At 73.2% G+C, this 917,348-nt stretch carries 805 protein-coding genes, 8 tRNA genes, 1 other RNA gene, 8 pseudogenes and 1 riboswitch (2 of these 823 cut by a window edge); of the genes and pseudogenes, 513 read left to right on the forward strand and 309 right to left on the reverse strand.

All coding sequences use genetic code 11. From position 1 onward, the window contains the following. Positions 1 to 3,376, forward strand: partial view of a fibronectin type III domain-containing protein gene (locus ACTWM8_RS04135; protein WP_446212621.1) — the 3' portion only. It extends 56 nt beyond the left edge of the window; only the last 3,376 of its 3,432 coding nucleotides appear in the window; the start codon falls outside the window, past its left edge; the stop codon is at positions 3,374 to 3,376. Between the two features lie 7 nt (positions 3,377 to 3,383). Here ACTWM8_RS04135 and ACTWM8_RS04140 read toward each other — a convergent pair whose 3' ends face one another. The 3 genes from ACTWM8_RS04140 to deoC are packed head-to-tail and all read right to left on the reverse strand — an operon-like array spanning position 3,384 to position 6,596. After that, positions 3,384 to 4,208, reverse strand: a complete 825-nt coding sequence (locus ACTWM8_RS04140) for an aldehyde dehydrogenase family protein (RefSeq protein WP_446212622.1) — start codon at positions 4,206 to 4,208, stop codon at positions 3,384 to 3,386. Continuing rightward, the gene (locus tag ACTWM8_RS04145) at positions 4,201 to 5,631 is read right to left on the reverse strand and encodes an aldehyde dehydrogenase family protein (protein WP_446212623.1); all 1,431 of its coding nucleotides are present in this window, start codon (positions 5,629 to 5,631) and stop codon (positions 4,201 to 4,203) included. The genes ACTWM8_RS04140 and ACTWM8_RS04145 overlap by 8 nt, the downstream gene beginning before the upstream one ends. Before the next feature lie 5 nt (positions 5,632 to 5,636). Then, the gene (deoC, locus tag ACTWM8_RS04150; protein WP_446212624.1) at positions 5,637 to 6,596 is read right to left on the reverse strand and encodes a deoxyribose-phosphate aldolase; all 960 of its coding nucleotides are present in this window, start codon (positions 6,594 to 6,596) and stop codon (positions 5,637 to 5,639) included. Between the two features lie 136 nt (positions 6,597 to 6,732). Between deoC and upp the strand changes: the two genes are divergently transcribed. Both upp and ACTWM8_RS04160 read left to right on the forward strand, forming a co-directional pair. Then, a complete protein-coding gene (upp, locus tag ACTWM8_RS04155) occupies positions 6,733 to 7,365 on the forward strand; it encodes a uracil phosphoribosyltransferase (protein ID WP_446212625.1) in 633 nt (210 codons plus the stop codon). Between the two features lie 74 nt (positions 7,366 to 7,439). Then, entirely contained in the window at positions 7,440 to 8,117 is a 678-nt protein-coding gene (locus ACTWM8_RS04160; protein WP_446212626.1) for a GOLPH3/VPS74 family protein, read from the forward strand. 220 nt (positions 8,118 to 8,337) lie between these two features. Here the strand turns inward: ACTWM8_RS04160 and ACTWM8_RS04165 are convergent, their stop codons facing one another. Both ACTWM8_RS04165 and ACTWM8_RS04170 read right to left on the reverse strand, forming a co-directional pair. After that, entirely contained in the window at positions 8,338 to 10,005 is a 1,668-nt protein-coding gene (locus ACTWM8_RS04165; protein WP_446212627.1) for a phospho-sugar mutase, read from the reverse strand. Positions 10,006 to 10,054: 49 nt separating this feature from the next. Further along, complete coding sequence (locus tag ACTWM8_RS04170) at positions 10,055 to 12,127, reverse strand: protein kinase domain-containing protein (RefSeq protein WP_446212628.1); 2,073 nt, start codon at positions 12,125 to 12,127, stop codon at positions 10,055 to 10,057. A gap of 195 nt (positions 12,128 to 12,322) precedes the next feature. Between ACTWM8_RS04170 and ACTWM8_RS04175 the strand changes: the two genes are divergently transcribed. Together ACTWM8_RS04175 and ACTWM8_RS04180 are read left to right on the forward strand one after the other, a co-directional pair. Next, positions 12,323 to 13,906: an acyl-CoA mutase large subunit family protein gene (locus ACTWM8_RS04175; RefSeq protein WP_357996497.1), complete on the forward strand. Its 1,584-nt coding sequence runs from the start codon at positions 12,323 to 12,325 to the stop codon at positions 13,904 to 13,906. Positions 13,907 to 14,522: 616 nt separating this feature from the next. Continuing rightward, positions 14,523 to 15,782 (forward strand): amidohydrolase, encoded by a 1,260-nt coding sequence (locus ACTWM8_RS04180; protein WP_446212629.1) that lies wholly within the window; start codon positions 14,523 to 14,525, stop codon positions 15,780 to 15,782. Here ACTWM8_RS04180 and ACTWM8_RS04185 read toward each other — a convergent pair. Continuing rightward, entirely contained in the window at positions 15,739 to 16,701 is a 963-nt protein-coding gene (locus ACTWM8_RS04185) for a DUF4349 domain-containing protein (protein ID WP_446212630.1), read from the reverse strand. The genes ACTWM8_RS04180 and ACTWM8_RS04185 overlap by 44 nt on opposite strands. 120 nt (positions 16,702 to 16,821) lie before the next feature. On the opposite strand from ACTWM8_RS04185, the gene ACTWM8_RS04190 reads away from it, so the two are divergent. The 4 genes from ACTWM8_RS04190 (at position 16,822) to ACTWM8_RS04205 (ending at position 20,237) form a co-directional block, all read left to right on the forward strand. After that, positions 16,822 to 17,451, forward strand: coding sequence for an MBL fold metallo-hydrolase (locus ACTWM8_RS04190; protein ID WP_446212631.1), 630 nt, complete (start codon positions 16,822 to 16,824; stop codon positions 17,449 to 17,451). A 3-nt stretch (positions 17,452 to 17,454) separates the two neighbouring features. Further along, positions 17,455 to 18,396, forward strand: a complete 942-nt coding sequence (locus tag ACTWM8_RS04195) for a hypothetical protein (RefSeq protein WP_446212632.1) — start codon at positions 17,455 to 17,457, stop codon at positions 18,394 to 18,396. 31 nt (positions 18,397 to 18,427) lie between these two features. After that, positions 18,428 to 19,177, forward strand: coding sequence for an SCO6745 family protein (locus ACTWM8_RS04200; RefSeq protein WP_446212633.1), 750 nt, complete (start codon positions 18,428 to 18,430; stop codon positions 19,175 to 19,177). Positions 19,178 to 19,274: 97 nt separating this feature from the next. Then, on the forward strand, positions 19,275 to 20,237 hold the full coding sequence (locus ACTWM8_RS04205) for a GNAT family N-acetyltransferase (protein WP_446212634.1): 963 nt from the start codon (positions 19,275 to 19,277) through the stop codon (positions 20,235 to 20,237). Between the two features lie 72 nt (positions 20,238 to 20,309). Here the strand turns inward: ACTWM8_RS04205 and ACTWM8_RS04210 are convergent, their stop codons facing one another. Next, the gene (locus tag ACTWM8_RS04210) at positions 20,310 to 20,765 is read right to left on the reverse strand and encodes a gamma-glutamylcyclotransferase (RefSeq protein ID WP_154939618.1); all 456 of its coding nucleotides are present in this window, start codon (positions 20,763 to 20,765) and stop codon (positions 20,310 to 20,312) included. Positions 20,766 to 20,871: 106 nt separating this feature from the next. Between ACTWM8_RS04210 and ACTWM8_RS04215 the strand changes: the two genes are divergently transcribed. Next, positions 20,872 to 22,275, forward strand: coding sequence for an NAD(P)H-quinone dehydrogenase (locus ACTWM8_RS04215; RefSeq protein WP_446212635.1), 1,404 nt, complete (start codon positions 20,872 to 20,874; stop codon positions 22,273 to 22,275). On the opposite strand, the gene ACTWM8_RS04220 is transcribed toward ACTWM8_RS04215, so the two are convergent. Beyond that, on the reverse strand, positions 22,253 to 22,915 hold the full coding sequence (locus tag ACTWM8_RS04220) for a DUF998 domain-containing protein (protein ID WP_446212636.1): 663 nt from the start codon (positions 22,913 to 22,915) through the stop codon (positions 22,253 to 22,255). The genes ACTWM8_RS04215 and ACTWM8_RS04220 overlap by 23 nt on opposite strands. Positions 22,916 to 23,414: 499 nt before the next feature. Next, complete coding sequence (locus ACTWM8_RS04225; RefSeq protein ID WP_446212637.1) at positions 23,415 to 24,020, reverse strand: DedA family protein; 606 nt, start codon at positions 24,018 to 24,020, stop codon at positions 23,415 to 23,417. Between the two features lie 547 nt (positions 24,021 to 24,567). On the opposite strand from ACTWM8_RS04225, the gene thrS reads away from it, so the two are divergent. After that, on the forward strand, positions 24,568 to 25,788 hold the full coding sequence (gene thrS, locus ACTWM8_RS04230; protein ID WP_446212638.1) for a threonine--tRNA ligase: 1,221 nt from the start codon (positions 24,568 to 24,570) through the stop codon (positions 25,786 to 25,788). Positions 25,789 to 25,793: 5 nt separating this feature from the next. On the opposite strand, the gene ACTWM8_RS04235 is transcribed toward thrS, so the two are convergent. The 3 genes from ACTWM8_RS04235 to ACTWM8_RS04245 all read right to left on the reverse strand — a co-directional run bounded on the left by ACTWM8_RS04235 (position 25,794) and on the right by ACTWM8_RS04245 (position 30,111). After that, complete coding sequence (locus ACTWM8_RS04235) at positions 25,794 to 27,737, reverse strand: ABC transporter ATP-binding protein (RefSeq protein ID WP_446214463.1); 1,944 nt, start codon at positions 27,735 to 27,737, stop codon at positions 25,794 to 25,796. 125 nt (positions 27,738 to 27,862) lie between these two features. Beyond that, positions 27,863 to 29,596, reverse strand: coding sequence for an ABC transporter ATP-binding protein (locus ACTWM8_RS04240; protein WP_446212639.1), 1,734 nt, complete (start codon positions 29,594 to 29,596; stop codon positions 27,863 to 27,865). After that, entirely contained in the window at positions 29,590 to 30,111 is a 522-nt protein-coding gene (locus ACTWM8_RS04245) for a MarR family winged helix-turn-helix transcriptional regulator (RefSeq protein WP_446214464.1), read from the reverse strand. The genes ACTWM8_RS04240 and ACTWM8_RS04245 overlap by 7 nt, the downstream gene beginning before the upstream one ends. 91 nt (positions 30,112 to 30,202) lie before the next feature. On the opposite strand from ACTWM8_RS04245, the gene ACTWM8_RS04250 reads away from it, so the two are divergent. Further along, positions 30,203 to 30,748: a TetR/AcrR family transcriptional regulator gene (locus tag ACTWM8_RS04250; RefSeq protein ID WP_446212640.1), complete on the forward strand. Its 546-nt coding sequence runs from the start codon at positions 30,203 to 30,205 to the stop codon at positions 30,746 to 30,748. A gap of 115 nt (positions 30,749 to 30,863) precedes the next feature. Here ACTWM8_RS04250 and ACTWM8_RS04255 read toward each other — a convergent pair whose 3' ends face one another. Further along, positions 30,864 to 32,303 (reverse strand): GuaB1 family IMP dehydrogenase-related protein, encoded by a 1,440-nt coding sequence (locus tag ACTWM8_RS04255; RefSeq protein WP_446212641.1) that lies wholly within the window; start codon positions 32,301 to 32,303, stop codon positions 30,864 to 30,866. 157 nt (positions 32,304 to 32,460) lie between these two features. Further along, positions 32,461 to 34,212 (reverse strand): acetyl/propionyl/methylcrotonyl-CoA carboxylase subunit alpha, encoded by a 1,752-nt coding sequence (locus ACTWM8_RS04260; protein ID WP_446212642.1) that lies wholly within the window; start codon positions 34,210 to 34,212, stop codon positions 32,461 to 32,463. 148 nt (positions 34,213 to 34,360) lie between these two features. Between ACTWM8_RS04260 and ACTWM8_RS04265 the strand changes: the two genes are divergently transcribed. The 4 genes from ACTWM8_RS04265 to ACTWM8_RS04280 all read left to right on the forward strand — a co-directional run bounded on the left by ACTWM8_RS04265 (position 34,361) and on the right by ACTWM8_RS04280 (position 38,190). Further along, positions 34,361 to 34,972, forward strand: a complete 612-nt coding sequence (locus tag ACTWM8_RS04265) for a PadR family transcriptional regulator (RefSeq protein ID WP_446214465.1) — start codon at positions 34,361 to 34,363, stop codon at positions 34,970 to 34,972. A 122-nt stretch (positions 34,973 to 35,094) separates the two neighbouring features. Continuing rightward, positions 35,095 to 36,054, forward strand: a complete 960-nt coding sequence (locus tag ACTWM8_RS04270) for an ATP-binding cassette domain-containing protein (protein WP_446212643.1) — start codon at positions 35,095 to 35,097, stop codon at positions 36,052 to 36,054. A 23-nt stretch (positions 36,055 to 36,077) separates the two neighbouring features. Continuing rightward, a complete protein-coding gene (locus ACTWM8_RS04275) occupies positions 36,078 to 36,833 on the forward strand; it encodes an ABC transporter permease (RefSeq protein ID WP_210775783.1) in 756 nt (251 codons plus the stop codon). Positions 36,834 to 36,891: 58 nt separating this feature from the next. Next, entirely contained in the window at positions 36,892 to 38,190 is a 1,299-nt protein-coding gene (locus ACTWM8_RS04280; RefSeq protein WP_446212644.1) for an MFS transporter, read from the forward strand. A gap of 137 nt (positions 38,191 to 38,327) precedes the next feature. Here ACTWM8_RS04280 and ACTWM8_RS04285 read toward each other — a convergent pair whose 3' ends face one another. The 4 genes from ACTWM8_RS04285 to mycP form a co-directional block, all read right to left on the reverse strand. After that, positions 38,328 to 38,981, reverse strand: a complete 654-nt coding sequence (locus ACTWM8_RS04285) for an O-methyltransferase (RefSeq protein WP_446212645.1) — start codon at positions 38,979 to 38,981, stop codon at positions 38,328 to 38,330. A gap of 9 nt (positions 38,982 to 38,990) precedes the next feature. Beyond that, the gene (locus tag ACTWM8_RS04290; RefSeq protein WP_280840437.1) at positions 38,991 to 39,647 is read right to left on the reverse strand and encodes a Maf family protein; all 657 of its coding nucleotides are present in this window, start codon (positions 39,645 to 39,647) and stop codon (positions 38,991 to 38,993) included. Between the two features lie 128 nt (positions 39,648 to 39,775). After that, positions 39,776 to 39,943 (reverse strand): hypothetical protein, encoded by a 168-nt coding sequence (locus tag ACTWM8_RS04295; protein WP_446212646.1) that lies wholly within the window; start codon positions 39,941 to 39,943, stop codon positions 39,776 to 39,778. After that, complete coding sequence (gene mycP / locus ACTWM8_RS04300) at positions 39,940 to 41,073, reverse strand: type VII secretion-associated serine protease mycosin (protein ID WP_446214466.1); 1,134 nt, start codon at positions 41,071 to 41,073, stop codon at positions 39,940 to 39,942. The genes ACTWM8_RS04295 and mycP overlap by 4 nt, the downstream gene beginning before the upstream one ends. 924 nt (positions 41,074 to 41,997) lie before the next feature. Between mycP and ACTWM8_RS04305 the strand changes: the two genes are divergently transcribed. Beyond that, on the forward strand, positions 41,998 to 42,147 hold the full coding sequence (locus ACTWM8_RS04305) for a hypothetical protein (RefSeq protein ID WP_238450465.1): 150 nt from the start codon (positions 41,998 to 42,000) through the stop codon (positions 42,145 to 42,147). 355 nt (positions 42,148 to 42,502) lie between these two features. On the opposite strand, the gene ACTWM8_RS04310 is transcribed toward ACTWM8_RS04305, so the two are convergent. Together ACTWM8_RS04310 and ACTWM8_RS04315 are read right to left on the reverse strand one after the other, a co-directional pair. Continuing rightward, complete coding sequence (locus ACTWM8_RS04310) at positions 42,503 to 42,955, reverse strand: hypothetical protein (RefSeq protein ID WP_446212647.1); 453 nt, start codon at positions 42,953 to 42,955, stop codon at positions 42,503 to 42,505. A gap of 127 nt (positions 42,956 to 43,082) precedes the next feature. Beyond that, on the reverse strand, positions 43,083 to 43,295 hold the full coding sequence (locus tag ACTWM8_RS04315; RefSeq protein ID WP_154939586.1) for an acyl-CoA carboxylase subunit epsilon: 213 nt from the start codon (positions 43,293 to 43,295) through the stop codon (positions 43,083 to 43,085). 91 nt (positions 43,296 to 43,386) lie between these two features. On the opposite strand from ACTWM8_RS04315, the gene ACTWM8_RS04320 reads away from it, so the two are divergent. Further along, a complete protein-coding gene (locus ACTWM8_RS04320; protein WP_446212648.1) occupies positions 43,387 to 45,309 on the forward strand; it encodes a serine/threonine-protein kinase in 1,923 nt (640 codons plus the stop codon). Positions 45,310 to 45,400: 91 nt separating this feature from the next. Next, positions 45,401 to 45,631 carry a hypothetical protein gene (locus ACTWM8_RS04325; protein ID WP_179803086.1) on the forward strand — a complete coding sequence of 77 codons (231 nt, stop codon included), beginning with the start codon at positions 45,401 to 45,403 and terminating at the stop codon, positions 45,629 to 45,631. A 77-nt stretch (positions 45,632 to 45,708) separates the two neighbouring features. On the opposite strand, the gene ACTWM8_RS04330 is transcribed toward ACTWM8_RS04325, so the two are convergent. Further along, a complete protein-coding gene (locus tag ACTWM8_RS04330) occupies positions 45,709 to 46,461 on the reverse strand; it encodes a GH25 family lysozyme (protein WP_446212649.1) in 753 nt (250 codons plus the stop codon). Positions 46,462 to 46,616: 155 nt separating this feature from the next. Between ACTWM8_RS04330 and ACTWM8_RS04335 the strand changes: the two genes are divergently transcribed. From ACTWM8_RS04335 to ACTWM8_RS04350, 4 genes are all read left to right on the forward strand, one after another. Continuing rightward, the gene (locus tag ACTWM8_RS04335) at positions 46,617 to 47,360 is read left to right on the forward strand and encodes a M50 family metallopeptidase (protein WP_446212650.1); all 744 of its coding nucleotides are present in this window, start codon (positions 46,617 to 46,619) and stop codon (positions 47,358 to 47,360) included. Between the two features lie 25 nt (positions 47,361 to 47,385). After that, the gene (locus ACTWM8_RS04340) at positions 47,386 to 48,369 is read left to right on the forward strand and encodes a ketopantoate reductase family protein (RefSeq protein ID WP_446212651.1); all 984 of its coding nucleotides are present in this window, start codon (positions 47,386 to 47,388) and stop codon (positions 48,367 to 48,369) included. A gap of 61 nt (positions 48,370 to 48,430) precedes the next feature. Then, a complete protein-coding gene (locus ACTWM8_RS04345) occupies positions 48,431 to 48,922 on the forward strand; it encodes an RNA polymerase sigma factor (protein WP_446212652.1) in 492 nt (163 codons plus the stop codon). After that, positions 48,922 to 49,824, forward strand: coding sequence for a hypothetical protein (locus tag ACTWM8_RS04350; protein WP_446212653.1), 903 nt, complete (start codon positions 48,922 to 48,924; stop codon positions 49,822 to 49,824). Before ACTWM8_RS04345 ends, ACTWM8_RS04350 begins: the two co-directional genes overlap by 1 nt. Positions 49,825 to 49,876: 52 nt before the next feature. Here ACTWM8_RS04350 and ACTWM8_RS04355 read toward each other — a convergent pair whose 3' ends face one another. Continuing rightward, positions 49,877 to 51,460, reverse strand: a complete 1,584-nt coding sequence (locus ACTWM8_RS04355) for an acyl-CoA carboxylase subunit beta (protein WP_446212654.1) — start codon at positions 51,458 to 51,460, stop codon at positions 49,877 to 49,879. Between the two features lie 85 nt (positions 51,461 to 51,545). Between ACTWM8_RS04355 and ACTWM8_RS04360 the strand changes: the two genes are divergently transcribed. Continuing rightward, entirely contained in the window at positions 51,546 to 52,421 is an 876-nt protein-coding gene (locus ACTWM8_RS04360; protein WP_446212655.1) for a biotin--[acetyl-CoA-carboxylase] ligase, read from the forward strand. A 118-nt stretch (positions 52,422 to 52,539) separates the two neighbouring features. Then, positions 52,540 to 53,112, forward strand: coding sequence for a PH domain-containing protein (locus tag ACTWM8_RS04365; RefSeq protein ID WP_446212656.1), 573 nt, complete (start codon positions 52,540 to 52,542; stop codon positions 53,110 to 53,112). Between the two features lie 111 nt (positions 53,113 to 53,223). Here ACTWM8_RS04365 and ACTWM8_RS04370 read toward each other — a convergent pair whose 3' ends face one another. Both ACTWM8_RS04370 and ACTWM8_RS04375 read right to left on the reverse strand, forming a co-directional pair. After that, positions 53,224 to 53,940 carry a GtrA family protein gene (locus tag ACTWM8_RS04370; protein WP_446212657.1) on the reverse strand — a complete coding sequence of 239 codons (717 nt, stop codon included), beginning with the start codon at positions 53,938 to 53,940 and terminating at the stop codon, positions 53,224 to 53,226. Between the two features lie 63 nt (positions 53,941 to 54,003). Beyond that, positions 54,004 to 54,540 (reverse strand): GtrA family protein, encoded by a 537-nt coding sequence (locus ACTWM8_RS04375; protein WP_446214467.1) that lies wholly within the window; start codon positions 54,538 to 54,540, stop codon positions 54,004 to 54,006. Positions 54,541 to 55,000: 460 nt separating this feature from the next. On the opposite strand from ACTWM8_RS04375, the gene ACTWM8_RS04380 reads away from it, so the two are divergent. The 4 genes from ACTWM8_RS04380 (at position 55,001) to ACTWM8_RS04395 (ending at position 59,891) form a co-directional block, all read left to right on the forward strand. Beyond that, positions 55,001 to 56,845 (forward strand): phosphoenolpyruvate carboxykinase (GTP), encoded by a 1,845-nt coding sequence (locus ACTWM8_RS04380; protein ID WP_446212658.1) that lies wholly within the window; start codon positions 55,001 to 55,003, stop codon positions 56,843 to 56,845. A gap of 37 nt (positions 56,846 to 56,882) precedes the next feature. Continuing rightward, positions 56,883 to 57,746, forward strand: a complete 864-nt coding sequence (locus tag ACTWM8_RS04385) for a hypothetical protein (protein ID WP_446212659.1) — start codon at positions 56,883 to 56,885, stop codon at positions 57,744 to 57,746. A 200-nt stretch (positions 57,747 to 57,946) separates the two neighbouring features. Beyond that, the gene (locus tag ACTWM8_RS04390; protein WP_446212660.1) at positions 57,947 to 59,074 is read left to right on the forward strand and encodes a geranylgeranyl reductase family protein; all 1,128 of its coding nucleotides are present in this window, start codon (positions 57,947 to 57,949) and stop codon (positions 59,072 to 59,074) included. A 46-nt stretch (positions 59,075 to 59,120) separates the two neighbouring features. Continuing rightward, positions 59,121 to 59,891 carry an isoprenyl transferase gene (locus ACTWM8_RS04395; protein ID WP_154939557.1) on the forward strand — a complete coding sequence of 257 codons (771 nt, stop codon included), beginning with the start codon at positions 59,121 to 59,123 and terminating at the stop codon, positions 59,889 to 59,891. A 38-nt stretch (positions 59,892 to 59,929) separates the two neighbouring features. Here ACTWM8_RS04395 and otsB read toward each other — a convergent pair whose 3' ends face one another. From otsB to ACTWM8_RS04415, 4 genes are all read right to left on the reverse strand, one after another. Continuing rightward, the gene (gene otsB / locus ACTWM8_RS04400; protein ID WP_446212661.1) at positions 59,930 to 60,754 is read right to left on the reverse strand and encodes a trehalose-phosphatase; all 825 of its coding nucleotides are present in this window, start codon (positions 60,752 to 60,754) and stop codon (positions 59,930 to 59,932) included. 92 nt (positions 60,755 to 60,846) lie between these two features. Then, a complete protein-coding gene (locus ACTWM8_RS04405) occupies positions 60,847 to 61,200 on the reverse strand; it encodes a hypothetical protein (protein WP_446212662.1) in 354 nt (117 codons plus the stop codon). 162 nt (positions 61,201 to 61,362) lie between these two features. Further along, positions 61,363 to 62,802, reverse strand: a complete 1,440-nt coding sequence (locus ACTWM8_RS04410) for an RNA-guided endonuclease InsQ/TnpB family protein (protein WP_446212663.1) — start codon at positions 62,800 to 62,802, stop codon at positions 61,363 to 61,365. A gap of 74 nt (positions 62,803 to 62,876) precedes the next feature. Beyond that, positions 62,877 to 63,317 carry a helix-turn-helix domain-containing protein gene (locus ACTWM8_RS04415; RefSeq protein ID WP_446212664.1) on the reverse strand — a complete coding sequence of 147 codons (441 nt, stop codon included), beginning with the start codon at positions 63,315 to 63,317 and terminating at the stop codon, positions 62,877 to 62,879. A 264-nt stretch (positions 63,318 to 63,581) separates the two neighbouring features. Here ACTWM8_RS04415 and ACTWM8_RS04420 point away from each other — a divergent pair, with 264 nt between their 5' ends. The 6 genes from ACTWM8_RS04420 (at position 63,582) to ACTWM8_RS04445 (ending at position 68,897) form a co-directional block, all read left to right on the forward strand. Then, the gene (locus ACTWM8_RS04420) at positions 63,582 to 63,926 is read left to right on the forward strand and encodes a hypothetical protein (protein ID WP_238448852.1); all 345 of its coding nucleotides are present in this window, start codon (positions 63,582 to 63,584) and stop codon (positions 63,924 to 63,926) included. 31 nt (positions 63,927 to 63,957) lie between these two features. Further along, positions 63,958 to 64,311 (forward strand): hypothetical protein, encoded by a 354-nt coding sequence (locus ACTWM8_RS04425; protein WP_280840415.1) that lies wholly within the window; start codon positions 63,958 to 63,960, stop codon positions 64,309 to 64,311. 348 nt (positions 64,312 to 64,659) lie between these two features. Next, a complete protein-coding gene (locus ACTWM8_RS04430; RefSeq protein ID WP_446212665.1) occupies positions 64,660 to 66,075 on the forward strand; it encodes a PhoH family protein in 1,416 nt (471 codons plus the stop codon). Between the two features lie 286 nt (positions 66,076 to 66,361). Further along, complete coding sequence (locus tag ACTWM8_RS04435; protein WP_446212666.1) at positions 66,362 to 67,051, forward strand: aggregation-promoting factor C-terminal-like domain-containing protein; 690 nt, start codon at positions 66,362 to 66,364, stop codon at positions 67,049 to 67,051. 115 nt (positions 67,052 to 67,166) lie between these two features. Next, entirely contained in the window at positions 67,167 to 67,820 is a 654-nt protein-coding gene (locus ACTWM8_RS04440; RefSeq protein ID WP_446212667.1) for a rhomboid family intramembrane serine protease, read from the forward strand. Positions 67,821 to 67,928: 108 nt separating this feature from the next. Further along, positions 67,929 to 68,897, forward strand: a complete 969-nt coding sequence (locus ACTWM8_RS04445) for an NAD(P)/FAD-dependent oxidoreductase (RefSeq protein ID WP_377604497.1) — start codon at positions 67,929 to 67,931, stop codon at positions 68,895 to 68,897. Positions 68,898 to 68,905: 8 nt separating this feature from the next. Here ACTWM8_RS04445 and ACTWM8_RS04450 read toward each other — a convergent pair whose 3' ends face one another. Then, a complete protein-coding gene (locus ACTWM8_RS04450) occupies positions 68,906 to 69,595 on the reverse strand; it encodes a TetR/AcrR family transcriptional regulator (protein ID WP_446212668.1) in 690 nt (229 codons plus the stop codon). A gap of 141 nt (positions 69,596 to 69,736) precedes the next feature. On the opposite strand from ACTWM8_RS04450, the gene ACTWM8_RS04455 reads away from it, so the two are divergent. Then, the gene (locus ACTWM8_RS04455) at positions 69,737 to 70,654 is read left to right on the forward strand and encodes an NAD-dependent epimerase/dehydratase family protein (RefSeq protein WP_446212669.1); all 918 of its coding nucleotides are present in this window, start codon (positions 69,737 to 69,739) and stop codon (positions 70,652 to 70,654) included. 33 nt (positions 70,655 to 70,687) lie between these two features. On the opposite strand, the gene ACTWM8_RS04460 is transcribed toward ACTWM8_RS04455, so the two are convergent. Together ACTWM8_RS04460 and glpX are read right to left on the reverse strand one after the other, a co-directional pair. Then, positions 70,688 to 71,659 (reverse strand): DMT family transporter, encoded by a 972-nt coding sequence (locus ACTWM8_RS04460; protein ID WP_446212670.1) that lies wholly within the window; start codon positions 71,657 to 71,659, stop codon positions 70,688 to 70,690. Further along, the gene (gene glpX, locus ACTWM8_RS04465; protein ID WP_446212671.1) at positions 71,656 to 72,690 is read right to left on the reverse strand and encodes a class II fructose-bisphosphatase; all 1,035 of its coding nucleotides are present in this window, start codon (positions 72,688 to 72,690) and stop codon (positions 71,656 to 71,658) included. Before glpX ends, ACTWM8_RS04460 begins: the two co-directional genes overlap by 4 nt. Positions 72,691 to 72,848: 158 nt before the next feature. Between glpX and ACTWM8_RS04470 the strand changes: the two genes are divergently transcribed. The 3 genes from ACTWM8_RS04470 to ACTWM8_RS04480 all read left to right on the forward strand — a co-directional run bounded on the left by ACTWM8_RS04470 (position 72,849) and on the right by ACTWM8_RS04480 (position 75,648). Continuing rightward, positions 72,849 to 73,655: a DUF4245 domain-containing protein gene (locus tag ACTWM8_RS04470; RefSeq protein ID WP_446212672.1), complete on the forward strand. Its 807-nt coding sequence runs from the start codon at positions 72,849 to 72,851 to the stop codon at positions 73,653 to 73,655. 97 nt (positions 73,656 to 73,752) lie between these two features. Next, the gene (locus ACTWM8_RS04475) at positions 73,753 to 74,568 is read left to right on the forward strand and encodes a hypothetical protein (protein ID WP_446212673.1); all 816 of its coding nucleotides are present in this window, start codon (positions 73,753 to 73,755) and stop codon (positions 74,566 to 74,568) included. Positions 74,569 to 74,802: 234 nt separating this feature from the next. Beyond that, on the forward strand, positions 74,803 to 75,648 hold the full coding sequence (locus tag ACTWM8_RS04480) for a hypothetical protein (protein ID WP_446212674.1): 846 nt from the start codon (positions 74,803 to 74,805) through the stop codon (positions 75,646 to 75,648). Between the two features lie 66 nt (positions 75,649 to 75,714). Here the strand turns inward: ACTWM8_RS04480 and ACTWM8_RS04485 are convergent, their stop codons facing one another. The 3 genes and pseudogenes from ACTWM8_RS04485 to ACTWM8_RS04495 all read right to left on the reverse strand — a co-directional run. Beyond that, positions 75,715 to 75,927 carry an exodeoxyribonuclease VII small subunit gene (locus tag ACTWM8_RS04485; protein WP_357996633.1) on the reverse strand — a complete coding sequence of 71 codons (213 nt, stop codon included), beginning with the start codon at positions 75,925 to 75,927 and terminating at the stop codon, positions 75,715 to 75,717. A gap of 22 nt (positions 75,928 to 75,949) precedes the next feature. Then, on the reverse strand, positions 75,950 to 77,164 hold the full coding sequence (xseA, locus tag ACTWM8_RS04490) for an exodeoxyribonuclease VII large subunit (RefSeq protein WP_154939522.1): 1,215 nt from the start codon (positions 77,162 to 77,164) through the stop codon (positions 75,950 to 75,952). A gap of 84 nt (positions 77,165 to 77,248) precedes the next feature. Beyond that, positions 77,249 to 77,338 (reverse strand): annotated as a pseudogene (locus ACTWM8_RS04495) (type I methionyl aminopeptidase); the annotation flags it as partial. A 189-nt stretch (positions 77,339 to 77,527) separates the two neighbouring features. Between ACTWM8_RS04495 and ACTWM8_RS04500 the strand changes: the two are divergent. Both ACTWM8_RS04500 and ACTWM8_RS04505 read left to right on the forward strand, forming a co-directional pair. Continuing rightward, positions 77,528 to 78,514 carry a 4-hydroxy-3-methylbut-2-enyl diphosphate reductase gene (locus ACTWM8_RS04500; protein ID WP_446212675.1) on the forward strand — a complete coding sequence of 329 codons (987 nt, stop codon included), beginning with the start codon at positions 77,528 to 77,530 and terminating at the stop codon, positions 78,512 to 78,514. Positions 78,515 to 78,552: 38 nt separating this feature from the next. Continuing rightward, positions 78,553 to 79,005 carry a hypothetical protein gene (locus tag ACTWM8_RS04505; RefSeq protein WP_446212676.1) on the forward strand — a complete coding sequence of 151 codons (453 nt, stop codon included), beginning with the start codon at positions 78,553 to 78,555 and terminating at the stop codon, positions 79,003 to 79,005. Between the two features lie 201 nt (positions 79,006 to 79,206). On the opposite strand, the gene ACTWM8_RS04510 is transcribed toward ACTWM8_RS04505, so the two are convergent. Both ACTWM8_RS04510 and ACTWM8_RS04515 read right to left on the reverse strand, forming a co-directional pair. Then, entirely contained in the window at positions 79,207 to 82,506 is a 3,300-nt protein-coding gene (locus ACTWM8_RS04510; RefSeq protein WP_446212677.1) for a S8 family serine peptidase, read from the reverse strand. A 148-nt stretch (positions 82,507 to 82,654) separates the two neighbouring features. Beyond that, on the reverse strand, positions 82,655 to 83,818 hold the full coding sequence (locus ACTWM8_RS04515; protein ID WP_446212678.1) for a DNA recombination protein RmuC: 1,164 nt from the start codon (positions 83,816 to 83,818) through the stop codon (positions 82,655 to 82,657). Between the two features lie 150 nt (positions 83,819 to 83,968). Here ACTWM8_RS04515 and ACTWM8_RS04520 point away from each other — a divergent pair, with 150 nt between their 5' ends. Further along, positions 83,969 to 85,150 carry an RNA-guided endonuclease InsQ/TnpB family protein gene (locus tag ACTWM8_RS04520; RefSeq protein ID WP_446212679.1) on the forward strand — a complete coding sequence of 394 codons (1,182 nt, stop codon included), beginning with the start codon at positions 83,969 to 83,971 and terminating at the stop codon, positions 85,148 to 85,150. Between the two features lie 68 nt (positions 85,151 to 85,218). Continuing rightward, positions 85,219 to 86,061 carry a hypothetical protein gene (locus tag ACTWM8_RS04525; protein WP_446212680.1) on the forward strand — a complete coding sequence of 281 codons (843 nt, stop codon included), beginning with the start codon at positions 85,219 to 85,221 and terminating at the stop codon, positions 86,059 to 86,061. A gap of 69 nt (positions 86,062 to 86,130) precedes the next feature. Here the strand turns inward: ACTWM8_RS04525 and ppc are convergent, their stop codons facing one another. Next, positions 86,131 to 88,917 carry a phosphoenolpyruvate carboxylase gene (ppc, locus tag ACTWM8_RS04530; RefSeq protein WP_446212681.1) on the reverse strand — a complete coding sequence of 929 codons (2,787 nt, stop codon included), beginning with the start codon at positions 88,915 to 88,917 and terminating at the stop codon, positions 86,131 to 86,133. 120 nt (positions 88,918 to 89,037) lie between these two features. Continuing rightward, positions 89,038 to 90,075 carry a hypothetical protein gene (locus ACTWM8_RS04535; protein WP_446212682.1) on the reverse strand — a complete coding sequence of 346 codons (1,038 nt, stop codon included), beginning with the start codon at positions 90,073 to 90,075 and terminating at the stop codon, positions 89,038 to 89,040. Between the two features lie 131 nt (positions 90,076 to 90,206). On the opposite strand from ACTWM8_RS04535, the gene ACTWM8_RS04540 reads away from it, so the two are divergent. Then, the gene (locus ACTWM8_RS04540) at positions 90,207 to 91,247 is read left to right on the forward strand and encodes a S66 family peptidase (protein WP_446212683.1); all 1,041 of its coding nucleotides are present in this window, start codon (positions 90,207 to 90,209) and stop codon (positions 91,245 to 91,247) included. Continuing rightward, the gene (locus ACTWM8_RS04545; RefSeq protein WP_446212684.1) at positions 91,247 to 91,819 is read left to right on the forward strand and encodes a hypothetical protein; all 573 of its coding nucleotides are present in this window, start codon (positions 91,247 to 91,249) and stop codon (positions 91,817 to 91,819) included. The genes ACTWM8_RS04540 and ACTWM8_RS04545 overlap by 1 nt, the downstream gene beginning before the upstream one ends. Positions 91,820 to 91,885: 66 nt before the next feature. On the opposite strand, the gene ACTWM8_RS04550 is transcribed toward ACTWM8_RS04545, so the two are convergent. Beyond that, positions 91,886 to 92,797, reverse strand: a complete 912-nt coding sequence (locus ACTWM8_RS04550; RefSeq protein WP_446212685.1) for a cyclase family protein — start codon at positions 92,795 to 92,797, stop codon at positions 91,886 to 91,888. Positions 92,798 to 93,173: 376 nt separating this feature from the next. Next, the gene (locus tag ACTWM8_RS04555) at positions 93,174 to 93,701 is read right to left on the reverse strand and encodes a helix-turn-helix transcriptional regulator (RefSeq protein WP_446212686.1); all 528 of its coding nucleotides are present in this window, start codon (positions 93,699 to 93,701) and stop codon (positions 93,174 to 93,176) included. Positions 93,702 to 94,235: 534 nt separating this feature from the next. Between ACTWM8_RS04555 and mfd the strand changes: the two genes are divergently transcribed. The 4 genes from mfd (at position 94,236) to ACTWM8_RS04575 (ending at position 101,445) form a co-directional block, all read left to right on the forward strand. Then, complete coding sequence (gene mfd, locus ACTWM8_RS04560) at positions 94,236 to 97,880, forward strand: transcription-repair coupling factor (RefSeq protein ID WP_446212687.1); 3,645 nt, start codon at positions 94,236 to 94,238, stop codon at positions 97,878 to 97,880. 62 nt (positions 97,881 to 97,942) lie between these two features. After that, positions 97,943 to 98,728 carry a hypothetical protein gene (locus ACTWM8_RS04565; RefSeq protein ID WP_446212688.1) on the forward strand — a complete coding sequence of 262 codons (786 nt, stop codon included), beginning with the start codon at positions 97,943 to 97,945 and terminating at the stop codon, positions 98,726 to 98,728. A 2-nt stretch (positions 98,729 to 98,730) separates the two neighbouring features. After that, positions 98,731 to 99,711, forward strand: a complete 981-nt coding sequence (locus ACTWM8_RS04570; protein ID WP_446212689.1) for a nucleoside triphosphate pyrophosphohydrolase — start codon at positions 98,731 to 98,733, stop codon at positions 99,709 to 99,711. Positions 99,712 to 99,825: 114 nt separating this feature from the next. Beyond that, positions 99,826 to 101,445: a DUF885 domain-containing protein gene (locus tag ACTWM8_RS04575; RefSeq protein WP_446212690.1), complete on the forward strand. Its 1,620-nt coding sequence runs from the start codon at positions 99,826 to 99,828 to the stop codon at positions 101,443 to 101,445. A 6-nt stretch (positions 101,446 to 101,451) separates the two neighbouring features. Here ACTWM8_RS04575 and nudC read toward each other — a convergent pair whose 3' ends face one another. Beyond that, entirely contained in the window at positions 101,452 to 102,378 is a 927-nt protein-coding gene (gene nudC / locus ACTWM8_RS04580) for an NAD(+) diphosphatase (RefSeq protein WP_446212691.1), read from the reverse strand. After that, on the reverse strand, positions 102,375 to 103,067 hold the full coding sequence (locus tag ACTWM8_RS04585) for a hypothetical protein (RefSeq protein ID WP_446212692.1): 693 nt from the start codon (positions 103,065 to 103,067) through the stop codon (positions 102,375 to 102,377). Before ACTWM8_RS04585 ends, nudC begins: the two co-directional genes overlap by 4 nt. Positions 103,068 to 103,300: 233 nt before the next feature. Between ACTWM8_RS04585 and eno the strand changes: the two genes are divergently transcribed. The 5 genes from eno (at position 103,301) to ACTWM8_RS04610 (ending at position 107,474) form a co-directional block, all read left to right on the forward strand. Then, positions 103,301 to 104,584, forward strand: a complete 1,284-nt coding sequence (gene eno / locus ACTWM8_RS04590; RefSeq protein WP_088963944.1) for a phosphopyruvate hydratase — start codon at positions 103,301 to 103,303, stop codon at positions 104,582 to 104,584. Between the two features lie 30 nt (positions 104,585 to 104,614). Continuing rightward, entirely contained in the window at positions 104,615 to 105,238 is a 624-nt protein-coding gene (locus tag ACTWM8_RS04595) for an FtsB family cell division protein (RefSeq protein WP_446212693.1), read from the forward strand. Positions 105,239 to 105,272: 34 nt separating this feature from the next. Beyond that, entirely contained in the window at positions 105,273 to 105,830 is a 558-nt protein-coding gene (locus tag ACTWM8_RS04600; RefSeq protein ID WP_446212694.1) for a DUF501 domain-containing protein, read from the forward strand. Position 105,831: 1 nt separating this feature from the next. After that, positions 105,832 to 106,344 carry an amino-acid N-acetyltransferase gene (locus tag ACTWM8_RS04605; protein WP_446212695.1) on the forward strand — a complete coding sequence of 171 codons (513 nt, stop codon included), beginning with the start codon at positions 105,832 to 105,834 and terminating at the stop codon, positions 106,342 to 106,344. 182 nt (positions 106,345 to 106,526) lie between these two features. Next, complete coding sequence (locus tag ACTWM8_RS04610; protein ID WP_446214468.1) at positions 106,527 to 107,474, forward strand: Ppx/GppA phosphatase family protein; 948 nt, start codon at positions 106,527 to 106,529, stop codon at positions 107,472 to 107,474. A gap of 1 nt (position 107,475) precedes the next feature. Here ACTWM8_RS04610 and ACTWM8_RS04615 read toward each other — a convergent pair whose 3' ends face one another. Beyond that, a complete protein-coding gene (locus ACTWM8_RS04615; protein ID WP_446212696.1) occupies positions 107,476 to 108,147 on the reverse strand; it encodes a hypothetical protein in 672 nt (223 codons plus the stop codon). A gap of 139 nt (positions 108,148 to 108,286) precedes the next feature. Here ACTWM8_RS04615 and ACTWM8_RS04620 point away from each other — a divergent pair, with 139 nt between their 5' ends. From ACTWM8_RS04620 to ACTWM8_RS04670, 11 genes are all read left to right on the forward strand, one after another. Further along, positions 108,287 to 108,619, forward strand: coding sequence for a PadR family transcriptional regulator (locus tag ACTWM8_RS04620; protein ID WP_154939485.1), 333 nt, complete (start codon positions 108,287 to 108,289; stop codon positions 108,617 to 108,619). Next, the gene (locus tag ACTWM8_RS04625) at positions 108,616 to 109,659 is read left to right on the forward strand and encodes an HAAS signaling domain-containing protein (RefSeq protein WP_446212697.1); all 1,044 of its coding nucleotides are present in this window, start codon (positions 108,616 to 108,618) and stop codon (positions 109,657 to 109,659) included. Before ACTWM8_RS04620 ends, ACTWM8_RS04625 begins: the two co-directional genes overlap by 4 nt. 107 nt (positions 109,660 to 109,766) lie before the next feature. Next, positions 109,767 to 110,285 carry an LppU/SCO3897 family protein gene (locus tag ACTWM8_RS04630; protein WP_446212698.1) on the forward strand — a complete coding sequence of 173 codons (519 nt, stop codon included), beginning with the start codon at positions 109,767 to 109,769 and terminating at the stop codon, positions 110,283 to 110,285. 225 nt (positions 110,286 to 110,510) lie between these two features. After that, on the forward strand, positions 110,511 to 111,197 hold the full coding sequence (locus ACTWM8_RS04635) for a dienelactone hydrolase family protein (RefSeq protein WP_377604440.1): 687 nt from the start codon (positions 110,511 to 110,513) through the stop codon (positions 111,195 to 111,197). Between the two features lie 19 nt (positions 111,198 to 111,216). Further along, entirely contained in the window at positions 111,217 to 111,930 is a 714-nt protein-coding gene (locus ACTWM8_RS04640) for a uracil-DNA glycosylase (RefSeq protein ID WP_446214469.1), read from the forward strand. A 20-nt stretch (positions 111,931 to 111,950) separates the two neighbouring features. Further along, on the forward strand, positions 111,951 to 112,694 hold the full coding sequence (locus ACTWM8_RS04645) for a DUF4129 domain-containing protein (RefSeq protein WP_446214470.1): 744 nt from the start codon (positions 111,951 to 111,953) through the stop codon (positions 112,692 to 112,694). 34 nt (positions 112,695 to 112,728) lie between these two features. Further along, a complete protein-coding gene (locus tag ACTWM8_RS04650) occupies positions 112,729 to 113,316 on the forward strand; it encodes a hypothetical protein (protein ID WP_446212699.1) in 588 nt (195 codons plus the stop codon). Continuing rightward, positions 113,316 to 114,323 (forward strand): AAA family ATPase, encoded by a 1,008-nt coding sequence (locus tag ACTWM8_RS04655; protein WP_446212700.1) that lies wholly within the window; start codon positions 113,316 to 113,318, stop codon positions 114,321 to 114,323. The genes ACTWM8_RS04650 and ACTWM8_RS04655 overlap by 1 nt, the downstream gene beginning before the upstream one ends. Further along, positions 114,320 to 115,699 (forward strand): DUF58 domain-containing protein, encoded by a 1,380-nt coding sequence (locus ACTWM8_RS04660; protein WP_446214471.1) that lies wholly within the window; start codon positions 114,320 to 114,322, stop codon positions 115,697 to 115,699. The genes ACTWM8_RS04655 and ACTWM8_RS04660 overlap by 4 nt, the downstream gene beginning before the upstream one ends. 55 nt (positions 115,700 to 115,754) lie before the next feature. After that, positions 115,755 to 116,315, forward strand: coding sequence for a hypothetical protein (locus ACTWM8_RS04665; protein WP_446212701.1), 561 nt, complete (start codon positions 115,755 to 115,757; stop codon positions 116,313 to 116,315). A gap of 102 nt (positions 116,316 to 116,417) precedes the next feature. After that, the gene (locus tag ACTWM8_RS04670) at positions 116,418 to 117,752 is read left to right on the forward strand and encodes an NAD(P)/FAD-dependent oxidoreductase (protein WP_446212702.1); all 1,335 of its coding nucleotides are present in this window, start codon (positions 116,418 to 116,420) and stop codon (positions 117,750 to 117,752) included. A gap of 64 nt (positions 117,753 to 117,816) precedes the next feature. Here the strand turns inward: ACTWM8_RS04670 and ACTWM8_RS04675 are convergent, their stop codons facing one another. Beyond that, positions 117,817 to 119,652, reverse strand: a complete 1,836-nt coding sequence (locus tag ACTWM8_RS04675) for a hypothetical protein (RefSeq protein ID WP_446212703.1) — start codon at positions 119,650 to 119,652, stop codon at positions 117,817 to 117,819. 101 nt (positions 119,653 to 119,753) lie between these two features. Here ACTWM8_RS04675 and ACTWM8_RS04680 point away from each other — a divergent pair. The 4 genes from ACTWM8_RS04680 (at position 119,754) to ACTWM8_RS04695 (ending at position 122,043) form a co-directional block, all read left to right on the forward strand. Further along, positions 119,754 to 119,834: transfer RNA gene (locus tag ACTWM8_RS04680), tRNA-Leu, on the forward strand. A 108-nt stretch (positions 119,835 to 119,942) separates the two neighbouring features. Beyond that, the gene (locus ACTWM8_RS04685; protein ID WP_446212704.1) at positions 119,943 to 120,764 is read left to right on the forward strand and encodes a Bax inhibitor-1/YccA family protein; all 822 of its coding nucleotides are present in this window, start codon (positions 119,943 to 119,945) and stop codon (positions 120,762 to 120,764) included. A gap of 164 nt (positions 120,765 to 120,928) precedes the next feature. After that, positions 120,929 to 121,684 carry a Bax inhibitor-1/YccA family protein gene (locus ACTWM8_RS04690; protein ID WP_446212705.1) on the forward strand — a complete coding sequence of 252 codons (756 nt, stop codon included), beginning with the start codon at positions 120,929 to 120,931 and terminating at the stop codon, positions 121,682 to 121,684. A gap of 38 nt (positions 121,685 to 121,722) precedes the next feature. Next, positions 121,723 to 122,043, forward strand: coding sequence for a hypothetical protein (locus ACTWM8_RS04695; protein WP_446212706.1), 321 nt, complete (start codon positions 121,723 to 121,725; stop codon positions 122,041 to 122,043). A gap of 4 nt (positions 122,044 to 122,047) precedes the next feature. Here ACTWM8_RS04695 and ACTWM8_RS04700 read toward each other — a convergent pair whose 3' ends face one another. From ACTWM8_RS04700 to ACTWM8_RS04715, 4 genes are all read right to left on the reverse strand, one after another. Further along, complete coding sequence (locus ACTWM8_RS04700; protein WP_446212707.1) at positions 122,048 to 123,523, reverse strand: CYTH and CHAD domain-containing protein; 1,476 nt, start codon at positions 123,521 to 123,523, stop codon at positions 122,048 to 122,050. 40 nt (positions 123,524 to 123,563) lie between these two features. Next, positions 123,564 to 124,826, reverse strand: a complete 1,263-nt coding sequence (locus tag ACTWM8_RS04705; protein WP_446212708.1) for an acetyl-CoA C-acetyltransferase — start codon at positions 124,824 to 124,826, stop codon at positions 123,564 to 123,566. Positions 124,827 to 124,925: 99 nt separating this feature from the next. Continuing rightward, a complete protein-coding gene (locus ACTWM8_RS04710) occupies positions 124,926 to 125,729 on the reverse strand; it encodes an SGNH/GDSL hydrolase family protein (protein ID WP_446212709.1) in 804 nt (267 codons plus the stop codon). A 97-nt stretch (positions 125,730 to 125,826) separates the two neighbouring features. Beyond that, positions 125,827 to 126,876 carry an SGNH/GDSL hydrolase family protein gene (locus tag ACTWM8_RS04715; RefSeq protein ID WP_377604417.1) on the reverse strand — a complete coding sequence of 350 codons (1,050 nt, stop codon included), beginning with the start codon at positions 126,874 to 126,876 and terminating at the stop codon, positions 125,827 to 125,829. Between the two features lie 183 nt (positions 126,877 to 127,059). Here ACTWM8_RS04715 and ACTWM8_RS04720 point away from each other — a divergent pair, with 183 nt between their 5' ends. The 3 genes from ACTWM8_RS04720 (at position 127,060) to ACTWM8_RS04730 (ending at position 129,914) form a co-directional block, all read left to right on the forward strand. Continuing rightward, complete coding sequence (locus ACTWM8_RS04720) at positions 127,060 to 127,416, forward strand: YkvA family protein (RefSeq protein ID WP_446212710.1); 357 nt, start codon at positions 127,060 to 127,062, stop codon at positions 127,414 to 127,416. Between the two features lie 76 nt (positions 127,417 to 127,492). Further along, positions 127,493 to 128,863 (forward strand): cystathionine beta-synthase, encoded by a 1,371-nt coding sequence (locus tag ACTWM8_RS04725; protein WP_446212711.1) that lies wholly within the window; start codon positions 127,493 to 127,495, stop codon positions 128,861 to 128,863. A gap of 169 nt (positions 128,864 to 129,032) precedes the next feature. After that, positions 129,033 to 129,914 (forward strand): hypothetical protein, encoded by an 882-nt coding sequence (locus tag ACTWM8_RS04730; protein ID WP_446212712.1) that lies wholly within the window; start codon positions 129,033 to 129,035, stop codon positions 129,912 to 129,914. Positions 129,915 to 129,934: 20 nt separating this feature from the next. Here the strand turns inward: ACTWM8_RS04730 and ACTWM8_RS04735 are convergent, their stop codons facing one another. The 7 genes from ACTWM8_RS04735 to msrA form a co-directional block, all read right to left on the reverse strand. Beyond that, positions 129,935 to 130,885 (reverse strand): S1C family serine protease, encoded by a 951-nt coding sequence (locus tag ACTWM8_RS04735; RefSeq protein WP_446212713.1) that lies wholly within the window; start codon positions 130,883 to 130,885, stop codon positions 129,935 to 129,937. A gap of 63 nt (positions 130,886 to 130,948) precedes the next feature. Further along, positions 130,949 to 131,458, reverse strand: a complete 510-nt coding sequence (locus tag ACTWM8_RS04740) for an N-acetyltransferase family protein (RefSeq protein WP_446212714.1) — start codon at positions 131,456 to 131,458, stop codon at positions 130,949 to 130,951. Next, positions 131,455 to 132,384 (reverse strand): ribonuclease Z, encoded by a 930-nt coding sequence (locus ACTWM8_RS04745; protein ID WP_446212715.1) that lies wholly within the window; start codon positions 132,382 to 132,384, stop codon positions 131,455 to 131,457. The genes ACTWM8_RS04740 and ACTWM8_RS04745 overlap by 4 nt, the downstream gene beginning before the upstream one ends. 387 nt (positions 132,385 to 132,771) lie before the next feature. After that, entirely contained in the window at positions 132,772 to 133,956 is a 1,185-nt protein-coding gene (locus ACTWM8_RS04750; protein ID WP_446212716.1) for an osmoprotectant NAGGN system M42 family peptidase, read from the reverse strand. Continuing rightward, positions 133,953 to 135,782 (reverse strand): N-acetylglutaminylglutamine synthetase, encoded by a 1,830-nt coding sequence (gene ngg, locus ACTWM8_RS04755; RefSeq protein ID WP_446212717.1) that lies wholly within the window; start codon positions 135,780 to 135,782, stop codon positions 133,953 to 133,955. The genes ACTWM8_RS04750 and ngg overlap by 4 nt, the downstream gene beginning before the upstream one ends. 2 nt (positions 135,783 to 135,784) lie before the next feature. After that, positions 135,785 to 137,569 (reverse strand): N-acetylglutaminylglutamine amidotransferase, encoded by a 1,785-nt coding sequence (locus ACTWM8_RS04760; protein ID WP_446212718.1) that lies wholly within the window; start codon positions 137,567 to 137,569, stop codon positions 135,785 to 135,787. A 203-nt stretch (positions 137,570 to 137,772) separates the two neighbouring features. Continuing rightward, entirely contained in the window at positions 137,773 to 138,435 is a 663-nt protein-coding gene (msrA, locus tag ACTWM8_RS04765; protein WP_446212719.1) for a peptide-methionine (S)-S-oxide reductase MsrA, read from the reverse strand. A 259-nt stretch (positions 138,436 to 138,694) separates the two neighbouring features. Here msrA and ACTWM8_RS04770 point away from each other — a divergent pair, with 259 nt between their 5' ends. The 9 genes from ACTWM8_RS04770 to ACTWM8_RS04810 all read left to right on the forward strand — a co-directional run bounded on the left by ACTWM8_RS04770 (position 138,695) and on the right by ACTWM8_RS04810 (position 149,878). Continuing rightward, complete coding sequence (locus ACTWM8_RS04770; RefSeq protein WP_446212720.1) at positions 138,695 to 139,621, forward strand: spherulation-specific family 4 protein; 927 nt, start codon at positions 138,695 to 138,697, stop codon at positions 139,619 to 139,621. A gap of 226 nt (positions 139,622 to 139,847) precedes the next feature. After that, positions 139,848 to 142,073, forward strand: coding sequence for an Agd3-related carbohydrate deacetylase (locus ACTWM8_RS04775; RefSeq protein ID WP_446212721.1), 2,226 nt, complete (start codon positions 139,848 to 139,850; stop codon positions 142,071 to 142,073). A 38-nt stretch (positions 142,074 to 142,111) separates the two neighbouring features. Then, positions 142,112 to 143,542 (forward strand): GT4 family glycosyltransferase PelF, encoded by a 1,431-nt coding sequence (gene pelF / locus ACTWM8_RS04780; RefSeq protein ID WP_446212722.1) that lies wholly within the window; start codon positions 142,112 to 142,114, stop codon positions 143,540 to 143,542. Beyond that, positions 143,539 to 144,990, forward strand: a complete 1,452-nt coding sequence (locus tag ACTWM8_RS04785) for a hypothetical protein (protein WP_446212723.1) — start codon at positions 143,539 to 143,541, stop codon at positions 144,988 to 144,990. Before pelF ends, ACTWM8_RS04785 begins: the two co-directional genes overlap by 4 nt. A 23-nt stretch (positions 144,991 to 145,013) precedes the next feature. Next, positions 145,014 to 145,742: a nucleotidyltransferase family protein gene (locus ACTWM8_RS04790; protein WP_446212724.1), complete on the forward strand. Its 729-nt coding sequence runs from the start codon at positions 145,014 to 145,016 to the stop codon at positions 145,740 to 145,742. After that, positions 145,739 to 146,635, forward strand: coding sequence for an NAD-dependent epimerase/dehydratase family protein (locus ACTWM8_RS04795; protein ID WP_446212725.1), 897 nt, complete (start codon positions 145,739 to 145,741; stop codon positions 146,633 to 146,635). Before ACTWM8_RS04790 ends, ACTWM8_RS04795 begins: the two co-directional genes overlap by 4 nt. Positions 146,636 to 146,667: 32 nt before the next feature. Next, entirely contained in the window at positions 146,668 to 147,570 is a 903-nt protein-coding gene (locus tag ACTWM8_RS04800; RefSeq protein ID WP_446212726.1) for an endo alpha-1,4 polygalactosaminidase, read from the forward strand. A gap of 47 nt (positions 147,571 to 147,617) precedes the next feature. Next, complete coding sequence (locus ACTWM8_RS04805; RefSeq protein ID WP_446212727.1) at positions 147,618 to 148,916, forward strand: nucleotide sugar dehydrogenase; 1,299 nt, start codon at positions 147,618 to 147,620, stop codon at positions 148,914 to 148,916. Continuing rightward, positions 148,913 to 149,878 carry an NAD-dependent epimerase/dehydratase family protein gene (locus ACTWM8_RS04810; protein ID WP_446212728.1) on the forward strand — a complete coding sequence of 322 codons (966 nt, stop codon included), beginning with the start codon at positions 148,913 to 148,915 and terminating at the stop codon, positions 149,876 to 149,878. The genes ACTWM8_RS04805 and ACTWM8_RS04810 overlap by 4 nt, the downstream gene beginning before the upstream one ends. 90 nt (positions 149,879 to 149,968) lie before the next feature. On the opposite strand, the gene ACTWM8_RS04815 is transcribed toward ACTWM8_RS04810, so the two are convergent. Then, positions 149,969 to 150,388, reverse strand: a complete 420-nt coding sequence (locus ACTWM8_RS04815; RefSeq protein WP_446212729.1) for an HIT family protein — start codon at positions 150,386 to 150,388, stop codon at positions 149,969 to 149,971. A 125-nt stretch (positions 150,389 to 150,513) separates the two neighbouring features. Between ACTWM8_RS04815 and ACTWM8_RS04820 the strand changes: the two genes are divergently transcribed. Genes ACTWM8_RS04820 through ilvA form a run of 4 tightly spaced genes read left to right on the forward strand, consistent with a single transcriptional unit; the run spans position 150,514 to position 155,303 of the window. Further along, positions 150,514 to 151,653, forward strand: a complete 1,140-nt coding sequence (locus ACTWM8_RS04820) for a cystathionine gamma-synthase (protein ID WP_088963910.1) — start codon at positions 150,514 to 150,516, stop codon at positions 151,651 to 151,653. 16 nt (positions 151,654 to 151,669) lie between these two features. After that, the gene (locus tag ACTWM8_RS04825; RefSeq protein WP_446212730.1) at positions 151,670 to 153,079 is read left to right on the forward strand and encodes an amidase; all 1,410 of its coding nucleotides are present in this window, start codon (positions 151,670 to 151,672) and stop codon (positions 153,077 to 153,079) included. 11 nt (positions 153,080 to 153,090) lie between these two features. Further along, a complete protein-coding gene (locus ACTWM8_RS04830; protein WP_446212731.1) occupies positions 153,091 to 154,086 on the forward strand; it encodes a DUF4328 domain-containing protein in 996 nt (331 codons plus the stop codon). Then, positions 154,083 to 155,303 (forward strand): threonine ammonia-lyase, encoded by a 1,221-nt coding sequence (gene ilvA, locus ACTWM8_RS04835; protein WP_446212732.1) that lies wholly within the window; start codon positions 154,083 to 154,085, stop codon positions 155,301 to 155,303. The genes ACTWM8_RS04830 and ilvA overlap by 4 nt, the downstream gene beginning before the upstream one ends. A 91-nt stretch (positions 155,304 to 155,394) precedes the next feature. Here the strand turns inward: ilvA and ACTWM8_RS04840 are convergent, their stop codons facing one another. From ACTWM8_RS04840 to ACTWM8_RS04850, 3 genes are all read right to left on the reverse strand, one after another. Continuing rightward, entirely contained in the window at positions 155,395 to 156,714 is a 1,320-nt protein-coding gene (locus ACTWM8_RS04840; RefSeq protein WP_446212733.1) for an acyltransferase family protein, read from the reverse strand. Positions 156,715 to 156,870: 156 nt separating this feature from the next. Continuing rightward, positions 156,871 to 157,371, reverse strand: a complete 501-nt coding sequence (greA, locus tag ACTWM8_RS04845; protein WP_346536458.1) for a transcription elongation factor GreA — start codon at positions 157,369 to 157,371, stop codon at positions 156,871 to 156,873. Between the two features lie 140 nt (positions 157,372 to 157,511). Next, positions 157,512 to 157,946 (reverse strand): DUF4307 domain-containing protein, encoded by a 435-nt coding sequence (locus tag ACTWM8_RS04850; protein ID WP_446212734.1) that lies wholly within the window; start codon positions 157,944 to 157,946, stop codon positions 157,512 to 157,514. 189 nt (positions 157,947 to 158,135) lie between these two features. Here ACTWM8_RS04850 and mca point away from each other — a divergent pair, with 189 nt between their 5' ends. The 3 genes from mca to ACTWM8_RS04865 all read left to right on the forward strand — a co-directional run bounded on the left by mca (position 158,136) and on the right by ACTWM8_RS04865 (position 162,055). Next, positions 158,136 to 159,017, forward strand: coding sequence for a mycothiol conjugate amidase Mca (mca, locus tag ACTWM8_RS04855; RefSeq protein WP_154939417.1), 882 nt, complete (start codon positions 158,136 to 158,138; stop codon positions 159,015 to 159,017). Between the two features lie 48 nt (positions 159,018 to 159,065). Beyond that, positions 159,066 to 159,344, forward strand: a complete 279-nt coding sequence (locus ACTWM8_RS04860) for a hypothetical protein (RefSeq protein ID WP_154939415.1) — start codon at positions 159,066 to 159,068, stop codon at positions 159,342 to 159,344. 248 nt (positions 159,345 to 159,592) lie between these two features. Beyond that, positions 159,593 to 162,055: a putative bifunctional diguanylate cyclase/phosphodiesterase gene (locus ACTWM8_RS04865; RefSeq protein WP_446214472.1), complete on the forward strand. Its 2,463-nt coding sequence runs from the start codon at positions 159,593 to 159,595 to the stop codon at positions 162,053 to 162,055. 155 nt (positions 162,056 to 162,210) lie between these two features. Here ACTWM8_RS04865 and ACTWM8_RS04870 read toward each other — a convergent pair whose 3' ends face one another. Further along, positions 162,211 to 163,242 carry a phosphatidylinositol-specific phospholipase C domain-containing protein gene (locus tag ACTWM8_RS04870; RefSeq protein ID WP_446212735.1) on the reverse strand — a complete coding sequence of 344 codons (1,032 nt, stop codon included), beginning with the start codon at positions 163,240 to 163,242 and terminating at the stop codon, positions 162,211 to 162,213. 134 nt (positions 163,243 to 163,376) lie between these two features. Here ACTWM8_RS04870 and ACTWM8_RS04875 point away from each other — a divergent pair, with 134 nt between their 5' ends. From ACTWM8_RS04875 to purE, 3 genes are all read left to right on the forward strand, one after another. Next, complete coding sequence (locus ACTWM8_RS04875; RefSeq protein WP_446212736.1) at positions 163,377 to 165,413, forward strand: thioredoxin domain-containing protein; 2,037 nt, start codon at positions 163,377 to 163,379, stop codon at positions 165,411 to 165,413. 75 nt (positions 165,414 to 165,488) lie between these two features. After that, a complete protein-coding gene (locus ACTWM8_RS04880) occupies positions 165,489 to 166,649 on the forward strand; it encodes a 5-(carboxyamino)imidazole ribonucleotide synthase (RefSeq protein WP_446212737.1) in 1,161 nt (386 codons plus the stop codon). Then, complete coding sequence (gene purE, locus ACTWM8_RS04885) at positions 166,646 to 167,137, forward strand: 5-(carboxyamino)imidazole ribonucleotide mutase (RefSeq protein ID WP_088963898.1); 492 nt, start codon at positions 166,646 to 166,648, stop codon at positions 167,135 to 167,137. Before ACTWM8_RS04880 ends, purE begins: the two co-directional genes overlap by 4 nt. 469 nt (positions 167,138 to 167,606) lie before the next feature. Here the strand turns inward: purE and ACTWM8_RS04890 are convergent, their stop codons facing one another. Continuing rightward, positions 167,607 to 172,520 (reverse strand): SCO7613 C-terminal domain-containing membrane protein, encoded by a 4,914-nt coding sequence (locus ACTWM8_RS04890; protein ID WP_446212738.1) that lies wholly within the window; start codon positions 172,518 to 172,520, stop codon positions 167,607 to 167,609. A gap of 157 nt (positions 172,521 to 172,677) precedes the next feature. Further along, positions 172,678 to 174,105: a UDP-glucose dehydrogenase family protein gene (locus ACTWM8_RS04895; protein ID WP_446212739.1), complete on the reverse strand. Its 1,428-nt coding sequence runs from the start codon at positions 174,103 to 174,105 to the stop codon at positions 172,678 to 172,680. A gap of 249 nt (positions 174,106 to 174,354) precedes the next feature. Between ACTWM8_RS04895 and ACTWM8_RS04900 the strand changes: the two genes are divergently transcribed. Next, positions 174,355 to 175,518 (forward strand): acyl-CoA dehydrogenase family protein, encoded by a 1,164-nt coding sequence (locus ACTWM8_RS04900; protein WP_377604366.1) that lies wholly within the window; start codon positions 174,355 to 174,357, stop codon positions 175,516 to 175,518. 49 nt (positions 175,519 to 175,567) lie between these two features. On the opposite strand, the gene ACTWM8_RS04905 is transcribed toward ACTWM8_RS04900, so the two are convergent. Continuing rightward, positions 175,568 to 176,233 carry a hypothetical protein gene (locus tag ACTWM8_RS04905; protein ID WP_446212740.1) on the reverse strand — a complete coding sequence of 222 codons (666 nt, stop codon included), beginning with the start codon at positions 176,231 to 176,233 and terminating at the stop codon, positions 175,568 to 175,570. A 23-nt stretch (positions 176,234 to 176,256) separates the two neighbouring features. On the opposite strand from ACTWM8_RS04905, the gene ACTWM8_RS04910 reads away from it, so the two are divergent. Together ACTWM8_RS04910 and ACTWM8_RS04915 are read left to right on the forward strand one after the other, a co-directional pair. After that, positions 176,257 to 176,775 (forward strand): acyl-CoA thioesterase, encoded by a 519-nt coding sequence (locus ACTWM8_RS04910; protein WP_154939395.1) that lies wholly within the window; start codon positions 176,257 to 176,259, stop codon positions 176,773 to 176,775. Between the two features lie 199 nt (positions 176,776 to 176,974). Continuing rightward, positions 176,975 to 178,966, forward strand: coding sequence for an acetoacetate--CoA ligase (locus tag ACTWM8_RS04915; RefSeq protein WP_446212741.1), 1,992 nt, complete (start codon positions 176,975 to 176,977; stop codon positions 178,964 to 178,966). A gap of 43 nt (positions 178,967 to 179,009) precedes the next feature. On the opposite strand, the gene ACTWM8_RS04920 is transcribed toward ACTWM8_RS04915, so the two are convergent. Continuing rightward, entirely contained in the window at positions 179,010 to 179,699 is a 690-nt protein-coding gene (locus tag ACTWM8_RS04920) for a TIGR03089 family protein (protein WP_446212742.1), read from the reverse strand. A 151-nt stretch (positions 179,700 to 179,850) separates the two neighbouring features. On the opposite strand from ACTWM8_RS04920, the gene ACTWM8_RS04925 reads away from it, so the two are divergent. Further along, complete coding sequence (locus ACTWM8_RS04925; RefSeq protein ID WP_446212743.1) at positions 179,851 to 180,996, forward strand: glycosyltransferase family 4 protein; 1,146 nt, start codon at positions 179,851 to 179,853, stop codon at positions 180,994 to 180,996. 63 nt (positions 180,997 to 181,059) lie between these two features. After that, positions 181,060 to 182,151: a mannose-1-phosphate guanylyltransferase gene (locus ACTWM8_RS04930; protein ID WP_446212744.1), complete on the forward strand. Its 1,092-nt coding sequence runs from the start codon at positions 181,060 to 181,062 to the stop codon at positions 182,149 to 182,151. 24 nt (positions 182,152 to 182,175) lie between these two features. On the opposite strand, the gene ACTWM8_RS04935 is transcribed toward ACTWM8_RS04930, so the two are convergent. Continuing rightward, positions 182,176 to 182,715 (reverse strand): NUDIX hydrolase, encoded by a 540-nt coding sequence (locus ACTWM8_RS04935; protein WP_446214473.1) that lies wholly within the window; start codon positions 182,713 to 182,715, stop codon positions 182,176 to 182,178. Between the two features lie 105 nt (positions 182,716 to 182,820). On the opposite strand from ACTWM8_RS04935, the gene ACTWM8_RS04940 reads away from it, so the two are divergent. Next, positions 182,821 to 183,861, forward strand: coding sequence for a hypothetical protein (locus ACTWM8_RS04940; RefSeq protein WP_446212745.1), 1,041 nt, complete (start codon positions 182,821 to 182,823; stop codon positions 183,859 to 183,861). A 276-nt stretch (positions 183,862 to 184,137) separates the two neighbouring features. Then, a complete protein-coding gene (locus tag ACTWM8_RS04945) occupies positions 184,138 to 185,142 on the forward strand; it encodes an ArsR/SmtB family transcription factor (protein WP_446212746.1) in 1,005 nt (334 codons plus the stop codon). Positions 185,143 to 185,154: 12 nt separating this feature from the next. Here ACTWM8_RS04945 and ACTWM8_RS04950 read toward each other — a convergent pair whose 3' ends face one another. Then, positions 185,155 to 186,243 carry a coenzyme F420-0:L-glutamate ligase gene (locus ACTWM8_RS04950; RefSeq protein WP_446212747.1) on the reverse strand — a complete coding sequence of 363 codons (1,089 nt, stop codon included), beginning with the start codon at positions 186,241 to 186,243 and terminating at the stop codon, positions 185,155 to 185,157. Continuing rightward, a complete protein-coding gene (gene cofD / locus ACTWM8_RS04955; protein ID WP_446212748.1) occupies positions 186,240 to 187,187 on the reverse strand; it encodes a 2-phospho-L-lactate transferase in 948 nt (315 codons plus the stop codon). Before cofD ends, ACTWM8_RS04950 begins: the two co-directional genes overlap by 4 nt. A 97-nt stretch (positions 187,188 to 187,284) precedes the next feature. On the opposite strand from cofD, the gene ACTWM8_RS04960 reads away from it, so the two are divergent. The 6 genes from ACTWM8_RS04960 (at position 187,285) to ACTWM8_RS04985 (ending at position 194,183) form a co-directional block, all read left to right on the forward strand. Beyond that, the gene (locus ACTWM8_RS04960) at positions 187,285 to 188,247 is read left to right on the forward strand and encodes a hypothetical protein (RefSeq protein ID WP_446212749.1); all 963 of its coding nucleotides are present in this window, start codon (positions 187,285 to 187,287) and stop codon (positions 188,245 to 188,247) included. A 434-nt stretch (positions 188,248 to 188,681) separates the two neighbouring features. Then, the gene (locus tag ACTWM8_RS04965; protein WP_446212750.1) at positions 188,682 to 191,192 is read left to right on the forward strand and encodes a bifunctional FO biosynthesis protein CofGH; all 2,511 of its coding nucleotides are present in this window, start codon (positions 188,682 to 188,684) and stop codon (positions 191,190 to 191,192) included. A 126-nt stretch (positions 191,193 to 191,318) separates the two neighbouring features. Beyond that, on the forward strand, positions 191,319 to 191,600 hold the full coding sequence (locus ACTWM8_RS04970; protein WP_088963882.1) for a hypothetical protein: 282 nt from the start codon (positions 191,319 to 191,321) through the stop codon (positions 191,598 to 191,600). Between the two features lie 96 nt (positions 191,601 to 191,696). Continuing rightward, complete coding sequence (locus ACTWM8_RS04975; RefSeq protein ID WP_446212751.1) at positions 191,697 to 193,094, forward strand: DUF4331 domain-containing protein; 1,398 nt, start codon at positions 191,697 to 191,699, stop codon at positions 193,092 to 193,094. 16 nt (positions 193,095 to 193,110) lie between these two features. Then, a complete protein-coding gene (locus ACTWM8_RS04980) occupies positions 193,111 to 193,455 on the forward strand; it encodes a phospholipase (protein ID WP_446212752.1) in 345 nt (114 codons plus the stop codon). Between the two features lie 470 nt (positions 193,456 to 193,925). Then, positions 193,926 to 194,183, forward strand: coding sequence for a WhiB family transcriptional regulator (locus ACTWM8_RS04985; protein WP_007455784.1), 258 nt, complete (start codon positions 193,926 to 193,928; stop codon positions 194,181 to 194,183). An 82-nt stretch (positions 194,184 to 194,265) separates the two neighbouring features. On the opposite strand, the gene ACTWM8_RS04990 is transcribed toward ACTWM8_RS04985, so the two are convergent. Next, complete coding sequence (locus tag ACTWM8_RS04990; protein WP_154939366.1) at positions 194,266 to 194,715, reverse strand: metallopeptidase family protein; 450 nt, start codon at positions 194,713 to 194,715, stop codon at positions 194,266 to 194,268. A gap of 153 nt (positions 194,716 to 194,868) precedes the next feature. On the opposite strand from ACTWM8_RS04990, the gene ACTWM8_RS04995 reads away from it, so the two are divergent. After that, positions 194,869 to 195,234 (forward strand): DUF3499 domain-containing protein, encoded by a 366-nt coding sequence (locus ACTWM8_RS04995; RefSeq protein ID WP_446212753.1) that lies wholly within the window; start codon positions 194,869 to 194,871, stop codon positions 195,232 to 195,234. Positions 195,235 to 195,372: 138 nt separating this feature from the next. On the opposite strand, the gene ACTWM8_RS05000 is transcribed toward ACTWM8_RS04995, so the two are convergent. The 4 genes from ACTWM8_RS05000 to ACTWM8_RS05015 all read right to left on the reverse strand — a co-directional run bounded on the left by ACTWM8_RS05000 (position 195,373) and on the right by ACTWM8_RS05015 (position 199,498). Further along, a complete protein-coding gene (locus tag ACTWM8_RS05000; RefSeq protein ID WP_446212754.1) occupies positions 195,373 to 196,749 on the reverse strand; it encodes an NAD(P)/FAD-dependent oxidoreductase in 1,377 nt (458 codons plus the stop codon). After that, positions 196,749 to 197,468 carry a pyridoxamine 5'-phosphate oxidase family protein gene (locus ACTWM8_RS05005; protein WP_446212755.1) on the reverse strand — a complete coding sequence of 240 codons (720 nt, stop codon included), beginning with the start codon at positions 197,466 to 197,468 and terminating at the stop codon, positions 196,749 to 196,751. The genes ACTWM8_RS05000 and ACTWM8_RS05005 overlap by 1 nt, the downstream gene beginning before the upstream one ends. After that, a complete protein-coding gene (locus ACTWM8_RS05010) occupies positions 197,453 to 198,799 on the reverse strand; it encodes an aspartate aminotransferase family protein (protein ID WP_446212756.1) in 1,347 nt (448 codons plus the stop codon). Before ACTWM8_RS05010 ends, ACTWM8_RS05005 begins: the two co-directional genes overlap by 16 nt. Positions 198,800 to 198,985: 186 nt before the next feature. Further along, a complete protein-coding gene (locus ACTWM8_RS05015; RefSeq protein ID WP_154939355.1) occupies positions 198,986 to 199,498 on the reverse strand; it encodes an Lrp/AsnC family transcriptional regulator in 513 nt (170 codons plus the stop codon). A 209-nt stretch (positions 199,499 to 199,707) separates the two neighbouring features. On the opposite strand from ACTWM8_RS05015, the gene ACTWM8_RS05020 reads away from it, so the two are divergent. From ACTWM8_RS05020 to ACTWM8_RS05070, 11 genes are all read left to right on the forward strand, one after another. Continuing rightward, on the forward strand, positions 199,708 to 200,892 hold the full coding sequence (locus tag ACTWM8_RS05020; RefSeq protein ID WP_446212757.1) for a polyamine ABC transporter substrate-binding protein: 1,185 nt from the start codon (positions 199,708 to 199,710) through the stop codon (positions 200,890 to 200,892). 5 nt (positions 200,893 to 200,897) lie between these two features. Next, the gene (locus ACTWM8_RS05025; protein ID WP_446212758.1) at positions 200,898 to 202,049 is read left to right on the forward strand and encodes an ABC transporter ATP-binding protein; all 1,152 of its coding nucleotides are present in this window, start codon (positions 200,898 to 200,900) and stop codon (positions 202,047 to 202,049) included. Further along, entirely contained in the window at positions 202,046 to 202,960 is a 915-nt protein-coding gene (locus ACTWM8_RS05030) for an ABC transporter permease (RefSeq protein WP_446212759.1), read from the forward strand. The genes ACTWM8_RS05025 and ACTWM8_RS05030 overlap by 4 nt, the downstream gene beginning before the upstream one ends. After that, positions 202,960 to 203,802 (forward strand): ABC transporter permease, encoded by an 843-nt coding sequence (locus tag ACTWM8_RS05035; RefSeq protein ID WP_446212760.1) that lies wholly within the window; start codon positions 202,960 to 202,962, stop codon positions 203,800 to 203,802. Before ACTWM8_RS05030 ends, ACTWM8_RS05035 begins: the two co-directional genes overlap by 1 nt. After that, the gene (locus ACTWM8_RS05040) at positions 203,799 to 205,220 is read left to right on the forward strand and encodes an NAD(P)/FAD-dependent oxidoreductase (protein WP_446212761.1); all 1,422 of its coding nucleotides are present in this window, start codon (positions 203,799 to 203,801) and stop codon (positions 205,218 to 205,220) included. The genes ACTWM8_RS05035 and ACTWM8_RS05040 overlap by 4 nt, the downstream gene beginning before the upstream one ends. Beyond that, positions 205,220 to 206,422: a saccharopine dehydrogenase family protein gene (locus tag ACTWM8_RS05045; RefSeq protein ID WP_446212762.1), complete on the forward strand. Its 1,203-nt coding sequence runs from the start codon at positions 205,220 to 205,222 to the stop codon at positions 206,420 to 206,422. Before ACTWM8_RS05040 ends, ACTWM8_RS05045 begins: the two co-directional genes overlap by 1 nt. Next, entirely contained in the window at positions 206,419 to 207,432 is a 1,014-nt protein-coding gene (speB, locus tag ACTWM8_RS05050) for an agmatinase (protein ID WP_357610647.1), read from the forward strand. The genes ACTWM8_RS05045 and speB overlap by 4 nt, the downstream gene beginning before the upstream one ends. A 58-nt stretch (positions 207,433 to 207,490) precedes the next feature. Continuing rightward, positions 207,491 to 207,850, forward strand: a complete 360-nt coding sequence (locus ACTWM8_RS05055; protein WP_446212763.1) for a hypothetical protein — start codon at positions 207,491 to 207,493, stop codon at positions 207,848 to 207,850. A gap of 152 nt (positions 207,851 to 208,002) precedes the next feature. Further along, complete coding sequence (locus ACTWM8_RS05060; protein ID WP_446212764.1) at positions 208,003 to 208,734, forward strand: LamG-like jellyroll fold domain-containing protein; 732 nt, start codon at positions 208,003 to 208,005, stop codon at positions 208,732 to 208,734. A 127-nt stretch (positions 208,735 to 208,861) separates the two neighbouring features. After that, complete coding sequence (locus tag ACTWM8_RS05065) at positions 208,862 to 209,257, forward strand: type II toxin-antitoxin system RelE/ParE family toxin (protein ID WP_377604299.1); 396 nt, start codon at positions 208,862 to 208,864, stop codon at positions 209,255 to 209,257. Beyond that, a complete protein-coding gene (locus tag ACTWM8_RS05070) occupies positions 209,254 to 209,565 on the forward strand; it encodes a helix-turn-helix domain-containing protein (RefSeq protein WP_377604296.1) in 312 nt (103 codons plus the stop codon). Before ACTWM8_RS05065 ends, ACTWM8_RS05070 begins: the two co-directional genes overlap by 4 nt. A 42-nt stretch (positions 209,566 to 209,607) precedes the next feature. Here the strand turns inward: ACTWM8_RS05070 and ACTWM8_RS05075 are convergent, their stop codons facing one another. From ACTWM8_RS05075 to ACTWM8_RS05085, 3 genes are read right to left on the reverse strand one after another with little or no spacing between them, the layout of a single operon-like run. After that, complete coding sequence (locus ACTWM8_RS05075; protein WP_446212765.1) at positions 209,608 to 209,955, reverse strand: DUF779 domain-containing protein; 348 nt, start codon at positions 209,953 to 209,955, stop codon at positions 209,608 to 209,610. Then, positions 209,955 to 211,460 (reverse strand): aldehyde dehydrogenase, encoded by a 1,506-nt coding sequence (adh, locus tag ACTWM8_RS05080; protein WP_446212766.1) that lies wholly within the window; start codon positions 211,458 to 211,460, stop codon positions 209,955 to 209,957. Before adh ends, ACTWM8_RS05075 begins: the two co-directional genes overlap by 1 nt. A 37-nt stretch (positions 211,461 to 211,497) precedes the next feature. Then, a complete protein-coding gene (locus tag ACTWM8_RS05085; RefSeq protein ID WP_446212767.1) occupies positions 211,498 to 212,784 on the reverse strand; it encodes a GAF domain-containing protein in 1,287 nt (428 codons plus the stop codon). A 139-nt stretch (positions 212,785 to 212,923) separates the two neighbouring features. Between ACTWM8_RS05085 and ACTWM8_RS05090 the strand changes: the two genes are divergently transcribed. From ACTWM8_RS05090 to ACTWM8_RS05100, 3 genes are all read left to right on the forward strand, one after another. Next, positions 212,924 to 213,142, forward strand: coding sequence for a hypothetical protein (locus tag ACTWM8_RS05090; protein WP_446212768.1), 219 nt, complete (start codon positions 212,924 to 212,926; stop codon positions 213,140 to 213,142). Between the two features lie 125 nt (positions 213,143 to 213,267). Next, entirely contained in the window at positions 213,268 to 214,137 is an 870-nt protein-coding gene (locus ACTWM8_RS05095; protein WP_446212769.1) for an SCO6745 family protein, read from the forward strand. A gap of 138 nt (positions 214,138 to 214,275) precedes the next feature. Then, positions 214,276 to 214,956 (forward strand): hypothetical protein, encoded by a 681-nt coding sequence (locus ACTWM8_RS05100; RefSeq protein ID WP_446212770.1) that lies wholly within the window; start codon positions 214,276 to 214,278, stop codon positions 214,954 to 214,956. A gap of 105 nt (positions 214,957 to 215,061) precedes the next feature. On the opposite strand, the gene ACTWM8_RS05105 is transcribed toward ACTWM8_RS05100, so the two are convergent. From ACTWM8_RS05105 to ACTWM8_RS05125, 5 genes are all read right to left on the reverse strand, one after another. Next, positions 215,062 to 216,051 (reverse strand): transporter, encoded by a 990-nt coding sequence (locus ACTWM8_RS05105; RefSeq protein ID WP_446212771.1) that lies wholly within the window; start codon positions 216,049 to 216,051, stop codon positions 215,062 to 215,064. Further along, positions 216,048 to 216,938, reverse strand: a complete 891-nt coding sequence (locus ACTWM8_RS05110) for an ABC transporter ATP-binding protein (protein WP_446212772.1) — start codon at positions 216,936 to 216,938, stop codon at positions 216,048 to 216,050. Before ACTWM8_RS05110 ends, ACTWM8_RS05105 begins: the two co-directional genes overlap by 4 nt. 11 nt (positions 216,939 to 216,949) lie before the next feature. Beyond that, entirely contained in the window at positions 216,950 to 217,366 is a 417-nt protein-coding gene (locus ACTWM8_RS05115; protein ID WP_210774864.1) for a GntR family transcriptional regulator, read from the reverse strand. A 128-nt stretch (positions 217,367 to 217,494) separates the two neighbouring features. Continuing rightward, complete coding sequence (gabT, locus tag ACTWM8_RS05120) at positions 217,495 to 218,766, reverse strand: 4-aminobutyrate--2-oxoglutarate transaminase (protein WP_088963860.1); 1,272 nt, start codon at positions 218,764 to 218,766, stop codon at positions 217,495 to 217,497. A gap of 3 nt (positions 218,767 to 218,769) precedes the next feature. Beyond that, positions 218,770 to 220,206 (reverse strand): gamma-aminobutyraldehyde dehydrogenase, encoded by a 1,437-nt coding sequence (locus ACTWM8_RS05125; RefSeq protein ID WP_446212773.1) that lies wholly within the window; start codon positions 220,204 to 220,206, stop codon positions 218,770 to 218,772. Between the two features lie 140 nt (positions 220,207 to 220,346). On the opposite strand from ACTWM8_RS05125, the gene ACTWM8_RS05130 reads away from it, so the two are divergent. After that, the gene (locus tag ACTWM8_RS05130; RefSeq protein WP_446212774.1) at positions 220,347 to 221,786 is read left to right on the forward strand and encodes an aldehyde dehydrogenase family protein; all 1,440 of its coding nucleotides are present in this window, start codon (positions 220,347 to 220,349) and stop codon (positions 221,784 to 221,786) included. A gap of 133 nt (positions 221,787 to 221,919) precedes the next feature. Here the strand turns inward: ACTWM8_RS05130 and ACTWM8_RS05135 are convergent, their stop codons facing one another. Continuing rightward, complete coding sequence (locus ACTWM8_RS05135; RefSeq protein WP_446212775.1) at positions 221,920 to 223,143, reverse strand: SUKH-3 domain-containing protein; 1,224 nt, start codon at positions 223,141 to 223,143, stop codon at positions 221,920 to 221,922. Positions 223,144 to 223,237: 94 nt separating this feature from the next. Here ACTWM8_RS05135 and ACTWM8_RS05140 point away from each other — a divergent pair, with 94 nt between their 5' ends. The 13 genes from ACTWM8_RS05140 (at position 223,238) to ahcY (ending at position 239,197) form a co-directional block, all read left to right on the forward strand. Continuing rightward, entirely contained in the window at positions 223,238 to 223,651 is a 414-nt protein-coding gene (locus ACTWM8_RS05140) for a YbaB/EbfC family nucleoid-associated protein (RefSeq protein ID WP_446212776.1), read from the forward strand. Then, positions 223,644 to 223,988, forward strand: coding sequence for a hypothetical protein (locus ACTWM8_RS05145; protein WP_446212777.1), 345 nt, complete (start codon positions 223,644 to 223,646; stop codon positions 223,986 to 223,988). Before ACTWM8_RS05140 ends, ACTWM8_RS05145 begins: the two co-directional genes overlap by 8 nt. Positions 223,989 to 224,006: 18 nt before the next feature. Continuing rightward, positions 224,007 to 228,476, forward strand: a complete 4,470-nt coding sequence (locus tag ACTWM8_RS05150; protein ID WP_446212778.1) for a toxin glutamine deamidase domain-containing protein — start codon at positions 224,007 to 224,009, stop codon at positions 228,474 to 228,476. 53 nt (positions 228,477 to 228,529) lie between these two features. Next, positions 228,530 to 228,910 (forward strand): hypothetical protein, encoded by a 381-nt coding sequence (locus tag ACTWM8_RS05155; RefSeq protein WP_446212779.1) that lies wholly within the window; start codon positions 228,530 to 228,532, stop codon positions 228,908 to 228,910. Positions 228,911 to 228,988: 78 nt separating this feature from the next. Next, positions 228,989 to 229,573 carry a DinB family protein gene (locus tag ACTWM8_RS05160; RefSeq protein ID WP_446212780.1) on the forward strand — a complete coding sequence of 195 codons (585 nt, stop codon included), beginning with the start codon at positions 228,989 to 228,991 and terminating at the stop codon, positions 229,571 to 229,573. Positions 229,574 to 230,165: 592 nt separating this feature from the next. After that, positions 230,166 to 230,801 (forward strand): deoxyribonuclease V, encoded by a 636-nt coding sequence (nfi, locus tag ACTWM8_RS05165; protein WP_446214474.1) that lies wholly within the window; start codon positions 230,166 to 230,168, stop codon positions 230,799 to 230,801. A 388-nt stretch (positions 230,802 to 231,189) separates the two neighbouring features. After that, positions 231,190 to 232,269: a hypothetical protein gene (locus ACTWM8_RS05170; protein ID WP_446212781.1), complete on the forward strand. Its 1,080-nt coding sequence runs from the start codon at positions 231,190 to 231,192 to the stop codon at positions 232,267 to 232,269. Between the two features lie 70 nt (positions 232,270 to 232,339). Beyond that, complete coding sequence (locus ACTWM8_RS05175; RefSeq protein WP_446212782.1) at positions 232,340 to 233,722, forward strand: phosphomannomutase/phosphoglucomutase; 1,383 nt, start codon at positions 232,340 to 232,342, stop codon at positions 233,720 to 233,722. A 62-nt stretch (positions 233,723 to 233,784) separates the two neighbouring features. After that, entirely contained in the window at positions 233,785 to 233,970 is a 186-nt protein-coding gene (locus ACTWM8_RS05180; protein ID WP_088963849.1) for a Trm112 family protein, read from the forward strand. Next, positions 233,967 to 235,163, forward strand: coding sequence for an SIS domain-containing protein (locus ACTWM8_RS05185; protein WP_446212783.1), 1,197 nt, complete (start codon positions 233,967 to 233,969; stop codon positions 235,161 to 235,163). Before ACTWM8_RS05180 ends, ACTWM8_RS05185 begins: the two co-directional genes overlap by 4 nt. A gap of 73 nt (positions 235,164 to 235,236) precedes the next feature. After that, complete coding sequence (locus ACTWM8_RS05190) at positions 235,237 to 236,244, forward strand: cation diffusion facilitator family transporter (RefSeq protein WP_446212784.1); 1,008 nt, start codon at positions 235,237 to 235,239, stop codon at positions 236,242 to 236,244. A gap of 2 nt (positions 236,245 to 236,246) precedes the next feature. Further along, complete coding sequence (gene manA, locus ACTWM8_RS05195; RefSeq protein ID WP_446212785.1) at positions 236,247 to 237,410, forward strand: mannose-6-phosphate isomerase, class I; 1,164 nt, start codon at positions 236,247 to 236,249, stop codon at positions 237,408 to 237,410. Between the two features lie 299 nt (positions 237,411 to 237,709). Continuing rightward, positions 237,710 to 239,197 (forward strand): adenosylhomocysteinase, encoded by a 1,488-nt coding sequence (gene ahcY / locus ACTWM8_RS05200; RefSeq protein WP_446212786.1) that lies wholly within the window; start codon positions 237,710 to 237,712, stop codon positions 239,195 to 239,197. 220 nt (positions 239,198 to 239,417) lie between these two features. Here the strand turns inward: ahcY and ACTWM8_RS05205 are convergent, their stop codons facing one another. Beyond that, positions 239,418 to 239,570, reverse strand: coding sequence for a hypothetical protein (locus ACTWM8_RS05205; protein ID WP_172894484.1), 153 nt, complete (start codon positions 239,568 to 239,570; stop codon positions 239,418 to 239,420). Between the two features lie 283 nt (positions 239,571 to 239,853). Here ACTWM8_RS05205 and efeU point away from each other — a divergent pair, with 283 nt between their 5' ends. Genes efeU through efeB form a run of 3 tightly spaced genes read left to right on the forward strand, consistent with a single transcriptional unit; the run spans position 239,854 to position 243,328 of the window. Next, positions 239,854 to 240,825 (forward strand): iron uptake transporter permease EfeU, encoded by a 972-nt coding sequence (efeU, locus tag ACTWM8_RS05210; RefSeq protein ID WP_446212787.1) that lies wholly within the window; start codon positions 239,854 to 239,856, stop codon positions 240,823 to 240,825. Between the two features lie 29 nt (positions 240,826 to 240,854). After that, the gene (gene efeO, locus ACTWM8_RS05215; protein WP_446212788.1) at positions 240,855 to 241,988 is read left to right on the forward strand and encodes an iron uptake system protein EfeO; all 1,134 of its coding nucleotides are present in this window, start codon (positions 240,855 to 240,857) and stop codon (positions 241,986 to 241,988) included. 23 nt (positions 241,989 to 242,011) lie between these two features. Beyond that, positions 242,012 to 243,328 carry an iron uptake transporter deferrochelatase/peroxidase subunit gene (efeB, locus tag ACTWM8_RS05220; protein ID WP_446212789.1) on the forward strand — a complete coding sequence of 439 codons (1,317 nt, stop codon included), beginning with the start codon at positions 242,012 to 242,014 and terminating at the stop codon, positions 243,326 to 243,328. A 78-nt stretch (positions 243,329 to 243,406) separates the two neighbouring features. On the opposite strand, the gene ACTWM8_RS05225 is transcribed toward efeB, so the two are convergent. Further along, the gene (locus ACTWM8_RS05225; RefSeq protein ID WP_446212790.1) at positions 243,407 to 244,387 is read right to left on the reverse strand and encodes an RDD family protein; all 981 of its coding nucleotides are present in this window, start codon (positions 244,385 to 244,387) and stop codon (positions 243,407 to 243,409) included. Positions 244,388 to 244,428: 41 nt separating this feature from the next. Between ACTWM8_RS05225 and ACTWM8_RS05230 the strand changes: the two genes are divergently transcribed. Beyond that, entirely contained in the window at positions 244,429 to 245,481 is a 1,053-nt protein-coding gene (locus tag ACTWM8_RS05230; protein ID WP_446212791.1) for a stage II sporulation protein M, read from the forward strand. Between the two features lie 166 nt (positions 245,482 to 245,647). On the opposite strand, the gene ACTWM8_RS05235 is transcribed toward ACTWM8_RS05230, so the two are convergent. From ACTWM8_RS05235 to ACTWM8_RS05255, 5 genes are read right to left on the reverse strand one after another with little or no spacing between them, the layout of a single operon-like run. After that, the gene (locus tag ACTWM8_RS05235) at positions 245,648 to 246,958 is read right to left on the reverse strand and encodes a DUF58 domain-containing protein (protein WP_446212792.1); all 1,311 of its coding nucleotides are present in this window, start codon (positions 246,956 to 246,958) and stop codon (positions 245,648 to 245,650) included. Beyond that, positions 246,955 to 247,884, reverse strand: coding sequence for an AAA family ATPase (locus tag ACTWM8_RS05240; RefSeq protein ID WP_446214475.1), 930 nt, complete (start codon positions 247,882 to 247,884; stop codon positions 246,955 to 246,957). Before ACTWM8_RS05240 ends, ACTWM8_RS05235 begins: the two co-directional genes overlap by 4 nt. Before the next feature lie 59 nt (positions 247,885 to 247,943). Then, positions 247,944 to 249,362, reverse strand: a complete 1,419-nt coding sequence (locus ACTWM8_RS05245) for a DUF4350 domain-containing protein (RefSeq protein ID WP_446212793.1) — start codon at positions 249,360 to 249,362, stop codon at positions 247,944 to 247,946. Then, on the reverse strand, positions 249,359 to 250,024 hold the full coding sequence (locus ACTWM8_RS05250) for a DUF4129 domain-containing protein (protein ID WP_446212794.1): 666 nt from the start codon (positions 250,022 to 250,024) through the stop codon (positions 249,359 to 249,361). The genes ACTWM8_RS05245 and ACTWM8_RS05250 overlap by 4 nt, the downstream gene beginning before the upstream one ends. After that, complete coding sequence (locus ACTWM8_RS05255; protein ID WP_446212795.1) at positions 250,021 to 250,872, reverse strand: hypothetical protein; 852 nt, start codon at positions 250,870 to 250,872, stop codon at positions 250,021 to 250,023. Before ACTWM8_RS05255 ends, ACTWM8_RS05250 begins: the two co-directional genes overlap by 4 nt. A 224-nt stretch (positions 250,873 to 251,096) precedes the next feature. On the opposite strand from ACTWM8_RS05255, the gene mtrA reads away from it, so the two are divergent. The 5 genes from mtrA (at position 251,097) to hpf (ending at position 257,065) form a co-directional block, all read left to right on the forward strand. Then, positions 251,097 to 251,786: an MtrAB system response regulator MtrA gene (gene mtrA, locus ACTWM8_RS05260; protein ID WP_154939275.1), complete on the forward strand. Its 690-nt coding sequence runs from the start codon at positions 251,097 to 251,099 to the stop codon at positions 251,784 to 251,786. A 90-nt stretch (positions 251,787 to 251,876) separates the two neighbouring features. Beyond that, positions 251,877 to 253,541, forward strand: coding sequence for an MtrAB system histidine kinase MtrB (mtrB, locus tag ACTWM8_RS05265; RefSeq protein ID WP_446214476.1), 1,665 nt, complete (start codon positions 251,877 to 251,879; stop codon positions 253,539 to 253,541). A gap of 115 nt (positions 253,542 to 253,656) precedes the next feature. Continuing rightward, positions 253,657 to 255,477 carry an LpqB family beta-propeller domain-containing protein gene (locus ACTWM8_RS05270; protein ID WP_446212796.1) on the forward strand — a complete coding sequence of 607 codons (1,821 nt, stop codon included), beginning with the start codon at positions 253,657 to 253,659 and terminating at the stop codon, positions 255,475 to 255,477. Positions 255,478 to 255,484: 7 nt separating this feature from the next. Next, positions 255,485 to 256,192, forward strand: coding sequence for a ComF family protein (locus tag ACTWM8_RS05275; RefSeq protein WP_446212797.1), 708 nt, complete (start codon positions 255,485 to 255,487; stop codon positions 256,190 to 256,192). Between the two features lie 246 nt (positions 256,193 to 256,438). Further along, positions 256,439 to 257,065: a ribosome hibernation-promoting factor, HPF/YfiA family gene (hpf, locus tag ACTWM8_RS05280; protein ID WP_446212798.1), complete on the forward strand. Its 627-nt coding sequence runs from the start codon at positions 256,439 to 256,441 to the stop codon at positions 257,063 to 257,065. Positions 257,066 to 257,139: 74 nt separating this feature from the next. Here hpf and ACTWM8_RS05285 read toward each other — a convergent pair whose 3' ends face one another. Further along, complete coding sequence (locus ACTWM8_RS05285; protein ID WP_446212799.1) at positions 257,140 to 258,249, reverse strand: GNAT family N-acetyltransferase; 1,110 nt, start codon at positions 258,247 to 258,249, stop codon at positions 257,140 to 257,142. Then, positions 258,246 to 259,406 carry a GNAT family N-acetyltransferase gene (locus tag ACTWM8_RS05290; protein WP_446212800.1) on the reverse strand — a complete coding sequence of 387 codons (1,161 nt, stop codon included), beginning with the start codon at positions 259,404 to 259,406 and terminating at the stop codon, positions 258,246 to 258,248. The genes ACTWM8_RS05285 and ACTWM8_RS05290 overlap by 4 nt, the downstream gene beginning before the upstream one ends. Before the next feature lie 169 nt (positions 259,407 to 259,575). On the opposite strand from ACTWM8_RS05290, the gene secA reads away from it, so the two are divergent. Next, positions 259,576 to 262,503: a preprotein translocase subunit SecA gene (secA, locus tag ACTWM8_RS05295; RefSeq protein ID WP_446212801.1), complete on the forward strand. Its 2,928-nt coding sequence runs from the start codon at positions 259,576 to 259,578 to the stop codon at positions 262,501 to 262,503. Between the two features lie 293 nt (positions 262,504 to 262,796). Here the strand turns inward: secA and ACTWM8_RS05300 are convergent, their stop codons facing one another. Then, positions 262,797 to 263,381: an Rv3235 family protein gene (locus ACTWM8_RS05300; RefSeq protein ID WP_446212802.1), complete on the reverse strand. Its 585-nt coding sequence runs from the start codon at positions 263,379 to 263,381 to the stop codon at positions 262,797 to 262,799. A 104-nt stretch (positions 263,382 to 263,485) separates the two neighbouring features. Continuing rightward, positions 263,486 to 263,713, reverse strand: a complete 228-nt coding sequence (locus tag ACTWM8_RS05305; protein WP_154939259.1) for a helix-turn-helix transcriptional regulator — start codon at positions 263,711 to 263,713, stop codon at positions 263,486 to 263,488. Between the two features lie 197 nt (positions 263,714 to 263,910). On the opposite strand from ACTWM8_RS05305, the gene ACTWM8_RS05310 reads away from it, so the two are divergent. Then, positions 263,911 to 264,420 (forward strand): DUF6912 family protein, encoded by a 510-nt coding sequence (locus ACTWM8_RS05310; protein WP_446212803.1) that lies wholly within the window; start codon positions 263,911 to 263,913, stop codon positions 264,418 to 264,420. An 81-nt stretch (positions 264,421 to 264,501) separates the two neighbouring features. On the opposite strand, the gene ACTWM8_RS05315 is transcribed toward ACTWM8_RS05310, so the two are convergent. Next, on the reverse strand, positions 264,502 to 265,524 hold the full coding sequence (locus ACTWM8_RS05315) for a hypothetical protein (RefSeq protein WP_446212804.1): 1,023 nt from the start codon (positions 265,522 to 265,524) through the stop codon (positions 264,502 to 264,504). Positions 265,525 to 265,879: 355 nt separating this feature from the next. On the opposite strand from ACTWM8_RS05315, the gene pruA reads away from it, so the two are divergent. The 9 genes from pruA (at position 265,880) to ACTWM8_RS05360 (ending at position 273,937) form a co-directional block, all read left to right on the forward strand. Then, entirely contained in the window at positions 265,880 to 267,508 is a 1,629-nt protein-coding gene (gene pruA / locus ACTWM8_RS05320; RefSeq protein WP_446212805.1) for an L-glutamate gamma-semialdehyde dehydrogenase, read from the forward strand. 249 nt (positions 267,509 to 267,757) lie between these two features. Next, entirely contained in the window at positions 267,758 to 268,273 is a 516-nt protein-coding gene (locus ACTWM8_RS05325; RefSeq protein ID WP_088963825.1) for a PadR family transcriptional regulator, read from the forward strand. A gap of 64 nt (positions 268,274 to 268,337) precedes the next feature. Then, complete coding sequence (gene prfB / locus ACTWM8_RS05330; RefSeq protein ID WP_446212806.1) at positions 268,338 to 269,459, forward strand: peptide chain release factor 2; 1,122 nt, start codon at positions 268,338 to 268,340, stop codon at positions 269,457 to 269,459. Positions 269,460 to 269,577: 118 nt separating this feature from the next. Then, positions 269,578 to 270,258: a cell division ATP-binding protein FtsE gene (ftsE, locus tag ACTWM8_RS05335; protein WP_088969966.1), complete on the forward strand. Its 681-nt coding sequence runs from the start codon at positions 269,578 to 269,580 to the stop codon at positions 270,256 to 270,258. A 70-nt stretch (positions 270,259 to 270,328) separates the two neighbouring features. Continuing rightward, entirely contained in the window at positions 270,329 to 271,204 is an 876-nt protein-coding gene (gene ftsX, locus ACTWM8_RS05340) for a permease-like cell division protein FtsX (protein ID WP_446212807.1), read from the forward strand. A 136-nt stretch (positions 271,205 to 271,340) separates the two neighbouring features. After that, on the forward strand, positions 271,341 to 271,820 hold the full coding sequence (smpB, locus tag ACTWM8_RS05345) for an SsrA-binding protein SmpB (RefSeq protein WP_446212808.1): 480 nt from the start codon (positions 271,341 to 271,343) through the stop codon (positions 271,818 to 271,820). Positions 271,821 to 271,925: 105 nt separating this feature from the next. Continuing rightward, positions 271,926 to 272,301, forward strand: a transfer-messenger RNA (tmRNA) gene (gene ssrA, locus ACTWM8_RS05350). A 188-nt stretch (positions 272,302 to 272,489) separates the two neighbouring features. After that, positions 272,490 to 272,954 (forward strand): hypothetical protein, encoded by a 465-nt coding sequence (locus ACTWM8_RS05355; protein ID WP_446212809.1) that lies wholly within the window; start codon positions 272,490 to 272,492, stop codon positions 272,952 to 272,954. A gap of 41 nt (positions 272,955 to 272,995) precedes the next feature. After that, positions 272,996 to 273,937, forward strand: coding sequence for a hypothetical protein (locus ACTWM8_RS05360; RefSeq protein WP_446212810.1), 942 nt, complete (start codon positions 272,996 to 272,998; stop codon positions 273,935 to 273,937). 4 nt (positions 273,938 to 273,941) lie between these two features. Here the strand turns inward: ACTWM8_RS05360 and mdlC are convergent, their stop codons facing one another. Then, positions 273,942 to 275,537, reverse strand: a complete 1,596-nt coding sequence (gene mdlC, locus ACTWM8_RS05365; RefSeq protein WP_446212811.1) for a benzoylformate decarboxylase — start codon at positions 275,535 to 275,537, stop codon at positions 273,942 to 273,944. Positions 275,538 to 275,687: 150 nt separating this feature from the next. Next, entirely contained in the window at positions 275,688 to 276,491 is an 804-nt protein-coding gene (locus ACTWM8_RS05370; protein ID WP_238450733.1) for an S-methyl-5'-thioadenosine phosphorylase, read from the reverse strand. A gap of 151 nt (positions 276,492 to 276,642) precedes the next feature. Here ACTWM8_RS05370 and ACTWM8_RS05375 point away from each other — a divergent pair, with 151 nt between their 5' ends. Next, complete coding sequence (locus ACTWM8_RS05375) at positions 276,643 to 277,233, forward strand: YqgE/AlgH family protein (protein ID WP_446212812.1); 591 nt, start codon at positions 276,643 to 276,645, stop codon at positions 277,231 to 277,233. A 90-nt stretch (positions 277,234 to 277,323) separates the two neighbouring features. Next, a tRNA-Ala gene (locus tag ACTWM8_RS05380) sits at positions 277,324 to 277,396 on the forward strand. A gap of 358 nt (positions 277,397 to 277,754) precedes the next feature. Here ACTWM8_RS05380 and ACTWM8_RS05385 read toward each other — a convergent pair. Together ACTWM8_RS05385 and ACTWM8_RS05390 are read right to left on the reverse strand one after the other, a co-directional pair. Then, on the reverse strand, positions 277,755 to 278,390 hold the full coding sequence (locus ACTWM8_RS05385) for a DJ-1/PfpI family protein (RefSeq protein ID WP_446212813.1): 636 nt from the start codon (positions 278,388 to 278,390) through the stop codon (positions 277,755 to 277,757). A 29-nt stretch (positions 278,391 to 278,419) separates the two neighbouring features. Further along, positions 278,420 to 281,662, reverse strand: a complete 3,243-nt coding sequence (locus tag ACTWM8_RS05390; RefSeq protein WP_446212814.1) for a heavy metal translocating P-type ATPase — start codon at positions 281,660 to 281,662, stop codon at positions 278,420 to 278,422. A 215-nt stretch (positions 281,663 to 281,877) separates the two neighbouring features. On the opposite strand from ACTWM8_RS05390, the gene ACTWM8_RS05395 reads away from it, so the two are divergent. From ACTWM8_RS05395 to ACTWM8_RS05405, 3 genes are all read left to right on the forward strand, one after another. Next, positions 281,878 to 282,075 carry a heavy-metal-associated domain-containing protein gene (locus tag ACTWM8_RS05395; protein WP_446212815.1) on the forward strand — a complete coding sequence of 66 codons (198 nt, stop codon included), beginning with the start codon at positions 281,878 to 281,880 and terminating at the stop codon, positions 282,073 to 282,075. Between the two features lie 22 nt (positions 282,076 to 282,097). Beyond that, positions 282,098 to 283,174, forward strand: coding sequence for a flavin-containing monooxygenase (locus ACTWM8_RS05400; protein ID WP_446212816.1), 1,077 nt, complete (start codon positions 282,098 to 282,100; stop codon positions 283,172 to 283,174). Between the two features lie 129 nt (positions 283,175 to 283,303). Next, the gene (locus ACTWM8_RS05405; protein ID WP_446212817.1) at positions 283,304 to 286,315 is read left to right on the forward strand and encodes an AfsR/SARP family transcriptional regulator; all 3,012 of its coding nucleotides are present in this window, start codon (positions 283,304 to 283,306) and stop codon (positions 286,313 to 286,315) included. On the opposite strand, the gene ACTWM8_RS05410 is transcribed toward ACTWM8_RS05405, so the two are convergent. Continuing rightward, positions 286,312 to 286,563: a heavy-metal-associated domain-containing protein gene (locus ACTWM8_RS05410; protein ID WP_446212818.1), complete on the reverse strand. Its 252-nt coding sequence runs from the start codon at positions 286,561 to 286,563 to the stop codon at positions 286,312 to 286,314. The two genes, ACTWM8_RS05405 and ACTWM8_RS05410, sit on opposite strands and share 4 nt — an antisense overlap. 135 nt (positions 286,564 to 286,698) lie before the next feature. Here ACTWM8_RS05410 and ACTWM8_RS05415 point away from each other — a divergent pair, with 135 nt between their 5' ends. The 4 genes from ACTWM8_RS05415 (at position 286,699) to ACTWM8_RS05430 (ending at position 290,736) form a co-directional block, all read left to right on the forward strand. Then, the gene (locus ACTWM8_RS05415; protein WP_446212819.1) at positions 286,699 to 286,830 is read left to right on the forward strand and encodes a hypothetical protein; all 132 of its coding nucleotides are present in this window, start codon (positions 286,699 to 286,701) and stop codon (positions 286,828 to 286,830) included. 38 nt (positions 286,831 to 286,868) lie between these two features. Next, the gene (locus tag ACTWM8_RS05420) at positions 286,869 to 287,645 is read left to right on the forward strand and encodes an ABC transporter ATP-binding protein (RefSeq protein WP_446212820.1); all 777 of its coding nucleotides are present in this window, start codon (positions 286,869 to 286,871) and stop codon (positions 287,643 to 287,645) included. 1 nt (position 287,646) lies between these two features. After that, a complete protein-coding gene (locus ACTWM8_RS05425) occupies positions 287,647 to 290,175 on the forward strand; it encodes an FtsX-like permease family protein (RefSeq protein WP_446212821.1) in 2,529 nt (842 codons plus the stop codon). A gap of 90 nt (positions 290,176 to 290,265) precedes the next feature. Next, positions 290,266 to 290,736, forward strand: coding sequence for an N-acetyltransferase family protein (locus ACTWM8_RS05430; RefSeq protein ID WP_446212822.1), 471 nt, complete (start codon positions 290,266 to 290,268; stop codon positions 290,734 to 290,736). 448 nt (positions 290,737 to 291,184) lie between these two features. Here ACTWM8_RS05430 and ACTWM8_RS05435 read toward each other — a convergent pair whose 3' ends face one another. Further along, on the reverse strand, positions 291,185 to 291,424 hold the full coding sequence (locus ACTWM8_RS05435) for a tyrosine-type recombinase/integrase (protein WP_446212823.1): 240 nt from the start codon (positions 291,422 to 291,424) through the stop codon (positions 291,185 to 291,187). 198 nt (positions 291,425 to 291,622) lie between these two features. Between ACTWM8_RS05435 and ACTWM8_RS05440 the strand changes: the two are divergent. After that, a pseudogene (locus ACTWM8_RS05440) lies at positions 291,623 to 291,955 on the forward strand (FUSC family protein); the annotation flags it as partial. Positions 291,956 to 292,661: 706 nt separating this feature from the next. Here the strand turns inward: ACTWM8_RS05440 and ACTWM8_RS05445 are convergent. After that, positions 292,662 to 292,847, reverse strand: a complete 186-nt coding sequence (locus ACTWM8_RS05445) for a hypothetical protein (protein WP_446214734.1) — start codon at positions 292,845 to 292,847, stop codon at positions 292,662 to 292,664. 161 nt (positions 292,848 to 293,008) lie between these two features. Here ACTWM8_RS05445 and ACTWM8_RS05450 point away from each other — a divergent pair, with 161 nt between their 5' ends. Next, complete coding sequence (locus ACTWM8_RS05450) at positions 293,009 to 294,196, forward strand: low temperature requirement protein A (protein ID WP_446212824.1); 1,188 nt, start codon at positions 293,009 to 293,011, stop codon at positions 294,194 to 294,196. A 275-nt stretch (positions 294,197 to 294,471) separates the two neighbouring features. Here the strand turns inward: ACTWM8_RS05450 and ACTWM8_RS05455 are convergent, their stop codons facing one another. After that, positions 294,472 to 295,617: a CapA family protein gene (locus tag ACTWM8_RS05455; RefSeq protein WP_446212825.1), complete on the reverse strand. Its 1,146-nt coding sequence runs from the start codon at positions 295,615 to 295,617 to the stop codon at positions 294,472 to 294,474. A gap of 140 nt (positions 295,618 to 295,757) precedes the next feature. Between ACTWM8_RS05455 and ACTWM8_RS05460 the strand changes: the two genes are divergently transcribed. Then, complete coding sequence (locus ACTWM8_RS05460; protein WP_446212826.1) at positions 295,758 to 296,252, forward strand: N-acetyltransferase family protein; 495 nt, start codon at positions 295,758 to 295,760, stop codon at positions 296,250 to 296,252. 37 nt (positions 296,253 to 296,289) lie between these two features. On the opposite strand, the gene ACTWM8_RS05465 is transcribed toward ACTWM8_RS05460, so the two are convergent. Further along, complete coding sequence (locus ACTWM8_RS05465) at positions 296,290 to 296,751, reverse strand: hypothetical protein (protein WP_446212827.1); 462 nt, start codon at positions 296,749 to 296,751, stop codon at positions 296,290 to 296,292. 372 nt (positions 296,752 to 297,123) lie between these two features. On the opposite strand from ACTWM8_RS05465, the gene ACTWM8_RS05470 reads away from it, so the two are divergent. Further along, on the forward strand, positions 297,124 to 298,044 hold the full coding sequence (locus ACTWM8_RS05470; RefSeq protein ID WP_446212828.1) for a lytic polysaccharide monooxygenase auxiliary activity family 9 protein: 921 nt from the start codon (positions 297,124 to 297,126) through the stop codon (positions 298,042 to 298,044). Positions 298,045 to 298,109: 65 nt separating this feature from the next. On the opposite strand, the gene mgrA is transcribed toward ACTWM8_RS05470, so the two are convergent. Next, entirely contained in the window at positions 298,110 to 299,099 is a 990-nt protein-coding gene (gene mgrA, locus ACTWM8_RS05475) for an L-glyceraldehyde 3-phosphate reductase (RefSeq protein WP_446212829.1), read from the reverse strand. Between the two features lie 68 nt (positions 299,100 to 299,167). Between mgrA and ACTWM8_RS05480 the strand changes: the two genes are divergently transcribed. The 9 genes from ACTWM8_RS05480 (at position 299,168) to ACTWM8_RS05520 (ending at position 309,127) form a co-directional block, all read left to right on the forward strand. Continuing rightward, on the forward strand, positions 299,168 to 300,136 hold the full coding sequence (locus tag ACTWM8_RS05480) for an aldo/keto reductase (protein WP_446212830.1): 969 nt from the start codon (positions 299,168 to 299,170) through the stop codon (positions 300,134 to 300,136). 5 nt (positions 300,137 to 300,141) lie between these two features. Continuing rightward, on the forward strand, positions 300,142 to 300,639 hold the full coding sequence (locus tag ACTWM8_RS05485) for a hemerythrin domain-containing protein (RefSeq protein WP_446212831.1): 498 nt from the start codon (positions 300,142 to 300,144) through the stop codon (positions 300,637 to 300,639). Positions 300,640 to 300,740: 101 nt separating this feature from the next. Beyond that, complete coding sequence (locus ACTWM8_RS05490; RefSeq protein ID WP_446212832.1) at positions 300,741 to 302,042, forward strand: sensor histidine kinase; 1,302 nt, start codon at positions 300,741 to 300,743, stop codon at positions 302,040 to 302,042. After that, positions 302,039 to 302,689 (forward strand): response regulator transcription factor, encoded by a 651-nt coding sequence (locus ACTWM8_RS05495; RefSeq protein WP_446212833.1) that lies wholly within the window; start codon positions 302,039 to 302,041, stop codon positions 302,687 to 302,689. Before ACTWM8_RS05490 ends, ACTWM8_RS05495 begins: the two co-directional genes overlap by 4 nt. A 72-nt stretch (positions 302,690 to 302,761) precedes the next feature. After that, the gene (locus ACTWM8_RS05500) at positions 302,762 to 303,835 is read left to right on the forward strand and encodes a hypothetical protein (RefSeq protein ID WP_446212834.1); all 1,074 of its coding nucleotides are present in this window, start codon (positions 302,762 to 302,764) and stop codon (positions 303,833 to 303,835) included. A gap of 202 nt (positions 303,836 to 304,037) precedes the next feature. Next, positions 304,038 to 305,501, forward strand: coding sequence for a magnesium chelatase (locus ACTWM8_RS05505; RefSeq protein ID WP_446214477.1), 1,464 nt, complete (start codon positions 304,038 to 304,040; stop codon positions 305,499 to 305,501). A 2-nt stretch (positions 305,502 to 305,503) separates the two neighbouring features. Beyond that, a complete protein-coding gene (locus ACTWM8_RS05510; protein ID WP_446212835.1) occupies positions 305,504 to 307,456 on the forward strand; it encodes a vWA domain-containing protein in 1,953 nt (650 codons plus the stop codon). 95 nt (positions 307,457 to 307,551) lie between these two features. Next, on the forward strand, positions 307,552 to 308,067 hold the full coding sequence (locus ACTWM8_RS05515) for a hypothetical protein (protein ID WP_446212836.1): 516 nt from the start codon (positions 307,552 to 307,554) through the stop codon (positions 308,065 to 308,067). A gap of 88 nt (positions 308,068 to 308,155) precedes the next feature. Beyond that, on the forward strand, positions 308,156 to 309,127 hold the full coding sequence (locus ACTWM8_RS05520; protein WP_446212837.1) for an FUSC family protein: 972 nt from the start codon (positions 308,156 to 308,158) through the stop codon (positions 309,125 to 309,127). Positions 309,128 to 309,172: 45 nt separating this feature from the next. On the opposite strand, the gene ACTWM8_RS05525 is transcribed toward ACTWM8_RS05520, so the two are convergent. Continuing rightward, on the reverse strand, positions 309,173 to 310,165 hold the full coding sequence (locus ACTWM8_RS05525) for a GlxA family transcriptional regulator (RefSeq protein WP_446212838.1): 993 nt from the start codon (positions 310,163 to 310,165) through the stop codon (positions 309,173 to 309,175). A 1-nt stretch (position 310,166) separates the two neighbouring features. Here ACTWM8_RS05525 and ACTWM8_RS05530 point away from each other — a divergent pair, with 1 nt between their 5' ends. Then, complete coding sequence (locus ACTWM8_RS05530) at positions 310,167 to 311,516, forward strand: MFS transporter (protein ID WP_446212839.1); 1,350 nt, start codon at positions 310,167 to 310,169, stop codon at positions 311,514 to 311,516. A gap of 4 nt (positions 311,517 to 311,520) precedes the next feature. Here the strand turns inward: ACTWM8_RS05530 and ACTWM8_RS05535 are convergent, their stop codons facing one another. From ACTWM8_RS05535 to ACTWM8_RS05545, 3 genes are read right to left on the reverse strand one after another with little or no spacing between them, the layout of a single operon-like run. After that, positions 311,521 to 312,237 (reverse strand): RICIN domain-containing protein, encoded by a 717-nt coding sequence (locus tag ACTWM8_RS05535; RefSeq protein WP_446212840.1) that lies wholly within the window; start codon positions 312,235 to 312,237, stop codon positions 311,521 to 311,523. A 57-nt stretch (positions 312,238 to 312,294) separates the two neighbouring features. Then, on the reverse strand, positions 312,295 to 312,579 hold the full coding sequence (locus ACTWM8_RS05540; RefSeq protein ID WP_446212841.1) for a DUF427 domain-containing protein: 285 nt from the start codon (positions 312,577 to 312,579) through the stop codon (positions 312,295 to 312,297). A gap of 50 nt (positions 312,580 to 312,629) precedes the next feature. Beyond that, on the reverse strand, positions 312,630 to 313,157 hold the full coding sequence (locus tag ACTWM8_RS05545) for an aminoacyl-tRNA deacylase (RefSeq protein WP_446214478.1): 528 nt from the start codon (positions 313,155 to 313,157) through the stop codon (positions 312,630 to 312,632). Positions 313,158 to 313,193: 36 nt separating this feature from the next. On the opposite strand from ACTWM8_RS05545, the gene ACTWM8_RS05550 reads away from it, so the two are divergent. After that, positions 313,194 to 314,576 carry an FAD-binding oxidoreductase gene (locus tag ACTWM8_RS05550; RefSeq protein WP_446212842.1) on the forward strand — a complete coding sequence of 461 codons (1,383 nt, stop codon included), beginning with the start codon at positions 313,194 to 313,196 and terminating at the stop codon, positions 314,574 to 314,576. Here the strand turns inward: ACTWM8_RS05550 and ACTWM8_RS05555 are convergent. Continuing rightward, a complete protein-coding gene (locus ACTWM8_RS05555; RefSeq protein WP_446212843.1) occupies positions 314,539 to 315,807 on the reverse strand; it encodes an RNA-guided endonuclease InsQ/TnpB family protein in 1,269 nt (422 codons plus the stop codon). The genes ACTWM8_RS05550 and ACTWM8_RS05555 overlap by 38 nt on opposite strands. A 99-nt stretch (positions 315,808 to 315,906) precedes the next feature. On the opposite strand from ACTWM8_RS05555, the gene ACTWM8_RS05560 reads away from it, so the two are divergent. From ACTWM8_RS05560 to ACTWM8_RS05570, 3 genes are all read left to right on the forward strand, one after another. After that, positions 315,907 to 317,253 carry a class I SAM-dependent methyltransferase gene (locus ACTWM8_RS05560; protein WP_446214479.1) on the forward strand — a complete coding sequence of 449 codons (1,347 nt, stop codon included), beginning with the start codon at positions 315,907 to 315,909 and terminating at the stop codon, positions 317,251 to 317,253. Positions 317,254 to 317,347: 94 nt separating this feature from the next. After that, complete coding sequence (locus tag ACTWM8_RS05565) at positions 317,348 to 317,908, forward strand: winged helix-turn-helix domain-containing protein (RefSeq protein WP_154939192.1); 561 nt, start codon at positions 317,348 to 317,350, stop codon at positions 317,906 to 317,908. After that, positions 317,901 to 318,755: an SRPBCC domain-containing protein gene (locus ACTWM8_RS05570; RefSeq protein ID WP_446212844.1), complete on the forward strand. Its 855-nt coding sequence runs from the start codon at positions 317,901 to 317,903 to the stop codon at positions 318,753 to 318,755. The genes ACTWM8_RS05565 and ACTWM8_RS05570 overlap by 8 nt, the downstream gene beginning before the upstream one ends. Positions 318,756 to 319,307: 552 nt before the next feature. Here ACTWM8_RS05570 and ACTWM8_RS05575 read toward each other — a convergent pair. After that, a complete protein-coding gene (locus tag ACTWM8_RS05575; protein ID WP_446212845.1) occupies positions 319,308 to 320,513 on the reverse strand; it encodes an RNA polymerase sigma factor in 1,206 nt (401 codons plus the stop codon). Between the two features lie 5 nt (positions 320,514 to 320,518). Further along, positions 320,519 to 320,851 (reverse strand): YciI family protein, encoded by a 333-nt coding sequence (locus ACTWM8_RS05580; protein ID WP_446212846.1) that lies wholly within the window; start codon positions 320,849 to 320,851, stop codon positions 320,519 to 320,521. A 188-nt stretch (positions 320,852 to 321,039) separates the two neighbouring features. On the opposite strand from ACTWM8_RS05580, the gene ACTWM8_RS05585 reads away from it, so the two are divergent. The 7 genes from ACTWM8_RS05585 to ACTWM8_RS05615 all read left to right on the forward strand — a co-directional run bounded on the left by ACTWM8_RS05585 (position 321,040) and on the right by ACTWM8_RS05615 (position 328,979). Beyond that, entirely contained in the window at positions 321,040 to 321,333 is a 294-nt protein-coding gene (locus tag ACTWM8_RS05585) for a hypothetical protein (RefSeq protein WP_446212847.1), read from the forward strand. A gap of 41 nt (positions 321,334 to 321,374) precedes the next feature. Next, positions 321,375 to 321,608: a zinc-ribbon domain-containing protein gene (locus tag ACTWM8_RS05590; protein ID WP_154939182.1), complete on the forward strand. Its 234-nt coding sequence runs from the start codon at positions 321,375 to 321,377 to the stop codon at positions 321,606 to 321,608. A 268-nt stretch (positions 321,609 to 321,876) separates the two neighbouring features. Then, the gene (locus ACTWM8_RS05595) at positions 321,877 to 323,280 is read left to right on the forward strand and encodes an MFS transporter (RefSeq protein ID WP_446212848.1); all 1,404 of its coding nucleotides are present in this window, start codon (positions 321,877 to 321,879) and stop codon (positions 323,278 to 323,280) included. Further along, entirely contained in the window at positions 323,277 to 324,365 is a 1,089-nt protein-coding gene (locus ACTWM8_RS05600; protein ID WP_446212849.1) for a hypothetical protein, read from the forward strand. Before ACTWM8_RS05595 ends, ACTWM8_RS05600 begins: the two co-directional genes overlap by 4 nt. Before the next feature lie 49 nt (positions 324,366 to 324,414). Continuing rightward, positions 324,415 to 325,932, forward strand: a complete 1,518-nt coding sequence (locus ACTWM8_RS05605) for a hypothetical protein (protein WP_446212850.1) — start codon at positions 324,415 to 324,417, stop codon at positions 325,930 to 325,932. Positions 325,933 to 326,237: 305 nt separating this feature from the next. Continuing rightward, a complete protein-coding gene (locus tag ACTWM8_RS05610) occupies positions 326,238 to 328,517 on the forward strand; it encodes a putative bifunctional diguanylate cyclase/phosphodiesterase (protein WP_446212851.1) in 2,280 nt (759 codons plus the stop codon). Positions 328,518 to 328,616: 99 nt separating this feature from the next. Beyond that, on the forward strand, positions 328,617 to 328,979 hold the full coding sequence (locus ACTWM8_RS05615) for a hypothetical protein (RefSeq protein WP_446212852.1): 363 nt from the start codon (positions 328,617 to 328,619) through the stop codon (positions 328,977 to 328,979). A 13-nt stretch (positions 328,980 to 328,992) separates the two neighbouring features. Here ACTWM8_RS05615 and tnpA read toward each other — a convergent pair whose 3' ends face one another. Further along, positions 328,993 to 329,409, reverse strand: coding sequence for an IS200/IS605 family transposase (tnpA, locus tag ACTWM8_RS05620; protein WP_446212853.1), 417 nt, complete (start codon positions 329,407 to 329,409; stop codon positions 328,993 to 328,995). 23 nt (positions 329,410 to 329,432) lie between these two features. Between tnpA and ACTWM8_RS05625 the strand changes: the two genes are divergently transcribed. The 4 genes from ACTWM8_RS05625 (at position 329,433) to ACTWM8_RS05640 (ending at position 332,366) form a co-directional block, all read left to right on the forward strand. Beyond that, positions 329,433 to 330,710, forward strand: a complete 1,278-nt coding sequence (locus ACTWM8_RS05625) for an RNA-guided endonuclease InsQ/TnpB family protein (RefSeq protein WP_446212854.1) — start codon at positions 329,433 to 329,435, stop codon at positions 330,708 to 330,710. 65 nt (positions 330,711 to 330,775) lie between these two features. Further along, positions 330,776 to 331,072: a hypothetical protein gene (locus ACTWM8_RS05630; protein ID WP_446212855.1), complete on the forward strand. Its 297-nt coding sequence runs from the start codon at positions 330,776 to 330,778 to the stop codon at positions 331,070 to 331,072. A gap of 165 nt (positions 331,073 to 331,237) precedes the next feature. Further along, a complete protein-coding gene (locus ACTWM8_RS05635; RefSeq protein WP_446212856.1) occupies positions 331,238 to 331,996 on the forward strand; it encodes a MerR family transcriptional regulator in 759 nt (252 codons plus the stop codon). Positions 331,997 to 332,081: 85 nt separating this feature from the next. Then, complete coding sequence (locus tag ACTWM8_RS05640; protein WP_446212857.1) at positions 332,082 to 332,366, forward strand: putative quinol monooxygenase; 285 nt, start codon at positions 332,082 to 332,084, stop codon at positions 332,364 to 332,366. 109 nt (positions 332,367 to 332,475) lie between these two features. On the opposite strand, the gene ACTWM8_RS05645 is transcribed toward ACTWM8_RS05640, so the two are convergent. Both ACTWM8_RS05645 and ACTWM8_RS05650 read right to left on the reverse strand, forming a co-directional pair. Continuing rightward, complete coding sequence (locus tag ACTWM8_RS05645; RefSeq protein ID WP_446212858.1) at positions 332,476 to 333,999, reverse strand: GntP family permease; 1,524 nt, start codon at positions 333,997 to 333,999, stop codon at positions 332,476 to 332,478. 48 nt (positions 334,000 to 334,047) lie between these two features. Continuing rightward, complete coding sequence (locus tag ACTWM8_RS05650) at positions 334,048 to 335,586, reverse strand: gluconokinase (protein ID WP_446212859.1); 1,539 nt, start codon at positions 335,584 to 335,586, stop codon at positions 334,048 to 334,050. 288 nt (positions 335,587 to 335,874) lie between these two features. Here ACTWM8_RS05650 and ACTWM8_RS05655 point away from each other — a divergent pair, with 288 nt between their 5' ends. Beyond that, a complete protein-coding gene (locus tag ACTWM8_RS05655) occupies positions 335,875 to 337,002 on the forward strand; it encodes a hypothetical protein (protein WP_446212860.1) in 1,128 nt (375 codons plus the stop codon). Here ACTWM8_RS05655 and ACTWM8_RS05660 read toward each other — a convergent pair. Beyond that, on the reverse strand, positions 336,995 to 337,414 hold the full coding sequence (locus ACTWM8_RS05660; RefSeq protein WP_446212861.1) for a VOC family protein: 420 nt from the start codon (positions 337,412 to 337,414) through the stop codon (positions 336,995 to 336,997). The two genes, ACTWM8_RS05655 and ACTWM8_RS05660, sit on opposite strands and share 8 nt — an antisense overlap. Positions 337,415 to 337,473: 59 nt before the next feature. Here ACTWM8_RS05660 and ACTWM8_RS05665 point away from each other — a divergent pair, with 59 nt between their 5' ends. From ACTWM8_RS05665 to ACTWM8_RS05675, 3 genes are read left to right on the forward strand one after another with little or no spacing between them, the layout of a single operon-like run. Beyond that, entirely contained in the window at positions 337,474 to 338,253 is a 780-nt protein-coding gene (locus ACTWM8_RS05665) for a PPOX class F420-dependent oxidoreductase (protein ID WP_446212862.1), read from the forward strand. Positions 338,254 to 338,282: 29 nt separating this feature from the next. Then, positions 338,283 to 338,672 carry a membrane protein insertion efficiency factor YidD gene (yidD, locus tag ACTWM8_RS05670; protein WP_446212863.1) on the forward strand — a complete coding sequence of 130 codons (390 nt, stop codon included), beginning with the start codon at positions 338,283 to 338,285 and terminating at the stop codon, positions 338,670 to 338,672. A gap of 42 nt (positions 338,673 to 338,714) precedes the next feature. Next, complete coding sequence (locus ACTWM8_RS05675; RefSeq protein ID WP_446212864.1) at positions 338,715 to 339,875, forward strand: phosphotransferase family protein; 1,161 nt, start codon at positions 338,715 to 338,717, stop codon at positions 339,873 to 339,875. A 97-nt stretch (positions 339,876 to 339,972) separates the two neighbouring features. Here ACTWM8_RS05675 and ACTWM8_RS05680 read toward each other — a convergent pair whose 3' ends face one another. Continuing rightward, complete coding sequence (locus ACTWM8_RS05680; protein ID WP_446212865.1) at positions 339,973 to 340,341, reverse strand: VOC family protein; 369 nt, start codon at positions 340,339 to 340,341, stop codon at positions 339,973 to 339,975. Between the two features lie 171 nt (positions 340,342 to 340,512). On the opposite strand from ACTWM8_RS05680, the gene ACTWM8_RS05685 reads away from it, so the two are divergent. The 4 genes from ACTWM8_RS05685 to ACTWM8_RS05700 all read left to right on the forward strand — a co-directional run bounded on the left by ACTWM8_RS05685 (position 340,513) and on the right by ACTWM8_RS05700 (position 344,904). Beyond that, positions 340,513 to 341,397: a LysR family transcriptional regulator gene (locus ACTWM8_RS05685; protein WP_446212866.1), complete on the forward strand. Its 885-nt coding sequence runs from the start codon at positions 340,513 to 340,515 to the stop codon at positions 341,395 to 341,397. Continuing rightward, positions 341,394 to 342,272: a LysR family transcriptional regulator gene (locus ACTWM8_RS05690; protein ID WP_446212867.1), complete on the forward strand. Its 879-nt coding sequence runs from the start codon at positions 341,394 to 341,396 to the stop codon at positions 342,270 to 342,272. The genes ACTWM8_RS05685 and ACTWM8_RS05690 overlap by 4 nt, the downstream gene beginning before the upstream one ends. Before the next feature lie 168 nt (positions 342,273 to 342,440). After that, positions 342,441 to 343,967 (forward strand): long-chain-fatty-acid--CoA ligase, encoded by a 1,527-nt coding sequence (locus ACTWM8_RS05695; RefSeq protein WP_446212868.1) that lies wholly within the window; start codon positions 342,441 to 342,443, stop codon positions 343,965 to 343,967. Between the two features lie 52 nt (positions 343,968 to 344,019). Next, positions 344,020 to 344,904 carry an SCO6745 family protein gene (locus ACTWM8_RS05700; RefSeq protein WP_446212869.1) on the forward strand — a complete coding sequence of 295 codons (885 nt, stop codon included), beginning with the start codon at positions 344,020 to 344,022 and terminating at the stop codon, positions 344,902 to 344,904. 103 nt (positions 344,905 to 345,007) lie between these two features. Here ACTWM8_RS05700 and ACTWM8_RS05705 read toward each other — a convergent pair whose 3' ends face one another. The 9 genes from ACTWM8_RS05705 to ACTWM8_RS05745 all read right to left on the reverse strand — a co-directional run bounded on the left by ACTWM8_RS05705 (position 345,008) and on the right by ACTWM8_RS05745 (position 355,683). Further along, a complete protein-coding gene (locus ACTWM8_RS05705; protein WP_446212870.1) occupies positions 345,008 to 346,387 on the reverse strand; it encodes a hypothetical protein in 1,380 nt (459 codons plus the stop codon). A 3-nt stretch (positions 346,388 to 346,390) separates the two neighbouring features. Then, positions 346,391 to 347,632, reverse strand: coding sequence for an OmpA family protein (locus ACTWM8_RS05710; protein WP_446212871.1), 1,242 nt, complete (start codon positions 347,630 to 347,632; stop codon positions 346,391 to 346,393). Further along, positions 347,629 to 348,483 (reverse strand): hypothetical protein, encoded by an 855-nt coding sequence (locus tag ACTWM8_RS05715; protein ID WP_446212872.1) that lies wholly within the window; start codon positions 348,481 to 348,483, stop codon positions 347,629 to 347,631. The genes ACTWM8_RS05710 and ACTWM8_RS05715 overlap by 4 nt, the downstream gene beginning before the upstream one ends. After that, on the reverse strand, positions 348,480 to 350,672 hold the full coding sequence (locus ACTWM8_RS05720; RefSeq protein ID WP_446212873.1) for a hypothetical protein: 2,193 nt from the start codon (positions 350,670 to 350,672) through the stop codon (positions 348,480 to 348,482). Before ACTWM8_RS05720 ends, ACTWM8_RS05715 begins: the two co-directional genes overlap by 4 nt. 218 nt (positions 350,673 to 350,890) lie before the next feature. Further along, positions 350,891 to 351,697, reverse strand: a complete 807-nt coding sequence (locus ACTWM8_RS05725) for a hypothetical protein (protein ID WP_446212874.1) — start codon at positions 351,695 to 351,697, stop codon at positions 350,891 to 350,893. A gap of 77 nt (positions 351,698 to 351,774) precedes the next feature. After that, a complete protein-coding gene (locus ACTWM8_RS05730; protein WP_446212875.1) occupies positions 351,775 to 352,479 on the reverse strand; it encodes a Crp/Fnr family transcriptional regulator in 705 nt (234 codons plus the stop codon). A 29-nt stretch (positions 352,480 to 352,508) separates the two neighbouring features. After that, entirely contained in the window at positions 352,509 to 353,093 is a 585-nt protein-coding gene (locus ACTWM8_RS05735; RefSeq protein WP_446212876.1) for a Pycsar system effector family protein, read from the reverse strand. Between the two features lie 76 nt (positions 353,094 to 353,169). Next, positions 353,170 to 353,922 carry a Crp/Fnr family transcriptional regulator gene (locus ACTWM8_RS05740; RefSeq protein WP_446212877.1) on the reverse strand — a complete coding sequence of 251 codons (753 nt, stop codon included), beginning with the start codon at positions 353,920 to 353,922 and terminating at the stop codon, positions 353,170 to 353,172. 801 nt (positions 353,923 to 354,723) lie between these two features. Beyond that, a complete protein-coding gene (locus ACTWM8_RS05745) occupies positions 354,724 to 355,683 on the reverse strand; it encodes an endonuclease/exonuclease/phosphatase family protein (RefSeq protein ID WP_446212878.1) in 960 nt (319 codons plus the stop codon). Positions 355,684 to 356,179: 496 nt separating this feature from the next. On the opposite strand from ACTWM8_RS05745, the gene ACTWM8_RS05750 reads away from it, so the two are divergent. The 3 genes from ACTWM8_RS05750 to ACTWM8_RS05760 all read left to right on the forward strand — a co-directional run bounded on the left by ACTWM8_RS05750 (position 356,180) and on the right by ACTWM8_RS05760 (position 358,859). After that, positions 356,180 to 357,511, forward strand: a complete 1,332-nt coding sequence (locus ACTWM8_RS05750; protein WP_446212879.1) for a hypothetical protein — start codon at positions 356,180 to 356,182, stop codon at positions 357,509 to 357,511. A gap of 136 nt (positions 357,512 to 357,647) precedes the next feature. Continuing rightward, positions 357,648 to 357,818 (forward strand): hypothetical protein, encoded by a 171-nt coding sequence (locus ACTWM8_RS05755; RefSeq protein WP_446212880.1) that lies wholly within the window; start codon positions 357,648 to 357,650, stop codon positions 357,816 to 357,818. Between the two features lie 144 nt (positions 357,819 to 357,962). Next, positions 357,963 to 358,859 carry a hypothetical protein gene (locus tag ACTWM8_RS05760; protein WP_446212881.1) on the forward strand — a complete coding sequence of 299 codons (897 nt, stop codon included), beginning with the start codon at positions 357,963 to 357,965 and terminating at the stop codon, positions 358,857 to 358,859. Between the two features lie 9 nt (positions 358,860 to 358,868). Here the strand turns inward: ACTWM8_RS05760 and ACTWM8_RS05765 are convergent, their stop codons facing one another. Beyond that, complete coding sequence (locus ACTWM8_RS05765) at positions 358,869 to 359,222, reverse strand: nitroreductase/quinone reductase family protein (protein WP_446212882.1); 354 nt, start codon at positions 359,220 to 359,222, stop codon at positions 358,869 to 358,871. Between the two features lie 222 nt (positions 359,223 to 359,444). After that, on the reverse strand, positions 359,445 to 360,095 hold the full coding sequence (locus ACTWM8_RS05770) for a helix-turn-helix transcriptional regulator (RefSeq protein ID WP_446212883.1): 651 nt from the start codon (positions 360,093 to 360,095) through the stop codon (positions 359,445 to 359,447). Positions 360,096 to 360,239: 144 nt separating this feature from the next. On the opposite strand from ACTWM8_RS05770, the gene folE reads away from it, so the two are divergent. The 4 genes from folE (at position 360,240) to ACTWM8_RS05790 (ending at position 364,111) form a co-directional block, all read left to right on the forward strand. Then, positions 360,240 to 360,851, forward strand: a complete 612-nt coding sequence (folE, locus tag ACTWM8_RS05775) for a GTP cyclohydrolase I FolE (protein ID WP_446212884.1) — start codon at positions 360,240 to 360,242, stop codon at positions 360,849 to 360,851. 21 nt (positions 360,852 to 360,872) lie between these two features. Beyond that, complete coding sequence (locus tag ACTWM8_RS05780; RefSeq protein WP_446212885.1) at positions 360,873 to 362,108, forward strand: NAD(P)/FAD-dependent oxidoreductase; 1,236 nt, start codon at positions 360,873 to 360,875, stop codon at positions 362,106 to 362,108. Positions 362,109 to 362,198: 90 nt separating this feature from the next. Next, positions 362,199 to 362,705: a DUF2231 domain-containing protein gene (locus ACTWM8_RS05785; RefSeq protein WP_446212886.1), complete on the forward strand. Its 507-nt coding sequence runs from the start codon at positions 362,199 to 362,201 to the stop codon at positions 362,703 to 362,705. A 65-nt stretch (positions 362,706 to 362,770) separates the two neighbouring features. Further along, on the forward strand, positions 362,771 to 364,111 hold the full coding sequence (locus tag ACTWM8_RS05790) for a nicotinate phosphoribosyltransferase (protein ID WP_446212887.1): 1,341 nt from the start codon (positions 362,771 to 362,773) through the stop codon (positions 364,109 to 364,111). A gap of 289 nt (positions 364,112 to 364,400) precedes the next feature. On the opposite strand, the gene ACTWM8_RS05795 is transcribed toward ACTWM8_RS05790, so the two are convergent. Further along, positions 364,401 to 365,024 (reverse strand): hypothetical protein, encoded by a 624-nt coding sequence (locus ACTWM8_RS05795; RefSeq protein ID WP_446212888.1) that lies wholly within the window; start codon positions 365,022 to 365,024, stop codon positions 364,401 to 364,403. Between the two features lie 44 nt (positions 365,025 to 365,068). Then, positions 365,069 to 367,315, reverse strand: a complete 2,247-nt coding sequence (locus ACTWM8_RS05800; protein ID WP_446212889.1) for a hypothetical protein — start codon at positions 367,313 to 367,315, stop codon at positions 365,069 to 365,071. Positions 367,316 to 367,794: 479 nt separating this feature from the next. On the opposite strand from ACTWM8_RS05800, the gene ACTWM8_RS05805 reads away from it, so the two are divergent. Both ACTWM8_RS05805 and ACTWM8_RS05810 read left to right on the forward strand, forming a co-directional pair. Next, on the forward strand, positions 367,795 to 368,562 hold the full coding sequence (locus ACTWM8_RS05805) for a sterol desaturase family protein (protein ID WP_446212890.1): 768 nt from the start codon (positions 367,795 to 367,797) through the stop codon (positions 368,560 to 368,562). Positions 368,563 to 368,820: 258 nt separating this feature from the next. Beyond that, positions 368,821 to 370,974: an MMPL family transporter gene (locus tag ACTWM8_RS05810; protein WP_446212891.1), complete on the forward strand. Its 2,154-nt coding sequence runs from the start codon at positions 368,821 to 368,823 to the stop codon at positions 370,972 to 370,974. Positions 370,975 to 371,032: 58 nt separating this feature from the next. On the opposite strand, the gene ACTWM8_RS05815 is transcribed toward ACTWM8_RS05810, so the two are convergent. After that, positions 371,033 to 371,695: a FadR/GntR family transcriptional regulator gene (locus tag ACTWM8_RS05815; RefSeq protein WP_446212892.1), complete on the reverse strand. Its 663-nt coding sequence runs from the start codon at positions 371,693 to 371,695 to the stop codon at positions 371,033 to 371,035. Between the two features lie 92 nt (positions 371,696 to 371,787). Between ACTWM8_RS05815 and ACTWM8_RS05820 the strand changes: the two genes are divergently transcribed. The 4 genes from ACTWM8_RS05820 to ACTWM8_RS05835 all read left to right on the forward strand — a co-directional run bounded on the left by ACTWM8_RS05820 (position 371,788) and on the right by ACTWM8_RS05835 (position 375,370). Next, positions 371,788 to 372,729, forward strand: coding sequence for a fumarylacetoacetate hydrolase family protein (locus ACTWM8_RS05820; RefSeq protein WP_446212893.1), 942 nt, complete (start codon positions 371,788 to 371,790; stop codon positions 372,727 to 372,729). Positions 372,730 to 372,755: 26 nt separating this feature from the next. Next, a complete protein-coding gene (locus tag ACTWM8_RS05825) occupies positions 372,756 to 373,517 on the forward strand; it encodes an alpha/beta fold hydrolase (RefSeq protein ID WP_446212894.1) in 762 nt (253 codons plus the stop codon). A 96-nt stretch (positions 373,518 to 373,613) separates the two neighbouring features. Continuing rightward, the gene (locus ACTWM8_RS05830; RefSeq protein ID WP_446212895.1) at positions 373,614 to 374,918 is read left to right on the forward strand and encodes an amidohydrolase family protein; all 1,305 of its coding nucleotides are present in this window, start codon (positions 373,614 to 373,616) and stop codon (positions 374,916 to 374,918) included. A gap of 62 nt (positions 374,919 to 374,980) precedes the next feature. Continuing rightward, entirely contained in the window at positions 374,981 to 375,370 is a 390-nt protein-coding gene (locus ACTWM8_RS05835) for a DUF1636 family protein (RefSeq protein ID WP_446212896.1), read from the forward strand. Between the two features lie 221 nt (positions 375,371 to 375,591). On the opposite strand, the gene ACTWM8_RS05840 is transcribed toward ACTWM8_RS05835, so the two are convergent. Both ACTWM8_RS05840 and ACTWM8_RS05845 read right to left on the reverse strand, forming a co-directional pair. Next, positions 375,592 to 377,037, reverse strand: coding sequence for a SagB family peptide dehydrogenase (locus tag ACTWM8_RS05840; protein ID WP_446212897.1), 1,446 nt, complete (start codon positions 377,035 to 377,037; stop codon positions 375,592 to 375,594). A 505-nt stretch (positions 377,038 to 377,542) separates the two neighbouring features. Beyond that, a complete protein-coding gene (locus ACTWM8_RS05845; protein WP_446212898.1) occupies positions 377,543 to 378,979 on the reverse strand; it encodes a hypothetical protein in 1,437 nt (478 codons plus the stop codon). Positions 378,980 to 379,204: 225 nt separating this feature from the next. Here ACTWM8_RS05845 and ACTWM8_RS05850 point away from each other — a divergent pair, with 225 nt between their 5' ends. After that, entirely contained in the window at positions 379,205 to 379,591 is a 387-nt protein-coding gene (locus ACTWM8_RS05850) for a hypothetical protein (RefSeq protein WP_446212899.1), read from the forward strand. Between the two features lie 66 nt (positions 379,592 to 379,657). Here ACTWM8_RS05850 and ACTWM8_RS05855 read toward each other — a convergent pair whose 3' ends face one another. From ACTWM8_RS05855 to ACTWM8_RS05875, 5 genes are read right to left on the reverse strand one after another with little or no spacing between them, the layout of a single operon-like run. Beyond that, positions 379,658 to 380,248: a GIY-YIG nuclease family protein gene (locus ACTWM8_RS05855; protein ID WP_446212900.1), complete on the reverse strand. Its 591-nt coding sequence runs from the start codon at positions 380,246 to 380,248 to the stop codon at positions 379,658 to 379,660. After that, the gene (locus ACTWM8_RS05860) at positions 380,248 to 380,613 is read right to left on the reverse strand and encodes an HNH endonuclease (RefSeq protein WP_446212901.1); all 366 of its coding nucleotides are present in this window, start codon (positions 380,611 to 380,613) and stop codon (positions 380,248 to 380,250) included. The genes ACTWM8_RS05855 and ACTWM8_RS05860 overlap by 1 nt, the downstream gene beginning before the upstream one ends. Further along, a complete protein-coding gene (locus tag ACTWM8_RS05865) occupies positions 380,610 to 381,110 on the reverse strand; it encodes a YDG/SRA domain-containing protein (RefSeq protein WP_446212902.1) in 501 nt (166 codons plus the stop codon). Before ACTWM8_RS05865 ends, ACTWM8_RS05860 begins: the two co-directional genes overlap by 4 nt. Before the next feature lie 59 nt (positions 381,111 to 381,169). Next, positions 381,170 to 382,069: a phosphorothioated DNA-binding restriction endonuclease gene (locus ACTWM8_RS05870; protein WP_446212903.1), complete on the reverse strand. Its 900-nt coding sequence runs from the start codon at positions 382,067 to 382,069 to the stop codon at positions 381,170 to 381,172. Further along, entirely contained in the window at positions 382,066 to 385,140 is a 3,075-nt protein-coding gene (locus ACTWM8_RS05875) for a DUF3427 domain-containing protein (RefSeq protein WP_446212904.1), read from the reverse strand. Before ACTWM8_RS05875 ends, ACTWM8_RS05870 begins: the two co-directional genes overlap by 4 nt. A gap of 260 nt (positions 385,141 to 385,400) precedes the next feature. Between ACTWM8_RS05875 and ACTWM8_RS05880 the strand changes: the two genes are divergently transcribed. From ACTWM8_RS05880 to ACTWM8_RS05925, 10 genes are all read left to right on the forward strand, one after another. Further along, a complete protein-coding gene (locus ACTWM8_RS05880; protein WP_446212905.1) occupies positions 385,401 to 385,667 on the forward strand; it encodes a hypothetical protein in 267 nt (88 codons plus the stop codon). Positions 385,668 to 385,919: 252 nt separating this feature from the next. Next, positions 385,920 to 389,063, forward strand: a complete 3,144-nt coding sequence (locus ACTWM8_RS05885; protein ID WP_446212906.1) for a hypothetical protein — start codon at positions 385,920 to 385,922, stop codon at positions 389,061 to 389,063. Next, positions 389,060 to 394,006 (forward strand): DEAD/DEAH box helicase, encoded by a 4,947-nt coding sequence (locus ACTWM8_RS05890; RefSeq protein WP_446212907.1) that lies wholly within the window; start codon positions 389,060 to 389,062, stop codon positions 394,004 to 394,006. Before ACTWM8_RS05885 ends, ACTWM8_RS05890 begins: the two co-directional genes overlap by 4 nt. 189 nt (positions 394,007 to 394,195) lie before the next feature. Further along, positions 394,196 to 394,528, forward strand: coding sequence for an AAA domain-containing protein (locus tag ACTWM8_RS05895; protein WP_446212908.1), 333 nt, complete (start codon positions 394,196 to 394,198; stop codon positions 394,526 to 394,528). Beyond that, entirely contained in the window at positions 394,509 to 396,608 is a 2,100-nt protein-coding gene (locus ACTWM8_RS05900) for a GmrSD restriction endonuclease domain-containing protein (protein ID WP_446212909.1), read from the forward strand. Before ACTWM8_RS05895 ends, ACTWM8_RS05900 begins: the two co-directional genes overlap by 20 nt. A 188-nt stretch (positions 396,609 to 396,796) precedes the next feature. Beyond that, positions 396,797 to 400,930, forward strand: coding sequence for a BREX system serine/threonine kinase PglW (pglW, locus tag ACTWM8_RS05905; protein ID WP_446212910.1), 4,134 nt, complete (start codon positions 396,797 to 396,799; stop codon positions 400,928 to 400,930). An 82-nt stretch (positions 400,931 to 401,012) separates the two neighbouring features. Further along, positions 401,013 to 401,627 (forward strand): hypothetical protein, encoded by a 615-nt coding sequence (locus tag ACTWM8_RS05910; RefSeq protein WP_446212911.1) that lies wholly within the window; start codon positions 401,013 to 401,015, stop codon positions 401,625 to 401,627. Positions 401,628 to 401,651: 24 nt separating this feature from the next. Further along, the gene (locus ACTWM8_RS05915) at positions 401,652 to 401,858 is read left to right on the forward strand and encodes a hypothetical protein (protein ID WP_446212912.1); all 207 of its coding nucleotides are present in this window, start codon (positions 401,652 to 401,654) and stop codon (positions 401,856 to 401,858) included. A 64-nt stretch (positions 401,859 to 401,922) separates the two neighbouring features. Beyond that, on the forward strand, positions 401,923 to 405,453 hold the full coding sequence (gene pglX / locus ACTWM8_RS05920; protein WP_446212913.1) for a BREX-2 system adenine-specific DNA-methyltransferase PglX: 3,531 nt from the start codon (positions 401,923 to 401,925) through the stop codon (positions 405,451 to 405,453). A 300-nt stretch (positions 405,454 to 405,753) separates the two neighbouring features. Further along, positions 405,754 to 407,868, forward strand: a complete 2,115-nt coding sequence (locus ACTWM8_RS05925) for an RNA-binding domain-containing protein (protein WP_446212914.1) — start codon at positions 405,754 to 405,756, stop codon at positions 407,866 to 407,868. A gap of 51 nt (positions 407,869 to 407,919) precedes the next feature. Here the strand turns inward: ACTWM8_RS05925 and ACTWM8_RS05930 are convergent, their stop codons facing one another. Together ACTWM8_RS05930 and ACTWM8_RS05935 are read right to left on the reverse strand one after the other, a co-directional pair. Then, positions 407,920 to 408,126 carry a DUF397 domain-containing protein gene (locus ACTWM8_RS05930; protein WP_446212915.1) on the reverse strand — a complete coding sequence of 69 codons (207 nt, stop codon included), beginning with the start codon at positions 408,124 to 408,126 and terminating at the stop codon, positions 407,920 to 407,922. A gap of 13 nt (positions 408,127 to 408,139) precedes the next feature. Beyond that, positions 408,140 to 408,976: a helix-turn-helix domain-containing protein gene (locus ACTWM8_RS05935; protein ID WP_446212916.1), complete on the reverse strand. Its 837-nt coding sequence runs from the start codon at positions 408,974 to 408,976 to the stop codon at positions 408,140 to 408,142. Between the two features lie 277 nt (positions 408,977 to 409,253). Here ACTWM8_RS05935 and ACTWM8_RS05940 point away from each other — a divergent pair, with 277 nt between their 5' ends. From ACTWM8_RS05940 to ACTWM8_RS05965, 6 genes are all read left to right on the forward strand, one after another. After that, positions 409,254 to 409,568 carry a DivIVA domain-containing protein gene (locus ACTWM8_RS05940; protein ID WP_446212917.1) on the forward strand — a complete coding sequence of 105 codons (315 nt, stop codon included), beginning with the start codon at positions 409,254 to 409,256 and terminating at the stop codon, positions 409,566 to 409,568. Further along, positions 409,565 to 409,819, forward strand: a complete 255-nt coding sequence (locus ACTWM8_RS05945) for a hypothetical protein (protein ID WP_446212918.1) — start codon at positions 409,565 to 409,567, stop codon at positions 409,817 to 409,819. The genes ACTWM8_RS05940 and ACTWM8_RS05945 overlap by 4 nt, the downstream gene beginning before the upstream one ends. Before the next feature lie 126 nt (positions 409,820 to 409,945). Then, positions 409,946 to 413,794 carry a phage resistance protein gene (locus ACTWM8_RS05950; RefSeq protein ID WP_446212919.1) on the forward strand — a complete coding sequence of 1,283 codons (3,849 nt, stop codon included), beginning with the start codon at positions 409,946 to 409,948 and terminating at the stop codon, positions 413,792 to 413,794. A 52-nt stretch (positions 413,795 to 413,846) separates the two neighbouring features. Beyond that, positions 413,847 to 416,555, forward strand: coding sequence for a BREX-2 system phosphatase PglZ (gene pglZ, locus ACTWM8_RS05955; RefSeq protein WP_446212920.1), 2,709 nt, complete (start codon positions 413,847 to 413,849; stop codon positions 416,553 to 416,555). Continuing rightward, positions 416,552 to 417,856, forward strand: a complete 1,305-nt coding sequence (brxD, locus tag ACTWM8_RS05960; RefSeq protein ID WP_446212921.1) for a BREX system ATP-binding protein BrxD — start codon at positions 416,552 to 416,554, stop codon at positions 417,854 to 417,856. The genes pglZ and brxD overlap by 4 nt, the downstream gene beginning before the upstream one ends. A gap of 1 nt (position 417,857) precedes the next feature. After that, entirely contained in the window at positions 417,858 to 419,960 is a 2,103-nt protein-coding gene (locus ACTWM8_RS05965) for a DEAD/DEAH box helicase (protein ID WP_446212922.1), read from the forward strand. 51 nt (positions 419,961 to 420,011) lie between these two features. Here the strand turns inward: ACTWM8_RS05965 and ACTWM8_RS05970 are convergent, their stop codons facing one another. Beyond that, entirely contained in the window at positions 420,012 to 420,236 is a 225-nt protein-coding gene (locus ACTWM8_RS05970) for a winged helix-turn-helix domain-containing protein (RefSeq protein WP_446212923.1), read from the reverse strand. Between the two features lie 110 nt (positions 420,237 to 420,346). Here ACTWM8_RS05970 and ACTWM8_RS05975 point away from each other — a divergent pair, with 110 nt between their 5' ends. After that, the gene (locus ACTWM8_RS05975) at positions 420,347 to 420,673 is read left to right on the forward strand and encodes a hypothetical protein (protein ID WP_446212924.1); all 327 of its coding nucleotides are present in this window, start codon (positions 420,347 to 420,349) and stop codon (positions 420,671 to 420,673) included. Here ACTWM8_RS05975 and ACTWM8_RS05980 read toward each other — a convergent pair. Then, the gene (locus tag ACTWM8_RS05980; RefSeq protein WP_446212925.1) at positions 420,645 to 420,911 is read right to left on the reverse strand and encodes a hypothetical protein; all 267 of its coding nucleotides are present in this window, start codon (positions 420,909 to 420,911) and stop codon (positions 420,645 to 420,647) included. The two genes, ACTWM8_RS05975 and ACTWM8_RS05980, sit on opposite strands and share 29 nt — an antisense overlap. A gap of 78 nt (positions 420,912 to 420,989) precedes the next feature. Further along, positions 420,990 to 424,298, reverse strand: coding sequence for a BREX-2 system adenine-specific DNA-methyltransferase PglX (gene pglX / locus ACTWM8_RS05985; protein WP_446212926.1), 3,309 nt, complete (start codon positions 424,296 to 424,298; stop codon positions 420,990 to 420,992). Positions 424,299 to 424,465: 167 nt separating this feature from the next. On the opposite strand from pglX (ACTWM8_RS05985), the gene ACTWM8_RS05990 reads away from it, so the two are divergent. From ACTWM8_RS05990 to ACTWM8_RS06010, 5 genes are all read left to right on the forward strand, one after another. Continuing rightward, entirely contained in the window at positions 424,466 to 424,669 is a 204-nt protein-coding gene (locus ACTWM8_RS05990; protein WP_446212927.1) for a hypothetical protein, read from the forward strand. Between the two features lie 264 nt (positions 424,670 to 424,933). After that, positions 424,934 to 426,556 carry a hypothetical protein gene (locus ACTWM8_RS05995; protein ID WP_446212928.1) on the forward strand — a complete coding sequence of 541 codons (1,623 nt, stop codon included), beginning with the start codon at positions 424,934 to 424,936 and terminating at the stop codon, positions 426,554 to 426,556. 16 nt (positions 426,557 to 426,572) lie between these two features. Beyond that, entirely contained in the window at positions 426,573 to 427,019 is a 447-nt protein-coding gene (locus ACTWM8_RS06000) for a hypothetical protein (RefSeq protein ID WP_446212929.1), read from the forward strand. Between the two features lie 84 nt (positions 427,020 to 427,103). Next, on the forward strand, positions 427,104 to 428,414 hold the full coding sequence (locus ACTWM8_RS06005; RefSeq protein WP_446212930.1) for an AAA domain-containing protein: 1,311 nt from the start codon (positions 427,104 to 427,106) through the stop codon (positions 428,412 to 428,414). Between the two features lie 155 nt (positions 428,415 to 428,569). Next, entirely contained in the window at positions 428,570 to 428,977 is a 408-nt protein-coding gene (locus tag ACTWM8_RS06010) for a hypothetical protein (RefSeq protein WP_446212931.1), read from the forward strand. A gap of 87 nt (positions 428,978 to 429,064) precedes the next feature. Here the strand turns inward: ACTWM8_RS06010 and ACTWM8_RS06015 are convergent, their stop codons facing one another. Next, positions 429,065 to 429,730: a hypothetical protein gene (locus ACTWM8_RS06015; protein WP_446212932.1), complete on the reverse strand. Its 666-nt coding sequence runs from the start codon at positions 429,728 to 429,730 to the stop codon at positions 429,065 to 429,067. Positions 429,731 to 429,817: 87 nt separating this feature from the next. On the opposite strand from ACTWM8_RS06015, the gene ACTWM8_RS06020 reads away from it, so the two are divergent. Beyond that, positions 429,818 to 430,318, forward strand: a complete 501-nt coding sequence (locus ACTWM8_RS06020; protein ID WP_446212933.1) for a GNAT family N-acetyltransferase — start codon at positions 429,818 to 429,820, stop codon at positions 430,316 to 430,318. A gap of 9 nt (positions 430,319 to 430,327) precedes the next feature. Here the strand turns inward: ACTWM8_RS06020 and ACTWM8_RS06025 are convergent, their stop codons facing one another. Together ACTWM8_RS06025 and ACTWM8_RS06030 are read right to left on the reverse strand one after the other, a co-directional pair. Beyond that, positions 430,328 to 431,314 (reverse strand): aldo/keto reductase, encoded by a 987-nt coding sequence (locus ACTWM8_RS06025; RefSeq protein ID WP_446212934.1) that lies wholly within the window; start codon positions 431,312 to 431,314, stop codon positions 430,328 to 430,330. A gap of 92 nt (positions 431,315 to 431,406) precedes the next feature. Continuing rightward, positions 431,407 to 432,942 carry an NAD(P)/FAD-dependent oxidoreductase gene (locus tag ACTWM8_RS06030; RefSeq protein WP_446212935.1) on the reverse strand — a complete coding sequence of 512 codons (1,536 nt, stop codon included), beginning with the start codon at positions 432,940 to 432,942 and terminating at the stop codon, positions 431,407 to 431,409. A 224-nt stretch (positions 432,943 to 433,166) separates the two neighbouring features. Between ACTWM8_RS06030 and ACTWM8_RS06035 the strand changes: the two genes are divergently transcribed. Beyond that, positions 433,167 to 434,420: a hypothetical protein gene (locus tag ACTWM8_RS06035; protein WP_446212936.1), complete on the forward strand. Its 1,254-nt coding sequence runs from the start codon at positions 433,167 to 433,169 to the stop codon at positions 434,418 to 434,420. Positions 434,421 to 434,427: 7 nt separating this feature from the next. On the opposite strand, the gene ACTWM8_RS06040 is transcribed toward ACTWM8_RS06035, so the two are convergent. The 3 genes from ACTWM8_RS06040 to ACTWM8_RS06050 form a co-directional block, all read right to left on the reverse strand. Continuing rightward, on the reverse strand, positions 434,428 to 435,120 hold the full coding sequence (locus ACTWM8_RS06040) for a hypothetical protein (protein ID WP_446212937.1): 693 nt from the start codon (positions 435,118 to 435,120) through the stop codon (positions 434,428 to 434,430). Between the two features lie 92 nt (positions 435,121 to 435,212). Further along, positions 435,213 to 436,064, reverse strand: a complete 852-nt coding sequence (locus ACTWM8_RS06045) for an aldo/keto reductase (protein WP_446212938.1) — start codon at positions 436,062 to 436,064, stop codon at positions 435,213 to 435,215. A gap of 164 nt (positions 436,065 to 436,228) precedes the next feature. Next, a complete protein-coding gene (locus ACTWM8_RS06050) occupies positions 436,229 to 437,188 on the reverse strand; it encodes a LysR substrate-binding domain-containing protein (protein ID WP_346536232.1) in 960 nt (319 codons plus the stop codon). 38 nt (positions 437,189 to 437,226) lie between these two features. On the opposite strand from ACTWM8_RS06050, the gene ACTWM8_RS06055 reads away from it, so the two are divergent. Next, positions 437,227 to 438,114 carry a serine hydrolase gene (locus tag ACTWM8_RS06055; protein ID WP_446212939.1) on the forward strand — a complete coding sequence of 296 codons (888 nt, stop codon included), beginning with the start codon at positions 437,227 to 437,229 and terminating at the stop codon, positions 438,112 to 438,114. A 155-nt stretch (positions 438,115 to 438,269) separates the two neighbouring features. After that, a complete protein-coding gene (locus ACTWM8_RS06060; protein WP_446212940.1) occupies positions 438,270 to 439,235 on the forward strand; it encodes an MBL fold metallo-hydrolase in 966 nt (321 codons plus the stop codon). Between the two features lie 58 nt (positions 439,236 to 439,293). Here ACTWM8_RS06060 and ACTWM8_RS06065 read toward each other — a convergent pair whose 3' ends face one another. From ACTWM8_RS06065 to ACTWM8_RS06085, 5 genes are all read right to left on the reverse strand, one after another. Continuing rightward, positions 439,294 to 439,521: a TM2 domain-containing protein gene (locus tag ACTWM8_RS06065; RefSeq protein WP_446212941.1), complete on the reverse strand. Its 228-nt coding sequence runs from the start codon at positions 439,519 to 439,521 to the stop codon at positions 439,294 to 439,296. Between the two features lie 133 nt (positions 439,522 to 439,654). Continuing rightward, positions 439,655 to 440,194 carry a DUF1697 domain-containing protein gene (locus ACTWM8_RS06070; protein WP_446212942.1) on the reverse strand — a complete coding sequence of 180 codons (540 nt, stop codon included), beginning with the start codon at positions 440,192 to 440,194 and terminating at the stop codon, positions 439,655 to 439,657. After that, positions 440,191 to 440,919, reverse strand: coding sequence for a dienelactone hydrolase family protein (locus ACTWM8_RS06075; RefSeq protein WP_446212943.1), 729 nt, complete (start codon positions 440,917 to 440,919; stop codon positions 440,191 to 440,193). The genes ACTWM8_RS06070 and ACTWM8_RS06075 overlap by 4 nt, the downstream gene beginning before the upstream one ends. Positions 440,920 to 441,013: 94 nt before the next feature. Further along, entirely contained in the window at positions 441,014 to 441,397 is a 384-nt protein-coding gene (locus ACTWM8_RS06080) for a hypothetical protein (RefSeq protein WP_446212944.1), read from the reverse strand. Then, a complete protein-coding gene (locus ACTWM8_RS06085) occupies positions 441,394 to 442,326 on the reverse strand; it encodes a ParA family protein (protein WP_446212945.1) in 933 nt (310 codons plus the stop codon). The genes ACTWM8_RS06080 and ACTWM8_RS06085 overlap by 4 nt, the downstream gene beginning before the upstream one ends. 141 nt (positions 442,327 to 442,467) lie before the next feature. Here ACTWM8_RS06085 and ACTWM8_RS06090 point away from each other — a divergent pair, with 141 nt between their 5' ends. The 6 genes from ACTWM8_RS06090 to ACTWM8_RS06115 all read left to right on the forward strand — a co-directional run bounded on the left by ACTWM8_RS06090 (position 442,468) and on the right by ACTWM8_RS06115 (position 447,542). Then, positions 442,468 to 444,102, forward strand: coding sequence for an AAA family ATPase (locus ACTWM8_RS06090; protein ID WP_446212946.1), 1,635 nt, complete (start codon positions 442,468 to 442,470; stop codon positions 444,100 to 444,102). Positions 444,103 to 444,136: 34 nt separating this feature from the next. Then, positions 444,137 to 444,592 (forward strand): hypothetical protein, encoded by a 456-nt coding sequence (locus tag ACTWM8_RS06095; RefSeq protein ID WP_446212947.1) that lies wholly within the window; start codon positions 444,137 to 444,139, stop codon positions 444,590 to 444,592. Beyond that, positions 444,589 to 444,801 carry a DUF2997 domain-containing protein gene (locus ACTWM8_RS06100; protein ID WP_446212948.1) on the forward strand — a complete coding sequence of 71 codons (213 nt, stop codon included), beginning with the start codon at positions 444,589 to 444,591 and terminating at the stop codon, positions 444,799 to 444,801. Before ACTWM8_RS06095 ends, ACTWM8_RS06100 begins: the two co-directional genes overlap by 4 nt. Further along, a complete protein-coding gene (locus ACTWM8_RS06105) occupies positions 444,785 to 445,669 on the forward strand; it encodes a helix-hairpin-helix domain-containing protein (RefSeq protein WP_446212949.1) in 885 nt (294 codons plus the stop codon). Before ACTWM8_RS06100 ends, ACTWM8_RS06105 begins: the two co-directional genes overlap by 17 nt. Further along, positions 445,647 to 446,330 carry a 4Fe-4S single cluster domain-containing protein gene (locus ACTWM8_RS06110; RefSeq protein WP_446212950.1) on the forward strand — a complete coding sequence of 228 codons (684 nt, stop codon included), beginning with the start codon at positions 445,647 to 445,649 and terminating at the stop codon, positions 446,328 to 446,330. Before ACTWM8_RS06105 ends, ACTWM8_RS06110 begins: the two co-directional genes overlap by 23 nt. Positions 446,331 to 446,465: 135 nt before the next feature. Beyond that, a complete protein-coding gene (locus ACTWM8_RS06115) occupies positions 446,466 to 447,542 on the forward strand; it encodes a hypothetical protein (protein WP_446212951.1) in 1,077 nt (358 codons plus the stop codon). On the opposite strand, the gene ACTWM8_RS06120 is transcribed toward ACTWM8_RS06115, so the two are convergent. From ACTWM8_RS06120 to ACTWM8_RS06130, 3 genes are all read right to left on the reverse strand, one after another. Next, a complete protein-coding gene (locus ACTWM8_RS06120) occupies positions 447,458 to 448,912 on the reverse strand; it encodes an amino acid permease (RefSeq protein WP_446212952.1) in 1,455 nt (484 codons plus the stop codon). The two genes, ACTWM8_RS06115 and ACTWM8_RS06120, sit on opposite strands and share 85 nt — an antisense overlap. Positions 448,913 to 448,985: 73 nt before the next feature. Continuing rightward, positions 448,986 to 449,501 carry an SOUL family heme-binding protein gene (locus ACTWM8_RS06125; RefSeq protein ID WP_446212953.1) on the reverse strand — a complete coding sequence of 172 codons (516 nt, stop codon included), beginning with the start codon at positions 449,499 to 449,501 and terminating at the stop codon, positions 448,986 to 448,988. 40 nt (positions 449,502 to 449,541) lie between these two features. Next, positions 449,542 to 449,643 (reverse strand): CysS/YqeB C-terminal domain-containing protein, encoded by a 102-nt coding sequence (locus ACTWM8_RS06130; protein ID WP_446212954.1) that lies wholly within the window; start codon positions 449,641 to 449,643, stop codon positions 449,542 to 449,544. 48 nt (positions 449,644 to 449,691) lie between these two features. On the opposite strand from ACTWM8_RS06130, the gene ACTWM8_RS06135 reads away from it, so the two are divergent. Together ACTWM8_RS06135 and ACTWM8_RS06140 are read left to right on the forward strand one after the other, a co-directional pair. Then, complete coding sequence (locus ACTWM8_RS06135) at positions 449,692 to 451,116, forward strand: ATP-binding protein (protein WP_446212955.1); 1,425 nt, start codon at positions 449,692 to 449,694, stop codon at positions 451,114 to 451,116. An 87-nt stretch (positions 451,117 to 451,203) separates the two neighbouring features. Beyond that, the gene (locus ACTWM8_RS06140) at positions 451,204 to 451,704 is read left to right on the forward strand and encodes a hypothetical protein (RefSeq protein WP_446212956.1); all 501 of its coding nucleotides are present in this window, start codon (positions 451,204 to 451,206) and stop codon (positions 451,702 to 451,704) included. A 161-nt stretch (positions 451,705 to 451,865) separates the two neighbouring features. Here ACTWM8_RS06140 and ACTWM8_RS06145 read toward each other — a convergent pair whose 3' ends face one another. Beyond that, complete coding sequence (locus ACTWM8_RS06145; protein ID WP_446212957.1) at positions 451,866 to 452,651, reverse strand: D-Ala-D-Ala carboxypeptidase family metallohydrolase; 786 nt, start codon at positions 452,649 to 452,651, stop codon at positions 451,866 to 451,868. A gap of 325 nt (positions 452,652 to 452,976) precedes the next feature. Between ACTWM8_RS06145 and ACTWM8_RS06150 the strand changes: the two genes are divergently transcribed. Both ACTWM8_RS06150 and ACTWM8_RS06155 read left to right on the forward strand, forming a co-directional pair. Then, positions 452,977 to 453,618 (forward strand): DUF6642 family protein, encoded by a 642-nt coding sequence (locus ACTWM8_RS06150; RefSeq protein ID WP_179803364.1) that lies wholly within the window; start codon positions 452,977 to 452,979, stop codon positions 453,616 to 453,618. A gap of 54 nt (positions 453,619 to 453,672) precedes the next feature. Further along, the gene (locus ACTWM8_RS06155; protein WP_446212958.1) at positions 453,673 to 454,137 is read left to right on the forward strand and encodes a PPOX class F420-dependent oxidoreductase; all 465 of its coding nucleotides are present in this window, start codon (positions 453,673 to 453,675) and stop codon (positions 454,135 to 454,137) included. Between the two features lie 10 nt (positions 454,138 to 454,147). Here ACTWM8_RS06155 and ACTWM8_RS06160 read toward each other — a convergent pair whose 3' ends face one another. Both ACTWM8_RS06160 and ACTWM8_RS06165 read right to left on the reverse strand, forming a co-directional pair. Further along, complete coding sequence (locus tag ACTWM8_RS06160; protein WP_446212959.1) at positions 454,148 to 454,789, reverse strand: NAD(P)-dependent oxidoreductase; 642 nt, start codon at positions 454,787 to 454,789, stop codon at positions 454,148 to 454,150. Between the two features lie 93 nt (positions 454,790 to 454,882). After that, complete coding sequence (locus ACTWM8_RS06165) at positions 454,883 to 456,115, reverse strand: serine hydrolase domain-containing protein (RefSeq protein WP_446212960.1); 1,233 nt, start codon at positions 456,113 to 456,115, stop codon at positions 454,883 to 454,885. 78 nt (positions 456,116 to 456,193) lie between these two features. Here ACTWM8_RS06165 and ACTWM8_RS06170 point away from each other — a divergent pair, with 78 nt between their 5' ends. The 4 genes from ACTWM8_RS06170 (at position 456,194) to ACTWM8_RS06185 (ending at position 459,049) form a co-directional block, all read left to right on the forward strand. Beyond that, a complete protein-coding gene (locus tag ACTWM8_RS06170; protein WP_446212961.1) occupies positions 456,194 to 456,787 on the forward strand; it encodes a pentapeptide repeat-containing protein in 594 nt (197 codons plus the stop codon). A 404-nt stretch (positions 456,788 to 457,191) separates the two neighbouring features. Beyond that, a complete protein-coding gene (locus ACTWM8_RS06175) occupies positions 457,192 to 458,079 on the forward strand; it encodes a hypothetical protein (RefSeq protein WP_446212962.1) in 888 nt (295 codons plus the stop codon). A gap of 76 nt (positions 458,080 to 458,155) precedes the next feature. After that, on the forward strand, positions 458,156 to 458,593 hold the full coding sequence (locus ACTWM8_RS06180) for a nitroreductase family deazaflavin-dependent oxidoreductase (RefSeq protein ID WP_446212963.1): 438 nt from the start codon (positions 458,156 to 458,158) through the stop codon (positions 458,591 to 458,593). 105 nt (positions 458,594 to 458,698) lie between these two features. Beyond that, positions 458,699 to 459,049: a DUF1330 domain-containing protein gene (locus tag ACTWM8_RS06185; protein ID WP_446212964.1), complete on the forward strand. Its 351-nt coding sequence runs from the start codon at positions 458,699 to 458,701 to the stop codon at positions 459,047 to 459,049. Positions 459,050 to 459,092: 43 nt separating this feature from the next. Here the strand turns inward: ACTWM8_RS06185 and dacB are convergent, their stop codons facing one another. Then, entirely contained in the window at positions 459,093 to 460,676 is a 1,584-nt protein-coding gene (dacB, locus tag ACTWM8_RS06190; protein ID WP_446212965.1) for a D-alanyl-D-alanine carboxypeptidase/D-alanyl-D-alanine endopeptidase, read from the reverse strand. 333 nt (positions 460,677 to 461,009) lie between these two features. On the opposite strand from dacB, the gene ACTWM8_RS06195 reads away from it, so the two are divergent. Then, entirely contained in the window at positions 461,010 to 461,291 is a 282-nt protein-coding gene (locus tag ACTWM8_RS06195) for a HesB/IscA family protein (RefSeq protein WP_446212966.1), read from the forward strand. A 1-nt stretch (position 461,292) separates the two neighbouring features. Here ACTWM8_RS06195 and ACTWM8_RS06200 read toward each other — a convergent pair whose 3' ends face one another. Then, positions 461,293 to 462,387: a beta family protein gene (locus ACTWM8_RS06200; RefSeq protein WP_446212967.1), complete on the reverse strand. Its 1,095-nt coding sequence runs from the start codon at positions 462,385 to 462,387 to the stop codon at positions 461,293 to 461,295. A 164-nt stretch (positions 462,388 to 462,551) separates the two neighbouring features. Here ACTWM8_RS06200 and ACTWM8_RS06205 point away from each other — a divergent pair, with 164 nt between their 5' ends. Continuing rightward, positions 462,552 to 463,130, forward strand: a complete 579-nt coding sequence (locus ACTWM8_RS06205) for an NADPH-dependent FMN reductase (protein WP_446212968.1) — start codon at positions 462,552 to 462,554, stop codon at positions 463,128 to 463,130. Between the two features lie 35 nt (positions 463,131 to 463,165). Here the strand turns inward: ACTWM8_RS06205 and ACTWM8_RS06210 are convergent, their stop codons facing one another. From ACTWM8_RS06210 to ACTWM8_RS06220, 3 genes are all read right to left on the reverse strand, one after another. Then, positions 463,166 to 463,747, reverse strand: a complete 582-nt coding sequence (locus ACTWM8_RS06210) for a PepSY domain-containing protein (RefSeq protein ID WP_446212969.1) — start codon at positions 463,745 to 463,747, stop codon at positions 463,166 to 463,168. Positions 463,748 to 463,837: 90 nt separating this feature from the next. After that, positions 463,838 to 465,115 (reverse strand): ATP-binding protein, encoded by a 1,278-nt coding sequence (locus ACTWM8_RS06215; RefSeq protein ID WP_446212970.1) that lies wholly within the window; start codon positions 465,113 to 465,115, stop codon positions 463,838 to 463,840. Beyond that, positions 465,112 to 465,810, reverse strand: coding sequence for a response regulator transcription factor (locus tag ACTWM8_RS06220; RefSeq protein WP_446212971.1), 699 nt, complete (start codon positions 465,808 to 465,810; stop codon positions 465,112 to 465,114). Before ACTWM8_RS06220 ends, ACTWM8_RS06215 begins: the two co-directional genes overlap by 4 nt. Before the next feature lie 103 nt (positions 465,811 to 465,913). Here ACTWM8_RS06220 and ACTWM8_RS06225 point away from each other — a divergent pair, with 103 nt between their 5' ends. The 3 genes from ACTWM8_RS06225 to ACTWM8_RS06235 all read left to right on the forward strand — a co-directional run bounded on the left by ACTWM8_RS06225 (position 465,914) and on the right by ACTWM8_RS06235 (position 469,004). Continuing rightward, positions 465,914 to 466,375, forward strand: a complete 462-nt coding sequence (locus ACTWM8_RS06225) for a septum formation initiator (protein ID WP_446212972.1) — start codon at positions 465,914 to 465,916, stop codon at positions 466,373 to 466,375. A gap of 354 nt (positions 466,376 to 466,729) precedes the next feature. Further along, positions 466,730 to 467,122 (forward strand): cupin domain-containing protein, encoded by a 393-nt coding sequence (locus ACTWM8_RS06230; protein ID WP_446212973.1) that lies wholly within the window; start codon positions 466,730 to 466,732, stop codon positions 467,120 to 467,122. 97 nt (positions 467,123 to 467,219) lie between these two features. After that, entirely contained in the window at positions 467,220 to 469,004 is a 1,785-nt protein-coding gene (locus tag ACTWM8_RS06235) for a glycoside hydrolase family 15 protein (RefSeq protein ID WP_446212974.1), read from the forward strand. Between the two features lie 76 nt (positions 469,005 to 469,080). Here the strand turns inward: ACTWM8_RS06235 and ACTWM8_RS06240 are convergent, their stop codons facing one another. After that, the gene (locus ACTWM8_RS06240) at positions 469,081 to 470,274 is read right to left on the reverse strand and encodes a threonine synthase (RefSeq protein WP_446212975.1); all 1,194 of its coding nucleotides are present in this window, start codon (positions 470,272 to 470,274) and stop codon (positions 469,081 to 469,083) included. 14 nt (positions 470,275 to 470,288) lie between these two features. Continuing rightward, positions 470,289 to 471,335 carry a DNA polymerase ligase N-terminal domain-containing protein gene (locus tag ACTWM8_RS06245; RefSeq protein ID WP_446212976.1) on the reverse strand — a complete coding sequence of 349 codons (1,047 nt, stop codon included), beginning with the start codon at positions 471,333 to 471,335 and terminating at the stop codon, positions 470,289 to 470,291. A gap of 86 nt (positions 471,336 to 471,421) precedes the next feature. Between ACTWM8_RS06245 and ACTWM8_RS06250 the strand changes: the two genes are divergently transcribed. The 5 genes from ACTWM8_RS06250 to ACTWM8_RS06270 all read left to right on the forward strand — a co-directional run bounded on the left by ACTWM8_RS06250 (position 471,422) and on the right by ACTWM8_RS06270 (position 487,099). Further along, a complete protein-coding gene (locus ACTWM8_RS06250) occupies positions 471,422 to 472,210 on the forward strand; it encodes an aldo/keto reductase (RefSeq protein WP_446212977.1) in 789 nt (262 codons plus the stop codon). Positions 472,211 to 472,924: 714 nt separating this feature from the next. Then, positions 472,925 to 476,050: a DNRLRE domain-containing protein gene (locus ACTWM8_RS06255; RefSeq protein WP_446212978.1), complete on the forward strand. Its 3,126-nt coding sequence runs from the start codon at positions 472,925 to 472,927 to the stop codon at positions 476,048 to 476,050. 92 nt (positions 476,051 to 476,142) lie between these two features. After that, positions 476,143 to 479,688, forward strand: coding sequence for a LamG-like jellyroll fold domain-containing protein (locus tag ACTWM8_RS06260; protein ID WP_446212979.1), 3,546 nt, complete (start codon positions 476,143 to 476,145; stop codon positions 479,686 to 479,688). An 80-nt stretch (positions 479,689 to 479,768) separates the two neighbouring features. Further along, positions 479,769 to 486,617, forward strand: a complete 6,849-nt coding sequence (locus tag ACTWM8_RS06265; RefSeq protein WP_446212980.1) for a polymorphic toxin-type HINT domain-containing protein — start codon at positions 479,769 to 479,771, stop codon at positions 486,615 to 486,617. Beyond that, the gene (locus ACTWM8_RS06270) at positions 486,605 to 487,099 is read left to right on the forward strand and encodes a hypothetical protein (protein ID WP_446212981.1); all 495 of its coding nucleotides are present in this window, start codon (positions 486,605 to 486,607) and stop codon (positions 487,097 to 487,099) included. The genes ACTWM8_RS06265 and ACTWM8_RS06270 overlap by 13 nt, the downstream gene beginning before the upstream one ends. 138 nt (positions 487,100 to 487,237) lie before the next feature. On the opposite strand, the gene ACTWM8_RS06275 is transcribed toward ACTWM8_RS06270, so the two are convergent. After that, positions 487,238 to 488,368, reverse strand: coding sequence for a GH12 family glycosyl hydrolase domain-containing protein (locus ACTWM8_RS06275; RefSeq protein ID WP_446212982.1), 1,131 nt, complete (start codon positions 488,366 to 488,368; stop codon positions 487,238 to 487,240). 409 nt (positions 488,369 to 488,777) lie between these two features. Between ACTWM8_RS06275 and ACTWM8_RS06280 the strand changes: the two genes are divergently transcribed. Both ACTWM8_RS06280 and ctaD read left to right on the forward strand, forming a co-directional pair. Continuing rightward, the gene (locus ACTWM8_RS06280; protein ID WP_446214480.1) at positions 488,778 to 489,884 is read left to right on the forward strand and encodes an FAD-dependent monooxygenase; all 1,107 of its coding nucleotides are present in this window, start codon (positions 488,778 to 488,780) and stop codon (positions 489,882 to 489,884) included. Positions 489,885 to 490,014: 130 nt separating this feature from the next. Further along, a complete protein-coding gene (ctaD, locus tag ACTWM8_RS06285) occupies positions 490,015 to 491,769 on the forward strand; it encodes an aa3-type cytochrome oxidase subunit I (RefSeq protein ID WP_446212983.1) in 1,755 nt (584 codons plus the stop codon). Positions 491,770 to 492,613: 844 nt separating this feature from the next. Here the strand turns inward: ctaD and ACTWM8_RS06290 are convergent. The 4 genes from ACTWM8_RS06290 to ACTWM8_RS06305 all read right to left on the reverse strand — a co-directional run bounded on the left by ACTWM8_RS06290 (position 492,614) and on the right by ACTWM8_RS06305 (position 498,412). Continuing rightward, positions 492,614 to 493,828, reverse strand: a complete 1,215-nt coding sequence (locus ACTWM8_RS06290) for an MFS transporter (protein WP_446212984.1) — start codon at positions 493,826 to 493,828, stop codon at positions 492,614 to 492,616. A gap of 64 nt (positions 493,829 to 493,892) precedes the next feature. Further along, entirely contained in the window at positions 493,893 to 494,474 is a 582-nt protein-coding gene (locus ACTWM8_RS06295; protein WP_446212985.1) for an isochorismatase family protein, read from the reverse strand. A 16-nt stretch (positions 494,475 to 494,490) separates the two neighbouring features. Beyond that, the gene (locus ACTWM8_RS06300) at positions 494,491 to 495,777 is read right to left on the reverse strand and encodes a nicotinate phosphoribosyltransferase (RefSeq protein ID WP_446212986.1); all 1,287 of its coding nucleotides are present in this window, start codon (positions 495,775 to 495,777) and stop codon (positions 494,491 to 494,493) included. A gap of 16 nt (positions 495,778 to 495,793) precedes the next feature. Continuing rightward, positions 495,794 to 498,412 (reverse strand): LuxR C-terminal-related transcriptional regulator, encoded by a 2,619-nt coding sequence (locus ACTWM8_RS06305; RefSeq protein WP_446212987.1) that lies wholly within the window; start codon positions 498,410 to 498,412, stop codon positions 495,794 to 495,796. A 256-nt stretch (positions 498,413 to 498,668) separates the two neighbouring features. Here ACTWM8_RS06305 and ACTWM8_RS06310 point away from each other — a divergent pair, with 256 nt between their 5' ends. From ACTWM8_RS06310 to rdgB, 13 genes are all read left to right on the forward strand, one after another. Further along, on the forward strand, positions 498,669 to 500,231 hold the full coding sequence (locus tag ACTWM8_RS06310; protein ID WP_446212988.1) for a hypothetical protein: 1,563 nt from the start codon (positions 498,669 to 498,671) through the stop codon (positions 500,229 to 500,231). A 115-nt stretch (positions 500,232 to 500,346) separates the two neighbouring features. Then, positions 500,347 to 500,637, forward strand: a complete 291-nt coding sequence (gene clpS, locus ACTWM8_RS06315) for an ATP-dependent Clp protease adapter ClpS (protein WP_088963684.1) — start codon at positions 500,347 to 500,349, stop codon at positions 500,635 to 500,637. Positions 500,638 to 500,639: 2 nt separating this feature from the next. After that, complete coding sequence (locus tag ACTWM8_RS06320; RefSeq protein WP_446214481.1) at positions 500,640 to 501,134, forward strand: DUF2017 domain-containing protein; 495 nt, start codon at positions 500,640 to 500,642, stop codon at positions 501,132 to 501,134. Between the two features lie 54 nt (positions 501,135 to 501,188). Continuing rightward, the gene (locus tag ACTWM8_RS06325; RefSeq protein WP_446212989.1) at positions 501,189 to 501,677 is read left to right on the forward strand and encodes a Mov34/MPN/PAD-1 family protein; all 489 of its coding nucleotides are present in this window, start codon (positions 501,189 to 501,191) and stop codon (positions 501,675 to 501,677) included. A 62-nt stretch (positions 501,678 to 501,739) separates the two neighbouring features. Further along, positions 501,740 to 502,093: a MoaD/ThiS family protein gene (locus ACTWM8_RS06330; protein WP_446212990.1), complete on the forward strand. Its 354-nt coding sequence runs from the start codon at positions 501,740 to 501,742 to the stop codon at positions 502,091 to 502,093. Positions 502,094 to 502,105: 12 nt separating this feature from the next. Next, positions 502,106 to 503,071: a PLP-dependent cysteine synthase family protein gene (locus ACTWM8_RS06335; RefSeq protein WP_154943204.1), complete on the forward strand. Its 966-nt coding sequence runs from the start codon at positions 502,106 to 502,108 to the stop codon at positions 503,069 to 503,071. 192 nt (positions 503,072 to 503,263) lie between these two features. Beyond that, on the forward strand, positions 503,264 to 504,010 hold the full coding sequence (locus ACTWM8_RS06340; RefSeq protein WP_446212991.1) for an MBL fold metallo-hydrolase: 747 nt from the start codon (positions 503,264 to 503,266) through the stop codon (positions 504,008 to 504,010). Between the two features lie 149 nt (positions 504,011 to 504,159). Next, a complete protein-coding gene (locus tag ACTWM8_RS06345; protein WP_446212992.1) occupies positions 504,160 to 505,299 on the forward strand; it encodes a glycosyltransferase family 4 protein in 1,140 nt (379 codons plus the stop codon). Further along, entirely contained in the window at positions 505,299 to 506,495 is a 1,197-nt protein-coding gene (locus tag ACTWM8_RS06350) for a glycosyltransferase (RefSeq protein ID WP_446214482.1), read from the forward strand. The genes ACTWM8_RS06345 and ACTWM8_RS06350 overlap by 1 nt, the downstream gene beginning before the upstream one ends. A 398-nt stretch (positions 506,496 to 506,893) precedes the next feature. After that, positions 506,894 to 507,346: a hypothetical protein gene (locus tag ACTWM8_RS06355; RefSeq protein ID WP_446212993.1), complete on the forward strand. Its 453-nt coding sequence runs from the start codon at positions 506,894 to 506,896 to the stop codon at positions 507,344 to 507,346. A 585-nt stretch (positions 507,347 to 507,931) separates the two neighbouring features. Next, positions 507,932 to 508,393, forward strand: a complete 462-nt coding sequence (locus ACTWM8_RS06360) for a hypothetical protein (RefSeq protein ID WP_446212994.1) — start codon at positions 507,932 to 507,934, stop codon at positions 508,391 to 508,393. Between the two features lie 211 nt (positions 508,394 to 508,604). Next, positions 508,605 to 509,333 (forward strand): ribonuclease PH, encoded by a 729-nt coding sequence (gene rph / locus ACTWM8_RS06365; protein ID WP_446212995.1) that lies wholly within the window; start codon positions 508,605 to 508,607, stop codon positions 509,331 to 509,333. Beyond that, entirely contained in the window at positions 509,330 to 509,947 is a 618-nt protein-coding gene (rdgB, locus tag ACTWM8_RS06370) for an RdgB/HAM1 family non-canonical purine NTP pyrophosphatase (protein ID WP_446212996.1), read from the forward strand. Before rph ends, rdgB begins: the two co-directional genes overlap by 4 nt. An 84-nt stretch (positions 509,948 to 510,031) precedes the next feature. Here rdgB and hutH read toward each other — a convergent pair whose 3' ends face one another. From hutH to ACTWM8_RS06400, 6 genes are all read right to left on the reverse strand, one after another. After that, positions 510,032 to 511,567: a histidine ammonia-lyase gene (gene hutH, locus ACTWM8_RS06375; RefSeq protein ID WP_446212997.1), complete on the reverse strand. Its 1,536-nt coding sequence runs from the start codon at positions 511,565 to 511,567 to the stop codon at positions 510,032 to 510,034. Beyond that, entirely contained in the window at positions 511,564 to 512,733 is a 1,170-nt protein-coding gene (gene hutI / locus ACTWM8_RS06380; protein ID WP_446212998.1) for an imidazolonepropionase, read from the reverse strand. Before hutI ends, hutH begins: the two co-directional genes overlap by 4 nt. A gap of 63 nt (positions 512,734 to 512,796) precedes the next feature. After that, complete coding sequence (locus ACTWM8_RS06385) at positions 512,797 to 514,149, reverse strand: formimidoylglutamate deiminase (protein ID WP_446214483.1); 1,353 nt, start codon at positions 514,147 to 514,149, stop codon at positions 512,797 to 512,799. Next, on the reverse strand, positions 514,146 to 515,345 hold the full coding sequence (locus ACTWM8_RS06390) for an allantoate amidohydrolase (protein ID WP_446212999.1): 1,200 nt from the start codon (positions 515,343 to 515,345) through the stop codon (positions 514,146 to 514,148). Before ACTWM8_RS06390 ends, ACTWM8_RS06385 begins: the two co-directional genes overlap by 4 nt. Then, the gene (gene hutU / locus ACTWM8_RS06395) at positions 515,342 to 516,997 is read right to left on the reverse strand and encodes a urocanate hydratase (RefSeq protein ID WP_446213000.1); all 1,656 of its coding nucleotides are present in this window, start codon (positions 516,995 to 516,997) and stop codon (positions 515,342 to 515,344) included. Before hutU ends, ACTWM8_RS06390 begins: the two co-directional genes overlap by 4 nt. Positions 516,998 to 517,010: 13 nt before the next feature. After that, the gene (locus tag ACTWM8_RS06400) at positions 517,011 to 517,862 is read right to left on the reverse strand and encodes a MurR/RpiR family transcriptional regulator (RefSeq protein WP_446213001.1); all 852 of its coding nucleotides are present in this window, start codon (positions 517,860 to 517,862) and stop codon (positions 517,011 to 517,013) included. A 185-nt stretch (positions 517,863 to 518,047) separates the two neighbouring features. On the opposite strand from ACTWM8_RS06400, the gene ACTWM8_RS06405 reads away from it, so the two are divergent. Beyond that, positions 518,048 to 519,865, forward strand: coding sequence for a trypsin-like peptidase domain-containing protein (locus ACTWM8_RS06405; protein ID WP_446213002.1), 1,818 nt, complete (start codon positions 518,048 to 518,050; stop codon positions 519,863 to 519,865). A 34-nt stretch (positions 519,866 to 519,899) separates the two neighbouring features. On the opposite strand, the gene ACTWM8_RS06410 is transcribed toward ACTWM8_RS06405, so the two are convergent. From ACTWM8_RS06410 to ACTWM8_RS06460, 11 genes are all read right to left on the reverse strand, one after another. Next, positions 519,900 to 521,159, reverse strand: a complete 1,260-nt coding sequence (locus ACTWM8_RS06410; protein WP_446213003.1) for a DUF1501 domain-containing protein — start codon at positions 521,157 to 521,159, stop codon at positions 519,900 to 519,902. A gap of 1 nt (position 521,160) precedes the next feature. After that, complete coding sequence (locus ACTWM8_RS06415; RefSeq protein WP_446213004.1) at positions 521,161 to 522,432, reverse strand: DUF1800 domain-containing protein; 1,272 nt, start codon at positions 522,430 to 522,432, stop codon at positions 521,161 to 521,163. Between the two features lie 175 nt (positions 522,433 to 522,607). Then, a complete protein-coding gene (locus ACTWM8_RS06420; RefSeq protein ID WP_446213005.1) occupies positions 522,608 to 524,032 on the reverse strand; it encodes a Wzz/FepE/Etk N-terminal domain-containing protein in 1,425 nt (474 codons plus the stop codon). Between the two features lie 76 nt (positions 524,033 to 524,108). Then, on the reverse strand, positions 524,109 to 525,476 hold the full coding sequence (locus ACTWM8_RS06425; protein ID WP_446213006.1) for an O-antigen ligase family protein: 1,368 nt from the start codon (positions 525,474 to 525,476) through the stop codon (positions 524,109 to 524,111). Then, on the reverse strand, positions 525,473 to 526,609 hold the full coding sequence (locus tag ACTWM8_RS06430) for a glycosyltransferase family 4 protein (protein ID WP_446213007.1): 1,137 nt from the start codon (positions 526,607 to 526,609) through the stop codon (positions 525,473 to 525,475). Before ACTWM8_RS06430 ends, ACTWM8_RS06425 begins: the two co-directional genes overlap by 4 nt. Position 526,610: 1 nt before the next feature. Then, positions 526,611 to 527,486, reverse strand: coding sequence for a glycosyltransferase family 2 protein (locus tag ACTWM8_RS06435; protein ID WP_446213008.1), 876 nt, complete (start codon positions 527,484 to 527,486; stop codon positions 526,611 to 526,613). 13 nt (positions 527,487 to 527,499) lie between these two features. Continuing rightward, the gene (locus ACTWM8_RS06440) at positions 527,500 to 528,741 is read right to left on the reverse strand and encodes a hypothetical protein (protein WP_446213009.1); all 1,242 of its coding nucleotides are present in this window, start codon (positions 528,739 to 528,741) and stop codon (positions 527,500 to 527,502) included. Further along, positions 528,738 to 529,610, reverse strand: coding sequence for a glycosyltransferase family 2 protein (locus ACTWM8_RS06445; protein ID WP_446213010.1), 873 nt, complete (start codon positions 529,608 to 529,610; stop codon positions 528,738 to 528,740). The genes ACTWM8_RS06440 and ACTWM8_RS06445 overlap by 4 nt, the downstream gene beginning before the upstream one ends. A gap of 21 nt (positions 529,611 to 529,631) precedes the next feature. Then, a complete protein-coding gene (locus tag ACTWM8_RS06450) occupies positions 529,632 to 530,762 on the reverse strand; it encodes a glycosyltransferase (protein WP_446213011.1) in 1,131 nt (376 codons plus the stop codon). Positions 530,763 to 531,159: 397 nt separating this feature from the next. Continuing rightward, positions 531,160 to 532,644 (reverse strand): sugar transferase, encoded by a 1,485-nt coding sequence (locus tag ACTWM8_RS06455; RefSeq protein ID WP_446213012.1) that lies wholly within the window; start codon positions 532,642 to 532,644, stop codon positions 531,160 to 531,162. 181 nt (positions 532,645 to 532,825) lie between these two features. Continuing rightward, positions 532,826 to 533,902: an LCP family protein gene (locus tag ACTWM8_RS06460; protein WP_446213013.1), complete on the reverse strand. Its 1,077-nt coding sequence runs from the start codon at positions 533,900 to 533,902 to the stop codon at positions 532,826 to 532,828. Between the two features lie 127 nt (positions 533,903 to 534,029). Between ACTWM8_RS06460 and ACTWM8_RS06465 the strand changes: the two genes are divergently transcribed. Then, positions 534,030 to 534,863 (forward strand): class I SAM-dependent methyltransferase, encoded by an 834-nt coding sequence (locus ACTWM8_RS06465; protein ID WP_446213014.1) that lies wholly within the window; start codon positions 534,030 to 534,032, stop codon positions 534,861 to 534,863. A gap of 83 nt (positions 534,864 to 534,946) precedes the next feature. Then, positions 534,947 to 535,906: an expansin EXLX1 family cellulose-binding protein gene (locus tag ACTWM8_RS06470; protein WP_446213015.1), complete on the forward strand. Its 960-nt coding sequence runs from the start codon at positions 534,947 to 534,949 to the stop codon at positions 535,904 to 535,906. Between the two features lie 3 nt (positions 535,907 to 535,909). Here the strand turns inward: ACTWM8_RS06470 and ACTWM8_RS06475 are convergent, their stop codons facing one another. The 4 genes from ACTWM8_RS06475 to bcp all read right to left on the reverse strand — a co-directional run bounded on the left by ACTWM8_RS06475 (position 535,910) and on the right by bcp (position 537,990). Further along, on the reverse strand, positions 535,910 to 536,440 hold the full coding sequence (locus tag ACTWM8_RS06475) for an N-acetyltransferase family protein (RefSeq protein ID WP_446213016.1): 531 nt from the start codon (positions 536,438 to 536,440) through the stop codon (positions 535,910 to 535,912). A gap of 65 nt (positions 536,441 to 536,505) precedes the next feature. Further along, positions 536,506 to 536,591: transfer RNA gene (locus ACTWM8_RS06480), tRNA-Leu, on the reverse strand. After that, on the reverse strand, positions 536,577 to 537,482 hold the full coding sequence (locus ACTWM8_RS06485) for a hypothetical protein (protein ID WP_446213017.1): 906 nt from the start codon (positions 537,480 to 537,482) through the stop codon (positions 536,577 to 536,579). Before ACTWM8_RS06485 ends, ACTWM8_RS06480 begins: the two co-directional genes overlap by 15 nt. A 31-nt stretch (positions 537,483 to 537,513) precedes the next feature. Beyond that, entirely contained in the window at positions 537,514 to 537,990 is a 477-nt protein-coding gene (bcp, locus tag ACTWM8_RS06490; protein ID WP_179803413.1) for a thioredoxin-dependent thiol peroxidase, read from the reverse strand. Between the two features lie 123 nt (positions 537,991 to 538,113). Between bcp and ACTWM8_RS06495 the strand changes: the two genes are divergently transcribed. From ACTWM8_RS06495 to ACTWM8_RS06510, 4 genes are read left to right on the forward strand one after another with little or no spacing between them, the layout of a single operon-like run. Beyond that, on the forward strand, positions 538,114 to 538,830 hold the full coding sequence (locus ACTWM8_RS06495) for an energy-coupling factor ABC transporter permease (protein ID WP_446213018.1): 717 nt from the start codon (positions 538,114 to 538,116) through the stop codon (positions 538,828 to 538,830). Then, positions 538,827 to 539,228 (forward strand): PDGLE domain-containing protein, encoded by a 402-nt coding sequence (locus tag ACTWM8_RS06500; RefSeq protein WP_446213019.1) that lies wholly within the window; start codon positions 538,827 to 538,829, stop codon positions 539,226 to 539,228. Before ACTWM8_RS06495 ends, ACTWM8_RS06500 begins: the two co-directional genes overlap by 4 nt. Before the next feature lie 14 nt (positions 539,229 to 539,242). Continuing rightward, a complete protein-coding gene (gene cbiQ, locus ACTWM8_RS06505) occupies positions 539,243 to 540,013 on the forward strand; it encodes a cobalt ECF transporter T component CbiQ (protein ID WP_446213020.1) in 771 nt (256 codons plus the stop codon). Further along, positions 540,010 to 540,780: an energy-coupling factor ABC transporter ATP-binding protein gene (locus ACTWM8_RS06510; RefSeq protein WP_446213021.1), complete on the forward strand. Its 771-nt coding sequence runs from the start codon at positions 540,010 to 540,012 to the stop codon at positions 540,778 to 540,780. Before cbiQ ends, ACTWM8_RS06510 begins: the two co-directional genes overlap by 4 nt. Positions 540,781 to 540,856: 76 nt before the next feature. Here the strand turns inward: ACTWM8_RS06510 and ACTWM8_RS06515 are convergent, their stop codons facing one another. Genes ACTWM8_RS06515 through ACTWM8_RS06530 form a run of 4 tightly spaced genes read right to left on the reverse strand, consistent with a single transcriptional unit; the run spans position 540,857 to position 543,805 of the window. Next, on the reverse strand, positions 540,857 to 541,954 hold the full coding sequence (locus ACTWM8_RS06515) for a hypothetical protein (RefSeq protein WP_446213022.1): 1,098 nt from the start codon (positions 541,952 to 541,954) through the stop codon (positions 540,857 to 540,859). Further along, positions 541,951 to 542,667: a DsbA family protein gene (locus ACTWM8_RS06520; RefSeq protein WP_446213023.1), complete on the reverse strand. Its 717-nt coding sequence runs from the start codon at positions 542,665 to 542,667 to the stop codon at positions 541,951 to 541,953. Before ACTWM8_RS06520 ends, ACTWM8_RS06515 begins: the two co-directional genes overlap by 4 nt. Then, entirely contained in the window at positions 542,660 to 543,184 is a 525-nt protein-coding gene (locus ACTWM8_RS06525) for a MauE/DoxX family redox-associated membrane protein (RefSeq protein ID WP_446213024.1), read from the reverse strand. Before ACTWM8_RS06525 ends, ACTWM8_RS06520 begins: the two co-directional genes overlap by 8 nt. A 33-nt stretch (positions 543,185 to 543,217) precedes the next feature. Continuing rightward, positions 543,218 to 543,805, reverse strand: coding sequence for a sigma-70 family RNA polymerase sigma factor (locus ACTWM8_RS06530; protein ID WP_446213025.1), 588 nt, complete (start codon positions 543,803 to 543,805; stop codon positions 543,218 to 543,220). Positions 543,806 to 543,913: 108 nt separating this feature from the next. On the opposite strand from ACTWM8_RS06530, the gene ACTWM8_RS06535 reads away from it, so the two are divergent. The 4 genes and pseudogenes from ACTWM8_RS06535 to ACTWM8_RS06550 form a co-directional block, all read left to right on the forward strand. Then, a complete protein-coding gene (locus tag ACTWM8_RS06535; protein ID WP_088963654.1) occupies positions 543,914 to 544,558 on the forward strand; it encodes a zf-HC2 domain-containing protein in 645 nt (214 codons plus the stop codon). A 101-nt stretch (positions 544,559 to 544,659) separates the two neighbouring features. Beyond that, on the forward strand, positions 544,660 to 546,324 hold the full coding sequence (locus tag ACTWM8_RS06540; protein ID WP_446213026.1) for a copper resistance CopC/CopD family protein: 1,665 nt from the start codon (positions 544,660 to 544,662) through the stop codon (positions 546,322 to 546,324). Positions 546,325 to 546,344: 20 nt separating this feature from the next. Further along, positions 546,345 to 547,070, forward strand: coding sequence for a YcnI family copper-binding membrane protein (locus ACTWM8_RS06545; protein ID WP_446213027.1), 726 nt, complete (start codon positions 546,345 to 546,347; stop codon positions 547,068 to 547,070). Between the two features lie 665 nt (positions 547,071 to 547,735). Continuing rightward, positions 547,736 to 548,119, forward strand: a pseudogene (locus ACTWM8_RS06550) (hypothetical protein); the annotation flags it as partial. A gap of 168 nt (positions 548,120 to 548,287) precedes the next feature. Here ACTWM8_RS06550 and ACTWM8_RS06555 read toward each other — a convergent pair. After that, positions 548,288 to 549,538: a glycosyltransferase family 87 protein gene (locus ACTWM8_RS06555; RefSeq protein WP_446213028.1), complete on the reverse strand. Its 1,251-nt coding sequence runs from the start codon at positions 549,536 to 549,538 to the stop codon at positions 548,288 to 548,290. 105 nt (positions 549,539 to 549,643) lie between these two features. Between ACTWM8_RS06555 and orn the strand changes: the two genes are divergently transcribed. After that, entirely contained in the window at positions 549,644 to 550,201 is a 558-nt protein-coding gene (orn, locus tag ACTWM8_RS06560) for an oligoribonuclease (RefSeq protein WP_446214484.1), read from the forward strand. A gap of 111 nt (positions 550,202 to 550,312) precedes the next feature. After that, positions 550,313 to 550,388: transfer RNA gene (locus tag ACTWM8_RS06565), tRNA-His, on the forward strand. A 51-nt stretch (positions 550,389 to 550,439) separates the two neighbouring features. Here the strand turns inward: ACTWM8_RS06565 and ACTWM8_RS06570 are convergent. Continuing rightward, positions 550,440 to 551,726, reverse strand: coding sequence for an Ig-like domain-containing protein (locus ACTWM8_RS06570; protein WP_446213029.1), 1,287 nt, complete (start codon positions 551,724 to 551,726; stop codon positions 550,440 to 550,442). 235 nt (positions 551,727 to 551,961) lie between these two features. Beyond that, entirely contained in the window at positions 551,962 to 553,224 is a 1,263-nt protein-coding gene (locus ACTWM8_RS06575; protein ID WP_446213030.1) for an Ig-like domain-containing protein, read from the reverse strand. Positions 553,225 to 553,409: 185 nt separating this feature from the next. Here ACTWM8_RS06575 and ACTWM8_RS06580 point away from each other — a divergent pair. Next, positions 553,410 to 553,482 (forward strand) — tRNA-Lys (locus tag ACTWM8_RS06580). Between the two features lie 225 nt (positions 553,483 to 553,707). On the opposite strand, the gene ACTWM8_RS06585 is transcribed toward ACTWM8_RS06580, so the two are convergent. Both ACTWM8_RS06585 and ACTWM8_RS06590 read right to left on the reverse strand, forming a co-directional pair. Continuing rightward, positions 553,708 to 554,283 carry a flavoprotein gene (locus tag ACTWM8_RS06585; RefSeq protein ID WP_446213031.1) on the reverse strand — a complete coding sequence of 192 codons (576 nt, stop codon included), beginning with the start codon at positions 554,281 to 554,283 and terminating at the stop codon, positions 553,708 to 553,710. Next, positions 554,280 to 555,626 carry a hypothetical protein gene (locus ACTWM8_RS06590; RefSeq protein WP_446213032.1) on the reverse strand — a complete coding sequence of 449 codons (1,347 nt, stop codon included), beginning with the start codon at positions 555,624 to 555,626 and terminating at the stop codon, positions 554,280 to 554,282. Before ACTWM8_RS06590 ends, ACTWM8_RS06585 begins: the two co-directional genes overlap by 4 nt. A 417-nt stretch (positions 555,627 to 556,043) precedes the next feature. Between ACTWM8_RS06590 and amcA (ACTWM8_RS06595) the strand changes: the two genes are divergently transcribed. The 6 genes from amcA (ACTWM8_RS06595) (at position 556,044) to ACTWM8_RS06620 (ending at position 559,919) form a co-directional block, all read left to right on the forward strand. Continuing rightward, entirely contained in the window at positions 556,044 to 556,208 is a 165-nt protein-coding gene (gene amcA / locus ACTWM8_RS06595) for a multiple cyclophane-containing RiPP AmcA (protein ID WP_446213033.1), read from the forward strand. After that, positions 556,205 to 556,549 carry a hypothetical protein gene (locus ACTWM8_RS06600; protein ID WP_446213034.1) on the forward strand — a complete coding sequence of 115 codons (345 nt, stop codon included), beginning with the start codon at positions 556,205 to 556,207 and terminating at the stop codon, positions 556,547 to 556,549. The genes amcA (ACTWM8_RS06595) and ACTWM8_RS06600 overlap by 4 nt, the downstream gene beginning before the upstream one ends. Further along, complete coding sequence (gene amcB / locus ACTWM8_RS06605) at positions 556,546 to 557,682, forward strand: cyclophane-forming radical SAM peptide maturase AmcB (RefSeq protein ID WP_446213035.1); 1,137 nt, start codon at positions 556,546 to 556,548, stop codon at positions 557,680 to 557,682. The genes ACTWM8_RS06600 and amcB overlap by 4 nt, the downstream gene beginning before the upstream one ends. After that, positions 557,679 to 557,861 carry a multiple cyclophane-containing RiPP AmcA gene (amcA, locus tag ACTWM8_RS06610; protein WP_446213036.1) on the forward strand — a complete coding sequence of 61 codons (183 nt, stop codon included), beginning with the start codon at positions 557,679 to 557,681 and terminating at the stop codon, positions 557,859 to 557,861. The genes amcB and amcA (ACTWM8_RS06610) overlap by 4 nt, the downstream gene beginning before the upstream one ends. Positions 557,862 to 557,923: 62 nt before the next feature. Beyond that, entirely contained in the window at positions 557,924 to 558,616 is a 693-nt protein-coding gene (locus tag ACTWM8_RS06615; RefSeq protein ID WP_446213037.1) for a pentapeptide repeat-containing protein, read from the forward strand. Between the two features lie 280 nt (positions 558,617 to 558,896). Beyond that, positions 558,897 to 559,919, forward strand: a complete 1,023-nt coding sequence (locus ACTWM8_RS06620; protein WP_446213038.1) for a DUF4331 family protein — start codon at positions 558,897 to 558,899, stop codon at positions 559,917 to 559,919. Positions 559,920 to 559,985: 66 nt separating this feature from the next. Here ACTWM8_RS06620 and ACTWM8_RS06625 read toward each other — a convergent pair whose 3' ends face one another. Continuing rightward, positions 559,986 to 560,567 carry a TetR/AcrR family transcriptional regulator gene (locus tag ACTWM8_RS06625; RefSeq protein ID WP_446213039.1) on the reverse strand — a complete coding sequence of 194 codons (582 nt, stop codon included), beginning with the start codon at positions 560,565 to 560,567 and terminating at the stop codon, positions 559,986 to 559,988. Between the two features lie 215 nt (positions 560,568 to 560,782). On the opposite strand from ACTWM8_RS06625, the gene ACTWM8_RS06630 reads away from it, so the two are divergent. Continuing rightward, positions 560,783 to 562,225: an MFS transporter gene (locus ACTWM8_RS06630; RefSeq protein ID WP_446213040.1), complete on the forward strand. Its 1,443-nt coding sequence runs from the start codon at positions 560,783 to 560,785 to the stop codon at positions 562,223 to 562,225. A gap of 130 nt (positions 562,226 to 562,355) precedes the next feature. Then, entirely contained in the window at positions 562,356 to 563,075 is a 720-nt protein-coding gene (locus tag ACTWM8_RS06635; protein WP_446213041.1) for a Clp protease N-terminal domain-containing protein, read from the forward strand. A gap of 172 nt (positions 563,076 to 563,247) precedes the next feature. Here the strand turns inward: ACTWM8_RS06635 and ACTWM8_RS06640 are convergent, their stop codons facing one another. Together ACTWM8_RS06640 and ACTWM8_RS06645 are read right to left on the reverse strand one after the other, a co-directional pair. After that, positions 563,248 to 563,769, reverse strand: a complete 522-nt coding sequence (locus ACTWM8_RS06640; RefSeq protein ID WP_088963631.1) for a hypothetical protein — start codon at positions 563,767 to 563,769, stop codon at positions 563,248 to 563,250. 113 nt (positions 563,770 to 563,882) lie between these two features. Then, positions 563,883 to 564,083 (reverse strand): DNA repair protein, encoded by a 201-nt coding sequence (locus tag ACTWM8_RS06645; protein ID WP_154943277.1) that lies wholly within the window; start codon positions 564,081 to 564,083, stop codon positions 563,883 to 563,885. A 221-nt stretch (positions 564,084 to 564,304) separates the two neighbouring features. Here ACTWM8_RS06645 and ACTWM8_RS06650 point away from each other — a divergent pair, with 221 nt between their 5' ends. Next, entirely contained in the window at positions 564,305 to 564,967 is a 663-nt protein-coding gene (locus ACTWM8_RS06650; RefSeq protein WP_446213042.1) for a GNAT family N-acetyltransferase, read from the forward strand. A gap of 370 nt (positions 564,968 to 565,337) precedes the next feature. Continuing rightward, positions 565,338 to 565,694: an STAS domain-containing protein gene (locus tag ACTWM8_RS06655; RefSeq protein ID WP_446213043.1), complete on the forward strand. Its 357-nt coding sequence runs from the start codon at positions 565,338 to 565,340 to the stop codon at positions 565,692 to 565,694. A gap of 42 nt (positions 565,695 to 565,736) precedes the next feature. On the opposite strand, the gene ACTWM8_RS06660 is transcribed toward ACTWM8_RS06655, so the two are convergent. After that, a complete protein-coding gene (locus ACTWM8_RS06660; RefSeq protein WP_446213044.1) occupies positions 565,737 to 567,188 on the reverse strand; it encodes a glycoside hydrolase family 3 protein in 1,452 nt (483 codons plus the stop codon). 152 nt (positions 567,189 to 567,340) lie between these two features. On the opposite strand from ACTWM8_RS06660, the gene ACTWM8_RS06665 reads away from it, so the two are divergent. Then, complete coding sequence (locus tag ACTWM8_RS06665; RefSeq protein ID WP_446213045.1) at positions 567,341 to 568,516, forward strand: ROK family transcriptional regulator; 1,176 nt, start codon at positions 567,341 to 567,343, stop codon at positions 568,514 to 568,516. 127 nt (positions 568,517 to 568,643) lie between these two features. Here the strand turns inward: ACTWM8_RS06665 and ACTWM8_RS06670 are convergent, their stop codons facing one another. Together ACTWM8_RS06670 and ACTWM8_RS06675 are read right to left on the reverse strand one after the other, a co-directional pair. Continuing rightward, a complete protein-coding gene (locus tag ACTWM8_RS06670; RefSeq protein WP_446213046.1) occupies positions 568,644 to 569,657 on the reverse strand; it encodes an ABC transporter permease subunit in 1,014 nt (337 codons plus the stop codon). Then, positions 569,654 to 570,673, reverse strand: a complete 1,020-nt coding sequence (locus ACTWM8_RS06675; protein WP_446213047.1) for an ATP-binding cassette domain-containing protein — start codon at positions 570,671 to 570,673, stop codon at positions 569,654 to 569,656. The genes ACTWM8_RS06670 and ACTWM8_RS06675 overlap by 4 nt, the downstream gene beginning before the upstream one ends. A 75-nt stretch (positions 570,674 to 570,748) precedes the next feature. On the opposite strand from ACTWM8_RS06675, the gene ACTWM8_RS06680 reads away from it, so the two are divergent. Next, complete coding sequence (locus ACTWM8_RS06680; protein WP_446213048.1) at positions 570,749 to 571,648, forward strand: ABC transporter ATP-binding protein; 900 nt, start codon at positions 570,749 to 570,751, stop codon at positions 571,646 to 571,648. Positions 571,649 to 571,721: 73 nt separating this feature from the next. Continuing rightward, on the forward strand, positions 571,722 to 572,624 hold the full coding sequence (locus ACTWM8_RS06685; RefSeq protein WP_446213049.1) for a ribokinase: 903 nt from the start codon (positions 571,722 to 571,724) through the stop codon (positions 572,622 to 572,624). Between the two features lie 60 nt (positions 572,625 to 572,684). Here ACTWM8_RS06685 and ftrA read toward each other — a convergent pair whose 3' ends face one another. Continuing rightward, positions 572,685 to 573,644 (reverse strand): transcriptional regulator FtrA, encoded by a 960-nt coding sequence (gene ftrA, locus ACTWM8_RS06690; RefSeq protein WP_446213050.1) that lies wholly within the window; start codon positions 573,642 to 573,644, stop codon positions 572,685 to 572,687. Positions 573,645 to 573,716: 72 nt separating this feature from the next. Between ftrA and ACTWM8_RS06695 the strand changes: the two genes are divergently transcribed. Further along, positions 573,717 to 574,175 (forward strand): rhodanese-like domain-containing protein, encoded by a 459-nt coding sequence (locus ACTWM8_RS06695; RefSeq protein WP_446213051.1) that lies wholly within the window; start codon positions 573,717 to 573,719, stop codon positions 574,173 to 574,175. A 26-nt stretch (positions 574,176 to 574,201) separates the two neighbouring features. Here ACTWM8_RS06695 and ACTWM8_RS06700 read toward each other — a convergent pair whose 3' ends face one another. Continuing rightward, positions 574,202 to 574,972, reverse strand: a complete 771-nt coding sequence (locus ACTWM8_RS06700) for a hypothetical protein (protein WP_446213052.1) — start codon at positions 574,970 to 574,972, stop codon at positions 574,202 to 574,204. Positions 574,973 to 575,086: 114 nt separating this feature from the next. Between ACTWM8_RS06700 and ACTWM8_RS06705 the strand changes: the two genes are divergently transcribed. After that, positions 575,087 to 576,592, forward strand: coding sequence for a dienelactone hydrolase family protein (locus ACTWM8_RS06705; protein ID WP_446213053.1), 1,506 nt, complete (start codon positions 575,087 to 575,089; stop codon positions 576,590 to 576,592). Between the two features lie 54 nt (positions 576,593 to 576,646). Here ACTWM8_RS06705 and ACTWM8_RS06710 read toward each other — a convergent pair whose 3' ends face one another. After that, entirely contained in the window at positions 576,647 to 577,018 is a 372-nt protein-coding gene (locus ACTWM8_RS06710; protein WP_446213054.1) for a hypothetical protein, read from the reverse strand. Next, entirely contained in the window at positions 577,015 to 577,497 is a 483-nt protein-coding gene (locus ACTWM8_RS06715) for a DUF6232 family protein (RefSeq protein WP_446213055.1), read from the reverse strand. Before ACTWM8_RS06715 ends, ACTWM8_RS06710 begins: the two co-directional genes overlap by 4 nt. Before the next feature lie 330 nt (positions 577,498 to 577,827). Here ACTWM8_RS06715 and ACTWM8_RS06720 point away from each other — a divergent pair, with 330 nt between their 5' ends. Beyond that, positions 577,828 to 578,229 (forward strand): nuclear transport factor 2 family protein, encoded by a 402-nt coding sequence (locus tag ACTWM8_RS06720; protein ID WP_446213056.1) that lies wholly within the window; start codon positions 577,828 to 577,830, stop codon positions 578,227 to 578,229. Here ACTWM8_RS06720 and ACTWM8_RS06725 read toward each other — a convergent pair. Then, positions 578,175 to 578,696: a DUF6232 family protein gene (locus ACTWM8_RS06725; RefSeq protein ID WP_446213057.1), complete on the reverse strand. Its 522-nt coding sequence runs from the start codon at positions 578,694 to 578,696 to the stop codon at positions 578,175 to 578,177. The two genes, ACTWM8_RS06720 and ACTWM8_RS06725, sit on opposite strands and share 55 nt — an antisense overlap. Positions 578,697 to 578,793: 97 nt before the next feature. Between ACTWM8_RS06725 and ACTWM8_RS06730 the strand changes: the two genes are divergently transcribed. From ACTWM8_RS06730 to ACTWM8_RS06745, 4 genes are all read left to right on the forward strand, one after another. Then, entirely contained in the window at positions 578,794 to 579,567 is a 774-nt protein-coding gene (locus tag ACTWM8_RS06730) for an enoyl-CoA hydratase-related protein (protein WP_446213058.1), read from the forward strand. Positions 579,568 to 579,690: 123 nt separating this feature from the next. After that, on the forward strand, positions 579,691 to 581,313 hold the full coding sequence (locus tag ACTWM8_RS06735) for an acetolactate synthase (RefSeq protein WP_446213059.1): 1,623 nt from the start codon (positions 579,691 to 579,693) through the stop codon (positions 581,311 to 581,313). Positions 581,314 to 581,462: 149 nt separating this feature from the next. Further along, on the forward strand, positions 581,463 to 582,434 hold the full coding sequence (locus ACTWM8_RS06740) for an ATP-binding cassette domain-containing protein (protein ID WP_446213060.1): 972 nt from the start codon (positions 581,463 to 581,465) through the stop codon (positions 582,432 to 582,434). Next, positions 582,431 to 583,243, forward strand: coding sequence for an ABC transporter permease (locus ACTWM8_RS06745; protein WP_179803474.1), 813 nt, complete (start codon positions 582,431 to 582,433; stop codon positions 583,241 to 583,243). Before ACTWM8_RS06740 ends, ACTWM8_RS06745 begins: the two co-directional genes overlap by 4 nt. 123 nt (positions 583,244 to 583,366) lie before the next feature. Here the strand turns inward: ACTWM8_RS06745 and ACTWM8_RS06750 are convergent, their stop codons facing one another. Genes ACTWM8_RS06750 through ACTWM8_RS06760 form a run of 3 tightly spaced genes read right to left on the reverse strand, consistent with a single transcriptional unit; the run spans position 583,367 to position 584,523 of the window. Continuing rightward, the gene (locus ACTWM8_RS06750) at positions 583,367 to 583,777 is read right to left on the reverse strand and encodes a PLDc N-terminal domain-containing protein (RefSeq protein ID WP_446213061.1); all 411 of its coding nucleotides are present in this window, start codon (positions 583,775 to 583,777) and stop codon (positions 583,367 to 583,369) included. A gap of 27 nt (positions 583,778 to 583,804) precedes the next feature. Then, entirely contained in the window at positions 583,805 to 584,104 is a 300-nt protein-coding gene (locus tag ACTWM8_RS06755; protein ID WP_446213062.1) for a DUF202 domain-containing protein, read from the reverse strand. Further along, positions 584,101 to 584,523 carry a YidH family protein gene (locus tag ACTWM8_RS06760; protein WP_446213063.1) on the reverse strand — a complete coding sequence of 141 codons (423 nt, stop codon included), beginning with the start codon at positions 584,521 to 584,523 and terminating at the stop codon, positions 584,101 to 584,103. Before ACTWM8_RS06760 ends, ACTWM8_RS06755 begins: the two co-directional genes overlap by 4 nt. Positions 584,524 to 584,534: 11 nt before the next feature. On the opposite strand from ACTWM8_RS06760, the gene ACTWM8_RS06765 reads away from it, so the two are divergent. Then, the gene (locus ACTWM8_RS06765) at positions 584,535 to 585,332 is read left to right on the forward strand and encodes a GNAT family N-acetyltransferase (protein ID WP_377603750.1); all 798 of its coding nucleotides are present in this window, start codon (positions 584,535 to 584,537) and stop codon (positions 585,330 to 585,332) included. Between the two features lie 2 nt (positions 585,333 to 585,334). Beyond that, positions 585,335 to 585,742 (forward strand): hypothetical protein, encoded by a 408-nt coding sequence (locus tag ACTWM8_RS06770; protein WP_377603748.1) that lies wholly within the window; start codon positions 585,335 to 585,337, stop codon positions 585,740 to 585,742. A 3-nt stretch (positions 585,743 to 585,745) separates the two neighbouring features. On the opposite strand, the gene ACTWM8_RS06775 is transcribed toward ACTWM8_RS06770, so the two are convergent. Next, positions 585,746 to 585,952, reverse strand: coding sequence for a hypothetical protein (locus ACTWM8_RS06775; protein ID WP_446213064.1), 207 nt, complete (start codon positions 585,950 to 585,952; stop codon positions 585,746 to 585,748). Positions 585,953 to 586,170: 218 nt separating this feature from the next. Here ACTWM8_RS06775 and ACTWM8_RS06780 point away from each other — a divergent pair, with 218 nt between their 5' ends. Both ACTWM8_RS06780 and ACTWM8_RS06785 read left to right on the forward strand, forming a co-directional pair. After that, the gene (locus ACTWM8_RS06780; protein ID WP_357912716.1) at positions 586,171 to 586,950 is read left to right on the forward strand and encodes an electron transfer flavoprotein subunit beta/FixA family protein; all 780 of its coding nucleotides are present in this window, start codon (positions 586,171 to 586,173) and stop codon (positions 586,948 to 586,950) included. A gap of 11 nt (positions 586,951 to 586,961) precedes the next feature. Beyond that, the gene (locus ACTWM8_RS06785; RefSeq protein ID WP_446213065.1) at positions 586,962 to 587,921 is read left to right on the forward strand and encodes an electron transfer flavoprotein subunit alpha/FixB family protein; all 960 of its coding nucleotides are present in this window, start codon (positions 586,962 to 586,964) and stop codon (positions 587,919 to 587,921) included. Positions 587,922 to 588,084: 163 nt separating this feature from the next. On the opposite strand, the pseudogene ACTWM8_RS06790 reads toward ACTWM8_RS06785, so the two are convergent. Continuing rightward, a pseudogene (locus ACTWM8_RS06790) lies at positions 588,085 to 588,318 on the reverse strand (anti-sigma factor); the annotation flags it as partial. Between ACTWM8_RS06790 and ACTWM8_RS06795 the strand changes: the two are divergent. From ACTWM8_RS06795 to ACTWM8_RS06820, 6 genes and pseudogenes are all read left to right on the forward strand, one after another. Further along, positions 588,268 to 588,504 (forward strand): annotated as a pseudogene (locus ACTWM8_RS06795) (class F sortase); the annotation flags it as partial. The pseudogenes ACTWM8_RS06790 and ACTWM8_RS06795 sit on opposite strands and share 51 nt — an antisense overlap. 142 nt (positions 588,505 to 588,646) lie before the next feature. Continuing rightward, entirely contained in the window at positions 588,647 to 589,822 is a 1,176-nt protein-coding gene (locus ACTWM8_RS06800; protein ID WP_446213066.1) for a cysteine desulfurase family protein, read from the forward strand. 217 nt (positions 589,823 to 590,039) lie between these two features. Continuing rightward, positions 590,040 to 591,113, forward strand: coding sequence for a tRNA 2-thiouridine(34) synthase MnmA (mnmA, locus tag ACTWM8_RS06805; protein ID WP_446213067.1), 1,074 nt, complete (start codon positions 590,040 to 590,042; stop codon positions 591,111 to 591,113). A 50-nt stretch (positions 591,114 to 591,163) separates the two neighbouring features. After that, positions 591,164 to 592,168 carry a methionine synthase gene (locus ACTWM8_RS06810; protein WP_446213068.1) on the forward strand — a complete coding sequence of 335 codons (1,005 nt, stop codon included), beginning with the start codon at positions 591,164 to 591,166 and terminating at the stop codon, positions 592,166 to 592,168. 37 nt (positions 592,169 to 592,205) lie between these two features. Beyond that, the gene (locus ACTWM8_RS06815; protein WP_446213069.1) at positions 592,206 to 592,574 is read left to right on the forward strand and encodes a VOC family protein; all 369 of its coding nucleotides are present in this window, start codon (positions 592,206 to 592,208) and stop codon (positions 592,572 to 592,574) included. A 37-nt stretch (positions 592,575 to 592,611) separates the two neighbouring features. Continuing rightward, on the forward strand, positions 592,612 to 593,625 hold the full coding sequence (locus ACTWM8_RS06820) for an ADP-ribosylglycohydrolase family protein (protein ID WP_446213070.1): 1,014 nt from the start codon (positions 592,612 to 592,614) through the stop codon (positions 593,623 to 593,625). A gap of 56 nt (positions 593,626 to 593,681) precedes the next feature. On the opposite strand, the gene ACTWM8_RS06825 is transcribed toward ACTWM8_RS06820, so the two are convergent. Further along, positions 593,682 to 594,185, reverse strand: coding sequence for a type II toxin-antitoxin system PemK/MazF family toxin (locus ACTWM8_RS06825; RefSeq protein ID WP_446213071.1), 504 nt, complete (start codon positions 594,183 to 594,185; stop codon positions 593,682 to 593,684). Positions 594,186 to 594,360: 175 nt separating this feature from the next. Here ACTWM8_RS06825 and ligA point away from each other — a divergent pair, with 175 nt between their 5' ends. From ligA to ACTWM8_RS06855, 6 genes are all read left to right on the forward strand, one after another. Further along, on the forward strand, positions 594,361 to 596,496 hold the full coding sequence (ligA, locus tag ACTWM8_RS06830; RefSeq protein WP_446213072.1) for an NAD-dependent DNA ligase LigA: 2,136 nt from the start codon (positions 594,361 to 594,363) through the stop codon (positions 596,494 to 596,496). 157 nt (positions 596,497 to 596,653) lie between these two features. After that, a complete protein-coding gene (locus ACTWM8_RS06835; RefSeq protein WP_446213073.1) occupies positions 596,654 to 599,047 on the forward strand; it encodes a putative bifunctional diguanylate cyclase/phosphodiesterase in 2,394 nt (797 codons plus the stop codon). Positions 599,048 to 599,263: 216 nt separating this feature from the next. Then, the gene (gene gatC / locus ACTWM8_RS06840) at positions 599,264 to 599,569 is read left to right on the forward strand and encodes an Asp-tRNA(Asn)/Glu-tRNA(Gln) amidotransferase subunit GatC (protein ID WP_088963593.1); all 306 of its coding nucleotides are present in this window, start codon (positions 599,264 to 599,266) and stop codon (positions 599,567 to 599,569) included. Continuing rightward, a complete protein-coding gene (gene gatA / locus ACTWM8_RS06845; RefSeq protein ID WP_446213074.1) occupies positions 599,566 to 601,041 on the forward strand; it encodes an Asp-tRNA(Asn)/Glu-tRNA(Gln) amidotransferase subunit GatA in 1,476 nt (491 codons plus the stop codon). The genes gatC and gatA overlap by 4 nt, the downstream gene beginning before the upstream one ends. Positions 601,042 to 601,054: 13 nt before the next feature. Continuing rightward, complete coding sequence (gene gatB / locus ACTWM8_RS06850; protein ID WP_446213075.1) at positions 601,055 to 602,554, forward strand: Asp-tRNA(Asn)/Glu-tRNA(Gln) amidotransferase subunit GatB; 1,500 nt, start codon at positions 601,055 to 601,057, stop codon at positions 602,552 to 602,554. 121 nt (positions 602,555 to 602,675) lie between these two features. Next, a complete protein-coding gene (locus tag ACTWM8_RS06855; protein WP_446213076.1) occupies positions 602,676 to 605,033 on the forward strand; it encodes a transketolase-like TK C-terminal-containing protein in 2,358 nt (785 codons plus the stop codon). Positions 605,034 to 605,657: 624 nt separating this feature from the next. Here the strand turns inward: ACTWM8_RS06855 and ACTWM8_RS06860 are convergent. From ACTWM8_RS06860 to ACTWM8_RS06870, 3 genes are all read right to left on the reverse strand, one after another. Continuing rightward, positions 605,658 to 607,235, reverse strand: a complete 1,578-nt coding sequence (locus ACTWM8_RS06860; protein WP_446213077.1) for a metallophosphoesterase — start codon at positions 607,233 to 607,235, stop codon at positions 605,658 to 605,660. A gap of 123 nt (positions 607,236 to 607,358) precedes the next feature. Further along, a complete protein-coding gene (locus ACTWM8_RS06865) occupies positions 607,359 to 608,534 on the reverse strand; it encodes a PQQ-dependent sugar dehydrogenase (RefSeq protein WP_446213078.1) in 1,176 nt (391 codons plus the stop codon). A 70-nt stretch (positions 608,535 to 608,604) separates the two neighbouring features. Beyond that, positions 608,605 to 610,428: a GAF domain-containing SpoIIE family protein phosphatase gene (locus ACTWM8_RS06870; protein ID WP_446213079.1), complete on the reverse strand. Its 1,824-nt coding sequence runs from the start codon at positions 610,426 to 610,428 to the stop codon at positions 608,605 to 608,607. A 162-nt stretch (positions 610,429 to 610,590) separates the two neighbouring features. Between ACTWM8_RS06870 and ACTWM8_RS06875 the strand changes: the two genes are divergently transcribed. Further along, positions 610,591 to 611,517, forward strand: coding sequence for a 2-hydroxyacid dehydrogenase (locus ACTWM8_RS06875; protein ID WP_446213080.1), 927 nt, complete (start codon positions 610,591 to 610,593; stop codon positions 611,515 to 611,517). Positions 611,518 to 611,523: 6 nt separating this feature from the next. On the opposite strand, the gene ACTWM8_RS06880 is transcribed toward ACTWM8_RS06875, so the two are convergent. Continuing rightward, positions 611,524 to 611,898: a PH domain-containing protein gene (locus ACTWM8_RS06880; protein WP_446213081.1), complete on the reverse strand. Its 375-nt coding sequence runs from the start codon at positions 611,896 to 611,898 to the stop codon at positions 611,524 to 611,526. A 213-nt stretch (positions 611,899 to 612,111) separates the two neighbouring features. On the opposite strand from ACTWM8_RS06880, the gene ACTWM8_RS06885 reads away from it, so the two are divergent. Beyond that, positions 612,112 to 614,697: a putative bifunctional diguanylate cyclase/phosphodiesterase gene (locus tag ACTWM8_RS06885; RefSeq protein ID WP_446213082.1), complete on the forward strand. Its 2,586-nt coding sequence runs from the start codon at positions 612,112 to 612,114 to the stop codon at positions 614,695 to 614,697. Positions 614,698 to 614,722: 25 nt separating this feature from the next. Here ACTWM8_RS06885 and ACTWM8_RS06890 read toward each other — a convergent pair whose 3' ends face one another. Then, positions 614,723 to 615,742: a LacI family DNA-binding transcriptional regulator gene (locus tag ACTWM8_RS06890; protein WP_088963584.1), complete on the reverse strand. Its 1,020-nt coding sequence runs from the start codon at positions 615,740 to 615,742 to the stop codon at positions 614,723 to 614,725. 271 nt (positions 615,743 to 616,013) lie between these two features. Here ACTWM8_RS06890 and ACTWM8_RS06895 point away from each other — a divergent pair, with 271 nt between their 5' ends. Beyond that, the gene (locus ACTWM8_RS06895) at positions 616,014 to 618,506 is read left to right on the forward strand and encodes a glycoside hydrolase family 2 protein (RefSeq protein WP_446213083.1); all 2,493 of its coding nucleotides are present in this window, start codon (positions 616,014 to 616,016) and stop codon (positions 618,504 to 618,506) included. 389 nt (positions 618,507 to 618,895) lie between these two features. On the opposite strand, the gene ilvD is transcribed toward ACTWM8_RS06895, so the two are convergent. After that, a complete protein-coding gene (gene ilvD / locus ACTWM8_RS06900; protein WP_446213084.1) occupies positions 618,896 to 620,743 on the reverse strand; it encodes a dihydroxy-acid dehydratase in 1,848 nt (615 codons plus the stop codon). A 110-nt stretch (positions 620,744 to 620,853) separates the two neighbouring features. Between ilvD and ACTWM8_RS06905 the strand changes: the two genes are divergently transcribed. The 4 genes from ACTWM8_RS06905 to ilvC all read left to right on the forward strand — a co-directional run bounded on the left by ACTWM8_RS06905 (position 620,854) and on the right by ilvC (position 626,908). Further along, positions 620,854 to 623,205 (forward strand): putative bifunctional diguanylate cyclase/phosphodiesterase, encoded by a 2,352-nt coding sequence (locus ACTWM8_RS06905; RefSeq protein WP_446213085.1) that lies wholly within the window; start codon positions 620,854 to 620,856, stop codon positions 623,203 to 623,205. A 236-nt stretch (positions 623,206 to 623,441) separates the two neighbouring features. After that, on the forward strand, positions 623,442 to 625,325 hold the full coding sequence (locus tag ACTWM8_RS06910; protein WP_446213086.1) for an acetolactate synthase large subunit: 1,884 nt from the start codon (positions 623,442 to 623,444) through the stop codon (positions 625,323 to 625,325). Then, positions 625,325 to 625,840, forward strand: a complete 516-nt coding sequence (gene ilvN, locus ACTWM8_RS06915) for an acetolactate synthase small subunit (RefSeq protein WP_446213087.1) — start codon at positions 625,325 to 625,327, stop codon at positions 625,838 to 625,840. Before ACTWM8_RS06910 ends, ilvN begins: the two co-directional genes overlap by 1 nt. Before the next feature lie 54 nt (positions 625,841 to 625,894). Next, entirely contained in the window at positions 625,895 to 626,908 is a 1,014-nt protein-coding gene (gene ilvC, locus ACTWM8_RS06920; RefSeq protein WP_088963576.1) for a ketol-acid reductoisomerase, read from the forward strand. A gap of 268 nt (positions 626,909 to 627,176) precedes the next feature. On the opposite strand, the gene ACTWM8_RS06925 is transcribed toward ilvC, so the two are convergent. Then, positions 627,177 to 628,718 carry a hypothetical protein gene (locus tag ACTWM8_RS06925; protein WP_446213088.1) on the reverse strand — a complete coding sequence of 514 codons (1,542 nt, stop codon included), beginning with the start codon at positions 628,716 to 628,718 and terminating at the stop codon, positions 627,177 to 627,179. A gap of 269 nt (positions 628,719 to 628,987) precedes the next feature. On the opposite strand from ACTWM8_RS06925, the gene serA reads away from it, so the two are divergent. After that, positions 628,988 to 630,586, forward strand: coding sequence for a phosphoglycerate dehydrogenase (gene serA / locus ACTWM8_RS06930; RefSeq protein ID WP_154943335.1), 1,599 nt, complete (start codon positions 628,988 to 628,990; stop codon positions 630,584 to 630,586). 63 nt (positions 630,587 to 630,649) lie between these two features. Here the strand turns inward: serA and ACTWM8_RS06935 are convergent, their stop codons facing one another. Both ACTWM8_RS06935 and ACTWM8_RS06940 read right to left on the reverse strand, forming a co-directional pair. Next, the gene (locus tag ACTWM8_RS06935; RefSeq protein ID WP_446213089.1) at positions 630,650 to 631,006 is read right to left on the reverse strand and encodes a hypothetical protein; all 357 of its coding nucleotides are present in this window, start codon (positions 631,004 to 631,006) and stop codon (positions 630,650 to 630,652) included. Between the two features lie 359 nt (positions 631,007 to 631,365). Then, a complete protein-coding gene (locus tag ACTWM8_RS06940) occupies positions 631,366 to 632,241 on the reverse strand; it encodes an FAD:protein FMN transferase (RefSeq protein ID WP_446213090.1) in 876 nt (291 codons plus the stop codon). Between the two features lie 221 nt (positions 632,242 to 632,462). Here ACTWM8_RS06940 and ACTWM8_RS06945 point away from each other — a divergent pair, with 221 nt between their 5' ends. Both ACTWM8_RS06945 and ACTWM8_RS06950 read left to right on the forward strand, forming a co-directional pair. Continuing rightward, on the forward strand, positions 632,463 to 633,494 hold the full coding sequence (locus ACTWM8_RS06945) for a 3-isopropylmalate dehydrogenase (RefSeq protein WP_446213091.1): 1,032 nt from the start codon (positions 632,463 to 632,465) through the stop codon (positions 633,492 to 633,494). A gap of 231 nt (positions 633,495 to 633,725) precedes the next feature. Then, a complete protein-coding gene (locus ACTWM8_RS06950; protein ID WP_179803511.1) occupies positions 633,726 to 634,823 on the forward strand; it encodes a branched-chain amino acid aminotransferase in 1,098 nt (365 codons plus the stop codon). A gap of 82 nt (positions 634,824 to 634,905) precedes the next feature. On the opposite strand, the gene ACTWM8_RS06955 is transcribed toward ACTWM8_RS06950, so the two are convergent. The 4 genes from ACTWM8_RS06955 to ACTWM8_RS06970 all read right to left on the reverse strand — a co-directional run bounded on the left by ACTWM8_RS06955 (position 634,906) and on the right by ACTWM8_RS06970 (position 637,412). Next, positions 634,906 to 635,604, reverse strand: a complete 699-nt coding sequence (locus ACTWM8_RS06955) for a tyrosine-protein phosphatase (RefSeq protein ID WP_446214485.1) — start codon at positions 635,602 to 635,604, stop codon at positions 634,906 to 634,908. A gap of 98 nt (positions 635,605 to 635,702) precedes the next feature. Beyond that, on the reverse strand, positions 635,703 to 636,161 hold the full coding sequence (locus ACTWM8_RS06960; protein ID WP_446213092.1) for a PRC-barrel domain-containing protein: 459 nt from the start codon (positions 636,159 to 636,161) through the stop codon (positions 635,703 to 635,705). Positions 636,162 to 636,319: 158 nt separating this feature from the next. After that, complete coding sequence (locus ACTWM8_RS06965; protein WP_154943340.1) at positions 636,320 to 636,850, reverse strand: carboxymuconolactone decarboxylase family protein; 531 nt, start codon at positions 636,848 to 636,850, stop codon at positions 636,320 to 636,322. Between the two features lies 1 nt (position 636,851). Further along, positions 636,852 to 637,412, reverse strand: a complete 561-nt coding sequence (locus ACTWM8_RS06970) for a peroxiredoxin (protein WP_238450507.1) — start codon at positions 637,410 to 637,412, stop codon at positions 636,852 to 636,854. Positions 637,413 to 637,779: 367 nt separating this feature from the next. On the opposite strand from ACTWM8_RS06970, the gene cimA reads away from it, so the two are divergent. Beyond that, positions 637,780 to 639,363, forward strand: coding sequence for a citramalate synthase (cimA, locus tag ACTWM8_RS06975; RefSeq protein WP_446213093.1), 1,584 nt, complete (start codon positions 637,780 to 637,782; stop codon positions 639,361 to 639,363). Positions 639,364 to 639,407: 44 nt separating this feature from the next. On the opposite strand, the gene ACTWM8_RS06980 is transcribed toward cimA, so the two are convergent. Continuing rightward, the gene (locus tag ACTWM8_RS06980; protein ID WP_446213094.1) at positions 639,408 to 640,391 is read right to left on the reverse strand and encodes an endonuclease/exonuclease/phosphatase family protein; all 984 of its coding nucleotides are present in this window, start codon (positions 640,389 to 640,391) and stop codon (positions 639,408 to 639,410) included. 352 nt (positions 640,392 to 640,743) lie between these two features. On the opposite strand from ACTWM8_RS06980, the gene ACTWM8_RS06985 reads away from it, so the two are divergent. From ACTWM8_RS06985 to ACTWM8_RS07020, 8 genes are all read left to right on the forward strand, one after another. Continuing rightward, the gene (locus ACTWM8_RS06985; protein WP_446213095.1) at positions 640,744 to 641,274 is read left to right on the forward strand and encodes a hypothetical protein; all 531 of its coding nucleotides are present in this window, start codon (positions 640,744 to 640,746) and stop codon (positions 641,272 to 641,274) included. Positions 641,275 to 641,451: 177 nt separating this feature from the next. Continuing rightward, on the forward strand, positions 641,452 to 642,501 hold the full coding sequence (locus ACTWM8_RS06990) for an AAA family ATPase (protein ID WP_446213096.1): 1,050 nt from the start codon (positions 641,452 to 641,454) through the stop codon (positions 642,499 to 642,501). Then, positions 642,498 to 643,502 carry a DUF58 domain-containing protein gene (locus tag ACTWM8_RS06995; protein WP_446213097.1) on the forward strand — a complete coding sequence of 335 codons (1,005 nt, stop codon included), beginning with the start codon at positions 642,498 to 642,500 and terminating at the stop codon, positions 643,500 to 643,502. Before ACTWM8_RS06990 ends, ACTWM8_RS06995 begins: the two co-directional genes overlap by 4 nt. Further along, a complete protein-coding gene (locus tag ACTWM8_RS07000) occupies positions 643,499 to 644,458 on the forward strand; it encodes a VWA domain-containing protein (RefSeq protein WP_377611348.1) in 960 nt (319 codons plus the stop codon). Before ACTWM8_RS06995 ends, ACTWM8_RS07000 begins: the two co-directional genes overlap by 4 nt. A 31-nt stretch (positions 644,459 to 644,489) precedes the next feature. Then, on the forward strand, positions 644,490 to 645,353 hold the full coding sequence (locus ACTWM8_RS07005) for a S1C family serine protease (RefSeq protein ID WP_446213098.1): 864 nt from the start codon (positions 644,490 to 644,492) through the stop codon (positions 645,351 to 645,353). Between the two features lie 107 nt (positions 645,354 to 645,460). Continuing rightward, positions 645,461 to 645,769, forward strand: coding sequence for a hypothetical protein (locus tag ACTWM8_RS07010; protein ID WP_446213099.1), 309 nt, complete (start codon positions 645,461 to 645,463; stop codon positions 645,767 to 645,769). Between the two features lie 9 nt (positions 645,770 to 645,778). Beyond that, on the forward strand, positions 645,779 to 646,204 hold the full coding sequence (arfB, locus tag ACTWM8_RS07015; RefSeq protein ID WP_446213100.1) for an alternative ribosome rescue aminoacyl-tRNA hydrolase ArfB: 426 nt from the start codon (positions 645,779 to 645,781) through the stop codon (positions 646,202 to 646,204). A 48-nt stretch (positions 646,205 to 646,252) separates the two neighbouring features. Beyond that, a complete protein-coding gene (locus tag ACTWM8_RS07020) occupies positions 646,253 to 646,627 on the forward strand; it encodes a DUF4180 domain-containing protein (RefSeq protein ID WP_446213101.1) in 375 nt (124 codons plus the stop codon). A 63-nt stretch (positions 646,628 to 646,690) separates the two neighbouring features. Here the strand turns inward: ACTWM8_RS07020 and ACTWM8_RS07025 are convergent, their stop codons facing one another. From ACTWM8_RS07025 to ACTWM8_RS07035, 3 genes are all read right to left on the reverse strand, one after another. Next, a complete protein-coding gene (locus ACTWM8_RS07025; RefSeq protein WP_446213102.1) occupies positions 646,691 to 649,111 on the reverse strand; it encodes a low temperature requirement protein A in 2,421 nt (806 codons plus the stop codon). 101 nt (positions 649,112 to 649,212) lie between these two features. Continuing rightward, positions 649,213 to 650,085, reverse strand: coding sequence for a 3-methyladenine DNA glycosylase (locus ACTWM8_RS07030; protein ID WP_446213103.1), 873 nt, complete (start codon positions 650,083 to 650,085; stop codon positions 649,213 to 649,215). A 34-nt stretch (positions 650,086 to 650,119) separates the two neighbouring features. Then, entirely contained in the window at positions 650,120 to 651,604 is a 1,485-nt protein-coding gene (locus ACTWM8_RS07035; protein WP_446213104.1) for a hypothetical protein, read from the reverse strand. A 166-nt stretch (positions 651,605 to 651,770) separates the two neighbouring features. Here ACTWM8_RS07035 and ACTWM8_RS07040 point away from each other — a divergent pair, with 166 nt between their 5' ends. From ACTWM8_RS07040 to ACTWM8_RS07055, 4 genes are all read left to right on the forward strand, one after another. Continuing rightward, positions 651,771 to 652,574, forward strand: a complete 804-nt coding sequence (locus ACTWM8_RS07040; RefSeq protein ID WP_446213105.1) for a fumarylacetoacetate hydrolase family protein — start codon at positions 651,771 to 651,773, stop codon at positions 652,572 to 652,574. Between the two features lie 106 nt (positions 652,575 to 652,680). Then, a tRNA-Gln gene (locus tag ACTWM8_RS07045) sits at positions 652,681 to 652,752 on the forward strand. A 137-nt stretch (positions 652,753 to 652,889) separates the two neighbouring features. Further along, positions 652,890 to 652,962, forward strand: a tRNA-Glu gene (locus ACTWM8_RS07050). Positions 652,963 to 653,130: 168 nt separating this feature from the next. Further along, positions 653,131 to 653,203 (forward strand) — tRNA-Glu (locus ACTWM8_RS07055). A gap of 614 nt (positions 653,204 to 653,817) precedes the next feature. On the opposite strand, the gene ACTWM8_RS07060 is transcribed toward ACTWM8_RS07055, so the two are convergent. Further along, positions 653,818 to 654,504, reverse strand: a complete 687-nt coding sequence (locus ACTWM8_RS07060; protein WP_088963553.1) for an IclR family transcriptional regulator — start codon at positions 654,502 to 654,504, stop codon at positions 653,818 to 653,820. Between the two features lie 49 nt (positions 654,505 to 654,553). On the opposite strand from ACTWM8_RS07060, the gene leuC reads away from it, so the two are divergent. The 4 genes from leuC to ACTWM8_RS07080 all read left to right on the forward strand — a co-directional run bounded on the left by leuC (position 654,554) and on the right by ACTWM8_RS07080 (position 659,483). Further along, positions 654,554 to 655,996: a 3-isopropylmalate dehydratase large subunit gene (gene leuC, locus ACTWM8_RS07065; RefSeq protein ID WP_446213106.1), complete on the forward strand. Its 1,443-nt coding sequence runs from the start codon at positions 654,554 to 654,556 to the stop codon at positions 655,994 to 655,996. Positions 655,997 to 656,009: 13 nt separating this feature from the next. Beyond that, positions 656,010 to 656,597 (forward strand): 3-isopropylmalate dehydratase small subunit, encoded by a 588-nt coding sequence (gene leuD / locus ACTWM8_RS07070; RefSeq protein ID WP_446213107.1) that lies wholly within the window; start codon positions 656,010 to 656,012, stop codon positions 656,595 to 656,597. A gap of 172 nt (positions 656,598 to 656,769) precedes the next feature. After that, a complete protein-coding gene (locus ACTWM8_RS07075) occupies positions 656,770 to 657,402 on the forward strand; it encodes an HU family DNA-binding protein (RefSeq protein WP_446213108.1) in 633 nt (210 codons plus the stop codon). 131 nt (positions 657,403 to 657,533) lie between these two features. Beyond that, positions 657,534 to 659,483, forward strand: a complete 1,950-nt coding sequence (locus ACTWM8_RS07080; RefSeq protein WP_446213109.1) for an endonuclease/exonuclease/phosphatase family protein — start codon at positions 657,534 to 657,536, stop codon at positions 659,481 to 659,483. A gap of 23 nt (positions 659,484 to 659,506) precedes the next feature. Here the strand turns inward: ACTWM8_RS07080 and ACTWM8_RS07085 are convergent, their stop codons facing one another. The 3 genes and pseudogenes from ACTWM8_RS07085 to cofC all read right to left on the reverse strand — a co-directional run. Next, the gene (locus ACTWM8_RS07085; RefSeq protein ID WP_446213110.1) at positions 659,507 to 660,391 is read right to left on the reverse strand and encodes an NUDIX hydrolase; all 885 of its coding nucleotides are present in this window, start codon (positions 660,389 to 660,391) and stop codon (positions 659,507 to 659,509) included. Positions 660,392 to 660,504: 113 nt separating this feature from the next. Then, entirely contained in the window at positions 660,505 to 662,805 is a 2,301-nt protein-coding gene (locus ACTWM8_RS07090; protein ID WP_446213111.1) for an RNA degradosome polyphosphate kinase, read from the reverse strand. A gap of 294 nt (positions 662,806 to 663,099) precedes the next feature. After that, a pseudogene (cofC, locus tag ACTWM8_RS07095) lies at positions 663,100 to 663,711 on the reverse strand (2-phospho-L-lactate guanylyltransferase); the annotation flags it as partial. 126 nt (positions 663,712 to 663,837) lie between these two features. On the opposite strand from cofC, the gene ACTWM8_RS07100 reads away from it, so the two are divergent. From ACTWM8_RS07100 to ACTWM8_RS07120, 5 genes are all read left to right on the forward strand, one after another. Beyond that, positions 663,838 to 664,563, forward strand: a complete 726-nt coding sequence (locus ACTWM8_RS07100; RefSeq protein ID WP_446213112.1) for a lysophospholipid acyltransferase family protein — start codon at positions 663,838 to 663,840, stop codon at positions 664,561 to 664,563. A 64-nt stretch (positions 664,564 to 664,627) separates the two neighbouring features. After that, a complete protein-coding gene (locus ACTWM8_RS07105; protein ID WP_088963545.1) occupies positions 664,628 to 665,635 on the forward strand; it encodes an NAD(P)H-dependent glycerol-3-phosphate dehydrogenase in 1,008 nt (335 codons plus the stop codon). After that, positions 665,632 to 666,774: a cystathionine gamma-lyase gene (locus ACTWM8_RS07110; protein WP_446213113.1), complete on the forward strand. Its 1,143-nt coding sequence runs from the start codon at positions 665,632 to 665,634 to the stop codon at positions 666,772 to 666,774. The genes ACTWM8_RS07105 and ACTWM8_RS07110 overlap by 4 nt, the downstream gene beginning before the upstream one ends. Before the next feature lie 137 nt (positions 666,775 to 666,911). After that, complete coding sequence (locus ACTWM8_RS07115) at positions 666,912 to 667,703, forward strand: putative protein N(5)-glutamine methyltransferase (protein ID WP_446213114.1); 792 nt, start codon at positions 666,912 to 666,914, stop codon at positions 667,701 to 667,703. Between the two features lie 105 nt (positions 667,704 to 667,808). Then, positions 667,809 to 668,852, forward strand: coding sequence for an ROK family protein (locus ACTWM8_RS07120; RefSeq protein ID WP_446213115.1), 1,044 nt, complete (start codon positions 667,809 to 667,811; stop codon positions 668,850 to 668,852). A 101-nt stretch (positions 668,853 to 668,953) separates the two neighbouring features. On the opposite strand, the gene ACTWM8_RS07125 is transcribed toward ACTWM8_RS07120, so the two are convergent. Together ACTWM8_RS07125 and ACTWM8_RS07130 are read right to left on the reverse strand one after the other, a co-directional pair. After that, positions 668,954 to 669,154 carry a DUF397 domain-containing protein gene (locus tag ACTWM8_RS07125; RefSeq protein ID WP_357616672.1) on the reverse strand — a complete coding sequence of 67 codons (201 nt, stop codon included), beginning with the start codon at positions 669,152 to 669,154 and terminating at the stop codon, positions 668,954 to 668,956. A gap of 4 nt (positions 669,155 to 669,158) precedes the next feature. Further along, on the reverse strand, positions 669,159 to 670,004 hold the full coding sequence (locus ACTWM8_RS07130) for a helix-turn-helix domain-containing protein (protein WP_446213116.1): 846 nt from the start codon (positions 670,002 to 670,004) through the stop codon (positions 669,159 to 669,161). A gap of 262 nt (positions 670,005 to 670,266) precedes the next feature. Here ACTWM8_RS07130 and ACTWM8_RS07135 point away from each other — a divergent pair, with 262 nt between their 5' ends. Beyond that, complete coding sequence (locus tag ACTWM8_RS07135) at positions 670,267 to 670,500, forward strand: hypothetical protein (protein WP_446213117.1); 234 nt, start codon at positions 670,267 to 670,269, stop codon at positions 670,498 to 670,500. A gap of 151 nt (positions 670,501 to 670,651) precedes the next feature. After that, positions 670,652 to 671,752, forward strand: a complete 1,101-nt coding sequence (locus tag ACTWM8_RS07140) for a D-alanine--D-alanine ligase family protein (protein WP_446213118.1) — start codon at positions 670,652 to 670,654, stop codon at positions 671,750 to 671,752. 132 nt (positions 671,753 to 671,884) lie between these two features. On the opposite strand, the gene ACTWM8_RS07145 is transcribed toward ACTWM8_RS07140, so the two are convergent. Beyond that, positions 671,885 to 672,529, reverse strand: coding sequence for a DUF3515 family protein (locus ACTWM8_RS07145; protein WP_446213119.1), 645 nt, complete (start codon positions 672,527 to 672,529; stop codon positions 671,885 to 671,887). Between the two features lie 9 nt (positions 672,530 to 672,538). Beyond that, a complete protein-coding gene (locus ACTWM8_RS07150; RefSeq protein WP_013284547.1) occupies positions 672,539 to 672,772 on the reverse strand; it encodes an Lrp/AsnC ligand binding domain-containing protein in 234 nt (77 codons plus the stop codon). Between the two features lie 122 nt (positions 672,773 to 672,894). Here ACTWM8_RS07150 and ACTWM8_RS07155 point away from each other — a divergent pair, with 122 nt between their 5' ends. Beyond that, a complete protein-coding gene (locus ACTWM8_RS07155) occupies positions 672,895 to 673,833 on the forward strand; it encodes a thiamine-phosphate kinase (RefSeq protein WP_446213120.1) in 939 nt (312 codons plus the stop codon). A 22-nt stretch (positions 673,834 to 673,855) separates the two neighbouring features. Continuing rightward, complete coding sequence (locus ACTWM8_RS07160; RefSeq protein WP_446213121.1) at positions 673,856 to 674,317, forward strand: GNAT family N-acetyltransferase; 462 nt, start codon at positions 673,856 to 673,858, stop codon at positions 674,315 to 674,317. A 21-nt stretch (positions 674,318 to 674,338) separates the two neighbouring features. On the opposite strand, the gene ACTWM8_RS07165 is transcribed toward ACTWM8_RS07160, so the two are convergent. Beyond that, a complete protein-coding gene (locus ACTWM8_RS07165; RefSeq protein ID WP_446213122.1) occupies positions 674,339 to 675,595 on the reverse strand; it encodes an ATP-grasp domain-containing protein in 1,257 nt (418 codons plus the stop codon). A 211-nt stretch (positions 675,596 to 675,806) separates the two neighbouring features. Next, positions 675,807 to 675,998: a 50S ribosomal protein L28 gene (rpmB, locus tag ACTWM8_RS07170; protein ID WP_088963534.1), complete on the reverse strand. Its 192-nt coding sequence runs from the start codon at positions 675,996 to 675,998 to the stop codon at positions 675,807 to 675,809. 215 nt (positions 675,999 to 676,213) lie between these two features. On the opposite strand from rpmB, the gene ACTWM8_RS07175 reads away from it, so the two are divergent. Together ACTWM8_RS07175 and recG are read left to right on the forward strand one after the other, a co-directional pair. Continuing rightward, positions 676,214 to 677,839 carry a DAK2 domain-containing protein gene (locus ACTWM8_RS07175; protein WP_446213123.1) on the forward strand — a complete coding sequence of 542 codons (1,626 nt, stop codon included), beginning with the start codon at positions 676,214 to 676,216 and terminating at the stop codon, positions 677,837 to 677,839. Beyond that, the gene (recG, locus tag ACTWM8_RS07180) at positions 677,836 to 680,037 is read left to right on the forward strand and encodes an ATP-dependent DNA helicase RecG (protein ID WP_446213124.1); all 2,202 of its coding nucleotides are present in this window, start codon (positions 677,836 to 677,838) and stop codon (positions 680,035 to 680,037) included. Before ACTWM8_RS07175 ends, recG begins: the two co-directional genes overlap by 4 nt. Positions 680,038 to 680,797: 760 nt before the next feature. Here recG and ACTWM8_RS07185 read toward each other — a convergent pair. Together ACTWM8_RS07185 and ACTWM8_RS07190 are read right to left on the reverse strand one after the other, a co-directional pair. Then, a complete protein-coding gene (locus ACTWM8_RS07185) occupies positions 680,798 to 681,742 on the reverse strand; it encodes a cell wall anchor protein (protein ID WP_446213125.1) in 945 nt (314 codons plus the stop codon). Between the two features lie 303 nt (positions 681,743 to 682,045). Then, positions 682,046 to 683,299 carry a cell wall anchor protein gene (locus ACTWM8_RS07190; protein ID WP_446213126.1) on the reverse strand — a complete coding sequence of 418 codons (1,254 nt, stop codon included), beginning with the start codon at positions 683,297 to 683,299 and terminating at the stop codon, positions 682,046 to 682,048. A gap of 316 nt (positions 683,300 to 683,615) precedes the next feature. On the opposite strand from ACTWM8_RS07190, the gene rsmD reads away from it, so the two are divergent. The 9 genes from rsmD (at position 683,616) to ACTWM8_RS07235 (ending at position 691,414) form a co-directional block, all read left to right on the forward strand. Next, complete coding sequence (gene rsmD, locus ACTWM8_RS07195) at positions 683,616 to 684,179, forward strand: 16S rRNA (guanine(966)-N(2))-methyltransferase RsmD (RefSeq protein ID WP_446213127.1); 564 nt, start codon at positions 683,616 to 683,618, stop codon at positions 684,177 to 684,179. Then, complete coding sequence (gene coaD / locus ACTWM8_RS07200; RefSeq protein ID WP_088963528.1) at positions 684,176 to 684,664, forward strand: pantetheine-phosphate adenylyltransferase; 489 nt, start codon at positions 684,176 to 684,178, stop codon at positions 684,662 to 684,664. Before rsmD ends, coaD begins: the two co-directional genes overlap by 4 nt. Positions 684,665 to 684,798: 134 nt before the next feature. Continuing rightward, positions 684,799 to 685,296, forward strand: a complete 498-nt coding sequence (locus ACTWM8_RS07205; RefSeq protein WP_446213128.1) for a hypothetical protein — start codon at positions 684,799 to 684,801, stop codon at positions 685,294 to 685,296. Positions 685,297 to 685,405: 109 nt separating this feature from the next. Next, entirely contained in the window at positions 685,406 to 685,969 is a 564-nt protein-coding gene (locus tag ACTWM8_RS07210; protein WP_446213129.1) for a YceD family protein, read from the forward strand. 5 nt (positions 685,970 to 685,974) lie between these two features. Continuing rightward, the gene (gene rpmF / locus ACTWM8_RS07215) at positions 685,975 to 686,148 is read left to right on the forward strand and encodes a 50S ribosomal protein L32 (RefSeq protein ID WP_088646032.1); all 174 of its coding nucleotides are present in this window, start codon (positions 685,975 to 685,977) and stop codon (positions 686,146 to 686,148) included. A 116-nt stretch (positions 686,149 to 686,264) separates the two neighbouring features. Continuing rightward, a complete protein-coding gene (locus tag ACTWM8_RS07220; RefSeq protein ID WP_446213130.1) occupies positions 686,265 to 687,239 on the forward strand; it encodes a phosphate acyltransferase PlsX in 975 nt (324 codons plus the stop codon). Between the two features lie 52 nt (positions 687,240 to 687,291). Further along, the gene (gene rnc / locus ACTWM8_RS07225) at positions 687,292 to 688,131 is read left to right on the forward strand and encodes a ribonuclease III (protein WP_446213131.1); all 840 of its coding nucleotides are present in this window, start codon (positions 687,292 to 687,294) and stop codon (positions 688,129 to 688,131) included. After that, positions 688,124 to 688,981 (forward strand): bifunctional DNA-formamidopyrimidine glycosylase/DNA-(apurinic or apyrimidinic site) lyase, encoded by an 858-nt coding sequence (gene mutM / locus ACTWM8_RS07230; RefSeq protein WP_446213132.1) that lies wholly within the window; start codon positions 688,124 to 688,126, stop codon positions 688,979 to 688,981. Before rnc ends, mutM begins: the two co-directional genes overlap by 8 nt. 213 nt (positions 688,982 to 689,194) lie before the next feature. Beyond that, positions 689,195 to 691,414, forward strand: a complete 2,220-nt coding sequence (locus ACTWM8_RS07235) for an MMPL family transporter (protein WP_446213133.1) — start codon at positions 689,195 to 689,197, stop codon at positions 691,412 to 691,414. Positions 691,415 to 691,459: 45 nt separating this feature from the next. On the opposite strand, the gene ACTWM8_RS07240 is transcribed toward ACTWM8_RS07235, so the two are convergent. Both ACTWM8_RS07240 and ACTWM8_RS07245 read right to left on the reverse strand, forming a co-directional pair. After that, a complete protein-coding gene (locus tag ACTWM8_RS07240; protein ID WP_446213134.1) occupies positions 691,460 to 692,341 on the reverse strand; it encodes an endo alpha-1,4 polygalactosaminidase in 882 nt (293 codons plus the stop codon). Between the two features lie 131 nt (positions 692,342 to 692,472). Beyond that, positions 692,473 to 693,624: a CAP domain-containing protein gene (locus ACTWM8_RS07245; RefSeq protein ID WP_446213135.1), complete on the reverse strand. Its 1,152-nt coding sequence runs from the start codon at positions 693,622 to 693,624 to the stop codon at positions 692,473 to 692,475. Positions 693,625 to 693,980: 356 nt separating this feature from the next. Between ACTWM8_RS07245 and ACTWM8_RS07250 the strand changes: the two genes are divergently transcribed. From ACTWM8_RS07250 to ACTWM8_RS07260, 3 genes are all read left to right on the forward strand, one after another. Next, entirely contained in the window at positions 693,981 to 694,175 is a 195-nt protein-coding gene (locus tag ACTWM8_RS07250) for a hypothetical protein (protein ID WP_007456482.1), read from the forward strand. A gap of 274 nt (positions 694,176 to 694,449) precedes the next feature. Further along, positions 694,450 to 698,061 carry a chromosome segregation protein SMC gene (gene smc / locus ACTWM8_RS07255; RefSeq protein ID WP_446213136.1) on the forward strand — a complete coding sequence of 1,204 codons (3,612 nt, stop codon included), beginning with the start codon at positions 694,450 to 694,452 and terminating at the stop codon, positions 698,059 to 698,061. Next, positions 698,061 to 698,681, forward strand: coding sequence for an HAD family hydrolase (locus ACTWM8_RS07260; RefSeq protein WP_446213137.1), 621 nt, complete (start codon positions 698,061 to 698,063; stop codon positions 698,679 to 698,681). Before smc ends, ACTWM8_RS07260 begins: the two co-directional genes overlap by 1 nt. Before the next feature lie 84 nt (positions 698,682 to 698,765). On the opposite strand, the gene ACTWM8_RS07265 is transcribed toward ACTWM8_RS07260, so the two are convergent. From ACTWM8_RS07265 to ACTWM8_RS07290, 6 genes are all read right to left on the reverse strand, one after another. Further along, positions 698,766 to 699,296 (reverse strand): DinB family protein, encoded by a 531-nt coding sequence (locus tag ACTWM8_RS07265; protein ID WP_446213138.1) that lies wholly within the window; start codon positions 699,294 to 699,296, stop codon positions 698,766 to 698,768. Positions 699,297 to 699,355: 59 nt separating this feature from the next. Then, positions 699,356 to 701,650, reverse strand: a complete 2,295-nt coding sequence (locus ACTWM8_RS07270; RefSeq protein ID WP_446213139.1) for a tetratricopeptide repeat protein — start codon at positions 701,648 to 701,650, stop codon at positions 699,356 to 699,358. Positions 701,651 to 701,798: 148 nt separating this feature from the next. Then, positions 701,799 to 702,290 (reverse strand): universal stress protein, encoded by a 492-nt coding sequence (locus ACTWM8_RS07275; RefSeq protein ID WP_446213140.1) that lies wholly within the window; start codon positions 702,288 to 702,290, stop codon positions 701,799 to 701,801. A gap of 4 nt (positions 702,291 to 702,294) precedes the next feature. Then, the gene (locus tag ACTWM8_RS07280; protein WP_446213141.1) at positions 702,295 to 703,914 is read right to left on the reverse strand and encodes an MDR family MFS transporter; all 1,620 of its coding nucleotides are present in this window, start codon (positions 703,912 to 703,914) and stop codon (positions 702,295 to 702,297) included. 114 nt (positions 703,915 to 704,028) lie between these two features. Continuing rightward, entirely contained in the window at positions 704,029 to 704,466 is a 438-nt protein-coding gene (locus ACTWM8_RS07285; protein ID WP_238449354.1) for a MarR family winged helix-turn-helix transcriptional regulator, read from the reverse strand. Positions 704,467 to 704,489: 23 nt separating this feature from the next. After that, on the reverse strand, positions 704,490 to 706,202 hold the full coding sequence (locus ACTWM8_RS07290) for an alkaline phosphatase D family protein (RefSeq protein WP_446213142.1): 1,713 nt from the start codon (positions 706,200 to 706,202) through the stop codon (positions 704,490 to 704,492). A gap of 152 nt (positions 706,203 to 706,354) precedes the next feature. On the opposite strand from ACTWM8_RS07290, the gene ftsY reads away from it, so the two are divergent. The 8 genes from ftsY (at position 706,355) to ffh (ending at position 716,395) form a co-directional block, all read left to right on the forward strand. Beyond that, positions 706,355 to 707,536 carry a signal recognition particle-docking protein FtsY gene (gene ftsY, locus ACTWM8_RS07295; RefSeq protein WP_446213143.1) on the forward strand — a complete coding sequence of 394 codons (1,182 nt, stop codon included), beginning with the start codon at positions 706,355 to 706,357 and terminating at the stop codon, positions 707,534 to 707,536. Between the two features lie 7 nt (positions 707,537 to 707,543). Beyond that, on the forward strand, positions 707,544 to 708,407 hold the full coding sequence (locus ACTWM8_RS07300) for a phosphotransferase (RefSeq protein ID WP_446213144.1): 864 nt from the start codon (positions 707,544 to 707,546) through the stop codon (positions 708,405 to 708,407). A gap of 289 nt (positions 708,408 to 708,696) precedes the next feature. Next, positions 708,697 to 710,034, forward strand: a complete 1,338-nt coding sequence (locus ACTWM8_RS07305; protein WP_446214486.1) for an ammonium transporter — start codon at positions 708,697 to 708,699, stop codon at positions 710,032 to 710,034. Between the two features lie 25 nt (positions 710,035 to 710,059). Further along, positions 710,060 to 710,398, forward strand: coding sequence for a P-II family nitrogen regulator (locus tag ACTWM8_RS07310; RefSeq protein WP_170285500.1), 339 nt, complete (start codon positions 710,060 to 710,062; stop codon positions 710,396 to 710,398). A gap of 8 nt (positions 710,399 to 710,406) precedes the next feature. Continuing rightward, on the forward strand, positions 710,407 to 712,725 hold the full coding sequence (locus tag ACTWM8_RS07315; RefSeq protein ID WP_446213145.1) for a [protein-PII] uridylyltransferase: 2,319 nt from the start codon (positions 710,407 to 710,409) through the stop codon (positions 712,723 to 712,725). A gap of 95 nt (positions 712,726 to 712,820) precedes the next feature. Next, the gene (locus ACTWM8_RS07320; protein WP_446213146.1) at positions 712,821 to 713,945 is read left to right on the forward strand and encodes a sensor histidine kinase; all 1,125 of its coding nucleotides are present in this window, start codon (positions 712,821 to 712,823) and stop codon (positions 713,943 to 713,945) included. Further along, positions 713,942 to 714,598 carry a response regulator transcription factor gene (locus ACTWM8_RS07325; protein ID WP_350801037.1) on the forward strand — a complete coding sequence of 219 codons (657 nt, stop codon included), beginning with the start codon at positions 713,942 to 713,944 and terminating at the stop codon, positions 714,596 to 714,598. The genes ACTWM8_RS07320 and ACTWM8_RS07325 overlap by 4 nt, the downstream gene beginning before the upstream one ends. Positions 714,599 to 714,841: 243 nt before the next feature. Further along, entirely contained in the window at positions 714,842 to 716,395 is a 1,554-nt protein-coding gene (ffh, locus tag ACTWM8_RS07330; RefSeq protein ID WP_446213147.1) for a signal recognition particle protein, read from the forward strand. Between the two features lie 93 nt (positions 716,396 to 716,488). Here ffh and ACTWM8_RS07335 read toward each other — a convergent pair whose 3' ends face one another. After that, positions 716,489 to 716,650, reverse strand: coding sequence for a hypothetical protein (locus ACTWM8_RS07335; RefSeq protein ID WP_446213148.1), 162 nt, complete (start codon positions 716,648 to 716,650; stop codon positions 716,489 to 716,491). Beyond that, positions 716,647 to 717,258, reverse strand: coding sequence for a 30S ribosomal protein S4 (rpsD, locus tag ACTWM8_RS07340; RefSeq protein WP_446213149.1), 612 nt, complete (start codon positions 717,256 to 717,258; stop codon positions 716,647 to 716,649). The genes ACTWM8_RS07335 and rpsD overlap by 4 nt, the downstream gene beginning before the upstream one ends. A 150-nt stretch (positions 717,259 to 717,408) precedes the next feature. Here rpsD and ACTWM8_RS07345 point away from each other — a divergent pair, with 150 nt between their 5' ends. Next, positions 717,409 to 718,488: an amidohydrolase family protein gene (locus ACTWM8_RS07345; protein WP_446213150.1), complete on the forward strand. Its 1,080-nt coding sequence runs from the start codon at positions 717,409 to 717,411 to the stop codon at positions 718,486 to 718,488. Between the two features lie 110 nt (positions 718,489 to 718,598). Here ACTWM8_RS07345 and ACTWM8_RS07350 read toward each other — a convergent pair whose 3' ends face one another. Then, a complete protein-coding gene (locus ACTWM8_RS07350) occupies positions 718,599 to 719,195 on the reverse strand; it encodes a TetR family transcriptional regulator (protein ID WP_446213151.1) in 597 nt (198 codons plus the stop codon). Positions 719,196 to 719,351: 156 nt separating this feature from the next. Between ACTWM8_RS07350 and proS the strand changes: the two genes are divergently transcribed. The 12 genes from proS to ACTWM8_RS07410 all read left to right on the forward strand — a co-directional run bounded on the left by proS (position 719,352) and on the right by ACTWM8_RS07410 (position 727,588). After that, complete coding sequence (gene proS / locus ACTWM8_RS07355; protein WP_446213152.1) at positions 719,352 to 720,758, forward strand: proline--tRNA ligase; 1,407 nt, start codon at positions 719,352 to 719,354, stop codon at positions 720,756 to 720,758. Between the two features lie 49 nt (positions 720,759 to 720,807). Then, positions 720,808 to 721,428: a DUF402 domain-containing protein gene (locus ACTWM8_RS07360; RefSeq protein WP_446213153.1), complete on the forward strand. Its 621-nt coding sequence runs from the start codon at positions 720,808 to 720,810 to the stop codon at positions 721,426 to 721,428. Positions 721,429 to 721,666: 238 nt separating this feature from the next. Then, positions 721,667 to 722,125 carry a 30S ribosomal protein S16 gene (gene rpsP / locus ACTWM8_RS07365; protein WP_446213154.1) on the forward strand — a complete coding sequence of 153 codons (459 nt, stop codon included), beginning with the start codon at positions 721,667 to 721,669 and terminating at the stop codon, positions 722,123 to 722,125. After that, entirely contained in the window at positions 722,100 to 722,360 is a 261-nt protein-coding gene (locus tag ACTWM8_RS07370) for an RNA-binding protein (protein WP_172862164.1), read from the forward strand. The genes rpsP and ACTWM8_RS07370 overlap by 26 nt, the downstream gene beginning before the upstream one ends. A gap of 2 nt (positions 722,361 to 722,362) precedes the next feature. After that, positions 722,363 to 722,917, forward strand: coding sequence for a ribosome maturation factor RimM (gene rimM, locus ACTWM8_RS07375; RefSeq protein ID WP_446214487.1), 555 nt, complete (start codon positions 722,363 to 722,365; stop codon positions 722,915 to 722,917). 17 nt (positions 722,918 to 722,934) lie between these two features. Then, positions 722,935 to 723,723: a tRNA (guanosine(37)-N1)-methyltransferase TrmD gene (gene trmD / locus ACTWM8_RS07380; protein WP_446213155.1), complete on the forward strand. Its 789-nt coding sequence runs from the start codon at positions 722,935 to 722,937 to the stop codon at positions 723,721 to 723,723. 143 nt (positions 723,724 to 723,866) lie between these two features. Further along, positions 723,867 to 724,223: a 50S ribosomal protein L19 gene (gene rplS, locus ACTWM8_RS07385; protein ID WP_088991045.1), complete on the forward strand. Its 357-nt coding sequence runs from the start codon at positions 723,867 to 723,869 to the stop codon at positions 724,221 to 724,223. Positions 724,224 to 724,413: 190 nt separating this feature from the next. Next, positions 724,414 to 725,295 carry a signal peptidase I gene (gene lepB, locus ACTWM8_RS07390; protein WP_446213156.1) on the forward strand — a complete coding sequence of 294 codons (882 nt, stop codon included), beginning with the start codon at positions 724,414 to 724,416 and terminating at the stop codon, positions 725,293 to 725,295. Beyond that, positions 725,292 to 725,924, forward strand: coding sequence for a signal peptidase I (lepB, locus tag ACTWM8_RS07395; protein WP_446213157.1), 633 nt, complete (start codon positions 725,292 to 725,294; stop codon positions 725,922 to 725,924). The genes lepB (ACTWM8_RS07390) and lepB (ACTWM8_RS07395) overlap by 4 nt, the downstream gene beginning before the upstream one ends. 61 nt (positions 725,925 to 725,985) lie before the next feature. Then, positions 725,986 to 726,462, forward strand: coding sequence for an NUDIX hydrolase (locus tag ACTWM8_RS07400; protein ID WP_446213158.1), 477 nt, complete (start codon positions 725,986 to 725,988; stop codon positions 726,460 to 726,462). Next, positions 726,456 to 727,268 carry a ribonuclease HII gene (locus tag ACTWM8_RS07405; RefSeq protein WP_446213159.1) on the forward strand — a complete coding sequence of 271 codons (813 nt, stop codon included), beginning with the start codon at positions 726,456 to 726,458 and terminating at the stop codon, positions 727,266 to 727,268. Before ACTWM8_RS07400 ends, ACTWM8_RS07405 begins: the two co-directional genes overlap by 7 nt. After that, positions 727,265 to 727,588, forward strand: coding sequence for a DUF2469 domain-containing protein (locus tag ACTWM8_RS07410; RefSeq protein WP_007075222.1), 324 nt, complete (start codon positions 727,265 to 727,267; stop codon positions 727,586 to 727,588). The genes ACTWM8_RS07405 and ACTWM8_RS07410 overlap by 4 nt, the downstream gene beginning before the upstream one ends. Before the next feature lie 133 nt (positions 727,589 to 727,721). Here ACTWM8_RS07410 and ACTWM8_RS07415 read toward each other — a convergent pair whose 3' ends face one another. Then, positions 727,722 to 728,828, reverse strand: coding sequence for a sulfite oxidase (locus ACTWM8_RS07415; protein WP_446213160.1), 1,107 nt, complete (start codon positions 728,826 to 728,828; stop codon positions 727,722 to 727,724). A gap of 206 nt (positions 728,829 to 729,034) precedes the next feature. On the opposite strand from ACTWM8_RS07415, the pseudogene ACTWM8_RS07420 reads away from it, so the two are divergent. Further along, positions 729,035 to 729,688: pseudogene (locus tag ACTWM8_RS07420) on the forward strand (peptidoglycan DD-metalloendopeptidase family protein); the annotation flags it as partial. 99 nt (positions 729,689 to 729,787) lie between these two features. Here ACTWM8_RS07420 and ACTWM8_RS07425 read toward each other — a convergent pair. Together ACTWM8_RS07425 and ACTWM8_RS07430 are read right to left on the reverse strand one after the other, a co-directional pair. After that, positions 729,788 to 730,969 (reverse strand): aminotransferase class V-fold PLP-dependent enzyme, encoded by a 1,182-nt coding sequence (locus tag ACTWM8_RS07425; RefSeq protein WP_446213161.1) that lies wholly within the window; start codon positions 730,967 to 730,969, stop codon positions 729,788 to 729,790. Positions 730,970 to 731,102: 133 nt separating this feature from the next. Further along, positions 731,103 to 732,260, reverse strand: a complete 1,158-nt coding sequence (locus ACTWM8_RS07430; RefSeq protein WP_446213162.1) for a tyrosine-type recombinase/integrase — start codon at positions 732,258 to 732,260, stop codon at positions 731,103 to 731,105. A 327-nt stretch (positions 732,261 to 732,587) separates the two neighbouring features. On the opposite strand from ACTWM8_RS07430, the gene ACTWM8_RS07435 reads away from it, so the two are divergent. Beyond that, entirely contained in the window at positions 732,588 to 732,926 is a 339-nt protein-coding gene (locus ACTWM8_RS07435; protein WP_210778190.1) for a hypothetical protein, read from the forward strand. A gap of 6 nt (positions 732,927 to 732,932) precedes the next feature. On the opposite strand, the gene ACTWM8_RS07440 is transcribed toward ACTWM8_RS07435, so the two are convergent. From ACTWM8_RS07440 to ACTWM8_RS07450, 3 genes are read right to left on the reverse strand one after another with little or no spacing between them, the layout of a single operon-like run. Then, complete coding sequence (locus tag ACTWM8_RS07440; protein ID WP_446213163.1) at positions 732,933 to 734,147, reverse strand: DNA-processing protein DprA; 1,215 nt, start codon at positions 734,145 to 734,147, stop codon at positions 732,933 to 732,935. Beyond that, complete coding sequence (locus ACTWM8_RS07445) at positions 734,144 to 735,664, reverse strand: YifB family Mg chelatase-like AAA ATPase (protein ID WP_446213164.1); 1,521 nt, start codon at positions 735,662 to 735,664, stop codon at positions 734,144 to 734,146. Before ACTWM8_RS07445 ends, ACTWM8_RS07440 begins: the two co-directional genes overlap by 4 nt. A gap of 22 nt (positions 735,665 to 735,686) precedes the next feature. Beyond that, complete coding sequence (locus ACTWM8_RS07450; RefSeq protein ID WP_238450532.1) at positions 735,687 to 736,046, reverse strand: YraN family protein; 360 nt, start codon at positions 736,044 to 736,046, stop codon at positions 735,687 to 735,689. A gap of 218 nt (positions 736,047 to 736,264) precedes the next feature. Here ACTWM8_RS07450 and ACTWM8_RS07455 point away from each other — a divergent pair, with 218 nt between their 5' ends. The 8 genes from ACTWM8_RS07455 (at position 736,265) to ACTWM8_RS07490 (ending at position 745,189) form a co-directional block, all read left to right on the forward strand. Next, entirely contained in the window at positions 736,265 to 737,239 is a 975-nt protein-coding gene (locus ACTWM8_RS07455) for a hypothetical protein (RefSeq protein WP_446213165.1), read from the forward strand. A 420-nt stretch (positions 737,240 to 737,659) separates the two neighbouring features. Continuing rightward, the gene (gene rpsB, locus ACTWM8_RS07460) at positions 737,660 to 738,520 is read left to right on the forward strand and encodes a 30S ribosomal protein S2 (RefSeq protein WP_154943482.1); all 861 of its coding nucleotides are present in this window, start codon (positions 737,660 to 737,662) and stop codon (positions 738,518 to 738,520) included. 135 nt (positions 738,521 to 738,655) lie between these two features. Then, positions 738,656 to 739,483 (forward strand): translation elongation factor Ts, encoded by an 828-nt coding sequence (tsf, locus tag ACTWM8_RS07465; protein WP_446213166.1) that lies wholly within the window; start codon positions 738,656 to 738,658, stop codon positions 739,481 to 739,483. A gap of 163 nt (positions 739,484 to 739,646) precedes the next feature. Next, on the forward strand, positions 739,647 to 740,414 hold the full coding sequence (pyrH, locus tag ACTWM8_RS07470) for a UMP kinase (protein WP_088963482.1): 768 nt from the start codon (positions 739,647 to 739,649) through the stop codon (positions 740,412 to 740,414). Positions 740,415 to 740,497: 83 nt separating this feature from the next. After that, positions 740,498 to 741,055, forward strand: a complete 558-nt coding sequence (gene frr, locus ACTWM8_RS07475) for a ribosome recycling factor (protein ID WP_446213167.1) — start codon at positions 740,498 to 740,500, stop codon at positions 741,053 to 741,055. A 491-nt stretch (positions 741,056 to 741,546) separates the two neighbouring features. Beyond that, positions 741,547 to 742,845: a phosphatidate cytidylyltransferase gene (locus ACTWM8_RS07480; RefSeq protein WP_446213168.1), complete on the forward strand. Its 1,299-nt coding sequence runs from the start codon at positions 741,547 to 741,549 to the stop codon at positions 742,843 to 742,845. A gap of 104 nt (positions 742,846 to 742,949) precedes the next feature. Next, entirely contained in the window at positions 742,950 to 744,101 is a 1,152-nt protein-coding gene (rlmN, locus tag ACTWM8_RS07485; protein WP_446213169.1) for a 23S rRNA (adenine(2503)-C(2))-methyltransferase RlmN, read from the forward strand. Between the two features lie 20 nt (positions 744,102 to 744,121). Further along, complete coding sequence (locus ACTWM8_RS07490) at positions 744,122 to 745,189, forward strand: DivIVA domain-containing protein (RefSeq protein ID WP_446213170.1); 1,068 nt, start codon at positions 744,122 to 744,124, stop codon at positions 745,187 to 745,189. 131 nt (positions 745,190 to 745,320) lie between these two features. On the opposite strand, the gene ACTWM8_RS07495 is transcribed toward ACTWM8_RS07490, so the two are convergent. Then, positions 745,321 to 745,542: a DUF2631 domain-containing protein gene (locus tag ACTWM8_RS07495; RefSeq protein ID WP_154943497.1), complete on the reverse strand. Its 222-nt coding sequence runs from the start codon at positions 745,540 to 745,542 to the stop codon at positions 745,321 to 745,323. A gap of 167 nt (positions 745,543 to 745,709) precedes the next feature. On the opposite strand from ACTWM8_RS07495, the gene ACTWM8_RS07500 reads away from it, so the two are divergent. Together ACTWM8_RS07500 and ACTWM8_RS07505 are read left to right on the forward strand one after the other, a co-directional pair. Continuing rightward, positions 745,710 to 747,290 (forward strand): Rieske 2Fe-2S domain-containing protein, encoded by a 1,581-nt coding sequence (locus tag ACTWM8_RS07500; protein WP_446213171.1) that lies wholly within the window; start codon positions 745,710 to 745,712, stop codon positions 747,288 to 747,290. Positions 747,291 to 747,487: 197 nt separating this feature from the next. After that, on the forward strand, positions 747,488 to 748,147 hold the full coding sequence (locus ACTWM8_RS07505) for a TMEM175 family protein (protein WP_446214488.1): 660 nt from the start codon (positions 747,488 to 747,490) through the stop codon (positions 748,145 to 748,147). On the opposite strand, the gene ACTWM8_RS07510 is transcribed toward ACTWM8_RS07505, so the two are convergent. Together ACTWM8_RS07510 and ACTWM8_RS07515 are read right to left on the reverse strand one after the other, a co-directional pair. Continuing rightward, complete coding sequence (locus ACTWM8_RS07510; RefSeq protein ID WP_446213172.1) at positions 748,128 to 749,729, reverse strand: phytoene desaturase family protein; 1,602 nt, start codon at positions 749,727 to 749,729, stop codon at positions 748,128 to 748,130. The genes ACTWM8_RS07505 and ACTWM8_RS07510 overlap by 20 nt on opposite strands. Positions 749,730 to 749,804: 75 nt before the next feature. Further along, positions 749,805 to 750,635: a YhjD/YihY/BrkB family envelope integrity protein gene (locus ACTWM8_RS07515; protein ID WP_446213173.1), complete on the reverse strand. Its 831-nt coding sequence runs from the start codon at positions 750,633 to 750,635 to the stop codon at positions 749,805 to 749,807. 51 nt (positions 750,636 to 750,686) lie between these two features. Between ACTWM8_RS07515 and ACTWM8_RS07520 the strand changes: the two genes are divergently transcribed. From ACTWM8_RS07520 to ispG, 5 genes are all read left to right on the forward strand, one after another. Continuing rightward, the gene (locus ACTWM8_RS07520; protein WP_446213174.1) at positions 750,687 to 751,232 is read left to right on the forward strand and encodes a GNAT family N-acetyltransferase; all 546 of its coding nucleotides are present in this window, start codon (positions 750,687 to 750,689) and stop codon (positions 751,230 to 751,232) included. A 50-nt stretch (positions 751,233 to 751,282) separates the two neighbouring features. Beyond that, the gene (locus ACTWM8_RS07525; RefSeq protein WP_446213175.1) at positions 751,283 to 751,792 is read left to right on the forward strand and encodes a YcxB family protein; all 510 of its coding nucleotides are present in this window, start codon (positions 751,283 to 751,285) and stop codon (positions 751,790 to 751,792) included. A 238-nt stretch (positions 751,793 to 752,030) separates the two neighbouring features. Continuing rightward, on the forward strand, positions 752,031 to 753,242 hold the full coding sequence (gene dxr, locus ACTWM8_RS07530; protein WP_446213176.1) for a 1-deoxy-D-xylulose-5-phosphate reductoisomerase: 1,212 nt from the start codon (positions 752,031 to 752,033) through the stop codon (positions 753,240 to 753,242). Beyond that, positions 753,242 to 754,480 carry a M50 family metallopeptidase gene (locus ACTWM8_RS07535; protein ID WP_446213177.1) on the forward strand — a complete coding sequence of 413 codons (1,239 nt, stop codon included), beginning with the start codon at positions 753,242 to 753,244 and terminating at the stop codon, positions 754,478 to 754,480. The genes dxr and ACTWM8_RS07535 overlap by 1 nt, the downstream gene beginning before the upstream one ends. A gap of 9 nt (positions 754,481 to 754,489) precedes the next feature. Further along, positions 754,490 to 755,662, forward strand: a complete 1,173-nt coding sequence (ispG, locus tag ACTWM8_RS07540) for a flavodoxin-dependent (E)-4-hydroxy-3-methylbut-2-enyl-diphosphate synthase (protein WP_088963467.1) — start codon at positions 754,490 to 754,492, stop codon at positions 755,660 to 755,662. A 145-nt stretch (positions 755,663 to 755,807) separates the two neighbouring features. Here the strand turns inward: ispG and ACTWM8_RS07545 are convergent, their stop codons facing one another. Beyond that, positions 755,808 to 756,386, reverse strand: a complete 579-nt coding sequence (locus tag ACTWM8_RS07545) for a PadR family transcriptional regulator (RefSeq protein WP_446213178.1) — start codon at positions 756,384 to 756,386, stop codon at positions 755,808 to 755,810. A 119-nt stretch (positions 756,387 to 756,505) separates the two neighbouring features. Here ACTWM8_RS07545 and ACTWM8_RS07550 point away from each other — a divergent pair, with 119 nt between their 5' ends. The 6 genes from ACTWM8_RS07550 (at position 756,506) to ACTWM8_RS07575 (ending at position 766,092) form a co-directional block, all read left to right on the forward strand. Continuing rightward, a complete protein-coding gene (locus ACTWM8_RS07550; RefSeq protein ID WP_446213179.1) occupies positions 756,506 to 757,729 on the forward strand; it encodes an MFS transporter in 1,224 nt (407 codons plus the stop codon). A gap of 46 nt (positions 757,730 to 757,775) precedes the next feature. Further along, complete coding sequence (locus ACTWM8_RS07555; protein WP_154943514.1) at positions 757,776 to 758,615, forward strand: GNAT family N-acetyltransferase; 840 nt, start codon at positions 757,776 to 757,778, stop codon at positions 758,613 to 758,615. Positions 758,616 to 758,737: 122 nt separating this feature from the next. Next, entirely contained in the window at positions 758,738 to 759,631 is an 894-nt protein-coding gene (locus ACTWM8_RS07560) for an ATP-binding cassette domain-containing protein (protein ID WP_446213180.1), read from the forward strand. Continuing rightward, positions 759,628 to 761,778, forward strand: a complete 2,151-nt coding sequence (locus ACTWM8_RS07565) for a YhgE/Pip family protein (protein WP_446213181.1) — start codon at positions 759,628 to 759,630, stop codon at positions 761,776 to 761,778. Before ACTWM8_RS07560 ends, ACTWM8_RS07565 begins: the two co-directional genes overlap by 4 nt. Positions 761,779 to 761,870: 92 nt before the next feature. Further along, complete coding sequence (locus ACTWM8_RS07570; protein WP_446213182.1) at positions 761,871 to 762,464, forward strand: TetR/AcrR family transcriptional regulator; 594 nt, start codon at positions 761,871 to 761,873, stop codon at positions 762,462 to 762,464. Between the two features lie 124 nt (positions 762,465 to 762,588). Further along, positions 762,589 to 766,092 (forward strand): ATP-binding cassette domain-containing protein, encoded by a 3,504-nt coding sequence (locus ACTWM8_RS07575; protein ID WP_446213183.1) that lies wholly within the window; start codon positions 762,589 to 762,591, stop codon positions 766,090 to 766,092. Between the two features lie 105 nt (positions 766,093 to 766,197). On the opposite strand, the gene ACTWM8_RS07580 is transcribed toward ACTWM8_RS07575, so the two are convergent. From ACTWM8_RS07580 to ACTWM8_RS07595, 4 genes are all read right to left on the reverse strand, one after another. Beyond that, positions 766,198 to 767,262, reverse strand: coding sequence for an NADH:flavin oxidoreductase/NADH oxidase (locus ACTWM8_RS07580; RefSeq protein ID WP_446213184.1), 1,065 nt, complete (start codon positions 767,260 to 767,262; stop codon positions 766,198 to 766,200). A gap of 81 nt (positions 767,263 to 767,343) precedes the next feature. After that, positions 767,344 to 768,642 (reverse strand): dicarboxylate/amino acid:cation symporter, encoded by a 1,299-nt coding sequence (locus tag ACTWM8_RS07585; protein WP_446214489.1) that lies wholly within the window; start codon positions 768,640 to 768,642, stop codon positions 767,344 to 767,346. 205 nt (positions 768,643 to 768,847) lie between these two features. After that, positions 768,848 to 769,519: a DUF998 domain-containing protein gene (locus tag ACTWM8_RS07590; protein WP_446213185.1), complete on the reverse strand. Its 672-nt coding sequence runs from the start codon at positions 769,517 to 769,519 to the stop codon at positions 768,848 to 768,850. Continuing rightward, positions 769,512 to 770,477, reverse strand: coding sequence for a glutathione S-transferase family protein (locus ACTWM8_RS07595; RefSeq protein ID WP_446213186.1), 966 nt, complete (start codon positions 770,475 to 770,477; stop codon positions 769,512 to 769,514). Before ACTWM8_RS07595 ends, ACTWM8_RS07590 begins: the two co-directional genes overlap by 8 nt. 110 nt (positions 770,478 to 770,587) lie before the next feature. On the opposite strand from ACTWM8_RS07595, the gene pcaF reads away from it, so the two are divergent. The 13 genes from pcaF to ACTWM8_RS07660 all read left to right on the forward strand — a co-directional run bounded on the left by pcaF (position 770,588) and on the right by ACTWM8_RS07660 (position 788,039). Continuing rightward, positions 770,588 to 771,793, forward strand: a complete 1,206-nt coding sequence (gene pcaF, locus ACTWM8_RS07600; protein ID WP_446213187.1) for a 3-oxoadipyl-CoA thiolase — start codon at positions 770,588 to 770,590, stop codon at positions 771,791 to 771,793. 262 nt (positions 771,794 to 772,055) lie between these two features. Further along, on the forward strand, positions 772,056 to 772,874 hold the full coding sequence (locus ACTWM8_RS07605) for an SAM-dependent methyltransferase (RefSeq protein ID WP_446213188.1): 819 nt from the start codon (positions 772,056 to 772,058) through the stop codon (positions 772,872 to 772,874). A 7-nt stretch (positions 772,875 to 772,881) separates the two neighbouring features. Further along, positions 772,882 to 775,047 (forward strand): putative bifunctional diguanylate cyclase/phosphodiesterase, encoded by a 2,166-nt coding sequence (locus ACTWM8_RS07610; RefSeq protein ID WP_446213189.1) that lies wholly within the window; start codon positions 772,882 to 772,884, stop codon positions 775,045 to 775,047. A 76-nt stretch (positions 775,048 to 775,123) separates the two neighbouring features. Then, on the forward strand, positions 775,124 to 775,624 hold the full coding sequence (locus ACTWM8_RS07615; protein ID WP_154943530.1) for a DUF456 domain-containing protein: 501 nt from the start codon (positions 775,124 to 775,126) through the stop codon (positions 775,622 to 775,624). Between the two features lie 141 nt (positions 775,625 to 775,765). Next, positions 775,766 to 776,374 carry a class I SAM-dependent methyltransferase gene (locus ACTWM8_RS07620; RefSeq protein WP_446213190.1) on the forward strand — a complete coding sequence of 203 codons (609 nt, stop codon included), beginning with the start codon at positions 775,766 to 775,768 and terminating at the stop codon, positions 776,372 to 776,374. Positions 776,375 to 776,533: 159 nt separating this feature from the next. Beyond that, positions 776,534 to 777,217, forward strand: a complete 684-nt coding sequence (locus ACTWM8_RS07625) for a DUF1345 domain-containing protein (protein WP_446213191.1) — start codon at positions 776,534 to 776,536, stop codon at positions 777,215 to 777,217. 331 nt (positions 777,218 to 777,548) lie between these two features. Further along, positions 777,549 to 779,141: an amino acid permease gene (locus tag ACTWM8_RS07630; protein ID WP_446213192.1), complete on the forward strand. Its 1,593-nt coding sequence runs from the start codon at positions 777,549 to 777,551 to the stop codon at positions 779,139 to 779,141. A gap of 100 nt (positions 779,142 to 779,241) precedes the next feature. Beyond that, entirely contained in the window at positions 779,242 to 780,606 is a 1,365-nt protein-coding gene (locus ACTWM8_RS07635; RefSeq protein WP_446213193.1) for a glutamine synthetase family protein, read from the forward strand. A 108-nt stretch (positions 780,607 to 780,714) separates the two neighbouring features. Beyond that, the gene (locus tag ACTWM8_RS07640; protein ID WP_446214490.1) at positions 780,715 to 782,061 is read left to right on the forward strand and encodes an aldehyde dehydrogenase family protein; all 1,347 of its coding nucleotides are present in this window, start codon (positions 780,715 to 780,717) and stop codon (positions 782,059 to 782,061) included. 5 nt (positions 782,062 to 782,066) lie between these two features. After that, on the forward strand, positions 782,067 to 782,834 hold the full coding sequence (locus ACTWM8_RS07645; RefSeq protein ID WP_446213194.1) for a 3-oxoacyl-ACP reductase: 768 nt from the start codon (positions 782,067 to 782,069) through the stop codon (positions 782,832 to 782,834). Between the two features lie 55 nt (positions 782,835 to 782,889). Next, positions 782,890 to 783,582 (forward strand): gamma-glutamyl-gamma-aminobutyrate hydrolase family protein, encoded by a 693-nt coding sequence (locus ACTWM8_RS07650; RefSeq protein WP_446213195.1) that lies wholly within the window; start codon positions 782,890 to 782,892, stop codon positions 783,580 to 783,582. Between the two features lie 48 nt (positions 783,583 to 783,630). Further along, the gene (locus ACTWM8_RS07655) at positions 783,631 to 784,182 is read left to right on the forward strand and encodes a pyridoxamine 5'-phosphate oxidase family protein (RefSeq protein ID WP_446213196.1); all 552 of its coding nucleotides are present in this window, start codon (positions 783,631 to 783,633) and stop codon (positions 784,180 to 784,182) included. A 188-nt stretch (positions 784,183 to 784,370) separates the two neighbouring features. Next, complete coding sequence (locus ACTWM8_RS07660) at positions 784,371 to 788,039, forward strand: SpoIIE family protein phosphatase (RefSeq protein WP_446213197.1); 3,669 nt, start codon at positions 784,371 to 784,373, stop codon at positions 788,037 to 788,039. Positions 788,040 to 788,066: 27 nt separating this feature from the next. Here ACTWM8_RS07660 and ACTWM8_RS07665 read toward each other — a convergent pair whose 3' ends face one another. Further along, positions 788,067 to 788,381, reverse strand: coding sequence for an STAS domain-containing protein (locus ACTWM8_RS07665; RefSeq protein WP_446213198.1), 315 nt, complete (start codon positions 788,379 to 788,381; stop codon positions 788,067 to 788,069). 95 nt (positions 788,382 to 788,476) lie between these two features. Between ACTWM8_RS07665 and map the strand changes: the two genes are divergently transcribed. Both map and ACTWM8_RS07675 read left to right on the forward strand, forming a co-directional pair. After that, on the forward strand, positions 788,477 to 789,334 hold the full coding sequence (map, locus tag ACTWM8_RS07670) for a type I methionyl aminopeptidase (RefSeq protein WP_346535881.1): 858 nt from the start codon (positions 788,477 to 788,479) through the stop codon (positions 789,332 to 789,334). Beyond that, positions 789,331 to 790,047, forward strand: coding sequence for a VIT1/CCC1 transporter family protein (locus tag ACTWM8_RS07675; protein WP_446213199.1), 717 nt, complete (start codon positions 789,331 to 789,333; stop codon positions 790,045 to 790,047). Before map ends, ACTWM8_RS07675 begins: the two co-directional genes overlap by 4 nt. A 125-nt stretch (positions 790,048 to 790,172) precedes the next feature. Here ACTWM8_RS07675 and ACTWM8_RS07680 read toward each other — a convergent pair whose 3' ends face one another. The 7 genes from ACTWM8_RS07680 to ACTWM8_RS07710 form a co-directional block, all read right to left on the reverse strand. Next, positions 790,173 to 790,910 carry a nucleotidyltransferase domain-containing protein gene (locus ACTWM8_RS07680; protein ID WP_446213200.1) on the reverse strand — a complete coding sequence of 246 codons (738 nt, stop codon included), beginning with the start codon at positions 790,908 to 790,910 and terminating at the stop codon, positions 790,173 to 790,175. A gap of 88 nt (positions 790,911 to 790,998) precedes the next feature. Beyond that, complete coding sequence (locus ACTWM8_RS07685) at positions 790,999 to 791,490, reverse strand: nitroreductase family deazaflavin-dependent oxidoreductase (RefSeq protein ID WP_446213201.1); 492 nt, start codon at positions 791,488 to 791,490, stop codon at positions 790,999 to 791,001. 42 nt (positions 791,491 to 791,532) lie between these two features. Then, the gene (locus tag ACTWM8_RS07690; protein WP_446213202.1) at positions 791,533 to 794,277 is read right to left on the reverse strand and encodes an FtsX-like permease family protein; all 2,745 of its coding nucleotides are present in this window, start codon (positions 794,275 to 794,277) and stop codon (positions 791,533 to 791,535) included. After that, positions 794,274 to 795,008, reverse strand: a complete 735-nt coding sequence (locus tag ACTWM8_RS07695; protein WP_446213203.1) for an ABC transporter ATP-binding protein — start codon at positions 795,006 to 795,008, stop codon at positions 794,274 to 794,276. The genes ACTWM8_RS07690 and ACTWM8_RS07695 overlap by 4 nt, the downstream gene beginning before the upstream one ends. Before the next feature lie 31 nt (positions 795,009 to 795,039). Beyond that, positions 795,040 to 795,624: a PadR family transcriptional regulator gene (locus ACTWM8_RS07700; protein WP_446213204.1), complete on the reverse strand. Its 585-nt coding sequence runs from the start codon at positions 795,622 to 795,624 to the stop codon at positions 795,040 to 795,042. Between the two features lie 58 nt (positions 795,625 to 795,682). Then, positions 795,683 to 796,132, reverse strand: coding sequence for a ferritin-like domain-containing protein (locus ACTWM8_RS07705; protein ID WP_446213205.1), 450 nt, complete (start codon positions 796,130 to 796,132; stop codon positions 795,683 to 795,685). Next, positions 796,129 to 796,584 carry a hypothetical protein gene (locus tag ACTWM8_RS07710; RefSeq protein WP_446214491.1) on the reverse strand — a complete coding sequence of 152 codons (456 nt, stop codon included), beginning with the start codon at positions 796,582 to 796,584 and terminating at the stop codon, positions 796,129 to 796,131. The genes ACTWM8_RS07705 and ACTWM8_RS07710 overlap by 4 nt, the downstream gene beginning before the upstream one ends. Before the next feature lie 229 nt (positions 796,585 to 796,813). Between ACTWM8_RS07710 and rimP the strand changes: the two genes are divergently transcribed. The 11 genes from rimP to ACTWM8_RS07765 all read left to right on the forward strand — a co-directional run bounded on the left by rimP (position 796,814) and on the right by ACTWM8_RS07765 (position 807,507). Next, on the forward strand, positions 796,814 to 797,521 hold the full coding sequence (gene rimP / locus ACTWM8_RS07715; protein WP_446213206.1) for a ribosome maturation factor RimP: 708 nt from the start codon (positions 796,814 to 796,816) through the stop codon (positions 797,519 to 797,521). Then, positions 797,518 to 798,561 carry a transcription termination factor NusA gene (gene nusA / locus ACTWM8_RS07720; protein ID WP_446213207.1) on the forward strand — a complete coding sequence of 348 codons (1,044 nt, stop codon included), beginning with the start codon at positions 797,518 to 797,520 and terminating at the stop codon, positions 798,559 to 798,561. The genes rimP and nusA overlap by 4 nt, the downstream gene beginning before the upstream one ends. Positions 798,562 to 798,577: 16 nt before the next feature. Continuing rightward, entirely contained in the window at positions 798,578 to 798,910 is a 333-nt protein-coding gene (locus ACTWM8_RS07725; RefSeq protein ID WP_154942758.1) for a YlxR family protein, read from the forward strand. Positions 798,911 to 799,003: 93 nt separating this feature from the next. Next, a complete protein-coding gene (infB, locus tag ACTWM8_RS07730) occupies positions 799,004 to 802,003 on the forward strand; it encodes a translation initiation factor IF-2 (RefSeq protein ID WP_446213208.1) in 3,000 nt (999 codons plus the stop codon). Positions 802,004 to 802,091: 88 nt separating this feature from the next. Beyond that, complete coding sequence (locus ACTWM8_RS07735; RefSeq protein WP_088963418.1) at positions 802,092 to 802,385, forward strand: DUF503 domain-containing protein; 294 nt, start codon at positions 802,092 to 802,094, stop codon at positions 802,383 to 802,385. 142 nt (positions 802,386 to 802,527) lie between these two features. Beyond that, entirely contained in the window at positions 802,528 to 803,016 is a 489-nt protein-coding gene (gene rbfA / locus ACTWM8_RS07740) for a 30S ribosome-binding factor RbfA (RefSeq protein ID WP_446213209.1), read from the forward strand. Positions 803,017 to 803,042: 26 nt separating this feature from the next. Next, entirely contained in the window at positions 803,043 to 804,074 is a 1,032-nt protein-coding gene (locus ACTWM8_RS07745) for a DHH family phosphoesterase (protein WP_446214492.1), read from the forward strand. A gap of 63 nt (positions 804,075 to 804,137) precedes the next feature. Next, entirely contained in the window at positions 804,138 to 804,545 is a 408-nt protein-coding gene (locus tag ACTWM8_RS07750; protein WP_280836491.1) for a hypothetical protein, read from the forward strand. Beyond that, positions 804,545 to 804,754 carry a DUF6186 family protein gene (locus ACTWM8_RS07755; RefSeq protein ID WP_179806287.1) on the forward strand — a complete coding sequence of 70 codons (210 nt, stop codon included), beginning with the start codon at positions 804,545 to 804,547 and terminating at the stop codon, positions 804,752 to 804,754. Before ACTWM8_RS07750 ends, ACTWM8_RS07755 begins: the two co-directional genes overlap by 1 nt. Before the next feature lie 778 nt (positions 804,755 to 805,532). Then, positions 805,533 to 806,045 (forward strand): AAA family ATPase, encoded by a 513-nt coding sequence (locus ACTWM8_RS07760; protein ID WP_446213210.1) that lies wholly within the window; start codon positions 805,533 to 805,535, stop codon positions 806,043 to 806,045. A 139-nt stretch (positions 806,046 to 806,184) separates the two neighbouring features. Then, complete coding sequence (locus ACTWM8_RS07765) at positions 806,185 to 807,507, forward strand: MATE family efflux transporter (protein WP_377608237.1); 1,323 nt, start codon at positions 806,185 to 806,187, stop codon at positions 807,505 to 807,507. Positions 807,508 to 807,548: 41 nt separating this feature from the next. On the opposite strand, the gene ACTWM8_RS07770 is transcribed toward ACTWM8_RS07765, so the two are convergent. Together ACTWM8_RS07770 and ACTWM8_RS07775 are read right to left on the reverse strand one after the other, a co-directional pair. Next, positions 807,549 to 807,869, reverse strand: coding sequence for a hypothetical protein (locus ACTWM8_RS07770; RefSeq protein WP_446213211.1), 321 nt, complete (start codon positions 807,867 to 807,869; stop codon positions 807,549 to 807,551). Between the two features lie 123 nt (positions 807,870 to 807,992). Then, the gene (locus ACTWM8_RS07775) at positions 807,993 to 808,289 is read right to left on the reverse strand and encodes a hypothetical protein (protein ID WP_446213212.1); all 297 of its coding nucleotides are present in this window, start codon (positions 808,287 to 808,289) and stop codon (positions 807,993 to 807,995) included. A gap of 90 nt (positions 808,290 to 808,379) precedes the next feature. On the opposite strand from ACTWM8_RS07775, the gene truB reads away from it, so the two are divergent. From truB to ACTWM8_RS07815, 8 genes are all read left to right on the forward strand, one after another. Further along, entirely contained in the window at positions 808,380 to 809,264 is an 885-nt protein-coding gene (gene truB / locus ACTWM8_RS07780) for a tRNA pseudouridine(55) synthase TruB (protein ID WP_446213213.1), read from the forward strand. Positions 809,265 to 809,339: 75 nt separating this feature from the next. Beyond that, positions 809,340 to 810,269, forward strand: coding sequence for a bifunctional riboflavin kinase/FAD synthetase (locus ACTWM8_RS07785; protein WP_446213214.1), 930 nt, complete (start codon positions 809,340 to 809,342; stop codon positions 810,267 to 810,269). Positions 810,270 to 810,462: 193 nt separating this feature from the next. Beyond that, the gene (rpsO, locus tag ACTWM8_RS07790; protein WP_088963411.1) at positions 810,463 to 810,732 is read left to right on the forward strand and encodes a 30S ribosomal protein S15; all 270 of its coding nucleotides are present in this window, start codon (positions 810,463 to 810,465) and stop codon (positions 810,730 to 810,732) included. A 221-nt stretch (positions 810,733 to 810,953) separates the two neighbouring features. After that, positions 810,954 to 813,335 (forward strand): polyribonucleotide nucleotidyltransferase, encoded by a 2,382-nt coding sequence (locus ACTWM8_RS07795; protein WP_446214493.1) that lies wholly within the window; start codon positions 810,954 to 810,956, stop codon positions 813,333 to 813,335. A 96-nt stretch (positions 813,336 to 813,431) separates the two neighbouring features. After that, on the forward strand, positions 813,432 to 814,799 hold the full coding sequence (locus tag ACTWM8_RS07800; protein WP_446213215.1) for a M16 family metallopeptidase: 1,368 nt from the start codon (positions 813,432 to 813,434) through the stop codon (positions 814,797 to 814,799). A gap of 168 nt (positions 814,800 to 814,967) precedes the next feature. Beyond that, positions 814,968 to 815,741 carry a 4-hydroxy-tetrahydrodipicolinate reductase gene (dapB, locus tag ACTWM8_RS07805; protein ID WP_179803649.1) on the forward strand — a complete coding sequence of 258 codons (774 nt, stop codon included), beginning with the start codon at positions 814,968 to 814,970 and terminating at the stop codon, positions 815,739 to 815,741. Positions 815,742 to 815,841: 100 nt separating this feature from the next. Continuing rightward, entirely contained in the window at positions 815,842 to 816,765 is a 924-nt protein-coding gene (locus ACTWM8_RS07810) for a helix-turn-helix domain-containing protein (RefSeq protein WP_446213216.1), read from the forward strand. Positions 816,766 to 816,886: 121 nt separating this feature from the next. Then, positions 816,887 to 817,357 carry a GNAT family N-acetyltransferase gene (locus ACTWM8_RS07815; protein ID WP_334450651.1) on the forward strand — a complete coding sequence of 157 codons (471 nt, stop codon included), beginning with the start codon at positions 816,887 to 816,889 and terminating at the stop codon, positions 817,355 to 817,357. A 55-nt stretch (positions 817,358 to 817,412) separates the two neighbouring features. On the opposite strand, the gene ACTWM8_RS07820 is transcribed toward ACTWM8_RS07815, so the two are convergent. After that, positions 817,413 to 819,521: an amylo-alpha-1,6-glucosidase gene (locus ACTWM8_RS07820; RefSeq protein ID WP_446213217.1), complete on the reverse strand. Its 2,109-nt coding sequence runs from the start codon at positions 819,519 to 819,521 to the stop codon at positions 817,413 to 817,415. A 156-nt stretch (positions 819,522 to 819,677) separates the two neighbouring features. Here ACTWM8_RS07820 and ACTWM8_RS07825 point away from each other — a divergent pair, with 156 nt between their 5' ends. From ACTWM8_RS07825 to ACTWM8_RS07840, 4 genes are read left to right on the forward strand one after another with little or no spacing between them, the layout of a single operon-like run. Further along, positions 819,678 to 820,724, forward strand: coding sequence for a LacI family DNA-binding transcriptional regulator (locus ACTWM8_RS07825; protein WP_446213218.1), 1,047 nt, complete (start codon positions 819,678 to 819,680; stop codon positions 820,722 to 820,724). Positions 820,725 to 820,749: 25 nt separating this feature from the next. Next, a complete protein-coding gene (locus ACTWM8_RS07830) occupies positions 820,750 to 822,000 on the forward strand; it encodes a sugar ABC transporter substrate-binding protein (protein WP_446213219.1) in 1,251 nt (416 codons plus the stop codon). A 56-nt stretch (positions 822,001 to 822,056) separates the two neighbouring features. Beyond that, positions 822,057 to 823,187, forward strand: coding sequence for a carbohydrate ABC transporter permease (locus tag ACTWM8_RS07835; RefSeq protein ID WP_446213220.1), 1,131 nt, complete (start codon positions 822,057 to 822,059; stop codon positions 823,185 to 823,187). Then, the gene (locus ACTWM8_RS07840) at positions 823,184 to 824,077 is read left to right on the forward strand and encodes a carbohydrate ABC transporter permease (RefSeq protein ID WP_446213221.1); all 894 of its coding nucleotides are present in this window, start codon (positions 823,184 to 823,186) and stop codon (positions 824,075 to 824,077) included. Before ACTWM8_RS07835 ends, ACTWM8_RS07840 begins: the two co-directional genes overlap by 4 nt. 48 nt (positions 824,078 to 824,125) lie before the next feature. On the opposite strand, the gene ACTWM8_RS07845 is transcribed toward ACTWM8_RS07840, so the two are convergent. The 3 genes from ACTWM8_RS07845 to ACTWM8_RS07855 all read right to left on the reverse strand — a co-directional run bounded on the left by ACTWM8_RS07845 (position 824,126) and on the right by ACTWM8_RS07855 (position 826,315). Continuing rightward, positions 824,126 to 824,506 (reverse strand): VOC family protein, encoded by a 381-nt coding sequence (locus ACTWM8_RS07845; protein WP_446213222.1) that lies wholly within the window; start codon positions 824,504 to 824,506, stop codon positions 824,126 to 824,128. A 157-nt stretch (positions 824,507 to 824,663) separates the two neighbouring features. Next, positions 824,664 to 825,674, reverse strand: a complete 1,011-nt coding sequence (locus ACTWM8_RS07850; protein ID WP_446213223.1) for a sigma-70 family RNA polymerase sigma factor — start codon at positions 825,672 to 825,674, stop codon at positions 824,664 to 824,666. A gap of 59 nt (positions 825,675 to 825,733) precedes the next feature. Further along, on the reverse strand, positions 825,734 to 826,315 hold the full coding sequence (locus ACTWM8_RS07855) for an N-acetyltransferase family protein (RefSeq protein ID WP_446213224.1): 582 nt from the start codon (positions 826,313 to 826,315) through the stop codon (positions 825,734 to 825,736). A gap of 35 nt (positions 826,316 to 826,350) precedes the next feature. Between ACTWM8_RS07855 and ACTWM8_RS07860 the strand changes: the two genes are divergently transcribed. After that, complete coding sequence (locus ACTWM8_RS07860; protein WP_446214494.1) at positions 826,351 to 827,664, forward strand: glycosyltransferase 87 family protein; 1,314 nt, start codon at positions 826,351 to 826,353, stop codon at positions 827,662 to 827,664. Here ACTWM8_RS07860 and ACTWM8_RS07865 read toward each other — a convergent pair. Next, positions 827,563 to 828,114: an N-acetyltransferase family protein gene (locus ACTWM8_RS07865; RefSeq protein WP_446213225.1), complete on the reverse strand. Its 552-nt coding sequence runs from the start codon at positions 828,112 to 828,114 to the stop codon at positions 827,563 to 827,565. The two genes, ACTWM8_RS07860 and ACTWM8_RS07865, sit on opposite strands and share 102 nt — an antisense overlap. 78 nt (positions 828,115 to 828,192) lie before the next feature. On the opposite strand from ACTWM8_RS07865, the gene ACTWM8_RS07870 reads away from it, so the two are divergent. The 6 genes from ACTWM8_RS07870 to ACTWM8_RS07895 all read left to right on the forward strand — a co-directional run bounded on the left by ACTWM8_RS07870 (position 828,193) and on the right by ACTWM8_RS07895 (position 835,530). Continuing rightward, positions 828,193 to 829,422: a winged helix-turn-helix domain-containing protein gene (locus ACTWM8_RS07870; RefSeq protein WP_446213226.1), complete on the forward strand. Its 1,230-nt coding sequence runs from the start codon at positions 828,193 to 828,195 to the stop codon at positions 829,420 to 829,422. 4 nt (positions 829,423 to 829,426) lie between these two features. Then, positions 829,427 to 830,107, forward strand: a complete 681-nt coding sequence (locus tag ACTWM8_RS07875) for a DUF2752 domain-containing protein (protein WP_446213227.1) — start codon at positions 829,427 to 829,429, stop codon at positions 830,105 to 830,107. A gap of 205 nt (positions 830,108 to 830,312) precedes the next feature. After that, positions 830,313 to 831,056, forward strand: a complete 744-nt coding sequence (gene thyX / locus ACTWM8_RS07880) for an FAD-dependent thymidylate synthase (protein WP_446214495.1) — start codon at positions 830,313 to 830,315, stop codon at positions 831,054 to 831,056. Between the two features lie 46 nt (positions 831,057 to 831,102). After that, positions 831,103 to 832,029, forward strand: coding sequence for a 4-hydroxy-tetrahydrodipicolinate synthase (dapA, locus tag ACTWM8_RS07885; RefSeq protein WP_446213228.1), 927 nt, complete (start codon positions 831,103 to 831,105; stop codon positions 832,027 to 832,029). A gap of 52 nt (positions 832,030 to 832,081) precedes the next feature. After that, the gene (locus ACTWM8_RS07890) at positions 832,082 to 833,770 is read left to right on the forward strand and encodes a ribonuclease J (RefSeq protein ID WP_357607433.1); all 1,689 of its coding nucleotides are present in this window, start codon (positions 832,082 to 832,084) and stop codon (positions 833,768 to 833,770) included. A 188-nt stretch (positions 833,771 to 833,958) separates the two neighbouring features. After that, positions 833,959 to 835,530, forward strand: a complete 1,572-nt coding sequence (locus ACTWM8_RS07895) for a S1 family peptidase (RefSeq protein ID WP_446213229.1) — start codon at positions 833,959 to 833,961, stop codon at positions 835,528 to 835,530. A 422-nt stretch (positions 835,531 to 835,952) separates the two neighbouring features. Here the strand turns inward: ACTWM8_RS07895 and ACTWM8_RS07900 are convergent, their stop codons facing one another. Both ACTWM8_RS07900 and ACTWM8_RS07905 read right to left on the reverse strand, forming a co-directional pair. Then, a complete protein-coding gene (locus ACTWM8_RS07900; protein WP_446213230.1) occupies positions 835,953 to 837,557 on the reverse strand; it encodes a YbjN domain-containing protein in 1,605 nt (534 codons plus the stop codon). Beyond that, positions 837,554 to 838,033, reverse strand: coding sequence for a YbjN domain-containing protein (locus ACTWM8_RS07905; RefSeq protein WP_446213231.1), 480 nt, complete (start codon positions 838,031 to 838,033; stop codon positions 837,554 to 837,556). Before ACTWM8_RS07905 ends, ACTWM8_RS07900 begins: the two co-directional genes overlap by 4 nt. Before the next feature lie 114 nt (positions 838,034 to 838,147). Here ACTWM8_RS07905 and ACTWM8_RS07910 point away from each other — a divergent pair, with 114 nt between their 5' ends. After that, positions 838,148 to 840,604, forward strand: a complete 2,457-nt coding sequence (locus tag ACTWM8_RS07910; RefSeq protein ID WP_446213232.1) for a DNA translocase FtsK 4TM domain-containing protein — start codon at positions 838,148 to 838,150, stop codon at positions 840,602 to 840,604. Positions 840,605 to 840,740: 136 nt separating this feature from the next. Here ACTWM8_RS07910 and ACTWM8_RS07915 read toward each other — a convergent pair whose 3' ends face one another. Together ACTWM8_RS07915 and ACTWM8_RS07920 are read right to left on the reverse strand one after the other, a co-directional pair. Next, entirely contained in the window at positions 840,741 to 840,986 is a 246-nt protein-coding gene (locus ACTWM8_RS07915) for a hypothetical protein (RefSeq protein WP_154942785.1), read from the reverse strand. Between the two features lie 112 nt (positions 840,987 to 841,098). Beyond that, positions 841,099 to 841,413 carry a DMT family transporter gene (locus tag ACTWM8_RS07920; RefSeq protein WP_446213233.1) on the reverse strand — a complete coding sequence of 105 codons (315 nt, stop codon included), beginning with the start codon at positions 841,411 to 841,413 and terminating at the stop codon, positions 841,099 to 841,101. Positions 841,414 to 841,474: 61 nt separating this feature from the next. Next, positions 841,475 to 841,538, reverse strand: a riboswitch (guanidine-III (ykkC-III) riboswitch). A gap of 91 nt (positions 841,539 to 841,629) precedes the next feature. Here ACTWM8_RS07920 and ACTWM8_RS07925 point away from each other — a divergent pair. From ACTWM8_RS07925 to pspM, 7 genes are all read left to right on the forward strand, one after another. Further along, entirely contained in the window at positions 841,630 to 842,553 is a 924-nt protein-coding gene (locus ACTWM8_RS07925) for an ornithine cyclodeaminase family protein (RefSeq protein ID WP_446213234.1), read from the forward strand. A 75-nt stretch (positions 842,554 to 842,628) separates the two neighbouring features. Next, positions 842,629 to 844,131, forward strand: a complete 1,503-nt coding sequence (rimO, locus tag ACTWM8_RS07930) for a 30S ribosomal protein S12 methylthiotransferase RimO (RefSeq protein ID WP_446213235.1) — start codon at positions 842,629 to 842,631, stop codon at positions 844,129 to 844,131. A 77-nt stretch (positions 844,132 to 844,208) separates the two neighbouring features. Further along, a complete protein-coding gene (pgsA, locus tag ACTWM8_RS07935) occupies positions 844,209 to 844,796 on the forward strand; it encodes a CDP-diacylglycerol--glycerol-3-phosphate 3-phosphatidyltransferase (protein WP_377608210.1) in 588 nt (195 codons plus the stop codon). Positions 844,797 to 844,919: 123 nt separating this feature from the next. Continuing rightward, entirely contained in the window at positions 844,920 to 845,483 is a 564-nt protein-coding gene (locus tag ACTWM8_RS07940; RefSeq protein ID WP_446213236.1) for a CinA family protein, read from the forward strand. Positions 845,484 to 845,644: 161 nt separating this feature from the next. Further along, entirely contained in the window at positions 845,645 to 846,091 is a 447-nt protein-coding gene (locus ACTWM8_RS07945) for a helix-turn-helix domain-containing protein (RefSeq protein ID WP_446213237.1), read from the forward strand. 193 nt (positions 846,092 to 846,284) lie between these two features. Further along, positions 846,285 to 847,157: a PspA/IM30 family protein gene (locus ACTWM8_RS07950; protein WP_446213238.1), complete on the forward strand. Its 873-nt coding sequence runs from the start codon at positions 846,285 to 846,287 to the stop codon at positions 847,155 to 847,157. A 23-nt stretch (positions 847,158 to 847,180) separates the two neighbouring features. Then, a complete protein-coding gene (gene pspM / locus ACTWM8_RS07955) occupies positions 847,181 to 847,966 on the forward strand; it encodes a phage shock envelope stress response protein PspM (RefSeq protein ID WP_154942792.1) in 786 nt (261 codons plus the stop codon). Positions 847,967 to 847,998: 32 nt separating this feature from the next. Here the strand turns inward: pspM and ACTWM8_RS07960 are convergent, their stop codons facing one another. Then, positions 847,999 to 851,607: a hypothetical protein gene (locus ACTWM8_RS07960; RefSeq protein WP_446213239.1), complete on the reverse strand. Its 3,609-nt coding sequence runs from the start codon at positions 851,605 to 851,607 to the stop codon at positions 847,999 to 848,001. Positions 851,608 to 851,812: 205 nt separating this feature from the next. After that, positions 851,813 to 852,628 carry a zinc finger domain-containing protein gene (locus tag ACTWM8_RS07965; RefSeq protein WP_446213240.1) on the reverse strand — a complete coding sequence of 272 codons (816 nt, stop codon included), beginning with the start codon at positions 852,626 to 852,628 and terminating at the stop codon, positions 851,813 to 851,815. Positions 852,629 to 852,736: 108 nt separating this feature from the next. Here ACTWM8_RS07965 and ACTWM8_RS07970 point away from each other — a divergent pair, with 108 nt between their 5' ends. Further along, entirely contained in the window at positions 852,737 to 853,990 is a 1,254-nt protein-coding gene (locus ACTWM8_RS07970; RefSeq protein ID WP_446213241.1) for a hypothetical protein, read from the forward strand. Between the two features lie 123 nt (positions 853,991 to 854,113). Here ACTWM8_RS07970 and ACTWM8_RS07975 read toward each other — a convergent pair whose 3' ends face one another. Both ACTWM8_RS07975 and ACTWM8_RS07980 read right to left on the reverse strand, forming a co-directional pair. Further along, a complete protein-coding gene (locus ACTWM8_RS07975; protein ID WP_446213242.1) occupies positions 854,114 to 854,356 on the reverse strand; it encodes a CPCC family cysteine-rich protein in 243 nt (80 codons plus the stop codon). Positions 854,357 to 854,394: 38 nt separating this feature from the next. Further along, the gene (locus ACTWM8_RS07980) at positions 854,395 to 855,183 is read right to left on the reverse strand and encodes an SAM hydrolase/SAM-dependent halogenase family protein (protein WP_446213243.1); all 789 of its coding nucleotides are present in this window, start codon (positions 855,181 to 855,183) and stop codon (positions 854,395 to 854,397) included. Positions 855,184 to 855,283: 100 nt separating this feature from the next. Between ACTWM8_RS07980 and ACTWM8_RS07985 the strand changes: the two genes are divergently transcribed. Beyond that, complete coding sequence (locus tag ACTWM8_RS07985) at positions 855,284 to 855,829, forward strand: hypothetical protein (protein ID WP_446213244.1); 546 nt, start codon at positions 855,284 to 855,286, stop codon at positions 855,827 to 855,829. A gap of 505 nt (positions 855,830 to 856,334) precedes the next feature. Here ACTWM8_RS07985 and ACTWM8_RS07990 read toward each other — a convergent pair. Further along, positions 856,335 to 860,918, reverse strand: a complete 4,584-nt coding sequence (locus tag ACTWM8_RS07990; protein ID WP_446214496.1) for an ATP-dependent helicase — start codon at positions 860,916 to 860,918, stop codon at positions 856,335 to 856,337. Positions 860,919 to 861,137: 219 nt separating this feature from the next. Here ACTWM8_RS07990 and ACTWM8_RS07995 point away from each other — a divergent pair. The 10 genes and pseudogenes from ACTWM8_RS07995 to ACTWM8_RS08040 form a co-directional block, all read left to right on the forward strand. Next, a pseudogene (locus ACTWM8_RS07995) lies at positions 861,138 to 861,495 on the forward strand (hypothetical protein); the annotation flags it as partial. Positions 861,496 to 861,730: 235 nt separating this feature from the next. Further along, complete coding sequence (locus ACTWM8_RS08000) at positions 861,731 to 864,568, forward strand: Na+/H+ antiporter subunit A (RefSeq protein ID WP_446213245.1); 2,838 nt, start codon at positions 861,731 to 861,733, stop codon at positions 864,566 to 864,568. Then, positions 864,565 to 865,047, forward strand: coding sequence for a Na(+)/H(+) antiporter subunit C (locus ACTWM8_RS08005; protein ID WP_446213246.1), 483 nt, complete (start codon positions 864,565 to 864,567; stop codon positions 865,045 to 865,047). Before ACTWM8_RS08000 ends, ACTWM8_RS08005 begins: the two co-directional genes overlap by 4 nt. Beyond that, positions 865,044 to 866,549, forward strand: coding sequence for a Na+/H+ antiporter subunit D (locus tag ACTWM8_RS08010; protein WP_446213247.1), 1,506 nt, complete (start codon positions 865,044 to 865,046; stop codon positions 866,547 to 866,549). Before ACTWM8_RS08005 ends, ACTWM8_RS08010 begins: the two co-directional genes overlap by 4 nt. Continuing rightward, positions 866,546 to 867,133 carry a Na+/H+ antiporter subunit E gene (locus ACTWM8_RS08015; RefSeq protein WP_446213248.1) on the forward strand — a complete coding sequence of 196 codons (588 nt, stop codon included), beginning with the start codon at positions 866,546 to 866,548 and terminating at the stop codon, positions 867,131 to 867,133. Before ACTWM8_RS08010 ends, ACTWM8_RS08015 begins: the two co-directional genes overlap by 4 nt. Further along, positions 867,130 to 867,393, forward strand: coding sequence for a monovalent cation/H+ antiporter complex subunit F (locus ACTWM8_RS08020; protein ID WP_446213249.1), 264 nt, complete (start codon positions 867,130 to 867,132; stop codon positions 867,391 to 867,393). Before ACTWM8_RS08015 ends, ACTWM8_RS08020 begins: the two co-directional genes overlap by 4 nt. A 52-nt stretch (positions 867,394 to 867,445) precedes the next feature. Continuing rightward, on the forward strand, positions 867,446 to 867,787 hold the full coding sequence (gene mnhG, locus ACTWM8_RS08025) for a monovalent cation/H(+) antiporter subunit G (RefSeq protein ID WP_446213250.1): 342 nt from the start codon (positions 867,446 to 867,448) through the stop codon (positions 867,785 to 867,787). Between the two features lie 160 nt (positions 867,788 to 867,947). After that, positions 867,948 to 869,300, forward strand: a complete 1,353-nt coding sequence (locus tag ACTWM8_RS08030; RefSeq protein ID WP_446213251.1) for a hemolysin family protein — start codon at positions 867,948 to 867,950, stop codon at positions 869,298 to 869,300. Further along, on the forward strand, positions 869,297 to 870,361 hold the full coding sequence (locus tag ACTWM8_RS08035) for a hemolysin family protein (protein ID WP_446213252.1): 1,065 nt from the start codon (positions 869,297 to 869,299) through the stop codon (positions 870,359 to 870,361). The genes ACTWM8_RS08030 and ACTWM8_RS08035 overlap by 4 nt, the downstream gene beginning before the upstream one ends. A gap of 280 nt (positions 870,362 to 870,641) precedes the next feature. After that, positions 870,642 to 871,565, forward strand: coding sequence for a sporulation protein (locus tag ACTWM8_RS08040; RefSeq protein ID WP_446213253.1), 924 nt, complete (start codon positions 870,642 to 870,644; stop codon positions 871,563 to 871,565). A 63-nt stretch (positions 871,566 to 871,628) separates the two neighbouring features. Here ACTWM8_RS08040 and leuE read toward each other — a convergent pair whose 3' ends face one another. Together leuE and ACTWM8_RS08050 are read right to left on the reverse strand one after the other, a co-directional pair. Further along, complete coding sequence (gene leuE, locus ACTWM8_RS08045) at positions 871,629 to 872,297, reverse strand: leucine efflux protein LeuE (RefSeq protein ID WP_088963369.1); 669 nt, start codon at positions 872,295 to 872,297, stop codon at positions 871,629 to 871,631. Further along, positions 872,297 to 873,541, reverse strand: a complete 1,245-nt coding sequence (locus tag ACTWM8_RS08050; RefSeq protein ID WP_446213254.1) for a bifunctional pyridoxamine 5'-phosphate oxidase family protein/GNAT family N-acetyltransferase — start codon at positions 873,539 to 873,541, stop codon at positions 872,297 to 872,299. The genes leuE and ACTWM8_RS08050 overlap by 1 nt, the downstream gene beginning before the upstream one ends. Positions 873,542 to 873,579: 38 nt before the next feature. On the opposite strand from ACTWM8_RS08050, the gene ACTWM8_RS08055 reads away from it, so the two are divergent. From ACTWM8_RS08055 to rny, 9 genes are all read left to right on the forward strand, one after another. Next, positions 873,580 to 874,920 carry an aminotransferase class I/II-fold pyridoxal phosphate-dependent enzyme gene (locus ACTWM8_RS08055; RefSeq protein WP_446213255.1) on the forward strand — a complete coding sequence of 447 codons (1,341 nt, stop codon included), beginning with the start codon at positions 873,580 to 873,582 and terminating at the stop codon, positions 874,918 to 874,920. Positions 874,921 to 875,172: 252 nt separating this feature from the next. After that, positions 875,173 to 875,874, forward strand: a complete 702-nt coding sequence (locus ACTWM8_RS08060) for a UdgX family uracil-DNA binding protein (RefSeq protein ID WP_446213256.1) — start codon at positions 875,173 to 875,175, stop codon at positions 875,872 to 875,874. Between the two features lie 125 nt (positions 875,875 to 875,999). Continuing rightward, entirely contained in the window at positions 876,000 to 877,142 is a 1,143-nt protein-coding gene (locus ACTWM8_RS08065; protein WP_377608190.1) for an acyl-CoA dehydrogenase family protein, read from the forward strand. Between the two features lie 74 nt (positions 877,143 to 877,216). Further along, positions 877,217 to 878,560 (forward strand): MFS transporter, encoded by a 1,344-nt coding sequence (locus ACTWM8_RS08070; RefSeq protein WP_446213257.1) that lies wholly within the window; start codon positions 877,217 to 877,219, stop codon positions 878,558 to 878,560. 4 nt (positions 878,561 to 878,564) lie between these two features. Beyond that, positions 878,565 to 878,765 carry a DUF3046 domain-containing protein gene (locus ACTWM8_RS08075; protein ID WP_088963362.1) on the forward strand — a complete coding sequence of 67 codons (201 nt, stop codon included), beginning with the start codon at positions 878,565 to 878,567 and terminating at the stop codon, positions 878,763 to 878,765. Between the two features lie 185 nt (positions 878,766 to 878,950). Further along, on the forward strand, positions 878,951 to 879,997 hold the full coding sequence (gene recA, locus ACTWM8_RS08080; protein ID WP_088963361.1) for a recombinase RecA: 1,047 nt from the start codon (positions 878,951 to 878,953) through the stop codon (positions 879,995 to 879,997). A 15-nt stretch (positions 879,998 to 880,012) separates the two neighbouring features. Further along, a complete protein-coding gene (locus ACTWM8_RS08085) occupies positions 880,013 to 880,708 on the forward strand; it encodes a regulatory protein RecX (RefSeq protein WP_377608187.1) in 696 nt (231 codons plus the stop codon). A gap of 167 nt (positions 880,709 to 880,875) precedes the next feature. After that, positions 880,876 to 881,580, forward strand: a complete 705-nt coding sequence (locus tag ACTWM8_RS08090) for a 3-keto-5-aminohexanoate cleavage protein (RefSeq protein WP_446213258.1) — start codon at positions 880,876 to 880,878, stop codon at positions 881,578 to 881,580. 601 nt (positions 881,581 to 882,181) lie between these two features. After that, on the forward strand, positions 882,182 to 883,948 hold the full coding sequence (rny, locus tag ACTWM8_RS08095) for a ribonuclease Y (protein ID WP_446213259.1): 1,767 nt from the start codon (positions 882,182 to 882,184) through the stop codon (positions 883,946 to 883,948). Positions 883,949 to 884,008: 60 nt separating this feature from the next. Here the strand turns inward: rny and ACTWM8_RS08100 are convergent, their stop codons facing one another. From ACTWM8_RS08100 to ACTWM8_RS08115, 4 genes are read right to left on the reverse strand one after another with little or no spacing between them, the layout of a single operon-like run. Beyond that, positions 884,009 to 884,977, reverse strand: a complete 969-nt coding sequence (locus tag ACTWM8_RS08100; RefSeq protein WP_446213260.1) for an amino acid ABC transporter permease — start codon at positions 884,975 to 884,977, stop codon at positions 884,009 to 884,011. Next, positions 884,974 to 885,681 carry an amino acid ABC transporter permease gene (locus ACTWM8_RS08105; protein WP_446213261.1) on the reverse strand — a complete coding sequence of 236 codons (708 nt, stop codon included), beginning with the start codon at positions 885,679 to 885,681 and terminating at the stop codon, positions 884,974 to 884,976. The genes ACTWM8_RS08100 and ACTWM8_RS08105 overlap by 4 nt, the downstream gene beginning before the upstream one ends. Before the next feature lie 42 nt (positions 885,682 to 885,723). Next, a complete protein-coding gene (locus ACTWM8_RS08110) occupies positions 885,724 to 886,599 on the reverse strand; it encodes a glutamate ABC transporter substrate-binding protein (protein WP_446213262.1) in 876 nt (291 codons plus the stop codon). 58 nt (positions 886,600 to 886,657) lie between these two features. Beyond that, positions 886,658 to 887,413 (reverse strand): amino acid ABC transporter ATP-binding protein, encoded by a 756-nt coding sequence (locus ACTWM8_RS08115; protein ID WP_446213263.1) that lies wholly within the window; start codon positions 887,411 to 887,413, stop codon positions 886,658 to 886,660. Between the two features lie 191 nt (positions 887,414 to 887,604). On the opposite strand from ACTWM8_RS08115, the gene selD reads away from it, so the two are divergent. Together selD and ACTWM8_RS08125 are read left to right on the forward strand one after the other, a co-directional pair. Then, positions 887,605 to 888,600 (forward strand): selenide, water dikinase SelD, encoded by a 996-nt coding sequence (gene selD, locus ACTWM8_RS08120; RefSeq protein WP_446213264.1) that lies wholly within the window; start codon positions 887,605 to 887,607, stop codon positions 888,598 to 888,600. A 261-nt stretch (positions 888,601 to 888,861) separates the two neighbouring features. Beyond that, on the forward strand, positions 888,862 to 889,341 hold the full coding sequence (locus ACTWM8_RS08125) for a hypothetical protein (RefSeq protein WP_280836429.1): 480 nt from the start codon (positions 888,862 to 888,864) through the stop codon (positions 889,339 to 889,341). Positions 889,342 to 889,453: 112 nt separating this feature from the next. On the opposite strand, the gene ACTWM8_RS08130 is transcribed toward ACTWM8_RS08125, so the two are convergent. Then, positions 889,454 to 889,681, reverse strand: coding sequence for a DUF2277 domain-containing protein (locus ACTWM8_RS08130; protein ID WP_154942825.1), 228 nt, complete (start codon positions 889,679 to 889,681; stop codon positions 889,454 to 889,456). A 52-nt stretch (positions 889,682 to 889,733) separates the two neighbouring features. Here ACTWM8_RS08130 and miaB point away from each other — a divergent pair, with 52 nt between their 5' ends. Further along, positions 889,734 to 891,233, forward strand: coding sequence for a tRNA (N6-isopentenyl adenosine(37)-C2)-methylthiotransferase MiaB (miaB, locus tag ACTWM8_RS08135; protein ID WP_446213265.1), 1,500 nt, complete (start codon positions 889,734 to 889,736; stop codon positions 891,231 to 891,233). A gap of 62 nt (positions 891,234 to 891,295) precedes the next feature. Here miaB and ACTWM8_RS08140 read toward each other — a convergent pair whose 3' ends face one another. Together ACTWM8_RS08140 and ACTWM8_RS08145 are read right to left on the reverse strand one after the other, a co-directional pair. Then, positions 891,296 to 892,900 (reverse strand): cellulase family glycosylhydrolase, encoded by a 1,605-nt coding sequence (locus ACTWM8_RS08140; RefSeq protein WP_446213266.1) that lies wholly within the window; start codon positions 892,898 to 892,900, stop codon positions 891,296 to 891,298. A gap of 442 nt (positions 892,901 to 893,342) precedes the next feature. Beyond that, positions 893,343 to 894,551 carry a DUF349 domain-containing protein gene (locus tag ACTWM8_RS08145; protein ID WP_446213267.1) on the reverse strand — a complete coding sequence of 403 codons (1,209 nt, stop codon included), beginning with the start codon at positions 894,549 to 894,551 and terminating at the stop codon, positions 893,343 to 893,345. A gap of 152 nt (positions 894,552 to 894,703) precedes the next feature. Between ACTWM8_RS08145 and ACTWM8_RS08150 the strand changes: the two genes are divergently transcribed. The 3 genes from ACTWM8_RS08150 to dapF are packed head-to-tail and all read left to right on the forward strand — an operon-like array spanning position 894,704 to position 897,235. Further along, complete coding sequence (locus ACTWM8_RS08150) at positions 894,704 to 895,474, forward strand: hypothetical protein (protein WP_446213268.1); 771 nt, start codon at positions 894,704 to 894,706, stop codon at positions 895,472 to 895,474. Continuing rightward, positions 895,357 to 896,382, forward strand: a complete 1,026-nt coding sequence (gene miaA / locus ACTWM8_RS08155; protein ID WP_446214497.1) for a tRNA (adenosine(37)-N6)-dimethylallyltransferase MiaA — start codon at positions 895,357 to 895,359, stop codon at positions 896,380 to 896,382. Before ACTWM8_RS08150 ends, miaA begins: the two co-directional genes overlap by 118 nt. Before the next feature lie 7 nt (positions 896,383 to 896,389). After that, the gene (gene dapF, locus ACTWM8_RS08160; protein WP_446213269.1) at positions 896,390 to 897,235 is read left to right on the forward strand and encodes a diaminopimelate epimerase; all 846 of its coding nucleotides are present in this window, start codon (positions 896,390 to 896,392) and stop codon (positions 897,233 to 897,235) included. Positions 897,236 to 897,508: 273 nt separating this feature from the next. Here the strand turns inward: dapF and ACTWM8_RS08165 are convergent, their stop codons facing one another. Next, positions 897,509 to 898,981: a malic enzyme-like NAD(P)-binding protein gene (locus ACTWM8_RS08165; RefSeq protein ID WP_446213270.1), complete on the reverse strand. Its 1,473-nt coding sequence runs from the start codon at positions 898,979 to 898,981 to the stop codon at positions 897,509 to 897,511. A gap of 178 nt (positions 898,982 to 899,159) precedes the next feature. On the opposite strand from ACTWM8_RS08165, the gene hflX reads away from it, so the two are divergent. Together hflX and ACTWM8_RS08175 are read left to right on the forward strand one after the other, a co-directional pair. Then, positions 899,160 to 900,605: a GTPase HflX gene (gene hflX, locus ACTWM8_RS08170; protein WP_446213271.1), complete on the forward strand. Its 1,446-nt coding sequence runs from the start codon at positions 899,160 to 899,162 to the stop codon at positions 900,603 to 900,605. Between the two features lie 49 nt (positions 900,606 to 900,654). Further along, positions 900,655 to 902,358 carry a hypothetical protein gene (locus ACTWM8_RS08175; protein WP_446213272.1) on the forward strand — a complete coding sequence of 568 codons (1,704 nt, stop codon included), beginning with the start codon at positions 900,655 to 900,657 and terminating at the stop codon, positions 902,356 to 902,358. A gap of 106 nt (positions 902,359 to 902,464) precedes the next feature. On the opposite strand, the gene lexA is transcribed toward ACTWM8_RS08175, so the two are convergent. Next, on the reverse strand, positions 902,465 to 903,250 hold the full coding sequence (gene lexA, locus ACTWM8_RS08180) for a transcriptional repressor LexA (protein ID WP_154942833.1): 786 nt from the start codon (positions 903,248 to 903,250) through the stop codon (positions 902,465 to 902,467). A gap of 580 nt (positions 903,251 to 903,830) precedes the next feature. Between lexA and nrdR the strand changes: the two genes are divergently transcribed. The 3 genes from nrdR to ACTWM8_RS08195 all read left to right on the forward strand — a co-directional run bounded on the left by nrdR (position 903,831) and on the right by ACTWM8_RS08195 (position 908,372). Further along, on the forward strand, positions 903,831 to 904,325 hold the full coding sequence (nrdR, locus tag ACTWM8_RS08185; RefSeq protein ID WP_179803711.1) for a transcriptional regulator NrdR: 495 nt from the start codon (positions 903,831 to 903,833) through the stop codon (positions 904,323 to 904,325). A gap of 64 nt (positions 904,326 to 904,389) precedes the next feature. Continuing rightward, complete coding sequence (locus ACTWM8_RS08190) at positions 904,390 to 907,275, forward strand: vitamin B12-dependent ribonucleotide reductase (protein ID WP_446214498.1); 2,886 nt, start codon at positions 904,390 to 904,392, stop codon at positions 907,273 to 907,275. A gap of 161 nt (positions 907,276 to 907,436) precedes the next feature. Continuing rightward, the gene (locus ACTWM8_RS08195) at positions 907,437 to 908,372 is read left to right on the forward strand and encodes a DUF2332 domain-containing protein (protein ID WP_446213273.1); all 936 of its coding nucleotides are present in this window, start codon (positions 907,437 to 907,439) and stop codon (positions 908,370 to 908,372) included. 86 nt (positions 908,373 to 908,458) lie between these two features. Here the strand turns inward: ACTWM8_RS08195 and ACTWM8_RS08200 are convergent, their stop codons facing one another. Beyond that, complete coding sequence (locus tag ACTWM8_RS08200; RefSeq protein ID WP_446213274.1) at positions 908,459 to 908,776, reverse strand: TraR/DksA family transcriptional regulator; 318 nt, start codon at positions 908,774 to 908,776, stop codon at positions 908,459 to 908,461. A gap of 359 nt (positions 908,777 to 909,135) precedes the next feature. Continuing rightward, entirely contained in the window at positions 909,136 to 909,702 is a 567-nt protein-coding gene (locus ACTWM8_RS08205; RefSeq protein WP_446213275.1) for a dihydrofolate reductase family protein, read from the reverse strand. A 136-nt stretch (positions 909,703 to 909,838) separates the two neighbouring features. On the opposite strand from ACTWM8_RS08205, the gene ACTWM8_RS08210 reads away from it, so the two are divergent. The 3 genes from ACTWM8_RS08210 (at position 909,839) to ACTWM8_RS08220 (ending at position 912,173) form a co-directional block, all read left to right on the forward strand. Next, positions 909,839 to 910,081: a DUF5522 domain-containing protein gene (locus tag ACTWM8_RS08210; RefSeq protein ID WP_446213276.1), complete on the forward strand. Its 243-nt coding sequence runs from the start codon at positions 909,839 to 909,841 to the stop codon at positions 910,079 to 910,081. 121 nt (positions 910,082 to 910,202) lie between these two features. Next, a complete protein-coding gene (locus ACTWM8_RS08215; RefSeq protein WP_446213277.1) occupies positions 910,203 to 911,471 on the forward strand; it encodes an MFS transporter in 1,269 nt (422 codons plus the stop codon). A 153-nt stretch (positions 911,472 to 911,624) separates the two neighbouring features. Then, positions 911,625 to 912,173 carry a hypothetical protein gene (locus tag ACTWM8_RS08220; RefSeq protein ID WP_446213278.1) on the forward strand — a complete coding sequence of 183 codons (549 nt, stop codon included), beginning with the start codon at positions 911,625 to 911,627 and terminating at the stop codon, positions 912,171 to 912,173. 84 nt (positions 912,174 to 912,257) lie between these two features. On the opposite strand, the gene ACTWM8_RS08225 is transcribed toward ACTWM8_RS08220, so the two are convergent. Then, positions 912,258 to 912,911 (reverse strand): metal-dependent transcriptional regulator, encoded by a 654-nt coding sequence (locus ACTWM8_RS08225; protein WP_246158687.1) that lies wholly within the window; start codon positions 912,909 to 912,911, stop codon positions 912,258 to 912,260. A gap of 124 nt (positions 912,912 to 913,035) precedes the next feature. On the opposite strand from ACTWM8_RS08225, the gene ACTWM8_RS08230 reads away from it, so the two are divergent. The 3 genes in view from ACTWM8_RS08230 to ACTWM8_RS08240 are tightly spaced (at most 48 nt apart) and all read left to right on the forward strand, a layout consistent with a single transcriptional unit that may run on beyond the window. Next, positions 913,036 to 913,893 carry a sulfurtransferase gene (locus tag ACTWM8_RS08230; protein ID WP_446213279.1) on the forward strand — a complete coding sequence of 286 codons (858 nt, stop codon included), beginning with the start codon at positions 913,036 to 913,038 and terminating at the stop codon, positions 913,891 to 913,893. A 48-nt stretch (positions 913,894 to 913,941) separates the two neighbouring features. Further along, on the forward strand, positions 913,942 to 915,123 hold the full coding sequence (locus tag ACTWM8_RS08235) for an acetoin utilization protein AcuC (RefSeq protein WP_446213280.1): 1,182 nt from the start codon (positions 913,942 to 913,944) through the stop codon (positions 915,121 to 915,123). A gap of 28 nt (positions 915,124 to 915,151) precedes the next feature. Then, positions 915,152 to 917,348 carry the 5' portion of a bifunctional acetate--CoA ligase family protein/GNAT family N-acetyltransferase gene (locus ACTWM8_RS08240; RefSeq protein ID WP_446213281.1) on the forward strand. 359 nt of this gene lie beyond the right edge of the window, so only the first 2,197 of its 2,556 coding nucleotides appear in the window; its start codon is at positions 915,152 to 915,154; the stop codon falls past the right edge of the window.

Below are 917,348 nucleotides of genomic sequence, written 5' to 3' on the forward strand. Positions count from 1 at the left end.
GCTCGGCGCGACGCCGGCGGCCGCTGCCGAACCCGCCGCCCCCACCGGGGTGGCCGCCGCGGTCGACGGCCTCGCCATCCGGGTGAGCTGGACGCCCCCACCGGACACCACGGGTGTCACCGGCTACCGCGTCAGCACCATTCCCGTCGGGCTGTCCCTGGACGTCCCGGCCGGCGCGGACCAGGCGGTACTGGCCGGGATCCGTCCGAACACGGCGTACGTCGCGCAGGTCGCGGCCCTGGCCGGCACCGACGTGTCGCCCGCCACCCCGGCCGAACGCACCGTCACCGTCACCGCCCCGGGTGGCTCGCTCACCGCCGTCCCGCCGGCCCGGCTGCTCGACACCCGGTCCGGGATGGGCGCGCCCACGGGGGCCACCCGGCAGGTGACCCTCACCGTGACGGGCCGGGGCGGCATTCCCGCCACGAACGTGGCGGCCGTGGCGTTGAACGTCACCGTCACCGGGCCGGCGGGCAACGGCTTCGTCAGCGCGTACCCGGGCGGGACGGCCCGGCCGACGGCGTCCAACGTCAACTTCCTCAAGGGCCAGACGGTCTCGAACCTGGTCGTGGTGCCGGTGGGACAGGGCGGCACCGTCGTCCTGTACTCGTCCGTCACGACCCAGCTGGTGGCCGACGCCGCGGGCTGGTTCTCCACCGCCGCTTCCGCGTCACCCGCCGCCGGCCTGTTCCACGGCCTCAGTCCCGCCCGGCTCGCCGACACCCGGGTCGGCCTCGGGGGCGCCACTCCCGGCCCCGACGGCCGGCTCGACCTCCAGGTGACCGGCGCCGGCGGGGTGCCGGCCGCCGGTGTGTCGGCGGTGGTGCTCAACACCACCGTGGCGGGGTCGACCGCCGCCGGCTTCGTGACGGCCTTTCCGGCGGGGCAGCCGCGACCCACGGCGTCCACGGTCAACTTCGCGGGCGGGCAGGTCGTCGCGAACCGGGTGATCGTGCCGGTGGGCAGCGACGGCAGGGTGAGCTTCTACAACCGGGCCGGCTCGACTCCGCTCGTCATCGACGTGACCGGGTGGTTCAGCGACGGCTCGGACCCCTCCGCCGGCGGCGGCTACCTGGCCACCGTGCCACCCACCCGGATCGTCGACACGCGCGTCGGGCTGGGCGCCCCCAAGGCGCCGGTCGCCGCCGGCGCGGCACTGTCGGTCGCGGCGGCCGGACATGCCGGCCTGCCAGCCGCGACCGCACCGGTCCCGCCGACCGGGATCATCGCCAACGTCACGGCCGTCGGGCCGACCAGCGCCGGCTTCCTGACCGTCTACCCGTCGCTCACCGCCCGACCCGGTGCGTCCGACCTCAACTTCACGGCGGGTAGGACGGTGCCCAACCTCTCGGTGGCCCCGCTCGGTACCGATGGCCGGATGCTCGTCTACAACCGCGCCGGCGACACGCACGTCCTGGTCGACGTGGTCGGCTACTTCCTCGGCGACAGCGCGGCGCCCAGCAGCACCCAGCAGGCCCGGCCCGGCGACGTCGAGGCCGTGACCGGCGCGCCCGGGGGTACCCGCGAGGTCGTCCTGGCGCCGGAGGCGACCGTGCCGGAGGTCGGCGAAGTGCTCACGGCCGGCGTGGCCCCCGCCACCCCGGACGGGCTGCTGGTGAAGGTCACCGACACGGGCACCGATGAGCAGGGCCAACCGGTTCTCACCACCGAGCCGGCGACGCTCCAGGAGGCCTTCGGCGCCGGCCACTTCTCGGTGTCGGCGCCGCTCTCCGCCGAGGACGTCGTCCCCGCCGGCGCCGCGGTCGGGCCGGGTCAGGCGGCACTGACGCCGGACCGGATCCAGCGCCGCCTCGCCGGAGGTGAGTCGGTCAGTGCGGTGGGGCAGGCGATCAACAAGGCGGTGAGCTGCTCGGGCGGTGGCTCGGTCACCGTGGTCGGAAGCGTCAGCGTCAGCCCGTCCGTCGACCTCTCGGTCGAGTGGGGCTGGTTCTCCGTGAAGTCGGCGACCTTCACCGGCACCCTCACCCAGGACGCCTCGCTGACCGCCACCGCACAGGCGGCCAGCGGCTGCAAGCTCGGCCCGGTGGCACTGCTGCCCACCCCGATCCGGTTCACCCCGATCACCTTCAACGTCGGGCCGGTGCCGGTGGTGGTCACCCCGCAGCTGCAGTTCTACCTCTCCGCCAACGGCACCGTCAGCGCGCAGGTCACCACGGGTGCTTCCCAGCACGCCTCCGGCACCTTGGGGCTGTCCTGGTCCGACGCCGGTCTCCGCCCGATCGCCCAGACCAGCAGCAGCTTCAGCTACACGCCGCCCACCCTCTCCGGCGGAGCGTCGGTGACGGCGAGCGTCGGTCCGCGGCTCGAACTGTTCCTGTACGGGTTGGCCGGCCCGTACCTGACGGCCGGCATCGTCGTCGAGCTCTCGGCCAACCCGGCGGCCGAGCCGTGGTGGACGCTGACCGGTGGTCTGGACGCGGGGGCCGGGATCGCCCTGCCCTCGCTCAACTTCGACAAGAGCAACCCGTCGATCCTCCGCTACCGCAAGGTGCTCGCCCACGCCCCGTGGCCGCAGCACCTCTACGCCGTGGAGTGCCTGAGCACCGACTGCTACTCGTCTCTCCGGCTCGTGCAGACCGACGACCGGGGCGGCGCCAAGCGACAGATCGGCGCGACCTTCACCGGGACGCCGATCGGCATGGCGGTCAACCCGGCCGGCACCGAGATCGTCTACCAGCGTGTGGCGCCGGACGGCGCAATTCCGCTCTTCGTCCGCAACATCGCCACCGGGCAGGACCGCCAGCTCACCTTTCAGGACCGGCAATGCGGCAGTTTCACCTTCGACGAGTTCCCGGTGTGGTCCCCGAACGGCGCGACCATCAGCTTCAGCCGTAGCAGCACCTTCGGCTGGTCCACCTGTCCCACCGACGGCATCTACCTGGTGCCCGCCGGGGGCGGCACACCCACCCGGATCTCCACGCGACGCTCCGACGGGCCGCCGTCCTGGAACCCGTCGAACGACCGGTGGGCGATGACCACCGCGACCCAGCCGCCGACCCTGTACACGAGCGCGACCAACGGCAGCGGGAAGAAGACCCTCTACACCGGGTCCAGCGGCGACGGCTTCAGCCCCGCCGCGTGGTCACCCGACGGCTCGACGATCGCGCTCGGCACCCACTCCGGCCGGCTGTACGGGTACTCGCCGGCCGGCGCCAGGCTGTGGAGCCTGACGCCGGCCAACTACTGCACCGGCTACCCGGTCGCCTGGGCTCGGGACAGCGAGTCGGTGTTCTACCTCGGGTGCCAGTCGGGTGACCACTCCCGCACGATCTACCGGGTCAACGCGGCCTCCGGCTCGGCACCCTCGCCCATCACGTTCGACCACAAGATCGTGGCGTTGGCGGTGGGCCGCTGAGGAGGCCTCAGACGCCCTTGGGGTGCCAGACCGTCTTGGTCTCCAGCAGCGTGGTCATCCGGGTGATGCCCGGGTCGGCGGTCCAGTCGTGGCCCGCCGGGGCGGGACGCAGCACCCGCTTGAGGTTCTGCGCCGCCTTGACCTCCAGCTCCGCCGCCAGCTCGGCGTCGGTCACGCCGCTCAGGTCGAGGGCGTTGACGTCCATGTGCGCGGCCAGCGTCGGCGCCGTCTCGGTGATCTTCCCGGTGAGCAGGTTGACCACCCCGCCGGGCAGGTCGGACGTGGCCAGCACCTCGGCCAGGGTCACCGCCGCGAGGGGCTGCGTCGGCGAGGTCGCCACCACCACCGTGTTGCCGGTGACGATCGCCGGCGCGATCACGCTGACCAGGCCGAGCAGCGCCGGCGACTCGGGGGCCACCACGGCCACCACGCCGGTCGGCTCGGGCGCGGACAGGTTGAAGTACGGGCCGGCGACCGGGTTGGCCCCGCCGTACACCTGGGGGAGCTTGTCGGACCAGCCGGCGTACCAGACCCAGCGGTCGACCGCCGCGTCCACCTCGTCGCCCGGCACGCCCAGCGCGACGAACTGCTCGCGCCGGCCCTCCAGCATCTCGGCGACCCGGTAGAGGATCTGACCCCGGTTGTACGCGGTCGCCCCGGCCCACCCCTTCACGGCGGCGCGGGCGGCGAGCACCGCGTCCCGGGCGTCCTTGCGGGAGGCCAACGACACATTCGCGTCCTGCACGAGATACGACCGCCCCGACTCGCTGCGTGGGAACTTACCGCCGATGAAGAGCTTGTACGTTTTGCGTACCGCGACCCGCTCAGACATTGAGGTAGCCCTCCAGCCCGTGCCGGCCGCCCTCGCGACCGTAACCCGACTCCTTGTAGCCGCCGAACGGCGAGGTGGGGTCGAACTTGTTGAAGGTGTTGGCCCAGACCACGCCGGCGCGGAGCCGGTCGGCCATCCAGAGGATCCGGGAGCCCTTGTCGGTCCAGATCCCGGCCGACAGCCCGTACGGCGTGTTGTTGGCCTTCTCGACGGCCTCGGCCGGGGTGCGGAAGGTCAGCACGGACAGCACCGGGCCGAAGATCTCCTCGCGGGCGATCCGGTGCGCCTGGGTGACCCCGGTGAAGATGGTCGGCGCGAACCAGAAGCCCCGCTCGGGCAGCTCGCACGGCGGCGACCAGCGCTCGGCGCCCTCCGCCGACCCGGCGTCGGAGAGCTCGCGGATCCGCTCCAGCTGGGCGGCGGAGTTGATCGCGCCGATGTCGGTGTTCTTGTCCAGCGGGTCGCCGACGCGCAGCTGGGCCATCCGGCGCTTCAGCGACTCCAGCACCCGGTCGGCGACGTTCTCCTGCACGAGCAGCCGGGAACCGGCGCAGCAGACGTGCCCCTGGTTGAAGAAGATGCCGTTGACGATCCCCTCGACCGCCTGGTCGACCGGGGCGTCGTCGAAGACGATGTTGGCGGCCTTGCCGCCCAGCTCCAGGGTGAGCTTCTTGCGGGTACCGGCGACCGAGCGGGCGATCGCCCGGCCGACCTCGGTCGAGCCGGTGAAGGCCACCTTGTCCACGCCGGGGTGCTCGACCAGCGCGCGGCCGGTCTCGCCGGCGCCGGTGACGATGTTGACCACGCCGGCCGGCAGCTCGGCCTGCTGGCAGATCTCGGCGAAGAGCAGCGCCGTCAGCGGGGTGGTCTCGGCCGGCTTGAGCACCACCGTGTTGCCGGCGGCCAGCGCCGGGGCGATCTTCCAGGCCAGCATCAGCAGCGGGAAGTTCCACGGGATGACCTGCGCCGCGACGCCGACCGGCTGCGGGTCCGGCCCGAAGCCGGCGTACGGCAGCTTGTCGGCCCAGCCGGCGTAGTAGAAGAAGTGCGCGGCGACCAGGGGCAGGTCGACGTCGCGGGACTCCTTGATCGGCTTGCCGTTGTCCAGCGACTCCAGCACGGCCAGCTCGCGGGAGCGCTCCTGGATGATCCGGGCGATCCGGAACAGGTACTTGGCCCGGTCCCGGCCCGGCATCGGGCCCCAGACCTTCTCGTACGCGGCCCGGGCGGCGCGGACCGCACGGTCCACGTCCTGCGCGCCCGCCTCGGCGACCTCGGCGAGCACCTCCTCGGAGGCCGGGTTGATCGACTTGAAGGTGCCGCCGTCGGTCGGGTCGACGAACTCGCCGTCGACGAAGAGCCCGTAGGAGGCTTTCAGGTCCACCACCGAGCGGGACTCGGGGGCGGGAGCGTATTCGAACATCACTCTCAGTCCAGGGTGAAGTAGTCGGGACCGGAGTAGACGCCGGTCGTCAGCTTGGTGCGCTGCATGAGCAGGTCGTTCAGCAGGCTGGAGGCGCCGAAGCGGAACCAGTCCGGGTCCAGCCAGTCCGCGCCGACGGTCTCGTTGACCGAAACCAGGTACTTGATGGCGTCCTTGGTGGTCTTGATGCCGCCCGCCGGCTTCACGCCGACCTGCCGCCCGGTGGCGGCGCGGAAGTCGCGGACCGCCTCCAGCATCACCAGCGTCACCGGGAGGGTGGCCGCGACCGGGACCTTGCCGGTGGAGGTCTTGATGAAGTCGCCGCCGGCCAGCATGGCCAGCCAGGAGGCCCGCCGCACGTTGTCGTAGGTGGCCAGCTCGCCGGTCTCCAGGATGACCTTGAGGTGGGCGTCCCCGCAGGCTTCCTTGGTGGCCACGATCTCGTCGTAGACCTCCTTGTAGCGCCCGGCCAGGAACGCGCCCCGGTTGATCACCATGTCGATCTCGTCGGCGCCGGCCTCGACGGCCGCCCGGGTGTCGGCGAGCTTGATCTCCAGCGGCGCCTGACCCGAGGGGAAGGCCGTCGCCACGCTGGCCAGGTGCACCCCGGACCCGCGCAGCACCTCGGCCACGTACGGGACCATCGCCGGGTAGACGCAGACCGCGCCGACGTGCGGGCAGGTCGGGTCGGCCGGGTCGGGGCGCAGAGCCTTGGCCGCGAGCGCCCGCACCTTGCCGGGGGTGTCCGCGCCTTCCAGGGTGGTCAGGTCGACCATCCGGATGGCCAGGTCGATCGCCTGGGCCTTGGCGGTGGTCTTGATGGAGCGGGTGCCGAGCTGTGCCGCCCGCTGCTCCGCGCCGACCTGGTCCACGCCGGGCAGGCCGTGCAGGAAGGTCCGCAGAGCGGTCTCGGATCGTCCCAGCTCGGAGAGGTCCGACCGGGCCGACGTCGCTGTCGCCGTCATGCCCCGAATACTACGCATCCTGCGGCGCAGTGATCATGGTCACGCCGGGTCTGCCGGCGCCGCCGCACGTGAGCGGGGTCGCTGGTCACCCCGCACCTGCAGTGCGGGCGCGGGCGGACCGGTAGGTTGAGCGATCGTGGACGTACACGTCATTGACCACCCGCTCGCCCAGTCCCGGCTGACCGCCATGCGGGACGCCCGCACCGACTCGTCGTCGTTCCGGGCCGCGCTGCACGAACTCACCACCATGCTGGTGTACGAGGCCGCGCGCACCTTCCCGGTCGAGAAGTACCCGGTGCAGACCCCCGTCACCGGCACCGAGGGCACCCGACTGGCCAACCCGCCGCTGCTGGTGCCGGTGCTGCGGGCCGGCCTGGGCATGACCGACGCCGCGCTCGCCCTGCTGCCGGAGTCGTCGATGGGCTTCGTCGGCCTGGCCCGCGACGAGCAGACGTACGAGCCGCGCGCGTACATGGAGTCGCTGCCCCGCGACCTGACCGGCCTGCCGGTGCTGGTGCTCGACCCGATGCTGGCCACCGGCGGCTCGCTGGAGCACTGCTGTCGGCTGCTCGCCGACCGGGGCTGCACCGACATCACCGTGCTCTGCGTGCTCGCCGCGCCGGTCGGCATCGCCCGGCTGGAGCAGTCCGGCCTGCCGTTGCGCCTGGTCACCGCGTCGATCGACGAGGGGCTCAACGACAACATGTTCATCGTGCCGGGGCTCGGCGACGCCGGTGACCGGCAGTTCGGCGGCATGCCCCGGTTCTGAGCCGGTCACGGTCCCGGGACGGATCTCGGCGGGTCGGCGCGCGGGCGAGCGCCCAACCGCTACCGTCTCGGGCCATGACTGGTGTTGCGCTCGCCGAAGAGCTGCTGCTGCTCGCGTACGACGACGAGACGGGCCGGGCGACCATGCCCCGGATCAGCCTCGACCTGGGAATGGCCGCCGCCGTCCTGGTCGAGCTGGCCCTGGCCGGGCGGATCGCGTACGCCGACGGGTCCCTGACGGTGACCGACCCGACGCCGGTCGGCGAGCCGATCATCGACGGGGTGCTCGGCCGGATGGCGGCCGACACCCCGCACAGCCCGTCCTCCTGGGTGCAGCGGCTGCGGCACGGCCTACGCGACCGGATCCTCGGTGACCTGGTCGCCCGGGGCGTGGTCCGGGACGTCGAGGAGACCGAGCTGGACTTCATCGTGGTGCACCGCTACCCGGTGGCGGACGCCTCGGTGGAGGACGACAGCCGGCGGCGGCTGGCCGAGGCGCTCGCCGGCGGGCAGCTGCCCGACGAGCGGACCGCCGCGCTGGCCACCCTCGTCGCGGTGCTGCGGATGGAGCCGGCGCTCGGCCTGAGCGGCGACGCCGCCACCGACGCCCGCCGCCGCCTGGAGGAGATCGCCGGCGGCGCCGGCTTCTCCGGCAACGTCAGCCTCGACGACTCCGTCGTCCGCCCCTCCGTCGGCCTGGTGGTCGCCGCTCTCGCCCGAGCCGTCGACCAGGCCCTCGGCAAGCGCGCCTGACACCCGCCCCTGCGCCGCGCCCGCCCGGCCCGGCCGCTCGCCCCGCCCGGGAGCATGCTCTCCGGACGCTTTGCTCTGCTGCCCTCACCGCAACGGATCGGGGCACTGACTGTTGCCCCCGGGGCAGCAGAGCAAAGGGTGCGAAGGAGCAGGTCCCGTCCGGTCGACCGGGGTGGCCGGGGTGGCCGGTGGGCGCCCCGGCTCGGGGTCGGCCACCCCCTCAGAGGCCGAGGGCCGCCGCGATCTCGGTGCGCAGCGCGGTCACGGCGGCCTGCGCGCGGGTGCGGGCCGCGGCGACGTCGCCGTCGACGACCGCCTCCACCACCTCCAGGTACGCCTTGAGCTTCGGCTCGGTGCCCGAGGGGCGGATCACCACCCGGGCGGCTTCGGTCCGCAGGATCACCACGTCGGAGGCGGGGAGCAGGTCCTCCGCCTCGCCGACCGGCTGCCCGAGCAGGGTGGTCGGGGTGGCCGCCCGGATCCGGGCCATCGCGGTGGCGATCTCGCGCAGGTCGTCGACCCGTACCGAGAGCTGGTCGGTGTGGTGCACGCCGAACTCGGCGGCCAGCTCGTCCAGCCGGTCGGTCAGCGTCCGGCCCTGCGCCTTGAGGCCGGCGGCCAGCTCGGCGACGGTCAGCGCGGCGGTGATGCCGTCCTTGTCGCGGACGTGCTCCGGGGCGACGCAGTAGCCCAGCGCCTCCTCGTACCCGAACACCAGCGGGTGCGCCCCGCCACCGGCCCGGACGATCCACTTGAACCCGGTCAGCGTCTCGTCGTACGGCAGGTCCCGCGCCGCGCACATCGCCCGCAGCAGCGACGACGAGACGATCGTGGTGGCGTACAGGCCGGTGACGCCGCGCCGCATCAGGTGGTCGGCGAGCAGGGCGCCCACCTCGTCGCCGCGCAGCATCCGCCAGCCCGTCCCACCGTCGCGGACGACCACCGCGCACCGGTCCGCGTCCGGGTCGTTGGCGATCGCGATGTCGGCGCCGGTCGAGTCGGCGAGCGCGACCAGCCGGTCCACCGCGCCCGGCTCCTCCGGGTTGGGGAAGTTCACGGTCGGGAAGGCCGGGTCCGGCTCGGCCTGCTCCGGCACCACTCCGGGCACCGGGAAGCCGGCGCGGGCGAAGGCGGCGGTCAGCACCGCCGCGCCGACCCCGTGCAGCGGCGTGTACGCCACGGCCAGGTCGCGCGGGCCGTCCGGCGAGACGACCGCGGCGGCCCGCTGGACGTACGACGCCACCAGGTCGTCGCCGAGCACCTGACCGGCCGGGCCGAGCGGCACCTCCGTCAGCGGGCCCACCGCCCGGATGGCCGACTCGATCCCCGCGTCGGCCGGCGGCACGATCTGCGCCCCCGCGCCGAGCGCCCCACCGAGCTGGGCACCGAGGTAGACCTTGTAGCCGTTGTCCTGCGGCGGGTTGTGGCTGGCGGTGACCATCACCCCGGCGGCCGCGTCGAGGTGCCGGACCGCGTACGCCAGCACCGGGGTGGGCAGCGGCCGGGGCAGCAGCAGCGCCGGCCGGCCCGCGCCGGTGGCCACCTGGGCGGTGCGCTCGGCGAACTCCCGCGAACCGTGCCGGGCGTCGTACCCGATCACCAGCGGACCCTCGCCGCCCTGGGCGCCGAGCCAGCCGACCAGCCCGGCCGCGGCCTGGGTGACCACGGCGAGGTTCATGCCGTTGGGGCCGGCGCGCAGCGGGCCCCGCAGCCCGGCGGTGCCGAAGGTCAGCGGCCCGGCGAACCGGTCGGCCAGCTCCGGCGCGCTCGCCGGCAGCCGGTCGAGCACCGCGCGGAGCTCGTCCCGGCTGCCCGGGTCGGGATCGTCGTCGAGCCAACGCCGGGCCCGGTCGCGAATGTCGTCAAGGTCAGTGGTTTCCGCCGCCATTGCCTATGGATAGCACGGCGGCGGATCACCTCGTCCCGGTGGCCTCGACTCAGCCGGCCGCCGTGAGCTGGAACGACTTCACCATCTCGTCGAAGATCGGCCTGCTCTCGGCGAACTTGGCATCGGTGGCCGAGAGGTAGAACGAGTACATCTTCCCGTCGCTGAGCACGCCCCGCCACACGCCGTGGCGCTTGGCGTCGCCCTCGCCGCAGGTGTACTCGAACTGGACGCCCGGCTTGCCGGCGGTGTCCTGCTCGTCCATGGCGACCTGCTCGTACGGGTCGCCGCAGCTGGTGCTCCTGGTCTGCAGGAAGTTCTGGGCGCTCTCCGCCCACCGGGTCGGGGTGCCCTTCCACTTCTCGGCGAGGATGCGGACCTTGCGGCCGTCGTCCTGCGGGTCCACGTAGTCGACGTAGGAGCCGCCGGCCGCCTTCTTCCAGCCCTTGGGCACCATCACCCGCACGCCCCTGGCGTTGTGCTCCTGCATCTCGGGCAGCTCGCCGCCGGCCGCGGGCGCGCTCGGCTGGACCTGCACCGGTGTACCGGGCTTCTCGTCGCCGCCGCTGAACATCGCGATCATGCCGATCAGCAGCACCACCGCCAGGCCCCCGGCCGCCGCGAGCTGGAGCTTGCGGGGCCAGCCCTGCACCGTGGCGACCAGCTTGCCGCCGGTGCCTTTGGCCTTGTCGAGCGCGCCACCGCCGGTGGCCCCGCCCGGCGCGGTGGTCGGTGAGGTCCACGGCTGGCCGGTGCCCGGCACCGACCACTGGCCCCCGCCGTAGACCGGCTGGGTGGCCTCCGGCGCGCCGCCGTACACCGGCTGGGTCGCGTCGGGGTGGCCGCCGATCCGCTGGGTGGCGTCGGAGCGCCCGCCGCCGATGCGCTGGGTCGCGTCCGGGTGCCCGGTGCTGAACCGCTGGGTGACCTCCGGCGCCCCGCCGTACGTGGTGCCCGGCGGGCGGCCCGCCGAGGGCATCGCGCCGGTCGGGGTGTGCAGCGGGCCGGCCAGCGCGTCGGCGTTGGTGTCGTCGAGCCCGGCGGCGGACCCGGCCGGGCTCGGCCGCTCGCCCCGGCGCAGCGCGGCCAGCCGGTCGGTCAGCGACTCGCCGGGAGCCAGCATGGCCGGGCCGCCGATCTGCCCGCTGGGCTTCGGCTCCGGCTCGGCCGCCGGGGGCGGCGTCGACGGGCGCTGCACCGGCACCACCGCGTACGGGTCGGTGACCGAGTTGACCGCGGTGGCGGTGCTGGTCAGTGGCCCGGCGAGCAGTTCGCGGAGCATCGCCCGGGCGGTGTGCACGTCGAGGCGGCGGCCCGGGTCCTTCTCCAGCAGGCCCATCAGCACCCGGGTCAGCGGCCCGCTGCGCTGCGGCGTGGCCGGCGGGTCCTCGACCACGGCGTGCATGGTCTCGATCGGGTCGCCCTTGTCGAACGGCGGCCGGCCCTCCACGGCGGTGTAGAGGGTCACGCCGAGGGAGAACAGGTCGCTCGGTGGGCCGAACTCCTGGCCCATGGCCCGCTCGGGGGAGATGAAGTGCGGCGAGCCGAGCACCATCCCGGGGGTGGTGAGCTGGACGTCGGTGGGCATCCGGGCCACCCCGAAGTCGGTCAGCACGCAGCGGCCGTCGGTGCAGATCAGCACGTTGGCCGGCTTGACGTCGCGGTGCAGCACAGCGTTGGCGTGCGCCACCTCCAGCGCGCCGAGCAGCGCGATGCCGATCTTGGCGACCGCGCGGGGCGCGACCGGCCCGTCCTCGATCACCATGTCGGCGAGGCTGCGCGCGTCCAGCAGCTCCATCACGATCCACGGCCGGCCACCTTCGGTGACCACGTCGTACACCTGGACCACGGCCGGGTGCTGGATGGCCGCGGCGGCGCGGGCCTCGCGCAGGGTGCGCTCGTACATCGCGGCACGGTCGCTGGGGGCCAGCCCCGGGGGCAGGACGACCTCCTTGACCGCCACGTCGCGCCGCAGCAGCGTGTCGGTGGCACGCCAGACCGTGCCCATGCCGCCGTTGCCCACCGCGGACCGCAGCGAGTAGCGGCCGCCGATGATCGTGCCGGGTGCCGCGCGTCCGTTGGGAGGACTGACCGGTCCGCCGCTCCACGTCGGGATCTGAGTCACAGAAAAGCCACCGGGGGATATCGAGGGGGCTGGGACACAACCCCCCTATCTTGCTGGTTCCGACGCCCGATGCGAAACCCGACGCGGCGCACCTTTGCTTACCGGACCGTACGTGCCCGCGCGCTCACCTGCCGTCGACCGGGGTGTGCGCTATCCCTCACCCATCGACACGCTCGCGCGTCCTACCATCCGGTGATGAGCGAACGGCGGTCCAGCGAGTCCGGTTTCCCCATCAAGGGCGTCTACACGGCGGCCGACCTCCCCGAGGAGCTGGAGACCCGGCTGGGCGGCCCGGGGGAGTATCCGTACACCCGTGGGGTCTACCCCACCATGTACACGTCCCGCCCGTGGACCATGCGGCAGTACGCCGGCTTCGGCACCGCCACCGAGTCCAACGCCCGCTACCACCAGTTGCTGCGGGCCGGCACGATGGGGCTGTCGGTCGCCTTCGACCTGCCCACCCAGATGGGCTACGACTCCGACGACCCGATCGCGCACGGCGAGGTCGGCAAGGTCGGGGTGGCCATCGACTCGATCGACGACATGCGGATGCTCTTCGACGGCATCCCGCTGGACAAGGTCTCCACCTCGATGACCATCAACGCGCCGGGCTCGGTGCTGCTGCTGCTCTACCAGCTCGTCGCCGAGGAGACCGGGGTCGCCGGCTCCGCGCTCAACGGCACCATCCAGAACGACATCCTCAAGGAGTACATCGCCCGGGGGACGTACATCTTCCCGCCGAAGCCCTCGCTGCGGCTGGTGGCCGACACGTTCGGCTACTGCCGCAAGGAGGTGCCGAAGTGGAACACCATCTCCATCTCCGGCTACCACATGGCCGAGGCCGGCGCGACGCCCGCGCAGGAGATCGCGTTCACCCTGGCCAACGGCGTCGAGTACGTCCGCGCCGCGCTGGAGGCCGGGCTGGCCGTGGACGACTTCGCGCCCCGGCTGTCGTTCTTCTTCGTCGCCCGCACGACGCTGCTGGAGGAGGTGGCGAAGTTCCGCGCCGCCCGGCGGATCTGGGCCCGGCTGATGCGCGACGACTTCGGCGCCAAGGACCCGAAGTCGATGATGCTTCGCTTCCACACCCAGACCGCCGGCGTGCAGCTCACCGCCCAGCAGCCGGAGGTCAACCTGGTCCGGGTCGCGGTGCAGGGGCTGGGCGCGGTGCTCGGCGGCACCCAGTCGCTGCACACCAACAGCTTCGACGAGGCGATCGCGCTGCCCACCGAGAAGGCGGCCCGGCTGGCGCTGCGGACCCAGCAGGTGCTGGCGTACGAGACGGACCTGACCGCCACCGTGGACCCGTTCGCCGGGTCGTACGTGGTGGAGGCGATGACCGCCGAGATCGAGGCGGCGGCGGTGGAGCTGATGGACCGGGTGGCCGACCACGGTTCGGCGGTGGACGCCATCGAGGCGGGTTTCCAGAAGCGCGAGATCGAGCAGTCCGCGTACCGGATCGCCCAGGAGATCGACTCGGGCGAGCGGGTGGTGGTCGGCCTCAACCGGTTCACCGTCGACGAGGAGGAGCCGTACGAGCCGCTGCGGGTGGACCCGGCGATCGAGGCCGCCCAGGCGTCTCGGCTGGCCCGGCTGCGCGCCGAGCGGGACAACGGCGCGGTCGAGCGGGCCCTGGCGGAGCTGCGCGCCGCGGCCGAGGGCACCGAGAACGTGCTCTACCCGATGAAGGATGCGCTGCGGGCCCGGGCCACGGTCGGCGAGGTCTGCGGGACGCTGCGCCAGGTCTGGGGGACGTACCGGCCCAGCGACCGCTTCTGACCAGCGCGTGAACGGCGGCCTCCGCCGGTGCCCCCGGGTGCCGGCGGAGGCCGCCGTCGTGTGCGGTCGGGGTCGACAGGGGTCGTCAGGGGTGCCCCGCCGGAGCTACCGTCGGTGCAGGTATCCGGTGCGGCACGGAGCTCCTCGAGGCTCCCGTGGGCGCCCGGGCAGCGTGGCCTTCCGGGCGGGGCGTGTGCCGCGTGGGTTCCTGGGTAACCCGAACGGGTGAACGGGACGGACAGCGTGTCCGGCCGCGCGCGGGACGACCGTGTCACCGTCGGGAGTCGCCTGGTCGCCGGCTGTCGTCGGTTAATTGTCCGAGCGGCAGTTAATCGCGGCGACTAATGCGACAATTCGGAACGACGGCCCCGGATCGACGCCGATTTCGCGACCGCCGAATCGGTTACGCGTTGTAGGAGGTGTGGGGCAGATGACGGCGTTCGAACGCGATCTACCTGCTGTCCCGCAGATATTCGAGCCCTCTCACCAGGGCTTACGTGACGCTGTGCGGTCCGATCACTACCGTAACGAGGTTGCCCAGCGTCACCGTCGGAGGTCTAGGCTGTCTGCTGTCCTCCCCGATGATCCGTCCATTCCTAGTGATCGAGAATTCGACGTGACGAGTGCGTTGACGCTGCCGAACGGCAGCCAGCTGGCGTCGTCCTGGCCGGAGGCGCCATCCGGGTCCCAGCCCCTGCCCTACGAGCTCGACCATCTGCTCGCCCTGCGGGTACCCGGCCTCATCGCCACCCGTCGCCACATCCACTCCCACCCGGAGCTCTCCGGCGAGGAGTTCGAGACGGCGGCGCTGATCGCGCGGGAGCTCTCCCTGGCCGGCCTGCACCCGCGGCTGCTGCCCAAGGGCAACGGGGTCATCTGCGACATCGACGGCCGCCCGGACGGGCCGGTCATCGCGCTGCGCGCCGACATCGACGCGCTGCCGCTGACCGACGTCAAGGACGTGTCGTACCGGTCCACGGTGGAGGGCGTCTGCCACGCCTGCGGCCACGACGTGCACACTTCGGTGATGCTCGGCGTCGGCATGCTGCTGGCCCAGCTCGCCGACGCCGGCCAGCTCGACGGCCGGGTGCGGCTGATCTTCCAGCCGGCCGAGGAGATCCTGCCCTGCGGCTCGCTGGAGGTCATCGAGGCCGGCGGCCTGGAGGACGTGGTCCAGATCTTCGCCGTGCACTGCGACCCCAACCTGCCGGTGGGCAAGGTCGGCCTGCGGGTCGGCCCGATCACCGCCGCCGCCGACAACGTCACCGTCCGGCTCACCGGCCCGGGCGGGCACACCGCCCGGCCGCACCTGACGGTCGACCTGGTCGACGCGCTCGGCCGGCTGGTCACCGAGGTGCCGGCGCTGGTCAGTCGGCGGGTGCCGGCCAACAGCGGGCTGCTGCTGGTGTTCGGCCACGCCTCGGCCGGCACCCGGTACAACGTCATCCCGTCCGAGGCGTGCGCCTCGGGCACCCTGCGGGTGATGGATCGCGACACCTGGGAGCTGGCTCCCAAGATCGTTGCTCAGGTGGTCCGGGACGTCATCGCGCCCACCGGCGCCACGGTCGACCTGGAATACCTGCGCGGCCGTCCGCCGGTGAGCAACGACGCCCGCGCCATCGGGGTCCTCACCGCCGCCACCGCCGCGGCGCTCGGCCCCGAGGGGATCGCCGAGACGCCGCAGAGCATGGGCGGCGAGGACTTCTCCTGGTACCTGGAGTACGTCCCCGGCGCGTTGGCCCGCCTCGGCGTCGGCCGGTCCGGGCCCAACGTGGACCTGCACCGGGCGTCGTTCGACGTCGACGAGCGGGCCATCCCCGCCGGGGTGCGCCTCATGGTCCAGACCGCGCTGCGGGCACTGGCGGCGGTGCGGTAGGCGCCGGCGGACGCGGCGGGCCGACCGGCGTGGTGGGCGGCGCCGGTGGCGCGGGCCGCCCGCGACGCCGCCTGCGCAGCACCGCCAGGAACACCACCAGGGGTACGCCGAACGTCAGCAGCCAGGGCAGCACCGCCCCGAGCACGGTCAGCAGGATGGTCATCGAGGCCACGAAGACCTTCCAGCCGCCGCGCAGCCCCACCATGAAGCCGGTCTCGGTCTCCTCCTCGGCCGTCGAGGCGTCCTTCCCGACGAACGTCACGGTGATGGTGGAGAGCGCGGTCAGGTCGGACAGCCGGCGCTTCTTCGCCTCCAGCGAGGCGAGGTCGGCCTCCCGCCGGGACACCTCGTCCTCCAGCGACACCAGCTCGGGGATCGAGGTGGCCCGGGACAGCAGCTTGCGGGCACTTTCCACCCTGGCCCGCTGGGTGGCGATCCGAGCGTCCAGGTCGACCGTCTCTTCGGTGACGTCCTGCGTCTTCACCTCCCGGCGCTGCTGCTTGCCGTACGTCGCCAGCTCGTCGATGAGCGCGGTGAACTTCGCCGCCGGCACCCGCAGCTCCAGCTCCGCCTCGGCGTCGGCGGCCACGCTGCGCCGGTTGTCCCCACCGACGAACCCACCGGCCGCGCCCACCGCGGCGACCGCCCGACGGGCGGCGCCCTCGACGTCGTCCACCTGCACCCGCATCGTTCCGGTGTAGATGATCGACCGCTGGTCCACCCGCAGGTCCGGTGCGCCCGCGCCGGCCTTGCCCTGCTCGGCCGCCCCACCCACCGGCGCCCCGCCAGCCGGGGCCTCGGCCGCCGAGTCACCCGCCGAGTCCGAGCGGTCCGCCGCTCCGCAACCGGCCAGCAGCAACGCCGCCAGCCCCAGCGCCGCCAGGGCCCTGCCCCGGCGTCGTGTCATCTGTCTGTCCATCCCCGCTCCGTCCTCTGACTACCCCGGTCCCGGGGCGATAGCTCGGACGCGACGCGACACCGCGCCGGTTCCGGCAGACTGCGCTGAGGACGTCACGATTCGATAATCGAGGAGTCACGTATGCAACTCACCAAGTACGCCCACTCCTGCCTCCGGCTGGAGCACGACGGGGGAGTGCTCGTCGTCGACCCCGGAGTCCTCAGCGAGCCGGCGGCGCTGGACGGGGTGGACGCGGTGCTGATCACCCACGAGCACCCGGACCACGTGAACGTCGAGGCGCTGACCCGGGCGCTGGAGCGCCGCCCGTTCACCGTCAACGGCCCGGCCTCGCTAGCCGGCGTCCTGGGTGACGCCGAGGAGGCGCTGACCGTGGTCGCCCCCGGGGAGTCGTTCACCGCCGCCGGCGTGGCGGTCCGCGCCTACGGCGGCCGGCACGCCGTCATCCACCCCGACATCCCGGTCGTGGAGAACCTCGGGTACCTGTTCAACGACGTCGTCTACCACCCGGGGGACGCGCTGTTCGTGCCGGACGACGTCCAGGTCGACACCCTCTTCGCGCCGATCCATGCGCCCTGGTCGAAGTTCTCCGAGGTGGTCGACTTCATCCGGGCGGTCGCGCCGCGCCGCGCGTACGCCCTGCACGACGGGCTGCTCAACGGCAACGGGTTCGCCGTGCTCGACCGGCAGTACACGGCCCTGTCCGGGACCGACTACCGGCGGCTGGAACCGGGCAGCCGGATCGACGCCTGAGCCGTGCCCGCGCTCCCCTCCGACCTGGTCCAGCGGCTGTACCGCACGCCCCCGGACCGGTTCGTCGCCGCCCGGGACGCCGCCGTCGCCGAGGCCCGCCGCTCCGGTGACGCCGCCGGCGCCCGCCAGATCGCCCGGCTCAAGCGCCCCACCGTGGCGGCCTGGCTGGTCAACCTGCTCGCCCTCGAACGCCCCGAACTGGTCGCCGACCTGGCCCAGCTCGCCGACGCGCTGCGCACCGCCCAGCGCGACCTGAAGGGGCCGAAGCTGCGCGAGCTCTCCGCCCAGCGGCGCGCGGTCGTCGCCGCGCTGGTCGCCGAGGTGCGCCGGATCGCGGCCCGCAACCCGGACGCCCCGTCGGCCGGGAAGCTGCCGCTGGGCGAGGTGGAGGCCACCCTCAACGCGGCGCTCGCCGACGCCGAGGTGGCCGAGCAGGTCCGTGCCGGCACCCTGCTGCGGGCCGTCCACTACGCCGGCTTCGGCGAGGTGCCCCGGCCGCAGCTGCGGCTGGTCACCGGCGGGTTGGAGGAGCCGCCACGGGCACCGGACCGGGCGGCGGAACGGGCCGGGGAGCGCCGGGCGCGCGACGAGCGGGCGGCGGAGCGGGCCGCCCGGGCCGAGCGCGCGAAACGACGCCGGGCGCTGGAACGGGAGCTGGCGTCGGCGCGTACCGAACAGGGGCGGGCGGAGAAGGAGCTGGACGGCGCGGCGGCGGCCGAGCGGGACGGCGGCGCCGCGCTTGAAAAGATCGAGGCCGAACTGGCCGAACTGGAGCGTCGCCGGGCCGCCGCCGAGCAGGAGGTGAGCCGGTCCAAACTGGCCCGCCGGGCTGCCGAACGGTCGCTCACCGCCGCGCGCCGCCGGACCGGCGAGGTGGAGGCGGCGATCGAGGCGCTGGACGCCGAAGAGGAGGATGTCGCCACGGGCGACGGCGAGGCACACTGAGCGCGATGGATGCGTGCAGCGGGCGGTCAGGATGACGCCGGAACAGGTGGCAGCCGCCAGCAAGCCCGCCGTGCTCGAACTGGGCGAGCTGTTCAGCCGCTGCCCGGGGACGCTGCGCCGGGCACGGCTGCTGGGCATCTCCGGCTGGGCCTTCTACATCACCGGGCGGGCCGGTGCCCTCGGCGACGTCCGCGCGGAGACCGTCGCCGCCGCGGTCGGCTTCATCGCCCCGGACGCCGTCGCCGACGGTTGGGACGCCGCCGCCCGGGTGGTCCGTCCGCTGGAGGTGGCCAGCGCCAACCTCGCCGAGTGCTGCCGGTGGGGTGCCCAGCACCTGGACGACCTGCCCGGGATGCCCCGGCTGGCCGTGCTGCTGGAGCGGGTGGTCGCCGCGGCGGACGCCACCGGGATGCCGCTCTTCGCCGCCTGGCGGGCGATGCCGGTGCCGCAGCACGCCGCCGGCGCCCGCGCCGCGGTGGCGCTGCTGCTGCTCCGCGAGCACTTCACCGGGGCGTACCTGCTGGCGGTGCGGGCGGCCGGGATGACCCCGCTGGAGGCGGTGCTCGCCGGGCCGGAGGGGGAGGCGGGGGCGTCGGCCTGCGGCTGGTCGCCACCGTACCCGCCGGTCGGCCCGCTGGTGCGGCGGCGGCTCTGGGCCGAGGCGATGACCGACCGGTTGACCGCCACCGCCTTCCGCACCTTGCGCCCGGGGGAAGGTGCGGAGCTGGTGGAACTGCTCACCGCCACCCGGGCCCTGCTGTCCGGCACCCCCGCGCGCTGACCACCGCCCCGGTCGCGGTCTCTCGGGCCGGGCGGTCGACCTTGGGGCGGAAAAAAACCGGCGGCGCGGGACCCGCCCGCCCTGCCAGGATCGCGCCGTGACGCTTCCCGCTGGTTGGACCACGCGCCGCCCCACCCTCGACGACGTCCCCGCCATCCTCGCCGTGGTGCACGCCGCCGACACCTTCGCCGTCGGTTACCCGGACTTCGACGCCGAGGACGTCCGGGCCGCGCTGACCGCCCCCTTCTTCGACCCCGCCCGCGACTCCTGGCTGGTCACCGACCCCGACGGGACGGTCGTCGCCTGGACGGCGGTGGACAACCCGACCGGGGTGGGCCGCGACTTCGTCGAGGTCTACGTCGACCCGGAGCGCGGCGCGGACCTGCGCGCCCCGCTGCTGGCCCGGATGCTCGACCGGGTTGCCGAGCGGGCCGCCGAGCGGGACCTGCCCGCGCTGACCGTCCGGTCCACCGTCTTTCCGCCGGAGACCCGCTGGGCGGCGGAGCTGGCCGAGGCCGGCTTCACCCGGGTCAAGCGGTACGTGCGGATGACCCGCTCGCTGGCCGGGCTCCCCGCCGAGCCGCCGCCCCCGCCGGGGGTGACCGTGCGCCCGCTGCGCCCCGACGACGAGGCGGACCTGCGCCTGTTCCACCGGATCTTCGACACCGCGTTCCGGGACACCCCGGACTACGAGGCGGTCGGCTTCGACCGCTGGCGGGAGCAGATCCCGGCGTCCGGCAAGGTCTGGGACGAGTGGTTCGTGGCCGAGGTCGACGGCGAGCCGGCCGGCGCGCTGCAATCCTCCGACCAGGCGCTGGATCAGGACATGGGCTGGGTCCGCACGCTGTCGGTGCTGCCCGCGTACCGGCGGCGCGGGGTGGGCGCGGCGCTGCTGTGGCGGGCCCTCACCGGCTACGCCACCAAGGGCCGCGCCGCCGCCGGGCTCGGCGTGGACCTGACCAACCCGACCGCCCCGGTGACCCTCTACCGCTCGGTGGGGCTGGCCGAGGTGCGCTGGACCGACATGTACGAGCGGCTCGTCTCCGCCGCGGGTGTGTGATGGGCGACGCCGCCCGGGGCCGGCGGTGACGGTCCGTGGCGCCCGGAGCAGACTGGACGCGTGCGATACGCGCTACGCCGACGCGGTGCCGGTGGGGCGGGACCGCAGCTCGGTGACGTAGTCGTCCGGCGCGCCCGCCTTCTCGGCGGCGTTCGCGATCTCCGACAGGTACCAGGAGGTCGGCAGGCCGCCCTCGTACCCGTCGAAGACGTAGACCCACGCGGTGACGTCGCCGTCCAGGGTCGAGACGCGGACGTGCAGCTTGCGGTACGTGCCGGCGGTCACGCCCTCGATCTCGTCGAGCTGCGCGGCGTCGTACGGGTGGATGTCGTACAGCGCCACGAAGACCCGGTCGCCCGGGGACTCGACGACGGTGCTGACGGAGCCCTCCCAGCCGATCACGTCCTCGCCCGCGAAGGTCAGCCGCCAGCCCTCCAGCCAGCCGGTGCCCACCATCGGCGAATGCGGACAGTAGGCGCGCATCCGGGCGGGGTCCAGGTTTGAGCCGTAGGCGGCGTAGTGACGCACGGCGATGACGATAGCTCGGCGGGCGGGTGGGGGAGAATACGACGGTGCGTGTCGGACACGTTCGGGAGAAGAAAGTCACTGTGAACATCGACGAGGGGCGTGCGCTGTGAGCCGGATCGTGATCATCGGCGGGGGACCGGCCGGCTACGAGGCGGCGCTGGTCGCCGCGCAGCTGGACGCCGACGTCACCGTGGTGGAGGCCGAGGGGGCCGGCGGCGCCTGCGTGCTCTCCGACTGTGTGCCGTCGAAGACGTTCATCGCCAGCTCACAGGTGGTCACCGGCTACCGGGACACCGAGGAGTTCGGGGTGCACTCCGATGGGCTGGAGGCGGTCACCGTCGACGCCCGCGCGGTCCACGAGCGGGTGAAGCGGCTCGCCCTGGCCCAGTCCGACGACATCCACACCAAGCTGGTCAAGGCCGGGGTGACCTTCGTGGCCGGGACCGCCCGGCTGGGCGAGGACACGCTCGGTCACACCCACCGGGTGATCGTCACCCCGGCCGACGGCGGCCCCGAGCAGTCGATCGCCGCGTCGACCGTCCTGGTCGCCACCGGCGCCACCCCGCGCCAGCTGCCCACCGCCGTGCCCGACGGCGAGCGGATCCTGACCTGGCGGCAGGTGTACGACCTGCCCGAGCTGCCCGAGCACCTGATCGTGGTCGGCTCCGGCGTCACCGGCGCCGAGTTCGCCAGCGCCTACCTGGCGATGGGCGTCCAGGTCACGCTCGTCTCCAGCCGGGACCGGGTCATGCCGCACGAGGACGCCGACGCGGCGATGGCCATCGAGCGGGTGTTCCGCAACCGGGGCATGAGCATCCTCAACAACTCCCGGGCGGACGCGGTCCGCCGCACCGACGACGGCGTCGAGGTCCAGCTCTCCGACGGCCGGCTCGTGTCCGGCTCGCACGCGCTGATCGCCGTCGGCTCGATCCCCAACACCGCCGACCTGGGGCTGGCGGAGTACGGCGTCGAGCTGGCCCGGGGCGGTTACGTCACCGTCGACCGGGTCTCACGTACCAACGTCCCCGGCATCTACGCGGCCGGCGACTGCACCGGTGTGCTGCCGCTCGCCAGCGTCGCCGCGATGCAGGGCCGGATTGCGATGTGGCACGCGCTGGGCGAGGCGGTCCGGCCGCTGCGGCTGCGTACCGTGGCGGCGAACGTCTTCACCGACCCGGAGCTGGCCACGGTCGGCGTCTCCCAGGACGAGGTGGAGGCCGGCAAGGTGCCCGCCCGCCAGGTGATGCTGCCGCTGTCGGGCAACGCCCGGGCGAAGATGGACGACCTGGCCGACGGCTTCGTGAAGCTGTTCTGCCGCCCGGCCAGCGGCCAGGTGGTCGGCGGCGTGGTGGTGGCGCCCAAGGCGAGCGAGCTGATCCTGCCGATCACCATGGCGGTGGAGAACAACCTCACCGTCAACGAGCTGGCCCAGACCATCACGATCTACCCGTCGCTGTCCGGGTCGATCACCGAGGCGGCCCGCCAGCTCATGCTCCACGAGCTGGAGTGAGCCCCGGGGCGCCGGGCCGGCCCGCCGGCCCGGCGCTGCCCGGTCCCCGGCCACCCCGGCGGACCAGGGCGGTGGCGACGACCGCGAGCAGCCCCACCTCGGCCAGGATCAGCAGCCGCTCGGCGAGCCCGATCAGCAGCCGGTCGCCCGGGTAGGCCGACCAGATCATGGCCCCGGCGAGCGCGAGACTGACCAGCGCCAGGGCGCGCAGCCAGGGCGCGGTCCCGGGCAGCGCGTCCCGCCGGGCGAGCAGCCAGCCACCCACCGGCAGCGCCACGAAGGTCACCACGGAGGCGTACCGGTGCAGGTACGCGGCGGCGTCCATGGGCAGGCCGGGCTCGTTCGTGGGCACCACCGCGGCCAGCAACAACCCGCCGGCCGCGGCGGCGAGCGGCAGCTCGCCCACGGTCCGGGACCGGCGGACGCGGCGCAGGGCGGGGATCAGCACGGCGGCGGCGACCGCGAGCGCCACCATCGCCACGTCGATGACGCCGCCCCGGTCGGACACGGCGAAGTCGCTGACGGTCAGCGACCAGGGGTTCAGGTCGTCGTTCACCTCCAGGTGGCCGATCACGGTGAGCAACGCCGCCAGGGCGATCGCGCCGAGGGCCACCAGGCCAAGGTTCCGGGTCGTGGGCATGCCGCCAGCCTGTCGCCGGAGCGACCCGAAGCGGATCGGGGACGCCCACCGAGATCGCGGCCGGGGTCCACCCCTAGTGCGGTGCCGGTGGGGCGATGGTCCGCCGGTGGGGAGGGCCTCACCGCCGCTGGACGCTACCGACCTGACGACACCAACGACTCACGCCGACGGCGATCCGTTGACGTCATCAGGTTGGTAGCGCCGGAAGGGGTGCCCGCGTCGCGCCGGGTGGCGCGTCCTGACGGGCATTGGGTCGCGACGGGCCCGCCGGGTCGTGGCGGGCATCGCGCCGTGACGGGCGCCGGGCGGTAAGGGGCGTCGCGCCGTGGCAGGCGTCGCGCCGTGACGGGCGTCGCGCGGTAAGAGGCGTCGCGCCGTGACGGGCGTCGCGTCGTGACGGGCGCCTGGCGGTATGAGGCGTCGCATCGTGACGGGCATCGCGCCATGACGGGCGCCAGGTCGTGACGGGGCGCCGCGCCGAGACCGAGCGGGGCGGGCGTCAGTCGACGGGTACCTCGCTGCGGGTGCGGGCACTGACCAGCGTCATCGCCCAACCCGCCGCCGCGAACCCGGCCGCCGCCGCGGCCGCGATCAGCGCCAGCCGCCAGGCCGACTCGGTCAGCGCCGTGCCGCCGAGGTGGCCGACCAAACCGCCGTAGGCCGCCCAACCGGTCGCCGCGGCGCCCTCGTAGAAGAGGAAGAGCCGGTAGGGGTACCGGCTGCGGCCGGCGGAGAAGCAGGCCGCCATCCGGCCGCCGGGCACGAACCGGCAGAGCAGGATGACCAGCGGCCCCGGCTCGCGCAGCCCCCGGGTCACCCGGCCGGCCATCCGGCGGGCCCGGCTCGGCTCGGCGTGCCGGGGCGCGTGCCGGTCGGGGGCGCTGCGGCCGAGCAGGTAGCAGGCCAGGTCACCGGCGAAGACGCCGAGCGCGCCGACGCCGATGGTCAGCGGCAGGCTGAGCCCGCCGTAGACGGTCAGCGCGCCGCTGGTGATCATCACGATCTGGGTCGGGATGACCGGCACGAACGCGTCGGCGATCAGCAGGCCGAGCAGCACGACGTACGCCCACGTCGGCGAGGCGACGTCAGTGAGAAGTTCGAGCACGACTGCCACCTCGCCGGTCAAGGCCGATCAGATCCCCCGAGCCTGACGGCGTGTTCGCCGTCACCGGGGCCAGCCCCGGCCGGTGGTGACGGTGGACACGACAGGGCCACTTGGGTACAACGACGCAGTTCGGCCGGGGGTGATGGGCGGAACGGGTCGAATCCGGGCGGGATGCGGACGGCGGATCCGCGCTCCTCGGCGTACCGTTGTCGGCGCGCGGCCGTACGCGCGTCGGGCCCCCCGTTCCTGACGAGCCGGCCGCCGCGGGTCGCCGGCAGGTCCCGTGCCGGCGGCCCGCCCCTCCTCCCGGCTCGCTCCGACGCCCATCCGGGCGGCCGGCGGCGCGAGCCGGAAATGCGCTGGCACCGCCGCGCGCCGCGCCCGTACCGTCGAAGCATGCGCAGCGCGGTGGTGACCACGACGCCGGGAAACCCCGGCGCGCCGCACTGACGTTCGACGTCGACGAGGCCCCGGGGCGATCCGCCCCGGGGCCTCGCGGCGTCCGTGGCGAGGTCGCTCCCGGGTCATCACCCGTGAGGAGAGCGACATGATCGACCACCGCAGGCTCGGCCGGGAGCTGGACCTGTTCGTCTCCGACCCGCTCGCCGGCGCCGGGCTGCCGATCTGGCTGCCGGCCGGCGCCGCCGCCCGGCACGCGGTCGAGGAGTACGTCCGTGACCTGGAACGACAGGCCGGCTACCAGCACGTCTACTCGCCGCCGCTGGGCAAACGGGAGCTGTTCGCGCTCTCCGGGCACCTCGGCTACTTCGCCGACGACATGTTCCCGCCGCTGCGGCTCAGCGCCGACGACGAGTTCGTGCTGCGGCCGGCGCTCTGCCCGCACCACGCGCTGGTCTACCGGGCGCGCGGCCGCTCCTACCGGGAGCTGCCGCTGCGCATCGCCGAGCTGGGCGGGATGTACCGGGCGGAGCGGTCGGGCGTGCTGGGCGGCCTGTCCCGGGTCCGCGCCATCTCGCTCAACGACGCGCACAACTTCTGCGCACTGGACCAGGTCGGCGAGGAGGTGCGGGAGATCCTGCGGCTGATCCGCGAGGCGCACGCCGCGCTCGGCGTCCGCCCGGCCGGGTTCCGGCTGTCGCTGCGCGGGCCGGGGGAGAAGTACGTCGGCGACGACGCCCAGTGGGCGCGGGCCGAGGACCTGCTGCGCGCGGCGCTCGACGGGGTCGCCTTCACAGAGGCTCCGGGCGAGGCCGCCTTCTACGGCCCGAAGATCGACATTCAGATCGTCGACGCCGCCGGCCGGGAGTCCACCCTCTCCACCGTCCAGCTCGACTTCGACAAGCCGGAGCGGTTCGACCTGTCGTACACCGACGCGTCCGGGGCCCGGCGGCGGCCGGTGATGGTGCACCGCAGCCTGGTCGGCAGCATGGAACGGCTCTTCGCCTACCTGATCGAGGTGCACCAGGGCGCCTTCCCGGCCTGGTACGCCCCGGTGCAGCTGGTGCTGCTGCCGGTCGATGCCGGGCAGGCGGGGGCGGCCGCCGAACTCGCCCGCCGGGCCGTCGCCGCCGGGCTGCGGGCCGAGGTCGACGCCGGCGGCTCGCTGGGCGCCCGGATCCGCGACGCCGCCCACCGCCGGGTGCCGTACGTCGGGGTGGTGGGCGCCCGGGAGGCGGCCGACGGGTCGGTCTCGCTGCGCCTGCGCGACGGCCGGGGGTTGGAACCGATGCCCGTCGCGGACGCGTTGGGGCTGGTCGGGGCGGTGGTCGCCGCCCGCTCGGCCGACCTGCTGCCGGCGCCCGCCTGAGCCGGTCATGAGGAGAGCGCCCCCTGGACCGACGGGGTCCGGGGGGCCGCCCCGTCGTCCTCGTCGTCCACCAGCGCGCCGGCGAACTGCGACCGGTACAGCCGGTGGTACGCCCCCTTCGCGGCGAGCAACTGCTCGTGGGTGCCCTGCTCGACGATCCGGCCGTGCTCCATCATCAGGATCAGGTCGGCGTCGCGGATGGTGGAGAGCCGGTGCGCGATGACGAAGCTGGTCCGGTCCGAGCGCAGCGCCGCCATCGCCCGCTGGAGCAGCACCTCCGTGCGGGTGTCCACACTGCTGGTGGCCTCGTCGAGGATCAGCAGCGACGGCTCGGCCAGGAACGCCCGGGCGATCGTGATGAGCTGCTTCTCGCCGGCGCTGACGTTGCTGCCCTCCTCGTCGATGACGGTGTCGTACCCGTCCGGGAGGCTGCGCACGAAGCGGTCCACGAAGGTGGCCCGGGCGGCGGCCAGGATCTCCTCCTCGGTAGCGTCCGGCCGGCCGTAGGCGATGTTGTCCCGGATGGTGCCGCCGAAGAGCCAGGTGTCCTGGAGCACCATGCCGATCCGGCTGCGCAGCTCGTCCCGGGGCATGCTGGTGATGTCCACCCCGTCGAGGGTGATCCAGCCCGCGTCCAGCTCGTAGAAGCGCATGATCAGATTGACCAGGGTGGTCTTGCCGGCGCCGGTCGGGCCGACGATCGCCACGGTGTGACCCGGCTCGGCGACCAGCGACAGGTCGTCGATCAGCGGCTTTTCCGGGTCGTACCGGAAGGAGACGTGTGCGAACTCGACCCGGCCGGTGACCCGGGGCGGCGCAACCTTGTCCTGGCTCTGCTCCTGGGCGTCGAGCACCGCGAAGACCCGCTCGGCGGAGGCCACCCCGGACTGGAGCAGGTTCGCCATCGAGGCGACCTGGGTGAGCGGCTGGGTGAACTGCCGCGAGTACTGGATGAACGCCTGCACGTCGCCGAGGCTCATCGTCCCGGAGGCCACCCGCAGCCCGCCGACCACGGCGATCGCGACGTAGCTGAGGTTCCCGACGAACATCATCGCCGGCATGATGATCCCGGAGATGAACTGAGCCCCGAAGCTGGCTCGGAACAGCTCCTCGTTCTTCGCGTGGAAGGCGGCTTCCACCTCGCGCTGCCGACCGAAGACCTTGACCAGCTCGTGGCCGGTGTACGCCTCCTCGATCTGGCCGTTCAGCTCACCGGTGTGCCGCCACTGGGCGATGAACTTCTGCTGCGACCGCTTGGCGATCCGCTGGGTCACGATCACCGACAGCGGCACCGCGACCAGCGCCACCAACGCCAGCAGCGGCGAGATCCAGAACATCATCGCCAGCACGCCGACGACGGTCAGCAGCGAGGTGAGCAGCTGGCTGAGCGTCTGCGACAGGGTCTGCGAGATGTTGTCGATGTCGTTGGTGACCCGGCTGAGCAGTTCGCCCCGGGGCTGCCGATCGAAGTAGGGCAAAGGCAGCCGGTGGAGCTTCTCCTCCACCTCGGCGCGCAGCCGCAGCACGGTCCGCTGCACCACCCCGTTGAGCAGCCACCCCTGCCACCAGATCAGCACACTGGCCGCCAGGTAGAGCGCCAGGGCCAGGACGAGCACCCGGCCGAGGGCGGTGAAGTCGATCCCGGCGCCCGGCACCACGTCCATCCGGGCGAGCATGTCGGCGTAGTTGTCGTTGCCGGCGGCCCGGGCCGCCGCCGCGGCCTGCTCCGTGGTGGTCCCGGCGGGCAGTTGCCGACCGATCACCCCGCTGAAGATCAGGTCGGTGGCGTGGCCGAGGAGCTTCGGACCGATGACGCTGAGCCCGATGCTCGCCACGGCGAGCGTGATCACCGCGGCCAGCTGGAGCCGGTGCGGCCGCAGCCGGCCGAGCAGGCGCCGGGCCGACGGACCGAAGTTCATCGACTTCTCGGCCGGCATCGCGGCGCCCATCCACGGCGGACCGCCGCGCTGGCCGCCGGGGGGCAGCCGCTTCGGCGTCCGTGCCTCCGGGACCTTCTGCTCGGGTACGGGCGCCCGGCCGTCACCGGCCTGCGTGGTCCGCTCGTCGGGCTTGCTCACGCCGGCACCTCCGCCGTCTGCTGGGACGCGACGATCTCGGCGTACGTCGGGCAGCTCTTCAGCAGTTCCTCGTGTCGTCCCGTGCCGACGACGCCGCCGTCCTCGAGCACGATGATCTGGTCGGCGTCGACGATCGTGGAGACCCGCTGGGCCACGATCACCACGGCCGCGTCCGCGGTGACCGGCCGCAGCGCCGCCCGCAGCCGGGCGTCGGTGCCGAGGTCCAGCGCCGAGAACGAGTCGTCGAAGAGGTAGATCTCCGGCTGGCGGACCAGCGCCCGGGCGATCGCCAGCCGCTGCCGCTGACCGCCGGAGACGTTCGTGCCGCCCTGGGCGATCGGGGCGTCCAGCCCGCCCGGCATCTCGGCCACGAAGTCCCGCGCCTGGGCGATCTCCAGCGCCTGCCACAGCTCCTCGTCGGTGGCGTCCGGGTTGCCGTACCGGAGGTTGCTGGCGACCGTTCCGCTGAACAGGTACGGCCGCTGCGGCACCAGCCCGATCCGGCGCCACACCTCGTCCGGTTCCAGCAGCCGCACGTCCACGCCGTCGACCAGCACCGCGCCGGCGGTCGGGTCGACCAGCCGGGGGACCAGGGTGAGCAGGGTGGTCTTGCCGGCGCCGGTGGACCCGATGATGGCGGTGGTCCGGCCCGGCCCGGCCCGGAACGAGATGTCGTGCAGCACCGGAGCACTCGCCCCGGGGTACTGGAAGGCGACGCGGCGAAGCTCCAGCTCGGCGCGCCTGGTCATCGCGATCAACGGATCGGCCGGCGGCACCACCGACGACTCGGTGTCCAGCACCTCGACGATCCGCTCGGCGCAGACCGCCGCGCGCGGCACCATCATCAGCATGAAGGTGGCCATCATGACGGCCATCAGGATCTGCATCAGGTACTGCAGGAACGCGGTCAGCGCGCCGATCTGCATCTGATCGGCGTCGACCCGCTGCGCGCCGAACCAGAGCACCGCGACGCTGGAGACGTTGAGCACCAGCATGATCACCGGGAAGATCAGGGCCATCAGTCGGCCGACCCGCAGCGCCGTCGCGGTGAGGTCGGCGTTGGCGACGCCGAACCGGTCCGTCTCGTACGGCTCGCGGACGAACGCCCGGATCACCCGGATGCCGGTGATCTGCTCGCGCAGCACCCGGTTGACCGTGTCGATCCGGGTCTGCATCTCCCGGAATCCCGGCACCATCCGCCGGACGACCAGGCCCAGCGCGATCGCCAGCACCGGCACGCAGACCAGCATCAGCCGGGAGAGCGCGAGGTCCTCCCGCAGCGCCATCACCATCCCGCCGACGCACATGATCGGCGCGGCGACCAGCATGGTGCAGCTCATCAGCACGAGCATCTGCACCTGCTGCACGTCGTTCGTGTTGCGGGTGATCAGGGACGGCGCGCCGAACCGGGCGACCTCCCGGGCGGAGAAGCGGTTGACCTGCGCGAAGACGGCGGCCCGGGCGTCCCGGCCGAAGGCCATCGCGGTCCGCGCGCCGAGGTAGACGGCGGCCACCGAGCAGGCGATCTGGACCAGGCTGACCAGCAGCATCCACCCGCCGGTACGCATGATGTAGTCGGTGTCGCCCCGGGCCACGCCCTGGTCGATGATGTCGGCGTTGAGGCTCGGCAGGTAGAGCGAGGCCATCGTGCCGACGAACTGGAGCAGCACCACCCCGGCCAGTGGCCGGCGGTACGGGCGCAGATGATTCCGCAGTAGGCGGATCAGCACGGGCGGCCTCCCGGTCTCGCCTCGTCGGATTCCTGGTCTGCCGGGTTCAACCGGGTGTCCTCCCCGTCGGACATGGTCACAATCAACTCGGTCAGGAACTCGCGGATCACCGCCTTCTTCGCCGGGTCGGCGTCGACGGAGGTCAGCGGGGTGTCGCTGTGGATCAGGTCGAAGAGGGCCTGCACGTGCTCGCGTCCCTTGTCGGTCAGCGCGAGCTGCACCGTCCGGCGGTCGGCGCCCGCCCGGTGCCGCTCGACGAAGCCGTCGCGCTCCAGGGTGTCGACGATCCCGGTGAGGGTGGCGGGCCGGACGAAGGAGCGTTCGGCGACGTCCCGGTGGGTGGTCTCGCCGGTGCGGGACAGGATGAACAGCACCCGCATCCCGGCGGTCGTGAGGCCGTGGTGCTCGGACAGGTAGCGACCCCAGTGCTGGTCGACCAGGTGGCCGGCGACCGAGACCAGCCGCCCCATCGGCGCGTTACGCAGCAGGTCCGGGAATCGGGCCAGGGGTTCCATGTGCACGGCGCTGACGTTAGCCCCCGGATCGTCAGGGGCCAAACTAATATCCGACATTGCATCTTGTCGTTGGCAAGTTATGCTGCCCGGCATGACGACGCGCGGCTACCATCACGGCGACCTGCGGCGGGCCCTGCTCGACGCGGCGGTCCAGGCGATCGAGGAGTCCGGGCCGGCCGCGCTGAGCCTGCGTGACCTGGCCCGCCGCGCCGGCGTGTCGCACGCCGCTCCGGCCCACCACTTCGGCGACAAGGCCGGTCTGCTCACCGCGCTCGCCGTCGAGGGGTACGACCGCCTCGCCGACGAGCTGCGCGGGGCCGGCGACGACCTGCTGGAGGTCGGGGTGGCGTACGTCCGGTTCGCCGTCGACCACCGGGCCCACTTCGAGGTGATGTTCCAGCCGGACCTCTACCGGGGCGACGACGCCGAGGTGCGGGCCGCCCGGGACCGGGCCCGCGCGGTGCTGCGCGGCGGACTGGCCGCCCTGCCCGCCGCCGCCCCCGACCGGGACGCCCTGGCCGCCTGGTCGATCGTGCACGGGTTCGCCACCCTCTGGCTGGCCGGCGCCCTGCCGCCCGAGGCCGGCCGGGACCCCGAGCAGACCGCCCGCGCGGTCATCCGCCGCCTCTTCGAGTGACCCCGGCCCGCCGCCCGGGATGATCCACCCCGGATGCGGCGAGTCGCGGTGTCCCGTCACCCGGACACCGCGACACGCCGCAAATGAGGTCAACCGCCCGCGTCGGGCGGGGTGGTCACCAGCTGGTGGGCAGCGCCATGCCCTCGGTGTAGCCGGCGGTGCTCTGCACGCCGACCAGCGCGCGCTCGTGGAACTCGTCCAGGCTGCGGGCGCCCGCGTAGGTGAAGGCGCTGCGTACCCCGGCGATGATCTCGTCGATCAGGTCCTCGACACCGGGCCGGGTCGGGTCCAGGTACATCCGGGCCGAGGAGATGCCCTCCTCGAAGACCGCCTTGCGGGCCCGGTCGAAGGCGCTGTCCTCGGCGGTACGCGCGCTGACCGCCCGCGCCGAGGCCATGCCGAAGCTCTCCTTGTACCGCCGGCCGTCCGGCTCGGTGTAGAGGTCGCCGGGGGACTCGTAGGTGCCGGCGAACCACGACCCGATCATCACGTTGGACGCCCCGGCGGCGAGCGCCAGCGCCACGTCCCGGGGGTGCCGCACGCCGCCGTCCGCCCAGACGTGCCGGCCCAGCGCCCGGGCCGCCGCCGCGCAGTCGAGTACCGCGGAGAACTGCGGCCGGCCCACGCCGGTCATCATCCGGGTCGTGCACATGGCACCCGGACCGACACCGACCTTGACGATGTCGGCTCCCGCCTCCACCAGGTCGCGTACGCCCTCGGCGGTGACCACGTTGCCCGCCGCCACCGGCACCGCGGGGTCGAGCTTGCGTACCGCCCGCAGCGCGGAGATCATCCGCTCCTGGTGGCCGTGCGCGGTGTCCACCACCAGGGTGTCCACACCGGCGGCCAGCAGCGCCTCCGCCTTGCCGGTCACGTCGCCGTTGATGCCGACGGCGGCGGCGATGCGCAGCCGGCCGCGGTCGTCCACGGCCGGCCGGTAGAGGGTGGCGCGCAGCGCGCCCTGCCGGGTCAGCACCCCGATCAGCCGGCCGTCGGGGTCCACCACCGGGGCCAGCCGCCGCCGCCCGGCCGACAGCCGATCGAAGCCGGTACGCGGGTCCGCGTCCGCCGGCACGGTGTGCAGCTCGGTCGACATCACGTGCCGCAGCTGGGCGAAGCGGTCCACGCCGACGGTGTCCGCCTCGGTGACCACGCCGAGCGGGCGGCCCGCCTCGTCGACCACGATCACCGCGCCGTGCGACCGCTTCGGCAGCAGGTGGATGGCGTCGCCGACGGTGTCGGTCGGGCCGAGCGTGATGGGCGTGTCGTGCACCAGGTGCCGCTGCTTGACCCAGGCGACGACGTTGGCCACCACCTCGATCGGGATGTCCTGCGGGATGACCGCGATCGCGCCGCGCCGGGCGACGGTCTCCGCCATCCGGCGGCCGGACACCGCCGTCATGTTGGAGACCACCAGCGGGATGGTGGTGCCCGTGCCGTCGCCGGTGGCCAGGTCGACGTCGAGTCGCGAGCCCACCTCGGAGCGGGCCGGCGCCATGAAGACGTCGTTGTAGGTCAGGTCGTGCGCGGGGACCGCGCCATGAAGGAACCGCACCCGGCCATCATTCCTGCTCGGGGCCCGGTCCGCCGCCGCTGGTGTCCCAAACCACCCCCGCCGGGCCGCCGCCCCCCGCCGGCGGGCGACGGTACAGCCGGTGGGCAGGGGCGGGCCGATGCCCTCCCCGGGTGCCCGGGAAGCCGTGCCGACCGGGTCAGGCGATGGTGCAGATCGCCGCGCCGGCGGTGATCACCGCGCCGACCTCGGCCGACAGCCCGCTGACCGTACCGGCCTTGTGGGCGTGCAGCGGCTGCTCCATCTTCATCGCCTCCAGCACCACCACCAGGTCGCCCTCGGCGACGGTGTCCCCGTCCGCCACGGCGATCTTGACGATGGTGCCCTGCATCGGAGAGGCGAGCGCGTCGCCGCTGACCGCCGCGCCGGCCTTGGCGCCGCCGCCCCGGCGGGCCGGCTTGCGGGCGGCGGGCGCGGCGCTGGTCGTACCCGCGCCGAGGCCGGCGGGGAGGCTGACCTCGAGCCGCTTGCCCGCCACCTCGACCACGACGGTCTCGCGACCGGCCGGCGCCTCGGCGGCGCCGGCGACGGCGGTGAACGGCGGCACGGTGTTGTCGAACTCGGTCTCGATCCACCGGGTGTGCACGGTGAACGGCTCGGTGGTGAACGCCTCGTCCCGGACGACCAGCCGGTGGAACGGCAGCGCGGTGGCCATGCCCTCGACGACCATCTCGTCCAGCGCCCGGCGGGCCCGCTCGATCGCCTCGGCCCGGGTCTCGCCGGTGATGATGACCTTGGCGAGCAGCGAGTCGAAGTTGCCGCCGATCACGTCGCCGGCCGAGATGCCGGTGTCCACCCGCACGCCCGGCCCGGTGGGCAGGCGCAGGGCGGTGATGGTGCCCGGGGCGGGCAGGAAGTTGCGGCCCGGGTCCTCGCCGTTGATCCGGAACTCGATGGAGTGCCCGCGCGGGGTCGGGTCCTCGGAGAACCGCAGCTTCTCGCCGTCGGCGATCCGGAACTGCTCGCGGACCAGGTCGACGCCGGCGGTCTCCTCGGTGACCGGGTGCTCGACCTGGAGCCGGGTGTTGACCTCCAGGAAGGAGATGGTGCCGTCCACGCCGACCAGGTATTCCACGGTGCCGGCGCCGTGGTAGCCGGCCTCCCGGCAGATCGCCTTGGCGCTCTCGTGGATCTGGGTGCGCTGCGCGGCGGTGAGGAACGGCGCCGGGGCCTCCTCGACCAGCTTCTGGTGCCGGCGCTGCAGCGAGCAGTCCCGGGTGCCGACCACGATCACGTTGCCGTGCTGGTCGGCGAGGACCTGCGCCTCGACGTGCCGGGGCTTGTCCAGGTACCGCTCGACGAAGCACTCGCCCCGGCCGAACGCGGCGACCGCCTCGCGGGTGGCCGACTCGAACAGGTGCGGGATCTCCTCCATGGTGCGGGCCACCTTGAGGCCGCGCCCGCCGCCGCCGAAGGCCGCCTTGATGGCGACCGGCAGGCCGTGGTCGATGGCGAACGCCATCACCTCGTCGGCGTTGCCGACCGGGTCCGGGGTGCCGGGGACCAGGGGCGCGCCGGCCCGCTGGGCGATGTGCCGGGCGGTCACCTTGTCGCCGAGGTCGCGGATCGCCTGCGGGGTGGGGCCGATCCAGGTCAGCCCGGCGTCGATGACGGCCTGGGCGAAGTCGGCGTTCTCGGAGAGGAAGCCGTAGCCGGGGTGCACGGCGTCGGCACCGGACCGGGCGGCGACGTCGATCAGCTTGTCGATCCGCAGGTACGTCTCGGCCGCGGTGTCGCCGCCGAGGGCGTACGCCTCGTCCGCCAGCGTGGCGTGCAGGGCGTCCCGGTCGGAGTCCGCGTACACGGCGACGCTGCCCAGGCCGGCGTCGCGGCAGGCGCGGATGACGCGGACGGCGATCTCGCCGCGGTTGGCGATGAGTACCTTGCGCACCTTGAGGGCTCCTCCCGGGAGGTCGTTGACCGGGAGTGTATCGGTCACTCTGATGGCCCTAACGATCGCTCAGTGTGGGATGGCGCACTGTTCCGGCCGCGCCCTAGTCAAACTTGTTTATTACGCTTGTCCGGTGTCTGCGACTCGGATGATGATTCTCGGCCTGGTCCGGTGGATGCAACCGGTACACGGCTACGACGTGCGCCGCGAGCTGCTGAGCTGGAACGCCGACCGGTGGGCCAACGTGCAACCCGGATCGATCTACCACGCCCTGCGCAAGCTGACCGAGGAAGGGCTGCTGCGCGAGGTGGCGACCGAGCAGGTCGGCGCCCGTCCGGCCCGCACCACCTACGAGGTGACGCCGAAGGGGGAGGACGAGTTCGAGACGCTGCTGCGCGGCCTGTGGTGGCAGTTGCACGAGACGCCGGACCCGTTCGTCGCGGCCTTCTCCTTCCTGCCCGCGATGCCCCGCGAGGAGGCCGCCGCCGCGCTGCGGAACCGGGCGAACCTGCTGCGCGCCGGTGTCGAGTCGATGCGTGCCTCGTTGGACTCCGACTGGATGCGCAACACCAAGCCGGTGCACGTGGCCTGGATGTTCGAGCTCTGGGCGGCCCGCGCCGAGGCGGAGGTGGCCTGGTGCGATCGGATCGCCGAGCGGATCGAGTCCGGGGTGTCGTACCTGCCTGCTGGACTCGCCGGGGCGGAGGGCTGGTCGGGATGGACCGACGGCGCGCCGCCCCGCGACGTGAACGCGGAATAATCAACGTTGACCACAAGAGCTATATCGCGTTAGCCTTCTCGCGCACCACGGGGGAGCGCGCCGTCCGGCGGCCCCGGGGGACAGGCGGCCGGCGCGTCCGGCCCGGACGACCAGGAGCAGACATGATCGAGACCAGGGGGCTGCGGAAGTCGTTCCGCTCCCGTGCCGGTCGGGAGACGAAGACGGTCGACGCCGTACGGGGGGTGAACCTCCAGGTCGCCGAGGGCGAGATCTTCGGCTTCCTCGGCCCCAACGGCGCCGGCAAGACCACCACCCTGCGGATGCTCGCCACGCTCATCGAGCCCGACGGTGGCGAGGCCACCATCGCCGGCGCCGACCTGCGCAAGGACCCGGCCGAGGTGCGCCGCCGGATCGGCTACGTGGCCCAGGGCGGCAGCACCTGGGACGAGTCCACGGCCCGCGAGGAGCTGGTGCTGCACGCCCGCATGTACGGCATCGCCAAGGCCGAGGCGCACCGCCGCGCCGCCCGTGCCCTCGACGCCTTCCAGCTCACCGAGTACGCCGACCGCAAGTGCAAGACGTACTCCGGCGGCCAGCGGCGCCGGGTGGAGATCGCCCTCGGCATCATCCACGAGCCGAAGATCGTCTTCCTGGACGAGCCGACCACCGGCCTCGACCCGCAGAGCCGCGCGCACATGTGGGACGAGATCCGCCGGCTGCGCACTGAGGGCATGACCGTCTTCATCACCACGCACTACCTCGACGAGGCGGACGCGCTCTGCGACCGGATCGCGATCATGGATCACGGCGAGGTGGTCGCCGAGGGGACCCCGGCCGAGCTGAAGCGGGAGATCTCCGGCGACGTGGTGCTGGTCGGCCTGGACGTGGCCAGCACGCCGCAGGCCGTGCAGCTGCTCGACGGCGAGGAGTTCGTCAACAAGCTGGAGACCGCCGACGAGGGCGGCCTGCGCCTCTACGTCGACGAGGGGGCCACCGCCATCCCGCAGATCCTCCGCCGGCTCGACGCCGCCGGACTCACGCTCTCGTCGATCGAGCTGCACCGCCCCAGCCTCGACGACGTCTTCCTCACCAAGACCGGCCGCTCGCTGCGCGAGTCCTGAGCATCCACCACAGGAGAATCGTCATGAAACTCGCCCGCGACACCTGGCTCATCTTCCAGCGCCAGATCCAGCTGCTGCTGCGCAACCCGGTCTGGGTCTTCGTCGGCGTCTTCCAGCCGGTGATGTACCTGCTGCTCTTCGCCCCGCTGCTCAAGCCGGCCCTGAACGCGCCCACCCAGGCCGCCGCCTACAAGATCTTCGTACCCGGCCTGCTGGTGCTGCTGGCCATCTTCGGCGGCCTGTTCCAGGGCTTCGGCCTGATCGCCGAGCTGCGCGCCGGGGTCATCGAACGCTCCCGGGTCACCCCGGTCAGCCGGCTGGCCCTGCTGCTCGGCCGCTCCCTGCGGGACGTGGTCTCGCTGCTCGTGCAGGCGGTCATCATCACCCTGCTCGCGCTCCTGTTCGACCTGCGCGTCTTCATCGGTGACCTGCTGCTGGCGTACCTGATGCTCGCCCTGATCGCGCTGATGACCTCGGCCGTCTCCTACGGTGTCGCGCTCAAGGTCAAGAGCGAGGACGCGCTCGCCCCGCTGATGAACACCGTCGCCCAGCCGGTGCTGCTGCTCTCCGGCATCCTGCTGCCGCTCACCTTCGCTCCGGGCTGGCTCCAGGGCATCGCCGACTGGAACCCGTTCTCCTGGGCGGTCGACGGCACCCGGGCGCTCTTCGCCGGGGACCTGGGCAACGACAAGGTGTGGCAGGGGCTGACCATCACCGCGGTGCTCGCCGTCGCCGGCGTCATCTGGGCCGCCCGGCAGTTCGCCCGCAGCGTCCGCTGACGAGAGCTGCCTCTCACCTGAGGCGGGGCACCGGCCAGGCGCTTGTAGCGTAAGGCCAGTGCCCCGCCTCACCCATGACAGGACCACCTGGCTGACCTACGCCCAGCTGGGGCTGTGGGGCTTCTTCCTCTACGGGTTCGGCCCCGTCGTACCGCTGCTCCGCGACGAGCAGGGCACCAGCGCCGCCGTCGCCGGCCTGCACAGCACCGCCATCGCCGTCGGCGCGCTGCTCGGCGGGGCGCTCTTCGCCCCGCTGGCCCGGCGGATCGGCCGGGCCGCCGCGATCTGGGCCGGGCTGGCCGGGGTCGCCGCCGGCGTCACCGCGTTCGGCCTGCTCCGCCCGCTGCCCGCCACCCTCGCCGCGGTCGCCGCCGTGGCCACCGCCGGCATGATCGTGGTCAGCGGCGTCGCCGTCGTCCTCACCGCCCGGCACGGCCCCGCCGCGCCCGCCGCGCTCACCGAGGCCAACGCCGTCTGCGCCGGCATGGGCATCCTCGCCCCGCTGGTCATCGGCGCCAGCGTCGACGCGGGCTTCGGCTGGCGGCCGGTGATGGCCGTCGAGGTCGGGCTGATCGCGCTGGTCGCGCTCGCCGCCCGCCTCTCCCGGGTACGCCCGCCGCAGGCCGCCCCCGCTGCCGCGGCTGCCGCCGACCCCGTCGGCGCGACCGCCGCGGCGGCGGCGCCCGCCGATGCGACCCGGGCCGACGACGTCCCCGTACCCCTCAGCGGCCGTGCCGGCGCGGCCGACCGCGTGGCCGGACGGCTGCCCCGGGCGTACTGGATCGCCTGGGTGCTGATGTCGGTCACCGGCTCGATCGAGGTCTGCCTGTCGCTCTGGACCGCCGACGTGCTCCGCTCGCACGCCGGGATGACCGCCGCCTCCGCCTCGGCCGCCGTCGCCGCGATCGTCTGCGGCATGTTCCTCGGCCGGCTGGCCGGCGGCCGGATCGCCCTGCGCTGGCCGCCCGCCCCGCTGCTGCTCGGCGCGCTGACCGTGTCGCTGGCCGGGTTCGTCCTGTTCTGGCTCGCGCCCGTCGGCTGGCTCGCCGTCACCGGCCTGGTGGTGCTCGGGCTCGGCAACGCGCTGCACTACCCCCTCGCGATCTCGATCGCGCTGGCCGTCGCCGGGCCGGCCGCCGACAAGGCGGCCGGCTGGTCCGCGTACTCGATGGGGGTGGGCTTCGGGATCGCGCCGGTGGCGCTCGGCGCGGTGGCCGACGGGATCGGACCGCACCTGGCCTTCCTGCTGCTGCCCGGCTTCATCGCCGCCGCCCTGCTGCTGACCGTGCGACTCGGCCGCGCCCTGCGCGCCGCACCGACGGACGACGACCGCGCCCCGACCCTGGTCGGCGCCTGACCCTCCGCCGCCAGCCACCCCCGCCTCGGCGCGCGCCGCGCCCGCCCGTCCTCGGCGCGGCGCGGTTTGGTGCGGCGCGGTTTGCGGTGTGTTGCGGTGTCCGGGCGGCTCGACACCGCGACACGCCGCAAGGTGGGTCAGTGGACCCGGGCGAGGGTCACGCCGTCGGCGATGGGGAGCATGACCGCCTCGACGCGCACGTCGGCCAGCACCTCGTCGTTGAACGCGGCGATCGCCCGGTCGTCGGCGTTCTGCGGGGCGAGCACCCGACCCCCGCGCAGCGTGTTGTCCACCGCGATGACCGCACCCGGACGCATCCGGGGCACCAGCTCGTCCCAGTAGACCGGGTAGCCCGTCTTGTCCGCGTCGATGAAGGCGAAGTCCAGGTGCCGCTCCTGGGGCAGCTCGCGCAGCGTCTCCCCGGCCGGGCCGATGCGCAGCTCGATCCGGTCCGCGACGCCCGCGCGCTCCCAGTACCGCCGGGCGATGCCGGTGTACTCCTCAGAGATGTCGAAGCAGGTCAGCCGGCCGTCCTCGGGCAGCCCCCGGGCGATCGCCAGCGAGGAGAGCCCGGTGAAGGTGCCCACCTCCACCGCCTGTCGCACGCCGAGCAGCCGGGTGAGGAAGGTCAGGAACGCGGCCTGCTCCGGCGCCACCTGCATCATCGCCTCATCTGGAAGGGCGGCGAGCGTCTCCTCGGCCAGGTCGCGGATGATCTCGTCCGGCGGCGAGCCGTGAGCGACGAGGTAGGCGTGCAGTTCCGGAGTCAGCGGCAACGGCTTGGTGGTCATGAACGGACGCTAGCCGAGATGTTCGACCTCCTGGCCCCCCGGCGCGACCTTCGTCCACAGGTCCGTGATGCTCAGCTCCAACTCGCCGAGGAGCCGACGCAGCAGCGGCAGGGACAGCCCCACCACCGTGCCCGGGTCACCCTCGATGCCGGTGAGGAACGCCCCGCCCAACCCGTCGATGGTGAACGCCCCGGCCACCGCCAGCGGCTCGCCCGTCGCCACGTACGCGGCGATCTCCTCGTCGCTGATGTCGGCGAAGTGCACGACCGTCGACGCGACCGCCTCCGCTCGCGCCTCGTGCGTCACGTCGATCAGGCAGTGCCCGGTGTGCAGCACCCCGCTGCGCCCGCGCATCCGCCGCCAGCGGTCCGTGGCGTCGGCGGCGTCCGCCGGCTTGCCCAGGATCTCCCCGTCGAAGGCCAGCACCGAGTCGCAGCCGAGCACCAGCGTGCGCTCGTCCGGGGTGGCGCGCAGCCGGTCGAGCACCGCGAGCGCCTTGAGACGGGCAAGCTCCAGGCAGAGATCCTCCGCCCGATCGGCGACCACCTGGGACTCGTCGACGCCGCTCACCAGCACGTCGGGTTCGATCCCGGCGGCCTGGAGGAGCTTGCGACGGGCGGGACTCTGGCTGGCGAGCACGAGGCGCAGCGGCAGGGAGTTCGGCACGATTCCGACGCTACCGGCTGGGCTGCGGAGACGGACGGGCGACCGGCCGGGCATCAGGACCCGGAGACAACCTGCACTGCCCAGACCCGACCTGGTAGGCCAGCGATGCTGGCCGCTGCGTGGTGTCGTCAGGGTGGGAAGCCGATGACTCGGGCACGCGCGCCGGTGAGCTCGTCCACGGAGCTGAGCGCGCCGACCAGTGTGTTGTCGAGCGTGGTCCCGCGGGCGACGAGCCCGAGCCGGGCGGTCAGGTCGAACACCTCGTCCACCCGGAAGCGGCGTGCGCCGGTCGTCAACGGCTGATCCGTGGCGGCGGGTCGTCAGCATCGCGGCGTCGCCGCCAGAGCAGGTAGCCGCCTGCTGCTGCCACGATCACGCCCAAGGCAGCGAGTCCGCGTCTGGCTGCTCCGTCGTCGGCATCGCTGGCCGGCTCCGAACCGGCCGTTGCGGTCAGGCCGCCGTCGGGCCGTGCACTTGCCGTCAGCGACTCAAAGCCGAGCGGGGGTACGTCTGCTGAGAGGGCTGCTACCAGGTCGATAACCCCATAGCCGTACTCATCGTCACGGCCCGGCGCCCCCTTGTCGACCGCAGTCGCTGTCAGGCGGTGTACCACCTCTTCTGCCGGCAGATGCGGATACTTGGCTCGGATCAGAGCTGCGGCTCCTGCGACTATGGCGGTGGCGCTGGATGTTCCGCTGCCCTCCGAGTATTTCCCGTCGTAGCTGGTGCTATAGATGCTCACCGCCGGAGCTACGACGTCGATCTCTGATCCAGTTACGGCGACGGCCGCATGTGCGCCAGCCTGGTCGACGCCACCTACCGCAAGGACCCCCTCCTCCGACGCCGGATAGCCAACTCCTATGTCTTCGGGGCGATTACCGGCTGCCGCGACCACGACAATGTTTGCTTGCAGCGCCGTTCTTATCGCTCGCTGAAGCCGCACACTTGCCCCAGCTGCAGCGGAGATGCTAATCACATCGGCGCCGTTCGAGGTCGCCCACTCGACGCCGGCAGCAAGGTTCTCGGTGTCTCCCTCGAGATTGCGGACCCTTGCGCGAATTGGCAAGATCTTCGCCTTAGGTGCGATTCCCAACGCGCCGGTATTCGCGCCTTGCCCGTGCGCGGCTACAAGCCCGGCCATCGCGGTGCCGTGGCTGTCTCGATCTTGCTGGCCGTCCCCGCAGCCGCCAGGAACTATGTCGGTCCCTGGGAGAAGGTTTCCTCGCAGGTCAGGATGAGGATCGACTCCAGTGTCGGGTATTGCGACAGTAACTCCTTCGCCTCGACTAATTCGATGCGCCTCGGGAACGTTCAGAAAACGCAGATGCCACTGGTCACCTCGCACCCGCTCTGCCCCTGTCGGATTAGGGGCCGCCTGGGCCGGAGCAGTTGGCTGAAGACCCACCGCCGTTGATAGGAGCAGCACCGGCAAAAGAAGCGAGGTGGCGCGATCGCTCACCGGGCAAAGCCGATGGCCGGGCCTGGGTCAATGGGACCCTCGTCGTCTGGAGGGCGGACCACCGGGTCCACCCCCTCGTCCGTTTCCCATGGATGGTCAGGGTCCCAACGTCGGGACTCACCCTCAACTGTTTGCCGGCCCCACGGACCTCCGCTTGCCCCACTTATTCCGTGAGCACCGCCGCCCATACCAGGTGCCCCGCCGATGGGAGGCATTCCGTGTGATCCGTTGAGCTGGGCCCGACCTCCACCAGGGCGAGAGCCAGCTGCGCCGGTAGGAGCCGTTCCGGCTCCACCTCCCCCGATAACGCCACCCACCGGATTTACCCGGCGAGGTGAGGCACCTCCACCTGGCTGCCCGAGGGTCATGCCTGGAACGCCACCGATCAAGCCGCCCGGCGGCATAGGCCGTGGCGGAACGGAGCGTGCGCCATGCGGGGCTTGGTTCGCTCCGCCGCCCGCCGGACGGTTGACCGGTCCAGCCTGGCCCGATCTTCCACCCGCATTGGCAGGCCGACTGGAAGGAGCGCCGGTCACTGACGGCAGAGTGGGCGGTATCCCGATGGCAGTTGACGAGTTGATTGGGCCTGTCGGTGCCAGGCCAAGCGGTCCGGGGGCGCTCGGGGTTGAGGCAAGCCCGGTACCTGCCCCGCCGAGCACGGGGCCGACATTTGGTGAGGTTGGCGCGGGAACAGGCCCTATGACCTTGGGTCGGCTTACTGACGGCGTCCCAACCGAAGCTGCAACCGGCACGGGCACAACCGGAGGAATGATTGGAGCTGGGCCGACCCCATAGGCATCAGGGTTTTCATTTTGCCTACCAGGAGCGGGACGCGAAGGAGGCTGGCGGAGCATCACCTGGGCCTGCTGGAGTTCGCTGCTTAGCCCGTACATGATTCCCCGGGCCTTCGTGTTCAGCTGCTCCAACTCCACGTCCGTCACCGGCGGATCGACCACCCGGCTGCCCGCCGCCGCCTTCGGATCCGCCAGCGTCGCCTCGTACGACCGCTTCTGCTGGAGCTTCGTCGAGTACTGCTCGTAGAGGTTCTTCAGCTCGGGCCGGGCGCTGTCGATGGCGCGGGTGGCGGCGGCGAGCGCGTCGTGGTTGGCGGCGGCGGCGTCGTGGGTGTGCTGGACGCGGTCGATGAGCTGGTCGAGCTCGCCCAGGTACGCCCGCGCGGCCGCGTTGGTCTCCGGGGGCCACGCCTCGGCCAGGCCGCGCCGATATTCGTGCAGCCGCCGCAGGTGGTTCATCGCGAGGTCGCAGACCTTGCGCCAGCCGGCGACCTGCTTCCAGTGCCCCTGGGTCTCGTGGTCCTGGACGCAGGCCCACATGCTGAGCACGTCCATCAGTTGCCAGTCGGTGACGCCGGACGTCCGGCCGCTGCCCCTGTCGATCACGGCAGCACCACCGGCCCGCCGTTCGGGCCGGTGGGGTCGGGCAGCCGGGTCCGGCCACCGGACATGGTGGAGTACGGGTTGGCGAGCGCCGCCTCCACGTCGGCGACCCTGGCCGAGGCGAAGGCGTCGGCGCCCCGGTAGTCGGCCGCAATCCGGCCGGCCGCCGAGGCCAGGTGGCCGGTGGCTCCGCCCAGGTCGTGCACCATGTTCGCCGTGGCCTGCTGGGTCTCCCAGTGGGCGTGCAGGAACTGCACCAGCTCGACGAAGGCGTCGCAGGGGTTGGGTACGGGGGCTTTCATGTCGTCGGCGATGTACGACAGGTGTGGCGCGTAGTTGCGTTCGACCTCGGCCTGGAGCCGGTCGGCGAACTCGCTCATCTGGCGGATGTCGGCCTCGATGCCGCCGTAGTCGCGCAGCCAGGAAGCTGGGCGGTCGTCCTCAGGGATCATCGATCCTCCCTACCCGTCACGGCCCCGTTTCCCTGAGTGAGGTTAATGGGTGCGGAGCGATCTCGGCAGTCCTGAGGACATCACCGTGGCTACGCCCCAGCTCAGTCCGGTCGGATTGGCGGAAGGGTCAGCGGGGGAGGCCGGAGGCGCGCCACGCGCCGGGTCCGGCGGAGGGCGCCGCGACGGTCGGCCGGGCGCTGCGCGCCCAGGCGGACGTGGCCACCGGCGCGGGCGCGGCGGCCGGTCGGGACCGGACGACGATCGCACCCACCAGCGCGGCCAACTCGTCGGCGGTCGGGACGCCCCGGACGACGCGGAACAGCGGCTCTTCGGCAGACATGGCGTCAGCGTACGCGTCGCGAACTTGACCTTCACCGCACAGTGGCGTGCCGGCGGTGTGAGCATCGGTGACGCCGGGTACCGTCTCTCCGATGTCTGACGCGCTTCCCCAACTTGTCGCTGACCGGTACCGGCTCATCTCGCCGCTCGGTCAGGGCGGCATGGGCCGGGTCTGGAAGGCGCGTGACGAGGTGCTGCACCGGGACGTGGCCATCAAGGAGCTCGTCCCGCCACCCAGTCTCACCAACGACGAGCGCCGCGAGATGCGGGAACGCTCCCTGCGTGAGGCCCGGGCGATCGCCCGGCTGAACCACGTCAACGTGGTCCGCATCTTCGACGTGCTGCGTACCGACGGCGACCCGTGGATCGTCATGGAGTACGTCGCGTCGAAGTCGTTGCAGGACACTCTCGCCGAGGACGGCCCGGTGTCGCCGGCACGCGCGGTGGAGATCGGGCTCGGTGTGCTCGGCGCGCTGAAGGCGGCGCACAAGGCCGGCGTGATGCACCGCGACATCAAGCCCGGCAACGTCCTGCTCGGCAACGACGGCCGGGTGGTACTGACCGATTTCGGTCTGGCCACCATCCCCGGCGACCCGAACGTGACCCGCACCGGCATGGTGCTCGGCTCGCCCGCGTACATCGCGCCGGAACGGGCCAAGGACGGCACGGCCGGTCCGGAGGCGGACCTGTGGTCGCTGGGCGCGACGCTCTACGCCGCCGTGGAGGGCAAGTCGCCGTACGCTCGGCCGTCGGCGATCGCCACCCTGGCGGCGCTGGCCACCGAGCCGCTGCCGCCGCCGAAGAACGCCGGGCCGCTCAAGCCGGTGCTCCAGGGCCTGCTCCGCAAGGACCCGACCGAGCGGATCACCGCCGAGGTGGCCGAGCGCCTGCTGCGCCGGGCCGGCGGCAAGCGCGCCAAGGGGATCTCGCTGCTGGACGGCGTACGCCGGCCGGGGCCGAACGGTCCGCGCGAGCCGCACAAGCCGCTGGTGCCGGCCCCGCGTCCGGCCGAGCAGAGCGCCGAGTCGACCCCGAAGCCGCCCGCGCCGCGAGCCGAGCAGGCCGCGGCGGGTGCCGCCACGGCGGCCGGCGTCGCCGCCACCACCACTGAGGACGAGACGAGCAAGGCGCCGGCGAGCGTCGACGCCGGGCCGACCGCCAAGGTCGACCCGCCGCGGCCGGCCGCCGACGCGGAGCCGACGGCGAAGGTGGACCGGCCGAACAAGCCGAGCAGCCCCACGTCGGTCATGCCGGCTCCGGTGAGCCCGGCGCCCGCGCCGGCCGAGCGCATTCCCGGTGCCGTGTACGACGGGACGAAGCGCGGCCGGCAGAAGCGGAACCTGCTGATCGGCGCGCTGGTGCTCGCGCTGCTGGTCGGTCTCGCGGTGCTCGTGCCGCTGCTCGGCCGGGGCGAGGACGACCCGGAGCAGGGCGGGCAGCAGGCCGGCCCGACCGGCGCCGCCGCGACCTCGTCGGTCGCCGCTCCGACGTCCGCGCCGGGCGCTCCCGCGCAGCCCAGCGCCGCCCCGCCCAGCCCGACGCCCTCGGCCACCCCGTCGACCGACCCGAACGCGCTGCCGGCCGGCTGGACCCTGCACAAGGGGCCGACCTTCTCCGTGCCGCTGCCGCCGGGCTGGCGCGGTGGCCAGATCAACTCGAACACGGCGGTCTTCCGGCAGGACAACGGAGTGGGCGAGATGCTCATCCAGTGGGGCTCCTCGCCGAAGAGGGACGCGGTCGCCGACTGGCAGCAGCAGGAACCGAACCGGAAGCGACTGGTCAACAACTACCAGTACCTCAGCATCGAGCGCTGCGACTGGTACCGGACCTGCGCCGACTGGGAGTGGCTGGAGACCCGGGACAACACCCGCATCCATGTCCGCAACCGGGGCTTCGCCACGGCCAGTGACCGGGGCTACGCCATCCGGTGGGAGGTCGCCCAGAAGGACTGGACGGCGCAGCTCGCCACGTTCGACCAGATCGTCAAGGGGTTCAAGCCCGACCGTCAGGGCTGACGCGCACGGGAATCGCATCCGTGGGAATCGGATTCGCATGACCTTCCGTCGTCCGGGGTATCTCTCCCGCGACGACGGAAGGAGGCACGACATGGGTTACCGACGCAAGGACGCCCGCCCGCGGCTGGCACTGTGGATGCTCGTCGCCCTCGGCGACATCGTCCTGCTGCTGGTCAGTGCCGGTATGCCGGCGCTGGTCGCGCTGCTCGCCGTCGTGACGGTCACCGCCGCCGCAGTCGCCGCCTGGCGGCTGTCCCGGCGGTCCGCACTGGCCGGCGAGGAGGCCGTGCCCGTGTCGATGGCCACGCGACGGAGGGCCTGAACGCGAACGGACGACGGCGGCAGCCGGACCGGGTTGATCACCGGTCCCGCTGCCGCCGACGCGTGCGGGGCTGCGGATCAGGTGTTGTTGGCCAGCGCGATCAGCCGGGTCCGGTCGCCGTTCCAGTAGTTGCGGTCGACGTTGCCGCTGATCCCGGAGACGGAGCCGGTGCTGGTGTACTGCCAGAAGCTCCAGAACGGGGCGCCGGCCGGCAGGGTGCCGACGGTGCTCGACCAGCGGGCGATCCAGAGCGGGTGGTTCGCCCACGGCGCGCTCCAGCTGCCTGTGCACTGGTTCCACCAGCTCGTCGTGGTGTAGATGACCGCGTACCGGCCGGTGCGGGACCGGTAGGTGTTGAGGAAGTCCTGGACCCAGTTCCGCATGCCGGTCGTGCTCAGGCCGTAGCAGTAGCCGCCGGCGTACGGGTTGGCCTCGAGGTCCAGCGCCGCCGGGAGGGTCCGGCTGTCCGCCGACCAGGCGCCGCCGTTGGAGGCCAGGTAGTTGGCCTGGGTCGAGCCGGCGGAGATGTTCGGCCGGGCGAAGTGGTACGCCCCGCGGATCACCCCGGCGTTGTACGCGTTGACGTAGTTGCTGTTGAAGTTCGGGTCCTTGTAGCTCGTACCCTCGGTGGCCTTGATGAAGGCGAACTGGATTCCGGAGTTGCGGACGCTGGTCCAGTTGATGGCGCCCTGGTAGCGGGAGACGTCGATGCCGGGGGTGGTGGCCGCGGCCGCCGGTCCGGCGGTGGCGACGAGGGCGGCCGCCGCGGTGGCGACGACGGTGAGGCCGGCGGCGAGGAGCCGGCGCAGCGAAAACGTGGGACGGGTCATGGATGCCTCCGGGGTCGTCGATTGATTGACGCCAATCCTTGGAGGTAGTTGCCCTAGATCGCAAGAGGGGTTAAGGAAATTTTCATCGATGCCCGTATGTGGCTCGCCCCTGATCGGTATCGGTCAGCCGCGGCGTGCCGGTAGGCTCCCCGCCCATGGTGTCGATCGACGGGCTGGGCGACCTCTGGGACAGACTCCTCGGCGCGCAGCCCGACCCACCCCCGCTGCTCGTCCTGGTCACCGCCGTCGTCGCGCTGGTGGTGGTCGCCACCCGGCTGCCCTGGCGGGTCGCCCGCAACGCGGTGACCATCGCGCACGAGGGCGGCCACGCCCTCGCCGCCCTGCTCACCGGGCGCCGGCTGCACGGCATCCGACTGCACTCGGACACCTCCGGCCTGACCCTCTCCGCCGGCCGCCCCACCGGCCCCGGCATGATCCTCACCCTGCTGGCCGGATACGTCGCCCCGTCGCTGGTCGGCCTCGCCGGGGCCTGGCTGCTCGGCGGCAACCGGATCACCCTGCTGCTCTGGCTCGCGGTGGTGCTGCTGCTGGCCATGCTGGTGCTCATCCGCAACGTCTTCGGCGTGCTGTCGCTGCTGGTCACCGGCGGGGTGGTGCTCGCCGTCTCCTGGTACGCCTCGCCGCAGGTGCAGGCCGCCTTCGCCTGGACCGGCGTCTGGTTCCTGCTCCTCGGCGGGGTACGGCCGGTGGTGGAGCTGCAACGGTTGCGCAGCCGGGGCCGGATGCCGCAGTCCGACGCCGACCAGCTGGCCCGGCTGACCCCGTTCCCCGCGCTGTTCTGGGTGACCGTGTTCGCCCTGGTGAACCTGCTCGCCCTGGCCGTCGGCGCGGCGCTGCTCACCGGCCCGATCCTCACCGACGCCGGCCTGACCCTCTGACCGGTCGGGGGAGCAGAATGGCCGCATGCGGTACGTGATCATCGGGGCGGGCGCGGTCGGCGGCACCATCGGCGTACGGCTGGGGGAGGCCGGTCACGACGTGACGCTGGTGGCCCGCGGCGCGCACCTGGACGCGATCCGGCGGCACGGGCTGACCCTGCGCACCCCGGACCGCACGGCGACCTGGCGCGGGCCGGCCACCGACGCTCCCGGGGAGCGGCCGCTGCCCGCCGACACCGTCCTGGTGCTCACCGTCAAGTCGCAGGACAGCCCGGCCGCGCTGGCCGCCTGGGCGGACGCGCCGGTCGCCGGTGGCGGCACGGCGGGGGAGCGGCTGCCGCTGTTCACCGCCCAGAACGGGGTGGCCAACGAGCCGGCGGCGCTGCGGCTCTTCGCCCGGGTGCACGCGGTCTGCGTCTGGCTGCCCGCCACCCACCTGGAGCCGGGCGTGGTCGTCGCCAACGGGTACCCGCACCCGGGGATGTTGCACCTCGGGCGCTACCCGGCCGGCTCGGACCCGCTGGACCACGCGGTGGCCGCCGACCTCACCGACGCCGGCTTCGTCGCCCCGGTGCGCGACGACGTGATGCGGTGGAAGTACGGCAAGCTGCTGGCCAACCTCGGCAACGGGCTGCAGGCGCTGCTCGGCGGCGATGTCCCCACCGACCTGCGCGACCGGGTCCGCGTAGAGGGGCAGGCGGTGCTCGCCGCGGCGGGGATCGCGCACACCAGCACCGAGGAGGAGGCCGCCGAGCGGGGCGACCGGGTCGGGCACCGGCCGGTCGACGGGCAGGAGCGGTCCGGCAGCTCCACCTGGCAGAGCCTGGCCCGGGGCGTCGGCTCCACCGAGGTCGACCACCTCAACGGCGAGATCGTCCTGCTCGGTCGGCTGCACGGGGTGCCGACCCCGGCCAACGCCGCCGTCGCGTACGCGGTGCGCCGGGCGGCCCGGGAGCGGATCCCGGCCGGTGGCTTCCCGCCCGCGGAGCTGGCAGAGATGATCGGCTGATCCGGCAACCGGCGTGGTGCCGCCGCGCGTGTCTCCTCCGAACGCCACGGGAGGTGAGCACGTGCCCGACGTCGACGGGTTCGACGAGTTCTACCGGGGCAGCCGGCAACGGCTGCTCGGCTTCGTCTACGTGCTGACCGGAAACGTGACCGAGGCGCAGGATGCCGTCCAGGAGGCGTACATCCGGGCCTGGCAGCGCTGGCCGACGGTGAGCGGGTACGACGACCCGGAGGCGTGGGTACGGGTGGTGGCGTCGCGCATCGCGGTCAGCCGCTGGCGCAGCCTGCGCAGCCGCGCCCGGGCGTATCTGCGGCACGGAGTCGAGGAGAGCGTGCCCGGCCCCGGCGTCGACACGGTCGAGGTGGTCGCCGCGCTGCGTCGGCTCCCCGAGGAGCAGCGCACCGCGCTCGCCCTGTACTACCTGCTCGGCATGCCCGTGGCCGAGGTGGCCCGGCAGACCGAGGCCCCCGTCGGCACGGTGAAGGCCCGGCTCTCCCGGGGGCGCACCGCGCTGGCCGGGCTGCTCGCCGTCTCTGACCTGGAGGAGGCCTGATGCGTGAGGACCTGAGCTTCGTCGACCGGCTGCACCGGGACCTCGGTGGGGTCCGCTGGGCCGAGCCGGCGGAGATCCGCGCCCGGGCCCGGCGACGCAGCCGGCGTACGGCGACGCTGGCGGCGACCGCCGTACTCGCGGTGCTCTCCGGCTCCGGATACCTGGCGGCGGCCCGGTCAGGGACGCCGGCGCCTCCCGCGCCGCCGGTGGCGGCCGTCCCCGCGACGGCGGCCGCCGGGCCGGCCGAGATCCCGTGGGAGGCGATGCTCTCGGCGCGGGACGTGCGGCTCAAGACCGACGTGCAGATCAGTGAGGCCGGCCTGGGCGAGGCGGTGCGGGTCGACCCGGTGCTGGAGGCGTGCGGCCGCGAGCGGGGTGTGCCGTCGGCAACGGCAGCGACGTCTCGCTATTCGCGGTCGCAGACCCTGCTGCGGCCGGCGGTCGACGGGGTCGCGCCACCGGTGCTCACCCAGGACGTCTACCGCATCGACCCGACGCAGAGCCGGCTGCTCTTCGGCACCGTCGCCCTGTTGCTCGACGCCTGCGCGAAGTGGGAGATCAGGGGATCCGGGCAGTTGGGGGGCGGGACGGTGCCGACCGTGACCCAGCACCGCTGGGAGAGGCCGGTCAGCGGCTTCGCCGGCGACGAGTCCGTGCTGCTGCGCCACGTGTCGCTGGCGCCGGTCAGCGTCGCCGACGGCCGCACCCTGGCCAAGCTCCCGCCGGTCGAGGCCACCTTGGTGGTACGCGTCGGCGACCTGGTCACCGTGATCACCACCGGGCCGGACACCCTCCAGGCCGACGGCACCCGTCCCGGCCCCGGCCTGAGCCAGGCCGACCTGGAGGGGCTCGGTCGCACCGCCGCCGGTCGGCTCTGCGTCGCCGCCGACCCGCGTTGCTGAACTGGAAGATCCCCGCGACCACCAGGGACGCGGGGATCTCCGGTAACGCCCGCTACAGCGGGATGTTGCCGTGCTTCTTCGGCGGCAGGGTCTCCCGCTTGGTGCGCAGCACCCGCAGCGCGCGGACGATCTGGGCGCGGGTCTCGTGCGGCGGGATCACGCTGTCGACGTAGCCGCGCTCGGCGGCGATGTACGGGTTGGCCAGGGTGTCCTCGTACTCGGCGATCTTCTCGGCCCGGACCGCGGCCGGGTCCTCGGCGTTCGCCAGGTCCGAGCGGTAGAGGATGTTCACCGCGCCCTGCGCGCCCATCACCGCGATCTGCGCGGTCGGCCAGGCGAAGTTCAGGTCCGCGCCGAGGTGCTTGGAGCCCATCACGTCGTACGCGCCGCCGTAGGCCTTGCGGGTGATCACGGTGACCTTCGGGACGGTCGCTTCGGCGTACGCGTAGATCAGCTTCGCGCCGCGCCGGATGATGCCGTCCCACTCCTGGCCGGTGCCGGGGAGGAAGCCGGGAACGTCCACGAAGGTCAGCACCGGGATGTTGAACGCGTCGCAGGTACGCACGAACCGGGCGGCCTTCTCGCTGGCGGCGATGTCCAGGGTGCCGGCGAAGTGCATCGGCTGGTTGGCCACCACGCCGACCGGGCGCCCCTCGACCCGGCCGTAGCCGATCACGAGGTTCTGCGCGTAGAGCGGCTGCACCTCCAGGAACTCGCCGTCGTCGAGCACGTGCTCGATGACCCGGTGCATGTCGTACGGCTGGTTGGCCGAGTCCGGGATCAGCGTGTCCAACTCCCGGTCCTCCTCGGAGATGTCGAGGTCGGCCGGGGCCTCGTACACGACGGGCTCGTCGAGGTTGTTCGACGGCAGGTACGACAGCAGCGCCTTGACGTACTCGATCGCGTCCTCCTCGTCGGTGGCGAGGTAGTGCGCGTTGCCGCTGCGCGAGTTGTGGGTGCGGGCGCCGCCCAGCTCCTCCATCGCCACGTCCTCGCCGGTGACCGTCTTGATGACGTCCGGGCCGGTGATGAACATGTGCGAGGTCTGGTCGACCATCACGGTGAAGTCGGTGACCGCCGGGGAGTAGACCGCGCCGCCCGCGCACGGGCCCATGATCAGCGAGATCTGCGGGATGACGCCGCTGGCCCGGACGTTGCGGAAGAAGATCTCGCCGTAGAGCCCGAGGGAGGCGACCCCCTCCTGGATCCGGGCGCCGCCGGAGTCGTTGATGCCGACCACCGGGCAGCCGATCTTCATGGCCAGGTCCATCACCTTGACGATCTTCTCGCCGAAGACCTCGCCGAGGGAGCCGCCGAAGACGGTGAAGTCCTGGGCGAAGACGCAGACCTGCCGGCCGTCGACGGTGCCGTAGCCGGTGACCACGCCGTCGCCGTACGGGCGGTTCTTCTCCAGCCCGAAGGCCGTCGACCGGTGCCGGGCCAGCTCGTCCAGCTCGACGAAGGAGCCCTCGTCGAGCAGCAGCTCGATCCGCTCCCGGGCGGTCTTCTTACCCCGCGCGTGCTGCTTCTCGACCGCGCGCGCCGACCCGGCGTGCACCGCCTCGTCGACCCGTCGCTCCAGGTCCGCCAGCTTGCCCGCGGTGCTGTGGATGTTGATCCCGGTCTCGGTAGTCACCCAGGGAATATAACGATGGTTCAGGACGACGCCGCTGTGCAGTACGCCTCAATACCCTCCGTCGCCGGGCCCGTAGGCTGACGGGATGCCGGGCTCGCCGTACACGGATCTGGAGCGCCCGCCGCTGTCGGCGGCGCGGCTGGCCCGCGCGCTGACCGCGCCGCACGGGCCCTGGCGCCGGCTCGACCTGCGGGCCGAGACCGGTTCCACCAACGCCGACGCGGTGGCGGCCGCCCGGGCGGGCGAGCCGGAGGGCCTGGTGGTGGTCGCCGAGCGGCAGACCGCCGGGCGCGGCCGGCGCGGCCGGGTCTGGCAGTCGCCGGCCCGCGCCGGCATCGCGACCAGCGTGCTGCTCCGGCCCGGCGAGGCCGTCGCCGACCGCGGCTGGCCGCCGGCCCCCGTCACCGGGTACGGCTGGCTGCCGCTGCTCGCCGGCGTCGCGCTGGTCGAGGCGGTGGCCCGGCTGGCCGAGCTGGAGACCCGGCTGAAGTGGCCGAACGACCTGCTGGTCGACGACGCCAAGTGCGCCGGCATCCTGGCCGAGGCGGTGCCGGGCACGTCCCCGGCGGAGCCGCCGGCGATCGTGCTCGGGATCGGGCTCAACGTCACGCTCCGCGCCGACGAGCTGCCGGAGAACCCGACCGGCCTGCCGGCCACCTCGCTGCAACTGGCCGGCGCGACGGCCACCGACCGGGACCCGCTGCTGCGCTCGCTGCTCCGCTCGCTGGCCGACTGGTACGACCGCTGGCGCACCGCCGGCGGCGACGCGGTGGCCAGCGGGCTGCGGGAGGCCTACGTCGCCTCCTGCGCCACCGTCGGCCGCCGGGTGCGGGTGCTGCTGCCCGACGGCGCCGAGCTGACCGGCCTCGCCACCGGCGTGGACGCCGACGGCCAGTTGCTGGTCGACACGGGCGCCGGGGAGCGGCGGTTGGCGGCCGGGGACGTGCTGCACCTGCGCTGAGCGCTCGGGTGGCGGTCCGGTTCGGGCGCGGCGCCGCGATCGGGCCGCGCGGCTGATCCGGCGGATCGCGGTGACCGGTTACGGTCAGCGCGTCCGATCCGTGCCGAGGAGGTTCCCCGTGGCGTTTCCCGAAGACGTGCTCACCGAGGACGAGCACGTCGTCCTGCATCTGCACCCGCACTGGAAGGCGCTGCTGCGACCGATCCTGGTGCTGGTCCTCGGCGTCACCGCCGTGGTGGCGGGCTGGGTCCTGCTGCCCGACGGCGACGGCGCCACGATCGCGCTGTACGTGATCGCGGGGCTGGCCCTGGTGCTGGCGCTCTGGCTGGGCCTCTGGCCGTTCCTGGTCTGGCGCACCACGCACTACCTGTTCACCAACGAGCGGGTGCTGCTGCAGCAGGGCGTGCTCTCCCGGGACCGGCGGGACATCCCGCTCACCCGGATCAACGACCACGCGATGAGCCAGCGCTTCGTCGAGCGGCTGCTCGGCTGCGGCACGCTCACCATCGAGTCGGCGGGCGAGCGCGGCCAGTCCGTGCTGCGCGACGTCCCGTCCGTGGGCCAGGTGCAGACCAAGCTCTACGAGCTGGTCGAGGCCCACCACGACAAGCACTCGCTGGGCGACGGGGAGATGCGCGACATCCTGGCCGACATGCGCGACGGCAAGCCGCTGCGCGACCCCACCAGCTGACTCCTGGCCCGACCCCGGCCTGATCGACCCCGGTTCGCGGAAGTGGCGGTGTCCGTTCGGACACCGCCACATGGCGACATTCGGGTGCCCGGGTCGCCCCGGGCGGCGGGGTCAGCGGCGGGGGCGGCGGGTGCCGGCGTGCAGTTCCGCGGCCAGCTCGGCGTCGAGGTCGGCGCCGACCGTGCTGCCCAGCCCGGCTTCCAGCGGGGCGGGACGTCCGGTCGGCTGCGGGAAGACCGGTTCGGCCATCGCGCCGCCGGGGCGCTGCGCCGCCTGCTGCTGGGCCTCCTCCAGCTCGCTGACCGACTCGGCCAGCTCGGCCACCGGGTCCAGCTCGGCCATGGTGTCCCACTCGTCCCGGCGGATCGTGTGCCAGGTCTCCTCGGCGTGCGCGGGTACCGGCTGGAACACGAACGTCCGATACGACCAGAACCGGAACATGGTCGCCAGCAGCACGCCGCCGGTCTTAGCCACGTTGAGCGCGAGCAGGCTGTTCACGCCCAGGCCGTACTTGGCGGCGGCGAGGACGCCCAGCTCGATCAGCAGGCCGGTGGCGTTGAACAGGAAGAACAGGACGTATTCCCGCTTCAACGCGGATTTCGGTCGATCCCGGTACGTCCAGTGCCTATTCATCAGATACGACGTGATCGTCGCCACCACGGTGGCGATCACGGTCGCCTTCAGTTGACCGTTGACAAAAACGGTGAGTGCCAGGACATTGAACACCGCGTAATTGATGACGGTGTTGATGCCACCGACGACGCCGAATTTGAGCGCCTCGTGGATGAACTTCTGCCAGCGCTCGGGCAGCAGACGGACAAGACGCATGCGGAACACCTTAGGGCAGTGGTTGGGGCCGGCAGGTCCCGGCCGGACGAGGTGGGCGGCAGGTCACGCCCCCGGCGGCCGGTCGTGCGCCGCCTCCGGAACCGGGGGGATTCCCGCTTCCACGAAGACGAACCGTCGGTAGGACCAGAACCGGAACAGCGTCCCCAGGCCGGTGCCGACGATGAAGCTGGCGATGTTGTCGGCCAGCGGGGTCTGGAACACCCCCGGCCAGATGCTGCCCAGGCCGTAGCGGCTGATCGCCAGGCAGGCCACGGCGATGCCCAGGCCCACCCCGTTGAAGAAGAAGAACAGCGCGTACTCGCGGGCCGGGTTGGAGCGCTTGCGGTGGCGCCAGGTCCAGAACCGGTTGCCCACGAAGGCGACGCTGGCCGCGATGACGGTGGAGATCGTCTTGGCGGTCACCTGCTCGACGTCACGCACGGTCGTCAGGTAGTTGAAGAACGCGAAGTCGATGAGGAAGGCGATCCCGCCCACCGTGGCGAACTTGCTCAGCTCGCGGACGAGGTGACCGAAGCGGTCCAGCAGTGTGCGGACCAGACCCGGGCGGGTCTGCGGAGACCCTGGCTGGTCCCCGGTCATCGTCGCGGCCACCCGCCGAGCGTACCGGTCGGGAGCGAGCCGGACGCGCAGCAACGGCGAGCCGGCCCGGATCACTGTCGACGCGGGTCGTAACCAGCTCGTCCGGTGCCGCTGCAGGTGAGCAGAGCGTAACTCTTTGTGGACCGATCGCCGATCGGTTCGTCCAATCGACGTGCCCGTCACCGGAAGCCCGGTTCCGCTGTCCGTCATCGTCCGTTCCGGTGGCCGCCAACAGTTCGCCGCAGGATTTGCGTGAAACTGCGCGGGAAAGCGGGTATTAGCTCGTGATGCCGCAGCCGGGCCGTACCTTGTGCAGTTCTTCACAACCAGTCCCACTGACTCGCGGCCCGGCCCGGTTTACGCTGAGCGCAATCCCAGGTTTCCACGATGGCGACGCGGCTCGCGCCCGCCAGACTCGTGCACCCATAGAACGGTCAGCGTCGACCACAAGGAGATTGTCATGGTTGCTCCGGCTACTGTTCGGGGTATCGATCAGGCCCCGACTACCCACCCCAAGCTGCTCGCCTGGGTCAGAGAAGTCGCGGAACTGACCACCCCCGACCGCGTGGTGTGGGTGGACGGGTCCGATGAGGAGTGGCGGCGCCTCACCGACGAGCTGGTCGAGTCCGGCACCCTGATCCGGCTCAACCCGGAGAAGAAGCCCAACTCCTTCTACGCGCGCACGGACCCGACGGACGTCGCCCGGGTCGAGGAGCGCACCTACATCTGCTCCGTCGACGAGGCGGACGCCGGCCCCACCAACAACTGGATGGCGCCGGCCGAGATGAAGCGGACGATGACGGAGCTGTACCGCGGGAGCATGCGCGGGCGCACCATGTACGTCATCCCGTTCTGCATGGGCCCGGTGGAGGCCGAGAGCCCCATGTTCGGCGTCGAGATCACCGACAGCCCGTACGTGGTGGCCTCGATGCGGATCATGACCCGGATGGGCGCCAAGGTCCTCGAGGCGATGGGCGACGACGCCGACTTCGTGCACGCGCTGCACTCCATCGGTGCCCCGCTCGCTCCCGGCCAGCAGGACGTCGCCTGGCCGTGCAACGAGACGAAGTACATCTCGCACTTCCCGGAGACCCGGGAGATCTGGTCCTTCGGCTCCGGCTACGGCGGCAACTCGCTGCTCGGCAAGAAGTGCTACTCGCTGCGCATCGCCAGCGTGATGGGGCGCGACGAGGGCTGGCTCGCCGAGCACATGCTGATCCTCAAGATCACCTCGCCGGAGGGCAAGGTCTACCACGTCGCCGGCGCCTTCCCGTCGGCCTGCGGCAAGACCAACCTCGCCATGGTGGAGCCGACCATCCCGGGCTGGAAGGTCGAGACCATCGGCGACGACATCGCCTGGATGCGCTTCGGCTCCGACGGCCGCCTCTACGCGGTCAACCCGGAGTACGGCCTCTTCGGCGTCGCGCCGGGCACCGACTGGAAGACCAACGCCAACGCCATGCGGACGCTGGACCGCGGCAACTCCATCTTCACCAACGTGGCCCTGACCGACGACGGGGACATCTGGTGGGAGGGCATGGGTGAGCCGCCGGCGCACCTGATCGACTGGAAGGGCAACGACTGGACGCCGGAGAGCGACAGCCTCTCCTCGCACGCGAACAGCCGGTTCTGCACCCCGATCACCCAGTGCCCCATCCTCGCCGAGGACTACTACGACCCGAACGGCGTGCCGATCGACGCGATCCTCTTCGGTGGCCGTCGCCGGGACACCATCCCGCTGGTCACCGAGGCCCGCGACTGGGTGCACGGCGTCTACATGGGCGCCACGCTCTCCTCGGAGACCACCGCCGCCGCGTCCGGCGCGGTCGGCGTCGTCCGCCGCGACCCGATGGCGATGCTGCCGTTCATCGGCTACCACGCCGGCGACTACTTCCGGCACTGGATCGAGATGGGCAAGGGCGTCGACGGCGACGAGGCCAAGCTGCCCAAGATCTACTACGTCAACTGGTTCCGCAAGGACGCCGAGGGCAACTTCCTCTGGCCGGGCTTCGGCGAGAACTCCCGCGTGCTCAAGTGGGTCGTCGAGCGGATCGAGGGCACCGCCGACGCGGTGGAGACCCCGATCGGCATGGTCCCGGCCCAGGACGCCCTGGACGTCGAGGGTCTGGACATGACCTCGGAGGACGTCCGGATCGCCCTCAAGGTGGACCCGGAGGAGTGGCGCAACGAGCTCCCGCTGGTCACCGAGTGGTTCGAGAAGTTCGGTGACAAGCTGCCGGGTGTCCTCTGGGCCGAGCTGGACGCGCTGCGCGCCCGGCTCGACGCGGAGCAGCCGCAGAAGTAGGTGTGACGGTTGCCCGTACCGGGCAACATCGGATCCCATGAGGACGGCCGCCGAGACCACCGAGGTCCGGCGGCCGTCCGCCGTCCGGGCGCTGACCACGCTGCTCGCCGTCACGGCGGCGGCCACCGTCGTGGTCGAGCTGCTCAACTGGTGGTACGCCCCGGAGCAGGAGTTCGGCCTGGCCGTACGCACCGGCTGGGCGATGCTCCGCTCACTCGCCTTCCTGGTGCTGATCGGGCACGTCAACCGGGGTCGTACCGTGGCCCGGCCGTTCGGGCTGATCCTCGCGGTGACCACCATCTTCGCGGTGGGGCGGCTGGTGGTGCCCCGGCAGGGGGTGCCGCCGCTGCCCGGGCTGCTCGGCTTCGCCCTGCTCACCGCGCTCTGCGTGAGCGTGGTCGCGCTGCTCTACCGCTCCGAGGCGGTCGGCGGGTTCCTCGTCCGGCACCGCAAGACCCTGGTGGTCTCCGGCGGCACGATTTCCTGGCGGGAGGCCGCCCCGAAGCGGCCGCCGGTCACCGGGTGGCTGCTCACCAGCCGGGTCGCCGCCTTCACGTACAGCCCGTTGATGCTGGTGCCGGCGCTGGTGGCCGGGGGCGCGATCCTGGACGGCCGGCTGGCCGCCGCGCCCGCGGTGGTGTTCTGGTTCCTCGCCGGCATCGCGGTCAGCTACGCGGTGCTCTTCTGCACCGCGTTCCTGATGCGCGGCCGCCGCTGGGCCCGCACCCTGCTGGTGGCGATCACCCTGGGCGTGCTCGCCGTCGACCTGCCGCTCTGCTGGTGGCTGCTCGGCGTCGACGGCCTGGTCCGGGACGGCGGCCCGCTCGTCGCCGCCGCCGTCCTCGCCCTCTACGGCCTCTGGCGCGCCACCCGCGCCGAACCACCCCCACCCCCCACCTGACCCCCGCCACCGGCCCCCCGGCCGTGTTGATCAAGAAGTTTGCGTCGGGATGCGGCCGAATCCCGACGCAAACTTCTTGATCAACGGTGTCGGGCGGGCGGGGCGGGGGCGCGGGTGGGTGGGTCGGTGCGGCGGCGGGGTTCGGGGGCGTGGGGCGGGCAGGATGGGCCGGTGGGCGGCTGCGGGCGGGAGGCGACGCGGTGAGCGACGAATTCGACCTGATCGTGGTCGGGGCGGGGCCGGCCGGGGCGGCCGCCGCGCTGGCCGCCTGCCGGTCCGGTGCCCGGGTGCTGCTGCTGGACCGGTCCGACTTCCCCAGGGACAAGGCCTGCGGCGACGGCATCGCCGCGCACGCGCTGGACGTCCTCGCCGGGCTGGGCGTGACCGGCGCGGTGGCCGGGTACGCCCCGCTGCCCGCCCTGCGCCTGGTCGGCCCGGGCGGCCCGGCGGTGGCCCGGGCGCTGCCCCGGCCCGCGTACACGGTGCCCCGCGAGGTGTTCGACGCCCGGCTGGTCGCGGCGGCGGTGGCCGCCGGTGCGGTGCTGTGCCGGCACACCGTCCGCCGGGTCGAGCCGCGCCACGACCGGGTGGTGCTGGACGGGGAACTGGCCGCGCGGGCGGTGGTCGGCGCGGACGGGGCCGGGTCGATCGTCCGCCGCGCGCTCGGCCACCCGCCCAACCCGGACCGCCACCTCGCGCTCGCCATCCGGGGGTACGCCCCGGCGCTGCCCGGCCCGCCCGAACAGTTCATCGTCACCTCGGGGCCGCGCTGGCCGGCGTACGCGTGGTCCTTCCCGATCGGCGACGGTCGCGCGAACGTCGGGTACGGGGAGGTGCTGCGGGGCGAGCCGCTGAGCCGCGCGCACCTGCTGGACCGGCTCGCCGCATTGCTGCCGGCGACCGACCCGGCCACGGTCACCGGGCTGCGCGCCCACCACCTGCCGCTGTCGACGCACCGGCCGTCGCCCGGTCGGGGTCGGGTGGTGCTGGCCGGCGACGCGCTCTCCCTGATCAACCCGTTCACCGGCGAGGGGATCTTCTACGCGCTGCTCTCCGGGGCGCTGGCCGGCGCGGCCGCCGCGGCGGCACCGGACCGGGCGGCCGACCGGTACGCCCAGGCCCTGCGCCGGCGGCTCGGTACGCACCTGCGGCACAGCTCGGTCGCCGCCTGGCTGGCCCGGCACCGGCGGGTGGTCGACGCCGCCGTCCGGGCGGCCCGCCGCGACGACCGGGTCTACCGCAGCGTCGTCGAGTTGGGGCTCGGTGACGGCCGGCTGGACGCCCGCACCCTCGCCATGATCGGCACCGGTCTCTCGGCGCGTAGTTAACCTCCGAGGTCACCATCGGCCGGGCGGGTCGCTACCCTGCAAGGTGATGACTCTGCGGAACCTCCTCTACTCCGTTTACGAGCGCCGGCTGACGGCGTCGCTCGCGGGCAAGCCGGTGCCCCGGCACGTCGGCGTCATGTGCGACGGCAACCGCAGGTGGGCGCGGGAGATGGGCTTCGTCGACCCCAACGACGGGCACCGGATGGGCGCCGAGCGGATCAAGGAGCTGCTGCGCTGGTGCGACGCCGCCGGTGTGGGCCACGTCACGCTCTGGCTGCTCTCCACCGACAACCTCTCCCGGCCGGCGGAGGAGCTGGATCCGCTGCTCCAGATCATCGAGGACCTGACCACCGAGCTGGCTGAGGAGGGCAACCCCTGGCGGCTGCGGATGGTCGGCGCGCTCGATGTGCTGCCTTCACACCACGCGCAGGCCCTCAAGGCCGCCGAGGAGCGCACCCGGGACCGCGCCGGCGGCGCCCAGGTCAACATCGCCGTCGGGTACGGCGGCCGGCGCGAGATCGCCGACGCGGTGCGTTCCCTGCTGCTCGAGCACGCCGCCACCGGCGGCACCATCGAGGAGCTGGCCGGCGCGCTGGACGTCGACCACATCTCCGAGCACCTCTACACCAAGGGCCTGCCGGACCCGGATCTGATCATCCGGACCAGCGGCGAGCAGCGCCTCTCCGGCTTCATGCTCTGGCAGTCGGCCCACTCGGAGTTCTACTTCTGCGAACTCAACTGGCCCGACTTCCGCCGCGTCGACTTCCTCCGCGCCCTGCGCTCCTACGCCAACCGCCAGCGCCGCTTCGGCGCCTGACGGCTCGCCCCGCGCTCGTGGCGGCGGTCGGTCAGGTGTCAGGTCAGGTGAGGCAGCGCCTTGGTCAAAAAGTCGCCGAGGGCGGCCGGGGAGTCGAGGGTGAGGTCGGCGGCGTCGGCCACCTCGTGACCGGTCTCCGGGTTGGCCACGGCCACGCAGACGCCGAAGAAGTCCGGGTCGGCGGCGGCGCGGGCCCGCAGCGCGGCGAAGGCCTTGATGTCGGAGACGTCGTCGCCGAAGTACCAGGCGCCACCGGCGTCGCGAACGATCTCGCCGATGACCAGGCCCTTGTCCCGGTCGACCGGGGGCTTGAGCTCCAGCACCATCCGGCCGGCCTGCACCTTCAGCCCCAGCCGCTCGGCCTGCGCGCGACCCCACTGCTCGACCTGCGGCCCCAGCCCCGGCGCGGTACGCCAGTGCAGGGCGACGCTCAACCGCTTGAACTCGACCAGCGTGCCGGCCGGCAGCTCGGCCCGGGCCAGGTCGGCCAGCTCGGCCATGGTCGGCACCCAGGGCAGGGCGGCCGGCTCGGTCACCGTCTCGCCCCCGGAGTGGCTGTGCTCCAGCCCGTACAGGCCGTACAGGTCGATGCCGGCGAGGCCACCGAGGTGGTCGCGGAGGAAGTCGACCGGGCGGGCGGAGACGATCGCCACCCGCTGCACCACCGGGGCGAGCGCCTCCAGCGCGGCGAGCACCTTGGGCGCGGGCTGCACGGCGGTGGGGTCGTCGTCGACCGGCGCCAAGGTGCCGTCGAAGTCGAAGAAGAACACGGTGTGGGCCGCCCGCGCGGCAGTGGCCCGCCAGGCGTGCTCGGCGTCCAACGGAGTCTTCGGCTGCTGGTTGCCCAGATTCAACGGCGGCACGCGCGACAGCGTACCCCGGCGGCGGCGGCTCAATCGTGGCCGCGAGATGACGCCTTCTCGCCTCCGGCGGTGGGCGATTTCCGGGTGGTCGGTCAGCGTTCGGCGGCTCCCCGGCGCGGGCGCCCGAACGGCAGCACGTCGGCCTCCTGGCCGTGGCTGAGCAGGTAACCCTCGACGAATCCGGTGTTCCGGTCGCCGGCCCGCGACTCGATCTCGTTGAGCCGGGCGACCAGGAACTCGGTCAGTGCGCTGACCCGGTCGTTGAGCCGCTCGTGCAGCTCGGCGACCACGGCCAGCACCACCGCGGTGCCGGCGGTGGTGAGCGCGAGGAGGTTGACGACCATTGGCATCTGCTCGCCCTCGACCGCGACTATCGCGACGTTTGCGGTCACGAACGATGTCACCGACACCGCCGCGACCACGACTGCCCACCATTTCAGGGTCATGGACAGACCCCTCCTTCTGTCCCGCAGGGCTGGGTTCGGCCTTGTCCCGTCCCCCCGCCGACGACGAGCCCAAGCAGTACGAATACGGACGCTAGCGCGCCCGTTCCTGGCCCGTAGCGAAACGAAGAGGTCTGACCAGGCGTTCTTTCGCCATCTGAGGAACTAGTGCGGTGTCCACCGACGTTCGCCGGGTTTCCGGTTGGGCGTTGTGGATCCTCGCCGTGGGGCGAGCGACTCCTCACCGGGTGGTGGGGCGGGCCTCCGCGGGCCAACTGGACCCTCACGTCGCCGGTGGTGCGGTGGGCGGCGGGGGTCACGCCGGGACTGGCCGGCACCAGGGAGGTGTCGGCCGGCTCGACGGTGCGTGACCACCTGCGGCAGCACGGGCGCTGCGCTGGTGGTGGTTCCGCCACCCGGGGTGCGGGTGGCGATGCTGGCGGCCGCGACCAGGTCGCGGTGCCCGGAGAATGCGCAGTGTGGGCAGGACATGGTCCGTCCTCGGGGTTTGGGCACCCTCTTTCGGCAGGTTGGGCAGGTGGAGGAGGTGCCTCGTTCGTTGACCAGCCGCACGGTGATCCCGGCCAGAGTGGCCTTGTCGGTGAGGACCTGGATCAGCCGGCCGATCTGCCACTGCCGCAGCCGCAGGTTGTGCCGCCGCCCCGCAGGCAGGTCGAGCACGCCGCGGGGGTCACCGACGTGCAGCACGCCTACCCGCTGTCGTGCGGCCCAGGAGACCACTGTGCGGGCGGCTTCATGCTGGGCCTGGCGGACCCGCCGCCGATGCCGGCCCTCCACCCGCCGCGCCCGCCGACGGTACTGCCGCCACCGCCGCGACCCCCGCTCACCCGGCTTCGGGGCTCGCCTGGCGACGGCGCGGCGGCGGGCTTTCGTGTCGGCCAGGTGCATGCGATGCTCGGCACGGATCGCCCGTCCGGACACCAACAGCCCCTCCCCGTCAGGGCCGGCCACCGCGTACGGGTGAATGATCCCCAGATCCACCCCCGCCACCCTGCCGGGATCCGGTTCCTCGCCTGGCGGGTAGACCGCAACCGGCACCTCGGCGGTCACCTCCAGGAACAGCCGGCTACCGTCGCACAGCAGGGTGATCGACCGGACCTGCTCGGCCGGATAAGGCACCTCCCGGGCCAGGCGCACCCACAACGGCGCTGTGCCTCTGGCGGTGGGGATCCGCACTCGGCGCGCGTCGATGGTGAACGTGCCGTGATACCAGCGCACCGGCATCAACCCACGCCGGCGACGCGGGAACCGCGCCGACAGATCCCCGTCCTTGCGGCGTTTCGCCGCCGCGAACCACGCATCCGAGAACCGACGCAACACCGACCGCGCGCCCGTGGAGTCCAACTCGGCGAACGTGCCCGGCCCCGAGGTTGCCAACTCCCGGCACAACTCCTGATAGCCGACCAGGGCCGCGTCCCCGCGGCGGCGACGCCATGCGTTGACCTCCAACACACACGCCCACACATCCGCAGCCGACCGCAGCACTCCAAAACACCGCCGCCGCTGCCCCGACGTCACCCGCAACCCCACCCGCGCCGTCCGATGCACCACCCGAGGCGCAGACGGATCACGACGACGAGGCACAAACCGAAGCCAACACCACCCCTACGACACTTCCACGAACCAGCAACCCGGCAAGGGTCAAAGTGGACACCACGCTAGCCGGCCTGTTCGTCTCGTTTTCGGACGTCGGTCGGCAGAGTCGGGCGATAAGCGAGGTAACGAATGGTTTCTCGAATGTGGAACTTCTCCGCTTCCGAGACGGCGGGATCGACCAGCCGGCGCAGCAGGGCCTCCACGTCCGGGTCCATCGGGGGTGGCGTCGCCGCGGCGCGGGGCGCGGAGGCCCGGTCCCAGCCCAGCGCGGCGAAGGCGGCGGCGGGGTTGAGCCCGAGCCCTTCGCAGAAGGCGACCACCCGCTCCACCTCCGGGTCGCTGGCCCAGTCGCCGCGGACCCACCGGTTGATGGTCTGCCGGGAGACGCCGGTGCGTCGGGAGACCTCGGTGCCCGTCCAGGCCCGCATCGCCCGGGCGTCGTCGAGCGCCCGGCGGACGAAACTGGCGAAGGCGATCTTCCGGGCGGGGGCGGTCTCGGTCACCCCGTGACGGTACGGCCGGACGGCCGTGGTGGGGAGTCCGTGTGTACGGGTGTCACGCGAACGGGACGACTCTCTCCGGGCGCGTGTTAACGATCCAGGGGCCTTTCTGAGGGGTGTCACCTGGGCAGAATAGAAGGACTTAGGTGCGGCGGTAACCGGACGAAAAGCTGATACTGTCACGCTCGTGGGACAATCTACGGTGTGTCACGTGCATGAGACGATTAGTGCTCACATGCGTCACGCCCTGAGCGCGAGGGGGGTGCGGTGACCGAGCTCGCGACCCGTTCCCAGGCCTTCGGCCTGATCGCGGAGGGGGTGGCCGCGGGACTGAGCGCGCCCTGGCGCCTCTACCTCGCCCGGGGATGCCGCTACCTGTCCCTGAGCGTAGGGGACCGGGACGAGTGGAACGCCTGGCGTACCCATCTCGGTTGTCCGGAGCTGAGCGTCCGGGTCTACGACGCCGGCGGCGAGATCCGCCGCACCTCCGTCGCCGAGATCGTCCTGGACGGGTGCCGGATCAGCGTCGAGCTGGTGGAGGAGGTCAGCACCGACGACCTGGAGCGGCTCCTGGTCGTCGACCCCACCACGATCGAGCCGGAGGACCGGTGACCGGGCCGGCGCGGCGCGGCGGAGCCGCCGGATGAGCCCGTTCCTCGCGGTCTTCCTCGTCCTCGTCCTCGGCGCCACCAGCTACGCGGCGGGCCGACTGCACGGCCAGCTCAGCTACCGGATCGGCTATCGGTTCGGCTACCGGCAGGGCTACTTCGACGGCGACCGGGGGGCGTGGAACCGGCGACGCCGCGACGCCCAGGCCGCGATCGCCTCGGCCCTGGCCGGGCCGGTGAGCGGGCCACCGGTGGTGACCACCGCGACGGTCACCACCACCGCGGTCGCCCGCCAGGGCACCACGTACACCGGCTCGTCGTTCACCGCCCCGGTCCCGCCGGTCACCGGCCGGCACCCGACCGGGACCCTCGTCCGGCGGCAGGGCTGACGACCCACGCCGGCACCGACCCGGTGCGTCGTCCGCGGCGGGCACGCACCGTCGGGGCCACGTCAGACCGGTGACGGTGGCCCCACCGGCCGGGATGCGCGCAGGGGGCATGCATCCCGGCCGGTCCGCCGCCGGCGTTCACCTCACGGTCGAGGGAGATCCACCTCCACCACTAGCCGAGGTGGCCCGGCGCCGCTAGCGTCTAGGCATGGCACGGGGTTCTCCCGGGCCAGCCGGTCCGCCCGGAACTGCGACCTCGCGCACGGGGTTCCGCATCCGACCCCGTGTCCCCGGGCACCGGAGGAGGCGGAACACGGGTGGCGGGTGCCCATCCGTCGGAGCAGGCCTGTGACGACTCGCCGTACGCCCGCCGGTGCCGACCAGACCCCGGCCGCGACTGCCACGACCCGCCGAGCCACCCGGAGCCGCCGTACGACGGCCGCCGCCCCGGCCGGCACCGAGGAGCCCCGACCAGCCGGCCAGGCCTTCGTCCTGGACACCTCGGTGCTCCTGTCCGACCCGGCGGCGTTCCACCGCTTCGCCGAGCACGAGGTGGTCCTGCCCCTGGTGGTCATCTCCGAACTGGAGGGCAAGCGCCACCACCCCGAGCTGGGCTGGTTCGCCCGGCAGTCCCTGCGCATGCTGGACGAGCTGCGGGTGCGGCACGGGCGGCTGGACCGTCCGGTGCCCGCCAACGACGCCGGCGGCACGCTGCGGGTGGAGCTCAACCACTCGGACGACGGCGTGCTGCCGCCGGGCTTCCGCAACGAGTCCAACGACGCCCGGATCCTCTCCGTGGCGTTGAACCTGGCCGCCGAGGGCCGGGAGGTGACCCTGGTCAGCAAGGACATGCCGCTGCGGGTCAAGGCCGCCTCGGTCGGGCTGCGGGCCGACGAGTACCGGCACGGCCAGGCCAGCGATCCCACCTGGACGGGCATGGCCGAGCTGGAGCTGGGCGAGGAGGAGATCGGCCAGCTCTACGCCGGTGAGGCCCTCGACCTGGACGCCGCGGCGGGCCTGCCCTGCCACACCGGCCTGGTGCTGCACTCGGCCCGCGGCTCGGCCCTGGGCCGGGTGCTGCCCGACAAGACCGTCCGGCTGGTGCGGGGCGACCGGGAGGCGTTCGGCCTGCACGGTCGCTCGGCAGAGCAGCGCGTCGCGCTGGACCTGCTGCTGGACGAGTCGATCGGCATCGTCTCGATGGGCGGGCGGGCCGGCACCGGCAAGTCCGCGCTGGCGCTCTGCGCCGGCCTGGAGGCGGTGATGGAACGCCGCAAGCACAAGAAGGTGATCGTCTTCCGCCCGCTGTACGCCGTCGGTGGCCAGGAGCTGGGCTACCTGCCCGGCTCGGAGTCGGAGAAGATGTCGCCCTGGGCGCAGGCGGTCTTCGACACCCTCGGCGCGGTGGTGCACGAGAACGTGCTGGAGGAGGTCACCTCGCGGGGGATCCTGGAGGTCCTGCCGCTGACCCACATCCGGGGCCGGAGCCTGCACGACGCCTTCGTGATCGTCGACGAGGCGCAGTCGCTGGAGCGGGGCGTGCTGCTCACCGTGCTGTCCCGGATCGGTCAGGGGTCCCGGGTGGTGCTCACCCACGACGTCGCCCAGCGGGACAACCTGCGGGTGGGCCGGCACGACGGCGTGACGGCGGTGATCGAGGCGCTGAAGGGGCACCCGCTCTTCGCGCACGTCACGCTCAGCCGTTCGGAGCGGTCGCCGATCGCCGCGATGGTGACTGATCTGCTGGAGGACATCCCGCAGTAGTCGCCTCGGGCGTCTGTTGCGCCCACTTCCGTCCACATTCACCTTGTGGCGCAGGTCACAAATGTGTCTCTTGGTTTCCCATCAGTCTCACTGTGCGCGATGGTGTCCAACGAGCGCCCGCGCCCCGACAAGATCGCCGAGCATCGTTCGTCCCACCCCCGGACGAGCCCCGGCGAGGGTCGGTGCGTCGGATGCGACCGGCTCAGGTCGGGGCGCTCGCGGCACGACCGCGTCCGGAGACGGCCGGCCCGCGCCGCGTCCTTGCCCCCGACGAAGGGACCACTTCGTGAGTCGGCTGTGGAGCCGGTTCGGCGCCCGTACGGCCGCTGTCGCACTGCTCTCCGTGGGCGTTGCCGGCGGCTTCTATCTGGGCGAAGACCGGGAAACCCAGCAACAGGGCCTGACCGCGCAGGTCGGCCTCGAGGTCGACCAGGCCGAGTACGACTACCAGCGCGAGCGGCAGGCCGACCACCAGCGCAGCTCCGCCAAGCAGCGGGCCGCCGAGTACCAGGCGAAGCTGCGGGCCGCCGCGGCCGCCAAGGAGGCCGCCGAGCGGGCCCGCGAGGCCGAGGCCGCCGCGGCGTCCCGGAAGAAGGCGCGGGAGGCGGCGGCCAAGGAGGCCGAGGCCAAGACCCAGCCGTTCACCGGTCCGATCCCCGCGTCCTGCAACGAGTACAGCGGCAACCGCGAGATCGGCTGCGCGCTGCTGCTCGACGCCGGCTTCAAGATCGACCAGATGCCGTGCCTGGACAAGCTCTGGACCAAGGAGAGCGGCTGGAACCACAAGGCCAGCAACCCCTCCTCCGGGGCGTACGGCATCCCGCAGGCCCTGCCGGGCAGCAAGATGGGCACGGTCGCCGACGACTGGCGGACCAACCCGGCCACCCAGATCAAGTGGGGCCTGGGCTACATCGAGGGCCGGTACGACGACCCCTGCGGCGCGTGGGCGCACAGCCAGAGCGTCGGCTGGTACTGATCGTGGCGAACGAGGGCGGGGCGGGTGGGCGACCACCCGCCCCGCCCTCGTCGTGCTCCGGGCCGGCGGGCCGCCCAGGTGGCGGTCGGCCACGAATGCTGATACCCCTGTCAGGGTGACCCTGCACCCTCCGGGCGGCGACCCGGCCCGGTTCGGCACCGACGCGTTCTACGCCTCCCTCGGCCGGGCCTTCGTCGCCATGTGCGCGGTCGTGCCGTTCCTCTTCCTCATCGAGGCCCTCGACCAGGGGCTCGACTTCGGCCTCGACGTGGCCGCGGGGATCATCCCGCACCGCATTCAGGGCCTGGACGGGATCTTCTTCTCGCCGTTCCTGCACCACGGCTTCGAGCACCTCTACAGCAACAGCATCCCGCTGATCCTGCTCGGCACCTTCGTGCTCGCCGCCGGTACCCGGCGCTTCCTCTGGTCCACCCTGATCATCGTGCTGGTCAGCGGGCTCGGCGTCTGGTTCACCGGCGCGCCCAACTCGGTGGTCGTCGGCGCCAGCGGGGTGATCTTCGGCTACCTCGGCATCCTGCTCACCCGGGGCCTGGTGGAGCGCAGTTGGTGGAACCTGGCGGTGGTGCTGCTGGTCGGCCTGCTCTACGGCTGGCAGCTGCTCGGCATCCTCCCCACCGATGAGCGGATCTCCTGGCAGGGGCACCTGTTCGGGCTGCTCGGCGGGGTGGTCGCGGCGATCCTGTTCCGGCGCCGTCGGCCCGAGCCGGGCGGGCCGTACCACTCGGAGTCGACCCTGACGATGCCCTGAGTCGCCGCTGCGCGCCGAAGATCGGGACATGCTTGCCCGGCCGGTGCGGCGGGCCTACCGTCGGCATCAGCACGCGTTGATCCGCCAGCGGAAAGCGACGGTACGCCCATGCGCGAGGTCGATGTCGCGGTGATCGGGGCCGGCCCGACGGGCCTGTTCGCCGCGTACTACGCCGGGTTCCGCGGGCTGTCCGTGGCGGTCCTCGACGCGCTGCCCGAGCCGGGCGGGCAGATCACCGCGATGTACCCGGAGAAACTGATCCTGGACGTCGCCGGCTTCCCCGCCGTCAAGGGACGGGACCTGGTGGCGAACCTGGTCGCCCAGGCCGCGCCGTTCCACCCGGAGTACCTGCTCGGCACCCGGGCGGAGAAGCTCGCCCACGTCGACGGCCGGCCGGTGCTCGGGCTCGCCGGCGGTGACCAGCTGCGCTGCGGCGCGGTGGTGATCACCGGTGGGCTGGGCAGTTTCACCCCGCGCCCGCTGCCGGTGGCGGAGAGCTTCGTGGGCGGCGGGATCGTCTACTTCGTACCCGAGCCGACGGCGCTGGCCGACCGGGACGTGCTGATCGTCGGCGGCGGTGACTCGGCCTTCGACTGGGCGTTGACCCTGCAACCGCTGGCCCGCTCGGTGACGCTGGTGCACCGGCGGGAGAAGTTCCGGGCGCACGCGTCGACGGTCTCCCGGGTGCTGGCCCTGCCGGTGCGGGTGATCGTCAACGCCGAGCTGACCAGGCTGCACGGGGATGCGACGGTGACCGCCGCCGAGATCACCGTGCGCGGCGGCGACGCGGAGACGCTGCCGGTCGACACGGTGGTGGCGGCGCTGGGCTTCACCGCCGACCTCGGACCGCTGGCCGAGTGGGGGCTGCGGCTGGACCGCCGGCACATCGTGGTGGACAGCGCGATGGCGACCAACCTGCCGCGCGTCTTCGCGGCCGGGGACATCACCGAATACCCGGGCAAGGTGCGGCTGATCGCCACCGGCTTCGGCGAGGCGGCCACCGCGGTCAACAACGCCGCCGTGGCCATCGACCCGAGCGCCCACCTCTTCCCGGGCCACTCCTCCGACGCCGGCTGAGGCGAGGGTCAGCGGGGCAGGCCGATGAGGTCGGCCATCAGCCCGGTCTGGTGGTCGAAGTACGCGTCCCGGTGCGGGATCGTCCGGTTGAGCCGGCCGAACAGCTCGAAGCTGATCAGGCCGAACAGCTGGGTCCAGCCGGCCATGCCCCGGGCCAGCAGCGACTCCGGCAGGGCGGGGAAGAGCCCGGCGGCTATCTCGGCCAGGTCGGCGCGCACCGGTTCGGGCAGCTCGTCGTCGGGGGCGGCCAGCCGTCCGTCGACCAGTCCGTCGCGCAGGATGCCGACCAGGGTCACCGGCGGGCGCTGGGCCGGCAGGACGGTGTCGTCGGGTGCGGCGTATCCGGGCACCGGGCTGCCGTAGAGCAGGGCGTACTCGGCGGGGTGGGCGAGCGCCCAGGCCCGGGCCGCCCGGCACACCGCGTGCCAGCGGCCGCGCAGGTCCTGCCGGTCGGCGCCGGCGTCGGCCGACTCCACCGCGTCGCCGAGCGCGTCGTACGCCTCCAGGATCAGCGCGGTGAGCAGGTCGTCGCGGCTCGGGAAGTAGCGGTAGATGGCGGAGGAGACCATCCCCATGTCCCGGGCGACCGCCCGCAGCGAGAGGTTGGCGCCGTCGGTGGCGAGGTGGCGGCGGGCCACCGCCTTGATCTCGTCGAGCATCTCGGCGCGGACGCGGGCGCGGATCGAGGAAGCGGGCATGGGTCCACTCTGCCACGGAACGGAGCGGCAATCAAAAAAGAGAGCACTGCTCTTGACGACTCGGTGGGCGGGCGGTCATGCTGGTGTCGGCAAGTGAGAGCGGTGCTCTCGGTTCGTATCCCCGCTTCGAAAGGCGTTCCCATGTCGCTGCACGTGATCGTCGGCTCCGGTCCGGTCGGCACGGCCACCGCCCGTCTCCTCGCCGAGCGGGGTGAGCGCGTCCGGGTGGTGACCCGCCGGGGCAGCGGGCCGGAGCACCCCGCCGTCGAGCGGGTCGCCGCCGACGCCGCCGACGCCGACCGGCTCACCGCGCTGACCGAGGGCGCGGACGCGCTGTACAACTGCGCGAACCCGGCGTACCACCGGTGGCCGACCGACTGGCCGCCGCTGGCCGGCGCGCTGCTCACCGCCGCCGAGCGGACCGGCGCCGTGCTCGCCACGGTCGGCAACCTCTACGGGTACGGGCCGGTCGACGGCCCGATGACCGAGCAGACCCCGCTCGCCGCCACCGGCACCAAGGGCCGGGTGCGCAACCGGATGTGGGAAGACGCGCTCGCCGCCCACCGGGCCGGCCGGGCCCGAGTCACCGAGGTGCGCGGTTCCGACTACCTCGGCGCCGGCGGCACGTCCCTGCCGATGCTGGTGCTGCCCAGGGTGCGCGACGGGCGGCGGGTGTTCCTCCCGGTCGACTGGGACGCCCCGCACACCTGGACGTACATCCCGGACGTCGCCCGTACCCTCGTCGTCGCCGCCACCGACCCGCGGGCCTGGGGCCGGGCCTGGCACGTGCCCAGCGCACCCGCCGCCGGCATGCGGGAGCTGGCCACCCGCGCGGCGGCGCTGGTCGGCGCGCCCGCGCCGAAGCTGACCCGGATGCCCTACCCGGTGCTCTGGCTCGGCGGCCTGGCCAACCCGTTCGCGTGGGAGCTGCGCGAGACCGCCTACCAGTTCGACCGGCCGTATCTGATGGACTCCACCGCCGCCACCGCCACCCTCGGCATCGAGGCGACGCCGCTGGACCGCGCGATCGAGGAGACGGTCACGGCCCTGCGCCGCTGACCCGCCGGCACCCGCCGCGAGCCCGGCCCGGGCTCAGCGGCGGGGTGCCGGGCCGAGCGCGGCCACCAGCACCGCCACCAGGGTCAGCGCGGCGCCCGCCAGGGTCGTCGGCCCCGGGTGCGAGGCCGCGGTCGGCAGGACCAGGTCCAGCAGTACGGCCCCGACGATCTGCCCCGCGATGGTGGCCAGCCCGAGCAGCAGCACCCCGGTGAAGCGGACGATCGCCGCCGCGATCGCGATGAACACGATGCCGATCGGCCCGCCCAGATAGAGCCACGGCTCGGCGGGCAGGGCGCCGGTCGGCCAGCCCCGGACCGCGCCGTCGACGGCGAAGGTGACCAGCAGGGCGGCCGTACCGACGGTGAAGTTGACCAGCGTGGCCGCCAGGGCGCTGCCCGAGGCGACCCGGACCCGACCGTTGACGGCCTGCTGCCAGGCGATGCCGACCCCGGCCAGCAGCGGCAGCAGGGCCAGCACCAGGGCCCCCGGGTCGCCCAGCCGGTCGCCCACCGCCAGCAGGACGGCGAGCACGGTCAGCGCCGCACCGGCCAGCCGGCTCGGCGTCACCGGCTGCCGGCCGGTCGGGCCCACCCCGGCCCGGTCCACCGCCAGACTGCTCGCGGACTGGCCGGCGACCACCGCCACCGTGAAGACGGCCACCCCGAGCGTGCCGATGGTGAGTCCCTGGGTGGCGACCAGGAACGCCCCGCACAACCCGCCCAGGCACTGCCACGGGCGCAGCGAGCCGTCCCGCAGCGCCGCGCGCAGGTCGCGCAGTCCCCGCCGCCCACCCGGGGTGGCGGGGACCAGCACCAGCAGCACCAGCAGGCCCAGCCCGAACGAGACCACCGCGGCGGCGATCCCGTCGGCCAGGCGTACGCCCAGTTCGCCGTTGATCCGGGACTGCACGGCCACGGCGAACCCCGAGGCGGTCGCCAACCCGGTCGCGACGATCCGCCGGGACGCCGGGACGGTCGGACGGACCGCCGTCCCGGTCGCGCTCACTCCTGCTCGGCCAGCGGCCGGCCGTCGAAGTCGATCGCCGAGTAGAGGGCCAGCTTCTCCAGCCGGTGGTACGAGTCGATCACCCGGATCGTGCCGCTCTTGGAGCGCATCACGATCGACTGGGTGTACGCCCCGCCGGCCCGGTAGCGCACGCCGCGCAGCAGGTCACCGGAGGTGACGCCGGTGGCCACGAAGAAGCAGTTGTCGCCGGTGACCAGGTCGTCGGTGCTGAGCACCCGGTCCAGGTCGTGCCCGGCGGCCAGCGCCTTCTCCCGCTCCTCGGCGTCGCGCGGCCAGAGCTTGGCCTGCATCGCCCCGCCCATGCACTTGAGCGCGCAGGCCGAGATGATCCCCTCCGGCGTGCCGCCGATGCCCATCAGCACGTCGACGTCGGACTCGCCCCGGGCGGCCGCGATCGAGCCTGCGATGTCGCCGTCGGAGATGAACCGGATGCCCGCCCCGGTACGCCGGATCTGCTTGACCAGGTCGTCGTGGCGGGGGCGGTCCAGCACGCAGACCGTCACCTCGGAGACGTCGGTGCCCTTGACCTTGGCGATCCGGCGCAGGTTGTCGGCCACCCCGGCGTTGATGTCCACCACGTCGGCGTACATCGGACCGACGGCGAGCTTCTCCATGTAGAAGACCGCGCTCGGGTCGAACATCGCCCCCCGCTCGGAGACCGCGAGCACGGCCAGCGCGTTCGGCATGCCCTTGCTCATCAGCGTGGTGCCGTCGACCGGGTCCACCGCGACGTCCACCTCGGGACCGGTGCCGTCACCCACCTCTTCGCCGTTGAAGAGCATCGGCGCGTTGTCCTTCTCGCCCTCGCCGATCACCACGACCCCGCGCATCGGGATCGAGTTGATCAGCTTGCGCATCGCGTCGACGGCTGCCCCGTCGCCGCCCTCCTTGTCGCCCCGGCCGACCCACCGGCCGGCGGCCATCGCCGCTGCCTCGGTGACCCGGACCAGGTCGAGGGCAAGGTTGCGGTCGAGATCCTGGGGGATCCGCGTCCTGGTGTTCGTCGTCATGACGGCTTCCTCCTCGCGACGTTGCGGGGTGGACCGGCAGGGTGCTGCGGTCGCCGCTGCCGGCTTTGTCGCTGATCCTCACACGATGACAGGTCCGGAGCCTGGGCGGGGCGGTGGTGGGCGGGATCGGTCACTCACGCGGCTGCCAGAATGGACGGGTGGACCCCGCACAGCCTGCCGACCGCGTACCCGCCGACCAGACCCCGCCCGACGGCCAGCCGCCGGTGACCCCGACCGGGGCGACCGACGCGGTGGCCGGGTCCGGCCCGTCGAAGGGACCGGGCGGCCGCTCGGCGACCGAGGCCGGCACCGAGGCGGCGCTGGTCGAGACGACCGCCGGCGCCGGCGGCGGCGAGCCGGCACTGGTCGAGCCGGCGCCCGACGCCGCCGCAGTGGACGCCGACGTGCCGCCGGCGCGACCGGCCGCCGGCGGGCGGCCCGTCGGCAAGGAGAAGTCCCGCTCCGAGCGGTCGCCGAAGGACATGGCGCTCTCGCTGCTGGTGCTGCTCGTCCCGATCGCCCTGCTGGTCGCCTTCTACCGGGGTTTCCTCGGCGGCGAGCAGCCGACCGTGATCGACGCCGCGCCCGTCTACGAGCAGGCCCGCGCGGCGAACGCCTTCCCGGTCAGCGAGCCGGCCGGGCTGAGCTCCGGCTGGCGTACGGTCAGCGCCAGCTACCGCACCGTGGAGGGCGGCGCCAACCTGCGCGTCGGCTATCTCACTCCGGAGGGGCGGGGCGTGCAGCTGGTGCAGAGCAACGTGCCGCCGGAGAAGCTGCTGCCGGCCGAGCTGACTGCCGAGGGGCAGCCCCAGGGGCCCACCGACCTGGGCGGGCACAACTGGCAGCGGTACACCGGCCGGGGCAACGACCAGGCACTCGTGCTGCTCGAACCGAACCGCACGATTCTGGTGATCGGCGACGCCCGGGAGAACGAGCTGCGGCAGCTCGCCGGCTCGTTGCGCTGACGCCGCGGGGGCCGGACGGGCCGGCCCTCCGTTAGGCTGCCCCGGCTCGATTCCCGACCCGTCGCGGCCGGGTGCAGACTCGCGGAAAGAGAACAACGTGAACCTTCGACGGTGGAGCGCCGGTCTCCTCGCCGCCGCCCTCTTCGTTCCCGGCCTGGCCGCCTGCAAGTCGGAGTCCGCCGACTCCGACGGCACGGCCGCCGCCTCGCCGACCCCGGCCGACCCGAAGGCAGCCCTCCTCGCCTCCACCGAGGAGATCAGCAAGGGCAACTTCACCTTCACCATGACCGGTGGCCCGGAGGTGAACGGTGGCGGCACCGTGCACACCCCGTCCAAGAGCGCCGAGCTGAAGGTGGTCAACAGCGCGGCCTCCGCCGACGACATGTCGATGACGATGCACCTCGTCTTCATCGACACCGACAGCTGGGTCAAGCTGGAGATTGGCGGCGAGATGGCCGACGCCATCCCGGCCTTCAAGGCGATGAAGGGCAAGTACCAGCACATCGACCGCACCAAGGTCAAGGGCGTCAAGGACCTGGAGTTCGACTTCGCCGACGTCGACCCGGCCGGCAGTGACGCGCTGGTCAAGGCGGTCACCGACGTCAAGCAGACCGGTGCGGGGGCCTATGCCGGCACCCTCGACGCCACCAAGCTCACCGACTCGGACATGCTCGACGCCGACGACATCAAGAAGCTGGGCGAGAAGGCCGGAGCCCTGCCGTTCACCGCCAAGCTCGACGGGCAGGGCCGGCTGACCGAGTTCACCGTGCAGATGCCGGCCGTGGGTGACACCAAGGCCTACGACATGACCGTGCGGTACGCCGACTACGGCACCGCCACGCCGGTGCAGAAGCCCCCGGCGAAGCAGGTCGTCGAGGCGTCCGACCAGGTCTACGAGATGTTCAAGGACTGATCGCCCTCTCGGGGTGGGGTGCGGCGTGGTCCGCCGCCTCCCACCCGAGGAGTGGCGTTCCATCAGGTGGACCGGACAGGGATTGCCGAACGCGGCGTCAGGGAACAGAAGGTACGCGACCTCGCCGGCTCGTTCCGTCGGCCGGACGGGACTCGTGCGGCGGGGCAGGTGCAAGGCCTCGACGCCACGCCTCCGGCGCCCCCGCGGGCCGGACGACCCACTTGAGAGGTTCACGTGACCATTCGGCGCTTCAGCGCGGCGGTCTTCGCCGCGACGCTGCTCACTCCTGGGCTTGCCGCCTGCAACAGCACCGGGACCGGCGAGGCGGGGGCCTCCGCGTCCCCCACGGTCTCCGGCAGCGCCTCGCCGGGCGCCTCCGGCGCGATCAACGGCGACGCCAAGCAGGCCCTGCTCAACTCCACCAACGAGATCAGGAACGGTAACTTCCGGTTCACCATGTCCGGCGCCGGTTCGAACGCCGAGGGGCAGGTGCACGAGCCGAGCCAGAGCGCCGAGATGCGCGTCCTGATCGGTGACGCGTCCTCCGACCTGTCGATGAAGCTCGACCTGATCCACGCCAAGCCGGACAGCTGGGTGAAGCTGGAGCTGGGCGGCAAGTCCGCCGGCAGCATCCCGGGCGTGCAGAAGCTCAACCTCGGCAAGTACCAGCACCTCGACCAGACCCGGATCAAGGGCAACAAGGCGCTGGGCTTCGACTTCGACAAGATCGACCCGGCCGGCAGCGAGGTGCTGACCCAGGGCATCACCGAGGTACGGCAGACCGGCGAGGGCACCTACGCCGGCACCCTCGACGTGTCGAAGGCCGCCGAGGCCGGCTCGGTGGACCAGTCCGTGGTCACCGCGCTCGGCCCGCAGGCCAAGTCGGTGCCGTTCACGGCGAAGCTGGACCCGCAGGGCCGGCTCAGCGAGATGGTGATCCAGATTCCGGCCGCCGGCCAGAACGCCGCGCAGGACATCAAGGTCACCTACTCGGACTACGGCAACGCCGCCGCCGCGCAGAAGCCGCCGGCCGACCAGGTGGTCGAGGCGCCCAAGGAGTTCTACAACCTGTTCAACTGAGCCGTCGATCAGTGGCGGGGCGGCTGTCGGCCGCCCCGCCACTGCTGTCCGGACCCCGGGCGGGCGTCAGGAGTCGGCGGCCTGTCGGGCGGCGTCGATGCGGGCCCGGGCGCCGTCCAGCCAACGCTGGCAGATTTCCGCCAGCTTCTCGCCGCGCTCCCACAGTGCCAGCGACTCCTCCAGCGAGGTGCCGCCGGCCTCCAGCTTCTCGACCACCTGGGCCAGCTCGGCGCGAGCCTGCTCGTAGCTGAGCCGCTCGTCCTTCGTCTCGTCGGTCATCGCACCCATCCCACCACACTCCTCAGCCGTCGACGGTCGCGGTCAGCTCGCCGTCGGCGAGGCGTACCCGCAGGGGGTCGCCCTTGGCCACCTCGGCGGCGGCGCGGACGACGTGGCCGTCGGCGCGCTGCACGATCGCGTACCCGCGGTCGAGGGTGGCCGCGGGGGAGAGCGCGCGCAACCGGGCCAGGGTGTGCCGCAGGTCGTCGTCGGCGGCGCCGAGCCGGTGGTCCAGGCAGCGGCCCGTCCGGTCCCGCAGCGCGCTCACCTCGGCGGCCCGCTGGTCGACCATCACCTGCGGGCGGGCCAGCACCGGCCGGGAACGGAGCAGGTCGAGCCGGTGCGATTCCCGGTCGACCAGGTTGCGGACCGCGCGTTCCAGCCGGGACCGGGCCTGACCGATGAGGCGGACCTCCTCGGTGAGGTCGGGCACGACCCGCTTGGCCGCGTCGGTCGGCGTGGACGCGCGGACATCGGCGACGTAGTCGACCAGCGGTGCGTCCGTCTCGTGGCCGATCGCGCTGACCACCGGGGTGCGGCAGGCGAAGACCGCCCGGCACAGCGCCTCGTCTGAGAAGGGCAGCAGGTCCTCGATGCCCCCGCCGCCCCGGGCCAGGATGATCACGTCGATGCTCGGGTCGGCGTCGAGCACCTTCAACGCGTCGACGATCTGCGGCACCGCGCTCGGCCCCTGCACCGCCACGTTGACCGTGCGGAACTCCACCGCCGGCCAGCGCCGTCGGGCGTTGGTGAGCACGTCCCGCTCGGCGGCCGAGGCGCGCCCGGTGATCAGCCCGACCCGCTGCGGCAGGAACGGCGGGCGGCGCTTGCGGGACCGGTCGAAGAGCCCCTCCGCCGCGAGCAGCTTCTTGAGCTTCTCCAGCCGGGCCAGCAGCTCGCCAAGCCCCACCTGGCGGATCTCGTCGGCGCGCAGGCTCAGCGTGCCCCGGGCCGCGTAGAACTCCGGCTTGGCGTGCAGCACCACCCGGGCGCCCTCGCGCAGCTCCGGCGCGCCGGAGTCGAGGACGTCCCGGTTGGTGGTGACGGTCAGACTGAGATCGGCGGACGGGTCGCGCAGGGTGAGGAAGACGGTGCTGGCGCCGGGGCGCCGGCTGATCTGCGCCACCTGGCCGTCCACCCAGACCCAGCCGAGCTTGGCGATCCAGGCGCCGACCTTCTGGCTGACCACCCGGACCGGCCAGGGCTCCTCGGGGGTGCTGCGCGGGGCGTCGGTCACCCGCCCACCCTACGGTCAGCCCCCGACGACCTGCGGCAGCCCCGACAGCGCGTGCCGCTCGCCGGGGCGGGCGGTGAGCACCCGGGAGTCAAGCTCGGCGGTGCTGACACCGGGGGCGACCACCTCCCGGAGCACCTCGTGCACCTCGGCCAGGATGGCGCCGGCCCGGGCCATCAGCGCGATCTCGTCCGGGGTCTTCTGGATCACCACGGCGCGCGTCCTTTCGTACCCGAAATGTGGGTTTCGGATGGTGGCCGGTGGCCGTGCGCGCTGCCGGTCCGCCCATGCTGCCGATCTCCGACCCCGGCTGTGCTGAGGGTCGCAGCCGCTGCCGGCGGAAAACCCGGCACGTACGATGGTCGGGTGACCCAGGCTGAGACGACCCCCCGGACCGGCAAGCGCGTGCTCCTGGCCAAGCCCCGCGGCTACTGCGCGGGCGTCGACCGGGCGGTGCAGACCGTGGAGGAGGCGCTCAAGCTCTACGGCGCCCCGATCTACGTGCGCAAGCAGATCGTGCACAACAAGCACGTGGTGCGGACGTTGGAGGCCCAGGGCGCGATCTTCGTCGAGGAGAACGAGGAGGTGCCGGAGGGTGCCACCGTCATCTTCTCCGCGCACGGCGTCGCCCCGGAGGTCTACGAGCAGGCGAAGGCGCGCTCGCTGAAAGCGATCGACGCGACCTGCCCGCTGGTGACCAAGGTGCACCAGGAGGCGAAGCGGTTCGCCGCCGAGGACTACGACATCCTGCTGATCGGCCACGAGGGGCACGAGGAGGTCATCGGCACCGCCGGCGAGGCCCCCGCGCACATCCAGCTGGTGGACGGTCCCGAGGGCGTCGACAAGGTCACCGTGCGGGACCCGAACAAGGTCGTCTGGCTCTCCCAGACCACCCTGTCGGTGGACGAGACGCTGGAGACGGTCGCCCGGCTCAAGTCCCGGCTGCCGCTGCTCCAGTCGCCGCCCAGCGACGACATCTGCTACGCCACCTCCAACCGGCAGCACGTGGTCAAGGAGATCGCCCCCGAGTGCGACGTGGTGATCGTCGTCGGCTCGCGCAACTCCTCCAACTCGGTGCGCCTGGTCGAGGTCGCCCTGGACGCCGGCGCCCGTGCCGGGTACCTGGTCGACTTCGCGGACGAGATCGACGACGCCTGGCTGACCGGTGCCGGCACGGTCGGCGTCACCTCCGGCGCGAGTGTGCCGGACGAGCTGGTGCAGGACGTGCTGACCCACCTCGCCGCGCGGGGCTTCACCGACGTCGAGGAGATCACCACCGCCAACGAGCGGCTGACCTTCTCGCTGCCGCAGGAGCTCAAGCGCGACATGAAGGCCGCGGCCGCGCGGGCCTGACCGGGAACGGATCGCCCGCCGGGCACGTCCCAGTGGGCATGAAGACTCCTCGGATGGTCGTCGCCGCTCTGGTCGTCTGCGCGGCGCTGAGCGCCTGCGGCGGTCAGGACGGCGACGACCGGACGGGCACCCCCAGCCCCTCGGAAGGATCGCCGGTGACCAGCGCGCCCAGCAGCGGCCCGGCGCAGCCGGGCGACCCGACCGCCGTCCCGCCGACCGCCCTGCCCCCGACCGCGCTGCCGCCGACCAAGCGGCCGCCGGTCGGCCCCAGCGTTCCGCCCGGCCCGGGCGCCACCACCATCACCGGCACCGTTGAGGCCGGGGTGGAGCCGAACTGCCTGCTGGTCGAGGGCTACCAGCTCATCGGTGGCCCCCGGGACGTGCTCACCGTCGGCGCCCGGGTCACCGTCACCGGCCAGCCCAAGCCCGACATGATGACCACCTGCCAGCAGGGCACCCCCTTCGTCGTCGAGTCCGCCCGCCGCTCCTGAGACCAGCGCCGGCTGCCCGACGGTGGGGCCGCCCCTGTCCCGCCCCCTGCTCTGCTGCCCTTCCGGCAACGGTGAAGCGCTCCCAGTGTTGCCCCCGCCGCAGCAGAGCAAAGGGGCAGGCGAAGGGGGGAGCCCGCCCCCGGGGACCGGGGACGGGCTCCTGTGGTGCTCGGCGGTCCGGAGACCGCCGTCAGGCGGTGCTCAGTTCACCGCGCCGATCGCGACCGAGCCACGGCCGACGACCGCGCCCTCGGTGGTGGTGACGGCCAGGTCGCCGTAGAGCTCCCGGCCGGCGGCCGGGGCGGACAGGGCGGTCACCGTACCGGTCAGGGTGGCGGCGTCGCCGTTGTCCAGCGGCAGCGGGGTGGTCGGGGCGGCCAGCGTGCCCAGCGACGGGGCCGAGAACGAGTCCCGGTAGTCGTAGGCGGTGCTGGTGCCCGGGCCGTCGACGGCGTACCCGTCCACCACGACCCGGTAGGTGCCGGCGACCGGGTTGGTCAGGGTGACCGCCTCCTCCGAGTCACCGTCGGCCGAGATGCCCACCCGGGTGGCCCCCCGGAAGACCGACAGGTCCAGGTCGGCGCCGAGGTTGGCGGTGTTGCCGATCCGCGCGGTGAAGCTGCTCGCCCCGGCCGGCACCGTCACGGTGTACTCCTGCTGCGCGCCCTCGGCGATGGTCGGCCGCTCGGCGTGCACGCTGGACAGCGGGCCACCCTGGCCGGTCACCGCGACCGGGCCGAAGGTGTTGGTCAGGTCCCAGGTCACCTCGGTGGGGGTGCCGGCGGTGACCGACGGCAGCTCCACCACGGCCGGCTCGACCTTGACGCCCTGCACCCGCGCCTGGAGCTGGTACGGGTTGTTCAGCGCCGGCGAGGTGCGCCGGGCCTCGACCTCGATCTCCCAGATGCCCGGGATCGGGTTCTGGTAGTCCCGCTCCTGCGGCTTGCAGACCGCCGCGTCGGAGAAGTTGGTGTAGCAGGCGGTGCTGGCGGTGCTCTCCACCGGGACGCCGTACGGGTTGATGGCGATGAACCGCGTCTGCGAGCCGGTGGCGATGCCGGAGAGGTTGACCTGGAGCGTGCCCGCCCCGGCCGGCACCGTCACGAAGTACGAGGTGAAGCTGTTCCGCTCGACCGAGCCCTCGGCCGACCACGAGTACGCCGGCTGCTTCACGTCGTTGCCGACGACCACCACGGTGGAGACCTCGAAGTCGACCACCGAGGTGGCCGGGTCGTCGATGGTCATCAGCGCGCCGTGCGCCCCGTCGGTGCGGGGCTTGGCGACCACGTTGACGGTGACCGTCTTGTTCAGCGGCAGCACCACCGACCGCGGCGCGGTGAAGGTGCCGTCGTTGCCGCGCAGCGTGACGTCGTGCCGGATGCTGCCGGCCGGACCGCTGGTGCGGGTGATCTTGACCTTGTACGTCCGGGTCTGGTCGACCTTCTGGCCGCCCTGGCCGGCCGCGCACCGGTTGTAGACGCCGGTGCCCCGGTCCGGGTTCGGCACGAAGCGCCCGGTGCCCGCGTCGTAGCGGGTCAGGTTCTTCGACAGCTCCGTGCAGACCGGCGCGTCGGAGGCGTACGAGCGGGTCTCGACGCCGTCGGCGAGCAGGTCCCAGGCGCCGGGCACGTTGAGCATGCCGTAGCCCTGGGCGTACGTGGCGACACCGGCGATCGGCTGGGCCGAGGTGTAGATGGCCCGGCGCAGCGCGGCCGGGGTGACGCCCTGGTCGTTGGCCTTGGCGGCGGAGAGCAGCAGCGCGGCGGCGCCGGCGGCCTGCGGCGAGGCCATCGACGTGCCGTTGAGCATCTGGTAGCCCGGCGGCAGCGGGTAGCCGGCCTCGGGGACCGGGTTGCCGGCCTGCCAGGTCGGCGCGGTGGAGATCGCCGAGCCGGGGGCCGCGATGTTCGGCTTGAAGCCGCCGTCCTCACGCGGGCCGCGCGAGGAGAAGTTGAACAGCGCGTTGTCCTTGCGCACCACCGAGCCGTAGTTGGCCAGCCAGGTCTCCTTGCTGATGCTGGCCGCGACGCTGACCACGTTGGACGCCACCGACGGGTCGCCGATGGTGTTCAGGCCCGGACCGGAGTTGCCGGCCGAGATGAACAGCTGCACGCCGTAGGTGCTGATCAGGTCGTTGTAGAGCTGGGCGCGGGCGTTCGAGCCGTCGTTCAGCGCCGGCAGGCCGCCGATCGACATGTTGACCACGTCGACCTTGCGGTTGATCACCAGGTCGGCCATGCCGGTGGTGAGCGCCGCGGCGGTGCAGCCGCCGCCCCAGGAGCAGGCCCGGGCGGAGACCAGCTTGGCACCGGGCGCCGCGCCGTCGAGGGCGGTGTTGCCGAGCATGTCGTTGGCGGCGGTGATGCCGGCGACGTGCGTGCCGTGGGTGGCCTCGATGATGCCGATGTTGACGTAGTCGACCAGGCCGGGGCCGCCCACCGGCGCGGTGTCGACGTCCTCGCGGTACTCGACCACGAACGGGATCTGCTCGCGGACCGCGGTGGCCGGGTTGTCGGTGCCGAAGTGGCCGACCTGGAACTTCTCCTTGTACGGGCGCATCAGCTCGTCGTCGGTGAAGTTGCGGTTCTGGTTGACGTCCACCCAGATGTCGTGGCTGGTGGTGTCGTAGAGGACACCCCACGAGTCGGTGGTGTCGCCGTCGCGGTTGACGTCGCCGGCCGGGTCGCTGCCCACCGTGATCGACTCACGGAAGGTGGCGAACCGGTAGGTGCCGGCCGGGGCCGTCCAGGCGGTGGTGCCGATGGTGAAGGTCGGGCCGGTCACCTCGGTGATCATCGCCCGCCAGGTGGCGTCCTCCAGCGGGTCGGTCGCGGTGACCCAGTCGACGATCTTGCGCTCGCCGGTGGTGGTCTTCTGCAACGCCGGCTGGTCGAGGTCGACACCGGAGTCCATGATGCCGATGGTGACCCCGCGCCCGTCCCACTCGGGGTGGGCGGCCTTGAAGGCCTCCGCGCCGGTCTCGTTGGTCGGCATGTACGGGTTGACCGCGCCGGTGCCGGCACCCGGGCCGGCCAGGGTCTCGCCCTGCTCGGCGGCGGTCGCGCCGTTCGGCGCGGACTCCGGGGTCGGGTCCGGGAGCTGGATGGTCTCGTCGAGGTCGACCGCGGCGACGCCCGGCAGCGTGGCGGCCTTGAGCACCTTGGCGGTGGGCACCTTGGCCAGCACATAGCCGATCGAGTCGAAGCGCTGGCTGACCGTCCCGCCGAGGTCCTTCATCGCGGCGGCGACGTCCTTCGCCTCACCCTTCTCGGTGGCGACGATCAGGGTCACGGTCGGCGCGTGCTTCGCCTCGGCCTCGGCGAGCAGCTTGGCGTCGTGCGAGCCGAGCGCCTCGACGGCGTTGGTCGGGGCGTCCGGAGTGGTGGCGGGCGCGGCGCTCGCGGTGGCGGCGCCGCCCGCGCCGGCCATGGCGCCGGCGGCCACGACCGAGGCGAAGAGCCCGGCGGAGGTACGCCGGCTCAGGTTGCGGGGTTTGCTCACGTTCTCTTTCCTCCAGAGAACAGGGCCCTGAGATGACAGGGCACGCGTGAGCGAATCCTTTGTGCTGCCTTGTGGCGATGTCACTACCGAACGCTGCCTTGTGACCACTTCGTGACATGCGCAGGTGCGTACTGTCACATCCAGGACGCTAGCTGGACCGGTCCAGGGTGGACGTGCCGTCCACCAGCTCCGGGGCCTGCGGCTGCCGGGGCGCCACCTCCACCTGGGCCGGGGCCGTCAGCTCATGGTCGGAGACGCCCAGCTCGGCCAGCTTGCGGGCGCTGACCAGCACCCGCGCCTCCAGCGAGCCCACCGCGCGGTTGTACGCCGTGACCGCCCCACCGAGCGAGCTGCCGAGCTTGCCGACGTGGTCGCCCAGGGTGGACAGTCGCCCGTACAGCTCGCGGGCCAGCGAGTGGACGGCGACCGCGTTGCGGGCCAGCGCCTCCTGCCGCCATGAGTAGGCGACCGTGCGCAGCAGGGCCACCAGGGTGGCCGGCGTCGCCAGCACCACGTCGCGGGCGAAGGCGTGCTCCAGCAGCGTCGGGTCGCGCTGCAGCGCCACGTCGAGGAACGGGTCGGCCGGCACGAAGAGCACCACGAACTCCGGGCTCGAGTCGAACGCCGCCCAGTACGACTTCGCGGCCAGCGCGTCGACGTGCGCCCGCAGGTGCCGCGCGTGCGCGTCGAGGTGGGAGTCCCGCCCCCGCTCGTCGCGCGCCTCCATCGCGGTCAGGTAGGCGTCGAAGGGCGCCTTGGCGTCCACCACCACCGTCCGGCCGCCGTGCAGCCGGACCACCAGGTCGGGGCGGACCCCCTGATGGTCGGTGGCGGCGGTGACCTGCTCGTTGAAGTCGCAGTGCTCCAGCATGCCGGCGGCCTCGACGATCCGGCGCAGCTGATGCTCGCCCCAGCGGCCCCGGACCTGCGGCGCCCGCAGCGCCGCCACCAGCTGCTTGGTCTCGGTGCGCAGCTCGCCGGAGACCGTGCTCATGGCGCGGACCTGCTCGCGCAGCTCGGCGTAGGCGTCGACCCGGTCGCGTTCCAGCTCGCCCACCCGCTGCTCGTAGCGGCGCAGGGTGTCGTGAAGCGGGGCCACCGCCCGGGCCACCGCCTCCTGCGACTGGGCGGTCGCCTCGTAGCTCAGCGCCCGCATCGACTGCTCCAGCCGCCCCTCGCCCTCGCGGGTGGCCCCCAGGGTCGCCTCCAGCCGGGCGATCTCGGCGGCCGACCGGGCCCGGGCCGCGTACCAGCCCGCCGCGCCGCCCCCGGCCAGGCAGACGACCACCACGGCCAGCGTCGAGAAGTCCATCACCGAACTGCTGCCAGGATGTCCCGTCCTTCAGGGCGGGGAGGAATGGCGGCCATGTTTGCCTCAGCCATGATCGGCCTTTCTTGTAAGGTTGGTCCTGTGAGGACGGCGTACAAGTGTCGGGCGTACCCGACACCGGAGCAGGCCAGCGTGCTGAACCGCACGTTCGGCTGTGTCCGCGTGGTCTGGAACCGCACCCTCGCCGCCCGCCACGCCCGCTACCACGCGGAGGGCAAGTCGACCTCGTACGCGGAGACGGACCGGGCGCTGACCGAGATGAAGCGGCTGCCGGAGTTGACGTTCCTCAACGAAGTCAGCTCCGTGCCGTTGCAGCAGACGTTGCGGCACCAGCACACCGCCGTGACCGCGTTCTTCGCCAAGCGCGCCCGCTACCCCCGGTACAAGTCGCGGCACGGCCGCCAGTCCGCCTCGTACACCCGCTCGGCCTTCCGGATGCGTGACGGGCAACTGTCCCTCGGCAAAACCCCGGGAACGCTGCGGGTGGTGTGGTCGTGGCCGGATGTAGACGTGACCGCGCTGGACCCGTCGACGGTGACCGTGTCGCGTGATCCGGACGGCCGCTGGTACGTCACCTTCGCCGTCGCCGTCGCCGCCCCGGACGGCCCCGAACCGGCCGGTCAGGTTGTCGGCGTCGACCTCGGCCTCACGGACTTCGCGGTACTGTCCCAGCCGGTGCCGGGCCTGAGCGACGATGAGGGCAGGATCGCTCACCCGAAGCACATGGAGCGCCGCGAACGCCGGTTGAAGCGGTACCAGCGGATGATGGCCCGCAAGCGGAAAGGTTCCGCGAACCGGGCCAAGGCCAAGCAGAAGGTCGCCCGCGTGCACTCCCGGGTGCGGGATGCCCGCCGCGACTTCCTCCACAAGACCAGCACAGCCTTGGTGCGCCGGTTCGACGCCATCGCGGTTGAGGATCTGGCGGTGGCGAACATGGTCCATAACCGCAGCCTCGCCAAGGCGATCTCCCGCACCGGCTGGGCCGAGTTCCGGACCCTGCTGGCCTACAAGGCGCACCGCGACGGCCGGCACCTCGCCGTCGTGGACCGATGGTATCCGTCCAGCAAGACCTGCTCGGCGTGCGGGCATCTGCTCGCCACACTCTCGCTCGGCACACGTCACTGGACGTGTCCGAGTTGCGGCACCCGGCATGACCGGGACGTCAACGCCGCCAAGAATCTCGTTGTCGCCGCCGGGCTGGCGGAGACGAAAAACGCCTGCGGAGCGGACGTCAGACACGAAGGGCAACCTTCCGTGCAGTCTGCGATGAACCAGGAACCCTCCCGGGTGACCGGGGGAATCCCCCGCCTTTAGGCGGGGGAGGATGTCAACAGAGCTTGCCAAACGGGTACGACTCGACGCCTGCGGGTACGTTCAGCGGCATGGAACTTCTGCTCGTGGCGATTCTCGTGGCCCTCCTGGTCGGCGGGTTCGTCTGGTGGCGGCGGGAACAGGCCGCCCGCGAGGCGCGCAGTCTCGCCGACGTGCGCGCCGACGCCCAGCGCTGGTACGAACGCCTCGGCGGCCAGGTGATGAACCTGCACGGCGACGCCCCGGCCGTCCGCCAGGCGCTGGTCGACGCGGCGGAGCGCTACAACGCCGCCGGCAGCCAGCTGGAGCAGGCCGGGACGGTCCAGCAGTACCGGCTGGCCCGGGAGACCGCGCTGGAGGGGCTGGCGTACGCCCGGGCGGCGCGGGTGGCGCTCGGCCTGGACCCGGGGCCGGAACTGCCCCCGCTGGCCGCCGCCCAGGGCACCGGCGAGTTGACCAAGGAACGCCAGGTGCAGGTGCAGGGGCAGACGTTCAAGGCCGGCCCGCAGCCGGGCCAGGACACCCCCTACTACTACCCGGGCGGGCGCTACCAGGGGCGGCCGGTGCCGGCCGGCTGGTACTCCACCCCCTGGTGGAAGACCGCGCTCGGCGCCGGCGCCGGTGTGCTCGGCGGGCTGCTGATCGCCGACGCGCTCTTCTCGCCGGCCTTCGCCGACCCGGGCTACGGCTACGAGGCCGGCTACCAGGAGGGCTTCGGCGACGGCGCCGACCACGGCGACCAGGGCGACGCCGGGGACCAGGGCGCCGGGGACCAGGGCGCGGACTACGGCGACCAGGGTGACTTCGGCGGCGCCGATCAGGCGGCCGACTTCGGCGGCGGGGATTTCGGCGGCGGCGGCGACTTCGGGGGCGGGGATTTCGGCGGCGGGGATTTCGGCGGCGGCGACTGGTGACCGACCGCCGGCTGAACGGCACGCGAAAAGGCCCCGGTCGGAGTGACCGGGGCCTTTTCGTCGCGTCCGTCAGCCGGTGTTGCGCATCCCGGCGGCGATGCCGTTGACCGTCGTGAGCAGGGCCCGCTCCAACGCCGTACCGTCGCTCGGTGCGCGGCGGCCGCCCGGCGCGGTCGCCATCGCGCGCCCGGCGGCCCCGGAGTCCCGGTACTGCCGCAGCAGCGCCACCTGGAGGTGGTGCAGCGGCTCCAGGTAGGTGTCCCGGACCGCGAGGGTGCGCTGGAGCACCGGCGAGTTCTCCAGCAGGGCGGGTGCGGCGGTCACCGCCAGCACCTCCTGCTTGGTCAGCTCGTACTCCTGCTCGATCTTGTCGAAGATCGGGTGCAGCTTCTTCGGGACCAGGGTCTCCACGTAGCGGCGGGCGATGCTCAGGTCGGTCTTGGTGAGCATCATCTCGACGTTCGACAGGAACGTGCGGAAGAAGTGCCAGTTGCGATTCATCTCGGCGAGCACGTCCTCCAGCCCGGCCGCCCGGGCCGCCGCCAGCCCGGAGCCGACCCCGAACCAGCCCGGCACGATCTGCCGGGTCTGCGTCCAGCCGAACACCCACGGGATGGCCCGCAGCCCGCCCAGCCCGGCCCCGGTGTTCGGCCGCTTCGCCGGCCGGGAGCCGATGTTGAGCGCGCCGAGCAGTTCGGTGGGGGTGGAGGCCCAGAAGTACGCCGGCAGGTCCGGGTCCTCGACCAGCCCCCGGTAGGAGCGGAAGGCCGCCTCGGAGACCACGTCCATCGTCGCGTCCCAGCGCTCCAGCATCTCGGCCGGTTGGCGGGGCGCGGTGTGCAGCAGCGTCGCCTGGAGCACCGCGGCCACGGTCAGCTCCAGATTCTCCCGGGCCAGTGCCGGCAGCGTGTACTTGTCGGAGATGACCTCGCCCTGCTCGGTCACCTTGATCGCGCCGTCCAGGGTGCCGTACGGCTGGGCCAGGACCGCCTCGTGCGTCGGCCCGCCGCCGCGCCCGACCGTGCCGCCCCGGCCGTGGAAGAGCCGCAGGTGCACGCCGTGCCGGGCGGCCACGTCGCGCAGCGCCCGCTGCGCCCGGTGGATCGACCACTGGCTGGTGGTGATGCCGGCCTCCTTGTTGGAGTCGGAGTAGCCCAGCATCACCTCCTGCACGTCGCCGCGGGCCGCGACCAGCGCCCGGTACGCGGGCAGCGACAGCAGCTCGTCGAGCAGCTCGCCGCCGGCGTTCAGCTCCGACGGGGTCTCCAGCAGCGGCACGAAGCCGATCCGGGCCCGGCCGCTGTGCACGTCGATCAGCCCGGCCTCGCGCCCCAGCACCACGGCGGCGAGCACGTCGTCGACGCCGAGGGTCATCGAGATGATGTACGACTCGATCACCTCGGCGCCGAACCGGTCCTGCGCCTCGCGGATCGCCCCGAACACGTCGAACGTCTTCTGCGCGTTCTCGGTCAGCGGGGTGTCCAGCGTCGACAGCGGCCGGCGGCCGGCCAGCTCGTCGGCGAGGAGCTTGGTCCGCTCCAGCCGGGTCAGCGACGGGTAGTCCGACACCTCGCCGACCGCCGCGTAGAGCTGGGCCAGCACCGCGTGGTGCGCCTCGGCGTGCTCGCGCACGTCCATGGTGGCCAGGTGCAGGCCGAACGCGGAAACCGTACGGATGGTGGAGGCGAGCCGGCCGACGGCGGTGAGCTGCCCGGAGTTACGGGCCAGCGAGGCGCGCAGCAGCTCCAGGTCGGCGATCAGCTCGGCCGAGCCGCGGTAGTCCCGCCCCGGCACGTGCGGGGTGCCCCGGCGCAGCCGCTCCCGGGTGTTGGCCAGCTTCGCCTTCACGCACCGCGCCTTGAGCCGGTACGGCTCCTCGGCGTTGACCCGGCGGAACCGGGGCGCCACCTCGGGCAGCGCGTCCAGGTCGGCGGCGAGGCTGGCGGAGAGGTCCAACGACACCGCGCGCAGCCGCCGGGAGACCGAGACCTCGTTGATGAGCTGGTCCATCGCCTTCTCGGTGGCGCTGATGCCGTGCTCGTGCTGGATCTGGAGCACCTCGCGGGTGACCGTCGGGGTGACGAACGGGTTGCCGTCCCGATCGCCGCCGATCCAGGTGCCGAAGGTCAGCGGGCGGGCCGTGGGCGAGGTCTCCACGCCCAGGGTGCGCAGGGTGTCGGCGAGGTCGTCGAGCACCTGCGGGGCGGCCTCGGCGTACAGGTCGCGCAGGTAGTAGATGGCGTTGCGGGCCTCGTCGGTCGGGTCCGGCCGGTCCAGCCGCAGCTCGTCGGTCTGCCACATCAGGTCCAGCAGCTCGGCCAGGCGCCGGTTGGCCGGGCCCTCGTCGCTGGCGCCGTAGAGGATGGCGTTGGTGGTCTCGGTGTCCAGTTCGTCGGCGATGGCGCGCAGCTTGGACAGGATCGAGCGGCGGGCCGCCTCGGTGGGGTGGGCGGTGAAGACCGGGCGTACCGCGAGCCGGCGGGCCGCCGCGGCGATCTCCTCGGCCGGCACGCCGCGCTCGGCGATCATCTTGGCCGCCTGGTCCAGCCAGCCGCCGTGCGCCGCCCGGCGTCGGCGCAGGTCCCGGGCGCGGTGCACCTGCTCGGTGATGTTGGCCAGGTGGAAGTAGGTGGAGAAGGCGCGGGCCAGCTTCGTGCCGGTGGTGACGTCCAGCCCGCCGAGCCGCTGCGCGGCGGCGGGAGCGTCGGAGCGGACCTGGGCGCGGATCTCCTCGACCAGGTCGAGCAGGGGGCGGCCCTCCTGGCGGGCCAGGGTCTGGCCGAGCAGAGTGCCGAGGCGGCGGATGTCGGCTCGCAGGGCGGCGTCGGGGCCGTCGTGATCGTGCTGGTCGGTCACCATGCGCTCCTTACGTGAGTACGAAGGACAGCGCTGTCCGACTCCGTCGATCGTATCCATGGGGACCCGCCGGTAAGGAGGGGGCCCGCGATGTCACCTTCCCCACGATCTCCGCCGGCATCACGCGTCCGGCCTGGTGTCCGGCTGCCGGCTCGGCCGTCGGGCGGCCCGGCGACCCCGCACCAGGGTGGCGCTGAGCAGGCCGAGCAGCCCGAGCGCGACCCAGACCAGCAGCCCGGCCAGCGGCCACCGGGCGGCCCGCAGGTCGAAGTAGACCGCCGACTTGACCAGATCGGTGGCCAGCCCGGGGACGTTCCAGCGGTGCATGCCGCGCAGGAACGCGGGCAGGAACTCCGGGGCGTAGATGCCGCCGGAGCCGGGGTTGCCGAGCACCACCAGCAGCAGGATCACCAGTCCGGTGCCGAGCAGGCCCAGCCAGGCCTGGACGGCGGCGGCCACCATGGCGGCGGTGAAGGCGGTGAGCATGCCGACGGCGGCGAGCGTCGGCAGGTCGTGGTCCCAGACGTCGAGCACCGGCCCGACCAGCAGCGTGGCGATGACCGCCAGCAGCACGGCGTGCACCGCCAGCGAGGCGATCCGCAGGCCGGCCCGGCGGAGACTGCGCGGGGCGGTGCCGAGCGAGATGCCCAGCGCGGTCGACGCCAGGTAGCCGCCCAGCACCAGGCCGACCGCCAGGTAGAACGGCACCAGGCCGCGCGGGTCGTCGGCGGAGACCGGCACCTCTTCGGTGACCTCGATCGGGGTCTGCGCGCGCCCGGCCGCGGTGGTCAGCACCTGGGTGACGAGTTCCGTGGCGGCGGGCGCGGACGCGCTGGCGGTGGTCAGCAGGAGCTTTCCCTGGGGCGTCGAGCTGAGCACCGCGTACACCTCGCGGCCGTTCAGGCCGTCGTCGGCCGCAGCCGGGTCGTCGTACTCGATGGGTTCGATCGTGTCGGTCCGGTCGCGCACCCCGGCGAGCACGGCCTGGGCGCGCTGGTCGCCGAGGACCACGCCGACCGGAACGTCGCGCGGGGTCGGCCGGTGCAGCGCCCCCACGTAGGCCGCGATGAACGCCGTGGCCAGGGCCAGGGTGCCGACCAGCAGGGCCGCCGTGCGGGGCAGCCACTCGCGGGTCCGCAGCTCCGGCTCCTCGTCCACGTCGCCAGCCTAGGGCCCCGCTTGCCCGTGTTCGTGGCGTTTCGCCCGCCCCTGCCCGGCGGGGCCCGCCACGCTGGTCCGCCGGGCGGACGACCGGAAAACCCGTTGGCCGCGCTCGGTAGCGTCCGGACATGACCTTCCCGAACTACCCGCGCAAGCCCCGCCCCGGCGACCGGGTCGCGGTCGTCTCACCCTCCGCCGGCCTGCCGGGCCTCTTCCCCCACGTGTACGAACTGGGCCTGCGCCGGCTGCGCGAGGAGTTCGGCCTGGAGCCGGTGGAGTATCCGACGACCCGGACGATGGGCGCCGACCCGAGGGACCGGGCCCGGGACCTCACCGCCGCCTTCGCCGACCCGACGATCACCGCCGTGCTGGCCACCGTGGGCGGGGACGACCTGATCACGGTCACCCCGCACCTGGACGACGCCGTGCTGCGGACCAACCCGAAGCCCTACTTCGGCTACTCGGACAACACCAACGTCCTCAACCACCTCTACCGGCTCGGCATCGTGGCGTACCACGGCGGGTCGGTGCTGGTGCACCTCGGCCGGTCCGGCCGGCCGCACCCGCTCACCCTCGACTCGCTGCGCGCCGCCCTGTTCACCTCCGGCTGGTACGACCTCACGCCCGCGCCGGAGTGGGGCGACGAACCGCGCGACTGGCGCGACCCGGCCACCCTGACGCAGGAGCCAGTGATGTTCCCCGGCACCGGCTGGCACTGGCAGGGCCCGTCGACCGTGGTCCAGGGGCGCACCTGGGGCGGCAACCTGGAGATCCTGCACTGGCTGATGGCCGCCGACCGGGTCCCCGCCGCTGCGGAACTGGCCGGTTCGGTGCTGGTGCTCGAAACCTCGGAGGAGCTTCCGAGCGCCCAGGAGGTGTTCCGGATCGTGCGGAACATGGGGGAGCGGGGGCTGCTCGCGGCCTTCCCCGCCGTCGTCGTCGGCCGCCCCAAGGCGTGGGACTTCGACAACCCCCGGCCGGTCGCGGACCGGCTGGCGTGGGCCGAGGCGCAGCGGGAGGCGGTCAGCCGGGCGCTGGCCCCGTACCGCCCCGACGCGGTGGCGGTCTTCGACGTCGACCTCGGCCACACCGACCCGCAACTGATCATCCCGTACGGCGGGGAGATCCGGGTGGACGCCGTCGAGCGCCGGATCTCGGTCCGGTACTGATGGGCAACTCGCGGGCGTACCCGATCTTGCGTACGGGCGACGTCGACCGGGCGCTGCACGCCGTCGGACACCTGCTCGGCGTGGCCGACCTCGCGGGGACCGAGGTGGAACTGTGGGCGCAGACCGGGCGGAACTCCGGGCTGCCCCGCTACCTCGACGCGTACGGCCATTGGCTCGGGGCGACCGGCGAGGACCGGATGTTCGTCGACGGCGCCTGGGCCGAGGCGAAGCACGGGCCGCGGGACCCGGCCGATCCGCAGGTCGAGGTCGGGCTGACCGTGCACGGGTTGGGCCTGGTGGAGGGGCGGTTGGCGGAGACCGTCGGGCCCGACCGGGCCCGGGTGGACTGGTGGGTCAACGGGTGGCCTGCGGTGTGCTGCCTCGACCTGGGCGCGGAGTACAAGCACGCATACGTCCAACTGGTCCTCAACGCCGCCGACGTCTGGGCGACCGAGCCGGCCGACGGGCACACCGTCTTCGTCCACGTGCGCGACGGGGAGCCGGAACGGGCCGAATGGCTGGCCGGCCGCGCCGGTCTGACCGTGCTCGGCCCCTGCCAGTTCGGCTTCTGACCCGCCCGGTTCAGTTCGCCGGCCCGGCCGCTGTCCGCCGTCGCGGCCTGGCAACGCGGGAGCGGGTCAGCCGACGACGGCGAAGGCGCGCACCGGGAAGGTGCCCATGCCGGCCACCATGGGCGGGGCGGCGGTGAACCGGAACCCGTCCGGGGGCAGGGCGTCCAGGCCGGTCAGGTGCTCCACGATCGGGATGCCGGCGGCCAGCAGCGCGCTGTGCGCCCGGCGTTCGCCCCCGGACGCCGGGCTCATGTCGTCGATGTTGATCGAGTCGACGCCGACCAGCGCGGCGCCCGCCTCCACCAGGGCGCGGGCCCCGTCGCCGGTGAGGTACGGGGCGTCCGGCGCGCCGTACCGGTCGGTGCCGAAGTGCGCGGACCAGCCGGTGTGCAGCAGCACCGCGCGCCCGGCGACGTCGTACGGCGCCAGCAGCAGCCGGTCCACCGCGCGGGTGCCGGCCGGCACCCGGACCACCAGGCCGGGCAGGTCGGCGAGCCGGTCGAGCGGGACGCCGGTGAGGTCGACGCCCTCGGCCCAGCGGTGCGCGGGGGTGTCCAGGTACGTCCCGGTGTTGGCGATCATGTCGATCCGGCCCACCTGGAACTCGGTGCCCGGGGCGTAGTTCGCCCGGGACGCCTCGCGGGTCAGCCACTCGCTGATCCGGGGGGCCGGCCAGCCGGGCAGGGTGGTCATGCCATCGGTGATCACGTGACTCAGCTCGACCAGGCGTCGGCCCGTGTCGCCCGTTTCGGCGCTGACGCCCCGGCCGCCCTTGTGTGGCTCCTCGATGATCGTCCTGCCGGTGATCCGTACGTCGGCGACCATCAGCAGCCCGAGGTGCCGGACGAAGAGCGCGGCCAGCGCCGCGTCGTCGATCTCGGGCCCCGGAATGTCCAGCCGGAACCCGTCGGTCCGCAGCCCGCCCCCGTTGGCGAACGTGACCTCCGCGTCGAACTGCGCCCGATACTGCTTCCCCATCCACCCACCCGACCACGCCCACCCACCCCAGTCAAGATCCACCCGACCCGGCCGCCGGCGCAAGATCCGCGCACTTTCAGAGAATTCGTGGCCTCCGACGCGGAAATAGCCCCGCTTTCCGTGAATCTGCGCGGATGGAGCGGCGCGCGGGCGGGGGCGGAGGTGCCGCGCCTGGGGGGTTCGCGGCACCTCCACGTCGGCGGGTCCCCGCGGGGGCCGCCGTTCCCGGCGAGGGCTGCGGGCCTCCCCGAACAGGTCCGCGCACCACCTCCGGCCGCCTCGTCGGGCGGCTCGGTCCGGGCTGACGTGATCCATCCTCGGGGCGGGACAGGTCCGCGGTCTTGAAGATTCTTGCTCGAATGGCCGCCGGGGTCGGTCAGGCCGCCTCGGCGGCGGTGAGCAGCCGGCGCAGTCGGGCCGGCGGGTGGCCCACCTGTTCCCGGACCACCCGGGTCAGGTGCGCCTGGTCGGCGAAGCCGTGGTCGGCGGCGACCGTGCCCAGCGGCTGCCCGTCGTCGTCGGCCAGCACGTCGAGCACCGCGCGGACCCGCAGCCGGTTGCGGTACGCGGTGAGGCTCTGCCCGGTGACCCGCTGGAACACCCGGCTCAGGTGGTGCGGCGAGCAGCCCACGTGCTCGGCCACCTCGGTCAGCCCCATCCGGAAGTCGGAGCCGGCGAGCACCTCCCGGGCCCGGTCGGCCAGCCGGCGGTGCGCGGCCAGGGTGGCGGGACGCCGGCCGACGGCCCGTTCGATCTCCGCGCCGGGCTCGCCGGCACCGATCGGGCTGACGCTGAGCAACCGGCCGACGAAGCGGTGCATCCGCTCGGTGAACTCGAACCGGTCCACGCCGCGCGCGCAGCGGGCCACCAGCATCCGGTGCTCCAGGTCGAGGCGTTCGTCCACGCTGCCGTCCCAGCCGCGCCGGTCCAGCCACTGCGCGGCGTCCGGCCGGCCAGCAGCTCCGGTGACAGTTCCAGGCAGGTGTAGACGTCGCCGTCGCCGAGCGGGTGGCTGACGTGCATCTCGTCGCCGGGCCGGCTGAACAGCACCGAGGTGGCGTCGGCGAAGGTGAGCTGCCCGTTGAGTCGGCGCAGGGAGGCCCCGGAGCGGCCGAGGAAGACCCGGTGGCCCAGGTTGGGCAGCGGCCCGTGCCAGCCGGGATCGTCGACGAGGCAGCGCACCTGGTAGAGCAGGGCACCCTCGGTGGCGCCCAGCACCCGCCACCGACCCGAGGTGGTCCGTGCCCGGGGATCACCGCCGACCTGGTCCGGCATCGTTCCTCCCGTCGCCGAGGCCGCCGGCGGATCCGGTACCGGCCCGGCCGCCACGGCTCCAGCCCGGATTGTCTCCCGAGCGGGATAGTCTCGACAGGTGCACCCCCCGTCCGGCTGGACGCGGGGCCGTCGCCGTGCGTCGATTTCCTGGAAGTGATCACAGATGCTCACCGGACTCTTCTCCGCCGCCCTGGCCGATCCCGGGCTGGCCCGGGCGCGTGACCTGGCGCGCTCCGGTGCCGCCCAGGTCGACGGCCTCGACCTCACCGCCCCGGCGGCGCTGCGCCCGTTCGCGGTCGCCGCCGTCGCGGCCGATCCGGTCGACGCCGGTGGCGGTGCCGGCCGGCCCGTGCTCGCCGTGACCGCCACCACCCGCGAGGCCGACGACCTGGCCTCGGCGCTGGGCAGCCTGCTCCCGCCCGAGCAGGTGGCGGTCTTCCCGTCCTGGGAGACGCTGCCGCACGAGCGGCTCTCGCCCCGTTCCGACACCGTCGGCCGCCGGCTGGCCGTGCTGCGCCGGCTGGCGCACCCGCAGTCGGCCGACGCGCACGGCCGGACCGGCCCGCTGCGGGTGGTCGTCGCGCCGGTGCGGTCGCTGCTGCAACCGCAGCTCAAGGGGCTCGGCGATCTCGAACCGGTGCAGCTCACCGCCGGCGACGAGGCCGACCTGGAGGAGGTGGCCCGCCGGCTCACCGACATGGCGTACGCGCGGGTCGACCTGGTCACCAAGCGCGGCGAGTTCGCGGTGCGCGGCGGCATCCTGGACGTCTTCCCGCCCACCGACGAGCACCCCTCCCGGGTCGAGTTCTGGGGCGACGAGGTGGAGGAGATCCGCACCTTCGCCGTCGCCGACCAGCGCACGATCGAGCAGGTCCCGCAGCTCTGGGCGCCGCCCTGCCGGGAGCTGCTGCTCACCCCGTCGGTGCGGGAGCGGGCCGCCGCCCTGGCCCAGGAGCACCCGGAGCTGGCCGAGATCCTCGACAAGCTGGCCGAGGGCATCCCGGTCGAGGGGATGGAGTCGCTGGTCCCGGCGCTGCTCGGCAACGAGAGCCTGGAGCTGCTGCTGGACTGCATGCCGGCCGGCACCCACGTACTGCTCTGCGACCCGGAGCGGATCCGCACCCGGGCGCACGACCTGGTCCGTACCTCGGACGAGTTCCTCCAGGCCAGTTGGGCCGCGGCCGCCGTCGGCGGCCAGGCCCCGGTCGACCTCGGCGCCGCCGCCTTCCGGACCCTGGCCGAGGTACGCGCGGCGGCCCGCACGCTGGGCCAGCCCTGGTGGACCCTCGCCCCGTTCGGCCTGGTCGAGGCGGACGCCACCGCACCGGTCCGGCAAGCCTGGGAAGACGAGCCCACCGAGGTCGACGTCACGCCCGACGACGCGATCGCGGTGAGCCTGGCGGCGCAGCCCGCCCCGCTCTACCACGGCGAGACCTCCCGGGTGGTCGACGACCTCAAGCGCTGGGCCGGCGAGGGCTGGTCGATCGCGCTGGTCTTCGAGGGGCACGGCCCCGCCCAGCGGGCCGTCGAGGTGCTCCGCGACGCCGGTCTGGGTGCCCGGCTGGTCGAGGAGGTGCCGGCCGCGCCCGCCCCCGGCGAGGTGCTGGTCAGCTGTGGCTGTTTGACCGCCGGCTTCGTCGACGAGGCGTCCCGGTTCGTGCTGCTCACCGGCAACGACGTCACCGGCGGCCGGGGCACCTCCACCCGCGACATGCGCAAGATGCCGAGCCGCCGCCGCAACACCATCGACCCGCTGGAGCTCAAGGCCGGCGACCACGTGGTGCACGAGCAGCACGGCATCGGCCGGTACGTCGAACTGGTGCAGCGCACGGTCAACGGCGCCTCCCGCGAATACCTGGTCATCGAGTACGCGCCGAGCAAGCGCGGCCAGCCCGGCGACCGGCTCTTCGTCCCCACCGACCAGCTCGACCAGCTCAGCCGCTACGTCGGCGGCGAGCAGCCCACCCTGCACAAGATGGGCGGCTCGGACTGGCAGAAGTCCAAGGCCCGCGCCCGCAAGGCGGTCAAGGAGATCGCCGCGCAGCTGATCCAGCTCTACGCCGCCCGCAAGGCGTCCAAGGGGCACTCGTTCGCACCCGACACGCCGTGGCAGCGGGAGCTGGAGGACGCCTTCCCCTGGCAGGAGACGCCGGACCAGCTCGCCGCGATCGAAGAGGTCAAGCGGGACATGGAGCAGACCGTCCCGATGGACCGGCTGATCTGCGGCGACGTCGGCTACGGCAAGACCGAGATCGCCGTCCGGGCCGCCTTCAAGGCGGTGCAGGACGGCAAGCAGGTGGCCGTGCTGGTGCCCACCACGCTGCTGGTGCAGCAGCACTACAACACCTTCGCGGAGCGGATGGGCCAGTTCCCGGTGACCATCCGGCAGCTGTCCCGCTTCCAGACACCGAAGGAGTCCGAGCGGACGTTGGAGATGATCGCCGACGGCACCGTCGACATCGTCATCGGCACCCACCGACTGCTCCAGACCGCGACCCGGTTCAAGCAGCTCGGCATGGTGGTCATCGACGAGGAGCAGCGGTTCGGCGTCGAGCACAAGGAGCACCTGAAGACGCTGCGCGCCTCGGTGGACGTGCTGAGCATGTCGGCCACCCCGATCCCGCGGACGCTGGAGATGGCGATCACCGGCATCCGGGAGATGTCCACCATCGCCACCCCGCCGGAGGAGCGGCACCCGGTGCTCACCTTCGTCGGGGCGTACGACGACCGGCAGGTGGCCGCCTCCATCCACCGCGAGCTGCTCCGCGACGGGCAGGTCTTCTATCTGCACAACCGGGTCGAGTCGATCGACAAGGCGGCCCGGCGCATCCGCGAGCTGGTGCCCGAGGCGCGGGTCGCGGTGGCGCACGGCCAGATGGGCGAGGACGCGCTGGAGAAGGTGATGGTCGGCTTCTGGGAGAAGGAGTTCGACGTCCTGGTCTGCACCACGATCGTGGAGTCCGGCATCGACATCCCGAACGCCAACACCCTGATCGTGGAGCGGGCCGACCTGCTCGGCCTGGCCCAGCTGCACCAGATCCGCGGCCGGGTCGGCCGCGGTCGGGAGCGGGCGTACGCGTACTTCCTCTACCCGCCGGAGAAGCCGCTGACCGAGCACGCCCACGAGCGGCTGGCCACCATCGCCCAGCACACCGAGCTGGGCGCCGGCATGTACGTGGCGATGAAGGACCTGGAGATCCGGGGCGCCGGCAACCTGCTCGGCGGCGAGCAGTCCGGCCACATCGAGGGCGTCGGCTTCGACCTGTACGTCCGGATGGTCGGCGAGGCGGTGTCGGCGTTCAAGGGCGAGCGCCAGGAGGAGGAGGTCGACGTCAAGATCGACCTTCCGATCGACGCGCACCTGCCGCACGACTACGTCGGGGTGGAGCGGCTGCGGCTGGAGATGTACCGCAAGCTGGCCGAGGCCCGGGACGAGGAGCGGCTGCGCGAGGTGGTCGCTGAGATGACCGACCGGTACGGCGAGCCGCCCGCCCCGGTGCAGAACCTGGTCGCGGTGGCCCGGTTCCGCCTGCTGGCCCGCCGGTACGGCCTGACCGACGTGTCGATGCAGGGCAAGCACATCCGGTTCGGCCCGCTGCCGCTGCCGGACTCCAAGCAGCTGCGGCTCAAGCGCTACCACCCGGACTCGGTCTACAAGCAGGCCACCGACCAGGTCAGCGTGCCGCGGCCGAGCACCCGCCGGATCGGCGGCGAACCGCTGCGCGACCAGGCGCTGCTGGAGTGGTGCGCGCAGCTGCTCTCCGACGTGCTGGGCGAGCCGGCGGCGCTGGCCGGGGCGTCGGCGTGAGGCGCCCCCGCCCGCGGTGGGCGGCGTCACACCGCCGTACCGGGCATGAGAGAGTGACCGGCATGCGTGCACGCCGTCTCATCGCCGCCGCCAGCGTCGCGGCTCTCGGTGTCCTCTCCCTCGCCGCCTGCGGAAAGTCCTCGCCCGACGTGGCCGCGTACGTCGGTGACCGGACCTACTCGGTCGACCGGGTGGACGCGATCTACGACGACGCCCAGGCGAAGTACGCGGAGGCGATCCGCCAGAGCGCGACGCAGGCCGGCGTCACCCCCGACGCGGAGCAGCTCCGCTCCCGGGTGACCCGGCAGGACGTGGTGAACCTGCTGGTCAGCATCGACCTGGGCAAGCGGGTCGTGGCCGAGCAGGGCCTCCAGGTGCCGGACCAGGTCACCCCGGAGCAGCTCGCGCAGCAGCTCCAGATGCCGCCGCAGGCGGAGTTCGCCAAGCTCTGGGGCGAGTGGGCCGACATCTCCATGGTGCTCAGCCAGAAGCTGCCGCCGGCCGACCTCAGCGACGCCTCGGTGATGGCCGTCTACCACGCGATCGAGGAGACCGGCGGGATCCAGTCCGGGCTCTCGGTGGGCGAGGTGCGGCAGCTCTTCGGCGAGGGCGGCTTCGTCCGTACCGCCTCGGCGCTCAGCGCGGCGCTGGAGGAGCAGGCCGACAAGGTGGACCTGTCGGTCAACCCGCGCTTCCGGCCGCTGGGCGTCCCGTCCTGGGTCAACAAGGGCCAGGAGCTGGTCTTCTACGCCCTGCCGTACGTCGACGCCAGCGGCCCGGTGACCGACATCTCGACCCCCGAGCCGGTCGCCACCCCAGCCGAGCAGGCCGGGTCGGTGGCCCCCTGAGCATGTCCGCACGGATCGTCCTGCTGGTCACCTCGCCCCGGCTGCCGGCCGGCCTGCTGACCGCCGCCGCCTGGGACGTCGTACGCTCCGCGCCGGTGCTGGCCGGCGGGGAGAGCGCGCTGACCACGGCGGTGCGGGCGGTGGGCACCGAGGTCACGGTGATCGAGGCCGGCGCGACGCAGGCGCTGCTCGACGCGGTGGCGGCGCACGGCACGGCGGTCTGGTTGGCCGGTCCCGCCGGTGACGAGGCGCTCGCCCGGGAGCTGGGCCTGCGGCTGGCCCGCCAGCCGGGGCTGGCCGAGCTGGAGCTGATGTACGGCTCGTGGGATCCGCCCGGGGCGCGGCTGCTCGACGCGGTCGAGGTGATGGACCGGCTCGCCTCGCCCGGCGGTGACCCGTGGAAGCGCTCGCAGACCCACCGCAGCCTGGCCGGCTTCCTGCTGGAGGAGTGCTACGAGGCGTACGACGCGATCAGCGCCGACGACACCGACGCGCTCCGCGAGGAGCTGGGCGACGTGCTGCTCCAGGTGCTGCTGCACGCCCGGCTGGCCGAGGAGCTGCCCGAGGGCGAGCGGTGGAGCGTCGACGACGTGGCCGGCGGCCTGGTGGACAAGATGGTCCGCCGCAACCCGCACGTCTTCGCCGGGGCGGAGGCGGGCACGCTGGAGGAGATCGAGGCGAGCTGGGAGCGGATCAAGCAGGCTGAGAAGGCCCGCGCCTCGGTGCTGGACGGCATCGCGCTGAGCCAGCCCGCGCTCGCCCTGGCCGCAAAGATCCTGGACCGCGCCGGCCGGATCGGGCTCGCCGTTCCGCCCCCGCTGGCGGACACCCAGGTCGACCCGGAGGCGCGACTCGGTGCCAGCCTGCTGGCCACCGTCGCCGCCGCCCGGCAGGCCGGCATCGACCCCGAGGCCGCCCTGCGCCGCACCACCCTCGCCTACGCCGACGCGGTCCGCAGCGCGGAACAACCCCCCACCCCCTGACCCCCCGCCCGTCCCGTCGATCACGAGGTTGACGGGCCGGACTCCGCGGCAACCTCATGATCGACGAGAGTCGGTGGGCGGGTGCCGGGACGGGCCGGTCGGTAGGGTCGGGGAATGGAAGAGTTCGTGCCGCTGGCGGAACGGATCGTCGAGGCGTTGCTGGAGAGCCGCCCCGGGCTGGCCACCTCCGCCGGTGACCACCGGTACGACGATCGGCTGCCCGATCTCTCCCCAGAGGCCGTCAAGGCCGACCAGGCGATGCTGCGCGAGGCCGCCGACGCGCTCTCCGAACTCGACCCCGATGCGCTCGAGGTGGAGGAGCAGGTCGACCACGCGCTGCTCAGCGCCCTGGTCGACCGGGAGCTGTTCGAGCTGGGCGAGATCCGCGGGTACGAGTGGGACCCGCTGCGGCACAACCCCGGCCCGCTGCTGCACGCGGTGATGGCCCGCCCGTACGCCCCGGTCGAGGAGCGCCTCACCCACCTGGCCGGGCGGCTGTCGGCCGTACCCGATGCCCTGGCGACCGCGCGCGCGACGCTGCGCGACATGCCCCGGATCCACGCCGAGACGGCGGTGGGGCAGTTCACCGGCACGGCGGCGCTGATCCGCGACGAGGTGCCGCTGCTGCTGGCGCAGGCGCCCGCCATGTTCGACCGGGTGGAGCCGGCCGCCACCGCGGCGATCGCGGCGCTGGAGGAGTTCGTGGCGTGGCTGCGCATCGGTCTCGCGGCGGACGCCGGGCCGGGGCGCGACCCCCGGCTGGGGCGGCGGCGCTGGGAGGCGCGGCTGTGGCACACCCTCGACACCGAGCTGGGCGCGGCCGAGGTGCAGCGCCGCGCCTGGGCCAACCTGGACCGGGTCACCGAGGAGATCCGCGCCGCGGCCGTCGAGCTGGTCGGCGGGCCGGCCGACGACGAGACGGTACGCCGGGCGCTGGACCTGCTCGCCGCCGAGCACCCCGACAATCACTCCATCGTGGACCTCGCCTCGACCACCCTGGACGAGGCGGTCGACTTCGTCCGGGGCCGTGACCTCATCACCCTGGTCGACGATCCGTGCGTGATCCAGGAGATGCCCGAGTTCGCCCGGGGGGTGGCCGTCGCCTACTGCGACTCGCCGGGCCCGCTGGAAACGGCGGCCCTGCCCACCTTCTACTGCATCTCGCCCACCCCGGCGGACTGGCCCGCGCACCGGGTGGAGTCGTTCTACCGCGAGTACAACGACCACATGATCCGGAACCTGACCGTGCACGAGGCGATGCCCGGCCACTTCCTCCAGCTCGCCCACGCCCGCCGGTACGCCGGCCCGACCCGGGTCCGCCCGCTGACCGAGTCCGGGGTGTTCATCGAGGGCTGGGCGGTCTACACCGAGGAGCTGATGGCCGGCCTCGGCTTCGGTGGCCTGCCGGTGCGGTTGCAGCAGCTCAAGATGCAGCTGCGGATGACCATCAACGCGCTGCTGGACCAGCTGGTGCACTGCGAGGACCTGCCCGAGGCGGAGGCGATGGCGCTGATGACCGGGCGCGGCTTCCAGGAGGAGGGCGAGGCGGCCGGCAAGTGGCGGCGGGCGCTGCTCACCTCCACCCAACTCTCCACGTACTTCGTGGGCTACAGCGAGATGGCCGACATCGCCGCGGCGCGCCCCGACGGGGTGTCGGTGCGCGAGTGGCACGACGCGATGCTCGCGCACGACTGCCCGCCGCCGCGCCACCTGCGTACCCTGCTCGGCGTCTGACCCGGCTCAGCGCCGCCCGGCGGTCACCGCCGCGTCGATCAGCCAGCGCGAGATGGAGTACGCCGGCGGCAGCTCCGCCGGCAGCGCGTCCAGCGGGAACCAGCGCGCCTCGACCAGCTCCCGCTCGTCCACCACCGGCTCGGCGGACGGGTCGGCGGCGGTGGCGGTGAACCCGGTCAGCAGCGTCCCCGGCCCGGACATCGCCCACGGCTGGCTGCCGAAGTAGGCCACCCGGTCGACGGCCAGCCCGACCTCCTCGCCGACCTCCCGGCGTACCGCCGCCTCCAGCGTCTCGCCGGCCTCGACGAACCCGGCGACCAGCGCCCACAGCTCCGTCGGCCCGTACGCGTGCCGGACCAGCAGCAGCTCGTCGGGGCCGCCGGCCGGGCCGGGGCGGGTGATCGCGGTGAGCACGGCGGCGGAGAGCCGCATCGGCACGTACAGGTCGCAGCCGGGGCACCGCCGGGCCGTCTCGCCGGGCACGTCGGCCAGTTCGGCCCGGCACGCCCCGCACCACCGGTGGGTACGCCGCCAGGTGACCACGGCCAGCGCCCGCCCGGCCGCCGTGGCGTACGGCTCCGGCAGCTCGGCGGCGAGCGACCGCCAGCTGCGCCAGCGCCCCCGCGACTCCGCGGCCTCGGCGACGTCGGCCGCCCACGCCGGTACGCCGTCCAGCGTGCCGACCGGTACCCAGGCGGCGTCGGCGGGCAGCTCGCCGACGCGGGCGAACCGCCCGTCGGCGCGGGTGAGCACCCGGCGACCGCAGACGGGCAGGGCCAGGTCGTCCGGCGCCGGCGCGGCGGTGCGGTCCGCCCCGGGAAGGAACCCGGGCGTCGCCGGCCCGGACGCCACCGCCGCTGCGGCGGGTGGGGTCGGCGGCTGCCCGGCGGGCAGCCGGTGGCCGGCGGGAAGGTCCGGGGAGGAGGCGGTCACGAGGTGGCCGGTCGGCGGTCCACCACGCCCGCGCCCGGTGGCACGTCGAAGGTGGCCGGGTCGACCGTCTCGGTGTAGCGGGTCAGCGCCACCTCGGTCGACGTGCCGTCGAGGGTGCCGGTGAAGCTGCCCAGCAGCCCCTCGGTGGTGACGCAGGTGGTGAAGTCGCCGGCCGAGCGCCGCACGTCGACGCAGGTGGCGTGGTGGCCGGCGACGGTGGTGTCGCTCTGGGTGACCTGGGCGTCCGGGTCGAGGGCGGCTTCGGTGAGCAGCGCCATCACGGCCGGCGGGGTGACCAGGCCCCGCTTGTCCGCCTCGGTGTAGACGACCACCGACGGCTTGCCGGCGGTCAGCTCCGGCGGCAGCACGGTGCAGGCGGTCCGGCCGCCGGAGTTCTCGCACCGGGTGACCGCCTCCTGGGTCACCGTGATCTTGCCGTCCGGCCAGGTGTAGGCGGAGCGCAGCGGCTCCTGCGTCTGCGCGATCGAGGCCGTCCGTCCGCCGGCGAACCGATAGTCCGCGGCCCAGGTGCCGGTCAGCGCGCCGTCCATCCGGGCGGCCAGGTCGTTGACCAGGTCGGCCCGGCCCAGCGCCCGGCCGGCGTCGTCCAGGGTCTGGCATCCGGTCACCGTGAGCGACGCGGCGACCGACACGGCCAGCACGCGGAGGGTGGTCGATACGGCGGGCATGGCGACCAGCGTGGTCGATCGGGTCCACCCGACGCAAACCCGTTGCCGGTTGAGGCCCGAGAATCCGGGAATGTCCGTGTCACCCCGCGCGCCGGTGGGGATCCGGGGCGCGGTACGAACGGCGGGCGACGACGTGCGGCCGGCCGTCGCCCGATACGCTGCGTTCAACACCTGCCCCAGCCGCACCGTCGCGGCCCATACCGGATTCGCACACACGAACGAGGAGCGACTCAGTGGCAACCATCGAGGGAATCGTCGCCCGGGAGATTCTCGACTCGCGGGGCAACCCGACGGTCGAGGTCGAGGTCGGGCTCGACGACGGCACGATCGCCCGCGCCGCGGTGCCCTCCGGCGCCTCCACCGGCGCCTTCGAGGCGATCGAGCTGCGCGACGGTGACTCCGACCGCTACCAGGGCAAGGGCGTCGAGAACGCGGTCGCCAACATCGAGGACAAGATCGTCGACCAGCTCATCGGCTACGAGGCGAGCGAGCAGCGGCTGATCGACCAGAAGATGCTCGACCTCGACGGCACGGACAACAAGGCCGAGCTGGGCGCCAACGCCATCCTGGGCGTCTCCCTGGCGGTGGCGAAGGCCGCCGCCGGCAGCGCCGAGCTGAGCCTCTTCCGCTACCTGGGCGGCCCGAACGCGCACCTGCTGCCGGTGCCGATGATGAACATCCTCAACGGTGGGGCGCACGCCGACTCCAACGTCGACATCCAGGAGTTCATGATCGCGCCGATCGGCGCGCCCAGCTTCCGCGAGGCGCTGCGCTCCGGCGCGGAGGTCTACCACGCGCTGAAGTCGGTGCTGAAGAAGAAGGACCTCTCCACCGGCCTCGGCGACGAGGGCGGCTTCGCCCCGAACCTGCCGACCAACGCCGCCGCGCTGGACCTGATCGCCGAGGCGGTGGAGAAGGCCGGCTACCGGCTCGGCACCGACATCGTCTTCGCGCTCGACGTGGCCGCCACCGAGTTCTTCGACAACGGCACCTACACCTTCGAGGGCAGCGCGAAGTCCGCCGAGGAGATGAGCAACTACTACACCAAGCTCATCGGCGACTACCCGATCGTCTCCATCGAGGACCCGCTGTCCGAGGACGACTGGAGCGGCTGGGCGACCCTGACCGCGGCGGTCGGCGACCGGATCCAGATCGTCGGCGACGACCTCTTCGTGACCAACCCGCAGCGCATCGCCCGGGGCATCGCCGAGAACGCCGCCAACGCGGTGCTGGTCAAGGTCAACCAGATCGGTTCGCTGACCGAGACCCTGGACGCGGTGGACCTGGCCCACCGGGCCGGCTTCAAGTGCATGATGAGCCACCGGTCCGGCGAGACCGAGGACACCACCATCGCCGACCTGGCCGTCGCCACCGGCTGCGGCCAGATCAAGACCGGTGCCCCGGCCCGCTCCGACCGGGTGGCCAAGTACAACCAGCTCCTGCGGATCGAGGAGGAGCTGGCCGACGCGGCGCGGTACGCCGGCGCGGGCGCGTTCCCGCGTTACCGTTCGGCCTGACGCGCTAAGCCTCGGGGGAGGGGTGTGACGATGCAGCAGCGCCGCACACCGGGCGGTCAGCGCCCCGCCCGTCGACCGACCGGTCGGCCGGGCGGGGCCCGTGGCGCCCGGCCGACCGTGCGCGACGGCGGGGTCCGCGCCGAGCCGCGGGCGGCCGCCGGCCGGACGCGGGGCGCCGAGGGCGTACGCTCCGCGAACCGTCCCGCCGCCGCCCGTCGTACGGCGGCCGGCGGCACCATCAAGCGGCTCACCGCACCCCACCCCCGACGCTTCACCGGGCGGGCCACCGTGCTCTTCGCGGTGCTGATCGCGCTCGCCCTGGCGTACACCTATCCGGTCCGGGTCTACCTCGACCAGCAGGTGGACATCGAGCGGATGGAGGCGTCGCAGGCCGCCCAGCGGCAGCGCATCTCCAACCTGTCCGCCGAGGCGGCGAAGTGGCAGGACAAGGAGTACATCAAGATCCAGGCCCGGGAGCGGTTCTACATGGTCCCGCCGGGGGAGGTCCCGGTGATCGTGCTGAACGACCCGGAGGGCGCGGCCCGGGACGCCAACGCCGGCAAGCCGCCGGTCCCGCCGAAGACCCCCGACCCCTGGTACGACACGCTCTGGTCCAGCGTGCGGGCGGCGAACGGCGAGCGCCCCGAGAAGTGAGCACCACCCCAGCACCGAACGAGAGATGGGCACCGTGACTGTCGTACCACCGCAGGAGCCGGCGGCGGACTCCGTACCCCTGCCGCAGCGGGAACCGGCCACCGAGGCCGACCTGGCCGCGGTGGCCGCGCAGCTCGGACGCCCGCCGCGCGGCACCCGGGCGGTGGCCCATCGGTGCCCGTGCGGGCTGCCCGACGTGGTGGAGACGACGCCGCGGCTGGCCGACGGCACGCCCTTCCCGACGCTGTTCTACCTGACCTGCCCGCGCGCGACGGCGGCGTGCAGCCGGCTGGAGTCGGCCGGGCTGATGAAGGAGATGGCCGACCGGCTCGCCGAGGACCCGGAGCTGGCCGCCCGCTACCGCGCGGCGCACGAGGACTACCTCGCCCGGCGGGAGTCGATCGGCCAGGTGCCGGAGATCGCCGGCATCTCCGCCGGTGGGATGCCGGGCCGGGTCAAGTGCCTGCACGTGCACCTGGGGCACGCGCTCGGCGCCGGGCCGGGGGTCAACCCGTTCGGCGACGAGACGCTGGCGCTGGTGGAGAAGTGGTGGGCGGCCGGGCCGTGCGTGGACGTGCCGGCGGCGGAGTGACGTGAGCGCCGCCGACGAGATCGTCGTACGCCGGGCGCGCACCGGTGACGTGCGCGGCATCCGGCGGCTGGTCGACACGTACACCGACGACCGGCGGCTGTTGAGCAAGGCCACCGTCACCCTCTTCGAGGACGTGCAGGAGTTCCGGGTCGCGGTGACCGGCGACGGCACCGTGGTCGGCTGCGGCGCGCTGCACGTGATGTGGGAGGACCTGGCCGAGATCCGGACGGTGGCGGTGGACCCGGTGTGCCGGGGCCGCAAGATCGGTCACCGGATCGTGGGCGAGCTGATCGACGCCGCCCGGGAGTTGGGCGTCGCACGGATCTTCGTGCTCACCTTCGAGACCCGGTTCTTCGGCGCGTTCGGCTTCACCGAGATCGACGGGGCGCCGGTGCCGCAGCCGGTCTACGAGCAGCTGCTGCGCTCGTACGACGAGGGTGTCGCGGAGTTCCTGGACCTGGAGCGGGTCAAGCCGAACACGCTCGGCAACACCCGGATGCTGCTGCGGTTGTAGCCGGTACGCCCTCGGCGTGCTGCCCGGCCACGCCCTCCGGATGCGGCCACGCCGGCGAGCGTGATACCTCAGAGGCATCAAGATGACTCTCAGGTATCACCCTCGAAGGGGTGATGCCGCCGGCGGCGACCGACAGGTTGGGACGGCGGGGCTGCCGTAGGGTTGCTGCCGTGACGACGCGTGTGGCCGCCATCGACTGCGGGACCAACTCCATCCGCCTGCTGGTCGCCGACCTGCCCGACCCGTCCGCCGGGGCGCAGGCGCCGCTGGTCGACCTGACCCGCCGGATGGAGATCGTCCGGCTCGGCCAAGGCGTCGACCGGACGGGCCGGCTCGCCCCGGAGGCGATCGAGCGGACCCGGGTGGCACTGGCCGACTACGCCGCCGAGATCGAGAAGCTGGGCGCCGAGCGGGTGCGGATGTGCGCCACCTCCGCCTCCCGGGACGCCGCCAACGCCGGGGACTTCCGGGCCATGGTCGAGCAGACCCTCGGTGTCGCGCCCGAGGTGGTCACCGGCGACGAGGAGGCCCGGCTCTCCTTCACCGGCTCGGTCCGGGGGCTGCCCGCCGACGCGGAGCCGCCGTACCTGGTGGTCGACATCGGCGGCGGCTCGACGGAGTTCGTCGTCGGCACCCGGGAGGGCGGGGTGCAGGCGGCGATCTCGATGGACATCGGTTGCGTCCGGATGACCGAGCGGCACCTGCACGGCGACCCGCCCACGCTGGACGAGATCGCCGCCGCGCAGGCCGACATCGCGGTCGCGGTGGACCGCGCGCTCGAGGCCGTCCCCGGCCGCCAGGCCGCCACGCTGGTCGGCCTCGCCGGGTCGGTCACCACCGTCGTCGCCATCGCCCAGGGCCTCACGGAGTACGACCCGGAGCGCATCCACCACGCCCGGGTGTCGTACGACCGGGTGGCCGACGTGACCGCCGACCTGCTGGCGAAGACCCGCGACGAGCGGCTGGCCATCCCGGTCATGCACCCCGGGCGGGCCGACGTGATCGGCGCCGGTGCGCTGGTGCTTCGCGTGATCATGGAACGCGCCGGGATGCCGTCCGTGGTCGCCTCCGAACACGACATCCTCGACGGCATCGCCTGGAGCCTCGCCCCGCAGGACCAGCGTCGGTAGTTCATTGCGACGGCTGGCGCCGCCAGTCCGACCACTGCCCGCGCCCGTCCCCGGAGCCGCCCGACAGCAGGCCGGCCCGGTCCGAACGATCGGGCCGGTCCGCACCGCTGGTCCGAACCAGCTCCGGCTCCGGCGTCGTGGGTGGCGTGCCCAGGCCGAGACCGTCCACGCCCAGCGGGCGGTCCCGTCCCGTTGCGGGCGCGAGGATCTCGTCCGGTACCAGCGCAGCGGGTGCGTCCGCGGCGGGCTGCGGCCAGCGCTGCCAGCGGTGGATGCTCACGACCCCGACGAGCAACAGCGAGCCCACCAGCAGTGTCGTCCCGGTCCGTACGGGGGCCGCCAGGTCGACCTGGTGGCCGATCAAGGTCAGTTTGTGGTCGAGCAGTCTCATCAGCGCGGCCGGGCGGATCAGTAGGCCCAGGTAACTGGCCGAGTAGACCAGCCCGGTCAGCGCCGCGCCCAGCGGGGAGATCCGGAGCGTGGCGATGAGCCCGAGCAGGAGCCCGGCAGCCGCCAGCACCAGGGCGGGTCGAACGAAGTCACTGCTGTCCAGCGCGCCGCCGTCCTGCGCATTGGCGAACGCCTGTGCTGACCGGTCCTGGCCAAGGGCGAACAGGATCCAGGCCAGCGGACCCACGATGGCTGCGGTGATCACGGTTCGGATGTGTCGCATCCGGGCAAGGTACCGATCTTGCTCGTGGATCAGCAGGCCAGCTAAGCGAAACTTAATTCGAAGGCGGAGCCTGGGACACGGCACGTGCGGGGTGGAGTGTTCTTGACGGTACTACGCAATCCGCACTACTCTCGAATCCGTGGATACCACGCAGCTCCTGAAGGGCGTGCTCGATCTGGCCGTCCTCGCCGTGCTCAAGGACGAGGACGGCTACGGTTACGACATCCTGCGCCGGCTCCGCGAGGCCGGTCTCGACGAGGTCGGCGACGCCTCGGTCTACGGCACGCTGCGCCGGCTCTTCGGCGCCGGCCTGCTCACCACGTACGTGGTGCCCAGCGAGTCCGGGCCGCACCGCAAGTACTACGCGCTGAACGCCGCCGGTCGGGACCAGCTCACCCGCTCCGGCAAGACCTGGCGCTCGTTCGCCACCACCATGGACAGGTTGCTCGACGATCGGGGGATGGCGGCATGACCGTCACTGGGCAGGAGATCACGGACTACGTGGAGCGGGTGCGGGCCGCGCTGGCCGACCTGCCGCCGGCGGTCCGCGAGGAACTGACCGAGGACCTGCCGGAGCATCTCGCCGAGGTCGCCGCCGAGGACGGCGGCTCGCTGGTCGAGCGGCTGGGCGAGCCGGAGGCGTACGCGGCCGAGTTGCGCGCCGCAGCCGGCGCGGGCGAGCGGTCCGCCGGCCGACCCGGCCTGGAACAGCGGTTCGGCGCCGTCGCGGGCCGGGTCCGCGTCCGGCTCTCCGGCCTGGACACCCGGCTGGGCCCCCTGCTCGGGTACGCCTCGGCGAGCGAGTTCCTCCGCCTGCTCCGCCCGGCGTGGTGGGTGCTGCGCGGCTACCTGGCGGCGTCGCTGCTGGGCGCGATGACCGGGGCGCCGCTGGCCGTGGTGCCCCGGGTGGGCAGCAGCGCGATGGCCGGGCTGGTGCTGCTGGTCGGCTGCGTGCTGGCCTCGATCTGGCTGGGTCGCCGGGACGGCGAGCTGCGCCGCTGGCCGCGCTTCCTGCTGCGCGCCGGCACCCTGGTGCTCGTCGTGTTCGCCCTGACCGCCCTGGTGCAGGTGGACGAGCGGGCCCGCTGGCACGGCGACTACGGCTACGACCCGATCTCGGTGCGCAACCCGTACGACGAGGTGCAGGACGTCTACGTCTACGACCGCGAGGGGCGGCTGGTGGAGAACGCCCGGCTCTTCGACCAGAACGGCACCCCGATCCGGCTCGGCTGGCCATCCTGCACCGACCCGGCCCTGCCCGACGTCAACCCGGTGCAGCGCGGCTACCCGTACTGCCCGGAGCAGGCGCCGTTCCGGCCCCGTCCGCCGGCCCAGGTGCCGGTTCCGCCGGGCACCGCCCCGACGACCGCCGCACCCTCGGCCACCGCGACGCCGACCGGTGCCGCGCCGACGCCGACCGTGAGCGCACCGGCGCCGACCGGGGGCGCGCCGGCCCCGACGGTGACCGCGCCGGCCGGGCCGACCGCTCCGGCGCCCGTCCCGACGAGCTGAGGATCGACTCTGGGAAATAGCTGAACGGATGAGGGGAACGGGACAGCGCATCTCGATCTTGATGGCTACGGTGTCGTCTGCTCGTCCACCCCTCGGAAGGATCCTCAGTGTCAGAGCAGGTAGCACCGCCCTCCGCGCCGCAGGCCGCGCAGCCCGAGCAGCTCGCGCAGCCCGACCCGGCCCCGCAGGCCGACCCGGCCGCGCCGGCGGCGTCCCCGGTCGAGCCGGCGGCGAAGGGATCCGGCGGCCGCAAGGCGCTGGGCATCATCGGCGCGGTGGTCGTGTTCCTGGTCGTCGCCGGCCTCAAGTTCGGCCTCGGCACGGCCATCGGGAGCTTCCTGAACAAGGACGAGACCGCCGAGGCCAAGGCCGGTGACTGCATCGCCGAACTGCCCGCCGTCACCGGCACCGAGGAGCGCTCGGTCAGCAGCGCCGAGGTCGTGAAGTGCACCTCGACCGAGGCCGTCTACACCGTCGTCGGCCGGGTGGAGGACCAGACCGAGGCGCAGGCCAAGAGCGGCCAGGCGTGCGAGCAGTACATCAAGCCCGGCGAGGACGGCTACGTCTTCTACAACATCGCCCCGGGCGGCAAGGGCTACCTGCTCTGCCTCACCAAGAAGGCCTGACCGGCCGGGACCACGAAGGCCGGATCGGCCTCGGCACCACCGTCGGACGGCGGCGCGGGAAGCCCCCGCGCCGCCGTCGTCGTACGCCGGTTCGCCATGTGGTGAACGGGAGGTATATGCCACTGTTCTCGCGTCTTCCCGGCGCGCTCACGGCGTGGCAGGCTACCGGCACGTAGGACCACTGGGCGACCAGCCAACGATGACTGACCGCTAGGAGGACGGCCGATGGGCGAGATGGTGAGCTACGCCAGCAACGGTGGGACGAGCGAGGGGTATCTCGCGATACCCTCCGGCGGTGCGGCCAGCCCCGCGGTCATCGTCATCCAGGACTGGTGGGGTCTGGTGCCCCACATCCGGTCGGTCGCGGACCGCTTCGCCGAGGCGGGCTTCGTCGCCCTCGCCCCGGACTTCCGGCACGGTCAGCCGGCCAGCAAGCCGAGTGAGCCCCGGCAGATGCTGAACAGCGCGCAGATGGACGAGGCGGCGGCGGACATCGCCGTCGCGGCGGACTACCTGGCCGGTCGGCCCGAGGTCACCGGCAAGGTCGGCTGCGCGGGTTTCTGCGCCGGAGCCAGCCTGGCCCTCTGGGCGGCCACCCGCTCCGAGCGGATCGTCGCCACCGCCGCCTTCTACCCGCGGCTGCCGTGGGAGGCGATGCGCTCCGAGTGGACCGACTACGCCGGCAAGGCGGCGGTCATCCACTGCTCCGAAGCGGACGGTCTCTCCGCGGCGGACGGCGTACAGACCGTCCGCCGGGCCATCGAGACGGCCGGCGGCACCTGCCAGACCCACGACTACCCGGGCACCGCGCACGCGTTCTTCAACGAGGACCGGCCGGAGAACTTCGACCAGCGGGCCGCCGCCACCGCTTGGGCACGCACCCTGGAACTCTTCCGGGCCAAGCTTGGCTGAGCCCCGTACCCCCGTGGAGGTGGTCGCCCGCGCCGCGCGGGCGACCGACCTGGCCGACCTCGACGGCGCGGTCAGCAACTGCTTCGCCTGCCCGCGCCTGGTCTCCTGGCGGGAGGAGGTCGCCCGGACGAAGCGGGCGGCCTTCCGCGAGCAGCACTACTGGGGTCGCCCGGTGCCCGGCTTCGGCACGTCGGACGCCCGGATCGGCATCCTCGGGCTGGCCCCGGCCGCGCACGGCGGTAACCGCACCGGTCGGATCTTCACCGGCGACCGGTCGGGCGACGTGCTCTTCGCCGCCCTGCACCGCGCCGGGCTGGCCAACCAGCCGACCAGCGTGGCCGCCGACGACGGGCTCACGCTGCGCGACACCCGGATCTTCGCCGCGGTGCGGTGTGCGCCGCCGGACAACAAGCCCACCCCGGTCGAGCGGGACACCTGCGCGCCGTGGCTGCACCGCGAGGTCGGGCTGATCCGGCCCACCCTGCGCGTCGTGGTCGCGCTGGGCGCCTTCGCCTGGGCGGCGTGGTGGCCGGTGCTGCGCGACGTGTACGGCGTCCGCCCGCCCAGCCCGCGACCGGTCTTCGGGCATGGGGCACACTGGTCCGGGACGGCCGCCCCCGAGCTGCTCGGTTGCTACCACGTCAGCCAGCAGAACACCTTCACGGGACGGCTGACACCATTGATGCTGGACGACGTGTTCGCCCGGGCGAAGCAACTCGCCGGGGTGGACTGAGGCTGCGTGGGGCGGTGGCGATGGACCTCGGCGTGCTGCGCAGGTGGTGGCCCGTCCTCGCGGTGACCCTCCTGCTGGCCGCCGCGGCGCTCGCCGCCGGGCACTCCTCGATCGGCGCGAGCCGGATCCCGCCCGCCGCCAAGCAACTCCCGTACGTCCCGGACTATCCCTCCGCCGCGCCGGCCCCCTCCATCCCGGTCGAGCCGCGCGCCGGCGCCGAACGGACCCAGGCCGACATCCCGCAGTGGATCGCGACCGCGGCGATCGTCCTGCTGGGCCTGGCCATCCTGCTCGCCCTCGGCTACCTGGCCTGGACGCTGATCCGGGGCGCCCTGCGCCGCACCACCCGGGCCGTCCCGGCCGCCCGCGCCCGGCGCACCGCCGAGGGCACCGCCCGCGAGGTGGTCGCCGCCCTCGACGCCGGCCTGGTCGAGCTGGACGACGCCGATACCGACCCGCGCACCGCCGTGATCGCCTGTTGGGTACGCCTGGAGGAGGCCGCCACCGAGGCCGGCGTGCCACGGCGTACCGGGGACACCCCGACCGACCTGGTCACCCGGCTGCTGCGGGGCGACCCGGCCGCCGGGGTGCCCGCCATCGCCAGCGCCGACGTGCTGGACGGGTTCGCCCACGTCTACCGTGAGGCCCGGTACGCCACCCACACCGTGGACGCCCGGATGCGCGACCAGGCCCGGGCGGCGCTGCGCCGGCTGCGCGGCGAACTGACCGCCCTCGCCACCGCCGCCGAGGAGGTGCCGGCGTGAACGCGCGACCCGTCGAGCCCCGGGCGGTGCGGTCGTGACCGAGCGCACCGGCCTCGACGACCTGCTCACCTTCGAGGAGGAGCCGTCGCCGCGTGCCGGCCGGCAGCGCGGCGGACGGGGTCGGGCGGTGCTGCGTACCCTCGTGGTCGCCGCCGCCGTCACCGCGGTGGTCCTCGCCGTCCTGCGCGCGGTGGGCCTCCAGGTCTCGATCTGGATCGTGGTGGCGGGCGTGCTCGCGGTGCTCACCGTCCGCCGGGTCACCGCTGGCCTCGCCCCGCCGCCCCCGCCTCGCGCCGGCGGGCGCGCCCCCGCCGGTGAGGAGCCCGACGTCTGGAACTGGGGCGCCCGGGACGCCCTGCGGACCGCCATCAACGGGTGGGAACGGCCGCTGGACTGGTCCTCCGGCAACCGAAAGCGGTTCACCGAGCGGATCCTGCCGCGGCTGGGCGAGCTGGCCGACGAGCGGCTGCGCCAGCGCCACGGCCTGACCCGCGAGTCCGACCCGGCCCGCGCCCGCACCCTGCTCGGGGAGCCGCTGTGGACGTTCCTCAGCACCCCCTCCCGCCGCCCCCCGTCGCCGCGCGACCTCGCGGCGATCGTCGCCGAACTGGAGAAGATCTGATGAACGACGTGGACCGCAGCATCCCCGCCTCAGAGGTAGGCCACCTGGCCCGGGCGGTGCTGGACGCGGTCGGTCAGGTCGTGGTCGGCAAGCGGGAGGCCCTGGAGCTGGTCCTCGCCGGCATCCTGGCCGGCGGGCACGTGCTGCTGGAGGATTTGCCCGGCCTGGGCAAGACGCTGACCGCGCGGTGCTTCGCGCAGGCCCTCGGCCTGGACTTCCGCCGCCTCCAGTTCACCCCGGACCTGCTGCCGGCCGACGTCACCGGCTCCTTCCTCTACGACCAGCGCAGCGGTGACTTCTCCTTCCGCGCCGGCCCGCTCTTCACCAACCTGCTGCTCGCCGACGAGATCAACCGGACGCCGCCGAAGACCCAGTCGGCGCTGCTGGAGGCGATGCAGGAGAAGCAGGTCTCCGTCGAGGGCGTGACCTACCGGCTGGACGAGCCGTTCCACGTGCTCGCCACCGCCAACCCGATCGAGTACGAGGGGACGTACCCGCTGCCCGAGGCGCAGCTGGACCGGTTCCTGCTGCGGGTGTCGTTCGGCTACCCACAGCGCGAGGAGGAGTGGGACGTGCTGCGCCGGCGGATGGACCGCCGCCGCGAGGAGGCCGAGATCAAACCGGTGGTGGACGCCGCCACGCTGCGGGCCATGCAGGCCGCGCTGGAGGACGTGGTGGTGGAGGACTCCGTCGGCCGGTACATCGTGGACCTGACCGCGGCCACCCGTGAGCACCCGTCGGTGCTGGTCGGCGCCTCCCCGCGCGGCTCGCTGGCGCTGCTGCTGCTGGCCCGGGTCCGGGCGGTCTTCGCCGGCCGCGACTACGTGGTGCCGGAGGACGTCAAGGAGGTGGCCGCCCCGGCGCTCGCGCACCGGATCACGCTGCGCCCGGAGATGTGGCTGCGCCGGGTCAATCCGTCCTTCGTGGTCGGTGAGGTGCTGGAGCAGACGCCCGCCCCGGCCAGCGGCGCGCTGCCCAGCTACGCGGCCGGCCGGCCGGGGCGCTGACGACCGTGCCCACCGAGGAAGCGGCGGAACCGGCGGCGGGCTGGGCGCCCACCTGGGCGCTGGGCCGGGCGGTGCTGCTCACCGGGGTGCTGCTGATCGCCGCCGTGCTGCTCGGCCGGGTCGACCTGGTCGTGCTCGCCGCGCCGTTCGCGCTCGGCACCGCGTACGCGCTGCGCCGCCGGCCCACCGGCGCGCCGCAGCTGGAGATCCTCGCCGACGACGCGCACCTGGTCGAGGGCGGCGCGATGGCCGGCACGGTCAGCGTCAGCAACCCGGACACCGTGGCGTACGACGTGGCCGTGGTGCGGGCCCGCGTCTCGCCGTGGCTGCGCGTCGAGCGGGTCGGCTTCGGCGGGGCCGGCGTGGACGTGCGCCGCTCCGGCGGCGCGGACCGCCCCTTCGTCACCTCGATCCCCACCGGCCGGGCCGTCGACCTGGAGCTGTCCGGCACCGCGCTGCGCTGGGGGCGGCACCCGATCGGCCCGGCCGGCGCGCGGGTCGCCGCCGCCGACGGGCTGCTCGTCTCCCGCGCGGTGATCACCGATCCGGTGCGGATGCGGGTCTACCCGGAAACCGAGCAGTTCGAGGCGGTGGAGGCGATGCCCCGGGCCGCCGGGCTGGTCGGCGCGCACCACTCGCGCCGCCCCGGCGAGGGCGGCGAGCTGGCCGGCGTCCGCGTCTTCGGGCCCGGCGACCGGCTGCGCCGCATCGACTGGCGGGTCTCCCTGCGGGCCCGTCAGCTGCACGTGGCGGCCACCCTGTCGGACCGGGACGCCGAGGTGGTGGTCCTGCTCGACGTGCTCGCCGAGGCGGGCCGATCGGGCGGGGTGAAGGGCGCCGCGTCCGTGTTGGACACCACCGTCCGGGCCGCCGCCGCGATCGCCGAGCACTACCTGCACCGGGGTGACCGGGTGGCGATGCTGGAGTACGGGCCGGCGGCCCGCCGGCTGCGCCCGGCCACCGGCCGCCGGCAGTACCTGACGGTGCTGGAGTGGCTGCTCGACGTGCGCGCCGAGGCGTCCCCGCACGAGCCGTACGACCAGGTCTTCGGGCCGCAGGTGCTCTCCGCCGACGCGCTGGTGGTGGTGCTCACCCCGCTGCTGGACGAGCGGTCCGCGCAGATGCTGGCCCGGCTGGCGCGGGGCGGCCGGTTCGTGGTCGCGGTGGACACGCTCCCCACCGACCTCGCCCCGCCCGGCGAGCGGGGCTGGGCGCCGGTGGCGTTCCGGCTGTGGCGGCTGGACCGGGACACGATGATCGCCCAGCTGCGCGAGCACGGCGTGCCGGTGGTGCGCTGGGCCGGCGCGGGCAGCCTGGACCAGGTGCTGCGCGACGTGGCCCGGCTGGCCACCGCCCCGCGGGTGGGTGCCCGGTGAGCGCGAGGAACGCAGCGCAGCGGAGTCCCGCAGTCGCGAACGAAGGTCGGCACAGATGAACGCGGTCACGGAACGGGTGCGGGCGCTGCGCGCGGCGGCGAACCGGGTGAGCCTGGCGCCGCTGCTGGTGCGCGCCGGCATCTTCCTCACCGTGCTGGTCGGCCTGTTGCTGGCGTACCCGGTCGAGATGTTCTCCGCGCGGGCGCTGCTCGCCCTCACGGTGGTGGCGGTGCTGCCGGGGGTGGCCCCGCGCCGCGGGTGGCCGACCTTCGCCGCCCTGGTCACCGTGGGCGGCTGGGTGATCGCCTCCGCCGGGTACGACCGGCCGATCGCGCTCTGGCGGCTGCTCGCCGTGGCCGCCGCCCTCTACCTGGCGCACACCCTCTGCGCGCTCGCCGCGGTGCTGCCCTACGACGCCGTGGTCGACCCGGATCTGGTGCTCCGCTGGCTGAGCCGGGCCGGCGCCGTGATCCTCGCCACGGCCGTGGTCGGGGTGATCCTGGCCTGGCTGGGCGAGATCGGCGGGGGTGCCGGGTTTCAGGCGGCGACGGTGGCCGGACTGCTGGTGGCGGTGGGGTTGAGCGGGCTGCTGGGCTGGCTGCTGCGTCGCGAATAGCGGGACGGCCCGGGACGTTGCGCAGGTCACAGGGGTTGTGCTCCGTCACAGAAGGGGGTCTCGGACGGGATTACCCGAGCCCCCCGGGGAAAGATAGATGACGTGAATCCGAAGCGGATCCTTGTCGTGGGTGCCGGGCACGTCGGCCTGTACGCCGCTCTGCGCCTGTCCAAGAAGCTGAGCTCCCGTGAGGCCGAGGTCGTCGTCGTCGACCCGCAGCCGCACATGACCTACCAGCCGTTCCTCCCCGAGGCGGCGGCCGGCAACATCTCGCCCCGGCACTCCGTGGTGCCGCTGCGGCGGGAGTTGCGCCGGTGCAAGGTCGTGGCGGGTGCGGTGACGCGGATCGACCACGACCGGAAGACCGCGGTGGTGCAGCCGATCAGCGGCCCGACCCGGGAGATCCAGTACGACCACGTCGTGGTGGCCCCCGGCTCGGTCTCCCGGACGCTGCCGATCCCGGGCCTGCACGAGCACGGCATCGGGTTCAAGACCATCGGCGAGGCCATCTACCTGCGCAACCACGTGCTGGACCGGCTCGACGTGGCCGCCGCCACGCCGGACCCGGTGGTCCGCCGCTCGGCGCTGACCTTCACCTTCGTCGGTGGTGGTTACGCCGGCATCGAGGCGCTCGCCGAGATGGAGGACATGGCCCGGGACGCGCTGCGGTACTACCCGGAGCTCAAGCCCGAGGACATGCGCTGGGTGCTGGTCGAGGCGACCCAGCGGGTGCTGCCCGAGGTCGACCGGGACATGGGCGCCTACACCGTCCAGCAGCTGCTCAAGCGCAACATGGACATCCGCCTGGACACCCGGCTGGAGTCCTGCGTCGACGGCGTGGTCAAGCTCTCCGACGGTGACACCTTCCGCTCCGACACCATCGTGTGGACGGCCGGCGTGAAGCCCTCGCCGATGCTCGACGCGACCGACTTCCCGCGTGACGAGCGCCGGCGGGTCACCTGCCTGCCGACGCTGCAGATCGTCGACGGCGACCGGGTCGTCGAGGGCGCCTGGAGCGCCGGCGACTGCGCCGCCGTGCCGGACCTGACCAAGGAGCCGGGCAACTACTGCTCGCCGAGCGCCCAGCACGCGGTGCGTCAGGCGGCCCGGATGGCCGACAACATCGCGAACGTGATCCGCGGTCGCGAGCCGGTCAACTACAAGCACAAGCACGCGGGCAGCGTGGCCAGCCTCGGCCTGCACAAGGGCGTCGCCCAGGTGTACGGCGTGAAGATGACCGGCTGGCCGGCCTGGGCCATGCACCGGACGTACCACATGAGCCGGATCCCGTCGTTCAACCGCAAGGTCCGGGTCGTGGTCGACTGGTCGCTGGCGTTCTTCCTCAAGCGTGAGGTGGTGGCCCTCGGCCAGCTGCACGACCCGCGCGAGGAGTTCGCCGAGGCGTCCCAGCCGGTCGGCGCCGGCCGCCGGGTCTGATCCCGTTCGTGACGAAGGCCCCCTCCCGGCACGGGAGGGGGCCTTCGTCGTATCGGGGGCCGGGTCAGACCCGCCAGGTCCAGGCGTCGGCGATCCGGGTGCCCGGGCCGTAGAGCTGTACCAGGGTGCGGCGCAGGCTCTCCGCGTGCGGGGCGTCGTCGGTGACCGCCACGCAGGAGGCGCCCCAGAAGTCGGCGTCCGCCCGGGCCTGCCGGCGCTGCTCGTCGCCGATCACCGGCTCGTCGCCCCGCCGGGCCACGTCGGCCAGCAGCGCCGAGGTGGGCTGCTTGTAGGTGCCCATCGCGGCGGTCCCGTCCCGGCCGTACGGGCCGATGAAGAAGCCCTCCGGGATGCCGAACGCCCCGTCGGCCGCCGCCGCCCAGCGCATCGGCCAGGGATCCTTGGGGGTGGCGGCCGGCACCGGCACCAGCACCCCGCCGGGGCGTACGCACTCGCGCCAGTGGCCGCCGGTGATGAACTCGGGCAACGGCGGCCGGTCGGTCGTCGGCAGGGGAGCGGGGAAGACGCTGAGCAGGGCCGCCCCCACCGCGGCGGGGACCAGTCGCCGGCCCCGACCGGGCTTCCGCAGCGCCCGGTCCACCGCGAGCACCAGCAGCGTCGCGGCCAGCGGCAGCAGGGTCAGCCCGAACCGCATCGGCAGCGCGCCGTCGATCACCGGCAGGCCGGCGAGCAGCGCGTACGGCCCGGGCACCGCGGTGCGGGTGCCGTCGTCAACCACCTCGGGGCCGAGCGACAGCGCGCCCATCGCCAGCGCGCCGGCGACGCACGCGACCACCAGCGGCCGGCGCCCCAGCCAGAGCGCGCAGCCGGCGGTGACCAGCAGCAGCGGCAGGCCGAGGAAGGTGTTGTACTCGGCCGGGCCGGTGGTCAGCCGGGCCGACGAGTCGCTGCCGACCACCGACAGCGGGGAGATGGTCCACCAGCTGCGCAGGTCGGCGGAGAAGTAGTGCGGGCTGAACATGCCGTCGGCCACGCCCTGCGGCCCGGCGAACTGGAACCACAGCGGGTAGCCGAGGACGAGCAGGGCCAGCCCGGCGGCGAGCATCAGGCCGCCGGCGAAGCCGGGCAGCGCCCGGCGCAGCAGCTCGCGGTCGGTCATCGCGTACGCCACCGTCATCACCAGCAGGGTGACCGCGGTGAGGAAGAGCACCTCCTCGCCGATGAAGACCTGCGCGGTGACCGCGGCGGCCAGGCCCAGCGCCGAGGTGACCAGCCGCCGGCGGTCCGGCCCGCCCAGCGACGCCGGGCCGGGGTCGGCCGCGCGGAGCATCCGCACGACCAGCCAGACGATCACCGGCACCAGCCACTGGGCGGTCATGTGCAGGTGGCTGTTGGACTGGGACACCATGCCCGGCCCGAAGCCGCACAGCCCGGCGCCGAGCGCCGCGGCGAGCCGGTGGGCGCGCAGCGTACGGGTGAAGAGCAGGTACCAGGCGACGGCGGTGCCGGCGAGGTTCACCCCGGCCAGCAGGGCGAAGGTGACCGGCGCGCCGAAGAGCAGGGTGACCGGGGCGAGGAGCACGCCGAGCGCGATGACCGTGGTGTTGGTCATCAGGTTCACCCCGTCCGGGCTGTTGAGCCGGTCGGTGAGCAGGCCGAAGTCGCCGAGCACGGCCCGCGAGTCGACCGCCAGGAACCACTCGTAGAGGGTCTGGTCCGCCGGGTTGAGCGCCAGCACCCGGCCGGTCGGGTCGGGCCAGAGGCCCTGGGTGAGCCAGCCGGCGAGCAGCGCGAACGCGAGGCAGACGAGCAGGCCGATGCGGTGCCGGGCGACGGACGCCCGCCAGCGGGTGGCGCGGGATCCGGGCGCGGCGGGCTCGGCGAGGCCGACAGCCAGGTCGGGGTCGGCGTCGGACGCCGTACGGGCTGCGCTGGTCACGCGCTCGACCCTAGTGCGGCACCGGTGACGGGGTACGCCGGGTCGCCGGTGAACGGTTACGGTGACACTGCACCGCGCGTGTCGGCGCGCCGGTGCCGCCCGCCCGGGTGGTGGAACGGCAGACACGGCCGCCTTAAAAGCGGCTGCCGAAAGGCGTGCGGGTTCGACCCCCGCCCCGGGCACACTCTCAGCTTTCCCTCAGCCGGCTCACGGGCGCGCGGGTCGCCGTCTCCGTTTACCCTTGTAGGGCACGTCGTGCGTGCGATGACCCCCTGAGGGAGGCCTGAGAAGTGAAGACCTCGAACCCGGTGCTGGCCCGGCTCGGCCAGGCGGCCGAGCGGGAGCGTTCCGCCGGGTACGCCCCGCCCGGGCAGTACGGCTACGGCCAGCCCGGCATTCCCCAGCAGTATCCGGGCCAGCCCGGCTACCCGGTGGCCCCGGCCGCCGGCACCATGACCATCGACGACGTGGTCGTCAAGACCGTCGCGCTCCTGGGCATCCTCGGCGTCTCCGCCGCGGCCGCCTGGGTGCTGGTGCCGGACAGCCTTCTCTACACGGCCTGGATCGGCGCCGCGATCGTCGGCGTGGTCCTCGGCCTGATCATCTCCTTCTCCCGGATCGCGAACCCGGCGCTGGTCGTCGCGTACGCGGTGGTCGAGGGTGCCTTCGTCGGTCTGGTCAGCAAGGCGTACGAGACCGCCTACGAGGGCATCGTGCTCCAGGCCGTGGTGGCCACCTTCGGTGTCTTCTTCGTGATGGCCATGCTCTACAAGGCGAAGGTCATCCGGGCGACCCCGAAGTTCGTCAAGGGCATGATCGCCGTGATGGCCGGCCTCTTCGCCGTCATGCTGATCAACTTCGTGCTGGCGGTCGTCTTCGACGTCAACACCGGCCTGCGCGACGGCAGCCCGCTGGCCATCGGCTTCAGCCTGGTCTGCATCGTGGTCGCGTCGCTGAGCTTCGTGCTCAGCTTCAAGGAGGTCGAGGACGGCGTCCGGATGGGGCTGCCCCAGCGCTACTCCTGGACGGCCGCGTTCGGCATCGTGGTCAGCCTGGTCTGGCTCTACCTGGAGCTGCTCCGGCTGATCAGCTACTTCCAGGGCGACGACTGACCGTCGGCACCCTTCGGCGCCCGCCACCGCGACCCGCGGCGGCGGGCGCCGTCGTCTGTGCGGCCGGGCCGGGCCGCCGCATCTCGGCCCGGCCGTTTCCCCGCCACCGGCGGGCCGCCCGGGGGAGAGTGACACCAGGGATACCCCCGGCGAGGAGGTGGCGGGTGCGCAGCGCCAACCCGGTCCTGGACCGGCTGGACGACAGCAGCCGGGCGCACCGGCTGCCCGGTGCGGGCGGCGCGGAGGCGGTGACCGTCGACGACGTGGTGGTCCGTACCGTCGGGCTGCTGCTGCTCACCGGCGCCACCGCGGCGGTGGCCTGGGTGGTCGTGCCGCAGGCGGTGTGGGTCCCGGCGGCGCTGGCCGGCACCGCCCTGGCCGGCATCGCGCTGCTCCTGGTGATCTCGCTGCGCGGCATCACCCACCCGGCCCCGATCATCGGGTACGCCCTGCTCCAGGGGGCGCTGCTCGGGGTGGCCAGTCGGGCGTTCGAGCTGGTCTACCCGGGCATCGTCGCGCAGGCGGTGGTGGGCACCTTCGGGGTGTTCCTCGGGATGGCGGTGCTCTACCGGGCCCGGCTGGTCCGGGCCACCCCGCGGCTGGCCCGCCTGGTGGTCGGCACGCTGATCGGGCTGCTCGCGGTCAGCCTGGTCAACCTGGTCTTCCGGCTGTTCACCGGCCGGCAGGGCGTGGAGATCTACAGCATCTCCGGCCGGGTCGGCTGGCTGCCGTACGCCTTCTCGGCGGTGGCGATCATCGCCGGGGCGCTCAGCTTCATCCTCGACTTCGACCAGGTGGAGCGATCGGTCCGCACCGGCCTGCCCCGCCGGTACGCCTGGCTCTGCGCGTTCGGGCTGCTGGTCGGGCTGATCTTCCTCTACTGGCAGATCCTGCGGCTGCTGAGCTACCTGCGCCGCTGAGCGGGGTGCGGGGCGGGGCGGCCGTAGACTCGGCGGCGATGAGCGCAGCGGAGTTGGACCGGGCGGTGGAGCTGCTGGTCCGTCAGGTGGGGCACTGGCAGCAGCCGCGGTGGGCGGCGAAGGCCGAGGGGGGCAACGTGGCCCGTGCCGACCTGGTGCACCGGCTGGTGCAGGAGCTGGCCAACCTCGGCGCGGACGCCGAGGGAGAGCCGCGTCGGAACGTACCCCGGTTGGACAACGACCTGGCACTGGTCGACCAGCTCCGCGTGGTGGCGGCCGACCTGGTCGCGGCCGGGGCGTCGGACGCGACGCTGGCCCGGGCCGCCGCCGAGGTGGCGGCGACCCGCTCGGCGCTCTGACGCCTCAGCTCTTGAGCCAGCGTCGTACCTTCCGCCGGCGGGCCCGGTCCCGGGCGGCGGGGATCGCCCGCAGGTCCCGATCGGCCGCCGTGGCCTGCCGGGCGTGCAGCAGCCCGTAGGTGAAGGTGTTCTCCCCGTCGGCGTACGCGCGCAGCGCCTGGCGTCGCAGCACCTCCCGGGTGACCACCGAGTCGTGGTGCGTGCCGAGCAGGTCCTGGAGGTCCTTGAGCCGTTCCACCAGGGTGGCGGCGGGTTGCCCCGCGTCCGGCTCGCGGACCTCGACGGCGTACCGGGCGGCCTTGTACGCCTTCCGCGCCTCGTGCAGCGCGACGTCCCCCTCCTGCGTCCCGTCGAGGGCCCGGTCCAGCCGGTCGTCGGCGCGGGTCACCGCCCGGCGGACCCGGCGGGCGACCCACCGCGCGTCGACGGCACGGGCGGCCGGTGCCTCCAGCAGCCGGTCCAGTCCGGCCAGCAGCTCGGTGTAGCGGTCGGAGTCCAGCGTCCGGACCAGCTCGTCGAGGGCGGTGGCGAGGTCGGCGGCGAACCGCTCCGCGATCCGCGCCGCGACCGGGCCGAGAACCAGGTCGGCGGGCTCGGCACGGACGGCGTCGGTGAGCCGGGCGGCCATCACCTGCGCGTCGCGGACCGACCCGAGCTGGCCGCCCAGCCAGCGGAGCTCGGCGCGCAGGGCCTCGCTGCGCGGGCGGTCCCAGCGGCCACGGAAGGTGCGCAGCGTGGCCCGCAGCCGGCGGACGGCGACCCGCATGTCGTGCACCGCGTCCTCGTCACCGTGCCGGGCCCCGGGATGGTTCGCGATCAGCACGTCGCGCTGGGCGAGGGCGTAGTGGGCGACCGGGTCCGTCGGGGCCGCGTCGGTGACGGCGGCGAGCCGGCCGGCGAGAGCCCGGTGGGACTTGGAGACGGGAACCGGGCGGGCGCCCGCCTCGCGCAGCCGCGACTGCACCGCGTCGAGCAGCCGGTCGTCGCCGTCGACCAGCTCGACCTCGATCTCCCGCCACGCCTGCCGCTCGCCGGTGACCAGGTCCCGCCCGTCGACGGTGTCCTCGGCGACCTCGGCCAGCACCCGGCCCGCTGCGTCCAGCAGCCGTCGTTCCACCCGGTGGGTGGTGATCCGGGCCGCCGGTTCGACCGCCTGCCCGCGGGAGGCGGCCCGGAACAGCCCGACCAGCTCCGCCGGCGGGTCGAGGTCGTCCGCGCCGGCCGGGAACTGGTACTCGGTCCGGGCGCCCCCGGCCGCGCCGACCTTCAGGTGCCAGCCGGCGTCGTGACCGCCCGTCCGCCGACGCAACGCGAAGCCGCTCCGCGCCAGCCGCAGGTCCGGGGTGTCCGCATAGACCGCGTCCAGGTCGAAGGCGGTGGCGTCCGACATCGTCGCGACGCCACCGCACCCCGTCAGGTCCGGCAGCCGGAAACCCTCGTCGGCGGAGTACTTGCGTTCCCGCTCCACCACCCTCGCCATGCGGATCCGATACCCCCGCGGACGACCGGCGAACCGGGGTTCAGCTGAGCCGCTCCAGCACCATCGCCATGCCCTGGCCGCCACCGACGCACATGGTCTCCAGGCCGATGGTCTTGTCGTGCCACTCCAGGGAGTTGAGCAGCGTGCCGGTGATCCGGGCGCCGGTCATGCCGAACGGGTGGCCGACGGCGATCGCGCCACCCATCACGTTGACCTTCTCCTCCGGGATGCCGAGCTGCCGGTAGGAGGGGATCACCTGCGCGGCGAACGCCTCGTTGATCTCGACCAGGTCGACGTCGTCGACGGTCATGCCGGCCCGCTTGAGGGCCTGCCGGGACGCCTCGACCGGGCCGAGGCCCATGATCTCCGGCGACAGGGCGGTCACGCCGGTGGAGACGATCCGGGCCAGCGGGGTGAGCCCGAGGTCCTTCGCGCGCTGGGCGCTCATCACCACCACCGCGGCGGCGCCGTCGTTGAGCGGGCAGCAGTTGCCGGCGGTGATCCGGCCGTCGGGGCGGAAGACCGGCTTCAGGCCGGCGACGGCCTCCAGGGTGACCCCGGCGCGCGGGCCGTCGTCGGTGCTGACCACGGTGCCGTCCGGCGTGGTGACCGGGGTGATCTCGCGGGCCCAGAAGCCGTCGGCAATCGCCTTCTCGGCGAGGTTCTGGCTGCGCACGCCGAAGGCGTCCATGTCCTCGCGGGTGACGTCGTACACCTGGGCGAGGTTCTCGGCGGTCTGCCCCATCGTCAGGTAGATGTCGGGGAGCTGGCCCGCCTCGCGCGGGTCGGTCCACACCTGCGCGCCACCCGCCGCGCGGGCCTTGGAGCGCTCCTGCGCCTCGGCGAAGCGCGGGTTCTCCCAGCCGCCGCCGACCAGCGCCTGCGCCTCCGGCGGAAGGGTGTCGGAGTTGCCCCGGGCGTACCGGGAGACCGTCTCCACGCCGGCGGAGATGAAGACGTCACCCTCACCGGCGCGGATCGCGTGCATCGCCATCCGGGTGGTCTGCAGGGAAGAGGCGCAGTAGCGGGTGAGGGTGGCGCCGGGCAGGCCGTCCAGGCCCATCAGCGTGGCGACCACCCGGGCCATGTTGAAGCCCTGCTCGCCGCCGGGCAGGCCGCACCCGAGGTAGAGGTCCTCGACCTCGGTCGGGTCGAGCCCGGGGACCTTGTCCAGCGCGGCCTGGACGATGGTCGCGGCGAGGTCGTCGGGGCGGACCTCGCGCAGCGAGCCCTTGAACGCGCGACCGATGGGGGAGCGGGCGGTGGCGACGATGACGGCGTCGCGGGACGACTCAATCGGCATGAGCCAACGTTAACTCGCCGGTAACTTGGCGCGGAAGCTGCCGGGGCGGCGGGAAATGTCACCCTGCGGCGGGCTCCCGCCCGCCCGTCCGCCGCCCGCTCAGTGGCGGGAGGCGCTGGTGGCCGCGGCGGCCACCGCCGGCAGCAGGGCGTGCGCCCAGACCCGGTAGCCGTCGGCGGAGGGGTGGAAGCCGTCGGGGCAGAAGGTCCCGGCGTCGGCGCGGAACACCGGCCCGGTCTCGGTGCCCAGGTCGACCACGCTGCCGCCGGCGTCGAGCACGGCCGTCGTCTGCGCCCGGGCGGTCCGCCGCCCCGACCAGCCGAGCACCTGCCGCAGCGGCTGCGCGACGGCGCGGACCGCGCCCAGGTCCGGACAGGTGCCGACCACGACCTCGACCCGCGCGTCGCGCAGCCGGCGCACCGCCGCGCCGAGGTACGCCGCGGCCTCGCCCGGCCGGCGCATCGCGGTGGCGTCGTTGGCGCCGATCAGGATCACCGCCACGTCCGGGCGCTCGCCGAGCAGCGCCCGGGCCACCTGGGTGGCCAGGTCGGTGGAGCGGGAGCCGGAGACCCCCACGCTGGACAGGTGCACCTGCCGCCCGGTCGGCCCCTCGGCCAGCAGGTGGGCCAGTTGCCCGCCCACGGTCTCGTCGAAGCGTTCGACCCCCACGCCGAGCGCCGAGGAGTCGCCCAGCAGCACCAGCCGTAGCGGCGGGGCGCCGGCCCGGCCGACCGTGGCGCGCAGCGCCAGGCCGAGCTCCGGCTGGGCGTAGCTGCGGTTGCGGGCGGCGACGGCCTGCCCGGCGAGCACCGCCGCGCCGCCGATGGTGCCCGCGACCAGGGAGAAGGCCGCCGCCTTGCCGAGCCGGAGCGCCAGCTCCGCACCGATGCCGCGTTCGGTCATGACGACACCTCCCCGTGCGGGACGTCGCGCCGGCAGGCGCGCTCCTGGCGGCGGTCGGCACGGGGCTCCGCCGCGCGGGGCCCGGTGGTTCGCTCGCTCATGCCGATCCCTCCAGTGTGGGTGAGTCGGTGGCGGGACCGGGTTGCGGCACCGCGCCGACGCCGAAGAAGGCCCGCCGGCGCAGGTGGGCCCAACGGCCGGCCGGTCCGCGGTCGCGACCCCGGACCTGGGTGCCGCTGACCTCCGTCCCGGCGTGCCGGGCCGCCTCCTGGGCGGCCTCCGGCAGCGACCGTACCCCCTCGCCCCGGGTCGGAACCGGCCTGCGTTCCGCGCCGGCGCCCAGCGCCGAGATCACGGTGGGCAGCAGCGCGGCGGCGGCCACCGCGTACCCCTCCGCGGACGGGTGGAACCGGTCCCAGGCGAACATCCGGGTGGGTTCGGCGACGAACCGGGGACCGAGCATGTCGCCGAGGGAGACCGTCCAGCCACCCGCCTCCACCACCGCCACCGTCTGCGCGGCGGCCAGCTGCCGGCTCCACCGCCGGGCCAGCCAGCGCAGCGGCGGCTGGATCGGCTGGATCGCGCCGAGGTCGGGGCAGGTGCCGACGACCACCTCGCAACCGGCGGCCCGCAGCGCGCGGACCGCCTCGACCAGATAGCGCACCGCCAGCCCGGGTGGGGTGCGGTTGGTGACGTCGTTGCCGCCGATCAGGATCACCGCGACGTCCGGGTCGCACTCCAGCGCCGACTCGACCTGCGGCCGGAGCCCGGCGGAGAGCGATCCCACGACGGCGAAGCGGTGCACCCGCACCGGCCGGTGCAGCCGTCGGGACAGCCCGGTGGCGAGCAGCGCCCCCAGGGTCTCCCGGCGCCGGTGCACGCCGTAGCTGGCGGCCGACGAGTCGCCGAGCACCACCATGGTCAGCGGGCGGCCGGGGCACTTCGCGCCGTAGACGCCGTCGCAGCGCGGCGGGGGCGCCTCGGCCATCGGGATGGTGCGCCGGGCCTGGCGGGCCTGACCGAGCAGCACCCCGCCGGTCGCGACGAACGCCGCCGCGGTGGCGCCCGTGCCGATCGCCGCCATCCGGGCGATCTGGCGGGCGCGGTGCCAGCGCGGACCCGGTACGACGGAACCAGCCACCCCCATACCGCCACGTTATCGCGCCGGCCCGACACGCCGCTCTCCTCGGGCTGGCCGGTTCGTGCCTGGGAAGCGCCGCTTCTGGGTACCTGTCCGGTGACGGCGACGGGCGACGGGCGCCGGAGGAGCAGGTCGCGGCGGGCTTGCGCTCCCGCGTCACGCTGGTCGGGCGGAAAGGGGTCGGACGAGATGAGCAGGACGTTGAAGCGGAGCGCGGCGTTCACCGCGCTGTTCCGGGCACTGGCGGCGGGCACCCGGGGCGGGCCCTCGCTGGGCGCCCGGCTGGCGGCGCTGCCCCGGATGATCAGGGCGACCGCCCGGGGCGAGTACGACGGCGGCCTCCGGCTGGCCATGATGACGGCGGCGACCGCGTACGTGCTCTCGCCGGTGGACGTGGTGCCGGAGCTGTTCCTGACCATCTTCGGCCTGGTGGACGACGCGGTCATGGTCACCTGGCTGGCCGGCAGCGTGCTGGCGGAGACCGAGCGCTTCCTGGAGTGGGAGGCGCGTCGCAGCTCCGTCATCCCCGGGCAGATGATCCCCTGACGGCACGTACCCTGGGCGACGAACGAAACGTCTGCCCGGCCGCCGACGCCGGCGCCGCAACGAAGGGCACAACGAGGTGCAGTACTACGACAACGTCGTCGAGTTGATCGGCAACACCCCGCTGGTACGGCTGCGCAACGTCACCGAGGGCATCCAGGCCACCGTGCTGGCGAAGGTGGAGTACCTCAACCCGGGCGGTTCGGTGAAGGACCGGATCGCAATGCGGATGGTGGAGGACGCCGAGGCCGCGGGCATCCTCAAGCCGGGCGGCACGATCGTCGAGCCGACCAGCGGCAACACCGGCGTCGGGCTGGCCCTGGTGGCGCAGCTCAAGGGCTACAAGTGCGTCTTCGTCTGCCCGGACAAGGTCAGCCAGGACAAGCAGGACGTGCTGCGCGCGTACGGCGCCGAGGTGGTGGTCTGCCCGACCGCCGTCGCGCCGGAGGACCCGCGCTCCTACTACAACGTCTCCGACCGGCTGGCCCGGGAGATCCCCGGCGCCTGGAAGCCCAACCAGTACAGCAACCCGGCCAACCCGCGCTCGCACTACGAGACGACCGGCCCGGAGCTGTGGAAGCAGACCGAGGGCGGGCTGACCCACTTTGTGGCCGGCGTCGGCACCGGCGGCACCATCTCCGGCATCGGGCGCTACCTGAAGGAGGCCTCCGAGGGCCGGGTCAAGGTCATCGGGGCGGACCCGGAGGGTTCGGTCTACTCCGGCGGCACCGGCCGGCCGTACCTGGTCGAGGGCGTCGGTGAGGACTTCTGGCCGGAGACGTACGACCGGGGCGTCGCCGACGAGATCATCGAGGTCTCGGACAAGGCCTCGTTCGAGATGACCCGGCGGCTGGCCCGCGAGGAGGGGATGCTGGTCGGCGGCTCCTGCGGGATGGCCGTGGTGGCCGCCCTGGAGGTGGCCCGCAAGGCCGGCCCGGACGACGTCATCGTCGTGCTGCTGCCGGACAGCGGCAAGGGCTACCTGTCGAAGATCTTCAACGACAACTGGATGGCCCGGTACGGCTTCCTCGACAACTCGGGCACCGAGCCGACCGTCGCCGACGCGCTCGCCAGCAAGCCGGGCGGCCTGCCCGAGCTGGTGCACGTGCACCCCACCGAGACGGTCCGCGACGCGATCGACTACATGCGCGAGTACGGCGTCTCGCAGCTGCCGGTGCTCAAGGCCGAGCCGCCGGTGGTGACCGGCGAGGTGGCCGGCTCGATCGCCGAGAAGGACCTGCTCGACGCGCTCTTCACCGGGCAGGCGCACCTGCACGACACCATCGAGCGGCACATGGCCGAGCCGCTGCCGATGATCGGCGGCGGGCAGCCGGTGAGCGAGGCGGTCGGCCTGCTGGAGAAGTCCGACGCGGCGCTGGTGCTGGTCGACGGCAAGCCCAAGGGCGTGCTCACCCGGCAGGACCTGCTCGCCCACCTCGGCGCGCGCTGACCCGACGACGTACCGCGGGGCCTCCTCCTGTCGGGGGGAGGCCCCGCGTCGTCGTACCGGGCGTCGGAACGCACAGCGGCGGCACAACGAGGGCACAGCCGCGCCGGATGTCCGCTTCCTAGCGTCGGCGGTGGATCGAACGATCCGCCACCGAGGCCGGGAGGACCTGATGACGCAGCACGACCACCACGAGGGGCAGCGGGTCAGCCGGCGCCGGATCATCGCGGGCATCGGTTCGGTCGGGCTCGCCGGCCTGCTGGCCGCCTGTGGTCGGGACGGCGGCGGCACGGTCATCACGTCGACCGGGGCGACCGTCAGCCCGCAGGCCACCACGGCCAACGACCTGACCTCGCTCTTCTCCGGCGCGAACACCTGTGTGCTGACGGCGGACACCACCCAGGGGCCGTACTACTTCGACGCCGACAAGATCCGCAGTGACATCCGGGAGGACCGCGCGGGTACCCGGCTCCGGCTGGCGATCCGGGTGCAGGACAGTGAGCGGTGCGGCCCGCTGAAGGACGCCGTGGTGGAGATCTGGCACTGCGACGCGGCGGGCCTCTACTCGGGCGCGGAGGCCCAGTCCAGCGGCGCGGGCGGCGCCCCGGGCGGGAACGGCGCCCCGGGCAGTGCCCCGCTGGCCGGCGCCCCGGCCGGCGGTCCGGGCGGCGGCGGCCCCGGCGGCGGGCAGGCGGCCGACCTGACGCCGACCGACGACCAGCGCTACCTGCGCGGGGCGCAGGTCACCAACGCCGACGGGATCGTCGAGTTCACCACCGTCTGGCCCGGCTGGTATCGGGGCCGGACGGTGCACATCCACGCCATGGTGCACGTCGGCGACCAGCGGGTGCTCACCACCCAGCTGATGTTCGACGAGGCGCTCAACAGCAGGGTCTTCGCCGCCCAGCCGTACGCGGCGCACACCGGCCGGGACACCTTCAACGACAACGACTCGATCTACCGGGACAGCATGCTGCTGAAGGTGACCGAGGAGCAGGGCGGCTACCTCGGCGTGATCGTCTTCTCGGCGGACTCCGACCAGGACGGGACGTGACGGCTCAGCGGCTCAACGGGTCAGCGGCCCAGCTCGGTCGGCACCGCGACCACGTCGACGAGGGCGCCCCGGCGCAGCACGGTCACCGGCAGCCGGGTGCCGATCGCCGGGCCGAGCATGAGCCGTTGCAGGCCCTGGCCGTCCCGGACCGGCCGGCCGCCGGCGGAGAGGATCACGTCACCGAGGTAGATCCCGGCCAGTCCGGCGGGGCTGCCCGGCACCACCTCGACCACCCGCAGGCCACGGCGCTGGCCGATGCGCTCGGCGACCTCCGGCGGCAGCGGCACCGGGACGCCGGCCACCCCCAGCCAGGCCCGGCGCACCCGCCCGTTGGCGATGAGGTCGTCGACGATCTGCCGGGTGGTGGAGTTGATCGGCACGGCCAGCCCGAGGCCGTAGCCGGCGACGGCGGTGTTCACCCCGATCACCCGGCCGGCCGAGTCGGCCAGGGCACCGCCGGAGTTGCCGGGGTTGAGCGCGGCGTCGGTCTGGATGACGTCCTCGATGAGTCGGGTGACCCGGCCGTCCCGGGCCGGCAGCGATCGGCCCAGGCCGGACACCACCCCGGCGGTGACCGAGCCGGCCAGCCCCATCGGATTGCCGACCGCGACCACCAGCTGGCCGATCCGCAGGGTGTCCGCGTCGCCCAGCTCCACCGGCGGCACGGTCGCCTCGTCCACCCGCAGCACCGCCAAATCGGAGAGCGGGTCCGCCCCGACCACCCGGAACCGCGCCTCGGTGCCGTCACCGAAGGCGGCCGAGCCGTCCCGGGCGCCCTGCACCACGTGGGCGCTGGTCAGCAGCAGGCCGTCGGTGCCCACCGTGATCGCGGAGCCGGCGCCGGCCCCGCGCGCGGTCCGCACCGACAGGGCGGCCACGCTGGGCAGCACCCGGGCCGCCACGCCGGTGACCACCCGGGAGTACGCGTCGAGCGCGGCGTCCTCCGCCCGCTCGGTGTGATCGGTGTCCATGAACCCGGCAACGCGGCCGGATCGACGGGCATGCCCCGATCAGCTCAGAGCGAACGGGGCGGGTCAGAGCGGTCGGGCGTACCGGACCTGCGGGACGACGATCGGGCCGAAGTGCTCGTCGCGCCGGGTGCCCTCCGGCGTCCAGCCGCCGCGCTCGTAGAAGCGACGCGCGGTGAGGTTCTGCGCCAGCACCCACAGCACCGCCCGGGACCAGCCGCGCGACCGCATGGCGTCCAGCGCGTCGACCATCAGCTCGCGGCCGGTGCCCCGGCCCCGCTCGTCGGGGTCGAGGTGGATGGCGTTGAGCAGGCCGGTGGCCGGATCGGCCTCGTCGTCCGGGCCCAGGTAGCTGAAGCCGACCAACTGGCCGTCCCGCTCGGCCAGCGTCATCCGGTGGTCGTCACGCTCCCAGCCGAACCGCTCGACCCAGTACCGGCCCATCGCGTCGGCCGACGGGTCGGCCAGCGCCTCCGCCGGCAGGAACGAGGAGTACGCGGCCACCCGCGACGCCCGGTGCAGGGCCCCGACCGCCATCAGGTCGTCGACGGCGGCGGGGCGCAGCGTGATGGTCATCCGGCCGAGGCTACCCGGCGGGGCGGGACCGGCACGGTGGTCAGGTCCTCGGCGATGACCAGGTCCCCGGCGAAGTGCCTGCGGGCCTCGTCGGCGAAGCGGCGCAGGTCGCTGTACCGCTGGGAGAAGTGGGTGAGCACCAGCTTGCGTACCCCCGACTCGGCCGCCACCCGCGCGGCCTGAGCCGCGGTCAGGTGGCCGGCCTCGGCGGCCAGGGCGGTCTCCGACTCCAGGAAGGTCGACTCGATGACCAGCAGGTCGGCGTGTTCGGCGAGGGCGTACACCGCGTCGCAGAGCGCGGTGTCCATCACGAAGGCGAACCGCTGGCCCGGTCGGGTCACGCTCACCTCGTCCCGGGTGACGCGACGCCCGTTCAGGTCGAGGTGGCCGACGCGGAGCAGCTCCCCGACCGCCGGCCCGGTGATCCCGTACGCGGACAGCCGCTCCGGCAGCATCCGGCAGCCGTCCGGCTCCACCAGCCGGTAGCCGTACGCCTCGATGGAGTGCCGCAGCCGGCGGGTCTCCAGCGTGCCCCCGCGCACGGTGATCCGCTGCCCGTCCGCCTCGATCGGCTCGACGGCCAGCTCGGCGGTCTCGTGGAAGGAGGTGGCGTGCCGCAGCCGGGCGAAGTACTCGGCGCCGCCGGCCGGGAAGTGCACCGCCACCCGGTGCGGCACCCGGTCCAGGGAGAGCCGCTGGATGATGCCGGGCAGGCCGAGGCAGTGGTCGCCGTGGAAGTGGGTGACGCAGATCCGGGTCAGGTCGGTGGCGGTGACCCCGGTGTGCAGCAGTTGCCGCTGGGTGCCCTCGCCCGGGTCGAAGAGGATCACCTCGTCGTCCCAGCGCAGCACGTACCCGTTGTGGTTGCGCTGCCGGGTGGGGGCCTGACTGGCCGTCCCGAGCACCACCAGCTCGCGCATGGACAAGGCGGCCTCCCCGCTGAGCTGACCGGTCCGGCCGGGCCGGACATGAAGCGACCCCCGGGGCTTCCGCGCTCGCGCGCGGGCCGGCTGGACTGGGCCGGCACCCCGGGGGTCGGGTGGCTGTCGTGGTTTCGCCGCACCGCTGCCACACGGTCTCGACGATGGTGCAGATGCCCGCCTCGCGGCGGACGGGGTATCACTGTCGAGGACAGCGGCTAGCGGACAGCCACCTCACGAGTCCGATTGCTATACAAGTCTGGACCACCTCCTTTCCCGTGTACGGCCACGCTATCCAGTTCCGCGGGGCACCGGCAACGGATTTCGATCACAGCCCGGACGGAAATGCGTCGGGCCCGCCCCGTCCGCCGACGGGCAGCGGTCGGGGCGGGATCAGGAGGCGTCGGCGATGCCGATCGGGCCCTCCCGGGGCCCCTCCTCGTTGGCCGGCTGCACCGCCAGCGACGGGAAGTCGGCGAGGTCGCCCTCGGGCTCGGCGTCCCACTCCGGGAAGACCAGGTCGCTCTGGAGGTAGAGGCAGAGCAGTTGGGTGAGGTGGCGCAGCCCGTCCAGGTGGGTGCGCTCGTGGCCGTGGGTGGCGTCCACGCCGAAGCCGAGCAGGGCCACCCGGGCGTGCGCGCCGGCCTCGACCGCCGCCGCCACATCGGAGCGGTAGTAGTCGAATACGTCCCGGACCAGGTCGACGCCGTGCTCGCGGGCGATCGAGGCGAGGTTGCGGGTCAGGTGGTAGTCGAACGGGCCCACCCCGTCGCCCATCGCCAGGGTGGCCGCGTCCTCCCGGGACTGCTGGCCGGGGGCGACCACCGCCGCGTCCACCGAGACGATCTCGGCGACGTCCGGGTCGAGGCCGTGGCTGGCGCCGTGGCCGATCTCCTCGGTGACGGTGACCAGCAGGTGCGCGGTGACCGCCGGGGTGATCCCGGCGTCGACCATCGCCTTGAACGCGGTGAGTACGGCGGCCACGCCGGCCTTGTCGTCCAGGTGCCGCGACTTGACGTATCCGCTCGGGGTGATCGTCGGGTTGGGCAGGAACGCCACGAAGTCGCCCGCGTCGATGCCGAGCGCGCGCAGGCCGGCGACGTCGTCGACCGGCTCGTCGAGCCGTACCTCGACGTGCTCCCAGCCGACGCCCTGCACGTCGACGTCGTCGTTGTAGCGGTGCCCGCTGGCCTTCAGCGGCAGCACCTGACCGGTGATCAACCGGTCCAGGTCGTCGGTGAAGACCCGGACGTGCGCGCCCTCGGCGAACCGGGCGCTGTGCGTGCCGATGGTCTTCAGCTCCAGCCGGCCGTTCTCCTTGAGCCGCTTCACCATGCCGCCGATGGTGTCGGTGTGCACCACGATTGCCCGGTCGGCACCGGTCTGGCGGGGTCCGGGCAGGCTGGCGCTCAGCGCCCCGCGCCGGGTCAGCGTGGATGAGACGCCCAGCGCGGAGAGCCGCTCGCCGACGTACTGCTGCACGTGGTCGGTACGCCCCGACGGGCTGGGGATCTCCAACAGCTCCAGCAGCACCTGGCGCAGGTAGTCCAGGTCGATCTCCAGCGGCTTCGGGCTCACGCGGCGGCTCCCGGGCCGGCCGGGCTCCAGAGCCGCTGCGGGGCGCGGGTGCCGGGGAAGAGCAGGTCGACGAAGCGCTCGGCGGTCGGCTGCGGCTCGTGGTTGGCCAGCCCCGGCCGCTCGTTGGCCTCGATGAAGACGTGCTCCGGCCGGTCCGGCGCCGGCACCAGCAGGTCCAGCCCGGTCACCGGGATGTCCAGCGCCCGGCTCGCCGCCACGCAGGCCTCGGCGATCGCCGGGTGCAGCTCGGCGGTCACGTCGTGGATGGTGCCGCCGGTGTGCAGGTTGGCGGTCCGGCGGACGGCCAGCACCTCGCCCTCGGGCAGCACGTCGTCCATCCGGTACCCGGCCTCCCCGACCACCTCGCGGGTCATCTCGTCGACCGGGATGCGGGACTCGCCCCCGGTGGCGGCGGCCCGGCGGCGGCTCTGCCGGTCGATCAGCGCGGCGATGTCGTGCACCCCGTCGCCGGTCACCTGCGCCGGCCGGCGGACGGCGGCGGCCACCACCTCGTGGTCGATCACGATCACCCGCAGGTCCTCGCCGTCGCGCAGCTCCTCGATCAGCACGTCCGGGCAGAACCGCCGGGCCAGCTCGACCGCCGCGGTCAGCGCCTCGGCGGTGCGCACGCCGACGGTGATGCCGTTGCCCTGCTCGCCCCGCGCCGGCTTGACCACCACCGGCCCGACGTCGGCGAGGAAGGCGAGGTCGTCCGGCCCGCCGGTGGCGGTCCGGCCGCGCGGCACCGACAGCCCCGCCTCGCTGAGGATCCGCCGGGTGACCCGCTTGTCGTCGCAGCGGCTCATCGCCACCGCCGAGGTCAGCTCGGACAGCGACTCGCGGGTGTGGATGGTCCGGCCGCCGTTGGTCAGCCGCAGTTCCCCCCAGCGCGGGTCGGTGACCTCCACCCGGATGCCGCGCCGCATCGCCTCGTCGGCGACGATCTTCGCGTACGGGTTGAGGTCGTCGTACCCGGCCGGGGTGGCGGGCAGGAAGAGCCGCTCGTTGATCGGGTTCTTCCGCTTCACGCAGAGCGTGGCGGTGCGGTGGAAGCCCAGCCGCTCGTAGAGCCGGATCGCGCCGGAGTTCTCGGCGAGCACGGAGAGGTCGACGAAGGCCCGCCCCCGCTCGTCCAGCCGGTCGGCGAGCCCGGTCAGCAGTGCCTGGCCGGTGCCGGGCGGCGCGGTGTTGAAGTCGACGGTCAGGCACCAGAGGCTGGCGCCGTTCTCCGGGTCGGCGAAGACCGCCACGTGGTCGACGCCGGTGATGGTGCCGACGATCTCGCCGGTGGCGGCCTCGGCGACCAGGTGCAGGAAGCGGTCGGTGCCGGCGTTGTCGACCAACACGTCGACCGGCGCGGTGACCATGCCGTTGCGGGCGTAGATCCGGTTGACCGCGTCCGCGTCGTCGGCGTCGCGTAGCGGCCGGATCAGCAGGCCGGGGACCTCGCCGTCGCCGTCGGTGGCGGCCGGACGCCGCTCGCCCAGCGGCAGCCGGTAGGTCAGCGACGGGTCGATGAACAGCTCGTCCGGGAGCCGGGACACCAGCACGTGCGGGTCGCGCAGGTAGATGCAGATGTCCCGGGCGCCCGCGGCCTCGGACCGCAGCACCGCGGCGACGGCGGCCTGCTCGGTGAAGGTCTGGCCGAAGACCAGCCGACCCCAGCCGCAGTCCAGCACCACGCCGTCGGCGTCGTCGGACGTCGCCCTCGGTTCGGGCGCTCCCGGGGCCACCGGGTCGCCGCCGGGGCCGATGCGTTCCCGACGGCGGCCGAGCACCCGGTCCCGGTCGGTCCGCGCCGTGCCGGTCGCCAGCGTATCCGTCACGGTCAGTCGATTCCGTGGCTCTGGAGCCACATTTCCAGGAGTCCCAGCTGCCACAGCTTGTTTCCGTTCAACGGGGTCAGTTCGGCGTTCGGGTCGGCGAGCAGCGCGTCGACGTAGTCGGCGCGGAACAGGTCGCGGCGGCGGGCGGCCGGCGCGGAGAGCGCGTCGCGTACCCGGTCGAGCAGCTTGCCCTCCAGGTGGGTGAGGCCCGGCACCGGGAAGTAGCCCTTGGGCCGGTCGATCACCTCGTGCGGCAGGACCCGGCGGCCGATCTCCTTGAGCACGCCCTTGCCGCCCTGCGCCAGCTTCAGCTCGGGCGGGCAGCTCGCGGCCAGCTCCACGAACTCGTGGTCCAGGAACGGCACCCGGGCCTCCAGCCCGTGCGCCATGGTCATGTTGTCCACCCGCTTCACCGGGTCGTCGGTGAGCATGATCTGAGAGTCGATCCGCAGGCCGGCGTCGACCGCGGTCTGCGCGCCCGGCCGGGCCAGGTGCGCCGCCACGAACTCCCGGGCCGGGTCGCCGTCGGTCAGCCGGTCCGGGTTGAGCACCCGGGCCAGGCCGGCCGCGTCCCGGTCGAAGAACGCCTTGGCGTACGTCTGGAGCGCCTGCTCCCGGTCGACTCCAGCCAGCGGCGGGTACCAGTGGTAGCCGCCCAGGATCTCGTCGGCGCCCTGCCCGGACTGGACCACCTTGACGTGCCGCGACACCTCCTGGCTGAGCAGGTAGAAGGCGACGCAGTCGTGGCTGACCATCGGCTCGCTCATCGCCGCGACGGCCGCCTCCAGCGGCGGCACCAGGTCGCCGGCGGCCACCTTGAGCTGGTGGTGGTCGGTGTCGAAGGTCTTCGCGACCAGGTCGGAGTAGACGAACTCGTCGCCCTCCCGGCCGCCGACGGAGTCGAAGCCGATGGAGAAGGTGGAGAGCCCGGACTGCCCCTCGCCGGCCAGCAGCGCGACCACCAGGCTGGAGTCCAGCCCGCCGGAGAGCAGCACGCCGACCGGCACGTCGGCGACCATCCGGCGGCGCACGGCGGTGGTCAGCGACTCCAGCAGGGCGTCCTGCCAGTCCTGCTCGGACCAGTCGGCCCGCTCGGCGGCCTGGGTGAAGGACGGGTCCCAGTAGACCCGCTCGTGGGTGCGGCCGTCGGGCTCGTAGACCCGGACGGTGGCCGGGGGCAGCTTGGTGACGCCGCGCAGGATGGTCCGCGGCGGCGGCACGATGCTGTGGAAGCTCAGGTAGTGGGCGAGCGCCACCGGGTCGATGGCGGTGTCCACGCCGCCGCCGGCCAGCAGCGCCGGCAGGGTGCTGGCGAAGCGCACCACGCCCGGCGTCTCGGCCAGGTAGAGCGGCTTGATGCCGAGCCGGTCCCGGGCCAGCACCAGCCGGCCGGTGTCCCGCTCGCTGATCGCCACGGCGAACATGCCGATCAGGTGGTCGACGAAGTCGAGCCCCCACTCGGCGTACGCCTTGACGACGACCTCGCTGTCGCCCGAGGAGAAGAAGCTGTGCCCCTTGGCCTGCAACTCCTCGCGCAGCTCGCGGTAGTTGTAGACGCATCCGTTGAAGACGCCGGTGAGCCCCGCGTCGGGGTCGACCAGCGGCTGCCCGCTCGCCGCCGACAAGTCGATGATCTTGAGCCGCCGGTGCCCGAGGGCGATCGGCCCCTGCGACCAGACCCCGCTGTCGTCCGGGCCCCGGTCGCTCATCGTCGCCGCCATGCGCTCCACCGCCGCGACGTCGGCCCGTGAGCCGTCACGGCGGAACTCCCCAGCCAGTCCGCACATGCCAGGGAATGCTGCCAGAGGTTGTTGCAGCTCGCCTGTTGAGCCGATGTCGATGGCGTTACGTGTTTGCTAGGATGCGCGCCGCTCGTGTGCGGGCCCGAGGTCATCGCCGACTTTCCTGCCGGCGGCCGGGTGCGTGCCCGAATCGGGCCGGGCCCGCGGTGTGACAAACACCGCAGGCCCGGAACCGGACATCAGGTCGGTCAGCCCCCGGTACGGGCCACGCCGACCGGGCAGCTCAGCCCGTTGGGGCCGTGGTTGCAGTACCCGTTCGGGTTCTTGGTCGGGGCGAGGTACTGCTGGTGGTAGTCCTCGGCGAAGTAGTAGTCACCCAGCGGCGCGATCTCCGTGGTGATCTCGCCCTTGCCGGCCCGCGCCACGATCGGCGCGAACGCGTCCCGCGACGCCTCCGCGGTCGCCCGCTGCTCGTCGGTCGTCGTGTAGATCGCCGAGCGGTACTGGGTGCCCACGTCGTTGCCCTGGCGCATGCCCTGGGTCGGGTCGTGGTTCTCCCAGAAGACCTTGAGCAGGTCCTCGTAGGCGATCTTCGTGGGGTCGTAGACCACCTGGACGACCTCGGCGTGCCCGGTCATCCCGGAAGAGACCTCCTCGTACGTGGGGTTCCGGGTGTAGCCACCCGCGTAACCGGCCGACGTGGTGAGCACACCCGGGAGGGTCCAGAACAACCGCTCGGAACCCCAGAAGCAGCCCATGCCGAAGACCGCGACCTGCGCGCCCTCCGGGAACGGGCCCTTCAGCGAGGACGGCAGCACCTCGTGCCGGTCAGCAACCGGCATCGCGAGCGGCCGGCCCGGCGGGGCCTGGTCGGGGGTCGGCATTTCAGCCTTCATGCGGCGAAGGAACACGGTGGAACTCCTCTCGTACCTCTGCCCGCATGCAACACCCGCGGGTCCGACTTCCTTACCCGGCTTGCGTGTCCTCAGGCTCCGGCGGCAGCTGGCGCCGGTCCGAAAATCACCCGATCGTGAAAGAGCCCAGATAAACCGCCATTAATAGTCCATATGTCGTGAAGGATCCGCTACCTTGACTGAGCGTTCAGTCGGTTGGTCCGGCCCGACGCGCCGGTGCCCGGCACCGGAAGATCGAGATTCTTCGGATGGTGGCGTGACTCGTGCCGCGACGGTCGGATTGCTGGCGGTGTTCCTGATGCCTCCGGTGCTCACCGGCGCCTGTGGGCGGTCGGAGCCGGTCCCGCAGCGGGTCGGCGTGCCGGCCTACTGGTCGCCTGCGACGCCGGACGGCCGGGCGATGTTCGAGCGGCTGGCCCGGGGCGGCCCGGCCACCGGGATCGTCGTCGTGAACGGCTCGCGCAGCGCGCCCGAGCTGCCGTACGACCCGCACTGGGGCGAGGTGTTCACGGTGCTGCGGCGAGCCCAGGCGCGGCCGATCGCCTACGTGGACACGGGCTACTTCGGGCTGACCTTCGGCGGACCGGCGCTGGCGACCCGGGCGGACGGGCCCGGCCGGGGTCGTTCCGACGTCGACGCCTGGACGGCACAGATCATCCGTGACGTCGACGACTGGTACCGGGCCTACGGGGCGGCAGGGCTCCAGGGGATCTTCCTGGATCGGACGACCGCACTCTGCGGCCCGGGAAATCGGTACGTCGATCTCTACCGGGGGGTCGCCGCCCGCATCCGGGACCGCTACCCCGGCGCGTACCTGGCGATGAATCCCGGGCGTCCGACCGAGCGGTGCTACCGGGGCCTCGCCGACACGCTCGTCACATTCGAGGGGCCGTACCGCGACTACCTGGGCTGGCAGCCGTCCGGCTGGGAGAACGACCTGCCCGCCGAGCGGTTCTGGCACCTGGTCTACGCCGCCCCTGGCCGGCACGGTCTGCATCGTGCCGTCGCGCTCAGCAAGGAACGCAACGCCGGCTTCGTCCACGTCACCGACGGTGAGCACACCGTGGACGGCCTCGGCCATCCGTGGACTTCGATTCCGGACGAGGACTACTGGCGCGCCGAGCAGACGGCTGCGTTCGGCCGTGCGGTGACGCCCGCGGCCGACGTCGCGCCCTCCCACTGACCACTCCGGTCGATGCTCCACAGGGGACTAACTGACTGACCAGGCAAAACGTCCCCTCTTGAATCGTTTGACTCCAACGCCCGATTGCTCCTGTTAGGTTCCCCCGGTAACCCTTCGAGGTGAATTCATCTATGTCCTATGGCAGTTCATGCCTTCATGTGCTTTTGTGTCCGTTTTTTCCGGCTGGAGGTCGATAGTGGGTCGTTATGCAGGCGTCCGAACGGTGGTGGCCGCACTCACGGCGGTGATGGTCACGAGCGCGGTGCTCGTCGGTCCGGGCTCGGCGGCGCCGACCCGACCGGACCGGGTGCCGTCCTCGGCGGTGGGCCTGGCGCCGGTGACGGTGCGGCAACCGGTGGGCGAGCCGCAGCCGCTGCCGCGCATGCGCGGCACTGTGCCGCTGCGGCGCACGCACCTGTTCGACTCCGGTGCCGATGAGCGTGGCTCGGCCCGCTCGGCCCGCTCGGCCCGCTCGGCCCGCTCGGCCTCTCCCGGCCCGTCGTCCGCGCCCGGCACCGGTCCGTCCACGCTGGGCGCCGCCGCGGACGGCAGCGCGACCGCCACCGCGACCGGGACCGGGACCGGGACCGACAAGGTCGCGCTGCGCGCGCTCGTCGTCGCCGTCGACGACAGCGACTACGGCCTGCCCACCTGGAAGTCGACGCTGGACCGGGTCGGCGCCGCCTACGACGTCCTGCTGACCCGCAACACCTCGCTGACCGCGGACACGCTGGTCCGTCCGGACGGCGTCGGGCGCTACGACGCCATCCTGCTGACCAGCAGCGGCCTGCTGTACGAGGAGAACGGCGGGTACGTCAGCGGGCTCAGCGCCGACGAGTGGAACCTGCTCTGGGCGTACGAGCGGGGGTACGCGGTGCGCCAGGCGGTGCTCTACGGCAGCCACGGCGCCTGGCCCGAGGACTACTGCCTGCAGGCGGCGAGCGAGGGTTCGGTCGGTGCCACGCCGCTGAAGACGGCGCTCACGGCCGCCGGAGCCCAGGTCTTCGACTACCTCAAGCCCAGCGCCCAGATCCCCGTCGTCGAGTCGTACGTCTACCGCACCGCGGTGCGGTCGAACTGCTCGGCCACCCCCGTGTTGACCGCCGGCAGTGACACCGTCGGGGTGCTCAGCCCGTCCGCGGACGGCCGCGAGCGGATGATGCTGACCTTCACCTCCAACCAGTACCTGCTCCAGTCCGACCTGCTGGTGTACGGCCTGTTCCGGTGGGCCAGCCGGGGCCTCTTCCTGGGCGAGCAGCGGCACTACCTGCACGTCGACGTCGACGACTGGTTCAACTCGGCCGACCACTACCACCCGGACGGCCACATCGAGTCCGACCCGGGGTACCAGATGTCCGGGCACGACGCGTACAACGTCTCCCTTCGGCAGCAGGCGCTGCGCCAGAAGTATCCGCTGGCGAGCGGGTTGACCATGGGCATGGCGTACAACGGCGGCGACGCGAACCTGAACGCGGGCAACAGGTGCTACCCGAACGGGGGGATCAACAGGCTCACCCCCACCACCCGGTGTCTGGCGAAGGAGTTCCGCTGGATCAACCACACGCTCACCCACCCGGAGATGAACTTCACCGACTACGCCACGAGTCGCGCCGAGATCGCCGACAACCTCGCGGCGGCCGGCAAGCTCGGTCTGCCGGTGGACGGCAGCGTGCTCAAGACCGGCGAGTACTCCGGCCTCGGCGTCTACAACCCGGATCCGAACAACGACACCGACCCGCCGACGGACTTCGGCCTGACCGCGTCCAACCCTGAGCTGCTGCGGGCGGCGCGCGACCTCGGCGTGAAGTACCTGCACGGCAACATGTCATTCCCGAGCCACCGGCCGGCGTGCTTCAACTGCGGCACCACGCACCCGTTGGAACCGAGCGTCACCGTGGTGCCGGACTGGCCGACGAACATCGCGTACCACTGCACGACGCCGGCGGAGGAGACCGCCTTCTACAACTCCTTCTACGGGCCGAACGGCAAGTTCCCGTTCTGGCCGACGAACCGCACCTACAGCCAGGTGATCTCGGCGGAGACGGACGTGGCGCTGAGCCACATGACCAGCGGCTCGCTCTACACCCACACCTTCCACATCGCCAACCTGCGCGACTACGGCTCCGGCCGGACGCTGCTCACCGACTGGCTCGACAGCATCCTCGGCAAGTACAGCTCGTACTACGCGGTGCCGGTGCGCAGCCTGGACTGGCCGGCCCTGGCCCAGCGGACGGTCAGCCGCAACAGCCACTTCGCCCAGCTGGCGGCCGGGGTGGACGGGGTGTTCGACCGCGCGACCGGCACCGTCACCGTCAGCTCGCCCCAGGCCGGCACGGTCACGGTGAGCGGGGCGCGCACCGCTGACTCCACCACCTACGGCAGCGAGGTGTCCGCGCCGGTCACGCTGTCGACCGGGCAGCCGGTCACGATCACCGCGAGTCCGCTGCCGTGAGAGTGGCGCTGGTCTCCGAGGGGACTTACCCGTTCGCCATGGGCGGCGTGAGCATCTGGTGCGACCAGCTCATCCGGGGGCTGCCCGAGCACGACTGGGAGATGGTGGCGCTCACCGTGGACGGCACCGAACGTCCGCGGTGGGAGCCGCCGGCCAACCTCAGCCGGTTGCGCACCATCCCCCTGTGGGGGCCCCGGCCCGATCGCCGCCGGCCGGGGCGACGGTCGGGCCGCGAGTTCCGGGAGGCCCTTGCCGCGTTGCTGGGTGCCGTCCTGCGACCGGACGACCCCGAGCCGGGGCGGAAGGAGGTGAACCGGATCCGGTTCCTGCACGCACTGCGCATCATGCACGAGTACGCCGCCGAGGGCGGTGACCTCACCGGTGCCCTCACCTCGAACACCGCGCTGGCCATGACCAGGGACGCGTGGCGAGGCGTACGGGCGGACGAGCCGGAGCTCACCCTCGCCGACTGCGTCACCGCGCTTTCGCTGATCGAGCACATGCTCCGACCCCTCTCGGCCGAACCGGTCCGGGCCGATCTCGTGCATTCGTCCATGAACGGGCTGTGCATGCTGGTCGGGATGACCGCGAAGTGGCGGTACGGCACGCCCGTCGTCATGTCGGAGCACGGCATGTATCTGCGCGAGCGCTACCTGGACCTGCTCGGGTCCGACGAGCCGTACCCGGTCAGGGTGCTCGTCCTCGGCTTGCACCGGCAGCTCGCCCGGGCCGCGTACCTCGTCGTCGACGCCCTGGCTCCGCACGGCGGCTACAACCGGCGGTGGCAGCTGCGCAACGGCGCGGACCCCGAGCGGACGTGGACCGTCTACAACGGCGTCGATCCGGACGAGTTCCCGGCGGCGAGGGGAGAACCGGCGGAGCCGGTGATCGTCTACCTCGGCCGGATCGACCCGATCAAGGACCTGCACACCCTGATCCGCGCGTTCGCGCTGGTCCGGGCCGAGGTGCCTGGGGCTCGGCTCCGGATCTTCGGTGCTGCCCCGGCCGGGGGCGCCGAGTACCGCGACAGCTGCCAGAAACTGATCGCCGACCTGGGGCTCACCGGTGACGCCGTGCTCGAGGGTCGGGTGGGCATGCCCGTGGAGGCCTACCACCAGGCGCAGGTGGTGGTGCTGACCAGCATTTCGGAGGGTTTTCCGTACGCCGTGGTCGAGGCGATGGCGTGCGGCCGTCCGATGGTCTGCACCAACGTGGGCGGCGTGGCCGAGGCGGTGGGCGACGCCGGGTACGTGGTGCCGCCGCGCGACCACGTGGCGGTGGCGGCGGCCTGCGTACGGCTGCTCCAGGACGCGCCGCTGCGGGCCCGGCTGGGTGCCGCGGCGCGGGACCGCGTCCTGGCGCACTTCACCCTGGACCAGTCCATCGAGGCGTACCGGCGGATCTACCGGGACCTCGTGGGCAAGGGGACAACGGCGCCGCGCCCCGCCGGGCCGGTGATGGCGGTATGACCACAACCGCGGAAGCCCCGACGCTGGTGCTGCCCCGGGTCGTCGACGACCCGGTGGTCGGCCTGGTCGAGCGGATGCGGCCCCAGCTCGGACGGCCGGTCGACGCGCTGCAGATCGCCGCCGCGCTGGAGTCCGACGGCCTGACCGACCGCTCGGCCCGGGACGACTACGGCCACCCGGACGTCTTCGTGCTGGCCGAGGAGGTGTTCCGACGGCTGGACCCGGAGATCCGGCCGCCGGCGGTCCCTCGGGCCGCGCCGGCAGACCCCGTCCGCGCCGCCCGGGACCTCTCGCACGGTCTGCTGTACCTGATGCCCGGCGTGCTGCTCCCGGCCGTGCTGGCGATCCTCGCCGAACGGTCGGTGGTGCTGGCGCTGCTGATCGTGGGGCCCCTCGGTTGGGTCTGGTCGGGTGGGACCGCCTGGCTGGCCTACCGCCTCGTCGGTCGGAGCCAGGTCCGCGTCGCCGCCCGGCTGCTCCGGGGGTCGACGCTGCTCGGCCCGGCGGTCGGGGCCGCCGCCACTGCCGCCCTGGCCGGCAGTACCAGGGATGACCTGCCCCCGGTGCTGCTGGCCAGTGGCCTGCTGATGTATCAGGCCGCCGCGACCGCCGCACTCTTCTACCGGCGGGAGGGCTGGCTGCTCGCCGCGATGGCGCCCGCCGCCGCGGCCGGCGGTGCGTACCTGCTGACCGGGCGGCCCGATGCCCCGGTCGCCGTGATCGTGGCCGTCGGGTCGGTGGCCGTCGGGTTCGTGTTGGCGCTCGGGTGGACCACCCGGACCGATCTCCCCGCCTGGTACGCGAGGCCCGCGACGCCGCCCGCCGAGCTTCCCCTGCACCGTGCCGTCCGCCCGGAGCTGCCGCAGCTCTGCGCCGTCCTGGTCTACGCCGCGCTCTCGGCGGCGTACCTGCTGCACTCGGCCGCGCGTCACCTGTCCGGCCCGGTGGACCTGGCGGTCGCCGCGGCGCCGCTCGTGCTCGGCATGGGACTGGTGGAGTGGCGCGTCCGCCGGTTCCACGAACACGCCCGGGAACTGCTGCGCCGGGCGTGGTCTCCGCGCCGGTTCGCCACCGGCGTCTGGGCCCGGTTGGCCCTCGAGTTGGCGCTCGCCACGACCGCGGTGGCGGTCCTGGCGCTGCCGATGTTCGCACCCCTGCGCCAGGCCGGGCTGCTCAGTACGGCGGGAACCGTGCTGGTGGCCGCCCACGTCGCCGTCGCCGGCGCGTACTTCCTGGCTTTCGTCGTCGCCGGGCACGGCCGTTTCGGCCGGCTCAGCGCGGCACTCGCCGTCGCGCTCGCGGCACACCTGACGGTGCTGCTGCTGGTGCCGGGCGGATCCAGCCCACTGGTCGACGCCGCCGCCTACCTCGGCAGCGCCGTCCTGCTCCAGGCGATGCTCCTCGCCGCCCTGGCCGGGGTCCTCGGCCAGGCCTGGCGATACCGGTAGTGACACAACGACGGGAGACATAGATGCATGCGGTGATCCTGGCCGGCGGGAAGGGCGTCCGCCTGCGCCCCTACACGACGGCGCTACCCAAACCGTTGGTGCCGATCGGCGACGACCACGCGGTGCTGGAGGTGGTGCTGCACCAGTTGTCGGTGTGCGGCTTCACCCACGCCACGCTGGCGATCAACCACCTCGGCCCGCTGATCAAGGCGTTCGTCGGTGACGGGTCGTCCTGGGGCCTCCAGGTCGACTACGCCGAGGAGACGGCCCCGCTGTCCACGGTGGGACCGCTGTTCGCGCTCCGGGACCGACTACCCGAGCACTTCGTCGTGATGAACGGGGACGTGCTCACCGACCTCGACTTCGCGGATCTGCTGCACACCCACGTACTGTCCGACGCGCCGCTGACGGTGGCCACCGCGGTCCGCACCGTGCCGATCGACTTCGGCGTCCTCGACGTGCGTGACCGGCGGGTCGTCGGCTTCACCGAGAAACCGACGTTCCACTACCGGGTGAGCATGGGTGTGTACGGGATGTCCCGGCGGACGCTGGGCCCGTACCCGCAGGGCCTGGCCCTCGGTTTCGACCAGCTCGTGCTGGACCTGATCGATCGCGATGATCCCCCGGTGAGCTACGACTTCGAGGGCTACTGGGTTGACATCGGCCACCCGGAGGACTACGACGAGGTCAACCGAACCTTCGAGCAGCTCAAGCCCATGCTGCTGCGGCAGAAGGAGGTGGAGACGGTATGACCCGGGTACTGGTCTTCGGCGGTTCCGGCTTCATCGGCCGCCAGGTCTGCCGGCAGCTCGAGCAGGATCCGAGGGTCAGCAAGCTGACCACGCCCGGCCGCGCCGAGGTCGACCTGGTCCACGGTCGGGTGGACGACCTCGTGGCGCTGGTGCGGGCCGCCCGCCCGGACGTCGTGGCCAACTGCACCGGCTCGATGTCCGGCACCGGCCACGACCTGGTGGCGGCGAACACCGCGGTGACGGCGAAGCTGATCGACGCCATCGCCGCGGTCCGGCCGGCCATCCGCTTCGTCCGGCTGGGCTCGGCCGGCGAGTACGGACCCGTCCCGCCCGGACACTCGGTCCACGAGGACGACCCGGCCCGGCCGGTGAGCCAGTACGGCCTGAGCCACCTGGCCGCCACCGGGCTGGTGGAGCTGGCCGGCGGCGCCGGCCAGGTCGACGGCGTGACGCTGCGGGTGTTCAACCCGGTCGGCCCCGGCCTGCACGAGGACACGGTGCTCGGTCGGGCGAAGGCGCTCATCCGACACGCGCAGCGCACCGGCTCGGACGAGATCTCGATGGGACCGCTGTCGGCGCATCGCGACTTCGTGGACGTGCGGGACGTGGCGGCCGGCGTCGTGGCCGCCGCGTTCGCACCCCGCCTGGACGCCCGGGTGGTCAACCTCGCCAGCGGCCGGGCCGTGCCCACCCGACGGGTGGTGGAACTGCTCGCCGAGGCGGCCGGGTTCGGCGGCGACATCCGTGAGGAGGCAGCCGCTCCCACCCGGTCCGCCGCCGTCTCCTGGATGCGGGGCGACAACTCGCGGGCGGCGCGGCTGCTGGCCTGGGTCCCGGTGCACGAGCTCACGGAGTCGGTCAAGGCGGTGTGGGCCGGTGGGGACGGCCGGTGAGTCGGCGCGGGCCGGGATGCTGGCGGCGGCTCGTGGCGGCGACGCTGGGCGTCGGGCTCGCGGTGACCGGGGCGGCGTGCACGGACGACACCTCGCGCCCGTCCGCGACCCGGCCCACCCCCGGCCGACCGGTCAGCGACTGGCTCTACCAGTTGCAGGGCTACCCGGGGGGCCGGCTCGACGCGGTGGCCCGGGCCCCCCAGCCGCTCGCCGTGATCGACCTGGCCCGGAACGCCCACGCCGACTACTTCACCCGGGCCGAGATCGAGGCGGTGCGGGCGTCGGGGAAGGTCGTCCTGGCCTACTTCGAGATCGGCAGCATCGAGCAGTTCCGACCCGAGTATCCGGAGATCCGGCAGCACGGCGACCTGATCCTCAACCGATGGCCGGACTGGCCCGACGAGTTCTTCGTCCGGTTCTGGGACCAGCGGTGGTGGGACCTGGCCGTCCGGCCCCGGATCGACCAGGCCGTACGAGCCGGTTTCGACGGGATCTACCTGGACACGCCGCTGGCCTACGAGGAGCTGGAGCTGTCCCTGACTCCGGGCCGGACCCGCGCCGACCTGGCGCGGGCCATGGTCGACCTGATCGTCCGGATCAGCCGGTACGCCAAGTCGCACCGGCCGGGCCTGCTGGTGTTCCCGCAGAACTCCCCGGAACTGCGTGAGTACGACGGCTACACCGGGGCGATCGACGGGATCGGCATGGAGGACCTCTTCTACCGATCATCCGACGAACCATGCGCGGAAAGCTGGTGCGAGGAGAACCTCGGCAACGCGCGAGCGCTGCGCGCCGCGGGCAAGGTGGTCCTCGCCGTCGACTACGCCAGCCGTGCCGAGGACGTCCGGGCCGCCTGCGCCCGGTACCGGCAGGAGGGGTTCGGGGGTTATGTGACCTCCCGGGCGCTCGACCGCCTCAGCCCGCCCTGCCGCTGATCGCAGACCAGTCAACTGACCGAACGAATAGGAGAGCACGAGTGCCCATGACAATCGGAGTGGTGGGGATGGGCTACGTCGGCCTGACCCTGACCGCCGCCCTGGCCCGGAAGGGCTTCACCGTGCACGGCGCCGACGTCGCGCCGTCCGTGGTCGAGTCCCTGTCGAACGGCCGGCCGCACATCTACGAGCCCGGGGTCGAGGAGACCTTCGCCGAGTACGGCGGCCGGTCCATCTTCGTTGACGCCCGCTTGCCCTCGGACACTGTCGACGTGGCGGTGATCTGCGTGTCGACGCCGGTGGACGAGGAGACCCACGAGCCCGACCTGCGCAATCTCGCCTCGGCCGCCGCGGGGGTGGCCGAGTGGTGCGGGCCGGACACGCTCGTGGTGGTGCGGAGCACGGTCCCGGTGGGCACCAGCCGTGCGGTGGTGCTGCCGGCACTGCTCGCGGCCTGGGGTCGGGCCCGTCTGGTGATGGCCCCCGAGCGGACCATCCAGGGGCAGGCCCTCCGCGAGCTGGTCGAGCTGCCGCAGGTGGTCGGTGGCCTGGACGACGAGAGCCTCCGCGCGGGCCTGGACTTCTTCGGGGGCCTGACGGCCCAGCTGGTTCCCGTGTCCAGCCTGGAGGCGGCGGAGCTGGTGAAGCTCTCCAACAACTGCCACACCGACCTGATCTACGCCTTCGGCAACGAGATCGCCCTCATCGCCGAACGGCACGGGCTCGACCCGCTGGAGGTCATCCGCGCGGCCAACCTCGACTATCCGCGTCCCGACCTGGCCAAGCCCGGGTACGTCGGCGGCGGCTGCCTGTCCAAGGATCCGTACATCATGATCAACAGCTCGCCGGATCGGGAGCCGTTCCTGGTCGGCCGCGCTCGCGAACTCAACGAGTACCTGCCGGTCCATGTGGCCGAGCGGCTGGTCGGGATGATCCGCGAGCAGCGGGGGAGCAGCGAGGGCGCGCGCCTCGCCGTCCTCGGCTGGGCCTACAAGGGCTGGCCACCCACCGACGACATGCGCGGGACCCCGATCGCGACGATGATGCCGGTGTTCCGGGCCGCCGGGATCACCGTGCTCGGTCACGACCCGATGGTCGCGCCGGAGGTGATCCGGCGGTACGGCGGTGAGCCGATCAGCCTCGACAAGGCGTTCAGTGCGGCCGACGCGGTCCTGGTGATCAACGACCACCCGGACTACCGGGCGATGCGGATCGACTCGGTGCTCGGTGTGGACGGCCCGAAGCTGGTCTACGACTCCTGGCGGATCCTCGACGAGGCGGCCGTCACGGCGGCGGGCGTCCACTACGCCGGGCTCGGCTACGACGCGAAGCAGGTGGCCGCGTGAGGGCGCTCCTGCTGGGCGGGGCGGGCTTCATCGGCCTGCACCTGGCCCGTCGGCTGACCGCGGACGGGCACGCCGTGACCATCGTCGACGACTTCTCGCGGGGGCGCGACGATGCCGACCTCGCCGTGTTGCGGGACGCGCCGGGTGTGGAGATCCGCTCCGGGGACCTGACCGACCCGGCCACCTGGGCGGCCCTGCCGCACGGCTGGGACCAGATCTACCTGCTCGCCGCGGTGGTCGGGGTCCGCAACGTGGAGTCCGACCCGGCCCGGGTGGTCCGGGTCAACACCCTTGCGGCGCTGCACCTGCTCGACTGGATCGGCCCGGAGGAGAAGCTCTTCTTCGCCTCGACCAGCGAGGTGTACGCCGGTGGCGTCGATCTCGGTCTGGTGCCGGTGCCGACGGCCGAGGACGTACCGGTGGTGGTGGCCGACCCGACGGCACCCCGGTTCAGCTACGCGATCAGCAAGCTGCTCGGGGAGGCCGCCGTCCTGCACACCGCCCGGACGACGGGCTTCCCGGCCGTGGTCGGTCGCTTCCACAACGTCTACGGGCCGCGGATGGGCGCCGACCACGTCATCCCCGAGCTGTCCCTGCGCGCGCTGCGGGGGGAGGACCCCTATCGGGTCTACGGCACGGACCAGACCCGGGCGTTCTGCCACGTCGACGACGCGGTGGAGGCGATGCTGCGGCTGATGGACACCCCCGGCGCCGCCGGGCGGGTCGTGCACATCGGCAACGACGCGGAGGAGACCAACATCGGCGACCTCGCCAAGCTGGTGCTCCGGGTCGCCGAGTTCGACCCGAAGCTCGCGCCGGTCCCGGCCCCGCCGGGGGCGGTGGCCCGGCGCTGCCCGGACCTGTCGCAGCTCCGGGCCCTCACCGGCTATGAGCCGGTGGTTCCGCTGGAGGAGGGGGTGCGGCGCACCTTCGCCTGGTACCGGGACCGCTGGCCCCGGTAGCGGAACACCTCTCGAGCCAGGAGAGGCCGGCGGCGACCCCGGTTGCCGCCGGCCTCTCCCGCGGATCTCGACGACCGGTGGGGCGGATGGTCACGGCCGGGCCAGCGCGGCGGCGACGCGGTCGGCGTACCCCTGCGCCTCGGCGTCGTCGGCGTAGCGGGTGCGCGGCCAGAAGAAGCCGCGCAGGCCGTCACCCTTCGTCCGAGGCACCACGTGGGTGTGCAGGTGTGGGACGGACTGGGACACCTTGTTGTTCATCGCCACGAACGTCCCACCGGCTCCCAGACCGGACTCCACCGCCACCGCGAGCCGCTGGACCAGGCCGAAGTAGCCGGGCAGCGCCGTGGCCGGCAGGTCGGTCAGGGTGATCAGGTGGGTGCGGGGCACCACCAGCACGTGGCCCTTGAAGACCGGCCGGGTGTCCAGGAAGGCGACGCCGTCCGGCTCGTCGGCCACCCGGAACGCCGGCACTTCGCCCGCCACGATTCCGCAGAACACACACCCGCTCACCGGGGCAGCGTAGTGCGGTGTCCCGGCGTCCGCCCGGCGGCGCGAGCGGCGTCCGCCGGGGAGGACGGGGCGACCCGCGGCGGGTTCCGCCCGCTCCGGCGGACCGGCGGACTAACGTCTCGGGAATGAGTCACGGCTTCGAGACGCTCGCCATCCACGCCGGCCAGGACCCCGAGGCCCGCACCGGCGCGGTGATCCCACCGATCTACCAGACCAGCACCTACGCCCAGGACGCCGTCGGCGCGCCTCGGCACGGCTACGAGTACAGCCGTTCCGGCAACCCCACCCGGGACGCGCTCCAGGAGTGCCTCGCCGCCCTGGAGGGCGGCCCGGTCGCGCTCGCCTTCGCCAGCGGCCTGGCCGCCGAGGACACCCTGCTGCGCACCGTCTGCAAGCCGGGCGACCACGTGGTGATCCCGGACGACGCGTACGGCGGCACCTACCGGCTCTTCGCCCGGGTCGCCGAGCGCTGGGGGCTGGACTACACCCCGGCCAAGGTCTCCGACACCGACGCCGTGCGGGCCGCCATGCGCGCCACCACGAAGATCGTCTGGGTGGAGACGCCGACCAACCCGCTGCTCGGCATCGCCGACATCGCCACCCTGGCCGCCGTCGCGCACGACGCCGGGGCGCTGCTGGCGGTCGACAACACCTTCGCCTCGCCGTACCTGCAGCAGCCGATCGCGCACGGCGCGGACGTGGTGGTCCACTCGACCACCAAGTACATCGGCGGACACTCCGACGTGGTGGGTGGCGCGTTGATCGCCGCCGACGCCGGCCTCGGCGACGAGCTGCGCTACCACCAGAACGCGATGGGCGCGATCAACGGGCCCTTCGACGCCTGGCTGACCCTGCGCGGCATCAAGACCCTCGGGGTACGCATGGACCGGCACTGCGACAACGCCGAGCGGATCGCCGCGTACCTGGACGGGCACGCCAAGGTCGCTGAGGTGATCTACCCGGGCCTGCCCTCGCACGCCGGTCACGAGGTGGCCGCGAAGCAGATGCGCCGGTTCGGCGGCATGATTTCCTTCCGCGCCTCCGGTGGCGAGGAGCACGCCGTGGAGATCTGCAACCGGGCCAAGCTCTTCGTGCTCGCCGAGTCGCTCGGCGGCGTGGAGTCCCTGATCGAGCACCCGGGCCGGATGACACACGCAAGTGCTGCCGGCTCGCCGCTTGAAGTTCCCGGCGATCTCGTGCGACTGTCTGTCGGCATCGAGACGGTCGACGACCTGCTCGCCGATCTGGAGCAGGCGCTGGGCTGACCGCTGGCTGGGGAGGGTGGCCGTGCAGGACATCATGCCGACCTGGGTCGGAGCGACCGCCAAGCAGATCGCCCGCGGCGTACGCCGGGGCGACGTCTCGGCCACCCAGGTCGTCGCCGACCACCTGGACCACATCGCCCGGGTCGACGCCGACCTCGCCGCGTTCCGCACGGTACGCGGCGGGGAGGCGATCACCGAGGCGGAGAAGGTTGACGAGCAGGAGGACCTGGCCAACCTCCCGCTGGCCGGGGTGCCGGTGGCGGTCAAGGAGAACACCGCCGTCGCCGGCGTACCCACCTGGAACGGCTCGGCGGCCGTGCGTACCGGCGTCGCGGAGGCCGACCACGAGGTGGTTCGGCGGCTGCGCGGCGCCGGCGCGGTGATCCTCGGGCTGACCCGGATGCCGGAGCTGGGCCTCTGGGCCCTCACCGACGACGAGTCCGGGATCACCCGCAACCCGTGGGACACCCGCCGCACCCCCGGCGGCTCCTCCGGCGGCGCCGCCGCCGCGGTGGCCGCCGGGCTGGTGCCGATCGCGCACGGCAACGACGGGCTCGGCTCGATCCGGATCCCGGCGGCCTGCTGCGGCCTGGTCGGCCTGAAGCCGGGCCGGGGCGTGATCCCCACCCAGCTTGGCGCGGAGGACTGGTTCGGCCTCACCGAGCACGGCATGCTCACCACCACGGTGGCGGACGCCGCGGTCGGTTTCCAGGTGCTCGCCGGGCGCCGGGCCGACAAGCTGGTCCCGCCGCCGCGGCTGCGGGTCGGTGTCTCGCTGCGCTCCCCGGTGCGCGGCGTCTCGCCGGACGCCCCCAACCGGGACGCGGTGGCCGCCGCCGGCCGGCTGCTCGCCGCCGCCGGCCACGACACCGTCCCCGCCGACCCGGTCTACCCGACCGCGCTCGGCCTCCAGGGCATCGCGACCTGGTTCGCCGCGGCCGCCGCCGACGTGCGCGCCGCCGGGGTCGCCCGGCGGGACCTCCAGCGGCGCAGCCGCCGGCACGTCGCGCTCGGCGAGTGGGCGCAGCGACGGGGGTACGTCCGGGAGGCCGACCGCACCGCCTGGCGCGAACGCTCGATCAACTTCTTCACCGACCACTCGGTCGACCTGCTGCTCACCCCGGCGCTGGCCGGCCCGCCGCCGGAGGCCGCCGCCTGGTCCAGCCGGTCGTGGGTGGCCAACATGAAGGCCAACATCCGGTATGCCCCGTACGCGGCGCCCTGGAACATCGCCGGCCTGCCGGCCATCGTGGTGCCGGTCGGCCGGCGCCCGGACGGCCTGCCCGTCGCCGCGCAACTGGTCGGCCCGCCCGGCTCGGAGCTGCTGCTGCTCTCCGTCGCCGGGCAGTTCGAGATGCAGGCGCCGTGGGCCCGGCACGCCCCCGGCTATCCCCGGGTCGGAACGGGGTCGCCGGCCGCCGCATGATCGTCTAGCGTGTGCGCACCCCCCTCGCCGCACCTCCCTGGACGGTCCCCATGCTCTGCCAGACCTGCGGGGACGCCACGTCCCCGAGCTTCAACGAGTGCCAGAACTGCTACACCCCCCTCGGGCAGCCGGCCGTCACGCCGGGGCTGGAGACCCACGCCGTGCGCGGCATCGGGCTGGCCGCCTCGATCGCGGTCGGCGTGGCCGCCGCGTTCTACCTGCTCTCCGCGCTCGCCCCGGTGGCCGGGATGGTGCTGGCGCGACAGGCCGAGCGTGACGGCGACAGCGACGTGCTCCTCGGGGCCCTGCTCGTCGAGGGCGTGTTGACCCTGCCGTTCGTGGTGACCTACCTGGCCGCCGCCGTGCTCGTCATCATCTGGACCTGGCGGGCGCGCAAGAACATCGACGCCTTCCCCGGCGCGCTGCCCGTCCTCGGTCAGGGTTGGGCGATCGCCGGCTGGCTGGTGCCGTTCGCGAACTTCGTGGTGCCCGTCCGGGTGGTGGCCAACATCGCCCGGGACAGCCTCTGGCGCCGGAGCACCCCGTGGCTGGTCGCCGTCTGGTGGGCGGCGTGGCTGGTCTTCAGCGTCGGCGAGCGGCTGTTCACCCGCAAGAACGACCTCGAGTTCGCCCGGCTCCCCGAGACGGCCGTCGACCACGAGGACTTCCAGGCGTACGTGGACTACTACCAGGGCGCCCTCGGCCGCAACGCGATCCCGGCGATCGCCTGCGTGGTGGCCGCGGCGTCGTTCATCGTGCTGATCCGGAAGATCTCCGCCGCCCAGCAGGACCGGATCGCCCGCGCCACCCCGGCCTGGCCGTACGCCCCGGGAACCCCGGTGCCCGGCGGGTTCGCCCCCGGCATGCCGGTGCCGGCCGGCGCGCCCGGCACGTTCGCCCCGCCGCAGCCGCAGCCGCAGCCGGTGACCGCGCCGCAGGCCTCGGCCGACACGCCCCCGGCGTCGCCGCAGGTTCCCCCGGTGGCGGGTGGCACGATCGGGGCATGACGGAACTGGTCGGTCTCGCCGACGTACGGGCCGCGCGGGAACTGCTCGCCGGCATCACCCGCACCACCCCGCTGGAGCCCTCCCGGCCGCTGAGCGCCAAGCTGGGCGGTCCGGCGTGGCTGAAGTGCGAGAACGTGCAGCGCGCCGGGTCGTACAAGGTGCGCGGCGCGTACGTGCGGATCTCCCGGCTGAGCGAGGAGGAGCGCGCCCGGGGCGTGGTCGCGGCCAGCGCCGGCAACCACGCCCAGGGCGTCGCCCTCGCCGCCGGCCTGGTGGGCGCCCACGCCACCGTGTTCATGCCGGTGAACGCGCCGCTGCCGAAGGTGGCCGCCACCAAGGGGTACGGCGCGCAGATCGAACTGGTCGGCAACACCGTCGACGAGTCCCTGGTGGCGGCGCAGACCTACGCCGAGCGGACCGGCGCGGTGCTGATCCACCCGTTCGACCACCCCGACGTGATCGCCGGTCAGGGCACCGTGGCACTGGAGATCCTCGAACAGTGCCCCGACGTGAAGACGATCATCACCGGGGTCGGCGGCGGTGGCCTGATCTCGGGCATGGCGGTGGCGGCCAAGGCGCTGCGCCCCGACGTACGGGTGGTCGGGGTCCAGGCGGCCAGCGCGGCGGCCTTCCCGCCCTCGCTGATCGCCGGCGAGCCGGTACGCCTGCCGTCCTTCGCCACCATCGCCGACGGGATCGCGGTCGGCCGGCCGGGGGAGATCACCTTCACCCACGTCCGCAAGCTGGTCGACGAGATCGTCACGGTCTCCGAGGAGGACATCTCCCGGGCGCTGCTGATGCTGCTGGAGCGCGGCAAGCAGGTGGTCGAGCCGGCCGGCGCGGTGGGCGTGGCCGCGCTGCTGGCCGGGGTCGTCGAGGTGGAGGCGCCGGTGGTCGCGGTGCTCTCCGGCGGCAACATCGACCCGCTGCTGATGCTGCGGGTGATCGAGCACGGCCTGGCCGCGGCCGGGCGCTACCTGCGGTTCACGGTGCGCTGCTCGGACCGGCCCGGTCAGCTCGCCTCGCTGCTCACCGAGATCGCCGAGCACCGGGCGAACGTGGTCGACGTGGAGCACCAGCGGGCCAACCCGCACCTGCGCCTCGGCGAGGTGGAGGTGGCGCTGTCGGTGGAGACCCGGGGCGTCGAGCACTCCGACACGCTGATCAGCGCCCTGCGGGCCAGCGGCTACCAGGTGGTCTTCGCAGCCGAGGCGTGAGCGTCCGGCCCCGTGCCGCGGGCCTGGGTTCCCGGAACGCGCGGGCCCCTGGCCATGCCGGCCAGGGGCCCGCGCGACGTTGTGCCTGCGGTCAGGCGGCCTTACCCCGAGCGTCGGCGCCGTCCGTCCCGGCCGTTGTCATCGCTGCCTGGTCTGACTTCGGCCGGGGCGCCGGCAACCGCATCAGCGGCACGGTCGGCCCGTCGATGTCGGGACGCTCCACGGTCCGGCCGCGCCATCGCCGCGACCATTCACGAATTGGCAGGGTGCGGTCCTTGTGGCTCATGGCGGGGCGCTCGATCAGGTGCCAGGACGGCACCGCCAGCGCCAGCGTGCCGAGCGCCGAGAGCAGCAGGTAGACGGCCACTCCGTAGCGCGCGCCGCCGACCAGCGCGATCGCCTGCTGGACAGGGAAGCCGTAGATGTAGATGCCGTACGAGTAGTCGCGCTCGCGGCCGATGCGCCGCAGCGGACCCGGAAGGGCGACCGCCAGGTAGAGCAGGAGATAGGCGTACGCCGGCAGGCCGATGACGTAGAAACCGCCGAGCCACATGCTGAGGGCCAGGGCGACGCCCGCCAGAGCCGCCAGCGCCCCGTGCATCGGCATGCGGTGCCGGTACAGCCGCGCCGCCGCCCCGAGCAGGAACAGGAAGCCGAGATAGATCATGTGGCGGTTCACGAACGACCCCAGCAGGGGGAACGGTCCCAACGAGCCCCGCCCCGGCGGGTGGGACGTCCAGGTCGGCGCGTTGATCAGGTCGGCGACGATGAACGCGAAGCAGATCGCGGCGAGCAGCAGCACGGTCCGGGGCGCGTTGCGCAGGACCCGGGTGGCCATCAGTGCGGCGACCAGCACGTAGCACGCCAGTTCGTACTTGAGGCTCCACAGCGAGCCGTCGAAGGCGGTCGGCTTGCCTCCGAACGACTGGCCGTACGGCCCCTCGGCGAGCAGCCCGGAGATCTGGTACTGCTGCATGGAGGCGAACCAGTTGGCGGCGATGTAGTCGAACGGGCCCTCCGCGTGATTCCAGAAGCCCTGGAGGCTGCCCTTCTCGTACAGGGCGACGAGCGGCGCGATCGCCAGCGCGGTCACCACGAGGCACACCCAGAAACCGGGGAAGATGCGCAGGACCCGGTGCCACGCGTACCGGCCGACGCTGAATTTCAGGCCGCTGCCGGTGATGAGGAATCCCGAGAGGACGAAGAACCCGTAGACCGACATGACCCCGAGATCGGTCTGGCCGGAGGACTCCAGCCGGCCGGGCTCGGGCTGGCCGATCCCGAGGGGCCACGCATGGGCGACCAGCACGGCCGACGCCAGCACCAGGCGGATCAGGCCGAGGGCGTTGTGCCGTGAGGAGAACCGCTCCTCCAGGGTCGGCAGGCGACGGCCCGCCCAGGGCGTCCTCAAGTAGACCTCCGGGTTGTCACAGCCAGGTGTACCCGTGGCACCCTAGCCGGCAGCCTCCTGAGGGAAAAACCCTGCGACTTCGGGTTGAAAGTCGTAAATACGGACTTTAGGCCGAAAGTCGTTACATACGGGATGTGGGCGGGCCGCCCGCGGCGCTCAGCCGGAGAACGGCTCGAAGCTGACCACGGTCACCTTGATGTCGGCGCCGCTCGGCGCCGTGTAGGTGCAGGTCTGGCCGGGGCGACCGCCCAGGATCGCCTTGCCGAGCGCCGACTCCGGGCTGTAGACCGTCAGGTCGGTGGTGGAGGCGATCTCCCGCGAGCCGAGCAGGAACGTCTCGGTGTCGGCCTGGTCGTCGTCGAAGTAGATCGTCACGACCATGCCGGGCGACACCGAGTCGGCGGTCGGCGCCTCGCCGACCTTGGCGGTGCGCAGCAGCTCCTTGAGGTAGAGGATGCGCCCCTCGGCCTTGCCCTGCTCCTCGCGGGCGGCGTGGTAGCCACCGTTTTCCCGCAGGTCGCCCTCCTCGCGCCGGGCGTTGATCTCGGCGGCGATGACCGGCCGGTTGGCGATGTGCTGGTCGAGCTCGGCCTTCAGGCGGTCGTACGCGTCCTGGGACAGCCAGGTGGCGGGCGCCTCGTTGTCATTGGTGGACACAGGCGTACTCCTCGATCGTGCGGAACTGGCTGACAGGTGAGTTACCAAGTTACCAGTGCGGCACACCCGCGGGTGTCGTCGATCACCCCGGCGCCGGTACCCGACCGGTGGTCCCGGGGCGTCCGCGCGGGGCCGGCGGGTCAGCCGGCGGGCCGGCAGCGGACGACCTCGCCGATGAAGGGCCGCGCGGTGGAGGCGATCCGGTGCTGGGCGGTGGCGTGCCGCGCGCCGGGCCGCGCGCTCACCGCGACCTCGTCCCGACCCACCTCGGCGCCGTCGTGGGAGCGGGCCCGCAGCACGCACACCGCGGAGCCGCCCTCGGGCAGGGTGACCCGGAAGTCGACCCGCACCCCGGTGTCGGTGACGTCGGTGTAGGTGATCACCTCGGCGTCGTACGCCGGGTCGCCGTACCGGGCGTAGAGCTGCGTCGCGACCAGGGCCAGGCCGGCGACCAGGGCGGCCGCCAGCACCCAGGCCAGCAGCGGCCGGCGGCGGCCCGGCTCGCGCCGGCGGCCGTACCGTCCGGGCGGGAACGCGGGCGCGCCCGGGGTGATTGTGGCGTGCGTCTCGGTCACCGGCGGGTATCTCCTGGCGTTGTTGTCGGAAGCATCGGCAAGAATGGGAGAGTTCCACGCTCCCAGCCCGTCCTGCCGTCAAGGATGACAGGTCGGCGCCGGCAGGGTCCGGCACGGGGGAGGATTCCGGCAGGTCAGCCGGGCGGCCCGGGGTGGGCCGTCGGCCGGCACAGACGAGGAGCGCCCACAGTGGCAGAGCAACTGCGTCTCATGGCGGTGCACGCGCACCCCGACGACGAGTCGAGCAAGGGCGCCGCGACCATGGCGAAATACGTCGCGGAGGGTGTCGACGTCCTGGTCGTGACGTGCACCGGCGGCGAGCGCGGCAGCGTGCTCAACCCGAAGATGGACCGGCCCGACGTCTGGGCCAACATCGGCGAGATCCGCCGCGCCGAGATGGACGCCGCCCGGGCGATCCTCGGCGTCGAGCAGGCCTGGCTCGGCTTCGTCGACTCGGGGCTGCCCGAGGGCGACCCGCTGCCGCCGCTGCCCGAGGGCTGCTTCGCCCTGGAGGACGTCGAGGTCGCCGCGGGTCCGCTGGTGCGGCTGATGCGCGAGTTCCGTCCGCACGTCGTCACCACGTACGACGAGGAGGGCGGCTACCCGCACCCCGACCACATCATGACCCACAAGGTGAGCGTGGCCGCCTTCGAGGCGGCCGGCGACCCGGAGCGCTACCCGGAGCTCGGCGAGCCCTGGCAGCCGCTGAAGCTCTACTACGACATCGGCTTCTCCAAGGGCAAGATCATGGCGCTGCACGAGGGCATGCTCGCCGCCGGCCTGGCCTCCCCCTACGAGGAGTGGCTCAAGCGCTGGGACGACCGTCCCGACAAGGGCCCGCGAATCACCACCCGGGTGGAGTGCGCCGACTACTTCCCCGTCCGCGACGACGCGCTGCGCGCCCACGCCACCCAGATCGACCCGGACGGCTTCTGGTTCCACGTGCCGATGGAGCTGCAGCGGCACGCCTGGCCCACGGAGGACTTCCAGCTGGTCCGCTCGCTGGTCGACAGCCCGCTGCCCGAGTCGGACCTCTTCGCCGGGGTGCGCGAGACGGCCCATGCCCGCTGACCGGGTGGGGAGCTACGCTGAAACCCCACCGCACATCGGAGAAACACCATGCTGACCGCCGCTGCCCAGGTGCTCGCGGAGAACAACTTCGGTGACACCCGCACGGGTGGTCTGGCCGGGCCGATGGGCCTCTTCCTCATCCTGCTCCTGGCCGCCGCCACCATTCTGCTGATCCGCAACATGAACGCCCGGCTGCGCCGGCTGCCCGACCGGTTCCCCACCCAGGGGCAGGCCGACACGTCGGCCACCGATCCGGCGGGCGGGACCTCGACGCAGGAATCACGCACCGATACCCCCAACGGCCCCCAGCAGGACCGAAACGGCTAGTCGGAGCGTGAATCACGCCGATCCGGGTCGTCAGCCCCTGTTGCGACCACCCGGATTGGCTTAGCCTTCCGCCGGGGGGACCGAAAAGTCCCTGAGCCGTGCGCGGGAGGGGGCGCCATGACCGTCGCAGCAGCGTCCGTCCCGGGCATTCCCCGTGTGCCGGCGGACGGAGCGGGCCGGTGACGTCCAGCCGGGCCGGCGACGAAGTCGACCGGCCCGATCCGGGCGGCACACCGCCACGGGTGCTCCTGCTGATCACCGCCGTCACGCTGACCGCCTTCACGGCGGTCCTGATCGGCCTGACCGCCCCCGTGACGCTGCCGCCGGACGACTCTCTTCCCGCCGCCGCGCGGTTCGGCATCGCCCTCGCCGCGTTCGCGGTCGCCCAACTGGCCCGGCTGAGGTTCCGCACCGCCACCGGCATGGTCAGCATCACCTGGGGCGAGGCCGCGCTGATCGTCTGCCTCTACCTCGTACCGGCCGGGTGGCTGCCGGCCGCGGCGCTGCTCGGCACCGGCCTGGCCTGGACGGGGATGTCGCTGGCCGTCGACCGCCGGCCCCCGCTCGAGGTGCTGCGGATCGCCGCCTCGCTGACCGCCGCCACCGCGCTCGCCGTCGCGGTCGCCACCGCGCTCGGCGCGCCGCTGCTGGCCGCGCCCACCCCCGGGCTCGCGCTGGCCCTGATCGCCGGCTCGGTGACCTACCTGCTCGCCACCGCCTGCCTCGGCGGCGCCACCCTGGCGCTGCGACACGGCGTCGCCATCGGCCCGCCGGTGCTCGCCGCGCTCCGGGGCAAGCTGCTGATGTTCGTCGGCAACGTCGCGGTCGGCCTGGTCGTGGTCGCCCTGGTGGAGATCGACGCCCGCTGGCTGCTGCTGCTCCCGCCCCTGCTCTGGCTGCTCCAGCAGACCTACCGGCACCGGCTCCGCGCCGACCAGGAACGGCGGGACTGGCGGGCCTTCGCGGAGGCGACCGCCGCGCTCAACCAGCTCGACGAGCGCGGGGTGGCCACCGCCGCGGTGACCGGCGCGCTGACCCTCTTCGGCGCGGAGCTGGTCGACGTCGACGTGGCCCGGGGCGACGGCCGCTGGCGTCGGTACCGGGGGGACGCCTCCGGCCAGGTGCGCGACCGCGAGGTCGGGCCGCCCGCCCGGCCGTCCACCGCGGAGCACGAGCTGGCCCGCCCGCTGAGCGTCGGCGACGTCGAGGTCGGCGAGCTGCGGGTCCGCTTCCCCGCCACGGCGCCACCGAGTGCCCGCGAGCGGGACGCCGTGGCCGCCTTCTCCGACGCCCTCGCCGCCGCGCTGCACGACGCGGCCACCCACCGCGAGTTGCGGCTGGTCAGCGCGCGGTCGTCGTACGAGGCGGTGCACGACGCGCTGACCGGGCTGGTGAACCGGGCGGCCATGCTCAGCAAGGGCGACCAGGCGCTGCGGCAGCTCGCCCACGACCACCCGGTGGCGCTGCTGCTGCTGGACATCAACCAGTTCAAAGAGGTCAACGACACCCTCGGGCACGCGGCCGGCGACCAGCTGCTGCGGCTCACCGCCAACCGGCTGGGCACCCTCGCCCGCCCGGGCGACCTGCTGGGGCGCCTCGGCGGGGACGAGTTCGCCCTGCTGCTGACGTCGGTCCCGGTGGTCGGCGACCGGTCCGCCCCGATGGCGTATGCGCTGCGCCAGGCCCGGGAGATCGCCGAGCGGCTGGCCGCGCCGACCGAGGTGGCCGGGGTGCGGATGTCCGTCGAGGTGTCGGTGGGGGTGGTGGTGGCCGGGGCGGGCAACGCCGACCTGACCGAGCTGCTGCGCCGGGCCGACATCGCCATGTACCAGGCCAAGGAGGGCGGCGGCAGCGTCGCCGCGTACGACAGCGCCCGGGACGCCGCGAGCACCGACCAGCTGGCGCTGCTGGCGGAGCTGCGGGAGGCGTTGCAGGCGGACGACCAGTTGGTGCTGGCCCTGCAACCGGCGGTCGACCTGGCCACCGGCGCCCCGACCGGGGTGGAGGCGCTGATCCGCTGGCGGCACCCGCGCCGCGGCTGGCTCGGCCCGGTCGACTTCATCCGCCCGGTGGAGAACAGCGAGCAGCTCGGCGCCTTCACCCGGTACGTGCTGGACAAGGCGCTCGCGGTGGCGGCCGACTGGGCCCGGGAGGGCCTGGACGTGCCGATCTCGGTGAACCTGTCGGCCCGTAGCCTGCTCGACCCCCGGCTGCCGGCCGAGATCGCCGACGCGCTGCGCCGCCACCAGGTGCCGCCGCACCGGTTGGTCCTGGAGATCACCGAGACGGTGGTGATGAGCGAGCTGGAGGTGATCGACGAGGTGCTGGCCACGGTCCGCGCGATGGGCGTGCAGCTCGCCGTCGACGACTTCGGCACCGGCTTCTCGTCGCTGACCTTCCTGACCCGGATCGCGGTCGACGAGCTCAAGGTGGACCGCTCGTTCGTGATCCGGATGGCCGAGTCGCCGGAGGCCGCGGCGATCGTCCGGACCACCGTCGGGCTCGCCCACGAGCTGGGGCTGCGGGTGGTCGCCGAGGGGGTGGAGACCGCCGAGCAGCGGCTCGCCCTGGCCGAGCTGGGCTGCACCGCCGCCCAGGGCTACCACTTCTTCAAGCCGATGCCGGCCGACAAGATCGGCGCGGTGCTTGGCACGCTGCGCGAGTCGGCCGAGTCGAACGTCTTCCCGCTGCGCGCCGACGGCGCCTCCTGACCCACCGACGCGTCCGCACCCGGCGGCTGCGCAGCGGCATCCGCGCGGTAGGCGGCCCCGCGTGCCCGGACCGCCCGCTCGCGGGATGCGGCGTGTCGCGGTGTCCGGGCGGCGGGACACCGCGACACGCCGCAAACGGTTGCCCGGGCGGCGGGTCAGGCGCGGGGGAGGACCTCGCCGACGACGGTCGGCAGGGCCGCCCAGTCGGCGGAGACGATGCTGGCGTGCGCCGCCGCCAGTTGGGCGACCCGAGCCCGGGCGGCGTCCGGGTCGGTGTTCCCCACCTTCGGCGGCACGTTCTGCGCGTCGGTCATCACCAGCAGGTAGTGGTTGGTGGCGTACCAGGAGGTGTCGATGCCGCCGCCGACGTACGCGCTCGCGTCGCCGTCGAAGACGATGAACCACGGCCGCAGGCTCACCTCGGTGTAGCGGGTGCGCGGGTCGCCGGCCTGGGCGTTGTGCACGGCGGGGAACGCCTGGGCCCGGGCGAGGGTGCCGGCCGACGCGAGGCCGGTGAGGTGACGGGCGTACTCGACGTCGGTGCGGAGCGTGTCGGTGGGGTTGCCCTCCTCCACGGTGCCTGGGATCAGCTCCACGAGCACCTTGCCGGCGAGCTGCTGGCGGGTCGGCCAGGCGTCGGCCCGGGCGGCGGCGTCCAGCGAGGCGTACCCACCGCGCAGGTCGACCGGGCGGAAGACCCGGTCGCCGAGCCGGGCGGTGAGCAGTGCGTCGAGCTGGATCGGGCCCTGCCCGGTACGGGCGCTGAAGCCGGTCTTCAGCTCCAGCTTGAGCTGCACCGGCCCGGCGTCGGGGTGGGCGCCCAGCCAGAGCCGGATGTCGTCCAGGCAGTGTTCGAGGTTCTTGTTGCGGGTGCCGGTGTAGAGCTGCGCCGCGCTGGTGGCGGCGACGCAGTTGTTGTCGTTGCCGAGCGGGTTGGAGTGGCTGACCCGCCACTGGCGCGTGATCACGTCCGGCCAGACGTCCAGCTCGATCATCCCGGGCCGGGCGTCGAGCGCCTGCGCCAGGTAGGTGTAGGTGCCGCGCTCGTACGCGTTGTGGGTGCCGACGGCCGTGGTCCCGGAGATCCGGGTGGCGGGGTCCACGGCGGCGGCCGCGGGTTGTCCGGTGAGGACGACCGCGAGCACCGCGACCGAGGTGAGTACGGACAGACGACGGAATCCGCGCATGCGTGCCTCCTCGCGAGGCCGGCGACGATCGCCGGCATGCACAGATATAAATAGATGAAAGTGAACTACGGAAGGCCCCGTGATTGCCGTCGGTCCGACCGGCGCGGGCCCGTCCGGCTGGATATGGTCGTCGGGTGAACCGACTCGCCGACGCGACCTCGCCGTACCTGCTCCAGCACGCCGACAACCCGGTCGACTGGTGGCCCTGGTGCGCCGAGGCGTTCGCGGAGGCGAAGCGGCGGGACGTGCCGGTGCTGATCTCGGTGGGCTACGCGGCCTGCCACTGGTGTCACGTGATGGCGCACGAGTCGTTCGAGAACGAGCAGGTCGGCGCGCTGGTCAACGACGACTTCGTGGCGATCAAGGTGGACCGGGAGGAGCGGCCGGACGTCGACGCGGTCTACATGACCGCCACCCAGGCGATGACCGGGCAGGGCGGCTGGCCGATGACGGTCTTCGCCACCCCCGACGGCACCCCGTTCTTCTGCGGCACGTACTTTCCCCGGGCGAACTTCATCCGGCTGCTCCAGTCGGTCGCCACCGCGTGGCGCGACCAGCGCGAGGCGGTGCTGCGCCAGGGCGCCGCCGTGGTCGAGGCGATCGGCGGCGCCCAGGCCGTCGGCGGCCCGACCGCCCCGCTCACCGCCGAGCTGTTGGACTCCGCCGCCGACCAGCTCTCCCGCGAGTACGACGCGACGAACGGCGGCTTCGGCGGGGCGCCGAAGTTCCCGCCGCACATGAACCTGCTCTTCCTGCTCCGGCACCACCAGCGCACCGGCTCGCCGCGCAGCCTGGAGATCGCCCGGCACACCGCCGAGGCGATGGCCCGGGGCGGCATCCACGACCAGCTCGCCGGCGGCTTCGCCCGCTATTCGGTGGACGCGCACTGGACCGTGCCGCACTTCGAGAAGATGCTCTACGACAACGCCCTGCTGCTGCGGTGCTACGCCCAGCTCTGGCGGCTCACCGGCGACCGGATGGCCCGGCGGGTGGCCCGGGACACCGCCCGGTTCCTCGCCGACGAGCTGCACCGGCCGGGGGAGGGCTTCGCCTCCGCACTGGACGCCGACACCGAGGGCGTCGAGGGGCTGACCTACGCCTGGACTCCGGCCCAGCTCGTCGAGGCGCTCGGCGAGGAGGACGGCCGCTGGGCCGCCGACCTCTTCGAGGTCACCGAGGAGGGCACCTTCGAGCACGGCACGAGCGTGCTGCGGCTGGCCCGGGACGTCGACGACGTCGACCCGGCGATCCGGGCCCGCTGGCGGGACGTCGTCGGCCGGCTGCTGGTCGCCCGGGACACCCGCCCGCAGCCAACCCGCGACGACAAGGTGGTGGCCGCCTGGAACGGCCTGGCGATCACCGCGATCGCCGAGTTCCTCCGGGTCGCCGCCCTCTACGCCTCGCCCGACGACGAGGACGCCAACCTGATGGAGGGCGTCACCATCGTCGCCGACGGCGCGATGCGCGACGCCGCTGAGCACCTGGCCGCCGTGCACATCGTGGACGGGCGGCTGCGCCGGGCGTCCCGGGACAAGGTGGTGGGCGAGCCGGCCGGCGTGCTGGAGGACTACGGCTGCGTGGCCGAGGCGTTCTGCGCGATGCACCAGCTCACCGGCGAGGGGCGCTGGCTGGAGCTGGCCGGCGGGCTGCTCGACGTGGCCCTGGCCCGGTTCGCCGCCCCCGACGGCGGCTTCTACGACACCGCCGACGACGCCGAGCAGCTGGTCGCCCGGCCGGCCGACCCGACCGACAACGCCACCCCGTCGGGGCGCTCGGCGATCGTGGCGGCGCTGGTGGCGTACGCGGCGCTGACCGGGGAGAGCCGGTATCGGGAGGCGGCCGAGGCGGCGCTGGCCACCGTCGCGCCGATCGTGGCGCGGCACGCCCGCTTCACCGGCTACGCGGCGACGGTGGGGGAGGCGCTGCTGTCCGGGCCGTACGAGATCGCGGTGGCCACCGACGACGCGGTGGGTGATCCGCTGGTGGCCGCCGCTGTGCGGCACGCCCCGCCGGGCGCGGTGGTGGTGGCGGGTCGGCCCGACCAGCCGGGGGTGCCGCTGCTCGCGGACCGGCCGCTGGTCGACGGGCGGCCCACCGCGTACGTCTGCCGGGGTTTCGTCTGCCAGCGGCCGGTGACCTCCGTCGACGACCTGGTCGCCCAGCTCGGCTGATGCCCGGATTCGATCTGGCGGGCCGGCGCCCCTCGCGGCGGTGATCGCCGGCGGCCCGGATAGGCTGGCGGCGCTATGGATTCCCGTACCGGTCTGCCCGTCGTCGGCATGGTGGGCGGAGGCCAGCTGGCCCGGATGACCCACCAGGCCGCCATCGCCCTCGGCCAGTCACTGCGCGTGCTGGCGCTCGCCCCGGACGACGGCGCCGCCCTGGTCGCCTCCGACGTCCAGTACGGCGACCACACCGACCTCTCCGCGCTGCGCACCTTCGCCAAGGGCTGCGACGTGGTCACCTTCGACCACGAGCACGTGCCCACCGAGCACATCCGCGCCCTCGCCGCCGAGGGCGTGAAGCTCTTCCCGGCCGCCGACGCGCTGCTGCACGCGCAGGACAAGCGGATCATGCGGGAGCGCCTCGGTGCACTGGGCGCTCCGAACCCGGCCTGGCGGCCGGTCGCCGAGCCCGCTGACCTGGTCGCCTTCGGCGAGGAGAACGGCTGGCCGGTGGTGCTGAAGGCCGCCCGCGGCGGCTACGACGGCCGGGGCGTCTGGATGGTCGACGACCCGACCCGGGCCGTCGAACTGACCGCGACGCTGCTCGCCGGCGGCACCTCGCTGATCGTCGAGGAGCGGGTGGCGCTGCGTCGGGAACTGGCCGTGCAGGTGGCTCGCTCGCCGTTCGGGCAGGTGGCCGCGTACCCGGTGGTGGAGACCGTGCAGCGGGACGGGATCTGCGTCGAGGTGCTCGCCCCCGCGCCCGACCTGTCGGAGGAGCTGGCGCTCGCCGCCCAGCAGCTCGCCATCGACCTGGCCACGGCGCTCGGCGTGGTCGGCCTGCTGGCGGTGGAGCTGTTCCAGACCGACGCCGGCCTGGTCGTCAACGAGCTGGCCATGCGGCCGCACAACTCGGGGCACTGGACCATCGAGGGTGCCCGCACCTCGCAGTTCGAGCAGCACCTGCGGGCCGTGCTCGACTACCCGATGGGGGACACCTCGCTGACCGCGCCGGTGGTGGTGATGGCGAACGTGCTCGGCGGCGAGCCGGGCGGCATCTCCATCGACGAGCGGCTGCACCACCTCTTCGCCGCCGAGCCGGGCGCCAAGGTCCACCTGTACGGCAAGCAGGTGCGGCCGGGCCGCAAGATCGGGCACGTCACGGTGCTCGGCAACGACCTGGACGACGTACGGGCGCGGGCGGCGCGGGCCGCTTCCTGGCTGCGGGAGGGGCAGGCGTGAGCACCGTCGGGCTGATCATGGGCAGCGACTCGGACTGGCCGGTCATGAAGGCCGCCGCCGAGGCGCTGGACGAGTTCGGGGTGCCCTACGAGGTGGGCGTCGTCTCCGCCCACCGCACCCCGGTCAAGATGATCGAGTACGGCCGTTCCGCCGCCGACCGTGGCGTCAAGGTGATCATCGCCGGGGCGGGCGGCGCGGCCCACCTGCCCGGCATGGTCGCCTCGGTGACCCCACTGCCGGTGATCGGCGTGCCGGTGCCGTTGAAGCACCTCGACGGGATGGACTCCCTGCTCTCCATCGTGCAGATGCCGGCCGGGGTGCCGGTGGCCACCGTATCGATCGGCAACGCCCGCAACGCGGGCCTCCTCGCCGTTCGCATCCTGGCTGCCTCGGACCCGGCGCTGCTGAAGCGGATGACCGCCTTCCAGGCGAGCCTGGAGGAGATGGTGGCCGAGAAGGACGCCGCCCTCCGCGCCTCCCTCGCCTGACCGCTCCACACGACGACGGCGCTCACCGTCGGTGATCCCAGGCGTCATCACGCAACGTGTCGGCTGTGCCGCCCCCCGGATCCCAGGTTCGCTCCCTTTGCTCTGCTGCCCCACAAGCAACACCACCTTGAACAGCCGAAACGCGATACGCCCGCGGGCCAGCCGCTCGACGGGCCGTCACTCGGCGTGACTGTTGCGTGGAGCGCAGCAGAGCAAAGGCGCTGCGGGGTGTGGCTTGGGTCGGAGTTGACGTCACCGCTGGTAGCCGCGGCTCCTGATCACGCGGGGGATCGACCGAGCCGCCCGGCGGCGACCGGCGACCGGCACCGGCACCGGCACCGGCACCGGCACCGGCATCGTCCCGGCCGGGACAAGGCCCCCCGCACCAGGCTCGGCAACCAGTTCGTGACACGCGACCACCCGGCACGCTCTGCGCAACACGGCAGTCACGCCACAGGGACCCTCCGATTCACCTCATGCCGCGCAGCGCGGTCTGCAACCGCTCCTGGGCGCGGCGGCGGCGCTCGTTGCTCGCGCCGAGCACCAGCAGCACCACGCCGACCGGGATCAGCACCAGCCACGGGCCGAGGCTGAACAGCGCGTGCACCGCGGCGATCGCGGTGACGGTGGCGCCGACGATCACCGGTGCCTGCTGCCGGCTCGTGGTGCCGAAGATCAGCACCGCCACCGCGCCGAGCAGCAGCAGCACCTGCCGCAGCATGCTGGACTCGGTCGCCAGCACGATCGCCAGGGTCGGCACGAACGCGGTGACCAGCGCCGGCCCGTACGCCACCCAGCTCGACAGGTCCGACCGGTGTCGCAGCTCCAGCACCCCGACCAGCAGGGCGAGCGCCGCGAACGGCAGCGTGTACGCCTCCGGCAGCGCCACGTCGGCGACCCGCATCAGGATCCACCAGGCGGTGATCTCGCAGGCCACCACCGCCCAGAACAGGATCTGCCGTTCCAGCGGGCGGCGCCCCGGCCGGCTCGCGGCCACCCCGAGCACGGCGCCCCAGGCGGCCAGCAGGGCGGCGATGTGCCGGGGCGAGTCGTAGGCCAGCGCCAGGGCGATCAGCGCGGCCGCGTACCCGGTCCACTCCACGGTGGCCGCCTCGGGCTGCGCCTCGGGGCGGCGCAGCCTCGGCAGGGTCGCCCCGAGCACCTGCAACGCCGCGCCGACCGCCAGCACCCCGAACGCCGACCAGACGGCGGCGAGCCCGGCGACCAGCCCGGCGGTGAGCACGAAGAGCTGCGCCATCAGCGAGGCGAAGAGCCAGCCGAGGATGCGCGCCCGCTGGGTGGTGCCGTACAGCGCCGCGACGGCGCCGACGCCCACCGCGCCGCCCAGCGTGAACAGGGTCAGGCCCTGGGTGCCGAGGCTGCCGGCCAGCCCGGCGCCGCCGCCGGCCAGCCCGATCACGAAGACCAGCACCCGGGTCACCCGCAGCGACCGGGCCGGCTCGGCCAGCGGCGGGGGCGGGGTCAACGCGAGCCCGAGCATCGAGATGGTGAAGACCGCGAGTGCCGCCAGGGCGCTCTCCGGCCAGGCGTGGCCGAGCGCCACCGGGGTGATCAGCAGGGTCACCGCCAGCCCCGGCAGGACCACCGGCACGGCCCGCGCGCGGCGCCCGCCGCTGAGCCCGGTGGCCGCCAGCGCCGCGGTCGCGGTGAGCAGCAGCGCGGTCAGCACGTGGGTCGGGTCGACCGCCTCCGGGGGCGGGGTGAGCAGCTCCGGCGGCGGCCCCTGCCAGATCCGGGAGAGCATCCGGTGCGGCTCCACCAGGGCGATGTAGAGCAGCGGCGCGAGCGAGGCCAGGGCCAGCGCCGTCGGCAGCGCCGCCGCGGCGAAGGCGCCGACGGCCGGGCTGATGCGCCAGCGGCGTCGGGTGCCGTCGTCCGGCAGCCGGCGCAGCGCGCCGTCCAGCAGCACGGCCCACCGGCGTACCGGCTGGGCCGAGCCGACCGGCGGGACGGTGGCCGCCCGGACCAGCTCGGCGAGCACCCCGAGCAGCGCCGCCGCGGCGGCGTACACCCCGGAGGGGAGGTGGGCGAAGATGGCGGCCAGCGCGCTGACCGTCGCGCCGCCGACGATCGCCGCGCTCGCGTACGGCAGGTACTGCGGCACCTGGCGGCGGACCGCGGCGACCCCGGCCAGCCCGATGCTGGACGCCGCCAGCGCGCCGGTCAGCACCACCTGGGCCGAGTGACCGAACTCGGCGGCCAGCGCGGCGACCGCGCCCGGCAGCGCCAGCAGGGCCGCCCCGGCCGCCGCGCCGCCGATCCGCACCAGGTGCGGCGGCATCCCCTCGGTCTCCACGTCCTCCGCCAGCGACGGGGCGAGCCCCCGGGCCAGCGCCGCGACGACCAGGCCGATCAGCGCGATGGCGGCCAGCGCCAGCGCGGTGGTCCACGGTCGGACCAGCCCGGCCGCCGCCGCGTGCAGCGCCACCGCACCGGCCGCGACCGCCCGGGAGAGCCCCGCGCGCGGGTCGGCCGAGGCCACCGCCGCCATCCCGAGGACGGTGGCGACCATCGTCCCGACCAGCACCGGCGACCACCAGGGCAGGTCGAACGCGGCCGGCGCCCCGATGGTGGCGAGCACGACCGCCGCGCCGGCGATGTCGTACTTCCAGGGCGGCGGAAGCAGGATCCCGGCCGCCGTGCCGAGCATCGCCAGCGCCACCGGGGCCTGCCAGGTGGCGCCGCCGGTGGGCGCGGCCGGCCAGCCGGTGAGGTCACCGGCCCAGATCGGGCCGGGCGTGGCGAGCACGCCGACCCCGCCGCGCAGGGCCGACCAGCCGGCGAGCAGGCCGATCAGGGTGCCGCCGACGGCGATCCCGAGCACCGGCCCGCGGCGCCACTCCTCGGGCATCGCCCGGGCGGCGACGGCGACCAGCAGCACCAGCGCGGCGGCCACCGCGAGCTGCCCGCCGGCGGAGATCACCGCCGCGATCCGGGCCAGCGTGGCGATCAGCGCGGCGGTGACCGCCGCGGCGGCCAGGTCGGAGCCGTCGAGGGCGAGGTCGGACCGGCGACCCGCGTCGATCCGCGGGGCGAGCAGCAGCAGCACGGTGGCGACCAGCAGCAGCCCGCCCACCCAGGCGTCGGCGGCGGTGGTGCCGGGGGCGCCGAAGGCGGCGGCGACGACCGCGAGCGCGCCGAGCGCCGTGCCGGCCGCGTGCGGCAGGGCGATGTGTCGCTGGGAGACCTGCACCATGGCCGCGTAGCCCAGCGTGACGCAGACGGCGAGGAAGCCGGCGGCCAGGATCGGGACGGTGAGCTCGCGCAGCAGCGCCGGGGTGGGCGCCGGGACGGCCGGTTCGGTGGCGGCGACGAAGGCGGCCACCGCGCCCGGCAGCGCGAACGACGCCCCGCCGGCCGCCCAGCCGGAGAGCGTGTCGGCCGCCGCCGGGGTGATCCGCACCCGGGGCGCGAGCGCGACCAGCACCCCCGCCACGACGAGGGTGACCAACGCCGCCGCGGTCAGCGCGGGCCGGCTCAGCGCGGCCCCGGCGCCGATCACGCCCACCACCGTCGCGGTGACGGCGTGCACCAGCGCGGCGCGGGTGGTGCCGGCGGAGAGGCCGAGCACCCCGATGCCGACCGCGGCCAGCACCATCGGCCACGGCGCGGCCGCCCAGCCGAGCCCGAGGGAGGCCGGCACGGCGAGCGCCGTCAGCCCCGCGCCGACCACGGCGAACTCGCGGCGGATCTCGGGAGGCAGGGCGAGCACCGCCGCGACGGTCAGCAGCAGGGCGCTGGCGGCCAACTGCCAGGCCGCCGGGCCGACCGCCGCCGCCAGCTCGCCGGGGAACCGGGTCAGATCGGCGTTCCAGGCCGGCAGGGCCGCGCGGGCCGGGGCCAGGCCGGCGCGCAGGGCGCCGCCGGCGACGACCACCCCGCTGACCGTGAGCGCCGCCGCGGCGGCGAACTGCGGCCCGCGCCGGGCCGCCTCCGGTACGGCCCGCACGGCCAGCCCGGTGAGCGTGATGACGGCGGCAATCAGCAGCAGCGCCCGGCCGGGGTAGGCGACCGAGGCGATCCGGCCCAGCGCCCCGATGACGGCCAGCGTCATGATGCCGGCGGCCACGTCGGGCAGCGGCGGTCGCCGCAGCACCAGCGCGCCGGCCAGGCCCACCGCCGCGGCCAGCAGCAGCGCCGCGCCGGCCACCGTGGCCGCCGGTACGGTGGCCGCCCGCAGCAGCGCGGTGACCGCGTACGCCAGGGCGAGCGCCACCGCCGCGCCGTGCAGCAGCCAGGTCACCTGGGGCAGCCAGGGCACCGGCCGGACGACCTCGCCCGGCGTCGGGGCGGCCGCCCCGCCGAGCACCTCGCCGGCCTCCTCGGGCGCCGCCTCGGGCCGGCCCTCGGTGGCGGTGCGCTGCCGGGGCGCGGTCGGCGCGGTCGGCAGGTCGACCGGCAGGTCGCGGCGGACCGGGCGTTCCAGCAGCAGCGACGAGCGGGCCAGCCAGAGGTCGAGCACGGCGACGACGGTCAGCGCCAACGCCCACCCGCCGGGGCCGGTGATCCGGTCGTACGCCAGCAGCGGTACCACCGGTTGGGCGGCGAGCACGGCGGCGAAGCGGGGGGCGCGCAGGCCGGTGCCCCGGGCGTACCCGAGGGCGACGGCGGCGGTGACCGCGAAGATCACCCCGGAGAAGACCGCGCCGGAGGCGCCGCCGGCGCCGATCCGGTCCACCGCCCACAGTGCGTACCCGGCCAGTGGCACCAGCAGCAGGCCGACCGTGGAGATCGTCTCGGCGGTCGAGGTGAGCCCGCGCCGGGCGAGCACGGGCGGGGCGAGCAGCAGCAGCACGGTGGCGACGAGCAGGATGCCCAGCCGGGCGAGGGCGTCCATCGAGCTGGTCGCGACGGCGGCGAAGACCACCGCGGCCACGGCCAGCAGCAGCGCGCCGAGCCCGAGCGGGATGTTCTGCACCTCGCGGGAGGACGCCTCCGGCGGGTGCTCCGGATCGTCGGCGTCCAGCCAGGTGGCGGTGGCGCGCGGGGGTGGCGGCGGACCGTCGTCGGACCCGGGCGGTGCGGCGCCCTGCCGGGGCACCCGGGGCGGGGCGCCGGTGGCGGCGGTCGGGGGTCGGCGCCCCGGCTTGCGGCGCAGCACCCGGCGCGGGCGGGTGGCCTGCCTGGTCCGCTCCTCACCGGCGTGGGCGAGGATGTCGCGCTGGAAGAGGGCGGCCTGCATCTTGGCGGCGATCTGCCGCTGCTCGGCGAGGATGGCCGCCTCGCGCGCCTTCATCTCCGCGATGGACCGCTCGATCTCGGCCAGGTGGTCCCGCCACTGCGGCTGCTCGGCGCCGCAGTGCGGGCAACGGGCGGCCGGCTGTATCTGCCGCCCGCACGAGGAGCACTGAAAGCTCTCCACGACACCCCTCCACCCGGCCGGCCCGCACTGTGGACCTCCAGTGTCGAGCATGCCCTGCCCCGGCGCGGATTTCGACACCTGGCGCTGGCGATTCGGCACAACGACGAGCGTCGGCCGGGAAGCTATGCTTCCCGGCCGGCGCGTCGGCGCGTAGCCGTCAGGGGCGGCCCATGCCGCGGTATTCCCAGCCGGCCTGGGTCCACAGTGTGGAGTCGAGGCAGTTGCGCCCGTCGACCACCTTGCGTCCGGCGGCCAGCTCGCCGAGGACGACCGGGTCGGCGTTGCGGAAGTCGGCCCACTCGGTGAGCACGCAGACCAGGTCGGCGCCGGTCACCGCGTCGTTCATGCTGGCCTCGTAGGTCAGCTCGGGGGCCACCCGGCGGGCGTTCTCGGTGCCCTGCGGGTCGTACACGTGCACGTCCGCGCCGGACTTGGCCAGCAGGGCGGCGACGGCGAGCGCCGGGGCGTCGCGGACGTCGTCGGTGTTGGGCTTGAAGGTGGCGCCCAGCACGGCGATCCGGGTGCCGGAGAAGTCCGGGCCGGCCGGGCCGGAGCGGCGGCCGAGCAGGTCGGCGGCGAGCTGGAGGACCCGGGTACGGCGGCGGAGGTTGATCAGGTCCACCTCGTGCAGGAAGCGCAGCGCCTCGCCGGCGCCCAGCTCCTGCGCCCGGGCCTGGAAGGCGCGGATGTCCTTGGGCAGGCAGGCGCCGCCGAAGCCGAGCCCGGCCTGGAGGAACCGGTTGCCGATGCGCGGGTCGTACCCGATGGCCCGGGCCAGCTGGGTGACGTCGCCGCCGGCGGCCTCGCAGACCTCGGCCATCGCGTTGATGAAGGAGATCTTGGTGGCCAGGAAGGCGTTCGCGGCGACCTTGACCAGCTCTGCGGTGGCGAAGTCGGTGACCACCAGGGGCACCTCGCGGTCCTCGGTGGCGGCCAGGTCGAAGACGCCCTTGTGGGCGGCGTAGAGCATGCCGTTGGCCCACTCGGTCTTGACGCCGACCACGATCCGGTTGGGGCGCAGCACGTCGTCGACGGCGAAGCCCTCCTGGAGGAACTCGGGGCTCCAGGCCACCTCGACGCCCAGGTCGTTGGGGGTGTGCTTGCCGACGAGCTGCTCCACCCACTCGGCGGTGCCGACCGGGACGGTGGACTTGCCGACGATCAGCGCCTTGCGGGTCAGGTGCTGGGCCAGGCTGGTCACCGACGCCTCGACGTACGACAGGTCGGCGCCCATCCCGTCGGCGCGCTGCGGGGTGCCCACGCAGATGAAGTGCACGTCGCCGAAGTCGGCGACCTCGCCGATGTCGGTGCTGAACCGCAGCCGACCGGCGGCGAGGTTGCGCCGGAGCAGCTCGTCCAGGCCCGGCTCGTGGATCGGGACCTCGCCCGCGTTCAGCTTGGCGATCTTGTCCGCGTCGACGTCGAAGCCGAGGACCTCGTAACCCAGCTCGGCGTAGCAGATGGCGTACGTCGCGCCGAGGTAACCGGTCCCGAGGAAGGTCACCCGCGGTCGCGGGGCACCCGAGGGCGGCGTCACCGGGGTGATGGCCGGCACCGGCTGGATGTTCGGGTACGGGATCGTCACGCCTGTCTTCTCCGCTCGCACTGGCGGCGCGTCGCTGCGTCGCGTTCGGCTGGGGCGCCATGGCCGGCGCCGAGGGAACTTTGTCGTCTTGTGTGAGGGTAGTTGTGCCGTGTCGACGCCTGTCGTGCGCGAGCCTACCCGCCGGTAAGGTCCGGTCGGACCTGGTAGCTATCCTTCACTCTGCGGCAGTCGGCGGACCTTCAAAACGCCACAGACTGCGCATGATAGCGGTGAAAGGGGAGGGCCGACATGGCCGCAGAGCAGTCGTTCGACGTCTACCGGTTGCCGGAGGAGCACGAGGCGATCCGGGAGGCGGTCCGTGAGGTCTGTGCCGCGAAGGTGGCCCCCAACGCCGCCGAGGCGGACGAGACCGGTGAGTTCCCCAAGGCGTCCTACGACGCGCTGCGGGCCGCGGACTTCCACGCCCCGCACATCCCCGTCGAGTACGGCGGCGCCGGCGCGGACGCGCTGGCCACGGCCATCGTGATCGAGGAGGTGGCGCGGGCCTGCGCCTCGTCCTCGCTGATCCCGGCGGTGAACAAGCTCGGCACCATGCCGCTGATCCTGGCCGGTTCCGAGGAGCTCAAGCAGAAGTACCTGACCCGGGTCGCCTCGGGCGACGCGATGTTCTCGTACTGCCTCTCCGAGCCGGAGGCGGGCAGCGACGCCGCGTCGATGACCACCCGGGCGGTGCGCGACGGCGACCACTGGGTGCTCAACGGCGTGAAGCGGTGGATCACCAACGCGGGCGTGTCGGAGTACTACACCGTCTTCGCTGTGACCGATCCCACAGCCCGCTCCCGGGGCATCTCCGCCTTCGTGGTGGAGAAGGCCGACGCCGGGGTCAGCTTCGGCGCGCCGGAGAAGAAGCTCGGCATCAAGGGCTCCCCGACCCGCGAGGTCTACCTCGACAACGTCCGGATCCCGGCCGACCGCATGATCGGCGCCGAGGGCACCGGCTTCGCCACCGCGATGAAGACCCTGGACCACACCCGGGTCACCATCGCCGCGCAGGCCGTCGGCATCGCCCAGGGCGCGCTCGACTACGCCAAGGGATACGTCAGCGAGCGCAAGCAGTTCGGCAAGGCGATCGCGGAGTTCCAGGGCATCCAGTTCATGCTCGCCGACATGGGCATGAAGCTGGAGGCGGCCCGGCAGCTCACGTACGCCGCCGCCGGCAAGTCCGAGCGCGGCGACGCCGACCTGACCTACTTCGGCGCGGCGGCCAAGTGCTTCGCCTCCGACGCCGCCATGGAGATCACCACCGATGCGGTGCAGCTGCTCGGCGGCTACGGCTACACCCGCGACTACCCGGTCGAGCGGATGATGCGGGACGCCAAGATCACCCAGATCTACGAGGGCACCAACCAGGTGCAGCGCATCGTGATGGCCCGTCAGCTCCTCAAGGGCTGACGACGACCGGTCGGGCGGGCGGGCCGGTTCGCCGGCCCGCCCGCGGCCGTCAACGGTTGTCGGTGCTGTCGCTCGCGGCCCCGTAGCGGGGCGGCGCGGTCCACGGCGACTCCGTGCCGCTGCGCCGGGGCAGCGGCTCGGTGGGGGTGCCCAGGTCCGGGTAGCCGAGGGTGAGCGGGGCGGTGTCCTGCTCGCTCCGCGCCCCGGACGGCGGCCAGTCGCCGAGCGTGAAGGTGTTCTCCGGCGGTGTGCCGTCGGCCGGGGTCAGCTCCGCCCCGGTCGACGGCGCCGCCGGCCACTGTCGCCACCGCTGCACGCTGAAGGTCGCCATCAGCAGCAGCAGGCCGATCAGGAACAGCGTGCCGTTCCGCACCGGCTGGTCCAGCGGCAGCGGGTCCCCGAGTACCTTCCAGCCGTCCGGAATCTTGTCGAGCACGGTGAACGGGGCGATGAACATCCCCACGTACGGGATGACCAGCAGCAGCCCGGCGACGAGGGGGCCGAGCGGCGAGATGCGCAGGGTGCCGAGCAGACCGAGCAGGATGCCGGCGACGCCGAGGTAGACGGCCGGCTCGATCAGGTTGGGCGTGCTGTACGTACCGATCTCCACCCAGCGGTTCACGGTCCGACCCGACCCGTCCTGCCCGAGAGTGATCAGCACCCAGGTGATGGGCGCCACCACCAACCCGGCGAGGAAGCTCCAGAGATGTCGCATCCGCGCACCGTACCGTTTCCTCCATGACCGAGCACCCCTCCGCCGCCCCGCCGGGCAAGCCCACCTCGTACTCCCGGGTCACGTTGAGCCGCATCATGACCGCCGTCGACGTCAACCTCTACGGGACGGTGCATGGCGGGGTGCTGATGAAGTTCGTCGACGACGTGGCCGGGGCCGCCGCGGCGCGGCACAGCGGGGGCACCGCCGTGACCGCGGCCATCGACGAGATCGTCTTCTCCGAGGCGGTCCGGGTCGGCGACCTGGTGCACGCGCACGCCCAGGTGAACTGGACCGGGCAGACCTCGATGGAGGTGGGCGTCCGGGTGGTCGCCGAGCGCTGGGACTCGGCCGAGGACGAGCCGGTCCGGGTGGCCACCGCGTACCTGGTCTTCGTCGGCGTCGACGTGGGCGGCGCGCCCCGGGCGGTCCGGCCGGTGCTGCCGGAGACCCTGGAGGACGAGCGCCGGTTCCGGGAGGCGGAGATCCGCCGGGCGCACCGGCTGGCCCGGCGCCGGGCCATCCAGGCGCACCGGGCCGGCTGAGGCGTCCCGCCCGTCCCGCCCGTCCCGCCCGTCCCGCCCGTCCCGGTGCGGGGCGACCCACACAGGTGGCCGGTCCGGCGTGTGGGCCGGCCACGCCCCCTCACCGGCGCCGGGTGCGGAGAATGACGCTTCGAGGTAGGGCAAGATGGCGCCACGGCCCATTCACAGTGTGGTGCGGGGCCCGAGGGAGGGTGGAGCAGTGGGTGACGTGCTGTGGACGCCGCCGGCGGACGTACTCCAGCGGTCGCGGATCGGGAACTACCTGCGCTGGCTGCGTGAGCACCGCGGGCTGGACTTCGCCGACTACGACGAGCTGTGGCGCTGGTCGGTCGACGACCTGGCCGCGTTCTGGCGCTCGGTCTGGGACCACTTCGAGGTCGTCGCGCACACCCCGCCGACGGCGACCCTGACCGACCCGGCGATGCCGGGCACCCGCTGGTTTCCCGGAGCCACGCTCAACTACGCCGAGAACGTGCTGCGGATGCCGGGCCGCTCGGACGACGACCCGGTGGTGATCGCGCACGGCCAGACCCGCGCGCCGGTCACCCTCACCGCCGCGCAGCTGCGCGAGCAGGTCCGCCGGGTGGCGGCCGGGCTGCGCCGGCTCGGCGTGGTCGCCGGGGACCGGGTGGCCGCGTACGCCCCGAACATCCCCGAGACGTACGTGCTGCTGCTCGCCACCAGCAGCCTCGGCGCGATCTTCTCCTCCTGCGCGCCCGAGTTCGGCACCCGCAGCGTCACTGACCGCTGGCAGCAGATCGAGCCGAAGGTGCTGGTGGCCGTGGACGGCTACCGGTACGGCGACAAGCCGGTGGACCGGCGCGGCGAGGTGGCCGCCATCCGGGCCGCGCTGCCCTCGCTGGAGCACACCGTCGGCATCGCCTACCTCGACCCGGCGGGCGCCCCGCCGGTGGGGGCGCTGGCCTGGAACGAGCTGGCGGCGGAGACCGACGAGCCGCTGTCGTTCACCCCGGTGCCGTTCGACCACCCGCTCTACGTGCTCTACTCCTCCGGCACCACCGGCCTGCCCAAGCCGATCGTGCACGGGCACGGGGGCATCCTGCTGGAGCACCTGAAGATGCTCGCCCTGCATCACGACCTGGGCCCGGCCGACCGGTTCTTCTGGTTCACCACCACCGGCTGGATGATGTGGAACTTCCTGGTCTCCGCGCCGGCGGTGGGCGCGACGATCGTGCTCTTCGACGGCAACCCGGGCCACCCCGACCTGGGTGCGCTCTGGCGGCTGGCCGAGGAGACCGGCACGACGTACTTCGGCACCTCGGCGCCGTTCCTGCTGGCCTGCCGCAAGGCCGGCCTGGTGCCCCGGGAGATCGCCGACCTCTCCGCGCTGCGCGGGGTCGGTTCGACCGGCGCGCCGCTGCCCGCCGAGGGCTTCACCTGGGTGTACGAGACGGTCGGCGAGCGCCCCCAGCTCCAGTCCCTCTCCGGCGGCACGGACGTCTGCACCGGGTTCGTCGGCGGGGTGCCGCTGCTGCCGGTGCACGCCGGTGAGATCACCTGCCGGGCCCTCGGCGCGCGGGTGGAGGCCCGCTCCGCCGACGGCACCCCGGTCATCGGCGAGCTGGGCGAGCTGGTGATCACCGCGCCGATGCCGAGCATGCCGGTGGGCTTCTGGAACGACCCGGACGGCCGCCGCTACCGGGAGGCGTACTTCGAGGTCTACCCCGGGGTGTGGCGGCACGGCGACTGGATCACGATCAACGACCGGGGCGGCTGCGTCATCACCGGCCGCTCGGACGCCACCCTGAACCGGGGCGGCGTCCGGCTCGGCACCGCCGAGTTCTACTCGGTGGTCGAGGGGCTGGACGAGGTCGTCGACTCGGTGGTCGTGCACCTGGAGGACGACGAGGGCGGCGCCGGCGAGCTGCTGCTCTTCGTGGTCCTCGCCGAGGGTCTGGAGCTGGACGACGCGCTGCGCCGGAAGATCTGCCGCGAGCTGCGTACCGCCCTGTCGCCCCGGCACGTCCCGGACGAGATCCACCAGGTCCGCGCCGTGCCGCGCACGCTGTCAGCGAAGAAGCTGGAGGTGCCGGTCAAGAAGATCCTCACCGGCACCCCGGTGGACTCGGCCGCCGCCAAGGGCGCCCTGGCCAACCCCGAGTCGCTGACCGCCTTCGCCACCTTCGCCCAGCGCCGCGCCAGCGACCACGACACCCCCACCCCCGCCTGACCCGCCCCGCACCGCGCCCGCCGGCGCGGTCGCGGGGCCCGGCTCAGCCGACGATCCGGGTCACCTTCTCGGACGCCACCCGGCCGTCGAGCCGGGTGGCGTCGAGGTTGCCGCAGAGGACGACGCTGGCACCCCGCTCCAGCGGGGCGAGCAGCCAGTCGACCGGGTCGGGGTGCCGGGCGGCGTCGACCAGGAGGCGGTCGCCGGGGGCGATGCACAGCTCTGTCGCGCGGTCGGTCGCCCGGGCCAGCAGCGCCGCGTCGCCCGGGCCACCCTGCGAGTACGGCGTGAAGTGGTCGCCGTGGGTGCGTACCTCGACCACGTAGTCGGCGAAACCGGCCGGCACCGCGCGCAGCGGGGCGGCGAACGGAGCGAGCGCGAGGGCGTACCGGTCCCCGGCCGGCCAGGCGGTCGCCTCGGCGACCCGGTCGGCGGCGGCGAAGAGCACGTCCACGTCGCCCGGCGTGTCGGCCACCGTCACTCCCGCCGACCAGCAGCCCAGCAGCACCGCGGCGGTCTGCCAGTGTGGCGGGAGCAGCACCGCGGCGGCGTCGCCGGGGGAGAGGGCGAGCTCGTCGACGAGCAGGTTGGCGGTCTTGGCCACCCAGTTCGCCAGGGTCGCGCCGGACAGTTCGGTGCGTTCGCCGGTGGCGTCGTCGTACCAGGTCAGCAGGGGGCGGGCGGGGTCGGTCGCGATCGCGTCGGCGAAGACCCGGGCAATGTTCTCGGCCATCGGCGCGAACGATACGCCGCCGAGACCCGTACTCGATGACGATGACAAGTCGGCGTACCGTCGGGTCGCAGTCAGCGTCCGGACCGGGCTCCGGCGTAGGCTTGCCCGGAGTGTTGTTCCCCACAGACCCGCCAGTTCAAGGAGTCGCCCCGTGACCGCCGGTCGCCCGCCCCGCGTGCTCATCGACGCCACGAGTGTCCCCGCCGACCGTGGCGGCGTCGGTAGATACGTCGACGGCCTCCTCGGCGCCCTCGGCACCGTGTGCGGTACGGGGGTGGACCTGGTCGTGGTCAGCCTCCGCACCGATCTGGAGCGCTACACCCGGATGCTGCCGGGCGCGGAGGTCATCCCCGCCCCGGCGGCCGTCGCGCACCGGCCCGCCCGCCTCGCCTGGGAGCAGACCGGCCTGCCGCTGCTCGCCCAGCAGGTCGGCGCCGAGGTGCTGCACTCGCCCTTCTACACCTGCCCGCTGCGGGCCGGCTGCCCGGTCACCGTGACCGTGCACGACGCGACCTTCTTCACCGAGCCGGAGCACTACGACAAGTCCCGGCGGACGTTCTTCCGCAGCGCGATCAAGACCTCGCTGCGCCGGGCCGACCGGGTGATCGTGCCGAGCAAGGCCACCCGGGACGAGTTGATCCGGCTGCTCGACGCCGACCCCACCCGGATCGACGTCGCCTACCACGGCGTCGACCAGGCGGCCTTCCACGCGCCCAGCGAGGAGGAGAAGGCCCGGGTCCGGGCCCGGCTGGGGTTGGGCAACAACAGCTACGTCGCCTTCCTCGGCGCCAAGGAGCCGCGCAAGAACGTCCCCAACCTGATCCGCGGCTGGGCCCGCGCGGTGGGCGACCGGGACAACCCGCCGGCCCTGGTGGTCGCCGGCGGGCAGGGGCACGACGACGACATCGACCGCGCGGTGGCCGAGGTGCCGTCGCACCTGCGCCTGCTGCGCCCGGGCTACCTGCGCTACGCCGACCTGCCCGGCTTCCTCGGCGGCGCGCTGGTGGCCGCCTACCCGTCGTACGGCGAGGGGTTCGGGCTGCCGATCCTGGAGGCGATGGCGTGCGCCGCCCCGGTGCTCACCACCCCGCGCCTCTCGCTGCCCGAGGTGGGTGGCGACGCGGTCGCCTACACCAGCGAGGACCCGGACCAGATCGCCACCGACCTGGCCGCCCTCCTCGACGACGAGCAGCGCCGGCTCTCCCTGGCCAAGGCCGGTTTCGACCGGGCCAAGGAGTTCACCTGGGGGTCCAGCGCCGAGGTGCACATCGCGGCGTGGAGCCGGGCCCGGGCCTGAGCGTGCGACGACCCTGCGAACGACCCCGCGTCCGCCCCGAAACGGTTCGGGCATGATGTGCTGATGCTCTACGCCGTCATCCCGGCGGGTGGCAGCGGCACGAGACTGTGGCCGCTGTCCCGCGCGGGGCACCCCAAGTTCCTCCACCCGCTCACCGGCACCACCGCCTCGCTGCTCCAGGCGACCGTCAACCGGCTGGCGCCGCTGACCACACCGGAGCACATCCTGGTCGTCACCGGAGCGGCGCACGCGGCGGCGGTGGCCCGGCAGCTCACCGGCGTGCCCGAGGAGAACATCCTGGTGGAGCCCTCGCCGCGGGACTCCTGCGCGGCGATCGCGCTGGCCGCCGCGGTGATCGCGCAGCGGGACCCGGAGGCGGTGATGGGCTCCTTCGCGGCCGACCACCTGATCCGCGACGCCGACGCCTGGGTGGAGACGGTGCGCGCGGCGGTACGCGGCGCGGAGCGGGGTCTGCTGATGACGGTGGGCATCACCCCGACCCGTGCCGAGACCGGGTACGGCTACCTGGAGACCGGCGAGCCGACCGGCGACGGTCCACTGCGCCCGGTCACCGAGTTCAAGGAGAAGCCGGCCGCGCCGGTCGCCGAGGCGTACCTGCGCTCGGGGCGACACCTCTGGAACGCCAGCATGTTCGTCTGGCGGGTGGACGTCTTCCTCGCCGAACTGGCCCGCCAGCAGCCGGCCCTGCACGCCGGGGTGAGCGCCATCGCCGCCGCCTGGGGCACCCCCGAGCAGGACGACATCCTGGGCACGGTCTGGCCGACGCTGCCGAAGATCTCCGTCGACTACGCGGTGATGGAGGGCGCGGCGACCGCCGGTCGGGTCGCGACGGTGCCCGGCGACTTCGGCTGGAACGACGTCGGCGACTTCCACACCCTCGGTGACGTGCTCCCCGCCGACCCGGACGGCAACGTGGTGCTGGGCACCGACGCCAAGCCGGGCGTGCTGCTGCACGACTGCGCCGACCTGGTGGTGGTGCCGCAGTCCGGCCGGCTGGTCGCCGCGCTCGGGGTGCGGGACCTGATCGTGGTGGACACCCCGGACGCGGTGCTGGTCTGCCCGCGCGACCGCGCCCAGGACGTCAAGGTGCTGGTCGACGCGCTCAAGGAGCGCGGCGAGGAGGGCCTGATCTGACCCGCCTCGCCGCCGGTCGCCTGCTCAGGCGCGGCGGCGCAGCGCGGCCAGGGCCGGCGCGACGAGCTGGACCGTCCCGCCGGCCAGCGGCTCGGGCAGCCGGTCCGGCGGGAACCAGCCCAGTGCCTCGGACTCGTCGCTGACCCGTTCCACCGCGCCGGGCGGGGCGAAGACCGCGAAGCGTACGTCGTGGTGCAGCGAGCCGCCCTGGCAGGCGACCGGGTGGATGTCCACGTCGATCGGCACCGGGTCGACGACCAGGCCGGCGATCCCCGACTCCTCGGTCGCCTCGCGCAGCGCGGCCCCGGCGAGGGTGCGGTCGGCCGGCTCGCAGTGCCCGCCGAGCTGCACCCACCGGCGGAACTTGCCGTGCAGGCAGAGCAGCACCCGGTCGCCGGTGGCGTCCAGCACCAGCGCGCTGGCGGTGACGTGCCCGGGTCGGTGGCTGCGGCCCATCGCCACCGGTCCGGCGGTCAGCAGCTCCAGGGTGCGGTCCCGCGCCTCGGCGGCGGCGGGGCTGGTCGCCGTCCACCCACTCAGCAGCGCCACCGCGTCGGCGTGCAGCGCCGCCTCGCCGCCGGACGGGGACGGGCGGCCGGCGGGGTCGGTGGTGGCAAAGACGTCGGGCACCCCGACACTCTACGAGCGTCGGCTCCGTACCCTGGCCCAGTGACCCTGCGACTCGTCGAGTTCGTCGTGGCCGGCAACGAGGCCAGTGACCTGCTGCCGGTCCGTTCCCCGGCGCTGCTGCGCGCGTACGGCGCCCGGCGCGGGTTCTGGACGGTGCTGGACGAGGGCCCGGTCGAGCGCTGCCTGGCCCTGCTGCTGGAACGCTCCGACGGCGAGTGGATCGCCCGGCACGTGCCCGCCGACGCCGGCGTCGAGAACGGGCGCACCGAGGACGGCGAGGCGCTGGCCCACCATGACGGCTGGGTGTACGTCTTCGGCTCGCACTTCGGCTCGAAGGCCGGCCCGCTGCGCCCGCGCCGGGCGTTCGTGGCCCGGTTCCGCGAGGACGACGCGGCGGCGGGGACCCTGCCGGTGCGGGTGGTGCGCAACCGGTTCCGGGTGCACCGGGTGGTCAACGACGCGTTGGCGAAGGCACCCTTCACCCCGCTGCCGCCCGGCGACCAGGTCCGCCGCCGGTTCATCGTCGAGACGCTGGCCCGGGGCACCGCCCGGGCGAAGAGCTGGGTGAGCCGGCTCGCCGAGGACGACCTGCCGCTGAACGTGGAGGCCGCCACGTTCACCCCGGACGGCACCGTGCTGCTCGGCCTCCGGTTCCCGGTGACCGCCGCCGGTGAGCCGATCCTGGTCGAGCTGGCCGGGGTGCCGGAGATGTTCGCCGGGGACGGCGACTGGCCGGTGGCCGGCCGGGCGTACGCGCTGACCGGGGTGACGCCGCCAGGCGCGCTGGTCGGCTTCCGCGCGATCGCCCCGACCGCCGACGGCGACTACGCGGCGGTGGTCGGCTCGATCGACGCGCTGGGCAAGGGCTCGGTGCTGCTGGACGACCATCCGGCGGGAGGTGGGGTGACCTCCCGGCACGTCCGCTTCCGGTGGCGGCCGGACGCCGAGGAGCACCTGGTCACCGGGGAGCTGGTGGCCGATCTGGCGCCGTTCCACCACGTGGAGGGTCTGGCCGAGCTGGACGGGAGCTGCTTCTACGTCACCGACGAGGACCACCGGGTCGCGCTCTGGATCGGCTGACCGGCCCGCTCGGCGCGGAGCGCCCGGGGGACACCTCTGCGGACCAGGGCCGCAGACCCTCGTGGTGTCTCCCGGACGCGCCCACCGCCCCCGGGCGTCCCGGTCGGGTGGCTGGTGGACCCCTTCGCACGCCGGACCGGGCAGTAGGAGCATGCCAACCGGCGGTCGGGGCGTCGAGGTTTTTCAGCTCACGCTTAAAAGTGGAGGTAAGTGCCGGGCGGGTAGAGTGCAGAGGGTCGGTGGGCAATCCCCCTGCCCGCCCTCAGGAGCGCTTCCATGCTGACGATCCACTTCTCTCAGGAGGACATACTCCGGACCAGGGTGGCCCCCGCGGCCGACCCGATCTGGGAACTGGTGCTGAGTCTGCACCTGCTGCAGGGCCGCACCCGGGACCCGCTGATGGCGCACTGGCGCCGGGGCGTCGCCCGCGAGCTGCGCCGTGACGTCACCTCCAACCAGCTCCGGCTGCTCTTCGCGCTGAACCCGCCGCGCGGCTACTTCCCCGACTTCCTCACCCCGTACCAGAGCGTGGCGGGGTTCGAGGCGGGGCTGGACGCGGTCCGGGCCACCCCGATCGACCTGCTGAATCGGGACCTGACCGTGCTGGCGGGGGCGAACTCGCTGCCCTCCTCCGCCTCCGCGCTGGCCCGCGGCGAGCCGGAGGTGCTGCAACTGCTGACCGACTCGATGACGCAGTACCGGTCGGTGGCGCTCGAGCCGTACTGGGGGCGGATCCAGGCGGCGGTGGAGGCCGACCGCAACCGCCGCGCCCGCGCCCTGCTCGACGGCGGGGCGGAGGGGCTGCTGGCCAGCCTGCGCCCCACCATGCGCTGGGACTCCGGGCGGTTGGAGGTGCACGACTACCCGTACAGCCGGGAGCTGCACCTGGACGGGCGCGGGTTGCTGCTGGTGCCCTCGTTCTTCTGCGCGCGTACACCGGTGGCCCTGCTCGACCCGGCGCTGCCCCCGGTGCTGGTCTATCCGGTGGACCGGCTGGGCGGTCTGGTCCCGGCGCCCGGCGAGGGTGCCGGCCCGACCCGCGAGGGAGCCGGGCGGGAGGCGCTCGCCGCGCTGCTCGGCCGGACCCGGGCCGCGGTGCTGGAGGCCAGCGACGACGGCTGCACCACCGGCGAGGTGGCCCGGCGGTTGCACATCTCGCCGGCCGCCGCCAGCCAGCACACCGCCGTGCTGCGCAACGCCGGGCTGCTGGTCAGCCAGCGGGACCGCAACATGGTGCTGCACACCCTGACCCCGCTGGGCCGGGCCATGCTGGACGCCTGACCCGGCCCGGCGTCAGATCGCCAGGCAGGCGCTGGCGGTGCTGCCCGACGGGGGCGGCAGCAGCGCCGAGGGCACCCCCTCGGCGGCCAGCGCGGTGCGCAGCCGTTGCAGGTCCGCGCCGAAGCGCACCAGGTCCGGCCGGTCGACCGGGGTGGGCGCCGCGCCGAGGATCAGCCCGGTGGCCCCCGCCGGCCAGCCCGGGACGGTGGCGACCAGGCCGGCGCGTACCTCCTCGTCGGTGACGTGGGTGAAGGCGGTGCCGGGCGCGACCACGTCGGCGACCGCGGCGACGGCCCGCCGGACCGCCTCCGGGTCGGCCGGCGTCGGACCGGTGCCGTCGGCGAGGGTCGCGGCGGACCGGAGGCCGGCGGCCCGCGCCTCGGCGGTGCCGAGGGAGAAGAGGTCCATCGTCGCGTCCCGGACCAGGACGCTCGCGCCCGCGCCGTCGTCGGTGCGGCCGGCGCCCAGGTAGCCGCGCACCACCGCGACCGGGACCTGGTCGCACTTACCCTTGATCAACTCGCCGGCGCCGGCCAGTTCGTCCACCACGGCCATCTGGGTCAGCTGCAACTCGTTGCCGTACGGGTCGACCTCGCCCCGGTGGTCGCGGATGGCGGACATGCCGGCCACGCCGAGCGCCACGTCGGTGAGCCCGTTGCGCCAGGGCCGACCCATGGTGTCGCTGACGATCACCGCCACGTCGACGCCATACCGCTCGGCCAGGGCGGCGCGCAGCGCCCGGGCCGAGGCGTCCGGGTCCTTGGGCAGCAGCACCAGCCGGGTCTTGTCGACGTTGGAAGCGTCGATCCCGGCGGAGGCCATCACGAAGCCGTGGTGCGTCTGGACGATCCGGGTCGCGCCACGGGTCGCCACCACCCGGGCGGTCTCGGCGGCCAGCACCTCGTCGCGCGCGGCGAGCCGCTCCGGCCCGTCCGCCGGCACGTCGACCAGCCGGCCCTCCGCCTTCGAGACGATCTTGCTGGTGACCACCAGCACGTCCCCGTCGCGCAGCCACGGCGCGGCGGTCGCGATCAGCGCCGCCAGGTCGTCGCCCTCGGTCACGTCGCCGATGCCCAGCACCGGCAGGATCTCCAGTCTCACACCAGCTCCAACGCGGCCCGCACCATCTGCGCGGTCGCCGCCTCGTCGGTCATCCGCAGCGGCGCGGACCGGACCGCCACCCCCGGCACCGAGGTGCCCTCGTCCTCCGGCGCGACCAGCCAGCCGTCGAGCAGGCCGCCCTCGCTCCGCCCGCCGTAGAGCCGGCCCACCCCGGCGGCGCTGCACTCCACACCCAGCACCGACAGGCACCGGTCGGCCATGCCGCGCACCGGAGCGCCGCCGATGATCGGGGAGACCCCGACCACCCGGGCCGGACCCTGGGCGACCGCGTCGCGCAGCCCCGGCACGGCGAGCACCGGGGCGACGCTCACCACCGGGTTGCTCGGCGCGACCAGCACGGCGTCCGCGCCGGCGATCGCCTCCAGCACCCCCGACGCCGGCTTGGCGGTCTCCGCACCGACGAAGACGAACCGGTGGGTGGGGATGTCCGCCCGGTAGCGCACCCACCACTCCTGGAAGTGGATCGCCCGCTGCCCCTCCTCGCCGTCGACCACCACATGGGTCTCCAGCCTGTCGTCGGTGGCCGGCAGCAGGCGTACGCCGGGCTGCCAGCGGCTGGCCAGCGCCTCGGTCACCGCGGAGAGCGGGTACCCGGCGTTGAGCATGGTGGTCCGCACCAGGTGGGTGGCGATGTCCTTGTCGCCGAGCCCGAACCAGGTCGGCTCCGCGCCGTACGCGGCCAGCTCCGCCTTGACCGTCCAGGTCTCACCGACCCGTCCCCAGCCGCGTTCCGGGTCGGCCCCGCCGCCCAGGGTGTACATGACGCTGTCCAGGTCGGGGCACACCTTGAGCCCGTGCAGGAGCAGGTCGTCGCCGACGTTGACCACGGCGGTCACCTCGGCGCCCACCTCGCGGGCGTACGCCCGGACGCCGAGCAGGAACCGGGCGCCCCCGATCCCGCCGGTCAGAACCACAATGCGCATGACGTCCATCCTCGCGTACGCGACGCCTGCGGTCCGACGGTGGTCCGGGAGACTAGGCTCACGTCGGCATCTGTCCGTTTCGCCCGAGGGAGAACTCGTGACCAGCCCCGCCGAGCCGGCGCCGAAAGACGCGACGCAGGCCCGCCAGCTCACCGGTCCACTGCGCGAACTCGCCGCGTTCGTGCTGCTCGGCGCGAACGCCGTGCTGCTCTTCGTCGGACTGATCCGGCTGCTCGCGCCGGCCTCGGAGTACAGCACCTTCTCGAGCCGGGCCGGCAGCACCTTCTTCTCGTTCGTCGGCATCGAGGCGACCGTCCTGCCGCTGCTGGCCGTGCTGCTCGCCACGCACGTCTCGCCGGTGCTGCCGCGGGCGAAGCAGATCACCCAGGTCGCGGTCGGCGAGTACGCCTTCGGCGCGCTCTTCGGCACACTGACCTTCCTGATCTGGCTGGTCAACCGGCTGGCCGACGCGGAGCTGCTGGACGCCCTGCTCGGCCTGCTGACCCGGGCCGCCTGGTTCGCGTTCTTCGCCCTCGCCGCGTTCGTCGTCTACCGGGTCTGGCGGGCGTTCTACTTCGTCCCCCGCCCCAAGCCGCAGCCCGGCGTGTACGGCCAGCCGCAGCCCGGTTGGCCGCAGCAGTCCGGCCAGGGCGGCTACCCCTCCGCCGGTTACCCGCCCCCGGGCCAGCCCGGCGGCCACCCCGGCGCCGGCTACCCGCCCGCCGGCCAGCCGTCCGCCGGTTACCCGGCCGCCGGCCAGCCGTCCGCCGGTTACCCGGCCGCCGGCCAGTACGGCCAGTACGGCCAGCAGGGCCCGGCCTCGGCCCCGCCGTTCGGCGCCGCTCCGCAGTCGGCGCCGCCGTTCGGCACGCCGCAGTCCGCGCCGCCGTTCGCCGGCCCGAACACCGCTCCGCCGTTCGGCCAGCCGCCGTCGGCCGACCCGACCCAGACCATCCCGCGCCAGCCCGGCGAGGTGGGCGGGCCGGCCGTGCCGCCCGGTGGCGAGGACGTCGACCGGACCCAGCGCTTCCACCGCGACGACCCGAACTCCCCACGCTGAGCCGAGCCGCCCGTCCACTGTCGTCGTGTGGGCGGGCGGGTCAGCGAAGCAACAATGTGGTGAGCGTGATACCTCAGAGGTATCAAAATGACTCTGAGGTATCACGCTCGATGTGATGCGCCCGGACGACGGAGTGACGCTCCGTGGTCGGAGGATCCGCCTCCCACCGGGCAGCAGCCGGATTGAAGCCCGGCGGCTGCCACCTAGCCAGCCGGGCCGGAGCTGGTCGGATCCGAGCCGGTTCCCCTGAGCCGGCCGCACCTTGGACGGCCGCGCCCCGAACGCCGCATCTCAGCCGGCCCCGCCGGCCTGCCGACCGGCCCCGCCGGCAACGGGTCAAATCGATCAGCCGGGACGGGCCGGCGCGGCTCGGTTGATCTCACACCGTGTTCCGTGCCCGTCCGGCCGTCCGAGCCAGCGCATAGGCTGAGCGGATGGCTGACCGCACCGATCCCGCCCCGACCGAGGCGAGCGTGCAGCGCGCGCTGCGCCGGGCGGCCACCGGCCGCGCGCTGGACGTCGCGGAGGCGACCGCGCTGCTGGCGGCCCGGGGGGCCGAGCTCGACGAACTGCTCCGCGTCGCCGGGGAGATCCGCGACGCCGGGCTGCGCGACGCCGGCCGACCGGGCGTGGTGACGTACTCCAAGAAGGTCTTCATCCCGCTGACCCGGCTCTGCCGGGACCGCTGCCACTACTGCACCTTCGCCACCGTGCCGCACCGGCTGCCGGCCGCCTTCCTCGAGCAGGACGAGGTGTTGGCGATCGCCCGGCAGGGCGCGGCGCTGGGCTGCAAGGAGGCCCTGTTCACCCTCGGTGATCGGCCGGAGGAGCGCTGGCCGGCGGCCCGCGAGTGGCTGGACGAGCGCGGGTACGACTCCACCCTGGACTACCTGCGCGCCTGCGCGGTGGCGGTGCTGGAGGAGACCGGCCTGCTGCCCCACCTCAACCCGGGCGTGCTGTCCTGGTCGGAGCTGCAACGGCTCAAGCCGGTCGCGCCGAGCATGGGGATGATGCTGGAGACCACGGCGACCCGGCTCTGGTCCGAGCCGGGTGGTCCGCACTTCGGCTCGCCCGACAAGGAACCCGCGGTGCGGCTGCGGGTGCTCGACGACGCCGGCCGGGTCGGGGTGCCGTTCACCACCGGCATCCTGATCGGCATCGGGGAGACCCCGGCCGAGCGGGTCGACGCGATCTTCGCGATCCGCCGGAGCATGCGGGAGTACGGCCACCTCCAGGAGGTGATCGTGCAGAACTTCCGCGCCAAGCCGGACACGGCGATGCGCGGCATGCCCGACGCCGAGCTGCACGACCTGGCCGCCACGGTGGCGGTGGCCCGGCTGCTGCTCGGCCCCAAGGCCCGGATCCAGGCCCCGCCCAACCTGATCGAGGGCGAGTACGACCTGCTGCTGCGCGCCGGCATCGACGACTGGGGCGGGGTGTCGCCGCTGACCCCGGACCACGTCAACCCGGAGCGGCCCTGGCCGCAGCTCGACGAGCTGGCCCGGCACACCGAGAAGTCCGGCTTCACCCTGCGCGAGCGACTGACGGTCTACCCCGAGTACGTCCGGGCCGGTGACCCCTGGCTCGACCATCGGCTGCTGCCGCACGTCGGCGCGTTGGCCGACCCGGAGACGGGGCTCGCCGTCGAGTCCGCCCGGCCGGTGGGCCGGCCGTGGCAGGAGCCCGACGAGACGTACGGCGGGCGGACCGACCTGCACGCCACCATCGACACCACCGGGCGTACCGGGGACCGGCGGGGCGACTTCGACAGCGTCTACGGCGACTGGTCGGAGGTCGCGGGCAAGGTGACCGCGGGGGCCGCCCCCGGCGGCGGTGACGCCGACGTACGGGCCGGGCTGCGGCTGGCCGCCGACGACCCGGCGGCGCTGCTGGAGCCTCGCCACGCCGACCTGGCGCTGGCCCTCTTCGGCGCGGACGGCCCGGCGCTGGACGAGCTGTGCCGGCTCGCCGACGACGTCCGGCGCGACGCCGTCGGCGACGACGTCACCTACGTGGTCAACCGCAACATCAACTTCAGCAACGTCTGCTACGTGGGCTGCCGGTTCTGCGCCTTCGCCCAGCGGGAACGGGACGCCGACGCGTTCCGGCTCTCGGTGGAGCAGGTCGCCGACCGGGCCGAGGAGGCCTGGACGGCCGGGGCCACCGAGGTCTGCCTCCAGGGCGGGATCGACCCGAAGATGCCGGTGACCGGCTACGCCGACCTGGTCCGGGCGATCAAGGCACGGGTGCCGGGGATGCACGTGCACGCCTTCTCCCCGATGGAGATCGTCACCGCCGCCGCCAAGGCCGGCGTGCCGGTCCGGGAGTGGCTGACCCGGCTGCGCGAGGCCGGCCTGGACACCATCCCGGGCACCGCCGCGGAGATCCTCGACGACGACGTGCGCTGGGTGCTCACCAAGGGCAAGCTGCCGGCCGCCGCCTGGGTCGACGTGGTCAGCACGGCCCACGAGCTGGGCATCCGGTCCAGCTCCACGATGATGTACGGCCACGTGGACCACCCCGGGCAGTGGTTGGCGCACTTCCGGGTGCTGGCCGGGGTGCAGGACCGCACCGGCGGGTTCACCGAGTTCGTGGCGCTGCCGTTCGTGCACACCAACGCGCCGATCTACCTCGCCGGCATCGCCCGGCCGGGGCCCACCTGGCGGGAGAACCGGGCGGTGCACGCGATGGCCCGGCTGCTGCTGCACGGCCGGATCGACAACATCCAGTGCTCCTGGGTGAAGCTGGGCGACGCCGGCACGGTGGCGATGCTGCAGGGTGGCTGCAACGACCTGGGCGGCACGCTGATGGAGGAGACGATCTCCCGGATGGCCGGCTCCGGCAACGGTTCGGCGCGTACCGAGGAGCAGTTGCGGGCCATCGCGGCGGCCGCCGGACGACCGGCGCGCAAGCGGACGACCGCGTACGGTCACCACCCCGCGTAGCGTCGAACCTTTCCCCGGCACCGGCCGTACCACTGGTCGCCGGCGGCGGTTGAGGCGAGGGCCGCCGTCGGCAGCCCCTCGCGAGCCACCGCGGGCGCGTACGCGCCGCCGGAGGAAAGGTTCCCCATGACGAGTGACGAGCGGAAGCGGCCCTGGCCGCGACTGACCCGCCGGCAGACGTTGACCGCTGCGGCGAGCGCCACACTGGGCGCCGCCGCCCTCACCGTGCCGGGCCTGTCGGCCGCGCAGAACGCCCCGTCGGCCGCCGGCGCGAAGGACGACCCGATCGTGGTCCACCTGCGCGACGCCGCCACCGGGACGATGGACGTCTTCGTCGGCACGTCCCGGATCGAGGTACGCGACCGCGGGTTGGCGGACCGGTTGCGGCGCGCCGCCGGGCGGCGCTGACCCGCCGGCGTACCGCCCTCCCCGCACGGCCCGGCGCGGGCTCTCGGCGCCCGGCCACCCTCACCTCACTCCTGATCCCGCAAAGGTTGGTCCGCCATGTCCTCCCACCGCGAAGCACCGGAGATAAGCAAGGACCCGGTCGCCGACAGCTCCGACCTGTACGCGTTCGTCAGCCCCGATCGGCCCGACTCGGTCACGCTGATCGCCAACTACGTGCCGTTGCAGCTCCCCTCCGGCGGACCGAACTTCTTCGAGTTCGGCGACGACGTGCGGTACGAGATTCACATCGACAACGATGGTGACGGCCGTCCCGACGTGACCTACCGGTTCGAATTCAGCACCGAGATCACGAATCCGAACAGCTTTCTTTACAACACCGGCCCGATCGAGTCGTTGGACAGCGAGAACTGGAATCGGCGCCAGTTCTACAAGCTGACCCGGGTGGCCGACGGTCGGGAGCACGTGCTCGCGCACAAGCTGCCCTGCCCGCCGTGCAACGTCGGCCCGCTCTCCACCCCGAACTACGCCCAGCTGGCCCGCCAGGCGACGTACAGCCTCTCCACCGGGGAGCGGGTCTTCGCCGGGCAGCGCGCGGACGGCTTCTTCGTCGACCTCGGCGCCATCTTCGACCTGGGTACGCTGCGGCCGTTCCAGCAGTTGCACGTCGCCGGCAAGAAGCTCTTCAAGACCGAGGGCGAGCCGGTCAACGCCGTGGACCGGATGAACGTGCACAGCATCGCGGTGCAGGTGCCGTTGAGCAAGGTGCGCCGAAAGGCCAACCGGTACGGCCAGGCCGACCGTGCCTCGGTGATCGGCGTGTGGACGTCGGCCTCGCGGCAGCAGGTGCGGGTGCTCGGCGACCGGGTCGCCGCGGACACCGCCACCGGCCCGTGGACCCAGGTGTCCCGGCTGGGCAACCCGTTGTTCAACGAGGTCATCGTGCCGATGTCCCAAAAGGACCTCTGGAACACCCTGCCGCCGTCGGAGGACAAGCGGTTCGCCCGCTTCGTCGAGCAGCCGGAGCTGGCCGCCCTGCTGCCGGCCCTCTATCCGGGCGTCTTCCCCCGGCTGGACGCCCTGAACAAGGCCAAGAAGCCCCGGGCGGACCTGGCGGCGATCCTGCTCACCGGCATCCCGGCCGGACTGATCGACGGCTTCACCAACAACACCGGCGACGTGCAGGCCGACATGCTGCGGCTGAACACCGCGATCAAGCCGACCGCCAAGCCGGACCGGTTCGGCGTGCTCGGCGGCGACTTGGCCGGCTTCCCCAACGGCCGGCGGGTCGGCGACGATGTGGTGAGCATCGCGCTGCGGGCCATCGCCGGGGTCACCGTGCCGCTGGTGGACAAGGCCTTCACCCCCGACGCGGCGGCCGGCGCGGTCACCCCGGGGTTGAGCGCCGCCGACGTGACCGCACCCTTCCTGGCCGGCTTCCCCTTCCTGGGCACCCCGTACGACGGGTTCAACAACCCGCCGGTGGCGAAGTCCTGAGCGGAGGGAGGACGTCATGCACGGGCACGACCACCGGTACGGGCCGACGGAGAGCGGCACCGTCCTGCTCGACCTGGGCGCCGACACCGGCGCGCTGATCGTCCACACCGGCCGCCGGCTGCACGGGCGGGAGATCGAGATCAGCCGGGCCGACCAGCCCGGCGGGCCGCGTACCCATTCGGCCGTGCGGGAGCGCGTCGTCCGGGACGGGATGTTCCACAGTGCCGTGTACCCGGACCTGCCGGCCGGTCCCTATACCGTCTGGTGGGACGAGCGGACGCCCGCCGGCGCGATCTCCGTCACCGGCGGCGCCGTCGCCGAGTTCGTCTGGCCGAGCAGCGCTCCGCCGGGGGTGGGCTGATCACCGCACCGCGTCCGAACCGTCACGCCCCGTCCACATCGTGGACGGGGCGCTGTCGGCATTTCCCGCTCGACGGGCGGCTGTGGTCGAACCGCGTTAACCTGTGCCCCACCAAGAACTCGATCTTGATGGCTGGTCCACCGGAGCCTCCGCCGGCGTACCCCGGCGGCGTCCACGTTGGGCACGCCACGGCAGAAATCTCGGGCAACTCGCCGGAGAGGGCGTTACTCGGCCGGGGTCTGAATCGATAGGGCAGGTTGCGAGGCGGGCGACCGAAGTGGTCGCTCGAGCGGTGTCGGGAGGGCGACTCCATTATCAAGTTCAGCTTGACGGCGCACGCATTACACGCGTGTAATTTGAATGGGGTTGTTCGCACGGAACGCAACAAATGGGGACCGTACGGACAAGCACGCCTTTCGCGTGGGGGGTTGCAGCGGCGATGACGCCGGTGCGCGACAAGGAGGCATCTGATGGACGGCCAGCTTGAGGTGGCCGACCTGCTCGGAAACGCGCCGGAGTGGCAGGAGCGGGCGCTCTGCTCGCAGACCGATCCGGAAGCGTTCTTTCCCGAGAAGGGCGGCTCGACCCGCGAGGCGAAGCGGATCTGCTCGCGGTGCGAGGTCAAGACGGAATGCCTCGAATACGCTCTCGGTCACGACGAGCGGTTCGGGATCTGGGGCGGGCTCTCCGAGCGGGAGCGGCGCAAGCTCAAGCGGCGGGCCGCCTGAGCTGACGTGTGGGGCCGGGGCGGTGGGGGCCGCCCGGCTCACGCCCGGGTCGGTGCCGCGGGGGCGGCCCGACCGAGGGGGGTCAGGCCAGCTCGTCCGGGTCGACCCCGAGCAGGTTCGCCACCTGCTCGATGATCACGTCGTGCACCAGGTCGGCCAGGTCCTCGCGGTCCATCGCGCGGAACTCCAGCGGCCGGCGGTAGAGCACGATGCGGGGCGGCACCTCCTGCCGGCCGGGGCGCCCCGGCAGCAGGCGGGCCAGCGGCACCTCGCCGTCCTCCAGCACGTCCGAGTCGTAGACGTTCAGGTCCGGCGGGACGTCCTCGACGGCGAACTCGACGCCGGCCAGCTCCTTGGCGAAGCGGCGCTCCAGCGTCTCGACGGTGTCCAGCACCAGGTCGTCGAAGACCTCGGCCTTGGTGCGGGACAGCGGGACGGTCGCCGGCACCAGTCGCCCCCGCAGGCCACGACCGTGGCGGTCGCGGTGGGTGCGCCGGCCGGAGCCGGGGCGGCGGTGTTCCGGGCTCGTCATGAGGCACAGGGTAGCTCCCGCGCCGGCCTGGCCTGCGGCAGCGCCGCACTCCTGGCGCGGCGGGCCGAGCGGGCGCGAATTGTGATCACCGTGACGGGCGTGTCGCAACGCGAACCGGTGCGCCGGACCCGGTAATGGAGATACCCTGCCGCCGTGAGGTCACCACGGCGCTGCTCCCGTAACGGCTGCCCCCGGCAAGCGGTCGCCACATTGACCTATGTCTACAACGAGTCGACCGCGGTGGTGGGCCCGTTGGCGGCCTTCGCCGAGCCGCACACGTACGACCTCTGTGAGCCGCACGCCCGGAGCCTGACCGCTCCCCGGGGCTGGGACGTGGTCCGGCACGAGGGCGAGTTCGAGCCGCCGCCGCCCACCACCGACGATCTGGTGGCCCTGGCCGAGGCCGTCCGCGAGGCCGCCCGCCCGGTGACCCCCCGTCCCCCCGAGGACGACCAGAACCACCCCTCCCCCCACACCGGCCGCCGAGGCCACCTCCGCGTAATCCCCCCCAACCACTAACCCGCACCCCCTCCCGCCCTGGGACCCCGGCGCTGCCCGCTTGCCCCGGTGATCAAGAAGTTTGCGTCAGGACCAGGGCCCTGGATGACGCAAACCTCTTGATCACCGAGCCCTGGACGCGGGCCGGGAGCAGTGGGGTCAGTGGCCGAGGAGGCGGGAGAAGGCGGCGGCGCGGCGGGAAGGGCGACCCTTGCGGGCTTCGGCGGCGTCGGCCGAGAACATCACCTTCAGGCCGGCGTTGACCGCCAGCCAGCGCAGGGGCTCCGGCTCCCACTTCGGGGAGCGGTGGTTGACCCAGGGGAGCGCCGTCAGGTCGCTGTCCACGCCGCGGATCAGGTCGGCGAGGGTACGGCCCGCCAGGTTGCTGGTGCCCACCCCGTCGCCCACGTAGCCGCCCGCCCAGCCGAGACCCGTCGCGCGGTCCAGCCCGACGGAGGCCGACCAGTCCCGGGCCACCCCCAGCGGGCCACCCCAGGTGTGGGTGACCGGCACCTCGGGGCCGAGCACGGGGAAAAGTTCGCCCAGCACCCGGCGCAGCGCGCGGAAGACCGCCGGCTCCCGGTCGTACGCGGGGGAGACCCGGGAGCCGAAGTGGTAGGGCGCGCCCCGCCCGCCGAAGGCCAACCGGCCGTCGGCGGTGCGTTGGCCGTAGATGATGACGTGCCGGTGGTCGGAGAACGTCTCCCGCTCGGCCAGCCCGATCCGGTCCCAGGTCTGCGCGGGCAGCGGCTCGGTGGCCACCATCAGCGAGTAGACCGGGGCGATGGCGCGCCGCTGCCCGGGCAGCCCGGGCGTGTACCCCTCGGTGGCCCGGACCACCACGGGCGCCCGGACCGTGCCGTACGGGGTGACCGCGGCGCCGGCCCGGATCGCGGTGACCGGGGTGCGTTCGTGCAGGCGTACCCCGTGGCGCTCCACCGCCCGGGCCAGTCCACGGACCAGCTTGGCCGGGTGCACCACCGCGCAGTGCGGGGTGTACGTCGCGCCGAGCACCCCCTCGGCGGCGCACCGGGCGGACGCCTCGGCGGCGTCGAGCAGCACCAGGTCGTCGGGGTCGAGACCGTGCTCGCGGGCTGCGGCCACCTCGGCGCGGGCCCGGCCGAGCTGCGCCTGCGACCGGGCCAGCACCACCGTTCCGCCCTGGTGCCAGTCGCAGTCGATGCCCTCGGCGGCGACCACCCGGCCGACCTCGCGCACGGTCTCCTGCATGGCCCGCTGCATGGCCAGCGCCCGGTCCCGGCCGTGCCGGCGGGCCAGCGCGGGAAGCGAGGTGGGGAAGAGCGCGGAGCACCAGCCGCCGTTGCGCCCCGAGGCGCCGTACCCGGCGATCTCGGCCTCCAGCACGGTGATCCGCAGCGACGGGTCGGCGGTCGCGAGGTGGTACGCCGTCCACAGCCCGGTGTAGCCGGCGCCGACGATCACCACGTCGGCGTCGGTGTCGCCGGGCAGCGACGGGCGCGGGTCCAGCGGCTCGTCCACCATGGACAGCCAGTGGGACAGCTCCTGGTAGCGCATCACCACTCCGGTGGGGGCAGGTCGTGGCGCAGCCGTGGGTCGGGCTGCGGGGTGCCGAGCGATTCCACCACCGGCACCACCCCGGCCCAGACCGGCCGGTCGAGGTCGTCGTCGGGGTCGTCGGGCGGGCCGTCGCTGACCTTCACCGAGCACTCGTCCAGCGGCAGGGCGAGCACCAGCGTGGCGGCCAGCTCCTTCGCCGACGGCGGCCGGATCGCCGCCCAGCGGCCGGGCAGCAGGTGCTCGGAGAGGCGTTCCAGGGCGGCCAGCCTGTCGTCGCCGTCGACCACGCTCAGCTCGCCGAGCACCATCGCGCACCGGTAGTTCATCGAGGAGGCGAAGGCGCTGCGGGCCAGCACGAGACCGTCGAGCAGGGTCACCGTCAGGCAGGCCGGCGCGCCCGCCGCGAGGTGCCGGAACAGTCGGCTGCCGGTCGAGCCGTGCAGCAGCACCCGCTCGCCGTCGCGGGCGTAGGCCACCGGCAGCGCGTACGGCTGACGCCCGTCGGCGATGGCCAGGTGACCGACCCGGCCGGCGTCGAGGACGGCGTGCAGGGTGGCCCGGTCGTGGACGGCGAGCTCGGGCAGCCGGCGTACCCGGGTGCGGTCGGTGCCGCCGACGGCCTCGCTGCTCCCGGTCCCGCCGGTGCGGGGCCGGCTCCCGGTGTCCCGGGAACCGGCCCCGTCCAGCGCGGACCCGCCGCTCAGAGGCGGTTCCATGCCTCGGTCAGCACGGCGCGCAGGATCTGCTCGATCTCGTCGAACTGCTGCTGATCGGCGATCAGCGGCGGGGCGAGCTGCACCACGGGGTCGCCCCGGTCGTCGGCCCGGCAGTAGAGCCCGGCCTGGAAGAGTGCGGTGGAGAGGTAGCCGCGCAGTAGCCGCTCGGACTCGGCCTCGTCGAAGGTCTCCCGGGTCGCCTTGTCCTTGACCAGTTCGATGCCGTAGAAGTAGCCGTCGCCCCGGACGTCGCCCACGATGGGCAGGTCGTTGAGCTTCTCCAGGGTGGACCGGAAGGCGCCCTCGTTGGCCCGGACGTGCCCGATGAGGTCCTCGCGGGCGAAGACCTCCAGGTTGGCCAGGGCCACCGCGCAGGAGACCGGGTGGCCACCGAAGGTCACCCCGTGGGCGAACATGCCGGTCTCGGTGAGGAACGGCTCCATCAGCCGCTCGCTGGCGATCATCGCGCCGAGCGGGGCGTACCCGGAGGTGATGCCCTTGGCGGTGGTGATGATGTCGGGCTGGTAGCCGTACCGGACGCAGCCGAAGTACTCGCCGAGCCGGCCCCAGGAGCAGATCACCTCGTCGGAGACGAGCAGCACGTCGTACTCGTCGCAGATCTCCCGGACCCGCTCGAAGTAGCCGGGCGGCGGCGGGAAGCAGCCGCCGGAGTTCTGCACCGGCTCCAGGAAGACCGCGGCCACGGTGTCCGGCCCCTCGCGCTCAATGGCGCGGCGGATCTCCTCGGCAGCCCAGCGGCCGAACGCCTCGGGCGAGTCGCCGTGCTCGGGGGCGCGGTAGAAGTTGGTGTTCGGCACCTTGATGCCGCCGGGCACCAGCGGCTCGAAATCGCTCTTGATGCCGGGCAGGCCGGTGATCGACAGCGCGCCCATCGACGTGCCGTGGTAGGCGATGTACCGGCTGACCACCTTGTGCTTGTTCGGCTGGCCGGTGCGCTTGAAGTACGCCCGGGCCAGCTTCCACGCCGTCTCGACGGCCTCCGAGCCGCCGGTGGTGAAGAAGACCCGGTTCAGGTCGCCCGGGGTGAGCGAGGCGATCTTCTCCGCCAGCTCGACCGCCTTGGGATGGGCGTACGACCAGAGCGGGAAGAAGGCCAGCTCGGCGGCCTGCTTGGCGGCCGCCTCGGCCAGCTCGGTACGCCCGTGGCCGGCGTTGACGACGAAGAGCCCGGCGAGCCCGTCCAGGTAGCGGCGGCCCTGCGAGTCCCAGACGTACGCGCCCTCGCCGCGCACGATGGTCGGTACCTCGCCGGCGGAGTAGCTGGCCATCCGGGTGAAGTGCATCCAGAGGTGGTCGGTGGCGTTGGCCATGTCAGCCCCATCGGGTCTCGGGCCGGTCAGGGGGTGACACCGGCCGCTCTGCCCACGGTTATCGCACAGTCCGATGGCCCGAGGCAAGTGGGATCGGCAGTCAATCGTCGTTGAAGCAACGAATTCTGCGATCCACCACGGCTGGCGCTACGGAATCCGTACGGGTCGGCGAAGTCGGGCCGTTGATCAGGCCGTACCCCAGGTGTAGGTCTGCTTGCGCAGCTTGAGGTAGACGAACGCCTCGGTCGCCAGCACCCCGGGGACGGCGCGCAGCTTCTGCAGGATCTCCAGCAGGTGGGCGTCGTTGCGGCAGACCACCTCGGCCAGCAGGTCGAACGAGCCGGCGGTGATTACCACGTAGTCGATCTCCTCGAACTCGGCGAGCCGGTCGGCCACCGTCTCCAGGTCGCCGTCGGTACGCAGGCCGATCATGGCCTGGCGGGGGAACCCGAGCTGGAGCGGGTCGGTGACGGCGACGATCTGCATCACTCCGGCGTCGAGCAGCCGCTGCACCCGCTGCCGCACCGCCGCCTCGGAGAGTCCGACCGCCTTGCCGATGGTCGCGTACGGCCGGCGGCCGTCCTCCTGGAGCTGCTCGATGATCTGCTTCGCGACATCATCGAGCAGAGCGTGACTGGCACCCTCACGGACAGCTACCCGCCGCCCGCCGTTGCCGTTCTCCTGCTGCCGGTTCGTCATCGACCACTCCCCATGTCCGTTCCCCCGGGTGAGCCTAGTGCCATCGGGAAGTGTGGCGTATTTCGTCGTCCATGGCTAATCCCGCAACGGAATCCCTTGTGGGGGCGGTCACCTCATGTCAGGATCAGTCGTCCCAGGCACCTGACCCCTCCCGCCGGCGCGTCACCCCCGTCCCCGCCGCCGACGGACGACCCCCTAGGAGTCGTCACATGCGAACTCCCCTGAAGCCCTTCACCCGGCGTGGACTACTCACCGGCACCCTCTCCTCGGCCGCCCTGCTCGCCGCGGGCGGCGCGCTCGCCGGCTGCGGCACCAAGGCCGCGACCCAGACCGAGGAGGGCTGCAAGAGCGAGGACCTCTCCGCGACGGAGAAGAAGCTCGCCTTCTCCAACTGGCCGCAGTACATGGACACGGACGAGAAGGACGAATCCAAGCGCCCCAGCCTCGACGCGTTCGTCCAGAAGACCGGCATCCAGGTCACCTACACCGAGGACATCAACGACAACAACGAGTTCTTCGGCAAGGTGCAGAACCAGCTCGCCGCGTGCCAGGGCACCGGGCGGGACATGATGGCTCTCACCGACTGGATGGCCGCCCGAATGATCCGGCTCGGCTGGATCCAGAAGCTGGACAAGTCGAAGCTGCCGAACGTCGAGGCCAACCTGCTGCCGTCGCTGCGCAACCGCTCCTTCGACCCGGAGAACCAGCTCGCCATCCCGTGGCAGTCCGGCCTCGCTGGCCTCGCCTACAACGGCAAGGTCACCAAGGAGATCCGCACCGTCGACGAGCTGCTCACCCGCCCCGACCTCAAGGGCAAGGTGACCGCGCTGAGCGAGATGCGGGACACCATGGGCCTGCTGCTCCAGTCCAACGGCCACGACCCGGCCAACTTCACCGGCGCCCAGTTCGACGACGCCCTCAACAAGCTCAAGAAGGCCGTCGACTCCGGGCAGATCCGCAAGTTCACCGGCAACGACTACGCCCCCGACCTGGCCAAGGGGGACATCGCCGCATGCATCGGCTGGTCCGGCGACGTGATCCAGCTCGGCTTCGAGGACGAGAAGGTCAAGTTCGTCGTGCCGGACTCCGGCGTGATGCTCTGGTCGGACAACATGCTGGTGCCGAACAAGGCCACCCACAAGGCGAACGCCGAACAGCTGATCAATTACTACTACGAGCCCGCGGTCGCCGCGAAGCTCGCCGCCTACGTGAACTACATCTGCCCGGTCAAGGGTGCGCAGGCGGAGATGGAGAAGATCGACCCGGAGTTGGCCGCCAACCCGCTCATCTTCCCCGACGAGGCGATGCTGTCGAAGTCCAAGGTGTTCATGGCCCTGGACGAGAAGCAGGAGCGCGAGTACGAGGGCAAGTTCCAGCAGGTCATCGGGGCGTGAGGACGATGGGACACGAGTCACCGGCCGGCGACCTGAGGCTGGCCAACCTCACCAAGCGGTTCGGCGTCTTCACCGCGGTGGACGATCTCAGCCTGACCATCCCGCAGGGCTCGTTCTTCGCCCTGCTCGGGGCGTCCGGCTGCGGCAAGACCACCACCCTGCGGATGATCGCGGGACTGGAGGAACCGACCAGCGGGCAGGTGCTGCTCGGCGACCGGGACATCGCCCGGTTGCGGCCGTACAAGCGGCCGGTGAACACCGTGTTCCAGAGCTACGCGCTATTCCCGCACCTGAACATCTTCGAGAACGTGGCGTTCGGGCTGCGCCGGCGCGGCATCCGCTCGGTCGACGACGAGGTCATGCGGATGCTGTCGCTGGTGCAGCTCGACGACTACGGCAGCCGGCGCCCCGCGCAGCTCTCCGGTGGGCAGCAGCAGCGGGTCGCCCTGGCCCGCGCGCTGATCAACCGCCCGCAGGTGCTGCTGCTCGACGAGCCGCTGGGCGCGCTCGACCTGAAGCTGCGGCGGCAGATGCAGATCGAGCTGAAGCGGATCCAGACCGAGGTCGGGATCACCTTCGTGCACGTCACCCACGACCAGGAGGAGGCCATGACCATGGCCGACACGGTCGCGGTGATGAACGCCGGCCGGATCGAGCAGCTGGGCGCACCGGCCGACATCTACGAGTTCCCGGCCACCGCGTTCGTGGCGAACTTCCTCGGCCAGTCCAACCTGCTCGCCGCCGAGGCCGCGGGCACCGCCGGCACCGAGGTGCCGGTCACCGCCCACGGCGCCCGCTTCTCGGTGCCCGCCGACCGCGCCCGCGCCGACCGGGGCGCGGTCTACCTGGGGGTACGCCCGGAGAAGCTGCATCTGGTCGGCTCCGCCGACCAGATGCCCGGCGGACACCAGCACATCGAGGGTGTGGTCACCGACGCCTCCTACGTGGGCGTCAGCACCCAGTACCTGGTCCGCACCGGCTGGGGGAGCGAGATCTCCGCGTTCGCGGCGAACAGCGGCGCCGGCGGCCAGTTGCCGGTCGGCAGCCGGGTGGTGGCGCACTGGGACCCCCGGCACGCCTTCCTGCTGCCCCGGGAGCCGGGTCAGGACGACAGCACCACCCCGCTGCTCGACGAGCCGGTGGGTGCGGCCTCATGACTGCGCTGGCCCACGTACCGACCCCGTCGGGGCAGGCGGCCGCCGCGCCGCCACCGCCCCGGCAGGTACGGCACCGGCTGCTGCCGTACCTGCTGCTGCTGCCCGGCGCGGCCTGGCTGTTCGTCTTCTTCGGCCTGCCGCTGCTGCAACTGGCCGCAGCCAGCCTCTACGACCCCAGCGGCTCGCTCTCCACCGGGTACGCGCTGACCTGGGCGTTCGGCAACTATCCGGACGCGTTGCAGGCGTACTGGCCGCAGTTCGCCCGCTCCTTCCTCTACGCCGGGATCGCGCTGGTGCTGGCCCTGCTGATGGGCTACCCGCTGGCGTACGCCATCGCGCAGAAGGCCGGCCGGTGGAAGAACCTGCTGCTGGTCTGCGTGGTCGCCCCGATGTTCACCAGCTTCCTGGTGCGCACCCTCGCCTGGAAGACCATCCTGTCGGACAACGGCGCGCTGGTGGGGCTGCTGCGCGACCTGCACCTGCTCGCCCCCGACGGCCGGCTGCTCGCCACCCCGGTCGCGGTGATCCTCGGCCTGACCTACAACTTCCTGCCCTTCCTGGTGCTGCCGCTGTACGCGAGCCTGGAACGGCTGGACTACCGGCTGCTGGAGGCGGCGAGCGACCTGTACGCCAGCCCGGTGCAGGCGTTCCGCCGGGTCACCCTGCCGCTGTCGATGCCCGGCCTGATCGCCGGCACGCTGCTCTTCTTCATCCCGGCCACCGGCGACTACATCAACGCCGAACTGCTCGGCACCCCGAACGAATACATGATCGGTAACGTCATCGACTCGGCGTTCCTGGTCCGGCTGGACTACCCGCAGGGCGCGGCGCTGTCGTTCCTGCTGATGGCGGCGATCCTCGCGGTGGTCTTCGTCTACCTGCGCCGCGCCGGCACGGATGAGGTGGTCTGATGAGGGTCTCCCGTTGGCTGGCCGACCGCTGGGTGATGGGCGTGGCCCTGCTCGTGCTCGGCTACCTCTCCCTGCCGATCCTGGTGGTGGCCGGGCTGTCGTTCAACCGCCCGTCGAGCCGGCTGTCGTACGACTTCCACGAGTTCACCCTGGACAACTGGCGGCAGCCCTGCGCCACCTCCGACATGTGCGATGCGGTGGTCCGCAGCGTGCAGATCGGCTTCATCGCCACCGTCGTCGCCACCGTCATCGGCACCCTGATGGCCTTCGCCCTGGTCCGGCACCGGTTCCGCGGCCGTACCGGGATCAACGTGCTGATCTTCCTGCCGATGGCCACGCCGGAGCTGGTGATGGGCACCTCGCTGCTCGCCCTCTTCGTCGCCGCCGGGGTGCCGCAGGGCTTCTGGACCATCGTCATCGCGCACGTCATGTTCTGCGTGTCGTTCGTGGTGGTGACGGTGAAGGCGCGGCTGGCCGGGATGGACCGGCGGCTGGAGGAGGCCGCGATGGACCTCTACGCCAGCGAGTGGCAGACCTTCCGGCGGATCACCCTGCCGCTGGTGCTGCCCGGCATCGTGGCCGCCGCGCTGCTCGCCTTCTCGCTCAGCTTCGACGACTTCATCATCACGAACTTCAACGCCGGCACCACCGTCACCTTCCCGATGTACGTCTGGGGCGCCGCCCAGCGGGGCATCCCGCCGCAGGTCAACGTGATCGGCACGGCGATGTTCGTGATCGCGCTGCTGCTGGTCGGGGTCAGCTCACTGCGCGGACGGCGGGCCCGGCGCACCGACCTCGCGGTCGCACCGGCGGCCGGCGGGCGGGCGAAGAGCCCGTCATGAACCTCCCGCATACCGGCCGGGCGCTCGCCGACGCGGCGCCCGTGCCCTACTGGCTCGACCGCCCGGAACGGCCCGACCCGCTGCCGCCGCTACACGGTACGCACACGGCCGACCTGCTCGTCGTCGGCGGCGGCTACAGCGGCCTGTGGTCGGCGCTGCTCGCCAAGCGGGACCACCCCGGGCGGGACGTGCTGCTGGTCGAGGCGGGCACCTGCGGCTGGGCGGCGTCCGGGCGCAACGGCGGGTTCTGCGCCGCCTCGCTGACCCACGGGCTGGCCAACGGCGTGGACCGCTTCCCCGGCGAGATCGACGAGCTGGAGCGGCTCGGCCGGGAGAACCTGGCCGCGATCGCGGCGACCGTCGAGGCGTACGGGATCGACTGCGACTTCGCGCGCACCGGCGAGCTGGCGGTGGCGGTCGAGCCGTACCAGCTCGCCGGGTTGGCCGAGGACACCGAGATGGCCCGCCGGTACGGCCACGACGTCCGGCTGCTCGACCGCGACGAGGTGCGCGCCGAGGTGGACTCGCCGACGTACCTCGGTGGGATGTGGGACCGGGACCGGGTGGCCATGCTCGACCCGGCGAGGCTGGCCTGGGGCCTGCGGCGGGCCTGCCTGGAGCTCGGTGTGCGGATCCACGAACACACCCGGGTCACCGGCCTGCGCCGCGACGGCGCCGCTCTGCGGGCGGGGACGGCGGGCGGGCCGGACGGGGCGCCGGGGTCCGTGCGGGCCCGGCAGGTGGTGCTCGCCACCAACGCCTTCCCGCCGCTGCTGCGCCGGCTGCGCGCCTGGCTCGTGCCGGTCTACGACTACGCCCTGATGACCGAGCCGCTGACATCGGCGCAGCGGGACGCCATCGGCTGGCGCAACCGCCAGGGCCTCGCGGACACCGGCAACCAGTTCCACTACTACCGGATCACCGGCGACCAGCGGATCCTCTTCGGCGGCTACGACGCGGTCTACCACTACGGCAACCGGATCGCCCCCGAGCTGGAGCAGAGACCGGCTACCTTCACCGCCCTCGCCGACCACTTCTTCACCACGTTCCCGCAGCTGGAGGGCCTGCGCTTCAGCCACCGCTGGGGCGGGGTGATCGACACCTGCACGCGGTTCTGCCCGTTCTTCGGCACCGCCTACGACGGCCGGCTGGCGTACGCGGCCGGCTACACCGGGCTCGGCGTCGGCGCCACCCGGTTCGGCGCGCGGGTGATGCTCGACCTGCTGAGCGGCGAGGAAACCCCGCTGACCCGGCTCGACCTGGTCCGCAGCACGCCGCTGCCGTTCCCGCCGGAGCCCGTCCGGGCCGCCGGCATCAACCTCACCCGCTGGTCGCTCGCCCGCGCCGACGCGCGCGAGGGCCGGCGCAACGTCTGGCTCCGTACTCTCGATCGTCTTGGTTTGGGGTTTGATTCCTGATGCGCATCCTGCTCGTCGGCGCCGGTGGCGTCGGCTCCGCCGCTGTCGCCATCGCCGCCCGCCGCTCCTTCTTCGAGACCATGGTCGTCGCCGACTACGACCTCGGCCGCGCCGAGCGTGCCGTGGCCCGTCACGGTGACCGGTTCGTCGCCGCCAAGGTGGACGCCTCCTCGGCCGACGCGGTCGCCGCGCTCTGCCGGGAGCACCGGATCACCCACGTGCTCAACGCGGTCGACCCGCGCTTCGTCATGCCGATCTTCGACGGCGCCTTCGCCGCCGGGGCCGACTACCTCGACATGGCCATGTCGCTGTCCCACCCGCACCCGTCCCGCCCCTACGCCGAGACCGGGGTGAAGCTCGGCGACGACCAGTTCGCCGTCGCCGACCGGTGGGCGGCGGCCGGCCGGCTGGCGCTCTGCGGCATCGGCATCGAGCCGGGCCTGTCGGACGTCTTCGCCCGGTACGCCGCCGACGAGCTGTTCGACGAGATCGACGAGATCGGCGTCCGCGACGGCGCGAACCTCACCGTCGACGGCTACGACTTCGCGCCGTCGTTCTCCATCTGGACCACCATCGAGGAGTGCCTGAACCCGCCGGTGATCTGGGAGGCCGACCGGGGCTGGTACACCACCGAGCCGTTCAGCGAGCCGGAGGTCTTCGACTTCCCGGAGGGGATCGGTCCGGTCGAGTGCGTCAACGTCGAGCACGAGGAGGTGCTGCTGATCCCGCGCTGGGTGAAGGCGAAGCGGGTCACCTTCAAGTACGGCCTGGGCGACGAGTTCATCGAGGTGCTGAAGGCCCTGCACAAGGTCGGCCTCGACTCGACCGCTCCGGTCTCCGTCCGGGGCGTCGAGGTGTCGCCCCGGGACGTGGTGGCCGCCAGCCTGCCCGACCCGGCCACCCTGGGCGACCGGATGCGCGGCAAGACCTGCGCCGGCACCTGGGTCACCGGCACCGGCAAGGACGGGCGGCCGCGCGAGGTCTACCTCTACCACGTGGTCGACAACGAGTGGTCCATGCGGGAGTACGGCCACCAGGCCGTCGTCTGGCAGACCGCGGTCAACCCGGTGGTGGCCCTGGAACTGCTCGCCACCGGCGCCTGGTCGGGGACCGGGGTGGTCGGCCCGGAGGCGCTGCCGCCCCGCCCCTTCCTCGACCTGCTCACCGGGTACGGCTCGCCGTGGGGGATCCAGGAGCGATGAACCGCTACGGCCCGATGTACGGCCCCGACGTCACCTTCCTCGGGGTGGACCGCTGCACCCTGGACGACCCGGCGTCGTACGCGGACGCCGACGTCGTCATCGTCGGGGCGCCCTTCGACGGCGGCACCTCGCACCGGCCCGGCACCCGGTTCGGCCCGTCCGCCATCCGGCAGGCCTGCTACCTGCCGCACGACGGCTCCCGCCCGTCCCTGGCGATGCGCGTCGACGGGCTGCGCGACCTGCGCGTCTACGACGCCGGTGACGTGGAGATGTTCTCCGGCGACATCGAGCGGTCGCTGGCGTCGCTGGAGGCCGCCGTGTACGCCGTCGCCGCCGCCGGCGCGATCCCGATCGTCCTCGGCGGGGACCACTCCATCGCCCTGCCCGACGCCACCGGGGTCGCCCGGCAGCACGGGCTCGGTCGGGTGTCGCTGGTGCACTTCGACGCGCACGCCGACACCGGACACATCGAGTTCGGCTCGCTGCACGGGCACGGCCAGCCGATGCGCCGGCTCATCGAGTCCGGCGCGGTACGCGGCGACCGGTTCCTCCAGATCGGCCTGCGCGGCTACTGGCCCGACCCGCCCACCCTGGCGTGGATGGCCGCCCAGCGGATGCGCTCCTACGAGATGACCGAGCTGGTGTCGCGCGGCCTGGACACCTGCCTGTCGGAGGCCTTCACGATCGCGACCGACGAGTGCGAGGGGGTGTTCCTCTCCGTCGACGTGGACGTGGTCGACCCGGGCATGGCACCGGGCACCGGCACCCCCGAGCCGGGCGGCCTGACCTCGCGGCAGCTGCTCGACGCGGTCCGCCGGGTCTGCTACGAGCTGCCCGTGGTCGGGGTGGACGTGGTCGAGGTCGCCCCGCCGTACGACCACGCCGACATCACCGCGTACCTGGGCAACCGGGTGGTCCTGGAGGCGCTGTCGGCCATCGCCCGGCGGCGCCGGGACGCGGCCGGCGGGCCGCCGTGGGATCCGCGACAGCCGCTGCTGGACGGCCGCTGACCGGCGCCCGCACCGGTTCGGGGCACCGGATCCCGCCGGGTACGGCCATAATCGGCCGATGACCGAGACGCTCGCCGAACGGGCCGCACCCCGCCGACCTGACGTGCGGGCGGCCCTGCTGGTCACGCTCGCCTGGTACGGCGCGGTCGTCCTGGCGCTCCTCGGGGGCACGGCCCTGTTCTCCGGGGCCGTTCCGCCAGGGTGCGGCGACGAGTGCACCTCCGACCGGGACAGGTGGCTGCTCTTCGGGCTCTACACCCTGACCCCGGCGCTGTTCCTGGCGGTGCTGGTCAGCCTGGTACTGCTCTGGCTGACGGTCGCCCGTCGGCCGGTGCGGTCCGCCGCGGTGGCCGGCACGCTGTCCGCCGTACCCGTGCTGCTGTTGCTCGGCGGCCTCGTCCTGCTCGTCCTGCGGTAGCCGCCGGCGCTGTCCCGGCGCGCACCCGGGCCCTGAGAGCGATCGATCGGTCGGGCATTGACAGCGGTCGCACGCTTGGTGATCATGTTAGGACGCTGCGGCCGTACGGGGGCCCGCAGCCCAATCCCTGGAGGACCGTCATGGGTCGTGCCATGTCCGCATTCGCCCTGGGTGTCACCGCCCTCGCCGCCGCCGTGCTGGTGGACACCGCACCCGCGTACGCCGCCACCGAGCAGCTGCGGCTGGACTTCGACGCCACGCCGACCGGGCAGGTCGAGCCCGGCCCGTGGACGTCCGGCTGCTTCGCCGACGTCGCCACTCCCGGCGACTCCGGCTGCATCGCGGTGGGCGCCCCGGGCAGCATCTCGCGGGCGAGCCGCCCCAGCGGCACCGGCACCAGCCCGGCGATCGCCTTCCCCGCCTCGGGCAGCGCGGTGATCCAGGTGCCCGACGCCGCCCACCTCAACCCGGGTACCCAGGACTTCACCATCAGCACGCTGGTGAAGGTCACCTCGGGTCAGGTGACCAGCGGGGCGAACCTGATGCAGAAGGGCGTCTTCGCCGACCCGGCGCAGTGGAAGCTCCAGCTCGACAGCGGCAAGCCGGGCTGCCGGATCGCCGGCACGGGCGCCGACGGGGCCGCCTCGCTGCTGCTCACCGCCGACGCCTCCATCGCCGACCAGGGCTGGAAGTTCGTCCAGTGCAAGCGGCGCGGCGACGTGCTCAGCCTGATCGTCGGCGCCGAGACGGTGAAGACCGCGACCGGCGCCACGATGGACATCACCAACGCCGCGAAGGTGAACATCGGCGCCAAGGGCGCCGGGCTGACCAACAACGACCAGTTCCGCGGCGAAATGGACAACGCGGTCTTCAGCATCGGCTGACGGCGCTCGACCTGTGGGCGGGTGCGCGGCGCCCGCCCACAGGCGCGCTCGGGGACGTCGCGCATAGTCGGCCCGACACTGGCGCTATCGGTGACGGCGATTGTTTAGTTCAGGCTATAGTTGGGGGATGGCGGAGCAGACCAACCGGCGCTGGACGGTCCGCGTGACCGGCGAGGTGCGGCAGTGGTTGCGAGACCTGCGGCGTGCCGACCCCGACACGTACCGGCGGGTGAGCGTCGCCGTCGACATGTTGGCGGAGATCGGGCCGGGGCTGGGGCGCCCGCTCGTGGACACTCTCCGGGGGTCCAGCGTCAGCAACCTGAAGGAGCTGCGGCCTCGGTCCGGCCGCGACGTGGCCGTCCGGGTGCTCTTCGTCTTCGACCCGTGGTCCCAGGCGGTGCTGCTGGTGGCGGGCGACAAGGCACACAACTGGACCCGCTGGTACGAGGAGAACATCCCGCTGGCGGAGATCACCTACAAGGCATGGCTCGACCACGAGAGGCAGCGGAGGGGGGAGCAATGACAGAGTTCCATGACTGGAACGACGTCCGGAACGAACTCGGCGACGACGACGCTGAGTACGAGAGGGAGCGTGCCCGTACCGAAGCGTGGGTGAGCGCGTTCCATCTGGCGGAGGAGCGCAAGCGTCTCGGGCTCACCCAGCGTCAGGTGGCGGAGTTGATGGGTGTGACGCCGGGACGGGTCAGCCAGATCGAGAACGGCGACCTCGACGTGAACGAGGTGGCCACCTTGAGCCGTTATGCCAATGCGCTCGGGGCACGGCTGCGCATCATCTTCGACTACGGCAACGATCTGCGTCAGATTGCCTGACCAGCAGCGGTCCCGCCGTCCCCGGCGGGACCGCTGCTCGGCTCAGGTGGCGAGCCGGGAACGGATGAGGAAACGGACCCCGTCCGGCGCCTCCAGCGAGAACCCGCTGCCCCGCCCCGGCACCACGTCGACCGTCAACCTCGTGTGCTTCCACAACTCCCACTGCGCCGACGACATCCAGAACTCGACCGGCTCGGGCACCCCGTCGACAGCGAGCGACGCCAGCAGGACGTCCGACGATCCGGTGCGGAACTCGCCGGCCGGGTAGCACATCGGGGCGCTGCCGTCGCAGCAGCCGCCGGACTGGTGGAACATCAGCGGCCCGTGCCGCTCCCGCAGCGACCGGAGCACCTCGGCCGCCGCGGGGGTCACGGTCACGGTGGCGGCCATCAGAAGAAGCCGAGCTTCTTGGTGGAGTAGCTGACCAGCAGGTTCTTGGTCTGCTGGTAGTGCTCGAGCATCATCTTGTGGTTCTCCCGCCCGATGCCGGACTGCTTGTACCCGCCGAACGCGGCGTGCGCCGGGTACGCGTGGTAGCAGTTCGTCCAGACCCGCCCGGCCTGGATCGACCGCCCCGCCCGGTACGCGGTGTTCATGTCCCGGGTCCACACGCCCGCGCCCAGCCCGTACAGGGTGTCGTTGGCGATCTTCACGGCGTCGTCCAGGTCGGCGAAGGAGGTCACCGAGACCACCGGGCCGAAGATCTCCTCCTGGAAGATCCGCATCGAGTTGTCGCCCTCGAAGATGGTTGGTTCAACGTAGTATCCGCCCGACAAGTCGCCGCCCAAATCCGCCCGTGATCCTCCGGTCAGTACCCGAGCGCCCTCCTGGCGGCCGATGTCCAGGTAGGACAGGATCTTCTCCAGCTGGTCGTTGGAGGCCTGCGCGCCGACCATCGTGTCGGTGTCCAGCGGGTGACCCTGCACGATCCGGCCGGTCCGCTCCACCGCCGCGGCGAGGAAGTCCGAGTAGTGGCCCTGCTGGATCAGCGCCCGGGACGGGCAGGTGCAGACCTCGCCCTGGTTGAGGGCGAACATGGTGAAGCCTTCGAGCGCCTTGTCCAGGAAGTCGTCGGAGGCGGCGCTGACGTCGTCGAAGAAGATGTTCGGGCTCTTGCCGCCCAGCTCCAGGGTGACGGGTTTGATGTTCTCGCTGGCGTACTGCATGATCAGCCGCCCGGTGGTGGTCTCGCCGGTGAACGCCACCTTCGCCACCCGGGGTGACGAGGCCAGCGGCTTGCCCGCCTCGACGCCGAAGCCGTTGACGACGTTGACCACGCCCGGCGGGAGCAGGTCGGCGACGAGCGACAGCAGGTAGTGGATCGACGCCGGGGTCTGCTCGGCGGGCTTGAGCACCACCGCGTTGCCGGCGGCGAGCGCCGGGGCGAGCTTCCAGACCGCCATCAGGATCGGGAAGTTCCACGGGATGATCTGCCCGACCACGCCGAGCGGCTCGTGGAAGTGGTACGCCACGGTGTCGTCGTCGATCTCGCCGAGGCTGCCCTCCTGGGCCCGGATCGCGCCGGCGAAGTACCGGAAGTGGTCGATCGCCAGCGGGATGTCGGCGGCCAGCGTCTCCCGTACCGGCTTGCCGTTCTCCCAGGTCTCGGCGATGGCGAGGGATTCCAGGTTCTCCTGCATCCGGTCGGCGATCTTGTTGAGGATCAGCGACCGTTCGGCGACCGAGGTGCGTCCCCAGGCGTCGGCGGCGCCGTGCGCGGCGTCGAGCGCCTTCTCGACGTCCTCGGTGGTGCCCCGGGCCACCTCGCAGAAGGTCTGACCGGTCACCGGGGTGGGGTTCTCGAAGTACTGCCCGCCGTGCGGCTTGACGTACTCGCCGCCGATGAAGTGGTCGTAGCGGGACTGCCAGTGGGTGGGGGCGTCGTAGCGCGTCATGGGTACCTCCGCCGTCGTCAGGGGTGATGGCGGGACGTTAGTTTCCGCGACGTTGCAGCGACGTTGCGCGCGGAAGGTCGTACTCGGCGGAGAGCTGGCCGATGCGGGCCAGGGCGAGCGGCCGGCGTGGCGCGCCCGGCGGCAACGCCCGTGCCAGGGCCTGCCAGCCGGTGAGGTCGTCGGCGCCGGCGGGCGTCGCGGTCCAGGCCGCGAGCAGCGCCGGGTCGCCGGCGGCCAGCACGGCGGCGCGCAGCTGCCCGTCGACCAGCCGGCGCAGTCGGGCCACTCCCGGCGCGTCGGAGGCGGGCAGCAACGGCCCCGGGTACGCCCGGAGCGCGCCCGCCGCGTCGCCGCGTTCCAGCAGCTCGCCGACGGTACGGAAGTCGGCGCGCACGGTGCCGCGCAGCCGGTACGGGCGGGAGTCGAGCAGTTCGGGGCCGAGCGCGCGGCGCAGCCGGGACAGCTCGGCGCGCAGGGTGACCGGGTGCAGCCGGTCGTCGCCGTAGAGGTCGAGGCCGAGCTGTTCGCCGGTGCGTCCCTCGGGGTGGTCGAGCAGCAGCACCAGCAGTTCGCTGTGCCGGCGGCCGAGCCGGACGCGCCGCCCGCCGACGCGCAGCTCGGCCTCGTCCCGGCCGAGGGCGGCCACCGAGATGACGTCGGGTTCGGCCGGCGCGGCGCTGGCCAGGAACGCCTCGGCGGCCCGCGCGGTGGCCCGGACCAGGGCGAGGCTCTGTGGGGTGGCGAGGTGGTCGCCACCGGTGATGTCGATGGCGCCGAGCAGCCGGCCGGTGGGGTCGTGGATGGGTGCCGCGGCGCAGGTCCAGCGCTGCACCGGGCGGACGAAGTGCTCGGTGGCGAAGATCTGCACGCTGTGGTCGACGGCGAGGGCGGTGCCGGGGGCGTTGGTGCCGGCGTGGGCCTCGTCCCAGCGGGCGCCGGGGACGAAGTTCATCCGTTCGGCGTGCCGGAGCACCCCCGGATGCCCCTCCACCCAGAGCAGCCGCCCGCCGGCGTCGCAGACCGCCATCAGGTGCGCGCCGTCGTCGGCGATGCCGCCGAGCAGGTCGCGGAAGAGCGGCAGCACCCGGGCGAGGGGGTGGGCGGCGCGGTAGCTCTCCAGCGCGTCGTCGATGAGGTCGACCGGGGCGGTGGCCTCCGGGTCGAGCAGTGCGCCGGCCGACCGCCGCCAGGACGCGGCGACCACGTCGCGGACCCGGGGCGGCAGGTCGCCGGCGGTGAGGAACGCTTCGTGGGCGGCACCGACCTGCGCGATCCGCTCGGCCGGATCGGCACCGAATTCCAGGGCGAGCCACGGGTCGGCCATCGGCGACCTCCTCGCGCCCATCGTGACGCAGCCCACCCCTGATCGCCAATACCGGTTGCCGCGCCGATCGGCGCCGGCCATCCTGGTGCCTCGGTCGTCCCCGCAAGGGCGCGGCGTCGTGAGTGGAGAAGGGGCGGTCGTGATGGTCGGGACGAGGGAACGGATGCTGGTGCAGCTCCAGCTGGTCAGCGGCGACCGCCACCTGGTGGCCTGGGTGCGCGACGACCGCCGGGTACGCGTCGGCGTGGAGCTGTCGCTGCGCGACCACGCCGAGCCGGACCGGTTCTGGCGGGTGGTCGCCAAGGGCGAGCCGCGCGCGGCCGGCGAGATCCACCGCGGCTGGCACAACGACATCTGACCTTCCGCGTGGGCCCGGGTTCTCCCGGGCCCACGCCTTTCCGCAGAACTTGTCATTGACAAGTTGATGGGCCCGGGCGCAAACTTGACGACGACAAGATGAGCGGTCCGGTCGGGGAGGTCGGGATGGAACCCACGATGGTGCGGCGGTTGTGGCAGCTGGTCGAGCCCGTGCACGCGCTGGTCTACTACGCGCCGGAGCTCACCGAGGAGGCCGCGGCGCTCGGCCTGGCGACCGACGAGCGGTGGCCCGGCTACTTCGCGCTGCGCTCCGCCCCGCTGGGCGCGGCCGGCCCCGAACTGGTGACAGCCACCTACTACAGCTTCAGCCCCCGGATGGTCGCCGAGTACGTCCCGGCGATCTGGTCGGTCGCCGACCCGGCCAAGGTGCTCGACGCGCGACTGTCCGGCGTGGACCGCGCGCTGCGTGCCCTGCTCGGCGACCGGGTCAACTCGCCCGAGCTGGCCGAGGCGGCCGCGCTGGCCCGCCGGGCCGCCGAGGCCGCCGACCTGGCCGGGCGTCCGCTGGCCGCCGCCAACGCCGACCTGCCCTGGCCGGACGCCCCGCACCTGGCGCTCTGGCAGGCCGCCACCGTCCTGCGCGAGCACCGCGGCGACGGGCACGTGGCGGCACTGCTCACCGCCGGCCTCGACCCGACCGAGGCGCTGGTCTCCTTCGCCGCCGTGGGCGCCGCGCCGGTCGAGGTCTTCGCCAGCCGCCGCTGGTCGGCGCAGGAGTGGACCGCCGCCCGGGACCGGCTCGCCGGCCGCGGGCTGGTGGACGCCGACGGGCTGGCCACCGACGCCGGGCGCCGGCTGCGCGACGAGGTGGAGCGGCGTACGGACGAGCTGGCCGCCGCCCCGTGGCGGGCCCTCGGCCCGGCCGTCGGGCGGCTCGCCCAACTCCTCGCGCCGGTCACCCGGGCGGTGGTCGCCAGCGGGATGCTCCCGACGCAGAGCACACTCGGAATCCGCCGGGACGCGCCCGCTTCGTGACGATCGGTAGCGGCGTCGGCGTCTCCGCGTCACCAAATCGGCCTTCCGGAAGCTCTCCTGCCAGAACCGCTGAACCGCGCAGCGCTCCCACGCCGTACCAGGCGGCGTACGGAGATCACCGGACGACGGGAGACAAAGGTGCAGCGCAAGCACGTGTTGGCGGCAGGGGTGGCGGCGGTCGCCGCAGCGGTGGTGGCGGTCGGGACCGGGTTCGGCTTCGCCGACACCACCCCCGCCCGGCAGAGCGACTGCCAGGGCTCGGTGACGTTCTCGGCCGAGGGCGGAGCGCCCGCCGCGACCAGCGACCGGTTCCCGGTGGGCACCCGGCTGCGGGTGACCAACCTGGACAACAACCGGGCGGCGACCGTGACGGTGACCGGCCCGTCCGGGAGCTGCGTGCTGCTGAACGCGGCTGCGATGGAGCTGGTCCGGGAACCGGGCAAGAACGTGATCCGGCGCAACCTGGTCGAGCGCCTGGACGGTGCCGCCGCGCAGCCCGGGGGAGCGACCCAGCCGGGCGGTCAGACCCGGCCGGGCAACACGCAGCCACCGGCGCAGCCGGGTGGCGCGCCTGCGGCGAGCGTCTGCGCCGGTGCGATCACCTTCTCCGCCGAGGGCGGGGCGCCCGCCGCGACCAGCGGGCAGTTCCCGGTCGGTACCCGGCTGCGGGTGACCAACCTGGACAACAGCAAGGTGGTCACGGTGACGGTGACCGGCCCGTCGGGCAGTTGCGTGCTGCTCAACGCCGCCGCGATGGACGCGATCCGGGAGCCCGGCAAAAACCTGGTGCGCCGCAACACCGTCGAACTGCTCCGCTGACCCGCCGCCCGTCCGTCGGGCGGCGCCCGGCGACGGAGTGCAACACCATGGGTGTCACGGGCCTGCCGTGACACCCATGGTGATGTGCCCAGCCCGACCGCCGGGTCAGGCGAGGCGGCGGATGCGGCGGAGAGCCAGGTAGAGCAGGAGCGCGGCCAGGGCGACGAAGATGCCGGTCTCGATGCCCTGGAACAGCCAGAACCGGCTCCCCGGCTGGTACAGCTGCCAGTTGTAGGCGCCGGGGCCGAACTCGGTGACCGCCCGGCAGGCCTTGCCGCCGGGGCCGGTGGCGTCCGGGGGGCAGGCGGCCTGGGCGCCGGGCAGCACCAGTTCGCCGGCGGCGTTGCGGATGCCCCGGTCGACGATCCAGTCGCCGGGCGCCCCGCCCGGCTCGCCGGTGGTCCCCTCGATCGCGACGGTGCGGGTCCGCAGCGGCAGGTAGTGCGGCCGGGCCAGCACGGTCAGCGCGATCCGCAGACCGGCGAACCCGACGAGGGTGACCGTCATCGCGGTCAGCATCCGCGGCCAGAACACCCCGGCGAAGATGCCCAGCGCGACCGCGAAGAGCGTGTAGCCGATCGGGACGGCGCCCTGCATGTCGAAGAAGAAGACGTCGAAGCGGCTCTGCTGCCCGGCCCGGCTCAGCGGCTCGGCCCACCAGGACATGCCCAGCCCGTAGGCCACCGCCGCGACCGCGGTGAACCCGACGACGAACGCGAACTTCACCAGCGCCCACCGGCGGCGGCTGACGCCCTGGGTCCAGACGAACCGGTGGGTGCCCTGCTCGACCTCGCGGGCCACCAGCGGGGCACCCCAGAACAGGCCCACGAGCAGGGGCAGGACGAGGAACAGCACCCCCAGCACGGCCACCGAATCGAACTGGTTGGTGAACTCGTTGAAGGCCCGGTGGCACGGTTCGGCCCGCTCGGGCGGCGCTGCGGCGCTCAGCACCCGTACGCACTCGGCCAGGCCCTTGTCGGCGTACGCCGCGCGCATCGCCAGCCCGGTGGGGATCATCAGGGCGGCGAGGACGACCAGCCCCGCGCCGGTGAACAGCGCCTGCCGGCGGTGCTGGCGCCAGGTCAGCCAGATCATGCCGGCACCTCCCATGCGGTGTGGCTGGCCGGCGTCTCGCCGTCGGCGAGATAGGCCAGGATCAGGTCCTCCAGGGTGACGTCCTGCTCCGTCCAGTCCGGATCGTGGACGGGGCCGTCGGCGCGCACCAGCAGGGTGGACTGGCGCGCCGTGTGGCTGGCCCGCACGACCGCGGTGACGCCGGGGATCGGCGCGCCGTCGTGCCGGGGGCCCACCAGCCGGCGGTGCCCCTCGACCAGCTCGTCCACCGGGCCCACGAGTTGCACCCGGGCGGCGTTCAGCACCACCAGGTAGTCACAGACCCGTTCGAGGTCGGCCAGCAGGTGGGAGGAGAGCAGCACGGTGGTCTCCGACTCGGCGACGCTGCCCATCAGCGACTGGAGGAACTCGCGTCGGGCCAGCGGGTCGAGGCTGGCGACCGGCTCGTCGAGCAGCAGCAGTAGGGGCCGTTTCGCCAGTGCGAGCGCCAGTGCGACCTGCGCGCGTTGCCCGCCGGAGAGCTTGCCGACCCGCAGGTTGGGCGGGATGCCGAGCTGGGCCAGCCGGTTGCGGGCCAGCGCGCCGTCCCAGCGCCGGTTCAACCGGCCGCCGAGGGCTACCAGCTCGGCGGCGGTGAAGTCGCGGTAGAGCGGGGTGTCCTGGGCGACGAACCCGATCTCGGGCAGCAGCTCCGGGTTGTCGTACGGCGACTCGCCGAAGATCCGTACGGCGCCGGCGTCGGGTCGGAGCAGCCCCACCGCCAGGTGCAGCAGGGTGCTCTTGCCGGCGCCGTTGGGCCCGACTAGGGCGGCGATCCGCCCGGCCGGCAGGTGCAGCGAGCAGTCTCGCAGCGCCCAGGTCTTCCCGTAGCGTTTGCCCAGCCCCTGGGCCTCCAGGGCGATCTCCATCTGGTGTCCTCTCATCGTGCCGGGGCGGTCTTCGTGCCTTCGGTGTCAGCGGTGAGGGCGGCCCGCATGGTGGTCTCGACGAGGGCGGTGACGTCCTCGGGGGTCAGTCCGGCCGCGCGGGCGCGGTGCAGCCACGCCACCAGCTCCTCGCGCAGTTCGGCCTGGTTGGGCAGGGACGTGCCGGCGAGCGTGCGCCGGACGAAGGTGCCCACCCCCGGGCGACCCTCGACCAGGCCCTCGATTTCCAGCTCCCGGTACGCCTTCAACACCGTGTTCGGGTTGATGGCCAGGGACTGGGCGACGTCGCGGACCTTCGGCAGTTGGTCACCGGGCGTCAGCAGGCCCACCCGCAGGGACTGTTTGACCTGCTGGACCAGCTGCACGTACGTGTTCACCTTGGACCTGCCGTCCAGCACGAACTCGATCACCCAGTCGCCCTTCCATTGTCCTACGACAGTAGGACTATAGGACAGGATCGGGCGTCCGGTGGACCTGTGACACGAAAAAGCGCCACGGGTGTCGTCGACACCCGTGGCGCTCTCTGCCAGACGGTGGCTCAGCCGAAGGCGGCGTCCAGGATGTCCAGACCCCGGGCCAGCTCGTCGTCGGAGATGACCAGCGGCGGGAGGAAGCGCAACACGTTGCCGTACGTACCGCAGGTCAGGGTGAGCAGGCCGGCGGCGTGGCAGGCCGCCGAGATCGCCGCCGCGGCGGCCGGGTCCGGGACGAGGGTGCCCGGCTGCACCAGCTCCACGGCGAGCATCGCGCCCCGGCCGCGTACCTCGGCGATGCGCGGGTCACGCTCGGCGATGGTGCGCAGCCGCGCCGCCATCACCGTCTCGATCCGCTGCGCCGCGCAGGTCAGGTCCAGCTCCCGCATGGTCTCGATGCTGGCCAGCGCCGCCGCGCAGGCGATCGGGTTGCCGCCGTAGGTGCCGCCGAGGCCGCCGACGTGCACCGCGTCCATCAGCTCCGCCCGGCCGGTCACCGCCGCCAGCGGCAGCCCGCCGGCGATGCCCTTGGCCAGGGTGATCAGATCCGGCACGACCTCCTCGTGCTCGCAGGCGAACCACTGCCCCGTCCGGCAGAACCCGGTCTGGATCTCGTCGGCGACGAAGACCACCCCGGCCGCCGTCGCCCACTCCCGCAGCGCCGGCAGGAACCCCGCCGCGGGTACGACGAAACCGCCCTCGCCCTGGATCGGCTCGATCAGCAGCGCGGCGACGTTCTCCGCGCCGACCTGCTTCTCCACCATCTCGATGGCCCGGGCCGCCGCCTCGGCGCCGGACAGGCCCCCGTCGCGCAGCGGGTACGACATCGGCACCCGGTAGATCTCCCCGGCGAACGGCCCGAACCGGTGCTTGTACGGCATGTTCTTCGCGGTCAGCGCCATGGTCAGGTTGGTCCGACCGTGGTACGCGTGGTCGAAGACCACCACCGCCGGCCGCCCGGTCGCGTGCCGAGCGATCTTGACGGCGTTCTCCACCGCCTCGGCGCCGGAGTTGAACAGCGCCGAGCGCTTCTCGAAGTCCCCCGGGGTGATCGCGTTGAGCTGCTCGCAGACCGCCACGTACGACTCGTACGGGGCGACCATGAAGCAGGTGTGGGTGAAGCGCTCGACCTGCGCCTTCACCGCCTCGACCACGCGGGGCGCGGAGTTGCCCACGTTGGCGACCGCGATGCCCGCCGCGAAGTCGATCCACTGCCGGCCCTCGACGTCGGTGATGGTGCCGCCGCCGGCGTGATCCACGTAGGACGAGATGGTGCTGCCGACGCCCCGGGCCACCGCCGCGCCGCGCCGCTTGTGCAGTTCCTCTGACGACGTCACTGGTCAGCCCTCGATGTTGTGCATGACGTGCTTGATCCGGGTGTAGTCCTCCAGGCTGTAGACCGAGAGGTCCTTGCCGTGCCCGGAGTGCTTGAAGCCGCCGTGCGGCATCTCTGAGACGAACGGGATGTGGGTGTTCACCCAGACGCAGCCGAAGTCGAGCCGCCGGGTCATCCGCATCGCCCGGCCGTGGTCCTTGGTCCAGACCGAGGCGGACAGGCCGTAGTCGACGCCGTTGGCCCAGCGCACCGCCTCGTCCTCGTCGGAGAAGCGCTGCACGGTGATGACCGGCCCGAACACCTCGTCCTGGATGATCTCGTCGGCCTGCCGTACCCCGGAGACGACGGTCGGGGCGTAGAAGTAGCCGCGCTCCCCGAGCCGGGAGCCGCCGGTCTCCACGCTGGCGTGGTCCGGCAGCCGGTCGACGAAACCGCTGACCCGGGCCAGCTGGTTGGCGTTGTTCAGCGGGCCGTAGAGCACGTCCTCGTCGTCCGGCGCGCCGGTCTTCGTGTTGCGGGCCTGCTCGGCCAGCGCCGCCACGAAGTCGTCGTACACGCCGGGGCCGGCGAGCACCCGGGTGGCGGCGGTGCAGTCCTGGCCGGCGTTGAAGTAGCCGCCGACCGCGATCGCCTCGGCCGCCGCCGCGACGTCCGCGTCGTCGAAGAGCACCACCGGGGCCTTGCCGCCCAGCTCCAGGTGGGTCCGCTTGAGGTCCGGCGCGGCGGCGGAGGCGACCTCCATGCCCGCGCGGGTCGAGCCGGTGATCGACACCAGCTGCGGGGTCGGGTGCGAGACGAGGGTACGACCGGTGTCCCGGTCGCCGCAGACCACGTTGAACACGCCCGGCGGGAAGAACTCCGACGCGATCTCGGCCAGCAGCAGCGTCGACACCGGGGTGGTGTCGGACGGCTTGAGCACCACCGTGTTGCCGGCGGCGAGGGCCGGGGCGATCTTCCAGACCGCCATCATCAGCGGGTAGTTCCAGGGCGTCACCTGGGCGCAGACGCCGATCGGCTCGCGCCGCACGTACGAGGTGTGCCCGGCCATGTACTCGCCGGCCGAGCGGCCTTCGAGCAGCCGGGCGGCGCCGGCGAAGAAGCGGAACTGGTCCACCGCCGGCGGCAGCTCCTCGTCGGCGGTGAGCTGGCGCGGCTTGCCGGTGTTGCGCACCTCGGCGTCGACCAGCTCGGCGGCGCGTGCCTCGACGGCGTCGGCGAGCTTGAGCATCGCCTTCTGCCGCTCGCCGGGGGTGGTGTCCCGCCAGGTCTCGAAGGCGGTGGCGGCGGCCTTCATCGCCGCGTCCACGTCCGCCGCGCCGGAGACGGGGGCCTGGGCGAAGACCTCACCGGTGCACGGGTCGATCAGGTCGGCGTAGCCGCCGTCCGCCGGTTCGACGTACTGGCCGTTGACGAAGTTGCGCAGCTGCTGCTGGTCGCTCATGAGGATGTCTCCGAGGGGTGGCCGGGAGTCTGGTCGCGGAGGTATTCGGAATCTCGCTGCCATCTTCGCTACTGAATTCGCGGCAGACAAGGCCTGTGGCGACTGTTTCCGTGCGGGCGGTCGTCGTCTACGCTGCCGACGTGGAGCCGAGAGCCTTCTATGTCGCCGGTCGCCCCGTCCACGGTGAGGGCGAGCTGACCGTCACCCACCCGTACGACGGCCGGACGGTGGGGCGTACCACGCTCGCCACGGCCGACCAGGTCGAGGCCGCCGTCGCGGCGGCGGCCGGCGTGGCGGCGCAGGCCGCGGCCCTGCCCGCGCACGTACGGGCGGCGGCCCTGGACCACGTCTCCCGGCGGCTGGCGGAGCGGGCCGAGGAGGTCGCGGCGCTGATCACCGCCGAGAACGGCAAGCCGGTCAAGTGGGCGCGGGCCGAGGTGGGGCGCGCGGTGTCGACGTTCCGCTGGGCGGCGGAGGAGGCCCGGCGCTTCTCCGGCGAGTTGCAGCGCCTGGACACCGACCCGGCGGCGACCGGGCGGATCGCCCTGGTGCGCCGGGTGCCGCGTGGCCCCGTGCTGGGGATCGCGCCGTTCAACTTCCCGCTGAACCTGGTGGCGCACAAGGTCGCCCCGGCGATCGCGGTGGGCGCGCCGATCATCGTGAAGCCGGCCCCGGCGACGCCGCTGTCGGCGCTGCTGCTGGGGGAGATCCTGGCCGAGACCGAGCTGCCCGAGGGCATGTTCTCGGTGCTGCCGCTGCCCAACGAGCGGGCCGCCGAGCTGGTCGCCGACCCGCGGCTGCCGGTGGTGTCGTTCACCGGCTCCGGCCCGGTGGGCGCGGCGATCCGCCGTTCCGTGCCGGAGAAGCACGTGACGTTGGAGCTGGGCGGCAACGCGGCGGCGGTGATCTGCGAGGACTGGGCCGCCGACGAGGATCTGACCTTCGCCGCGCACCGGATCGCGATGTTCTCCAACTACCAGGCCGGGCAGTCGTGCATCGCCGTGCAGCGGGTCTTCGTGCACGAGTGGCTCTACGACGGCTTCCTGCCCCGGCTGGTCGCGTCGGTGCAGGAACTGCGGGTGGGCGACCCTGCCTCCGGGTTGACCGACGTCGGGCCGCTGGTGTCCGAGGAGGCGGCGCAGCGGGTGGAGGCGTGGGTGGACGAGGCGGTCGCCGCCGGCGCCACCATCGAGGTGGGCGGCCGGCGCGACGGTGCCACCTACCCGCCGACCGTGCTTTCCGGCGTGCCCGCCGACGCGAAGGTCTGCAACGAGGAGGTCTTCGGGCCGGTCCTGGTGGTCGCGCGGGTCACCGACGATCGCGCCGCGTTCGCCGCCGTCAACGATTCCGCGTACGGGTTGCAGGCGGGCGTGTTCACCCACCGCCTGGATGTGGCGTTCGAGGCGGCGCGGGTGCTGGAGGTCGGCGGGGTGATCGTCGGGGACGTGCCGTCGTATCGCGCGGACCAGATGCCCTACGGCGGGGTGAAGGGGAGTGGCGTGGGGCGCGAGGGGCTGCGCAGCGCGATGGAGGACTACACCGAGCCGCGGGTGATGGTGCTGACCGGGGTGGCGCTGTAGCCGGTGTCAGCCGGCGTGGCGCGGTGCCGGCCGGGCGTGTCGGCGTCGGGGGCGGTCACCTCGTTGAGCGGTATGCCTGTCAGGCATATTTATGCCTCTCAGGTATATCGCTCAGGCGGCATACGACCGCCGCTCACCAGGAGCCGTCGTCGCGGACCCGGGCCGGGGCCAGGCCGAGCAGGAGCGTGGTGAGCGCGGCGTCGATGTCGTCGCCGAGGAACCACTCGCCGGCCTGATCGAGGGCGAAGATCCGGCCGTGCTCGTCCACCGCGAGGATGCTGTCCTGCCGTTCGGAGCCGATCGGGAACAGTCGCGCGCCGAGGACGGCACCGAAGTCGGCGAGGGTGTCGGCGGTGTGCGCCGCATGGAGTGGATCGATGCCGAACCAGGAGATCCACACCTCCCGTCCCGGGCCGCGGCGGCCGGACGTCAGGCCCGGAAACCGCGTGAGCGCTTCCTGAGCAGCCGGAAGGTCCGGATGCATACTGACTCGCTCCTGCGTCTCCAGGATCGCGATCCGGGCGATGTCTGCGTCTCCGCGGCCGGGCCGCCAACCGCCATCCACGAGCGCACTCGCCACCTCAGCTGGGAAGCGGCCCGGCTCCGGTGAGGTGCGAGTCTCCGGTCGCAACTCCCGGGTGTACGCCAGATCCGACCACCCGATCACCGCGAAGTGCACCAGGAAGTTCAGGCAGGAATCGCATGCCCGATCCGCCAGACCGGCGGCCGGGTCTCCCGGTTCCCTTGCACGGAAAATCTGGAACGGGGATTCGAAGAGAAGCAGCTCCGCCTCCCGCATCGTCAGCGGAGCCTCGCCCGCGGCGGCGCGGCGGTGGTCGTACTCGTGGAGGACGTCGGAAACGACGATCAGCTCCGCGTGGCGGTCGCCGCCCCGCGCCAGGTGCCCGGCCGGCAGATCGTCCAGGTACGCGCGGACCAGCGGGTGGTGGTGCAGCTCGATGTCGCCCTTGGCGCCGTGGCCGAGGTACGTGCGGCCCTCGACGGTGAGGTGGGCGACCGTGGCGGGCGTCGGCAGGCGCCGGATCTCGCGGAGCAGCTGGCTGGCCGGGTCGACCGTGCGCGGCGCCGGGCCGTCGGCGGGGCGACTGCGGCGGTACATCTGCTCGACGGCGGCGACCGGCACCCGCGGCCAGGTGGAGACCTCGCCGGTCTCCTTATCCACCACCGTCGTGGGCAGGTCACCCGGCACGGTGTCGACGTCGGGTGCCACGACGGAACGGATCACGTACCCCAGGTCGAACTCGTCGATCCTCGGACGGCACTCGTAGCCCAGCCGCTGTGAGTCGCGGCGGGCCCACACCGTGGCGAGCTGCTCGGCCTGCTGGCGATCGATCACGAGCTGAAAACTACCGGACCCCCACGACTTCGTGGCACCCGGTATGGTTCGCCTGACTGAACGTGACCGGGGGAGGGTGGCGTTGGCCGAAAGTGTGGACCGGGAGGCCAATCGCGCGCTCCGGGCGCGGTTCGACGAGGTGTACGGGCAGTACCGGCGGCTCCGGTCCGGTTTGGACGAACTGCAGACCAAGCTGGCGGAGCTGCGGATCACCGAACGCTCGGAGGACGGTCAGGTCACCGCCACCGTGGGAGCTCGGGGCGAGTTGATCGCCGTGGAGCTCAGTCCGGCCGTCTACCACGCCCGGGACCCGAGAGATCTGAGCCGGAAGATCACCACGACGGTCCACCGGGCCACCGCTGCCGCCGTCGCTGCCACCCAGGAGCTGGTTGCCGGTTACCTACCGGCGGGCTCCGGCTCTGTGGAATTCCTCCGCAGCGGCGACTTCGGCGCGCTGCTCGGCCGGGCCGACGCGGCGCTTGAGGACGAAGGGGAACGGCGTGGCTGAGGGGCAGCTCTGGCTCGACCCGGACCGGGCCCGGCGCGGCGGTACCGACCTCCACCTCGCCGGCGAGGCGGTTGGCGCCCGATGTGAGCAGGTCGGCGGTCGCATCGCGGCGGCGAGCGCGCAGCAGCCGTGGGGTCGCGACGACATCGGCGCCGCGTTCGAAAAGAGCTACCGCGGCTACGAGGAGACGCTGCTGCGCGCCTGGGAGGGCGTCGGCCGGGCGTTGGCGGGCCTCGGGGTCGACGTCGTGTCGTCCGTCGAGGCCACAGTGGAGACCGACGCCGCGAGCGGCCGGCGACTCGACGGAGTGTCCGGCCAGCACGACTACCGGCGCTGACCTGCGGAGGACCGAGCCGTGAGCCTGCTGCCCAGCCCGATCCCGCACCCGCTCGACTACAGCCCCTGGGATCTGCCGGGCTGGGTCTACGAGGCACTCGACTGGGTCATCGGGGTGGAGTGGCCGGAGGGGGACGAACGCGCGGTCTGGGACCTCGCCGACCAGTGGCACGGCGTCGCTGCGGCGCTCGCCGGGCCGCGCGACGACGCGATCGCCGCCGCGGCCGAGGTGCGCAGCGGCTACGGCGGCATCGGCCTGGTGGCCGAGGCGTTCGACACGGCCTGGCGGCGGGTTGCCGAAGGCGACGAGGCGCCCCTGCCCGTCCTGCTCGCGATAAGCGGCGACCTCGGCCGGCTGGTCGAGGAGTGCGGCTGCGACATCGAGGGCGCCAAGCTCGAGGTCTGGATCGAGTTGGGCATCCTCGTCGTCGAGCTGCTGGCGATCGCCGTGGCCAGCGTGGTGACCGCCGGCGCGGCGTCACCCGCCGTCGGCGCGGCGACCACCGCCAGCCGGCTGGTGATCCAGCAGATCTTCAAGCGGCTGCTGGCCCAACTCGCGAAGAAGGAACTGAAGCGGGGCCTCAAGGAGGCCGGGGAGCGGGCCGCCAAGGAGGTGGCCCGGGGCGGCATGCGTGGGCTGGGCAAGCGCGCCGCCCGAGGCGGGCTGGAGGAGGCCGCGGAGGAGTCCGGGATCAGCCTCGCCACGCAGGCGTACCAGAACTCCACCGGACGTCGCCACGGCCTGGACCTGGCCGACCTGGGTGCGTCGGCGGTCGGTGGGCTCGCCGGCGGCGCGGTGGCGCCGCTGGCGGGGCTCGGCCGGCACGCCCACGGTCGCGGCACGCGGATCGTCGAACACTTCGGCCGGGAGATGACCGGCGAGACCCTCGCCGAGGGCGCCGCGGGCCTGGCCACCGGCCAGGGCGTCATGTCGCTCGAGGACGCCGCGCGGGCGGCCGTCTCCGGCGCCACCGGTTCGGCCACCGGCCAGGTCGACGCGGCGGTGCGCGCCCGCGTCGACGGGCAGTTGAGTGCGCTCGCCGCGCCGCTCCCGCCCATGGAGCTGCCCCTCGTGCCGCCGGGGGTGGCTGCGGGCGACCTCCCCTCGCCCCGGGACGGATCGTCTTCCGAGGCGGGCGCTTCGGCCTTGTCCGGCGGCTCGGGAATGGGAGCGACGCTTGGGGCCTCGCTCGCGGACGCCGCTCCGCCCGCACCGCAGCCGGACCGGGAGCCAGTGGCGGTCAGCCCGGGGGACACTGTTCCGGCTGGGGAGGCCGGGTCGGTGTCGGGTCGCGGGGCGTCAGCGGCCGTCACCGTGGATGCCGACGCCGCCGCATCGACTCAGGCGGGGCACGGACAGTCGTCGAGCAGCCCCACGCTCTCGTCGGTTACGGCCGAACGTCCGCCCTCGCCACAGGTTGGCGAGGTGCCTGCCACCGCGGCTCACTCCACCACCACGCCGACGGCTGCCAACCCGGCGGCGTCCGCCCCTGTGACTACCGGCACCGTGACCACCTCCGCCACCACGGCGACGCCCACCACGCTTACGTCGCCCGCCACCGTGACGTCGTCCGCCACCGCGCCGATGTCCGCGACCTTGACGACGTCCGCCACCGCGACCTCGTCCGGCACCATTACCTCGACCGGCGCCGGGGCGGTCGGCAGCGCGGCGACCAGCCTCCCTCCGGCCAATGCGAACGGGTCTGCGTCCGCGCACCCGCCGGTGGCCGTCGCGCACGGCAGTCCTCCGGCCGTCACCCCGCTACCGGTGCAGCGGCCCACCCCGGTGGGTGTGGAACCGCCGCCTCGGCAGGGCTCCGGGGCGCCGCAGCAGGTCGGTGACGTCGCCACCCCGAACCGGTTCCCGTCGCTGGAGGCGCTGGCCCCGACGACCTCACCACTTCCCGAGGCGCAACCCTCGCCCGTTCGACCGGGACCGGCCACCGAACTGCCGCGCCCGAGGACGCCCGAGTGGTACGCCGCGAAGTGGGCGGCCGAGCGGGAAGCCTTGGAGCGACGCCGCTACCAGGGCTACTTCGAGTCGCAGCGAGCCAGGTACGAGGACAAGCGGCGGTTCGACGCGGCCAGCCGCCGTAAGGATGTGGCTCGAACCCACGAGGAAAGGGCACGCCGGTCTGCCCGTCGCGCGATCGAGTTGCAGCGCGAGGGTCGCGTCGAAATGGCGGACTGGTTCCAGCGGCTTGCGAACCAGGACCAGCGTGACGCGTTCGACGAGCAGGATCTGGCCGATGACATCCTGGCCGGCAGGGTCGTGCCGGACCAGGTCTTCATCGACAACCCGGCCGACTTCCAGCGGATCAACGACGACGTCGCCGATCTGGCCCTCGGTGCGGTCGAGACGAGCGACCGGTCGGCGCTGACCGGTGCCGACGACCACCCGCCGCCAATCGACCGTTCCCGCCGGTACGGGCAGTGGGGTGGGCTGCGCCCGCCGCTGGCTCTGCACCAGACCGACCTTGAACGGCAGATGCCCCGCCACCCCGACGGCAGCGTCGTGCGTACCGCCGATCCCCGGTGGGGCGGGTGGTTCGCGCTCGCCAACGACGGCGGGCCACAGGCCGACCCCACCCGCGGCATCAACTGCCTCGACTGCACGCTGTCGCTTTTCGAGACCTGGGTACACGGCCGACCGCGGGTCTCTGCTCCGCGTACCTTCGACGGCTACGCCGCGGGTGACATCCGCTGTCCGATCATGGGCGAGAAGAACGGCCCGCGGCGGGTGGAGCAGGTCACCGGCGGGCGTTTCCAGAGGCTGGTGGGCCGTCGGGAAGGGGCGACGGACAGGTCGGCCGTGCGCGGCGCGGTCGACCGTGGCTTCGAGAACCTGCGCGTCCAGCTGAAGATCGGCGGCCACGGCAGCTACGCGTTCCTCATCACCGAGTGGGAGAACGGGGGGTCGCACGCCTGGGTCGCCCTCAACCAGAGCGGCACCATCCTCTACCTCGACCCCCAGAGCGGCGCGGTCTACGACCAGCCCCTATACCGCCACCGGGGCGTTGCCGACCCGGACAACGTGGTCAGCGTCGACGCCCTCGTGCTCGGCGGTGACGGCCGGCCGATGCCGCTGGGTGGGCTGGCCCGGGGACAGTTCAGTGTCCTCCCCGATCTGCCCGACTATCCGTCGATGCCGGAGGACGAGGCCGGGTACGGCGACCCGTACCTGAACCGCCTCCACCTGCTCGACGGCCCGGGCACCGCTTCCCCTGGAAACGGTCCTCCGGCGAACGGCGTGCCACCTGCCGCGCCCGACCTCCCGCCGGAGGCCGATGAGCCGCCCGGCGAAGCGGAAGAACTGCGGCGAGCGCGTCAACTGGCGTACCGGGAGCGCCAGACTGCCGAGCTGCCGGCCCGTGAGGTCGTCGTGGCGAGCGCCGATCTCGACGCGGTGTTCGAAGCAGGCCTCACCCCTGCCGAGGTGGCCGCCCAGCTCGACGGTCCGACGCTCAGGCGGCTCGCCCCGCACCTCGACCAGGCGGCGGCCTACGACGTGGCGCGGTTGCTCGCCGATCCGCGGGTTGCTCGCATGCTCGACGAAACGTGGCGGACGCCCCCATACGGCGAGCCTATGCTCGCCGAGACGCTGGTCAGTCAGTTCACGCAGCATCCCAATCTGGCACGGATTATCCTGGCCACGCCGGAACTCGCGAACTCGCTGACGGCGCGTCCGCTGACCCTGCACCACCTCGCGACCCATCAGCGGGCCATCGACGTCCTGGGATCAGTGCTCGACGACATCTCCGCGATGAGGCCGACACCTGGCGCCACAACTGCGTCGTCCGTACAAGCGACGCCACTCACTACTGAGCAGCGGCAGATTTCAGAAGCCATCAAGGCCCGTAAGCAACCGGTGTACCAGGCCAACTTCGATCTGTCGAGGCAGCACGATGAAGAATATCGGCTGGCGTACCTCACGAGCCTCTACCAGGCTGCCGAGGTGGCGCAGCGCGAGTTGAACCAGCTCGCCTCGTCGTTGGCGGCTGGGGGTGGCCGCCCTGGATGGCGGCGCCAACGCAAGGGCTATCGCCGTGTTCTGGACAAACTCGTCGAGTACGACAACGACGCATCCAAGTTGAAGGATCTGGCCGCTGCCAAGGTGCAATTTGAGCGCCTGGAAGACGTATACGCAGCGCTTGCTGCGTTGGGCCGGCGCAATGACGTCGTGGTGCTCAACATCAAGGATCGTTTCATCAAGCCCCTGACGAGCGGGTATCGCGATGTACTGCTCAGCTTGCGGATGTCCAACGGCCACGTCGCCGAACTGCGCCTGCATCTTGCTGCAATGGACGATGTTGCGGTGTGGGAGCATCCTCTTTACGAGGTTCGGCGAGACCTGGAGGCGATTGCCGAGGCTGAGGGCCGCGAGCTGACAGCCGCAGAAGGTCGGATCATGGACGGTTTGCTCTGTAGGGAACGGGAAGCCTTCTGGTCGGCACTGAACCAGGGCGAAAGTGAGAGTGGACGGCGTTGAGGCGGGCAGAGGGTCTTGAGCTCCCAGCATTCTTCAATTACTACGACACACCGGTGAAGGTCGTCGGTACTTCTGACGGCGGCATGCTCGCTTGGAAGTTGGTCAGAGAGACCGGCGGCTGGCAGTCGGCGGACCGGCTGATAGACAAGATTTTGTTGGTGGGCGGCGATGAGGTGGAGGCCCTGAGTCGCAATGAGTTCATAGAATTGACCGAGTACGAAAGGGGGCGTTATCTCAGGGGAAGCGGCCCGATCTTCGCACTCTATGAAACCGTCAGCGCTATTATCGACACGTTGACCCGAGAGCGGAGGTATCCGACTCCCGGGGAGACAGCCCTGATTCGCGGGATCCATCAGAAGACCTTCGTCATGTTCGAGGAAGAGCTCCAGCGCGCGGGCGAGGCAGGTGCCGATCCCTTGCTCGCGGACAGTTGATGAGGGTTGCGGAGACCGCGCCTCTCGTAGCTCCAGAATTCTCTTGCAACCCGCGCGCAGGTGGGTCAGGGTCGCGAGATGACGGACCCTCACGCCGACATCCCCGCTGACCTCCCCACCCGCTCCTTCGGCTGGTCGGACATGTTCCTCAAGCCGGAAGACGACCCCCGCTCCGACGGTGGCTTCGACGACGAGCGGAGCCTGCTGGTCGGCTACCTGCGTGACCATCGGCTGACCTTGGAACTCAAGTGCGCCGATCTCGACGCCGAGGCGCTGGCCCGGCGCAGCGTGCCGCCGTCGACGATGTCACTGCTCGGCCTGGTCCGGCACATGGCCGAGGTGGAGCGGGGCTGGTTCCGCCGCACCATGGCTGGCGAGGACGCGCCGCGGATCTGGTGCACCGAGGAGGAGCCCGACGCCGACTTCGATGGCGCGGTCGCCGATCCGAAGGTGGTCGAGGAGGCGTGGGCGGCCTGGCGCGCGGAGGTCGCGTACGCCGAGCGTTTCGTCGACGAGGCTGCCGACCTGGGCGTCAAGGGGCGCCGGGATGACCTGACAATCTCGCTGCGCGAACTGCTGGTGCACATGATCGAGGAGTACGCCCGCCACAACGGCCACGCCGACTTCCTCCGCGAGCGCATCGACGGCCGCGTCGGTCAGTGACCTGGGCGAGCGGTGCGGGCGGCCCGCCCAGCAGGCCCGGCAGCGGGGTGGCGAGATCCACATAGGCGCGGGTCATGACGAACTCCGGCATGTCCAAGCGGCAGTCGACGGCATGGGCGGGCGGCCTTCTGCTGGGCCTCGTCATCGGCCTGGCCATCTTCCGGGACACTGGCGGGGTGGCCTTCGGCGTCGCGATCGGGTGTCGCCTTCGCGGTCGCCTTCGGTGGCCCCCGCACGGATGAGCGGCCGGACAAGGCCGACAGCGGCGAATAGCGACGGCCACCAATCCCGTCACGCGGCGGGAGTCTGGATGATCCGCACCATGTGCGCGAAGTTGCGGTGCCCGTCGCTGGGGAACACCGCAACATCGCGTAAATGGAGTCGATCAAGCAGGACCGGGCCGGACGCGTCGGAGGCAGCTGGCGGCGGATCGAAGCGACACGGAGCCGAGCAGGCCGAGAGCGGAAGACGGCAGGGCCGGTCAGCGGCGACGACCGGCGGTGCGGTCTTCAACGCCGGCGACAGAGACGCGCTGCGGCCACGGAGAGGGGCGCCGGTGCAGGTGGACACGCCGAGGACGGTCGCGGAGGCGATGGCCGTACAGGATCGGTTGCGGCCGCTCGCGGACCTGGTCGGGCCCGGTCCGCGCCGGCCCGCGACGGTGGCCGGCCTCGACGTCGCGTACGCAGAGAGGGGTGACCTGCTCGCGGCGGCCGTCACGGTGCTGGACGCCGCGACCCTGACAGTGGTGGACCGGGCGGTGAGCGTGGGGCGACCGGCGTTCGAGTACGTGCCGGGGCTGTTCGCCTTCCGGGAGCTGCCGGCGTTGCTGGCCGCCCTCGACGGGCTGACGGTGCAGCCGGAGCTGCTGGTCTGCGACGGGCACGGGCTGGCCCACCCGCGCCGGTTCGGGCTGGCCTGTCACCTGGGGGTGGTGACCGGGCTGCCGGCGATCGGGGTGGGCAAGACGCGGCTGGTCGGCGAGTCGGCGGAGCCGGGGCCGCGGCGCGGTGACAGCACGCCGCTGGTCGACGGGGGCGAGACCGTTGGGCGGGTGCTGCGGACCCGGGACGGCGTCAAGCCGGTCTTCGTCAGCGTCGGGCACCGGATGAGCCTGGACAACGCCGTCGACCAGGTGCTCGCGCTCACCCCGCGCTACCGGCTGCCGGAGACCACCCGCACCGCCGACCGGCTCTGCCGCGACGCCCTGGCCGCCGCCCGCACCTGACTCATCGCTGTTCCTGAACGGCGAACCCCGCTGGATGCCCGCCGTCACCGCCATCGCCCCACCCGGCGACCCGCGGCGACTTCGACGGGCTACGCCCCGTCATCGCCATCGCTCCACCCACCGCAGCGGCGATCCTCGAGGCGACTCCGACAGTCTCCGCGCCGGCACCGCCATCGTCCGCACTCATCGCCGGGACCTGCCCCGACGCGGCCCGCCGTCATCGCGATCGCCCCACCCGCACCCCGACAGAAAGGGCGGCCGGCGTGATCCAGGACACGGCCGGCAGGGTAATGCGGCACACATCTGGAGCGCTCAATGGGGAGAGGACCCCCCGACCCGGTAGTAGCCTGACCGCCGGACTCCAGCGGGGAGAGACGGTGAGGTGGAGATGTCCGTGCGTCGGCAGGTCGTACGGCTGGTGACGGCTGCTGCGCTGCTCGGCGGCCTGCTCGTCGTCGGCGTCGCTCCCGCGTACGCCGATTCCGACCGGGTCGGGGTCCGCGCGGCGAGCAGCTTCAGCGCGGGCGGTTCCCCGGGCGGCGTCTCGATGGAGGTGCGCAAGCGCACGGAGGGCTGCGTGCTGCTGCGCAGTTCGCTCGGGTTGCGGCTCACCGGGTTGAATCCGGACCAGGTGCGGGTACAGGTGAACATCGGCGGCCGCTGGTTCCCGGTACCGGTTTCCGGCGGTGGTGGCAGCGTCGCCACCGGCCGTACCTCGCCGGCGAATGCCACGTTGTGCAAGGGGAAGAGCATCACCGTTCGCTACCGGGTCGCGTTCGTCGCGGGCGCGCCGGCGGGCAGGTTGGAGGTGGTCGGCGAGGCGACGACCGCCGTCGGCCGGTTGATCGGCCGGGGCGCCGACACCTCCCGGGTGGGTGGCCGCCTCGCCGCGTCGCCGACCCCGAGCCGCAAGCCCACCCCGACGCCCACCCCGAGCGCGACCGAGACCCCGGCCGCCGTCACGGACGAGCCGACCCAGGCCGCCCTCGCCGCCCCGAACACCGGCCAGGCCACCGCCGCTGCCGAAGAGTCCTCCGGAGGATCCATGATCATGTGGTTCGGCATCGCCCTGGTAGCCATCGGCGCCGGGCTGATCGCCCTGCTCATCCGCAACAACCGCACGGACCGCGGGCACGCCGACGAGCAGGCGTACCCGGCCGTCCCGCTGCCCCGCAACCCCGGTCCGACCACCTACCGCTCCGGCGGCGGGGTGCCGGGCGCGACCCCCGCGCCGACCCCCCAGGTGTACGGCCAGCAGCCCGCCCCCGCGCGCCCCAGCGGCCTGTACGGCGGCGCCGGCGCGTACCCGACCGTCCCGCCCGGCCCCCGCCCGTCCGGCGGGGTGTACGGCGCGCCGACCTCGGCCCCGCCGGCCGCCACGCCCCCGGCGCCGCAGCGCCCCGCCGCGCCGCCGGCCGCCCCGCCCGACGGTGAGGCGACCACCTTCATGCCCCGCCTCCCCGGCTAGGACGGGGCGGGCCCGGCCGCTCCGTTAGGCTCAGGTTCGTTGACGACCTGCTGTCGAGGAGTGAATCCCGGTGTCTGACCTGTCCCAGATCGTGAAGGCGTACGACGTCCGGGGGACGGTGCCGGACCAGTGGGACGAGCGCACCGCCGAGGCGCTCGGCGCCGCCTTCACGCAGGTGCTCAACGAGAGCGGCGAACCGGGCGACGCCGTGCTGATCGCGCACGACATGCGGGCCACCGGCCCCGCCCTGGCGAACGCCTTCGCCACCGGCGTGCGCGCCGAGGGCCGTACGGTGATCGAGCTGGGGCTGGCCTCCACCGACATGCTCTACTACGCCTCGGGCGCGCAGGGCCTGCCGGGCGCGATGTTCACCGCCAGCCACAACCCGGCGCAGTACAACGGCATCAAGATGTGCCGCTCCGGCGCCCGCCCGATCGGGCAGGACAGCGGCCTGGCCGACATCCGGGACCGGGCGCAGGCGCTGCTCGCCGCTGGTGAGCGCCTGGCCGGCGAGCTGCCCGCCCCGGCCCGGCGGCGCGACCTGCTGCCGGACTACGCCGCGCACCTGCGCAAGCTGGTCGACCTGTCGAGCATCCGGCCGCTGAAGGTGGTCGTCGACGCGGGCAACGGGATGGGCGGCTACACCGTGCCCACCGTGCTCGGCGAGGCCGCCCTGCCGGCCCTGCCGCTGGAGATCGTGCCGCTCTACTTCGAGCTGGACGGCACCTTCCCCAACCACGAGGCCAACCCGCTCGACCCGAAGAACCTGGTCGACCTTCAGCGCGCGGTGGTGGCGCACAGCGCCGACATCGGGCTCGCCTTCGACGGCGACGCCGACCGCTGCTTCGTGATCGACGAGCGCGGCGAGCCGGTCTCCCCGTCCGCGATCACCGCCCTGGTGGCGGCCCGGGAGCTGGCCAAGCACCCCGGCTCCACGGTGATCCACAACCTGATCACCTCCCGCGCGGTGCCGGAGATCATCCGGGAGCACGGCGGCCAGCCGGTGGTGGCCCGGGTCGGCCACTCGTTCATCAAGGCCGAGATGGCCCGCACCAACGCCGTCTTCGGCGGCGAGCACTCCGCGCACTACTACTTCCGGGACTTCTGGTTCGCCGACACCGGCATGCTCGCGGCCATGCACACCCTGGCCGCCCTCGGCGAGCAGTCCCAGCCGCTGTCGATCTTCGCCAGCATCTACGAGCGGTACGCCGCCTCCGGTGAGATCAACTCCACGGTTGCCGACCAGGCGGCGAAGGTCGCCGAGGTGCGCGCCGCGTACCCGGAGGCGGAGGTCGACGAGCTGGACGGCCTCACCCTGCGCTTCCCGGACGGGGCCTGGTTCAACCTGCGCCCCTCCAACACCGAGCCGCTGCTGCGGCTCAACGTGGAGGGCCCGACCGAGGAGCGGATGATCTCGCTGCGCGACGAGGTGCTGGAGCGCGTTCGCCGATAAGATCGCCTGCGCCGGTCGGCACCGCCGACCGGCGAGACCGCACACGTGGAAGGAGCCGCACCGTGGCCCTGGACCCGCAGTTGCTCGAGATCCTCGCCTGCCCGGACACACACCACGCCCCGCTGGACTACGACGCGCAGGCGCAGACCCTCACCTGCACCGAGTGCGGTCGCGTCTTCGAGGTACGCGACGACGTGCCGGTGCTGCTGCTGGACGAGGCGCGCGGCGGCCCGGAGGCGCAGCGGTGATGGACGGTTCGGCCGGGGTCAGCGGCCGGCGGGTGGCCGACGAGTCCGTCCTGGACGACCCGGACACCTTCGCCGAGCAGGACCCGGGCGGCATGCTCCGCTTCACCGCCTCGGCCGGCGCCCAGGTGCGCGAGTCGGCGAGCCTGGCCGCCGAGGCCAACCTGTCGCTGCTGGAGGACGACGGTCGCCCCCGGGCGGTCGTCATCGCCGGCATCGGCACCGCCGGGCGTACCGGTGACGTGCTCGCCACGGTGGCCGGGCCGCGCTGCCCGGTGCCGGTCATCCCGCACCGCAGCGCCGGCGTGCCCGGCTGGGTCGGCGCGGCCGACGTGGTGATCGCGGTCAGCGCCTCCGGTCGCAGCCCCGAGGCGCTCGGCGCCGCCGAGGCCGCGCACCGCCGGGGTGCCCGGCTGGTCGCCGTCGGGGCGCCCGACTCGCAGCTCCAGTCGGTCGCCGAGCGGGCCCGTGCCCCGTTCATCCCGGTGCCCCGGCGCGCCCCGGCCCGGGCCAGTCTCTGGGCGCTCACCGTGCCGGTTCTGCTCGCCGCCCGTACGCTCGGCCTGGTGAAGGTCAACGAGGCGGATCTGGCGGAGACCGCGGCCCGGCTGGACGCCGACGCCGACCGGTGCCGTCCCACCGCCGAGTCCTTCGTCAACCCGGCGAAGTCGCTGGCCCTCGGGCTGGCCGGGTCGATCCCGATCGTCTGGGGGTCGTCCCCGCTGGCCACCGTCGCGGCCCGGCGCTTCGGCGACACGCTGTCGGCCAACGCCCGCTACCCGGTGGTCACCGGGGCGCTCGGCGAGGCCGGCCGCGGGCGCGTCGGCCTGCTCGACGGCGTCTTCGGCGGCCTGGTCGAGTCGGCGCGGGACATCTTCGCCGACCGGGACGAGACCGAGGGCGACCCGACCCGGCTGCGGCTGGTGCTGCTGCGCGACGGCGGGCTCAACGCCGAGGACGACACCGACGAGCCGCTCGCCGTCGAGGAGCGTCGCGCCGAGGCGGTGCAGACCCTCGCCGAGCGGCGCGGGGTGCGCTGCGACGTGGTGACCGCCGAGGGCGGCTCCGCGCTGGAGCGGCTCGCCTCGCTCGTGGCCGTACCCGACTTCGCCTCGGTCTACCTGGCCCTGGCCCACGGCCTGGACCCGATGGCGGTCCCGGCGATCACGGAGATGAAGGAGCTGTCGAACCAGTGAGCGAACGCAAGGGGCGAACCGTCCTGCTCAGCGGCGTGGCGACCGATGCCGCGCGGCGGAACGGAGCGGGAGCGTGAGCGCGAACGGCGGGACCAAGGCGATCGTCGCCGCCCTGCTGGCCAACGTGGGCATCGCCGTCACCAAGTTCATTGCGTTCATCCTGACGGGTTCCTCGTCGATGCTGGCGGAGTCGATCCACTCCGTCGCCGACTCCGGCAACCAGGGCCTGCTGCTGCTCGGCGGCAAGCGGGCCAAGCGCGAGGCCACCCCGCAGCACCCCTTCGGGTACGGCCGGGAGCGCTACGTCTACGCGTTCATCGTCTCGATCGTGCTGTTCAGCGTCGGTGGTCTCTTCGCGCTCTACGAGGCGTACCACAAGTGGCACGACAAGGAGGGCATCCACGAGTACCAGTGGGTGCCGGTCGCCGTGCTGGTGATCGCGATCGTCATGGAGTCGTTCTCCTTCCGGACCGCCATCAAGGAGTCCAACCACATCCGGGGCAACCAGTCCTGGGTGAAGTTCGTCCGCCGGGCCAAGGCCCCCGAGCTGCCGGTGGTGCTGCTGGAGGACCTCGGCGCGCTGGTCGGTCTGGTCTTCGCGCTCTTCGGCGTCGGCATGACCCTGATCACCGGCAACGGCGAGTGGGACGCGGCCGGCACCGCGATGATCGGTGTGCTGCTGGTGACGATCGCGATCATCCTCGCCATCGAGACCAAGAGCCTGCTGCTCGGTGAGGGCGCCGAGGCACCGGATCTGGCGAAGATCGAGCAGGCGGTCACCGGTGGCCCCGAGGTCGAGCGGATCATCCACATGAAGACGCTCTACCTCGGCCCCGAGGAGCTGCTGGTCGCCGCGAAGATCGGCGTCTCGGCCTGCGACACCGCGGAGGAGCTGGCCCGCGGCATCAACGCCGTCGAGGCGCGGATCCGCGCAGCCGTGCCGATCGCCCGGGTGATCTACCTGGAGCCGGACGTCTACAGCGCCGCCGCCGACCGCGCCGGCACCGGTGCTGCCTCGCACACCGCCGTACCCGGGCCGGAGGCCGAGTCGGGCGGGGTGTCCGGGCGGGCCGGAGGCTGACCGTGGAGCTGCTGCACGGCCCGATCCGCGACTACGCCTGGGGGTCCCGCTCGGCCATCGCCGAGTTGCAGGGGCGCCCGGTGCCCAGCGACGGGCCGGAGGCGGAGCTGTGGCTGGGCGCCCACCCGGGCGCCCCGGCCACGGTCGACCGCGGCGGCGAGCGGGCGAGCCTGGTCGACCTGATCGCCGCCGAGCCGGGCCACTGGCTCGGCGCGCAGGTGGTCGACCGGTTCGGCACCCGGCTGCCGTTCCTGCTGAAGGTGCTCGCCGCCGACGCCCCGCTGAGTCTGCAGGCCCACCCGGACCCCGAGCAGGCCCGGGCCGGGTACATCGCCGACGGCGCGCGCGTCCAGGGGCGGCGCAACTACGTCGACCCGTACCACAAGCCGGAGCTGCTGGTCGCGCTCGCGCCGATGGAGGCGCTCTGCGGGTTCCGCGACCCGGCGGACTCGGCGGACGTGCTCGCCGCGTTCGGCGTACCCGCGCTGGAGCCGGTGGTGGCCGCGCTGCGCACCGGACCGACGGGCCTGCGGGACGCCGTGCGCCTGCTGTTGACCTGGCCGGCGGCGCAGCGCGCCGGGCTGGTCGACGCGGTGGTGGCGGCGCGCGTCGCCGGCCCGGACGCCGAGCTGGCCCGGTCGCTGGCGGCCGACTACCCGGGCGACCCGGGGGTGCTGGTGGCGTTGCTGCTCAACCACGTGCGGCTGGCGCCGGGGGAGGCGATCTGGATGCCGGCCGGCAACCTGCACGCCTACCTGCGCGGCACCGGGGTGGAGATCATGGCGGCCAGCGACAACGTGCTGCGCGGCGGGCTCACGCCGAAGCGCGTGGACGTCGACGAGCTGCTCCGGGTGCTCCGCTTCGAGGTGCTGGCCGAGCCGGTGGTGATGGCGCGGCCGGTGGCGCCGGGCGTGGTCTGCTGGCCGGTGCCGGTCGAGGACTTCGCGCTGCACCGGGTGACGGTGGACGCGGCCACGCCCGAGGTGCGGCTGCCGCTGCCCGGGCCCCGGGTGGTGCTCTGCCGGGCCGGCCGGGTCTCGGTGGACGACGGGACCGGCCCGGTCACCCTCGCTCCCGGCCAGGCCGCCGTCGGGCCGGCCGCCGCGGGCCCGCTGGTCTTCACCGGCACGGGTGAGGCGTTCGTCGCCACGGCCGGCCTCCGCTGACGCCTTGTCGAGCTGGCTCCCGGCCCTCGCGCCCACGACACGAGTCCGACTTTTCCGAAATAGCTTGACTCGCCTCTGGCGCAGTGTGACTCTATGGGTACGCAGCGTTGTCGCGACGAAGGTCCGGTAGCGCGCGGGGAACCAAACCGGGGGGATGCACGGGGCGGCCGGCTCGTGGACGGAAAAGTCTGTCCATCACCGACCGCCCCGTGCGCTGTCTCCGGCGGCCGCCCGTGCGGGGCTGGACCATGCGCGTAAGGTGGAAGGTCGCGCAGCACACCCGTTCGACAGGAGCTTCCATGACCAGCACCCTCCCGGCGTCCACCAGTGGCGCGCGGCCGAGCACCCTCGCCGAGGGCGACTACAAGGTGGCGGATCTGTCGCTCGCCGAGTTCGGGCGCAAGGAGATCCGGCTCGCCGAGCACGAGATGCCCGGCCTGATGGCGATCCGCCGCGAGTTCGCCGACGCCCAGCCGCTCGCCGGCGCCCGGATCACCGGCTCGCTGCACATGACCATCCAGACGGCCGTTCTGATCGAGACCCTGGTCGCGCTCGGCGCGCAGGTCCGCTGGGCGTCCTGCAACATCTTCTCCACCCAGGACCACGCCGCCGCCGCGATCGTCGTCGGCCCGAACGGCACCCCCGAGGCTCCGGCCGGCGTACCGGTCTACGCCTGGAAGGGCGAGAGCCTGGAGGAGTACTGGTGGTGCACCGAGCAGGTGCTCGCCTGGCCCGACGGCGCCGGCCCCAACATGATCCTCGACGACGGCGGTGACGCCACCCTGCTCGTGCACAAGGGCGTCGAGTTCGAGAAGGCCGGGGTCGTCCCGCCGGTCGAGTCCGCCGACTCCGAGGAGTACGCGGTCATCCTCGGGCTGCTGCACCGCTCGCTCGCCGAGGACGGCCAGCGCTGGACCCGGATCGCCTCCGCCATCAAGGGCGTGACCGAGGAGACCACCACCGGCGTGCACCGGCTCTACGAGATGCACCGCGCCGGCACCCTGCTCTTCCCGGCCATCAACGTCAACGACTCGGTGACCAAGAGCAAGTTCGACAACAAGTACGGCTGCCGCCACTCGCTCATCGACGGCATCAACCGGGCCACCGACGTGCTCATCGGCGGCAAGATGGCGGTCGTCATGGGCTACGGCGACGTGGGCAAGGGCTGCGCCGAGTCGCTGCGCGGCCAGGGCGCGCGGGTCGTGGTGACCGAGGTCGACCCGATCTGCGCGCTCCAGGCGGCGATGGACGGCTACCAGGTCGCCACCCTGGACGACGTGGTCGAGCGGGCCGACATCTTCATCACCGCGACCGGCTGCTTCGACGTCATCACCAACGAGCACATGGCCCGGATGAAGCACCAGGCCATCGTCGGCAACATCGGCCACTTCGACAACGAGATCGACATGGCCGGTCTGGCCAAGCGCTCGGACGTCACGCGGGAGAACATCAAGCCGCAGGTCGACCTCTGGAAGTTCGACGACGGCCACGCCATCATCGTGCTCTCCGAGGGCCGCCTGCTGAACCTGGGCAACGCCACCGGCCACCCGAGCTTCGTGATGTCGAACTCGTTCGCCAACCAGACGATCGCCCAGATCGAGCTGTTCACCAAGACCGACGAGTACCCGGTCGGCGTCTACGTGCTGCCGAAGCACCTGGACGAGAAGGTCGCCCGGCTGCACCTGGACGCGCTGGGCGCCAAGCTGACCCAGCTCACCAAGGAGCAGGCCTCCTACCTCGGTGTTGCCATCGAGGGCCCGTTCAAGCCGGAGCACTACCGCTACTGAGTTCCGCCTCGACGAGGACCGGGTCGGCCGCCGCGCGGCCGGCCCGGTCCTTTTCGCGTACGCCCACAGCCGGGCCCCCCGGCGCTCCGCGCCGGCTCCCGCCGGCCCCGCCCGCCGGCCCCGTTTGCGGCGTGTCGCGGTGTCCGGGCGGGGGGATACCGCGACCCGCCGCATCTCGCGCGCGATGGCACGTCGTGCCGCGCTGGGGCGTGGCGGGCGCTCAGTGTGGGGTGCGGCGGGTGGGTCGGATCCAGGTCCAGACGCACCAGGCCAGCCAGGCCAGTGACACGGCGGCGGCCAGCGGGCGCAGCCGCAGCTCGCTGAGCACCACGACCAGCGCCAGCACCGCCAGCCAGGGCAGCAGGCCCCTCATGGCCGGCGTCCGGTGGCGTGGGGCTGGTCGGTGGTGGACCGCCGCCGGAGCGCGGGGTCGGCGGTCGCCGGCGCGGGGGCGGAAGTCCCTGGTGGCGGCGGGTCGGCCGGCGTGCTGGTGGAAGTGATCAAGGGGCCTCGTCCCGTCCGTGAGCGTCCGGCCGATCCTGTCACGCGACGGACAGGTGAACTCGTGGCGATCGACTTGACGGCACCCCGGGAGCAGGAGGAAGGTAAGTCTGCCCTAAGTTAACTGAGGCAACCCTCATCAAACCGGAGTAACGATGTTCGCCACGTACCTGATCGGCCTGCGTGAGGGCCTGGAAGCGACCCTGGTGGTCAGCATCCTGGTCGCCTTCCTGGTGAAGTCGCAGCGCCGGGACCGGCTGCCCCAGGTGTGGGCCGGCGTCGGTCTGGCCGTGGTGCTGTCGGTGCTCTTCGGCTGGCTGATCGAGTACACCTCCACCTCGCTGCTCGCCCGCTCCGAGGACCGCGAGCTGTTCGAGGCGGTGACCTCCGTCGCGGCCGTGGTCTTCGTGACCTGGATGATCTTCTGGATGCGCAAGGCCGCCCGGACGATCGCCGGCGAGCTGCGGGGCAAGCTCACCGAGGCACTGGCGGTCGGCTCGCTCGCGGTCGCCGGCATGAGCTTCCTCGCGGTGATCCGGGAGGGGCTGGAGACCGCCCTGATCTTCTACTCCGCCGCCCAGGGCGCGGCCGGGGACAGCGGTCCGCTGCTGGCGCTGATCGGCGGCATCGTCACCTCCGTGGTGATCGGCTTCCTGCTCTACGCCAGCGCGCTGCGGATCAACCTGTCGAAGTTCTTCACCTGGACCGGCGCGCTGCTCATCCTCGTCGCCGCCGGCATCCTCAAGTACGGCGTGCACGACTTCCAGGAGGCCGCTGTCCTGCCCGGCCTGAACGACCTGGCCTTCGACATCACCTCGGTGCTCGACCCGAGCACCTGGTACGCCGCCCTGCTCGCCGGGATGTTCAACATCACCGCCACCCCGAGCGTGCTCGAGATGGTCGCCTGGGTCGCCTACGCCGTGCCGGTGCTGTTCCTCTTCCTCCGCAAGCCGTCGCCCGCCGGCAAGCCGACCGCCCCGGCCGCGACGCCGACTCCGCCCACGACCGCCCCGGCCGGCGAACTGGCCCCGGCCGGCGAAGCCGCCCCGGCTACCGACGCCGCCCCGGCCGGTGAGCCCGCCGGGTCCGACATCGACCGCCCGGCCTCCGCGCCGCAGCGCGCCTGAACCCACCTGCTCCGAGGAGACAGAAACTGATGCGTACCACCCGCTTCCTGGTGCTCGCCGCCGCCGGCGTGCTGGCCGTCACCGGTGTGACCGCCTGCAGTGACGGCAAGGAGCAGGACGGCGCGAAGGCCGCCAACGCGGTGAAGGTCAAGGCCAATGACACCGCCTGCGAGGTCGACGTCACCGCCCTCGACGCCGGCCAGGCGACCTTCACCATCACCAACTCCGGCAGCAAGGTCAACGAGTTCTACGTGTACGCCGCCGGTGACCGGGTGATGGGCGAGGTGGAGAACATCGCCCCGGGGCTCAGCCGCGAGCTGCGCGTCGAGCTGCCCGCCGGGACGTACGAGACCGCGTGCAAGCCCGGGATGAGCGGCCGGGGCATCCGGGGCGCGCTGAAGGTCAGCGGCACCGCCGCGACCGTCGCGCCGGACGCCGCGCTGGCCCAGGCCACCGCCAGCTACCAGCGGTACGTGAGCAGCCAGACCGGTGCCCTGCTGACCAAGACCGAGGAGTTCGTCACCGCGGTCAAGGCCGGCGACGTGGCCAAGGCCAAGGCGCTCTACCCGGTCGCCCGCACCTACTGGGAGCGGATCGAGCCGGTGGCGGAGATCTTCGGCGACCTCGACCCCAAGATCGACGGCCGCGAGGAGGTCATCGAGGAGGGCATGGAGTTCACCGGCTTCCACCGGATCGAGAAGGACCTCTGGCAGTCCGGCGACATCAGCAAGGACGGCCCGATCGCCGACCGGCTGCTGGTCGACGTCAAGGAGATCGTGGCCAAGGCCAACGCCGAGAAGCTCTCGCCGCTCCAGCTCGCCAACGGCGCCAAGGAGCTCCTCGACGAGGTGGCCAGCGGCAAGATCACCGGCGAGGAGGACCGCTACTCGCACACCGACCTCTGGGACTTCAGCGCCAACCTGGAGGGTTCGAAGGCCGCGATCGCCGCGCTGCGCCCGGCCCTGGAGCAGCGCTCGCCCGAACTGGTCACCCAGCTCGACACGGAGTTCGCCAACGTCGAGAAGGCGCTCGGCCAGCACCGGGCCGGTGACGGCTGGAAGCTGCACACCGAACTGAGCAAGGACCAGCTCAAGGAGCTGTCCGACAGCATCAACGCCCTCGCCGAGCCGATCAGCAAGGTCGCCGCCGTCGTCGCCCGATGACGGCCGGTCCCACAGGAGAACCGATGAGCGAGCAGAGCAGCGCGTCCACCCCGTCCGCAGAGGCTCCCCGGGGCCGGCTGTCCCGGCGGCGGGCCATCACCCTCGCCGGGGTCGGGGTTGCCGGGGTGGCCGGCGTCGCCGCCGGCGCCGGGGCGCTGCTGGTCCGGGACGCCGACCAGGCGGTGGCCGGCGACGTGGCGGCCGGCGCGGTGCCGTTCCACGGCGAGCACCAGGCCGGCATCACCACCCCCGCGCAGGACCGGCTGCACTTCGTCGCGTTCGACGTGATCACCAAGGACCGGGCCCGGCTGGTGGCGCTGCTGCAGGAGTGGACGGCCGCCGCCGCCCGGATGACCGCCGGCCGGGACGCCGGGGTGATCGGCGCGGTCGACGGCATGCCGGAGGCCCCGCCGGACGACACCGGTGAGGCGCTCGGCCTGCCGCCGTCGCAGCTCACCCTCACCATCGGCTTCGGGCCGACGCTGTTCCGGGACGCTCAGGGCAGGGACCGGTTCGGCATCGCCGACCGGCGCCCCGCCGCCCTGGCCGACCTGCCGCACTTCGCCGGGGACGCGCTGCGCCCGGAAATCTCCGGTGGCGACCTCTGCGTCCAGGCCTGCGCCAACGACCCGCAGGTGGCGGTGCACGCCATCCGCAACCTGGCCCGGATCGGCATGGGCGTGGTGAGCGTCCGCTGGTCGCAGCTGGGCTTCGGGCGTACCTCGTCGACCTCGCGGGGCCAGGCGACGCCGCGCAACCTCTTCGGCTTCAAGGACGGCACCGCCAACCTCAAGGCGGAGGACGCCGGGCTGCTGCGCGAGCAGCTCTGGGCCCAGCCCGGTGACGGGCCGGACTGGATGACCGGCGGGTCGTACCTGGTGACCCGGAAGATCCGGATGCAGGTCGAGACCTGGGACCGCACCTCGCTGGTCGAGCAGGAGCAGATCGTCGGGCGGACCAAGGGCGTCGGCGCGCCGCTGGGCCGCCGGGACGAGTTCGACGAGCCCGACTTCGCGGCCAAGGGCGACGACGGGGAGCCGGTGATCGCCGACACCGCGCACGTGCGGCTCGCCCACCCCAGCCGCAACAACGGCGCCCGGCTGCTGCGCCGGGGCTACAACTTCGTGGACGGGTCCGACGGGCTGGGCCGCCTCGACGCCGGGCTCTTCTTCATGGCGTACCAGCGGGACCCGCGCAAGCAGTTCGTGCCGATCCAGACCCAGCTCGCCCGCAACGACGCGATGAACGAGTACCTGCGGCACGTCTCCAGCGCGCACTTCGCCTGCCCGCCCGGCGTCCGCGACGCCGCCGACTGGTGGGGCCGCTCGCTCTTCAGCTGACCGTTTCCCGCCCGCCGTCCGGTCGAGCGGGCCAACGTGCCGGCAGCCGGTCCGCGCGACGACGTCGCGGGCCCGGCGTCAGGCCGGGGGCGCCGGCGGGCCCGACGCGGGGCGGGGGGCCGGGACCGCGGGCCGGAGGCCGTCCGCGGTCGCCCCGACGGGTACGGCGGGTGTGGCCGGGGTCGGTGACAGCTCGGGCCAGAGGCTGGCGGTGAGCGTGCGGGCCCGACGCAGCCGCAGCGCCCCACGGCGGTTGCGCTCGGCCAGCACGGCGGCCAGCAGCAGCGGCTCCGGTACGCGGGCCGGCGGTGGCGGCGTCGTCACCGCGGCCACCTCGCTCCACAGTGCCCGCGCCAGCAGGGTCCGCGACGGCTCGGCGAACCGGTGCGCCCGGGTCAGGTACTGCCGCAGGGCCAGGGCCAGCGGGTCGTCCAGCCGGGTCAGGTCCAGGCTGACCGCCCAGCCGGTCAGCGGCGGAATGATCATCGGTGCCGGCAGCCAGGGCTGCTGGGTACGGGTGTGCACCACCATCGTGCCGGCCACCAGGTCGCCCAGCCGCCGGCCGCGCCGGTCGGTGAGCATCACCGCCACGCCGGCGACCCAGCTCAGCAGCGGCAGCACCAGACCGGGCCACTCCACCGCGACCCCGACCAGCGCCCGGCTCAGCGACTGCCGTACCCCGACCGGGCCGCCGTCGGCGCTGACCACCCGCAGCCCGACGGCCATCTTGCCCGGCGTGCGGCCGTGGTTGAAGCGTTCGAAGAGCACCGGGTAGCCGACCAGCAGCAGCACCAGCAGGACGGTCGCCAGCGCGTTCAGCAGGGCGCCGTCCACGCCGGGCAGGGCGTTCAGCGACAGGCCCGCCAGCGCCATCGCGAGCAGCACCACCAGCACCAGCTGGACCGCGACGTCCAGCAGCAGCGCCAGCACCCGGGAGCCCAGCCGGGCCGCCCGCACGTCCAACTGGACGGCCTCGCCGCTGACCAGGCCGGCGTCGGCGCCCGTCGGGGAACGGTCGGCCGCGCCGGTCGCGGCGGGCACCGGTGGTTGCGCTCTCACCCGCACAGTGAACACTATGAGCGCCGGACGGGGGAGGACGAGTGGATCTCGACGCGTACGTCGCCGAGCACCAACACGAGTGGCGGCGACTGGAGCAGCTCTGCGACCGGCGCCGGCTGGACGCCGACGAGGTCGACGAGCTGGTGGCGCTCTACCAGCGCGCCGCCACCCACCTGTCCGCGCTGCGCAGCCGCTCACCCGACCCGGGTCTGGTCAGCCGGCTCTCCCAGCTGGTGCTGCGCGCCCGGGCCCGGGTGACCGGGCGGCGCGGCGCGTCCTGGTCCGCGGTGGCCCGGTTCCTCACCGTCGGCTTCCCGGGTGCCGTCTACCGCGCCTGGCCGTGGTGGTGCGCGGTGGCGACCGGGTTCAGCCTGCTCAGCGGCTTCCTCATCTGGTACGTCGCCGGCCACCCGGAAACCGCCGCGGCGTTCATCGGCCCGCAGGCGGCGGCCGACCTGGTCGAGTCGGGCTTCGCCGGCTACTACACCGAGTTCTCCGCGCCGACCTTCGCCTTCCACCTGTGGACCCACAACGCCTGGATCGCCGCCCAGTGCCTGGCGTCCGGCGTGCTGGTGGTGCCGGTGTTCTACCTGCTCTGGCAGAACGCGCTCAACGTCGGCGTGGTCGGCGGCGTGATGGTCTCCTACGGCCGGGCCGACGTCTTCTTCGGACTGATCACCCCGCACGGCCTGCTGGAGCTGACCGGGGTCTTCGTCGCCGCCGGGGTGGGCCTGCGGACGGCGTGGGCGTGGATCTCTCCGCCGGCGCACCTGACCCGGGGCCGGGCCGTCGCCGAGGCGGGCCGCTCGGCGATCCTGGTCGCCGTCGGCCTGGTCGGGCTCTTCGCGGTGTCCGCGCTGCTGGAGGCCTTCGTCACCCCGGCGCCGGTGCCGATCGCGCTGCGCGTGGCGCTCGGGGCCACGGTCTGGCTGGGCTTCCTCGGGTACGTGGTGGTCCTCGGCCGCCGGGCGGTCGCCGCCGAGTCGGTCGCCGCCGAGCGCACCGACCCCTGGCTGGCCGAACTTTGGCCCTCCACCGACCCCGCCCGCGCCTGGCACCCCCCGACCCGGACCGCCGACCCCACCCGCCGCTGACCCGCCCTCCCTGCCCCCACCCCGCCCGTTCCCGCCCCACCCGGCCGCTCCCGCCACTGCCTCCGCTGCGGTGATGAAGAAGATTTGGTCTGCCGGCATGGCGTGTCGTGACCGAAACTTCTTGATCACCGCTGCGGGCGGGAGCGGGGGGTGGGAGCCGGGGGGGTCAGAGTTGGCCGAGGGCCTTGAGGCGGAGGTAGGTGTCGGCGACCGTGGGGGCGAGGCGGTCCGCCGGGGCGTCCACCACGGTCACGCCGTACCGGGCGAGGGCGGCGCGCACCCGGTCCCGCTCGGCCAGCGCCCGCCAGCCCGCCGCCGCCGCGTAGGCGTCCTCGGGCCGGGTCGGCGCGGCGGTGGTCAGCCGGGTGAGTACCGGGTCGTGCACGGCGGCCACCACCACCCGGTGCCGGGCGGCCAGCCGGGGCAGCACCGGCAGCAGGCCCTCGCCCAGCGCGCCGGCCTCCAGGGCGGTGAAGAGCACCACCAGGCTGCGCTGCCGCTCCCGGCGGAGGATCTCCCCGACGATCAGCTCGAAGTCCGTCTCCACCAGCGCCGGTTGCAGCGGCGCCAGCGTGGTCACCAGCTTGCCGAGCAGGGCGGGGCGTCCGCTGCCGGTGACCGTGGCCCGGATCGCGGCGTCCGCGGCGATCAGGTCGACCCGGTCGCCGGCCCGGGCGGCGAGCGCGGTGAGCAGCAGCGCCGCGTCGATCGCGGTGTCCAGCCGGGGCTCGTCGCCGACGCGCACTGCCGAGGTGCGGCCGGTGTCCAGCACGCAGACCAGCCGGCGGTCCCGCTCCGGCCGCCAGGTGCGGACCAGCACGTCGGCCCGCCGGGCGCTGGCCCGCCAGTCGATCGAGCGGACGTCGTCGCCGACCACGTACTCGCGCAGGGTGTCGAACTCGGTGCCCTGGCCGCGTCCCCGGGTGACCTGCATGCCGTCGATCACCCGCAGCCGGGAGAGCTTCTCCGGCAGGTGCCGCCGGGAGTCGAAGCGCGGCAGCACCCGCAGGGTCCAGGCCGGGGTGACCGGCCGCCCGGCGCGCTGCCGGAAGGCCAGCCCCAGCGGGCCCAGCGAGCGCACCGCCAGGGCCACCGCGGGCCGGTCGCCGCGCCGGCTCGGGGTGAGCCGGCTGGGCAGCAGCGCGTCGCCGCCCGCCGCCACCGGCACGACCCGCCCCGGCGGTACGTCCGGCCGGGCCCCCGCCGAGGGCACCCAGGCGTCGCGGACCTGGGCGCGCAGCGTACGGCCGGAGGTGTTGGCCAGGCGCAGCGCCACGGTGGCGGTGCCGCCGAGCCGGACGGTCCGGTCGCCCTCACGGGTGGCGGTGACCGCGTGCAGCGGCGCGGCCAGCGCCCAGTCCAGGGCGCAGAGCAGCAGCACCGCGCCGGTCATCGCGACGACCCCGAGGAACGGGTCCGGCCACGCCGGCAGGGTCAGCGCGCCCCCCAGCAGCAGGACGGCCGCCCGCCAGGTCATCGCGGCGTCGGCACGGTGGCGAGCACCGTGTCCAGCACCGCGTCCACGCCGACGCCCTCCAGCTCCACCTCCGGGCGCAGCCGCAGCCGGTGCCGCAGCGTCGGCCGGGCGGTGGCCTTGACGTCGTCCGGGGTGACGTGGTCCCGCCCGGCCAGCCAGGCCCACGCCTTCGCCGTGTTGAGCAGGGCCGTCGCGCCCCGGGGCGAGGCGCCCAGCTCCAGCGCCGGGGTGGCCCGGGTGGCCCGGCACAGGTCCACGATGTAGCCGAGGACGGGCTCGGCGACGTACACCCGGCCGACCGCCTCCCGGGCGGCGGCCAGGTCGGCGGCGGTGGCGACCGGTCGTACGCCGGCGGCGGTCAGGTTCCGCGGGTCGAAGCCGGCGTGGTGGGCCCGCAGCACGCCCAGCTCCTCGTCCCGGGTGGGCAGCGGCACGGTGAGCTTGAGCAGGAACCGGTCCAGCTGCGCCTCCGGCAGCGGGTACGTGCCCTCGTACTCGATGGGGTTCTGGGTGGCGGCGACGATGAACGGGTCGGGCAGCGGCCGGCGGGCGCCCTCGACGGAGACCTGCCGCTCCTCCATGACCTCCAGTAGCGCCGACTGGGTCTTCGGCGGGGTCCGGTTGATCTCGTCGGCGAGCAGCAGGTTGGTGAAGACCGGCCCCTCCCGGAAGGTGAACGCGGCGGTGTGCGGGTCGAAGATCAGCGACCCGGTGACGTCGCCCGGCATCAGGTCGGGGGTGAACTGCACCCGCTTGGAATCCAGGTCCAGCGCCGCGGCGACCGTCCGGATCAGCAGCGTCTTGGCCACTCCCGGTACGCCCTCCAGCAGCACGTGCCCCCGGCACAGCAGTGCGATCACCAGCCCGGTGACCACGGCGTCCTGCCCGACGACCGCCTTGGCCACCTCGGCGCGCAGCCGGTGCAGGGCGGCACGGGCGTCGTCCGCGCCGGCGGTCGCGGTCGCGGCGGATGCGACGGGGTGGGTCACCGGAGGTCTCCTTCGGTCGGGTGGTCGGGGGGTGCCGCGACCGTACGGGTCACCCGGTCCAGCGACCGGGCCAGTGCGAGCAGTTCGGCGTCGGAGGACGGCTCCCCGCCGTACAGCAGCTCGTGCGCCTCGTCGGTGGTGCCGCCGGTCCGCGCGGCGACCAGCGCGGCCACCTCCGCGGGCGGGGTGGTGGCGGGCAGGTTGAGCCGGGCGGCGAGCCGGTCGAGCGCGGCGGCGCGCAGCGTGTCGGCGGCCGGGCCACGGGCGCGGGCGCGCTGGTAGAGCCGCGCCCGGCCGAGGACCGTCTCGGCGGAGCGCACCCGCACCGGCAGCGGCTCGGCGACCGGCGGGCCGAGTCGGCGGGCCCGCCAGAGCACCACCAGCAGCGCGGCCAGCGCGAGCTGCACCAGCAGCGCCCAGAACCAGGCGGGGAACGCCGCCCAGAGCGGGTTCTGCCGGTCCGGCGGTTGGCCCTGCCCCTGGTCCTGCTCGTCGCCGGCGGACGGGTCGTCGCCCTCCGACGGGTCGCCGGAGCCGCCCGGGTAGCCGTCGCCGGGCTGCCCGCCGTTGCCGTCACCGCTGCCGTAGGTGGTCGAGCCGCCGGGGGTGGGCGACCAGGCGGGTTCGCCGCTGGTGCCGGTGCCGAAGTGCGGGGGCGGGGCGGGTCCGTCCAGGTCGAGCCAGACCACCCGGCCGTGGCCGCCGAGCAGCCCGGTGGCCAGCGCCTGGTTGCCCCACTCGCCGATCCGGTCGTTGCGGAACGGGTCGCCGGCGCCGATCACCACCACGTCCGCCGCCCAGGCCAGGTGCACCAGCCCGCCGGAGTAGCAGGTGCGCAGGGTGGCCGCGAAGTCGGCCCGCGGGGCGTACCGCTGGAGCTGGGCGGCGGCGGTGCCGGCCCGGGCGGCCTCCGGCAGCGGGCAGGGCACCCCGTCGGCGTCCGGGGCGACGGCCCGGGTGGCCCAGCGCCGGTCGGCCCGCACCACCGGCAGGTCCACCGACTCCAGCACCCGCAGGGACGGGTCGACCAGAATGAGCCGGCGGCCGGCCGGCAGCTCGCCCAGCGCGCCGACGGTGTCCGGGTGCAGCAGCTCCGGCTGCGGTACGAAGAGCGTCGCCGGGCCGCTGTCGAGCGCCAGCAGGGCGCGCAGGGTGTCCGTCTCCCGCTGCACGGTGACGCCCTGCCCGCGCAGCGCCTCGGCCAGCCGGCTGCCGCCGTCGTCGCCGGTCGCCACCGGGGAGAGGTAACCCCGCTCGGTGGCGTCCGGCTGGTCGACCGCGTGGGTGACCACGGTGATCGTGAGCAGCACGGCGGCCAGCGCGAACGGGATCACCAGCCGGTGCCAGCGGCGTCGCCGCCGGGGCGGGGGCGGGGCGGTCGAGGTGGCGGCCGGCGGTGCGGCGGTGGCGGTCATCGCGGCTCCTCCGGACCGCCGGCCAGCACCCGGTCCAGTTCGTCGGCGAGCTCCCGCATCCGCCGGTCATGCTCGGCGGAGGCGGTACGCCGGGCGTACCAGAGCTCGGAGAAGATCGTGCCCGCCGCGCGGAGCGTCGGGTCGACCGGGGGCCGGTTGCGGGCCGCCGCCTCGGTCAGCTCGGTGACGGTCATGCCGGGGCGCTGCTCGACCGCCCCGGTGGCGACCAGCCGGCGGACCATGCCGCGCAGCCGTTCCCGTACCGCCTCGGCGAAGCGGCCCTCGGCGGCCAGCCGGTCGGCCAGGGAGAGCGCCGGCCCGGGGGTCGGTGCCGCGTCGCCCGCCCGGGGCCGGGGCAGCTCCGGGGTCTCGGCGACGGGCCGGGTCCGGCGGCGCCGCCGCCAGCGGGGCAGCCGGAAGCGGAGCCGGGGCAGCCGGAGCCGGGGTAGCCGGAAGCGGAATCGGGGCAGCCGGAGGCGGAGTCCGGGCAGCCGGAGGCGGCGGCGGAGCCGGGGCAGTCGGCGCGGCACCCAGGCCGGCCAGTGGTACCAGGCCAGCGCGGCCAGCCCGGCGGCCAGCACGAGCAGCAGCGCCGCGAGCGGCAGCGGCAGCAGGTCGCCGAGCGCGGCGGTGGCCTCGGTCCACCAGCGGCTGAAGCTCATCGGTCGGCCGCCAGCAGGACGGGCTCGGCGAGGCCGGCCGGGGAGCGGGCGAGCCGGATGTCGAGGCCCTCGGTGCGCATCCGGTTGTCCAGGTGGATCACCGCGTCCAGGCAGGCCAGCGCCGGGTAGGCGACGGTGTTCACGCCGGCCCAGACCGTGATGGCGGCGACCTGGGCCAGCGCCGGGTCGCCGAGATCGATCAGGTCGAGGGAGTCGAGCCCGGTGAGGACGCCCAGGCCGAGGCCGATCCGCAGGATCCACCAGCCGAGGTAGCCGAGCAGCCGGACGGCGCCGGCCTGCCCGCCGCCGCGCACGGCGAGCCGCGCCGCGCGGCCGACGGCCCGGTGCACCGGCAGCCGGTCCACCGCCAGCGCCGCCGCGACGGAGCCGAACAGGGCGTACGCGACGAACCAGAGGGGGCCCATCAGGCCGGCGAGCATGACGACGAGGCCGACCAGGAGCGCCAGGAGCAGGGTGGCGCCGTAGCGGGCATCCCGGGGGCGGAGCAGTTCGCGTACGCCGGCGCGGCGACCGAGCAGCGCGGCGCCGGCAGCCCGGGCGGCCGGGTTGCCGAGCAGCGTGACGATCGCCGCCTCGCTCGCCGCGCCCAGCGCCAGGAGGAACCACACCGGGGCGATCCCGTCGCCGCGCAGCAGCCAGGTCGGCGGCTCGACGCCGGCGGCCAGCCGCAGCGGGTAAAGGAGGAGTTGCTCGCCGACCGCGAACAGGGCGCCCAGCGGGAGCAGCAGCCGGCCCTGGGTACGCAGCAGCAGCACGGCCGAGTCGAGCAGCTCGCCGACGGTGAGCGGGCGCCTCGGGAGCACGGCGGTCGGGCCGACGTCGGGCACGCGTACTCCTGCTCCTGACGGGTGTCGGTGGCGGGCGCGGGGCACCCGGGGGATCATGGTGACACGGCCCGTCCGATCGGGTGGACCCGCACGCCGCGCGGCCCTCGCGGATGACCTTCGGCGGCGATCTTCCGCGTGGGACGTGCGGTGACACCACTCACGGCAGTACCGTGCCGGGTGACGCCGATCCCACCGAACTGAACGGGGATGGAAACATAAATCCCATGAGAGCCCGGGTACTGGTGGTCGACGACGACCCCGCGCTCGCCGAGATGCTCGGCATCGTCCTGCGCAGCGAGGGCTTCCTGCCCTCGTTCGTCGCCGACGGGGAACGGGCGTTGGCCGCGTTCCGGGACAATCGACCCGACATCGTGCTGCTCGACCTGATGTTGCCCGGTATGAGCGGTATCGACGTGGCCCGGGCGATTCGGACCGAATCCGGCGTGCCGATCGTGATGCTGACCGCCAAGAGCGACACCGTCGACGTGGTCCTCGGGCTGGAGTCCGGCGCCGACGACTACGTGGTCAAGCCGTTCAAGCCCAAGGAGCTGGTCGCCCGGATGCGGGCCCGGCTGCGGCGCGGCGAGGACGTCGCCCCGGAGATGTTGACGATCGGGCCGCCCGGCAACCAGATCACCATCGACGTGCCGGCGCACACGGTGAGCCGGGACGGCGAGGAGGTGAAGCTGACGCCGCTGGAGTTCGACCTGCTGGTCGCGCTCGCTCGCAAGCCGCGCCAGGTCTTCACCCGCGAGGTGCTGCTGGAGCAGGTCTGGGGCTATCGGCACGCGGCCGACACCCGGCTGGTGAACGTGCACGTGCAGCGGCTGCGCGCCAAGATCGAGCCGGATCCGGAGCGCCCGGAAATCATCCTCACCGTTCGGGGCGTGGGCTACAAGGCGGGTACCGGATAGCCTGGTCGCACCGTGACCAGTTCCCCGACCCCCCACTCCCGGACCCCCGCCGGCTGGCGACCCGCCGCGCGGGTGCTCTGCCGTGCCCTGGTGAGTCAGGGCCTCGGCCTGCACCAGACCTGGCGCCGGTCGCTGCAGGTGCGGGTGGTCACCATCACGCTGGTGGCCTCCAGCCTGCTGGTCGGCGGCTTCGCCTACCTGATCGCCGACAAGATCACCAACATCCTGGTGGAGAACGCCCAGACCGACGTGCTGCTGCGGCTGCGCAGCGGCAGCGACTACTCGGCGAAGCAGTTCAACCTCTACAGCCAGCCGCAGGAGGCCCAGCTCCAGGACACCATCGAGGGCACGGTCAACTACCTGGCCGGGGGCGACCCGCAGCAGACCAGCGGGGTGGTCGTGGCGATCACCGCCGACAGCTACGCGGGGATCATCGAGACCCGGACCTCCCCGGCGACCGATGTCCGGCCGCTGATCAGCCGGGAGCTGCGGGCCGCCGTCGCGGACGGCAAGGTCGCCCACCAGGTCCGCACCGGCCGGCTCGGCGGCGCGCGGACCAAGTACCTGGTGTACGGCTCGCCGGTGCCGACCCGGTTCGGCCAGCTGGAGCTCTACTACCTGGTGCCGCTGACCCGGCAGGACGCCACCGCCGCCGACGCCCGGGCCACCGTGCTCGCCACCGGGGTGGCCCTGGTGCTGCTGCTCGGCCTGCTCGCCGCCCTGGTCACCCGCCTGGTGGTGACCCCGGTCCGGGTGGCCGCCCGCACCGCCCAGCGGCTCTCCGCCGGCCTGCTCGACCAGCGGATGGTGGTCAACGGCGAGGACGACCTTGCCCTGCTGGCCGCCTCGTTCAACCAGATGGCGACCAACCTGCAACGGCAGATCCTCCGGCTGGAGGAGATGTCCCGGTTGCAGCGCCGGTTCACCTCGGACGTGTCGCACGAGCTGCGTACCCCGCTCACCACCGTCCGGATGGCCGCCGACCTGATCTTCGCCGAGCGCGACGAGTTCGACCCGGCCGTCGCCCGCAGCGCCGAGCTGCTCCAGGCCGAGCTGGACCGGTTCGAGGAGCTGCTCACCGACCTGCTGGAGATCAGCCGCTTCGACGCCGGCTTCGCCATGCTCGACGCCGAGCCGACCGACCTGGTGCCGGTCGTGCACCGGGTCGCCGACCGGCTGGCCGGCCTGGCCGAGCGGGTCGGCGTGCCGATCCACCTCGACGTGCCGACCACGCCGGTCATCGCCGAGGTCGACCCCCGCCGGGTCGAGCGGGTGCTGCGCAACCTGGTCGGCAACGCGGTCGAGCACGGCGAGGCGAAGCCGGTGCTGATCACCCTCGGCATGGACCAGACCGCCGTCGCGATCACCGTGCGCGACCACGGCGTCGGGCTCAAGCCGGGGGAGGAGAAGCTGGTCTTCAACCGCTTCTGGCGGGCCGACCCGTCCCGGGCCCGGCAGACCGGCGGGACGGGCCTGGGCCTGTCGATCAGCCTGGAGGACGCCCGGCTGCACGGCGGCTGGCTGGAGGCGTGGGGCGCGCCCGGGCAGGGTGCCCAGTTCCGGCTCACCCTGCCGGCCCGCGCCGGGGATCGGCTGACCACCTCGCCGCTGCGGCTGGTGCCGGCCGACGCCGCCTTGCCGTTCGGTGGCCCCCGCCCCGACGAGCTGCTGGCGATCGGCACCACCGGCGAGGGCGCGCTGGCCATCGGGCCGGCCCCGGCCGCCGACGACGACCGGGCGGAGGTGCACTCGTGAGCGCGCGGAGTGAGCCGGTGTGGCGAGCCGCGCAGTCGCGAACTCGGGCCGACGCCGTGAGCGCGCGGAGTGAGCCGGTGTGGCGAGCCGCGCAGTCGCGAACCGAGGGGACGCCGTGAGGGCGGCGCGCGGGCGGACGCTGGCCGGGGCGCTCTGCGCCGCGCTGCTGGCCGTGGCCGGCTGCGGCATCCCGGAGAACACCGAGGTGCAGGTGGACGGGTCCGGGCCGGCGGTGGCGGCGGGCTCGTCCAGCTTCCGCCGCAGCGAGCCGCCCGCCCGCGCGGCCGCCGGCACCGACCGGGAGACCTTCGTCCGCAACTTCCTCTCCGCCGCGGCGGGCGAGCCGGATCGGGCGTACGCGCGGGTCAAGCAGTTCATCGCGCCGGAGAACAAGAGCCGCCTCCAGGAGAAGCAGGGCAGCGAGGTCGCGGTCAACGTCATCCGGCTGACCGAGGCCCCGGTGATCACCGAGAACGCCAACGGGCTCTTCTCCGTGCTCCTGCGGGTGCAGCAGATCGGCGTGCTGCGGTCCAACGGCGTCCTGGCTCCCCCGCTGGCGACCGAGCGGGAGTACCGGTTCACCCTGCGCGGCGCCATCTCGCCCGGGCAGCAGGGCACCGAGGAGGCCGGCCTCTTCGTCACCGATCCGCCGAACGTGCTGCTGCTCAGCGAGGGGGCGCTGCAGGAGTACTACCAGACCCGGCCGGTCTACTTCTGGAACTCCGACCAGACCCGCCTGGTCGCCGACCAGCGGTACCTGCCGCTGGCGGTGCCGGACGAGCGGCGGGTCAGCGAGGCGGTCAAGTGGCTGCTCGCCGGCCCGTCGGAGTGGCTGCGGCCGGCTGCCCGGCCCCTGCCGGACCGCACCGCGCTGATCAACAACGCGATCGAGACGGACGGCCGCTGGGAGGTCACCCTCGAACTGCCGGGTGACGACAACCGCGAACTCGGCAGGATCGGCATCCAGCTCGCCTGGTCGCTGCCGGAGCTGGACGGCCAGCTCCAGCTCACCACCCGCAACCAGTCCCGGGTGGCGATCGCGGACCTCAAGCAGCACCGCCTGGCGCACCCGCTCTACCCGGTCGACGACACCCCGCAGCGGTTCACCGTCTACGACGGCGCGGTCCACGCGCTGAGCTTCCCGGGCGAGGCCAGCGGGCTGGTGCCGCTCCTGCCGGCCGACAACCGCAACATCGTCTCGGCCGGGCTCAGCCGGGTCGAGGACCGGACTTTCGCCGCCCTGGTGGTCAGCGCCCCGGGCGGCCGGCAGCGGTTGGCCGTCGGATCCGGCACCGCCACGGTGGAGGGCGTCCACCGGGGCACCCAGACCTTCGGCGCGATCGGGCGCCCGGTGTGGCTGCGCTCGCTCGACCCCGGCCAGCCGTACGGGCTGGTGGTCGCGGACGGCCAGCTCTACCGCTTCGACGACCGGGCCCGGACGGTCCCGGTGCCGTTGACCGCCTCCGGCCGGGTGACGGCGGTGGCCGGCTCGCTGGACGGGCACCGGCTCGCCCTGGTGATCGGCGGCCGGCTCCACCTGGCGGCGGTGAACCTGGCCGGCGGCCTGGTCTCGGTCGGCCCGGCCCGCGCGGTGGCCACCTCGCTGCGCGACCTGTCGGCGGTCGACTGGGCGGCGGAGAACACCCTGGTCGTGGCCGGCACGGCGGACCGGTCGGCGGTCTACTACGTGAGCACCGACGGCGCGTTGGAAACCGCGCTGGTGGCCGACGTGGGCGCCCGGGTGACGCACCTGGCCGCGTACCCGACGAACCCGGTGGTGCCGCTGCCCAGCGCGCTGATCATGTACGAGGCGAACGGGGTCGCCTACCGGTATCCCTCGCCGGACACCATCCGGCGCGACCAGGTGCTGGAGGTGACGCCGCCACCGGCCGGCGTCCGCCCGGGCAGCCCGACCGCCCCCTTCTTCCTGTACTGAGGCCGTCGTGCGGGCGGTCGGCGGGCTCTGGGCGGACCTGACCGACCTGGTGCTGCCGAGCGGGTGCGCGGGCTGCCGGCGGACCGGTTCGGCGAGTCGGCGGGGGTTCTGCCCGGCCTGCGCCGACGCTCTCCAGGCGCTGCGCCCCGCCCCGGTACGCCCCACCCCCGCCCCGCCCGACCTGCCGCCCTGCCACGCCCTCGGCCCATACGCCGGGCCGTTGCGGGAGGCGCTGCTGACGTACAAGGAACGGGGTCGGCACGGCCTGGCCGGGCCGTTGGGCGCGCTGCTGGCCGAGGTGGTGGCCGCCGCGGTGGGCCCGGTGCGACCGGTGCTGCTGGTGCCGGTGCCGGACACCGCCGCGGCGGCCCGGTCCCGCTACGGCGACCACCTGGGTCGGTTGGCCCGGCACGCGGCCCGGCGGCTGCGCGGGGCGGGGTGGGACGTGCGGACGGCCCGACCGCTGCGGGCGCTGCCCCGGCCCGACTCGGTGGCGCTGGACAGCGCCGGGCGGGCCGCCGCGGCGGCGTCGGCGTTCCGGGCCCGCGCGGGCCGGGGTGGGCGTGAAGCCGGCGGGCGGAGCGTGGTGGTGCTCGACGACATCCTCACCACCGGGGCGACCCTGGCCGCGGTGGCCCGCACATTGCGGGGCCTGGGAATAACGCCAAACGTCGCGGCGGTGCTCGCGGCAACGCAAAAACGACGCCATTGGTGACGCTTCGTGTTTCCGTTTCACCCCATGGTGTATGAGGTGTGAAATTCCAGAGCGTCTTCGACAACTGGGGGTGACTGCCGGCCGAACAGGAGTTAGCGTTTTCCTGTCGGGGGTAGGAGGTTCCAAACCCATCCCCGACGGTGGAAGGAGGCGTAGCCGTACCTGACCGGTCGACGCCGCAGGGATGCTCCCAGGGTCGGTCGACCGGATTGAAGATCAGACGACCATCCGAAAAAGGGAGGTCACGTGGACATCGTGGTCAAGGGCCGAAACGTCGAAGTGCCGGACCATTACCGGGTGCACGTAGCTGAGAAACTCGCAAAAATCGAACGCTACGACCACAAGCTCATCCGCGTAGACGTGGAGTTGTTCCACGAACGCAATCCCCGCCAGTCCGACACCTGCCAACGCGTGGAGATCACCTGTGTCTCCCGAGGGCCGGTGATCCGGGCGGAGGCCTGCACGAACGACTTCTACAGCGCGCTCGACGCGGCCATCGCCAAGCTGGACACCCGACTGCGCCGGGCGGCCGACCGCCGCCGCGTGCACCGGGGCCGGCACGCGCCGCTCTCCGTCGCCGCCGCCACCGCCGATCTGCCGGTGGCCGAGCTGGCCGCCCCGTCCGGCGGTACGGCCACCGCGGTGGCCGAACGGGTCGAGGAGGAGCCCGCCGACGAGTACGACGACCAGCCCTGGCACATCGCCCGGGCCAAGGTGCACCCCGCCGAGCCGATGACCGTGGACGACGCCCTGTTCCAGATGGAACTGGTGGGGCACGACTTCTACCTGTTCCACGACAAGGAAACCGGCCGGCCGAGCGTCGTCTACCGGCGGCACGCGTACGACTACGGCATCATCTCGCTCGACGTCTGACCTCTGTCCACCCCTCGCAGCCGGTCACGGAGCCGGGTGGTTCGCCCATCCCGGCTCCGGTGGCCGGCGCGCGTTCAGCGCGGGTCGTCGGCGAGCAGCGCGTAGAGCACGGCGTCCGCCCGGACGCCGTCCCGGCCGGGGAGCCGACCCCGCATCAGCCCCTCCCGCCGGAACCCGGCTCGCTCCAGCACCCGCTGGGAGCCGACGTTCTCCGGCGCGGTACCGGCCCAGAGCCGGGCCAGCCCGACCGGCCCGAAGGCCCAGTCGGCGAGGAGACGCACCGCCCGGGTGGCCAGCCCTCGGCCGCGCGCCTCGGGCAGCAGGCTGTAGCCGAGCATCGCCTGGCCGGTGGCCGGCTCGTCGTAGATCATCGCGCAGCCGCCGGCCAGTTCCCCGGTGCCCGCGTCGCAGAGCGCGAAGTCGGCCGAGCTGCCAACCAGCCATTCGCTCTCCGCGACGGCGCAGCGCCGCGCGATCGCCGCCCGGGTCGGCGGGACCTGCCGTACCCGGCTCGCCACCACCTCCGGCAGCGTGTGCAGCCGGTACAGCGCGTCGGTGTCCGCCGGGGTCAGCCGGCGCAGCGTCACCACGCCGTCGGTGAGCCGGCCGTCGGGCAGGTCCGGCAGTGCCCGGGGCGTCGGGCCGGCGGGGTCGTCGGTGAGGCGTACCCAGGCCCACAGGTCGTGCCGCCCGCCGCCGCGCGTCGGGTTCGCGGCCTGGCGGACCCCCTCGTACCGGAAGCCGGCGGCGAGCGCCACCCGCATGCTCGCCGCGTTCTCCTCGTGGGTGAGCAGCTCCAGCCGGGCCGCGCCGGCGGCGAAGGCGTGCCCGGCCAGCGCACGGGTGGCGGCGGTGGCCACGCCCCGGCCGCGGGCCCACGGCGCCACCCAGTAGCCGATCTCCGCCTGGCCCCGGGCCGGGACCGGCTGGCTCAGCCCGATCCCGCCGAGCAACCGGTCGGAGGCCGGGTCCGCGATCGCGTACGCGGCGCCGCCGGTGGCCCAGGCGGCCGGCGCGCCCTCGGTGATCCACCACCGGGCGCTCTGCTCGGTGTACGGATCGGGCATGCCGGAGATGAACCGTCGGGTGAGCGGGTCGGCGCAGGCGGTGGCGGTGTCCGTGACGTCGTCGAGCCGGAACGGGCGCAGCCGGACCTCGTCCGCCTCGATGGTCTCCGGGGTCACCGGGCCAGGTCCTCGGCGACCAGCGCGGCCACCCAGGCGTCGCCCCGGCCGCCGTCGCGGGCGGTCAGCCGGGCCCGGGCGGTGCCCTCGAACGAGAACCCCGCCTTCTCCGCCACCCGGCGGGAGGCGGTGTTGCCGACCAGCGCCAGCCACTCGATCCGGGCCAGGCCCAGGGTGGTGAAACCCCAGGCGGCCAGCGCACCCACCGCGGCGGGCATGTAGCCCCGGCCCCGGGCGTGCGCGGCGGTCATGAAGCCGACGTTGCCGCCGAGCGGGTCGGAGCCGATGCGCAGGTCGACCGAGGCCACGTACCGGTCGTCGGGGTCGGCCACGGTCCAGTACGCCCCGGTGCCCCGGGCCCAGGCCGCCTCGGCGAAGTCCCGCAGGAAGCCCTCGGCGTGCTCCCGCTGGTACGGGTGCGGCACGGTGGTCCAGCGGACCGTGTCGGGGTCGCGGCAGGCCTCGACGATGGCGTCGAGGTCGCCTTCCTCCATCGGGCGCAGCCGCAGCTCGGTGTCGCCCGCCGTGACGAAGAGGACGGGCTGCGGCCGACCGAAGACGGCGGCCCGGCGGGCGTCGAGGGTGTCCGGGCCGGCCGGCCCGGGTTCGCCCGGCGCGGGCACCTCGCCGGGGAGCAGCGAGCCGATCCAGCCGGCCGTCCGGCCGCCCTCGGCCGGGTGGGCCAGCCGCAGCTCGCCGGAGACCCGGAAGCCGGCGCGCAGCGCGACCAGCCGGGAGTAGTGGTTGCCGACCTCGGCCTGCCAGACCAGCCGGCGCAGCTTCAGCGCGTCGAACGCCCAGCGGGCGACCGCCCGGGTGGCTCGGACGGTGACGCCCCGGCCGCGCGCCCAGGGCGCGGTCCAGTAGCCCATCTCGGCGGAGTCCAAGCCGCGGTCGATCGAGACGAGGCCGCAGGAGCCGAGCAGCTCGCCGGTGCCGGCGTCGCAGACCGCGAACGGCGCCCCGGTGCTCTCGGCCCACGCCGTCCGGGCGATGCCGGTGACGAACCCGTGGGCGTGTTCCGGCAGGTACGGGCGCGGTACGGTGGTCCAGCGCTGGATGTCCGGGTCCTGGCAGGCGCGGTGCACGGCGTCCGCGTCGGTGGCCTGCCAGGGGCGTAGCAGCAGGCCGTCCTCGATGATCTCCACAGGCTCCATCCGAGCCATCGTGCCGGATCGTTCGCGGTGGGCGTAACCGGATAACCGCCGGTGGCGGCACCACCCGCGCGATATGTCGGGTTCGCCGGGCCGGACCGCCGCCACCAGTGACCATCGCGCCGACGGAGCGCCTACGATGGTTCGAGACTGTCTAGGGGAGCGTTGATCCGTGTCGATTCTGGAAAAGGTCCTTAGCGCGGGCGAGGGCCGTATGGTGCGCCGGCTCAAGGCCATCGCCGCCGCCGTCAACTCGATCGAGGACGACTACGTCAACCTCAGCGACGACGAGCTGCGCGGCCTGACCGAGCAGTACAGGGAGCGGCTCGCCGATGGTGAGACCCTCGACGACCTGCTGCCGGAGGCGTTCGCGACCGTACGGGAGGCGGCGGCCCGGGTGCTCGGCCAGCGCCCGTACGACGTCCAGGTGATGGGCGGCGCGGCGCTGCACTTCGGCAACATCGCCGAGATGAAGACCGGTGAGGGCAAGACCCTGACCTCGGTCATGGCGGTCTACCTCAACGCGCTCTCCGGCAAGGGCGTGCACGTGGTCACGGTCAACGACTACCTCGCCCAGCGCGACGCCGCCTGGATGGGCCGGGTGCACGAGTTCCTCGGCCTGACCGTCGGTGTGGTCCTGCCGAACCGGCCGGCCGCCGAGCACCGCGCGGCGTACGAGTGCGACATCACCTACGGCACGAACAACGAGTTCGGCTTCGACTACCTGCGCGACAACATGGCCTGGTCGCGGGACGAGCTGGTTCAGCGCGGCCACAACTTCGCGGTCGTCGACGAGGTCGACTCGATCCTGATCGACGAGGCCCGTACGCCGCTGATCATCTCCGGCCCGGCCGAGCACTCCGCCCGCTGGTACCAGGAGTTCGCCGGCGTGGTGGCCCGGCTCCAGCCCGGCACCGACGGCGAGGGCGACTACGAGGTCGACTACGCCAAGCGGACCATCGCCATCACCGAGCGCGGGGTGGCCAAGGTCGAGGACCGGCTCGGCATCGACAACCTCTACGAGTCGGTGAACACGCCCCTGGTCGGCTACCTGAACAACGCGATCAAGGCCAAGGAGCTCTACAAGCGCGACAAGGACTACATCCTCAGCGAGGGCGAGGTCCTGATCGTCGACGAGTTCACCGGCCGCATCCTGCACGGTCGCCGCTACAACGAGGGCATGCACCAGGCGATCGAGGCCAAGGAGGGGGTGGAGATCAAGCAGGAGAACCAGACCCTGGCCACCATCACCCTGCAGAACTACTTCCGCCTCTACGAGAAGCTCTCCGGCATGACCGGCACCGCCCAGACCGAGGCGAGCGAGTTCAACAAGGTCTACAAGGTCGGCGTCGTGACGATCCCGACGCACCGGCCGATGGTCCGGCTCGACCGGGCCGACGTGATCTACAAGACCGAGAAGGCCAAGTTCAACGCGGTGATCGAGGACATCGCCGAGCGGCACCAGATGGGTCAGCCGGTGCTGGTCGGCACGGTCTCGGTGGGGAATTCCGAGATCCTCTCCCAGTTGCTGCGCCGCCGCGGCATCCCACACTCGGTGCTGAACGCCAAGTTCCACGCGAAGGAAGCGGAGATCGTCGCCCAGGCCGGGCGCAAGGGCGCGGTCACCGTCGCCACTAACATGGCGGGCCGGGGTACCGACATCCTGCTCGGCGGCAACGCCGAGTTCCTGGCCGCGAACGAGCTGCACCAGCGCGGTCTGGACCCGGTCGAGCAGGCCGACGAGTACGCCAAGGCGATGGAGGAGGTCCTGCCCACCTGGAAGCAGGCCTGCGACGCCGAGGCGGAGGAGGTCGCCGCCGCCGGTGGGCTCTACGTGCTGGGCACCGAGCGGCACGAGTCCCGGCGGATCGACAACCAGCTGCGCGGTCGGGCCGGCCGGCAGGGCGACCCGGGCGAGTCCCGGTTCTACCTGTCGCTGCAGGACGAGCTGATGAAGCGCTTCCGGGCCGGCGCCGTCGAGGCGGTGATGGAGCGCTTCAACATCCCGGAGGACGTGCCGATCGAGTCGAAGATGGTCACCCGCCAGATCAAGAGCGCGCAGGCCCAGATCGAGGGTCAGAACGCCGAGATCCGGAAGAACGTCCTCAAGTACGACGAGGTGCTCAACAAGCAGCGCCAGGTGATCTACGCCGAGCGGCTGCGGGTGCTCAACGGCGAGGACCTCTCCGACCAGGTCCGCAACATGATCGACGACGTCGTCACCGCATACGTCACCGGCGCCACCGCCAACGGGTACGCCGAGGACTGGGACCTCGAGCAGCTCTGGTCCAGTCTCAAGCAGCTCTACCCGGTGGGCATCACCATCGAGGAGATGGAGGAGGAGGCCGGCGGCGCCCGCGCGAGCATCGACGCCGACTTCCTGCTGGCCCGCCTCAAGGAGGACGCGCACGCCGCGTACGACCGGCGCGAGGAGACGCTCGGCGAGGAGGCGGTACGCCAACTGGAGCGGATGGTGCTGCTCCAGGTGATCGACCGCAAGTGGCGCGAGCACCTCTACGAGATGGACTACCTCCAGGAGGGCATCAGCCTCCGGGCGTACGCCCAGCGCGACCCGGTCATCGAGTACCAGCGCGAGGGCTTCGACATGTTCGCCACCATGATGGACGGCATCAAGGAGGAGACGGTCGGCTTCCTCTACAACCTGGAGGTGCAGGTCCAGGAGCCGGAGCCGGAGGCCGAGGAGGTCCAGCTGCTGGAGAAGCCGGTCGAGATCCGGGCCAAGGGTCTCAACCGCGCGCCGCAGCAGCAGGGCCTGCAGTACTCCGCCCCCACCATCGACGGCGAGGCCGGCCAGGGTGCGGTGGCCGTGGAGCGGCCCGAGCAGCAGGCGCCCGCCCTGGGCGTCGGGCGTTCGGAGACTCCGGCCCGTCCGGCGGCGCCGGGGGCGTCCGGCGCGCCGCGTCGTCCGGCGGCCACCGGGGCGAGCGGTCAGGCCGTCGCGGCCAGCACCGCCCGGCGCGGGTCGGCGCCGGCGGAGCGTGCCGATGGCGGCAACGGCCCGTCCCGCAACGCGCCCTGCCCGTGCGGCTCCGGCCGCAAGTACAAGCGCTGCCACGGCGCGCCCAACGGCGGCGCCTGATCCTGACGCGGGGCCCCGCCCCGCCGAATCGGTACGACGAGAGCCGCAGCCCTTTGGGACTGCGGCTCTCGCCGTCCTGCCGCTCGCACCGGCCCGCCCCGAAGCGCCCGCGACCCCATCGCGCGGCTCGGGGCTTCAGCCCGCCACTGCGGAGATGTGGCGGTGTGGGCGCGGTCGGCTCCGCCGTTCCGGCGATGTAGCGGTGTCGGTGCCGTGCCGATACCAGCATGTCGGCGATCTGGAGTGGATCATGCCGCGCCCGGGCGGATCCTCGGCCGCAATGGGCGAGGTGGTCAGAGCACCTGGAGGGCGGTGCAGAGCCAGCCGCCCCGGCGGTGTTCGAGGCGTACCGCCAGGGCCCAGGTGCGGCCGGCGCCGGCGAGCACCGCGGCCGCCTCGACGGCCGCCGACCGTGGCTCGCACACCCGGAGCCGGCGCAGGTGCACCACCGGCCGGCTCGACCGACGGCGGTGCGGGCCGGTGCGGGCCGATGCCCGGGTGAGCTGCTCGGTGACCTCAGCGGCCCGTCCGGGCTCGACCAGGGACCGGAGCTGCCCGGGCGGGCGGTAGCCGTTGAGGATCTCCAGGAAGGTGGCGACGAACCGCTGGGCGGCGCGGCCGGCCTCGGGCGTGGCCGTGGCGAGGGCGCCGGGCGGCGGGCCGGAGCGGGGCCGGGGCGGCCCGGGGCGGGAGTCGTGCCGCCGGCCGGGCGGGCGCCCGGCGGGCTGGTGCGCGGCACCGAAGAGGTCGAGGGCGAGCTGCCCGCTGGGGCGGGGCCAGAGATCCGCCGACTCGTCGACGTAGGGCGGGTCGCTGACCGGGGCCGGGCGCAGCCGGACCGGGGGCCGGGAGGGCCCGGGACGGCGGGAGTCGATCATGCTGCTCACCTCTGATCGTTGCGTTTGCGTTCGTTTGCCTCCGGCACGCTTCGATACTCGGGCATGACAGTGTCCGCCGTCAATGGCGGTCAGCGTCGGGGTGGCTACTCGGTGTCGCGATCGGCGAGCGGGTTGCCGCGTACCCACTCGGCGGTTTCGGCGTACTTGCGCTGGATGTACTCCTCCAGCTGGGCGCGCTCGACGCGCCACTGGCCGCGCCCACCGATCTTGATCGCGGGCAGCTCTCCGCTGCGCACCATGTGGTAGACCTGCGAGTCCGAGACGTTCAACTCGGTGGCCACGTCGGAGAGCAGGAGAAACCTCGGCTCCACGGATAACCCCCGGTGTTGGCGTCGTTTGCCTCAGTTTGCCACCGCCGGCCGGACCCGCCCAGCACCCACCCGGCCGGCGGTGCGGTGCGGCAACTTCCGCCGGGCCGGTGCGGGGTGTATGACGGTCTCGGCGTCCGGCATGATCGGCGCCCGGACCGGCAGACCCGCCGGTCCGCGAACGATCGGGGGATACGACGGTGAGCAACGAGCTGGTCCGGGTGTACGTCCCGGCGACCGTGCCGATGCTGGCCCGGCTGCGGGAGCAGGGGCTGTCGGCCGACCAGGCGCACGCCGTCACCCCCGCCCTGCGCGAGTGGTACGCCGAGGGCGACGAGGAGGAACTGGAGTACGTCGCGTTCACCCGCGCCGCCCAGGACGCCCTCCAGCTGCTGCGGAAGGACCCGGCCGCGCCCCGGCGCCGGGTGGTGGTCTCGGTGGACCTGCCCCCGTCGGCGGTCGGCCGGGGCGACGGTGACCTCGGCTCCAGCACGGTGCGGCTCGACCAGCCGGTGCCGGTGCGGTCGGTGGCCGCGCTGCACGTGGACGGCGCGGACGCGGTGGACGACGTGGCCGCCGCCGTCGAGGTGGTCGCCGAGGCCCTGGCGGGCGACCCGGACGCCCAGTTCACCGTCGACAGCGCCGAGGACCACGAGCTGGAGTGGTACGACCCCTCCGAGCTGGACCTGCTGCTCCGCGCCGCCTCCTGATCCGACCCGCCGGCGGGCGCCCGGCCCGCTCCGGAACCGACCACGCCACCGGCGGAGCGGGACGCCCCGGGCGGAGCCGCCTCAGTCCTCGACCGGCTCCGGCTCGTCGTCGTGGGGCGCCGGGCCGAGGGTGCGGCCGAAGGCGACGAGCGCGGTCAGCGCGCCGACGAACAGCACCCAGATGCCGTTGTCGACCCGGGAGGTGCCGAGGCTGGTCTGGGCGACCGCGTCCGCCTCGCTCAGCGCACCGGCCAGGTCGAGCAGGGTCCGGCCACCGATCCGGATGATCACCTCGGCGAGCAGCAGGAGCAGGCCCGGGCCGGCCCCGGCGACCAGGTACGCCGGCCAGCGCAGCGCCGGCGTCGCCGGGTCGCGGCGCATTGCCCGGCGGCGGGCCCAGGTCAGGTAGCCGAAGGCGAGCAGGCCGGCGAGCAGGCCGGCGAGCAGCGACTCGGTGCGGGAGACCCACTTGGCGGCGCTCACCAGCGACGCCTGGGAGCCGTCGGCGCCGAAGAGGTCGAACAGCGGGTCGCGGGCCCGGCTGAACGCCACCACGAAGACCAGCGTGCCCAGGGCGGCGGCGACCACGGCGCCGACCGGGGCGGCGTCGCGGGCTCCGGCCAGTGCCCCGCCGATGATGGCCGCGGCGGCGCTGGTGCCGGCGATCGTGTTGGTGGTCGCGTTGTCGGCGTAGGTCAGGTTGATCGCGAGGGCGGCGGCGAGCCCGACCAGCAGGCCGGTGCCGACCGCCACCACGAAGCGCAGGGTGGCCCGGTCGACGCCCCGCCGGGCCAGCAGCCCGGTCACCGCCAGGGCGACGGCGGCCCCGGCCACCAGGGCGGCCGAGATGACCCCGGGCAGGGCGAAGGCGGAGAGGCTGATCGCGGTGAGGCCGGCCGCCGCCGAGCTGATCGCCTCGCGGGTCGACCAGAGCATCGCCGCCAGCCAACCCACCGCCAGCAGGGCCAGCACGGGTGCGCCCGGGGCACGCGCCGGGCGGGGGGCCTCGGCCACCGGCGCGACCTGGTCGGCCTGGTCGGCCGGGACGGTGGTGTCCGGCCGGTCCGACTCCGCGGCCGTCGAGCTGCCGGGCTGCTTGCTCATCGTGTCCCCTTCGACGGGCGCCCGACCGCAGCGGCGGGCCGGGGCAGGTCACCGGCCATCCAGCGTACGCGCCCGGCCCGGCCGGCTCCGCGCGCCCGCGCCCGCGCCGCCGGCCTGCTTTCCTTCGGCCGAAAGGGCCGTTCGGGTACGGATCACCGCCCGGCCCGCACCCCTACTTCTCGATCTATGGTTTCGGGGCGGGCGGGGCGCGATCGGCGGGGAGCGGGCGTGGGAGAATCGCCGGAGGTCCCGCCGCCGCGACGCCTCACCCGCGCGGTGCCCGGCGTCCGGCCGTCCGGTCGGTGCCCGCGGGTCCGATTTCGCCACCGCCGTCGAGATCGCACAGGAGCCTGTGATGGACGCCGTGTTCTCCGTACCCGAGCCGCGCAACGAGCCGGTACGCACCTACGAGCCGGGCAGCGCCGACCGGGAGCGGCTGCAGCGGCGGCTGACCGAACTCGCCGCCGAGCGGATCGACCTGCCGATGACGATCGCCGGCGAGCAGCGGATGGCGGGCGGTGAGTCGATCGACGTGGTCCAGCCGCACAAGCACGCCCACGTGCTCGGCGTCACCGGCCACGCCACCCACGACGACGCCCGCGCCGCCGTGAAGGCCGCCAAGGACGCCGCGCCGATGTGGCGCGCGCTGCCGTTCGAGGAGCGGGCGGCGATCTTCCTGCGCGCCGCCGAGCTGCTCGCCGGCCCCTGGCGCGACACGCTGAACGCCGCCACCATGCTCGGCCAGTCCAAGACCGCCGTCCAGGCGGAGATCGACTCGGCCTGCGAGTTCATCGACTTCCTCCGGTTCAACGTGCACTTCGCCCGGCGGCTGCTCGAGGAGCAGCCGATGTCGTCGCCGGGGGTGTGGAACCGCTTCGACCACCGCCCGCTGGAGGGCTTCGTCTACGCGGTCACCCCGTTCAACTTCACCGCGATCGCCGGCAACCTGCCCTCGGCGCCGGCCCTGCTCGGCAACACCGTGGTCTGGAAGCCGGGCCCGACCCAGCAGTTCGCCGCGCACTTCACCATGCGGCTGTTCGAGGCGGCCGGCCTGCCGCCCGGCGTGATCAACATGGTCACCGGGCGCGGCGAGGAGGTCTCCGACGTCGTGCTCGCCGACCCGGACCTGGCCGGCATCCACTTCACCGGTTCCACCAAGGTCTTCCAGCACCTGTGGCGGACCGTCGGCGAGAACCTCGCCGGCTACCGGGGCTACCCGCGACTGGTCGGCGAGACCGGCGGCAAGGACTTCGTGGTCGCGCACACCAGCGCCGACGTCGACGCCCTGCACACCGCGCTGATCCGGGGCGCCTACGAGTACCAGGGCCAGAAGTGCTCGGCCGCCTCGCGGGCGTACGTGCCGCGTTCGCTCTGGGAGGGCGGGCTGCGCGACCGGCTGGCCGCCACCACGGACTCGCTGACCTACGGCGACGTCACCGACTTCAGCAACTTCGGCGGCGCCGTGATCGACGAGAAGGCGTTCAGCCGGCACACCGCCGCGCTGGAGCTGATCTCCGGCGACGACACCTGCCGGATCCTCGCCGGCGGCACCGCCGACGACTCGGTCGGCTACTTCGTCCGGCCCACCCTCTTCGAGTGCAGCGACGCCGCGCACGAGAGCTTCACCACCGAGTACTTCGGTCCGATCCTCGGCGTGCACGTGTTCGACGACGCCCGCTTCGACGACGCGGTCGCCCAGGCCGAGTCGATCGCGCCGTACGCGCTGACCGGTTCGATCTTCGCCAACGACCGCCGGGTGGTCGAGGCGGTCGCCGAGCGGATGCGGTACGCGGCCGGCAACTTCTACATCAACGACAAGCCGACCGGCGCGGTGGTCGGGCAGCAGCCCTTCGGCGGCGCCCGGGCCAGCGGCACCAACGACAAGGCGGGCTCCTGGCTCAACCTGGTCCGCTGGCTGTCGCCGCGGACGATCAAGGAGACGTTCGTGCCGCCGACCGACCACACGTACCCGCACATGGGCTGAACCGGCGACGGCCGCCGGTGGGGCGCAGCGTCACCGGCGGCCGGGCCGGCCCGCGGCCGCGGGCGGGGCGCTGGCTGCGCGGCGGAGCCCGACCGGCCGTCCGGATGGGGCCCCGGACACCGTCCGGCCGGTAGGCATCGATAGTCCTGGCAGCACTGTCGTCGGCCGACAGTGCACATTGGAAATCCTCCCGGGTGGCAAATCCGGAAATCCTGGACGCTGCGACGGCAAAGTGGCAGCTTAGAGGGCATGGCGGAATCCGGAGTCAACCCCACCGCGGCAGCCCTGCTGGGGCTGCTGCACGAGGGCCCGATGACTGGCGGCCAGCTGATGGCCGCCGCTGAGCGCCGACTGGCGCCGTACTGGTCGATGACCCGCAGTCAGGTGTACCGCGAGTTGCCGGTGCTGGCCGAGCGGGGTTTCGTGCGGCTGGGCAAGCCCGGGCCGCGGATGAGCCAGCCGTACGCGATCACCGCCAGCGGGAAACGGACATTTTCCCGCTGGCTGGCGGAGAACCCGGGTCGGGACACCATCCGCAACCCGATCGCCCTGCGGATCGCCTTCGGCGACCTGCACTCGGCCAGCCAGCTGAAGAACCTCTACGCCTCGGCCAACGAATACCACACCGAGGCCCTGGCGCACGTGCGCGAGCAGGTGAAGAACGCCAAGAAGGAGGGCGACACCTACGACGCCAGCGCGCTGGAGTTCGCCGTCGCCTACCACAAGGCGGCACTTTCCTGGCTCAAGACCGCCCCGGTCGGCTGATCATCTGCCCGGGTCGGCGGTGTGACGTGAGCGGACCGCCGCACGCACAGTACGCTTGTCTGTCGTGACCGCTGCCGATTACGCCGAACAGCTCAAGGACCTCGACGCCACCCTACGCAACATCGAGGCGGTGCTCGACCTCGACCGCCTGCACGAGGAGAAGGCCCGGCTCGAGGAGCAGGCGTCCGCGCCCGACCTCTGGGACGACCAGGCGAAGGCGCAGCAGGTGACCTCGCAGCTCTCGTACGTCAACGGCGAGATCGGCAAGCTCGGCAGCCTCCGCTCCCGGCTCGACGACGCCGGTGTCCTGCTGGAGCTGGCCGAGGCCGAGGCCGACCCGGGGGTCCTCTCCGAGGTCGAGACGGAGATCGGCGGGCTGCGCAAGGCCATCGAGGAGATGGAGGTCCGCACCCTGCTCTCCGGCGAGTACGACTCCCGGGAGGCGCTGGTCGCCATCCGGGCCGGCGCCGGCGGGGTGGACGCCGCCGACTTCGCCGAGATGCTGCTGCGGATGTACCTGCGCTGGGCCGAGCGGCACGGCTACCCGACCGAGGTCTACGAGACCTCGTACGCGGAGGAGGCCGGCCTGAAGTCCGCCACCTTCACCGTCAAGGTCCCGTACGCCTACGGCACCCTCAGCGTCGAGTCGGGCACCCACCGGCTGGTCCGGATCAGCCCCTTCGACAACCAGGGCCGCCGGCAGACCAGCTTCGCCGGTGTCGAGGTGCTGCCCGTGGTGGAGCAGACCGACCACATCGACATCCCCGAGAACGAGATGCGGATCGACGTCTACCGGTCCTCCGGCCCGGGCGGGCAGAGCGTCAACACCACCGACTCGGCGGTCCGGATCACCCACATCCCCACCGGCATCGTGGTGACCTGCCAGAACGAGAAGTCCCAGCTGCAGAACAAGGCCTCCGCGCTGCGGGTGCTCCAGGCCCGGCTGCTGGAACGCAAGCGGCAGGAGGAGCAGGCCAAGCTCCAGGGCCTCAAGACGGACGCCGCCGGCTCGTGGGGCGACCAGATGCGCTCCTACGTCCTGCACCCGTATCAGATGGTGAAGGATCTCCGAACCGAGCAGGAGACCGGCAATCCGTCCTCGGTCTTCGACGGGGAACTGGACAGCTTCATCGAGGCCGGCATCCGCTGGCGCAAGCAGCAGCAGCTCGCCAACGACGCTGCGTGATCAAGCGGGGGCGGAGCGCGTCGTCGATCTCCTGGTGGGAGGGGTAATCGATGACGCGCCTCGCACAGGTGGGGCGTAGGACTTGGCTCAGCGGTTACACCGCGTAGACTCACCACCCGTGATTCAGCTTGAGCAAGTGACGAAGACGTACCCGAAGGCGTCCCGGCCTTCGCTCGACAACGTGTCCGTCTCGATCGAGAAGGGCGAGTTCGTCTTCTTCATCGGTCCATCGGGCTCCGGCAAGTCCACGATAATCAAAATGCTGCTGCACGAGGTCAGCCCCAACAAGGGCCGGGTCGTCGTGAACGGCAAAGACGTCACCACGATGCGCTCCTGGAAGCGACCCCACTTCCGGCGCTCGATCGGCTGCGTCTTCCAGGACTTCCGGTTGCTGCCCAACCGCACCGCCTACGAGAACGTGGCGTTCGCTCTCGAGGTGATCGGCAAGACCAAGGCGGTCGCCCGCCGGGTCGTGCCCGAGGTGCTGGAGCTGGTCGGGCTCGGTGGCAAGGAGCACCGCTACCCGCACGAGCTCTCCGGTGGTGAGCAGCAGCGCGTGGCCGTCGCCCGGGCGTTCGTGAACCGTCCGCTGATCCTGCTGGCGGACGAGCCGACAGGAAACCTGGACCCGGACACCTCGATCGAGATCATGCGCCTGCTGGACCGGATCAACCGCACCGGCACGACCGTCGTGATGGTCACGCACGACTCCAACATCGTGAACCAGATGCGCCGTCGCGTCGTCGAGATCGAGAGCGGCCGCATCGTGCGCGACCAGGCCCGCGGCGTCTACGGGTGAGCCGGCGCTCCACCCCTGCCGTACACCCTGACGACGAACACCTCATGCCGGAGAGCCGGAGGAACACCCGATGCGGATGAAATACGTCCTGTCCGAGGTACTGGTCGGATTGTGGCGCAACGTCACCATGACCATCGCCATGATCATCACCATGGCGGTGTCGCTGTTCATGCTGGGCGGAGCCGGCCTGCTGTACCAGAAGGTCGGCGACATGAAGGACCTCTACTACGAGAACGTCGAGGTCTCGATCTTCCTGGCGACCGACGTCAGCGAGCAGCAGCGCAACGACCTGCACGCCAAGCTCAAGAGCGACCCCCTCGTCAAGGAGGTCCTCTACGTCAACAAGGACGAGGCGTACAAGCGGTTCCAGGAGATGTACCAGGACGCCCCGGACCTGGTGAACGCCGTCAAGGCGGACCAGCTGCCCGAGTCGTTCCGGCTCAAGCTGGTGAACCCGGAGCAGTACAAGAACATCTACGACCAGTACAAGGACACCGAGGGGGTCGACGAGATCGTCGACCAGAGCCGGCTGCTGGACAAGGTCTTCGGCGTCCTCACCGGCATCCAGACCTTCGCGCTGGTCATCGCGGTGTTCATGGCCGCCGCCGCGCTGCTCCTGGTCGCGAACACCATCCAGGTCGCCGCGTACAGCAAGCGGCGTGAGGTCGCGGTCATGAAGCTCGTCGGCGCGTCAAACTGGTTCATCCAGGCGCCGTTCGTGCTGGAGGCGGTGGTCGCGGGTCTGATCGGTTCGATCCTCGCGCTGGTGTTCATGGCGCTCGGGAAGTACTTCGGCGGCAGCGGCTCGCTGTCCGCCCTGGAGGGCCTGATCACGCCGGTCTCGTGGGGCGACATCCTGCTGATGTTCCCGATCATGGCGGGCGTCGGCGCCCTGTTCAGTGCGGTCACCGGCTGGATCACGCTCCGCTTCTACCTGCGGGTCTAGTTACCCGACGGCTCCGCCAAGGGCCCTTCCGCGTCGGAATAAACGGCGCGGGAGGGTCCTTGTCATTCGGGTAGCATGATCTCCGCCCCGCGGCCGGTCGTACCGGTCGTGGATCACGGGAAAGGGGGTGGCGCCGATGCCACGGGAAAAGGGTCGCAAGGTGGTCGCCTCCAACAAGAAGGCGCGCCACGACTACGCCATCCTCGACACGTACGAGGCGGGCATGTCGCTGACCGGCACCGAGGTCAAGTCGCTGCGGGCTGGTCGGGCCTCCCTGGTCGACGCGTTCGCCCAGGAGCGCAACGGCGAGCTCTACCTGCACGGCATGCACATCCCGGAGTACACCCAGGGCACCTGGACCAACCACGAGCCCCGGCGTACCCGCAAGCTGCTGCTCAAGCGGCTGGAGATCGACCGGCTGATCGGCAAGACCCGCGAGGGCGGGTTGACCATGGTGCCGTTGCAGGTCTACTTCTCCGACGGCTGGGCGAAGGTGGAGATCGCCCTGGCCAAGGGTAAGAAGTCGTACGACAAGCGTCAGGACCTCGCCAAGCGGGACGCCGACCGGGAGATCGCCCGGGTGGCCGGCCGGCGTGGCAAGGGCATGGACGAGTGATCTGTCGTCTTTGTCCGAGTCGGTAAAGTCGGCCGGGGGCTCGGGATGAATCCCGTTGCGGCAGGCGTTAGTCTTGACAGAGCCGCCAGTAGGGCGGCCGACCGAGGGGGTGACTGGTTTCGACTTCGTACGTTGCGGCAGGGGAAGCGAGCCGAGGAAGCCGACGTCGTCTCGAGAATCGTTCGTCGGAAACCAATAAGCGCCAAGAACAATCGCGCTGACTTCGCTCTCGCCGCCTGAGGCGAGTAGTGAGTCTGTCGGCCTGGGAGCGCCTTCGACCCAGTTAGCCGGCATCAGCTAGAAGGCTGGCCAATCGGACCCGGTCGCGGGGTCCGTGCGGCGAGATCAATCAGCGACTGGGCCCGTCACACCAACTTGCTCGCGTGAGCGGTGGGGCCGAGTAGAGGCATAGCGAGCTGCGCTCGGAGAAGCCCTGACAAACCGGCGAAGGACCCGGGTTCGATTCCCGGCACCTCCACCACCTCATGTGCGCCCCGGTCCATCGGACCGGGGCGCACAGTCGTCTCCGGATACTTCTGGGGGTCGTCCGGATACTTCTGGGGCCACTGGGACCGATGGGGCCAATGAGGCGTTCCGGCCCCCTGGACAGCGCCCGAACAGGGGTTCACCATCGCTGTACGCGGTAGCACGCAAGCGCGGGAGGTGCCCATGGCCACCGGTCCGATCCAGCAGCCGTCCGTCGCCCCGCCGGCGGTCCGCCCGCCCGCCGCGCGCCGGCCCAGCCCGCCCGGCGACCTGCCCGCCCTGGCCCGGGCGCTCGCCGTACCGCCAGGGGAGCCGCGCTGGCGGGAACGGGTCATCGTCCACCTCACCCCGGTCCGCCGGGGCTTCGCCGAACACGTCCGGATCACCGAGGGCCCGGCCGGCCTCTACGCGGAGGTGCTCGCCCAGGCGCCCCGGCTGCACCGCGGCGTCCGGCTGCTCACCCGCGAGCACGCGGCCATCGTCGCGGCGCTGGCCGACCTCCAGCGGGCCGTCGAACGGCCCGGGGTCTGCGCCGAGGAGCTGCGCCGGCGCACCGACGACCTGCTGCGGGCGCTGTCCCGGCACCGGCAGCGCGGCGCGGACCTGCTCTGGCAGGCGTACCAGACGGACCTCGGCGGGGAGACCTGACCGGCGGGAACCGGCCCGTGCCGGGCGGCGTCCAAGTGCGTATGCGTCGACTCCTCGCCCTGCTGGGCCTGCCCCTGGTGGTCACCGCGGCCGGCTGCGCGCCGGCCGGCTCCGACCCGGCCGGGCCGTCCGCCGGCCCGGACCACCGCTGGGAGGCGTTCCACCAGCGGGCCGCGGAGGTCGCCGAGGACTGGCACCCCGCACCCGCCTGGCGGAGCGGGTACGTGCCGTTGCAGGACCCGACCGTGCTGGTCGGCGACCCCGGGTTCACCGCCGACACCGAGACCGCCTTCCGGGCCGGGTGGTACCGGGACCAGATCGAGCTGCCGGCCGCCCGCCCCGCCGACGGCACGATCCGGTTCCCCGACGGCACGATGACCGCGCCGCTGCTCAGCGCCGCCGAGGCGTACCGGCAGCTGGACCAGGGCGACCCACCGCCGTGCGAGGGGCGGCCGAAGGCGCCCGGCCCGACGATCGAGCCGGGGCCGGACGGCTCGGTCTCCAGCCCGGTCGCCACCGCCTGCGTCCCGCTCACCGTCACCGCCGTCCGGCTCGGCACCGCTGGAGTCCGCACCAGCCGCGGCGTGGCCGACGTACCGGCCTGGTTGTTCACCGTGGAGGGACTGGCCGCCCCGGTGGCCCGGGTGGCCGTCGCGCCGCAGTCGGTCACCCCGGTACCCGAACCGACGGCTCCCGCCCGGCCCGCCCCCGCCGACGTGGTCGGCGCCGAGCACACCGAACGGGTGGACGGCACGCGGCTGACCTACGTGCTCGGGGTGGGCGCCTGCGACACCGGGATCACCCCGCTGGTGCAGGAGCGCGAGGACGTGGTCGTGGTCGGCGGCGGGGTGGTCCGGGCCAGCGGCGTCTGCACCGACCAGCTGAAGCTGGAGCCGGTCACCGTCACCCTCTCCGCGCCGCTCGGCGGCCGGCCGGTGCTCGACGTGCTGACCGGGCGGGTGCTGACCCAGCGGGCCGGTTGACCGGTCAGAGGATCCTGGGCAGCTCGCCGCTGATCGGCGCCGGGAGCACCGTCGGGCCCTCGGCGCGCAGCGCGTCGGCCAGCGCGGCGGGCAGGTCGTCCGGCGTGCCGACGACCCTGGTGGCGCAGCCGTACCCCTCGGCGATCGCGGTGATGTCCAGGCCGGGCAGTTCCAGCCCCGGCACGCCGGGGGTGTGCTTGAGCTCGGCGAACGACTTGAGGATGGCGTACTGCTGGTTGACCGGCACCAGCACGACCACCGGCAGGCGCAGCCGGGCGGCGGTCCAGAGCGCCTGCACCGAGTAGTGGAACGAGCCGTCGCCGATCACGGCGACCACCGGCCGACCGCGACCGGTGTCCCGCTCGGCGAGGGCGATGCCGACCGCCGCCGGCAGGCCGTACCCGAGCCCGCCGCTGGCCATGGTGAAGTACGACGCCGGTCGGACCATCGGCAGCCGGCGGCGCAGCGCGGCCAGGTTGGACGGTGACTCCTGGACCAGCACCCCGTCGGTGGGCCAGCAGGCGGCCAGCGCGGCGAAGAGCGTGTCCGCGTCCGGCGGGTCGGCCGGCTCCGGCGGCTCCACGGCCGGCCGGGGCTCCGGCGCCGGTCGGTCGGCCGCCGGGAGCAGGTCCAGCAGCGCGGCGAGGGTCAGCCCGGCGTCGCCGAGCAGGCTGTCGCCGACCGGTGCCCGGGCGGCCTCGTCCGGGTCGTCGGTGACGTGCAGCAGCCGGGCGCCCTCGGGCAGGTGGGCGCCGGGGATGTGCGGGTAGTACCGGAACACCGGGGCGCCGACGACCAGCACCGTGTCGTGCCCGCGCAGCTTCTCCGCCAGCGGCGCGATGGCGAAGGGCAGCACCCCCCGGTAGTGCGGATGCTGCTCCGGGAACGCCGCCCGCTCCGGCGCCGGGGCGGACCAGACCGGGGCGGCCAGCCGCTCGGCCACCGCCACCGCCAGCGGCCAGGCCGCGGCCCGGTCCACCGCCGCGCCGAACACCAGCACCGGGGAGCGGCTGGCGGCCAGCAGCGCGGCGAACTCCCGCAGCCGCCGGGGGTCGGGCCCGAACCGGGTCGCCACGGTACGCACCTGGGGCGGCGGGTCCGCCGGCTGGTCCCAGTCGTCCAGCGGCAGGGAGAGGAAGACCGGCCCGGCCGGGGGCTGGGCGGCGGTCGCGTACGCCCGCATGAACGCCGCCGGGACGTCCTGCGCGCGGACCGGCTCGTAGCTCCACTTCACGTACGGCTGGGGCAGCTCGGCCGGTGCCCGGCTGGTCAGCCGGGGCTCCGTCAACAGCATCTCCCGGCTCTGCTGGCCGGCGGAGACGATCAGCGGCGTGCGGTTGTGCCAGGCGGTGACGAGGTTGCCCATGCCGTTGCCGGTGCCCGGCGCGGTGTGCAGGTTCACGTGCGCCGGACGGCCGGTGGCCTGCGCGTACCCGTCGGCCATCGCCACCGCGGACGCCTCGTGCAGGGCGTGCACGTAGCGGAAGTCCGCCGGGAAGTCCCGCAGGAACGGTTGCTCGGTGGAGCCGGGGTTGCCGAAGACGGTGGTCAGGCCGAGGGCGCGGAGCAGCTCATAGGTGGTGTCCCGGACGGTCGCCATCGCCCCCCGCCTCCCTGTTCCGGCGCGTGCCGGCGCCCGCCGGCGCCCACGCCGACAGAGAGCCCCCCGACCTGCCGAATCTATCGGGGGCAGGTGGACAAGTCGGGCGCTTTGCCGCTCACTGGGCTGGGCGCACCCGGCCGGGGACGGTCAGGGCAGCGGGAAGGGGGTCTTGATGCCGTCCAGGGCGTGCCCGCACGGGCAGTCCCGGTCGGTCGGCAGCGCGCCCACCGCGTCCAGCAGCACCCCGCGCAGCCGGTCGGTGTTCTCGGCGAAGACCCGGAACACCTCCTCCTGGGTGACCGACTCCCCGGCCTGCACGCCGGCGTCCAGGTCGGTGACGAGCGCGATCGAGGTGTAACAGAGGGCCAGCTCGCGGGCGAGCACCGCCTCCGGGTGGCCGGTCATGTTGACCACCGTGCCGCCCATCGAGGCGTACCAGCGGGACTCGGCGCGGGTGGAGAAGCGCGGACCCTCGACCACCACCACCGTGCCGCCGTCCACCGCCGCCACGTCCCGGCCGGCCGCGGCGGCCAGCAGCGTACGCCGCCCGACCGGGCAGTACGGGTCGCCGAACGGCACGTGCACCGCGCCCCGGTCGTAGTAGGTTTGGGCCCGGCCGCTGGTCCGGTCGATCAGCTGGTCGGGGACCACAAAGGTGCCCGGGCCCAGCTCCGGCCGCAGACCGCCCACCGCGCACGGGGCGACGACCTGGCGCACCCCGAGCGACCGCAGCGCCCACAGATTCGCCCGGTACGGGATCAGGTGCGGCGGGTACCGGTGGTCGCGGCCGTGCCGAGGGAGGAAGGCCACCGGCCGCCCGCCTACCTCCGCGACGGTGATCGGGTCCGAGGGCGCCCCGTACGGCGTCTCGACCACGTGCTCGGTGGCGCCGTCCAGGAGCGCGTAGAGCCCCGACCCGCCGATCACCGCGATGTCCGCCGTCGGACCCATTCGACCCTCCCTCGTTCCCGCTCGATCACCCGCCGGTCAGACCTTAGCCACCGCCCCGAGCGCAGGCTATGGTGCCAGGCATGGCGGTGACAGCGCGGATGGCCGACGGCAACCGGTTCCACGACCCGGCGCGCGGCTGACGGTGTCCGAGATGCAGGAGGAGGGACGGGCGATCGGCGGTCGAGCCATTGAGTCCATGACCGGGCGACTGCTGGTCGCCACCCCGGCCCTCAAGGATCCGAACTTCGATCGCACGGTGGTGCTGCTTGTCGCCCACGAAGCGGGCGGGGCGCTCGGCGTGGTGCTCAACCGGGCGACCGAGGTGCCGGTCGCCGACGTGCTGGGTGACTGGAGCGACCTGGCCCGTCACCCCGCGGTGCTCTTCGAGGGCGGCCCGGTGCAGCCGGACTCGGCGATCTGCCTCGCCCGGATGCGGCACCCGATGCGCCGGCTCAAGGGCTTCCAGCAGATCTCCGGCGCGGTCGGCACCGTCGACCTGTCGGCCGACCCGGAGAAGCTGCGCGACGGCATCGGCGGCATCCGGGTCTTCGCCGGCTACTCGGGGTGGGGTTCGGGTCAGTTGGAGCAGGAGGTCGAGGACGGCTCCTGGTTCGTCTTCGACGCGCTGCCGGGGGACGCCTTCGTCGACCGGCCGGACGACCTGTGGCCGATGGTGCTGCGGAGACAGGGCGGAATGATGGCGGCGGTCGCCCACTTCCCGCCCGACGTGGCGCTGAACTAGCCGCGGCGGGGTGGGGCCCCCGCGAGATGACCATGCCGGGCGGCGTGTGTATAGTTCTCTGCGTGCCCGGGACACCGGGGACGACAGCAAGGGGCCGTGGCGCAGCTGGTAGCGCACCACACTGGCAGTGTGGGGGTCAGGGGTTCGAGTCCCCTCGGCTCCACCTTGTTTTTGCAGGTCAGCGACATAGGTCATACACAATGATCTATGTCGCTGCACATGTCTTCTCACATGCCTCGGGACAAGGCTCGCCGAGGCCGCCTGGATCCGACTGGTGCGTCCGCTCCGGGTTCGGAGCAGATGCCCTGCTGAGTGCAGTCTCCGTGGGTCCCGCACCGCCTAGTAGCTACCTCGCCGGTATAGCCGAGGAGACACCGCACCAAAGCGGCAATGTGCGAGTCGAGGCGGGCTGCGCGAGAAGTCGCTTCATCGCCGCCGCGGGCTGTGGGCGTCGCGGCGTGCCCGGGTGTCTGGGGCGCCCCGACACCGACCCGGGTGGATCAGTGCCGGGGTGCGAACGGTCAGCCGAGCACCAGCGAGGGGTTCGCCCGCAGCGCGGCCACCGTTGCAGCGGGAGCGGTGGCGGGCGAGCCGGCATTGTACGGCGGCTGTGGGTCGTACTCGATGCCGAGCTGGACTGCCTGCGCGACTTCGTCGCCAGCGATCCGTCCGGTCAGGGCCAGGGCCATGTCGATGCCCGAGGAGACGCCGGCTGCGGTGACGTACTTGCCGTCGAAGACCACCCGCTCGCCGGTCGGCGCCGCGCCGAAAGCCTCCAGCTGATCCAACGCCAGCCAGTGTGCGGCGGCGCGGCGCCCGTGCAGCACTCCGGCCGCGGCCAGCAATAGGGATCCGGTGCATACGGAGGTGGTCCAGGTGCTGGTCGCGTCAACCGTGCGTAGCCAGTCGAGGATCCGGGAGTCGCCCATGCGGGCGATCTGCCCGGGGCCGCCGGGCACCACCACGACGTCGGGGCGGGTCACCTCGTCGAGGGTGGCGTCGGCCTGGAGGGTGAGGCTGCCGACGTCGGTGACGACCGGGCCGGTCCGGTCGGCGACGAAGACGGTACGGGCATCGGGGATCCGGCTGAGCACCTCGTAGGGGCCGACGGCGTCGAGGGCGGTGAACCGGTCGAAGAGAAGCACGGCGATCTGCACGACGTTTTCCAATCTGAGGTGAGAAACGGTCAGCGGGCGTCGACGGTGAACGGGACGGTGATCACGTGGCCGTCGGCGAGGCGGAACTGGCCCCAGAGCCGGTAGCGGCCCGGGCGGGGGAAGTCGGCATGCAGGTCTAGCTCCGGCCCGTAGGTCTGGCCGGGCAGGGCGAACACCGGCCGGCCGTCGGCGTCCTCGGTCTCGGCGTGCTCGTGGGCGAAGCTGTCGCCCGCCGCCGACATGATCACCACGTGCCCGGCGGCGGCGAGGTACGGCCGCAGCCCGGTCAGCGGCCGGTCGGTGGCCGCGTCGGCGAAGCGGTACGTGAAGCGGCTGCCGCCGACGTGGGCGGTCCCGTCCAGGGTCACCTGTATCCCGTCGACGACCTGCTGCCGCCCGGACACCGCCGGCAGTTGGTGGATGACCGCCGCGGGGTCGCCGACCGTCACCTCGTGCCGCTCCAGCACCTCGGTCAGCTCGCCCTTGCGCCGGAACTCGGTGTGGATGGTGTACCGGCCGGGCGTAGGGAAGGTCAGCTCGACGGCGAACTCGCCGGGCCGACCGGTCGGCTGCGGGTGGACGTGGGCGAAGGTGGCCAGGTCGTCGCGGACGGCGATCAGGTGCATCCACGCCTCGTGGCTGCGACTCACGTCGCGGATCGCCTGGCCGGTCACCGCATCGGTGACCCGGATCCGCAGCGTGGCGGGTTGGCCGGGCGCCACGGCGGCGGGCAGCCGGACGTCGACCCGGACCCCGGCGTCCTCGGCGTGCACCGGTTCGGTCTCGGCGGTCATCATGGTGCTCATCGCCGGCCGCATCGGCATGCCGGTGCCCTGGGTCCAGGCCAGCACCCCGTTCATGCCGCGCGCGGCGGCGTCGGTGCGGCTCAGCGCGGTGAAGCCGGCGCCCACGGCGAGCGCGAGCACGGCCACCCCGGTCAGGTACGCCCATTCGCCGAGCCGGGCGCCGAGGTGGGGCCGCAGCGCGGCGGCCGTCTCCGGGCGGCGGAAGCGACGCAGCCGCAGCGCGTTGGTGACCACGCTGACCGAACTCATCGCCATCGCGGCGGCCGCGAGGGACGGATCCAGCAGGATGCCCCAGGCCGGGTAGAGCAGCCCGGCGGCCACCGGGATGAGCAGGATGTTGTAGCCGAACGCCCACCCCAGGCTCTGTTTGATGGTGGTGACCGTACGCCGGGACAACGCGATGGCCGAGACGATGCCGCGCAGGTCCCCGCCGACCAGGGTGATGTCGGAGGCGGCGATCGCCACGTCCGTGCCGGTGCCGATGGCGATGCCCAGGTTCGCGCGGGCCAGCGCCGGAGCGTCGTTGATGCCGTCGCCGACCATCGCCACCACGGCACCGCGCTCCTGCAGGGCGGCGACCCGGGCGGCCTTCTCCTCGGGCCGGACGTCGGCGATCACGTTGTCGATGCCCACCTCGCGGGCAATCACCTCGGCGGTGACCGGGTTGTCGCCAGTCAGCATCCACACCTCCAGGCCCAGCGCCCGCAGCTGGGTCACCGCGTCCCGGGACTCGGGCCGCAGGGTGTCGGCGACCCCGACGACGCCGGCGAGCCGGCCGTCGAGGGCGACGTACACGGGGGTGCCACCGGCGGCGGCGACGGCGGTGACCTCGCTCGGCAGGGCGGCGACGTCGACGCCATGCCGACTCATCAGTGCGATGTTGCCGATGAGCACGCCGCGGCCGTCGACCCGCGCCTCGACGCCGTGCCCGGGCATCGCCGCGAAGGACTCCGCCGCCGGTACGGCGAGGCCGCGTTCGCGGGCGTGCCGGACGATCGCCTCGCCGAGCGGGTGTTCCGAGCCGGTCTCGGCCGCCGCCGCGTAGGCCAGCAGCTGGTCGGCGTCGACGCCGTCAACGGCGTGCACCGCGGTGACGTCGGGACGGCCGCGGGTGAGCGTGCCGGTCTTGTCCAGCACCACTGTGGTGATCCGCCGAGCCTGCTCCAGGGCGTCGCCGCCGGAGATGAGGATGCCCAGCTCGGCGGCCTTGCCGGTGCCGACCATGATCGCGGTCGGGGTGGCGAGGCCCAGGGCGCAGGGGCAGGCGATGATGAGCACCGCGATCGCGGTGCCGATGCCGAGGGTCAGCCGCCCGTCGGCCGGCCCGGCGACCGCCCAGACGGCGAAGGTGAGCAGGGCCAGCCCGATCACCGCCGGCACGAACCAGGCGGACACGGTGTCCACGAGCCGCTGCATCGGCGCCTTGGCACCCTGGGCCTCGCGGACCAGGCGGACGATCTGGGCGAGGGTGGTGTCCTGACCCACCGCGGTGACCCGGAACACCACCGAGCCGGTCCGGTTGACGGTCGAGCCGATGACCACGTCCCCGACCGTCTTCGTCACCGGCATGCTCTCGCCGGTCAGCATGCTCTCGTCCACGGTCGAGGCGCCCTCGGTGACCGTGCCGTCCACCGGCACCTTCTCGCCGGGGCGCACCCGGACCAGGTCGCCGGCCATCACCGCGTCCACCGGCACCTCGGTCTCGACGCCGTCGCGCAGCACCCGAGCGGTGCGCGGGCGCAGCCCGAGCAGCGCCCCGATCGCTGCGCCGGTCTGCCGGCGCGCCCGGGCCTCCATCCAGCGCCCGGTCAGCACCAGCGCGATGACCACCACGGAGATCTCGAAGTAGACGTGCAGCGGCAGGCCGAGCCGTTCGGCCACCGCCGGCCAGAGCGTGACGAAGGCGCTGTAGGCGTACGCGACGGTGGTGCCCAGGGCCACCAGGGTGTGCATGTTGACGCCGCCGTGCCGGGCCGCCGCCCAGGCCGCCCGGTAGAAGGGCCGGCCCGCCCCGAACTGCACCACGGTCGCGACGACCAGCAGCGCCGGCATCAGCCAGTCCATCGCGTCGATGGACAGCGGCAGGTACATCAGCACCATCATGGACAGGCCGGTGGCCAGGGTGAGCTGCCAGATCCGCTTGAGCCGGGTGACCTCCCGATCCTCGGCCCGGGCCCGCTCGGCGTCCTGGTCGGCGGCGCCGGGCGCCTGGGCTTCCGGAGCCGCGCCCGGCCGGTCGGCCGGGATCGTGGCCGTGTAGCCGGCCCGCTCGACCGCCGCGGTCAGCGCCGGCGGGCTCACCCGGGCCGGGTCGCAGACCACGCTCGCCGTCTCGCTGGCCAGGTTGACCTCGGCCTGTGCCACGCCCTCGACCCGGCTCAGCGCCCGCTCCACCCGCCGGACACAGGACGCACAGGTCATCCCGCCGATGTCCAGCGTGCCGGAGACGACCGTCGGTGTCGTCATCGCACTGCTCCTTCCGTACCGGGCGGCGCCGCCACCCGTCGCTGCCGCCCGCTGGCGCGGGTCGGTGTGGCCAACCTCCCGGCAGCCGCTGTCCGCCCGCTGTCCGCGGCCCGTCGGCCGCACCGAGGTACGCGACAGGGCGCGGACAGCGCGCCCCGGCACGGTTCGAGCAGCCGGGCCGCCACGGGGCGGCCCGCCGAACGAAGGAGTGCACCGTGAACCCGCTCGTCCTCTCCGTGCCGAACATCAGCTGCGGCCGCTGCGTCGAGGCGATCCAGGAGGAGGTCGGCCTGGTCGCCGGCGTCCGCGCTGTGGCAGTGGACCTGGCGACCCGTACGGTCCGGGTCGACGGCGACGCCGACGAGGCCGCCGTCCGGGCTGCCATCGGCGAAGCCGGCCACCAGGTCGCCTGACTGGACGAGGGGAGACGGACCGATGGACCTGGACACCGTGATCGTCGGGGGCGGTCAGGCCGGGCTGGCGCTCGGCCACCACCTGCGCCGCGCCGGCGTGCCCTTCGCGATCCTCGACGCGCATACCCGGGTGGGTGACGCCTGGCGGCACCGGTGGGACTCGCTGACCCTGTTCACCCCGCGCCGGTTCTCCGCCCTGCCGGGCCTGCCGTTCCCCGGCGACCCGGACGGGCACCCCGGCAAGGACGAGGTCGCCGACTACCTGGCCGGGTACGCCGCGCACTTCGACCTGCCGGTCCGGCTCGGCTGCCGGGTCACCTCGGTCCGCCCCGGCGCGGCGGGCGGCTTCACCGTCGACACGTCGACGGGGACGCTGCGCGCCCAGCGCGTGGTGGTCGCCGCCGGCGCGTTCCACACGCCCCGGATCCCCGACGTGGCCGGGAAGCTCGCGCCGCGGGTCGCGCAGCTGCGCAGCACCGCGTATCGGAATCCGGAGCAGCTGCCCGGCCCGGTCGTCGCGGTGGTCGGCGGCGGGAACACCGGGGTGCAGATCGCCGCCGAACTCGCCGACCACGGCCGGCGGGTGGTGCTCGCCGCCTCGGCGATCGGTCCGGTGCTGCCGCAGCGCTGGCTGGGCCGGGACATCTTCTGGTGGTTCTCCCGGCTGGGCAGCATGCGGCTGAGCGCCGAGAGCCGGCTGGGCCGCCGGATAGCTGCCCAGAACCCGGTCATCGGCACCGACGTCGCCGGGTTGCTGCGCCGGGTCGACCGGGTCGGCCGGGTGGTCAACGCCGCCGGTGACGAGCTGCTGCTGGCCGACGGCGGGCGACGCCGGGTGGACGCGGTGGTCTGGGCCACCGGCTTCCGCCCGCACTACGCGTGGCTGGAGGTGCCGGTGCTGGACGCGTCCGGCGCGCCGGTGCAGCGGGCGGGTGTGACGGACTGGCCCGGGCTGTACTTCCTCGGCCTGCCGTGGCAGCGCGCCCGCGGCTCGGCGGTGCTGGGCTGGGTGGGCCGGGACGCCGAGGTGCTGGCGGGCCGGCTGGCGCAGGAGCAGCTGGCCGCACCGGCCCGACCGGCGCCGGCCGTCCCGGCCTGATCGGAGCAGCTCACCGCCGTTTGGGTGATCGTTCCGAGCGCCCGCGGGACGTACCATGGGGCCCGCTCGGGCGGCCGCCCGGCGACCGGAGCGGGCTCCAGGGCAGACGCCGCAGCGGACGGGAGTGCGATGAGCCGGGACATCGGGCCCACCACGGTGAGCTTTGGGGTGCTCGGCACCGTCGAGCTCCAGGTGGCCGGTCGCCCCGCCACGCCCCTCGCCCCGGCGGTCCGCGCGCTGCTCGCCCGGCTGGTCCTCGCCGCGGGTCGGGTTGTCTCCGCGGACGCGCTGACCGACGCGCTCTGGGGCGACCAGCCTCCGGCCGACGTCACGAACGCGCTGCAGCTGCGGGTGTCCAAGCTGCGCCGGGCGCTGGTGGCCGCCGGGGCGGGCGGCGACCTGCTGGTCACCCGCGCCCCCGGCTACCAGCTCGCCGTCGCCTCGGACGCGGTGGACGCGTACCGCTTCGAACGGTTGCTGGAACAGGCCCGTGGCGCGACCACCGGCGACGGACCGGCCGCGGCGCTGGCCTGCTTCGACGAGGCGTTGCGGCTGTGGCGGGGACCGGCCCTGGCCGACGTCGGCGATGCCGAGTGGGCCCTCGCGGAGGTGGCCCGCCTGGCGGAACTGCGGCTGGGCGCGGTGGAGGACCGGCTGGAACTGCTGCTGGAGGCCGGCCGGCAGGCCGAGGCGGTCGCCGACCTGGAACGCCTGGTCGCCGCCCACCCGCTGCGCGAGCGACTGCACCGGCTGCTGATGTTGGCGCTCTATCGGGGCGGGCGGCAGGCGGACGCGATCACCGCGTACCACGCGCTGCGGCACCACCTCGCCGACGAGCTGGGCATCGACCCGGCACCCGAACTCCAGGCGCTCGCCGAGGCGATCCTGCGGCAGCAGGTGCCCGCCCCGGCACCGGCGACAGCGGCCGTCCCGCCCCCGGCTCGGCCGGCCGACCAGCCCCCCGCGGCACCGGCCCCGCACGCGCCGGCCCCCGCCCTCGGGGCGCCGCAGCGCGGCGACCTGCCGCGCCGGCTCGCCTCGGTCATCGGCCGCCAGGCCGACGTGCACCGCGTGCTCGACCGGCTGCGCGAGGCGCGGGTGGTGACGCTGACCGGACCGGGCGGCGTCGGCAAGACCACCCTCGCCCTGGAGGCGGCGCGCCACGCCGACGATGCCCTGGCCGACCGGGTGCACCTGGTCCGCCTGGCCGCCCTGCCGAGCGGCGCCGATCTTCCTGAGGCGGTCGCCGGCCAGCTCGGCGTGGCCGCTGGTGGGCCAGGCCCGGCGGCGACCGCCGCGTTGGTCGCCTGGCTCGGCGCCGACCGCGCGCTCCTGGTGGTCGACAACTGTGAGCACGTCATCGACGAGGCGGCGGAACTGGTCGAGCAACTCGTCGCCGCCTGCCCCGCGGTGACCGTGCTGACGACCAGTCGAGAGGCGCTGGCCGTACCCGGCGAGACGCAGCTCGCGGTGGCGCCGCTTGGCGTACCCGACGGGCCGGCTGATCTCGCGCGGCTCGGCGACAGCCCGGCGGTGGTTCTCTTCGTCGATCGGGCGCGGGCGGTGCGCCCCGGGTTCGTCCTCGACGAGACGACCGCGCCGGTTGTGGCGGACATCTGCCGCCAGCTCGACGGCATGCCGCTGGCCATCGAGCTGGCGGCCGCGCGGGTGAAGGCGCTGCCGCCCGGCGAGATCGCGGCACGGCTGCACGACCGGTTCGCGCTGCTCACCGCGGGAGCGCGGACCAGCGAGGCCCGGCACCGCACGCTGCGCGCCACCCTCGACTGGAGCCACGACCTGCTGTCCGAGGCCGAGCGGCGGCTGCTGCGCCGGCTGGCGGTGTTCCGCGGTGGCTGGGGCTTGGCGGCCGCCGAGCAGGTCTGCGCGTTCGACGGACTGGCCGCGGAAGAGGTCCTCGACCTGCTCTTCCGCCTGGTCGACCGGTCCCTGGTGGTGCCGGACCCGACCACCGGGCGGTTCCGGCTGCTGGTCACGATCCGGGAGTACGCCGCCACCCGGCTCGCCGAGGCGGGCGAGACGGAGACCGCCCGCGACCGGCACCTCACCCACTTCATTGAGCTGGCCGAGCGGTACGGTCCGCACGCCCGGACCGACGCGGACGCCTGGGCGCGCCTGACGGAGGAGCACGACAACTTCCGCGCCGCCGTCGACCGCTGCCTGGACCGGCGCGACGGGGTCGACGCCGGCCTGCGCCTGGCGGACGCGCTCTTCCTGTTCTGGAACTACGGCCCCCGGTACGAGGGGATCCGGGCCCTGACCGCGCTGCTCGCCGCCGGTGACATCGCGCCCGCCGCCCGGGCCGCCGCCCTGCAGCGGATCGGCTTGCTCGGCGTCTACTACCCCACCGCGCAGACCCGGGCCGCGGCCCGGGAGAGCCTGGTGGAGTTCGAGCGCCTGGGCGATCAAGTCAACACCGCGACCTCGCGGCTCGTCGTCGCGTGGGAGGGCCAGTACGACGGCGATCCGGACCGGTACCGGGCGATGGTCGCCCAGGCCCGTCGCGAGCGGGGCGACACCGACGACCCGTGGTGGCACGGGACGGTCCACTACGTCGAAGCGCTGCTGGATCTGCGGACGGGCGCCTTCGAGCGGTCCGCGGAGCAGTGGACCCGCAGCCTCGAGTGGACCCGGAAGGCCGGGGACCGGCTCCTGCCCGCCGGGATCCTGGCGCACCTCGGCATCGCGTTACGCGAGGCCGGCCGGCCCGACGAGGCGATCGCCACGCTCGAGGACGCGGCGGCGGAGGCCCGGCGAAATCCCTCCCCGCACGCGCTGGCCTTCACCCTCGTGCAGCTCGCACACGCCCGGCTGGACGGGGGCGATGCCGAGGGGGTGCCGGCGATGCTCGCCGAGGCGGACGAGACCGCCCGCCACAGCGGCAACCCGCGCTGCCAGGCCTGGGCCGCCTGGGGCCGGGCCCGGACCGCGTACGCCGACGGCGACGCGACCACCGCGGCGGACGAGTGCCGCCGCGCACTGGAGCTGCTCCAAGAGCGGGAGTTCCCGTGGGCGCGGTACCGGCTCTGGTCGCTGACCGCCGACGCGGCGGCCGCAGCGGGGCGGCCGCAGGAGGCGGATGCGATCCGGCAGGCCGCCGCGGACCTGGCGGCGGGCCGCTAACCGAGGCCGCAGTCCGGGCCGTCCGGACAGGGCGCCAGGCCGGCCCGGCGCAGGCTAGCCGGGTCCACCTCACCGCCCACGCGCAGCGTGCCGGCGGCCACGTCGAACTCCAGCGACATCACCCCGGACAGGTCACTCACCCGGCGGCTGACCGCGCGTACGCACCGCCGGCAGAGCCCGGGCGGCAGAGCCACCGTCACCACCCGCGTCGCGTCCGCGGGTGCGCTGGGGTCGTTCCGTTCCACCATGCCGGCCAGCCTGATCGCCGCCGCTGGCGGCGGCCTGTCCATTCGCTGTCCGCTCCCGCCCGGTCGACGGCCAGCGTCCGGACAGCACGGCCAGCGACTCTCCTCCTGTCACAGATCCCTGACCGAGGAGTTGCCATGAACCACCTGCTCACCGCCGAGCTGTTCCAGCTGGAGCACGCCGAGCTGGTCCGCCAACTGCGCCGGGACCGACACGACGCCACCGTTCGCGCGACCCGCACCCCGCTGCACCGCCGACCCGCCCGCTGAGCCACCCGCCCCCGGACGCACCAGCCAGGAGATCCCCAATGACCACGAGCACCGCCCCCGCACCCATCACCACCGTCGCCGTGCAGGCCCGGGACGTCGTGCGCACCTACGGCCGCGGCGACGCCGCCGTCCGCGCCCTGGACGGCGCCACCGTGTCCATCCCAGCCGGCCGGTTCACCGCGATCATGGGTCCGTCCGGCTCCGGCAAGTCGACGCTCATGCACGCGCTGGCCGGCCTCGACACCGTCGACGCCGGGCAGATCCTGCTCGGCGGGACGGACCTCGGCCAGCTGACCGAGCGGCAGCGCACCCTGCTGCGCCGCGACCGGATCGGCTTCGTGTTCCAGGCCTTCAACCTGGTGCCGACCATGACCGCGCGGGAGAACATCGTCCTGCCGCTCACCCTGGCCGGCCGCCGGCCCGACCCCGAGCGCCTGGCCCACCTGGTCGCCACCCTCGGCCTGACGGACCGGTTACGGCACCGGCCCGGGGAACTCTCCGGTGGCCAGCAGCAGCGGGTCGCGGTGGCCCGCGCGCTGGTCACCAGCCCGGAGATCGTCTTCGCCGACGAGCCGACCGGCAACCTCGACTCGCAGGCGGCCGAAGCGCTGCTCGGCTTCCTGCGACAGGCCGTCGACGAGCTCGCACAGACCATCGTGATGGTCACCCACGACCCGCACGCCGCCGCGTACGCCAACCGGGTGGTGTTCCTCGCCGACGGCCGGATCGACGGCGAACTCCACGCACCGACCGTGCCGGCCATCCTGTCCCACATGGCGCGCCTGACCGCGCCCGCCGCCACCGGAGGGAACTGACATGTGGCGCCTGACCCTGCGTACCACCCTCGCCCGCCGGACCCGGCTGGCGCTGACCCTGCTCGCGGTCGTGCTCGGCGTCACCTTCGCCACCGGCGGCCTGATCCTCACCGACACGTCCGGCCGGCTGCTGGACGGGCAGTTCCGCACCGCGACCGCCGGCGTCGACCTGACCGTGCGGGACGCGGTCGCCTTCGACTCCGCGATGGGTGTCGAGGTCGCCCGGGACCCGCTGCCGGCGGGCCTGCCGAAGCGGATCGGCTCGGTGCCCGGCGTGGCCGCCGCCCGGCCGCTGGCCCGCGGCCAGGGCCTGCTGGAGGTGGACGGCGAGCCGATCGTGCCGAGCGGCGCGTCCCTGCTGTCCTCCTGGCAGCCGGCGCCCGTGGGTGCGTTCACCGTCCGCAGCGGCCGGCCCCCGGCGGCCGACGACGAGGTGGTGATCGACGAGGACACCGCCCACGGTCACCGCATCCGGCTCGGCGACACCGTCACCGTCCGGGCGACGGACACCGCCCGGCTGCGGGTGGTCGGACTGGCCGGGTTCGGCGCCCGGGACGGCCTGCCGAACAGCACGGTCGCCCTGGTCACCCTCCCGTCGGCGCAGCGCCTCCTCCGGCTCGGCTCCAACGTCTCCGAGGTCGCGGTCGTCGCCGCGCCCGGCATCGCGCCGGAGGACCTGCGGGACCGGATCACCGCCGCGGTCGGCGGCGGTTACGAGGTCACCCCGAGCCGCGACATCGCGGCGGCCGGGGCGGCGGCCGCCCGGGACCAGCTCAGCTGGCTGCAGCTGGTGCTGCTCGCCCTGGCAGCGGCCGCCCTGCTGGTCGGCGCGTTCCTGATCGCCAACACGTTCTCCATCGTCATCACCCAGCGCACCCGGGAACTCGCCCTGCTGCGGGCGGCCGGCGCGACCGGCGGGCAGGTGCTGCGCTCCGTCCTCGGTGAGGCGCTGCTGGTCGGGCTCGCCGCCTCGACCGTCGGGCTCGGTCTCGGCCTCGCCGCCGCCACCGGCATCCGGAACCTGGCCGGGGCGTTCGGCGTACCGCTGCCGGAGGGCGGGCTGGTGCTGACCGCCCGTACCGTGCTGGTGGCGTTCGCGGTCGGCGTCCTCGTCACGGTCGGCTCGGCGGTCGGCCCCGCCCGGCGCGCGGCGGCGGTGACGCCAGTGGCGGCGCTGCGCGACACGGCCGCCGCCCGTACCGGACGGGTCCGGATGGTCGTCGGCGCGCTGGCCGCCGCGGCAGGCCTGGCCGCGACGGCCGCGGTGCTCGCCGCGGACGCGCCGATTGCGCTGCTCGGCGTGGCCGCGCTGGGCGCCGTCGGCGGGCTCGCGCTGCTCGGACCGGCCATTACCCCCGCCCTGGTACGCCTCGTCGGCCGGCCGCTGACCGCCGTCGGCGTGACCGGCCGGCTGGCCACCAACTCGGCGGCCCGCACGCCGCGGCGCACCGCGGCCACCGCCTTGGCGCTGGCCCTCGGGCTCGCGCTGATCAGCTTCATGGCCGTCCTCGGCACCTCGGTCAAGAGCTCGGTCCGGCAGTCGTACGCCGAGGTGATCACCGCCGACCACGTCGTGGAAAGCGCCCGCGACGAGATGCTCGGGGGCCTCTCTCCAGCCGTGTACGACCGGGTCAGCCGGCTGCCCGAGGTCGCGGTAGCGTCCCGGCTGCGTTATGGCCACTGGCGCGACGGGGACGGCACCCAGGCCCTCACCGCCGTGGACCCTGCGACGCTGCCGCGGGTGGCATCCCTGCACTTCACCGCCGGCAACCTGGCGGCGCTGGCCGGCGGGGGCATCGTGCTGGCCGAGCACGTGGCCCGGGACCGCGGCCTGGCCGTCGGGGACGAACTGCCGATGACCTTCTCCCGCACCGGCACCCGCGGGGTTCCCGTCGTCGGCCTGCTGCGGGACGGGGACGCCCGGGCACTGTCCACCGACTACCTCATCTCGCTCGACACCTTCGCCCGGCTCTACAGCGAGGAGATGGACGCGAGTGTGCTGATCCGGACCGCCGACGGGACGGACCGGGCCACCGCGGAGCGGGCGATCAAGGCTTCCTTGGCCGACACCCCTACCGCGCAACTGCGCGACCAGGCGGCCGCGGTCGCCGGCCGAACGCAGATGATCGACCAGGTGCTCGGCCTGGTGACAGTACTGCTGATGCTGGCCGTGCTGATCGCGCTGCTGGGCATCACCAACACCCTCGCCCTGTCGATCACCGAGCGCACCGCGGAGATCGGCCTGCTCCGGGCGGTCGGGATGACCCGTTGGCAGCTGGGCTGGATGATCCGGGGCGAGGCGGTGCTCGTCGCCGCGCTCGCGAGTGTGCTGGGGATCGCAGTGGGCGGCGGATTCGCCGTGGCCACGGTCCGCGCGCTCGGCCGGGACGCCCCGACCGTGCTGGCGGTACCGGCCGGCCGACTGCTGGTGCTGGTAGCCGTCGCCCTGGTCGCAGGCCTGCTGGCTGGTCTACTGCCCGCCCGCCGCGCCGCCCGGCTCGACGTGCTGTCCGCCATCGGCACTCCCTGACACCTCGACGGCGGCACCGGCCTCACCCGGCGCCGCCGGCCGTTGTTCTGAGCCGGCGCCGCCGGCCGTTGACCAGAGAAAGAGAGCATCATGAATGACACCGTTCACGTCCGTCCGGCCGAACCCGATGACGCGCCCGTCGTGCACACCCTGGTCCGGGAAATCGCCGCACACGAGGGGGACAGCGAACACGCCATCGTGACCGTGGACGAATGGCGTACGATACTCGGCCGCCCCGACGTCACCGTCCTGCTCGCCGAGCGTGCCGGCGAACCCCTCGGCTACGTGTCCGCGCAGCGCCGGCTGCACCTGTGGAGCGGCCGGGACATTCTTGCCCTGGACGACCTCTACGTGCGCCCGCACGCCCGGGACGCCGGTGTCGGACACTGGCTCATGGTCACGCTCGCCCGGTCGGCCGCCGCGGGCCGGCTCGCGATCCGGTGGGAGGTGAAGCCGGACAACGAGTCGGCGCAGCGGTTCTACCGCCGGCTCGGCGCGACGCTCTCCACCAAGGTGATCGCCGGCTGGCGTCCGGAGAGCTATCTTCCGCTGGTTGACTGACCGACCGATGCGGGACGCGGGTCCGTCCTGACGTGGCAGCGCTGCATAGGCCCGCCGCGGTGTGCCGCGGCGCCGTACCGAAGGTGACGCCCTGAGCATGATCCGCGACGCCGGTACCGGGCCTGCCCGGAGGGGTGCCGAGTTCCTCGGTCGGCACCCCTCCGGGAGGATCGGCCCGTCATGCTGTCTCACAGCCGTCTCACGGATGACCCGGGACGGGGCAGTACCAGCCATCATGGCTCGGACCGGGGGATGGCCGCTGAGCTGCGGATTGGACTTAGGCTGACACGCCTCGGGAAGCTTCGGCACACTGTCGGGCGCACTGGCAGTGTGGGGGTCAGGGGTTCGAGTCCCCTCGGCTCCACCCTTGAGACCAGGGCGTTCGTCAGAGATGACGGACGCCCTTTGTCGTTCCTGGCGGCGAAAGTAGCCAAGCAAGTAGCCACAGCTACTGCCCCTCGCCCCACAGCACGTTCTCCATCGCGTCGGCAGCCTGGACGAGCTGAGTGGGCATGACGTGGCGGTAGATGTTCATGGTGACGCCGATCTGGGAGTGACCGAGGAGCTCCATGAGCACCCTGGCTGGCACGCCCTGGGCGAGCAGGAGCGTGGCGGCGGTGTGCCGCAGGTCATGAAGACGGACCTTCCGCACCTGGCCCGCACACATGCCGCCCCGGCCACGCGCCATGCGGTGCCAGCTGCCTCCGACGCAACAGATTGCCGATCTCCAGCATCCAGGCTTCGCCGACACACGTTGATGTCGGAGAAGCGATGGGTTTCTCGGAGGTGAAATTTGGGGGGCACGGTCCGGGATGCCGCTCGGCAGAGTGCGCGGCGACGAGCCCGCGACGCGTACGACCGCCTTCGCACGTACGGGGTTGTAGCGGTGCAGGCGGGTCTGGCAGCCGGGCTGGCGTGGCTCATCGCGGACAATGTCCTGAACAATGCGCAGCCGTTGTTCGCCCCCGCCGTAGCCATCGGCGTGATAGCGGGAGCCATCGGCAATCGGGTCAGACGAGCGGGCGAGCTCGTCGCCGGGGTGGTCGTCGGGGCGTTCGTCGGACATTGGCTGATCCGGCTCATCGGCGTAGGGCCGGCACGAACGGGCCTTGTGGTGGCATTGGCCATATCGGTAGCAGTCCTGTTTCGGGGCGGCGGAGCAGCCATGGCGCAGGCGGGAAGCACGGCCTTGCTGCTGGGACTGGCGGCGGAAGGGCCGGATCTGGCGGTGCCGCGAACGGAGGGCGCTCTGGTCGGTGCCGTTGTCGCCATCGCCGTGGCGGTGCTGATCCTGCCGCTCAACCCGCTGCGTGTCGTACATCGGGCAGGCGGTCCAGCGACGGATCTCTTCGCCCGCGAACTCACCGCCGCCGGGCAGGCGCTGACCCGTCGTGACCTCAAGCAGGCCGAGGATGCCTTCCACCGCTTCACCACAGCGAAGCCGGAGGAACACAAGACGACCGAGATGGTCGCCGCAGCGCGAGAGGTTGCCATCCTCTCCCCATGGCGCAGGCGACGGCTGGGCATGATCCGCCGCTACCAGCACGCCGCCGAGCACCTCGACAACATCTACACCATCGGCAACGAGATGATGGGGTGGACCGTGGCGACCATACGCAAGGGCGAGCCGGTACCGGCTGGCCTACCAGCGTCGATCGAGCACCTGAGCCAAACGCTGCGGCTCCTGCATCGTGACTTCCTCGCCGGACAGGAGCCGGAGCCGGCGCGCGCGGGCGCTGCAGGCGATCAAACTAGCCAACGAGGCACACACAGAAGGTCTCGAGCTCTCCGGGAATGCTGTCGTCACGCAGCTGCGCGCTGCCGTCAGCGAGCTGCTCCAAGCATCCGGACTCCCAGCGGACCAGGCCAAAGCGCAGGCAGGTATGACACACCGCGTCTGACACGAGGCGCCCCGCTCCTGTACCTCAGTTTGCCCGCGGCTCCGCTTGCAGCTCGGGCACGTCCCGCTGGAGGACCGGGGCGATGGCGGTGTCCAGCGCCAGCGGGTGAAGGCGTCGGCTGCGGGCGACCTCGGCGGATGAGACGCCGGTGAACCCGGCCCGGTCGAGGGTCGCGTAGACCGTGACGGTCGGCCAGCGAGATCCGCCCAATGCGCCGTCATCGGCCGACCCTGCCCGCCTCACGGAACGAGATCCGGTGCCGGTTTCCCGATAAGGCCGGCCGGGACGACGGCTGGTGTTACGACTGCCTGATGGGCGCCATCGACGACGGGACCCGCTGAGACATGGCGGCCGGGGATGCGCGGCGCCTGATGCCCACCACGCAAGCTACGGGGCGGGCGACGTTCCTGGAGCTCTTCTTCGATCTGGTCTTCGCCTACGCGCTCAGCCGCATCTCCACCCGGGCGTTCGAGGCCCTGACCCTGGATCCGGGCGGCAGCGAGGGCTGGAGCCCGGTCACCGGCGGCGGGAAGCTCCTGCTGCTGTTCTTCGCGCTCTGGGGAGTCTGGCAGGGCATCGCCTGGACCACCAGCCGGTACGACCCGCACCACGGCTGGCTGCAACTGATCGTGATCATCGCGCTGGTGGCCAGCATGGTGATGGGCGTGGCGATCCCCCGGGCGTTCCGCGAGACCGGGCTGGCCTTCGCCGTGGCGTACGTGGTCGCGCAGCTGTCTCGGCCGGTGATCCTGCTGCTCGCGCTGGGCCCCCACCCGTACCGGCGGCTGAAGATACGGATGGCGATCATCTTCGGCTCCACCGGGGTGCTCTGGATCATCGGGGCGCTGCTGCCGGCCAACCCGCGGATCGTCCTTTGGACGTCGGCGCTCATCGTCCAGTACGCCGCCGCCCGGTCCGGCTGGCCCGTGCCGGGACTGGGCCGGTCCACCATCGCGCACTGGAACATCGCCGGCGAGCACCTGGCCGAGCGCTATCAGCAGTTCTTCCTGGTCGCGCTCGGCGAGACGGTCCTTGTGGCCGGCCTCGCCTACGACACGGGCCCCTACGGGCGCGGCCAGACCACCGCCTTCGCCCTGGCGCTGGCCACCTCGATCCTGCTCTGGAGGATCTACGTCCAGCGCGCCGGGCAGATCCTCGGCGAGGCGGTCGCCAAGGCCCGCCACCCGGCCACCATCGGCCGGTCCGCAGCCGAAACCCACCTGATCATGGTGATCGGCCTCACCACCACCGCGATCGGCTACGAGCTGACGATCAGGCATCCGCTGAGCAATCCGGAGGTCGCCTGGATCGGGGTGATCATCGGCGGTCCGGCCCTCTTCCTGGCCGGCCGCGCCCGCTTCGAGTACGAGGTGTTCAGCCGAGTGTCGCCATCCCGGTGGATCGCCACGCTGGTGCTGCTGGCCACGGTGCCCGTCCTGGTGCAACACCCGCCGCTGATATCGGCGGCTGTAGTCGTCGCAGTGCTGACCGCCGAGGCCGTCGCCGACGCTCGCAGGGCCCGCGGGCGCCCCCCGGAACCGGCCGCACCACCCTACTAGCGGCGATGCGCACGCAGCGGCCCGCGCCACTCTCCCCGCTTGACCTTCTCCCTAGTCGCCCGCTCTCGTAGCGCTCGGGACGGCGGTTGCGCAAATCCGAGGAAGGTGGGTCCATGTGCCAAACGTGTGCCAGGTCGACAGGTGATGTGGGGTCAGGGGTTCGAGTCCCCTCGGCTCCACCCTTGAGAACAGGGCGTTCGTCAGAAGTGACGAGCGCCCTTCGTCGTTCCCGAGGACGGTAATAGCCACGGTCGGAGCCCCTCCGCAGGCATGGCCTAGCGGGCAATCTGCAGGCCGTCGTCGATGCCCCCGCGGGCGTCGAGGTAGCCGCTGATCCGGTCCATGGCGGCCCGGTACGTCTCTCGCCGCCGGTCGGCGGTCGGGAGCCGGCTGAGATCGAGGACCCGGATGGTGGGCTTCAGGGAGAGCCAGATGGGGATCGCCTCCGCCCGGGTGACGGTCCATCGGCGGTCGGGCTGTTCGGTGAAGGTGAACTTGGCCAGGACGCCTTCGCGGTTGGCGTCCTCGGGGAAGTCGTGCCGGGCGAGGGTGTTGCCGACCCCGTAGGCGATCCACTTGCCGCCGACCTTCTCGAAGGGCTGCACGACGTGGGCGTGGTGTCCGATGATCAGGTCGATGTTCGGGTCGGCGATCAACTCGTTGGCCCAGCGCAGCTGGTTCCCGTCGGGGGTGTGTTCCATCTCGGTGCCCCAGTGGGCGGACAGGACGATGATCTGCGCGCCGGCCTTGCGGGTCGCTGCGGCGGCCTGCTTGATGGCGGGCACGTCGATGCGGTTGGCCAGCCACGGTTTGTCCGGTGGCGGCGGGTGGCCGTTGAAGTGCGTGGCCCAGGACAGGTGGCCGATCTTGACGCCCTTCACCTGGTAGATGGTGGGGGTGGCCTGTGCGGCGCTGCTGCGGAAGGTGCCGGTGTGCTGCAGTCCGGCGGCGTCGAGCGCGTCGAGGTTGGCGTAGACGCCCTGCTCGCCCTGGTCGAAGGAGTGGTTGCTGGCCGTCGAACAGGTGTCGTAGCCGGCGGTCCTGATGGCCGGTCCCAGGTCGGTGGGGGCGCGGAACCGGGGAAAGTCCGCCGGCGCGCCGGGACCCATGGGGGCCTCCAGGTGGCAGATGGCCAGGTCGGCGGACTCGACCGCGGGCCGGATGGGGGCGAACATCGGGTCGAAGTCGTAACCGGGCCGACCGGCCTTGATCGCGTCGGCGCCGGCCTGCTGCCAGGTGGGTGGGTGCACCAGGATGTCGCCGGAGCCCAGGATGGTGACCTGCCGAGCCCCCGCCGGGGCGGTCGACGTGACGGTGCCGGTCAGCCGGTCGCGGATCACTTCTGCACGGGCTGCCCCGACCGCGGGGGGTGGGGCCACCAGCGCGGCGACGAGCAGCATGCGGATGATGGAAAGGCGCACGCCCGGCTCTTCCCGATCGGAGGCGGATGATGCCGCGCCGCCGCTGACGGAGCTGGCCGTCGGCCGACAGGGCCCGGTCGGCACACCTCGTCACCGGATACCGGGTTGCCTGCTCCCCACCCCCACGGCATCCTCCCCGCATGATCGAGACGCGGGTGCTCAGCGAGGGCGACTGGAAGATGTGGCGGGAGTTGCGGCTCGCCGCGCTGGCGGCGGCGGCGTACGCGTTCGGTTCCCAGCTGGCGGACTGGCAGGGCGAGGGCGACCGCGAGGAACGCTGGCGCGGTCGGCTGGCCATCCCCGGCTCGTACAACATCATCGCGATGCTCGACGGGCAGCCCGTCGGGATGGCCAGCGGGGTGCCGACCGATCAGGACGGCGTCGTCGAGCTGATCTCGATGTATGTGGCGCCGGTAGGACGTGGCCGGAGCGTGGGCGACCACCTCGTCCGGGCGGTCGAGCAGTGGGCTCGGCTGGTGGGCGCGGAGACACTGCGCCTGGCCGTGGTGGAGGGCAACCGGAACGCCTGGGCGCTCTACCAGCGCAACGGCTTCCGTGACACGGGTGAGCTGGGCGACCTCATGCCCGACGGCGTGCGTCGGGAGCACATCATGGCCAAGATTCTCGCGGCCTGACCGTCGGCATCCCGGGCTGGCTGGTCCAGCCGGATGTTCACCCTGCGGTCTTGCGGGCCGTGCGCCGGTTGCCGAAGGACTCCATGGTGGTGGCCTTCTTCGCCGGCGCCCGGGTGGCCGTGGTCGTCCGCGCGCGGGCAGCCGCGGCCTTCTTCGCCGGCGACTTCTTCGTCGCCGCCCTCGTCCCGGGCGCCTTCTTGGCGGGGGCTGCCTTCTTGGCGGCGGGCGCCTTCTTGGCGGCGGCCGCCTTGGCGGTCGGGGTGCGGGTCGGGGCGGCCGTCGCGGTGGTCGCCTTCTTCCGGGCCACCCGCGCCGTCGTCGGGGTGGGCTTCTCACCCGGGGTCTTGGCCAGGCTCGCCCCGGTGGCCCGCTTCGTGGCGGCCGCGACCTTCTTCGCCGCCGCCTTGCGGTTCGTCGGGGCCTTGCGGGCCCCGACGGCCTTCCGGGCGCTGGTGGGCCTGGCGGCGGCCCCGGTCGTGCTCCGTCGAGCGTCGGCCATCGTCGCTCCTCCTCGGGGTGTCCTGCCGAGGCCCGCACCGACGGTGCCGCTGACGGGACGGGCCGGTCCAGCCGGGTCGAGCCGACCGGCCCGCTCGGCGCCCGTGTCTTCCCCCACCCCCGGCACCCAAACTCTCCCGACGGCGGGTACGCCTTCAGGGCGGCCCTGGACGGCCCGCAGGCGCCGAGCTATCGCCGATGAGTGAGCAGGTGGTCGAGGGGCGACAGGGCGTTCACGGCCTGCGGTGGCAGGTCGGTCGGCGACGAATACGCGGGAAGGCGAAGCACGCGGCCAAGCTACCGAGCCGGCCGGCACCACCGCCCGTCGAACTTTTGGCGGCTCCCGCCCGTACCAGTGCTCGGGAGGTCCATCATGACCGTACGCCGAGTGCTCGCCGTCCTCGCGGCCGTCGCCGCGAGCGTCCTGCCGACCGCGACCCCCGCCGCCGCGCACGGCGCGCCCACCAGCCCGCTGAGCCGGTCCGCGGCCTGCGGCCCGGAAGGCCCGCACGCCGCGACGCCGGCCTGCCAGGCGGCCGTGCGGGCCGGAGCGGCGGTACGCGAGTGGGACAACATCCGGGTCTTCGGCGTCAACGGCCGGGACCGGGAACGGATCCCGGACGGGGAGCTGTGCAGCGGCGGGCTGTCGGCGTACCGGGGGTTGGACCTGCCGCGCACCGACTGGCCGGCGACGGAGCTGACCGCCGGGGCGAAGTTCACCTTCCGCTACCGGGGGACCATCCCGCACAAGGGCACGTTCCGGCTCTACGCCACGCGCCCCGGCTACGACCCGCAGAGCCGGCTGACCTGGGCGGACCTCTCGTCGCGCCCGTTCCTGACGATGACCGACCCGCCGCTGCGCAACGGCTCGTACCAGCTGGCGGGCCGGCTGCCGGCCGGGTTGACCGGGCGGCACCTGATCTACACCGTGTGGCAGAACTCCGACACCCCGGACAGCTACTACTCCTGCTCCGACGTGGTGTTCCGCAAGCCCGGCCGGGCCACGCCCACCGCAGCGGCCAGCCCGGCCAACCCGGCCGTCGCGCCGCGCGCCGCCAGCACTGCCGTCCCCGGGTTGACCGCGGCGCCGGTGCCGGGCGATCCGGGCGTACCCGTGGCGTCGGTGACCCGCCTCGGCGGTGACAGCCTCCGGCTGGTGGTCGGCGCGGCGGCGGCGGTCACCGTGCTGCTCGCCGCGATGGTCGCCATGCGGCTGCGCCGGGCCGGCACCGTCCCGCCCGGCCGCGCCTGCGACGTGCGCAACCACCGCGCCGGCCGCCGCCGTATCTGGTGACCCCGGCGCCGCCGCGCCCCGGCCGCGCCACCTGAGGTGGGCGGCGGCCGGGACGCCCCGGCGGCTCAGCCGAGCAGGCCGTCGATCTCGGCCAGCTCCTCGGCGGTGAAGTCGAGGTTCTCCACCGCGGCGACGTTCCCCTCCAACTGGGCCACGCTGCTCGCGCCGATGATCAAGCTGGTCATCCGTGGGTCGCGCAGCGCCCAGGCGAGGGCGAGCTGAGCGAGGGTCTGCCCCCGCCGCTCGGCCACCCGGCCCAGGCCGCGGATGGTGGCCAGCTTCTCCTCGGTCAGGTCGCTCTCGTTGAGGAAGACGCTGGTGCGCACCCGCGAGTCCTCGGGAATGCCGGCGAGGTAGCGGTCGGTGAGCAGGCCCTGGGCCAGCGGGCTGTACGCGATGCAGCCCGCGCCGACCTCCGCCAGCGTGTCGAGCAGGCCGTCGTCCTCGGTCCACCGGTTCAACATCGAGTACGACGGCTGGTTGATCAGCAGCGGCGTGCCCAGGTCACGCAGGATCGCCGCCGCCCGGGCGGTCTGCTCCGAGTCGTAGTTGGAGATGCCGACGTAGAGCGCCTTGCCGGAGCGGACGACGGCGTCGAGCGCGCCCATCGTCTCCTCCAGCGGGGTGTCCGGGTCGAACCGGTGCGAGTAGAAGATGTCGACGTAGTCCAGCCCCATCCGGCGCAGTGACTGGTCCAGGGAGGAGACCAGGTACTTGCGGGAGCCCCACTCGCCGTACGGGCCGGGCCACATCAGGTAGCCGGCCTTGGTGGAGACGATCAGCTCGTCCCGGTAGGGCTTGAGGTCGGTCGCCAGCATCCGGCCGAAGGCCTCCTCCGCCGCGCCCGGCGGCGGGCCGTAGTTGTTGGCCAGGTCGAAGTGGGTGACCCCGAGGTCGAACGCGCGTCGGACGATGTCCCGCTGCCGCTCGAAGGGCCGGTCCGGCCCGAAGTTGTGCCACAGGCCGAGCGAGACGGCGGGCAGCCGCAGCCCGCTGCGTCCGGTCCGTCGGTAGGTCATCGAGTCGTAACGCTGATCAGCGGCGAGGTAGGTCACGACGCCGACCCTATCCGGCGTCCCGGAACGGGCGTGCCGTCCCGGTGTGCGGGGGTAGCTTCGAGCCCATGCGCTTCGTCCCGCTCGACACGCCCAAGCCCATCTCCAAGATCGGTCTCGGTACCTGGCAGTTCGGCTCGAAGGAGTGGGGTTACGGCCCCGACTACGAGCGTCGGGCGGCGGACATCGTGCGGCGGGCGCTCGACCTGGGGGTCACCCTCTTCGACACCGCCGAGATGTACGGCTTCGGCCGCAGCGAGCGGATCCTCGGGGCCGCCCTCGGCGCCGACCGGGAGAAGGTCGTGGTGGCCAGCAAGATCTTCCCGATCCTGCCGGTCGCCCCGGTGGTGCAGCAGCGGGCGGTCGCCTCGGCGGCCCGCCTCGGCGTGCAGGGCATCGACCTCTACCAGGTGCACCAGCCCAACCCGGTGGTCGCCGACACCACCACCATGCGCGGCATGCGCGCGTTGCAGGACGTCGGCCTGGTCGCCGAGGTCGGCGTCAGCAACTACAGCCTGCGCCGCTGGCGGTTCGCCGAGGCGGCGCTGGGCCGGCGGGTGCTGAGCAACCAGGTCCGCTACAGCATGATCGACCGGGGCCCGGAGGAGGACCTGATCCCGTACGCGGAGCAGGCCGGCCGGATCGTCATCGCGTACAGCCCGCTCGCGCAGGGCTTCCTCTCCGGGCGGTACGACGCGAAGCACCCGCCGAGCGGGGCGGTGCGCCGGGCCAACCCGTACTTCCTGCCGGAGAACCTGGAACGCGGCACCGCCCTGATCGCGACGCTGCGCGAGGTGGCCGACGCGCACGACGCCACCCCCAGCCAGATCGCGTTGGCCTATCTGCTGCACCACCCGAACGTGGTGGCCATCCCCGGCGCGTCCGGTGTGGAGCAGATGGAGCGCAACGCGGCCGCCGCCGAGATCGATCTCGGCGCCGACGAGTACGCCGCCCTGGCCACCGCCGCCCGGCAGTTCCGGCCGGTCACCGGCCTGGCCGCGGTGCCGAGGCTGATCCGCGCCCGAGTGGGGAAGTGAGCATCATGGACGACATCACCGCGCTGATCCTGGACGACCACGCCGCCTTCCGGCGCGGCTTCGCCCGGCTCGACGACGCCCGCGACGAGACCGAACTGCTGGCCGTCTGGGAGGCCCTCGCCCTGCACCTGGACATCCACGCCGAGGCGGAGGAGGCGATCCTCTATCCGCACCTGGTGCGGCACGGCGACGACGGCGAGGACGAGACCACCGACGCCATCGGCGACCACAACGAGATCCGCGACGCCATCGCCGAGTCCAAGCTGCACCCGGTGGGCTCCGACCAGTGGTGGGCGGCGGTGTGGAAGGCCCGCCGGGAGAACAGCGAGCACCTCGCCGAGGAGGAGGACGGGGCGCTGCCGGACTTCCGCCGACACGCCAGCGTCGAACTCCGCGCCGAGCTGGGCGCCCGCTGGCTGACCTTCTACGGCGAGCACAAGAACGGCCGCAACCTGACCTTCGACGACAAGGACCCGCGGAAGTACGTGCAGGAACACCGCTGAGCCGGCGGCGCCGCCCGAAGTGATCCGCGGGCGACGAGGCGGCGCCGGAATCCCCGACACGGGGGAGTCGGCACGGCGCGGCGGGGCGGGAGAATGGCCCGGTGACTCCCCGGGCGCTGATCGCGCCGCTCGTCCGTGCGAGCACCTGTCGCCGTGGCGTGTTCCTCCTGCTCGGCGGGGTGCTGGCCCTGCCGTACGCGCTGCTGGCCGGCACCTTCGTCCAGCTCCTCACCCGCGGCGAGGTGCCCCGGCTGCTGGTCTTCGCGCTGATGGTGGTCGCCGCCGTCATCGGCGCGGTGCCGTTCTTCCTCGACGGCAGCCGGACGCTGGAGATCGCCGCCGCCCGCGCCCTGCTCGGCGTGCCGCTGCCGGAACCCGCCGCCGGGCACCCGGCCGACCGGGAGACCCGGCTGCGCGCCGCGCTCTGGATCGCCCTGCACATGACCGTCGGCGGAACGGTGATGTTCGCGCTGATCAGCGCCCTGCCGATGGCGTTGTCGTTCATCGCCCAGCAGTTCGGCGTCGGCACCCAGCTGGTCGCCCAGGAGAGCTGGGGCCCGCTCGACGGGCGGGACACCGGCTGGCTCACCCTCACCGGGGTGCTGATGCTGCTCGGCCTCGGCTACGCGGTCGCCGGGCTGGGCACGCTCGCCGCCTCGATGGCACCGGCGCTGCTCGGCCCCTCGGCGTCCGAGCAACTCGCCGCCCTGGCGGCGCGGGCGGCCCGGCTCGCCGAGCGCAACCGGCTGGCCCGGGAACTGCACGACTCGGTGGGTCACGCGCTGACCGTGGCCACCCTCCAGGCCGGCGCGGCCCGCCAGCTCCTCGACGGCGACCCGGAGTTCGCCCGCCGGGCGCTCGCCGCGATCGAGGAGACCAGCCGGCACGCGATGGACGACCTGGACCACGTGCTGGGCCTGCTCCGGGAGACCGAGGACGCCGCCCGTGCCCCGGCCGGCACCGCCCCGCAGCGGACCCTGGCCCAGCTCGACCGGCTCGTCGCGGACACTCGGGCAACCGGGCTGCGGATCGACGCGCGGGTCGACGGGGAGCTGGCGGAGCTGCCCCCGGCGGTGTCCCGGGAGGGCTACCGGATCGTGCAGGAGGGGCTGACCAACGCCGCCCGGTACGGCCGCGGCCCAGTGCGCCTGCGGGTGGACGTACCCGGGGAGGCGACGGCGCCCGCTCCTCGCGGGCCGTCGGACGCGCCGAGCCGGCGGTGGTTGGAGATCGAGCTGGAGAACCTGCTGGGCGGCGCGGCGCGGCCGGCACGCGGCGGCCGGGGCCTGGACGGCATGCGGGAACGGGTGCTGCTGCTCGGCGGGCGGATCACCGCCGGCCCGGAGAATGATCACTGGCGGGTCCGGGTGCGGCTGCCGGTGCCGAGGGGGGAGACGCGGTGAGCACGGACGTGCTGATCGTCGACGACGACGAGCTGATCCGGGTCGGGCTGCGGGCGATCATCGACGCCCAGCCGGACCTGCGGGTGGTGGGGGAGGCCGCCGACGGCGCCGAGGTGCCCCCGCTGGTCGCGCGGCTGCGGCCCCGGGTGGTGCTGATGGACGTGCGGATGCCCGCCATCGACGGCATCCAGGCCACCCGGCTGCTGCTCGCCGCCTCCGCCGACCCGCCCCGCGTCCTCGTGGTCACCACCTTCGAGAACGACGAGTACGTCTACGAGGCGCTGCGCGCCGGGGCGAGCGGCTTCCTGCTCAAGCGGGCCCGCCCGGCGGAGGTGGTCACCGCCGTCCGGGCGGTCGCCGCCGGTGACTCGCTGCTCTTCCCGGCCGCGATCCGCCGCCTCGCCGGGGCGTACGGGGGGCGGGGCGGGGACCGGCTGCGCGCGGCCCGGCTGACCGAGCGGGAGGCGGAGGTGTTGCGGCTGATGACCACCGGCCTCTCCAACACCGAGATCGCCGGCCAGCTCGTGGTCGGGGTGGAGACGGTCAAGACGCACGTCGGCAACGTGCTGGCCAAGCTCGGCGTGCGGGACCGCACCCAGGCCGTGATCGCCGCGTACGAGTCGGGTTTCGTCGTCCCCACCGGCTGATCCCCTCGCCGGGGGAGCGGGTTCGCCACCGCTCGGGAGGGCGGTGGCGGCACCGCCGCCGAGGCTGGAGCCATGACGACGACCATCACCTCCACCCCGTCCCGCCGGCGGCTCCGGCTCGACCTGGCCCCGCCGCTCGCCGCCGCCTGGCTGGGCGGCTGGGGCCTGCTCGCCCTGGTCGGCACGCTCACCGGCGCCGGCTACCCGTTCGGCGCCAACGACCCGCACGGCGGCGGGGCCAACCTGCTGCGGCTGGTCCCGGTCGCGGTCGGCGCGCCGCTGCTCGCCGGGCTGCTGCTGGCCGGGGCGGTCACCGCCCTGGTCCTCGCCGACGCGGTACGCCCGCCCCGGCCGCTGCGGGCGCTGGTGCTCGGCTACGGCTGGGCGCTCGCCTTCGTCCTCGCCGTGGTGGTGCCCGACGCCCGGGTGCTGGTCGTGCTCGGCTACGCGCCGATGCTGATCCTCGGCGCCCCGTTCGGCTGGCCGCCGGTCGACTACGCCGACGTCTTCACCTGGGCGCTCTTCGCGCGCTGCGCGGCCCTGGTCGGTGGGGTGCTGCTCGCCGGGGCGCTGCTGGCCTGGCAACGCCGTACCGCCGGGGCCTGCCTGTCCTGTGGGCGCGGCGGCGGCGCGCGGGGCTGGACCGCGCCGGACGCGGCGGCCCGGTGGGGCCGCTGGGCGGCCGGGACGGCGGCGGTCATCCCGCTGACCTACGCGGTCACCCGGTTCGCCTGGGCGGCCGGCGTCCCGCTGGGCATCTCCCGGGACTTCCTCGCCGAGCTGCGCGAGACCGGGCTGGTCTGGGCCGGCGCCGGGCTGGGCGCGTTCGCCACCGTCGGCGCGCTGCTCACCCTCGGCCTGGTCCGCCCCTGGGGCGAGCGGTTCCCGCGCTGGATGCCCGGGCTGACCGGCCGGCGGGTGCCGGTCGGGCTGGCCGTCGTGCCGGCGACGCTGGTGGCGCTCTCGGTCACCGCGGCCTCGCTCGGGCTGGTCACCAGCCCGCAGTTCTGGGCCATCGATGGCGGGTTCAGCCTGACCACCGCGCCGATGCTGCTCTGGCCGCTGTGGGGCGTGTCACTCGGCGCGGCGGCGCTCGCCTATCACCTGCGGCGGCGGGGCGCCTGCCGGTCCTGCGGCCGAGGTTGACCAGTCCCACCGGCCGGCTGGCGCGGCTCGTGGGCCTCCCCACCCGGCGGGGGCGTGACCCACCCGGGCGGGAGCGGGTCGGCCGGGTCGGACCGGTGGTGCGGACCGGTGGTGGGGGCCGGTGGTGGGGGCCGGCGGTGGGGGCCGGCGGTGCGGGCCGGAGCGGACGGAAGGGGGCGGTGACGTGGCGGACCGCGCTAGCGTGGGTCGGGTGACTGCGCCAAACCAGGTTCTCCCGGTCCCGCCCGCCGACCTGCCCGGCACGCTCGGCGAGCTGCGCGCGGCCGGGCACCGGCACCGCACCGTCAAGCAGGAACTCCGCGACAACCTCCTCGCCCGGATGCGTTCCGGCTCCGATCGCTTCCCCGGCATCGTCGGCTACGACGACACCGTCCTGCCCGAGGTCGAGCGGGCCCTGCTCGCCGGCCACGACATGGTGCTGCTCGGCGAGCGCGGCCAGGGCAAGACCCGGCTGATCCGCTCGCTGGTGGCGCTGCTCGACGAGTGGACCCCGGTGATTCCCGGCTCCGTGCTCAACGAGCACCCGATGCACCCGCTCACCCCGGCCTCCCGCGCGCTGGTCGCCGAGGCCGGCGAAGACCTGGCCGTCGGCTGGCTGCACCGCTCGATGCGCTACGGCGAGAAGCTGGCCACCCCGGACACCAGCGTCGGCGACCTGATCGGCGACGTCGACCCGATCCGGCTGGCCCAGGGCCGCACCCTCGGCGACCCGGAGACCATCCACTTCGGACTGGTGCCGCGCACCAACCGGGGGATCTTCGCGGTGAACGAGCTGCCCGACCTGGCCGAGCGGATCCAGGTGGCGCTGCTCAACGTGCTGGAGGAGCGGGACATCCAGGTCCGCGGCTACCAGCTGCGGCTGCCGCTGGACCTGTTCCTGGTGGCCAGCGCCAACCCGGAGGACTACACCAACCGGGGGCGGATCATCACGCCGCTCAAGGACCGCTTCGGCGCGGAGGTCCGTACCCACTACCCGGTCGACCTGGAGCTGGAGCTGGCGCTGATCCGGCAGGAGGCCGAGTTGGTCGCCGAGGTGCCGGAGCACGTGCTGGAGGTGCTCGCCCGGTTCGCCCGCGCCGTGCGGGAGTCGCCGTCGGTGGACCCGCGCTCCGGCGTCTCCGCCCGCTTCGCGATCGCCGCCGCCGAGACGGTCGCCGCCGCCGCGCTGCGCCGATCCGGCCTGCTCGCCGCCGGTCCCGCCGCCCAGGGGGTACGCCCCGAGGCCCCGGTCGCGCGGGTCGGCGACGCGGTGTCGGTGACCTCGACCCTGCGCGGCAAGGTCGAGTTCGAGAGCGGCGAGGAGGGGCGCGAGATCGAGATCCTGGCCCACCTGCTCCGCACCGCCACCGCCGAGACGTTCCGGGCCCGGCTGGCCGGGCTGGACCTGTCCGGCTTCACCGGCCTGGTCGCCGAGGGCACCATGATCGAGACCGGTGAGCTGGTCTCGTCGGCCGAGCTGCTGCGCCAGGTCGGCACCGTGCCGGGGCTGGCCAAGGCGCTGGACCGGCTCGGGCTGGGCGACGCGCCCACCCCGGAGGAGGCCGCCGCCGGGATCGAGTTCGTCCTGGAGGGGCTGCACCTGACCCGCCGGCTCGGCAAGGACGTCACCGAGTCGGGCCGTACCGTCTACGGCGGCCGGGGCTGAGCGTGGCCGGCAACCGGTTCCGGTACGGCCAGTGGCGCGGCGGGCCCGACCCGCTCGCCCCGCCGTACGACGTCCGGGCCGCGGTGGACGCCGTCGGCGCGGAGGTGCTGGCCGGCGGCAGCCTGCGGGACGCGCTGCGCGACCTGCTGCGCCGGGGCCCGCAGGGGCGCGGCGGCCTGGACGATCTGGCGGCCCGGGCCCGCCGGCTGCGCCGGGAGGCGCTGCGCCGGGGCGACCTGGACGGGGCGGTGACCCGCTCCCGGGCGCTGCTCGACCAGGCGCTCGCGGCGGAACGCGACGAGCTGCGCGGGCGCGCCGACGACGACGCGCGGTTCGCCGAGGCGGTGCTGGACAACCTGCCCCGCTCCACCGCCCGCGCCGTGCAGGAGCTGGCCGGCTACGAGTGGGCCAGCGACGAGGCGCGGCAGACGTACCAGCGGATCCTCGACGGGCTGCGCGGCGAGGTGCTGGAGCAGCGCTTCGCCGGGCTGCGTGACGCGGCGCGGGCCGCCGCCGACCCGGCGGTGCAGCGGCAGCTGGCCGAGATGATGCGTGACCTCAACGACCTGCTGGCCCGGCACGCCCGCGCCGAGGACACCACCGATGCGTTCGCCGAGTTCATGCGCCGGCACGGCGAGTTCTTCCCGGAGCGGCCGAAGGACGTGGACGAGCTGGTCGACGTGCTCGCCCGCCGCTCCGCCGCCGGGGAGCGGCTGATGCGGTCGCTGTCGGACGGGCAGCGTGCGGAGCTGGCCGGGCTGATGCGGCAGTCCCTCGGCGACCGGCTGGCCGGCGAGCTGTCCGCGCTGGACGGGCACCTGCGGGCGCTGCGCCCCGACCTGAACTGGCAGCGCGGCGAGCGGGTCCGCGGTGACCAGCCGCTCGGCTACGGCGAGGCGGCCGGCGCGCTCGACGAGATCGGCGAGCTGGACGACCTGCTCGACTCCCTCGACCAGGGGCACCCCGGCGCGACCCTCGACGACGTGGACGTCGAGGCGGTGGCCCGGACGCTGGGCCGCGACGCCGCCGACGACGTCCGCCGGCTGCGGGAGCTGGAGCGGGAACTGCGCCGGCAGGGGTGGGTGAGCCGGGACGCCGACGGGCTCACCCTGAGCCCGAAGGCGCTGCGCCGGCTCGCCGGCACCGCGCTGCGGCGGGTCTTCGCCGACCTCACGGCCGGGCCGCGCGGCCAGCACGACCTGCGCTCGGCGGGTGCGGCCGGCGAGGTCAGCGGGGCGTCCCGGCCCTGGGAGTACGGCGACGAGCAGCCGCTGGACGTGGTCCGCACCCTCACCCGGGCGGTCCGCCGGGCCGGCCCCACGGTGCCGGTCCAGCTCGACGTCTCCGACTTCGAGGTGGTGGAGACCGAGCGCCGGGCCTCGGCGGCGGTGGCGCTCTGCGTCGACCTGTCGTACTCGATGATCTCGCAGGGGCGCTGGGGGCCGATGAAGCAGACGGCGCTGGCGCTGTCGCACCTGGTGGCGACCCGCTTCCCGCAGGACGCCCTGGAGATCGTCGGCTTCGGCCGGGAGGCGCTGACGCTGACCCAGCAGGAGTTGGCCGCGGTGGAGCCGGACATGCAGCAGGGCACCAACCTCCAGCACGCGCTGCGGCTGGCCGGGCGGCACCTGCGCCGGCACCCCGGCGCGGAGCCGGTGGTGCTGGTGGTCACCGACGGGGAGCCGACCGCCCACCTCGACCCGGACGACGGGGAGGCGCTGTTCCACTGGCCGCCGCTGCCGGAGACGATCGAGGCGACCATCCGCGAGGTGGACAAGCTGACCCGCTACGGCGCCACGCTCAACCTCTTCATGCTCGGCGACGATCCGGGGCTGCGCCGCTTCGTCGACGCGGTGGCCCGCCGCTCGAAGGGCCGGATGTTCACCCCCGACCTCGACGACCTCGGCGAGTACGTCGTCTCCGACTACCTGCGCGCCCGGCGGGGCCGGCGCTGAACCGCCCGGCGGGGGCGGGCGCTGAACCGCCCGTCCGGGTGATCCCGGTGCGGTAACGCCCCGGTCCGCGCCGGTCGGCGGGGTTGACTGGGGACGTGGAGAGCGCGGGGCTGCGGCGGATCTACGACGAACTGCTCGCCGAGGTGGAGGCGGGCGGCTTCGGCGAGCCGCCGCAGGGGCAGCAGAGCGCCGAGCAGATCGTGGCGCACCTGGCGGCCAACGACGAGCTGATGAGCGAGGCCACCGAGGCGGTCCTCGCCGGCTCGCCCTTCGCCTACTACGACCTGGAGACCATCCACCGCCCCCAGGTGGACGCGCTGGTCGCCGACTGCGGCGGCCTGGACGGCCTGGCCACCCTGCTGCGGGCCACCAGCCAGAAGCTCTGCGCCCTGGTGGACCGGCTCGGCACGGCGGCGGACACCCCGGTCGACACCCACCTGCGGGAGGGCTTCGACCTGGTCGTCGACGACACCCTGCCGTGGTCCCGCACCCTGGACCTGCACGCCCGCGTTCACCTGCCGAAACACCTCGCGCAGCTCCGGGTGCTGCGGACGCCGCCGGGGGTGCCCATCGTCGACCGGCCGACCGTCGACCGGTCGGTCGGGTCGTGAGCCAGCCGGTGCGGTGAGCCGGCGCGGGACGGGCCTGCGCAGAGCGGCCCGTTCGGTCGTCCCCGCGCTGTTGCGGCACCGGATCCGGATGGCGTTGCCGCTGATCGGCCAGTGCGCGCTGACGGCCGGCGTGGCCTGGTGGATCGCGGCGACCGTCTTTGGCCACCAGGCGCCGATCTTCGCCGCCACCGGCTCGTTGATCTGCCTGTCGGCGGGTCTGGGCGGGCGGGGCCGGCAGGCCGTCGACCTGTTCGTGGGGGTGCTGGCCGGCGTCGCGGTGGGGGAGGGCGTCCAGGCCCTCGACCTGGGCAGCGGATTCCTGGTGATGGTGCCGGCGCTCGCGCTGGCGATGTCGATCGCCGCCCTGGTCGACCCGCGGCCGCTGACCTACGTCCAGTCCGGTGCCGCCGTGCTGATCGTGGCCGCACTGGGGCCGGCGCAGTCGCCCGCCGGCTATCTGCTGGACGTGGCGGTCGGGGGCGCGCTGGGTCTGCTCGGCAGTCAGGTGCTGTTCAGCCCCGATCCGGTGAAGCTGGTCGCCGCGCCGGTCCCGGACATCCTGCGGGACACCGCGGTCGCGCTGCGGACGGCGGCCGAGGCGCTGCGCCGGGGCGGGCCGGGGCTGGCGGCCACCGCCTGCGAGCAGGCCCGGCACGCCAACGCCCGCCTCGGCCGGCTCACCGAGGCCCGGGTCGAGGCCCGCCGGGTCACCGGCCGCACCGTACGCGGGCGCCGGCGGGCCGCCCGGCTGCACGGGGCCGACCGCCCCCTCGACGACGTCCACGTGCTGGTCGCCGCCGCCCTGCTGCTCTGTGACGACGTGCACCGGCAGCTCACGTCCCACCCCACCGTGGCGTCGGGCCCGTTGCCGGACCGGTTGACCGAACTGGCCGACGGGCTGGGGGAGCTCTCCGCCGCCACCACCGACCGCTCCGGATCCCGGCCCGGGTCCACCGCACCGGTGCCGTCCGGCCCCGGCGACGACCGCCCGGTGATCGAGGTGCACCTGCGCGACGCCACCGCCGCCCTGCACCGGCTCCGCGCCGCCGCCCCACCCTGACCCCGGTGACCGAGCCCGTCCCCGCCCGCGGCGCGGGAACGCGGGTCAGGGGTGCCGGTGGAACGCCCGGCGGTACGCGCTCGGGGCGACGCCGATGCGCTGGCGGAGCTGCTGGCGCAGGGCGGCGGCGGTGCCGAAGCCGCAGCGGTGGGCCACCTGGTCGACGGTCAGGTCGGTGGTCTCCAGCAGCAGCCGGGCGTGGTCGGTGCGCTCCTGGAGCAGCCACTGGGCGGGGCTCAGCCCGGTCTCGGAGCGGAAGTGCCGGGTGAAGGTGCGCACGCTCATCCGCGCGTGCTCGGCCAGGTCGCGCAGGGTGACCGGCTCGTGCAGCCGTTGCCGGGCCCACTCCCGGGTGCCGGCGGTGCCGGTCCCCGCCCGGTGGGGCACCGGCCGCTCGATGTACTGGGCCTGGCCACCGTCGCGCCACGGCGGCACCACGCAGCGGCGGGCCGAGCGGTTGGCCACCTCGCTGCCGTGGTCGGTGCGGATGACGTGCAGGCACAGGTCGAGGCCGGCGGCCACCCCGGCCGAGGTGAGCACGTCGTCGGAGTCGATGAAGAGCACGTCGGGGTCCAGGTCGACCGCCGGGTGCAGCCGGCGGAACAGGTCCGCGTACGCCCAGTGGGTGGTGGCCCGCCGGCCGTCGAGCAGCCCGGCGGCGGCCAGCACGAACGCGCCGGTGCAGATCGACATGATCCGCGCGCCCCGCTCGTGGGCCGCCCGTAGCGCCGCCGCCACCTCCGGGTCGAGGATGCCGTCGGTCAGCGCCGGACCGCCGTGGATGCCCGGTACGACCACCGTGTCGGCGGCCTCGACCAGTTCGAGCCCGTGGTCGGGCAGCACCTGGTACCCGGCGGTGCTGCGCACCGGGCGGCCGCCCGGCGTGCAGGCGTCGACCGTGTAGAGCGGCTGCAGGTCCTTGGTGCGGGCGGTGCCGAAGACCTGGGAGGGGGTGCCGAGGTCGAGGCCGACCACCTGGTCGATGGCGAGCACCGTCACCCGGTGCGGGACGATCGTCATGGCCCGATTATTGCGCATGATGGCTTTCCGGCCACTCGTCGTCGGCGGGGCCGCCGCCGAGACTCGTATCGTGAACCGAACCCGCCGTCTCCACCCCGCCTGGCTGGTCGCCGCCGTCGCGTTCGTCGCGCTGGTCGGCGCCGCCGGCTTCCGGGCCACCCCCTCGGTCCTGCTGCACCCGCTGCACGCCGAGTTCGGCTGGCCGCTGGCCACCGTATCCGCCGCCGTCTCGGTCAACCTGCTGCTCTACGGGCTGACCGCGCCGTTCGCCGCCGCGTTGATGGACCGGTTCGGCGTCCGGCGCGTGGTGGCCGGCGCGCTGGCGTTGGTGGCGGCCGGCAGCGGCCTGACGGTGTTCATGACGGCCAGTTGGCAGCTGATCCTCTGCTGGGGGGTGCTCGTCGGGCTGGGCACCGGGTCGATGGCGCTCGCCTTCGTGGCCACGGTCACCGGGCGCTGGTTCGTCCGCCGTCGCGGGCTGGTCACCGGGGTGCTGACCGCCGGCGGGGCGGCCGGGCAACTGGTCTTCCTGCCGCTGCTCGCCGTGCTGGTCCGCGATCACGGGTGGCGCACGGCGGCGCTCGTCGTCGCCGGGGCGGCGCTGGCGGTCGTACCGCTGGTGGCCTGGCTGCTGCGGGAGCACCCGGCGGATCTCGGCCTGCCCGCCTACGGCGCGGCGGAGGTGGTGCCGCCCGCGCCGACGACGGGCGGCGCGGCCTCCCGGGCCGTCGGCGCGCTGGCCTCGGCCGCGCGGACCCGGCCGTTCTGGCTGCTCGCCGGCGGGTTCGCGATCTGCGGCGCGACCACCAACGGGCTGGTCGGCACGCACTTCGTGCCGGCCGCGCACGACCACGGGATGCCGGAGACCACCGCCGCGGGGCTGCTCGCCCTGGTCGGGCTCTTCGACATCGTCGGCACCATCGCCTCCGGCTGGCTCACCGACCGGGTGGACAGCCGGCTGCTGCTCGGCGCCTACTACGCGCTGCGCGGCGGGTCGCTGCTGGTGCTGCCCGGCCTCTTCGCCGGCACGGCCGAGCCGAGCATGCTGGTCTTCATCATCTTCTACGGCCTGGACTGGGTGGCCACCGTGCCGCCGACCGTCGCGCTGTGCCGGGAGTACTTTGGCGCGGCGGGCGCGGTGGTCTTCGGCTGGGTCTTCGCCGCCCACCAGTTCGGCGCGGCGATCGCGGCGACCGGAGCGGGCCTGGTCCGCGACCGACTCGGCGACTACGCCCTGGCCTGGTACGTCGCCGGGGCGCTGTCGATCGGCGCGGCCGGGCTCTCGCTGCTGCTGCGCCGCCGGGAACCGGTGCCGGTGCCGGTGCCCGTGGTGGCGCCGCCGGCCCGGGCCTGGAGCTACCGGGGCTGAGGCGTCAGCCCACCGTCCACTGCTGCTGGGCGGCGCCGGTGCACGGGACCTGACGGATCTCGTCGCCGGCCTCGGTGCCGCCGTCGTCGACCTCGCCGCACTTGCCGGAGTGCACCGCCACCAGCAGCACCGGGCCGGTGCCGACCGGGGTCAGCCGCCACTGCTGGTTGGCCTGCCCGTGGCACGGAAACTGCTGGAGCTTCGCGCCGTCGTCGGCGCTGCCGCCCTCGACGTCCAGGCACTGGGCGTGCGCCGCGTTGGTGAGGGTGACCAGGTCCGGGGCGACCGGGTTGGCGACCCACTGCTGTTCCGGCCCGCCGGTGCAGGCCGCCAGCTCGGCGACGGCCTTCTCGTCGTCGCCGTCGGTACCGAGGCAGAGGCCGGAGGCCACCGCCCGGAACACCTTCGGCCCGGCCACCGGGGCGGGCGGGGTGGTGGGCGCGGCGGTCGGCGAGGGCGCGGCGGGGGTGGTCGCGGCCGGCTCGGTGACCTCCGGCGACGGCGGCTGAGCCGGGGGCGCGGAGGCGGCCGACGCCGGCACCACCGGCTGGCCGCCGCCGCCGAGCACGCCGGTGGCGAAGAAGACCCCCACCAGTACGCCGACCAGCCCGGCGGCCAGCGCGAACCGCATCAGCGGGTCCCGGGGCAGCCCGGGGCGGGCGGCCCGGCGGGCGCCGTAGACGGTGCCGGCCGGGTCGTGGTGTTCGTCGGGGACGGACATGGGGGAATCCTGACCCACCGGACCGGTCGATGGCCACCCGGCCCGGCCGGCGGTGACTCAGTCGACGACCGTGACGTCCTTCCAGAACGCCACCCGGTCGCGCACCATCTCGGCGTCGGGTTTCGGGTCCGGGTAGTACCAGACGGCGTCGGCGCTGGTCCGGCCGTCGTGCTCGAGGCTGTAGTAGGAGGCGGTCCCCTTCCACGGGCAGAACGTGTGGGTCGCGGACTCCCGGATCAGGTCGTCGCGCAGGGCGGCGCGGGGAAAGTAGTGGTTGCCCTCCACCAGGACGGTGTCGTCGCTCTCGGCGATCACCAGGTCGTTCCAGACGGCTTTCGGCATGGGTCCACGCTATGCCGTCCGCCCCGGACCGACCACCGGTCGGCGGCAGATCAGCGCGTGGGCTCCGGGTCGGTCACGTCGGCGACCGTCGCCCCGAGCGTGGTGATCGCCGCGTCGGCGTCCAGCGCGACGGCGGCGCCGTGCTCGCCCGCGCCGAGGGTGATCTCCCGGCCGCGCAGCCGCTCGTCGGCGACGACCGGCCAGGCGGTGGTCGCGCCGAACGGGGTGATGGTCCCGCGTGCGTAGCCGGTGGCGTCGCGGGCCGCCGCCGCGTCGGGCATCGAGAGCCGGCTGACGCCGAGCAGCGCGCGCAGCTTGGGCCAGGAGATCACCCGGTCGCCCGGGGTGAGCACGAAGAGATGGTCGTCCGGGCCGCGGCGGACCACGATCGTCTTCACCACGTCCGGCACCGCGACGCCGCGGGCGGCGGCGGCCTCGGCGAGGCTGCGCACCGGCCCGTGCCGGATCACCCGGTACGGCAGACCGGCGGCGTCCAGGGCGGCGAGGGCGGGCGACGGCACGTCCGCCACGGTAACGCGACCGTCCGATAGTGGTGGCGAAAAGGCCACCGTGGACATCCCACGCGCGGGCCGTTCGGCGCGTAAGGTGATCTCATGCGCGCGCTGCGTGATCATGACCTGGCGGTGGACACGTTGCGGCGGTCGTACGCCGCGGTGCCCCTCGGGGAACCCGTCCGCCTCGCAAAACGCACCTCGAATCTGTTCCGCCCCCGGGCGGCCACCAGCTCACCGGGCCTGGACGTCTCCGGGCTGGACGGCGTGCTGTCGGTCGACCCCCGGGCCCGTACCGCCGACGTGCAGGGCATGTGCACGTACGAGGACCTGGTCGACGCCACCCTCCCGCACGGACTGATGCCGCTGGTCGTGCCGCAGTTGCGCACGATCACCCTGGGCGGCGCGGTCACCGGGCTGGGCATCGAGTCCACCTCGTTCCGCAACGGCCTGCCGCACGAGTCGGTGACCGAAATGGACGTGCTCACCGGCGCGGGCGAGATCCTCACCGCCCGCCCGGAGGGCGAGCACGCCGGCCTCTTCGCCGCCTTCCCCAACTCGCTGGGCAGCCTCGGCTACGCCACCCGGCTGCGCATCGAGCTCCAGCCCGTACGCCACGCCGTGGCGCTGCGCAACGTGCGCTTCAGCCGGCTGGAGGAGCTGACCGAGGCGATCGGCGACGTGATCGTCAAGGGCGAGTGGGAGGGGCAGCCCGTCGACGCGATGGACGGGGTGATGTTCAGCCCCGGCGAGGCGTACCTGACCCTGGGCGCCTTCACCGACGACGCGCCGCAGCTCAGCGACTACACCGGCCAGGAGATCTACTACCGGTCGCTGCGTCGGCGCACCCGCGACGCGCTGACCACCCACGACTACCTCTGGCGCTGGGACACCGACTGGTTCTGGTGCTCGGCGGCGTTCGGGGTGCAGCACCCGGTGGTCCGCCGGCTCTGGCCGGCCCGGTGGCGGCGCAGCGACTTCTACCACCGGCTCGTCCGGCTGGAACACCGGCACCAGATCGCCGCGCGGGTCGACCACTGGCGCGGGCGCCCGGCCCGCGAGCGGGTGGTGCAGGACGTCGAGATCCCGCTGGAGGCCACCGCCGACTTCCTCCGCTGGTTCGCCGCCAACGTCGGCATGAACCCGGTCTGGCTCTGCCCGCTGCGGTTGCGCGAGCCGGCCGGGCCGGGCTCGGCGCGGTCCTGGCCGCTGTATCCGCTCCGGCCGGGGCAGACCTACGTCAACATCGGTTTCTGGGGAAGTGTGCCGATCGCCGACGGAGCGGCCGACGGCGACGTGAACCGCTCGATCGAGCGGGCGGTGTCCGACATGGGTGGTCACAAGTCCCTCTACTCGGACGCGTACTACGACCGAGCGGCCTTCGACCGGCTTTACGGCGGGGAGACCTGGCGTGCCGTGAAGGACCGCTACGACCCGGATCACCGGCTCACCGGACTCTACGAGAAGGCGGTTGCACGAAATTGACATCGTCCTGGCCCTTGAGCCAAGGACTCCCACGGTCGCCCGTGGGCCTTCCTGTTTCATCGCCGGCCGCCTCGAAGGGGGGACTCCCATGAGGTCTTACGACAGCTCCGCAGGCGTTTTGCCTCTCCGCCTGCCCGGCGGCGAGGATGTTCTTCGCGGCGTTGACGTCCCGGTCGTGCAAGGTTGCACATTTCGGGCAGGTCCACGAACGGACGGCGAGCGGCATGGTCGGATTAATGCGGCCGCACGCCGAGCATTTCTTGGACGACGGGTACCACCGGTCGAGGACAATCACCGTCCGCCCGTACCAGGCGGCCTTGTATTCCAGCATGCTTCTCAGATGAGTCCAGGCCGCATCGGAGATCGCGCGCGCCAGGCGGTGGTTGCCGAGCATGTTACGAACGCTGAGATCCTCGATCACGATCGTTTGGTTCTCGCGAACGAGTCGAGTCGACAGCTTGTGCAGGTGATCGTGCCGCCGGTCGGCGATTCGGGCATGGATTCGAGCAACCTTCTTCCGGGCCCTCACCCGATTGTTGGATCCCTTGGCTTTTCGGTTCAGTTCACGCTGCGCAGCGGTCAGCTGCCGCCGATCAGCATGTTCATGGCGCGGGTTGGGGACTTTCTCGCCAGTGGACAGGGTGACCAGTCTGGTGAGACCGACGTCGAGTCCTACTTCTTGGTCGACGGCAGGCAGCGGCCTTACTGTCCGGGTCTCGACCAGAATCGACACGAACCAGCGACCGGCCGCGTCGCGCGAGACGGTCACGGTGGACGGCTCCGCGTCTTGCGGCAACGGTCGAGACCACACGATCGCCAGCGGCATCCCCATCTTGGCCAGCGTCAGCTGCCCCCCTCGCCATCGGAAGGCCGAGCGGGTGTACTCCGCCGACGCCCGAGACCTGCGCTTGGACTTGAACCGCGGATATCGGGAGCGCCGGTCCCAGAAGGCAACGAAGGCGGCCTGCAAGTGGCGCAAGGTCTGCTGCAACGGAACGGCGGACACCTGGTTGAGAAACGCCAGCTCCTCGGTGCGCTTCCACTGGGTCAGCCATGCCGACGTCTCTCCGTACGTCGTCCGTTGTCCATCGTCTGTCCACCTCCGGGCACGCGCCTCGAGTGCCCGGTTGTAAACCAGGCGGACACATCCGAACGTCCGCTCCAGATGCTCGGCCTGCTCCGGGGTGGGATAGAAGCGGTACCGAAATCCACGCCTTATCGACCCGCTCATGCTGCACATCTATCAGCTGCCTGTGACAGCCCTGTCTGAAAGGGGGGAGCGGTGCGTTCTCCCGGCCCCTGGCGGCCGGAAGCCCACGCCGCGCAACTCATGAGCCTGACCGACCGAGAACAGGGGGCGAGCAGTTCCCCCGGCACACCGCCGCCGGCCGGGGGCCGGCGCGCCGGCCCCACCGTCGCCGACGTCGTCCGGGCGCTGACCACCGGCGAGCTGCCGGTGCGGATCACCGGGTACGACGGCAGCGCGATCGGCCCGGCCGACAGCGGGATCACCCTGTCCATCTGCTCCGAGCGTGGTCTGACGTACCTGCTCACCGCCCCGGGTGACCTGGGCATGGCGCGGGCGTACGTCAGCGGCGACCTCCGGTTGCAGGGCGTGCACCCCGGCGACCCGTACGAGGCGTTGCGGGTGCTCAAGGACGAGCTGCGGGTGCGTACCCCGTCGCTGGCCGAGGGCCTGGCGCTGGTGCGCGGGCTCGGCTGGGAGCGGCTGCTGCCCCCGCCGCCCCCGCCGCAGGAGGCGCAGCCGCGCTGGCGGCGGGTGATGAACGGGCTGCGCCACTCCCGCCTGCGGGACAGCACCGCCATCTCGCACCACTACGACGTCTCAAACGCCTTCTACGAGAAGGTGCTCGGCCCGTCCATGACCTACACCTGCGCGGTGTTCCACAGCCCGGGCGACACGCTGGAGCAGGCCCAGGCGGCCAAGTACGACCTGGTCGCCGGCAAGCTGGCGCTGAAGCCGGGGATGCGGCTGCTCGACGTGGGCTGCGGCTGGGGCGGCATGGTCCGGCACGCCGCCCGGGAGTACGGCGTGAAGGCGCTCGGCGTCACGCTGTCCCGGGAGCAGGCGCGGTGGGCGCAGGCGGCGATCGAGCGGGAGGGGCTGACCGAGCTGGCCGAGGTGCGCCACCTGGACTACCGGGACGCCCCGCGGCAGCAGTTCGACGTGGTCTCCTCGATCGGGCTGACCGAGCACATCGGGGTGCGCAACTACCCGGCGTACTTCGGGGCGCTGCGCGACCGGCTGCGGCCGGACGGCCGGCTGCTCAACCACTGCATCACCCGGGCCGACAACCGGGCCCCGCACCGCTCCGGCGCCTTCATCGACCGGTACGTCTTCCCGGACGGCGAGCTGGCCGGGCCGGGCCGGCTGATCAGCGAGATCCACGACGTGGGGCTGGAGGTGCACCACGAGGAGAACCTGCGGCAGCACTACGCGCTGACCCTGGCCGCCTGGTGCCGCAACCTCGTCGAGAACTGGGACTTCTGCGTCTCGGAGGTGGGGCAGGGCACCGCGCGGGTGTGGGGCCTCTACATGGCCGGGTCCCGGCTGGCCTTCGAGACCAACGGCATCCAGCTGCACCAGGTGCTGGCCACCCGCAACGGACCGGCCGGGCAGACGTCGTACCCGCTGCGCCCCGACTGGACGCCCTGACCGCGAACCGCCCGAAGAGAGCCGCGCCGGGTCGGCGCGGCTTTCCTCGACCCTATTGACAAAGGAAGTTTTTACGTACAAGCTCATTTGTGCGATGAGAGACGTCATGTACCTGGAGCAGATCGAGCAGGCCGAGGTCCTGCTCAAGCCGCAGCGCGTCGAGGTGCTGCGGCAGTTGGCCGAGCCCCGCACCTGCACCGAGGTCGCCGCCCGGCTGGAGCAGACGCCGCAGCGCGTCTACTACCACGTCAAGCAGTTGGTGGCGGCCGGGCTGGTCGAGCAGGTGTCGAGCCGGAAGGTGCGCGGCATCAGCGAGGGCATCTACCAGGCCGCCGCCCGGTCGTACTGGCTCTCGCCCCGCCTGGTGGGGCGGGTCGGCGGGGTGCGCCGGGCCCGGGACGAGCTCAGCCTGGGCTACCTGCTCGACCTGATGGAGGAGGTCCAGGCGGACGTCGCCGCCCTCGACCGGTCCGCGCCGGAGCTGCCCTCCATCGGGGTGTCCGGCGAGATCCGGGTGCCGGCCGAGCGCCGGCAGGAGTTCCTGCACGACCTGCAGTCCACGCTGCGGGACCTGTTCACACGCTACGGCGGCGCCGAGGGAGACGCCTTCAAGCTCGCCGTGGCCTGCTACCCCAAGGGGGACGACCGTGAGTGATCTGTTGAAGCTGGGTGCCCGTCTCGCCGCGCCGGTCGAGGCCGTCCGGCGCGCCCTGACCGACCCGGCCGAGCTGCGCGTCTGGTTCGCCGAGCACGCCGAGGTGGAGCTGCCCCGACGGTACGAGTTCTGGGGCCGCTTCACGCCCGAGGGCGACGCTCCGCACCAGCGCCTGCTGCACGCCGACGAGGACGCGCTGCGCTTCGCCTGGCTGCTCGACGGGGTGGAGACCACCAGCGAGATAGCCCTGACGCCCGAGGGTCCGGACAGCACCCTGCTGACCCTCACCCAGAGCCACTTCAACTTCGCCGAGGCGCTGGACGGCAGCACCATCCGGGGAGTGCTCCAGACCTGGTGGAGCCTGTCGATCGCCAACCTCGCCGCGCACCTGGAGGGGCGACCGCAGCTGCCGAAGACCGACTTCACCTCCGCCGACCTGCGCGGCGAGCTGCTGATCGGTGCGCCGGTCGAGCGGGTCTGGCAGTCGCTGACCGACTCCGCCCAGGCCAGCGCCTGGTTCGGCTACCCGATCGGCATCGAGCCGTGGGTCGGCGGCCGGTACGCCATGGGCGGCTTCGAGGCCGGGTACGCGGCCAAGGTGGTCGACCTGGAGCCCGGCCACCGGATGTCCGTCGACTGGGGACCGACCGGCATCAGCACCTGGGAGCTGGCCGAGTCCGACGGGAAGACCAAGCTGACCTTCGTGCAGAGCGGCTTCGACGAGGGCAACCCGCCGTACGCGGCCTGGAGCGGGTCGGTGGCCGGCCTGTCCGAGCTGCGCCGCTACCACGAGATGGCCGACTGGCAGCCGATCTGGGTGCTGGAGGAGCTGCCCACCGGCGCCTGACCGTCGCGCCCTCTCCACCGGCGCGGGCCGCACCCCCCTTGTGGACTTGGTGCGGCCCGCGCGGTCCGTGCAGCCTGAGCCGGTTCCGGCGTGACCCCTGGCGCGTCGACCGGCGGTGGTTTGGCGGGGTGCCGCTCCGGGGTGCTCGTGCTTGTGCGGGGGTGCCCGCCCGAGCGCCTCAGGCGGGATGGGCTGATCGGGTGTGGCCGGGCGGCAAGGGCGCTGTCGGTGCCCTTTCGAGCTGATGACGCAAACGATTCATCCGCCACCGCCACCGCCACGGGTGCCGGGCGGCCCGCGGGTGGTCGCCTCGCTAGCCTGATTCGTTTGCGTCATCAGCTCGAAAGGGCTCGCACACCCCATGTCATGGTGACGGCGGCCTGGTGACGTCCGCCCCAGAGGTCGCCCAACTGGTGTGCCTGGGCAGATGCTGGTCGATCACCGACGGCCGCGCGGCCGGCAGGCGCCTCCGCGCTGGTCGGACCGCCGGCCGTCCCGCCGATGCCCACCGACCCCGAACCCGGTGGGTGTCGGCGGGACGGTCCCGCGCCGTCAGCGGTCCAGCTCGCCCGCCCGGCGCAGCAGCGCGCGGCGTTCCGGGTCGGAGCCGACCAGGTCGGCGGCGGCGCGGAACAGCGCGGCGGCGCTTACCGGGTCGCCGTGGCGGGCGGTCAGCTCGGCCTGCGCGGCGAGCGCCGGCGGGTAGCCGTCGAGCGCGCCGCCCGCGCGGGCCTCGGCGATCAGGGCCAGCCCCGCCGCCGGCCCGTGGGCGTAGCCGTGCGCCACCGCCCGGTTGAGCCGGACCACCGGGGTGGGCCGGATCCGGGCCAGCTCGTCGTAGCAGCCGGCGATGGCGGCCCAGTCGGTGTCGGCGGCGGTCGGGGCGGTGGCGTGCGCGGCGGCGATCCGGGACTGGAGCGCGTACGGGCCGTGGCCGGCGCGGTCCAGGGCGGCGAGTCCCTCGGTGATGGCGGCGTGGTCCCAGCGGGAGCGGTCCTGCTCATCGAGGGTGAGCAGGTCACCGGCCGGGTCGCGGCGGGCGGCGCGGCGCGAGTTCTGGAACAGGAACAGGGCCAGCAGCCCGGCGACCTCCGGCTGGTCGGGCATCAGCCGGTCGAGCAGGCGGGCCAGCCGGATCGCCTCGTCGGCGAAGGCGGGCTCGCCGTCGGCGTCGTACCCCCGGGTGAAGAGCAGGTAGAGAACGGCCAGCACGCCCGGCAGCCGCTCGACCAGCGCGGGCCCGGTCGGCACCCGGTAGGGGATGCCGGCGGTGGCGATCCTGGTCTTCGCCCGGGTGATCCGCCGGGTCATGGTGGACTCGCTGACCAGGAAGGCGCGCGCGATGTCGGCGGTGGGCACCCCGGCCACCGTGCGCAGGGTCAGGGCGACCCGTGCCTCCAGGGCCAGCGCCGGGTGGCAGCAGGTGAAGACGAGTCGCAGCCGGTCGTCCACCACGTCCCCCTCCGTCCCGGTCGGCGGTTCGGGATCGGTCAGCAGGGCCAGGTCCCGCAGCCTGCGCCGCTCCACCGCGGCCCGGCGCAGCACGTCCACGGCCCGGTTCCGGGCGGCCGTCATCAGCCAGCCGCCCGGATTGCCGGGCACGCCGTCGCGGGGCCACCGCTCCAGCGCCGAGGCCAGCGCCTCCTGGGCACAGTCCTCGGCGAGCGTCCAGTCGCCGGTGACCCGGATCAGCGCGGCGACGATCCGCGGGTACGCCTCGGCACCCGCGTCCGCCACCGCGTCCGCCGCGTCGACCACCCGCGTCAGTCCAGGCCGGCGAAGGGGCGCAGCTCGATCCGGCCGCCGTACGCCATCGGGTGGGCCCGGGCGACCTCGATCGCCTCGTCCAGGTCGGCGCACTCCAGGATGTCGAACCCGGCGATGACCTCCTTGGTCTCGGCGAACGGACCGTCGCTGAGCAGCAGTTCGCCGCCGCGTACCCGGACCGTGGTGGCCGCCGAGGGCGGCGCCAGCGCGTCGCCCACCAGGCGCTGGCCGCTGGCGTCCCGCTCGGCCACCCACTGGTCGATGTCGGGCGCGGCGTTCGGGTCGGTGTCCGGCTCGGTGTCGGTGCAGACGAACATCATGAACTTCATCGGTCGGGCTCCTCGGTGTCGTGGTCTCTCACCAGGGTGACGAACGCCGGACCCGGATCCGGACACCGACCGGCGGGAAATCTTCGCCGACGCACCGGTACGGCGGGTCCACCGGGTCGGGGCCGGACACGGGTGGATCATGTCATCGGCACCGCTCACCGGCGACGGAGTTACCGAGGAGGACCGCGATGCCCCGCGACGACTGGAAGGGTGTCGTCAACCAGATCCTCTACGGGTTGATCTTCACCGCGGAGCTGGACGCCGTGGCCGCCGCCCGGATGGCCGAGGCGATGGTCGAACGCCGGTCGTTCGGCGCCGGTCCGAGCGTCTACGCCGCGGCGATCGCCCGGGCCCGGCGGCACCGCGGCCCGCTGACCGACGAGCTGCCCACCCCGCACGACGAGGAGCGGTTCCGGGAATTCCTGGAGCTGCTCGCCGTCCAGCTCGACGCCCGTCGGCCGTGGCGACGAACCACTTCCTGAAAACGGGTGTGTGAGCGCCCTCCGGTGGGTACAGGCCGGCGATGTTCTTCATCTTCGGACTGCGCACGTCCGTCAACCGGTCCGGCGTGGTCACCGCGGTCTGCCGCAACTGCGGCAACCGGGCCGCGCAGGTGATCACCCGCCGGTCGACGAAGTTCACCCTCTTCTTCATTCCGCTGATCCCGGTCCGCACCCGCTACGTGCAGCAGTGCTCCTTCTGCGGGGCCGAGTACGGCATCTCCAAGGACGAGGCCCGCAGCCTCCCGGTCGGCTGACCCGGCGATGGCCCGCTTCCTCTGCTGGCTGATCGGCCGGCAACCGGTCGTGCCCGCCCCCGCGCCGGTGCACACCGTCTCCCGTCCGCCCTGCACCCCGGGCCGTCGCCGGCACCGCCGTCGCAGCCGGCCGCTGGCCGGGGCCCGTTCGCCCCGCTCACCCTGGAACCGATCCGCCGAGCGCTGACCATGTGATCTTCCGCCCGTACCGGATGCCTGCCCACCTCCGCGTCTTAGGCTGGGGCCGCCGTCCGAACGGGGAGAATCTTTGCGTAACCACCCGGCCGTCGTGCTGGTCGCCGTCCTGCTGTCCACCCTCTCGCTGCCGGTCTCGCTGACCGGCGCGTCGGTCGCGCTGCCGGACATCGGGCGGGACCTCGACTCCGGGCTGGCCGGCGTGCAGTGGGTGGTGAACGGCTACAACGCCACCTTCGCCAGCTTCATGCTGGCCACCGGGGCGCTGGCGGACCTGCTCGGCCGGCGTCGGGTCTTCGCCACCGGCGTCGCGATCTTCGCCGGCTCCGGGCTGCTCGCCTCGGTCGCCGGGAACATCGTGCTGCTCGACCTGCTGCGCGCGCTGGCTGGCGTCGGCGCGGCCGCCGCCGCGACCAGCGCCTCCGCCCTGCTGGCCCACGCCTTCCCGGGCCGGGCCCGCGCCCGGGTGTTCAGCATCTTCGGGACCACCATCGGCGTCGGCCTCGCCTTCGGACCCTCCATCGCCGGCCTGCTGATCTCCGCGTTCGGCTGGCGGGCGGTCTTCGCCGCGCCGGCGCTGGCCGCGGTGGCGGTGCTGGCGCTCACCCCGCTGCTGCCCGAGTCCCGCCAGCCGCACGCCGGGCGGATCGACTGGCCCGGAACGGTCACCTTCACCGCCGCGCTGCTGCTGCTCATCTTCGGTTTCGTGCAGGGCCCCGAGCTGGGCTGGTCCGCCCCGGTGATCGTGGCGGCCTTCGCCGCGGCGGTGGCCCTGCTGGTGGCCTTCGTCCGGGTGGAACGCCGGCGACCCGAGCCGATGTTCGACCTGGCCCTGCTCGCGAGCCCCCGCTTCCTCGGCATCTGCCTGGCGGCGGCCACCATCGTCGCGGTGCTGGTGCCGCTGCTGGTCTACCTGCCGTCGTACCTGACCACGGTCGTCGGGATGAGCCCCGGCGCGGCCGGCGCCACGCTCATCCTGCTCACCGCGCCGACGCTGGTGCTGCCGTTGCTCAGCGGTGCCCTGACCCGGCTGGTGCCGGCCCCGGCGGTGATCGTCACCTCGGTGGCGGTGGTCGCGGTGGGCGCCGCCTGGGCCACCGTGCTCGCCCCGGACAGCGGCACCGCCGCCCTGGCCGGCCCGCTGCTCACGATCGGCGTGGGGGTGGGGTTGTCGATCGGCCTGCTCGACGCCATGGCGATCGGCAGCGTCGCCGCGCACCGGGCGGCCACCGGCGCCGGGATGATCAACACGGCTCGGCTGGCCAGCGAGACCGTCGCCATCGCGGTGGTCGGCGCGGTGCTGGCCAGCACCACCGCCGGCCGGCTCGCCGACCCCGGCTTCACCGGCGGCCTGCACACCGTGCTCTGGGCGATGGCCGCCGTGGCCCTGCTCGCCGCGGTGGCGACCGCCGTGCTGGTCCGCCGGGCCCGCGTCCCGGCCGAACCGGCGCTGAGCGCCTATCCTGGCGGATCGTGACGAGCACCGCGCAGCGCCTGGCCGCGATCCGCGGCGACCTGCCCCCGAAGCGGCACAACGCCCGGACCATCGCCGCGCTCACCGGTAACCCGGGCTGCGCCCGGCGGGCGGTGCTGGACGGCGCCGGGGTGGACAAGCCGAGGCTGGCGAAGGTGATCGGCTTCCCGGCCCACTTCGGGCAGTCGCGCTTCGCCATCACCCGGGGCAACGCCTTCGAGGCGCAGGTGAAGGCCGACGGCGGGGCGGAGCTGCTGCGGCTGGTCGCCGAGCGGCTCGGCGTACCGGTGCCGGAGCGGGCCGGCTGGACGGACCTGGGCGGCGCGGACGACCTGCCGGACCGGCACGAACGGTCCCGCCGGGCGCTGACCAGCCAGGGGCCCGAGGCGGCGCTCTTCGACCACCCGCTGCTCGGTCTGGACGTCGCCGGCCAGCGGGTGCACCTGGAGCCCGACCTGGTCGCCGCCCGGCTCGGCGGCCGGTTCCACGTGGTGGAGATCAAGTCGTTCCCGGTGGTCGACGGGCAGGCCGACCCGGCGAAGGTGGCCGCCGCGGCCATCCAGTCCGCCGTCTACGTGCTGGCGCTGCGCGAGCTGCTCGCCGCCGAGGGGCACGACGAGGAGCTGGTCTCGCACGACGTGGTGCTGATCTGCCCGCGCGACTTCGGCAACCGGCCGGTGGCCAGCCTGCTCGACGTCCGCAAGCAGCTGCTGGTGCTGCGCCGGCAGCTCGACCGGATGGCGAAGCTGGACGCGCTGCTCGACACCGTGCCGGCGGACTTCACCGCCGACCCGACCGCCGACCCGGCGACGCTGGCCGCCGGCCTGCGCCGGGTGCCGGCCCGCTACGCGCCGGAGTGCCTGGCCAGCTGCGAGCTGGCCTACTTCTGCCGCAACGAGGCGGGCGGGCACACCGGGGCGCTGGGCCGGCCGGTCCGCGAGGCACTGGGCGGCATCGCCACCGTCGCCGAGGTGCTGGCGCTGGCGACCGGCGAGCGCGCCCCCGAGCCCGAGCAGGAGGAGGCCGCCGCGCTGCTGCGGGCCGCCGCCCAGTTGCGCGCCGACGCCCTCGCCGGAAACCCCGCATGAGTACGCCCCGCGCCCGCCGCGCCCCGGCCGCCCGGAACCGGCGGCCCGCGTGAGTACGCTCCGCGCTCTCGCCAGGGCGCAGGCGCTGACCGCCGGGGTGGCCCAGCCGGTGGCCACCGTCCGGCACCTGCACCTGTCCGAGCGTCCGCTGGTGGTGGTGCCGTTGGCCATGGCCGGCGAGGCGAACGCGCCACTGGCGACGCTGGTCGGCGCGGCCCCCGACGAGGCGCGGCTGCTGATCGTGCCGCAGCCCCGCAACCGGGACCAGCGCTTCCGCTTCGCCGCCGAGCTCGCCGCCACCGTGCTGCCCTACCTCGACGAGTTCCGCGACGTCACCGAGGCGGTGCCAATCGACCGGGGCCGCGACGTCCGGCACCGGTACGTCGACGCGCCGCAGCTGCTGGTGCCGAACCCGGCCGGGATCACCTTCCTGCGGCTGCTGGGCCGCTCCACCCGGTTCCGCCGCCCGGACGGCGACTACCCGGTGCACCCGTCGGTGCCGCTGCTCGGGCGGTGGCTGACCTTCTTCGCCGAGCGGGCTGAGCACCCCGGCTCGTCGGCGCTGGTGGCGATGACCGATGCGCTGAGCCTGCACTGGGCCACCGGCCAGAGCGTGGTGGAGGACCTGCACCTGCCGGCGCTGCTCGGCTGGATCGATCCGCCGGCCGGCATGACCGGGGCACAGGCGGCCGCCCGGGCCGAGGACCCGGCGGTCTGTCCGCCCGCCGGCCCGGCCACCGACCCCGAGTTCGACAACCGAGTGCTCGCCCCGGCCGTCGCCGCGTACGCCGACGCGGGGGACGACCCGGTGGCGCGCGGCGCGGCGTACGCGGAGCTGGAGCGGGTGCTGCGCAACCAGCTGGCGCCCACCTGGGAGCTGATGTGGCGCGGCGTCGGGCTGCTGCGGACCCTGCCGCCCGGCGCCCGGGTGGCCGGCCGCTGGGACGGCGACAAGGACGCCTTCACCGGCCACGCCGAGCACGTCGACGCCGGCGGCGGCCCGCAGCCGCGGCGCGACGGCGCGGTGGTGGCCGCCCGGCGGCTGCACCGGCTGGAACGCGCCCTGACCACGTACGCGGTGCAGCGCGCCTACGACGACCCGCTGGTGATGGCCGAGCACCGGCTGACCGGCGAGGCGTTCGTCGGGGACGTGACGCTGGCCGACCCGAAGCGGGTCGACGACACGGGGAAGCGGCCGGTGCTGCGCCCCCGGATCCAGCTCGTCACCACCGAGCCGGTGCTGGTGCCGGTCGGCACGACGCTCTACTCGCCGGCCCGGCCGACGCAGAAGGCCAGAGTGGTCTTCCTGACCCCGGCGGCGGACGGCAAGACCGAGGTGGTGCTGGAGCTCTCCGGCGCGATGGGCCGGGGGCTGACCGCGCCGCCGGGCAGCGTGCCGGAGGTGGGGGAGCGGCTCTGCTACACCACCCTGTCCGAGGCGTTCCTGCCCGCCGGGGCCTTCCCGACGCCGGAGGAGACGCCGTGGACGCACGGCGGCCCGCCGCCCACCCGCGCCGACGACGCGCCGGCCGCGAGCGACGCCGACCCCGCCGAGGACTGGGCCTGAGCAGCGGCGGCCCGGGCACCGCCACCGTCCACGCGCCCGGCCCGGGCACCGCCACCGTCCACGCGCCCGGCCCGGCCGATGCCGACGGCGGCGGCTGACCGCCGCGGCGCCCCCGCGCCCCTCCTGGCCGGACAGCTCGCCGCGCCCGCCGTCGCGCCGGTCCGGCCGTCCTGGACGGACGGTGCTGCCCGGTTCCATCGGCCCTGGCGGGCCGCTGCCGTGCTGGCTAGGCTGCGATGGTTCGCCGCCCGTGACCGGTCCTCACCATCGAGGTGCGCACAGGAGAGAGAGCCGGAGCGACCATCGTGCTGCCCGATGACGCCCCCCGAGAGGCCGTCGCGCCGCCCCGCCCGACCCGCGCCCGGCGGGTCGGCGCGGTTGCCGCGGCGCTGATCGTCCTCGTCGAGGCGGTCTGGCTGACGGCCGCGCTGCCCGGCGCCGCCCTGGCCGGCGACGTCGGCGCGATCACGGTGGCCGGGTGGTCGACCCTCGCCTGCGTCGGCGCGGCCCGCCGGCACCCCGCGACGCTGCGCCGGTTCTGGACGCTGCTGGCGGTCACCATGGCCCTCGCCGCCGCCGGCCGTACGCTGTGGACCGTCCAGCGCCTCGGCGGCGAGGCACTGCCGCACACCCCGCTGATCGGTGCCGTCTTCACCGCCGGCATCCTCACCGGCACCACGGCGCTGCTCTGCTCGCTCGCCGCCCCGCGCAGCGCGGTGGGCCGGGCCCGCACCCTGCTCGACGGGGTGATCGTCGCGCTGGCCCTGATCCCGATCGGCTGGGTGGTGGTGTTCCAGGACATCGCCGACGCCGACCTGGCCGATCCGCTGCGCACCTTCGGCCTGCTCTACCCGATGCTCGACCTGATGCAGCTGACCATCCTGGTGGGGGTGGCCGGCCCGTCCCGCCCGATCTGGCGGCCGCTGACCCTGATCGGCGCGAGCCTGGCCACCCGGGCCGGCGCCGACGCGGTCTACGTCTCGCTCGTCGCGCACGGCACCTACGCCCCCGGGCACGTGATCGACGTCTGCTGGCCGCTGAGCTACCTGCTGATCGGCGTGGCCACCACGTACCCGCCGCCGCCGGCCGGCGAGGGCGGCGACGAGGGCATCGAGTCGCCGCTGCCGCCCTGGTGGCGGGTCGCCCTGCCGTACCTGCCGGTGGGCGGGGCGATCATCGCGGTGGTGCTCGCCCGGCACCCCACCGGGCAGACCCCGCACCTGGTCTTCATCGGCATGATGGCGCTGCTCGGCGTCCTGGCGCTGCGGCAGGGGCTGGCCGCCAACGAGAACCTCCGCCTGGTGGCACGGCTGCGCCGGCTCGCCTACGACGACCAGCTCACCGGCCTGCCCAACCGGCTGATGTTCAACCGGCAGCTGCGCCGGGCGCTGCGCGACGGGCCGCCGGTCGCCGTCCTGCTGCTGGACCTGGACGGGTTCAAACAGGTCAACGACCGGTTCGGGCACGCCACCGGGGACACCCTGCTGACCAGCATCGCCGACCGGATGCGGGACGCGGTCGGCGACGACGGCACCATCGCGCGGCTCGGCGGGGACGAGTTCGCCGTGCTGGTCGACGGGGACCGCCCGGTCGCGCCGGAACGGCTCGCCGAGCGGCTGCTCGCCGCCCTGCAACCCTCCGCCGGCGAGGAGGACGTCGGCATCCACCCGTCGGCCAGCATCGGCATCGCCGAGTACGGCCCGCAGCACGCCTCCCACACCGACCTGCTGCGCGACGCCGACATCGCGATGTACGCGGCCAAGGCCGCCGGGAAGTCGGCGTACCGGACCTGCACGCCGGGGCTGCGCGAGTCGGCGGTGACCCGGGCGGAGCTGATCGCCGACCTGCGCCGGGCGGTCGACGAGCAGCAGCTGCACCTCGACTACCAGCCGATCGTCGACCTGGCCACCGGGGCGGTCCGCAGCGCCGAGGCGCTGGTCCGCTGGCGGCATCCCCGGTTGGGGCTGCTCGGGCCGGCCGCGTTCCTGCCGCTGGCCGAGGAGACCGGCCTGATCGTGCCGATCGACCGCTGGGTGATCCACGAGGCCTGCCGGGCCGCCGCGACCTGGCGGGAACGGGCGCCGGAGGCCACCGTGGCGGTGAACATCGCCGCCGCCCACCTGCGCCGCCCGGACCTGATCGCCACCGTCACCGCGGCCACCGCCAGCGCCGGGCTGGCGCCCCGCGCGCTGACCCTGGAGCTGACCGAGTCGGCGCTGATCGACGGCAGCGAGGCGGTGCTGGAGCGGCTGGGCCAGCTGCGCGAACTGGGCATCCGGATCGCCATCGACGACTTCGGCACCGGCTACTCGTCGCTGAGCTACCTGCACCGCATCCCGGCCACCGAGCTGAAGATCGACCGGTCGTTCGTCTCCCGGCTCGACACCGACACGCGCGCGTACGCGACCGTGGAGATGGTGACCCGGCTGGCCGGCGCGTTCGACCTGGCGGTGGTGGCCGAGGGGGTGGAGACCGAGGGGCAGCACGCGGCGGTCACCGCGATCGGCTGCGTGCACGGGCAGGGCTACCGCTACGGCCGGCCCGGCCATCTGGCCGACCTGCACCCGGTCTCCGCCCCGGTCTGACCGGTCGGCCCGGCCGGACGGCCCCCGACGGTGGGAGTCGAAGGTCCCGGAAGGGACAGGGGGTTCGGCCCTGACCGGGATCCCCCGAGCCGCCGCACGATGGGAGCCGACACCAACGACGCCCCCACCCACACCGGGAGATACGACATGAAGCGGCGCACCCTCGACCTGCTGTTCAGCATCGGCGGACTGGGCCTCACCGTCCTGCTGCTCATCGCCGGCATCGTCCTCACCTCGAACGCGAACTTCGCCAACGACTACGTACGCGACCAGCTCGGCGCGCAGCACATCAGCTTCAAGCCGGCCGACCAGCTGACCGACGAGGAGAAGAAGGCCGACTGCCTGGTCGAGCACGCCGGCCAGCGGCTAACCACCGGCAGGCAGGCGGAGTGCTACCGAGGTGCGGGCCAGTGCTCAGCCCTTCAGGGCGGGGGTGAGGGCCCGCGGGGGAGGGCCGTGTAGGCCCGAGTGTGCTCTAGCCTGGTCGGTTCTGCTGCTCGATGTATTGATGCAGGATGGTCGAGGGTGCGTCGGCGACGGAGCCGGCGAAGTATGAGGCTGACCACAGCCTGTTGGTCTGGTAGTAGTGGCGAACCAGGTCGGGGAACTCCTGCCGCATCCGGCGTGATGACACTCCCTTGAGGCTGTTGACCAGCTTCGACAGGGCGACCTTGGGGGGGAAGTTCACCAGCAGGTGAACGTGATTGTCCTCGCCGTTGAACTCGATCAGGTCGGTGTCGAAGTCGGTGCACACCGCCCGCATGATCTCCTCCATCCGCGTCAGGTGCCGGTCGCTGAACACCTTGTGGCGGAACTTGGTCACGAAGACCAAGTGGGCATACAGGGCGAACACACAGTGTCTGCCTGCCCGGATTCCATCGATATCGCTCATAGGCCAATGCTAGATTGTCCGATGTGCAGCTTCGGTACAACTTCCGCGTCTACCCGACGGGCGGGCAGCAGGAAGCGCTGGCGCGGGCGTTCGGGTGTGCGCGGGTGGTGTTCAACGACGGGCTGCGCGCACGGCAGGAAGCCCGGGAGCAAGGGCTGCCGTACGTGTCCGACGGGGACCTGTCCAAGCGGCTGATCACCCAGGCGAAGAAGACCGCGGCCCGCGCCTGGCTGGGCGAGGTGTCCGCGGTTGTGCTTCAGCAGGCTCTCGCGGATCTGAACATGGCGTACCGCAACTTCTTCGCCTCGATCACCGGTGCGCGCAAGGGTCGCAAGCTCGCCGCGCCGCGGTGTCGTTCGCGCAAGGACAACCGGCAGGTCATCCGATTCACCGCCAACGCCCGGTTCAAGGTCCTGGACAACGGCCGGTTGCGGCTGCCGAAGATCGGCGACCTGGCGGTGCGGTGGTCGCGGACGCTGCCCTCCGCACCGTCGAGTGTGACGATCATCAAGGACGCCGCCGGGCGGTACTTCGCCTCCTTCGTCGTGACCGCCCCCGACCAGCCGCTGCCCCCGGCCGGCACCGAGGTGGGCATCGACCTAGGGTTGACCCACTTCGCGGTCCTGTCCGACGGCACGAAGGTCACCGCCCCGAAGTTCCTGCGCCGGGCCGCCCGCAAGCTCAAGCGGTTGCAGCAGGACCTGTCCCGCAAGCAGCGGGGCAGCAACAACCGCAAGAAGGCCGTCGTGAAGGTCGCCAGGGCGCACGCCAGGGTGGCCGACACTCGGCGGGACTGGCAGCACAAGCTCTCGACCCGGATCATCCGCGACAACCAAGCGGTGTACGTCGAGGACCTGTGCGTGGCCGGTCTCGGCCGGACGCGGCTGGCCAAGGCCGTGCACGACGCCGGCTGGTCGCAGTTCGTCGCAATGCTGGAGTACAAGGCGACCCGACACGGGCGTACTTTCGCCCGAGTCGACCGGTTCTTCCCCTCCACCCGGATGTGCTCGGGCTGCGCACGGATCAACGACAAGATGGCACTCAACGTCCGATCGTGGACCTGCCCGTGCGGGGCGATCCACGACCGGGACGTCAACGCGGCCATCAACGTGCTCGCGGCGGGACGCGCCGAGAGCCTAAACGCCTGTGGAGCGCAGGTAAGACCGGCACCCGTGCCGGCACCGCGCCGGGAAGCAGGAATCCGCCCGAACGCCGCGTGTCCCACGCGCAGCGTGGAGGGAACCTCCGTCCTTAAGGGCGGAGAGATCGTCAAGCCAACGAGTTCATCGGGCTGCACCTGACCTCGATCGCCGGCGGCAAAACGTACGCCGACCTCGGTGAGCCGCGGACCGAGCTGCGCGCCAAGGTGGAGCAGGCCACCAGGACCAACGACCCGGCCCTGGCCGACCTGCAGAAGCAGCTCGCGGAGGTCAGCGGCCAGCGGGACACCGTGTTCAAGGGCGAGACCCTGCGCGGCCTGCTGCTCACCTCGTACGGCTTCAGCGAGTTCGGCCGCAAGGCCGAGCAGGCGGCGCTGGTGACCTTCGTCGGGGCGGGGCTGCTCCTGCTGCTGTCGATCGCCGGCCTCGTGCACGCCTTCCGCACCCCGGCCACCGAGGCCTTCGCCGCCCCGGAGCGGGCGAAGGACCGGGCCACCGCCTGATCCCGCCCCGGACGCCCCCGGCCTCTTCACCCCCTCTCCAGGCCGGGGGCGTTCGCGTGGGCCGCCGCGCCGATCCCCGGCGAGGGTGTGACGCGGCGCGCAGAATCGGGCTTGACCCTCACGCAACGGCAGGCGGGAGCCTTGGTCGCGGAAGGGAGGGAAACCATGGCGTACACGGTGGGTCAGGTGGCGAAGGCGGCCCGGGTGACGGTCCGGACGCTGCACCACTACGACGAGATCGGGCTGCTGTCGCCCAGCGGACGCACCGCGGCGGGCTACCGCCGCTACGACGACGCGGACCTGGAGCGCCTGCAGCACATCCGGTTCTACCGGGAGCTGGGGTTCCCGCTGGAGGAGATCGCGGCGATCCTCGACGACCCGACCGCCGACCCGGGGGCGCACCTGCGCCGGCAGCACGAACTGCTGAGCGGGCGGATCGGGAAGCTTCAGGAGATGGTCACCGCGATCGAACTCGCGATGGAGGCGAGAAGAATGAACATCAATCTGACCCCGGAGGAGCGGTTCGAGGTCTTCGGGGACTTCGACCCGGACGCGCACGCCGAGGAGGCGGAGCGGCGCTGGGGCGACACCGACGCGTACCGGGAGTCGAACCGGCGGGCGGCCCGTTACTCGAAGGAGGACTGGCTGCGCAACAAGGCGGAGAACGAGGACTGGGGGCGGCGGTTCGTCGAGGTGATGGCGTCCGGGGCGGCGGCGGACTCGCCGGAGGCGATGGCGCTGGCCGAGGAGCACCGGCAGCTGATCAGCCGCTGGTTCTACGACTGCTCCTACGAGATCCACACCGGGTTGGCCGACATGTACGTGGCGGACCCGAGGTTCACCGCGTACTACGAGGCGATCGCGCCGGGCATGGCCGCGTACCTGAACGAGGCGATCCACGCCAACGCGATCACGCGCGCCTGAGCCGGTGTGGGCGGTGCGGGACCCGCCTGGCAGGCATATTGGTGCCTGTCAGGCGGACCGCCCCACCACACCACCGGAGGTCACCGTGCTCATCGTCGCCGGCAGTCTCTACGTCGACCCGGCCGGGCGGGACGCCTACCTGGCGTCCTGCGCCGAGGTCGTCCGGCAGGCGCGTTCCGCGCCCGGCTGCATCGACTTCGCGATCAGCGCCGACCTGGTCGAGCCGGGCCGGATCAACGTCTACGAGCGCTGGGACACCGACGACCAACTGCTCGCCTTCCGCGGTTCCGGCCCGGCGGAGGAGCAGGTGGCGGCGATCCTCGGCGCCGAGGTGCACCGCTACCGCATCTCCGGCGTCGAGGCCCCCTGACCGCCGCCCGTCCGGGCGGTCCCGGCTCACCCTCGGTGATCAAGAGGTTTGCGTCGGGGAAGGGCATCTCCCCGACGCAAACCTCTTGATCACTTCGCGGCCGTGGGCCCTACAGCAGGAGGTCGAGGACGAGGACGCCGAGGAAGCCGACCACCGAGATGATCGTTTCCATCACCGACCAGCTCTTGATGGTCTGTCCGACCGTCAGTCCGAAGTACTCCTTCACCAGCCAGAAGCCCGCGTCGTTGACGTGCGAGAAGAACAGCGACCCGCAGCCGACGGCCAGCGCCAGCAGCGCCACCTCCGGTCCCTGGAGGGTCTCCGCCAGCGGCGCGACGATGCCGGCGGCGGTGATGGTGGCGACGGTGGCCGAGCCGGTCGCCACCCGGATGCCGACGGCCACCAGCCAGCCCAGCAGCAGCGGCGAGAGGTTCGCGCCCTCGGCCGCGTTCGCGACCAGGTTCCCCACGCCGGCGTCGACCAGCACCTGCTTGAAACCGCCGCCGGCGGCGACGATCAGCAGGATGCCGGCGATCGGCGGCAGTGACCCGCCGAGGAAGCCGGAGACCTGCGCGCGGCTGAAACCGGTCCGGTAGCCGAGGAAGATCATCGCGAAGATGACGCCGGCGAGCAGGGCGACGATCGGGGTGCCGACGATGTCCAGCGCCTTGCGGCCGGCGGTGCCCTCGTCGAGGGTCAGCTCGCCGATCGCCCGCAGCAGCATCAGCACCACCGGCAGCAGGACGGTGATGACCGCGGCCCACAGGGCCGGCGCGCGGCGCGCCCGTACCCGCTCGGTGGCGGCCTCGTCGATCGGCTCACCCGGGCGGCCGGCGCCGGGGTTGACCAGGTCGTCCTCGGTGACCAGGTCGCCGTCGGCGTCGAGCGGGCCGCGTCCGGTGGCCGCCGGACCCCGCCCGCCGGCGAGCGCGACCGGTCGCCGGGTGGGCAGCAACGCCTCCGGGGCGGTGGCGGGCACGTAGCGGGCGATGAAGTTGCCGAAGATCGGACCGGCGACGATCACCGTCGGGATGGCGACCAGCAGTCCCAGCGCGAGGGTCTGGCCGAGGTTGGCGCCCAGGGCGTCGATCGCGACCAGCGGGCCCGGGTGCGGCGGCACCAGGCCGTGCAGCACCGACAGGCCGGCCAGCGCCGGGATGCCGATCTTCATCAGCGGTACGTCGGTGCGCAACGAGACCAGCAGCACGATCGGCACCAGCAGCACGACGCCGACCTCGAAGAAGAGCGGCAGCCCGATGAGGGCGGCGACCCCGGCCATCGCCCAGGGCAGCGCCGTGCCGGAGACCCGGCCGACCACCCGTTCAACGATGCTGTCCGCGCCGCCGGATTCGGCGAGCAGGCCGCCGATCATGGCCCCGAGCGCGATCAGCAGGCCGACCCCGCCCACTGTGGAGCCGACGCCGCCGCTGAACGAGGTGACGATCTTGTCCGGGCTGACACCGGCGACCACGCCGAGCACCGCCGCGCCGAGGATCAGCGACAGGAACGGGTGGACCTTGCCCCAGGCGATCAGGAGCACCACCGCGGCGATGCCCAGCAGGGCCGCGGTGATCAGTTGGGCGTCACCGGCGTCGGTGAGCGGCTCGGCTGGTGCGGCGAGGAGAGTGGTCACGGTAATCACGACCTTCGGACGGCGTCCGGTCCCTTGCGGGACGGGCGATCACATGGGTGCGGGAGTGGGTGACGGTTCCGGCGGCAGGCTCGGAGCCAGCCGTCGCAGCGACGCGAAGGTCGGGACCAGCGCGTCGTACAGCTCGGAGAAGAGCGGGAGCAGCGCGGCGTAGGTGGCGGCGGCGGAAGGATCGGGGCGTACCGTCTCGTCGATCTCCACCAGGTCGGCGGCGACGTCGATGGACGGGATCAGCCCGAGCGCCTGCATGCCGAGCAGTGCCGCGCCGAAGCTGGAGCCCTCGTGCCCGGCGGGGAAACGCACCGGCATGCCGAGCGCGTCGGCGAGGATCTGCCGCCAGAGCGGGCTGCGCGCGAAGCCGCCGCTGGCCCGGATCTCGCGTACCTCGTTGCCGGCCGCCCGCACCGAGGCCAGCACCAGGGCGAGCTGCTGGCACACCCCCTCCAGCGCCGCCCGGATCAGATGCTCGCGGCGGTGGCCGTGGGTCAGCCCCACGTACGCCCCGCGCGGCAGCGCGCTCCAGTGCGGCGCCCGCTCGCTGAGCAGGTACGGCAGCATGATCAGCCCACCGGAGCCGACCGGCGCCCGCTCGGCCAGCGCCAGCAGCTCCTCTTCGGAGTCCTCGCCCAGCTCCGGAGCCAGCGCGTCGCCGGCCCACTGGAGCACGATGCCGCCGTTGTTGATCGCGCCGCCGACCACCCAGCGGTCCTCGGTCAGCGCGTAGCAGAACACCCCGCCGAGCGGGTCGACGGACGGCCGCTCCACGGCCACCCGCATCGCGCCGGAGGTGCCGATCGAACAGGCCACCACGCCCGGCCGGACCGCCCCCAGGCCGAGGTTGGCCAGCGGGCCGTCGCCCGCGCCGACCACCACCGGGGTGTCGGCGGGCAGCCCGGTCGCCACGGCCGCCTCGGCGGTGAGGCCGGGCAGCACCGTGGTGGTCGCGACGAGCTGCGGCAGCTGCTCCTCGACGATGCCGGCGATGCCCAGCGCCTGCGCGTCCCAGACCAGGTGGTGGATGTCCATCAGCCCGGTGGCCGAGGCCACCGAGTGGTCGGTCACCAGCGCGTCGGTCAGGCGCAGCAGCACGTAGTCCTTGATGCCGACCCAGTGCGCGACCCGCTCGAAGAGCTTCGGCTCCTGCTCGGCGAACCAGACCAGCTTCGGCAGCGGCGCCATCGGGTGCACCGGGGTGCCGGTACGCCGGTGCAGCGCCAGCCCCGGCGGGGCGGCCCGCAACCGCTCGGCCTGCGCGCTGGCCCGGGAATCCGCCCAGGTCACCGACGGGGTCAACGGGACGCCCTCGGCGTCCAGGCCGAGCAGGCTGTGCATGGCGGTGCTGAACGACAGGCCCGCCACCGGCCCGGGCAGTTCACCGGCCACGGTACGGACGCACTCGACGACCGCGTCGAAGATGGTCAACGGATCCTGTTCCGCCCAACCCGGGTGCGGCTCGTCCAGCGGATAGCCCACGGAATGGTGGGCGAGCTGCTCGCCTTCGGTGTCGTAGGCGACCACCTTGGTGCTGGTGGTGCCGATGTCGACGCCGAGCACGACCCTGTCGCTCACCGGCCCACCTCCGCGCCACCTGCCGAATGGCCCCGTCGCCGTCCGGCTGCGGCTGACGTTACCGAGGGTTCGGGTACCCCGCACGGCGCACGGGATGATCTCGCCTCGGCCGGCATCGCCGCCGGCCTTCCTCGCAGGCGGACATGAATCGACGCAGCGCATCCGCCAATCGTCCGGATTGATCCCCCGATCGGGTGGTTCGCGCGCATCGGCGTGTCCGCCGGACTCGCCGCCACCGTTGATCCGGATGACACCCCGGTTGGTGGCTCGCGCGGCGAAGGAGTCGGCGTGGCAGATACTGATTCGACGGGTTCCACCTGGCGTTACACCTGGGCGCGCAAGCAGAACGAGCGCCGGCAGCGGGCATACCGCGACGCCGAGCGGGCGTGGCGACAGCGCGACGACGAGCTGCGGCGACTGCGTACCCTCGCCGTCGACCTGCACGGCTCGGTCGCGGCCGGCCACGGCCTGCCCCTGGAACTCGCCCCCGGCGAGGTGGTCTTTTGGGCGCTGCCCGCCGCGCAACTGGTCGAGGTCCGGCACAGCACGGTGCTGCCCGCACCCGACCTGACCGTCGAGCCGCTGGCGGCGCCGCTGCGCCACCGGCTCCCGGACGGCGTCCGGGCCACCGATGCCGGCGTGGCCGTCATCACCAACCGCCGGCTGGTGCTGCTCGGCGGACGAGGCCGGCGCGACTGGGCGTACGGGAAGATGACCGGCCTGTCCCACGACCCGGCGGCCCCGGTCTCGCTGATCCAGGTCCTCGACCGGCGGCGCACCTGCGGCCTGCTGGTGCCGCCCACGGCGGCGGCCCAGTTCCGGTTCACCCTCACCCTGGCCTTCGCCGACGCCATCGAGCAGCGCGCGGCGGTGATCGCGCAGCTCGACGAGCTGATCGCCGAACACGAGCAGACCCGGCCGTTCCGGCCGGCGATCGCCACCCCCGGCCAGGCCCGGCTCGCCGGGCGCATCCCCGGCGGCCGGCGCACCGTCGCGGTCGCCGCCGCGCTCGCCCTGGTCGTGCCCGCGGTCCTCTTCGAGTCCGACCCGCCGGTCAGCCCCGGCTCCGACGTCGCCGTCGCCGCCACGCCGGTGCCCGCGCGGGTGGCCGCGCCCCGTGCCGCCGCGCCCGCGCCGTCCGCCGCACCGAAGCCCCGCCGCTCGCCGGCCGCGCCCGCGCCGTCGGCCGAGCGGCGCTGCGGCGCCCCGACGAACCCGATGGGGTACGACTTCTGCGGCGGTGAGCGCGTCCGCCGGCCCGACCACCGGATCTGCGACTTCTTCGACTGCGCGCAGGACTTCTGGGCGGGGCGCGGCTACCTGGTGCAGTGCCGCGACGGCGCGGTCAGCCTCACCGGCGGGCGGCGCGACGCCTGCGCCGGCCACCGGGGAGTTCGGCGCACCGTGTTCAGCTGAAGTCGGGCAGGGTGAGCGTGCCGTCGTCGGCGAGTGGGAAACCCGGATTCCAGGCGATCTCCCAGACGTGACCGTCGGGGTCGGTGAAGAAGCCGGCGTAGCCGCCGTAGAAGGTCTCCGCCGCCGGGCGGGTGACCCGCGCGCCGGCCCGCTCCGCCGTTGCCAGCACGGCGTCGACCTCGGCGCGGGAGCGGACGTTCTGCGCCAGCGTCAGGCAGCCCGGGCCGGTGTCCGGTACGCCCGCGTCGGAGGCCAGCTTCTCCCGGCCCCACAACACCAGGGCGAGACCACCGGCCTGGAAGAAGACGGTCTCCTCGACCTCCTGACCCCGCCAGCCGAGGCGCTCGTAGAACGCCCGGGCGCGGGGGAGGTCGGCGACGCCGAGGGTGATCAGGCTGATCCGCTGTTCCATGCCCCGGACCGTACCGCCGGGGACCGTCACGTTCCGGTAGGGCGTTACGTCAGGTGGGCATGAGGAGCTTCGTCCGGGCCGCCTGCGCCCTGCTCGGGTTGACCGCACTGCTGGTCGGAGGGTGGGCGCTGCGCCGACCGGACGGTTTCGCCGAGGCGGTCGACTTTCCCGGCAGCCACCACTTCGTCCACGACGTCGGCGCGTTCCAGCTGGGCATCGGGGTGACCCTGCTGCTCGCCGCGATCTGGGCCGACGCGCCGGCGGTCGCCCTGGCCGGATACCTCGCCGGGGCGCTCGCGCACACCGGCACCCACCTCGCCGACCGGCACCTCGGCGGCAGCGCCGGCCAGACCTGGCTGGTCGGGCTCTCCGCCGCGCTGGCGGCGGCGGCGCTGGTGGCCCGGTGGCGCGAACTCGGCGGCGTGCTCGGCGCGGTCGAGGTCGGCGCGGCACCGGGGTGGGCGCCGTTCACCCGGCAGAAGACCGTGCTGCTGACCAGCTTCCGCCGCGATGGCACCCCGGTAGGCACGGCGGTGAGCATCGCCGTCGACGGCGACCGGGCGTACGTGCGCAGCTTCGAGCGGGCCGGCAAGACCCGGCGCATCCGCAACGACTTCAGGGTCATCGTCGCCCCGTCCACCGCTCGCGGGCGACCGACCGGCACGGCCGTCGAGGCCACCGCACGTCGGCTCACCGGCGACGAGGACCGGCACGCCGCCCGGCTGCTGGTTCGCAAGTACCCCGTGCTGCACGGCGTGCTCGTCCCGGTGGCTCACCGCCTCGGGCGGCGGCGCACCGGCCGTACCGTCCACTTCGCCCTCACCACGCCGCCGGCCTGACCGCAGCCGGGTGGCGGGGCTGCCGCACCATGTACGGCGTGATCAACCTCAAGCGGAAGCGGCACAAGTCCAAGAAGAAGCGCGACTGGTGCGACGCCGACTGCTCCTTCTGCGACTGCGACGGCCCGGACTGCTGCGACTTCGGCCTCTTCTCCTTCCTGCTCACCCTCGGCGCGACCACCGCCCGGGTCAGCCGGGCTCCGGTGGTGGACCGGGCTGGCCGGGCGGCCATCCTCGGTTACCGGCGCTGGCTGTCGCACCGCTGGCCGGGCCAGTGCCGGTTCACCCCGACGTGCAGCGCGTACGGCCTCACCGCCGTCGAGCGGTACGGCCTGGCGGTCGGCGGGCGGATGGCGGCGGAGCGGCTGCGCCGCTGCCGGCCCGGCGTGCCGCGCGGCACCCACGACCCGGTGCGATAACCGCTCGCCGGCGACCCCGCGCCGGCGCTACGGTCGGCGACCGTGACCCGCACCGTGACCCTCGTCCTGGTCGACCCCGCCGGCCGGCTGCTCGGGGCACTGCCTCCGTACGAGGTGCCGACGCCCTGGTGGCAGGAGGTCGACGCGGTCGTCTGCGGCGCGCCCGTCGAGGTCGCGGTGCTGCGGCTGCTGTCCGGCGTCAGCGACCGACCAGGCGTCGGCGGCGCGGTGTCGTACCTGGCCGAGGTGGCCGCCCCACCCGCCGTACCGCTGCGACCGGTGGACCTGGAACTCGCGCCGCACCCGCTGCGCGCGCCCTACGCCGAGCCGGGCGGGCCGGCCGCCACCGTCGGGTGGGCCACCGCCGCCCTCGACCGCCTCGGCCGGCCGGCGAAGGAGGTGGCGCAGCGGCGCACCTGGAACCTGTCCGCGATCTGGCGGCTCGACGGTCCGCACGGCCCGGTCTGGCTCAAGCAGGTACCCGGCTTCTTCCGGCACGAGGCGGCGGTGCTGCGCCGGCTCGGCGCGGTCACGCCCGGCCTGGTGCCGCCGCTGCTCGCCGCGGACGACGACGGCCGGATGCTGCTCGACCACGTGCCGGGGGAGGACCGCTACGGGGCGGACCCCGCCGAACGCGACGCCATCGCCGCCGACCAGCACGCTCTCCAGGTACGCGCGCTGCCGCTGGCCGACGACCTGGTGGCGGCCGGGGTGCCCGACCTGCGCGGCGCCGCCCTGGCCCGCTGGATCCGCGTCGCGCTCGCCCCGCACCACGCCGACGCGGTGCTGGACGGGCTGGAGGAGCGGCTCGCGCAGGCCCGGCGGTGCGGCGTGCCGGACACCCTGGTGCACGGCGACCTGCATCCCGGCAACGTCCGGAGCGACGGTGACCGGCGAGTCATCATCGACTGGGGCGACTCGTTCGTCGGGCACCCGGCCTTCGACATCCTGGAACTGACCATCGGGCTTCCGGCCGACGCCTCGGACGCGCTGGTGGCCGCGTGGTGCGCCCGATGGCGGGCCGACGCGCCCGGCTGCGAGCCGGAACGGGCCGTGGAGCTGCTGCGGCCGGTCGCGGCGGTGCGGGCGGCGGCCGTGTACGCGACCTTCCTCGCCGCGATCGAGCCGAGCGAGCGGGTGTACCACGACGCCGACGTGCCGCACTGGCTGGCGCAGGCCGCCACCCTGCTCGGGCGGGGATGAGCCATGGAGATCCAATCGGACGACCGCGCGTGGCTGCGCCTCCGGCCGAGCGGCTAGCTGGGCGCGGCGGTGCGCGCCCGGCTGGCTCGCCGGTCCGTCACTCGGGGGCGTGGCAGACGGCCTCGACGTTGTTGCCGTCCGGGTCGCGGACGAACGCGCCGAAGTAGGTCGGGTGGTACTCCGGCCAGAGCCGGGGCGCGTGCAGCACCTCGGCGCCGGCGGCGACCGCGGCGTCGTGGAACGCCCGCACGGCGGCCCGGTCCGGCGCGGTGAACGCGATGTGCGCCTCGCGCGCCTCATCGCCGGTGTTCACCGGGCCGAGCCAGAAGTCGGGGCTGTCGGTGCCGTACCCGATGACCGGGCCGAACTCCATCACCCGGCGACCACCGAGCGGGGCCAGGACGGCGTCGTAGAAGGCGGCGCTGGCCGCCACGTCACGGACCTGGATGGACAGGTGGTCGAGCATGGGTGCCTCCTGCGGGCGTCGGGTCCGGGTCAGGCTAGAACTTCGCTACGACACTCCGCCCGCCACGACACGACCGCCTGAGTGATCTGCCCGCCACGCCCGGCGGCTCGGGCAGAACCTACCGGTAACATCCGTGCTGACCGGGCCCTACGCTGAGTCATCGGGAACGCATTGGACGTCAGGCAGGTCTCCTACTTCCTCGCGGTAGCCGAGCACGGTGGCTTCAGTCGGGCGGCCTCGGCGCTCGACGTCGCCCAGCCGACGCTGTCGCAGTCGGTGCGCGCGCTCGAGCGCGAACTCGGCACCGAGCTGTTCCACCGGGTCCCACACGGGTTGGTGCTCTCCTACGCGGGCAGGGCCTTCGTCGGCCCGGCCCGCCAGATGCTGCGCGGCATCACCGCCGCCCGCGCGGCGGTGGGGTCGCACGCCCGAGCCACGCCCGCCCTCGACCTGGTCGCCGTGCCCGTGCTGGCGGCCTACCCGGGAGCGTCCCTGGTCGGCTCCTTCCGGCGCGAGAAACCGCACATCGTCGTCCACATCGACGAGCCGGAGACCGACGACGGCCTGCACATCCTCGTCCGGGACGGGCACAGCGAGCTGGGCCTGACGCACCTGCCCCTGCCGCACCTCGGACTCCACGTCGTCGAACTCGGCGTACAGGAGCTGTGGTTGGCGTTTCCGCCCGGCACGGACGTCGGTCCGGGTGACGCCGTGCCGCTGGCCCGGCTGCACGGCGCCGACGTCCTCGGGGTGCCGCGCGGGAGCTGGGAACGGGACGACGTCGAGCGGGCGCTGCGCGATCAGGGCGTCCGCACCCGGCTCGTGGTCGAGGTGGCGCACCCGGAGGCGCTCGCGCCGCTCGTCCTCGGCGGTGCCGGCGCCGCCTTCCTGGTGCGGGAGACCGCGCACTCGGCCGCCTCGCTCGGTGCCGTCGTGCGCCCGGTCGACCCGCCGCTGCGGCAGGCGTACGGGCTGGTGCACCGGCCCGGTCCACTGTCGCCGGCCGCCCGCGCGTTCGTGGCACACGCCCGCGCCAGGTGCCGGGCGGGGCGATGACGGTCGACCTTCGCCAGCTGGAGTACTTCCTCGCCGTCGTCGAGCACGGCGGCGTCACCCGAGCGGCCGCGGCCATCCGCATCGCCCAGCCGTCCCTGTCACAGGCGATCCGGGGGCTGGAACGCGAACTCGGCATCGAGCTGTTCCACCGCACCGGGCGCGGCCTGGTCCTCACCGTCGGCGGCGAGGCGCTGGTCGCCCCGGCCCGGCAGGTCCTGGAGGACGCCACCGCCGCCCGGGCCGCCGTCGCCGACGTGGTGAACCTGCGCACCGGGCGGCTCGACATCGCCGCGCACGCCGCACTGACCGTCGACCCCCTCACCCCGGCGATCGCCACTCTGCGGCGACGCTTCCCCGGCATCGCGGTGCGCGTGCTCGAGCCTCGCGACGACGAGGACCTGGCCCGGCTCGTCCGCGACGGAAGCTGCGAGCTGGCCCTGACGTACCTGCCCATCCCCGACCTCCGGCTGCCCGTGCGGGAGTTGGGCGCACAGCAGGTCTGGGCGGTGCTGCCGCCCGGCACGCCCGCTCCCGACGGGCCGCTGCCGCTGCGGGCGCTCCAGGACACCCCGGTGATCGACATCCAGGGGCACAGCGCGCTGCGCGCGACGGTCCTGGCCGCGCTCGCCACGGCCGGTGTGCGGATGCGTCGCGCGGCGGTGACCCGGCACCGTGAGGCCGTCGTACCCATGGTGCTGGCCCAGGCCGGTGCCGCGTTCCTGACCCGGTGGTACGCCGACGAGGCGGCCCGCGGCGGGGCCGTCGTGCGGGCGCTGGACCCACCGGTGGTCTGCCGGTTCGCGCTGGTCCACCGGCCCGGGCGGCTGTCGCCGGCCGCCCAGGCCCTGCTGGAACTGCTGCCCGGGCCGGACTAGACCGGCCACGCCGTGACGCCGTGGGGTGCGCGCCGCCCCCCATAGCCGCCGCCTATGGGGCGGGTGACGGCTCGTCTTTGATTTCGCCGGCCCGCCGGTCTTCGATCAGTGGACCCCCACCCGCGTCCGGTCCGCGACGCCGCTCATCCCCTTCGACAGCGAGGAAAAATGGCCCAACTGTCGCTGGCTTCCGTCCTGGCCGAGTCCGCCCGCCGCCGACCCGCGCATCCCGCGATCGTCTGCGGCGACGAACGCGTCACGTATGCGGAGCTGTGGGCGCAGACCCGGGGCTACGCCGCGGCGCTGGCCGAGCGGGGGGTACGCCCCGGTGACCATGTCGCGCTCATGGCGGCGAACGTGCCGGACTTCCCGCGCGCCTACTACGCGATCCTCTCGCTCGGCGCGGTCGTGGTGCCGATCCACCTGCTGTTGACCGCGGAGGAGGTGGCGTTCGTCCTGCGCGACAGCCACGCCCGCGCCCTGGTGCACGGCGGCGGTGACCCGGCGACGGCCGTGAAGGCGGCGGAGCTGGCCGGAATACCGGCGGTCCCGCTGGACCCGGCCGATCCGGACTCGCTGGTCGCGGCGGCCGCCCGGCTGGCGCCGCGGCCCGGGCTGGTGCCGACCGCGCCGGACGACCCGGCCGTGGTGCTCTACACCAGCGGCACCACGGGTCGGCCGAAGGGCGCGGTGCTGACCCATTTCAACCTGACGATGAACGCCACCGTCAACGCCTTCGACGACCTCGGGGTACGCCGCGACGACGTGCTCCTCGGGTGCCTGCCGCTGTTCCACAGCTTCGGGCAGACCGCCGCGATGAACACCGCGTTCCGCGCCGTCGCCACGCTCGTGCTCCAGCCGCGCTTCGACCCGGTCCAGGCGTTGGAGCTGATGGTCGCGCACGGCGTGACCGCGTTCCTCGGCGTGCCCACCATGTACATCGCGCTGCTCGACGCGGCCCGCAGGGGCGCACCGCGCCCGTCGTTGCGGCTGTGCGTCTCCGGCGGCGCGTCGCTGCCGCTCAGCGTGCTGGACGAGGTCGCGGCGACGTTCACGACGACCGTCTACGAAGGCTACGGCCTGTCCGAGACCTCCCCCGTGGCCACCACCAACCAGCCGACCTTCGGCACACGGCCGGGCAGCGTCGGCTGTCCCATCTGGGGCGTCGACGTCGAGGTGGCCCGGGCCGACCGGGAGGACCGCGTCGAGCTGCTCCCGCCGGGCGAGATCGGCGAGATCGTCATCCGTGGGCACAACGTCTTCGCCGGCTACCTCGGCCAGCCACGGGCGACCGCGGAGGTCCTCCGGGACGGCTGGTTCCGCACGGGCGACCTCGGCATGCGGGACGAGGCCGGGTTCGTCACGATCGTCGACCGGAAGACGGACCTGATCATCCGGGGCGGCTTCAACGTCTACCCCCGGGAGGTCGAGGAGACGATGCTGCGCCACCCGGCGATCGGGCAGGTGGCGGTGGTCGGCGTACCCCATCCGACGCACGGCGAAGAGGTGTGCGCGGTGGTCATCCCGGCGGCGGAGGTGACCGCCGACGAGATCATCGAATGGGCGCGCGAGCAGGTGGGCCGCCACAAGTACCCGCGGCGGGTGGAGTTCGTCGACGAGTTCCCGTTGGGTCCGAGCATGAAGGTCCTCAAGCGGGAGCTACGGTGGCGCTTCGCGCAGGACCGGACGCCCTGACCCGTGCTGAAGACCCCGCACGTGACCGTCGTCGAACAGTGAAGGAGTTGCAGTGGCCCGATCCCCCCTCGACCCCGCGGTCGCCCGCGCCGCGTGGCGCCGCGCCGAACCGATCCACGCCATGATCTACTTCGCCCCCGAGGCGCGGCAACGGTACGACGCGCTGGGCCTGGACAGCCTGACGGGCTACTTCGCGTCCCGGTCGGCCGCGTTCGGTGCGGTGCCGGCCGAGCCGGTCATCGCGACGTTCTTCAACTTCAAGCCCGCACTGGTACGCGCGGCGCTGCCCGCCGCGTGGGAACGGGTAGACCCGCCGGCCGTGCTCCGCGCCCGCCTGGACGCCGCGGACGCGGCCCTGAGCCGGGCCTTCTCGCCTGTGGAGGACGCAGCGGCGGCCGTCGCCGAGGCGGCCGGGCTGGCGCGCCAGGCCGCCGAGTCGGCGTGCGAACAGCTGCCCGGGCGTCCGCTCTTCGCCGCGCACGCGGCGCTGCCGTGGCCGGACGAGCCGCACCTCGTGCTCTGGCACGCGCAGACGCTGCTGCGCGAGTTCCGCGGCGACGGGCACGTGAACGCCCTCGTCGTCGCCGGCATCACCGGCCTCGACGCGCTCGTGCTGCACGCCGCGACCGGTGACGTGCCGGTGCGGTTCCTGCTTCGCAGTCGTGGCTGGACCGGCGACGAGTGGGCCGCGGCGGTGGACGGCTTGCGATCCCGCGGCCTGCTGGCCGACGGTGGCGCCGACGACCTCGCGCTCACCGACGCCGGCCGGGAGCTGCGTCAGTCGGTCGAGGACCGGACCGACGCTCTCGCCGAACCGGCGTACCGGGTGCTCGGCGAGGACGGGTGTGCGCGGCTCGCGGAAGCGGCGCGGCCGCTCAGCCGCGCCGTCGTCGACGCCGGGCTGCTCAACCTGAAGGCCACGCCCACCGCGGGATGACCGGGCTCACCGGCGACGCACCGCCCGGCTGGCAGTCGGCTCCGGGGTTCGCGCGCAGGAGCCCACCGAGCGTCCGGCGGCCGTCGCCGGACGCTCGGGGCCGTCACCGCTGCCTCGTTGACGCGCCGTTGCCGACCCCCGGCCCGCCGCCGATCGCCAGTACCGGCCGCCACCCCGCAGCGAGTTGGGCGTCCAGTTGGCGCCGCAGCACATCCAGCTCCTCGGCGAGCGCCTCGGGCCGGTACCGGTTCAGCGTCTCCACCGCCTGGCGGAGCGCGGTCACCCGCAGTGCCGGGCCGGCCAGTCCCTCGAACATCCGGCTGTCGGAGAGATCGTCACTGCCGCTGGTGGGGAAACCGGGGGCGACCATGCCGGTCAGCCCGTGCCGGGCCCGCGCCTCGGCGACCTCCGTCCAGGCGTCGGTGAGGTGGCGCCGGACGACCACCGCTGCGTCCTCCACCGCCAGGTAGAACTCCTGCCACGTCTTGGCATGCGCGGCCAGGTGCTTCTCGGCGTCGGCCGCCAGCGCGGCGTACCGGTCGACGGCGTCCTGGCGCCGCTGCCTGATCCGTTCCTTCCGGTCCGCGTACGGGTTGTGCGAGCTGGCCTTGAAGGCGATCGCCGCGATGGTGAGCAACACCAGCAGGGCCACCAGGGGCCAGCGCAGCTCGGGCTGGGGTAGCCGGTCGCCGCGCAGCCAGGCCCACATGCCGAGCACCCCGACGACCAGGCTGGCGAAGCCCACCGGCAGCGGCCAGCTGGGCCAGGGCAGGTCGTCGCGTTCCCGTTCCTCGTCCTCGGGGCGCCAGGCCACGAAGACACGACGGAACAGGACCCGCCAGCCGAGCCGACGACGCCAGCGCCGCCGGTCCGCCCGGGACCGGTGCCGGAACAGCGGCACCGCCAGCCAGCTTCCGGAGAGGATCAGCGCCATGGCGATGCTGAAGCCCGGCACGTAGGAGATCCAGTACTCGAAGCTGAGCTTGTCGTCCGGGGCGTCGATGGCGTCCCGGAACGACGTGGCGAAGAAGACGGTGTCGTAGATCGCGCTGACCAGGATCACCGCCCAGATCACCCAGGGGCGCTGCCAGGCCGGCTGGGAACTGCGGTCCTCCGCGCCGTCGTCGGCGTGCTCCTGGTCGTTGCGGCGCTTCTCCCGCGCCGCGTCGTGGAGTTCCCGTTCGGCGACGAGCACCGCCAGGGGATGCAGCGCGGTCTTCGCCTGGTGCCAGGCGTCGATCAGGCGCTCCCCGGCCTCCCGCAGCGCGGGATGCGACGCGGCCAGTGCCTCCTCCGCCTCGCTCCGGGCCCGGATCAGCCGGGCCGCCTCGCGGTGGGAGAGCTGGTGGGCCTCGTACGGCTCGGGCTCGGCGACCGGTTCGTCGGCCGCGAGTCGGGTCGACCCCAGGGTGAGCTGTTGCGGGCAGGGGACGGGAAGGTAGCGGCGGCCGTTCGAACCGCCGACGTGGCGCACGTCGTCCATCGCTCATCCGCTCTCTGTGGTGATCACGATTTCCACCCTGCGGTTGCGTTGCAGGCACGCCTCGTCCCAGCTGCCGTCCGGCAGCTTCTCCTGCGGGCAGAGCCGCCCGGTCTCGCCGGCTCCCCGCGTCTTGGACACCGGCAGTCCCAGAGCGGTCAGCTCCCGACCCACGGCGGCCGCCCGGCGCTCGGACAGGGCCTGGTTGTGTCCGGGGCTGCTGCGGGAGTCGGTGTAACCGATCACCTCCAGGGCGGTGACGCTGGTGTCCTTGATCTGCTCGGTGATCTCGGCCAGCCGCTTCTTCCCGGCCTGGCCGACCTCGTCGGAGTCGGTGGGGAAGAGTGCCGCCGAGTCCACGTTGTAGGTCTTCCGCTCCACGGGCGGGGTGGGCGGTCCGGCGCCGGGCGTGAAGCGGACGACCGGGTCGGGGAGAGGCACGGTGCCGGCGGTAACGGTGTCGCCGCGCCGGACGACGGCGACCGGGGCGGTGGAGACCTCGCAGGAGGCCGCCCCGACGACCAGGCAGAGGCGCTCCCAGTACTGCTGCAGCCACGCCAGGTGGCCGGTCTCGAGCACGGGCTGGCCGTCGGCCGGATGCCCCACCCCGACCATGGTGAGGTGGACACCGGCCAGCGAGGTCGGCCAGTCGGGCCGCTTCGGGCAGTCGCTCGCGGCCGCGTCGATCAGCTGCGGCTTGCCGACGGTCCCACGGCTCAGATCGGCGCACCCGGCGGTGGAGAGTCCGTCCGTGGCGACCACCACCGTGCGTCGCTGGTCCCCGGCAAGCCGGGTGTGCGTGGCGGCCACGCCCAGCGCCCCGAGTACGTCGGTTCCGTTGGTCCGGGCCGGGGTGGTCGCGGCCTGACCGGCGGTGCGGCCGAGGCAACCCCTCGCCATCTCCCGGTCCCGCTTGCGGTTGCTGTCCCGTTTGCTCGTCGAGGCGGTGGGATAGTTCTCCACGGTCCAGGCGACCGTGGCGGCGGAGCCGTCGAAGGTGCCGATGGAGACCACGTCGCCGCGGTCGACCGCCCGGCCGAGCGCGTCCGCGATCGCGCCGGCGTAGTCGGGCGCCGGGCCGGCCGACCGGGTGGAGGCCGTGACGTCCAGGAGGACCGTGGTGTTGCCGACGCCGGTGACCGGCAGGTCCGCCGGACGCGTGCAGTCCGGCTCCTCCTCCTCGCAAGCGGTCGTGGCGCCGAGCATCGTGACGAGGGCGACGGCGAGCGCGAGCCGGGCCGCCTTCACGAGCCGGCCTTCGCCGCGGGCTCGCTGTCGATGACCGGCCAGCCGCCCTCGTCCAGTCCCATCTGCTTGCAGAACGCCTGTACGGCCTTGTCATAGGCGTTGGCGAACTCGTACATGCCGACGTGCTCGTGGTCCTTGCTGGCCTGCCGCAGCACCTCCGCCAGCTCCACCACCGAGGCGCGCCGGTGGTTGACGAACCGGGCGAAGACGGTGGCGAAGGCCGGGTCGGTGAGCTGGGTGGCGTACGCGACCATCGCGTCGTGACCGAGGCTGTCGAGCAACTCCCGCCAGCGCACGGTGACCTGCTCGAAACGGTCGGCCCGGAGCAGGCCGAGGGAGGCGTTGGCCTCCACGTCGAGTTCCTGGAGTGCGAACGGCAGCAGGTGCTCGTGGACCCGCGGGTCGGGCAGCACCCGCACCTTCGCGCGGCACCGCACCTTTCCGGCGTCTCCCGAGTAGCACCAGTCGGTGTCCAGCGCCTGCTGCATCGCCTTCTCCGCCGCCGCCGAGTGGTACGGCGAGAAGGTGCGGGCGACCTCCCAGATCCGTTCCCGGACGGCGTCCTGGGCGCTGCTGGTGAACTCGCCGGCCTGCTCGGTCAGCTCGTCGTAGTCCATCTCCCGGCTGGACCAGACCAGGTGGGTGTGCACCTGGAACTCGAAGACGTCACCGGCGCAGAGCGCGGTCACCACGGGGCCGTCACCGGAGGGCTGGTAGACCACGTCCTCCAGCCGCTGCCGGATCCGCTCGGTGGGCTTCGGCTCTTCCTTCCGGGTGCCGCGGAACCAGTCGACCAGCCGGCGCCAGAGGCTGCGCCGGGGCGCGTCGGTTTCGGATTTCTTGCTGCTCACGGGTGACCTCCCGGGTCAGGGGTGGGATGAGGAGGGCTGTCGCCGGCGGCTGGTTCGCCCCAACGCATGCCGGCCAGGCGACGGGCGGTGGGCGACGTCGTCCACCGGTGGCGCAGGTAGAACCGGCCACGGACGGCCACCGGGCCGACCAGCATTCGGCTGACCAGCGCGACGACCCGCTCGGCGAGTTCCGCGTCGTCGTCGGCGAGCCGGATCCAGGCGTGCAGCACGTTCCAGGCTTGGTACGCGGTGGAGCCGTCGGTGAGCGCGCCCTGCCAGAGCGCGACCAGTTCGGTGGCGTCCGGGGTGAAATCGGGGGTGCCGGCCAGCAGCAGCGGCCAGCCCTCGCGGGGAGACGGACCGCGGCGGCGGGCCAGCAGGGTGAGACCCCGGGCGGAGTGCACGCGCAGCCGGTGCAGGTCGTCGCGGTGCCAGTCCACCAGCGCCCGCCAGGTGGCCTCCGGCGCTCCGGGCGTGTCGGCGAGGTACGCCTCGGCCGGTTGGTAGAGGGTGACCAGCGACCGGGCGACCGACGCGCTGGCGTTCAGGTCGTCCCGGCTGGCCAGGGTACGCAGCTCTCGCAGCGCCTCCTCGGGGGCGAGCAGACCGATGCGGGTGCCGTAGGCGCGGGCGGCGGAGTCGTGCAGCAGCGCGTTGCCGCTGCGCACCCAGTCGCGTACCCGGCCCCGGATGCGTCCGAGGAGGCGGGTGTCGCCGGCGGCGATGTGCAGGGCCCACGCGGCTGCCTGTCGTACGGTGCCCCGGCCGTCGCCGGCCCACCGCCGGACCACCGCGCTCCACACCTCGTCGAAGTCGCAGGTGGCCAACCAGCCGGCCAGGTACGCGGCCCGTTGCCGGACCGCGTCGCGGCGGGTGAAGACCAGTTGCTCCAGCCAGAGCAGCAGGGGCAGCCGGGCGCCGTCGAAGTCGTTCCAGGTCACGTCCAGCACGTCGGTCAGCAGCCGGGGGTCGACCAGCCGGGCCCGCCGGGGCTGCTCGACGACGTCCGCGGCAGCGAGCGGGCCCTCCTCGGGCCCGGACCGGAGCATCTGCTCCACCCCACCGTCGAAGACGACCCGGGTCACCCGCTCCGCCCCGCTCTCCACCGCCTGGAAGATCGCCAGCAGCAGTTCCCCGGCGTCGAAGACGTCGGCCAGCGGGTGCCCGTCGAAGGCCGCGTACGCGATCTGGAAGGCCTGGCGGCGCGGCGCCGCCTGCGGATCCTCCTCGCCTTCGCCCGACCTGGCCGCCTTTCCGGCCTTGAGCAGCTTGGCGGCGAAGTCCCGGCGGCTGCGCCGCAGCCCCGCCAGTGCGGCCGTGAGTTCCGCCTCCACGCCTGTCCACCCGGCCAGCGCGGTGGCGAGTTCCACCGTCTGCGCCGGCCGAGGATGGGCGGCCAGCTCGTCGACCACCGTCTCCTGCTGAACGCACCGCTCCACGAAAGCCATCCGGCAGGCACCGCGGCAGGGATCGCAGTCGGCGGCGCACCGGCCCTGGCGGGTCAATGCCCGGAGCAGGTGTCGGCGCAGCACGTCCTGCGGTGACGGGGGCACATGGCCCACCGCGTACGGCGCGAGCGACGGGCCGGGCGCCTCGGCGCTGTCCTGGAGGATCACCACGTACGCCTTGCGGTCGCGGGCGAGCCGCTCGAAGGTACGCAGCGTGCCGGCGCCGACCGTGGCCCGCCCGGGCAGTTCGAGCACGGTGCCGTGGCCGCGTAGCAGCAGGTTCTCCTCGCCGGCCAGCTCCGCGGCGGTCACGTCGGAATGGGTGGGTTCGATGCCCGCCACCTTGTCGATGCCGGCGACCCGCCACAGCAGCATCTCCGCGGTGGTACGCCGGCCGGTGCCCACGCGGCCGTGGAGCAGGACCACGTGGTGGTCCTCGAGCCGGGCGACGGTCTGCGGAAAGTCGGCGACCTCGACGTAGGTGCGGGCCGTCTCGCGCACTCCCTCCGGGGTGCGCAGCGACCGCAGCACGCTGACCTGCCGCCCGTCGGCGCGGGCGATGTTGATCAACGCGTTGTTGCCGTTGACCTGTACGCCCTGCACAGTCTGACCTGGCCGCAGGCTGGACGGCAGCGTGTCGCCGGTGGTGGGTTCCTCGGTACCGCCGTCGCGCCAGCTGGTGTCCGACGAGTGCGACCTCTCGCCGGTCGTCCCCTCGTCGAGCGGGCGGAGCTGATCCATCTGCTCCCGGTAGCCGCCGGCGCGCTCCGTTGGGGCGGGGTCGCGGCCGCCCGCCGCCTGCTCGGGGGGTGACGGGGCTGGGGACGGACCCGCCGGCCCGTCCATTGCGTCCGGACCGGCAGGCTGCGGTCCGGCGGCCGAAGGCGCCTCGGCGACCGGGCGCGGCTCAGGCTCGCCGGCCGGCTCCGGCGGAGGCGCCGCGCCCGGCTCCTCGGCGCTCACGCCGAGCCTCCCCCGAAGTTCATGTCCCCCATGTCGACCCGCGCCTTGTTGCCCTTGATCGTGATGCCGGTGTTGGTGGTCGGACCCGGCTCCTCGCGCCGGCGGCTGTCCGCAGGCGAAGTCGCACGTCTCCGCCGGTCCGGTTCCGTGGCGGGTGCGGTGGCCTCGCGCGGCGCGCAGCCCCGGTCCGGCCCGTCGTCAGTGCCGGTCACGTACGGCGGGAAGTGCCCGGGCAGGTAGAGCCAGGAGACCGCCTCGTACCCCTTCTCCGGCACGGCGGCGCGGATCCGCCGGAACATCTCGGGCTGCAGTCCCAGCTCGCCGAAAGGCACGACCTGCTGGTAGACCGAATCGGAGACGACCGCGACGATCGGCGCCCCGGGCACCGCGGTCGTGGCCTCCCGGGCGGCGTCGGAGTCCCGCAGCCGCACGGAGCTGACGATCGCGTCTCCGCCGCGGGGAACGCCCTCGCCGTCCACCCTGACGGTGCCGAAGTCGACGCCGACCCGCAGCCGCAGCTGACTCGCGTCGTTCTTGTTGCGGTTCCAGGCCAGCACGCCGACCCGGAGTCGGTTGAGAAACTCGGCGATCAACCAGGCCAGGGGCACGTCGGCGGGGGCCAGGGTGAGTTCGCCGTCGCCCCGCTCGCGCCTGATCCAGGACCCGCGGTAGGGGCAGGACTTCTTGGCCTCGGCGATGATCTCCTCGGCCGCCAGGGCGAGGTCGGACTGACGGGGGTAGCCACCGGCGCTGGAATTGACGATGTCGGAGGAAATCGACGTCCACGGGCGTGGAAGTTCCACGGACAATCACCTGCTTCGAGGGAGGGGACGGTTGTCACTGTGCGGCGGAAATTGCGGGACCAGCCAGTTGATCTACATCAGCTGATGCAATTCGCGGTCCTGTCCGCGATTGCCCACAGCGCGGTCTCATCCCGAATGAGGATCGAACCGTGTCGGGTGCCGACCAGGCCCGCCCGGGAGAACCGGCGCAGAATCCGGTGCACCGAGACCTGTGAGGCGCCGACCAGGCGGGCCAGCTCCCGTTGGGTGGTGTGGGCGACGAGCAGGTGCCCGTCCGCGACCGCCAGCTCGTACAGCACGCCGGCCACCCTGGTGGCGGTGTCGTAGGACGCGGCGACTGTGCGCCGGTCGGCTGCCCGTAGTCGCGCGGCCAGGAGCTGCGCGAACCGCCGGTTGGCCACCGGATGGTGACGCAGGAAGTGGTCGAAGGCCGGGGTGGGAATGTGCCGGGCCACCACCGGTCCGACCGCGACCACCGAGGCGGACCGGGGCCGGTCGTCGAGGTAGGACAACTCGCCGACGAGGTCCCCGGACGAGCGCAGCGCTATGCCGAGCGGCTCCCGTCGGGCGCCGTCCACCTCCACCCGGGCCCGTCCACTGGTGAGCAGCAGGAGGTGGCGTCCCCGGTCGCCCTGTCGGAGCAGGCACCGGCTGTCGGCGAACTCCGCCCGCGCGCCCAGGCGTAGCAGGGCGTCCTGGTCGGCGGGGTGGAGGCGGCCGAGGAAGCTGGTCCTGGGCCACCGGGCCGGGGTGGTGGTACGTGGCGGATCGGAGTCGGACATCGGGTGCTCCTCTCGTTCCGACGCGTCGGTCACAGCAGGCTCACCGCGATCAGGGCGGCGGCGAGCATGGCGAAGACGGTCCCGGCCCGGGTCCACCGGTACTTCGTCATCGCCAGGCGGCTGATCCAGCAGAGCTGGGAGATGAGGCTGGGCATGGTGTCGTGGGCGGCCCGCTCCACGTAGCGGCGGACGAGCGCCGGGTCACGCAGCTTGTGCACGTGCCCGAAGTAGGCGACGAGCCGCAGTTCGGGGTCACCGCTGGTCCTCGGCAGCAGCGCCATGATCAGGGCGACGAGCGTCAGGGCCCCGAACAGGCAGCCCGCCCACCAGGTCCAGACGGCGGTCCCGGCCAGCCGGCTCGGTGACCAGGACGCTCCGACCAGCCCGGTCACCAGGGCGAGCAGCGCCCCGCCGAAGAGGCTGAGCCAGTGCGTCGCCTTGGCATCGGCCCGGCGCAGCTCGTCGCGGGCCTCGGCGAGCAGCCGCTCGGTGAGCCGCACTGCGGCGCCCGTGCCGGTGTCGGCGCGCCGCAGTCGGTGCGACCGGTCGGAGGCGGTGAGGGTGGAGCGGACCGTGCGACGCGGAGTGAGTCGGGATCGGGTGGGGTGGGCCATGAGGCTCCTTCGCGGACGGGTGGACACCGTCATCGACGAGGGTCCCGCGAAACGTCGGGCGGTACGTTGCCGATGGCTACGGGCGCTGTGTCGACATCGACACAGAACCTGCCAACGACCGCAGCAGCTCCGGTTCGACGACGACGATGCGGAGCCGCCGGGTCAGCACGATCCGCCGATCGCGCAGCACCCGCAGGGTGCGCGCCACCACCTCGCGCGAGGTGCCGACGGCGGCGGCGAGATCCTGCTGGCTCAGCGGAAGGTCGAGCAGTATCCCCTCGGGGGTGGCGACGCCATGCTTGTTGAGCAGCTCCACCAGCAGGACGACCAGCCGGTTGTCGCCGTTGCTGGAGCCGTATTCGACGCGCCGGCCGTCGGCCTCGCGGAGGCTGGCGGCCAGGTGGCGGAGCAGGGACAGGGCGATCTCCGGCCACTCGGTCAGGCAGATGTGCAGCCGCTCGGCGGTGAGCACGGTCGCCTCGACCGGGGACAGGCCGGTCACCGTGGCCAGCCTGGGTCGCCCGTCGACGGCGGACAGCTCACCGAGGATGTCGCCGGGACCCCGGATGGCCAGCAACGCTTCCCACCCGCGACGGGAGGTGGAGGTGACCTTCACCCAACCCTTCTCGATCAGCACCACGTGACGTGAGGGGTCTCCCTGGTGGAACAACGGGGTGCCGGCCGGGTACCGCTGGCGGGTACCGGCGCCGGTCAGGGCGGCGCGCGCGGCCGGCGAGAGGCTGGTGGCGAAACCGCCGGCCGGGGCCTGGCCCGTCGGTACCGGGTGGGTCGTGGCGCTGGAGTCGTCGCGGCGAGGACGGGGTGTCATCGGTGTCCACTCCTCTCGTCGGGCACTCGGCCTGCCGCGGCAGTCTCGTAGGCGGGACTGAGGGCGGTGGGGGTGAGAGGTGATCGAGTAACAGGATGGGTTCCTTTGTAGCGTTCGCCGCAATAGGTCGTGATCCGCCGAATGGACATGAGGGTGGCGCGGAAAGGCATTCAGTGGATGGCCCGGTGGCGGCACTTTCGCGCAGGCTTTTCAACCGTTCATTCACCGATTCGCGGTGCTGGCGGGGAGGGGTCACCCGCCGAATGGGGAAAGGACCAGCTCTTCGTTTCGTGAATTGTCAGCCGCTCGAAACGGCAAATGCCCCGGTCAGCGCGGTCGATCGGACCTAACCTGACCTTCCGCCCCACCGTCCGAACCCGGGCGCACCACCGTCCGGTCTCGTGGACGCTCCGCGGAGCGCCCTGTCGGATCTCGGACATCCAGCTTGCCCACCCGGATGTGCGACGGTGAGCCGTTTGCCAGCCGGATGACCTCACTGGACCGCATCGAACCGACAGTTCCTGTTGCCAGCGCCCGGTCGTGAACCCGGCGCCCTCGCGCTCTTTCACCCTCCATCCACAGGCGCTGAAGGCGATTCCGGGGATCACGCTCGTGGAGTGCGGCACGGGGCGCGCCGACAAGCAGTCGACCCGTGGCTGCATGACCGACCGGACGGGGCGCGGTTACGCCGCATTGGGTGGGCGCTCGTCGTCGCATGGCTGACGATCCGACGAGCGCTGGTTCACGCCGCGCGTCAACTCCGGGCTGGCGCGTCGGCGCCAGCCCGGAGCAACGATCGCCTTACTGCAGAGCCAGTACGGCCAGGTAGCCGAGGTGGTCCGAAGCCCACCGGCCGTCGGGGGTCTGCCGCTCGTTGCCGAAGATGAGGCTCGAGACGGGTACGACCTCCCCCCGGAACAGGACCATGTCGATGCGGTGTTCGACGGCGTCGGCGGGCTGGTTCAGGTCGTCGCCCAGACCCGCGGTGTAGCCGGGTTCACCCGGGTGCAGGATCTCCCACGTGTCCCGCATCCCGCCGGCCACCAGCGCGGCGTAGGCGAGCCGGTTCTCGGCGACGGGCAGGTTGGGACCCGTGTTGAGGTCACCGGCGAGGATGACGTCGCCCGGCGCGGTGGCCAGCGGCCCGGCCAGCAGTTCGCGCGCCTGCAGCACCCGGACACCGGGGTGGAAGGCCTCCAGGTGGGTGTTCACGAACCGGAACGGGCGCTGCCCGTGCACCACGTCCACCGCGGTCCAACCGCGGGTGCTGGTCACGGTCCCGCCCGTCGCCGCGAGCGTGAAGCTGAGGTTGTTGGCGAAGGTGCCGGACGAGGAGTCGGTCACCTTCACCCGGCCGCCGTGGCGCACCAGGATCACGTCGCGCATCGTGAGCCGTACGTCGAGGAAGTGCGGCCCGCCCGCCGGCGCCTCCAGATCGGCCTCGGCCTGTACGACCGCGACGTCGTACGCGTGACCGGAACGGCTCAGCTCGCCCATGAGCAGCGCCAGGTAGTCGTACCGGACCTCGGTGGCTGGTGCGGGGTCACCGAATGTGCCGGTGCGCCACAGGGCGACCTCCTGCAGGCCGACCAGATCCGGCTTGTTCTCGGTGATCTCCCGAGCGAGCAGCTTCGCCCGGGCCGGAAAGTCGACCAGGCCGACGTGGCTGAACAGCGCGGAGTTCGCGGCCAGGAACGCGCCCGGTGTCGGCGCGCCGATGGACGGCGTCAGATCGCCACCCAGATACAGGTTCCGGGTCATCACGGTGACTTTGGACTGTCCCTGGGCATGAACGGGCGCACCGAAAATGCCGAGGCTGACCAGTGCGATGGCGGCTGCGAGGGCAACTCTCGCCGCTCGCCAGCGGGAGGTGGTGGGTGTCGGGAGCATCCTCTTCGATCCTCTCTCCCGGCGACTACGCCGGCGTCGGACGTGAGATCGATCCGGTGGTGCGGATGGGGACGCGTAAGGCGGCGTCGCGACCTGTCGGCGGGGCGCGGCCCGAGGCGGTGCGTGCACCGTATCGCCGCGCGGCGGGCGGGGATAGCCGTGGATATCGGCGGTTCGGCCCCACCCGCCAACCGGTACGGGTACTCGACGATGACACCGGCCTCCGCGTCGAGCAGGGCACTGTGGATGTGGGGCGGCGGCACCTCCACGAATCGGCCCCACGGAACCAGCCGAACCGGTCGACGGCTGCGGCGTGTCCTGCGCCGCCGCGCGCGGTTGTACCGGGTGGACGCGGAACCCCTTCGCGATGAGAGGCGACCCGGTGGCGACGGACGGGACGACTGTGGGCTGGCGGGCCCGTTGGGTCATCCGAGAGAACGAGCGGCGGCGCACGGCGTACGAGGCTGCCGTCGAGGCGTGGCGGCGACGCGACATCGAGCTACGGGAGTTCTGCGCGCGGGCCGAGGAACCCGAGCAGCCGGCGGAGACGCCGGTGGGGCTGCCGGTGACCGTCGACGACGACGAGGTCGTGGCCAGCGTGCAGGCCGGGGCGGAACTCCTCGAGGTGACGGCTCGGCACACCGCCGGCCTGCCCGCGCCGGAGCTGGCCGTCGTTCCCGTGGGGGACCCGGCCCGGTCACCCGGGCGGACGCGGGGCATCGCGGTGGTCGACGCCGGCACGGCGGTGGTCACCGACCGGCGGTTGATCCTCATCGGGCGCCTCGGGGTCCAGGAGTGGCCGTACCCGCAGCTCACCGGGGTGGCACACCATCCGGAAGAGCCGTTCACCCTGCTGCACGAGCACGGCCCGGGCAGGATCCGGGGAGTACGGGTGCCGCCGACGGCCGCGTCCGCCTTCCGGCTGCGACTCACCGTCGCGTACGCCGACGCCGTCGGGGAGCGGGACGCGCTCCTGGACCGGCTCGACGAGGCGGTGGTGGCGCACTGGCGTACCCAACCGGCGGCACCGTCGCCGGCCACGCCCGCCGAGGCCCCGGCCGTCGCCCGCCTCGCGCGTCCGGCGCTGGTCGCCGCCGTCGCGGTGCTGGTGGCCCTGGCGGGGGTCGTGGGCACGGTCCGCTGGTCCGCGGCCGACCGGCCGGTGGTCGGGATGGACATCGGCGGCCGCCCCGGCGCGGCCTCGATCGACCCCGATGAACCCTCGCCGTCGACCGCCGTCGGCGCGCCGCTCAGCTCCACCGATCCCAGCGCGGCTCCGCGGCCGGACGCCACCACCGGGCCCGGCACGTCCGGTCCCGGTACGGCACCGGGGCCCAGTGTCGGGCCGGTCACCTCGCCCGGACCGGGCCCGAACGGTGGTGCCGCACCGACCAGCCCCTCGGGGCGGCCGTCGGCCAGCAGCACCGGTGGCCGCCCGAACCCCTCCACCGGCTCGCCGAGCCCGACCTCGGTCGACCTCTGCGGCGCACCGGAGAACCCGTACGGCTACAACTACTGCGGCGGCTCCTACATCTACGAGCCGGCCGCGGACGTCTGCGACTGGTTCGACTGCGTGGCCACCTTCTGGAACGGCAAGGGCTACGTGGTGCAGTGCGAGGACGGCCTGGTCAGCATGACCGGCGTACCAGGCGGGCCGTGCGCCGATCACGGGGGCACCCGACGCCCCGCGTATGTCTGACCGGGGCGGTGGCCCGGTCCATGGCTGCCAGGGAACAGGACGTGATGAACCGCACCACGACCCGGTGCGTTGACCCTCGTTGGGCTCTGGAGCGATGGCTGGCAGAGCGGCTGACCATGGTCGAGGGGAGCCGGTGATGGATGATCGGGCGGAGTGGGACGACCTGCGCGAGCGCCGGATGGCGGAGCCGGGCGCCGCCGAGGCGTACGAGGCCGCCCGGATCGCGTTCGAGCTGGGCCAGACCGCGCGGGAGTTGCGGAAGCACGCCGGCCGCATGGTTCTCCGCCGGCGGGCGGCCCGTTCGTGAGCACCTCGGTGCCGGAAGGCATGCTGGCTGTCCGCTCACCTGACCGGCCGCACCCCACGTCGAGCTGATCCCTGGGACACCGGTCGGACAGGCGGGAACCTCCACCGGGCCGGCGGCCGTCGAAGGGGGCGGAGGTGAGCGGGGATGGGCGGACGACGCTGGCTGGTATGGGTGACCGCGGTGGCCGTTCTGGGTGGCTGCGGCGCGACCGGCAGCGACGCGGGCGGGGATGACCTGGACCGGTTGCGCCAGCAGGCGCGCGACGCCCTGACCCGGTATGACCAGGCGGTCCTCGACGCCGGTGGGGCGCAAGCCTTCGTGCCGGTCGGGGAGCTGACCGGCCAGCTCGGCGACTGGGAGCAGCCGAACGGCGACAACAACAAGCAGGCGTTGCTGACCGGCCGTATCGAGGCCGCCACGGCGCTGCCCGCCCTCGGGCAACCGACGGGGAAGGTGGTCTGGGAGAACGGCAGGACGCAACCCGTTCCACTGACGTCGGCCGAGGAGGCACTCGCCCAGCTGAGAGCGGCGGGCGCCGGGGACTGCTCCGGGTGCGTACCCCTGGAGGTCACCGCCGCGCGCCTGACCACGGTGCGGATTTCCACCACGCGCGGCCCGGCGGCGGTCCCGGCCTGGGAGTTCACCCTCAAGGGCACGGCGGTGCGGCTGACCCGGATCGCGGTCGCCCGCTCGGCTGCCGTCGTGGTGACGCCACCGGCCTGGGGGCCCGAGTACCCGCACGGCGGGCTGGCGATCGAGTCGGCGACCGGGAGCACGACGAGCCGGCGGCTGACCGTGGCCTTCACCGGCTCCCCGGCCCCCGGAAGCCAGCCGTGCGGCGTCGACTACAGCGCGGAGGCCGTCGAGTCGGCCAACGCCGTCGTCGTGATCGTCATCGCGCATCCCCACGCCGACGGCGAGGCGTGCGGGGACATCGGAGCGCGGCGGATCGTCACCGTCGAGCTGGTCCGACCGCTGGGGGAGCGGGCGGTCCTCGAGGTGCAGCAGGGCCTGCCGGTCGCGCTGACGATCAACGGCTGACCCGACGGGCTAAGTGAGTGAGACCTGGACGGCGACGTCACGCTTGGGGTAGTGCTGGTCCACCTGATCCGAGCCGTACTTCTCGCGGAACATCTCCACCACGTGATCGACCCGGTCCGGTTCGGTGATCGGGGTCGCGGTCGAGCTCACCGCCGTCCCGTTGACGGCCAGCTGCACGAACGGTGTCTGCCGTACGTTCTTGTACCAGTCGCTGTCCGAGCCGGTTATCGGGACCAGGAACGCGCTTTCCTCCTCCTGGACGAACCAGACGGGGTGAGAGATCTGCCGTCCGGTCTTCCGGCCGGTCACGGTGAGCTCGATCTCGCTGGCGCCCTCAAGGGCGTCCCGGACGGCTTTGGTCACGGTGTCCTCCGTCAATCTTGCCGGCAGTGCTCCCGCTTCCCAGGCTATGGACGATCGCGGGCGCTCGCGGCGGGATCCGCGACACCGGCAGCAGCACCCGTCCCGGGCACCGCAGCGGGCGCAGGACGAACTGGTCCTGGCGTGCGACGGGCGATGTTCCTCGGCACCCCGCGCTGATCCCCGTCGAGCGGCCCTCCTGACAACCGGCCGGGAGGGCGCGGTTCATGACGGCAGATTCAGCTCCACGCAGCAGGCACCGGGGCGGGGGGCCAGCCGGGCCTCGACATCGGCGGCGCCGAGCCCTTCGAGCAGGCCGGTGAGGAAGGCTTGGTTCAGCCCGCACACCAGTGCGGTGTGCCGGGTGGCCAGGGCGTGGAACGGGCAGTTGTGCAGTAGGACCCGCCGCTGCGCGTCGGGCCGCGGCTCGAATCCGAGGCCGCCCAACGCCGACAGGATGTCGCACCCGTCCTCGGCCAGTCCGGTGCCCAGGCTGCGGCCGTGCTGCCCGGCGAGCCGACGCGAGGCGGCGTCGGCGTGGGCCGGGTCGTCGACGACCGCGTCGGCGAGGATCTCGGCGATCAGTTCGTAGCGGCGTTCCGGGACCGTGACGGCGAGACCGTCCCCCGCCAGCTCGTACACCTTGGGGCTGCGACCCCGGCCTCTCGGCTGGTCGGGTGGGGCCTGATAGCGGGCCCGCAGCAGGCCGGCGTCGACGAGCTTGTCGAGGTGGAAGGCGGCCAGTCCGCGGGAGATCCCGGCGGCGTCGGCGGCCTCCTCCCGGGTGACCGGGTGGTCCTGGTGGCGCACGTGGTCGTACAGCGCCCGCCGGGACGGATCGGCGAGCGCGGCGACGGCTGTCCATCGGTCCGGCATCCCACCGAGATTATCACCAGCGTCTGCTATTGAAATTCTGCTGCGCCGGGTACAGCATGAATAACAACAATGTTGGTTGGTGAAAACGGGTGGGTGGTCGACATGGAACTGATGGGCCGAGCGTCCACCATCCACCGTCTGTCGATGGGAGCCGATGTGTCCCTCAGCCCGCTTCAGGTCGACCGGCGGCTGGCTACCAAGGACCTGGTCGCCGCCGAACAGGCCGCGGCCGCGTTCCTGGCGGCACTCGGCGTGAACCTCGACGCCGACGGGCTGGCCGAAACGCCGGGCCGGATGGCCCGCGCCTACGCCGAACTGCTCACCCCGCGCGAGTTCCGGCTCACCACCTTCGACAACGACGAGGGCTACGACGAGCTCGTCGTAGCCCGGGCCATCCCGATCCGCTCGGTGTGCGAGCACCACCTGCTGCCGTTCATCGGCGTCGCCCACGTCGGGTACCTGCCCGGCGAACGGATCCTCGGGCTGTCCAAACTCGCCCGGGTGGCGGAACTCTTCGCCCACGGCCCGCAGGTCCAGGAACGGCTGACCAAGCAGATCGCCGACTGGCTCACCGCCCACCTGCGCCCGAGAGGCGTCGGGGTGGTCGTCGAGGCGCAACACCTGTGCATGACCCTGCGTGGAGTGCAGGCGGTCGGAGCCACCACCATCACCTCCACGCTGCTCGGCGCGCTACGCGACGACTCGCGCTCCCGCGCCGAGTTCTTCACCCTCACCGGAGTCGGCGCCCACGCCTGACACGTCCCGCTAGGAGAATCCGTGACCCAGCAGCGTCAGTTCGTGATCGTCGGGGCCGGGCTGGCCGGAGCCAGAGCCGCACAGACGCTTCGCGAGGAGGGCTTCGACGGCAAGATCGTCTTGTTCGGCGAGGAGACCGAGCGCCCGTACGAACGGCCGGCACTGTCCAAGGGCCTACTGCTGCGTACCACCGAGCGCGACAGCGTCTACGTGCACGACGCCGGCTGGTACGTCGACCACGACGTCGACCTGCGTACCGACACCCGCGTGACCGCCCTCGACCGCCGGTCCCGGCAGGTCACGGTGGCCGACGGGCAGCGCTTCCACTACGACAGGCTGCTGCTGGCCACCGGGTCACGGGCCCGGACCCTGCCGATTCCCGGCGCGCACCTCGACGGCGTGCTGCGGCTGCGTACCCTCGCCGACAGCGCCCGCATCTCCGAAGCCCTCGTCGACGGCGCGAACGTCGTCATCGTCGGCGCCGGCTGGATCGGCCTGGAAGTGGCGGCCGCCGCGCGCACCCGCGGCGCCGCCGTCACCGTCGTCGAGACCGCCGACCTGCCCCTGCAGCGCGTCCTCGGCGACCAGCTCGCCACCGTCTTCGCCGACCTGCACCGCGCCCACGGGGTCACCTTCCACTTCGGTGCCCAGGTCCACGAGTTCCAGGGGTCGCACCGGGTCACCGCAGTACTGCTCGCCGACGGCACGGTCCTGCCCGCCGACCTCGTCGTCGTCGGCGTCGGCGTCCAGCCCAACACCGAGCTCGCCGAACAGGCCGGCCTCGCTGTCGACAACGGCGTCGTCGTCGACGACACCCTGCGTACCAGCGACCCGGACATCTGGGCCGCCGGCGACCTGGCCAACGCCCGCCACCGGATGCTGGGCACCCGGGTGCGGGTCGAGCACTGGGCAAACGCCCTGCACTCGGGGCCCGCCGCCGCCCGCGGCATGCTCGGTCGGGTCGTCAGCTACGACCGGCTGCCCTACTTCTACACGGACCAGTACGAGCTGGGCATGGAGTACACCGGCCACGCCCCGCCCGGCTCCTACGACCGGGTCGTCGTCCGCGGTGAGCTCACCGGCGGCGAGTTCATCGCGTTCTGGACCGCGCAGGGGCGGGTGCTGGCGGGCATGAACGTCAACGTCTGGGAGGTGACCGGCCCGATCGGGCAGCTGATCCGCTCCCGGCAGCACGTCGACCTCGACCGTCTGGCCGATCCCACCGTCGCCCTCGACAGTCTGATCGGTCAGGAGTGAGCGGACCCCGGCGAGATGGTCGGCGAGACCGCCGGTAGGTGTACCAGCGACCCGAAGGGGTACCCGCGTCCAACACATCCCGCCAGACAGGTGGTCGCGGTGGAAAGTCGAGCCAAGGCGATGGGCCACGGGATCCATCCCATGATGATCGTGTTCCCGTTGGGGCTGTTCGCCACGGCGGTGATCTTCGACATCCTGTATCTGATCACGGACCGCGCTGGATTCCAGATCTCCGCCGGGTACATCATCGGCGCGGGCGTCATCGGCGGCCTCGTCGCCGCGGTCTTCGGGTTCATCGACTGGCGGGCCATCCCGTCCGGTACCCGCGCCAAGCGCGTCGGCGCGATCCACGGCATCGGCAACGTCGTCGTCGTGCTGCTGTTCGCGGTGAGCTGGTTGGTGCGGGCGTCCGCCGAGAACTGGGAGCCGAACGCCCTGGCCCTGATCTGCAGCTTCGCGGGCATCGTCCTGTCCGGGATGACTGCCTGGCTCGGCGGCGAACTGGTCGAGCGGCTGGGCATCAGTGTCAGCGACGGTGCCGGGGTCAACGCGCCGAGTTCCCTGTCCCACCGTCCCGCGCGCGGCGCCCGCTCCTGACCCGACGGGACGGCATCGCCGCGATGCCACCGGTCGTCGACCGTGCCCGTGCCGATGGAGGAACCATGAGCGGGTTGCGTACCGACCTGTACGAGCTGCGGATGGCGGCCAGCTACCTGCGCCGGGACATGGTGCAGCGCGCAACGTTCAGCCTGTTCGTCCGTCGCCTACCGCCGCAGCGTGGCTTCCTGGTGGCCGCCGGGCTGGCCGAGGCGCTGGCGTTCCTGGAAAGCTTCGCGTTCGACGAGGGCGAACTCGGCTATCTGCGCGACACCGTCGGGCTCGACCAGGCGACGCTGGCAGCGCTCGCGGGGCTGCGGTTCACCGGTGACGTCTGGGCCGTACCGGAGGGCCGCGTGGTGTTCGCCGACGAACCGCTGCTGGAGGTCACCGCGCCGATCGCCGAGGCCCAGCTGGTGGAGACCGGCGTGCTGAACCTGATCACCTTCCACACCACGGTGGCCAGCAAGGCCGCCCGATGCCGCCTCGCCGCCGGCGACGCGCAGTTGGTCGACTTCGCGTTCCGCCGCACGCACGGGATCGAGGCCGGGGCGGGCGTGGCGCGGGCGTCCGCGATCGCCGGCTTCGCCGCGACCAGCGACGTCGAGGCCGCTCGACGCTACGGACTGACGCCGTCCGGGACGATGGCCCACTCGTACGTCGAGGCGTTCCCCGACGAGCGTGCCGCGTTCCGCGCGTTCGCGACCGACTTCCCCACGAACCCGGTGTTCCTCGTCGACACCTACGACACGCCCGCCGGAGTGCGGGCCGCCGTCGACGTCATCGCGCAGCTGGGACTGTCTGGCCCGATGGGCGTGCGGCTCGACTCCGGGGATCTCGCCGCGCTGGCCGTGCAGACCCGCGCGATCCTCGACGACGCCGGGCTGACCCAGGCCCAGATCGTGGCCAGCGGCAGCCTCGACGAGGACGCCATCGCGGCGCTTGTCGCCGCGGGCGCACCGATCGACGCGTACGGCGTCGGCACCCGGATGGGCGTCTCCTTCGACGCGCCGTCCCTGGACAGCGCCTACAAGCTGGTGGCCGTCGGCGACCGGCCGGTGCTCAAGCTGTCGCCCGGCAAGGCCACCCTGCCCGGTCCCAAGCAGGTCTTCCGTGATCCCACCGGTGCCGGCGGCGACGTGGTGGGGCTGCGCGACGAACCCCCACCGGGCGACCGCGAGCCGCTGCTCGTGCCGGTCATGCGCGGCGGCCGTCGCCTGGCCGCCGCCGACCCGGCCGGTGAGGTACGCGCTGCGCGCGGCCGGTTCGACGCCGACCTCGCCTGGCTACCCGAGCCGGCGCGCCGGCTGGCGGACCCGGCGCCGCTCACCGCCACCGTCAGCCCGGCCCTCGCCGCGCTGCACGAGCGGGTGGCCGCGCAGGTGGCGCCGGGCGCGACCTACTGACAGCCGCGCCGGCCGGACTCGTCGACTACGCCGGCGTCGGACGTGAGATCGATCCCGTGGTGCGGATGGGACGGCTTCGGGCTGGCATGCCCGTGGGTCACCCGAGAGAAGGAGCGGCGGCACACGGCGTACGACCGGGCGGGCCCTGCGCCGACCACGGCGGCACCCGACGCCCGGCTATGTCCGACCGCGGCGGTGGCGCTGGTCGACGCCCGGCACGGCGGCGGGTGTCGGAGCGGAGCCGGGCCCGGTCGGGTGCCCGTCTGCGCCGGAGGGACCGCTCGGCTCGTCAGTCGGGCAGGCAGGTCCCGTCTGGCAGGAGGCCGACGATCTCCTCGCCGCCCGCACCGCCCGGCACCTGCTCGAGGTTGTCGACGACGCAGACGTCACCGAGGCGAGCCGCGTAGAGCAGCGCGCCCACCTGACCTGGATCGCCCGGACGAGCCAGCCGTGCCGTGCTCGCTGAGGTCTCCGTCCGGCTCAGCCACAGCCGAGCCGCATCGACATCGTGCTGCGTCGGTTCGTGTGACGCCCGCCGACGGGCGCATTCCGGCTGGGTGCCGGTCATGCACCAGCCGGCGTGCGACGCGGCGAGGCGAATGGCCCTGGCCCTGTCCCTGACCGCCGTCCGCTGCCCCTCGGTCACCGGTGCGCGGCGCGGGTCCAGGGCCGCGGGCGGTCCGCACTCCTGGGAAGGGCCCGGGTTCAAGCCGAACACGGGGCAGCCGTACCCGATCGACTGCTTCCCACCCGCCGGCCGTTCGGGTTCGCCGACGAACCACCGGACACTCGCGGTGGCGGCCACGACAGCGACGACCGCGCCACACAGGACCAGCCGGGTGTGGGCCAGCCACCGCCGACCCGAACCGCCTTGGCCGACGGGCAGCTCACCATCATCGCGCACGACGTGCATCTTAGAAGTCCATCGATCGCCGGGCGTTGAGCTGACGACGGCCCTCACGCCAGTACGATGTCGAGTTCTTCCGCCACCTCGGAGACAATCCCCGCGACGTCTCTGAGGAAGCGGTTCTGGTCGGGCGAGGCGCTGACGGTTGGTACCGGGGCGCCCTTGTCATAGACATCGGAGGCGATGATGCGTGCGCGGACAAACGTGGATCCGGTACCGCTCTGGCTGTAGGCCGTCTGCCAGCCGAGTCTGACTTCGTCCTGCATCCTTCGGCGGGTCAGATCCATCAGCCTCTTGGTCACGGCATTCGAGACATCGTCGATGACCGCCTGCTTTTCGTCGTCACTCGGCTCGCCCCGATCCCACCGCACCGGCCGCTGCAGCATGAGGTACACCTGTCGCTGCAGTTCGAAGCGGAGATCGGCGACCGGCTTGAGGTTGTCGTACTCGTCCGTCCAGCCCTCCGCCAGGCGGCGGCTCAACGCCTTTACGCGGGTCCAGTGCTCCTTCGGTGCATCCGGGTTCACATCGAGCCCTAGCAGGCCACGCCAGCGCAGGTGGAAGTTCTTCGCCGCCTCCGTCACCACGAGCGAGAGATTCATCCGGTCGTAGACGGGCCGGCTGGGGCCAGCCTCGACCGCGTGCTCTGGGTAAGACAAGGCATCGAGCAGCCGCTGGAACTCCTGGATTGACCGTCCGCCCATCTTTTTCTTCGCGTTGAGCGACTCGTGGATTCCGCCGACGAAGAACCGGGCGCAGTCCAGGCGGCGGCGCAGGACACGCTCTGCAGCGGGCCCGAGCTCGTCGCCGATCGCCTGCAGCACATTCTCCACCGACGCCAGGACGTGCTCCTCGCGTGCCGAGAATGTCGGCAGGTTGTCTCCCTTGACGTGGTCGAAGTGGGTAAACAGGAAGTGCAGCTTCATTGCGTTGCCCGAGACCGCAATGCCCTTCAGCGCCGCCACAGGAGCCGCCTGCATCGGCTGAGTCGCGTTGTCGACCAGCAGCACGGCATCGACCTTCTCGAGCTGAACGGCGACGCGGGTCGACAGCGTGGCAACCGACTTCGGGGTGTGGCCGAGACCCTCGCCATCTACCAAGACAAGCTTTGCCGACCGCGAGCCCCACTCCGGCACGAACGGACCGCTGACTCGGATCCCGTTCACTAGCGGCGTGAGCAGGCGGCCGAACAGTGGCGCGTAGTTGCTGGAGAACCTGGTGACGTACTTGATGAACGTCGTTCTGTCGTCGGTACTCCACGACCAGCTGACCGGCCAGCCCTGCCGGTTCCGCCGCAGGACGCCGACATCCAGCGTCGAGAAGCGCTTTTCGATCTCATCGACCAGAGAGTCCACGATGCTGTGAAACTCGTCGGACTGCCGCAACTCGGTATCGAGGTTTTCCTCGATGTACTCCGCAACGACCCGCTCGTCTTCCTCGCTGGCATCGAACTCCTCGCGGATCGCGCTGGCATGCCGTTCGACGATCACTCGGACCGAGCGCGCCGCTTTTTGGATCACCTGCCGGGTAACCTCGAGGTCAACCTGGCCGTACTCGGCAGGATCGATGTCCTCGTCCTCCTCGACGTCATCGTCCACGAGGTCCTCGGCGGTCGGCGCTGTGGCGCGGCCCAGCACATAGCTGAAGCGGAATCGCTGGTTGATGTGGTCGAGCAGCCGCCGAATCACCTCGGCGTCATCCTTGCCACTGAAGGCGGCCAGCGCGGCCGCAGAGACGTTCTCGGTGAGGTAGTCGATCACTTCGTCGCGAGGGGTGAACGTCACCGCGGCGCGGTAAGTCTCGTCTGCGCTGGTGATCAGCTCCGTGTCGGCAACAGTGGTCTTCGCCGTTGACGTCGATGGGAACCGCTCGGTATCCGGGTCGGTGCCGAGGATCTGCCGGACGACGGTTGTCTTGCCGGCCCCAGTGGTGCCGAGCATCATCACGGTTCGGTATCCGTCGGCCGCCGTCGGAAGAGGAAGCAGCTCTTCGCGTACGCCTGCGAAGTCGAGCTCCACAGCCTCCAAGCCCTCGTAGAAGATCTCCACGACCCGCGCGTCGAACCGAGCTTCGGCGCTCGCCCGAGCGGTCAGCTCCCAAAGACTTGGCGTTCGCAAGATCTCATTGAGCTGCTCGACCATGCGACCCGCCTCGGCATTATCGGCCGTTCCGAGTCCCCGACGAACCCGGCGGCCGGGCTTACCCGTACCGATGTCGAGCCTGCTTGGGTGCCGGAAGATGACCGACCAGCTCTCACGGCCCTGGTTGCGGCTCTTGGTGGCGGTGTAGAACTTCACGGAGCCTCCCGGTTGTTCCTACGGTGTACCGACCGACAGCATTGCACGACTGTCCACACACGTCAATGAAGCGGTACACCCATGGAACAACTGCTTCGGCTAACCACAGATCGGTGGTCAGATGGTGACGACCACTTCGCCGGTCGAGCGCATACTGTTGTGGATCACCGCTGCGGCACTGCTCGCCGGCTGCGGCGAGGAGCGGCCCAGCAGCCGACGAGGTGGAGGGCCTACGCTCACCTCCTCCTAGGCGAACCAGTCGGGGTGGGTGATCTGCCGTCCGGCCTTCCGGCCGGTCACGGTCAGCTCGATCTCCCTGACGCCCTCAAGTGCTTCCCTGACGGCCTTGGTCACGGTGTTGTCCGTCAACGTCTCGAAGTGCTCCCGCCTGCCAGGCTATGGACGTTCGCGCTGGCCTTTTGTGCGATCCGGAAATCAGGTCGGTCCCGAGCCTCTCCGACGGGCGCATACTGAAGGACGTGCATGGTGTGCTCGACTGGGCGTGGCGACTCGATGTCGGCCAGGTGGTCGGGCTCGCTCTGCTCGAGAACGTGATCCTCTTCCTGGCCGCCGTCGGCGCCGGCAACGCGATGCTCCGGCTGCCGACGGTGGTACGGCTGCTGCCGGACCCCGGCCGGATCAGCCAGCTGCAGGTGTGGCTCGCCGGTGGGGCGATCCTGATGAACTCCCTGGTCACGGTCGCCGGCTGGGGGTTGTGGAAGGCCGGGATCATCCACCCTAACGCGGACCTGGGCCTCCGCGCCCTGGCCGATTTCGTCCTGCTGCTCCTGGTGATGGACCTGCTGATGTACGCCGGCCACGCGGTGGCGCACCGGCCCCGGCTCTTCCCGCTGGCCCACGCGCTGCACCACCGCTTCGTCGACGCCCGGCCCGCGACGCTGTACGCGCTGCATCCGCTGGAGATCCTCGGATTCGGCGGGCTCTGGCTGGCGGCGCTCGCCACACATGCGTTCTCGGTCTGGGCGATCGTCGCCTACACCGCGGTGAACCTCGTCTTCGGGATCTTCGGGCACCTGGGCGTGGAGGTGCTCCCGCCGGTGGCCCGGCGCAGCCGGGTGTTCCGCTGGGTGGCCACCCCGACGCTGCACGCGGGACACCACGTCGAGCCGGCGGTCAACCTCGGCTTCTACACGTCGATCTGGGACCGGCTCTTCGGCACGCTCGCCCCTGACTACGACGAGCGTCGCCTGTCGGCCGAGCCCGAGCCGTACGCCCTGGTGGCCTGATCCGGTCCCGTCTTCTCCTGCCATGGTGGGCGGCAAGGCCGGTAGGTGTCCGGAGCGCGCCGGCAGGAAAGAGCCGGTGTACGGGTATCGACCAGCTACGGGCTAACACGCCCCGCGTCTTCACGCGTCCGAAAAGGATTGCCCGACGTAGGTAGGATGCACACGGGGTAGCGGAGGCTGCCCGGCAGAGTGACGGGCGGGCGCCCAGAGGCATCCCCGCCTCAGATGTCGGTTGTGCCGAACAAACGGGGGTAGACCATGTTCGAGCGGCTGGGCAGATTCGTGGTACGCAGGGCCTGGTGGGTGATCCTCGGCTGGGTGCTCGCGGCCGCCGCCATCGTCCTCACCACACCGTCGCTGAGCGACATCACCTCCGCCGATCAGGGCAGCTTCCTGCCCCGCTCGTACGAGTCCGTGCAGGCCATTGAACTCGGGAAGAAGGCGTTTCCGCAGCAGGCCACGGCGACAGCGACCGTTGTGGTCAAGCGCGCCGACGGGCAGGCGCTCACGCCGGCGGACGAGGCGAAGGTGGGCCAACTCGCCCAGTCGCTCAAGGCCAAGAACATCTCGCACACGTCCGGCTACCTGACCGGCCCGCAGGCCGTGGCGCCGGACAAGTCGGTGCAGGTGGTGAACGTCGGGCTCGATGCGGCCGCCCCGGACGACCCGGCGCTGCTCGATGCCGTACGCGATCTGCGGGCGGCCATCGGTCCGGAGCTGGCGGGCAGCGGACTGACCGCGGGCGTGGCCGGCGACGTAGCGAGCTTCGTCGACAACGAGGACACCTTCAACAAGGCCTTCGCCGTGGTCGGCGTCGCGACGATCATCCTGATCATCGGACTGATCCTGATCATCTTCCGCAGCCCTATCGCCGCGCTGCTGCCCGTGGTGGTCATCGGCGTTGTTATGGCCGTCACGAGCGGGCTGGTCGCCGCGGCGGGTAAGGCGTTCGACCTCAACGTGAGCCAGGATCTGCAGACGGTGCTGCTGATCGTGCTGTTCGGCATCGGCACCGACTACATCCTGTTCCTGCTCTTCCGCTATCGCGAGCGGCTGCGTGCCGGGGACGACAAGCGCACCGCGATGATGGTCTCCGTCGAGCGGGTCGGCGAGGTCATCACGTCGGCCGCGGGAGCCGTCATCGTCGCGTTCCTCGTGCTGCTCCTCGCTTCCCTGGGCTTCTTCGGCTCGCTCGGCCCGGCGCTCGCGATCGCCGTCGCCGTCATGCTGGTCACCTCGCTCACGCTCATCCCGGCGGTCGTCTCGTTGCTCGGCCGGTACGTCTTCTGGCCGTCCAAGGCGTGGCAGCGTGCCCCCAAGGCCACCATGGCGCGTCGCCTCGGGACCGCCATCGGTCGGCGGCCGGCGCTCGTCGCGGCGGCATCCGGCGCCCTGCTGGTCGCGCTCGCCGCAGGATCCTTGGCCTACAAGGCCGACTACGACTTCAGCTCCGGCTTCCCACAGGACACCGAGTCGGCGAAAGCCGCCGCAGACCTGCAGCGCGGGTTCGCCGCCGGCGCCCTCGCCCCGACCGAGGTCTACCTGACCACCGACACCGGGTCGCCACTGACCGAGCAACAGGTCAGCGACTTCGCGGCGGCCGCGGCCGGTGCCCCGGGAGTGGGCCGGGCGCAGCCCCCGGAGCGCAGCAACGACCCGAGTGTCGCCCGGGTCAACCTGTTGCTCGACGAAAACCCGGTCTCCAACGAGGCGATCACGCTCGTCCGCGACGACCTGCGCGACGCCCTGCACGCGGCAGCCCCGCCCGGCACCCGGGCGGTGGTCGGCGGACCCACCGCGATCTTCGCGGACATCAACTCGGCGAACAACCGCGACCTGTCGGTGATCCTGCCGGTGGCGGCCGGCCTGATCGCGCTCATCCTCGCGCTGCTGCTGCGCAGCCTGGTCGCGCCGATCTACCTCGTGATAGCGGTGCTGCTCAACTTCGCCGCCACGCTGGGCGCCACGGTCTACCTCTTCCAAGGGCTGCAGGACAAGCCCGGGATCACCTTCCAGCTGCCGATCATCCTCTACCTCTTCGTGGTGGCGATCGGGACCGACTACAACATCCTGATGATCGCCCGACTGCGCGAGGAGGCACGGGAGGGCAACGAGCCGCACGAGGCCGCCGCCATCGGAGTCGAACACGCCGGGCCGACGGTCGCGGCGGCGGGGCTGATCCTTGCCGGGACGTTCGGGGTGCTGATGCTCGCGCCGATCTCGTTCCTGCAGCAGATGGGCTTCGCGGTGGCGATCGGCATCGTGCTGTCGGCGTTCGTCATGTCGATGTTCTTCGTGCCGGCGCTGACCGCGCTGATCGGGCACAAGGCGTGGTGGCCGGGGCACGGCGACGAGCGGCCGGCCAGGGGGCGGCACGCGTCGCCGGAGCCGGCGAGCGTAGCGAAGGCGTAGCGGGGAGGCCGCAGCCAACACGGCTCGGATGGCTGGGGGCCGTTTTCCGTCGCAGAACTCAGTGTCGTCCGAGCAGGTTGTCCGCGACGTTCTCCAGGTGCCGGCGCATCGCGGCGTGCGCGCCTTCGGGGTCCCGGTCGTGAAGGGCGTCGACGATCGCGATGTGCTCGGTGTGGTAGCAGCGTCGCCGCTCAGCGGTTGAGGTGCGCCGCTTGAGGCTGCCCCAGACCGGCAGTTGGCGGGCGGTGTTCATAACCTCGAACATGTTCATCAGCAGGCCGTTGTGTGCGGCTGCGGCGACCGCGTGGTGAAGCTTGGCGTCCCAGAGCTCGAACGTCTCGAATTCGTTGCTGGCGGCGCCACGCTCCAGGCACCCGGCAATTCGGTCGAGGTCGGCCTGGGTGGCGACGCGGGCGGCCAGGGCGGCGACCGGTGGTTCGAGGACCAATCGGACCTGCATGATCTCGGCCGGGCTGGTATCGGAGGGCGCGACCCGAACGGCGTGGACCGCGGCCTTGGTGAGGAACGTCCCGCGCCCGACCTGCCGGACCACCACCCCCTCTCGCTCGAGGACCTCGAGGGCGCGCCGGATCGCGCCACGTGGCGCGGAGAGTTGTTCGACGAGGGTTCGTTCGGTGGGCAGCTTCGAGCCCGGCCCGAACCTTCCCTCCTCTGTTCCCTGGGCGAGCAGAGAGCGTAGGGACTGCTCCACGGACGTCACCGCATCAGCTTACTGGTCCGAGGGCGAACCAATCTAGACCAATGTGGTCCGGGTGCTCGGTTTCCGAGACGGCCTATGGACAGGGCTTGGGTGTGAGCGTACGTTTCTCGCCAAGCCCATTGGTTGCAATTGGTTCAGATTGGTTCCGCATGAAACTGGTGACCATGTCCACTGGATCAGGCCCGGCCGTCGGCGTCGTGGACACCGACGAAGGCACAGTCCGTGACGTGACCGAACTGCTCCCGGCAGGGGCCGGAATTATCGAGGTCATCGAGGGCTGGGCGGAGGTCGGCAGGGTTCTGCGAGAGCGCGTCAAGGAGCTTCCGGCACGGCCGTTGGACTTGGTCGACCTGCTGGCGCCGATCCCGATGCCACGGCGCAACATCTTCTGCGTCGGTAAGAACTACCGCGAACACGTGGTCGAGTTCGGCCGCAGCGGCTACGACAACCCCGACCGTTCCGAGGCTATGCCGGAGCATCCGGTGGTCTTCTCCAAGGCCACCACCGCCGTAACCGGCCCCTTCGCCGACATCGACCCGCACCACGGGGTCACGTCCGAGGTGGATTACGAGGCCGAGCTGGCAGTGATCATCGGCCGGGGTGGACGCGGCATCAGCCGCGAGCAGGCGTACGAGCACGTCTGGGGCTACACGATCGTCAACGACGTCACAGCCCGGGACCTGCAGCGGGCGCACAAGCAGTGGCTGATCGGCAAGTCACTGGACACCCACTGCCCGATGGGCCCGTACGCGGTCTCCGCCGACGAGATCCCGGACGTGACCGCGCTGCTGGTCGAGAGCTCCGTCAACGGAGAGCGCCGCCAGTCGGCACCGGTCAAAGACCTGATCTTCGACATTCCCGAGCTGATCGCCACCCTGTCGGCCGGGATCACCCTGCTGCCCGGCGACATCATCGCCACCGGCACACCCGCCGGCGTCGGCATCGGCTTCGACCCGCCGCGCTTCCTGACCAGCGGCGACATCGTCGAGGTCACAATCACCGGCTTGGGCGCCCAGCGCAGTCGCGTGGCCTGACCCCTCCGCAAACCACAAGGAGAATTGTGAAGATCAACGGCAAAGAACTCGCTGTCGAGGTCGACGGACAGGGCCCCGCGGTGCTGCTTGTGCACGGCCTCGGTGGGACGTCGAACTTCTACCAGGTGCAGGCGCAGGCGCTGGCCGAACGGTTCCAGGTCATCCGGGTCGACTCGGCGGGTGCCGGCCGCTCCGAGCTCGCCGAGGACATCAGCATCTCCGCGCACGCCGATGACCTGGCCGTCGTCCTCGACGCGCTCGAGGTTGACTCCGCCGCGGTCGTCGGCCACTCGATGGGCACGCTTGTGGTCCGCGACCTCGCCGCCCGCTACCCCGACAAGGTGTCCGCGCTGGCGCTGCTCGGCGCCGTACGCGAACCGGCCGAAGCCGGCCGGCAGGCCCAGCGCGACCGCGCCGCGACCCTGCGGGAGAAGGGCACCGCCGCCGTCGCCCCGGGTGTGGTCGCCAACGCGCTCTCCGAGACCACCCGGCGGGACAAGCCCGAGGTGGCCGCGTTCGTCCGGGAGCTGGTCATGCGCCAGGACCCCGAGGGGTACGCCCGCAACTGTGAGGCGCTGGCCGCTGCCACCGACCCCGGCCCCATCGCCGCCGCACTGCCGCTACTGCTCGTCACCGGCAGCGACGACAAGGTCGGACCGCCGGAGGCGAGCCAGGAACTCGCCGACGCCCACGGCTCCGCCACTGTCGAGATCCTCCCCGGCGTCGGGCACTGGACCGCGCTCGAAGCCGCGGCCCCGATCACCAACCTGCTGCTCAAGTTCCTGTAACCGCCCACCACCGTCCCACCTCACCGCGCCCCGGGCGGGGGCGTACCTGCGCCGGCCGACTGGACCGACGCCACCGCAGTGCAGAGGAGAAACGCCATGCCCGTCCCGTCCAGCAAGGTCCTGTTCCGCAACGTCAGCATCCTCGATTCGACCGGCGCCGACCCCTACCCGGGGGATGTCCTCGTCGAGAACGACCGTATCGCCGCCGTCGGTGCCGTCGACCCTTCCGAGGCCGAGGGGGCCCGCGTCATCGAGGGCCGCGGCCGCACCCTCATGTCGGGGCTGTGTGACGCGCACACCCACTTCTCCTGGAACAACTCCGCGGACCTCGACGGACTGGGCACCATGCCCGTCGAGGAGCATCTGCTCTTCTGCATCGAGTCCGCCCGCACCTACATCGACTCCGGCTACACCATGTGTCTGGGTGCGGCATCGGCCAAGGAACGCCTCGACGTCGTCTGCCGCGACGCCATCAACGCCGGGCGCATCCCCGGCCCGCGCTACCTCGCCAACGGCCCAGAGATCGCCGTCACCGGCGGGGCGCTCATCAAGAGCATCACCAAGTTCGCCGACGGGCCCGAGGGGATGCGCAAGGCCGTCCGCGAACTCATCGACATCGGCGTCGACCAGATCAAGCTGTCGATGACCGGCGAGGAGATCACCGGCACGCAGCGCGCCGAGGACACCTACTTCTCCGACGAGGAGACCGCCGCCGCCGTAACGGAGGCCCACCGGCGTGGCAAGCGTGTCTGCGCCCACGCCCGCTCGGCGGAGAGCGTGAAGATGTGCGTCCGCAACAAGGTCGACATCATCTACCACGCCAGCTTCACCGACGCCGAGGGCATGGACATGCTCGAGGCCAACAAGGACTGGGTGTTCGTCGCCCCCGGCATCAACTGGCTGGTCGCCACCCTCTACGAGGCCGAGTCGTTCGGCTTCCCGCAGGAGGCCGCGGAGGCCGTCGGCTACAAGAAAGAACTCGACCAGGCGATCGAGGGCCTGCGCGAGATGCACCGACGTGGCATCAAGATCCTGCCCGGCGGCGACTATGGCTTCGCCTGGACCCCGCACGGCACCTACGCCCGCGACCTCGAGCACTTCGTCGAGCTGCTCGGGTTCACCCCGATGGAGGCGATCATCTCGGCCACCGCGTGGGGCGGCGAGATCATGCTACGCCCCGACGAACTCGGCAAGGTCCAGCCCGGCTACCTCGCCGACCTGCTGCTGGTTGACGGCGACCCGCTCGCCGATATCACCATCCTGCAGGACCACGAGAAGCTGCACTACATCATGAAGGACGGCAGGTTCCACAAGGAGTCGGCGGCCGACGAGGCACCGACCCCGGACCCGGCGAACATGCCGAGCACCGGCACCGAACTCCTGGTCCAGCAGCGCCCCTGACCCACGTACCCGAGCGCCGGCGACCGACCCGGTCGCCGGCGCCGCACGCCGGGAGCCGGATGATGACCCTGCTGATCTGCCGCACCTGCCCCCGCTACGACACCCGTGCCAGCGGAGAGTTCGGCCGCCGGCTCACCGCCGCCATCAGTAACATCGCCGACGACGACGCCGGCACCACGGTGACTGTCCGCAACGTGCAGTGCCTGGGGGGATGCCCGGAAGACGGTGTCGTCGCCGTCGACGGACCGGGCAAGGCCCGCGTGCGCTTCACCGGGCTCACCGAGGCCGACGCCGAGGCCGTCCTCGCCGCAGCCGCGGCCCACGACGCCTGTCTCAGCGGCGCGCCCGCCGACTGGGAGATCCCCGCCGGGCTGGTCGACCGGGTCAGCTCCGTCACGTTCAAGCGCCTCCCACGCGCCGGTACCGACCGATCGCTCGCGATCGGGAACTGACAGGCACGCCGCCCACCCGATGACGATGACCAGCCGACGAACGTACGCGCTGTCCCGCCCGTCTCGTCACCCTGCCACGGGACCAAGGTCCCGGCACGCGGTCAGATCGTCCCCTGCCGGGGACGGTCGCGGCGGGGCAGGCTGAGGACGACCGAGCCGGTCCGGCATCCGCGAGCGGTACGCCGGCGGAAGCGCGGGAGGCCGGCCCGCAGCGGGACCCCTCAGCGGGTGATCCGCCGGGGCCGGCCGGGCGGCCCGCCCGGCTTCGGCCGGTAGGCGGGTAGCCCGATGGCGATGGCGAGCATGCAGGCCGCACTGGTGTCGAACGCATCCGAGACGTCCTGGTCGCAGAACGTCAGGCCGGTGCCGCCGTGACCGAGGGTGAAGGCGGCCAGTTGCAGGCGGCCGGCGGCCACCCCCGCCTCGAACTGGGCGACCCGGTACCCGCGCTCGCCGTACCCGTCCAGCACCAGGTCGAGATCGGCGCAGGCGAAGTCGGTGTACGCCGAGTCGCCGCCGAGCGGCTGGTCGACGCAGAGCCCCTGGCTCAACGTTCGTACCTCGGGCTCCGGCGCCGGCCGGCGCAGCTGCGGCGGGCCGTCGACCTGCTGGTACAGGCCGGGCTCCGTGCCGTGCACCGCGTGGACCGCGACCTCGTGGGAGAGCAGGGTGGTCCCGGTCGGGATCGCGTCGGCGGGGACCGCTCGGGTCGCCGCAGCCAACGCCCAGTGCAGCAGCTCGGCGGGGGCGACCTGGCGGCGCATGCGCCGGGTGGAGCCGCGGCGCAGGATGACCGACTCGATCGGCTCGCTGCCGGCCGCAACCGGTGCGTCGACGGTGTTGGTGGCGCGGGGCAGGCGCGCGACGGCGGCCGTCCGCCAGCCGGTCACGTCGTCGCCCGTGGTGAGCTCACCGGCCTGCTGCACCCGGATGACCAGCGGGAAGTCGACCGGCGCGGGGGAGAGCGGCGTCGGCGGGAACTGCGGCGCAGGTAGCTCGACCGGTTCGGCGGCGGTCGTCGCGGTGGGCCGGCCGCAGGTGATCACCGCCACCGGGAACTCCGTCACGCCGTCGACGCCGAGCAGGCGAGACACGGCGGCGTCGACGAAGCCCAGCCGCACCCGCACAGGTAGCCCGTGGCCTTCGGCGACGGCGAGCAGATTCGCCAGCATCGTCCCGGCGTCCCAGTAGACGTGCCGCCAGCCCCGTTCGGCGTACTTCCACGCGGTGCGCCACGGGAGGCCGGTGACGACGAGGGCGAGCGGGCCGGCCGCGACGTCCGGGTCGGCGGTGGCGGCGGCCAGCGCCCGGCGGTGGTCCCCGGCCACGAGTGCCTCCAGGCCGAACACCTCCGGCGCGAAGTGGTACAGCCCGGCGTCGAGCCCGGCCACCTCGCCGACCACCGCGTACATCTCGAGGGGGTGGAGATTGCCGGCGGAGGCGGCGGCCCGGAACCAGAGGTCGTCACCGGCGGTTCGGGTGACGCCGGCCGAGTAGAACAGCAGCCGGGCGAGGAGTTCGCCGTCGATGGTCGGGTCGCTCGGCGGTACCCGTCCGGACAGGGTCACCGCGGCCGGCGCCCCGGTCGGCGGCAGGTCGCGGGGGAGGGGGTGCACCGGCGCCCCGAGGTGGCGTTTGAAGGGCTGGGGACGGTTGCTCGGATCCATCGGGGCGAACCCCGGGACACCCGGCGGCCGGCCGCCGCGACACTGGTTCGTCTGGTGGTGGTAGAGCCGGGTCACCTCGCCGCCGCGCATACCCGCCGGCGCCCGGCGTATGCCCGAACGAGCGCGGTGCCGGGCGCGGCAGCCGTGCTCAGCCCGCACCCGCCGCGCAGCCGTCTCACTTCGGTGCTGCCGCCGGGCGCTACCAAGATGCGGGCCAGTGCTCCGCCCTTAAGGGCGGGGGTGAAGGCCCGCACGGGAGGGGCCGCCAGGCCCCGAGCGTGCCATTGACCGTGGTAAAATCTGGGCGGGCTCCAGCGATAACCAAGCTGGAGCCCGCCGCACCAGACGTCGCCGCAGGGCATGCGGAGACGGAAAACGCCTGTGGAGCGGACGTAAGACCGGAGCACGTTCCGGCTGATCGCGGTGAAGCAGGAACCCACCTGGGCGTTGCGCGTTCCGCGCGCAGCGCGGAGGGAATCCCCGCCATTCATGGCGGTGGAGGAAGTCAAGGCAGGTACACCTCCCAGCCGGAGGTGGTGAGGTTCGGCACCGGAATCCGGTGCCAGTCCTTGGCCCAGTCGGGCGGGGCGGAGTTCTTGACCAGCAGGGCGAAGCGTCCGGTCGCCGCGGCCTGCCTCAGCTGCGCGGTGCTCGCGTTGCGGTTGTATCCCCGGTCCTCCAGCGCCCGGCACCCCGCGTAGTAGGCGATCGGGATGGCCTCGTGGCCGGAGATCACGCACGGCGGTCGCACCCCGTGCGATCGCAGGGTCTGGACGAGGCGGGTCCAGTCGCCGCGGCTGCGGACCTGCTCCGCCACGACGTGGTGCAGGATGCCGGCCTGGATGGCGAGGTGGCCGGCGAAGCCCAACGCAAGCACGGCGGCGACGACCCGCCGCCGCTGACCGACGGCCGTGGAGAACAATGCGGCGAGCCCCGGGATGGCGCAGACCAGAGCAAGGGCGTAGGTCGGCAGCAGGAACCGGGGTGCGGAGTATCCGATCAGGAACAGGTAGGGGAAGGCCATGGCGGCGGCGATCACGAATGGCAGCCATGCCGTCCGTGCCATGCCCGCCCGGTGGGCCGCCCGGACAGCCAGTGGCACCAGCACCGCCAGCGCCAGCCACCACAGCACCGCCGGCCACCGCACGGGGCTGCCGCACGGTCGGCACAGGATCGGCCCGTCCAGGGTGCTGATCACGTGCCCGAGGGAGAACTGCAGCTTCGTGCCGCCCTGCACGTGACCGGCCTGGCGGATGCGCTCCAGGAGCCCGCCGTAGCGCAGCTCGGCCTCGACCGCCCACGGTGCGCCGCCGAGCACGAGACCCGCGACCACTGCCGCGGTCAGCCGCCACCGCCGGAACGCGGGCACCGCGACGGTGGCGGCGAGCAGCGGGAGCCCGAGCCAGAAGGCGTCGGCCGGACGCATCAGCGCGGCCACGGCGAGGGCGGCGACGAGCCCGAGGTACGCCCCGGGCCGGGCTGGCTCGGCCACGGCCAGCAGGAAACATCCGACCGCTGCCACCGCCGCCATCGCCGTGTAGTGGTTGGGCATTGCGGCGTTCGCGTAGAACAGGGCGGTCCAGAGGCTCGCGTACATCCCGGCGGCGATCGCGGCGGCGCCGGGCCGCCGGGACACCCGCGACCACACCCAGAACGCCAGCCCGAGCGACGCCGCCGCGGTGACGGTGAGGAACAGCCGGAGGACGACGGTGGAATCGAGCCAGGACGCTACGGGCCACACCAGCAGGGTCACGCCCCGGGCGCGCGGTGCGCTCATGAACGCCGGCGGCGCATGGTTGCCGTGCTGGCTCACATAGACGACCTCGTCCCAGCCGAGGTCGAGACTGGCCGGCACCGCGACCAGCGACGCCGCGGCGAAGATCACGCACACCGCGACCAGGGGTCGCGCGCCGGACCGGGGTGTCACGGATGAGGAGAGCACCAACACCTCGCTCGACGAGTCACGCCAGGCCGCGCCCAGCGAGGAGGGTGGGGATTGTCCGAGCAGTCCTCACCTTAGTGGGAAACGTGGCCTACTGGGTTGTTTCCACAAATCTTGGAGTCTTCTCCGCGAATCGACCATCGGTCAGACCTTGATCGGTCCGTAACCCGGTGATCTGCTCAGGAAAGCCGATGCCGAGCGGCGCACGGCGCTCTCGGGCGTCACGTGATCAAGGGCCGCAAACAGCCAGTACGTCCCCGACCGGAGACCGGCGACGCGCTGCGGGCCCGGCTCGGCGCCGGCCCGGTGACACTGTCGTGGACCGGCATCGCGAACAGCCCGTACGTCTACAACCTGGCGCTGACCAGCGACCACAAGGTGCCGAACGTGCTGGCCTTCGACGCCGCCGACTCGGACGTGGCCGCGCTCGACGAGCAGTGGTACGCGCAGCGCACCGCCGGCACGTTCGGTGATCTGATGACGGCCGGGGGTCCGTACGGCACCCGGGTCTTCCTCGGCAACCGGCAGGCACATCAACAACATCTTCAGCAAGCTGGGCATGCCCGTCCGATGGCGACAACCGCCGGGTGCTCGCGGTGCTCGCGTACCTGAATGGCTGAGATTCTGTGCCCGCGTTTGGGCGAATGGATCTTAGCTGGGTCGTCTATAAAGCTGCGGTCATCGTTCCACGGGTAGCAATCGGGCGTGTGCCCGTTGCGCGGCGCGGAGTGCGGAGAGCTGGCCGTGGAACGAGCTATGGCGGTTCTGGTCGAGGTTGAGCGGCAACACGCACGAACGGATCAGTTCGTCCTCAAGCTTCCACGGCTGCTCCGTCGCAGTCCACACGACCTGGGCGTGTTCGGCCATCCAGGCGGTGAGCCGTTCCTCGCCATCTCGGCCAAATGTGAGCCGATTGCCGCTACCGACCCGCCGTAGGCCAATCCCAAGCTCGCCGGCAAGGAGCGAGCCAAGCGTCAGGCGCAGCGTCGACCCGGCCGCGTTGCCCCGGTAGTGATAGCGGATCCGGCTGCGGATCGTCTGCCGGCTCGGAGGGCGTCCGTTGCCCGGTGGCGCCTTCGGCGAGATGCCCACGTAGAGCAGCACCGCCCCATCCTGCGTATGGCACCCGGCAACCGGCACCAGGGGTGGCGGTGACGTGAAGTACCAGGCGTAGACACCGGGAGCCGCAGGTATCGGGCAGTCCCGTCCGCGCACTTCCGCAGCCCGGTAGAGCCGGTAGGGGCGAAGCAATGCCTCCTCTGGACCCACTAGCGCTCCTCGTCTGTGCTGCTAGGAGTGCAGCGACGCGCGGTAGCCGAGGTGGCCCCAGGCCTTTCCGTGTTCCGCGGCCATTCGCACCGTGCCCACCTGCCGTCCTGTGGCTGGGCTTCAAGATGCTCGCCGATCCAGATGCCCCCTGCGTCGAAGAGGACGTAGTGGTTAGGGCAGAGGCAGAGGATGTTGTCGAACGAATCGGGACCGTTGTGAGGGCGGTCTAGGGGGCGGACGTGCGCGGCCTCCGCGTTGGGGCCGGCTGGGGTTTCTAGTCTGGTGTCGCAGAGCTGGCAGCGGTAGTCGTAGAGCTGCTTGACCTTGAGCGCGAGGGCGGTGCTGCGCACGAGACGCTGGATCACCGCCCGGACCTGGGGTGCTGTTCCCTGGCCGGTGGCCGATCGACGTTGTCGAGGCTGACGAGTCGGAACCTCCAGATGCGGAAGCCGTCTTTGCCGTCCGTGTGCCAGTGATCGACTACTCGGAAGAGTCCGTCATAGCGGAAGCCTGTCGATGGCGAGAAGGCTGGGTCCCCGCCGGCGCCGCGGATGACGCGTACGGGGTTGCCCTCAAGCTGGTTGCGGGCTAGGCCGGCGTTGCCGAGGGTGAGTTCCTGGTGAGCGACTTGCCGCTTGGTGGAGGGATCGTTGCCTCCTTGCCCGGTGTACACGATCTCGTCGCCGTAGTCTTCATCGTCGAAGTAGCCCCCTGACACGACGATGGACTCGGCGCCATCCTTGCCGCCGCAGATCCCACCCTGAAGCGGTCGGTGGACCTTTGAGGCGGCCAGTTGTGCTCGGTTGGGAAACGTCGACCCAACGGGATAGCCCGAGATCTCTCCGTACGTCCGCCCACTCATGCCGGCACCGTAAACCATACGGCCAACAAGATCGATAGGGCGGCAGGGACGCATCGCCCCTATGCATTCAGCGGCTCGCCCTTGAACACCTCTCGCCGGTGCCAGGAGACGTGGTCGGCTGCCGGGACAGGCGTGCCCGGACGCGGCCGCAGCATTCGACCATGCAGGTCGTACACCGTGCGCCCGACGTTCGTCCGAGCGGTGAAGGCGGTCGACACGTGAATCCGCAGATCTGAATCAAGAGCCAGGGCGCCAAAGTCGAACAGCTTGTGGTGCAGTACGCACAGCGCAAGACCGTTGTCGAGGGTGTCCGGGCCGTCGAAGGCCCACCACCGCACGTGCGCTGCCTCCACTCCCACGGAGGCGCTGAGGAGTTGGCCGTCGTACCCACAAAAGGCGCACTGCCGGTCCCATGCCTGCAGGACCGCAAGCCGCCACGTGGCGTCCCGTCGGCGGACGGCGGCCGGTGCCGCACCCGGGACATGCAGGATCTCGTCGGGATCCAGTCCTGCAGCAGTGAGGACATCCGGAGCGATCGTCGGCGGAAAGTGGCTCTCCACCAGGGCGCGAGCGGCCGCCCTCAGCAGGTCGGGATCGTGCCGCAAAGCGACCTCGATGGGACCAGCAAGCCGGCCCACCACGTCGTGCGCTGTCAAGGGGCCGACCGAATCCATCGGCACGTCATGGTCGAGCGTCCAGACGCCGTCGCTGCGCAGCCGCGTAAACGGATAGGCCGCACGCTGCACGTCAGGCGTCCTCGAGGCGGGGGCGAACTCCGCAATCAACTTGCTCAGCCGTGCCTCCGCCTCCGACCAGGGCAGCTCGCTTGACCCTGTGTCCGAGAGGCGCCCGAGAGCCAGCAGCACCAGGAGTGGCTTGTGCGGCGCGCGCCGCCCGTGGCGTTGATGGAGGCGGAGCGAGGCAAGTCGATCCAGCACCTCTTGACGGATTGACGTCATGCGGCGATCGTCCGGGCGGCAGCGTACATGTCGGCTGGGAGCGGGTGCTGCAGCCGCCAGAGGATCCGCATCGGCCGGTCGCTCGTGTGCTCCACGTACGTCATCGGCCCGGCGTACAGGTACGGCGGCGCGCCCAGGTCGCGGTCGGCCACCTTGCTCTCCCGAACGAAGAGGTGCACCGTCGACCCGCGCTCGGCGTGGTTGATGTAGCGCTGCCCGGTCCCCGACGCCGACGACGTGGTGCTCTGCGACTCCCACTGGAACAGGCTGTCGGTGATGGCCCGGTCGGCGTACATGGTCGTGGGGGAGTAGTGCTCCTCGGACTTGACCAGCGTGACGAAGAAGAGGTCCGCTTGCTCCGACTCAAGCCACTTCACCCCCTCGCGCAGCGACCCCGGGTTTGCCATCCCGAAGGCCGCGCACGCCTCGTTGCGGCTGTAGCGGGCGTGCACCCGCAGCGGCGCCCGCCCCGACTCCGGCGCCACCGTCACCCGGTGGATCCGGTCCCGCAGCACCTCGGCGACCTGGCGCAGCTCCGTGCAGCGCGCTGGCTCCGCCCAGAGCCGCTTCAGCCGGGCATCGCGCTCGGTCAGCGGCACCGACGGCCCCCATAGGCTGAAGTGCAGCATGTCCAGCAGCCGTCCGCCGCCGGGCTGCTCGCCACTCGCGACCCGAGCGAGGAGGTCCAGCCGGTCGACGTCGTCGATGTGCAGCATCCGCCCGATAGCCCGGCCGAGCTCCCGGTCGTCGGGCCCGCCGGACGAGGTGTTGATGCCCGCCAGGCGCCGCAGGCCGGCCCACCCGCCGATGCTCGCCGACCGGTAAATGTCCTCGATCTCCAGGCCGGTCTCCCGCAGGAACTCAGCCAGGGTCACCTCACCGAGCTGCCGCAGCTCAGCCACCAGGCCGTTCTTCGAGGTCGGCAAGGCCGACTTCAGGTTGGCGAGCACGACCTCCTTCGCCACCCGGTCCAGCTCGACGTGGCAGCCGCTCGGCAGGGACGGGAAGTCGTCCCGGACGGCCGCCTCGACGGCCCGACGGCTGACTCCGGCCAGCGCCCGCCAGCGCAGGTCGAACCGGAAGTTGGCGTTTTGCCCGCCGATGAAGTCGAGCACGGTCAGGCAGGGCTTGTCGTCGTCGAGGCGCAGACCACGGCCGAGCTGCTGCAGGAAGATCGTGGCGCTCTCGGTGGGGCGCAGCATGAGGATCGTGTCGACCATCGGCAGGTCGACGCCCTCGTTGAACAGGTCGACGGTGAAGAGCACCCGGAGCTCACGGTTGCGGAACGCCGTCAGCAGCGCCTGCCGCCCGGCGGCGTCGACCCGCGAGGTCACCGCGGCCGACGGTACGCCTTGCTGGGTGAACCAGTCCGCCATGAACTCGGCGTGCCCGATGCTCACGCAAAAGCCGAGGGCCCGCATCTGCCCGACGTCGGCGGTGTCGCGTACCGCCCGCAGGATCATCCGGGCCCGGGCGTGGTTGCCGGTGTAGACGCCGTCCAGCTCGGCCGGGTCGTACCCCTGCCCACGCTTCCACCGCAGCTGCGACAGGTCCACGTCGTCGTGCAGCCCGAAATATTGGAACGGGCACAGCAGTTGCCGCTCCAACGCCTCCCACAGGTGCAGCTCCGCGGAGGCGCGGCCGTCGAACCACCGGCGCACGTCGCCGCCGTCGCTTCGGTCGGGGGTTGCGGTCAGTCCCAGCAGTACGCGCGGCCGCAGCCGCTCCAACATTCGCGCGTACGTCGGCGCCTCGGCGTGGTGGAACTCGTCGACGATCACCATGTCGTACGCCTTGGGGTCGATCGCCTGCCGATGCAGCGACTGGATCGAGGCGAAGACGTACGTCCAGTCCTTCGGCTTGTCGCCGCCGACGAGGGTCTCGCCAAAGCTGCCGTCTCCCATCACCTGCCGGAACACCGAGCGGCTCTGCCGCAGGATCTGCTCCTGATGGGCGACGAAGAGCAGCGAGTCAACGTGGCCGGCCTTGCGCAGCCGGCGGTAGTCCAACGCCGCCACCACGGTCTTGCCGGTGCCGGTCGCCATCACTACCAGGTTCCGCCAGCGGCCGTGCACCAGCCGCTCGGCGTCGAGGTCGTCGAGGATCTCCTGCTGGTAGGGGAACGGGCGGACGTCCAGGTTCGCGATCTCGGTGGGCGCCTCGTCGGGGCGCTCGCCGCGCAGCGCGACGCGCAGCCGGTCGGCGTCCTTCGCCGGGTCGTAGGCCTCGAACGCTGAGTCGTTCCAGTAGTCGGTGAACGTCGCCTCGAAGGTGTCGATGACGTGCGGCTGCTCCAGGTTCGAGATCCGCACGTTCCACTCAACGCCGTCGACCAGCGCGGTCTTCGAGAGATTGGACGAGCCGACGTAGGCGGTGGTGGTGCCGTTGTTGCGGCGGAACAGCCACGCCTTGGCGTGCAGGCGGGTCGTCCTGGTCTCGTACGAAACCTTGATCTCGGCGCCTAGCTCGGCGAGCCGGTCCAGAGCCCGCTGGTCGGTCGCGCCCATGTACGTCGTGGTGATGACCCGCAGCCGACCACCGCGGGCGATCAGGTCGCGGACGGCGCCCTGCACCTGGAGCAGGCCGTGCCACTTGATGAACGCGCAGAGCAGGTCAACCTCGTCGGCGGAGGCCATCTCATGGGTGACCTCGTGGCCGATGCGCGGCTGGTGGCGGCCGTTGACCAGCAGCGCGCCGGTGGAGAGCGGGGTGGTGGGGCGCACCGGGAAGGTGGGTGCGATGGGCGGCGTCGGTGGGGGCGCGATGGCGTGCAGCAGGCGCTGCGCGTCGGCGACTTGGTCGTCGGTGCCGACCGCGCGCGGCTCGGCCTGGGCGATGCTCTCGGCGATCCGGTTGGCCAGCTCGACCTGGCGGGCGAGCTTGTCGTCGCCGCCGCCGACGGCGAGCAGCGCCCGGCGGGCCAGCGTCGCGATGTGCCGAGCGAGCAGGTCGTGCGCGTCGGCCGGGTCGAGTTTGGCCTGCTGGACCAGGGCGGGGTCGACATGCTGGAGGCGCTCGGCGAGCTGCTGGGTGATCAGGTGCTCGTACATACCCGGGCCAAGATCAGTCACGCCGGAAAGGCTAGCCAGCCGATGTTCAACGCGCTGCCCCGATGTGAGCGGCACGGGCGACGCGACCAGCATGCCTTGACGTCTGTGACCAGCCCAAATGGACCGAGCACGGTCGTAGTTGCCTCGGGGCAATATCAACATCCGGGACTATTGACTTGGCAATGAGGCCAGCCCGGTCCGGCTGAACGGATGACTGGTCAGGGGTCCCGCTGCTGGGACTCCCGGCGGTAGGGTCCGGGAACCGTCAGTGGGAAGTGGGGGTGACGGTGCTTACCGAATTGGCACTGCCGCCTGTGGTTGAGACGGAGCGCATTATCTCGGCGGTTGGGGCTGATCTGGGCTTCGGCGAGCCTTGGGGCGTGGTGGTCGACTCGCCGCTGGGGGCCGGCAAGTCGACGCTCGTCGTGCGCGCGGCCATCGAGCTGGCCGCCGGCGAGCCGATGATCGGCACCGCGGACCAACGAGTCCGCAATCCAGACGAGCGTGAGAACTCCCATCGAGCCTCGCTAGATCCTCCCAATTCTTAGTTGCCTCGCCGAGCCGAGGCTCCGATGGGCTGAGGGCCCGTCAAGAGAGGTGTTGCAGCGAGGATCGACCCGGAAGGAGCAGACTTGTCGCGGGCGGGCGAGGCACTAGCCGATCAGGAACGGGCGTGGAGGCCTCGGCTTCGAGTGGTGTCCCTGGCCTGTGAGCTGGACGTACCAGAGGAAGCAGTTCGTCCCACGCTGCAGAACCTCGGAAAGCTGTACAGGCACCTAAGCAACCCTGAGCGGCGAATTGTGCTGTTCGACCGCCTGCCGGCATGCGTGGTGGTCGGGCTATCCGGCATCGGCGCTATCGAATATAGCCACGGAACGTTCTGGCGCGCCGTCAGTCAGGAGATGGGTGTCCGGCTCGATGGCAGCGATCAGAGACTGCTCGGGGAAGCGTTCCGGCGGGCCCTTGACCGTTTCGACATGGCTCGTTTCACGAACTTTTCCCGAGTCAACGTCGACGAGATCCTCATGCACTCGGGTGTGCCCCTGTCTTGCCTCGCCGACTTTCTCAACGCACTGCTGCGTCAGCAGGCGCGGGACCCAGACGTTCTCACGCCCGCCGAGTTCATGGAGTGGGCAACCGGTCCCGGCTGGGAGTCCCGGTTGTATGACCTGGGGAAGCCGTTGCAGAACCTGCTCCGACACGGCGGCGCTTACGTCGAGGATCTGGTCGACCGGTGCCTGGAGCTCGTGGACCGGCTCCGGGAGCCGGTGTTCGTATCCGACGGCCTGCAGTTGCCGGAAAGCTTAGTCAGAGCGGCCGTAGGGCTGGCTGCGTCGGGAGTGCTCAATCTGTCGCAAACCCGGGAGACCGGTGCAGGAATGGGTACTCGTCCACGCCTCGCGCTGGATCCGTACGGGCGTGGGCTCACGCTGTGGTTGCCCCCGATACCCGACACCGAGAGCGGCGAGGTGACGTGGGACCTCGTCGTTGGTGCTGAGCCACAACGGGTACGGAGCCGCTCCGTTCATCCAGGAACCATGGACACCGCACCGGCTGTGAGCGTGCCTCTGCCACGGCCGGTCCGGCACGTTGACGTCAACCTGCGCGGATACGACCTGAGTCTCGTCCTTCCGGTCGTTGACCCGGACGACCCGCTGATGATCTTCACGGATGAAGGACGTCGAGTCCCCGCATCCGCTGCCCTGCCGCCCACATCCGTCTGGCTCATGTACCCCGCGGCCAGAGACGGATCTGAGCCGGTCGAGTTCGTTGGTTCTCCGATCTTCGGGGACGAGCCGCCCGCTCCGTATGGCTGGGAGCAGTGGCGGCTGCGTCAGATCAACCTGGCCGAGGTGACGCGGCTCCGGCTCGAGGACAAACCCTGGCGCAACGTCGAAGGCGGCAGGCGCCCGAAGCTCGAGGTTTCGCGTCCGCTCCCACACGTGCGCAGCTCGCTCGATGCCCCCATCTGGGCCGAGGCGCCGCACCTGCTCCTGCCCGGCGAACACGGCATGATCACGGGCTGGACCATCCGTGTCCGCCGCCCCGGCTCTGCTCAAGTCCTCTCGGTCAGAGACATCCAGGTGGGTGAGGACACACGAATCGACCCGTGGGCGGAGGTGAAACGTCCGCTCGTCGGGGCGTATGAAGTAACCGTTCGAGGACCGCTGGGCCGGGGCGTCTCGCACAAGTTCGAGTTCGCGGAAGGCCTGACTACGTCGTGGACGCCGGCGTGGCGAGAGCTGCGTTATACCGGCCTGCAACCTTGCACCGTCACGCCCAGCGCTGCTGACCCCGAACTCCACGTCACCCCTACCGCTGTTCGACTGACGTCCGATCAGCCATACGCCAACTTTCTCGTGAGTGCCCACGGCGAGGAGTGCGCCATCAAGGTCGCCCCGCCTCACCTGGCCGTTCAGGCCGCGGCTGGGGGCACCAGGGCCGACTGGTCGGTACGTCCAGCCCGCCTGGAGACCGAAACCATCGGCGAGACGCGACTCATGGTCCGCTTACCCGGGGAGATGCGAGCCGAGCTCGTTGTTTTCGATGGCGTCGTCCCGGTCCAGCGGATCGGCACCAGCGCTAAGGCCGCTCCCGGGATCGCCCGGTTCGAACTAGCACGCATCGCCGACACGATCCAGCGCCTCGGCACCGCGGAACTCAAGGTCGACCTCGAGGGCCTGCAGTTTCCGGTGGCGAGGTGCGTACCTCGTAGCCTCGCCAACGGCGTGAGCGTCGACGATGAGAGTGGCTGCCTTGTGGTGGAGGGCGGCGTCGTTGCCGAGGGCTTGATGGCTGGCATCTATCTGCCGTCCGCCCCCTGGCGGGAGCCCCACATTGTTGCGGTAGGCGACGACTTTCGTACGCCTCCGTTGCCGGACGTCGTCACATCGGCAGGGAATGTCGTTGTTCATCTGCGGATCGAGGACCCGTGGATCCCGCAGGAGTGGCCCCGGTGGCCCGAGGCGTCCAACACGTTCATCATTCGCGGCCGAGAGTGGCGGGACATCGGCGGCGACAGCGACGAGGCTGCGCTGTCGCGATACCTTGCGAGCGCTGGGCCGCTGCCTACCTCGTCGGGCGTTATCAAGCTGGCGTTCGACCTCTACCAACGCGCGGACGACGTCAAGGGAATCGGAATCCACGGAGACCTCCGCAGCGTTGCCGCAACGCTTCTCGCCGCAGATCCTCGTGCAGCCTTGGCCTCCATACTTCAAGAGCGGCTGTCACCGTCGATGACGGTGGCTCCGCTTGTGAGCTCCGGTCTCGTCATGCTCGCGCCCCAGCGCTACCTCTCTGACGACCATGAGATTGCGTTGTGGGGCCCTAGCCCGGTCGCGGCTGCCATCGCCTCCGCTCATCAGCTCGGGACGATGACGGTCCGCTCAGGGCTGTACGAGCGCATCGCAGCGGTGTGCGGCGCCCAAATGGTCGATACCTTGCTGATGGCCGACCAGGATCCGTACGCCGGCGTCGGCGCGTTCGGTGCCGAGGCCGAGCAGCTTGCTGCGATGGAACCGGAGCAGTTGGATGCGCTCTGGTCGGCCGCTCCGGTCGTGCCGGGTGGCCTTCTCGACGGTGACGAGCGCTGGAGTGCGGCGCGCGAGCTGTTCGACGCTCGACTTCGGCCCGGCCTGGTCAGCCTCGCAGGTAAGACGGAACGACACCTGCAGCTGCTCGTGCGCTCTCTCGAGCGCGTCGGCGGACCCGAACTCGCGGCGGCCGTGCGCGCTCGTGAACAGGGCCCGGGATGGCGTTCGCTGCCCGCGCTGTCGATCGCGCTGTGCCTCGCGTCGAGGCTTGCCGCGCGAGGGCACGAGCCGCTGGCGAGCGACATGTCGCGGCTAGTCAAGGGCCATGGCGTACTCGCCCGACGCGCGCCCCGGCTGACCACTGTCGATGTCGTACTGGCCGAACTCCTCGTGACGGGATTGGACCTATGAGCAAGCTCGACCCCATCGCGACGACCAAGGCGATGGTGGACGCGTACCAGCGGTACCTGCACACCCTGATCGAACCTCGCGACCCAAAGCTCGCCCGCGCGCTGGACGCGGCGATCGCCGCAGCGATCCAGGACGGCGTCACGAAAGGGCCGATCCTGGAGGTAACCCCGCCGTACGCCCAGGGACGGTCGCTCCGTGAGCTGATCGGGGAAGGGGTGCTCCACCCGGAGTTCGCCAGCTTGGCCGGGGGGCTTCCGCTGGACCGGCCGCTCTACGTTCACCAGGAGCAGGCCCTTCGGAAAGCGACCCAAGGCCGTAACCTCGTCGTGGCAACTGGTACCGGCTCGGGGAAGACCGAGAGCTTCCTGATCCCAATCCTCAATGAGCTCGTCGCTGAACGGGCAGCGGGCACCCTCGGGCCTGGAGTTCGCGCGCTGCTGCTCTACCCGATGAACGCCCTGGCGAATGACCAGATGAAGCGCCTCCGGGTGCTGCTCCGCGACATGCCCGACATCAACTTCGGCCGTTATACCGGGGACACGAAGCACACCATCCGGGCTGCCACCAGTGTCTTCGAGCAGCAAAACCCAGGAGAGCCACGGGTTCCGAACGAGTTGCTCAGCCGCGAAGAGATGCGGGCGACGCCGCCCCACATCCTGCTGACCAACTACGCGATGCTGGAGTACCTGCTGCTGCGTCCGCTGGACATGGACCTGTTTGAGGGGGACTTCGCCGGTAAGTGGCGGTTCATCGTTGTGGACGAAGCGCACGTATACGACGGTGCCCGGGGCGCCGAGCTCGCCATGCTGCTGCGCCGCGTTCGAGACCGCGTGGCACGAGGTGGCGTGATGCAATGCATCGCAACCAGCGCCACGGTCGGAGGCGATCCGGGTGCAGCTGCTCACTTCGCCTCGTCGCTGTTCAACGTCCCGTTTGAGTACGACGCCACGGACGCCTCTCGCCAGGACGTCGTCGGCGCCACCAGAATCGACCACCCTCGGGGCCAAGAGTGGGGGCCGATGCCAAGCGCTGCGTATGCACGCCTACTCGATGCCGACGATCCAGCGGCCGGGATTCTCGCCCATGCAGCCAAGGCCGGCTTCACTACCAGCGATGCTGGCGAAGCCCTGGCGCACGAGCAGCGGGTCATGCGCCTACGCAGCCTGTTGGCTCGAGGGCCGGTGCCGCTGCCTGACGTCGCCCGGGCACTGCTGCCCGGAGATGAGCAGGCCACCCCCGTGACGGCCGCCCTCGTCGCGCTAGCGAACTCAACACGGGACAAGACGGAGACGCCCGTGTTGTCCGCCCGGTACCACCTCTTTGCCCGTGCGACAGAAGGAGCATTCAGCTGCCTGGGGGGCAACGGCCCTCACGTCAGCTTGAACCGACGTGAACGCTGCGACTGCGGCGACGCGAGCTTTGAGTTTGGATGCTGCCGCCGCTGCGGCACGGTCTACCTCTCGGGAGCGCTGGAGCGGGTAGGCGCGAATAGGATCTTCAGGTCCCGACGGACTTTCGATGAGCGCCGGGTGTGGCTGGCCCTGGCTGACGTGCTGAGTGCGGGAGCTGACGAGGACGACCTCACCCTGAACCCGCTCAAGGCGGTCGCCGGAGACGAAGGCGGGCTTTGCCCACGATGCGGCACCTTCAAGGTGGGACCGGCGGGCAGCTGTCCGGCCGAGGGCTGCACCGGAGCCGAGATGCGGTCGGTGCGATTCATCAAGGACGGACAGGAAGAGCTGACGTCCTGCCTCACCTGCGGCGGCCGGGCCTCATCGCTGGTTCGGCTGTTCCAAACCGGCAACGAGGCTGCGGTCTCCGTCCTGGCCACCGCCCTTTACCAACTGTTGCCACCGGCACCCGAGATGGAACAGGCGAATCGGCCAGGTGGCGGTCGGAAGCTACTGCTGTTCAGCGACAGCCGGCAAGCGGCGGCGTACTTCGCGCCTTACCTCGACCAGTCGTACGGCCGCCTGCAACGACGGCGGCTGCTGTACCGCGGCATCCTCAAAAGCCTCGCCGTTGACGGCGACGTGCGGCTCACTGACGTGGTGACGCATGCCGCTGCTGAGGCCAACCAGTTCGGCGTCTTTGAGACGTACGACTCCAAGCAGGCTCGGGAACGGAAGGTTGCGCTCTGGGCCCAACAGGAGATCGTCGGCCTTGATGAGCGGCTGAGCCTTGAAGGGTCTGGTCTTGTCCGCTGGAGGATGTGGCGAGATCCTGCCTGGCAAGCCCCGCCACCTCTGCGGGCGCTTGGTTTGTCAGAGGACGAAGTCTGGGACTTGCTGAACGAGTTGGTGCGCTCCGTCCGCACGCAGGGCGTCGTGGGGCCCCTTGAAGGCGTAGATCCACGTGACGAGGCTTTCGACCCGCGGCGGGGACCTATCTACATCCGTGAGACGGGGGCGGAAGCCAAGCGGAAGGTGATCAGCTGGAGTCCGACCAGCGGCGTGAATAGGCGACTCAACTACCTGACCCGGCTGCTCGCCCGGCTTGGGTCACCCACCGACCCGGCCGCCCTGCTCCAGGGCACCTGGAGGTTCGCCACTCAAGGGCCTCCCAAGGCATGGTTCCGCACGACCAACGACGCCAAGCTTGGTGTGGTGCACCAACTAGAGCCGCGTTTGCTGATGTGTGAGTCGGCGGAGGGCGCAACCCTGTGGCAGTGCACGGTGTGCCGGAAACTCGTACCCGTCGGGGTGCGTGGGGTGTGCCCGACGATGAACTGCAACGGGGAGTTGCTGCCTTGGACGTTGCCGGCTGTCGAGGTGGACGGCGATCACTACCGGGCCATCTACCGGTCGATGAAGCCAATCCCGCTCGCAGTACGTGAGCACACCGCTCAGTGGAGGGGCGAGCAGGCGGCGGAGATCCAGCAGCAGTTTGTCCGTGGCGAGATCAACGCGCTGTCGTGTTCTACAACATTCGAGCTCGGCGTGGACGTCGGTGAGCTTCAGGCTGTCCTGCTCCGAAACGTCCCGCCCGCTACGGCCAACTACGTACAGCGTGCTGGGCGTGCTGGGCGACGGACCGACTCGGCCGCGCTGGTGGCCACCTACGCCCAGCGAAGGTCCCACGACCTGTCGAGGTTCGCGGAGCCGAGCCAGATGATCGCCGGGCAGGTGCGGGCTCCCTACATCCCCTCGGGGAACGTGCGCATCGACCGCCGGCACGCGCACTCAGTGGCTCTGGCGGCGTTCTTCCGGGACCAGTTCCGGGTGTTCGGGACCGTCTGGCGCCAGGTCGGGGAGTTCTTCCTACCCTCTGACGGGCAGCCTGCGCCGGTCGGCGTGGTCGCCGATTACCTACGACCAGTCCCTGATGCGGTGACCGAAGCACTCGCCAACGTCCTGCCGCTGACAGTGCAGCGGGAAATTGGCCTGGACTCCGGCGCGTGGGTTGACCACCTCGTGGACCTGCTCGAGACCGTCCGCGTCGAGGTCGAACATGACTTTGCGATTTACGCCGACAAGCGCGACGAGGCGGTCGAAGCCCGGAATTATCGTCAGGCAGATCTTTTCACGCGGCTGATGAACACGATCACCTCCCGTGAGCTCCTCGGCTTCCTCGGTAACCGGAACGTGCTACCGAAATACGGCTTCCCCGTCGACACGGTCGAGCTCAAGCTCGGCTTCGCCGATCCAGAGGAGGCCAAGAAACTTGAGTTGTCGAGAGACCTCAGCAGCGCGATCTACGAGTACGCGCCGGGTTCGGAGATTGTCGCCGGCGGCCGGCTCTGGCGCTCGGGAGGCATCTACCGCCTCCCAGAGCGGGAGCCCGAGCGCCGGTACTACGCGGTCTGTGGGAATTGCAACTACTACCGGGAAGACCTCGACCGACTCGACTCGGTGTGTCCCTCGTGTGGGGCCCAGCTGACCGGTGCACCCCGCCGCTACATGGTGCCGCTCTTCGGCTTTGTGGCAAGTCGCGAGGCGTCACGCGCCCCTGGTGGCAAGCCCCCGGTGCGTTCCTGGCACGGCGGCACCTATGTCGTCTCTCCAGGTGCGGAGGTCGAGGAGAGCATCCACGACTTGCCAGGAGGGAAGATTACTGCGCGAAGCGGCACCCGAGGTGAACTGATAGCCATCAGCGACGGCCGGGGTGGGAGCGGGTTCCTCATCTGCAGCTGGTGCGGCTTTGGCCTGCCGAACGGGAACAAGGCCCCGAGCAAGCACGAGAAGCCCGTCAATGGCAAGCCTTGCACGGGGCCATTTGAGAGTCTGTCGCTTGCCCACAAGTACCAGACCGACGTACTGGAGCTGAGCGTTGAGGGAGCCGCTGTTGTCGGACTAGACACAGACGCCTGGCGGTCGGTCCTGTACGCGATCGTGCAGGGCAGCAGCGAGGAGCTAGAGATCTCCCGGGATGACATCGACGGGACGGTCTTTGTGACTGACACCGGCGGCACCGCCCTGATGCTCTTCGACACCGTGCCCGGTGGCGCAGGCCACGTCCGCAAGATCGCGCAGAACCTCACGGCTGCTCTGGCGCGGGCGCTAAAGACCGTCAGTGACTGCGAGTGCGGACCCGAAACGAGTTGCTACCGGTGTCTTCGCGTGTTCCGCAACGAGAAGCACCACGAGCGGTTACGTCGCGGCGCCGCGGCCGATGTTCTCGCCCGGCTCATCGGCAGAGCCCCCACCGCCACAGCTGGCCTGCTGCGGCTGAGCCTGGCTGAGCTGCCCCAGGCCGGCGCCATCGAGACGCGGTTTCTGCTCGATGAGGCCCCGGGAGAGGTGTTCGAGCCCGTGGCCAACAACCATCTCGACCTCTACGACGGCCGAGTGGTTATCGCGTCCATCTCCGGGGTGCCAGACGTTGGCAGGCTGTGGCTCCGCTACGACGACGCTGGGATCGCTGAGGCGGGCATCCATCCTCAGATTGGCGAGGCGGTGCTTGCGGCAGCCGAGGAAGTGGAGGTGATGGCGGTCTCTGTGTGAGAAGCGCCTGTACAGCCGACCTGCGTGGCTATCCATGCGGTAGTCGCCCGTAGCAGTATCAACATCCGGGGCTATTGACAGCGTGGAGTAGTCGGTCCGATCTAACCAAAGGGATGACCGGCCTGGGGTCCCGCAGCCGGGACTCCCGGCGATAGGGTCCGAGGACCGTCAGTGGGAAGTGGGGTGACGGTGCTTACCGAGCTGGCACTGCGGCCTGCGGTTGAGGCCGAGCGCATGATCTCGGCGGTCGTTGCTGACCTCCGCTGCGGCGAACGCCGGGGCGTCGTGGTCGACTCGCCGCCCGGGGCCGGCAAGTCCAACCTTGTCGTGCGCGCAGCTGTCGAGCTGGCCGCCGCCGGTGAGCCGCTGATCGTCATCGCCCCCACCAACGAACAGGTCGACGACCTCGTCGACCGCCTGGCGCGCCAGACACCTGCAATAACTGCACGACGGCGAGGTCGTCCGTCGACAGCGACCGCCTATCTGGTCTGGGGGTATCGGCATGGCCGAGACGCTCTATAAGGACACGACCTACACCGTCTCCCTGCTGGTGCAGTCGATCGCGATGGGCAAGGTGGCGCTGCCCGACATCCAACGGCCGTTCGTGTGGCAGGCGGCCAAGGTCCGAGCGTTGTTCGACTCGATGTACAAGGGCTTTCCGGTTGGCTACTTGCTCTTCTGGGAGACAGGTGCCGACGCGGGGGCTCGGCAGATCGGCGTCGACACGGCAAAGGTGGTGCCGAACCACCTGATCGTTGACGGGCAGCAGAGGCTGACGTCGCTCTTCGCCGTCATGACTGGTACCAAGGTGCTGCGCGACGACTACTCCGAGGCGCGCATCCGGATCGCATTCCGACCGTCTGATGCGACCTTCGCGGTGACTGATGCCGCGATCGAAAAAGACCCGGAGTTCATTCCCGATATCAGTGTGCTATGGCAGCCGGGCGGCAAGAGGGCGACCACCAAGGGATATCTCAAGGCGGTGAGCGCACGCAGAGAGATCGACGATGCCGAGGAAGAGCGACTGGAGGAGGCGATCGACAGGCTCTATGACCTGCAGCACTACCCCTTCAAGGTGGTCGAACTCTCGGCCTCCGCCGATGAGGAGCAGGTCGCGGAGATCTTCGTCCGGATCAATAGCGAGGGCGTGGCCCTCATCCAGGCCGACTTCATCCTCACCCTGATGTCGGTGTTCTGGGAGAAGGGGCGTCGCGATCTGGAGGAGTTCTGTCGCGCTTGCCGGACTCCCTCGCTTAGCGGTGCCTCGCCGTTCAACTGGTACATTCAGCCCCAGCCGCCGCAACTGCTCCGCGCCACAGTGGCGGTCGCCTTCCGACGTGCGGTCCTGAAGCACATGTACACCTTGCTGCGCGGGAAGGACCTGGATACCGGGAAGCCTTCACCCGAGCAGCGGGATGCCCAGTTCGCCCGGTTGGCGGCAGCGCAGGAGCACGTACTCAACCTGACCCACTGGCACGAGTTCCTGCTATGTCTGGAGCGGGCTGGGTTCCGTGGGAAGAAGATGATCTCCAGCGAGAACGCGATCATCTTCTCGTACGCGATCTGGCTGATCGGTCGCGTTGACTTCGGCGTGCCTGTCACGCGGCTGCGCGAGGTGATCGCCCGTTGGTTCTTCATGGCCCACACCACGTCGCGGTACTCCGGTTCCTTTGAAACGCAGGTGGAGCGGGACCTCTCCCAGCTTTCGGGAGTAGCTGCCGGTGATGCCGACGGTTTCGTGCGGGTCCTCTCCAAGATTGTGGATGACACCCTGACCTCCGATTTCTGGGAGATCACGCTGCCGAACGAGCTGTCGAGCTCGGCATCGAAATCGCCGGCACTGCTGGCATATATCGCCGCGTTGAATATCGTGGATGCGGATGCCTTGCTTTCCACGGGCAAGGTCCGTGCTCGCCTGGACCCGGCTGTCACTGCAAAAAAGGGTATTGAGCGGCATCACCTGTTCCCGCGCGCCTATCTCCGCAAGCAGAAGATCACCGACACCAAGAGGATCAACCAGATCGCCAACATGGCACTCGTCGAGTGGCATGACAACATCGCAATCTCCGACCAGGCACCCGCCGAGTACTGGCCGGATCAGCTCACCAAGAAAAAGCTGCGCGAGCCGGATCTCGCCAAGCAGATCCGCTGGCATGCGTTGCCAGGTGACTGGACTAAGTTGTCCTACGACGAGTTCCTCGCCCAGCGGCGAAGGCTGATGGCCGGCGTGGTTCGGTCGGCGTTCGGACGGCTCACCGACCAGCATTATTCGCCCGTCTACCCTCCCGCCGGTCTACCTGTGGTTGAGGCGATCCCGTCGCGCACCCAATACGCCGTGCGGGTCGTCGATCTGCTGGACGCCGGGTTGCTGAGCGCCGGGGCGGTGCTGATCAATCCAACCGATGACGTGGAAGCGACCGTCCTCGCCGATGGCCGGATCGAGTTCGACGGCAATACCTACGACTCGCCGTCGGGCGCCGGAGACGCGGCGCACGGCCGGACCACCAACGGCTGGGCGTATTGGCTTGCAGACGTAGACGGCCTCCGGCCACTCGCCGCACTGCGTGATGAGTTGCTCAAGTCGGAGGAACCGAAGCCCTGACAACATCAAGGCTCGGGGCTGACTGTATGAACGCCGGAAGGAGGTCCCAGGGTGGGGGCCAGTTGTGCCCCGAAGCCTTGTGACTCGGCTCTTGATGGTGGGCGTAGAGGGTGTGCTGCTGTTCCAGGCAGCTGCCGGTGGAGCAGGTAAGGTGCCAGAGTTCGTCCGAGGGTCAAGGGAGCCAGTGCATGCGTGAGGATTCGCCGCGCTGGGAGCAGATCAACGCCAGCTCCTACACCTGGGAACAGGAGGGGCTGCGCGAGCTTGCCAGCTACCTGCCCGACGCCGACCCGTACCACGTCTGGGCGAACGTCGAGTTCGTCGGCGCCGACGGCTCCATCAACGAGGTCGACGCCCTGGTGCTCACCCCCAGCGGGCTCTACGTGCTAGAGCTGAAGCACTGGCAGGGCGAGATCCGTGGCGACGGGACCCAGTGGGTGCGCCGGGCGCCGAACTCCCGACTGATCCCCGAGGACAACCCGTACATCCTGGCCAACCGGAAGGCGAAGCGGCTGGCCAGCCTGATCCGCTACTACGCGCGGCAGCACGGGCGGGAAGGTCAGGCGCCGTACGTCGGCGCGGCGGTGTTCCTGCACGCCAGGGGAATGCGAGCGAGCCTGGACGCCATCGGCGGCCAGCACGTCTACGGCCTGGAGGGGCACGACTCCGGGCTGCCCGGCCTCAAGGATCTGCTGCTTACCCCGCCCCGCAACCCGGCGCACCGGGTGGACGAGGCGCGCGGGCGGCAGATCGTCGAGCTGGTCCGCGGCGCCAAGATCCGGCCGTCGGTGGCGGACCGGAAAATCGGCCAACTGCTGCTGCACCCCAAGCCGTTTGCGGAGGGTCTCGGCTGGCAGGACTTCCTCGCCGGGCACGCGCTGGACACCTCGCTGGTGCGTCGGGTGCGGTTCTACCTGACCAGCCGAGCCGCCGAGCATGAGGTGCCGGCGATCCGCAAGGCGGCGGAGCGGGAGTTCCGCCTGTTGCAGGGCATCCACCATCCCGGGGTGGCCCGGGCGCATGACCTGGTCGAACATTCCTGGGGCCCGGCGGTCGTCTTCGACCACCAGCAGGACTGGGTACGCCTCGACCAGTGGCTGCTGCGCCGCGGTGACTCGTTGACCCTGGTCCAGCGGCTGCAACTGGTGCAGGATCTCGCCGAGATCATTGACTACGCGCACTCCCGCCGGCTGGCTCACCGGGCGCTCTCGCCCCGGGCGATCTATGTCGGCGACCCGGAAGGGTCGCGCCCCACGCTGGTGGTGACCGACTGGCAGACCGGTGGGCGGTTGAGCGGCAGCACCCAGCTCACCCGACTGGGCCCGTCGAGCGACCCGGCCAGCCTGGAGCTGTTCTTCGACGACGAGGTCCGCCGCTACCAGGCGCCGGAAGCCGAGAACGCCACCCGACTGCCCGGCCATCAGCTCGACGTGTTCTCCCTCGGAGCGCTGGCGTACCGGATCTTCGCCGGAGCGGCCCCGGCCGCTACGCCGGAGGAACTGGTCAGCGCGGTCCGCGACAGCGGCCTGCACCTGGACGCCGCGGTCGACGGGATGCCGCACACGCTGGTCACCCTGGTCTACGACGCGACCCGGGGCGATCCCGCGCAGCGGCTCGCCGGAGTGTCGGCAATCCGTGGGGGCCTGGAGAAGGTGTGGGAGGAGCTGACCGCGCCGGAGCCGGAGCCGGTGGCCGATCCGCTCTCAGCCCACCGGGGCGACCTGCTCGACGGCGGCCTGGAGGTGAAGGACCGGCTCGGTTCCGGCGCCACCGCCGTCGCCCTGCTGGTCACCCGGGCCGGCGGGGACTCCCGCGAGCTGGTGTTGAAGGTGGCCCGCGACGAGCAGCACGAGGAGCGGCTGACCGCGGAGGCGCGTACCCTCGCGAGGTTGAAGCACCCCCAGGTGGCCGCGCTGGTCGACGGCCCGGTGCGGGTCGGCGGCCGGACCGCCCTGCTGATGGAGAGCGCCGGGCCGCGGACCCTCGCCGAGGAGCTGCGCGGCGGCCGGCTCGCGTTGGACCTGCTGGAGCGGTACGGGCGGGACCTGCTCGACATCGTCAACTACCTCGACGGCCAGGGTGTCTGGCACCGTGACCTGAAGCCGGCCAACCTGGCGGCCCGGCCGAGGCCGAAGGACAAGCAGCCGCACCTGTGCGTCTTCGACTTCTCGCTCTCCTCCGCTCCCGCGGACCAGCTCGGCGCGGGCACCGTCGGCTACCTCGACCCGTTCCTCGGGCCGCCGCGCCGGCTGCGCTACGACGCGGCGGCGGAGCGGTTCGCAGCGGCGGTCGTCCTCTACGAGATGGCGACGGGCATTTTGCCCCGGTGGGGCGACAACGCCAACCCGGCCGCCGTCAGCGATGAGGTGAGCCTCGACCCGGCGGTGTTCGACCCGGCGGTCGCCGACCGGCTGGTGGAGTTCTTCGGCCGGGCGCTTGCCCGGGATGCGGCGGCCCGGTTCGACACGGTCGACGAAATGACCGACGCCTGGCGGGCCATCTTCCAGCAGGTCCCGCAGCCGGCCGTGACTCCGGTCGGCCCGGTGCCGGCGGTGGTGGGGCTGACCCGCGAGTCGCCGTTGGAGGTCACCGAGCTGACCGCCCGGGCGCGCTCGGCGCTGGAGCGACTCGGCATGCACACCGTCGGCGAGCTGCTGGACGCGGAGCCGTCGGCGCTGACCCGGGCCAAGGGGGTGCCGGACGCCACCCGCAAGGAGATCCTCGCCCAGGCGCGAGCGTTGCGCGCCGTGCTGCCCGGCGGCAGCGAAGCGGTCGCTCTCGAGGAGCAGCCGCAGGCCCAGGGCGTGGAGGCGCTCTGCGCGACCCTGCTGCCCGCCTCGACCTCCCGCAACCACCGGACGCTGGCCGTCCTGCTCGGGCAGACACCCACCGACGACGGCACGTTCCTGTGCTGGCCGGCGCAGAGTGAGGCGGCCCGGGCCACCGGCCGGAGTCAGCCGCAGATCTCCAAGCTGATCAACGCACAGGCCAAGACGTGGCTGGGAGTGTCGGCGCTGGAGGCGGTGCGCAACGAGATCGTGGCGCTGCTCGACGCCCGTGGCGCGGTGATGTCCGCCGAGGAGCTGGCCCAGGCGCTGATCGCCGCGCGTGGCTCCTACACGCCCGCGCCGAAGCGGCTGCCGCAGGCGGTCGGGCTGGTCCGCGCCGCCGTCGAGGCTGAGCTGAGCACCGGCGGGGACGCCCGGGTGGCCATCCACCGGTTCCGCACCTCCGGCACCGTCCTGGTCGGCCGGGAGCCGGACGATCCGGCGTCCGACGTCACCGCCGCCGACTTCCTCGGGTACGTGGTGGAGCTGGGCGGCCGGGCCGCCGAGCTGGCCGCCGCCGACCCCCTGCCAACCCGGCAGCGAGCCGTCGAGGAGCTGCGCCGGCTGCCCGCGCCGGCCGGGATGTCAGCCGTGGCCGACCTGCGGCTGTTGCAGCTCGGGGCGATCGGGAGCAATGACCGGGTCGACGTCAACGCGCAGGGGCAGCTCTACCCGGTGGGGATGCCGGCGGAGCGCGCGCTGCGGTTGTCGGTGGGCAGCCTGATCGGCCAGCGGCTTAGCGAAGACCAGATCCGCGACCGGGTGCACAGCCGCTTCCCGCGGGCCGAGAGGGTGCCGAACCGGCCCAAGCTGAACGACCTGCTCGCGGCGGCCGAGGTGCCGCTGACCTGGCACCCGCTCGACCGGGTGTACGGGCCAGCGACCACGGCGGCGTCGGTGACCGGTACCCGGATGGCGAGCACCCATGCGCCGCTGCTCGGGCTCACCGCCGCCGACGAGGTGGGGGAGAAGCTCGCCTCGGCCATCGAGCGGCGGGCCTTCCTCGCGGTGCTGGCGCCGCTGCGCCGGCTCGGCCCGGCCCGGCGAGCGCTGCTGGCTCGGTTGCCGCTGACCGAAGTGGACGTCACGGCGATCCTGCTGGACCGGCTCCGCGCGGTGGGCTTCCCGTGGGAGGCGATCGTGGCGGCCGACAACGGCTCGCCGCTGGACGCCGACTTCCGCAGCCTGGTGGACCTGGTCCGGCACCAGGTGGTCCCGGCGGTCAGTGCGGCGATCGCCGCCGCCGACGGGCCGGTGCTGATCACCGAGTCGGCGCCGCTGGCCCGGTACGGGCAGCTCGGGCTGCTCCAGGAACTGGCCGATCCGACCCGGCCCCGGCCGGCGGCCCGGCTGCTGCTGGTGCCGGCGCGGCGTCCCGAGCCGGCGGTGCTGGACGGGGTGCAGTTGCCGCTGACCTCACCGGCCAGCCAGTCGCTGTGGCTGGCTGAAGACTGGCTCTACCCGGCTGGTGCCCCAAGCGCCACCGCCGGGTAGCCGGTATCGGGACACACATCGTGGCCGGCTCGCGCTCGTTCCGCCGGTGCCACTGTGGACCACCGAGCAGTAGTCTTCCGATGTGGAAGCCTTCGAGTCCTTCGTCGCCATCGCTCTGCAGGACGAGGGCTTCGTGGTGTCAGAGGCGGTGAAGTTCCCGGTGACGCAGCCGACCGCCAAATCCGCTTACGTGGAGATGCAGACGCATGGCTTCGAGGTGGATCTCGTTGCCGCTCGCGCTGATCGGCTTGTGCTGGCCACCGTCAAGTCGGCCTTCGGATCCCGAGGGGTCGTCGCCGAGCATGTCACGGGAACAACCGAAAACACGCGGGCGAGGAAGCTCTATGCCCTCCTGAACAACCAGACGGTACGCGATGCTGTCGTCCTCGGCGCGTCTCAGCGGTTCGGCTACTGCGTCGATCAGATTGAACTTCGCTTGTACGTCGGCCGGTTCGCGGCGCCGACCACAGGAGCGCACGAGGTCAAGATCCGGGACTGGTGCGGGGGACAGAACGTGGGAGCCGGTCCCATCCGAGTCTTCGGCGTCGGTGACGTCGTCGCGAAAGTCGTCCAAGCTGCCGCCAAGAAGCAGTACCGGAACAATCCGGTGCTTGTGACGATGAAGGCGCTCGAAGCGGCTGGCCTGCTGAAACTGGCCCTTCCGGATCACCCCGACGACGTTGGCACACTGACTTGAACGCTCAACGGCGAGAGGATTGTCATGCCACACATCACCGACCGCGTCATCCTGCGGGCCTGGCGGCAGCGAGGCGAGACGGGACGCATCCATTACGTCACCGCCAAGGCTGGCGGTGGCGAACGACGGCTGTACGTCGATGAGGGCAGCGCTCTCTACACGGTTCTCGAAGGTCACCTTCTTGCCGTTGGCTACACCGGCCCGGCGAGCGGCAAGGGCGACGAGGAGTAGGGAGGTGGCGCCGAAGGCGATTCGGGGTAGTGGCGGCCGGACCCGCTACCCGTAGAATCTGCCGGTGATCGAGCTGAAGGCGCTTCAGGCGCAGGTCAAGACCCTGGTAGAGGACCTGCGCGGGCAGGTCGCGGAGGCGCCGGCCCTGCGCGCGGAGCTGCGTCGAGAGCACGCCCAGGCCAAGGCCGCCGAGCGGGTCGGCGGCAGCTTCGAGACCTGGCTCGACGACGTGCTCGACCAGGCGGCGGTGGCCTGGGTGCTCGGCTGCGTGTTCGTCCGGTTCTGCGAGGACAACGAGCTGGTCGAGAAGCTGTGGATCGGCGGTGCCGACCCGGCCGCGCCCGCCGAGCGGGCGGTGCAGCACCGGCAGGCATACCTGATCGCCAGCCCCCGGGACAACGATCGGCACTGGTTGCGGGAGGCGTTCGGCTACCTGCGCGGACTCAAGGCCACCGGCAAGATCTTCGACCAGCACAACCCGGTGTGGCGGTTCGACATCTCCGGCCCGGCCGCGGAGGAGCTGAGCGACTTCTTCCGCCGGGGCGCCGGCCAGGAGTCGCTGCGCCGCGACGACCTGAACACCCGCTTCCTGGGCGACCTCTACCAGGACCTGTCGGCGCACGCGAAGAAGACATACGCGCTGTTGCAGACGCCGGAGTTCGTGGAGGAGTTCATCCTCGACCGCACCTTCGAGCCGGCGGTCAAGGAGTTCGGCCTCGCCGCGACCAGCGTGATCGACCCGACCTGCGGGTCCGGCCACTTCCTGCTCGGCGCGTTCCACCGTCTGGTTCGAAAGTGGCAGGACCGGGAGCCGGCCACCGACGTCAAGGTGCTCGCCGAGCGGGCGCTCGGGCAGGTGACCGGCGTCGACATCAACCCGTTCGCGGTGGCGATCGCCCGGTTCCGGCTGTTGATCGCCGCGATGAAGGTGTGCGGGCTGACCAAGTTGGAACGCACGCCGGAGTGGCCGATTCGGGTGGCAACCGGCGACTCCCTGCTGCCGTGGGACGGGTACCGCTCCCGGGCACAGGGCGATCTGCTCAAAGTGCTGGCGAGTCAGGCGGAGGAGAAAAACGAAGCCGAGGCAGGGAGAAAGCAAATTTTCGCATACGAGAGCGAGGACGCCGACCTTCTCAAGGACTACCTGGCTGAGAACCAGTACACGGTGGTGGTAGGCAACCCGCCCTACATCACCGTCTCCGACAGCGCCCGCAACCAGCTCTACCGCAGCATCTACCCGACGGTCTGCCACCGTCAGTACGCGCTGACCGTGCCCTTCGCCAAGCGCTTCTTCGATCTGGCTAAGTGGTCCGACGAGCACGGCGAGGGTTCCGGCCACGTCGGCCAGATTACGGGTAACGCTTTTATGAAGCGCGAGTTCGGCAAGCATCTGATTGAGAAGTATTTCGCACATGAAGTCGAGTTGACGGAAGTCATTGACACTTCCGGTGCCTTCATTCCCGGTCACGGCACGCCCACCGTAATCCTGGCCGGTCGCGCCAACAAGCGCCGCCGCTCGCCCAACCTTCGTGCGGTCCTCGGTGTCCGAGGGGAGCCAGCCACGCCGGACAACGCATCCGAAGGTTCGGTGTGGACGGCGATCACGACTCAAATCGACCATCCGGGTTCGAATTCTTCCTGGGTTACGGTGGTCGACCTGCCCCGCCAACAGTTAGCCACGCATCCGTGGAGCCTGTCGGGTGGAGGTGCGGTCGATCTGATGAAGCTCCTTAACAGCTCATCGGATCGACTTTCGACTAAAGCCGCCATGGGCTTTGCCGCAATCACCGGAGAGGACGATGCTTATCTCCTCGATGCCGCTAGCGTTCGGAGACACGCGGTTGAGGCAAGTCGACGCTCGGTAAGCGGCGAGGACGTCCGTGACTACATTTTGCGCGACGGGCCCGTCTGCATTTTTCCCTACGACGGGAAACTCGTGCGCACGGCAGCCCACCAGATTCCAGCCCTTATGCGAGTCCTATGGCCGAACCGGCGGGTGCTACAGGTGCGCAAGCGTTTCGGGCAGGCGGTCGAATCAATCGATCACCTGGAATGGTATGATATTCGAGAACTGTATCGGGACAAGTTGAAAACGCCACTCTCGATCGCTCTTGCAGAGGTGGCGACGCATAATCACTTCGTGTTGGACCGGGGCGGAAAGGTATTCAACAGGACCGCACCAGTTATTAAGTTGCCGGAGACCGCGACCGAGGACGACCATCTCCGATTGCTGGGAGTGCTAAATAGCTCGACCTCCTGCTTCTGGCTCAAGCAGTCTTGCTTCCCAAAGGGTGGCAGTGGAATCGGGCGGGGTATCCAGCCGGAGAGTTGGATGGAGCGCTATGCGTTCAACGCGATGAACGTTGAACGGTTCCCGCTTCCAGAAGCGTACCCGTTGGAGCGGGCGCGCGAGCTGGATGGGCTGGCGCAGCGGCTGTCTAGCCTGACCCCGGCGGCGGTTGCCGCCTCGGGGGTGCCTACCCGGCAGCGGCTCGCGGATGCTGAGGTCGAGTACCACTCGGTACGGGCGCGGATGGTCGCGCTCCAGGAGGAGTTGGACTGGGAGGTCTACCGGCTCTACGGGCTAATCGACGAGGACCTGACCTGCGCCAACCCGCCGGAGCTGGCGTTGGGCGAGCGGGCTTTCGAAATCGTCCTGCACACCGGTGGGGCGCAGACCGAGTGGTTCAATCGGCACGGGTCCAAGCCGATCGACCGACCGCAGCCGCACTGGCCGGCGGAGTACCGGTCCCTGGTCGAGCGGCGGATCGCTGTGATTGGGTCCAACCGGCACATCGGGTTGATTGAGCGGCCAGAGTGCAAGCGGCGCTGGTCCACCGACGGGTGGGAAAAGATGCAGTCGGCCGCGTTGCGGGACTGGCTGCTCGACCGGTTGGAGGCGCCGGAGCTGTGGGGCGGGCAGCCGACGCCGCTGTCGGTGGCGCAGCTCGCCGACCGGGTTGGCCATGGCCAGGATTTTCGGGCGGTGTTGGACCTGTGGGTCGGGCATGACAACTACGACCTGACCCGGACGCTGGGTCTGCTGATCGCCGACGAGCATGTGCCGTATCTGCCAGCGCAGCGTTACAAGCCGTCCGGGCTGCGCAAGCGGGCGCAGTGGGAGCGGACCTGGGCGTTGCAGCGCCGCGAGGACGCGGGGCAGAAGGTCGAGATCGAGGTGCCGCCGAAGTACTCCTCCGCGGACTTCATCCGGCCGTCGTACTGGAAGGCGCGCACGAAGCTCGACGTGCCGAAAGAGCGGTTCATCTCCTACCCCCAGGCGGGTCGGGACAGCGACGGCAGTGAACTGCTCGGCTGGGCCGGGTGGGACCACCTGGCGCAGGCGCAGGCGCTTGCCACGGTTTACCTCGACCGGAAGACGCAGGAGGCGTGGCCGGCGCACCGGCTGCTGCCGCTGCTCGCCGGGCTGGTGGAAATCGAGCCGTGGCTGCACCAGTGGCACTCGGGCGAGCAGCCAGGCTTCCCTGGGTCGCCCGCCGAGTTCTTCACCGACTTCATCAACGCCGAGCTGTCCCAGCTCAGCTCCGACCGCTCCGCGCTGGCGCTGCTTCGAGGTGTGCCAGAACTGTCTTGAGTCGCGTCAAGCGCCAGCAGTTACCCGACCAGAATGGGTCGGTCGGATGCTGGCATCCTGCACTGCTGGGTCTAATGGCGTTGAGATCCTGCAGAAGGTTAGGTCAGGCGTTGAAGCGATAGAGCCGGCAGTCGGAATGTTGACGCTTGATCAGGTGAATCAAACCAGCTTAGCAATGCAATGGACAGGAGCGTTTCGCGCTGATAAACACCATAAACCGGTGGGAAATCATACTTATGGCGCCGTTGACTGTGACGCCCGGGGGAGCTGGGACCGCGTCAGATGTCGTACCATCCGCTCATGCCTGCTAGCTTCGACAGATTTCGGCAGACCTTCTTCGCCAAGTTCCCGGAAGCCGCGCGACTCGAAAAGGCCCTCCGCACCCCACGGAACAGTAATCCGATGTTCTTTTTTCAGGAGTCGCGTGACCCTGACTTGAAGAAGTCGTGGCTTGTGCTTGGTCGACTTGGGCCAGAGATGGAGGCAAGTCTTTCTATTAACGGAGAGGTTCTATTTCTCTTCAGTCCTCATGAAGAGTTTCAGCGCCGATCATTCAACAAGTTGATAGATAAGGCGCGGCAGGAGATCATGGATGTGCAGCGGCAGCTTTTTGGCGTCGTTCGCTTTACGCCCGATTCCCACATCTCCCTCATCTACTCGACGGATCCTTCTCTCACCAAGAACCTGAAAGCATGGAATGCGGACGGGGCAGCGTCCTTGGTTGCCCGAGTTCCCCTGCTTAATGGTTCATTTGAGGGGATAACCTCCGAGTTGCGGAGCTCGATAGCAACCGTCCTGGCGTCACGGGATCTATACGGCGGCAAGAATCCGGTGACGGGCCGCGACTTCTTTGGTCGCCTCGAAACGATCCAGTCTGTATCGGCCGAACTACGTAACGGGCGGTCAATCGGCCTATTTGGGCTGCGTCGCTCCGGCAAGACATCGCTGCTGAAGGAGTTGCAACGACGAGAAGAGCCGTCGGGCCTCGCCCTCGTTCTTAGTGATCTGGAATCTACTGATGCTGTAGACGATATCCTGCGCCAGGTTTCCCAGGACTTGCTGAATGTTCTCCGCCGTATGAAGGAGACTCGAAGTGACATTTGGCTGGGCCCGGAGGCTGAACATGAGGCCAAAACCTTCGGAGAGTTGTCTGCCAGATTGATTCGTGTGGCAGAGCGCAACTCCTCGCTGAACTTTGTCATCGCGGTAGACGAAGTCGAGAACCTACGCAGACTTGCGCGAGTCTCGCCAGAGAAGGTGCGCCTTTTCCTCGGATCTATTAGGAGAGCGGCTCAAGCTACGAAGAATCTATCGCTATTCTTCACCGGCCTCACTACCGCCTTTTTCGACCAGAGCATGATCGTGGACGAGGTTGATAATCCACTTTTCGGATTTGTTGACTCTCACTTCCTTCCGCCATTTTCTCTGGCGGAATCAACAGGCCTTGTCAGGGATCTGGGCACCTTGATGATGCTGGAATGGGAGGAGGAGGCGCTTTCGGCGGTGCACAACCTGACTGGCGGTTTCCCATTTTTCGTGCGCGACCTTGCTTCCGCTGTCAGGCAAGTTGCACTCGCTGAGTTGACCGAGCTTCCTCAGATATCTTCTCAAGTCATGATCAGAAAACTTCATGTGGATGCAGCCTTTCAGCAATGGAAAGATCAGGCCGGGCGGACTTGGCGCGAGGTCATTCGGACGCTGGAGTCATATCACCCGGTAATGGCAGAGATGCTGCATGCGAACGCCGAGGAAGAGATTAGGGAGTGGCGAAGTATCGGAGTTGAGGGCGAGTTGTCCGCGCTGGCGCTGCAGCGCCTTGGCTTGCTGATTGCTGCCGATGGTGGAGGACTGAAACGCTCGGCAAGCCTGGTGGCGCTGGATGGGCTTGCAGGAAAGCCGACGGTTCTTGTCGTTGATATTCAAAAGAGGCGCGATCTTCGCAGCTTGTTGTCGCAACCAGAAAGCCTCCACCTAGAGTTCAAGTCCACCGCGCGATGGAACCTTCGTAGTGGTAAGAAGGATCAGGCCATCGAAGATGCTATTGTCAAAAGCGTTGCGGCATTTTTGAACACTGATGGAGGAACCCTGGTGATTGGGGTAAACGACGATGGTGAGCCGCGAGGATTGACGGAAGATCTAAGCACCTGCCGCGGTAGCTTCGATCAGTACGAGCGCTGGCTCATGGGAAGCCTTCTTGGCCAAAAAATCGGGGCCGAGATTGTCTCTCAATATGTTCAGTACGCCAAGCACTCGTTAGACGGGCATGATTTAGTGGTCTTGGGGGTCCGGAAGTTTCCTGGGATCGCGTGGGTCGCGTCCGGAGAGGATGATGATCTCTATGTCCGTAATGGAAACGAGACTCGGCAGTTGCGTGGACGGCGGGCTGCGGAGTTTGCTCGAAGTCGGCCAGCCTGAGGAAGGTAGGCGTCGAAGGTGCCGCTGATTAGGGTGAGCACCGGTTTGGGCTCAGGGAACGAGCGTTCCTTGCTTGACTCCTGCAATGAATGACGACCACGCTACCCGATTGAAGGTGAGGATCGGGGCGCTGCGGTCCTTGCTGTCGCGCAGCCCGATATTGCCCGCCAGGTTGTCCGCAACTTCGACGCAGTTGCCGGAGCCGTTGCTGCGGGTGCTCTTGCGCCAGGTCACCGTGGCCTGGTTGACCTCTTCCACCCGCGCCGTCCTCTCATAGCTCGTCGATCGCCCCCTGGATCAGGTCGCGCGACTCCCGAGCGCTGGCCGCCGTGGCTACCAGGTGCTCGAAGACCCGGCTGTACTCCCTGACCTGTTGGCCCTCGAGGTAGAGGCTACCCGCGCGGGTTTCGACGTAGACGACCCCCGGATCGGCCGGCTCGGGGAAAGTCAGCACGCTGAAGGCGCTGCCCATCGACCCGTATTCGCCCGCGCCAAAGGTCAGGATCTGGATCGTGCGTCCGGGCCGGTCCGCCTCTTCGGCCAGCCGCCGCAACTGCGCCTGGAACGACTCAGTCCCGCCGACCGGCCGCCGCAGGGTCGCCTCGTCCAGCACCACCCAGACCTTCGGGGGAGTGTCGGCGTTCTGCCGGCGCATCCGCAACTCCACCCGGCGGTCCACCTCGTCCCCGGGGGCGTCCGGGTGCTCGGCGCGGATGACCGCGCGGGCGTAGTCCGCTGTTTGGAGCAGGCCAGGGATCAGTTGCGGCTCGAAGGCGCGGATCTCCGACGCCTCGGCCTCCAGTCCGACGTAGACCTCGAACCAGTCCGGCAGGACGTCGTCATACGCCTGCCACCAGCCGCGCTTCCGGGCGTCGCGGGCAACCTGGACGAGTGCGTCCACCTCTTCGCCCTCGACGCCGTACAGCTCAAGGAGGCCACGGGCGACCGGTGGCATGACGGAGACCTGGGCGTTCTCGATGCGGCTGATCGCCGACTTCGAGATGCCCACCTCCTTGGCGGCCTGGTCTGCGGTCATGCCGGTCTGCTCGCGGAGGCGACGCAGCGCGGCAGCCAAACGTCGACGCCGGACGGTCGGACTTCCAGTCATGCCCGTCAGTGTGGCGGAACAGGACGCGCTTCGCAACGACACTCTCCCGAATCGGGAGTTGCATAAAGGGTGCAGTCCGCTGCACGATGGGTGAGCTGCCGGATCGTCTGAGCTACCAGAGCCGTCCAGAAGTCCGCGCTGCTCGGTGTGCCCTGCTGCCGTACTGCTGGTCGAAGGCTGCGGCGGCAGGTGCCGGGGTGGGTCCGCCGTTGCGGTGCGGGCCGGTGGGCCCACCCCATCCACAGGTGAAACTCGACGGTGAGAGGCAGGTCCTGTCATGCGCGTCTTCTTCCGGCGTGCCCGGCGTCGTCAGCGGTCGGTCAGCGGGCCGACCTGCTACCGCTCGGCGGCCTACCATCCGCTGCGCCCCTGGCAGGTGCGTGAGCGAGGCTTCCGGCCGACCCCGTTCGGGCGGCGTGGGCTCGACCCGCAGGAGGTGCGGGAGTTCCTCGACCGGGTCGCCGGTGACCTGGCCGTCGTCTACGACGCTCTCGCGCAGAGCCGGCGGGAGACCGACCGGGTCAAGGACGCGCTGCGCCGCTGGCAGTCGGCGCAGGCCCGGGTCCGCAACGAGCGGGGGTACGACCGGTGACCGAGCGTTGGGTCATCCACCTGCCCGTGGTCGCCGGCGACCTGGTCTCCGCCCAGCGGCTCGCCCGGGTGGTGGCGCATTGGACGCAGGTGCTGCCGCAGACCGAACCGGGCGGCACCACCGTGTCGACCGAGGACGACCAGAACGTACGCCACTGGGTCTTTTGCGACCGCCTCATGCCGGGCGGCCGGCGGTGTCTGCTCCGGCCAGACCATGACGGTGAGTGCTCCCGGCGGTTCCGGCGGCGGTGAGCGCGGCGGCAAGGATCTCCTGATCGCCAGGCCGGCGGGCTGGGACCTGCGGCGACCACACCTTAGGATCGGCGGGTCGCCGGTGACGCCGGCGTCACGGGGAGCTGGTGGGGGCGAGGAGCGGCGATGACCCTGTTGCGGGACGTGATCGAGATTCCGACCTCGGTCGGTGACGGCGACTTCGTCGTCCGCGCCGCCGAGGGCGCCGACCTGCGCCGGTACGTCGTCACGGACCAGCTCCGGGACAACTTCGCCGAGGCGCTGCGCCGGATTGGCCACGCGGTCACCACCGGCCGTTCCCAGGCGATGTTCCTGCACGGGTCGTTCGGCTCCGGCAAGTCGCACTTCATGGCGGTGCTGCGGGAGGTCCTCCAGCACAATCCGGAGGCCCGGCAGGTGCGCGGGCTGTCGGAGCCGGTGCTCGCCGCCGACCCATGGCTGCGCGACCGGAAGCTGCTCACCCTCACCTTCCACATGCTCGACGCGCGCTCGGTCGAGCAGGCGGTCCTGGAGGGCTACCTCAACCAGATCACCAAGCTGCACCCCGAGGCGCCCGTGCCCGCCGTACACCGGTCGGACGCGCTGCTCGACGACGCCGCGCGGCTGCGCGAGCGGATGGGCAACGACGCCTTCTTCGCCGCGTTGCACGACGGCGGTGGCGCCCCCGCGGCCGGTGGTGGCCTCGGGCTCGCCGCGCTGCGCGCCAAAGCCGACGGCTGGACCCCGCAGAGCTACGCCGCCGCCGCGGCGGCACCCCCCGGCACCGAGCAGCGGGACCGGCTGGTCAGCGCGTTGACCAGCACGTTCTTCACCGGCGCGGTCCGCAGCGGGGAATACCTCGACCTGGACACCGGCCTCGCTGTGATCACCCGGCACGCCAAGGCCCTCGGGTACGACGCGCTGGTGCTCTTCCTCGACGAGCTGATCCTGTGGCTCTCCACGAAGATCAGCGACCACACCTTCGTCAACACCGAGGGCGCCAAGCTCAACAAGCTCGTCGAGTCGGCCGACGCCACGCGGCCGCTGCCGCTGATCTCGTTCGTCGCCCGGCAGCGCAACCTGGAGGACTTCCTCGGCCCGCAGGTCGGCGGCACCGAACGGGAAGCCCTGGCGCACGTCATGCGCAGCGTCCAGGGCCGGTTCGGCGAGATCGTCCTCGAAGACACCAACCTGCCCGAGATCACCGAGAAGCGGTTGCTCAAGCCGATCGACGACACGGCCCGCGCGGTGATCGACAACGCCTTCGCCGCCGTGCGGGGCAATCGGGAGGTGTGGGACGCCCTGCTGCTCGGCGCCCAGTACGGCGACGCCGGCATCGGCTCCGACGCCGCCGCCTTCCGCAAGCTCTACCCGTTCTCGCCCGCGCTGGTGGCGACCCTGGTGGCTCTCTCCCAGGCGTTGCAGCGCGAGCGCACCGCGTTGAAGGTGATGACCGAGCTGCTCGTCGATCGCCGGGACTCCCTCAAGGTCAACGACCTGATCGGGGTGGCGGCGCTCTTCGACCCGCTGGTGCTGCACGGTGAGCTGCCCGACCGGCCCAAGCTCAAGCAGCTCTTCCAGTCCGCACGCACCCTCTACATCCAGAAGCTGCGCCCGATCCTGCTCAACCTCAACGGCATCGGGGAGGAGCAGGCGGCCGGGCATCAGCAGTTCCAGCTCGACGACAAGCTGATCAAGACGGTGCTGCTCGGCGCGCTGGTGCCCGAGGTACCGGCCCTGCACAACCTCACCGCCGCCAAGCTGCACGCGCTGAACTTCGGCTCGATCACCTCGCCGATCCCCGGCTACGAGCGGCAGATCGTGCTCAACCGGCTCGACCGGGTCGCCGACAGCGCCGGTGAGCTGCAACTGACCAAGACCCCCGACCCGGTGGTGTCGCTCAAGCTGCACACCGTTGACTACGACAAGCTGCTCGACCTGGTGCCCGAGCGCGAGGCCAACACCACCGGCGTCCGGCAGCAGCTCATCCGGGAGCTGGTCACCGCCGAGATGGGCATCGCCGGCAGCGAGGGGCAGCTCGGCGAGCTGCTGCACGCCCGGGCCTGGCGCGGTCGGTCCCACACCATCCAGGTGAAGTTCGGCAACGTCCGCGACCCCGACACCATGCCGGCCTCCGCCCTGATCGCCACCGGCGAGGCGTGGCGCGTCATCATTGACTACCCGTTCGACCCCGAGGGCTACGAGCGCAGCGCGGACCGCGCCCGGATCGAGAGCCTGGAACGCGGCTCGCGGACCGTCTTCTGGCTGCCCTTCTACCTCACAGACGAGCTGCTGGGGAAGGTTGGTCAGCTCCTGAAGATCAACTATCTGCTCGGCAACGGCACCGGGGACCGGCTCAACTCGCTCGCCGCCGACTGGCCGCTCGTCGACCGGCAGCAGGGCAAGGTCTACCTCCAGCAGCGCCAGACCCAACTGCGCGGCACGCTGATCAGCGCCCTCATGCAGGCGTACGGGTCGGCCACCTCGCGCGGCACCGACGTGCAGGAGGACAACATCGGGGTCTTCCACACCCTCGCCGACGGCCTGCACGTCGGCGACCCCCGCGGCGGCACCCTCGCCGAGGCGTTCACCAACCTCACCGGAGAACTCCTCGCCTGGTCCTACCCGGGTCGTCCGGCCATGCCCGACGACGAGAAGCCCGTCACCCGCGGCGAAATGAACAAGATCCTGGAGTACGCCAAGCTGGCCGCCGCCGACCCCGCCCGGGGCGTCAGCGTGCCCAACCCGGCCGACCAGCGCATCCTTCGGCGGGTCTGCAACAACCTGCGCCTCGGCGAGCTGATCGACGGCCGCTACGTACTCACTACCAGCACCAGCCGGTGGAGCCAGCACCTGCTCCAGGCCGCCGCCAACGAGAACTACACCGACCACTTTCCGGTGCACGTGCTGCGCGGGCTCATCGACGAGCCCGCCGCGTTCGGCTTCGACCGCGAGCTGCAAAATCTGATCATCGTCGTCTTCGGGCTGGAACAGCAGCTCGCCTGGTACCAGCACGGCGGCAAGGTCGACATGACCAACTTGGCTGCCGTGCGTGACGACCTGGAGCTGCGGCACCCGCCGATGCCCGACGAGAATGCCTGGGCAGATGCTGTGCGTCGGGGCTCGGCGATCTTCGGCGGGGCCCTGCCCGTCTGGCGTACGCCGGCCAACCTCGGCGAGCTCGCCGGCACGCTGCGCGAGGCAGCGCGCGCCCGGAAGAAGGGGGCCGGCGATCTCGTCGACGCACTGACCGCGCACGCCGACGTGCTTGGCCTGGACATTTCGGCCCCGACCGGTCGGCTCGCCACTGCGCGGCGGGCGGCCCGGTTCGTGACCGAACTGACCGCCGAGCGCGACGACGTGGTGCTGGTCGAGACGGTGGCCCGTGCCGATCTCGGCGAGGTCGACGACCAGGCCGTCGGCGAGGTGCTCAGCCAGGCGGGCAGGATCAGCGCCGAGTTGGCCCAGGCGCACCAGTGGCCCCTGCTCCAGGCGATCGCCGCCCGGGCCGCCCACGACGCGCGGGCAGCGGCGATCATTGGGCAGCTCCGGGACGTCGCCCGGCACGATCAGCACGGACAGGACCTGGTCGGCGCCCTCCAAACGGCGTCGGCGGCGTCGGCGGCACTGCTCGCCGCCGAGCAGCCGACGAAGCCCGTCCCGGTCGACCCGCTCGTGACGCCTCCGGTCGTCACGCCGCCTGTGGGGCACACGCCCCCGGCGAGTCCTCCGGTCGTCCCTCCGGCCAGGCCGCCGGGCGACTCCGATCCCGCTCTCGTGCCGGTCGGTGACGGCAAGGGTCCCGGGCCAGGTGGTGACGGGTCGGGCCCGCCTCGGGGTAGCGACGGCTCGGAGTCGGGGGGCGGCGGGGCGATCGCTGTCGTTTCACAGCGCCGTGAGGTCGCCGACGCGGCCAGCTGGGAGAAGGTCGCCGCCGAGATCGAGGCCGAGGTCACCGCCGGACGGCGGGTCACCGTCACCTGGGAGATCCGGTGACTGCCCGGGTCGCCAGGCCCCGGGCCAAGACCACTCCGAATCGGGCGGGCTCGTGAGCGCCCCGGTCAGCGCGGCGCAGCCGGACGCGGTCCGCCGCAAGGTCGAGGCGTGGCTGGCCGAGGACGACTCGGCCTACGCCATCGCGCTTGCGGCCCGCCCGGAGCCACTGGCCGAGCCGGTGCTCACCGTCGGCGGCACCAGTGTCCGGGTCGTCCCCTGCCCCACCCCGCTGGCCGCCCGCGCGGCCCTGCACGACCGGGCCGACGGCGAGCGGCTGGTGCTGCTGACCGAGCTGACCGACAGCGAGCTGGGCGACGGGCTCCTCGCCCACCTCAGCAAGCAGACCGTGCGCAAGATCGACCCGTGGGACCTGGTCCGCCAGATGTTCGGCGGGGTCAAGGATCTCGATCCCACCCTGGTCCGGGTCGGACGCTGGGTGGCCAACGCGCTCAGCGACCACGCCCCGTCGGACGGCTGGCCCGCCCCACCCGGTGCGATCCTCACCCGCGACCACGCGCTGCGCAGCCTCACCTCCGCACTGCTCGACCTGCCACCCGCCGAACTCGACGACAGCGGCCTGGTGCAGTGGAGCACCGATGCCAGCCGGCAACTGCGCTTCACCACCGTGCCCGACGTCATCGCCGAGGGCGTCACGGCGTACTTGACCGGGACCGCCGGCCGCGCCGCCATCCCGATCATGGCCGCCGTACGGGCCGGGCACGGGGTGGACGTAATCCCGTTGGGGCTGCTGGCCGGGCTCCTCTGGCCCGCCGGCAGCGAGCGGGCCGCCGAGGTGGAGGCCGCCGTCGGCCGGACCCGGCTGGAACCCCGGTTCGGCGGGTCCCGGCTCACCCCACAGCAGGCCGAGGCACTGCACCAGGCCGCCGAGGCGTGGGTCTACCGGACGGTCGACTCCGGTGACGACGGCCGAGCCGAGGCGATGCGGATGCTGCGTCGGGCCGAGGCCATCGCCGCCGAGATCGGCATTACCGCGCTGCTCGGCGCATCGACCGTCCTGCCCAGTGGATTCGTCCAGCGGCTACGGGCCTTTGCTGACGCCGTACGACTCGCGGTGCCGGCCGGCGCGTCGGCGCTGCCGGCCGCGGTGACCCGGGCGCAGTCGGCGCTCGCCACCGTGGAGGCGCACCGGGCCGCCGAGCCGCGCCGGGTGGAAACCGCCCGAATGGCCGTACGGCTCCTGCGCTGGCTCCACACCACCGACGGCCCACCGCCCGCCACCCTGCTCGACGCGCTGCACCGGCAGGTCCGTCAGGACGGGTGGGTCGACCGAGCCCGGCTCGACGTCTTCGCCGGCGATCCCGACCAGCAGGTCGCCGATGCGTACCGGCTGCTGCATCGCACCGTGGACGCCCGTCGGGCCCGGCACGACCAGCAGTTCGCCACGCTGCTCGCCGCCGCCACCAGCGCCGAGACCGAGCCCGGTGCACTGCTGCGCGTCGAGGACGTGCTCGACCGGGTGGTCCAGCCGATCGTCGACCAGGCCCGCCGCGTGCTGCTGCTCGTGATGGACGGGATGGGCGTCGCGGCGGCCACCGAGCTGGCCGAGTCGGTGACCCGCACCGGCGCCTGGGTGGAACTCACCCCCGACGGCGGACCCCGGACCGGCGTGCTGGCGGCCCTGCCCACCGTCACCGAGGCCAGCCGGTGCAGCCTGCTCAGCGGACGGATCACGGCCGGCGGTCAGCAGGCCGAGCGAAAGGCGTTCGGGGAACGCTTCCCGACCGGACGACTGCTGCACAAGGCGGCCCTGCGGGCCGGCGCCGGGACGGCCGTGGACCCGGAGGTGCTGGCCGCGCTCAACGACCCGTCGATTTCGGTGGTCGCCGCCGTCGTCAACACCATCGACGACGCCCTCGACCGCAGTGACCCGGGTACCACCGTCTGGGGCGAGGACACCATCACGGCCGTCGGCGACCTGCTGGCCTCCGCCGCTGACCGGGTGGTCGTCCTCGTCTCCGACCACGGCCATGTCGTCGACCGGGGACCCGAGTCAGTGACCCTGCCCAGTGCCAGCAGCGAGAACCGGTGGCGACCGGCGACCGGCCCGGCGGGCGACGCCGAGGTCAACGTGACCGGCAGCCGCGTGGCACTCGGCGGCGGCGCGGTCATCCTGCCCTGGCGCGAGGAGGTCCGGTACGGGCCGCGCAAGGCCGGCTACCACGGTGGCGCCGCACCGGCGGAGGCCGTGATCCCGCTCCTCGTGCTGACCGCCGGCGACGACCAGGCGGTCCCGGGATGGGCCGGTGCCCCGGTGGCCAGCCCGGACTGGTGGCGGGAACCGCTGACCGAAAGCTCGTCCGCGCCGGCCGACTTTGGCATGGCAAACCGACGTCGCCCGCGCCGGCCCCTCGAGCAGCAGCCCGAAGGCCTCTTCGACCTGGCACCGGTCGCTGCCGCGCCGGCCGCCGCCCCCCAGCCGGTCCCGACGGCTCCCGACCTGGTGACGGCCCTGCTCGCCAGCGACCGGTACGCCCAGAGGCGCGACCCCCGGATGCCGCTGGCCGACGAACGGGTCGCCGCGCTGCTGGGCACCCTGCTGGCTGGCGGTGGTCGGGCGACCCTCGACACCCTCGCCGCCCGGGCCGGGGTCCCGGCGCACCGGATCGCCGGCACCGTGGCCGCGCTGCGGCGGATGCTCCAGGTCGAGGGCTACCCCGTGATCACCCTCGACCCGGACGGCCGTACCGTCCACCTCAACCGGGCGTTGCTGATCGAGCAGTTCGAGCTGGAGCCACGGTGACCGTCGAGTTGTCCGCCCGCCGTCGTCGAGACATCGTCGACGCCCTGCGTCGCGGTGTCGTCCCGAGCAACGGACTCGATGCGCTCGCGGTCGGCCTGGACAGGTTCACCGCCGCCCTCGACGACGACCTCGACCGGGTCGCCGGTGGCGGCAGCGTCTTGAAGGCCGTACGGGGCGAGTACGGCGCCGGCAAGACCTTCTTCACCCGGTGGCTGGCCGAGCGAGCCAAGCGGCGGGGGTTCGCCGCCGCCGAGGTGCAGATCTCCGAACTGGAAACGCCCCTGCACCGGATGGAGACCGTCTACCGCCGGCTGGTCGAACACCTCAGCACCGAGCAGTTCTCCCCGAGCGCGTTCCGGCCCGTACTGGACGGTTGGATCTTCGCCCTGGAGGAGGACGTCCTCGCCGGCGGCACGATCGCCGAACACGACGCGGAAGCGCTCGACCGGGCGGTCAGCGACCTGCTGGAGCGGCGGCTGGGTGACATCTCGCGCAGCACGCCAGGTTTCGCGGCGGCCCTGCGAGGCTACCGGGCCGCCACCGCCACCGGCGACCACGCGACCGCAGACGGTCTCGCGGCTTGGCTGGCCGGTCAGCCACACGTCGCGGCGTCGGCGCGCCGGGCCGCCGGGGTCAAGGGCGACCTCGACCACTACGCCGCGTTGAGCTTCCTGCGGGGTCTGCTCACCGTCCTGCGCGACAGCGGGCACCAAGGGCTGCTACTGGTGCTCGACGAGGTGGAGACGCTGCAACGGGTGCGCTCCGACGCCCGGGACAAGGCGCTCAACTCGCTGCGGCAGCTCATCGACGAGGTGCACGCGGACCGCTTCCCCGGCCTCCTGGTGCTGATCACCGGGACGCCCGCCTTCTTCGACGGTCCGCAGGGGGTCCAGCGGCTCGCGCCGCTCGCCCAACGGCTCGCCACCGACTTCGGTCCCGAGCCACGCTGGGACAATCCGCGAGCCACCCAGTTGCGACTGCCCGGCTTCAGCCCGGACGCCCTCGTCGAACTCGGCCAGCGGGTACGGGAGATCTACGGCAGCGCGGCCGTCGACTCCCGGGTCGACGACGCGTACCTCGCCACGCTGGCCCGAGCCGTCACCGGAGCGCTCGGCGGTCAGGTCGGCGTGGCACCCCGCATCTATCTCAAGAAACTGGTCGCGGACGTCTTCGACCGGGTCGACCAGTTCGCGGACTGGGATCCACGGCAGCACTACGAGCTGACCCTGCGGGCCGACGAGCTGACCGAGGTCGAACGCAACGCCGCCGCCTCGGCCGACGACATCGAACTGCCGATCTGACATGCCGCCCGACCTGGACCCGGTCGTGCTGCATCACCTGGTCAACACCCTCGGCTGGCGCGATCTGCGCCCGATGCAGCGAGCCGCCGTCGCGCCGGTCCGCGGCGGCCTGGATGCCCTGCTCCTTGCCCCGACCGCCGGCGGCAAGACGGAGGCGGCGCTCTTTCCGCTTTTGAGCCGGATGGCGGAACAGCGGTGGACGGGCACTTCGGTGCTCTACCTCGCCCCGCTGAAGGCGTTGCTCAACAACCTCCAGCCCCGGATTCAGCGGTACGCCGGCTGGCTCGGACGACGGGCCGCCGTCTGGCACGGTGACGTCAGCACCTCCCGCCGTCGGGCTGTGCTCTTCGAACGGCCCGACATCCTGCTCACCACGCCCGAGTCGCTGGAATCCATGCTGGTCAGCACGAAGGTCGACCACCGGCTGTTCTTCGCGGACCTGCACGCCGTCGTCGTCGACGAGGTGCACGCCTTCGCCGGTGATGACCGAGGCTGGCATCTGCTGGCCGTGCTGGAACGACTGACCCGGGTGGCGGACCGACCCTTGCAGCGGATCGGACTATCCGCCACCGTCGGCAACCCCGGGGAACTGCTCAGCTGGCTGCAGGGATCGGGCGCGGGCAGCCGGTCAGCGCAGGTGGTGGCCCCCAACCCGGTCGAGGTGGTCGATCGGCCGCCACCGGGTGACATCGAGCTGGACTACGTGGGCTCGTTGGCCAATGCCGCGACGGTGATCGCCGGGTTGCATGGCGGCGAGAAGCGCCTTGTCTTCTGCGAGTCCCGACAGACCGTCGAAGAGCTCGGTCAACTGCTGCGGGAGAAGGGGGTGACCACCTTCCTCTCCCACGCGTCGCTGTCCGCCGACGAGCGCCGCCGGGCCGAGCAGGCCTTCAGCGAGGCCCGGGACTGCGTGATCGTCTCAACCAGTACCCTTGAGCTGGGCATTGATGTCGGCGACCTGGATCGGGTGATCCAGATTGACGCACCCGCCACGGTGGCCTCGTTCCTGCAACGGCTCGGGCGGACCGGGCGCCGGCCGGGAAGCCGCCGGAACTGTCTGTTCCTGACATTGAGCGGAGAGGCCCTGGTCGAGGCGGCTGCCCTTCTCCTGTTCTGGTCGAGGGGCTGGGTCGAATCGGTGACGGCACCGCCCGAGCCCCGGCACATCGTGGCCCAGCAGGTGCTCGCGCTCTGCCTGCAAGAGCACCGGATGGGCGATCAGCTGTTGGCTCAGGCGTGGAACGGGCTGCACCCCTTTGAGGAGAGCGCACGGCCAATCGTCCGCCACCTGATCGAGGATGGTTACCTCGACCAGGACGGGGGGATGCTGTTTATCGGCCCGGCTGCTGAGGAGCGCTTTGGGCGTCGTCACTTCATGGAGATGACGGCGGTGTTCGCCGGGCCACCGGAATTCACCGTCCTGCTCGGGCGCAACGAACTGGGGCGGATCGATCCCAGCCTCCTGACCGAAAAGGTTCGGGGCGAGCGTCGGCTCCTGCTGGGCGGCCGGAGCTGGAGGGTCACCTACATCGACTGGCGCCGTCGACGGTGTTTCGTCGAGCCCGCCGAGGGGGGCGGCCGGGCTCGCTGGCTGGGCACCGGTTGGGCGGGCCTCAGCTTTGACCTGGTCCGTGCCGTCCGAGAGGTGTTGCTTGGCGCTGACCCTCCGGTGAACTTGACGAGGCGAGCTATGAGCCGGCTGGGTCAGGAGCGGGATGAGAAGCTCCATCTGGTGCACCCTGGCGGCAACGTCATCGTGCGCGAGAAGAATGGCGACCTGCGGTGGTGGACTTGGGCGGGCTTCCGCGCCAACGCAACCTTGACCGCAACTCTCGGCCAGGCGGTCGACCCGGTGGAGCGCTTCGACGACTGCAGCATCCGGTTACGGGAGGACTTAACGCCAGATGCCTGGTTGTTGGCCGCCGCGGAGGCGAATGAGCGGCTCTGCCTACCCGAGATTGACGAAAAGGCCCTCAACGGTCTCAAGTTCTCCGCCGCCCTCCCGAAGCGGCTGGCCATGGCCACGCTCGCGGCTCGCTCAGCCGATCTCGAAGGTGCTGCCGCCATCCTTCGTCAACCCACCCGCTTCGTATCCATCAGCTGAGGGGCGAACAGGATCGCTGGTTGGGGCAAGTAGCTCAGGCTGCTGCCCCTACTACTCAGCGCCGCCCCGGACGCAAACGCTACGACCCTGGTGGCCGTCGACAAGGCCCTCCGCCCGCAGGGTCAGCATGGCTGACCGGATGACCTGGGTTGACACGCCGGACTGCCTGCACAGCTCTGAGATGGACGGCAGCTTGTCGCCCGGCTTCAGCTCGCCGGACCTGATCTGCGTCCGAATGTCATTGGCGATCCGCTCGTAAAACGGCGTTACTGGCATGGTGGTGCTCCCTCGTGGGCACCACCATCTGATCACCGCGGCCCTCGTCGGCAAACAGGGCAATCCGCCGAAGATCACTGGCCGCCTTCACGCTTCCCCAGCCCTACACGATGGAAGCCGCTGCCGGCGCTCCTCGCTCGCCGGGCCTGCACGTGGTCCTCGACCGCGGCACGGTCGTCTACGTCGGCTACACCGGGAACCTGCGCGACCGCCGTCGGCAGCGCCTGACGGGTAACCGGTACTCGTCGGTGCTGCGCGAGCAGATCGGCCAAGAGCTTGACGAGCTCGGACCGATGGCATCGGCCAGCGACATCGCCGGCTGGCTGGGCAAGCGCGAGGTCCGCTGGCAGGAGACCGACAACCCGGGGGGTACGAAGGAAGCCCGGGTCCTGGCTCTGAAGCCGCGCTTCAACCGGCAGGTGCCGAAACCCCGGTGACGGGCGGGGTCAGCCGCCGTAGAACCAGTGCGCGCAGCGCCAGCTCACAGTCCAGGCCGCCCGTCGCCACGGTTTTGCCGGCCTCGGTGGCGAGCGTGTACGCGTCCTCGATAGCCAGGCAGGCCCCCTGCGCCAGGCCCCGCAGCATCGGGTGGGCGGCGTCGCTGGTCAGCGCGACCGAGTCGAAACACAGGTCGGAGGTCCGCCTTCTGCCGATGTCGACGTCTGTACGTAGCACATCAGCATGAGATTCCACGGACGGGATCTACTCAGTCGGCGCGGACATTCCGGACCCCAAGGCCACGTCCCTCCGGGCTCACCTCTGTTTACGGGGTCGCCCGCGCTTGGACTTCGGTGGACGCCAGGAGTTCAGGTCATGTTCGGTGATATCCCACCGGTGCATCGAGTCGTCCAGGAACGTGCGGAACGTGTTGTACTCCTGCTCGGTGCACCATTGTTTAACCCACGGCAGCACTTCGAGCAGACCGGCGAGTAGCGGGACGATGTCGTCACGGTCCCGTCCGGCAGATGCGAGGTCGGCGAGCACCCGTGCGCGGTCCTCGACGGACCAACCGGCCCATCCGATGAGGGCGTCCCTAACGGTGCCACCCATCCGCGGGTACGAGATGAACCGTTCGCTCGGCACGTCGTACTTGCCGCGGTGTCGCCAGTAGCTGGCCTTCAGGAAGTCGCCGCTGCTGTACCTCGGTGGTTGTGGGATGGGCTCTCCGTTTGCGTTGAGCGGGTCGTTCCTGAGTAGCGCATCCTCCTCCCGTTGCAGCCGCCATGTCTGCTCCCATGCGGCGCGCTTCGCCATCCCCGAGTCGCGATATCGCATGGCGGCCAGGTACGGGACCATCTCGTCAGGGAGGAGGTCCCGGACGACATCGACGAGTGGTTTGCCTGGTGTGTACAGCTCGGCCGCCTGCCTAATCGTCCGGTCCGTGCCCAGTAGCTCGGCGAGCCGTGTGATCGTCAAGGGACGTGCGCGGCGCACCTCGTCTTCATCGTCGTACCAGAGGTCGGCCCTTTCGAACCGGTCGAGCAACCATGTCCGTAACGCTGCGGATTCCAGCAAGTCCCAGCTCAGTGAGATCCACCGTCTTTTGAATTCTGGCCGCTCAAGGGCCCGTAGCCGGGCGTCCCGTTGCACGGCGTCAATGCGTCTCAGCACTACCTCCCGGTAAGCGACTGGCCAGTGTGCTGGCAGGTCGGTCACTGGCTTAGTGCCATGCCGAGCAAACCAAGCGGTGTTCAGCTCGCCTGCGGCCACCTTCCGTGCCATGACGATTTCGAAGGCCCGCTCGCCGAGGCCCAGTAGCGGGATCGCGGAGGCGGGCGAGAGCAGATCTTCGTCCTGCATGACGCCGTACCGGAAGTAGACCTCCCAATCCAGTTCCTCCTGTAAGGCCACAAGGCGGGCACGGGCGGTCTCCCAGCGAGCACGAGCCGCTGCGAGCGCCGCGCGGGTCGGAGCTTGGTCAGCCAGGACCGCTTCAGGGGTGGCCGCGGCCAGTTCGCGGGCGAGTTGGTCCAGTTCTCCGGCGTATTTGGTGTGCAGTTCCTCGGGCAGTGGCAGGTCGCGCAGCCGGGTGGCGGTGAATTCGTAGAAGGCATCCCAGTGCTCACCCGTGCCGGTCTGATCGACATCCGGTCTGCCCTTGCTGTTGCTGCCATGCTTTAGCCAGAAGCAGACTGTGGAGCTGTTGAGCATCCCGACGAGGTCCGTGCGGCGTCGTGCCGTCGCGGCCGGCGGGAGTTCCATGACCGGCGCCGAGTGCAGTGGCACCTCGTCGCCGTGCAAAGCAGCAAAGTGGTTGTGTGTGGCGACCCAGGAGTAGGTGATCAACCGCTCCTGCGTGCCCCTCCGTCCGGCCAGCTGGTGCCAGCCGTACCACGGCCGTCCACTGCTCGCATACGAGTTGTCCTGGCTGTGCGGGCGGTTCCGTAGTACGGTCCGATGCGGCCACAGCCGTCGCTGGTGTCGGGGGTGCGCCCCGAGCGGAATGATCTGGCCTTCGGAGTCGTACGGGAAAAAGGCGTAGCGGTCGGCAACGGCGTTCCAGTCCCGGACCTCGGATCCCGAAATTACGCCCACCAAGGCCTCGTCGAAGGGTATCCCCGACCGCGCGAAGGTGTGACGGGGCGCGGTGAAGAGGTCATCCGACCCGGTGTTTGCGAAGTATCCGATTCTGACTACCTGGTCGCCCAGCCGGCGAGGCGCACGGGCGATCTCGTTCAGTACGTCGGTCGCCTCGTCGGTCGCAAGCAGGAGAGGAAACGCCGAGAGATTCTCACGGCTGACGTAGCGTGACGCCGTCCAGGTGTCCGCCTGACCAGGACGCGCCGTCTGTTGCATAAGAGATCGCCAGACATGCGCCTGAGCCGGATCGACCGGTACCGTGGGCTCGCCACGCAAACTGACGACGGTAAGCACTGGCTCCGTGTCCCGAGGCGGTTGATTCCGCCCGACGAGCACCACTGTGGGCGTCCCGTGACCTGGAATGAATGCACCCGCGGTGTCGATGATGTGGGTGAGCGTGACCCGGCGTGGGAAGAAGTCCTCCACGAGCTTCCGGCCGAACTCGCGTTTCATGAAGGAGTTGGACGTGATCTGACCAACGTAGCCGCCAGGCCGGGCCAGCTGGAAGAACCGCTGTGCGAAGGGGACGGTGAGCGCGTACTTGCCCGTGCAGGCGTCGTACCTGGCGCGGTAGATCTTGTCGACGGCCTTGTCCCGAACCGTGGTGTAGGGCGGGTTGCCTACCACCACGTCGTACTCGCCGGTGAAGGGGTCGTCGATCAGTGAATCCGCGACGGCAATGTTGAAACGCCAGTCAAGGTGAGTCACGTCGCGAAGATTCTTGGCGCCGCAGGCATGTACGGCGGCTATCAGTAGGCGGAACCGGGTGATGGCCACGGCGAAGGGGTTTAGATCGACGCCGTGCACGGTGCGCAGCGCACGACCGACCAGATCCTCGACAGCAGCTGTGGGCGCCGACCCCCGCCAGGCGGACAGCAGCCGCGCGAACGCCTCGAGCAGGAAGTTACCTGAGCCGCAGACGGGATCGATCAGGCGGATGGCCTCGTGCCCGCAATCCTCGATGGCCGGTTCGAGCGTGAGGTCCAGGATGAAGTCGGTGACGAAGACGGGGGTCTGCAGCAGGGCGTACTGCTTGCGAGCGCGTTCCGCCACGTCCTGGTACAAGTCGCCCAGAAGCCGTGTGTCTAGGTCGGGGTCGGCAAGGTCGTGAGCCGGCTCTCCCTGCCCACCGCGACGGTCCCAAAACGCGACCAGGTGGCCGGCCGCCTCCTCGGAGACCGGGTAGTCGAAAACTAGGTTCTGTCCGCGCTCGAACAACCCGGTTCCCGGATCGACCTCGGCGAAAGCCTCAAACCGAGACAACAGCCATGAATAGTTGCCGTCCATCGTAGGCGCCGCGGGCGGCCGACTGATTAGGCCATTGTCCTCAGCGAAGCGTACGAACAGGGTGCCTAGCACCCATGCGACCGCGGCTTGGCTGAGCTGCTCGTCAAGGCCGTTGCTGCGCTGTGCATCACGTAGATCCTGTTCAACCTGCCGTACCAGCCGAGACAGTTGGATGGTCAGGTCTCCGGTCGCCACGTCGATCTCGGCCTCCAGTATTTTTTGACTCGTGTTAGGACAGTCGCTACTCTACAACCACAGCTTCCTCCGTCGCACGCCGCCTACCCGCACCGCGCGGCCGTGCAACCGGTGCCCTACTCGCATCGGAGCTGCCGGAGGGCGTACCTAGAAGGGACGGATCGAAGTTGACCGGTTCTACCCGCGCCCTCTGGCTCGCGGTGATCATCGTGTTCAGCCTTATGGTCGGCGCCGCGGCGGGCGTGCTGATATGGATGAGCACACGCGACCCGATCAGGGGGATCTTCACCGGGGCTGCCAGTTTTGCGGGCACGGTGGTGCTCTTGCTGGCGATGGCCGCCTTCCTCTCGCCCGATCCCAAGCGACCCTGACGTTCAGACGTCGAGGTCGCATGAGGCGCACGGCCTCATCAGAGTTGCGCGCATTGGCGACTCGTACCGACGACCTGCAGCATCGCACGCTGGCCGCGATGCGGGCGTCAGCCTGGCTGCCGCTGGCAGGGTCACCGGCAGGGGGACGACGCAGCTGCTGGTCGAACTGCTCGCCGACTCGTCGGGTGCGGGGGCCTGCCTCCTGCGTCGGCTCGAGGTCGACCCGACCCGCTCCAGCCGCCTCGGCCGGTAGTGTCGGCCGTCATGCGGATGGTCTACACCTCGGCACCGGACCAGAGCTTCATCTCCGCCCGCGACCGGCTGGTGCGGCGGTTCGATCGTTGGGCGCGGCGGTACCGCCGGCCGGTCGACGCGTTCGTCGTCGAGGCGTTGCTCGACCACCGCTGGGCCGACGGTGACGGCCTGCTCGGGCGGTGGCAGCCCGAGGACCTAGAAGAGGCGCTGCTCGACTGGTTCCCCCGCCAGGTGACGTTGCCGCCGGACCAGTGGGCCGCTGTCACGCCGACCGTACGCGCCTTCGTCGACTTCCTCTTCGACCAGGACCTCGCCGACCGACGCTGCGCTGACCGGCACCTGCTGCACGTCGCCCTGGACAAGCTGGCCGCGCCGTTCGCCGACGCGATGGCGGACCAGAGCCGGTACGGGCTCGCGAAGTTCTGGACCAGCCGGATGCTGCACGAGGGCGTCGATCTCACTGATCAGGCGGCCGCCGAGCGGTTCATCGCGGATCTGCACGCCGGCCGCATCGCCGTCGACGAGGACCTGCTCCACCAGGTGATGGCCAACCACCTGCTCGGCGCGGATCCCGACCGGCACCCGCCGCTGCCGCTGGTGGCCGTGCCCGACGACGACACGCTCCGCAGGCTGGCCGCCGAGTCCGTTGTCGTACGCCGGCTGCGGGAGCTGGTGCGGTGGCTCGGTGACGGGCGGACCCTCACCACCACCGGCAGGCTGCGGCTGGCCGACGCGCGGGAACTCGTCGCGCTGCTCGACACCGGCGACATCCTCGACCCCGTGATCGGCGACCGGGTCTTCAAGACCCGCAGCAGCGACGAGCTGTACCAGCTCACCGTGCTGGTCGCCTGGGCCCGAGCGGCCCGCGTCGTGCGGGTGGTGAAGGGACGGCTGGTGCCGGTCAAGAGCGCGGCGAAGGTGCTGGCGGACCCGCTCGCGCTGTCCCGGCGGGCGTTCACCGGATTGTTCGAACTCGGCGAGGCGATCTGCGGCGGCGGGTGGGTTGAGTCGGTGCTGCGGTGGCGGTTCGACGAGGCGGTGTTCGCCGTGACCATGGCCCTGTACATCGCGCCGGAGCCTGTGGCGATCGACGAGTTGCGGCAGCTCGCCTACCAGGCGGCATGCGATGGACTGGGGCTCGACCCCGGAAGCGAGGAGCAGGAGCGGGACTGGCGCCAGCTCGCCGACATCGACACCGATCGGCTGCTCGACCAGCTGGCCATGCTCGGGGCGATCGACAAGGATGCGGCTGCTGCCCTACTGACGCCCTTGGGCGTCGGTCTGCTCGCCGGGCACCTGCGGGAGTTGGGCGTGACCGTGCCGACCCTCGACCAGATGTTGGAGGAGACAGCGGAGGTGGTGGTGGCCACCGCCACCGGGAGCCCGCCGGAAACCGCCGCCGCCCTCATGCACGCCTGGTGCGCGCACCACCCGGACACTGCCTCCGCCGAGTTGCGGGCCCTGGCCGAGCGCACCGACGACCCGAACATCGCAGGCTCGCCCTGGCGTACGCCTGAACCGGCGCCTGCGACGAGCATCGCCGCGGGTATGGACGCGCGGCACGGCCAGGGTCTTCTCGCCCTAGCCGTGTCCGTCGCTGGCAGTTCTACCTCATCGTCGAGCGGTACATGAGGATGCGTGGTGGGCAATGATCAGTCAGGGCGCCGAGTTGGTGCTGCCGTGTCCGGTATGCGGTACGGCGGTGCCCCAGGACGTCGCGGAGCGGCTGGTCCAGAACCGACTCCAGTGGACGGTGTCGGTCGAGTGCCCAGCCTGCGGGAGCGCCACCGAGGAAGTTGGGTGGGACGAATCGCCGGAAGTGATTCGTGAAGCCCTTCGTGACGCCCACGGTTGGTCCCGCATCAGGCTTCCGTCGTCGGCAGCGAGCCCAGCAGTGATCATGAAGGCAATACGGCAGGGACAGCAGCAGGTGACGCTCGCCGATGCGCGGGAGTGTGCTCGCAAACTGCTTGCCGGTGAGTTTTGTGGGACCAGAGGCGAGATGGAGTTGCTGGCCGAACGGTTACGTGACATGGGCGTTGCCGCCGATGTCAGCCGGCTGCCGGCCGCAGGTGCCCGTTGCAGCGCCGGCTAGTCATCGGCGGCGCCACGATCGGATGACGCTCAGGTGGGCGGAACAGTTGCCGGTAGTGTGCGGGGCGCCTGGGAGGAGGGGCCGATGCTGGGGCTGGAGGTGCCACCCGCGGTCGAAGCGGCGCGCGTCATCACCGCCGTACTCGCCGACCTGCGCTCCGGCACCCACCGCGGCGTGGTGGTCGACTCGCCGCCCGGCGCCGGCAAGTCCACCCTCGTCGTCCGCGCTGCCGTCGAACTCGCCACCGCCGGCGAGCCGCTGATCGTCATCGCCCAGACCAACGAGCAGGTCGACGACCTCATCGACCGCCTCGCCCGCAAGGCCCCCGAGCTGCGCATCGGCCGCCTCTCCGCCGCCGACTACCGGCCGTCCGACCGGGTGAAGGGCCACGAGACGGTCAAGGTCGCCGCGAAGGTTGCCGACCTCGGCGGGCCGGCGGTCATCGTCGGTACGGCTGCCAAGTGGGCCACCGTCACCGAGGGATCCTGGCCCTGGGCGATCGTCGACGAGGCGTACCAGATGCGGTCGGACGCCCTGCTGCGCGTGGCCGGCCGGTTCGAGCGGGCGCTGTTCGTGGGTGATCCGGGCCAGCTCGACCCGTTCTCCACCGTCGAGACCGCGCGTTGGACCGGCCTGACCTGGGATCCGATGCAGTCGGCGGTGGCGGTGCTGCTGCGGCACAACCCCGAGCTGCCCGTCCACCGCCTGCCCGTGTCGTGGCGGCTGCCGGCGTCGGCGGCGCCGGTGGTCGCGGCGGCGTTCTACCCGTTCACCGGGTTCCGCGCGGGCACCGGTCCCGACGACCGGGCGCTGTCGTTCACCGAGCCCGGACCGGGGGACGCGCTCGACGCGGCGGTCGAGTTGGCCGCCACCACCGGATGGGCGCTGCACGAACTGCCGGCCCGGCATACCCTGCGCACCGACGCGGAGGCGGCCTCGGCGTGCGCCGCGCTGGCGCTGCGGGTGTTGCGGCGGGGAGCCGTCGCCGTCTCCGAGCACGCGCCGGCCGGCGCGCCGGTCACCGCCGACCGGATCGCCGTCGGGGCCGCGCACCGCGACCAGGTCGCGGCCATCCGCGCCCACTTCGGCGAGGCCGGGGCGGGCGTCACCGTCGACACCGCCAACCGGCTCCAGGGCCGCGAGTACGACGTCACGATTGTGCTGCACCCGCTCTCCGGGCGGCGGGACGCCACGGCCTTCCACCTGGAGTCGGGGCGGCTCTGCGTGCTGACGTCCCGGCACCGGCACGCCTGCATCGTGGTGGCGAGGGCGGGTATCGGCGAGCTGCTGGACGCCCACCCCTCGACCGAGTCCGTGCACCTCGACGTGCCCGTCAAGTTCCCCGACGGCTGGGCCGCGAACCAGACGATGCTCGCGCACCTGGGAGCGTCGTAGTCCGCCAGGGGCGACGATGCTCGCGTCGGAGGCCGCCGACCGGATCGCCCGGCGGAGGACAAGGGAACGGAACTGGGCCGGACTCGGTGGAAGACCAGCCCTGAAGGCAGGCGACGGGGCTGCCGGACGGCACGCTTCCTCGCTACCGTCCGAGGATGACCGAGATCGCGTACGGCGACCTGCTCGCCGGCTTCACGCCTGCCCTGCCGTACACGATGGACACGGCGGAGAGCGCACCCCGCGCGGCCGGTGTCCACGTGGTGCTCGCGGGCGACACCGTCATCTACGTCGGCCGCACCGGGAACCTGCGGGACCGGCTGCGTCAGCACCTGACCGGCAACCGGGGTTCGTCGGTGCTGCACGACCAGATCGGCCAGGAACTCGACCGGACCGGGCCGGTGGCGACGGCCAGCGACATCGCCCACTGGCTGAACCGGTGCGTCGTCCGCTGGAAGGAGACTGAGAATCCGGAGGCTGAGAAGGAGGCCCTGGTGCTCGCCCTCACGCCGCGCTTCAACCGGCAGGTGCCCCGGCCCCGCCCGGTTGTCGACCAGAACGGCTGACTCCTGTTGCGGCGGCGATGCTGAATCGTTTACGTCATCAGCTCTGTAGCGACCGACCAGCCACCGCCGCCGGCCGCGGGGGCGCTATCAGACGAAGCCTTCCTCGACCAGGATGACCTCATTCGCGGTGATCTCGTGCCGCTGACCGGAACCGCCGACCACCCGCATCCAGCTCTCGGTCGTCAGCTTCGCCCGATCGTCCTCGACGGCGAGGGTGAAGTTGAAGCCGCCGTACATGCCGGGGACGGAGAAAAGCGCTCCGCCGCGGGGCGTCTCCAGCAGCACCTCCAGCTCCGGCAGGCGCAGCCGGTGCTCGTCGACCAGGTCGCCGACGCGAGCGCGGATCAGCCCGTGGAAGTGCTCCTGGACCGCGCGCAGCTCGTGGTCGGGTACGTCGATGAGGCGGGGCGGGGTCAGGACCTGCCGCAGATGCTCATGGCCCAGGCGGACGGCGATGTCCAACGGGCGTTCCCGGTCGGCGGTGCGCAGTGCCCGCCAGGCGCCCAGCTCGACCAGGCGTCGCACGACCTCGACGGGCGCGCCGGCGTTGGCGGCCTGGTGCAGCGGGGCGTACCAGGAGGTGCCGTCGAGGCGGGCGGCGTTGATCCAGTCGGCGTTACGGGGCTCGGCGAGCACTGCGGAGACGCCGTCCCAGTCGTACGCGCGGGCCCGGTCGGCCAGCTCGTGCCGGGCCTTCACCGCCCACGCCGACAGGGACGTGCTGCGGGTGATTCCGTCCCACCGATGCGTCATGAAGATCATTGTGTCGTAGTGGCTCGTGACCCCGAACCGTCGGTGGGGGTTGCTTCAATGGGCGCCCACGACGGACGGGGGAGACGGATGACCGAGGTGCGCATCGCGCGATGGGACGAGGACGACCTGGACCTGCTGCGTCGCCTCAACGCGCCGGAGGTCCGGCACCACACCGGCGGCCCGGAGACCGACGAGCAGGTGCTCGCCCGGCACGAGCGGTATCTGCAGGGGCACGGTCCCCGCAGCGGCTGGATGTTCACCGTAATGCTGCCCGACGGGGTGAAGGTCGGCAGCGTCGGCTACTGGGAACGCGTCTGGCACGACGAGCCGGTCTACGAGATGGGCTGGGCGATCCTCCCCGAGCACCAGGGGCGGGGCCTGGCCACCGCCGCCGTACGCGCCGTGGTGGCCGAGGCCCGCGCCCACGGCCGGCACCGGTGGGCGCACGCGTACCCGTCGGTGGACCACCCGGCCTCGAACGCGGTCTGCCGCAAGGTCGGGTTCACGCTGCTGGGCGAGACCGAGTTCGAGTATCCGCCCGGGCACCTGATGCGCTCCAACGACTGGCGGCTCGACCTGAAGGCCTGACGGGGTCGGTCAGCGCGCGGCGTCCAGGCGTTCCCGCTGCGCGGCGGTCAGCTCCAGCTCCACCGCTTCGAGGCTCTCGTCGAGCTGGGCCACCGACGAGGCGCCGACCAGCGGGATCGACGGCGTCTCGCCGCCCATCAGCCAGGCCAGCACCACCTGGTTGACCGTCGCGCCCGTCTCGGCGGCCACCTCCCGCAGCGCGGCCAGCCGGCCGGGCGCGCTCGGCAGGTCGTACTCCCGGCCCAGCGGCTTGTCCGGCCGGGTGTAGCCGCCCCTCACCAGCGGCGAGTACGCCACCAGCGTCAGCGCCGGCTCCGCCCGCAGGTAGCTGGCCAGGTCACCACCGACCGAGCCGGGGTCGCCGTCCGGGTCCAGCGCGCTGGGCAGGTCGGTGCGCCGCTGGAGGTAGGTGTGGTGGTACTGGAGCACCTCGTACCCGGGCAGGCCGGCGGCGGCGGCCAGCGCGCGGGCCCGCTCCACCCGCCACGCCCGGTGGTTGCTCGCCCCCAGCAGCCCCACGGCGCCCTCGGCGACCAGCTCGCCGAAGGCGGCCACGGTCTCCTCCAGCGGCACCGTCCGGTCCTCGATGTGCGCGTACAGCAGGTCCAGCTTCGCCATGCCGAGCCGTTCCCGGCTGCGCTCCGCCGACTCCCGGATCACCTTGGCCGACAGCCCCTCGGCGTTGTCGGTGTAGCTGGTGCCGGGGGCGAGCGGACGCGCCCCCAGCTTGGTGGCGACGACGATCTCGTCCCCGACGCCCCGGCTGCGCCGCCAGCGGCCGAGCAGTTCCTCGCTCTCGCCGCCCTGCCCGCCGTTCATCCAGAACGCGTAGTTGTCCGAGGTGTCGACGAAGGTGCCACCGGCCTCGACGTACCGGTCGAGGATGGCGTACGAGGTGGCCTCGTCGGTGGCGGTGCCGAAGAGCATCGCGCCGAGGCTGAGCACGCTCACCTCGCGCCGGGTGCGCGGGTCCGTGCCGATCGTGCGGTACCGCATGAGGTCTCCCATTCGACGTGGAGCCTCCACCCTGGACGTTCGAGCGTGCTCGAAGTCAAGGGTTCACCGGCGGACCGCCCGCAGCGCGAGGATCAGTTGACCCCGGTCGGTCGGCGCTCCGCCGCGTGGGCGGCGGCCGTCGTGCCGACGGTGCGTGCCGGCACGGTCGGCGCGTCCCGGCCGGTGCCCCGCCGCCCGTCGCCGCCCTTGTCGTTGTTCTGCTCGTGGTAGTCCTGCTCGACGTTGACCGTCCAGACGTCGTGGCCGGCGCCGTGGGCGATGTTCTCGGCGGTCAGCATGGCGGTCAGCATGGAGTGGTCCTGGTTGTTGTAGCGGTGCATCCCGTTGCGCCCGACGGGGTGCACGTTGGGCAGCTCCCGCGCCAGCCACGCCCGGATGGTGTCGACGTTGTGCTGGTAGCGGTCGTCGTACACCGGGTAGGCCTTCGGCATCCGCACCACGTACCCGCTCTCCACCGCGCCGGGCCGCACCAGGCCGAGCTGCTCCAGCTCGGCGGTGGCCCGCGCGACGAGGTCGGCGTCGGAGGTCCGCCAGGTCTCGTCGTCCTCGAACACGAAGTACTCCAGCCCCAGGCAGGTGCGGCCGTCCTTGACCAGGTACGGCGACCAGGAGCCGAAGTTCTGGATCCGGCCCACGTTCACCGCCGGGTCGTGTACGTAGATCCAGTTGTCCGGGAAGGAGAACTCCTCCGGCACCACCAGCGCCACGGTCAGGAAGTCCCGGTAGCGCAGGTCGGCGGCGCATTCGAGCACCTCGGGCGGGGCGGCCGGGCGCACCGCGGCCACCAGCTCGGAGATGGGCATGGACGAGATGACGTGGTCGGCGGGGAGGCGGCGTTCCCCGCCCGGCCCGTCGACGGTGACCGCCACCGCCCGCCTGCCCTCGCGGTGCACGGCCTTCACCCAGGTGCCGGTGGTCACCTCGCCGCCGCGCTTGCGGACCTCCTCGGTGCAGCGCTCCCACATCATTCCGGGGCCGAACTTCGGGTACTGGAACTCCTCGATCAGGCTGGTCACGTCCTTGCGGTTGCGGCGGGGCAGCAGCGCGTTGAGCACCGCGCGGGCCAGCGACAGGTTCTTGATCCGCTGGGCGGCCCAGTCGGCCTGCAACTGGTCGGCCGGCATCCCCCAGACCTTCTCCGTGTAGGTCTTGAAGAAGATCGAGTAGAGCCGCCAGCCGAAGCGCGCCGACACCCAGCCCTCGAAGTGCGACTGGTCCTTCGGCGGGCGCAGTCGCGCCCGGGCGTACGAGCCCATGCAGCGGGCCGCCTCCCGTACCCCGAGGTTGCGCAGGGCGTTGCCGGCGTTGAGCGGGTAGTCGTAGAGCGCACCCCGGTAGAAGATGCGGCTCATCCGGGGCCGGAGCAGGAACTCCTCGTCGGGCAGGATCTCGTGCCAGAACTCCTCGACCCGGCCGACCTTGGTGAAGAACCGGTGCCCGCCGATGTCGAAGCGCCAGCCGTCGCGCTCGACGGTACGGCTGATCCCGCCGACCACGTCGTCGGCCTCGAACACCCGTACCGACGCGCCGTGCCTGAGCAACTCGTACGCGGCGGTCAGGCCCGCCGGGCCCGCGCCGATGACCACCGTGCCGTGACGCTCGTCCATCCTCACGCCGCTCCCTGCCCTCGGGTCCTGTCGGACAGGCGCGGTTACCCGTTCTCTGCGCTGTCTCACATCCGTCGGCCCGGAACTCCTGATCATGCCGCTCGGGGTCGGGCGGTGGGGGGCGGAGAGGTGTCAGCAGGCGTAGGCGGGGGATGCCCGGCCGGCAGGTTCGCGGCCGCCGTGGGTGGGTCGCGGGTCGGACCGACTCCGTGAGGAAGCGCCAGATGACCGACGGCCCGCGGGACACCGCAGCGGACGGCCGCGCACCCGCCACCGGTCTCCCGGCACGCTGGGACCGCCTGCTCGGCCACGCCGGCGACCTCGTCGTCCGGGTGCCCGAGCGCTGGCGGTACGTGCTGGCCCTGTTCGTCGGCGCGAAGGTCGTCCTCAGCCTCGTCGGGGTGATCGCCCTGGCCGCCTGGGACGGGGCGCCCGCCGCACCACCGGCGGACGAGGCCGGCGTGCGCGCCGACCAGGCGGCGATCTCGCCGCACCGCTGGATCGGAATGTGGTTCGCCTGGGACGCGCTGATCTACGACGGCCTGAGCCGGCAGCCGCTCACCGGCGAGTGGAAGGGGGGCTTCGGCTTCCCGCTGCTCTACCCGTTCCTGGCCCGGGTGGTGGCGGTCCCGCTGGGCGGCGACACCGCCATGGCGCTGCTGCTGATCAGCAACGTCGCGTTCCTGCTGCTGCTCTACTACGCCCTGCGGCTGGGCGAGACGCTGCTCGGCGACGACGCCGCGGCGCGCCGGTTCACCCGCTACCTGGTGCTGCTGCCCACCGCGTTCCTGTTCCAGGCCGCGCTGACCGAGTCGCTGTTCCTCTGCCTGGCGCTGGCCACCTTTTACTACGCCGAGCGGGGGCGGTGGGTGACGGTGGGGGTGCTGGGCTACTTCCTCGGGCTCAGCCGCTCGGTGGGGTTCCTGGTGGCCGTCCCGCTGGCCCTGGTGCTGCTGCGCCGGCATCGCTACCGGCTCGACCCGCGCAGCCTCTGGACGTACGTCCGCACCGGCTGGCCGTTGCTGCTGATCCCGGCCGGCTGGTTCACCTTCATGGCGTTCTGCCGGTGGAAGGGCGGGGACTGGTTCGCCTACAAGCACGCCCAGGAGAAGGGCTGGGGCATCGTCGTGCAGAATCCGCTGCCGGTGATCCGGAACGGCCTCACCGGCGACCACCGGGACGCCGTACGGGTCTGGTTCGCCGTGGCCGTGCTGGCGGTGGTGGTCGCCGGCTTCCGCCGGCTCGGGCTGCCCTACTTCGTCTACGCGGTGCTGATGGTGCTCGCGCCGCTGTCGATGGGGCCGCCGGTGTACAAGAGCCTGCTGCGCTACCTGATCGCCGCGTTCCCGGTCGGCCTGGTCCTGGCCAGGTGGGCCAGGAACGCCACGGCCGACGCCTGGCTGAGCGCCGCGCTGGGCCTGGTGCAGGGCGCGCTGTTCGTTGTCTGGCTGGCCTACTGGACGCACTTCATCATCTGAAGCGGCGCTACGTCGCCTCGCGGAACGGGTCGACGGCGACCCGGTGCAGCCGGGTCAGCAGCTTCGCGGACTTCTCCAGGTCGCCGGCCTCACCGGCGTTGAGTTCCAGCACGTAGCTGCCGCGCGCCACCAGCACGGTGCAGAGGTAGGAGGTGTCGTCGTTGACCAGCCGCTCGCACCAGGAGACGGTGTCGGCGTCCGCGGGCACCAGCGGCGCCTTGGGGCGTACGACGGTGGTGGTCGTCCGGCCGTCCGGTTCCTGATACGTCCGGCACTTCGCCAGGGCCGACTTCAGCTCGCCGACCAGCTTGCGCCCCGGCACCGTGAGGTAGCCGACGACGTACTGCCGGATCCAGACCTGCTCGCCCTTCCACTGCCGCTCCCGGTTCGCGGTCCGCTTGCGGTCCGACGGGAGGTTGTCGCGGCACGGGTGGGCCAGCTTGAACGCCTCGGCGGTCTCCGAGGTGACGTCCGCGATGGCCGGGTGGAAGTCGGTCAGGTCCACCAGCGCGGCCTTGACCTGACCGCGCACCTCGGCGGTCGACGTCGGGGTGGGCCGGGGCGGTGGCGGCGGGGTCGGTGCGGCGGAGACCGGCGCCGACCAGCGTGGCGGGGGCGCCTCCTCGGCGGGGCCGCAGGCCGCCGCGCCGAGGGCGACCAGCATCGACAACAGCAGTGCGGGGGTACGGCGGTGCGACATCGCGCGGACGCGGTCCTCTCGTACGCGAAGAAGGGGCCCCGGTTCAGGGCCCCTTCTTACGTGCGCCGTGCCGCCGCGCCGCGTTACACCCGTCAGCTCGGCAGGTAGTCGAACTCGTCCGGGTTGGGGCCCTGCCGGCCGGCCTCGCCCCGGTCCAGCCCGCTGATCCGCTCCATCGCCGCGTCGTCCAGCGCGAAGTCGAAGATGTGGAAGTTCTCCTCGATCCGGCTCGGGGTGGTCGACTTGGGGAAGACGATGTCGCCGCGCTGCACGTGCCAGCGCAGCACCACCTGGGCCGGGGTGCGGCCGACCTCCTCGGCGACGTCGACCACGGTCGGGTCGTCGAGCACCTTGCCCTGGGCGATCGGCGACCACGCCTCGGTGATGATGTTGTGCTGCCGGTCGTACGCGCGCACCTCCTCGTTGCCGAAGTACGGGTGCACCTCGATCTGGTTGACCGCGGGCACCACGTCCGCCTCGGCGGCGAGCCGCTCCAGGTGCGGCACCTGGAAGTTCGACACGCCGATCGACTTCGCCCGGCCGTCGCGCTGGAACTCCTCCAGCGTCTTCCAGGTGGAGACGAAGTCGCCGTCGTAGAGGGTGGGCAGCGGCCAGTGGATCAGGAACAGGTCGATGTAGTCCATCTTCAGCGCGGACAGCGTCGACTCGAACGCCCGGCGGGCGTCCTCCGGCCGGTGGAACGCGTTGTTGAGCTTGCTGGTCACGAAGACCTCGGCGCGGTCCAGGCCGGAGGTGCGGACCGCCTCGCCGACCTCGGCCTCGTTGCCGTACATCTCGGCGGTGTCGATGTGCCGATAGCCGATCTCCAGCGCCCGGCCCACGGCCTCGACGGTGTCCTTCGGCTCGATCTGGAAGACCCCGAAGCCGAGCTGCGGGATCGTGTTGCCGTCGTTGAGGGGGATGTCGGGAATCGTGTTCGCCATCCGGCTCTCTCTCCCATCGTCAGGGGCACCCGGCCGGGCGCCGGAAGCGCTTCCACGGCGTCCGCCGCAGTGGTGCCACCAGCCTGTCCTACCCGGTCGGGCCGCTCCCTCACTCCGCCCGTCCGGGTGATCTGCGACAACCCCGGCCACGGAGCCCACACCGCTCAGTCGGCCGTGGCGTCGAACAGCACCGGCCAGGGCCGGGCCGACGGCGCCACCGCGGCCGGCGGCGCGGGCTCGACAGTGGCCAGCACCTCGGCCGCGAACTGGCCGAACATCGGTGCCGCGGGGTGCGGCGCGCGGTCCGGCCAGGCCGCCGCGGTCCGCTTCACCAGTGGTCGCCCGGCCAGCGGGCGCCAGGCGATCCGGGGCTCCCGGCGGGCCAGCGACTCCGGCTCCAGCGCCACCGCGCCGCCCGCCAGCAGCAGACCGAAGACGAACTCCGGATTACGGGCCGGCCGCACCCGGCCCGGCGTGAAGCCGTGCCGGCGGCAGACGTCCAGGACGTGGTCGTACCAGCCGGGGGCGGTGGACCGGGGCGCGGCGACGAGGTCCAGCCCGGCCAGGTCGGCCAGGGCCACCTCGCGCGGCCGGGCCAGCGGCGACGCCCGGGGCAGCAGCACCCCCACCGGTACGGTCACCGGCGGGCCGAAGCGCAACCCGGCCGGCTCCTCCGGATACTGCAGCAGCCCGGCGTCCAGCCGCCGCTCGGCGAGCATCCGCACCTGCTCGGCGCTGGTCAGCTCGTGCAGGTCGACGTCGAGCCCCGGCGCGGCGGCGGCCAGCCGGTCCAGCAGGGCGCGCAGCGTCACCGCCGGCGTCTCCGGCGGCACGCCGGCCCGGAACACGCCCAGCGCGCCGTCGCGGACCTGACGCATCAGGTGGCGTACCCGAAGCTCGCCGGCCAGCAGCTCCTCGGCCTCGCCGAGCAGCAGTTGCCCGGCGGTGGTCAGCCGCACCTGCCGCCGGGACCGGTCGAACAGTTCCACCGCCAGCTCGCGTTCCAGGCGCTGGATCGACTGGCTCAGCGGCGGCTGCGCCATGCCCAGCGCCTCGGCCGCCCGGCCGAAGTGCAGCTCGCGGGCGACCACCACGAAGTGCCGCAGGTGGCGGAGCAGATCCACGCCCGGACCCTACGGCAGCCACCGGTTACCGTGCCGGGGTGGCAGCGGAGCAGCGCATCGAGGAGATCCTCGCCCGGGCCGGCATCACCGGCAGCCTGCACGTCGTACCCGTGGACGGTCCGGCCGGGCCGGAGGTCGCCGTGCGGGCGGACGAGCAGACCCCGATCGCCTCCGTGTTCAAGATCCTGCTGGTGCTGGAGTTCGCCCGGCAGGTCGCCGCCGGGCAGCTCGACGCGAGCGAGCGGGTGCTGGTCCGGGCCGGCGACCGGCTCGGCGGGTGGGGTGTGGCCGGCTGCGCCGACGACGTCGAGGTGTCCCTGCGTGACCTGGCGTACTTCGCCATGTCGGTCAGCGACAACACCGCCGCCGACCTGCTGCTGCGCCGGGTCGGCGCGGACGTGCTGCCGATGCTCGCCGCCGAGCTGGACCTGCCGCGTACCCGGATCCTCGGCGGACCGAGGCAGCTGGTGGAGCTGATGCTCGCGGACGTGGGCGCCCGCACCGAGGCGGACTTCGCCCGGATCTTCCCGACCCTGCCCGAGGAGCGGGTCCGGGCGATGCGGGTCTTCGACCCCGCGCACACCACGTCGAGCACGGCCCGGGAGATCACCCGGCTGCTCGGCCTGATCTGGCGGGACGAGGCGGGCCCCGCCGCGGCCTGCGCCACCGTCCGGGAGCTGATGTCGCGGCAGCTCTTCTGGACCCGGCTGGCCTCCGGCTTCCCGGCGGGGGTACGCGTCGCCGCGAAGACCGGCACCCTGCCCGGGCTGCACCTGGAGGCCGGGGTGGCCGAGTACCCGGACGGCAGCCGGTACGCGATCGCGGTCTTCGCCCGCACCGACCGTCTCGCCACCCGGCGGATCGACGTCGACCTGGCCATGGGGGAGGCCGCCCGGACGGCGGTGGAGGCGGTGCGGGCGGCCTGACTTTTCCGCACACCGACCCGCCACTTCGGCGGCGCTGAGCTGGACCGATATCGCTCCGGATATCGCCCCCGCCGGCCTTTGATCTTGGACGTGGCGGCGGGCGCGGTGGTGGGGTGGGAACCGACCGCGCACACCGCAGACGGGGAGGATCCACCATGTCCGCACGCCCACTAGACCGCCGCCGATTCCTGCGCACCACCGCCGCCGGGGCCGCCGTGGTGACCGCCGGCGGACTCGCCACCGGGACGCCGGCGCAGGCCGCGCCGACCGCCGCCGGCCGTACCCGGCAGGGTGCGGTGAGCTTCCGCTGGTGGGGCACCTCCGGCTGGCGGATCGACATCGGCGACCGCACCGTCCTGGTCGACCCGTACCTGAGCCGCTACGACACCGGGCTGTTCCGCGGCGCCTTCGACCCGGCCACCCCGCTGACCGTCGACACCGCCGTCGTCGACTCCCTGGTGGACCGGGCCACCACCGTGCTGGTCACCCACACCCACTGGGACCACTACAACGACGTGCCGCACATCGCCGCGAAGACCGGCGCCCGGGTCTTCGGCACGCTGACCGCGTACCACCTCGGGCTGGCGTACGGGCTGCCGGCGAGCCAGCTCAGCCCGGTCAAGGGCGGGGAGGTGCTCGACTTCGGCGACCACACCGTCGAGGTGGTCAGCTCCCTGCACAGTCGCAACGCCGGCTGGTCGATGGCCTTCCCCGGGGTACGGGTCAGCCAGCCCACCCGGCCCGCCACCATCGCCGACCTGCCGGAGGGGGACACGCTGGCGTACCAGGTGCGCGTCGACGGCGGTCCGTCGGTGTTCTTGATGGGTGCCAGCGACTTCGCCGAGCGCAACCTCACCGGGCTGGCCCCGGACGTGGCGATGGTGGCGTTGCAGTCCACCACCGCGACCGCCGACTACGTGCCCCGGCTGCTGGCCGCCCTGGACCACCCGAAGGTCGTGGTCCCGGTGCACTGGGACAACTTCGAGACCCCGCTGGCCAACCCGCCGGTCGTCGGCCCCGCCGACCGGCGGCGCCTGGACGACCTGGTCGCCGCAGTCCGCCGGGCCTCGCCCCGCACCCGCGTGCTGGTGCCGGAGTACGGGACGGCGTACCACTTCTGAGCGGGGACGCGGCGGGGCCGGGATCGCGAGATCCCGGCCCCGCCGGCGTACGCCCGCGTCACTTGGCGAGCGGCTGGCCCTGCTTGTCCTTGAAGGAGCCGACCAGGATCATGATGAAGTCGATGAAGCTCCAGATCCCGAGGCCACCGATGGTGACCAGCTGGAGGATGCCGGTGCCGACCTTGCCGACGTAGAACCGGTGCACGCCGAGCACACCGACGAAGAAGCAGAGCAGCAGGGCGACGACCCAGGACTTCTGGGTGCCGACGGTAACGGGAGCAGTCACTGCGGTCCTTTCTCAGGTGAGATAGCCGCGGGAGCGTATCGAGCGGCACCGACCCGAGGCAAGATCGTTAAACCGCCGATCGCCCGGACGGGCGAGCAGGTCCGGACCGATCTGGTGGCCCCGGCCGCTCCGGTCAGGACGCGGTCAGGTCCCGCAGGGCCCGCACCGACTTCCAGTTGCGGGTCGTGGCCGCCACACCGAGCTGCTTCTCCAGGTAGGCGTTGGTGAACTTCGACCGGCCGTACCCGCCGTCGGGGAAGTGCAGGTGGACCTCCCGACCGGCCACGGTGAACTCGACGTTCTCGTTGCCGGGCACGGTCAGCGCCGCGACCTTCGCCTTCGTCGGGGCCGCGGCCAGGAAGGCGACCAGCAACCGGGTCGGGTCGTCCTGCCGACCGGTGTACGGGCTGCCGTCGACCACCGCCGCCAGCTCCGCGCCGCTGCGGACCAGCACCGGCACGGTCAACCCCAGCTCGCCGGCGAGCGCCTGCTCGATGCCCTTCGCCAGCCGGGCGGCGTCGGCGGAGGTGCTGCCGAACACGACGTTGCCCGACTGGAGGTAGGTCTTTACGTCGGCGTGCCCCAGGTCGGCGACCAGGCGGCGCAGGTCGGCCATGGCCAGCCGGGTGGTGCCGACGTTGACGCCGCGCAGCAGTCCCACGTACCGGTTCATGCCGGCTCCCCGGCGGTGCTCAGGTGCCGGTCGAAGAAGGCGACGATGCGGCGCCGGGCCTGGGTCGCCGACGGCTCGTGCGGCCCGCCACCGACCCGGGCCACCACCTGCTGCATCCGGGGCAGCTCGCCCGGCCGGTGGTGGTTGAGGAAGCCGTGCCGCGCCGGCGGGTAGACGGTGACCTCGTGCGGGACCTCATTGGTGGTCAGCGCCGACTCCAGTCTGGCCGGGGCCGACCGGAGGCTGACGTCCTTCCCGCCGAAGCTGCCGATCACCGGGCACGCCTCGGCCAGCAGCCGTTCGGCGTCCTTCGGTACCTGCCCGTAGTTGATGCTCGCGGCGGCGAACCCGTGCCCGGGCGCGAGTTGCAAGGCGAAGCCGCCGCCCATGCAGAAGCCGATGACCCCGATCCGGCCGGTGCAGTCCGGCCGCCCGGCGAGCCAGGCGCGGGTCGCGTCCAGCTCGTCGAACGCGCGGCCGGTGCCGCTGAGCAGCGCGCGGAAGGTCGCGCGCACGCAGCGGCCCCGCTTGTCCCACGAGTAGAGGTCGGGGGCCACCGCCAGGAAACCCGCGCCCGCCAGCCAGTCCGCCTGACGGCGGACATCCGGCGTCATGCCGAAGGCGTCGTGGACGACGACCACGCCGGGCCGCGGCCGGTCACCCTCCGGTTCGCTCAGGTACGCGGGCAGCGTCCCCTGAGCGATCGGGATCTCCACGTCGGCCACGGAGCCTCCTCACCTGTCGACGTCCGGTACCGCCCAGCCTAGGCAGACTCTCCACTCACGGGAAGGCGCGAAGCTCCCTGGCGCCGGTTCTCCTTCAGAGTCGGCGGATGGCGGCGGAGTCCAGCCGGAAGCCGACGGTCCGGTCGACCAGCCGGTCCACCAGGTCGGCCTTGCGCAGCCCGGCCACCCCACGCAGCCCGAGTCGGGCGGCCAGCGCCCGCAGGTCCTTCGCCGGCCAGGGCGTCAGGTACGCCGTACCCTCCGCCCGGCTGGTCATCGCGGTCAGCGCCGGCACCGCCGCCTCCAGGCCGGCGGTCGGCGGGGGTGCCGACGGTCGGACGGCGGCGGTCGGCGCGACGGGCACCACGGCCAGCCGGGCGCGGCCCTCGGCCAACGCCGCGACGTCGGCGGCCGGCAGGTCGGCCAGCAGGTCGGTGACCCGGGCCAGCAGCGCGGCGGCGCGGGCGCCCTCGGTCACGCCGCCACCTCGGCCGGTTGCAGGTGCGCGATGAACTCGGTGGTGATCTGGCGCAGCTCCTCCTGCACGGCCGCCGAGGTCACCCGGTGCCGCAGCACCGCCGGTACGCCGCGCGGGGTGTTGGCGGCGAAGAGGGTGACGTTCTCCCGCAACACGGTGGGGAAGACGGGCAGGCCGAGCGCGCGCACCTGGTCCATGTAGCCCTGGTGGGCGGCGATCGGCCGCTGCGCCATCAACTGGATCATCGTGAAGACCACCCCGGCGATGCCGGGGGCGACCTTGTGGTGCCGGCGGATGGTGGCGAAGCGCCGCGAGTCCGCGTTGTAGCGGTCGACCAGCTCCCGGACGTTGCCGCAGAGGTAGTCGATGCCGAGGGTCGACAGGTAGTCGGCCTTCGCGGGGATGAGCAGGTGGTCGCTGGCGATGATGGCGGACTGGGTGACCACGTTGAAGTTCGGCGGGCAGTCGATCAGCACCAGGTCGTAGCCGCCCAGCGCCTCGTCGTGCAGCCCCTCGGCGAGCGAGCCACGCACCCGGAACAGCTCCGCGTCGTACTCGTCGCCGTCGGCCACGCCCCGGGCCAGCGCCAGGTCGATGTCGGTGAGGCCGAGGTGCGAGGCGATCAGGTCGAGCCGCCCGGCGCCGGTGAGGTGGGCGTTGGCCGGGCCGGGGGAGACGACCAGCTCGCCCAGGGTCACCGCCGGGGTGTCGCCGCGCAGCCCGTCGTACCAGCGCTTGACGGTGCGCCCGTCGCGCAGCCGCTCCCGCCAGTCGTCCGGGTCGTAGAAGCTGAAGGTCAGGCTGGTCTGCGGATCGAGGTCGATCAGCAGCACCTTCATCCCCCGGTTGGCCAGCTCCGCCCCGAGGTTGGCGGTCAGGGTGGTCTTGCCCACCCCGCCCTTGTAATTGATCACGGACACCACGTACACCGACGGCACCTCCCCAGTGGAGGGAACCGTAGCGGGGTCCGCGGATCTCGGACACCCGGCCACCGTGGCGAAGCGCCCACCGATCCGTGCGGTGCTACAGTCTGCGCTGCTCAGCGGCGCTTCTCGGGGGAGGGTGGGACCATGGCCGGGGCGTTCCGCGACACCCTGTCGAAGCTGCTCAAGGCGCGCGTCCCGGTGCTGCACGTCGAGTCGTACGAGGAACAGCGGGTGATCGGCGAGATCAGCGCGGTCGCCCACGACGCCGCCCGCGTACGAACGCCGCGCGGGGTCTGGACCTGGTCGGCGACCCGCGGACTGGTTCCGCCCGACGGCAGTCGCCGCCAGGGCACCACCGACCCGGAAGCCGCACTCGACGCGGCGATCCGGGTCGACGAGCCCGCCGTACTCGTCTTCGCCGATCTGCACCCCGCGTTCGGCGGCGCCGGCCGTCCCGCCGACCCCGGCGTGGTCCGCCGGCTGCGGGATCTGGCGGCGGCGTTCCGGTCCGGGCCGGTGCCGCGCACCCTCGTCCTCGTCTCGCCGCTGCCGCACCTTCCGGTCGAGCTGGCGAAGGACGTGACCGTCCTCGATTTTCCGCTTCCCACCGAGGCGGAGATCCGCGCCGTCCTCGACGGGATGATCGCCGCGAACGCGGCCGGCGGCCGGATCCGGATCGAACTCGACGAGGAGGGTCGGGAGCGGCTGGCCCAGGCGGCCCTCGGGCTGACCCTGCACGAGGCGGAGAACGCGTTCGCCCGGGCGATGGTGGACGACGGGGTGCTTGACGAGCGTGACCTGAGCGTGGTGCACGAGGAGAAGCGACAGGCCGTCCGCCGCTCCGGAGTGCTGGAGTTCGTCGAGGGCGCGGTCGAACTGTCCGACGTGGGCGGCCTGGAGAACCTCAAGCGCTGGCTGGCCAAGCGGAACGGCTCCTGGCTGGCCGAAGCCGGCGCGTACGGCCTGCCCGCGCCACGCGGCGTACTCATCACCGGGGTCCCCGGCTGCGGCAAGTCGCTGACCGCCAAGGCGGTCGCCGCCGCGTGGCGACTGCCGCTGCTGCGACTGGACATCGGCCGGGTCTTCGCCGGCCTGGTGGGCTCCAGCGAACAGAACATGCGCTCGGCGATCCGGGCCGCCGAGGCCACTTCGCCCTGTGTGCTCTGGCTCGACGAGATCGAGAAGGGCTTCGCCGGCGGTACGGGCGGCGACTCCGGCACCTCCGCCCGCGTCTTCGGCTCCTTCCTGACCTGGATGCAGGAGAAGACCCTGCCGGTGTTCGTCATCGCCACCGCCAACGACTTCGAGGGTCTGCCCCCGGAACTGCTGCGCAAGGGACGCTTCGACGAGATCTTCTTCGTGGACCTGCCGACCCGGGCCGAACGTGCCTCGATCTGGGCGCTGCACGTCCACCGCCGGCTGCGCCACCCCGCGGTGGCCGGCGAACTGACCGTCGACCACGCCCTGCTCGCCGAGTTGGCCGAGCTCAGTGACGGCTACTCCGGCGCGGAGATCGAACAGGCCGTCGTCGGCGGACTCTTCGACGCGTTCTCCGAACGGCGTCCGCTGCGCCGCGACGACCTGGTGCGCGCCCTGGTCAGCATGGTCCCGCTCAGCGTCACCCAGGCCGAGCGCCTCACCGCCGTCCGCAGTTGGGCGCAGAGTCGCGCGGTCACCGCCACCGCGGCCGAGGACTGGGACCTCGGCGCCCGCGCCGCCGGTCCGTCCACCGGGCCGCAGGGAGGCCCTGGCCACGGCGGCCGGGCGGTGGAGTTCTGATGCCGTGTCCCACCATGACGACAGGAGAGCGCCGGTGAGCATTTCACTGCTACTCGTACCGCTGGCGGTGGCCACCGTGGCCGCCGTGCACGCGAGCAGCGCGGACCGCGACGACGACGGCCGGCTGGTGTGCCAGGTGCAGACCCGAATGCGGGACGCGAACCTGCTCGCCGCCGCGCTGCGCGACACCGACGCCGTGGTCACCGTCCACGGGGACGAGCTGACGGCCACCTGGGCCGGGGTGAGCGCCGACTTCCGGCGGGGCGCCGACGGCATCTGGACGGCCCACCTCACCGGCCAGGTCGACGAGGAGCGGGCGGTCGGCATCGTGCGGGCGGTCGACGCCGCGTACGGGCGGCAGGTGCAGCGGGCGGTGCTCGACCGGCTGCGCGCCCAGGCCCCCGCCGCCGGGCTGCGCCTGGAATCCGAGCAGATCACCGAGGACGCCGCGGTCCGGCTGGTGTTCGCCGTCGAGGGCAGGTCGGCATGAGCCGCCCGCCCCAGATCGTGGTGACCGTGCACCCGGACGGTTCGGTCAGCGCCGAGACCCACGGCGTGCTCGGCGAGCGCTGCCTCGACTACGTGGCCGTACTGGAGGACCTGCTCGCGGCGCGCGCGGTCGACAGCACATACACCGCCGACCTTCACCGCGCCAGCGTGCCCACCCTGCAGGAGAACACCCATGTCGACCATGCCTGACCCCACCTGGCCGCCCCCGCCGCCCGGCCCCGGCCCGGGACCCGCGCCGTTCGGCGCCGGCGTGCCGGCGACGGCCGGCAATCCGGCCGCCGACCGCGGCTGGCGCCTGCGGCACAGCTGGTGGCTGCTGATGCCCATCCTCGGCTGCGGCTGCATCGGCGGCTTCGGCTTCATCTACGTGGGCCTGCGGGCCCGGCGTCCGCACTGGTGGATCGCCGGCATCGGGTACGCCTTGCTCGGCTGGGCCGCCTTCGCCACCGTCGGCGGGACGGACAAGGACAACCCGGTGTCTGACGTGGCCACCGCGATGACGCTGGCCGTCTGGATCGCCGGCATCGTGCACGCCATGCTGATCAACCCTGCGTGGCTACGCTGGCAGGCCCAGCACCGCCCCTGGTACACGCAGCCGGCGCCCCCTGCGGCCGGCGCCCCGTACCCGCCGGCACCGTTCGCGCCGCCCGGCCCGGCCTGGCCGGTGGGCCCGCAGCCGGTGCACCCGGCCGGTCCGCCGTCGGCGTACTGGGGCACCGGCCCGGTCGCCGCGCCCGTGCCGGCGCAGCCCGTGCCGCCGGTGCCGCCGGTCGCGCCGGCCGGGGCGTCGGTCGCGCCGACGGGTCCAATGGTGGACGTCAACTCCGCCAATCACGACCAGCTTGTCGCCCTGCCCGGCTTCGACCCGGCCCGGGCCCGGCAGGTGCTCGCCACCCGCGACGCCCGTCGTGGGTTCGGCAGCCTGGCGGAATTCGCCGCCGCCGCCAACCTTGCGCCGCACGAATACGCCCGGCTGCGCGACACGCTGGTCTGCCTGCCGCCGGCCGGCCCCGCAACCCACCCCGGACAGTCGCATGGACGCGTACTCGATTTCTGAGGCCGGTCCGGTCCGGCGGCCGGCGTCCGGGTCGGAGCTGGTCGTCCCGGTGGGCCGGTTCGTCGCCTCGACGAGGGCGGAGGGCCCGGGCGACCGGACCGCCGTCTGGGTCCAGGGCTGCGCGATCCGCTGCCCCGGTTGCTTCAATCCCCAGCTGTGGAGCTTCCGGGGCGGGGAGCCGGTGGCGCCGGCCGACCTGGTCCGCCGGATCCTCGACACCGGCACCGACGGCCTGACCCTGCTCGGCGGCGAGCCGTTCGACCACGCCGCCGCGTTGTCAGAGGTGGCGGCCGAGGTGCGGCGGGCCGGACTGTCGGTGATGACCTTCACCGGCTACACCCGCGACGGCCTCCGGCGTGCCACCGACAGCGGTCGCAAGGACGTGGCGGCACTGCTGGCCGAGACCGATCTGCTCGTGGCCGGCCCGTTCCTGGCCGACCGGATCGACACCCACCGGCCGTGGGTCGGCTCCACGAACCAGGAGTTCGTGCTGCTCACCGACCGCTTTCCGGGGATGCTCGACGGCCTGCCCGAGACCACCGACCGGGTGGAGATCACGGTCGACGCCGCCGGCCGGGTGGCGGTCAACGGCTGGGCGGAGCTGGACGCCCTGGACGAGTTGTTCGCCGCCGCTCAGCTCCGCCGGGCCGGGCGGCGGTAGCCGTAGGTCGCCGGGGCGCATCGTGGACGGCGGCTGACCTCGGAGCGTCGCCGCCGTGGTCGGCACGGTGCCGGCGATGGCCGTGCTGCTGAACGGGACGGCGATCGCGGGCGGTGCGGGTCTACCGTTGCCGGCATGCGCGCCCTACGCCCCGCCGCCGGCTTGCTCCTCGCGGCCGCCGCCGTGGTGCTCTGGGCGGTCGGCATGACCGTTCTGCAACCGCTGACCGAGCCGATCGGGCCGTGGCCGGAACGGTTGGCGAGCAACAACACCTACGGGGCCCGGGACATCCGCTTCCTCGCCATTGTCCTGGTCGCCGTCGGGCTGGTGCTGGCCGGCGGGGGCGACCGCCGGTGGACCCACCCGGCGCTGGTGCTCGGCGCCGGTGCGGTGGTGGCGGACGTGCTGCTCGACCGGGCCGACGTCACCGGCGTCCCGGCGACCGTGCTGCTGGTGGCCGGCGGTTGGGCGGCGGTCGGCCTGCTCGCCGCCTTCCTGGTCCGCCGGCACGGGCGACCCGGCCGGCCGGTCCACTGGCAGCACCGCCGCGCCCTGGGCATGGCGGCGGCCGTCGCCGCGACGCTGGTCGTGGTGGCCGGCGCGCTGCAGTCGCCCACCGACCGGGAGCCCGAGCTCACCCCGGCCTGCCTCGCCGCCGCGGCGCTGTCGCTCGCCGCGTCGCTGGGCTGCGCACTCGCCGCCGCCTCCGCGCCCGGCCGGGAGCGCCGGTGGTGGGCGCTCGGCCTCGCGCTGGCCGGCGCGGTCGGCCTGGCCGTCGGCCGGCTTCTCCCACCCGGTCACCGGTGGTGGCCGGCCCTCGCCCTCGGGGTGGTCCTGCTGACCGGTACGACGCTGCTGTCCTGGGACCGCCCGGGTGGCCGTCCGCCGTGGCGGCGGCACGCCATGGCCGGCGCCGCGATGCTCCTCGGCCTGCCGGCCGTGGGCGTGCTGGCGCTGCTGGCCCAGGCCGCCCTGCCGGTGGGCGCCGTGCTCACTGACGGGGCGGGCAACATCGCGGTCGACGCCATGGACACCGACGCGCTCTGGTCGCTGGCCGGCCTGCTCACCGGCCTGCTGCTGGGGCTGCTGCTGGCCTGGCCCAACGCCCTCGGGCACCCGGCCGGGGGTCAGCCCCGGCCGGAGGGACCGCCCGGGCCGGAGGCACCACCGGGACCGGACGGGCCGCGCCGGGCCAGCGCCGAGCGGCGGTAGCCGTACAGGGCGTAGACGACCGCGCCGATCACGAACCAGACCGCGAACCGCAGCCAGGTCACCGGGGCCAGGAAGGTGATCAGCCAGACCGAGAAGAGCGCGCCGACCGCCGGCACCACCGGCATGCCCGGCAGCCGGAACGTGCGCGGCGCGTCGGGGCGGCGGTAACGCAGCACGATCACCGCGATGCAGACCACCACGAAGGCCAGCAGGATGCCGATGTTGGTCAGCTCCGCCGCCTGCCGGATCGGCAGGAAGCCCGCGATCAGCGCGGAGCCCACCCCGACGATCCAGGTGACCCGGATCGGCACCCGGCGCACCGGGTGCACCTTGGCGAACCAGGCCGGCAGCAGCCCGTCCCGGCTCATCGAGAACCACACCCGGGTCACCCCGAGCATGAAGGTGAACATCACGGTCAGGATGCCGATGATCGCGCCGACCGCGATCACGCTGGCCAGGCCGGAGAGGCCGACCGAGGCGAACGCGGAGGAGAAGCCGCTCTCCGGGTCGATCTCCCGGTAGTTCTGCATGCCGGTGAGCACCAGCGTGGCCAGCACATACAGCACCATCGAGATGAGCAGCGAGTAGATGATCGCCTTGGGCATGTGCCGTCGGGCGTCCCGGGACTCCTCGGCGGCGGTGCTCATCGCGTCGTAGCCGAAGACGGCGAAGAAGACGGTGGCCGCGCCGGTCAACGCGCCGCTGAGGCCGAACGGGAAGAACGGCGAGTAGTTCGCTGTCCGGATGTGGAAGAAGCCGACCACGATGACCAGCAGCACCACGGCGACCTTCAGCCCGACCACGAGCGTCTCGACGCGGGCCGCCGTCTTGATGCCCAGGGTGAGCAGGAACGCGATGAACAGGCAGAGCACCACGGCGAACAGGTCGACCACGTGCCCGTCGCCGGTGCCCGGCGCGCCGAGCATCCAGGCCGGCAGGTCGAGGCCCAGCTCGCCGAGGAGGAAGGCGAAGTAGCCGGAGATGCCGATCGCGACCACCGCCACGATCGCGGTGTACTCCAGCAGCAGGTCCCAGCCGATGAACCAGCCGACCGCCTCGCCGAGCACCACGTAGCCGTAGGTGTAGGCCGAGCCGGCCTTCGGGATCATGCCGGCGAACTCCGCGTACGACAGTGCGGCCGCCGCGCTGGCCAGGCCGGCGACCAGGAACGACACCAGCACGGCCGGGCCGGCGGTCTCGCTGGCGACCGCCCCGGCCAGGGCGAAGATCCCGGCGCCGATGATGCCGCCGATGCCGATCGCGGTGAGCTGCCACAGCCCCAGCGCGCGGGACAGCTGCTCGACCTCGTCGGCGATCTCCTCGACCGGCTTGCGGCGGAAGATGCCGGTGCCGTTGCCTGCGGAGGTCATCGTCGTCCCCTTCACCCTCGGTGTCGAGTCCCGCCGGGGTACGTACGCCCCAACGACGCGACCGGGGCCCCGGTCACTCGACGACCGGGAGCACGACCTCGTTGCGGCGCAGGAACCAGGGCTTCCACGGTGGGTCGAAGCGGGCGTACCGGATCGCGCCGGTGGGGCTCAGCCCCGCCGCGGTGACCGCCCGGCCCAGCGCGGTGGCCCGCTGTTCGAACGCCTTCTGGCTCCACCGGCCGGAGAACCGCATCGCGGCGGCGAGCTGTGCGGGGATCTCCCGGACGGTGATCCGGGGATCCTCCGGTTCGGGCACGGTGGCGGCGGTGAGCGCGGCCGGCAGCACGAAGCGCACCACCCAGCAGCCGGGTCGCTCGCCCTCCTCCTGCACCACCGGGGCGGTCATGCCGACGTTCCGCCGGGACCGGTTCGCCCCCGAGATGTAAGCGGCCAGCGGCTGGAACCCGGCGTTGCCCGCCTCGAGGAACGACCCGTCGACCCGTAGCTCGGCGACCAGGTGGGCGGGGTACCGGCGCAGCTCGAAGCCGGGGTGCCTGGCCACCACCCGGTACGGCTGCTGCTCGGTCATGGGCCACGCTCCCGGCCGTCAGGGCTCCTCGACAGCCACGCTACCGTCCGTCACCATTTCCCTCCCGGTGAAGCGGAAGCCGGACCAGCCGCCAGTACTGCCGCCCGTCGGAGTCGCGTACCACCACCCCGAGCCGGAGCATACAATCATTTTTGGTTGTATCACCGATGAGAGTATCGGAGCTGAGTGCATGGACGGTTTCGTCGGACGTACCCGAGAGTTGGCCGTGCTCGACGGGATGCTCGACAAGGTCCGTCGGGGGGGCCGGGCCGGCCGGCCGGGGCGTGCCCTGCTGATGCGCGGGCGGCGCCGGGTCGGCAAGTCGCGACTGGTGGAGGAGTTCGTCGAGCGCGCCGAGGTGCCGCACCTGTTCTTCACCGCCTCCGCCCAGCCCACCGTCACCGCGGACCTCGCCCTGTTCGTGGCGGCGGCCGCCGACTCCTCGCTGCCCGGGGCCCACCTTTTCGTGGCCCAGCGGCCGACGACCTGGGACGCTGCGCTCACCCTGCTCGCCGCCGCGTTACCGACCGACCGGCCGAGCGTCGTCGTCCTCGACGAGATGCCCTATCTGATCGCCACCGATCCCGGCTTCGAGGGCACCCTGCAGAAGGTCTTCGACCGGGAGTTCTCCCGGCGTCCCGTGCTGCTCGTCTGCGTCGGTTCGGACCTGGCGATGATGGAGGCGCTCAACGACTACGGACGGCCGTTCCACCAGCGGGCGACCGAGATGGTGATCCCGCCGCTGAGCCCGGCTGACGTCCGCGACATGCTCGGCCTCACCCCGGCCGAGGCCTTCGACGCGTACCTGGTTTCCGGTGGGCTGCCGCTGATCCTCGACGAGTGGCCCGGTGGCGCTTCGTTGAGCGACTACCTCGCCGACGCGGTGACCGATCCGACCTCGGCGCTGCTGGTCAGCGCGGAGCGGGCGTTGGCCGCCGAGTTTCCGACGCAGTCGCAGGCGGGCCTGGTGCTGCGAGCCATCGGCTCCGGTGAGCGGACCTTCTCCCTCATCGCCCGGGCCGCGGGCGATCTGCCGCAGGCGTCGCTCAACCGGGCGCTGCGTCTGCTGACCGACAAGCGCATCGTCGACGTGGCGGTTCCGCTGTCCACCCGGCCCTCTCGGGAGACCCGCTACACGGTCACCGACCCCTACCTCCGCTTCTGGTTGTCGTTCCTCGGCCCCCACCTGCCGGAGATCGAGCGCGGCCGGGGCGACCTGACCCTGGAGCGGATCAGGACGTCGTGGACGTCGTGGCGGGGCCGTGCGATCGAGCCGGTCGTCCGGGAGTCGCTGCGCCGACTACCCGCGGGCCACCTGCCGGACGGCACCGCGGTGGTTGGCGGCTACTGGACGCGTACGAACGACCCTGAGATCGATCTGGTCGGTGCCGACCGGGGGCCGGTCGCTCGCCGGATCACCTTCGTCGGTTCCGTCAAGTGGCTGGAGAACCGGCCCTTCGACACCCATGACCTGGGGCGGCTGCTTGCGCACCGGGCCCGGATGCCCGGGGCCGACGAACGCGTCGAGCCGGTCGTGGTGTCCCGCGGTGGGACGGCCGTGGAGGGCGTACGGGTCCTGTCGGCGGAGGACCTCCTCACCGCGTGGCGCGATTGAACTTTCGTCCGGTTCGGGCCGTACCACTGGCCGAGGATGCGCTGCGGCGATCAGCCGCAATCGCTGCCGAGCTGCGGGAGGCCTGCCGTGCGAGTTGGTGAGCAGTCGACGGATCCCATCGATCAGATCCTGGGCGAGGTGCCGGTGCCGGCGTCGCTGACACCGGAGGACGTCCGGCTCGCGGTCCGGGCGGTGGTGGTGCACGCCGCCGAGGAGTGGCCCAACGGGCCGCTGTGCCGCAACGACGGCGCGTCGTACCCGTGCCGCCTGCACCGCTGGGGCCGCCGCGTGCTGGAGACGCACGGGCTCAACGAGCGTCAGATCGACGCGCTGATCCGGCACGGCAACCCCTTCGTGCACGTGCCGTTCCCGTTCACCTTCACCGGTCCCGCCACCGCCCGGGCCGACCGGCCGGCCCCGGTCCACCCGGGCCGTACCCCGACCGACCGGCCGGCCCACGGCCATCCGACGCGCGGCCAGACCGGCCGGGTCACCGCACCGGGAGTCCGGCCCGCCGTCCGGTCCGGTGGGCCCGGCCGGCCGGTGGCACCCCCCGCCACCGCGCCGCGCTGGCCCCGGGCGAGCTGAGCGGAGGTACGACCGCCCGCATCGCCCGGGCGCCACCTCGCCGGCCGGCCCGATGGTCCCCTACCCCCGGGCCGGCCGGCGACGTCCTCGCCGACCGGCGTGCGCGCGACGTGGCGGCGTCCCACGGAGGGGACACCGCCACGTCGGGTGGATCGTTCGGCTCAGTTGCCGCTGCCCACCCCGCAGTTCGGGGCGGACCAGGTGGTCCTGTTCGTCGTTCGGTCGCTGTTGTTCTCGCGCCGCGAGTCCACGTGCACGTGGGTGCTGTGGCCGGGGTACCCGGGGCCGAGGATCCCGCTGAACCCGTGGTTGCGCGAGGCCCGGGCGAGCTCGCACAGCGACCTGTTCCGCGAGGTCACGTCGGCGGCGTTGCCGTAGAGGTGCTGGCTGTCCGACGCGCCGCCGACCTGGTTGTTGCAGGCGGTGCTGCGGAAGCCGCCGTTGACGTTGATCGGGTGGTCGCCCAGCCCTCGGCGCAGCGCCTCCAGCTTCCACATGGTCCGCACCGCGTTGGCCCGGGTCTGGTCCGCCGACAGCGGGCCCCCGCTCCACCCGCCGCGGCCGCATCCGTCGTCCAGCTCGGAGTAGCTGAAGTGCGCCGGGGTGCAGTCGTTGTCCTGCAACTGGTAGAGCTTGTTGAAGGTCTGCGGTCCGGCGATGCCGTCGCTGCGCAGCCCGTACGCCGTCTGGAACCGCTTGACCGCGGCGGCGGTCTCCGGTCCGTAGCGGCCGTCGATGCGGACGATCCCGCCGGCGCCGGCCCAACCGGCGACCCGGATCTGCAACTGGCGCACGTCGTTGCCGGAGCTTCCGGCGGAGAGGGTGCGTTGCCAGGTGTAACAGCCGTCGGCGTGGGCCGCTGGAGCCGCGACCACCGAGGCGATCGCGGCTCCCGGCAGCGCCAGGGCGAACGCGACGGCAGCCCGCTTCAAGGTGTTCACGCGCACAGAAGTCCTCCCGATAGGAGAGCGATTGAGGTGACCCGTCAGGACATCGACCGGAACGTCCCGCGCTTTCCACCCTGACAGCTCGGCTGCCGGTTGGTGGCGATTAACGAGAATTGTCCTCACGATCGACCGTGCCTGGGCATTGCCTGTGAATTGCGGTGAATTGCGAAACACCCATTCGGAGCACACGTTGCGGGACCGGAATGGACGACCCGACAGGTCGGCAAGGTGACACGGGGGAGTCCGTCGGCACACTCCGGGTGATGTCGCCGCCCCGTCCCGGCCCGGTAACGTCAGGCGCGGTGGTGTGACGGGGGAGGTGGACGTGGCACGCGGTGGCGTCTTCTGCGTCGAGGGGCAGTGGCACCGGGACCTCAACGAGCGCGGCTCCGTGCTGCCCACCCTGGAGCTGCTGGAACGGCTCGGCCGGATCCGCTTCATCCACAAGGACGCCGCCACCCGGGACGAGCTCTTCTACTTCCTCGACCGCTGGCTGCTCAAGCAGTACGCCGACTACCGGGTCGGTTTCTTCGCCATGCACGGCGAGCCGAGCCGGCTCTGCCTCACCGACTGGGATTCCGTGGAGCTGACCGACGTGGCGCAGCGGATGGCCGGCCGGTGCGAGGGACGCCGGCTCTATTTCGGCAGCTGTTCGGTGCTGCGGGCCTCCGATGCCGTGCTGCGCGACTTCCTGGAGGTCACCGGAGCGGCCCTGATCTGCGGTTTCACCCGCGACGTCGACTGGGTCGAATCGGCCGCCTTCGAAACCGTGCTGCTCGACGTGCTCGCCAACGGCCAGCGGCACAACGCCGCCGAGCTGCGGATGGGCTCGGCGCACTGGGCGCCGCTCGCGGCGTACCTCGGTTTCCGGGTGATCTACGCCAACGGCCGCGCCTGGCGCCCGACGGCCCGGCCCCGGGTCCCCACCCAGGCCGCTCCCGGCGGCGTCGCCGGCCGGGCCCGCTGACCCGGCCCGGCCCGCGGCCGGAGCACGCCGGCCCGGGCCTGGTAGAACCGACACATGGCACGCACCATCGCGAGCAACACCCGGGTCGACCGGGACGCCCTGATCGAGTTCATCCGCCCCCGACACCGGGTCCTGCTGATGGCCACCCGGTCCGACGGCCGGCCGCAGTCCTCGCCGGTCTCCTGCGGGGTCGACGCCGAGGGCCGGCTGGTCATCTCCACCTACCCGGAGCGGGCGAAGGTGGCTAACATCCGCCGCGACCCGCGCGTCTCCGCGTGCGTGCTCTCGGACGACTGGAACGGGCCCTGGGTGCAGGTCGACGGCACCGCCGAGGTGCTCGACCTGCCGGACGCCCTGGAGCCGCTGGTGGAGTACTTCCGCAGCATCTCCGGCGAGCACCCGGACTGGGACGAGTACCGGCAGGCGATGGTCCGCCAGGGCAAGTCCCTGATCCGGGTCACCATCGAGAGCTGGGGGCCGATCGCCACCGGCGGCTTCCCGGCCCGGCTGGCCGACTAGGTCCTAAGCCTCAGTACGCGGCGGTGAACCGCATGTTCTCGAAGCGCGGGTTCTCGATCTCGTCGACGATGGCGACCGCCAGGTCCTCGTAGGTCAGCACCGAACGGCCGCCCTCGTCGACCACCGGGTGCTCGGTGCCGGTGCGGTAGCGGCCGGTCCGCTCGCCCGGGTGGAACTCCACCGGCGGCGGGGACAGATAAGTCCAGGTCAGCCCGTCGGCCGAGGCCCGGTAGAGGGCGAGGGCGTCTGCCTGGCCCAGCGCCGCGTCCCGATACTCGTCGGGGAAGTCCGGCTCGTCGAGGAGCGGCGTGTCGTTCGGCGTCAGCAGGGTCGCCCCGCCGCCGACGTGGATGAGCCGGGGCGGGTTCGGTACGTCCCGCAGGACGGTGACCAGGTTCTCCGCCGCGTCGCGCCAGAGCGCCCGCTCCCCGCCGCCGATCGCCACCACGATGACGTCGGCGTCGGTGGCCAGTTCCCGGACGCTCTGCGCCGAGGTGGCGTCCCCGGTCGCCACCTTCACCCCGGCGGGTAGCCAGGTGAGCGCCTCCGGGCGGCGGACCGCCGCCGTGACCCGGTGTCCCCGACCGGCCGCCTCGGTGACGATCCGCGAGCCCGCGGTGCCACCGGCGCCGTACACCACGACGTTGCTCATGCCGGCACTCCGCTGCGGCTGACGGCTCGCTCGCTGCGCTCGCTCATGCCGTCCAGGCTATGGACCGGTCCGGCCGCCCGTCGGCGGAACGGCTCAGTCGACCAGGGCGGAGTAGACCAGCTGGCGCAGCTGCGAGCGCAGCGGGTAGGTGCTCGACGGCATCAGCTGGGTGAACAGCAGCGCGGTGATCTCCTCCACCGGGTCGACCCAGAAGGCCGTGCTGGCCAGGCCGCCCCAGTAGTACTCGCCGACGCTGCTGGGCACCCGGGCGGGCACCGGGTCCTGCACCACGGCGAAGCCCAGGCCGAAGCCGATGCCGTCCAGCACCGTCTCGGCGAACCCCTCGGGCTCGAACGACGCCAGGTCGCCGCCACCGGGCAGGTGGTTGCGGGTCATGTAGCGGACCGTGCGGGGCGCGAGCAGGCGTACGCCGCCCAGCTCGCCGCCGCGCAGCAGTAGCTGGGTGAACCGGTGGTAGTCGGCGGCCGTGGAGACCAGCCCGCCGCCGCCGGAGAGGCAGTCGGGGCGGTTCAGCGCGGCGGCCCCGATCCGGTCGACGCGGACCGCCTGCCCGGTGCCGGGATGCGGGGTGTAGAGGGCGGCGAGCCGTTTGGCGTCCGGCTCGTCGACCCACCAGCGGGTGTCGGTCATGCCCAGCGGGGTGAGGATCCGCTCGGTGAAGAACGCGTCCAGGCTCTGTCCGGAGACCACCTCGACCAGCCGGCCCAGCACGTCGGTGGAGACGCCGTAGTTCCAGCCGGTGCCGGGCTGGAACATCAGCGGCAGCCGGGCCATCCCGGCCGAGGCGCCGGCCAGGTCCAGCCCGGCCGGCACGCCCAGGTCGTAGCCAGCGGCGCGGTAGAGGGCGTCGACCACCGAGGTCTGCGCGAAGCCGTACGTCAGGCCGGAGGTGTGGGTGAGCAGGTGCCAGACCCGGATCGGCTCGATCGCCGGCACCGTGTACGGCTTGAGCGCCGAACCCTTGTCGAAGACCCGGGCGTCGGCGAACTCCGGCAGCCAGCGGCTGATCGGGTCGTTCAGCTCGAAGTGGCCCTCCTCCCAGAGCATCATCGCCGCGACGGAGGTGATCGGCTTGGTCATCGAGTAGATGCGCCAGAGGGTGTCCCGCTCCACCGGCGCGCCGGCCTCCACGTCCCGCATGCCGTACGTCGAGGAGTGCGCGATCTCGCCGCGGCGGGTGACCACGATCTGCCAGCCGGCGAGCCGGCCGTCGTCGACGTACCGGCCGAAGTGTTGGTCGATGCGCGCGAGTCGCGCCGGGTCGAAGCCGATGAGGTCCGGGTCGGTAGTACGTGCCACGCTCACGTCGCCGAACCTACTAGTCGGTACGCCGGCGGCGGAAGGCCCACCGCCGCTGTCGGTGCCGCCGCATAGGGTGGTGCGATGCCCGAGCCGACCGAGGACGTCACCTTCCGCCAGCAGGACTGGTACGCCGAGGAGCTGGTCGACCGGCATTTCGTCAACTGTGTCTTCCACGACGTCGACCTCACCCAGGCGGTGAGCCGGAACGCCTCGTTCACCGGGTGCACCTTCGGCAACGTGCGGTTCAACTCCTCCCGGCACGTCGACTCGGCCTTCACCCGCTGCGTGTTCCGGCGGTGCAACTTCTTCGAGGCGGAGTTCACCGGCTGCAAGCTGGTGGGCAGCACCTTCGACCAGTGCGACCTGCGGCCGTTGCGGGTCGCCGGCGGCGACTGGTCGTTCGTCGCGCTGCCCGGGGCGGACCTGCGCGGGGTGAGCGTCACCGACGTGCGGATGCGGGAGGCCGACCTGACCGGGGCCAACCTGACCGGGGCGACGGTGACCGGCGTCGACCTCTCCGCCGCGCAGCTGCACGCCGTGCGGCTGGGCCGGGCGGACCTGCGCGGCAGCGACCTCACCGCGCTGGACCCGACGGCGGTCGAGCGGGCCGGCGCGCTGATCGACCCGGAGCAGGCGCTGGTGCTGGCCCAAGCGCTGGGCTTCGAGATCCGCTGACCCCGGGCAGCCGCCAGCCAGCAGCCGGGCAGCCGGGCGGGCACCGCAGTGCGCTTCGTGCGCCTCGCCGGCTTCGAGGCGGTGACGACCCTGAAGTACCGTCGCGTCGGGCGTCGGTGCGGATGCCCGGTTCGGTGGGGTCTGCCACCTCCTGCCGGGCACCCGGGGAAATCGGCGCTGACCTGGTTGATCTTCGCCGAGGCGCGGCGCGGCGCGGCGGTCTACCGCCCGGACGGCATCACTGATAGGAAAGTTTCCGTCACTACCGCTTGGTAACGAACTGGAAACGCCCCTGCCCCCGCAGGTGGCGCAAGAGGCCGTTCGGATGAAAACGTGAGGCGGCTCACGCAGCGACCCGCGACCGCCGCGCGGGCGCGACCGTGGATGTGGAGAGCGGAGAAGCGGTGACGGACGACGAGCCGAGACGGACGGGGTTCGACCGGGGCCTGAACACGGCACGCCGGATCGCCCGGCACCGGCAACGTCGTCGGTGGACCGTCGAGGCGCTCACCGCCGTCGTCTGCCTCGCCGCGCTGGTGGCGTACCTCAGCATCGACCCGGAGCCCGAGCCCCGCGGCGAGGGCGCGGCACTGCCCGGCGTGGCCTCGACGCCGGCCGGCCGCCCGACCGGCCTGCCCGGCCAGGTGACCGGGGCCGGGGTCGCGTCGCCGGGGTTGCGGCCCCGGCAGCGCCCGCCGACGCCCCCACCGTCGCCCTCGCTGACCCCGACGCCGGCGCCGCAGCCGACGACGCCGCTGCTCAGCGTGTCCCGGGCCGACGTGCCGGCCATCGTGGACCTGACCCACCTCGGCACCCGGGACTGGGTGCACTGGGGGCTGCGCGGCCCGGACTCCGTGGTCCGCAAGCGCGGGGGCTCGGGCGAGATCCGCGACGAGGGCGGGCCGGGCGCCCGCAGCAGCTACGACACCGACCCGGAGCTGTTCGGCTGGCGCGACGGCGCCCCGGTGCAGGGCGAGGGGGGCACCTCGACCGGCATCCACACCTGCGACGTCGGCAACGGCTTCCGCCTCGCCGTGCTCGGCAGCGGCGAGCTGCGCACCGTCCACCTCTTCGCCGGGCTCTGGATGGCCCGCGGCCGGCTCGACGTGCGGCTCTCCACCGGCGGCCCGACCAGCACCCTGCGCCTGGAGGACCCGCACACCAACCACAGCGCCCAGTTCGTCGTCCGGTTCCGGGTCGCCGCAGGGCAGAAGCTGCTGATCTCCTGGACCACCGAGGAGACCTTCAACGACTGCGGCAACGTCGCCCTGCGCGCGGTCGCCCTGCGCTGACCCGGTTCGCCCGCTCCGCGCGGCGGGGCGGAGTAGCGTGGGCGCGACGACGACGACAAAGCGCGGGAGGCAGGCCGTGACGGCGGGCGAGCAGGTGCTGGACAGCCCCGAGGGCTGGGTGGCCGACCACATCCGACGGTACGTCGAGACCGGCGGCGAGCAGGGGCACGAGTGGCGGCCGGGCGTCTTCACCCTGCTGCTGACCACCCGTGGTCGCCGCAGCGGCAAGCTGCGCCGGACCGCGCTGATCTACGGCCGCGACGGCGACGACTACCTGGTCGTGGCCTCGCAGGGCGGCGCGCCGCAGCATCCGGCCTGGTACCTGAACCTGCTCGCCGATCCCGAGGCCGAGGTTCAGGTGGGCGCCGAGACGTTCGCGGTGCGGGCGCGGACCGCCGGGCCCGAGGAGAAGCCCCGGATGTGGCGGACGATGGTCGACATCTGGCCGGCGTACGACGGCTACCAGACCAGGACCGACCGGGAGATCCCGGTGGTGGTGCTGGAGCGGGTGTGACCCTTACCCGCCCCTTACCCGCGAGGTAATCGACGGGCCGGGGTGACCGGCGCAGAATCGTCCCCAGTGGCCCGGCGGCACGGGCCGATCCCACGGGGAGGGACGATGCCCGCCTTCGCGCTGGCCCACCTGCGCACGCCGCAGATCAACGAGGACGTCCTCGAGTACATCGAGAAGATCCAGTCCACTCTCGACCCGTACCAGGGCCGGTTCCGGGTGCACGGCGCCGAGGTGGAGGTGCTCGAGGGAGACTGGCCCGGGACGGTGGTGATCGTCGAGTTCCCGGACGTCGAGCAGGCCCGGGCCTGGTACCGGTCGCCGGCGTACCAGGAGATCCTGCCGCTGCGCACCCGGCACATCGAGGGTTCGACGCTGATCGTCCAAGGGGTCGGGCCGGACTACGACCCGCGCCGCACCGCCGCCCGACTGCGCGAGGCCGCCGCGGCGGCCGGCTGAGCCGACGGGTGCGGGGGCCCCGGCGGGGCCCCCGCACCCGTTCTCAGCAGGCGATCGGCTTCACCCAGGAGCACTCCAGCCCCTCGGGCGCGCGCGGCGCGTCGGGCGCCACCGGCGGCGCCACCCGCGCGGTGGTCACGCTCTTCTCGGTGTACGACGCCAGCGCGATGGCGATCTGGTCCTCCAGCCCCTTCACCGACGAGGCCAGGTAGTTGTTGAGCACCACGGAGAAGGCCAGCACCCGGCCGTCGGCGTCGGTGACGTAGCCGGAGAGGCCGGAGACCCCGGTCAGGCTGCCGGTCTTGGCGTGCACGTTGTTCGCCGCCGGCGTGTTGCGCATCCGGCTGCGCAGCGTCCCGCCGACGAAACGCTCGGCGTTGCCGGCGATCGGCAGGGCGGCGTACCAGTCGGCGAACCAGGGCTCGGCGCGGACCGCGGCGAGCAGGGCGACGAACTCGGCCGGCGGGATGAGGTTGCGCCGGGACAGCCCGGAGCCGTCGCGCTGGCGCAGGGTGCCGGTGTCCATGCCGGTGTCGGCGACGTACTCGCTGATCGCGGTCAGCCCCGCCGACCAGGTGCCCGAGCCGGAGATGACCCGCCCGACCTCCTTGGTGAGCACCTCGGCGTGCCCGTTGTTGGACAGCTTCAGGAACGGCACCATCAGCTCGGCGAGGGTCATCGAGTCGTGCCGGGCCACCGGTGCCGCGTCGTCCGGGGTGGCCCGGCCGAGCACGGTACGCCCGAGCACCCGCACGCCGTGGCGGCGCAGCGCGGCCCGGAAGACGTCGGCGGCGTACCCGGTCGGCTCCCAGACGGTCATCCAGTCGCTGGCCGCCGCGTCGCCGACGGCGATCTGGCCGGTGACCACCACGGTGTTGGTGCCGTGCTCCCGTTCGAAGGTGATCGTGGTCTCGCCCTCGGCGACCGTCTCGGCCCGGTTGTCGATCCGCACGTAGCCGTTGGGCGGCGTCATGGTGACCGTCGGCGGCGCGCCCGCGCTAGCGGCCGGGGCGGCGTGCACGATCACGTTGCCGGCGTCGTAGTCGGTGTCCGGGGCGACGGTCAGCGCCGAGACCTGCGCCGCGTAGTAGTACGACTCGTCGTCCCAGGTCCAGTCCGGACCGAGCCGGGTGCGGTCGTAGCGGGTGTCGTCGGCGACCAGGTTGCCGGTCACCACCCGTACGCCGTCCGCGGCCACCTCGGCGGCGAGCGCGTCGTAGTCGGCGGCGAGCATCGTCGGGTCGCCGCCGCCGCGCAGGTACAGGTCGCCGGAGACCAGCCCGGCCCGGCGCTGCCCGGTGCTGTGCACGTCGGTGGTGAACCGGTGCCCCGGGCCGAGCAGTTCCAGCGCCGCGGTCGAGGTGAGCAGCTTGGTGTTGGAGGCGGGGATCAGTCGGCGGTCACCGTTGCGGTCGTACAGGGTCTGCCCGGTGGCGGTGTCCACCACGACCACGCCCGCCTGCGCTCCGGTGAGCCGGGCGTCGGCGAGGATCGCGTCGATGGTGGCGTGCAGCCGGGTGGCCGCCGGGGTCGGCGACTCGGCGGTGGCGGGGAGGGCGCCGGCGGCGGCCACGGTGGCGGCGAGCGTCGCCAGCGCCAGACTCCGGGTAAAGAGACGACGATGCATGCGTCGACGCTGTCACGGAGATTTCCGCCAGGCAAGACTCCTCGCCGAAAGTTTTTTCCGGATCTCGGTCCGGGCGCGGCGGGGCGGCGGCTGACCGGCCCCGGCCACCTCGCTCCCAGCGTACGGCGACAGCGGCGCTGAGGAGCGGAAACGCCGCAGGCGCGGGGGCGCTCCCACAGAGCGCGCTCTATTTGACGGACGCCCGCTGAGGGGGCACGGTGGGTGAGGGGGCCGCGCGATGCGCCCCGATTCGCCGGGCGACGACCGATTCGCCGTCAGGTGCGCGCTCCGCAACTCCGCGCGACGTCCCGAGAACCCACGAGGAGTTCCGCCATGCTCACCATGACCGACAACGCCGTGCTCGTGATCCGCGACCTCGCCCTCCAACAGGACGTCGCCCAGGACGGCGGGCTGCGCATCGCCGCGGACACCGACGCCGGCTCCCTCACCATCGAGCTGGTGCCGGAACCGGCGCAGGGCGACAAGGTGGTCGACAACCAGGGCGCCCGCATCTTCCTCGACCCGGACGCCGCCGAGCTGCTCGAAGACACCTCGGTCGACGCCGTCGTCGACGACGAGGGCATCGTGCAGTTCGGCTTCACCGAGAGGGAGTGACTCAGCCGGCCCGGCGCGCCTCGCCGCCCCGGTGCGGCCGGGTGGGACGGCCGCGTTCCTCCTCGCCGCGCCACGGGCCGGGGCGCTGGTCCCGGGCCGGCCGGGTCAGCGTGGCCAGCACGTGCGCCAGGTGGTGCGACGTGCTCCACGCCGTCCAGTTGGTCGGCGAGCCCGCACCGGCCACCCGCCGGGCGCGGCGCACCAGCTCGTGGTCGCCCCAGGAGAAGCCGGCCCCGGCCGGCGGCCAGTGCGGCGCCGCCACCAGCGTGCGGCACAGGTCCGCGAAGCGCTCGTCGCCCCGGCCGCCCCGCCGCGACCAGCGGTAGACCCACCAGGCGCCGTCCGCCGTGTACCGCACCGTGGGGAACCGGTCACCCGGCCCCTCCGCGGCGGGCGACGCGGCGGCGACGCCGTAGTCGCCGTACCCGACGCCGAGGTCGGCGAGGCGCTGCCAGAGCAGCCAGTCCCAGCGGTCCAGGCGTACCGGCTCGTCGGTGGGGAGACGGGACAGCGTCGGCGGCATCCCGCCGGCCGCCACGGTCACCGTGCGCCAGGTGTGCCGGCGCGCCCAGTCCACCAACCGCCGCACCCGTGGCTCGGTCACCCGCAGGTCGGCCGGGCAGCAGACGTCGCCGGCGTCGATGAGCAGGTCGCACTGCTCCGGCACCAGCCGGCCGTACCGCCAGATCCGCTCCGCCGCGGCGGTGCTCGCGTCCGGCCCGGCCCGGTCCTGCCCGGCCCGCAGCCGGACCACGGCGCGCCGGGCGTACTCCTGCGCCGCGACCCCGTGCGCCACCAGCCGGCGGTCGCTGTCGGCCAGCCCGATCACCGGCACCACCGGTACGCCCCAGCGGACCAGCTCGGTCTCCGGCACCTCGGGCAGGGCGGAGACGTCGACCGCCGGGACGAGCCCGACCGGCAGTCGGCCGAGCAGGTCGAGGGTGATCGGGTCGACTGTGGAGAGTTCGAGAACCGGAGCGAGCAGTGGAACCACGGCGCCATCCAGATGGGACAGCGCCTCCAGCTCGCCCCGCCGGCTGGCGAGGATGGGGCGGTAGACCGGATCCGCCACCCGACCCCGGTGGGCGGGCACCATACCTCAGCCTAGCCAGACATTCGCCTGCGTCACAGGGGCGAACGGCCCGTGGTGACCGGAAACCGTTGCGGCCGACCGCCGATCGGCCCGGCCGAAGTCAGGGGTGGGCCGGCCGTTCGGGCCGTGCTTGACTGGCCGGTGCCGCCGACGGTGAGGAGCAGCCGATGCCGCAGGACGCTTGGATCCTGCTCGTCCCGGGGAGCACCCGGGCCGGGTCCACCAACACCGCCGCCCTGCGTACCGCGCACGCCCTGGCTGTGCCGGGGGTGAGCACCATGCTGTACGACGCGCTGCGGGAGCTGCCCGCCTTCGACCCGGACCAGGTCGACGCGCCGCCCGCGCCGGTGGTGGCGCTGCGTGCCGCGCTCGCCGACGCCGACGCGGTGCTCTTCTGCACCCCCGAGTACGCCGGCACCCTGCCGGGCAGCTTCAAGAACCTGCTCGACTGGACGGTCGGCAACGGCGACCTGTACGGCAAGCCGGTGGCCTGGGTGACCGTGGCCGCGCCCGGCCGCGGCGCCGGGGCGGAGCAGACCCTGCGGATGGTGCTGGGCTACCTCGGCGCCGACATCGTCGAGCCCGCCTGCGTACGCCTGCCGGTGCCCCGCGACGGCGTCGGCGCGGACGGGTTGCTGGCCGACGCGGAGCTGCGGACCGGCCTGGCCGACGTGCTGGGCCGCCTCGGCGCGCACGTCGACCGGGCCGCCGCCGTGCCGGCCTCCGGTCCGCCCGCCCGCCCCTGACCGGGCGCCGGCGGGCGGTCCGGCTGCGCGCCGGCTCAGTCGTCGTCCCCGTGCCGGTCGCCGCCGTGGTCGTCGCCGCCCCGGTCGTCCCCGCCGTGCCGCCGGTCGTCGTCTCCGTCGTCGCTGTCGTCCGCGCCGTCCCGGCGGTCGCCGCCCCGATCGTCCGAGCCGGCCGCGTCGTCGCCGTGCCGGTCGTCCGCGCCGGCCCGCCGACCGTCCCGGGCCGTCCGGTCGTCGCCGCTCTCCGGCCGGACGCGCAGCACCGCACCGGTGTCCCGGTCGACGTGGACGTCCCAGCCGGCGGCGCCGGACACTACCTCGACGCTCCACACCGGACGGCCGTGCTCCCGCTCGGCCTCGACGTCGACGACCCAGCCGCCGCCCACCGCGGCGAGGGCGATCGCCCCGGCCCGGTCCCGGTCGACCCCGCCCGGCGTCGCCCCGGCCGTGGACGGGCTGTCGTCGGGCGTGGGGGTGTCGTCGACGCTCGCGGCGGCGAGGGCGGCGCGCGGGGCGTCGGCCTGCCGGTCGGCGGCGGTGACGCCGAGGGCCGCGCCGGTCACCGCCAGCACCGCCACGCCACCGGCCGAGGCCAGGATCAGAGAGGTACGTCGCATGATGTCCACCTTCCGTCGGTCCCGTTCGCTGTCCTGCCGAGCATCGACCGGAGGCGGATAGCGGCGCGCTGTCCCGACGCTAAGCGGTGGTTATCCCGGCGGTCGGCCCAACCACAGGCGCACCACGGCCCCGCCGCCCGGCCCGGTGCCGAGTTCGAGGTGACCGCCGCCGGCCCGGGCTGCCCGGTCGGCGATGTCCAGGCCGAGGCCGGTCGACCCCGCCCCGCTGGACCCCCGCCGGGCCGCCCCGGCGGGCAGCCCGGGCCCCTCGTCGGCGACGGTCAGCAGCACCCCGTCGGCGTCCGCCGCCAGCCGCACGGCGAACGGGGTGCCGTCCGGGGTGTGCGCGAAGACGTTGCCCAGCAGGGCGTCCACCACCGCCGCCAGCTCGTCGGCGGCCACCCCGACGGGCAGCGGCCCCGGCGCCAGATCCAGAGTCACCCGCCGACCGGTGTCCTCGGCCAGCACCGACCAGAACGCCACCCGCTCGCCGACCACCGCCGCCGCGTCGCTGACCGCGCGGCCGGCGGCGGGCGAGCTGCGCCAGCGGGCCTCGCGGATCAGCCCGCTGACCGCCCGTTCCAGCCCGTCGACGGCGGCGGTGACCCGGGCCGCGTCGTCCGGGTCGCGCAGCGACTCCGCCTCCAGCCGCAGCGCGGTCAGCGGGGTGCGCAGCCGGTGCGACAGGTCCGCCACCTGCTCCCGCTCCTCCCGCAGCAGCACCTGGATCCGGCCGGCCAGGTGGTTGAGCGCGCCGGCCACCTCGCGCAGCTCCGCCGGCCCGGCCGGCTCGACCCGGGCGTCCAGCTCGGCGTTGGCCAGCCGGTGAGACACCGTGGACAGCTCGGTGATCGGGCGGGTGAGCGAGCCGGCGAGCCGGTCGGCGACCACCAGACCCACCACCACCAGGAGCGCGCCGAGCAGCGCCAGCACCGTCCACGCCCGGGTCACCCCGGCGGTCAGCTCGGCCCGGGGCACCACCGTGCGGATCACCGCCGCCCCCTCCGGCCGGCCCTGGACGGCGATGACCACCTCCCGGCCGCCGTCGGACTCCGCGGTCAGGCTCTGCCCCCGCGCGGCCAGCGCCACCGCCGGCGTACGCGGCGCGGGCGCGCCCAGCACCGTGCCGTCGGGCAGGAAGACGGTGACCGGCCGCCCCGACTCGGCGACGAGCTGCTCGACGGTGATCCGGACGGTGTCGAGCTCGGCGGTGCCGACCACCGGCACCAGGCTCTGCGCGTCGGCCGTCGCGCGCACGGTCGCCCGGTCCTCGGCGACGGTGCGGACCAGCAGCGCCAGCGGCACCAGAAAGGCGATCAGGGTGAGCACGCTGACCGACGCGACCAGCAGGGCCAGCCGTCGTCTCACCCGACGGTCCCGGGCGGTGGCGCCAGCCGCACGCCGACGCCCCGGACGGTGTGCAGGTAGCGGGGCTGCTGGGCGTTCTCGCCGAGCTTGCGGCGCAGCCAGGACAGGTGCACGTCGACGGTCTTGTCGGCGCCGCCGTACGGGATCCGCCACACCTCGGTCAGCAGCTCCCGCTTGGTCACCACCTGCCCGGGCCGGCCGGCAAGGTGGTGCAGCAGGTCGAACTCGCGCGGGGTCAGCTCCACCGGAACCCCGTCCAGGCTGACCTGGCGGGTACGCGGGTCGATCCGCAGTCCGCCGACCACCAGCGCCGGATCGGCGTCCCGGTCATCCGGGGCGGCTCGGCGCAGCACCGCGCGGGCCCGGGCGTCCAACTGCGCCGCGGTGAACGGCTTGACCACGTAGTCGTCCGCCCCGGCGTCGAGGATCCGGACGATCTCCCGCTCGTCGTCGCGCGCGGTGGCCACGATGACCGGCACGGAGCTGACCGCCCGGAGCATCCGCAGCAGCTCGGCACCGTCCAGGTCGGGCAGTCCCAGATCGAGCACGACCAGGTCCGGCCGGTCCTCGAGCGCGTCCCGCAGGCCGGTCAGGGCGGTGGAGGCGGCGGCCACGGCGTGCCCGCGGTCGCGCAGCGCGCGAATCAGCGGCGTACGGATGGTGAGATCGTCCTCGATCAGCAGCAGGCGGGCCACACCTGGCAGGCTAATCCGCGGCGCCGCTGCCGGCCGCCCGCCGCAACCCTCCCTTAACCCTGCCCTGGGCGCGCCGCAACCCGGCGTCGGGCAGACTCGGGGAATGCCCGGTCGCCCCCTGCTCGCCGTGCTCGGTTGGCTCGCCACCGCGGTCGCCGCGCTGCTCATCGGCCTGGCGGCGATCCGGCTGGTGGGGGAGAGCATCAGCGGCACCCCGGGTGGCGTCCGCAGCCAGGAGGAGGTGCGGCGGGCGCTCGCGACGGCGCCGCCGTCCCCCGCCGGGGTCACCCCGCCGGCCGTCGGCCCGACACCCTCCGGCGTCGCCGTCACCTCGGCCGCGGGCGCGCGTCGGGTGCTGGCCACCACCGGCGGGACGGCGGTGGCCGAGTGCGGGCCGTCGGGGGTGCGGCTGATCTCCTGGGCGCCGGCGCAGGGCTACCGGGTCCGCGACGTCGACCGGGGCCCGGACGAGCACGTCGAGGTCCGCTTCGCCGGCCCGGAGGGCGAGGACGAGCTGAAGGTGGTCTGCGTCGGCTCCCCGCCCGTGCCCCAACGCCGCCACTGAGGCATAACCGCAGGTCAGAGAGGGCATCGCGCACGGGTCTTCGTGCGCACGTTCGCCGGGGACGGCAGCGCCGCCGACCAGCCGTTCCACCTGGCGGTGCTGACCTGAAAGCCCGGACACGGGCGCACGGCGCCGCACGACCCCTGGGTCGTCACGTCGCCGCGCTCCGGCCGTCTCCCACCACCGCAGCCCTTCGGCGGTACGCCAGCGGGGACCTGGCTCGACAGCTGCGCGTACGCAGCCGTCAGTGTGGTCGATGCCCGTTGCGCGGGGCGGCAAACCTCCGGCGGGTGGGGAATTCCACCATCTGCCAGTCCCGGCGTGACGGAGGCCCGGGCCGGGTATGAGCGCGCCATGGAGCATTTCACGATCGCGACCGTCGCCCAGAAGAGCCCGGACTTCCGCCGGGTGCTCTGGACCGGTGAGAAGACCCAGCTTGTGATCATGACCATCCCGCCGGGCGGCGAGATCGGTGAGGAGGTGCACGACGGGATCGACCAGATCCTGACCTTCGTCAGCGGTACCGGCGAGGCGCGGGTGGCGGGGGAGACCAGGGAGGTCGTCCAGGGCGACCTGGTGGTGGTGCCGGCCGGCACCAAGCACAACTTCGTCAACACCGGGCCGAACCCGCTGGTGCTCTACACCGTCTACGGCCCGCCGGAGCACGCCGACCAGGTGGTGCACCGGACGAAGGAGGCGGCCGACGCGGCGGAGGCGGCCGGCGAGGACGAGCCGCCGACGTCCTGACCGCCCCGGTGGCAGCGGTCCACCGGCCCCGCCGACCGGCCCGCCCGGCCGGCCCGTTGACCGGCCTGAACGCGGTCGGTCCGGGTACCCGGGGCGGGTGGACCAGCCGCCGATCTCCGACTACGGGTTCCTCTCCGACTGTCGCTCCGGTGCGCTGGTCGGCCGGGACGGCTCGGTCGACTGGTGGTGCCCCGACCGGTTCGACTCGCCGTCGGTCTTCGGCCGGCTGCTCGACCCGGAGGCCGGGTACTGGCGGCTGGCGCCGCTCGGGCCGTCCCGGGTGGAGCGGTCGTACCAGCCGGACACGCTGGTGCTGCGGACGGTCCACCACACCCCCGAGGGGAGCGTCGCGGTCACCGACGCGCTCGCCGCCGAGTTGGGCGCCCGCGGTCACCAACTGGGCATGAACTCCCCGGCGGTGCTGCTGCGGGTGGTCGAGGGGCTCGCTGGGCGGGTCCGGATGGGGCTGGACTTCGCGCCCCGCCCCGAGTACGGCCTGCTCACCCCGTACCTGCACGAGCAGGCCGACGGCGCGGTGCTGGCCGTCGCCGGCCCGGTGGCGCTGACCCTGCGCGGCAACGGGCCGGCGCTGCGCGCCGGGCGGGACCGGGTCCGCCAGGAGTTCGAGGTCACCGCCGGGCAGTGCGTCGGCTTCGACCTGGCGTATGCGCCGGTGCACGGCGACCCGCCGGCCCGAATGGACCCGTTGACCGCGCTCGCCGAGACGGTGCAGGCGTGGCAGGCGTACCGGGGGCCGCACCACTACGACGGTCCGTACGCCGAGCAGGTGCGCCTGAGCACGACGGTGCTCACCGGTCTGACCTACACCCGCAGCGGCGCGGTCGCCGCGGCGCTGACCACGGCGCTGCCGGAGCGGTACGGCGGCGAACGCAACTACGACTACCGCTACTCCTGGCTGCGCGACTTCTCGATGACGATGCGCGCGTTCTGGGTGGCCGCCTGCCCGACCGAGACGAACCGGCTCTTCGCCTGGGCGACCCGCGCGATCGGCCGGATCGGCGACGAGCCGGTCCCGGTGCTCTTCGGCTTGGAGGGGGAACGGGACATCTCCGAGCGCGAGCTGGAGCACCCGCGCGGCTACGCGGGCAGCCGCCCGGTGCGGGTCGGCAACGACGCCTGGCGACAGCGGCAGCTGGACGTGCCCGGTGAGGTGATCTCGGCGGTCTGGCGGCTGCACGAGTATCTCGGCGAGACCTTCGAAGAGGAGTTGCGCGAGATGGTGGTCGGGCTGGCCGAGCAGGTCGCCGCGACCTGGCGGTTGCCGGATCACGGGATGTGGGAGACCCGGGACGCCGAGCGGCACCACCTGTCGTCCAAGGTGCTCTGCTGGAGCGCCCTGCACCGGGCCGTCGAGTTGGCGCCCCGGCTGGGTGAGCGGGCTGACCCGCGGCGGTGGGCCGCGATCCGCGACGAGATCCGGGACACGGTGCTGCGCGACGGCTGGAACGACCGGATCGGGGCGTTCACCGGGGCCTTCGGGTCGGCGGAGCTGGACGCCTCGGCGCTGCTGCTGCCGATGTTGCAGTTTCTGCCCGCCACCGACCCCCGGATGCGCGCCACCATCGAGGCGATCGAGCGGGAGCTGGGCACCGACGACGGCCTGGTACGACGGTGGGGCACCGACCCGGCCGGCTTCGTGCTCTGCTCGTTCTGGCTGGTCGAGTGCCTGCTGTTGGCGGGCGAGGAGGGCCGGGCCCGGCGGCTGTTCGAGCAGATGCTCGGGCACGCCAACGACCTCGGGCTCCTCGCCGAGCAGGTGGACCTGCGGACCGGCGCGCAGCTCGGCAACACGCCGCAGGCGCTGTCGCACATCGGGCTGATCAACGCGGCCTGGCGGTTCGCGGATCTGAGCTCCGGCTGAGCGCCGCGACGAGATCCCGCAACACTCCTGCAATCGCCAGGCACTGACGCGGCCGGTCGCCGCATCCCACCATCGGTCAGGCCGCCACCACGGGTACGCCGGAGACGTCCACCGTCTCCGGATACTTCAGCCCCGCCCCGGTGTTCAGCACCACCACCCGCTCGCCGGCCCGGATCCAGCCGCCGGCGCGCAGGTGCCGGGCGGCGGTCAGGCAGGCCGCCCCCTCCGGGCAGAGCAGCAGCCCCTCCCGGCGGGCGAAGTCCCGCAGGTCGGCCAGGATCTCCGCGTCGTCGACCGCGAGCGCCGTGCCGCTGCTCTCCCGCAGCGCGGCCAGGATCAGCTCGTCGCCCAGCGGGGCGGGGACGGTGATGCCGAAGGCGACGGTGTGCGCGTCCGCCCAGGGCTCCGCCCGGTCCTGTCCGGCGGCGAACGCCCGCACCACCGGGGCGCACCCGGTGGACTGCACCGCGACCAGGCGGGGCAGCTTGTCCTCCACCCAGCCCAGCTCACGCAGCTCGTGCATCGCCTTGTGGATGCCGATCAACCCGACCCCGCCGCCGGTCGGATAGATGATCACGTCGGGCACCTGCCAGCCGAGCTGCTCGACGATCTCGTACCCCATGGTCTTCTTGCCCTCCAGCCGGTACGGCTCGCGCAGCGTGCCCGCGTCGAAGACCGTCCCGCCCGAGTCGGCGACCAGCTTCGCCACCCACCGGCCGGCGTCGCTGATCAGCCCGTCCACCAGGCGCAGGTCCGCGCCCGCGGCCAGGCACTCCCGCCGGCAGATGGTCGGCGCGTCCAGCGGCATGGCGATGGTCGCGCCCATGCCGGCCCGGGCCGCGTAGGTGGCCCAGGCCGCCCCCGCGTTGCCGTTGGTCGGCATGGCGATCCGCTCGACGCCCAGCTCCCGGGCCCGGCTCACCCCCACCGCCGCGCCGCGCGCCTTGAACGACCCGGTCGGCGTCAGCCCCTCGTCCTTGACGATCAGATCCGGAATGCCGATCTCCGCCCCGTACGCCGGCGCGCGCAACAGCGGCGTCCAGCCCTCGCCCAACGTGGTGACGTGCCGCTCGTCGGCCACCGGCAGCACCTCGCGGTAGCGCCACAGGTCGGCCGGGCGCAGGCCGAACCGCTCCGGCGTCACCGCCTCGGCCACCGCCGCGAGGTCGTAGCGGGCCAGCAGCGGCGAGCCGCACCCACACAGGTTGGCCGGTCGGTCGGCGTCGTGCTCCCGTCCGCAGCGCGGGCACTCCAGGTGGGTCAGGTACACGATGCTCCTCGCCGTCAGCCTGCCTCGATGCTCAGCCAGCGGCGGCTGCGTCGGCCCGGCTCGTAGACCGAGTCCAGCCGCTTGGCCACCACACCGGGCAGCCCCTGCCCGCGGGCCGTGTCCAGCGCCTCGGCGCCGGTGCCGGGGAACCACGGCGGAGTCTGCCAGTGCGGCCCGGCCAGCGCCAGACCGTCGAGCAGCTCCCGGCGCTGTGCGTACGGCACATCGAGGCTGGCCACGCCCTCCAGCCAGAGCAGATCGAAGAGCAGGAACTGCGCGTCGGGGCCGGCCCGACCCGTCCGCGCCGGACGGACCCGCCCGGCGGGATCGATCCGGACCAGGACGCCGTCCAGCACGGCCTCCGTCGGGGCCAGCGCCTCGGCCATGTCCCGCAACCAGGGGTACGCCCCGGTGACGTCCTCGTCGGTCTCCGACAGCAGCCGCAGCCGGCCGCCGGAGACGTACGCCATCGCCCGCACGCCGTCCCAGCGCAGCTCGTAACCCCACTCCGAGCTGTCGCCCGGCAACCGGCCGGACGGGGTGGGGTGCATCGGGCGGACCAGCTCCGGCATGCTCGTCCAGCCGGGCGGGGGCGGGTCGGTACGGCGGACCATCCAGTCCCGCCCGTCGCGGCCGCCGGTGGCGAAGAGGACGTACCGGCCGCTGGTACGCGCGCCGTGCAGCACCACGATCACCTCGTCGTCGCGCCACTTCTCGCACTGGTAGGTGCCCCGGTCGTGCACGGTCATCGTCCCGCCGCCGTACTCGCCGGCCGGGATCTCGCCGTGGAAGTCGAGGTACTCCATCGGGTGGTCCTCGGTGTGCACGGCCAGGTGGTTGCGCCCGGTGTCCCGGGGCAGGCCGCGCGGCACCGCCCAGGAGGCGAGCACCCCGTCGTGCTCCAGCCGTAGGTCCCAGTGCAGCGCGCGGGCGTGGTGCTGCTGGATGACGAACCGGGCCTCGCCGGCCTTTCGCCGCCGGCGCGGCCGCTCCGGCGGCACCGGTTCCGGGGTACGCGCCGCGTCCCGCTTGCGCCGATACTCCTCCAGACGGTCCGCCACACCGGCATTCTCCGGCAAACCGCCCGGCTCCGCCGGTTGCCCGGTTCCGGGGCATGTCACCGGCGATCGCGGGTAGAACGGTCGGTATGGACCAGCACCTCGACCAGCCCACCGCGCTGCTCCCCGGCGACGTCCGGATGCCGCTGCTCGGCTTCGGCACCTGGCAGGCCAGCGGCCAGGCCGGTTACGACGCCGTGCTGGCCGCCCTCGACGCCGGCTACCGGCACATCGACACCGCCACCATGTACGGCAACGAGGAGGAGGTCGGCCGGGCGATCAAGGAGAGCGGGCTGCGCCGGGAGGACATCTTCATCACCACCAAGCTGCCGCCGGACCGGGTGGGGCGGGAGCGGGAGACCATCGAGGCGAGCCTGCGCGCGCTCGACACCGATCACGTCGACCTCTGGCTGATCCACTGGCCGCCGTCCTCGCCGGCCGACAGCATCCCGGTGTGGCGGGAGCTGCTGGCGGCCCGGGACGAGAACCTGACCCGGGCGGTCGGGGTGAGCAACTACAGCACCGCCCAGATCGACGAGCTGATCCAGGCCACCGAGGAGAACCCGGCGGTCAACCAGATCCGCTGGAGCCCGTCGCTGTACGACCGGCAGCGCCACGTCGAGCACCGCGACCGGGGCGTCGTGCTGGAGGGCTACAGCCCCTTCAAGACCAGCGACCTCTCCGATCCGGTGCTGACCCGCATCGCCGCCGCGCACGACGTGTCGCCTGCCCAGGTCGTGCTGCGCTGGCACATCGACCACGAGATCGTGGTTATCCCCAAGTCGGTCACCCCGGAGCGGATCAGGGCCAACGCCGATATCTTCGATTTCTCGCTGACGGCCGAGGAGATGCGCGACATCGACGCGCTCGGGGGCTGAAGGACCAGCGGCTTTACCACTCTGGTTGTGCTTCCGCCAGGTGTCGAAGAGTGGAATGCTCCGGCGGTTCGGTCGAGGGCGCCGAATCGTTCAGATGAACCGGTGCGCATTCATTCGTACTGGTGTACGAATCCGGTGCTGAGCGTGCCCCAGTAGGCCGCTCACCTGCGTCGATGGGCTGCTCGGGGAGTGTCGACGGGACGGTGATCGATGTTTTCGTACCGACCCGGCTCGACACAACTGCCCGACTTGCCGGGTGTCGCTGAGGGTGCAACGGCGGACTGCCGTGGGGATGGCGGTCCCACGGGTGCGGATGGCGGTTCAGCACATCTCCACCGTGCTGTACTCGCGGCATTTCCGTGTCCGAGGCGCGCCCTCGACGGTGTGCTGGGCGGAATGGCGTTTCTTGCCCTTCGCATTGACGTGACTGCATTCCATTGACACTTTTCCGCGTTCGGGCCGGCCCTGTTCATGGCCGCCCGACACGCCCGAGCTGAAGCCCTAAGAACGGCCAAGACTCCGTTCAGTGACGAGAGTCGGCGATAAGTCCGGATCGCCACCTTCATCCTCACAGTTCGTGACCATGCTTGTGCGGCGTGCTCCGCGATCCCTACAGTCCCGGTGCACACACAACTGGACACTCACGGGGGAGGATTTGTGGCACGTCGGAAGACTGCCACCGTCCGTTCATGTCTTGCGGCAGGCGTTGCGGTGATGACGGCGGTCGCATTGTTCGGCATTTCGGGAGAACCGGCGGCGTACCTTGCCGCCGGCCCCGATGGCGTGACGGGTGGCGTGGAGAACAGGTCCGACGAGGCGGTGTCCCTGCGGACCGCCCGCGAGACCGGCAAGCCGGTGCAGGTCAAGAGCCTCACGTCGGAGACGACGGAGGTCTTCGCGCTACCGGACGGACAGTTCCGGGCGGACATCGCCACGGGCATGCAGCGGTTCCGCCGGGGCGGTGACTGGATCCCGGTGGACCTCACCCTCAAGGCGGCGGCGGACGGATCCGTCGCCCCCGTGGCGCACCCCAACGACCTGCGGATCTCGGGCCCGGCCGGCACCGGCCAGCACGAGTTGGCCGCGGTCGGCACCGGGGCGGACCGGGTGGCGATGGGCTGGTCGGGCGCGCTGCCCGCGCCGGTCCTGCACGGCAACCGGGCGACCTACGTGGACGCCCGCCCCGGCGTGGACCTCGTCGTCGAGGCGACCCGGACGGGCTTCGAGCAGTTCCTGGTCGTGAAGGCCCGCGGCGCCGCCGCCCAGGTCGAGTCGGTCACGTTCCCGTTCACCGGCCCCGGCGTCGCCGGCGCCAACCGGGGCAAAGACGGCTCGATCGCGATCACCGACCGGTCCGGCAAGCAGACCGCGCACATCCCCGCCCCGCTGATGTGGGACGCGAAGAAGAACATCACCGGTGCGCCCGCGGTGGAGAAGTCCATCCGCGCCGAGCTGGCCAAGCGCGGCGATGCCGTCGAGCTGACCCTGGCCCCGGACCGCGCCTGGCTGCGCGACCCGGCCACCGCGTACCCGGTGACCATCGACCCGACGGTCAACCCGCTCGGCACGACGTTCGACACGTACGTCCGGGAGACCGTGGGCACCGACAAGAACCAGGAGCCCGACCTCCAGATCGGCCTGCTGGCCACCACCCCCGCCACCCTCACCCGGTCGTTCCTCACCTGGGACACCACGGTCCTGGCCGGCAAGCAGATCAACTCGTCCACGGTCTCGTTCTGGAACTTCTGGTCGCACACCTGCACCGCGACCGCCTGGGAGATCTGGACCACCGGCACGTCGACCTACACCACGACGTTCACCAACCAGCCCACCTGGGAAGCCTTCGACGCCAAGTCGACGGCCACGCTCGGCTCGACGAGCTGCGCCGACGGCTGGGCGACGATCGACGGCAAGAGCTTCTTCCAGCGCGCCGCCACCGCGAACAAGACCCGGGCCGGCATGGGCGTACGGGCCACCGACGAGACGGCCACCGCCGGCTTCAAGCAGTTCCGGTCCCGCGAGGGCGCCAACGCCGCCGAGGACCCGAAGGCGACGGTCACCTACAACTCCTGGCCGACCGTCACCTCCCGGGCCACCGTGCCGACCACGAGCTGTGTCACCGGCTCCGGCCGGCCGGCGGTCAACACGCTGACGCCGCAGCTCAAGGCCACCGTCTCCGACGGTGACGGCACCGCGATGACCGTCACCTTCGAGTGGTGGGCGATGAACGCGGACAAGGCGATCGGCTCGGCGTCCTTCACCGGCGTCGCCTCCGGCGCCACCGCCGCGGCGACCGTTCCGGTCGGCGCCTTCGTCGACGGCGGCATCTACCGCTGGCGGGTCAAGGCGGCCGACGGCGTCTCCGGCAGCGACGTCTGGTCGTCGTTCTGCGAGATGCAGGTCTACACCACGGTCGCGCCGGTCACCGGCTGCACCGGCGGCACGGACAGCGACTTCAACGGCGACGGCGTCGCCGACGTCGCGATCGCCGATCCGGAGGCCACCGTGATCGGCTGGGCCCGGGCCGGCCGGATCCACGTCACCTACGGCGGCAGCACCACGGTGCACACGCTGTCCGAAGGTATGGCCAAGGTGGGCGGTGAACCCGAGGCCGGTGACCGCTTCGGCACCTCGATCTCCAGCTACGACGCGAACAACGACGGCTGCACCGATCTGGCGGTCGGCGTGCCGAACCAGAGCATCACCGGCCAGCCCCAGGCGGGCGCCGTCTACGTGCTGCTCGGTTCGCCGGCGGGTCTCGCCCAGGGACCGGCCGCGCTGGTCTACCACCAGGACGTCACCAACGTCCCGGACGCGGCCGAGGCGTACGACAAGTTCGGCTACTCCGTGGCGGGGAGCCGGACCGCCAGCGGCGAGCCGTACCTGGTCATCGGCGTACCGGGCGAGGGCCTGACCGGCGGCGCGTACGCGGGCATCGTCCACTACATCCGGGGCAACCTGAACGTCGCGCTCAGCCAGAGCGCCGGCCTCCCCGGCGGACCGGAGATCGACGACCGCACGGGCTTCGCGGTGGCGGCCTCCAAGTACCACTGGGCGGTCAGCTCGCCGGGTGAGGCGATCGGCACCGAGACGTTCGCGGGAGCGGTGAACGTCTTCAACCAGACGTTCGTCAACGGCCTGCCCACCCTCGCCGCCGAGCTGAACCAGAACCAGACCCCCGTCTCCAACGTCGCCGAGGCCAACGACAACTTCGGCAAGTCGATCTCCATCGCCCCGTACCGGCCGGTCGGCTCGCCCGCCGGAACCGCGGACTCGCTGGTGGTCGTCGGCGTGCCGGGGGAGGACATCACCGTCGCGGCGACGAACACCCCGGCGCCCGACGCCGGCCTGGTGCACCGTTTCCACGTCACCGCCGCCAACACCTACACCGAGCTACCGGAGATCACCTACAACTCGGAGGACGGTGACTACCTCGGCGAGCAGGTCGTCGTGGTGAACACCGCGCCGGCGAGCGAGGGCACGAACTCCACGATGTTCATCGCGATCGGTGTCCCGGGTGAGGACGCCGGGGACACGACGATCGACTCCGGCCGGGTGCGGGTCTTCCCCGCACTGGCCAACCCGATCGGCACGCCGGTGACGATCGAGCGCAACGGGTCGAGCCTGCCGGGCAGCGTCCGCGGTCAGGAGCTCGTCGGCGCCTCGCTCGGTGCCACCTCCAAGCAGCTCTACGTCGGCACCCCCTATGGCGACGACGCCGTCTACGGCTTCGCCTGGTCGAGTCTGGCCGGCGGTTCGACGGTGCCGACGCAGACCTGGCGGCCGGGCCAGGGTGGTCTGCCGCTCGACCAGAAGGTCTTCGGGGCGGCGGTCAGCTGATGAAACTCATGAATGTGCACAGTTCAACGGGGGAGGACCGTAGGGTGGCCCGTCGCACGAGAAAGCGAGGCCGGCTCTTCACGATCGGTCTCATGGTCGGACTCGCCGGCCTGCTGTCGAGCACGGCGTACGTCGAGCAGCGCGCGACGGGTCCGGTGCCGGCACCGGTCGCCGCGGTGGAGGAGAGCCCGGTCCGGGACACCGAGGCCGAGGCGATCCTCGCGGCCGCGTCGCTCAACCAGCCGGTCGAGGTGCTCGCGTTCCGTACCGAGTACCGGGACGTCTTCGCCCAGCCGGACGGCACGTTGATCGCCAATGAGCACAACCAGCCGGTGCGGGTCATCCAGGGCGAGACGTGGGTGCCCACCGACGCCACCCTGGTGCAGAACGTCGACGGGACGATCACCCCGAGGGCGGCGCTCATCGACATGCGGATCTCCGTCGGCGGCACGGATCCGCTGCTGGTGGTCCGCAAGGACGAGCAGGTGATGACCCTCACCTGGCCGTACGCGCTGCCCGCGCCGGTGCTCAACGGCGACCAGGCCGTCTATCCCGAGGTCTTCCCGGACGTCGACCTCGTGATGAACATGACGGTGGAGGGCTTCTCGCACGTCATCGTGCTGAAGACCCCCGAGGCGGCGAACACTCCCGAACTTCAGGGCCTGAAGCTCGGGGTCACCGGCCAGAACCTCACCATCCAGGAGACGGAAGACGGCGGCGTCGTCGCTCTCGACCCCGCGACCGGCAACCCGGTCCTGGAAGCCGACGCCCCGACCATGTGGGACAACGGGACGCCCACCGGTGAGGAGAGCACCCCCCCGGCCACCACCGCCTCCGCCAAGACGGCTTCCGGAACGCTGGCCGCCGAGTCGACCGCCGACACCGTCGCTGGCGGTGAGACCGACCTGGAGACGGCGCGCGGCCCGGAGGACACCTCGACGGTCGCGCCGATGGGCCTGGACTACGCCAACGGCGCGCTGACTCTCACCCCCGACGCCGCGATGCTGGCCGACCCGGACACCAACTGGCCGGTCTACCTCGACCCGGTGTGGCAGGCGACCACCAACAGCTCGTGGGCGATGGTCGACAGCGGTTACCCCAACGAGGAGTACTGGAAGTTCGACGGCAAGCGGCACGAGCGGATCGGCCTGTGCCCCGAGTCGTGCAACAGCTCGAAGGTCAAGAGGGTCATCTACACGTTGTCCACGCCGTACTCCGGTAAGACCATCCTCAGTGCCGAGTTCCGGGTCACCCTGCAGCACGCCTGGAACTCCACCCCGCAGGACGCCCAGCTCTACCTCCTGCCGAAGACCATCAGCTCGTCGACGAACTGGAGCAACCAGCCGGGTGGGTCCAGCTGGAGCACGGGTGCCAACTGGCTGGACACGAAGGCGCCGAGCAGCACCCAGTCGACCTGCACCTCGACCAACCAGAACGCGAGCTGGAACGCCAAGGAGGCGGTGCAGATCGCCGCCACCAACGGCTGGGGCAACGTCACCCTCGGCCTGAAGGCCGAGAACGAGGGCAATTACCAGCACAGCAAGCGGTTCTGTGACAACGCCGTGCTGTCGGTGCGTTACAACCGGGCGCCGCTGATCGCCAACCAGTCGGAACTGACCATGAACCCCGGTGGTGCCTGCGTCTACGGCTCCGGTGCTCCGGTCATCCCGTCGATCCCGACGCTCTCGGCGGTGCTCCGTGACCCCGACCACTCGTCGGCCCACACCGAGCAGATCAAGGCCGAGTTCCGGGTGACCTGGCGACCGACGGGTGCCACGGTCGACACCGTGCGGACCTATCAGACGTTGCTGAAGGCCAGCGGATCGATCTTCAGTTACAAGGTGCCGTCCGACATCCCGCAGGAGGGCATTCCGATCTTTTGGGACGTCCGGGCGAGCGACAACACCAGTTGGGGACCGTGGAGCTCCGACGGAACCCGTAACACCTGTCAGTTCAGCTACGACACGAAGGCGCCTGCTCCGCCGGACGTGGACTCGCCGGACTTCCTGCCGCTCGACGCCACCGACGGCGGTTCGACCGAGTGCAAGACGGACGAGGAGTGGCACGAGAAGCTGGGCATGCAGACCAGTTTCACCTTCGACTCCGCCGCCACCGACGTGGTCGAGTACCGCTGGGGCTTCAACACCAACCCGTCGCCCACCAACAGCATCAAGCCGGCGGTCGCCGGCGGTGCGTCGACGATCCAGTGGACGCCGACCAAGGAAGGGGTCTGGACGCTGCAGGTCATGGCCGTCGACAAGGCCGGCCTGGGCAGCGCCCCCGCCTCCTGCATCTTCCGGGTCGGCAAGCGGCCGCCGGTGGCCCAGTGGTCGTTCTCCGAGGTCGACGGATCGAACTACGCGGAGGACTCCCTCGGCGGGCACAAGGCCTACCCCGGTAGTGGTGTCATGTTCGGTTTCTACGGCCCGGGCGGGCAGTTCGACACCGCGGCGATGTTCGACGGCGACGGGAACGCCTACCTCGCCACCACCGACACCGGAATCCTGGACACCTCCGGCAGCTTCACGGTGTCGGCGTGGTTGAAGACCCGGGACCCCGCCCTGCGGCAGGTCGCGGTCAGCCAGGACGGCACGGGTGAGCCGGGCTTCAGCCTGGGCGTCGACTCGGGGCGCTGGTTCTTCAGCATGGCCAGCAACGACGTGGTGTCGCTGCACGAATGGAAGGTCACCTCGACAGTCTTCGCGACGGCGAACTGGACCTACCTGACGGCGTCCTACGACGCGGCCACCAAGAAGATGTCGCTGCTGGTGAACGGGGGTGACCTGGTCACCGGGGACCGTCGCTCGGTGGTGAAGGCACGCGGTGCGTTGCAGTTCGGCCGGCGCGTGGTCAAGGGCGGTTACACCGACAACTTTGCCGGGGAAATGGCCGACGTCGCCCTGTTCGACCGGCCCATCCTCGCCTCGGAGGTGACCGGGCTCAAGCAGACGGCCATCAACCGCACCGCGTACTGGCAGCTGAACGGCGAATCGGGTCTGGTCAGCCCCGAGTACGACAACAAGGCGGCGATGACCCTCTCCTCCGGCGCGGCGATCTACAAGAGCACCTTCCCGCCGACCGCTCCGCTGCTCGGTGCCGGTCACCTGCGGCTCACGGGCCAGTCGGGCAGCTACGCCAGCACCACGACCAACGCCGACATGGCGGGGAGCTTCACCATCACCGCCCGTGCCCGGATGACCAGCAACTGCAAGGGCACCCCGATGACCCTCTTCTCCCAGAAGGGTGCCCACCACAGCTCGGTCATCGTCCGCTGCAACGTGGACGGTGTGTGGGAGCTCGCCGTGCCGGCGAGTGACGCGCCGGGCGCGACCGTCGAGACGTACCCGACGCAGCAGGCGCCGAAGACCGTCACCAAGGGTGACCTGGTCGCCCTGGTCTACAACGGCTACACGCGAGAGTTCCTGCTCTACGTGAACGCCACCGTGGTCAGTTCCGCTCAGCTGTCCGTGCCGTTCAACGCGACCGGCGGTCTGCAGCTCGGCCGCGCCTTCATCGACGACCAGCCCCGGGAGCACTTCTCCGGAGCCATCGACGATGTCCGCGTCTACAACGGTGTGGCCGACAAGATCCTGCTCCAGCGGCTCAACATCACCGTCAAGGAACAGCCCAACCTCTGATCGCACGGGCCGTCGGGCCGCCCTGTCGAGGGCGGCCCGGCGGCTCCTGCCCACTTTCCCCGACCACCCGTGGAGGGTTGATGTTCTCCCGACAATTGGTCGCGTCCGGCGTGTTCCAACGCCGGATCAAGCGACCGGTGTCCTGGGCGATGGCCGGCGTGCTGAGCCTGAGCTTCGTCCAGGTGACCTCCGCTCCCGCCGCCGCGGCCCAGGGGCGCACCCGTCCGACCGCCACCGACTCGAACAAGGTCCTGCCCAAGCGGGACCCGCTTCCGGCCAAGCCGGTCAAGCCCGACGCCGCCGAGGCGGCGGCCACCACCAAGCCGGCGACGGTCACCTGGCCGGCCGCCGGCGCCACCGAGATCAGCGTGCCGCCGTCCTCGTCCGCACCCGCCTCCGCCGCCGGTCGGGCCGTCGCCCCGGCGGCCGGCCCAGCCGCCACCGCCAAGGCGGGTGGCCTGACGGTGTCGGTGGCGGCTCCGACCGCCCCGGCGAAGGCGGCAACCGCGTCCCGGAAGGTCGCGGAGCCGCCGGCACCGGGCAAGGTCCGGGTCGAGGTCCTGGACCGCAAGGCCGCCGAGCGGGCAAAGGTCGACGGCCCGGTCGTGCGGGTGGCCCGTGCCGACGGCCAGCAGGCGGCCGGTGACGTCCAGCTCGCCCTCGGGTACGACGGCCTGGCCGGAGCCTTCGGCGGTGACTTCGGCAGCCGGCTCCGGCTCGTCCGGCTGCCCGAGTGCGCCCTGACCACGCCGGAGAAGCAGAGCTGCGCCGGCGAGGCGCTGCCTACCGTCAACAACGGTGAGGCGCGGACCGCCTCGGCCCGGGTGACCGCCACGGCGGGCACCGGCAGCATCTACGCGTTGACCGCCGGCGACTCCTCCTCCCAGGGCAACTACGGCGCGACGAAGCTCGCTCCCTCGTCGAAGTGGTCGGTCGCCCCGTCCACCGGCGGGTTCTCCTGGTCGTACCCGCTGCGGACGCCGCCGGTTCCCGGTGGCGGCGGGCCGGGCGTCACCCTGGCCTACTCGTCCCAGTCGGTGGACGGCCGGACCTCGACCACCAACAACCAGGGCTCCTGGATCGGTGAGGGCTTCAGCTACGAGCCGGGTCACATCGAGCGCCGCTACAAGGCCTGCGCCGACGACGGCCACAACGAGGTCGCCGACCAGTGCTGGGCGTACGAGAACGCCACCATCCTGCTGAACGGCAAGTCGACCGAGCTGATCAAGACCGCCAGCGGCTGGAAGTTCAGCTCGGACGACGGTTCGAAGGTCGAGAAGCTCGCCGGTGCCAGCAACGACGACAACGACGGCGAGTACTGGCGGGTCACCACCACCGGCGGCACGGAGTACTACTTCGGTCTCAACCGCCTGCCCGGGTGGACCACCGGCAAGGAGGAGACCGGATCGACCTGGACCGTCCCGGTCTACGGCGACGACGTCAACGAGCCGTGCAACAAGACGGCGTTCGCCGACTCCCACTGCAACCAGGCGTGGCGGTGGAGCCTCGACTACGTCAAGGACCGCTACGGCAACGTCACGTCCTACTTCTACGGGCGGGAGAGCAACTGGTACGCCCGCGGCAACCGCACCGACCTCAACGGGATCGAGTACCACCGCGCCGGCTGGCTGAAGCGGATCGACTACGGCCAGAAGGACGGCCAGGTCTACTCCACCAACGCCCCGGCCCGGGTGCGCTTCGACACCGCGGAGCGCTGCCTGCCCAGCGGGACCATCGACTGCGACCCGCAGGACCTGACCACCACCACCGCGCCGTACTGGCCGGACGTCCCGTGGGACCGCAACTGCGCCAAGGACACCAAGTGCAAGACCGACCAGATCACCCCGACCTTCTGGACCCGGAAGCGCCTGGTCGGCATCACCTCGGAGATCCGGGGTGCCAGCGGCTGGACCGGGGTCGACAACTGGAAGCTCGACCACCTGCTCACCGACAACGGTGACGGCAGCCGCACCCTCTGGCTCAACAAGATCACCCACACCGGCCTGGTCGGCGGCAGCGCCGCCATGCCGAGCGTGGAACTCGCCGGCCTCCAGTTGCCCAACCGGATCGACAAGACCGGCGACTTCATCGCGCCGCTGATCCGGTTCCGGCTGGCCACCGTCTACACCGACACGGGCGCGCAGATCGACGTCAACTACGCGACGCCCGACTGCGCCGAGGGCAACCTGCCGACCGAGGGCAAAAGCACCCGCCGCTGCTACCCGGTCAAGTGGAACCCGCTCGGCAGCGGGGACCCGATCACCGACTGGTTCCACAAGTACGTGGTCAGCGCCGTCATCGAGACGGACCGGACGGCCCGCTCTCCCGACATGGTGACCAAGTACGACTACCTCGACGGCGCAGCCTGGCGGCACGCCGACGAGGACGGCATCACCGACCCGAAGGACCTCACCTGGAGCGACTGGCGCGGCTACGGCCGGGTGCAGGTGACCCAGGGCAGCGGGCAGACGCAGACCACCAAGGCCGAGTACCGCTACCTGCGGGGCATGCACGGGGACAAGGACCCGGACGGCGGGACCCGGACGGTGACGATCACCGACTCGACGGGCGGCACCTACACCGACCACGACGAGGTCTCCGGCTTCCAGTACGAGAGCAAGACGTTCGACGGCACCAACGAGATCAGCAAGACGATCACCACGCCGTGGCGGTACAGCACGGGCAGCGAGACCCACACCTGGGGCACCCGGGGCGCGTACTTCGTCAACACCGCCTCCACCCGGGACTACACGGCGCTCGCGGCCGGCGGCTGGCGGCAGACGAAGACCACCACGAGCTACGACACCACCTACGGGCAGGCGTACCAGACCGAGAACGAGGGTGACGTCGACCTCACCGGCGACGAGGCGTGCACGCGCACCAGCTACGTCACCGACGCCACCACCTACAGCGACAACAAGCCGTTCTTCCTGAAGAACCTGGTGTCCCGGGTCGAGTCGGTCTCGGTGAAGTGCTCGGCGACGCCGAGTCGGGCCACGCAGGTGATCACCGACGACCGCACGTACTACGACGGGCAGGCCCTCGGGAAGTCGAAGAGCTCCGGCAACCCGACGCGCACCGAGCGGCTGTCCAAGCACGACGGCACCACTGCCACCTACGTCCGGGTCGCGGAGGGCACCTTCGACGGCTACGGCCGGCCGCTGACGGCGACCGACGCGGCGGGTTCGGTCACCACGAGCAGCTACGTCGAGACCAACGGCCTCACCACGCAGGTCAAGGAGAAGAGCCCGCTCCAGCACGAGACGGTCACCAACTACGCCCCGGCCTGGGGCAGCCCGATCCAGCAGGTCGACCCCAACGGGATGAAGAGCATCCTGGAGTACGACCCGCTGGGCCGGCTGTCGAAGGTGTGGCTGCCGGACAACACCGGGACCACCGGCCTGCCGCCGAGCATCAAGTACACGTACCTGATCCGTACCGACAAGCCGGTCGCGGTCAAGACCGAGAAGCGGCAGAACGACGGCAACTACAGCGTCGAGTACCAGCTCTACGACAGCCTGCTGCGCCCTCGCCAGATCCAGACCGAGGGCCCGGACGGCACCAGGATCATCGCCGACACCTTCTACACCCCGACCGGGCAGCTCGACCGGACGTACGAGACGTACCAGGCGGCGGGGTCTCCCACGGACGTGATCTACCCTGCCCGTCCCGCCGACACCAACGCCCAGACGCTCTACGTCTACGACGGTGCGGATCGGGTGATTGCTGAGGTATTCGCGGACGCCGGCGTCGAGAAGTGGCGGACCACCACCACCTACGGCGGTGACCGGGTTTCTGTCGACCCACCGCAGGGTGACACCCCCGAGACGTCGGTCATGAATGCTCTGGGGCAGGTCACCGAGATGCTCCAGTACAAGGGCGGCAGTCCCACCGGGGCTTTCGACAAGACCGAGTACACGTACACCCGGGACGGCCAGCTCGCGACGGTCAAGGACCCCCTGGGCAATCTCTGGGAGAACAAGTACGACCAGCGCGGCCGCAAGGTTGAGACGATCGACCCCGATGCGGGCCGCTCGTACTTCAAGTACGACGACTTGGACCAGCTCACGGTCAGCACCAACGGCGTTGGCGAATCAGTCAGCTACCGGTATGACGCCATCGGCCGGAAGACTGCGGTGTACAAGGGTGCTGATCCCGGCACTGGTCAGTTGCTGAGTTCCTGGACCTACGACCTGGAGATGCTGGGCGAGATCTCCTCGACGACCAGGCACACAGCGGACGGCGACTACGTCACGTACTACGGCACCTACGACGAGTTCTACCGGCCGCATGCCAGCTACTACCAGGTTCCGGACGGCGCGGGTGCCGAGCTGGCGGGCATGTACACCTTCGGCACGGAGTACAACTTCGACGGAACCGTGCAGACGGTGGCTATGTCGGACGGTGGCGGCTTGCCGTTCGAGTCGATCGCATACACGTACGACAGCTTGGAGCGGCTGAAGGGCACCACGGGCGACGCCGCCTACGTCACCGACGTCGCCTACGCGGCCACCGGTGAGGTGCTCCAGTCGGAGGTGCAGCTCGGCGCGAAGAAGGCCTGGTCGACGTATGAATACGAGCGGGGCTCCAAGCGGCTGAGCCACGTGCGGCTCGACCGCAGCGGCGCCCCGGTCATCGACATCGACGCCCGCTACACCTACGACGATGCGGGCAACATCACGCAGATCGCGGACACCCCGTCCGGGGCGCAGGACGTGCAGTGCTTCACGTACGACTACCTGCGTCGGCTGGAGCGGGCCTGGACCTCGGCCAGCGCCACCACCGACCCGTGCGCCGGTGGCCCGTCCACGACCGGAGTGGGGGGAGTTGCCCCCTACCACCACTACTACCAGTACGACGCGGTCGGCAACCGCAAGAGCGAGACCCAATACGCGTCGGACGGCGCGTCGCTCCTCGAGCGGAGCTACGAGTACCCGCTTGCGGGTCAGGCAAAGCCGCACACGGTCAGCAAGATGACGGAGAAGACTCCGTCCGGAGAGCGTCTCCACAGCTACGAGTACGACGACGCCGGCAACACCAAGAAGCGCAGCAAGGTGGGCGAGGATCAGAGCCTCGTCTGGGACGCCGAGGGCAACCTGGAGTCCGTTACCGCCAACAGCAAGACGACCAGCTTCGTGTACGACGTCGATGGCTCCCGGATGCTCCGCAAGGAGCCAGGTACCACAACCCTCTATCTGCCGGGCATGGAAATTCGGCTCAACACCGCCACCCACTCGACCGATGCAACCCGCTATTACCCGGTTCCAGGCGGTGGCACGCTCGTTCGGAAGTTGAACGGCCTCCACTATGTCGCGCCGGACCACCACGGAACCGGCCAAGCGGTGGTCGACGAGACGGGCGCCATCGTCCACCGGCGGAGTACGCCGTTCGGCGAATCGCGCGGCAACCCCTTGACACCAGGGCAGTGGCCGACAGAGAAGGGATTCGTCAACGGTAACCAGGACGCCAGCACGGGGCTCGTGAACATCGGAGCCCGCGAGTACGACCCGGCGATCGGTCGGTTCATCTCGCTGGACCCGGTCATCGATGTCAAAGATCCGCAGCAGATGCACGGGTATGCCTACGCCAACAACAACCCGGTAGCGTTCTCCGACCCTGATGGCCTGCGCGCATGCTCCGATGACGCCTGTGGCCCCGGCGCCGACTACGTCGACCTCCAGGGCAACTACCACGATGTTCCTGGTCACAACGATGGCTGCCATGGGTGCTCGGGTGCCTACGACCCGCACGCGCCGAACGAGAACCACCCCCGTGCAACGGGGGGTGGCGGGGATGATGACGCGGCAGCTGCCGCGGCAGCCGCCGAACGCGCACGGCAGGCACGGATCGCCAAGGCCAAGGCGATCATGCTCGAAGCGGCGAAGATGCTGGCCAAGGTCGCCATGGACGAGCTGGGTATCACCGATGCGCTCAACTGCTTCACCAAGGGCGACCTCGGCGGGTGCATCGAGACGGCGATCAACGTCGCGACGTCGTTCGTCGGCGGCATGGTGGCGAAGTTCGCTCGCAAGTACGCGGCGCCCTGGAAGTGGGCCAAGGCAAAGGAACTTGGCCAAAAAGTTTGGGGGTTGCTCGGCAAGCTTGTAGACGGCGTCAAGGAACTCCGTGCCGCTAGCAAGTGCGAACTGCACAGTTTCGCCCCGGGCACCCTGGTGCTGCTCGCTGATGGTTCGAAGCGGCCGATTGAGGAGATCGACACCGGCGACAGGGTGTTGGCGAAGGATCCCGAGACCGGCCAAGTCTCGACGCAAGACGTCGTCGCCACACACATAAATCAAGACTCCGACCTGACTGACCTTGTCGTGTCGGCCGGGGGTGGTCCTGCTCGGGTATACAAGACCACTCAACACCACCCGTTCTGGAGTCAGGACAGGCGTGAATGGGTGGACGCAGCCGACTTGACCGTCGGTGAGCGGCTCATTGATGCGACCGGTGCTGCCGTCTCCGTGATGACCGTTAAATCGTATGTCGGTCTGAAGACGATGTACGACCTAACGGTCGACTCGATCCACTCCTACTTTGTGGCCGTCGAGTCTGACGCCCCCTCGGTCCTGGTCCACAACTGCAATATCACTCTTTACCACTACACCACGAAGGAGAATTACAACAAGATCCGTGCCGGGGGCCAGAACCTGACCTTCAAGGCGGGAAATGCCAAGAACGGCACCGGCTCATACTTCACGCCGCAGAGTCCTAGGGCGGTGGCTGCCAGAGGTCCCAACGGCTTCAAGAAGTTGGGGCTCACGAAGGCGAAGTCGGAGTACGTCTTCGAGATCACCGTCCCCAAATCGAAGGTGAAGAAACTCACGGGTGGGCGCGGCGAGTACGTGTACTATTCGCCGCAGGACCTGACGGTGCCCCGGAGTGCCGTGCAGTATGCAGGCAAGACTGCCGATTGGCCGGGCTGATGGATCTAACAGGCGTTGACACCCTCATGATCGTCTCTCGCGACGCGCGCGACGGCCTCGCGCAGTTCACGCGGGACATGCGTGAGATGTGGCCCTCTGCGCTGATTACCTTAATGGATTCGAAGAGTTGCGCCCAAATTGCTTCCTTCGGAAATGCCGCCGACTTCCCAATGAAGGGGGAGATGACCTTCGCGAGAGACGCTCGCATGGATGATCACTGGGAGCTTGAGGGGTATTCAGCCATGTCTGACGGAGCTGGGCCCTTCGCGATCTTCTACGAGTGCCGGAAGAACCTCTCGTTGGGGGTCAATGTCGTCCGGACCTCTGGTGAGGCGACGGAAGGGTTTTCGAGCTGGGAGGACACTGATCTGCTTCTGCTGGAAGCGACAGCGGTCACTTTGGTCTCTCATGGGGCACCAGATCAGGACAGCTTCAGCTCAAGTATTTGGAACATGCTAAGAAATCGCATGGCCGGCGGCTGAGGCCCGAGGGCGACGGAGTCGGGAAGGGGCGCGACGAATGGTCGCGTCCCTTCCCATTCTCCGACAAGTCGGCTGAGTAGCGCAGAAATGAGGGGGCGACCGCGCGGTCGCCTCCCCTTCATCCCTACCCAGAAGACGTCAGCCCCGTGAGCAGGTGACCCCGTTGAGCGAGAAACTCGTCGGCGACGAGTACGCCCCACTCAACGTCCCCTGATACCCGAAGTTCGCGGTACCCCCGGGCGCGATGGACCCGTTGAAGCCGACGTTCCGCGCGCTCACCGTGGACCCGCTCTGCGTGACGGTCGCGTTCCAGGCGTTGGTGACCTGCTGCCCCGCCGGCAGGTTGTAGGTCAGGTTCCACCCGTTGATGGTGCTGGAGCCGGTGTTGGTGATCGTCACATCGGCGGTGAAGCCGTTGTTCCACGCGTTTGGCGTGTACTTCACCGCGCACCCGCTACCCGTCGGCGGAGTGGTGGTCGGCGGCGGCGTGGTGGGCGGGGTGGTGGAGCCACCGCCGTTGACGCTGGCGGCGAAGGAGGTCACCCCGAGCCCGGCACCGCCCTGCCACGGCTCGAAGCCTGCCTGGATGCTCGTCAGGTACCAGCTGCTGGTGATCGCGCCGCGGTTCTTCACGTCGTTGATGAAGTCGAGGACGCTGAAGTTCATGCTCGTGATCGGCGACGGCGCGACGTACGAGATGACGTTGTTGGAGCCGTTGCTGCCCCGCCAGACCTCCCAGGTTCGGCCGACCAGTGTGGTCGTCTCGACCGGCGAGCCGATCGGCTGGATCGAGCCCTGGCGGTTGAGCCAGATCATGATTTCCATCTGGTTCACCCCGTCCTTCTTCGGCGTGGGGTCGAGCCAGATGTCGTACGAGGCGTTGTAGCTGGCCCCGCTGACGTACTTGTAGGTGATGCTGCTGGTGGCGCTGCTGATCTGGCTGACCTGGATCGGCAGGTTGGTGCCGGGGGAGCAGTTGGTGTAGTGGCAGCCGAAGAAGACCGACGGGTACGCGGTGGGGGCGCCGTTGGTGGGGTTGCTGCCGTTCTGGGTGGTGATCTCGAAGCCGGTGCTGGTGACGTTGATGCACTGCTGGGCGGTGGTGCCCCAGCGGTTGTTCTGCACGACGTACCGGTTCTGGATCACGGTCGAGCCGAACTGCTCGCAGATCTGGGTGTCGGCTGAGGCCGTGCCGCCGAGCGCGACGGCGACCAGCGATCCGGCGGCCAGCAGGCCGGCGGCGGCGATGGCGCGGAGTGGACGTTTCATCATGCTCCTCGGGATGCCGGCGTGGGGGCGCCGGACCGGACGGGGAGGGGCGCGGGAGCGCTCCCACATTCATTCGACACATTTACATATCTGCAACACGAGTGCAAACGGACCCTCCCCGAACCCGCCCCCGGACGGCGGAGGGGGATGCGGTGGAACCTCCACGCCGCTTCCGCATCGCGCCCTGGCAAAGCGGGCGAAGCCGCAGCTCAGCCGGGGGTTGGAAGGCGTCGGCGTGCCGGGGGATGGCGGGTCGGCCGGGCGGTGACGTGAATCCCTTACACGAATGGGAGCGTGGGTCCGAGGAGCGGGACCGCCAGGGCCGATCAGGCCTACCGTGTGTCGATCGCGCGGAGTAGTGTCTTGCCTCCAACGCGTGCCGATCCCCCCTCCGGAGGCGTACACCACCATGGGTGGCTCCCCCCTGCGCATCCTCGTCGTCGGCGCGGGCATCGCCGGTCTGGCCGTCGCCCGGGCGCTGCGGATGGCGGGTTTCCGGCCGGACGTCACCGAGAAGCTGCCCCCGAACGAGCTGGTCGACACCGGTCTCTATCTCCCCGGCAACGCCGACCGCGCGCTGCGCCGGCTCGACCTGGACGGCCCGGTCCGCCGGCTCGGCCAGGTGATCCACCGCCAGCGCTTCCTGGACGCGGCGGGCGAGCCGCTCTGTGAGGTGGATCTCGACGCGCTCTGGTCCGGCGTCGGCGAGTGCCGGGCGCTGCTCCGGCGCGACCTCTACCAGGTGCTGCTCAGCGGCGCCGGCGGCGCGGTGCGGCACGGCGCCGAGGTCAGCGCCGTCGAGCTGCTGCCGGCCGGCGTCGGGGTCACCTTCACCGACGGCACCGGCGGCGAGTACGACCTGGTGATAGGCGCCGACGGGCCCCGTTCGGCGGTGCGTTCCCTGGCCGCGCTCGGCGGGCCGCCCCGCCCTGCCGGTCAGGTGGTCTACCGGGGCGTGGTGCGCGACGGTCCGGAGGTCACCGACTGGACGGCCCTGCTCGGGCAGCGGGCCGGCTTCCTGGTGGTGCCGATCGGCGCGGGCCGGCTGTACTGCTACGCCGACGAGGCCGGCACGGTCGCCCCGGCCGATCCGGGCGCGCGGCTGCGCGAGCTCTTCGGGGAGTACGGCGGGCCGGTGCCCGCGGTGCTGGACGCGCTGCGCGACGTCCAGGTGGGGCTCACCGACGAGGTCGAGCTGGGCCGCTGGCACCGCGGGCGGGTGCTGCTCGTCGGCGACGCCGCCCACGCCACCGCGCCGACCCTGAGCCAGGGCGCGGCGATGGCGCTGGAGGACGCGGTGGTGCTCGCCGAGTCGCTGACCGCGGCCGGCAGCGTCGAGGCGGCGCTGGTGGCGTACGAGAGTCGCCGCCGCCCGCGTACCCGATGGGTGCGGGACCGGACCCGCGACCGCAACCGGACCCGGGACGTGCCGCCGGCGCTGCGCGACCCGCTGCTGCGCGGGCGCGGCGGTCGAATCTTCCGCGAGCACTACCGGCTGCTGGTCGACCCGCTGTAGAACGGCCCTCCATCCTGCCGCACCACCCCGAGCGGCGCACCCACCTGCCGGGGACTATCCTCCTTGCGGATGACGGCTCGCAGATGACATGCGCGTGCCGAGCGGGACAACCGAGAACCGGAGGCCATTCGTGACCACCGTCGCACCCAAGCCGGTCGTGACCCGGCCATGGCCGGTCCGAGAGCCGGTCAAGGGGTCGGCCATCGCGCGGCTGCTGCGCACCACGGACGCGAAGCAGATCGGGATCATGTACATGGTCACCGCGTTCGTGTTCTTCATGATCGGCGGCCTGATGGCCCTGATCATGCGTGCCGAGCTGGCGCGGCCGGGCCTGCAGTTCCTGTCGCCCGAGCAGTACAACCAGCTGTTCACGATGCACGGCACGATCATGCTGCTGTTCTTCGCGACGCCGATCGTGTTCGCCTTCGCGAACTACGTCGTGCCGCTGCAGATCGGCGCCCCTGACGTCTCCTTCCCCCGGCTCAACGCCTTCGCCTACTGGCTCTACCTCTTCGGTGGCACCATGGCGACGGCCGGCTTCATCAGCCCGGGTGGCGCCGCCGACTTCGGCTGGACCGCCTACACCCCGCTGAGCACCGTCGAGCACTCGCCGGGCGTCGGCGCCAACATGTGGGTCGTCGGCCTGGCCATCTCCGGTCTGGGCACGATCCTCGGCGCGGTCAACCTGATCACCACGATCCTGACCCTGCGGGCCCCGGGCATGACCATGTTCCGGATGCCGATCTTCACCTGGAACATGCTGGTCACCAGCCTGCTGGCGATCCTGGTCTTCCCGCTGCTGGCCGCCGCGCTCTTCGCGCTCGCCGCCGACCGGCTGATGGGCGCCCACGTGTACGACCCGGCCACCGGCGGGCCGATGCTCTGGCAGCACCTGTTCTGGTTCTTCGGCCACCCAGAGGTGTACATCATCGCGCTGCCGTTCTTCGGCATCATCAGCGAGGTCATCCCGGTCTTCTCCCGTAAGCCGATCTTCGGCTACAAGGGTCTGGTCGCCGCGACCATCGCCATCGCCGCGCTGTCGATGAGCGTCTGGGCGCACCACATGTTCGGCACCGGCCAGGTCCTGCTGCCGTTCTTCAGCTTCCTGAGCTACCTGATCGCCGTGCCCACCGGTATGAAGTTCTTCAACTGGATCGGCACCATGTGGCGGGGCCAGATCACCTTCGAGACGCCGATGCTCTTCTCGATCGGCTTCCTGGTGACCTTCCTCTTCGGTGGTCTCACCGGTGTGCTGCTGGCCAGCCCGCCGCTCGACTTCCACCTGCATGACTCGTACTTCGTGGTGGCGCACTTCCACTACGTGCTCTTCGGCACGATCGTGTTCGCCGTCTTCGCCGGCATCTACTTCTGGTTCCCGAAGATGTTCGGCCGGATGCTCGACGAGCGGCTCGGCAAGATTCACTTCTGGCTGACGATGATCGGCTTCCACACCACGTTCCTGGTGCAGCACTGGCTGGGCAACGAGGGCATGCCGCGTCGGTACGCCGACTACCTGCCCAGCGACGGCTTCACCACGCTGAACACGATCTCCACGATCGGCGCGTTCATCACCGGTATCTCGACCCTGCCGTTCATCTGGAACTGCTGGAAGTCGTACAAGACCGGCCCGGTGGTCGAGGTCGAGGACCCGTGGGGCCACGGCAACTCGCTGGAGTGGGCGACCACCTCCCCGCCGCCCCTGCGCAACTTCGACCGGATGCCGCGGATCCGCTCCGAGCGGCCGGCCTTCGACTACAAGTTCCCGGAGCTGGCCGCCGGCCACAGCCTGGCCGGTCCGCCGGAGGGCGGCTCCAAGCCGCTCACCAGCGAGTCCGACGGTGGTGCCAGCTATCGCGAGGACACCGCGAGCAACGTCGACCGCTGACGCGCCGCACGCGACACGACGACGGGCGCCGCACCCCACCAGGGGTACGGCGCTCGTCGCCGTTTCGGGCGGACCGGGGTCGGTCGTGGCGTCTTCCGGTCTGGGCGGCGCTCGGTTGCCTCTCCGGGTCGTGCCGGCGTCGGTCGTGGCGTTTCGGTCTGGGCGGCGCCCGTCGCCGTTCCGGCTCCGACCGGCTCGGCCGTGGCGTTCCGATCTGGCGGCGCTCGGTTGCCGGTCCGGCCTGAGTGGCGCTCGGTTTGGCCGGTCCGGTCTGGGCGGCGGCGTCCGCCTCGGTTCCGGGTCCGGCTCTCCTGGCGCGCCGGCCGCCGCGTCGCGAACCGTTCGTCCGGCTCGACCCCGGCGCGCTGGCGACGGCGACATCGGTGGATCGCGGACCGTCACGCCCGCCGGGAAGCGGATGCGCTCGTGAGCGATATACCTGAGAGGCATAAATATGCCTCTCAGGTATATCGCTCATCGGCTATGTGTCCGACCGCCGCGACACGCCGACCCGGGGCCACCGCGACACGCTCGACCCCCGACCCCCGACCCCCGACCGCCCGACCCGCCCGACCGCCGGGCTGCGGGGCTGCCGGGCTGCGGGGCCACCCGATCGCCGGGCTGCCCGCCCCCCCCAACCGCCGGACTGCCAGGCTGCCCGACCGCCCGACCGCCCGACCGCCCGACCGCCCGGCCGCGCTGGGCCGCCGGGCCGCCAGGCTGCCCGACCGCCGGGTCGCCGGACCGCCGAGCCGCCGGACCGCCGGGCTGCCAGGGCGCCGAGCCGCCGAGCCGCGGAGCCGGGCACGAGAGCGTGCACCAGACCGCCCGGCGGACGGCGGGGTCAGGTGGTGGCGGGGGCCAGGTCGGCGGCGTCGGACATGGCGGCGGTCTCCCGTCGGTGGCGCAGCTCGACGGGGAGCACGGCCAGCGTCACCGCCAGCCCGATCGCGCCGGTGAGCGCGAAGCCCCACAGCGGCAGCGAGGCGTCGATCACCGCGCCGGCGAGCGGCGCGCCGAGCGCGATGCCGACGGTGACGGCGGAGCCGTGCAGCCCCATCGCCTCGCCGCGTACGCCCGCCGGGGCGAGCCGGCTGACCGCGTCGGAGGTCGCCGCGATGGTCGGGGCGCAGAGCGCGCCGGCCGGGATGAGGGCCAGGCAGAGCAGCCACCAGTGGCCGCCGCCGAGCCCGACCGGGATGGTGCAGAGGCTCAGCGCGGCGGTGAGCGCCAGCGGCGAGAACGAGCGGCGGACCGCCCCGTACGCGAAGCCACCGACCAGCGAGGCGACCGCCCACATGGTGAGCACGGCGCCGGTCCAGCCGACCTCGCCGCTGGCCCGCAGCACGGCGACCACCGCGACGTCGGTGCCGCCGAGCACCAGGGTCGCCGCGCCGCTGACCGCGAGCACGGCCAGCATCCGGGGGGTGAGCCACTCCCGGCGGGAGGTGCGGGGCTGCGGACCGGCCGGCTCGTCCGCGCTGCGGGTGGGCGGGTTGAGCAGCCAGAACGCGACGCCCGAGGCGACCACGCCGGCACCGACCGCCCAGAGGGTGGTGCGCGCCGAGACGGTGGTGGCCAGCGCGACGGCGAGCGCGGGCCCGACCATGAACGACAGCTCGACGGACATCGAGTCCAGCGCGTACGCGGGGCGTCGCCGGTCCTCGGGGGCGAGCGCGGCGATGGACTGCCGGATCACCGAGAAGATCGGCAGGGCGAGCAGGCCGGCGAGGAACGCGGCCGGCAGCAGCACGGGCAGCGAGAGCGTCGGCGCGCTCGCCCAGAACACCGCCTCGGCGACGGTGGTGAGGGCGACCACCGGGCGCAGGCCGCGCCGGTCGACCAGGCGGCCGAGCAGCGGCGAGCCGAGCGCCGCCCCGACGGTCATCGCGGCCCCGACCAGGCCGGCGGCGCCGTAGCCGCGGCCGAGGTCGAGCACCACGAAGAAGGTGAGCGTCACCCCGGTCGCGGTGAGCGGGATGCGGGCCAGCACGGACACCAGCAGCAACGACCGGAGCCCGGGCAGGGCGAGCGCTTGCCGGTAAGGCGTCAAGTTCATGATGGTCCGTACCTCCGGCGGCCATCCTTGACCGGAGGTACGACATCGGCAAGCGATTACCGGCTCAAGCGTCCCTGATCACAGGCTCGCCCCGCAGGGTGACGCCGGCGCCGTCCATCGCCCGCAGCGCCACGTCGAGGGTGGTCCGCGCGACGGCGGCGGTGAGGTCGAGCAGCACGGTGGTGGCGAAGCCCTCCTCGGCGGCGTCCAGCGCGGTGGCCCGGATGCAGTGGTCGGTGGCGATCCCGACCAGGTCGACCCGGTCCACGTCGTGCCGCCGCAGCCAGTCGGCCAGGCACTCGCCGTCGTCGGCGTGCCCCTCGAAGCCGGAGTACGCCGCGGCGTGCTCGCCCTTGTGGAAGATCATCTCGACCCGGTCGGTCTCCAGGTCCGGGTGGAACTCGGAACCGGCGGTGCCGACGACGCAGTGCCGGGGCCACGAGTCGACGTAGTCCGGCGGATCGCCGAAGTGCGCGCCCGGGTCGACGTGGTAGTCCTTGGTGGCGACCACGTGGTCCCAGCGGTCCGGCTCGGCGGCGAGCAGCCGGGAGACGCCGGCCGCGACCCCCGCGCCACCGGCGACGGCGAGGGAGCCGCCCTCGCAGAAGTCGTTCTGCACGTCCACGATGATCAAGGCGTTGGCCATCGGAGTGACTCCTTCGTCAGCTTGCCGGGACGACGGTGACCGGCACCGCCGGGTCACCGCCGGAGAGCTTGAGCCCTTCCCACGGGATGGAGATCAGGCACTGCCGCAGGTGCTCTCGCGACTCGTCGAGCGAGGGCAGCGCGACCGGCTCCCCGTCGACGATGAAGGAGCGCTGGAGTAGCCGGTCGTTGGGCTGCCGGTCCGGCACGCCCTGCGGCACGATGATCTCCTCGGTGGCGGTGCCGGTGGGCTTGTGCCGGCGTACTGCGACCTTCCGGCCGCCGATGGTGGCCTTGTGCTCGGAGCGCTTGACCACCGGCCGCCCCTCCACCTCGACCAGCTTGTAGACCAGCCCGACGGTGGGCGCGCCGGAGCCGGTGACCACGGCGGTGCCGGCGCCGTACATGTCCACCGGCTCGGCGGCGAGGGCGGCGATGGCGTACTCGTCGAGATCGCCCGAGACGATGATCTTCGTTTCGGTGGCGCCGAGCGAGTCGAGCAGTTCCCGGGACTGCTGGGCGATCACCGCCAGGTCGCCCGAGTCGATCCGGATCGCCCGCAGCTCCGGCCCGGCCACCTCGATCGCGTTGCGGATGCCCTGGCTGATGTCGTACGTGTCGACCAGCAGCGTGGTGTCCTTGCCCAGCGTGGCGACCTGCGAGGCGAACGCCGTCTTCTCGTCGTCGTGCAGCAGGGTGAACGCGTGCGCGGCGGTACCGGCGGTGGGGATGCCGTAGCGCCGGCCGGCGGCGAGGTTGGAGGTGAACCGGAACCCGGCCAGGTACGCCGCCCGCGCCGCGGCCACCGCCGCCTCCTCGTGGGCTCGCCGGGAGCCCATCTCGATCAGGGTGCGACCACGGGCCGCGGTGACCATCCGGGCCGCGGCGGCGGCCACCGCGCTGTCGTGGTTGAGCACCGACAGCACCAGCGTCTCCAGCACCACGCACTCGGCGAAGCCGCCGGAGACGGTGAGGATCGGTGAGCCCGGGAAGAAGAGCTCGCCCTCGGCGTACCCGTCGACGTCGCCGGTGAAGCGGTAGCCGGCCAGCCACTCGGCGGCCCGGTCGTCCACCACCCCGGTGCGGCGCAGGAAGTCCACCTCGTCGGCGTCGAAGCGGAAGTCGCGGATCAGGTCGACCAGCCGGCCCGTCCCGGCGACCACCCCGTAGCGGCGCCCGGCGGGCAGCCGCCGGCTGAACACCTCGAAGGCGCAGCGGCGTTCGGCGGTGCCGTCCCGGAGGGCGGCACTGACCATGGTCAGCTCGTAGTGGTCGGTCAGCAGCGCGGGGCGAAGGGAGCTCACCGCCCCAGCCTAGAGTTCACGCCGATTCCGTGCCGTCGTGGCCCGTGAGCGACCGCAGCGCCGCCGGCAGCTCCGCCCGCCCGGTGATGCCCAGCTTGCTGTAGACCCGCTGGAGGTGGTTCTCCACCGTGCGGGTGGAGAGGAACAGTCGCTCGGCGATGGCCCGGCTGGTCACGCCGGCGGCGGCCAGCGTGGCGATCTGGCGTTCCCGGTCGGACAGTGACGGTCGCAGCGCCTCCAGCGCCGGTGTGCGGATCTGGTCGCAGCCGCCGAGCAGGCCCGCGAGCCGCTGATGGGCGGCGCCGGCCGAGGCGGCGCGTTCCCGGCGCAGCTCGCGCAGCGCGGTGGCGGTCGCCTCGGCGGCCCAGACCGGCAGGTCGAGCGCGGCGAAGCCGTCGGCCACCGCCAGCAGCTCGGCGCCGTCACCGGCGACGGTGGCCCGGGCGTACCGGGCCAGCAGCGGCGGCAGCACCCCGTCGACCTGCTCGGAGAGCTCACCCAGCCGCTGCGCCACGGTACGCCGGCTGCCGTCGGTGCAGGTCGGGCCGACCGGGGCCGCCGCCTGCCCGAGCCGGACCAGGTCGTGCAGGACCAGCACCTCGTGCCCGGCGAAGCCGTCGGCGCGGAGCCGGTCGGCCAGGTCGCCCAGGTGCTTGGTGGCTCCCGGCAGGTCACCCCCGGCCGCCAGCACCGCCCCGCGGGCCTGCTCCAGCCAGGGGTAGAGCACCACCATGCCGGGCGCGTGCGTCCGGTCGGCCTCGGCCATCGCCTCGGCGGCGTGCTCGGCCTCGCCGCGCAGCGCCGCCGCCTGGGCCCGTTCGGCCTGCGCCAGCCCGGCGTAGACCCGGCTGGTGGCCAGCACCGCGCAGGCGCCGAGGCTGACCTTGAGCGCCTCGCCGCTGCGGCCGCGCAGCCGGGCCGCGTACGCCCGGAGGATCGCCAGGTAGCCGGTGCCGAGCCGGAAGTCGCCGGCCCCGGCCAGGTCGGCGAACTCGTCGGCGACGATCGCGTCGATGCCGGCGAGGTCGCCGGCGAGGGCCAGCCGGGTGCCCCGGGCCAGTTCCATCGCGAGTTGGAGGTAGGGCATGTCGCTGCGCCAGTGCGGCGCCTCCGCCGCCACCCGGGCGATCGCGGTCGCGCTGCACCGGAACCGCCCCCGCGCCGCGTCCAGGTGGGCGATGGTGCAGCGGGCCAGCTCCCGCGCTGCCACGCTGGCGGCCGGGCGGTCCAGCACCGACCGGGCGAGCCGGAGCGCGTCCTCCGCGTCCAGGCGGTGCAGCCGCATGATCGCCTCGAAGGCGCGGACCCGCGCCTGGTCGCCCGGGTCGGTCAGGGCCGCACCCGCCTGGGCGATCTCCTCCACGGTGGACTCCCGGCTGAGCCCCCAGTAGCTGACCATGCCGCGGACGGTCAGCCAGCGGCTGCGCCGCTGGTCGCCGTCGATCTCGCCGGCCACCGCGTCGAGCACCCGGATCGCCTCGTCGGGCCGGTCGCCGAACATCAGGATGGTGGCGAGCAGCTCCGCGGCGTCGAAGCCGCCGCCGGCGTCGAGCGCCGCGCGGGCCAGCCGGGTCGCCAGGGGTACGTCGTACCGGGCGAACGCCTGGGCGGCCGCGCCGAGCAGCAGCGTGGCGTCCTGGGCGGTGCCGGAGTCCAGCCGCCACACCGCGACCCGGAGCAGGTCGCCCCGGCGCCGCGCGCCGACCAGCTCCAGCAGCTCCGCCAGGCGGGCCTGCAGCCGCCGGGTACGGGTGACCGGACAGCGGCGGCGCATCATCTCGCCGTAGAGGGGGTGGGCCAGCCGGACGTCGAGCCGCCGGTCGTCGCGGACCATGGTGATCAGGCCACGCTCCTCGGCCAGCTCCACGTCGGCCTGCTCGGCGGCCTGGTAGAGCAGGTGCAGGCCGAGCGGTTCACCGAAGGCGACCAGCTCCACCACGGCGCGCACCCCCGGCTCCAGCCGCCCGATCCGGGTGTCGATCAGGTCGGTGAGGCTGGGGGCCAGCTCCAGTCGGCCGGTCCAGCGCCAGACGCCGTACCGGCGGTCCAGCTCACCGCCGGCGGCGGCCAGCACCAGCTCGCGCAGCAGCAGCGGGTTGCCGGCGGAGAGCCGGAACAGCCGGTCCGCCGAGCCGGCGTCGACCGGACCGTCCAGGATGGCCGCGAGCAGGTCGGCCGTCTCGGCCGGACCGAGCGGGGCGAGCTCGAAGTGCTCGACCAGGTCGTCGGTCCACAGCGCCCGGATCGGCAGCGGCACCTGCTCGCCGTTGCGCAGGGTCCCCAGGATGGTGGTGTTCTCCTGGCGGGCGAGCAGGTGCACCAGCGCGGCCGACGGCGGGTCGAGCAGGTGGGCGTCGTCGATGGCGAGCACGATCCGCCGCCCGGCGGCCTGCTCCTGCAACACCTCGACGCCCCAGCGCAGCACGCCGGCGGGGGAGAGCCCCTGTGGCTGCTCAGCGGGGAGCACCTGGGCCAGCCCGCCGAACGGCAGCGCCGCGGTGGCGGTGCTGGCCGCCACGTACCAGATCGCGTAGCGGTCGGCGGGCAGCACGCTGACCCCCTCGCGCAGCAGCCGGCTCTTGCCGATGCCGGCGTGACCGCTGAGGATGAGCCCGCGCCCCTCGGCTCCGTCCACGGCCGAATGCAGACGGTCAAGTTCATCCGTTCGGCCGACGAAGCCCCACCGACTCATCGGTGCAGCATATCGACGGAAATCCGTCCGCGCGCACACCGTCACGCTGCGAAGTTGAGTAATGTCGTGGTTACCGGTGAGTATCCGCGGTTTTCGGTGCTGGAGGGTGTCGGAACGTACCCTTCCGGAATCCGGGTGCCACCGCACCGGATGTCCATGCGGGCTGCTCACCGCCGCCCGCCCGCCACGGGAGCCGCCGATGAAGCCCGGTCCACTCCCCGGGGTCGACGTGCCCGGCGGTCCCGGCGGGGCGGCCGAGCTGCCCCGCTGCGGTCCGCTCCCCGCCCGCCTGGGGGTCACCGAGCCCGGCGCCGACGAGCCGCTCGCGGTGGTCGCCGCCGGTCCGGCCGCCGCGGCCCGCCGCGAGGTGCTCGCCGCCCTGCTCGGCGTCGCCTCCGGCATGCTCGACGTGCCGGCGGGCAGTTGCCTACTGGTCCGGCACGCCCGGGTCGCCACTCGCGCGGCGTACGTGCCGGGCTACCGGCTGCCCCACGCCTACGGCGCCGACCAGGCGGCCGCCGGCCCGGCGCTGGCCCGTCCGCCGCGCCGGGTCGAGCTGAGCCTGCCCGAGCCGCTGCTGCGCCACTTCGCGGTGCTCGACACGCCGGACACCGACGCCCTCGGGGTCGCCGGCGGCCGGGTGCTCCTCGACGCGGTGGGCCGCGGCGGCGCGCTGCTCTACGTCATCGGCGCCGACCAGGCCTTCACCGGCGCGGAGCTGCACCTGCTGGCCGAGGTGGCCCGAGCCCCGGTCGAGGTCTTCTTCGTGGTCACCCCCGGCGCGGGCGGCTGGGCGCCGGCCGAGGCGGCGGGCGGGACGGACGACACGGAGGCGCCCGTCCCGTCGCCCGGCGACGCGGCGTCCGAGGCACCGGCCCTGCTGGACCCGGCGGAGGTCAGCGTCGAGGCGCACCGGGCGGCCCTGCTCGCCGCCGTGCCCGCCCTCGCCGGCGCCCGCTGGTTTCCGGTGCACCGGGCCGAGCATCCCGGCCTGCGCCGGGCCCTGGTCGGCTGGGCCGCCGACGAGGGGCTGCGCCGCGCCAGTCTCCAACCGCCCGTGCTGCCCGGCGCCCACGGCCGGGTGGCCGTCGTGCCCGACGCCGACGCGGGGGACTGGTCGGAGCGGCTGGAGCGGCAGACGCGCACCTGCGCCCGCAGCATCCGCCAGCACCTCGCGCTGGAACTGGCCAACATCCACCTGCGCGCGGTCCACGAGATCGTCTTCGGGGTGGGCTGCGCGGGCCTGCCGCAACTGCTCGACCGGGAGATGGAGGCGCTGTCCCTGCTCGCCACCGTCCAGTGCGACCAGGCCGTGCGCGCGGTCATCGACGACGCCGCCGCGCGGGTCCTCGGCGCGCCGCTGGCCGAGGGGGTCCGGCAGCGGATCGCCGCGGCCGTGCGGTGGGGCCTGGCCGACCAGCCGCAGGGCCGGGACCTGGATCGGGTGCTCCTGGTCACCAGCACCGCCGGGGTGGGTGACCTGGTCGGCACCGGCGCGATCGACGCGCTGGCCGGCCATCCCGGTGCGGCCCGTTCCGAGGTGCTGCCGCCGGTGGCGGTGGCGCTCTCCGGCGGGTGCTGGCAGCACTGGCGCACCCCGGGCAACAACGACCCGATGGCCGCCCGGTCCTGGGCCCAGCGCGCCCTGCGCGAGGTGGAGCTGGAGCTGTCCCGCGAGGTGTCCCGGCGCTTCGAGGCGGTCCGTCTCTCCCTCGGCGCGGTGCTCTCCGATGCCCTCGACCACGGCATCCTGCTCGCCTGAGCGCGGCGTCGTCGCGTCGCCGCCCCGCCCGGTCCGCGCTGCCCGGGAGGGTGATCCGGGCCGCCCCGGCGTTCCGGTTCATCGGTTCGCCGAATCCGGTGGCACGATGGGGGGCATGGCGGCTCCACAGGTTGCACCGGTCGAGACGCCGGACACCGACGAGGTGCCGGTCTCGGACCGGCCGTGGGTGACGATCGTCTGGGACGACCCGGTCAACCTCATGACGTACGTAACCTGGGTCTTCCAGAAGCTGTTCGGGTACAGCCGGGAGAAGGCCGAGAAGTTGATGCTGGACGTGCACCACAAGGGCCGGGCCGTGGTGTCCAGCGGCGCCCGGGAGCGGATGGAGCACGACGCGTCGCAGCTGCACGCGTACGGGCTGTGGGCGACGGTGGACCGCTCGTGAGCATGTTCCGCCGCCAGGGCGGCCGCTACGTCGCCACCTTCGCCGTCGACGAGGTGCGGGTGCTGCGCAAGGTCGCCTCCGAGGTGGTCGGGCTGCTCACCGACGGGTTCGACCACACCGACCCGGTGGTCGGGCGACTCTTCCCCGACGCGTACCCGGACGACCCGGCGAGCACGGCGGAGTTCCGCCGGTACACCGAGGGCGACCTCAAGACCGCCAAGATCGACCAGGCCGGCGCGATCCTGGCCGCGCTGCCGGACGAGGCGGGCGGCGAGGTGCGGCTGGACGCCGAGGCGGCCGAGGCGTGGCTGCGGGCGCTCAACGACGCCCGGCTGGCGATGGGCGTCCGGCTGGAGATCAAGGACGGCACCGACCTGGGCGAGGAGCTCGACGACGCGGTCGCCGAGGACCCGACCTCCTCGCGGGTGTTCCAACTGTCGGTCTACGCCTACCTGGGATATCTCCAGGAGTCCCTGCTCAACGCCCTGATCGACTGAGTGTGACGGTCACCGCCTCGCAGTCGGCGGCCGGTGGGCGCTAGGCTGGGCGGCGTGCTGAGCATCGACCGGTCGATCGTCGAGGCGATCGTGGCGCACGCGCGCCGGGACCACCCGGACGAGGCGTGCGGCGTGGTCGCCGGTCCCGCCGGCAGCGACACCGCCACCCGGCACATCCCGATGGACAACGCCGCGCGCTCGATGACGTTCTACGAGTTCGACTCGATGGAGCAGCTGCGGGTGTGGCGGGAGATGGACGACCGCGACGAGGAACCGGTCGTCATCTACCACTCGCACACCGCGACGGAGGCGTACCCGTCCCGGACGGACATCTCCTTCGCCGGCGAGCCCGGGGCCCACTACCTGCTGGTCTCCACCCGTGAGCCGGACAGCGAGGAGATCCGCTCCTTCCGGATCGTCGACGGCGTGGTGACCGAGGAGCCGGTGCGGATCGTGGACGCGGCGGTGGACCCGCACGCCGTCCAGTCCTACATGTTCGGGCAGAGCCCGGCGACGGTCGACTACGAGTGTTCCGGCCGCTGACCTTCAGCGCCGTTCACTTCTCGTCCGTCACCGAGGCACACCCGATCAAGGAGCACGACACCATGGCCATCGAGGTTCGCATCCCCACCATCCTGCGCAGCTACACCGGCGGCGCGAAGGTCGTCGAGGGCGCCGGGGACACCCTGGGCGACCTGCTCACCGACCTGGACTCCCGGCACGCCGGCCTGCGGGGCCGGCTGGTCACCGACACCGGCACGCTGCACCGCTTCGTCAACGTGTACGTCAACGACGAGGACGTCCGCTTCCTCGGCGCGCTGGACGCCAAGCTCACCGACGGCGACAGCGTGACCATCCTGCCGGCCGTCGCCGGTGGCGCGTTCGGCTTCGCGGCGGCAGCCGCGATCAGCCAGCACCGCGCCGCCGCGGCCGCCATCGCGTCGCCCGTCGCTCGCTGACCGGCGGGCGTCATGGCGCGGTACGACAGCCTGCTCGACGCCTGCGGCGGCACCCCCCTGGTGGGGTTGCCCCGGCTCTCGCCGACGGTGCCCGAGGGGGCACCGCCGGTGCGGCTCTGGGCCAAGCTGGAGGACCGGAACCCGACCGGCAGCATCAAGGACCGGGCGGCCCTGTTCATGGTCCGCGCGGCCGAGGAGTCCGGCCGGCTCCGGCCGGGTGACACCATCCTCGAGCCGACCAGCGGCAACACCGGCATCTCGCTGGCCATGGTGGCCAAGCTCCGCGGCTACCGGCTGGTCTGCGTGATGCCGGAGAACGTCTCCACCGAGCGGGTCCAGCTGCTCCGGATGTACGGCGCGGAGATCATCTTCTCGCCGGCCGCCGGCGGCTCGAACCAGGCCGTCGCCACCGCCAAGCAGATCTCGGCGGAGCACCCCGACTGGGTGATGCTCTACCAGTACGGCAACGAGGCCAACGCCCGGGCGCACTACGAGACGACCGGGCCGGAGCTGCTGCACGACCTGCCCACCATCACCCACTTCGTGGCGGGCCTGGGCACCACCGGCACCCTGATGGGCACCGGCCGCTACCTGCGGGAGAAGGTCGACGGCATCCAGGTCGTCGCGGCGGAGCCGCGCTACGGCGAGCTGGTCTACGGCCTGCGCAACATCGACGAGGGGTACGTCCCGGAGCTCTACGACGCCACCGTACTGTCCCGGCGTTTCTCCGTGGGCACCCGGGATGCGGTGCTGCGGACCCGGCAGCTGGTGGAGGTCGAGGGGATCTTCGCGGGCTTCTCCACCGGCGCGATCCTGCACGCCGCCCTCGCGGTGGCCCACGAGGCGGTGCGGGACGGTCGCCGCGCCGACGTCGCCTTCGTGGTCTGTGACGGCGGCTGGAAGTACCTCTCCACCGGCGCCTACGGCGGCACGCTCGCCGACGCCGAGGACGCCCTGGAGGGGCAGCTCTGGGCGTGAGGCCCGACCCCGGGCCGGCCGGTCCACGCCGGCCGGCCCGCGGGTGTCACGTTGATGACAACTTCCAGTAGATGATTCTTGCCCCGCCGTCGCTGCGCGTAGGCTGCGCAGCGTGGCGTACGCGTCGGTAGAGATCATCGGCGAGGCTCGCACCGGCGTGTCGACTACGGTGAGTAGCGACAGGGCGACGGGATGAGGCTGACCGTTCTCGGCTGCGCGGGCAGCTTTCCCGGCCCCGAGTCCCCCTGCTCCGCCTACCTCGTCGAGGCGGACGGCTTCCGGCTCCTGATCGATTTCGGCTCCGGGTCGCTCTCCACCCTCCAGCGCTACGCGGGGCTGCACGCCCCGGACGCCATCCTCCTGACCCACCTGCACTGCGACCACATCCTCGACGCCGCCTCGTACGTGGTGGTCCGCCGGTACGCCCCCGACGGGCCGTACCCGCCCCTGCCGGTGTACGCCCCGTCCGGCGCGCCGGACCGGCTGGCCGCGGTCTACGACCAGGGCGACAGCACGGTCGAGGACGTCTACCAGTTCTACGGCCTGCAGCCCGGCACCTTCCCGATCGGCCCGTTCACGGTCACCGTCGACCGGATGAACCACCCGGTCGAGACGTACGGGGTGCGCCTGGAGCACGGCGGGCGGGTGCTCTGCTACTCCTCGGACACCGCGCCCTGCGACGCGCTGCTCCGGCTGGCCCAGGACGCCGACGTCTTCCTCTGCGAGGCGAGCTACCTCGACGGCATGGAGAACCCGCCGGATCTGCACCTGACCGGCCGGGAGGCCGGCGAGGCAGCGACCAAGGCGGGAGTCGGGCGGCTGCTGCTGACCCATCTCGTGATGGCCTGGGGCAGCGAGTCGCACACCATCGAGTCCGCCGCCGGCGCGTACGCCGGGCCGCTGGAAGTGGTCCGGGCCGGCGCCGCGTACGACATCTGAGCGGGACCACCCGGCGCGGGGCTTCAGGGGGTTCTGACCAGGAACGTCCAGCCGAGGGCGATCCACCGACCCGGATTCGTGCCGGACTGTTCGCCGCCGTGTCAGCGGCTCGTTGGCTCGCGCACCGCTGCGGCCGGCACGGTGGCCGTATGCGGATCGCCATCGTGACCGAGTCGTTCCCGCCCGACGTCAACGGTGTGGCGCACTCGGTCGTCCGAACGGCGGAACATCTCGTGCTCCGCGGGCATCAGCCGCTGGTCATCGCCCCCGCCCCGCCGGGCGGCCGGCGCGGCGCCGACGACCGGCACGACTACGAGGTGGTGCGCATCCCGAGCGTGCCGCTGCCGCGCTACCAGGGATTCCGGCTCGGTGTGCCGAGCACCCGGCTGAGCGAGGCGCTGCTCGCGCACGCGCCCGACGTGGTGCACCTGGCCAGCCCGTTCGTGCTCGGCGCGCGGGCCGCGACGCTGGCCCGGCGGCACGAGCTGCCGACCGTCGCGGTCTACCAGACCGACGTGGCGTCGTACGCCCGGGCGTACCGGGTCGGTTGGGGTGAGGCGGCAGCCTGGCGCCGGCTACGGGAGATCCACAACTTGGCCCACCGCACCCTGGCCCCCTCCACCAGGGCCGCCGCCGACTTGCTCGCCCACGGCGTAGGGCGGATCTGGCTCTGGCGCCGCGGGGTCGACGCCCTGCGGTTCACGCCGGACAAGCGCTGCGACGCGTTGCGCCGCGACCTGGCGCGGCATGGTGAGGTGGTGGTCGGCTACGTGGGCCGCCTCGCGCCGGAGAAGCGGGTGGACCTGTTGGAGGCGACCTCCCGGCTGCCCGGGGTGCGGGTCGTGGTGGTCGGTGACGGACCGGCCCGGCAGCACCTGGAGCGGGCCCTGCCCCGGGTGCGGTTTCTCGGCGTGCGGCACGGCGATGACCTGGCCCGTATCTACGCCAGCCTCGACGTGTTCGTCCATACCGGACCGCACGAGACGTTCGGTCAGACCGTGCAGGAGGCGTCGGCCAGTGGGGTGCCGGTGGTCGCGCCGGCCAGTGGCGGCCCAGTCGATCTGGTGGAGCCCGGCGTCACCGGGCTGCTGGTCCCGCCCGGCGACGCCGCCGCCCTCGCCGACGCGGTGGCCGGGCTGGTCGCCGACGCGAGCCGGCGGACGGCGTACGGGGCCGCCGGGCGGGCCGCGGTCAGCCGGCGCAGCTGGGGACGGGTGGGAGACGAACTGGTCGGGCACTACCGTGCGGTCCTGGACGGCGCACCGGCCGCCCGGCTGCCCGCCGCGTGATGGCCGCGCGGGGGCTGCGGATCGTCCGGCTGGCGAACTTCGTCTCCGGTCGCTCCGGCGGGTTGCGTACCGCGCTGCGCCACCTCGGCGAGGGCTACCGGGACGCCGGTCACGAGCCGGTGCTGGTGATCCCCGGCGACCGGGCGGGCGTGACCGGGCACCCCTGGGGGCTGGAGATCACCCTGCCCGGGCCGACACTGCCCGGCAGCGGCGGCTACCGGGTGCTGACCGACCGGGTGGCGGTGCGGCGGCTGCTCACCCGGCTGGCGCCGGATCGCCTGGAGGTCTCCGACCGCAGCACCCTGCGCTGGACCGGTGGCTGGGCGCGGGCCTACGGGGTGCCGGCGCTGATGGTGTCCCACGAGTGCCTGACCGGACTGCTGGGCCAGTGGGGGATCGGCGGATCCGCCGCCGGGCGCGTCGCGGACCGGCTCAACCGGCGGACCGTCGAGACGTACGACCGGGTCGTCTGCACCACCCGGTGGGCCGCGGAGGAGTTCGTCCGGGTCGGGGCGCCCGCCGTCGACCTGGTGCCGCTCGGCGTGGACCTCGCCACGTTCCGCCCGGACCGGTCCGATCTCGCCCTGCGCGAGCGGTACGCCGACGACACCGAGGTGCTGCTGGTGCACTGCGCGCGGCTGTCCACCGAGAAGCGGCCGGGCCTGGCGATCGACGCCCTCGTGGCGCTGCGCCGGGCCGGTGTGCCCGCGGTGCTGGTGATGGCGGGCGACGGACCGCTGCGCGGCGCGCTGGCCCGGCGAGCGGCCCGGCTGCCGGTGCATTTCACCGGGTTTCTGCCCGACCGGTCGGCCGTCGCCGCGCTGCTTGCCACCGCCGACGTGGTGCTGGCGCCCGGCCCGGTGGAGACCTTCGGCCTGGCCGGCCTGGAGGCACTGGCCGCCGGCACGCCGGTGGTGGTCAACGCTGCCAGCGCGCTGCCGGAGGTGATCGGTGGGGCCGGCGTCGCCGCGTACGGCACGCCTGCCGCGCTGGCCGACGCGGTGTGCCGGCTGCTCGACCGGCCGGTCGCCGCGCGGCGGGCCGCCGCCCGCGCCCGAGCCGAGGAGTTCGGCTGGCCCGCCGCGGTCGCCGGCTTCCTGCGGGCGCATAGCGAGTCGCACACCGTCGAGTCCGCCGCCGGCGCGTACGCCGGGCCGCTGGAAGTGGTCCGGGCCGGCGCCGCGTACGACATCTGAGCCAGCGGGACGGCCGCCCGCCGGCCCGCGGCCGGGGCGGCGGGCACGGCCCCCGCGCACCTATGATCACCGCCGTGACGGACCCCTCCTTCGGCGTGGACGGGCCCGGCCGGCCTCCGGCCCCCGGTCCGGTGTGGCCCCCGGCCACCCCCGGCCACCCCGCCTCGCACCCGCAGCCCGGTCCGCAGCCGCCGTGGTCGCCCCCGGTCCACCCGGCCGCCGCCGCGCCACAGGCACCCGTGCCGCCGTCGGCCGGATGGCCGGCTGCGGTGCCCGGCGCCGTCCCGCCCGGGTCCGTGCCGCGCGCGCACGCGCCCGGCGCCGTCCCGCCCGGGCCGATGCCGCCGCCGAACGCGCCGCAGCGCAGGTCCAGAGTGTGGTGGATCGTGCTACCCCTCGTGCTTCTGCTCGCCCTCTGCTGCTGCGGCGGGGCGGGCTGGTTCGCCTACGACGAGTGGGGCGAGGACTGGTACGACATGCGGCAGCGCCGGGAACTCCAGGAGCGCCTCGGCGCGCCGGAGGGGTTCCGGCTGGCCGGGGTCCACGAGCAGGGGGGCAGCATCGACACCCTGACCGCGTCCTACCACGTCAGCTGCGACCAGGGGCAGAACTGCCAGAGCGACGCGACGGCGCGCCTGCACCGGTGGCTGCTCACCGCGGGGGTGCGGGACCTCACGATCGACGTGGTCCGGCAGTGCCTGCGCGACCGCGGCCGCCCCGACGGGCCGGGCTGCCGGTGGGACGGCGAGCGCGACGGCTGGCTGGTGACGGCCGCCACGACGGGCTGGGCGCGGGACACCACGGGCGGAGCCGGCCTGACGCTGGAGCTGGCCATCGCGGGACGCGCCTGACCAGGCGGGACGTGGGTGGCCCGCCACGGTCGGGTCGTCGGGGCGGCCCGGTGGGGTGGCTCTCGGCGTCGGCGCGGCAGTTCCGTCCGCTGTGGACCGGGGCCTCGAAGGCGGCGTCGTCGGCCTAGGATCTCGCCGGTGAGCCACTCTCCCTCCGATGCGACCGGCTGGCAGCCCCACCCGTCGGCCCCTCCGGCGGGTCCGCCCGGCCCGCCCGGCCAGCCGTACCAGCCCGGCCCGTCCGGCCCGTCCGAGCCGGCTGGGCCGTGGCCGGGCCACCCGGGCCAGCCGCAGCACCCGCCGTCGACGGCCGCCGGACCGTACCCGCCGGCGCCCCCGGCGGGCGGCCACCCGCACCCGCCGGCAGGCACGCCGTACCCGCCGGCACCGCAGCCGGGGGGCGCGCCGTACCCGCCGGTCGCCACGCCGTACCCGCCGTCGCCGGGCGCCGCTCCGGTTCCCGGGCCCGGGTTCGCCGCCGGACCGTACCCGCCGGCCGGTCAGCCGGTCGGGTACCCGGCGCCGGCCTCACTCCCGCCGACCGGAACCGGCCCGGCGCCGGCGCGCGGGTCCACCGGGCTGCGGGTGTTCTTCGTCGTGCTGGCCGGGTTGCTCACCGTCGGGCTCTGCGTCGGCGGCGGCCTCGCCGGGTACGTCGGTTGGTTCGTGCCCCGGCAGGAGATGGCCCAGCGGAAGACGATGCTCACGGACTGGGGGCGCCCCGCCGGCTTCACCTCCGACCGCCTCGTCGAGGGTGACGACGCGTCGCAGCAGGTGTACCGGTTCACCTGCCCCGAGGGCCGGTGCCCGGTGGACCTCGCCGAACGGGTGCACGACTGGCTCACCGCGGCCGGCGCGCGGGACGCGAAGATCGAGGACGTGACGCGCTGCGTGGAGCACGGCTTCCAGTACGGCGGCCCCACCTGCACCTGGGCGTGGCGGGTGGACGGCTGCCGGGCGTCCGCCACCACCACCGGGTTGGACCGGGTACCGCGTGGCTGGGACCGGCCGCTCGTCCTCAACGTCCGCGTCGAGGAGTGCGACTAAGCGGAGGTGGAGCCGTCCTGCCACGGACGACCGGTCCGCCGTCCTGCGGGACGCGGGTCCCAGGTCCGGGGGTGGCCCGCTGGGCCCGTGGGCCCGTGTCCGGTCCGGCGGAGCGGGTCCGGTACCCGATCGGCGGACCGCCGACGCGTCGTGGACCGCTCTGCTGGACACCCCGGGGCGGTTCGATCAACCGACCGCATAAGGTGCAGGGATGGCGCGACCTGACGGGCGGCTGCCCGACCAACTCCGACCGGTGACCCTGACCCGCGGCTGGAGCACCCATCCGGAGGGCTCCGTGCTCGTCGAGTTCGGTGGCACGCGGGTGCTCTGCACCGCCAGCGTCACCGAGGGGGTGCCCCGCTGGCGCAAGGGCTCCGGGCTCGGCTGGGTGACCGCCGAGTACGCGATGCTGCCGCGGGCCACCAACACCCGCTCGGACCGGGAGAGCCTCAAGGGCCGGGTCGGTGGCCGTACCCACGAGATCTCCCGGCTGATCGGGCGGAGCCTGCGGGCGTCCATCGACCTCAAGGCGCTGGGCGAGAACTCGATCGTGCTCGACTGCGACGTGCTCCAGGCCGACGGCGGCACCCGGACGGCGGCGATCACCGGCGCGTACGTGGCGCTGCACGACGCGGTGACCTGGCTGGCCGGGCGCAAGGCGCTGGCCGGCAAGCCGGAGAAGGTGATGCACCGGTCGGTGGCGGCGGTCAGCGTCGGCATCATCGCCGGCGAGCCCCGGCTGGACCTCGACTACTCCGAGGACGTCGCCGCCGAGGTCGACATGAACGTGGTGTGCACCGGCGAGGGTGACTTCGTCGAGGTGCAGGGGACCGGCGAGGCCGGCATCTTCTCCCGTGCGCAGCTCGACTCGCTGCTCGACCTGGGGCTGTTGGGCTGCGTGGAACTGGCCGACGCTCAGCGGAAGGCACTCGCATCATGAACAAGGTCCTGCTCGCCACCCGCAACCGCAAGAAGCTGATCGAGCTGCAGCGGATCCTCGACGGCGCGCTCGGCGCGCACCGGATCGCCCTGATCGGGCTGGACGACGTCGAGGAGTACCCGGAGCTGCCGGAAACCGGCCTGACCTTCGGCGAGAACGCGCTGATCAAGGCCCGGGAGGGTTGCCGGCGCACGGGCCTGCCCACCATCGCCGACGACTCGGGGCTCGCGGTCGACGCCCTCAACGGCATGCCGGGCGTGTTCAGCGCCCGCTGGGCCGGCCGGCACGGCGACGACCGGACCAACCTCCAGCTGGTGCTGGACCAGATCGCCGACCTCCCCGACGAGCACCGCGCCGCCTCGTTCGTCTGCACCGTCGCGCTGGTGCTGCCCGGCGGCAAGGAGCACCTGGTCGACGGCCGCCAGGCCGGCCGGCTGCTGCGCGCGCCGCGCGGTGACGGCGGTTTCGGGTACGACCCGATCTTCCTGGGTGACGGTCAGGACCGCACCAACGCCGAGCTGACGCCGGAGGAGAAGGACGCGATCAGCCACCGCGGCAAGGCCCTGCGCGAACTCGCCAAGCTCGCCGCCAAGGTCCTCCCGCCCACCACCTGACCCCCTCATCCCGCGCACTTACACGGAAAGAGTGGCTATCCGACGCGGAATAGCCACTCTTTCTGTGTAATTGCGGCAAGAGGGTCAGGCGAGCGGGCCGACCTCGCGTTCGATGGCGGCCCGCAGGTCCGGGCCGGCCAGGACGGCGCGGGCGGCCTCCATCACCGGGGCGAGGAAGACGTCCGGGCCGGGCTCGCCGGCGACCGGGGTCAGCGCCTCGACGGCGGCCCGGCCGGCGGGCGACGGGGTGAGCGGTGCGCGCAGCTGGAGCCCGCGTACGGCGGCCAGCAGCTCCACCGCGAGCAGGCTGGTCAGGTTGTCCAGCACCGTGCGCAGCTTCTTGGCCGCCGCCCAGCCCATCGAGACGTGGTCCTCCTGCATCCCGCTGGTGGGCAGCGAGTCCACCGAGGCGGGGGCGGCGAGCCGGCGGTTCTCCGCCACGATCCCGGCGGCCGTGTACTGGGCGATCATCAGGCCGGAGTTGACCCCGGCATCGGGGGAGAGGAACGCCGGCAGCTCCCGGTTGCGGGCCACGTCGAGCAGCCGGTCGACCCGGCGCTCGGCGATCGCGCCCACCTCGGCGGCGGCGATGGCCAGGTAGTCGGCGGCGAAACCGAGCGGCGCGCCGTGGAAGTTGCCGGTGGACTCCACCCGGCCGTCGGGCAGCACCACCGGGTTGTCCACCACCGAGAGCAGCTCCCGCGCGGCCACCGTCGTGGCGAAGTCCAGGGTGTCCCGCGCGGCGCCGGCCACCTGCGGGGCGCAGCGCATCGAGTACGCGTCCTGCACCGCGTGCGCCAGGTCGTCGCGGTGCGAGTCCATCACCCGCGAGTCCTGGAGCAGCCGGTGGATGTTCGCCGCCGACGCCGCCTGGCCGGGGTGCGGCCGGATGGCGTGCAGCTCGGGCAGGAACGGCCGCTCCGAGCCGAGCATCGCCTCGATGGCCAGGGCGGCGGTCACGTCGGCCATGGTGAACAGGTGCCGGGCGTCGTGGATCGCCAGCAGCAGCATGCCCAGCATGCCGTCGGTGCCGTTGATCAGCGCCAGCCCCTCCTTGGCGGCCAGCGCGATCGGCTTCAGCCCGACCCGGCTCAGCGCGTCGGCGGCGTCCATCCGCTCGCCGGCCGGGCCGAGCACCCAGCCCTCACCGAGCAGCACCAGCGCGCAGTGCGCCAGCGGCGCCAGGTCGCCGGAGGCGCCGAGCGAGCCGTGCTCCGGCACCCACGGGGTGATCTCGTGGTTGAGCAGGTCGACCAGGGCCTCGGCGACCAGCGGGCGGACCCCGGAGTGGCCCAGCGCCAGCGAGCGGACCCGCAGCAGCATCATCGCCCGGACCACCTCGCGGGGCATGGGCGCGCCGACCCCGGCGGCGTGCGAGCGGATCAGCGCGTGCTGCAGCTCGGCCCGCCGCTCGGGTGCGACGAAGGTGTTCGCCAGCGCGCCGAAGCCGGTGGAGACGCCGTAGACGGGTCGGCCGGCGGCCTCGATGCCGTCCACGATGGACCGGCTGGTGCTCATCGCCTCCACGGCGGCCGGGTCGAGGACGACCTTGGCGGTGCCGCGGGCCACCGCGAGCACGTCGGCGGGGGTGATCCCGGTGGGCAGGATGGTCACGGTCATTGCGGGACTCCGTTGTGCAGAACCTGGCGGATCAGTGGTACACCCGGCCGGTAGGCCAGGTGCAGGTGGGACGGGGCGTCGAGGATCACGAGGTCGGCCCGGGCGCCCGGGGTGAGCACCCCGACGTCGTCGCGGCGCAGCGCCCGCGCGCCCCCGGCGGTCGCGGCCCAGACGGCCTCCGCCGGGGTCATCCGCATCTCGCGTACGGCGAGCGCGATACAGAACGGCATCGACGAGGTGTACGACGAGCCGGGGTTGCAGTCGGTGGCGAGCGCCACGGTCACGCCCGCGTCGAGCAGCCGACGGGCGTCCGGGTACGGCGAGCGGGTGGAGAACTCCGCCCCGGGCAGCAGGGTGGCGACGGTCGGCGAGCCGGCCAGCGCGTCGACGTCGGCGTCGCTCAGGTGGGTGCAGTGGTCGACGCTGGCCGCGCCCAGCTCCACCCCGAGGCGTACCCCCGGCCCGGGGCCGAGCTGGTTGGCGTGCACCCGCACGCCCAACCCGGCCGCCTGCCCGCAGGTGAGGATCGCCCGGGTGTGGTCGGCGTCGAAGGCGCCCCGCTCGCAGAAGACGTCCACCCAGCGCGCGTACGGGGCGGCGGCGGCGAGCATCGGCCCGCAGACCAGCCCGACGTAGTCGTCGGGGCGGTCGGCGTACTCGGCGGGGACGACGTGCGCGCCGAGGAAGGTCGTCTCCGCGCTGACCTCGGCGGCGATCCGCAGCGAGCGGGCCTCGTCGGCGACGGTGAGGCCATACCCGCTCTTGATCTCCATGGTGGTGCTGCCCTGCCGCATGGCCTCCGCGCGCAGCCGGCGCACGGTGGCCCGCAGCTCCTCGTCCGAGGCGGCCCGGGTCGCGCCGACCGTGGTGCGGATGCCGCCGCCGGTGTACGGCTGCCCGGCCATCCGGGCCGCGAACTCGGCGGCCCGGTCCCCGGCGAACACCAGGTGGGCGTGGCTGTCCACGAAGCCCGGCAGCACCGCGGCGCCGCCGGCGTCGATCCGCCGGTCGGCGGCCGGGGCGTCCCGGGACGGGCCGATCCAGGCCACCCGGCCCTCCTCGACCAGCAGCGCCACCCGGCGGCGGATGCCGAGCGGGCCGCCCTCGCCCGCGCCGGCGATGTTGGTGACCAGTTCGCCGATGTCGTCGACCAGCAGGCTGCTCACGGCGTCCCTCCGCTCTGTGACCCGGTGGCCCGGCGTGCACCGCGCACCGGCCGGCCCGCGGGGCTACGCACCGGACACCGCCGCGGTCGCGGCGCGCAGCTCCGCCGGCACGTCCACGGTCAGGTGCACGCCGTCGCGCACCACCTGCCGCCCGTCGACCACCACCGAGCTGACGTCGGCGGCGGTCGCCGCGAAGAACGCCCCCACCGGCGGCACCCCGGCCGTGCGGGCGGTGTCGAGCCGTACCGTGACCAGGTCGGCGCGGTCACCGACGGCGAGCCGGCCGGCGTCGGCCCAGCCCAGCGCGGCGTGCCCGCCGGTGGTCGCGGCGGCCAGCAGGTCGACGGCGCTGAAGTGCCCCCGCCGGCGGGTGCGCAGCCGCTCGTCCAGCTCGACCGCGCGGGCCTCCTCGAACAGGTCGATCACGGCGTGGCTGTCACTGCCCAGGCTGAGCGGGCTGCCGGCCTCGACCATCCGCCGAGCCGGCCCGATCCCGTCGGCCAGGTCCCGCTCGGTGGTGGGGCAGAGGCAGACCCCGGTGCGGCTCTCCCCGAGCAGCGCAACGTCCGCGCCGGTCGGGTGGGTGGCGTGCACGGCGGTGACGGCCGGCCCGAGCACCCCGTGGTCGGCGAGCAGCCGGGTGGGGGTGCGGCCGTGTACGGCCCGGCAGGCGTCGTTCTCGGCGGGCTGCTCCGACAGGTGCACGTGCAGCGGCGCGCCGCGCCGGTCCGCCCAGCCGGCGACGGTGGCGAGCTGTTCCGCCGGCACCGCGCGGACCGAGTGGATGGCCGCGCCGACCCGGGCGTGCCCGGCCTCGGGAGCGAACGCGCTGACCCGGTCCGCCCAGCGCAGCGCGTCGCCGTCGCCGAACCGCTGCTGCGGCCCGGCCAGCGGGGCGCCGTCGACCGTGGCGGTCAGGTAGCAGGTGTCCAGCAGGGTGATCCGGATGCCGGCCTGCGCGGCGGCCTCGACCAGCGCCGCCGACATCTCGTTCGGGTCGTCGTACGGGGTGCCGTTCGGGCCGTGGTGCAGGTAGTGGAACTCGCCGACGCAGGTCACCCCGGCCAGCGCCATCTCCGCGTACGCGGCCCGGGCCAGGGCCAGGTACGAGTCCGGGTCGAGCCGCTGCGCGACCGCGTACATCCCGTCCCGCCAGGTCCAGAAGTTGCCCCGCCCGGCGTGGGTGCGCCCGCGCAGCGCCCGGTGAAAGGCGTGCGAGTGGGCATTGGCCAGGCCGGGCAGCGTCAGCCCGGGCAGCCGGACGGCGTCACCGAGCACCTCCACCCCGGCGGCGGGCCGGCCGGCGGTCAGCGGGGCGACCGCGGTGATCCGCCCGTCGACCGCCTCGATCAGCACGTCCGGGGTGGGCTCGGCGTGATCGGGCAGCCAGGCGTACTCGGCCAGCCAGCGGGTCATCGGCATGCCAGCTCCCGGAGCACCCGGGCCAGGGCGGTGACCCCGGCGGCGCAGTCGGCGTCGGCGGCCGACTCGGCGGGGGAGTGCGACACCCCGGTCGGGTTGCGCACGAAGAGCATCGCGGTGGGCAGGTGCGCGGCGAGCACCCCCGCGTCGTGGCCCGCCCCGGTGGGCAGCACCGGCGCGTCGAGCAGCTCGGCCAGCCGGTCGGCCAGCCCGCCGTCGAAGGCGACCAGCGGGGTGGCCGACTCCTCCGTGCAGGTCAGCTCCGTGCCGTCCCGCTTCGCCCGCTCGGCCGCCTTGGCGTGCACCGCCCCGACCAGCCCACGCAGCGTCTCCGGTTCGGCCGCCCGGGCGTCCAGCCAGCCGGTCACCCGCGACGGGATCGCGTTGGTGGCGTTCGGCTCCACCGACACCCGGCCCACGGTGGCGTGCGCGTCGCGCAGCCGGGCCTCCTTGTTCGCCGCCAGCACCGTGAACGCGTACGTCAGCATCGGGTCGCGGCGGTCGGCCATCCGGGTCGTACCCGCGTGGTTGCCCTCGCCGTGGAAGTCGAAGCGCCAGCGGCCGTGCGGCCAGATCGCGCTGGCGACCGCGACGGGCGCGTCGGCCTCGACCAGCGCGCGGCCCTGCTCGACATGCAGCTCCACGAAGGCGGCGAAGCGGCCGAGCAGCGCCGGGTCGGCGCCCCCGGGCCGGTCACCGAGCGCCTCGGCGAAGCTCACCCCGGCCGCGTCGCGCAGGCCGGCCGCGCGCTCCACCGCGATCTCCCCGGTGAGCAGCCGCGACCCCAGGCACGGTACGCCGAACCGCGCCCCCTCCTCCTCCACGAACGCCGCCACCGCGATCGGTCGGCCCGGCACCACGCCCGCGCCGCGCAACTCGTCGACGGCGAGGAACGCGCTGACGATGCCGAGCGGCCCGTCGTACGCCCCGCCGTGCGGCACCGAGTCGAAGTGGCTGCCGGTCAGCAGCGCGCCGCCGGCCTGCGGGTCACCCCACCACGCGAAGAGGTTGCCGTTGCCGTCGGCGGTGACCGGCATGCCCCGGTGCTCGGCCTGCTCGCGGAACCACTCCCGCAGCCGCAGCTCCGGCTCGGTCAGCGCGTAGCGCAGGTAGCCGCCGCTGCCGGCGTCCCGCCCGACCGGCGCGATCTCGTCCCACAGCGCCCGGAACCGGGCGGTCAGGTCGGTCACGCCGGTCCCTCGGCCATCGGCACCCGCACGCCGGTACGCTCGGCGACCTCGCGGGCGGCCTCGTACCCGGCGTCCACGTGCCGGATCACGCCCATCGCCGGGTCGTTGGTGAGCACCCGCTCGATCTTCTGCCCGGCCAGCGCCGTGCCGTCGGCGACGCAGACCTGCCCGGCGTGGATGGACCGCCCGATGCCCACCCCACCGCCGTGGTGGATGGAGACCCAGGACGCCCCGCTGGCGGTGTTGACCAGCGCGTTGAGCAGCGGCCAGTCGGCGATCGCGTCGGAGCCGTCGGCCATCGCCTCGGTCTCCCGGTAGGGGCTGGCCACGCTGCCGCAGTCCAGGTGGTCCCGGCCGATCACCACCGGCGCGGACAGCTCACCGGAGGCGACCATCTCGTTGAACCGCACCCCGGCCTTGTCCCGCTCGCCGTAGCCGAGCCAGCAGATCCGCGCCGGCAGGCCCTGGAAGGCGACCCGCTCGCCGGCCATCCGCATCCACCGGGCCAGCGACTCGTTCTCCGGGAACAGCTCCAGGATGGCCCGGTCGGTGGCGGCGATGTCCTTCGGGTCGCCGGAGAGCGCCGCCCAGCGGAACGGGCCCTTGCCCTCGCAGAACAGCGGCCGGATGTACGCCGGCACGAAGCCGGGGAAGTCGAACGCCCGCTCGTAGCCGGCGAGCTGGGCCTCACCGCGGATCGAGTTGCCGTAGTCGAAGACCTCCGCGCCCGCGTCGAGGAAGCCCACCATCGCCTCGACGTGCTTCGCCATCGAGGCGCGGGCCCGGTCGGTGAACTCGGCCGGCTTCGCCGCCGCGTAGTCGCGGGCGTCGGCCAGCTCCACCCCCTCCGGCACGTACGACAGCGGGTCGTGCGCGCTGGTCTGGTCGGTGACGATGTCGATCTCCACGCCCCGCCGCAGCAGCTCCGGGAAGACCGTCGCGGCGTTGCCGACCACGCCGACGCTCAGCGCCCGGCGCTCCCGCTTCGCGGCCAGCACCCGCTCCACGGCGTCGTCGAGGGAGTCGGCGACCTCGTCCAGGTAGCGGTCGTGCACCCGGCGGTCCAGCCGGGTCCGGTCCACGTCCACGATCAGGCAGGCGCCGCCGTTCATGGTGACCGCGAGGGGCTGCGCCCCGCCCATCCCGCCGCAGCCGGCGGTCAGCGTCAGCGTCCCGGCCAGCGTGCCGGCGAAGCGCTTCGCGGCGACGGCGGCGAACGTCTCGTAGGTGCCCTGGAGGATGCCCTGGGTGCCGATGTAGATCCACGAGCCGGCGGTCATCTGCCCGTACATGGTCAGGCCGAGCTGCTCCAGACGGCGGAACTCCGGCCAGGTGGCCCAGTCGCCGACCAGGTTCGAGTTCGCCAGCAGCACCCGGGGCGCCCACTCGTGCGTGCGCATGACCCCCACCGGGCGGCCGGACTGCACCAGCATCGTCTCGTCGTCGCGCAGCTCGGTGAGCGTACGCACCAGCGCGTGGTACGACCGCCAGTCCCGGGCGGCCTTTCCGGTGCCGCCGTAGACGACCAGGTCGTCCGGGCGCTCGGCCACCTCCGGGTCGAGGTTGTTCATCAGCATCCGCAGGGCGGCCTCCTGCGGCCACCCCTGGGCGGTGCGTGCGGTGCCGCGAGCGGCGCGGACGGGCTGGTGCATCTCGGAACTCCTCTCAGCCGAGGAACAACTGGCGACGGGCGGCGGACGACTCGAACGCCTCCAGGCGGGCCTGCGTGTCCGCCGGGGAGGCGTCGCAGATCGCCTGGAGGACCACCATGGCCAGGGTCATCGGGGCGGTGTGCAGGTCGAAGACGAGGTCGGTGCCGACCGTGGCGGGCAGCACCAGTTCGGCGTACTCGGTCGCCGGGCTGACCGGCGAGTCGGTGATCGCGACCACGGTCAGCCCGGCGTCGCGGGCCTCCCGCAGCGCCTCGAAGGTCTCCCGGGGGTAGCGGGGCAGGACGAAGGCGAGCAGGGCGCTCGCCCCGGACGCTGCCGCCTGCTCCATCCGGTCCGTGAGCAGGCTGCCGCCGTCGTCGAGCACCCGGACGTCCGGGTGCACCTTCGCGGCGAAGTAGGCGAAGTACGCGGCCAGCGGCGCCGCCGCGCGCAGCCCGAGCACCGGCAGCGGGCGGCTGGCCGCCAGCAGGTGCCCGGCGGCCGCGATCCGGTCCCGGTCGGCGAGCTCGCCGGCGAGCCGCTCCAGGTTCGCGATCTCGGCGCGGACCGCCCGCTGGAGCTCGTTGCCGTCGCCGGCGCCGCCACCGGCGGTGCCGGAGGTCAGCTCGCGCAGCCGCCGGCGCAGCGCCGGGTAGCCGTCGTGGCCGAGCGCGACGGCGAACCGGGTCACCGACGGCTGGCTCACGCCGGCCAGCTCGGCCACCTCGGCCGCCGACAGGTACGACGCGGCGGCGGCGTGCTGCACCAGGCAGTGCGCGATGCGGCGCTGGGTGGGCGTGAGCCGGACGCCGTGGAACAGGTCGAGCACCCGGTCGGGGGGCGCGGCGACGGCTCCGTCATTCATGGCGTGACTGTATGCATGAAAACTTTCAGACGCAACCGTCGTCCGTTCGGTCACACCCGTCCGACCGTCGGTGGTCCACACGGGAGGAGCCCCTGGTGGGGCGGGTTCGGCCGGGACTGCCGGCGGCCGCCGCGCTCGCGACGTTTCTGTACTATCCGCACGGCGGGTGAGCAGAGGAGTGAGGCATGCAGCCGGACGGTCCGTACAGGTTCACCGAGGTGATGGGCGTCTGCCAGGTCGGCAGAGCCTGGTGGGCCGTCGACGGGCAGGACCGGCTGGTGACCGTCGCGGTGCTCGAACCCGTGGTGGCCGAGGATCCGGCCTGGCGTCGGGCCTTCTCCGGCATGGCCGACGCGCTGGCCGCCCCGGGCGGTGGCGGCGGGCCGTACCTGGCCGCCGACTTCACCGCGGCCGCGCCCTGGGTGGCGTACGCGGCCGACGGCGGGCCCGGTGCCGACCGGCTCTTCCTCGCCCTGGGCCACGAGATCCACAGCGAGGAGGCGGGCGAGGACAGCACCGTGGCGATGCTCCAGGTGCCCCCGACGCAGCAGTCGCAGCCGGCCCCGTGGGCGGTGCAGGGCGACCCGACGCAGGTCTCCGCCCCGCCGCAGCCCGTGTCGACGCCGCCGGTGTCGACGCCGCCGCACCAGGTCGCCCCGCCGCACCAGGGCACCCCGCCGCCGGTCTCCGCCCCGCCGCAGCCGGTCGCCACGCCTCCCGTGTCGGCCCCGCCGCAGCCGTTCTCGACGCCTCCGTACCCGGTCTCCACGCCTCCGCACCAGGTGTCCGGGCCGCCGGTGTCGCCGGCCTACCCGCACCCGACCAGCGTGCCGCCGTACGACCCGCTCGCCTCCACCGCGCGCCGGATCCAGCCCTCCGAGCCGCGTCGACGCCGTACCGGGCTCTGGCTCGGCATCGTGGCGCTGGTGCTGGTGGTCCTCGCCGCCGCCGGTGGCGTGGCGGTCTGGGCCGGATCGGACGACGGCGAGGGCTCCCCGCCGCCGTACACGCTCGAGGAACGGGCCGTGGCGGTGGCCTCGCCGTCCCTGGTCTACGTGGAGGTCGTGTTCACCGGATACCTCCGGGACAAGCGGACCGGAGCGCCCCTGCGGGCGGCGCCGATCACCTTCAACCGCCGGTGCAGCGGGTTCGTGGTGAGTCCGGCCGGCCACGTGCTCACCAACGGCTTCTGCGTGCGCCCCACGGGCGACACCCCGCGGCAGAACGCGCTCTACGCGCTGGGCCGGGTGCTGATCCAGGAGAAGAAGCTCGAACCTGGCAAGCTCGACGACTACGTGGCGCAGCAGCTCAAGACCACCGTTCTCACCGGCGTCGACGCCGCAAAGGAACCGGAGGTCCGGCTGTTCGGGCAGGTCAACGTGGCCAAGGGCAATGTCACCGACGCTCCGGCGATTCCGGGCGAGATCGTCAGGACGTGGGAGCCCCAGGCGGGCAACGTGGCCCTGGTCAAGCTCGCCCAGGGCGATCTCCCCGTCGCCGAGCTGAACCCGGCTGCCGACCTCAAGGAGGGAACGACACTGCTCTCCATCGGGTACGGCACCACGGACAAGGACCCGCTCACCGCCACCTTCACCGTCCAGTCGAAGCGGGTGACCGTGACCGGCTCCGGCACGTCGGGAACGATGCCGGTGTCCCGGGTCAACGACGACGTGGGCCTCTACTCCCGCGGCGGGCTCGTCGTCGACACCAACGGCCGGGTCGTCGGCATCCTCGACAACGACGAGGAACTGCCCACCAAGGCGAACCGCATCGTCGTACCGGCGTCCACTCTCGACGCGATGCTGACCGAGGCCGGTGTCACCGACGAGCTTGGCGACACCGACAAGCTGTATCGAAGTGGGCTCGACGACTACTTCGCCGGCCGGTACTCCGACGCCATCACCCGGCTCGAAGCCGTCACGGCCAAGTCGCCCGCCAACCTGGTGGCGCAGACGTACCGGCAGAACGCGGTCGACCGCCAGAAGATCGGGGCAGGCGACTGACGCCTGCCCCGGCGTGGCCGGTCGTCCGTCGCCGCTACCGGCTGTTGCGGACGAGCGGGAGCAACCGGGCCTGGTAGCCGTTGAGGTACCGGTCCGGGTCGGCCTGGAGCACGGAGCCGAGGAGCGTGCCGAGGACGTCGCGGAAGTCCACCGTGGCCTTGAGGTCGCCGTTGTCCAGATCGACCAGGCTCGGTTGCTCGCCGTGCAGTCCGCCCGCGACCCCGGGGCCCAGCACGAAGAGCGGGCCGGCCGTGCCGTGGTCGGTGCCGTCCGACGCGTTGGCCCGGACCCTGCGGCCGAACTCGCTGTACACGGCCACGGTCACCCGCCGGCCGGCCCTCGTCTTCGCCAGCCGGTTCAGGAACGCGGACAACGCCTCGTCGAGCTGCTTGAGCAACCACTCCTGCCCGACCCGCTCGTTGGCGTGCGTGTCGAATCCGCCCAGGCTCACCGAGTAGACCCGGGTGGGTACACCCGCCTCGACACACCGGGTGACCAGAGCGAGCTGTGCCGCGAGGGAACTGCCACCGCCGGTCGCGGTCGAGGGCAGGGGCGGCAGGTCGCCCGTCCCCGACGGGATGGTGGCCTTCTGCGCCTGGTGCACGAGCTTGTTCACCTGGAGGAAGTCCTGGTACGCCTCGGCCGCGCGCGCCTGCAGGTCCGACTCGCCGGCCTGGGGTTGCCCGAGGGCGGCCAGCAGTTCGGCGTCGATCCCGCCCGGTAGTTCGAGCCCGCCGACCGCTACGCACGCGCCCACGCGCGTCCCACCGACGAGAAGCGGCGGGAGTACGGGCTCGAAGCTGACCGCCGCCTCGGCGGGTGCGTTGGTGCCGTCGAGCCAGCGGCCCACCCAGCCGGTGGCGACGGGCACCTCCGGTGATGCCGTCTGCCAGATGTCCATGGACCGGAAGTGGCTCCGATCGGGCCGGGGATAGCCGACCCCGAGCACCACGGCCAGCTGCTTGTCGTCCCAGAGTCGTTTCAGCCCGGTCAGCACCGGATTCAGCCCGAGCGCGTCGTCGAGATGCAGTACCTGCTCAGGGGCGTACGCCAGCTCGGGGCGGGCGGAGTGGTACGCCGGATCCGCGTACGGAATGACGGTGTTCAGGCCGTCGTTGCCGCCGTACAGGGTGAGGAGGACCAGCTTGTCGATGCCGTCGTCCGGGTCCGGTCCGTGGTCGCGGGTCGCCGTGGCGAGCAGTTCGGCCAGTCCCATCCCGCCGGCCGCCAGCGCGGCGGCGCCGCCGGCGGCCGCCGAGGCGAGGAGGAACCTGCGTCGGGTCAACGAATCCATGTCAGATCACCAGGTACTCCGGGCTCACCAGACCGAGGGTCAGGAGCTGTCGGGGGTTCTTCGCCTGTTTCAGGGCCAGGTAGGTCCGGTTGGTCCACGTGTCGATCGCGAGGATGTTCGCCAACTGTTCGGCGGTCATCCGGTCGATGCCGGCCAGCCCGGCGAGCAGGTCGGCCAGACCGAGGCGCACCTGCGCCGCCGCCGAGTTCAGCCACGCGGTTCCGCTCGGCCAGCCGCCCACACTCTGTGGGGCGAAGGGAACCTGACCCAGGCCGGTCAGTCCCGCCACGACCCGGTGCAGCGTCTCGTCGGGGAACCGGGCGGGCCTGATCTCCAACTGCCGCATCGCGCCGACGAGCCATTCCACCGGCTGCTTCACGAGCCGGTAGCGACCCGACCGAAACTCCTCGTCCTCGAAGAGGACCCGCAGCATGCGCATGCCGACCGGGAATGCCGCCCGCATCCGCTGCTCGGTGGAGCTGACGATCGGCTCGGAGGAGGAGCCGTACCGGAACCACAGGCGGGAGGCGATGAAACGGGCGCAGGCCGGCTGCTCCGCGAGGAAGTCGACCAGCGTGTGGGCGTCGAAGTTGGCCCTGGCGCCGAGGATCGTCTTGGGCCCGGCGTCGTGGCTGTCCGGGAAGAAGATGGCCGTCTCCGGCACACCGAGGTCGGTCCGCCACCCGGTCAGCGCGCGCCCTGCCTCCTTCACGTCCTGCTCGGTGTAGTTCCCGATACCCAACAGGAACAGTTCCATCAGCTCGCGGGCGAGGTTCTCGTTCGGCGCGTCCTTCGTGTTGAGCTGCCCGTCGAGCCAGTACACCAGTGCGGGATCGGACACCAGCTTGCGTGCCATCACCCCGATGGTCGGCGAGCTGCGGATCTTCCGCTGCTGCGCCAGCATGAACTGGGGGCTGCCGACCTTGCGGATCGAGGTGGCCCAGTGTCCGTGCCAGAAGAACGTCAGCTTCTCGTTGGCCTGGTGGTCCGCGACCGTCAGCCGGTCCAGCCACCACCGCACGATCGCATCGGTGTGCTCCCGTCGGGTCGCTTCCGCCGCGGCCCGCTGCTCGGTGGTCGGATTCGGGAGATCGTCGAAGGGATCGCGGCCGAGGTTCGGCATCGGTGAAGCGGCGGCACCCCGGTCCGGCCCGGCGGGCGCCGTCAGCCTCGACACGGTTGCCGCGTAACCTGCTTTCCGCGCTGCCGTCAGCTCGGACGCCGTCGGACCGAAGCCCGCCCGCCGCAACAGCATTGCGACGTCATCGCTCATCGTTGTCAACCTACGTCGAGGTCGCGGGATCCTGGAACCCGGTCTCCGCCGTCCACTGTCCTCGCTGGACCAGGCACGAGCCAGTCTAACGGATCTTGTTGCGGAGAGTGACCCCCGGGACCGGGCGGAGGACGCGGGCCGGGACCGCCCCCGGCGACCCCGGTCCCCGCGCGTCCTACCTGGACCGGACCGCGATCAGGCCGAGCAGGTTCGCGCGCATCTTCCGCAGCACGCCCACCGCGGTCGCGAGCTGGTCGACGTGCGTGGAGCCGACCCGAGCCACCACCACGGTCGCGTCCGTGGCGGTCACCAGGACCTTCGCTTCGGCGTCCGACAACAGCGGCGGAGCACTCACGATGACGAGGACCTCGTCCAGCCGACACGACTCCAGCACGGCGGCCAGCCGGTCCGGCTGGAACAGCATCTCCGCCGGCCCCGGTTCGACCTGACCGGTGGGAAGGACGAAGAGCGGAAGATCCGGGTGCCAGTGGACCGCCACGTCGTTGACCGACGCCTCGCCCCGGAGAACGTTCGCCAGCCCGACGTCGTTGGCGGTGACGAACAGCTCATGGACCTCGGGGTTCCGGAGATTCCCGTCCACCAGCACCACCGTCTCGCCGGCCCGGGCGAACGCGATCGCCAGGTTCCCGGCGGTGGTGGCCCCTCCGTCACCGGCGGCAGCACTGATGACCGTGAGGCTGGTCAGGCGGTCTCCGACCGCCTGGAGCCGGAGGTTCGTCCGCAGCTGCCGGAAGACCTCGGCACGGTCGGAACCTTCGTCGTGGGCCATCAGGCCGGCCGCCGCCGGCTCGGCCTCGACCACCCCCACCAGGGGCAGCTCCGCCACCTCGGCTGCGTGGCTCTCGTCCCGGACAGCACGCTCCCGCGCGTACGCCGTCAGCGCCGTTGCCGTCCCCACCAGCAGACCACCGGCGAGACCGAGGCCGAGGTTGGTCAGCGGCCGGGGTGAGTCCGGGGACGGCGGCGTGATCGCCGGGCGGACGACGGACACCTTGACCGGAGGGGTGTCGATCCCGGTCGGCTTCTCCAGCCTGCCGATGAAGTCGGGAAACTCGTCCGCGATCGCGTTGGCGATGTCCCGGGCGCGTTCCGGATCCTCGTCGCCGACCTCGACGGTCAGGACCGCCGTGCTGGCCTTGCCCGTCACGCTGACCTGCGACATCAGCTCCTCGGGCGAGTAGGGCAGACCCAACCGGCCGATCACCGCCGCGGCGACCTCAGGGCTGTTGGCGATCTCGGCGTACGACCGGACACGTTGCAGGATGTAGTTGCCGCCCGTGTCGAGTTGACGGATGTCCCTCGTCGGGAAGTTCGGCGAAAAGAACAGCTGCGCGTCGGCCTTGTAGACCGGGGTCTGCACCAGGGATGCCAGTCCGCCGCCCAGCCCGCCGAGCAGGGTGAGCACGAGGACCGCCCACCGGTACCTGCGTACCGCGTGCAGGTGGTGTCGGGGCGTCAGTCGGCTCCACTGTCCGAGCGCCGAACGTGATCTGCCGACGATCCCACGGATGCCGGATGGCGAGATGTCCGCCGGCGGGGTGGACGCGCCGGCTGGCCGCAATCCGTCCGAAAGCCTCACTCTTGATCCTCACTCGTGTCGGCCAGCCGCCCACCGGCGGCCGAATTCGACTCGTACGAAAACGCGGCCGTGCTGCTCATGGCGACCCGGCAAGCAGGACGTCGGCGGCCCCGGGCGTGTCCTGGACAGGGTCCTCCTCGGCGGAGTCCCGGGAGAACGCCAGACCGGCCGCCAGAATCAGCACGGCGACAGCGCACGGCCACAGATAGAAGTCGAAGAAGAAGATCTGCACCGCGATCCCCACGACCAGCATCCGGGCGACCAACGAGCTCGACCTGACCAGCAGGCTCACCAGTAGGGCGACGAAGGGCAGCAGGGTGAGCAGTCCCAGGTCGTACCAGAGGGTGAGGTAGCTGTTGTCGAAGGTCTGCGCCAGGTAGTCACCGATGCCCACCTGCTGGAAGAATCGGACGTGCGCCTCCGGCCCCAGACCGAACAGCACGGTGTCGTAGCTCTCCCGCAGGCCGGACCACGCCGCGTCGTAGCGGCTGTACCGTGCGGTGGCCGAACTCGACCCCGTCATGTTGGAGAGCCGGGAACGCACCATCTCGATCGCGCCCTGCACCGGGCCGGGACCGACCACGACGAGTGCCGAGCCGGCGGCGACGGCAGCCGCGACGAGGCCGACACCGCGTAGGGTCACCTTCCGCTCCTGGGCGAGGTACCAGACGACGGCGGCGCCGGCGATGCCGAACCACGCGCTACGTGAGCCGGACAGCAGCAGTCCCACCGCGCCGGCGGCGAACGGCACCTGCCAGAGGCGCCCGCGCAGGGCGATCGCGACGCACATCGACATCATGCAGTAGGTGCCGTAGACGATCGGGTGCCCGATCGTGCCCACCGATCTGCCCCCGCCCGCAGACGAGGTGAACGCGTTGCTGATCGCCAACTCGTCGAGGATCGGCCACGTCCCGGTGAGGCGCTGGTGGATCGCGAGCAGCGCCACCGGCACTCCGACCCAGGCGAACGCGCGGGCCAGTCCCTTCATCGCCTGCGGATCCCGGCGGGCCTCCTCCACCACGTGCCAGGCGATGACGGCGTAGCAGACGAACGGCGCGAGCGCGAAGACCAGGTCCTTCGGTCCCCGCCAGTGCGCCAGGGCGGCGAGGAAACCCGCAACCGGCACGGCGAACGCGGACATCCCGACGAACGTCAGCGGTGCGTCCGGGTCAAAGCGCTGGAGGCGCCCGAAAAGGGCGATGACCGTCGCCGCCAGCAGGACGACCCACACGGGTTTGGTGGGATAGCCCGGATCCGCGGTCACCGGCACGAGGAGCAGAACCGCGAACAGCGTGTGGTTCAGCCGGGACGGCGTCCAGACTCCCCAGACGAGCAGCGCGACCAGCCCCAGGATGCCCAGCAGAACGGGCTGCCAGCCCGCCAGCACGCCGACCGTGACCGCCAGCACGGCGGGCAGGCCGAACATCCGCACCGACCTGGTCACGGGTGCAGTTCTTCGAGGTAGGCGACGAACCGCCGCGCCGAGGAGGGGGCGGAGTTCAGGTCGCGCGCCCGCCGCCCCGCCGCCGACGTCAGCCGGTCGACGCTCTCGTCGTCCTCCGCCAGGCTCAGCAGGGTCCGCGTCAACGCCTCGACATCCGGTTCCACCAGCACTCCGCCGCCGTCGGCGAGGATCTCCGTGGTGGCCCCCGCACGGAAGCCGATCACCGGCGTCCCCGCCATGAGCGACTCCACGGTCACCCGACCGTAGGCCTCGTTGCGGGACAACATCAGGGTCGCGTCCGCTTCCGCGTAGAGCGCGTGGGGATCGTCGGTCCACTCGGACATCTCGACGAGGTGACCGACCCCGTGCTCCTCGGCGAGCGCCCGAAGTGCTCGCTGCGCGGCCAGGTCGCCGACCCCGGCCAGCTTCAGTGCCAGCGGGCGCCCCGCTCTGGCGCATCGCCCCAGCGCCTCGATGGCGTCCGCCTGCCCCTTCTCCGGCGTGTAGCGCCCGAGCAGGACGAGTCTCTCCAGCGTGGGCGAGCCACGGCGCCCGTCCGCCGTCGGATCCCCGGCCCGGGGCGCGACCGACGGCGGGATCACCCGCAGCTTGTCGCGGACGGCGGGGGCCGCGGTGAGCAGTTGACCGGCGACGTACTGCGAGATCGCGACGACGCCGTCCGCCAGGCCGGCGATGGTCCGCGCGATCGCCTTCCGGGGTACGGCCGACCGCAGGCTCGGGTTGGTGAGCAGGCTCTCCCTGATCGTCCAGACGTGCCGGATGCCAGCCAGCCGGGCGGCGATCGCGCCGGCCGGGACGACGGCCGAGTTGGTGACGACGAGGTCGGGTCTCGCCCGCCGCAGGTAGCGCAGGTACCGGGGAACCGAGACCGCCGCCTGACCGGAGCGGACCAGGCCGACCAGGGCCGTGTGGCGCCGTCCCATCCACAGCCTGGTCGGCAGGACCACCACCTCCGCGCCCGCTCGTACGAGTTCGGCCCGCAGTGGCCCCTCGGCCGGCATTGTGACGGTGACGCGGTGGCCACGGACCTCGACAGCCTCCCGCACCAGGGTGATCAGGGAACGCTCCGCGCCCATCAGGTCCGAGGAGTGGCTCACGAACAGGATGTGCACGCTAGAACCTTCCGGTGGGGCCGTGAACGCCCCGCAGACCGTCCCAGTATCCGGCCAGGACAGCGAGTGCGGCACGTCTGCGCTCCCGGCTGCCGTCGGCGAGCTGGAACACGGACCTCGCCACGTTCCGGTAGTGGATCGGCTCGCCGATCAGCAGCCGCCGCAGCGGACGCGGGTAGTGCTTCCGCACGTAGAGGATCTCGTTGCGGTGGTGGTAGTACCGGGCCCGGGGGCTCGATCCGCTGAGGCTGCCGCCCCGCTTGTGCCACACCTCGGAACCGCAGACGAACCCGATCCGGCCACCCGCGTCGCCGATCCGGCGGACGAGATCGAATTCCTCCTTGTAGTGGAAGAACCGCTCGTCGAACAGGCCGACCTCGATGACCCGGGCCAGACGCAGCAGGAGCGCGGCGCCGGTGACCATGTCCACCTCGTGGGCCCCTTCCGCGCAGCCTGCGCAGCGGACCGGACGGACCTTGCCCTTCGGCAGCATGGCGGCCACGACGTACGGTTCGACGTCCGGGTCGCCGGGGTCGGCGGAGGTGGTCTGCAACGACGTCGACACCTCGAAGCGGTCCGCGTGCCGCAGCAGGGTCGACAGGGCGTGCGGCCGGGGCACCGAGTCCGCGTTCAACAGCCACACCCAGTCGGCGCCGCGGGCCTGGGCTTCCCGGATGCCCGCGTTCATGCCGCCCGCGTAGCCCAGATTCCGGTCGAGCCGCAGCAGGGTGACGGGCCCGTCCAGCCGCTCGAGCTTCTCGACGGAGTCGTCGGTCGAACCGTTGTCGACGATGACGACGTCCGGCACGGTGCTGCCGCCGGCGACCGCCCGGAGGCAGCGGACGGTGTCGTCCGCGCAGTTCCAGTTGAGGATCACTGCAACGACTCTGTCAGGCAACGGTGCCAACCTCACTGTTCACGGGACTGGTCGCTGAAGTCGGCGCGAACCGCGGTCCGGACCACTTCCTGAGGGCAACGGCGGTGACCGAGCTGTGCAGCGCGAACAGCACGACGGAGAGGAGGGCGACGCCCACGGCGCCGAACTCGGCGGCGGTGAGCGAGTAGCCGACGATCGCGACCACGGCGGTACCGGCGGCGATCGCCGCGGTCGCGCGTTCGCCGCCGAGGTTGACCAGCCGGGCGCTGAGGATCTTGCCGACGGTCACCGCGATGCTGCGCGCCACCAGTACGAGGCCGAGCAGCAGTGCCGCCTCGTAGCCGCTGGTGATCACGCCGATTCCCGCCAGCCCGATCAGGACCAGCACCCCCATGCCGACGGCGAGGTACAAGGCCCGGCGTAGCACCTCGTTCAGCCGCTGGGCCGAGCCGTCCGCATGGTCGCCGAGGGTCCGCTGGGCCGCCACGACCGCGCCGGCCTGGGTGAACTCGATCGCCGCCACCGCCAGCGAGTACACGGCGAGCACGTCCGGTCCCTGATAGCGGGCCAGGGCAAGCTGGTCGAAGCGGTACGTGAAGACCTGGGCCACGGCGCCCGCGTGGGTGAGGCCCAGCCGGGCGACGCGTTCCTCGGGAGGCGATGCCCGTCGCGCCATGCGGGTCAGCGACAGCCCGTGCTTCGTCCACAGCGCCACCGCCATCAGCGCCTGGCACCCCAGCCAGGCCAGCAACCACAGTTGCGCGTCCTCGACGGAGGCGAGGATCAGCAGGACGTACAGCGCCGGCGCGGTGGCGGCGAACGCGGCGCGGTACCGGTAGACACTGAGGAACCGGCCCAGGGTGAGCCCGGCCGCGGCGGGAATGTTGCTCGCCGCGATGCACGCCGCGCCGGCGGCGGCGATGGCGGGGGTGGCCTCCTCCGAGTACCGCGCGAAGATCCAGGCCAGCGCCGCCGTCAGGGGCACGGTGGCCGTGTAGATGGCCAGGCTGCGCCGCCCGGCCGACTCGTCCAGCCACTGACGGCCCTGGGCCAGCAGGAACGTCTCCAACGACAATCCGCCGACCGCGACGCCGGTGGCGGCACTGGTCGTCGTCGCCACCAGCAGGCCGCGTTCGGTTGGCGGAAGCGCGACGCTGAGCAGGATGGCGATGCCGGACATCGCCAGGGCCGAGACGTACATCAGGGTTGCGCTGCCCGTCGCCCGCCGGACCGAACCACGCAGCTGCCGGGTCATGCCAGCAACCCCGCGACCGTGCCTCGGAGGACCGCGGTCGCCGCCTTCGGGCCGGCCACCACCAGCGCCTTGGCCGCGTAGAGGAGCCGGGCGAGGGCGGCCAGGGGAAGCCGTCTGCCGTAGTGCCTCCGGAAGAAGATCATGCAGCTGCGGCTGGCGTGGAAGTACGTGACGAGCGACTTGGCCTTCATGTCCCGGGTCGCGCCGGTCGCGCCGCCGCCGGAGTGCTCGACCGCGAGACCGTCGACGACCGTGACCGGGATGCCGAGGCGCGCGGAACGGACGGCGATGTCCGCCTCCTCGTAGAAGAGGAAGAAGTCCTCGGTGAAGCCACCCAACTTCTCGAACGCCTCGCGGGTGAGGAGGATCGAATGGCCGGCGACGTACGTCAGGGTGCGCGACGCCGCGGATCCCGCCGCCGGCTGGCCGCTACGGCCGGTCAGCAGGTCGAGCGCGCCCAGGTCGGGGTGGGTGCCGCCGTCGGCGCCGACGCTCGTCGTCGCACCGATCGCGCAGTCGCCCGCCCGGCGCACGTCCAGCGCCGACGCGAGGACGCCGCTGGTGATCCGGGTGTCCGGGTTGAGGACCCAGATCACGTCGGCGCCCATCTCGAGGAGCCAGCGCGCGCCGCGGTTGTTCCCCGCGGCGTAGCCGACGTTGCCGTGGCCGTGGATCACGCGGACCACCAGGCCGTGTCCGCGCGCGAACTCGGCGACCGCCTCGAGTTCCCGCTGTTGGTCACTGTTGTCGACGAGCGCGACGGCGACCCGGGGCTCCGCACCGGCGTGGTGGGCCACCAGCGAGCGGACGAGTCCGGCGCAGTCGTCCGCGGACAGGTAGTTGACGATAGCGATGCCGAGGGTGCTCATCGGGACGTCACCGTCGCTCCCCTACGCGACCGCATCTGCCACCCACGCCGAGAACGTCGCGGCGAAGGCCGCTTCGGAGAACCTCGCGGCATTCGCCTGGATGCGATCGGTTCGCAGTTCGCCGACGCGGGCCGCCAGGGCGGCGAAGCCGCGTGCCTCGGTGGACCCGACGAGGAAGCCCGTCTCGCCGTCGACCACCGTCTCCAGCAACCCGCCGCGGTCGATGCCGATGACCGGCGTACCGCAGGCCTGTGCCTCGACCGGGATGATGCCGAAGTCCTCGTGGACCGGGAAGAGCAGTGCCTTCGCGCCCCAGTAGAGCTGGCGCAGTCGTTCCTTGCTCGGCATGACCTCGAAGGTGACGGGGACGCTGACCCGCTCCGCGAGACGTCGGAGGTTGACCTCCTCGGGCCCGGAGCCGGCGATGACCACCGGGAGTCCGGCGGCCTCCGCGATCGCGATGATCAGGTCGAACCGCTTGTACGGAATCCACCGCCCGACGCCGAGCAGATAGTCCCTCGGCTGGGCCCGGTCCGCCGGGGGAGCGTCCGCGAAGAAGGGGACGTCCACCGGCGGGTTGACCACGACCGCGTCACGTCGCCAGTAGTGCCGGATCCGGGCCTGCACCTCACGCGAGTTCGCCGCGTAGCTGTGTACGTGTCGACTGAACCGGACGTCGACGGCCTGGAGCGCGCGGCGTGGCAGGGCGAGCAGCGGGCTCGACCCCCGGCCGTCGAAGGCGGGACTCCAGATGTACCGGGCCGGGGCATGGACGTAGCTCAGGTGCCGCGTCGTCTCGGGCGGCCCCAGTTTCACGGTGTGCGCGAAAGCGTGGCTGGACGAGATGACCACGTCGAACCGCTGACGGGTGAGGGTCCGCCAGGTCATCGGCATGAGGGGAAGGGCCATCGCCTTGCTGCGCCGGACCGGGGTCCGGGCGAGCCAGGACTCCCGCAGGTCCGGGTCCTCGACGCCGTGGTCCTTCCAGAGCACGAACCGCTCCGCGTGCGGGACGAGTTGGGTGATGTTCCGGAAGACCTTCTCCGAGCCGCCGGTCGCGCCGAACCACTCGTGGACGAGCGCGACGGACGAGCCGGACAGCGCGGGGAGCGCAGGGTGCTGCCCGGACAGGTGGCCGGCGGTCGTGCTCACCGGCTCTCGCCTCCGTCGGGGCGCCGCCCTGGCGCGTGCGGGATCCTGGGCGTGACACCCTCGCGTACCACGTGAACTCCCTGTCGTCCGAAATGCGGTGTGGGGTAGCAGCGGTCTGAGCCGGGACGGTGGAACCTCACCCGTCAGTTCTCGGCCTGCTGGTGGTCAGGGCTGGAGCGGCGCGACCGGCCGATGGGCGCAGTCGAACGACGTAGCGCCGGCTGGCGTGACATGGTGCGTCCTCCCCGTGACAGCCCTGGCGACGGACGTCGAGCCGGCGGGCGAACGCAGGATATGGGTTGGCCAGCGGTGCCGCCAGAGCCGGCGAGCCAACTCACGTCCTCCCGTCCGTAGGCCGCGACCTCCCGGCCTGCGGCCGGGAAATCGGCGGTGGGGGTCAACGACCACCACCGCGGAACACCTCCGCCACCGTGCGCAGCAGGATCTTGATGTCGAGCCAGAGCGACCAGTTCTCGATGAAGTAGTTGTCGAACCTCGTCCGATCGGAGATCGGCGTGTCTCCTCGAAGGCCGCTGACCTGTGCGAGACCGGTGAGCCCGACGGGTGCCCGGTGACGCATCGCGTAGTTGGGGTACTCGGCGGAGAACTTCTGCACGAAGTACGGCCGCTCCGGCCGCGGCCCCACCACGCTCATCTCCCCGCGCACGATGTTCCAGAGCTGGGGCAGCTCGTCCAGCGACGTCCGACGCATGAACCGTCCGACCGGACCGACCCGCCGGTCGTGCGCGATGGACCAGTTGGTCTGCGACTCGTGCTCGTCGACCGGTCGCATGGACCGGAACTTGACCACCTTGAACGGCCTGCCGTACCGGCCGATCCGCTCCTGGTAAAAGAAGATCCCCCGCCCGCCCTCGAGAAACGTCGCGATCGCGCAGAGCAGCAGCAGCGGACTCAACACGACCAGCGCCGCGGTGGCGAGGACCACGTCGGAGGCGCGCTTGATGGCCCACCGCGGACCGGACAGGGTCGTGTCACCGATCTGGACGATCGGGATCGCACCGACGTGGTCGGGGTAGCCGCCCTGGGAGCCGGACCCCCACAGCCGGGGGACCGCCCAGAGGTTGCAGGCCGCGCTCGCCGGGCGGAGCAGCGAGTCCATCAGGGACGCCTCCGGACAGTCCGGGTCGGCGATGACCAGGACGTCGCAGTCCAGCAACGGAATGAGCGCCTCGAGCTCGTCGAGCGTGCCTATCAGCGGAATGCCCCCGACCTGCTGCCGCGACGGAGCGTCGACACAGCCGACGAAGCGCAGGCCGTACTGGGGGTAGCGGCGCAGCAGCCGGGCCAGTTCCAGCCCGATCGGCCCACCACCGACGATGATGGCGTTGTGCTCCAGCCAACGCCGCCGGCGCGCGACGATGGTCAGCTTCCGGGTGAGCGCCCGGCCGATGATGACCAGCCCGGCCGACAGCGCGACGTCGTGCATGAAGCCGCTGACGTACGGCACCGAGTCGTGGCGTTCGGCCGCGATGATGGCCACCGCCGCGCCACAGGCGAGCAGGCGCCCGCAGAGGCTCGGCAGCTCGTCCAGGATGCTCAGGTGGCGGCGGGCCCGGTAGAGCCCGCCGAAGGCGAAGACGGTCACCGTGAGCACGCCGTTGGCCAGCGTCCCGCGCCAGTAGTTCTGGCTCAGCAGCAGCGGGGTGAGCAGTGCGGCGACGTCGACCGGGACCGTCAGCATCCAGGCCCGCAGCCAGCGGGTGCGCTTGGAGGCCCGGGAACTGGCGTACGGCAGCACCGCCGTGGTGTCCAGCCCGGCCCGCGGCGGGGCGGTGACCGCGGGCTCCGCGGCATTCCGGGCGGTGGGGGCGACCGGGCGCATCCCCTCGCCGCCGGCCTGCCCGGGCGGTGGTCCGGTCACCCGCCACGACGTGTCGTCGTGGCCCGGCCTGGTCGCAGCCGGATCTCTTGTGGCAGATTGCCCTGACATGGTCGATCCTCCCCCGTGACAGCCCACGGCACGCGTGACACGGGCCCCGGGCGCCCGCAGGATACGAGCGGGGCCACATCCGCCACCAGGACTGGCAAGGCGGAGCTGTCTCCTACTTTCCGGCGGCCACGATCTCGGAGACCGAGTCCCGGCGGACCGCGTCGAACATCTGCTTGGTCCTCGTGTTGTCCGGGAACACCACGCTCTCGCTGCCCACCTGGCCGGTTCCCTTCACCGGGCAGGTGTAGAACCCGAGGTTGCCGCTGCGCAGGTGGCGCATCTCCATCGCCAGGTCCACCAGCGACATCGACTTGTCGACCGCGACGGAGTTGGCCGTGGCCTTCACGAACGAGTTCAGCTTGGTGGGGCTGCTCAGCGTCCCACCCGAGGCCGCCTTGTCGAGGATCGCCTTGATGACCTGCTGCTGGTGCTTGATCCGGGTGAAGTCGCCGTTGGCGAACGCGTAGCGCTCGCGGGCGTAGTCCAGCGCGGCCGCCCCGTCCATCGTCTGCCGACCCGCGACGAACTCGCGCTTGCCGCCCGGGTTGAGCGAGTGGGTCGAGGTGAAAGCCTGCTCCACGTCGATCTCGATCCCGCCCAGGGCGTCGACGATCTCCTTGAAGCCGGCGAAGTCGACCATCGCCACGTGGTCGATGCGGACCCCGGTGAACTTCTCCACCGTCTGCACCATGAGCGGCACACCGCCCCACGCGTAGGCTGCGTTGATCTTGGCGTCGCGGCCGCCCCGGCCCTGGTCCGAGCGTGGGACGTGCGTCCAGGTGTCCCGCGGGATCGAGATGAGCTGGGCGCTCGACCGGTCCTTCGGCAGGTGGGCCAGGATGATGGTGTCGCTCCGGGAACCCCCGGTGTTCTCCGGGTCGCGCGAGTCGCTGCCCAGGATCATGATGTTCATCGCGCCCTTGGCGACCACCTGCGGCCGGGACTCCTCGGGCACCCCGGTGAACGCGTCGACCCGGTCGATGGAGGAGTTGACCGAGCGGTAGTACAACCCGCCCGCCAGGACACCCCCGCCGGCCAGCAGCGCCAGCACCAGCAGCACGATCAGGGCGATACGCCGGCCGCGACGGCGACGCGGAGCCGGAGCGGACGGCTGGCCCGTAGCGTCGACATCCTCTTCGGACGCGGGGAGGCGCGGTTCGGAGTCGGCGAGCTGCTGGCGATCTGACATGGTCGCGATGCTACTGATTCGCCCTTGCCTCCGGGGACCCTCGTCCGGACGGTCAGCCCCGGCCACCCGGACGGTGAATCCAAAACTTTCTTCGCCACTCTTCACCTTCACCTGGTACAACCTCGGCGTGGACGCAACGACGCTTCGCCGGGCCATCGCCCGCACCCGCCTCGCGCCGGTCGCCGCCTTCCCGAAGCGGCTCGGCCGCGTCGCCCGGCACGACGCCAGGGTCATCCGCACCTCCGCCCGCTGGCTGTTCACCTCCCGCGAGCACCACAACTACACCTACGAGCTGACCAAGCTGAGCCGCCAGCACCTGACCTGGTTCGTCAGCGTCGTCTGCGACACCCCCGTCAAGCAGGTCCGCGCGTACGTCGAGGAAATCGAGTCCGACGACACGCTGCGCGGCCACATCGAGCGGGCCACCGCCGGCGCCGCCCGCCGTGGCCTGGCCGACAAGCAGGTCCGGTACGCCCGGCGCGTCGGCTGGTACGCCATCGTCCGCGCCACCCGACCCGGCCACGTCGTCGAGACCGGCGTCGACAAGGGGCTGGGCAGCTGCGTGCTCGCCGCCGCCCTGCTGCGCAACGCCGCCGACGGGCACCCCGGGCGGCTCACCTCGCTGGACATCAACCCCGAGGCCGGCTACCTCGCCCGCACCGCACCCTGGTCCGACGTGGTCGATCTGGTCATCGGCGACTCCATCGCCTCCATCGCCGCGCTGGACCGGCCCGTCGACCTGTTCCTGCACGACAGCGACCACAGCCGGGCCCACGAGAAGCGCGAGTTCGAGGCGGTCGAGCCGAAGCTCGCCCCCGGCGCGATGCTGCTCACCGACAACGTCACCCACACCGACGTGCTCGCCGCTCACGCCGAACGCACCGGCCGGCGCTTCCTCGCCTACCGGGAGACCCCGCGCGACCACTGGTACCCCGGCGACGGCATCGGCGTGGCCTGGTGAAAGCTCGTCTGGTGAGGTGCGTGGCTTAGCTTTCGCTTAGCCGGCTTGTCGCCCGGCGTACCGGTCCGGCAACATCGACCGGCGTGACCGACGGCAGCGCTCCCAGCGACCCCGCCCCCCGCCCCGCCCGTACCCGTTGGCTGGCCGCCGGCGGTGTGGCGGCGCTCGCCACCGTGCTGGGGCTCAGCCTCGCCCTGCGCTCCGGCGCCGCACCCGCCTGCGCCGCACCCCGGGCGTTCGCCGCGCCGCCCGCCGGAGGCACCGTCCACAAGGGAAAAGCGACCTTCTACGACTCGAAAGGCGCGGGCGGCAACTGCTCCTACCCGTCCGCGCCGGCCAACCGCCGCTACGTCGCCCTCGGCCCGTCCGAGTACGCGGCCGGCGCCGCCTGCGGCGGCTTCCTCGACGTCACCGGCCCGCGCGGAACCGTCCGGGTGCTGGTCATGGACCAGTGCCCGGAGTGCGAACCCGGCCACCTCGACCTGTCCCGGGAGGCGTTCGCCGAGATCGCCGACCCGGTCCAGGGCATCGTCGGGATCAGCTACCACGCGGTGGTCGACCCGCCGCTGCCCGGCCCGCTGACCTTCCGGATCAAGGAGGGCGCCTCGCAGTGGTGGTTCGCCGTGCTCGTCGGCCAGCACGGCAACCCGCTGCGCTCGGTCGAGGTGCGGCAGGGCAGCTCCGGCGCCTGGCGCGACGCCGCGCGGCAGGACTACAACTACTGGCTGATCGAATCCGGCGCCGGCCCCGGGCCGTACGCCATCCGGGTCACCGACGTGTACGGCCACCGCGCCACCGCCACCGGCATTCGGATGGCGCCGGGCCAGGTGCAGCGCAGCACGGTCAGGATGTACGGCGGTGCCGCTCCCGCCAGGGCCACCACGCCAACGCGGTCGCCGTCGGCGCGCCCCAGCCGGTCGACCTCGGCATCCCCGTCGGTGTCGGCGTCTCCCGCCCTCGCGGCGGCCGCCTCTCCGCCGGCCGTGCTCGACGCGGCGGTGGCGCCGGTGCACCCCACCCGTGCGGCCGGTTGCGGCGGCTGACCGTCAGCCCGCCGGCTCGTCCAGGTCCCGCCACATGAGGATCTCGTCGCGGTCGTCGCCCGGCGCCACCCGCAGCGCGCCCGGCAGCCGCCCGATCTCCCGGTAGCCGAGCCGGGCGTAGAACTTCTCCAGGCCGAGCCCGCCCCGCACCGTCACGTGCAGCGCCCGCCAGCCCAGCTCCGGGGCACGGCGCGCCGCCTCCCGCATCAGGTCGAGGCCGTAGCCCCGGCCCTGGGTGTCCGGGTGGACCATCACCCGCTTGAGGATGCCCCAGTGCGTCTTCAGGTGGAACCGGTTGTCCGCGAAGATCAGCACCGCGACGAGGCGATCGCCCTCGTACCCGACGAGTAGCCGGTCCGGCCCGTCGGTGATGTCGCCGAGGGTCCGCTCGGCGACCGGACGGACCTCGGCGGCGCTGACCGGGGCGACGAAGCCGACCGCGCCGCCGGCGTTGGTGACGTCGACCCAGAGGTCGACGATCCGCTCGCGCAGGTCAGGGGTGAGATCGGGGTCGAGGACGAAGCGCAGACTCACGCCGGCAATCCTGACGAACAGGCGCGGCGTGAGCCCGCAATGGTGACGCGCCTGACAGTGCCGCCTGGTGCGGGAGAGGGGATTCGAACCCCCACGTCCTCTCGGACACGGGCTCCTAAGGCCCGCGCGGCTGCCGTTACGCCACTCCCGCCGACCCGCTGAGTCTAGAGCGTCGCGCCGAAACGGTGTGCAGTCCCGCTCGCCGGAGGATGTTCGACACCGTGCCATGGCTGACCACGCATTCGCCGCCGGACGACTCCCGGATGAGATCGGCCAGCTTTCGCGGGCCGAGTGCGGGGTTCGCGAGGGCGTACCGCACGACCGTCTCGTGGTGAGTGGACCGTGGTGCTGGTCCGGAAGCCTGTCGGGGTGTGGGAGTGACCGTGCCGGTGGTGGCGAGTCGTCGGCGAAGGCGCGGGAGGTGGTTGCGGTGACAGCCGATGCTTCTCGCCGCGTCGATCGGGCGGAGGACGCCGGCTTCCACCTGTCTGATCAGATCCGCCACGGCGTCCGGCGCGAGTGGTGCCGACAGCCGGGGTGGCCTCGCCGGAACGCCGGTGGGCGGCGGTGCGGGGCCCCGATTCCGGCCGGCGTAGGTGGCTGTCTGACTGTGGCAGTTCGGGCAGAGCAGCCGCAGATTCGGCGGGCGGTTGTCGAGGAAGTCGCCGTCGATGTGGTCGACGTGCAGGATCAGCGGGCGACCCCGCCACGTCGGCCCGATAGCGCACTCCTCGCACTCCTCGGGGACGCCGATGTCCCGTAGCGCCCACTTCAACCGGCTGCCAGGTGTGCGGCGGGCACCCTGCGGCAAGCGCACCAGCAGTTGCGAGGAGGTGGTCCGCCGTTCGCCCCGGCGACCCTTGTTGTGTGCGTTGCCCGTGAAGTGCGACGTGTCGACGCCGAACCGCTTCAACTGGCGGCTGATGTGCGCGTGCGACCCACCGCTGATGCGGACGCCGAGCAGCCGCATCACCCCGGCGATGGAGTGCGCGGCGGCGGCCGCCTCGGCGAGCGCCTCGGGCGTGTACCGGTATCGGACCACGCACGGACCGTAGCGGCCGGGTGTGACAGCCTCAGTCGAGGCCGAGGTCCCGCCGCAGCTTCGCCACGTGCCCGGTGGCCTTGACGTTGTAGAGCGCCCGCTCGATCTTCCCGTCCGGGTCGATGACGAACGTGGAGCGGATCACCCCGGTCACCGTCCGGCCGTACATCTGCTTCTCGCCGTACGCGCCGTACGCGGTGAGCACCGCCTTGTCGGCGTCGCCGACCAGCGGGAAGGTGATGGCGTCCCGCTCGCGGAACTTCGCCAGCTTCTCCGGCTTGTCCGGCGAGATGCCGACGACCTCGTAGCCGGCGGCCTGGAGCGAGGCGAGCGAGTCGCGGAAGTCGCAGGCCTGCTTGGTGCAGCCGGGGGTCATCGCGGCCGGGTAGGCGTACAGGATGACCCGGCGGCCGCGCAGGTCGGCCAGGGAGAGCGTCTCGCCGGTGTCGGTCGGCAGGGTGAAGTCGGGAGCGGGGTCGCCGGGGTTGAGGCGGTCGGGCGCGGTCATGGCAGCGACCTTACCGCCGTCCGGGACGGCGTCGGGCGACCCGCGCCGGCCGCGTCGTGATCAAGACCATGGCTTGTTGCCAAGTGTTGGCAACAACATGGTCTGCCAAATAGGCTGCGCGGTGTGGACACCCTGGCGATGCACATCTCGAACGGGATCATCAACGGTCCCGTGGCGGGGATCTTCGCGGCTGTAGCGCTCGCCGCGCTGACCTTCTGCGTGCTGCGCGGCCGGCGCGACCTGGACGACCGGCTGGCCCCGATGGCCGGCCTGGTCGCCGCCTTCATCTTCGCCGTGCAGATGCTCAACTTCCCGATCTTCACCGCCGGGGTGAGCGGCCACCTGCTCGGTGGCGCGCTCGCCGCGCTGCTGGTCGGCCCCTGGGTGGGCGCGCTCTGCGTGGCGGTGGTGCTGGTCGTGCAGGCGCTGGTCTTCGGTGACGGTGGCGTCGCGATGCTCGGCCTGAACATCACCAACATGGCGATCCTCGGCACCGCCGCGGCGTACCTGCTGATCGCCGGGCTGCTGCGGGTGCTGCCCCGCACGCCGGCCGGGCTCGGGGTGACCGCGTTCGTCTCCGCGCTGCTCAGCGTGGTGGTGGCGGCCCAGGGCTTCGTCCTCCAGTACTGGCTGGGCGGCACCACCGACCTGGGCGGCAACATCACCGGCCTGGCCGGCACGATGGCCGGCGTCCACCTGCTGATCGGCATCGGCGAGGGCCTGATCACCGCGACCACCGTGGTCACCGTCGCCAAGGTCCGGCCCGATCTGGTGTACGCGCTGCGCGCCCTGAAGCCGGCGACGCCGGCGCCCGTCCCGGCCGTCGGAGGTGTCCGGTGAGGAAGCGTTCCTGGGGTTTCGTGGCCGTCGGCCTGCTGGTGGCGCTGCTGCTCGCCGGCGTGGTCAGCAACTACGCCTCGGCGCACCCGGACGGGCTGGACTCGTCCCTGCTCAAGGGCTGCACGGTCGACGCCGACGGCGAGATCACCGGTGGCTCCTGCCCGGCCCAGCAGGCGAAGGACCACGAGTTGGCCGACAGCCCGCTGGCCGACTACGGCATCCGGGGAGTGGACAACGGTTTCCTCTCCACCGGCCTGTCCGGGGTGCTCGGCGTGCTGCTCACCTTCGCTATCGGCGGTGGCGTCTTCTGGCTGCTGCGTCGGCGCGGCCCGGCCCGCCCCGACGACGCCGACGACGCCCCGCGCGAGGACCGGCAGCCGGCCGGCACCGCCGGCTGAGCAGGGGTACGCGGATGGGCGCGGGACACGCGCACGTGCTCTACCGGGACGCGGCGTCACCGGTGCACCGGCTGGCCCCCGAGGTCAAGATCGCGGCGATGGTGCTCTTCACGCTCGCCGTGGTGGCCACCCCGCGCGAGGCGTTCTGGGCCTTCGGCGGGTACGCCCTGCTGGTCACCGGGGTCGCCGTGCTGGCCCGGGTCGGGCTGCGCTGGCTGCTGCTGCGCGCCACGGTCGAGCTGCCGTTCGTGCTGTTCGCCTTCGTGCTGCCGTTCCTGGGCGCGGGGGAGCGGGTGCAGCTCGTCGGGCTCAGCCTCTCCGTCGACGGCCTCTACGGCGGCTGGAACATCCTCGCCAAGGGCACCCTGGGCGTACTCGCGTCGCTCCTGCTGGCCGGGACCACGACGACCCGTGACCTGATCCTCGGCCTGGACCGGCTGCGCTGCCCGCAGATCCTCACCCAGATCGCCACGTTCATGCTGCGCTACCTGGACGTGCTGGTCGGCGAGGCCCGCCGGATGCGGGTGGCCCGGGTGTCCCGGGGTGACGACCCGCGCTTCCTGTGGCAGCTGCGCGGCTACGCCGCCGGGGTGGGGGCGCTGTTCCTGCGCGCCTTCGAGCGCGGCGAGCGGGTCTACCTGGCGATGGTGTCGCGGGGCTACTCCGGGCGGATGCCGGCGGTCTGGCAGGGCGCGGGCGCGGCGAGCGCCGGGCAGTGGCTGGCCGCGGCGACCGTGCCGCTGGCGGCCGTCTTCATCGCCGCCACCGCCGTCGTCCTGACATGATCGGGTACGTGCAGACCGCTGTCTCCCTGGACGTCCGCGGCGTCCGGTACGCGTACCCGGACGGTCACCTCGCCCTGGCCGGGGTGGACCTGAGGGTGCCGCGCGGCGAGCGGGTGGCGCTGCTCGGCCCGAACGGCGCCGGCAAGACCACCCTGGTGCTGCACCTCAACGGCATCCTCACCCCGACCGAGGGGACGGTCAGCGTCGGCGGGCTCACGGTCAGCCGGGACCGGGCCGAGCTGGCCGAGGTCCGGCGCCGGGTGGGCATCGTCTTCCAGGACCCGGACGACCAGCTCTTCCTGCCCACGGTGGCCGAGGACGTGGCGTTCGGCCCGGCGAACCTGGGGCTGCGCGGGGCGGAGCTGGCCGAGCGGGTGGACGAGGCGCTGGCGGCGGTGAAGATGAGCGAGCACCGCGACCGGGCCCCGCACCACCTCTCCTTCGGCCAGCGGCGTCGGGTGGCGGTGGCCACTGTGCTGGCCATGCGCCCGGAGATCCTGGTGCTCGACGAGCCCTCGTCCAACCTCGACCCGGCCGCCCGGCGGGAGCTGGCCGAGATCCTGCGCGGCCTGCCGGTGACCCTGCTGATGGTGACCCACGACCTGCCGTACGCGGCGGAGCTCTGCGAGCGCGCGTTCATCCTGGACGCGGGCCGCATCGTCGCCGACGCCCCCACCCCGGAGATCCTCGGCGACGCCGACCTCCTGGCCCGGCACCGCCTCGAACTGCCCTACGGCTTCACCCCGCACTCCCTGCCCCGCCCCTGACGCCCCCCCGCCCCGATTCCGACCGGCGGACCGGACCAGGCCGGGCGAGGGCAGGGACCGGAAGGACGGGGGCGGGTCAGGCGGGGACTTCGGTGTGGGCCGTCGCCGTCGGGGCGGTGCGGGAGGCGGCGTGCAGGCGGAGGATCCCCGCGCCGACCGCGCCGGCCCCGCCGACCAGGACCGCCACGAGCAGCAGCCGGGCGTACTGGCCCGGCCAGGGGACGGGGGCGACCGCGCGGGACAGGACGCCGAGGTTGGCGACGCCGGCGAAGAGCGCCAGGCAGGCACCGGAGAGCGCCAGCGCGAAGTCGGCCGCGGCCGGCCGGCGGGCCAGCGCGTAGCCGCCCGCGGCGATCGCCCCGAGCCCGGTGAGCAGTGGCCAGATCTGCCCGCTGAGCAGCCCGCCCAGCACCCCGCCGACGCCCTCCGCGCCGGCGTCCAGCTCCCGCCCGACCACCAGGACCACCGCCGCCGCGCCGCCGAGCGCCAGCAGCGCCCCGACCGCGCGCAGCGCGCGGTCCCCGGCGACCGAGCCGGCCGGCAGCAGCCCCGCCGCCGCGACGGCCAGGAAGCCGAGCGTGGCGGCCACCCACCAGGGGTACGGGTCCGGCGGCGGCACCCAGTCCAGGGTGCCCTGGATCTCCACCTGCTCCGCGCCGTCGCGGACCGGCACGGCCCAGTCGCGTACCCGGTGCGTCCGGTTCGGGTCGGCGACGGCCTGGGCCGGCGGCCCGGATTCCCGCCACTGGGTCCGCTGGTCGTGCCAGCGCACCCTCGGCTCGTCGGCGATCCGCCGCCACTGCGGCGGCGCGGCCGGGTCCGCCTCGGGCGGCAGCGCGGTGTCGCCGGCCAGCGTCCGGTTCAGGTACGTCGCCGGGGAGCGGCTGTTCTCGTACGCGCCACCCGGCCCCACCCGCAGGTACGGCTCACCCGAGTAGCCGATCACCTCGACGTCCCGGCCGGTGCGGTTGACCAGCTCCAGCCGGGCGCCCGCCTCGACGGCCCGTACCGTCAGCCCGGGCCGGGCCGGGGTGAGGCCGGTCGCCTCGGTGCGGTAGTCGGTGCCGTCGGGCGCGTCCGCGCCGTGCGCGGCGGCCGGCGTGGCGAGGGCGAGCAGGCTGAGCAGCGCGGCCGTGGCGACCAGGCCGGCCCGGCGGAGCAGGGCGAGGATCACTTGCCGGCCGCCTCCACGGCCGCGGTGATCCCGGCCGGGCTGCGGTCGGCGACCTCCCTGCCGTTGACCTTGATGGTCGGCGTGCTGGTGACGCCGGACCTGCTGGCGTCGTCGGTCACCTTCTCGGTCCACGGCTTGTACGTCCCGTCCTTCACGCAGGAGCCGAACTCGTCCCGGTTCAGGCCGACGCCCGCGCCGATGTCGATCAGCTCGTCGTTGCTGAGCCCGGCGCTGCCCTCCGGCGGCTGCCGCGCGAAGAGCGCGTCGGTGAACTCCTTGAACTTGCCGCCCTGGGCGGCGCAGCCGGAGGCGGCCGACGAGCGGGTGGAGTATTCCGTGGTGGAGAAGCGGTTCAGGTAGGCCACCGGGTGGAAGATCACCCGGGCCTTGCCGTCCTTGACCAGCTGGTCGATGGTGGCGCCGCTGACCTGCTGGAACTGCTTGCAGGCCGGGCAGAGGTAGTCCTCGTAGAGGTCGATGGTGACCGGGCCGCCGCCGATCACGATGCCGGTGCCGGCGTCGCTGGCGCCGCGCGGCGCGGTGAACTCGTCGGCGCGCTGGCTGGACCAGACGCTCCAGCCGATCAGGCCGGCGATCACCAGTACGACGACCGCGGCGACGGACGCCCAGAGCGTGCGCCTGCGCCGGCTTTCCCGGGCCAGTTGCTCGCGGACCACCCGGGCGGCGTCCCGCTGCCCCTTGCGACTACTCATCGTCGTCCTCCACGGCGGGTTCGCCCGTCAGCCAGCCGTCCACCGAGACGGGGGTGCGGGGCCAGATCAGCAGGAACCCGGCCAGCGCCAGGAATCCCAGGTCCCGGAGGATCTCCGGGAGGTAGCTCGGGGCCTGCCCGGCGGCGAGCTGACCGCCGCTGCCGAAGCAGCCGCAGTCGATGGCCAGCCCGCGGCTCCAGGCCGAGACGATGCCGGTGATGAAGACCACCAGCAGCGCGGCGGAGACGCCGGCGGCGAGCCGGGTGGCCAGGCCGACCAGCAGGATCGCGCCGAGCGCCAGCTCCACGAAGGGCAGCGCCGCGCCGACCACCGTGGCCACGTCGTACGGCAGCAGCTGGTAGGCGTTGACCGCGCGCCCGGAGGCGGCGAGGTCACCGACCTTGGCGGCGCCGGCGACGAGCCAGACGGTGGCCAGGCCGAGCCGGGCGGCCAGCCCGATCCAGGGGCGGACGGCGGGCCAGCGGGCGGCCCGGGTGCGAGGTGCGGTCACGATCATTGGTCGTCGCGTCCGGCCGATTGGTTCCACCGGTCAGCCGGCCAGCGCATCGCCGACGGCGTCGACCAGGTCGTGCCGGGCGCGGGCCACCCGGGAGCGGATGGTGCCGACGGGCACCCCGGCCACGGCGGCCGCCTCGGCGTACGAGAGGCCGAGCAGCTGGGTCAGCACGAACGCCTCGCGGCGCTCGGTCGGCAGCCGGCGGACCAGGTCGGCGGCGCCGAGGTGCCCGGCCGGGTCCGGGTACGGGCGGCCGGTGTGGGCGTCGGCGGCGAGCCGCTCGTCGAGCCGGCGCCGCCGGACGACGATGCGCAGGTGGTCGGCGCAGGCTCGCCGGGCGATGCCGAGCAGCCAGGTACGCGCGCTGGCGCGCCCCTCGAAGCCGGCCAGCGCCCGGAACGCCCGCAGGTAGGTCTCCTGGGTGAGGTCGTCGGCGGTGTCCGGGTCGACCAGCGCGGCGGTGAACCGCCACACCTCGGCCTGGGTGGCCCGGACGAAGGCGGCCTGGGCGAGGGGATCACCGTCGCGGGCGCTCAGCGCCCAGTGCGTCGCCGTGTCGCGCGCAGCGCCGGGTGCCGCGTCGGGGCGGCCGGCGGTGGTGTCGCGCGGGGCGGGGATCACGTCACCCGAGGTTACGCGGCGTACCCGGGGCGAGCAGGGCCGTTCGGCCCTTTCTATGGCCCGGCCCACGTCGGGAACTTTCCCGCCCCACCACCCGACTACCTCCTCATGAAGTGCGACGACGTACGCGTGGCGCTGTCGGCGCGGCTGGACGGCGAGGACCCGCAGGCACCGGCGGCGGCGCTGGACGCGCACACCGCGTCCTGCCCCGACTGCCGGTCGTGGCTGGCCCGGGCCGAGCAGGTGACCCGGCTCACCCGGGTCCGCTCGGTGCAGGTGCCGGACCTGACCGCCCGGGTGCTGGCGGCGGTCGCCGCCGACCCGGTGCTGGCCGCGCGTTCGCCGGCGGCCGTCCGGGCCGCCCGTCGTCAGGTGCTGCGGGTCGCGGTGGCGGTGGCCGCGGTGGCCCAGCTCGCCATCGCGCTGCCGATCCTGCTGGCCGGGCTCGGCGTGGCCGCCGATCCGCACACCAGCCGGGAGATGGCCTCCTTCGACGTGGCCCTCGCGGTGGGTTTCGCGCTGGCCGCGTGGCGACCGGAGCGGGCCCGGGCGTTCCTGCCGGTGGCGCTGGTGCTGGCGCTCTGCCTGGCCGGCACCAGCGTGGTCGACATCGCCAACTCCACCACCGCCCTCGTGCACGAGGTCGGCCACCTGGCCGCCGTGGTGCAGGCCGGCCTGCTGTGGGCGCTCGGCCGGGTCAGCGGCGAGGCCGACCGGCCCTGGTCGCGCGCGGTCGTGGCGGGGCGCGGGTGAGGCCGACCGTTCCGGGGCCGCCGGCCGCCGCCCGGCCGGGGTCGGACCGGTCCGGCGCCGGTACGGGGTCGGGTCGGCGCAGGGGCGTCGCGTCGGCGAGCATGGCCGGCATGAACGTCGTCGATCGTCGTTGGTTCGCGCGGCTGGGTACCGCCGCCGGCCTGCTGGTCACCCTCGTCGCGCTGCTGCTCGCCCCGGCCGCTCCGGCCAGCGCCCACGCCGTGCTGGCCAGCAGCAGCCCGGTCGCCTCGGCCGTGGTGCCGAGCGCCCCGGCCGAGGTGGTGCTGACCTTCAGCGAGTCGGTGCGCAAGGTCACCGGCAAGATCCGGGTGATCGCCCCGGACGGCTCCCGGGCCGACCGGGGCGAGCCCACCTTCGAGGGTGCGCTGGTGACCGTGCCGGTGGACCCGTCCGGGCCGCGCGGCACCTACCTGGTGAGCTACCGGGTGATCTCCGCCGACAGCCACCCGGTGTCCGGCGCCTTCACCTACTCGGTCGGCGCTCCCTCGACGCCCCCCACCGACTCGGGGGCGGAGAGCCGGGCGAACCCGGTGGTGGAGAACGCGGTCAAGGTGGTCAAGTACCTGGGCTACGTGGGTCTGCTGCTGGTGGTGGGTCCGGCGCTGGTGCTCGCCGCCCTCTGGCCGCACCGGCTGTCCCGCCGGGGCCCGGCCCGGCTCGCCTGGGCGGGAGTCGGGCTGCTCGCGCTAGCCACTCTGGCCGAGCTGTGGTTGCAGGTGCCGTACACCGCCGGAGGTGGGCTGACCGACGTCACCGGGGCCGGCTTCAGCGAGATGCTCGGCAGCACGTACGGCACCGCGCACCTGGTCCGCCTGGGTCTGCTCGCGGCGGCGGCGTTCCTGCTGCGCCCGCTGACCCGGGGCCCGGTCGGTCGTACCGACGCGCTCATCCTGGCCGTGCTGGGCGGGGCGGGACTGTTCACCTGGCCGCTGGCCGGGCACCCGGCGGCCTCCCCGGCGCCGGCCGTGTCGGTGGCCGTCGACGCGGTGCACCTGGGCAGCATGGCGGTCTGGCTGGGCGGGCTGGTGATGCTGGCGGTCTTCCTGCTGCGCCGCGCCGACGAGCGGGAGCTGGGGGCGATCCTGCCGATCTGGTCCCGCTGGGCGGCGCTGGCGGTGGCGGCGCTGCTGCTCGCCGGGATCGTGCAGGGGCTGATCGAGGTGGGCGGCGTGCGGCCCCTCGTCGACACCACGTACGGCCGGCTGCTGCTGGCGAAGGTAGGGCTGTTCGTGCTGGTGGTGGCGGTGGCCGCGTACTCCCGGCAGCTGGTGCGGCGGCGGACCGCCGCGCAGCGCCCGGTACCGGTGCGGCGGGCCATCTGGGTCGAGCTGGCGATCACCGCGGTGGTGCTCGGCGTGTCGGCCACCCTGGTGCAGACCACCCCGGCCCGGGTCGCCGCCGATGAGGTGGCCGGCGCGCCCGCCGGCTACTTCTCCACCACGCTGACCAGCCCGATCTACTCGCTGCAGGTGGAGCTGGATCCGGCCGAGCGGGGCAACAACTCGCTGCACCTGTACGCGTACACCAAAGACAACCGGCCGCAGCCGGTGGCCGAGTGGAAGGTGACGGCCGCGCTGCCGTCGGCGGGCATCGAGCCGATCGACATCCCGCTGCTGCCGCTGACCGACAACCACGTGACCGGGGAGATCAGCTTCCCGAGCGCCGGCGAGTGGCAGCTGCGCGTCACCGTCCGCACCTCCGACATCGACCAGGCCACGGTGACCGCCACCGTGCCGATCAGGTAACGAGAAAGGCTCTCTCACAGATGATCCGTCTCCGGCGTCCCGCAACCGCCGCCGCTCTCGCGCTCGCCGCCGTCACCACGGCGGTGCTCGGCTTCGCCGGGCCCGCCTCGGCGCACGTCACCGTCAACCCGAAGGAGGCCGCGCAGGGTTCCTACGGCCGCTTCGCCTTCCGGGTGCCGAACGAGAGCGACACCGCCTCCACCACCAAGGTCGAGGTGGTGCTGCCGGAGAACGCGCCGGTCGGCTCGGTCTCCACCATGCCGGTGCCCGGCTGGACGGTGGCGGTGGAGAAGCGCAAGGTGGACCCGCCGATCGAGGTGCACGGCAGCCAGCTCACCGAGGCGGTGTCGAAGCTGACCTGGACGGCCACCGGCGACGCGGCGGTGAAGCCCGGCCAGTTCCAGGAGTTCCCGGTCTCGATGGGCCCGCTGCCGCAGGTCGACCGGATGGTCTTCAAGACGTTGCAGACGTACTCCGACGGCAACGTCGCGCGGTGGATCGAGGAGCCGACGCCGGGCGCCGAGGAGCCGGAGAACCCGGCGCCGGTGCTCACCCTGGCCCCGGCCTCGGCGTCGGCCACGCCGGGGGCGTCGCCGGCCGGGCAGGCCGCGGCCGATGACGACGAGGACTCCGACGGTACGGCGACCGGGCTGGCCATCGCCGGTCTGGTGGCCGGGCTGGCCGGTCTGCTCCTCGGTGGACTGGCCTTCGCCCGGACCCGCCGGGAGGCGACGCCGAAGGCCTGACCCGCTCCGCCCGCCGGCCCGTCGGAGTCGCTCCGGCGGGCCGGCGGCTGTCCGTCCCGCGCGATATGCACAGATCACGGCGGTCTCGTCGGTAAGGTCGGCCGGGTACCCGGTCACCGAAGGAGACGGAACGGATGCGGTTCGTGCGGTCGCTCGTCGGAATGCTGCTGTTGGTCGTCGGGATCCCCGCCCTGCTGGCGGGAAGCGGCCTCAGCCTGGTCGCCCAGCGCGCGAGTACCGACGGCACCTTCAGCGCCCGCTTCGAGCCAGTGCGCAGCGCGGGCCGGGCGGTCGTGGTGCAGGACGTCGACGCGCTGCTGCGCGCGGAGGCGCCGTTCACCCGGGTCGGCGGGGCGAGGCTGCGGCTGACGGCCCGTACCGCCGACGGGCCGGCCTTCGTCGGCCTGGCGCCCGCCGACGAGGTCCGCCGCTGGCTCGCCCCGGTCCCGCACGTCACGGTCGACCGGATCGCGTTGGCCCGCGGGCCGTTGCCGGTCCGGTTGACCGACGCCGGCGCCGCGCCCACCGCCGGGCCCGCCGGCGTGGTCCAGGCCAGCCCGCTCGACGCGCCCTTCTGGGTACGCGAGGGAATCGGCGCGGTCGAGTGGACCCCGGGGGAGCTGGCCGATCGCCGGTTGAGCCTGGTGGTGATGCGCCCCGACGGCGGCGCGGACCTCGCCCTGGACCTGCGGGCCGAGGTGCGGTCGGACTGGTTCCGCCCGGTGGCCTGGGGTGCGCTGGCCGGCGGGCTCCTGCTGATCGTGCTGGCGGTGCTGGTGCTGCTGCGCCCGGTACGCCCGCGCGAGGTGGTCTTCGTGGTCGAGCCGGACCAGGTCCCGGTGCTCGCCGGTCGGCTGGGCGTCAGCTCGCTCAGCGGCCTCGGCGCGGCACCCGAGCCGGAGCGGCAGCTGGTGTCGGTCGGGGCGCCCGAGCGGTCCCGGGCCGCCATCGGCGCGGTGCCGGCGCGGCGTCCGGCCACCCTCGCCGACCTGCCGCCGTGGCCGCCGGAGCGTCCGGAGGAGACGGCCGAACCGGTGCCCGGAAGCCCCCGGCCCGTCGGCACGGACTGACCCGGCACGGCGAACGGCCCGCCGCGCTGCCGACGCGGAGGGCCGTCCTCACCGGGGGATCGGTGCTACCCGACAGACGTCTGCGGTAGGTGTCGCCAGATTAGCGGCGAAAGTCGGCCACTGGAAGATCTGTCCATTTAGCGCAACTTATTCGTGGGTCGGCTCCGTCCGGCGGCGCACCGGGAGCGTCACCAGCAACAGCAGGGCCAGCAGCACATAGGCGTTGCGCACCAGGAACTCCGCCGGGGTGTCGGTACGCGCCGGGGCCACGCCCCAGTCGAAGAAGGACACCACCCCGTAGATGATCACGAACGCCGTGCCGACCGCGAGCGCGAGCAGGCGACGACGACTCCGCGTCCCCGCCACGGTGTCCCGGTCGGCGCGCAGCGCCGCGTCCACCAGCACCACCACCGCCGGGATGAACCAGTAGATGTGGTGGGTCCAGGTGATCGGGCTGACCAGGCCGCCGACCAGCCCGGTGAGGGTGAGCCCGGTCAGTTCGTCACCGGCCCGGGCGGCGCGGGCCGCCCGCCACAGGCCGTACCCGGCGACGACCGCGACCAGGGCCAGCCAGAGCAGCTGGTTCGGCCTGGCCGGTGCGTCGATCCGGCTGAGCAGCCCGAACAACGACTGGTTGCCGGTGTAGTCGGTGCGTCCGACCCGGTTGGTGGCCCACAGCTCGTGCGTCCAGAAGCGCCAGGAGTCCCGGGGCGCGAACGCCGCGGCCAGCAGCGTCGCCGCCGCCGCGGTGACGCCGGCCACCACGGCCGCCCGCCACCGCCGGCTCACCAGCAGGTAGGCGATGAAGATGCCCGGGAAGAGCTTGAGCGCCGTCGCCAGCCCCACGCCCACCCCGGCCCAGCGACGCCCCCGGGGTACGGCGAAGAGCAGGTCGGCCAGGATCAGCACCACCAGCAGCATGTTGATCTGCCCGAAGGTGATCGTCTCCCGGGTGCTCTCCACCGCGAACACCAGCAGCACCGCCACGGTGAGGGTGAAGGTCCGGGGCAGCCCGTGCCGTTCGATCACCGGGCGGACCAGCCAGCGGGTGGTCACGATCACGCCGATCGCGGTCAGGACGGTGAAGACGGCGATCGTCACGCCCAGCGGGAGCATCGCGAACGGCCGCAGCAGCAGCGCGCTGAACGGCGGATAGGTGAAGTACAGCTCGCCCTGGACCCGGTCCGGCTGCACGTAGTCGTAGAGCGGGTGCCCGGACGACCACCAGTCCATCGCCCGCATGTAGATCTTCAGGTCGAAGAAGTCGTGCACCATGCCGGGCAGGTAGAGGGCCGGCAGCACGGCGGCCAGCGCCAGCACCGCGACGACCCGACGGACCGTCCGGCCCCCCTGGTCGTCGGAGCTGACGGCGGGTGGCGCGACCGGTTCTGCTGGCACGGGGAAACCCTAGCGGTCCGCTCCGCCGCCGGTGCCGAGGCGCGACACCTGGGCTGCGGCTAGTCTGTCCCGGTGGCTGACCTTCTCGTCTGGATCGACTGTGAGATGACCGGGCTGGATCTCGCCAGCGACGCGCTGATCGAGGTCGCCGCGCTGGTCACCGATCCCGACCTCAACGTGTTGGGCGAGGGGGTCGACGTGGTCATCCACGCCGACGAGGCGGCCCTGGCGGCGATGCCGGAGATCGTGCGCACCATGCACGGCAAGTCCGGGCTGACCGAGGAGGTGCGGCGCTCCACCGTCACCCTGGCCGAGGCCGAGGACATGGTGCTGGAGTACATCACCAGCCATGTCAAGGACCCGCGGACCGCCCCGCTGTGCGGCAACTCGATCGCCACCGACCGGGGCTTCATCGCCCGGGACATGCGCCGCCTCGACGCCCACCTGCACTACCGCATGATCGACGTGTCCTCGATCAAGGAGCTGACCCGGCGCTGGTACCCCCGGGTGTACTTCGGCCAGCCGCAGAAGGGGCTCGCCCACCGGGCGCTGGCCGACATCCGGGAGAGCATCCGCGAGCTGGAGTACTACCGGCGGACGATCTTCGTACCCCTGCCCGGACCGGACGTGGAGACGGCCAAGGGGATCGCCGCCCAGCTGTAGACCGGGGCGTCGGCCCGCGCGGGCGGGCGGTGCGCAACCCGCTGGACGGGGGCGGCGGGGGTGTGGCTATTATTAGTCCGCACCGCCCGGGCGACCGGCGCGGAAGGCATGGTGGCTGTAGCTCAGTTGGCAGAGCACCGGGTTGTGGTCCCGGTTGTCGTGGGTTCAATTCCCATCAGTCACCCCAGACACGAAGGCCCCCTCCTCGCGGAGGGGGCCTTCGTCGTGTCCGGGCCGGTCAGGGGGTCGGGTCCACGCTGGGAGCCTCGTCGCCGGGGGTGGCCTCCGGGCTCGGGGTGGCCTCCGGCTCCTCGTACGGCAGGGCGCTGCCCTTGACGTAGTCGTCCCAGCTCATGTTCCAGTCGGTCCAGCCGTTGCCGTTCTGGAGCTTGCGCTCGGTGCCCTTGACCGTGATCGGGTCGCCGATGCGGGTGTTCTCGAAGAGCCACTTGCCGTCGGCCATCGAGACGTTCACGCAGCCGTGAGAGACGTTGACGCTGCCCTGCTTCCCCTCGGACCAGGGCGCGGCGTGGATGAACTCGCCGCCCCAGGTGAGCCGCTGGGCGTAGTCGATCTTCGTCCGGTAACCCTCCTCGGGGCCCAGCTCCTCCAGCGTGTCGAAGACCGTCTTGCGGAGCTTCTCGATCACCACCATGGTCCCGCTGGACGAGGGGGTGGTCTTCTTGCCGAGGCTGACCAGGATCGTCTTGACGACCTTGCCGTCCTTGGTGACGGTCATCCGCTTGGTCTTGTTGTCCACCTGCATCACCAGCGACGGGCCGATCTTGACGTCCACGGTCAGGTCGGAGCGGCCGTACCAGCCGTCGCCCATCGGCAGCCCGCCGGCCTGCACCCGGTACGACACGGTGGTGCCCGACTTCCAGAACTCCTTCGGGCGGTAGCGGACCTCGGTGGGGCTCGACCAGTGCCAGATCCCCGTTTGCGCCGGCGTGGAGGTGACGATCATCCGACGCTGGACGTCGTCGCGGTAGTCCTCGGGGATGGCCCGGCCGAACCGGACGATCAGCGGCATGCCCACCCCGACCACCTGGTTGTCGCCGAGGAAGCTGGTGATCCGTACCTGCTTGTCGGGCTTGGCCATCACGGTGAAGGCGCTGGTCGCGGTGGCCGGCTTGCCGTCGTCACCGGTCGCCGTGACGGTGGCGGTGTACTTCTCGCCGTACTCCAGGGCGCCCGCGGGGAGCCAGCTCTTGCCGTCCGCGGCGAGCTCGCCCTCGACGGCCTTGCCGCTGGCGTCCTTCAGCTCGACGCTGGTCTCCTCGGCGTCCTTCGTGGTGAAGGTGATGCCGGTGGAGGCCGGGACGTCGGTCGCGTCGGCCTTGGGCTCGCTGATGGTGGCCGCGGCCTTCGGGGCGCTCTCGCCGCTGCCCTGCCAGCTCGACGGCTTGTCGTCGCCGGAGCCCGTGCAGGCGGAGGTGAGCGCCAGCGTCGCGGCGAGAAGCCCCGCCGCGAGTGCGCGGCGCCGCCCGGCGTGCCGGGTCAGCCGGTGGTGGGTAGCTCGCATGATTCCCTCACAGTCGTGGTCCCCGATGCCCCATCCTCTCCCACTGACGCGAGAAAGCGCCGGTCGGTTGCCGGCCGTGAACTGAAACACGCCGATGGGGGAGTGCGAATTCCGGTAAAATGTGGGACTTTGGCGAGGGCTGCTCGGTTTCTTCCGGCCCCACGCTCCAGTGACCGGCGCGGGCCGGGCCCGCTCCGGTCGGGCCGGCGTGACCGCCGACCCGACCGGGTGGGTGCTACAGCAGCGGGCCGGAGCCGCCGTCCGGCACGGGCAGGGCGCTGCCCTTGACGAACTCCGACCAGCTCAGGCTCCAGGCCGTCCAGCCGTTGCCGGGGGCGACGCGGCGCTCGGTGCCCTTGATGGTGATCGGGTCGCCGATCTTCGTCTGATCGAAGAGCCAGCGGCCCATCGCCATCGAGACGTTGACGCAGCCGTGCGAGACGTTCTGCCGACCCTGCACCCCCTCGGACCAGGGCGCCGCGTGGATGTACTCGCCACCCCAGGTCAACCGTTGGGCGAAGTCGATCTCGGTGCGGTACCGGTTCTCCGGGTCGGGGTCGTCCATGGTGTCGAAGACCGTCTGCTCCTTCTTCTCCATCACCACGAGGGTGCCGCTGGAGGAGGGAGTGCTCTTCTTGCCCAGGCTGACCGGCAGGGTGCGGACCACCTCGCCGTCCTGGTACACCGTCATCTTCTTGGTGCTGTTGTCGACCTTCATCACGAAGGACCGGCCGATCTTGGCGGTCGCCGTACGGTCGACGTTGCCGTAGCGGCCGTTGCTCAACGGCATGCCGGCCAGCGCGATCCGGACGTCGAGGGTGGTGCCCGGCTTCCAGTACTCCGGGGCCCGGTAGTAGGCCTGGGTGCCGTTGTAGACCCAGTGCCAGGCGCCCGGCTGCGGCGGGTCGGTCTTGACGAACATCCGCTTCTGCACGTCCGCCCGGTCCTTCTTCGGGATGCCCGGGTGGAACTCGACGACCACCGGCATGCCCACGCCGTACGTCTTGTCGTCGAAGAGGTAGAGGCCGGAGCTGATCATCGACTTCGGCTTGGCCATGGTGGTGAAGGTGCTGGTGCCCTGCCGGGACTCGCCGCCGGCGCCGGTGCCGGTCACCGTGGCGGTGTAATCGGTGCCGTACTTCAGCGGGGCCGACGGCACCCAGGAGGAACCGTCCAGCCGCATCCTGCCCGCGACCTGCTTGCCGTCGGCGGAGGCGAGGGTGACCGAGGACACCGTGCCGCCGCCCGGCAGCTTCGCGCTGATCTCGGTGCTCACCGGCTTGTTCTTCGCCCCGTCGGCCGGGCTCACCGTCAGGCTCTGGGCCGGCGCGGAGGTCCCAGCCTCCGGTGAGGCGGTGGGCGCACCCGTACCCGGAACCGCGCCGCCGCCGACGAACTCGGCGGCCTTCTTCTTGTCGTCTCCGCACCCGGTCAGTGCCAACGACGCCACCAGGGCCAGGGCACCCACCATCGCCCCGGCCCGCGTGAACCTGCCCATTCCCACCCCAGTTCTCGCGTGCCTGGCGACATGGTGCCGTATCGACGCCGCCGCCCTGGTCCCGCCGAGCAGTCGGCCGAGCGGTTTGTTGGCTTTTGCCCGTTAAGCTCGGCCGAACAGGGGAGCCGGGTATCGGATTGGAACCCGGCTCAGGGACCTGCTAATGTTCTCTCCGTTGCCAACGAGCGCCGCTAGCTCAACTGGCAGAGCAGCGGACTCTTAATCCGCGGGTTCGGGGTTCGAGTCCCTGGCGGCGCACCGTGTAACACAGGCTCTGGCCTGGTGGTTCTCCACCAGGCCAGAGCCTTTTTCGTGTCTCTGTGAAGGTCAGGGTGCTCGAGAGCAGTGGGGCCGTTCCGGCCGGCGGTGGACGTGGTGCCGTGACCGTGGACGCGTGCACCGGCCTGCCTTACGCCAGCCACGTGTTCTGTCTTGCGTTGCTCCGCCTGCCGCGAGGGGGGTGTCGGTCGGGGCACGTTGGAGTCAGCTGCGATCAGCGCCGCCGGCCGGCACCTCAGCGGCCAACCGGATCGCTGCTTCGAATGCCGTCGCCCAAGGGAAGGCCTGCTGGCGGCTGTTGCCGCTGCCGAGTGGGTGTGGCTCCCATCCGTCGTCGGTCCCGAGAAGGATCCGGACGCGCTCATCGCGGAGGCACGCCACGGCGCGCTGAAAGGGTGCGCGGGCGGCCAGGGCGGCATTGACGAACGGGACGACCACGGTGGGCACCTGCCGGCCGATCAGCTCGGCGATTGTCGTCATCGCGTAGTTGTCGGCGATGCCGAGGGCGATCTTGTTGACGGAGTTGTAGGTGGCGGGGGCAATGACGAGCGCGTCAGCGGCGGGGAGAGATCGGCTGGCGCCGGGGGACGATCGGTAGGTGGACCGGACCGGATGCCCGGTCAGCCGCTCTATCGCTTCGGCGTCGATGAAGTCGAGGGCGCTGGGGGTGGCGGTGACCGCCGTTGTCCACGACTGTTGCGTCGCGGTGGTGACCAGTTGTGTCACGTCTGCGGCGGGGCCGGCAGCGCAGACGACGATCTGCAGGTGGCCGCTGGTCATACACGGATCCCGGCGTGCTGGGCGAAGTCGAAGACAGCGCTGCGAACGTGCCCCCGGGTTAGGACTGCCAGGTCGCTGGCGATGCGCTGAACCGTTGGCCGGCACCGGATCTCCTCCGGTGCCACCTCATACGCGCTGCGTAGCGCGTAAAGGCCGTGCTCGTAGCGTCCCCACTGGGTGTAGGCCCGAGCCACGTCGACGAGCAGCGAGGCCTTGCGTTCGGCGAGGCCGAGCTTGTCCAGCGGCACCTGGCGGGCGAGGGCGATGGCGGTGCCAGCGTCGCCCAGGGTCAGCGCGATGTTGACGCGGTGCAGAAGGACGTTGGTGGCACCGAAGCCGGTCCACCGCTCGTTGCCGTCGTAGCCGAGTCGATCGGCGGCATGGGAGGCCTCATCAAGCATGGCTTTTGCGTGGTCTCGGTTGTCGTCGCGGGCGGCGGCGATAGCACCGCGCAGCAGCAGGGCGCCATAGACGGCGACCGCGTCGGTCGAGGCGAGTCGGGTGCCGCGTCGGAGGGTCTCGGCCGCGGCTTCAGCGAGCTGCTGTGCCTGATTGCTGTGGCCGTTGCTCATGAGAGCGTGGGTCATGATCCGGGCGCTTGCACCCATCACCACCGGGTCCTGACTGCTCGAAGCGGCACGGGTGCTGCGTTCGGCGGCGATCAGCGCCATGCCTTTGTCACCGACCTTGAGCAGCACGCTGCCGACGACGTGGTACAGGTCGCTGGCCAGGGCATCGACCTGCGCCCGCTGCTCACCCTCGGCGTCCGCACGAGTTGGTTCCAGGGCAGGCAACAGGGCCACGAGCCCGGCGAAAACCTGCTCGTAACGGCACGCCTGATAGGCGATTTTCGCGGCGGCTACGTCCCGAGCGAACTGCCGGAGCGGTAGCGCAACTGGCTCGTCGTTGCGAGGTCGCGGTGCGACCAGTACTTGGAGCAGGGTTGCCGCGTTCGGCCGAGTGATGCCGCTGATCGTCATGCCCGTCAGGAGATCTCTGCGCCGCACGTCGCCGTCCGAGTCGAAGTCGTTAATGCCGCCTCCGCCAGTATGGGTGTGCGTGTTCCTGACGGGCAGCGTCGCGGGATCCGCAAGTGCATCGCTGGTACCCGCTCTCACCAGCGCTGCGAAGCGCTCGCGGACGTCCGGGGTGGTCCGCGCCAGCACCGTGTCCAGGGCGGCCTGCATGTCGGCACGCAGATGGACCTTATTGCCCTGGCTACTCCACTTGGCCACTGTTCGCCGTGCCGCGCCCAGGTGCTCAGCGAAGCCGGTAACGCTCATCCGCAACGCCTGACGCAGCGCGTTTGCTTCCCGGCCGGTCCAGGTCGGCACCGCGGCCATGGCACGTCCTCTCGATGGGGACAGTCGGCCAAACGATCGTAACGGCACTTGGCGTGCTGGCAGGTGCACCGTGAGTGCACCGCCAGGACATCCCCATTGCCGCGTTCACCGAGCGAACCTGATTGGGCTGGTGCGCCACTCTCGGCGAGTAGGCGGCCGGCACGCAATCGCAGCCTCACGCCAGGGAGCTCGGATGAACGACGGAATCGCCGGGAGGCAGGAGTTCGCCTTGTTGCTTCGGCCGGTGCCGCCCCAGCTCGCTCCCGCACGCGTGCGGATGACGCCCCGCCTGCGTACCGCCATGAGGGCTGCGTGGGTGGGTGATCGGCGGTCTGCTCCCAGCCGCTGTGGTGCGGCGGTGGGCTCGCCCTTCCCACGGCGGGCCCACCGCTCACGGTCTCGATCGGGGGTGCCGGCATGACGGTGTACGTCTCGCGTAACGCGGTGGCCGACCAGTCCTGGCGCCCCGAGCCCGGGTGGGCGTCGTCGCAGTGGTCGGTGCGGCCGGCTGATCCGCCGTTGCTCACCCACGTGTGGCGTCGGCTGTTCGAGCAGCAGGCCCGCGAGGGTGAGCGCCGGTGACCGGGCAGCGTCGTCTTGCGGCGTACCGAATCGCGCCAGCCGGGGTGGAGCATTTGCCGTTGCGTCCACTGTGGTTGTGCCGCCGGTGCGGGCAGCCGTGGCCCTGCGGGGCGGCGAAGCTCGCGCTCGTTGCCGAGTACCGGGACAACCCGGTGAGCCTGTTCCTCTACCTGGCCGCCTGTCTGCACGACGCGATCGACGACCTGCACCGGCTCAACCCGAGCGTGACGGGCAGCGCCGCTGACATGTTCGACCGGTTCCTCGGCTGGCCCGCCCGCCACACCCACGCCTACCGCGTCACGCTCCTCGAAGGCGCGGGGATTGAGGAGTCGTCACCGTGAACGGCATCGGCCTCATCACCGCGACCGGCCAGCCGGCGATCGCCGGTAGCTTCCATACCTTGGTGGTGCAGCCGACGAGCTTCTGCAACCTCGACTGCAGCTACTGCTACCTGCCCGACCGCAGATCCCGGCGCCTGATGAGCGATGCGGTCGCGCAGGCGTGCGCCGACTCGATCGCGCAGCAGTACAGCAGTCATCCGGTGAGCGTCGTGTGGCACGGGGGCGAACCCACCGCCACTCCCATTGGGTTGTTCCGGGAGCTGCTGGCCCCGTTCGAGGAGCTGCGGCGTGCGGGGATGGTGCGTCATGAGATCCAGACGAACGCGACGCTGATCAACCGGCGGTGGTGCGAGCTGTTCGCTGCCTACGAGTTCGAGGTCGGGGTCAGCATCGACGGACCGGGCGCGTTGAACCGTAACCGCCTCGACCGGGCCGGTAACCCGACGGACAGCCGAAGCCTGCGCGGCATCCTGGCCTTGGCCGACGCCGGTTTGGAGTATTCGGTGATCTGTGTCGTCACACCGGAAACCATCGACCAACCTGACACCCTCGTCGACTTCTTCACCGGCCTGCCCGGCTGCGGGTCGGTGGGCTTCAACATCGAAGAGCAGGAGGGCGCCGACCGGGCACCGGTGCCAGAGGACGCCGCTTACCGGTTCTGGCAGCACCTCATCAGGCGTCGCGTCGGCGGCAGCCCGCTGCGGATCCGCGACGTGGACCGCCTGGCCGACTACCTCGCCGCCACCCGCGCCGGACACGTCGACCACGCCCCGTACGAGCCGATCCCGACCGTCTCCTGGGATGGGCAGGTGGTGCTGCTGTCACCGGAACTCCTCGGCGTCACCGATCCGCGATACGGCGACTTCATCGCCGGCAACGTTCTCCGCCAGACGATCACCGGCATGCTCGCCCGCGCCGGCGACCTGCGCTATGTCAACGAGTTCATGACTGCCCTCAACGACTGCGCCAGCCACTGCGCCTTCTACGGCTTCTGCCGGGGCGCCCAGGCCGGCAACCGCTACTTCGAGCACGCGACGTTCACCGCCCGAGAAACGACCTACTGCCGAACCACCCGGCAAGCCCTCGTCCGCGCCGCCGCAGACCACCTCACCCCTCAAGGAGGACCACCATGACCAACGCTCTCGCGACCCTCGTCAACGCCGCGCCTGAGCAACTCGCCCGCCTCGGCGTCGGCCCAGACCGGTCGGTAGCGTCGATCGACGCAGCGAAGTTCGACAACCGGCCCACCTGGGACAACCGCGGGAAGTTTGACAGCCGACCCGGCTGGGACAACTGGAACAAGAAGAAGTAGCCCCCCACCGCTGGACGCGCGGGTTGGCGTGCCCACCCCGCACCCACACAGGTTGAGGACACATGCGCACCACCACGATCGGCGACGTGAAGGTCCTGCTGCCGGACCTCGACCCCGACGACCTCGACAAGGTGACCGAATTGTCGGATGCTCTCACCGAGGTCCTCGTCGAAGGCGCATCCTGCCACGGCGTGCAGCTCGAAGGAGCCAGTATCCGTAGCAGTCGGATCACCGGCGCGGACCTCAGCGAGAGCACCTGGGAAACCGGCAGCCTCTACGGATGCGAGATCATCCGCACCGACTTCTCCGGCGCGGCCATTACCGGTATCACCATCGAACGATGCGCGATCACCGGCTCTCGGTTCACCGGTACCCGGCTCACCGATGTACGCCTCAAGGACGTCCTGTTTGACGGCTGCCGCTTCGACTACGCCACCTTCCAACGCGTCATCGCCGCCGGCTCGGTCGCCTTCACCGACTGCACCCTCACTCACACCACCTGGTCCACCTGCCGCCTCCCCGGCATCGCGCTGCGGTCCTGCGACCTCAACGGCCTGGAACTGGACTCCTGTCACCTCGACGGCGCGGACCTGCGGCACAGTCGCCTCCAAGGACTCAAGACGTCCCTCGACAATCTGCACGGCCTCACCGTCGGTGAGGACCAACTTTCTGACCTCACCCAGCTGGCCATCAACGCCCTGCGCCTCACCGTGCGCAACGACCAACTTCGGGGAAGCCACCGTGGTGGCTGCTGATGCCGTCCGCACCGGCAGCCCCGAGCAAGGCTCTTATCTGCATCCGAACCTCCGGCTCGGGTAAGAGGCGCCCGCTACCACCTTGGCGTAGCTAAGCCGCTGAGTCGTTGTGCTTGCGCACCAGTTCGGGCAGCTCAGCCAGCGAGTCGAGCCGGAGCAGGCAGCGATCGCGCGATGACGTGCCCAGCAAGGCATGCAAAAGGGTTCATAAGTCCTAGAAACGGAGCAAACGCCACCTAGTGTCAGAGTGCCGTGCCCGGATCCCTCGAGGAGTCAGCCGATGTCGCACCATCTCGACACCCCGCTCGCCGCGCAGTCCGGTCAGCTCTACCTGGACGACCTGTACGTCTTCGACGGCGAGCGCGGCACGGTCTTCGTCATGGACGTCAACAGTTCGGTGACCCGGGCCGACATCAAGCGTGGCTTCCACCACGAGGCGCGGTACGAGTTCAAGATTCACTTCGATGGCGCCGATCTCGAGGACCTCACCTACCGGGTGGCCTTCGATGAACCGGACGCCGACGGGCGGCAGGCGGTGACGCTGCACACGCTGACCGGCACCGAAGCGCGCAGCGACGCGGCGACCGGCGAACTCCACGTCCAGGGGCGGACCGGCGAGGTGGTGAGCAGCGACATCCTGCGGCTCTGGGCCGGCCGGATCGCCGATCCCTTCTACATCGACCTGGACCAGCTCGCGACCGTCAACGACGCCTTCAAGAACGGCGCCAAGCTGGACCGCTCGAAGTGGCGACCGGAGAACGCGAAGAACAGCTTCGCCGGCACCACCGTCGAGTCCATCGTCCTCGAGGTGTCGCACGACGAGCCGCGGCTGCGCGACGGGGCGCAGATCGGCGTCTGGTGCACCACGAAGCTGGCGACGGACGCCGGCGGATGGCGGCCGATCAACCGGGCCGGCCACCCGATGATGTGGCCGATCTTCTGGCCGACCGACACCGACTTCTCCGACCCCGCCAACGTCCGGCACCCTTGCGACGACCTGAAGGCGGACGGCGAGAACATCGCCTCGACCGTCGCGCGGGTGGTCGCCGCGAACGGCACGGCTCCCGATCCGAAGGCGTACGGCAGGAGCGTGGCCCGGCAGGTCTACCCCGATCTGCTGTCGTACCGGGTCGGGACGCCGGCGAACTACGGCTTCGCCGTGCGGAACGGGCGCACGATGCTGGACAACGCCCCGGAGGTGATGTTCTCCCTGGTGCTGAACACGGGGATGACCTCGGGGCTGACCGCGGACGTGACCCGGGAGGCCCGCTCCGGCACGTTCCCCTACGTGGTCCCCGCCTGACGCGGTGGTCGCTCCGCACGACGGTGGCGATGCCGCTGGCCGTAGCGCCGCACGGGACCGACTGAGTCAGCGCGGCGTGGCCGGCGGGCGTAGTCCGTCGAGGGCGACGCCCAGCACCCGTTCGCGCTGCTCCGGCTCGGGGAACTGGGCCATGGTGAGGCCGCTGAGCAGCCGGACCACGTCGTCGAAGCTGATGTCGGCGCGGACCGCCCCGGAGGCCTGGGCGCGGCGCATCAGCGGCTCGCCCGCGGTGTAGATCTCCGTCCGGCAACTCCGGAAGACCTCGGAGTCGCGCAGCAGCTCCTCGGCCAGGGCCCGCTTGGTGGCGGCGTAGCCGACGAACCGGTGCAGCCAGGCGACGAGCGCGTCCCACGGGGGCAGGTCGGCCAGGTCGGCCGCGGAGCGACTCAGCGCCCGGACCTCCTCGACGTAGACGGCTTCGAACAGGGCCTGCCGGGTGGGGAAGTTCCGGTAGAGGGTGCCGATGCCCACCCCGGCGCGCCGGGCCACCTCTTCGAGCGAGGCGGACGCTCCGTTCTCGGCGAAGGCCTCGCGGGCGGCCGCGATCAGCGACTCGTAGTTGCGCCGGGCGTCGGCCCGCTTGGGTCGCTGTGCGAAGACGTCGGGCGTCTGTCCCGCGCTGGCCATGACGTGCGTCACCTCACCTCGGTTGCAACCGGAGGCACCCCTCCGCTAGCTTAATGGAGGCACCCCTCCGGAACTGTCCGGAGTCATGCCTCCGCTTAGCTTACCTCCCCGGGCGCTCCGCGCCGATCCCGCCGAACAGTGCGACGGGCGCCGCCCCGAAGCCCTGACGAGCCCAGCTGCCCGTCCCCTCCGTACGCGGAATTGGAGTTCCCCGCATGACAGAGACCGTCCGTCGCGGCTCCCGCCGGCTCACCTTCCTCGTCCTGGCGGCCGGCACCGGGTTCTTCGCGATGCTCCAGTCGCTGATCACCCCGGTGCTGCCGACCATCCAGCATGACCTGCACACGTCTCAGAACACCGTCACCTGGGTGCTGACGGCCTACCTGCTCTCCGCGTCCATCTTCACGCCGATCCTGGGCCGGGTCGGCGACATGGTGGGCAAGGAACGGATGCTCGTCGTCTCCCTCGGCGCGCTCGCCCTCGGCTGCCTGCTGGCCGCCGTCGCGCCGAGCATCGGCGTGCTCATCGTCGCCCGGGTCGTCCAGGGCGTCGGCGGCGCCGTCTTCCCGCTGTCGTTCGGGATCATCCGCGACGAGTTCCCCGCCGCGCGGGTTTCCTCCGCGGTGGCCGCCATCTCGGCGATCGTCGCGGCCGGCGGCGGCCTGGGGGTCGTGCTCGCCGGTCCGATCGTCGGCGCCCTCGACTACCGGTGGCTGTTCTGGATCCCGATGGTCGTCGTCGGGCTGACCGCCGTCGCCGCGTACTTCGTCGTGCCGGAGTCGCCGGTGCGTACCCCCGGCCGGATCGACTGGCGGGCCACCCTGCTGCTGTCCGGCTGGCTGGTCGCCCTGCTGCTGCCGATCAGCAAGGCCGCCGCCTGGGGCTGGACCTCGGCTCGGGTGGTGGGCCTGCTGGCGCTCGCCGCGGTGCTGCTGTCCGGTTGGCTGGTCGCCGAGATCCGCTCCAGCAACCCGCTGATCGACATGCGGATGATGCGTCTGCCCGGAGTCTGGACGACCAACCTGGTCGCCCTGCTCTACGGCGCGTCGATGTTCTCCGTCTACGCGTTCCTGCCGCAGTTCGTGCAGACCCCGACGGTGGCCGGTTACGGCTTCGGTGCGACCGTCACCCAGGCCGGCCTGCTGATGCTGCCCATGCTGGTCGGCATGTTCGTCGCCGGCCTCCTCGCCGGCCGGCTGGAGTCGCGCTTCAGCGCCAAGGCGCAGCTCGCCACCGGTGCGGCCTTCAACGTGCTCGCCTCCGCGATGCTGACGGTCGCGCACGACACCCGCTGGGAGATCGGGGTGGCCGGCGCCCTTGTCGGTCTCGGCATCGGGCTGGCCTTCGCCTCGATGGCCAACCTCATCGTGGGCAACGTCCCGGCCGGGCAGACCGGGGTGGCGACCGGCATGAACGCCAACATCCGCACCATCGGCGGCGCCGTCGGCGCGGCCGTGGTCAGCGGTGTGATCACCGCCCACCCGCAGGCGAACGGGCTGCCCCGGGAGGCCGGCTTCACCCTGGGCTTCCTGGTCCTCACCGGGCTGGCCCTGGCGGCCGCGGTGGCGGCGCTGGCCGTCCCGTCCGGGCGGCGCGCGTCGGCCGACCGCCGGCCGGCCCCCGTGCCGGAGCTGGTGACCGTCCCCGCGGGCCGCTGATCCGCCCGGCGCGAGTTCGGCCGCGCGCCCCCGCCCGGAACGGGGGCGCGCGGCCTCCCGTCCGATGGACGGGCGGTAGATCGTCAACTTGTCGTTGACGACGAGGGCCTCGTCAACCTATGGTTGACGCATGACGGATCCCATCCAGATGAGCAACCCGGTACGCCTCGACGACCTCATCCAGGCCATCAAGAAGGCCCATCCCGACGCGCTCGACCAGCTCAGCGACGCGGTCATCGCGGCGGATTACCTGGGCGAGCTGGCCGACCACCTGATCGGCCACTTCGTGGACCAGGCCCGGCGCTCCGGTGCCTCGTGGACCGAAATCGGCAAGAGCATGGGGGTCAGCAAGCAGGCCGCCCAGAAGCGCTCCGCCGCGAAGGTCGACGCGGCCGCCGCCCTCGACCCGAGCGCCGGCTTCGGCCGCTTCACCCCGCGGGCCCGCAACGTCGTGATGGCCTCGCAGAACGAGGCCCGGGCCACCGGGCACGCGGAGATCCGGGCCGAGCACCTGGTGCTGGGGCTGCTGGCCGAGCCGGAGGCGCTGGCCGCCAAGGCGATCATCGAGGAGGGCGTATCGCTGGACGACGTGCGGCAGGCGGCGACGGCGGCGCTCCCGCCCCCCGCCGAGCAGGTGCCCGACCTGATCCCCTACGACGCGCAGGGCAAGAAGGCCCTCGAACTGACCTTCCGGGAGGCGCTGCGCCTCGGGCACAACTACATCGGCACCGAGCACATCCTGCTCGCCCTGCTGGAGCTGGAGGACGGCTCGGGCGTGCTCTCCGGGCTGGGACTGGGCAAGGACGGTGTCGAGGAACGGATCATGGCCGCCCTGGCGCTGTACCGGTGACCCTCGCGGGGGACGCGATGTCCCCCGCGCCGGGGAGTTCCCGCCGCTTGGATGTCGGCAGAGTCCCAGGTGGACCGTCCCGCCGGCGCGCCCGGCCGGCGCGGGGCCGGGCGGTCCGTCGATGGCCGGGGCGCGGCACGGGGGGACGCCCCGGCCATCGACGGGTACGGGGTCAGGCGACGGCGACGGGGAAGCCGTAGCGGGCGGCGTGCTCCGGGTCGGTCGGGTCGACCTGCCGGATGCCGGCGTCGGCGAGGCGCTTGTTCACCTCGTCCAGCTGCTCGCGGACCAGTCGGGCCTCCTCCTCGGTGACCCGCCCGCGATGCGGTCGGCCGGCGTGCTCGATGGTGCCGTAGTCGATCTTTTCCGCGCTCTTGCGCGCCTTCGGCGGGCGTACCCGCTCGGCGGTGCGCAGCAGTTGGGCCATCGGAACGTCGGTGGCCATCGCGTCGAACTCGCTGGCGGTCAGCACCACCCGGCGCGGCTCGCCGCCGCCGTGCCGGTCGTGGATCTCCACCACCGCCACGTCCAGCGCCGCGTCGTCGATGCTCTCCACCTCGATCGGGGTGGCGTCCAGCTGCACGGGCCCGGCCACCAGGTCAGGGTGCTCCAGCACGACGACCTTGACCACCTCGTCGTCGGCCCGCAGTACCGTGCCACTGAAGTCGGAGACGTGGATCGTCTTCTTGCCCATGCGCGGAGCTTCTCCTGTCGTAGGCCGAGTTTCGGACCACAAGACGCTACCCGACAGGTGTGCGAAAGCCCCGGCTGGACGCCCCGGGTGTGTCGCCCCTTTCTCCGGCGCGGTCAGCGGGCGGTGAGGCCCCGGCGGGAGGAGACGCCCGCGGGAAGGCTGTTGAGGTCGCCCCAGGAGAGCGCGGCGTTCACCCCGCGCCCGGTCCGCGCCTCCCGGTACGGCGGTTGGGCCGGAAATCGCCCGGCGGCCTCGGCCGCCCGCCAGATCCTCGCGGTGTCCTGCTGGTACCGGTCATTCGGCTGATTCGGCATGACCATTACCGTCCCAAAAGAAGTTGTACATGTATGGAAATGAATATGACGCTCGATCGATGTCTCGGGTTCCCGGGCACCGGCCTTGCTCGGTACCTCTACCCGGGTGGCCTGGCCGTCAACCGGCCCGCGTCCAGCGCAACGGGAGGTCGGCCCCGCCGGCACGGCGTACGGTGATCACGACGAGGTGGTCGTACCCGAGCGGGCGAGGGAGGTGTCCGGTGCTCGACCGCCGGCTCTACCTGCACCTGGTCACCTGGCTGGGCCAGTGGCCGGCCGGCCCCGGCCTGCACGTCGTCGGCTCCCGCCGGCGCGGGCGACCGGCCTGGGACGGGCGGCTGCGACCGGCGATCGCCGTGCAGGCCGCCGGCAGCACCGTGCTCTCGGTGCCGCCCGAGCGGGTGGAGGCGATCCGCGCGCTGGCCCGCGGGCCGGAGGCCGAGCTGCTCGCGGCGCTGCCCGCCGCCGTCGGCCAACCGGACTGGATGCTCGCCGACGACGTCTTCCGGTGGTGCCTGGACCCGGCCCCGCTGCCCGAGGTGGGGCGCTGGGTCCCACCGACCGACCCGGCGTTCCCTCCCTGGCTGCGGCTGTTCGACCGGGAGGTGCTGGTGGTCCGGGACGCCGACGGCGGCTACCTCGCCGGTGTCGGGATCAAGCGACACGACCTGCACGGACACGAGCTGGCGGTGGGGACGACGCCGGCCGCGCGCGGCCGGGGACTGGCCCGCCGGCTGGTCGCCCAGGCCGCCCGGCGGGTGCTCGACGAGGGCGCCGTCCCGACGTACCGGCACGACCCGGCCAACGTCGCCTCGGCCCGGGTGGCGGACGCGGCCGGCTTCCCGGACCGGGGCTGGCGATCGTACGGCGTCTATCCCCGGTGACCGGCCGCGCGGGTGTGGCGCCGCGCTGACCGCGCCGGTGTGGCGTCGTGGTGGCAGGGCGCGGACCGTGGATTCCGGGCCGAATCCACGGTCCGCAGCCTTCCCCCAGGCCCTCCCGTGTGCCGGCGTACCCGCCGACCGGTCCCATTGATGGTGACGCTACGTACGGATCGGCTCGTGAGCAAGAGGTAACCGACCGTTTCGGCGTGTCCGGTAGTGGACTTGAGCTGCGGCAAGAGTCGTCGACCCGGTGGGCGGCAATGGTGACGGAGCGTGCGGGGTGGGCGGCGGCGGACCGCGACCCGGGCTGTCGCGCCGCCCGGCGGGTATCGTCGTGCCGCGACGGCGGCAGCTCGGCGAGGAGCGGGACATGCGGGTGGACAGGCGGCACGAGGACGGCGGGCGGGTCGTCCTGCGGCCCGTCGGCGACCTGGACATCGCCACCGCCGCCGTGGTGCAGGACGCCCTGGACGCCGCCCTCGACCTGCCGGACACGGTGGAGCTGGTCGTGGACCTCGCCGAGGTGCCCTTCCTGGACTCGACCGGCGTCGCCGCCCTGCTGCGCGGGGCCGCCGAGGCCGTCGGTCGGGGCGCCAGCCTGCGGGTGGTCGACCCGCAGCCGGTGGTGGCCCGGGTGCTGCGGATCACCGGCGTCGACAGCCTGGTCGGGCTTGCGCCCCGCCACCGGAACCCGCCCGCCGTCGACCCCGACGCCCCCGCCGCCTAGGACTCCGGCCCCTCCGGCCGGCGGCAGCGCCGCAACCAGGCCTCAGCCGATCAGCCCCAGCGCCTCCGCCGCCGCCCGGCCGTTGGCGTGGCTCGCCCCGTAGGTGGTGACGAAGGCGCGTACGCCGGTCGGCCGCCAGCGCCCCGGCCAGCCCATCTCGACCACGGTCACCGGGTACGCGGCGGCCAGCGCGTCGACCAGCTCGGCGCCGCCGGGCAGCCGGTGCAGGTGCCGCCCGACCAGCACGATCGGCCGGCCGTCGGCGAGCCGCCCCAGCGCGGCGGCATCCGTCTCGGTGGCGACGACGCGGACCTCCTCCAGGCCGTCCAGGTGCGGGCCCAGGCCCCACGGCACCCGCCCCTCGGCCATGGTGGCGGTGGCGTGCAGCTGCACCACCAGCGGCCGGGCCAGCCCGTCGACCTCGCCCTCGACGCGGACCGCCTGGCGCGCGGCGGCGTACCCGAGGTCGGTGGGGGTGACCGGCGGGATGCCGGCGGCCCGGGTCCAGGCGGCGAGCGCGGCGGTGCGGCCGGCCGCCTCCTCGACCCGGGCGCGGTCCAGTCGGCCGTCGCCGATCGCCGCGACGATCTCCCCGGCCACGTGCTCGACCAGCGCGGCGTCGACCTTCGCGCCGATGCAGAGCAGGTCCGCGCCGGCGGCCAGCGCGCGCACGGCGGCCGGCCCGACCCCGCCGGCGGCCAGCGCGGCGCCCTGCATCTCCAGCGCGTCGGTGATCACCGTGCCGGTGAAGCCGTACTCGCCGCGGAGCAGGTCGACCAGGACGGCCCGGCTGAACGTGGCCGGCCCGTCCCCGGTGAGCGCCGGCACCCGGATGTGGGCGGTCATCACGGCCCGGGCGCCCGCCTCGACGACCGCCGCGAACGGCGGCAGGTCGCGCTCGCGCAGCAGGGCCGGGGACACGTCCACGGTGGGCAGCTCGTGGTGCGAGTCGGCCACGGTGGCGCCGTGCCCGGGGAAGTGCTTGGCGCAGGCGGCGACCCCGACCGACTGGAGACCCTCGACGGCGGCGGCGGAGTGGGCGGCGACCCGGGCCGGGTCGGCGCCGAACGACCGGGTGCCGATCACCGGGTTCTCGTCGGCGGTGTTGACGTCGACGGTCGGGGCCAGGTTGACGGTGATGCCGAGGGCGGCCAGCTCGGCGCCGATGGCCGCGTAGACCCGGCCGGTGAGCGCGGTGTCGTCGACCGCGCCGAGCGCCGCGTTGCCCGGGTACGGGCTGCCGGTGGCGTGCGCCAGCCGGGTGACGTCGCCGCCCTCCTCGTCGATGGCGATCAGCACGTCCGGCCGGCCGGCGCGCAGCGCGAGCGTGCTCGCGGCCACCTGCGCGGGATCCTGGACGTTGGTGCCGAACAGGGTGTGCCCGGCCAGCCCCTCGGCGACCAGCTCGACGGCCCACTCCGGCGGCACCGGCCCCGGGTACGCGGCGAGCAGCGTGCCCAGCGCGAGCCGGCGCAGTCCTGGATCCAGCCCCACGTGTCTTTCCCCCTTCGGTGCCGGACGGCACGAGTGTCGCACCGGGAGCGGTCGGTCGTCCGAGTTCCCGGGTACGGGGTGGCCGATACGCTACGGGCACCGCCCGCAGGTCGATTCGGTTGGCGAAGTTTACGGAAACCAGAGGACGTGGCATGAGTGCGACCCGGCTGCCCGGCACACCCCGCCTGTTGCGGGCGCTCAACGACCGAGCGGCACTGGAACTGCTGCTCGAACGGGGCCCGCTGACCCGGGCCCGGCTCGGCGAGCTGACCGGCCTGTCCAAGGTCACCGCCTCGCAGCTGGTCGAGCGGCTGGAGGAGCGCGGGCTGGTCACCCGGGTCGGTGAGCAGGCCGGCGGGCGGGGCCCGAACGCCCAGCTCTACGCGGTACGCCCGGGCAGCGCGCACGTGGTCGGCGTGGACGTCGGCGCGGAGCGGGTGGTGGCGGTTTGCGCGGACATCACCGGAGCCGTCATCGGCCGGGTGGAGCAGTCGACCCGGGACACCGACGACCCGGTCGGCGTGGTGCACAACGCGGTGGTGCGGGCGGCGAGCAGCGCCGGCGCGGAGCTGTCCAGCGTGCGGCGGGTGGTGCTGGGCACCCCCGGCCTGGTGGACCCGGGCACCGGCGACATCACCTTCGCCTTCAACCTGCCGCGCTGGCACCGCGGCCTGCTCGCCGCGCTCCGCGAGGACCTGCACACCCCGGTGGTCTTCGAGAACGACGTCAACCTGGCCGCCGTCGCCGAGGCGCAGTCCGGCGCGGCCCAGGGGCTGGCGGACTTCGTGCTGGTCTGGGTGGGCGCCGGCGTCGGCCTGGCGATCATGCTGGGCGGGCGGCTGCACCACGGCAGCAGCGGCGCGGCCGGTGAGATCGGCTACCTGCCGGTGCCCGGGGTGCCGATCCCGCGCGACGTCTCCCGCCGGGCCAAGCCGGCGTTCCAGCAGCTCGCCGGGGCGGACGCGGTCCGCGCGGTGGCCCGTGAGCACGGCTTCGACGCCGGCTGCGCGGCCGACGCCGTGCGCGACGCCGTCGCCGCCGGTACGGCCGGCGCCCCGATGCTCGACGAGCTGGCCCGGCGGCTGGCCCTCGGCGTGGCCAGCACCTGTGTGGTGCTGGACCCGCCGCTGGTGGTGCTCGCCGGCGAGGTCGGGCAGGCCGGCGGGGCGGCGCTGGCCGAGCGGGTGCAGCAGGAGGTCGCCGCGATCACGCTGGTCCGGCCCCGGGTGGTGCCGACCGGGCTGACCGAGGAGCCGATCCTGCGCGGCGCGCTGCGCACGGCGCTGGACGCCGTCCGGGACGAGGTCTTCGGGTCGACGGTCGGCTGACGCCCGTCGCCGTACGCCACCCGTCATGTGAAGGAATTCTTCACCACCGGTCCGACCTCGGCAAGATCCTGCCGAGGTCGGACCGGTGGCGGCCGCCTGGTGCCGGGCGCCCCGGCCCGACGACCGGTCAGATCAGGTCGCGCCGGCGGAACACCGCGAACGCGGCCGCCGTCACCGCGCCGGCGAGGGCCAGCAGCACCAGCAGCGCCGGGAGCCAGGTGATCGTGTACGTGCCGTCGCAGAAGCCGAAGCCCGACGAGTTCCGGCAGGCATGGCCGTCGTAGAGCTCGATCCGGCCGGCGAGCCACGCCGCGATGTAGGTGGAGAGCATCAGCTGGTCCGGGCGGGCCACGTCGAGGATCTGGAACACCAGCCGCGCACCCAGCTCCCAGACCACCGCGTACGCGGCCACCGCGCCGAGCGCCGCCGAGGTGTGCCGGCCCAGCGTGGCGATGCCGAAGCCCAGCGCGGTGGCGAGCAGCACCAGCACCAGGCCGCGCCCGTAGCGGCCGCCCAGGTCCTGCCAGAACGCCGCGTCCAGCCGGCCCGGCAGCCCGGCGGTCTGGGCGATCGTCCAGAACGTGCCGAGGTAGACCACCGTCGCCACCACCGACAGCAGCGTCACCACCCCGAGCAGCGTGCCCAGCTTCGCGCCGAGCACGGTGAGCCGGCGCGGCCGCCACAGCAGCAGGTTCACCACCCCGCCGGAGTTCAGGTCGGCGCCGATGTACGAGGCCCCGACCAGGAAACCGAACAGCATCAGGAAGGCGATCAGGAAGTACAGCAGCGGACCCGCCTGTTGGCCGAAGACGAAGACGCCGCTGAGGAAGTCGGCGACCACCGGCAGTTGGTCCCGCAACACCGGGTCCACCTCGCTGCAGTCTGCCGGCAGGTACCTGTTCTCGTCGATCGGCAGCTCGCCCGCCTTGACCTTCAGGCAGTACTCATGGTCGGCCTCCATGCCGCGGATCACCTGGGCGAGCTGCGCCTCCGCCGCCGCGACCTCGCTCGCCGACGGTTGGTGCGACCCGACCAGGGTGGTGGCCGTGGTGATGGCGAAGGCCAGGGCCAGCAGCACCAGCATCAGCTGGACGAAACGGCGGGCGGCGAGCCGCTCCACCTCGGCACGGACGAGGTTCACGCCTGCACCCCCCGGCCGGCGGTGACGTCGAGGTCGATCATCGGTGCGTCAGGTCCCTCCCCGGGCAGGGCGGCCTCGCCCACCTGCCGCGGCAGTGTCGGATGTGGTGCGGTGCCGGTCAGTTCCAGGAAGACGCTCTCCAGGTCGGGGCGGATCGGGGTCAGCTCGCGTACCCAGAGCCCCTGCTCGCCCAGCGTGCGGGCGATCAGCTCGGGGTCCTCCGTGCCGGCGACCACCAGCAACCCGTCGTGGTCGGTGACCGACAGGCCGGCCGCCCCCAGCAGCTCGGCCGCCCGGGCCGGTTCGGCCACCCGTACCCGCCACTCGTGCTGGTCGTAGCCGGCCAGCACCTCCTCGACCCGGCCCGCCGCCACCCGGCGACCCCGGGAGATGATCGTGACGTGGTCGCAGATCAGCTGGATCTCGGCCAGGATGTGGCTGGAGACCAGCACCGTCACCCCCGCGTCGGCCAGCGACCGCATCAGGTCCCGCATCTCGCGGATGCCCGCCGGGTCCAGCCCGTTCGCCGGCTCGTCCAGGATCAGCAGCTCGGGATCCTTGAGCAGGGCGGAGGCCACGGCCAGCCGCTGCCGCATGCCCAGCGAGTAGCCCTTCACCCGGTCGTGGCCCCGGTCGCGCAGCCCGACCTGCTCCAGCACCTCGTCGACCCGGCCGGTCGGCACTCCGCCGGCCAGCGCCAGCAGCCGCAGCGTGCGGTGACCGGTGAAGTTGCCGAAGAACTGCGGGCTCTCCACGATCGCGCCGACCCGGCCGGTCACCCGGGCCAGCTGTTCCGGCGCGGGGGCGCCGAGCACGCTCATCCGGCCGCCGTCGGCGCTCACCAGGCCCAGCAGGGCGCGCAGGGTGGTGGTCTTGCCGGAGCCGTTCGGGCCGAGGAAGCCGTGCACCTGCCCGGCCTCCACCAGCATGTCGAAGCCGTCGACCGCGACCCGCCGCCCCTGCCGCAGGGTGTGGAACGTCTTGCGCAGCCCCTCGATCTCGATGACCGCGCTCATCGGCGCCGCTCCTGACCTCGATCGGGCATGGCACGTCCTCCGGCTGTGGTGACCAACGACACGGCGCCTCACCTTATGGCCAGGGCCTCGCCCGTGGGGGGCACCCCGCGGGCTGCGTGGTTGGATGGAGCGGTGACTGGTGACCTGATCCCCGGCGCCGCCGGCGCCCCCGCCGCCCCCGCCCCCGTGGACGCGGATCTGGTGGTCAGCCTCGACGGTGTCGGCGTCAAGCGCTCCGGCACCGCGCTGCTGCACGACGTGGACTGGCGGGTCGAGCTCGACGAGCGGTGGGTCGTCCTCGGCCCCAACGGCGCGGGCAAGACCACCCTGCTCAACCTGGCCGCCGGCCGGCTGCACCCGACCAGCGGCACCGCGCACGTGCTCGGCGAGCGGATCGGCCGCACCGACGTCAACGAGCTGCGGATGCGGATCGGCCTCTCCACCGCCGCGCTGGCCGAGCGGGTACCCGCCGAGGAGCGGGTCAGCGACGTGGTCGTCACCGCCGCCTGGTCGGTGGTCGGCCGGTGGCGGGAGAGCTACGACCGCACCGACGAGTCCCGGGCCCGCGCGCTGCTCGGGCAGTTGGGCGTCGGGCATCTCGCCGAGCGGGCGTACGGGACGCTCTCCGAGGGCGAGCGCAAGCGGGTGCAGATCGCCCGCGCCCTGATGACCGACCCCGAGCTGCTGCTCCTCGACGAGCCGGCCGCCGGGCTCGACCTGGGCGGGCGCGAGGACCTGGTGGCCCGGCTGGCCGAGCTGGCGTACGACCCGGACGCCCCCGCCCTCGTCCTGGTCACCCACCACGTCGAGGAGATCCCGCCGGGCTTCACCCACGCGCTGCTGCTGCGCGAGGGCGGGGTGGTCGCCCAGGGGCTGCTCGCCGAGACGCTCAGCGACGACAACCTCTCCAAGACCTTCGGCCTGCCGCTGGTGGTCGAGCGGCGCGGCGAGCGGTACACCGCCCGGGCCGCCTGAGCCGGCCGCCCGGCTCCCGGCCCGACGGCTGGTCCTAGACTCGCCGCAACGTGCAGGTCGGCAGGAGGTCGTGGTGCGGCAGACCCGGGTCGTCGTGGTGGGCAGCGCGAACATGGACCTCGTCGGCACCGGCCCGGCGCTGCCCCGGCCGGGGGAGACCGTGCTGGGCAGCGACTTCGTGACGGTGCCCGGCGGCAAGGGCGCCAACCAGGCGATCGCCGCGGTCCGGGCCGGAGCCTCCTGCGCCTTCCTCGGCGCGATCGGCTCCGACGCCTTCGGCGTCACGCTGCGCGCCCGGATCACCGCCGCCGGGGTGGACACCGGCCAGCTGCGGGTGGTCTACGGCGCGTCCGGGGTGGCGCTGGTCATGGTCAACGCCGTCGGGGAGAACGCCATCCTGGTGACCCCCGGCGCCAACACCGCCTTCACCGGCCTCACCGGTGGCGAGCTGGACGCCGTACGCGAGGCGGACGTGCTGGTCGCGCAGCTGGAGATCCCGGTCGAGACGGTGACCGCGGCGGCGCTGGCGGCCCGGGAGGCCGGCACCCGGGTCATCCTCAACGCCGCGCCGGCCCGGCAGGTGCCGGCCGAGCTGCTGGCCGCGGTGGACCTGCTCGTGGTCAACGAGCCGGAGGCGCAGGCACTCACCGGCCGGGGTCGGGACGAGCCGCGTGCGCTGCTGGAACTGGTGCCCCGCGCGGTGCTGACCCTGGGCGGTGAGGGCGCCTGGTACGGCGACCGGGACGGCGCGGACGTGCACGTGCCGGCGGTCGAGGTGGCCGTCGTCGACACCACCGCCGCGGGCGACGCGTTCACCGCCGCGCTGGCGGTGGCCTGGGGCGAGGGCCGGGAGGTGCTGGACGCGGTGCGCTGGGCCGCGGCGGCCGGCGCGGCCTGCGTACGCCGGCTCGGCGCCTCGGTGGCGCTGCCCCGGCGGGACGAGATCGACGCGCTCTACGCCCCGCCGGCCGGCTGACGCCACCCAGCCCGTGTCCCCGGCCGACCCCGGAGCGCCCGGTCACGCCCGCCCGCCAGGTCAGGCGGCGTCGCGCGGGAAGGCCCGGCGGTACGCCGACGGCGAGGTCCGCATCGCCCGACCGAAGTGGTGCCGGTAGGTGACCGCGCTGTCGAACCCGACCGACCGGGCCACCTCGGCGACCGGCAGCCCGGTCGACTCCAGCAGCACCAGACTGGCCCGCACCCGCTGGTCGATCAGCCAGCGGATCGGGCTGGTCCCGGCGGCCCGGGCGAACTGCCGCAGGTAGGTACGGGAGGACATGTGCGCCTGCCGGGCCAGCCGCTGTACGGTCAGTGGCTCGGCGAGGTGGGCCAGCGCCCAGTCCATGCTGCGGGCGATCCGGTCGTCGCCCGGGTCGGCCGGCACCGGCGCCTCGATGAACTGCGCCTGCCCGCCGTCGCGGTGCGGCGGGATCACCAGTCGCCGGGCCACCGCGTTGGCGATCGCCGCGCCGAAGTCCCGGCGGACGACGTGCACGCAGAGGTCCAGGCCGGCGGCGCTGCCCGCGCTGGTCAGCACGTCGCCGTCGTCCAGATAGAGCACGTCCGGGTCGACCTCGACGCGCGGGTACCGCCGGGCCAGCAGGTCGGCGTACCGCCAGTGGGTGGTGGCGCGCCGGCCATCGAGCAGGCCGGCGCCGGCGAGCGCGAACGCCCCGGAGCAGATCGACATGATCCGCGCGCCGGCCCCATGCGCCCGGCGCAACGCGGTGACCAGCTCCGGTGACGGCTCGGCGGTCACGTCGGGCACGCCGGGGACGATCACCGTCCCGGCCCGGGCCAGCACGTCGAGGCCGTACGGGGTGTGCAGGGCGGCGCCGCCGACCACCGGTACCGGGCCGGGGCGTTCGGCGCAGACGGTCAGCGCGTACCAGTTGACGTCGAACTCGGGGCGGGCCAGCCCGAACACCTCGGTGACGATGCCGGTCTCGAAGACCGACATCCCCGGGTACGCCAGCACGGCCACCGTACGGGTCATGGCGGGATGTTAGCGGAGGACGTCGTTCCCGCCACTCCCGCCGGTGGCGGTGGCCGGCCGAGGATCGGAGGCATGTCGTACACGCTTTCGGTGCCGCCGGCCGACCCCGCCGTCGCCGCCGCCCACTTCCTCGACCGGCTGACCTTCGAGACCGACGTCAGCGACGTGCACGCCGACCTGACCGCCCGGGTGCCGAACCTGGTGGTGGTCGACTCGCGGGGGCCGGACGCCTGGCGGCAGGGGCACCTGCCCGGCGCGGTGCACCTGCCGACGGCCGAGATCGCCACTCGTGCCGCCGAGCTGGTGCCGGCCGGTTCGCTGGTGGTCATCTACTGCTGGGGGCCGGGGTGCAACGGCGCCACCCGGGCGGCGCTGGAGTTCGCCCGCCTCGGCTACCGGGTCAAGGAGATGCTGGGCGGCTACGAGTACTGGGTCCGGGAGGGGCTGCCGGTGCGTACCCCGACCGGGGAGATCCGCCGGCCGGTCGACGACCTGACCGCCCCGCGCGCCACCGCCCGCTGCGACTGCTGACCGGCCCCGGCCCCGGCCCCGGTCGGTCAGTCGGTCGGGTCGTCGGTGAGGCGCTCGCCCCGGCGGCGCAGCATGCCGAGGCCGGGGATGCCGGCGACGGCGAGCTTGAGGTCGCGGGTGACGTCGAGCAGGTCGTGCAGGTCCGGGCCGACCCGGTCGAGGGTGGCCAGGATCGGCAGGATGTCGGCGGTCAGGTGCTCCTTGAGCTTGGGCAGCTCGTCCACCAGCCGGATCGCCGCGGTCACCTCCTCGTGGCTGAGCTGCTCCACGAAGCGGGTCGCCATCGGTGCGCCCCGGCGCAGCGCCGGCTCGTACGCCGCCATCAGCTCGCCCGCAGTGGCGGTGGCCTGCTCGGCGGCGGCGATGGTGCCCGCGGCCCGGCCGGCGACGGCGTCCGCCTCGGCGACCACCGTGCCGGCCGCCCGGGCCACCCGCTCGGCCTCCCCGACCACCACGGCCGCCGCGCCGGACACCTGCTCGGCCTCGCCGACCACCACCGCGGCCGCCGCGGCGACCTCGGTGGCGGTCTCGATCGCGGTGGTCGCCGCCGCGCTGATCACCGCGACCTCGCGGACCGCCGCCTCGGCGTCGGTGAGCACCCGGTCGGTCCGGTCCAGGGTGCCCTCGATCCGGTCCACCACCCCGTTGATCCGGGCCAGCAGCGCCTCCACGCCGTCGAGCACCGCGAACGCGCGGGCCGGCACGGCGGCGAACGAGGCGGCCGAGCCGAACGCCTGGTCGAGGGCGGAGCGGGTGAGGCCGACGACCGCGGTCGGCCGGGGGAGGGGGATAGCCATGTGACCAGTGTGCGTCGGCCCGGCCACCCGCGCCCGACGGCGCGGTCCCGGTCACTGCCCGGCCGGGCGTCGCGCGGGCACCGGCCCGCCCGCTCGGGCGATAGGGTGCCGGGCATGTCGGTCCGCCCCCTCGGCGCCACGCCGGCCGCCCGCCGGGTCGCGGTCCTCGCGGTCCTCGCCGCGCTCGCCCTGGCGTTCGGCGGGTACGGGCTGGCCCGGGCCGACGCGGGGCTGAGCACCCGACGGGCGACCATCGACGGGGTGCCGTTGACCGAGGTGCGGGCCACCGGCGTGGCGGGCCGCCGACCCGGTGTGGTGATCGCCCACGGGTTCGCCGGCTCGGCCCGGCTGATGCGCCCGATCGCCGACACGGTGGCCCGGCAGGGCGCGGTCGCGCTGCTGCTCGACGTCGCCGGGCACGGCGCCAACCCGGCCCGGCTGCCCGGCGCCGGGCGGGACGCCGCCGACTCCCGCGCCACCCTGGAGCATGACCTGTCCGTCGCCGTCGCGTACCTGCGTACCCGGCCGGACGTCGACCCGGCGCGGATCGTCCTGGTCGGACACTCGATGGGCGCCGGCGCGGTCACCCGCTACGCCGCCGGCCACCCGGACGTCGCCCGCACCGTCGCGATCTCGCTGCCCGACTCCGACGACCTGCCCGACGGTCGGCCGGACGGGCTGCTGCTCATCGTCGGCGGCGCGGAGTTCCCCGCCTTCCGCGACACCGCCGAGGCGACGTCCCGCCGAGGCGTCGGGCGGCGGCTGGTGGTCGTACCCGGCGTCGAGCACATCTCGGTGCTCTTCGCCGGTCGTACCCATGACGAGGTCGCGGCGTGGGTGGGTGGCGGCGGCGATCCGCCGCGACCCCTCGCGCGGCTGGCGCCGGCCGGGTTGCTGCTGCTCGGGTTCGGGCTCGGCTTCGTCCCGCTGGCGACCCTGCTGCTCGGCCGCCGGTCCCGGCCGTCCCGGCCGGCCGCCCCGACCCCCGCGGTGCTGGCGGTGGCGGCGTCCGCCGCCGGCCTGGGTGCGCTGGTCGGCGCGCTGGCGCCGACCACCCGGCTTCCGCTCGCGGTCGGCGGTCACGTCACCGGTTTCCTGCTGGTGACCGGCGTGCTGCTCGTCGCCGCCGCGCGGTGGTGGCCGCTGCCCGCCGCCACCTCGGCCCCGGTCCCGGCGACCGCGCCGGTCGCCCGCCGCGCGCCGGTGCGGTCCGCGGTCGCCGCCGTCCTGCTCACCGGGTACGCGGTGACCGCCGTCGCCGTGCCGATCCACCTCGGGTTCACCTCGGCGCTGCCGGTGGGCGACCGGTGGTGGCTGCTGCCCGTGGTGGCCGCCGCCTGCCTGGTCTTCCTCACCGGCGCGGAGTTGGCGACGGCCGGGCGGAGCTGGCGGTACGCGGCCGTCGGCGGGATCGCCGTGCTGGCCCTGACCGCCTCGGCCGTGGTGGGGCTGGCACCCGGGTTCGTGCTGCTGGTGGTGCCGCTCTTCGCGGTGCTGGTCGGCTGGCAGGCGGCCTGGGCGGCGGTGCTGCGCCGGGTCGGCGCGCCCCGGTGGCTGCCGGCCCTGGTCGGTGCGGCGCTGCTGGCCTGGCCGATGGCCACCACCCTGCCGCTGACCTGACCTTTGCCGGCTTGGGATCCGTCCCGTGCCGAGGGTGCAGCACGCGCCGGGTCGTCATGGCCGCCGGCGCGCCACCCGCAGCGCCCACCAGATCAGCGGCGCCTGCAACGGCAGCCGGCCGTAGGCGACCGCCCGCCGGGCCGGCCCTCTGTCCCGCCAGTCCGCCGCCATCTGCACGTTCGCCGGCAGCACCGCGGCGAAGAGCGCGGCGGCGGCCAGCCCACCGCGCCGCCGGGTCGCCGGGTGGGCGACCGCCGCCGCCACCGCCAGCTCGGCGGCCCCACTGGCGTAGGTCCAGAAGCGGGCCGGCCCGGGCAGCGCGCGCGGCACGATCGGGTCGTAGAACCGGGGCTTGAGGAAATGGATGACGCCGGCGGTGGCCAGCAGGCCGGCCAGGGCGGCAGCCTCGCCACGACGGGTGGTCAACGATGCTCTCCCTGGTGCTCGACGGCGCGCTGCACGGCCCGGTAGATCTGCCCGAACCGTAACGCGTCCGGGGTGCGCACCAGCATCATCTCCTGCCCGTGGTGCTGCACCCACAGCTCGTGCACCCGGTTGCCGCGCTCGTAGGAGCGGTCCAGCCAGCTCAGCGGCACCTCCAGGAACGGGGTCAGGGCCAGCGCGCCGACCGCGCAACCGGCGAGGATGACCAGCGCCAGCTTCCAGTTGCCCCGGTCCTGCGCCGACCAGGCCAGCGAGACCACGCAGACCAGCGCCACCAGTGGTGGCAGCGAGAGCAGCAGCACGAGGACGCCCCGGCCCAGCACCCGCCCCCGGACGGCCAGCGTCGTCGCACCCCGCGCGTGCCAGACGTACGTCACGTCGGCGATCCGGACCGCGTGCCCACCGGCCCGGATCGACTCCGAGGTCACCTGGACGGTGTCGTCCCGGTAATAGAGGGTCATCACTAGACCCTAACCATCCGTGGGCAAGACCCCGCCCCCGTCGCTCCGGCAGCCGGTCGCCTCTCCGGTCCGCGCGTCCGCTCGGGCTCCGGGCGTGGTGTTGGGACGCTGCAGAGCTGATGTCGTCGATGAATCATCCGGCTCGCTCAGGGGCAGGCCCGTCCCGCTGCGACTGAGTCGTTGACGACATCAGCTCCACAGCGTCCGGGGGCCACCCGCCACCACCCGGGACCCCACACAGGGCCGGTGGCCAAGGGAGCGCGGACCGGGGGACCGGCGGCGTCGCGGCGGGACGGCGCGGGACGGTCGGGCGGCGTACCGTCCGGGCGCATGGCCGACAGCGAGCGCAACGTCGAGGTGGTCCGCCGCTACCTGCGGACGTTCGTCACCCGGGACCTGGCCGAGCTGCGGGCGGTGGTCGCCGAGGACGTGGAGATCTACGGGTCCGGCCGGGCCGTCCGGGGCCGGCACTTCGTCGAAGGGGCCGTCGCCGCGCCGGGGTTGACCGTGCTCGACCAGGAGATCCGGGAGCTCTTCGCGGCGGGCGACCGGGTGGTCGTCTCGATGGCCCAGACCTACCGGCGGGACGCCACCGGCGCCACGGCGGTGCAGAGCGCCTGCAAGATGTACCGGCTGGCCGGCGGCCGGATCGTGCAGTTCTGGGGCGAGCAGGACCTCTACGGCCTGCTGCGGGGGCTGGAGATGTTGCCCGACGGGCCGATCGAGTTCTGAGCGCCGGGCACCGGGCGGCGGCTCTCCATCGCCCGCTGCACCGCCCGGTAGACCTGACCGAAGCGCAGCGCGTCACCGGTGCGCAGCAGCAGCACCGGCCGGCCCCGCCAGCGGGCCCACATCTCCCACTGCCGGCTGCCCCGGGCGTACGAGCGGTCGAGGTGTTCGAAGAGGAAGTCGGCGAGCGGGCCGACGGCGAGCCCGAGCAGCACCGAGGCGCCCACGATCGCGACGGTGACGGTGAGCGAGCGGTGCAGCCAGACGGCCAGCGCCACGCCCAGCACGGCGGCGACCAGGGGGCCGGCCAGCGCCACGCCCAGGGCGCCGCGCCCGGCGAGCACCCGCCACGAACGGCTGCCCCGCTGGTGCCAGACCATGCCGATCTCGGCGAGCGGGAAGGTCCGCCCGTCCACCCGGATCGCGGTGGAGGTGACCTGCACCGACCTGTCGTCGTAGTACGTGATCATGGCGGCACTCCCGGTGGCGGGGCTGACACCAGCCTACGTACTCCAACGACCGGGCCGTAAGGTTGGCACGCGACTTCGACGAGGAAGTGAGGGCAGCGTGAGCGGGTTCGTGCGGCTGGAGACCAAGGACGGCATCGGCACCATCCGGCTGGAGCGGCCGCCGATGAACGCGCTCAACACCCAGGTGCAGGAGGAGTTGCGCGCCGCGGCCGCGGCGGCCACCGCCGACCCCGGCGTCCGCGCCGTCATCGTGTACGGCGGGGAGAAGGTCTTCGCCGCCGGCGCGGACATCAAGGAGATGGCCGACATGTCCTACGTGGACATGGCGGAGCGGGCCGCGGACCTGTCCAGCGCCCTCGGCGCGATCGCCCGGATCCCCAAGCCGGTGGTCGCCGCGATCACCGGGTACGCCCTCGGCGGCGGCTGCGAGCTGGCCCTGGCCTGCGACTGGCGCGTGGTGGCCGAGGACGCCAAGCTCGGCCAGCCGGAGATCAAGCTCGGCATCATCCCCGGCGCCGGCGGCACCCAGCGGCTGGCCCGCCTGGTCGGCCCGGCCCGCGCCAAGGACCTGATCATGTCCGGCCGGATGGTGGACGCCCAGGAGGCGCTGCGGATCGGCCTGGTCGACCGGGTCGCCCCGGCCGCGCAGGTCTACGACACGGCCGTCGAGCTGGTGACGCCGTACCTGACCGGCCCGGTGCAGGCGCTGCGCGCGGCGAAGCTCGCCGTCGACGGCGGCCTGGACATGGACCTCAACTCCGGTCTGGCCTGGGAGAGCCAGCTCTTCGCGGCGCTCTTCGCCACCGACGACCGGCGCGAGGGCATGGCCGCCTTCGTGGCGAAGCGCAAGCCGGACTTCACCGGCCGCTGACCGTCGGCTCGGGCCGGCGACCCCGCGTGTGGTCGCCGGCCCGCCAGGTGAACCGAGAAGTGTTCACATCCTCCGTACCGGCCAGTAGCGTGTGACACCGGTCAGGTGACGAGGGGAGCGGCGATGACGGAACGGGTCGAGGGCCACGGCGGGGAGCTCGCGCTGGCGGCGCTGCGCGCCAACGGCGTACGGGAGATGTTCACCCTCTCCGGCGGGCACGTCTTCCCGCTCTACGACGCCGCCCACAAGCACGGGTTCCCGCTCTACGACGTGCGGCACGAGCAGTCGGCGGTCTTCGCCGCCGAGGCGGTGGCCAAGCTCAACCGCCGTCCCGGCCTGGCCGTGCTCACCGCCGGCCCCGGCGTCACCAACGGCGTCTCGGGGCTGACCAGCGCGTTCTTCAACGCCTCCCCGGTGCTGGTGCTGGGCGGGCGGGCGCCGCAGTTCCGCTGGGGCTCGGGCAGCCTCCAGGAGATGGACCACCTGCCGCTGGTCGCCCCGGTCACCAAGCACGCCGAGACGGTGTTCAGCACCGACGACATCCCGCGCGCCGTCACCGCCGCCCTGACCAGCGCGCTCACCCCGCACCGGGGTCCGGCCTTCCTGGACTTCCCGCTGGAGGCGGTCTTCAGCGTCGGCGACGCCGAGCTGCCCGCGCCGGTCGCCGTCGCGCCGGTCGAGCCGGACCCGGACGAGGTGGCCCGCGCCGGCCGGCTGATCGCGGGCGCGCAGCGCCCGGTGTTCATCGCCGGCTCCGACGTGTACGCCGGCGACGCGGTCGCCGCCCTCCGCGAGGCCGCCGAGGCGCTCGGGGTGCCGGTCTTCACCAACGGCATGGGGCGCGGGGCGCTGCCGCCGGAGCACCCGCTCGCCTTCGCCAAGGCCCGCCGGGTCGCCCTGAAGGGCGCCGACGTGGTCGTCGTCATCGGCACCCCGCTGGACTTCCGGCTCAGCTTCGGCGACTTCGGCGACGCGGCGGTGGTGCACATCGTCGACGCCCCCAGCCAGCGGGCCGGGCACGTCCAGCCCGCCGCCAGCCCCGCCGGCGACCTGCGGCTGATCCTCTCCGCGCTGGCCGGGCAGACCGGCGACCGGGTCGACCACGCCGACTGGATCGCCCAGCTGCGCACCGCCGAGGACGCCGCGAAGGCCCGCGACGCCGAGGAGATGGCCGCCGACACCGACCCGATCCGACCGGCCCGGGTCTACGGCGAGCTGCGCCGGGTGCTCGCCCCCGACGCGATCACCATCGGCGACGGCGGCGACTTCGTCTCGTACGCCGGCCGCTACCTGGAGCCGGCGCAGCCGGGCACCTGGCTCGACCCCGGCCCGTACGGGTGCCTGGGCACCGGCATGGGCTACGCGATGGGCGCCCGGGTCAGCCACCCGGACCGGCAGATCTGCGTGCTGATGGGCGACGGCGCCGCCGGTTTCTCGCTGATGGACGTGGAGTCCCTGGTCCGGCAGCGGCTGCCGGTGGTCATCGTGGTCGGCAACAACGGCATCTGGGGGCTGGAGAAGCACCCGATGCGGGCCATGTACGGCTACGACGTCGCCGCCGACCTCCAGCCGGAGCTGCGCTACGACAAGGTGGTCGAGGCGCTCGGCGGGGCCGGCGAGACGGTGGCCAAGGCCACCGACCTCGGGCCGGCCCTGGCCCGGGCCTTCGACGCCGGGGTGCCGTACCTGGTCAACGTGCTCACCGACCCGACCGACGCGTACCCGCGCTCGTCGAACCTGGCCTGACCACGACGCCGCGACCGCCGCAGCCGGGTGACCGGCGGCGGCGGTCGCGTTCTGTCAGCAGCTAAATCAGCGGAATGTCAGCGGCCGTCGCCGTAACGTCAGACCCCTCGCGCATCGTTGGGCGACCAGCGATAACGATCGGAGTTCTGATGACATACGCGATCCGCGCCGAGGGGCTGGTGCGCCGCTTCGGCGCCACCACCGCCCTTGCCGGGGTCGACCTGGAGGTTCCCACGGGGACGGTATTCGGGTTGCTCGGCCCCAACGGCGCCGGAAAGACCACCGCGGTACGGGTGCTCGCCACCCTGCTCGCCCCGGACGAGGGGCACGCCACGGTCGGCGGGTACGACGTCGGCCGCGACGCCCACCGGGTGCGCCAGCTGATCGGTCTGACCGGCCAGTACGCCTCCGTCGACGAGACCCTCACCGGCACCGAGAACCTGCTGCTCATCGGCCGGCTGCTCGGGCTCGGCCGGGCCCAGGCGCGGGCCCGCGCCGCCGAGCTGCTCGCCGACTTCCAGCTCACCGACGCCGCCGGCCGGGCGGCCAAGACCTACTCCGGTGGCATGCGCCGCCGGCTGGACCTGGCGGCCAGCCTGGTCGGGCGGCCGCAGGTGCTCTTCCTCGACGAGCCGACCACCGGGCTCGACCCGCGCAGCCGCAACGAGCTGTGGGACATCGTGCGCACCCTGGTCGCCGACGGGGTGACCGTGCTGCTCACCACCCAGTACCTGGAGGAGGCCGACCAGCTCGCCGGCCAGATCGCGGTGGTCGACCACGGGCGGGTGATCGCCCAGGGCACCCCCGAGGAGCTGAAGGCGAAGACCGGCGGGCAGGTGCTCACCGTGCGCCCGGTCGACCCGACCGACCTGCCGACCGTGCGGGCCATCGCCGGCGAGGTGGCTCGGGCGACGCCGGAGATCGCCCAGACCACCGTCACCGTGCCGGTGAACGACCCGGACGTGCTGCCCGCGGTGGTCCGCCGGCTCGACGCCGCCGAGATCCAGGTGGCGGAGCTGGCCCTGCGCGGTTCCAGCCTGGACGAGGTCTTCCTCTCCCTCACCGGCCACCGGGCCGAGCAGGACGCCTCCGCCGACGTACTCGAAGGGACCCCGGCATGACCGCCGTCACCGCGCCCGCGCCCGCGCTCGCCCCGGCCCGCCGGCTCGGCGTCGGCGCCGGCCTGCGGCACACCCTCACCCTGGCCTGGCGCAGCCTGGTGCAGATCAAGCACAACCCGATGGAGCTGCTCGACCTGAGCATCCAGCCGGTGATGTTCGTGCTGCTCTTCACCTACGTCTTCGGCACCGCGATCGCCGGCTCGTCCGGCGAGTACCTGACCTTCATGCTGCCCGGCATCATGGTGCAGAACGCGCTCTTCGCCACCATGACCACCGGGTTCGGGTTGAACAACGACCTGACCAAGGGGGTCTTCGACCGGCTCCGGGCGCTGCCGATCGCCCGCTGGGCGCCGCTGGCCGGCCGGATCCTCGCCGACACGGTCAAGCAGGCCTGGTCGATCGCGCTGCTGCTCGGCGTCGGGATGATCCTCGGCTTCCGGGTCGGCAACGGTGCGCTCGGCGTGCTGGCCGCGTTCGCCCTGCTGCTGGCGTTCACCCTGGCCGCGTCGTGGATCTCGGTGCTGGTCGGGGTGCTGGTCAGCGAGCCGGAGAAGGTGCAGATCTTCGGCTTCATGGTGATCTTCCCGCTCACCTTCACCAGCAACATCTTCGTGCCCACCGACCGGATGCCCGGCTGGTTGCAGAACTGGGTCGAGGTCAACCCGGTCACCGTCGTCGCCGACGCGTTGCGGGGGCTGCTGGTCAGCGGCCCGGTGGCCGGCCCGGTGCTGCAGACCCTGCTCTGGGGCGCGGGAATCGCGGTGCTCTTCGCGCCGCTGTCGCTGCGCGCGCTCAAGCGTCGGGTGTGAGCCGGACGGCCTCCCCGGCCGTCTTCACCACGCCTCGGCGAGGGCTTCCGCACCGAGCGCGGCGCAAGCCGCGTCCGGGCCGCTGCGGGTGCCCGTCACCGCGGCTGCGCGAGCGGGATCCGCCTAGACCTCCGGGCGGTCCTCCTCGCGCGGCGGGTCGCCCTCGCGGTGGCGCAGGTCGTCCTCCCGCCGGCGCAGGTCCTCCTCCCAGCGGCGGAACAGCTCCTCGTCGTCGCGACGGGAGTGTTCGGCGATGGAGTCGAGGAACTCCGGGTCGTCGTCGGGCGCGACCGGTCCGCGCCGGTCCCGTCCGGTGGGGGCGGGGCCGGCCGGGCCGGGCCGGGCGGGGGTGGCCTTGCGGCCGGCGAGGAACCAGGCAATCGAGCCGACCAGCGGGAAGAACAGGATGATCAGCACCCACGCGATGCGGGGCAGCGCGCGGATGTCCTCCTCGTCGGCGGAGAGACAGCTGATCAGCGCGCAGACGGCCAGGACGATCTGGACCGCGAAGAGCAGGAGAGACAACCGGGCCATGCCCCCATGATGGCGCACCGCGGCCCGTCACCACATCCCGCGCAGGACCAGCGGCACGGCGAGCAGCGCCAGCACGGCGGTGGCCAGGGCGACCGCGGGCAGGGCCGGCGGGCCGACCCGGATCGGCCCGCTGCCCGCGGCCCGGAGCCAGCAGGCCGCCACCGCCCCGGCCCAGACCAGCACCACGGCCGCGGCGAGCAGCGCGCCGGGCACGTCCCCGGTGAGGGCGAGCCGGACCGCCAGCACCGTCACCACGGTGAGCGCCAGGGCGGTGCGCCGCCAGGCCAGCCGGGTGCGCTCCGCTTGCAGCCCCGGGTCGCCGGTCACCGAACGCCGACCCCCCTCGCCAGCACCGCGCCCACCAGCAGCAGCGCGCCCAGCCCGACGATCAGGGCGAGCACGGCGGGGAATCGGGAGACCGGCAGCTCCTCGCCGAGCCGGATGGCCCGTTCGGTACGCGCCCAGTGGTCCACCGCCCGCACCGCCACGGTGCCGCCGAGCAGCAGCAGCGCGACCGCGATCGCCTCGCGCAGATGGCGCACCGGCGTCGGTGGCAGGAACTGGGCGGCGGCCAGCCCGCCGGCGATCAGCGCCAGCCCGGTGCGCAGCCAGGCCAGGAAGGTGCGTTCGTTGGCCAGCGAGAAGCGGTAGTCGGGGGCGGAGCCGACCGACCTGAGCTCCGACGGGTCGAACCACCGCCTGATCGCCTGCCACACGGCGCCGATTATCCGCTTTGTGTCGGGCATAGCCTGGACGGATGACCGATCTTGAGCCTGGCGCGCTGCGCGCCGCGTACGACAGCCAGATCCGCCCGGAGATCCCGGACCCGGTGCCGGCCGGGGTGACCGTCGAACGGGACGGCCCGCTGGTCCGGATCCTCGGCCTCGACCACGGCGGCTTCCTCACCTACCGGACGCTGGACGGGCTGGCCGGCGCGGAGCTGGACGCGCTGATCGCCCGGCAGGTCGAGCTGTTCCGGCAGCGGGGTGAGTCGGTGGAGTGGAAGCTGAACGCCCACGACGAGCCCGCCGACCTGGCCGACCGGCTGCGCGCCGCCGGGTTCGTGCCGGAGGACCGGGAGACCGTCCTGATCGGGCCGGTCGCGCCGCTGGCCGGCGCCGTCCCGGTGCTGCCCGAGGGGGTACGCCTGCGCGAGGTCACCTCCCGGGCGGACCTGGAGCGGATCGCCGCGATGGAGCAGGAGGTGTGGCAGGCCGACCGCAGCCACCTGGTGACCGGGCTGGAGAAGGAGATCGCCGCCGACCCGCAGTCGATCACCGTGGTGGTGGCCGAGGCGGGGGAGCGGGTGGTCAGCGCCGGCTGGGTCCGCTACCTGGCGAACACCGGCTTCGCCAGCCTGTGGGGCGGCTCGACGTTGGAGCAGTGGCGGCACCGGGGCATCTACCGGGCGCTGGTGGCGTACCGGGCGCGCCTGGCGGACCAGCGGGGCAAGGCGTTGCTCCAGGTGGACGCCTCGGAGGACAGCCGGCCGATCCTCCAGCGGCTCGGCTTCGTACCGGTTACCACGACCACCCCGTACGTCTACACTCCGTGATGATGGAGCAGCGGCTGACGGACGACGAGCGGCTCACCCTCAAGACCGGCGCGTTCGGGGCGGTCTTCCTGGTGTCGAACGCCGATCCGGGCATGCTCGCCATGATCCGGGAGAGCATCGCCGCGTCCGGGGCGCTCAACGGCGCCAGCGGGGTGGTGAAGGAGGCGCTCACCACCGGGCCGCTGCCCAGGTTGCCCCGGGACTCCGCGCTGGAGGTCGAGTCCGTGGTGCTGCCGGCGCTCGGCCGGGCGGTCGACATCCTGCGGGCGAAGTCGCCGCAGGACCTGGCCGCGTACCGGGACGTGGTGCTGGCGGCGGCCGACCGGGTGGCCCGGGCACACCGGGGGGTCGCACCGGCCGAGGCGGCCGTGATCGAACGGATCAGGGGAGCCCTCGCCGAGCCGGCGTGACCGCTACCCGCTCGCCGGGGGCGGCCCGCCCGCCGGGTCGCCGCCGGGCGCGGTCCAGACGGTGTGCACGGTGTCGCGGACGCAGAGGTCACGGACCCGGCCGCACGCGCACCGGTACGCCTCCGCCTCTGCCGGGCGGCCGCAGCGCTCCGGTGCGTGGTCGCCGCCGGCCGCCACGCCGACCGGACGCCCCGCATCCTGTCCCGACATGTCATGACACCTCCTGGTTTGTGAGTCTAGCCGGGCGCGCGGCCCCGGTGAGCTGTGTCACTCTGAGTGCCCAGGAAGCCGAAGCTACTGGCAGGTAACATTGCGCCGTGGGCAACTGCACAAGCGCCCGCGGTTGACCGGGCGTCAACGGACGCGCGAGGCTGCGCCCGTGACCGGGCGAGCGATCGCCACACCAACAGGAGGGTCGTCGAAACGCGATGAACATCGTCGTACTCGTCAAGCAGGTGCCCGATTCGGGCGCGGACCGCAACCTGCGTCCTGACGACAACACCGTCGACCGCGGTTCGGCGAGCAACGTCATCAACGAGATGGACGAGTACGCCATCGAAGAGGCGTTGAAGATCAAGGAGGCGCACGGCGGCGAGGTCACCATCCTGACCATGGGTCCGGACCGGGCGACCGAGTCGATCCGCAAGGCGCTCTCCATGGGCCCGGACAAGGCCGTGCACGTGGTGGACGACGCCCTGCACGGGTCCTGCGCCGTGGCCACCTCGAAGGTGCTCGCCGCCGCCCTCGGTCAGCTCAACGCCGACCTGGTCATCTGCGGTGCCGAGTCCACCGACGGTCGGGTCCAGGTCATGCCGCACATGATCGCCGAGCGGCTGGGCGTCGCGGCGCTGACCGGCGCCCGCAAGCTCACCGTCGACGGCGCCACGCTGACCGTCGAGCGGCAGACCGAGGAGGGCTACGAGGTGGTCACCGCCTCGACCCCGGCCGTGGTCTCCGTCTGGGACACCATCAACGAGCCGCGCTACCCGTCCTTCAAGGGCATCATGGCCGCCAAGAAGAAGCCGGTGCAGACGCTCTCCCTGGGTGACCTCGGCGTCGCCCCGACCGAGGTGGGCTTCGACGGCGCGACCAGCGCCGTGCTGGAGCACACCAAGCGCCCGCCGCGTTCCGGCGGCGCCAAGATCACCGACGAGGGCGAGGGCGGCGTCAAGCTGGTCGAGTTCCTCGCCACCGAGAAGTTCGTGTGAGAGGTCTGGACATGTCTGAGGTTCTCGTCGTCGTCGAAGCCACCCGGGAATTCGGCGTCAAGAAGGTCACCCTGGAGATGCTCACCCTCGCCCGCGAGCTGGGCACCCCGAGCGCGGTGGTGCTCGGTGGCGCCGGCGCCGCCGAGGCGCTGAGCGCCAAGCTGGGCGAGTACGGCGCGGAGAAGATCTACGCCGCCGAGAGCGAGGAGATCGACGGCTACCTGGTGGCCCCGAAGGCCACCGTGTTGGCCGAGCTGGTCAAGCGGGTGCAGCCGGCCGCCGTGCTGCTCGCCTCCGCGCAGGAGGGCAAGGAGATCGCCGCCCGCCTCGCCGTCAAGCTCGACAACGGCATCCTGACCGACGTGGTCGGCCTGGCCGCCGACGGCACCGCGACCCAGGTCGCCTTCGCCGGCTCCACCATCGTCAAGTCCAAGGTCACCAAGGGCCTGCCGCTGGTCACCGTCCGGCCGAACTCGGTCAACCCGGCCCCGGCGCCGGCCACCCCGGCCGTCGAGCAGCTCACGGTGGCGGTCACCGACACCGACAAGCTGGCCAAGGTCGTCGACCGGGTCGCCGAGCAGAAGGGCTCCCGCCCCGAGCTGACCGAGGCCGGCATCGTGGTCTCCGGTGGTCGTGGTGTCGGCAACGCCGACAACTTCAAGCTGGTCGAGGAGCTGGCCGACCTGCTCGGCGGCGCCGTCGGCGCGTCCCGCGCGGCGGTCGACTCCGGCTTCTACCCGCACCAGTTCCAGGTGGGTCAGACCGGCAAGACCGTCTCCCCGCAGCTCTACGTCGCGCTGGGCATCTCCGGTGCGATCCAGCACCGGGCCGGCATGCAGACCTCGAAGACGATCGTCGCCGTGAACAAGGACGGCGAGGCCCCGATCTTCGAGCTGGCCGACTTCGGCGTGGTGGGCGACCTGTTCAAGGTCGTGCCGCAGGCCGCCGAGGAGATCCGCAAGCGCAAGTGACCCCGCCCCGGGGCGCCGCGACTACCGGCGCCCCGGCCGGTCGCAGCTACGAAAAGAGTGGCCATCCTCGCGGATGGCCACTCTTTTCCGTCTGCGCCGCCGTTCCCGTGCGGTGGGAAAAGGGAGCTGATCGGCGGGCCGGGGAGCTGAGCCGGCCCGCCGATCAGCCCGTCAGGGCGCCCCTCAGCAAACTGTCGCCGGAGTGGGCGGGCTTGTTGTCGTACTGCTCGGCGGAGACGTCGACAACCGAGTATGCCTGAAGATCGACATTTGGTGGTAGCGGGAGCAGCGCATCCCCCGACGGATCGCGCAGCACACCGATTGAGAACATCTCCATGCTGGTCGGGTTGATCAGCCAGACCTCGTAATACCCGGGAACGTCCGGGAGATTCGCGACGACGGGAAGCAGCGGGCGTACCGGGTGGTCGCCCGCGAGGAGTACGCCAAGACGAAGATCCCGTTGGAGCGGTACGTCGCCCGGGACGGCAGACCGCGGCTGACGCTGATCACCTGCGGCGGCCCGTTCGACCCGAAGACCCGGCACTACCGGGACAACATCGTCGTCTCGGCCGTACCGGCCTGAGCCGTGACACCGGTGGACCCGTCACCCGCCGGCCCGGCCGCCCGGATGGCGCCCTCGTGCGGCGCCCCGCCCCGGCGCCGGCCCGGGCCCCCGGTGGTCCGGCGTCCGGCGGGACGGCTGCAGGCCGTTAGGCTGAACGGTGATGGCATACCTGGATCACGCGGCGACGACCCCGATGCTCGACGAGGCGTTGGAGGCGTACGTCGCCACCGCCCGCGAGGTCGGCAACGCGTCGTCGCTGCACGCGGCGGGCCGGCGCGCCCGGCGACGGGTGGAGGAGTCGCGGGAACGGGTCGCCGCCGCGCTGGGCGCCCGCCCCTCCGAGGTCGTCTTCACCGGCGGCGGCACGGAGAGCGACAACCTCGCCGTCAAGGGCGTCTTCTGGGCCCGCCGCGCCGCCGACCCGGGCCGGGTCCGGGTGGTCTCCAGCGCGGTCGAGCACCACGCGGTGCTCGACGCGGTGGACTGGCTGGCCGACCACGAGGGCGCCGAGGTGGGCTGGCTGCCGGTGGACGCGGCCGGCCGGCTGGACCCGGAACGGCTCCGCGCCGAGCTGGGCGCGCACGCCGACCAGGTCGCCGTGGTGACCGCGATGTGGGCCAACAACGAGGTCGGCACCGTCCAGCCGGTGGCCGAGCTGGCCGCGGTGGCCGCCGCGCACGGGGTGCCGTTCCACACCGACGCGATCCAGGCGGTCGGTCAGGTGCCGGTGGACTTCGCCGCCAGCGGCGTCTCGGCGCTCACCGTCACCGGGCACAAGCTCGGCGGCCCGACCGGGGCCGGTGCCCTGCTGCTGGCCCGCGACGTGCCGGCGACCCCGCTGCTGCACGGCGGCGGCCAGGAGCGCGACGTCCGCTCCGGCACGCTCGACACCGCCGGCATCGTGGCCTTCGCCGTCGCCGTCGAGGCCGCGGTGAAGGGCCAGCAGGAGTACGCCGTACGGGTGGCCGCGCTCCGCGACGACCTGGTCCGGCGGGTCCGCGAGGCGGTGCCCGAGGTGATCTTCAACGGCGACCCGACCGACCGGCTGCCCGGCAACGCGCACTTCTCCTTCCCCGGCTGCGAGGGGGACGCGCTGCTGCTCCTGCTCGACGCCCAGGGCATCGCCTGCTCCACCGGCTCGGCCTGCTCCGCCGGAGTGGCCCAGCCCTCGCACGTGCTGATCGCGATGGGCGCCGACGACGACCGGGCCCGCTCCTCGCTGCGCTTCACCCTCGGCCACACCAGCACCCCCGCCGACGTGGACGCCCTGATCGCCGCCCTCCCGGCGGCCGTCGACCGGGCCCGCCGCGCGGCCGCCCTGCGTACCCTCCGCTGACCCGCCGCCTCCCGCCCCGGCTCGGCGTTGTCCGCCGGGCCGCTGCCGGCGTCTGCCGCCGGCCCCGACGGTCGGCGGCGGTGACGCTTCGCCCGGTTCGTCCCGGCCGTGAGTGCCCGAACGCGCGGCTGGCGGTGACCGGCGGCGCAGCCGGGTGGCGGGGGTGGGGACGGCCGCGCGGGGGCGGATAGGGTCGTGGGGTGAGGGAGGTGTCACGGTGAGGGTTCTGGCGGCGATGTCGGGCGGGGTGGACTCCGCCGTCGCGGCGGCGCGCGCCGTGGAGGCGGGGCACGACGTGACCGGGGTGCACCTGGCGCTGGCCCGCAACCCGCAGACCTACCGCACCGGGGCGCGCGGCTGCTGCACCCTGGAGGACTCGCGGGACGCGCGGCGGGCTGCCGACGTCATCGGCATCCCGTTCTACGTCTGGGACATGGCCGAGCGGTTCCACGCCGACGTGGTGGACGACTTCGTCGCCGAGTACGCGGCCGGCCGTACCCCGAACCCCTGCCTGCGCTGCAACGAGAAGATCAAGTTCGCGGCGGTGCTGGACCGGGCGGTGGCCCTGGGCTTCGACGCGGTGGTCACCGGCCACCACGCCCGGCTCGGCGCGGACGGCCTGCTGCGCCGCAGCGTCGACCTCGCCAAGGACCAGTCGTACGTGCTCGCCGTGCTGACCCGGGAGCAGCTCGACCGGTCCCTCTTCCCGCTCGGCGACTCCACCAAGGCGCAGGTCCGCGAGGAGGCGGCCCGGCGCGGGCTGGCGGTGGCCGACAAGCCGGACTCGCACGACATCTGCTTCATCGCCGACGGCGACACCCGCGGCTTCCTCGCCGGCCGCCTCGGCGAGGCGCCCGGCGACGTGGTCGACGCCCTCACCGGCACGGTGGTGGGCAGCCACACCGGCGCCTACGCGTACACCGTCGGGCAGCGGCGCGGCCTGCACCTGGACCGGCCCGCCCCGGACGGCCGCCCCCGCTACGTGCTCTCCATCACCCCGAAGACCAACACGGTGACCGTCGGCCCGGCCGAGGCGCTGGACGTCTCCCGGGTGCAAGCCACCCGTCCCGTCTGGACCGGCGGCGAGCGACCGACCGCACCGGTCGAGTGCGAGGTGCAGCTGCGCGCCCACGGTGACGTGGTCCCCGCGACCGTCGAGCTGACCGGCGACGGGCTCCGCGCCGAGCTGCGCCGCCCGGTGCGCGGCGTGGCCGCCGGGCAGGCGATCGTCGCGTACCGGCCGGACCCGGCCGGCGACGTGGTGCTCGGCTCGGCCACCATCACCGACTGACCGCTGCCGTCCGCCTCCGGCCGGCCACGCCGAGCGGCTACCCTTCGGCCGTGACTGATCAGCCTTGGCCCTGGCCCGCGGGGGCAGCAACCGGCATCGGTTCGCTGCCCGGCACCGACATCGCCGAAGCGCAGCGGGTCGTCCTCGGCGAGCTGCCCGCCCTACCCCACCTGCCCGAACTGCCCGCCCGTGGACCGGGCGCCGACCTCATCGGCCGGACCGGCGGGTTGCTGGTGGAGCTACCGGTCGAGCTCTACGCGGCCCGTTGGCGGATCGCGCTGCGCCCCGGCCGGGACCTGCGCCGGGCCCGGGACCTGATGGAACGCGACCTCGACCAGCTCGCCGAGCAGGCTGAGGGGTACACCGGGCCGGTGAAGATCCAGGCGGCCGGACCGTTCACTCTGGCGGCCGCGCTGGAGCTGCCGATCGGCGGGCGGCTGCTGCGTGACCCGGGCGCGGTGCGCGACCTGGCCGGTTCCCTGGCCGAAGGGCTGCGGCTGCACGTCGAGGCGGTGGCCCGCCGGCTACCCGGGGCGTCGGTGCTGCTCCAGCTCGACGAGCCGTCCCTGCCAACGGTGCTCGCCGGGCGGGTGCCCACCGAGAGCGGCTTCGGCGCCCACCGGCCGGTCGAGTCCGAGGTGGCCCGCGCCCTGCTGCGCACCGTGATCGAGGCGGCCGGGGTGCCGACCGTGGTGCACTGCTGCGCGCCGGACGTGCCACTGGAGCTGATCCGGTCAACCGGGGCGGTCGCCGTGGCGCTGGACCTCGCGCTCGTCACCGACCTGGACCCGCTCGGCGAGGCGATCGACGCCGGGCTCGGGCTGTTCGCCGGCGCCGCGCTCACCCAGCCGCCGTCCGCCGGTCGCGCGCCGACCTCGGCCGAGGTCGCCGACCGGGTACGCACGCTCTGGGACCGCCTCGGCTTCCCGCGCCGCCAGCTCGCCGAGCAGGTGGTGGTCACCCCGGCCTGCGGCCTGGCCAACGCCACCCCGGGGTACGCCCGGGCCGTGCTGGCCGCCTGCCGGGACGCCGGCCGGCGACTGCACGAGGAGTGAGGGTTTTTCGTCGTACCCGGTGGGCAGGATGACCGACATGATTGGACAGCTGCGTTCCACGGTGATCGACTGCCCGGATCCCCGGGCCCTGGCCGGCTTCTACGCCGAGCTGCTCGGCCTGCCGCTGGTGGAGGAGAACTCCGACGGCGACGACTGGGTGGTGCTCGGCGGCTCGCCGGGGCACCAGCCCCGGCTCGCCTTCCAGAAGGCGCTCAACCTGCGGGCCCCGGCCTGGCCGGACCCGGAACGGCCCCAGCAGTTCCACCTCGACGTCACCGTCGACGACATCGAGGCGGCGGAGAAGGCGGTGCTCGCCCTCGGCGCGCGCCGGCTGCCGGGCGAGGGGGACGGCTGGCGGGTCTACGCCGACCCGGCCGGTCACCCGTTCTGCCTCTGCTGGGACTGAGCCGACCGCGGCCGGCCGGGGGTTGCGGCCGGGCGGCATGATCGCGGGCGTGATCGACTCCTCGCCCCGCCGTGCCTCCGGTTCGCTCTTCGGTCTCGCCTACGGCGACGCCCTCGGCAAGCCGACCGAGTTCCTGACCGTCGCCGAGATCACCCGTCGCTACGGCCCGGGCGGCCCGCGTGAGCTGGTCGGCGATCCGGCGCTGGTCACCGACGACACGCAGATGGCCCTGGCCGTGGCGTGGGCGCTGCACGACGCGTCCGCGTATACCCCTGAGGTGGTCGAGCCGCTGCTGCGGCAGCGCTTCGGAGCGTGGGCGGTCAGCCCGGACAACAACCGCGCCCCGGGGATGACCTGCCTGCGGGCCTGCGCCGAGCTGGGTCGTGGGCTGCGCTGGCAGGAGGCGACCGTGGTCGACTCGAAGGGCTGCGGCGCGAACATGCGGGTCACCCCTGTCGGGCTGCTCGACGTCGACCTCGACACTCTGGCCGGGCTGGCCCAGCTCCAGGCCGGTCTCACCCACGGTCATCCGACCGGCCTGGCGGCCAGCGAGCTGACCGCGTACGCGGTGCGGCTGCTGCGCGACGGTGCGGGCCTGGCCGAACTGCCCGACGTGCTGATCGCGCGGGCGGGGGAGCAGCGGCGGGTCTACCGCGCCGACTGGCTCGGCGACCTGTGGCAGCGGTCCGGCGCGACGTCCCCGGAGGAGTTCGTCGCCCGCGGCTGGGACGAGTGCCGGCAGGCGTTGGACCGGCTGGTCGCCGCGCTGGGCCGACCCGACGACGGCGGCGACCCGTGCCGCGACACCGGTGAGGCGTGGATCGCCGAGGAGGCGCTGGCCACCGCCCTGCTCTGCGCGCTGCGCCACCCCGACGACCCGGTCGCCGCGATCGCCCGGGGCGCGACCACCGCCGGCGACTCCGACTCGATCGCCGCCCTGGCCGGCGCCTTCGTCGGCGCCGCCCACGGCATGGCCGCCTGGCCGCAGGACTGGTCCACCCGCATCGAGTACGCCGACCAGCTCACCACCCTCGCCACCCGCTGGGACTGACCGGGCGGCCAGGATCGACCACCGCGGTCAACCTCACGGTCGACGCGGTGGGTGGGTCAGCTGGGGAGGTGGGGGAGGGACCGCAGGCGGTGCCAGAGGGACTGGTCGCAGGTGCCGGCGCGGTGGGTGAAGGCGCTGCTCGGGACGTGGACGGACTCGGCCAGGTCGAGCCAGCTGTCGTGGTCGGCGTCGGGGTCCCACTCGTGGGTCGGGATGCGGACGTGGTCGTCGCGGTTGCTCTTGTCCTGACTGGTGATCTTCAGGACGTCGGCGCCCCGGTCGTCGGCGCGGAGCACCAGGCAGGGGCGCACCTTCGAGCCGGTCCCGTCGTGGAACGGGACGTCGGCCCACCAGATCTCGCCCGGCCGGGGCGTACCCGTCGGGGTGCGCGGGCGGGGCGGCGCGGTGGGGCGGGCCCGGTCGCGCGGCGGCGTGCCCCGCTCGGGCGGGGTGCGTTCGCCCGCCGCCGGGCGGCCGCCGCGTCGTCGCCACTCGTTCCAGGCCCAACCGGCGGCCACGGCCAGCACGACCAGCACCGCCCACCACACCCACTCGGGCATTCCCACTCCTGCCTCTCCGGCGCCGACGCCGCCGACGTCCGGCGATCGTCGCACGGCCGACGGGTCGCCGCCCGTCGGGCGCGGCGGGGGTGGCGGGGGATTGTCCCACCGGCCCGATACGGTGCGGAGGTAGCGTGATCACGGGGAGATCCCACTGGTGTCCGGAGGCGGCAGGGTGTCCGAAGAAGCGATCCCTCAGCAGGTCAGCCCCGCGCAGGAGGCGGCGGCCGGCGGCGAGCCGACCCCCGAGGCGCGGGAACGGCACGCCACGCTGAGCCAGGAGCTCACCGAACACCAGTACCGCTACTACGTCCTCGACGCGCCGACCATCTCCGACGCCGAGTTCGACCGGCGGCTGCGCGAGATGGAGGCGCTGGAGGCCGAGTTCCCGGCGCTGCGCAGCCCCGAGTCGCCCACCCAGCGGGTCGGCGGCACCTTCTCCACCGACTTCACCCCGGTCACCCACGCCGAACGGATGCTCTCCCTCGACAACGCCTTCGCCGACGAGGAGCTGGCCGCCTGGGCCGAGCGGGTCGAGCGGGACGCCGGCGGCCCGGTGCCCTACCTGTGCGAGCTGAAGGTCGACGGCCTGGCCATCAACCTCACCTACGAGAAGGGCCGCCTGGTCCGCGCCGCCACCCGGGGGGACGGGCGGACCGGCGAGGACGTGACGGCCAACGTCCGCAGCATCCGCGACGTGCCCGGCCGGCTGACCCCGTCCGCCGAGTTCGGCGACCTGCCCGAGCTGCTGGAGGTGCGCGGCGAGATCTACTTCCCGGTGGCAGCCTTCGCCGACCTCAACGCCGGCCTGGTCGAGCAGGGCAAGGCCCCGTTCGCCAACCCGCGCAACGCCGCCGCCGGCAGCCTGCGGCAGAAGGATCCGCGGATCACCGCCTCCCGGCCGCTGCGCCTGGTGGTGCACGGCATCGGCGCCCGGCGCGGTTTCCGGCCCACCGCCCAGTCCGAGTCGTACGCGGCGCTGAAGGCGTGGGACCTGCCGACCAGCGACCGCTGGCGGGTGGTGCCCGACCTGGCCGGCGTCGCGGACTACATCGCCTACTACGCCGAGCACCGGCACGACGTCGAGCACGAGATCGACGGCGTGGTGGTGAAGGTCGACCCGGTCTCCATCCAGGGCCGGCTCGGCTCGACCAGCCGGGCGCCGCGCTGGGCGATCGCCTTCAAGTACCCGCCGGAGGAGGTGACCACCAAGCTGCTCGACATCGACGTCAACGTCGGGCGCACCGGACGGGTCACCCCGTTCGCCGTGCTCGAACCGGTGCGGGTGGCCGGCTCCACGGTCGCCCTGGCGACCCTGCACAACGCCCGCGAGGTCGAGCGCAAGGGGGTGCTGATCGGCGACACGGTGGTGCTGCGCAAGGCCGGCGACGTGATCCCCGAGGTGCTCGGCCCGGTGGTCGACCTGCGTCCCGCCGACGCCCGCCCGTTCGTCATGCCCACCAGCTGTCCGGCCTGCGGCACCCCGCTGGCGCCGGCCAAGGAGGGCGACGTCGACATCCGCTGCCCCAACAGCCGCAGTTGCCCGGCGCAGCTGCGCGAGCGGGTGTTCCACCTGGCCGGGCGGGGCGCCTTCGACATCGAGGTGCTCGGCTACAAGGGCGCCGCCGCGCTGCTCGACGCCGAGATCATCACCGACGAGGGTGACCTGTTCCAGCTCGACGCCGAGCAGCTCGGCCGCTCGCCGTTCTTCGTCAACAAGGACGGCACGCTCGGCAGCAACGCCACCAAGCTGCTGGACAACCTCGCCGTCGCCCGCGAGCGCGACCTGTGGCGGGTGCTGGTCGCGCTCTCCATCCGGCACGTCGGCCCCACCGCCGCGCAGGCCCTCGCCCGGCACTTCCGCTCGATCGAGGCGATCGACGCGGCGAGCGAGGAGGAACTCTCCTCGGTGGACGGTGTCGGCCCGACCATCGCCGCCAGCATCAAGGAATGGTTCGCCGTCGCCTGGCACCGCGAGGTCGTGCAGAAGTGGGCCCGGGCCGGCGTACGGATGGCCGAGGAGGCGGTCGACGAGGGGCCGCGCCCGCTGGAGGGGGTCACCGTGGTGGTAACCGGCACCCTCGCCGGGTTCAGCCGGGACCAGGCGTCCGAGGCGATCCAGAGCCTCGGCGGCAAGGTCAGCGGCTCCGTCTCCAAGAAGACCGGCTTCGTGGTGGTCGGCGACAACCCCGGTTCCAAGGCCGACAAGGCGGCCACCCTCAAGGTGCCGGTCCTCGACGAGGACGGTTTCCGGGTGCTGCTCGACCGGGGGCCGGACGCGGCCCGGGAGGTCGCCCGCGTCGAGGGGTGAACCGGCGGGCCGGCGGGGATCTTGGGGTCGTATACCAACTTAATTACGACTACGACCGATTCGTGACTGTCGCCTCGGGCTACGGCCACCCAGGGCGTTTCATTGGGGCACGGTGCGCGACCGGCGCGCGCCGTGGACCGCATGCCCGGGAGGTGCGATGGAGACAGCCGACCCCCGCAACTCCGTCCCGCCCGGGCGGGAGGCGCGGTTCGCCGGCTTCGTCGCCGCGGTGGTCGGGCTGGCGCTGCTGGTCTCCGCCCTGCCGCTGATCGGGCTCCCCGACCGCCTGCCCCGGCTGCCGGCGGCGTTCTGGGCGATGGCGGCGCTCGCCGTCGCCAGTGACGCGCGGCCCTTCGTCCCGCCGGGCCGGCGGCACACCTCGGCCGTCTTCCCGTCCACCTGCTTCACCTTCGCGATCCTGCTCGGCTGGGGGCTGGGGCCGGCCGTGGCGGTGCAGGCCGTCGCGGTCGCCGTCTCCGGCTGGCGGATGCGCCACGCCCTCTGGCGGACCACCTTCAACGCCGCCCAGTACGCCTGCGCGCTCGGCGCCGCGTACCTGGTACTCCGGCTCGGGCCGGGCGGACTCTTCGACGGCGGTCGGCTGGGCTGGACGGACGTGACCGCCGTCGGCGGCGCCACCCTCACCTGGTTCGCCGTCAACTTCGGCCTGGTCAGCAGCGCGCTGCGGCTGCGCTTCGGCGGCCGGTGGTGGCCGAGCGTCCGCCAGGCGCTGCCGTACGAGCTGCTCTCCACCGGTTCGCTGCTGCTGCTCGCCCCGGTGCTGGTCACCGCCGCCCGGGCCAGCGCCGCGCTGATCCCGCTGGTGCTGGTGCCGCTCTTCGCCGTCTACCGGATGTCCCGGCTCTCCACCGAGCAGGAACACCTCGCCGCGCTCGACCCGCTCACCGGCCTGCCCAACCGCAAGGCGCTGCTCGCCGAGGTGGCCGAGCAGGTGCACCTGCACGCCGAGCGGGTCGCCAAGGGCGACCGGGACGCCCACCTGGCCCTGCTCCTGATCGACCTGGACCGGTTCAAGAACGTCAACGACGCGCTCGGTCACGCCGTCGGCGACCGGCTGCTGGTCGAGGTGAGCGCCCGGCTGGTGGACGTCGTCGGCGGCCGGGACATGCTGGCCCGCCTCGGCGGGGACGAGTTCGCCATCGTCGCCGGCCGGCTCGACGGCGTCGACGAGGCCCGCGAGCTGGCCGACCGGGTCGTCGCGGCGCTCACCGAACCGGTGTCGCTGGACGGGCTGCCGCTGGACGTCGGCGCCTCGATCGGCATCGCGCTCTTCCCCGAGCACGGCGAGGACTTCGCCACCCTGATGCGCCACGCCGACGTGGCGATGTACGACGCCAAGCACCGCAACGACACCGTCGCCGTCTACGCCGCCGAGTCGGACCACAACTCGGCCGAGCGGCTGGGGCTCCTGGCCGACCTGCGCCGCGTACTCGAGGCGGGGCCGCCCGCCGGGCGGACCGTGCGGGGCGGCGACGGCGCCGCGCTGCCCTCCCGGCTCGCCGCCGGGACGGACGCCGCGGGACCGGACGGCGCCGGGACGAACGGCGCGGGCGGGCGCTGGTGGCCGCGGCGCCGGCGGGCGCGAATCGCGGTGGACGGCTCCGACGAACTGCTGAACCAGATCCTGACCGGCGCCGACCCGACCCGCCGCCGCGCCGGGCAGCCCGCCGCCGAGCCCGAGCGGCCCGAGCGGCCCGAGCTGCCGGCGGTTCCCGCCCCGCCGGAACGGGCCGAGGACGCGGCGGCCGACGTCGGCGTCATCACGATGTACTACCAACCGCAGATCGCCATCGCCACCGGCGAGGTCGTCGGGGTGGAGGCGCTGCTGCGCTGGCGGCACCCGCGCCGGGGCATGGTGGACCCGGAGGAGCTGATCCGGGTGGCCGAGCAGAGCGCGGTGATGCGGCTGCTCACCCAGCGGGTGGTCGACGACGTGGTGGAACAGCTGGCCAAGTGGTCGGCGGCCGGCGTCCACCTGCGGGCGGCGCTCAACGTCAGCGTCCGCGACCTGCACACCGGCGAGATCGCCGACCGGATCGCCGACCGGCTGGCCGCCTTCGGGGTGGCCCCCGAACGCCTGCAACTGGAGATCACCGAGGGCGCGCTGATGGCCGACCCCCGGCGGGTGCTCACCACCATCTCCCGGCTGCACCGGATCGGGGTGGCCATCTCCCTGGACGACTTCGGCACCGGGTACTCGTCCTTGCAGCACCTGCGCCGGCTGCCGCTGGCCGAGGTGAAGGTGGACCGCTCGTTCGTCCTCGGGATGGCCGACGACGCCGACGACGCCGCCATCGTCCGGTCGATGATCGAGCTGGCCGGCGCGCTCGGCCTGCGGGTGGTCGCCGAGGGCGTGGAGGACGAGCGGACCTGGCGGATGCTGCACGCGGCCGGCTGCGACGTGGCGCAGGGCTGGTTCCACGCCCGGCCGATGCCCGCCGACGAGCTGGTGACCTGGCTGACCCGGTACCGGCCGGTGCACCCGACCGGCGGCCCGGACGCCGAGGCGCCGCGCCGCCCCACCCGCTGACTTCGGCACGGTGGGCCGACCGGTGAGGTGGCCGTGGTGGGCCGACCGGCTGAGCCGGCGACGGCGACCGGACCGACCCGCCGGGCGGGCGCAGGGGGAGTCGGAGGCGTCGGCGTGACCGCAGGACAATAGACTCGCTCCGGTCACCGCGCGTCATCTCCGATCGCGCGGCCGGCACACCGCAGACGCAGCAGGACAGCCACGAAGGGGGCACCGATGGCCGCCATCTCCCGCGAGGAGGTCGCGCACCTGGCGCGACTGTCGCGGCTCGCCGTCACCGAGGAGGAGTTGGACGTCTTCGCCGGCCAGCTCGACGTGATCCTCCAGTCGGTGGCCCAGGTCGGCGAGGTCGCCGCGGCGGACATCCCGCCGACCTCCCACTCGGTGCCGCTGACCAACGTGCTCCGCGAGGACGTGGTGACGCCGTGCCTGACCCCGGAGGAGGCGCTGTCCGGCGCGCCCGACGCCGACCAGCAGCGGTTCCGCGTCCCGCGGATCCTGGACGAGGATGTGGCCTCATGAGCGACCTGACCAAGCTGACCGCCGTCGAGATCGCGGGTCTCGTCGCCAGCGGCGAGACTTCCGCCGTCGAGGTCACCCGGGCCCACCTGGACCGGATCGCCGCCGTCGACGACCGGGTGCACGCCTTCCTGCACGTCGACTCCGCGGGCGCGCTCGCCGCGGCCCGCCAGGTGGACGACCGCCGGGCCGCCGGCGACGAGCTGGGCCCGCTGGCCGGCGTGCCGGTCGCGGTCAAGGACGTGCTCACCACCAAGGGCGTGCCCACCACTGTCGGGTCGAAGATCCTGGAGGGCTGGCGTCCGCCGTACGACGCGACGATCGTGCAGCGGCTGCGCAACGCCGGCACGGTGATGCTCGGCAAGACCAACATGGACGAGTTCGCGATGGGCTCCTCCACCGAATACTCCGCGTACGGCCCGACCCACAACCCGTGGGACCTGGACCGGATCCCGGGCGGCTCCGGTGGCGGCAGCGCCGCCGCGCTGGCCGCGTACGAGGCGCCGCTGGCGATCGGCTCGGACACCGGCGGCTCGATCCGCCAGCCGGGCGCGGTCACCGGCACGGTCGGCGCGAAGCCCACCTACGGCGGCACCTCCCGGTACGGCCTGGTGGCGTTCTCCTCGTCGCTGGACACCCCCGGCCCGTGTGCCCGTACGGTGCTCGACGCCGCGCTGCTGCACCAGGTGATCGGCGGGCACGACCCGCGCGACTCGACCTCCATCCCGGCCCCGGTGCCGGACGTGGTGGCTGCCGCGAAGCTCGGCGCCACCGGCGACCTGACCGGCGTGAAGCTCGGCATCGTCACCGAGCTCACCGGCGAGGGCGCGGAGCCGGGCGTGATGGCCGCCTTCCGCGAGTCGGTCGACACCCTGGCCAAGCTGGGCGCCGAGATCGTCGAGGTGTCCTGCCCGCACTTCCGGTACGCCCTGCCGGCGTACTACCTGATCGCGCCCAGCGAGTGCTCCTCCAACCTGGCCCGGTTCGACGGCGTCCGGTTCGGCCTGCGGGTCGGCGACGACGGCAACCGGTCGCTGGAGGAGGTCATGTCGCTGACCCGGGAGGCCGGCTTCGGCGCCGAGGTCAAGCGGCGCATCATGATCGGCACGTACGCCCTCTCCTCGGGCTACTACGACGCCTACTACGGGCAGGCGCAGAAGGTCCGCACCCTGATCACCCGGGACTTCACCGCCGCCTTCGAGCGGGTCGACGCGCTGATCTCGCCGACCACGCCGTTCGTGGCGTTCCCGATCGGCGCGCGCACCGCGGACCCCTACCAGATGTATCTGGCGGACCTGTTCACCATCCCGACCAACCTGTACGGCGGCCCGGGCATCTCGGTGCCCTGCGGCCTCTCCGACGGACTTCCCGTCGGCCTGCAGGTGATGGCCCCGACGATGGCCGACGACCGGATGTACCGGGTCGCCGCCGCGCTGGAGTCCGTGGTCGGCACGTTCACCCCACCGGCGCTGTGAGGCAGGAGCTCAGATGACCACGACACTGCCCGCGTACGACGAGGTCGTCGCGCGCTACGAACCGGTGATCGGCCTGGAGACCCACGTCGAGCTGGGCACGAACACCAAGATGTTCTGCGGCTGCCCGACCGACTTCGGCGGCGAGCCGAACACCCGGGTCTGCCCGGTCTGCCTGGGCCTGCCCGGCTCGCTGCCGGTGGCCAACAAGGCGGCCATCGAGGCGACCATCCGGATCGGCCTGGCGCTCAACTGCTCCATCGCCGAGTGGTGCCGGTTCGCCCGGAAGAACTACTTCTACCCGGACATGCCGAAGGACTTCCAGATCAGCCAGTACGACGAGCCGCTGTGCTTCGACGGCTACCTGGACGTCGAGATCGGCGGCGAGCTGGTGCGGATCGGCATCGAGCGGGTGCACCTGGAGGAGGACACCGGCAAGACGCTGCACGTCGGTGGCGCCACCGGCCGCATCCACGGCGCGACCGAGTCGCTGGTCGACTACAACCGCGCCGGCATCCCGCTGGTGGAGATCGTCACCAAGCCGGTGCCGGGCACCGGCGCGCTGGCGCCGGAGGTGGCCCGGGCGTACGTCACCGAGCTGCGCGACGTGCTCCGCTCGCTGGACGTCTCCGACGTGCGGATGGAGGAGGGCTCGCTGCGCTGCGACGTGAACACCTCCCTCAACCTCCCCGGCGAGGAGTGGGGCACCCGCACCGAGACCAAGAACGTCAACTCGCTGCGCTCGGTGGAGCGGGCGGTGCGCTCGGAGATGCTGCGTCAGGCCGCCGTGCTCGACGCCGGCGGGAAGATCACCCAGGAGACCCGGCACTTCCACGAGGACACCGGCGACACCACGCCGGGCCGGTCCAAGGAGACCGCCACCGACTACCGGTACTTCCCGGAGCCGGACCTGGTGCCGCTCGCCCCGGACACCGCCTGGGTGGCCGAGCTGAAGGCCGCCCTGCCGGAGCTGCCCCGGCTGCACCGCCGCCGGCTGCAGCAGGAGTGGGGCCTGTCCGACCTGGACATGCAGTCGGTGCTCAACGCCGGCGCGGTCGAGCTGATCGAGGCCACCATCGCCGCCGGCGCGACCCCGGCCGCCGCCCGCAAGTGGTGGCTGGGTGAGCTGTCCCGGCGGGCCAACGAGGCCGGCATCGAGCTGGCCGACGTCGGCGCCACCCCGGCGCAGGTCGCCGAGCTCCAGGGGCTGGTCGACGCGGGCAAGCTCAACGACAAGCTGGCCCGTACCGTCCTGGAGGGCGTGGTGGGCGGCGAGGGCTCGCCGACCGAAATCATGGCCAACCGGAACCTGGAGGTCGTCTCCGACACCGGCGCGCTCACCGCCGCCGTGGACGAGGCCATCGCCGCCAACCCGGAGGTCGCGGACAAGATCCGCAGCGGCAAGGTCGCCGCGGCCGGCGCGCTGGTCGGCGCGGTCATGAAGACCACCCGCGGCCAGGCCGACGCCAAGACCGTCCGCGAGCTGATCCTGGAACGCCTCGGCGTCCAGGGCTGAGCCCGACACGTCGAAGGCCGCCGTCGCAACCCGGCGGCGGCCTTCCCGCTTCCCCCCGAGTACGCGCGATCCGCGCCACCCCTCGCGAGGGCGTCAACGGCGACGCCCGGATGGAGTCACCGTGAACCAGCACGACCTCGACGTCCTCGACGAGATCCAGCGGCGGGTGCTCTGGCTCGCCACCCGGATCGTGGACGCGGCCAACCACGACCGGGACACCGGCGACGGGGTGAAGGTCGGCGGCCACCAGGCCTCCAGCGCCTCCCTGGTCACCGCGATGACCGCGCTCTGGTTCGCCCACCTCGACGCCGAGGACCGGGTCGCGGTCAAGCCGCACGCCTCGCCGGTGTTCCACGCCATCCAGTACCTGCTGGGCAACCTGGACCGGTCGTACCTGCCGAAGCTGCGGGCGCGGGGCGGGCTCCAGTCGTACCCGTCGCGCACCAAGGACCCGGACGAGGTGGACTTCTCCACCGGCTCCGTCGGGCTCGGCGCCGCCGCGCCGCTGTTCGCCGCGGTCACCCGCCGCTACGTCGACGCGCACTTCGGGGCGCGTCCGCACTCCCGGTTCGTCGCCCTGATCGGCGACGCCGAGCTGGACGAGGGGAACATCTGGGAGGCCGTCGCCGACCCGGCCACCACCGGGCTGGGCAACGTGATGTGGCTGGTCGACTTCAACCGCCAGTCGCTGGACCGGGTCGTCCCCGGCATCCGGATCAACCAGTGGCGGGGCCAGTTCGAGGCCGCCGGCTGGCACGTCGTGGAGGTCAAGTACGGCCGCAAGCTCGCCGAGGCGTACGCCCGGCCGGGCGGCGAGGCGCTGCGCGACTGGATCGACCTGATGCCCAACGAGCAGTACCAGTCGCTGTTCGGGCTGGAGGGGCCGGCCCTGCGCAAGCAGTTCCTCGACGGCGCGCCGGCCGAGGTGGGCGCCTTCGTCGCGGACATCGGAGACGACGAGCTGGGCCCGCTGGTGACCGACCTGGGTGGGCACGACCTGCAGGCGCTGCTCGACGCGTACGCGCAGTGCGACGCGGTGACCGACCGGCCCAGTGTGGTCTTCGCGTACACCGTCAAGGGGTGGGGGCTGCCGATCGCCGGCAACCCGCGCAACCACTCCGCGCTGCTCAGCACCGAGCAGGTCGACGCGCTGCGCGCCGCCAACGGCCTGACCGCCGAGACCGAGTGGGACCGCCTCGACCCGGCGTCGCCGGCCGGCATCCGGGCCGGCGAGCGCCGGGAGGCGCTGTCCCGCGCGCCCCGCGAGCGGTCGCTGGGGGTCGCCGTCCCGGAAACCACCCGGGTACGCGCCAACAAGCCCGTCTCCACCCAGGAGGTCTTCGGTCGGGTGCTGGTCGACCTGGCCCGGGATCCCGCCGTCGCGCCGTACCTGGTGACCACCGCGCCGGACGTGGCCACCTCCACCAACCTCGCCGGGTTCATCAACAAGACCGGCGTCTTCGCCCCCACCGAGCAGCGCTCGTGGACCGAGGACCGGATGCTGCGCTGGACGGAGAGCCCCGCCGGCCAGCACATCGAGCTGGGCATCTCGGAGATGAACCTGTTCCTGCTGCTCGGGCAGCTCGGCCTGTCGTGGGACCTGTCGGGGCAGCCGCTGCTGCCGATCGGCACCGTCTACGACCCGTTCGTGCTGCGCGGGCTGGACGCGTTCCTCTACGGCACCTACTCCGGCTCCCGGTTCGTGGTCGCCGGCACCCCGTCGGGCATCACCCTCGCCCCCGAGGGCGGCGCCCACCAGTCGACCATCACCGCCTCCGTCGGCCTGGAACTGCCCGGCGTCACCTTCCTCGAGCCGGCGTACGCGGCCAGCCTGGACTGGCTGCTCTGCGACGCGCTCGGGCAGATCGCCGGCGGGTCGACGCCGGCGGCCACCGCCGCGCCGGCCGAGGACGGGGCGTACTACTTCCGGCTGAGCACCCGGCCGATCGACCAGGCGCCGTTCGAGGCGGCCCGGGCCCGGATCGGGGACGCGGTGCTGCGGCGGCAGGTGGTCGCCGGGGCGTACCGGCTGGTCGACGCGCACCAGGCGTACCCGCAGCTGGCGGACGCCCCGGTGGTCACCCTGGCCGGCTCCGGCGCGGTGCTGCCGGAGGTGCTCGCGGCCGCCGCGGAACTGGCGGAGGAGGGCATCGCCGCGCACGTGGTGGACGTGACGTCGCTGGACCGGCTCTACCGGGCCTGGCAGCGGACGCTGCGCCAGGGTGTGCGGACCGCGACCGTGCCGAGCGTGCCCGGCGCGCTGCGGGCGGCGTTCGGCGACCGGGCCCCGGTGGTGACCGTGCACGACGCCGCCTCGCACGCGATGGCCTGGCTGGGCTCGGCGCTCGGCGTGCCGGCGGTGCCGCTCGGGGTGGACGAGTTCGGCCAGTCCGGCAGCGTCCGCGAGCTGTACGAGCTGCACGACCTGCTGCCCGGCAGCATCGTCAACGCCGCCCTGGCCGCGCTGTCGCTGCGCTGAGCTGAGCCAGGGGCGCGGAGCCTGAGCCGAGCCCGCCCCGCCGCCATCCGCGGTGGCGGCGGCGGGACGGCCCGGTTCGCGTTGGGCACACCGACTCAGCGTTTCCGGCCCCCGTCGGTCCGTTGCGGAGGTCGGTGGCGGCGGCGGGACCGGCCATGTGCCCGTCGGGCACACCGACCGAGCGTCCCCGGCCCTGTCGGTCCGTTTCGGAGGCGCCTGCGATTCACCCGGCGTGAGGGTTGCGGAGGGTGACGGTCGGCGTGGGGCCGCGCACCTCCGGTCGCCCCTTTGCTCTGCTGCCCTCCCGGCAACACCGCTCCTGACCAGGGCATCGCCGACAACGATCTCCAGATGCTCGATCACCTTAGGTGACTGTTGTCTCCGCGGCAGCAGAGCAAAGCGCGCGAGGCGGTGTGCCGGTGATGGAGAGAAGCTTGCGTTGGGTGACGATCCCCGGAGCCGGAGCCGGAGCCGGAGCCGGAGCCGGAGCCGGAGCCGGAGCCGGAGCCGGAGCCGTGCTGCCGGTCCGGCGTCGGCTGGGCGGTCAGCGCTCGGCCGTGGGCCGCTGCCGGCAGCGAGCCGGTCGTGCGGCTCGCTGCCGTCGGAGCGCGCGGCCGGGGTGGGTCAGCGGGTCGGGGTGGGGGTGACGGGGACCGGGGCGCCCTGTGCCGGTTCCTTGACCACGTGGCGTTCCAGGTTGACCTGCGCCTGCCCGGTGCCGCCGACCGTGATGTCGTCGTAGGCCTGGAGCCGTTTCTGCTGGTCGAGGTAGAGCACGGTCATCGACAGCGGGGTCGGCTTCTCGCCCTCCAGACCGCGCAGCCCCGCCCCGCCGGTGGAGCCCTCCACCATCAACTGGGTGGACTGCTTGCCGAGCTGCTGCGGCAGCTTGGACACCTGGCGGGCGTGGGTGTGCCCGGCGAGCACCAGGGGGCAGGTGCCGGAGAGTGGGCCGGCGGAGGCCGGGTCGTGCACCAGTGCGATGTTCACCGGTCGGGGTGAGCGCTGCACGGTGGCCGCGAGCTGCTCACCGGCCCCGATCACCTGCTCGGCGACCTGCTTGGTCAGACCGCTGCCGGCCGGCGAGGTCTCCTTGTCGGGGGTGAACCGGGGGTCGCCGATCCCGGCGATGGTCAGCCCCGCGACGCTGGTGGTCGAGTTGTTGAGCACGATCGCGTTCGGCTGCCGGGCCACCGCCGCGGCGGTTCGCGAGGAGTCGTGGTTGCCCCGGATGTAGACGTATGGCTTCTTCAGCAGGCCGATCGAGCCCACGAAGGAGGCCTCCGGCTCGCTGCCCCAGTCGGTGATGTCGCCGGTGTCGATCACCACGTCGATGTCGAACTGCTCCACCACGGTGCGGATCAGCTGCCAGCCGGTCGGGTTGAGGTGCATGTCCGAGACGTGCAGCACCCGGGTGGTGCCGGGCGCCGGCTCGTACACCGGCAGCGCCGAGACCGTGGTGTAGAGCTGGCTCACGTTGCCGACGATGCGCTGCAGCTGCTCGGCGTAGCGCGAGTAGTCGTTGGCGATGCGGCGGGCGTCGCCGACGATTGCCGGGGCGTTGACCAGCAGCCCCTCGTACCGTGGCTCCTCGATCGCCTGGGGGCGCAGGGTGCCCGCGGCGAGTCCCAGGCTGCCGGCGGTGACCGCCAGCGCGAGCCCGGTGGACCACGCGGTGCGGCGGACGTCCCGGAAGACCAGCCCGGCCAGCAGCAGCGTGGCCAGCACGGCCGACCCGGCGGTACGCAGCCCGAGCCGCATCACACCGTCGCGGACGTCCTCGACCGCCGACAGGCTGGCCCGGTTGATGCTGGCCGGGTCGTCGATCAGCGCCTCGGTCTTGCGCTGGTCGAGCGCGCCCAGCCGGACGGTCAGGTGGGTCGGCCCGTCGTGGCTGTCGAGCTGGAGCGCGCCCAGCGGCGGGACGTCGACGGTAGTGCTGCCCTTGATCGCCGGGGCGAGGGTGAGGTTGGCCCGGAACGGGCCGATGTCGGTGTTCACCCGGCCGCCGGCCAGCACCCCGATCACGGCCCCGGCCAGCGCGACCGTCAGGACGGCGAGCACCACGCCCACCCGCCGGACCCACCCCGACCGGCCCGCCCGGCCGGCCCGGTCCCGCCGGGGCCGCCAGCGTCGCTCACGCCGGGCCGGGGGAGTGTCCTCGTCCCCGGGCCCGCGCTGCTCGTTCTCCCCACCGTCCATGCTGAGATTCTGACCTGCCCAATGATGGATCTTGCCAAACCCGACCGACGGCGGCGCGTTCCGCGCCGAAACTCCCGGTGTGTCGCGCCTCCCGGCCGCTCATGACAGCCGTTCGGCCGGTGCTCAGCTGCGCCCGGCACCACCGTCGGCGAAGACCAGCCGCAGCAGCCGGTCGTCCTCCGGCGCCGGCTCACCCCGCCCGTCGTGGTTGGACGTGGAGACCCAGAGCGAGCCGTCCGGGGCGGCGGCCGCCGCACGCAGCCGACCGTACCGGCCGGTCAGCAGCTGGCGGGGCTGCCCGAGCACGGTGCCGGTGTCGGTCAGCTCGAGCAGCCACAGCCGCTCGCCGCGCAGGCAGGCGGTGACCAGCAGCCGGCCCGTCGCGGCCAGCCCCGAGCAGGACGCCTCCGCGGTGCGCCACTGCACGATCGGGTCGACGTACCGCTTGTCGCCGGCCTGCCCCTCGACGGTGGGCCAGCCGTGGTTGGCGCCCTTGTCGATCCGGTTGATCTCGTCCCAGGTGTTCTGGCCGAACTCGGTGGCGTACATCCGCTTGCCGGCGTCCCAGGCCATGCCCTGCACGTTGCGGTGCCCGAGCGACCACACCGGCGAGCCGGGGAACGGGTTGCCGGGCGCCGGTCTGCCGTCCGCGGTGATCCGCAGGATCTTGCCGCCGAGGCTCTTCCGGTCCTGCGCGAAGTCCCGGTTGCCGGCGTCACCGGTGCTCACGTAGAGCTGCCCGTCCGGGCCGAAGGCCAGCCCGCCGCCGTCGTGGTTGCCCGCCTTCGGGATGCCGGTGAGGATCGGCGTCGGCGTGCCGCCGAGCTTCAGCCGGGCGACCCGGTTGTCCCGCTCGGTGGTGTAGTAGACGAAGACGGTCTCGTCCCTGGCGTACGCCGGGGAGACCGCGATGCCGAGCAGCCCCGCCTCGCCGCCGGCCGCCACGTCCGGCACGGTCTGCACCGGCGCGACCCGCAACCCCTCCGGGCCGGATTCCGGGCCGACCTTGAGGATCCGCCCGCTGTCCCGCTCGGTGACCAGGGCGCCGCCGTCCGGCAGGAACGCGATGCCCCACGGCACCCGCAACCCCTTGGCCAGGACCGTGGCGACCACCTCCTGACCGGCGCCGCCGGCGCTCGCCGACGCGGACGGGGTGGGCAGGTTGGGGGGCTCGCCGGCCGGGTCCGGCTCCGGCGGGCCGAAGCTGCACCCGGAGGTGGCCAGCAGCAGCGCCGCGCAGGACGCCGCCAGCGCCGCGCGACGGCGGCCGGTGCGGGGGTACGGGGGACGGGCGCTCACCCGGCCCAGCCTAGCCCGCGAATCCGGACTCCCCGGCCCACCGGCGACGGTCGAGGGCGTCGCGACCCGCTCAGCGGGCCCGGACGGCGAGCAGCGCGACGTCGTCCTCGCGCCGGTCCCCGGAGGCGAGCAGCAGGTCGCACAGCTCGGCGAGGGGGAGCGGGCCGGAGTCGGAGAGTCGGCTCAGCAGCTCGGCCAGCCCCTCGTCGATGGAGCGGTCCCGGCGCTCGATCAGGCCGTCGGTGTAGAGCAGCAGGGTGTCCCCCGCCGCCAGGGTGGTCTCCTGGCTGCTGCGGGGGATCGGCCGGGCGAAGCCGAGCAGCGGCTCGCGCCGGCCGCCGAGGACCCGGACCACGCCCTCGGCGTCGACCAGCAGCGGCGGTGGGTGCCCGGCGTTGCACCAGCTCACCGTCAGGCCCCCGGCCGCGCGGGGACGCAGCCGGGCCAGGGTGGCCGTGGCGGCGGCCGGGATGCGCAGCCCGGAGATGGCGCGGTCCAGCTGGGTCATCAGCTCGTCCACCGGGTCGGTCCGGCCGAAGGCGTTGCCCCGGACCAGGTTGCGCAGCTGGCCCATGGTCGCGGCGGCCTCGATGTCGTGGCCGGCGACGTCACCGATCGCCACGACCAGGTCGCCGTCGGGCTGGACGAAGGCGTCGTACCAGTCCCCGCCCACCTCGACCCGGTCCGCCACCGGCTGGTAGCGGGCGGCCAGCTGGACCCGGGGGCTCTCCGGCAGGACCGGCAGCATGCTGTGCTGGAGCACCTCGGCCACGCGCCGCTGCTCGTCGTACATCCAGCTGTTGCCGAGCGCCTGGCCGGCCCGCCGGCCGATCTCCAGGGCGGTGTGCAGGTCGCTGTCGTCGAAGGGCCGCCGCCCCGGGCCGTTGATCAGCGTCACGCAGCCGACCACCGCACCGCGCCCGGGCGCCGGCACCGGCACCGACAGGTGCGACGCGAAGCCGAGCCGGTCGGCGAGCGACACCATCTCCGGGTCGGTGGTGGCCCGCCGGACGTCGTCCAGGGTGGCCGCGCTGCCCAGCACGGGCTGGCCGGTGCGCAGCACCATACGGGTGATCGACTCCGGGCCGAGGCCGGTCGTCATCAGCTCGGCGAAGCGGTCGACCTGGGCGGCTTGGCCGGGGTCCCGGTGCAGGGCGGTGACCCGGCGTGGCGCGCCCGCCCGGTCGACCAGCGTCACCAGCGCCCAGTCGGCCAGCAGCGGCACCACCGCCGCGGTCAGCCGGTCCACCGCGGTGGCCACGTCGAGGGTGCCGGTCAGGGTCTCGCTCAGCGCGGAGAGCAGCTTGAGCCGCTCGTGCGCCTCCTCGACCCGCCGCCGGGCCTCCTCCGCGCCGTCGAGCGCGATCCGCAGCCGCAGCTCCGACGAGCAGGCGGCGGCGAGGTCGGCCAGGGTACGCAGCTGGTTGGCGGTCCAGGCGCGGGGCTTGCTGTCGATGGCGCAGAGCGAGCCGAGCACCCGGCCGTCCAGATCGGTCAGCGGCATCCCCGCGTACGCGACCACGCCCAGCTCCGCGATGGCCAGGTTGTTCCACACCCGGGGGTAGAGCCGGGCGTCGGGCAGCACCATCGGGATCTCGATGTCCACCACGTGCTGGCAGAACGAGTGGCTCAGCGGGGTCTGCCGACGGGCGGCCCACGGCTCCGGCAGGCCGACCGCGCCCGGGAAGAACTGCCGTTCGTCGGTGACCAGCGACACCAGCGCGACCGGCACCTCCAGCAGGTAGCTCACCAGCCGGGCGAAGCGGTCGAACGCCTCGTCGGGTTCGGCGTCCAGACCGGTCTCGGCGAGCGCGCGCAGCCGCGCCGGGTCCGTCAGCGCGGGAATGTCCACGGCGGGCAGCGGACCGCGACGGTGCGGGGAGCGCTCGGTCATCGGCCACCTGTCTGCGCACGTGCGGGGCACCGGGTTGCGCTCCGACCCTCGGTTATACCCGGCAGGCGGCGGTGACGCCCACGGGCGGTGACGCCCGCCGCTCGACCCCGATGAGCCGGTCCGCCGGACCGGGTCGGGTCGCGGTCGCTATCGTCGGCGGACGTGAAGGTATGGATTCCGCACGAGGCCGGGGTCGGGTTGCTCGGCGAGGCGCCCGCGGGCGTCACGGTCCAGGCGTGGACGGACCCGGGACGCCCGCCGTCGGACCCGGCCGGGGTCCGGTTCTGGGTGCCGCCGTTCCTGGCCGCCGGGGACACCGCCGCGATGCTGGCGCGGCTGCCGGACCTGGCGGTGGTCCAGCTTCTCTCCGCCGGGGCGGACGCCTGGGTCGGCCGGGTGCCGGACGGGGTGACCCTCTGCGACGCGCGGGGCGTGCATGACGCCGGCACCGCCGAGTGGGTGCTCACCGCGATCCTGGCCCAGCTGCGCGGCTTCCCCGCGATGGCCCGGGCCCAGGCCCGCCGGGAGTGGGCGTACGACGAGGTCGCGCCGACCGACGAGTTGACCGGCAAGCGGGTGCTGATCGTCGGCGCCGGCTCGATCGGCGCGGCGGTGCACGCCCGGCTGGCCCCGTTCGACGTCACCGTCACGCTGGTCGCCCGCACCGCCCGCCCGGCCGACGGCGTGCACGGGGTGGACGAGCTGCCCCGGCTGCTGCCGGAGGCGGAGGTGGTGGTGCTGCTGGTGCCGTTGACCGAGCAGACCAGGGGCATGGTGGACGCGGCCTTCCTCGCCGCGATGCCGGACGGCGCGTTGCTGGTGAACGCGGCCCGGGGCCCGGTGGCCCGGACGGAGGCGCTGGTGGCGGAGCTGTCCAGCGGCCGGCTGCGGGCCGCGCTGGACGTCACCGATCCCGAGCCGCTGCCCACCGATCATCCGCTGTGGGAGCTGCCCAACGTGCTGCTCACCCCGCACGTCGCCGGCTCGGTACGCGGCCTGCTGCCGCGGGCGTACCGGCTGGTGGGTGCGCAGCTGCGGCGGTTCGCCGCGGGGGAGCCGCTGGTCAACACGGTGACCGACGGCTACTGAACGGGCTCAGCGCTCACCGGGCAGGTGCTGCCCGGTGGCGGAGACCAGCCGGGGCAGGTCGGTGTCGCGCACCGCGGGCAGCATGACCTCCTGCCCGTCGTCGAGGCGGGCGACGGCGCGCCCGCGGGGGTCGGCGGTCAGCTCGACGACCCGGTCCCAGGCGATCCGGCGGCTGCCGGCCAGGGCCCGCAGCCGCAGCCCCCGCCGGTCGGCGTCGGTGCCCGCCCGCCACGCCCAGACCGCGACGGCCAGCGGGATCAGCAGCACCGGCAGCAGGTACCACTCGGCGGTGGCCAGCGGCAGGGCGCCGATGAAGGCGACGATCGCCGCGACCAGGATGGCCTGGTTGTACCGGAAGCGGATGGTGTCGGCGCTACTCACCCTCCGATGATCCCACCCCGGCACGGCCCCGCTCCGCCCGGGCGGTGGACGGTGACCGGCGCCATCCGGCAGTGACATGCGTCACTGCAGGGGGCCATAACCGACGTTCGGATCCGTCGTTGGCGGGGGTGGTGGGTGTCGGATATCTGTCCTGTGTCCCGTCCCGCCCGCATCGCCGCACCGCCCCGTGTCCCCCTCACGAAGGCGACCGTCGTGCCTCACGCGTACCTGGTCCACCGCCCCGCGCCCGCGGTGGCCGCCGTGCTGGCGGCGGCCGCACTGCTGGCCACCGCCGCCCTGGCCGGCGTGCTGCCACCGCTGGCCGCCGCGACGCTGGCCGGCGCGGCCGGCTGCGCCCTGGCCGGTGTCCGACTCTCCCGGGAGGCCGCCGCCGGTGGCGGCCGGGACCGGCGGGCACCGCGTCGCCGACGGGCCGCCGCGCTGCTCGACGCCGCCGTGCTGGTGGTCGGCCTGACCGTCGCCGTCCTGCCGCTGGCCGCCGGGGAGCAGCGCGCGAACGTCGCGGCCACCGGGCTGGCCGCCGCGACGCTGCTGTACGGCGGCGGCCTGCTCCTGCTCCCCGGCCAGTCCCGGCTGGCGCCCCGGGTCCGGCTGCGCCGGACCGTCGACGTGCTCGGGCTCGGCACCGCCCTGTTGTTCGCCGGTTGGGTGCTGTTGCCGCCGGGTGACGTCCCCTCGCTGGCCCGCGCCGTCACGGTGCTCGGTGCGGGCGGGCTCGCCGCGCTGCTGGTGAGCGCGCTGGCCGAGCGGCGGCGTCGGCCCGGCGCGGCGCTCTGTCGGGCCGGGGCGGCGACCGCCCTGCTCGGCCTGGCCGACCTGGTGGTGCTGCTGGCCTACCGGGCACCGGCCGTGACGACGCTGACCGCGGTCGCGCCGCTGCTGGCGGGTGCCCTGTTCACCGCGGCCGGGATGGCGCGAGTGTCGGCCGGGGATCCGGCCCTGGGCACCGGTCCGCCGCCGGCCTGGCCCCGGGTGACCGCGCCGGCCGCGGTGGCCACCCTCGCCGCCGGGTACCACCTCTGGGCGGTCGGCAGCTTCACGCCGACCGCCGTCCTGCTCGGGCTCGCGGTGATCCCGCCGCTGGTCGGGCGGGAGCTGATCACTGCCGCCGACAACCGGCACTGGGCCAGCCGGCTGGCCGCCCGGGAGGCGCACTTCCGGGCGCTGGTCTCCGGTGGCCGCGACCTGATCCTGCTGCTCGACGACGAGCTGCGGGTGCGCTGGCTCTCCGCGGCCGGCGCCCGGTGGTTCGGGCTGCGCGACGACGAGGTGCGCGGCCGGCGGCTGGTCGAGCTGCTGCACCCGGACGACGCGCCGGGCGCGCTCGGCCGGCTGGCCGCGCACCGGGGCGGCCAGGAGCCGCTGCTGCTGGTGGCCCAGATGGCCACCGGCGACGGGGGCTGGCGGGAGACCGAGTCGACCGTGAGCGACCTGCGCGGGGTGCCCGAGGTCGACGCGGTGGTGCTGCACGTGCGCGACATCGGCGAGCGGCGCCGGTTGGAACGCGAGCTGCACCGGCTGGCCGCCACCGACCAGCTCACCGGCCTGGCCAACCGGCGCGAGCTGATGCGGGCGCTCGGCGCGCGGGGCGACGGTTCGGGCGCGCTGCTGCTGCTGGAGGTGCACGGCCTCGGTGCGGTGACCGAGGGTGCGGGGCCGTCGGTGGCGGACGGCCTGCTGCTCACGGCCGCCCGCCGGCTGCGCGACGTGGTCGGCCCGCACGACCTGGTCGCCCGGGTGGCCGGCGAGGAGTTCGCCGTCCTCACCGCCGCCGGTCCGGTGCCGGCGTACGCGCTGGGTGGCCGCCTGGTCGCCGCGCTCGGCGAGCCCTGCCCGACGCCCGGGTCGATGGTGCGGCTGCGGGTGAGCGTCGGCCTGGCCGAGCTGGCCGGCACCGGGCCGGAGGACGCGCTGCGCCAGGCGGACCTGGCCCGGCGGCGCGCCGTCCAGCTCGGCCGCAACCGGGTCGAGTGGTACGACGCCTACCTGGAGGAGCAGCTGGTCCGCCGGCTGGACCTGGAGCGGGAGCTGCCCGGCGCGGCCACCCGCGGTGAGCTGGACCTGGTCTACCAGCCGGTGCTGGGGCTGGCCGACCGGCAGCCGGTCGGCACGGAGGCGTTGCTGCGCTGGCGCAGCCCGGTGCTGGGCACCGTGCTCCCGGCCGAGCTGCTGCCGGTGGCCGAGGACCTCGACCTCGTCGGCGAGCTGGGACGCTGGGTGCTGGACCGCGCCTGCCGGCAGCTCGCCAGCTGGTCGACCGGGGGCCGGGAGCTCTGGATGGCGGTCAACGTGACCCCCCGAGAGCTGCTGGCGCCGGATTTCCTGCCCGGGGTGGCGTCCACGCTGGCCGGGCACGGGGTGCCGGCGCACCGGCTGGTGGTCGAGGTGGCGGAGCCCCGGATCGGCCGGGACCTGCCCACCGTGGTGGCCCGGCTGGCCGGCCTGCGGTCGCTGGGGGTGCGTACCGCGTTGGACGACTTCCGCGCCGAGCACGCCTCCCTGGCCCAGCTGCGCCGGCTCCCGATCGACCTGCTCAAGGTCCGGCCGCAGCTGGTGGGGTCGGCGCACGACCCGCAGCGACCGCTGATCGACGTGGTGGTCAGCCTCGGCGAACGACTCGGCCTGTCGGTGGTGGTGGAGGAGCTGGAGTCCGACGCCGACGTCGACCGGGCGCAGCGGGCCGGCTGCCCGTACGGCCAGGGGTTCGCGCTGGCCCGGCCGGCCACGGCGGAGCGGGTGGAGGCGTACTTCGAGGAGTTCCCGTCCGCCTCCCGCTGAGCGGTTCAGGAAATGCTGAACCGGTTCATCTGACCCGAGGTGGTGCGGTGCTGCCGCGCGGGGTCAGGTGGGCGGTCTCGTCCTGCAGGCCGCTCACCGGCTCGCCGGCGATGACCGCCAGCAGCTGCCGCGCGGCGTGCGCGCCGTACGCCGGGATGTCCCGCCCCAGCGCGGTCAGCGGCGGGTGCACCAGCTGGCAGAGCGGCGAGTCGTCCCAGGCCACGATGGAGAGGTCGCCGGGGACGGCCAGCCCCATCTCCTGCGCCACCGAGAGCCCGGCGATCGCCATGACGTCGTTGTCGTAGATCACCGCGGTGGGGCGGTTGGCGGAGCTGAGCAGGCGGCGGGTGGCGCGGGCGCCCTCCTCGCCGGTGTAGTCGGACCAGACGGTGACGGCGTCGGCCAGCCCGAGCCGCCGGCACACCTCGGCGAAGGCGTCGGTACGGATCTCGGTGTGCAGCAGCGAGGGCAGGCCGCCCACCCGGGCGATCCGCCGGTGCCCGAGGGCGACCAGGTATTCGACCGTCTCCACCAGCGCCGCGGCGTCGTCCGACCAGACGCTCGCCAGGCTGCCGGTGTGGCCGGGTCCGCCGATCACCACGGCCGGCAGTTGCAGCTCCTCCAGGGCCGGCACCCGCCGGTCGTCGGTGCGCAGGTCGCAGACGAAGACCCCGTCGACGCGCCGCTCGGCCCACCAGCGGCGGTAGACCGCGATCTCCGCCTCCTGGTCGGCCACCACCTGGAGGGTGAGCGCGTACGACCGGGCGGAGAGTTCCGCCTCGACGCCGCTGATCAGCTCCATGAAGAACGGCTCGATGCCCAGTATCCGGGCGGGCCGGCACAGGGCCAGGCCGACGGCGTTGGCGGTGGCGCCGGAGAGCGCGCGGGCGGCGCTGCTCGGGCTGAACCCGATCTCGGTGGCGATGGCCAGGATCCGTTGACGGGTGGCCTCCGAGACGCCCGGCTGCCCGTTCAGCGCGTACGACACCGCGCCCTTGGACACCCCGGCACGTCGCGCGACGTCGGCGATGGTCGGCCGCTTCACCGGCGTGCTCCTCAATCCTCGCGGCCCCCCGGGCCGGTCCCACGGCGCCGGGATCACCGGCGGCCCTCACGCTACCCCGACCCGGTCGGGCGAACGCCCCGCCGGATCGGCGGACAGCGGACCTGCTGAAACGATCACTTGCGCGGTTAAGCACACCCGTTAACCGGCCGTTGACAGTGCTGGACCCGGCCCGTACGGTGTCCCCACTTATCCGGTTCAGTCAACGTCTCTCGATGTCGGGGAGCGGAGTCATGGAAGGCGCGGTGAAGTCGTGACCCGGCAGACGTTGCACGAGGGCTGGACGCTGCGGGCCGTACCGGGGCCGCAGGTGCCGGACGGGATCGCCGGGCGGGCGGTGCCCGCCACCGTGCCCGGCTGCGTGCACACCGACCTGCTGGCCGCCGGCCTGATCCCCGACCCGTTCGTCGACGACAACGAGACCACGCTGGCCTGGATCGGGCGCACCGACTGGGTCTACGAGACCAGCTTCGACCGGCGGCCCGGCGACGACGAGCGGGTCGACCTGGTCTGCGCCGGTCTCGACACGGTCGCCACGATCACCCTCAACGGGGTCGAGGTCGGCCGGACCGAGAACATGCACCGCGGCCACCGGTTCGACGTCGGCGCGCTGCTGCGCCCGGGGGCGAACACCCTGACCGTCCGGTTCGACTCGGCGTACCGCTACGCGGAGGGCCACCGGGACGCCCTCGGCGACCGGCCCAACGCCTACCCGGAGCCGTTCCAGTTCATCCGCAAGATGGCCTGCAACTTCGGCTGGGACTGGGGACCGACCCTGGTCACCGCCGGCATCTGGCAGGAGATCGGGCTGCACGCCTGGTCCACCGCCCGGCTCGCCACCGTCCGTCCGCTGGTCACCGTCGCCGGCGGGGTGGGACGGGTCGACCTGCACGTCGAGGTGGAGCGGGTCGCGGCCACCCCGTTGACCGTCCGGGCCGCCGTCGCCGGCGCGGCCGTCGAGGCCGTCGTCCCGGCGGGGGAGCGCACGGCGGTGGCGACCCTCACCGTCCGCGACCCCGAGCTCTGGTGGCCCCGGGGGTACGGCGAGCAGGCGCTGCACCGGCTCGACGTCACGCTCTGCGCGCCGGACGGCCGGACCCTGGACACGTGGTCCCGCCGGATCGGCTTCCGGTCGGTACGCCTGGACACCACCCCGGACGCCCACGGCACCCCCTTCGCCCTGTACGTCAACGACACCCCGGTCTTCGTCCGCGGGATCAACTGGATCCCCGACGACCCGTTTCCCAGCCGGATCACCCGGGACCGGCTGGCGCACCGGCTCGACCAGGCCGCCGGAGCCGGGGTGAACCTGCTGCGGGTCTGGGGCGGCGGCCGGTACGAGTCGGAGGACTTCTACGACCTCGCTGACGAGCGGGGGATCCTCGTGCAGCAGGACTTCCTCTTCGCCTGCGCGGCGTACCCGGAGGAGGAGCCGTTCGGCACCGAGGTGGCCGCCGAGGCGGCCGAGCAGGTCACCCGGTTGGCCAGCCACCCGTCGCTGGTGCTCTGGACGGGCAACAACGAGAACATCTGGGGCTGGTACGACTGGGATTGGCAGGAGCCGCTGGCCGGGCGCACCTGGGGTCGGGGCTACTACCTCGACCTGCTGCCCCGGATCGTCGGGGAGTTGGACCCGACCCGGCCGTACTGGCCGGGCAGCCCGTGGTCGGGCAGCGAGGAGATCCACCCCAACGACCCGGCGCACGGCACCATGCACATCTGGGACGTCTGGAACACCGACGACTACCCGAAGTACCGCGAGTACGTGCCCCGCTTCGTCGCCGAGTTCGGCTACCAGGCACCCGCGGCGTACGCGACGCTGCGCCGGGCGCTGACCGACGAGCCCCTCGCGCCCGACTCGCCCGGCATGGCGCACCACCAGAAGGCCACCGACGGCGACGCCAAGCTCCAGCGTGGACTCGACGCCCACCTGCCCGAGCCGGCCGACTTCGACGACTGGCACTTCCTCACCCAGCTCAACCAGGCGCGGGCCATCCAGCTCGGGGTGGAGCACTTCCGTTCGCACCGGGACGTCTGCGCCGGCACCATCGTCTGGCAGCTCAACGACTGCTGGCCGGTGACCTCGTGGTCGGCGATCGACGGCGACGGCCGCCGCAAGCCGCTCTGGTACGCGCTGCGCCGGGCATACGCTGACCGGCTGCTCACCGTCCAGCCCCGCGACGGCGGGCTGGCCCTGGTGGCGGTCAACGAGACCGGCGAGCCGTGGCGGGCCCCGGCGACGGTCACCCGGCTGACCCTGGCCGGTGAGCCGAGGGCGAAGACGGCGTACCCGCTGGACGTCCCGGCGTACTCGGCGGTGGTGCTGGCGCTGCCCGCGGACCTGGCCGGGCCGGAGGAGGCCCGCCGGGAGCTGCTGGTCGCCGAGGCCGGCGACACGGCCGAGCGGGCCCTCTGGTTCTTCGCCGAGGACCGGGAGATCGACTGGCCGGCCGCCCGCTTCGACGCGACGGTCGAGCGCGGGAAGGACGGCCAGCGGGTCCGGGTGACCGCCCGGACGGTGCTGCGCGACCTGACCCTCTTCCCGGACCGGTTGGACCCGTCCGCGGAGGTCGACCGGGCGCTGGTCACCCTGCTGCCGGGGGAGTCGGCGACCTTCACCGTGCGGGCCGACACGGCGCTGGACCCGGTGGCGCTGACCGCCCGCCCGGTGCTGCGCTGCGTCAACGACATCGACGGCGCGACGCGGGCGGTCCCGGCCGCCGCCACGGAAGGAGCCACGGCGTAAGGCGCGACGGGCGGCGGCTGGCCGGCGACCCCGACACGCACGACCTGGACAACCTTCGCGCCGAGTAGCGCTCCGCCCGCAGTGCGGCCGACCGTGGCCGGCCGACGCGTGGTCGGCCGGCCGCGGGGACGTCCTCCGACCAGCCACGGGCACCGAACGGTCGTGGCGCCTCGCACGGCACGGCCGACGGCCGCTACGCAGCGTGGCCCGCGCGGACCCGGACCCGGCGGTGAGCGATATACCGCTGAGTCATATTTATGCCTCTCAGGTATATCGCCCACCAGGCATACGCCCTCCCCGCCACGACACGCCTGCTGGCGTTCACCCGATCGCGGGCGTGGCGCGACTGCGGTCACCCGAAAGAGGTCACCGCCGCGCCGGGGCGCCGCTCACTCCGGCACCCGCCGGTACGCGCCGTCGCTGGCCGACGTCGCCATCGAGGCGTACGCGCGCAGCGCCGCCGACACCGGCCGCTGCCGGTCGACCGGGGTGTACGGCCGATCCCGCTTCTCCTCGGCGACCCGGCGCGCCTGGAGCACGTCGTCGGGAACGTTGAGCTCGATGGACCGGCCCGGGATGTCGATGACGATCTCGTCGCCCTCGGCGACCAGCGCGATCAGGCCGCCCGAGGCCGCCTCGGGGGAGACGTGCCCGATGGAGAGCCCGGAGGTGCCGCCGGAAAAGCGGCCGTCGGTGAGCAGCGCGCAGGCCCGACCCAGCCCCCGGCCCTTGAGGAACGAGGTGGGGTAGAGCATCTCCTGCATGCCGGGGCCGCCCTTCGGGCCCTCGTAGCGGATCACCACGACGTCCCCGGCGACGACCTGCTTGGCCAGGATCGCCGAGACCGCGTCGTCCTGCGACTCGTAGACCTTCGCCGGACCGCGGAAGGTCAGGCACTCCTCGGGCACCCCGGCGGTCTTCACCACGCAGCCCTCCGGGGCGAGGTTGCCGTACAGGATGGCCAGCCCACCGTCGGCCGAGTACGCGTGCTCCCGGTCCCGGACGCAGCCGCCGGCCGCGTCGGTGTCCAGCGACGACCAGCGGTTGGCGGTGGAGAACGGCTCGGTGGTGCGCACCCCGCCCGGGGCGGCGTGGAACAGCTCGACCGCCTCCGGCGTCGGCGAGCCGCCCCGCACGTCCCAGTCGGCCAGCCAGCGCTGCAGCGAGGGGGAGTGCACGGCGTGCACGTCCCGGTGGAGCAGGCCGGCGCGGTCCAGCTCGCCGAGGATGGCGGGGATGCCGCCGGCCCGGTGCACGTCCTCCATGTGGTACTGCGGCGAGTTCGGCGCGACCTTGGCCAGGCAGGGCACCCGGCGGGAGATCGCGTCGATGTCGGCCACCTGGAAGTCCAGCTCGGCCTCGCGGGCGGCGGCGAGCAGGTGCAGGATCGTGTTGGTCGACCCGCCCATCGCCACGTCCAGGGCGACCGCGTTCTCGAAGGCGGCCCGGCTGGCGACCGCGCGGGGCAGCACCGAGGCGTCGTCGCCGTCGTACCACCGCTTGGCGATCTCCACGGCGGTGCGGCCGGCCTCGACGAAGAGCGACCGGCGCGCGGCGTGGGTGGCCAGCGTCGAGCCGTTGCCCGGCAGCGCCAGACCGATCGCCTCGGTGAGACAGTTCATCGAGTTGGCGGTGAACATGCCGGAGCAGGAGCCGCAGGTCGGGCAGGCGGAGCGCTCGATCTCGCCGAGCTGGTCGTCGGTGACCGCCTCGTTGGACGAGGCGATCATGGCGTCGATCAGGTCGATCTTGGAGTGCACGATCCCCTCGATCGCCACCGTCTTGCCGGCCTCCATCGGCCCGCCGGAGACGAAGACGGTCGGGATGTTCAGCCGCAGCGCGGCCAGCAGCATCCCGGGGGTGATCTTGTCGCAGTTGGAGATGCAGACCAGGGCGTCCGCGCAGTGCGCGTTGACCATGTACTCGACCGCGTCGGCGATCAGCTCCCGGCTGGGCAGCGAGTAGAGCATGCCGCCGTGGCCCATGGCGATGCCGTCGTCGACGGCGATGGTGTTGAACTCGCGACCCACCCCGCCGGCCTCGGCCACCGCGTCGGCGACCAGGCCGCCGAGGTCCTTCAGGTGTACGTGACCCGGGACGAACTGGGTGAAGCTGTTGGCGATGGCGACGATCGGCTTGCCGAAGTCGTCGTCGGTCATCCCGGTGGCCCGCCAGAGGGCCCGGGCGCCGGCCATCGTCCGACCGTGGGTGGAGGTCCTCGACCGCAGCTCAGGCATGCATACCAGTCTGGCACCGTCCCGGCGGTGGCCCCCAGCGGTCCGAGCGTGTCCCAACAGATGCACACCCGGTGCTCCGCGCGGGGCACGGATCCGGCACAGTTGAGGACGTGCGTTTCCCCCCGGGCCTGGTCGCCGTCGCGCTCCCCAGCGCCCTGGTCGCCGTGACCGCCACCCTGCTGCTCGTCGGGTCGGTCCGGCGTCGCAGCGGCCCGGACCGCCGGCCGTACGCGCTGCTGGCCGCCGCCGGCGGGTTCGCCCTGGTCGGCCTGCTGGTCGGGGTGGGCCTGGTGCTCGGTGATCCGCACCACCCGCCGCACCCGGCCCGACTCACCGGGTGGCCCGTCCTGATCTCCGTCGCGGTGACGCTGAGCGGCCTGGCCGCCGCCGCCGGGCTGCTCCGCCTGCCGGGGGCGGTGGTGTCCCGGCCGGCGACCGCCCGGCTGCTGCTGGACGCGCTGATCGTCGCGACGGCCCTCTGGTTCGTCGGCTGGGTGCTCTTCTCCGCGCCGACCCGGCTGCTCGGGTCGGCCACCCCGGTGGCCTGCCCGGCGATCCTGCTGGCCACGGTCAACGCCGCGCTGACCGTCGGGGTGACCCTGACCGTGCTGCTGCGCGCCGCTCCGCCCCGGGGCCGGTTCGGGCTGCTCGGCGCCGGCATCACCGGCAACGCCGCCGGCGGGCTGGGCGTGGCCGGCGGGGTCTGCCAGGGCGGCCCGGGGATGACCCTGACCAGCGCCGCGCTGCTCGCCGTGGGCCTGCTGGCGGTCGCGCTGGCGGTGCACCGGGTCGAGGCGCCGGGGCAGGTCGACGTCGACCTGATCCGGCGGGACGGCGCGTACGCCTTCGTCCCGATGTTCGCGATGGCGGCCTCGGCGATGTACCACCTGGCCCAGGGCGGGCGCTTCGACGCGCTCGGCATCGTCGCCGGCAGCGTCGAGGGGTTCGCGCTGGTGGCCCGGCAGTACCTCACCCTCAACGACATGCGCGGGTACGCCGGCCGGCTGGCCGAGCGCGAGAAGCACTTCCGCGAGCTGGCCCACACCGACCCGCTGACCGGGCTGGCCAACCGGCGGGGCCTGCTGCGGGAGCTGCAACGCTGCGCCGACGAGGGCGTCGGGTGCGTGCTGCTCGGGCTCGACCTGGACGGCTTCAAGAACGTCAACGACATGCGCGGCCACGATGTGGGCGACATGGTGCTGGCCGAGGTGGGCCGGCGGCTGAGGGGCAACCTGCGCCCCGGCGACCTGGCCGCCCGGCTCGGCGGCGACGAGTTCGCCGTGCTGATGCGCGGCCGGTCGGCCGACGCCGACGTGGTCGCCGAGCGGCTGCTCGGGGTGCTCGGCCGGGCGTACGAGCAGTCGGGCGGGCCGGTCTTCCTCTCGGTGAGCATCGGGGTGGCCGGGCAGTGCGGCGATTCCGACTCGGTGACCCTGCTGCGCCACGCCGACCTGGCCCTGCGGTACGCCAAGCAGCGCGGCAAGAACCGCATCGAGCGCTACGACGGCACGCACGACCAGCTCCTGCTGCGGCGGACCCGGCTGGAGCACGAGATGCGCGGCGCGATCGAGCGCGACGAGCTGCGGCTGGTCTTCCAGCCGGTCGCCTCGCTGCCCTCGGTCCGCCCGGTCGGCGCCGAGGCGCTGCTGCGCTGGCACCACCCGGAGCTGGGCAACGTCCGCCCCGACGAGTTCATCCCGCTCGCCGAGGAGTGCGGGATGATCGCCAAGCTGGGCGCCTGGGTGCTCCACCAGGCCTGCTGGCAGCTCTCCCGCTGGCTGGCCGACGGCCACGACGTCTGGGTCTCGGTCAACGTCTCCCCGCGGGAGCTGCACGCCCCGGAGTACGTCGTCCAGGTGGCCGAGGCGCTGCGCGCCCACCACGTGCCGCCGCAGCGGCTGGTGCTGGAGGTCACCGAGCACGCCGTCGCCACCGACCTCGACGAGCTGATCCGGCGGCTGACCGCGCTGCGGCGCACCGGGGTGCGGATCGCGCTGGACGACTTCGGCGCGGGCTACTCGTCCCTCGGCCAGCTGCGCCGGCTGCCGATCGACATCCTGAAGATCGACCACAGCCTGGTCGCCGAGCACGAGCCGGTCCGCCCGGTGGACACCGACGGGCCGGCCTTCGCCCCGATGGTCGACATCGTCATGCGCCTCGGGCACCAGCTCGGGTTGGAGGTGATCGCCGAGGGCGTCACCACGCCGACGGAGCTGGCCGCGGTGGTCGCCGCCGGCTGCCGGTTCGGCCAGGGCGCGCTCTTCGGCTGGGGCGTGCCGGCCGAGCACCTGGAGGCGATGCTGGACGCCGCCACCTCGCCCGGCGCCCGGCCGGGGCCGCTGCCGGCCACGCCGCTCGCCGCTCGGCGGCCGGTGCCGGCGCCGCGCGTCGGTGGGACAGGATCCGCGCAGGTCGGACCGGTCGCCAAGCCCGGGGCAGGAGACGGTGTCCCCCGTTCGTGAACCAACATGTGGGATCAGTTGACTCATCGCGTGAGATGCGTCAGGCTGGTCCACATGTCGTCGATCCCGTCGCAGCGAGTACTTACCTGAGCGCACTCTCCCTCACCGAGAGTGCGCTGGCCCCGTGCATCTGCACGAGGGCCGTTTTTATTGCCGTCGGACTCCACCGGGCGGGCCCCGCCCGCGTCGCACGTGTCGAAAGAGCCTCCACCCTCCAGCCGAAGGCCTGAACCGCCATGACGAGACCCACGCCAGAGACACTCGCCCATTCCGCCCGGCGGGCGCGCACGGCCACCGAGCCGGCCGGCGACGCCGACCACACCCCCGCGCCGCGCGGGGCCGCCGCGGCCACCCCGGCCGTACAGCAGCCCGCCCCGGCCCAGGTCTCCGGGGCCGGCTCGCTCGTGCGGTCCCTCGAGGCGCTCGGCGTCGACGTCGTCTTCGGCATCCCCGGCGGGGCGATCCTGCCCGCGTACGACCCGCTCTACGACTCGACCGTGCGGCACATCCTGGTCCGCCACGAGCAGGGCGCCGGACACGCCGCCACCGGGTACGCGCAGGCCACCGGCCGGGTCGGCGTCTGCATCGCCACCTCCGGCCCGGGCGCGACCAACCTGGTCACCCCGATCGCCGACGCGTACATGGACTCGGTGCCGATGGTCGCGATCACCGGTCAGGTCGCGCGGCCCTCGATCGGCACGGACGCCTTCCAGGAGGCGGACATCCAGGGCATCACGCTGCCGATCACCAAGCACAACTTCCTGGTCCAGACCCCGGAGGAGATCCCGCAGGTGCTGGCCGAGGCCTTCCACCTGGCCTCCACCGGGCGGCCCGGGCCGGTGCTGGTCGACATCCCCAAGGACGTCCTCCAGGCGCCGACCACCTTCGCCTGGCCGCCCACCCTGGACCTGCCCGGCTACCGGCCGACCCTGCACCCGCACGGCAAGCAGATCCGCGAGGCGGCCCGGCTGATGGCCATGGCCCGCCGGCCGGTGCTCTACGTCGGCGGCGGCGTGCTCAAGGCCGGCGCCACCGAGGGCCTGCGCAAGCTCGCCGAGCTGACCGGCATCCCGGTGGTCACCACGCTGATGGCGCTGGGCGCGTTCCCCGACTCGCACCGCCAGCACCTGGGCATGCCCGGCATGCACGGCACCGTCGCCGCGGTGTACGGCCTGCAGAAGTCCGACCTGATCGTGGCGCTGGGCGCCCGGTTCGACGACCGGGTCACCGGCCAGCTGGACTCGTTCGCCCCGGACGCCACGGTGGTGCACGCCGACATCGACCCGGCCGAGATCGGCAAGAACCGGCACGCGGACGTGCCGATCGTCGGTGACGCCAAGCACGTCATCGACGAGCTGATCACGGCGGTCACTGCCGAGCGCAAGGCCGGCCACCGGTCCGACCTGGCCGACTGGTGGACCCAGCTGGACGACCTGCGCCAGCGTTACCCGCTGGGCTACGAGGAGCCGTCGGACGGCACCCTCTCCCCGCAGTTCGTGATCAAGCGGCTGGGCGAGATCGCCGGCCCGGACGCGATCTACGTGGCGGGCGTCGGCCAGCACCAGATGTGGGCCAGCCAGTTCATCTCGTACGAGAAGCCGGGCACCTGGCTCAACTCCGGCGGCCTCGGCACCATGGGGTACGCCGTGCCGGCGGCGATGGGCGCCAAGGTCGGCCGGCCGGACACGGTGGTCTGGGCGGTCGACGGCGACGGCTGCTTCCAGATGACCAACCAGGAGCTGGCCACCTGCGCGCTGGAGGGCATCCCGGTCAAGGTCGCCGTGATCAACAACGGCAACCTGGGGATGGTCCGGCAGTGGCAGACCCTCTTCTACGGTGAGCGGTACTCCAACACCGAGCTGGGCACCCACAAGCACCGCATCCCGGACTTCGTCAAGCTCGCCGAGGCGCTCGGCTGCGTCGGCCTGCGCTGCGAGACCGCCGAGGACGTCGACAAGACGATCGAGGCGGCGATGGCGATCACCGACGCGCCCGTCGTGATCGACTTCGTGGTCGGCAAGGACGCGATGGTCTGGCCGATGGTGGCCGCCGGCACCAGCAACGACGAGATCATGTTCGCCCGTGGCGTCCGCCCGGCCTTCGACGAGGACGAGATCTGATGACTCTGCACACCCTTTCGGTCCTGGTGGAGAACAAGCCGGGTGTCCTGGCCCGGGTCTCCGGCCTGTTCTCCCGGCGCGGGTTCAACATCGACAGCCTCGCCGTGGGCGAGACCGAGAACCCGGTCGTCTCCCGGATCACCATCGTGGTCAACGCCGAGTCGTCCCCGTTGGAGCAGGTCACCAAGCAGCTCAACAAGCTGGTCAACGTACTGAAGATCGTGGAGCTGGACCCGCAGGTCTCGGTGGCCCGGGAGCTGCTGCTGGTCAAGGTCCGCGCGGACCGCAACGCCCGGGCGCAGGTGCTGGAGACGGTCAACCTGTTCCGGGCCCGGGTGGTCGACGTCGCGCCGGACACGCTGACCATCGAGGCCACCGGCACCCCCGACAAGCTGGACGCGCTGCTGCGCGACCTCGAACCGTTCGGCATCAAGGAGATGGTCCAGTCCGGCACGGTGGCGATCGGGCGCGGCTCGCGCTCCATCACCGCCGGGCCCGCGCTGCGAGCCGCCTGACCACCGCACAAGTCCACGACGGGCCGCTCGGACCGCCGTACGAAAGGGAAGTCAATGAGCGTTGAGGTGTACTACGACGACGACGCCGACCTGGGCCTGATCCAGGGCCGCAAGGTCGCGGTGATCGGGTACGGCAGCCAGGGCCACGCCCACGCGCTGTCGCTGCGCGACTCCGGCGTCGACGTGGTGATCGGCCTGCCGGCGGGCTCGAAGAGCCGGCCGAAGGCCGAGGAGCAGGGCCTGCGGGTGCTCACGCCGGCCGAGGCGGCCGCCGAGGCGGACGTCATCATGATCCTGGCGCCGGACACCGCGCAGCGCGGCCTGTACGCCGAGGCGATCGCCCCCAACCTCGCCCCCGGCAAGGCGCTCTTCTTCGGCCACGGCTTCAACATCCGGTACGACCTGATCAAGCCGCCGGCCGACGTGGACGTGGCGATGGTCGCCCCGAAGGGCCCCGGTCACCTGGTCCGCCGCCAGTACGTCGACGGCAAGGGCGTGCCCTGCCTGGTCGCCGTCGAGCAGGACGCCAGCGGCACCGCGTTCCAGCTCGCCCTGTCGTACGCCAAGGGCATCGGCGGCACCCGGGCCGGCGCGATCCGGACCACCTTCACCGAGGAGACCGAGACCGACCTCTTCGGCGAGCAGGCGGTGCTCTGCGGCGGCGCGGCGGCGCTGGTGCAGACCGGTTTCGAGGTGCTCACCGAGGCCGGCTACGCCCCCGAGGTGGCCTACTTCGAGTGCCTGCACGAGCTGAAGCTGATCGTCGACCTGATGTACGAGGGCGGCATCGCCCGGATGCGCTACAGCGTCTCCGACACCGCCGAGTACGGCGATCTCTCCCGTGGCCCCCGGGTCATCGACTCCCGGGTCAAGGACGAGATGCGCAAGATCCTCGGTGAGATCCAGTCCGGCGAGTTCGCCCGCGAGTGGGTGGCCGAGGACGAGGCCGGCCGGCCGAACTTCGCCAAGTGGCGGGCCGAGGGCGCGGCCCACCCGATCGAGGAGACCGGCCAGAAGCTGCGCGCCATGATGAGCTGGGTCGACCGGCCCATCACCGAGACCGCCTGACGCGCGGCCCCGCCCCGGCGGGGCCACCGCGACGCGGCCCGCGCCCCGACGCTCTCCCCGGCGTCGGATCGCGGGCCGCGTTGGCGCTCGCGACCGTTGGCTCGCGACCGTCGGACCGACGGAAAGAAGCTGCGTCGCCGCCGAGCCGGCGGTCACCGCGGAAACTCCGATGCCCGTCGAGCCGGATGCCGCACCGTCATATTCATGCCGCTGAGGCATATCGCTCACAGTGTGTCCCGCGTCGGCGGCCGTCACGCTGCGTGCGATCTCAGGCGGAGGGATTCGGTCCGGGTCGGGCGGAGCGAACCGCCTCTGCCTCGGCGGCCGTCCGGTCCGCCCCGTGCTGGCGGCCGAGGCGGGCCAGGATCGCGGCGAGGTCGCCCAGCGCCCCGGCCAGCGGCAGCCGGTGGGCGTCGGGGTCCACGGCGAACAGGTCGCGGCGGACCGCCACGCCCTCCCGCAGCAGGTCGCTCGCCCCGAGCGGGTCCCCGGCGCCGTCGACCGCTCGGCCCAGCTCCACGAGGGTGTCGGCCATCAGGTCGCGGTAGCGGGGGTCGGCCCCGGCCAGCTTCCGGGCCAGCGCCACCGCCTCCCGGCCGGCGGCCAGGCCCGCCTCCGCCTCCGCCACCTCACGCGTCGCCGCCAGGGCGCGGACCAGCCGGGGCCACCACACCTCCGGCAGCTCCTCGGCGTACGCCCGGCAGACCGCGACCGCCTCCGCGACCGGCGCGCCGGCCGACGCCCGCTCGCCGGCGGCGATCCGCAGCTCCGCCAGGTCGAGCAGGGCCCGGACGAGCACGTCGTCGTCGACGTCGCGGGCCAGCTCGACCGCCTCGGCGAGCCGGTCGGCCGCCTCGTCCCGCCGTCCCGCCCGGGCGAGCAGCCCGGCGAGGGTGAGCAGAGCGTCGGCCAACCCACCCTGTCGGCCGCGCGGGCCGGCCGCCACCGTCACCCGCCAGCGGGCGACCGCCTCGTCGGCGCTCCGGTGGGCCTGTCCGGGGTCGCCCAGGGCGTCCTGACAGCAGGCCAGCATGCTCAGCACCCGGGCCAGTCGCGGCCGGGACGGTGGGTGCAGCCGGAGCCAGAGCGGCGCTGCCAGCTCGGTACGGACCTCGGTGACCAGCTCCGACGCCTCGGCGTGCCGTCCCGCCGCGACCAGCGACTCGGCCAACCCGATCGCCAGCTGGTGGCCGGCCGGGGCGTACCGGGCCCGGCGCAGCAGGGGCAGCGCCCGGTGCCGCGCCAGCGCCTCCCGCCGTACGGCCAGCGCCTCCTCCTGCCGGCCCAGCCTCGCCTGGCAGTCCCCGATCACGCCCAGCGTCAACGCCGAGCGCACCCGCTCGTCGGTGCCCCGGGGGCCGATCCGCCGCCAGATCGCCCGGGCGCCGAACGCCAGCGGCAGCGCCTCGCGTACCGCTCCGCAGGTGTGCAGGTGCACGGCCGCCAGCCGGCGGGCCTCGGCGAGCACGAGCAGCGCGGCGCGGTCGGTGGTGTCCTCGACGTACCCGATCGCCTCCCGGCACTGTGCGGCGGCCGACGCCGCGGTGCGGTCGTCCGGGACGGCGGCCTGCGCCACCAGGGCCCGGGCGAGGCTGGTGCGGTGCCGGCCGGGCTGCTGCCGGTCCAGCCGGCGGTAGAGCGCGACCGCCTCGTCGGCGGCGGCCGTGCGCCGGGCGGTGGCGGCGGCGCTGGGCCGGGTGCCCACGTGCTGGGACCGGGTGACCAACGCCTCGGCCAGCGGCGGGCCGAACCGGAGCGGCGCCCGCCGGGCCAGCCGGCGCAGCAGGGCGATGCGGACGGTGGGCGACACGGCCGGCTCCCTCCCCGTGAAGGTGCTGCGCTCCGTTGTAACCGGGCCGCGCCACCGGATGCGCCGGGTGAACGCGGGATGACGGGCGGGCTACGACGCTGTGTGAGGGCCCTCACCCCGCCGTCCGGGACACGTCGGGCATCGCGCCACCTACGATCCCTGGTAGGTGCGTAGCCGGCACCTGACCCGGCCATGGCACGGATCAGCGCAGGGCGCAGCGCGGCGTCCCGACGCCCCAGGCCGACCGCATACGACGTCTACGAGGACCGATGAATCCTGTCGTACTGATCGCCGAAGAACTCGCTCCCGCCGCCATCGAGGTGCTCGCCCACGACTTCGACGTACGCCACGTCGACGGCACCGATCGCCCGGCCCTGCTCTCCGCGCTCTCCGAGGCCGACGCGGTGATCGTGCGCAGCGCCACCCAGATCGACGCCGAGGCGATCGCGGCCGCGCCGCGGCTCAAGGTGGTCGCCCGGGCCGGCGTCGGGCTGGACAACGTCGAGGTGCCGGCCGCCACCGCGCGGGGCGTCATGGTCGTCAACGCTCCCACCTCCAACATCGTCTCCGCCGCCGAGCAGGCGGTCGCGCTGCTGCTCGCCGTCGCGCGCAACACCGCCGCGGCCAGCGCCGCGCTCAAGGCGGGGGAGTGGAAGCGGTCCAAGTACACCGGCGTCGAGCTGCAGGGCAAGACCGTCGGCGTGGTCGGCCTGGGCCGCATCGGCGTGCTCTTCGCCCAGCGCATCGCCGCCTTCGGCACCCGGCTCATCGCGTACGACCCCTACATCCAGCCGGCCCGGGCGGCCCAGCTCGGCGTCCGCCTGGTGGGCCTGGAGGAGCTGCTGCGGGAGAGCGACTTCATCTCCATCCACCTGCCGAAGACTCCGGAGACCGTGGGCCTGATCGGTGAGAAGGAGCTGGCCGTCGTCAAGCCCGGCGTCCGGATCGTCAACGCCGCCCGCGGCGGCCTGGTCGACGAGCAGGCCCTGGCCGACGCGATCGCCGAGGGCCGGGTCGCCGGCGCCGGCGTCGACGTGTACGCCAAGGAGCCCTGCACCTCCTCGCCGCTGTTCGCCTTCGACAACGTGGTGGCCACCCCGCACCTGGGCGCCTCCACCCACGAGGCGCAGGACAAGGCCGGGCTGGCCGTGGCGAAGAGCGTCAAGCTGGCGCTGCAGGGCGAGTTCGTGCCGGACGCGGTCAACGTGCAGGCCGGCGGCGTCGTCGCCGAGGACGTCCGCCCGCTGCTGCCGCTGGCCGAGAAGCTGGGCCGGGCCTTCACCGCCGTCGCCGGCGGGGTGGCCGCCAGCGTCACCGTCGAGGTGCGCGGCGAGATCGTCAACCACGACGTGTCGGTCCTCAAGCTCGCCGCCACCAAGGGGTTGTTCAGCTCGGTGGTGGAGGAGCAGGTCACCTACGTCAACGCGCCGCACCTGGCCGCCGAGCGGGGCGTCGAGGTGACCCTCGCGACGCAGGCCGAGACGGTCGACCACCCCAACCTGGTCACCGTCCGTGGGGCGTTGCCCGACGGCCGTACGGTCAGCGTCTCCGGCACCGTCACCAACACCGGCACCCGTGACGTCATCAAGCTGACCGAGGTGGACGGTTTCGACGTGGAGATCGGCGCGGAGGGCATCCTGCTCTTCCTGCGCTACGTCGACCGGCCGGGCGTGGTCGGCACCGTCGGCACCCTGCTCGGCGAGGCCGGCGTCAACATCGCCGCCATGCAGGTGGCCCGTCGGGAGGCCGGCGGCGAGACGCTGATGACCCTCACCGTCGACCAGGCGCTCGGGGCGGACCTGCTCACCTCGGCGGCCGACTCGATCGGCGCGACCTCGGCCAGCGCCGCCGACCTGCGCGACGAGTAGTACCCGCAGGCACGACGCAGAGGGGCCCGGCCGTCTCGGCCGGGCCCCTCGCCGTACGGCGGGTCAGCCCGCGACGCGGGACGGCGGCGGATAGACCGAGCCGTCCTGGGCGTCGAAGAGCATCAGGCCGTGCTGGCCGGCCAACCGCTCGATGTCGAGCAGCACCTGGTCCTCGCAGGTCGGCACGAGGTTCAGCTCGACGTGGTCGCCGGCCGCGTGCAGCGGTGCGACCTCCCACGGCGTACCCGGTCCGGCCGGCCGGTCGGGGTAGCTCGCGGTGATGGCCCGGTAGAAGGCGACGACCCGCGGGTCGGGGTGCCGGTCACCGTGGCGTCCCTCGCGGCACCGCCGCACCGCCGCCCGGACGTCCTCCGGCGTGGCCCCGTCAGGCAGGGCCCACACGCTCAGATCGAAACTCACGGCGGACAGCGTGCCATCCGCCGTTCACCGTTATGCAGCGGACCCGCCGACGACCGACTCCGAGGTGACGCGAGGTCCGTCCAAGACGGTCCGCTGTGGAGACTCTTGCGTCGAGTTGCGTCGATTCGCTAGCGTACCGGTGCGGTCGCCGGCCGAGTCGAGCGTTCGGCCCGTCTTCGGGTGACGAGGTCAGGCGTTCCGGCCGACCGGTCCGCACCCCTCGATTGCGCGAGCCACGCGCACTCGTCGCTGACCGGCCTCCACGGTCGTTGCCGAGACCGTGGGGGCCGATCGCGGGCCCGCCGACCGCGCCACCCGTGGACCCCCTCCACCGGTCGGCCGACGTGCCTCCGCCGCGCTCAGCGACGCCGGTGGGCGAAGAGCGCCTGATATCCCGAGCCGTTGCGGAACCAGGCCAGCCCGGTCGGGCCGGCCGCGTACAGCGCGGTGGCGTAGGCGTCCGCCACCGCCAGGTCGGGCCCGACGACGGTGGCGGCGACCAGCTGGTCGGCGGGTTCGCCGGTGTGCGGGTCGACCACGTGGTCCCGGCGGCCCGTCACCCCGGAGGTGCCGACCGCGCCGGCCGTCATCTCCAGCACCAGCGGCGGGCGACGCCCGTCGGTCGGGTGGTGCACCGCGACCCGCCAGGGCCCGCCGTGCGCGGCGTGACCCCGGACGGTGAGGTCCGCGCCGGAGAGCACGGCGTAGTCGTGGATGCCGGCGGCGCGCAGCCGGGCCGCCGCCCGCTCCACCGCCCAGCCGTTGAGCAGGCCGCCCGGATCGAAACCGCCGGGTACGGCCCAGGCGTCGAACCAGCCGTCGGTGGCGGCGCGCATCGCCGCGCAGCGGTCCACCAGGTCCGCCAGCGGCGGGTACGACTCGGGCGCGATCTCGCCCCGGCGCAGCCGGGAGACCAGGCTGTCGGGCCGGCCGGGGCCGTAGGTGAGGTCGATGGCGCGCAGTTCGGCGACGGCGTCGCGCAGCGCGTCCCCGACCAGCCGGCGCCCGACGTGCTCGGGGGCGTTGAGCAGCAGCGAGTACTCGGCGGTGCTGGTGCGTACGGTGTGCTGGACGGCGATCCGGTCGACGGCGGCGTCGCCGGCGCGGTCGACCCGGTGGCTGCTGGTGCCGAGCCGCAGGTCCGGCCGGCGCCGGCCGAACGCCGCCTGGTCCACCCACCGGGTGCGGGGCTGCTCGTTCGTCCCGGCCGGTCGGTACCGCTGGTCGATCCGCATGACACCGCTCCTTCGCCGACGGCGCCGCAGCACCGCGGCGAATCCCGTCACGGGCCCCCGTGACCCGTTCGTCATCGACCATAGGCAGCGGACATGACCGCACCATGAATGTCACCTGGAAGCCTCCTGAGCATCCGCATTTCCCGAATGTTGGACAACGCGTACCGGGAGGCGGGACGGCGACGTACCGTGCACGTGAACGACGAGGTGAGGAGCGCCAGGTGGCACGGATCGCGGTGGTGGCCGGGGACGGTATCGGACCCGAGGTGGTCGCGCAGGCCCTCAAGGTCCTCGACGCCGTGCACCCCGGGATCGAGACCACCCGCTACGACCTCGGCGCGGCGCGGTACCACCGCACCGGCGAGGTGCTGCCCGACGCGGTGCTGACCGAGCTGGCCGACCACGACGCCATCCTGCTCGGCGCCGTCGGCGACCCCTCGGTCCCGCCGGGTGTGCTGGAGCGCGGCCTGCTGCTCAAGCTCCGCTTCGCCTTCGACCAGTACGTCAACCTGCGCCCGTCGCGGCTCTGGCCCGGCGTGCCGGGCCCGCTGGCCAACGTCAAGCCCGGCGAGGTCGACCTGGTGGTCGTCCGGGAGGGCACCGAGGGGCTCTACGCGGGCGCCGGCGGCGTGCTGCACCGGGACACCCCGGCCGAGGTGGCCACCGAGGAGAGCCTGAACACCCGGCACGGGGTCGAGCGGGTCGTCCGGGACGCCTTCGCCCGGGCCGCCCGGCGCGAGCGCCGCAAGGTCACCCTGGTGCACAAGACCAACGTGCTGACCCACGCCGGTTCGCTGTGGGCGCGCGCCTTCGCGGCGGTGGCGGCCGAGCACCCGGACGTGACCACCGAGTACCAGCACGTCGACGCCGCCGCGATGTTCCTGGTGACCCAGCCCCAGCGCTACGACGTGGTGGTCACCGATAACCTCTTCGGCGACATCCTCACCGACATCGCCGCCGCCGTCACCGGCGGGATCGGGCTCGCCGCCAGCGGCAGCATCAACCCCGACGGGACGTACCCGTCGATGTTCGAGCCGGTACACGGCTCGGCGCCGGACATCGCCGGCAAGGGGCTCGCCGACCCGGTGGCCGCGGTGCTCTCCGCCGCGCTCCTGCTCGACCAGCTCGGCCACGCCGACGCCGCCGCGCGGGTGACCGCCGCCGTCGCCGTGGAGCTGGCCAACCGCACCCCGGGCGTACCGCTGCGCACCGAGGAGGTCGGCGACCGGCTCGCCGCCCACGCCGTGGCCTGACCGGCCGCCGGCACGCTTTACCGGTCCGCCTCCCCGGTCCGCCGGACCCGGGGCCGGGCCTTCTCGGCCCCGCCGTCGTCGCTGCTCCGCACACCCCCGCGGCGCCCCATCCGGGGCGTTCGATCCGCCGGGGCGGAGCTATCCGCTGAACGACCGTTCGGGGTAAGTTTCTGGCACCAGTGATTCGGTGTGCGGTCCCGCACGCCGTCGACCCGCAGGGAGGTCAGCGCGATGAGCGGTGGTGACAAGCTCGATTTCGAGATCCGTCCGAATCCCGCACCGGTATCCGCCGCCGACCGGGCCGCCCTGCTGGCCAACCCGGGCTTCGGCCGGGTCTTCACCGACCACATGGTCACCATCCGCTACGCCGAGGGCAAGGGCTGGTACGACGCCCGGGTCGAGGCGCGCGCGCCGATCCCGATGGATCCGGCCAGCGCCGTGCTGCACTACGCGCAGGAGATCTTCGAGGGGCTCAAGGCGTACCGGACGGCGGACGGCGCGGTCACCATGTTCCGCCCCGAGGCCAACGCCAACCGGTTCATCGCCTCCGCCCAGCGGCTGGCCATGCCGGAGCTGCCGGCGGAGACGTTCGTCGAGTCGCTGCGCCGGCTGGTCGAGATCGACCGGGAGTGGATCCCGGATGGGCCGGACGCCAGCCTCTACCTGCGGCCGTTCATGTTCGCCAGCGAGGTCTTCCTCGGCGTCCGCCCGGCCAACGAGTACCTCTACTGCGTGATCGCCTCGCCGGCCGGGGCGTACTTCGCCGGCGGGGTCAAGCCGGTCACCGTCTGGGTCTCCCCGGACTACACCCGTGCGGCGCCCGGTGGCACCGGCGCGGCGAAGTGCGGCGGCAACTACGCCGCCTCGCTGGCCGCCCAGGCCGAGGCGATCGAGGCCGGCTGCGACCAGGTGGTCTTCCTCGACGCGGTGGAGCGCCGGTTCGTCGACGAGCTGGGCGGCATGAACGTCTTCTTCGTCTACGACGACAACACCCTGGTCACCCCGCCGCTGACCGGCACGATCCTGCCCGGCATCACCCGCGACGCGGTGCTCACCCTGGCCGCCGCCGCCGGGCACCGGGTCGAGGAGCGGCCGGTCAGCTTCGCCGACTGGCAGGCCGACGCCGCCAGCGGCCGGCTGCGCGAGGTCTTCGCCTGCGGCACCGCCGCGGTGATCACCCCGATCGGCCGGGTGCGCTTCCCCGACGGGGAGTTCCTCATCGGCGGGGGCGAGCCGGGCCGGTCGACAATGGCGCTGCGCGAGCAGTTGGTGTCGATCCAGCGCGGCGAGGCCGAGGACCCGCACGGCTGGGTGCAGCGCGTCCTCTGACCACTCGTGCCGACCGCCGGCCCGCCGCCGTGTGCGGCGCGGCCGGCGATCGGGCATTGCGGGCGGCCGGGCGCGCCGCCGGCTAGTCGAGCAGGTGGTCGCGGAGAGCGGTGAGCTGGTCGTCCGTCACTCCGGCGTGGCGCAGGTAGCCCTCCACCGAGCCGTGCCCCTCCCGCAGCTCGGTCAGGAAGAGCGCCATCGCCTCGGCCGGCGAGGCCAGGAACGGCGGGGGCGGTTCCTCCGTGTGCGGGGCGGTGGCCGCCAGCCAGGCGCTGAACCGGGCCGACGCCTCGCTGCTCAGCGCGTAGTCCTCGGTGATGTCGGCGTCGCTCACGCCGAGCACCGAGAGGGTGAGCGCGCAGACGATACCGGTGCGGTCCTTGCCGGCGACGCAGTGCACGACCACCGGGGCGGTCGCGCTGTCGGCGATCAGCCCGACCGCCTCGGCCAGCCCGGCGGTGCCGGTCTGGGCGAGGTCGGCGTACCGGTCGGCGAGGTAGCGGGCCAGGTTGGACCCCGGCTCGTACCGGCGCTGCGCCCAGTCCGCGTGCTCGGGGTGGATGTGCCGGTAGGCGAGCCCGTCCAACTCCGGCACCCGGCCGTCCCGTTCCACCTCGGACGGTCGCCGCAGGTCGATCACGGTCCGGATGCCGAGGGCGACGAACGCGTCCCGGTCGGCCCCGTCGAGCCGGTGCGGTGAGTCGGAGCGGTAGAGCCGGCCCCAGCGGACGGTACGGCCGTCGTGGCCGGAGTAGCCGCCGACGTCGCGGAAGTTGAACATGGCGGAGAAGGGGATCCTGCGGTTGACCTCGATGGCGTCCACCCTGACACGGTAACGGCCGGTGGGGTCACCCCACCGGCCGTCACTGGCTGCCTCGGTCAGCGTGCGGTGCCCGGGGGCAGGTTGCCGTAGCTCTCGTCGTAGTAGCCGCCCAGCTTGTCCCGGTAGGCCGGGTCGCTGTGGCTGGTCTCGTCGTACTCCGGCGCGGCCTTGATCTCGTCCTTGCTGCGGTCGACGTAGACCTTGCGGTCGTCGTGGTCGACCTGGTTCACCATGCCGGCCGGCAGCATGACCTTCTTGCCGAAGATCCACGGCCCGGTGTCGACGACCAGGTAGCTGCCGCCGACCTCGTGACTCGCGCTGTCGATCTTGCCGATGCCGCCGTCGGTGGCCTCGACCTTGTAGCCGACCAGGTCGGCGTCGGCCACCCCGGCCTCGTCGCGGTAGCTCCACGGGTTGAAGGCGCCCGTGGGCGCACCCCCGGCGAAGGCTCCCTGACCGCCGTCGAGCACCGGCTCGGTGGTGCCGTGCGTGCTGTGCGGGTCGAGCCTGTCCATGGGTAACTCCTGTCCCGACTGTTTCCGTCGTTGTGGAGGGATCGTCTTCCGTGTCCACAAAACAGGTACCCCGACCGGACCCTTCTAACACCACGGGCCCCGCAACGCCGGTGGGCCGGCACCGCGATCGCGGCACCGGCCCACCGGGGCGTACCAGGTCAGGCCAGGGCGGCCTGCGCGTCGAGGGCCACCGCGGCGGCGTGCACGACGGCGGCGATGCGCAGCCCCTCGTGCACCTGCTCCCGGGTGAACCCGGCACCACGCAGCGCCTTCTCGTGCGACTCCAGGCAGACGCCGCAGCCGGTGATCGCCGAGACGGCGAGGCACCACAGCTCGAAGTCGCCCTTGTCGACGCCCGGCCGGGCGATGATCTGCATCCGCAGCCGGGCCGGCATCGAGGCGTACTGGTCGTCGCCGATCAGGTGCTTGGCGCGGTAGTAGACGTTGTTCATCGCCATGATGGTGGCGGCGCCCTTGGCGGCCTCGATCGCCTCCGGCGTGAGGTGGGCGGTCGCCTCGTCGGCGATCTCCTTCAGCACGACCGGGTTACGCGCCGCGACCGCGCAGGCCAGGGCGGTGCCCCAGGCCTGCTCCGGCTTGAGGGTCGAGGTGCCGACGGTCGAGCCGAGGTTGAGCTTGATGTCCTTGGCGTACTCGGGCAGAGCCGCCTTGACCGCGTCCAGACCCATCTCAGGCACCGGCGCCGGCGAGCAGCGCGTTGGCGTCCAGGGTCTCGCCGCCCTTGTTCCAGTTGCACGGGCAGAGCTCGTCGGTCTGCAGGGCGTCGAGCACCCGCAGCACCTCGGAGACGTTGCGGCCGACCGAGCCGGCGGTGACCATGGCGAACTGGATCTCGTTGTCCGGGTCGACGATGAAGGTGGCCCGCTGCGCCACGCCGTCCTCGCCGAGCACGCCGCAGTCGGCGGTCAGCTCGCGCTTGATGTCGCTGAGCATCGGGAAGGGCAGCTCGCGCAGGTCCGGGTGGTCCTTGCGCCAGGCGTAGTGGACGAACTCGTTGTCCACCGAGACGCCGAGCACCTGGGCGTCGCGGTCGGCGAACTCGCCGTTGAGGCGGCCGAACTCGGCGATCTCCGTCGGGCAGATGAAGGTGAAGTCCTTCGGCCAGAAGAAGACCACCCGCCACTTGCCCTCGTAGGACTTGTGGTTGATGGTCTCGAACGCCTTGTCGGCGTCCAGCGAGACGCAGGCGGTGAGTTCGTACTCAGGGAAGCGGTCACCGACAGTGAGCACGGGTCCTCCTTGGCAAGCGGTTGTCAACGGCGCGAGGCCGGTAACTGGATCGGTTCCAGATACTTCCGCAGCGTCGTTCGCGCCTGGTGGCGGCCGGGTGACTTGTGAAGTCAATCACGAGCGGCGGGTTCCGCCCCGATCGTGGTGATTGATCAGCCATCGGCCACCCTGAGTCACCGTCCCGAGATGTGGATTGTGCCTCCCAAAACCGGGGGTGGGGTGGCAGAGTGGCGATCGTGACCAGCACCGTCCTGATTATTGACAGCTAGCGCGCCGGCTTCCCCTCCGCCGAGCGCGCAGACCTCCCGCATCCGCGGGGGGTCTTTTTGTTGCTCCCCCGCCCGAGGTCCGTGAGGAAGGCACTCCCATGACGTTCCAGGTGTACGACACGACGCTGCGCGACGGTGCCCAGCGTGAGGGGCTCAGCTACTCGGTGGTCGACAAGCTGGCCGTGGCGCGGCTGCTCGACGAGTTCGGGGTGGGCTTCATCGAGGGCGGGTGGCCGGGCGCGGTGCCGAAGGACACCGAGTTCTTCCGCCGGGCGCGGACCGAGCTGGACCTGCGGCACGCCGTCCTGGTCGCCTTCGGCGCCACCCGCCGGGCCGGGGTGCCGGTGGCGGCCGACCCGCAGGTGCGCGGGCTGCTCGACGCCGAGACCCCGGCGGTCGCCCTGGTCGCCAAGGCCGACCTCCGCCACGTCGAGCGGGCGCTGCGCACCACCGGCCCGGAGAACCTGGCGATGATCCGCGACACCGTCGCCCACCTGGTCGCCGAGGGTCGCCGGGTCTTCGTCGACGGCGAGCACTTCTTCGACGGCTACCGGCACGACCCGGCGTACGGCACCGCGGTGGTGGAGACGGCGCTCGCCGCCGGCGCCGAGCGGTTCGTGCTCTGCGACACCAACGGCGGGATGCTGCCGTCCATGGTGACGGCCGCGATCGCCGACCTGACCGCGCGCACCGGCATCGCCCCGGAGCTGTTCGGCATGCACGCCCAGAACGACACCGCCTGCGCGGTGGCCAACACCGTCGCCGCCGTCGAGGCCGGGGTCCGCCACGTCCAGGGCACCGCCAACGGGTACGGCGAACGCCCCGGCAACGCCGACATCTTCGCGGTCGTCGCCAACCTCCAGCTCAAGCTCGGGCTGCCCGTCCTACCCGAGGGCTGCCTGGAGCAGATGGTGCGGGTCGCGCACGCCATCGCCGAGATCGCCAACATCGCCCCCGACACCCACCAGGCGTACGCCGGGGCCGCCGCCTTCGCCCACAAGGCCGGGCTGCACGCGAGCGCGATCAAGGTCGACCCGTTGCTCTACAACCACGTGGACCCGTCGGTGGTGGGCAACGACATGCGGATCCTGGTGACCGAGATGGCCGGCCGGGCCAGCGTCGAGCTCAAGAGCCGCGAGCTGGGCCTGGACCTGGCCGGCCATCCGGAGGCGCTGTCGAAGGTCACCAGCCGGGTCAAGGAGCTGGAGGCGGGCGGCTGGTCGTTCGAGGCGGCCGACGCCTCGTTCGAGCTGCTGGTCCGCTCGGAGTTGCCGGACGCCGCGCCGCCCCGGCCGTTCGCGCTGGAGTCCTACCGGGTGCTGGTCGAGCACCGCGAGGACGGCGCGGTGGTCTCCGAGGCGACCGTGAAGATCCGGGTACGCGGCGAGCGGGTGATCGCCACCGCCGAGGGGAACGGCCCGATCAACGCCCTCGACGAGGCGCTGCGGGTCGGCCTGTCCCGGCACTACCCGGAGCTGCGTGACTTCGAGCTGGCCGACTACAAGGTGCGCATCCTGGAGGGCAGCCACGGCACCGGCGCGGTGACCCGGGTGCTGGTGGAGACCGCCGACGGCCGCGGCCGCGACTGGACCACCGTCGGCGTGCACCCCAACGTGGTCGAGGCGAGCTGGCACGCCCTGGTCGACGCGCTCACCTACGGCCTGGACCGCGCCCGGGTCTGACCCGCCCGTCGGCGCGGTCGGGCCGGGGTCGGTGCCCGCCGGGGTCACGCCGTCGGCAGGCGCAGCTCGGCCAGCACCGCGCGGTGGTCGCTGCCGGGCACCGGGTGCACGGCGACGGACCGGACGGCGATCCGCCGGTCGACCAGCACGTGGTCGATGGTGACCGGTGGGATGAGGTCGCCGTCGTACGGGCCCCAGGTGCCGGCGAACCCCGCTCCGGCGGCGTCGGCCGCGTCGACGTACCCGGTGGCCAGCAGCGCGCGCAGCGGGGCGTGGTCGAGGGTGGCGTTGAAGTCGCCGGCGAGGATGCGCAGCGGCCCGTCCGGGGTGGCCGGGGGCTGCGCCCGCAGGTCGGTGAACCACTCGTCGACCACGCCGACCGCGTAGGGCGCGGCCGGGTGCGCCGACTCGACCCGCACCGGGGGCGCCCCCGGCACCGCCACGACGGCGTACGCCTGGCTGAACTGGAAGCCGGCGTTGCGCCGGAAGCCACCCTCGGCGAGCGGGAGCCGCGAGTAGAGGGCGGAGCCGGTGGTGCCCACCTCCGGGTTGAGCTGCCGGTGGGGCAGCAGCCCGGCCAGGCCCTGCCGGTCGAGCGCGGCGCGGGCCTCGGGGGTGAACTCCTGCACGGCCAGCAGGTCCACCCGGTGCCGGCGCACCAGGTCCACCACCGTCCGGGCGTCGGCACCGCCCTTGAGCAGGTTGGCGGTGAGCACCCGCAGCACCGGCCCGCCGGCCGCCGGCTGGTCGGCGGCGACCGCCCGGGGGACCACCGCGCCGAGCAGCGCCAGCGCCACCACCGCCGCGGCCACCGCCGGCCCGCGGCGCCGCAGGGCGAGCGCCAGCACCAGCGGGACCAGGCTCCAGGCCGCGACGTACGGGGTGAAGGCGACCGCCTGCACCAGCGGCCCGCGCTCCAGCCCGGCGAGGCGGACCAGCGCCCAGGCGGCACCGGGCACGACCGCCAGCCAGCAGAGCAGGGCGCGTAGCGGCGGCCGGGTTCGGGCTGGCAGCTCCGTGGTGATCATGAACGTCAGACTAGCGCTCGCGCTCGCGCCGCATGCCCCTCCAATCGTTTCATGAATGGTGCAGCCCTCGCCTCTCGCAATTAAGGAAACCATCCGGAGGGAATGCGGAGCGCCTTGATCGACTATTGACGCTCGGCTTTTTCCGGTGCTACCTTCCTCCTGGTTGTGGCGCGCCACAACACAGCGTAGTAATCCCAGCTCAAGCCGGGTAAGAACCGTTGAAGTGTCAACGTTTCAGGTGCGGTCGAAAGTGTATTGCTTTCGTCAACCCGGCTCGTCCGCAACAATCAATGGGCCCGCCTCAAATGCGGGTCGGCCGTATCACCACGGTCAGAAAAAGGGGAGACCTGTCATGACCACATTTTTCAGGCGCAAAGCGGCGCCGGTGGCGGTCGGCGTCCTGGCGCTCACCCTGGCCGGCGGGGGAATCGCCGCCGCCCAGCCGACGACCAAGGCCCCGGCCGAGGTCGGCCAGCCCGGCGTCCGGCAGCCCGGCGGCAACACCCAGCCGCCGGTCTCGGCCGCCGACGCGCGTGCGGCCAAGGCGGCGCTGCAGCAGGGCACCACCCTGGCCGCCCCGCCGGGAGCCGGTGCGGTCGCCTTCGCCGTCGTCGCCGCCAACGGGACGCTGCTCCACCACTCCGCCAACGTCGTCTCCACCACCAAGTACGGCCCGGGCCAGTACCAGGTGCTGCTCGACTACAACGTCGTGCTGAAGGCGCACTCGGCGACCATCGGCACGAACGACCCGGCCAACGTCCCACCCGGTGGCGAGGTTGCTGTCGCGCCGCGCTACCTGACGCCCAACGCGGTCTTCGTCCAGACCCGGACCTCCGGGGGCTCGGCGGCCGACCGCCCGTTCCACCTGGTCGTCGCCAACTGAGCGCCGCCCGCCACGGTGCCGGCCCTCACGTGGGGGTCGGCACCGTCTGGTGTGGAACGCGCCGTCGTCGCCCGCTAGCGAGGTAACGGGCGGCTCGTCCCGCTGCGGGTAGGAAAGGGCCTGCCAGGGGGTGATATTCCGACGTTTGCCCGCCCGGTACCCCGGGAAGCAAGCACCGTGACGGACATCTCGGACACCCTGGCCAGCCTGCCCAGCCCGGCCGATCCTGACGCGGCGGCCACCGAGCTGGAACAGATCCTCTTCGAGGTCAGGCGCGTGATCGTCGGGCAGGATCGGCTCGTCGAGCGCCTGCTCACCGCACTGATCGCCGACGGTCACTGCCTGCTGGAGGGCGTACCCGGCGTGGCGAAGACCCTCGCCGCGCAGACCCTCGCCACCGTCGTCGGCGGCACCTTCTCCCGGATCCAGTTCACCCCCGACCTGGTCCCCTCCGACATCGTCGGCACCCGCATCTACCGGGCGTCGAAGGAGAGCTTCGACGTCGAGCTGGGCCCGATCATGGCCAACCTGGTGCTGGCCGACGAGATCAACCGGGCCCCGGCCAAGGTGCAGTCCGCCCTGCTGGAGGCGATGGCCGAGCGCCAGGTCTCCATCGGTGGCCGGAGCTGGCCGGTGCCGGAGCCGTTCCTGGTGCTCGCGACCCAGAACCCGATCGAGTCCGAGGGGGTCTACCAGCTCCCCGAGGCGCAGCGCGACCGGTTCCTCATGAAGATCGTCGTGGGCTACCCGAGCGACGCCGACGAGCTGGCCATCCTCTACCGGATGAGCACCGACCGGCCCCGCGCCCACCGGGTGCTCGACCCGGGCCGGCTGCGCGGGCTGCAACAGCGCGCCGAGCACATCTTCGTGCACCACGCGCTCGCCGAGTACGTCGTCCGCCTCATCCTCGCCACCCGCGACCCGGGCCGCTTCGGGCTGCCGGAGATCGCCCCGATGCTGGCGTACGGGGCGAGCCCCCGGGCCACCCTCGGCCTGGTCGCCGCGGCCCGCGCCCAGGCGCTGCTGCGGGGCCGGGACTACGTGCTGCCGGAGGACGTCCGCGATCTCGCCGTGGACGTGCTGGCCCACCGGCTGGTGCTCTCCTTCGACGCGGTCGCCGACGGGGTCTCGCCCGAGTCGCTGGTGCACCGGCTGGTGCAGGCGGTGCCCCCGCCCGTGCTGGCCACCGGGCAGCCCGAGCACGTCGCCGACCTGGCTGCCGCATGAGGCGCCGCACCGCGCCGGCGCCCGCCGGACCGGGCCTGGCCGACCTCGCCGGCGATCAGCGGCTGCGCCGGTTGGAACTGACCGTCACCCGTCGGCTGGACGGGCTGCTCCAGGGCCAGCACCGGGGTCTGCTGCCGGGGCCGGGCAGCGAGATCGCCGGCAGCCGGGAGTACCGCCCCGGCGAGGACGAGGTGCGCCGGATGGACTGGGCGGTGACCGCCCGCACCACCGTGCCGCACGTCCGCGAGGTCGACGCCGACCGGGAACTGAGCACCTGGCTGCTGGTGGACGCCAGCCCCAGCATGGAGTTCGGCACCGCCGAACTGGACAAGCGGGAGCTGTCGGTGGCCGCCGTCGCGGCGATCGGCTTCCTCACCGCCGGCACCGGCAACCGGCTCGGCGCGCAGCTGCTCACCCCGACCGGGCTGCGCCGCTTCCCGGCCCGCAGCGGCCGTACCCATCTGCTGGGCGTGCTCCGCACGCTGCTGGCCGCGCCGCGTACCGGTGACCACGACGAGCGGACGGAACCGCCCGACCCACCCGACCTGGCGGAGGCACTCGCGGCCGTGCAGCGGGTCGCCACCCGGCGCGGCCTGGTCGTGGTGGTCTCCGACTTCCTCGACGGCCTGCCGGAGGACCACGACGAGCCCACCGGATGGGAGCCGGCGCTGCGCCGCCTCGCCGCCCGGCACCAGGTGCTCGCGGTCGAGATCACCGACCCGCGCGAGCTGGAACTGCCCGACGTCGGCCTGATCACGCTCGCGTGCCCGGAGACCGGCCGGCGGCGGGAGGTCTGGACCGGCGACGAGGCGCTGCGCCGGCGCTACGCCACCGCGGCGGCCGCCCAGCGCGAGCAGGTACGCCGGGCGCTGCGCCGGTCCGGCGCCACCCACCTGCCGCTGCGCACCGACCGGGACTGGACCGCCGACGTGGTACGGCACGTGCACGCGCAGCGCCGCCTGGCCGCCGCGCCGGCCGCCAGGCGGGGAGGTGTCGCGTGACCTGGCAGTCGCCCGCCCGGCTCCTGCTGCTGCTCGGCGTGTTCGCGCTGGCCGGCGGCTACCTGCTCGCCCAGCGCCGACGCAGCCGGTACGCGGTGCGCTTCACCAACCTCCGGCTGCTCGACCGGGTCGCGCCGACCCGGCCCGCCTGGCGGCGGCACGTGCCGGCCGGTCTCTTCCTGGCCATGCTGGCGCTGCTGGTGGTGGGCTTCGCCCGGCCGACGGCCGAGGTGCGGGTGCCCCGCGAACGGGCCACCGTCATGGTCGCCGTCGACGTCTCCACCTCGATGCTCGCCACCGACGTGGAACCGGACCGGCTCGCCGCCGCCAAGCACGCGGCCCGGCGGTTCGTCGACGGCCTGCCCGACGAGTTCAACGTCGGGCTGGTCGCGTTCGCCGGCAGCGCGGCGGTGGTGGTGCCGCCCGGCACCGACCGGGAGGCGTTGCACGAGGGGATCGACCGGCTCGCCGAGGGCATCACCGGGGTGCAGGGCACCGCGATCGGCGAGGCGATCAGCGCCTCGCTCGGCGCGGTCAAGAGCCTGGACGCGACGGCGGCGAAGCAGCCACCGCCGGCCCGGGTCATCCTGCTCTCCGACGGGGCGAACACCTCGGGCATGGACCCGATGGAGGCCGCCGCGGCGGCCGTGGCGGCCAAGGTGCCGGTCCACACCATCTCCTTCGGCACCCCGGGCGGGTTCGTCGACCGGGGCGGCCGACCGATCCAGGTGCCGGTCGACGGGCAGACCCTCAAGGCGGTGGCCGAGGACACCGGAGGTGGCTTCCACGCCGCCGGCAGCAGCGAGGAACTGCGCGACGTCTACGAGGACATCGGCTCGTCGGTCGGCTACCGCACCGAACGCCAGGACATCTCCGCCCGCTTCATCGGCCTCGGGCTGGTGTTCGCGATGGGTGCCGCGGCCGGATCGATGCGGTGGTTCTCCCGCCTGCCCTGAGCCCGCCGAAGCGACAGTGAGGAGCGCACGCATGGCAGTGCAGACCGGACTGGGCGAGCCCCGGGGACCGTGGTTCGTCTCGCCCGAGCTGGGGCCGGACGGGCGGCCCCGGTGGGACGTACCGGGGGCGGGGGAGGACCCGTCGCGGCGCCGCTGGCGCGGTCGGCTGCTGACGGCGGCGGCGGTGGTCGCGCTCTCCACCGTCTCCGGCGCGGCGGCCGGTGGCTGGGTGGCCGGCCGGGACGGCGGCGCGGGGCCCTCGGCGGCGTCCGCCGCGCCGGTGCCGGCCGAGCTGGTGACCGCGGCGCAGAAGACCGTGCCGGGCGTGGTGTCGGTGATGGTCGGCGGCGGCGCCGCCAGTTCGGCGTCCGGCTCCGGGTTCGCCATCGACAACCAGCAGCACATCATCACCAACGACCACATCCTGGCCAAGGGCGGTGGCGGCGAGGTGACCGTGGAGCTCTCCGACGGCCGGCGCTACGCCGCCGAGGTGGTCGGCCGGGAGCCGGGCAGCGACCTGGCGGTGCTCCGGGTGCCGGCGGTGGCCGGGCTGGCGCCGCTGCCGCTGGCCAAGCCGCGCTCCACCAAGGTCGGTGAGCCGGTACTGGCGGTCGGTTCGCCGCTCGGCCTGGCCGGAACGGTCACCGCCGGCATCGTCAGCGCCCTCGACCGCCAGGTACGCCTCGGCACCACCCGGCGCAGCGCGGTGCAGACCGACGCCTCGATCAACCCGGGCAACTCGGGAGGGCCGCTGGTCAACGCCCGGGGTGAGGTGGTCGGGGTGAACACCGCGATCGCCACCATCGACGGCAACGGCTCGATCGGCATCGGGTTCGCCATCCCGATCGAGCAGGTGCAGCAGACCGCCGACACCATCATCGGCAAAGGCGGCTGAGTCGGGCGTGCCCGGGACGCGGCGGTCGTAACGGTAAAACTGTCGGATTCCTGGCGAGGAACCATCGGGCCATAGAAATATCACGCTGAGTATGGATACTGGCGTGGGTGGAGCTTCCTCTCATAGCGGTCCTGCTGGCGGTGGGACTCTTCATCGGATGGGGCGTGGGCGTGCAGTACGCCCGGGCCAAGCGCGGCTGGACCGACTACAAGGCCGCCAAGAACGCGGTGCCGGGCGCCCGGAAGACAGCGTGGCTGCTGGTCCGGGCCGTCACCACCAAGGTCGGCGTCATCGCGCTGCTGCTCGTCGGGGCGGTCGCGTACGCCGCCGTCGGCTCTGACCACGAGCGGGCGGATCCGGCGCCCAGCCCGTCGCCGAGCTCGTCCGCCACCCACGGTGCCCCGAAGGGGCGCTAGCCTCGGGGCGTGGACGACGGACTGCGGGTGACCGACCGGTGGAGCGTGCCCGCCGCCGAACTGCGGGAACGGTTCTCCCGCTCGTCCGGGCCGGGCGGGCAGGGGGTCAACACCGCCGACTCCCGGGTGGAGCTGAGCTTCGACCTGGCCGCCTCGCCCAGCCTGCCGCCGGCGCTGCGGGCGCGGGCGCTGGAACGGCTGGCCGGCCGCCTGGTCGACGGGGTGGTGACCATCGCCGCCAGCGAGCACCGCGCCCAGCTCGCCAACCGGGAGGCGGCCCGGGAGCGGCTGATCGCGCTGCTGCGCGAGGCCGTCGCGCCGCCGCCACCGCCCCGACGGCCGACCCGCCCGTCGCGCGGTGCCAAGGAACGCCGGCTGGCGGAGAAGAAGCGCCAGTCGCAACGCAAGCGGGACCGCCGGGTCGACGGCGACTGAGCGGGAAATCCGGTGTGCTCGCGCGGGAGCGGTGCCTAGGCTGCCAGCATGTCCACCGACACCCTCGTCACGCTGCACGGTCGTTCGCTGCTCGCCTGCGCCCCCGACGGACCCCGGCTGTGCGGGGGCGGCGACGCGCTGGACGTGATCGGCGAGGCGCTCGGCCACGGGGCGGAGCTGGTGGTGCTGCCGGTACGGCGGCTCGCCGACGAGTTCTTCACGCTGCGCACCGGGGTGGCCGGTGAGCTGGTGCAGAAGTTCGTCAACTACCGGCTGCCGGTGGTGGTGGTCGGCGACATCTCCGCGCACGTCGCGCGCAGCACCGCCCTGCGGGACTTCGTCACCGAGTCCAACCGCGGTCGCCAGCTCTGGTTCGTCGAGACGATGGCGGAGCTGGAGGATCGGCTGCGCCCGGCGGCGTGAACCGGCCGGCGCCCGACTGAATGGCGGGAGGGCGTTGAGCCGCGCCCGGCCGGTGCCGGCGGGTCACTGCCGCACGGCCTCCCGCATCGGGGCGGCGCCGAGCGTCTCCGCCACGATCAGGGCCAGGCAGGCCGCCACCAGCAGCGCCAGGGCGAGCAGCGGCCCGACCCCGGCGGTCAGCGGGATCAGCGCCAGCAGCACCAGGGTGGCGGCCGCCCGGATCCGCCGCAGTCCACCGGTGAGCCGCCACCAGAAGAGCTGGTCGGCCAGGAGGAAGAGCACCACGCCGCCGAAGAGGGCGAGGTGCGCGGGCCACCGCAGGGGCGGGGTGGCCGTCAGCAGGCCGTGGGTGCCCAGCACCGACATGGTCGTGCGCAGCCCGAGGGAGACCAGCACGATGCCGGTGATCATCGGCAGGTGCAGGTAGCCGTAGCCGATCCGGGCCAGTGTCGTCCGCCGCGCTCCGTCGGCCCGCTCGAGGGCGTGCTCCCCGGCCGTCGAGTCGACGTTGAAGTACCACCACCAGAGCGCGGCCAGCAGCGCGGTGCCGAGCGCCGTGGCCACCACGATGCGCAGCGAGATCGGCGTGTACATCACCGCCGCGCCCATCGAGATGACCGCCTCGCCGAGCGCGATGATGACGATCAGGCTGTACCGGTCCGCGCAGTGTGACGCGGACGGGATCCGCCAGGGCGGGGGGAGCAGCGCCACCCCGGCGGACAGGTCGATCGCGATGGCGAGCAGCCAGAGGCCCGCGCGGACGGGGCTGAGCAGCCGGACGTCCCCGACCGGCTCGGGGATCAGCGCGGCGGCGATCAGGAGGGCCAGCGCGGTGAGGGTCGGCACGGCCATCGGCAGCACCCGGCCGCGCAGCGCCGGTTCGGCGCGGGTGACCGCCCAGAACGACCCGAGGTGCAACAGCCGGATCACCGTGTAGCAGCCGACGAAGAGCACCGGGCCGGAGAGACCGCCGACCGCGTCGTTGAACGCCTGCGGAATCGCGATCGTGATGACCGCGGTCACCGCGACGGCCAGCAGCATCACTCCCCGCACGGCGGGGGTCTCGGCCCGCACCGTGTTGGACAGCCAGGCGTACGCCGCCCAGGCCCACCACAGCACGATGAGCACCAGCAGCCCGTGCAGCAGTCCCCGCCACGTCGGGTCCTCCGCCATCACGGCGGCCACCTGGAGGAACGCGTACACGAAGACGAGGTCGAAGAAGAGCTCCTTCGGGGTGACCCCCGGCGGTTCCCGGCCGGCCGGCCCCAGCGCCGCGTGCAGGCGCCGGTGCTTGTGCCGGAAGACCGTCACGTCGCTGAGCGCCATCGCCGCGGTCGCGGCGGCGACCAGCGCCAGCTTGGCCAGCACCGGGGCGCCGGCCGCCAGGGGCGCGGCGGCCACCACCAGCGCGACGCCGAGGATCGGGGACCGGCCGAGCAGGCGCAGGGTACGCAGCTCGAACGCGATCAGCCCGGCCAGGTAGAGGAGCACGCCCCCGTAGAGGGCGGCCAGCCCGAGAATCGGCGACTTGTCCGACGGCACCCGCAGCTCGCCCAGCACGTACTTCAGGCCGAGCGACACCAGGATCAGGCCGCCGACCATCGGCAGGTGCAGATAGCTGTACGCGTCCCGGGCGAGCCGGGTCCGCCGGGGGCCCGTGACGTCGTGCAGTGCCTGTTCGGCGGCGAACCGGGCCACGTCGAAGTAGGTCCACCACAGGGTGCCGACCAGCATCACGCTCAGCAGCACGCCGGCGATCACCGGCCAGGTGAGCGGTTGGGCGATGGCGGCGCCCTGGCTCAGGCCCACCGACAGGATGGTCTCGCCGAATGCGATGAGGATGATCAGGCCGTGCCGCTCGGCCCAGTAGGTGATCGAACGGATCCGCCAGCTGCCCACGCCGACCAGCGCGAAGCCGACGTACTCGACCAGGACGGCGGCCCCCACCAGCGCGAATCGGATCCACTCCCGGGCGGTGTCGTCGGCCGTGCCGGTCGGCACCAGGGCCGCGGCCAGCAGCAGCACGATCCCGGCGCCGGCGGGCAGCCAGACCCGACGGAACTGCTGCCGCGACCCCGGGTCGGACCAGCGGGCCCAACTGCCCAGCGCCAGGCCGCCGCCCTGCACCAGGGCGTAGCCGACGGCGAAGACGAGCGGCCCGGACAGGCCGCCCGGCTGGTCGCCGAACGCCTCCCGCACGGTCAGGCTCATCACCAGCAGGGTCGCGCTGACCCCGAAGATCAACCCCGGCACGAAACCGCGGTCCAGCCGGACCGTGCTGCCGAGCCAGGCGTACCGGGCCCAGCACCACCAGAGCAGCACCAGGATGAGCAGGCCACGGGGCACGCCGGCGGGGTTGAACTGCTCGGAGATGACCCCGGTGACGTTCAGGAAGGCGTACACGAAGACCAGGTCGACGAAGAGCTCCAAGCGGCTGACGCCGTGACCCTCGCCCGCGAGCTCGATCCGCCCGAAGCCGCCCACCCCATCACTGTGTCAACCGGTGACGGTCCGTGCGGCCGATCCGCCGGCCGGTGGCCCGATCTGGTCGTGGCGATCCCGCGCAGCGGGCGGACCGGAGGCGGTCAGGCGACGGCGTCGAGGGCGGTCAGCAGACGGGAGCGCAGCACGGCGGCCCGCTCGGCGAAGCCGCGCTGGGCGGCGGCGTACTCGGCCCGGCCCTCCGGGGTCTCCACCCGCACCGGCGGATAGCCGAGCGCGGCCAGGTCGTACGGGCTGGCCCGCATGTCCAGCGTTCGGATCTCCCTGGCCAGCGCGAAGCAGTCCGCCACCAGTTCGGAGGCGACCAGCGGCGAGAGCTTGTACGACCACTTGTAGAGGTCCATGTTGGCGTGCAGGCAGCCGGGCTGCTCCAGCGCGTGCTGGCTCTCCCGGGTCGGGCTGAGCAGGTTCAGCGGCCGGGCCGGCGCGGTGAAGAACCGGTACGCGTCGAAGTGGCTGCACCGTACGCCCCGCTCCTCGACCACCGCGGCGGTGCGCTCCGGACTCAGCCGCAGCGGCCAGGAGTTGTGCCGGACCTCCTCCTGGGTCTGCCGGTAGACCATCGCCCACTCGTGCATGCCGAAGCAGCCGAGATGCGCCGGCCGGCCGGCGGTCGCGGCCAGCAGGTCGCGGATCCAGGCGATCGACTCGGCGCGCCGGGCGCGTACCCGATCGGTGTCGAGGGTGACCCCGGCGGCGTCGGCGCGGTAGTCCGGGCCGAACTCGGCCGGCCCCGCGTCGCGCAGCAGCACCCCCGCGCCAGGGTGCCAGCGGCGCAGCTGGGCCGGCCGGTGCGAGTAGTAGGTGAAGAGGAAGTCCTCGACCGGGTGCCGGCCGCCGCTGCGGCGGCGGGCCAGGTGCGGCGCCAGCCACGCGTCGACCCGGGCGACGTGCGCGGCCCGGCGGGCCTGCCACTCGGCCGCGTCGAGGGCGGCGGGTGCGAGGGCGGCGGTCACGGACCCAAGGGTACGACCGCCGCCCGGCCGCCGGTCAGGGCACGTCCACCCGGATCCCGGCGGAGAAGACCCCGCTGCGCAGCTCCAGCTGCTTCGGCTTCTGCGCCCCGTTGACCGTGAACACCAGCGGCAGCACCACCCGGTTGCCGGCCGCGACCGGCTGGGCGAAGACGTCCCGGCCCAGGTTCGCCAGCCGGGTGGCCGGCTCGTCGGTGCTGACCCAGTTGCCTCCGGGCAGGTAGGCGCGCTGGAGTTGGCCGTGCCACACCTGCTGCTCGGGCGTGAGGTTGCGCACCCCGACGGTCGCGTTGCACCGGCGGCCCGTCCCGCCGGCCGTCTCGCAGGCCACCCGGTAGACGGTGAACTCGAACGCGTTCTCACGCAGCGGCACGCCGACGCTGCCGGTGGCGCCGCGACCCATCCAGGCGCCGCTGGTCGGCTGCTTGGTGGTGTCGATCGCGGCGACCCGCTGGGTGGCCGTCCACGCGGCGGCGAAGACCACCCCGGCCAGGATCGCCGCGGCCACGCCGACGATCATCCAGACCGGTGGCTTCCGCCGTCGCCCCGACCCGCCCGGGGCGGCCGGGCGCGGGTAGACGGTGCCACCGCCGGGCGCGGCGGCGCCGCCCGCGTACGTGGGATTGCCGACGACCGCCGGGGCCGCGCCGGTCGGCTCGACGCCGCTGCGCCGCCGCCGGGCCCGCTGCCCCCACCAGAGGCCGCCGCCGGCGATCACCAGCAGCGCGGCCAGCGCCGCCGCCAGGATCGGCGGCCGCCGCCAGGCCGGGGCCGCCTCCTCCACCCGGGTCGTCGGTGGCGCCGCGGCCTGCCAGGTCGCGGTCGCGCAGTCGTACGGCCGGTTGCCGTCGCTGGTGAACGCGCAGGCCGGCGCGGTCACCGCGGTGCCCGGCGGGGTCGCCGCCAGGGCGGTGTCCAGCGTCGTCGTGCTGCGGGCGGGCAGCCGGAGCCGCCAGGTCACCTCCGCCGTGCCGTTCCCGGCGGACCGGATGGCCCGACCGCCCGCACTGACCGCGGTCGGCGACGCGCCGGCGGGCAGCTCCTGCCGCACCGTGGTGTCGAGCGGGAAGACGCTGTCGTTGCGCAGTTGGATCCGGTAGCCCGGCACCGGCGTCCCGGCCGGTGCCACCGTCACGGTGACCGGCTGGGCCGGTCGGGGTGAACCCGGATTGGCGGTGGTGGCCATCCCCGGCGCCGGCATCCCCGGGGGCACCGGGATCACGGCTCCGGTCGCCGCCGCCCCGGGCGCCGCCGGCGGCGGGTGCCCCGCCGGCTGAGGGGTGGCCATCGGCGTCGCCGGCCCCGTGGGCAGGGGTGTGGCGGCCGGGCCGGTGGGCGTGGCCGTGGCCGTGGCCGGCGGGCTGGCCGGCGTGGTGACCGCCGGTGCCGCTTCGGCCCTGGTCGTGGGCGTCGCCGTCGGCAGCGCCGGCACGGCGGCGAGGATGCCCAGGCCGTTCACAAACACGGCGAGGGCCCTGTGGTGTCGTCTCGATGCAGGCATACGAACGAACCTCCGGAGCCGACGGTAGGGGCGCGGACACTCCGCCCGGGTACGAAGTGCCGAAGCCCGCCCCGATCGCCGGCCGATCGCCTACCCTGCGCCGATGCCGCCGCGGCCTCCGGCGTCGACGGGGTGCCACCACGTGGGCGGGAGCTAGATTGGCCAGGTGCGTATCGCTCGTTTTGCTCATGCCAAGGGAATGTCGTTCGGGGTCGTCGAGGGCGAGCCGGGGGTGGGCCCGGAGGGCCTGACCATCGCCGAGATCGAGGGCCACCCGTTCGGTCAGGTCACCTTCTCCGGCGCCCGCTGGGCGCTCTCCGACGTCCGACTGCTCTCGCCGATCCTGCCCAGCAAGGTGGTCTGTGTCGGTCGCAACTACGCCGAGCACGCCGCCGAGCACGGCAGCGAGGTGCCGAAGGAGCCGCTGCTCTTCCTGAAGCCGTCCACGTCGGTGATCGGCCCGCGGGACGCCATCCGGCTGCCCATCTTCTCCAAGCAGGTCGAGCACGAGGCGGAGCTGGCCGTGGTGATCGGCGCCCCGGGCGCCCGCCGCGCCGACCGGGCCGCCGCGGCGAAGGCCATCTTCGGCTACACCTGCGCCAACGACGTGACGGCGCGGGACCTCCAGCGCTCGGACGGGCAGTGGACCCGGGCCAAGGGCTTCGACTCGTTCTGCCCCATCGGCCCCTGGATCACCACCGGACTGGACGTCTCCGACCTGGAGATCCGGTGCGAAGTGGGTCGTAACTCGGACGAGATGGAGGTACGCCAGCTCGGCCGGACGAAGGACATGGTCTTCGACGTACCGGCCCTGGTGTCCTACATCTCGCACGTGATGACGCTGCTGCCCGGCGACGTGGTGCTGACCGGCACGCCGGCGGGGGTTAGCCCGCTCACGGAGGGGGATACGGTCACCGTGCGGATCGAGGGGATCGGCGAGCTCACCAATCCGGTGGTGCCGGTCGCCTGACGCGTCCGACGCCCCGTTTTCGCAGCTCACAGGCGTTTCGGGGGGTTGGATTTGGCCTGCCGGCGCGGGGAGGGTAAAGTTCACTCCCGGCGCCGCAAGGGGCCAATGGGGTATGGGGTAATTGGCAGCCCGACTGATTCTGGTTCAGTTAGTCTAGGTTCGAGTCCTGGTACCCCAGCGCAACCGCGGATTCGCGAGAATCCCGGACGCTGGATTCTGGCGGAGTTCCGCTCCGTCCCTCCCGAGGGACGGCAGATGATCTCTGATAGAGTGCAGCTTCCCCACCCGCGCGGGTGGGGAAGCAGGTGAAGTTCTGGCCCCGTCGTCTAGCGGCCCAGGACGCCGCCCTCTCAAGGCGGTAGCGCCGGTTCGAATCCGGTCGGGGCTACAGTGCTGGCAGCCCGTTCCACCTCGGTGGGGCGGGCTGTTTCGTGTTCCCGGCTCCTCGTCTTTCCGGCTTTCCGGAGCCGCCGGACCCCGTCGTCGTCGGACGCTGGTGGTGCCGCTAGACTACAGCCGCACCGCCCACCAGGGCGGTGAAGCAGGAAAAGTGCCTGGCCCCGTCGTCTAGCGGCCCAGGACGCCGCCCTCTCAAGGCGGTAGCGCCGGTTCGAATCCGGTCGGGGCTACATCGCCGAACGGCCCGTCTCGCGACAGCGAGGCGGGCCGTTCGCCTTTCCCGGCAGCGGCCCCGGCCGGGTGCGTGCCTGCGGTGGACCGACGCTCGAAGCCGCCTTCAGGAAGCGTCGGCCGGGTGCCGGCGGGCGGAGGTCCGGTGAGTCAGGTGCCGGAGGCTGCGGCTCAGCGAGTGCCGGCCCGCCCGGTCGTGTCGCGGAGGCGGCGGCCCGGCGAGCGATTGGTTCCGTGGAGTCGGCCCGCCGACCGGGAGCCACAGGCGTGCCGCAGACGCTGTAGAGCTGATGTCGTAGCCGAATCACCGGTGGGGCGCCGGCGGCCCTCGGCAGTCCATCCCACCCGTGATTCGTTCACGACATCAGCTCCACAGCGAGCGACCCCTGCCCCGACCGGCCGACCAGATCGGTCGAGGTCGCCCCCCGCCGCCGACCTCGGTGATCAAGAGGTTTGCGTCCGCCGGAGCCGGCTGCGGACGCAAACCTCTTGGTCAACTTTCAGCCCAGGTGGGCCGGGGCGGGCCGGGCAGGGTGGGCCGGGGTGGGCCGGTCAAAGGCCGGGCCAGGTGCGGTGTGGCGAGGCCGGTGCGGGGTCGGGGGAGGGACGGGGGTCAGAGGCCGGAGAGGCGCTGGCCGGCTCGGACCACGGCCATGGCGTGGCGTTCGCCGGGGCGGCGGCCCAGGCGCTCGATGGGGCCGGAGATGCTGATCGCGGCGATCACCCGGCCGGTGCGGTCGCGGATCGGGGCCGAGACGCTCGCCACACCCGCCTCCCGCTCGGCGACGCTCTGCGCCCAGCCACGGCGGCGTACCTCGGCGAGGGTGCGGCCGGTGAACTTGGCGCGGGGCAGCAGCGGCATGACCGCCTCCGGGGGCTCCCAGGCGAGCAGGATCTGCGCCGCGGAACCGGCCGTCATCGGCAGCACCGAGCCGACCGGCACGGTGTCCCGCAGGCCGCTGGCCCGCTCGGCGGCGGCCACGCAGACCCGCTCGTCGGCGCGGCGCAGGTAGAGCTGGGCGCTCTCCCCGGTGGCGTCGCGCAGCGCGGCCAGCAGCGGCTCGGCGGCGGTCAGCAGCACGTCGGGGGCGGCGTTGGCCAGCTCGCCGAGCCGGGGCCCCGGACGCCAGCGCCCCTGGGTGTCCCGGACCAGCATGCGGTGGATCTCCAGCGCCTGCGCCAGCCGGTGCGCGGTGGCCCGGGGCAGCTTGGTGCGTTCAACGAGTTCGGCCAGGCTGGCGCCGTCGACACAGGCGGCCAGGATGACCACCGCCTTGTCGAGGACGCCGACACCGCTCATACTGTGTCCCACAAGCCGAAACTTACCTCCCAGAATTTAGGATGTCCAGATGGTGGGAGTCACTCGACCGAGGACCCTGGCCGAGAAGGTCTGGGACGCGCACGTGGTACGGACCGCCGAGGGTGAACCGGACCTGCTCTACATCGACCTGCACCTCTTGCACGAGGTGACCAGCCCGCAGGCGTTCGACGGGCTGCGCCTGGCCGGTCGTCCGGTTCGCCGTCCCGATCTCACGCTCGCGACCGAGGACCACAACACCCCGACCGGGTACGACGACCCGAGCTTCCGGTCCCGTCGCGGTGACCTGCTCACCATCGCGGACCCCACCTCGCGTACGCAGATCGAGACGTTGCGCCGCAACTGCGCCGAGTTCGGGGTGCGGCTGCACCCGCTCGGCGACGAGAACCAGGGCATCGTGCACGTGATCGGCCCCCAGCTGGGCGTCACCCAGCCCGGCATGACCATCGTCTGTGGCGACTCGCACACCGCCACCCACGGCGCCTTCGGTGCGCTCGCCTTCGGTATCGGCACCAGTGAGGTCGAGCACGTGCTGGCCACCCAGACGCTGCCGCAGGCCCGCCCGCGCACCATGGCGGTCACGGTGACCGGCCAGCTCGGCCCCGGCGTCACCGCCAAGGACCTGGTCCTCGCGCTGATCGCCCAGGTGGGCACCGGCGGCGGGCGCGGCCACATCGTGGAGTACCGGGGCGAGGCGATCCGCGCGCTGTCCATGGAGGGGCGGATGACCGTCGCCAACATGTCCATCGAGTGGGGCGCCAAGGCCGGCCTGATCGCGCCGGACGAGACCACGTTCGCGTACCTCAAGGGGCGGCCGCACGCCCCCGAGGGCGCCGACTGGGACGCGGCGGTGGCCTACTGGCGGACCCTGCCCACCGACGAGGGCGCGACCTTCGACGCCGAGGTGACCCTCGACGCCAGCCGGATCACCCCGTTCGTCACCTGGGGCACCAACCCGGGGCAGGGCGCGCCGCTCGGCTCGGCCGTGCCGGCCCCGGAGGACTTCGGCACCGACGCGGAGCGGACCGCCGCCCACCGGGCGCTGGAGTACATGGCGCTGACCCCGGGCACCCCGCTGCGCGACCTCGCGGTCGACGTGGTCTTCGTCGGCTCCTGCACCAACGGCCGGCTGGAGGACCTCCGCGCCGCCGCCGACGTGCTGCGCGGGCGCAAGGTCGCCGACGGCGTACGCATGCTCGTGGTGCCCGGTTCCGCGGCCGTGCGGGAGGCGGCCGAGGTGGAGGGGCTGGACAAGGTCTTTGCCGACGCGGGCGCCGAGTGGCGTTTCGCCGGCTGCTCCATGTGCCTCGGGATGAACCCCGACACCCTGAAGCCCGGCGAGCGCTCGGCCTCGACCTCCAACCGCAACTTCGAGGGCCGCCAGGGCCGGGGAGGGCGCACCCACCTGGTGTCCCCGCCGGTCGCCGCCGCCACCGCCGTGGTCGGCCGGCTCGCCGCCCCCGCCGACCTGTAGAAGGGCAGCCGAGATGGACAAGTTCACCACCCACACCGGCACCGCCGTGCCGTTGCGCCGGTCCAACGTGGACACCGATCAGATCATCCCGGCCGTGTACCTCAAGCGGGTGACCCGGACCGGTTTCGCGGACGGACTCTTCAGTGCGTGGCGGGAAGATCCGGCATTCGTGCTCAACGATCAAACCCATTCTGGAGCGTCGATTCTCGTGGCCGGTCCGGAGTTCGGCACCGGATCATCGCGCGAGCACGCCGTCTGGGCGCTGCGCGACTGGGGCTTCCGCGCGGTGATCTCGCCGCGATTCGGTGACATCTTCCGGGGCAACGCGCTCAAGGAAGGCCTCCTTCCGGTGGAGCTGGAATTGAAAGCCGTCGAGGAGATCTGGGACCGGGTCGAGTCCGATCCGACCACCGAGGTCACCGTCGACCTGGTCGCCCGTGAGGTCCGGGTCGGCCCGGCGAGCTGGTCGTTCCCGCTGGACGACCACAGCCGCTGGCGGCTGATGGAAGGCTTGGATGACATTGGACTCACCCTCCGGCACGCCGCCGAGATCAGCGCGTACGAGGCGTCCCGGCCGTCGTTCAAGCCCGCCGTGGCATAGCCGTACGCCCGACCGCTCATCGGTTTTCGCCCCCACCGGTCCGCCCGGTGGGGGCGAATCCGTTACGACACAAGGGCTTTTTTCCACCGAATGTTTGTGTCCCGGCAGCACAGGGCATACCGTGCGCGCAGAATGGCTCGCGTCGAGTCAGTTGCACAATCGGGAGGAAGTCGTGAACAAGGCCGAGCTCATCGAGGCGCTCGCCGCTCGCCTGGGGGACCGGAAGACGGCGACGGCGGCGCTCGACGCGGTCATCGCCGAGGTCCAGGGGGCGGTAACCAAGGGCGAGAAGGTGGCGATCACCGGATTCGGAGCTTTCGAAAAGCGCGTCCGTGGCGCCCGAACAGCGCGCAACCCGCGTACCGGTGAGGCGGTGAAGGTCAAGAAGACATCCGTGCCGACCTTCCGCGCCGGCGCCGGTTTCAAGGAGATGGTGGCCAGCGGCAAGGTGCCGAAGGCCGCCGCGCCGGCGAAGAAGACCACCGCGGCCGCCGCCAAGGCCGCCGGCGCGAAGGCGACGGGGGCCAAGGCGACCGGCGCCAAGGCCGCCGCCGCGAAGAAGACGACCGCCACGGCGGCCAAGAAGACCGCCGCGGCCAAGGCCGCCACCACCAAGAAGGCCGCACCGGCGAAGAAGGCCGCCGCGGTCACCAAGACCGCCGCGGCCAAGAAGGCCGCGCCGGCGAAGAAGGCTCCGGCGAAGAAGGCCGCGCCGGCGAAGAAGACCACCGCCGCCAAGAGCACGGCGGCCAAGAAGACCACGGCGAAGAAGGCTCCGGCGAAGAAGACCGCCGCCCGGCGCTGACCTGCGCACGTACGCCCGTGAGGGGCGCCCACCGCACGGTGGGCGCCCCGCACACTGTTTCCGGCCCGTTGACCCGGGGCCCGCCGGCTGCGCAGAATCGCCGCACCCCCACCGGTCGGCGAGGAGGCCTCGTGCGCTACCGCCACCGCACCACCGTCGTCATCGCCCTCGGCCTGGTCCTGCTGACCGACGTGCTGCGGGTCTTCCTGCCGTCGGTCATCACCATCTTCGGGCAGGCGGCGTCCACTCCGGCCGAGCTGCTCGGGGCGTTCGCGCTCGGCTGGTTCGTGCTCGCCCTGGCCGTGCCGCCGCTGCTGCGCCGGGTCGGTGCCCGGCCCGTGGCCCTCGTCGCCGCGGTCGTGCTGGCCGGTGCCCGGCTCGCCGTCACCGGCTTCCCCGGCGGGCGGGCGCAGCTCTGGCTCGCCACCGCCGGCCTGGTCGCCGGGCTCTGCTGGCTCACCGCCGAGGCCGCCGGGTCGAACCGGCCGGTACCCGGGCTGGCGCTCGGCCTGGCCGCCGCCGCGGTCCTGCACACCGTCTCCGACACCTACCGCTCGCCCTGGCTGGGCGGCGCGGAGGTCTGGGTGCTGGGCGTCGTGCTGGCCGCGCTCTTCCTGGCCGGACAGGCGCTGCCCGCCCCGCCCGCCGGCGCCGGCGGTGCCCGTGCCTGGCTGCTGGCCGGGCCGGCGCTGCTGCTCGCCGGCATGGTGGCGCTCTCCCCGGCGGTGGCCCGCACGGCGATGTCGTACCAGTTCGGCCTGCTGGGGTCGTCGCCCGCGCAGGGCTCGGGAGTGGCCGTCGCGCCGCTGTTCGGGCCGCTGCCGGTCGCGGTGGCGGTCGGTGGGTTCCTGCTCGCCGCGTTGACGCCGCCGCGCCGGCCGGCCGGGCGGTGGATCGGCCCGGTGGCCCTGCTCGCCGGGGCCGTGCTGGTGGCCCTGGGGCGGGGCGAGCTGCTGCTGCCGGCCGTCCTGCTCACCGCGGTCGGCCTCGGTGCCTGCCTGGCCCGCTGCGACACCGCCGAGGAGCAAGAACCCCTCGGCCCAGCTGGCGACGGCGAGGCGGGCGGATCCCACCGGGCGGCGGGCCGCCGGGGGTATGCCGTCGTCGGCGGGATGCTGGTCTTCGCCGTCGCGGCGGTGCTCTACTACGCCGCCTACGACCTCGGCTACCCCAACGGATGGGTGCCGGTGGCCGTGGCCGTCCTGACGGCTGCCGTCGCGCTGTCCGCCGGGCCTGTGCCGGCGCGTATCGCGCCTGTGCCGGCGCGTACCGTGCCGTCGCTGCCCCCGGTGCGGACCGCCGCGTGCGCCACGGCGCTGGCGCTGGTCGCCGCGCTGACCGCCGACCAGACGCTGGTGGCCGGCAACCGCGAGGGGCCGCCGGCGACGGTGCGGGTGGCGGCGTACAACATCCGGATGGGCTTCGGCATCGAGGGCCGGTTCGATCCGGACGCCCTGGCCCGGGCCGTCGGCCGGGCCGACGTGGTGGTGCTGAGCGAGGTGGACCGGGGTTGGCTGCTCAACGGCGGCCACGACACCCTCGACCTGCTGGCCGAGCGGCTGGACATGCCGTACGTCTTCGCGCCGGCGGCCGACCCGCTCTGGGGCGACGCGGTGCTGAGCCGGTGGCCGTTGGCGGCGGCGCGCACCCGCCGGCTGCCGGCGGTGGGCGCGCCGACCGGGGCGCAGGGGCTCGGCGTCACCGTCGACCTCGGTGCCGACGTACGCCTGGCGGTGGTGGCCACCCACCTGCAACCGCCGCCCGGGCGGGAGCCGGTGGTCCAGGCCCGCGCGGTGGCCTCGTTCGCCCTCGGGTACGCCGCCGGCCGCCCCCTGGTGGTGGCCGGCGACATGAACACCGAACCCGGCGCTCCCGGCTTCGCGGAGTTCACCCGCGCCGGCCTGGTGGACGCGCTGGCGGCGGCCCGGCCGTTGCCGACCAGCCCGGCCGACGAGCCGCGCGACCAGATCGACCACGTCCTCGTCTCGCCCGGCCTCACCGGCGCCGACGCCGTCGCGCCGCGCGGCACCGCCAGCGACCACCTGCCGGTCGCGGTGACCCTGACCCTGCCGCCCGCCTGACCGGGACAGAGCACCCGCCGGTCTCAGAGCCGGTCGGCGGCGACCAGCCGGTCGGCGGCGAAGGCGAGCAGCCAGCCGCCGCCCTTCGGGGTGGTGAAGTCGTCGGTCCGCCCGGTCAGCCGCTCCAGCGCGCCCGGGATCACCTTGCCCTGGCTGCACACCGCGACCGGTTCGCCGGCCGCGGCCAGCTCCGCCAGCCGGCCGGCGGTCGCCAGCGCGCACTCGTCGCCGAGCTGGCCCGGCTGCGGCTCGTCCAGGTCGCCGTCCACCTCGATCGGCAGGTCGAGCAGGGCGGCCGCCGGGTCGAGGGTCTGCACGCAGCGGCGCGCCGAGGCGGACAGCAGCCGGGTGGGGCGGATCAGCGCCACCAGCGGTGCCAGCCGCTCGGCCTGGGCCCGGCCGGTCACGTCCAGCGGGCGCCCGTCGTCCGGGCCGGACCAGGTGGCGCGCTTGCCGGCGCGGGCGTGCCGGACCAGCGCGATCGTGCCGGTGACCCGGGGCAGCGCGGCGAACGCGGCCAGCACCTCCGCGTCGTGCGGATAGCTGACCAGCCGGATCGCGTCGTCGGCGGCGAGCCAGCGCACGTCGTCGACCTCGGTGCCGGGCTGGAAGCCGCCCTCGCCCACCGCCCGCATCGACCAGTAGTCCACCGTCTTCGGCCGACCCTCGCTGCGGTAGCGCACGGTGGGGAGCCGGACCTGCGGCACGGCCTGTACGTCGGTTTCCTCGGCCACCTCGCGGACGGCGGCCAGCAGCGGGTGTTCGCCGGGCTCCAGCTTGCCCTTCGGCAGCGACCAGTCGCCGTAGCGGGGCCGGTGCACCAGGCAGACCTGGAGGCCACCGTCGGCGTCCGGCTGCCAGGCGACTCCACCGGCCGCCCGGATGTCGACCGGTTGCTCCTGCGCCATCTGATCACCCTACGTCCGGGCGACCCGCCGTACGGGCCGCTCAGCTTCGTCCAGCGGCACAGCGCCGCGGCGCCCGGACCTGTCACGACGGGCGATGGCGGTCGCCGTCCCGGTCAGCCGGCGGTGCCGCCCACCCGGCGCAGCAGCAGCTCCTGCAGGTCCGTCAGCGGCTCCTCCGGGGTGCCGGCGCGGCGGGTCCAGGCGCCGTCGCCGGCCAGCTCGAACGAGTCCACCTCGGGGCTGAACGCGGCGGTCAGCACGTGGTCGAGTTCCGCCCGGGCGACCGGGTCGCTGACCTGCACCAGGGCCTCCACCCGCCGGTCCAGGTTGCGGTGCATCAGGTCGGCCGAGCCCATCCAGAACTCGGCGTCGCCGTTGTTGCCGAACCGGAAGATCCGCGAGTGCTCCAGGAACCGGCCGAGGATCGAGCGGACCCGGATGTTGTCCGACAGCCCCGGCACCCCCGGCCGCAGCGTGCACATGCCCCGGATCAGCAGGTCGACGTGGACGCCGGCCCGGGACGCCCGGTAGAGCGCGTCGGTGATCTCCTCGTCGACCAGCGCGTTCACCTTGAACTGCACCAGCGCGGGCATGCCGAGGCGGACGTGGTCGATCTCCCGCTCGATCCGCTCGATCAGGCCGCTGCGGATGCCCTGCGGCGCCACCAGCAGCCGCCGGTACGCGGTCTGCCGGCTGTAGCCGGTGAGCACGTTGAACAGGTCGGTCAGGTCGGCGCCGATCTCCGGGTCGGCGGTGAGCACCCCGAAGTCCTCGTAGAGCCGGGCGGTCTTCGGGTGGTAGTTGCCGGTGCCGATGTGGCAGTAGCGGCGGATCTGGTTGCCCTCCTGGCGGACCACCAGGGCGGTCTTGCAGTGCGTCTTGAGCCCGACCAGGCCGTAGACGACGTGGCAGCCGGCCCGTTCCAGGGTGCGCGCCCAGCCGATGTTGGCCACCTCGTCGAAGCGCGCCTTCACCTCCACCAGCACCACCACCTGCTTGCCGGCGGCGGCCGCGTCGACCAGCGCGTCGACGATGGGGGAGTCGCCGCTGGTGCGGTAGAGGGTCTGCTTGATGGCGAGCACGTTCGGGTCGGCGGCGGCCTGCTCGATGAAGCGCTGCACGCTGGTGGCGAACGAGTGGTACGGGTGGTGCACCAGCACGTCCCCGTCCCGCAGCGTGGCGAAGACGCTGCGCGGCACCTCGCCCTCGGCGAGCCGGGGGTGGGTGGCCGGCACGAACGGCGGGTCCTTCAGGTCGGGGCGGTCGGCTTCGCCGTAGAGCTGCCAGAGCGCCGAGAGGTCCAGCAGCCCGGGTACCCGGAGCACGTCGTGCCCGTCCATGTCCAGTTCCCGGACGAGCAGCTCCAGCATGTGGTCGGAGATGCTGGCCGCGACCTCCAGGCGTACCGGCGGGCCGAAGCGGCGCCGGGCCAGCTCCCGCTCCAGCGCCTGGAGCAGGTCCTCGTCGCGGTCCTCGTCGACCTCCACCTCGGCGTTGCGGGTGACCCGGAACAGGTGGCACTCGACCACCTGCATGCCGGAGAAGAGCTGGCCCAGGTGCACCGAGATGAGTTCCTCGACCGGCAGCATCCGCAGCCCGGGCTGTTCCCGGGCGACCCGGACGAAGCGCGGCACGTTGTTGGGCACCTTCACCCGGGCGAACAGCTCGGAGCCGCCGTCCGGGTCGCGGACCGCCACCGCCAGGTTCAGCGACCGGCCGGAGATGTACGGGAACGGGTGCGCCGGGTCGACGGCGAGCGGGGTGAGCACCGGGAAGATGTGCTCGCGGAAGTAGGTGCGCAGCCGTTCCCGCTCGGGGTCGTCCAGCTCCGCCCAGCGCAGGATGCGGACGTCCTCGGCGGCCAGTTTGGGCAGCACGTCCTCGACGAAGCAGGAGGCGTGCCGGCCGACCAGTTCGGCGGTCTTCTCGGTGATCAGTTCCAGCTGGGCGCGCAGCGGCAGCCGGTCGCCGCCGCGTACCGGCAGGCCGGCGGAGAGGCGGCGCTTCAGCCCGGCCACCCGCACCATGAAGAACTCGTCGAGGTTGCTGGCGAAGATGGCCAGGAACTTGGCCCGCTCCAGCAGCGGGGTGCGCGGGTCCTCGGCGAGCGCCAGCACCCGGGCGTTGAAGTCCAGCCAGGAGAGCTCCCGGTTGAGGAACCGGTCCTCGGGCAGCGGCGCGACGGCCGGCGGCTCGCCGTCCGGACCGGTCGGCGGGGTGGGCCGGTCGCCCGGGTCGAGCACCTCGTCCAGCCCGGCGGAGGCCCCCGCGGCGCTGGCGCCGGGGGAGTCGGGCGTGGTGGCGACGGTCTCCTCGGGAGCGCGGGTGCCGCCGCGGCGGCGGGCGCCGTTGCGGGGGCCGGTCGGGTCGGCGGCGTGGGGCGGGCGGGCGGGGTGCTCGCGAGGGGTGCTCACCCGCTCATAATCACCCGATCCCGGTTAACGCAAAATGAACTCGGGCGGGTCGGCTCAGGCCATCGTCGGCAATGTCACCCGGACGACCTCGCCGTCCGGACCGAGGTCCACCCGCAGCCGCTGCCCGAGGCGGAGCAGCCGCAGCCCGGAGGCGTCGAAGGCGGGCGCCGGGAAGGCCAGCTCGGTGCCGTCGTCCAGGAGCAGCACGCCGGTGCGGGTCTGCGCGTCGAAGGTCGCCACCGTGCCCTGCATGCCAGCACCGTACCCCGACCCGCTCTCCCCTGGGCGCGCGGCGAGCGCGGCGGTGCGCGGCCCCAGCCCGAGGCGCCGCGCCGCCGCCAGGTCGGCGGCGGTGTCCACGTCGCGGCGCAGTGAGGGCCACGGCCCGGCCAGGGGCAGCGCCCCGCTCGCGGCGTGCGCCGCCGCCGAGCCGACCCCGAACCGGGGCGCCAGCGGCACGCCGGGCGGTGTGGTGAGCAGCACGGTGCCGCTGCCCGGGGCGTCGGCGACGAAGCGGCGTACCGCCGGGTCGTCGGCGGCGGCCCGCAGCGCCGCCGCCAGCTCCGCCGGACGCAGCGCCGGCAGGTCGGCGGTGAGCCCCGCCACCCAGGCGTCCGCGGCGGCGGCTGCGGCGCCGTGCCGGAACGCGGCGTTCAGCCCGGCCTCCGGCTCGTCCGGCACGATCCGGGTGCCGGCCGCGCCCAGCAGCGCCGCGGCCCGCTCGTCGCCGGTGACCACCAGGACCTCGGCGACCGCGGGGCAGGCCCGCACCGCGCGGACCGTGTCGGCCGCCAGGGCCAGTGCCAGCTCCTCGTGGGGTACGGCCGGCAGCGCGCCCCGCAGCCGGCTCTTCGCCGCGCCCAGGCGCTTCACCGGCACCACCACGGTCCACCTCGGCTGACCCACGCGACAATCCTGCCAGCGTCGACGGTGGTACCCGCACTGGCCGTACCCGGGGCGAGCAGGCATGATTTCCGCTGCGGGCCGCACCGGTGGGTGCGGCGCGCGGGGTTGGGGCGACGAGGAGGCAGGGTGACACGGCGCAGGCTGGGTTTCTGGCAACGTTTCGCCGTGGCGCTGGTCAAGCCCGTGATGCTGGTCTGGACCCGGCGTACCTGGCGCGGCGCTGAGCAGTTGGGCCGCGACGGCGGCATCATCATCGTGCCCAACCATCTGTCGCACGCCGACCCGCTGGTCTCGGCGCACTTCATCTACGACGCCGGGCGCTGGCCGCAGTACCTCGGCAAGGCCAGCGTCTTCCGGGTGCCGGTGATCGGGTGGATCCTGCACCGCTGCCGGCAGATCCCGGTGGAACGCGGCACCGCCGACGCGGTCAAGTCGCTGGACCAGCTGATCGCCGCGCTCGACGCCGGCGGCGCGGTGGTGATCTACCCGGAGGGCACCACCACCCGCGAGCCGGAGCTGTGGCCGATGAAGGGCAAGACCGGGGCGGCCCGGCTGGCGCTGGCCACCGGCGCGCCGGTGATCCCGCTGGCGATGTGGGGCCCGGAGAAGCTGTTCGACCCGCGGACCACCCGCTTCGGCCTGCGCCCCCGCACCCCGGTGACCGTGGTCGCCGGCGAGCCGGTCGACCTGAGCCGGTGGGCGGGCGCCACCCCGAGCCGGGTGGTGCTGGAAGAGATGACCGACGAGATCATGTTGAGCCTGCGCGACATGCTCGCCGACATCCGGGGTGGCACGCCGCCCCCGCTGTGGGAACGTCCCGCCCGTCCGCGTACTCCCGAGGTGACCGAATGAGCGAGCGGATCGACCAGCTCAGTGTGGTGGCGCCGCGCGCCGCCGATCGTGTGGAGGCGAGGGCATGAGCGGCCACGTGGCGGTGCTGGGGGCCGGGTCCTGGGGGACCGCCTTCGCCAAGATCCTCGCCGACGCCGGCCGGGACGTGACGATCTGGGCCCGGCGGGAGTCGGTCGCCGACGCGATCCGGGTCCACCGGCGCAACCCGGACTACCTGCCCGACCTGCGGCTGCCCGAGCGGGTCACCGCGACCGGCGAGGCGGCCAAGGCGATCTCCGGCGCCGAGCTGGTGGTGCTCTCGGTGCCGTCGCAGACGCTGCGCGGCAACCTCGCCGACTGGGCCGGCCACCTCGCCCCGGACTCGACCCTGGTTTCCCTGATGAAGGGCATCGAGCTGGGCACCACCCGGCGGATGAGCGAGGTGATCGTCGAGACCGCCGGGGTCAGCCCGGACCGGGTGGTGGTGGTCTCCGGCCCCAATCTGGCCCCCGAGATCGCCGCCGAGCAGCCCGCCGCGACCGTGGTCGCCGGCACCGACGCCCGCCGCGCCGCGCTGGTGCAGTCCTCCATCCGGACGCCGTACTTCCGCCCGTACACCAACGACGACGTGATCGGCTGCGAGCTGGGCGGGGCGGTCAAGAACGTGATCGCCCTGGCGTACGGAATCGCCACCGCGATGGGCTTCGGCGACAACACCCGGGCGATGCTGATGACCCGCGGGCTCGCCGAGACCGCCCGGCTGGGCGTCGCGCTCGGCGCCGACCCGATCACCTTCGCCGGCCTCGCCGGCATGGGTGACCTGGTCGCCTCCTGCTCCTCGCCGCTGGCTCGCAACCGCACCTTCGGCGAGCACCTCGGCCGGGGGGAGACGCTGGAGCAGGCGCAGGCGGCGACCCGGCAGACCGCCGAGGGCGTGAAGAGCTGCCTGGCCATCCGGGACCTGGCCCGGGCGCACGGGGTGGAGATGCCGATCACCGAGCAGATCGAGCGGATCTGCCACGAGGGCATGGACCCCCGGCTCGCCGTGGACGCCCTGATGAGCCGCACCGCCAAGCCCGAGTCGTACGAGTGAGCGCCGCCGAGCCGCAGTGGCGGGACGGCACCCGCTGCGTCCGGGCCGGGCTGCCGGAGCCGGTGCCCGGCGACCCCTTCCTGCCCGGGCCGGTCTTCGCCGCGCCGTACCACCTCGACCCGTGGGAGGGGCCGGCCGCCGCGGCGAACGGCTACGGCCGGCCGGACAACCCCACCCGACGGCTGCTGGAGTCGGCCATCGGCGAGTTGGAGGGGGGCGACTGCCGGGTCTTCGCCAGCGGTCAGGCCGCCATCACCGGGCTGCTGCTGGCCGTGCTGCGGCCCGGGGACACCGTGCTCCTCCCCGCCGACGGGTACTTCCCGGTGCGCGCCTTCGCCACCGCCACCCTGGAGGGGATGGGGGTACGGGTCCGGTTCGTGCCGACCGTCGGGCCGTACCCGTCGTTCGAGGGCGTCCGGCTGCTGATGCTGGAGACCCCGGCGAACCCCGGCCTGGACGTGGTCGACGTCGCCGCGCTCGCGCGGGAGGCGCACGCCGCCGGCACCCTGCTGGTGGTCGACAACACCACCGCCACCCCGCTCGGGCAGCGCCCGCTGGACCTCGGCGCCGACCTGGTGGTCGCCTCCGGCACGAAGGCGCTGACCGGGCACTCCGACCTGCTGCTGGGCTACGTGGCGACCCGCTCGGCGGAGCTGCTGGAGACGCTGACCGCCTGGCGCACCACCACCGGCGCGGTGCCCGGGGCCTTCGACGCCTGGCTGGCGCACCGGTCGCTGGGCACCCTCGACCTGCGGCTGGCCCGGCAGTCCGCCAACGCGGCGGCGGTGGCCGAGCTGCTCGCCGGGCGCGCCGACGTGACCGGCCTGCGCTGGCCCGGGCGGCCGGAGGACCCGGCGTACCCGGTGGCCTCGGCGCAGATGCGGCGGATGCCCGGCGTGGTCTCCTTCGACCTCGGCGACGCCGACCGGGTGAGCCGGTTCGTCGAGGCCGCCCGACTGGTCGCCGCCGCGACCTCCTTCGGCGGCCTGCACACCACCGCCGACCGGCGGGCGCAGTGGGGCGACGACACCGCGCCGGGCTTCGTCCGGCTCTCCTGCGGGGTGGAGGACACCGCCGACCTGGTCGCCGACATCGCCGCCGCGCTGGACGCCGCCGGGCCGGTCCGTCCGCTATCGTGATCCCGGCCCGCGTGGGCCCCGACCCGAGGAGGTGAGTCCGATCCGCCAGTCAGCAGGAACGGCGCTCCCCTCCGAGTCCCCGTCGCACCGCTAGGCGACGGCCGGGAGCGCCGACGAGCGTTCCCGAAAGGCATCCCATGGCACCGACCGCGTTTTTCGTCGACCGTCCCGCCCTCGTCTCGCGGCTGCGCGCCGCCGGCTGCGTCTACGCCGAGGACGAGGCGGAACTGCTCCTCGCCGCCGCCGACTCCGCCGAGACGCTGACCGCGCTCGCCGACCGCCGGGTCGCCGGCGTTCCCCTGGAACACCTGCTCGGCTGGGCCGAGTTCTGCGGGCTGCGGGTCGCCGTCGACCCCGGCGTCTTCGTGCCGCGCGGCCGTACCGCCCTGCTGGTGGAGGCCGCGGCCGCGGTCGTCGGGCCGGCGCCGGCGGTGGTCGACCTCTGCTGCGGCTCTGGCGGCACCACGCTCGCCCTCGCCGGGCGCCTCGCCCCGCGCTGGCTCGCCGCCGTCGACGTGGACCCGGCCGCGGTGGCCTGCGCCCGGCGCAACCTCGCCGGCCGCGACGTGCCGGTGCTCACCGGCGACCTGTACGACCCGCTCCCGCCGGCCTGGCGGGGGCGCCTCGACCTGGTGGTGGCCAACGCCCCGTACGTGCCGACGGAGGCGGTGGCGCTGCTGCCGGCCGAGGCGCGGCTGCACGAGGCGCCGGTGGCGCTGGACGGCGGGGCGGACGGGCTGGCCGTGCTGCGCCGGGTGGCCGCCGGGGCGGTGGACTGGCTGGCGCCCGGTGGTCACCTGGTGGTGGAGGTCAGCGAAACCCAGGCGGATGCCCTCTGCGCGGCGATGAGCGCGCTGGGGCTGGTGCCGACGGTGGTGCGGGAGCCGGAGTGGGACGCCACCGCGGTCACCGCCCGCCGGCCGGACTGACCGGCGGGCCGCCGGATCGGCGGGCGTGCTGGCCGTTCGCGGCATGGCGGGAGCGAAAGGCGGGAACTAGCCTCGTTCCAAGGTCGGGCGGGAGGCGGTGGCAGCGTGGACGTGCCGGTGGTGGTCGGTCTGGACAACGGTGGCACGAGCGACAACGCCACCGTGCTCACCCTGGACGGCCGGTTCCTGGTCGACGGGCTGCTGGAGATCCCCAGCGAGGTCCAGGCCGGCCCGGAGGCGGCGATCGAGGCGCTGGCCCGCGCGCTGGACGGCGTCCTGGCGCACACCGGCGTGCCCCGCGAGCTGGTGCGGGCGGTCGGGCTGGACACGCCGGGGCCGGCCAGCGCCACCGGCGTCATCTCCTCGCGCGGGTCGACCAACTTCGCCCAGCCGGCCTGGCACGGGTACGACGTGCGCGGCGCGCTGGAGCGGCGGCTCGGCCTGCCGGTGGTCTACCACAACGACGGCAACGCGGCCGCGCTCTACGCCCACCACGTCCACTTCGGAGCGGAGGCGATGGTCCGGTCCTCGGTGTCGGCGATCGTCGGCACCGGGCTCGGCGGCGGCGTGGTGGAGAACGGTCGGGTGGTCACCGGCGCGGCCGGGATGGCCGGCGAGTTCGGGCACGTGCACATCCCGCTGACCGGGCTGCTCGCTCCCGGCCAGCCGGAGCCGACCTGCGCCTGCGGCTTCGTCGGGGACGCCGAGAGCATCGCCTCGCTGACCGGGATCCGGCGCAGCCTGCTGCCGTTCTGGCTGGGGCGCCACCCCGACCACCCGCTCGCCGCCGAGCCGGCCGACCGGGCCGCCAAGCTGCTGCGGGGGTACGCCGAGCGCGGCGACGAACTGGCCCGGGAGGTCTTCGCCCAGCAGGCGGCGGCGCTCGGCCGGCTGTTCACCATCGCGGCCAACTTCACCGACCCGCACGCGTACTTCGTCGGGGGTGGGGTGGTGGAGGCGGCGCCGGAGTTCCGGGAGTGGTTCCTGGCCACCGTGCGGGAGAACACGGTGCTCCGCGCCGAGCAGGCGGCGGTGGCCATCTTCGCCCTGGTGCCCGACCGCGACATGGCCGGCGCGCGCGGCGTGGCCATCGCCGCGTTGGAGGCGCTGCGCGCCGTTCCCGCTCCCCAGCCCACCCTGGCCGCCTGACCCGCCCCGGCGGCCCACCGGGTTGGCCACGGAGTTCGCGTCCCGGATCGGGCCACCCGGGACGCGAACCTCGTGACCAACCCGATGGGTGGGGCCGGGGGTCAGGGGCGGGGTGGGGCGGTGGCGAAGGCGGCCCAGGCGGCCGGGGGGAAGAGCAGCACCGGGCCGGCCGGGTCCTTCGAGTCGCGGACCGCGACCAGGTCCGGCACGGTCGCCAGCTCCACGCAGGCGCCCTGGTCCCCGCTGTATGTGCTCTTGCGCCAGCTGGCCGTCGCCAGCGCCGCGCTGATCGTCGGTGTCATGGTCCTACCGTCCCTTCAACAGTTGCAGGAGCTGGTCGCGGCTGTCCGTCGGGCTGAGCGCGACGGTCCGCAGGTGTTCCATGATCTTGGTGCAGGTACGCAGGTCGCCCGGCCGGTCGAGGACCATCTGCCCGGCGACCGTCTCCACCGAGGCGATGATCGGGTCCTCGGGGTCGGCGAACTCGAGGATGTGCAGCGAGCCGCGGGTGCCCCGGTGGTAGCCCGCCGCCAGCGGGATGACCTGCACCGTGACGTTGGGCAGCTCGGCCATCTTGAGCAGGTGCTGCAGCTGCCGCTCCATCACCGAGCGGTCACCGACCGGGCGCAGCAGCGCGCCCTCGTCGATGATCGCGTCGAAGATGGGCGGGTCCTCGGCGGTGATCCGCTGCTGCCGGTCCAGCCGTAGCTGCACCCGCTGCTCGACCTGGTCGTCGCCGAGGGTGTGCGGCCCGCCGCGCATCACGCCCCGGATGTAGTCCGCGGTCTGCAACAGGCCGGGCACCACCGAGGGCTCGAAGTTGGCGATGCCGGTCGCCTCCGCCTCCAGGGCGATGAAGTCGATGGTGCGTTTGTCCAGCAGGTGCGAGTACGGCACCCACCAGCCGGGCTTGCGGGTGTCCTTGGCCAGCTGCACCGCCGCCGCGATGTCGTCGGACCCGACGCCGTAGAGGCTGAGCAGCGCGCGCACGGTGGCCGGGCTGACGAGCGTCTGGGCGTTCTCGTAGCGGGACAGGGTGCTGCGGGTGCTGTTGATCTCGTCGGCGGCGCCCTCGAGGGTCAGGCCGGCGGCCTCGCGGTGGGTGCGCAGGGCGATGCCCAGCCGGCGGGCTCGGGCGGTCTTCGGAGCCATACGTCGATGGTGACATATCTTTCCGGGAACGTGTGCATGAGAGAACGTCGATGAGAGTTGCATTCACGCGTGTCCACCTGTCAATCTGTGATGGCGTCCTCACCAACGGTTGTCGTGGCGACGGCGGTGGTGAGCGACCGGAGGGGATGGGGCGCGTGGCGATCGGGTTTACTCCCCCGTACCCGATCGCCACGTGCCACCGCCACCGTCCATCGGGGAGGGACCGCGGGATGAGGCTGACCGGATGGCAGGGCGAGCGGCGATGACCCGTTTCCTCGTGGTGCTCACGGACGTCCGCCCCGTCGAGGGCGAGGTCCGGGACGAGCGACGGGACCCCGAGCGGCGCCGCCAGGTGGTCGGCGCGAGCAGCCGGGAGGCCGCCGACCGGATCGCCGGGGCGTTCATGGCGCTGGGCATGGTGCGCGCCGGGCGGCAGCGGGTGAAGGTCATCGCCGTCGGCCGCCGGCACGGCGCCGTCAGCGTCGGAGGCGACTGAGCCGACTACGCACCGTATCGGTACGGGTGACCGTTTGCGAGGGAGGTACGCGTCCTCCTGGGTATCGCCTTCGGCGCGCCGCCACCCACAGTAAGGTCGACCGGGTGAGCGCCGCTGGCGGCTCCGCAGTCGCGTACCGAGAGGTGACCCAGTGACCACCCCAGGCAAGACCCGCGTGGCGATCGTCTTCGGCGGTCGCAGCCCCGAGCACGGCATCTCCTGCGTCAGCGCCGGCAGCGTGCTCGGCGCGCTGGACCCCGACGAGTTCGAGGTGGTGCCGGTCGGCATCACCCGCCAGGGGCAGTGGGTGCTGGCCAGCGGTGACCCGGCCCGGCTCGCCATCAGCGACCGCAAGTTGCCGGAGATCACCGCCGGCTCCGGTGCCGAGGTGGTGCTCCGCGCCGACCCGACCGCTGGTGGCCTGATGGTGCTCGACCCGACCGAGGGTCCCCGGGCGCTCGCCGACGTGGACGTGGTCTTCCCGGTGCTGCACGGCGCGTACGGCGAGGACGGCACCATCCAGGGCATGCTGGAGATGGCCGACATCCCGTACGTCGGGGCGAACGTCTTCGCCTCCGCCGCCGCGATGGACAAGGAGTTCACCAAGAAGCTCTGCGCCGCCGAGGGCATCCCGGTCGGCCCGTACGCGGTGCTGCGCAACGGGATGACGCTCAGCGAGCAGGACAAGCAGCGCCTCGGCCTGCCGGTCTTCGTCAAGCCGTCCCGGGCCGGTTCGTCGTTCGGCATCACCAAGGTCGACGACTGGGCGCAGCTCGACGCGGCGGTCGCCACCGCCCGCGAGATCGACACCAAGGTGCTGGTCGAGGGCGCGATCGCCGGCCGGGAGATCGAGTGCGGCGTGCTGGAGGGCGAGGCCGGCGGCGCGCCCGAGGCGTCCGTGCTGGCCGAGGTGCGGGTGGTCTCCGGCCACGACTGGTACGACTTCGAGGCCAAGTACATCGACGACGCCTGCGAGTACGACATCCCCGCCGGGCTGCCGGACGAGGTGACCCGGCAGGTGCGCGAGTACGCCACCCGGGCCTTCACCGCGCTGGACTGCTCCGGCCTGGCCCGGGTCGACTTCTTCGTCACCCCGGAACTGGACGTCTACCTCAACGAGATCAACACGATGCCGGGCTTCACCCCGACGTCGATGTTCCCCCGGATGTGGGCGGCCTCCGGCCTGGAGTACCCCAAGCTGGTCAACCGCCTCATCCGCACCGCCCTGCACCGCCACGCCGGCCCCCGCTGACCCGCGCATCCCGGTCAAGATCCGCCCACTTGCACGGAAAGAGTGGCCATCCGCGCCCGAATGGCCACTCTTTCGCAGAAAGTGCACCCGAGTCCGGGCGTGCGCCCGGGGCGCGGGGGATGGGGCAGGGGGTCAGCCGGTGCAGCCGGCGGGGGTGTCGCCGGCGGAGGGGACCGAGGCGACCACGGCGTCGGCGAGCGGAGCGATCCACTGCAACGGCTGCTCGTACGCGCGGGGGACGATCACCCGGACCGCGGTCTCCCGGTCGACGGTGGTGAGCACGGTCGCGTCGGCCTCCTCGGCCGCGTACCAGCAGACCTTGTTGATCCGCCAGACGTCGCCGGTGGCCGGGACGGCCGGCTCGGCGCCGCCGCAGGCCACGGTGAGCGCCGGGTCGCCGTACGCGGCGTTCTGCTCGGCGCCGGCGGTCACCGGTCGCTGGGCCAGGTCCCGCACCGACGGCGGGAGCTGCGACATCAGTGCCCGGCAGACGGTGGCCGGCCGGGTGGCCAGCGCCGGGGCGGCCATCTCGACCGGCGTGGTGGACTGCGGGCGGGCGCTGGTGGCGGTGGGGCTGGGCGCGGCGGCCGGGGTGTCCGGTGCCAGCTTGGCGAAGGTGAACCCGGCCACGGCGACCGTCACCGGCACCGCGATCAGGGTGGCGACCAGCGCCGCCCGGCGGGTCGACCGGTCCCAGCCCGGCTTGCGGGCGGCGGTCGGCGCGGCCGGCTTGCGGCTGGCGGTCTGCTCGGCGCCGGCGGTCGGGGAGGAAGTCATCTCGTCCACTTACAGGCGCACCACCGAACACGTGAGGGTGCGGGTGATGCCGGGCACCATCTGCACCTTGCTGACGATGAGTTTGCCGAGCTCGTCGACGGTGTTCGCCTCGGTGAGCACCACCACGTCGTACGGCCCGGTGACGGCGTCGACCCGCACCACGCCGGCAAGGTCCGCGATCAGCCCGGCCACGTCACGCGCCCGGCCGACCTCGGTCTGGATGAGGATGTACGCCTGTACCACGACTCGACCTCCGTCCGTCGCCGCCCGTGGGCGGCCCGAAGGGTGAAAGTACCTTACGGAGCAGGCGTGATCCCTATCGGTGGTCGAGGGGAAGCAGTGAGCGAGCGCGGCGAGGGAGTGGCATGAGTGTCGGAGGTGTCGGGGAGTTCGGCCTGATCGACCGGGTGACCGCGCGGCTGACGTACGGATCGGGCTGCCTGCTCGGTCCGGGCGACGACGGCGCGGTGGTGGCCGCCCCGGACGCGCGGGTGGTCGCGTCGACGGACGTGCTGGTCGAGGGGCGGCACTTCCGGCGGGACTGGTCCGGCGCGCGGGACGTCGGCCACCGGGCGGCGGCGGCCAACCTGGCCGACATCGCCGCCATGGGGGCCACCCCGACCGCGCTGCTGGTCGCGCTCTGCATGCCGGCGGACCTGGAGACGGCCTGGGCGGAGGAGTTGGCCGACGGGCTGGCCGCGGAGGCGGCCAAGGTGGGGGCGAGCGTGGTGGGCGGGGACATGTCCGCCAGCCCGACCCTGACCATCGCCGTCACCGCCCTCGGCGACCTGGGCGGCCGGGCGCCCGTGGTGCGCTCCGGGGCGCGGCCCGGGGACGTGGTGGCGGTGGCCGGGCGCAGCGGCTGGGCGGCGGCCGGGCTGACCGTGCTCTCCCGCGGGTTCCGCACGCCCCGGCTGCTGGTCGAGGCGTACCGGCGGCCGGAGGTGCCGTACACCGCCGGCCCGCACGCGGCCCGGCTCGGCGCCACCGCCATGATCGACATCTCGGACGGGCTGCTGGCCGACCTGGGGCACGTGGCGAAGGCCAGCGGGGTCGGCCTCGACGTGCACCGGGACGCCTTCGAGGTGCCCCGGCAGATGCGCGACGCCGCGCAGGCGCTCGGCGTCGACCCGTACTCGTGGATCCTCGGCGGGGGTGACGACCACGCGCTGGCCGCGACCTTCCCCCGCTCGGTGGCCCTGCCCGACGAGTGGCGGCCGGTCGGCCGGGTGGTGGAGGGCACCGGCGTCACCGTCGACGGTGAGAAGTACGACGGTCGGGGCGGCTGGGACCACTTCCGGTAAGGGGTGGTCGTACCCTTCACCCGTGAGTGAGATCGAGATTGGCGCGCTGGCCTTCGATTCGCCGGTGGCGCGGTCGCTGATCCGCGCGGCCCTGGCCGACCTGGGCCAGCGGTACGGCGGCAGCGGCGACGAGACGCCGGTCGACGCGGCCGAGTTCGTCCCACCGCAGGGCGCCTTCCTGGTCGCGTACCTCGACGGCGAACCGGTCGGCTGCGGCGGCTGGCGCAGCCACGGCGACGACACCGCCGAGCTGAAGCGGATGTACACCGCCCCGACCGCCCGGGGCCGCGGGGTGGCCCGCGCCGTGCTGGCCGCCGTCGAGGAGTCCGCGCGCTACCACGGGCGCAAGCGGATGGTCCTGGAGTGCGGCGACAAGCAGCCCGAGGCGATCGCCATGTACACCTCGGCCGGGTACGAGCGGATCCCCAACTTCGGCTTCTACGCCGACGCGCCGGGCTGCCTCTCCTTCGGCCGTACCCTCTGACCCGGCCCGGCCGGGTCGGTCTCAGCCGACGCTGATCTCCACCAGCCCCGCCGCGTGCCGGGCGGCCCGGGTCGCCTCGGCGGGGTCGTCGCCCCAGGTCAGCACCAGACCGCTGCGCCGGGCCGAGGAGACCACCTCGCCGAGGGTGTCGCCGACCGCGACGTCCACCTGTGCGCTGAGCACCCCGGGCGCCCGCAGCGCGGCGCGCACGCCCGTCACGGCGGTCACCGTCCCGGGCGGGGCGAGCAGGAACTCCACCGCCGCCGCGCCCGCCGGCCTCGCCGGCAGCGCGGGCCGTTCGCCGCGCAGCAGCCGCAGGTACGCGGGGATGAACCCGCAGTCGTACGCGACCGAGACCAGCGCGGCGATCATGTCACCGGGCAGTCGGGCGGCGCACTCCACCAGGGTCGGCACCCCGTCGGCGAGGATCCACTCGCTGTGCAGCACCCCGGTGCGGAACCCGGCCGCCGCCGCCAGCCGGGTGGCGACCTCGACCAGCTCGGCCCGGGCGGCCGCGGGCAGGGCGGACGGCACGGTGTGACCGGTCTCGACCGGTCGGGGGCCGGGCAGCACCCGCTTGTCGGTGACGTTGGCGAAGCACACCTCGCCGTCGGCGACCAGCAGCTCGACGCTGTGCTCCGGGCCGACGACCAGCTGCTCGACCAGCACCTCGGTGGGCAGGCCCCGGTCGGTGGCCTCGGGCGGCTCCTCCGGCTCGGCGGTGGTCGCCCAGGCCGAGGCGATCGCCGCCGGTTCGGTGATCAGCTGCACGCCCAGGCTGCCGGAGCGCCGGGTCGGCTTCAGCACGCACCGGCCGCCGAAGCGCTCCGCGAAGGCCGCCGCCCGCTCGGGCGTGTCGACCAGCTCGTACGCCGGGTTGGGCAGCCCGGCCCCGGCCGCGACCTGCCGCATCCGGTGCTTGTCGGCGAAGACCTCGGCGGCCTCCGGGCCGGCGCCGGGCAGGCCGAGCCGGTCGGCCAAACGGGCGGCGGCCGGGACGGCGTACTCGATGCCGGGGACCACCAGCCGCGCGGCGGCCAGCCCCGGTTCCCGGGCCAGCAGCGCGTCGACGTCCAGCCCGGTCTGGTACTCGGCGGGCACCACCCGCGAGACGACGGGCAGGTCGGCCGCGAGCGCCGCGACGTCCCGGCGGTGGATGACGTCGGGCTCCTCGACCAGCACGACGGCGCCGGGCGGGAGTTGCTCGTCGAGCCAGCGCAGCATGCCGAGCGCCGCGCCGATGAAGATCAGCTCGTCGCGGCCCAGGTCCAGGTCCACCGGTCGGTCCTCCGTACGGCGTCGGTGCGCCGAGGCCGGAGACCGGTCGGTCAGGCGGCGCAGGCAGACCGTAGCCGGGCGCCCGGGGCGGGTCGAGAGAGTCGTCGGGGACCGGTCACCGGTGCGGCGATCGACCCCGGACACGACAGAACCGGCGGACCGTCACGGCCCGCCGGTGCTGGCGAATGTTCGAGCTGGAGGCGTTACCGCGTCAGGCGCGGGTGACCTTGCCGGCCTTGATGCACGAGGTGCAGACCTGCATCTTCTTGGTGTTACCGCCACCGGCCGGGGTACGCACCGACTGGATGTTCGGGTTCCAGCGGCGGTTGGTCCGCCGGTGCGAGTGGGACACGTTGTGGCCGAAGCCCGGTCCCTTGCCACAGACGTCGCACACGCTAGCCACGGGATACTCCTGGGATTGATACGTTCATGAGGTCGCCGGCAGGCGCTGCCCGGGCAACCTGGCCAGGTTACCCGATGACCGGGGTGTCGGACCAACCGCCCCGGACGGACCGGCTGGGTGTGAAGCGGGCCACCGGCACGGCGGGCGGGAGAGACACGCCGTGGCGGGCCGTCCGGCCCGGGCGGGTGTCGGTGCGCGACAGTAGGCTTCTGGCCGTGCTTGACACCCTCGACGCCGCCGCGGTGCGCCGCTGGTGCGCGGGTGGGCTCACCGCGTTGCGGCGCCACCAGGGCGAGATCGACGAGCTCAACGTCTACCCCGTCCCCGACGGCGACACCGGCACCAACATGGTGCTCACCCTCACCTCCGCCCAGCAGGCGCTGGCGATGGACCTCGACACTCTCCCGGGGGACGGGCCCACCGCGCACGGGCACGCGCTGCGGCTGATGGCCCGCGGGGCGCTGCTCGGCGCCCGGGGCAACTCCGGGGTGATCGTTTCGCAGATCCTGCGCGGCCTGGCCGACGCGCTCGCCCCCGTCCCGGCCGTGGCCGGCCGGGAGCTGGCCGTCGCGCTGCGCGCCGCCGCCGACGCGGCCTACGCGGCCGTCGCCCGCCCGGTGGAGGGGACACTGCTCACCGTGGTGGCGGCCGCCGCGACGGCCGCCGAGCAGGCCGACAGCGACGACCTGCGCACGGTGGCCCGGGCGGCGGCGGGCGAGGCCGCCCGCGCCCTGGCCCGCACCCCGGAGCAGCTGCCCGAGCTGGCCCGGGCCGGCGTCGTCGACGCCGGCGGCCGGGGGCTCTGCCTGCTGCTCGACGCGCTGGTCGAGGTGGTCACCGGAGAGAGCCCACCCCGGCCGGCGCCGGTGACCCGGGCGGTCCGCCCGCCGCTCACCACCGTCCGCGAGGCCGGCTCCGACGAGTACGCGTACGAGGTGCAGTTCCTGCTCGACGCCGACCACGATGCGGTGGCCCGGATGCGCGCCGAGCTGGCCGGGCTGGGCGACTCGCTGGTGGTGGTCGGCGATGGCGCCTCACCGGCGGCCTCCACCACCTGGAACGTGCACGTGCACGTCAACGACGTCGGCGCCGCGGTCGAGGCGGGCGTGGTCGCCGGCCGGCCGTACCGGATCTCGGTGACCCGCTTCGCCGACCAGACCGCGCCGGCGCCCCGGCCCGGCCCGTCCGCCGACGGCCGGGCGGCCGTGGTGGTCGCGGCCGGCGCGGGCATCGCGGAGCTCTTCGCCGGCGAGGGCGCCACGGTCGTGCCGGGCAACCCGTCCACCGGCGAGCTGCTGGACGCGATCCGCGCCACCGACGCGGCCCGCGTGGTGGTGCTCCCCAACGACCCGAACACCCAGGCCGTGGCGAGCGCCGCCGCGAAGGAGGCGCACCGGCTGGGCATCAAGGTCAGCGTGGTGCCGACCCGCTCGCCGGTGCAGGCGCTGGCCGCGCTCGCGGTGCGCGACCCCCGGCGACGCTTCGAGGACGACGTGATCGCGATGGCCGAGGCCGCCGGCGCCTGCCGGTACGCCGAGGTCTGCCACGCCAGCCGGGAGGCGCTCACCGTGGCCGGCCCCTGCCGCCCCGGCGACGTGCTGGCGCTGGTGGAGGGGGAGGTGCACCTGATCGGCGCCGACCTGGTCGACACCTGCGCCGCGGTGGTCGACCGGATGCTGGGCGGCGGTGGTGAGCTGGTCACCCTGCTCACCGGCGCGGACGCCCCGGACGGTCTCGCCGACGCGGTGCGCGCGCACGTCGGCCGGCGCTGGCCGTTCGTCGAGGTGCAGGCGTACCCGGGCGGCCAGCCGCACTATCCGCTCCTGGTGGGGGTCGAATGACGTCCGAGCAGTCCACGGTGGACACGCCGCTGAAGAAGCTGGTCGGGGAGAAGACGGCCAAGGCCCTGGCCAGCCACCTCGACCTGCACACCGCAGGCGACCTGGTCTACCACTTCCCCCGCCGGTACGACGAGCGCGGCGAGCACACCGACATCCGCTCCCTCGACGTGGGTGAGCAGGTCACCGTGCTGGCCCAGGTGCAGCGCACGGCGGTGCGGCCGATGCGCCAGCGTCGGGGCAACCTGCTGGAGGTGACCGTCGGCGACGGCTCCGGCGGGGTGCTCACCCTGACCTTCTTCGGCAACCAGGCGTGGCGAGAGCGGGAGCTGCGCCCCGGGCGCTGGGGGCTCTTCGCCGGCAAGGTCACCGAGTTCCGGGGCAAGCGGCAGCTCAACGGCCCGGAATACCAGCTCCTCGGGGATTCGACCGACGGCGAGGCGGCGGCGAGCGAGGAGATCGAGGAGTTCGCCGGCGCGCTGATCCCGGTCTACCCGGCCGCCGCGGCCGTACCGACCTGGGTGATCGCCCGCTGCGTCCGGGTGGTGCTGGACACCTTCACCCCGCCGGAGGACCCGCTGCCGGCGACCGTGCGGGCCGGGCGCAACCTGGTCGGCATCGGCACCGCGCTGCGGGAGATCCACCGCCCCTCCAGCAAGGAGGAGCTGTACCGGGCACGCCGCCGGCTCAAGTGGGACGAGGCGTTCGCCGTCCAGCTCACCCTGGTGCAGCGCAAGCACCGGGCGGCGTCCTGGCCGGCCCGGCCCCGCCCGCCGAAGCCCGGCGGGCTGCTCGACGCGTTCGACGCCCGGCTGCCGTACGAGCTGACCCCCGGCCAGCGCGACGTCGGCGTCGAGATCACCGCCGACCTGGCCACCCCGCACCCCATGCACCGGCTGTTGCAGGGCGAGGTGGGTTCGGGCAAGACGGTAGTGGCGCTGCGGGCCATGCTCCAGGTGGTCGACGCCGGGGGGCAGGCGGCGCTGCTCGCCCCGACCGAGGTGCTCGCCGCGCAGCATTACCGGGGCATGCTCGACCTCCTCGGGCCGCTGGCCATGGCCGGTGAGCTGGGCGGGGCCGACGACGCCACCCGGGTGGAGCTGGTCACCGGTTCGCTCGGGGCGGCGGCCCGGCGGCGGGCGTTGACCGAGGTCGCCGAGGGGCGGGCCGGCATCGTGCTCGGCACCCACGCCCTGCTCTACGAGGGGGTGGACTTCGCCGACCTGGGCCTGGTGGTCGTCGACGAGCAGCACCGGTTCGGCGTCGAGCAGCGCGACGCGCTGCGGTCCAAGGCCGATCAGCCGCCGCACGTGCTGGTGATGACCGCGACCCCGATCCCGCGCACGGTGGCGATGACGGTCTACGGCGACCTGGAGACCTCCACCCTGTCCCAGCTGCCGCAGGGCCGCTCGCCGATCGCCTCGCACGTGGTGCCGGCGGCGGAGAAGCCGGCCTTCCTGGACCGGGCCTGGCGCCGGCTGCGCGAGGAGGTCACCGCCGGCCACCAGGCGTACGTGGTGTGCCCGCGCATCGGCGAAGGGCCGGCGAGCGAGGAAGAGCCGCCGCGGGAGGACGACAACGGGCGGCGGCCCCCGCTGGCCGTGACGGAGGTGGCGCCGCTGCTCGCCGAGGGACCGCTGCACGGGCTGCGGATCGGTGTCCTGCACGGGAAGCTGCCCGCCGACGAGAAGGACGCGGTGATGCGTTCCTTCGCCGACGGCAACCTGGACGTGCTGGTCGCCACCACCGTGGTGGAGGTCGGCGTCAACGTGCCGAACGCCACCGTGATGATCGTGCTGGACGCCGACCGGTTCGGCGTCTCCCAGCTGCACCAGCTGCGCGGCCGGGTGGGTCGGGGCACCGCCCCCGGGCTCTGCCTGCTGGTGTCCGAGGCCGCCGAGGGGTCCTCGGCCCGGGAACGCCTCGACGCGGTGGCCTCCACCACGGACGGTTTCAAGCTGGCCGAACTGGACCTGGAACAGCGCCGGGAGGGCGACGTGCTCGGCGCCACCCAGTCGGGGCGCCGCTCGCACCTGCGGCTGCTGTCGCTGCTGCGCGACACCGACCTGATCCGCGACGCCCGCGCCGAGGCGATCACCCTGGTCGAGGAGGACCCGGAGCTGGACCGCCACCCGGCGCTGGCCGCGTCGGTCGCCGCGCTGGTGGACGAGGAACGCGCCGAGTACCTGGAAAAGGGCTGACCGACCGGGCGTCGCGCGTCCCGTGCGGCTACGTCCCGGGCGGCTGCGTCCGGTGCGGCTGCGCGCCGCCCCGGGCGGCTGCGTCTCGTGTGGCTGCGCGCCGCCCCGGCGGGGTGGGCCCGGGCGTTGCCGAATCGTCGGGCTGTCGGTCCGCCCCCCGTGCGAGGCCATGTCACCCCCTGCGCGTCCTTTCGAGCTGATGACGTAGACGATTCACGGCGGCCTGCCTCGCCGCCGCTCCGCGCGCCTCTTGGCGGCCAGCTTCGACCACCCCTGCCGTGCCGTGGGGTTGCTGGTGGACCGGCGGGGTGAGCCGCGCCCCGTGCCATTCCCACGCCGGGCCGGGGGCATCGCCCGCACTCGCCCACGCTGAATCGTTCACGTCATCGGCTCCAAAGGACGCGCAGGGGGTGAGGTGGTCCCGCACGGGCGCGGCAGGCCGCGCGGACCGGGCACCGGTTGCACGCCGCCCGTGCCGTCCGTGCCGCCCGCGCTGTGCGTGCCGCCCGCGCTGTGCGTGCCGTCCGTGCCGCCCGCGCTGTGCGTGCCGTCCGTGCCGCCCGCGCTGTGCGTGCCGTCCGTGCCGCCCGCGCTGTCCGTGCCGACCGCGCTGTCCGTGCCGACCGCGCCGGCCGGCGTGGGCGCCGGTCGAGCTGAGCCTCCGGCCGGGCCTCCCGCAGGTCCAGCGGCGCGGGCGGGAACGGCGCGAGGGCGCGCCGACCGGTTGGTCGACGCGCCCTCGGCTTCAGGCAGGTGGTGCTCAGGCGGTGAAGCGCACCCGGCGGCGGCGGGCCACCACGAACAGGATCGCGCCCGCGGCCAGCAGCACGACGGCGCCGGCGGCGATGCCACCGGTGGCGGCGCCGGTGACCGGCAGGCCGCCACCCTCACCCTCGTCGCACTTCTTCGGCTGGGTGTACTCGATGGTCTCGGAGCCCTCGACCACGTCGTAGGAGACGGTGACCTTCAGGCCCTTGTACGCGTCGAAGGTGACCGAGCTGGTCTTGCCCGGGGTCGACTCGAGCTTCTTGGTGACGCCCTTCTCGGTGGTGAACGTGGCGGTGAAGGGGATGCCCTTCGCCGGGTTCTCCACGATGAAGGTCATCTCGTCGCAGGTCTCCTCGAGCCGGAACACCGGCTCCTCCGGCTCGCTCGGCGTGGTGGCCGTGCTCGACGGGGTCGCGGTCGGGCTGGTGCTCGACGGCGACGGGGTGGCCTCGGGGGACTTGGTCGGCTCCGGGGACTTCGTCGGCGTCGGCGCGCTCGGCGACGGCGACTCGGTTGCGGCGCAGTCGCCGGCCGGCTGCGCGGAGACGGTGCGCTCCTCGGTGATGATCCGGTCGCCCCGCTCCCACCGGGCCTCGACGGTCAGCTTGAGCTCCGGCAGGGCGCCGGTGAAGGTGTGGGCCTGGGTGCCGGTCAGCGGGCCGTCACCCTTCTTGGGCAGCACCGCGTTCAGCGCCAGCGCGCCGGTGAAGCCACCCGGCACGGTCGAGTCGAGCTTGGTGATGGTGCCCTCGAGGTCGCTCTCGCTGTTGCCGACGGTCCAGCTGACAACGATCTTGCCGTCGGGCGCGGCGCAGTAGGTGCCCGAGGGCTCGGGGTGGTGGGCCATCGCGGGTCCGGCGACCGTTGCGACGCCGGCGAGGCCGATCAGCGTGCCAGCGGCGATCGCCGCGACGCGCCGGAACTTCAGGCGGTTCACGTGTACTCCTGACGGGGGGAGATTCGCGGGGTGTGCGGCCGGGGAGGCGGGAGCCGGCGGGGCCGAGCGGTCGTGGCTCAGCGCGACCTCCCCGGGGTCGCGGCGCGTCCGCGCGAGCGCGAGCGTGCCGGGTGACTGTACCGACGGGTAGTGAACGCTCCCGCCGCCGGCGGGTGTTGTTGCCGTTTCGAGATCATCGATAGACCGAGCGTCACCGGACGACTGCGCCCTCCATGGTGGACGGCCGGCATGCGAAGGGCGCGCCGACCGGTCGGTCGGCGCGCCCCACGGGACCACAGTGGATCAGGCGGTGAAGCGGATCCGTCGGCGTCGGGCCACGACGAAGAGCACCGCGCCGGCCGCCAGCAGGGCGAGCGCGCCCGCGGCGATGCCGCCGGCCGCCGCGCCGGTCACCGGCAGGCCCTCACCGGGCTCGCCCCCGCCGGCGCCGCCCTCGGCGCAGTCCTTCGGCTGCTCCCAGGCCAGCGGCCCGCCGGAGTCCAGGTCGCCGGTCACCGTGACGGTGAGGCCCTTGCTGGCCGTGAAGCTGACGGAGCCGGTACGGCCCGGCTCGACGGTCAGCGTCTTCGCCTCGCCCTTGCTCGGGGTGAAGGTCGAGGTGACGGTCGCGCCGTCCTCCGGGTTGCTGATCCGGAAGGTCATCGCGTCGCAGGTCGACTCGTAGTCGGCGTCCGGCGCGCCCACCTCGGGCTGCTGGCAGTCCTCGGGCTTCTGCCAGCCGCCGGTGAAGTCCTTCATGCCCGCGGCCGTCACGGTGATCTCCTGCGCCTGCCCGGGGTTGAGCTTCCGGGTCTCGATCTTGCGCATGGGCACCGTGACGGTCTCGGTGAAGCCGCCGCTGCCGGTGATGGTGAAGGTCGCCGCGGCGTTGCCGGTCCGGTTGACCAGGGTCAGCTCGACGCTGCCCTCGCAGTCGGACTCGGCGATCACCTCGGGCGCCGCCGAGCAGCTGCCCGAGCCGCCGTTGTACCAGCCCCTCGGGCCGGTGGACCGGGCGCCGATGCCGGAGGAACTGCCGACCTTGCGGTCGCCGTACCGGTCGCTGGTGTCGGTCAGTGGGTCGATGATCGTGCTGCCGAAGAGGAAGTCGACCTGGGTGTGGCAGTTCGGCACCTCGACCCGGAAGTCCAGGGTGGCCACACCCAGCTCGCCGTCGGCCACGCCGACGAACTTCTTGATCGACTTGTCCAGCACGTACTGCGGCACGGCGAATGTCGCCGACGGCGTCACGTACGACACCAGGGCCAGTTCCTGCTGCTCGCCCGCGCAGAGCGGGCCGTTGGTCAGGGTGATCGAGGCCTCGCCCTTCGGGCCGTCGAAGGTGTGCGTGTACCTCGCGTCGCCGGCCTTGACGCAGTTGGGCGCCGGCGGCGTCGGTGTGCTCGGTGAGGCCGTCACGGTCGGGGAGGCCGACGGCGAGGGCGACGTGTTGGTGGCGTTCGCCGGTGCCGTGAAGGCGAAGGCCGTGGCGAGGCCGGCCAGCGCGGCGGCGGCCACGGCGAGCGGTCGCCGGAGCGACGGCTGGGGACGGATCACGCGTACTCCCGGGGTGAGGATGCGTCAGGGTGCGGCGTGGGGTGGCGGTGGCTCTGGTCCCGGTCGCCTTGCGGCACGTCCGGTGACGGCGCGCTCCCCGGCGCCGCGTGGCCGGCGGAGCGTCGCCGGCACCCGGCCGACCCTAAACGGATCGTCGTTGGGGTTACAGCGCTCAGGATGGGCTAAGGATCATGTTATGAATCTGAGATCATTGATATACCAGCAGTGATCATGAAGGCGCCGATCCGGGACGCACCGTGTCGGCCGGGCCGGCCCGGCCGTCGCGTAGCGTCATCGCCATGAGCAGGGGTAGACCGTGACCCGGATCGTCGCCGGCACGCTCGGCGGCCGGCGGATCGCCGCGCCGCCCGGCGCCGGCACCCGACCCACCTCCGACCGGGTCCGCGAGGCGTTGTTCAGCGCGGTGCAGACCGAGATCGACCTGGTCGGCGCCCGCTTCGCCGACCTGTACGCCGGCTCCGGCGCGGTCGGGCTGGAGGCGCTCTCCCGGGGCGCCGAGCATGTGCTGCTGGTCGAGTCCGACCCGCGCGCCGCGCGCGTGATCAGAGAGAACGTCGCCGCGCTCCGGGCCGCCCCCGCCGCCCGGCTGGTCACCGGCAAGGTGGCCGGCGTGCTCGCAGCGGGCCCGGGCGGCGAGCCGTACGACGTGGTCTTCGCCGACCCGCCGTACGCGGTGCCCGACGCCGACATCACCGCCCTGCTGGCCGCCCTGGTGGAACACGACTGGCTGGCCCCCGGAGCCCTGGTGGTGGTGGAGCGCTCCAGCCGCACCGGCCCGGTCGAGTGGGTGGAGGGCGTCACCGCGGAGCGCAGTCGCCGTTACGGCGAGACCACCCTTTGGTACGGTCGCCGATCATGAGACGTGCGGTGTGTCCCGGCTCGTTCGACCCGGTTACCAACGGACACCTCGACATCATCGGACGGGCCAGCCGGCTCTTCGACGAGGTGATCGTCGGCGTGCTGGTGAACCAGGCGAAGAGTGGCCTGTTCACCGTCGAGGAGCGGATCGACATGCTCCGCGAGGTGACCTCCTCGTACGAGAACGTGCGGGTCGAGTCCTTCCGTGGCCTGCTGGTCGACTTCTGCCGGGCGCAGGAGGCCAGCGTGCTGATCAAGGGCCTGCGGGCGGTCAGCGACTTCGACTACGAGTTGCAGATGGCGCAGATGAACATCGGCCTCGCCGGGGTCGAGACGCTGTTCATGCCGACCAACCCGCTCTACTCCTTCCTCTCCTCCAGCCTGGTCAAGGACGTGGCGAAGTGGGGTGGCGACATCTCCGCGCACGTGCCGGACCTGGTGCGCCACGAGCTGGTCGCCCGGCTCGGCCCGGAGCACCGGGGCTGACGTTCGTCGCGACGCGCCGCGCCGGGGTGGATCGGGCGGGGCTCGCCCGCGCAGGACATCATGTGTGGAGCGGGAACCCGGCCGTAACCCGCATCATGTAGGTCGGCCGACGAACGACAGGGAGTGAGGTACCGGTGGACCCGCTCGATCGCATCGACGAACTGATCGCCATGGTGGAGCAGGCCCGCTCCGTCCCGATGTCGCGGAACAACTGCATGGTCGACCGGGGCGAGATGATCGCGGTCCTGGACGAGATGCGCGCCGAACTCCCCGCCGACCTGCGCCGGGCCGCCGCCCTCCTCGAGGAGCGGGACAAGATCATGGAGGCCGGCAAGCGGGAGGCCGACCGGATCATCAGCGAGGGTGAGGCGGAACACGCCCGCCTGGTGTCGGTGAACGAGATCACCGTCTCGGCGGAGCACGAGGGGGCCCGGATCATCGCCGAGGCCCGGGCCGAGGCGCAGCGGCTGCGCGACGAGGTCGACGACTACGTCGACACGGCGCTGGCCAACTTCGAGCAGTTCCTGACCCGGGCGCTGGCCTCGATAGAGCGCGGCCGGGACAAGATGCACGCGCTGCGGGAGATCGGCACCTTCGGTGGGGACGAGGCCGAACGCCCGCTACCCTTCTGAGCGGCACCTCACCAGCCGACACGCGGGGCGGGCGTCGCCCCCGGTTCGACGCTGGGGTGGTCGCCCAGGTAACCTTTTTTGTCGGCCTCTCACCGGCCGGAGTCTGACTATGCCCAAACACTCGCCATCGACACTCAATCCCAGGTCGCCGCTGGTCCTCGACACGAGGGACCTGCCGCGTCGGCCTGGTGCGTTGCGTACGGTCAAGCGGGTCGCCCCGGCACCGGCGGACCTCGGCGTGGAGTTGATCGGCGTGCCGGAGGGCGCGGACCTCGACCTCGACCTGAGGTTGGAGTCGGTGTCCGAGGGCGTGCTCGTCTCCGGGACCATCAGCGGTCCCGTCCGGGGCGAGTGCGGCCGGTGCCTGCGCCAGATCAACGACTCGGTGGTCGTGAACGTCCAGGAGCTGTACGCGTACGAGAACAGCGCCACGGACGAGACGACCGACGAGGACGAGGTGGGCCGGATGCAGGGCGATCTGATCGACCTGGAGCCGGCGCTGCGGGACGCGGTGGTGCTGACGCTGCCGACCAACCCGCTCTGCCGGGAGGACTGCCCAGGACTGTGCCCCGAGTGCGGGGTGCACTGGGACGATCTGCCGGTCGACCACAGTCACCAGCAGATCGACCCGCGTTGGGCGGGCCTGTCGCAACTGAACCGTACAGAGGAGTAGGAACCGTGGCCGTCCCGAAGCGCAAGATGTCGCGCAGCAACACCCGGTCCCGCCGGGCGAACTGGAAGGCGGCCGTGGTCGCGACCGTGGCCTGCCCGCAGTGCAAGTCCCCCAAGCTGCCGCACGCCGCGTGCTCCGTCTGCGGCACGTACAACGGCCGCCAGGTCCTCGAGGTCTGAGACCTGGACGCCGAGTGACGCCCCCGACCACGGGTCGGGTGGCGCGCGCACCCTGGCGATCGCCCGGTGCCCCGGCTCCTTCCGACGCCGGCCGGCCTGCTCCGGCCGGCGTTCCGATGGAGCCGGGCACCGCGCGGATCGCCGTTGACCTCCTCGGCGGGGACGATGCCCCCGCCGTCGTGGTTGACGGCGCTCTGCGAGCCGTACGCGCCGATCCGGACCTGCACCTGCTGCTCGTCGGCCCGACCGAGGTCGCGGCCGCGGTGACCGACGCCCTCACCCCGGCGCAGCGCGCCCGGACGACGGTCCGCCCGGTGCGGGCCGCCGCCGGCCCGGCGCACCACGCGCCGCGCGCCGACAGCACCGTCCGAGCGGCCGTCGCCGCCATCCGCGACGGTGCCGCCGACGCGTTGGTCTCCGCCGGTTCGACCGGCGCCACCGTCTCCGCCGCCGCGCTCGGCTTCGGCCGCTGGGCCGACGTCCGCCGGCCGGCCCTGGTGGCCACCCTGCCGGCCGTCGCCGGCCCGGTGGTCCTGCTCGACGTCGGCGGCTCCCTGGAACCCCGCCCGCTCACCCTCGCCCGGCACGCCGTGCTCGGCGCCGCCTACGCCGCGGTCGCGCACGCCGTCGACCGGCCCCGGGTCGGCCTGCTCTCGGTCGGCACGGAGGCCGGCAAGGGCGACCGTCCCCGCAAGGCCGCCGACGCCCTGCTCACCGCCGCGTCGCTGCCCTGCGGGGCGCGCTACGTCGGCCTGGTCGAGGGGTACGACGTCGCGCTCGGCGCGCGCGCCGACGTGGTGGTCACCGACGGGTTCACCGGTAACGTGCTGCTCAAGGCGATCGAGGGCGCGTACGCGATGGCCGGCGGCCCGCCCGCCGGCGGCGGTGCCCCCCGCGCGGCGGCCCTGCTCGGGGTGGCCGGGACGGTGGTGGTGTGCCACGGCGCCGCCGGAGCCGAGGACGTGGCCTCCGGCATCGCCCTCGCCGCCCACCTGTGGCGGCGGGGCGCCAGCGACCGGGTCCGCGCGCTGCTCGACGGCGCCGCCGTCGGGTCGCCGGCCGTGGACCGCACCGACGAGGTACGCCCGTGAGCGCGAGAACGGGGTTCGCGCCCCCGGCAGTTCCGAACGAAGAGGTAGGCACATGACGAACGACAAGCGGCGGCGTGCTCCCGTCGGTCACCTCGAGGCGGCGTTCGGTGTGACGCTCGAGCCCGAACTGCTGGAGCGCGCGCTCACCCACCGCTCGTACGCGTACGAGAACGGTGGTCTGCCCACCAACGAGCGGCTGGAGTTCCTCGGTGACTCGGTGCTCGGGGTGGTGATCACCACCGCGCTCTTCCGCAACCACCCGGACCTGCCCGAGGGGCAGCTCGCCAAGCTGCGGGCCAGCGTGGTGAACATGCGCGCGCTGGCCGACGTGGCGCGCGGCCTGGGGCCGGACGGGCTCGGCGCGTACCTGCTGCTGGGCAAGGGCGAGGAGAGCACCGGCGGCCGGGACAAGGCGAGCATCCTCGCCGACACCCTGGAGGCGCTGCTCGGCGCGATCTACCTCCAGTACGGCCTGGAGACCGCCGCGATCGTCATCCACCGGCTCTTCGACCCGCTGATGGCGGAGTCGGCCGGCCGGGGCGCCGCGCTGGACTGGAAGACCAGCCTCCAGGAGCTCACCGCCGCGCTGGGGCTGGGCGTCCCGGAGTACCGCATCGAGGGCACCGGACCGGACCACCTCAAGACCTTCACGGCCTGGGTGGTGGTGGCCGGCAACCGCTACGGCGGGGCCGAGGGGCGCAGCAAGAAGGAGGCCGAGCAGCGGGCGGCCGAGGCGGCCTGGCGGGAGCTGACCGAGCAGGCCGAGAAGGAGCAGGCCGAGCGGGCCGAGCAGGAGCGGGCCGAGCGGGCCGAGCAGGAGCGGGCCGAGCGGGCGGCGGCGGAGGCCGGGGCGGCCACCGACCCGGCCGAGGCGGGGCTGGGCCGTGCCTGAGCTGCCCGAGGTCGAGACGGTCCGGCAGGGCCTGGCCCAGTGGGTCACCGGCCGCCGGATCACCTCGGTCGAGGTACGCCACCCGCGCGCCGTCCGGCGGCACGTCCCCGGCGCGGCCCACTTCGCCGACGTGCTGGCCGGTCGTACGGTCACCGACGTGCGCCGGCGTGGCAAGTACCTCTGGCTCCCGCTGGACAGCGGCGACGCCCTGATCGGCCACCTCGGGATGTCCGGCCAACTGCTGCTCCAGCCGATCGCGGCGGCCGACGAGCTGCACCTGCGGGTTCGGTTCCGGTTCGCCGACGACGGTCCGGAGCTGCGCTTCGTCGACCAGCGCACCTTCGGTGGCCTCTCGGTCAGCGAGGGCGGTGCCGAGCTGCCCGCGGAGATCGCGCACATCGCGCGGGACCCGATGGACGAGGAGTTCTCCGACGCCGGGTTCGTCGCGGCGCTGCGGCGACGGCGTACCGAGGTGAAGCGGGCGCTGCTGGACCAGACGCTGATCTCCGGGGTGGGCAACATCTACGCCGACGAGGCGCTCTGGCGGGCGAAGCTGCACGGCGCCCGCCCGACCGACGCGCTGACGGCGCCGGCGGCCACCCGGCTGCTCGGCCACGTCCGCGACGTCCTCGGCGAGGCGATCAAGCAGGGCGGCACCAGCTTCGACGAGCTCTACGTCAACGTCAACGGCGAGAGCGGCTACTTCGACCGGTCGCTCAACGCGTACGGCCGCGAGGGTGAGCCCTGCCGGCGGTGCGGTACGCCGATCCGGCGCGAGTCGTTCATGAACCGGTCGTCGTTCAGCTGCCCGCGGTGTCAGCCGCGGCCCCGGGGCGCCCTGAAGGGGTGACCCCGAGCCGGCTCGGGGTTGCGCCGGTGTGCCGTCCCCCGGCGTCCCGCAGATCCGCCCGGTTTGCCCGGCCGCCCGCTCCGATCACCCGCACGGCCGGCTTTCGCCGCGTCCGGGACGAGCCGGGGCCGATCCCCGATGTCCGCGCCCGCCGTTGTCCCTAGCGTCGACACGGTCGGCAGCGGGCCGACGCGTGGAGGGGGGGCCCGGGAGATGGGCAGGAGACCGGTGACGGTGCGGGTGGCGCGGTGGAGCGCCGAGCACCCGTGGCGCGCGATCGCGCTCTGGGTGGTGTTCGTGGCGGTGTGCTTCATCGGGGGCAACGCCGCGGGCATGAAGGAGGCGACGAGCGCCGACCAGGCGGTGGGGGAGTCCGGCCGCGCCGAGGCGATCGTCACCGAGGGGAACTTCGCCGACCCGGCGGTCGAGAACATCCTGATCACCTCCCGGGCCGGGGCGCTGGACCAGGCCGCGGCGAAGCGGGCGGCGGTCGACGCCGCCGACCGGCTCCGGCAGGTCACCGGGGTCGCGTCGGTGGGCACGCCGGTGCCGTCCCACGACGGCGACGCCCTGCTGCTGCCGATCACCATGTCCGGCGAGCGCGAGGACGCGGCCGACCGGGTGCAGCCGCTGCGCGACGCCACCGCCGAGGTCCAGGCGGCGCACCCGCAGCTGCGCGTCGAGGAGGTCGGCGGGCCGTCGATCAACCAGGCCCTCGACGAGACCCTGGGCAAGGACTTCAAGCGGGCCGAGCTGCTCAGCCTGCCGGTCACCCTGGCCATCCTGATCGTCGCGTTCGGCGCGCTGATCGCCGCCGGCGTGCCGGTGCTGCTGGCGCTCTCCTCGGTGGCCGCCGCGATGGGGCTGTCCACCCTGGCCTCGCACCTGGTGCCGGCCACCGACACCACGGCCAGCGTGATCCTGCTGATCGGCATGGCCGTCGGCGTCGACTACTCGCTGTTCTACGTCCGCCGGGAACGGGAGGAACGGGCCAAGGGACGCTCCGGGCTCGACGCGGTGGAGATCGCGGCGGAGACGTCCGGGCACGCGGTGGTGGTCTCCGGCTTCGCCGTGGTCATCTCGATGGCCGGGCTGCTGCTCGCCAACGACGCGGTCTTCTCCTCTCTCGCGGTCGGCTCGATCCTGGTGGTCGCGGTCGCGGTGACCGGCTCGCTGACCGTGCTGCCGGCGCTGCTGGCCAAGCTCGGCCGCTGGGTCGACCGGCCCCGGGTGCCGCTGCTCTGGCGGCTCACCGCCCCGCGTACCGGGCCCGACGGTCGACCGGCGACGCCGCGCTTCTGGCCGGCCGTGCTGCGCCCCGCGCTGCGGGCGCCGCTGGCCACCCTGGTCGTCTCGGTCGGGCTGCTGCTCGCCCTGGCCGCGCCCGCGCTCGGCATGAAGCTGAACTTCCCCGGCATGGAGGACCTGCCGCGCACCACGCCGGCGATGCAGGCGTACGACCGGCTCACCGCCGCCTTCCCGAGCACCGGCACCAGCCACCAGGTGGCCGTACGGGCGCCCGCCGAGCAGGCCGACCGGGTGCGCGCCGCGCTGACCGAGCTGGCCGGACGGGCCGGCGCCGACCCGCTGTTCGCCCCGGTCGAGGCGGACGGCCCGAAGATCGAGGTGTCGGCCGACCGGCGGGTGTCGGTGCTGGAGCTGGCCACCCCGTACGCCGGCCGGTCCGACGAGGCGGCGCGCTCGCTGGACGAGCTCCGCGACGACCTGCTGCCGGCGGCGCTCACGGGCATCCCCGGTGTCGAGTACGCGGTCGGCGGCGAGGTCGCCGGCAACCAGGACTACGCCCGGCACATCCAGGAGAAGCTGCCGATCGTGATGGCCTTCGTGCTGGCGCTGACCTTCGCGGTGATGGTGCTGACGTTCCGCTCGGTCGTGGTCGCGCTCACCTCGATCGTGCTCAACCTGCTCTCCGCCGGCGCCGCGTACGGCCTGCTGGTGCTGGTCTTCCAGGACACCTGGGCGGAAGGGCTGCTCGGGTTCACCTCGATGGGGGCGATCGTCTCCTGGCTGCCGCTCTTCCTCTTCGTGGTGCTCTTCGGGCTCTCCATGGACTACCACGTCTTCGTGGTCAGCCGGATCCGCGAGGGGGTCCGGGCCGGCATGTCGAACCGCGACGCGGTGGCGTACGGGATCACCTCGTCGGCGGGCGTGGTGACCAGCGCGGCCATCGTCATGGTCGGAGTGTTCGGGATCTTCGCCTCGCTCAGCACGATCGACATGAAGCAGCTCGGCATCGGGCTGGCCGCCGCGATCCTGCTGGACGCCACGATCATCCGGGCGGTGGTGCTGCCGTCGCTGATGACGCTGCTCGGCGACGCCAACTGGTGGGCTCCGCGCTTCCTGCGGCAGAAGCCGGCGGCCCCGCCGGCCGACCCGCCCGCCCCGACCCCGGAGCTGGTCGGCGCCCGCTGAATCCCCGCTGAGGGGCCCCTGCCGCAGCAGGGGCCCCTCGCGGCGTCAGGGGAGCTGGCAGGGGTCGCGCCAGGCGTCCAGTGATCGGTTCTTGCGGATGGAGGCGAAGCCGTACCCGAGGGTGGTGACGCAGAACGTCGCCGTCCGGCCGGTGTACTCGACGTGGAAGACCGGCTTGTCCGCGTCGACGAACGGCAGCAGCTTGGCGCAGACCTTCAGCCGGACGCACTCCTCGACGACCGCGAAGTCGAAGTCGGGCGCGAGCGCGGCGACCTGCCCGACGTCGTTCATCAGGCCGGGGGAGAGGTCGAGTGAGCGGGCCAGCACCGCCAGCCGCCGGTTGAACGTCAGTTGTTCGTCGTAGCCGAGCGGGAAGCCGGAGCGGTGGGCGTACCCGTCGGCGTCGGCCAGCGCCACCGCGCCGAAGCCCTTGCCCCGGCAGAGCCGGAACCGGTCGGCCAGCACCGACTCCAGCACGTCCCACCGGCGTACGTCGAGCCAGCGGCGCTCTGCCCGGCCGGTGGGGTTGCCCCGCACCGCAGGCGGGAAGCGGGTGGCGTCCGGGTCGGTGCCGGCGTACGAGCCGACGTGCACCTGGCAGACCAGCCGGCGGTCCCGCCCGCGCAGCGCGGAGGTCTCGGCGGCGGTGGTCCGTACCGGGTCGAGCAGGAAGACGTCCGCCGCGACGTCGGTGTCGACGGGCCCCTCGAGCTGCCATTGCCACTGCCACCGGTTTGCGTACGCGGTCGGCCACGGCGTCGGCGCGCCCGGCGGGACCAGCGGGGTGTGGCAGGCGGGGGTCAGCAGGGTGAGCGCGACGACGGCCGGCAGGGCCCGGCGGACGCCGCGCCGGGTCGCCGGTCGCCGGCGCGCGGCGCTCGGCAGCGGCCTGCTCCGCCGCGCGGACGCTGGCAGCCGGATCCGCATCGGCAGCTCCCGGGTCGTCGGGCGGCGCCACACCGCCCCGCGCCGTCCCGCACGGCGCACCTCACCCGGTCAAACGAGACGCCCCCGCCGACGACGCGGTCGCGTCGTGGACGGGGGCGTTCCGGTACGCCTCAGCGCGGGGTGGCGAAGACCTGGGTCCAGTACGGCCCGTTGCTGCTGGCCACGCCGACGCCGATCTCGGTGAACGTGCAGTTGAGAATGTTCTCCCGGTGACCTTGGCTGTTCATCCAGGCCCGCATGACCTCGGCCGGGGTCTGCTGGTTCCAGGCCACGTTCTCGCCGTAGGTGCGCCAGGTGTAGCCGACCCGCTCGATCCGGTCACCGGCGTCGCTGCCGTCGCTGCCGGTGTGCGACATGGTCCGGTGGTCGGCCTGGTCCTGGCTGTGCCGCTGGGCGGCCAGCATCAGCTTGTCGTCGATGCTCACCTTTCCGCAGCCGGCCTTGGCCCGTTCGGCGTTGACCAGGTCGACGACCTGCTGCGCCTTGCTGCTGACGCCGGGGCTGACGGAGTTGGGGGTCGACGCGCTGCTGGTCCGGGTGCTCTGCCGGGACGCGGCCGTGGTCCGCTTCGGCGCGGGTGTCGGCTTGACCGTCCGGCTCGGCGACGGGGTCGGGCGGGCGGTGGTCGGCGTGCCGGTGGGGGAGGCGGTGGCGGCGCCGGCCAGCGCGTCGGCGGGGGTCCCGGCGTCCGGCGCCAGCGGGGCGGCGGCGACGGTGTCGTCGACGGAGGTCGGGTCGGTTGCTCCGCCGTCGCCACCGGCCAGCGCCAGGGCGCCCACGCCGAGGCTCACCACCAGCGTGGCGGCCGCGGCGGCGCCGCCGAGGACCAGCGGGCGCGGGAACCGGCTCCGCTGCCGGTGCCGGCCCTGTCCCTCGGCCGACGGCTCGGCGTCCACGGCCCGCAGGCTGCCGGTGGTGTGCCGCCAGTCGGCGGGCGGGGCGAACTCGGGAGCGGGCGCGAAGGGGGCGCCGGGCGCGTCCGGGTACGCCGCCGGGTCGAGGTGACCGTTCGGCGGGGCGGCCGGGGTCCGGTCGGTCCACGCGTACGGCCGGTGGTCCGGTTCGGTACGCCACTGCGCGGTCGGGGCGTCCGCCAGGTCGTCGCCCGGCTGTTCCGGCTCGTCGCCGAAGAGGTACGCCGAGCGCGGCTCGGGACGGTCGGTCAGCCAGGCCGGCGGCTCGTCGGTGGGCGGTTGCGGGCGCCGCGGGGCGCCGTCCGGGTCGATCGGGTCGGTCCAGCCGTACACGCCTGTCGCCTCCACGGGGTCGGTTGTGGCCGCGCTGACGCTACGGGCGTGCCCTGAACTGCGGCAACGTGGCTAAGGAAGAGTTAAGGCGATGTCGACTCACGTGGTGACCGTACGCACATTTCCCGGCGTACAGTTAAGGAGTCCGGACAGAGCGTGTCCGAGCCTTGCGGCCCCCGGCAAGTGGACAGGGTAGACGTGGAGATGATCTACGGCCTGCGAGAACTTGACGAAGAGGGGGGTGTCGGCTCAATATATAGGTGTCGCCAGTCGCGCCCAGTCATGCCCGGATTATGCCGGGGTGGCAGTCGCGGACAGTTATTGGGCGCGCGTTGGCCGGCCTTTCCGGCAGCGCATATCAAGGAGTCAGCATGGCGAAAGCCCTCTACGGCCACGTAGGCGCAGCGCCCGACCGGCGTCTGCTCGACGAGGTCACCCGTCTGCGGGCCAGGGTTCAGGCACTCGAGTTCGAGATCACTCGGCTGCGTGCCGACAATGATCGGCTCGCTGCGGCCGCCGCGGAGGCCGACGACCTCCTCCGGCTGGCCGAGCCGGCCCTGACCTGATCCACGGGATCCGGAAAAACTGAATCGCACCACCGCGAAAACGCGCGCCGACACTTATGTGCCGGCGCGCAGCTCTGTCTCCCGTGGTTTTCCGCCCGCAATTTCCCGATCTTGTACGCGTCGACTCCGCCATTCGTCGTCCGGTCCGCGCGCGGTGGCCGTCCCGCGGGGCGGGTCGCGTGCCGACGGGTCGCCGCCGAGGGGTTAGTCTGCGGGTTCACCAGGCTCGCGCAGCCGGCGACGGTACGGCGGCCACCGGACGAGGATCGAGAAGGTGCATCTCAAGAGCCTGACGGTGAAGGGTTTCAAGTCCTTCGCCTCCGCCACGACGCTCAAGCTGGAGCCCGGGATCACCTGTGTGGTCGGCCCGAACGGCTCCGGCAAGTCCAACGTCGTCGACGCCATCGCCTGGGTGCTGGGCGAGCAGGGCGCCAAGGCGCTGCGTGGCGGCAAGATGGAGGACGTCATCTTCGCCGGCACCGCCGGGCGGGCGCCGCTGGGCCGGGCCGAGGTCACCCTCACCATCGACAACACCGACGGCGCCCTGCCGATCGAGTACACCGAGGTCTCCATCACCCGCCGGATGTTCCGCTCCGGCGAGAGCGAGTACGAGATCAACGGCGACTCCTGCCGCCTGCTCGACATCCAGGAACTGCTGTCGGACTCCGGCATCGGCCGGGAGATGCACATCATCGTCGGCCAGGGCCGGCTCGACGGCATGCTGCACGCCAAGCCGGAGGACCGGCGGGCGTTCATCGAGGAGGCGGCCGGCGTCCTCAAGCACCGCAAGCGCAAGGAAAAGGCGCTGCGGAAGCTCGACGCGATGCAAGTAAATCTCAACCGCGTGACCGACCTCACCGCCGAGCTGCGCCGCCAGCTCAAGCCGCTGGGCCGGCAGGCCGAGGTGGCCCGGCGGGCCGCCGCCATCCAGGCCAACCTGCGCGACGCCCGGCTGCGGCTGCTCGCCGACGACCTCGCCACCCTGCGCACCACCCTGGACCGGGAGATCGCCGACGAGACCGCGCTGCGCGAGCGGCGTGAGCAGGTCGAGGCCGAACACGGCGAGGTGCAGGCCCGCCTGGGCGAGCTGGAGGCGGCCCTGGCCGAGGACGCGCCGCTGCTCGCCGCCGCCCAGGACACCTGGTACAAGCTCTCCGCCCTGCAGGAACGGTTCCGCTCCATCGAGCAGCTCGCCCGGGAACGGCTGCGCCACCTCAGCGCCAGCACCGACGACGAGCGGCCCGGCCGCGACCCGGAGCAGCTGGAGGCCGAGTCGCAGCGGGTCCGCGAGCAGGAGGAGGAGCTGCGCGCGGCGCTCACCGACGACCAGATCCGGCTGGCCGAGGCGGTGGAGCACCGGCAGGAGCTCGAACGGCAACTGGCCGCCGCCGAGCGGGAGCTGGTCGCCGCCGCCAAGGCGATCGCCGACCGCCGGGAGGGCCTGGCCCGGCTCACCGGGCAGGTCAACTCGGCCCGGGCCCGCACCACCAGCGCGGGCGAGGAGATCGAGCGGCTCGCCGCCGCCCACGCCGACGCGCTGGCCCGCGCCGAGAAGGCCCAGGCCGACCTGGACGCGGTGGCCGAACAGTCCACCGAGGCGGACCGGGACAACGCCGAACTCGACGAGCGGCACGCCGAGGCGGTCGCCGTCCACGAGAAGGCCCAGGCCGCCGTGCGCTCCCTCGCCGACGCCGAGCGGGCCACCGAGAAGGACGCCGCCACCTGGAAGGCCCGCGAGGAGGCGCTCGCCCTCGGCCTGCGCCGCAAGGACGGCGCGGGCGCGCTGCTGGCGCGCGCCGGCGAGGTGCCCGGCCTGCTGGGCAGCCTGGCCGGCCTGCTCACCGTCGCCCCCGGCCACGAGGCGGCCCTCGCCGCCGCCCTCGGCGGGCTCGCCGACGCGGTTGCGGTCAGCGGGGTGGACGAGGCCGTCGAGTCGATGCGGCTGCTGAAGATCTCCGACGCCGGGCGGGCCGGGCTGCTGGTCGGCAGCCCCGCCGGCCCCGGCATGGACGGCCCGGCCGACGCCCTGCGTCCGAAGCTGCCGGACACCGCCCGCTGGGCGCCCGACCTGGTGGAGTGCGCCGCCGAGATCCGCCCGGCCGTGCACCGGGCGCTGCGCGACGTGGTGCTCGTCGCCGACCTCGCCGCCGCGGCCGAGCTGGTCGCCGGCAACCCGGAGCTGCGCGCGGTCACGCCGGACGGCGACGTGGTCGGGGCGTACGCGGCGGCCGGCGGGTCGGCCAAGGCGCCCAGCTACATCGAGGTGCAGGCCGCCGTCGAGGAGGCCCGCGCCAACCGGCTCACCGCCGAGCGGACCAGCGCCGAGCTGCGCGACCAGCTCGTCGACGCGCGGGCCGAGGTGGCCGCCGCCAAGGAGGCGGTGCAGCACGCCGCCGCCGCCAAGCGGGAGGCGGAGAGCCACCGCAACGCCGCGGCCCGCCGCCTCGCCGAGCTGGGCGCCGCCGCCCGCTCCGCGAAGGCGGAGACCGACCGGCTCGGCGAGTCCCGCTCCCGCGCCGAGGCGGCCCGCGAACGCGACCTGCTCGCCCTGGCCGAGCTGGAGGAGCGGCTGCGGCTGGCCGAGGACACCCCGATCGACGCCGAACCCTCCACCGAGGAGCGTGACCAGCTCGCCGCGATGGTGCCCCGGGCCCGGCAGAACGAGATGGAGGTCCGGCTGGCGGTGCGTACCGCCGAGGAGCGGGTCTCCTCGATCGCCGGCCGGGCCGACTCGCTGGCCCGGCAGGCCACCGCCGAGCGGGCGGCGCGCGAACGTGCCGCGGCCCGGCGGGCGGCGCGCACCCGCGGCGCGGCCATCGCCCGGGCGGTGGTGGGCGGCGCCCGCGAGGCGCTCACCCGGCTCACCGCCTCGATCGCCGCGGCCGAGGAGCACCGCGACGCGGTGGCGCGCGAACGCGCCGGCCGCGAGGCCGAACTCCAGGAGGTACGCGGAGCGGCCAAGCGCCTCGGCGCGGAGCTGGAACGGCTGACCAGCCAGGTGCACCGCGACGAGGTGGCCCGCGCCGAGCAGCGGCTGCGCATCGAGCAGCTGGAGGCGAAGGCCGCCGAGGACTTCGGCCTGGACGTGGAGACCCTGGTCGCCGAGTACGGTCCGGACCAGCTCGTCCCACCCACCCAGGTCGACGTGGCGACGGCCGAACGCGACGGTCTGCCGGTGCCCGAGCCGGTCCGCTACGAGCGGCCGGTGCAGGAGAAGCGGGCCGCCAAGGCGGAGCGGGAGCTGGCCCTGCTCGGCAAGGTCAACCCGCTCGCGCTGGAGGAGTTCGCCGCGCTGGAGGAGCGCTACAAGTTCCTCTCCGAGCAGCTGGAGGACCTGAAGGCCACCCGGCGGGACCTGCTCACCGTGGTCAAGGACGTCGACGACCGGATCCTGGAGGTCTTCGCCAGCGCCTTCGAAGACACCGCCCGGGAGTTCGAGCAGGTCTTCACCGTGCTCTTCCCCGGCGGCGAGGGCCGGCTGATCCTCACCGACCCGGAGGACCTGCTCACCACCGGCGTCGAGGTGGAGGCCCGCCCGCCGGGCAAGAAGATCAAGCGGCTGTCGCTGCTCTCCGGCGGCGAGCGGTCGCTGACCGCGGTGGCCATGCTGGTGGCGATCTTCCGCGCCCGGCCCAGCCCGTTCTACATCATGGACGAGGTGGAAGCGGCGCTGGACGACGTTAACCTCGGCAGACTGATCACGCTGCTGGCACAGTTGCGGGAGAAGAGCCAGCTGATCGTCATCACGCACCAGAAGCGGACGATGGAGATCGCCGACGCGCTCTACGGCGTGACCATGCGCAGCGGGGTCACCCAGGTGATCAGCCAACGGCTCAATCGGGCCGACGAGGACGAGCGGCCTGGCCGCGGCGAGGAGAACGGGTAGTGGCTCGGGAACGCGCGACGGCGCTCCTGCTGGACTTCGACGGCGTACTGCGTCGGTGGGACCCCGCGGTGGCCGCCGGTGTCGAGCGGGAGCACGGCCTCTCCGAGGGGGTGCTCGGCGAGATCGCCATGCAGTGGGGGCGGCTCCAGCCGGTGCTGACCGGACGGGTCAGCCACGCCGAGTGGGTGAGCAGCGTGGCGGACGCGTTGACCGATTCGGTGGGCAGCCCGGAACGGGCCCGCGCCGCCGTCGAGCAGTGGCAGCGCTACCGGGGCGAGGTCGACCCGGAGGTGCTGGCCTTCGTCCGGGAGGTCCGCGCGGCCGGCGTCCGGGTCGGGCTGGGCACCAACGCCACCGACCTGCTCGACGCCGACCTCGCCGCGCTCGGCCTGGTCGGCGAGCTCGACGTGGTGGTCAACTCCTCGGTGATCGGCGTGCACAAGCCGGCCAAGGAGTACTTCCAGGCGGCCTGCGAGGCGCTGCAGACCCCGCCGGCCCGGGTGCTCTTCGTTGACGACGAGGACTGGGCGGTCCGGGGCGCCCGCGCCGCCGGGCTGTCGGCGCACCGGTGGGGCGGCCCGGCCGACCTGCGCTACCTGCGGGCGGCGCTGGCGTACTGAGGCGCTGCACACGCTGACCCCGCTCGGGGAGCACCTCCTGCGGGCCGGGCGCGGCAGCTGACCGACGCCCGGCGGCGGGAGGGGTCAGTCGCCGGTCACCCCGTCGAGGCGCTCGCGGATCAGGTCGGCGTGGCCGTTGTGCCGGGCGTACTCCTCGATCATGTGGACGTACACCCAGCGGACGCTGAACTCGTCGGCGCTGCCGTCGCGGCGCGGGCGCGAGAAGGTCTGCTCCAGCGACAGGCCGGCGGCGGCCTTGCGGGCGGCCTCGACCTCGGCGGCGAAGGTGGCGAAGTCGGCCTCGGCGTCGGCGTCGGCGACGGCGTTGAAGTCGGCGTCCGGGTCCTCGTCCGTGCCGTAGATGCCGGGGATGTCCTGCCCGGCTGCCCGGATCCGGAACCACCAGCGCTCCACGTCCGCCATGTGCCGCACCAGCCCGAGCAGCGTCAGCCCGGACGGCTCCACGCTCGGCGTCCTGAGCTGCTCGGCGGTCAGCCCCGCGCACTTGAGCAGCAGCGTCTGCCGGTGGTAGTCGAGCCAGCCCTCCAGCATGGTGCGCTCGTCGCCGACGTACGGTTCGTTGGTCCGGTTGATCTCCGGTGCTCTCCAGGTCATCCGGACATCCTCGTCCTCGGGTCCGACACCGGCGAGTGGTTATCGCCCGCCGGCCCGCGCTACCCGGCGGCGGTCCGCCCGACCTGGCCCCGCCAGTGCGCCAGGCTCTCGACCACCGTGCCGGTCAGCGGGTGGTCCGGGCCCACCACCCGCAGGCAGTCGGTGACCAGTTCCGCCAGGGCGGCGGCCGCGCCGGCCGGGTCGCCGGCCTCGCCCCGCCACCAGGCGAGGTTGCGGCGGGTGTCCAGCGTTTCGGGGTGGTCGACGCCGAGCAGCCGGACGTAGTCGTCGAGCAGCGCCCGCGTCTCCGCGATGGCGGCGGCGTGCTCGCCGGCCGCGCCGAGCTGCCAGGCCAGCCCGTTGCGGGCGTTGAGCGTGGTGGTGTGCTCGGGCCCCAGCACCCGCTGGCAGTCGGCGAGCAGCGCACGCAGGGCGGTGACCGCGCCGGTCCGGTCGCCCGCCTTGCCCCGCAGCCAGGCGAGGCTGCCCCGGGTGTTCAGCGTGTCCGGGTGCTCCGGGCCGTGCAGCCGGAGGCGGTCGGTGAGGAGCTGGGCGGTGGTCTCGGCGGCCCCGGCGGCGTCGCCCGCCTCACCTCGCCAGTAGGCGACGTTGTGCCGGGTGGTGAGGGTGAGCGGGTCGTCCGGGCCGACCACCCGCAGGCAGTCGGTGAGCAGCTCGGCGAAGGCGTCCGCGGCCCCGGCGGCGTCCCCGGTCCGGCCCCGCCAGAAGTTGCGGTGGCCGCGGAAGCTCAGCGTCTGGGGGTGGTCCGGCCCGAGCAGCCGGAGGCAGTCGGCGATGACCTCGTCCAGACCGTCCACGGCGGCCCGGACGAGTCCGGACTCGCCGAGACTCTCGTAGAGGCGGAAGAGCACCTGGTGGGAGCCGGCGCGCAGCAGCAGGTCGCCGACGTGGTCGCGCAGGGCCGCGGCGTTGGCCCGGAAGGCCTGGCTGACCGGGGGCTCGACCTCGGTGGCCGGCCAGCGGTGCAGCAGCGCGGCGGCGGCGACCCGGACGGCGGCGACGAGCTGGGTGTCGGTGAGCCGGTCCCGGGTGGCCCGTTGCACCAGGGCGTGCACCCGCAGGCTGCCGCCGTGCGGGTCGTGGGTGACCAGGCTGAGCCGGTGCAGGTTGTGCAGCGCCCGGGCCACCTGCTCGACCTCCACCGGCGTCCCGTCCCCGGCCGCCCGGGCCGTGGCCAGGTGGGCCAACGCCGCCGGGGTGGCGAAGAGGCCGGTGGGTACGCCGTTCGGGTCCAGCAGCGCCGCCAGCTCCAGCAGCGGGCGGGCCAGGCCGACCGGCGCGGCCGCGTCGGCGGCGTCGATCGAGAGCGACCAGGTCGCCGCCACCGTCGACCGATGGTCGTCGGGGAGGGCGTCCGGCTGCGGCACCAGGTCGTCGAGCCGGCGCTTGCGGTCGGCGAGCATCCGGCGGTACCCGGCGCAGTCCAGGCCCCGGTCCCGGATGAACGCAGCGGCCTGGGCAACGGCCAGCGGCAGGTGGCCCAGGTCGGCGGCGAGCAGCCCGGCCTCGGCGAGCCGGGCCGGGTCGGCGACGGCCCGGGTCAGGTAGCCGACCGCCTCGTCGCCGGTGAAGAGCCCGACCTCGACCAGGGTGCGGTCGTCGGCGCCGAGGACGGCGTCGCGCCGCCTGGTGGTGACGATGGTGCGGCCGTTGCGGTTGGCCGGTGGCCACCAGCCGGCCGCGTCGGCCGGCGCGTCGAGGTTGTCCAGCACCACCAGCCAGCGCCGGTCGGTGTGTTCGCACCAGCTCAGCAGGGCAGCGGCGGCCTGTTCCGGGTCGGCCGTCGGGTCGGCCAGCCGCAGTTCCCGGGCCGCCTGGGCGTACGCGGCGACGATCGCGTCCCGGCTGATCGCGGTGGCCCAGACCAGCAGGTCCAGTTCGCCGCTGTCGACCAGGCGGCGGGCGAACTGGGCGGCGAGCTGGGTCTTGCCCACCCCGCCCATGCCGGAGAGGACCTGGGTGAGTACGGCGGTACGGCCGGCCCGGGCGGCGCGGGCCAGGTCCAGCCGGGCGCGCCGGTCCTGGAACCAGGACGCCGGTTGCGGGATCCGACCGACCCGTACCGTGCGGGTGCCGCCGGCCGCTGGGCGCTCGGCGGCGCGGGTGGTGCGCAGGGCCTGTACGGCGGCCACCGTGCCGACCAGGGAGAGCACCGCGCTGACGATGCCGGCGATCCACCCGGCCTGCTCGGTGCCGGCCCAGCCGGGCCGGGGCGCGAGCGCGGCCGGGGACCGCCGGAGCAGCAGGGCCGCCGCGACGGCGGTCAGCAGGGCCAGGGCGAGCAGCACCACGACCCGCCGCCGCGGGGGACGGCGGCCGAAGATCTCACCCACCCCACCATCATCACGGGCGGCCGCACCCCGGCCCCTCGGCGCTCCGGAGCGCATCGGCCGCCCCACGGACGGTGAGCGGATCCGAACAGGTGACCCGCCGGCGGGTCGTCCGGCCACAGTGGTGGCTCGGGGTGCCCCGCCGGGCGGGTCAGGGCACCACGACGACCGGCCAGCGGCCGGTGCGGACCAGCCGGGTGGCGACGGAGCCGACGAGGCGGTGCCCCGCCTGCTCCGACGCCCCGACCACGACCAGGTCCGCCCGGGTCTCGTCGGCCGCCGCGCACAGCTCGGTGTACGCGTCCCCGCGCCGGCAGAGCAGGGTGACCGGCACGCCGAACTCGTCCGCGCCCCGCCGGCACTCCCGGCGCAGCTCGGCGACCAGCTCGTCGTGGGTGCGCTGCAGCGCGCCGGCGTCCACGCCGGGGATCAGCGTGGCGAAGCCGGGCGGTGAGCTGACGAAGACGACGACCAGGGCGGAGCCCTGCCGGCGGGCCAGGCCGGCGGCGTACCAGCCGGCCCGCTCGGCGGTGCGGGTCCCGTCCACCCCGACGAGCACCACCCGGGGCCCGTCCGTGCCGCGCTCGTACGGCAGCGGACGGGTCTGCGGGCCGTACTCCTCGCGGTCCACCGGTGCGCTCACGGCGTCACTCCCTGATGCCGGTCCGTACCACGGCGGCCCCGCCGCCGGCGGCGACGGTCGACTCCCGCTCGACCTCGGCGGCGAGCGGGTCACCGGTGTGCCGGCGCAGCGGCACCTCCCGGATGAAGCAGACCGCGATCAGGGCGATCAGTCCGAACGGCGCGGCGACCAGGAAGATGTCCCCGGCGCCGTGGCCGTACGCGGACTCCACGACCAGGCGGATCGGGGCGGGCAGCGTGTGCACGTCGGGCAGGGTGCCGCCGCTGCCGGAGCCGGAGGCCGGGATGCCCAGGCCGGTCAGGCCCTCGGCGATGTAGTCCTTGACCCGGTGCCCGAGCACCGCGCCGAGCGCCGAGACGCCGATCGCGCCGCCGAGGCTGCGGAAGAAGGCGACGGTCGAGCTGGCCGCGCCGAGTTCGTGCGCGCCGACGGTGTTCTGCACGGCCAGCACGAGGTTCTGCATGGTCATGCCGAGCCCGATGCCGATCAGCGCCATGTAGCCGGCGAGCTGCCAGTACGGGGTGTCGTAGCGCAGCGTGCCCATCAGCGCGAAGCCGAGGGTGAGCAGCGCCGAGCCGGCCACCAGGTACCGCTTCCAACGACCGGTGTTGGTGATGATCCGGCCGGTGACCGTGGAGGAGACCAGCAGGCCGAGGATCATCGGCAGGGTCATCAGGCCGGACATGGTCGGGCTCTCGCCGCGACTGATCTGGAAGTACTGGCCCAGGAAGACCGACGCGCCGAACATGCCGACGCCGACCGCGATGCTGGCGATGACGGCGAGGGTGATGGTGCGGTTGCGGAACAGGTGCGGCGGGATCATCGGCTCGCTGGCCTGGTTCTCGACCCGGACGGCGAGCACCGCCAGCAGCAGCGCGCCGGCCACCAGGGCGGCGGTCTGCCAGGAGAGCCAGGCGTACCGGTCGCCGGCGAGGGTGACCCAGATCAGCAGCACCGAGACGGCGGCGGTGATCAGGGTGGCGCCCCACCAGTCGATCTTCGCCGCCCGCTTGACCACCGGCAGGTGCAGCGTCTTCTGGAGCACGACCAGGGCGAGGATTGCGAACGGCACGCCGACGTAGAAGCACCAGCGCCAGCCGAGCCAGGAGGTGTCGACGATCACGCCGCCGATCAGCGGGCCGCCGATGGTGCCGACGGCCATCACCGCGCCCAGGTAGCCGCTGTAGCGGCCCCGCTCGCGCGGCGAGATCATCGTCGCCATGATCACCTGCGCCAGCGCGGTGAGGCCGCCGGCGCCCACGCCCTGCAGCACCCGGCAGGCGATCAGCTGCCCGGTGGACTGCGAGAGCCCGGCCAGCACGGAGCCCAGCACGAAGATGGTCAGGGAGAGCTGGACCAGGATCTTCTTGCTGGTCAGGTCGGCGAGCTTGCCCCAGATCGGGGTGGTCGCGGTGGTCGCCAGCAGCGTCGAGGTGACGACCCACGTGTACGCGGACTGGCCACCCTTCAGCTCGGTGATGATCCGCGGCAGCGCGTTCGAGACGACCGTCGAGGAGAGGATGGCGACGAACATGCCCAGCAGCAGGCCGGAGAGGGCCTCCAGGATCTGCCGGTGGGTCATGTCGACGGCGGTCGCCCGGGTGGGCGCTGGCGCCTGGGTCATCGTGACTGCCTCCGTGGGAGTGGAGAGAAAGAGTTGCCTCAGGCAACCGTACGGCTTGGTTGCCTCAAGCAACAACTTGGCGGACCGGCAGGGTATTCCGCCCGGACGGTCGGGTCAGAAGGTCTCGTTGAACCGGTGCAGCAGCCGGGCGAACTCCGCCACGTCCCGCCTCGGCCAGCTCTCCATCGTCCGGCGGATCTGCCCCAGCCGGGCCGCCCGCGCCGCGTCGAAGCGCCGGGTGCCCTCCTCGGTGAGGCTGATCAGCGCCGCCCGCCGATCGTCCGGGTCCGGGTCGCGGCGTACCAGGCCGAGCCCCTCCAGGCCGTGGATCTGCCGGCTGAGCGTCCCCTTGCCGATGCCGAGCCGGACGGCCAGGTCGGTCAGCCGGATCGAACCGGAGCGCCGGAGCCAGAGCAGCAGCCCGTACGCGTTCGGCTCCAGGTTCGGGTGCACCTCCCGGGCGATCTCCCAGGACAGCGCGCGACCCCGGCGCAGCAACGCGGTCAGTTCGTCCTCCACCGCGCGCAGGGTCTCCGGCAGATGCTCTTCCACGGCACAGAGCGTACGGGGCCGGCTCAGGCCGCCGGGGTGAGCCGCTGCCGGGCGACCTCGCGCAGGTGGCCGTCGCTGGTGGTGCCCTCGATCAGCACCTCGGCCTGCCGGCCGGTGTGCGCCAGCGTGGCCACCGCGTTGCCGAAGTACGGCCCGGCCAGCTTCCGCCAGCGCACGCTCGGCCGGCGTACCCCGGCGGAGCGGGCCAGCGCCCGGGTGGCCGCGGCCGGCCCCGGCGACCAGCCCAGCTTCATCAGCGGGCGCATCCCGGCCGGCACCTGGTTGTGGATCGGGGAACAGGTCAACTGGTGCACCGGGGTACGCACCGCCGGGTCGGCGAACCGGGCCCGGGCCACGTACGAATGGTGCACGTCGCCGGAGAGCACGCTGATCGAGGCCGGCGGCGCGTACGCCGGGCCGGCGCCGACCCGCTCGCCCGGGCTGCCCGGGGCGCCGCTGCCGAGCCGGGCGAAGAGCGCGCCGAGCGCCTCGAAGGAGCGGCTGAACGCGGCCCAGTGCTCCAGGTCACAGGCCCGGCGGATCCGCTCGGAGAGCCTGGCCAGCCACGGCCGGCGGGAGTCGGCGAGCCGCTCGTTCCACGTCTCGACGTGGTGGATCCCCGGGGGCAGCAGCCAGGGCAGCGAGGCGCCGACCACCAGGTGGTCGTAGACCCCGTGCGCCCGGTCCAGGAACCAGGACCACTCGCCGGGCGGCAGCATGGCCCGGTTGCCCGGTTGCAGCACCCGGCTGCACCGGTTGTCCAGCATGACCAGCCGGGTCCGCCCCAGGTCGAGGGCGTAGCTCCACTGGTACTGCACGGCCCGCCAGCGCTCGGTGTCGTGCGCCTCGTCGGCCTCGGCGTCCACCCGCTCGCCGAACTCGCGCAGCACGGTGGTGGCGTCCTCGGCGGCGACCACCTTGGCGTAGAGCGGGTCGTCGGCGATCTCGTCGGGGGAGAGGTTGCCCAGGTGCTGGTAGACCCAGTAGGAGGCGAGGCCGCTGCGGATCCGCTCGGCCCACCAGGGCTGCCGGCGCATCTCCGCCCGCCAGGAGGCGGAGGTGTTCCAGTCGTCGATGACCTCGTGGTCGTCGAAGATCATGACGCTCGGCACGGTGGAGAGCAGCCAGCGGATCTCCGGGTCGCGCCACGACTCCAGGTAGAGCTTGGTGTACTCGTCGAAGCTCACCACCTGGTCGGTGGGGGCGTTCTTCGGGCGCCGACGGCGCCGCTTGAGCAGCCGCTTCACCGTGGGCGAGGTCACGTCGGCGTAGACCTGGTCGCCGAGCAGCACCAGCAGGTCGGGCAGGCCGGCCGGGTCCGGGTCGGCCATCAACCGCCGGGCGTACGCGTCGAGCGCGTCCGGGGGCAGCCGCCGGGTGGTGGCGTGCTGGGTGGTCTCCCGGCACGAGCCGAAGATCAGCCGCACCGGCTGGTCGAGGTCGTCGGCGGCCCGGGTACGGATCACGCTGGGCGGGAAGTCGTCGCGCGGCACCGGCCAGGCGACCTCGCCGTCGACCAGCACCTCGTAGCTGGTGGCGCTGTCCGGAGTGAGCCCCTCGACGACCACGAGCGCGTAGTGGTGGTCGTACGCGGAGAAGGTCGGCGCGGAGCCGACGGCCCCGTCGGCCGTGCGGACGGTGACCACGGCGGGCGCGCTGGTCTCGACCCAGACGGTGGCCCGCGTGCCGACCACCCGCCGCAGCAGGGGGCCGATGAGCAGGCATGGGGCGGGCATGGCGAGACCTCCGAGGTGAGCGGACTTCATCTTTACTACCCCGCCGGCGGTCGCACCACTGCTGGCTGTGGCCGAGCCTACCGCCGGAGCCGGCCGACGCCACGGGGTGCGGTCGATGAGACGCCGCCGCCGGCATCTGACAGGATTTCGGCATGACGGAATACCTCCTCGTCGCGCTCGCCCTGCTCGCGGTGCTGATCCTCGGCGGCCTCAGCCTGGTGGTGCCCCGGCTGCGCCGGCGCCCCGAGCCGCCGCTGCCGGAGACCGAGGTCGGCACCCGGGCCGAGGAGGACCTGGCGGGTCCGCCCGTCCAGGCGCCCGAGGCCGAACTCACCACCGGCATCCTGGTCGAGCCGCCGGTGATCGTGGCGCCCCCGCTGGAGGTGCCCGAGCCGACCGCCGGGCGGCTGGTCCGGCTGCGCTCCCGGCTGTCCCGCTCGCAGAACGCCTTCGGCAAGGGCCTGCTCGGCCTGCTCAGCCGCGACCACCTCGACGAGGACACCTGGGAGGAGATCCAGGACAGCCTGATCACCGCCGACGTCGGCGTCGACGCCACCCGGGAGATCGTCGACCGGCTCCGCGAGCGGACCCGGGTGCTCGGCACCCGCTCGGCCAACGAGCTGCGCGCGCTGCTCGCCGCCGAGCTGGTCAACGCCCTCGACCCGAGCCTGGACCGCGCCCTGCGGACCGCCCCCAAGGACGGCCGGCCGGCGGTGCTGATGGTGGTCGGCGTCAACGGCGCGGGCAAGACCACCACCTGCGGCAAGATCGCCCGGGTGCTGATCGCCGACGGCCGGACGGTCACCCTCGGCGCGGCCGACACCTTCCGGGCCGCCGCCGCCGACCAGCTGGAGACCTGGGGCAGTCGGGTGGGCGCCATCACGGTGCGCGGCGCGGAGCGCGCCGACCCGGCCAGTGTCGCCTTCGACGCCGTCCGCGAGGGCATCGAGGCCGGCACCGACACGGTCCTGATCGACACCGCCGGTCGCCTGCAGAACAAGGTCGGCCTGATGGACGAGCTGGGCAAGGTCAAGCGGGTGGTGGAGAAGCACGGCCCGATCGACGAGACACTGCTCGTCCTGGACGCCACCACCGGCCAGAACGGCCTGGAGCAGGCCCGGGTCTTCACCGAGGTGGTCAACGTGACCGGGGTGGTGCTGAGCAAGCTCGACGGCACCGCCAAGGGCGGCATCGTGATCGCCGTGCAGCGCAAGCTCGGCATCCCGGTCAAGCTGGTCGGGCTGGGCGAGGGGGCGGACGACCTGGCCCCGTTCGACCCGGCGCAGTTCGTCGACGCGCTGCTCGGCACCGAGCCGCTCGCCCGGGACGCGTAATCTCGCAGTGACGACTGACGATCGCGCGTTCGCCGGGTGGCGTGACCCACGCCACGCGCCGCCGGCCCTGGGGAGACCGTACGTGACCTCGCAGGAAATCCCGCTGCACGGCGGGAACGTGAGCACCGTGGTCCGGGTCGGCGACACCGTCCGGCGCAACGCCGGCCCGTGGACGCCCTCCGTGCACGCCCTGCTGCGCCACCTGGAGTACGTCGGGTTCACCGGCGCGCCCCGCGCGCTCGGCATGGACGAGCGCAACCGGGAGGTCTTGTCGTACCTGGAGGGGGAGTGCGGGGAATATCCGCTGGCCCCGCACTGGGTCACCGACGAGGCGCTGGTGACGGTGGCGACCATGCTGCGGATGTTCCACGACGCGCAGTACGGCTTCGCCCCGCCGCCCGGCGCGGTCTGGCGCTCGTTCGGCCCGCCCCCGCCGGACACCGAGGTCATCTGCCACCACGACGCCGCCCCGCACAACGTGATCTGGCGGCCGGACGGCACCCTCGGGCTGATCGACTTCGACCTCGCCTCGCCCGGCGCCCGGATCTACGACGTGGCGTACGCGGCCTGGACCTGGGTGCCGATCTTCTCCGACCGGGACTCGATCACCCTCGGCTGGAAGCACCCGGACCGGCCGCGCCGGCTGCGGCTCTTCGCCGACGCGTACGGGCTGATCCCGCGCGACCGGCACCGGCTGATCCGGACCCTCCGCAAGCGGATCGTCGACCACGTCGAGGGCATCCGCCGGATGGCGGCGGCCGGCGAGCCGGCGTTCGTGCGGATCGTGCACAAGGGCCACCTGCGCCGCCCGATGCGCGACCTGCGGCTGCTCGACTACGAGCGGCACGCCCTGGAGTACGCCCTGCGCTGACCCGGTCGACCCGGGAGGAGTGGCCGTTGCGCGCGCGACGGCCACTCTCGCCGTTTCGGGGACCATGATCGACGTTCTTCACACGCCCGAAACAACCCGTCACGCGTCGGAAATCGAGCGGTGTCGGTGAAGGAAACAGGCGGCGGCGAAGCTTCCCGCCAACCGGCTGACGGGCGATGCTGCCAGGTTCCAGTCGGATGGGAGGACTTCCACACCGAGAGGAGGCAGCGTGGAGATCAACACCGGCAACACCGCCTGGTTGCTCCTGTCGTCTGCGCTCGTGCTGCTCATGACGCCGGGGCTGGCCCTGTTCTACGGGGGGCTCAACCGGTCCAAGGGCGTACTCAACATGATGATGATGAGCTTCTCCGCGATCGGGCTCATCTCCGTACTCTGGGTCATCTACGGCTTCACCCTCGCGTTCGGCACCAACGACAACGCGGGCGTCAACAACGTGATCGGCAGCTTCACCCAGTACCTCGGCACCGAGACCAGCTTCATCGGCGAGGAGTGGCTCTTCCTCGGCGCGGGGACCGGCATCCCCACGTACGTCTTCCTGGTCTTCCAGATGATGTTCGCCGTCATCACGGTGGCCCTGATCAGCGGCGCGGTCTCCGACCGGCTGAAGTTCTCCGGCTGGCTGCTCTTCGCCTTCGCCTGGTTCACGCTGGTCTACATCCCGGTCGCGCACTGGGTGTGGGGTGGCGGCTTCATCGGCGCCAAGATCAAGGCATTGGACTTCGCCGGTGGCACCGCGGTCCACATCAACGCCGGCGCCGCCGCGCTCGGCCTGGTGCTGGTGCTCGGCAAGCGGCTCGGCTGGCCCCGGGAGAGCTTCAAGCCGCACAACGTCCCGCTGGTCGCGCTCGGTGCCGGCCTGCTCTGGTTCGGCTGGTTCGGCTTCAACGCCGGCTCCGAGCTGACCGTCGACGGCACCACCGCGGTGGCCTTCGTCAACACCCAGGTCGCCACGGCCGCCGGCCTGGTCGGCTGGATCATCGTCGAGTGGCTGCGCAACGGGAAGCCGACCCTGGTCGGCGCCTCCTCCGGCGCCGTCGCCGGCCTGGTCGCCATCACCCCGGCCTGCGGCTTCATCGCCCCGTTGCCGTCGGTGCTGCTCGGCCTCGTCGCCGGCGCGGTCTGCGCGGTGGCGGTCGGCCTGAAGTACAAGCTCGGCTTCGACGACTCGCTCGACGTGGTCGGCGTGCACTTCGTCGCCGGCTGGATCGGCTCGCTCTCCATCGGCCTCTTCGCCACCCTCCAGGTCAACTCCGCCATCGAGGGCCTGGGCGGCAGCGAGGGCCTGTTCTACGGCGGCGGGCTGACCCAGCTCGGCCGTCAGGCGCTGGGCAGCGGCATCGTCTCGGTCTACTCCTTCGCGGTGGCCGTGGTGATCGCGCTCGCCGTCAAGGCGCTGATCGGGCTCCGCTCCGACGCCGAGGACGAGGTCGCCGGCATCGACGTGGCCGAGCACGCGGAGAGCGCGTACGACCAGTCGCCGACCACCGGCAGCGCCGGCGGTGGCGCGTTCGCGCTGGCCGGGCTGACCCCGGGCGCCGCGAAGCCGGCCTCGGACGAGGACGGCGAACCGGCCACCGAGCCGGTCAGCGAGAAGGTCGCCGGTTAACGTTCCTGGGATGGAGGGGTTGGACATGAAGCTGGTGACCGCGGTCATCAAGCCGTACCAGCTGGACGCGGTGAAGGAGGCCCTGCACGCCCTCGGCGTGGCCGGCCTGACCGTCAGCGAGGTCCAGGGGTACGGGCGGCAGAAGGGGCACACCGAGGTCTACCGGGGTGCCGAGTACACGGTCGAGTTCCTGCCCAAGATCCGGGTCGAGGTGCTCACCGACGAGATGGACGTCGACAAGATCGTGGACGCGATCGTCGCCGCCGCCCGGACCGGCAAGATCGGCGACGGCAAGGTCTGGGTCACCGGGGTCGAGGAGGTCGTCCGGGTCCGTACCGGCGAGCGCGGCCTCGACGCCCTCTAGGAGCCACCATGACCTCGTTGATCAAGAGGAATGCGTCAGGACACGCCGACAACGGTGACGCAAACCTCTTGATCAACGAGGTCGGTGGCATCGGGGAGGCGGCGCGGCGGGAGCGGGCTGCGGGGTTCGACCGGTGGCTCGGGTCGTTGTTGCCGGGGCGGGACGGGATCGCGCTGGTCGCCGTCGGCGGCCTGGGGCGGCGGCAGTGCGCGCCGCACGGCGACCTCGACCTGGTGCTCCTGCACGCCGGGGTGCCCGGTGTCGACGAGCTCGCCGCGTCGCTGTGGTACCCCATCTGGGACGCCGGCGTCCGGCTCGACCACTCGGTGCGCACCCTCGCCGAGGCGCTCTCGGTGGCCCAGGACGACGTCAAGGTCGCCCTCGCGCTGCTCGACGCGCGCTTCGTCGCCGGCGACCGGGCGCTCGCCGACACACTCATCCGCACCGCCGCCGACCACTGGCGGCGCACCGCCGTCCGTCGGCTCCCCGCCCTGCGGGAGCTCACCGAGAGTCGCTGGCGTACCCACGGCGAGCTGGCCTTCCTGCTCGAGGGAGACCTCAAGGAGGCCGCCGGCGGGCTGCGCGACGTGGGCCTGCTGCGGGCCATCGCCACCGCCGGCATCACCGACGCGCTGCGCCCCGCCGTCCGGGCCGCGCACCTGCGCCTGCTGGACACCCGCGACGCCCTGCACCATCAGGTCGGCCGCCGGGTCGACCGGCTCATCGCGCAGGAACGCGACGGCGTGGCCGGGCTGCTCGGCCTGCGACAGTCCCCGCCCGGCGGCTCCGACGACGCGCAGCAGGCCGCCGCCGTGACGAGCGACGGTGACGTCCTGCTGCGCCGGGTCGCCGGGGACGCCCGCACCGTCAGCCACGCCCTCGACGACGCCTGGCGCGCCGCCGACCGGTTGCGCTCCGGCCGCCGCCGGGGCGGCGACGGCCGCCCGGTGCGCCGGCCCGTCGCCCGGGACGTCGTCGAGCACGACGGGGAACTGGTGCTGGCCCGCACCGCCATCGGCGCCCGCCCCGACCCGAGCCTGTCGCTGCGGATCGCCGCCGCCGCGGCCACCACCCGGCTGCCGATCGCCCGGGCCACCTGCGAGTGGCTGGCCGCGTACTGCCCGCCGCTGCCCGCACCCTGGCCGCCGGCCGCCCGCGCCGCGCTGATCACCCTGCTCGGGGCCGGTCCCGGTCTGGTGCCCGCCTGGGAGACCTGCGACCGGTACGGCCTGATCGACGGCTGGCTGCCGGAGTGGACCCGGCTGCGCAGCCTGCCCCAGCACAACCCGGTGCACCGGTTCACCCTCGACCGGCACCTGGTGCAGACCGCGTACGAGGCGAGCCGGCACACCCGCGAGGTGGACCGCCCCGACCTGCTGCTGCTCGGCGCGTTCCTGCACGACATCGGCAAGGGGCTGCCCGGCGACCACAGCACGGTCGGCGCCCCCCTCGCCGAGGCGGTGGCCGTCCGGATCGGCCTGCCCGCGCCGGAGGCGGCGCTGATCGGCACGCTGGTCCGGCTGCACCTGCTCCTGCCCGACGTGGCCACCCGGCGGGACCTCGACGACCCGGTGACCATCGCCGGGGTCGCCGAGCGGGTCGGCGACACCACCACGCTGGACCTGCTGCACGGCCTGGTCCGCGCCGACGCGGCGGCCACCGGGCCGGCCGCCTGGTCGGACTGGAAGGGGCGGCTGGTCGCCGAGCTGGTGGCCCGGGTGCGTACCGCGCTGGACACCGGCGCCCTGCCCGCGCCCCCGGCCCCGGACCCGGCGCTGGTGGCGGGGCCGCTGCCGGTCGTACACCTGACCGAGGACCGGGTGTCGGTGGCCGCCGCGGACCGGCGCGGCCTGCTCGCGACGGTGGCCGGCTGCCTGGCCCTGCACCGGCTGGAGGTGCTGGCCGCGGACGCCTCCACGGTCGACGGCCGGGCCTTGGTCGAGTGCCGGGTGCAGCCGCGCTACGGGCTCGAGCCGGACCCGATCGCGCTCAGCGCCGACCTGCGTCGCGCCGTCAACGGGGACGTCTCCGTCACCCAGCGGCTGCGCGGCCGGGCTCTCGCGGCGCGGGGGGAGGGGGCCGCGCCGCGGGTGGTCTGGCACCGGGAGGCAGCCACCGACGCGGTGCTGCTGGAGCTGCGCGCCGCCGACGCCGCCGGGCTGCTCTACCGGGTGACCTGCGCCCTCGACGAGGCCGGCGCCCAGGTCCGCGCGGCCCGGATCTCCACCCTCGGCGGTGACGTGGTGGACGCGTTCTACCTGGTCGGCGGCTGGCCCTCCGACGCCGAACGGGCCCGGCTCGAAGCCGCCGTCCTGGCCGCCGTCTGACCCGACCGCCGACCGCCGGGTACGTCCGGCGGCGTAGGCGCGGTGCCGCGCGCGGGCGGACGACGCCCGCCCGGACCGGGGGCAGAATGACCGGCATGCGCCTGCGGGAAGACTCCGGCAGCCGTCGCCAGGAGGCGGTGGCCGACCTGGCGCTGGCCGTGGTCCTGCTGCTGCTCGGCCTGCTCGCCACCGGCCCGGCCGGCCGCAACCAGCCCGGCGCCACGCCGGTCGACGCCGGCTGCCTGGCCCTGGTCACGGTCGCCACCCTCGCGCTGACCGGGCGCCGCCTCGCACCCCGCGCCACCCTCGCCGTGGTCACCGTCGCCGTCTCCACCTACCTGGTGCTCGGCTACCCGTACGGGCCGGTGCTGCTGACCTTCCTGGTCGCCGTCTACACGGTGGCGGTCCGGCTGCCGATCCGGCCGGCCGCCGTCGCCGCGGCGGCGGCGCTCGCGGTGATCCTGGTGCACGTCTTCTGGTCCCGGGGCTCCTCGCTCGGCCTGCCCGGGGTGCTGCCCGGATCGGCCTGGGTCGTCGTACCGTTCGCGCTGGGGGTGGCGGTGCGGACCAACCGGGAGACCGTCACCCGGACCCGGGCCGAGCAGGCCCGCCGGCAGGCCGACGAGGAGCGGCTGCGGATCGCCCAGGAGGTGCACGACGTGGTGGGGCACGGGCTCGCGGCGATCAGCATGCAGGCCGACATCGCGCTGCACCTGCTGCCCAAGCGGCCCGAGCAGGCCGAGGCGGCGCTGACCGCGATCAGCCGGACCAGCCGGGAGGCCCTGGACGAGCTGCGGGTCACCCTCGGGGCGGTCCGGCGCGGCACCGAGCGGGGGCCGGTGCCGGGGCTGGCCCGGCTCGACGCCCTGCGGGAGCGGTTGGCCGGGGCGGGCCTCGCCGTCGACCTGCGGGTGACCGGCGAGCCACGGCCGCTGCCCGGCGCGGTGGACCTGGCCGCGTACCGGGTGGTGCAGGAGGCGCTGACCAACGTGCTGCGGCACGCCCGGGTCGCCGCCGCGCGGGTGCGGGTCGACTACGGCCGGGAGGAGCTGGTGGTGGAGGTGACCGACCGGGGCGTGGGCGCGCCCGGCGCGGCGGGGCACGGGCTGGCCGGGATGCGTGAGCGGGTCACCGCGCTGGGCGGCTCGCTGACCGCCGGCCCCGGCCCCGACGGCGGCTTCCGGGTGTCCGCCCGGCTGCCGGTGGAGGCGCGGCGGTGATCCGGGTGGTGGTCGCCGACGACCAGGACCTCGTCCGGATCGGCCTGCGGGCGCTGATCGAGAGCGAGGACGACCTCACCCTGGCCGGCGAGGCCGCCGACGGGCTGCGGGCGGTGGAGCTGGCCCGCCAGGTACGCCCCGACGTGGTGCTGATGGACGTCCGGATGCCCGGCGTGGACGGCATCGAGGCCACCCGGCGGATCGTCGCCGACCCGGAGCTGGCCGGTACCCGGGTGATCGTGCTGACCACCTTCGAGCTGGACGAGTACGTCTTCGACGCGCTGCGGCACGGGGCGAGCGGCTTCCTGACCAAGGACACCCGGCCGGCCGAGCTGCTGCGGGCGGTGCGCCTCGTCGCCGAGGGGGAGGCGCTGCTCTCGCCGTCGGTGACCCGGCGGGTGGTGCGGGAATTCGCCACCCGGCCGGCCCGGGTGCCCCGCCCGCACCCCCGGCTGGACACCCTCACCGAGCGGGAGCGGGAGGTGGTGGGGCTGGTCGGCGAGGGGCTCAGCAACGCCGAGATCGCCGACCGGCTGGTGGTGAGCCCGGCGACCGCGCGTACCCACGTCAGCCGGGCGATGGTCAAGCTGGCCGCCCGGGACCGGGCCCAGCTGGTGGTCTTCGCGTACCAGTCGGGGCTGGTCGACACCTGATCGTCCGGCGGTCCGGGCCGGCGGTGCGGGGCGGGCGGCCGTGGTGGAAGCGGGCCCGCGGAAGATCGCGACCGGGCCGGCCGGGTCTGCGCTGCCAGGGCCCGACCCGCGCGCCCCGGGCCGGGCCGGCGGCGGTGGCCGGGCCGAAGCGCGGGTGCGGGCGGCGGGCTACCCTTGCGGTGGCCGGTTCCTGCACCCCGGCCGCGTTGTGCCCGCCGTAACACTGACAAACGGGATGTTCGCGTGTTTGACACCTTGAGTGACCGCCTGTCCGGGATCTTCACCAAGCTCCGCGGCAAGGGTCGGCTCACCGACGCCGACATCGACGCCACCGCGCGCGAGATCCGCATGGCGTTGCTGGAGGCGGACGTCGCGCTGCCCGTGGTCAAGGGTTTCATCGCCAACCTCAAGGAGCGCGCCCGCGGCGCGGAGGTCTCCGAGGCGCTCAACCCGGCGCAGCAGATCGTCAAGATCGTCAACGAGGAGCTGATCAACGTCCTCGGCGGCGAGGGGCGGCGGCTCCAGTTCGCCAAGCAGCCGCCGACCGTGATCATGCTGGCCGGTCTCCAGGGTTCCGGTAAGACCACCCTCGCCGGCAAGCTGGCCCGCTGGCTCAAGGCCCAGGGTCACCAGCCGCTGCTGGTCGCCGCCGACCTCCAGCGCCCCAACGCCGTCGGGCAGCTCCAGGTGCTCGGTGGCCGTGCCGGCGTCGAGGTGTACGCCCCGGAGCCCGGCAACGGCGTCGGCGACCCGGTGCAGGTGGCACGCGCCTCGATCGAGCACGCCAAGCGGGCCGCCCGGGACATCGTGATCGTCGACACCGCCGGCCGCCTCGGTATCGACGCCGAGATGATGCAGCAGGCCGCCGACATCCGGGACGTGGTCCAGCCCGACGAGGTCATCTTCGTCGTCGACGCGATGGTCGGTCAGGACGCCGTGCGGACCGCCGAGGCGTTCCGCGACGGCGTCGGCATCACCGGTGTCGTCCTCTCGAAGCTCGACGGCGACGCGCGCGGTGGCGCCGCGCTGTCGGTCCGGGAGATCACCGGGCAGCCGATCCTCTTCGCCTCCACCGGCGAGAAGCTGGAGGACTTCGACGTCTTCCACCCCGACCGGATGGCCAGCCGGATCCTCGGCATGGGCGACGTCCTCACTCTGATCGAGCAGGCCGAGCAGGCCTTCGATACCGATCAGAAGGAGAAGATGACCGCCAAGCTGATGGGCGGCGAGCAGTTCACCCTGGAGGACTTCCTCGACCAGCTCATCGCGGTCCGCCGGATGGGCCCGATCGCCAACGTGCTGGCCATGATGCCCGGCATGGGGCAGATGAAGGACCAGCTCGCCGAGCTGGACGACAAGCACTTCGACCGGGTCACCGCGATCATCCGGTCGATGACCCCGGGCGAGCGGACCAACCCGAAGATCATCAACGGCTCCCGCCGGGCCCGCATCGCCAACGGCTCCGGCGTCACCGTGATGGACGTCAACCAGCTGCTCAACCGCTTCACCGACGCGCAGAAGATGATGAAGCAGATGGGCGGCATGATGGGCCTGCCCGGCGCGGGCCGGCGCAAGGCGACCAAGTCGCCGAAGAACAAGCGCAAGGGCACCAAGGGCGGCGGTCGGCCGCGTACCGGGGCGGGCGCCGGGCTGCCGGGCGGCTTCCCGGGCGGCATGCCGCAGCTCCCGCCGGGGCTGGACCCGGGCGACCTGGCCGGCGGTCAGGGCCTGCCGCCGGGCTTCAAGCTCCCGAAGATCGACTTCAACAAGCTCGGCAAGGGCGACGGCAAGCGCTGACCCCGGGCGGCCGGCGCGCGTCGCCGGCACCCGGGTCGCCTCGGACCGGCCGGTTCGGCCGGGGGGCGGTCGGTACCGCCACCCGGCACCGAATCACCGGCCCCGCGACCGCTTCGGTGGACGCTGACCAAGGAGGCTCTCCCGCCGCGCCTCCTTGTGCTCGGCGCGGCGCCGCTGCCGCGGCGTCAGCGCCGGCCGGCCACTCTGCCGCAGGTAGTTGGGCACCCGTCGGTCGTTCGGAATCGGCATGCTCATCGCGCGACCTCCTTGTCGGGGTGGACGGCGAGAGGGATGTCCCGCAGCGCGGGCACCTCCTGCCGTTGCGGCTCCCGGGTCAGGGTCGCGGTGAGCCGCTCCGAGCTGACCTCCAGGTACGGCGGCGCGTCGCCCTCGGCGTACTCGGCCACGGCGATCGCGACCGGCGGGCGGCACTGCCGGTCCGGGCGCACCTCGATGGTCTGCCCCGGCTGAATCAGGTACGACGGCCGGTTGACCTTGCCACCGTCGACGGTGAAGGTGTTGTGGGCGACGAGATCCCGCGCCGCGTCGACCGAGGGCGCGAAGCCGGCCCGGTGCACCAGCGCGTCGATCCGCTGTTCCAACTGCCCGACCAGGTTCTCCGTCGCGTCGCCCGGCTGCCTGCCGGCCGTCACCACCGCGCGGGCCAGCTGCCGCATGCGCAGCTCGTACGCCGCCCGGACCTGCCGCTGGTCGGCGTCGCTCAGCTGGTAGCCGCGCGGGGCGCGCCGCGGCCCGCCGCGGACACCGATCGGGTGCCGCTGGCGGCGCATCCGGTAGCCGTACGCCGGATGCAGCGGGACCTCGTCCGTGGGCGAGGGACGTACCGTCGTCCGGACAGCCATCTTTCCTCCCTGACCTCTCGGGTCCGACCACCGTCCACCGGCACCGGGTGAGGCCGCCCCACCCCATCCGGGTGAGCCTGCGGGGGTGGTAGCCGGGGCGGCTCGGGCCCGGCGCGGCACGGCGGCGGGTGATCCGGTAGGACTGTGCACATGGCTCTGCATGTGCGCGGTGTGCTCCTGCCGGACGACGAGGTCCGGGATCTCTGGCTGGTCGGCGACCGGGTCACCTTCGAACCGGTGCCCGGCGCCGAGACCGTGGTGGACGGCGGGTACGTGCTGCCCGGCCTGGTCGACGCGCACTGCCACATCGGCATCGCTCGGGGCGGTTCCCCGATCACCTCGCTCGACCAGGCCCGCGAGCTGGCCCGGATTGACCGGGACGCCGGGGTGCTCGCCATCCGGGACGCCGGCTCGCCGTTCCCGTACCCGGAACTCGACGACGAGCCGGGCCTGCCGCGACTGGCCCGCGCCGGGCGGCACGTCGCCCCGCCGAAGCGCTACCTGCGCGACATCGGCGTGGAGGTCGGCGCGGCCGAGGTGGCCGCGACGGTGGCGGCCCAGGCCGCCGCCGGCAACGGCTGGGTCAAGCTGGTCGGCGACTGGATCGACCGGGGCGTCGGCGACCTGGCGCCGTCCTGGGACGCCGACACGATGACCGCGGCCGTCGCGGCCGCGCACGCCGCCGGGGCCCGGGCCGCCGTGCACACCTTCTCCGAGTCGGCCGTGGAGATCATGGTGCGCGCCGGGGTGGACTCGGTGGAGCACGGCACCGGCCTGAGCCTCGACCTGATCGACCTGATGGCCCGGCAGGGCACCGCGCTGATCCCCACGATGATCAACATTCGGACCTTCGGCGGCATCGCCGACCAGGCCCGGGCCAGGTTCCCCGGGTACGCCGACCACATGCTCACCCTGCGCGACCGCTTCCCGGAGGTGGTCCGGGCCGCGTACGAGGCCGGCGTGCCGATCTACGTGGGCACCGACGCGGGCGGCGGCATCGACCACGGGCTGGCCGCCGAGGAGATGCTGCTCCTGCACGAGCAGGCCGGCATGTCCGCGACGGACGTCCTCGCCGCCGCCTCCTGGGGCGCCCGCGCCTGGCTCGGCTTCCCCGGCCTGGTCGAGGGCGGCCTCGCCGACCTCACCGTCTACCCCGAGGACCCCCGCCGGGACCTGCGCGTGGTCCGCACCCCCTCCCGCACCATCCTCCGCGGCCACCCCCTCCCCTGACCCCCCGCGCCCGCCCCTCGGCGCGCACTTTCATGGAAAGCGTGGCTATTCCGGGCCGCTTAGCCACTCTTTCGGGGAAAGTGCGCGGATCTTGGAGGGTGGGACCTGGGTCAGGGGGTTGCTGCCGTGAGGAAGAGGTGGAGGGCGAGGTCGGCCAGGGAGGACGCGGTCTGGTCGATGGGGGCGCGGGGCAGGACGATGTGGCTGACCACGAGGCGGACGACGGTGTCGGCGGCGAAGGCCAGGGCCGCCGGGTCGGCGGCGGGCAGGTGGTCGCCCGCCCAGTCCAGCAGGGCGCCGGAGGCCTCGGTGAGCACCAGTTCGGCGCGGGTGGTCAGGTACGGCAGCAGCGCGTCGGAGCCGCCCCGGGCGCTGGTCAGGATCGCCTTGATCAGCGGATTGCCGGCCGCCTCGGTCAGCGTGTGCCAGATGGCCGCGTACGCGCCGGCCCGCACGTCGGCGCCGTGCTCGCGCAGGGCCGCGCGGACGTCGGCGACGAACCGGTCCACCTCGCGTCGGGCGAGCGCCTCGGCCAGCCCCGCCTTGCTGCCGAACTCGTTGTAGACGGTCTGCCGGCTCACCCCGGCCGCGGCCGCCACCCCACCCATCCGTACCCCGTCCCACCCGGACGCGACGGTCTGCGCGCGAGCGGCGTCGACGATCATGTCGCGCAGCCGCTGCCGGGCGGAATCCCTCAGCTCACCCATGGTGGTCGAAGTCTACGATCGCCGACCCGCCCCGACGTCCGCCCGGCGGGCCCTAGGCACAGGGCCGTCCGGCCGTCCGGCCGTGCGGCGACGCGGACGCGGCGCGCCGCCTCCCGGGCGCAGCGGCGGGGCGGACGCCGCCTAGGATGTGCGGTCATGGCACGCGTGCTCACTCCCCGTGCGGAGGACTTTCCCCGCTGGTACCAGGACCTGATCGCCAAGGCGAAGCTGGCCGACAACGGCCCGGTCCGCGGCACCATGGTCATCCGACCGGCCGGCTACGCCATCTGGGAGCGGATGCAGGCCGAGATGGACGCCCGGATCAAGGCGGCCGGCGCGGAGAACGCGTACTTCCCGCTCTTCATCCCGGAGAGCTACCTCAAGCGCGAGGCGGAGCACGTCGAGGGCTTCTCGCCGGAGCTCGCCGTGGTCACCCACGGTGGCGGCAAGCAGCTCGCCGAGCCGGTGGTGGTGCGCCCCACCAGCGAGACGGTGATCGGCGAGTTCATGGCCAAGTGGATCGACTCGTACCGGGACCTGCCGCTGCTGCTCAACCAGTGGGCCAACGTGGTCCGCTGGGAGCTGCGCCCGCGGATCTTCCTGCGGACCAGCGAGTTCCTCTGGCAGGAGGGGCACACCGCGCACGCCACCCGCGAGGATGCCCGCGCCTACGCGCGGCGGATCCTGCACGAGGCGTACGAGGACCTGATGGTCAACGTGCTCGGCATTCCGGTGGTGGTCGGTCTGAAGACCGCCCGGGAGCGCTTCGCCGGCGCGACCGCCACGTACACCTGCGAAGGCATGATGGGCGACGGTAAGGCCCTCCAGCTCGGCACCAGCCACGAGCTGGGGCAGAACTTCGCCAAGGCCTTCGACATCAGCTACTCCTCCGCCGAGGGCGGCCGGGAGCACGCCTGGACGACCTCCTGGGGCACCTCGACCCGGATGCTCGGCGGTCTGATCATGGCCCACGGCGACGACAACGGCCTGCGGGTGCCGCCGAAGCTGGCGCCGGTCCAGGCGTACGTGATGATCGTCAAGGACGGCGAGGGCGTCGCCGAGGCGGCGGCCAAGCTCCGCGACGGCCTGCGGGACGCCGGCGTCCGGGTCGCGCTCGACGACCGCACCGACACCGCGTTCGGCCGCCGGGCCGTCGACGCCGAGCTGCGCGGCTACCCGGTACGCGTCGAGGTCGGCCCCCGCGACCTGGCCGCCGGCAATGCGGTGGTGGTCCGGCGTACGGACGGCTCGAAGGCCCCCACCCCGGTGGCGGACGTGGTCGACGCGGTGCTGGCCGCCCTGGAGGCCGACCAGCGGGTGCTGCACGACCAGGCGCTGGCCCACCGCGAGTCCCGCACCGTCGAGGTGTCGACGCTGGCCGAGGCGATCGAGGCGGCGGCCACCGGCTGGGCCAAGGTGCCGTGGTCGGCGGTCGGCGTGGCGGGTGAGGCCGAGGCGAACGGTCAGGGCGTCACCGTGCGCTGCCTGCTCCGCGCCGACGGCTCGGTGCCCGACTCGGAGGACGAGTCGGACCTGGTCGCCATCCTCGCCCGCGCCTACTGAGGTGCGCCCGGGCGGTCCCGCCGACCGGTTCGCGCCGGGTCGTCTGATCATGCACCGCAACGTGCGGCACGGCCGGATCGGTTGGGTCCGGCCGGGCCGGGTGGTCAGCGACGACGAGCGCGGACTGCTGATCTGGATCGCCCGGGACACCCCGGTCGCCCATGAGGTCACCGAGGCCGGCCTGGGGATGCGGGCGATGCCCTTCACCGAGTGGATCTCCTCGTCGTACCGGCTGGCGCGCGGCCGGTGGAGCGGCCCGCCGCTGCTGAAGTTCCTGCCCACCGGGGCGGCCCACTCGGTCTGGTGGTTCTCCGACGCGCGGGGCCGGTTCGCCAACTGGTACGTCAACCTGGAGGAGCCGGGCGTCCGCTGGGACGACGGCCAGGTCGCCGGGGTCGACGTGGTGGACCAGGACCTCGACGTGGTGGTGTACCCGGACCGCAGCTGGCGGTGGAAGGACGAGGAGGAGTTCGCCGAGCGGCTCGCCTTCCCCGACGACTACTGGGTGGCCGACGAGGCGGCGGTACGGGCCGAGGGGGAGCGGGTGATCGCCCGGGCCGAGGCGGGGGTGTTCCCGTTCGACGGCACCTGGTGCGACTTCGTCCCGCCGCCGGACTGGGACGTACCCGACGAACTGCCACCCGGCTGGGACCGTCCGCCGGTCCGCTGACCGTGTTCCGCGTCACCATCACGCCGCGTCGGGTGACCTGTCCGGGTCCGGTGTGAGAGATCGGCGCCGGATCTGGCAGAATGGGTCGCTGGTATCCGGCGCACGTCCGGCGCCCTCTAACCCGGGCGTGTCGCCAGTCCACCGAGTTGTCTCCGGCCCAACCCCACTGTGCCGGTCGGCGCTCACCCGTGCACCGCCCGTACCGGGTCGGTGAGATCGCAACAGGAGCGAAACAACTGTGGCCGTAAAGATCCGGCTCCTGCGGATGGGCAAGATCCGCAACCCGCAGTACCGCATCGTCATCGCCGACTCGCGCACCAAGCGCGACGGTCGCGCGATCGAGTTCGTCGGCGTGTACCAGCCGAAGGAAGACCCTTCGGTGATCGAGGTCAAGTCGGACCGGGTCCAGTACTGGCTCTCCGTCGGCGCGCAGCCGAGCGAGGCGGTGCAGCGTCTGCTGGAGCTGACCGGTGACTGGCAGAAGTTCAAGGGCCTGCCGGCCCCGCCGCCGCTGAAGGTCGCCCCCGAGCGCGCCGACCGCAAGGCGGCGTACGAGGCCGAGGCGAAGGCCGCCGCCGGCCTGGCTCCGGAGACCCCGGCCAAGCCGGCCAAGAAGGCCGCCAAGGCCGAGGCGCCGAAGACCGAGGCTCCGGCCGAGGCCCCGGCCGCTGCTGCCGACGCCGGTGAGCAGGCCTGACATGCCGCTGCGTCCCGCGCTGGAGCACCTGGTCAAGGGCATCGTGGACCACCCGGACGACGTGCGCGTCCGGATGGTCGACTCCCGTCGGGGCAAGCGGCTCGAGGTCCGCGTGCACCCCGAGGACCTCGGCACCGTGATCGGGCGGTCCGGTCGGACCGCCAAAGCACTGCGCCAGGTGATCGGCTCCATCGGTGGACGCGGAGTACGCGTCGACATCGTCGACTCGTACTGATGCTGCTCATCGTCGGCAGGATCGGCAAACCGCACGGCATCCGCGGTGAGGTCACCGTGGAGGTGCGGACCGACGAGCCCGAAGCGCGTTTCGCCCCTGGTTCGGTGCTGCGCACCGAACCAGGGGCGTCCGCCCCGGCCAACCCCGCCCCCGGTCCCGGCGTGGTGTTCACGGTCCCCGCGGAGCTGACCATCGAGTCGGCCCGCTGGCACCAGGGCCGGATGCTGGTCGCCTTCGAGGGCATCCTCGACCGCGAGGTCGCCGAGGCGCTGCGCGGCACCCTGCTCGGCGTGGACAGCGCCGACGTCGCGCCGCCGGAGGACTCGGAGGAGTTCCACGACCACCAACTGGTCGGTCTCGCCGCGGTCACCCCGGCCGGCGAGCACCTGGGCGAGGTGGCCCGGATCGACCACGCCCCCGCCTCGGACCTGCTGGTCCTGCGCCGCCCCGAGGGGCGTACCGCGCTGATCCCCTTCGTCAAGGCGATCGTCCCCGAGGTCGATCTCGCCGGCGGTCGCGTCGTGGTCGACCCGCCGGCCGGTCTGCTCGACCTCTGAGACCGGAGCCACCCCCAATGCGCGTCGACGTCGTGTCGATCTTCCCGGAGTATTTCGCCCCGCTGGACCTGTCGCTGATCGGCCGGGCCCGGGAGAACGGGACGCTGCGGCTGGCCGTACACGATCTGCGGAGCTGGACCCACGACGTGCACCGCACGGTCGACGACACGCCCTACGGCGGCGGCCCGGGCATGGTCATGCGGCCGGAGCCCTGGGGTGAGGCGCTCGACGCCCTCGCCCCCGACGAGCTCAGCCCCGACGGGCACACCCTGCCCCGGCTCCTGGTGCCCTCGCCGACCGGCGTCCGGTTCACCCAGGCCATGGCCCACGAGCTGGCCGCCGAGTCGCATTTGCTCTTCGCCTGCGGCCGGTACGAGGGCATCGACCAGCGGGTGCTGGAACACGCCGCGACCCGGATGCGGGTCACCGAGGTCTCCCTCGGCGACTACGTGCTCTTCGGCGGCGAGGTGGCGGTGCTGGTGATCCTGGAGGCGGTCACCCGGCTGCTGCCCGGGGTGCTCGGCAACGCCGGCTCGCTGGACGAGGAGTCGCACGCGCACGGGCTGCTGGAGGCCCCGATGTACACCAAGCCGGCGACCTGGCGCGGGCACGAGGTGCCGGAGGTGCTCCGCTCCGGCGACCACGGGCGGATCGCCCGGTGGCGGCGCGACGAGGCGCTGACCCGCACCGCCGCCCGGCGGCCCGACATGATCGCCGCGCTGCCCCCGGAGAGCCTGGACAAACGGGACGTCGCCGCGTTGGATCGGGCCGGATTTCAGCTGCCGCCGGGGGATGTGGCAAAGTAGAGGGGTTGCCGCATCCACCCGCGCCCGCGGGCGGCTGCGAGGATCCTCGACCGGGGTCGGCCCGCCGACCACCACCCGGGGATCAGAATCACCCATCCGCGCACCGAGTGACGGTGCGCCGTGAGCCTCACGAGGACGCAGCGATGAACATCCTGGACGCCCTTGACGCCCAGTCGAAGCGGACCGACCTCCCCGATTTCCGTGCCGGTGACACCGTCAAGGTGCACGCGCGGGTCGTCGAGGGCAACCGGTCCCGTGTCCAGATCTTCCAGGGCGTCGTCATCCGCCGCCAGGGTGACGGTCTGCGCGAGACCTTCTCGGTCCGCAAGGTCAGCTTCGGCGTGGGTGTGGAGCGGACGTACCCGCTCAACGGCCCGGGCATCGACCGGATCGAGGTCGTGACCCGCGGTGCCGTGCGTCGCGCCAAGCTCTACTACCTGCGCGAGCTGCGCGGCAAGAAGGCCAAGATCAAGGAGAAGCGGGAGAAGCAGCCCAGCTGACTTCCCGCTCGCCACGCCGCCTGAGCTGCGCGGGTGTCGTATCGACCAGATCGCATTACCCTGGTCGTACGGGCGCAGCGGGGCAGCGACGCCGCGACGCTGGTCACGGCGTGCGAATGTCCACTACCGCCCGTGGGGCCTCGACGAGGCTCCCGGGCGGTAGTGTCGTTTCTGCGGACCGGGGAGTGGCGTGGTGCAGGTGCTTGACGAGGACGGCACAGTCGATCCGTGGCGCCGGCGGACCCGGCGCACCCGCCGGCAGATGCCGCTCTGGCAGGAACTCCCGCTGCTGCTGGTCGTCGCCTTCTGTCTGGCCGTGCTGATCCGCACCTTCCTGCTCCAGGCCTTCTTCATCCCCTCCGGCTCGATGGAGGACACCCTCCTCATCGGCGACCGGGTGCTGGTCAACAAGGTGGTCTACGACGTGCGTGACCCGGTGCGCGGCGAGGTCGTGGTCTTCCGGGGCACCGACCGGTGGGTCGCGCAGGAGGTCCAGGAGCCCGAGCCCGGCTTCGCCGGCAAGGTCGGGCGGACGTTCGGCGACCTGGTCGGGGTCAGCCGCCCGGGCGAGAAGGACTTCATCAAGCGGGTCATCGGCGTACCGGGCGACCGGGTGAAGTGCTGTGACGACCAGGGGCGCGTGCTGGTCAACGGCACCCCCCTGGACGAGCCGTACGTGATCCGCAACTCGCCGCTCGACGTGCCGCCCAACGCCCGCGAGTGCCGGTCCCGGCGCTTCGAGGAGGTGGTCGTGCCGCCCGGTCAGATCTTCGTGATGGGCGACCACCGACTGGTCTCGCAGGACGCCCGCTGCCAGGGCCCGGTGCCGATCGACAACGTGGTCGGCCGGGCGTTCATGGTGGTCTGGCCGTCCCAGCGGTGGACCTCGCTGCCGGTGCCGGAGACCTTCGACCGGCTCTCCCGGCCGGCCGCCGCCCCGGCCGTCCCGCCGCCGGCTGAGCCGGCCCCGGTGGGCGGTGTCGCTCTCGTCCTCCCGGCGGTGACCCTGATGTCCGTTGTCGCGCGTTCCGGACGATCGGCCCGCGCCCGGGGACGTAGGCTCCACCCGTGATTGACGAGCAGACCGACAAGCCCCGCAGTTCCTTCTGGAAGGAGCTGCCCATCCTCCTGGGCGTGGCAATCCTGGTGGCGGTGCTGGTCCGCTACTTCGTGTTGCAGACCTTCTTCATCCCGTCCCCGTCGATGGAGAACACCCTCCAGATCGACGATCGGGTGCTGGTCAACAAGTTGGTCTACGACTTCCGGTCACCGCACCGCGGCGAGGTCGTCGTCTTCAAGGCGCCGACCGAGTGGAGCGGCAACCCCGACGGCGAGGACTTCATCAAGCGGGTGATCGGCGTCGGCGGCGACCACGTGGTCTGCTGCGACGACGACAAGCTGGTGATCAACGGCAAGCCGCTCTACGAGCCGTACATCTTCTCGGCCAACGGCGAGCGGGACAAGCCGGCCGACCAGGAGTTCGACATCACCGTGCCGGAGGGGCGGCTCTGGGTGATGGGCGACCACCGCTCCGCCTCCGGCGACTCGCTGGAGCACTGGCAGCAGTCCGGTCGGAACATCGACAGCGCCACCATCCCCGAGGACCAGGTCGTCGGGCGGGCCTTCACCGTGTTCTGGCCGGTGGACCGGGCCACCTGGCTCACCGTACCCAAGCAGTTCGACGCCGTCCCCAACCCGTAGCGGACCCGCGGCCCGGCCCCGGGCGTGGCAGTTCGTCACCGGCGTCTGGCAGGCTGGGGCGGTGACCGTCTACACCCCTCGCCGCGCGGCCCGGGTGCTGCTCGTCGACGCGGGCGGCCGGGTGCTGCTCTTCAGCGGCTGGGACCCGTCCCGCCCCGAGCACCGGTACTGGTTCACCCCCGGCGGCGGGCTCGACCCGGGAGAGACGCCCGCCCAGGCCGCCGCCCGGGAGCTGGGCGAGGAGACCGGGCTGCGGCTGGACCCGGGCGCGCTGGGCGCGCCGGTCTGGTCCGAGACGGTCGAGTTCCCCTTCGACGGCGTCTGGTACCGGCAGGAGCAGGAGTTCTTCCTGGTCCGGGTGGCGGGCTGGGAGGTGGACACCACGGGCTTCACCGACATCGAGCGGGCCAGCGTCTCGGGGCACCGCTGGTGGTCGGTCGACGAGCTGACCGCGACCGGCCACCGCTACTACCCGGAGGACCTGCCCGCCGTGCTGACCCGGGCCCTGACCGACCCGAGCGGGGTCGCGCCGTGCTGACGCCCCCGCGCACGGTGGTGCGCCGCGAAGGTGGTCTCTACGCCCTGGAACGGGCCCTGCAACGGCGCGGCTTCCGGCACGTCGCCGGGGCCGACGAGGCCGGTCGGGGCGCCTGCGCCGGGCCGCTGGTCGCCGCCGCCGCGGTGCTGCCCGAGGGGCGGCGCGGTGAGATCGACGGGCTGGCCGACTCCAAGCTGCTCACCCCGGCCAGCCGGGAGCGGGTGTACGAGGAGGTCGTCGCCCGCGCCCTGGCGTACGCGGTGGTGATCATCCCGGCCGAGGAGGTCGACGCCCGGGGCCTGCACGTGTGCAACCTCGCGGCGATGCGCCGGGCGCTGGCATCGCTGACCACCCGACCGGAGTACGTGCTGACCGACGGCTTCGGCGTGGACGGGCTGGACGTCCCGGGGCTGGGGGTGTGGAAGGGCGACCGGGTGGCGGCCTGCGTGGCGGCGGCCAGCGTGCTGGCCAAGGTCACCCGGGACCGGCTCATGGTGGAGCTGGACGGGCAGTACCCGGGCTACGGCTTCGCCGAGCACAAGGGGTACATCACGCCCGAGCACAGCGAGGCGCTGCGCGAGCGCGGCCCCTGCGTGGAGCACCGTTTCTCGTACGTCAACGTGGCCGCCGTGTCCGGCCGCGCCGGCCGTCCGCCGCGGTCCCGACGCCCCGTCGTCGGGCCCGCGTCCGAGCCGATGGAGCGCTTCGACGCGTCAGGGGGTACCGTCGGCGTGGCGTTGGGCGAGCAGCCTCGGCCTCCGGCGCCGGTGGGGGAAGATGTGGTCATGGAAGGCGGAGTGCGATGAGCGCGGAAGATCTCGAGAAGTACGAGACCGAGATGGAGCTGCAGCTCTACCGGGAGTACCGCGACATTGTCCGCCAGTTCTCCTACGTGGTGGAGACGGAACGCCGCTTCTACCTCGCCAACCAGGTCGACCTGCACGTGCGCAACTCCGACGGCGAGGTCTACTTCGAGGTCGAGATGCACGACGCCTGGGTGTGGGACATGTACCGCCCTGCCCGGTTCGTGAAGAACGTCCGGGTGATGACCTTCAAGGACGTCAACGTCGAGGAGCTGGAGAAGCCCGACATCTCCCTCCCCGCCGACTCCGGCTTCGGCGGCTGACGCACCGCTCCTCCCGCCGGCATCCCCCACCCGCCGGCCCGCGCGACCTCTTCCCCCGGCCCTACCGCCTGCCTGGGGTCACCACCACCGTGTGCGTTCGGCGGCACTGACGCCGGGGCCGCCGCCTCGCGGGTCAGTCCGCGAGGACCGCGACCTCGACCCGCTGGACCAGGTTGTTGGCGAACCCGCCCCGGTTCCACGGCTGCTCGACAGGCTGGGTCCGCCCCGACGCGTCGGTGGCCCGGGCGCCGAGGACGTACCGGCCCGGCTGCGGCGACCACTCGTACCGCCAGCGCCGCCAGGACCAGTCCCCGCCGCGCGGCGGGTCCACGATGGCCGGTGCCCAGGTGGCCCCGCCGTCGGTGGTCACCTCCACCGAGGTGATCGGCGCGTGCCCGGACCAGGCCCGACCGTCCACCGTGCACAGGCCGGGACGCAGCACCCGGGTGCGGGTCATGAAGTCCGGGAACCCCGGCGGGCGGACCAGGGCGCGCGGCTCGATCCGGGTCACCGGCTCGCCCGGGTCGTCCGCGTCCCGGCGCAGCCGGTAGGCCACCGCGTTCTGGTAGCCGCCGAACTCCTCGGTCAGCACGGTGATGCTGCGCAGCCACTTCACGTGTGCCATGCCGTACCAGCCGGGCACGATCAGCCGCAGCGGCGCGCCGTGCTGCGGCAGCAGGGGAGCGCCGTTCATCTCGTACGCCAGCAGCACCTCCTCCCGCAGCGCGTCGCCGACCGGGAGGGCCCGCTGGTAGTCCTGCTCGACACCGCGCTCGACGCCGTGGTCGGCCCCGGTGAAGACCACGTCGACCGCCTCGGGCGCGATGCCGGCCTCACGCAGCAGCGGCGCGAGCGGGGTGCCGGTCCACTCGGCGTTGCCGACCGCCTCCACCAGCCAGGGCTGGCTCACCGGCCGCGGGTGCAGCAGCGCCCGGCCGTTGCCGGCGCACTCCAGCGTCACCTGCCGGGTCACCCGGGGGCGCGAGCGCAGCTCGTCCAGCCCGAGGATGAGCGGCAGGCGTACCGCCCCGTCGACGGTCAGCGCGTGGCCGGCCGGGTCGACGTCCGGAATGTCGTAGTGGATCAGCAGGTAGTGCAGGCCGGCCGGGGTGACGTCGTAGCGCAACGCCTCCAGCGGGATGCCGTGGTTGCGGGCGGCCAGTTGCAGCTCCTCGGCGCTGATCGCCTCGTCCGGCCCGGCCACCCGGGAGGGGCGGCTCACATCGTCCACGCTGGTCACGGCGGCCTCCCCGGTCTCTACCCTCGGCGCGTGGGCCCAGCCTAGTCGCCGCGCCGGTCCACCGGTCCGATGCCGGCGCGGCTGGCTCCGCCCCCGTCGCCTAGCAGATCGACTCGATTGGTGGGCGTTGTCCACAGGGCGGCCCGTCGTCCACAGCGGACGCGCTGTCCGGTTCGGCCGGTGGCCGGTGCGGGCATGCTGCGGACATGCGGAGAGCACTGCGGGCGGTGACGGTGTGGTGGGCGGTCCTGCTGGTCCTCGGCCCGCCGGGCGCCGTCGTCGCGGCGACCCCCGGATCGGGGGCTGACCGGGCGGGCGACGTCCGGCTCGTCGCACCGCCGGCCGCCACAGCCACCCGTGCCGCGTCGCCCTCCCCGTCCGGCGGAGCGGTCGACCGCCGAACGCCCCCGAAAATCGCAGCGGCGCGGGCCACCCTCGGTGCGGCGGCCGGTGCGTCGGCCTTCCGGTGGCCGCTCGACGGCCCGCCCCGCCCGGTGCGGCGTTTCGACCCGCCGCCCCGACCGTGGCTGCCCGGTCATCGCGGGGTCGACCTGGCCGCCGCCGCGGGAGCGACCGTGCGCGCGGCCGGCGCCGGGACGGTGCTCTTCGCGGGCGTGGTCGCCGGCCGGCCGGTGGTCACCGTGGGGCACGCGGCGGGCCTGCGGACCACCTACGAGCCGGTCCGACCCGAGGTACGCCCCGGCGACCCGGTCCGGCCCGGCGCGCCGCTCGGCGTGCTGCTGGCCCGGCATCCCGGCTGTCCCAGCCCGGCCTGCCTGCACTGGGGGCTGCGCCGAGGTGCGGACTACCTCGACCCGCTGGCCCTGCTCGGGCTGGGACCGGTCCGGCTGCTCCCGGTGCGCGACCCGAGCGGCCCGCTCACCGAGCGGACGGCGAGCGGCCCGCTCACCGAGCGGACGGCGAGGGCCGCCTGCCGGTGTGGTCGGCGCGAGCCGGGGTCAGGGTCGGGCGAGCAGCGGGGGCAGCCGGACCGCCAGCCGTTCGTACTCCTCGGCCGTGTTGTAGACCTGCGCGCAGAGCCGTAGCCAGCCCCGACCGTCCCAGGCCATCACCGCCACCTCGGCGGCGAGCCGCTCGGCGATCCGGCCGCCCAGGGCCCGCGCGGTGTCCAGGGTGGTGGCCACGCCCGGCGGCAGCGGCACGATCCGCATGGCGATCGCAGGTCCCCCCGGGTCCGGCAGGTCGGCCGGCGCCACCCCGAGGGCGTCCCCGACCACCCGTTGCCCGTACGCGGCCAGCGCCGCGTTGTGCGCCCGCACCCGGTCCAGGCCGAGGCTGCGCAGCGCGTAGAGCCCCGCCGGGGCGCTCAGCCAGCCCGTGTAGTCGAGGGTGGCCTGCCACTCCACGTTGCCGGGGAAGCCGGCGCCCTGCTCCCAGGAGACCACCAGCGGCTCGATCCGCTCCCGCCACTGCGGGGCGACCACCAGCACCGCGGTTCCCCGCGGGGCGAACGCCCACTTGTGCAGGTTGCCCACCCAGAAGTCCGCGCCGACGGCACCAACGTCGACCGGCAGCATGCCGGGCACGTGCGCCGCGTCCACCAGCACCGGTACGCCCCGCTCCCGGGCCACCTGGACCACGGCCGCGACCGGAAAGAGTCGGGCGGTGGCCGAGGTGAGCTGGTCGATGACGAGCAGTCGGGTGCGCCCGGGTCGCAGACCGGTGCGGACGATCTCGACGACCTCCTCGTCGGTGGCGGTCAGCGGCACCCGCAGCGCCCGGGTGCCCGCCCCGGTACGGCGGCACTCCCGCTCGATGCTGAAGCCGACCGCGCCGTACCCGTGATCGGTGGTGAGCACCTCGTCGCCGGCCCGTAGGCCGAGGGACTGGAGGACCACCGCGACGCCGGTGGTGGCGTTGCCGACCAGCGCCGTGCCGTCCGGATCGGCGCCCAGGAAGGTGGCCAGGTGCCGCCGGGTGTGGCCGATCCGGTCGGCCAGCCCCTGGGTGAAGAAGCGCAGCGGGTTGGACTCCATCTCGTCGCGCAACCGCTGCTGCGCCCGCTGCACGCTGATCGGTACCGCGCCGAACGCGCCGTGGTTGAGGTAGCTGACCGCCGGATCGAGCGAGAAGAGCAGTCGGGCCCCGGGAATCGGCTCGGGCGGCCGGGCGACGGTCACGTAGTGATCATATCCGTCGACGGATCAACCGCCGTCGGTTCGCCGTCCTCCGGCGGCAGCCCGCCCCAACGAGCAGGCACCGTGCTGCCGGCGGTTCGACCCGGTGCGGCGGCGCCGATCGGCAGCGGGTGGGTCAGGCGCGCGGGTGTGCCTGCCGGTACGCGGCCCGCAGCCGCTCGACCGAGACGTGCGTGTAGATCTGGGTGCTGCCGAGCGAGGAGTGGCCCAGCAGTTCCTGCACGGCGCGCAGGTCCGCGCCGCCCTCCAGCAGGTGCGTCGCCGCCGAGTGCCGCAGCCCGTGCGGGCTGACCCGGGGCAGGCCGAGGGACTCGGCGTACCCGGCCACGATCCGGCGCGCCGTCGTCGGGTTCAGCCGCCCGCCCCGCGCGCCGAGCAGCAGCGCCTCCCCGGAGCCGGGCACCGCCAGGGCGGGCCGCCCGGAGCGCAGCCAGTCGTCGATCGCCCGCTGGGCCGGCACCCCGTACGGCACCGAGCGTTCCCGGCCGCCCTTGCCGAGGACACGGATCACCCGGCGACCGTGGTCGACGTCGGCGACGTCCAACCCGCACGCCTCGCTGACCCGTACCCCGGTGCCGTAGAGCAGTTCCAGCAGGACCCGGTCGCGCAGTCGCACCGGTTCGTCCTCGGGGCGGGCGGGGTCGGCTGGACCGTCCCGCCGGGTGGCCGAGTCGTCCCGGCGTCCGTCCGGGTCGGGCCCGGCCGGGTCGGTCACCTTGTGCCCGGTCGGGTCGGTGGGCCGAGTCGGATCGTCGTGTCGCGGTGCGGCGGTGCGTGCGGCCGCGCCGGGGCGGGTGCCGGCGGCGGGTCTGGTCGCTTCGGCGGGCCGGGTGCCGCCGGCACGCCGATCGGGCGCCTCCACGAGGGCGGCGGCCTGGTCGGCCCGGAGCACGGTGGGCAGGTCGCGGTGGGCCCGGGGGCTGGACAGCGGAGCCGCCACGTCGGTGGGGAGCACGTCCGCGCGGTGCGCCCAGGCGCTGAAGGTGCGCGCCGCCGCCGCCCGCCGGGCCAGTGACGTCCGGGCCGCGCCCACCGTGCGCTGCCGGGCCAGCCAGCTGCGCAGCACCGTCAGGTCCAGCTCGGCGGGTGCGGAGCAGCCCATCCGTACCGCGTGGTCGAGCAGCGAGACCACATCGGCCACGTACGCCCGCACGGTGTGCGCGGATCGGTTGCGCACCCGGGCCAGGTGGTCGGCGAAGTCGTCCACGGCCTCCCGCATGGCCGGTGGCAGCGCCTCGTGGGTGGTCCGGGTGGCCCGCGCGCCGCCCGTCATCGCCCCGCCCGTGCAGTCGACGGGCAGGCCGGAGCGGGAAGGCGTGGCACCGCATGACGTCCGCCTGGCATGGGCTCAGCGTAAGCGCGCGCCGGGCGGTCGGCAGAACGCTGCGCATCGACACGACGCTGCGCGAGGACGCCCACCGGCCCAGCCGTTCCGTCCCACAGGCGCGGCGTGGACAAAGAAGACCTGACCTTGGCGCGGCGGCACGCCGTCGGTGCTGGCCGGTGGTGGCGTGGACGGGGAGACTGGAGGCAGGGACGGCGCGTGCGCCGTCGCCCGGTTGCCTCGGCGGGGGACGCCGACGGGAGGAGGGGACCGCTCATGGGCCTGGACGTCGTCCTCTACCGGCTGGTCCGTGGCGGCCCGGGCCGCCGGCCGTCCTCGGTCGCGGCGCAGGTGGTGCCCGACCCCGACGACCTGCTGCTCGACCTGCTGAAGCGGGGGCGGGGCGGCGGACGCACCCCGACGCTGGACCGGGTCGACCCGCTCGGTGAGCTGGTGGTCGGGGCGGAGCGGGCACCCCAGCTCCTGACCGAACTGGACTGCCTGGTCGAGGCCGCCCGCACTCCGGCCGAGACCGCGCAGGTGCGGCGGGTCGCGGTGCTGGTCCGCCGGTGCGTACGCGAGCGTGACCTGGAGATCCGGTTCGAGGGGGACTGAACCCGGTCAGCGTTTGGCCTCTCGCCCCCGACCGGCGGGGGCGCGCGCCGACGTGGCAGGTCGCGCCAGGGCGTACCCGCCGTCCCGGCGGAGCACCATCGCCAGCTCCTCCAGCAGGGAGAGCTTCCGCATCGCCGTCCGTACGTCGACCCCGGCCCGTGCGGCGAGCGCGTCGAGCCCGACCACCCCGCGCCGGGGCAGCGACTCCAGCACCATGGTCGCCTCGTCGTCGAGCAGGTCGCTCGGGCGCTCTGGCCCTCGTGTAAGCGGGGCCAGGTCGGTCCCGATCCGGCCGACCTCCTCCAGCACGTGCGGCACCCCGGTCACCAGCCGCGCGGCCGGCTGGTCCCGCAGCACCTCATGCGCCCCGACCGACATCGCCGAGGTGACCGGGCCCGGCACCACCATCGCCCGCCGGCCCATCGCGATCGCCCGGTTCACCGTCTGCGTGGCACCGCTGCGGGCCGCCGCCTCCACCAGCACCGTTCCCCGGGTGGCGGCGGCGATCACCCGGTTGCGGATCAGGAACCTCGGCCGCAGCGGGTCGGCACCGGGCATCCACTCGCTCACCAGCAGCCCGGTCTCGGCGATCCGATCGAACAGGGCGGCGTTGCCCATCGGGTACGGCCGGTCGACGCCGCAGGCCAGCACGGCCACCGTCAGCCCGCCGGCGGTCAACGCGCCCCGGTGCGCCGCCGCGTCGATGCCGAACGCCCCGCCGGAGACCACCGTCCAGTCCCGCTCGGCCAGTCCGTACCCGATCTCGGTGGCGACGTGCAGGCCGTACCCGGTGGCGGCCCGCGCGCCGACCACCGCGACGGAGCGGTCCAGCGCCTCGCCGAGCGGCCAGCCCCCGCGTACCCAGAAGCAGAGCGGCGGGGCGGTCTCCAGGTCGACCCGCCGGCTCGTTCCGGACAGCACCAGCCGGTGCAGGTCGTCGAGGCGGGCGGGCCACTCCTCGTCCTCCGGGGTGAGGACGCGGGCACCGATCCGCTCGGTGCGGGCGAGCGCGTCGGCGGCGACGGCGCGTGCGTCCTCGGCACCCGTGCGCGCCGTCACCGCCGTCCGCAGGCTCGCCTCCGGCGCGCCCCCGTCGAGCAGCAGGTCCAGCGCCGCCACCGGGCCGAGCTGCTGGACCAGCCGGTGCACCGACCGGGTGCCCGGCTCGGTGAGCCAGGTCAGCGCCACCCGGGCCAGCAGCCGCTCCTCGCTGGTGCTCATGCTCCCTCTCCCGTCCTGAGTTGGATGGCCTCCAACACGTCCTCGCGCTGCGGCCTGGCCCGTCCGTCGAGGTCCGCGATGGTCCAGGCCAGCCGGATGATCCGGTCGAAGCCACGGGCCGAGACGGCCCCCGAGTCCAGCCGGCCGCGCAGCTCGGCGGTGTCCCGCGCGGGCAGCCGCCAGGGCGGCCGTCGCAGGTACGGTCCGGGGATCTCGGCGTTGAGCCCGCGGCCCACCGGAGCCCAGCGCACCGCCGCGGCCTGCCGAGCCGTGGCGACCCGGGCCGCCACAGTTGCTGAGGACTCGCTGGCCACGGCCGCCTCCATCAGTTCCGCCGCCCGCACCGGCAGCAGTTTCACCTGCACGTCGATCCGGTCCAGCAACGGCCCGGAGAGCCGGCCCAGGTACCGCCGCCGGGCCAGCGGGCTGCACTCGCAGTACGCGTCGCCGGCCGGCTTCGCGCACGGGCAGGGATTGGCGGCCAGCACCAACTGGCTGCGGGCCGGGTACTCGGTGCCGCCCCCGCTGCGGGCCAGCTGGATCCGGCCGTGCTCCAGCGGTTGCCGCAGCGCCTCCAGCGCGCCCTTGCTGAACTCGGGCGCCTCGTCGAGGAAGAGCACGCCGCGGTGCGCCAGCGAGACGGCCCCCGGCCGGGCCAGCCCGGACCCGCCGCCGACCAGGGAGGGGATGGTCGCCGTGTGGTGCGGGGCCTGGAACGGCGGCCGGCGCAGCAGCCGGCCGCCCGGCGGGAGCAGTCCGGCGATCGAGTGCAGCGCGGTCACCTCCAGCGCGGCGGCGTCGTCCAGCTCGGGCAGGATCGAGGGGAGCCGCTCGGCGAGCATGGTCTTGCCCGCGCCGGGCGGCCCCAGCAGGGCGAGGTGGTGCCCGCCCGCGGCGGCCACCTCCAGCGCCCGCCGGCCCAGCGCCTGCCCCGCCACCTCGGCCAGGTCCGGGCCGTCGACCGGGGGCGGCGCCGGCGCGGCGGGCGGCTCGATCAACGGGCTGCCGTCGCGGACGAAGCAGGCCAGCCGGTGCAGCGTGTCGACCGCCCGGACCCGGATCCCGGGGATGACCGCCGCCTCGGCGGCGTTCTCCACCGGCACGATCACCCGGTCCCGCCCGGCGCGGGCCGCGGCCGCCACCATCGGCAGCACCCCGCGTACCGGCCGGACCGTCCCGTCCAGGCCCAGTTCGCCGAGGATCACCACGCCGTCCAGCGGCACCAGGGGCAGCTCTCCGGAGCCGCCCAGCACCGCCGCCGCGATGGCCAGGTCGAAGGCGGAGCCGTACTTGGGCATCGTCGCGGGCAGCAGGTTGAGCGTGATCCGCCGGTTGGGCCAGCGCTGACCCGAGTTGACGATGGCGGCCCGTACCCGGTCGCGCGCCTCGTGCAGGGCGCTGTCGGGCAGCCCCGAGATGACCACCGCCGGCAGCCCGGCGGCCAGGTCGGCCTCCACCTCGACCAGGTGGCCGGTGACCCCGACCAGCCCCACGCTGAACACCTTGGCGTAGCTCACGCCAGCACCCCCGGCGTACGCATCAGAACGCCCCCTTGAGGTGCTCGACGCGGGCCGCGCCGGCGGCGGGCAGCCGGACCGCCAGCACGTCGAAGCGCACCTCGTCGGCGTCGACCCCGCTCTCGGCCAGCCAGCGGGCGGCGAGCCCGCGCAACCGGCGGGCCTTGGCCGGCACGACCGCCTCGGCCGGGGTGCCGTAGTCGTCGGTGCGTCTGGTCTTCACCTCGCAGAAGGCGAGCACCCGGCCGTCCCAGGCGATGATGTCGATCTCCCCGTCCGGGCAGCGCCAGTTGCGGGCGACCGGACGCAGCCCGGCCCCGATCAGGTGCCGGACCGCGCAGCGCTCGCCGTACGCGCCGACCGCCTGGTTCCGCTTCGTCATGCCGGTCAGGGTGGTCCGGCCGGCGGCGCGCCGGGGCCCGCGGCGGGCTGCCTGTGGACGACGAGCGGGCCTGTGGACGGGCGGACGATCATGGGTGCCCCGTGCTAGAGGCCCGCGTTCGCGGCCGGCCGCCGCAGGCGGGGGAGGGCTCCGCCGCCCGAAGAGGCCAGACCTGTGCCGGGAGGGACGAATGGCGCCGGTGGGGTGGGTGGCATAAGTTGCCGGACGTGGACGCACGACGGAGCTATCCCGAAGATCAGGAGTCGCGCTGGTACCCCGCCGGGCAGGAGCGCGGCTACGGCGAGCCGGAGTGGCGCGGCGCGGGCGAGTCCCGCCCCCGGGACGACGAGTACCCGACCCCCGAGCAGCGCGCCGCGGAGGAGGGCCGGTTCGCCGATCCGGGCGGCCCGGGCCGGTACGGCCAGACCGGGCGTTACGGCACGGCGGACCGGCTTGGTGACGCCAGGGGCGAGTCCGAGGGATACCGCCCGGCCCGCTCGCGCCGGGCGGGCGACCCGGACGTCTCCGGCGAGCTGCCGGGCGACCGCCCCGGCCGGCGGGCGGCCCGGGAGAGCGCCGACCCCCTCACCACCACCGGGGCTGGTCCGTTGACCTCCGCCGACCCCCTCACCACCACCGGTGCCGGGCCGCTGACCAGCGGTGTCGACCGACTCGGCGGCCCCGGGCCGGCCGGCGTGGAGGCGGGGGAGCGGCCGGATCCGGTACGGTCCGCCCCGCTGGGCGGGTACCCGATCGTCGAGCCGACCCGCCCCGCCGAGCCGGCGCACCCGCTGGAGATGCCGACCGGCCCGATGCCCCCGGTCATGCCCCGCCTGGACGGCGCGGTGGGCCCCGAGGCGGCGTACCGGCCGGCCGGCGCGCCCTCCGACGGCGTCTACCGGACCCGCCGGCCCGCGCTGGCGGTGATCCTCGGCCTGCTGGTGCTGGTCTTCGAGCTTCCCGCGCTGCGGGTGCTGGTGCACGGCCTGACCGGCGACCCGGTCTCGACGTCGCACGTCGTCGTCGGCACCTTCCTGGTCACCGGGCTGCCGATCTTCGCCGCCGGCCTGTACGGGCTGCGCACCGGCGGCCTGGCGATGGCCGACGGGGCGCGGGGCTGGCTGCGCCCGCCGACCGCCTACCTGACCGTCGGGCTGGTGCTCTTCCTCGCCGCCGCCCTCGCCGCCGGCTGACGCGGGCGCCGCCGGGCTCGCCGCCGGCTGACGCGGGCGCCGCCGCGCTCGCCGCCGGCTGACCGGGCGGGACGCCGCCGACCGACCCGAGCTGGACGGCGCCCGCCCTCCCGGCCCGGGTCGGCGCGGTGTTGAGCAGGTGCGGAGATCCCGGTCGGCGTGCCGCGTCCGAATTCGCGACCGGGGCACCGGGGCCGGCGGGTTCGCGAACCCGCCAGCCCGGCGACGCGACAGGCGCGTACACTGGTCGACTGGCGACCGCCTCGCGCGGTCGACCTCGCGCGCCCTCTCCACGGTTCGTCGTGGGGCGGCGGCCTCCCTGGTCCCGATCTTGGTCGGGTCCGTCATGGCCGACGACCGGGCGCCAGGCGTCCGGCCGCCGGCCGGACGGGACAACCAGGGACAATAGGAGTACCCACCATGGCCGTCGTGACCATGCGTCAGCTGCTGGAGAGCGGTGTCCACTTCGGGCACCAGACCCGGCGCTGGAACCCGAAGATGAAGCGCTTCATCTTCACCGAGCGCAACGGTATCTACATCATCGACCTGCGCCAGACCCTCGACTACATCGAGAAGGCCTACGAGTTCGTGCGCGGGACCGTCGCCGAGGGTGGCAGCATCCTCTTCGTCGGCACCAAGAAGCAGGCTCAGGAGGCCATCGCCGAGCAGGCGACCCGGGTCGGCCAGCCGTACGTCAACCACCGCTGGCTCGGTGGCATGCTGACCAACTTCCAGACGGTGTACAAGCGCCTTCAGCGGATGAAGGAGCTGGAGGCTCTGGGTGACCTGACCGGCACCGCCGCCGGTTACACCAAGAAGGAGACCCTGCAGCTCTTCCGCGAGAAGACCAAGCTCACCAAGACCCTCGGTGGTCTGCGGGACATGCAGAAGCTCCCGGCCGCGATCTGGGTGGTCGACACCAAGAAGGAGCACATCGCCGTCGACGAGGCCCGCAAGCTGGGCATCCCGGTGATCGCGGTGCTCGACACCAACTGCGACCCGGACGAGGTCGACTTCCCGATCCCGGGCAACGACGACGCGATCCGCTCGGCCGAGCTGCTGACCAGGGTCGTGGCCGCCGCCGTCGCCGACGGTCTGATCGCCCGCTCCGGCCGCCGCCGGGGCACCGACGAGAAGCCCGAGCCGGGCCAGGTCGGCGCCGACGAGCCGCTGGCCGAGTGGGAGCGCGAGCTGCTCGAGGAGCCGAAGAAGGCCGACGAGCAGCCGGCGCAGCAGGCTGAGCAGCCGGCCGAGCAGCCGGCGACCGCCGCCGCGGAGTGACCGCACCGCCGCTTCCCCACCGTCCGTTTTCACCGACGGTGGGGAGCGGCGGGTACGCCGGGCACATCCGGCCCGGATCCGGGTAACCGGCACCCAGACCATCCCACCCGCAGTTCCGACATCGAAGAGAGAGTCATGTCCAACTTCACCGCCGCGGACGTCAAGAAGCTCCGCGACCTCACCGGCGCCGGCATGATGGACTGCAAGAAGGCGCTGACCGAGGCCGAGGGCGACTTCGACAAGGCCGTCGAGATCCTGCGTGTCAAGGGCGCCAAGGACGTGGGCAAGCGGGCCGGCCGTACCGCTGCCAACGGCCTGGTCGCCCACTCCGGCAAGGCCCTGCTGGAGCTCAACTGCGAGACCGACTTCGTCGCCAAGACCGAGGCGTTCGTCGCCCTGGCCCAGCAGCTGGTCGAGCACGGCGAGCGCAGCGGCGTCAGCAACGCCGAGGAGCTGCTCGCCTCCGAGCTGGACGGCAAGACCGTCGCCGACCTGGTCCAGGAGCAGTCCGCCAAGATCGGCGAGAAGCTGGTGCTCAACCGCTTCGCCAAGCTGGACGGCAACGTCGCGGTCTACCTGCACCGCAAGAGCCAGGATCTGCCCCCGGCCGTCGGCGTGCTGGTGGAGTACGCCGGCCAGACCGACGAGGCCGGTGACGCCGACGCGCGTGCCGCCGCCATGCAGATCGCCGCCATGCGGCCGAAGTACCTCACCCGGGACGAGGTTCCGGCCGAGGTCGTCGAGTCCGAGCGGCGCATCGCCGAGCAGACCGCCCGCGAGGAGAACAAGCCCGAGGCGGCGCTGCCGAAGATCGTCGAGGGTCGGGTCAACGCCTTCTTCAAGGACTACGTCCTGGTCGAGCAGGCGTCGGTGGCCGACAACAAGAAGACCGTGAAGCAGGTGCTGGCCGAGGCCGGCATCGAGGTGACCCGCTTCCTGCGGTTCGAGGTCGGCCAGGCCTGAGCCGCCGGATCGGGCGTGTGACGCGCCCGAGGGCAGGGAACGTCGACGAGGAGGCCGCCGGTGTACGTGACAGGCACCGCGGCCTCCTCGTCACATAGGGTCGGCAACGGCAGTTGCGCGGTACGCGGCGCGCAGGACGTGCGCGCGGGGAAGGGCGGGGCGGATGACGCAGGTTGTGAGTGACCGGAGCCTGGGAGCGGACGACCCGACGGCGCCGCCGCCCGGGCGGGCCCGCCGGGTGGTGCTGAAGCTCTCCGGCGAGGTCTTCGGTGGCGGGGCGATCGGCGTCGACCCGGACGTCGTCCAGGCCATCGCCCGGCAGATCGCCACCGTGGTCCGCCGCGGTGTGCAGGTCTCCGTGGTGGTCGGCGGCGGCAACTTCTTCCGCGGCGCCGAGCTGCAGAAGCGCGGCATGGACCGGGCCCGGGCCGACTACATGGGCATGCTCGGCACCGTGATGAACTGCCTCGCCCTCCAGGACTTCCTGGAGAAGGAGGGCATCGAGACCCGCGTGCAGAGCGCGATCACGATGGCCCAGGTCGCCGAGCCGTACATCCCGCTGCGCGCCATCCGGCACCTGGAAAAGGGCCGCGTGGTCATCTTCGGCGCGGGCGCCGGCATGCCGTACTTCTCCACCGACACCGTCGCCGCCCAGCGCGCGCTGGAGATCCGCGCCGACGTGGTGCTGATGAGCAAGAACGGCGTCGACGGCGTCTACACCGCCGACCCCCGGATCGACCCCTCCGCCAGCAAGTTCGACTCGATCACCTTCTCCGAGGTGCTGCGCCGCAACCTGCGGGTGGCCGACGCCGCCGCGTTCAGCCTCTGCATGGAGAACGGCCTGCCGATGCTGGTCTTCGGCGCCCAGGGCGACGACACGATCATTCGTGCCGTCGGCGGCGACAAGATCGGTACCCTGATCACCGCCTGAACGGCCCGGCCGACCGCCTCGGCGGTCCTCCGATAGACAGCAGCAGAGCCCACCACGAGTAACAGAAGGAGGCGAGGAGACCGGTGATCGACGACACCCTCCTCGAGGCCGAGGAGAAGATGGACCGTGCCATCGAGCACGCCAAGGAAGAGTTCGGCGCCATCCGCACCGGCCGCGCCAACGCCGCCATGTTCTCCAAGGTCGTCATCGACTACTACGGCACCCCCACCCCGCTGCCCCAGATGGCCTCCATCGCGGTTCCCGAGCCGCGCATGGTGATCATCAAGCCGTACGACAACTCGCAGATCAACGCCATGGAGAAGGCGATCCGCGACTCCGACCTCGGCGTGAACCCGAACAACGAGGGCAACCAGCTGCGCATCCTGCTCCCCCAGATGACCGAGGAGCGCCGCCGCGAGATGATCAAGGTGGCCCGGCACAAGGGTGAGGAGGCCAAGGTGGCCATCCGCAACATCCGCCGCAAGGGCAAGGAAGAGCTGGACCGGCTCGTCAAGGACGGCGAGGTCGGCGAGGACGAGGGCCGCCGCGCCGAGAAGGAGCTCGACGACCTGACCCAGCGGTACGTCGGCAGCGTCGACGAGCTGGTCAAGCACAAGGAGACCGAGCTGCTCGAGGTGTAGCCGCCCGGACGGTTCGCCCCGTCCCGGACGCCACCGAGGCCCGCCCCCCGCACCCGGGGAGCGGGCCTCGCCTCGTTCAGCGCGGGATCCGGACGCTGCGGGCCGTCTCGGTCAGCGTCGTCCCCTGGTACGCGTCGTGCAGCTCGAACCGCACGACGGCCCGCCCCGGGTGCAGGACCGGTCGGCCCGGTAGAAGCTCATCGAGAGGCTCGTGGTGCCGCCGTCGCAGGTGATCTCGCCGGCCGCCGGCGACCGGTCGGTGCCTGGTAGTACCGTCCCTGCGCCCGGGTGCCGGTTGCCGGCTGGGCTCGTCCGCCGCCCCCGGTCGTCCCGTGCAGTAGGCTCGGCACGATTCCCGGCCACCGCGCGGTGAACGGCGGGAATCGGCCGGCCGTCGGGCCGGTCAACCGGACGGAACAGTCACGCGTGTAGGGGATGGCCTTGGTCTTGCGTCATGTGGTGGAACTCGTACCGTCGTCGCTCGGTGCGTGATGTCCCACCCCGACCCCTACGGCGGCGCCGAGCCTCGCGGCTGGGACCGCCCCGAGCGCCCGCCCGCGCTGCCCTGGCCGGAGCGTGACGTCGAGTCCACCGGCCCGTGGAACCGGCAGTCCGGCGCCGACCTGTACGCCGGGCCGCAGGCCCGCCCCCGGCCGACCGCCCGCCGGTACGACGAGCCCGCCCTCGACCCGTACGACGGGCACGGCGACCCGTACGACCGCCACGACGTCGACCGCTACGGGGCGTACGACGACAGATACGACCGGCGCGGTCCCGGGCGCCCGCCGCGCGACGACGACATGCCCACCTCCTCCCTCCCGCCGGTCCGCGACGACGACGTGCCGACCTCCCAGTTCCCCGCGGTGCGGGAGGTCTCGGAGCCGGAGCGCGACCCGCAGCGGCCCCCGGGGCGGCGCCAGCCCGGCCGGCGCCGGGCCAGCGCGGACCGGCCGGCGACCGGGCAGCCGGCGTCCAGCCGGGCCGGCCGCAACCTGCCGGCCGCGATCGGGGTGGGGCTCGGGCTCGGCGCGCTGATCCTGATTCCGCTCTTCTTCTACCTGCCGGCGTTCCTCGCCGTGGTGGCCGGCGCGATCGGCGTGGGCATCTGGGAGATGGCCCGGGCGGTACGCCGCAGCGGCGCCCACCCGCCGCTGGTGCCGTTGATCGCCGGCGGCGTGCTGATGATCGGGTTGGCCTGGTACGCCGGGCCGGACGCGCTCAGCCTGGGCCTGCTGGTCACCGTGCTGGGCACGATGATCTGGCGGCTCGGCGACGGCCCGGCAGGCTTCCAGCGGGACCTCACCGCGGCCACCCTGATCGCGGTCTACGTGCCGTTCCTCGGCGGGTTCGCGGCGCTGCTCGCGGCGGCGCCCGACGACGGGCACCTGCGGGTGCTGGCGACCCTGGTCGCCGTGGTGCTCTCCGACACCGGCGGGTACGCGGCGGGGGTGTCCTTCGGCAAGCACCCGATGGCCCCCTCGATCAGCCCGAAGAAGTCCTGGGAGGGCTTCGCCGGGTCGGTCTCGGCGGCGGCGGTCGGCAGCGCCGTGCTGATCTGGCTGCTCTTCGACGTGGCGCCGTGGTGGGGCGCGCTGTTCGGGGTCGCGGTCTCCGTCGCGGCGGTCCTCGGCGACCTCGGCGAGTCCATGATCAAGCGTGACCTGGGCGTGAAGGACATGAGCAACCTGCTGCCCGGGCACGGCGGCCTGATGGACCGGCTCGACTCGATCCTCTTCGCCGTCCCCACCGCGTACCTGCTCCTGGCGGTCTTCGTGCCGGTGGTGAGCTGAGGCATGAATCACGCCCGGCAGACCGTGTCGCCCGCCCGGTGGGGGTCGATTCGGCACCTCCGGACGGGTGTGTTCCGCGGTCGGCGTGACAGACTGGACCGGCCATGACGAGCCTGCCTGTGATCCCCGTAGACCCCGACGCCCCTGGGCGCCGGCCCGCGATGCCGCCCCGCCACCTCGCCGACCTGGACCTGCCGGGCCGGCAGGCGCTGATGGCCGAGCTGGGCGAGCCGGCCTTCCGCGCGAAGCAGGTCTCCAACCACTACTTCGGCCGGCTGGTGCGCGACCCGGAGCTGATGACCGACCTGCCGACGGCCACCCGGGAGCGGCTGGCCGGGGCGCTGCTGCCGACCCTGCTCAACCCGGTCCGCGAGCTGGCCTGCGACGACGGCGCCACCCGCAAGGCGCTCTGGCGGTTGCACGACGGCTCGCTGGTGGAGAGCGTGCTGATGGGCTACCCGGACCGGGTCACCGTCTGCATCTCCAGCCAGGCCGGCTGCGGCATGGCGTGCCCGTTCTGCGCCACCGGCCAGGCCGGGCTGACCCGCAACCTGTCCACGGCGGAGATCGTCGACCAGGCGGTCTACCTCGCGGGCGTCGCGGCCTCCGGCGCGGTGGCCGGGTCGCCGCCGCGGCTGTCGCACGTCGTCTTCATGGGCATGGGCGAGCCGCTGGCGAACTACAACCGGGTGGTGGCGGCGATCCGTCGGCTGGTCGCGCCGGCCCCCGAGGGGCTGGGCCTGTCGCAGCGGCACATCACCGTTTCCACGGTCGGCCTGGTTCCGGCCATCCGCCGACTGGCCAGCGAAGACCTCTCAGTGACCCTTGCGCTGTCGCTGCACGCGCCCGATGATGATCTGCGCGACGAACTCGTGCCGGTCAACCAGCGCTGGAAGGTAGCCGAGGTGCTGGACGCAGCGTGGGACTACGTGGCCCGGACGGGGCGCCGCGTGTCGATCGAGTACGCGATGATCAAGGACGTGAACGACCAGCCGTGGCGGGCGGACCTGCTCGGGCGGCTGTTGGCCGGCAAGCTGGCCCACGTGAACCTCATCCCGCTCAACCCGACACCCGGCAGCCGCTGGGACGCGAGCGCGAAGCCGGTCGAGCGCGAGTTCGTCCGGCGACTGCGCGAGGCCGGGGTGTCCACGACGGTGCGGGACACCCGGGGGCGCGAGATCGACGGCGCGTGCGGGCAGTTGGCTGCCGCCGAGGACAGGGACACCGATGCGCCGCGCGGGCGTGACCGGGCGTAGCGACGAGACCAGGAGACATAGTGGCGAGTCAGGGTCAGCGTTTCCGGCGTAAGGCGCTCCGCCGGGGATACAAGGTCGACGAGGTGGACGCCTTCCTGGACCGGGTCGAGGCGACAATCGCCGGCCAGCCGGTCGGCGCGCCCGTGGCCTCCCAGGAGGTCCACGACGTCGTCTTCCGAGTCCGCTTCAACGGCTACGACGAGTGGCAGGTCGACCTGCACCTGGACCGGGTCGAGCGGCAGCTGGCCGAGCTGGAGGAGCGCGGCGGCCCCGGCGGTCGCGGCGCCGACCCGCGGGGCGCCGACCGCCTCGGCCCGCCGATGCGCGACGACCACCGCGGCCTGTCCCCGGTGCCGCAGCCGCTCCCGCCGCGCGCCATGCCGGCCCAGGCCGGCCCGCAGGGCTACGGCAACCGGTACGACGAGCCCACCGGCGCCTTCGCCGGCGGGTACGACGCCCCCCGGGGCGGCTACGACGCGCCGCGCGGTCCGGGTGGTCCCGGCCCGGGCGGGCCGATGGGTCCCGGTGGTCCGGGCGGCCCGGGCGGGCACGGCGGTCCGCCGCAGCGCGGCCTGCCCCCGGGTCAGGGTGGCTACGGCGCCCCGGAGGAGCCGCGGTTCGACGGTTTCGAGGCGGGCCGGCACGGCCGCGCCGACATGACCGCCGAGATCCGGATGCCGGAGCGGGATCAGCGCGACATGCGCGGGCGCGGCCCGGCCGGCCCGCCCATGCAGCAGCCGGCGCTCGGTGGCCCGCCGATGGGCGGCCCGCCGCCGATGGCCGGTCCGCCGGTGGGCGGTCCGCCGATGGTGGGCCCGCCGATGGCCGGTCCGCCCGGCAGCGACCTCTACCGGGTCGACCAGATCCGGCGCAGCTTCCAGGTGCGTCGCTTCGGCAGCGGGTACGACCCGGACCAGGTGGACCGGTTCTTCGAGACGCTGCTCGGCGGCATGCAGGGCCGCAACCCGATGCCGGTGAACCCGAAGGACCTGGACACCCTGCGCTTCGGGCTGGTGCCGGGCGGCTACTTCGAGGCCGAGGTCGACGCCGCGCTCAAGGACGTGCAGGACATCTTCTTCGGCCGCTGACCGCGCGACGAGGACCGCCGCGAGGAGACAGCAGCGACGGGACCGGAGCGACGGGGACCGACGTGACGAAAGGGCCCACCCCCGACGGGGGTGGGCCCTTCACTCGTTCGCGGTCCGGCGCGGCGGTCGGGTCAGGAGCGCAGGCCGTTGCGGCGCAGCACGGCGTCGCCGATGACGATCGCCAGCAGCAGCACGGCCAGGCCGACCAGCCAGATGTCCTCGACCCTGCCCTCGTGGTTGCCGCACAGCATCGCCAGCAGCGCCAACGCGGAGAGCACCGCGCCGATCCGTCCGGACCTGCGGTGCCCGGGCTTGTGCTGATCTGGCGCGGTTACCGGCTCGCTTCCTGCCACTGTCGGTCCTTCCCTCGCGATCGGATCTCCGGTTAGTCTGGCACGCCCCGCGGCGGGCCCGGCGCAGGGTCCGGCCTGATGGGGGTACGACGTCGCGGGTCGGCGACCACACTGCCTCCGGTAGCGTTCGGACGTACACCTTGATTGTCGTTTTGAGGGGGACTGCGGTGCGAGTGACCGGTACGGGGCATGCCAGCATGCGGATCGACACGGCCGCGGGCAGCATCCTGTGCGACCCGTGGGTCAATCCCGCCTACTTCGCCTCGTGGTTCCCCTTTCCGGACAACTCCCAGCTCGACTGGGCGGCCCTCGGCGACGTCGACTACCTGTACGTCTCGCACCTGCACCGGGACCACTTCGACGCCGCCCACCTCAAGCGGTACGTCTCGAAGGACGCCACCGTGCTCCTCCCCGAGTTCCCCACCTCGGAGATGGAGGACGAGCTGCGGGCGCTCGGCTTCACGAAGTTCCTCAAGGCCCCGAACGAGCAGGTCGTCGAGCTCGACGGCGGCCTGAAGATCATGATCCAGGCGCTGACCAGCCCGACCGACGGCCCGATCGGCGACTCCTCGCTCTGGGTGGAGTACGACGGGGTCCGGCTGCTGAACCAGAACGACGCCCGCCCGACCGACCTGAGCGTCTTCGCGGAGCTGGGCCACGTGCACGCGCACCTGCTCCAGTTCTCCGGCGCGATCTGGTACCCGATGGTCTACGAGCTGCCGCAGGCGGCCAAGACCGCGTTCGGCAAGCAGAAGCGCGACCGGCAGTTCGACCGCACCTGGCGCTACATCGACGACCTGAAGGCCGACCACGTCTTCCCGATCGCCGGCCCGCCGTGCTTCCTCGACGACGCGCTGTGGCAGTTCAACGACATCCACGGCGACGAGGGCAACATCTTCCCCGACCAGTCGGTCTTCCTCGCTGAGTACGCCAAGGTCGGCGGCACCAACGGCATCGTGCTGCTGCCCGGCAGCGTCGCCGAGGTGACCACGGAGGGCGCGAGCACCACCCACCCGGTGCCGGTCGACGAGTTCTTCGCGAACAAGACCGCGCACCTGGAGGAGATGCGGGAGCGCAAGCGCCCGATCATCGAGGCGGAGAAGGCGTCCTGGCGGCACCCCGAGGTGGACGTGCTCGGCGAGATGAAGCGCCGCATCGAGCCGCTGCTGGACGAGTCGATCTACTTGGCCAAGGGCGTCGGCGGCCCGGTCCGCTTCGACCTGGTCGGCTACGACGGCGAGAGCGTCGAGTCGATCGTGGTGGACTTCCCGGGCAAGGAGGTCCGCCCGTACGCCGACGAGAAGGTCCGCTACCGGTTCCGTACCGAGCGGGCGCTGATCGAGCACCTGCTGCACATCGGGGAGGTGGACTGGGTCAACTCCCTCTTCCTCTCCTGCCGCTTCTCGGCCGCCCGGATCGGCCAGTACAACGAGTTCGTCTACGCCTTCTTCAAGTGCCTCTCCGAGGAGCGCCTCCAGTACGCCGAGGGCTGGTACGACGAGCACGAGCGGGCCGTCGACGCGGAGGACATCACCATCGGCGACTGGGTGGTGCAGCGCCGCTGCCCGCACCTGAAGGCGGACCTGAGCCGGTTCGGCATCGTCGAGGGCGACCAGCTCACCTGCCAGCTGCACGGCTGGAAGTTCGACATGCCCAGCGGTCGCTGCCTGACCAGCGTCGGCCACAAGATCCGCGCGCATCGCGCCGACGAGCAGACCCCCGCTCCCGCCGGCGAGGCGCTCAGCTGACGATCCGGCCGGGGCGCGCCGACGACGGGCCCCGGCCGTCCCCGATCCGCGCCCCCGCCGCACCGCTGTGGGCCACCATGCAATGGAGGGTGGCGAAAGCCGCGGGCCGGCACCGCCGGACACCAGCGAGAGCGGGGCGGGGCGTGACGGGGGCAGACGCCGAGCAGCGGGACTACCGGTACAAGCGGGACCGGGAGATGAACCGGGACGCCTCCCGGGTGGAGACGTTCAGCGACGGGGTCTTCGCGGTCGTGCTGACGGTGATGGCCGTCGAACTGCTGCAGAACGGCCCGGCCCGGGATCCCGGGACGCAGCTCCCCGACGCCCTCGTCCACGCCTGGCCGACCTACCTGGCATACGTGATCACCTTCGGGATCGCCGGTCAGATCTGGCTCGGCCATCACAACATGTGGCGGTACGTGGTCCGGGTCGACCAGGTGCTGCTCATGTTCAACCTGCTCGTGCTGCTCTTCGTGGCGGCGATCCCGTTCACCGCCGACCTGCTGTCGGACAACCTGCGCGGCAGCGAGACCGAGCAGCGGCTGACCGCCGCCCTCTACCTCGGCACCGTGCTGGGCGAGTCGCTCTTCTTCAACCTGAGCTGGTGGTGGGCCCGCCGGCGCCGGCTGCTCCACCCCGACCTGGACCCCCAACTGGCCCGGGCGGTCTCGCGGCGGCTGGTGGTGCGCCCGCTGCTCTACACGATCGCCTTCGCCTCCGTCTTCGTCGACCCTATCCTCAGCCTGCTCCTCTACCTGCTGCTGCTCGTCGGCCTGTCCCTCATCCGCCGCCCCGGCGACCTGCCCCGGTCCGCCTCCGCCGAGGCCGGCGGCGAGGTCAGCGGCCGAGGTCGGTAAGGATGCGGCGGGCGGCGTTGTGGCCGGCGGCGCCGATCACGCTGCCCGCCGGGTGGCAGCCGGCGCTGCCCGCGTAGACGCCGTCGACGCCGGTCGCGTACGGCATGCGGTCGGTGAACGAGACGGTGTTGTCCACGTGGTGGATGTGCCCGCCGGTGATCCCGAAGTGCGCCTCGATGCCGGGCGGGGGCAGCGGCACCGCGTCGGCGATCAGGTCGCCGGTGCCGGGGGCGTACCGCTCGCAGATGGCGATCAGCTTCTCGACGTACCCGGGCATGGCCTCGTCCCAGGTGGTGCCGGCCAGCTCGTAGGGGACCGACTGCACGAACAGGGCCGAGGAGTGGTGGCCGGCCTCGTCGGAGAGCGACGGGTCGACGGTGGTGTGCAGGTACCACTCGATGGTCGGCTCCTCGGGCAGCCGGCCGGCCTGCACGTCCGCCCACATCGCGCGCAGCGCGGCCATCGGCGCCTCGCCGCCCCCGCCGACCAGCGAGGCCGAGCCGGGGAGCAGGTGGATGGTGGAGCCGAACGGGCTCGGCGCCCCCGCCGGCAGGCAGGCGAAGCGGGGCAGCCCGGTCAGCGCCAGGTTCAGCTTCAGGGTGGTGCCGGGGCGGCGGACCGCCGTCATCCGCTGGTGCAGCGGCGCGGGGAGCGCGCCGTCGGGCAGCAGGTCCATCAGCCGGTACGGGTCGCAGGCGCCGAGCACCACCGGGGCGGCGACGCGCCGGCCGTCGGCGAGCGTCACCCCGCTGGCCGCGCCGCCGTCCAGGGTCACCCCGGTCACCGGCGTACCCGTGCGGATGGTGGCCCCGGCGGCGCGGGCGGCCTCGGCGAAGGTCCGCGAGACGGTGCCCATGCCGCCCCGCGCGATCATCCAGGTGCCGTCCGCGCCGGGCAGCCGGCACATGTTGTGCACCAGGAAGTTGTGCCCGGTGCCGGGGTCGTCCGGGCCGGCGTTGAGGCCGGAGAGGCCGTCGGTGACCGCGTACATGCTGACCAGCAGCTCGGAGCGGAAGTCGAAGCGGGCCAGGTGGTCGGCGACCGAGCCGCGCACCAGGTCGACGAAGACCTGCCGCAGCGCCGGTCGGACGTACCGCTCGGCGGTCTCCTCCACCGGGAGCGGCTCGGCCAGCCAGGCCGGCGCCAGGTCCTCGCGCAGCTGGGCCAGTTCGGCCTGCAACGCGTCGTCGGCCGTCGCGTCGGCGGGGGAGAAGAACTCCGCGAGCTGCTTGCGGGTCGACGCGGTGTCGCTGCCGAAGAGCAGGTACGGCGAGCCGATGCCGCCCGGCGTGGGCAGGAAGTAGTGCGGGTCGCGGCGCAGCACCGGGATCCGCACGTCGAGCGTGGCGAGCAGCTCCGGCGGCATCAGCCCCAGCAGGTACGACCCGGTGGAGTGGCGCAGCCCGGGGACCTTGGGGAACGGGTTCTCGGTGCGGGTGGCCCCGCCGATCTCCTCCGCCGCCTCCAGCACCAGCACGTCCAGCCCGGCGCGGGCCAGCAGGACGGCGGAGACCAGGCCGTTGTGCCCGGATCCCACGATCACGACGTCGGCGCGGGTCGGCAGCTCACTCGCTTCGCTCATGACCGGGCAGCCTAGTGCGGCGCGGCCCGCGGCGGGAGGGCTTCGACGGCGGGAGGCTTCAGTGGCGGGAGGGCCTCAGCGGCGGATGGCGCGCCAGCGGCTCAGGGCCAGGGTGGCGGAGTAGCCGGCCAGCACGATCACGTGGAACACGTAGAGCCAGAGCAGCACCGCGACGCCCGCACCGATCTCGTCGAAGCCGCCGAAGGGCACCCCCAGGTCGATCGGGAGCGAGGCGAACAGCACGAACCCGTGCAGGAAGCCGGCGAGGTTCGCCGCCGTGAACGAGCCGAGGACGAGGGTGGACAACCAGTCCGGGGAGGCGGGCCCCACGACCCGGAACACCCACATCAGCACCGGCGTGAGCACCAGCCACACCCCCAGGAACGACAGCACCACGCCGAGCGCACCGATCCAGCCGCCCTGCCGGACCAGGTGGGTGGTGGTGGGCAGGGCAACCAGGATCGACAGCAGCAGCGCCGGGGCCGGGGCGAGCAGCGGCAGCAGCAGCAGCCGACCGCGCCAGCCCACCAGCGACTCGTCCGGGTTCGGCGGCGTGGCGACCGAGACGAACGCCCGACGCAACCCCTCGCCGTAGAGCGACGCCGGCAGCAGAGAGGCCAGCGCGAGCAGCGGGGTCAACTGCACCCCGGCCGCGACCAGCGCCTCCACCGCCCGAGGCGCCCCGATCGCGTCCGGCAGCGTGTTCACCGCGTACGAGGTGAGCCGGCGGACCCGGTCCCCGCCGGCGAGCAGCGAGGTCAGCCAGATCGCCAGCAGCGCCACCGGCACCACGGCGATCGCCCCGTAGAAGGTGATCGCGGCGGCGTGCAGCGAGAGGTCCCGACCGCGCACCGGCCGGAAGGCGGCGCTGGTGATCCGCTTCGTGCGCTGCCATGCGTGGCCCATCGCGATCTCCTTCCCCCGCCTGGGCCGGGGCACGCATTACGATCGCGCGTCATGACGGTGCTCACCACGGAACGCCTGGTGCTGCGGGACTGGACCGACGCCCCGGCGGACCTGGATCGGATCTTCGACATCTACTCGCGTACCGAGATCACCCGCTGGCTGGCCGCGTCCGGCCTGCCGCTGACCGACCCGGCCCAGGCCCTGGACCGGCTGGCCAGCTGGCGGAAACGGCACGCCGGCCAGGGCGGCCGCTACGGCACCTGGGCGATCGAGGTCCGGGACACCGGCCGGGTCGCCGGCACCCTGATCCTCAAGCCCCTGCCGGGCGCGGACGGCGTCACGGAGACCGACGACATCGAGGTGGGCTGGCACCTGCACCCGGACTCCTGGGGGCACGGGTACGCCACCGAGGCGGCCCGCGCGGTGCTGGCCCGCGAGTTCGCCGCCGGCACCCCACAGGTGTACGCCGTGGTCTCGCCCGGCAACGACCCGTCGATGGCGGTGGCCCGCCGGCTCGGCATGGTCCACCTCGGCCGGCGCACCGACTGGTACGGCGGCGAGGTGCTGGAGACCTTCGTCCGGCGGGCCGACACCTGACGCCCGCCGGGACAGCGGGGGGTGCCCCGCGGGCCGTATCGTCGTCCGCCGTGATGATCAGTTTCGAGACGCAGCCGGACCGGCGGCGACTCACCGCCGCCCTGCGCCGCGCCTACCGGCGCACGTTGCTGCTGTACTGGCTCTGCCCGGTCGCGCTGCTCCTGCCGGCCCTGGTCGACGTGCTCCTCGGAGATCCGCTGGAGGGGGTGCCCTGGTTCGCCGCCGCGGTGACCGCCGTGGTGCTGTCGCCGCTGATCCTGCGGGCGCTGGTCCGGGCCAGTTGGAAGATGCACGGCATCCCGATCACCTGGACGATCTCGGACGAGGGCGTGCGCTGCGCGAACGCGCTCTCCGACAGCGTCATCCGCTGGGAGGCGCTGACCGGGGTGGAGCCGATCCCCGGCCAGTTGCTGTTCCGGCTCAGCCGGCACCAGGTGTTCCCGGTGCCGATCGACGGTCTGAGCGTGGAACAGCGGGCCGAGCTGTACTCCTACCTGCGCGGCCGGGGACTGCTCACCGCCGATCCGGTCGAGCCGGGGCCGCAGGCCGTCCGGCGGTAGGCCGCCCCCGCCGGATCGGTCACGCACGGTAGTGCCCACTTTCCGGACATGCCGGTGAGCGATATACCTGAGAGTCATATCTATGCCTCCCAGGTATATCGCTCACCAGGCATACGTCGTCCCACCGCCACCCGCCATGGGGCAGCGGAGGCGCGGCGCCGGTCCCGATTCAGGATCCGGGCGGCGAGGGGCTGAGGCTCCCAGCGGGCGCACAGTGACGCCGGGGCAGAATGGCCGCGTGACAACTCCCCGCGACCTCGTTCTGCTCGGCTCCACCGGCTCGATCGGTACCCAGGCCATCGACATCGTGCGGCGCAACCCGGACCGGTTCCGGGTGGTGGCGCTGGGGGCCGGCGGCGGCAACGTCGAGCTGCTCGCCGCGCAGGCCCTGGAGCTGGGCGTGGACGCGGTCGGGGTGGCGAAGTCCTCCGCCGCGCAGGACCTCCAGCTCGCCTTCTACGCCGAGGCGAGCCGGCGCGGATGGGCCACCGGGGACTTCCGGCTGCCGAAGATCGTCGCCGGCCCGGACGCCATGACCGAGCTGGCTGAGTGGCCGTGCGACATCGTGCTCAACGGGGTGGTCGGCTCGCTGGGGCTGGCGCCGACGCTGGCCGCGCTGCGCGCCGGTCGTACCCTCGCCCTGGCCAACAAGGAGTCGCTGGTGGCCGGCGGCCCGCTGGTGCGGGCCGCGGTGACGCGGCCGGGGCAGATTGTTCCGGTCGACTCCGAGCACACCGCCCTCGCGCAGTGCCTGCGCTCCGGTGCCCGCGCGGAGGTGCGGCGGTTGATCGTCACCGCCAGCGGTGGGCCGTTCCGGGGCCGACGACGAGACGAACTGACCGAGGTCACCCCCGAGCAGGCCCTCGCCCACCCCACCTGGAACATGGGCAAGGTCATCACGATCAACTCGGCCACCATGGTCAACAAGGCGCTGGAGGTGATCGAGGCGCACGAACTCTTCGACGTGCCCTACGCCGACATCACCGTGATGGTCCACCCCACCTCGGTGATCCACTCGATGGTCGAGTTCGTGGACGGCTCCACCATCGCCCAGGCCAGCCCGCCGGACATGCGGCTGCCGATCGCGGTGGCGCTCGGTTGGCCGGATCGGGTGCCGGACGCCGCCGCCGCGGTCGACTGGACGAAGGCCCACACCTGGGAGTTCGCCCCGCTGGACGACGAGGCGTTCCCGGCGGTCGCCCTGGCCAAGGCCGCCGGCGAGACCGGCCGGTGCCGCCCGGCGATCTACAACGCGGCGAACGAGGAGTGCGTCGCCGCCTTCGTCGCCGGCCGGCTGCCCTTCCTCGGCATCGTCGACACCCTGCGCCGGGTGTTGGAGGAGGCACCCGATTTCGGCGAACCAGGTACCGTCGAGGACGTGCTCGCGGCCGAGTCGTGGGCACGTGCGCACGCGCAGGAGATCATCTCGGGGTCGGGGAAGGAAGCTTGATGCTCTATCTGCTCGGGGTGGTCGCGATCGCCCTGGGGATTCTCATCTCGGTGAGCCTGCATGAGGCGGGTCACATGCTGACCGCCAAGGCGTTCGGGATGAAGGTCACCCGCTACTTCGTCGGCTTCGGCCCGACCCTCTGGTCCTTCCGCCGTGGTGAGACCGAGTACGGCATCAAGGCCATCCCGCTCGGCGGCTTCTGCAAGATCGTCGGGATGACGCCGCAGGACGACGACGTCGAGCCCGGCGACGAGCACCGGGCGATGTGGCGCTACCCGGTCTGGAAGCGGACGATCGTGATGTCCGCCGGCTCGGTGACCCACTTCGCGCTGGCGATCGTCGCCATCTGGCTCGTCGCGATTTTCGTGGGGATGCCGAACAAGGACCTCCCGAACCCGCTGCCGGCGCACGTCAAGATCGTGGACTGCGTCATCCCCACCGACGCGCAGCGTGAGTGCGCCCCCGGCGACCCGGCCAGCCCCGCCAGGCAGGCCGGGCTGCGCGACGACGACAAGATCGTCGCGGTGAACGGGACGCCGGTGGCCGACTACACCGAACTGGTCAAGAAGGTCCGCGACCTGCCCCCGGGCAAGGCCACCATCCGCTACGAGCGCGACGGCGTGCAGAACGACGCCCAGGTATCGCTGGCCGCTGTGCAGCGCAAGCCGCTGGACGACCCGAACGGCGCCCCGAAGACCGTCTCCGCCCTCGGCGTCGCCGGCCCGTCCCTGCCGCCGGGCGTGCCGGCCACCGTCACGTACGGCCCGGTCGAGGCGATCCCGGCCACCGCCGGCTACACCAAGGACCTCGCCGTCGGCACGTACGAGGCGATGAAGCGGATCCCGGAGAAGGTGCCCGCCCTCTGGACCGCCGTCACCGGCGGCGAGCGGGACAAGGACACCCCGATCAGCGTGGTCGGCGCCAGCCGGCTCGGCGGCGAGGCGTTGGCGAACGGCTTCTGGCAGATGCTGCCCTTCCTGTTCATCTCGCTGAACTTCTTCGTCGGCGTGTTCAACCTGCTGCCGCTGCTGCCCCTGGACGGCGGCCACATCGCCATCGCCTGGTTCGAGCGGGTCCGCTCCTGGCTGTACGCCCGGATCGGCCGCCGCGACCCGGGCCGGGTGGACTACATGAAGCTCATGCCGCTCACGTACGCGGTGATCCTGGTCGGTGGCGCCTTCACGCTGCTGACCGTCACCGCGGACGTCATCAATCCGATCACGCTCTTCTCAAGGTGAGTGCCTGAAGTGACCGCTGTCAGTCTCGGTATGCCCGCCGTACCGCCCCCGCCGCTGGCCCCCCGTCGGGCCAGCCGCCAGATCATGGTCGGCTCGGTGCCGGTCGGTGGCGGTGCGCCGGTCTCGGTGCAGTCGATGACCACCACCCTCACCTCCGACGTCAACGCCACCCTCCAACAGATCGCCGAGCTGACCGCGTCCGGCTGCCAGATCGTCCGGGTCGCCGTGCCCAGCCAGGACGACGTCGAGGCGCTGCCGGCGATCGCGCGCAAGTCGCAGATCCCGGTCATCGCCGACATCCACTTCCAGCCGAAGTACGTCTTCGCCGCGATCGACGCCGGCTGCGCCGCCGTCCGGGTCAACCCGGGCAACATCCGGCAGTTCGACGACAAGGTCAAGGAGATCGCCAAGGCGGCCGGTGCGGCCGGCGTGCCGATCCGGATCGGCGTGAACGCCGGCTCGCTGGACAAGCGGCTGCTCGCCAAGTACGGCAAGGCCACCGCCGAGGCGCTGGTCGAGTCGGCGCTCTGGGAGTGCTCGCTCTTCGAGGAGCACGGGTTCCGGGACATCAAGATCTCGGTCAAGCACAACGACCCGGTGGTGATGATCCGGGCGTACCGGCAGCTCGCCGAGCAGTGCGACTACCCGCTGCACCTGGGCGTCACCGAGGCCGGCCCGGCGTTCCAGGGCACCATCAAGTCGGCGGTCGCCTTCGGCGCGCTGCTGGCCGAGGGGATCGGCGACACCATCCGGGTCTCGCTCTCCGCGCCGCCCGTCGAGGAGATCAAGGTCGGCAACCAGATCCTGGAGTCGCTGGGCCTGCGCGAGCGGGGCCTGGAGATCGTCTCCTGCCCGTCCTGCGGCCGGGCCCAGGTCGACGTCTACAAGCTGGCCGAGGAGGTCACCGCCGGCCTGGAGGGGCTGCCGGTGCCGCTGCGCGTCGCCGTCATGGGCTGCGTGGTGAACGGCCCGGGTGAGGCCCGCGAGGCCGACCTCGGCGTCGCCTCCGGCAACGGCAAGGGCCAGATCTTCGTCAAGGGCCAGGTCATCAAGACCGTGCCCGAGGGGCAGATCGTGGAGACGCTGATCGAGGAGGCGCTCCGCCTCGCCGACGAGATGGGCGCCGAGATCCCCGAGGAACTCCGCGACCTGGTCCCCGGCGCCACCGTCACCGTCCACTGACCCACCCCGCCCCACCCCGCACGCCCCGGCGCCCCGCGCGCCGCGAGTGCACTTACAGAGAAAGAGTGGCTATTCCGGAAGGAATAGCCACTCTTTCTCTGTATCTGCCGACCCCACGCGCGTCCGCCTGCGGGCGGGGCGGGGGTCACTCGGATTCGGCGAGGATGGCGTAGAGCTTGCGGCGGGTCTCGTCGAGGACCTGGGCGGCGCGTTCCCGCTGGTCGTCGGTGCCGGTCATCATCACCTGGCGCAGCGCGTTCATCGCCTGCGCGCCGGCGTCGCGGATGTCGTGCCAGCTGTTGACGGTGTTCTCGGCGAACTCCGCCCAGGGTGGGGTCTGCGCCGCGGCGGCGGCCTCCTCGCGGCCGGCGTCGGTGAGGCCGAACCGCTTCCGACCGCCGGCGGAGGGGTCCGTGCTGGCGGCGATGACCCCCTCGTCCTCCAGCAGCTGGAGGGTCGGGTAGATCGAGCCGGGGCTGGGTCGCCAGGCCCCGCCGGTGCGGGAGTCGATCTCCTGGATCATCTCGTAACCGTGCATCGGCCGCTCGGTGAGCAGCGCCAGCACGGCGCCGCGGACGTTCGGCCGGCGCCCGCGGCCCCGACCCCGGCCGCCCCGGCCCCCACCCCAGCCGCCGTGCCCGTGCGGGCCCGGCGGGACGGGCGGGAAGCCGAACCCGCGTCGACGGGCCTCGTGCATCGCGTGGAAGTGCTGATGGAATCCCATGCCACGATCCCTTCTCGGAATGTCGTTGATGCATCGACGATATATCGGCAACGTGTCGGCGACAAGTGGTTGGCCGAGGCGGGCACCAAACCGTACGTACGTCTTGTTAGAGTGTCGGCGTGCGCCTGCTTCCCGAACCGGGTCCGGCCCGGACCCTCGCCCTCTCCACGCTGGTCAACACGGTCGGCCGGGGCACCTGGCTGACCGTCAGCGCGCTCTTCCTCACCCGGTCGGTCGGCCTCTCGGTGCGCGAGGTCGGCGTCGGCCTCACCGTCACCGCGCTGGTCAGCCTGATCGCCAGCACGCCGATGGGATACCTGGCCGACCGGCACGGCCCGCGCGGCATCCAGCTCGCCGCGCTGGTCGCCTCCGGCGTCTTCACCGCCGCCCTGGTGGCCGTCCGGTCGTTCCCGACGTTCCTGGTCGTCGGCGTGCTGATGGCGGTCGCCGACGCTGCCAGCCGGGGCGCCCGGGGCGCGCTGATCGCCGGAGCCGTCCCCGCCGACCAGCGGGTCCGCACGCGGGCCTGGCTGCGCGCCGTCACCAACGTCGGGATCTCGGTCGGCGCCGTGGTCGCCGGCGTCGGGCTCGCCGCCGACACCCGCGCCGCGTACGTCGCGCTGATCCTGCTCGACTGCGTCACCTACCTGCTGGCGGCGGTGGTGCTGCTCCGGCTGGCGCCGGTCCCGCCCGTGCCGGCGCCCACGCACGGGCCACGGCTGATCGCGCTGCGGGACCGCCCCTTCCTGGCCTTCACCGTGCTCGACGGGCTGATGTCGATGCACTTCGGGCTGCTCAACATCGCCCTGCCGCTCTGGATCGCCGACCACACCACGGCGCCGCACTGGCTCATCTCGGCCTGCATGCTGGTCAACACGGTGACGGTGGTGCTCTTCCAGGTCCGCGCCTCCCGGGGCACCGAGGAGCTGCCCGGGGCCGCGCGGGCCGCCCGGCGGGCCGGCGTGGTCATCGCGGTGGCCTGCGCGCTCTTCGCCGCCAGCGCCGGCGTGCCGACCCCGGTCGCCGTGGCGCTGCTGCTGGCCGGGGCGCTGGTGCACGTGGTCGGCGAGCTGTGGCATGCGGCGGCGGGCTGGGGCATCTCCTTCGGCCTCGCCCCGGCCCGGGCGCAGGGCCAGTACCAGGGGGCGTACGGGATGGGCATGCAGCTCGGCGGGATGGTCGCCCCGGTGGTGGTGACCAGTCTCGCGGTCGGCTGGGGCGCGCCCGGCTGGCTGGTGCTCGGCGGGTTGTTCCTGGTGCTCGGCGCGCTGGTGCCGCCGGTGGTGCGGTGGGCGGCGCGGACCCGGCCGGCCGAGCCGGTGGCCGAACCTGTCACCGTCTGACCGGTCGACCGGCGAGTGGCCGCCCACATCTGGCAGGCTGGTAGCCGTGCTGACGGTGCCGGTACGCCAACTGGGGGAGTCGGAGCGCCGCGCGGTCGAGCGGCTGCTCGACCTCGACCCGTTCGCGGGCGCGCAGGTCGCCGAGCGGGTCGCCGCCCGTGGCCTGGCCTGGTGGCGGGCCGAGGGGCGGATCCTGGGGTACGGGGCGCGCCGCAACCTGGAGTCGATCTGCTGGCTGGGCGGCAACCTGACCCCGGTGCTCGCCTCGGAGCCGGCCGTCGCCGCCTTCGCCGAGCAGCTCGCCGCCGAGGAGCGCCTCTGCTCCTCGATCGTCGGGCGGGCCGACGCCGTGCTCGGCCTCTGGGACCGGCTTTCCACCCACTGGGGTCCGGCCCGGGACGTCCGCCCCAACCAGCCGCTGCTGGCCACCGACGCGCTGCCCCCGGTCTCCGCCGACCCGCAGGTGCGCCGGGTGCGCGCCGCCGAGATCGACCGGCTCTTCCCGGCGGCGGTGGCGATGTACACCGAGGAGGTCGGCGTCTCGCCGCTGGCCGAAGACGGTGGGCGGGCCTACCGGCGGCGGGTCACCGACCTGGTGCGGGCCGGTCGGGCGTACGCCCGGTTCGTCGACGGCCGGGTGGTCTTCAAGGCCGAACTGGCCGTGGTGACCCGGCGTACCGCGCAGGTCCAGGGGGTCTGGGTGGCCCCCGAGTGGCGCGGGCGGGGGATCGCCACCGCGGCGATGGCGGCGGTGGTGCGTGACGCGCTGCTGCGGGTCGCGCCGACCGTGAGCCTCTACGTCAACGACTTCAACCTGCCCGCCCGCCGGGTGTATGAGCGCTGCGGCTTCCAGCCGGTCGGCACCCTCGCCACCGTGCTGTTCTGACCCGTCCCGCCCGCCGGTCATGGCGGGGATCACGCCCGCTCCAGTCGGGGAACCGGACGTACGGCGCTATGCTGGGCATGTTTTTATACTGACCAGTCAGTTCAAGCATGTCGGGATGTTGAGTGAAGATCGTCGAGGCGCACGGGTTGGGTCTGCGCACCCGCCGGGGCTGGGTGTACCGGGACGTCGATCTGACGGCCGAGGCGGGGGAGCTGCACGTCGTCACCGGGCCGCCCGGCAGCGGGCGCACCTCGCTGCTGCTCGCCCTGGCCGGCCGCTTCCCGCACAACGAGGGCACCCTGCGCACCCGGGGGCCGGCCGCGCTCGGCCAGGTCGCCGGGGTGCACGAGCCCGACCCCGCGCTCACCGTCGCCGAGCACCTCCAGGAGCGGCTGCTGCTGCTCGGGCCCGTCCCGCGCCGCCGTCGCCAACTGGTGCCAGTGGCCGCCGTCCGGGCCCGCCGGGCGTACCGGCGGGACGCCTTCGCCGCCGCGATCGCCGGGGCGGGCTTCACCGACGTACCCCTCGATCCGGACGTGCGCGGCCGCGACCTCACCCCGCAGCAGCGGCAGGTCCTCGGCCTGGTCCTGGCCACCCTGAGCGGCCCCAGCCTGATCGTCGCCGACGACGTGGACGCCGGCTCCGACGCCCCCGAACGGGCCTGGCTCTGGGATGCCCTGGCCCGCCTCGCCGACCAGGGCTACGCGGTGGTCGCCAGCGCCCGCGCGGTCGAGCCCGGCGCCCGGGCCGTCGTGCACCGGCTCGGCGACCCGTCGCTGCCAGTCCGTCCCGACCTCAGCCTCCCGGCCACCACCGTCCCAGCGCGCACCGTCGCCGTCCCTGCCCAGGCCGTCCCGACGGACGCCACCGACCCCGACGCGACCACCGACCCCGACGCGACCGCCGACCCCGACGCGACCGCCGACCCCGACGCGACCGCCGACCCGGAGGGCGCCGGCGACCCGGCCGACGACCCCGCCACCCCCGACATCGTCGACCCCGAGGTGAACCGATGAGCGTCTTCCGCCTCGCCCGCTTCGAGCTGCGCCGGATGACCCGGGGCCGGCTGCCGCGCGCCGCGCTCGCCGTGCTGACCGTGATCCCCCTGCTCTACGGCGCCCTCTACCTCTACGCCTTCTGGGACCCGTACGGGCACATGGACCGGATCCCGGTGGCGCTGGTCAACGCCGACCGGCCTGCCACCGCCGGCGACGGCACGGTGGTGCACGCCGGCCGGGACCTCACCGACGAGCTGCTCGACCGCAAGGTCTTCGGCTGGCACGTTACCGACGCCGACGACGCCACGGCCGGCCTGCGCAGCGGCCGCTACCACCTGGTCTTCTCCATCCCGGCGGACTTCTCCGCCACCCTCGTCGCCAGCCCCGAGCCCGACCAGCCGGCCCGCCGCGGCGAGCTGCGGGTGGTCAACGACGACGCCACCAACTACCTCTCCGGCCTGCTCGCCCGCTCCGCGTTCAGCGAGATCCGGGCCGCCGCCGCGGAGAGCACCGCCAGCGGCTACTTCGACAAGATGCTGGTCGGGTTCACCGACCTGAAGGCCGAGACCGGCAAGGCCGCCGACGGCGCCGGCCAGCTCGCCGACGGGCTCGGCACCTCCCAGGACGGCGCCGGGCAGCTCGCCAACGGGCTGGACCGCTCGGAGGCGGGCGCCGGGCAGCTCGCCGCCGGGCTGGACCGCAGCGCCCAGGGCGCCGACCAGCTCTCCTCCGGCCTCGACGAACTCCGCACCGGCGCGACCCAGCTCGCCGACGGCAGCGCCCAGGCGGCCACCGCCACCCGGGCCGCCGCCGACAAGGTGGACGCCCTCGCGGACCGGGCCGAGCCGTTCCTGCGCGAGAACGCCGACGAGATCGGCACGGCCGCCACCGTCATCGCCGAGGGCGCCGACGCGCTGGCCGACGGGCTCGACACGCTGCCCGAGCAGGCCGACGCCGTGCTGACCCAGGCGCGCAAGGTCGCCGACCGCCTCGACGCGCTCGTCGCGGCGCATCCCGAACTCGCCGACGACCCGACCGTCACCGCCGCCCGCGCCGCCGCCGACAAGGCCGTCGCCGAGGCCGAGGACCTGGCCGCCACCATCGACCGGACCGACCTGGCCGCGCTGCAGAAGCAGATGCGGCAGGTCGCCGCCGCCGCCCGCGAGGTGGCCGCCGCCGCGCCGCACCTCGCCGACGACGTGGCCGGCGCCAACGCCAAGGTGCACCGGCTCGCGGACGCCATCGACAGGATCGCGAAGGGCAACGCCGAGCTGCGGGACGGGCTCGGCACCGCCGCCACCGGCGCCGACCAGCTGCGGGGCGGGCTGTTCCGGCTCTCCACCGGGGCCCGGGACCTCGACGGCGGGCTCGCCCGGCTCAGCGGGGGCAGCGACCGGCTCGCCGCCGGCCTGACCAAGCTGGAGGGTGGCGCCGGCCAGCTCGCCGACGGGCTGACCGCGGGGGAGAAGAAGATCCCCGGGTACGACGACGCGGCCGACCGGGCCGGCGTCCTCGGCGACCCGGTCTCGCTGGACCGCACGTCCGAGCACCCCGCCGGCTCGTACGGCGTCGGGTTCGCCCCGTACTTCCTCGGGCTGGCGCTCTGGGTCGGCGCGATGATCACGTACATGCTGCTGCGGCCGGTGAACCAGCGGCACGTGATGTCCGACGCGCCCGCCTGGCGGGTCGCGCTCGCCGGCTGGCTGCCCGCCGCGGCGATCGGACTGGCCCAGGCCGGCGTGCTCTTCACCGTGGTCACCCTGGTGCTCGGCCTCGACCCGGAGTACCCGGCGGCGACGTTCGGGCTGCTCGCGCTGACCTCGCTGGCGTTCACCGCGATCATGCAGTGGCTCGGCGCGCAGCTCGGCCCCGCCGGGCGGCTCGCCTCGCTGGCCCTGCTGATGCTCCAGCTCACCTCCTCCGGCGGCACCTACCCGGTGCAGACCTCGCCCGACTTCTTCCAGGCCGTCCACCCGTGGCTGCCGATGACGTACGTGGTGCAGGGGCTGCGGCACACCATCAACGGCGGCTCGTCGGCGACCGTGGTCACCGGCGCGCTGGTCATCGTCGCCTTCGGCGCGGCGGCGCTGGTGCTCACCGTCAACGCGGCGCGCCGGTCCCGGCGACTGACCCCGGCGAAGCTGCACCCCGAACTGACCATGTGAGGATGCTGATGGGCCGGACGGGGGTACGCGAGCAGCCCCTCCCCGGCTCGCACCGGTCCGCCACGGGCCGGTCGGGCGGACGGGGAGGGCGAGTGACGGACGGACGGTCGCGGCGGCGGGAGGACACCCGGCAGCGCCTCTTCGTGGCGGCGGTGGAACTCATCGCCGAGCAGGGCTTCTCCGCCACCACCGTGGACGACATCGCGGCCCGCGCCGGGGTGGCCAAGGGCACCGTCTACTACAACTTCGAGTCCAAGACGGTCCTCTTCGAGGAGCTGCTGCGGCACGGCATCGGCCTGCTCACCGCCGACTTCCGGGCCGCCGTGGCCGACCTGCCGCCGCGCGAGGCGCTCGCCGCCCTGGTCCGCGCCGAGCTGGAGTACATCCGGCGCTACCGGGCCTTCGCCCAGCTGCTGCTCTCGGAGATGTGGCGGACCAACCGCGAGTGGCAGCAGACCCTGCGCCTGCTGCGCGGGGAGGCGATCGAGGTGATCGCCGACACCGTCCGGGCCGGGGTGGCCAGCGGTGACCTCCCCGCCGACCTGGACGTGCGGACCGCCTCGTCGGCGCTGTTCGGCGTCGGTCTGGTGGTGGCCGTGGACTGGCTGGTCTTCCAGCCGGAGCGACCGATCGAGGACGTGCAGGAGGCGCTGCTCGGCATCGTCCGGCGGGTCGCCCAGACCTGACCCCCGGGGGAGCGCCGGGCAGGTCGGGGCGCGGGTGGGGGCGCGGTAATTGCGTTGATTCGTCGCGGCCGGAGGGCCAGGCTGGGACGTACCGCCACCACCCCGAGTCCGGAGGGACCCTCCCATGCGCCTGCTCCGTGATCTCTGGGCCACCGCGCCACGCCGGATGGCGGTCGTGGTCGTCCTGATCGTGCTCGGCGCCGCGGGGCAGGCCGCCGCCTCGGCCCTGGCCGGCCCGGTCCTGGTGCACCGGTCCGCCGCCTTCTTCGCCCTACTGGTGGTGGCGCTGGTCGCGGCCGTCCTCAGCGACCTCGTCATCGGCCTGCTGATGGCCGGGCTCACCGCCGACTGGTCCGCCGACGTCCGCCGCCGGCTCTGCCGGGTGGCGCTCGGGCAGGACCTGACCACGCTGGAGACCACGCCGGTCGGCGAGCTGCTGGACCGGATCGACAACGACGTCTACCAGGTCGCCTCCGAGCTGCGGAACACCGGCGTACGGCTCGTCCAGGGGCTGGCGGTCTGCCTGCTGGCCACGGTCAGCGCCCTGTTCGTCTGGTGGCCGGCCGGTGTCGGCATGCTCGTGCTCACCGCCCTGCTCGGCGTCGTGCTGCGCCGCCCCACCGCGCGCATCGCCCCGGCCCGGATGGCCGAGGAGGAGGCCTGGTCGGACCTCGCCGCCGTGATGGAGGAGGCGGTGCACGGCCAGGACGACGTGCGGACCAGCCTGGCCCGGCCGTACGTGCTGCGCCTCTACGCCGGGCGCGCCGCCGAGGTGCTGGCCCGGTGCCGTCGGGTGTTCCTGATGTCCGCGCGGGTCACCACGATCGCCGCCGGCGCGATCCGCGCCGGCATCGCCGCCGTGGTGCTCGGCGGGGCCTGGGCACTGGCCACCGGCCGGATCGACGGCGCCCGGCTGACCGCGATCTGGCTGCTGGCCATCGCCTTCGGGGCCACCGTTGAGCACATCGCCCGCTGGGTGCCCCACCTGCAGTACGCCCTCGGCGCGTGGGCCCGGGTGCAACTGCTCTCCGACGCCCGGCAGGAGCCGGCGGGCGGCGCGGCCCCGGCCGAGGGCGACCTGAGCGTCCGCGGGCTCACCTTCCACTACCCGGACACCGCCGACGGCGAGCGGGGGCCGGCGCTGCGCGACATCCGGCTCGCCTTCGTCCGCGGCCGGTCGTACGCCCTGGTCGGGCGGACCGGGTCGGGCAAGTCGACGCTGGCCAAGGTGCTCACCCGCGCGGTCGACGTGCCGCGCGGCACGGTCTTCCTCGGCGACACCGACCTGGTGGACCTGGACGTCGAGCAGTTGCGCCGGTGGGTCGCCGTGGTCCCGCAGCGCACCGAGATCCTGGCCGGGACGCTGGCCGAGAACGTCGCGCTCTTCGACCCCGATCTGCTCGACGACGCCACCCGGGCGCTGGAGGAGCTGGGGCTGGCCGGCTGGATCGCCGAGCTGCCCGACGGCGTCCGGACCCGGCTGGGCGAGGGCGGGCACGTCCTCTCCGCCGGTCAGGAACAGCTGGTGGCGTTCGCCCGGATCCTGGTCCGCGACCCGCACGTGGTGATCCTCGACGAGGCCACCGCCCGGTTGGACCCGGTCACCGAGACCCGGGTGCGCCAGGCCACCGAGCGGCTGCTCACCGACCGGATCGGCATCGTCATCGCGCACCGCCTCTCCTCGGTGCGCCGCTGCGACGAGGTGGTGGTGATGGCCGACGGCGCGGTGCTGGAGGCCGGCCCGCTGCGCGAGTCGGAACGCTTCGCCGAACTGCTGGCCAGCAGCCACGCCGCCGCGTACGCCCCGGCCGGCGCGGGCCGGGGCGGGGTGGACCTGCTGCCCGGGCCACGCGACCCGTGGGAGCTGGAGCCGCCGGCGTCGGCACCGGCTCAGGTCGAGCGGCCGGTCACCGTGCCGGTGCCGAAGACCGACCCGCCGCCGCTGCCCGCGCCGCCGCCGGCGCGCACCATGCGGGAGATCCTCCGGCTGGGCACCAACGACCCGAGGTACGGCCTGGTGTCGGTCGCCATGTTCGTCGTGATCACACTGCTCGGCCTGGACGGCGCGGTGCTGCCCTGGCTCTGGGCGGACGTGGTCGACGGCGGCAGCCCGTGGCTGCCCGCGCTCGGCATCGCCGCCGCGCTGCTGGTCGTCCTGCCGCTGCCGTTCTACACCAACCTGTGGTTCCCGCAGTGGTGGGTACGCCAGATGCTGCGGATCAGCCTGCGCCTGGTGCACGGGCAGACCGGGGCGCGCCGGGTCAGCGGGCACACCCCGGCGGAGGTGGTCGCCCAGAGCGGCGACACCGAGCGGGTGGTGCAGCTCGCCGACAACCTGATGGACCAGTTCATCGCCCTGGCGATCGTGGCCACCATGACGGCGGTGACCGGCAGCTTCGTACCGGCGCTCTTCTTCGCCGGGACGATGGTGGTCTCCGGGCTGGCGGCGACGCTGTTCGGGCCCCGGCTGGAGCGGTCCGCCCGGGGCACGGTGGCGGCGCGGGCGGCCTTCGCCACCGCGCTGGTCTCCGCGCTCTCCGCGGCCCGCACGGTGAAGCTGGCCGGCGCCACCCGGCCGGTGCTGACCCACCTGGCCGCCCTGGACACCGTGCGCAGCGACCGGCAGCGCCGGGAGATCTCCGCGCAGGTGTGGGCGCGGTCCACGCCGTCGCTGGTCAGCGGCCTGCTGCCGATCGGCGCGTGGGCGCTCTACCTGGCCGGTGGGCTCTCCGCCGGGGCGACCCTGGTGGCGGTCTCCACGCTCGGCGCGGCCCGCTGGTTCGCCTGGACCACCGCGTCACTGGTCTCGCACTACCCGTCGGCGCGGGTCTGGACCCGGCGGACGGCGGCGATGTGCGGGGTCGGGACGTACTCGGCGGCGGTCCCCGGGGTCGACCTGGCCGCCGGCACCGCGCCCGCGCCCGTGCCGCCGGCCCGGCGTCCGCTGCGCCGGCTGGAGCTGGCCGGCTTCGGTGCCCTGCACTCCGACGGCACCCTGGCCGTGCGGGACGTCGACCTGACCGTCGACCGGGGGCAGCTGGTGCTGGTCGTCGGGCCGGTCGGCTCCGGCAAGTCCTCGCTGCTGCGCGCGCTGGCCGGGATCGTGCACCACATCGGCACGCTGCGCTGGAACGGTGAGCCGGTGACCGAGCCGGAGCTGTTCCTGCGCCCGCAGCAGGTGGGGTACGTCGGGCAGCTGCCCCGGGTGCTCTCCGGCACGGTCGCCGACAACATCGCGCTCGGCCACGAGGTGGACGCGGCCGGGGCGGTGTCGACCGCGCAGCTCGACCACGACCTGGCCGCCGCCGGGGGCGGGCTCGGGCTGCTCATCGGGCACAAGGGGACCCGGCTGTCCGGCGGCCAGTTGCAGCGGCTGGCGCTGGCCCGGGCGCTGGCACCGCGTACCGAGCTGCTGGTGGCCGACGACGTCTCGTCGGCGCTGGACGTCACCACCGAGCTGGCGCTCTGGGCGGCGCTGCGCGAGCACGGCGTGACCGTGGTCGGCTCGACGTCGAAACGCGCGGCCCTGGTCCGGGCCGACCACGTGGTGGTCCTGCGCGACGGGGCGGTCGCCGCCCAGGGCCCCTGGCGCGACCTGGAGGACGACTGGGGCCACCTGGCCGGCTGACCCCGGCCGGATGATCGACGGTTCGCGGCGTGTCGCGGTGTCCCTGGACGGGGACACCGCGACACGCCGCGAACGGAGTGGATCAAGGGTGGAACGGCCGACCGGTCAGAAGGCGCGGGCGTACTGGTCGGGCCAGCCGGGGTGGGCGCCGAGCTTGGCGGCGGCGCGGCGGGGCCAGTACGGGTCCCGGAGCAGTTCCCGGCCGAGCAGCACCAGGTCGGCCTCGCCGCCGGCGACGATCTGCTCGGCCTGCTCCGGCTCGACGATCAGGCCGACCGCGCCGGTGAGCACCCCGGCGTCGCGGCGGATCCGCGCGGCGAGGGGCACCTGGTAGCCGGGCCCGACCGGGATGCTCGCCCGGGCCGCCGCGCCGCCGGAGGAGGCGTCGACCAGGTCGACCCCGGCGGCGGCGAGTTCGCCGGCGAGCACGACGCTGTCCTCGACGGTCCAGCCGCCCTCGACCCAGTCGGTGGCCGAGATCCGGGTGAGCACCGGCACCTGCTCGCCGACGGCGGCGCGCACCGCGCGGGCCACCTCCAGGGTGAGCCGCATCCGGGCGGTCCGGTCGCCGCCGTAGCCGTCGGTGCGGTGGTTGGTCAGCGGGGACAGGAACTCGTGCAGCAGGTAGCCGTGCGCGGCGTGGATCTCCACCGCGCCGAAGCCGGCATCGACCGCCCGGCCGGCGGCGGTGGCGAAGGCGGACACCACGCGGGCGATCCCGGCCTCGTCGAGCGCCGTCGGCTCGCGGTGGTCGGGGAGGAACGGCTCGGCGCCGGGGCCGACCGGGGTCCAGCCGCCCTCGGCGTCCGGCACGCCGCCGCGCCCGGCCCACGGCCGGTACGTCGACGCCTTGATCCCGGCGTGCGCGAGCTGCACCGCCGGCACCGCGCCCTGGGCGGCGACGAACCCGGTGACCGGGCGCCAGGCGTCGACGTGGGCGTCGGACCAGAGCCCGGTGTCCTGCGGGCTGATCCGCCCCTCGGGCACGACGGCGGTGGCCTCGGTGAGGATCAGGCCGGCGCCGCCGACGGCCCGGGAGCCGAGGTGGATCCGGTGCCAGTCGGTGGGCAGGCCGTCCGGGCCGGCGCTGTACTGGCACATCGGGGCGAGGGCGACCCGGTTGGGCAGGGTGACCGCGCGCAGGGTGAGCGGGGTGAACAGGGCACTCATGTCGGTGATCCTCCGTCAGCGGTGGCGAGGAGGGCCCTGCCGGGCAGGGCCCTCCTCGATCAGCGGTCGGGCCGGGCGGGCTCAGGCAGGGACCGGGGTCAGCCCGTCCTGCCGGGTCGGCCGCTCGGTCTCCTCGGCGTCGGTCAGCTCACGCCGGCCGGCGGAGTCGTACGCGGCCCGGTCCAGGGTGCCCTCCCGGGCGGCGACGATGGTCGGCACCAGCGCCTGCCCGGCCACGTTGGTGGCGGTGCGGATCATGTCCAGGATCGGGTCGATGGCCAGCAGCAGGCCGGCGCCGGCCAGCGGCAGACCCAGCGTGCTCAGGGTCAGGGTGAGCATCACGATCGCGCCGGTCAGGCCGGCGGTGGCCGCCGAGCCGACCACCGAGACGAAGGCGATCAGCAGGTAGTCGGTGACGCCCAGGTCCACCCCGAAGACCTGCGCGACGAAGATCGCCGCCAGGGCCGGGTAGATCGCCGCGCAGCCGTCCATCTTCGTGGTGGCGCCGAACGGCACCGCGAACGAGGCGTACTCGCGGGGGACGCCGAGGCGCTCGACGGAACGCTGGGTCACCGGCATGGTGCCCACCGAGGAGCGGGAGACGAAGGCCAGCTCGATGGCCGGCCACGCGCCGGCGAAGAAGCGCAGCGGGTTGAGCCGGCCGGCCGCCACCAGCAGCAGCGGGTAGACCACGAACAGCACGATCGCGCAGCCGACGTAGACGGCGGTGGTGAACTTCGCGAGCGGGGCGATCAGGTCCCAGCCGTACGAGGCGACGGCGTTGCCGATCAGGCCGAGGGTGCCGATCGGGGCGAGCCGGATCACCCACCAGAGCGCCTTCTGCACGATCTCCAGCAGCGAGCGGTTGAGCGCCACGAACGGCTCGGCCGCCTCGCCGACCAGCAGCGCGGCGGCGCCGACCACCAGGGCGAGGAAGACGATCTGGAGCACGTTGCCCTCGACGAACGCGCCGACCGGGTTGGTCGGCACGATGCCGGTGAGGAAGTCGGTCCAGGAGCCGGTCTTCTTCGGCGCGGCCGCGCCGGCCAGGTCGAGGCTGACCCCCTTGCCGGGGTCGGTCAGCAGGCCGAGGCCGATGCCGACGCCGACCGCGATCAGCGCGGTGGCGCCGAACCAGAGCAGCGTCTTCAGCGCCAGCCGGGCGGCGTTGGCCACGCCGCGCAGGCTGACCACGCTGACCACGATGGCGGTGAAGACCAGCGGCGGGACGGCCAGCTTGAGCAGCTGGACGAAGAGGCCGCCGATGGTGTCGAGGGTGCTGGCCAGCCAGCTCAGGTCATTGGCGCGGGCGAGGAAGCCCAGCGCCACGCCGAGGACGAGGCCGAGCAGGATCTGTGCGGAAAAGGGAAACTTGCGCAGGGCGGAAGCCATGAGGATGCGTCCAAGGTCTGTCGGTGGTCGGTGCGGGCGGCGTCAGAGAGCGGGCCGCGCCGGACAGACGCCGCTGGCCTGCAGTCGGAGATCGACGTACAGGCGCACGGTGAGGTGCCAGACATTGGTCATCGCCTGGCGACGCTACTCCCGGCCACCGCGCAACGGGAAGGACCGAAGGGCGTGAGGCTCCTTACAGGGCGCGGTTGCCGTCCGTTGACCGCTTCGTCACGGCCGGGTCCCGGCGCAGGCCCAGCGCCGTCGCCGCCGCCAGGCCCCAGCCGAAGGTCACCGCCAGCAGCACCCGCTCCAGGCCGCCCACCAACCCGCCCCGACCGGCGATCAGCATGGCCAGCGCGATCGCGCCGGACAGCGGCAGCGCCAGCGCCCCGCCCAGGGCCGAGATCCGACGCACCGCGGGCGTCGTCGCCGGGGACCAGGCCAGCGCGAGCATCGCGAAGACCACCGCCGCCACCCCGGCGATGCTCGACCCGCCGTGCACCAGGTCCGCCACCGTCGCCGCCTCGAACGGCGGCAGCGGACAGCCCGTGCTGCACGTCACCACCGCGGAGAGCAGGGTGAACCCGCTGCCCGCGCCGAGCAGCGCCGCGGCGAGGCGCAGCGCCGCCGGCAGCGCGGCGGCGAGCAGCAGCAGCGCCGCGGCCAGGGCGAAGACCCCGATCCGGTACGTCGGGGCGTACGCGCTGTCGGCGACGCCGGCCTCGCTGACGTACCCGGTCAGGCCCGGACCGGGACCGGCGACCACGGCGACGATCACCGCGACGGTGCCGGCCAGCACACAGCCGGCGGCGGCCGACGCGGCGGCGGCCCGGGCGGGGCCGACGGCCCGGTCCGGCTCAGCCACGCCCGTGCGGCGTGGTCCAGCCGTGCAGGTCCGGGCCGAGCGGCACGATCCGGGTCGGGTTGATCATCTCGTGGGTGGCGTAGTAGTGCCGTTTGATCTGGTCGAAGTCGACCGTCTCCCCGAACCCCGGCGTCTGGAACAGGTCCCGCGCGTACGCCCAGAGCACCGGCATCTCGGTCAGCTTCTGCCGGTTGCACTTGAAGTGCCCGTGGTACGCCACGTCGAAGCGGACCAGGGTGGTGAACAGCCGGACGTCCGCCTCGGTGATCTGCTCGCCCATCAGGTAGCGGCGCCCGGCCAGCCGCTCCGACAGCGCGTCCAGCCGGGCGAAGAGCGCGGTGTACGCCTCGTCGTACGCCTCCTGGGAGGTGGCGAAGCCGCACCGGTAGACGCCGTTGTTGACGTCCCGGTGGATCTCGGCCATCAACGCGTTCATCTCCGGACGCAGCTCGACGGGGTAGAGGTCCGGCGCGCCCGGGGCGTGAAACCGCCGCCACTCGGTGGAGAAGTCCAGCGTGAGCTGGGGGTAGTCGTTGGTGACCACCCGCCCGGTGAGCGTGTCGATCAGCGCCGGCACGGTCACCCGGCCGGTGTAGTCCGGGTCGGTGGACAGGTACGCGTCGGAGAGGTAGCCGATGCCGAGCACCGGGTCGAAGCCGTCCGGGTCGAGGCTGAACCGCCAGCCCCGCTCGTCCCGGATCGGGTCGACCGTGCCCAGCGAGACGACCTCATCCAGGCCGAGCAGGCTGCGCACGATCCGCGCCCGGTGCGCCCACGGGCAGGCGCGGCACCAGATCAGCCGGTAGCGGCCCGGCTCCAGCGGCCAGCGGTCCTGCTCGTCCGGCCCGCCACCGGGCGGCGAGGTGGAGTGCGGGGTGACCCGACCGGTGAACCGGTTGGGCTGGCGGACGAACGCGCCGCCGCCGGCGGTCTCTGCGCTGAACTGGGCCCGGGCCATGCCGTCAACCTATCCGCTCGGCGCGTGGATATCCTGGCGCTCGGGCGTCCCCGCGACCCGGGCCGACGCGCCGCCGCCGAGCCCCTTCCACCCCCCGAAGGACAGCGCCGATGACCGTGGCATACCTCGTGGCCGGAGTCCGCACCCCGATCGGCCGGTACGCCGGCGCCCTCGCCGGGGTACGCCCCGACGACCTCGCCGCCCACGTGATCCGCGAGCTGGTCGCCCGCCACCCGTCGGTGGACTGGGCCCGCACCGACGACGTGGTGCTCGGCTGCGCCAACCAGGCCGGCGAGGACAACCGCAACGTCGCCCGGATGGCGGCGCTGCTCGGCGGGCTGCCCGAGGAGGTCCCCGGCAGCACGGTCAACCGGCTCTGCGGCTCCGGCCTGGACGCGCTGGCCACCGCCGCCCGGTCCATCGTGGCCGGCGAGGCCGACCTGGTGGTCGCCGGCGGGGTGGAGAGCATGAGCCGCGCGCCGTTCGTCATGCCGAAGGCGGCGACGCCGTTCGCCCGCACCGCCGAGGTGTACGACACCACCATCGGCTGGCGGCTGGTCAACCCGCTGATGAAGGCCGGCTGGGGCATCGACTCGATGCCCGAGACGGCGGAGAACGTGGCCGCCGAGTTCGGCGTCGACCGGGCCGCGCAGGACGAGTTCGCGCTGCGCTCCCAGCAGCGGGCCGCCAAGGCGCAGGCCGACGGCCGGTTCGCCGAGGAGATCGTGCCGGTGACCGTGCCGGCCGGGCGGCGCGAGACGAAGCTGGTCGAGGTCGACGAGCACCCCCGGGAGACGTCGCTGGAGAAGCTCGCCGCGCTGCCCACCCCGTTCCGCGAGGGCGGCACGGTGACCGCCGGCAACTCCTCCGGCGTCAACGACGGCGCGGTGGCGCTGCTGGTCGCCTCCGAGGCCGCGGTCGCCCGGTACGGACTGACCCCGCTGGCCCGGATCGGCGGGGCCGCCGCGGCCGGCGTACCGCCCCGGATCATGGGCATCGGGCCGGTGCCGGCCACCCGTAAGCTGCTCGACCGGTTCGGCCTGGGCCTCGGCGACGTCGATGTGGTCGAGCTGAACGAGGCGTTCGCCGCGCAGGGCGTGGCGGTGCTGCGCGAGCTGGGCCTGCCGGAGGACGCCGAGCACGTCAACCCCAACGGCGGCGCCATCGCGCTCGGCCACCCGCTCGGCGCCAGTGGCGCCCGGCTGGCGCTGACCGCCGCGCTGGAGCTGCGCCGCCGGGGCGGCCGGCGGGCGCTGGCCACCATGTGCATCGGCGTCGGGCAGGGCATCGCGCTGATGCTGGAGTCCGCGGCCTGACCCGTCGCGCCGGTCGGCGGCGCGAGGTCGAGCAGCCGCCGGTGTCCCGGGCGCCGGGACACCGGCAGGTCACCGCCGCCGGCGGGACGCCGTTGGGGTTCCCTGATCACCGCCCAAATGTGGATCTCCCGCGCTCGGGCGTACGCGCCTAGAGTGGTCAGCACCACACCTTCCGCGGGTCGGCCGGTGTCGCCTCCGCGTGCCTGCGCGCGTCCGGACACCGGTGCCCTCCCGCACCGCGGCGACGAACTGGGGCGAACCGATGCAGATGCCGGACGGAACTCCCGCCGAGATAGACCTGAGCCGGCCGAGCGCGGCCCGGGTCTACGACTACTTCCTCGGCGGCGCGCACAACTTCGAGATCGACCGCCAGCTCGCCGAGCAGATCGCCAGCATGACGCCGAACCTGGCGGCCACCATGCGCTCCGGGCGGGAGTTCCTGCGCCGGGCCGTCCGGGTGCTGCTCGACGCCGGCATCGACCAGTTCCTCGACATCGGCTCGGGCATCCCCACCGTCGGCAACGTGCACGAGGTGGCGCAGGCCACCAACCCGCAGGCCCGGATCGTCTACGTCGACATCGATCCGGTGGCCGTGGCGCACAGCCTGGAGCTGCTCGCCGGCAACGACCGGGCCACCGCGATCCGCGCCGACCTGCGGGAGCCGAAGCTGATCCTGGACGAGGCCCGGGCCAGCGGCCTGATCGACTTCAGCCGTCCGGTCGGCATCCTGCTCGCCGGGGTGGTGCACTTCATCCCCGACGTCGACCGCCCGGCCGACATCCTCGCCGCCCTGCGGGCCGCCGCGGTGCCCGGCAGCTTCCTGGTCATCTCCCACTCGACCTTCGAGGACCAGCCGCAGGAGATGCTCGACGCGCAGCGGCTGTCGGCGCGTACCGCCACCGAGATCACGCTGCGCTCCCGGGCCGAGATCACCGGCTTCTTCGGCGACTGGACGCTCCTGGAGCCGGGCGTGGTGCACATGCCGTTGTGGCGGCCCGACTCACCCTCCGACGTGGACGAGCACCCCGAGCGGTTCGGCGCCTTCGGCGGCGTCGCCCGGTACGACCGCGCCGCCGGCTGAGCCCGACATGGCCGCCGTCCCGGATTCCGGCGGGGACGATGTCAACCGCCCCGGCGCCCAGCGGTACGCCGCCGACTGGGCCCGGGCGGTGCGCCGGCTCGGTTTCGTGCCGCTGAGCGCGGACGAGACCGAGCGGCTGCTGCTCGTCCACACCGTACGGCTGGGCCAGGCCGTGCTCGCCCGGCAGTTCTCCGCCACCCCGGCGGAGGACGTGGGCCGGGCGCTGGTGGAGGCGCACCTCACCGAGCCCCGGGTGCTGGACTGGTCGGTGCACGCCCTGGGTCACCGGTTTCTGGCGCAGGTGCTGCCGGACCGGGTCCACCCCGCCGACGTCGCCGACCGGGTGGCGGCGCTGCAGGGGGCGCTCGCGGCCGGGTTCGCCCGCGCCCTGCGCAACCGGACCTTCAGCCAGCAGGAACGCATCGCCCGCTCGGCCTGGCAGGCCCGGGACGCGGTGGAGCGGGCGCTGCGCGACAGCGAGGCGCGCTTCCGCGCGGTCTTCACCGGCGCGGCGATCGGCATCGGCATCGCCGGCATCGACGGGCAGATCATCGAGGTCAACCAGTCCTTCGCCGACATGCTCGGTTACCCCGTCGACGAGCTGCGGCAGATCAACGTGGCGTCGCTGTTCCACGTCGACGACGCCGCCGGCATGTGGGAGCTGTACCAGGAGCTGATCGAGGGCAAGCACGACCACGCCCGGGTGGAGAAGCGCTACCACCGCAAGGACGGCACCGTCGTCTGGACCGACCTGGCGGTCTCGCTGATCCGGCACGACGACGGACGCCCCCGGTTCACGGTGGCGATGATCGAGGACATCACCGAGCGGTACGAACTCCAGCAGCGACTGCGGTTCCAGGCCCTGCACGACCCGCTGACCGGCCTGCCCAACCGGACGCTGTTCTTCGAGACCCTGGGGCGGTGCTTCGAGCGGGCCGGTCCGGAGCAGCGGATCGCCGTCTGCTTCTTGGACCTGGACGGCTTCAAGGCGGTCAACGACAGCCTCGGCCACGACCTCGGCGACCGGCTGCTGATCACCATCGCCCGCCGGCTGGCCGACTGTGTGGCCGGGCAGGGCCATCTGGTCGCCCGGATGGGTGGCGACGAGTTCGTCATCCTGGTCGACGGGGGCGACGGGCTGGACGACGCCGTCGGCGTCGCCGAGCTGGCCCTGGCCGCCGTCTCCGCCCCGGTGCTGGTCGGCGACCAGCAGCTCGCGGTCTCCGCCAGCGTCGGCGTGGTGGAGTGCCCGGCCGCCGAGACCAGCGCCTCCGAGCTGATGAAGGCCGCCGACACCACCCTGTACTGGGCGAAGGCGGAGGGCCGGGGCCGCTGGGCGGTGTACGACCCGGAGCGCAGCGCCGCCGACATCGCCCGGTCGGCGCTCGCCGCCGGGCTGCCGGCCGCCCTGGACCGGGACGAGTTCGTGGTCCACTACCAGCCGATCGTCTCGCTGCTGGACGGGGCGATGCTGGCGGTGGAGGCGTTGGTCCGCTGGCGGCACCCGGAGCTGGGCCTGGTCGGGCCGGACCGGTTCATCGGGCTGGCCGAGGAGACCGGCCTGATCGTCCGGCTCGGCGAGTGGGTGCTGGGGCAGGCCTGCCGCGACGCCCGGGCCTGGCACCGCGAGTTCCCCGGGCAGCCGCTGGTGGTCAGCGTCAACCTGGCCGCCCGGCAGGCCGACGACCCGGCCATCGTCGACACCGTGGCGGGCGCGCTGAGCCGGACGGGCCTGCCGGCGGAGCTGTTGCAGCTGGAGCTGACCGAGAGCGCGGTGATGGGCACCGCCGGGGAACCGCTGCGCTCGCTGCGCCGGCTCGCCGGGCTGGGCGTCCGGCTCGCCATCGACGACTTCGGCACCGGGTACTCCAACCTCGCGTACCTGCGGCGGCTGCCGATCCACTGCCTGAAGCTGGCCGGCCCGTTCGTCGAGGGGATCCGGGCCGAGGAACCGGACGCCCCCGTCGACCACCGGGACGAGCGCATCGTGGACGCCCTGGTCCGGCTCGCGCACGCGCTGGAGCTGTCGGTGACCGCCGAGGCCGTGGAGACCGGCGCCCAGGCCGAACGGCTGCGGGCGCTGCGGTGCGACACCGGTCAGGGGCGCTGGTTCGGCCCGCCGATGCCGGCGGAGGAGATCACCGCCCGGCTGCGCGGCGGGGAGGCGGCGTGAGCGTTCGGGTCGGGCGCGGCGGGGCGTACCCGGGTGGTGGTCCCGCCGGGGGCCGTGGGCGACGGGCGGAGGCGGCGTGGGCCTGACCGATTCACAGGCGGCCGTGTCGGTGGTGGCCGCGCTGGCCATCCTGGCCGGACTGGCCGGCGTGGTGGTGCCCGGGCTGCCGGCGCTGCCGCTGTGCTGGGGCGGCGTGCTGGTCTGGGCGCTCTTCGGCGGCGCGGGTCCGGGCCGGTGGGCGGTGCTCGCCGCGGCCACCGTGGTCGCCGCCGGGGGGACCGTCGTCAAGTACGCCTGGCCGGGGCGGAACCTGAAGCGGACCGGGGTGCCCACCTCGTCGCTGCTCGCCGGCGGCCTGCTCGGGCTGGTGGGATTCTTCGTGATCCCGGTGGTGGGGCTGGTGCTCGGCTTCGTCGGCGGGGTGTTCGGCGCCGAGCGGCTGCGACTGGGCAGCAACCAGCTCGCCTGGCCGGCGACGGTGCAGGCGCTCAAGGCGGCCGGGCTGTCGATGATGGTGGAGTTCCTGGCCGGGCTGGTCGTCGCCGCCCTCTGGGTCGCCGGCCTGCTGTTCGCCTGAGCCAGCGGCCGGTCCGGGCGGTGGGCATCGGTCAGGGCCGACGCCATGCGGATCACCGTTCTCGGTGGGCTCGGTGCGTGGCCCAGATAGTGACCGGCCCCGGCCTGCGATGGCCGTCCGAGAGCTCATATAGTCGCGTTCGTGAACGTCGAGCACGTCCGGCAGGCATATGCGTCCGTCGCGGAGCTCTACATCGGGCTGTTCGGTACACGCCAGCAGGTACACGCCGACGACCTCGCCTTCATCGGGCGACATCTGGCGGGCCGACCAGGCCCGGTGCTCGATCTGGGCTGCGGGCCTGGCCATATCACCGATTACCTTCGCTCGCTGGGCGTCAACGCAACGGGAATCGACATAGTCCCCGAGTTCATCGCCCATGCGCGGGCAGCCCACCCGAGCGGTAGCTACCAACTCGGGTCGATGGAAAATCTCGCCGTTGCCAACCACTCCATCGCCGGCATCCTGGCCTGGGGCTCGTTGATCCATCTGCCGCCGCAAGACCTCGACGGCGTGCTCGCTGAGTTCCGGCGAGTAACGGCCCCGGCCGGAACGTTAGTGCTTGGTCTCTTCGTAGGTGACGAGGTCGCCGCCTTCGACCACAAGGTCCTGACCGCCTATCGCTGGCCCGTTGACGAGTTCTCCGAGCGACTGGCGCGAGCCGGCTTCACGGAAGTTGAGCGCCTGCAGCGGCCCAGCGAAGGCACTCATCGGCCACACGCCGCCATCGCGGCAATCGCGACCGAAGGGTGAGCTGAGTCGGCGAGCCGCCGTGCACTCACATCGGTCGGACGCTGCGTGACGGGCGCAGAGGCATGCCGATTGGTGGATCAGTGGGCCATCCAGGTGACCAACGGGCCCGCTGTCGCGGCTATGAGCACGCCATGCGATGCGGTGGGAGACACTCGGACGATGAGCGGCATGCCCCCGGAGACGTGGTATCACCGATGCCTGGGCTGGCACGCCCCTGCCCTGCGGCGAGCCGTCATCGTCGCCTCCATCGGGCTCATTGTCGCTCTGGCGCTCCTGCCGTTCATGACGTGGGAGTTGGCCGCGGTCGGGGGCTGGGACGCCGCTGCGCTCGCCTTCCTCCTCACCATCTGGCCGATCATTATCCGAGCAGACGGCTCCCACACCGAGATGCTCGCCATGCGTGAGGACGAGACGCGGGGAACCGCCGTGGTGCTGCTGGTAGGGGCGGGTGTCACCAGCCTGCTGGGCGTCGGCTTTGCTCTCAGCACTGCCGGGCGGCAGAGCGGCTCAATGCGGGTGCTGCTCGTCGGCGTCGCAATGCTGACCGTCCTGATGTCGTGGACCGTTGTCAACACGGTCTTCACGCTGCGCTACTGCGACCTGCATTTCCGATCAAAGACCGGGGGGATCGGCTTCGGCGGCCAGTCTGCGCAGGGGCGGCCGACCTACCGCGACCTGGCCTACGTCGCCTTCACGATCGGCATGACCTACCAGGTATCGGACACGGCCATCAGCGATCCGCGGATCCGGGGCAGTGTGCTGTCCCATGCCTTCCTGTCGTACGTGTTCGGTGTGGTGATCGTGGCGGGTTCCGTCAACCTCATCGCCGACCTGGCCCGCTGACCGGGTCGGACTGACCGACCGGTGGCCGAGGTCCTTCTCGCCGGACCGCCCGGGCGGAGGGACGGCGGCACGGGGCACCCGTCGGGCACGGCGGAGCACGCCGTACGTGAGAGAGAGGTGGGTGCCCCGCGCCGCCGCGGACCGGGCGTTGCCGAGCGCCCGGGGAAGGCCCGTCGCGATCGGGCCTGGTCACAGGTTCAAGCATGCCGCCGGGCCGCCCCGGTCGGCAACGCAATTTGCGAGTTCGGGACTTGCGACGGATTGACCGCGGTGATCCACGGGACGAGACTCGGGCGCACTCGTACCGGGGATCACCTCAGGGAGGTGTGCAGTGGCCACGACGCCCTCGCCGACCGCCGAGCAACCGATGGACGACGACGCCCGACGGCTCGCCGAACTCGGTTATCAGCAGGAGTTGCGCCGCAAGTGGAGCGGCTTCTCCAACTTCGCCATCTCGTTCTCGATCATCTCGATCCTGGCCGGCTGCTTCACCACCTTCGGCCAGGCGTGGAACAACGGCGGCCCGGTCGCCATCTCCTGGGGCTGGCCGCTGATCTCGCTGTTCATCCTGATCATCGGCTTCTGCATGGCCGAGCTGGTCTCGGCGTACCCGACGGCGGGCGGCATCTACTGGTGGGCGGCGAAGATGGGCCGCCCGGTGCACGGCTGGTTCACCGGCTGGCTCAACCTGATCGGGCTGGTCGCCGTCACCGCCTCGGTGGACTACGGCTGCGCGACCTTCCTCAACCTGACCCTGTCCGCGCTCTTCGACGGCTGGGCGGGGACGCTGCGCCAGGCGTTCCTGCTGTTCGTGATCATCCTGGTGCTGCACGGCCTGATCAACATCTTCGGGCACCGGATCATCGACGTGCTCCAGAACGTCTCGGTCTGGTGGCACGTGGCCGGCGCGGCGGCCGTGGTGGCGATCCTGCTGCTGGTGCCGGACGACCACCAGAGCTTCAAGTTTGTCTTCACCGAGCGGTTCAACAACTCCGGCTTCGGCGACGGCGACACCGGCGGGCTGACCTTCTGGTTCTACGTGCTGCCACTGGGCTTCCTGCTCACCCAGTACACGATCACCGGCTTCGACGCCTGCGCGCACGTCTCCGAGGAGACCCGGGGCGCGTCGCAGGCCGCCGCCAAGGGACTCTGGCGGTCGATCTTCTATTCGGCGGTCGGCGGTTGGATCCTGCTGCTGGCCTTCCTCTTCGCCGCCACCGACGTGGACGCGATCAACGCTCAGAACGGCTTCTCCGGGGCGATCTTCGAGACCGCGCTGACGCCGTTCTTCTTCAAGGTCGTCATCATCATCTCCACCATCGGCCAGTTCTTCTGCGGGATGAGCTGCGTGACCTCGATGAGCCGGATGACGTACGCGTTCAGCCGGGACCGCGCGGTGCCCGGCTGGCGGCTCTGGTCGAAGGTGGACCGCAACGGCACGCCGGCCAACGCGATCATCGGCGCCACCCTGGCCGGGCTGGTGCTCACCCTGCCCGCGCTCTACGAGAGCCCGTCCGGCATCCCGATCGCCTTCTACGCCGTGGTCTCGGTGGCGGTGATCGGGCTCTACCTGTCGTTCGTCATCCCGATCGCGCTGCGGCTGCGGATGGGGGACCGGTTCCAGCCCGGACCGTGGACGCTGGGCCCGAAGTACAAGCTGCTCGGCTGGATCGCGGTGATCGAGATCGCCGTCATCTCGGTCTACTTCGTGCTGCCGATCGTCCCCGCCGGGGTGCCCGGCAACGCCGACTTCAGTTGGTCGGCGGTGAACTACGCGCCGCTCGCCGTGGGCGGGTTGCTGCTGCTGGTCGCCGTCTGGTGGTACGCCTCGGCCCGGAAGTGGTTCACCGGCCCCCGCCGTACCGTCGACCTGCCGGCGCCGCGAGCGGCCACCGACGCCGCGCGGGCCGACGAGCCGGCCTGACCACGGACCCGGCCCGGGCCCCGGGGTTTGCCGGGGCCCGGAGCGGGGGCATTGACCGTGATCGCGACAACCAGTAGACCTTGGTGATGGAGGCGCGCCGATGAGGAAAGCTCCGCTCACGCTGGAACAGCTCCGGGTCGCCGTCGCCGAAGGTGAGATCGACACCGTCGTGCTCGCCCTGGTCGACATGCAGGGCCGGTTGCAGGGCAAGCGCTTCCACGCCCCCTTCTTCCTCGACCAGGTGGTCGCGCACGGCAGCGAGGGCTGCAACTACCTGCTCGCCGTCGACGTCGACATGAACACCGTCGACGGGTACGCGATGTCGGGCTGGGATCGCGGCTACGGCGACCTCGCCATGCTGCCGGACTTCGACACCCTGCGCCGGGTGCCCTGGCAGCCCGGCACGGCCATGCTCCTGGCCGACCTCGGCTGGCTGGACGGCGGCGGGCCGGTGGTCGCCTCGCCCCGGCAGATCCTGCGCCGTCAGCTCGACCGGCTGGCCGCGCACGGGCTGACCGCGTACGCCGGCACCGAGTTGGAGTTCGTGCTCTTCCGCGACTCGTACGAGGACGCCTGGCGGCGCGGCTACCGCGAGCTGACCCCGGCCAACCAGTACAACGTGGACTACTCGCTGCTCGGCACCGCCCGGGTCGAGCCGCTGCTGCGCCGCATCCGCACCGAGATGGCCGGCGCGGGGCTGACCCCGGAGAGCGCCAAGGGCGAGTGCAACCTCGGCCAGCACGAGATCGCCTTCCGGTACGACGAGGCGGTGGCCTGCGCCGACCACCACGTCATCTACAAGAACGGGGCGAAGGAGATCGCCGCCCAGGAGGGCATGTCGATCACCTTCATGGCCAAGCCGAACGCCCGTGAGGGCAACTCCTGCCACATCCACTTCTCGCTGCGCGACGCCGACGGCCGCTCGGCGATGCTCGGCGACGGGCCCGCCCACCTGTCGGTGACCGGCCAGCGGGTGCTGGCCGGGCTGCTCGACACCATGCGCGAGCTGAGCCTCTTCTTCGCGCCGAACGTCAACTCCTACAAGCGCTACCAGCCCGGCTCGTTCGCCCCGACCGCGCTCCGCTGGGGCACCGACAACCGCACCTGCGCGCTGCGCCTGGTGGGGCACGGGCAGGGCATGCGGGTGGAGAACCGGGTGCCCGGCGCGGACGTCAACCCGTACCTGGCGATCGCCGCCCTGGTGGCCGGGGCGGTGCACGGCATCGAACGGGAGCTGGAGCTGGGCGAGGAGTGCCGCGGCAACGCGTACGACGACCCGGCCGCCGAGCGGGTCCCCGCCACCCTTCGCGACGCCCTCACCCGGTGGGAGTCCTCCGCCGTCGCGAAGGACGCCTTCGGCGACGAGGTGGTCGCCCACTACGCCAACCAGGCGAAGGTCGAACTGGCCGCCTTCGACGCGGCCGTGACGGACTGGGAACTCGTCCGTGGCTTCGAACGCCTCTGAGGCCGCCCGGCTCCCGCACCCGTGGGGCCGGCACGGGACGGGCGCGACGCGCCGGGACGACAGCTGCGCAAGCACCGTGGAGAGGGCAGGGTGGGACGGGTGACCGACGTGCGGAACCCGGCGACCGGGGAGATCCTGCGAAAGGTGCCGGCCAGCTCGCCGGCGGAGGTGGACGCGGCGATCGAGCGGGCCGCGCGGGCGTACGAGAGGTGGCGGGGCGTGGCGCCGGGCGACCGGGCGCGGCTGCTGCGCCGGTTCGCCGCCGTGGTGGACGCGCACCTGGAGGAGCTGGCCCGGCTGGAGGTGCACAACGCCGGGCACACCATCGGCAACGCCCGCTGGGAGGCGGGCAACGTCCGGGACGTGCTCGACTACTACGCCGGCGCCCCGGAGCGGTTGACCGGTCGGCAGATTCCGGTGCCGGGCGGGCTGGACGTCACCTTCCACGAGCCGCTCGGCGTGGTCGGGGTGATCGTCCCGTGGAACTTCCCGATGCCGATCGCCGGCTGGGGTTTCGCCCCGGCGCTCGCCGCCGGCAACACCGTGGTGCTCAAGCCGGCCGAGCTGACCCCGCTGACCGCGCTGCGGCTGGGCGAGCTGGCGGTCGAGGCGGGCCTGCCGGAGGGGGTGTTCACCGTCCTGCCGGGGCAGGGCGGCGTGGTGGGGGAGCGGTTCGTCACCCACCCGGCCGTGCGCAAGGTCTGTTTCACCGGCTCCACCGAGGTCGGCACCCGGATCATGGCCGGCTGCGCCGAGCAGGTGAAGCGGGTCACCCTGGAGCTGGGCGGCAAGAGCGCCAACCTGGTCTTCGCCGACGCGGACCTGGCGAAGGCGGCGGCCACCGCGCCGTACGCGGTCTTCGACAACGCCGGCCAGGACTGCTGCGCCCGCTCCCGGATCCTGGTCCAGCGCGGCGTGTACGACCGCTTCCTCGAACTCCTCGAACCGGCCGTGCGCGCCTTCCGGGTGGCCGACCCGGCCGCCGAGAGCACCGAGATGGGGCCGCTGATCTCGGCCGCGCACCGGGACCGGGTCGCCGGGTACGTCGACGGCGCGAAGGTCGCCTTCGCCGGCTCGTGCCCCGACGGCCCCGGCTACTGGCACGCCCCGACGGTGCTGCTCGCCGGGTCGCCGGCCGACCGGCACTGGCGGGAGGAGGTCTTCGGGCCGGTGGTGTCGGTGCTCCCGTTCGACGACGAGGCCGACGCCGTGCGGCTGGCCAACGACACCGAGTACGGCCTGTCCGGGTCGGTCTGGACCCGGGACGTCGGCCGGGCGCTGCGGGTGGCCCGCGCCGTCGAGTCGGGCAACCTGAGCGTCAACTCGCACTCCTCGGTGCGGTACTGGACCCCGTTCGGTGGGATGAAGCGCTCCGGCCTCGGCCGTGAGCTGGGCCCGGACGCGCTGCACGCCTTCACCGACGTCAAGAACGTGTTCATCAGCACAGAGGAGTGACGAGCGTGCAGGGACGACTTCAGGACCGGGTGGCCGTGGTGACCGGGGCGGGCAGCGGGATCGGGCTGGCCACCGTGCGGCGCTTCGCCGCCGAGGGGGCGCGGGTGGTCTGCGTCGACATCGACGCGGAGGCCGGCAAGCGGGCGGCCGACGAGGTCGGCGGCGATTTCGTCGCCTGCGACGTGGCCGACGAAGCGTCCGTCCGGGAACTCTTCGACGGCGTGGCGCAGCGGCACGGCCGGGTCGACGTGGCGTTCAACAACGCGGGCATCTCCCCGCCCGACGACGACTCGATCCTGGACACCGGCCTGGACGCCTGGGAGCGGGTGCTACGGGTCAACACGACCAGCGTCTACCTCTGCTGCAAGTACGTCATCCCGCACATGCGCCGGCAGGGCAAGGGTTCGATCATCAACACCGCCTCCTTCGTCGCGCTGATGGGGGCGGCCACCTCGCAGATCGCGTACACGGCGAGCAAGGGCGGGGTGCTGGCGATGACCCGGGAGCTGGGCGTGCAGTTCGCCCGGGAGGGGATCCGGGTCAACGCGCTCTGCCCCGGCCCGGTCGCCACCCCGCTGCTGCTGGAGCTCTTCGCCGCCGACCCGGAGCGGGCCGCCCGCCGGCTGGTGCACGTGCCGATGGGGCGGTTCGGCGCCCCGGAGGAGATCGCCGCCGCGGTCGCCTTCCTGGCCAGCGACGACGCGTCGTTCATGACCGCCGCGCAGTTCGTGGTGGACGGCGGCATCACCGGCGCGTACGTCACCCCACTGTGAGCGCGAGGAGTGAGCCGGGTTTGCGAGCCCCGCAGTCGCGAACGGTGCTGGCCCGGTGAGCCGCCCGCTGATCGGGATCAGCGCGTACGTGGAGCCCGCCGCCTGGGCGGTGTGGCGGGACGTGCCGGCGACGCTGGTGCCGCAGGCGTACGTCCGGGCGGTCAGCGCGGCCGGCGGCCGGGCCGTGGTGCTGCCCCCGGACGACGTGGACGCCGACGTGGTCCGGGTGCTCGACGGGCTGGTCCTGGCCGGCGGCGCCGACGTCGGCCCGGAGCGGTACGACCAGCCGCCCGACCCGCGTACCGAGCCCCGGCCGGACCGGGACGCCGGCGAGCTGGCGCTGCTCGCCGGCGCGCTCGCCGCCGACCTGCCGGTGCTGGGGATCTGTCGGGGCATGCAACTGCTCGCGGTCGCCCACGGCGGGGTGCTGCACCAGCACCTGCCGGACGTGGTCGGCCACGACCGGCACCGCCCGGCCCCGGGCCGGTACGGCGCGCACCCGGTCCGGTTCGCGCCGGGCAGCCTGGCCGGGGCGGTGCTGGCCGGGGTGGACCGGGTCAACTCCTACCACCACCAGGGGGTCGCCGACCCGGGGCGGCTGGTCGCCAGCGGCTGGGCGGACGACGGGGTCGTCGAGGCGGTCGAGGATCCGCGCCGGCGCTTCCTGCTCGGGGTGCAGTGGCATCCGGAGAACGAGGCCGACCCCCGCCCGATCACCGCTCTGGTCCGGGCCGCCCGTTCCAGCTGACGGGAACGGCCGTCCCACTCTTCGGCGGCGGGTGCGAGGATGGCCGGCATGGGGAAGGTGTATCCGGAGATCGGCGGGCGGCTGCGGGAGTTCATCGAGGCGCAGCCGGTGTTCTTCGTGGCCTCCGCCCCGTCCGGGCCGGACGGGCACGTCAACGTCTCGCCCAAGGGGATGCGCGGCACCTTCCGCGTCGTCGACCCGCTGACCGTGGCCTGGCTCGACTACCACGGCAGCGGCGCGGAGACCCTGGCCCACCTGCGGGAGAACGGGCGGGTCACCGTCATGTTCTGCGCCTTCACCGGCCCGCCCAAGATCGTCCGGTTGCACGGCCGGGGCGTCGCCACCCCGCTCACCGACCCGGGCTTCCCGGCCCTGCTCGCCGGCTTCCCGGAACCGCCCGACCCGCACGCCGTCCGCAGTGTGGTGACGGTCGCCGTCGACCGGGTCAGCGACTCCTGCGGGTACGCGGTGCCGCTGATGGACTACCGCGGCGAACGCGACCTGTTGATCGAGTGGGGTTCCCGCCGCACGGACGAGGACCTGGCGGCCTACCGGAGCAGGAAGAACGCCGCCAGCATCGACGGCCTGCCGATCTTCTGACCCGCCGCCCCGGCCGGACGGGCCCGCTCCGGGCGAGCGGTCCGCCGCCGGTGACGGCAGGATGAGACCCAGGTAACCAGCGTCCGCTGGGGCCGATGCGTTACGTTGCTGATCCGTCTGGGTAGAAGGCGGGGCACGGCCGGTGAACGCCGAGGCGATCGCGGGACACGGCCGGAGCGGGAGGGTGCATGAGCTCGGCCCAGGTGGGCGAGGGCGAGCGGAACTCGTCGGGTCGGTCCGGCGACGGCTCACTCCCTCCGCAGCTCGCCGAGGCGTTCGCGGCCGGTGGCGAGATGGGCCGGAGGCTGGCCGGGTACGACTGGTCCCGCACCCCCCTCGGCACCCCCGACGCCTGGCCGGCGGCGCTGTGCCACGCGGTCAGCATGATGCTCGCCTCCCGCGCCCAGATCGCCATGTTCTGGGGTGCGGATCACCGGGCCTTCTACAACGACGCCTACCTGCCCACCATCGGCACCAAGCATCCGGGCGTCATCGGCCAGCCGGCCCGCGAGCACTGGACCGAGACCTGGGACGTGCTCGGCCCGGTGCTGGACGACGTGCTGCGCACCGGCGAGCCGTACCACGGTGAGGACCACCCCTTCGTCATCGACCGGCAGGGCTTCGTCGAGGAGGTCTATTTCGACGTCTCGTACGACCCGATCCGGGCGGCCGACGGGCGGGTCAACGGCGTCTTCTGCTTCGTGAACGAGACCACCGGCCGGGTGCTCGGCGAGCGCCGGCTCCGGGCGCTGGCCGAGCTGGGCTCCCGGCTCGGCGAGGCGCGCACCGTGGCGGAGGTGGGCCGGATCGCCGGCGAGGTGCTCGACGGGTACCGCGCCGACATCCCCTTCGCCCGCGTCCGGCTCTACGACGACACCGGTCAGCTCGCGCTGGCCGGGTGCAGCGGCACCGGCCCGGGGGGCGTCCCGGCCGAGGCGTCGCCCACGCTGCTCCGGGTCGCCGACGAGGGCGTCCCCGCCGAGATCGACGTGGCCGACCTGTTCGGCACGGTGCCGCCGGAGGCCGCCGACCGGGCCCTGGCGCTGTCGCTGACCGCCACCAACGAGCCCGCCGGGGTGCTGGTCGTCGGCGTCTCCCGGCGGCTGTTCCTCGGCGACGAGTACCGCAACTTCTTCGACCTGGTCGCCGCGCAGATCTCCCGGGCCGTCGGGCAGCAGCGGGCGTACGCCCAGGAGCGGGCCCGCGCCGCCGAGCTGGCCGCGCTCGACCGGGCGAAGACCAACTTCTTCGCCAACGTCAGCCACGAGTTCCGCACCCCGCTGACCCTCGTCCTCGGGCCGCTGGAGGAGATGCTCGCCGATCCGGCGCTGCCCCCGGCGTACACCGACCGGCTGACGATGATGCACCGCAACGCGCTGCGCCTGCTCAAGCTGGTCAACACGGTGCTCGACTTCTCCCGGCTGGAGTCCGGCCGGCTGGCCGCCCACTACCAGCCCACCGACCTGGCCGACTACACCACCCGGCTGGTGAGCACCTTCCGCTCCGCCGCCGCGCGGGCCGGGCTGAGCCTGGTGGTCGACTGCCCACCGCTGCCCGGGCCGGTCTTCGTCGACCGGGACATGTGGGAGAAGATCGTCCTCAACCTGGTGTCGAACGCGCTGAAGTTCACCTTCGACGGCGAGATCCGGGTGCGGATCCGGGCGGTCGACGGTGTCGCCCGGCTGGAGGTCAGCGACACCGGCGTCGGCATCGTGCCCGAGGAGCTGCCGCACATCTTCGAGCGGTTCCACCGGGTGCCCGGCGTGCGCTCGCGCACCCACGAGGGCACCGGGATCGGCCTGGCGCTGGTCCGCGAGCTGGTCGAGATGCACGGCGGCCGGGTGGTGGCGAGCAGCCGGGTGGACGAGGGCAGCACGTTCACGGTGACGATCCCGTTCGGCTCCGCGCACCTGCCCGCCGACCGGGTCGCCAGCGGCGCGCCGGCCCCGCTGGCCGAGCCGCAGCAGGCCCGGCTCTACGTCGCGGAGACCGCGATCTGGGGCGACGGCGGCGACGTCGCGCTCGCGCCGAAGCCGGACGACCGGGCGGTGACCGCGGGCACCGGCCGGATCCTGCTCGCCGACGACAACGCCGACCTGCGCGAACACGTCACCCGGCTGCTCGGCCCGTCGTACGAGGTGGTGGCGGTGCCCGACGGCGTGGCAGCGCTCGAACAGGCGATGGAGAGCTCCTTCGACCTGGTGCTGACCGACGTGATGATGCCCCGGCTGGACGGCTTCGGCCTGGTCACGGCGCTGCGGGCGAACCCGCGGACCCGGCACGTGCCGATCGTGCTGCTCTCCGCCCGGGCCGGCTCCGCCGAGGCGGTCGCCGGGCTCTCCGTCGGCGCCGACGACTACCTGACCAAGCCCTTCTCCGGGCAGGAGCTGATCGCCCGGGTCCGGGCCAACGTCGAGCTGGGCCAGCTGCGCGGTGAGATCATCCGCCGGCTCCGGGCGCTGGCCGACGCGGCGGTGGCGGTCAACACGGCCCGGTCCACCGCCGAGGTGGTGCAGGTCGCCGCCCGGCACGCGCTCAGCCTGGCCGAGGCGGCCCGGGTGCTCGTCACCACCGCCGGCGCCCGCCACGAGGTCGACGCCGGCGGGATGGTCGCGGCCGAGCCGTCGCACGTGCTGCCGCTGACCGGCATCGCCGGCGCGCAGCTCGGCGAGCTGCGGGTGTGGCACCGCGAGGGCAACGGCACCGAGCAGGCCGCGCTCACCGAACTGGCCCGCCTGGTCGGGGTACGCCTGGAGAACGCCCAGCTCTACGAGGCCGAGCACCGCATCGCCACCACCCTCCAGCACAGCCTGCTGCCCCGGACGCTGCCCCAGCTGCCCGGCGCGGTGGTGGCCAGCCGCTACCTGCCCGGCAGCGCCGACGTGGAGGTCGGCGGCGACTGGTACGACGTGATCGGGGTCGCCGACGACGAGGTCGTACTGGTCATCGGTGACGTGGTCGGCAAGGGCGTCCAGGCCGCCGCCGCGATGGGCCAGCTGCGCAACGGGCTGCGGGCGTACCTGCTGGAGGGCTACGACCCGGGGGAGTCGCTGACCCGGCTGAACCGGCTGGTCGGCTCGACCGAGCGCCAGTCCTTCGCCACCGTCGTGTGCCTCTGGTTCTCCCCGCGCACCGGCCGGCTGCGGTACGCCAGCGCCGGCCATCCGTCCCCCCTGCTGATCCGAGGAGACGACGTGGCGTTCCTGCACGAGGCGGCGCTCGGTCCGCCCATCGGCGCCATCGCCGGCACCACGTACCGCACCGTCGAGGGCGAACTGGCCCCCGGCGGCCGGCTGCTGCTCTACACCGACGGGCTGGTCGAGGACCGGCAGGTGGGCATCGACGAGGGGTTGGCCCAGCTCCGCCGGGACGCCGCCGTCCGGGGCGAGCACGTCGCCGACCTGGTCGACGCCGTGGTGGAGCGGGTCGCCGAGCGGACCCGGCACGACGACGTGGCGGTGCTGGCGCTGGAGGCCGTCGAGCTCAACCGGTTCGCGCTGCGGCTGCCGGCCGACCCGACCCGACTCAGCGTGCTGCGCAAGCGGCTGGAGGATTTCCTGGTCGCCCACCGGGTCGGCGAGACCGACGTGTTCGACCTGACCGTGGCGGTCTCCGAGGCCGCCGCGAACGCGATCGAGCACCCGGTGGCGCCCACCGACCCGACGATCAGCGTCGAGGTGACCATCGCCGACCGGACGGTGGTGGCGACGGTGCGCGACAGCGGCCAGTGGCGTGAGTCGACCGGGGCGGGCTTCCGCGGCCGGGGGCTGGCGCTGATCCAGGCGCTGGGCGAGCTGACGGTCAGCCGGGGCGCGGACGGGACGGAAGTGCGACTGACCCGGCGGCTGCGGGACTGAGCCCGGCCCCCGGGCGCCCGGCGCCGGTCAGTCCCGGCGCAACCAGTCCTGCTCGCCGAGGCCGGAGATCTCCAGCACCCGGGCGACCTGCCGGGACGGCAGCACGGCCAGCCGGCCGGGAACGCGCTGGGCGAGCTGGACGACGGCGTGGATGGCGGCCGAGTCGAAGAACGTCACGGCCCGCAGGTCCAGCGTGACCCGCGCGGCGGGCTCGCGCAGGGCGGCCTGGAGCATCGTGTCGGCGGTCGCCATGTCGACCTCGCCGGTCACCACGACGTGGAGGTGGTCTCCGTCGAGCTCCGCGCTCACGGCGAAGACGGGAGGTGCTCCTCCTTGATCCACGCAGTCACAATGGCACAGCCGTATGCGCTCGGCAACAACCGCCGCGGCCCGGCCGTGGCGGGGGTCACCGCGGGGCTCGGCGATAAGCTGTCGCCATGACCGTCCGTGCGCCGCTGACCCCAGGCACGCTCTCCCCGTGGCGAGCGGTTCCTGGCCACATCGTCCGTCCGGAGTACGTGGGCAAGAAGCGTCCGCAGGAGTGGCGTGGCTCGCACGTGCAGACCCCGGAGACCATCGAGAAGATGCGGGTCGCCGGTCGGCTCGCCGCCCAGGCGACCCAGCTCGCCGGCGAGCACTGCAAGCCGGGGGTGACTACCGACGAGATCGACCGGGTGGTGCACGAGTTCCTCGTCGACCACGGCGCCTACCCGTCGACCCTGGGCTACAAGGGCTTCCCGAAGTCCTGCTGCACCAGCCTCAACGAGGTGATCTGCCACGGCATCCCCGACTCGACCGTGCTCCAGGACGGCGACATCATCAACGTCGACGTCACCGCGTACCTAGACGGGGTGCACGGCGACACCGACGCGACGTTCTGCGTCGGGGAGGTCAGCGAGGAGGCCCGGCTGCTGGTCGAGCGCACCCACGAGGCGATGATGCGCGGGATCAAGGCGGTCAAGCCCGGCCGCCAGATCAACGTGATCGGCCGGGTCATCGAGTCGTACGCCAAGCGGTTCGGCTACGGCGTGGTGCGGGACTTCACCGGTCACGGCATCGGCGAGGCCTTCCACAGCGGCCTCTACGTGCCGCACTACGACAGCCCGCGCCCGACCGACATCATGGAACCGGGGATGACCTTCACCGTCGAGCCGATGATCACCCTCGGCACCTACCAGTACGACATGTGGGACGACGGCTGGACGGTGGTCACCAAGGACCGCAGGTGGACGGCCCAGTTCGAGCACACCATCGTCGTCACCGACGACGGTTTCGAGATCCTGACCCTGCCGTGACCGAGACCCCGGCCGCGTTGCGCGAGGCGCACCACGCGGACGTGTCCGGCGGCTGGCTGCGCCCGGCCGTCTTCGGCGCGATGGACGGGCTGGTCACCAACATCGCCCTGATCGCGGGCGTCGGCGGCGGTGGCGTCTCCCCGCGCAGCATCGTGCTCACCGGCACCGCCGGCCTGGTCGCCGGCGCCATCTCGATGGGGCTGGGGGAGTACACCAGCGTCCGCTCGGCCAACGAGCAGGTCGCCGCCGAGGTGGCCAAGGAGCGGCGCGAGCTGGAGCGGCACCCCGAGGCGGAGGCCCGCGAGCTGGCCGACGCGTGGGTCGCCCGGGGCCTGCCCCGCGACCTCGCCACCCAGGTCGCCGAGGCGGTCCGGCGTAACCCGGAGGAGGCGCTGCGGGTGCACGTCCGGGAGGAGCTGGGCGTCGACCCCGACGAGCAGCCCAGCCCCTGGTCGGCGGCGACCTCGTCGTTCCTCTGCTTCTCGGTCGGGGCGCTGGTGCCGCTGCTGACCTACCTGCTCGGGTTCACCAGCCTCTGGCTGGCGCTCGGCGTCGGCGCGGTGGGGCTCTTCGTGGCCGGGGCGATCGTGGCCCGGTTCACCAACCGCCCCTGGTGGACCGGCGGCCTACGTCAACTCCTGCTCGGCACCGCCGCCGCCGCGGCCACCTACCTCGTCGGCGCCCTCATCGGCATCCAGGGCGGCATTGGCTAACCCCTCCCGGCCCCTCCCAGGGGCGCACTTTCAGAGAAGGAGTGGCTATTCCGCGTCGGATAGCCACTCTTTCTCCGAAAGAGGGCGCACGGGAACACGGGCGGTGGGTGGGCGGGGCGGGGTGGTCAGGTGGTGAGCAGGTCGTCGACGGTGCCGTCGACCGGGCGGCCGCGGGCGGCCAGCTCGTCGGCCTGCCGGCGCAGCACCGTGCCCACCTCGGTCATGTCCGCGCCCGCCAGCCCGGTACGCCGGACCGCGTCACCGGGATCGCGGAAGTAGGTGCGGGTGAGCAGCCCGGTCACCGTGGCCGCCGCGAGCCGCGCCTCGCCGAGCATCAGCAGCGCCTGGTCGGTCTCGTACCACTCGGCGAGCCGGGCCGCCCGGGCGTGCGCCGCGCAGCCCCGGTACCAGGCCTGCCGGGCGGCGGTGCTGAACTCCGCCGGGCGGGCCCGGGCCAACCGGCCCAGGTGCTCGTCGCGCAGGGTGCGCAGCCAGCCGGTCGGGTCGTAGAGGGCGGTGGTGGTGACGTACCGGTCGGCGGTCAACGGCCAGAGCGCGGTCAGCGCCCGAGCCTGCCGCAGGTACTCCTCCGCGCCGGCCACGGTGAGGTCGACCAGCACGCCGTCCACCCGCCGGGTCGACGGCTCCGGGCCGACCCCGGCCCGGTAGGTGGCCAGCAGCAGCCCGACCTCACGGTCCCCGCCGCCGTCGTCGTCGCCGTGTGCCAGCGGGCCGTGCACGGCCACCGCCAGGATGTCCGCCGGGAACCGCCGCCGGGCCGCCTCGGCCACCCGCTCGGCGACCCGCCACCGTGGATCGTCGAGGTGTTCCTCGGCGCCGATCTCGGTGCTGCTGACGCCCACCGGGTACCACCTCCGTCACGGTCCGCGCACCGTCGGTACACCGCACCCTAGCCAGCGCCGGCCGCCGCGCCGGGCCGCCGCGCCCGGGTCAGTCCGGCGCGTCGCCGACCGGTCCGCCGGTCGGCACCAGCCGGAAGATCCGGATCTCCCGGTCGCCGGCCCGCTCGACGTACGTCCGGTACGCCGGCCACTCGGTGACCAGCAGCCGCCACAGCCGGTCCCGCTCGGCGCCGGTGGCCACCTCGGCGCGGACCGCGACCCGGCGCCCCTTCACGTCCACCTCGGCGTTCGGGTCGGCGAGCAGGTTCATCGCCCAGCCCGGCTGGTGCTGCTGCCCCCAGTTCGACCCGATCACCACGTACGCGTCGCCGTCCGGCACGTACAGCAGGGGGTTGCTGCGGGGCTTGCCGGAACGGCGGCCGGTGGTGGTGATGACCAGCGAGGGGATCAGCCCGAGCGCGACCACCCGGCCGCGGGTGAGCCGCCCGACCACCCGGTCGGCGGGGACGAGCAGGCGCATGGTGGCGCCGAACCACGCGTGGTGACCGAGTCGGCGGGTGAGGGTTCCCAGGACGGACACGCCGCCAGTCTGCCGGGTCGGCGGGCCCGACGACACCCCCGCCTAGTACAGCCGTCGCTCCACCGCCAGCCGGGACCGGGTGAACAGGCCCGCGCCGAGCATCGCCACCAGCGGCACCACCACCAGCACCCCGAGGGTCGGCCAGGGCACCACCACCGGGTACGGCGTCTCCATCGGCCAGGCCTCGGCGTACTGGCGGTTGACGGAGGTCAGGATGATCACCGCCGAGCCGAGGCCGGCCACGATGCCGAGCACCGAGCCGAGGCCGGCGATCACTCCGGCCTGGCAGAGGGAGAGCACCCGGCGTACCCCCGGACTGGCGCCGACCGCGGCGAGCGTCGACAGGTCCCGACGGCCCTCCGCCGCGGCGAGCCCGGTGGCCGTGCCGGCCGCGCCCAGGGTGATCACGCCGGCGCCGAGCGCCAGCAGGAGCAGCAGCGGTCGCTGGTCCGACGCCGGCGGCCCCGACTCCACCTCGACCAGCACCGGGACCAGCGACCGCAGCTCGGCGCCGAGACGCCGCTGCTGGGCGGCGCTCGGGGTGGCGTCGGTCTGCACCGCGTAGCCGAGGTGTTCGGCGGCCAGGCCGAGCCTCGTCGCCGTCGGGGCGGAGAGCACCAGCCGGTCGACCGGCAGGCCACCGCGCAGCACGTACCCGGGGGCGGCGACGGTGGTGCTCACCGGCGGACCGGGACCCTCGGACGCCCGGTCGGCCGTTACCGCCACCGTCCCGTCGACCAGGTAGCGCGGATCGGTCACCACCACTCCGCCGGCCCGCAGCACGGCTGACGCCCGCACCACCTCGTCCGGCGGGGCGTCGGTGAGCGCCGGCAGGGCGGCCCCGTCGTCCACCAGCACCGGCAGGTACGTCCCCTGTGGGCTCGGCGTCGGCCGTCGGCAGCGCGGGTCCGCCAGGGCGCGCTGCCGGGCGGCGGCCGACCGGAACACCTCCGCCTCGAACGGGCAGACCCGCTCGGGCGGCAGCATCGCGGTGACGGTGCAGTAGTCGTCGGGCTTGCGGGGCGCCGCACAGATCGGCACGTCGACCGCGCCGACCGAGCCGGCGGGGAGCAGGGCCCGCACCCGGTCGGCGACGGCGGGCACCGGCGGCAGGTCCGCCCCGTTCGCCGGCCCGGACCGCAGCAGCAGCACGTGACCGGGCGGGAGGCCGGGCTGCCAGTCGGCGCGGGTGCGGGCGTCGTCGCTGGCGACGTAGACGCCGAGGGCGACGCTGCCGGCGACCGCGGCCATCACCGCGGAGATGGCCGGACCCGCGGAGGAGCGGTTGCGGCTGGCGTCGCGCAGCGCGATCCGCGGCGCCAACGGCAGCGCCCGCCCGGCCCGGGCGAGCAGCCCGATCAGCGTGGGAGTGGCGAAGACCAGCCCCAACTCGCCGAGGGTCAGCCCGGCGAGGATCACCGTCGGCCCGCTCCGCTGCGCCCCGAACGCGGCGATCGCGGACCCGACGACGGTCAGCGCGGCGCCGAGCACGGGCCAGCGGCGGCGGTGCGGCGGAACGGTGCGCCGGCCGGCCAGGCCCGCCACCACGTCCTGCCGGGCCGCGGCCCAGGCCGGGGCGAGCGCGGCCAGCACCCCGGCCAGTACGGCCACCGCCGCGATCAGGGCCAGCGCCGCCGGGAAGACCCGGTAGCCGCCGCCGCGGGCACCGAAGAGGTACTGCTCGACCAGCGGCCGACCGGCGAACGCGGCGGCGATGCCGAGCGCGAGCCCGAGCGCCGCCCCGCCGGCGCCCAGCACCACCCCGTCGGCGAGCACGATCCGGCGCAGGTGGGCCGCGTCGCCGCCGGCCACCGCCACCAGGGCGAGGTCCCGGCGCCGCCGGCGCACGCCGACCGCGAAGGCCGGCCCGACCATCAGCACGACCTCCAGCAGGCCGAGCCCGCCGACCAGCACCACCGAGCCGGTCTCCTCGGCGTCGCCCGGGACCGGCGTACGGGTCAGGTCGGCCTCGACGACGGCCGCGCCGGGGACCGGTGTCCGCGCGCTGATGCTGATCCCGTGCGCGTTGAGCCGGTCGGTCAGCGTCGCGTCCACCGGTCCCGGCAGGTCGACCAGCCAGCTCTCCTCCGCCGCGCTCTCCGGCGGGGGCACCGCACCCGGGTGCAGCGCGACCACCTCGGTCAGGTCGTCGCGGAACTCCACCACGCCGACCACGGCGTAGCTCCGGGAGCCGTCGGCCAGGGTCACCCGCTCGCCCACCTCGGCTCCGAGGCGGCGCAACGCCCGGGCGCTGACCGCGATCTCGTCGGGGCCGGTGGGTGTCCGGCCGGCCCGCAGCCGGGCCGTCGACCGGGCGAGCGGGTCGGCCAGGTCGAGCGACCGGCCGTTGAAAGCCACCAGGTCGTCGTCGATGCGTACCTCGAACGGCACCCACCAGCGCACCCGGGCGACCCGGCTGCCGGCCGGCAGCAGCGCGACGACCTCCTCGGCGGTGACCCGGCGGCTGCGCGACGGGTCGTCCCCGATCGGGTAGGCGCTGTCGCCCCACGGGTCCTGCGCCACCGCGGTGTCGGCGATCCAGCGCAGCTCGGCGTCGGCGGCACCGAGCCGCTGCGCGGCGCGTTCACCGCGGGTGAGCGCGGACATGTCGTAGCTGACCGCGACGAAGGTCAGCGCCAGCACCGGCAGCGTGATCATCGCCAGCACCAGCGCGGTACGCCCGCGCGCCCGGCGCGCCTCCCGGCGGGCGATCCGCAGCGCGGCCCGCCACGACCCGACCGTCCCGGCGAAGCGCCCGTTGCCGCGCCGCACCGGAGACCGCCTCACCGACCGCTGCCGGAGAGCAGTTGCTCGACGCCGCCCAGCGGCGCGGTCGAGTCGACCATCACCCCGTCGCGCAGGAAGACCACCCGGTCGGCCCAGCCGGCGTGCCGGGCCTCGTGGGTGACCAGCACGCCGGCCGCCCCCGCGTCGACCCGGCGGCGCAGCAGGGCCAGCACCGCCTCCCCGGTCTGCGAGTCCAGCGCCCCGGTCGGCTCGTCGGCCAGCACCAGCCGGCGTTCGCCCACCAGTGCCCGGGCGATCGCCACCCGCTGCTGCTGGCCGCCGGACATCTGGTCGGGGAAGCGCCCGCCGAGCCCGGTCAGCCCCACCTCGTCCAGGGCGGCCAGCGCGGCCCGGCGCGCCGGCCGGACGCCGACGCCGTCGAGTTCGAGGGGGAGCGCCACGTTCTCCGCCGCGGTGAGGCTGCCGAGCAGGTTGAGGTCCTGGAAGACGTAACCGATCCGGCGGCGGCGCAGTCGGGCCAGCTCGCGGCGGTCGAGCGCGCCGAGGGACTGGCCCTCGACCCGCACCTCACCGGCGGTGGGACGGTCCAGCCCGCCGGCCAGGGTCAGCAGGGTCGACTTGCCGGAGCCGGAGGGGCCCATCACGGCGACCAGCTCGCCCGGCTCGACGGTGAGGCTCACCCCGCGCAGCGCGTGCACGGCGGCGGCGCCCCCGCCGTGGGTGCGGTGCACCTCCCGCAGTTCGAGCACCGGGCCGCCGGCGGCGCTCACCGCACGCCCGCCCGCTCGTGGTCGCCGTCGCTCATCGGCGGGCCTCCTCGTCGGTGTGCCACACCGCCCCGGGCCGCCCGGCGGGGCCCGTGGGCGGGGCCGGGCGGTACCGGACCAGGCTCGTCTCGCAGTGGTCCAGCCAGCGGATCTCCGCCTCGGCCTGGAACACCATCGCGTCCAGCACCAGCCGCCAGGGCAGGTCCTCCGGCCGGTCGCTGGCGAGCTTCAACCGGGTCAACTCCTGCAACGTGCGCATGGTCGCGCTGCGCTGGGTCTGCACCACCGACCGGACGTCGACGCCGGGGGTGGTCAGCGCCAGGGCCAGCTTGATGGAGAGTTCGTCCCGGGGCCGGTCGGCGCGGCTGATCGGGGTGGCGAACCAGAGCGCCAGGTCCGCCCGCCCGGCGTCGGTGATCTCGTACGGCCGCTGCCCGCCCTCGTGCTCCGGCAGCGAACGGACCAGGCCGTCGCGTTCCAGCCGGTTGAGCGTGGTGTAGACCTGCCCGATGTTCAGCGGCCAGGTCGAGCCCGTCGACTCCTCGAACGCGGCGCGCAGCTGGTAGCCGTACATCTGGCCACGCTCGAGCAGGGCGAGCAGGCCGTGACGGATGGACATGGCAACGGAGTATGCATACCTGGTATGCGCTCCGCAACCGGAGCGCGGGTCGGCACGCTCAGGTGGGCCGGCCGGGGAACGCCACGGTGACCGGCGACACCCCGGCGGTCCGCCGCCACCGGGTGGCGCGCACGGCGCAGTCGGTCAGCGCGTTCAACGCCCGGGTGCGGTCCGCGCCGGTGGTCACCGGCAGCGCCGCGCGCCAGAACGCCGCCGTCCGCTCCTCGATCTCCACCGCCAGCCGCAGCGCGGCGGCCCGGTCGGTGACGGGGAACGGCAGCGCGTAGCCGGCCCGGTCCGCCGGGACCTGGCCACCCCCGGCGCTGAGCTGGAGCACCAGCGCGTCGCGCCGGGCCCGGTGCGCCGCCTCGGCCGCCCGGGCGTCGCGGCGGGCGGCGTCGGTGAGGCGTACCCCGATCGGGCCGTACGCGAAGATCGCCGCGTACTCGGCGGCCAGCGCGTCCGCCAGCGCCTGGGCCGGGTCGGTGGGGGCCTGTCGCCGGGTCACCGCAGCACCTCCACGTGGGTGGCGCGGGCGGCGGCGATCGAGCCGAGCACGGCGGCCCGCTCCGCCGGGGCCGCCCCGCACGCCTTCGCGGCCGACTCCCGGCCGCGCTGTTCCGCCGTTCGCAGCTCGGCGAGCAGTCCGTCCCGGTCGGTCGCCGGCGGGGTGGCGCCGGCGGCGGGGGAGCCGGAGGGCGCGGGCGCGGGGCGCCCGATCAGCCGCTGGATCTCCTCGGCGTGCGCGGCGTGCGCGTCGGCGATCGGGGTGAGCCGGTCGGCCAGCGCCGGGTCGGCCGCGACGGCGGCCCGGTGCCGGGCGGCCAGCTCGCGTGACTCGGCGGCCAGCGGCTCCAACGGGTCCGGCGGCGGGGGCGGTTCGTTCCGGTCGAAAAGATCACAGCCAGTCAGCGGCAGGGTCGCGCCGCCGGCCGTCAGCAGTGCCCCCGCGCGCAGCAGCGCCCGCCGGGTTTGCCCCGGTCCACCGCGCTGCGTAGTCGTTCTTCCTGTCACCACCGGTCAAGTCAACACCATCTCCGCCGTCAGGTGGGCGACCGGCGTCGGTGCGCCGCCCGGCCCGGTACCCGACCGGCGCGTTACGCTCTGCGCAGCCACCGGCGCGTTCGCCCCGGTGGCGTGTGGGCATGCGGCCACCGGGCCGCCGCACAACAGGAGAAGGGTGCGCCAGATGACGCAGCGTGGCCGTGCCACCAGGCCGACGGGCCCGACGGGGCGACCCCGTCGTACCGACGGCCCCCGGGGCGGGGACCGTGCGGGCGCACCCCGGGGCGGTGACCTCGCCGCCCGGCGCAACCGGCTGCGCGAGGTGATCGAGCCCGTCGTGCAGGGCGCCGGGTACGACCTGGAGGACCTGTCGGTGTCCCGGGCCGGCCGGCGGCACGTCGTACGCGTGATCGTGGACGCCGACGGCGGGATCAACCTGGACGCCGTCGCGGACGTCTCCCGGGCGGTCTCGGCGGCGCTGGACGCGGCCGAGGAGGCCGGCGGCGACATCGTGGCGGGCGAGTACCAGCTGGAGGTCAGCTCACCCGGCGTGGACCGGCCGCTCACCCTGCCCCGGCACTGGCGGCGCAACGTGGGCCGGCTGGTCAAGGTGACCCTCCGGGCCGGCGCGGGCCTGCCCGGGCAGCGCGGCGAGCAGCCCGCCGGGGACCGTCAGGTCACCGGCCGGGTGGTGGCGGCCGACGACGAGCGCGTGGTGCTGGAGACCGATTCCGGCCGCGCCGAGCACCCGTACGCCGAGCTCGGCCCCGGCCGGGTGCAGGTCGAGTTCAGCCGCCTCGACGAGATCGACGAGGCCGGCGACGACACCGACGACATTGACGACATTGACGACATCGACGACGAAGATGATGTGGAGGACGAGGAGAGGTGAACATCGACCTCGCGGCGCTGCGCGCACTCGAGCGCGAGCGGGAGATCCCGTTCGACACGATCCTCGCGGCGATCGAGACCGCGCTGCTGACCGCCTACCGGCACACCGACGGGGCCGAGTCGCACGCCCGGGTGGAGATCGACCGCAAGACCGGGGCCGCCCTGGTCTACGCCCAGGAGGTCGACTCCGACGGCACCGTGGTGCGGGAGTGGGACGACACCCCGCACGACTTCGGGCGGATCGCCGCCATGACCGCCAAGCAGGTGATCCTCCAGCGGCTGCGGGAGGCCACCGACGAGGTGCACTTCGGCGAGTACGTCGGCCGTGAGGGCGACCTGGTCACCGGGGTGGTGCAGGCGCACGAGGCGCGGGTCGAGAAGGGCATCGTCAGCGTCGACCTGGGCAAGCTGGAGGGCGTCCTGCCGCAGTCCGAGCAGGTGCCCGGCGAGCGGTACGTCCACGGCGAGCGGATCCGCTGCGTCGTGGTGCACGTGGCCAAGGGGATGCGCGGCCCGCAGATCACCCTCTCCCGCTCGCACCCCGCGCTGGTCAAGAAGCTCTTCGCGCTGGAAGTGCCGGAGATCGCCGACGGCACCGTGGAGATCGGCGCGATCGCGCGTGAGGCAGGTCACCGTACGAAGATCGCGGTGCGCTCCACCACGCAGGGCGTGAACGCCAAGGGCGCCTGCATCGGCCCGATGGGCCAGCGGGTCCGCGCGGTGATGAGCGAGCTGCACGGTGAGAAGATCGACATCATCGACTGGTCGGACGACCCGGCGACCTTCGTCGGCAACGCGTTGTCGCCGGCCAAGGCGCTGCGGGTCGAGGTGGTCGACCTGGCCAGCCGGACCGCCCGGGTGACCGTGCCGGACTTCCAGCTCTCGCTGGCGATCGGGCGCGAGGGGCAGAATGCCCGGCTTGCCGCCCGACTGACCGGTTGGCGGATCGACATCCGGTCGGACGCGGAGCAGACCAGCCCGGCGGGACGGGGCGGAGCCGATCACGTGCCGGAGCCGGGCGGCGCGATCTCGAGCAGCTAGGGGTAGACTTCCTCCAGTGGTACGACGCGCGCAGCCGGAGCGCACCTGTGTGGGTTGCCGGAGACGTGCGCCGGCCAGCGAATTGCTGCGGTTCGTCGCGGTCGGCGACGAGGCTGGTCACAGCCTCCGGCCTGATCCGGCCCGCAGGCTGCCGGGTCGGGGAGCGCACATGCACCCGGATCCGGCCTGCTTCGCGCAGGCGGTGCGGCGGCGCGCCTTCGGGCGTGCGCTACGCATCACCGGGGTCCTCGACCACGGCGAGCTGGCGGAGCACGTCGATGCGCCAACCACTACGTCCGGTCAACCCGACCGGGCGAGGGTCGCTAGCAAGGTAGGACGACCGACATGAGCACACGATGAAGTCCCTGAAATGACCAGGCTTCAAGTGCACGAGTGAGGTTGTTGCGGGTACTGCCCGCACGACCTCGGAGTGAGGAGTGCAGTGGCAGGTAAGGCCCGCGTACACGAGCTGGCAAAAGAGCTCGGGGTCGAAAGCAAGACCGTTCTCGCCAAGCTGAAGGAAATGGGCGAGTTCGTGAAGTCCGCGTCCAGCACCGTCGAGGCGCCCGTCGCCCGACGGCTGCGTGGCGCATTCGTCGCGTCCGCCGGAGGCACCACGGCGCAGGCCGCCCCGTCGGCGGCCGCACCGACTCCGACCCCGACCCCGACGCCGTCCCCCGCCCCGGGCGCCCCCCGGGTGTCGGCCAAGCCGATGCCGCCCCGGCGGCCGGCCGCGCCGACCCCTGGGCCGAAGCCCAAGGGCCCCGTTCCCGGTCCGCCGCAGCCGGCGGCCCCGGTCGCCAAGCCGGCGAGCGCCCACGACATCGAGGTGGCGGCCGCCGAGGCGCGTGCCGCCGCGCTGAAGGCTGAGCAGGAGGCCGCGGTCAAGGCCGCGCAGGCCGCCCGCCAGCAGCAGCGTGAGAACGTCCGACGGGAGCCCCCGACCGAGGGTGGTCCCCGTCCGGGTCCCCGCCCGGGTCCCAACGCCGTGCCCCCGCGTCCGGGTACCCCGGCCGCCGGTCGTCCCGGCGCGCCGACCCCGGGTCCGGGTGCCCGTCCGGGCGGTCGTCCGCCGGCGCGCGGCGCCGGTAACAACCCGTTCGGTATCCAGGGCGGCCAGCAGCGGCCGCCGGCCGCCGGTGGCCCCCGGCCCAGCCCGGCGGGCATGCCGCCGCGGCCGAGCCCGGCCTCCATGCCGCCGCGGCCCAGCCCGGCCTCCATGCCGAGCCAGCGTCCCACCACCGGTCGCCCCGGCGGCCCCGGTGGCGGTCGTGGCGGCCCCGGTGGCGGCGCAGGTCGTCCCGGCGGCGGCGCCGGCGGTGGCTTCCGCGGTGGTCCCGGTGGCGGTGGCGCCGGCGGTGGCTTCCGTGGTGGTCCCGGTGCCGGCGGCGGTGGCGGTGGCTTCCGTGGCGGTCCCGGTGGCGGCGGCGGTGCTCCGGGCGGCGGTTTCCGTCCGGGTGCCCCGGCCGGCGGCGGTGGTCGTCCCGGTGGCGGCGGTCGTGGCCGTGGCGGCGGTGCCGCGGGTGCCTTCGGGCGTCCGGGTGGCCGGCCGACCCGCGGTCGCAAGTCCAAGAAGCAGCGCAGACAGGAGTTCGACAACCTGTCGGCCCCGACCATGAGCTCGGGTGCCCCCCGGGGTCAGGGTCAGGTCGTCCGGCTCTCCCGTGGCGCCTCGCTGTCGGACTTCGCCGACAAGATCAACGCCAACCCGGGTTCGCTGGTCCAGGAGATGTTCAACCTGGGCGAGATGGTCACGGCGACCCAGTCCTGCTCTGACGAGACCCTGCTGCTGCTGGGTGAGCACCTCGGTTTCGATGTGCAGATCGTCAGCCCGGAGGACGAGGACCGCGAGCTGCTCGCGCAGTTCAACATCGACCTCGACGCCGTGGTCGCCGAGGAGCGCCTGGTCAGCCGTGCGCCGGTCGTGACCGTCATGGGTCACGTCGATCACGGTAAGACCAAGCTGCTCGACGCGATCCGCAAGGCGAACGTCGTGGCCGGCGAGGCGGGTGGCATCACCCAGCACATCGGCGCGTACCAGGTCCACGTCCCGCACGAGGGCGAGGACCGCGCGGTGACCTTCATCGACACCCCGGGTCACGAGGCGTTCACCGCCATGCGTGCCCGTGGTGCCCAGGTGACGGACATCGTGGTGCTGGTGGTGGCGGCCGACGACGGCGTGATGCCGCAGACCATCGAGGCGCTCAACCACGCCAAGGCGGCGGATGTGCCGATCGTGGTCGCGGTCAACAAGGTCGACAAGCCCGAGGCCAACCCGGACAAGGTCCGCCAGCAGCTGACCGAGTACGGGCTGGTCGCCGAGGAGTACGGCGGCGAGACCATGTTCGTCAACGTGGCGGCGAAGCCGGGCATCGGCATCGACGACCTGCTCGAGGCGGTCCTGCTGACCGCCGACGCGTCGCTGGAGCTGACCGCTCCGATCGACGGGCCGGCGCAGGGTGTGGCCATCGAGGCGCACCTGGACAAGGGCCGCGGTGCGGTGGCGACGGTGCTGGTGCAGAAGGGCACCCTGCGGGCGGGCGACTCCATCGTCGCCGGCGGGGCGCACGGCCGGGTTCGGGCGATGCTCGACGAGAACGGCAACCAGGTCGCCGAGGCAGGACCGGCCCGTCCGGTGCTCGTCCTCGGTCTGACCGCGGTGCCGGGCGCCGGCGACACCTTCCTCGCGGCGGCCGACGACCGTACGGTGCGGCAGATCGCCGAGCAGCGGCAGGCACGGCGGCGGGCGGCGTCCTTCGCCAACTCCCGCGGTCGGGCCACCCTCGAGACGCTCATGGAGCAGCTCAAGGAGGGCGAGAAGACCTCGCTCAACCTGGTGCTCAAGGGCGACGTCTCCGGTTCCGTGGAGGCCCTCGAGGACGCGCTGTTCAACCTCGACATCCCGGAGGAGGTCCAGCTCAGGATCATCCACCGGGGCGTGGGCGCGATCACCGAGAGCGACGTCATGCTCGCGAGCGCCTCGTCCGAGGCGGTCACGATCATCGGCTTCAACGTGCGGGCCGCCAACAAGGTCCGCGAGATCGCCGACCGCGAGGGCGTGGAGATCCGGTACTACACGGTCATCTACCAGGCCATCGAGGAGATCGACGCCGCGCTCAAGGGTCTGCTCAAGCCGGAGTACGAGGAGGTCGAGCTGGGCAGCGCGGAGATCCGCGACGTCTTCCGCTCGTCCAAGATCGGCAACATCTCCGGTTGTATCGTCCGGTCCGGCATCATCCGCCGCAACGCCAAGGCGCGGGTGCTGCGGGACGGGGCGGTCGTGGCGGACAACCTCACGATCAGCTCTCTCAAGCGGTTCAAGGACGACGCGACGGAGGTCCGCGAGGGCTTCGAGTGTGGTCTGACGCTGGGCGGTTTCAACAACGTCCAGGTCGGCGACATCATCGAGACCTTCGAGATGCGGGAGAAGCCGCGCGCCTGATCCGGTGCTGACACAGTGATCAAGGGGTTTACGCCGTCCGGCGTAAACCCCTTGATCATGTCCGGGGATGTCCGTATCGTCCGAAGCGATGTACACGGGAACCGCGGTCTTCGACCTGCTGCTGCCGGGCGACTCACGCTCGCTCAAGGCCAAGAGATCATATGTACGCCCCATCGTGGCGGCGCTGCGCCGTTTCGAGGTGTCGGCCGCCGAGGTGGGCGCGCTCGACCTGCACGGCCGGGCCGAGATCGGCGTGGCCGTGGTGGCCGCCGAGGCGGCCCACGTGCGCGAGGTGCTCGACTCCTGTGAGCGCCTGGTGGCCGGGCGCCCCGAGGCCGAACTGCTGTCGGTGCGCCGCCGGTTGCACGGCGAGGACGACTGACGCCGGGGTGGCCGGCGCCACCGGCGGTGCCGCGCGACCGGCCCGGCCGCGCGGGTAGTGTTCGACATGTTGGGCGGTCGGTCCCGGCGGTGCCCTGCGCCGTCGTGCCGGCCGGGAGCAGAACGCCCTGGAGGTGGGGGACATGACGGATCCGGCCAAGGTACGCCGGCACGCGGAGCGCATTCGCGAACTGGTCGCGTCGGTGGTGCGGAGCCAGATCAAGGACCCCCGGCTCGGGATGATCACCATCACCGACGCCCGGATCACCGCCGACCTGCGCGACGCCACCGTCTTCTACACGGTGCTCGGTGACGCGGCCGCCCAGGCCAGCACCGCCGCCGCCCTGGAGAGCGCCAAGGGCATGCTGCGCAGCACCGTCGGCAAGGCGCTCGGGCTGCGCCACTCGCCGACCCTGACCTTCGTCCTCGACGACGTGCAGGACCAGGTCAAGCACATCGACGACCTGCTCGCCGCGGCCCGCCAGTCCGACGCCGAGGTGCAGCGGCTGGCGGCCCAGGCCAAGTACGCGGGCGAGGCCCAGCCGTACCGGATCGACGAGGACGAGGACGAGGACGCCGAGGGCGGCCAGGACGACGACGAGGGCACCCCGTCGGCCACGGATCGGCGGTGAGCGGCACCCCGGGCGCGGCCGGCGATCTGCTCACCGGGCCGGCCCGCACCGGCCCGGACGAGTCCGACTGGGCCGCCGCCGTCGCGGCGGTACGCCGGCTGCCGGCCGACGCCCGGGTGCTGCTGATCTGTCACGTCAACCCGGACGGCGACGCGCTGGGCAGCATGCTCGGCTTCGGGCTCGGGCTGCGCCGGCTCGGCGTACGGCACCTCCAGGCGACCTTCCCCGGGCCGCCCGAGGTGCCCGAGCCGTTCCGCTGGCTGCCGGGGCTCGACCTGCTGGTGCCGTCGACCGGGGCGTACCCCGATCCGGACCTGGTGGTCTGCTTCGACGCGGCGAGCGAGTCCCGGCTGGGTGAGCTGGTCGACCGCCTCGACACCGCCGGCAACGCGCTGGTCCTCGACCACCACGCCTCCAACACCCGGTTCGGCCGGGTGCACCTGGTCGATCCGGCGGCCGCGGCCACCTCGGTCGTCGTCGACGAGCTGCTCACCCGGCTCGACGTGCCGCTGGACGCGGAAATCGCCCAGTGCCTCTACGTCGCGCTGACCACCGACACCGGGTCGTTCCGGTTCGAGGCCACCACCCCCGCCGTACACCAGCTCGCGGCCCGGCTGCTGGCCACCGGCATCCGCCCGGGGGACATCTCGCGCCAGGTCTTCGACACCCGGCCGTTCGGCGCCGTCCAGCTCTTCGGCGAGGTGCTGGGCCGGGCCCGCCTGGAGCCGTCGGCCGCCGCCGGCCACGGACTGGTCTGGACGCACGCGACCCAGGACGACCTGGCCCGGCACGACCAGCGCCCGTACGTGCTGGAGGCGCTGATCGACTCCGTGCGGTGCACCGCCGAGGCCGACGTGGCGTGCGTGCTCAAGCAGGTCGGCCCGGCCGAGTGGGCCGTGTCGATGCGCAGCAAGGGCGCGGTGGACGTGAGCGCCGTGGCGGTGGCGCTGGGCGGCGGCGGCCACCGGTTCGCCGCCGGGTTCACCGGTGCGGGCAGCGCCGAGGACGTGGTGCGCTCCATCCGGGCCGAGCTGGATGGCGCGCTGATCGCCCGCTGATCTCCGCGCGCCCCGAAGTGTGTTGGTCTTCCCGCGCTGTGTGAGCGCGGGGAGAATCGGAGGATGGAGCAGCCCCCCGAGCTCACCGTCGACCTGCCGCGCGCCTGGGACCGTCCGGTGGTCACGGTGCCGGTGCTGGCCTGCCTCTCCCTGGTCGGTGGGCAGCTGCCGTCCTTCTCGACCCAGGCCAACCTGTGGACCCTGGGCACCGGCGGCGCGCTGATCTGGCTCGGTCTGGGCAACCGGGTGCCCCGCCGGCCGGCGCCGCGCCGGCTCGGGCGGGGCGCGCTCTGGTGGGTGCTGCCGGCGGCCGTCTTCGGCGTCCTCGAGGCCGCCACCTTCGTGCTGTCGGTCGGTAACGAGTTCCCCACCTTCTCCCGGCTCGCGGACCCGCTGCTCACCGACGAGCTGGTCCGCTCCGCCGCGTGGTTCGGCTGGCTGGCCGCGTTCTGGGGGCTGGTCCGGCGATGATGCGCACGCTGGCCGTCACCGGCTTCCTGACCGCCCTGCTGCTCTTCGCCGCCGTCGAGTGGGCCTCCCGCCGTCCGGGCTCCCGGGTGCCGTCGCTCGGCGACGTCTGCGCGTACGTGATGCGGTACGAGGTCGGGCCGGTCCCGGTGGGCCGGATCGGCGTGTTCGGCTTCTGGTGGTGGCTGGGTTGGCACTTCCTGGCCCGGTGAGCGTCCCGGCCGCGATCTCGCCCAAATGGCGGGAACTGTGGGCAGCATGTGGAACTGAACGTTAATTTGGGAAACGACCGGGCGCCGCGTCGCGACGCAGGTCGTGGGCGGTGGTGCCACACCCGGCGCCGCCTCCCTCCAGGGTCAGACCGACCCGGGCTCACGCTGCCAGGCGAGCCGCTCCGGTGATCCCGGACCGCCGCTGGGCGCTCAGCAGAACCGCCCGTAGGGCCGCCGTCCCCGGTGGTCCGCACCCTGGAAGGGAACTCCCATGCCGACCAAGCCCAAGCCCGAGACCACCGACGAGGCGCGCGAGCAGATGCGGCGCGCCCTGCAGACCTCGATGGACACCCGTCAGTGACGCTGCCCGACCGGCGGTGACGCCGACGTCCCGCGTCGCCGACGTCACCGCCTCTCGGCCCTGTTCGCCGGCCCGGCGCCACCACCTGGCCCCCTTGCCGGTACCGCCCTGCTAGCGCTGTCGGGTCCGCCCGGCGCCTGGCCCGCCTGCGCGGCTCGTCCTGTCGAGTCCGCCCGGCGCCTGGCCAGCCCTGCCCGGCTCGCCCACTCGGCCCCGCCCGGTCCTGCCGGAGTCGCCCGACCCTGTCGGAGTCGCCCGGCCCTGTCGGACGCCCGGCCCGGCTCGACCCTGTCGGGTTCACCCGGTCTGTCTTGCCCGGCCCTGCCCGATCGCCCGCCGCGCGGCGAAGCCCGGAGCATCCCGCATCCGAGCGGTCGGGGTCCCCGCCGTCCGACCCCTGACCGGTACCGTCGCCCGGTGCGTCGCATCCTGATCGTCGGCAGTTCGGGTGCCGGCAAGAGCACCCTCGCCCGGGCGGTCGCCCGCCGGCTCGACCTGCCGCTGATCCACCTCGACCGGCACTACTGGCGACCCGGCTGGATCCCCGCCGCCGACGCGGCCTTCCGCGCCCAGGTCGCCGCGCTCGCCGCCGGCGAGCGCTGGGTGATGGACGGCAACTACGGCGCCACCCTCGATCTCCGCCTGCCCCGCGCCGACCTGCTGGTGCTGGTCGACCTGCCCTGGCCGCTCTGCCTCGCCCGGGTCGTCCGCCGCCGCTGGGACCGCCGCGCCGCCGACCGCCCCGACCTGCCCGCCGGCTGCCCCGAACGGCTCGACCTGGGCTTCCTGCGCTACATCTGGCGCTATCCCGGCCGGTCCCGGCCCCGGGTCTTCGCCGCGGTCGCCGCCCACGCACCGGAATTGCCGGTCGTCCGGCTGCACAGCCGCCGCCAGGTCCGCCGCTGGCTCGACACCCTCTCTTCCCGCTGAACCACCCGCGCCCGTGTCGCGGTCTTCCGGAGCGGGGGACACCCCGACACGCCGCATCTGGAGTGGATCACCTGGCGCCTAGGCGTAAGCGCTGATAGGTCTTGCGATCCTTACCGCCCTCGTGCCAGGATCGGCGGCGATGAGTCAGACCGCCACCGCCACCGCGATCGCGCCGCCGCGCCGGATCGCCGCCCTCGCCCTGCCCGCGCTGGTGGTGCTCGCCGCCGAACCGCTCTACGTGCTGGTCGACACGGCCGTGGTCGGGCACCTCGGCCGGGTGCCGCTCGCCGCGCTGGCCGTCGGCGGGACCGTGATGACCCTCACCGCCTGGCTGGGCACCGTGCTCGCGTACGGGATCACCGGCCGGGCGGCCCGACGGTTCGGTTCCGGCGACCGGGCGGCGGCGGTGGCCGAGGGCGTGCAGGCGTCCTGGCTCGCCCTCGGGGTGGGCGTGCTCGTCGCGCTCGCCATGCAGCTCGGCGGCGGGGCGCTGGCGCGTACCCTCGCCGGGGGCGGTGACGACGTGGCCGGCGCGGCCGCGCAGTGGCTGCGGATCGCGGCGCTCGGCGCGCCCGGGCTGCTCCTCGCCGCCGCCGGCAACGGCTGGTTGCGCGGCATCCAGGACACCCGCCGCCCGCTGGTCTTCGTGCTCGCGCCCAACCTGCTCTCCGCGCTGCTCTGCCCGCTGCTGGTGTACCCGGCCGGGCTCGGGCTGGCCGGCTCGGCGGTGGCCAACGCCGTCGCGCAGACCGTCTCCGGCGCGCTCTTCGCCGCGGCGCTGGTCCGCGAGCGGGTCTCCCTGCGGCCCCGGCCCCGGCTGATCCGGCAGCAGCTGGCGCTCAGCCGCGACCTGCTGGTCCGGGGTGTCGCGTTCCAGGCCAGCTTCCTCTCCGCCACGGCGGTCGCCGCGCGGTTCGGCGCCGCCGCCGTCGGCGCCCACCAGATCGCCCTGCAACTGTGGTTCTTCACCGCGCTGGTGCTCGACGCCCTCGCCATCGCGGCCCAGGCGCTGATCGGCGCCGCGCTCGGGGCCGGCGACGCCGCCGGGGCGCGGGCCCTCGCCCGCCGGTTCGCGCTGCTCGGCGGCGTTGCCGGCGTCGGCTTCGCGGTGCTGATCGCCGCCGGGGCCGGCGTCGTGCCGTCCTGGTTCAGCTCCGATCCGCAGGTGCGCGAGCAGGCCATGGTGGCCTGGCCCTGGTTCGTGGCGATGCAGCCGCTGGCCGGCGTGGTCTTCGCCCTCGACGGCGTGCTCATCGGCGCCGGGGACGTGCGCTACCTGCGCAACCTGACCATCGTCGCGGCGCTCGGCGGCTTCCTGCCGGCGATCTGGCTCGCCCACGGGCTCGACCTGGGGCTCGGCGGGATCTGGGCCGGGCTGACCCTGTTCATCGTGATCCGCCTGGTCGCGCTGCTGCTGCGGCTGCGCTCGGGCGGGTGGGCGGTGACCGGCGCGGTCCGCTGACCCGGCCGGCCCGAGTGCGGTGACGCGCGGCGGGACGCGTCCTAACTGTCCGTGCCGCCGTCCTGCCCTGCGCCGACGGTGCCGGTGGGCGACGGCGCCGGCGGCGCCTCCCCGCCGACCAACTGGACGACGGCGACGCCGACCACGATCGTCAGCGCGACCAGGAGTACGGCGACGCCGACGAGGAATCCGGCGCCGAGCTTGCCGCGATGCCGCGCCCAGGTCAGCCGGCGGCGTTCCGCGGCGGTCAGCTCCTGCTCCGACCCGGCCTCGGCCATCCAGGACGGCAGGCGGACCGGCTCGTCGGCGGCGGCCACCGCGAACCGGTCGTGGGTGTTGCCGGAGGACTGTCCGTCGGTCATCGGGCGCCTTTTGGGTCGGGCGGTGGGAGCGGGTGCATGATCTTCGCACCCGGCGGCCCGTCGCGTGGTCCCCTGTCGGGTGCCGGCCGCCGATTCAACGCCCGGCGCGCGGACGAGGTCGGCTCAGAGGGTGCCCTCGCGCATCCTGCCGAACAGGTACGCCGCGCCCGCGACGAGCACCGTGGCGACGGCCGCGACGAACACGAACGACACGACCGCCGAGAGCACCGGGTGTCGCTCGCTGAACCGGGTGTGCGCCCGCCACCGCCACACCGCGCGCCGCAGCTCGCGCAGCAGCGGCGTCCGGTCGACCAGCTCGGAGAGCAGCCGGCCCGGGGTGCGGCGGGGCGGCTCGGGGTTGCGCATCCACTCCGGCAGGTCGACCCGGGCGCGGTGCTCGTGGGAGGGCGGGTTGCTCATCGGGACTCCGGGGGACGGTGGTGGGGACGCGAGGGGCATTGTGCCGTGCGGTGACGGCGCCGGTGACCCCGTCTGGCAGGCTTGGCGGTCGTGAGCGGTGACGGGCTGATCGTGGTGGACAAGCCGGGCGGCATGACGTCGCACGACGTGGTGGCGCGCATCCGCCGGCTGGCGCGGACCCGGCGGGTGGGGCACGGCGGCACGCTCGACCCGATGGCCACCGGCGTGCTGGTGATCGGGGTGGGCCGGGCGACCCGGCTGCTGACGTACGTGATCGGCGCCGGCAAGAGCTACACCGCCACGGTGCGGCTCGGGCAGGCCACCGTCACCGACGACGCCGAGGGCGACGTGATCGCCACCACCCCGGCCGGCGAGCTCACCGACGAGGCGGTCCGGGCGGCGTTCGCCGCGCTCGCCGGCGAGGTCGACCAGGTGCCCAGCGCGGTCAGCGCCATCAAGATCAACGGGCAGCGGGCCTACAAGCGGGTACGCGAGGGCGAGAGCGTGGAGCTGCCCGCCCGGCGGGTCACCATCTCCCGCCTCGACGTGCTGGCCATCCGCCGGGACACCCCCGACGTGCTGGACGTGGACATCGACGTGACCTGCTCGTCCGGGACGTACATCCGGGCCATCGCGCGGGACGCGGGCCTGGCGCTCCGGGTGGGTGGGCACCTCACCGCGCTGCGGCGCACCGCGGTGGGCGGCTTCCGGCTGACCGAGGCCGCCACCCTCGACGAGTTGGAGCAGCGCGCCCCCGAGGTGGTCAACCTGCCGCTCGACGCGGCCGCCGATCGGTTCTTCCCGCGCCGGGAGGCCAGCGCCGACGAGGCGAAGGTGCTCTCCCACGGCGGGCCGCTCGACGCGGCCGGGATCGCCGGGCCGTACGCGGTCTTCGGTCCCGACGGCGGCCTGATCGCTATCGTCAGCGAGCGGGACGGCCGGGCCCGCGCGGAGATCGTGCTCGCCCCGGCCTGACGGCGGCGGTGGGTGCGCCGGTCGCGCGGCCGGCGCGGGTACCCGGCGAGGCCGGGAAAGCAGGGGAGGAGCGGCATGCAGCGGTGGCGGGGGTACGACGCGGCGCCCGGTGGCTGGGGGCGTTCGGTCGTCACCATCGGCGTCTTCGACGGCGTGCACAAGGGGCACCAGGCGACCATCGGGCACGCCGTGGCCCGGGCGCGGGAGCTGGGGATGAAGTCGGTGGTGGTCACCTTCGACCCGCACCCGGCGGAGGTGGTCCGCCCGGGCTCGCACCCCGCCGTGCTCACCGAGCCGGCCCGCAAGGCGGAGCTGATCGAGGCCCTCGGCGTCGACGTGCTCTGCGTGGTGCCGTTCACCCAGGAGTTCTCCCGGCTGCCGGCGGAGGCGTTCGTGCACGACGTCCTGGTCGAGCACCTGCACGCCGCGCTGGTGGTGGTGGGGGACAACTTCCGGTTCGGGCACCGGGCGGCCGGCGACGTGGCGCTGCTGACCCGGCTCGGCCGCACCTTCGGCTTCGGGGTGGAGGGCGCGCCGCTGGTGGCCGAGGCCAACACCGTCTTCTCCTCGACGTACATCCGCTCCTGCGTCGACGCGGGCGACGTGGCCGCCGCGGCCGCCGCGCTGGGCCGCCCGCACCGGCTGGAGGGGGTGGTGGTCCGGGGCGACCAGCGCGGACGTGAGCTGGGTTACCCCACCGCCAACCTGCTCCGCCACCGGTACGCGGCGGTCCCCGCCGACGGGGTGTACGCCGCGCGGCTGGTGCGTCGGGGGCAGCGGGAGCCCCTGGCGGCGGCGGTGTCGATCGGCACCAACCCGACCTTCTCCGGCCGGGAGCGGCGGGTGGAGGCGTACGCGCTGGACTTCTCCGGCGACCTGTACGGCGAGCGGCTGGCCCTGGACTTCGTCGCGCACCTGCGGGAGCAGCGCCGGTACGACGCCATCGAGCCCCTCGTGGCGCAGATCGCCGAGGACGTCGAGCGGACCCGCCGGGCGATCGGCTGAGCGCGCCGCGGGCGGCTTCGCCGACCTTGACCGGATGGGACCGGGCCGGACTGGTAGTCTGGCGGGGACGTCGGCTGACCGACGTGGGGCCTCGCGTGCCTGCACGACGCCGCGGGTGCGAGGTACCGGTCCGTTCCGGTCTCCTGACCGGTTCGACGGACACCAGTGATCAACCCACCGAAACAGGGAGAACATGGCGCTCGACCAGGAAGCCAAGGCCACGATCCGTGCGGAGTACGCGACCGCCGAGGGCGACACCGGTTCGCCGGAGGTGCAGGTCGCGGTCCTCACCAAGCGGATCGCCGAGCTGACCGAGCACCTGAAGGTGCACAAGCACGACCACCACAGCCGCCGCGGGCTGCTGCTGCTGGTCGGCCGGCGCCGTCGGCTGCTCAACTACGTCCAGAAGAAGGACATCAACCGCTACCGGTCGCTCATCGAGCGACTCGGTCTGCGCCGGTGACGTGACGGGGGAGTGGCCTGCGGCCGCTCCCCCGTTCCGGTACCACTGAAGAACAGGGCCGCGCGACCACCCGAGAGGGAGCCGGTCAGCGTACCGGTCTCCGGTAGTGGCCTCCGGGCACCCCGGCATCACGCCGGTCACCCGGGCGCTTCGATCGAAGACCGGCCGTCTGAGCAGCTCCCGTGTCGTGGGCCCCCGACGCGAAGGAGCACGACAGCACCATGACCGAGACCAACCTCGGCACCGAATCCCGTACCGCTGTGATCGACAACGGGTCCTTCGGCACCCGTGAGATCACCTTCTCCACCGGACGGCTGGCCCGTCAGGCCGCCGGTTCGGTCGTCGCCCAGCTGGGCGAGACCGTGGTCCTCTCCGCCACCACCGCCGGCAAGCAGCCGAAGGAGCAGTTCGACTTCTTCCCGCTGACGGTCGACGTCGAGGAGCGGATGTACGCCGCGGGCCGGATCCCCGGCTCGTTCTTCCGCCGCGAGGGACGCCCCAGCGAGGACGCGATCCTCACCTGCCGGCTGATCGACCGGCCGCTGCGCCCGTCGTTCGTCAAGGGCCTGCGCAACGAGGTCCAGGTCGTCGAGACCGTCCTCGCGCTCGACCCGCAGCACCCGTACGACGTCGTGGCGATCAACGCCGCCTCGATGTCGACCAAGCTCTCCGGCCTGCCGTTCTCCGGCCCGATCGGGGCCACCCGGATGGCGCACGTCGACGGCCAGTGGGTCGCCTTCCCGACCATCGAGGAGCTGGCCCGGGCCACCTTCGACATGGTGGTGGCCGGCCGCGCCCTGGCCGACGGCGACGTCGCGATCATGATGGTCGAGGCCGAGGCCACCGAGCACACCGTGGCGCTGGTCGCCGGCGGTGCCCCCGCCCCGACCGAGGAGGTCGTGGCCAGCGGCCTGGAGGCCGCCAAGCCGGCCATCCGCGAGCTGTGCCGGGCGCAGAGCGAGCTGGCCGAGGTGGCCGCCAAGCCGGTCGCCGAGTTCCCGGTCTTCCTCGACTACCAGGACGACGTCTACGCGGCGGTGGCCGACCTGGCCCGCGCCGACGTGGCCCAGGCGCTCACGATCGCCGGCAAGGCCGCCCGCGAGGAGGCCCTGGACGGGGTCAAGGCCCGGGTCGCCGAGGAGCTCGGCGGTCGCTTCGAGGGCCGGGAGAAGGAGCTCAGCGCCGCCTTCCGGTCGCTGACCAAGTCCGAGGTCCGCAACCGGGTGCTGCGCGAGCAGATCCGGATCGACGGCCGCGGCCCGCGCGACATCCGCCCGCTGACCGCCGAGGTCGGCGTGCTGCCCCGGGTGCACGGCTCGGCGCTGTTCGAGCGGGGCGAGACCCAGATCCTGGGTGTCACCACGCTGAACATGCTGCGCATGGAGCAGTCGCTGGACACCCTCTCCCCGGAGAAGTCCAAGCGCTACATGCACAACTACAACTTCCCGCCGTACTCGACCGGTGAGACCGGCCGGGTCGGTTCGCCGAAGCGGCGCGAGATCGGCCACGGCGCGCTCGCCGAGCGGGCGCTGATCCCGGTGCTGCCGAAGCGCGAGGAGTTCCCGTACGCCATCCGGCAGGTCTCCGAGGCGCTCGGCTCCAACGGCTCCACCTCGATGGGTTCGGTCTGCGCCTCGACGCTGGGCCTGCTGTCGGCCGGTGTGCCGCTGAAGGCGCCGGTCGCCGGCATCGCCATGGGCCTCATCTCCGACGAGGTCGAGGGCAAGACCCAGTACGTGACGCTGACCGACATCCTCGGCGCCGAGGACGCGTTCGGTGACATGGACTTCAAGGTCGCCGGCACCCGGGAGTTCGTCACCGCGCTGCAGCTCGACACCAAGCTCGACGGCATCCCGTCGGACGTGCTGGCCGCCGCGCTCCAGCAGGCGTACGAGGCCCGGCAGACCATCCTCGACGTGATGCAGGCGGCGATCGAGGCTCCGGCCGAGATGTCGGACTACGCGCCGCGGGTCACCACGGTCAAGATCCCGGTCGACAAGATCGGCATGGTGATCGGCCCGAAGGGCCAGACCATCAACGCCATCCAGGACGAGACCGGCGCCGAGATCTCCATCGAGGACGACGGCACGATCTACGTCGGCGCGACCAACGGCCCGTCGGCCCAGGCCGCGGTCGACCGGATCAACGGCATCGCCAACCCGACCCTGCCGAAGGTGGGGGAGCGGTTCCTCGGCACGGTGGTCAAGACGGCCGCGTTCGGCGCGTTCGTCTCGCTGCTGCCGGGCCGCGACGGCCTGCTGCACATCTCCAAGGTGGGCGACGGCAAGCGGGTCGAGAAGGTCGAGGACTTCCTCAACGTCGGCGACAAGGTCGAGGTCGAGATCGCGGACATCGACGCCCGCGGCAAGATCTACCTGGACAAGGTCCGCCCGGAGGGCGCCGAGGCGCCGGCCGCCGGCGAGGCCGCCGGTGGCGAGCGTCCGGCCGGTCGGGGCGGCGACCGCGGCGGTGACCGTGGCCCGCGCGACCGTGGCGACCGGGGCGGTCGTGCCCCGGAGCGCGGCGACCGGCCCCAGGGCGGCGGCGAGGGTGGCGAGGGCGAGGGCGGCGAGCGTCCGCGTCGCCGGACCCGGCACAGCTGACCCACCGCGCCACAGAACCACCCACCCCTCGTCAACTGAAAGCAGGTTTCCGTGAGTCGGGCCCAGCGTTCGTCTTTTCCTGCGGGTCGACGGGGGGTGGGGCCGTCCGGAGCCGTCCGGCACGCCACCGGGACGCAATCCGGTCGCGCGGGGTCGGGCCGGGCGGTCACCCGCACGCTGAGTGACGACCCGCTGGGCGGCACGGTACGCCGTACCGTGCTGCCCAGCGGGTTGCGCGTGCTCACCGAGGCGATCCCGGCGATGCGCAGCGTCTCGTTCGGCATCTGGGTGGCGGTCGGCTCGCGGGACGAGACCGGCCCGCAGGCCGGCGCGGCGCACTTCCTGGAGCACCTGCTCTTCAAGGGCACCCACAAGCGCGGCGCGCTGGAGATCTCCTCGGAGATCGAGGCGGTGGGCGGCGAGACCAACGCCTTCACCACCAAGGAATACACCTGCTACTACGCCCGCGTGCTGGACGAGGACCTGCCGCTGGCGATCGACGTCATGTGCGACCTGGTGGCCGACTCGGTGATCGAGGCGGCCGACGTGGAGACCGAGCGCGGCGTCATCCTCGAAGAGATCGCCATGCACGACGACGAGCCCGGCGACGAGGTGCACGACCTCTTCGCCCGCGCCGTCTACGGCGACCACCCCCTGGGCCGGCTGATCTCCGGCACCGAGGAGACGGTCACCCCGATGACCCGGCGGCAGATCCACAGCTTCTACCGGCGCCGGTACACCGCGCCGCAGATCGTCATCGCCGCCGCCGGCAACCTGGACCACGCCACCGTGGTCAAGCTGGTCCGCCAGGCGCTGCGCGGCACCCCGCTGGACACCGACCCGGCGACCCCGGCTCCGCACCGGCCGGCCACCCCGGCGGTACGCACCAGGCCGGCCGCCACCCTGGTGGAGCCGAAGGAGTCCGAGCAGGCGCACGTCATCCTCGGCTGCCCCGGCATCGACCGCCTCGACGAGCGGCGCTTCGCCCTCGGCGTGCTCAACAACGTCCTCGGCGGCGGCATGTCCAGCCGACTGTTCCAGGAGATCCGCGAGCAGCGGGGCCTGGCCTACTCGGTCTACTCGTACGCCAGCCAGTACGCCGACAGCGGCCTCTTCGCCGTCTACGCCGGCTGCGCGCCGGGCAAGGTGGATGAGGTGCTGGAGCTGACCCGCGCCGAGCTGGCCCGGGTGGCCGCCGAGGGGATCAGCGAGGCCGAGCTGGCCCGGGGCAAGGGCATGAGCAAGGGATCGTTCGTGCTGGGCCTGGAGGACACCGGCTCGCGGATGAGCCGGCTGGCCAAGGGGGAGCTGCTTTACGGCGACCTAATGCCGGTGGACGAGCTGCTCACCCGGGTCGACGCGGTCACCCTGGCGGACGTGAACACGCTCGCCGCCGAGCTGCTGAGCCGGCCGATGTCCCTGGCCGTGGTCGGCCCGTTCGGCGAGCACGACTTCTCCGCCTGACCGCCGGACCCGCCCGCCCGGACGGGGCGGTCGTGGGATGCGGCGGGTCGCGGTGTCCGCGCCGCCGGAAGGCGCAACACGGCCCAATTGGAGTGGATCACCGGCGTCCTGTGGAACGTGGGTGGTCCCGGCGGGTGAGGGCGTCCCGATTGGGATAGGTTGTGCCCCGTGACTGACGAACAGGAGAAGGGCCTGGACGAGCCGATCCGGGTCGGCGTGCTGGGTGCCCGGGGCCGGATGGGCGTCGAGGTGTGCAAGGCGGTCGACGCGGCCTCCGACATGGACCTGGTGGCGATGGTCGACCAGGGCGACTGGCTGTTCAACGCCTCCGACGCGGGCGCCGAGGTGGTCGTCGACTTCACCACCCCGGACGTCGTCATGGACAACCTGCACTGGTGCATCGACCAGGGCATCAGCGCGGTGGTCGGCACCACCGGCTTCACCGAGCAGCGGATCGAGCGGGTGCGCGGTTGGCTGGAGCGCAAGCCGGGCGTCGGCGTGGTGATCGCCCCGAACTTCGGCATCGGCGCGGTGCTGATGATGCAGTTCGCCGCGCGGGCCGCCCGGCACTTCGAGTCCGTCGAGATCATCGAGCAGCACCACCCGCGCAAGCTCGACGCCCCCAGCGGCACCGCCACCCACACCGCCCGCCGGATCGCCCAGGCGCGCGCCGACGCCGGTCTCGGCCCGTCGCCGGACGCCACCTCCGACGAGGTGCCGGGTGCGCGCGGCGCCGACATCGACGGGGTACGCGTGCACGCCGTGCGGGCCACCGGGCTGGTCGCCCACCAGGAGGTGCTCTTCGGCACCACCGGCGAGACGCTGACCATCCGGCACGACTCGTACGACCGGGCCTCGTTCATGCCCGGCGTGCTGCTGGCCGTCCGCGCGGTGCGTACCCGCCCGGGCCTGACCATCGGCCTGGACTCGCTGCTCGACTGAGCGTCCGCCCGGCCGGCCCGTGCCGCGGGCCGGCCGTCGCGCCGGCAGGTGCGCAACGGCGGTCAAGCGCGCCGGCCACCCTCGGGTGCAGGCTGTTCGCATGACGACGACGGACGGACTGACCCGCATCCTGCACTGGGTGCAGGTGGGCGTGGACGATCCCGGCGTCAGCCCGGCCGCGCTGGCGGCCCGGGCGCACCTGTCCCGGTTCCACTTCGACCGGCTGGTCGCGGCGGCCACCGGGGAACCACCCGGCGCGCTGCGCCGCCGGCTGCTGCTGGAGCGCGCGGCGCACCGGCTCACCACCACCGACCGGACCGTCCTCGACGTCGCCGTCGAGGCCGGGTACGGCTCACACGAGGCGTTCAGCCGCGCCTTCCTGCGCTCCTACGGCGCGTCGCCGACCCAGGTCCGGCGGCGCCGGCCACTCACCTTCCGCGAGCTGGAGCTGCCCTGTCCCAGCGGCGTGCACTTCCAGCCCCCCGGTGGCCTGCGGCTGCCGGGCACCCATGAGGAGACCGCCATGGACGTCCTGCAACATCTCGTCGACCACCACGTCACCACCCTGTCCGCCGTCATCGAGCGGGCCGCCACCCTCGACGACGAGGTGCTCGACCGGCCCGTCACCGTCTCGGTGGAGACCATCGACGACCGACCGACCCTCCGTTCCCTGATCAACGCCATGGTGACCCAGGAGGAGCATTGGCTGTCGGCGTTGCGCGGGGGCGACTGGCCCGACGAGAGCGACCAGTCGATCGCCGGGCTGTCCGCGCGGCACGAGGTGGCCGGGCGGGACTGGCGGGCCTTCGTCGCCCGGACGCTCGCCGACGGGACGCTGGCCGACACCTTCGTCGACACCACCTGCTCGCCGCCGACCACGCACACGCTGGGCGGCACCATCGGGCACGTGATCACCTTCGCCGCGGTGCGCCGCACCCTCGCCATCGGGGCCCTGCACACCGCCGGCGTCACCGACCTCGGGGCCGGTGACCCGCGGCCGTACCTGGACGCCCGGGCGAGCTGAGCCACGGTCGAGGCTCACCCGGCCGGGCCCTGGGCGACGGGCCGGGTGAGCACGACCGGCCGGTGCGACACGGGGTGAAACGGCTCGTCACCCGGTCCGGCCGGGACCTAGGCTGATCCTCATGATCGATTCTGGGCTGCGCGACCGGGCCGGACGTCACATCACGCTGCGGCCGGTCGACGACGACAACTGGCGGGATGTCGCCGACGTGGCGCCCCGCGACGACCAGCGCGCCTGGGTGCCCGCGCTCGCCGCCCGTTACCTGGTGCTGACCATGCGCTCCGACGTGTGGACCTCGCTGGCCGTCTACGCCGACGAGACGGTGGTCGGACACGCCATGTGGGGTGTCGACGACGACGGCTCCCGCTGGATCGGCGGCATGGTGATCGCCGCCGACGAACAGGACCGGGGCGTCGGGCGGGCCACCGTCCGTACCCTGGCCGACTGGCTCGCCGCGCAGGACGGGGGCAGCGTGGTCCGCCTCTCGTACCACCCCGACAACACCCCGGCGGCCCGCCTCTACACCGCCCTGGGCTTCGCCCCGACCGGTGCCGTAGAGGACGACGAACTGGTCGCCGAGCTCACCTCCTGACCCCGCCCGGCCACGAGGTCGACGGCGCGCTCCGCCGACTTCAGGACCGGTCCGGTCACGCCTCGACGGCGGAGTCGGGCGCGTGGCGGGGGGAGGGTACGGACGGTGGGGTCAGGGTGAGGGTCGGCGGCAGGTTGGCGAGGGTGGCGTGGCCGGTGGCGTCGACGTGGACGTCGACGCGGGCGCCGGCGACGCGCAGGCCCTGCACGGAGACGGCGCCCAGCTCGGGACCGGCCAGGGGACGCAGGGCGAACCGACCGTTCGGCACGTCCGGGTGCAGCCCGGTCGCGGCGTGCAGCAGCAGCACCGCGGCCGCCGCCGACCAGGCCTGCGGGCTGCAGGCCGCCGGGTAGGGAACCGGGCGGCCGAGCAGCGTACGGTCGTCGCCGCCGTAGAGCTCGGGCAGCCGGTGGTCGAACGCCTCCGCCGCACCGAGCAGCCCCTCCGCCAGGCCCAGCGCGGCCTCCCGGAAACCGGCCCGGGCCAGCCCGGCGAGCACGATCGCGGTGTCGTGCGCCCAGATCGACCCGCAGTGGTACGACAGCGGGCTGAACCCGGCGTCGCCGGTGGACATGGTGCGCAGCCCGAACCCGCCGGCCAGCGCGTCGCCGGTGAGCAGGTGGGCGACCTGCGCCTCCTCCTCGCCGGAGAGCAGGCCGGTGCCGAGCAGGTGGCCGATGTTGCTGGTCAGCGAGTCGACGGGGCGCTTGTCCCGGTCCAGCGCCAGCGCCGGGTGCGGGCCGTGCGGGCCGTCCACCCAGAAGGCGGCGCGGAACCGGGTGGCGAGTGCGTCGGCGTACCCGCGCCAGCGGTCGGCGCCCGGGCGGCCGAACGCGTCGAGCAGGTCCGCCCCGCCGACCGCCGCCTGGTACGCGTACCCCTGCACCTCGGCCAGCACGATCGGCGGCGCGGCGAGCCGGCCGTCGCGGAACCGGACCGCGTCCCCGGAGTCCTTCCAGCCCTGGTTGGTCAGGCCGTGCCCGGTGGTGTCGACGTACTCGACCAGGCCGTCGCCGTCGGCGTCGGCGTGCTCGTCGAGCCAGCCGAGCGCCGCCTCCAGGTGTGGCAGCAGCGGCTCGATCTGGTCGGCGAGCAGTCCCCAGCGCCAGGCGTCGTGCAGCAGCGCCACCCAGAGCATGGTGGCGTCGACCGTCCCGTAGTACGCCGGCGGCAGCCGCAGCCCCTCGCCGAGCATGGTGAACTCGTGCCGGCGCAGCTCGTGCAGGATCTTGCCGGGCGCCTCACCGGTGGCCGGGTCGAGGCGGGCACCCTGCCGGCGGGCGAGCACCCGCAGCGTCCCGGCGGCCAGCTCGGTGCCGAGCGGCAGCATCATCCGCGCGGCCCAGAGACTGTCCCGGCCGAACAGGGTGAGGAACCAGGGCACCCCGGCGCCGAGAAAGACGTCGGCGGGGGCGGCGGGTTCGGCCAGGCGCAGCCCGCGCAGGTCGTCCAGGGACCGGTCGAGCAGGCGGACCAGCCGCCGGTCGTCGGCGCGGACCACCGGCCGGGACCAGTCGGGCTCCCCGGTCGGGGCGGTCACCACGGCCCGGGGGTCGTCGACCCGCAGCCGCCACCGCAGCGTCGCGGTCCCGCCGGGACGGAGGTCGACCGGCCAGGACAGCCGGGGCGCGGTGGCCCGGTCGGTGTCCACCCGGGCGCCGTCGCCGGTGACGGTCACCGTGATGCCGTCGGCGGCCCAGCGCACCCGGCCCGGCTGCCCGGTCCGGGCCTCGATCGGCGTGGCCGCGCCGCCGGACTTGACCACCTCGATCGGGGCCAGGTCGCAGCCGAGGTCGACGCTGACCGTGGCGCGCACCGGCACGGCGGCCGTGGAGACGACGGTGATCTCCTCGTCGACGCCGTTCGGGCCGGCCCGGCGGGCCCGTTCCACCCGCACGGTGGGGTCCGCGCCGGGGTCGCCGAGCCAGCGGGCGAGGCCGACGAAGCGTGCGCCGTGCGGGCCGTCGGGGCCGTGGGCCAGCGCCTCCGGCTCCCGGTCGTCGATCCGCAGCTCCGCCCGGGACAGCACCCGGGCGTCGGCGTGGAAGACCCCCTGAACGCCGGCCGGGCGGATCTGCCCGGCCCGGTCGCCCAGCGCGCTGGTCGGGGCGAGGACCACCCCGACCAGCTCGTGCAGCAGGGGTTGCAGCTGGCGTTCGGTCACGGTCGCGGCTCCAGGTCCTGAGGGGGCGGACGAACTCTTGACAAGCCGTCCGGGGCGGTGCAAAGTGCGAAACATTCCAGAAACTTGAACGATCTAATCCTGCCGTATCCGAATTGGATCGTTCAAGACGGCGAGAGGCATCAAGTGTCTGAAAAGGTGACCATCGCGACGGTGGCCCGGCGCGCCCAGGTCAGCCGGCAGACGGTGTCCAACGTGCTCAACTCGCCGCACGTCGTGCGGGAGGAGACCCGCCGGCGCGTGCAGGAGGCCATCGACGCCCTCGGTTACCGGGCCAGCCAGGCCGCCCGGCAGATGCGTACCGGCCGGTCCCGGCTGATCGCCGTCCGCATCGAGCCCACCCGCGACGGGATCAACGGCTCGGTGCTCGACCGTTTCCTGCACGGCCTCACCGAGACCGCCGAGGCGGCCGGCTACCGCGCGATGCTCTACACCGCCGCCGACGCCGCCGCCGAGATCGCCACCTTCGACGACCTGCTCAGCGCGTACGACCTGGACGGGTTCGTGCTCACCGGCACCGACCACGGCGACCCGCGTACCGCCTGGCTCGCCGAGCGGGGCGTGCCGTTCGTGACCTTCGGCCGGCCCTGGGACGACCCCGACGCCCACCCCTGGGTCGACGTCGACGGCGCCGCCGGAACGGCCCAGGCCACCGGCCACCTGCTCGCCGCCGGTCACCGCCGGATCGGCTTCATCGGCTGGCCCGCCGGCTCCGGCGTCGGCGACGACCGCCGGGCGGGCTGGCGGGAGGCCCTGCGGGCGGCGGGCGTGGACCCGACCGGGCTGGACCGGGAGGCGGTGGACGGCATCGCCGAGGGAGAGCGGCTCGCCGCCGACCTGCTCGCCACCGCGTCCCCACCGACCGCCCTGGTCTGCGCCAGCGACTCGCTCGCCCTGGGCGCCCTCCAGGCCGCCCGCGCCGCCGCGCCGACCACCGGAACGGCCGCCCACACCGCCGCGCCGGCCACCGGCCCGGCCGCCCACACCGGCACGCCGGCCGTGCCGGTGATCGGCTTCGATGACACCCCGGTCGCCGCGGCGGTCGGCCTGACCAGCGTCAGCCAACCCCTCGGCGACGCCGCCGCCCGCTGCGTCGACCTGCTCACCGCGGTCCTCGACGGGCCCCCGCGGACCCCTGCCCCCGTGCTGCTCCAGCCCTCGCTGGTGCTGCGGCACACCGCCTGACACCGTCCCCCACCCAGGAGAACCGATGGCACCTCGAACCCTCACCCGCGCGGCGGTGGCCGGCCTCGCCGCCGTCGCGCTCCTCGGCTCCGCCGCCTGCGGCAGCGGCTTCGACGACGACGAGTCCGGCACCGCGCAGTCCAGCGGGCCGGCCAACCTCCAGATCCTGATCGGCTCCTCCGGCGACGCCGAGACCAAGGCGGTGCAGGACGCCGCCGCGAAGTGGGCCTCGTCGTCGGGCAACCAGGCCACCGTCACCCCGGCCCAGGATCTCACCCAGCAGCTCGGCCAGGCCCTGGCCGGCGGCACCCCGCCGGACGTCTTCTACGTCGACGCGGCCCGGTTCGCCGACTACGCCAGCGTCGGCGCCCTGGAGCCGTACGGCGACAAGATCAGCAACAAGGACGACTTCTACGAGAGCCTGCGCACCACGTTCACCTACGACGGCAAGCTGTACTGCGCGCCGAAGGACTTCTCCACCCTCGCCCTCCAGATCAACACCGACCTGTGGACGAAGGCCGGCCTGACCGACGCCGACGTCCCGACCAACTGGGACCAGCTCACCGCCACCGCCCGCAAGATCAAGGCGAAGGGGCAGGTGCCGCTGGCCCTCGGCGACACCCGGGACCGGATCGGCGCCTTCCTGGTGCAGAACGGCGGCTGGCTGCTCAGCGAGGACGGCAAGCAGCCCACCGCGGACACGGCGGAGAACCTGGCCGCCCTCACCTACGTGAAGTCGCTGATCACCGAGGGGCTGGCCCGGTACCCGAAGCAGCTCGACGCCGGCTGGTCGGGCGAGGCGTTCGGCAAGGGCAAGGCCGTGATGACCATCGAGGGCAACTGGATCAAGGGCGCGCTGCAGAACGACTTCCCGAACGTCAAGTACAAGGTGGTCGAGTTGCCCGCCGGACCGAAGGGCAAGGGAACCCTCTCCTTCACCCAGTGCTGGGGCATCGCCGCCAAGAGCAAGCACAAGGAGCAGGCGGTCAAGTTCGTCGAGGCGATGACCGCCGGCGAGCAGCAGATCACCTTCGCCAAGGCCTTCGGTGTGATGCCGTCCCGCCAGTCCGTGCGCGAGCAGTACACGGCGGCGTTCCCGGCCGACAAGCCGTTCATCGACGGCGCCGCATACGCCCAGGGCCCGGTGAACGCCCCGAAGATGGACAGCGTCGTCGGTGACCTGGACACCGGCCTGCAGGGGCTGGCCAACGGCGACCCGAAGACCATCCTCAGCAACTTCGACAAGAACGCCAAGGCCGCGCTCGGCGGCAGCTGACGGGCCGGGGGCGCCGCCGCACCGGTGGCGCCCCACGGCGAGTCGAAGGAGGGTGGATGGCAACAGAAGCAATCGCCGCGCCGGCCACCGCGACCGGCGGCCCGGAGCGTCGGCGCGGCCGGGGCGTCCGCGGTGACGAGAACCTGGCCGGCTGGCTCTTCGTCGCCCCGGTCATCGTGATCCTCGGCCTGTTCCTGCTGCTGCCGATCCTGATGGCGCTCTGGGTCAGCCTCACCGACTGGAACGGTCAGGGCAGCCCGTTCACGTCGAAGGTGCCCTTCGTCGGCGCCGACAACTACACCCGGCTGTTCACCGAGGACGGGCTGGCCCGTCGGGACTTTATGACCAGCATCCGCAACAACGTCTACTACGTGGCGATCGTGGTGCCCGCGCAGACCGCGCTCGCCCTCGGGCTCGCGCTGGTCGTCAACAACCGGATGCTCAAGGGCAAGGCGTTCTTCCGCAGCGCCTTCTACTTCCCGTCGGTGACCAGCTCGGTGGCGATCAGTGTGGTCTTCCTCTTCCTGTTCGCCAACTCCGGTGCGGTCAACGCGCTGCTCGGCGTCTTCGGCGTGGACGGGCCGCAGTGGTTCGCCGACTCGCGCGGCGTGCTGCACCTGCTGCTCGGGGCCCTCGGGATGGACACCGCGCCGGCCGCGCTGGCCGGCGGCGGGCCGTTCGGGCTGAGCTGGTGGGACTGGCTGTCCGGGCCGAGCGTCGCGATGATGTCGATCATCACGCTGGTGGTGTGGACCACCTCCGGCACGTTCATGCTGATGTTCCTGGCCGCGCTGCAGAGCGTCCCGGTGGCGCTGGACGAGGCCGGCACGCTGGACGGCGCGAGCCGCTGGCAGCGATTCCGGTACGTCACCCTGCCGATGATCAAGCCGACCATGTTCCTGGTGCTCACCCTCGGCCTGATTGGCTCCTGGCAGGTCTTCGACCAGGTCTACGTGATGAGCCAGGGCGAGCCGGCCAAGACCACCCTCACCCCGGCCTACCTGTCGTACCGGACCGCGTTCCGGGACTTCGACTACGGCTCCGGCGCGGCCATCTCGTTCGTGCTGTTCCTGATCATCATCGTGCTCACCCTGGTGCAGCGCCGGGTGATGGCCGACCGGGACACCGACCGGCCGCGGCGGGCCCGGTGGTGGCGTCGGCGCGTACCGGAAGGGTCGCCGTCATGACCGCACTCACCGACCGCCCGCCGGTCGCGGCGGCGCCCGCCCACCGCGACCGCCGCGGCGCCCGCACCCTGGCCACCCGGATCCTCGGGTACGCCACGCTGCTCTTCTTCGGGCTGGTCTTCCTCTACCCGTTCGTCATCCAGCTCGGCAACTCGTTCAAGACCGAGCCGGACGCGGCGGCGAACCCGCTCTCGCCGATCCCGGACCCGCTGACCGTCGCCGGCTTCGAGCGGATCTTCGCCGGCACCAACTTCCCGCTCTGGCTCGGCAACTCGCTGCTGGTGACCGTCCTGGTCACCCTGGGCCGGGTCTTCTTCGACTCGCTCGCCGGGTACGCGCTGGCCCGGCTGCGGTTCCGGGGACGGTCCGGGCTGTTCGCCGCGGTCATCGCGGTGATGGCGGTGCCCGGCGTGGTGCTGCTCATCCCGAAGTTCCTGGTGCTCAACCAGCTCGGGATCTACAACAGCTACGCCGGGCTGGTGGTGCCGCTGCTCGCCGACGCGGCCGGCGTGTTCATCATGAAGCAGTTCTTCGAGTCGATCCCGGTCAGCATGGAGGAGGCGGCCCGCATCGACGGGGCCGGCGTCTTCCGCACCTACTGGTCGGTGGTGCTGCCGATGGCCAGGCCGGCGCTGATCACGCTCACCATCCTGTCCTTCCAGGGGTCCTGGAACGAGTTCCCGCACAGCCTGGTCTCGGTGCAGGACCCGGACCTGTTCACCCTGCCGCGCGGCCTGGCCGACCTGGTCAGCGGCTCGCTGGGCAAGGGCACCCAGTATCCGTTGAAGCTGGGGGCGGCGCTGCTGGCCACCATCCCGGTGGCGGTCCTCTTCGTGATCTTCCAGCGGTACTTCGTGCGGGGCGCCAACGAGGGCGCCGAGAAGGGCTGACCCCGCCGGTGGCGGTTCCCGGCCGACGCCGGGAGCCGCCGCGTCGGGTCAGTCCTGCGCGAGCACCGACAGGATGTTGCCGGCCGGGTCGGTGAACCAGGCGATCGTCGGCCCGTTGCCGCGCATGATCCCCTTCTCGTCCTGGCCCATCCCCTCGTAGCGGGCGAACCGCACGCCCCGCGCGGTCAGTTCGTCCACGGCCCGGTCGACGTCCGGCACCGGGAAGTTCAGCACGGTGTTCCGGGCCGGCTCGTGGTCCGCCTTCGGGTACACGAGCACCGGCCGGTCCCCGGCGATGTGCAGGGTCAGCAAGCCGCCCATCTTGTCGTCGCGCGACACCCGCAGGCCGAGGGTGTCGGCGTAGAACTGCTGGGCGCGTCCGATGTCGTCCACCGAGAATGAGCTGAACGCCTTGGTGTCCGTGAACATGCTGGTCTCCGTTCCTGCGTGGCCGGCGGCATGACCGTCGCCGGGTGGCTGCCGTCCCGGTCATGGTCCTCCGCCGACGGGGCGCTGTCCTGGGATGGACTCGGGCGGTGGCCGGAATTCATCGGCCCGGACACCGGCCCCGTCGGCGCCGTACCGCTCAGGGCAGCCGGTCGGGCAGGTTGAACAGCGGGAAGAGCCGCGGCTGGAGGAAATGGGTGAGCCGGGTGATCCGGCCGCCGGAGGACTCCACCAGCTGGATCGAGAACGGCCGGTGGCCACCGGCCGGATCGGGCCGGAACTGCGCGAGGGCCGGCCCGCCGTTGGCGGCCACCGGCAGCAGTCGGGAACCCCGGCAACCGGCGCCCGGCCCGGTCAACCATCGGCCGATGTCCGCCGCTCCCCGCAGCCACAGCGGGTACGGCGGCATGGCGTGCACCGCGTCCTCGCGCAGCAGCGCGACCAGGGCGTCGATGTCGTACCGCTCGAAGACCTGGACGTAGCGGTCGAGCAGCTCCCGGTGCTCCCGGTCCAGCGCGGGGGCCGGCGCGGCCGTCTCCCGGTCGGCCATCGTGGCTCGGGCTCGCTGCAATGCGCTGGTCACCGCGGCGACGGTGGTGTCGAGCAGCTCGGCGACCTCGCCGGCCCGCCAGCGCAGCACGTCCCGCAGGATCAGCACCGCGCGCTGCCGCGGCGGCAGGTGCTGCAACGCCGCGACGAAGGCCAGCCGGACCGACTCGCGGGTCACCGCCAGCTCGGCCGGGTCCTCGGGAAGGACGACGGCGTCCGGCGCCGGCTCCAGCCACTCCCGGCCCGACCCGGGCGCGCCGAGCGACGTCGCCACCGGGGCGGACGGCACCCCGAGGTCCATCGGCAGGGCCCGCCGGCCCTGGCCCCGCAGCAGGTCAAGGCAGACGTTGGTGGCGATCCGGTAGAGCCAGGTGCGCAGGCTGGACCGTCCGTCGAAGCGGTCGAGGCCGCGCCAGGCCCGCAGCATCGTCTCCTGCACCGCGTCCTCGGCGTCGAAGACCGAACCGAGCATCCGGTAGGCGTAGCCGGTCAGCTCGACGCGGAACCGCTCCAAACCGGCGGGGTCGGCCGCCGGGCGCGCGCCCGGCACCGGGGCGGCCGGGCTCGGGCCGGCGTCGGGGCCCGCCGTCGCTGCGGTCATGCGGCCACCGTAGGCGACGCCTCCGACACCGGTGGCCGACGGCGCGCGCCGGCTGCCGGTCAGTCGGTGGCGACCGGCTCGGTCGGAACCGCGACGTGCAGGCGGACCTGGGGGACCAGCATGTCGTCCACGTCGAGGGCCCGGGCCGCGCCGTCCGGCTCCCAGCCGGTGCTGGTCAGGAACTTCCGGGTCGCCTCGTCGCCGTCGAACGCCCACGCCACCGCGCGGTCGAAGCCGTCCTCCCGCCACAGGTCGACGGCGGCGGCGAGCAGCCGGCTGCCGTGCCCGCGCCGGCCCCACCGGGGCTCTACCAGCAGGTCGGTCACCGCCACCACGCCCGTGCCGAGGGACTCGGCCGGCTCGTCGGGGGCGAGCGCCTCGGCGTCCGCCGGACCGGAGGCGGCGAACCCCACCAGATAGGATTGCTCGGCCTGTTCGACGGCGACCAGCACACGGTGCGCGCCGGAGGGCGGCTCCTGCACCGCCGCGCTCCACCGCCGGGCGAGCCATGCCTCGTCCAGGTTGTCGAGCACGTGCCGGGGCAGGATCCGGCGATAGGCGACCCGCCAGGTCGCGAGCTGGATGCGTGCGATCTCGCCGGCGTCCTCGGGACGCGCCGGGCGGACGTACCCCATGGCCATGGGCCAGAAGCCTACGCAGGGCGGGAGTGACGATGGTGGCGCAGGGTGCCAGGCGGACGGCCGCGCAGGTCGCCGGGGTGGTCGCGCTCGCCGTCGCGGTGACGGCCTTCCTCTCCGTGGCGGCCGTCCGGCACGGCTTCTTCGACCTCAAGGTCTACTACGGCGCGCTGACCTTCTGGGTGCACGACCACGGCGAGATCTACGACTACCTCAAGCCCGGCACCCAGTACGGCTTCACCTACCCGCCGTTCGCCGCCCTGGTGATGCTGCCGATGGCGTACCTGCCGTGGCCGGCGGCGATCACCGTCAGCGTGGCCGCCAGCGTGGTGGTCAGCGCGGTGCTCATCTGGTGGCTGCTCGACCCGGTCTCCCGCCGGGCCGGCTGGTCCCGCTGGCTCACCCTGGCCGTCGCGCTCTGCCTGGCCGCCGCGTACGAGCCGATGCGCGAGACGATCAACTTCGGCCAGGTCAACATGCTGCTGCTCTTCCTGGTCGGGCTGGACCTGCTGCGGCTGCTGCCGGCCGGCAACCGGTGGGCCGGCGTGGGCATCGGGCTGGCCACCGCGATCAAGCTGACCCCGGGCGTCTTCATCGTCTACCTGCTGATCACCCGGCGCTGGCGGGCCGCGTTCACCTCGATGGCCGCCGCGGTGGTGGCGACCCTGCTCGCCGCCGCGCTCTTCCCGGACGCCTCCCGGGAGTTCTGGACCTCGTCGCTGTGGAACACCAGCCGGGTGGGGGAGCTGGCGTTCGTCTCCAACCAGTCGTTGCGCGGGGTGGTGGCCCGGCTGGACCCCGACCACCCGAGCACCCTGGCCTGGCTGCTGCTGGTCCTGGCCACCCTGGGGATCTGGGCCTGGCGGTCCCGGGCGGCGGTGGCCGTCGGCGACGAGGCCACCGGGCTGGCGCTGACCGGCGCGGTGATGTGCCTGGTCAGCCCGGTCACCTGGGTGCACCACCTGGTCTGGCTGATCCCGGCGCTGATCCTGCTGGTCGACAACGCGATGGCCGCGCCCGCGCACGGTCCGCGGCGGCGCGCCCTGCTGGCCTTCGCGGTCATCGCGTACGGCCTGCTGATCAGCCGGATCGTCTGGGCCTGGGAGAAGGACTTCACCGGCCTGGACGGCTTCCTGGGCAGCAACACCTACGTCTGGATCAGCCTGGCGCTGCTGGTGCTGCTGCCGATCCGGCGCTGGGCCGTCCCGGCCGCCGTCGGTCCGGCCGTCGGGCGGCCGGAGCCCACCGGGTCAGCCGTCGAGCCGGCCGGCGTACCGCAGCTCGTCGAGCCGGACCGGGGGACGCCCACCGGCGAGCGGCACCGGGTAGGTGGACCGCTCGCCGTCCGCTGACAACCCGGCCCGCTCGTAGAAGCGGCGGGCCCGGGTGTTCTCGGCCAGCACCCAGAGCCGGTACGCCCGCCAGCCCCGGCCCGCCAGGCCGTCGCGGGCCGCGGCCAGCAGCGCCCGCGCGGTGCCGTCACCCCAGTGCGCCGGCTCCACGTACGTCGCCAGCACCTCGCCGTACGTCGGGTCCAGGTCGCCCCGGTCCTGGTTGTTGCGGTACGGCCCGAAGGTGACGAACCCGGCGAGTACCCCGTCGACCTCGGCGAGCAGCGTGGTGAACGGGTGCTCCGGGTCGGCGGTGCCGAGGTCCCGACGCCGTTGCGCCCAGGCCACCGGGTTGAGCCGGCGCAGCACCTCGTCGGGCATGATCCCGGCGTAGCCGGCCTGCCAGCCGTGGATGTGCACCCGGGCGATCGCCTCGGCGTCTTCGGGCTCTTCGCGGCGGATGGTGAGCATGTGTCCGTTCTATTCCTCGCCGGGCGTCCGGTCCAGCGTCCGCTCCGGCGTCGTACCGCTGGTTTAGGGTGCCCGACGATGGCCGCACCGGAATCACTCTCGCTCGCCCAGGCCCGGCGGGTGGCGCTGGCCGCCCAGGGCTTCGCCGACCCGGCGCCCACCGGCGTGCCCACCCGGCGACACCTGCGCCGGGTGCTGGACCGGGTCGGCTTGATCCAGATGGACTCGGTCAACGTGCTGCAACGGGCGCACTATCTGCCGCTCTACAGCCGGCTCGGGCCCTACCCGACGGCGCTGCTCGACACCGCCGCCTACCGCCGCCCCCGCGAGCTGTTCGAATACTGGGGCCACGAGGCGTCGCTGGTGCCGGTGGGGCTGCACGCGGCGCTGCGCTGGCGGATGGCCAAGGCCCACTCCGACGCCTGGGGCGGCATGCGGCGCATCGCCCAGGAGCAGCCCGAACTGGTCGCCTGGGTCCGCGACGAGGTGGCCGCCCGGGGGCCGCTGACCGCCGCGGAGATCGAGCACGACGCGCCCAGGGAGACCGGCAACTGGGGGTGGAACTGGTCGGCGGTGAAGCGGGCCCTGGAGTTCCTCTTCTGGGCCGGCGAGGTGAGCGCCGCCGACCGGACGACCTCCTTCGCCCGCCGCTACGACCTGCCTGAGCGGGTGCTGCCGGCGGCTTTCCTGGCGGTGCCCACCCCCACCGACGCGGAGGCGTACCGCACGTTGGTGTCGGTGGCCGCGCGGTCGCTCGGGGTGGCCGCCGAGCCGGAGCTGCGCGACTACTTCCGGCTCCCGCTGGCTGGTGCCCGGCAGGCGATCGCCGAGCTGGTCGAGGCCGGTGAGCTGCGGCCGGTGACGGTGCAGGGCTGGCGGCAGCCGGCCTGGCTGCACGCCACCGCCCGGCTGCCCCGGTGGGTGCGCGCCAACACCCTGGTCAGCCCCTTCGACCCGCTGGTCTGGGAGCGGGCCCGCACCGAGCGGCTCTTCGACTTCAGCTACCGGATCGAGATCTACGTGCCCGCGCCGCAGCGGGTGTACGGCTACTACGTGCTGCCGTTCCTGCAGGGGGAGCGGTTCACCGCGCGGGTCGACCTCAAGGCCGACCGGCGGGCGGGCGTGCTGCTGGTGCCGGCCGCCTGGATCGAGCCGGGCGCCGACCCGGGGGAGACCGCCGTCGCGCTCGCGGCGGAGCTGTACCGGCTCGCCGGCTGGCTCGGTCTGGACGCGGTGGCCCCGCCGGTCGCCGGGGATCTCGCCGATCCGCTGGCCGCCGCGTTGAAGGGCGTGGCCGGTGTACCGTGAGCGCGTGACGAGCGTGGACGGGTCGGCGGGTCAGCCGGGTCAGCAGGTGCCCGACACCGGCGCGCCGCAGGCCGCCCCGCCCGGCGCGGTGGCCACCCCGCACGCCGAAGCCCTTCCGGGTGAGGGTGGCGCGCCCGGCGCGGGCGAACCGCACGGGCACGCCGGACACGCCGAAGGCACCTGGGCGCACGACACCGCTGCCGCCGCCTGGCCGCCCGGTGCCTACCAGCAGGTCGAGCCGGACCGGCTCACCCGGTTCGTACTCCGGGTGCACGCGCGCTCCCCGCGCTGGGCGGCGCCGCTGGCTGCGCTCGGCTGCGTCGGCATCGGGATGGCGTACGCGCTGGTCAGCGACCCCACCCGCAGCGACCCGGACGCCGCCCCGAGCTGCCTGCTCAAACTGACCACCGGCCTGGACTGCCCGGGCTGCGGCGGCACCCGCGCCCTCTGGTACGTGCTGCACGGCGACCTGCCCGCCGCCGCCCGGCACCACTTCCTCTTCGTGTTCGCGCTGCCCTTCCTGGCGTACCTCTTCGTGGCGTGGGCCGGGAAGCAGGCCTTCGGCTGGCGCCTGCCCGAGCTGCGGATCAGCTCGCCGGTGATCGCCGGGTTCCTCGCCGTCTGGCTGGCCTTCTCCGTGGCGAGAAACCTGCCCTGGGCCCCGTTCACCGCGCTCTACGTCTGACCACCCCGGCACCCCCGGCACCCCCGGCGGCCCCCGCCGCGCTCCCGGCGGCCCGCCGCGCGGTGCCGTCTGCGAGATCTTGGACACTTGTCGTTCCCCCGGAACGAAAACTGTCCAAGATTCGCAGCTCACGGCCGCTGTCGAAGCCGGGAGGTCAACTTTCGCGCACCGGTGCGGGGCAACTACAGTCCCAGGAATGCCGGAGATGGTGCAGCCCCAGGTCAAGCTGATCGCATGGACCCAGTTCCAGGCCCCGGACGACGTGCCGTGGTCGACCGACGCCGAGGGCGGTCAGGCCCTGGCGGAGTTCGCCGGCCGGGCCTGCTACCAGAGCTGGAAGAAGCCGAACCCGGCGACCGCCACCAACGCCGGCTACCTGGCGCACATCCTCGAGGTGGGCCACCTGAGCGTGCTGGAGCACGGCTCGGTGAGCTTCTACTTCACCGGGGTCTCCCGCTCCTTCACCCACGAGCTGATCCGGCACCGGCACTTCTCGTACTCCCAGCTGTCCCAGCGCTACGTCCCGGAGCGGGACGCGGCGATGGTCGAGCCCCGGGTGATCGCCGAGGACCCGGAGCTGCACAAGAAGTTCGTCGAGGCCGCCGAGGCGAGCGTCCGGGCGTACACCGAGCTGCTGGAGGGGCTGGAGCAGCGCTTCGTCGACGAGCCGAACCCGACGCTGCGGCGCAAGCAGGCCCGGCAGGCGGCCCGCGCGGTGCTGCCCAACGCCACCGAGACCCGGATCGTGGTCACCGGCAACTACCGGGCCTGGCGGCACTTCATCGCCATGCGCGCCACCGAGCACGCCGACGTGGAGATCCGCGAGCTGGCGGTGGAGTGCCTGCGCCAGCTCCAGCAGGTCGCCCCGAACGTCTTCGCCGACTTCGTCATCTCCACCCTGCCCGACGGCACCGAGGTGGCGACCAGCCCGCACGCCGAGCTGTCCTGAGCCCTTCCCCACCGGCGCTCCGGTGGTCGTCCGCTAGGTTGTGAACATGACGCACGACCAGCTTGCCGCCCCCGATCGGGGCGCGTCCCGCCCGTTCGGGCGACTGCTCACGGCCATGGTGACCCCGTTCACCGACGACGGATCGCTGGACCTGGACGGCGCCGTACGGCTCGCCACCCACCTCGTCGACGAGCAGGGCAACGACGCGCTGGTGCTCAACGGCACCACGGGTGAGTCGCCGACCACCACCGACGCGGAGAAGGAGACCCTGATCCGGGCGGTGGTGGAGGCGGTCGGCGACCGGGCCAGAATCGTCGCCGGAGTGGGCACCAACGACACCCGGCACACCATCGAGCTGGCCGCGTCGGCCGAGAAGGCGGGCGCGCACGGCCTGCTGGTGGTGACCCCGTACTACAACAAGCCGCCGCAGAGCGGGCTGCTGCGCCACTTCACCGCGGTCGCCGACGCCACCGGGCTGCCGATCATGCTCTACGACATCCCGCACCGGGCCGGGGTGGCCATCGCGACCGACACGCTGGTGCGCCTCGCCGAGCACGGCCGGATCGTCGCGGTCAAGGACGCCAAGGGCGACCTGACCGCCACCAGCTGGGTGCTCAGCCGCAGTGACCTCGCCTTCTACAGCGGGGAGGACGCGCTCACCCTGCCGACGCTGGCCGTCGGCGGGGTCGGCCTGGTCGGCACGTCCACGCACTTCATCGGCGCGCCCGTCAAGCAGATGATCGAGGCGTACGACGCGGGGGACACCGCGACCGCGCTCGCCCTGCACCGGCAGCTGCTGCCGCTGCTCACCGGGATCTTCCGTACCCAGGGCGTGATCCTGGTGAAGGCCGGCCTGGCGGCCAAGGGCCTGCCGGCCGGTCCGGTGCGGCCGCCGCTGGTGGACGCCACCGCCGACGAACTCGCCCAGCTGCGCGCCGACTGCGCCGCGGCGGGCCTGGAACTGCCCAAATGATCGAACGACACGACGGACGCCGGGTAACGGCGTCGCAGAATGAGGTGGACGCGTGACCGAGGCGCACATCGAGGGTGAGCTGCCCCCGCCGCTGCCGGAGGGCGGCCTGCGGATCATCCCGCTCGGCGGGCTCGGCGCCATCGGTCGGAACATGACCGTCTTCGAGTACGACGGCAAGCTGCTCGTCGTCGACTGCGGGGTGCTCTTCCCCGACGTCGAGCAGCCGGGCGTCGACCTGATCCTGCCGGACTTCGGCCCGATTCTGGACCGGCTGGACGACGTCCAGGCGATCGTGCTCACCCACGGTCACGAGGACCACATCGGCGCGGTGCCGTACCTGCTCGCCCACAAGCCGGACATCCCGCTGGTCGGTTCCCAGTTCACCCTGGCCCTGGTCGAGGCGAAGCTGGCCGAGCGGCGGATCCAGCCGTACACGCTGACCGTGCGGGAGGGCGGCCGGGAGCGGCTGGGCCCGTTCGAGTGCGAGTTCTTCGCGGTCAACCACTCGATCCCGGACGCCCTCGCCGTGGCCATCCGCACCCCGGCCGGGCTGGTGCTGCACACCGGCGACTTCAAGATGGACCAGCTCCCGCTGGACGGCCGGATCACCGACCTGGCCGGCTTCGCCCGGCTCGGCGCGGAGGGCGTCGACCTGCTGCTGTCGGACTCCACCAACGCGGAGATCCCCGGCTTCGTCACCCCCGAGCGCGAGATCGGGCCGGTGCTCGACTCGATCTTCGCCAAGGCGCGGGGGCGGATCATCGTCGCCTCGTTCGCCTCGCACGTGCACCGGGTGCAGCAGGTCTTCGACTCGGCGATCGAGCACGGCCGCAAGGTGGCGCTGATCGGCCGATCGATGGTGCGCAACATGGGCATCGCCCGCGACCTCGGCCTGCTCAACATCCCGCCCGGCCTGGTGGTCGGGCTGGAGGAGGCCACCACGCTGCCGCCCGAGCAGATCCTGCTGATGTCCACCGGCTCCCAGGGCGAGCCGATGAGCGCCCTCGGCCGGATGGCCAGCGGCGACCACCGGCACATCACCATCGCCCCCGGCGACACGGTGGTACTGGCCAGCTCGCTGGTGCCGGGCAACGAGACCTCCGTCTACCGGGTGATCAACCGGCTGGCCCGTGCCGGCGCGGTGGTCGTGCACAAGGACGTGGCCAAGGTGCACGTCTCCGGCCACGCCCCCGCCGGCGAGCTGCTCTACCTGCTCAACATGGTGCGCCCGAGCAACCTGATGCCGGTGCACGGCGAGTGGCGGCACCTGCGGGCGCACGCCCGCCTCGGCGTCGAGTCCGGCGTCGCCCCCGACCGGGTGGTGCTCTGCGAGGACGGCGACGTGGTCGACCTGGTCGAGGGCCGGGCCAGCCTGGTCGGGCACGTGAAGAGCCGCTACGTCTACGTCGACGGGCTCGCCGTCGGCGACGTCAGCGAGTCACTGCTGACCGAGCGGCGGATCCTCGGCGACGGCGGCTTCATCGCCACCACCGTCGTGGTCGACTCGGTCACCGGCAAGGTGGTCGGCGGCCCCACCCTCTCGGCGAAGGGCTTCTCCGAGGACCCGGAGGCGTTCAACCCGGTCGTCCCGCTGGTCACCGAGGCGCTCAACCGGGCCGCGGCGGACGGCATCACCGACCCGCACCAGCTCCAGCAGATCGTCCGGCGCACCGTCGGGCGCTGGGTCAACGACAAGTACCGGCGCCGTCCGATGATCGTCCCGACGGTCGTCGAGGTCTGACCCACCGGCTCCGCACGCCGGTCCACCGTCCGCGGTGGGCCGGCGTCGTCGTGTCCGGGTACGCCCCGGCGAGTGACCGCGTGGACACGCTGCGCTGAAAGGTCCGGTTCCGGGTCAACCGATCGGCCGTCGTCTCCGTACTCCGTTCCGGCAGGCGTACCCCGCGCCGGCCGGGAGGAGCTTGGCGGATGGACCGCAGACGGATGACAGCCATCGGTGTCGTGGTGGCGGCGGCGGGATTGACGGCGGCGGTGACCCTGCCGTCGTTCGCCGGTGAGAACGCCGCCCCGCGAGCCGGTGGACCGGCCGGGGCGAGCGCCACCGGCGGGGTGGCCCCCGAGGTGCTGGACGCGCTGAGCCGCGACCTCTCGCTCAGCCGGGAGCAGGCGGTACGGCGGTTGGCGGCCGAGCGGCGGGCCACCGGCACCCTCAACCGGCTGCGCGCCGAGCTGGGCGCGGCGTACGGCGGCAGCTGGCTCAGCGCCGACGGCGCCACGCTGACCGTGGCGGTCGCCGACCCGGCGCAGGCGGGCCGGGTCCGCGCCGCCGGTGCGGTGCCGAAGGAGGTCGACCGGGGCGTGCGGGAGCTGGACGCGGTCAAGGGCCGGCTCGACTCGGCCGGTGGCCGGGCCACCCCGGACATCGCCGGCTGGTACGTCGACGTCGCCACCAACTCGGTGGTGGTGCTCGCCCGGCCGGGCGCGGAGGAGGCCGGACGCCGGTTCGCGGCGGCGACCGGGGCGCCGGCCGGGGCGGTACGGGTGACCGCCTCCAGCGAATCCCCGCGGCCGCTGTTCGACGTGCGGGGCGGTGACGCGTACTTCATCAACAACGCGGGCCGCTGCTCGGTCGGCTTCTCCGTGGTCGGCGGCTTCGTCACCGCCGGGCACTGCGGCCAGCCGGGGGACCGCACCACCGGCGCGAACCGGGTCGCCCAGGGCACCTTCGCCGCGTCGTCGTTCCCTGGCGACGACTGGGCGTTCGTCGAGGTCAACAACCAGTGGACGCCGCAGGGCGTGGTGAACGACTTCAACGGCGGCACGGTGCCGGTCAACGGCTCCACCGAGGCCCCGGTCGGCGCCTCGATCTGCCGCTCCGGCTCCACCACCGGCACCCGCTGCGGGGTGGTCCAGGCCAAGAACGCCACCGTGAACTACCCGGAGGGCACGGTCACCGGGCTCACCCGGACCAACGTCTGCGCCGAGCCCGGCGACTCGGGCGGGGCGTGGCTCTCCGGCGACCAGGCCCAGGGCGTCACCTCCGGCGGGTCCGGCGACTGCACCGCCGGCGGCATCACGTTCTTCCAGCCGGTCAACGAGATCCTCCAGCGCAACAACCTGACCCTGGTCACCGCGGAGAGCCGGTCGGCCCCCGCCGAGCCGCCCGCCGGCGGCGACGCCACCGCCCCGCCGGCGACCGCCGCCCCCACCGCCCCGCCGGCCGGCGACTCCCCGGTCTGCACCGGTGACGTCAGCCGCTCCGGCGCCATCGCCGCCGGCCGTTCCCAGGCGCAGCCCGACGGCCGCTGGTTCGTCGCCGACGGCGGTGCGCAGAGCGCCTGCCTCGACGCCCCCGACGGTACCCAGCTGGTGCTGGAACTCCAGCGCTGGACCGGCACCGGCTTCCGGACCGTGGCCCGCACCGCCACCGCCGACGGCGTCGCGCGGCTGGAGGCCGAGGGCTCGCCCGGCGCCTACCGCTACCGGGTCACCGCGCTGAGCGGCTCCGGCCAGTACACCCTCGCCTTCTCGGCAAGCTGACCCACCCCCGACCGCGGCCCCCGACCCCACCGCCCGGTGGTCGGGGGCCGCTCCGCGCTCCCCGCCCCCCACCGCCCGGTGGTCGAGGGTCGCCCCTCGTCCCCCGCCCCCTATGGCCGCACTTTCAGAGAAAGCGTGGCTATGGCGCGCGGAATAGCCACGCTTTCTCGGAAAGTGCGGGCTGGGGTGGGGGTTGCGGGCGGGTGCCGGGCGCAGGCGGGCGGCCGGTGGTGCGTCGGTCGGGGGCCTGCTTCGGGGTCAGCGGAGCAGGGCGTTCAGTTCGCCGTAGGAGGTGGCGGGGGTGAGGGCGGTGTAGGTGCCGCCGGTCAGCCGGGCGGCCCGCTGCTGTGGTGTCGTCATGCGGCAAGTCCACCAGCGCGGCGCGTCGGCGTCCGGCGGCTTTCGGACCTCACCCGCGTCGGTCAGGGCAGCGCGGCGACCGTGTCGGCGTACGCGACGCCGGTGGCGACCGCAGCGTCGATGAGGACGCCGAGCTGCGCCGGGGCGACCCCGTGCTCCAGGTCGGTGGTGACGTCGCCGGCCAGCACCAGCTCGCCCTCGCCCAGGTCGTGCACGTACGCCTTCGGCAGCAGCCGGTCGTGGTTCCAGGCGTTGCAGAACTCGTACGCCTCGGTCAGCCGGTCCGCCGGCAGTCGCCGGGCCGCCACCACCCGGGCGTGCAGGATCTCGCCGCGCCGCCCGACCTGCCGGAACTGGATCACCGCCTCGTGCCAGCGCCCGACCACCACCCCGCCGGCGTCCACGGCGTAGATGTCGCCCCGGCGGTCCAGCACCGTGATGATCATCGACAGGCTCAGCGGGGCCAGCTCGTCGGCCGCCGGGGCGAACGGCGGGTCCGTCGCCGGGTCGTCGCCGGTCTCCTCGTCGGGCAGCGGCACCGGCGTGGCCAGCGGCCGCTCCGCCAGCCAGGAGGCGATCCGGCCGGACTGGTGCCCGGTGCCGTTGCGCGCGTCGAAGCTGCCGGCCAGCCCGGTGGCCAGGGTCAGCAGGTCGGTGCCGAGGGTCTCCACGTCCACCTCGGCCGCCGGCCGGTCGCCGTGCGCCGGGCGGTGCACCCGCCGCCCGGCCAGCCCCGCCTCGGCGGCGAGGGCGCAGACCAGCGCCCCGGCGGCGGCGAACTCCATCGCGGAGAGGTCGTCGTACGGGTGGTCCAGCCGGGGCAGCTGCTCGGCGAGGATGTCCAGCCCCCGGCCGGGGTGCCCGGCCAGCGCGCAGAAGCGCAGGTGCGCGGCGAGGTACGGGAAGGCCCCCCGCTCCCGCCGGTGCCGCCGGTACGCCCGCAGGTGCGCCTGCCCGGCCCGCTCCGTCTCGCCGGTGCGCAGCCACGGCAGCAGCGCCACGGCCAGCGCCCGCTCGGGCGAGTCGGTGCAGTCCACCGCGCCGTCGAGGACGGGACGCAACGTCTCCAGCGCCGCCTGGTCGTCGCCCCACCCGGCGAGCAGCTCCGCACGGCGGGCCGGCAGGCAGCCGGGGCAGCCGGCGGTCGGGTCGGGCTCGGCGGCGGCCCAGTCGTCGTACCGACGGCGGGCGGTGGGCTCGTCGCCGAGGTGGTCGGCGAGCCGGCAGCGCAGCTGGGCGACGAGCCCGGTCCGCTCGCCGGCCCGCCGCGCCAGGTCGTCGAGGAGGGCGCGGGCCTGGTCCAGGCCGACCCGCGGGGTGCCGATCGCCGCCTCGACCGCGTAGCGCTGGTGCCGACGCAGCAGCTCGGCGTCGCCGGGGCGTTCGGTCAGCAGGCCGGGAGACCGGTCGACGGCGGCCAGGCAGCGCCGCACCGGCTCGGCCAGCCGCCACCGCTCCCCGTGCAGCAGGTACGCCTCGACCAGCGCGAACCGGGCGTCCAGCCCGGAGTGCGCGTCGCCCAGCGCGTCGGCCCGGGCGGCGATCCGGTCCAGCTCGGCGAAGCGGGCCTCGCCGTCGGGCATGTCCCGGGCGTCGGCCAGCGCCGCGACCAGCTCCGGGACGCGGCCGGTCAGCCCCCGCCCGACGGGCTCGCCCCGGCCGGTCACCGGGTCGTCCCGCCGGGAAGCTGGGCGACGGCGGCGGCCAGTTGGCAGCCGGTGGAGATGCCGCAGTCAAGGAGTTGGTCGAGCTGGTGCGGCGTCACCCCCCGTTCCAGGTCGGTGATCACCTCGCCGCAGACCCGGGCCACCCCCTCGTCGTCGACGTGCACGAACGCCTTGGGCCAGAGCCGGTCGTGGTTCCAGGCGTTGCAGAAGGCGTAGAGCGTCGGGACGTACTCGATGCCGAAGGCCGGGGCGGCCATGGTGCGGACCTGGAGCAGCTCGCCGGCCTCGCCGGGGCGCAGGAACCAGATCAGGTTGTCGTCCCAGCGGCCGACCAGGTCGCCGTCGGCGTCGGCGGAGAACGCGTACCCGCGGTTGCCGAGCACCGCGGCGATCAGTTCGCCGGTCAACGGCCGCAGGGCCTGCGGGTGCCCGGCCAGGGGGTCGTCCGGACCGTCCTCGAAAGCAGGCGACGCCATCGGGCATCCCTTCCTGAGGCAAATAACACGTCTGGGGGCGTGGTCCGTGCTGCGACGCGCGGACACGACCCGGAAAAGCGGCGATCTCCCGGGTCACGCCGTTACGGTGACTGTATGGCGGGCCGTACCTCTCAGGCGAGCCGGCGACGCGGCGCGTCGCCGCGCGGTACCACGAACAGCCGTGCCCGTCAGCCGGCGAAGAAGGCCACCCGGGCGACCGCCCGGCGGCGAACGGCGGCCCGGCCCGGCCCGGCGGTCTACCTCGGGCGCGCGGTCGGTGCACTGTGGATGGGGCTGGCGCACGGCGTGGGCTGGGCGGTCCGTGCCGCCGGCCGGCAGGCCGCCTCCGCCCGCGACCTCGACCCGGAGCACCGCCGCGACGGCGCCGGGCTGCTGCTGTTCGGCCTGGCCATCCTGAGCGGGGTGGGGATCTGGTTCTCCGGCGCGGGCCCGCTCGGCGCCCGGCTGGCCGACACCGTCCGGCTCTTCCTCGGCGCGATCGCCATCGTGGTGCCGGTGCTGCTGATGATCGGCGCCTGGCGGCTGATGCGCACGCCCGCCGACCCGGAACACCGCGGCCGTGGCCTGGTGGGCTGGGGTTCGATGCTGGTCGCCACCGCGGCGATGCTGCACATCGGACAGAACCCGGTCGACCCGGTGCAGCGCGACTACGCCGGCGGGCTGATCGGCGCCGGGGTCGGCGACCTGCTGGAGGCGGGGGTCACCGCCTGGGTGGCGGTGCCGCTGCTCATCCTGCTGCTCGTCTTCGGTCTGCTGGTGGTCACCGCGACCCCGATCAACAAGATCCCCGAGCGGCTCGGCCTGCTCGCCGGCACGCTGGTCGCGCCGCCGGCCGACCCGGAGGCGGAGGAGGACCCGGCCGCGAAGCCGGCCCGCCGCCGGCCGGCGAAGCGGACCGCGCCGCCACCGCTGGACCCGGACGACCTCGACGACTCCGACGCGGTCAACCTCCAGGACACCCTGGTGCTGCCGCGCAAGTCGCCGGCGAAGGTGCCCGCCAGCCGCAAGCCGGTCGAGCCGCCGGAGCACTCGCCCGCGCCCACCCGCGCCGAGCAGCTCGCGCTCACCGGGCTGGCCGGCGACTACACGCTGCCGCCGGCGAACATGCTCAGCGGCGGCGCCGCGCCGAAGACCCGCAGCAAGGCCAACGACGAGGTGATCGCGGCGCTGACCGGCGTCTTCGAGCAGTTCGACGTGGACGCCGCGGTCACCGGCTTCACCCGGGGCCCGACGGTCACCCGCTACGAGGTGGAGCTCGGGCACGGGGTCAAGGTCGAGCGGATCACCCAGCTCTCCCGCAACATCGCGTACGCGGTGAAGTCGCCGGACGTGCGGATCCTCAGCCCGATCCCGGGCAAGAGCGCGGTCGGCGTGGAGATCCCGAACACCGACCCGGAGAACGTCGCCCTCGGCGACGTGCTGCGCTCGCGGGCCGCCACCAGCGACCACCACCCGATGGTGGTGGCGCTCGGCAAGGACATCGAGGGCGGCTACGTGGTGGCCAACCTGGCCAAGATGCCGCACATCCTGATCGCCGGCGCGACCGGCGCGGGCAAGTCGTCCTGCCTGAACTCGCTGCTGGTGTCGATCCTCACCCGGGCCACCCCGGACGAGGTGCGGCTGCTGCTGATCGACCCGAAGCGGGTCGAGATGACCGGGTACGAGGGCATCCCGCACCTGGTCACGCCGATCGTGACCAACGCGAAGAAGGCGGCCGACTCGCTGGACTGGGTCGTCCGCGAGATGGACATGCGCTACGACGACCTCGCCGCCAACGGGGTCCGGCACATCGACGACTTCAACCGCAAGGTGCGCAACGGCGAGATCAAGGCCCCGCCGGGCAGCGAGCGGGAGATGCGCCCGTACCCGTACCTGCTGGTGATCGTCGACGAGCTGGCCGACCTGATGATGGTCGCCCCGCGCGACGTGGAGGACTCGGTCGTCCGGATCACCCAGCTGGCCCGCGCGGCCGGCATCCACCTGGTGCTGGCCACCCAGCGCCCCTCGGTCGACGTGGTCACCGGTCTGATCAAGGCGAACGTGCCGTCCCGGCTGGCGTTCGCCACCTCCTCGCTGGCCGACTCGCGGGTCATCCTCGACCAACCGGGCGCGGAGAAGCTGCTCGGCCGCGGCGACGGGCTCTTCCTGCCGATGGGCGCCTCCAAGCCGGTGCGGATCCAGGGCGCCTGGGTGACCGAGCGCGAGATCGCCGACGTGGTGAAGTTCTGCAAGGACCAGCGCGAGCCGGAGTTCCGCCCGGACGTGCTGGCCCCCGCGCAGGACAACAAGAAGAAGATCGACGAGGACATCGGCGACGACCTGGACCTGCTGGTGCAGGCGGTCGAGCTGGTGGTCACCTCGCAGTTCGGCTCGACCTCGATGCTCCAGCGCAAGCTGCGGGTCGGCTTCGCCAAGGCGGGCCGGCTGATGGACCTGATGGAGACCCGGGGCGTGGTCGGCCCGTCCGAGGGTTCCAAGGCCCGCGACGTGCTGGTCAAGCCGGACGAGCTGGAAGAGGTCCTGGTCGGCCTGCGCGGCGCCGAGGACTGACGGTCCCGGCCCGGTGGCCGGCCGCCCCGGGTGCCGACGTGACGGGGTCCCGCGGCCGGCAGAACCGCGCAACTGCGGTCGTGACACGACGAGGCCCGCCGGAACGCCGGCGGGCCTCGCGGGGAGTCTGCGGTGGTCAGTTGTTGATGATCGCGGCGACGAGGGCGACGCCGATGATGGCGCCCACGACGCTGGCGGCGGCGGCGTACCAGCCGAGCGGCTTGTCGCCGAGCACCGCGCCGACGATGCCGAGCACCAGGCCGGCGATACCGAAGATCACCGGCGCCACGAAGATGGCGACGACGGCGAAGACGAAGGCCAGGATCGTGCAGATCCGGGCGGCGTTGCTGCGCGGGCGGGCGGTCGCGTGCATGTCGGCCATGACGTCCTCCGTGGTGAGAGCCTCTTGGGTGTCCGGCCGCTGTCTACCCACTCCGGCCTCGGACTACTCATCAGGGCCGATACCGCTCGTCCCGCCGCACCCCCTCGGGGGCTCAGTGGAAGAACTTGAGCCCGACCACGCCGGCGACCACCAGCAGCAGGCAGGCGATCCGGGCGAGGCTGGCCGACTCGCCGAGCGCCACCATCCCGTACGCGGCGGTGCCGACCGCGCCGATGCCGACCCAGACCGCGTAGCCGGTGCCGACCGGGATCTCGCGCAGCGCGTACGCCAGGCCGAGCATGCTGAGCACCAGGGTGATCAGGAAGACGACGGAGGGGAGGGGGCGGCTGAAGCCGGCGCTGCGCTCGAGCGACACCGCCCATGCGGTCTCCAGCAGGCCGGAGAACACCAGCACGATCCAGGCCACGGGTCATCACCTCGCGAAGCAGGCCCGGACCCTCGGGGCCGGGACGAGTCGGTCTACCTGTCGCGGGGCGTCTTGGCCTGACCGGGTACGCCCACCACTCGTCCGGGACGGCCGGGGCCGCCATCGCCGACGCTAACACCGCCCGGGGCGGGCGGGTGGTGATCTCGCGCACCACCGGTTGAGCTGAACCTGACTTCAGGTTGCAGGATGGCAAGCATGACGCTGATCTTCACCGACCGGGAGGTCGCCGCCGCCCTGGACGCTTCGGCGACCGTCGCGGCGATGCGGGACGCGCTGCTGGCGGCCCACGCCGGCCGGCTCGTCGCCCCGCCCCGGGCGGCTGCCCCGCTGGACGGCGGGCGGATCGTGCTCACCGCCGGCCACCTCACCGGCGAGTGGTACGGCTTCCGGTCGTACGACACCTTCGGGTTGCCGGAGTCCGAGCAGCTGGTGGTGCTGCACGACGGGCGTACCGGGGCGGTGCGGGCGGTGGCGGTCGGCGAGGAGTTGGGCTCCCGGCGTACCGGGGGGTTGGGCGGGGTCGCGGTGGACGCGCTGGCGCGGCCGGACGCGGCCACCCTCGGGGTGATCGGCTCCGGCCGGCAGGCCTGGACGCAGGTCTGGGCCGCCGCGGCGGTACGCCCGCTGCGCGAGGTGACGGTGCACAGCCGCTCGGCCGCCCGCCGGGAGGCGTTCGCGGCCCGGGTCCGCGCCGAGCTGGGGGTGCCGGCCCGCGCGGTGGACTCGGCCCGGGCGGCGGTACGGGACCGGGACGTGGTGGTGCTCGCCACCACCAGCACCACGCCGGTGCTCGACGCCACCGACCTCGCCCCGGGCACCCATGTCAACGCGGTCGGCTTCAAGCAGGCCGACCGGCACGAGTTCGGCTGCGACCTGCTGGACCTCGCCGACCTGCTGGTCACCGACTCGCCGGCCCAGGCGGGCGCCTACTCCCCGCCGATGCTGGCCGCCGTCGAGCCGTACGCGGGCCGGCTGCGCGACCTGGGCGCGGTGCTGGCCGGCGCGGTCCCCGGCCGGACCGGCGCGGACCAGGTCTCCGTCTTCTGCTCCACCGGCCTGGCCGGCACGGAGGTCTTCCTCCTCGACCGGCTGGTGCGGGTGGGCGCGGCGACGGTCTGACCGGTCGCGGGTGTGAGCCGGCCGATGCGGCGGCCCGCCGTTGCCGGCCCCCGCCCCGCCGCCCGGTACCCTCGGATGGTGTCTGCCACCTCCACCTCCCCCGCCCCCGACGGCCGCCGTGTCGCCCTGCTGACCCTGGGCTGTGCCCGCAACGAGGTCGACTCGGAGGAGCTGGCCGCCCGGCTGCACGCCGACGGCTGGCAGGTCACCACCGACGGCGAGGGCGCCGACGTGGTGGTCGTCAACACCTGTGGCTTCGTGGAGAAGGCCAAGCAGGACTCCATCCAGACCCTGCTCGCCGCCGCCGACACCGGCGCCAAGGTGGTCGCGGCCGGCTGCATGGCCGAGCGGTACGGGCGTGAGCTGGCCGACAGCCTCCCCGAGGCGCAGGCGGTGCTCAGCTTCGACGACTACCCGGAGATCTCCGCCCGGCTGAACGCGGTCGTCGCCGGCGAGGCGGTCGCCGCACACACCCCGCGCGATCGGCGCGAGCTGCTGCCGCTCACCCCGGTCTCCCGCCGGGACAGCGCGGTCTCGCTGCCCGGGCACGGCACCCCGGCCCGGGGCGTCACCGAGACCGACGAGCACACCCCGGCCCACCTGCGCCAGGTGCTGCGCCGTCGGCTCGACACCGGTCCGGTCGCCTCGCTGAAGCTGGCCAGCGGCTGCGACCGGCGCTGCGCGTTCTGCGCCATCCCCGCCTTCCGCGGCGCCTTCGTCTCCCGTACGCCGGACGAGCTGCTGGCCGAGGCGGAGTGGCTGGCCAAGACCGGCGTCCGTGAGCTGGTGCTGGTCAGCGAGAACTCCACCTCGTACGGCAAGGACCTGGGCGACCCCCGGGCGCTGGAGAAGCTGCTGCCGCAGCTGGCCGCCATCGACGGCATCGTCCGGGTGCGGGCGAGCTACCTCCAGCCCGCCGAGACCCGGCCCGGCCTGGTCGAGGCGATCGCCACCACGCCCGGCGTGGCGCCCTACTTCGACCTGTCCTTCCAGCACTCCAGCGAGCCGGTGCTGCGCCGGATGCGTCGTTTCGGCTCCACCGACCGGTTCCTGGAGCTGCTGGCGGGGGCCCGTGCCCTGGCGCCGGAGGCCGGCGCGCGGAGCAACTTCATCGTCGGCTTCCCCGGCGAGACCCGCGCCGACGTCGACGAGCTGGTCCGGTTCCTGACCGAGGCGCGGCTCGACGCGATCGGCATGTTCGACTACAGCGACGAGGACGGCACCGAGGCCGCCGGCCTGCCCGGCAAGGTCTCCGCCGCCACCGTCAAGCGCCGCTACGACAAGCTCAGCGCGCTCGCCGACGAGCTCTGCTCGCAGCGGGCCGAGGAGCGGCTCGGGTCGACCGTCGAGGTGCTGGTCGACTCGGTCGACGGCGGCGTGGTCGAGGGGCGGGCTGCCCACCAGGCTCCCGAGGTCGACGGCTCGACCACGCTGGTCGCGCCGGTCGGCGGCGGGGTCGACCTGGCCGCGCTGCGCCCCGGCGACCTGGTCCGCGCGACGGTCAGCGCGACCGAGGGTGTCGACCTGATCGCCGTGCCGGATGAGATGATCTCGGCGGCGCCCGGCGCGGAACGGTGACGGCGGGTCCGGAGGAAGCGGGGGAGCCACGTGGTGCGGTGCCTGGTACGCCCCGGCGGCCCGAGCGGGGTGCGGCCGTGACCGGGGCGACGGAGTCGGCGCCGGTGGTCGCCCGGGTGCCGGTGCTCAACGCGGCCAACGCGCTGACCGCCCTGCGGCTGGTGCTGGTGCCGGTCTTCGCGGCGTCGGTGATCGTCTCGGGGACGACCCACGCCGGCTGGCAGATGGCCGCCTGTCTGATCTTCGTGCTCGCCTCGGCGACCGACCTGGTCGACGGCTGGATCGCCCGCCGGTTCAAGCTCGTCACCTCGGTCGGCAAGGTCGCCGACCCGATCGCCGACAAGGCGCTCACCGGCGCCGCCCTGGTGCTGCTCTCCTGGTACGACCGGCTGCCCTGGTGGGTGACGGCGGTGATCCTGGTGCGGGAGTGGGGCGTCACCGCGCTGCGCTTCTGGGTGATCCGGCGCGGGGTGATCGCGGCCAGCCGGGGCGGCAAGATCAAGACGGCCCTCCAGATCCTCGCGATCACCTGGTACCTCTGGCCGATGCCGGCCGGCCTCGCCGCCGTCGGCCCGTGGATCATGGCCGCCGCCGTGGTGGTCACCGTGGTCACCGGCTTCGACTACGTCGCCCAGGCGCTGCGCCTGCGCCGCCCCGCCCGCTGACCGCACCCCTGCCGACCCGCGGTCGCCGGGGCGCGCCCCGGCGTGTCGCCGCAAGAGCGCCGTGACCGGCGCCGCCGGGCGCAGGATGAGTAGGCGTCGGCAGGCGGGGAAGGGAAGCGGGACATGGGGACGGACGCGAACAACGAGCGGCCCGCCGGGAGTCCGGCGGCGGCCGTGGTGCACAGCCTGCACGAGCGGCACGAGACGCTGGCCACCGTCGAGTCCCTGACCGGTGGGCTGCTCTCCGCCTCGATCGTGGAGATCGCCGGGGTCAGCGGGGTCTACCGGGGCGGCCTGGTCACGTACGCCACCGAGCTGAAGTCGGAGCTGGCCGGCGTACCGGCTGAGCTGCTGGCGGAGCGCGGGCCGGTCGACCCGGACGTGGCGCGGGCGCTCGCCGAGGGCGGGCGGCGGCGCTGCGGGGCGGACTGGGGGCTGGCCACCACCGGCGTGGCCGGGCCGGAGCCGCAGGACGGCAAGCCGGTCGGGCTGGTCTACGTCGCGGCGGCCGGGCCGGCCGACACGGTCGTCCGCCAACTGGACCTCGACGGTGGCCGGGACCACATCCGCTCCGCCGCGGTGATCGAGGCGCTGCGGCTGCTGGTCGAGCGCATCCAGGCCGCCGAGGAACCGGCCGGGGCCGGCGTGGACGACGACGCCACCGCCGCGGCGGCCGGCCGGCGGTGACCGGTGATCGGATTTGACGGGCGGGGTGGGATGTCGGCGGGGCGGGCAACGGGTACGGTTGCGGGAAGGCTCCGGCGCGCGACGCCGGCGACGGCGCGGGTGACCGTGTGCGGCGCGGGCGGATGCCCGGGCGAGAGGGATTCCCGTCAGGGGGAGGTGCGATGGTCCTGCTACGCCGCGTGATCGGCGACGCTCTGCGGGCGCGCCGGCAGGGTCAGCACCGCACCCTGCGTGAGGTCTCGACCGCCGCCAACGTCAGCCTCGGCTACCTGTCCGAGATCGAACGCGGCCAGAAGGAGCCCTCCAGCGAGCTGCTGGCCGCGATCTGCGACGCCCTCGGCGCCCGGCTCTCCGAGCTGCTGCGCGAGGTCAGCGACACGGTGGCCCTCGCCGAGCAGCTGCCGGGCGTGCTGGTGCCGATGCAGGAGGAGCCGGCCGAGCCGACGCCGGCCCCGGTGGCCGTGCGCAAGGCCACCAACCGGGGCGTCCGCCAGGTCACCTCGGACGGCAAGGTGGCCGTCTCGGTCCGCCAGGACTCGCCGCTGAAGGCCACCCTGCGCAGCACCCGGGTCCGTCCCGCCGAGCGGGACGTGGTCTGCGCCGCCTGACCTCCCGCCCGCCGCGACGCATGGCCGGGCTCGCCCCCGCCGCGTAGGGTTGATCGCAGGCCGTACGGCGCGCTCCCGTGGCGCGGATGCCCGACTGGCGTCCGGCTGCGACGATGGGGGCACGCCGCGTGGCCGGTCGGCCGGTCCGGCTCCGGTCGAGGCGCAGCGACGCTACTGAGGGGATACCGCGGAGATGGCGAACCCGTTCGTCAAGGGCTGGAACTACCTGATGGCGCTCTTCGGTGCCAAGATCGACGAGCACGCCGATCCCAAGGTGCAGATCCAGCAGGCCATCGAGGAGGCGCAGCGCCAGCACCAGGCGCTGGTCCAGCAGGCGGCCGCGGTGATCGGCAACCAGCGCCAGCTGGAGATGAAGCTCTCCCGGCAGATGTCCGAGGTCGAACGGCTCCAGGCCAACGCCCGGCAGGCGCTGGTCCTCGCCGACCAGGCCCGCGCCCGGGGCGACGAGACCGAGGCCGGCCGCTACGAGCAGTCCGCCCAGGTGCTGGCCACCCAGCTGGTCTCCGCCGAGCAGGCCACCGAGGACCTGAAGACCCTGCACGACCAGGCGCTCGGCGCCGCCGCCCAGGCCCGCCGCGCGGTCGAGAACAACTCGATGATCCTCCAGCAGAAGCTCGCCGAGCGCACCAAGCTGCTCAGCCAGCTGGAGCAGGCCAAGATGCAGGAGAGCGTGGCCCGCTCGCTGGAGTCGATGTCCGCGGTCACCGCCCCCGGCAACACCCCCTCGCTGGACGAGGTGCGCGACCGCATCGAGCGCCGCTACGCCAACGCGATGGGCCGCGCCGAGCTGGCCGGCAACTCCGTCGAGGGGCGGATGCTGGAGATCCAGAAGTCGACGCTGGACAGCGCCGGTTCGTCCCGGCTGGAGCAGATCCGCGCCAGCATGGCCGGTGACCAGCTCGGCAAGCAGGAACAACCGGCCGTGCAGCAGCAGACCCAGCCGGCCGCCCCGGCGGCCGACCCGGCCGCCGCCGCCCGGCTCGACGAGATCCGGACGAGCATGACCCGCGACCGCGGCACGGGGGACACCACCGCCGCCGGCTGAGCGGACGGCACGAGGAGGTACGGGTGGCGGACGAGCGAGCACGACACTTCCGTCGGCTGCGCCGGTTGCGGCGTTCCGCCCGACGGTGGAGCGTCCTGGCCGGTGGGCTCGGCGGCGCGGCGGCGGTGCTGACCCCGTACGCCGGGCTCGGGCTGCCCGACGCGGCCTGGGCCGGCGCCGCGGGCAGCGCGGTGGCGCTGGCCGCCTGGCGCTGGGTCGACCTGCGGGCCCTCGCCGCCCGACCCGCGCCGCCCGCCCTCGACCCGGCCGAGGCCGCCGCCCGCTCCCGGGCCCGGCTGGTCGCCGCCGTGGAGCGCCTTCCCGTCGGCCCGGGCGTGCTGGCCGAGGTGCGCCGGGTCCGGTCCCGGCTGGCGCTGCGCGGCACCACCGCCGCGCAGGCGTGGGCCCGGCTGGACCGGGCGGCGCTCACCCTCGCCGGGATGGCGCCCCGGCTGACCGGGCTGGCCGAGCCGGCGGTGCTGGAGGCCGCCGCGGCCGACCGCTCGCTGCGTGACCTGGCCGGCCGGGCGGCCAGCGTGGAACGCGCCCTCAAGCTGGCCCCGGCCGAGGCCCGGCCCCGCCTCGCCGAGGCGCACCGGACGCTGATCGGCCAGCTCGACAGCGGGGTGGCCGCGTACGAGGGGCTGGTGGCGGCGGCGGCCGGCTACGTCGCCGAGGACGCCCGCCCCAGCACCGAGCACCCGGCCGCCTCCCGGCTGACCGAGGCGACCGATCTGCTGCACGGCGTGGCGTCGGCCCTGGCCGAGCTGCGCGCCGTCGGCGAGCCACTGCGCGCCCCCACCCGCTGACCGGCCCGCCCGGGCACCGCTGCCCGGGCGGATCAGTCCGGCGTGGTGACCGGGATCGGCCCGGTGAACGGCGAGCTGCCCACCACGTTGAACGAGCGGATCCGGTAGTGGTACGTCACGCCCCGGGCCAGCCCGGTGTTGGTGAAGCCCCGGCCGGTGACGGTGAAGGTGGCCACCTCCCGGGTGAACGACGGGTCGAGCGCCCGCTGCACGGTGAAGCCCGCGCCCGGCCCGTTCGGCGTACCCGCCGCCCAGTTCAGCACCACCGTGGCCGTGTCCGGCGCGGGGGCGCTCGGGGTGGCGGTCACCCCGGTCGGCACCGTCGGAGCCCGCGGGGTGGTCACCGTGGCCACCGTCGACCACGGCGACGCCGCGCCGAGGTACGTGGTGCGCACCCGGTAGTAGTACGTGGTGTCCGGGGCGACGGCCGGGTCGAGGTGGTTGTCCGCCACGCCGACGGCGGTGGTGGCCGGCCCGCTGGTGAAGGTGGGGTTGGTGGCCCGCTGCACGTCGATCCCGGTGGCGAAGGAGCGGTTCGTCCAGCGCAGCGCGATCCGCAGCGGCGCGGCCGGCGGGACGGCGGCGGCGATCCCGGTCGGCGCGCTGAGCCGTACCGACGCGGGGGCGCTGTTGGACCAGGCCGAGCAGCTCACCGCGTTCTCCGCCCGGATCCGGTAGTGGTAGGTGACGCCGGGGGTGACCGTCGCGTCGGTGTACCGGGTGGCGGTGGCCGCCACGGTGATCGTGGTCAGCCCCTCGGTGAAGGCCGGGTCGGTGGCCCGCTGGAGCAGATGGCTGCTGGCCGGCGGGCGGCTGCCGTTGCCGGTCCAGGCGAGGGCGATCGCCGGCAGCGCCGTCGCCGAGCCGGGCATCGGCGTCGCGGTGAGCCCGCTCGGCCCCCGGGGCGAGACCCGCAGCACCAGCGGCCGGCTCATCCCCAAGTCGCGGTGGCCGGCCGCGCCGCTGGACCAGCGGTACTCCCAGCCCAGGTTGACCAGCTGGTTGACCACCGTCGCCGGGCGCCCGTCGAGCGGGCTCACCGGGGTGGAGCCGACCCGGGCGCCGGCCGGGCGGGTCGGGTCGAGCAGCCGGAGACTGTCGCCGATCTTGAACGGCAACGGGGGCACCACCGGGCGCAGCGCGACCACCACGTCCTCGGCGGGGTTCACCCGGATGGTCTCCTTCCAGCCCAGTTCCCCGCCGTCCGGGGGCCGGACGGTGCCGTCCCAGCCGACCCGGTTGACCAGCTGCACGTCGCAGCCGCTGATCCGCACCACGTGCGTCTGCCGGCCGGTGCCGCTGATCCGCCACACCTGGGTGCCGTCGGCCGCCGCGCCCGGGGGACCGTCCGGCTCGGCGGCGACCAGCACCTCGGTCGCCGGGTCGGCCGGGCCCAGCGGCAGGGACGCCGGGCCGAGCGGCCCCCCGTGCGGGTGGGCGACGCCGAGCCGTCCGGCCTGCCGGCCGTGCCCCGGCTCGAAGACCTGCCCGACCGTCTTCACCACGATCGGCAGGCTCACCGGGGCGGTGGCGCCGGCCGGGGTGAAGCTGACCGCGGTGGCGTGCACCGGCACCAGTGTCCGCCCGGCGGTACGGGTGCCGAACGCAGCGTCGTACTCCGGCTGCGGCACGATCGGCGGTCGCTGGCTGGCCGCGTACGCCCCGGGCAGCCGCTCGACCAGCCGGCCCAGGTCGTACGGCTCGGCCGGGGTGCCGGCCACCCGGAACTGGAGCAGGGTGCGGGTGTTCGGGCCGTACCCGGGGCGGGTGCCGGCGACGCCGCCCTCGGCGCTGCGGTCCCGGGCGTCGGTGTGCTGGTCGTAGCGGGGGTCGAAGCAGGGCAGCGGGGCCGGGGCGTCGTTGTAGAGGATCAGCGTGCCGCCGGGCGGGACGGTGGAGAAGTCCACCACCACGTCGGCCCGTTCGCCGGGGGCGAGCAGCAGCGCGTGGGTGTCCACGTTGAGCACGGTCGGGTCGCGCCGGTCGTAGCGGTAGCCGACCGGCCGGTTCGGCACCACCACCGGCGCGGGGAGCAGGCCGCACTCGTTGCCGATCCGGATCATGCGGGGCCCGGCCGCCCGGGGGTCGGGCACGCCACCGTCCCGCCCGTCGGTGGGCCAGTCGGGGGGCCGTCCCGAGGCACGCATCGCCTCCACCATCGGCACCTCGCCGGCCCCGGCGTCGGCCAGCGCGCCGTCCGGGTGCCACATCGCGGCGTCCGAGCGGGCCCGGTAGAGCGCCAGGTTGAGGCTGCGGTCGGCGCAGGCGTTGAGGATCCGGAACCGGTACGCCTTCGGCTGCACCCTCAGGTACGGGTACGCGACCCCGTTGACCAGCGCGGTGTCCCCGTACGCCTCGGGCACCGCGCTCGGGTGGGGCAGGCCCGGCGCCCGGGGCGGCTCCTCCGGAGCGGCCACCGGGTCGTGGTGCGGATTGTCCACCGGGCCGACCCAGAGCGGGTCGTCACCGCCCGAACCGGGTACCCAGGGGCCGTAGTCCCACCGCCCGGTCGGGTTGCGCCCGGAGGCGACGTACGGGTTCTGCCGGGGCTGGTAGACGTGCGGGTGCCAGAGGTTGCCCCGGGCACCCCACCGGTCCCGGTCCCAGGTCGGGTCCTCGGCGGCGAGCTGGGCGTCGTCGGGGACGAACGTCTTGTCCTGGATCACCAGCGGACACTGCTCGGCGGGGAGCACCCCGTCGGCCGCCAGCCGCTCCTCGGCCGGGTCGGTGAGCAGGTAGGGGGCCAGTTGTCCGGAGTAGACGGTCAACCGGGACATCCCGAGGGTGTTGTCGTGCAGCCACATCAGCCGCCCGCTCTGCTCGTTCGGGAAGTAGAGCGTGGTGGCGCCCAGGCCGGGGGGCGGCATGTCCGGCACGTGGCTCAGTCCCGGCCCGTTCGGGTACGGGGTGATCTCGCCCGCCGGCGTCACCCACTGCCACGGGTTCCCGGCGCTGGTCCAGCCGGTCTGCGCGCCGGCCAGGTGCGGCACGGCCCGGTTCTGCGGGTACGGCGCCGGCCCGTCCAGCGGCCCGATGCCGGCACCGTCCAGGGTGGTGTCGACCGGGAGGAAGAGCTCGCCGGCCCGCCCGGTGGGCAGCTGGTTGATGAACTTGACCCGTACCGGCCGCCCCCGCCGCGCGACGATCATCGGCCCCAGGTGGTACGGCCGTTCCGGCGGGGCGACAGTGTTGTGCCCGTCGAGGTCGGTGCCGAGGTTGAGCTGCCGGTAGCCGCGCAGCCGGGTGGTGGGCAGGTCGCGGTGCAGCCGCTGGGTGTACTCGCAGAGGCCGATCTCGTAGTAGTCGCAGCCCGGGTAGCTGATGGTGTCCGGCACGGCGACGGGCAGGTGCGCGCCCAGCCCGTTGCGCCCGAGGGGGCCGGGCAGCGGCAGCGCGTCGACGAACTTGCGGATGCCGGTGCCCGGCACCACGCGGCCGTGTCCGTCGAGCGTCGGCAGTGGGCTGTGCGCGAAGTTCGGTACCGGCCCGAAGCAGCGTGGGACGGCGGCCGGGTCCAGGCTGGCCGGCGCCGGTCCGGCCGGCTCGCCGGTACGCGCCGCCGGCACCGTCGGTCCACCGACGCGGTCGGTGCGGACCGCGCGGACCGGCCAGCTGGAACGCAGTCTGCGGAACAGGGCCATGGCTCTCCCCGGGGCCTGGGGGCACGACGGCCGCCACCTCGACGTGGCGGGTGGTCGCGCCCGGCAGTGACGAGCGGTGAGCACTCAACCGCAGCATGCGACCTGGGAGGCCGGTTAGGAACTACCCAATCGTCCCAATCCGGTACGTGTCCCTGTCGGACGGGCGTGTCGGGTCAGGGCTGTGTCGCGTTAGGGCTGTGTCGGGTCAGGGCTGTGCCGGGTCGGGTGCCAGCTGGCACCTCGGGCACCAGTAGGTGACCCGCTCGCCCAGCTCCTCCTTGCGGATGGCCGTGCCGCAGCGCCGGCAGGGCTGCGCGCGCCGGCCGTAGACGTAGCTGGTCCCGCCCCGGTGCAGCGAGCCGGTGGTGCTCTGCGTCCAGCGGCCCCGGTTGGCCGCGAGCAGCCGCTGGGCCAGCGCCACCGTGCCGGCCAGGTCGGGCACCGCCCCGACCGGGGTCCACGGCGAGACGCCGCGCAGGAAGAGCACCTCGCACTTGTAGAGGTTGCCCACCCCGGCGAGGTTGCGCTGGTCCAGCAGCGCCTCGCCGATGGTGGCCTCCGGGTGGGCGGCGAGCCGGCGGACCGCCTCGGGCGCATCCCAGTCCGGGCCGAGCAGGTCGGGGCCGAGGTGCCCCACCAGGGACTCCTCCTCGGCCGTCGGCAGCAGGGCCAGCTCGTGCAGGTGGTAGCCGACGGCCACCGCGCTCGGGGCGCGCAGCACCACCCGGATCAGGTGCGCGGGCCGCGCCCCCCAGCGCTCCCCCGGCGCGTACGCCCGCCAGGCGCCGTCCATCCGCAAGTGCGAGTGCAGCGTCCAGTGCCGGACGTCCGACCGCCCCTCGGGCGCGGCCAGGCGCAGCAGCAGGTGCTTGCCGCGGCTGGCCGACTCGCGCACCGTCCACCCGGTGAGGTCGCTGGTGGCCAGCTGCGGCACCCGGAAGTCGCTGCCGGTCAGGGCAGCGCCGGCCAGCGCCCGGTGCAGGACGCGGGCGGTGTTCCAGACGGTGTCGCCTTCGGGCACCCCACCATCCTCCCTCGGCCGAGCCGAATTCGCATGTGTCGCTATTTGTACGGTGCTTCCCCTTCATGTCTTGAAAATGCACTATCAGGAGGTTCTGAGGAGAATGCCGTGGGCTGTCCCCCATCTCGTACCCTGTCCTCCCTGCTCGCGGGCGTGCTGACCGCCACCGCCGCCGCGAGTCTCATCCCCGCCGCCGCGCTCGCCGCTCCAGCGGACGTTCCCGCCGCCGCCGCGCCGGGCGTCGAGCGCTGGTCCGCGGACCTCGCCGTCGCCAGCGGCGACGACGTCAACGTCCGGTGGAGCGCCGGCCGACTCCGGCTCGCCGACACCCGGCCGTCCGCCCGCACCCGCCCCGCCGCCGTCGGCGGGCCGGTCGCGGAGGGCGCCCTGCTCGCCGCTCCGCGCACCCTGGCCCGCCCGGCCAGCCGGGTACGCGCCCAGGTCACCGCAGAGGTGGCGGGGGGCGGCGGGGTGCAGGCCCAGGTGCGGGGCTGGCGGGCCGCCGGCTGGACCGAGTGGCGGGAGGCCACCGGCGCGGGCGCGGTCTTCGACCGGCCGGTCATCCGGGTCCAGACCCGGGTGCTGCTTACCGCCCGCGACCCCCGCGCCACCGCGTCGGTACGCGCCGTCGAGCTCACCGCCGACACCGTCGCCACCGTGTCGGCCGCCACCGCCGGCCTCGTCTACCGGGTCTTCGCCACCCGCGAGGGGTCGGTCGGCGGGCAGACCGCCAACGGCCGGATCATCCAGGCCCGGGACCACTTCGTGGCGCTGCCCAGCCGGCGCGGGCTCTCCCCGCTCAACACCGGCGACTACACGGTGCGGGTCTGCACCACCAGCGGCAGCCGCTGCGAGTACGCCCCGGTCTGGGACGTCGGGCCGTGGAACACCCGGGACGACTACTGGAACCCCAGCGCGGTCCGGGAGAACTGGAAGGACCTGCCGCAGGGGCGGCCGGAGGCGCAGGCGGCGTACCAGTCGGGCTACAACGGCGGGCGGGACCAGTTCGGGCGCACCGTGCGCAACCCGTCCGGCATCGACTTGGCCGACGGCACGCTCTGGGACGGTCTGCTGCTGACCGACAACGCCTGGGTCGACGTGGCGTACCTGTGGACCGGGACCGGACCCCGGGGCGTGGTCGGCGACGGGCCGCTCAACGTCCGTACCGGACCCGGCACCGGGTACGGCGTGCGCGGGCTCGCCGCCAGGTACGCCAACGTGCCGATCCAGTGCTACGTCGTCGGGCAGACGGTGACCGGGCCGTACCGCACCACCAACCGGTGGAACCGGCTGGCCGGCGGCCAGTACGTCAGCCACGCGTACATCTCTGCCGTGTACGGCGGGACCGTGTCGCTCTGCTGACCCGGCTCAGGACCGGCGGGGCGCGGACGTCCCGCCGGTCCGCGCGCTCCACTTGCCCGGTGCGGGTCGCCCGGGCCGCCCGGTGCAGGTCGCCCGGTCAGGGCCGTGCGGTCAGCCCTCCCGTCAGGGCCGCTCGTCGGGGTGGGGTGCGCGGACCATGTCCTGGTAGCGGGGGTGGCTGGCGCCGTAGACGGCGAAGTTCAGCCGGGCGTGGCTGAGGCTGAGGTCGCCGTTCGGGCCGCCGCGCACCTCCTCGGCGTCCGCGTCGGCCTGACCGTCGTCGGTCCAGAAGCACACCGGGCAGGTGCCCCCGCCGGTCCGCGCGGCGCAGCAGGGACAGGCGACCGGTACCCAGAGCTCACCCACCGGAGCAGCATTCCACACCGGACGGCGCGGCGGCAGGGTCAGCGCTGCCCGCACACCGTGACCACGTCGCCCGGCGCCACCCCGAGCAGTTCCGCCGCCCGGCCGCCGTTCACCGCCACCGCCAGCAGGCCGGCGGAGTCCACGAAGAGCACCAGCGCCCCGGCCGGCGCGTCGGCGAAGGTCCGGCCGCGGACGGCGGCCCGCCCGGCCACGCGCGTGGTGGGAGGCACCGTGGCCAGCAGGTCGGCCCCGGCGGCGAGCTGGACGTTGCCGAAGTGGTCGACGGTCAGCACCTCGGCGGTGAAGCCGTCGGCGTCCCGCCGCAGCACCGGTTCGGGCAGGCGGACCAGGGTGGCCGGGTCCACCGGCGGCCCCGCGTCGGCCGGCGGGGCGCCAAGGGCGAGCCGGGCCGCGACCGGGGCGAAGACGTCCCGCCCGTGGAAGGTGCGGGACACCTCTGGGGCCAGCCACTCCGGATTGGTCAGCTCGACGGCCGCGGTGAGCCCGCCCAGGGCCTCGGCGGCGGCCAGCAGCAGGCCGTTGTCCGGCCCGACCAGCAGCCCGCCCGGGGTGACCAGCGCGATCCCGCGCCGGGCCGTGCCGACGCCCGGGTCGACCACGGCGACGTGCACCGCGTACGGCAGGGACGGCACCGTCTGCGCCAGCACCGCCGACCCGCGCCGTACGTCGGCCGCCGGCACCAGGTGGGTCACGTCGACGACCCGTACCGCCGGGGCGAGCCGGGCGATCACCCCGTGGCAGGCGGCCACGAACCCGTCGGTGAGGCCGTAGTCGGTGGTCAGCGAGATCCAGGCGGTCGGGGCCATGTGCAGCAGGCTAGCCGGTGCGGGGGTAGCACTGACCGGAGAACGCCGCTCGGCCGACCGGCCGGTGCCGCCCGGTCACCGCGTTGGGCAGACTGCCGGGGTGACGAAACGCGCTCGTGTCCTCCCGGCCGCCGTGACGATCCTGCTCACCCTCGGGCTTGCCGCCTGTGGCAGCGACCCCGAGCCCGGTGACCCGTCCTGGGCCAACGGTTCACCGAAGGGCGTGGCCACCAGCGAGGCGCCGCCGCCCGAGGACCCGGCCGCCCCGACGGACGACAAGGCGCCCCGTACCCCGTCGGAGAGCCCGTCCACCCCGGCGTTCCGGATGCCGACGAAGGCCGCCGGCACCCCGGGCGCCCGGAAGGTCGTCGACGCCTTCAAGGCGGCCGGTCTGAAGGTGACCAACCTGCGCAACCGGACGGTCGACTGTGGACCGGACGGCGCCGGCATCGGCTGCGCCGAACTGCTGACCACCGACGCCGTCAAGGTGTACGTCTTCCCCAACGAGGCGAACGCGACCAACCAGATGGACGTCTGGGGTGCGGACGCCTTCCGCAAGGGTGCTGTCGTGCTCAGCTATCTGGGCACGAAGACCGGGGCGGCGGAGCGCAAGCGGTACAACGACGTCCTCACCAAGGTGGGCTGACCGCCGCGCCGGGGTGTCGTCCTGGTTCCGGACGCCCGGTACCGGGGAGGTCCGCGCCCTGCTCCTGGCGGTCGGTCCGCCCCGGACCCCGGTGAGCGGTTCGAGCCTGCGCCGGCGGCGGGCCTGCTCCTGGCGGATCGGTCCGCCCCGGACGCCGGGGGAGCCAGTTCAAGGCTGCGCCGGCGGCGGACCTGCTCCTGGCGGTCGGTCCGAACCGGACGCAAGTGAGCGGTTCGAGCCTGCACCGGCGGCGGACCTTCCTGTGAGCGTGATGCCTCAGAGGTATCGATATGCCGCTGAGGTATCACGTCGGCCGTGCCGACCGCCGCCGGCCCGGACCAGTCGAGGAGTGCTGCGGTGACGGTGTCGCCCAGCGTGTCGGCCGCCGGCCCGGGCCGGCAGACCAGCGCGGTGCGGCCCGCCCGTCGCACCGCGGTGGCAGGGAAAGCAACGGTGGCAGCGCCCCGCCCGTCGCACCGCGGTGGCAGGGCGCAACAGCCCGGGGTCAGCCGCGTAGCCGCAGCCCGCGCGGGGTGGCGCGGAAGCCGGCGGCGGTCAGCGCGTCGCGCAGCGGCGAGGAGCGCACCGCCTCGCCGTCGGCCCGCTCCACCGACATCGCCCCCAACGCGCCGGAGTGCACCGCGTCGGCGAGCGCCTTGCCGGCCGCGGCGAGGGCTTCGGCGTCGTCGGTGAACGACAGGATCGTCCGGCCGCCCCGCTCCACGTAGAGCACCAGGTCCCCGTCCACCAGCACCACCAGCGCGCCGGCCTTGCGCCCGGCCCGGTGCCCGGTCGCCGGGGCGGCCCCGTCCCCGGAGTCCACCACCCGTTCCGGCCAGGGCAGCGCCGCCCCGTACGGGTTGGCGGGGTCGGTGGCGGCGAGCACCACGGCCGGCCCGCCCCGGCCCCGCGCCCCGTCGACCGGGTCGGCCAGCGCCCGGATCCGGTCCACCGCGCCGGGCACGGCGAACTGGGCCGCGCCCAGCCCCTCCACGAAGTAGCCGCGCCGGGCGGCGCCGCGCTCCTCCAAGGCGGAGAGCACCGGGTAGACCGCGGCGAAGCCGCCGACCACCTGCTCGGCCATCACCGCACCCCGGGTCACCACCCCGTGCCGTTCGAGCAGCAGGTCGGCCAGCGCGGCGGAGCGTCGGGTCGGGTCAGTGTCCCGCTCCGGCAGCCGGGACCAGCGCCCGGCCACGGTCGGCGGGCCGCCCCGGGTGGGCAGCGCGACCCGGCCCGGCCGGCGGTAGCGGGTGCGCGGCGCGGACGGCCGGGACCGGTGCGCCCCGCCGCCGCCGAGCACGGCCCGCAGTGGGGCGAGGGTGTCGTTCGTGAGGTGGCCGGCCCAGACCAGGTCCCAGATCACACCGGTCAGCGCCGCGTCGTCGGTGGCGCCGACCCGGTCGGACAGGGAGCGGAAGAAGAGCGCCTGCCCCTCGGTGAGGGCGTCGAGGACCGCCTCGTGCAGCGGGGTGAGGGTCAGCGCCTCGTCCGGCGGCGGCAGCAGCAGCGGCGCGGTGTCCGCGTACGCGAGGGTGACCCAGCCGTCCCCGCCGGAGATCGCCCCGGCGCCGGCCCAGACCACCTCGCCGCTGGCGCAGAGCTCGTCGAGCTGGGCGGGGGAGTAGTCGGCGACCCGGGCGGGCAGCACCAGCCGTTCCAGCGCGGACGCCGGCACCGCCGCCCCCTGCACCTGTTCGATGGTGGCGGCCAGCGCTTCCACGCCCCGCGCCGACGAGCCGACCTGCTGCCAGCGGGGCAGGAACGCCGCGAGGGCCCGGGGCGGCACCGGCTCGATCTCCCGGCGCAGCGCGGCCAGGCTGCGCCGGCGCAGCAGCCGCAGCACCTCGGCGTCGCACCACTGGGTGCCGACGGTGTCCGGGGCGAACTCCCCGGAGACCACCCGCCCGGTGGCGGCGAGCCGGCGCAGCGCCTGCTCCACCACGAACACCCCGAGCCCGAACCGGGCGGCGCAGGTCGCCGCCGCGAACGGCCCGTGGGTGCGGGCGTACCGGGCGACCAGGTCGCCGAGCGGGTCGGCCACCGGCGTCAGGTACGCCTCGGCCACCCCGACCGGCAGCGCCACGCCGAGCGCGTCCCGCAGCCGGGCGGCGTCCTCGACGACCACCCAGCGTTCCTCGCCGGCGACCCGGACCCGCAGCACCCGGCGGGCGGACTCCAGCTCGGTCAGCCAGGGCAGCGGCGCGCCCCGCTCGGCCAGCTCCGCCTCGGAGAGGTCGCCGACCACCCGGAGCAGCTCGACGACGTCCTCCGCGTCGCGGGGCCGGCGCTGCTCGGTGAGCCAGCGCAACTGCCGTTCGGTCTCGGCAAGCACCGCCGGGTCCAGCAGCTCGCGCAGGTCGACCCGGCCGAGCAACTCACCGAGCAGGGCCGAGTCGAGCGCGAGCGCGGCGGCCCGGCGCTCGGCGAGTGGGGCGTCCCCCTCATAGAGGAAGGCGCCGACGTACCCGAAGAGCAGTGAGCGGGCGAACGGCGACGGTCGGTCGGTCTCCACCTCGACCAGGCGCACCTTGCGGGCGGTGAGGTCGCGCATCAGCTCGGCCAGGGCCGGCTGGTCGAAGACGTCCTGGAGGCACTCCCGGGCGGCCTCCAGGGTGACCGGGAAGTCGGCGTACTCGCGGGCGACGTCGAGCAGTTGCGCGGCGCGCTGCCGCTGCTGCCAGAGCGGCTGGCGGCGGCGCGGGTCGCGGCGGGGCAGCAGCAGCGACCGAGCGGCGCACTCGCGGAACCGGGACGCGAAGAGCGCGGACGTGCCGACCGACTCCTCGACCAGCTGGGCGATCTCGTCGGGCTCGAAGACCACCACGTCGGCGCCGGGCGGCTCCTCGGCGGTGTCGGGCAGCCGCACCACGATGCCGTCGTCCGAGGGCATGACCTGGGCGTCCACTCCGTACCGCTCGGCGAGCCGGCGGCCGATGGCCAGCGCCCACGGCCCGTTGACTCGGGCACCGAGCACGCTGTGCACCGCGAGCCGCCAGTCGCCCAGCTCGTCGCGGAACCGTTCGACCACCACCGTGCGGTCGTCCGGCAGCGAGCGGGTCGCGGCCTTCTGCTCGCGCAGGTACGCCATCAGGTTGCCGGCGGCCCAGTCGTCCAGCCCGCCGGCGCGCAGCGCGGCGACCGCGGTCTCGTCGCTCTGCCGCAGCAGGGCCCGCACCCGGGCGCCGATGGCCCGACCCAGCTCCACCGGCCGGCCGAGCTGGTCGCCCTTCCAGAACGGCATCCGGGCGGCCTGGCCGGGGGCGGGGGAGACCAGCACCCGGTCGGGGGTGATCTCCTCGATCCGCCAGGAGGAGGAGCCGAGCAGGAAGACGTCGCCGACCCGCGACTCGTAGACCATCTCCTCGTCCAGCTCGCCGACCCGGGCGGCGCGTTCCGCGCCGGCCAGGAAGACCCCGAACAGCCCCCGGTCGGGGATGGTGCCGCCGCTGGTCACGGCCAGCCGCTGGGCACCGGGTCGGCCGGTGAGCACGTCGGCGGCGCGGTCCCAGACCAGCCGGGGGCGCAGCTCGGCGAAGGCGGTGGACGGGTAGCGCCCGGAGAGCATGTCGAGCACGGCGTGCAGCGCGGAGTCGGGCAGCTCGGCGAAGGGGGCGGCCCGGCGGACCAGCACGGCCAGGTCGCCGACCCGCCACGGCTCCAGGGCCACCATCGCGACGACCTGCTGGGCCAGCACGTCCAGTGGGTTGCGCGGGTAGTGCAGCTCCTCGATGGCACCCTCGGCCATCCGCTCGGCGACCACGGTGCAGGAGAGCAGGTCGCCCCGGTGCTTGGGGAAGACCACACCCCGGGAGACCGCGCCGACCTGGTGCCCGGCCCGGCCGACCCGTTGCAGGCCGGCCGCGACGCTGGGCGGCGCCTCGATCTGCACCACCAGGTCGACCGCGCCCATGTCGATGCCGAGCTCCAGGCTGGAGGTGGCCACCACGGCGGGGAGCTGACCGGACTTGAGCGCCTCCTCGATGTGCTTGCGCTCCTCGCGCGACACGCTGCCGTGGTGGGCGCGGGCGATCACCGGCGGCGCGCCGACCGCCGCGCCCGACTGGGCCATCACCTCGGCCGGCGGCCGGTTGGCCCGCAGCGGCCCGACCGGCCCGCCCCACGCCTCGGAGCCCGTCTCCGCCGTGCCGTCGGGGGCGCTCGCGGCGGCCAGCTCGTCGGCGGCGAGCTCGTTGAGGCGGGCGCAGAGCCGTTCGGCGCTGCGCCGGGAGTTGGTGAACACGATGGTCGACCGGTGCGCCCGGATCAGCGCGAAGACCCGTTCCTCGACGGCCGGCCAGATCGACGCCCGGCGCGGCCCCGGGCCGCCCAGGTCGTCCTCCGGCGGCTCCTGCTCGTCGAGGCGGGTCATGTCCTCCACCGGGACCTGGACGCTCACCTCGATGGTCTTGGCGCTGGCCGGCTGCACCACGTCGACCGGGCGGGCACCGCCGAGGAACCGGGCGCACGCGTCGATCGGCCGGACCGTGGCGGAGAGGCCGATCCGCTGGGCGGGGGTCTCCAACAGCTCGTCGAGGCGTTCCAGGGAGAGCGCCAGGTGCGCGCCGCGCTTGGTGCCGGCGACCGCGTGCACCTCGTCGACGATCACCGTCTCGACGCCGCGCAGCGAATCCCGGGCGGCGGAGGTGAGCAGCAGGAACAGCGACTCCGGCGTGGTGATGAGGATGTCCGGCGGGGTGCGGGCGAAGGCCCGCCGCTCGTCGGCGGGGGTGTCGCCGGTGCGCATCCCGACGGTGATCTCCGGGGGTGCGACGCCGAGTCGGGTGGCCGCCTGGCGGATGCCGGCGAGCGGGGCGCGCAGGTTGCGCTCGACGTCGACCGCGAGCGCCTTGAGCGGGCTGACGTAGAGCACCCGGCAGCGCTGCCGCGCCTCGGCGGGCGGCGGCTCCTTGGCCAGCCGGTCCAGCGACCAGAGGAAGGCGGCGAGCGTCTTGCCGGAACCGGTCGGCGCGACCACCAGCGCGTTGCGCCCGGCGGCCACCGACCGCCAGGCGCCGGTCTGCGCCGGGGTGGGCGCGGCGAAGGCGGCCGTGAACCACTCCCGGGTCGCCGCGCCGAAGCCGGCCATCACCCGCGCGCCGTCGGCCCCGCCCACCTGCTCTGTCACGCCTTCCATCCTGCCCGGTCGGTGTGACATCCGGCCGGGGGCGGACGCGGTCTGTCCGGCTGCGACTGCTTACGGGTCGGATGAGCGGCTTGACGTGTTACGTCTTAACTAACTGCTTGCTTGTGACGCGCAACATAAAGTAACTTCACTCGCAACGCAGCGTCGGGTGGAGGGGATCGGATGACCGTCGAGGAGCCCGGCTTCGCGCCCGCCACCGACGTGCTCATCCGGAAGGTCGACAGTCACCTCGCCGCCGTCCGGGGCAGTCTGCGCGGCCCCGAGCTGGAGCTCGCCGAGCGGCTCGCCCGTTCGCTGCGCGAGCTGGTCGTCTCCACCGCCCAGGCCAGCGCCGCCGATCGGGGTCAGGTGCGGGCCGCCGTGCACTACTTCGTCCTGCGCCGGGAGAGCCGGGGCAACCTGCTCTCGGTCCGGTCGCTGGCCGCCGCCCAGCGCGTGGTCAACAAGGTCGTCATGCAGCTCGGCCGCCCCGACCTGCTGGTGGAGACCCGGCGGGACCGGCCGTCCCGGGAGGCCGCCGTGCCGGCCGGCGACGTCGCGCTGCGCTGACCTGCCGGGCGGGTCAACCGCGCGGCTGAGTCGTTCACGACATCAGCCGACAGGAGCACCGGGGGCAGCTGCCACCTTCGCCTTGGAGCGCGGCGACGGCGGGCGATTTCCGCAAAACGGCCCATCGACCGGTGATCTGGCGTCTGATCGGTGCAGACCGGGACATTCCTCCCGGCGCGCGCCGCCAGCTCGACCGGGGAGGACGCGTGCTCGTACTGCTGCTCCTCCACCTGGCGGCGGCCCTCGCCGCGCCGCTGCTGGTCCGGCGGTGGGGTCCGCGCGCCTGTTACCCGCTGGCGCTGGCGCCGGCCGCCGCGTTCGGCTGGGCGCTGACCCGTACGCCGACGGTCCGCGACGGGGGCACGGTCGTCGAGACCTACCACTGGATCGATCAGCTCGACTTCGACGTGGCGCTGCGGCTGACCACGCTGTCCTGGCTGATGACCCTGCTGGTCGGCGGCGTCGGCGCGCTGGTGCTGATCTACTGCGGCCGGTACTTCGCCCCCGACTCCGCCGGCCTGGCCCGGTTCGTCGCGGTGCTGGTCGCCTTCGCCGGCGCGATGCTCGGCCTGGTCCTCGCCGACGACCTGCTGCTGCTGTACGTCTTCTGGGAGCTGACCACGGTCTTCTCCTACCTGCTGATCGGCCACAGCACCGAGCGGCGGGCCAGCCGCTGGGCGGCGGCCCAGGCGCTGACCGTCACCACCCTGGGCGGCCTGGCCATGCTGGTCGGCTTCCTGATCCTCGGCCAGCACGCGGGCAGCTACCGCTGGTCGGAGATCGCCGGCGCGCCGTTGCCCGGCGGGGCCGCGCTGGTCGTCGCGGTACTGCTGATCCTGACCGGCGCGCTCGCCAAGTCGGCGATCGTGCCGTTCAACGCCTGGCTGCCGGTGGCGATGGCGGCACCCACGCCGGTCAGCGCGTACCTGCACGCGGCGGCCATGGTCAAGGCGGGGATCTACCTGATCGGAATGCTCGCCCCGGTGCTGGCCGACGTCGGGCCGTGGCGACCGGTGGTGCTCACCCTCGGCCTGGTCACGATGATCGCCGGCGGCTGGGCGGCGCTGCGGCAGTGCGACCTGAAGCTGCTGCTGGCGTACGGCACGGTCAGCCAGCTCGGGCTGCTGGCGGTGGTGCTCGGCGCCGGCAGCCCGGACGCCGCGCTCGCCGGGGTCGTGATGCTGCTGGCGCACGCCCTGTTCAAGGCGGCGCTGTTCCTCGTCGTCGGCATCATCGACCACGAGGTGGGCACCCGTGACCTGCGGGAACTGTCCGGCCTGGGGCGACGGGCGCCGGTGCTCGCCGCGGTGGCCGCGCTCGCCGCCGCCTCGATGGCCGGGGTGCCGCCGCTGCTCGGCTTCGTCGGCAAGGAGGCGGTCTTCGCCGCGCTCGCCGAGCGGCCGGTCGTACTCGCCGGGCTGGTCGTCGGCACCACCCTCACCGTCGCGTACAGCATCCGGCTCCTCTGGGGGGCCTTCGCCACCCGGCCGGACGTCGAGCCGAGCGAGCCCGACCCGGTGCCCGTGCCGATGCTGCTGCCGCCGGCCCTGCTCGCCGTGGGCGGGCTCGTCGCCGGCCCCACCGTGGCCGGGCTGGAGGGGCCGCTGCGCCCGTACGCGGAGCTGTTCGGCACACCGCACGAGCACCTGGCGCTCTGGCACGGCCTGACCCCCGCGCTCGGCCTGTCGGCGGTGGCGCTGGCCGGCGGCTACGTGCTGCACGCGGTGCGCGGCCCGCTCGCGCCCGCGCTGGCCCGGCTGCGCTCGCCGGTCGGCGGCAACCAGGGGTACGAGTGGGTCACCCACCGCTTCGACCGGCTCGCCATCGAGGTCACCGGCGCCACCCAGCGCGGTGCCCTGCCGCAGTACCTGGGCGCGGTGCTGCTCGCCCTGGTGCTGGTGCCCGGCGCGACGCTGCTGTCCGCCCGCCCCTGGCGCGAGCGGATCGCCCTCTGGGACAGCCCGATGCAGCTGGTGGTCACCCTCGTCGTCGCGGTCGCGGCGCTGCTGGCGGTCCGCGCCCGCCGGCGGCTGACCGCGATGCTGCTGGTCGGGGTGACCGGCTACGGCACCGCGATGCTCTTCGTGCTCTACGGCGCGCCCGACCTGGCGCTCACCCAGTTCCTGGTGGAGACGGCGACCATCGCCGTCTTCGTGCTGGTGCTGCGCCGGTTGCCGGAACGCTTCTCCGCCCGGCCGCTGCGCCGCAGCCGGTGGGCACGGCGGCTGGTCGGCGTCGGCGTCGGGGTGGTCCTCGCCGGCCTCGCCCTGGTCGCCGCCGGCGCCCGGACCGCCGCGTCGATCTCGCTGGCCTTCCCCGACCTCGCCGTGGTCGAGGGGTACGGCCGCAACGTGGTCAACGTGACCCTGGTGGACATCCGGGCCTGGGACACCATGGGCGAGCTCGCGGTGCTGGTGGTGGCCGCGACCGGGGTGGCCAGCCTGATCTTCGAGCGGTCCCGCACCGGCCCTCGACCGCGCCGGGGCGAACCGTCGCGGGCGCCCCGGCGGGACACCGGGCCGGTCTGGCTCAGCGGTGGCCCGACCCTGCAGGAGCGGCGCCGCTCGATCGTCTTCGAGGTGGTCACCCGGCTGATCTTCCACACCATGGTGCTCTTCTCGTTCTTCCTGCTCTTCTCCGGTCACAACGCTCCCGGCGGCGGCTTCGCCGGCGGTCTGGTGGCGAGCCTCGCGCTGGCCCTGCGCTACCTCGCCGGCGGCCGGTACGAGCTGGCCGAGGGCGCCCCGGTCGGCGCGGGCACGGTGCTCGGCGCCGGGCTGGCGATCTCCGTAGGCGGCGGCGTGGTGTCCCTGCTGACCACCGGCGACGTGCTGGAGAGCGCCAAGGTGAACCTGCCGCTGCCCTGGCTGGGCGAGCCGTACCTGGTCACCTCGCTCTTCTTCGACGTCGGCGTCTACCTGGTCGTGGTCGGGCTGGTGCTGGACATCCTGCGCAGCCTCGGCGCCGAGGTGGACCGGCACATCGAGGCGGCCGGCAGGTCCCAGCGGGGGCTCGTCGTCGAGCGGGAGGGGGAGTCGGGGTGAGGCAGGGCGGCGCGGGGCCGACCCTGGTGCTGGTGCTCGCCGTCGGCGTGCTCGCGGCCACCGGGGTGACCCTGCTGCTGGAGCGCAGCCTGACCCGGATCCTGCTCGGCGTCATCCTGCTCGGCAACGGGGTGAACCTGCTCATCCTGCTCGGCGGCCGGTCCGGCGCGGCGCCGGTGGTCGGCACCGCCGAGGTGGCCGAGTTCAGCGACCCGCTGGTCCAGGCCATGGTGCTGACCGCCATCGTGATCACCTTCGGGCTGACCGCGTTCCTCGCGGCGGTCGCCTACCGCAGCTGGTATCTGAGCGGCGACGACGAGGTGCAGGACGACCTGGAGGACCGCCAGATCGTGCAGCTCGCCGAGCGCAACGAGGTGCTCGACGCCGACCTCGGCGGGGAGGGGCCGGACGGCGACCCGGAGCAGGTGGACCCGGAGCCCGCCCGACGCCGGCTGCGCGGACGGGGTGGGCGGCAGTGAACCGGCTCGTGCCGCTGCCGGTGGTGGTGCCGCTGCTCGGCGCCGCGCTGACCCTGATCCTGGCCAACCTGCCCCGGGTGCAGCGCACGGTCAGCGTGGTCGCGCTCACCGGCAACCTGGTCGTCGCGGTGGCGCTGCTGGTGCAGGCGTACCGGCACGGGCCGGTGGTGACGCAGGTGGGCGGGTGGCGGGCGCCGGTGGGGATCGTGCTGGTCGCCGACCAGTTGGCCGCGCTGATGCTGGTGGTCTCCTCGGCGGTCACCCTCTGCGTGCTGATCTACTCCATCGGCCAGGGCCGCAGCGAGACCAGCGAGTCCGCGCCGGTGAGCATCTACCACCCGACCTACCTGGTGCTGACCGCCGGCATCACCAACGCCTTCCTCGCCGGGGACCTGTTCAACCTCTTCGTCGGCTTCGAGATGCTGCTGGCGGCCAGCTTCGTGCTGATCACCCTGGGCGGCACCGAGGCCCGGATCCGTACCGGCTCGACGTACGTCGTGGTCGGCATCCTCTCCTCGATGATCTTCCTGGTCGCGGTCGGGCTGGTGTACGCCGCCACCGGCACCCTCAACATGGCCCAGCTCGCCACCCGCCTCGACGCGCTGCCGGACGGCGTACGGCTGGGGTTGCAGCTGATGCTGCTGCTCGCCTTCGGCATCAAGGCGGCGGTCTTCCCGGTCTCCGCCTGGCTGCCGGACAGCTACCCCACCGCGCCGGCCCCGGTGACCGCGGTCTTCGCCGGCCTGCTCACCAAGGTCGGCGTCTACGCGATCATCCGGACCGAGACGTTGCTTTTCCCCGGCGGGCAGGTCTCCGGCTTGCTCATGGTGGTGGCCGGGCTGACCATGGTGGTCGGCGTGCTCGGCGCGGTGGCGCAGTCGGACATGAAGCGGCTCTTCTCGTTCACGCTGGTCAGCCACATCGGCTACATGATCTACGGGGTGGCGCTGAGCACCGCCGCCGCGCTCTCCGGCGCGATCTTCTACGTGGTGCACCACATCACCATCCAGACCACGCTCTTCCTCGTCGCCGGGCTGGTCGAGGAGCGCGCCGGCAGTACCGACCTGCGCCGGCTCGGCGGCCTGGCCCGGATCGCCCCGCTGCTCGCGGTGCTCTTCTTCGTCCCGGCGATGAACCTCGCCGGCGTCCCGCCCTTCTCCGGCTTCCTCGGCAAGGTCGGCCTGCTCCAGGCCGGCGTGGCGGTCGGCGGGCCGCTGCCCTGGGTGCTGGTCGCGGCCGGCACGGCGACCAGCCTGCTCACCCTCTACACCGCCTCGCGGGTGTGGAACATCGCGTTCTGGCGGGCGCCCCGGCTGGCCACCGACGAACCGGTGGTCCGGCTGCCGCAGCTGATGGTGGGCGCCACCGCCGCCCTGGTGGTGCTCGGCCTGACGTTCACGCTCGCCGCCGGCCCGCTGTTCCGCGTCACCGCCGACGCCGCGGCCGACCTGCGGCTGCGCACCCCGTACGTGCGGGCCGTGCTGCCTGGCGGTGCCCCGTGACCGCCCCGGACGCCGCCGGGTCACCGCCGAAGAGGCGCGCCGGCCGCCGCCGCGACCAGGCGATCGCCCTGGGCTGGCTGATCGCGGTCTGGAACCTGCTCTGGGGCGAGATCTCCTGGGGCAACCTGCTCGGCGGGGCGCTGGTCGGCGTCGCGGTGCTGCTGTTCTTCCCGCTACCGCCGGTCTCCTTCGGCGGCCGGCTGCGGCCCCGGGCGCTGCTGGTGCTGCTGGCGACGTTCGTCGCCGAGCTGGTCGCCGCCAGCGTGCACGTCGCCGCGATCGCCGTCCGCCCCGGCTACCGGCCGCGCGGGGCGATCATCGGAGTACGCCTGCGGGTGGGCACGGACCTCAACCTGGCGCTCACCGCCGAGCTGATCTCGCTGGTCCCCGGCACCCTGATCCTCGAGATCGACCGGGACGCGGGCGTCCTCTACGTGCACGTCCTGGACGTCCGGCGTCCGGAGGACCTGTCCGACAGCCGGGAGCGGGTCCTCGCCGTCGAGGAACGCGTCGTCCGGGCGATCGGCTCCGACGCCGAGGTGCGCCTGCTCGCCACCGATCCTGTCGACCGGAGGTCCAGATGACCGTCGTCCTCACCGTCGTCCTGACCGTGCTGCTCTCGGTCACCGCGCTGCTGGCGCTGGCCCGGATCTACCGGGGCCCGTCCCTGCTGGACCGGGTGATCGCCGCCGACCTGCTGCTCGCGATCATGCTCTCCGCGGTCGGGGCGGAGGCCGCGGTCAATCGGCACGCCACCACGCTGCCGGTGCTGGTGGTGCTCTCGCTGCTCGGGTTCGTCGGCTCGGTGGCGCTGGTCCGCTTCGCCGTCCGGGAGGAGGCGTGACGCGCCCGGCCCCGGCCCGGCTGCCCGCCGTCGCGAACGAAGAGGTGGCCCGGTGAGCGCGGGTACGGTCGCCGACTGGCTGGGAGCGGTCGTCCTGGTGGCGGGGGCGCTGCTCAGCCTCGCCGCCGGGATCGGGGTGCTGCGCTTCCCGGACGTGCTGGACCGGATGCACGCCGCCACCAAGCCGCAGGTGCTCGGGGCGCTGCTCCTGCTGCTCGGGCTGGCGCTGCGGCTGCGCAGCCCCGCCGACCTCGGCATGATCGCGCTGGTCGCCGTCTTCCAACTGGCCACCGCGCCGGTGGCCGCGCAGATGATCGGGCGGGCCGCGTACCGGTCGGGGCGGGTGGACCGGACCCTGCTGGACCGGGATGAACTGGCCGAGCACCGGAAATAGGGGATGAGCGGCGGCTTTGTCCCCACCTTCAGCGGGCTTTCAGCGACCGCCGATAGAATTGGCGCATGATCGACTCCTCTGCCCAGGAGGGCAGCAGTAGCCAGCCGGGTCGTGCCCGGCATCCCATCGCCCCGACGTCCCCGGGAGCCCTGAGCGACCCGTGTTGATCGTCGTCGGTCTCGTACTCATCATCGTTCTCACCGCCGCCACCGGCTACTTCGTGGCCCAGGAGTTCGGCTACGTCGCGGTGGACCGCGGCCGGCTCAAGCAACAGGCCGAGGAGGGCGACCAGGCGGCCGCCCGGGCCCTGGAGGTGACCGGCCGGCTGTCGTTCATGCTCTCCGGCGCCCAGCTCGGCATCACCGTGACCGCCCTGCTGGTCGGTTACGTCGCCGAGCCGTACCTGGGCGCCGGGCTGGCCGAACTGCTCGGCGGCGCTGGTGTCTCCACCGCGGTCAGCCTCCCGCTGTCGGTGACGCTGGCCCTGCTCATCGCCACCGTGGTCCAGATGGTCCTCGGTGAACTCGCCCCGAAGAACCTGGCCATCGCCCGCGCGGAGCCGCTGGCCCGGGCGCTGAGCCGCTCCACCCTGATGTACCTGAAGGTCGCCGGCCCGCTGATCACGCTCTTCGACCGGGCGGCGGTGCGGCTGCTGCGCCGGGTCGGCATCGAGCCGATCGAGGAGCTGCCCAGCGGCGCCACCCCGGAGGACCTGGAGCAGATCATCGCCGAGTCCCGGGAGGAGGGGCACCTCGACGCTGAGATGTCCGACCTGCTCGACCGGGGCCTCGACTTCCGGGAGCTGACCGCCGGGGAGGCCATGGTGCCCCGGGTCGACGTGCACACCGTACGGGCGCACGAGCCGGTCAGCCGGGTGGTCGAGCTGCTCGACACCGGCCACTCCCGCTTCCCGGTGCGCGGCGCCGAGGGCGTGGACGACCTGGTCGGCGTGGTCGGCATCGCCGACGTGCTCGGCGTACCCCCGGCGCGGCGCGCCACCACGCCGGTCAGCGCGGTGGCCGTACCCCCGTTGCTGGTGCCCGAGACGCTGCCGCTGCCGACGGTGCTGGACCGGCTGCGGTCCGGGCACCGGCAGCTGGCCTGCGTGGTCGACGAGTACGGCGGCTTCGCCGGCGTGATCACGCTGGAGGACATCGCCGAGGAACTGGTCGGCCCGATCCGGGACGAGGACGACCCGCCGGAGCGCGCCCCCGCCCGGCAGGCGGACGGCTCCTGGGTGGTGCCGGCCCGCTGGCGGATCGACGAGGTCGCCGACAGCACCGGCATCGCGCTGCCCGAGGCCCCCGAGTACGACACCCTCTCCGGGCTGGTCATGCGGGAGCTGGGCCGGGTGCCCGAGGTGGGTGACCGGCTGGAGATCAGCCTGCCCGCCGACGGTGAGCAGCCGCGCGAGCGCGCCCTGGTCGAGGTGCTCGTGGTGGACCGGCACGTGGCCGACTCGGTGCGGCTGCGGATGGCCGGCGAGGCGCCCGGCGGGGAGGTGGCGGCATGAGCCCCGGCGTCGCACTGCTGGTCTCGGCGCTGCTACTGGCGCTCAACGGCTTCTTCGTGGCCGCCGAGTTCGCCCTGGTGGCGAGCAAGCGCTACCGCCTGGAACAGGGGGCCGCCGGTGGCGGTCGCGCGGCCCGGGCCGCCCTGGACGGCGTCCGCGAACTGTCGCTGATGCTGGCCGGCGCGCAGCTCGGCATCACGCTGTGCACCCTGGGGCTCGGCGCGCTCGCCGAGCCGGCGATCGAACGCCTGCTCAGCCCGCTGCTGCACACGGTGGGCCTGCCCGATGCGGCCAGCCACGCCGTCGCGCTGGTCTTCGCGCTGGCACTGGTGACCTTCCTGCACCTGGTCGTCGGGGAGATGGCCCCGAAGTCGTGGGCGATCACCGACGCCGAGCGGTCGGCGCTGCTGCTGGCGTTGCCGTTCCGGGCCTTCGCCCGGGTGGCCCGGCCGGTCCTGTCGGCGCTCAACGCGCTGGCCAACGTGATTCTGCGGCTGGTCGGGGTGCAGCAGCAGGATCAGCTCGCCCAGGTGCACGGCCCGGACGAGCTGCGCATCCTGCTGGAGCAGTCCCGCGAGCACGGGCTGCTCGGCGCCGAGCAGCACCACCTGCTGACCAGCATGCTGGAGTTGCAGGGCACCACCGTCCGCGACGTTATGGAGCCTTTCGACGAGATCGTCACGGTCCGTCGCGACGACACTGCGGACCGGATCGAGCAGGTCAGCCGGGACAGCGGCCGGTCCCGGCTCGCCGTGCTGGACCCGGGCGGCGAGGTCTGCGGCCTGGTCCACGTGCGGGAGGCGGTGCGGGCGGTCACCACCGGCCGGCCGGCGACCGCGGGCGAGCTGATGACCCGGGCGTTCACCCTGCCGGCGACCTCCTCGGTCACCGAGGCGGTGGCCGCGATGCGCGCCGACCAGGCCCAGCTCGCGCTGGTCCGCAACGGCGGCGGCCCGACCCGCCCGATCGGCTTCGTGGCCCTCGAGGACCTGCTGGAGGAGGTCATCGGCGAGTTCGACGACGAGACCGACCCAGTCCCGCGCGGCCGCCGCCTCCGCTGACGCCCCCACCCCACCCCATCCCACCCACCTCCCGCCCGGCCGCCGGCTCCCCGTGACCCGGCGGCCGGCCTCGTTCCCAGCCCGCCGCCCCCCAAGATCCGCGCACTTTCCGAGAAAGCGTGGCCATCGGGCGGGAAATAGCCACTCTTTCCCCGAAACTGCGCGCCGGACCGCGGCTCGGGGTTCTCGGAAGTGCGCGGTGGACCGGGGCGGGGCGGGGAGTGTCGGGACGGGGGGTGGGAAAGCCCCGGGCGGGGCGAGGGGCGAGGGGAGCGCGGGCGTGCGGGTGACCGGGGTGGCGCGGGAGTCCGGGTGGACCGGGCTCTCGGTGAGCACCACGTTGACCAATCCGAGCACCCGGCCGGGGCTGCGGCTGCCGGGGCGGGTGACGCTCGCCGCCGGGCCGGACGACGTGCCGATCCGGCACGTACGGCTGGGCTTGGTCGCCACCGCGGAATCGGACGATCCGCACAGTCCACGCCGACTGGTGCAGTACCACCAAGTGCCGATCGGCGGCCGGTTCGTAGTGCCGGCCGGGCGACGCCGGGCGATCGACTTCGCCCTGCCGCTGCCCTGGGAGACCCCGGTGACGATCTTCGGCGGGGTGCCCCTGATGAGCATGCGCACCGGGCTACGGACCGAGGTGTCGGTCGACCCCGAGCTGGACCAGGGGGCGATGGTGCCGCTCTTCGTCCATCCGCTCCCCACCCAGCAGCACATCCTCGCCGCACTGGACACGCTCGGCTTCCTGATCCGGCAGGCCGGCCTGTCGCACGGCCGGCTGCCCGGCGTCGAGCAGGCGCTGCCGGTGCACCAGCGACTCGGCTACTGGGTGGGACCGATCTACGCCGGCCCGATCACCGAGCTGGAGGTGATCTTCGTGGCGAACTCGGCCGGCCTGGAGGTCGTCCTCTGGCTGGACCGGCGGCTGTCGCTGACCGGGATCAGCCACCAGAGCATCAGCCGCTTCCGGATCTGGCACACCGGTGCCGACCAGCGGGACTGGGTGGCCGTCGTGGACGGTTGGCTCCGCGCGGCGATCAACCGGCACGCGGCGGCCGCCTCGCACGCCGACTGGTCCGCCCAGATCAGCGAGTCCGCCCACGTCAGCCGCCATCCCGACGAACCGGTCGGGCCCGGCTACGGCCTCGGCGGCACCGCCGGGGGCGGGGGCATCGGCGGCGGTGGCGGCGACGGCACCTGATCGCCCTGCGCCGCCGCCCGACAGAGACGGGGGCGACGGCACCCAGGCGCCGACCGGCCGGTGTCAGACCGAGGCGGTGGCGAGCTTGAGGCTGAAGCCGAGGAAGAGCACCGCGACGCCGGTGGTCGCGCTCGCGGCCAGCCGCCGGCGGCGCCGGAACTGCGCGGCCAGGAAGGTGCCCATGAAGATCAACGCGGTCAGGTAGAGCGCGCTGGTGACCTGGGCGATCAGTCCGAGCAGCAGGAACGACAGCGCCGGCCAGGCGTATCCGGGGTCGACGAACTGGATGAAGAACGAGATGAAGAAGAGGATCGCCTTCGGGTTGAGCAGGCTGATCACCAACGCCTTGCGGAACGGGCTGCGCATCGCCGCCGGCTCCGCGGCGTCGATCAGCCGCGGCGCCGCCGGGTCGTTGCGGTCGCGCCAGCGCCGCCAGGCGCCGCGCAGCATTGTCAGCCCGACATACCCGAGGTACGCCGCACCCGCGTATTTGATCACCAGGAAGAGCGGCGGGTACGCCTTGAGCAGCGACGCCACCCCGGCGGCGGAGAGGAACATCAGCACCCCGTCGCCGACGAACACCCCACCCGCCGCCCGGTAGCCGGCCCCCACACCCCGCTTCGCGGCGGTGGAGAGCACGAAGAGCGAGTTCGGCCCCGGCAGCAGAATGATCGCCACGGTCCCCAGCACGTACGTCCAGATGTCGGTGATGCCCAGCACGCCCGCCATCATCACGCCACGGGTGCCGTACGGCGAAGCCTTTCCCGCAGCCTGGTCTGTGCGTTCGGCCACTCGTCGACGGTCATCGCGTACTGCACGGTGTCCCGCCAGGAGCCGTCCGGGCGCTGCCGGTGCATCCGCAGCACGCCCTCCCGGGTGGCGCCCAGGCGCTCGATCGCCGCCTGCGAGCGGGTGTTGCGGATGTCGGTGTGCCAGGCCACCCGGACCGCGCCGAGCTCGTCGAAGGCGCGGCCGAGCAGCAGCAGCTTGGCCTCGGTGTTGATGCCGCTGCGCCACCAGGGCCGGCCGAGCCAGGTGTGGCCGATGGCGACCGCCCGCCGCTCGGGGTCGATGTCGTAGTACGAGGTGGTGCCGACCACCGCGCCCGTCCGCGCGCAGCGCTGCACCCAGGGCACCCGTTCGCCCCGGTGCCCGGCGGCCAGCGCGCCCGCGACGATCTCCCTCATGGCGGCCGGGTCGGTGGGCAGCGGGTGGCCCAGGTGCGCCCAGACCTCCGGTTCGGCGGTGGCGGTGAAGAGCTCGTCGGCGTGCGCCAGGTCCAGCGGCTCCAGCAGCACGTGTTCGCCCCGCAGGGTCGCCGCCTCCCGCCAGGGTGACCCGGCGCTCCGCAGTCCCGCCGGCACCGGCGCGGTGACGCCCGCGTCCGGTTCCGGCAGCCCGGCGGTCAGCCGCAGCGGCACCACCCCGGCCCAGTGCGGCAGGTCGAGGTCGGCGGGGTCGTCGCGGACCCCACCGGTGCGGGAACGCAGCGACACCTCGCGCAGCGGCAGCGCCAGCACGGCCGTCTCGGCCAGCTCCCGGCGGCTCGGCGGGCGGCTGTCCGCGCTGCGACCGGCGGCGACCTTCTCCACCAGGGCGGTCAGCATCCGTGACTTCTCGGCGTCGTCGGTGACCAGGTGGGCGGTGCCGTGCGCGACCACCGACCGGTAGTTGGCGCTGTGGTGGAACTGCGAGCGGGCGTAGACCAGCCCGTCGAGCAGGGTGACGGTGACGCAGACCCGCAGCCCGTCGTCGCCGCGCGCGGCGAGCAGCGGCCGGCTGCCGGTGGAGCCGTGCAGGTAGAGGGTGTCGCCGATGCGTACGTGCAGGGTGGGCAGCAGCCGGGGCTCGCCGTCGACGGTGAACCCGAGCACGCAGTGGTACGCCTCGTCGAGGACCGCGTGCACGGCGGCCGGGTCGTAGCTCATCCGGTCGCGGGAGCGGCTGGCCGTGGTACGCGGGGTCGGGGCGTACATGCGACATCCCACCTTTGTTCTAGTACAATCTCCGAACTGTGGCAGTACGTTATCAGATCAGTGGCGGCACGTCGGCCGCCATTTCGGCGAGCGTGGAAACCGGCATCCGGGCCGACGCGCTGGCCCCGGGCAGTCCGCTGCCCGCCGTCCGGGCGCTCGCCACCGAGCTGGGGGTCAGCCCGGCCACCGTCGCCCGGGCCTACCAGGAGCTGCGCCAGCGGGGCCTGGTCGTGACCGCCGGCCGGCACGGCACCCGGGTGCGCCCCCGACCCCCGGTCGCCGGCCGGCGCGCCGCGCTGCACCCGCCGCCCGCCCCCGGCACCCGCGACCTCTCCCAGGGGCAACCCGACCCCCGGCTGCTGCCCCCGCTCGGCCCGCACCTGGCCGCGCTCGCCGCCGAAATCGGCCCACCCGTCGGGTACGCCTCGACCGCCCTGCTCCCCGCATTCGCCGAGGCGGCCCGGGACCGGCTCGCCGCCGACGGCGTACCGGCCGAGGAGATCACCGTGACCGGGGGCGCGCTGGACGGCATCGAGCGGCTGCTCGCCGCGCACCTGCGGCCCGGTGACGCGGTGGCGGTGGAGGACCCGGGCTGGGCCAACCTCCTCGACCTGGTTGCCGCGCTCGCGCTGCGTCCGATCGGCGTACCAATGGACGACGACGGGCCCACCGAGGCCGGCGTCCGCGACGCCGTGGCCCTCGGCGCCCGGGCGCTGGTGGTGACCAGCCGCGCGCAGAACCCGACCGGCGCCGCGGTCTCCGCCGAGCGGGCCGGGGCCCTGCGGGAGCTGCTCGCCGGCCGCCCCGACCTGCTGCTGATCGAGGACGACCATGCCGCCGAGCTGGCCCGGGTGCCGCTGCACCCGCTCGCCGGGGCCACCCCGGCGTGGGCCTTCGTCCGGTCGGTGAGCAAGCCGTTCGGGCCCGACCTGCGGCTGGCGGTGCTGGCCGGCGACGAGGCCACCGTGTCCCGGGTCGCCGGCCGCGCCAGGGTCGGCGCCGGCTGGGTCTCCACCGTGCTGCAACGGCTCGTGCTGTCGCTCTGGCGCGACCCGGCCACCGCGGAACTGGTCCGCCGCTCCGGCGAGGAGTACGAGCGGCGGCGCACCGGGCTGCTGACGGCACTCGCCGCCCGGGGCCTGGCCGGGCGCGGTCGCAGCGGCATCAACATCTGGCTGCCGGTGCCGGACGAGACCAGCGTGGTCACCGCGCTGCGCGACGCCGGGTGGTCGGTGGCGCCCGGCGCGCTCTACCGGATCGGTGCCGAGCCCGGGATCAGGATCACCGTCAACGCGCTCGACGACGCCGACCTGCTGCCGGTCGCCGACGCGGTCGCGCGGGCGCTCCGGCCGGCCCCGCCGCGCCGGTTCACCGCGTGACCCGGCTGGTCCTCGATACGCATGGTCGACGTTCCGGAGGGTAAGCGCGCGGCCAGGAGGTGATCGGTCATGGCTGCACCCAAATCGAGGACGGGGCTCTGGATCGCCATCGCGATCGCGGTGATCGTGCTCGTGATCGTGGTGATCGCGATCGCGATGGGCGGTGGCGACGGTGGCGGGGAATACTGACGCGCGCCGGCGCGCCCGCGCCGGACCCGGTGTCGCCGGCGAATCCGGTATATAAAGTTCGCCATGGCCGAGACCGACGCCGCGCCCGGTGCGCAGCAGTTCATCCCGCCGCAGGCCGACACCCTCGACGACCTGCGCGCCGCAGCCGCCGGTTGCCGGGGCTGCGAGCTCTACCGCGACGCCTCGCAGACGGTCTTCGGGCGGGGTGACGAGAGCGCCCGGGTGGTCCTGCTCGGCGAGCAGCCCGGCGACATGGAAGATCAAAAGGGACTGCCCTTCGTCGGCCCGGCCGGCCGGCTGTTGCGCCGGGCGGTCGACGACGCCGGTCTCGACCCCGGGCACATCTATCTGACCAACGCGGTCAAGCACTTCCGCTTCGAGCTGCGTGGGAAGCGGCGTATTCACCAGACGCCGGACCGCGTGCACATCACCGCCTGCCGGCCGTGGCTGGTCGCGGAGTTCTCCCGGTTGCGTCCGGACCTGGTGGTGGTGCTCGGCGCGACCGCCGCCAAGGCCCTGCTCGGCCCGGCGTTCCGGGTCACCCGGCAGCGGGGCGAGCTGCTGCCGTGGCCCGCGTCCGCGCAGCGCCCGGAGGACTTCGTCCGGGTCCCGGTGGACAACGCCGGCAAGGTGGCCGACGCGCCGGCCGCGCAGCTGCTGGCCACCATCCACCCGTCCGCCGTGCTGCGCGCCGACGACCAGGACGCCGCGTACGCGGGGCTGGTGCAGGACCTGACCGTCGGCGCCCGCGCGCTGGCCGGGTAACGGTCCGGGTCCGCCGTCGTCTTCGGGCTCTTGCTCGCCACGCGCGCCCTGACCCGGGTACGCCGATGGGAACGCCTGCCACCGCCCCCTGGGCAGCGCGGATGAGCGGTGCCACACTGGCCGCCATGGAGCAGCATCTGTACGAACCGGTCCACGAGGAGTTCCGCGACCTGTGCCGGGAGTTCCTGGCCCGCGAGGCGGTGCCGCACCACCCCCGGTGGGAGGCCGACGGCATCGTCGACCGCGAGGTGTGGCGCAAGGCCGGCGCGGCCGGACTGCTCGGCATGGACGTCGACACCGACCACGGCGGCGGCGGGCAGCGCGACTTCCGGTTCAACGCGGTGCTGGACGAGGAGATCGTCGCGTCGGGCTGCTCGGGGCTCGGCTTCGGCCTGCACAACGACGTGGTGGCGCCGTACCTGACCGAGCTGACCACCGACGAGCAGCGCAAGCGCTGGCTGCCCGGGTTCTGCTCCGGCGACCTGGTCACCGCGATCGCGATGAGCGAGCCGGGCGCGGGCAGCGACCTGGCGGGGATCCGCACCAGCGCGGTCCGCGACGGCGACGGGTGGGTGCTCAATGGGCAGAAGACGTTCATCACCAACGGCGAGATGGCCGACCTGGTGATCGTGGTGGTGCGTACCGCGCCGGACCAGGGCGCGCACGGGGTCAGCCTGGTCGCGGTGGAGACCGGTACCCCCGGCTTCACCCGGGGCCGGCGGCTGGCGAAGGTGGGCCTGAAGGCCAACGACACCGCCGAGCTCTTCTTCGACGACTGCCGGGTGCCGGCCGAGAACCTGATCGGCACCGAGAACCACGGCTTCTACCACCTGATGGCCAACCTGCCCAGGGAGCGGCTCAGCATCGCCGTCGCGGCGGTGGCGGCGGCGGAGAAGCTGCTCGCGGTGACCCTCGACTACGCCCGCTCGCGGGAGGCGTTCGGCCGGCCGATCGGCAAGTTCCAGCACAACCGGTTCCTGCTGGCGGAGCTGGACACCGAGGTCACCATCGCGCGCACCTTCGTCAACCACTGCGTGGCCGAGTTCAACGCCGGCCGGCTCTCGGTCACCGACGCCGCGAAGGCCAAGTGGTGGACCACCGAGCTGCAGAACAAGGTCGCCGACCGCTGCGTGCAGCTGCACGGCGGCTACGGGTTCATGCTGGAGTACCCGGTGGCGAAGGCCTGGTTGGACGGGCGGGTGCAGACCATCTACGGCGGCACCACCGAGATCATGAAGGAGATCATCGGGCGCGGGCTCGGCCTGTAGCGAAACCGGGTCCCCCGGGGCGGGGCCGGTTTGCAAGGATGGGGCCGCGTCTGACCCCTTACCGAGGAGGCCGCATGGCCACCGACCTGACCGCTCCGGCCCGTACCCGGCCGGACGTCGCGCCGATCCAGCGACGGACCCTGCGCCTGCTGTTCACCACCCAGATCATCGGCGGGATCGGGGTCACCATCGGCATCTCCGTGGGGGCGCTGCTCGCCGCCCGGGTCGCCGGGACCGCCGTCGCCGGGCTGGCGCAGAGCGCCGCCGTGGTCGGCGGGGCGCTGCTCGCCGTCCCGGTCACCCGGATCATGAACGGGCACGGCCGGCGACCAGGGCTGGCCGTCGCCTACCTGTCCGGCGCCGTCGGCGCCGTGCTGGTGGTGCTCGCCACGGTCAGCCGCTCCGTACCGCTGCTCTTCCTCGGCATGCTCCTCTTCGGCGGCGGCACCGCGGCGAACCTCCAGGCCCGCTACGCCGCGGTGGACCTCGCCGAGCCGGCCCGCCGGGGCCGCCAGCTGTCGCTGATCGTCTGGGCCACCACCATCGGCGCGGTGGCCGCGCCGAACTTCGCCGCGCTGGCCGATCGCACCACCAGCGGGTGGGGACTGCCACCGCTGGCCGGTCCGTTCGCGTTCAGCGCCGCCGCGTTCGTGCTCGCCGCCGTCGTACTCCTGGTGCTGCTGCGGCCCGACCCGCTGCTCACCGCGCGCCGGCTGGCGGCGGCCGACGCCCCGGTCGCGGCCGCCGTCGCGGACGTCACCCCGCCGGCCGAGGCCGTCGCCGCGCCGACGCGGACCGCCCGGCGCGGTGCGGGGATGCGCGCGGCCTGGCAGGTGGTACGCGACCGCCCGGCGGCCCGGCTCGGCATCGCGGCGGTGGCGGTCGGCCACGTGGTGATGGTCGCGGTGATGTCGATGACGCCGGTACGCCTCGGCGAGTCGCACGGCGACGCCGACGTGCTGCGGGTGGTCGGCATCGTGCTGAGCCTGCACATCGCCGGCATGTACGCGCTCAGCCCGCTGGTGGGCTGGCTCACCGACCGGCTCGGGCGGCGCGTGGTCGTCCTCGGCGGCGTCGGGCTGCTGCTGGCCGCGTGCGCGGTCGCCGGCACCGCCGGGCACCACACGCCCCGGCTCTCGGTCGGCCTGGCCCTGCTCGGGCTGGGCTGGTCCGGCACCATGGTGGCCGGCTCCACCCTGCTGTCGGAGTCGGTGCCGGCGGCGGTCCGGCCGAGCGTGCAGGGTCTCTCCGACCTGACGATGGGGCTGGCCGGCGCCGGCGCCGCCGCCCTGAGCGGGTTTGTCATGCGGGCGGCGGGTTATCCGGTGCTGACCCTGCTGGCGGCGATCGCCGTGGTGCCCCTGGTGGCGCTAGCGTTGCGTCCGGTGCCGGTGGGGGCACCGGACGAGGAGGACTGATCACGTGCGGCTGACCGACTTCTGGGCCCGGCTGGACGAGGCCTTCGGGCCGGGCTACGCGGCCAGCATCGCCCGCGACCAGGTGTTGTCCCAGCTGGGCGGGCGGACCATCGAGCAGGCGCTCGCCTCGGGTGAGCAGACCCACGTGGTGTGGCGCGCCGTCGTCGCCGCCTATCCCGACCGGGTGCCCGCCCGGCTGCGCTGAGCGGCGTTTTCGTCGCTCCCGCGTGTCGCTTGCCGACTCGTACACCTGTTCGGCTATTGTCCACAGCGGGGTGCTCGTCCACAGCTCACGGCCCGTCGGCTGGTTTTCTGTCGGACCCAGCGCCTAGCGTGTCCCGCGTGACGCGAAGCTCAGGAAAGACGCCGGCGAAGGCAGGGGTGGCAAACATGGCCGCAGGGCCCGACCGGGAGAAGGCACTCGACCTTGCTCTCGCTCAGATCGACAAGCAGTTCGGCAAGGGTTCGGTGATGCGGCTGGGGGAGCGGCCGGTCATCCAGACCTCGGTGATCCCCACCGGCTCGATCGCGCTCGACGTGGCGCTCGGCGTGGGCGGTCTGCCCCGCGGCCGGGTCGTCGAGATCTACGGTCCCGAGTCCAGCGGTAAGACCACGGTCGCCCTGCACGCGGTGGCCAACGCCCAGCGGGCCGGCGGCATCGCCGCCTTCATCGACGCCGAGCACGCGCTCGACCCGGATTACGCGAAGGCCCTCGGCGTCGACACCGACGCCCTGCTGGTCTCCCAGCCGGACACCGGCGAGCAGGCGCTGGAGATCACGGACATGCTGGTCCGCTCCGGCGCGATCGACATCGTCGTGATCGACTCGGTGGCGGCCCTGGTGCCGCGCGCCGAGATCGAGGGCGAGATGGGCGACAGCCACGTGGGTCTCCAGGCCCGGCTGATGAGCCAGGCGCTGCGGAAGATCACCGGTGTGCTCAACAACACCGGCACCACGGCGATCTTCATCAACCAGCTCCGCGAGAAGATCGGCGTGATGTTCGGCAGCCCGGAGACCACCACCGGTGGTCGGGCGCTGAAGTTCTACGCCTCGGTCCGACTCGACGTGCGCCGCATCGAGAGCCTGAAGGACGGCACCGACGTGGTCGGTAACCGGACCCGGGTCAAGGTCGTGAAGAACAAGGTCGCCGCGCCGTTCAAGCAGGCCGAGTTCGACATCATGTACGGCAAGGGCATCTCCCGCGAGGGTTCGCTGATCGACGTCGGCGTGGAGCAGGCGATCATCCGCAAGTCCGGCGCCTGGTACACCTACGACGGTGACCAGCTCGGCCAGGGCAAGGAGAAGGCCCGGGAGTTCCTCAAGGAGAACCCGGACGTGGCCGCCGAGATCGAGAAGAAGATCCTGGAGAAGCTCGGCGTCGGGGTCGGCGCGGGCGACGCCGCCGGCGGCCCGGAGCTGCCGCCGGTCGACTTCTGATCGGCCGCCGGCTAAGTGGCAGGACGACGCGCCCGCACGGGGCGGGGCTGGGATGCCAGCCCGCCCCGGGCGGGTGATGGCACCACCCCACGCCCCCGTCGAGGGCGTCGTGGCCGGTCCGACGAGACCGAGCCGGAGGCGACCCCGACCCCACCGCGCGACGAGGCCGAGGTGGCCCGGGAGATCTGCCTGCGGCAGCTCGCGGTGCGCCCGCGTACCCGGGCCGAGCTGGCCGGGGCGCTGGCCAAGCGGGGCATCTCCGACGAGGTGTCGGCCGACGTGCTCGACCGGTACGACGAGGTCGGCATCATCGACGACGCCGCCTTCGCCCGCGCCTGGGTCTCCAGCCGGCACACCGGCCGGGGCCTGGCCCGCCGGGCGCTGGCCAACGAACTGCGCCAGCGCGGCGTGGACGGCGACGTGGCCAGCGAGGCGCTCGGCGAGCTGGACGAGGAGACCGAGGCGGAGACCGCCCGCGCCCTGGTGGAGCGGAAGCTGCGCACCGCCCGGGGCGAACCGGACGCGGTGTTCCGCCGGCTGGTCGGGATGCTCGCCCGCAAGGGCTACCCGCCGGGCGTGGCGATCCGCGCGGTGAAGGACGCGCTCGCCGCGCAGAGCGCCGAGGCGGCCGAGTTCGCCGAGCAGATCGACGCCGACGCCCTGGCCGAGGCCGAGGGCGAACTCGACCGCGACACCCGCGCCACCGACTGACCGCCGCCTCCCGGTGAGACGCCCGCGCACCGGCTGAGGGACGTCCCGCAGAGGTGCCCCGCGCCGCTCCGCCCGGTGCCGCCCAGCGCGGCCCTGTGTCGCCCGGCATCCGTGAGACGCCCGGCGCTGATCATGCCGGCGCCGTCCGGGCGGGGGAGGATGATCCGGTGCTGAAGGCGTGTCTCAACGGCGGCCGGGGCCGCGACGAGCATCCCGGCGTGCCGGTCACCCCGGCCGAGCTGGCCGCCGACGCGGCCCGCTGCGCCGACCTCGGCGTGGCCGCCGTGCACGTCCACCCCCGCGACACCTCCGGCGTGGAGTCGATGGCGCCCGCGGTGATCGCCGACGCGGTGACCGCCGTCCGGGCCGCCCGGCCGGGGCTCCCCGTCGGGGTGAGCACCGGGGCGTGGATCGAGCCCGACCCGGCTGCCCGGGTCGCCGCCGTACGGGCCTGGACGGTGCTGCCCGACTTCGCCTCGGTCAACGCGCACGAGGACGGGGCGGAGGCGGTGGCCGCCGCACTGCACGAGCGGGGCGTGCTGGTCGAGGCCGGCCTCTGGACCCCGCAGGCCGTCCGCGCCCACCAGGGGTGGCGGGTGCCGGTCGGGCGGATCCTCGTCGAGTGCACCCCGGACGACCCGACCCGGGCACTGGCCGCCGCCGACGCCATGCTCGCGCTGCTCGCCCCGGGTGGCCCGCCGCTGCTGCTGCACGGCGAGGGTGCCGCCGCCTGGCCGGTGCTCGCCGAGGCGGTACGCCGGGGCCTGGACACCCGGATCGGCCTGGAGGACACCCTCGGCCTTCCGGACGACGCTCCCGCCCCCGACAACGCCGCCCTGGTCGCCGCAGCCCGCTCCCTCGGCACCTGCTGACCAGCCGCGCTCGGCGCCCCGTGATCTCGCGCTCCCAGTGGGGCCGTGAGCAGGTCTGGAAGGCGACGCGCACCCCGGCTCGCCGGGCCGTTTGTCCGCTGCTGTCCGTCATGCCGTCAGCAACGGGTGACGGCTCAACTTCGCTCCGTTCGGGGGGTTTGATCATGAGTTCTTGACCGAACGGCCCTCGGCGACCTAGCCTCGCCCTACAGGCTCACATTGCCCGACCAACGCAGGCTAAGCGCACAACATAGATCGCGTAACAGAACAGCATCACTTTGGCCAGCTCCACCGGCCTTTGACGGTCGCTCCGGACAGCCGGTCCGGAGCCGATCCGACAACTGCACCCGGCGGTCGACGATGCCCCTGCGGGGGCACCGCCGACGGAGAGCTGTACCCGCGGCCAGCCGCTCGGTCGGGCGTCCAGGGCCGTGGAGGCGCGTGCCCGCCGGCACGAACCTCCACGGTGTCGACGTTCAGGGGAGGCGGCGATGACGGGGCGGCACAGGGACCACGGGTCCCCAGGGGGTGTCGGCGGTCGGGGGTCCGCCGGTGGCGTAGGGCGGTCCGACCTCGCGCGCGACAGTGACGGGGCGCCGAGATGAGCGGCGTCGAGGTGGTGCTGCTCGTCGCCGTGCTGCTGCTGGCGTTGGTCGTGGTGGGCGCGGTGCTCTTCGGCGTCCGGGCGATCCGCGGCTTCCGCGCGGCCCCGGCCCCGGAGGACCCGGCCTTCATCGCCGAGAAGGACCGTCAGGAGCAGTCCCTGGCGGCGTTGCGCAGCGCCGCCGACCACGCGAACAGCACCATCGACGTGGCGAAGTCCGCCGCGGCCGCCGCCCGGACCGAGGCGGCCGCCGCGAAGGCGGAGGCGAAGTCGGCCCGGGCCGAGGCCCGCCGGGTGCTCGACGACGCCCGTGCGGAGGCGGACACCATCCTGGAGCGGGCCCACCGGCAGGCCGAGGCCGATGCCGAGCAGTTACGGACCGCCGCCCGGCGCAGTGGTGAGCGGGAGGTGGCCGTCCTGGCCGCCACGACCCGCGAGCAGGCCGCCGAGGTGGAACGCCGGGCCGCTCGGATGGACGAGCGGGAGCGGCTGCACACCGAGGAGGTCGAGCGCCTCGCCGAGCGGGAGCGGCAGCTCACCGCGGCCAGCGCCGAGCTGGCGCGGCGGGAGGCCGGGCTGGTGGAGCGGGAGACCGAGCTGGCCGCCGCCGAGGAGCAGCGCCGCCGTGAGTTGGAGCGGGTCGCCGGGCTGACCGCCGACGCCGCGCGGGCGGAGCTGATCGAGGCGATCGAGACCCAGGCCAAGCGGGAGGCCGCGCTGCTGGTGCGGGACATCGAGTCCGACGCCCGCAACACCGCCGAGGGGCGTGCCCGGCACATCGTGGTGGACGCCATCCAGCGGGTGGCCAGCGAGCAGACCGCGGAGAGCGTGGTCAGCGTCCTGCACCTGCCCGGCGACGAGATGAAGGGGCGGATCATCGGCCGGGAGGGGCGCAACATCCGCGCCTTCGAGTCGGTCACCGGGGTCAACCTGATCATCGACGACACCCCCGAGGCGGTGCTGCTGTCCTGCTTCGACCCGGTACGCCGGGAGGTCGGCCGGCTCACCCTGGAGAAGCTGGTCCTCGACGGCCGGATCCACCCGCACCGGATCGAGGAAGTGCACGACCTGGCCCGCCAGGAGGTCGAGGAGCTCTGCCACCGGGCCGCCGAGGACGCCCTGGTCGAGGTCGGCATCACCGAGATCCACCCGGAGCTGGTCACCCTGCTCGGCCGGCTGCGCTACCGGACGTCGTACGGGCAGAACGTGCTCAAGCACCTGGTGGAGACCGCGCACATCGCCGGGATCATGGCCGCCGAGCTGCGGTTGGACATTCCCACCATCAAGCGGTGCGCGTTCCTGCACGACATCGGCAAGGCGCTCACCCACGAGGTGGAGGGCTCGCACGCCATCATCGGCGCCGACCTGGCCCGCAAGTACGGCGAGAGCGAGGACGTGGTGCACGCCATCGAGGCGCACCACAACGAGGTGCCGCCGCAGACCATCGAGGCGGTGCTCACCCAGGCCTCCGACGCCTGCTCCGGCGGGCGGCCGGGCGCCCGGCGGGAGAGCCTGGAGGCGTACGTCAAGCGGCTGGAGCGGATCGAGGAGATCGCGGCCGGCAAGCTCGGCGTGGAGAAGGTCTTCGCCATGCAGGCGGGCCGGGAGGTCCGGGTGATGGTCAAGCCGGAGGATGTCGACGACATCGGCGCGGCGGTCCTGGCGCGGGACGTGGCCAAGCAGATCGAGGAGGAGCTGACCTACCCGGGTCAGATCCGGGTGACCGTGGTCCGCGAGTCCCGGGTCACCGAGATCGCCCGCTGACGGTACGCAGACGAAGAGGCCGGCCCACGTGGGCCGGTCCTCTTCGTCGTACGTGTCGGATCAGTTGCCGCCGGCGCCCTCGGCCTGCGACATGAGCGCCGCGGGCGGCGGGTTCTGCGCCGGGGTGCCCGCGGTCTTGCGGCCCTGCGAGAGCCGGCGCTGGAGGTACTGCGCCAGCTTCGACAGCGAGTAGTTGACGGCGATGAAGAGCACGGCGATCACGACGTAGACCTGGATCGGGTTGCCCAGCACGCCGATGATCTGCTTGCCGATGTTGAGCGTCTCCTCGTAGCTGATGATGAAGCCCAGCGAGGTGTCCTTGAGCACCACGACCAGCTGGCTGATCAGCGCCGGCAGCATGATCCGGAACGACTGCGGCAGCAGGATCATGCGGGTGGCCTGCATCGGCGAGAGGCCGATCGCGGCGGCGGCCTCGGCCTGGCCGCCGGGCAGCCCCTCCATGCCGGAGCGGAGGATCTCCGCGATGACCACCGAGTTGTAGATGGCCAGGCCGATCACCAGGTACCAGAGCGTGTCGAAGGTGATGCCGAACTCGGGGAAGCCGCGGGCCACGAAGAAGATCGTGATGACGACCGGCAGGCCGCGGAACACCTCGACGCAGACCCGGGTGACCGCCGAGAGCAGCAGGCTCAGCCCGCGCAGCAGGTACGCCACCGGCGTCGCCAGCCCGGTGAAGCGCCGCCGGGTCAGGCTCTTGAGCTGGATCCGCAGCACGGCCAGCAGGGTGCCGATCACCAGCGATGCGACGATGGCCAGCGCCGCCGCGATCAGGGTGTTCTTGAAGCCGATGCCGATCCGCTCCCAGACCAGGGAGAAGTTCTCGTTGGAGGGGTCGACCAGCGGCCCCCACAGCTCCATCGAGAACTGGCCCTTTTCGTCCAGCGGCCGGTAGATCAGGAAGTACGCCCCGACGAGCAGGACCACCCCGGCGATCACGCTGCTGATCAGGGTGATCCGGCGCTGGCGGGGGCCGGGGACGTCGTAGAGGACGCTGGTCTGCTGACTCATCGGGCCACCGCCTGTCGCTTCTCGATCCGGTCCAGCAGGGCGCCGAGCGGGACGGTCATGATCAGGTAGCCGATCGAGATGCCGATGGCGACCGGGATGAAGGCGTAGCCCTCGGCTCCGGTGAGCTGGTCGGCCGTGGCCGACAGGTCGCCGACGACCCCGAAGAAGCCGGCCAGCGCCGAGTTCTTGATCATCGCGATGATGACCGAGCCGAGCGGCACCACCGAGGCCTTCCAGGACTGCGGCAGCACCACGTACCGCAGGTTCTGGCCGAAGGTCAGGCCGAGCGACCGCGCGGCCTCGGCCTGCCCGGCGGGCACCGCGTTCACCCCGGACCGCAGCGCCTCGCAGACGAACGCCGCCGTGTAGAGCACCAGGGCGATCAGGGCGAAGCGGAAGTACGGCAGGTCGGTGTCGAGCCGGCTGAACACCGCGTCCAGGCCGGGGAGGCGCAGGAAGTCGGCGTTGGAGCCGAGTGCCGGCAGGCCGAAGGCGGCGAAGAACATCACCACGGTCAGCGGCATGTTCCGGAAGACGTTCACATACCCGGTGCCGACCGCGCGCAGCGGCGGCACCGGGGAGATGCGGAGTACCGCCACGACGGCGCCCAGGAGCAGGGCGCCGATCGCGGCGAGTACGCAGATCTGGAGGGTGAGCCAGAAACCACCCGCAAAGACGTCGAACTTGTCGATGAGCACGTTCACGGGTCGGTGTTCCTCCCCACCCTCTGCGATCGAAGGATCAGATCAGTAGCGGTTGACGGTCGGGGCGGTGCCCAGCTCCGCGCCGAACTTGCCGGCGGTGTCGTCCCAGGCCTTCTTCCAGCTGCCGTCGGCGAACGCCTTCTCGAGCGTGTCGTTGATGAAGGTACGGAACGCGGTGTCCTCCTTCTTCACCCCGATGCCGTACGGCTCCTTGGTGAAGTTGTCGCCGGCGAGCTTGAAGGAACCCTCGTTCTTGGCGATGTAGCCGAGCAGGATCACGTTGTCCGTGGTGACGGCGTCGACCTGGCCGCCGTTGAGGGCGTCGCGGCACTTGTCGTAGGTGTCGAAGAGCACCAGCTGGGTGGCGACGTCCTTGACGTACGTCTTGATCGTCTCGGCCGGGGTGGAGCCGGTGACCGAGCAGACCTTCTTGGTGCCGTCCTTGAAGGAGTCCGGGCCGGTGATCGTGGTGTTGTCCTTCTTGACCAGAATGTTCTGGCCGGCCTCGTAGTACGGGCCCGCGAAGGCGATGCGCTCCTTGCGCTTGTCGTTGATCGTGTAGGTCGCGGCGACCAGGTCGACGCTGCCGTCGACGATCTTGTCCTCACGGACCTTGGACGGCGTCTCCACGAACTCGATCTTGTCCTCGGGGATGCCGAGCTCCTTGACGATGATCTTCGCGATCTCGACGTCGAAGCCCTCCGGCTTGCCCGACAGGCCCTTCTGACCGAAGCCCGGCTGGTCGAACTTGGTGCCGATCTTGATCTTCTGGGCCTTGTTGAGCTTCTCCATGGTGCTGCCGGCGGCGAACGACTTGCTGCCGGCGCCGGTGCCCTCGTCGGAATCGCCGCCGCAGGCGGCCATGCCGAGCGCCAGGGTGGCGGCCGCCGCGAGCGCGGCTACGCGCTTGATACGCATACTCATCTCCTTCTTGGACGGAGCCCGCCGGAGGACGGCGTGCTCCACGTACGGACGCCTAGTGCGTGAGGATCTTGGAGAGGAAGTCCCTGGCCCGCTCGCTGCGGGGGTTCGCGAAGAACTCGGCCGGCGGGGCGTCCTCGACGAGCTGGCCGTCGGCCATGAAGATGACCCGGTTCGCGGCGTGCCGGGCGAAGCCCATCTCGTGGGTCACCACGACCATGGTCATGCCGTCGCGGGCCAGCGAGGTCATCACGTCCAGCACCTCGCCGACCATCTCCGGGTCGAGCGCGCTGGTCGGCTCGTCGAAGAGCATCGCCTTCGGCTGCATGGCCAGCGCGCGGGCGATCGCGGCCCGCTGCTGCTGACCGCCGGAGAGCTGGGCGGGGAACTTGTCGGCCTGGTTGGCGATGCCGACCCGGTCGAGCAGGGCCAGGCCGCGCTCGCGGGCGACGGCGGGCTTCTCCTTGCGCACCTTCACCGGGCCGAGGGTGACGTTCTCCAGGATGGTCTTGTGCGCGAAGAGGTTGAACGACTGGAAGACCATGCCGACCTCGCTGCGCAGCCTGGCCAGCGCCTTGCCCTCGGCGGGCAGCGGCTGCCCGTCGAAGGTGATGGTGCCGGAGTTGATGGGCTCCAGCCGGTTGATCGTCCGGCAGAGCGTCGACTTGCCGGAGCCGGAGGGGCCGATCACCACGACCACTTCGCCCCTGCCGACGGAGAGCGACACGTCGTCCAACACGTGCAGCGGGCCGAAGTACTTGTTGACCCCGTCCAGCACGATGAGCGGTTCGCCCGTCGTCACGTCGTACACCGTCCCTGTCGTCTGTCCCGGAAGCGGGGTCGGTCGACCCCCGGTTGGGCAACTGTAGGCGGGGTGAAGTGGCGGAACGCAACCTGGTTGGTCACGGAGCGGTAACACCACTGCCGGCCGTGCCCAGGAGTCCGAATTCCGCCCCTGCGCGGGGAGTCCGAGTGGCGGTGGCGGCGCTTCGCCGAGATCATATGGGGATGACCGACCGGGTCCGCCTGACCGATTACGCCCGTGGCGGCGGCTGCGCCTGCAAGATCCCGCCCGGCGAGCTGGAGGCGATGGTGGCCGGGCTGGGCCCGGCCGCCGGCACCGCCGAACTGCTGGTCGGGCTGGACCACGGCGACGACGCCGCGGTGGTCCGCCTGGACGAGCGGACCGGGCTGGTCAGCACCGCCGACTTCTTCACCCCGGTGGTCGACGACCCGTACGACTGGGGCCGGATCGCCGCCGCCAACGCGCTGTCCGACGTGTACGCCATGGGCGGCACCCCGCTGGTCGCGTTGAACCTGCTCTGCTGGCCGCGCGAGGTGCTCCCGCTGGAGCTGGCCCGTGAGGTGCTGCGCGGCGGGCAGGACGTGGCCCGGGAGGCCGGCTGTCACCTCGCCGGCGGGCACAGCGTCGACGACGACGGCCCCAAGTACGGCCTGGCCGTCACCGGCGTGGTCCGCCCCGAGGAGCTGATCACCCTCGACGCCGGCCGGGCCGGCCTGCCGCTGTCGCTGACCAAGCCGCTCGGCGTCGGGGTCTTGAACACCCGGCACAAGCGGACCGGCGAGCGGTTCGCCGAGGCGGTCGCCTCGATGGCCGCGCTCAACCGGGATGCCGCCCGCGCGGCGGTCGCGGCCGGCATCCGGTGCGGCACCGACGTCACCGGCTTCGGCCTGCTCGGGCACGCCGCGAAGCTGGCCCGGGCCAGCCGCCTCACGGTCGCGATCGACACCACCCGGGTGCCGTACCTGCCGGGCGCGCGGGAGGCCGTCCGGGACGGGTACGTCAGCGGCGGCACCCGGCGCAACCTGGAGTGGGTGACCCCCTGGACCGACTTCGGGTCCACCGACGAGGCGGGCCGGCTGCTGCTCGCCGACGCGCAGACCTCCGGCGGGCTGCTGGTCGCCGGCGAGGTCCCCGGTGGCACCGTGGTCGGCGAGCTGCTGCCCGCCGGCGAGCACCGCCTCGTGCTCCGCTGACCCGCCCGCCGGTCCGCCCGGCGAGGAGGAGCCGCGGCGGCGCGAACCCGACCCGAACCCGCCGGCCCCGGTTACCCGGATCGGGCACCATACCCGATAAAATGTCACCTTCCCGCTACTCGGCGCAACGGCGCCCGAGGAAATTCTGCCCGTAATGGTCACAGACCGGTAACTTGCCCCCGACTGAGGTCATATGCACCCCACCATCGTCAGTAAGGCCCGATCCGGAGGCCGTTGGGACGAACGCAGCGAGGAGGCGGCATGACCGAGCTGTGGAACTGGAGAATCGACGGGGCGGCACCCGTGGAGGTGTACCCCGCGCTGGCCGAGGCGCTCGGTCGGGTGGTGATGCCCCTCGCCGTCGCCGACCCGGCCCGGCTGCCCACGTACGCGGTGATCTGCGACGTGTGGGAGGCGCCGGGCGAGTTCGGCACGGTGGTGGACTGCTACGGGGTGCCCGAGCGACTCAACGAGCGCACCAGCATCGCCGCGCTGGCCCGGCTGCTGGACCGCAACTGCCTGCTGACCGACGACACCCTCGACGCCGGCCGGCACCTGCTGGTCGCGCCGGACGGCACGATCCGCCCGGTGCACTTCGACGTGACCGAGACCGACGACGGCGAGGTGCTCAGCAACCAGCGGCTCTGCACGCTGGCCCATCCCGGCTGCCGGGGCTGGTCCCGGTGCCACCGCTCGCGCTGGGCGCCCGACTCGGTCAACCCGGCCCTCGCCGCGGCCTGACCTCGCCGAGTCCGCCCCCGCCGGGGCCGACCCCCGCTCAACCGGCACCGACTGAGCGGGCCCCGAATGAGCCGGCCCGGGCTCAGCCGGCCCCCACCGAGCCGGCCCGGGCTCAGCCGGCCCGCGCCGGGCGCGAGCCGCGGACCTGCAGCTGGTCGAGCAGGGTCGCCGTGGCGGCGGCCACCGCGCGCACCGCCGCGTCGAACGCCTCGGCGTTGTGCGCGGCCGGGGCGCGGAAGCCGGAGATCTTGCGGACGTACTGCAACGCCGCCGCCTCGATGTCGGCCGGCGTCACCTCCGGCACGTACGGCTCACGCAGGGTCTTGATGCTTCGGCACATGGCTCCTCCTCGTTCGGGTCCACCCGGTCGGCCCGGATACGCTGTGCACGTCATGACTACCGCAGCCGCCAGCAGCCCGCGCACCTACCAGGTGCGCACCTACGGCTGCCAGATGAACGTGCACGACTCCGAGCGCATTTCCGGCCTGCTGGAGCAGGCCGGCTACGTGCGCGCCGCCGAGGTCGACGACAACCCGGACGTGGTGGTGTTCAACACCTGCGCCGTCCGGGAGAACGCCGACAACCGGCTCTACGGCAACCTGGGTCATCTGCGCCCCGTGAAGGACAAGCACCCCGGCATGCAGATCGCCGTCGGCGGCTGCCTGGCCCAGAAGGACCGCGGCGAGATCGTCCGCAAGGCCCCCTGGGTCGACGTCGTCTTCGGCACGCACAACATCGGCTCGCTGCCGGTGCTGCTGGAGCGGGCCCGGCACAACGCCGCCGCCGAGGTGGAGATCCTCGAATCCCTCGACGTCTTCCCGTCGACGCTGCCCACCCGGCGCGAGTCGACGTACGCCGGCTGGGTGTCGATCTCGGTGGGCTGCAACAACACCTGCACGTTCTGCATCGTGCCCTCCCTGCGCGGCAAGGAGAAGGACCGCCGCCCCGGCGACATCCTCTCCGAGGTGCGCGCCCTGGTCGACGAGGGCGTGCTGGAGGTGACCCTGCTCGGGCAGAACGTCAACTCCTACGGCGTCGAGTTCGGCGACCGGTACGCGTTCGGCAAGCTGCTGCGCGCCTGCGGTGACATCGACGGCCTGGAGCGGGTCCGGTTCACCAGCCCGCACCCGAAGGACTTCACCGACGACGTGATCGCCGCGATGGCCGAGACGCCGAACGTCTGCCACTCGCTGCACATGCCGTTGCAGTCCGGCTCGGACGACGTGCTGCGCGCGATGCGCCGCTCGTACCGGTCGGAGAAGTACCTGGGGATCATCGAGAAGGTCCGGGCGGCGATGCCGGACGCGGCGATCACCACCGACATCATCGTCGGCTTCCCCGGCGAGACCGAGGCCGACTTCCAGCGCACCCTGGACGTGGTCCGCGAGGCCCGGTTCTCCTCGGCATTCACCTTCCAGTACTCCAAGCGCCCCGGCACGCCTGCGGCCACCATGGACGGCCAGCTGCCCAAGCAGGTGGTGCAGGAGCGCTACGAGCGGCTGATCGCCTGCGTCGAGGAGATCACCTGGGCGGAGAACAAGCGCCTGGTGGGGGAGACCGTCGAGGTGCTGGTCGCCGTCGGCGAGGGGCGCAAGGACGAGCGCACCGGCCGGATGTCCGGCCGGGCCCGCGACGGGCGGCTGGTCCACTTCGACGCGGGTTCGCTGGTCGGGCAGATCCGCCCCGGCGACATCGTGCACACCACCGTGACGTACGCGGCCCCGCACCACCTCAACGCCGACGGCGAGCCGCTGTCGCACCGGCGTACCCGGGCCGGTGACGCCGCCGAGGCGGGCCGCTCCCCGCGTACCCCCGGGGTGCTGCTCGGGCTGCCCACGGTCGGCGCGCCGGCCGCGGCGCCCGCGCCGGCGACCGGCTGCGCCGCGCACTGACGCCACCGCCGACGGCCGGGACCTCCCCGTGGAGGCCCCGGCCGTCGCCGTGTCGGGGGCGGTCAGCAGGCGGTGCCGTTGAGCTTCACCGTGCCCGGCGCGGACGCCGCGCCGTTGGCGGTGAAGCCGATCGTCACCGACGCCCCGGCCGCGAGGGACCGCGACCAGTCGGGCGCGGCGGCGGTGACCGTCGTGCCGGACTGGGTGACCGTGGCGTTCCAGCCGCTGGCCAGGCTCACCCCGGACGGCCAGGCCCAGGTCACCGACCACGGGTTCACCGCTGCGGTGCCGGTGTTCTTCACCGTCAGCTCGCCCTGGAAGCCGCCCTGCCAGGCGTTGACCTGCTTGTAGCCGGCGGTGCAGCCGCCGGTCGGCGCCGGGGTCGTCGGCGTCGGGCCCGGGGTGGTCGGCGTCGGCGACGGGCCACCGCCACCCACCGGCGGGATCAGGTACGGCTGGAGGATGGCCTGCTTGGCGGTGTTGATGTTCGTCCAGTCGTCCAGCGCGATGCCGCCGGTGTCACCGGAGTTCGGGTTCCAGGACCAGTAGGTGAAGGACATCCCGTTGACCCCGGTGCCGGTGTAGGCCATCAGGTTCTCCAGCCAGACCTTGTCCTTCGGGTCGACCAGGGTCGTGCCGAACTCGCCCATCATGATCGGCGCGATGTTCTGCTTGTGCAGGTAGCCCCAGTACTTGTCCCAGATCGCCGGCATGTTCGCGGGGTAGTCGGGGGCGTCGAACCAGGCCTGGTGGTAGACCGAGGTGGCGTACTCGTGCGGCGAGTAGACCAGCCGGTTCGCCACGGTCAGCCGGACCGGGAACTGCCCGGCCTTCGACAGGTTGCCGCCCCACCAGCCGCAGTCCTCGTCGTTGCTGGGGTCGTTGTCCCAGACGTTCGACAGCCCGCCGCTGGGGCAGCTCACCCCCTCCACGAAGATCAGCCAGTTGGGCTGCACCCCGAGGATCGCGTTGCCGGCCCGCTCGGCCGCCAGCCGCCAGTCCCGGGCGGTGTCTGCGCAGCCCCAGCAGGCGCCGGTGGCGGCCGGGTTGGTGCCCTCGGCGTGCGGCTCGTTGTGCAGGTCCGCGCCGATCACGGTCGGGTTGCCCGCGTACCGCTGGGCGAGCATCTTCCAGTCGTTGATCCAGGTCGCCTCGGAGACGGTCGAGGTGTACCAGAGCGGCGACTGCCCGGCGGCGGTCGGCCGGTGCCGGTCCAGGATGACCCGCATCCCCTTGCCGCCGGCGTAGTCGATCACCTTGTCGAGGATCTGCAACGGGGAGAGCCCGACCAGGTCGGGGTTGACGAAGTCGTTGATCCCGCTGGCGGTCGCCCCCGGCTTCAGCGCGTCGTTGGAGTAGGGGATGCGCAGCGTGTTGTAGCCGAGGCCGGCCATCTTGTCGAGCTGACCGCGCCACGGGTTGCTCGACCAGAGCCCGTGGAACGTCTTGTTGTCCGTCTCCATGCCGAACCAGTTGATGCCGGTGAGCCGGACCGTGGCGCCGGTGCTGTCGACGATCTTGTTGCCGCTGGTGTGCAGGTAGCCGGTGCCGGTGCCGCCGACGGCGGCGGCCGCCGGGGTGGTGCTGACGGCGGCGGCGACGAGGACGCCGGCCGCGGCGGTGGCGAGCGCGGTGAGCGCGCCGCCGAGGGCGGTGGGTCGGTGCATGCGAGCTCCACTTCGGATGCCCCGCCGCGCCGTGGTCAGGCGGCGCGAGGGGCGGAGGGTCAGGTGGGTGGCCGCGCTCTTGCCCGGGTACGCGGACAGTGCGCGGCGGACGGCGTCACGTGGACGCCTCCACTCGCTACGGACACCGGCGACTCCCGACGGCGGTGTCCACCGTCGATGCCCTCGCGCCGGGGCCTGACCTGGCTCTGCCGCCCATTCTGATCAGCACACCTCGATGCGTCAACCGCCCCCACCAGGACCACGCTTTCCCACCCACCCCCGGCCCCACCCGGGTGCACTTTCCCGGAAAGCGGGCCTGTCCGCCGCCGAATAAGCCCGCATTCTCTGAATGTGCGCGGATCTTGAGGGGGTGTGGGGTGGGGGTGGATGTGCGGGAGCCCCGGTCCCGTCGAGGGACCGGGGCTCCCGGAGGGTTACGGCGTCAGCCGGCCTGCTCGGCGAGCTGGAGGAACTGCCGCTTGGAGGCGAGCGCCTGCTCGGCCTCCTTGATCCGGCGGGCGTCCCCGGCGGCCTGCGCCCGGGCCAGCCGCTCCTCGGCCTCGGCCACCTGCGCCCGCATCTGGGCGAGCAGCGGGTTGTCCTCCTTGGTGGTCCGCCGCCAGGCCGAGTCCATGACCTCGCGGACCTTGTCGTCCACGGTCCGCAGCCGCCGCTCCAGCCCGGCGGCGGCCTCGCGCGGCACCCGACCGGCCTCGTGCCACTGCGCCTGGATCTCCCGCAGCTTGGCCTGCGCGCCCTTCGGGTCGGCGTCGACGTCCAGCGCCTCGGCCTCGGCGATCAGGGCCTGCTTGCGCTCCAGGTTGGCCCGCTGCTCGTTGTCGCGGGCCGAGAAGACCTCGCTACGCCGGCTGAAGAAGGCGTCCTGGGCGGCCCGGAACCGTTCCCAGAGCTTCTGCTCGACCTCCTTGGAGGCGCGCGGCGCGGCCTTCCACTGGTTCATCAGCTCCTTGAGCTGGTTGGCGGTGATCGCCCAGTCGGTGGAGTCCTTCAGCTTCTCCGCCTCGGCGACCAGCTCCTCCTTGACCGTCTGCGCCTGCTTGCGCTGCTGGTCCAGGGAGGCGAAGTGGGCGCCCCGGCGGCGGGTGAACCCGTCCCGGGCGGCGGCGAACCGCTTCCACAGCTCACCGTCGGCCTTCTTGTCGACCCCGCGGATGGTCTTCCACTCGTCGAGGATCTCCTTGAGCCGGTCACCGGCGGTCTTCCAACCGGTCGACTCGGCGGCCAGCTTCTCCGCCTCCTCGACCAGGGCGGTCTTGCGGGCGAGCGCCTCGCCGCGGGCGGCGTCCCGGGCGGCCTTGGCCTCGCCGGCCTTCTCCTCGGCGACGGCGGCGAGCTTGTCCAGCCGTGCGGCCAGGGCGTCGATGTCGCCGACGACGTGCGCCTCGGCCAGCGAGGCGCGGATCCGACGGATCGTGGTCAGGGAGTGGCCGGCGTCCGCCGCGCCCGAGTTGAGCCGGGCCTCGGTCAGGTCCACCTCGGTCACCAGGTCGGCGAAGCGTCGGGCGAAGTGGGCCAGCCCCTCCTCGGGGGCACCCGCCTGCCAGGATCCGACCACCCGCTCGCCCTCGGCGGTCTTGACGTACACGGTGCCGTCCGCGTCCACCCGTCCGAAGGCAGTCCAGTCGCTCATGTGCCCATCCTCGTTCTCCCGGCGTCGACGGGGCGGACCCCGCGAACGCCGCCACGGCGCAGCCAAGTTACTCCCGGCATTGTCACAGGTCCGCCCCCGTGAGTGTGAAGCGCCTGTCGTCGACCGTGACCATACGGTGTCCTAGCGCTGCAATGACCGGATCGGCGCGGGGACGCACCGGCGCGTCCGGCTACCGTGAACCCGTGCCTCTGGTCGCCGCCGCCGTCTGCCCCCACCCGCCCCTGATCGTGCCCGAGCTGGCCGGCGCCGCCGCCGCTGAGCTCGACGACCTCCGCGCCGCCTGTGACGCCGCCGTCACCGGGCTGCTCGCCACCGCGCCGGACGTGGTCCTGCTGGTCGGCGACGGGCCGCGGACCACCACGTTCGACGCGGCGGACTACGGCTCGCTGCGGGCGTACGGGCTGGACCGGCGTGTCCCGCTCTGGAAGACCAACTGCGCCGGCGGCGAGCGGCTGCCGCTGAGCCTGACCGTCGGCGCCTGGCTGATCGGCCGGTCGGGAACCCCGCTGCCCCGGCTGGCCCGGTCGGTGGCGACCGACGCGTCGCCGGCCGCGTGCGCCGAGCTGGGGGCGGCACTCGCCGGCGAGCCCGATCGCCGGGTCGCGCTGCTGGTGCTGGGCGACGGCTCGGCCTGCCGGGGCCGGCAGGCGCCCGGCTACGACGACCCGCGCGCCGAGGCGTACGACGACGGGGTGGCCCGGGCCCTGGCCGACGCGGACGCCGACGCCCTGCTCGGCCTGGACCCGGTGCTGTCGGCGCAGTTGCGGGTGGCCGGGCGGGCGCCCTGGCAGGTGCTGGCCGGCGCGGTCCGCGCGGCCGGCGGCGACTGGCGGGGCGAGTTGCGCCACTACTCGGTGCCCTACGGCGTTGCCTACGTCGTGGCGTCCTGGGAGCCGGCGTGACCGGCGCGGTGGTGGCGGTGGTCGGTCCGACCGCCGCCGGCAAATCCGCGCTGAGCATCGCCCTGGCGCACGCGCTCGACGGTGAGGTGGTCAACGCCGACTCGATGCAGCTCTACCGAGGCATGGACATCGGCACGGCCAAGCTGACCCCGGCCGAGCGGGAGGGCGTGCCGCACCACCTGCTGGACATCTGGGACGTCACCGAGCCGGCCAGCGTCGCGGAGTACCAGCGGCTGGCCCGCGCGGCGGTCGACGACATCCTGGCCCGGGGCCGGGTGCCGCTGCTGGTCGGCGGCTCCGGCCTGTACGTGCGGGCGGTGCTGGAGCAGTTCGAGTTCCCCGGCACCGACCCGGCGGTGCGGCAGCGGCTGGAGGCGGAGCTGGCGGCGGTGGGGCCGGCCCCGCTGCACGCCCGGCTGGCGGAGGCCGACCCGGCCGCCGCGGCCGGCATCCTGCCCGGCAATGGCCGGCGGATCGTCCGGGCCCTCGAGGTGATCGAGCTGACCGGGGCGCCGTTCACCGCCTCACTGCCCGAACCGACCCCGTACTACCCGTCGGTGCAGCTCGGCGTCGACCTGGACACCGCGCTGCTGGACGAGCGGATCGCGCTGCGGGTGGACCGGATGTGGGCCGACGGGCTGGTCGCCGAGACCCGTGAGCTGGTCGGACACGGCCTGCCCGAGGGGCGCACGGCCAGCCGCGCGCTCGGCTACCAGCAGGTGCTGCGCTTCCTGGCCGGGGAACTGACCGAGACCGAGGCGCACGACGAGACGATCCGGGCCACCCGGCGCTTCGTCCGCCGGCAGCGCTCCTGGTTTCGCCGCGACCCGCGGATCCACTGGCTCGACTCGGCCTCGTCGGCGGTTGTCGACACTGCGCTGCGGATGGTCGCCGACCATCGGGGATGATGGGAGCGTGGAGTTCACCAAGGGCCACGGCACCGGCAACGACTTCGTCATCCTGCCCGACCCGGACGGGGCGCTCGACCTGACGCCCGGGCTGGTCGCCGCGATCTGCGACCGGCGGCGCGGCGTCGGCGGCGACGGCGTGCTGCGGGTGGTGCGGGCCGCGAAGCACCCCGAGGGCGCCGCCCTGGCGGCCGAGGCCGAGTGGTTCATGGACTACTGGAACTCCGACGGGTCGTTCGCGGAGATGTGCGGCAACGGCGCCCGGGTCTTCGTCCGCTACCTGCTGGAGAACGGGCTGGCCACCCCCGCCGGTGCGGCGCTGCCGGTGGCCACCCGGGCCGGCGTCGTACGCGCCCGGGTCGAGGCCGACGCCATCGCCGTCGAGATGCGCCGCCCCCGGGTGTACGACGCCTCGACCGCCACCCTGGGCGGGCTGACCCTGCCCGGCGCGGCGGTGGACGTCGGCAACCCGCACCTGGTCTGCGCGCTGCCGGCCGGGCTGGAGCTGGACACCCTCGACCTGACCCGGGCGCCCGAGTACGACGCCGGGGTCTTCCCGGCCGGGGTGAACGTCGAGTTCACCGCGCCGGGGGAGCCGGTCGCCGGCACCGACGGGCACGTGCTGATGCGGGTCTACGAGCGGGGCTCGGCCGAGACGCTCTCCTGTGGCACCGGCGCCTGCGCGGTGGCCGCGGTGGCCCTGCGCGACGCCGCCCGGGACACCGGCACGGTCGCGGTCGACGTCCCCGGCGGTCGCCTGACGGTGACCGTCACCGACGACTCCTGCTGGCTGGCCGGCCCGGCCGTCCTGGTGGCCACCGGCACCGTCACCCCCGCCACCCTGCGCCCCTGAGCCGTCGGCCCGCCGGCCCGTCGACGGGCTGACGGCGCGGCCCTGTCGCCAGGGAAAGGGTGACACGGGTGCAGCGCCCAGGAGACGACCCCTCGCCCGACACGCTTTGCTCTGCTGCCGCGGGCGCAACACCCGGTGTCCGGATATCGGACGTTCGGCGTTGCCGTGGGGGCAGCAGAGCAAAGCGGGTGACATGTGCCCGCCGACCCGCCAGGACGTGGCGCTGAGCCGACTCGTCCGTCCGGGGTCAGCGGGCGCACCCGCAGGCGGGCGTCAGGGGGTCGCGGAGGCGTTGGCGGCGATCTCGGGGAGGTCGGCCGGGCCGGAGTCGGCGGCCGGTCGCGGCGCGGTGGCCGGGTTCTGGGCGGCGGCGCGGACGGCGGCGGCGACCGCCGGGGCGACCCGGGAGTCGAAGACGCTCGGCACGATCACCGTCGGGTTGATCTTCTCCTCGCCGACCACGTCCGCGATGGCCCGGGCCGCGGCGATCGCCATCTCCTCGGTGAACTCCTCGGCGTGCGCGTCGAGCATGCCGCGGAAGACGCCCGGGAAGGCGAGCACGTTGTTGATCTGGTTCGGCTGGTCCGAGCGGCCGGTGGCGACGACCGCTGCGTGCTTGCGCGCCTCCCGCGGGTCGACCTCCGGGTCCGGGTTGGCCAGCGCGAAGACGATCGCGTCCTTCGCCATGGTGGCGATGTCGTCGCCGGTGAGCAGGTTCGGCGCGCTCACCCCGATGAAGACGTCCGCACCGCGGACCGCGCCGGGCAGGTCGCCGGCGTAGTTGTCCCGGTTGGTGTTCTCCGCCAGCCACTGCCAGGCCGGGTTGAGCCCGGTCAGGCCGCGGTGCAGGGCGCCCTGCCGGTCGTACGCGATGATGTCGCCCACGCCCTGGCGCAGCAGCAGCTTCATGATCGCGGTGCCGGCCGCGCCGGCTCCGGAGACGACCACCCGGACGTCCGCGAGCTGCTTGCCCACCACGCGCAGCGCGTTGGTCAGCGCGGCCAGCACGCAGATCGCGGTGCCGTGCTGGTCGTCGTGGAAGACCGGAATGTCCAGCGCCTCGCGCAGCCGGGCCTCGATCTCGAAGCAGCGCGGCGCGGCGATGTCCTCCAGGTTGATCCCGCCGTACGCGGGGGCGATCGCCTTGACGATCTGCACGATCTCGTCGGTGTCCTGGGTGTCCAGCACCACCGGCCAGGCGTCCACCCCGCCGAAGCGCTTGAACAGCGCCGCCTTGCCCTCCATCACCGGCAGCGAGGCGGCCGGCCCGAGGTTGCCCAGGCCGAGCACGGCCGAGCCGTCGCTGACCACCGCGACGGTGTTGCGCTTGATGGTCAGCCGGCGGGCGTCCGCCGGGTTCTCGGCGATCGCCATGCAGACCCGGGCCACCCCCGGGGTGTACGCGCGGGACAACTCGTCGCGGGTGCGCAGCGCCACCTTCGGGCTGACCTCGATCTTGCCGCCGAGGTGCAGCAGGAACGTGCGGTCGGAAACCTTGCGCACGTCCACGCCGTCCAGCGCGGTCAGCGCGTCGACCACCTGGTCGGCGTGGCTGGCGTCGGCGGTGTCGCAGGTGAGGTCGACGATGACGCTGGTCGGGTCGGAGTCGACCACGTCGAGGGCGGTGACGATCGCGCCGGCCTCACCGACCGCGGTGGTCAGCCGGCCGATCGAGGAGGCGTCCGCGGGTACCGCGATCCGGATCGTGATCGAGAATCCGGCACTCGGTAGTCGGGTGATTGCCACGGGGTCCCTCCGTCGACGCTGAGCGGCTCGCCAGGCATTTCTACCCGCCCGCCGAGGTCGCCCGGCAGCCGCCCCCGACTTTTGCCACCTCAGGGGCGGGCATATAGCAGGTGCGTCCGGCGTTGCCACATGTCAGGATTACTTTCCTTAGGCGTCAAAAAACGGACAGGAGACCGGTTTGCGGAACCAGGAGAGCTTCGTGCCCTTCGAGGACGAGGAGCTCGATGTCACCACCGGCGAGATGGAACTGTCGGAGCGTCAGTCGCTGCGGCGCGTCCCCGGCCTCAGCACCGAACTCACCGACATCACCGAGGTCGAGTACCGGCAGCTGCGCCTGGAGCGGGTGGTCCTGGTGGGCGTCTGGACCGAGGGCACGCAGAACGACGCCGAGAACTCGCTGACCGAGCTGGCGGCGCTGGCCGAGACGGCCGGCTCGCAGGTGCTCGAAGGGCTGATCCAGCGGCGCAACCGCCCGGACCCGGCGACGTACATCGGCCGGGGCAAGGTCGACGACCTGGGCGCGGTGGTCCTCGCCACCGGCGCCGACACCGTCATCTGCGACGGTGAGCTGTCGCCGTCCCAGCTGCGCAACCTGGAGCAGCGCACCAAGGTCAAGGTCGTCGACCGGACCGCGCTGATCCTCGACATCTTCGCCCAGCACGCCAAGAGCAAGGAGGGCAAGGCGCAGGTCGAGCTGGCCCAGCTCGAATACCTGCTGCCGCGCCTGCGCGGTTGGGGTGAGACGCTGTCCCGGCAGACCGGTGGTTCCGGTCGCGGCGGCGGCGCCGGCGGCGGCGTGGGTCTGCGTGGTCCCGGTGAGACCAAGCTGGAGACCGACCGGCGCCGGATCCGCACCCGCATCTCCCGGCTGCGCCGTGAGATCAAGGGCATGAAGACGGTACGCCAGACCAAGCGCGCCCGGCGCTCGCGTAACGCCGTGCCCGCGGTCGCCATCGCCGGCTACACCAACGCCGGCAAGTCGAGCCTGCTCAACCGGCTGACCGGCGCGGGCGTGCTGGTCGAGAACGCGCTCTTCGCCACCCTCGACCCGACCACCCGCAAGGCCACCACCTCCGACGGGCGGCTCTACACCCTCTCCGACACGGTCGGCTTCGTCCGGCACCTGCCGCACCAGATCGTCGAGGCGTTCCGCTCGACCCTCGAGGAGGTCGCCGAGGCGGACCTGGTGGTGCACGTCGTCGACGGCGCCCACCCGGACCCGGAGGAGCAGGTCCGCGCGGTCCGCGAGGTGCTCTCCGAGGTCGGCGCCGACCGGCTGCCCGAGCTGCTGGTGGTCAACAAGACCGACGCGGCCGACGAGGACACCCTGCTGCGGCTCAAGCGGCTCTGGCCGGACGCGATCTTCGTCTCCGCGCACAGCGGGCGCGGCATCGACGGGCTGCGACAGGCCGTCGAGGAGGGGCTGCCCCGCCCGGCGGTGGAGATCCACGCGGTGCTCCCGTACGACCGGGGTGACCTGGTGGCCCGGGTGCACCGGCAGGGCGAGGTGCTGAGCACCTCCCACCTGCCCGAGGGCACCCTGCTGCACGTGCGCGTCGGTACGGCGCTCGCCGCCGAGCTGGCGCCGTACGCCGCGGTGGAGGCGGTCGCCGGAGCGCGGTAGCGCTCCCGGCGTAACACGCCCGTTCACCGCGGCATGCGACACTGGCGCAATGCGCCGCGCTGTTTCCTCGGTCACGGTTGCCCTCGGTCTGCTGGGGGCCACCGTGGCGTCCACCGGTGTCGCCCTGGCGGCACCGGCGACCTCCGCTCCCGCTCCGAAGAAGCGCTGTACCGTCACCGACACGCGGCTGGACGAGCTCTCCGGGCTGGTGACCACGAAGACCGGCTACATCGTGGTCAACGACAGCTCGCTGCAGGACAACCGCAAGCGGGTCTTCTACCTGGACACGAAGTGCCAGGTCACCAAGGAGGTCCGCTACTCCGGGGCGGGCCCCTTCGACACGGAGGACCTGGCCGTCTCGCCGGACCGGCAGACGCTCTGGATCGCTGACATCGGCGACAACCCGGGCAAGGACCGGCGCCCCCGGATCGCGGTGTGGAGCATGCCGATCGGCGGCGGCAAGCAGCCGGTGCTGCACCGGATGTCGTACCCGGAGCAGAAGCCGCACGACGCGGAGGCGCTGCTCATCGGTGCCGACGGCCTGCCGTTGGTGATCACCAAGGTGCCGAGTGGCAAGTCGGAGATCTACACCCCGACGGGGAAGCTGCGCAACGGTGACACCGACCCGGTGCCGATGAAGAAGGTCGGCGAGATCAGCCTTCCGGAGACGACCACCGACAACCCGATGAACATCTTCGGTCGGGTGGCGATCACCGGGGCGGCCCGCTCGCCCGACGGCTCGAAGGTGGTGCTGCGCACCTACGCGGACGCCTTCGAGTACGACGTCACCGGTGGCGACATCGTGGCGGCGCTGACCACCGGCAAGCCCCGGGTCACCCCGCTGGCCGATCCGTTCGGCGAGGCGATCGCCTACACCTCGGACGGGAAGACCTTCCTCACCGTCTCCGACGGCGGCACCCTCAACGACGACGACCCGATCGACATCCTCGCGTACACCCCGTCAACGACCGGGGCCGAGGCGCTCCCCGGAGCCGACGGCGCCAAGAAGCCGGTGGCCGAGAAGTCCTGGTACGACTCGCTCAGCCTGGACCAGATCACGTACCTGATCGGCGCGATCGGCGTGCTCGGCGCGCTGCTGGTCGGTGCGGGCATCGTCGGCATCCTGCGGTCCCGGCGCCGGCCCGCGCCGGTCGACGACAGCCGGGACGGCGACGACCCGTTCTCCTCCGGAGCGATCGACCGGGGCGGCCCCGGCGACGGCTTCGGCCCCGGCGACCGGGACGGTCCGCGCGGTGGCGTCTACGGCGGCGCTCCGGCCGCCGGCGTCTACGGCGGCCCTGGGCCGGCCGGTGGCGCCCCGGGCCGGGCGCCCGGGGGCGGCGTCTACGGCGGCGGTCCCGGTGGCCGTCCCGACGGGCCCGGCGTGCCGGCCGGCGGGCGTCCGGCCGGGCCGGGCGGGGGCCGTCCCGGTGGCGGCGTCTACGGCGGCGGTCGGCCGGCGGGCGGCGGCGTCTACGGTGGCGCCCCCGCGGGCGCTCCCCAGGGCGGCGGTGGCCCGCGTGGCGGTGGCCCGGGTGGCCCGCCCGGCGGCGCGCCGAACGGCGGCGGACCGCGCGGCGGCGGTGACCCACGCGGTGGTGGCGGCGTCTACGGCGGCGGTGGACGTGGGGAACCCCCGCGTCGCCACCCCCGGGACCCGCGCTCCGGCCCGCGCCACGACGACGGGTACGACGACCCGCGGGGCGGCCAGTACGGGTACGGACAGCCGCCCGGCCGGGGCGAACGCTACTGAGCCGAGCAGCACCGCTGACGTGACCGGCCGGCCATGCCGGCAGGTGCCCTGACGCGACGACGGGTGGCAGCCCCTGGGGGCGGCCACCCGTCGGGTGCGTGTGGGGTCAGATCCGGCGCAGCACCGCGACGACCCGGCCCATGATGGTGGCGTCGTCGCCGGGGATCGGGTCGAAGGCCGGGTTCTGCGGCATCAGCCAGACGTGCCCGTCCCGCCGCCGGTAGGTCTTGACCGTCGCCTCGCCGTCGAGCATGGCGGCCACGATCTCACCGGAGTCGGCGGTCGGCTGCTGCCGGACCACCACCCAGTCGCCGTCGCAGATCGCCGCGTCGAGCATCGAGTCGCCCTTGACCTGGAGCATGAAGACCTCGCCCTCGCCGACCAGCTCGCGGGGGAGAGGGAAGATGTCCTCCACCGCCTGCTCGGCCAGGATCGGCCCACCGGCGGCGATCCGGCCCAGCATCGGCACGTACGCCGGGGTGGGCCGCTGGGAGCGGCTCAGCTCGTCGTCGACGGCGTCGCTGGGGGCCCGGACGTCCACCGCGCGCGGCCGGTTGGGGTCGCGGCGCAGGAAGCCCTTCTTCTCCAGCTCCTTGAGCTGGTAGGCGACGCTCGACGGGGAGACCAGGCCGACCGCCTCGCCGATCTCGCGCACGCTCGGCGGGTAGCCCTGCCGCTCGACCCAGCTGCGGATGAACTCCAGGATCCGGCGCTGCCGGGCGGTGAGGTCGACCGTGGCCGGGTCGGGGAAGCTGCTGACCACCGGCGTGACCGCGCGCACGGCCGGCTGCCCCGTCCGACTGCGGGCGGGGCGGGGGCGCCGAGTGGCCGGCGGACCCGCCTCGGCGATCTGCTGCGGGTTCTTCGGCCGGCTGGCCCGGTCCTCGGTCACGTCCGTCCTCCCTGGTCGGCGCTGGGTGCCTTGGCGGCTCGTGGTGCGTGCGGGGGGTGTTGCGGGGCCGGGCCCGACGTCGTGCGGCGCGCCCGGTTGTTCATGACCGTATAGGTGGGATCGGTCATTTTCAAACATCTGTACGACCTGCCGTCGGCGTGTCGGCGCGGCATTGCTGGAAACTCGAACGCGCGTTCTGATAAATGGTACGTCGTCGTCGAACTCCTGTTCGACTCGCCAGGTGCTTTCGCGATGGCCGTCCGTTTCCCGCGTCCCGCCCGGACGGGCGGTAACCTCCCGCGTGCCGTGCCGTTGGGGATGTCGGCGGGCGGCGCGCGGGCGGTTTTCCAGGTGACGCGCCGGACACGCCGCCAACTTGACCACACCCCGTCGGCGGCATACGGTCGACCCCTAGATGTAGTAGTCACACGGGCGTAAGTTGCCTACAGGTTGGGTTCGACTACCGACCGCACTCCCGTACCGTCGACGACGGCGACGGCCACCGAAGGTGGCCCCGCCGGACCGACGCGTGCCCGGAGACGGTCGGCGGGCGCCCACGGTCGATCAAGGAGGTCAGGCTATGCGGTGTCCGTACTGCCGACACGCCGACTCCCGGGTGGTCGACTCGCGGGAGGCCGACGACGGGCAGCTGATCCGTCGTCGCCGTTCCTGCCCGGAGTGCGGCAAGCGGTTCACCACGGTCGAGGAGGCCGTGCTCGCGGTGGTCAAGCGCAGCGGGGTGACCGAGCCGTTCAGCCGGACGAAGATCATCGGCGGGGTGCGCAAGGCGTGCCAGGGCCGGCCGGTCGACGAGGACTCGATTGCGCTGCTGGCGCAGAAGGTCGAGGAGACCGTGCGGGCGAAGGGGGCCGCCGAGATCCCGAGCCACGAGGTGGGGTTGGCGATCCTGGGCCCGCTGCGGGACCTGGACGAGGTGGCCTACCTCCGCTTCGCCAGCGTCTACCGGTCCTTCGACTCGCTCGCCGACTTCGAGCGCGAGATCGAGACGCTGCGGGCCGCCGCGCGCGCCCGCGCCGACGCCGGCGCGGTCGAGGCCGCCGGCCGGACCAGTTGATTTTCGAGTTTCTGACAGATGACGACGCGCGGTGGGTGACCGCGCAGACGAGGGGGCGGATGAGATGGCGGGGGACGGCGTGACAACCAGTCGGTCGCGGACGAAGGCCGGCGCGGGGTCGGGGCTCAAGGTCCAGCGGGTCTGGACCACCGAGGGCGTGCACCCCTACGACGAGGTGGCGTGGGAGCGCCGCGACGTCGTGATGACGAACTGGCGGGACGGCTCGATCAACTTCGAGCAGCGCGGGGTCGAGTTCCCCGAGGCCTGGAGCGTCAACGCGGCCAACATCGTGACCACCAAGTACTTCCGGGGCGCGGTGGGGACCCCGGAGCGCGAGTGGTCGCTCAAGCAGCTGATCGACCGGGTGGTCACCACGTACCGCAAGGCCGGTGAGGAGCACGGCTACTTCACCAACGCGGCGGACGCCGAGGTCTTCGCGCACGAGCTGACCTGGATGCTGCTGCACCAGGTGTTCAGCTTCAACTCCCCGGTCTGGTTCAACGTCGGCACCCCGTCGCCGCAGCAGGTCAGCGCCTGCTTCATCCTCGCGGTCGACGACTCGATGGACTCCATCCTGGACTGGTACAAGGAGGAGGGGCTGATCTTCAAGGGCGGCTCCGGCTCCGGCGTCAACCTGTCCCGGATCCGTTCCTCCCGCGAGCTGCTCTCCTCCGGCGGCACCGCCTCCGGCCCGGTCAGCTTCATGCGCGGCGCCGACGCCTCCGCCGGGACCATAAAGTCCGGCGGCGCCACCCGGCGCGCGGCCAAGATGGTCATCCTCGACGTGGACCACCCGGACATCGAGGAGTTCGTGGTCACCAAGGCGCGCGAGGAGGACAAGATCCGCGCGCTGCGGGACGCCGGCTTCGACATGGACCTGGGCGGCGCCGACATCGTCAGCGTGCAGTACCAGAACGCCAACAACTCGGTCCGGGTCTCCGACGAGTTCATGACCGCGGTGGAGAACGGCGGCGGCTTCGACCTGCGCGGCCGGCTCGACGGGCAGACCATCGAGACGATCGACGCCAAGAAGCTGTTCCGTACCATCTCCCAGGCCGCCTGGGAGTGCGCCGACCCCGGCCTGCAGTACGACGACACCATCAACGACTGGCACACCTGCCCGGAGACCGGGCGGATCACCGCGTCGAACCCGTGCTCGGAGTACCTGCACCTGGACAACTCCTCGTGCAACCTGGCCTCGCTCAACCTGATGAAGTTCCTCCGCGCCGACGGCGGCTTCGAGGTGGAGAAGTTCGTCCGCTCGGTCGAGTTCGTCATCACCGCGATGGACATCTCGATCTGCTTCGCCGACTTCCCGACCGAGAAGATCGGCGAGACCACCCGCGCCTACCGGCAGCTCGGCATCGGGTACGCCAACCTGGGCGCGCTGCTGATGGCGTCGGGCCTGCCGTACGACTCGGAGCAGGGCCGCTCGGTCGCCGCGGCGATCACCTCGCTGATGACCGGCACCGCGTACCGCCGCTCGGCCGAGCTGGCCGGCATCGTCGGCCCGTACGAGGGCTACGCCCGCAACGCCGAGCCGCACAAGCGGGTCATGCGCAAGCACGCCGCCGCCAACGACGCGATCAAGCCGGCCGGCACGGTCGCCACCGCGATCCAGCGGGAGGCCACCAAGCAGTGGACCGAGGGCAACAAGGTCGGTGACAAGTTCGGCTGGCGCAACTCGCAGGCCAGCGTGCTCGCCCCCACCGGCACCATCGGCCTGATGATGGACTGCGACACCACCGGCGTCGAGCCGGACCTGGCGCTGGTCAAGTTCAAGAAGCTGGTCGGCGGCGGCTCCATGCAGATCGTCAACCAGACCGTGCCGCGCGCCCTGCGCAGCCTCGGGTACCCCGAGGAGCAGGTCGAGGCGATCGTCGAGCACATCGCCGACCACGGCCACGTGGTGGACGCCCCCGGCCTCAAGCCGGAGCACTACCCGGTCTTCGACTGCGCGATGGGCGAGCGCTCCATCGCCCCGATGGGGCACGTGCGGATGATGGCGGCGGTCCAGCCGTTCATCTCCGGCGCCATCTCCAAGACGGTCAACATGCCGGAGCAGGCCACCGTCGAGGACGTCGAGAAGATCTACTTCGAGGGCTGGAAGCTCGGCCTCAAGGCCCTGGCGATCTACCGGGACAACTGCAAGGTCGGCCAGCCGCTGTCGGTGGCCAAGCCGAACAAGGCCGCCGAGTCGGCCCCGGCCGCCGTCGCGACCGCCGCCCCGGCGGTTGAGAAGGTCGTCGAGTACCGGCCGGTGCGCAAGCGGCTGCCGAAGAAGCGCCCGTCGGAGACGGTCAGCTTCTCCGTCGGCGGGGCCGAGGGCTACCTCACCGCGTCGTCCTACCCGGACGACGGCCTCGGCGAGGTCTTCCTCAAGATGTCCAAGCAGGGCTCGACCCTGGCCGGCGTGATGGACGCCTTCTCGGTGGCCATCTCGATCGGCCTCCAGTACGGCGTGCCGCTGGAGACGTTCGTCAGCAAGTTCACCAACATGCGCTTCGAGCCGGCCGGCATGACCGACGACCCGGACGTGCGGATGGCCGCCTCGGTGATGGACTACATCTTCCGTCGCCTGGCCCTGGACTTCCTGCCGTACGAGCGCCGCGCGGAGCTGGGCATCTTCACCGCCCAGGAGCGGGCCGCCCAGCTGCGGGCCGAGGCCGAGGCGGAGAGCGCCGGCACCGACCTCACCGCCATGGCGTCCTCCGCGCCGGTGGAGTCGCCGGAGACGAAGACCGGTCCGGTCGCCCAGCCGGCCCAGGAGGTCGCCGACGTCGCCGCCGCCAAGCCGGCGCCGGCGGTGGGCTCCTCCACCGAGCTGCTGGAGGCCGTGATCGGCAAGGCGGCCGACGCGCCGCTCTGCTTCACCTGCGGCACCAAGATGCGCCCCGCCGGTAGCTGCTACGTCTGCGAGGGCTGCGGCTCCACCAGCGGCTGCAGCTGACCTGACCAGGTGGGCGGCAGGGTCGACCCTGCCGCCGACCCGACCATCGGAATGTCCCCCGCACCGTCACGGTGCGGGGGACATTCCGCATATGCGGGGCCGGTCGGCAGCCCACCCATGGCACTGCGCCACGCGTCCGGGATCACTGCGATCATCGGAACATGACCATCGCCGCGAGCTACGCCGAGTTCGCCGCGCGCGAGACGCGCGGAGTGTCGCCCGGGTACGAGCGCCTGTCCCTCGCCGTCTCGCGCGACGAGGAGCTGCTCGCCCTGCTCGGCACGTTGCCGCCGGACAAGCGGCAGCCGAATCTGCTGTTCGGCGTCGTCCGGCTGCTCGGCGGGCCGGTCGACGACCCGGCCGCGTTCCGCGACTTCACCGTGGCGAACTGGCCGGCGGTCGAGGCGGAGCTGCGCACCCGGGCCACCCAGACCAACGAGCCGGGGCGGTGTGCCGTACTGCTGCCGGTGCTCGCCGCGTTGCCGCAGCCGCTCGCGCTGCTGGAGGTCGGCGCGTCCGCCGGGCTCTGTCTCTACCCGGACCGGTACGCCTACCGCTACGGCGAGCACGTCCTCGGCGCGGGCGAACCGGTCTGCGAGTGCGCCCTCACCGGAATGGCGCCGCCGAGCCGCCTACCCGAGGTGGTGTGGCGGGCCGGCCTGGACCTGAATCCCCTCGACGTGACCGATCCCGCCGACGTCGACTGGCTCGACGCCCTCATCTGGCCGGAGCACGAGCATCGCCGGGCCCGCCTCCGGGCGGCGGCGGCCGTCGCCGCGGCCGAGCCGCCGCTGCTGGTCCGCGGCGACCTGGTGGACGACCTGCCGCCACTGGCCGCGCGGGCGCCGGCCGGGGCGACGCTGGTGGTGTTCCACACCTCCGTGCTCTACCAGGTGCCGGCCCCGCGGCGGGAGGCGTTCGCCGCGGTGGTACGCGGGCTGCCCGGCTACTGGATCTCGAACGAGGCCCCGGAGGTGCTGACCCACGACGGGCTGCCGGAGTCGCCGGGCGAGGCGCTGTACAACGTGCTGGCGCTCGACGGACGGCCGCTCGCCTGGACCCGTTCGCACGGGCAGGCGATGACCTGGTTCGGCTGACCCGGGCTCGCCGGGCACCGCGGCGGTCGGCCGAGTCCGCACGAGCGGGGGCTGCCACGTCGGTGCGGCAGCCCCCGCCCGGTACGTCAGCGCTGCTTCTGCTGGCAGGGCACGCAGAAGCGGGCGTGCGGCAGCACCTCCAGGCGTTCCTGGGGGATCGGCCCGGCGCACCGCTCGCAGATCCCGTACCGGCCCTCGGCGATGCGCCGCAGCGCCCCGGTGATCTGCTCCAGGCTCTGCCGGGTCGCGGCGAGCAGCGCGTCGCGGGTGTGGGCCTCGGCCGGATCACCGGTGTCGGCGGTGAGTTCGGTGAGCCGGGCGGTGTGCATTTCGAAGTCGGACGTCAGGGTCGACCGCAGTTCGTCGATCCAGTTCTGCTGGCCCGGCTGGGTGTGCGTGGTCATGGCGTAGCTCCTCGGAAAAAGAAAAAGGGCCGAAGCTGTGGAAGCTTCGCCCTGGTGGCCGTTCAGTGGGTGTGCACCGGTCCAGGAGGGCTACGTCCGGCGGGGCTCGGCAGGCCGGGGGCGACCGAGCCGGCGCGCGACGGCGCGACCGCGACTCGCACGACGCGGGTCGCCACGGTGACCCGGAGGGCGGGCCGGCGGACAGCAGCGGGCGCCGCCGTCGTGCTGACGGCGGTCCTCTCCTGCTGCCCGGACAGACGCATCCGGCAACCATAGGCCGGGCCGACCGGAAAGCCAACGCCCTTAGCTCGCGGTCACGCCTCCCGCCGGTGGGCGTGTGCCCGGCGCGCCGGTCCTCGTCAGTCCCGGGCGCGCTCGTGCCGCAGCAGGACGACGCCGTTGCCGAAGGTGCGGGTCCCGGTCAGGCGCAGCGGCTGCCGGTCGCCCGACGCGGGGAAGAGTTGGCGGCCGCCGCTGAGCACGACCGGGTGGACGTAGAGCCGGTACTCGTCGACCAGGTCGTGCCGCAGGAAGGTGGCGAGCAGGTCCGCCCCGCCGAGGGCAAGGTCGCCGCCCGGCTCGGCCTTGAGCCGCCGCACCTCGTCGGGTACGACGTCCCGGACCAGGGTGGCGTTCCAGTCGACCGCGTCCAGCGTCCGGGAGTAGACGATCTTCGGCATGTCCCGCCAGATGCCGGCGAACTCCACCATCGGGGCGGTGCTGGCCGGGTCCCGGTCGGCGGTCGGCCAGAATTCGGCCATCAGCTGGTAGCTGCGGCGCCCGTTGAGGAACCCGCCCATGGTGCGCAGCTCCGCGTTGAAGTGCCGGTGCAGCTCGTCGTCGACCAGATGCCACCCCAGGTCGCCGCCGGGGCCCTCGAAGAACCCGTCGAGCGACACGCTCATGTGTACGACGATCTTCCTCATCTGCCGTCCTTCCACAGTCGAACCCCCGTCGGCGTCCAGCATTCCGCAGCCCTACGACACGATCGGTCAGGTGACCGGTGACTCCCGGCGGGTCACGCGTGGCCGGTGGCGGCGGACGGCTTCGTAGACTGCGCCGGTGGGTGCAGAGCGGCGACCGTTGGCGGACCGACCGTTGACCGAGCCGCACCCGTCCCGGCTGTCGCCGGAGCATCCCGACCGGGAGCGGATCCTCGCGGCCCACTCCGCCGCGCTCGCCGCCGGTGAGGCCGGCTACCTCGACCCGGCCACCGGGCTCTTCGTGCTCAGCGCCGGCTTCCTGGCCCGCCGGGGCACCTGCTGCGGGCGCGGCTGCCGACACTGCCCGTACGTCGACGACTGACCGCCAACCAGGCGATATTCGGGTGCCCGGACCGGTGGCGCCGCCTAGGTTGGGTCGGCCGAGCCGCCGGTTCGGTGCCGGCCCTCGTCGGCCCATCCCTGCCGCTGGAAAGTGGTGACCCGTGACCCGGCACCTGGAGGCCGCCCCGCCGGTGCGGCCCCGCCTCGGGCCGCTCTGGCGCAGCCGCGACTTCGCCCTGCTCTGGGGCGGTCAGACGGTCAGCGAGGTCGGCACCCGGATCTCCGGGGTGGCGGTACCGCTGCTCGCCGCCGACACCCTGCGCGCGAGCGTGTTCGAGGTCTCCCTGCTGGCCTTCCTGGCCTGGCTGCCGTACCTGCTCTTCTCGCTCCCCGCCGGCCTGCTCGCGGACCGGGTCGACCCGCGGCGGCTGATGGTCGCCTGCGACCTCGGCCGCGCCGCGCTGCTGCTGTCACTGCCGGTGGTCGCCCTGGTCGGTCGCCTCACCCTGCCCTTCCTGTACGTCGTGGTCGGGCTCTCCGGCGTGCTGACGGTGCTCTTCACCGTGGCGTACAAGGGCACCCTGCCGAGGCTGGTGCCGGCGGATCAACTCGTCGAGGGCAACGCCCGGCTCGCCGTCAGCCAGGACGCGGCCCAGCTGGTCGGGCCGATGGTCGGCGGGGCGCTGACCGGGCTCGTCGGCGCGGCGCGGACCTTCCTCGGGACGGCGTTCGCCTTCGTGGTCAGCGCGGTGACGCTGCTGCTGATCCGGCAGCCGACCGCCGCCCGACCCGCCACCGGCGATCGGGTGCCGGCGCGGGTCGCCCTCACCGAAGGGCTCGGGTTCATCCGCCGGCAGCCAATCCTGGTACGGATCCTGGCCTGCGTCACCACGTCCAACTTCTTCGCCATGGCGACGAGTTCGCTGGAGGTCACCTACCTGGTGCGGGAGCTGCACGCCTCCCCGGCGGTGGTCGGGGTGGTCTTCTCCCTCGGCGCGGTGGGCGGGCTGGTCAGCGGCGCGTTGGCCGACCGGCTCTCCCGGTGGATCGGCTCGGCGCGGGTGATCTGGGTCGCGATGGCCGTCCCGGGGCCGCTCTACCTGCTGGTGCCGCTGGCCCGACCCGGCTGGGGACTGGCGCTCTACGCCGTCGGCCTCGCCGCGTTCTCCGCCAACGCGGTGCTGTTCAACGTCGCCATCCTGTCGTACCGGCAGCGCATCACCCCGCCGGAACTGCTCGGTCGGGTCAACGCCTCGTTCCTGTGGATCTGCTTCGGGGTGGTGCCGCTCGGCGCGCTCTTCGGCGGGACGCTGGGCAGCCAGTGGGGGCTGCGGCCGGCGCTGGTCCTGACGGCGTTGGGGACGTGGAGCGCGGCGCTCTTCGTGGTCTGCTCGCCACTGCGCCGGATGCGCGACCTGCCGCCGGCCTGAAGAGGCCGGAGTGACGCGGCGGTCGCGGACCGCGACCCTCGACGAGGGTCCGCCCCGGGTGCGCGCCGAAGGACTTTCGCGCCGGCACGGGTTGCCCGTACGGTGTCCGACGGATATCCGGCGGGCCCCCGCCGACGACCGCGGAGGTTCCCCGTGCACGCGCGGATCTGGCTCACCGCCTCAGCCGTCCTGCTGACCACCGGCTGCGGCGCCCAGCCCCGACCGGTGGCCGTGCCGGCGGTGGACCCGGTGACGGTGGAGGTGGCCGCCGCCTCCTCGGGCGGCGCGTGCCGGCTGCTGGACTTCGCGGTGATCGAGGAGCACGCCGGTGTCCGGTTCGACGTGGCCGCCGCCAGCGACAAGGGCGACACCCACACCTGCGTGGTCCGCGCCGAGCGGGCCACCCTGCCCGAGCTGACGCTGACCGTCACCGACACCTCGATCGACGTGCCGACCTTCAACGCCGACGTGCTGCCCGACGGGGCGACCAAGGTGTCGAAGCTGGGCCAGGTCGCCTACCGCCGCACCCTCGCCAAGACGGCGAAGCACGGTCCGGTCGCCGAGGTCGGCTGGCTGGCCACCGAGGACCGGTTGGCCACCCTGCACTGGACGTGTGAGCGTGGCGCACCGAAGGCCGAGGCCGAGGAGCTGACCGGCAAGCTGGTCAGCCTGGCGAAGAAAATCAACACCCGGGCCATGTGAGGCTCGCGGGCAGGGCGCGCCAACGGAAGCGGGCCGCCCGCGCGGACCGAGGCAACGGCCCCGGAGAGCAGGCGGCCCGAGCCGTCAGTGGGCGGCGACGAAGACCCGCGAGGCGACCTCGCGGGGCAGCCGGACCCGCTCGCCCGAGCGGTCGATGAACACCCCGTCCCGCTCCTGCGCGACGGTGACCGTGGCGCCCGGGTCGACCCCGGCGGCGTGCAGCTGGCGCAGCACGTCGGCGTCGGTCTGCACGCTCTCGCAGATCCGCCGGACCACCACCGTCCCGGAGAGGCCGGGGAAGGCCAGGTTGCGCTCACCCTCGACCGTGTCGGCCTCGGGCTCCGGCGAGCCCAGCTCCTCCAGCCCCGGGATCGGGTTGCCGTACGGCGAGCGGGTCGGTCGGTTGAGCAGGTCGTAGACCCGCTTCTCGACGGCGTCGCTCATCACGTGCTCCCACCGGCAGGCCTCCTCGTGGGCCTCCTCGTAGGGCATCCCGATGACGTTGACCAGCAGCAGCTCGGCGAGGCGGTGCTTGCGCATCACGGAGACGGCGCTGTTGCGACCCAGCGGGGTCAGCGTCAGGTGCCGGTCGCCCTCGACGGTGAGCAGCCCGTCGCGCTCCATCCGGGCGACGGTCTGGCTGACGGTGGGCCCGCTCTGCCGTAACCGCTCGGCGATCCGCGCGCGCAGCGGCGGCACACCCTCCTCCTCGAGCTCGAGGATGGTGCGAAGGTACATCTCGGTCGTATCGACCAAATCGTGTTTCACGTCAGCCCTCCGGTGCACGATGCTACCCCGCAGCCCCGACAACGGCCGGTGCCGAACCGCCAGGTCGCTGCCCGGATGGTGTTGACTGGTCGCCATGTCCGGAACTCAGGAGCCGCTGATCGAGGCCGAACAGCTCGCCGCCGCGCTCGCCGAGCCCGACCCGCCCACCCTGCTCGACGTGCGCTGGCGGCTGACCGGGCCGCCCGGCCGCGAGGACTACGCCGCAGGTCACCTGCCCGGCGCGGTCTTCGTCGACCTGGACACCGCGCTCTGCGGTCCGCCCGGCGCCGCCGGCCGGCACCCGCTGCCCGACCCGGCCGCGCTGCAGGCCGTGCTGCGGGCCGCCGGCGTCCGCGCCGGTCATCCCATCGTCGTGTACGACGGCGGCGACGGCATGGCCGCCGCCCGCGCCTGGTGGACCCTGCGCTGGGCCAGTCACCGACCGGTACGGCTGCTGCACGGCGGGTGGCCGGGCTGGCTCGCCGCCGGCCTGCCCACCTCCACCGAGGCGCCCGCCCCGCCCCCGGGTGACGTGACCGTCCGCCCCGGCGCCCTGCCGGTGCTGGACACCGCCGCCGCGGCGGCGCTCGCCGCCGCCGACGAAGGCGTCCTCCTCGACGTCCGGGCCGCGCCCCGCTACCGGGGCGAGACCGAGCCGATCGACCCCGTCGCCGGGCACGTGCCGGGCGCGGTGAACCTGCCCGCCCCGGAGTACGTCACCGAGGGGCGCTTCCCGGCCGCCGAGGCGCTGCGCGAGCGGTTCGCCGCCGCCGGGGTGACCGAGGGCACGCCGGTCGGGGCGTACTGCGGATCGGGGGTGACCGCCGCGCAGGCGGTGCTCGCCCTGCACCTGGCGGGGCGACCGGACGCCGCGCTCTACGTCGGCTCGTGGAGCAACTGGGTGGCCGACCCGGACCGGCCGGTGGCCACCGGGGAGACATCACCCCGCTGAGCAGCGCGTGCGGTGGGCGGCCGGCGGCGCTCGTGCGACGATGACCTCATGTCGGACGACACGGTGGTGGTGTGGGACGAGGCCCTGCTCGCCTACGACATGGGGGAGCACCCGCTCGACCCGGTACGGGTCGAGCTGACCATGGCGCTGGCCCGGGAGCTGGGTGTCCTCGACCGGCCCGGGGTCCGTCTGGTCCGGCCGACGCCGGCCGACGACGCGCTGCTCACCCGGGTGCACCAGCCGGACTACCTGGACGCCGTCCGGGCCGCGCCGCGCGACCCGCTCTTCGCCGGGTACGGGCTGGGCACCTCCGACAATCCCGTCTTCGACGGCATGCACGACTCCAGCGCGCTGATCGCCGGGGCCAGCGTCGCGGCCGCCGAGGCGGTTTGGCGGGGCGAGGCCCGCCGCGCGGTGAACGTGGCCGGTGGGCTGCACCACGCCATGCCGGACCGGGCCGCCGGCTTCTGCGTCTACAACGACCCGGCGGTGGCCATCGCCCGCCTGCTCGACCTCGGCGCCGAGCGGATCGCGTACGTGGACGTGGACGTGCACCACGGCGACGGCGTGCAGGAGATGTTCTACCGGGACCCGCGGGTGCTCACGGTCAGCCTGCACGAGACCCCGCTGGCGCTCTTCCCCGGCACCGGCTTTCCCGACGAGACCGGTGGCCCGGGAGCGGAGGGCAGCGCGGTGAACGTGCCGCTGCCGCCCGGCATCGACGACGCCGGCTGGCAGCGCGCCTTCCACGCGATCGTGCCGTCGGTGCTGCGCGCGTTCCGGCCGCAGATCCTGGTGACCCAGTGCGGCGCGGACGGGCACCGGATGGACCCGCTGGCCGACCTGCACCTCACCGTCGACGGGCAGCGCGCCACCTACCTGGCCCTGCGGGCGCTCGCCGACGAACTCTGCGAGGGTCGCTGGGTCGCCACCGGCGGCGGCGGGTACGCGCTGGCCGAGGTGGTGCCCCGGGCGTGGACCCACCTGCTGGCGATCGCCAGCGGCGACCCGATCGCGCCGGCCACCCTGACCCCACCGGCCTGGCGGGAGCTGGTCGCCAAGCGGCTGCCCGGCCGGGAGATCCCGCTGCGGATGACCGACGACGCCGACCCGGCGTACGAGCCGTGGCAGCCGACCGGCGAGCCGACCTCCGTGGACCGGGCGATCGCCGCCACCCGCAAGGCGGTCTTCCCGCTGCTCGGGCTCGACCCGCACGATCCGCGCGACTGAGCCGGTGACCTGGGGAGGGGACCGACCGGTGACCACTGTCGGCCAGCCGGTGGACGTGCTGCTCAGCGACGGCAGCACCGTCCAGCTGCGCCCGATCCGCCCCGCGGACGGGCCGGAGATCGTGGCGATGCACTCGCGCTTCTCCGAGCGCACCCGCTACCTGCGCTACTTCTCCCCGTACCCGCGCATCCCCGACCGCGACCTGCACCGCTTCGTCAACGTCGACCACCGCGACCGGGAGGCCTTCGTGGTGCTCGCCGGAGACCGGATCGTCGCCGTCGGCCGGTACGAGCGGCTCGGCCCGGAAGCCCCGGAGGCCGAGGTGGCGTTCGTGGTCGAGGACGCCTACCAGGGGCGGGGGATCGGCTCGGTGCTGATGGAGCACCTCGCCGACGCGGCCCGGCGGGCCGGCATCGTGCACTTCGTGGCCGAGGTGCTCCCCGCCAACGGCGCGATGCTGCGGGTCTTCTCCGACTTCGGTTACCAGGTCCAGCGCCAGTTCGCCGACGGCGTGGTGCACCTGAGCTTCCCGATCGCCCCCACCGAGTCGACGCTGGAGGTGCAGCGCGGCCGGGAGCACCGCACCGAGGCCCGTTCGATCGCCCGGCTGCTCGCCCCGCGCGGCATCGCCGTCTACGGCGCCAGTGCCACCGGGCAGGGTGTCGGCGCCGCCGTGCTCGGGCACCTGCGCGACGGCGGCTACCCGGGCGCGATCGTGCCGGTGCACCCCAGCGCGGCCACCGTGGCCGGGCTGCCCGCGTACCCGTCGGCGGCCGACGCCGGTCTCGACATCGACCTGGCGGTCGTCGCCGTGGCCCCCGACGCGGCGCCCCTGGTGGTCGCGGACGCCGCCGCCGCCGGCGCGCACGGCCTGGTGGTCATCTCCGCCGGCTTCGCCGAGGCCGGGGGAGAGGGAGCGGCGGCGCAGCGCGCGCTGGTCCGCGCCGCGCACGCCGCCGGCATGCGGGTGGTCGGCCCGAACTGCCTGGGCGTGGCCAACACCGACGAGAAGGTACGCCTCAACGCCACCCTCGCCCCCGTCCTGCCGGCGCCCGGCCGGGTCGGCCTGTTCAGCCAGTCCGGTGTGTTCGGCGTGGCGCTGCTCGCCGAGGCGCAGCGGCGCGGGCTCGGCCTGTCCACCTTCGTCTCGGCCGGCAACCGGGCCGACGTCTCCGGCAACGACCTGCTCCAGTACTGGCAGGACGACCCGGGCACCGACGTGATCCTGCTCTACCTCGAGACCTTCGGGAACCCGCGCAAGTTCGCCCGGCTGGCCCGCCGGATCGGGCGGGACAAGCCGGTGGTCGCGCTCGCCTCGCTGGCCCGCCCGGCCGGCCTCGGCGCGGGGCCGGCGCTGGACGCCGCCGCGGTCAGCGCGCTGTTCGCCCAGTCCGGGGTGATCCGGGTGGACACCGTCGCCGAGCTGCTCGACGTTGGTCTGCTGCTGGCCCGCCAGCCGCTGCCCGCCGGCCCCCGGGTCGGCGTGGTCGGCAACTCCTCGGCGTTGACCGGGCTCGCCGCCACCGCCTGCGCCGCCCAGGGGCTCACCGTCGCCGACGGGTACCCGCGCGACGTCGGCCCGCACGCGGGCACCGCCGAGTTCAGCACGGCGCTGGCCGAGGCGACCGCGGACCCGGGGGTGGACGCGCTGGTCGCCGTCTTCGCCCCGCCGCTGCCCGGCCAGGTCACCATGGAAGAGGCGGACTTCACCGCCGCCCTGCCGACCGCGCTCGCCGCCGGCAAGCCCACCGTGGCGACATTCCTGGCCGGGCGGGTGCCGGCCGGCGTGCCGGCGTACCCGAGCGTGGAGGAGGCGGTGCGGGCCCTGGCCCGGGTCACCACCTACGCGGCCTGGCTGCGCCGGGACCCGGGCACGCTGCCCGAGCTGCCCCGGGTGGACCCCGTCGCCGGGCAGGCCGCGCTGCGCGCCGACGCCATCGACCCGGCCGGGCTGCTCGCCGCGTACGGGATCGATGTGGTCGGCTCCGCGCCGGCCGCCACGGCCGACGAGGCGGTGGCCGCCGCCGACCGGCTCGGCTGGCCGGTGGCGCTCAAGGCCGCCGCCGCCGGCCTGCGGCACCGGCTCGACCTCGGCGCGGTACGCCTCGACCTGGCCGACCCGGTCGCGCTGCGCCGCGCGTACGCCGAGATGGCTCCGGTCTTCGGCCCGGACGTGCTGGTCCAGCCGATGGTCCCGCCCGGCGTGGCCTGCGTGGTGGAGCTGA

The organism is Micromonospora sp. IBSANI012 (genome assembly GCF_052814045.1).

Coding starts and splice junctions, on each gene's coding strand:
- ACTWM8_RS04140 (WP_446212622.1), bottom strand. CDS start 4,208: ATGTCTGAGCGGGTCGCGGTACGCAAAACGTACAAGCTCTTCATCGGC.
- ACTWM8_RS04145 (WP_446212623.1), bottom strand. CDS start 5,631: ATGTTCGAATACGCTCCCGCCCCCGAGTCCCGCTCGGTGGTGGACCTG.
- deoC (WP_446212624.1), bottom strand. CDS start 6,596: ATGACGGCGACAGCGACGTCGGCCCGGTCGGACCTCTCCGAGCTGGGA.
- ACTWM8_RS04160 (WP_446212626.1), top strand. CDS start 7,440: ATGACTGGTGTTGCGCTCGCCGAAGAGCTGCTGCTGCTCGCGTACGAC.
- ACTWM8_RS04165 (WP_446212627.1), bottom strand. CDS start 10,005: ATGGCGGCGGAAACCACTGACCTTGACGACATTCGCGACCGGGCCCGG.
- ACTWM8_RS04175 (WP_357996497.1), top strand. CDS start 12,323: ATGAGCGAACGGCGGTCCAGCGAGTCCGGTTTCCCCATCAAGGGCGTC.
- ACTWM8_RS04185 (WP_446212630.1), bottom strand. CDS start 16,701: ATGGACAGACAGATGACACGACGCCGGGGCAGGGCCCTGGCGGCGCTG.
- ACTWM8_RS04190 (WP_446212631.1), top strand. CDS start 16,822: ATGCAACTCACCAAGTACGCCCACTCCTGCCTCCGGCTGGAGCACGAC.
- ACTWM8_RS04200 (WP_446212633.1), top strand. CDS start 18,428: ATGACGCCGGAACAGGTGGCAGCCGCCAGCAAGCCCGCCGTGCTCGAA.
- ACTWM8_RS04220 (WP_446212636.1), bottom strand. CDS start 22,915: ATGCCCACGACCCGGAACCTTGGCCTGGTGGCCCTCGGCGCGATCGCC.
- thrS (WP_446212638.1), top strand. CDS start 24,568: ATGATCGACCACCGCAGGCTCGGCCGGGAGCTGGACCTGTTCGTCTCC.
- ACTWM8_RS04235 (WP_446214463.1), bottom strand. CDS start 27,737: ATGGGCGCCGCGATGCCGGCCGAGAAGTCGATGAACTTCGGTCCGTCG.
- ACTWM8_RS04245 (WP_446214464.1), bottom strand. CDS start 30,111: ATGGAACCCCTGGCCCGATTCCCGGACCTGCTGCGTAACGCGCCGATG.
- ACTWM8_RS04250 (WP_446212640.1), top strand. CDS start 30,203: ATGACGACGCGCGGCTACCATCACGGCGACCTGCGGCGGGCCCTGCTC.
- ACTWM8_RS04265 (WP_446214465.1), top strand. CDS start 34,361: ATGATGATTCTCGGCCTGGTCCGGTGGATGCAACCGGTACACGGCTAC.
- ACTWM8_RS04270 (WP_446212643.1), top strand. CDS start 35,095: ATGATCGAGACCAGGGGGCTGCGGAAGTCGTTCCGCTCCCGTGCCGGT.
- ACTWM8_RS04275 (WP_210775783.1), top strand. CDS start 36,078: ATGAAACTCGCCCGCGACACCTGGCTCATCTTCCAGCGCCAGATCCAG.
- ACTWM8_RS04285 (WP_446212645.1), bottom strand. CDS start 38,981: ATGACCACCAAGCCGTTGCCGCTGACTCCGGAACTGCACGCCTACCTC.
- ACTWM8_RS04305 (WP_238450465.1), top strand. CDS start 41,998: ATGATTCCCCGGGCCTTCGTGTTCAGCTGCTCCAACTCCACGTCCGTC.
- ACTWM8_RS04310 (WP_446212647.1), bottom strand. CDS start 42,955: ATGATCCCTGAGGACGACCGCCCAGCTTCCTGGCTGCGCGACTACGGC.
- ACTWM8_RS04315 (WP_154939586.1), bottom strand. CDS start 43,295: ATGTCTGCCGAAGAGCCGCTGTTCCGCGTCGTCCGGGGCGTCCCGACC.
- ACTWM8_RS04320 (WP_446212648.1), top strand. CDS start 43,387: ATGTCTGACGCGCTTCCCCAACTTGTCGCTGACCGGTACCGGCTCATC.
- ACTWM8_RS04325 (WP_179803086.1), top strand. CDS start 45,401: ATGGGTTACCGACGCAAGGACGCCCGCCCGCGGCTGGCACTGTGGATG.
- ACTWM8_RS04330 (WP_446212649.1), bottom strand. CDS start 46,461: ATGACCCGTCCCACGTTTTCGCTGCGCCGGCTCCTCGCCGCCGGCCTC.
- ACTWM8_RS04335 (WP_446212650.1), top strand. CDS start 46,617: ATGGTGTCGATCGACGGGCTGGGCGACCTCTGGGACAGACTCCTCGGC.
- ACTWM8_RS04340 (WP_446212651.1), top strand. CDS start 47,386: ATGCGGTACGTGATCATCGGGGCGGGCGCGGTCGGCGGCACCATCGGC.
- ACTWM8_RS04350 (WP_446212653.1), top strand. CDS start 48,922: ATGCGTGAGGACCTGAGCTTCGTCGACCGGCTGCACCGGGACCTCGGT.
- ACTWM8_RS04360 (WP_446212655.1), top strand. CDS start 51,546: ATGCCGGGCTCGCCGTACACGGATCTGGAGCGCCCGCCGCTGTCGGCG.
- ACTWM8_RS04370 (WP_446212657.1), bottom strand. CDS start 53,940: ATGCGTCTTGTCCGTCTGCTGCCCGAGCGCTGGCAGAAGTTCATCCAC.
- ACTWM8_RS04375 (WP_446214467.1), bottom strand. CDS start 54,540: ATGACCGGGGACCAGCCAGGGTCTCCGCAGACCCGCCCGGGTCTGGTC.
- ACTWM8_RS04380 (WP_446212658.1), top strand. CDS start 55,001: ATGGTTGCTCCGGCTACTGTTCGGGGTATCGATCAGGCCCCGACTACC.
- ACTWM8_RS04385 (WP_446212659.1), top strand. CDS start 56,883: ATGAGGACGGCCGCCGAGACCACCGAGGTCCGGCGGCCGTCCGCCGTC.
- ACTWM8_RS04395 (WP_154939557.1), top strand. CDS start 59,121: ATGACTCTGCGGAACCTCCTCTACTCCGTTTACGAGCGCCGGCTGACG.
- ACTWM8_RS04405 (WP_446212662.1), bottom strand. CDS start 61,200: ATGACCCTGAAATGGTGGGCAGTCGTGGTCGCGGCGGTGTCGGTGACA.
- ACTWM8_RS04425 (WP_280840415.1), top strand. CDS start 63,958: ATGAGCCCGTTCCTCGCGGTCTTCCTCGTCCTCGTCCTCGGCGCCACC.
- ACTWM8_RS04445 (WP_377604497.1), top strand. CDS start 67,929: ATGCGCGAGGTCGATGTCGCGGTGATCGGGGCCGGCCCGACGGGCCTG.
- ACTWM8_RS04450 (WP_446212668.1), bottom strand. CDS start 69,595: ATGCCCGCTTCCTCGATCCGCGCCCGCGTCCGCGCCGAGATGCTCGAC.
- ACTWM8_RS04455 (WP_446212669.1), top strand. CDS start 69,737: ATGTCGCTGCACGTGATCGTCGGCTCCGGTCCGGTCGGCACGGCCACC.
- glpX (WP_446212671.1), bottom strand. CDS start 72,690: ATGACGACGAACACCAGGACGCGGATCCCCCAGGATCTCGACCGCAAC.
- ACTWM8_RS04485 (WP_357996633.1), bottom strand. CDS start 75,927: ATGACCGACGAGACGAAGGACGAGCGGCTCAGCTACGAGCAGGCTCGC.
- ACTWM8_RS04505 (WP_446212676.1), top strand. CDS start 78,553: ATGAAGACTCCTCGGATGGTCGTCGCCGCTCTGGTCGTCTGCGCGGCG.
- ACTWM8_RS04515 (WP_446212678.1), bottom strand. CDS start 83,818: ATGGACTTCTCGACGCTGGCCGTGGTGGTCGTCTGCCTGGCCGGGGGC.
- ACTWM8_RS04525 (WP_446212680.1), top strand. CDS start 85,219: ATGGAACTTCTGCTCGTGGCGATTCTCGTGGCCCTCCTGGTCGGCGGG.
- ACTWM8_RS04540 (WP_446212683.1), top strand. CDS start 90,207: ATGACCTTCCCGAACTACCCGCGCAAGCCCCGCCCCGGCGACCGGGTC.
- ACTWM8_RS04545 (WP_446212684.1), top strand. CDS start 91,247: ATGGGCAACTCGCGGGCGTACCCGATCTTGCGTACGGGCGACGTCGAC.
- ACTWM8_RS04550 (WP_446212685.1), bottom strand. CDS start 92,797: ATGGGGAAGCAGTATCGGGCGCAGTTCGACGCGGAGGTCACGTTCGCC.
- mfd (WP_446212687.1), top strand. CDS start 94,236: ATGCTCACCGGACTCTTCTCCGCCGCCCTGGCCGATCCCGGGCTGGCC.
- ACTWM8_RS04565 (WP_446212688.1), top strand. CDS start 97,943: ATGCGTGCACGCCGTCTCATCGCCGCCGCCAGCGTCGCGGCTCTCGGT.
- ACTWM8_RS04570 (WP_446212689.1), top strand. CDS start 98,731: ATGTCCGCACGGATCGTCCTGCTGGTCACCTCGCCCCGGCTGCCGGCC.
- ACTWM8_RS04575 (WP_446212690.1), top strand. CDS start 99,826: ATGGAAGAGTTCGTGCCGCTGGCGGAACGGATCGTCGAGGCGTTGCTG.
- ACTWM8_RS04585 (WP_446212692.1), bottom strand. CDS start 103,067: ATGCCCGCCGTATCGACCACCCTCCGCGTGCTGGCCGTGTCGGTCGCC.
- ACTWM8_RS04595 (WP_446212693.1), top strand. CDS start 104,615: ATGCAGCAGCGCCGCACACCGGGCGGTCAGCGCCCCGCCCGTCGACCG.
- ACTWM8_RS04615 (WP_446212696.1), bottom strand. CDS start 108,147: ATGCGACACATCCGAACCGTGATCACCGCAGCCATCGTGGGTCCGCTG.
- ACTWM8_RS04625 (WP_446212697.1), top strand. CDS start 108,616: ATGACCGTCACTGGGCAGGAGATCACGGACTACGTGGAGCGGGTGCGG.
- ACTWM8_RS04635 (WP_377604440.1), top strand. CDS start 110,511: ATGGGCGAGATGGTGAGCTACGCCAGCAACGGTGGGACGAGCGAGGGG.
- ACTWM8_RS04645 (WP_446214470.1), top strand. CDS start 111,951: ATGGACCTCGGCGTGCTGCGCAGGTGGTGGCCCGTCCTCGCGGTGACC.
- ACTWM8_RS04655 (WP_446212700.1), top strand. CDS start 113,316: ATGAACGACGTGGACCGCAGCATCCCCGCCTCAGAGGTAGGCCACCTG.
- ACTWM8_RS04665 (WP_446212701.1), top strand. CDS start 115,755: ATGAACGCGGTCACGGAACGGGTGCGGGCGCTGCGCGCGGCGGCGAAC.
- ACTWM8_RS04695 (WP_446212706.1), top strand. CDS start 121,723: ATGAGCGCAGCGGAGTTGGACCGGGCGGTGGAGCTGCTGGTCCGTCAG.
- ACTWM8_RS04700 (WP_446212707.1), bottom strand. CDS start 123,523: ATGGCGAGGGTGGTGGAGCGGGAACGCAAGTACTCCGCCGACGAGGGT.
- ACTWM8_RS04705 (WP_446212708.1), bottom strand. CDS start 124,826: ATGCCGATTGAGTCGTCCCGCGACGCCGTCATCGTCGCCACCGCCCGC.
- ACTWM8_RS04710 (WP_446212709.1), bottom strand. CDS start 125,729: ATGACCGAACGCGGCATCGGTGCGGAGCTGGCGCTCCGGCTCGGCAAG.
- ACTWM8_RS04715 (WP_377604417.1), bottom strand. CDS start 126,876: ATGGGGGTGGCTGGTTCCGTCGTACCGGGTCCGCGCTGGCACCGCGCC.
- ACTWM8_RS04720 (WP_446212710.1), top strand. CDS start 127,060: ATGAGCAGGACGTTGAAGCGGAGCGCGGCGTTCACCGCGCTGTTCCGG.
- ACTWM8_RS04730 (WP_446212712.1), top strand. CDS start 129,033: ATGACGCAGCACGACCACCACGAGGGGCAGCGGGTCAGCCGGCGCCGG.
- ACTWM8_RS04735 (WP_446212713.1), bottom strand. CDS start 130,885: ATGGACACCGATCACACCGAGCGGGCGGAGGACGCCGCGCTCGACGCG.
- ACTWM8_RS04740 (WP_446212714.1), bottom strand. CDS start 131,458: ATGACCATCACGCTGCGCCCCGCCGCCGTCGACGACCTGATGGCGGTC.
- ACTWM8_RS04760 (WP_446212718.1), bottom strand. CDS start 137,569: ATGTGCGGACTGGCTGGGGAGTTCCGCCGTGACGGCTCACGGGCCGAC.
- pelF (WP_446212722.1), top strand. CDS start 142,112: ATGGGCGGCGTGAGCATCTGGTGCGACCAGCTCATCCGGGGGCTGCCC.
- ACTWM8_RS04785 (WP_446212723.1), top strand. CDS start 143,539: ATGACCACAACCGCGGAAGCCCCGACGCTGGTGCTGCCCCGGGTCGTC.
- ACTWM8_RS04790 (WP_446212724.1), top strand. CDS start 145,014: ATGCATGCGGTGATCCTGGCCGGCGGGAAGGGCGTCCGCCTGCGCCCC.
- ACTWM8_RS04795 (WP_446212725.1), top strand. CDS start 145,739: ATGACCCGGGTACTGGTCTTCGGCGGTTCCGGCTTCATCGGCCGCCAG.
- ACTWM8_RS04805 (WP_446212727.1), top strand. CDS start 147,618: ATGACAATCGGAGTGGTGGGGATGGGCTACGTCGGCCTGACCCTGACC.
- ACTWM8_RS04820 (WP_088963910.1), top strand. CDS start 150,514: ATGAGTCACGGCTTCGAGACGCTCGCCATCCACGCCGGCCAGGACCCC.
- ilvA (WP_446212732.1), top strand. CDS start 154,083: ATGACGGAACTGGTCGGTCTCGCCGACGTACGGGCCGCGCGGGAACTG.
- ACTWM8_RS04860 (WP_154939415.1), top strand. CDS start 159,066: ATGCTGACCGCCGCTGCCCAGGTGCTCGCGGAGAACAACTTCGGTGAC.
- ACTWM8_RS04870 (WP_446212735.1), bottom strand. CDS start 163,242: ATGCGCGGATTCCGTCGTCTGTCCGTACTCACCTCGGTCGCGGTGCTC.
- ACTWM8_RS04880 (WP_446212737.1), top strand. CDS start 165,489: ATGGATTCCCGTACCGGTCTGCCCGTCGTCGGCATGGTGGGCGGAGGC.
- ACTWM8_RS04900 (WP_377604366.1), top strand. CDS start 174,355: ATGGCCGCAGAGCAGTCGTTCGACGTCTACCGGTTGCCGGAGGAGCAC.
- ACTWM8_RS04905 (WP_446212740.1), bottom strand. CDS start 176,233: ATGCGACATCTCTGGAGCTTCCTCGCCGGGTTGGTGGTGGCGCCCATC.
- ACTWM8_RS04910 (WP_154939395.1), top strand. CDS start 176,257: ATGACCGAGCACCCCTCCGCCGCCCCGCCGGGCAAGCCCACCTCGTAC.
- ACTWM8_RS04920 (WP_446212742.1), bottom strand. CDS start 179,699: ATGGCCGAGAACATTGCCCGGGTCTTCGCCGACGCGATCGCGACCGAC.
- ACTWM8_RS04930 (WP_446212744.1), top strand. CDS start 181,060: ATGCTCTACGCCGTCATCCCGGCGGGTGGCAGCGGCACGAGACTGTGG.
- ACTWM8_RS04945 (WP_446212746.1), top strand. CDS start 184,138: ATGCTGACGATCCACTTCTCTCAGGAGGACATACTCCGGACCAGGGTG.
- cofD (WP_446212748.1), bottom strand. CDS start 187,187: ATGCGCATTGTGGTTCTGACCGGCGGGATCGGGGGCGCCCGGTTCCTG.
- ACTWM8_RS04965 (WP_446212750.1), top strand. CDS start 188,682: ATGGCTGACCGCACCGATCCCGCCCCGACCGAGGCGAGCGTGCAGCGC.
- ACTWM8_RS04970 (WP_088963882.1), top strand. CDS start 191,319: ATGACGAGTGACGAGCGGAAGCGGCCCTGGCCGCGACTGACCCGCCGG.
- ACTWM8_RS04975 (WP_446212751.1), top strand. CDS start 191,697: ATGTCCTCCCACCGCGAAGCACCGGAGATAAGCAAGGACCCGGTCGCC.
- ACTWM8_RS04980 (WP_446212752.1), top strand. CDS start 193,111: ATGCACGGGCACGACCACCGGTACGGGCCGACGGAGAGCGGCACCGTC.
- ACTWM8_RS04985 (WP_007455784.1), top strand. CDS start 193,926: ATGGACGGCCAGCTTGAGGTGGCCGACCTGCTCGGAAACGCGCCGGAG.
- ACTWM8_RS04990 (WP_154939366.1), bottom strand. CDS start 194,715: ATGACGAGCCCGGAACACCGCCGCCCCGGCTCCGGCCGGCGCACCCAC.
- ACTWM8_RS05000 (WP_446212754.1), bottom strand. CDS start 196,749: ATGCGCTACCAGGAGCTGTCCCACTGGCTGTCCATGGTGGACGAGCCG.
- ACTWM8_RS05005 (WP_446212755.1), bottom strand. CDS start 197,468: ATGGAACCGCCTCTGAGCGGCGGGTCCGCGCTGGACGGGGCCGGTTCC.
- ACTWM8_RS05010 (WP_446212756.1), bottom strand. CDS start 198,799: ATGGCCAACGCCACCGACCACCTCTGGATGCACTTCACCCGGATGGCC.
- ACTWM8_RS05015 (WP_154939355.1), bottom strand. CDS start 199,498: ATGACGAACCGGCAGCAGGAGAACGGCAACGGCGGGCGGCGGGTAGCT.
- ACTWM8_RS05020 (WP_446212757.1), top strand. CDS start 199,708: ATGCGAACTCCCCTGAAGCCCTTCACCCGGCGTGGACTACTCACCGGC.
- ACTWM8_RS05025 (WP_446212758.1), top strand. CDS start 200,898: ATGGGACACGAGTCACCGGCCGGCGACCTGAGGCTGGCCAACCTCACC.
- ACTWM8_RS05030 (WP_446212759.1), top strand. CDS start 202,046: ATGACTGCGCTGGCCCACGTACCGACCCCGTCGGGGCAGGCGGCCGCC.
- ACTWM8_RS05035 (WP_446212760.1), top strand. CDS start 202,960: ATGAGGGTCTCCCGTTGGCTGGCCGACCGCTGGGTGATGGGCGTGGCC.
- ACTWM8_RS05040 (WP_446212761.1), top strand. CDS start 203,799: ATGAACCTCCCGCATACCGGCCGGGCGCTCGCCGACGCGGCGCCCGTG.
- ACTWM8_RS05045 (WP_446212762.1), top strand. CDS start 205,220: ATGCGCATCCTGCTCGTCGGCGCCGGTGGCGTCGGCTCCGCCGCTGTC.
- speB (WP_357610647.1), top strand. CDS start 206,419: ATGAACCGCTACGGCCCGATGTACGGCCCCGACGTCACCTTCCTCGGG.
- ACTWM8_RS05055 (WP_446212763.1), top strand. CDS start 207,491: ATGACCGAGACGCTCGCCGAACGGGCCGCACCCCGCCGACCTGACGTG.
- ACTWM8_RS05060 (WP_446212764.1), top strand. CDS start 208,003: ATGTCCGCATTCGCCCTGGGTGTCACCGCCCTCGCCGCCGCCGTGCTG.
- ACTWM8_RS05065 (WP_377604299.1), top strand. CDS start 208,862: ATGGCGGAGCAGACCAACCGGCGCTGGACGGTCCGCGTGACCGGCGAG.
- ACTWM8_RS05070 (WP_377604296.1), top strand. CDS start 209,254: ATGACAGAGTTCCATGACTGGAACGACGTCCGGAACGAACTCGGCGAC.
- ACTWM8_RS05075 (WP_446212765.1), bottom strand. CDS start 209,955: ATGGCCGCCACCGTGACCGTGACCCCCGCGGCGGCCGAGGTGCTCCGG.
- adh (WP_446212766.1), bottom strand. CDS start 211,460: ATGACGCGCTACGACGCCCCCACCCACTGGCAGTCCCGCTACGACCAC.
- ACTWM8_RS05085 (WP_446212767.1), bottom strand. CDS start 212,784: ATGGCCGACCCGTGGCTCGCCCTGGAATTCGGTGCCGATCCGGCCGAG.
- ACTWM8_RS05095 (WP_446212769.1), top strand. CDS start 213,268: ATGGAACCCACGATGGTGCGGCGGTTGTGGCAGCTGGTCGAGCCCGTG.
- ACTWM8_RS05105 (WP_446212771.1), bottom strand. CDS start 216,051: ATGATCTGGCTGACCTGGCGCCAGCACCGCCGGCAGGCGCTGTTCACC.
- ACTWM8_RS05110 (WP_446212772.1), bottom strand. CDS start 216,938: ATGGAGATCGCCCTGGAGGCCCAGGGGCTGGGCAAACGCTACGGGAAG.
- ACTWM8_RS05125 (WP_446212773.1), bottom strand. CDS start 220,206: ATGAGCGACCAGCAGCAGCTGCGCAACTTCGTCAACGGCCAGTACGTC.
- ACTWM8_RS05160 (WP_446212780.1), top strand. CDS start 228,989: ATGACGGACCCTCACGCCGACATCCCCGCTGACCTCCCCACCCGCTCC.
- nfi (WP_446214474.1), top strand. CDS start 230,166: ATGGCCGTACAGGATCGGTTGCGGCCGCTCGCGGACCTGGTCGGGCCC.
- ACTWM8_RS05170 (WP_446212781.1), top strand. CDS start 231,190: ATGTCCGTGCGTCGGCAGGTCGTACGGCTGGTGACGGCTGCTGCGCTG.
- ahcY (WP_446212786.1), top strand. CDS start 237,710: ATGACCAGCACCCTCCCGGCGTCCACCAGTGGCGCGCGGCCGAGCACC.
- ACTWM8_RS05205 (WP_172894484.1), bottom strand. CDS start 239,570: ATGAGGGGCCTGCTGCCCTGGCTGGCGGTGCTGGCGCTGGTCGTGGTG.
- efeU (WP_446212787.1), top strand. CDS start 239,854: ATGTTCGCCACGTACCTGATCGGCCTGCGTGAGGGCCTGGAAGCGACC.
- efeO (WP_446212788.1), top strand. CDS start 240,855: ATGCGTACCACCCGCTTCCTGGTGCTCGCCGCCGCCGGCGTGCTGGCC.
- efeB (WP_446212789.1), top strand. CDS start 242,012: ATGAGCGAGCAGAGCAGCGCGTCCACCCCGTCCGCAGAGGCTCCCCGG.
- ACTWM8_RS05235 (WP_446212792.1), bottom strand. CDS start 246,958: ATGACCTGGCGGGCGGCCGTCCTGCTGCTGGGGGGCGCGCTGACCCTG.
- ACTWM8_RS05245 (WP_446212793.1), bottom strand. CDS start 249,362: ATGACCGCCACCGCCGCACCGCCGGCCGCCACCTCGACCGCCCCGCCC.
- ACTWM8_RS05250 (WP_446212794.1), bottom strand. CDS start 250,024: ATGAGCTTCAGCCGCTGGTGGACCGAGGCCACCGCCGCGCTCGGCGAC.
- mtrA (WP_154939275.1), top strand. CDS start 251,097: ATGAGAGCCCGGGTACTGGTGGTCGACGACGACCCCGCGCTCGCCGAG.
- ACTWM8_RS05290 (WP_446212800.1), bottom strand. CDS start 259,406: ATGGAGCCTGTGGAGATCATCGAGGACGGCCTGCTGCTACGCCCCTGG.
- ACTWM8_RS05300 (WP_446212802.1), bottom strand. CDS start 263,381: ATGATCGACTCCCGCCGTCCCGGGCCCTCCCGGCCCCCGGTCCGGCTG.
- ACTWM8_RS05315 (WP_446212804.1), bottom strand. CDS start 265,524: ATGAGCAAGCAGCCCGGCAGCTCGACGGCCGCGGAGTCGGACCGGCCG.
- pruA (WP_446212805.1), top strand. CDS start 265,880: ATGGACGCCGTGTTCTCCGTACCCGAGCCGCGCAACGAGCCGGTACGC.
- ACTWM8_RS05325 (WP_088963825.1), top strand. CDS start 267,758: ATGGCGGAATCCGGAGTCAACCCCACCGCGGCAGCCCTGCTGGGGCTG.
- ftsX (WP_446212807.1), top strand. CDS start 270,329: ATGCGGATGAAATACGTCCTGTCCGAGGTACTGGTCGGATTGTGGCGC.
- smpB (WP_446212808.1), top strand. CDS start 271,341: ATGCCACGGGAAAAGGGTCGCAAGGTGGTCGCCTCCAACAAGAAGGCG.
- ACTWM8_RS05355 (WP_446212809.1), top strand. CDS start 272,490: ATGGCCACCGGTCCGATCCAGCAGCCGTCCGTCGCCCCGCCGGCGGTC.
- ACTWM8_RS05360 (WP_446212810.1), top strand. CDS start 272,996: ATGCGTCGACTCCTCGCCCTGCTGGGCCTGCCCCTGGTGGTCACCGCG.
- mdlC (WP_446212811.1), bottom strand. CDS start 275,537: ATGGCGACCGTCCGGGACACCACCTATGAGCTGCTCCGCGCCCTCGGC.
- ACTWM8_RS05370 (WP_238450733.1), bottom strand. CDS start 276,491: ATGGGTCCGACGGCGGACATCGCGGTGATCGGCGGGTCGGGGCTCTAC.
- ACTWM8_RS05375 (WP_446212812.1), top strand. CDS start 276,643: ATGCAGGAGGAGGGACGGGCGATCGGCGGTCGAGCCATTGAGTCCATG.
- ACTWM8_RS05390 (WP_446212814.1), bottom strand. CDS start 281,662: ATGACGACACCGACGGTCGTCTCCGGCACGCTGGACATCGGCGGGATG.
- ACTWM8_RS05400 (WP_446212816.1), top strand. CDS start 282,098: ATGGACCTGGACACCGTGATCGTCGGGGGCGGTCAGGCCGGGCTGGCG.
- ACTWM8_RS05405 (WP_446212817.1), top strand. CDS start 283,304: ATGAGCCGGGACATCGGGCCCACCACGGTGAGCTTTGGGGTGCTCGGC.
- ACTWM8_RS05410 (WP_446212818.1), bottom strand. CDS start 286,563: ATGGTGGAACGGAACGACCCCAGCGCACCCGCGGACGCGACGCGGGTG.
- ACTWM8_RS05415 (WP_446212819.1), top strand. CDS start 286,699: ATGAACCACCTGCTCACCGCCGAGCTGTTCCAGCTGGAGCACGCCGAG.
- ACTWM8_RS05420 (WP_446212820.1), top strand. CDS start 286,869: ATGACCACGAGCACCGCCCCCGCACCCATCACCACCGTCGCCGTGCAG.
- ACTWM8_RS05425 (WP_446212821.1), top strand. CDS start 287,647: ATGTGGCGCCTGACCCTGCGTACCACCCTCGCCCGCCGGACCCGGCTG.
- ACTWM8_RS05430 (WP_446212822.1), top strand. CDS start 290,266: ATGAATGACACCGTTCACGTCCGTCCGGCCGAACCCGATGACGCGCCC.
- ACTWM8_RS05435 (WP_446212823.1), bottom strand. CDS start 291,424: ATGGCGCGTGGCCGGGGCGGCATGTGTGCGGGCCAGGTGCGGAAGGTC.
- ACTWM8_RS05450 (WP_446212824.1), top strand. CDS start 293,009: ATGCCCACCACGCAAGCTACGGGGCGGGCGACGTTCCTGGAGCTCTTC.
- ACTWM8_RS05460 (WP_446212826.1), top strand. CDS start 295,758: ATGATCGAGACGCGGGTGCTCAGCGAGGGCGACTGGAAGATGTGGCGG.
- ACTWM8_RS05465 (WP_446212827.1), bottom strand. CDS start 296,751: ATGGCCGACGCTCGACGGAGCACGACCGGGGCCGCCGCCAGGCCCACC.
- ACTWM8_RS05470 (WP_446212828.1), top strand. CDS start 297,124: ATGACCGTACGCCGAGTGCTCGCCGTCCTCGCGGCCGTCGCCGCGAGC.
- ACTWM8_RS05480 (WP_446212830.1), top strand. CDS start 299,168: ATGCGCTTCGTCCCGCTCGACACGCCCAAGCCCATCTCCAAGATCGGT.
- ACTWM8_RS05485 (WP_446212831.1), top strand. CDS start 300,142: ATGGACGACATCACCGCGCTGATCCTGGACGACCACGCCGCCTTCCGG.
- ACTWM8_RS05500 (WP_446212834.1), top strand. CDS start 302,762: ATGACGACGACCATCACCTCCACCCCGTCCCGCCGGCGGCTCCGGCTC.
- ACTWM8_RS05520 (WP_446212837.1), top strand. CDS start 308,156: ATGGCGTTGCCGCTGATCGGCCAGTGCGCGCTGACGGCCGGCGTGGCC.
- ACTWM8_RS05525 (WP_446212838.1), bottom strand. CDS start 310,165: ATGCGCAATAATCGGGCCATGACGATCGTCCCGCACCGGGTGACGGTG.
- ACTWM8_RS05530 (WP_446212839.1), top strand. CDS start 310,167: ATGGCTTTCCGGCCACTCGTCGTCGGCGGGGCCGCCGCCGAGACTCGT.
- ACTWM8_RS05535 (WP_446212840.1), bottom strand. CDS start 312,237: ATGTCCGTCCCCGACGAACACCACGACCCGGCCGGCACCGTCTACGGC.
- ACTWM8_RS05540 (WP_446212841.1), bottom strand. CDS start 312,579: ATGCCGAAAGCCGTCTGGAACGACCTGGTGATCGCCGAGAGCGACGAC.
- ACTWM8_RS05545 (WP_446214478.1), bottom strand. CDS start 313,157: ATGTCCACGGTGGCCTTTTCGCCACCACTATCGGACGGTCGCGTTACC.
- ACTWM8_RS05550 (WP_446212842.1), top strand. CDS start 313,194: ATGCGCGCGCTGCGTGATCATGACCTGGCGGTGGACACGTTGCGGCGG.
- ACTWM8_RS05555 (WP_446212843.1), bottom strand. CDS start 315,807: ATGAGCGGGTCGATAAGGCGTGGATTTCGGTACCGCTTCTATCCCACC.
- ACTWM8_RS05560 (WP_446214479.1), top strand. CDS start 315,907: ATGAGCCTGACCGACCGAGAACAGGGGGCGAGCAGTTCCCCCGGCACA.
- ACTWM8_RS05565 (WP_154939192.1), top strand. CDS start 317,348: ATGAGAGACGTCATGTACCTGGAGCAGATCGAGCAGGCCGAGGTCCTG.
- ACTWM8_RS05580 (WP_446212846.1), bottom strand. CDS start 320,851: ATGAAGTTCATGATGTTCGTCTGCACCGACACCGAGCCGGACACCGAC.
- ACTWM8_RS05585 (WP_446212847.1), top strand. CDS start 321,040: ATGCCCCGCGACGACTGGAAGGGTGTCGTCAACCAGATCCTCTACGGG.
- ACTWM8_RS05590 (WP_154939182.1), top strand. CDS start 321,375: ATGTTCTTCATCTTCGGACTGCGCACGTCCGTCAACCGGTCCGGCGTG.
- ACTWM8_RS05615 (WP_446212852.1), top strand. CDS start 328,617: ATGGGAGCCGACACCAACGACGCCCCCACCCACACCGGGAGATACGAC.
- tnpA (WP_446212853.1), bottom strand. CDS start 329,409: ATGAGCGATATCGATGGAATCCGGGCAGGCAGACACTGTGTGTTCGCC.
- ACTWM8_RS05635 (WP_446212856.1), top strand. CDS start 331,238: ATGGCGTACACGGTGGGTCAGGTGGCGAAGGCGGCCCGGGTGACGGTC.
- ACTWM8_RS05660 (WP_446212861.1), bottom strand. CDS start 337,414: ATGGAACAGCGGATCAGCCTGATCACCCTCGGCGTCGCCGACCTCCCC.
- ACTWM8_RS05665 (WP_446212862.1), top strand. CDS start 337,474: ATGAGGAGCTTCGTCCGGGCCGCCTGCGCCCTGCTCGGGTTGACCGCA.
- yidD (WP_446212863.1), top strand. CDS start 338,283: ATGTACGGCGTGATCAACCTCAAGCGGAAGCGGCACAAGTCCAAGAAG.
- ACTWM8_RS05680 (WP_446212865.1), bottom strand. CDS start 340,341: ATGCTCGACCACCTGTCCATCCAGGTCCGTGACGTGGCGGCCAGCGCC.
- ACTWM8_RS05690 (WP_446212867.1), top strand. CDS start 341,394: ATGACGGTCGACCTTCGCCAGCTGGAGTACTTCCTCGCCGTCGTCGAG.
- ACTWM8_RS05695 (WP_446212868.1), top strand. CDS start 342,441: ATGGCCCAACTGTCGCTGGCTTCCGTCCTGGCCGAGTCCGCCCGCCGC.
- ACTWM8_RS05705 (WP_446212870.1), bottom strand. CDS start 346,387: ATGGACGACGTGCGCCACGTCGGCGGTTCGAACGGCCGCCGCTACCTT.
- ACTWM8_RS05720 (WP_446212873.1), bottom strand. CDS start 350,672: ATGGATCAGCTCCGCCCGCTCGACGAGGGGACGACCGGCGAGAGGTCG.
- ACTWM8_RS05730 (WP_446212875.1), bottom strand. CDS start 352,479: ATGTCCGACTCCGATCCGCCACGTACCACCACCCCGGCCCGGTGGCCC.
- ACTWM8_RS05735 (WP_446212876.1), bottom strand. CDS start 353,093: ATGGCCCACCCCACCCGATCCCGACTCACTCCGCGTCGCACGGTCCGC.
- ACTWM8_RS05740 (WP_446212877.1), bottom strand. CDS start 353,922: ATGACACCCCGTCCTCGCCGCGACGACTCCAGCGCCACGACCCACCCG.
- ACTWM8_RS05745 (WP_446212878.1), bottom strand. CDS start 355,683: ATGACCCGGAACCTGTATCTGGGTGGCGATCTGACGCCGTCCATCGGC.
- ACTWM8_RS05750 (WP_446212879.1), top strand. CDS start 356,180: ATGAGAGGCGACCCGGTGGCGACGGACGGGACGACTGTGGGCTGGCGG.
- ACTWM8_RS05755 (WP_446212880.1), top strand. CDS start 357,648: ATGGATGATCGGGCGGAGTGGGACGACCTGCGCGAGCGCCGGATGGCG.
- ACTWM8_RS05760 (WP_446212881.1), top strand. CDS start 357,963: ATGGGCGGACGACGCTGGCTGGTATGGGTGACCGCGGTGGCCGTTCTG.
- ACTWM8_RS05770 (WP_446212883.1), bottom strand. CDS start 360,095: ATGCCGGACCGATGGACAGCCGTCGCCGCGCTCGCCGATCCGTCCCGG.
- folE (WP_446212884.1), top strand. CDS start 360,240: ATGGGAGCCGATGTGTCCCTCAGCCCGCTTCAGGTCGACCGGCGGCTG.
- ACTWM8_RS05790 (WP_446212887.1), top strand. CDS start 362,771: ATGAGCGGGTTGCGTACCGACCTGTACGAGCTGCGGATGGCGGCCAGC.
- ACTWM8_RS05795 (WP_446212888.1), bottom strand. CDS start 365,024: ATGCACGTCGTGCGCGATGATGGTGAGCTGCCCGTCGGCCAAGGCGGT.
- ACTWM8_RS05810 (WP_446212891.1), top strand. CDS start 368,821: ATGTTCGAGCGGCTGGGCAGATTCGTGGTACGCAGGGCCTGGTGGGTG.
- ACTWM8_RS05830 (WP_446212895.1), top strand. CDS start 373,614: ATGCCCGTCCCGTCCAGCAAGGTCCTGTTCCGCAACGTCAGCATCCTC.
- ACTWM8_RS05835 (WP_446212896.1), top strand. CDS start 374,981: ATGACCCTGCTGATCTGCCGCACCTGCCCCCGCTACGACACCCGTGCC.
- ACTWM8_RS05840 (WP_446212897.1), bottom strand. CDS start 377,037: ATGGATCCGAGCAACCGTCCCCAGCCCTTCAAACGCCACCTCGGGGCG.
- ACTWM8_RS05865 (WP_446212902.1), bottom strand. CDS start 381,110: ATGAGTGGGCGGACGTACGGAGAGATCTCGGGCTATCCCGTTGGGTCG.
- ACTWM8_RS05870 (WP_446212903.1), bottom strand. CDS start 382,069: ATGACGTCAATCCGTCAAGAGGTGCTGGATCGACTTGCCTCGCTCCGC.
- ACTWM8_RS05890 (WP_446212907.1), top strand. CDS start 389,060: ATGAGCAAGCTCGACCCCATCGCGACGACCAAGGCGATGGTGGACGCG.
- ACTWM8_RS05900 (WP_446212909.1), top strand. CDS start 394,509: ATGGCCGAGACGCTCTATAAGGACACGACCTACACCGTCTCCCTGCTG.
- pglW (WP_446212910.1), top strand. CDS start 396,797: ATGCGTGAGGATTCGCCGCGCTGGGAGCAGATCAACGCCAGCTCCTAC.
- ACTWM8_RS05915 (WP_446212912.1), top strand. CDS start 401,652: ATGCCACACATCACCGACCGCGTCATCCTGCGGGCCTGGCGGCAGCGA.
- ACTWM8_RS05925 (WP_446212914.1), top strand. CDS start 405,754: ATGCCTGCTAGCTTCGACAGATTTCGGCAGACCTTCTTCGCCAAGTTC.
- ACTWM8_RS05935 (WP_446212916.1), bottom strand. CDS start 408,976: ATGACTGGAAGTCCGACCGTCCGGCGTCGACGTTTGGCTGCCGCGCTG.
- ACTWM8_RS05940 (WP_446212917.1), top strand. CDS start 409,254: ATGCGCGTCTTCTTCCGGCGTGCCCGGCGTCGTCAGCGGTCGGTCAGC.
- ACTWM8_RS05950 (WP_446212919.1), top strand. CDS start 409,946: ATGACCCTGTTGCGGGACGTGATCGAGATTCCGACCTCGGTCGGTGAC.
- ACTWM8_RS05965 (WP_446212922.1), top strand. CDS start 417,858: ATGCCGCCCGACCTGGACCCGGTCGTGCTGCATCACCTGGTCAACACC.
- ACTWM8_RS05970 (WP_446212923.1), bottom strand. CDS start 420,236: ATGCCAGTAACGCCGTTTTACGAGCGGATCGCCAATGACATTCGGACG.
- ACTWM8_RS05975 (WP_446212924.1), top strand. CDS start 420,347: ATGGAAGCCGCTGCCGGCGCTCCTCGCTCGCCGGGCCTGCACGTGGTC.
- ACTWM8_RS05995 (WP_446212928.1), top strand. CDS start 424,934: ATGCGGATGGTCTACACCTCGGCACCGGACCAGAGCTTCATCTCCGCC.
- ACTWM8_RS06000 (WP_446212929.1), top strand. CDS start 426,573: ATGATCAGTCAGGGCGCCGAGTTGGTGCTGCCGTGTCCGGTATGCGGT.
- ACTWM8_RS06005 (WP_446212930.1), top strand. CDS start 427,104: ATGCTGGGGCTGGAGGTGCCACCCGCGGTCGAAGCGGCGCGCGTCATC.
- ACTWM8_RS06010 (WP_446212931.1), top strand. CDS start 428,570: ATGACCGAGATCGCGTACGGCGACCTGCTCGCCGGCTTCACGCCTGCC.
- ACTWM8_RS06015 (WP_446212932.1), bottom strand. CDS start 429,730: ATGACGCATCGGTGGGACGGAATCACCCGCAGCACGTCCCTGTCGGCG.
- ACTWM8_RS06020 (WP_446212933.1), top strand. CDS start 429,818: ATGACCGAGGTGCGCATCGCGCGATGGGACGAGGACGACCTGGACCTG.
- ACTWM8_RS06025 (WP_446212934.1), bottom strand. CDS start 431,314: ATGCGGTACCGCACGATCGGCACGGACCCGCGCACCCGGCGCGAGGTG.
- ACTWM8_RS06030 (WP_446212935.1), bottom strand. CDS start 432,942: ATGGACGAGCGTCACGGCACGGTGGTCATCGGCGCGGGCCCGGCGGGC.
- ACTWM8_RS06035 (WP_446212936.1), top strand. CDS start 433,167: ATGACCGACGGCCCGCGGGACACCGCAGCGGACGGCCGCGCACCCGCC.
- ACTWM8_RS06040 (WP_446212937.1), bottom strand. CDS start 435,120: ATGTCGCACCGCCGTACCCCCGCACTGCTGTTGTCGATGCTGGTCGCC.
- ACTWM8_RS06045 (WP_446212938.1), bottom strand. CDS start 436,064: ATGGCGAACACGATTCCCGACATCCCCCTCAACGACGGCAACACGATC.
- ACTWM8_RS06060 (WP_446212940.1), top strand. CDS start 438,270: ATGTCCGCACGCCCACTAGACCGCCGCCGATTCCTGCGCACCACCGCC.
- ACTWM8_RS06070 (WP_446212942.1), bottom strand. CDS start 440,194: ATGAACCGGTACGTGGGACTGCTGCGCGGCGTCAACGTCGGCACCACC.
- ACTWM8_RS06090 (WP_446212946.1), top strand. CDS start 442,468: ATGGCCGGGGCGTTCCGCGACACCCTGTCGAAGCTGCTCAAGGCGCGC.
- ACTWM8_RS06100 (WP_446212948.1), top strand. CDS start 444,589: ATGAGCCGCCCGCCCCAGATCGTGGTGACCGTGCACCCGGACGGTTCG.
- ACTWM8_RS06105 (WP_446212949.1), top strand. CDS start 444,785: ATGTCGACCATGCCTGACCCCACCTGGCCGCCCCCGCCGCCCGGCCCC.
- ACTWM8_RS06110 (WP_446212950.1), top strand. CDS start 445,647: ATGGACGCGTACTCGATTTCTGAGGCCGGTCCGGTCCGGCGGCCGGCG.
- ACTWM8_RS06115 (WP_446212951.1), top strand. CDS start 446,466: ATGCGCGCCCTACGCCCCGCCGCCGGCTTGCTCCTCGCGGCCGCCGCC.
- ACTWM8_RS06120 (WP_446212952.1), bottom strand. CDS start 448,912: ATGACCTCCGCAGGCAACGGCACCGGCATCTTCCGCCGCAAGCCGGTC.
- ACTWM8_RS06125 (WP_446212953.1), bottom strand. CDS start 449,501: ATGACCGAGCAGCAGCCGTACCGGGTGGTGGCCAGGCACCCCGGCTTC.
- ACTWM8_RS06130 (WP_446212954.1), bottom strand. CDS start 449,643: ATGCTCCGGCTCGGGGTGGTGGTACGCGACTCCGACGGGCGGCAGTAC.
- ACTWM8_RS06135 (WP_446212955.1), top strand. CDS start 449,692: ATGGACGGTTTCGTCGGACGTACCCGAGAGTTGGCCGTGCTCGACGGG.
- ACTWM8_RS06155 (WP_446212958.1), top strand. CDS start 453,673: ATGGCACGCACCATCGCGAGCAACACCCGGGTCGACCGGGACGCCCTG.
- ACTWM8_RS06160 (WP_446212959.1), bottom strand. CDS start 454,789: ATGAGCAACGTCGTGGTGTACGGCGCCGGTGGCACCGCGGGCTCGCGG.
- ACTWM8_RS06170 (WP_446212961.1), top strand. CDS start 456,194: ATGCCCGAGCCGACCGAGGACGTCACCTTCCGCCAGCAGGACTGGTAC.
- ACTWM8_RS06185 (WP_446212964.1), top strand. CDS start 458,699: ATGCCCGCCTTCGCGCTGGCCCACCTGCGCACGCCGCAGATCAACGAG.
- dacB (WP_446212965.1), bottom strand. CDS start 460,676: ATGCATCGTCGTCTCTTTACCCGGAGTCTGGCGCTGGCGACGCTCGCC.
- ACTWM8_RS06195 (WP_446212966.1), top strand. CDS start 461,010: ATGCTCACCATGACCGACAACGCCGTGCTCGTGATCCGCGACCTCGCC.
- ACTWM8_RS06200 (WP_446212967.1), bottom strand. CDS start 462,387: ATGGTGCCCGCCCACCGGGGTCGGGTGGCGGATCCGGTCTACCGCCCC.
- ACTWM8_RS06205 (WP_446212968.1), top strand. CDS start 462,552: ATGCCGCAGGACGCTTGGATCCTGCTCGTCCCGGGGAGCACCCGGGCC.
- ACTWM8_RS06210 (WP_446212969.1), bottom strand. CDS start 463,747: ATGCGACGTACCTCTCTGATCCTGGCCTCGGCCGGTGGCGTGGCGGTG.
- ACTWM8_RS06225 (WP_446212972.1), top strand. CDS start 465,914: ATGCCCGGTCGCCCCCTGCTCGCCGTGCTCGGTTGGCTCGCCACCGCG.
- ACTWM8_RS06230 (WP_446212973.1), top strand. CDS start 466,730: ATGGAGCATTTCACGATCGCGACCGTCGCCCAGAAGAGCCCGGACTTC.
- ACTWM8_RS06250 (WP_446212977.1), top strand. CDS start 471,422: ATGGACCAGCACCTCGACCAGCCCACCGCGCTGCTCCCCGGCGACGTC.
- ACTWM8_RS06255 (WP_446212978.1), top strand. CDS start 472,925: ATGACGGCGGTCGCATTGTTCGGCATTTCGGGAGAACCGGCGGCGTAC.
- ACTWM8_RS06260 (WP_446212979.1), top strand. CDS start 476,143: ATGGTCGGACTCGCCGGCCTGCTGTCGAGCACGGCGTACGTCGAGCAG.
- ACTWM8_RS06265 (WP_446212980.1), top strand. CDS start 479,769: ATGTTCTCCCGACAATTGGTCGCGTCCGGCGTGTTCCAACGCCGGATC.
- ACTWM8_RS06275 (WP_446212982.1), bottom strand. CDS start 488,368: ATGAAACGTCCACTCCGCGCCATCGCCGCCGCCGGCCTGCTGGCCGCC.
- ACTWM8_RS06280 (WP_446214480.1), top strand. CDS start 488,778: ATGGGTGGCTCCCCCCTGCGCATCCTCGTCGTCGGCGCGGGCATCGCC.
- ACTWM8_RS06290 (WP_446212984.1), bottom strand. CDS start 493,828: ATGAACTTGACGCCTTACCGGCAAGCGCTCGCCCTGCCCGGGCTCCGG.
- ACTWM8_RS06295 (WP_446212985.1), bottom strand. CDS start 494,474: ATGGCCAACGCCTTGATCATCGTGGACGTGCAGAACGACTTCTGCGAG.
- ACTWM8_RS06310 (WP_446212988.1), top strand. CDS start 498,669: ATGAAGCCCGGTCCACTCCCCGGGGTCGACGTGCCCGGCGGTCCCGGC.
- clpS (WP_088963684.1), top strand. CDS start 500,347: ATGGCGGCTCCACAGGTTGCACCGGTCGAGACGCCGGACACCGACGAG.
- ACTWM8_RS06320 (WP_446214481.1), top strand. CDS start 500,640: ATGTTCCGCCGCCAGGGCGGCCGCTACGTCGCCACCTTCGCCGTCGAC.
- ACTWM8_RS06330 (WP_446212990.1), top strand. CDS start 501,740: ATGGCCATCGAGGTTCGCATCCCCACCATCCTGCGCAGCTACACCGGC.
- ACTWM8_RS06335 (WP_154943204.1), top strand. CDS start 502,106: ATGGCGCGGTACGACAGCCTGCTCGACGCCTGCGGCGGCACCCCCCTG.
- ACTWM8_RS06340 (WP_446212991.1), top strand. CDS start 503,264: ATGAGGCTGACCGTTCTCGGCTGCGCGGGCAGCTTTCCCGGCCCCGAG.
- ACTWM8_RS06345 (WP_446212992.1), top strand. CDS start 504,160: ATGCGGATCGCCATCGTGACCGAGTCGTTCCCGCCCGACGTCAACGGT.
- ACTWM8_RS06350 (WP_446214482.1), top strand. CDS start 505,299: ATGGCCGCGCGGGGGCTGCGGATCGTCCGGCTGGCGAACTTCGTCTCC.
- rph (WP_446212995.1), top strand. CDS start 508,605: ATGGCGCGACCTGACGGGCGGCTGCCCGACCAACTCCGACCGGTGACC.
- rdgB (WP_446212996.1), top strand. CDS start 509,330: ATGAACAAGGTCCTGCTCGCCACCCGCAACCGCAAGAAGCTGATCGAG.
- hutH (WP_446212997.1), bottom strand. CDS start 511,567: ATGACCGTGACCATCCTGCCCACCGGGATCACCCCCGCCGACGTGCTC.
- ACTWM8_RS06385 (WP_446214483.1), bottom strand. CDS start 514,149: ATGACCCGCTGGCTGGCCGAGTACGCCTGGCTGCCCGATCACGCCGAG.
- hutU (WP_446213000.1), bottom strand. CDS start 516,997: ATGCACCAGCCCGTCCGCGCCGCTCGCGGCACCGCACGCACCGCCCAG.
- ACTWM8_RS06400 (WP_446213001.1), bottom strand. CDS start 517,862: ATGAATGACGGAGCCGTCGCCGCGCCCCCCGACCGGGTGCTCGACCTG.
- ACTWM8_RS06405 (WP_446213002.1), top strand. CDS start 518,048: ATGCAGCCGGACGGTCCGTACAGGTTCACCGAGGTGATGGGCGTCTGC.
- ACTWM8_RS06410 (WP_446213003.1), bottom strand. CDS start 521,159: ATGGATTCGTTGACCCGACGCAGGTTCCTCCTCGCCTCGGCGGCCGCC.
- ACTWM8_RS06415 (WP_446213004.1), bottom strand. CDS start 522,432: ATGAGCGATGACGTCGCAATGCTGTTGCGGCGGGCGGGCTTCGGTCCG.
- ACTWM8_RS06440 (WP_446213009.1), bottom strand. CDS start 528,741: ATGACCCGGCAGCTGCGTGGTTCGGTCCGGCGGGCGACGGGCAGCGCA.
- ACTWM8_RS06445 (WP_446213010.1), bottom strand. CDS start 529,610: ATGAGCACCCTCGGCATCGCTATCGTCAACTACCTGTCCGCGGACGAC.
- ACTWM8_RS06460 (WP_446213013.1), bottom strand. CDS start 533,902: ATGTCAGATCGCCAGCAGCTCGCCGACTCCGAACCGCGCCTCCCCGCG.
- bcp (WP_179803413.1), bottom strand. CDS start 537,990: ATGACCGCGCCCGACCGCCTCAACCCCGGCGACCCCGCTCCCGACTTC.
- cbiQ (WP_446213020.1), top strand. CDS start 539,243: ATGGGCGCGGGACACGCGCACGTGCTCTACCGGGACGCGGCGTCACCG.
- ACTWM8_RS06510 (WP_446213021.1), top strand. CDS start 540,010: ATGATCGGGTACGTGCAGACCGCTGTCTCCCTGGACGTCCGCGGCGTC.
- ACTWM8_RS06520 (WP_446213023.1), bottom strand. CDS start 542,667: ATGAGTAGTCGCAAGGGGCAGCGGGACGCCGCCCGGGTGGTCCGCGAG.
- ACTWM8_RS06525 (WP_446213024.1), bottom strand. CDS start 543,184: ATGATCGTGACCGCACCTCGCACCCGGGCCGCCCGCTGGCCCGCCGTC.
- ACTWM8_RS06535 (WP_088963654.1), top strand. CDS start 543,914: ATGAAGTGCGACGACGTACGCGTGGCGCTGTCGGCGCGGCTGGACGGC.
- ACTWM8_RS06540 (WP_446213026.1), top strand. CDS start 544,660: ATGGCCGGCATGAACGTCGTCGATCGTCGTTGGTTCGCGCGGCTGGGT.
- ACTWM8_RS06545 (WP_446213027.1), top strand. CDS start 546,345: ATGATCCGTCTCCGGCGTCCCGCAACCGCCGCCGCTCTCGCGCTCGCC.
- orn (WP_446214484.1), top strand. CDS start 549,644: ATGACCGGGCTGGATCTCGCCAGCGACGCGCTGATCGAGGTCGCCGCG.
- ACTWM8_RS06570 (WP_446213029.1), bottom strand. CDS start 551,726: ATGCGAGCTACCCACCACCGGCTGACCCGGCACGCCGGGCGGCGCCGC.
- ACTWM8_RS06575 (WP_446213030.1), bottom strand. CDS start 553,224: ATGGGCAGGTTCACGCGGGCCGGGGCGATGGTGGGTGCCCTGGCCCTG.
- ACTWM8_RS06585 (WP_446213031.1), bottom strand. CDS start 554,283: ATGACCAGCGGCCACCTGCAGATCGTCGTCTGCGCTGCCGGCCCCGCC.
- ACTWM8_RS06590 (WP_446213032.1), bottom strand. CDS start 555,626: ATGGCCGCGGTGCCGACCTGGACCGGCCGGGAAGCAAACGCGCTGCGT.
- amcA (WP_446213033.1), top strand. CDS start 556,044: ATGACGGTGTACGTCTCGCGTAACGCGGTGGCCGACCAGTCCTGGCGC.
- amcA (WP_446213036.1), top strand. CDS start 557,679: ATGACCAACGCTCTCGCGACCCTCGTCAACGCCGCGCCTGAGCAACTC.
- ACTWM8_RS06615 (WP_446213037.1), top strand. CDS start 557,924: ATGCGCACCACCACGATCGGCGACGTGAAGGTCCTGCTGCCGGACCTC.
- ACTWM8_RS06620 (WP_446213038.1), top strand. CDS start 558,897: ATGTCGCACCATCTCGACACCCCGCTCGCCGCGCAGTCCGGTCAGCTC.
- ACTWM8_RS06625 (WP_446213039.1), bottom strand. CDS start 560,567: ATGGCCAGCGCGGGACAGACGCCCGACGTCTTCGCACAGCGACCCAAG.
- ACTWM8_RS06630 (WP_446213040.1), top strand. CDS start 560,783: ATGACAGAGACCGTCCGTCGCGGCTCCCGCCGGCTCACCTTCCTCGTC.
- ACTWM8_RS06635 (WP_446213041.1), top strand. CDS start 562,356: ATGACGGATCCCATCCAGATGAGCAACCCGGTACGCCTCGACGACCTC.
- ACTWM8_RS06640 (WP_088963631.1), bottom strand. CDS start 563,769: ATGGGCAAGAAGACGATCCACGTCTCCGACTTCAGTGGCACGGTACTG.
- ACTWM8_RS06645 (WP_154943277.1), bottom strand. CDS start 564,083: ATGCCGAATCAGCCGAATGACCGGTACCAGCAGGACACCGCGAGGATC.
- ACTWM8_RS06655 (WP_446213043.1), top strand. CDS start 565,338: ATGCGGGTGGACAGGCGGCACGAGGACGGCGGGCGGGTCGTCCTGCGG.
- ACTWM8_RS06665 (WP_446213045.1), top strand. CDS start 567,341: ATGAGTGCGACCCGGCTGCCCGGCACACCCCGCCTGTTGCGGGCGCTC.
- ACTWM8_RS06675 (WP_446213047.1), bottom strand. CDS start 570,673: ATGAGCGCGGTCATCGAGATCGAGGGGCTGCGCAAGACGTTCCACACC.
- ACTWM8_RS06680 (WP_446213048.1), top strand. CDS start 570,749: ATGGCCAGGGCCTCGCCCGTGGGGGGCACCCCGCGGGCTGCGTGGTTG.
- ftrA (WP_446213050.1), bottom strand. CDS start 573,644: ATGACCCGTACGGTGGCCGTGCTGGCGTACCCGGGGATGTCGGTCTTC.
- ACTWM8_RS06695 (WP_446213051.1), top strand. CDS start 573,717: ATGTCGTACACGCTTTCGGTGCCGCCGGCCGACCCCGCCGTCGCCGCC.
- ACTWM8_RS06700 (WP_446213052.1), bottom strand. CDS start 574,972: ATGGCTATCCCCCTCCCCCGGCCGACCGCGGTCGTCGGCCTCACCCGC.
- ACTWM8_RS06705 (WP_446213053.1), top strand. CDS start 575,087: ATGTCGGTCCGCCCCCTCGGCGCCACGCCGGCCGCCCGCCGGGTCGCG.
- ACTWM8_RS06715 (WP_446213055.1), bottom strand. CDS start 577,497: ATGACCCTCTATTACCGGGACGACACCGTCCAGGTGACCTCGGAGTCG.
- ACTWM8_RS06720 (WP_446213056.1), top strand. CDS start 577,828: ATGGCCGACAGCGAGCGCAACGTCGAGGTGGTCCGCCGCTACCTGCGG.
- ACTWM8_RS06725 (WP_446213057.1), bottom strand. CDS start 578,696: ATGATCACGTACTACGACGACAGGTCGGTGCAGGTCACCTCCACCGCG.
- ACTWM8_RS06735 (WP_446213059.1), top strand. CDS start 579,691: ATGACGGAACGGGTCGAGGGCCACGGCGGGGAGCTCGCGCTGGCGGCG.
- ACTWM8_RS06740 (WP_446213060.1), top strand. CDS start 581,463: ATGACATACGCGATCCGCGCCGAGGGGCTGGTGCGCCGCTTCGGCGCC.
- ACTWM8_RS06745 (WP_179803474.1), top strand. CDS start 582,431: ATGACCGCCGTCACCGCGCCCGCGCCCGCGCTCGCCCCGGCCCGCCGG.
- ACTWM8_RS06750 (WP_446213061.1), bottom strand. CDS start 583,777: ATGGCCCGGTTGTCTCTCCTGCTCTTCGCGGTCCAGATCGTCCTGGCC.
- ACTWM8_RS06760 (WP_446213063.1), bottom strand. CDS start 584,523: ATGCCCGACACAAAGCGGATAATCGGCGCCGTGTGGCAGGCGATCAGG.
- ACTWM8_RS06765 (WP_377603750.1), top strand. CDS start 584,535: ATGACCGATCTTGAGCCTGGCGCGCTGCGCGCCGCGTACGACAGCCAG.
- ACTWM8_RS06770 (WP_377603748.1), top strand. CDS start 585,335: ATGGAGCAGCGGCTGACGGACGACGAGCGGCTCACCCTCAAGACCGGC.
- ACTWM8_RS06775 (WP_446213064.1), bottom strand. CDS start 585,952: ATGTCGGGACAGGATGCGGGGCGTCCGGTCGGCGTGGCGGCCGGCGGC.
- ACTWM8_RS06780 (WP_357912716.1), top strand. CDS start 586,171: ATGAACATCGTCGTACTCGTCAAGCAGGTGCCCGATTCGGGCGCGGAC.
- ACTWM8_RS06785 (WP_446213065.1), top strand. CDS start 586,962: ATGTCTGAGGTTCTCGTCGTCGTCGAAGCCACCCGGGAATTCGGCGTC.
- ACTWM8_RS06800 (WP_446213066.1), top strand. CDS start 588,647: ATGGCATACCTGGATCACGCGGCGACGACCCCGATGCTCGACGAGGCG.
- ACTWM8_RS06815 (WP_446213069.1), top strand. CDS start 592,206: ATGATTGGACAGCTGCGTTCCACGGTGATCGACTGCCCGGATCCCCGG.
- ACTWM8_RS06820 (WP_446213070.1), top strand. CDS start 592,612: ATGATCGCGGGCGTGATCGACTCCTCGCCCCGCCGTGCCTCCGGTTCG.
- ACTWM8_RS06825 (WP_446213071.1), bottom strand. CDS start 594,185: ATGCCCGAGTGGGTGTGGTGGGCGGTGCTGGTCGTGCTGGCCGTGGCC.
- ACTWM8_RS06835 (WP_446213073.1), top strand. CDS start 596,654: ATGGAGACAGCCGACCCCCGCAACTCCGTCCCGCCCGGGCGGGAGGCG.
- gatC (WP_088963593.1), top strand. CDS start 599,264: ATGGCCGCCATCTCCCGCGAGGAGGTCGCGCACCTGGCGCGACTGTCG.
- gatA (WP_446213074.1), top strand. CDS start 599,566: ATGAGCGACCTGACCAAGCTGACCGCCGTCGAGATCGCGGGTCTCGTC.
- gatB (WP_446213075.1), top strand. CDS start 601,055: ATGACCACGACACTGCCCGCGTACGACGAGGTCGTCGCGCGCTACGAA.
- ACTWM8_RS06860 (WP_446213077.1), bottom strand. CDS start 607,235: ATGGACGGTGGGGAGAACGAGCAGCGCGGGCCCGGGGACGAGGACACT.
- ACTWM8_RS06870 (WP_446213079.1), bottom strand. CDS start 610,428: ATGACCGAGCGCTCCCCGCACCGTCGCGGTCCGCTGCCCGCCGTGGAC.
- ilvD (WP_446213084.1), bottom strand. CDS start 620,743: ATGCCTGAGCTGCGGTCGAGGACCTCCACCCACGGTCGGACGATGGCC.
- ACTWM8_RS06910 (WP_446213086.1), top strand. CDS start 623,442: ATGACGAGACCCACGCCAGAGACACTCGCCCATTCCGCCCGGCGGGCG.
- ilvN (WP_446213087.1), top strand. CDS start 625,325: ATGACTCTGCACACCCTTTCGGTCCTGGTGGAGAACAAGCCGGGTGTC.
- ilvC (WP_088963576.1), top strand. CDS start 625,895: ATGAGCGTTGAGGTGTACTACGACGACGACGCCGACCTGGGCCTGATC.
- serA (WP_154943335.1), top strand. CDS start 628,988: ATGAATCCTGTCGTACTGATCGCCGAAGAACTCGCTCCCGCCGCCATC.
- ACTWM8_RS06940 (WP_446213090.1), bottom strand. CDS start 632,241: ATGCGGATCGACCAGCGGTACCGACCGGCCGGGACGAACGAGCAGCCC.
- ACTWM8_RS06950 (WP_179803511.1), top strand. CDS start 633,726: ATGAGCGGTGGTGACAAGCTCGATTTCGAGATCCGTCCGAATCCCGCA.
- ACTWM8_RS06955 (WP_446214485.1), bottom strand. CDS start 635,604: ATGTTCAACTTCCGCGACGTCGGCGGCTACTCCGGCCACGACGGCCGT.
- ACTWM8_RS06960 (WP_446213092.1), bottom strand. CDS start 636,161: ATGGACAGGCTCGACCCGCACAGCACGCACGGCACCACCGAGCCGGTG.
- ACTWM8_RS06965 (WP_154943340.1), bottom strand. CDS start 636,850: ATGGGTCTGGACGCGGTCAAGGCGGCTCTGCCCGAGTACGCCAAGGAC.
- cimA (WP_446213093.1), top strand. CDS start 637,780: ATGACGTTCCAGGTGTACGACACGACGCTGCGCGACGGTGCCCAGCGT.
- ACTWM8_RS06980 (WP_446213094.1), bottom strand. CDS start 640,391: ATGATCACCACGGAGCTGCCAGCCCGAACCCGGCCGCCGCTACGCGCC.
- ACTWM8_RS06985 (WP_446213095.1), top strand. CDS start 640,744: ATGACCACATTTTTCAGGCGCAAAGCGGCGCCGGTGGCGGTCGGCGTC.
- ACTWM8_RS06995 (WP_446213097.1), top strand. CDS start 642,498: ATGAGGCGCCGCACCGCGCCGGCGCCCGCCGGACCGGGCCTGGCCGAC.
- ACTWM8_RS07005 (WP_446213098.1), top strand. CDS start 644,490: ATGGCAGTGCAGACCGGACTGGGCGAGCCCCGGGGACCGTGGTTCGTC.
- ACTWM8_RS07020 (WP_446213101.1), top strand. CDS start 646,253: ATGTCCACCGACACCCTCGTCACGCTGCACGGTCGTTCGCTGCTCGCC.
- ACTWM8_RS07035 (WP_446213104.1), bottom strand. CDS start 651,604: ATGCCTGCATCGAGACGACACCACAGGGCCCTCGCCGTGTTTGTGAAC.
- ACTWM8_RS07060 (WP_088963553.1), bottom strand. CDS start 654,504: ATGAGCGGTGTCGGCGTCCTCGACAAGGCGGTGGTCATCCTGGCCGCC.
- leuC (WP_446213106.1), top strand. CDS start 654,554: ATGGTGGGAGTCACTCGACCGAGGACCCTGGCCGAGAAGGTCTGGGAC.
- leuD (WP_446213107.1), top strand. CDS start 656,010: ATGGACAAGTTCACCACCCACACCGGCACCGCCGTGCCGTTGCGCCGG.
- ACTWM8_RS07085 (WP_446213110.1), bottom strand. CDS start 660,391: ATGGCGCAGGAGCAACCGGTCGACATCCGGGCGGCCGGTGGAGTCGCC.
- ACTWM8_RS07105 (WP_088963545.1), top strand. CDS start 664,628: ATGAGCGGCCACGTGGCGGTGCTGGGGGCCGGGTCCTGGGGGACCGCC.
- ACTWM8_RS07115 (WP_446213114.1), top strand. CDS start 666,912: ATGGCACCGACCGCGTTTTTCGTCGACCGTCCCGCCCTCGTCTCGCGG.
- ACTWM8_RS07125 (WP_357616672.1), bottom strand. CDS start 669,154: ATGACACCGACGATCAGCGCGGCGCTGGCGACGGCCAGCTGGCGCAAG.
- ACTWM8_RS07130 (WP_446213116.1), bottom strand. CDS start 670,004: ATGGCTCCGAAGACCGCCCGAGCCCGCCGGCTGGGCATCGCCCTGCGC.
- ACTWM8_RS07135 (WP_446213117.1), top strand. CDS start 670,267: ATGACCCGTTTCCTCGTGGTGCTCACGGACGTCCGCCCCGTCGAGGGC.
- ACTWM8_RS07145 (WP_446213119.1), bottom strand. CDS start 672,529: ATGACTTCCTCCCCGACCGCCGGCGCCGAGCAGACCGCCAGCCGCAAG.
- ACTWM8_RS07155 (WP_446213120.1), top strand. CDS start 672,895: ATGAGTGTCGGAGGTGTCGGGGAGTTCGGCCTGATCGACCGGGTGACC.
- recG (WP_446213124.1), top strand. CDS start 677,836: ATGACGTCCGAGCAGTCCACGGTGGACACGCCGCTGAAGAAGCTGGTC.
- coaD (WP_088963528.1), top strand. CDS start 684,176: ATGAGACGTGCGGTGTGTCCCGGCTCGTTCGACCCGGTTACCAACGGA.
- ACTWM8_RS07210 (WP_446213129.1), top strand. CDS start 685,406: ATGCCCAAACACTCGCCATCGACACTCAATCCCAGGTCGCCGCTGGTC.
- ACTWM8_RS07220 (WP_446213130.1), top strand. CDS start 686,265: ATGGAGCCGGGCACCGCGCGGATCGCCGTTGACCTCCTCGGCGGGGAC.
- rnc (WP_446213131.1), top strand. CDS start 687,292: ATGACGAACGACAAGCGGCGGCGTGCTCCCGTCGGTCACCTCGAGGCG.
- ACTWM8_RS07235 (WP_446213133.1), top strand. CDS start 689,195: ATGGGCAGGAGACCGGTGACGGTGCGGGTGGCGCGGTGGAGCGCCGAG.
- ACTWM8_RS07240 (WP_446213134.1), bottom strand. CDS start 692,341: ATGCGGATCCGGCTGCCAGCGTCCGCGCGGCGGAGCAGGCCGCTGCCG.
- ACTWM8_RS07250 (WP_007456482.1), top strand. CDS start 693,981: ATGGCGAAAGCCCTCTACGGCCACGTAGGCGCAGCGCCCGACCGGCGT.
- ACTWM8_RS07265 (WP_446213138.1), bottom strand. CDS start 699,296: ATGACCTGGAGAGCACCGGAGATCAACCGGACCAACGAACCGTACGTC.
- ACTWM8_RS07280 (WP_446213141.1), bottom strand. CDS start 703,914: ATGACCCAGGCGCCAGCGCCCACCCGGGCGACCGCCGTCGACATGACC.
- ACTWM8_RS07290 (WP_446213142.1), bottom strand. CDS start 706,202: ATGCCCGCCCCATGCCTGCTCATCGGCCCCCTGCTGCGGCGGGTGGTC.
- ftsY (WP_446213143.1), top strand. CDS start 706,355: ATGACGGAATACCTCCTCGTCGCGCTCGCCCTGCTCGCGGTGCTGATC.
- ACTWM8_RS07305 (WP_446214486.1), top strand. CDS start 708,697: ATGACGCCGGGGCTGGCCCTGTTCTACGGGGGGCTCAACCGGTCCAAG.
- ACTWM8_RS07310 (WP_170285500.1), top strand. CDS start 710,060: ATGAAGCTGGTGACCGCGGTCATCAAGCCGTACCAGCTGGACGCGGTG.
- ACTWM8_RS07315 (WP_446213145.1), top strand. CDS start 710,407: ATGACCTCGTTGATCAAGAGGAATGCGTCAGGACACGCCGACAACGGT.
- ACTWM8_RS07320 (WP_446213146.1), top strand. CDS start 712,821: ATGCGCCTGCGGGAAGACTCCGGCAGCCGTCGCCAGGAGGCGGTGGCC.
- ACTWM8_RS07335 (WP_446213148.1), bottom strand. CDS start 716,650: ATGAGCATGCCGATTCCGAACGACCGACGGGTGCCCAACTACCTGCGG.
- rpsD (WP_446213149.1), bottom strand. CDS start 717,258: ATGGCTGTCCGGACGACGGTACGTCCCTCGCCCACGGACGAGGTCCCG.
- ACTWM8_RS07345 (WP_446213150.1), top strand. CDS start 717,409: ATGGCTCTGCATGTGCGCGGTGTGCTCCTGCCGGACGACGAGGTCCGG.
- ACTWM8_RS07350 (WP_446213151.1), bottom strand. CDS start 719,195: ATGGGTGAGCTGAGGGATTCCGCCCGGCAGCGGCTGCGCGACATGATC.
- proS (WP_446213152.1), top strand. CDS start 719,352: ATGGCACGCGTGCTCACTCCCCGTGCGGAGGACTTTCCCCGCTGGTAC.
- ACTWM8_RS07360 (WP_446213153.1), top strand. CDS start 720,808: ATGCACCGCAACGTGCGGCACGGCCGGATCGGTTGGGTCCGGCCGGGC.
- trmD (WP_446213155.1), top strand. CDS start 722,935: ATGCGCGTCGACGTCGTGTCGATCTTCCCGGAGTATTTCGCCCCGCTG.
- rplS (WP_088991045.1), top strand. CDS start 723,867: ATGAACATCCTGGACGCCCTTGACGCCCAGTCGAAGCGGACCGACCTC.
- ACTWM8_RS07410 (WP_007075222.1), top strand. CDS start 727,265: ATGAGCGCGGAAGATCTCGAGAAGTACGAGACCGAGATGGAGCTGCAG.
- ACTWM8_RS07430 (WP_446213162.1), bottom strand. CDS start 732,260: ATGACGGGCGGCGCGCGGGCCACCCGGACCACCCACGAGGCGCTGCCA.
- ACTWM8_RS07435 (WP_210778190.1), top strand. CDS start 732,588: ATGGGCCTGGACGTCGTCCTCTACCGGCTGGTCCGTGGCGGCCCGGGC.
- ACTWM8_RS07440 (WP_446213163.1), bottom strand. CDS start 734,147: ATGAGCACCAGCGAGGAGCGGCTGCTGGCCCGGGTGGCGCTGACCTGG.
- ACTWM8_RS07450 (WP_238450532.1), bottom strand. CDS start 736,046: ATGACGAAGCGGAACCAGGCGGTCGGCGCGTACGGCGAGCGCTGCGCG.
- rpsB (WP_154943482.1), top strand. CDS start 737,660: ATGGCCGTCGTGACCATGCGTCAGCTGCTGGAGAGCGGTGTCCACTTC.
- tsf (WP_446213166.1), top strand. CDS start 738,656: ATGTCCAACTTCACCGCCGCGGACGTCAAGAAGCTCCGCGACCTCACC.
- pyrH (WP_088963482.1), top strand. CDS start 739,647: ATGACGCAGGTTGTGAGTGACCGGAGCCTGGGAGCGGACGACCCGACG.
- ACTWM8_RS07480 (WP_446213168.1), top strand. CDS start 741,547: ATGTCCCACCCCGACCCCTACGGCGGCGCCGAGCCTCGCGGCTGGGAC.
- rlmN (WP_446213169.1), top strand. CDS start 742,950: ATGACGAGCCTGCCTGTGATCCCCGTAGACCCCGACGCCCCTGGGCGC.
- ACTWM8_RS07505 (WP_446214488.1), top strand. CDS start 747,488: ATGAACCGGGACGCCTCCCGGGTGGAGACGTTCAGCGACGGGGTCTTC.
- ACTWM8_RS07510 (WP_446213172.1), bottom strand. CDS start 749,729: ATGAGCGAAGCGAGTGAGCTGCCGACCCGCGCCGACGTCGTGATCGTG.
- ACTWM8_RS07515 (WP_446213173.1), bottom strand. CDS start 750,635: ATGGGCCACGCATGGCAGCGCACGAAGCGGATCACCAGCGCCGCCTTC.
- ACTWM8_RS07520 (WP_446213174.1), top strand. CDS start 750,687: ATGACGGTGCTCACCACGGAACGCCTGGTGCTGCGGGACTGGACCGAC.
- ACTWM8_RS07535 (WP_446213177.1), top strand. CDS start 753,242: ATGCTCTATCTGCTCGGGGTGGTCGCGATCGCCCTGGGGATTCTCATC.
- ACTWM8_RS07545 (WP_446213178.1), bottom strand. CDS start 756,386: ATGGGATTCCATCAGCACTTCCACGCGATGCACGAGGCCCGTCGACGC.
- ACTWM8_RS07565 (WP_446213181.1), top strand. CDS start 759,628: ATGAGCGTCTTCCGCCTCGCCCGCTTCGAGCTGCGCCGGATGACCCGG.
- ACTWM8_RS07575 (WP_446213183.1), top strand. CDS start 762,589: ATGCGCCTGCTCCGTGATCTCTGGGCCACCGCGCCACGCCGGATGGCG.
- ACTWM8_RS07580 (WP_446213184.1), bottom strand. CDS start 767,262: ATGAGTGCCCTGTTCACCCCGCTCACCCTGCGCGCGGTCACCCTGCCC.
- ACTWM8_RS07595 (WP_446213186.1), bottom strand. CDS start 770,477: ATGGCCCGGGCCCAGTTCAGCGCAGAGACCGCCGGCGGCGGCGCGTTC.
- pcaF (WP_446213187.1), top strand. CDS start 770,588: ATGACCGTGGCATACCTCGTGGCCGGAGTCCGCACCCCGATCGGCCGG.
- ACTWM8_RS07605 (WP_446213188.1), top strand. CDS start 772,056: ATGCAGATGCCGGACGGAACTCCCGCCGAGATAGACCTGAGCCGGCCG.
- ACTWM8_RS07610 (WP_446213189.1), top strand. CDS start 772,882: ATGGCCGCCGTCCCGGATTCCGGCGGGGACGATGTCAACCGCCCCGGC.
- ACTWM8_RS07625 (WP_446213191.1), top strand. CDS start 776,534: ATGAGCGGCATGCCCCCGGAGACGTGGTATCACCGATGCCTGGGCTGG.
- ACTWM8_RS07635 (WP_446213193.1), top strand. CDS start 779,242: ATGAGGAAAGCTCCGCTCACGCTGGAACAGCTCCGGGTCGCCGTCGCC.
- ACTWM8_RS07655 (WP_446213196.1), top strand. CDS start 783,631: ATGGGGAAGGTGTATCCGGAGATCGGCGGGCGGCTGCGGGAGTTCATC.
- ACTWM8_RS07660 (WP_446213197.1), top strand. CDS start 784,371: ATGAGCTCGGCCCAGGTGGGCGAGGGCGAGCGGAACTCGTCGGGTCGG.
- map (WP_346535881.1), top strand. CDS start 788,477: ATGACCGTCCGTGCGCCGCTGACCCCAGGCACGCTCTCCCCGTGGCGA.
- ACTWM8_RS07700 (WP_446213204.1), bottom strand. CDS start 795,624: ATGTCCATCCGTCACGGCCTGCTCGCCCTGCTCGAGCGTGGCCAGATG.
- rimP (WP_446213206.1), top strand. CDS start 796,814: ATGACGCAGCGTGGCCGTGCCACCAGGCCGACGGGCCCGACGGGGCGA.
- ACTWM8_RS07735 (WP_088963418.1), top strand. CDS start 802,092: ATGTACACGGGAACCGCGGTCTTCGACCTGCTGCTGCCGGGCGACTCA.
- rbfA (WP_446213209.1), top strand. CDS start 802,528: ATGACGGATCCGGCCAAGGTACGCCGGCACGCGGAGCGCATTCGCGAA.
- ACTWM8_RS07750 (WP_280836491.1), top strand. CDS start 804,138: ATGGAGCAGCCCCCCGAGCTCACCGTCGACCTGCCGCGCGCCTGGGAC.
- ACTWM8_RS07755 (WP_179806287.1), top strand. CDS start 804,545: ATGCGCACGCTGGCCGTCACCGGCTTCCTGACCGCCCTGCTGCTCTTC.
- ACTWM8_RS07765 (WP_377608237.1), top strand. CDS start 806,185: ATGAGTCAGACCGCCACCGCCACCGCGATCGCGCCGCCGCGCCGGATC.
- ACTWM8_RS07770 (WP_446213211.1), bottom strand. CDS start 807,869: ATGACCGACGGACAGTCCTCCGGCAACACCCACGACCGGTTCGCGGTG.
- ACTWM8_RS07775 (WP_446213212.1), bottom strand. CDS start 808,289: ATGAGCAACCCGCCCTCCCACGAGCACCGCGCCCGGGTCGACCTGCCG.
- ACTWM8_RS07785 (WP_446213214.1), top strand. CDS start 809,340: ATGCAGCGGTGGCGGGGGTACGACGCGGCGCCCGGTGGCTGGGGGCGT.
- rpsO (WP_088963411.1), top strand. CDS start 810,463: ATGGCGCTCGACCAGGAAGCCAAGGCCACGATCCGTGCGGAGTACGCG.
- ACTWM8_RS07795 (WP_446214493.1), top strand. CDS start 810,954: ATGACCGAGACCAACCTCGGCACCGAATCCCGTACCGCTGTGATCGAC.
- ACTWM8_RS07810 (WP_446213216.1), top strand. CDS start 815,842: ATGACGACGACGGACGGACTGACCCGCATCCTGCACTGGGTGCAGGTG.
- ACTWM8_RS07815 (WP_334450651.1), top strand. CDS start 816,887: ATGATCGATTCTGGGCTGCGCGACCGGGCCGGACGTCACATCACGCTG.
- ACTWM8_RS07830 (WP_446213219.1), top strand. CDS start 820,750: ATGGCACCTCGAACCCTCACCCGCGCGGCGGTGGCCGGCCTCGCCGCC.
- ACTWM8_RS07835 (WP_446213220.1), top strand. CDS start 822,057: ATGGCAACAGAAGCAATCGCCGCGCCGGCCACCGCGACCGGCGGCCCG.
- ACTWM8_RS07840 (WP_446213221.1), top strand. CDS start 823,184: ATGACCGCACTCACCGACCGCCCGCCGGTCGCGGCGGCGCCCGCCCAC.
- ACTWM8_RS07845 (WP_446213222.1), bottom strand. CDS start 824,506: ATGTTCACGGACACCAAGGCGTTCAGCTCATTCTCGGTGGACGACATC.
- ACTWM8_RS07850 (WP_446213223.1), bottom strand. CDS start 825,674: ATGACCGCAGCGACGGCGGGCCCCGACGCCGGCCCGAGCCCGGCCGCC.
- ACTWM8_RS07855 (WP_446213224.1), bottom strand. CDS start 826,315: ATGGCCATGGGGTACGTCCGCCCGGCGCGTCCCGAGGACGCCGGCGAG.
- ACTWM8_RS07865 (WP_446213225.1), bottom strand. CDS start 828,114: ATGCTCACCATCCGCCGCGAAGAGCCCGAAGACGCCGAGGCGATCGCC.
- ACTWM8_RS07870 (WP_446213226.1), top strand. CDS start 828,193: ATGGCCGCACCGGAATCACTCTCGCTCGCCCAGGCCCGGCGGGTGGCG.
- thyX (WP_446214495.1), top strand. CDS start 830,313: ATGGTGCAGCCCCAGGTCAAGCTGATCGCATGGACCCAGTTCCAGGCC.
- dapA (WP_446213228.1), top strand. CDS start 831,103: ATGACGCACGACCAGCTTGCCGCCCCCGATCGGGGCGCGTCCCGCCCG.
- ACTWM8_RS07895 (WP_446213229.1), top strand. CDS start 833,959: ATGGACCGCAGACGGATGACAGCCATCGGTGTCGTGGTGGCGGCGGCG.
- ACTWM8_RS07905 (WP_446213231.1), bottom strand. CDS start 838,033: ATGGCGTCGCCTGCTTTCGAGGACGGTCCGGACGACCCCCTGGCCGGG.
- ACTWM8_RS07910 (WP_446213232.1), top strand. CDS start 838,148: ATGGCGGGCCGTACCTCTCAGGCGAGCCGGCGACGCGGCGCGTCGCCG.
- ACTWM8_RS07915 (WP_154942785.1), bottom strand. CDS start 840,986: ATGGCCGACATGCACGCGACCGCCCGCCCGCGCAGCAACGCCGCCCGG.
- ACTWM8_RS07925 (WP_446213234.1), top strand. CDS start 841,630: ATGACGCTGATCTTCACCGACCGGGAGGTCGCCGCCGCCCTGGACGCT.
- rimO (WP_446213235.1), top strand. CDS start 842,629: ATGGTGTCTGCCACCTCCACCTCCCCCGCCCCCGACGGCCGCCGTGTC.
- ACTWM8_RS07940 (WP_446213236.1), top strand. CDS start 844,920: ATGGGGACGGACGCGAACAACGAGCGGCCCGCCGGGAGTCCGGCGGCG.
- ACTWM8_RS07945 (WP_446213237.1), top strand. CDS start 845,645: ATGGTCCTGCTACGCCGCGTGATCGGCGACGCTCTGCGGGCGCGCCGG.
- ACTWM8_RS07950 (WP_446213238.1), top strand. CDS start 846,285: ATGGCGAACCCGTTCGTCAAGGGCTGGAACTACCTGATGGCGCTCTTC.
- ACTWM8_RS07960 (WP_446213239.1), bottom strand. CDS start 851,607: ATGGCCCTGTTCCGCAGACTGCGTTCCAGCTGGCCGGTCCGCGCGGTC.
- ACTWM8_RS07980 (WP_446213243.1), bottom strand. CDS start 855,183: ATGGCCCCGACCGCCTGGATCTCGCTGACCACCGACTACGGCCTCACC.
- ACTWM8_RS07990 (WP_446214496.1), bottom strand. CDS start 860,918: ATGGCCGGCTTCGGCGCGGCGACCCGGGAGTGGTTCACGGCCGCCTTC.
- ACTWM8_RS08020 (WP_446213249.1), top strand. CDS start 867,130: ATGACCGTCGTCCTCACCGTCGTCCTGACCGTGCTGCTCTCGGTCACC.
- ACTWM8_RS08035 (WP_446213252.1), top strand. CDS start 869,297: ATGAGCCCCGGCGTCGCACTGCTGGTCTCGGCGCTGCTACTGGCGCTC.
- leuE (WP_088963369.1), bottom strand. CDS start 872,297: ATGATGGCGGGCGTGCTGGGCATCACCGACATCTGGACGTACGTGCTG.
- ACTWM8_RS08050 (WP_446213254.1), bottom strand. CDS start 873,541: ATGTACGCCCCGACCCCGCGTACCACGGCCAGCCGCTCCCGCGACCGG.
- ACTWM8_RS08060 (WP_446213256.1), top strand. CDS start 875,173: ATGGCCGAGACCGACGCCGCGCCCGGTGCGCAGCAGTTCATCCCGCCG.
- ACTWM8_RS08065 (WP_377608190.1), top strand. CDS start 876,000: ATGGAGCAGCATCTGTACGAACCGGTCCACGAGGAGTTCCGCGACCTG.
- ACTWM8_RS08070 (WP_446213257.1), top strand. CDS start 877,217: ATGGCCACCGACCTGACCGCTCCGGCCCGTACCCGGCCGGACGTCGCG.
- recA (WP_088963361.1), top strand. CDS start 878,951: ATGGCCGCAGGGCCCGACCGGGAGAAGGCACTCGACCTTGCTCTCGCT.
- rny (WP_446213259.1), top strand. CDS start 882,182: ATGAGCGGCGTCGAGGTGGTGCTGCTCGTCGCCGTGCTGCTGCTGGCG.
- ACTWM8_RS08100 (WP_446213260.1), bottom strand. CDS start 884,977: ATGAGTCAGCAGACCAGCGTCCTCTACGACGTCCCCGGCCCCCGCCAG.
- ACTWM8_RS08110 (WP_446213262.1), bottom strand. CDS start 886,599: ATGCGTATCAAGCGCGTAGCCGCGCTCGCGGCGGCCGCCACCCTGGCG.
- selD (WP_446213264.1), top strand. CDS start 887,605: ATGGGGATGACCGACCGGGTCCGCCTGACCGATTACGCCCGTGGCGGC.
- ACTWM8_RS08125 (WP_280836429.1), top strand. CDS start 888,862: ATGACCGAGCTGTGGAACTGGAGAATCGACGGGGCGGCACCCGTGGAG.
- ACTWM8_RS08130 (WP_154942825.1), bottom strand. CDS start 889,681: ATGTGCCGAAGCATCAAGACCCTGCGTGAGCCGTACGTGCCGGAGGTG.
- miaB (WP_446213265.1), top strand. CDS start 889,734: ATGACTACCGCAGCCGCCAGCAGCCCGCGCACCTACCAGGTGCGCACC.
- ACTWM8_RS08140 (WP_446213266.1), bottom strand. CDS start 892,900: ATGCACCGACCCACCGCCCTCGGCGGCGCGCTCACCGCGCTCGCCACC.
- ACTWM8_RS08145 (WP_446213267.1), bottom strand. CDS start 894,551: ATGAGCGACTGGACTGCCTTCGGACGGGTGGACGCGGACGGCACCGTG.
- ACTWM8_RS08150 (WP_446213268.1), top strand. CDS start 894,704: ATGACCGGATCGGCGCGGGGACGCACCGGCGCGTCCGGCTACCGTGAA.
- ACTWM8_RS08175 (WP_446213272.1), top strand. CDS start 900,655: ATGCGCCGCGCTGTTTCCTCGGTCACGGTTGCCCTCGGTCTGCTGGGG.
- nrdR (WP_179803711.1), top strand. CDS start 903,831: ATGCGGTGTCCGTACTGCCGACACGCCGACTCCCGGGTGGTCGACTCG.
- ACTWM8_RS08190 (WP_446214498.1), top strand. CDS start 904,390: ATGGCGGGGGACGGCGTGACAACCAGTCGGTCGCGGACGAAGGCCGGC.
- ACTWM8_RS08195 (WP_446213273.1), top strand. CDS start 907,437: ATGACCATCGCCGCGAGCTACGCCGAGTTCGCCGCGCGCGAGACGCGC.
- ACTWM8_RS08200 (WP_446213274.1), bottom strand. CDS start 908,776: ATGACCACGCACACCCAGCCGGGCCAGCAGAACTGGATCGACGAACTG.
- ACTWM8_RS08205 (WP_446213275.1), bottom strand. CDS start 909,702: ATGAGGAAGATCGTCGTACACATGAGCGTGTCGCTCGACGGGTTCTTC.
- ACTWM8_RS08225 (WP_246158687.1), bottom strand. CDS start 912,911: ATGTACCTTCGCACCATCCTCGAGCTCGAGGAGGAGGGTGTGCCGCCG.
- ACTWM8_RS08230 (WP_446213279.1), top strand. CDS start 913,036: ATGTCCGGAACTCAGGAGCCGCTGATCGAGGCCGAACAGCTCGCCGCC.
- ACTWM8_RS08235 (WP_446213280.1), top strand. CDS start 913,942: ATGTCGGACGACACGGTGGTGGTGTGGGACGAGGCCCTGCTCGCCTAC.